General features: G+C 57.9%; 832 protein-coding genes, 27 tRNA genes, 3 rRNA genes, 1 other RNA gene, 14 pseudogenes and 1 riboswitch (2 of these 878 cut by a window edge). Of the genes and pseudogenes, 435 read left to right on the top strand and 442 right to left on the bottom strand.

Annotation, left to right across the window (positions count from 1 at the left end; translation table 11 throughout):
* From DYE40_RS05270 to cytX, 7 genes are all read right to left on the bottom strand, one after another.
* Positions 1-1,937 carry the 5' portion of a heavy metal translocating P-type ATPase gene (locus DYE40_RS05270; RefSeq protein ID WP_115308299.1) on the bottom strand. 517 nt of this gene lie to the left of the window's left edge, so 1,937 of the gene's 2,454 nt are visible here — the first part of the coding sequence; its start codon is at positions 1,935-1,937; the stop codon falls past the left edge of the window.
* Positions 1,938-2,190: 253 nt separating this feature from the next.
* Positions 2,191-2,979: a thiazole synthase gene (locus DYE40_RS05265; RefSeq protein WP_115308045.1), complete on the bottom strand. Its 789-nt coding sequence runs from the start codon at positions 2,977-2,979 to the stop codon at positions 2,191-2,193.
* Between the two features lie 30 nt (positions 2,980-3,009).
* Positions 3,010-3,204 (bottom strand): sulfur carrier protein ThiS, encoded by a 195-nt coding sequence (gene thiS, locus DYE40_RS05260; protein ID WP_115308044.1) that lies wholly within the window; start codon positions 3,202-3,204, stop codon positions 3,010-3,012.
* Between the two features lie 216 nt (positions 3,205-3,420).
* Complete coding sequence (gene thiE / locus DYE40_RS05255; protein ID WP_115308043.1) at positions 3,421-4,035, bottom strand: thiamine phosphate synthase; 615 nt, start codon at positions 4,033-4,035, stop codon at positions 3,421-3,423.
* Between the two features lie 74 nt (positions 4,036-4,109).
* A complete protein-coding gene (locus tag DYE40_RS05250) occupies positions 4,110-4,556 on the bottom strand; it encodes an META domain-containing protein (protein WP_115308042.1) in 447 nt (148 codons plus the stop codon).
* A gap of 74 nt (positions 4,557-4,630) precedes the next feature.
* Complete coding sequence (locus DYE40_RS05245) at positions 4,631-5,734, bottom strand: FAD-dependent oxidoreductase (RefSeq protein WP_115308041.1); 1,104 nt, start codon at positions 5,732-5,734, stop codon at positions 4,631-4,633.
* Positions 5,735-5,849: 115 nt separating this feature from the next.
* Complete coding sequence (gene cytX / locus DYE40_RS05240) at positions 5,850-7,046, bottom strand: putative hydroxymethylpyrimidine transporter CytX (protein WP_115308040.1); 1,197 nt, start codon at positions 7,044-7,046, stop codon at positions 5,850-5,852.
* A gap of 73 nt (positions 7,047-7,119) precedes the next feature.
* A riboswitch (TPP riboswitch) is annotated at positions 7,120-7,222 on the bottom strand.
* Positions 7,223-7,483: 261 nt separating this feature from the next.
* On the opposite strand from cytX, the gene DYE40_RS13355 reads away from it, so the two are divergent.
* The 6 genes from DYE40_RS13355 to argB all read left to right on the top strand — a co-directional run bounded on the left by DYE40_RS13355 (position 7,484) and on the right by argB (position 11,884).
* Positions 7,484-7,894, top strand: coding sequence for a PTS sugar transporter subunit IIA (locus DYE40_RS13355; RefSeq protein ID WP_115308298.1), 411 nt, complete (start codon positions 7,484-7,486; stop codon positions 7,892-7,894).
* A gap of 4 nt (positions 7,895-7,898) precedes the next feature.
* Entirely contained in the window at positions 7,899-8,168 is a 270-nt protein-coding gene (locus DYE40_RS05230; RefSeq protein WP_115308039.1) for an HPr family phosphocarrier protein, read from the top strand.
* Position 8,169: 1 nt separating this feature from the next.
* Entirely contained in the window at positions 8,170-9,921 is a 1,752-nt protein-coding gene (gene ptsP, locus DYE40_RS05225; RefSeq protein ID WP_115308038.1) for a phosphoenolpyruvate--protein phosphotransferase, read from the top strand.
* Positions 9,922-10,145: 224 nt separating this feature from the next.
* Complete coding sequence (locus DYE40_RS05220) at positions 10,146-10,739, top strand: hypothetical protein (protein WP_115308037.1); 594 nt, start codon at positions 10,146-10,148, stop codon at positions 10,737-10,739.
* 12 nt (positions 10,740-10,751) lie between these two features.
* Positions 10,752-11,003 (top strand): hypothetical protein, encoded by a 252-nt coding sequence (locus tag DYE40_RS05215; RefSeq protein WP_115308036.1) that lies wholly within the window; start codon positions 10,752-10,754, stop codon positions 11,001-11,003.
* A complete protein-coding gene (gene argB / locus DYE40_RS05210) occupies positions 11,000-11,884 on the top strand; it encodes an acetylglutamate kinase (protein WP_115308035.1) in 885 nt (294 codons plus the stop codon). Before DYE40_RS05215 ends, argB begins: the two co-directional genes overlap by 4 nt.
* Positions 11,885-12,228: 344 nt before the next feature.
* Here the strand turns inward: argB and rpsI are convergent, their stop codons facing one another.
* The 10 genes from rpsI to DYE40_RS05160 all read right to left on the bottom strand — a co-directional run bounded on the left by rpsI (position 12,229) and on the right by DYE40_RS05160 (position 19,969).
* A complete protein-coding gene (rpsI, locus tag DYE40_RS05205; RefSeq protein WP_115308034.1) occupies positions 12,229-12,621 on the bottom strand; it encodes a 30S ribosomal protein S9 in 393 nt (130 codons plus the stop codon).
* A 9-nt stretch (positions 12,622-12,630) separates the two neighbouring features.
* Entirely contained in the window at positions 12,631-13,062 is a 432-nt protein-coding gene (gene rplM, locus DYE40_RS05200; RefSeq protein WP_049260784.1) for a 50S ribosomal protein L13, read from the bottom strand.
* 121 nt (positions 13,063-13,183) lie between these two features.
* A non-coding RNA gene (ssrS, locus tag DYE40_RS05195) (6S RNA) lies at positions 13,184-13,363 on the bottom strand.
* A gap of 18 nt (positions 13,364-13,381) precedes the next feature.
* Positions 13,382-13,681 carry a cell division protein ZapA gene (locus DYE40_RS05190; RefSeq protein WP_115308033.1) on the bottom strand — a complete coding sequence of 100 codons (300 nt, stop codon included), beginning with the start codon at positions 13,679-13,681 and terminating at the stop codon, positions 13,382-13,384.
* Positions 13,678-14,034 carry a hypothetical protein gene (locus DYE40_RS05185; RefSeq protein WP_115308032.1) on the bottom strand — a complete coding sequence of 119 codons (357 nt, stop codon included), beginning with the start codon at positions 14,032-14,034 and terminating at the stop codon, positions 13,678-13,680. Before DYE40_RS05185 ends, DYE40_RS05190 begins: the two co-directional genes overlap by 4 nt.
* Before the next feature lie 72 nt (positions 14,035-14,106).
* Positions 14,107-15,096, bottom strand: coding sequence for an NAD(P)H-dependent glycerol-3-phosphate dehydrogenase (locus tag DYE40_RS05180; RefSeq protein WP_115308031.1), 990 nt, complete (start codon positions 15,094-15,096; stop codon positions 14,107-14,109).
* 135 nt (positions 15,097-15,231) lie between these two features.
* Complete coding sequence (glmS, locus tag DYE40_RS05175; RefSeq protein WP_115308030.1) at positions 15,232-17,070, bottom strand: glutamine--fructose-6-phosphate transaminase (isomerizing); 1,839 nt, start codon at positions 17,068-17,070, stop codon at positions 15,232-15,234.
* A 172-nt stretch (positions 17,071-17,242) separates the two neighbouring features.
* A complete protein-coding gene (gene glmU / locus DYE40_RS05170) occupies positions 17,243-18,613 on the bottom strand; it encodes a bifunctional UDP-N-acetylglucosamine diphosphorylase/glucosamine-1-phosphate N-acetyltransferase GlmU (RefSeq protein WP_115308029.1) in 1,371 nt (456 codons plus the stop codon).
* 107 nt (positions 18,614-18,720) lie between these two features.
* Entirely contained in the window at positions 18,721-18,984 is a 264-nt protein-coding gene (locus DYE40_RS05165; protein ID WP_115308028.1) for a spore cortex protein, read from the bottom strand.
* A gap of 136 nt (positions 18,985-19,120) precedes the next feature.
* The gene (locus DYE40_RS05160; protein WP_172461218.1) at positions 19,121-19,969 is read right to left on the bottom strand and encodes a murein hydrolase activator EnvC family protein; all 849 of its coding nucleotides are present in this window, start codon (positions 19,967-19,969) and stop codon (positions 19,121-19,123) included.
* On the opposite strand from DYE40_RS05160, the gene DYE40_RS12560 reads away from it, so the two are divergent.
* The 3 genes from DYE40_RS12560 to dnaJ all read left to right on the top strand — a co-directional run bounded on the left by DYE40_RS12560 (position 19,968) and on the right by dnaJ (position 21,929).
* Positions 19,968-20,168, top strand: coding sequence for a hypothetical protein (locus tag DYE40_RS12560; protein WP_172461217.1), 201 nt, complete (start codon positions 19,968-19,970; stop codon positions 20,166-20,168). The two genes, DYE40_RS05160 and DYE40_RS12560, sit on opposite strands and share 2 nt — an antisense overlap.
* Before the next feature lie 25 nt (positions 20,169-20,193).
* On the top strand, positions 20,194-20,679 hold the full coding sequence (locus tag DYE40_RS05155) for an FxsA family protein (RefSeq protein WP_115308026.1): 486 nt from the start codon (positions 20,194-20,196) through the stop codon (positions 20,677-20,679).
* A 107-nt stretch (positions 20,680-20,786) separates the two neighbouring features.
* A complete protein-coding gene (gene dnaJ / locus DYE40_RS05150) occupies positions 20,787-21,929 on the top strand; it encodes a molecular chaperone DnaJ (RefSeq protein WP_115308025.1) in 1,143 nt (380 codons plus the stop codon).
* Positions 21,930-22,125: 196 nt separating this feature from the next.
* Here dnaJ and rpsJ read toward each other — a convergent pair whose 3' ends face one another.
* The 30 genes and pseudogenes from rpsJ to DYE40_RS05015 all read right to left on the bottom strand — a co-directional run bounded on the left by rpsJ (position 22,126) and on the right by DYE40_RS05015 (position 48,929).
* Entirely contained in the window at positions 22,126-22,437 is a 312-nt protein-coding gene (gene rpsJ, locus DYE40_RS05145) for a 30S ribosomal protein S10 (RefSeq protein ID WP_002642322.1), read from the bottom strand.
* 18 nt (positions 22,438-22,455) lie between these two features.
* Positions 22,456-23,646, bottom strand: a complete 1,191-nt coding sequence (gene tuf / locus DYE40_RS05140) for an elongation factor Tu (RefSeq protein ID WP_115308024.1) — start codon at positions 23,644-23,646, stop codon at positions 22,456-22,458.
* A 100-nt stretch (positions 23,647-23,746) separates the two neighbouring features.
* Complete coding sequence (gene fusA / locus DYE40_RS05135; RefSeq protein ID WP_115308023.1) at positions 23,747-25,852, bottom strand: elongation factor G; 2,106 nt, start codon at positions 25,850-25,852, stop codon at positions 23,747-23,749.
* A gap of 18 nt (positions 25,853-25,870) precedes the next feature.
* Positions 25,871-26,344 (bottom strand): 30S ribosomal protein S7, encoded by a 474-nt coding sequence (gene rpsG, locus DYE40_RS05130; protein ID WP_115308022.1) that lies wholly within the window; start codon positions 26,342-26,344, stop codon positions 25,871-25,873.
* Positions 26,345-26,467: 123 nt separating this feature from the next.
* The gene (gene rpsL / locus DYE40_RS05125) at positions 26,468-26,839 is read right to left on the bottom strand and encodes a 30S ribosomal protein S12 (protein WP_002218431.1); all 372 of its coding nucleotides are present in this window, start codon (positions 26,837-26,839) and stop codon (positions 26,468-26,470) included.
* 209 nt (positions 26,840-27,048) lie between these two features.
* The gene (ftsZ, locus tag DYE40_RS05120; RefSeq protein ID WP_115308021.1) at positions 27,049-28,296 is read right to left on the bottom strand and encodes a cell division protein FtsZ; all 1,248 of its coding nucleotides are present in this window, start codon (positions 28,294-28,296) and stop codon (positions 27,049-27,051) included.
* A gap of 117 nt (positions 28,297-28,413) precedes the next feature.
* The gene (ftsA, locus tag DYE40_RS05115) at positions 28,414-29,658 is read right to left on the bottom strand and encodes a cell division protein FtsA (RefSeq protein WP_115308020.1); all 1,245 of its coding nucleotides are present in this window, start codon (positions 29,656-29,658) and stop codon (positions 28,414-28,416) included.
* A gap of 26 nt (positions 29,659-29,684) precedes the next feature.
* Positions 29,685-30,437, bottom strand: a complete 753-nt coding sequence (locus tag DYE40_RS05110) for a cell division protein FtsQ/DivIB (protein ID WP_115308019.1) — start codon at positions 30,435-30,437, stop codon at positions 29,685-29,687.
* Entirely contained in the window at positions 30,427-31,338 is a 912-nt protein-coding gene (locus DYE40_RS05105; RefSeq protein ID WP_115308018.1) for a D-alanine--D-alanine ligase, read from the bottom strand. Before DYE40_RS05105 ends, DYE40_RS05110 begins: the two co-directional genes overlap by 11 nt.
* Before the next feature lie 79 nt (positions 31,339-31,417).
* On the bottom strand, positions 31,418-32,830 hold the full coding sequence (murC, locus tag DYE40_RS05100; protein WP_115308297.1) for a UDP-N-acetylmuramate--L-alanine ligase: 1,413 nt from the start codon (positions 32,828-32,830) through the stop codon (positions 31,418-31,420).
* Positions 32,831-33,128: 298 nt separating this feature from the next.
* A complete protein-coding gene (locus tag DYE40_RS05095) occupies positions 33,129-33,914 on the bottom strand; it encodes a DUF2314 domain-containing protein (protein ID WP_172461216.1) in 786 nt (261 codons plus the stop codon).
* Between the two features lie 38 nt (positions 33,915-33,952).
* A complete protein-coding gene (gene murG / locus DYE40_RS05090) occupies positions 33,953-35,020 on the bottom strand; it encodes an undecaprenyldiphospho-muramoylpentapeptide beta-N-acetylglucosaminyltransferase (protein ID WP_115308017.1) in 1,068 nt (355 codons plus the stop codon).
* A 3-nt stretch (positions 35,021-35,023) separates the two neighbouring features.
* Positions 35,024-36,187, bottom strand: coding sequence for a putative lipid II flippase FtsW (gene ftsW / locus DYE40_RS05085; RefSeq protein ID WP_115308016.1), 1,164 nt, complete (start codon positions 36,185-36,187; stop codon positions 35,024-35,026).
* On the bottom strand, positions 36,180-36,527 hold the full coding sequence (locus DYE40_RS05080) for a hypothetical protein (RefSeq protein ID WP_115308015.1): 348 nt from the start codon (positions 36,525-36,527) through the stop codon (positions 36,180-36,182). The genes ftsW and DYE40_RS05080 overlap by 8 nt, the downstream gene beginning before the upstream one ends.
* A gap of 88 nt (positions 36,528-36,615) precedes the next feature.
* Entirely contained in the window at positions 36,616-37,953 is a 1,338-nt protein-coding gene (murD, locus tag DYE40_RS05075) for a UDP-N-acetylmuramoyl-L-alanine--D-glutamate ligase (protein WP_115308014.1), read from the bottom strand.
* Positions 37,954-38,025: 72 nt separating this feature from the next.
* Positions 38,026-38,616: a DUF4760 domain-containing protein gene (locus tag DYE40_RS05070; RefSeq protein ID WP_115308013.1), complete on the bottom strand. Its 591-nt coding sequence runs from the start codon at positions 38,614-38,616 to the stop codon at positions 38,026-38,028.
* Positions 38,617-38,729: 113 nt separating this feature from the next.
* Entirely contained in the window at positions 38,730-39,812 is a 1,083-nt protein-coding gene (mraY, locus tag DYE40_RS05065) for a phospho-N-acetylmuramoyl-pentapeptide-transferase (protein WP_115308012.1), read from the bottom strand.
* 70 nt (positions 39,813-39,882) lie between these two features.
* Entirely contained in the window at positions 39,883-40,278 is a 396-nt protein-coding gene (locus DYE40_RS05060) for a hypothetical protein (protein WP_115308011.1), read from the bottom strand.
* 13 nt (positions 40,279-40,291) lie between these two features.
* The gene (locus tag DYE40_RS05055; RefSeq protein WP_115308010.1) at positions 40,292-41,656 is read right to left on the bottom strand and encodes a UDP-N-acetylmuramoyl-tripeptide--D-alanyl-D-alanine ligase; all 1,365 of its coding nucleotides are present in this window, start codon (positions 41,654-41,656) and stop codon (positions 40,292-40,294) included.
* A 74-nt stretch (positions 41,657-41,730) separates the two neighbouring features.
* Positions 41,731-42,081, bottom strand: coding sequence for a YiiX/YebB-like N1pC/P60 family cysteine hydrolase (locus tag DYE40_RS05050; protein WP_172461215.1), 351 nt, complete (start codon positions 42,079-42,081; stop codon positions 41,731-41,733).
* Complete coding sequence (locus tag DYE40_RS12245) at positions 42,038-42,274, bottom strand: hypothetical protein (protein WP_147286587.1); 237 nt, start codon at positions 42,272-42,274, stop codon at positions 42,038-42,040. The genes DYE40_RS05050 and DYE40_RS12245 overlap by 44 nt, the downstream gene beginning before the upstream one ends.
* Before the next feature lie 76 nt (positions 42,275-42,350).
* On the bottom strand, positions 42,351-42,479 hold the full coding sequence (locus DYE40_RS13105) for a hypothetical protein (protein WP_280529843.1): 129 nt from the start codon (positions 42,477-42,479) through the stop codon (positions 42,351-42,353).
* A complete protein-coding gene (locus DYE40_RS05045) occupies positions 42,476-42,775 on the bottom strand; it encodes a hypothetical protein (RefSeq protein WP_115308008.1) in 300 nt (99 codons plus the stop codon). Before DYE40_RS05045 ends, DYE40_RS13105 begins: the two co-directional genes overlap by 4 nt.
* 57 nt (positions 42,776-42,832) lie before the next feature.
* Positions 42,833-43,345 (bottom strand): M23 family metallopeptidase, encoded by a 513-nt coding sequence (locus DYE40_RS05040; RefSeq protein WP_115308007.1) that lies wholly within the window; start codon positions 43,343-43,345, stop codon positions 42,833-42,835.
* A 280-nt stretch (positions 43,346-43,625) separates the two neighbouring features.
* Positions 43,626-45,101: a UDP-N-acetylmuramoyl-L-alanyl-D-glutamate--2,6-diaminopimelate ligase gene (locus DYE40_RS05035; protein ID WP_115308006.1), complete on the bottom strand. Its 1,476-nt coding sequence runs from the start codon at positions 45,099-45,101 to the stop codon at positions 43,626-43,628.
* A 10-nt stretch (positions 45,102-45,111) separates the two neighbouring features.
* Positions 45,112-46,605: pseudogene (locus tag DYE40_RS05030) on the bottom strand (peptidoglycan D,D-transpeptidase FtsI family protein); the annotation flags it as partial.
* A gap of 39 nt (positions 46,606-46,644) precedes the next feature.
* Positions 46,645-46,935 (bottom strand): annotated as a pseudogene (locus DYE40_RS13350) (peptidoglycan D,D-transpeptidase FtsI family protein); the annotation flags it as partial.
* Positions 46,936-47,173: 238 nt separating this feature from the next.
* The gene (gene ftsL, locus DYE40_RS05025; RefSeq protein WP_115308004.1) at positions 47,174-47,449 is read right to left on the bottom strand and encodes a cell division protein FtsL; all 276 of its coding nucleotides are present in this window, start codon (positions 47,447-47,449) and stop codon (positions 47,174-47,176) included.
* Between the two features lie 59 nt (positions 47,450-47,508).
* Positions 47,509-48,477, bottom strand: coding sequence for a 16S rRNA (cytosine(1402)-N(4))-methyltransferase RsmH (gene rsmH / locus DYE40_RS05020; RefSeq protein ID WP_115308003.1), 969 nt, complete (start codon positions 48,475-48,477; stop codon positions 47,509-47,511).
* Positions 48,474-48,929 (bottom strand): division/cell wall cluster transcriptional repressor MraZ, encoded by a 456-nt coding sequence (locus tag DYE40_RS05015; protein WP_115308002.1) that lies wholly within the window; start codon positions 48,927-48,929, stop codon positions 48,474-48,476. The genes rsmH and DYE40_RS05015 overlap by 4 nt, the downstream gene beginning before the upstream one ends.
* A gap of 319 nt (positions 48,930-49,248) precedes the next feature.
* Between DYE40_RS05015 and DYE40_RS05010 the strand changes: the two genes are divergently transcribed.
* From DYE40_RS05010 to DYE40_RS04985, 6 genes are all read left to right on the top strand, one after another.
* Positions 49,249-50,403: a class I SAM-dependent methyltransferase gene (locus DYE40_RS05010; protein WP_115308001.1), complete on the top strand. Its 1,155-nt coding sequence runs from the start codon at positions 49,249-49,251 to the stop codon at positions 50,401-50,403.
* A gap of 110 nt (positions 50,404-50,513) precedes the next feature.
* Positions 50,514-50,590: transfer RNA gene (locus tag DYE40_RS05005), tRNA-Met, on the top strand.
* A gap of 7 nt (positions 50,591-50,597) precedes the next feature.
* Positions 50,598-50,673: transfer RNA gene (locus DYE40_RS05000), tRNA-Ala, on the top strand.
* 201 nt (positions 50,674-50,874) lie between these two features.
* Positions 50,875-52,215 carry an argininosuccinate synthase gene (gene argG, locus DYE40_RS04995; RefSeq protein ID WP_115308000.1) on the top strand — a complete coding sequence of 447 codons (1,341 nt, stop codon included), beginning with the start codon at positions 50,875-50,877 and terminating at the stop codon, positions 52,213-52,215.
* 246 nt (positions 52,216-52,461) lie between these two features.
* The gene (locus DYE40_RS04990; RefSeq protein WP_115307999.1) at positions 52,462-53,319 is read left to right on the top strand and encodes an SPFH domain-containing protein; all 858 of its coding nucleotides are present in this window, start codon (positions 52,462-52,464) and stop codon (positions 53,317-53,319) included.
* Positions 53,320-53,661: 342 nt separating this feature from the next.
* Complete coding sequence (locus DYE40_RS04985; RefSeq protein ID WP_147286586.1) at positions 53,662-54,330, top strand: hypothetical protein; 669 nt, start codon at positions 53,662-53,664, stop codon at positions 54,328-54,330.
* A 186-nt stretch (positions 54,331-54,516) separates the two neighbouring features.
* Here DYE40_RS04985 and hpf read toward each other — a convergent pair whose 3' ends face one another.
* From hpf to lptB, 3 genes are read right to left on the bottom strand one after another with little or no spacing between them, the layout of a single operon-like run.
* Positions 54,517-54,873: a ribosome hibernation-promoting factor, HPF/YfiA family gene (hpf, locus tag DYE40_RS04980; protein ID WP_115307997.1), complete on the bottom strand. Its 357-nt coding sequence runs from the start codon at positions 54,871-54,873 to the stop codon at positions 54,517-54,519.
* Between the two features lie 57 nt (positions 54,874-54,930).
* Positions 54,931-56,283, bottom strand: a complete 1,353-nt coding sequence (gene rpoN / locus DYE40_RS04975; protein ID WP_115307996.1) for an RNA polymerase factor sigma-54 — start codon at positions 56,281-56,283, stop codon at positions 54,931-54,933.
* Positions 56,284-56,309: 26 nt separating this feature from the next.
* A complete protein-coding gene (gene lptB / locus DYE40_RS04970; RefSeq protein ID WP_115307995.1) occupies positions 56,310-57,044 on the bottom strand; it encodes an LPS export ABC transporter ATP-binding protein in 735 nt (244 codons plus the stop codon).
* 138 nt (positions 57,045-57,182) lie between these two features.
* Between lptB and purD the strand changes: the two genes are divergently transcribed.
* The 3 genes from purD to cysS all read left to right on the top strand — a co-directional run bounded on the left by purD (position 57,183) and on the right by cysS (position 61,499).
* The gene (gene purD, locus DYE40_RS04965) at positions 57,183-58,451 is read left to right on the top strand and encodes a phosphoribosylamine--glycine ligase (protein WP_115307994.1); all 1,269 of its coding nucleotides are present in this window, start codon (positions 57,183-57,185) and stop codon (positions 58,449-58,451) included.
* Positions 58,452-58,579: 128 nt separating this feature from the next.
* Positions 58,580-59,728, top strand: a complete 1,149-nt coding sequence (gene obgE / locus DYE40_RS04960; protein ID WP_115307993.1) for a GTPase ObgE — start codon at positions 58,580-58,582, stop codon at positions 59,726-59,728.
* A gap of 349 nt (positions 59,729-60,077) precedes the next feature.
* Entirely contained in the window at positions 60,078-61,499 is a 1,422-nt protein-coding gene (gene cysS, locus DYE40_RS04955) for a cysteine--tRNA ligase (protein WP_115307992.1), read from the top strand.
* A 257-nt stretch (positions 61,500-61,756) separates the two neighbouring features.
* On the opposite strand, the gene DYE40_RS04950 is transcribed toward cysS, so the two are convergent.
* Together DYE40_RS04950 and DYE40_RS04945 are read right to left on the bottom strand one after the other, a co-directional pair.
* On the bottom strand, positions 61,757-62,404 hold the full coding sequence (locus DYE40_RS04950; RefSeq protein WP_172461213.1) for an SH3 domain-containing protein: 648 nt from the start codon (positions 62,402-62,404) through the stop codon (positions 61,757-61,759).
* A gap of 85 nt (positions 62,405-62,489) precedes the next feature.
* Positions 62,490-63,119, bottom strand: a complete 630-nt coding sequence (locus DYE40_RS04945) for a hypothetical protein (RefSeq protein ID WP_115307990.1) — start codon at positions 63,117-63,119, stop codon at positions 62,490-62,492.
* A gap of 154 nt (positions 63,120-63,273) precedes the next feature.
* Here DYE40_RS04945 and DYE40_RS04940 point away from each other — a divergent pair, with 154 nt between their 5' ends.
* The 3 genes from DYE40_RS04940 (at position 63,274) to DYE40_RS04935 (ending at position 65,743) form a co-directional block, all read left to right on the top strand.
* On the top strand, positions 63,274-63,543 hold the full coding sequence (locus tag DYE40_RS04940; protein WP_244732140.1) for a helix-turn-helix domain-containing protein: 270 nt from the start codon (positions 63,274-63,276) through the stop codon (positions 63,541-63,543).
* Positions 63,540-63,683, top strand: coding sequence for a hypothetical protein (locus DYE40_RS12910; RefSeq protein ID WP_244732138.1), 144 nt, complete (start codon positions 63,540-63,542; stop codon positions 63,681-63,683). Before DYE40_RS04940 ends, DYE40_RS12910 begins: the two co-directional genes overlap by 4 nt.
* Before the next feature lie 404 nt (positions 63,684-64,087).
* Complete coding sequence (locus DYE40_RS04935; RefSeq protein ID WP_244732136.1) at positions 64,088-65,743, top strand: vWA domain-containing protein; 1,656 nt, start codon at positions 64,088-64,090, stop codon at positions 65,741-65,743.
* A 264-nt stretch (positions 65,744-66,007) separates the two neighbouring features.
* On the opposite strand, the gene DYE40_RS13100 is transcribed toward DYE40_RS04935, so the two are convergent.
* The 7 genes from DYE40_RS13100 to rnr form a co-directional block, all read right to left on the bottom strand.
* Positions 66,008-66,142 carry a hypothetical protein gene (locus DYE40_RS13100; protein WP_281270648.1) on the bottom strand — a complete coding sequence of 45 codons (135 nt, stop codon included), beginning with the start codon at positions 66,140-66,142 and terminating at the stop codon, positions 66,008-66,010.
* A 245-nt stretch (positions 66,143-66,387) separates the two neighbouring features.
* Entirely contained in the window at positions 66,388-67,068 is a 681-nt protein-coding gene (locus DYE40_RS04930) for a YiaD family glycine zipper/OmpA-like lipoprotein (RefSeq protein WP_115307989.1), read from the bottom strand.
* 70 nt (positions 67,069-67,138) lie between these two features.
* The gene (locus DYE40_RS04925) at positions 67,139-68,002 is read right to left on the bottom strand and encodes a YoaK family protein (protein ID WP_115307988.1); all 864 of its coding nucleotides are present in this window, start codon (positions 68,000-68,002) and stop codon (positions 67,139-67,141) included.
* Positions 68,003-68,262: 260 nt separating this feature from the next.
* Entirely contained in the window at positions 68,263-68,586 is a 324-nt protein-coding gene (locus DYE40_RS04920; protein WP_115307987.1) for a rhodanese-like domain-containing protein, read from the bottom strand.
* 184 nt (positions 68,587-68,770) lie between these two features.
* A complete protein-coding gene (locus DYE40_RS04915) occupies positions 68,771-69,427 on the bottom strand; it encodes a protein-L-isoaspartate O-methyltransferase family protein (RefSeq protein ID WP_115307986.1) in 657 nt (218 codons plus the stop codon).
* 147 nt (positions 69,428-69,574) lie between these two features.
* Positions 69,575-70,114 (bottom strand): NUDIX hydrolase, encoded by a 540-nt coding sequence (locus DYE40_RS04910; RefSeq protein WP_115307985.1) that lies wholly within the window; start codon positions 70,112-70,114, stop codon positions 69,575-69,577.
* Between the two features lie 137 nt (positions 70,115-70,251).
* Positions 70,252-73,029: a ribonuclease R gene (rnr, locus tag DYE40_RS04905; RefSeq protein ID WP_115307984.1), complete on the bottom strand. Its 2,778-nt coding sequence runs from the start codon at positions 73,027-73,029 to the stop codon at positions 70,252-70,254.
* 78 nt (positions 73,030-73,107) lie between these two features.
* Between rnr and DYE40_RS04900 the strand changes: the two genes are divergently transcribed.
* Positions 73,108-73,194, top strand: a tRNA-Leu gene (locus tag DYE40_RS04900).
* 30 nt (positions 73,195-73,224) lie between these two features.
* A tRNA-Leu gene (locus DYE40_RS04895) sits at positions 73,225-73,311 on the top strand.
* Positions 73,312-73,508: 197 nt separating this feature from the next.
* On the opposite strand, the gene DYE40_RS04890 is transcribed toward DYE40_RS04895, so the two are convergent.
* The 5 genes from DYE40_RS04890 to DYE40_RS04870 form a co-directional block, all read right to left on the bottom strand.
* Positions 73,509-73,985, bottom strand: coding sequence for a prokaryotic membrane lipolipid attachment site family protein (locus DYE40_RS04890; RefSeq protein ID WP_115307983.1), 477 nt, complete (start codon positions 73,983-73,985; stop codon positions 73,509-73,511).
* 167 nt (positions 73,986-74,152) lie between these two features.
* The gene (gene cysK, locus DYE40_RS04885; protein ID WP_115307982.1) at positions 74,153-75,085 is read right to left on the bottom strand and encodes a cysteine synthase A; all 933 of its coding nucleotides are present in this window, start codon (positions 75,083-75,085) and stop codon (positions 74,153-74,155) included.
* A gap of 106 nt (positions 75,086-75,191) precedes the next feature.
* On the bottom strand, positions 75,192-75,791 hold the full coding sequence (locus DYE40_RS04880; RefSeq protein WP_115307981.1) for a hypothetical protein: 600 nt from the start codon (positions 75,789-75,791) through the stop codon (positions 75,192-75,194).
* Positions 75,788-76,642: a diaminopimelate epimerase gene (dapF, locus tag DYE40_RS04875; RefSeq protein ID WP_115307980.1), complete on the bottom strand. Its 855-nt coding sequence runs from the start codon at positions 76,640-76,642 to the stop codon at positions 75,788-75,790. Before dapF ends, DYE40_RS04880 begins: the two co-directional genes overlap by 4 nt.
* A gap of 138 nt (positions 76,643-76,780) precedes the next feature.
* Positions 76,781-77,011, bottom strand: coding sequence for an HP1242/YdcH family protein (locus tag DYE40_RS04870; protein ID WP_115307979.1), 231 nt, complete (start codon positions 77,009-77,011; stop codon positions 76,781-76,783).
* Positions 77,012-77,252: 241 nt separating this feature from the next.
* Between DYE40_RS04870 and rfbD (DYE40_RS04865) the strand changes: the two genes are divergently transcribed.
* The 7 genes from rfbD (DYE40_RS04865) to DYE40_RS12240 all read left to right on the top strand — a co-directional run bounded on the left by rfbD (DYE40_RS04865) (position 77,253) and on the right by DYE40_RS12240 (position 85,073).
* On the top strand, positions 77,253-78,119 hold the full coding sequence (gene rfbD / locus DYE40_RS04865) for a dTDP-4-dehydrorhamnose reductase (protein WP_172461212.1): 867 nt from the start codon (positions 77,253-77,255) through the stop codon (positions 78,117-78,119).
* A 156-nt stretch (positions 78,120-78,275) separates the two neighbouring features.
* A complete protein-coding gene (locus DYE40_RS04860; protein WP_172461211.1) occupies positions 78,276-79,631 on the top strand; it encodes a deoxyguanosinetriphosphate triphosphohydrolase in 1,356 nt (451 codons plus the stop codon).
* Between the two features lie 164 nt (positions 79,632-79,795).
* Positions 79,796-79,872: transfer RNA gene (locus DYE40_RS04855), tRNA-Arg, on the top strand.
* 16 nt (positions 79,873-79,888) lie between these two features.
* A tRNA-Glu gene (locus tag DYE40_RS04850) sits at positions 79,889-79,963 on the top strand.
* A 707-nt stretch (positions 79,964-80,670) separates the two neighbouring features.
* Positions 80,671-83,229, top strand: coding sequence for a [protein-PII] uridylyltransferase (gene glnD / locus DYE40_RS04845; protein WP_115307978.1), 2,559 nt, complete (start codon positions 80,671-80,673; stop codon positions 83,227-83,229).
* A gap of 392 nt (positions 83,230-83,621) precedes the next feature.
* Positions 83,622-84,725, top strand: a complete 1,104-nt coding sequence (locus tag DYE40_RS04840) for an IS481 family transposase (protein WP_425451185.1) — start codon at positions 83,622-83,624, stop codon at positions 84,723-84,725.
* 120 nt (positions 84,726-84,845) lie between these two features.
* Entirely contained in the window at positions 84,846-85,073 is a 228-nt protein-coding gene (locus DYE40_RS12240) for a hypothetical protein (protein ID WP_147286585.1), read from the top strand.
* Positions 85,074-85,163: 90 nt separating this feature from the next.
* Here DYE40_RS12240 and mtgA read toward each other — a convergent pair whose 3' ends face one another.
* From mtgA to DYE40_RS04825, 3 genes are read right to left on the bottom strand one after another with little or no spacing between them, the layout of a single operon-like run.
* Positions 85,164-85,847: a monofunctional biosynthetic peptidoglycan transglycosylase gene (gene mtgA, locus DYE40_RS04835; RefSeq protein ID WP_115307976.1), complete on the bottom strand. Its 684-nt coding sequence runs from the start codon at positions 85,845-85,847 to the stop codon at positions 85,164-85,166.
* A 1-nt stretch (position 85,848) separates the two neighbouring features.
* Positions 85,849-86,661 carry a shikimate dehydrogenase gene (gene aroE, locus DYE40_RS04830; RefSeq protein WP_115307975.1) on the bottom strand — a complete coding sequence of 271 codons (813 nt, stop codon included), beginning with the start codon at positions 86,659-86,661 and terminating at the stop codon, positions 85,849-85,851.
* Positions 86,658-88,190 carry an AmpG family muropeptide MFS transporter gene (locus DYE40_RS04825; RefSeq protein ID WP_115307974.1) on the bottom strand — a complete coding sequence of 511 codons (1,533 nt, stop codon included), beginning with the start codon at positions 88,188-88,190 and terminating at the stop codon, positions 86,658-86,660. Before DYE40_RS04825 ends, aroE begins: the two co-directional genes overlap by 4 nt.
* Before the next feature lie 61 nt (positions 88,191-88,251).
* Between DYE40_RS04825 and DYE40_RS12235 the strand changes: the two genes are divergently transcribed.
* The 7 genes from DYE40_RS12235 (at position 88,252) to DYE40_RS12230 (ending at position 93,157) form a co-directional block, all read left to right on the top strand.
* Positions 88,252-88,794: a hypothetical protein gene (locus tag DYE40_RS12235; RefSeq protein WP_147286584.1), complete on the top strand. Its 543-nt coding sequence runs from the start codon at positions 88,252-88,254 to the stop codon at positions 88,792-88,794.
* A gap of 72 nt (positions 88,795-88,866) precedes the next feature.
* Complete coding sequence (locus DYE40_RS04820; RefSeq protein WP_115307973.1) at positions 88,867-89,310, top strand: acyl-CoA thioesterase; 444 nt, start codon at positions 88,867-88,869, stop codon at positions 89,308-89,310.
* A 48-nt stretch (positions 89,311-89,358) separates the two neighbouring features.
* Positions 89,359-89,487, top strand: coding sequence for a hypothetical protein (locus DYE40_RS13095; protein ID WP_281270646.1), 129 nt, complete (start codon positions 89,359-89,361; stop codon positions 89,485-89,487).
* Positions 89,488-89,955: 468 nt separating this feature from the next.
* The gene (locus DYE40_RS04815) at positions 89,956-91,323 is read left to right on the top strand and encodes an MATE family efflux transporter (RefSeq protein ID WP_115307972.1); all 1,368 of its coding nucleotides are present in this window, start codon (positions 89,956-89,958) and stop codon (positions 91,321-91,323) included.
* A gap of 12 nt (positions 91,324-91,335) precedes the next feature.
* Positions 91,336-92,355 carry a UDP-N-acetylmuramate dehydrogenase gene (murB, locus tag DYE40_RS04810; RefSeq protein ID WP_115307971.1) on the top strand — a complete coding sequence of 340 codons (1,020 nt, stop codon included), beginning with the start codon at positions 91,336-91,338 and terminating at the stop codon, positions 92,353-92,355.
* Complete coding sequence (locus DYE40_RS12550) at positions 92,352-92,525, top strand: hypothetical protein (RefSeq protein WP_172461210.1); 174 nt, start codon at positions 92,352-92,354, stop codon at positions 92,523-92,525. Before murB ends, DYE40_RS12550 begins: the two co-directional genes overlap by 4 nt.
* Before the next feature lie 335 nt (positions 92,526-92,860).
* The gene (locus DYE40_RS12230) at positions 92,861-93,157 is read left to right on the top strand and encodes a hypothetical protein (RefSeq protein WP_147286583.1); all 297 of its coding nucleotides are present in this window, start codon (positions 92,861-92,863) and stop codon (positions 93,155-93,157) included.
* A 423-nt stretch (positions 93,158-93,580) separates the two neighbouring features.
* Here DYE40_RS12230 and DYE40_RS04805 read toward each other — a convergent pair whose 3' ends face one another.
* Complete coding sequence (locus DYE40_RS04805; RefSeq protein ID WP_115307970.1) at positions 93,581-94,894, bottom strand: replication-associated recombination protein A; 1,314 nt, start codon at positions 94,892-94,894, stop codon at positions 93,581-93,583.
* A gap of 143 nt (positions 94,895-95,037) precedes the next feature.
* On the opposite strand from DYE40_RS04805, the gene DYE40_RS04800 reads away from it, so the two are divergent.
* From DYE40_RS04800 to DYE40_RS04790, 3 genes are all read left to right on the top strand, one after another.
* Entirely contained in the window at positions 95,038-95,460 is a 423-nt protein-coding gene (locus tag DYE40_RS04800) for a hypothetical protein (RefSeq protein ID WP_115307969.1), read from the top strand.
* Positions 95,461-95,551: 91 nt separating this feature from the next.
* Positions 95,552-96,961, top strand: coding sequence for a threonine synthase (gene thrC, locus DYE40_RS04795; protein WP_115307968.1), 1,410 nt, complete (start codon positions 95,552-95,554; stop codon positions 96,959-96,961).
* 110 nt (positions 96,962-97,071) lie between these two features.
* Positions 97,072-97,875: a BUD32 family EKC/KEOPS complex subunit gene (locus DYE40_RS04790; protein ID WP_115307967.1), complete on the top strand. Its 804-nt coding sequence runs from the start codon at positions 97,072-97,074 to the stop codon at positions 97,873-97,875.
* 294 nt (positions 97,876-98,169) lie between these two features.
* Here DYE40_RS04790 and DYE40_RS04785 read toward each other — a convergent pair whose 3' ends face one another.
* Complete coding sequence (locus DYE40_RS04785; protein ID WP_115308293.1) at positions 98,170-99,795, bottom strand: YdgA family protein; 1,626 nt, start codon at positions 99,793-99,795, stop codon at positions 98,170-98,172.
* Positions 99,796-99,924: 129 nt separating this feature from the next.
* On the opposite strand from DYE40_RS04785, the gene DYE40_RS04780 reads away from it, so the two are divergent.
* The 5 genes from DYE40_RS04780 to DYE40_RS04760 all read left to right on the top strand — a co-directional run bounded on the left by DYE40_RS04780 (position 99,925) and on the right by DYE40_RS04760 (position 102,884).
* Positions 99,925-100,113, top strand: coding sequence for a DUF3460 family protein (locus tag DYE40_RS04780; protein WP_115307966.1), 189 nt, complete (start codon positions 99,925-99,927; stop codon positions 100,111-100,113).
* Positions 100,114-100,132: 19 nt separating this feature from the next.
* On the top strand, positions 100,133-100,801 hold the full coding sequence (locus DYE40_RS04775) for a class I SAM-dependent methyltransferase (RefSeq protein WP_115307965.1): 669 nt from the start codon (positions 100,133-100,135) through the stop codon (positions 100,799-100,801).
* Between the two features lie 68 nt (positions 100,802-100,869).
* Positions 100,870-101,523 (top strand): tetratricopeptide repeat protein, encoded by a 654-nt coding sequence (locus DYE40_RS04770; RefSeq protein WP_115307964.1) that lies wholly within the window; start codon positions 100,870-100,872, stop codon positions 101,521-101,523.
* A 128-nt stretch (positions 101,524-101,651) separates the two neighbouring features.
* Positions 101,652-102,272 carry an Imm26 family immunity protein gene (locus tag DYE40_RS04765; RefSeq protein ID WP_115307963.1) on the top strand — a complete coding sequence of 207 codons (621 nt, stop codon included), beginning with the start codon at positions 101,652-101,654 and terminating at the stop codon, positions 102,270-102,272.
* A 48-nt stretch (positions 102,273-102,320) separates the two neighbouring features.
* A complete protein-coding gene (locus DYE40_RS04760) occupies positions 102,321-102,884 on the top strand; it encodes a hypothetical protein (RefSeq protein WP_115307962.1) in 564 nt (187 codons plus the stop codon).
* Between the two features lie 272 nt (positions 102,885-103,156).
* Here the strand turns inward: DYE40_RS04760 and DYE40_RS04755 are convergent.
* Positions 103,157-103,241 (bottom strand) — tRNA-Leu (locus tag DYE40_RS04755).
* A 226-nt stretch (positions 103,242-103,467) separates the two neighbouring features.
* Between DYE40_RS04755 and DYE40_RS04750 the strand changes: the two genes are divergently transcribed.
* The 12 genes from DYE40_RS04750 (at position 103,468) to DYE40_RS04695 (ending at position 115,929) form a co-directional block, all read left to right on the top strand.
* A complete protein-coding gene (locus tag DYE40_RS04750) occupies positions 103,468-104,136 on the top strand; it encodes an SCO family protein (protein ID WP_115307961.1) in 669 nt (222 codons plus the stop codon).
* A gap of 68 nt (positions 104,137-104,204) precedes the next feature.
* On the top strand, positions 104,205-104,852 hold the full coding sequence (hisG, locus tag DYE40_RS04745; protein ID WP_115307960.1) for an ATP phosphoribosyltransferase: 648 nt from the start codon (positions 104,205-104,207) through the stop codon (positions 104,850-104,852).
* 31 nt (positions 104,853-104,883) lie between these two features.
* Positions 104,884-105,714 carry a hypothetical protein gene (locus DYE40_RS04740; protein ID WP_147286582.1) on the top strand — a complete coding sequence of 277 codons (831 nt, stop codon included), beginning with the start codon at positions 104,884-104,886 and terminating at the stop codon, positions 105,712-105,714.
* A gap of 65 nt (positions 105,715-105,779) precedes the next feature.
* Positions 105,780-106,319, top strand: coding sequence for a dTDP-4-dehydrorhamnose 3,5-epimerase (rfbC, locus tag DYE40_RS04735; protein ID WP_115307958.1), 540 nt, complete (start codon positions 105,780-105,782; stop codon positions 106,317-106,319).
* 167 nt (positions 106,320-106,486) lie between these two features.
* A complete protein-coding gene (locus DYE40_RS04730; protein ID WP_172461209.1) occupies positions 106,487-108,541 on the top strand; it encodes a capsular polysaccharide biosynthesis protein in 2,055 nt (684 codons plus the stop codon).
* Between the two features lie 129 nt (positions 108,542-108,670).
* Complete coding sequence (locus DYE40_RS04725) at positions 108,671-109,756, top strand: glycosyltransferase family 4 protein (protein ID WP_115307957.1); 1,086 nt, start codon at positions 108,671-108,673, stop codon at positions 109,754-109,756.
* 24 nt (positions 109,757-109,780) lie between these two features.
* Positions 109,781-111,403 carry a capsular polysaccharide export protein, LipB/KpsS family gene (locus DYE40_RS04720; RefSeq protein WP_115307956.1) on the top strand — a complete coding sequence of 541 codons (1,623 nt, stop codon included), beginning with the start codon at positions 109,781-109,783 and terminating at the stop codon, positions 111,401-111,403.
* A 15-nt stretch (positions 111,404-111,418) separates the two neighbouring features.
* Complete coding sequence (locus tag DYE40_RS13090; protein ID WP_115307955.1) at positions 111,419-112,078, top strand: CatB-related O-acetyltransferase; 660 nt, start codon at positions 111,419-111,421, stop codon at positions 112,076-112,078.
* A 53-nt stretch (positions 112,079-112,131) separates the two neighbouring features.
* Positions 112,132-113,286, top strand: a complete 1,155-nt coding sequence (locus tag DYE40_RS04710; RefSeq protein ID WP_115307954.1) for a polysaccharide biosynthesis/export family protein — start codon at positions 112,132-112,134, stop codon at positions 113,284-113,286.
* Between the two features lie 20 nt (positions 113,287-113,306).
* Positions 113,307-114,485, top strand: a complete 1,179-nt coding sequence (locus DYE40_RS04705; protein ID WP_115307953.1) for a capsule biosynthesis protein — start codon at positions 113,307-113,309, stop codon at positions 114,483-114,485.
* A complete protein-coding gene (locus DYE40_RS04700) occupies positions 114,485-115,282 on the top strand; it encodes an ABC transporter permease (protein ID WP_115307952.1) in 798 nt (265 codons plus the stop codon). Before DYE40_RS04705 ends, DYE40_RS04700 begins: the two co-directional genes overlap by 1 nt.
* Positions 115,279-115,929 carry an ABC transporter ATP-binding protein gene (locus DYE40_RS04695; RefSeq protein ID WP_115307951.1) on the top strand — a complete coding sequence of 217 codons (651 nt, stop codon included), beginning with the start codon at positions 115,279-115,281 and terminating at the stop codon, positions 115,927-115,929. The genes DYE40_RS04700 and DYE40_RS04695 overlap by 4 nt, the downstream gene beginning before the upstream one ends.
* Before the next feature lie 140 nt (positions 115,930-116,069).
* On the opposite strand, the gene DYE40_RS04690 is transcribed toward DYE40_RS04695, so the two are convergent.
* The 3 genes from DYE40_RS04690 to porB all read right to left on the bottom strand — a co-directional run bounded on the left by DYE40_RS04690 (position 116,070) and on the right by porB (position 121,052).
* Positions 116,070-116,654, bottom strand: coding sequence for a DUF924 family protein (locus DYE40_RS04690; RefSeq protein WP_115307950.1), 585 nt, complete (start codon positions 116,652-116,654; stop codon positions 116,070-116,072).
* A 232-nt stretch (positions 116,655-116,886) separates the two neighbouring features.
* On the bottom strand, positions 116,887-119,673 hold the full coding sequence (gene ileS, locus DYE40_RS04685; protein WP_115307949.1) for an isoleucine--tRNA ligase: 2,787 nt from the start codon (positions 119,671-119,673) through the stop codon (positions 116,887-116,889).
* A 266-nt stretch (positions 119,674-119,939) separates the two neighbouring features.
* Positions 119,940-121,052 carry a trimeric porin PorB gene (porB, locus tag DYE40_RS04680; RefSeq protein WP_115307948.1) on the bottom strand — a complete coding sequence of 371 codons (1,113 nt, stop codon included), beginning with the start codon at positions 121,050-121,052 and terminating at the stop codon, positions 119,940-119,942.
* Positions 121,053-121,159: 107 nt separating this feature from the next.
* Between porB and DYE40_RS12225 the strand changes: the two genes are divergently transcribed.
* Positions 121,160-121,615 carry a hypothetical protein gene (locus DYE40_RS12225; RefSeq protein WP_147286581.1) on the top strand — a complete coding sequence of 152 codons (456 nt, stop codon included), beginning with the start codon at positions 121,160-121,162 and terminating at the stop codon, positions 121,613-121,615.
* Positions 121,616-122,023: 408 nt separating this feature from the next.
* Here DYE40_RS12225 and DYE40_RS04675 read toward each other — a convergent pair whose 3' ends face one another.
* The 6 genes from DYE40_RS04675 to DYE40_RS04650 form a co-directional block, all read right to left on the bottom strand.
* On the bottom strand, positions 122,024-122,944 hold the full coding sequence (locus tag DYE40_RS04675) for a hypothetical protein (RefSeq protein ID WP_115307947.1): 921 nt from the start codon (positions 122,942-122,944) through the stop codon (positions 122,024-122,026).
* Positions 122,944-124,665 (bottom strand): bifunctional biotin--[acetyl-CoA-carboxylase] ligase/type III pantothenate kinase, encoded by a 1,722-nt coding sequence (locus DYE40_RS04670; protein ID WP_115307946.1) that lies wholly within the window; start codon positions 124,663-124,665, stop codon positions 122,944-122,946. The genes DYE40_RS04675 and DYE40_RS04670 overlap by 1 nt, the downstream gene beginning before the upstream one ends.
* The gene (gene rfaE2 / locus DYE40_RS04665) at positions 124,665-125,165 is read right to left on the bottom strand and encodes a D-glycero-beta-D-manno-heptose 1-phosphate adenylyltransferase (protein WP_115307945.1); all 501 of its coding nucleotides are present in this window, start codon (positions 125,163-125,165) and stop codon (positions 124,665-124,667) included. The genes DYE40_RS04670 and rfaE2 overlap by 1 nt, the downstream gene beginning before the upstream one ends.
* Before the next feature lie 159 nt (positions 125,166-125,324).
* A tRNA-His gene (locus tag DYE40_RS04660) sits at positions 125,325-125,400 on the bottom strand.
* A 31-nt stretch (positions 125,401-125,431) separates the two neighbouring features.
* Positions 125,432-125,508: transfer RNA gene (locus DYE40_RS04655), tRNA-Arg, on the bottom strand.
* Positions 125,509-125,543: 35 nt separating this feature from the next.
* A tRNA-Pro gene (locus DYE40_RS04650) sits at positions 125,544-125,621 on the bottom strand.
* A gap of 247 nt (positions 125,622-125,868) precedes the next feature.
* On the opposite strand from DYE40_RS04650, the gene folD reads away from it, so the two are divergent.
* Complete coding sequence (folD, locus tag DYE40_RS04645) at positions 125,869-126,735, top strand: bifunctional methylenetetrahydrofolate dehydrogenase/methenyltetrahydrofolate cyclohydrolase FolD (RefSeq protein WP_115307944.1); 867 nt, start codon at positions 125,869-125,871, stop codon at positions 126,733-126,735.
* 70 nt (positions 126,736-126,805) lie between these two features.
* Complete coding sequence (locus DYE40_RS04640) at positions 126,806-127,558, top strand: HesA/MoeB/ThiF family protein (RefSeq protein WP_115307943.1); 753 nt, start codon at positions 126,806-126,808, stop codon at positions 127,556-127,558.
* A 607-nt stretch (positions 127,559-128,165) separates the two neighbouring features.
* On the opposite strand, the gene smc is transcribed toward DYE40_RS04640, so the two are convergent.
* Together smc and DYE40_RS04630 are read right to left on the bottom strand one after the other, a co-directional pair.
* Positions 128,166-131,663 (bottom strand): chromosome segregation protein SMC, encoded by a 3,498-nt coding sequence (smc, locus tag DYE40_RS04635; protein ID WP_115308291.1) that lies wholly within the window; start codon positions 131,661-131,663, stop codon positions 128,166-128,168.
* A gap of 568 nt (positions 131,664-132,231) precedes the next feature.
* The gene (locus DYE40_RS04630; protein WP_115307942.1) at positions 132,232-133,038 is read right to left on the bottom strand and encodes a cytochrome C assembly family protein; all 807 of its coding nucleotides are present in this window, start codon (positions 133,036-133,038) and stop codon (positions 132,232-132,234) included.
* Positions 133,039-133,146: 108 nt separating this feature from the next.
* On the opposite strand from DYE40_RS04630, the gene ffh reads away from it, so the two are divergent.
* A complete protein-coding gene (ffh, locus tag DYE40_RS04625) occupies positions 133,147-134,514 on the top strand; it encodes a signal recognition particle protein (protein WP_115308290.1) in 1,368 nt (455 codons plus the stop codon).
* 280 nt (positions 134,515-134,794) lie between these two features.
* Here the strand turns inward: ffh and DYE40_RS04620 are convergent, their stop codons facing one another.
* Both DYE40_RS04620 and DYE40_RS04615 read right to left on the bottom strand, forming a co-directional pair.
* Positions 134,795-135,481 carry a pseudouridine synthase gene (locus tag DYE40_RS04620; RefSeq protein WP_115307941.1) on the bottom strand — a complete coding sequence of 229 codons (687 nt, stop codon included), beginning with the start codon at positions 135,479-135,481 and terminating at the stop codon, positions 134,795-134,797.
* Positions 135,482-135,644: 163 nt separating this feature from the next.
* Complete coding sequence (locus tag DYE40_RS04615; protein ID WP_115307940.1) at positions 135,645-136,121, bottom strand: NGO0322 family iron-responsive protein; 477 nt, start codon at positions 136,119-136,121, stop codon at positions 135,645-135,647.
* Positions 136,122-136,471: 350 nt separating this feature from the next.
* Between DYE40_RS04615 and dnaQ the strand changes: the two genes are divergently transcribed.
* From dnaQ to DYE40_RS04600, 3 genes are all read left to right on the top strand, one after another.
* Positions 136,472-137,212 (top strand): DNA polymerase III subunit epsilon, encoded by a 741-nt coding sequence (gene dnaQ / locus DYE40_RS04610; RefSeq protein WP_115307939.1) that lies wholly within the window; start codon positions 136,472-136,474, stop codon positions 137,210-137,212.
* Positions 137,209-137,898 (top strand): 2-C-methyl-D-erythritol 4-phosphate cytidylyltransferase, encoded by a 690-nt coding sequence (gene ispD / locus DYE40_RS04605; protein ID WP_115307938.1) that lies wholly within the window; start codon positions 137,209-137,211, stop codon positions 137,896-137,898. The genes dnaQ and ispD overlap by 4 nt, the downstream gene beginning before the upstream one ends.
* Positions 137,899-138,518: 620 nt before the next feature.
* Positions 138,519-139,892, top strand: coding sequence for a sodium-dependent transporter (locus tag DYE40_RS04600; RefSeq protein WP_115307937.1), 1,374 nt, complete (start codon positions 138,519-138,521; stop codon positions 139,890-139,892).
* Positions 139,893-140,137: 245 nt separating this feature from the next.
* On the opposite strand, the gene pgi is transcribed toward DYE40_RS04600, so the two are convergent.
* The 5 genes from pgi to hemN form a co-directional block, all read right to left on the bottom strand.
* Positions 140,138-141,724 (bottom strand): glucose-6-phosphate isomerase, encoded by a 1,587-nt coding sequence (gene pgi, locus DYE40_RS04595; RefSeq protein WP_115307936.1) that lies wholly within the window; start codon positions 141,722-141,724, stop codon positions 140,138-140,140.
* A 93-nt stretch (positions 141,725-141,817) separates the two neighbouring features.
* Positions 141,818-142,132: a nuclear transport factor 2 family protein gene (locus DYE40_RS04590; protein ID WP_245944059.1), complete on the bottom strand. Its 315-nt coding sequence runs from the start codon at positions 142,130-142,132 to the stop codon at positions 141,818-141,820.
* Between the two features lie 326 nt (positions 142,133-142,458).
* Positions 142,459-143,109, bottom strand: a complete 651-nt coding sequence (yczE, locus tag DYE40_RS04585) for a membrane protein YczE (protein ID WP_115307935.1) — start codon at positions 143,107-143,109, stop codon at positions 142,459-142,461.
* A 132-nt stretch (positions 143,110-143,241) separates the two neighbouring features.
* Positions 143,242-144,360, bottom strand: a complete 1,119-nt coding sequence (gene asd, locus DYE40_RS04580; RefSeq protein WP_115307934.1) for an aspartate-semialdehyde dehydrogenase — start codon at positions 144,358-144,360, stop codon at positions 143,242-143,244.
* Between the two features lie 155 nt (positions 144,361-144,515).
* Positions 144,516-145,922: an oxygen-independent coproporphyrinogen III oxidase gene (gene hemN, locus DYE40_RS04575; protein ID WP_115307933.1), complete on the bottom strand. Its 1,407-nt coding sequence runs from the start codon at positions 145,920-145,922 to the stop codon at positions 144,516-144,518.
* A gap of 143 nt (positions 145,923-146,065) precedes the next feature.
* Between hemN and fnr the strand changes: the two genes are divergently transcribed.
* Positions 146,066-146,800 (top strand): fumarate/nitrate reduction transcriptional regulator Fnr, encoded by a 735-nt coding sequence (gene fnr, locus DYE40_RS04570; protein ID WP_115307932.1) that lies wholly within the window; start codon positions 146,066-146,068, stop codon positions 146,798-146,800.
* A gap of 63 nt (positions 146,801-146,863) precedes the next feature.
* On the opposite strand, the gene DYE40_RS04565 is transcribed toward fnr, so the two are convergent.
* Positions 146,864-147,814 (bottom strand): LysR substrate-binding domain-containing protein, encoded by a 951-nt coding sequence (locus DYE40_RS04565; protein WP_115307931.1) that lies wholly within the window; start codon positions 147,812-147,814, stop codon positions 146,864-146,866.
* Between the two features lie 363 nt (positions 147,815-148,177).
* Here DYE40_RS04565 and DYE40_RS04560 point away from each other — a divergent pair, with 363 nt between their 5' ends.
* Positions 148,178-148,924: an OmpA family protein gene (locus DYE40_RS04560; RefSeq protein ID WP_115307930.1), complete on the top strand. Its 747-nt coding sequence runs from the start codon at positions 148,178-148,180 to the stop codon at positions 148,922-148,924.
* A 97-nt stretch (positions 148,925-149,021) separates the two neighbouring features.
* A complete protein-coding gene (gene thiL / locus DYE40_RS04555; protein ID WP_115308289.1) occupies positions 149,022-149,978 on the top strand; it encodes a thiamine-phosphate kinase in 957 nt (318 codons plus the stop codon).
* Positions 149,979-150,052: 74 nt separating this feature from the next.
* Here the strand turns inward: thiL and DYE40_RS04550 are convergent, their stop codons facing one another.
* Genes DYE40_RS04550 through DYE40_RS12545 form a run of 3 tightly spaced genes read right to left on the bottom strand, consistent with a single transcriptional unit; the run spans position 150,053 to position 151,042 of the window.
* Positions 150,053-150,403 (bottom strand): hypothetical protein, encoded by a 351-nt coding sequence (locus DYE40_RS04550; protein WP_147286579.1) that lies wholly within the window; start codon positions 150,401-150,403, stop codon positions 150,053-150,055.
* A gap of 16 nt (positions 150,404-150,419) precedes the next feature.
* Positions 150,420-150,881: a D-aminoacyl-tRNA deacylase gene (gene dtd, locus DYE40_RS04545; protein WP_115307928.1), complete on the bottom strand. Its 462-nt coding sequence runs from the start codon at positions 150,879-150,881 to the stop codon at positions 150,420-150,422.
* Positions 150,869-151,042, bottom strand: a complete 174-nt coding sequence (locus DYE40_RS12545; protein ID WP_172461208.1) for a hypothetical protein — start codon at positions 151,040-151,042, stop codon at positions 150,869-150,871. The genes dtd and DYE40_RS12545 overlap by 13 nt, the downstream gene beginning before the upstream one ends.
* Here DYE40_RS12545 and DYE40_RS04540 point away from each other — a divergent pair.
* Positions 151,041-151,592 carry a hypothetical protein gene (locus DYE40_RS04540; protein ID WP_115307927.1) on the top strand — a complete coding sequence of 184 codons (552 nt, stop codon included), beginning with the start codon at positions 151,041-151,043 and terminating at the stop codon, positions 151,590-151,592. The two genes, DYE40_RS12545 and DYE40_RS04540, sit on opposite strands and share 2 nt — an antisense overlap.
* A gap of 570 nt (positions 151,593-152,162) precedes the next feature.
* Here DYE40_RS04540 and dapD read toward each other — a convergent pair.
* The 10 genes from dapD to DYE40_RS04490 form a co-directional block, all read right to left on the bottom strand.
* A complete protein-coding gene (dapD, locus tag DYE40_RS04535) occupies positions 152,163-152,990 on the bottom strand; it encodes a 2,3,4,5-tetrahydropyridine-2,6-dicarboxylate N-succinyltransferase (protein ID WP_115307926.1) in 828 nt (275 codons plus the stop codon).
* A 94-nt stretch (positions 152,991-153,084) separates the two neighbouring features.
* Positions 153,085-154,281 carry an acetate kinase gene (locus DYE40_RS04530; protein WP_115307925.1) on the bottom strand — a complete coding sequence of 399 codons (1,197 nt, stop codon included), beginning with the start codon at positions 154,279-154,281 and terminating at the stop codon, positions 153,085-153,087.
* Between the two features lie 143 nt (positions 154,282-154,424).
* On the bottom strand, positions 154,425-155,351 hold the full coding sequence (fabD, locus tag DYE40_RS04525) for an ACP S-malonyltransferase (protein ID WP_115307924.1): 927 nt from the start codon (positions 155,349-155,351) through the stop codon (positions 154,425-154,427).
* A gap of 159 nt (positions 155,352-155,510) precedes the next feature.
* Positions 155,511-155,984: a YecR family lipoprotein gene (yecR, locus tag DYE40_RS13265; RefSeq protein ID WP_425451171.1), complete on the bottom strand. Its 474-nt coding sequence runs from the start codon at positions 155,982-155,984 to the stop codon at positions 155,511-155,513.
* A 96-nt stretch (positions 155,985-156,080) separates the two neighbouring features.
* Positions 156,081-156,587, bottom strand: coding sequence for a hypothetical protein (locus DYE40_RS04515; RefSeq protein ID WP_115307922.1), 507 nt, complete (start codon positions 156,585-156,587; stop codon positions 156,081-156,083).
* A gap of 360 nt (positions 156,588-156,947) precedes the next feature.
* A complete protein-coding gene (locus tag DYE40_RS04510; RefSeq protein ID WP_115307921.1) occupies positions 156,948-157,907 on the bottom strand; it encodes a beta-ketoacyl-ACP synthase III in 960 nt (319 codons plus the stop codon).
* Positions 157,908-158,092: 185 nt separating this feature from the next.
* A complete protein-coding gene (gene plsX / locus DYE40_RS04505; RefSeq protein WP_115307920.1) occupies positions 158,093-159,151 on the bottom strand; it encodes a phosphate acyltransferase PlsX in 1,059 nt (352 codons plus the stop codon).
* A gap of 39 nt (positions 159,152-159,190) precedes the next feature.
* A complete protein-coding gene (locus DYE40_RS04500) occupies positions 159,191-159,730 on the bottom strand; it encodes a phosphoribosyltransferase (RefSeq protein ID WP_115307919.1) in 540 nt (179 codons plus the stop codon).
* A 118-nt stretch (positions 159,731-159,848) separates the two neighbouring features.
* On the bottom strand, positions 159,849-160,028 hold the full coding sequence (gene rpmF, locus DYE40_RS04495) for a 50S ribosomal protein L32 (RefSeq protein WP_107918972.1): 180 nt from the start codon (positions 160,026-160,028) through the stop codon (positions 159,849-159,851).
* A 28-nt stretch (positions 160,029-160,056) separates the two neighbouring features.
* A complete protein-coding gene (locus DYE40_RS04490; protein WP_115307918.1) occupies positions 160,057-160,563 on the bottom strand; it encodes a YceD family protein in 507 nt (168 codons plus the stop codon).
* A gap of 51 nt (positions 160,564-160,614) precedes the next feature.
* Here DYE40_RS04490 and DYE40_RS04485 point away from each other — a divergent pair, with 51 nt between their 5' ends.
* The 3 genes from DYE40_RS04485 to DYE40_RS04475 all read left to right on the top strand — a co-directional run bounded on the left by DYE40_RS04485 (position 160,615) and on the right by DYE40_RS04475 (position 162,241).
* Complete coding sequence (locus tag DYE40_RS04485) at positions 160,615-161,199, top strand: Maf family protein (protein ID WP_115307917.1); 585 nt, start codon at positions 160,615-160,617, stop codon at positions 161,197-161,199.
* A 210-nt stretch (positions 161,200-161,409) separates the two neighbouring features.
* Complete coding sequence (locus DYE40_RS04480) at positions 161,410-162,117, top strand: SAM-dependent methyltransferase (RefSeq protein ID WP_115307916.1); 708 nt, start codon at positions 161,410-161,412, stop codon at positions 162,115-162,117.
* Positions 162,118-162,164: 47 nt separating this feature from the next.
* A tRNA-Pro gene (locus DYE40_RS04475) sits at positions 162,165-162,241 on the top strand.
* A 141-nt stretch (positions 162,242-162,382) separates the two neighbouring features.
* Here the strand turns inward: DYE40_RS04475 and carA are convergent.
* The 6 genes from carA to DYE40_RS04445 all read right to left on the bottom strand — a co-directional run bounded on the left by carA (position 162,383) and on the right by DYE40_RS04445 (position 167,939).
* The gene (carA, locus tag DYE40_RS04470; protein WP_115307915.1) at positions 162,383-163,513 is read right to left on the bottom strand and encodes a glutamine-hydrolyzing carbamoyl-phosphate synthase small subunit; all 1,131 of its coding nucleotides are present in this window, start codon (positions 163,511-163,513) and stop codon (positions 162,383-162,385) included.
* Between the two features lie 218 nt (positions 163,514-163,731).
* On the bottom strand, positions 163,732-164,094 hold the full coding sequence (locus tag DYE40_RS04465) for a roadblock/LC7 domain-containing protein (protein WP_115307914.1): 363 nt from the start codon (positions 164,092-164,094) through the stop codon (positions 163,732-163,734).
* Between the two features lie 84 nt (positions 164,095-164,178).
* Positions 164,179-164,814: a peptidase M23 gene (locus tag DYE40_RS04460; protein ID WP_115307913.1), complete on the bottom strand. Its 636-nt coding sequence runs from the start codon at positions 164,812-164,814 to the stop codon at positions 164,179-164,181.
* Position 164,815: 1 nt separating this feature from the next.
* The gene (locus DYE40_RS04455; protein WP_115307912.1) at positions 164,816-165,352 is read right to left on the bottom strand and encodes a GTP-binding protein; all 537 of its coding nucleotides are present in this window, start codon (positions 165,350-165,352) and stop codon (positions 164,816-164,818) included.
* 13 nt (positions 165,353-165,365) lie between these two features.
* The gene (locus DYE40_RS04450) at positions 165,366-166,478 is read right to left on the bottom strand and encodes a response regulator (protein WP_115307911.1); all 1,113 of its coding nucleotides are present in this window, start codon (positions 166,476-166,478) and stop codon (positions 165,366-165,368) included.
* 12 nt (positions 166,479-166,490) lie between these two features.
* Positions 166,491-167,939 carry a tetratricopeptide repeat protein gene (locus tag DYE40_RS04445; protein WP_115308288.1) on the bottom strand — a complete coding sequence of 483 codons (1,449 nt, stop codon included), beginning with the start codon at positions 167,937-167,939 and terminating at the stop codon, positions 166,491-166,493.
* Positions 167,940-168,606: 667 nt separating this feature from the next.
* On the opposite strand from DYE40_RS04445, the gene DYE40_RS04440 reads away from it, so the two are divergent.
* Positions 168,607-169,548 carry a L,D-transpeptidase gene (locus DYE40_RS04440; protein ID WP_115307910.1) on the top strand — a complete coding sequence of 314 codons (942 nt, stop codon included), beginning with the start codon at positions 168,607-168,609 and terminating at the stop codon, positions 169,546-169,548.
* A 211-nt stretch (positions 169,549-169,759) separates the two neighbouring features.
* On the opposite strand, the gene DYE40_RS04435 is transcribed toward DYE40_RS04440, so the two are convergent.
* A complete protein-coding gene (locus DYE40_RS04435; protein ID WP_115307909.1) occupies positions 169,760-170,557 on the bottom strand; it encodes a DsbC family protein in 798 nt (265 codons plus the stop codon).
* Between the two features lie 131 nt (positions 170,558-170,688).
* Between DYE40_RS04435 and DYE40_RS04430 the strand changes: the two genes are divergently transcribed.
* From DYE40_RS04430 to DYE40_RS04420, 3 genes are read left to right on the top strand one after another with little or no spacing between them, the layout of a single operon-like run.
* Complete coding sequence (locus DYE40_RS04430; RefSeq protein ID WP_115307908.1) at positions 170,689-170,877, top strand: hypothetical protein; 189 nt, start codon at positions 170,689-170,691, stop codon at positions 170,875-170,877.
* A gap of 24 nt (positions 170,878-170,901) precedes the next feature.
* Positions 170,902-171,195 carry a hypothetical protein gene (locus DYE40_RS04425; RefSeq protein WP_115307907.1) on the top strand — a complete coding sequence of 98 codons (294 nt, stop codon included), beginning with the start codon at positions 170,902-170,904 and terminating at the stop codon, positions 171,193-171,195.
* Between the two features lie 5 nt (positions 171,196-171,200).
* Positions 171,201-171,992 (top strand): 3'-5' exonuclease, encoded by a 792-nt coding sequence (locus tag DYE40_RS04420; RefSeq protein WP_115307906.1) that lies wholly within the window; start codon positions 171,201-171,203, stop codon positions 171,990-171,992.
* Here DYE40_RS04420 and DYE40_RS13085 read toward each other — a convergent pair.
* From DYE40_RS13085 to DYE40_RS04400, 5 genes are all read right to left on the bottom strand, one after another.
* Positions 171,989-172,111 (bottom strand): hypothetical protein, encoded by a 123-nt coding sequence (locus tag DYE40_RS13085; RefSeq protein ID WP_280529841.1) that lies wholly within the window; start codon positions 172,109-172,111, stop codon positions 171,989-171,991. The two genes, DYE40_RS04420 and DYE40_RS13085, sit on opposite strands and share 4 nt — an antisense overlap.
* Before the next feature lie 413 nt (positions 172,112-172,524).
* The gene (locus tag DYE40_RS04415; RefSeq protein WP_115307905.1) at positions 172,525-173,391 is read right to left on the bottom strand and encodes a cysteine ABC transporter substrate-binding protein; all 867 of its coding nucleotides are present in this window, start codon (positions 173,389-173,391) and stop codon (positions 172,525-172,527) included.
* Between the two features lie 97 nt (positions 173,392-173,488).
* Entirely contained in the window at positions 173,489-174,220 is a 732-nt protein-coding gene (locus tag DYE40_RS04410; RefSeq protein WP_115307904.1) for an amino acid ABC transporter ATP-binding protein, read from the bottom strand.
* A 1-nt stretch (position 174,221) separates the two neighbouring features.
* Positions 174,222-174,890, bottom strand: coding sequence for an amino acid ABC transporter permease (locus tag DYE40_RS04405; RefSeq protein ID WP_115307903.1), 669 nt, complete (start codon positions 174,888-174,890; stop codon positions 174,222-174,224).
* Positions 174,880-175,539, bottom strand: coding sequence for an amino acid ABC transporter permease (locus tag DYE40_RS04400; RefSeq protein ID WP_115308287.1), 660 nt, complete (start codon positions 175,537-175,539; stop codon positions 174,880-174,882). The genes DYE40_RS04405 and DYE40_RS04400 overlap by 11 nt, the downstream gene beginning before the upstream one ends.
* A 448-nt stretch (positions 175,540-175,987) precedes the next feature.
* Between DYE40_RS04400 and DYE40_RS04395 the strand changes: the two genes are divergently transcribed.
* Both DYE40_RS04395 and DYE40_RS12540 read left to right on the top strand, forming a co-directional pair.
* On the top strand, positions 175,988-177,595 hold the full coding sequence (locus tag DYE40_RS04395; protein ID WP_245944058.1) for a sigma 54-interacting transcriptional regulator: 1,608 nt from the start codon (positions 175,988-175,990) through the stop codon (positions 177,593-177,595).
* Positions 177,596-177,919: 324 nt separating this feature from the next.
* Entirely contained in the window at positions 177,920-178,066 is a 147-nt protein-coding gene (locus tag DYE40_RS12540; RefSeq protein WP_172461207.1) for a hypothetical protein, read from the top strand.
* 99 nt (positions 178,067-178,165) lie between these two features.
* Here DYE40_RS12540 and DYE40_RS04390 read toward each other — a convergent pair.
* The 14 genes from DYE40_RS04390 to lgt form a co-directional block, all read right to left on the bottom strand.
* Positions 178,166-178,242, bottom strand: a tRNA-Pro gene (locus tag DYE40_RS04390).
* Positions 178,243-178,279: 37 nt separating this feature from the next.
* Complete coding sequence (locus DYE40_RS04385) at positions 178,280-178,606, bottom strand: hypothetical protein (RefSeq protein WP_115307902.1); 327 nt, start codon at positions 178,604-178,606, stop codon at positions 178,280-178,282.
* Entirely contained in the window at positions 178,584-178,892 is a 309-nt protein-coding gene (locus DYE40_RS04380) for an integration host factor subunit alpha (protein ID WP_040658438.1), read from the bottom strand. The genes DYE40_RS04385 and DYE40_RS04380 overlap by 23 nt, the downstream gene beginning before the upstream one ends.
* A 67-nt stretch (positions 178,893-178,959) precedes the next feature.
* On the bottom strand, positions 178,960-181,323 hold the full coding sequence (gene pheT / locus DYE40_RS04375) for a phenylalanine--tRNA ligase subunit beta (RefSeq protein WP_115307901.1): 2,364 nt from the start codon (positions 181,321-181,323) through the stop codon (positions 178,960-178,962).
* Positions 181,324-181,342: 19 nt separating this feature from the next.
* A complete protein-coding gene (locus DYE40_RS04370; protein WP_115307900.1) occupies positions 181,343-182,437 on the bottom strand; it encodes an HpaII family restriction endonuclease in 1,095 nt (364 codons plus the stop codon).
* Entirely contained in the window at positions 182,434-183,534 is a 1,101-nt protein-coding gene (locus tag DYE40_RS04365; protein ID WP_115307899.1) for a DNA cytosine methyltransferase, read from the bottom strand. Before DYE40_RS04365 ends, DYE40_RS04370 begins: the two co-directional genes overlap by 4 nt.
* Positions 183,506-183,937, bottom strand: a complete 432-nt coding sequence (locus DYE40_RS04360) for a very short patch repair endonuclease (protein WP_115307898.1) — start codon at positions 183,935-183,937, stop codon at positions 183,506-183,508. Before DYE40_RS04360 ends, DYE40_RS04365 begins: the two co-directional genes overlap by 29 nt.
* A gap of 130 nt (positions 183,938-184,067) precedes the next feature.
* Positions 184,068-185,060 (bottom strand): phenylalanine--tRNA ligase subunit alpha, encoded by a 993-nt coding sequence (pheS, locus tag DYE40_RS04355; RefSeq protein ID WP_115308285.1) that lies wholly within the window; start codon positions 185,058-185,060, stop codon positions 184,068-184,070.
* Positions 185,061-185,289: 229 nt separating this feature from the next.
* Positions 185,290-185,649 carry a 50S ribosomal protein L20 gene (rplT, locus tag DYE40_RS04350; protein ID WP_115307897.1) on the bottom strand — a complete coding sequence of 120 codons (360 nt, stop codon included), beginning with the start codon at positions 185,647-185,649 and terminating at the stop codon, positions 185,290-185,292.
* 14 nt (positions 185,650-185,663) lie between these two features.
* Positions 185,664-185,861, bottom strand: coding sequence for a 50S ribosomal protein L35 (rpmI, locus tag DYE40_RS04345; protein ID WP_002232040.1), 198 nt, complete (start codon positions 185,859-185,861; stop codon positions 185,664-185,666).
* 161 nt (positions 185,862-186,022) lie between these two features.
* The gene (infC, locus tag DYE40_RS04340; protein ID WP_115307896.1) at positions 186,023-186,553 is read right to left on the bottom strand and encodes a translation initiation factor IF-3; all 531 of its coding nucleotides are present in this window, start codon (positions 186,551-186,553) and stop codon (positions 186,023-186,025) included.
* Positions 186,554-186,566: 13 nt separating this feature from the next.
* A complete protein-coding gene (thrS, locus tag DYE40_RS04335) occupies positions 186,567-188,480 on the bottom strand; it encodes a threonine--tRNA ligase (protein ID WP_115307895.1) in 1,914 nt (637 codons plus the stop codon).
* Between the two features lie 56 nt (positions 188,481-188,536).
* Positions 188,537-188,613, bottom strand: a tRNA-Val gene (locus tag DYE40_RS04330).
* Positions 188,614-188,764: 151 nt separating this feature from the next.
* The gene (gene lgt / locus DYE40_RS04325) at positions 188,765-189,622 is read right to left on the bottom strand and encodes a prolipoprotein diacylglyceryl transferase (protein WP_115307894.1); all 858 of its coding nucleotides are present in this window, start codon (positions 189,620-189,622) and stop codon (positions 188,765-188,767) included.
* A 114-nt stretch (positions 189,623-189,736) separates the two neighbouring features.
* Here lgt and hemE point away from each other — a divergent pair, with 114 nt between their 5' ends.
* The 5 genes from hemE (at position 189,737) to DYE40_RS04300 (ending at position 194,232) form a co-directional block, all read left to right on the top strand.
* Positions 189,737-190,798: a uroporphyrinogen decarboxylase gene (hemE, locus tag DYE40_RS04320; RefSeq protein WP_115307893.1), complete on the top strand. Its 1,062-nt coding sequence runs from the start codon at positions 189,737-189,739 to the stop codon at positions 190,796-190,798.
* Positions 190,799-191,015: 217 nt separating this feature from the next.
* Entirely contained in the window at positions 191,016-192,026 is a 1,011-nt protein-coding gene (locus DYE40_RS04315) for a Clp protease/crotonase-like domain-containing protein (protein WP_115308284.1), read from the top strand.
* Between the two features lie 60 nt (positions 192,027-192,086).
* A complete protein-coding gene (ung, locus tag DYE40_RS04310) occupies positions 192,087-192,746 on the top strand; it encodes a uracil-DNA glycosylase (RefSeq protein ID WP_115307892.1) in 660 nt (219 codons plus the stop codon).
* A 123-nt stretch (positions 192,747-192,869) separates the two neighbouring features.
* A complete protein-coding gene (ybeY, locus tag DYE40_RS04305) occupies positions 192,870-193,376 on the top strand; it encodes an rRNA maturation RNase YbeY (protein WP_115307891.1) in 507 nt (168 codons plus the stop codon).
* Between the two features lie 10 nt (positions 193,377-193,386).
* Entirely contained in the window at positions 193,387-194,232 is an 846-nt protein-coding gene (locus DYE40_RS04300) for a CorC family transporter (RefSeq protein WP_115307890.1), read from the top strand.
* 145 nt (positions 194,233-194,377) lie between these two features.
* Here the strand turns inward: DYE40_RS04300 and DYE40_RS04295 are convergent, their stop codons facing one another.
* Complete coding sequence (locus tag DYE40_RS04295; RefSeq protein WP_115307889.1) at positions 194,378-194,827, bottom strand: CopD family copper resistance protein; 450 nt, start codon at positions 194,825-194,827, stop codon at positions 194,378-194,380.
* Positions 194,828-194,950: 123 nt separating this feature from the next.
* Between DYE40_RS04295 and DYE40_RS04290 the strand changes: the two genes are divergently transcribed.
* Positions 194,951-195,163: a glycine zipper 2TM domain-containing protein gene (locus DYE40_RS04290; RefSeq protein ID WP_115307888.1), complete on the top strand. Its 213-nt coding sequence runs from the start codon at positions 194,951-194,953 to the stop codon at positions 195,161-195,163.
* A 93-nt stretch (positions 195,164-195,256) separates the two neighbouring features.
* On the opposite strand, the gene DYE40_RS13080 is transcribed toward DYE40_RS04290, so the two are convergent.
* Positions 195,257-195,382: a hypothetical protein gene (locus DYE40_RS13080; RefSeq protein WP_280529882.1), complete on the bottom strand. Its 126-nt coding sequence runs from the start codon at positions 195,380-195,382 to the stop codon at positions 195,257-195,259.
* A 111-nt stretch (positions 195,383-195,493) separates the two neighbouring features.
* Between DYE40_RS13080 and rsmA the strand changes: the two genes are divergently transcribed.
* The 3 genes from rsmA (at position 195,494) to DYE40_RS12535 (ending at position 197,304) form a co-directional block, all read left to right on the top strand.
* On the top strand, positions 195,494-196,315 hold the full coding sequence (gene rsmA / locus DYE40_RS04285) for a 16S rRNA (adenine(1518)-N(6)/adenine(1519)-N(6))-dimethyltransferase RsmA (RefSeq protein WP_115308283.1): 822 nt from the start codon (positions 195,494-195,496) through the stop codon (positions 196,313-196,315).
* A complete protein-coding gene (locus DYE40_RS04280) occupies positions 196,312-197,037 on the top strand; it encodes an amino acid ABC transporter ATP-binding protein (RefSeq protein WP_115307887.1) in 726 nt (241 codons plus the stop codon). Before rsmA ends, DYE40_RS04280 begins: the two co-directional genes overlap by 4 nt.
* A 102-nt stretch (positions 197,038-197,139) precedes the next feature.
* Positions 197,140-197,304 carry a hypothetical protein gene (locus DYE40_RS12535; RefSeq protein WP_172461206.1) on the top strand — a complete coding sequence of 55 codons (165 nt, stop codon included), beginning with the start codon at positions 197,140-197,142 and terminating at the stop codon, positions 197,302-197,304.
* Between the two features lie 262 nt (positions 197,305-197,566).
* Here the strand turns inward: DYE40_RS12535 and DYE40_RS04275 are convergent, their stop codons facing one another.
* The gene (locus DYE40_RS04275) at positions 197,567-198,268 is read right to left on the bottom strand and encodes a M48 family metallopeptidase (protein WP_115307886.1); all 702 of its coding nucleotides are present in this window, start codon (positions 198,266-198,268) and stop codon (positions 197,567-197,569) included.
* A gap of 68 nt (positions 198,269-198,336) precedes the next feature.
* Positions 198,337-200,376, bottom strand: a complete 2,040-nt coding sequence (gene recG / locus DYE40_RS04270; protein ID WP_115307885.1) for an ATP-dependent DNA helicase RecG — start codon at positions 200,374-200,376, stop codon at positions 198,337-198,339.
* Between the two features lie 405 nt (positions 200,377-200,781).
* Here recG and tldD point away from each other — a divergent pair, with 405 nt between their 5' ends.
* Entirely contained in the window at positions 200,782-202,230 is a 1,449-nt protein-coding gene (tldD, locus tag DYE40_RS04265; protein WP_115307884.1) for a metalloprotease TldD, read from the top strand.
* Positions 202,231-202,332: 102 nt separating this feature from the next.
* Here the strand turns inward: tldD and DYE40_RS04260 are convergent, their stop codons facing one another.
* Entirely contained in the window at positions 202,333-202,743 is a 411-nt protein-coding gene (locus DYE40_RS04260; RefSeq protein WP_115307883.1) for a DUF2846 domain-containing protein, read from the bottom strand.
* Positions 202,744-202,880: 137 nt separating this feature from the next.
* On the opposite strand from DYE40_RS04260, the gene DYE40_RS04255 reads away from it, so the two are divergent.
* A complete protein-coding gene (locus DYE40_RS04255; RefSeq protein ID WP_115307882.1) occupies positions 202,881-203,129 on the top strand; it encodes a helix-turn-helix domain-containing protein in 249 nt (82 codons plus the stop codon).
* Between the two features lie 452 nt (positions 203,130-203,581).
* Here DYE40_RS04255 and sstT read toward each other — a convergent pair whose 3' ends face one another.
* Entirely contained in the window at positions 203,582-204,796 is a 1,215-nt protein-coding gene (gene sstT, locus DYE40_RS04250) for a serine/threonine transporter SstT (protein WP_115307881.1), read from the bottom strand.
* An 85-nt stretch (positions 204,797-204,881) separates the two neighbouring features.
* Entirely contained in the window at positions 204,882-205,244 is a 363-nt protein-coding gene (locus DYE40_RS04245; RefSeq protein WP_115308282.1) for a YbaN family protein, read from the bottom strand.
* A gap of 259 nt (positions 205,245-205,503) precedes the next feature.
* On the opposite strand from DYE40_RS04245, the gene DYE40_RS04240 reads away from it, so the two are divergent.
* The 15 genes from DYE40_RS04240 (at position 205,504) to DYE40_RS04175 (ending at position 220,787) form a co-directional block, all read left to right on the top strand.
* Complete coding sequence (locus tag DYE40_RS04240; protein WP_115308281.1) at positions 205,504-206,376, top strand: DMT family transporter; 873 nt, start codon at positions 205,504-205,506, stop codon at positions 206,374-206,376.
* Positions 206,377-206,630: 254 nt separating this feature from the next.
* Complete coding sequence (locus tag DYE40_RS04235; RefSeq protein WP_218564332.1) at positions 206,631-208,220, top strand: inorganic phosphate transporter; 1,590 nt, start codon at positions 206,631-206,633, stop codon at positions 208,218-208,220.
* A 145-nt stretch (positions 208,221-208,365) separates the two neighbouring features.
* A complete protein-coding gene (gene pilB / locus DYE40_RS04230; RefSeq protein WP_115307879.1) occupies positions 208,366-210,039 on the top strand; it encodes a type IV-A pilus assembly ATPase PilB in 1,674 nt (557 codons plus the stop codon).
* Between the two features lie 24 nt (positions 210,040-210,063).
* Positions 210,064-211,287 (top strand): type II secretion system F family protein, encoded by a 1,224-nt coding sequence (locus DYE40_RS04225; RefSeq protein ID WP_115307878.1) that lies wholly within the window; start codon positions 210,064-210,066, stop codon positions 211,285-211,287.
* Between the two features lie 6 nt (positions 211,288-211,293).
* Complete coding sequence (locus DYE40_RS04220) at positions 211,294-212,175, top strand: prepilin peptidase (RefSeq protein WP_115307877.1); 882 nt, start codon at positions 211,294-211,296, stop codon at positions 212,173-212,175.
* A complete protein-coding gene (gene coaE / locus DYE40_RS04215; protein ID WP_115307876.1) occupies positions 212,172-212,783 on the top strand; it encodes a dephospho-CoA kinase in 612 nt (203 codons plus the stop codon). The genes DYE40_RS04220 and coaE overlap by 4 nt, the downstream gene beginning before the upstream one ends.
* Before the next feature lie 4 nt (positions 212,784-212,787).
* Positions 212,788-213,549 carry a cell division protein ZapD gene (gene zapD, locus DYE40_RS04210; RefSeq protein WP_115307875.1) on the top strand — a complete coding sequence of 254 codons (762 nt, stop codon included), beginning with the start codon at positions 212,788-212,790 and terminating at the stop codon, positions 213,547-213,549.
* A 16-nt stretch (positions 213,550-213,565) separates the two neighbouring features.
* Positions 213,566-213,754, top strand: a complete 189-nt coding sequence (locus DYE40_RS04205; protein ID WP_115307874.1) for a DNA gyrase inhibitor YacG — start codon at positions 213,566-213,568, stop codon at positions 213,752-213,754.
* Positions 213,755-213,834: 80 nt separating this feature from the next.
* The gene (locus DYE40_RS04200; RefSeq protein ID WP_115307873.1) at positions 213,835-214,443 is read left to right on the top strand and encodes an HI_0552 family protein; all 609 of its coding nucleotides are present in this window, start codon (positions 213,835-213,837) and stop codon (positions 214,441-214,443) included.
* A 187-nt stretch (positions 214,444-214,630) separates the two neighbouring features.
* Positions 214,631-215,107: a transcription elongation factor GreA gene (gene greA, locus DYE40_RS04195; protein WP_115307872.1), complete on the top strand. Its 477-nt coding sequence runs from the start codon at positions 214,631-214,633 to the stop codon at positions 215,105-215,107.
* A gap of 132 nt (positions 215,108-215,239) precedes the next feature.
* The gene (gene hfq / locus DYE40_RS04190; protein WP_115307871.1) at positions 215,240-215,500 is read left to right on the top strand and encodes an RNA chaperone Hfq; all 261 of its coding nucleotides are present in this window, start codon (positions 215,240-215,242) and stop codon (positions 215,498-215,500) included.
* Between the two features lie 90 nt (positions 215,501-215,590).
* Positions 215,591-217,621 carry an excinuclease ABC subunit UvrB gene (gene uvrB / locus DYE40_RS04185; protein ID WP_115307870.1) on the top strand — a complete coding sequence of 677 codons (2,031 nt, stop codon included), beginning with the start codon at positions 215,591-215,593 and terminating at the stop codon, positions 217,619-217,621.
* Positions 217,622-217,664: 43 nt separating this feature from the next.
* Positions 217,665-218,342, top strand: coding sequence for a hypothetical protein (locus tag DYE40_RS12215; protein WP_147286578.1), 678 nt, complete (start codon positions 217,665-217,667; stop codon positions 218,340-218,342).
* A gap of 864 nt (positions 218,343-219,206) precedes the next feature.
* The gene (locus DYE40_RS04180) at positions 219,207-220,004 is read left to right on the top strand and encodes a hypothetical protein (protein WP_115307869.1); all 798 of its coding nucleotides are present in this window, start codon (positions 219,207-219,209) and stop codon (positions 220,002-220,004) included.
* A gap of 342 nt (positions 220,005-220,346) precedes the next feature.
* On the top strand, positions 220,347-220,787 hold the full coding sequence (locus DYE40_RS04175; RefSeq protein ID WP_147286577.1) for a hypothetical protein: 441 nt from the start codon (positions 220,347-220,349) through the stop codon (positions 220,785-220,787).
* A gap of 338 nt (positions 220,788-221,125) precedes the next feature.
* On the opposite strand, the gene rpiA is transcribed toward DYE40_RS04175, so the two are convergent.
* The 3 genes from rpiA to DYE40_RS04160 form a co-directional block, all read right to left on the bottom strand.
* Positions 221,126-221,794, bottom strand: coding sequence for a ribose-5-phosphate isomerase RpiA (gene rpiA, locus DYE40_RS04170; protein ID WP_115307867.1), 669 nt, complete (start codon positions 221,792-221,794; stop codon positions 221,126-221,128).
* Positions 221,795-221,803: 9 nt separating this feature from the next.
* Entirely contained in the window at positions 221,804-222,118 is a 315-nt protein-coding gene (locus tag DYE40_RS04165) for a hypothetical protein (RefSeq protein ID WP_115307866.1), read from the bottom strand.
* 185 nt (positions 222,119-222,303) lie between these two features.
* Positions 222,304-222,906, bottom strand: a complete 603-nt coding sequence (locus DYE40_RS04160; protein ID WP_115307865.1) for a CNP1-like family protein — start codon at positions 222,904-222,906, stop codon at positions 222,304-222,306.
* A gap of 80 nt (positions 222,907-222,986) precedes the next feature.
* Between DYE40_RS04160 and DYE40_RS04155 the strand changes: the two genes are divergently transcribed.
* Positions 222,987-223,211 (top strand): sulfurtransferase TusA family protein, encoded by a 225-nt coding sequence (locus tag DYE40_RS04155; RefSeq protein ID WP_115307864.1) that lies wholly within the window; start codon positions 222,987-222,989, stop codon positions 223,209-223,211.
* 95 nt (positions 223,212-223,306) lie between these two features.
* Here DYE40_RS04155 and DYE40_RS04150 read toward each other — a convergent pair whose 3' ends face one another.
* Positions 223,307-223,546 carry a Fis family transcriptional regulator gene (locus DYE40_RS04150; protein ID WP_115307863.1) on the bottom strand — a complete coding sequence of 80 codons (240 nt, stop codon included), beginning with the start codon at positions 223,544-223,546 and terminating at the stop codon, positions 223,307-223,309.
* Between the two features lie 98 nt (positions 223,547-223,644).
* Entirely contained in the window at positions 223,645-224,643 is a 999-nt protein-coding gene (gene dusB / locus DYE40_RS04145) for a tRNA dihydrouridine synthase DusB (RefSeq protein ID WP_115307862.1), read from the bottom strand.
* A 209-nt stretch (positions 224,644-224,852) separates the two neighbouring features.
* Between dusB and rnhB the strand changes: the two genes are divergently transcribed.
* On the top strand, positions 224,853-225,443 hold the full coding sequence (gene rnhB / locus DYE40_RS04140; RefSeq protein WP_115307861.1) for a ribonuclease HII: 591 nt from the start codon (positions 224,853-224,855) through the stop codon (positions 225,441-225,443).
* A gap of 113 nt (positions 225,444-225,556) precedes the next feature.
* On the top strand, positions 225,557-226,027 hold the full coding sequence (gene rlmH / locus DYE40_RS04135) for a 23S rRNA (pseudouridine(1915)-N(3))-methyltransferase RlmH (protein WP_115307860.1): 471 nt from the start codon (positions 225,557-225,559) through the stop codon (positions 226,025-226,027).
* A gap of 376 nt (positions 226,028-226,403) precedes the next feature.
* Here rlmH and rsmG read toward each other — a convergent pair whose 3' ends face one another.
* Entirely contained in the window at positions 226,404-227,033 is a 630-nt protein-coding gene (gene rsmG / locus DYE40_RS04130) for a 16S rRNA (guanine(527)-N(7))-methyltransferase RsmG (protein WP_115307859.1), read from the bottom strand.
* Between the two features lie 118 nt (positions 227,034-227,151).
* Here rsmG and DYE40_RS04125 point away from each other — a divergent pair, with 118 nt between their 5' ends.
* Both DYE40_RS04125 and mnmG read left to right on the top strand, forming a co-directional pair.
* Positions 227,152-227,796 (top strand): pyrimidine 5'-nucleotidase, encoded by a 645-nt coding sequence (locus DYE40_RS04125; RefSeq protein WP_115307858.1) that lies wholly within the window; start codon positions 227,152-227,154, stop codon positions 227,794-227,796.
* A gap of 104 nt (positions 227,797-227,900) precedes the next feature.
* Complete coding sequence (gene mnmG, locus DYE40_RS04120) at positions 227,901-229,808, top strand: tRNA uridine-5-carboxymethylaminomethyl(34) synthesis enzyme MnmG (protein WP_425451184.1); 1,908 nt, start codon at positions 227,901-227,903, stop codon at positions 229,806-229,808.
* A gap of 48 nt (positions 229,809-229,856) precedes the next feature.
* Here mnmG and DYE40_RS04115 read toward each other — a convergent pair whose 3' ends face one another.
* Both DYE40_RS04115 and DYE40_RS04110 read right to left on the bottom strand, forming a co-directional pair.
* On the bottom strand, positions 229,857-231,278 hold the full coding sequence (locus DYE40_RS04115; RefSeq protein WP_115307857.1) for a surface lipoprotein assembly modifier: 1,422 nt from the start codon (positions 231,276-231,278) through the stop codon (positions 229,857-229,859).
* An 83-nt stretch (positions 231,279-231,361) separates the two neighbouring features.
* On the bottom strand, positions 231,362-231,955 hold the full coding sequence (locus tag DYE40_RS04110) for a transferrin-binding protein-like solute binding protein (protein ID WP_115307856.1): 594 nt from the start codon (positions 231,953-231,955) through the stop codon (positions 231,362-231,364).
* A gap of 76 nt (positions 231,956-232,031) precedes the next feature.
* On the opposite strand from DYE40_RS04110, the gene DYE40_RS04105 reads away from it, so the two are divergent.
* From DYE40_RS04105 to DYE40_RS04075, 7 genes are all read left to right on the top strand, one after another.
* Positions 232,032-232,451 carry a hypothetical protein gene (locus DYE40_RS04105; RefSeq protein WP_147286576.1) on the top strand — a complete coding sequence of 140 codons (420 nt, stop codon included), beginning with the start codon at positions 232,032-232,034 and terminating at the stop codon, positions 232,449-232,451.
* A gap of 560 nt (positions 232,452-233,011) precedes the next feature.
* Positions 233,012-233,500: an HvfX family Cu-binding RiPP maturation protein gene (locus DYE40_RS04100; RefSeq protein ID WP_115307854.1), complete on the top strand. Its 489-nt coding sequence runs from the start codon at positions 233,012-233,014 to the stop codon at positions 233,498-233,500.
* 79 nt (positions 233,501-233,579) lie between these two features.
* Positions 233,580-233,879 (top strand): HvfA family oxazolone/thioamide-modified RiPP metallophore, encoded by a 300-nt coding sequence (locus tag DYE40_RS04095; protein ID WP_115307853.1) that lies wholly within the window; start codon positions 233,580-233,582, stop codon positions 233,877-233,879.
* 141 nt (positions 233,880-234,020) lie between these two features.
* Positions 234,021-234,875 (top strand): HvfB family MNIO-type RiPP peptide maturase, encoded by an 855-nt coding sequence (locus tag DYE40_RS04090; RefSeq protein WP_115307852.1) that lies wholly within the window; start codon positions 234,021-234,023, stop codon positions 234,873-234,875.
* The gene (locus tag DYE40_RS04085) at positions 234,865-235,602 is read left to right on the top strand and encodes an HvfC family RiPP maturation protein (protein ID WP_115307851.1); all 738 of its coding nucleotides are present in this window, start codon (positions 234,865-234,867) and stop codon (positions 235,600-235,602) included. Before DYE40_RS04090 ends, DYE40_RS04085 begins: the two co-directional genes overlap by 11 nt.
* Positions 235,599-236,180, top strand: coding sequence for a sigma-70 family RNA polymerase sigma factor (locus DYE40_RS04080; RefSeq protein WP_115307850.1), 582 nt, complete (start codon positions 235,599-235,601; stop codon positions 236,178-236,180). Before DYE40_RS04085 ends, DYE40_RS04080 begins: the two co-directional genes overlap by 4 nt.
* A complete protein-coding gene (locus DYE40_RS04075) occupies positions 236,177-236,347 on the top strand; it encodes a zf-HC2 domain-containing protein (protein ID WP_115307849.1) in 171 nt (56 codons plus the stop codon). The genes DYE40_RS04080 and DYE40_RS04075 overlap by 4 nt, the downstream gene beginning before the upstream one ends.
* A gap of 257 nt (positions 236,348-236,604) precedes the next feature.
* Here DYE40_RS04075 and DYE40_RS04070 read toward each other — a convergent pair whose 3' ends face one another.
* The 3 genes from DYE40_RS04070 to DYE40_RS12210 all read right to left on the bottom strand — a co-directional run bounded on the left by DYE40_RS04070 (position 236,605) and on the right by DYE40_RS12210 (position 239,884).
* On the bottom strand, positions 236,605-237,930 hold the full coding sequence (locus tag DYE40_RS04070) for a DUF945 family protein (protein ID WP_115307848.1): 1,326 nt from the start codon (positions 237,928-237,930) through the stop codon (positions 236,605-236,607).
* Positions 237,931-238,110: 180 nt separating this feature from the next.
* Positions 238,111-239,406: a valine--pyruvate transaminase gene (locus DYE40_RS04065; protein ID WP_115307847.1), complete on the bottom strand. Its 1,296-nt coding sequence runs from the start codon at positions 239,404-239,406 to the stop codon at positions 238,111-238,113.
* A 64-nt stretch (positions 239,407-239,470) separates the two neighbouring features.
* On the bottom strand, positions 239,471-239,884 hold the full coding sequence (locus tag DYE40_RS12210; RefSeq protein WP_147286575.1) for a hypothetical protein: 414 nt from the start codon (positions 239,882-239,884) through the stop codon (positions 239,471-239,473).
* Positions 239,885-239,929: 45 nt separating this feature from the next.
* Between DYE40_RS12210 and DYE40_RS04060 the strand changes: the two genes are divergently transcribed.
* The 7 genes from DYE40_RS04060 (at position 239,930) to DYE40_RS04035 (ending at position 245,956) form a co-directional block, all read left to right on the top strand.
* Positions 239,930-240,589, top strand: a complete 660-nt coding sequence (locus DYE40_RS04060) for an NAD(P)H-dependent oxidoreductase (protein ID WP_115307846.1) — start codon at positions 239,930-239,932, stop codon at positions 240,587-240,589.
* Between the two features lie 85 nt (positions 240,590-240,674).
* A complete protein-coding gene (locus DYE40_RS04055; RefSeq protein WP_115307845.1) occupies positions 240,675-241,532 on the top strand; it encodes an EamA family transporter in 858 nt (285 codons plus the stop codon).
* Positions 241,533-241,607: 75 nt separating this feature from the next.
* A complete protein-coding gene (locus DYE40_RS04050) occupies positions 241,608-242,336 on the top strand; it encodes a DUF4241 domain-containing protein (protein ID WP_115307844.1) in 729 nt (242 codons plus the stop codon).
* A gap of 275 nt (positions 242,337-242,611) precedes the next feature.
* Complete coding sequence (locus tag DYE40_RS04045; protein WP_115307843.1) at positions 242,612-243,703, top strand: glycosyltransferase; 1,092 nt, start codon at positions 242,612-242,614, stop codon at positions 243,701-243,703.
* Positions 243,704-244,040: 337 nt separating this feature from the next.
* Entirely contained in the window at positions 244,041-244,256 is a 216-nt protein-coding gene (locus tag DYE40_RS12205) for a hypothetical protein (RefSeq protein ID WP_147286574.1), read from the top strand.
* A 59-nt stretch (positions 244,257-244,315) separates the two neighbouring features.
* Positions 244,316-244,822: a hypothetical protein gene (locus tag DYE40_RS04040; RefSeq protein WP_147286573.1), complete on the top strand. Its 507-nt coding sequence runs from the start codon at positions 244,316-244,318 to the stop codon at positions 244,820-244,822.
* Between the two features lie 180 nt (positions 244,823-245,002).
* Positions 245,003-245,956, top strand: a complete 954-nt coding sequence (locus tag DYE40_RS04035) for a D-2-hydroxyacid dehydrogenase (protein WP_115307841.1) — start codon at positions 245,003-245,005, stop codon at positions 245,954-245,956.
* A 240-nt stretch (positions 245,957-246,196) separates the two neighbouring features.
* Here the strand turns inward: DYE40_RS04035 and ccoP are convergent.
* The 4 genes and pseudogenes from ccoP to ccoN all read right to left on the bottom strand — a co-directional run.
* A pseudogene (gene ccoP / locus DYE40_RS04030) lies at positions 246,197-247,273 on the bottom strand (cytochrome-c oxidase, cbb3-type subunit III); the annotation flags it as partial.
* Positions 247,274-247,297: 24 nt separating this feature from the next.
* Positions 247,298-247,474, bottom strand: coding sequence for a cbb3-type cytochrome oxidase subunit 3 (locus tag DYE40_RS04025; RefSeq protein WP_115307840.1), 177 nt, complete (start codon positions 247,472-247,474; stop codon positions 247,298-247,300).
* Between the two features lie 4 nt (positions 247,475-247,478).
* Positions 247,479-248,090 (bottom strand): cytochrome-c oxidase, cbb3-type subunit II, encoded by a 612-nt coding sequence (gene ccoO / locus DYE40_RS04020; protein ID WP_115307839.1) that lies wholly within the window; start codon positions 248,088-248,090, stop codon positions 247,479-247,481.
* A 22-nt stretch (positions 248,091-248,112) separates the two neighbouring features.
* The gene (gene ccoN, locus DYE40_RS04015) at positions 248,113-249,546 is read right to left on the bottom strand and encodes a cytochrome-c oxidase, cbb3-type subunit I (protein WP_172461205.1); all 1,434 of its coding nucleotides are present in this window, start codon (positions 249,544-249,546) and stop codon (positions 248,113-248,115) included.
* A 326-nt stretch (positions 249,547-249,872) separates the two neighbouring features.
* Here ccoN and DYE40_RS04010 point away from each other — a divergent pair, with 326 nt between their 5' ends.
* From DYE40_RS04010 to DYE40_RS03990, 5 genes are all read left to right on the top strand, one after another.
* Entirely contained in the window at positions 249,873-251,630 is a 1,758-nt protein-coding gene (locus DYE40_RS04010; RefSeq protein ID WP_115307837.1) for a M61 family metallopeptidase, read from the top strand.
* A 99-nt stretch (positions 251,631-251,729) separates the two neighbouring features.
* Entirely contained in the window at positions 251,730-252,017 is a 288-nt protein-coding gene (locus DYE40_RS04005; protein ID WP_115307836.1) for a hypothetical protein, read from the top strand.
* Between the two features lie 199 nt (positions 252,018-252,216).
* A complete protein-coding gene (gene groES, locus DYE40_RS04000; protein WP_115307835.1) occupies positions 252,217-252,504 on the top strand; it encodes a co-chaperone GroES in 288 nt (95 codons plus the stop codon).
* A gap of 88 nt (positions 252,505-252,592) precedes the next feature.
* On the top strand, positions 252,593-254,227 hold the full coding sequence (groL, locus tag DYE40_RS03995; RefSeq protein WP_115307834.1) for a chaperonin GroEL: 1,635 nt from the start codon (positions 252,593-252,595) through the stop codon (positions 254,225-254,227).
* 278 nt (positions 254,228-254,505) lie between these two features.
* On the top strand, positions 254,506-255,114 hold the full coding sequence (locus DYE40_RS03990; protein WP_172461204.1) for a DUF1266 domain-containing protein: 609 nt from the start codon (positions 254,506-254,508) through the stop codon (positions 255,112-255,114).
* 207 nt (positions 255,115-255,321) lie between these two features.
* Here DYE40_RS03990 and DYE40_RS12530 read toward each other — a convergent pair.
* The 3 genes and pseudogenes from DYE40_RS12530 to DYE40_RS03980 all read right to left on the bottom strand — a co-directional run bounded on the left by DYE40_RS12530 (position 255,322) and on the right by DYE40_RS03980 (position 256,313).
* A pseudogene (locus DYE40_RS12530) lies at positions 255,322-255,397 on the bottom strand.
* Positions 255,398-255,403: 6 nt separating this feature from the next.
* Positions 255,404-255,517, bottom strand: a pseudogene (locus DYE40_RS13260) (hotdog domain-containing protein); the annotation flags it as partial.
* Between the two features lie 154 nt (positions 255,518-255,671).
* Positions 255,672-256,313, bottom strand: a complete 642-nt coding sequence (locus DYE40_RS03980; RefSeq protein ID WP_115307831.1) for a glutathione S-transferase family protein — start codon at positions 256,311-256,313, stop codon at positions 255,672-255,674.
* Between the two features lie 250 nt (positions 256,314-256,563).
* On the opposite strand from DYE40_RS03980, the gene dxs reads away from it, so the two are divergent.
* From dxs to DYE40_RS03940, 8 genes are all read left to right on the top strand, one after another.
* Entirely contained in the window at positions 256,564-258,447 is a 1,884-nt protein-coding gene (gene dxs, locus DYE40_RS03975; protein ID WP_115307830.1) for a 1-deoxy-D-xylulose-5-phosphate synthase, read from the top strand.
* 39 nt (positions 258,448-258,486) lie between these two features.
* Positions 258,487-259,302 (top strand): peptide chain release factor N(5)-glutamine methyltransferase, encoded by an 816-nt coding sequence (gene prmC / locus DYE40_RS03970; RefSeq protein WP_115307829.1) that lies wholly within the window; start codon positions 258,487-258,489, stop codon positions 259,300-259,302.
* A gap of 307 nt (positions 259,303-259,609) precedes the next feature.
* The gene (locus tag DYE40_RS03965; RefSeq protein WP_115308279.1) at positions 259,610-261,103 is read left to right on the top strand and encodes an oligopeptide:H+ symporter; all 1,494 of its coding nucleotides are present in this window, start codon (positions 259,610-259,612) and stop codon (positions 261,101-261,103) included.
* A 242-nt stretch (positions 261,104-261,345) separates the two neighbouring features.
* A complete protein-coding gene (locus DYE40_RS03960; protein ID WP_115307828.1) occupies positions 261,346-262,389 on the top strand; it encodes a 3-deoxy-7-phosphoheptulonate synthase in 1,044 nt (347 codons plus the stop codon).
* Positions 262,390-262,683: 294 nt separating this feature from the next.
* The gene (locus DYE40_RS03955) at positions 262,684-264,879 is read left to right on the top strand and encodes a UvrD-helicase domain-containing protein (RefSeq protein ID WP_115308278.1); all 2,196 of its coding nucleotides are present in this window, start codon (positions 262,684-262,686) and stop codon (positions 264,877-264,879) included.
* 207 nt (positions 264,880-265,086) lie between these two features.
* On the top strand, positions 265,087-265,410 hold the full coding sequence (locus tag DYE40_RS03950; RefSeq protein WP_115307827.1) for an FKBP-type peptidyl-prolyl cis-trans isomerase: 324 nt from the start codon (positions 265,087-265,089) through the stop codon (positions 265,408-265,410).
* A gap of 66 nt (positions 265,411-265,476) precedes the next feature.
* Entirely contained in the window at positions 265,477-266,016 is a 540-nt protein-coding gene (locus DYE40_RS03945; RefSeq protein WP_115307826.1) for a DUF924 family protein, read from the top strand.
* 77 nt (positions 266,017-266,093) lie between these two features.
* The gene (locus DYE40_RS03940; RefSeq protein WP_115307825.1) at positions 266,094-267,098 is read left to right on the top strand and encodes a quinone-dependent dihydroorotate dehydrogenase; all 1,005 of its coding nucleotides are present in this window, start codon (positions 266,094-266,096) and stop codon (positions 267,096-267,098) included.
* 83 nt (positions 267,099-267,181) lie between these two features.
* Here the strand turns inward: DYE40_RS03940 and DYE40_RS03935 are convergent, their stop codons facing one another.
* The 10 genes from DYE40_RS03935 to recJ form a co-directional block, all read right to left on the bottom strand.
* Positions 267,182-268,348: a restriction endonuclease subunit S gene (locus DYE40_RS03935; protein ID WP_115307824.1), complete on the bottom strand. Its 1,167-nt coding sequence runs from the start codon at positions 268,346-268,348 to the stop codon at positions 267,182-267,184.
* Positions 268,349-268,365: 17 nt separating this feature from the next.
* The gene (locus tag DYE40_RS03930; RefSeq protein ID WP_115307823.1) at positions 268,366-270,414 is read right to left on the bottom strand and encodes an HsdM family class I SAM-dependent methyltransferase; all 2,049 of its coding nucleotides are present in this window, start codon (positions 270,412-270,414) and stop codon (positions 268,366-268,368) included.
* 90 nt (positions 270,415-270,504) lie between these two features.
* Positions 270,505-272,772 (bottom strand): Tex family protein, encoded by a 2,268-nt coding sequence (locus DYE40_RS03925; protein WP_115307822.1) that lies wholly within the window; start codon positions 272,770-272,772, stop codon positions 270,505-270,507.
* An 85-nt stretch (positions 272,773-272,857) separates the two neighbouring features.
* Positions 272,858-275,248 carry a DNA topoisomerase (ATP-hydrolyzing) subunit B gene (gyrB, locus tag DYE40_RS03920; RefSeq protein WP_115307821.1) on the bottom strand — a complete coding sequence of 797 codons (2,391 nt, stop codon included), beginning with the start codon at positions 275,246-275,248 and terminating at the stop codon, positions 272,858-272,860.
* A 186-nt stretch (positions 275,249-275,434) separates the two neighbouring features.
* Complete coding sequence (locus tag DYE40_RS03915; protein ID WP_115307820.1) at positions 275,435-275,980, bottom strand: hypothetical protein; 546 nt, start codon at positions 275,978-275,980, stop codon at positions 275,435-275,437.
* Positions 275,981-276,151: 171 nt separating this feature from the next.
* The gene (locus tag DYE40_RS03910; RefSeq protein WP_115307819.1) at positions 276,152-276,727 is read right to left on the bottom strand and encodes a TMEM165/GDT1 family protein; all 576 of its coding nucleotides are present in this window, start codon (positions 276,725-276,727) and stop codon (positions 276,152-276,154) included.
* Between the two features lie 517 nt (positions 276,728-277,244).
* Positions 277,245-278,045 carry a dioxygenase family protein gene (locus DYE40_RS03905; protein WP_172461203.1) on the bottom strand — a complete coding sequence of 267 codons (801 nt, stop codon included), beginning with the start codon at positions 278,043-278,045 and terminating at the stop codon, positions 277,245-277,247.
* Between the two features lie 181 nt (positions 278,046-278,226).
* Positions 278,227-278,658, bottom strand: a complete 432-nt coding sequence (locus DYE40_RS03900) for a hypothetical protein (protein ID WP_115307817.1) — start codon at positions 278,656-278,658, stop codon at positions 278,227-278,229.
* A 19-nt stretch (positions 278,659-278,677) separates the two neighbouring features.
* On the bottom strand, positions 278,678-279,061 hold the full coding sequence (locus tag DYE40_RS03895) for a hypothetical protein (RefSeq protein WP_147286571.1): 384 nt from the start codon (positions 279,059-279,061) through the stop codon (positions 278,678-278,680).
* Positions 279,062-279,308: 247 nt separating this feature from the next.
* Positions 279,309-281,012: a single-stranded-DNA-specific exonuclease RecJ gene (gene recJ, locus DYE40_RS03890; protein WP_115308277.1), complete on the bottom strand. Its 1,704-nt coding sequence runs from the start codon at positions 281,010-281,012 to the stop codon at positions 279,309-279,311.
* 188 nt (positions 281,013-281,200) lie between these two features.
* Between recJ and DYE40_RS03885 the strand changes: the two genes are divergently transcribed.
* Positions 281,201-281,536: a hypothetical protein gene (locus tag DYE40_RS03885; protein WP_115307815.1), complete on the top strand. Its 336-nt coding sequence runs from the start codon at positions 281,201-281,203 to the stop codon at positions 281,534-281,536.
* A gap of 830 nt (positions 281,537-282,366) precedes the next feature.
* A complete protein-coding gene (locus DYE40_RS03880) occupies positions 282,367-282,915 on the top strand; it encodes a gamma carbonic anhydrase family protein (RefSeq protein WP_115307814.1) in 549 nt (182 codons plus the stop codon).
* Positions 282,916-283,363: 448 nt separating this feature from the next.
* On the opposite strand, the gene rsfS is transcribed toward DYE40_RS03880, so the two are convergent.
* The 5 genes from rsfS to minC form a co-directional block, all read right to left on the bottom strand.
* Entirely contained in the window at positions 283,364-283,753 is a 390-nt protein-coding gene (gene rsfS / locus DYE40_RS03875; RefSeq protein ID WP_115307813.1) for a ribosome silencing factor, read from the bottom strand.
* Between the two features lie 87 nt (positions 283,754-283,840).
* Positions 283,841-284,761, bottom strand: a complete 921-nt coding sequence (locus DYE40_RS03870) for a hydrogen peroxide-inducible genes activator (RefSeq protein WP_115307812.1) — start codon at positions 284,759-284,761, stop codon at positions 283,841-283,843.
* A gap of 3 nt (positions 284,762-284,764) precedes the next feature.
* Positions 284,765-285,034, bottom strand: coding sequence for a cell division topological specificity factor MinE (gene minE / locus DYE40_RS03865; RefSeq protein WP_115307811.1), 270 nt, complete (start codon positions 285,032-285,034; stop codon positions 284,765-284,767).
* Between the two features lies 1 nt (position 285,035).
* Entirely contained in the window at positions 285,036-285,848 is an 813-nt protein-coding gene (gene minD, locus DYE40_RS03860) for a septum site-determining protein MinD (protein WP_115307810.1), read from the bottom strand.
* A 48-nt stretch (positions 285,849-285,896) separates the two neighbouring features.
* Entirely contained in the window at positions 285,897-286,613 is a 717-nt protein-coding gene (gene minC / locus DYE40_RS03855; protein ID WP_115308276.1) for a septum site-determining protein MinC, read from the bottom strand.
* Positions 286,614-286,797: 184 nt separating this feature from the next.
* On the opposite strand from minC, the gene DYE40_RS03850 reads away from it, so the two are divergent.
* The 8 genes from DYE40_RS03850 to gap all read left to right on the top strand — a co-directional run bounded on the left by DYE40_RS03850 (position 286,798) and on the right by gap (position 292,858).
* Positions 286,798-287,451 carry a cell division ATP-binding protein FtsE gene (locus tag DYE40_RS03850; protein WP_115308275.1) on the top strand — a complete coding sequence of 218 codons (654 nt, stop codon included), beginning with the start codon at positions 286,798-286,800 and terminating at the stop codon, positions 287,449-287,451.
* Complete coding sequence (gene ftsX, locus DYE40_RS03845; protein ID WP_115307809.1) at positions 287,448-288,359, top strand: permease-like cell division protein FtsX; 912 nt, start codon at positions 287,448-287,450, stop codon at positions 288,357-288,359. The genes DYE40_RS03850 and ftsX overlap by 4 nt, the downstream gene beginning before the upstream one ends.
* A gap of 168 nt (positions 288,360-288,527) precedes the next feature.
* Positions 288,528-288,917, top strand: coding sequence for an ElaB/YgaM/YqjD family protein (locus tag DYE40_RS03840; protein ID WP_115307808.1), 390 nt, complete (start codon positions 288,528-288,530; stop codon positions 288,915-288,917).
* Between the two features lie 109 nt (positions 288,918-289,026).
* Positions 289,027-289,428, top strand: a complete 402-nt coding sequence (locus tag DYE40_RS03835) for a phage holin family protein (RefSeq protein ID WP_115307807.1) — start codon at positions 289,027-289,029, stop codon at positions 289,426-289,428.
* On the top strand, positions 289,421-289,702 hold the full coding sequence (locus DYE40_RS03830; protein ID WP_115307806.1) for a hypothetical protein: 282 nt from the start codon (positions 289,421-289,423) through the stop codon (positions 289,700-289,702). Before DYE40_RS03835 ends, DYE40_RS03830 begins: the two co-directional genes overlap by 8 nt.
* A gap of 152 nt (positions 289,703-289,854) precedes the next feature.
* Positions 289,855-291,270: an aspartate ammonia-lyase gene (gene aspA / locus DYE40_RS03825; RefSeq protein ID WP_115307805.1), complete on the top strand. Its 1,416-nt coding sequence runs from the start codon at positions 289,855-289,857 to the stop codon at positions 291,268-291,270.
* Between the two features lie 122 nt (positions 291,271-291,392).
* Positions 291,393-291,632, top strand: a complete 240-nt coding sequence (locus DYE40_RS12200) for a hypothetical protein (RefSeq protein WP_147286570.1) — start codon at positions 291,393-291,395, stop codon at positions 291,630-291,632.
* A gap of 194 nt (positions 291,633-291,826) precedes the next feature.
* The gene (gap, locus tag DYE40_RS03820) at positions 291,827-292,858 is read left to right on the top strand and encodes a type I glyceraldehyde-3-phosphate dehydrogenase (RefSeq protein WP_115307804.1); all 1,032 of its coding nucleotides are present in this window, start codon (positions 291,827-291,829) and stop codon (positions 292,856-292,858) included.
* Between the two features lie 343 nt (positions 292,859-293,201).
* Here the strand turns inward: gap and prmA are convergent, their stop codons facing one another.
* Both prmA and DYE40_RS03810 read right to left on the bottom strand, forming a co-directional pair.
* Positions 293,202-294,089 (bottom strand): 50S ribosomal protein L11 methyltransferase, encoded by an 888-nt coding sequence (prmA, locus tag DYE40_RS03815; protein ID WP_115307803.1) that lies wholly within the window; start codon positions 294,087-294,089, stop codon positions 293,202-293,204.
* A gap of 124 nt (positions 294,090-294,213) precedes the next feature.
* Positions 294,214-294,933, bottom strand: a complete 720-nt coding sequence (locus DYE40_RS03810) for a 16S rRNA (uracil(1498)-N(3))-methyltransferase (RefSeq protein ID WP_115307802.1) — start codon at positions 294,931-294,933, stop codon at positions 294,214-294,216.
* A gap of 97 nt (positions 294,934-295,030) precedes the next feature.
* Here DYE40_RS03810 and DYE40_RS03805 point away from each other — a divergent pair, with 97 nt between their 5' ends.
* Together DYE40_RS03805 and DYE40_RS03800 are read left to right on the top strand one after the other, a co-directional pair.
* Positions 295,031-295,819 carry an inositol monophosphatase family protein gene (locus tag DYE40_RS03805; protein WP_115307801.1) on the top strand — a complete coding sequence of 263 codons (789 nt, stop codon included), beginning with the start codon at positions 295,031-295,033 and terminating at the stop codon, positions 295,817-295,819.
* A 286-nt stretch (positions 295,820-296,105) separates the two neighbouring features.
* Positions 296,106-296,390, top strand: coding sequence for a hypothetical protein (locus DYE40_RS03800; RefSeq protein WP_115307800.1), 285 nt, complete (start codon positions 296,106-296,108; stop codon positions 296,388-296,390).
* Positions 296,391-296,726: 336 nt separating this feature from the next.
* On the opposite strand, the gene ftsY is transcribed toward DYE40_RS03800, so the two are convergent.
* A complete protein-coding gene (gene ftsY, locus DYE40_RS03795) occupies positions 296,727-298,196 on the bottom strand; it encodes a signal recognition particle-docking protein FtsY (RefSeq protein ID WP_172461202.1) in 1,470 nt (489 codons plus the stop codon).
* A 228-nt stretch (positions 298,197-298,424) separates the two neighbouring features.
* On the opposite strand from ftsY, the gene DYE40_RS03790 reads away from it, so the two are divergent.
* From DYE40_RS03790 to apbC, 3 genes are all read left to right on the top strand, one after another.
* Complete coding sequence (locus tag DYE40_RS03790; protein WP_115307799.1) at positions 298,425-299,810, top strand: M16 family metallopeptidase; 1,386 nt, start codon at positions 298,425-298,427, stop codon at positions 299,808-299,810.
* Positions 299,807-301,102: a M16 family metallopeptidase gene (locus tag DYE40_RS03785; protein WP_115307798.1), complete on the top strand. Its 1,296-nt coding sequence runs from the start codon at positions 299,807-299,809 to the stop codon at positions 301,100-301,102. Before DYE40_RS03790 ends, DYE40_RS03785 begins: the two co-directional genes overlap by 4 nt.
* Positions 301,103-301,202: 100 nt before the next feature.
* Positions 301,203-302,282 (top strand): iron-sulfur cluster carrier protein ApbC, encoded by a 1,080-nt coding sequence (apbC, locus tag DYE40_RS03780; protein WP_115307797.1) that lies wholly within the window; start codon positions 301,203-301,205, stop codon positions 302,280-302,282.
* 67 nt (positions 302,283-302,349) lie between these two features.
* Here the strand turns inward: apbC and tfpZ (DYE40_RS03775) are convergent, their stop codons facing one another.
* From tfpZ (DYE40_RS03775) to ubiM, 12 genes are all read right to left on the bottom strand, one after another.
* Complete coding sequence (gene tfpZ / locus DYE40_RS03775) at positions 302,350-303,135, bottom strand: TfpX/TfpZ family type IV pilin accessory protein (protein ID WP_115307796.1); 786 nt, start codon at positions 303,133-303,135, stop codon at positions 302,350-302,352.
* Between the two features lie 51 nt (positions 303,136-303,186).
* Positions 303,187-303,741, bottom strand: a complete 555-nt coding sequence (locus DYE40_RS03770; RefSeq protein WP_280529836.1) for a pilin — start codon at positions 303,739-303,741, stop codon at positions 303,187-303,189.
* An 82-nt stretch (positions 303,742-303,823) separates the two neighbouring features.
* Positions 303,824-304,372, bottom strand: coding sequence for a pilin (locus tag DYE40_RS03765; RefSeq protein WP_172461201.1), 549 nt, complete (start codon positions 304,370-304,372; stop codon positions 303,824-303,826).
* 457 nt (positions 304,373-304,829) lie between these two features.
* Entirely contained in the window at positions 304,830-305,615 is a 786-nt protein-coding gene (gene tfpZ, locus DYE40_RS03760; RefSeq protein WP_115307795.1) for a TfpX/TfpZ family type IV pilin accessory protein, read from the bottom strand.
* A 51-nt stretch (positions 305,616-305,666) separates the two neighbouring features.
* Positions 305,667-306,221, bottom strand: coding sequence for a pilin (locus DYE40_RS03755; RefSeq protein ID WP_280529836.1), 555 nt, complete (start codon positions 306,219-306,221; stop codon positions 305,667-305,669).
* Positions 306,222-306,303: 82 nt separating this feature from the next.
* Positions 306,304-306,852: a pilin gene (locus DYE40_RS03750; RefSeq protein ID WP_172461201.1), complete on the bottom strand. Its 549-nt coding sequence runs from the start codon at positions 306,850-306,852 to the stop codon at positions 306,304-306,306.
* A 457-nt stretch (positions 306,853-307,309) separates the two neighbouring features.
* On the bottom strand, positions 307,310-308,095 hold the full coding sequence (gene tfpZ, locus DYE40_RS03745) for a TfpX/TfpZ family type IV pilin accessory protein (protein WP_115307795.1): 786 nt from the start codon (positions 308,093-308,095) through the stop codon (positions 307,310-307,312).
* Positions 308,096-308,146: 51 nt separating this feature from the next.
* The gene (locus tag DYE40_RS03740; protein WP_280529836.1) at positions 308,147-308,701 is read right to left on the bottom strand and encodes a pilin; all 555 of its coding nucleotides are present in this window, start codon (positions 308,699-308,701) and stop codon (positions 308,147-308,149) included.
* A gap of 82 nt (positions 308,702-308,783) precedes the next feature.
* Positions 308,784-309,332 (bottom strand): pilin, encoded by a 549-nt coding sequence (locus tag DYE40_RS03735; protein ID WP_172461201.1) that lies wholly within the window; start codon positions 309,330-309,332, stop codon positions 308,784-308,786.
* 473 nt (positions 309,333-309,805) lie between these two features.
* Positions 309,806-310,246, bottom strand: a complete 441-nt coding sequence (gene mscL / locus DYE40_RS03730) for a large conductance mechanosensitive channel protein MscL (RefSeq protein WP_115307794.1) — start codon at positions 310,244-310,246, stop codon at positions 309,806-309,808.
* Positions 310,247-310,447: 201 nt separating this feature from the next.
* The gene (locus tag DYE40_RS03725) at positions 310,448-311,371 is read right to left on the bottom strand and encodes an alpha/beta hydrolase (RefSeq protein ID WP_115307793.1); all 924 of its coding nucleotides are present in this window, start codon (positions 311,369-311,371) and stop codon (positions 310,448-310,450) included.
* A 415-nt stretch (positions 311,372-311,786) separates the two neighbouring features.
* Positions 311,787-312,971 (bottom strand): 5-demethoxyubiquinol-8 5-hydroxylase UbiM, encoded by a 1,185-nt coding sequence (gene ubiM / locus DYE40_RS03720; RefSeq protein WP_115307792.1) that lies wholly within the window; start codon positions 312,969-312,971, stop codon positions 311,787-311,789.
* A 220-nt stretch (positions 312,972-313,191) separates the two neighbouring features.
* Between ubiM and asd (DYE40_RS03715) the strand changes: the two genes are divergently transcribed.
* On the top strand, positions 313,192-314,094 hold the full coding sequence (gene asd / locus DYE40_RS03715) for an archaetidylserine decarboxylase (RefSeq protein WP_115307791.1): 903 nt from the start codon (positions 313,192-313,194) through the stop codon (positions 314,092-314,094).
* Positions 314,095-314,587: 493 nt separating this feature from the next.
* Here asd (DYE40_RS03715) and DYE40_RS03710 read toward each other — a convergent pair whose 3' ends face one another.
* The 6 genes from DYE40_RS03710 to arsC all read right to left on the bottom strand — a co-directional run bounded on the left by DYE40_RS03710 (position 314,588) and on the right by arsC (position 321,101).
* Positions 314,588-315,475, bottom strand: a complete 888-nt coding sequence (locus tag DYE40_RS03710) for a tyrosine-type recombinase/integrase (protein WP_115307790.1) — start codon at positions 315,473-315,475, stop codon at positions 314,588-314,590.
* A 356-nt stretch (positions 315,476-315,831) separates the two neighbouring features.
* Entirely contained in the window at positions 315,832-316,548 is a 717-nt protein-coding gene (locus DYE40_RS03705; protein WP_147286569.1) for a hypothetical protein, read from the bottom strand.
* Between the two features lie 159 nt (positions 316,549-316,707).
* Entirely contained in the window at positions 316,708-318,255 is a 1,548-nt protein-coding gene (gene msrAB / locus DYE40_RS03700) for a bifunctional peptide-methionine (S)-S-oxide reductase MsrA/peptide-methionine (R)-S-oxide reductase MsrB (protein ID WP_115307788.1), read from the bottom strand.
* A 323-nt stretch (positions 318,256-318,578) separates the two neighbouring features.
* The gene (gene metK / locus DYE40_RS03695; protein ID WP_115308271.1) at positions 318,579-319,748 is read right to left on the bottom strand and encodes a methionine adenosyltransferase; all 1,170 of its coding nucleotides are present in this window, start codon (positions 319,746-319,748) and stop codon (positions 318,579-318,581) included.
* 284 nt (positions 319,749-320,032) lie between these two features.
* Positions 320,033-320,701, bottom strand: coding sequence for a YdcF family protein (locus DYE40_RS03690; protein WP_115307787.1), 669 nt, complete (start codon positions 320,699-320,701; stop codon positions 320,033-320,035).
* A gap of 37 nt (positions 320,702-320,738) precedes the next feature.
* Positions 320,739-321,101, bottom strand: a complete 363-nt coding sequence (gene arsC, locus DYE40_RS03685) for an arsenate reductase (glutaredoxin) (protein ID WP_115307786.1) — start codon at positions 321,099-321,101, stop codon at positions 320,739-320,741.
* 149 nt (positions 321,102-321,250) lie between these two features.
* Here arsC and DYE40_RS03680 point away from each other — a divergent pair, with 149 nt between their 5' ends.
* On the top strand, positions 321,251-321,724 hold the full coding sequence (locus tag DYE40_RS03680; RefSeq protein ID WP_115307785.1) for a TlpA disulfide reductase family protein: 474 nt from the start codon (positions 321,251-321,253) through the stop codon (positions 321,722-321,724).
* A gap of 586 nt (positions 321,725-322,310) precedes the next feature.
* Here DYE40_RS03680 and DYE40_RS03675 read toward each other — a convergent pair.
* The 4 genes from DYE40_RS03675 to dnaA all read right to left on the bottom strand — a co-directional run bounded on the left by DYE40_RS03675 (position 322,311) and on the right by dnaA (position 326,255).
* On the bottom strand, positions 322,311-323,204 hold the full coding sequence (locus DYE40_RS03675; RefSeq protein WP_115307784.1) for a polyprenyl synthetase family protein: 894 nt from the start codon (positions 323,202-323,204) through the stop codon (positions 322,311-322,313).
* A complete protein-coding gene (gene xseB / locus DYE40_RS03670) occupies positions 323,194-323,418 on the bottom strand; it encodes an exodeoxyribonuclease VII small subunit (protein ID WP_115307783.1) in 225 nt (74 codons plus the stop codon). The genes DYE40_RS03675 and xseB overlap by 11 nt, the downstream gene beginning before the upstream one ends.
* Positions 323,419-323,526: 108 nt before the next feature.
* The gene (gene dnaN / locus DYE40_RS03665) at positions 323,527-324,630 is read right to left on the bottom strand and encodes a DNA polymerase III subunit beta (RefSeq protein WP_115307782.1); all 1,104 of its coding nucleotides are present in this window, start codon (positions 324,628-324,630) and stop codon (positions 323,527-323,529) included.
* Positions 324,631-324,707: 77 nt separating this feature from the next.
* Entirely contained in the window at positions 324,708-326,255 is a 1,548-nt protein-coding gene (gene dnaA, locus DYE40_RS03660; protein ID WP_115307781.1) for a chromosomal replication initiator protein DnaA, read from the bottom strand.
* A 256-nt stretch (positions 326,256-326,511) separates the two neighbouring features.
* Between dnaA and rpmH the strand changes: the two genes are divergently transcribed.
* The 4 genes from rpmH (at position 326,512) to yidC (ending at position 329,076) form a co-directional block, all read left to right on the top strand.
* The gene (rpmH, locus tag DYE40_RS03655) at positions 326,512-326,646 is read left to right on the top strand and encodes a 50S ribosomal protein L34 (protein ID WP_040658472.1); all 135 of its coding nucleotides are present in this window, start codon (positions 326,512-326,514) and stop codon (positions 326,644-326,646) included.
* A 15-nt stretch (positions 326,647-326,661) separates the two neighbouring features.
* Positions 326,662-327,012 (top strand): ribonuclease P protein component, encoded by a 351-nt coding sequence (rnpA, locus tag DYE40_RS03650; RefSeq protein WP_425311271.1) that lies wholly within the window; start codon positions 326,662-326,664, stop codon positions 327,010-327,012.
* Between the two features lie 2 nt (positions 327,013-327,014).
* Positions 327,015-327,227 carry a membrane protein insertion efficiency factor YidD gene (gene yidD / locus DYE40_RS03645; RefSeq protein ID WP_115307779.1) on the top strand — a complete coding sequence of 71 codons (213 nt, stop codon included), beginning with the start codon at positions 327,015-327,017 and terminating at the stop codon, positions 327,225-327,227.
* Positions 327,228-327,435: 208 nt separating this feature from the next.
* On the top strand, positions 327,436-329,076 hold the full coding sequence (gene yidC / locus DYE40_RS03640; RefSeq protein WP_115307778.1) for a membrane protein insertase YidC: 1,641 nt from the start codon (positions 327,436-327,438) through the stop codon (positions 329,074-329,076).
* A 440-nt stretch (positions 329,077-329,516) separates the two neighbouring features.
* On the opposite strand, the gene DYE40_RS03635 is transcribed toward yidC, so the two are convergent.
* Entirely contained in the window at positions 329,517-329,924 is a 408-nt protein-coding gene (locus DYE40_RS03635; RefSeq protein ID WP_115307777.1) for a bacteriohemerythrin, read from the bottom strand.
* A gap of 124 nt (positions 329,925-330,048) precedes the next feature.
* Complete coding sequence (locus DYE40_RS03630) at positions 330,049-330,942, bottom strand: NAD(P)H-hydrate dehydratase (protein WP_115307776.1); 894 nt, start codon at positions 330,940-330,942, stop codon at positions 330,049-330,051.
* A 175-nt stretch (positions 330,943-331,117) separates the two neighbouring features.
* Here DYE40_RS03630 and DYE40_RS03625 point away from each other — a divergent pair, with 175 nt between their 5' ends.
* On the top strand, positions 331,118-332,053 hold the full coding sequence (locus tag DYE40_RS03625) for a LysR family transcriptional regulator (RefSeq protein WP_115307775.1): 936 nt from the start codon (positions 331,118-331,120) through the stop codon (positions 332,051-332,053).
* Positions 332,054-332,251: 198 nt separating this feature from the next.
* Here the strand turns inward: DYE40_RS03625 and DYE40_RS03620 are convergent, their stop codons facing one another.
* The 3 genes from DYE40_RS03620 to DYE40_RS03610 form a co-directional block, all read right to left on the bottom strand.
* A complete protein-coding gene (locus tag DYE40_RS03620; RefSeq protein ID WP_115308270.1) occupies positions 332,252-332,851 on the bottom strand; it encodes a thermonuclease family protein in 600 nt (199 codons plus the stop codon).
* A 242-nt stretch (positions 332,852-333,093) separates the two neighbouring features.
* A tRNA-Arg gene (locus DYE40_RS03615) sits at positions 333,094-333,168 on the bottom strand.
* A 26-nt stretch (positions 333,169-333,194) separates the two neighbouring features.
* A complete protein-coding gene (locus tag DYE40_RS03610) occupies positions 333,195-334,169 on the bottom strand; it encodes a polyprenyl synthetase family protein (protein ID WP_115307774.1) in 975 nt (324 codons plus the stop codon).
* Positions 334,170-334,376: 207 nt separating this feature from the next.
* Between DYE40_RS03610 and rplU the strand changes: the two genes are divergently transcribed.
* Complete coding sequence (gene rplU, locus DYE40_RS03605) at positions 334,377-334,685, top strand: 50S ribosomal protein L21 (protein ID WP_115307773.1); 309 nt, start codon at positions 334,377-334,379, stop codon at positions 334,683-334,685.
* 32 nt (positions 334,686-334,717) lie between these two features.
* Positions 334,718-334,990, top strand: a complete 273-nt coding sequence (rpmA, locus tag DYE40_RS03600) for a 50S ribosomal protein L27 (protein WP_115307772.1) — start codon at positions 334,718-334,720, stop codon at positions 334,988-334,990.
* Positions 334,991-335,380: 390 nt separating this feature from the next.
* Here rpmA and tsf read toward each other — a convergent pair whose 3' ends face one another.
* The 3 genes from tsf to DYE40_RS03585 form a co-directional block, all read right to left on the bottom strand.
* Positions 335,381-336,235, bottom strand: coding sequence for a translation elongation factor Ts (gene tsf / locus DYE40_RS03595; RefSeq protein WP_115307771.1), 855 nt, complete (start codon positions 336,233-336,235; stop codon positions 335,381-335,383).
* Positions 336,236-336,318: 83 nt separating this feature from the next.
* Positions 336,319-337,056 carry a 30S ribosomal protein S2 gene (gene rpsB / locus DYE40_RS03590; protein WP_115307770.1) on the bottom strand — a complete coding sequence of 246 codons (738 nt, stop codon included), beginning with the start codon at positions 337,054-337,056 and terminating at the stop codon, positions 336,319-336,321.
* A gap of 150 nt (positions 337,057-337,206) precedes the next feature.
* Positions 337,207-337,404: a hypothetical protein gene (locus DYE40_RS03585; RefSeq protein WP_115307769.1), complete on the bottom strand. Its 198-nt coding sequence runs from the start codon at positions 337,402-337,404 to the stop codon at positions 337,207-337,209.
* A gap of 106 nt (positions 337,405-337,510) precedes the next feature.
* On the opposite strand from DYE40_RS03585, the gene DYE40_RS03580 reads away from it, so the two are divergent.
* The 14 genes from DYE40_RS03580 (at position 337,511) to DYE40_RS03515 (ending at position 353,933) form a co-directional block, all read left to right on the top strand.
* Complete coding sequence (locus DYE40_RS03580) at positions 337,511-338,041, top strand: inorganic diphosphatase (RefSeq protein WP_115307768.1); 531 nt, start codon at positions 337,511-337,513, stop codon at positions 338,039-338,041.
* Positions 338,042-338,113: 72 nt separating this feature from the next.
* Positions 338,114-338,710: a 5-formyltetrahydrofolate cyclo-ligase gene (locus DYE40_RS03575; RefSeq protein WP_115307767.1), complete on the top strand. Its 597-nt coding sequence runs from the start codon at positions 338,114-338,116 to the stop codon at positions 338,708-338,710.
* A 113-nt stretch (positions 338,711-338,823) separates the two neighbouring features.
* Positions 338,824-340,230, top strand: coding sequence for a D-alanyl-D-alanine carboxypeptidase/D-alanyl-D-alanine endopeptidase (dacB, locus tag DYE40_RS03570; RefSeq protein WP_115307766.1), 1,407 nt, complete (start codon positions 338,824-338,826; stop codon positions 340,228-340,230).
* Between the two features lie 125 nt (positions 340,231-340,355).
* Entirely contained in the window at positions 340,356-342,482 is a 2,127-nt protein-coding gene (gene dinG, locus DYE40_RS03565) for an ATP-dependent DNA helicase DinG (protein WP_115307765.1), read from the top strand.
* 116 nt (positions 342,483-342,598) lie between these two features.
* The gene (gene rsgA, locus DYE40_RS03560) at positions 342,599-343,483 is read left to right on the top strand and encodes a ribosome small subunit-dependent GTPase A (RefSeq protein ID WP_115307764.1); all 885 of its coding nucleotides are present in this window, start codon (positions 342,599-342,601) and stop codon (positions 343,481-343,483) included.
* 78 nt (positions 343,484-343,561) lie between these two features.
* Positions 343,562-345,241 carry a DNA recombination protein RmuC gene (locus tag DYE40_RS03555; protein ID WP_115307763.1) on the top strand — a complete coding sequence of 560 codons (1,680 nt, stop codon included), beginning with the start codon at positions 343,562-343,564 and terminating at the stop codon, positions 345,239-345,241.
* Between the two features lie 380 nt (positions 345,242-345,621).
* Positions 345,622-347,664 carry a M3 family metallopeptidase gene (locus DYE40_RS03550; RefSeq protein ID WP_115307762.1) on the top strand — a complete coding sequence of 681 codons (2,043 nt, stop codon included), beginning with the start codon at positions 345,622-345,624 and terminating at the stop codon, positions 347,662-347,664.
* 174 nt (positions 347,665-347,838) lie between these two features.
* Positions 347,839-348,588 (top strand): Nif3-like dinuclear metal center hexameric protein, encoded by a 750-nt coding sequence (locus DYE40_RS03545; protein WP_115307761.1) that lies wholly within the window; start codon positions 347,839-347,841, stop codon positions 348,586-348,588.
* Positions 348,589-348,711: 123 nt separating this feature from the next.
* Positions 348,712-349,296, top strand: coding sequence for a ubiquinol-cytochrome c reductase iron-sulfur subunit (gene petA, locus DYE40_RS03540; protein ID WP_115307760.1), 585 nt, complete (start codon positions 348,712-348,714; stop codon positions 349,294-349,296).
* A 19-nt stretch (positions 349,297-349,315) separates the two neighbouring features.
* Positions 349,316-350,665, top strand: coding sequence for a cytochrome b (locus tag DYE40_RS03535; protein WP_115307759.1), 1,350 nt, complete (start codon positions 349,316-349,318; stop codon positions 350,663-350,665).
* Positions 350,666-350,678: 13 nt separating this feature from the next.
* Positions 350,679-351,464, top strand: a complete 786-nt coding sequence (locus tag DYE40_RS03530; protein WP_115307758.1) for a cytochrome c1 — start codon at positions 350,679-350,681, stop codon at positions 351,462-351,464.
* Between the two features lie 177 nt (positions 351,465-351,641).
* Positions 351,642-352,247, top strand: a complete 606-nt coding sequence (locus DYE40_RS03525; RefSeq protein WP_115307757.1) for a glutathione S-transferase N-terminal domain-containing protein — start codon at positions 351,642-351,644, stop codon at positions 352,245-352,247.
* 8 nt (positions 352,248-352,255) lie between these two features.
* Positions 352,256-352,690 (top strand): ClpXP protease specificity-enhancing factor, encoded by a 435-nt coding sequence (locus DYE40_RS03520; RefSeq protein ID WP_115307756.1) that lies wholly within the window; start codon positions 352,256-352,258, stop codon positions 352,688-352,690.
* Between the two features lie 265 nt (positions 352,691-352,955).
* The gene (locus DYE40_RS03515) at positions 352,956-353,933 is read left to right on the top strand and encodes a TerC family protein (RefSeq protein ID WP_115307755.1); all 978 of its coding nucleotides are present in this window, start codon (positions 352,956-352,958) and stop codon (positions 353,931-353,933) included.
* A gap of 229 nt (positions 353,934-354,162) precedes the next feature.
* Here the strand turns inward: DYE40_RS03515 and DYE40_RS03510 are convergent, their stop codons facing one another.
* Positions 354,163-354,672: a protein disulfide oxidoreductase gene (locus DYE40_RS03510; protein WP_115307754.1), complete on the bottom strand. Its 510-nt coding sequence runs from the start codon at positions 354,670-354,672 to the stop codon at positions 354,163-354,165.
* A gap of 229 nt (positions 354,673-354,901) precedes the next feature.
* Complete coding sequence (locus DYE40_RS03505) at positions 354,902-355,564, bottom strand: DUF4189 domain-containing protein (protein ID WP_115307753.1); 663 nt, start codon at positions 355,562-355,564, stop codon at positions 354,902-354,904.
* 152 nt (positions 355,565-355,716) lie between these two features.
* On the opposite strand from DYE40_RS03505, the gene DYE40_RS03500 reads away from it, so the two are divergent.
* Complete coding sequence (locus DYE40_RS03500; protein ID WP_115307752.1) at positions 355,717-356,175, top strand: hypothetical protein; 459 nt, start codon at positions 355,717-355,719, stop codon at positions 356,173-356,175.
* A 322-nt stretch (positions 356,176-356,497) separates the two neighbouring features.
* On the opposite strand, the gene DYE40_RS12520 is transcribed toward DYE40_RS03500, so the two are convergent.
* The 15 genes from DYE40_RS12520 to DYE40_RS03425 form a co-directional block, all read right to left on the bottom strand.
* Positions 356,498-357,730 carry a hypothetical protein gene (locus tag DYE40_RS12520; RefSeq protein ID WP_172461200.1) on the bottom strand — a complete coding sequence of 411 codons (1,233 nt, stop codon included), beginning with the start codon at positions 357,728-357,730 and terminating at the stop codon, positions 356,498-356,500.
* A 354-nt stretch (positions 357,731-358,084) separates the two neighbouring features.
* Complete coding sequence (locus DYE40_RS03490; RefSeq protein WP_115307751.1) at positions 358,085-358,486, bottom strand: hypothetical protein; 402 nt, start codon at positions 358,484-358,486, stop codon at positions 358,085-358,087.
* A 65-nt stretch (positions 358,487-358,551) separates the two neighbouring features.
* The gene (locus DYE40_RS03485) at positions 358,552-359,307 is read right to left on the bottom strand and encodes a hypothetical protein (protein WP_245944056.1); all 756 of its coding nucleotides are present in this window, start codon (positions 359,305-359,307) and stop codon (positions 358,552-358,554) included.
* Between the two features lie 127 nt (positions 359,308-359,434).
* The gene (locus DYE40_RS03480) at positions 359,435-360,649 is read right to left on the bottom strand and encodes a PD-(D/E)XK nuclease family protein (RefSeq protein ID WP_172461199.1); all 1,215 of its coding nucleotides are present in this window, start codon (positions 360,647-360,649) and stop codon (positions 359,435-359,437) included.
* Positions 360,650-360,807: 158 nt separating this feature from the next.
* The gene (locus DYE40_RS03475; RefSeq protein ID WP_115307749.1) at positions 360,808-363,636 is read right to left on the bottom strand and encodes a valine--tRNA ligase; all 2,829 of its coding nucleotides are present in this window, start codon (positions 363,634-363,636) and stop codon (positions 360,808-360,810) included.
* Positions 363,637-363,764: 128 nt separating this feature from the next.
* Entirely contained in the window at positions 363,765-364,058 is a 294-nt protein-coding gene (locus DYE40_RS03470) for a helix-turn-helix domain-containing protein (RefSeq protein ID WP_115307748.1), read from the bottom strand.
* A 460-nt stretch (positions 364,059-364,518) separates the two neighbouring features.
* Positions 364,519-365,295, bottom strand: coding sequence for a type I methionyl aminopeptidase (gene map, locus DYE40_RS03465; RefSeq protein WP_115307747.1), 777 nt, complete (start codon positions 365,293-365,295; stop codon positions 364,519-364,521).
* 304 nt (positions 365,296-365,599) lie between these two features.
* On the bottom strand, positions 365,600-366,583 hold the full coding sequence (locus DYE40_RS03460) for a hypothetical protein (protein WP_147286568.1): 984 nt from the start codon (positions 366,581-366,583) through the stop codon (positions 365,600-365,602).
* Between the two features lie 24 nt (positions 366,584-366,607).
* The gene (locus DYE40_RS03455) at positions 366,608-367,408 is read right to left on the bottom strand and encodes a DUF3579 domain-containing protein (protein ID WP_115307745.1); all 801 of its coding nucleotides are present in this window, start codon (positions 367,406-367,408) and stop codon (positions 366,608-366,610) included.
* Positions 367,409-367,910: 502 nt separating this feature from the next.
* Entirely contained in the window at positions 367,911-368,747 is an 837-nt protein-coding gene (locus DYE40_RS03445) for a PHP domain-containing protein (RefSeq protein ID WP_115307743.1), read from the bottom strand.
* Positions 368,744-368,923 carry a hypothetical protein gene (locus tag DYE40_RS12195; RefSeq protein WP_147286567.1) on the bottom strand — a complete coding sequence of 60 codons (180 nt, stop codon included), beginning with the start codon at positions 368,921-368,923 and terminating at the stop codon, positions 368,744-368,746. Before DYE40_RS12195 ends, DYE40_RS03445 begins: the two co-directional genes overlap by 4 nt.
* Positions 368,901-369,140, bottom strand: coding sequence for an RNA-binding S4 domain-containing protein (locus DYE40_RS03440; RefSeq protein ID WP_115307742.1), 240 nt, complete (start codon positions 369,138-369,140; stop codon positions 368,901-368,903). Before DYE40_RS03440 ends, DYE40_RS12195 begins: the two co-directional genes overlap by 23 nt.
* A 124-nt stretch (positions 369,141-369,264) precedes the next feature.
* Complete coding sequence (locus DYE40_RS03435; RefSeq protein WP_115307741.1) at positions 369,265-370,803, bottom strand: class I SAM-dependent methyltransferase; 1,539 nt, start codon at positions 370,801-370,803, stop codon at positions 369,265-369,267.
* 142 nt (positions 370,804-370,945) lie between these two features.
* On the bottom strand, positions 370,946-371,449 hold the full coding sequence (locus DYE40_RS03430; RefSeq protein WP_115307740.1) for a phosphatidylglycerophosphatase A family protein: 504 nt from the start codon (positions 371,447-371,449) through the stop codon (positions 370,946-370,948).
* Positions 371,450-371,559: 110 nt separating this feature from the next.
* On the bottom strand, positions 371,560-372,621 hold the full coding sequence (locus DYE40_RS03425) for a hypothetical protein (protein WP_245944054.1): 1,062 nt from the start codon (positions 372,619-372,621) through the stop codon (positions 371,560-371,562).
* A 41-nt stretch (positions 372,622-372,662) separates the two neighbouring features.
* Here DYE40_RS03425 and DYE40_RS03420 point away from each other — a divergent pair, with 41 nt between their 5' ends.
* Positions 372,663-373,976: a M23 family metallopeptidase gene (locus DYE40_RS03420; RefSeq protein ID WP_115307739.1), complete on the top strand. Its 1,314-nt coding sequence runs from the start codon at positions 372,663-372,665 to the stop codon at positions 373,974-373,976.
* Positions 373,977-374,477: 501 nt separating this feature from the next.
* On the opposite strand, the gene DYE40_RS03415 is transcribed toward DYE40_RS03420, so the two are convergent.
* The 4 genes from DYE40_RS03415 to DYE40_RS03400 all read right to left on the bottom strand — a co-directional run bounded on the left by DYE40_RS03415 (position 374,478) and on the right by DYE40_RS03400 (position 379,316).
* On the bottom strand, positions 374,478-375,437 hold the full coding sequence (locus DYE40_RS03415; RefSeq protein ID WP_115307738.1) for an Acg family FMN-binding oxidoreductase: 960 nt from the start codon (positions 375,435-375,437) through the stop codon (positions 374,478-374,480).
* 218 nt (positions 375,438-375,655) lie between these two features.
* Positions 375,656-376,348: an N-acetylmuramate alpha-1-phosphate uridylyltransferase MurU gene (gene murU / locus DYE40_RS03410; protein WP_115307737.1), complete on the bottom strand. Its 693-nt coding sequence runs from the start codon at positions 376,346-376,348 to the stop codon at positions 375,656-375,658.
* A gap of 118 nt (positions 376,349-376,466) precedes the next feature.
* On the bottom strand, positions 376,467-377,480 hold the full coding sequence (pdxA, locus tag DYE40_RS03405) for a 4-hydroxythreonine-4-phosphate dehydrogenase PdxA (RefSeq protein ID WP_115307736.1): 1,014 nt from the start codon (positions 377,478-377,480) through the stop codon (positions 376,467-376,469).
* Positions 377,481-377,666: 186 nt separating this feature from the next.
* Positions 377,667-379,316 (bottom strand): ArnT family glycosyltransferase, encoded by a 1,650-nt coding sequence (locus DYE40_RS03400; protein ID WP_115307735.1) that lies wholly within the window; start codon positions 379,314-379,316, stop codon positions 377,667-377,669.
* 222 nt (positions 379,317-379,538) lie between these two features.
* Here DYE40_RS03400 and DYE40_RS03395 point away from each other — a divergent pair, with 222 nt between their 5' ends.
* On the top strand, positions 379,539-381,005 hold the full coding sequence (locus DYE40_RS03395; RefSeq protein ID WP_115307734.1) for a DASS family sodium-coupled anion symporter: 1,467 nt from the start codon (positions 379,539-379,541) through the stop codon (positions 381,003-381,005).
* Positions 381,006-381,413: 408 nt separating this feature from the next.
* On the opposite strand, the gene DYE40_RS03390 is transcribed toward DYE40_RS03395, so the two are convergent.
* From DYE40_RS03390 to DYE40_RS03365, 6 genes are all read right to left on the bottom strand, one after another.
* A complete protein-coding gene (locus tag DYE40_RS03390; RefSeq protein ID WP_115307733.1) occupies positions 381,414-382,151 on the bottom strand; it encodes a pseudouridine synthase in 738 nt (245 codons plus the stop codon).
* Between the two features lie 280 nt (positions 382,152-382,431).
* Positions 382,432-383,091, bottom strand: coding sequence for a metallophosphoesterase (locus tag DYE40_RS03385; RefSeq protein ID WP_115307732.1), 660 nt, complete (start codon positions 383,089-383,091; stop codon positions 382,432-382,434).
* Between the two features lie 150 nt (positions 383,092-383,241).
* Complete coding sequence (locus tag DYE40_RS03380) at positions 383,242-384,384, bottom strand: THUMP domain-containing class I SAM-dependent RNA methyltransferase (RefSeq protein WP_115307731.1); 1,143 nt, start codon at positions 384,382-384,384, stop codon at positions 383,242-383,244.
* Between the two features lie 166 nt (positions 384,385-384,550).
* Entirely contained in the window at positions 384,551-385,180 is a 630-nt protein-coding gene (locus DYE40_RS03375) for an SMI1/KNR4 family protein (RefSeq protein ID WP_115307730.1), read from the bottom strand.
* Positions 385,181-385,334: 154 nt separating this feature from the next.
* A complete protein-coding gene (locus DYE40_RS03370; protein WP_115307729.1) occupies positions 385,335-385,928 on the bottom strand; it encodes a phosphoheptose isomerase in 594 nt (197 codons plus the stop codon).
* 4 nt (positions 385,929-385,932) lie between these two features.
* The gene (locus DYE40_RS03365) at positions 385,933-386,280 is read right to left on the bottom strand and encodes a YraN family protein (RefSeq protein ID WP_115308266.1); all 348 of its coding nucleotides are present in this window, start codon (positions 386,278-386,280) and stop codon (positions 385,933-385,935) included.
* Between the two features lie 127 nt (positions 386,281-386,407).
* Between DYE40_RS03365 and rsmI the strand changes: the two genes are divergently transcribed.
* Positions 386,408-387,280 carry a 16S rRNA (cytidine(1402)-2'-O)-methyltransferase gene (gene rsmI / locus DYE40_RS03360; RefSeq protein WP_115307728.1) on the top strand — a complete coding sequence of 291 codons (873 nt, stop codon included), beginning with the start codon at positions 386,408-386,410 and terminating at the stop codon, positions 387,278-387,280.
* A gap of 51 nt (positions 387,281-387,331) precedes the next feature.
* On the opposite strand, the gene DYE40_RS03355 is transcribed toward rsmI, so the two are convergent.
* The gene (locus DYE40_RS03355; protein WP_115307727.1) at positions 387,332-387,631 is read right to left on the bottom strand and encodes a hypothetical protein; all 300 of its coding nucleotides are present in this window, start codon (positions 387,629-387,631) and stop codon (positions 387,332-387,334) included.
* Positions 387,632-388,073: 442 nt separating this feature from the next.
* Here DYE40_RS03355 and lspA point away from each other — a divergent pair, with 442 nt between their 5' ends.
* From lspA to DYE40_RS03340, 3 genes are all read left to right on the top strand, one after another.
* Complete coding sequence (gene lspA, locus DYE40_RS03350) at positions 388,074-388,580, top strand: signal peptidase II (protein ID WP_115307726.1); 507 nt, start codon at positions 388,074-388,076, stop codon at positions 388,578-388,580.
* Positions 388,577-389,527 (top strand): 4-hydroxy-3-methylbut-2-enyl diphosphate reductase, encoded by a 951-nt coding sequence (gene ispH, locus DYE40_RS03345; protein WP_115307725.1) that lies wholly within the window; start codon positions 388,577-388,579, stop codon positions 389,525-389,527. The genes lspA and ispH overlap by 4 nt, the downstream gene beginning before the upstream one ends.
* 210 nt (positions 389,528-389,737) lie before the next feature.
* Positions 389,738-390,778: a zinc-dependent alcohol dehydrogenase family protein gene (locus tag DYE40_RS03340; RefSeq protein WP_115307724.1), complete on the top strand. Its 1,041-nt coding sequence runs from the start codon at positions 389,738-389,740 to the stop codon at positions 390,776-390,778.
* Between the two features lie 611 nt (positions 390,779-391,389).
* Here DYE40_RS03340 and mutY read toward each other — a convergent pair.
* The 3 genes from mutY to yccS all read right to left on the bottom strand — a co-directional run bounded on the left by mutY (position 391,390) and on the right by yccS (position 395,532).
* Complete coding sequence (mutY, locus tag DYE40_RS03335; RefSeq protein ID WP_115307723.1) at positions 391,390-392,529, bottom strand: A/G-specific adenine glycosylase; 1,140 nt, start codon at positions 392,527-392,529, stop codon at positions 391,390-391,392.
* A gap of 66 nt (positions 392,530-392,595) precedes the next feature.
* The gene (nth, locus tag DYE40_RS03330) at positions 392,596-393,252 is read right to left on the bottom strand and encodes an endonuclease III (protein WP_115307722.1); all 657 of its coding nucleotides are present in this window, start codon (positions 393,250-393,252) and stop codon (positions 392,596-392,598) included.
* Positions 393,253-393,363: 111 nt separating this feature from the next.
* Positions 393,364-395,532, bottom strand: coding sequence for a YccS family putative transporter (gene yccS / locus DYE40_RS03325; RefSeq protein WP_115307721.1), 2,169 nt, complete (start codon positions 395,530-395,532; stop codon positions 393,364-393,366).
* A gap of 164 nt (positions 395,533-395,696) precedes the next feature.
* On the opposite strand from yccS, the gene DYE40_RS03320 reads away from it, so the two are divergent.
* Together DYE40_RS03320 and DYE40_RS13075 are read left to right on the top strand one after the other, a co-directional pair.
* Positions 395,697-396,422: a hypothetical protein gene (locus DYE40_RS03320; RefSeq protein ID WP_115307720.1), complete on the top strand. Its 726-nt coding sequence runs from the start codon at positions 395,697-395,699 to the stop codon at positions 396,420-396,422.
* A 112-nt stretch (positions 396,423-396,534) separates the two neighbouring features.
* A complete protein-coding gene (locus DYE40_RS13075) occupies positions 396,535-396,666 on the top strand; it encodes a hypothetical protein (protein ID WP_281270644.1) in 132 nt (43 codons plus the stop codon).
* A 451-nt stretch (positions 396,667-397,117) separates the two neighbouring features.
* On the opposite strand, the gene DYE40_RS13200 is transcribed toward DYE40_RS13075, so the two are convergent.
* The 4 genes from DYE40_RS13200 to DYE40_RS03300 form a co-directional block, all read right to left on the bottom strand.
* On the bottom strand, positions 397,118-398,014 hold the full coding sequence (locus tag DYE40_RS13200; RefSeq protein ID WP_342767797.1) for a uracil-DNA glycosylase family protein: 897 nt from the start codon (positions 398,012-398,014) through the stop codon (positions 397,118-397,120).
* Positions 398,008-398,451, bottom strand: a complete 444-nt coding sequence (gene rimI, locus DYE40_RS03310) for a ribosomal protein S18-alanine N-acetyltransferase (RefSeq protein ID WP_115307719.1) — start codon at positions 398,449-398,451, stop codon at positions 398,008-398,010. The genes DYE40_RS13200 and rimI overlap by 7 nt, the downstream gene beginning before the upstream one ends.
* A complete protein-coding gene (gene tsaB / locus DYE40_RS03305) occupies positions 398,448-399,128 on the bottom strand; it encodes a tRNA (adenosine(37)-N6)-threonylcarbamoyltransferase complex dimerization subunit type 1 TsaB (RefSeq protein ID WP_115307718.1) in 681 nt (226 codons plus the stop codon). Before tsaB ends, rimI begins: the two co-directional genes overlap by 4 nt.
* 747 nt (positions 399,129-399,875) lie before the next feature.
* Entirely contained in the window at positions 399,876-400,520 is a 645-nt protein-coding gene (locus tag DYE40_RS03300) for a fumarylacetoacetate hydrolase family protein (protein WP_115307717.1), read from the bottom strand.
* Positions 400,521-401,069: 549 nt separating this feature from the next.
* Between DYE40_RS03300 and DYE40_RS03295 the strand changes: the two genes are divergently transcribed.
* The 3 genes from DYE40_RS03295 (at position 401,070) to DYE40_RS03290 (ending at position 406,128) form a co-directional block, all read left to right on the top strand.
* Positions 401,070-402,986 (top strand): site-specific DNA-methyltransferase, encoded by a 1,917-nt coding sequence (locus DYE40_RS03295; RefSeq protein ID WP_115307716.1) that lies wholly within the window; start codon positions 401,070-401,072, stop codon positions 402,984-402,986.
* Between the two features lie 261 nt (positions 402,987-403,247).
* The gene (locus DYE40_RS12790) at positions 403,248-403,448 is read left to right on the top strand and encodes a hypothetical protein (protein ID WP_218564331.1); all 201 of its coding nucleotides are present in this window, start codon (positions 403,248-403,250) and stop codon (positions 403,446-403,448) included.
* Between the two features lie 49 nt (positions 403,449-403,497).
* Positions 403,498-406,128, top strand: coding sequence for a restriction endonuclease (locus tag DYE40_RS03290; protein ID WP_115308265.1), 2,631 nt, complete (start codon positions 403,498-403,500; stop codon positions 406,126-406,128).
* Between the two features lie 316 nt (positions 406,129-406,444).
* Here the strand turns inward: DYE40_RS03290 and ppk1 are convergent, their stop codons facing one another.
* The gene (ppk1, locus tag DYE40_RS03285) at positions 406,445-408,502 is read right to left on the bottom strand and encodes a polyphosphate kinase 1 (RefSeq protein WP_115307715.1); all 2,058 of its coding nucleotides are present in this window, start codon (positions 408,500-408,502) and stop codon (positions 406,445-406,447) included.
* Between the two features lie 257 nt (positions 408,503-408,759).
* On the opposite strand from ppk1, the gene DYE40_RS03280 reads away from it, so the two are divergent.
* Positions 408,760-409,140, top strand: coding sequence for an A1S_2505 family phage non-structural protein (locus DYE40_RS03280; protein ID WP_115307714.1), 381 nt, complete (start codon positions 408,760-408,762; stop codon positions 409,138-409,140).
* 737 nt (positions 409,141-409,877) lie between these two features.
* Here DYE40_RS03280 and DYE40_RS03275 read toward each other — a convergent pair.
* From DYE40_RS03275 to cyaY, 3 genes are all read right to left on the bottom strand, one after another.
* Positions 409,878-410,153 (bottom strand): oxidative damage protection protein, encoded by a 276-nt coding sequence (locus DYE40_RS03275; RefSeq protein WP_115307713.1) that lies wholly within the window; start codon positions 410,151-410,153, stop codon positions 409,878-409,880.
* Between the two features lie 115 nt (positions 410,154-410,268).
* On the bottom strand, positions 410,269-410,670 hold the full coding sequence (locus tag DYE40_RS03270; protein WP_115307712.1) for a hypothetical protein: 402 nt from the start codon (positions 410,668-410,670) through the stop codon (positions 410,269-410,271).
* Between the two features lie 92 nt (positions 410,671-410,762).
* A complete protein-coding gene (gene cyaY, locus DYE40_RS03265) occupies positions 410,763-411,092 on the bottom strand; it encodes an iron donor protein CyaY (RefSeq protein ID WP_218564330.1) in 330 nt (109 codons plus the stop codon).
* 59 nt (positions 411,093-411,151) lie between these two features.
* On the opposite strand from cyaY, the gene lptM reads away from it, so the two are divergent.
* The 5 genes from lptM (at position 411,152) to metE (ending at position 417,736) form a co-directional block, all read left to right on the top strand.
* Positions 411,152-411,349: an LPS translocon maturation chaperone LptM gene (gene lptM, locus DYE40_RS03260; protein ID WP_115307711.1), complete on the top strand. Its 198-nt coding sequence runs from the start codon at positions 411,152-411,154 to the stop codon at positions 411,347-411,349.
* Positions 411,346-412,566, top strand: coding sequence for a diaminopimelate decarboxylase (gene lysA / locus DYE40_RS03255; RefSeq protein ID WP_115307710.1), 1,221 nt, complete (start codon positions 411,346-411,348; stop codon positions 412,564-412,566). Before lptM ends, lysA begins: the two co-directional genes overlap by 4 nt.
* A gap of 210 nt (positions 412,567-412,776) precedes the next feature.
* Positions 412,777-413,007 carry a hypothetical protein gene (locus DYE40_RS03250; RefSeq protein ID WP_147286566.1) on the top strand — a complete coding sequence of 77 codons (231 nt, stop codon included), beginning with the start codon at positions 412,777-412,779 and terminating at the stop codon, positions 413,005-413,007.
* A gap of 195 nt (positions 413,008-413,202) precedes the next feature.
* The gene (locus tag DYE40_RS03245; RefSeq protein ID WP_115307708.1) at positions 413,203-414,879 is read left to right on the top strand and encodes a formate--tetrahydrofolate ligase; all 1,677 of its coding nucleotides are present in this window, start codon (positions 413,203-413,205) and stop codon (positions 414,877-414,879) included.
* A 583-nt stretch (positions 414,880-415,462) separates the two neighbouring features.
* Positions 415,463-417,736 (top strand): 5-methyltetrahydropteroyltriglutamate--homocysteine S-methyltransferase, encoded by a 2,274-nt coding sequence (metE, locus tag DYE40_RS03240; protein ID WP_115307707.1) that lies wholly within the window; start codon positions 415,463-415,465, stop codon positions 417,734-417,736.
* A 438-nt stretch (positions 417,737-418,174) separates the two neighbouring features.
* On the opposite strand, the gene DYE40_RS03235 is transcribed toward metE, so the two are convergent.
* Entirely contained in the window at positions 418,175-419,068 is an 894-nt protein-coding gene (locus DYE40_RS03235; RefSeq protein WP_115308263.1) for a LysR family transcriptional regulator, read from the bottom strand.
* A gap of 329 nt (positions 419,069-419,397) precedes the next feature.
* Between DYE40_RS03235 and DYE40_RS03230 the strand changes: the two genes are divergently transcribed.
* The 5 genes from DYE40_RS03230 to DYE40_RS03210 all read left to right on the top strand — a co-directional run bounded on the left by DYE40_RS03230 (position 419,398) and on the right by DYE40_RS03210 (position 424,167).
* The gene (locus tag DYE40_RS03230) at positions 419,398-419,757 is read left to right on the top strand and encodes a DUF485 domain-containing protein (protein ID WP_115307706.1); all 360 of its coding nucleotides are present in this window, start codon (positions 419,398-419,400) and stop codon (positions 419,755-419,757) included.
* Between the two features lies 1 nt (position 419,758).
* Entirely contained in the window at positions 419,759-421,438 is a 1,680-nt protein-coding gene (locus DYE40_RS03225) for a cation acetate symporter (protein ID WP_115307705.1), read from the top strand.
* A 166-nt stretch (positions 421,439-421,604) separates the two neighbouring features.
* Positions 421,605-422,336 carry an LOG family protein gene (locus DYE40_RS03220; RefSeq protein WP_115307704.1) on the top strand — a complete coding sequence of 244 codons (732 nt, stop codon included), beginning with the start codon at positions 421,605-421,607 and terminating at the stop codon, positions 422,334-422,336.
* A 47-nt stretch (positions 422,337-422,383) separates the two neighbouring features.
* Positions 422,384-423,034: an HAD hydrolase-like protein gene (locus DYE40_RS03215; RefSeq protein ID WP_115307703.1), complete on the top strand. Its 651-nt coding sequence runs from the start codon at positions 422,384-422,386 to the stop codon at positions 423,032-423,034.
* An 80-nt stretch (positions 423,035-423,114) separates the two neighbouring features.
* Positions 423,115-424,167 (top strand): S49 family peptidase, encoded by a 1,053-nt coding sequence (locus DYE40_RS03210; RefSeq protein ID WP_115307702.1) that lies wholly within the window; start codon positions 423,115-423,117, stop codon positions 424,165-424,167.
* A 673-nt stretch (positions 424,168-424,840) separates the two neighbouring features.
* Here DYE40_RS03210 and DYE40_RS03205 read toward each other — a convergent pair.
* The 3 genes from DYE40_RS03205 to DYE40_RS03195 form a co-directional block, all read right to left on the bottom strand.
* Positions 424,841-425,404 (bottom strand): L-threonylcarbamoyladenylate synthase, encoded by a 564-nt coding sequence (locus DYE40_RS03205; protein ID WP_115307701.1) that lies wholly within the window; start codon positions 425,402-425,404, stop codon positions 424,841-424,843.
* A gap of 706 nt (positions 425,405-426,110) precedes the next feature.
* The gene (locus DYE40_RS03200; RefSeq protein WP_115307700.1) at positions 426,111-427,949 is read right to left on the bottom strand and encodes an ABC transporter ATP-binding protein/permease; all 1,839 of its coding nucleotides are present in this window, start codon (positions 427,947-427,949) and stop codon (positions 426,111-426,113) included.
* Between the two features lie 178 nt (positions 427,950-428,127).
* Positions 428,128-430,374 (bottom strand): TonB-dependent siderophore receptor, encoded by a 2,247-nt coding sequence (locus DYE40_RS03195; RefSeq protein ID WP_172461197.1) that lies wholly within the window; start codon positions 430,372-430,374, stop codon positions 428,128-428,130.
* A 369-nt stretch (positions 430,375-430,743) separates the two neighbouring features.
* Between DYE40_RS03195 and gluQRS the strand changes: the two genes are divergently transcribed.
* The 5 genes from gluQRS (at position 430,744) to DYE40_RS03170 (ending at position 434,698) form a co-directional block, all read left to right on the top strand.
* Positions 430,744-431,670: a tRNA glutamyl-Q(34) synthetase GluQRS gene (gene gluQRS / locus DYE40_RS03190; protein WP_115307698.1), complete on the top strand. Its 927-nt coding sequence runs from the start codon at positions 430,744-430,746 to the stop codon at positions 431,668-431,670.
* Between the two features lie 254 nt (positions 431,671-431,924).
* Complete coding sequence (gene argJ / locus DYE40_RS03185; protein ID WP_115307697.1) at positions 431,925-433,142, top strand: bifunctional glutamate N-acetyltransferase/amino-acid acetyltransferase ArgJ; 1,218 nt, start codon at positions 431,925-431,927, stop codon at positions 433,140-433,142.
* A 122-nt stretch (positions 433,143-433,264) separates the two neighbouring features.
* Positions 433,265-433,795 (top strand): isochorismatase family protein, encoded by a 531-nt coding sequence (locus DYE40_RS03180; RefSeq protein ID WP_115307696.1) that lies wholly within the window; start codon positions 433,265-433,267, stop codon positions 433,793-433,795.
* A gap of 11 nt (positions 433,796-433,806) precedes the next feature.
* Positions 433,807-434,310 carry a GNAT family N-acetyltransferase gene (locus DYE40_RS03175; RefSeq protein ID WP_115307695.1) on the top strand — a complete coding sequence of 168 codons (504 nt, stop codon included), beginning with the start codon at positions 433,807-433,809 and terminating at the stop codon, positions 434,308-434,310.
* A 19-nt stretch (positions 434,311-434,329) separates the two neighbouring features.
* Positions 434,330-434,698, top strand: coding sequence for a DUF2185 domain-containing protein (locus DYE40_RS03170; RefSeq protein WP_115307694.1), 369 nt, complete (start codon positions 434,330-434,332; stop codon positions 434,696-434,698).
* A 150-nt stretch (positions 434,699-434,848) separates the two neighbouring features.
* Here DYE40_RS03170 and DYE40_RS03165 read toward each other — a convergent pair.
* The 6 genes from DYE40_RS03165 to DYE40_RS12190 all read right to left on the bottom strand — a co-directional run bounded on the left by DYE40_RS03165 (position 434,849) and on the right by DYE40_RS12190 (position 441,294).
* Positions 434,849-434,925 (bottom strand) — tRNA-Met (locus DYE40_RS03165).
* A 165-nt stretch (positions 434,926-435,090) separates the two neighbouring features.
* A complete protein-coding gene (gene dnaK / locus DYE40_RS03160; protein WP_115307693.1) occupies positions 435,091-437,022 on the bottom strand; it encodes a molecular chaperone DnaK in 1,932 nt (643 codons plus the stop codon).
* Positions 437,023-437,275: 253 nt separating this feature from the next.
* Positions 437,276-437,827, bottom strand: coding sequence for a nucleotide exchange factor GrpE (grpE, locus tag DYE40_RS03155; protein ID WP_115308262.1), 552 nt, complete (start codon positions 437,825-437,827; stop codon positions 437,276-437,278).
* Between the two features lie 479 nt (positions 437,828-438,306).
* On the bottom strand, positions 438,307-439,755 hold the full coding sequence (gnd, locus tag DYE40_RS03150; protein ID WP_115307692.1) for a decarboxylating NADP(+)-dependent phosphogluconate dehydrogenase: 1,449 nt from the start codon (positions 439,753-439,755) through the stop codon (positions 438,307-438,309).
* A gap of 356 nt (positions 439,756-440,111) precedes the next feature.
* Entirely contained in the window at positions 440,112-441,032 is a 921-nt protein-coding gene (lpxC, locus tag DYE40_RS03145; protein WP_115307691.1) for a UDP-3-O-acyl-N-acetylglucosamine deacetylase, read from the bottom strand.
* Positions 441,010-441,294 carry a hypothetical protein gene (locus tag DYE40_RS12190; protein ID WP_147286564.1) on the bottom strand — a complete coding sequence of 95 codons (285 nt, stop codon included), beginning with the start codon at positions 441,292-441,294 and terminating at the stop codon, positions 441,010-441,012. Before DYE40_RS12190 ends, lpxC begins: the two co-directional genes overlap by 23 nt.
* Before the next feature lie 147 nt (positions 441,295-441,441).
* On the opposite strand from DYE40_RS12190, the gene ubiG reads away from it, so the two are divergent.
* On the top strand, positions 441,442-442,170 hold the full coding sequence (ubiG, locus tag DYE40_RS03140; protein ID WP_115307690.1) for a bifunctional 2-polyprenyl-6-hydroxyphenol methylase/3-demethylubiquinol 3-O-methyltransferase UbiG: 729 nt from the start codon (positions 441,442-441,444) through the stop codon (positions 442,168-442,170).
* A gap of 153 nt (positions 442,171-442,323) precedes the next feature.
* Here the strand turns inward: ubiG and tsaA are convergent, their stop codons facing one another.
* Complete coding sequence (tsaA, locus tag DYE40_RS03135) at positions 442,324-442,992, bottom strand: tRNA (N6-threonylcarbamoyladenosine(37)-N6)-methyltransferase TrmO (protein ID WP_115307689.1); 669 nt, start codon at positions 442,990-442,992, stop codon at positions 442,324-442,326.
* Positions 442,993-443,091: 99 nt separating this feature from the next.
* Between tsaA and DYE40_RS03130 the strand changes: the two genes are divergently transcribed.
* The 11 genes from DYE40_RS03130 (at position 443,092) to mltA (ending at position 453,497) form a co-directional block, all read left to right on the top strand.
* Positions 443,092-443,730 carry an isochorismatase family protein gene (locus DYE40_RS03130; RefSeq protein ID WP_115307688.1) on the top strand — a complete coding sequence of 213 codons (639 nt, stop codon included), beginning with the start codon at positions 443,092-443,094 and terminating at the stop codon, positions 443,728-443,730.
* Positions 443,731-443,770: 40 nt separating this feature from the next.
* Positions 443,771-444,763, top strand: coding sequence for a lipopolysaccharide heptosyltransferase I (gene waaC / locus DYE40_RS03125; RefSeq protein WP_115307687.1), 993 nt, complete (start codon positions 443,771-443,773; stop codon positions 444,761-444,763).
* A complete protein-coding gene (locus tag DYE40_RS03120) occupies positions 444,760-445,506 on the top strand; it encodes an electron transfer flavoprotein subunit beta/FixA family protein (protein ID WP_115307686.1) in 747 nt (248 codons plus the stop codon). Before waaC ends, DYE40_RS03120 begins: the two co-directional genes overlap by 4 nt.
* A gap of 10 nt (positions 445,507-445,516) precedes the next feature.
* A complete protein-coding gene (locus DYE40_RS03115) occupies positions 445,517-446,449 on the top strand; it encodes an electron transfer flavoprotein subunit alpha/FixB family protein (protein WP_115307685.1) in 933 nt (310 codons plus the stop codon).
* Positions 446,450-446,526: 77 nt separating this feature from the next.
* Positions 446,527-447,156 (top strand): IMPACT family protein, encoded by a 630-nt coding sequence (locus tag DYE40_RS03110; RefSeq protein ID WP_115307684.1) that lies wholly within the window; start codon positions 446,527-446,529, stop codon positions 447,154-447,156.
* Positions 447,156-447,707 (top strand): methylated-DNA--[protein]-cysteine S-methyltransferase, encoded by a 552-nt coding sequence (locus tag DYE40_RS03105; protein WP_244731784.1) that lies wholly within the window; start codon positions 447,156-447,158, stop codon positions 447,705-447,707. The genes DYE40_RS03110 and DYE40_RS03105 overlap by 1 nt, the downstream gene beginning before the upstream one ends.
* Before the next feature lie 76 nt (positions 447,708-447,783).
* The gene (gene gltX / locus DYE40_RS03100) at positions 447,784-449,178 is read left to right on the top strand and encodes a glutamate--tRNA ligase (protein ID WP_115307682.1); all 1,395 of its coding nucleotides are present in this window, start codon (positions 447,784-447,786) and stop codon (positions 449,176-449,178) included.
* 227 nt (positions 449,179-449,405) lie between these two features.
* Positions 449,406-450,284 (top strand): endonuclease/exonuclease/phosphatase family protein, encoded by an 879-nt coding sequence (locus DYE40_RS03095; protein WP_115307681.1) that lies wholly within the window; start codon positions 449,406-449,408, stop codon positions 450,282-450,284.
* 566 nt (positions 450,285-450,850) lie between these two features.
* A complete protein-coding gene (locus tag DYE40_RS03090) occupies positions 450,851-451,117 on the top strand; it encodes a DUF3079 domain-containing protein (protein WP_115307680.1) in 267 nt (88 codons plus the stop codon).
* A gap of 98 nt (positions 451,118-451,215) precedes the next feature.
* Entirely contained in the window at positions 451,216-451,998 is a 783-nt protein-coding gene (gene trpC / locus DYE40_RS03085) for an indole-3-glycerol phosphate synthase TrpC (protein WP_115307679.1), read from the top strand.
* 167 nt (positions 451,999-452,165) lie between these two features.
* Positions 452,166-453,497: a murein transglycosylase A gene (gene mltA, locus DYE40_RS03080; protein ID WP_115307678.1), complete on the top strand. Its 1,332-nt coding sequence runs from the start codon at positions 452,166-452,168 to the stop codon at positions 453,495-453,497.
* A gap of 672 nt (positions 453,498-454,169) precedes the next feature.
* On the opposite strand, the gene mutS is transcribed toward mltA, so the two are convergent.
* Positions 454,170-456,848 (bottom strand): DNA mismatch repair protein MutS, encoded by a 2,679-nt coding sequence (gene mutS / locus DYE40_RS03075; RefSeq protein WP_115307677.1) that lies wholly within the window; start codon positions 456,846-456,848, stop codon positions 454,170-454,172.
* Between the two features lie 388 nt (positions 456,849-457,236).
* Here mutS and DYE40_RS03070 point away from each other — a divergent pair.
* From DYE40_RS03070 to DYE40_RS03045, 6 genes are all read left to right on the top strand, one after another.
* Positions 457,237-458,777: ribosomal RNA gene (locus DYE40_RS03070) — 16S ribosomal RNA — on the top strand.
* Between the two features lie 57 nt (positions 458,778-458,834).
* Positions 458,835-458,911, top strand: a tRNA-Ile gene (locus DYE40_RS03065).
* A gap of 9 nt (positions 458,912-458,920) precedes the next feature.
* Positions 458,921-458,996: transfer RNA gene (locus DYE40_RS03060), tRNA-Ala, on the top strand.
* A gap of 328 nt (positions 458,997-459,324) precedes the next feature.
* Positions 459,325-462,211: ribosomal RNA gene (locus DYE40_RS03055) — 23S ribosomal RNA — on the top strand.
* Positions 462,212-462,345: 134 nt separating this feature from the next.
* Positions 462,346-462,458, top strand: a 5S ribosomal RNA gene (rrf, locus tag DYE40_RS03050).
* The 16S, 23S and 5S rRNA genes sit together here with 2 tRNA genes alongside, the layout of an rRNA operon.
* A gap of 148 nt (positions 462,459-462,606) precedes the next feature.
* Positions 462,607-462,924 (top strand): ComEA family DNA-binding protein, encoded by a 318-nt coding sequence (locus DYE40_RS03045; protein ID WP_115307676.1) that lies wholly within the window; start codon positions 462,607-462,609, stop codon positions 462,922-462,924.
* 301 nt (positions 462,925-463,225) lie between these two features.
* On the opposite strand, the gene clpX is transcribed toward DYE40_RS03045, so the two are convergent.
* Positions 463,226-464,494, bottom strand: a complete 1,269-nt coding sequence (clpX, locus tag DYE40_RS03040; protein ID WP_115307675.1) for an ATP-dependent Clp protease ATP-binding subunit ClpX — start codon at positions 464,492-464,494, stop codon at positions 463,226-463,228.
* A gap of 366 nt (positions 464,495-464,860) precedes the next feature.
* On the opposite strand from clpX, the gene DYE40_RS03030 reads away from it, so the two are divergent.
* Positions 464,861-465,805, top strand: coding sequence for a serine hydrolase (locus tag DYE40_RS03030; protein ID WP_115307673.1), 945 nt, complete (start codon positions 464,861-464,863; stop codon positions 465,803-465,805).
* A gap of 311 nt (positions 465,806-466,116) precedes the next feature.
* Positions 466,117-466,344, top strand: coding sequence for a hypothetical protein (locus DYE40_RS12185; protein ID WP_147286563.1), 228 nt, complete (start codon positions 466,117-466,119; stop codon positions 466,342-466,344).
* 152 nt (positions 466,345-466,496) lie between these two features.
* Here the strand turns inward: DYE40_RS12185 and DYE40_RS03025 are convergent, their stop codons facing one another.
* Positions 466,497-467,756, bottom strand: a complete 1,260-nt coding sequence (locus tag DYE40_RS03025; RefSeq protein WP_115307672.1) for an NRAMP family divalent metal transporter — start codon at positions 467,754-467,756, stop codon at positions 466,497-466,499.
* A gap of 294 nt (positions 467,757-468,050) precedes the next feature.
* Between DYE40_RS03025 and DYE40_RS12180 the strand changes: the two genes are divergently transcribed.
* Complete coding sequence (locus DYE40_RS12180) at positions 468,051-468,554, top strand: hypothetical protein (protein WP_147286562.1); 504 nt, start codon at positions 468,051-468,053, stop codon at positions 468,552-468,554.
* Here the strand turns inward: DYE40_RS12180 and DYE40_RS03020 are convergent.
* Together DYE40_RS03020 and DYE40_RS03015 are read right to left on the bottom strand one after the other, a co-directional pair.
* The gene (locus tag DYE40_RS03020; protein WP_115307671.1) at positions 468,464-472,360 is read right to left on the bottom strand and encodes a translocation/assembly module TamB domain-containing protein; all 3,897 of its coding nucleotides are present in this window, start codon (positions 472,358-472,360) and stop codon (positions 468,464-468,466) included. The genes DYE40_RS12180 and DYE40_RS03020 overlap by 91 nt on opposite strands.
* On the bottom strand, positions 472,361-474,256 hold the full coding sequence (locus DYE40_RS03015; protein ID WP_245944052.1) for an autotransporter assembly complex protein TamA: 1,896 nt from the start codon (positions 474,254-474,256) through the stop codon (positions 472,361-472,363). It lies immediately after the preceding gene.
* 108 nt (positions 474,257-474,364) lie between these two features.
* Here DYE40_RS03015 and DYE40_RS03010 point away from each other — a divergent pair, with 108 nt between their 5' ends.
* A complete protein-coding gene (locus DYE40_RS03010) occupies positions 474,365-475,102 on the top strand; it encodes a Maf family protein (protein ID WP_115307670.1) in 738 nt (245 codons plus the stop codon).
* A gap of 97 nt (positions 475,103-475,199) precedes the next feature.
* On the opposite strand, the gene DYE40_RS03005 is transcribed toward DYE40_RS03010, so the two are convergent.
* Positions 475,200-475,934 carry a LytR/AlgR family response regulator transcription factor gene (locus DYE40_RS03005; protein ID WP_115307669.1) on the bottom strand — a complete coding sequence of 245 codons (735 nt, stop codon included), beginning with the start codon at positions 475,932-475,934 and terminating at the stop codon, positions 475,200-475,202.
* 166 nt (positions 475,935-476,100) lie between these two features.
* Here DYE40_RS03005 and DYE40_RS03000 point away from each other — a divergent pair, with 166 nt between their 5' ends.
* The 12 genes from DYE40_RS03000 to DYE40_RS02950 all read left to right on the top strand — a co-directional run bounded on the left by DYE40_RS03000 (position 476,101) and on the right by DYE40_RS02950 (position 486,593).
* Positions 476,101-477,267: a trans-sulfuration enzyme family protein gene (locus tag DYE40_RS03000; protein WP_115307668.1), complete on the top strand. Its 1,167-nt coding sequence runs from the start codon at positions 476,101-476,103 to the stop codon at positions 477,265-477,267.
* A 140-nt stretch (positions 477,268-477,407) separates the two neighbouring features.
* Positions 477,408-478,901 (top strand): ribonuclease G, encoded by a 1,494-nt coding sequence (rng, locus tag DYE40_RS02995; RefSeq protein ID WP_115307667.1) that lies wholly within the window; start codon positions 477,408-477,410, stop codon positions 478,899-478,901.
* Positions 478,902-479,072: 171 nt separating this feature from the next.
* Positions 479,073-480,068, top strand: coding sequence for an ADP-glyceromanno-heptose 6-epimerase (rfaD, locus tag DYE40_RS02990; RefSeq protein ID WP_115308260.1), 996 nt, complete (start codon positions 479,073-479,075; stop codon positions 480,066-480,068).
* A gap of 165 nt (positions 480,069-480,233) precedes the next feature.
* A complete protein-coding gene (locus DYE40_RS13070; RefSeq protein WP_280529854.1) occupies positions 480,234-480,359 on the top strand; it encodes a hypothetical protein in 126 nt (41 codons plus the stop codon).
* 117 nt (positions 480,360-480,476) lie between these two features.
* The gene (gene ettA, locus DYE40_RS02980) at positions 480,477-482,153 is read left to right on the top strand and encodes an energy-dependent translational throttle protein EttA (RefSeq protein WP_115307666.1); all 1,677 of its coding nucleotides are present in this window, start codon (positions 480,477-480,479) and stop codon (positions 482,151-482,153) included.
* Between the two features lie 77 nt (positions 482,154-482,230).
* Positions 482,231-482,932, top strand: coding sequence for a phospholipase D family protein (locus DYE40_RS02975; protein ID WP_115307665.1), 702 nt, complete (start codon positions 482,231-482,233; stop codon positions 482,930-482,932).
* Positions 482,933-483,090: 158 nt separating this feature from the next.
* A complete protein-coding gene (locus DYE40_RS02970; protein ID WP_115307664.1) occupies positions 483,091-483,627 on the top strand; it encodes an NAD(P)H-dependent oxidoreductase in 537 nt (178 codons plus the stop codon).
* A 12-nt stretch (positions 483,628-483,639) separates the two neighbouring features.
* Positions 483,640-484,071, top strand: a complete 432-nt coding sequence (locus tag DYE40_RS02965) for a nuclear transport factor 2 family protein (protein ID WP_115307663.1) — start codon at positions 483,640-483,642, stop codon at positions 484,069-484,071.
* Positions 484,072-484,268: 197 nt separating this feature from the next.
* Positions 484,269-484,424, top strand: a complete 156-nt coding sequence (locus DYE40_RS12515) for a hypothetical protein (RefSeq protein ID WP_172461194.1) — start codon at positions 484,269-484,271, stop codon at positions 484,422-484,424.
* A 99-nt stretch (positions 484,425-484,523) separates the two neighbouring features.
* Positions 484,524-484,775 (top strand): recombinase RecA, encoded by a 252-nt coding sequence (locus DYE40_RS02960; RefSeq protein ID WP_115307662.1) that lies wholly within the window; start codon positions 484,524-484,526, stop codon positions 484,773-484,775.
* 277 nt (positions 484,776-485,052) lie between these two features.
* Positions 485,053-485,496, top strand: coding sequence for a hypothetical protein (locus DYE40_RS02955; RefSeq protein ID WP_115307661.1), 444 nt, complete (start codon positions 485,053-485,055; stop codon positions 485,494-485,496).
* 281 nt (positions 485,497-485,777) lie between these two features.
* Positions 485,778-486,593: a sulfite exporter TauE/SafE family protein gene (locus DYE40_RS02950; RefSeq protein ID WP_115307660.1), complete on the top strand. Its 816-nt coding sequence runs from the start codon at positions 485,778-485,780 to the stop codon at positions 486,591-486,593.
* 59 nt (positions 486,594-486,652) lie between these two features.
* Here the strand turns inward: DYE40_RS02950 and DYE40_RS02945 are convergent, their stop codons facing one another.
* The gene (locus tag DYE40_RS02945; RefSeq protein ID WP_115307659.1) at positions 486,653-486,976 is read right to left on the bottom strand and encodes a phosphoribosyl-ATP diphosphatase; all 324 of its coding nucleotides are present in this window, start codon (positions 486,974-486,976) and stop codon (positions 486,653-486,655) included.
* 64 nt (positions 486,977-487,040) lie between these two features.
* Positions 487,041-487,442 carry a phosphoribosyl-AMP cyclohydrolase gene (gene hisI, locus DYE40_RS02940; protein ID WP_115308259.1) on the bottom strand — a complete coding sequence of 134 codons (402 nt, stop codon included), beginning with the start codon at positions 487,440-487,442 and terminating at the stop codon, positions 487,041-487,043.
* Between the two features lie 270 nt (positions 487,443-487,712).
* Here hisI and DYE40_RS02935 point away from each other — a divergent pair, with 270 nt between their 5' ends.
* From DYE40_RS02935 to DYE40_RS02915, 5 genes are all read left to right on the top strand, one after another.
* The gene (locus tag DYE40_RS02935; protein ID WP_115307658.1) at positions 487,713-487,922 is read left to right on the top strand and encodes a heavy-metal-associated domain-containing protein; all 210 of its coding nucleotides are present in this window, start codon (positions 487,713-487,715) and stop codon (positions 487,920-487,922) included.
* A gap of 253 nt (positions 487,923-488,175) precedes the next feature.
* Positions 488,176-489,288, top strand: coding sequence for an ABC transporter substrate-binding protein (locus DYE40_RS02930; protein ID WP_115307657.1), 1,113 nt, complete (start codon positions 488,176-488,178; stop codon positions 489,286-489,288).
* A gap of 88 nt (positions 489,289-489,376) precedes the next feature.
* Entirely contained in the window at positions 489,377-490,414 is a 1,038-nt protein-coding gene (locus DYE40_RS02925) for a FecCD family ABC transporter permease (protein WP_115307656.1), read from the top strand.
* Positions 490,415-490,427: 13 nt separating this feature from the next.
* Positions 490,428-491,210 (top strand): ABC transporter ATP-binding protein, encoded by a 783-nt coding sequence (locus DYE40_RS02920; protein WP_115307655.1) that lies wholly within the window; start codon positions 490,428-490,430, stop codon positions 491,208-491,210.
* 44 nt (positions 491,211-491,254) lie between these two features.
* Complete coding sequence (locus DYE40_RS02915; protein ID WP_115307654.1) at positions 491,255-491,686, top strand: plastocyanin/azurin family copper-binding protein; 432 nt, start codon at positions 491,255-491,257, stop codon at positions 491,684-491,686.
* A 114-nt stretch (positions 491,687-491,800) separates the two neighbouring features.
* On the opposite strand, the gene DYE40_RS02910 is transcribed toward DYE40_RS02915, so the two are convergent.
* Positions 491,801-492,865 carry an MBL fold metallo-hydrolase gene (locus DYE40_RS02910; protein WP_115307653.1) on the bottom strand — a complete coding sequence of 355 codons (1,065 nt, stop codon included), beginning with the start codon at positions 492,863-492,865 and terminating at the stop codon, positions 491,801-491,803.
* Positions 492,866-493,020: 155 nt separating this feature from the next.
* On the opposite strand from DYE40_RS02910, the gene waaA reads away from it, so the two are divergent.
* Positions 493,021-494,271 (top strand): lipid IV(A) 3-deoxy-D-manno-octulosonic acid transferase, encoded by a 1,251-nt coding sequence (gene waaA, locus DYE40_RS02905; protein ID WP_115307652.1) that lies wholly within the window; start codon positions 493,021-493,023, stop codon positions 494,269-494,271.
* A 770-nt stretch (positions 494,272-495,041) separates the two neighbouring features.
* On the opposite strand, the gene DYE40_RS02900 is transcribed toward waaA, so the two are convergent.
* The 4 genes from DYE40_RS02900 to DYE40_RS02880 all read right to left on the bottom strand — a co-directional run bounded on the left by DYE40_RS02900 (position 495,042) and on the right by DYE40_RS02880 (position 496,888).
* Positions 495,042-495,410, bottom strand: a complete 369-nt coding sequence (locus DYE40_RS02900; protein WP_115307651.1) for a helix-turn-helix domain-containing protein — start codon at positions 495,408-495,410, stop codon at positions 495,042-495,044.
* 2 nt (positions 495,411-495,412) lie between these two features.
* The gene (locus DYE40_RS02895) at positions 495,413-495,697 is read right to left on the bottom strand and encodes a type II toxin-antitoxin system HigB family toxin (RefSeq protein ID WP_115307650.1); all 285 of its coding nucleotides are present in this window, start codon (positions 495,695-495,697) and stop codon (positions 495,413-495,415) included.
* Between the two features lie 152 nt (positions 495,698-495,849).
* The gene (locus tag DYE40_RS02890) at positions 495,850-496,164 is read right to left on the bottom strand and encodes a TroA family protein (protein ID WP_115307649.1); all 315 of its coding nucleotides are present in this window, start codon (positions 496,162-496,164) and stop codon (positions 495,850-495,852) included.
* Positions 496,165-496,366: 202 nt separating this feature from the next.
* Positions 496,367-496,888 carry a DUF2478 domain-containing protein gene (locus tag DYE40_RS02880; protein ID WP_115307647.1) on the bottom strand — a complete coding sequence of 174 codons (522 nt, stop codon included), beginning with the start codon at positions 496,886-496,888 and terminating at the stop codon, positions 496,367-496,369.
* 184 nt (positions 496,889-497,072) lie between these two features.
* Here DYE40_RS02880 and DYE40_RS02875 point away from each other — a divergent pair, with 184 nt between their 5' ends.
* Positions 497,073-497,741 carry a hypothetical protein gene (locus tag DYE40_RS02875; RefSeq protein WP_115307646.1) on the top strand — a complete coding sequence of 223 codons (669 nt, stop codon included), beginning with the start codon at positions 497,073-497,075 and terminating at the stop codon, positions 497,739-497,741.
* A 181-nt stretch (positions 497,742-497,922) separates the two neighbouring features.
* On the opposite strand, the gene DYE40_RS02870 is transcribed toward DYE40_RS02875, so the two are convergent.
* The 4 genes from DYE40_RS02870 to ubiA form a co-directional block, all read right to left on the bottom strand.
* The gene (locus DYE40_RS02870) at positions 497,923-500,091 is read right to left on the bottom strand and encodes a primosomal protein N' (protein ID WP_115307645.1); all 2,169 of its coding nucleotides are present in this window, start codon (positions 500,089-500,091) and stop codon (positions 497,923-497,925) included.
* A 62-nt stretch (positions 500,092-500,153) separates the two neighbouring features.
* Positions 500,154-500,528, bottom strand: a complete 375-nt coding sequence (locus DYE40_RS02865) for a VanZ family protein (RefSeq protein ID WP_115307644.1) — start codon at positions 500,526-500,528, stop codon at positions 500,154-500,156.
* Complete coding sequence (locus tag DYE40_RS02860; protein ID WP_115307643.1) at positions 500,525-500,731, bottom strand: dioxygenase; 207 nt, start codon at positions 500,729-500,731, stop codon at positions 500,525-500,527. Before DYE40_RS02860 ends, DYE40_RS02865 begins: the two co-directional genes overlap by 4 nt.
* A gap of 19 nt (positions 500,732-500,750) precedes the next feature.
* Positions 500,751-501,656, bottom strand: a complete 906-nt coding sequence (gene ubiA, locus DYE40_RS02855; RefSeq protein WP_115307642.1) for a 4-hydroxybenzoate octaprenyltransferase — start codon at positions 501,654-501,656, stop codon at positions 500,751-500,753.
* Between the two features lie 218 nt (positions 501,657-501,874).
* Between ubiA and DYE40_RS02850 the strand changes: the two genes are divergently transcribed.
* Together DYE40_RS02850 and lolA are read left to right on the top strand one after the other, a co-directional pair.
* A complete protein-coding gene (locus DYE40_RS02850; protein WP_115307641.1) occupies positions 501,875-502,123 on the top strand; it encodes a hypothetical protein in 249 nt (82 codons plus the stop codon).
* Between the two features lie 254 nt (positions 502,124-502,377).
* The gene (gene lolA, locus DYE40_RS02845) at positions 502,378-502,983 is read left to right on the top strand and encodes an outer membrane lipoprotein periplasmic chaperone LolA (protein WP_115307640.1); all 606 of its coding nucleotides are present in this window, start codon (positions 502,378-502,380) and stop codon (positions 502,981-502,983) included.
* A 400-nt stretch (positions 502,984-503,383) separates the two neighbouring features.
* On the opposite strand, the gene folE2 is transcribed toward lolA, so the two are convergent.
* Positions 503,384-504,157, bottom strand: a complete 774-nt coding sequence (gene folE2, locus DYE40_RS02840; RefSeq protein ID WP_115307639.1) for a GTP cyclohydrolase FolE2 — start codon at positions 504,155-504,157, stop codon at positions 503,384-503,386.
* A 237-nt stretch (positions 504,158-504,394) separates the two neighbouring features.
* Between folE2 and DYE40_RS02835 the strand changes: the two genes are divergently transcribed.
* A complete protein-coding gene (locus tag DYE40_RS02835) occupies positions 504,395-504,643 on the top strand; it encodes a BolA family protein (protein ID WP_115307638.1) in 249 nt (82 codons plus the stop codon).
* A 42-nt stretch (positions 504,644-504,685) separates the two neighbouring features.
* A complete protein-coding gene (gene murA, locus DYE40_RS02830) occupies positions 504,686-505,936 on the top strand; it encodes a UDP-N-acetylglucosamine 1-carboxyvinyltransferase (protein ID WP_115307637.1) in 1,251 nt (416 codons plus the stop codon).
* 415 nt (positions 505,937-506,351) lie between these two features.
* Here murA and DYE40_RS02825 read toward each other — a convergent pair whose 3' ends face one another.
* Positions 506,352-508,598, bottom strand: a complete 2,247-nt coding sequence (locus tag DYE40_RS02825) for a nitric-oxide reductase large subunit (RefSeq protein ID WP_115307636.1) — start codon at positions 508,596-508,598, stop codon at positions 506,352-506,354.
* A gap of 356 nt (positions 508,599-508,954) precedes the next feature.
* On the opposite strand from DYE40_RS02825, the gene nirK reads away from it, so the two are divergent.
* The 4 genes from nirK (at position 508,955) to DYE40_RS02805 (ending at position 513,108) form a co-directional block, all read left to right on the top strand.
* Positions 508,955-510,190, top strand: a complete 1,236-nt coding sequence (gene nirK / locus DYE40_RS02820) for a copper-containing nitrite reductase (protein ID WP_115307635.1) — start codon at positions 508,955-508,957, stop codon at positions 510,188-510,190.
* A 264-nt stretch (positions 510,191-510,454) separates the two neighbouring features.
* Complete coding sequence (locus DYE40_RS02815; protein WP_115308258.1) at positions 510,455-510,982, top strand: c-type cytochrome; 528 nt, start codon at positions 510,455-510,457, stop codon at positions 510,980-510,982.
* A 76-nt stretch (positions 510,983-511,058) separates the two neighbouring features.
* Complete coding sequence (locus tag DYE40_RS02810; RefSeq protein WP_115308257.1) at positions 511,059-511,805, top strand: formylglycine-generating enzyme family protein; 747 nt, start codon at positions 511,059-511,061, stop codon at positions 511,803-511,805.
* 784 nt (positions 511,806-512,589) lie between these two features.
* Positions 512,590-513,108: a YfbM family protein gene (locus DYE40_RS02805; protein WP_115307634.1), complete on the top strand. Its 519-nt coding sequence runs from the start codon at positions 512,590-512,592 to the stop codon at positions 513,106-513,108.
* 45 nt (positions 513,109-513,153) lie between these two features.
* Here the strand turns inward: DYE40_RS02805 and DYE40_RS02800 are convergent, their stop codons facing one another.
* The 4 genes from DYE40_RS02800 to DYE40_RS02785 form a co-directional block, all read right to left on the bottom strand.
* Positions 513,154-513,708: a hypothetical protein gene (locus DYE40_RS02800; protein ID WP_115307633.1), complete on the bottom strand. Its 555-nt coding sequence runs from the start codon at positions 513,706-513,708 to the stop codon at positions 513,154-513,156.
* 33 nt (positions 513,709-513,741) lie between these two features.
* Positions 513,742-514,203: a hypothetical protein gene (locus tag DYE40_RS02795; protein ID WP_115307632.1), complete on the bottom strand. Its 462-nt coding sequence runs from the start codon at positions 514,201-514,203 to the stop codon at positions 513,742-513,744.
* 102 nt (positions 514,204-514,305) lie between these two features.
* Entirely contained in the window at positions 514,306-515,184 is an 879-nt protein-coding gene (locus DYE40_RS02790) for an SPFH domain-containing protein (RefSeq protein ID WP_244732396.1), read from the bottom strand.
* Positions 515,185-515,425: 241 nt separating this feature from the next.
* Entirely contained in the window at positions 515,426-517,225 is a 1,800-nt protein-coding gene (locus DYE40_RS02785) for an aminopeptidase P family protein (RefSeq protein WP_115307630.1), read from the bottom strand.
* A 198-nt stretch (positions 517,226-517,423) separates the two neighbouring features.
* Here DYE40_RS02785 and greB point away from each other — a divergent pair, with 198 nt between their 5' ends.
* From greB to rpsO, 6 genes are all read left to right on the top strand, one after another.
* A complete protein-coding gene (gene greB / locus DYE40_RS02780; RefSeq protein ID WP_115307629.1) occupies positions 517,424-517,912 on the top strand; it encodes a transcription elongation factor GreB in 489 nt (162 codons plus the stop codon).
* A gap of 343 nt (positions 517,913-518,255) precedes the next feature.
* A complete protein-coding gene (putP, locus tag DYE40_RS02775; RefSeq protein WP_115307628.1) occupies positions 518,256-519,797 on the top strand; it encodes a sodium/proline symporter PutP in 1,542 nt (513 codons plus the stop codon).
* Between the two features lie 387 nt (positions 519,798-520,184).
* Positions 520,185-523,790, top strand: a complete 3,606-nt coding sequence (gene putA, locus DYE40_RS02770; protein ID WP_115307627.1) for a bifunctional proline dehydrogenase/L-glutamate gamma-semialdehyde dehydrogenase PutA — start codon at positions 520,185-520,187, stop codon at positions 523,788-523,790.
* A gap of 92 nt (positions 523,791-523,882) precedes the next feature.
* Positions 523,883-526,303, top strand: coding sequence for a TonB-dependent siderophore receptor (locus DYE40_RS02765; RefSeq protein ID WP_172461193.1), 2,421 nt, complete (start codon positions 523,883-523,885; stop codon positions 526,301-526,303).
* A gap of 960 nt (positions 526,304-527,263) precedes the next feature.
* The gene (locus DYE40_RS02760; protein WP_115307625.1) at positions 527,264-528,493 is read left to right on the top strand and encodes a multifunctional CCA addition/repair protein; all 1,230 of its coding nucleotides are present in this window, start codon (positions 527,264-527,266) and stop codon (positions 528,491-528,493) included.
* Positions 528,494-528,827: 334 nt separating this feature from the next.
* Positions 528,828-529,094, top strand: a complete 267-nt coding sequence (rpsO, locus tag DYE40_RS02755; RefSeq protein WP_115307624.1) for a 30S ribosomal protein S15 — start codon at positions 528,828-528,830, stop codon at positions 529,092-529,094.
* A 392-nt stretch (positions 529,095-529,486) separates the two neighbouring features.
* Here rpsO and DYE40_RS02750 read toward each other — a convergent pair whose 3' ends face one another.
* Complete coding sequence (locus DYE40_RS02750; RefSeq protein WP_115308256.1) at positions 529,487-530,356, bottom strand: DMT family transporter; 870 nt, start codon at positions 530,354-530,356, stop codon at positions 529,487-529,489.
* Positions 530,357-530,425: 69 nt separating this feature from the next.
* Entirely contained in the window at positions 530,426-531,556 is a 1,131-nt protein-coding gene (locus DYE40_RS02745; RefSeq protein WP_115307623.1) for a M14 family metallopeptidase, read from the bottom strand.
* Positions 531,557-531,759: 203 nt separating this feature from the next.
* Here DYE40_RS02745 and DYE40_RS02740 point away from each other — a divergent pair, with 203 nt between their 5' ends.
* Entirely contained in the window at positions 531,760-532,002 is a 243-nt protein-coding gene (locus tag DYE40_RS02740) for a glutaredoxin family protein (protein WP_115307622.1), read from the top strand.
* Between the two features lie 842 nt (positions 532,003-532,844).
* Here the strand turns inward: DYE40_RS02740 and DYE40_RS02735 are convergent.
* The 6 genes from DYE40_RS02735 to DYE40_RS02710 form a co-directional block, all read right to left on the bottom strand.
* Positions 532,845-533,825, bottom strand: a complete 981-nt coding sequence (locus tag DYE40_RS02735; protein WP_115307621.1) for a malate dehydrogenase — start codon at positions 533,823-533,825, stop codon at positions 532,845-532,847.
* 231 nt (positions 533,826-534,056) lie between these two features.
* Positions 534,057-534,761, bottom strand: coding sequence for a DUF4190 domain-containing protein (locus DYE40_RS02730; protein ID WP_115307620.1), 705 nt, complete (start codon positions 534,759-534,761; stop codon positions 534,057-534,059).
* A 166-nt stretch (positions 534,762-534,927) separates the two neighbouring features.
* Positions 534,928-535,542: a lytic transglycosylase domain-containing protein gene (locus tag DYE40_RS02725; RefSeq protein WP_115307619.1), complete on the bottom strand. Its 615-nt coding sequence runs from the start codon at positions 535,540-535,542 to the stop codon at positions 534,928-534,930.
* 17 nt (positions 535,543-535,559) lie between these two features.
* Positions 535,560-535,916 (bottom strand): SpoIIAA family protein, encoded by a 357-nt coding sequence (locus tag DYE40_RS02720; RefSeq protein ID WP_115307618.1) that lies wholly within the window; start codon positions 535,914-535,916, stop codon positions 535,560-535,562.
* Between the two features lie 43 nt (positions 535,917-535,959).
* The gene (locus DYE40_RS02715; protein ID WP_115307617.1) at positions 535,960-536,850 is read right to left on the bottom strand and encodes a DMT family transporter; all 891 of its coding nucleotides are present in this window, start codon (positions 536,848-536,850) and stop codon (positions 535,960-535,962) included.
* 104 nt (positions 536,851-536,954) lie between these two features.
* Positions 536,955-537,341, bottom strand: coding sequence for an MAPEG family protein (locus DYE40_RS02710; protein ID WP_115307616.1), 387 nt, complete (start codon positions 537,339-537,341; stop codon positions 536,955-536,957).
* Positions 537,342-537,652: 311 nt separating this feature from the next.
* Between DYE40_RS02710 and DYE40_RS02705 the strand changes: the two genes are divergently transcribed.
* A complete protein-coding gene (locus DYE40_RS02705; protein ID WP_115307615.1) occupies positions 537,653-538,618 on the top strand; it encodes a phosphatidate cytidylyltransferase in 966 nt (321 codons plus the stop codon).
* Between the two features lie 121 nt (positions 538,619-538,739).
* On the top strand, positions 538,740-539,030 hold the full coding sequence (locus DYE40_RS02700; protein WP_115307614.1) for a hypothetical protein: 291 nt from the start codon (positions 538,740-538,742) through the stop codon (positions 539,028-539,030).
* Between the two features lie 238 nt (positions 539,031-539,268).
* Here DYE40_RS02700 and DYE40_RS02695 read toward each other — a convergent pair whose 3' ends face one another.
* A complete protein-coding gene (locus DYE40_RS02695) occupies positions 539,269-540,000 on the bottom strand; it encodes a MarC family protein (protein WP_245944050.1) in 732 nt (243 codons plus the stop codon).
* A gap of 140 nt (positions 540,001-540,140) precedes the next feature.
* Between DYE40_RS02695 and DYE40_RS02690 the strand changes: the two genes are divergently transcribed.
* The 6 genes from DYE40_RS02690 to cls all read left to right on the top strand — a co-directional run bounded on the left by DYE40_RS02690 (position 540,141) and on the right by cls (position 546,353).
* Positions 540,141-540,788: an alpha/beta hydrolase gene (locus DYE40_RS02690; RefSeq protein ID WP_174901017.1), complete on the top strand. Its 648-nt coding sequence runs from the start codon at positions 540,141-540,143 to the stop codon at positions 540,786-540,788.
* A gap of 44 nt (positions 540,789-540,832) precedes the next feature.
* Positions 540,833-541,645 (top strand): glutamate racemase, encoded by an 813-nt coding sequence (murI, locus tag DYE40_RS02685; RefSeq protein ID WP_115307612.1) that lies wholly within the window; start codon positions 540,833-540,835, stop codon positions 541,643-541,645.
* 434 nt (positions 541,646-542,079) lie between these two features.
* Positions 542,080-542,715 carry a UPF0149 family protein gene (locus tag DYE40_RS02680; RefSeq protein ID WP_115307611.1) on the top strand — a complete coding sequence of 212 codons (636 nt, stop codon included), beginning with the start codon at positions 542,080-542,082 and terminating at the stop codon, positions 542,713-542,715.
* Between the two features lie 30 nt (positions 542,716-542,745).
* Positions 542,746-543,018 carry a hypothetical protein gene (locus tag DYE40_RS02675; RefSeq protein WP_115307610.1) on the top strand — a complete coding sequence of 91 codons (273 nt, stop codon included), beginning with the start codon at positions 542,746-542,748 and terminating at the stop codon, positions 543,016-543,018.
* A gap of 403 nt (positions 543,019-543,421) precedes the next feature.
* On the top strand, positions 543,422-544,156 hold the full coding sequence (locus DYE40_RS02670) for a sugar ABC transporter permease (protein WP_115307609.1): 735 nt from the start codon (positions 543,422-543,424) through the stop codon (positions 544,154-544,156).
* Positions 544,157-544,859: 703 nt separating this feature from the next.
* The gene (gene cls / locus DYE40_RS02665; protein ID WP_115307608.1) at positions 544,860-546,353 is read left to right on the top strand and encodes a cardiolipin synthase; all 1,494 of its coding nucleotides are present in this window, start codon (positions 544,860-544,862) and stop codon (positions 546,351-546,353) included.
* Positions 546,354-546,705: 352 nt separating this feature from the next.
* Here the strand turns inward: cls and DYE40_RS02660 are convergent, their stop codons facing one another.
* Positions 546,706-547,527: a class I SAM-dependent methyltransferase gene (locus DYE40_RS02660; protein WP_115307607.1), complete on the bottom strand. Its 822-nt coding sequence runs from the start codon at positions 547,525-547,527 to the stop codon at positions 546,706-546,708.
* Positions 547,528-547,721: 194 nt separating this feature from the next.
* On the opposite strand from DYE40_RS02660, the gene DYE40_RS02655 reads away from it, so the two are divergent.
* Both DYE40_RS02655 and DYE40_RS02650 read left to right on the top strand, forming a co-directional pair.
* Positions 547,722-548,321 (top strand): DNA glycosylase, encoded by a 600-nt coding sequence (locus DYE40_RS02655; protein ID WP_115307606.1) that lies wholly within the window; start codon positions 547,722-547,724, stop codon positions 548,319-548,321.
* 164 nt (positions 548,322-548,485) lie between these two features.
* On the top strand, positions 548,486-549,688 hold the full coding sequence (locus DYE40_RS02650; protein WP_281270654.1) for an acetylornithine/succinyldiaminopimelate transaminase: 1,203 nt from the start codon (positions 548,486-548,488) through the stop codon (positions 549,686-549,688).
* A 514-nt stretch (positions 549,689-550,202) separates the two neighbouring features.
* Here DYE40_RS02650 and DYE40_RS02645 read toward each other — a convergent pair.
* The 23 genes from DYE40_RS02645 to glyQ all read right to left on the bottom strand — a co-directional run bounded on the left by DYE40_RS02645 (position 550,203) and on the right by glyQ (position 570,772).
* On the bottom strand, positions 550,203-550,544 hold the full coding sequence (locus tag DYE40_RS02645; protein WP_115307604.1) for a hypothetical protein: 342 nt from the start codon (positions 550,542-550,544) through the stop codon (positions 550,203-550,205).
* A gap of 385 nt (positions 550,545-550,929) precedes the next feature.
* Complete coding sequence (locus DYE40_RS02640) at positions 550,930-551,355, bottom strand: SMI1/KNR4 family protein (RefSeq protein WP_115307603.1); 426 nt, start codon at positions 551,353-551,355, stop codon at positions 550,930-550,932.
* A gap of 275 nt (positions 551,356-551,630) precedes the next feature.
* Positions 551,631-551,810 carry an RHS repeat domain-containing protein gene (locus tag DYE40_RS12880; protein ID WP_244733312.1) on the bottom strand — a complete coding sequence of 60 codons (180 nt, stop codon included), beginning with the start codon at positions 551,808-551,810 and terminating at the stop codon, positions 551,631-551,633.
* Positions 551,811-552,013: 203 nt separating this feature from the next.
* Complete coding sequence (locus tag DYE40_RS12170; RefSeq protein WP_147286560.1) at positions 552,014-552,649, bottom strand: hypothetical protein; 636 nt, start codon at positions 552,647-552,649, stop codon at positions 552,014-552,016.
* Between the two features lie 406 nt (positions 552,650-553,055).
* Positions 553,056-553,952 carry a dTDP-4-dehydrorhamnose reductase gene (gene rfbD, locus DYE40_RS02630; RefSeq protein WP_115307602.1) on the bottom strand — a complete coding sequence of 299 codons (897 nt, stop codon included), beginning with the start codon at positions 553,950-553,952 and terminating at the stop codon, positions 553,056-553,058.
* Between the two features lie 365 nt (positions 553,953-554,317).
* Positions 554,318-554,518, bottom strand: coding sequence for a hypothetical protein (locus DYE40_RS02625; protein WP_115307601.1), 201 nt, complete (start codon positions 554,516-554,518; stop codon positions 554,318-554,320).
* A 437-nt stretch (positions 554,519-554,955) separates the two neighbouring features.
* Complete coding sequence (gene dctP, locus DYE40_RS02620) at positions 554,956-555,996, bottom strand: TRAP transporter substrate-binding protein DctP (protein ID WP_218564329.1); 1,041 nt, start codon at positions 555,994-555,996, stop codon at positions 554,956-554,958.
* A gap of 89 nt (positions 555,997-556,085) precedes the next feature.
* Positions 556,086-556,967, bottom strand: a complete 882-nt coding sequence (gene rfbA / locus DYE40_RS02615; RefSeq protein ID WP_115307600.1) for a glucose-1-phosphate thymidylyltransferase RfbA — start codon at positions 556,965-556,967, stop codon at positions 556,086-556,088.
* Positions 556,968-557,105: 138 nt separating this feature from the next.
* Positions 557,106-558,170 (bottom strand): dTDP-glucose 4,6-dehydratase, encoded by a 1,065-nt coding sequence (rfbB, locus tag DYE40_RS02610; protein WP_115307599.1) that lies wholly within the window; start codon positions 558,168-558,170, stop codon positions 557,106-557,108.
* 53 nt (positions 558,171-558,223) lie between these two features.
* A complete protein-coding gene (locus DYE40_RS02605; protein WP_115307598.1) occupies positions 558,224-559,255 on the bottom strand; it encodes a glycosyltransferase family 2 protein in 1,032 nt (343 codons plus the stop codon).
* Positions 559,256-559,269: 14 nt separating this feature from the next.
* Entirely contained in the window at positions 559,270-560,370 is a 1,101-nt protein-coding gene (locus DYE40_RS02600; RefSeq protein WP_115307597.1) for a DegT/DnrJ/EryC1/StrS family aminotransferase, read from the bottom strand.
* Positions 560,367-560,825 (bottom strand): acyltransferase, encoded by a 459-nt coding sequence (locus tag DYE40_RS02595; RefSeq protein WP_115307596.1) that lies wholly within the window; start codon positions 560,823-560,825, stop codon positions 560,367-560,369. Before DYE40_RS02595 ends, DYE40_RS02600 begins: the two co-directional genes overlap by 4 nt.
* Positions 560,826-560,827: 2 nt before the next feature.
* Positions 560,828-561,232 (bottom strand): sugar 3,4-ketoisomerase, encoded by a 405-nt coding sequence (locus DYE40_RS02590; protein WP_115307595.1) that lies wholly within the window; start codon positions 561,230-561,232, stop codon positions 560,828-560,830.
* Positions 561,229-562,272 carry a WaaS/CpsH family glycosyltransferase gene (locus DYE40_RS02585; RefSeq protein WP_115307594.1) on the bottom strand — a complete coding sequence of 348 codons (1,044 nt, stop codon included), beginning with the start codon at positions 562,270-562,272 and terminating at the stop codon, positions 561,229-561,231. Before DYE40_RS02585 ends, DYE40_RS02590 begins: the two co-directional genes overlap by 4 nt.
* 18 nt (positions 562,273-562,290) lie before the next feature.
* Positions 562,291-562,707 (bottom strand): DUF7832 domain-containing protein, encoded by a 417-nt coding sequence (locus tag DYE40_RS02580; RefSeq protein WP_115307593.1) that lies wholly within the window; start codon positions 562,705-562,707, stop codon positions 562,291-562,293.
* On the bottom strand, positions 562,707-563,762 hold the full coding sequence (locus tag DYE40_RS02575) for a glycosyltransferase family 9 protein (RefSeq protein ID WP_115307592.1): 1,056 nt from the start codon (positions 563,760-563,762) through the stop codon (positions 562,707-562,709). The genes DYE40_RS02580 and DYE40_RS02575 overlap by 1 nt, the downstream gene beginning before the upstream one ends.
* Positions 563,759-563,992 carry a hypothetical protein gene (locus tag DYE40_RS12165; RefSeq protein WP_147286559.1) on the bottom strand — a complete coding sequence of 78 codons (234 nt, stop codon included), beginning with the start codon at positions 563,990-563,992 and terminating at the stop codon, positions 563,759-563,761. The genes DYE40_RS02575 and DYE40_RS12165 overlap by 4 nt, the downstream gene beginning before the upstream one ends.
* Before the next feature lie 28 nt (positions 563,993-564,020).
* Positions 564,021-564,182 (bottom strand): hypothetical protein, encoded by a 162-nt coding sequence (locus DYE40_RS12505; RefSeq protein ID WP_172461191.1) that lies wholly within the window; start codon positions 564,180-564,182, stop codon positions 564,021-564,023.
* A gap of 275 nt (positions 564,183-564,457) precedes the next feature.
* Entirely contained in the window at positions 564,458-566,518 is a 2,061-nt protein-coding gene (glyS, locus tag DYE40_RS02570) for a glycine--tRNA ligase subunit beta (protein ID WP_115307591.1), read from the bottom strand.
* A gap of 172 nt (positions 566,519-566,690) precedes the next feature.
* Positions 566,691-568,544, bottom strand: a complete 1,854-nt coding sequence (msbA, locus tag DYE40_RS02565; protein WP_115307590.1) for a lipid A export permease/ATP-binding protein MsbA — start codon at positions 568,542-568,544, stop codon at positions 566,691-566,693.
* 121 nt (positions 568,545-568,665) lie between these two features.
* Positions 568,666-569,652: a virulence RhuM family protein/type II toxin-antitoxin system death-on-curing family toxin gene (locus DYE40_RS02560; RefSeq protein WP_115307589.1), complete on the bottom strand. Its 987-nt coding sequence runs from the start codon at positions 569,650-569,652 to the stop codon at positions 568,666-568,668.
* A 36-nt stretch (positions 569,653-569,688) separates the two neighbouring features.
* A complete protein-coding gene (locus tag DYE40_RS13065; RefSeq protein ID WP_280529859.1) occupies positions 569,689-569,817 on the bottom strand; it encodes a hypothetical protein in 129 nt (42 codons plus the stop codon).
* A 43-nt stretch (positions 569,818-569,860) separates the two neighbouring features.
* A complete protein-coding gene (glyQ, locus tag DYE40_RS02555; RefSeq protein WP_115307588.1) occupies positions 569,861-570,772 on the bottom strand; it encodes a glycine--tRNA ligase subunit alpha in 912 nt (303 codons plus the stop codon).
* Between the two features lie 125 nt (positions 570,773-570,897).
* Between glyQ and DYE40_RS02550 the strand changes: the two genes are divergently transcribed.
* The 8 genes from DYE40_RS02550 (at position 570,898) to DYE40_RS02515 (ending at position 581,409) form a co-directional block, all read left to right on the top strand.
* Positions 570,898-571,617: an OmpA family protein gene (locus tag DYE40_RS02550; RefSeq protein WP_172461190.1), complete on the top strand. Its 720-nt coding sequence runs from the start codon at positions 570,898-570,900 to the stop codon at positions 571,615-571,617.
* Between the two features lie 151 nt (positions 571,618-571,768).
* The gene (prmB, locus tag DYE40_RS02545) at positions 571,769-572,668 is read left to right on the top strand and encodes a 50S ribosomal protein L3 N(5)-glutamine methyltransferase (protein ID WP_115307587.1); all 900 of its coding nucleotides are present in this window, start codon (positions 571,769-571,771) and stop codon (positions 572,666-572,668) included.
* A gap of 204 nt (positions 572,669-572,872) precedes the next feature.
* On the top strand, positions 572,873-574,684 hold the full coding sequence (locus tag DYE40_RS02540; protein WP_115307586.1) for a SurA N-terminal domain-containing protein: 1,812 nt from the start codon (positions 572,873-572,875) through the stop codon (positions 574,682-574,684).
* 117 nt (positions 574,685-574,801) lie between these two features.
* Positions 574,802-575,374, top strand: a complete 573-nt coding sequence (locus DYE40_RS02535) for a hypothetical protein (protein ID WP_115307585.1) — start codon at positions 574,802-574,804, stop codon at positions 575,372-575,374.
* Between the two features lie 99 nt (positions 575,375-575,473).
* Positions 575,474-575,932: a hypothetical protein gene (locus DYE40_RS02530; protein WP_115307584.1), complete on the top strand. Its 459-nt coding sequence runs from the start codon at positions 575,474-575,476 to the stop codon at positions 575,930-575,932.
* Between the two features lie 213 nt (positions 575,933-576,145).
* Positions 576,146-577,093 (top strand): thioredoxin-disulfide reductase, encoded by a 948-nt coding sequence (gene trxB, locus DYE40_RS02525; RefSeq protein WP_115307583.1) that lies wholly within the window; start codon positions 576,146-576,148, stop codon positions 577,091-577,093.
* A 136-nt stretch (positions 577,094-577,229) separates the two neighbouring features.
* Positions 577,230-577,739: a peptidylprolyl isomerase gene (locus DYE40_RS02520; RefSeq protein WP_115307582.1), complete on the top strand. Its 510-nt coding sequence runs from the start codon at positions 577,230-577,232 to the stop codon at positions 577,737-577,739.
* A 418-nt stretch (positions 577,740-578,157) separates the two neighbouring features.
* Entirely contained in the window at positions 578,158-581,409 is a 3,252-nt protein-coding gene (locus tag DYE40_RS02515; RefSeq protein WP_115307581.1) for a TonB-dependent receptor domain-containing protein, read from the top strand.
* Positions 581,410-581,832: 423 nt separating this feature from the next.
* Here the strand turns inward: DYE40_RS02515 and DYE40_RS02510 are convergent, their stop codons facing one another.
* On the bottom strand, positions 581,833-582,492 hold the full coding sequence (locus DYE40_RS02510; protein WP_115307580.1) for a DedA family protein: 660 nt from the start codon (positions 582,490-582,492) through the stop codon (positions 581,833-581,835).
* A gap of 141 nt (positions 582,493-582,633) precedes the next feature.
* Here DYE40_RS02510 and hda point away from each other — a divergent pair, with 141 nt between their 5' ends.
* The 14 genes from hda (at position 582,634) to hslO (ending at position 591,067) form a co-directional block, all read left to right on the top strand.
* Positions 582,634-583,302, top strand: coding sequence for a DnaA regulatory inactivator Hda (gene hda, locus DYE40_RS02505; protein WP_115307579.1), 669 nt, complete (start codon positions 582,634-582,636; stop codon positions 583,300-583,302).
* Positions 583,299-583,970, top strand: a complete 672-nt coding sequence (locus DYE40_RS02500; protein WP_115307578.1) for a histidinol-phosphatase — start codon at positions 583,299-583,301, stop codon at positions 583,968-583,970. The genes hda and DYE40_RS02500 overlap by 4 nt, the downstream gene beginning before the upstream one ends.
* A 13-nt stretch (positions 583,971-583,983) precedes the next feature.
* Positions 583,984-584,307: a divalent-cation tolerance protein CutA gene (gene cutA, locus DYE40_RS02495; protein ID WP_115307577.1), complete on the top strand. Its 324-nt coding sequence runs from the start codon at positions 583,984-583,986 to the stop codon at positions 584,305-584,307.
* Between the two features lie 84 nt (positions 584,308-584,391).
* On the top strand, positions 584,392-584,775 hold the full coding sequence (gene panD / locus DYE40_RS02490; RefSeq protein ID WP_115307576.1) for an aspartate 1-decarboxylase: 384 nt from the start codon (positions 584,392-584,394) through the stop codon (positions 584,773-584,775).
* Between the two features lie 89 nt (positions 584,776-584,864).
* On the top strand, positions 584,865-585,557 hold the full coding sequence (gene trmB, locus DYE40_RS02485; protein ID WP_115307575.1) for a tRNA (guanosine(46)-N7)-methyltransferase TrmB: 693 nt from the start codon (positions 584,865-584,867) through the stop codon (positions 585,555-585,557).
* A 105-nt stretch (positions 585,558-585,662) separates the two neighbouring features.
* Positions 585,663-586,175 (top strand): hypothetical protein, encoded by a 513-nt coding sequence (locus DYE40_RS02480; RefSeq protein ID WP_115307574.1) that lies wholly within the window; start codon positions 585,663-585,665, stop codon positions 586,173-586,175.
* Between the two features lie 187 nt (positions 586,176-586,362).
* A complete protein-coding gene (locus tag DYE40_RS02475; protein WP_115307573.1) occupies positions 586,363-586,953 on the top strand; it encodes an outer membrane lipoprotein LolB in 591 nt (196 codons plus the stop codon).
* Positions 586,950-587,804, top strand: a complete 855-nt coding sequence (gene ispE / locus DYE40_RS02470) for a 4-(cytidine 5'-diphospho)-2-C-methyl-D-erythritol kinase (RefSeq protein ID WP_115307572.1) — start codon at positions 586,950-586,952, stop codon at positions 587,802-587,804. The genes DYE40_RS02475 and ispE overlap by 4 nt, the downstream gene beginning before the upstream one ends.
* A gap of 8 nt (positions 587,805-587,812) precedes the next feature.
* Positions 587,813-587,889 (top strand) — tRNA-Gln (locus DYE40_RS02465).
* A 23-nt stretch (positions 587,890-587,912) separates the two neighbouring features.
* Positions 587,913-587,989 (top strand) — tRNA-Gln (locus DYE40_RS02460).
* A 20-nt stretch (positions 587,990-588,009) separates the two neighbouring features.
* Positions 588,010-588,086: transfer RNA gene (locus DYE40_RS02455), tRNA-Gln, on the top strand.
* A 192-nt stretch (positions 588,087-588,278) separates the two neighbouring features.
* Positions 588,279-589,259, top strand: a complete 981-nt coding sequence (locus DYE40_RS02450) for a ribose-phosphate pyrophosphokinase (RefSeq protein ID WP_147286558.1) — start codon at positions 588,279-588,281, stop codon at positions 589,257-589,259.
* Between the two features lie 96 nt (positions 589,260-589,355).
* Complete coding sequence (locus tag DYE40_RS02445; RefSeq protein ID WP_115307570.1) at positions 589,356-589,928, top strand: 50S ribosomal protein L25/general stress protein Ctc; 573 nt, start codon at positions 589,356-589,358, stop codon at positions 589,926-589,928.
* A 248-nt stretch (positions 589,929-590,176) separates the two neighbouring features.
* A complete protein-coding gene (gene hslO, locus DYE40_RS02440) occupies positions 590,177-591,067 on the top strand; it encodes an Hsp33 family molecular chaperone HslO (RefSeq protein WP_115308252.1) in 891 nt (296 codons plus the stop codon).
* Between the two features lie 76 nt (positions 591,068-591,143).
* Here hslO and DYE40_RS02435 read toward each other — a convergent pair whose 3' ends face one another.
* Positions 591,144-592,052 (bottom strand): MetQ/NlpA family ABC transporter substrate-binding protein, encoded by a 909-nt coding sequence (locus DYE40_RS02435; protein ID WP_115308251.1) that lies wholly within the window; start codon positions 592,050-592,052, stop codon positions 591,144-591,146.
* Positions 592,053-592,256: 204 nt separating this feature from the next.
* On the opposite strand from DYE40_RS02435, the gene DYE40_RS02430 reads away from it, so the two are divergent.
* The 3 genes from DYE40_RS02430 to DYE40_RS02420 all read left to right on the top strand — a co-directional run bounded on the left by DYE40_RS02430 (position 592,257) and on the right by DYE40_RS02420 (position 595,158).
* The gene (locus DYE40_RS02430) at positions 592,257-593,948 is read left to right on the top strand and encodes a glutamine--tRNA ligase/YqeY domain fusion protein (protein ID WP_115307569.1); all 1,692 of its coding nucleotides are present in this window, start codon (positions 592,257-592,259) and stop codon (positions 593,946-593,948) included.
* Positions 593,949-594,035: 87 nt separating this feature from the next.
* Positions 594,036-594,503, top strand: coding sequence for a hypothetical protein (locus tag DYE40_RS02425; RefSeq protein WP_115307568.1), 468 nt, complete (start codon positions 594,036-594,038; stop codon positions 594,501-594,503).
* Between the two features lie 142 nt (positions 594,504-594,645).
* Positions 594,646-595,158 (top strand): hypothetical protein, encoded by a 513-nt coding sequence (locus DYE40_RS02420; protein ID WP_115307567.1) that lies wholly within the window; start codon positions 594,646-594,648, stop codon positions 595,156-595,158.
* Positions 595,159-595,284: 126 nt separating this feature from the next.
* Here the strand turns inward: DYE40_RS02420 and DYE40_RS02415 are convergent, their stop codons facing one another.
* The 8 genes from DYE40_RS02415 to yajC form a co-directional block, all read right to left on the bottom strand.
* A complete protein-coding gene (locus tag DYE40_RS02415; RefSeq protein WP_115307566.1) occupies positions 595,285-595,722 on the bottom strand; it encodes a hypothetical protein in 438 nt (145 codons plus the stop codon).
* A 71-nt stretch (positions 595,723-595,793) separates the two neighbouring features.
* The gene (ylqF, locus tag DYE40_RS02410; protein WP_115307565.1) at positions 595,794-596,726 is read right to left on the bottom strand and encodes a ribosome biogenesis GTPase YlqF; all 933 of its coding nucleotides are present in this window, start codon (positions 596,724-596,726) and stop codon (positions 595,794-595,796) included.
* Between the two features lie 85 nt (positions 596,727-596,811).
* Positions 596,812-597,657 carry an RNase adapter RapZ gene (gene rapZ, locus DYE40_RS02405; protein ID WP_115307564.1) on the bottom strand — a complete coding sequence of 282 codons (846 nt, stop codon included), beginning with the start codon at positions 597,655-597,657 and terminating at the stop codon, positions 596,812-596,814.
* Positions 597,638-598,600, bottom strand: a complete 963-nt coding sequence (gene hprK, locus DYE40_RS02400; protein ID WP_115307563.1) for an HPr(Ser) kinase/phosphatase — start codon at positions 598,598-598,600, stop codon at positions 597,638-597,640. Before hprK ends, rapZ begins: the two co-directional genes overlap by 20 nt.
* Complete coding sequence (ptsN, locus tag DYE40_RS02395) at positions 598,600-599,049, bottom strand: PTS IIA-like nitrogen regulatory protein PtsN (RefSeq protein WP_115307562.1); 450 nt, start codon at positions 599,047-599,049, stop codon at positions 598,600-598,602. The genes hprK and ptsN overlap by 1 nt, the downstream gene beginning before the upstream one ends.
* 154 nt (positions 599,050-599,203) lie before the next feature.
* Positions 599,204-600,139, bottom strand: coding sequence for a protein translocase subunit SecF (gene secF / locus DYE40_RS02390; RefSeq protein WP_115307561.1), 936 nt, complete (start codon positions 600,137-600,139; stop codon positions 599,204-599,206).
* A 3-nt stretch (positions 600,140-600,142) separates the two neighbouring features.
* Positions 600,143-601,990: a protein translocase subunit SecD gene (gene secD / locus DYE40_RS02385; protein ID WP_115307560.1), complete on the bottom strand. Its 1,848-nt coding sequence runs from the start codon at positions 601,988-601,990 to the stop codon at positions 600,143-600,145.
* 74 nt (positions 601,991-602,064) lie between these two features.
* Positions 602,065-602,361: a preprotein translocase subunit YajC gene (gene yajC, locus DYE40_RS02380; RefSeq protein ID WP_115308250.1), complete on the bottom strand. Its 297-nt coding sequence runs from the start codon at positions 602,359-602,361 to the stop codon at positions 602,065-602,067.
* 293 nt (positions 602,362-602,654) lie between these two features.
* On the opposite strand from yajC, the gene DYE40_RS02375 reads away from it, so the two are divergent.
* The 5 genes from DYE40_RS02375 (at position 602,655) to DYE40_RS02355 (ending at position 609,167) form a co-directional block, all read left to right on the top strand.
* On the top strand, positions 602,655-603,638 hold the full coding sequence (locus tag DYE40_RS02375; protein ID WP_115307559.1) for a class 1 fructose-bisphosphatase: 984 nt from the start codon (positions 602,655-602,657) through the stop codon (positions 603,636-603,638).
* Positions 603,639-603,814: 176 nt separating this feature from the next.
* On the top strand, positions 603,815-604,267 hold the full coding sequence (dut, locus tag DYE40_RS02370; RefSeq protein ID WP_115308249.1) for a dUTP diphosphatase: 453 nt from the start codon (positions 603,815-603,817) through the stop codon (positions 604,265-604,267).
* A gap of 101 nt (positions 604,268-604,368) precedes the next feature.
* On the top strand, positions 604,369-605,439 hold the full coding sequence (locus DYE40_RS02365; RefSeq protein ID WP_218564328.1) for an AI-2E family transporter: 1,071 nt from the start codon (positions 604,369-604,371) through the stop codon (positions 605,437-605,439).
* 140 nt (positions 605,440-605,579) lie between these two features.
* A complete protein-coding gene (locus DYE40_RS02360; protein ID WP_115307558.1) occupies positions 605,580-606,938 on the top strand; it encodes a TolC family protein in 1,359 nt (452 codons plus the stop codon).
* A gap of 105 nt (positions 606,939-607,043) precedes the next feature.
* Entirely contained in the window at positions 607,044-609,167 is a 2,124-nt protein-coding gene (locus tag DYE40_RS02355) for a type I secretion system permease/ATPase (protein WP_115307557.1), read from the top strand.
* A 93-nt stretch (positions 609,168-609,260) separates the two neighbouring features.
* Here DYE40_RS02355 and DYE40_RS12875 read toward each other — a convergent pair.
* A pseudogene (locus DYE40_RS12875) lies at positions 609,261-609,540 on the bottom strand (IS1595 family transposase); the annotation flags it as partial.
* A 172-nt stretch (positions 609,541-609,712) separates the two neighbouring features.
* Between DYE40_RS12875 and DYE40_RS02350 the strand changes: the two are divergent.
* From DYE40_RS02350 to DYE40_RS12150, 7 genes are all read left to right on the top strand, one after another.
* A complete protein-coding gene (locus tag DYE40_RS02350; protein ID WP_115307556.1) occupies positions 609,713-610,234 on the top strand; it encodes a hypothetical protein in 522 nt (173 codons plus the stop codon).
* A gap of 378 nt (positions 610,235-610,612) precedes the next feature.
* Positions 610,613-613,735, top strand: coding sequence for a calcium-binding protein (locus DYE40_RS12765; protein ID WP_174901016.1), 3,123 nt, complete (start codon positions 610,613-610,615; stop codon positions 613,733-613,735).
* 144 nt (positions 613,736-613,879) lie between these two features.
* Positions 613,880-615,307 (top strand): HlyD family type I secretion periplasmic adaptor subunit, encoded by a 1,428-nt coding sequence (locus tag DYE40_RS02320; RefSeq protein WP_172461229.1) that lies wholly within the window; start codon positions 613,880-613,882, stop codon positions 615,305-615,307.
* Between the two features lie 253 nt (positions 615,308-615,560).
* Positions 615,561-616,214, top strand: a complete 654-nt coding sequence (locus DYE40_RS02315) for an IS1595 family transposase (RefSeq protein ID WP_115307381.1) — start codon at positions 615,561-615,563, stop codon at positions 616,212-616,214.
* 336 nt (positions 616,215-616,550) lie between these two features.
* Positions 616,551-616,763: a hypothetical protein gene (locus DYE40_RS12155; protein ID WP_147286557.1), complete on the top strand. Its 213-nt coding sequence runs from the start codon at positions 616,551-616,553 to the stop codon at positions 616,761-616,763.
* 15 nt (positions 616,764-616,778) lie between these two features.
* Positions 616,779-617,342, top strand: coding sequence for a hypothetical protein (locus tag DYE40_RS02305; RefSeq protein ID WP_147286556.1), 564 nt, complete (start codon positions 616,779-616,781; stop codon positions 617,340-617,342).
* Between the two features lie 57 nt (positions 617,343-617,399).
* On the top strand, positions 617,400-617,882 hold the full coding sequence (locus DYE40_RS12150) for a hypothetical protein (protein ID WP_147286555.1): 483 nt from the start codon (positions 617,400-617,402) through the stop codon (positions 617,880-617,882).
* Positions 617,883-617,889: 7 nt separating this feature from the next.
* On the opposite strand, the gene DYE40_RS02300 is transcribed toward DYE40_RS12150, so the two are convergent.
* Entirely contained in the window at positions 617,890-618,543 is a 654-nt protein-coding gene (locus DYE40_RS02300) for an IS1595 family transposase (protein WP_115307381.1), read from the bottom strand.
* A gap of 126 nt (positions 618,544-618,669) precedes the next feature.
* Here DYE40_RS02300 and DYE40_RS13195 point away from each other — a divergent pair.
* The 8 genes and pseudogenes from DYE40_RS13195 to DYE40_RS12145 form a co-directional block, all read left to right on the top strand.
* A pseudogene (locus DYE40_RS13195) lies at positions 618,670-618,969 on the top strand (calcium-binding protein); the annotation flags it as partial.
* A 183-nt stretch (positions 618,970-619,152) separates the two neighbouring features.
* Complete coding sequence (locus tag DYE40_RS02290) at positions 619,153-619,836, top strand: hypothetical protein (protein ID WP_115307552.1); 684 nt, start codon at positions 619,153-619,155, stop codon at positions 619,834-619,836.
* A gap of 547 nt (positions 619,837-620,383) precedes the next feature.
* Positions 620,384-623,614, top strand: a complete 3,231-nt coding sequence (locus DYE40_RS02285) for a calcium-binding protein (RefSeq protein ID WP_147286554.1) — start codon at positions 620,384-620,386, stop codon at positions 623,612-623,614.
* A gap of 144 nt (positions 623,615-623,758) precedes the next feature.
* A complete protein-coding gene (locus DYE40_RS02280; RefSeq protein ID WP_172461229.1) occupies positions 623,759-625,186 on the top strand; it encodes an HlyD family type I secretion periplasmic adaptor subunit in 1,428 nt (475 codons plus the stop codon).
* A 1,010-nt stretch (positions 625,187-626,196) separates the two neighbouring features.
* Positions 626,197-626,346: a hypothetical protein gene (locus DYE40_RS12785; RefSeq protein ID WP_218564327.1), complete on the top strand. Its 150-nt coding sequence runs from the start codon at positions 626,197-626,199 to the stop codon at positions 626,344-626,346.
* A gap of 63 nt (positions 626,347-626,409) precedes the next feature.
* Positions 626,410-627,150, top strand: a complete 741-nt coding sequence (locus tag DYE40_RS02275; RefSeq protein ID WP_147286553.1) for a hypothetical protein — start codon at positions 626,410-626,412, stop codon at positions 627,148-627,150.
* 370 nt (positions 627,151-627,520) lie between these two features.
* Positions 627,521-628,141, top strand: coding sequence for a hypothetical protein (locus DYE40_RS02270; RefSeq protein WP_115307548.1), 621 nt, complete (start codon positions 627,521-627,523; stop codon positions 628,139-628,141).
* 29 nt (positions 628,142-628,170) lie between these two features.
* On the top strand, positions 628,171-628,557 hold the full coding sequence (locus tag DYE40_RS12145; protein WP_147286552.1) for a hypothetical protein: 387 nt from the start codon (positions 628,171-628,173) through the stop codon (positions 628,555-628,557).
* Here DYE40_RS12145 and DYE40_RS02265 read toward each other — a convergent pair.
* Both DYE40_RS02265 and DYE40_RS02260 read right to left on the bottom strand, forming a co-directional pair.
* Positions 628,500-628,715: pseudogene (locus DYE40_RS02265) on the bottom strand (IS1595 family transposase); the annotation flags it as partial. The gene DYE40_RS12145 and the pseudogene DYE40_RS02265 sit on opposite strands and share 58 nt — an antisense overlap.
* A 71-nt stretch (positions 628,716-628,786) precedes the next feature.
* Positions 628,787-629,441, bottom strand: a pseudogene (locus DYE40_RS02260) (IS1595 family transposase).
* Between the two features lie 65 nt (positions 629,442-629,506).
* On the opposite strand from DYE40_RS02260, the gene DYE40_RS12140 reads away from it, so the two are divergent.
* Positions 629,507-630,088 carry a hypothetical protein gene (locus DYE40_RS12140; protein ID WP_147286551.1) on the top strand — a complete coding sequence of 194 codons (582 nt, stop codon included), beginning with the start codon at positions 629,507-629,509 and terminating at the stop codon, positions 630,086-630,088.
* A gap of 209 nt (positions 630,089-630,297) precedes the next feature.
* Complete coding sequence (locus tag DYE40_RS02255) at positions 630,298-630,843, top strand: CreA family protein (RefSeq protein ID WP_115307547.1); 546 nt, start codon at positions 630,298-630,300, stop codon at positions 630,841-630,843.
* Positions 630,844-631,194: 351 nt separating this feature from the next.
* Here DYE40_RS02255 and DYE40_RS02250 read toward each other — a convergent pair whose 3' ends face one another.
* The 6 genes from DYE40_RS02250 to DYE40_RS12135 all read right to left on the bottom strand — a co-directional run bounded on the left by DYE40_RS02250 (position 631,195) and on the right by DYE40_RS12135 (position 634,580).
* Complete coding sequence (locus DYE40_RS02250) at positions 631,195-631,995, bottom strand: SDR family NAD(P)-dependent oxidoreductase (RefSeq protein ID WP_244733321.1); 801 nt, start codon at positions 631,993-631,995, stop codon at positions 631,195-631,197.
* Between the two features lie 189 nt (positions 631,996-632,184).
* Positions 632,185-632,562 carry a hypothetical protein gene (locus DYE40_RS02245; protein ID WP_115307546.1) on the bottom strand — a complete coding sequence of 126 codons (378 nt, stop codon included), beginning with the start codon at positions 632,560-632,562 and terminating at the stop codon, positions 632,185-632,187.
* Between the two features lie 124 nt (positions 632,563-632,686).
* Complete coding sequence (locus DYE40_RS02240) at positions 632,687-632,932, bottom strand: hypothetical protein (protein ID WP_115307545.1); 246 nt, start codon at positions 632,930-632,932, stop codon at positions 632,687-632,689.
* A gap of 144 nt (positions 632,933-633,076) precedes the next feature.
* Entirely contained in the window at positions 633,077-633,667 is a 591-nt protein-coding gene (locus tag DYE40_RS02235) for a hypothetical protein (protein WP_115307544.1), read from the bottom strand.
* A 25-nt stretch (positions 633,668-633,692) separates the two neighbouring features.
* A complete protein-coding gene (locus DYE40_RS02230) occupies positions 633,693-633,902 on the bottom strand; it encodes a hypothetical protein (RefSeq protein ID WP_115307543.1) in 210 nt (69 codons plus the stop codon).
* Between the two features lie 417 nt (positions 633,903-634,319).
* Positions 634,320-634,580, bottom strand: coding sequence for a hypothetical protein (locus DYE40_RS12135; protein WP_147286550.1), 261 nt, complete (start codon positions 634,578-634,580; stop codon positions 634,320-634,322).
* A 387-nt stretch (positions 634,581-634,967) separates the two neighbouring features.
* On the opposite strand from DYE40_RS12135, the gene DYE40_RS02225 reads away from it, so the two are divergent.
* Positions 634,968-636,533, top strand: a complete 1,566-nt coding sequence (locus DYE40_RS02225; RefSeq protein WP_115307542.1) for a TerC family protein — start codon at positions 634,968-634,970, stop codon at positions 636,531-636,533.
* An 848-nt stretch (positions 636,534-637,381) separates the two neighbouring features.
* On the opposite strand, the gene serS is transcribed toward DYE40_RS02225, so the two are convergent.
* Positions 637,382-638,674, bottom strand: a complete 1,293-nt coding sequence (gene serS, locus DYE40_RS02220; RefSeq protein WP_115307541.1) for a serine--tRNA ligase — start codon at positions 638,672-638,674, stop codon at positions 637,382-637,384.
* A gap of 183 nt (positions 638,675-638,857) precedes the next feature.
* On the opposite strand from serS, the gene DYE40_RS02215 reads away from it, so the two are divergent.
* Positions 638,858-639,439 carry a superoxide dismutase gene (locus tag DYE40_RS02215; RefSeq protein WP_115307540.1) on the top strand — a complete coding sequence of 194 codons (582 nt, stop codon included), beginning with the start codon at positions 638,858-638,860 and terminating at the stop codon, positions 639,437-639,439.
* Between the two features lie 536 nt (positions 639,440-639,975).
* Here DYE40_RS02215 and DYE40_RS02210 read toward each other — a convergent pair.
* The 4 genes from DYE40_RS02210 to ubiB all read right to left on the bottom strand — a co-directional run bounded on the left by DYE40_RS02210 (position 639,976) and on the right by ubiB (position 644,694).
* Positions 639,976-640,671 (bottom strand): thiol:disulfide interchange protein DsbA/DsbL, encoded by a 696-nt coding sequence (locus DYE40_RS02210; RefSeq protein WP_115307539.1) that lies wholly within the window; start codon positions 640,669-640,671, stop codon positions 639,976-639,978.
* Between the two features lie 18 nt (positions 640,672-640,689).
* A complete protein-coding gene (locus tag DYE40_RS02205) occupies positions 640,690-641,499 on the bottom strand; it encodes an SPOR domain-containing protein (RefSeq protein ID WP_115307538.1) in 810 nt (269 codons plus the stop codon).
* Positions 641,500-641,622: 123 nt separating this feature from the next.
* Complete coding sequence (locus DYE40_RS02200; RefSeq protein WP_115307537.1) at positions 641,623-643,113, bottom strand: YifB family Mg chelatase-like AAA ATPase; 1,491 nt, start codon at positions 643,111-643,113, stop codon at positions 641,623-641,625.
* Between the two features lie 69 nt (positions 643,114-643,182).
* A complete protein-coding gene (gene ubiB, locus DYE40_RS02195) occupies positions 643,183-644,694 on the bottom strand; it encodes a ubiquinone biosynthesis regulatory protein kinase UbiB (protein WP_115307536.1) in 1,512 nt (503 codons plus the stop codon).
* Positions 644,695-644,956: 262 nt separating this feature from the next.
* On the opposite strand from ubiB, the gene DYE40_RS02185 reads away from it, so the two are divergent.
* Both DYE40_RS02185 and DYE40_RS02180 read left to right on the top strand, forming a co-directional pair.
* Entirely contained in the window at positions 644,957-645,391 is a 435-nt protein-coding gene (locus DYE40_RS02185) for a DUF5339 family protein (RefSeq protein WP_115307534.1), read from the top strand.
* Positions 645,392-645,501: 110 nt separating this feature from the next.
* Positions 645,502-647,763 carry an SEL1-like repeat protein gene (locus tag DYE40_RS02180; protein WP_115307533.1) on the top strand — a complete coding sequence of 754 codons (2,262 nt, stop codon included), beginning with the start codon at positions 645,502-645,504 and terminating at the stop codon, positions 647,761-647,763.
* Positions 647,764-648,472: 709 nt separating this feature from the next.
* Here DYE40_RS02180 and DYE40_RS02175 read toward each other — a convergent pair.
* The 8 genes from DYE40_RS02175 to DYE40_RS02145 all read right to left on the bottom strand — a co-directional run bounded on the left by DYE40_RS02175 (position 648,473) and on the right by DYE40_RS02145 (position 658,711).
* Positions 648,473-649,690 carry a multidrug effflux MFS transporter gene (locus DYE40_RS02175; RefSeq protein ID WP_245944047.1) on the bottom strand — a complete coding sequence of 406 codons (1,218 nt, stop codon included), beginning with the start codon at positions 649,688-649,690 and terminating at the stop codon, positions 648,473-648,475.
* A gap of 112 nt (positions 649,691-649,802) precedes the next feature.
* Positions 649,803-650,804: an ornithine carbamoyltransferase gene (gene argF / locus DYE40_RS02170; protein ID WP_115307532.1), complete on the bottom strand. Its 1,002-nt coding sequence runs from the start codon at positions 650,802-650,804 to the stop codon at positions 649,803-649,805.
* Positions 650,805-651,615: 811 nt separating this feature from the next.
* On the bottom strand, positions 651,616-653,007 hold the full coding sequence (locus DYE40_RS02165; protein WP_115307531.1) for a hypothetical protein: 1,392 nt from the start codon (positions 653,005-653,007) through the stop codon (positions 651,616-651,618).
* Positions 653,008-653,043: 36 nt separating this feature from the next.
* The gene (locus DYE40_RS02160) at positions 653,044-654,156 is read right to left on the bottom strand and encodes an ABC transporter permease (protein WP_115307530.1); all 1,113 of its coding nucleotides are present in this window, start codon (positions 654,154-654,156) and stop codon (positions 653,044-653,046) included.
* A 346-nt stretch (positions 654,157-654,502) separates the two neighbouring features.
* Complete coding sequence (locus DYE40_RS02155; protein WP_115307529.1) at positions 654,503-655,960, bottom strand: TrkH family potassium uptake protein; 1,458 nt, start codon at positions 655,958-655,960, stop codon at positions 654,503-654,505.
* Between the two features lie 79 nt (positions 655,961-656,039).
* Positions 656,040-656,168 (bottom strand): hypothetical protein, encoded by a 129-nt coding sequence (locus DYE40_RS13060; protein ID WP_281270643.1) that lies wholly within the window; start codon positions 656,166-656,168, stop codon positions 656,040-656,042.
* A gap of 188 nt (positions 656,169-656,356) precedes the next feature.
* Entirely contained in the window at positions 656,357-657,751 is a 1,395-nt protein-coding gene (trkA, locus tag DYE40_RS02150; protein WP_115307528.1) for a Trk system potassium transporter TrkA, read from the bottom strand.
* Between the two features lie 87 nt (positions 657,752-657,838).
* Positions 657,839-658,711 (bottom strand): YicC/YloC family endoribonuclease, encoded by an 873-nt coding sequence (locus DYE40_RS02145; protein WP_172461189.1) that lies wholly within the window; start codon positions 658,709-658,711, stop codon positions 657,839-657,841.
* Between the two features lie 100 nt (positions 658,712-658,811).
* Here DYE40_RS02145 and rph point away from each other — a divergent pair, with 100 nt between their 5' ends.
* The gene (gene rph, locus DYE40_RS02140) at positions 658,812-659,540 is read left to right on the top strand and encodes a ribonuclease PH (RefSeq protein ID WP_115307527.1); all 729 of its coding nucleotides are present in this window, start codon (positions 658,812-658,814) and stop codon (positions 659,538-659,540) included.
* Between the two features lie 471 nt (positions 659,541-660,011).
* Here the strand turns inward: rph and DYE40_RS02135 are convergent, their stop codons facing one another.
* The 4 genes from DYE40_RS02135 to recC form a co-directional block, all read right to left on the bottom strand.
* Positions 660,012-662,723 carry an FG-GAP-like repeat-containing protein gene (locus tag DYE40_RS02135; RefSeq protein ID WP_115307526.1) on the bottom strand — a complete coding sequence of 904 codons (2,712 nt, stop codon included), beginning with the start codon at positions 662,721-662,723 and terminating at the stop codon, positions 660,012-660,014.
* 29 nt (positions 662,724-662,752) lie between these two features.
* Positions 662,753-662,938 (bottom strand): hypothetical protein, encoded by a 186-nt coding sequence (locus DYE40_RS02130; protein WP_115307525.1) that lies wholly within the window; start codon positions 662,936-662,938, stop codon positions 662,753-662,755.
* Between the two features lie 3 nt (positions 662,939-662,941).
* The gene (locus DYE40_RS12495; protein ID WP_172461188.1) at positions 662,942-663,088 is read right to left on the bottom strand and encodes a hypothetical protein; all 147 of its coding nucleotides are present in this window, start codon (positions 663,086-663,088) and stop codon (positions 662,942-662,944) included.
* 216 nt (positions 663,089-663,304) lie between these two features.
* Entirely contained in the window at positions 663,305-666,505 is a 3,201-nt protein-coding gene (gene recC, locus DYE40_RS02125) for an exodeoxyribonuclease V subunit gamma (protein ID WP_115307524.1), read from the bottom strand.
* 172 nt (positions 666,506-666,677) lie between these two features.
* Here recC and tsaE point away from each other — a divergent pair, with 172 nt between their 5' ends.
* From tsaE to DYE40_RS02080, 9 genes are all read left to right on the top strand, one after another.
* Positions 666,678-667,163 (top strand): tRNA (adenosine(37)-N6)-threonylcarbamoyltransferase complex ATPase subunit type 1 TsaE, encoded by a 486-nt coding sequence (tsaE, locus tag DYE40_RS02120; protein WP_115307523.1) that lies wholly within the window; start codon positions 666,678-666,680, stop codon positions 667,161-667,163.
* Positions 667,133-668,419 carry an N-acetylmuramoyl-L-alanine amidase gene (locus tag DYE40_RS02115; protein WP_115307522.1) on the top strand — a complete coding sequence of 429 codons (1,287 nt, stop codon included), beginning with the start codon at positions 667,133-667,135 and terminating at the stop codon, positions 668,417-668,419. Before tsaE ends, DYE40_RS02115 begins: the two co-directional genes overlap by 31 nt.
* A gap of 72 nt (positions 668,420-668,491) precedes the next feature.
* On the top strand, positions 668,492-669,070 hold the full coding sequence (locus DYE40_RS02110; protein WP_115307521.1) for a hypothetical protein: 579 nt from the start codon (positions 668,492-668,494) through the stop codon (positions 669,068-669,070).
* An 87-nt stretch (positions 669,071-669,157) separates the two neighbouring features.
* Complete coding sequence (locus DYE40_RS02105; protein ID WP_115307520.1) at positions 669,158-669,607, top strand: YiiD C-terminal domain-containing protein; 450 nt, start codon at positions 669,158-669,160, stop codon at positions 669,605-669,607.
* A 597-nt stretch (positions 669,608-670,204) separates the two neighbouring features.
* Positions 670,205-670,663, top strand: coding sequence for a c-type cytochrome (locus DYE40_RS02100; protein ID WP_115308244.1), 459 nt, complete (start codon positions 670,205-670,207; stop codon positions 670,661-670,663).
* Between the two features lie 142 nt (positions 670,664-670,805).
* Positions 670,806-671,915: a glutamate 5-kinase gene (gene proB, locus DYE40_RS02095; protein ID WP_115307519.1), complete on the top strand. Its 1,110-nt coding sequence runs from the start codon at positions 670,806-670,808 to the stop codon at positions 671,913-671,915.
* A gap of 10 nt (positions 671,916-671,925) precedes the next feature.
* The gene (locus DYE40_RS02090) at positions 671,926-673,194 is read left to right on the top strand and encodes a glutamate-5-semialdehyde dehydrogenase (protein WP_115307518.1); all 1,269 of its coding nucleotides are present in this window, start codon (positions 671,926-671,928) and stop codon (positions 673,192-673,194) included.
* Between the two features lie 147 nt (positions 673,195-673,341).
* Entirely contained in the window at positions 673,342-675,324 is a 1,983-nt protein-coding gene (gene tkt, locus DYE40_RS02085; protein ID WP_115307517.1) for a transketolase, read from the top strand.
* A gap of 146 nt (positions 675,325-675,470) precedes the next feature.
* Positions 675,471-676,367: a Dyp-type peroxidase gene (locus DYE40_RS02080; protein ID WP_115307516.1), complete on the top strand. Its 897-nt coding sequence runs from the start codon at positions 675,471-675,473 to the stop codon at positions 676,365-676,367.
* Positions 676,368-676,523: 156 nt separating this feature from the next.
* On the opposite strand, the gene DYE40_RS02075 is transcribed toward DYE40_RS02080, so the two are convergent.
* The gene (locus DYE40_RS02075) at positions 676,524-677,441 is read right to left on the bottom strand and encodes a bestrophin family protein (RefSeq protein ID WP_115307515.1); all 918 of its coding nucleotides are present in this window, start codon (positions 677,439-677,441) and stop codon (positions 676,524-676,526) included.
* A gap of 71 nt (positions 677,442-677,512) precedes the next feature.
* The gene (gene ilvE / locus DYE40_RS02070; RefSeq protein ID WP_115307514.1) at positions 677,513-678,514 is read right to left on the bottom strand and encodes a branched-chain-amino-acid transaminase; all 1,002 of its coding nucleotides are present in this window, start codon (positions 678,512-678,514) and stop codon (positions 677,513-677,515) included.
* A 179-nt stretch (positions 678,515-678,693) separates the two neighbouring features.
* On the opposite strand from ilvE, the gene DYE40_RS02065 reads away from it, so the two are divergent.
* The 4 genes from DYE40_RS02065 to DYE40_RS02050 all read left to right on the top strand — a co-directional run bounded on the left by DYE40_RS02065 (position 678,694) and on the right by DYE40_RS02050 (position 681,487).
* Positions 678,694-679,026 carry a LapA family protein gene (locus DYE40_RS02065; RefSeq protein WP_115308243.1) on the top strand — a complete coding sequence of 111 codons (333 nt, stop codon included), beginning with the start codon at positions 678,694-678,696 and terminating at the stop codon, positions 679,024-679,026.
* Positions 679,027-679,033: 7 nt separating this feature from the next.
* The gene (lapB, locus tag DYE40_RS02060) at positions 679,034-680,206 is read left to right on the top strand and encodes a lipopolysaccharide assembly protein LapB (protein WP_115307513.1); all 1,173 of its coding nucleotides are present in this window, start codon (positions 679,034-679,036) and stop codon (positions 680,204-680,206) included.
* A 60-nt stretch (positions 680,207-680,266) separates the two neighbouring features.
* Positions 680,267-680,755: a DMP19 family protein gene (locus tag DYE40_RS02055; RefSeq protein WP_115307512.1), complete on the top strand. Its 489-nt coding sequence runs from the start codon at positions 680,267-680,269 to the stop codon at positions 680,753-680,755.
* A 105-nt stretch (positions 680,756-680,860) separates the two neighbouring features.
* A complete protein-coding gene (locus DYE40_RS02050; protein WP_115307511.1) occupies positions 680,861-681,487 on the top strand; it encodes an SgcJ/EcaC family oxidoreductase in 627 nt (208 codons plus the stop codon).
* Positions 681,488-681,531: 44 nt separating this feature from the next.
* Here DYE40_RS02050 and DYE40_RS02045 read toward each other — a convergent pair whose 3' ends face one another.
* On the bottom strand, positions 681,532-681,777 hold the full coding sequence (locus tag DYE40_RS02045; protein WP_115307510.1) for a hypothetical protein: 246 nt from the start codon (positions 681,775-681,777) through the stop codon (positions 681,532-681,534).
* Positions 681,778-681,968: 191 nt separating this feature from the next.
* Between DYE40_RS02045 and pyrF the strand changes: the two genes are divergently transcribed.
* From pyrF to DYE40_RS02030, 3 genes are all read left to right on the top strand, one after another.
* A complete protein-coding gene (gene pyrF / locus DYE40_RS02040) occupies positions 681,969-682,721 on the top strand; it encodes an orotidine-5'-phosphate decarboxylase (RefSeq protein ID WP_115307509.1) in 753 nt (250 codons plus the stop codon).
* Between the two features lie 421 nt (positions 682,722-683,142).
* Positions 683,143-684,090 carry a D-glycero-beta-D-manno-heptose-7-phosphate kinase gene (gene rfaE1 / locus DYE40_RS02035; RefSeq protein ID WP_115307508.1) on the top strand — a complete coding sequence of 316 codons (948 nt, stop codon included), beginning with the start codon at positions 683,143-683,145 and terminating at the stop codon, positions 684,088-684,090.
* 146 nt (positions 684,091-684,236) lie between these two features.
* Positions 684,237-684,641: a hypothetical protein gene (locus tag DYE40_RS02030; protein WP_115307507.1), complete on the top strand. Its 405-nt coding sequence runs from the start codon at positions 684,237-684,239 to the stop codon at positions 684,639-684,641.
* 797 nt (positions 684,642-685,438) lie between these two features.
* Here DYE40_RS02030 and hemC read toward each other — a convergent pair.
* Both hemC and DYE40_RS02020 read right to left on the bottom strand, forming a co-directional pair.
* Positions 685,439-686,395 carry a hydroxymethylbilane synthase gene (hemC, locus tag DYE40_RS02025; protein WP_115307506.1) on the bottom strand — a complete coding sequence of 319 codons (957 nt, stop codon included), beginning with the start codon at positions 686,393-686,395 and terminating at the stop codon, positions 685,439-685,441.
* Positions 686,396-686,501: 106 nt separating this feature from the next.
* The gene (locus tag DYE40_RS02020; RefSeq protein WP_115307505.1) at positions 686,502-686,951 is read right to left on the bottom strand and encodes an RrF2 family transcriptional regulator; all 450 of its coding nucleotides are present in this window, start codon (positions 686,949-686,951) and stop codon (positions 686,502-686,504) included.
* Positions 686,952-687,031: 80 nt separating this feature from the next.
* Between DYE40_RS02020 and DYE40_RS02015 the strand changes: the two genes are divergently transcribed.
* From DYE40_RS02015 to DYE40_RS02005, 3 genes are all read left to right on the top strand, one after another.
* Positions 687,032-687,424: a hemerythrin domain-containing protein gene (locus tag DYE40_RS02015; protein ID WP_115307504.1), complete on the top strand. Its 393-nt coding sequence runs from the start codon at positions 687,032-687,034 to the stop codon at positions 687,422-687,424.
* Between the two features lie 93 nt (positions 687,425-687,517).
* The gene (locus tag DYE40_RS02010; protein WP_115307503.1) at positions 687,518-688,678 is read left to right on the top strand and encodes an NnrS family protein; all 1,161 of its coding nucleotides are present in this window, start codon (positions 687,518-687,520) and stop codon (positions 688,676-688,678) included.
* Positions 688,679-688,923: 245 nt separating this feature from the next.
* Complete coding sequence (locus tag DYE40_RS02005; protein ID WP_115307502.1) at positions 688,924-690,516, top strand: TonB-dependent siderophore receptor; 1,593 nt, start codon at positions 688,924-688,926, stop codon at positions 690,514-690,516.
* A gap of 539 nt (positions 690,517-691,055) precedes the next feature.
* On the opposite strand, the gene DYE40_RS02000 is transcribed toward DYE40_RS02005, so the two are convergent.
* The gene (locus DYE40_RS02000) at positions 691,056-692,096 is read right to left on the bottom strand and encodes an NAD(P)H-dependent flavin oxidoreductase (protein WP_115308242.1); all 1,041 of its coding nucleotides are present in this window, start codon (positions 692,094-692,096) and stop codon (positions 691,056-691,058) included.
* Between the two features lie 176 nt (positions 692,097-692,272).
* Here DYE40_RS02000 and DYE40_RS01995 point away from each other — a divergent pair, with 176 nt between their 5' ends.
* The 6 genes from DYE40_RS01995 to DYE40_RS01970 all read left to right on the top strand — a co-directional run bounded on the left by DYE40_RS01995 (position 692,273) and on the right by DYE40_RS01970 (position 728,579).
* Positions 692,273-694,015 carry a bifunctional alpha/beta hydrolase/class I SAM-dependent methyltransferase gene (locus tag DYE40_RS01995; RefSeq protein ID WP_115307501.1) on the top strand — a complete coding sequence of 581 codons (1,743 nt, stop codon included), beginning with the start codon at positions 692,273-692,275 and terminating at the stop codon, positions 694,013-694,015.
* Between the two features lie 165 nt (positions 694,016-694,180).
* A complete protein-coding gene (gene gshA, locus DYE40_RS01990) occupies positions 694,181-695,524 on the top strand; it encodes a glutamate--cysteine ligase (protein ID WP_115307500.1) in 1,344 nt (447 codons plus the stop codon).
* Positions 695,525-695,739: 215 nt separating this feature from the next.
* Entirely contained in the window at positions 695,740-726,057 is a 30,318-nt protein-coding gene (locus tag DYE40_RS01985) for a CARDB domain-containing protein (RefSeq protein ID WP_115307499.1), read from the top strand.
* Positions 726,058-726,071: 14 nt separating this feature from the next.
* Positions 726,072-727,283 carry a hypothetical protein gene (locus DYE40_RS12760; protein ID WP_174901015.1) on the top strand — a complete coding sequence of 404 codons (1,212 nt, stop codon included), beginning with the start codon at positions 726,072-726,074 and terminating at the stop codon, positions 727,281-727,283.
* Between the two features lie 79 nt (positions 727,284-727,362).
* Positions 727,363-728,238 carry a hypothetical protein gene (locus DYE40_RS12755; RefSeq protein WP_174901014.1) on the top strand — a complete coding sequence of 292 codons (876 nt, stop codon included), beginning with the start codon at positions 727,363-727,365 and terminating at the stop codon, positions 728,236-728,238.
* A gap of 65 nt (positions 728,239-728,303) precedes the next feature.
* Positions 728,304-728,579 (top strand): hypothetical protein, encoded by a 276-nt coding sequence (locus DYE40_RS01970; protein WP_147286549.1) that lies wholly within the window; start codon positions 728,304-728,306, stop codon positions 728,577-728,579.
* A 36-nt stretch (positions 728,580-728,615) separates the two neighbouring features.
* Here the strand turns inward: DYE40_RS01970 and DYE40_RS12490 are convergent, their stop codons facing one another.
* Positions 728,616-728,771, bottom strand: a complete 156-nt coding sequence (locus DYE40_RS12490; RefSeq protein WP_172461187.1) for a hypothetical protein — start codon at positions 728,769-728,771, stop codon at positions 728,616-728,618.
* 3 nt (positions 728,772-728,774) lie between these two features.
* On the opposite strand from DYE40_RS12490, the gene DYE40_RS01965 reads away from it, so the two are divergent.
* The 8 genes from DYE40_RS01965 (at position 728,775) to DYE40_RS01930 (ending at position 736,909) form a co-directional block, all read left to right on the top strand.
* The gene (locus DYE40_RS01965; protein WP_115307497.1) at positions 728,775-731,504 is read left to right on the top strand and encodes a hypothetical protein; all 2,730 of its coding nucleotides are present in this window, start codon (positions 728,775-728,777) and stop codon (positions 731,502-731,504) included.
* Positions 731,505-731,518: 14 nt separating this feature from the next.
* Positions 731,519-732,502, top strand: a complete 984-nt coding sequence (locus DYE40_RS12750; protein WP_174901013.1) for a hypothetical protein — start codon at positions 731,519-731,521, stop codon at positions 732,500-732,502.
* A gap of 305 nt (positions 732,503-732,807) precedes the next feature.
* Positions 732,808-734,025, top strand: a complete 1,218-nt coding sequence (locus tag DYE40_RS12745) for a hypothetical protein (protein ID WP_174901012.1) — start codon at positions 732,808-732,810, stop codon at positions 734,023-734,025.
* Positions 734,026-734,104: 79 nt separating this feature from the next.
* Positions 734,105-734,944 (top strand): hypothetical protein, encoded by an 840-nt coding sequence (locus DYE40_RS12740; protein ID WP_174901011.1) that lies wholly within the window; start codon positions 734,105-734,107, stop codon positions 734,942-734,944.
* Positions 734,945-735,038: 94 nt separating this feature from the next.
* Positions 735,039-735,308 carry a hypothetical protein gene (locus tag DYE40_RS01945; RefSeq protein WP_115307496.1) on the top strand — a complete coding sequence of 90 codons (270 nt, stop codon included), beginning with the start codon at positions 735,039-735,041 and terminating at the stop codon, positions 735,306-735,308.
* A gap of 78 nt (positions 735,309-735,386) precedes the next feature.
* Positions 735,387-736,229 (top strand): hypothetical protein, encoded by an 843-nt coding sequence (locus DYE40_RS12735; RefSeq protein WP_174901010.1) that lies wholly within the window; start codon positions 735,387-735,389, stop codon positions 736,227-736,229.
* Between the two features lie 97 nt (positions 736,230-736,326).
* Complete coding sequence (locus DYE40_RS01935) at positions 736,327-736,611, top strand: hypothetical protein (protein ID WP_115307495.1); 285 nt, start codon at positions 736,327-736,329, stop codon at positions 736,609-736,611.
* Positions 736,612-736,690: 79 nt separating this feature from the next.
* Positions 736,691-736,909: a hypothetical protein gene (locus tag DYE40_RS01930; protein WP_115307494.1), complete on the top strand. Its 219-nt coding sequence runs from the start codon at positions 736,691-736,693 to the stop codon at positions 736,907-736,909.
* 434 nt (positions 736,910-737,343) lie between these two features.
* Here DYE40_RS01930 and DYE40_RS12485 read toward each other — a convergent pair whose 3' ends face one another.
* The 3 genes from DYE40_RS12485 to DYE40_RS01920 form a co-directional block, all read right to left on the bottom strand.
* Positions 737,344-737,484 carry a hypothetical protein gene (locus tag DYE40_RS12485; RefSeq protein WP_172461186.1) on the bottom strand — a complete coding sequence of 47 codons (141 nt, stop codon included), beginning with the start codon at positions 737,482-737,484 and terminating at the stop codon, positions 737,344-737,346.
* 235 nt (positions 737,485-737,719) lie between these two features.
* Positions 737,720-737,956 carry a hypothetical protein gene (locus DYE40_RS01925; protein WP_147286548.1) on the bottom strand — a complete coding sequence of 79 codons (237 nt, stop codon included), beginning with the start codon at positions 737,954-737,956 and terminating at the stop codon, positions 737,720-737,722.
* Between the two features lie 381 nt (positions 737,957-738,337).
* Positions 738,338-739,390: a sulfate ABC transporter substrate-binding protein gene (locus tag DYE40_RS01920; RefSeq protein WP_115307492.1), complete on the bottom strand. Its 1,053-nt coding sequence runs from the start codon at positions 739,388-739,390 to the stop codon at positions 738,338-738,340.
* Positions 739,391-739,623: 233 nt separating this feature from the next.
* Here DYE40_RS01920 and DYE40_RS01915 point away from each other — a divergent pair, with 233 nt between their 5' ends.
* Together DYE40_RS01915 and DYE40_RS12125 are read left to right on the top strand one after the other, a co-directional pair.
* Positions 739,624-741,006 carry an OmpP1/FadL family transporter gene (locus DYE40_RS01915; RefSeq protein WP_115307491.1) on the top strand — a complete coding sequence of 461 codons (1,383 nt, stop codon included), beginning with the start codon at positions 739,624-739,626 and terminating at the stop codon, positions 741,004-741,006.
* Between the two features lie 166 nt (positions 741,007-741,172).
* Positions 741,173-741,472, top strand: coding sequence for a hypothetical protein (locus tag DYE40_RS12125; protein WP_147286547.1), 300 nt, complete (start codon positions 741,173-741,175; stop codon positions 741,470-741,472).
* Positions 741,473-741,938: 466 nt separating this feature from the next.
* Here the strand turns inward: DYE40_RS12125 and DYE40_RS01910 are convergent, their stop codons facing one another.
* The 9 genes from DYE40_RS01910 to DYE40_RS01870 form a co-directional block, all read right to left on the bottom strand.
* Positions 741,939-742,346: a hypothetical protein gene (locus tag DYE40_RS01910; protein ID WP_147286546.1), complete on the bottom strand. Its 408-nt coding sequence runs from the start codon at positions 742,344-742,346 to the stop codon at positions 741,939-741,941.
* 37 nt (positions 742,347-742,383) lie between these two features.
* A complete protein-coding gene (locus DYE40_RS01905; protein ID WP_115307489.1) occupies positions 742,384-744,012 on the bottom strand; it encodes an ABC-F family ATPase in 1,629 nt (542 codons plus the stop codon).
* A 260-nt stretch (positions 744,013-744,272) separates the two neighbouring features.
* Complete coding sequence (locus DYE40_RS01900) at positions 744,273-745,238, bottom strand: lactate/malate family dehydrogenase (RefSeq protein WP_115307488.1); 966 nt, start codon at positions 745,236-745,238, stop codon at positions 744,273-744,275.
* Positions 745,239-745,338: 100 nt separating this feature from the next.
* Positions 745,339-746,421, bottom strand: coding sequence for a PTS sugar transporter subunit IIC (locus DYE40_RS01895; protein ID WP_115307487.1), 1,083 nt, complete (start codon positions 746,419-746,421; stop codon positions 745,339-745,341).
* 202 nt (positions 746,422-746,623) lie between these two features.
* Complete coding sequence (locus tag DYE40_RS01890; protein ID WP_115307486.1) at positions 746,624-747,118, bottom strand: DUF456 domain-containing protein; 495 nt, start codon at positions 747,116-747,118, stop codon at positions 746,624-746,626.
* 380 nt (positions 747,119-747,498) lie between these two features.
* Complete coding sequence (locus DYE40_RS01885; protein ID WP_115307485.1) at positions 747,499-748,548, bottom strand: asparaginase domain-containing protein; 1,050 nt, start codon at positions 748,546-748,548, stop codon at positions 747,499-747,501.
* A 425-nt stretch (positions 748,549-748,973) separates the two neighbouring features.
* Positions 748,974-749,756 carry a glycosyltransferase family 2 protein gene (locus DYE40_RS01880; RefSeq protein ID WP_115307484.1) on the bottom strand — a complete coding sequence of 261 codons (783 nt, stop codon included), beginning with the start codon at positions 749,754-749,756 and terminating at the stop codon, positions 748,974-748,976.
* Between the two features lie 121 nt (positions 749,757-749,877).
* Positions 749,878-750,396 carry a chorismate--pyruvate lyase family protein gene (locus tag DYE40_RS01875; protein WP_115307483.1) on the bottom strand — a complete coding sequence of 173 codons (519 nt, stop codon included), beginning with the start codon at positions 750,394-750,396 and terminating at the stop codon, positions 749,878-749,880.
* Position 750,397: 1 nt separating this feature from the next.
* Complete coding sequence (locus DYE40_RS01870; protein WP_115308241.1) at positions 750,398-751,468, bottom strand: AI-2E family transporter; 1,071 nt, start codon at positions 751,466-751,468, stop codon at positions 750,398-750,400.
* Positions 751,469-751,655: 187 nt separating this feature from the next.
* Between DYE40_RS01870 and purM the strand changes: the two genes are divergently transcribed.
* Positions 751,656-752,690 (top strand): phosphoribosylformylglycinamidine cyclo-ligase, encoded by a 1,035-nt coding sequence (gene purM, locus DYE40_RS01865; protein WP_115307482.1) that lies wholly within the window; start codon positions 751,656-751,658, stop codon positions 752,688-752,690.
* A gap of 233 nt (positions 752,691-752,923) precedes the next feature.
* Complete coding sequence (locus DYE40_RS01855; RefSeq protein WP_115307480.1) at positions 752,924-755,203, top strand: NADP-dependent malic enzyme; 2,280 nt, start codon at positions 752,924-752,926, stop codon at positions 755,201-755,203.
* Between the two features lie 453 nt (positions 755,204-755,656).
* On the opposite strand, the gene DYE40_RS01850 is transcribed toward DYE40_RS01855, so the two are convergent.
* From DYE40_RS01850 to pheA, 4 genes are read right to left on the bottom strand one after another with little or no spacing between them, the layout of a single operon-like run.
* Positions 755,657-756,187 (bottom strand): CCDC90 family protein, encoded by a 531-nt coding sequence (locus DYE40_RS01850; RefSeq protein WP_115307479.1) that lies wholly within the window; start codon positions 756,185-756,187, stop codon positions 755,657-755,659.
* Positions 756,188-756,235: 48 nt separating this feature from the next.
* The gene (locus tag DYE40_RS01845; protein WP_115307478.1) at positions 756,236-757,033 is read right to left on the bottom strand and encodes a Rossmann-fold NAD(P)-binding domain-containing protein; all 798 of its coding nucleotides are present in this window, start codon (positions 757,031-757,033) and stop codon (positions 756,236-756,238) included.
* Positions 757,030-757,683 carry an LOG family protein gene (locus tag DYE40_RS01840; protein ID WP_342345875.1) on the bottom strand — a complete coding sequence of 218 codons (654 nt, stop codon included), beginning with the start codon at positions 757,681-757,683 and terminating at the stop codon, positions 757,030-757,032. The genes DYE40_RS01845 and DYE40_RS01840 overlap by 4 nt, the downstream gene beginning before the upstream one ends.
* A 17-nt stretch (positions 757,684-757,700) precedes the next feature.
* A complete protein-coding gene (gene pheA, locus DYE40_RS01835; RefSeq protein WP_115307477.1) occupies positions 757,701-758,783 on the bottom strand; it encodes a prephenate dehydratase in 1,083 nt (360 codons plus the stop codon).
* A gap of 296 nt (positions 758,784-759,079) precedes the next feature.
* Here pheA and DYE40_RS01830 point away from each other — a divergent pair, with 296 nt between their 5' ends.
* Together DYE40_RS01830 and DYE40_RS01825 are read left to right on the top strand one after the other, a co-directional pair.
* The gene (locus tag DYE40_RS01830; protein WP_115307476.1) at positions 759,080-760,183 is read left to right on the top strand and encodes a conjugal transfer protein; all 1,104 of its coding nucleotides are present in this window, start codon (positions 759,080-759,082) and stop codon (positions 760,181-760,183) included.
* Positions 760,180-760,647 carry a low molecular weight protein-tyrosine-phosphatase gene (locus tag DYE40_RS01825; protein WP_115307475.1) on the top strand — a complete coding sequence of 156 codons (468 nt, stop codon included), beginning with the start codon at positions 760,180-760,182 and terminating at the stop codon, positions 760,645-760,647. Before DYE40_RS01830 ends, DYE40_RS01825 begins: the two co-directional genes overlap by 4 nt.
* Positions 760,648-760,740: 93 nt before the next feature.
* Here DYE40_RS01825 and clpB read toward each other — a convergent pair whose 3' ends face one another.
* Positions 760,741-763,314: an ATP-dependent chaperone ClpB gene (gene clpB, locus DYE40_RS01820; RefSeq protein ID WP_115307474.1), complete on the bottom strand. Its 2,574-nt coding sequence runs from the start codon at positions 763,312-763,314 to the stop codon at positions 760,741-760,743.
* A 180-nt stretch (positions 763,315-763,494) separates the two neighbouring features.
* On the opposite strand from clpB, the gene DYE40_RS01815 reads away from it, so the two are divergent.
* The 3 genes from DYE40_RS01815 (at position 763,495) to DYE40_RS01805 (ending at position 765,467) form a co-directional block, all read left to right on the top strand.
* Positions 763,495-763,929 carry a peroxiredoxin gene (locus DYE40_RS01815; protein WP_115308239.1) on the top strand — a complete coding sequence of 145 codons (435 nt, stop codon included), beginning with the start codon at positions 763,495-763,497 and terminating at the stop codon, positions 763,927-763,929.
* Positions 763,930-763,956: 27 nt separating this feature from the next.
* Positions 763,957-764,835 carry a site-specific tyrosine recombinase XerD gene (xerD, locus tag DYE40_RS01810; RefSeq protein WP_115307473.1) on the top strand — a complete coding sequence of 293 codons (879 nt, stop codon included), beginning with the start codon at positions 763,957-763,959 and terminating at the stop codon, positions 764,833-764,835.
* Positions 764,836-764,996: 161 nt separating this feature from the next.
* Complete coding sequence (locus DYE40_RS01805) at positions 764,997-765,467, top strand: hemerythrin domain-containing protein (protein WP_115307472.1); 471 nt, start codon at positions 764,997-764,999, stop codon at positions 765,465-765,467.
* A gap of 232 nt (positions 765,468-765,699) precedes the next feature.
* Here DYE40_RS01805 and DYE40_RS01800 read toward each other — a convergent pair whose 3' ends face one another.
* The 3 genes from DYE40_RS01800 to nrdA all read right to left on the bottom strand — a co-directional run bounded on the left by DYE40_RS01800 (position 765,700) and on the right by nrdA (position 770,170).
* Positions 765,700-766,236, bottom strand: coding sequence for a hypothetical protein (locus DYE40_RS01800; protein ID WP_115307471.1), 537 nt, complete (start codon positions 766,234-766,236; stop codon positions 765,700-765,702).
* A 125-nt stretch (positions 766,237-766,361) separates the two neighbouring features.
* Positions 766,362-767,495: a class Ia ribonucleoside-diphosphate reductase subunit beta gene (gene nrdB, locus DYE40_RS01795; protein WP_115307470.1), complete on the bottom strand. Its 1,134-nt coding sequence runs from the start codon at positions 767,493-767,495 to the stop codon at positions 766,362-766,364.
* A gap of 395 nt (positions 767,496-767,890) precedes the next feature.
* Positions 767,891-770,170 carry a class 1a ribonucleoside-diphosphate reductase subunit alpha gene (gene nrdA, locus DYE40_RS01790; protein WP_115307469.1) on the bottom strand — a complete coding sequence of 760 codons (2,280 nt, stop codon included), beginning with the start codon at positions 770,168-770,170 and terminating at the stop codon, positions 767,891-767,893.
* 473 nt (positions 770,171-770,643) lie between these two features.
* Here nrdA and DYE40_RS01785 point away from each other — a divergent pair, with 473 nt between their 5' ends.
* The 3 genes from DYE40_RS01785 (at position 770,644) to DYE40_RS01775 (ending at position 772,460) form a co-directional block, all read left to right on the top strand.
* Positions 770,644-770,922 carry a hypothetical protein gene (locus DYE40_RS01785; RefSeq protein ID WP_115307468.1) on the top strand — a complete coding sequence of 93 codons (279 nt, stop codon included), beginning with the start codon at positions 770,644-770,646 and terminating at the stop codon, positions 770,920-770,922.
* A 14-nt stretch (positions 770,923-770,936) separates the two neighbouring features.
* Positions 770,937-772,163, top strand: a complete 1,227-nt coding sequence (locus DYE40_RS12730) for a hypothetical protein (RefSeq protein ID WP_174901009.1) — start codon at positions 770,937-770,939, stop codon at positions 772,161-772,163.
* 78 nt (positions 772,164-772,241) lie between these two features.
* Positions 772,242-772,460 (top strand): hypothetical protein, encoded by a 219-nt coding sequence (locus DYE40_RS01775; protein WP_115307467.1) that lies wholly within the window; start codon positions 772,242-772,244, stop codon positions 772,458-772,460.
* A 100-nt stretch (positions 772,461-772,560) separates the two neighbouring features.
* Here the strand turns inward: DYE40_RS01775 and DYE40_RS01770 are convergent, their stop codons facing one another.
* The 3 genes from DYE40_RS01770 to purL all read right to left on the bottom strand — a co-directional run bounded on the left by DYE40_RS01770 (position 772,561) and on the right by purL (position 777,283).
* Entirely contained in the window at positions 772,561-772,707 is a 147-nt protein-coding gene (locus tag DYE40_RS01770) for a hypothetical protein (RefSeq protein WP_218564326.1), read from the bottom strand.
* 117 nt (positions 772,708-772,824) lie between these two features.
* On the bottom strand, positions 772,825-773,304 hold the full coding sequence (locus tag DYE40_RS01760) for an SEL1-like repeat protein (protein WP_115307466.1): 480 nt from the start codon (positions 773,302-773,304) through the stop codon (positions 772,825-772,827).
* Positions 773,305-773,362: 58 nt separating this feature from the next.
* Positions 773,363-777,283 carry a phosphoribosylformylglycinamidine synthase gene (purL, locus tag DYE40_RS01755; protein WP_425451169.1) on the bottom strand — a complete coding sequence of 1,307 codons (3,921 nt, stop codon included), beginning with the start codon at positions 777,281-777,283 and terminating at the stop codon, positions 773,363-773,365.
* A 178-nt stretch (positions 777,284-777,461) separates the two neighbouring features.
* Here purL and DYE40_RS01750 point away from each other — a divergent pair, with 178 nt between their 5' ends.
* The 3 genes from DYE40_RS01750 (at position 777,462) to DYE40_RS01740 (ending at position 779,518) form a co-directional block, all read left to right on the top strand.
* Positions 777,462-777,800: a P-II family nitrogen regulator gene (locus DYE40_RS01750; protein WP_115307464.1), complete on the top strand. Its 339-nt coding sequence runs from the start codon at positions 777,462-777,464 to the stop codon at positions 777,798-777,800.
* Positions 777,801-777,928: 128 nt separating this feature from the next.
* On the top strand, positions 777,929-778,822 hold the full coding sequence (ygfZ, locus tag DYE40_RS01745) for a CAF17-like 4Fe-4S cluster assembly/insertion protein YgfZ (protein ID WP_115307463.1): 894 nt from the start codon (positions 777,929-777,931) through the stop codon (positions 778,820-778,822).
* A gap of 81 nt (positions 778,823-778,903) precedes the next feature.
* Positions 778,904-779,518 (top strand): riboflavin synthase subunit alpha, encoded by a 615-nt coding sequence (locus DYE40_RS01740; RefSeq protein ID WP_115307462.1) that lies wholly within the window; start codon positions 778,904-778,906, stop codon positions 779,516-779,518.
* A gap of 437 nt (positions 779,519-779,955) precedes the next feature.
* Here the strand turns inward: DYE40_RS01740 and argS are convergent, their stop codons facing one another.
* The 3 genes from argS to DYE40_RS01725 all read right to left on the bottom strand — a co-directional run bounded on the left by argS (position 779,956) and on the right by DYE40_RS01725 (position 782,917).
* Positions 779,956-781,674, bottom strand: a complete 1,719-nt coding sequence (gene argS / locus DYE40_RS01735) for an arginine--tRNA ligase (protein WP_115307461.1) — start codon at positions 781,672-781,674, stop codon at positions 779,956-779,958.
* Between the two features lie 135 nt (positions 781,675-781,809).
* Entirely contained in the window at positions 781,810-782,439 is a 630-nt protein-coding gene (locus DYE40_RS01730; RefSeq protein WP_115307460.1) for a GDSL-type esterase/lipase family protein, read from the bottom strand.
* A 13-nt stretch (positions 782,440-782,452) separates the two neighbouring features.
* On the bottom strand, positions 782,453-782,917 hold the full coding sequence (locus tag DYE40_RS01725; protein ID WP_147286545.1) for a hypothetical protein: 465 nt from the start codon (positions 782,915-782,917) through the stop codon (positions 782,453-782,455).
* Between the two features lie 85 nt (positions 782,918-783,002).
* Between DYE40_RS01725 and hemF the strand changes: the two genes are divergently transcribed.
* The 8 genes from hemF (at position 783,003) to DYE40_RS01685 (ending at position 792,794) form a co-directional block, all read left to right on the top strand.
* Entirely contained in the window at positions 783,003-783,911 is a 909-nt protein-coding gene (gene hemF, locus DYE40_RS01720; RefSeq protein ID WP_115307458.1) for an oxygen-dependent coproporphyrinogen oxidase, read from the top strand.
* A gap of 177 nt (positions 783,912-784,088) precedes the next feature.
* Positions 784,089-784,457 (top strand): DUF2069 domain-containing protein, encoded by a 369-nt coding sequence (locus DYE40_RS01715; protein ID WP_115307457.1) that lies wholly within the window; start codon positions 784,089-784,091, stop codon positions 784,455-784,457.
* Positions 784,447-786,246, top strand: a complete 1,800-nt coding sequence (locus DYE40_RS13055; RefSeq protein ID WP_115307456.1) for a PglL family O-oligosaccharyltransferase — start codon at positions 784,447-784,449, stop codon at positions 786,244-786,246. Before DYE40_RS01715 ends, DYE40_RS13055 begins: the two co-directional genes overlap by 11 nt.
* A 260-nt stretch (positions 786,247-786,506) precedes the next feature.
* Positions 786,507-787,499 (top strand): hypothetical protein, encoded by a 993-nt coding sequence (locus DYE40_RS01705; protein ID WP_115307455.1) that lies wholly within the window; start codon positions 786,507-786,509, stop codon positions 787,497-787,499.
* Positions 787,500-787,675: 176 nt separating this feature from the next.
* The gene (trpE, locus tag DYE40_RS01700; protein WP_115307454.1) at positions 787,676-789,151 is read left to right on the top strand and encodes an anthranilate synthase component I; all 1,476 of its coding nucleotides are present in this window, start codon (positions 787,676-787,678) and stop codon (positions 789,149-789,151) included.
* 343 nt (positions 789,152-789,494) lie between these two features.
* Entirely contained in the window at positions 789,495-790,892 is a 1,398-nt protein-coding gene (locus DYE40_RS01695; protein ID WP_115307453.1) for a hypothetical protein, read from the top strand.
* Between the two features lie 80 nt (positions 790,893-790,972).
* Entirely contained in the window at positions 790,973-792,112 is a 1,140-nt protein-coding gene (locus DYE40_RS01690; RefSeq protein ID WP_115307452.1) for a 5-(carboxyamino)imidazole ribonucleotide synthase, read from the top strand.
* A gap of 199 nt (positions 792,113-792,311) precedes the next feature.
* Positions 792,312-792,794: a GNAT family N-acetyltransferase gene (locus DYE40_RS01685; protein WP_115307451.1), complete on the top strand. Its 483-nt coding sequence runs from the start codon at positions 792,312-792,314 to the stop codon at positions 792,792-792,794.
* Positions 792,795-793,183: 389 nt separating this feature from the next.
* Here the strand turns inward: DYE40_RS01685 and DYE40_RS01680 are convergent, their stop codons facing one another.
* Together DYE40_RS01680 and DYE40_RS01675 are read right to left on the bottom strand one after the other, a co-directional pair.
* Positions 793,184-793,513 (bottom strand): hypothetical protein, encoded by a 330-nt coding sequence (locus DYE40_RS01680; protein ID WP_147286544.1) that lies wholly within the window; start codon positions 793,511-793,513, stop codon positions 793,184-793,186.
* A gap of 38 nt (positions 793,514-793,551) precedes the next feature.
* The gene (locus DYE40_RS01675) at positions 793,552-793,908 is read right to left on the bottom strand and encodes an arsenate reductase (protein WP_115307449.1); all 357 of its coding nucleotides are present in this window, start codon (positions 793,906-793,908) and stop codon (positions 793,552-793,554) included.
* 125 nt (positions 793,909-794,033) lie between these two features.
* Here DYE40_RS01675 and DYE40_RS01670 point away from each other — a divergent pair, with 125 nt between their 5' ends.
* Positions 794,034-794,699 carry a hypothetical protein gene (locus DYE40_RS01670; protein ID WP_115307448.1) on the top strand — a complete coding sequence of 222 codons (666 nt, stop codon included), beginning with the start codon at positions 794,034-794,036 and terminating at the stop codon, positions 794,697-794,699.
* Positions 794,700-794,791: 92 nt separating this feature from the next.
* Here DYE40_RS01670 and scpC read toward each other — a convergent pair whose 3' ends face one another.
* Positions 794,792-796,312, bottom strand: coding sequence for a succinyl-CoA:acetate CoA-transferase ScpC (gene scpC / locus DYE40_RS01665; protein ID WP_115307447.1), 1,521 nt, complete (start codon positions 796,310-796,312; stop codon positions 794,792-794,794).
* A gap of 237 nt (positions 796,313-796,549) precedes the next feature.
* Here scpC and DYE40_RS01660 point away from each other — a divergent pair, with 237 nt between their 5' ends.
* The 4 genes and pseudogenes from DYE40_RS01660 (at position 796,550) to DYE40_RS13255 (ending at position 807,615) form a co-directional block, all read left to right on the top strand.
* Positions 796,550-797,368 carry an FKBP-type peptidyl-prolyl cis-trans isomerase gene (locus tag DYE40_RS01660; RefSeq protein ID WP_115307446.1) on the top strand — a complete coding sequence of 273 codons (819 nt, stop codon included), beginning with the start codon at positions 796,550-796,552 and terminating at the stop codon, positions 797,366-797,368.
* A 118-nt stretch (positions 797,369-797,486) separates the two neighbouring features.
* Entirely contained in the window at positions 797,487-798,500 is a 1,014-nt protein-coding gene (locus tag DYE40_RS01655) for a 2Fe-2S iron-sulfur cluster-binding protein (RefSeq protein WP_115307445.1), read from the top strand.
* 648 nt (positions 798,501-799,148) lie between these two features.
* Complete coding sequence (locus DYE40_RS01650; protein ID WP_115307444.1) at positions 799,149-806,339, top strand: YadA-like family protein; 7,191 nt, start codon at positions 799,149-799,151, stop codon at positions 806,337-806,339.
* Positions 806,340-806,782: 443 nt separating this feature from the next.
* Positions 806,783-807,615: pseudogene (locus tag DYE40_RS13255) on the top strand (integrase core domain-containing protein).
* Positions 807,616-807,679: 64 nt separating this feature from the next.
* Here DYE40_RS13255 and rplI read toward each other — a convergent pair.
* The 8 genes from rplI to argH form a co-directional block, all read right to left on the bottom strand.
* Positions 807,680-808,132: a 50S ribosomal protein L9 gene (gene rplI / locus DYE40_RS01640; RefSeq protein WP_115307443.1), complete on the bottom strand. Its 453-nt coding sequence runs from the start codon at positions 808,130-808,132 to the stop codon at positions 807,680-807,682.
* A gap of 16 nt (positions 808,133-808,148) precedes the next feature.
* Entirely contained in the window at positions 808,149-808,379 is a 231-nt protein-coding gene (gene rpsR, locus DYE40_RS01635; RefSeq protein ID WP_002641495.1) for a 30S ribosomal protein S18, read from the bottom strand.
* A 5-nt stretch (positions 808,380-808,384) separates the two neighbouring features.
* A complete protein-coding gene (priB, locus tag DYE40_RS01630; RefSeq protein ID WP_115307442.1) occupies positions 808,385-808,681 on the bottom strand; it encodes a primosomal replication protein N in 297 nt (98 codons plus the stop codon).
* 1 nt (position 808,682) lies between these two features.
* Positions 808,683-809,051: a 30S ribosomal protein S6 gene (gene rpsF, locus DYE40_RS01625; RefSeq protein ID WP_115307441.1), complete on the bottom strand. Its 369-nt coding sequence runs from the start codon at positions 809,049-809,051 to the stop codon at positions 808,683-808,685.
* Between the two features lie 100 nt (positions 809,052-809,151).
* Positions 809,152-809,457 (bottom strand): class I ribonucleotide reductase maintenance protein YfaE, encoded by a 306-nt coding sequence (yfaE, locus tag DYE40_RS01620; RefSeq protein WP_115307440.1) that lies wholly within the window; start codon positions 809,455-809,457, stop codon positions 809,152-809,154.
* A gap of 63 nt (positions 809,458-809,520) precedes the next feature.
* Positions 809,521-810,780 carry a transcription termination factor Rho gene (rho, locus tag DYE40_RS01615; RefSeq protein WP_115307439.1) on the bottom strand — a complete coding sequence of 420 codons (1,260 nt, stop codon included), beginning with the start codon at positions 810,778-810,780 and terminating at the stop codon, positions 809,521-809,523.
* 197 nt (positions 810,781-810,977) lie between these two features.
* Positions 810,978-811,068, bottom strand: a tRNA-Ser gene (locus DYE40_RS01610).
* Positions 811,069-811,129: 61 nt separating this feature from the next.
* The gene (argH, locus tag DYE40_RS01605) at positions 811,130-812,527 is read right to left on the bottom strand and encodes an argininosuccinate lyase (RefSeq protein WP_115307438.1); all 1,398 of its coding nucleotides are present in this window, start codon (positions 812,525-812,527) and stop codon (positions 811,130-811,132) included.
* 36 nt (positions 812,528-812,563) lie between these two features.
* On the opposite strand from argH, the gene DYE40_RS01600 reads away from it, so the two are divergent.
* On the top strand, positions 812,564-813,577 hold the full coding sequence (locus DYE40_RS01600) for a sensor histidine kinase (protein WP_115307437.1): 1,014 nt from the start codon (positions 812,564-812,566) through the stop codon (positions 813,575-813,577).
* Between the two features lie 302 nt (positions 813,578-813,879).
* Here DYE40_RS01600 and DYE40_RS01595 read toward each other — a convergent pair whose 3' ends face one another.
* From DYE40_RS01595 to DYE40_RS01575, 5 genes are all read right to left on the bottom strand, one after another.
* Entirely contained in the window at positions 813,880-815,412 is a 1,533-nt protein-coding gene (locus DYE40_RS01595; RefSeq protein ID WP_115308238.1) for an L-lactate MFS transporter, read from the bottom strand.
* 207 nt (positions 815,413-815,619) lie between these two features.
* The gene (gene nudB, locus DYE40_RS01590; protein WP_115307436.1) at positions 815,620-816,078 is read right to left on the bottom strand and encodes a dihydroneopterin triphosphate diphosphatase; all 459 of its coding nucleotides are present in this window, start codon (positions 816,076-816,078) and stop codon (positions 815,620-815,622) included.
* 1 nt (position 816,079) lies between these two features.
* Positions 816,080-817,516 (bottom strand): mechanosensitive ion channel family protein, encoded by a 1,437-nt coding sequence (locus tag DYE40_RS01585; RefSeq protein WP_115308237.1) that lies wholly within the window; start codon positions 817,514-817,516, stop codon positions 816,080-816,082.
* Positions 817,517-817,864: 348 nt separating this feature from the next.
* Positions 817,865-818,332 (bottom strand): type IV pilin protein, encoded by a 468-nt coding sequence (locus DYE40_RS01580; RefSeq protein WP_115307435.1) that lies wholly within the window; start codon positions 818,330-818,332, stop codon positions 817,865-817,867.
* Positions 818,333-818,368: 36 nt separating this feature from the next.
* On the bottom strand, positions 818,369-818,863 hold the full coding sequence (locus DYE40_RS01575; protein WP_115307434.1) for a type IV pilin protein: 495 nt from the start codon (positions 818,861-818,863) through the stop codon (positions 818,369-818,371).
* Between the two features lie 340 nt (positions 818,864-819,203).
* On the opposite strand from DYE40_RS01575, the gene DYE40_RS01570 reads away from it, so the two are divergent.
* From DYE40_RS01570 to DYE40_RS01555, 4 genes and pseudogenes are all read left to right on the top strand, one after another.
* On the top strand, positions 819,204-820,370 hold the full coding sequence (locus DYE40_RS01570; RefSeq protein WP_115307433.1) for an efflux RND transporter periplasmic adaptor subunit: 1,167 nt from the start codon (positions 819,204-819,206) through the stop codon (positions 820,368-820,370).
* Positions 820,364-820,636 (top strand): annotated as a pseudogene (locus DYE40_RS01565) (macrolide ABC transporter permease/ATP-binding protein MacB); the annotation flags it as partial. The gene DYE40_RS01570 and the pseudogene DYE40_RS01565, both read left to right, overlap by 7 nt.
* 88 nt (positions 820,637-820,724) lie before the next feature.
* Entirely contained in the window at positions 820,725-822,662 is a 1,938-nt protein-coding gene (locus DYE40_RS01560; protein ID WP_115307432.1) for a MacB family efflux pump subunit, read from the top strand.
* 59 nt (positions 822,663-822,721) lie between these two features.
* On the top strand, positions 822,722-824,104 hold the full coding sequence (locus DYE40_RS01555; RefSeq protein ID WP_115307431.1) for a TolC family protein: 1,383 nt from the start codon (positions 822,722-822,724) through the stop codon (positions 824,102-824,104).
* Between the two features lie 89 nt (positions 824,105-824,193).
* On the opposite strand, the gene DYE40_RS01550 is transcribed toward DYE40_RS01555, so the two are convergent.
* The 11 genes from DYE40_RS01550 to DYE40_RS01500 all read right to left on the bottom strand — a co-directional run bounded on the left by DYE40_RS01550 (position 824,194) and on the right by DYE40_RS01500 (position 833,047).
* The gene (locus DYE40_RS01550) at positions 824,194-824,796 is read right to left on the bottom strand and encodes a hypothetical protein (protein WP_115307430.1); all 603 of its coding nucleotides are present in this window, start codon (positions 824,794-824,796) and stop codon (positions 824,194-824,196) included.
* A 133-nt stretch (positions 824,797-824,929) separates the two neighbouring features.
* Positions 824,930-826,000 (bottom strand): 3-isopropylmalate dehydrogenase, encoded by a 1,071-nt coding sequence (gene leuB / locus DYE40_RS01545; protein WP_115307429.1) that lies wholly within the window; start codon positions 825,998-826,000, stop codon positions 824,930-824,932.
* Positions 826,001-826,161: 161 nt separating this feature from the next.
* Positions 826,162-826,722, bottom strand: coding sequence for a hypothetical protein (locus DYE40_RS12725; protein ID WP_115307428.1), 561 nt, complete (start codon positions 826,720-826,722; stop codon positions 826,162-826,164).
* A gap of 56 nt (positions 826,723-826,778) precedes the next feature.
* The gene (gene pth, locus DYE40_RS01535) at positions 826,779-827,351 is read right to left on the bottom strand and encodes an aminoacyl-tRNA hydrolase (RefSeq protein ID WP_115307427.1); all 573 of its coding nucleotides are present in this window, start codon (positions 827,349-827,351) and stop codon (positions 826,779-826,781) included.
* Positions 827,348-827,641: an RnfH family protein gene (locus DYE40_RS01530; RefSeq protein WP_115307426.1), complete on the bottom strand. Its 294-nt coding sequence runs from the start codon at positions 827,639-827,641 to the stop codon at positions 827,348-827,350. Before DYE40_RS01530 ends, pth begins: the two co-directional genes overlap by 4 nt.
* The gene (locus DYE40_RS01525) at positions 827,634-828,065 is read right to left on the bottom strand and encodes a type II toxin-antitoxin system RatA family toxin (RefSeq protein WP_115307425.1); all 432 of its coding nucleotides are present in this window, start codon (positions 828,063-828,065) and stop codon (positions 827,634-827,636) included. The genes DYE40_RS01530 and DYE40_RS01525 overlap by 8 nt, the downstream gene beginning before the upstream one ends.
* 77 nt (positions 828,066-828,142) lie before the next feature.
* Complete coding sequence (locus DYE40_RS01520; protein ID WP_115308236.1) at positions 828,143-829,189, bottom strand: ABC transporter permease subunit; 1,047 nt, start codon at positions 829,187-829,189, stop codon at positions 828,143-828,145.
* 323 nt (positions 829,190-829,512) lie between these two features.
* A complete protein-coding gene (locus tag DYE40_RS01515; RefSeq protein WP_115307424.1) occupies positions 829,513-829,716 on the bottom strand; it encodes a DUF2788 domain-containing protein in 204 nt (67 codons plus the stop codon).
* 91 nt (positions 829,717-829,807) lie between these two features.
* Entirely contained in the window at positions 829,808-830,977 is a 1,170-nt protein-coding gene (gene metZ, locus DYE40_RS01510; RefSeq protein WP_115307423.1) for an O-succinylhomoserine sulfhydrylase, read from the bottom strand.
* A gap of 131 nt (positions 830,978-831,108) precedes the next feature.
* A complete protein-coding gene (gene lolD, locus DYE40_RS01505) occupies positions 831,109-831,807 on the bottom strand; it encodes a lipoprotein-releasing ABC transporter ATP-binding protein LolD (RefSeq protein WP_115307422.1) in 699 nt (232 codons plus the stop codon).
* A complete protein-coding gene (locus tag DYE40_RS01500; protein ID WP_115307421.1) occupies positions 831,800-833,047 on the bottom strand; it encodes a lipoprotein-releasing ABC transporter permease subunit in 1,248 nt (415 codons plus the stop codon). Before DYE40_RS01500 ends, lolD begins: the two co-directional genes overlap by 8 nt.
* A gap of 129 nt (positions 833,048-833,176) precedes the next feature.
* Here DYE40_RS01500 and ttcA point away from each other — a divergent pair, with 129 nt between their 5' ends.
* A complete protein-coding gene (ttcA, locus tag DYE40_RS01495; RefSeq protein ID WP_115307420.1) occupies positions 833,177-834,112 on the top strand; it encodes a tRNA 2-thiocytidine(32) synthetase TtcA in 936 nt (311 codons plus the stop codon).
* 96 nt (positions 834,113-834,208) lie between these two features.
* Here the strand turns inward: ttcA and DYE40_RS01490 are convergent, their stop codons facing one another.
* The gene (locus DYE40_RS01490) at positions 834,209-835,729 is read right to left on the bottom strand and encodes a polyamine aminopropyltransferase (protein ID WP_115307419.1); all 1,521 of its coding nucleotides are present in this window, start codon (positions 835,727-835,729) and stop codon (positions 834,209-834,211) included.
* 209 nt (positions 835,730-835,938) lie between these two features.
* On the opposite strand from DYE40_RS01490, the gene DYE40_RS01485 reads away from it, so the two are divergent.
* From DYE40_RS01485 to DYE40_RS01460, 6 genes are all read left to right on the top strand, one after another.
* Positions 835,939-837,093 carry an ATP phosphoribosyltransferase regulatory subunit gene (locus DYE40_RS01485; protein WP_115307418.1) on the top strand — a complete coding sequence of 385 codons (1,155 nt, stop codon included), beginning with the start codon at positions 835,939-835,941 and terminating at the stop codon, positions 837,091-837,093.
* A 301-nt stretch (positions 837,094-837,394) separates the two neighbouring features.
* Entirely contained in the window at positions 837,395-838,690 is a 1,296-nt protein-coding gene (locus tag DYE40_RS01480; protein WP_115308235.1) for an adenylosuccinate synthase, read from the top strand.
* A 113-nt stretch (positions 838,691-838,803) separates the two neighbouring features.
* Positions 838,804-839,988 carry a sugar transporter gene (locus DYE40_RS01475; protein WP_115307417.1) on the top strand — a complete coding sequence of 395 codons (1,185 nt, stop codon included), beginning with the start codon at positions 838,804-838,806 and terminating at the stop codon, positions 839,986-839,988.
* Between the two features lie 111 nt (positions 839,989-840,099).
* Positions 840,100-840,726 carry an NAD(P)H-hydrate epimerase gene (locus DYE40_RS01470; protein WP_115307416.1) on the top strand — a complete coding sequence of 209 codons (627 nt, stop codon included), beginning with the start codon at positions 840,100-840,102 and terminating at the stop codon, positions 840,724-840,726.
* Between the two features lie 1,144 nt (positions 840,727-841,870).
* Positions 841,871-843,940 carry a TonB-dependent receptor gene (locus DYE40_RS01465; RefSeq protein WP_245944064.1) on the top strand — a complete coding sequence of 690 codons (2,070 nt, stop codon included), beginning with the start codon at positions 841,871-841,873 and terminating at the stop codon, positions 843,938-843,940.
* 743 nt (positions 843,941-844,683) lie between these two features.
* Entirely contained in the window at positions 844,684-845,331 is a 648-nt protein-coding gene (locus tag DYE40_RS01460; protein ID WP_115307414.1) for an HAD family hydrolase, read from the top strand.
* 181 nt (positions 845,332-845,512) lie between these two features.
* On the opposite strand, the gene DYE40_RS01455 is transcribed toward DYE40_RS01460, so the two are convergent.
* Together DYE40_RS01455 and acnB are read right to left on the bottom strand one after the other, a co-directional pair.
* The gene (locus DYE40_RS01455; protein ID WP_115307413.1) at positions 845,513-846,157 is read right to left on the bottom strand and encodes a histidine phosphatase family protein; all 645 of its coding nucleotides are present in this window, start codon (positions 846,155-846,157) and stop codon (positions 845,513-845,515) included.
* 467 nt (positions 846,158-846,624) lie between these two features.
* A complete protein-coding gene (gene acnB, locus DYE40_RS01450) occupies positions 846,625-849,210 on the bottom strand; it encodes a bifunctional aconitate hydratase 2/2-methylisocitrate dehydratase (RefSeq protein ID WP_115308234.1) in 2,586 nt (861 codons plus the stop codon).
* Between the two features lie 270 nt (positions 849,211-849,480).
* On the opposite strand from acnB, the gene DYE40_RS01445 reads away from it, so the two are divergent.
* Together DYE40_RS01445 and tilS are read left to right on the top strand one after the other, a co-directional pair.
* Entirely contained in the window at positions 849,481-851,679 is a 2,199-nt protein-coding gene (locus DYE40_RS01445; protein WP_115307412.1) for an AsmA family protein, read from the top strand.
* 438 nt (positions 851,680-852,117) lie between these two features.
* Positions 852,118-853,437 (top strand): tRNA lysidine(34) synthetase TilS, encoded by a 1,320-nt coding sequence (gene tilS / locus DYE40_RS01440; RefSeq protein ID WP_115307411.1) that lies wholly within the window; start codon positions 852,118-852,120, stop codon positions 853,435-853,437.
* 306 nt (positions 853,438-853,743) lie between these two features.
* Here tilS and queC read toward each other — a convergent pair whose 3' ends face one another.
* Entirely contained in the window at positions 853,744-854,412 is a 669-nt protein-coding gene (gene queC, locus DYE40_RS01435) for a 7-cyano-7-deazaguanine synthase QueC (RefSeq protein ID WP_115307410.1), read from the bottom strand.
* A 116-nt stretch (positions 854,413-854,528) separates the two neighbouring features.
* Here queC and DYE40_RS12475 point away from each other — a divergent pair, with 116 nt between their 5' ends.
* Positions 854,529-854,705 (top strand): hypothetical protein, encoded by a 177-nt coding sequence (locus DYE40_RS12475; protein WP_172461185.1) that lies wholly within the window; start codon positions 854,529-854,531, stop codon positions 854,703-854,705.
* 105 nt (positions 854,706-854,810) lie between these two features.
* On the opposite strand, the gene DYE40_RS01430 is transcribed toward DYE40_RS12475, so the two are convergent.
* A complete protein-coding gene (locus tag DYE40_RS01430; protein WP_115308233.1) occupies positions 854,811-856,286 on the bottom strand; it encodes an aldehyde dehydrogenase family protein in 1,476 nt (491 codons plus the stop codon).
* Positions 856,287-856,617: 331 nt separating this feature from the next.
* Here DYE40_RS01430 and adhP point away from each other — a divergent pair, with 331 nt between their 5' ends.
* The 5 genes from adhP (at position 856,618) to DYE40_RS01405 (ending at position 860,904) form a co-directional block, all read left to right on the top strand.
* Complete coding sequence (gene adhP, locus DYE40_RS01425; protein ID WP_172461184.1) at positions 856,618-857,661, top strand: alcohol dehydrogenase AdhP; 1,044 nt, start codon at positions 856,618-856,620, stop codon at positions 857,659-857,661.
* Between the two features lie 194 nt (positions 857,662-857,855).
* Entirely contained in the window at positions 857,856-858,830 is a 975-nt protein-coding gene (locus DYE40_RS01420; RefSeq protein ID WP_115307409.1) for an ABC transporter substrate-binding protein, read from the top strand.
* Positions 858,831-858,974: 144 nt separating this feature from the next.
* On the top strand, positions 858,975-859,724 hold the full coding sequence (locus DYE40_RS01415; RefSeq protein ID WP_115307408.1) for a DUF4336 domain-containing protein: 750 nt from the start codon (positions 858,975-858,977) through the stop codon (positions 859,722-859,724).
* Between the two features lie 33 nt (positions 859,725-859,757).
* The gene (queD, locus tag DYE40_RS01410) at positions 859,758-860,186 is read left to right on the top strand and encodes a 6-carboxytetrahydropterin synthase QueD (protein WP_115307407.1); all 429 of its coding nucleotides are present in this window, start codon (positions 859,758-859,760) and stop codon (positions 860,184-860,186) included.
* Between the two features lie 79 nt (positions 860,187-860,265).
* Positions 860,266-860,904 carry a 7-carboxy-7-deazaguanine synthase QueE gene (locus tag DYE40_RS01405; RefSeq protein WP_115307406.1) on the top strand — a complete coding sequence of 213 codons (639 nt, stop codon included), beginning with the start codon at positions 860,266-860,268 and terminating at the stop codon, positions 860,902-860,904.
* A 122-nt stretch (positions 860,905-861,026) separates the two neighbouring features.
* Here the strand turns inward: DYE40_RS01405 and DYE40_RS01400 are convergent, their stop codons facing one another.
* The 3 genes from DYE40_RS01400 to DYE40_RS01395 form a co-directional block, all read right to left on the bottom strand.
* A complete protein-coding gene (locus DYE40_RS01400) occupies positions 861,027-861,581 on the bottom strand; it encodes a hypothetical protein (RefSeq protein ID WP_115307405.1) in 555 nt (184 codons plus the stop codon).
* Positions 861,582-861,706: 125 nt separating this feature from the next.
* Entirely contained in the window at positions 861,707-861,925 is a 219-nt protein-coding gene (locus DYE40_RS12120) for a hypothetical protein (RefSeq protein ID WP_147286543.1), read from the bottom strand.
* A gap of 39 nt (positions 861,926-861,964) precedes the next feature.
* On the bottom strand, positions 861,965-862,750 hold the full coding sequence (locus tag DYE40_RS01395) for a hypothetical protein (RefSeq protein WP_115307404.1): 786 nt from the start codon (positions 862,748-862,750) through the stop codon (positions 861,965-861,967).
* A gap of 212 nt (positions 862,751-862,962) precedes the next feature.
* Here DYE40_RS01395 and hflX (DYE40_RS01390) point away from each other — a divergent pair.
* Positions 862,963-863,736 (top strand): annotated as a pseudogene (gene hflX, locus DYE40_RS01390) (GTPase HflX); the annotation flags it as partial.
* A 67-nt stretch (positions 863,737-863,803) separates the two neighbouring features.
* Here the strand turns inward: hflX (DYE40_RS01390) and DYE40_RS01385 are convergent.
* Together DYE40_RS01385 and DYE40_RS01380 are read right to left on the bottom strand one after the other, a co-directional pair.
* A complete protein-coding gene (locus tag DYE40_RS01385) occupies positions 863,804-864,349 on the bottom strand; it encodes a hypothetical protein (RefSeq protein ID WP_244732842.1) in 546 nt (181 codons plus the stop codon).
* Between the two features lie 9 nt (positions 864,350-864,358).
* The gene (locus DYE40_RS01380; RefSeq protein WP_115307403.1) at positions 864,359-864,709 is read right to left on the bottom strand and encodes a hypothetical protein; all 351 of its coding nucleotides are present in this window, start codon (positions 864,707-864,709) and stop codon (positions 864,359-864,361) included.
* Between the two features lie 210 nt (positions 864,710-864,919).
* Between DYE40_RS01380 and hflX (DYE40_RS01375) the strand changes: the two genes are divergently transcribed.
* Positions 864,920-866,026: a GTPase HflX gene (gene hflX / locus DYE40_RS01375; RefSeq protein ID WP_115308230.1), complete on the top strand. Its 1,107-nt coding sequence runs from the start codon at positions 864,920-864,922 to the stop codon at positions 866,024-866,026.
* A 164-nt stretch (positions 866,027-866,190) separates the two neighbouring features.
* On the opposite strand, the gene DYE40_RS01370 is transcribed toward hflX (DYE40_RS01375), so the two are convergent.
* The 7 genes from DYE40_RS01370 to DYE40_RS01340 all read right to left on the bottom strand — a co-directional run bounded on the left by DYE40_RS01370 (position 866,191) and on the right by DYE40_RS01340 (position 872,717).
* Positions 866,191-866,583, bottom strand: a complete 393-nt coding sequence (locus tag DYE40_RS01370; protein WP_115307402.1) for a nuclear transport factor 2 family protein — start codon at positions 866,581-866,583, stop codon at positions 866,191-866,193.
* 124 nt (positions 866,584-866,707) lie between these two features.
* Complete coding sequence (fabB, locus tag DYE40_RS01365) at positions 866,708-867,922, bottom strand: beta-ketoacyl-ACP synthase I (RefSeq protein ID WP_115307401.1); 1,215 nt, start codon at positions 867,920-867,922, stop codon at positions 866,708-866,710.
* Positions 867,923-867,994: 72 nt separating this feature from the next.
* A complete protein-coding gene (gene fabA / locus DYE40_RS01360; RefSeq protein ID WP_115307400.1) occupies positions 867,995-868,519 on the bottom strand; it encodes a 3-hydroxyacyl-[acyl-carrier-protein] dehydratase FabA in 525 nt (174 codons plus the stop codon).
* A 216-nt stretch (positions 868,520-868,735) separates the two neighbouring features.
* Positions 868,736-869,464: a hypothetical protein gene (locus DYE40_RS01355; RefSeq protein ID WP_115307399.1), complete on the bottom strand. Its 729-nt coding sequence runs from the start codon at positions 869,462-869,464 to the stop codon at positions 868,736-868,738.
* On the bottom strand, positions 869,461-870,039 hold the full coding sequence (locus DYE40_RS01350) for a hypothetical protein (protein ID WP_115307398.1): 579 nt from the start codon (positions 870,037-870,039) through the stop codon (positions 869,461-869,463). Before DYE40_RS01350 ends, DYE40_RS01355 begins: the two co-directional genes overlap by 4 nt.
* Positions 870,036-871,073, bottom strand: coding sequence for a Rieske 2Fe-2S domain-containing protein (locus tag DYE40_RS01345; protein WP_115307397.1), 1,038 nt, complete (start codon positions 871,071-871,073; stop codon positions 870,036-870,038). Before DYE40_RS01345 ends, DYE40_RS01350 begins: the two co-directional genes overlap by 4 nt.
* A 99-nt stretch (positions 871,074-871,172) precedes the next feature.
* The gene (locus tag DYE40_RS01340; RefSeq protein ID WP_245944043.1) at positions 871,173-872,717 is read right to left on the bottom strand and encodes a GH3 family acyl-acid amido synthetase; all 1,545 of its coding nucleotides are present in this window, start codon (positions 872,715-872,717) and stop codon (positions 871,173-871,175) included.
* A 209-nt stretch (positions 872,718-872,926) separates the two neighbouring features.
* Here DYE40_RS01340 and DYE40_RS01335 point away from each other — a divergent pair.
* From DYE40_RS01335 to DYE40_RS01310, 6 genes are all read left to right on the top strand, one after another.
* Positions 872,927-873,002, top strand: a tRNA-Val gene (locus DYE40_RS01335).
* A 39-nt stretch (positions 873,003-873,041) separates the two neighbouring features.
* A tRNA-Asp gene (locus DYE40_RS01330) sits at positions 873,042-873,118 on the top strand.
* A gap of 10 nt (positions 873,119-873,128) precedes the next feature.
* Positions 873,129-873,204 (top strand) — tRNA-Val (locus DYE40_RS01325).
* A gap of 39 nt (positions 873,205-873,243) precedes the next feature.
* A tRNA-Asp gene (locus tag DYE40_RS01320) sits at positions 873,244-873,320 on the top strand.
* A 10-nt stretch (positions 873,321-873,330) separates the two neighbouring features.
* Positions 873,331-873,406, top strand: a tRNA-Val gene (locus DYE40_RS01315).
* A 39-nt stretch (positions 873,407-873,445) separates the two neighbouring features.
* Positions 873,446-873,522 (top strand) — tRNA-Asp (locus DYE40_RS01310).
* A 65-nt stretch (positions 873,523-873,587) separates the two neighbouring features.
* Here the strand turns inward: DYE40_RS01310 and DYE40_RS12470 are convergent.
* From DYE40_RS12470 to pcnB, 3 genes are all read right to left on the bottom strand, one after another.
* Positions 873,588-873,764: a hypothetical protein gene (locus tag DYE40_RS12470; protein WP_172461183.1), complete on the bottom strand. Its 177-nt coding sequence runs from the start codon at positions 873,762-873,764 to the stop codon at positions 873,588-873,590.
* Between the two features lie 91 nt (positions 873,765-873,855).
* Positions 873,856-874,632: a ferredoxin--NADP reductase gene (locus DYE40_RS01305; protein ID WP_115307396.1), complete on the bottom strand. Its 777-nt coding sequence runs from the start codon at positions 874,630-874,632 to the stop codon at positions 873,856-873,858.
* Positions 874,633-874,708: 76 nt separating this feature from the next.
* On the bottom strand, positions 874,709-876,064 hold the full coding sequence (gene pcnB, locus DYE40_RS01300) for a polynucleotide adenylyltransferase PcnB (RefSeq protein WP_115307395.1): 1,356 nt from the start codon (positions 876,062-876,064) through the stop codon (positions 874,709-874,711).
* A 197-nt stretch (positions 876,065-876,261) separates the two neighbouring features.
* On the opposite strand from pcnB, the gene DYE40_RS01295 reads away from it, so the two are divergent.
* Together DYE40_RS01295 and DYE40_RS01290 are read left to right on the top strand one after the other, a co-directional pair.
* Positions 876,262-876,744 (top strand): thioredoxin family protein, encoded by a 483-nt coding sequence (locus DYE40_RS01295; protein WP_425451181.1) that lies wholly within the window; start codon positions 876,262-876,264, stop codon positions 876,742-876,744.
* A 61-nt stretch (positions 876,745-876,805) separates the two neighbouring features.
* Complete coding sequence (locus DYE40_RS01290; protein WP_115307393.1) at positions 876,806-877,234, top strand: EamA family transporter; 429 nt, start codon at positions 876,806-876,808, stop codon at positions 877,232-877,234.
* Positions 877,235-877,308: 74 nt separating this feature from the next.
* On the opposite strand, the gene DYE40_RS01285 is transcribed toward DYE40_RS01290, so the two are convergent.
* On the bottom strand, positions 877,309-877,908 hold the full coding sequence (locus tag DYE40_RS01285; protein WP_115307392.1) for a CDP-alcohol phosphatidyltransferase family protein: 600 nt from the start codon (positions 877,906-877,908) through the stop codon (positions 877,309-877,311).
* A gap of 169 nt (positions 877,909-878,077) precedes the next feature.
* Here DYE40_RS01285 and DYE40_RS01280 point away from each other — a divergent pair, with 169 nt between their 5' ends.
* From DYE40_RS01280 to DYE40_RS01260, 5 genes are all read left to right on the top strand, one after another.
* On the top strand, positions 878,078-878,779 hold the full coding sequence (locus DYE40_RS01280; RefSeq protein ID WP_115307391.1) for a helix-turn-helix transcriptional regulator: 702 nt from the start codon (positions 878,078-878,080) through the stop codon (positions 878,777-878,779).
* A 96-nt stretch (positions 878,780-878,875) separates the two neighbouring features.
* Positions 878,876-879,532 (top strand): glutathione S-transferase family protein, encoded by a 657-nt coding sequence (locus DYE40_RS01275; protein ID WP_115307390.1) that lies wholly within the window; start codon positions 878,876-878,878, stop codon positions 879,530-879,532.
* Positions 879,533-879,989: 457 nt separating this feature from the next.
* Positions 879,990-880,622, top strand: coding sequence for a glutathione S-transferase family protein (locus DYE40_RS01270; RefSeq protein ID WP_115307389.1), 633 nt, complete (start codon positions 879,990-879,992; stop codon positions 880,620-880,622).
* Between the two features lie 159 nt (positions 880,623-880,781).
* On the top strand, positions 880,782-882,380 hold the full coding sequence (locus tag DYE40_RS01265; RefSeq protein ID WP_115308228.1) for a peptide chain release factor 3: 1,599 nt from the start codon (positions 880,782-880,784) through the stop codon (positions 882,378-882,380).
* A gap of 313 nt (positions 882,381-882,693) precedes the next feature.
* Entirely contained in the window at positions 882,694-883,359 is a 666-nt protein-coding gene (locus tag DYE40_RS01260) for a DUF4272 domain-containing protein (protein WP_115307388.1), read from the top strand.
* A gap of 550 nt (positions 883,360-883,909) precedes the next feature.
* Here the strand turns inward: DYE40_RS01260 and DYE40_RS01255 are convergent.
* Positions 883,910-884,575 (bottom strand): RBBP9/YdeN family alpha/beta hydrolase, encoded by a 666-nt coding sequence (locus DYE40_RS01255; RefSeq protein ID WP_115308227.1) that lies wholly within the window; start codon positions 884,573-884,575, stop codon positions 883,910-883,912.
* Positions 884,576-884,648: 73 nt separating this feature from the next.
* On the opposite strand from DYE40_RS01255, the gene DYE40_RS01250 reads away from it, so the two are divergent.
* From DYE40_RS01250 to recD, 11 genes and pseudogenes are all read left to right on the top strand, one after another.
* On the top strand, positions 884,649-884,987 hold the full coding sequence (locus DYE40_RS01250) for a MerR family DNA-binding transcriptional regulator (protein WP_115307387.1): 339 nt from the start codon (positions 884,649-884,651) through the stop codon (positions 884,985-884,987).
* Positions 884,988-885,187: 200 nt separating this feature from the next.
* Positions 885,188-886,045, top strand: coding sequence for a DUF6348 family protein (locus tag DYE40_RS01245; RefSeq protein ID WP_115307386.1), 858 nt, complete (start codon positions 885,188-885,190; stop codon positions 886,043-886,045).
* 139 nt (positions 886,046-886,184) lie between these two features.
* Complete coding sequence (locus DYE40_RS01240; RefSeq protein ID WP_115307385.1) at positions 886,185-886,778, top strand: DJ-1/PfpI family protein; 594 nt, start codon at positions 886,185-886,187, stop codon at positions 886,776-886,778.
* Positions 886,779-886,819: 41 nt separating this feature from the next.
* A complete protein-coding gene (locus DYE40_RS01235; protein WP_115307384.1) occupies positions 886,820-887,491 on the top strand; it encodes a DUF2625 domain-containing protein in 672 nt (223 codons plus the stop codon).
* A gap of 71 nt (positions 887,492-887,562) precedes the next feature.
* Positions 887,563-888,621, top strand: coding sequence for an ankyrin repeat domain-containing protein (locus DYE40_RS01230; protein WP_115307383.1), 1,059 nt, complete (start codon positions 887,563-887,565; stop codon positions 888,619-888,621).
* A gap of 462 nt (positions 888,622-889,083) precedes the next feature.
* A complete protein-coding gene (locus tag DYE40_RS01225) occupies positions 889,084-889,263 on the top strand; it encodes a hypothetical protein (RefSeq protein WP_218564325.1) in 180 nt (59 codons plus the stop codon).
* 409 nt (positions 889,264-889,672) lie between these two features.
* Positions 889,673-889,837 (top strand): annotated as a pseudogene (locus DYE40_RS13250) (glycine--tRNA ligase subunit alpha); the annotation flags it as partial.
* 58 nt (positions 889,838-889,895) lie between these two features.
* Complete coding sequence (locus DYE40_RS01215; protein WP_115307381.1) at positions 889,896-890,549, top strand: IS1595 family transposase; 654 nt, start codon at positions 889,896-889,898, stop codon at positions 890,547-890,549.
* A complete protein-coding gene (locus DYE40_RS01210) occupies positions 890,539-890,991 on the top strand; it encodes an SRA domain-containing endonuclease (RefSeq protein WP_115307380.1) in 453 nt (150 codons plus the stop codon). The genes DYE40_RS01215 and DYE40_RS01210 overlap by 11 nt, the downstream gene beginning before the upstream one ends.
* A gap of 319 nt (positions 890,992-891,310) precedes the next feature.
* Positions 891,311-891,483, top strand: a pseudogene (locus DYE40_RS01205) (IS1595 family transposase); the annotation flags it as partial.
* A gap of 483 nt (positions 891,484-891,966) precedes the next feature.
* On the top strand, positions 891,967-893,748 hold the full coding sequence (gene recD / locus DYE40_RS01200) for an exodeoxyribonuclease V subunit alpha (protein WP_115307379.1): 1,782 nt from the start codon (positions 891,967-891,969) through the stop codon (positions 893,746-893,748).
* A 395-nt stretch (positions 893,749-894,143) separates the two neighbouring features.
* On the opposite strand, the gene DYE40_RS01195 is transcribed toward recD, so the two are convergent.
* The 4 genes from DYE40_RS01195 to DYE40_RS01180 form a co-directional block, all read right to left on the bottom strand.
* A complete protein-coding gene (locus tag DYE40_RS01195) occupies positions 894,144-895,667 on the bottom strand; it encodes a helicase HerA-like domain-containing protein (protein ID WP_115307378.1) in 1,524 nt (507 codons plus the stop codon).
* Between the two features lie 178 nt (positions 895,668-895,845).
* A complete protein-coding gene (locus DYE40_RS01190; protein WP_115307377.1) occupies positions 895,846-896,145 on the bottom strand; it encodes a hypothetical protein in 300 nt (99 codons plus the stop codon).
* 111 nt (positions 896,146-896,256) lie between these two features.
* A complete protein-coding gene (locus DYE40_RS01185; RefSeq protein ID WP_115307376.1) occupies positions 896,257-896,772 on the bottom strand; it encodes a hypothetical protein in 516 nt (171 codons plus the stop codon).
* A gap of 256 nt (positions 896,773-897,028) precedes the next feature.
* A complete protein-coding gene (locus DYE40_RS01180) occupies positions 897,029-897,322 on the bottom strand; it encodes a hypothetical protein (protein ID WP_115308226.1) in 294 nt (97 codons plus the stop codon).
* A 141-nt stretch (positions 897,323-897,463) separates the two neighbouring features.
* Between DYE40_RS01180 and DYE40_RS01175 the strand changes: the two genes are divergently transcribed.
* Both DYE40_RS01175 and gatB read left to right on the top strand, forming a co-directional pair.
* A complete protein-coding gene (locus DYE40_RS01175) occupies positions 897,464-898,081 on the top strand; it encodes a trimeric intracellular cation channel family protein (protein WP_115307375.1) in 618 nt (205 codons plus the stop codon).
* 156 nt (positions 898,082-898,237) lie between these two features.
* Positions 898,238-899,668 (top strand): Asp-tRNA(Asn)/Glu-tRNA(Gln) amidotransferase subunit GatB, encoded by a 1,431-nt coding sequence (gene gatB / locus DYE40_RS01170; RefSeq protein ID WP_115307374.1) that lies wholly within the window; start codon positions 898,238-898,240, stop codon positions 899,666-899,668.
* Between the two features lie 70 nt (positions 899,669-899,738).
* Here gatB and DYE40_RS01165 read toward each other — a convergent pair whose 3' ends face one another.
* The gene (locus DYE40_RS01165) at positions 899,739-900,503 is read right to left on the bottom strand and encodes a sulfite exporter TauE/SafE family protein (protein ID WP_115307373.1); all 765 of its coding nucleotides are present in this window, start codon (positions 900,501-900,503) and stop codon (positions 899,739-899,741) included.
* A 116-nt stretch (positions 900,504-900,619) separates the two neighbouring features.
* Here DYE40_RS01165 and DYE40_RS12115 point away from each other — a divergent pair, with 116 nt between their 5' ends.
* Both DYE40_RS12115 and DYE40_RS01160 read left to right on the top strand, forming a co-directional pair.
* The gene (locus tag DYE40_RS12115) at positions 900,620-900,817 is read left to right on the top strand and encodes a hypothetical protein (protein WP_147286542.1); all 198 of its coding nucleotides are present in this window, start codon (positions 900,620-900,622) and stop codon (positions 900,815-900,817) included.
* A gap of 51 nt (positions 900,818-900,868) precedes the next feature.
* Positions 900,869-901,837 (top strand): glycosyltransferase, encoded by a 969-nt coding sequence (locus tag DYE40_RS01160; RefSeq protein WP_172461181.1) that lies wholly within the window; start codon positions 900,869-900,871, stop codon positions 901,835-901,837.
* Between the two features lie 427 nt (positions 901,838-902,264).
* On the opposite strand, the gene DYE40_RS12110 is transcribed toward DYE40_RS01160, so the two are convergent.
* Both DYE40_RS12110 and ppsR read right to left on the bottom strand, forming a co-directional pair.
* Complete coding sequence (locus tag DYE40_RS12110; RefSeq protein WP_147286541.1) at positions 902,265-902,477, bottom strand: hypothetical protein; 213 nt, start codon at positions 902,475-902,477, stop codon at positions 902,265-902,267.
* Between the two features lie 262 nt (positions 902,478-902,739).
* Positions 902,740-903,558 carry a posphoenolpyruvate synthetase regulatory kinase/phosphorylase PpsR gene (gene ppsR, locus DYE40_RS01155; protein ID WP_115307371.1) on the bottom strand — a complete coding sequence of 273 codons (819 nt, stop codon included), beginning with the start codon at positions 903,556-903,558 and terminating at the stop codon, positions 902,740-902,742.
* A gap of 398 nt (positions 903,559-903,956) precedes the next feature.
* On the opposite strand from ppsR, the gene ppsA reads away from it, so the two are divergent.
* The 3 genes from ppsA (at position 903,957) to DYE40_RS01140 (ending at position 911,015) form a co-directional block, all read left to right on the top strand.
* Positions 903,957-906,353 (top strand): phosphoenolpyruvate synthase, encoded by a 2,397-nt coding sequence (gene ppsA, locus DYE40_RS01150; protein ID WP_115307370.1) that lies wholly within the window; start codon positions 903,957-903,959, stop codon positions 906,351-906,353.
* 113 nt (positions 906,354-906,466) lie between these two features.
* The gene (recB, locus tag DYE40_RS01145; RefSeq protein WP_115307369.1) at positions 906,467-910,036 is read left to right on the top strand and encodes an exodeoxyribonuclease V subunit beta; all 3,570 of its coding nucleotides are present in this window, start codon (positions 906,467-906,469) and stop codon (positions 910,034-910,036) included.
* 49 nt (positions 910,037-910,085) lie between these two features.
* The gene (locus DYE40_RS01140; protein ID WP_115307368.1) at positions 910,086-911,015 is read left to right on the top strand and encodes a pseudouridine synthase; all 930 of its coding nucleotides are present in this window, start codon (positions 910,086-910,088) and stop codon (positions 911,013-911,015) included.
* Positions 911,016-911,147: 132 nt separating this feature from the next.
* Here DYE40_RS01140 and DYE40_RS01135 read toward each other — a convergent pair whose 3' ends face one another.
* The 9 genes from DYE40_RS01135 to DYE40_RS01095 form a co-directional block, all read right to left on the bottom strand.
* Positions 911,148-911,639: a DUF4124 domain-containing protein gene (locus DYE40_RS01135; protein ID WP_115307367.1), complete on the bottom strand. Its 492-nt coding sequence runs from the start codon at positions 911,637-911,639 to the stop codon at positions 911,148-911,150.
* 23 nt (positions 911,640-911,662) lie between these two features.
* Positions 911,663-911,863 carry a hypothetical protein gene (locus DYE40_RS01130; protein ID WP_115307366.1) on the bottom strand — a complete coding sequence of 67 codons (201 nt, stop codon included), beginning with the start codon at positions 911,861-911,863 and terminating at the stop codon, positions 911,663-911,665.
* A 232-nt stretch (positions 911,864-912,095) separates the two neighbouring features.
* Positions 912,096-913,889 carry a dihydrolipoyl dehydrogenase gene (gene lpdA, locus DYE40_RS01125; protein WP_115307365.1) on the bottom strand — a complete coding sequence of 598 codons (1,794 nt, stop codon included), beginning with the start codon at positions 913,887-913,889 and terminating at the stop codon, positions 912,096-912,098.
* 101 nt (positions 913,890-913,990) lie between these two features.
* Positions 913,991-915,607 carry a dihydrolipoyllysine-residue acetyltransferase gene (gene aceF / locus DYE40_RS01120; protein WP_115307364.1) on the bottom strand — a complete coding sequence of 539 codons (1,617 nt, stop codon included), beginning with the start codon at positions 915,605-915,607 and terminating at the stop codon, positions 913,991-913,993.
* 308 nt (positions 915,608-915,915) lie between these two features.
* Complete coding sequence (gene aceE / locus DYE40_RS01115; protein ID WP_115307363.1) at positions 915,916-918,591, bottom strand: pyruvate dehydrogenase (acetyl-transferring), homodimeric type; 2,676 nt, start codon at positions 918,589-918,591, stop codon at positions 915,916-915,918.
* 436 nt (positions 918,592-919,027) lie between these two features.
* The gene (locus DYE40_RS01110; protein WP_115307362.1) at positions 919,028-919,666 is read right to left on the bottom strand and encodes a Smr/MutS family protein; all 639 of its coding nucleotides are present in this window, start codon (positions 919,664-919,666) and stop codon (positions 919,028-919,030) included.
* Between the two features lie 91 nt (positions 919,667-919,757).
* Positions 919,758-920,186 (bottom strand): transcription antitermination factor NusB, encoded by a 429-nt coding sequence (gene nusB / locus DYE40_RS01105; protein WP_115307361.1) that lies wholly within the window; start codon positions 920,184-920,186, stop codon positions 919,758-919,760.
* Positions 920,187-920,277: 91 nt separating this feature from the next.
* On the bottom strand, positions 920,278-920,745 hold the full coding sequence (ribH, locus tag DYE40_RS01100) for a 6,7-dimethyl-8-ribityllumazine synthase (protein ID WP_115307360.1): 468 nt from the start codon (positions 920,743-920,745) through the stop codon (positions 920,278-920,280).
* A 150-nt stretch (positions 920,746-920,895) separates the two neighbouring features.
* Positions 920,896-921,777 carry a DMT family transporter gene (locus DYE40_RS01095; protein ID WP_115307359.1) on the bottom strand — a complete coding sequence of 294 codons (882 nt, stop codon included), beginning with the start codon at positions 921,775-921,777 and terminating at the stop codon, positions 920,896-920,898.
* A 132-nt stretch (positions 921,778-921,909) separates the two neighbouring features.
* Between DYE40_RS01095 and DYE40_RS01090 the strand changes: the two genes are divergently transcribed.
* Entirely contained in the window at positions 921,910-922,623 is a 714-nt protein-coding gene (locus DYE40_RS01090; RefSeq protein WP_115307358.1) for an S-methyl-5'-thioinosine phosphorylase, read from the top strand.
* Positions 922,620-922,746 carry the 5' portion of a segregation and condensation protein A gene (locus DYE40_RS01085; RefSeq protein ID WP_115307357.1) on the top strand. 791 nt of this gene lie beyond the right edge of the window, so the window shows 127 of its 918 coding nt (coding positions 1-127); it begins with the start codon at positions 922,620-922,622; the stop codon falls past the right edge of the window. The genes DYE40_RS01090 and DYE40_RS01085 overlap by 4 nt, the downstream gene beginning before the upstream one ends.

Here is a 922,746-nt window from a genome sequence, read left to right as displayed (position 1 = left end):
GACTTGGTTTCGTCGGACAGGACAAACAGGGCTTGGAAGCCGCTGCCGCTGCCGAGCGCGGCGATGGTGCCGCCGCCATTGTATTGCGCGGCCTGCGGCGGAATCTCTCCGGCGGTTTCGGCCACAAAGGCAGGCTTGCCGAGCCGCCATTCGCCGCTTTGCCCGCCGACGGTAAGGCTTGCGCCCACGCCGCCGCCGGTGCGGTTGCTGCGCGAATGCACCGTAATGCCGGAGCCGTCTGAAAAGCTGCCGGCGGCGGCAAAGGCGCGGGCGGCGGGGTGTTCGGACTGTTCTTCCAGCACTTGGGCGATGCGCAGGGCTTGATCTTCGTTCAGGCTGCCGGTGAGGATGGTTTGTTCGATTTTCAGACGGCCTGCGGTGAGCGTGCCGGTTTTGTCGAACACGGCATCGGTGGCGGCGGCCAGCGTTTCCAGCGCGCTGCCGCCCGCTACGAGTATGCCCCGCGCGGCCAAAGAGCCTGTGGCGGCGGCCAGCGCGGCAGGCGTGGCCAGCGACAGGGCGCAGGGGCAGGTAATCACGAGCAGGGACACGGTTACCCACAAGGCCTGATGGATGCCGGCATACCACCACCAGCCGAAGAATACGGGCAGGGAAAACACAATCATGGAGGACACGAAGCGCGAGGCGTAGCGGTCGGCGGCCAGCGCGGCGCGTGGCTTTTGCGACAGGGTTTTGTCGAGCAGGCGGGCGATGTGCGACAGGCGGGTGTCCGCGCCGGTGCGTTCGGCGCGGACAACCAGCGGGGCGGCGGTGTTGAGCGTGCCGGCCGTTACCGTGTCGCCCGCGCACTTGGGGACGGGCAGGCTCTCGCCCGTGAGCATGGCTTCGTCGCTTTCGCTTTCGCCTTCGAGCACGATGCCGTCGGCGGGGAAGGTTTCGCCCGCTTTCACCAGCAGCGTATCGCCCGCTTTGAGCCGCACCGCCGCCGCTTCTTCGCTCCGCGTGCTTTGCGGATAATCGGGCAGCAGGTGGCAGAAGGCGGGAACGAGTTTGACCAGCCTCTCGGCCGCGTCGCCCGCCTTGCGCCTCGCGCTCTGCTCCATAAACCGCCCCAGCGACAGCAAAAACACCAGCATCGCCAGCCCCTCGAAATACATCCCCTGCCCCGCATTGGAAACCAGCGCGTACACGCCCGTGCCGAAAGCCAGCCAGATGGACAGGGCGATGGGGGTGTCCATGCCCGCGCGGCGGTTTTTCCAGTCGCGCAGGCAGCCTTGGTAAAACGGCAGGGCGGCATAGCAGACCACGGGCAGCACCATCAGGAAGCCGCCCCAATGCAGGATGGTGAGAAACTGCGGCTCGATGTCGCTGTAAAGATAGGTGGGCAGGGCAAACATCATGGTCTGCATCATGCACATACCCGCCACCGCCAGCCGCACGATGGCTTTTTTGCGTGCCTTCTGCGCGGCTTCTTCGGCTTGGTGCGCGTCATACGGCAGGGCGGAATAACCGGTCTGCTTCACCGCCAGCAGGATGTCGGACAGCAGGATGCGGCTCTCGTCCCAGTGCACGCGGGCTTTGAGCGTGCTGTAATTGAGTTCCGCCGACAACACGCCGTTCAGCCGCTGCAGCCGCTGCTCGATCAGCCACACGCAGGCGGCGCAGGTAACGCCGTCGAGCATCAGCACCGCCTCGCGCCCGCCGCCGTCGGCCGCTGCGACAAAATCCTGCTGCACTTCGGGCAGATCGTAAAGTTTCAACTGCGCCAGCAGCTCGGGCGGCGGCAGCGCGGCCTGCTCCGCACGGGCGGTGCGCTGTTTGTAATAGCTGCCCAAACCCGCACCGATAATGCTCTGCGCCACCGCCTGACAGCCGGCGCAGCAGGTCGGATGTTCGCATTCTTCATATACCACGGGCAGATGCGTGCCGGGCGGCACGGCCAGGCCGCAATGGAAACAGGTCTCTTCGTTTTGCATGGCGGCGGATTGTACACGCTTCGGCACAGGCCGTCTGAAAAGGGCAAACGGCCAAAAGGCCGTCTGAAAATCCGTTTTCCGGTTTTTCAGACGGCCTACTGTTTTTATACCGCAGATGCCGCCAGCAGGGTATGCCGCCCTAGCGGCGCACGCGTTTTTTACGCCGTCATGGATTTGCCCCGACGGACTGCCTGAAAGCACAGAGGCCGTCTGAAAACCGGTTTTCAGACGGCCTCTGTGCCTGTGCGGGCGGTCAGTATTGCGCCGAATGCCAAAACGGCAGGCCGACGGTGGGTGTGGAGGCCTGCGCCTGCGCCCGTGCCTCCACGGGGTCGGCTTCGCGGGCGGCACGTCCCGCTTCCACGGCCTGCGCAAACGCGCGCGCCATTTTGACGGGGTCGCCCGCGCGGGACACGGCGGTGTTGAGCAGCACGCCGTCGTAGCCCCATTCCATCACCTGCGCCGCCTGCGAGGGCAGCCCCAAGCCCGCGTCGATAATCAGCGGCGTATCCGGCAGGCGTTCGCGCAGCACGCGCAGCGCGTAGCCGTGCACCACGCCCAAGCCGGTGCCGATGGGGGCGGCCCAGGGCATCAGGGCTTCGCAGCCCGCATCGAGCAGGCGGCGGCAGGCGATGAGGTCTTCGGTGCAGTAGGGCAGCACTTTGAAGCCGTCGGCAATCAGGATTCCGGCGGCTTCGACCAGTTGGAACACATCGGGCTGCAAGGTGTCGTCGTCGCCGATGAGTTCCAGTTTAATCCAATCGGTTTCAAACACTTCGCGCGCCATTTGCGCGGTGGTTACCGCTTCCTGCACGCTCTGGCAGCCTGCGGTGTTGGGCAGCACGGGGATGCCGGTCTGCTGCAAAAGCTCCCAAAAGCCCTGCCCGTGGGTTTCGCCCGCGCTTTGGGCGCGGCGCAGCGCCACGGTAATCATCGCCGGATGCGCCGCCTCCACCGACATTCTGAGGATGTCGGGGCTGGGATAGGCGGCCGTGCCCAAAAGCAGGCGGGAGGGGAAAGTGTGCCGGTACAGGGTGAGCATGGCGGGTTCCTTTTTTGGTGTGCGGACGGCCTAGCCGCCGACGACGGGGCGCACGATGTCGATTTTGTCGTTTTCGTGCAGGCGGGTCTGCGCGTAGGCGGATTTGGCGACAAACTCGGTGTTCACCGCCACGGCAAAGGGCTTTTGCGGCGCGGCTTGGGCGATCAGATCGGCCAGGGTTGCGCCGTGCAGTTCGGCGGGTTCGCCGTTGAGGATGATGTGCATCGGATGTTCTCCTGAAACAGGTGCGGGGCGGGCGGCGGGGCGGACAGAGTATGCGGCTCGGGCGGTATTCCGCAACACGGCTTGCTGTTTTTCAGACGGCCTCTGCGGCTCAAACAAGGCCGCGTGTGCCGCCGCACGACACACCCTGCTCGGATTTCGGTTTTCAGACGGCCTCTACCGCCCGAAAGGCCGTCTGAAAAGACGGGTTGGCGCGGGCTAATCCCATAAGGCCTGAAACGCTTTCACGACGGCTTCGGGGTTTTCGGCTTCGGTTACGGCGCGGACGGCCGCCAGCGACGATACGCCGGTCTGCAACACTTCCTCCGCATTGTCCAAACCGATGCCGCCGATGGCCACGACGGGCGTGTTTCCCGCCTGTTTCACATATTCGCGCAGCTTGTCCAAGCCCTGCGGCGCGGTGGGCATTTGCTTGGTGGTGGTCGGGAAAATCGCGCCGCTGGCAACGTAGCTGGGATGCACCGACAGGGCGCGGGCGAGTTCGTTTACCGAGTGCGTGCTCAAACCGAGGCGCAGCCCTGCGGCGGCGATGGCGGCCAGGTCGGCGGTGTCCATGTCTTCCTGCCCCAAATGTACGCCGTATGCGCCCGCCTCTATGGCTTCGCGCCAGTGGTCGTTGATGAAAAGCTGGGTTTTGCCGCCCGCGCAGGCGGCAACGCATTCGGCGATTTCGCGGCGCAGCGCGTCGCCCGAGAGCGTTTTGCAGCGGAGCTGGACGGTGTCCGCGCCTGCTTCGGCCATGCGTTTCACCCATTCGGCGGTGGGGACGACGGCGTAGAATTTGAGCGGGGCGCGCAGGGGGGGGAAGGTCATGTTGTTCCTTTGGCTTGTGTGGTTTTCAGACGGCCTGCCGCAATCGGAGGCCGTCTGAAAACTTCGGAATAAGGCTATTTCACCGCTTTGAGCAGCGTGTTGCCCTGCTTGTCTTTCAGCAGCAGGCTGCCTTTGTCGAACGCGTAGGCGGCGGTTTGTTCCAGCGCGGCGGCCAAAGCCTGTTCGCGCTTCATCAGGGCGGGTTCGCAGGCCATCAGGGTGGAGGCGGGCGCGGCGAATTTGAGGCCGGACGCGCCTGCTTCGTAGCTGCCGGACAGCTTGTTGCAGCCCGCGCTGCCGCCGAATGCGGAACGCGCCGCATCGAAAGAAAGGCGGGCGTTTGCATCGGCGGGCAGGGCTGCGCCGCCGATTTCGGCAATGCGCCATCCGCCTTCCAGAGACGGGGCGGCGGCATCTTGGGCGCGGCTCTGCCCCGCAGGCGTTTGGCCGGCTTGCGGGTTTTGGCCGGCGGTGCAGGCGGCAAGGGCGAGCAGGGCGGCGGTTTGCCAAACGGTTTTCATGGTGTTTGCTCCTTTATTTGTTTGTCGGACGGTTTTCAGACGGCCTGAAACGGGAAGCAGGCCGTCTGAAAGGTTTATACGCGAATATACGCCAATCCGCTCTCTTCGTCGGCATCGGGTACGCTGCCGCCGCCGGCCAGATGCTCTGCCAGGCGGACGGCGGCGGCGGTTACGGCGGGGGCAATCATGAAGCCGTGGCGGAACAGGCCGTTGATTTCGATCAGCCGCGCGGACGGGTCGTAGCGGATTTCGGGGTTGTGGTGGTTGAGCGCGGGGCGCAGGCCGGTGGCGGTTTCCAATACCTGTGCTTCGCCGAAGGCGGGGTGTACGGCATAGAGTGCCGACAGCAGTTCCAAGCCGCTGCGCACGCTCACGGGGGCTTGGCTTTCGCTTTCGATTTGGGTCGCGCCGATGACAAACAGGTGGTTTTCTTTCGGGGCGATGTAGAGCGGGTAGCGCGGGTGCAGCAGGCGCACGGGGCGGCGCAGCTCCACTTCGGGGGCATACACGCGCACGACTTCGCCGCGCACGCCGCGCAGGCGGCTGCCCTGATTTTCGGAGTTTGCCGACGGCCTTTTGTTCCAAGCGTCTTTTGCGCCGTAGCCCCGGCAGTCGATTACCCAGCCGTATTTCCCCGCGAGGTGTGCGGGATCGGCTTCGGTGTGCCACAGGGTTTGCACGCCGAGGGTGTCGAGCCGGCCGGCAAGGGCGTTCAACATCTGTCGGTTGTCGAGCTGGCCTTCGGCGGGCAGGTAGAGGCCGTCTGAAAAACGCCCCGCAAGCTGCGGTTCGTGTGCGGCGATGTCGGCGGCGTGCCAATGCACGCTTTGCGCGCCCGCGCGTTCGAGCCGCTGCCCGAACTGTACGGCCAGGGGCTTGTCCTGCGTGTGCCACACAATCAGGCTGCCGTTTTCCTGCATCATGACGGGGGTGTCCAGGCGGGACGCGATGCCGCGCCAAAGCGCGATGCTTTTTTCGCCGAGCAACACGGCTTCGGGCGTGGCATCGGCGGCTTCGGCGGCGGGCGCGAGCATGGCGGCGGCGACATAGGCGGCGGAATCCGCGCCGTCGCGCGCGCCTTTTTCAAACAGGGTAACGGCGCAGCCGCGTTCGGCAAGCTGCATGGCGGTGAGGCGGCCGGACAGCCCGCCGCCGACGATGGCGATGTTTTGCGTCATGATTGGCTTTCTTGGGGTGGGTTGGAGGGAATACGGCGGGCGTTGCAGGCGTTTTCAGACGGCCTGCGGCTGCCCGAAGCGCGGATTGCGAACCCGCTCCGCGTGATTGTTCGGCTTACTGCGTTTGGCGGCGGGTCAGCAGGCGTACGGCCACGGTCAGAGCCGCCACCGCCGCCATCACGGGCGCGGTCAGGCCGATGCCGCTTTCCCATTCTGCGGCCAGCAGGTAGCGGTACAGCACGAAGCCGGCCAGCCACACCGCCAGCCCCGCCCAGTCGAAATCGAGGCTGGTGTCGCGGCGTTTCATCACGAAAAAGTCGGTAATCAGCACCGCCGCCATCGGCGCGAACACCGACGCAATCAGCAGCAGAAAGCCTTCGTATTCGCTCATGGTGAGGAACACCGCCAAAGCCGTACCCAGCAGCGTAACGGCCACGGCCACGGGAATTTCGGCAAAGCCGCGCCAGATGTTGTTCGCGCTCACGCCGGCGGAATAGGTGTCGAGAAACGCGGTGGTAACGGTGGACACCACCACCACAAACACGCCCGCCGTTACCAGCCCCGCGCCGAGCAGAATCGCCGCCGCGTCGCTCTGGCCGGTAAACAGCGCGGCCGCCAGACCGAGCGCGTACATCCAGCAGCTTGTCAGCGTGTACGACACCGCCGAAGCGGCCGAAGCGGCCACAGGGCGTTGCGAATTGCGCGTGTAGTCCGCCGCCAGCGGCAGCCACGACAGCGGCATCGCCGCCGACAGTTCCACCGCCGTGCCGAAGCTCATTTCTCCGGCAGGCGCGGCGGCGGCGGCAGGCGTTGCGCCGAACACTTTCCAGCTCAGCCACAGCATCACCAGCAGCATCGCCGACACCACCGCCACTTTCAGACGGCCTGTTTCCCGCGCGCCCGACAGCAGCCACACCACAATCAGCGCACCAATCGCCAAAGCCCAAAGCAGATACGAATCCGCCTGCAACAGCTCCCGGCCCAAAGCCGCGCTGACCGTTGCGCCGTAGTACACCATTACCGCCGTCCAGCCGATAAGCTGCAAGACGTTGGCCGCCGAAAACAAGACCGAGCCGCGCCGCCCGAACGACAGGCGCACGCTCTCCATCGAGCTTTTGCCCGTAACCGCGCCGATATACGCCGCCGCGAAAAACAGCACGCCGCCGATCAGGTGGCCGAGAATCTGCGCCAGCATCCCGCGCTCCCAACCCAAAGGGGCGAACAGGGTGCCGGCGGCGATTTCGGTAACGGATACCGACGCGCCGAACCAGATCAGCGCGGCGGAAGAAGCGGAAAGGGGTTTGCCCGACATGAAAAAATCCTTTGCAGATTGCTTTGGGGAACGGGGCGGGAAAGACGGAAGGAAAACGGAGAAGTGCCGCAGAAGGTGTTTGACACTTGATCCCTACGCAGGCATGACCCCGACAGGTTCAACGGATTCCGCGTTTGCGGTCTCAGCCCTTTTGCAGGACACTCCGACAAGAATGCGGCGCAGTTTACACAAAGTAACGGCTTTTGGCAAAAACCGCCATTGCCGCAGGCTATAAGGCCGCACGCGGGCCGACGGCTTTTCAGACGGCCTGTCTCTTCCGCAGCCCGCCCCCGCACGCGGCACAGCGTTTGCCGGTTTTTTCTGCGGCGGCGGGCATCAAGGCGGGATGTGCCGCCCTGCCGCGTTTCACATATAATGCCGCCTCCCACAACATCAAAAGGCCGTCTGAAAACAAAAAACGGCAGCAGGAACACACTATGATCGGCATCATCATCGTTACCCACGAAACCCTCGGCAAAGCCTATGCGCAGCTGGCAGACCATTTTTTTTCCGAAATTCCCGAATGCGTGCGCATTCTCGGCGTGGAGCGTACGGAAGACCACGAAAGCATCATCCGCCGCACCTGCCAAATGATCGGCAGCCTCGGCGCACCGCACGGCGTGCTGGTGCTGACCGACATTTTCGGAGCAACGCCGTGCAACGCCGCCCGCAAACTCGTCGTGCCGCAGCAAGTGGCCATGCTCACCGGCCTGAACGCGCCGATGCTGATTAAAGCCGTGCAATACTGCGGCTCTGCCGACAATCTGGAGCAATTCACCGAGTCGGTGCGCCTTGCCGCCCTCAACGGCATCATCGCCATCACCCGCCCGCCCGAAGCAGAAAGCTGAAACCATGCAGAAACAAGACATCGAAATCATCAACAAACTCGGCCTGCACGCCCGCGCGTCCAGCAAATTCGTTCAGACGGCCTCCCCCTTCAAAAGCGAAGTATGGGTAACGCGCAACGGCCAGCGCGTCAACGGCAAAAGCATCATGGGGCTGATGATGCTCGCCGCCGCCAAAGGCAGCACCGTTACCCTCGAAACCGAAGGCGAAGACGAAGCCGCAGCCATGCAGGCACTCGCGGCACTCATCGGCAACCGTTTCGGCGAAGGAGAATAAAATGGGTATCGTGCTGCACGGAGTGGCCGCAGGCAAAGGCATCGCCATCGGCCGCGCCCACCTGGTCGTACGCGGACGCGAAGAAGTGCCGCAATACGCCTTATCAGACAACGAAGTGGCCGCCGAAACCGCCCGTTTCGACAGTGCCGTGAAAACCACCCGCCGCCAGCTCGAACAAATCCGCAGCGCGATCCCCGAAAACGCCCCCACCGAACTGGGCGCGTTCATCTCCCTGCACCTGATGCTGCTCTCCGACGTAACCCTGTCGCGCGAACCGGCCGACATCATCGCAGAGCAGCAGATTAACGCCGAATGGGCGTTGAAAATCCAAACCGACCGCCTCGGCGCACAGTTTGACGCAATGGAAGACGAATACCTGCGCCAGCGCAAACAAGACATGCTGCAAGTGGCCGAACGCATCCACAACAACCTCATCGGCACCGGCAACGAGCTCAACCTCGATGCCAACCTCCTGGACGACACCATCCTCATCGCCAACGACCTCTCCCCCGCCGACACCGTCCAATTCAAAGAACAGCGCGTAACCGCCTTCGTAACCGACGCGGGCGGCCCCACCAGCCACACCGCCATCCTCGGCCGCAGCCTCGACATCCCCTCCGTTATCGGCCTCTCCAACGCCCGCCGCCTCATCAGCGAACACGAATGGGTCATCGTCGACGGCATCAACGGCATCCTCATCATCAACCCCGACGATGTCGTAACCGCCGAATACCGCCGCCGCCTGCGCGCCTACAAAAGCAAACAGCGCGAACTGGGCAAACTCAAAAACACCGCCGCCACCACAGCCGACGGCATCCAAATCGAACTCTCCGCCAACATCGAAACAGCCGACGACATCAAAGCCCTGCACGCCCTCGGCGGCGACGGAGTCGGCCTGTTCCGCAGCGAATACCTCTACCTCAACCGCGACACCCTGCCCGACGAAGAAGAACAATACGCCGTCTACTCCGCCCTCGTCCGCAAACTCAAAGGCAAGCCCCTCACCATCCGCACCGTAGACCTCGGCGTAGACAAAAATCCCCGCTGGTTCGGCCAAAACGGCAGCCCCAACGGCAGCCTCAACCCCGCCCTCGGCCTCACCGGCATCCGCCTGTGCCTGGCCGAACCCGTCATGTTCCGCACCCAGATGCGCGCCATCCTCCGCGCCGCCGCCCACGGCCCCGTCAAAATCATGTGGCCGATGATTACCTCCGTAGACGAACTCAAACAATGCCGCGTCCACCTCGACACCGCCCGCCGCCAGCTTGCCGAACGCGACGAAACCGCCGGCACGGTGCAGACCGGCTGCATGATCGAAATCCCCTCCGCCGCCCTGACCGTATCCAGCCTGCTCAAACACACCGACTTCATCTCCATCGGCACCAACGACCTCATCCAATACACCCTCTCCGTCGACCGAGGCGACGATGCCGTCAGCTACCTCTACCAGCCGGCCCATCCCGCCGTCCTGCGCCTGCTCGCCCACATCCTGCGCACCGCCCACCGCATGAACAAACCCGTCTCCCTCTGCGGCGAAATGGCCGGCGACACCCTCTACACCCGCCTGCTGCTCGGCATGGGGCTGCGCAGCTTCTCCATGAACACCAACAACATCCTCGCCGTCAAAGACATCGTCATCCACAGCAGCATCGACCGCCTCGAACAAGACATCCTGCGCATCCTGCGTAACGAAGACCCCGACAAAGCCGACAAACTGCTCAAACAGCTTAACGGACAGGAAGAGGCCGTCTGAAAACACAGCCCGCCACACTTTCAGACGGCCTGCTCCGCAAAACACACCAGCGCGGCAGCAAAAGAGAGCCGCCTTCATGGAAAAAATCAGAGGCAGCCACGGACAAGCGGGGCAAAGCCAGTCTGACTGATTGCGGGCTTATCCGACACAATATTTTAATAAAAAATAATCTGGAAACATAAAAGAAATTCAATAATTTTATTTTTGATTTAGGTTAAAATAAAATGTTCTATAAATCCTACAAAAATCTTATTCATTCTATTAGAAATACCGAGTTTATTCTTTTTGGATTTGTTTTTGTTGTGTTTTTCTTCCATTCTATGGTATTTTATTTTCTTAGTAGGGAAAGAAATTTATTACTTAAAGAATGGGCAGTACCAGATAATATAGAATATGTAGTTGAAGAAGGCGGCCGTTATGTTACTGACAGATTGTCATTTAATTTTAACGGAATAAACTATTCGGCATCATGTGCATCGGAAGAGACGGAAAATGTGAGTATTAATGCCCCGTGTAATAAAAATTTCTATAACAAGACGTTAATTGGAAGAAATGTTAAAATTTTTGAGACTGCCACATATTCCAAACGGGATGTTAGAGGGATACTAATCAGCGGGGACTTTATAGAAAAAGACAAATATGTTATATATCGCTTTATTAAAAATGAAGATTTTTTTATCACCAGGTTAAAAAAAGATAAATTCAATGTTTATTTTGGTAAGGTTATTTTTATTATATTTTTGACTGCTGCTTTTATTTCTTTAATTTGTTTGCTTATTTCTGCCAAATATAATTTATTTCCCCATGATGAAGATTAACAAACCGCAGCCATGCATAACGTGGGCGTATGGCTCCGCACACACCCGCTCAAAAGCAACCCGAGAAACTTTTATCCCCGTTTTCATTTCATGCTATTTTCCCCGCTGCAAAGACACCGCACCGGCAAATTCGGCAGTATCAAAAAAGGCCGTCTGAAAACCCGCACACACGTTTTCAGACGGCCTTTGCCGCACCTGCCCATCATTACCGCCCTGCTGTACAATCCGCCGGCATCCGCAACAAACAAAGGAGAACCCGAATGACTTCCCTCCCCCACTCCGTTCCCGCCGCGCTTAAAGCACAAGTGCTCTCCACAGCCCTGCCCTACATCCGCCGCTTTGCCGGCAGCATCTTCGTCATCAAATACGGCGGCAACGCCATGACCGAGCAAAGCCTCAAAGAAGGCTTCGCCCGAGATGTCGTTCTGTTGAAAATGATCGGCATCCATCCCGTCGTCGTCCACGGAGGCGGGCCGCAGATTAACGAAATGCTGGAGAAAATCGGCAAAAAAGGCGAATTTGTCCAGGGAATGCGCGTAACCGATGCGGAAACCATGAGCATCGTCGAAATGGTACTCGGCGGCTCGGTCAATAAAGAAATCGTCTCCCTGCTGAACCGCTGCGGCGGCAACGCCGTCGGCATTACCGGCCGCGACAACCGCTTCATCCGCGCACGCAAGCTGCTGCTCGACATACCCGGGCAAAAAAGCGCGGACATCGGCCAAGTCGGCACCGTCTCCGCCATCGACACCTCACTCGTCCGCTACATCATCGGCCACGGCGGCATTCCCGTCATCGCCCCCATCGGCGAAGGGGACAACGGCGAAGCCTTCAACATCAATGCCGATCTGGTGGCCGGCAGATTGGCCGAGGAAATCGGTGCGGAAAAACTGCTGATGATGACCAACACCGGCGGAGTCATGGACAAAAACGGCAAGCTGCTGTCCAGTCTCAATACGCAACGCATTGCCGAACTGACTGCCGACGGCACACTCTCCGGCGGAATGCTGCCGAAAATCCAATCCGCGCTGGAAGCCGCAGCCAAAGGCGTGAAAGCCGTCCACATCATCGACGGCCGCACTCCCAACGCCCTGTTGCTGGAAACCCTGACCGACGAAGGCATCGGCACCATGATTTCCGCGTAAAGCCCGGGCAGTAAAACAGGCCGTCTGAAAACGGGAAATCCTATTTTCAGACGGCCTGTCGTATTTGGCTCAAAATATCGGCAACAAAACACAGGTGCTGCAAGCGAATGATTCGGCAGCCAAGCCGTACAAAGCGGCCTTTCATGCCAAGCGGCAAACCGTAAACGAAACTCCGTCTCCCGACGTTGCAATGGAACAAAATAAAAAATCTACGGCCGTGCCGTGTCATACCTCGCCATTCCATACGCCTATACTTTATGCAGCTTACCGCCTTGCATCTCTTCTATTTTGTGCCGATACAAAAAACCCTGCCGTAAACAGCAGGGTTGCAAAAAATATCCGAATCAGCGTTTGGAGAACTGTTTCGCGCGGCGTGCTTTGCGCAGACCGGGCTTTTTACGTTCCACTTCGCGCGCATCGCGGGTAACGAAACCGGCTTGGGACAACGCGGGTTTCAAGGCGGCATCGTAATCGATCAGAGCGCGGGTAATGCCGTGGCGGATAGCACCGGACTGGCCGGTTTCGCCGCCGCCGATAACGTTTACTTTAATGTCGAACGATTCGGCGTTTTCAGTCAGAACCAAAGGCTGGCGCACCACCATGCGGCTGGTTTCGCGGGCGAAAAACTCGTCGACGGGGCGGCCGTTTACGATGATTTGGCCGTTGCCTTTTTGCAGGAATACGCGGGCAACCGAACTTTTGCGGCGGCCTGTGCCGTAGTAATATTTACCGTTCATGTTGCGTCCTTATTTCAATTCCAAAACTTTGGGCTGTTGTGCCGCATGTGCGTGTTCCGCACCTGCATACACTTTGAGTTTTTTAATCATGGCGTAACCCAAAGGGCCTTTGGGCAGCATGCCTTTAACAGCTTTTTCCAATGCGCGGCCGGGGAATTTTTCCTGCATCTGGCGGAAAGTGCGCTCGTAGATGCCGCCGGGGAAACCGGAGTGGCGGTAGTATTTTTTGCCTTCGAATTTGTCGCCGGTTACACGCAGTTTGTCGGCATTGATGACAATGATGTAATCGCCGGTATCGACGTGGGGGGTGTATTCGGGCTTGTGCTTGCCGCGCAGGCGGCTGGCGACTTCGGCTGCTACCCTGCCCAAGACTTTGTCTTGCGCGTCGATAACAAACCATTCGCGCTTCACCTCATGCGGTTTGGCTGAAAAGGTTTTCATAGGGTTAATCCAATAGAGATATAGAAAGCTGCGGATTTTAGTGTGTCGCCGCCCTGCTGTCAATCGGCATAGTGTTCGGTGCGAAAGGAAAAGCACCGCTTTGTCGCGGTGCTTTTTTAAGGGATTCCCCGCAGGCGGCGTTTCGGCTCAATCCGCTTGAACCTTGTCAAACAAGGCGGCCGCCTCGGGCAGCTTCGGGTGCGGTTCCAAAGGAACGCTCGCTCCTGCTGCACTCCCGACGACCTTAAGCGAACTTATTGGTTCAAAGGAATGTATGCCTTGGCGCACGCCGCAGGGAAAAACTGTTCGGTTCCGGCATTTAGGCCACTTTTGCAAGGGCTTTGTCACACGCTTGAACCATGTCGCCTATTCTACGCTCAAAATCTCCGATTGCCAAACCGTCCTGTATGGATATTTTCAGAAGGTCGTGTATGGCATTGAGGGCGGCAACGATGAGGATTTTGTCGGTTTCGACGATGCGTCCGCCGTTTTGGACGGCTTCGGTTTTTTTGTTCAGCAGGGCAACGGCTTGCAGGAGTATTTCTTGCTCGCTTTCAGGGGTGCCGATGCTGAATGTGCGCCCCATGACGGAAACGGGGACTTGCCGGATGTCGTTCATTCGCTTGTTCCTTTTGTGTCGGCGGCGTGTTCGGACGGCTTCTGCTGCGGCAGTCGGGCGAGGACGCGGCGTATTTCTGCGGCAGACTGTTCGAGCAGGGCGCGGTAGGTGCGGTTTTCGGCTTCGAGTTTGTCGATTTTGTTTTGCAGGTTTTGTTTGAGTTTGTCTACTTGGACGAGCAGGGCTTCGCTCAGTTCGTCTACGGCGGCCTGGTGTTGGTCGTCGCGGCGTTTCTGTTCGGCTTTGAGGCGGACGTTTTCAAGCTGTTGTCTGCGGTTTTCGCCCAGCAGCGTGTCGAATTTCTGCGCCAGTTGGTAGACGCGGGCTTCAAGTTGTTCGAGGTTTTCGTTCATGATGGCTCCGTAGGCCGTCTGAAAACGGGTTTCTGCTTTGCAAAAGCGGGGTTTTCAGACGGCCTGTTGGGTTTATTCTGCTTTGGTGGCACGCAGCATCAGGCGTTCGGCAACGTGATGCGCGTCGAGTTCGCCGCGTATGAGTTCGACCAGGGTTTGGGTAATGGGCATTTCGGTGTGCAGCCGTCTGGCGGTGGCAAGGACTTCGCCGGCGGCGGGCACGCCTTCGGCAACATGGCCGAGTTCGCCCAACACTTCGTCCAACGGTTTGCCGGAGGCAAGGCCGAGGCCGACTTGCCGGTTGCGCGAGAGTGCGCCGGTGCAGGTCAGGATGAGGTCGCCCATACCGGCCAGCCCCATCATGGTTTTTTGTTCCGCACCGAGGGCGGCTGCCAGGCGGGTCATTTCGGCAAGGCCGCGTGTGATGAGGGCGGCGCGGGCATTGAGGCCGTAGCCGAGGCCGTCTGAAAGGCCGGTGGCGATGGCCATGACGTTTTTGACCGCGCCGCCGACGGCTACGCCTGTGGTGTCGGTGTTGGCATAAAGGCGCAGAACGGCGGTGTTGAGTTCGCGGGCGAGGCCGGATACCCAGCTTTCGTTTTTTGAGGCGAGCACGACGGCGCAGGGCAGGCCGCGTGCGAGTTCTTGTGCGAAGCTGGGGCCGGAAAGCAGGCCGGTTTGGTTGTTTTCGGGCAGGATTTCGTGCAGTACCTGATGGGGCAGCAGGCCGCCGGGGCGTTCGAAGCCTTTGCAGGCGGCGAGGACGGGCAGGTGTCCGCATCCTGTCTGTTTGATTTGCTCCGCCGCGCCGCGCAGTCCGGCAACGGGGGTGGCAACTATGATGAGGCTGCTGCCGTGCAGGGCTTGGGCGGGATCGGCGCAGACGGTAAGTGCGTCGGGAAACGGAAAACCGGGGAAGTAGTGTTTGTTTTCGCGTTCGGCCTGCATGGCGGCGGCTTGTTTTGGGCTGCGCGCCAACAGGGAAACGCGGTTGCCGTGCAGGGCGAAGTGGATGGCCAGCGCACTGCCCCACGCGCCTGCGCCGATAACGGTGATATTCATGGCTGTTTATCCCTTGCGAAACGGCTGTTGCAAACGGGCGGCATTATGGCATTTCGGGCGGGTTTTCTCAAACGGGGACGCAGAGGCCGTCTGAAAACGGGTTTTCAGACGGCCTCTGCGGCGGTTTCGCCGTGTTTATTCGACCGTTACCGATTTGGCCAGGTTGCGGGGTTTGTCGACATCGGTGCCGCGTGCCAATGCGGCATGGTAGGCCAGAAGCTGCACGGGAATGGTGTGAACCACGGGGGAAAGTACGCCCGCATGGCGCGGGGTGCGGATAACGTGCACGCCTTCGGCTTCGTTGAAACGGCTGTCGAGATCGGTAAACACAAAGAGTTCGCCGCCGCGCGCGCCGACTTCCTGCATGTTGGCTTTGACTTTGTCCAAAAGCACGTCGTTGGGCGCGATGACCACTACGGGCATATTTTCGTCAACCAGCGCCAAGGGGCCGTGTTTGAGTTCGCCCGCCGGATAGGCTTCGGCGTGGATGTAGGTGATTTCTTTGAGCTTGAGTGCGCCTTCGAGGGCAATCGGATAGTGGATGCCGCGCCCTAAGAAGAGTGCGCTGTTTTTCTTGGCGAATTTCTGTGCCCAAGCGGCAATCTGCGGTTCGAGGTTGAGGGCGTGCTGGATGCTGCCGGGCAGTTGGCGCAGTTCTTCGAGATAGGCATGTGCTTTTTCGGTGCTGACCAGATTGCGCATTTTGCCCAGCGTTACCGCCAGTCCGAACAATACGACAAGCTGTGTGGTAAAGGCTTTGGTGGATGCTACGCCGATTTCCGCTCCGGCGCGGGTGTACAGCACCAGCGAGCTTTCGCGCGGCAGGGCGGATTCCATCACGTTGCAGATGGAAAGGCTGTGTTTGTGCCCTTGTGATTGGGCGTATTTCAGGGCTTCCATCGTGTCGAGGGTTTCGCCCGACTGGGAAATGGTGATAATCAGTTGGGCGGGGTCGGCGATTACGTCGCGGTAGCGGTATTCGCTGGCGATTTCGACGTCGGCGGGCATTTTGGCGATGCTCTCGAGCCAGTATTTGGCCGTGAGGGCGGAATAATACGATGTGCCGCAGGCCAGTATTTTGATGCTGCGGATGTTTTCAAACACGCTGCGGGCATTTGTGCCGAAGTTTTCCGGCTCGAAGCCGCCGTCGAGAAAGACTTCGGCGGTGTCGGCGATGGCGCGGGGCTGTTCGTGGATTTCTTTCTGCATAAAGTGGCTGTAGGGGCCGAGTTCCAGCGAAGCCAGCGACAGTTCGGACACTTTCACTTTGCGTTCGGCCGCTTTGCCGGTTTTGTCGATGAGTTTTTCAATGCCGCCGGCACGGAGCAGGGCGATGTCGCCGTCTTCGAGATAGGCGATGTTGCGGGTAAAGGCAATCACGGCCGATACGTCGGATGCGGTAAAGGTTTCGTTGTCGCCGAAAGCCACCAGCAGCGGGCAGCCCATGCGTGCCACGGCCATCTGGCCGGGGTTGTCCTGGGCGATGACGGCAATCGCGTATGCGCCGTGGAAATTGCGCGTGGCGGCGCGGACGGCTTCAAACAGGTCGCCGCCGTTGCGGGTGTATTCGTGTTTGACGCTGTGGGCGATGACTTCGGTGTCGGTTTGCGATTCGAATTCGTAGCCCAAGCCCTGAAGGTGTTCGCGTTCGGCTTCGAAGTTTTCGATGATGCCGTTGTGCACCACGGCAATCAGGCCGCCCGAAATATGGGGGTGGGCGTTGGGTTCGGTTACGCCGCCGTGGGTGGCCCAGCGGGTGTGGCCGATGCCGATGTGGCTGAACAGCCCTTTTTCTTTGGCTGCGTCTTCCATAAGCTGTACGCGGCCGACACGGCGCACGCGCTTGATTTTGCCGTCAACCTGCACGGCGATGCCCGACGAGTCGTAGCCCCTGTATTCCAAACGTTTCAAACCGTCGGTTAAAAAATCGACAACATTGTGTCCGGCGCGGATGGCGCCAACGATACCGCACATATAAGTTCCTTAGTATCAAATGGTTGAAATAATCCGCCCGCCTGACTTTCAGACGCTGCGGGATGAAATGGGTTTTGACGGTGTGCCTGCTTCCGCAAAACTGCGTTTTCAGACGGCCTGCTTACCCGCTGAGGCCGTCTGAAAACGCAGTTTCCGCGCAGCCGCAAGCCCCTTATTTTTTGTTTTCTTTTTCCGGCCTGATCCAGCCTTCGACAACGGTTTGGCGGGCGCGTGCCAAGACGAGTTTGCCTTCGGGGCAGTCTTTGGTGATCGCGCTGCCCGCGCCGGTGGTGGCGCGGCTGCCGATTTTTACGGGGGCGACGAGTACGCTGTTCGAGCCGATGCGCACTTCGTCGCCGATAACGGTGCGGTGTTTGCTGACTCCGTCGTAGTTGGCGACGATGGTGCCCGCGCCGATGTTGGTGCGGCTGCCGACGGCGGCATCGCCGATGTAGGCGAGGTGGTTGGCTTTGCTGCCTTGTCCGACGGAGGAATTTTTGACTTCGACGAAATTGCCGATGTGTACGCCGTCGGCAAGGCAGGTGTCGGGACGCAGGCGGGCGTAGGGGCCGATGCGGGCATCTGCGCCGATTTCGCAGTTTTCGAGGTGGGAGAAGGCGGCAATTTTGCTGCCCGCGCCGATTTTGGCGTTTTTAATGACGCAGTTGGGGCCGATTTCCACGCCGTCGGCCAGTTCGACTTCGCCTTCGAGCAGCACGTTGGCATCAATCACGACATCTTGGCCGTGTTTCAGACGGCCTCTCAAATCAAAACGGGCGGGGTCGCGCAGGGTCAGGCCTGCTTGAAGCAGCTCTTGTGCCTGCCCTGCTTGGAAAATGCGTTCGAGTTCGGCAAGCTGGACTTTGTTGTTCACGCCCGCCGCAAGGTGCGGGGCGCGTACCTGCACGGGGGTAACGGCCACGCCGTCGGCAACGGCCAGCGCGATGAGGTCGGTCAGATAGTATTCGCCCTGCGCGTTGTCGGCGGACAGGCGGCCGAGCCAGTCTGCCAACTTGGCGCAAGGCAGGACGAGGATGCCGGTGTTGGTTTCTTTAACGGCTTTCTGCCTTGCGTCGGCATCTTTTTCTTCGACAATGGCCACGACTTTGCCCGCTTCGTCGCGGATGATGCGGCCGTAGCCTGCGGGCTTGTCCAATACGTCAGTCAGGAGGCCTACGCCGCTGCCGGCGGCATCGAGCAGGGTTTGCAGGGTGGCGGTGTCGGTGAGCGGCACGTCGCCGTAAAGCACCAGGATGCGCCCGTCTTGCGGCAGATGCGGCAGCGCGGTCTTGACGGCGTGGCCGGTGCCGAGCTGTTCGGCCTGCTCCACCCATACGACATCGCGTTTTACCGTGTCCAAAACCTGCTCTTTGCCGTGGCCGACCACGACGCAGATTTGTGCGGGATGGAGCGCGGCGGCGGTGTCGATAACGCGTGCCAGCATGGGCTGGCCGCCGATTTCGTGCAGCACTTTGGGCATTTTGGAATACATGCGCGTGCCTTTGCCGGCAGCGAGGATGACGATGGAAAGATGGGGATTCATGGCGGATGCTTTCGTTCGGAGGATGGGAAATGGGCCAGAGGCCGTCTGAAAACGGTTTCTTCATGCTTGAAACGGTGTTTTCAGACGGCCTCTGCGCCGCTGCGGGCTTATTGCGGCGTGATTTTCTGCCAGTGCGTGCCGCGTACTTCCTCTTCGTTGGATTTTGTGCCGCCTTCGGGCACGACGGCGTGCTGTTCGGGACGGTATTGGTTGTTGCGCATATTGCGGGAATAGGTGCCGTCCTGATAGGAAATGGCGGTGCCGTTGGGGTATTTCTGGCGCAGCGATGTGCGGCCGTCGGCGTTTTTGTAGGTTTCCCACGAGCAGGCGGAAAGGGCGGCAAGAGCGATGAGGGGGAGCAGGTAACGCATGGTTTTTCCTTTTTGAAAAACGGTATTTTAGCCGATTGGCGCGGGGAAAGACAGCGGCGGGCGGCGCAAAAGGAAGAGGCCGTCTGAAAAAGCCGTTTGGCGGTTTTCAGACGGCCTGTATGCCGCCGGCTGCGGACTATTGCGCGGACGGAGGGGCGGCAGAGGCTGCCTCTTCGGTAACCGGCGAGGTTGGCGCGGATACGGCAGAAGGTGCGGATGGCGGTGCGGCCGGCGGCGGGTTTGCCGCAACGGAGCCGGCAGGGGCGGACGATACGGAAGCAGGCGCGGGGGTGGGAAACGGTACGGGCGGCGCGGAAGGCAGCGGCGGCAGATACTGCTCGGGATTGACTGCCTTGCCGCCGATGCGTACTTCAAAATGCAGTTTCACGCGCTCGGCATCGCTGCTGCCCATCACGGCGACGGTTTCGCCCGCGCGGACGGTTTGGCCTTTTTTCACCAAAATGCGTTCGTTGTGGGCATAGGCTGTAATCACACCGTTGCCGTGGGTAATCAGCACCAGATTGCCGTAGCCGCGCACGCCGTTGCCGACATAGGCCACCCACCCCGCCCCGGCTGCGCGGACGGGATCACCCGCCTGTCCGGCAAAATCAATGCCCTTGTTCCCACCGCCGAAACGGGCGATGACGGGGTTGGGCGAAGGCGGCGAAAAATGCAGTTTGTTGGTGGGCGCAACCGTACCGCCTTGTTTGGCGGCGGATTCGGCGGCGGGTTTGCGCGCTTCGACGGCATTTGCGCTCCTGCCCACGCGCAAACGCTGGCCGACGGCGATTTTCGACGGGTCGCTCAAATTGTTCCATTTCGCCAGCGTGGCGGGGCTTTGGCCGAAACGGGCGGCAATGCGGTTGAGCGTATCGCCGCGCTGCACGCGGTAATAGCCGCCGGACGGGGCAGACGAAGCGCACGCAGCCAGCACGAGGGCGGCGGCGCAGGAGGCAAACGGGAAAAAGGGAAAACGTGTATTCATGTTTTTAAGGATAACAGAAGCCGCCGCCGCCGACAAAACGCCGCCCCGCCCCCTGCCGCGCCTTTTTCAGACGGCCTCCAAGCCCTGCGCCGCACGCCGCCGCCGCTTCCTTTTACTTTTTTTTACCGCTCCGCACGACACGTTCCTCGTTGAAATTATCCCGCTCCGTCTGTATCTTGCGCCGTCCGCCCGTTTGTAAACCATCAAGACAAGGATACCCGCGTATGCGTTATTTCGGCATCGGTTTTCTCGTTTTCATCCTGCTGGAAATCTTCTCCCTCATCCAAGCCGCATCGCGCATCGGCGCATTCGGCACACTCGCCCTCATCATCCTCAGCGCAATGGCCGGATTGTTTATGCTGCGCCGCTTCGGCCTCTCCGGCATATTGCTTGCAGGGGCGGCCGTGCGCAGCGGCGGACAGGTTTCCGCCTACCAGCTCCTGTGGCCGGTACGCTACGCCGTGGCCGCCCTGCTCCTCATCAGCCCGGGTTTCTTCTCCACCCTGCTGGCCGTTTTACTGATGCTGCCGCTCAAAGGCGGCCGCGCAAGCCAAACAGTACACGGCGGCGCGGCGCAGTTTGGCGGTTTCGCACAGGCACGTCCAAATGGAGACGACGACATTATTGAGGGCGACTTCCGCACGGTAGACGGCAGCAGACCGTCTGAAAAACCGGCAAACCGTTTTATCGAAGACCGCAGCAAAGATTAGCGGCAAAGGCCGTCTGAAAAACAAATTTCAGACGGCCTGCTTTAATTTTCCAGCCGCCGCCCATATCTGCGGCGGCGTTTTCCACAAAACACACAAAACACCCGATCATGAGCAATCAAGACTACTACCAGACACTCGGCGTATCCCGCAGCGCAAACGACGACGAAATCAAAAAAGCCTACCGCAAACTGGCAATGAAATACCATCCCGACCGCAACCCCGGCAACAAAGAAGCCGAAGAAAAATTCAAAGACGTGCAAAAAGCCTACGACACGCTCTCCGACAAAGAAAAACGCGCCATGTACGACCAATACGGCCATGCCGCCTTCGAACAGGGGGCAGGCGGATTCGGCGGCGGATTCGGCGGAGCGCAAGGTTTCGATTTCAGCGACATATTCAGCCAAATGTTCGGCGGGGGCGGCGGGGCGCGCCAGCAAAGCTATCAGGGCGCGGATTTGCAGTATGCCGTGGAAATCACCCTCGAAGAAGCCGCCAAAGGCACCCGGCAACGCCTCAACATCCCCACTTACGAAGAATGCGGCGTATGCCACGGCAGCGGCGCAAAGCCCGGCACCTCCGCCTCCACCTGCTCCACCTGCCACGGCTCGGGCACCGTCCACATCCGCCAGGCCATCTTCCAAATGCAGCAAACCTGCCCGTCCTGCCACGGCAGCGGCAAAGAAATCCGCGATCCCTGCATCAAATGCCGTGGCGAAGGCCGTGTCAAAACAGCCAAAACCGTGGAAGTGAACATTCCGGCCGGCATCGACGACGGCCAGCGCATCCGCCTCTCAGGCGAAGGCGAGCCCGGCCGCAACGGCGCACCCTCGGGCGATCTGTACGTCGTCGTCCATGTCAAAGCGCACAAAATCTTCGAACGCAACGGCTTGGATCTGCACTGCGAACTTCCCGTCAGCTTTACCACCGCCGCACTCGGCGGTGAAGTGGAAGTCCCTACGCTCGAAGGCAAAGTCAAACTCACCATCCCGAAAGAAACGCAGACCGGCCGCAGAATGCGCGTCAAAGGCAAGGGCATCAAATCCCTGCGTTCCAGCGCGACAGGCGATCTCTACTGCCACGTTCTCGTCGAAACCCCGGTCAATCTTACCGACCGCCAGAAAGAGCTGTTGGAAGAGTTTGAAAAAATCTCCACCGGCCTCGACCGCAGCCAAACTCCGCGCAAAAAATCATTTTGGGACAAAGTTGAAGACAAAGTAAACGACTTGAAAAACGATCTGTTCAATAACTGAACGGAGGCCGTCTGAAAATACGGTTTGACGAACCAATCAAATATAGTGGAACAGAATAAAAATCTACGGCATTGCTGCGCCTTACCGTACCACCCCGCCTAATATCTTTTCTATTTTGTTCCACTATACGTTATGCCCAATAAAAAAATCCGAACGGTAAACCGTTCGGATTTTTTCAAAAGCAGATAATCAGAAATTACTGCACTTTGATTTCCACATCAACGCCTGCCGGCAGATCCAACTTCATCAGCGCGTCAGTAGTTTTGTCCGTCCAATCGACGATGTCCATCAGGCGCAAATGGGTACGGATTTCCAACTGTTCGCGTGAGGTTTTGTTCACGTGCGGAGAACGCAAAATATTGAAACGCTCGATTTTGGTCGGCAGCGGAATCGGGCCTTTGACAACGGCACCGGTACGTTTGGCGGTTTCGACAATTTCCTGCGCCGAACGATCGATCAGGCTGTAATCGTAGGCTTTCAGACGGATACGGATTTTTTGGTTTGCCATTGATTCGGTATCCTTTGGTTAAGCGATTACGGCAGAAACCACGCCGGCACCCACAGTACGGCCGCCTTCGCGAATGGCGAAACGCAGACCATCTTCCATGGCGATCGGAGCAATCAGTTCTACGGTAATGGTTACGTTCTCACCGGGCATCACCATTTCCACTCCGTCTTCCAAAGTTACCGCACCGGTTACGTCAGTCGTACGGAAGTAGAACTGGGGACGGTAGTTGGCGAAGAACGGTGTATGGCGGCCGCCTTCTTCTTTGCTCAGTACGTATACCTCGGCTTTGAATTTGGTGTGCGGGGTAATGGTGCCGGGTTTGGCCAAAACCTGACCGCGTTCCACTTCTTCGCGTTTGGTACCGCGCAGCAGTACGCCGACGTTGTCGCCTGCCTGGCCTTCGTCCAGCAGTTTGCGGAACATTTCGACACCGGTACAGGTAGTTTTTTGGGTTTCTTTCAAACCGACGATTTCAATCTCGTCGCCTACGTGGATGATACCGCGCTCTACGCGTCCGGTTACCACGGTACCGCGGCCGGAAATGGAGAATACGTCTTCAATCGGCAGCAGGAAGGGTTTGTCTACGGCACGCTCGGGCGTGGGGATGTAGCTGTCCAAAGCATCAGCCAAAGCGAAGATGGCGGTTTCGCCGATGTCGGAAGTGTCGCCTTCGAGTGCTTTAAGGGCGGAACCTTTAATAATCGGTACGTCGTCGCCCGGGAATTCGTAGCTGTTCAGCAGGTCGCGGATTTCCATCTCAACCAACTCAAGCAGCTCTTCGTCGTCCACCATGTCGCATTTGTTCATGAATACGATAATGTAGGGTACACCTACCTGACGGGCAAGCAGGATGTGTTCGCGGGTTTGGGGCATGGGGCCGTCGGCTGCGGAACACACCAAAATCGCACCGTCCATCTGGGCGGCACCGGTAATCATGTTTTTAACGTAGTCGGCGTGTCCCGGGCAGTCTACGTGTGCGTAGTGGCGGCCTTCGGTTTCGTATTCGACGTGCGAAGTGTTGATGGTAATGCCGCGCGCTTTTTCTTCGGGGGCATTGTCGATTTGGTCGTAGGCTTTTGCGGCACCGCCGAATTTCTTAGCCAAAATAGTAGTCAGTGCAGCAGTAAGGGTGGTCTTACCATGGTCTACGTGACCGATGGTGCCGACGTTTACGTGCGGTTTGCTGCGTTCGAATTTTTCCTTAGCCATGAGCTAATTCCTTTACAAATTTAAAGATCATTAAAAAGAACAAATAGGCCGTCTGAAAATTATATTCCAGCGTTTTCAGACGGCCTGACGGATACCGAATTTAGCCTTTGCGGGCTTCGGTTACGGCAGCAGCCACATGTGCGGGTGCTTCCGAATACTTTTTAAACTCCATCGAATAGGTGGCGCGGCCTTGTGTGGCAGAACGCAGATCGGTGGAATAACCGAACATTTCCGCCAACGGCACTTCGGCACGAACCTTCTTACCGCCGATACCGTCATCATCCATACCCAAAACGATACCGCGACGACGGTTCAAATCGCCCATTACATCACCCATGTAGTCTTCCGGAGTTTCCACTTCAACCGCCATAATCGGCTCAAGCAATACCGGGGAAGCTTTTTTCATACCTTCCTTAAAGGCCATGGATGCTGCCAATTCAAAGGCAATTTGCGAGGAGTCCACATCATGGTAGGAACCGAAAATCAAACGGATGCGTACATCGACAACAGGATAACCGGCAACAATACCGTTGGGCAGTGTATCGCGGATACCTTTATCGCAGGACGGAATAAATTCGCGGGGAATAACACCGCCCTTGATTTCGTCGATAAACTCGTAGCCTGCGCCACCCGGCTCCATCGGCTCCATTTTGATCACAACATGACCATATTGGCCTTTACCGCCGGATTGTTTGACGTGCTTGGCCTCGGATTCGACTTCCTTGCGGATGGTTTCACGATACGCAACCTGAGGCGCACCAATGTTCGCTTCCACGCCGAATTCGCGCTTCATACGGTCAACAATAATTTCCAAGTGCAGTTCGCCCATACCGGAAATAATGGTCTGCCCCGATTCTTCATCGGTACGCACGCGGAAAGACGGATCTTCCTTAGCCAAGCGGTTCAGGGCAATACCCATTTTCTCTTGGTCGGCTTTGGTTTTCGGCTCGACGGCAATATGGATGACCGGCTCGGGGAACTCCATACGTTCCAAAATAATCGGAGCATCTTCGGCACACAGGGTCTCACCGGTCGTAACGTCTTTCAAGCCGATAGCGGCGGCAATATCACCCGCCCGCACTTCTTCGATTTCGGTACGGTCGGCAGCAGTCATCTGCACCAAACGGCCGATACGCTCGCGCGTGCCTTTAACCGAGTTCAAAACGTTGTCGCCGGATTTGACCACGCCCGAATATACGCGGATAAAAGTCAATTGGCCGACATATTTGTCATTCAGCATTTTAAATGCCAATGCCGAAAATTTCTCTTCGTCAGCTGCCTTGCGGCTGTCAGGCTGATCGGTAGACGGATTCACGCCCTGAACAGGAGGAATATCGGTCGGCGCGGGCAACAATTCGACAACAGCATCCAGCATACGCTGTACACCTTTGTTTTTAAATGCAGAACCACACAGCATCGGTTGGATTTCGCCTGAGAGGGTGCGCTGGCGCAAAGCTCCGACGATCTCTTCCTCGGTCAGCTCTTCGCCGCCCAAATACTTATCCATCAGCTCTTCGTTGGCTTCAGCCGCAGCTTCAATCATATTCTGCCGCCACTCTTCGGCGGTTGCCACCAAGTCGGCAGGAATATCGCCGTATTCGAAAGTAACGCCTTTATCGGCCTCATTCCAAATGATGGCTTTCATTTTCAGCAAATCAACCACACCTTCAAACGCATCTTCCGCACCAACCGGAATAACGATAGGCACAGGATTGGCGCGCAGACGGGTTTTCATCTGCTCTACCACGCGGAAAAAGTTTGCTCCCTGGCGATCCATTTTATTAACAAAGGCAATGCGCGGCACTTTGTATTTGTTGGCCTGTCTCCATACGGTTTCAGACTGGGGCTGGACACCGCCGACCGCGCAGTAAACCATTACCGCGCCGTCCAATACGCGCATGGAACGCTCTACTTCCACGGTAAAGTCAACGTGTCCCGGGGTATCGATGATGTTGAAACGGTGTTCGGGAAACTGCTTGGCCATACCCGACCAATAAGAAGTTACGGCAGCAGAAGTAATGGTAATACCACGCTCCTGCTCCTGCTCCATATAGTCCGTTGTAGCCGCGCCGTCATGTACTTCTCCGAGTTTGTGGGTCAAACCGGTGTAGAACAAAATACGTTCGGTAGTAGTGGTTTTACCTGCATCAATATGCGCGGAAATACCGATATTGCGGTACAGGTTAATAGGTGTTTTACGAGCCATTTGTTCAGCCTTTCAAAATTAGAAACGGAAATGGGAGAAGGCTTTGTTGGCTTCGGCCATACGGTGTACTTCTTCACGTTTTTTCATCGCACCGCCACGGCCTTCGGCCGCATCAATCAATTCGCCGGCCAGACGCAGATCCATGGATTTTTCTCCGCGTTTGCGCGCCGCATCGCGAACCCAGCGCATAGCCAGTGCCAAACGGCGGGAGGGGCGTACTTCAACAGGAACTTGGTAGTTCGCACCACCGACACGACGGCTTTTTACTTCCACAACGGGCTTTGCATTGGAAATGGCTTCATTAAACACTTCGATGGCTTCTTTGCCTTGTACTTTTTTGGCAATCTGCTCTAAAGCACCGTAAACAATACGCTCGGCAACGGATTTTTTACCGTCAACCATTAGCACATTCATAAATTTGGTCAGCTCGACGCTACCGAATTTCGGATCGGGTAATACGTCGCGTTTGGGGACTTCTCTACGTCTTGGCATTTTAATTCCTTCAATATCTATTCAGTTGGGGCAACCCCATGAATGCCTATATCAAGCACTCACTTACTCGGCAGCGTCCGTTTTTCAGACGGCCTACCGACGTGCCAGTTAAATAAAATCAGATTACTTGGGGCGTTTGGCACCGTATTTGGAGCGCGCCTGTTTGCGGTCTTTCACGCCGGCGGTATCCAAAGAGCCGCGCACGGTGTGGTAGCGCACACCCGGCAAGTCTTTTACACGGCCGCCGCGAATCAGCACCACACTGTGCTCTTGCAGGTTGTGGCCTTCGCCGCCGATGTATGAAATCACTTCAAAGCCGTTGGTCAGGCGCACTTTGCACACTTTACGCAAGGCTGAGTTCGGTTTTTTCGGAGTTGTGGTGTACACACGGGTGCATACGCCGCGTTTTTGCGGGCAGGCTTCCAGTGCGGGCACTTTGTTTACGTACACGGGCTTTTGACGGCCTTTGCGTACCAATTGGTTGATAGTTGGCATACTTTATTTGTCCTGTTGAAATAAAAATATTTGCCGGCACTCTGCCGACAAGCAGCGGATTATAGTAAAGATTTAAATATACAGTCAAGAAAAGGCTTTTTAAAGCACACACGACCCCGCCCTGTGCCACATTCTGAAAAGCAAAAAGGAACGAATCAAGGTCCGTCTGAAAACTGTTTTCAGACGGCCTGCCGTATGTAAAACAAGGCTTATGATTTATCAAACACTCCGCCTTGCCGGCGCACCACGGCGGGAATCTCCAAATCTTCAAGCACGCGCTGGTCGGAGAAATCGGGACCGGACAAATTGGCGTTGCGCGCTTCCCTGCCCGACATCAACACACCTGCTATATTGGAAAAACCGCCGTCTTCGTCATGCTGCGACGCAGACTCGACACCGTCCCGCACAGACTGATAGCGTCCGCGAACGGACTGGCGGGAATTACTGCCATACTGCGTATGCTGACGGCCCGGTACAGTATTGTGGTTGTTTTCTTTCAATCCGGTAGCAATGATGGTTACCCGGATAGCGTCTTCCGCCATACTTTCGTCTTCTGCCGTGCCGTATTTGCGCTCGGAATCGGGATGGGCGTAATCATCGATTACCCGCATAATTTCCTTATACTCGGACATTTTCAGGCAGCCCGGTGCGGTCGTAATATTGACCAGCACGCCGCGTGCGCCGTCAAGGCTGACATCGTCGAGCAGGGGGCTGGAAATGGCTTGTTCGGTAGCCAGTTTCGCCCTGTCCACTCCCTGAGCCGCACCCGAACCCATCATTGCCATACCGGTAATGCCCATCACGTTTTTCACATCGGCAAAGTCGAGATTGATGAAACCCGGGCGGGTAACGACTTCGGAAATACCGGCAACAGCCGCATGCAGCACATTGTCAGCCGCCTGAAACGCCTCGCGCACGGTTACATCGTCGCCCAGCGCGGTCATAAGTTTGTCGTTCGGAATGACAATCAGCGAATCAACCTGGCTTTTCAGATACTCGATACCCTGCTGGGCGATATGGATGCGCTTACCTTCGTGCTCAAACGGCCGGGTAACGACCGCCACGGTAAGAATACCCATTTCTTTGGCAATTTCCGCTACAACGGGAGAAGCACCCGTACCCGTTCCGCCTCCCATGCCGGTAGTAATAAACAGCATATTTGCGCCGCGAACGGCTTCCGTGATGGCCTCGCGCTCTTCCAAAGCGGCTTCCCGTCCGATTTCGGGATCGGCACCTGCCCCCAAGCCCTTGGTCAGATTGCTGCCCAACTGGATGCGCTTGGGTGCGTTGCTTTTGCCCAGAGCCTGCGCGTCAGTATTGGCACTAATGAACTCGACACCTTGAATAGTGTTTTTAATCATGTTGTTAATGGCGTTGCAACCGCCGCCGCCGATACCGATGACTTTGATGACCGCAGGGCTCGCGGCGGAATCTACTACATCGTAAACCAAATCCATTAAAACTACTCCTTCGCGCCCTGCACAGGACGATATGACTTTGACAAATATTGCGGATTATATAAGAAGCCGCACAATCTTACAAAAAACGTTCCGATACGGAATTATGACTTCGGATTAGAAATTATTGCGCAGCCACTCTTTGATTTTTCCGAAAATACTTTCCCCATGCTCGTGATGAACTGCGGTTGTACCGCTTTCGCCCCCGTTTTCAACATCTCCGCGTGCGGCGTACAGCAAGCCGATAACGGTGGCATTGCGCGGATTGCGGATGCGCTCGGACACGCCGGGCATTTCCGGCGGCACGCCGACACGGGCAGGCAGGCCGAAAATATCTTCGGCCAAATCGACAATTCCTGCCAGCATGGATGCGCCCCCGGTCAGAACGATGCCTGAGGTAAGCATATCTTCGTAAAAGCCGCTGCGGTGCAGTTCGTGCTGCACCAGCTCGAGGATTTCTTCGACGCGCGGCCCGATCACGGTGGACAGGCTGCGGCGGGCGATTTGCCGCGGCTGGCGGTCGCCGACGCTGGGCACTTCCACCATTTCGTCCATATCCTCGCCCGCCAAATCGGCATGTGCCGCGCCGTGGTGGACTTTGATGTATTCGGCGGCACTGTACGGAGTACGCAATGCCTGCGCCAAATCGCTGGTAATCAGGTCGCCTGCTACCGGAATGACGGCGGTATGGCGGATTGCGCCGTTGGTGTACACGGCAATGTCGGTGGTGCCGCCGCCGATGTCGATAACGCACACGCCGAGTTCTTTTTCGTCTTCCGTCAGCACGGCCTGTCCGCTGGCAAGGGGTTGCAACATGATTTGATCCATGTGCAGATTGCAGCGGGTAATGCATTTTTGGATGTTTTGCAGGGCGGTTACCGCACCGGTAATGATATGGACGCGGGTATCGAGACGCACGCCGCTCATGCCGATGGGTTCGCGCACGCCCGGCTGGTTGTCGATGATGTATTCCTGCACGACGGTGTGCAGGATACTGTGGTCGGGCGGGATGTTTACCGCTTTGGCGGTTTCGATGGCGCGGTCGATGTCGGCCTGGGTAACTTCGCCGTCTTTGATTTTGACCACGCCTTGCGAATTCAGGCTGCGGATATGGTTGCCCGCGATGCCGGTGGTAACGCTGCCGACCTTGCAGTCCGCCATCAGTTCGGCTTCGCCTACGGCCTGTTTGATGGCCTGCGCCGTTGCGTCGATGTTGGTTACCATCCCGGCTTTCAGCCCGCGCGACGCCGCTTGGCCGATGCCGATGATGTGGATGCCGTTGTCTTCCTGTACTTCGCCTATCAGGGCGATGACTTTCGATGTGCCGATATCGAGGGCACTGATATAGTGTTTTCTAACCATGATGTTCCAGTCTTGATTTCCAAATCCTAATCGCTTTCAGACGGCATTTCCATGCCGTTGCCGGCCGGCTGTATTCCGTGTTCTTTCAGTCTGACGGCAAAGCCGTCCCTATACCGCATATCGACGTATTCCAGTCTGTCGGCCTGCGGCCGCAGCAGCTTCGGCCACGCTTCGACAAAACGGGCAAGCCTTTCGGTTTCGTTTTCGCGCCCCAAACGGATGCGTATGCCGTTATCCAAAACGATTTCCCAAGCGGAGCGGGGGGTGCGGGACAGCACGGCAACGGCGAGTTTTTGTTTCGCCAGTTCGCGGCGGAAAATGTCCAAATGTTCGGCCATGATTTTGCCCGAACCTTCCTGCCCTTTGAATTCGGGCAGTTCGCCGTCGCCCTCCCATGTTGCGGCGAACGGATTGCCTTCGCTGTCGAGCAGGCGGCCTTCGTCCCAATGCGCCACGGGGATGCGTTCGGTAAGGCTGATGTCTACCGCATCGGGCAGGCGGCGGCGCACTTCGGCTTTGGCAATCCACGGCAGCCTGGCAAATGCGGCCTGTGCGCCGTTCAAATCGGCTCTGAATATATTGCCGCGTATGTACTGCTGCGCCACCTGCTGCAATTGTCCGCTGTCGGAGTAGCGCAGCCGGCCGTTGATATTGACCTGCTTGACGGGAAAATGGGGCGAACGGTAGAGCCATACCGCTGCCGAACAAAGCAGCAGAACCGCGACTGCGGCATACAGCCAGCCCGAAACGCGGCTCAGGGTTTGGGCATTATTCCACATAGGCCGTCTGTAAAATCCTCAGGCAGAGCTCGGCAAAGCCGATGCCGGCCTCTGCCGCTGCTTTGGGCACAAGGCTGTGCGAGGTCATGCCGGGCAGGGTGTTGGCTTCCAACAGGTGGAGGCGGCCGTTTTCGTCTTTCAGAAAATCGATTCTGCCCCAGCCGCGTCCGCCGATGGCGGCGAAAGCGCGTACGGCCAGCGTGCGCATCAGTTTTTCGTCCGCATCCGCAAGATCGGACGGACAAAGATAAACGGTGTCGTCGCGGCCGTATTTTGCTTCTTGGTCGTAAAACTCGGTGGCGGGGATGATGCGCACGGTGGGCAATGCCTCGCCGCCGAGGACGGCGCAGGTATATTCGCCGCCGCCGATGAATTTTTCGGCGATGATTTCGCCTTTGAAGCGTTTGAGACTGCGGTATACCTCTTTCAGACGGCCTGCCTCTTTCACTTTCACTACGCCGACGCTGCTGCCTTCGTTGGCCGGTTTGACGAACAGCGGCAGGCCGAGTTTGCGCTCCACTTCGTCGAAATCGCTGTCTTCGCCCAGCACTTCGTAATCGGGTACGGGCAGGCCGAGGCCTTTCCATAAGAGTTTGCAGCGGTATTTGTCCATGCCGACGGCTGAGGCCAGCACGCCGCAGCCGGTATAGCGGATGCCGAGTGCCTCCAATGCGCCCTGCACCGTGCCGTCTTCGCCGAATATGCCGTGCAGGATATTAAACGCGCAGTCGAAACCCTGCGCCGCCAATTCGCCCAGCGGCGTTTCTTTCGGGTCGAACGCATGGGCATCCACGCCCTTTTCGCGCAAGGCTGCGAGCACCGCACGTCCGCTGTCGAGCGATACTTCACGCTCGCTGGAAAATCCGCCCATCAATACGGCGACTTTGCCGAAGTTCTGCATACTGTATTTCTTTCTTTATTGCTGCCTGTGTTGCTGTTTGAGGCCGTCTGAAAAAGGTTTTGCGGCCGGATTTGCGTTTTCAGACGGCCTCTTGCGCCCGCCGCACCAGTTCGGCGGGTACTTTGTTGATACTGCCCGCGCCCATGTTGAGCAGGATGTCGCCGTCGCGCAGCACGGTGTCCAGCAGCATGGCGGGCAGCTCGTTTACGTCGGCGCAGTAGAGCGGCTCGACTTTGCCGTAGGCACGGACGTTGCGGGCAAGGGCTCGGCTGTCTTCGGCCAGCGGCTCTTCGCCGGCGGCATATACGTCGGTCAGCACCAGCGTGTCCACGGTGTTGAGCACTTTGGCGAAGTCGTCGAACAGGTCGCGGGTGCGGGTGTAGCGGTGCGGCTGGAAAGCCAGCACCAGGCGGCGGTCGGGATATGCGCCGCGTGCGGCGGCGATGGTGGCGGCCATTTCTGTGGGGTGGTGGCCGTAGTCGTCGACAACCAGTGCGCTGCCGCCGTTTTTCAAGGGGATTTCGCCGTAGCTTTGGAAGCGGCGGCCCACTCCGCCGAAGTTTTCCAGCCCCTGCCGCACGGCTTCTGTGCCTGCGCCGCATTCGAGCGCTACACCTATGGCGGCAAGCGCGTTGAGGACGTTGTGGCGGCCGGGCAGGTTGAGGGTTACGGGAAAATCGAGCGGGTCGTGGCCTTTCATGCGCACGCATACGTCAAACCGCATCCGTGCGCCGTCGCTTTCGATGTTTCCGGCGCGGATGTCGGCATCTTCGCCGAAGCCGTAAGTGGCGTAGGGTTTGCTGACTTTGGGCAGGATGGCGCGGACGTGTTCGCTGTCGGCGCACAGAAAGGCTTTGCCGTAAAACGGCATACGGTGGATAAAGTCGATAAAGGCCTGGTGCAGTTTTTCAACGCTGTGGCCGTAGGTTTCCATATGGTCTTCGTCGATGTTGGTAACAACGGACATGACCGGTGTGAGGTGGAGGAAGGATGCGTCGGATTCGTCGGCTTCGGCGACGATATAGCTGCCTTTGCCCAAACGGGCGTTGGTGCCGACGGCGGTGAGTTTGCCGCCGATGACGAAGGTGGGATCGAGGCCGGCGGCGGCGAGTACGGAGGCGGTGAGGCTGGTGGTGGTGGTTTTGCCGTGTGTGCCGGCAACGGCTATGCCGTCTTTGAAACGCATCAGTTCGGCCAGCATCAGGGCGCGGGGGATAACGGGTATCTGCTGCGCATGGGCGGCCAGCACTTCGGGATTGTCCTTTTTGACGGCGGTGGAAATCACGACCACATCCGCGCCGCTGACGTGTTCGGCGGTGTGGCCGGGATAGACGCGCACGCCCAAGCCGGCCAAATGCCGCGTTACCGCGCTCTGTGCCTGGTCGGAGCCGGAAACGGTGTAGCCTTGGTTGTGCAGCACTTCGGCAATGCCGCACATGCCCGAGCCGCCGATGCCGACGAAATGGATGTGTCTGACTCTGTTTTTCATGATGGTGTCCCTATGCTTTTTCAGACGGCCTCTGCGGCGGCGGGAGGCCGTCTGAAAGTGAAGCCGCAAAAAAGGGGCGGATTGTAAAGCCTATGCCGTGCCTGTGTCATGCCGCACGGGGTAAAAAAGGGTTGGGACGGATTGCGGCTCTGCCGCCTGCGTACCGTTCGGACGGCCTGCCGGTGTATCCGTGTGCTTTGAAGCCGTCTGAAAAGCCGCTCCGTGTTTGTTTTCAGACGGCCTCTGCCGCCCTGCCCGCTCCGTTTTGCCGCAAACGGGAAAGGCCGTCTGGAAAACAGGTTTACAAGAGCAGCGGCAGAAGCTGCGGCCAGCCGATTTCTCGGGCGTAGTCGGCGGCGGTTTTGCCGCGTGCGTCGCGCTGCTGCGGCACCGCGCCCATCGCCAGCAGGACGCGCACGCTCTCGGCATTGCCGGCGATGGCGGCGTGGTGCAGCATGGTTTGGCCGTTTTCGTCGGCAGCGGCGGCATCTTCGGGATGTTTGCGCAGATGATCGCGCAGGCCGGACGACATATTGGTGTCGGCGGGGTGCTGATCGAGGTATTCGGGATGCTCTTCCTGACCGATTGCCAGCAGCACGGTTTGGCCGTCGCCGAAATCCAAGCCCCAAGCCCGGTCGTGGGCGGCACGTTCTTCATCGCCCATTTGCCGGCGCAAAGCCTGCACGGTAAAGCCGCCGCAGACTTTTTTGCCGTCGGCCATCAGCCAGTCGGTAATTTCGCGGCAGGGCAGGCCGTTGATTCTTTCTCCGGCCTGTATGTTGGTGAGGATGTTGGGGCTGTTGATCAGGGTGCCGCTGATGTTTTCGCCGTCGAAGGCGAGGTCTTCCAGCCACATATGTTCGGTTTCCACGCTGCCGTCGATTTCCTGCCAAAACGGGGCTTTTACCGCAGCGTGGCTCAGCCCTTTGACAATACGCCGCTGCTCCCAGTAATACTCGCGCCAGAAGTATTTGAAGGTATCCCGCGCCTGCACGGAGGCGCGGTGCATATCTTCGTCGTCTTCGCGGGCGAAGGAAACGGGTTCGGGTTTGCTTTTTTTGCCAAACAGTTTGTCGAAAAAGCCCATTCTCCTACTCCTGTGCCTGTTTGAAAATTGAAAAGGGTTTACGCACCCGCCGCCGCGATTGCCGCTGCGGCTACTTTTTCCGCGCTGTCGGGATTGGCGAGGCGGCGGGCGTTTTGCGCCTGTTGCAGGCATTGTTCCCGCGTGAGGCCGCCGAGGATTTGCGCAAGGCGGGCAACGGTCAGTTCGGGTTGCGGCAGCAGCACGGCGGCACCGGCCTGCGCCATGAAGCGGGCGTTGGCGGTTTGGTGGTCGTCCACGGCGTAGGGATAGGGAACGAGCAGTGCGCCGAGGCCGGCGGCGGCCAGTTCGGCCACGGTAAGTGCGCCGGCGCGGCACACGGCCAAATCGGCCGCGCGGTAGGCGGACACCATGTCGTCGATAAATTCGCAGCACTCGGCCTCCACGCCCGCATTCCGGTAGGCGGCCTGCAAGGCTTCGAGTTTGCCGCGCCCCGACTGGTGCAACACCTGCGGACGGCTTTCCGGCGGCAGGGCGGCAAGGGCGGCGGGAACGGTTTCGTTCAGTATCTGCGCACCGAGGCTGCCGCCGACCACCAGTATTTTCAGACGGCCTGTCCGTTCTGCAAACCGCGTTTCGGGCGCGGGAAGGGCGGCGATGTCCGCGCGGACGGGGTTGCCGACGAGGCCGTCGGGCGCATCAAACGCATCTGGAAAGGCATACAGCACGCGCTTGGCGGTTTTGGCGAGCAGGCGGTTGGACAGGCCGGCAACGGCGTTTTGTTCGTGGATGACGACGGGCACGCCGCAGAGCTTGGCCGCCACGCCGCCGGGAAAGGTTACGAAGCCGCCGAAGCCGATGACGCAGGAAACCTTGTGCTTTTTGATGACGGCACGGGCGGCGCGTACGGTTTGGAGCAGCGTAAAGGGAAGCAGCAGCTTGCGTTTGAGGCCGCTGCCGCGCACGCCTTTGATGGCGAGGGTTTCCAGCGGGATGCCGTGCTGCGGCACGATGCGCTCTTCCATCGACTGCACGCTGCCCAGCCAGACGACGCTGTGGCCGCGCGCTTGGAGCGACTGCGCCACGGCCAGCGCGGGGAAGATGTGGCCGCCGGTGCCGCCGGCCATCAGCAGGAATGTTTTGCCCATTTTTCAAGCCTCTACTTTGTAGCCGCGCATTTTGCGGCGGTTTTCGTAATCTGCCCGCAGCAGCAGCCCCATGCTCACAATCATCACCACCGCCGCCGAGCCGCCGTAGGACACCAGCGGCAGCGGCAGGCCTTTGGTGGGCAGCAGGCCGATGTTCACGCCGATGTGGAAAAAACTCTGCACGCCCAGCCAGATGGCGATGCCGTAGGCGGTGAAGGAGCTGAAAAAAAGCTCCAAATCACGCGCCTGCTTGCCGATGGAAAAAGCGCGCCATACCAGCCAGCCGTAGCAGAACACCAGCATACACAGGCCGAAAAAGCCCCATTCTTCGCTGATCACGGCAAAGATAAAGTCGGTGTGGGCTTCCGATTCGGTCAGATAAAAACGTTTGTCCAGACTGGCACCCAAGCCCGTGCCGAACCATTGCCCGCGTGCGTTGGCGATCAGTGAGTGGGTGAGCTGGTAGCCCGTGCCCAAGGGGTCGTTGAACGGGTTGAGAAAGGCCGAAACACGTGCCATGCGGTAGGGTGCGGCCAGCACGGCCAACACCAGCCCGCATACGCCGGCTCCCACGGCGAAGGAAAACCATTTTTTCGGCAAGTCGGCGAGAAACAGCATACCCAGCGCAATCAGCGTGGTAACCACCATCGCACCCAAATCGGGCTCGCTGAAAATCAGGCCGAGTCCGGCACCGACCAAAATTCCCGGGAAAATCAGGCTTTTGAGCTGCTTGAGCACTTCGGCGCGTCGGTTGAAAAAGGCCGCGAGATAAAGGATGACCGCCAGTTTGTAGGTTTCGCTGGGCTGGTAGTTGAAAAAGCCCAGCCTGATCCAGCGTTTCGCTCCGTTGATTTCTTCGCCGACGGCCAACACCGCCAGCAGCACCAGCGTGTTGCCGATCAGAAGCCACACGGAAGCCTTGCGCCAAAACGACATTTTCACCCAGAAAAGGGCAAAGGCCAGCACACAGCCGAAAGCGGCAAACTGCGCCTGTTTTTCCACCACTTTCCACGGATTGCCGTCGTAGCCCGCCCACACAATCGAAGCGGAATAAACCATCAGCAGGCCGAAAGAGAGCAGCAGCACCAGCATCCACAGCAGCGACTGGTCGAATTTGTCGCCGTTTTTGAGGATTTGGCGGTCGAGTAATTTGGATTCGCTAATCATGTTTTTCGTGTTTCAAACTTTGTTTGCTTGCGGTTTCCGTACGCCGGGCTTTTTCAGACGACCTGTACGGCCGCGCCAGCCAAGCCATCAGGCGCAGAAACAGGGCGGCGGCAAAACCGCACGCGGCGGCGGGGACAACGGCCAGCGGCAGCCATATAAGGGCTTCGTGCGCGTCGAAGCCGGCGGTTTGCGCGGTGTAGAGCAGCCACGGGAAAAACAGGCTTGCCAATGCCGTCCACAGTAAAAACCAATGCAGCCGCAGCGGCAGGCACAGCCACGCGGCCAGCAGGCCGCAAGCCGCGCCGACAAAGAGGAACAGGGGCAGCGTCATCATCATCATTTCCCCCGTGCTTTCAGACGGCCTCTCGGCAGCTTGGAGGCCGTCTGAAAAATGGGTTTGCGTCTTTTGACTGCGTTTTCAGACGGCCTCACAAGGCTGCAAACGCTTCGGCAAACACCGCCGAACGGTGGGCGTAGCCGTCAAACATATCAAAGCTGGCGCAGGCGGGGCTGAGCAGCACGATGTCGCCGCTTTGCGCCCGCGCATAGGCGGCCCGCACGGCCTCTTGCAGCGTTGCGCAGTCGATCAGCTCCACGCCCGCGCCCGACAAATCGCGGCGGATTTGCGGCGCGTCGCGGCCGATGAGCAGCACGGCTTTGGCCTTGCCGCGCAATACGGCGGCCAGCGGCGTAAAGTCCTGCCCTTTGCCCAGTCCGCCGAGTATCGCAAACAGCGGGCTTTGCAGGCCGCCGATGGCGGCGGCGGTCGCGCCGACATTGGTGCCTTTGGAGTCGTCGATAAAAACCACGCCGTTTTTCTCGCCGATTTTTTCCACGCGGTGCGGCAGGCCTTTGAAGGTGCGGACGTGTTGCAACAGCTCTGTGCGCGGCAGTCCCACGGCTTCGCAGAGTGCCACGGCGGCCAGCACGTTGGCGGCGTTGTGCCGTCCCTGCAAGGGAATATCCGCAGCGGCGGCAAGGTCGTCCGCGCCGGCTTTCAGACGGCCTGCCGCGCTATCCAGCCAATAATCGGCTCCGCTTTCGAGCGAAAACCATTTCACCCCGCGCCCCGCCCTTTTCATGGCGCGGCAGAGCGGGTCGTCGGCATTCAGCACCTGCACGCCGCTGCCGCGGAAGATTTTGTCTTTGGTGTGCGCGTAATCGAGCAGGTCGTCGTAGCGGTCGAGATGGTCTTCGGAAATATTCAATACCGCCGCCGCATCCGGACGCAGGCTTTCGGTGTTTTCAAGCTGGAAGCTGGAAAGCTCCAACACCCACACGTCCGCCCGCCGCCCGCCGCGCTGCATTTCGGCCTCTAAAACGGGGGTGCCGATATTGCCCGCAACCACGGTGTCCAGCCCGCATTGGCGGCAGAGGTGTCCGACCAGGCTGGTTACGGTGGTTTTGCCGTTGCTGCCGGTGATGGCGATGACTTTGTCGCCGCGCTCTTCCACGATGCCGGCCAGAATTTCGATGTCGCCCAATACGCGGCCGCCCCGTTGTTTGAACGCGGCGATGTCGGCGCGGCGTTCGCTGATGCCCGGGCTTAAAGCCAAAATATCGAAGCCTTTGTCCAAAGCGTCTTGCAGGGAGCCTGTGTGGCATTCGGTTCCGGCAAACTGCCGTTGCAGCTCCGCCGTGCGCCCGTCGGGGAATTTTTCGTCATAAGCCGCCACGGCCGCGCCCTGCGCGTGCAGGTAGGAAAGCATGGAAAGCCCGCTGCCGCCCATGCCCGCAACTAGGATTTTCTGGTTTTGCCAATTCATTTTCCGCTTCTTTCGTTCGGGGCTTGCAGACGGCACGGGAGGCCGTCTGAAAACTGTGTTACAGCAACAAATCTATTCTTTTTCCCACCGCTGCGCCAGCCGGACAAACGCTTCCGCGTAGCCTGCGTCGCCGGCCCGCCGGGCAGCGGTGTAGTCTGCCAGCATACGGAAATCGGCGAGGACGGCGCGGCGGCGCACGAGGCGGTAGGCGTTTTCTTCCAGCAGCCCGTTTAACACGGCTTCGGCGGCGGTATTGCGCGATTCGACGACGGCACGGATGTGCTCGCGGCCTTTGAGCCAGCTTTGCAGCGTTTGCTGTGCCGCAGGGTCGTCCGCCACCGTATAGCTTGCGACCAGGCCGTCCGCGCCGCGCGTCAGCGTGATGCCCTCTGCCTGTCCGTGCTGCGCGAAAAAGCGGCCGATGTCGGCATAAAGGGCGAAATCGCGCTGCGGGTCGGCGGAATTTTCAACCAGCCATTGCCGGCCGGCGTAAAGGTGGGGGTCGGCGTTTTCGGTTTCGATAAAGCGCAGGGTGAAGTTGTCGAAGGTCTGCCGCGCGGAATGGCGGGTGTTTTGGTAGCCGGTAACGGCAACGATGGCGGCGATGCCGACGGAAATCACGGCGGTCAGATCGGCAAGGGCAAGGGTTTCGGTAAGCTGCATAGCGGGCTTTCAGACGGCCTTAACGTGCTTTGGCGGGTTGGCGGGGAAGGCGTTGCGCTTTTTCAGACGGCCTTTTTGCATTTTTCCGTATCGGAGGCCGTCTGAAAAACGGTTTAACGGATTTTCAGGCTGCTCAATCCGATCAGTACCAGCACGATGGTAATAATCCAAAAGCGCACGACAACCTGCGTTTCCTTCCAGCCTTTTTGTTCGTAGTGGTGATGGATGGGCGCCATCAGGAAGATGCGTTTTTTGGTGCGTTTGTACCAGCCCACCTGCAACATGACCGACACGGCCTCCACCACAAACAGGCCGCCCATGATGAACAGCACGATTTCCTGCCGCACGATGACGGCGGCCGTGCCGAGTGCCGCGCCGAGCGCGAGTGCGCCCACGTCGCCCATAAAGACCTGCGCCGGATAGGCGTTGAACCACAGGAAGCCGAGGCACGCGCCGCACATCGCCGCACAGAATACGGCCACTTCGCCCGCGCCTTTGACAAAGGGCATATTGAGGTAGCCGGCAAAGCCGTAGTGGCCGGAAATATAGGCGAATACGGCCAGCCCGCCGGCCACGAGGACGACGGGAAAGGCGGCCAGGCCGTCGAGGCCGTCGGTCAGGTTGACGGCGTTGGAAGTGCCGACGATGACCAGGTAGGTCAGGATGACGAAACCGATGCCGCCGATGGGGATGTAGTAGTTTTTGACAAACGGAACCAGCAGGCTGCCGTACAGATGCGTGTCGAGCGACCACAGCAGCAGGCCGCCCGCCGCGAGGGATACGGCACTCTGCCAGACGATTTTGAATTTGGCGGAAACGCCGTTAGGGTCTTTGTAGACGACTTTGCGCCAGTCGTCGTAAAAGCCGAGCGCGCCCGTGGCCAGCAGCACGCCCAGCAGTATCCACACATAGGGGTTTTCCCACCTGCCCCACAGGATGACGGACACGGCGATGGCGGTCAGAATCAGCGAGCCGCCCATGGTGGGCGTGCCGTTTTTAATCAGATGGGTCTGCGGCCCGTCGGTACGCACCGCCTGCCCCACTTTGAGCGCGGCCAGCCTGCGGATGGTCCACGGGCCCAACAGCAGCGAAAACGCCAGCGCGGTAAGCGCGGCCATCACGGCGCGGAAGGTGGTGTATTGGAAAATATTCAGCGCGGAGAGCGAGCCGCTGAAATGGTAGAGCCAGACAAACATGGGGCTTCCTTATATTGCATTGTTCGGGTTCGGACGGCCTGCGCCCTTGTGCTGCCGCTTTTCAGACGGCCTATTTGAAATAATTGTCGGGCATCAGGAAAAACAGGCACACCATCACCGAAGCAAAGGCCGCCAGGTCGAGCCACGACATCCACGGCTGCCACGGGTGCAGCCAGTGGCGCAAAGTGTTTTCGCCGATATAGAGCAGCCCGCCGGCCAGACCCGCCCAACGCGCCCGGTTGCTGCCGCGCCACAAGCCGAAAGCCACCGCGCCCATCATCAGCGAAAACAGCAGCGGCTCGGCCACGGACACGGCAAACCAGCCTGCGCCGATGGTGCCTTCTATCGTTTTGCCGTTCAAATCCGCGCGTTCGTTCCACAGGTAAAGCAGCGTGTTCGCCGGCCACAGCACGGCGGTGGCGGCGATGACCGCAACGATAAATTTCAACAGCAGGGGTTTTCTCATCGCTTTTCCGTTTTCAGACGGCCTCTTTGTCTTCCAGCGCATCGGCCACTTCTTCCATCGCCATAAAGCGCGAGCCTTTGATTAACACGCTCGCGCCTTCGGGCAAATCGTGGGAGAGCACCTGGATTAAAGGGTCTTTGGCGGCAAACCACAAGCCTGCCGCACCGAAGGTTTCGGCCGCTTCCACGCTTTCGTCGCCCACAAAATAAGCCGCTTCGATGCCCTTGTCGCGGGCGTATGCGCCCACTTCGGCATGCATGGCGGAGGCTTCGTCTTCGCCCAACTCGCCCATGTCGCCCATCACAAACACGCGCGGCGCGGGCAGCGCGGCCAATACGTCGATGGCGGCTTTCATGCTGTCGGGGTTGGCGTTGTAAGTGTCGTCGATAAGCGTTGCGCCTTTGATACCGCGTTTGACTTTCAGACGGCCTTTGATGTTGCTGAAATCTTTGAGGCCGTCTGAAACCTCGTTCAGGGTCAAACCGGCGGCCAGCGCCAGCGCGGCGGCGGCGGCGGCGTTGTGGACGTTGTGGCGGCCGGGCACGGGCAGCGACACAGCGGCGGTTTCGTTGCCGCACACCAAATCAAATTCGCAGGAAAGCGGATGCAGCACGATGTTTTGCGCGTGCACATCGCCGCTCTCTACGCCGAACGTCTGATGCTTGTGCGCGGCGGCGGCCGTCTGAAAAACCGCTGCATTGGCATCTTCGCAGGGGATTAGAGCCAAACCGTCTGCGCCCAAACCCTGATAAATCTCGCTTTTGGCACGGGCGATGTCGGCCGTACCGTCGAAGCCGCATCCGACATGGGCGCGCAACGCGTTGTTGGCCAGCGCGGCATCGGGCTGCGCGATTTGCGTCAGCACAGCCAGCTCGCCGAAATGGTTCATGCCCATTTCAATCACGGCGTAACGGTGTTTTTCGTTTAATTTCAACAGCGTGAGCGGCAGGCCGATATGGTTGTTGAAATTGCCCGCCGTCGCCAGCACGGCCTCGTCGCCGAAGCGGCGGCGCAACACGGCGGCCAGCATTTCTTTGACCGTGGTTTTTCCGCCCGAGCCGGTGATGCCGAACACAAACGGATTCACGCTTTTGCGCCATGCGTGCGCCAGCGTCTGCAAGGCTGCCAGCGTGTCATCCACCGCCAACGCACCGCGCAAACCGACGCAGTCTTCACGCGATACCACCGCCGCCGCGCCTTTTGACAATACGTCTTCTACAAAATCATGGCCGTCGAAACGTTCTCCGTCCAGTGCGAAAAACACATCGCCGTCTTGAATGTCGCGGCTGTCGGTAAGCACGCGCGACACGGCTCGGTTTTCAGACGGCACCGGCAGATTGAGGGCTTGGCAGATAAAGTTCAGGTCTAGTGGTTTCATGATCGGTTTGGATTTTGTTTGGATGGTCGGTTTCAGACGGCCTCCGGTTCAAAAGGCCGTCTGAACACTCTGCCCTATCGGGCTTCATATCGGTAAACCTGCTGTGTGTCCGCGCTTAAAAAAACCTGCGGAAACAAATACCCACCGCGAAATACGGCTACATCGAGATACTGCCGTTGCGGCTCGAATGCCGCGCCCTGCTTGTTTAGCGCTTCGGCAATCAGCGTCGTACAGTAAAACGGGGTTGCAGTGCGTGCGGTCAGATTAAATGCACGCCCTAGCTGTTTTTGCGCGTAATCGGCGCTGGAGCGGCGTTGGGCGGCATTTAAAAAACGCGGGTGCGGTATCAAGACATTTTCTGCCTTATCGGACGCGAAAAATTCAGGCAAAGGGGTCAGCAATACCTGATTGGGGGCGCGCGGCATCGTCATCGGTTGTTACATGCGCCACCATAACGTGCGGTACGGTTTGCGCAATCATGCCGATATGCGGATACGCGCTGCGGCCGGGATGGCGGATAAAGCGGCTGTCGGAGCCGGTACCGCCCGCGCAAAATCCAGCCGCCGCGCTGTAATAATGCGCTGTCGGGCAGCGGTATGGGCTGCCGGTATGGCGCAAACGAACTCAGGCATACTCCCAAGCACAGCCAAACCGCCACACAGACAAACAGTTTCAAACGGCTCACGTTTGCGCGTTACAGCCAGATTTTCCAGCCGTCGCCGGCTTCAATTGTTTTCACCGTATCTTGACGGGTTTCGTTGTCGTTAAACTTGACTTCCACTTTAACCATGACGCGTTTGTACCCTTCTGCATCACCGCTCATATCTTCTTTACCCTGAACGGTAACGCTGTCGGGGCCGCCGTGTTTTTCGGCTTTTTCTTTTTGCCTGCCACACCTTCTTTTATCTTGCCGCGCAACATGTCTCCCAAGCCCTCTTGCCTGCGGTCTTTTTCAGGAATGTACGCCACCGCCAACACCGCATCGGCATCACCGGCATAGTTTTTTTCAACAAAAGCCGTTGCCGCTTTTTCAGGCGTGGACGCACTCCCAGAACATGCAGCCGACAACAGAGCGGTGGCGGCAGCGGCCAACAATCCGGCTGATTTTTGGGCAAACATACTCCTTTGAATACCGTTTTGAAGTTAGGATTAAAGCAAAACTGCTTTTCAGACGGCCTATCTGTCTTGGTTTACCAGCGGGTACGGATTCACCGCACCGCTTGGCAGATAGATGCCGTAGTGCAGGTGCGGCGGGGTGTTTTTGGCGTTGCCGGTTTGGCCGACATAACCGATGACCTCGCCCTCGCGTACACGCTGGTACAGACGCAGTCCGGCGTATTTGTTGAGGTGGGCGTAGTAGTGCCACGCGCCCGGCCCTTGTATGCCGACGACCTTGCCGCCGAGGCGGTTTGTGCCGATTTTGGTAACGATGCCTGCGGTGGTGCTGTGCACGGGGGTATTTTTCTTGGCGAAAATGTCCGCGCCTTCGTGTCGGCGCCCGCTGCTGCGCGCCGCACCCCATGTGTCGGCAAACTTCACGCCTTTGACAGGGTTGGGCAGGCTTTGCGCCGCAGGCGGCGGAAAGGCACGCAAGGCGGCAATTTCGGCTGTGGGACGCTGAGGTTTGGCGCAGCCCCACAAAAGTATGGCGGCTGCGGCAGCCAATAGGATTTTTCGGGTGTCAGGCATCGTAGTTTTACCGCTTGGTTTGAGAGGCCTGTTGCAAAGGCCGTCTGAAGGGGGATAAAAACCGACGTGCCGCAATGTGGTGAAAACGTGCGGCGGTGCGGCTGCCGCTTGTGATTGTTGTTTGATACCGCCGCAAAACGCAGCGGCTGCATTGTAACGGCTTTGAGGCCGTCTGAAACGTTTTATGTTTTATATGGAAGCCAAAACTGCCGCCCCGCGTGTTTGCCGTATTGCTTCATCAAACTTTGCCGCAATGCGCTTTCAGACGGCCTTTTGCCGCTCAACGCGCAGCCAGCGCCGCTTGGGCAACCTCAAAATCGGAAAAGCGGTGTTTCACGCCCGCGATGTCCTGATAGGTTTCGTGGCCTTTGCCGGCAATCAGGACAATGTCGTTGGCCGCCGCATTTTCCACGGCAAACTCAATGGCGGCGCGGCGGTCGGCTTCGACGCACTCGGGCGCGGGTACGGCGGGCAGGATGTCGGCGATGATGTCGTCGGGGTTTTCCATGCGCGGGTTGTCGCTGGTTACCACAACTTTGTCCGCGCCTTTGGCCGCCGCCGCGCCCATCAGGGAGCGTTTGCCTTTGTCGCGGTTGCCTCCGCAGCCGAACACGCACCACAAAGATGCGCCCTGCGGTTTGATTTCCTGCAAAGTGGACAGGGCTTTTTCCAGCGCGTCGGGCGTGTGGGCGTAATCGACGACGACCAACGGTTTGCCGCTTGCGATGATACAGTCCATGCGGCCGGTAGCAGGGCGGATTTGCGCGAGCGCGGCCAAGACTTTATCGAGCGGATAACCGCCTGCGCACAATACGCCCACGCAGGCAGCGAGGTTTTGCGCGTTAAACCGTCCCAGCAGGCGCGTTTTCACACTGCCTTTGCCCCACGGCGTATCAAGCGCGACTTCCATGCCGTCTGAAGCGGCGGCAAACTCTGTGATGCGGATGTCGGCCTCATCGCCGAAACCGTATCCGTACATGGCCAAACCGGGCCGGTCGGTTTTCAGACGGCCTATCAGCCGTGCACCGTAGGGGTCGTCTGAATTAATCACGGCGTGTTGCAGGCCGCGCCAGTAAAACAGGCGCGCCTTGATTGCGCCGTAGGCTTCCATTGTGCCGTGGTAATCGAGATGGTCGCGCGTGAGATTAGTGAACACGGCCGTCTGAAAGACCGTGCCGTTGACGCGGGATTGGTCGAGGCCGTGGCTGGACACTTCCATCGCGGCGGCGCTTGCGCCCTGTTTGCGGAAGCGGTGCAGCAAAGTCTGCACTTCCACCGGCGCGGGCGTGGTGTGGGTAGTGTCTTCGAGTGCGCCCCAAAAACCGTTGCCCACCGTACCGATAATTGCGGTTTTTTCGCCGAGCAAATCCGCCGCCTGCGCAAGCCATTGGCTAATCGAGGTTTTACCGTTGGTACCGGTTACGCCCCAGACTTTGAGGCCGTCTGAAAGCTTGCCATACACCTGTGCGGCGAGCATGCCCGCACGGTGTTTCAAATCCTTGATGCCCTGGTTGGGCACGCTCCATGCGGGATTCCATTGAAACGCGCCGTCGTCGTCCCAAAACACAAAGGCCGCACCGGCCTCAATCGCGGCCGGAATGTAGCTGCGGCCGTCCGAATACTCGCCCTGGCAGGCAACAAAAATATCGCCGCGCCGGATTTGGCGGCTGTCCGAATGCAGCAAACGCCCCGCTGCGTTTGCACACAGCAGAGGCGGAAAGCTGTCGGTAAGCGGCGGGGCAAGCAGGCTGTACATATTTCTCCCGTTATTTTTTTACGGCCGCGACTTGGCTGCCGGCAGGGGAGCGGGTCGGGCGGACACCGAGGATGTTGAGGCTGCCCGCCATGATGTTTTTGAACACGGGACCGGCCACCACGCCGCCGTAATAGCCGTTGGCGCGGGGTTCGTCTATGGTTACGGCCACAATCACGCGCGGATTTTCCGCCGGCGCAAAACCGACAAAGGTGCCGATGTGTTTGTCGCGGGCATAGCCGCGTCCGACCACTTTCTGCGCCGTGCCGGTTTTGGCCGCTACGGCAAAGCCTTCCACCGCGCCGCTGCGGCCGGTACCGCCCTGCTCGGTAACGGACACCATGATTTTGCGCATCTCTTTGGCGGTTTCCGGTTTCAAAATGCGCTCGCCCGCAGGAGCCGATTCGAGTTTTTCCAGCGACACGGGAATCAGGCGGCCGTCGGTCGTGAGCACGGTGTAGGCGCGCGCCAGTTGCAGCAGGCTCATCTGCATTCCGTAACCGAACGACATGGTGGCCTGGTCGAATTTGCCCCAATTTTTCCAGTTGCGCAGCGTGCCGCCCGCTTCGCCCGGGAAGCCGACTCCGGCTTTGCTGCCGAAGCCGAGGCTGCGGTAGTAGCCGTACATTTCTTCGGGGCGGTACATCAGGGAAATTTTGCTGGTGCCGACGTTGGACGATTTCTGCACAATGCCGCGCACGTCGAGTGCGGGATAAACGTGGGTGTCGCGCACGGGATGGCCGCCGACGCTGTACGGACGGGTGTCGAACGAAGAGCGGGGGCTGATTTTGCCGTCGTCGAGTGCTTTGGCAATCGGAAACGGTTTCATTACCGAGCCGAATTCGAAAATATCGGTAATGGCGCGGTTGCGGCGTTGGTCTGCATCGACGCTGCCCGGCTCGTTCGGGTCGTAAGACGGGCCGTTTACCAGGGCAAGGATTTCGCCGGTACGCGCGTCAAGCACCACCGCGCTGCCGGATTGGGCGTTGTGGTAGTCCACGGCTTTGGCAAGCTCGTCGGCGGCCAGCGTTTGGATGCGCTGATCCATAGCCAACACGATGTCGCGGCCGTTTTGCGATTCCCTGCCGCCGGAATCCGCACTGTCTACAATCTGGCCTTTGTTGTCGCGCAGCACGGTTTTTTCGCCGTAGCGGCCGTGCAGCTCGGCTTCGCGCGAACGCTCCAAACCTTCCTGCCCCTGTCCGTCAATGTTGGTAAAGCCGATGGTTTGGGCAAACAGGCTGCCCGTCGGGTAGTGCCGCTGCGGCTCTTTCTGGAAGGCGAGGCCGGGGATGTGCATGGCGGCAATCCGCTCTGCCAGCTCGGGCTTCAACTGCCGTTTCAGATAAACGAAGTCGATTTTTTTGCCCATGTCGGATTTGAGCGTTTCCACGCTTTTTTTGTCGAGTTTCGATTGGATGGCGGGATTGAGCACGTCGGCGAGCTGTTGCAGCTTGCCGTCGTCGGGCAGTACCGCCAGCTCGTTCGGTTTGACATACAGAGCCTGTCTGCCGGTGGGCTTGCCGGCTTCGGTTTCGTCGCGGAAATACAGTCCGTCGATATTTATGGCCTGAACGGCAGCCACAGTATCCTCATCAAGCCGGCGGGCAAGGTAGGAAATGCTGCTTTTCCGGTCGAGACGGTCGCGGATGGTGTCGGGGGATATGTCCAAAAGCGCGGCCAGTTCTTCGATTTGGCCGTCTGAAAGATTGGCAGAGGAGGGAACGGCATACAGGGATTCGGCAGGCGCACTCAATGCCAGCGTCGCACCGTTGCGGTCGCTGATAACCCCGCGCGAGGCCGGCAGCTTCACGGTACGTACGAAGCGTTTGTTGCCTTCGTCGGTAAGGAAATCATGATGGGAAGTTTGCAAATATAGGCTGCGGCCGAGCAGCGCGAGAAAACCCGCACCCAATGCGGCCAGCACGAAGATGATGCGTCCGTTGCTGGTAACCGGTTTTTTCGCCTTAGCCTGCCGTGGGAGCATCTTCGGCTTGTATTCGTTTTTAATCAACATGCTGCTACTTCCAAATACATCTTGTCATTTTATGGTGCTTTGTCATTTTATCATTTTATCATTTTATGCCGTTTGGTTCCGCTTCCACCAGCCGTGTATCGGCTGCATCCGGCGGAGCCAGTCTGCCTTTTTCTGCGGCTTTTTTAATCAGTTGGTGGTTGGACAATTCGGCCTGTTTCAGTTGCAGACGCGAATATTCCTGTTCCAGCTCCCTCTGCCGCTTTTCCGCTTCCGTCAGCTCGATGTGCTGCTGCCGCGCCTGATTCTGCTGCGTTACCACGGCAAAACCCGATCCCAGTGCCAGCACCAGCAATACGATATTGATATAGTTCATCTGCTTCTTTAATAAATTTCCGCCCCGCCGATAGGCGGCTGAGGTTTGTTCTGTGGTTTTCAGACGGCCTTTTTATCCGGCACAAACGCTCCGCCCGTCCTCCGCGCCACCCGCAACACCGCCGAACGGGCGCGGGGATTGGCAGCCACTTCCGCTGCCGATGCCTTGACCGCCCGGCCTACAATCTCCAAAGGCGGCTGCGGCCGCTCTGCTTCGCGCACCACCGCCCATCTGGGCAGCGGCTCGGGCGTGGAATGCCGTCTGAAAAACTGTTTGACGATACGGTCTTCCAAAGAATGAAAGGCGATAACCGCCAGCCTGCCGCCGGTTTTCAGACGGCCTGCAACCTGCGGCAGCACGGCTTCTATTTCTTCAAGCTCGCGGTTGATGAAAATCCGAACGGCCTGAAACGTCCGCGTCGCCGGATCTTGGCCGCGCTCGCGAGTACGGACGTTTTTCGCTGCGATTTCCGCCAGCTTGCCGGTTGTATCGATGGAATTCGTGCCGCGCTGCGCGACAATGGCGCGCGCAATCTGGCGGGCAAACCGCTCTTCACCATAATTTCTGATTACCTCGCAAATTTCGTCTTCATCCGCCTGCGCCAACCATTCGGCGGCAGACATGCCGCGCGTCGTATCCATCCGCATGTCCAGCGGCGCATCAAAACGGAAGCTGAATCCGCGTGATCCGTCGTCTATCTGCGGCGAAGAAATACCCAAATCAAACAACGCACCGTCTATTTCGCCGATTTCCAAAGCATCCAAGGCCGTCTGAAAAGACGAAAACCCGTCATGAACCACAGACACCCTGCCGTCCTGCCGCGCCAATTCCCGCGCCGCCGCCACCGCCTGCGGGTCTTTGTCAAACACCACCAAACGGCCTTCCGCACCAAGACGGGACAGAATCAGGCGGGAATGGCCGCCGCGCCCGAACGTTCCGTCTATATAAACACCGTTCGGAACAACATCCAGCGCATCTACGGCTTCATCCAGCAGCACGGTTACATGGGAAAATTCCGCACTACTCATAATTGGAAACCTATCTGGCCGAGTTCGAAATCCAACTCTTCGGGAGCAATATCCAAAGCGGCATCGTCTTTGGCATGGAATTTCTCCCTGTCCCACAATTCGAGGCGGTTTACCCTGCCTGTGAGGGAAACTTCCTTATCCAACATAACCTTGCGCCTGAGTCCGACAGGAAGCAGAATCCTGCCTGCCGCATCCATTTCCATCACTTCGGCATTATTCAGCAGCAAATCGCGCCACGCCGACAATTTGGCATTGCCTGCCACATTCGCCGCCATCAGCCTTTGCGCCTCCTGCTCCCAAACGCTTTCGGGATACAGCAGCAAACGTTCGCGGCTTTCCAGTGTTGCCACCAGCGCAGGCGTGTATTTGCGCAGCAGCAGATCGCGGAATTTGGCAGGAACCGCCAACCGCCCTTTGCTGTCGATATTTAAATCATGAATGCCGCCGAACATAAAAAACACGCCTGAAATTTCATTTTCGGGAGATTTGACACACTTTGCGCCACTTCGCCCCACCAGAGACGAACTATAAAAAAATTTACCGGCAGGGTCAAACGACGGCATAGGCAAAACAAACGGCGTAACAGCCACTTATCCGGGCAAATAACAAACACTTGCATATACGGCCACGCCGCACCCCACCATCTTGCCGCCCGTCTCATATAAAATACACGGACTTAACATTCCGGCATAAACAGGCGTGATACTCACGCGCCGTACTTTCCCTCCCGCAATAGCCCCTATTGGCATTTTATTTTTACAAATATTAACCATGAACAGCAGCCATCTCCCCAAAGCCGATACGCAAGCCCTTTGCGCATCGCAAGAATTAGAGCAAATAATCCAAAAAGAAATCAAAGCCTCACCCGCTCCACTGCCTTTTTCGCGCTTTATGGAACTCGCCCTCTACACGCCGCAATACGGCTACTACACCGGCGGCGCACACAAAATCGGCAAAGCCGGCGACTTCGTTACCGCGCCCGCCCTCACTCCGCTTTTCGGACAAACCGTTGCCCGCCAAATACGCGAACTCCTGCCGCAAACCGCCGGCAACATCTGCGAATTCGGCGCAGGTACGGGCGAACTTGCCGCCGGCCTGCTCGACAGCCTGCGCGATACGGCATTGGACAACTACTTTATTATCGAAGTTTCCCCCGAGCTGGCCGAACGCCAACTCGCCCGCATCGCGGCACTCGTTCCCGATATGGTGCAAAAAGTCCGCCATCTCACCGCCCTGCCCGATTCGTTCGACGGCATCATGATCGGGAACGAAGTACTCGATGCCATGCCTTGCGAACTGATAAGGCGTGAAAACGGACAATTCCTGCGTATCTGCGTCGGCATAGAAAACGGGCAATTCGTCCAAATCGCCGTCCCGCTGGCCGACCCGCACCTGCTGCACCTTGCCTGCGAATATTTCCCCGATGCGCAGCCCTACACCAGCGAGCTGCATCCCGCGCAATATGCTTTCGTCCGCACCCTTGCCGAACGGCTGCAACGCGGCGCAGTCATCCTGATCGATTACGGCTTCGATGCCGCCCAGTACTACCACCCGCAACGGCACATGGGCACGCTCATCGGCCACCACCGCCACCACACCGTCCACGACCCCTTTTTCCGCGTCGGCCTGACCGACCTTACCGCGCACGTCAATTTCACCGACATCGCCCAAGCCGGCACCGACGAAGGATTGGATTTGATCGGCTACGCCACACAAGCCGACTTCCTGCTCAATCTAGGCATTACCGATCTGGCCGACAGCGGCCTGTCCCACGACTCCCCTGCCTATATTCAGACGGCCTCAGCCCTGCACAAGCTATTGATGCCGCACGAAATGGGCGAGTTGTTCAAAGTGATTGCATTCGGCCGCAACATCGGCACCGACTGGCAGGGTTTTGCACACGGCGACATCTGCCACAAACTTTGAACACGTCTTCCCGCAACTTTTTCACGATTAAAATCAAACGGAAAAACAAAACTCCTGAAAAACCGTTTGCCCTGTTTCGCAAAAACCGTATAATTGCGGCTTCACTTCACGGCGAATTAGCTCAGTCGGTTAGAGCAGAGGAATCATAATCCTTGTGTCCGGGGTTCGAGTCCCTGATTCGCCACCAAAAATTCGGGGGTATAGCTCAGTTGGTAGAGCGCTTGCATGGCATGCAAGAGGTCAGCGGTTCGATCCCGCTTACCTCCACCAGATACTGAAAGGCTTGGTTTTTCAAACCAAGCCTTTTTTGCCGCCTGCCGTACGCAGCCCGCCATGCGGCTGTGCGTTTCCCCCCTTGTTCATCCGCATCCGCGATTCCCACAGCAATATCCGAGGCCGTCTGAAAATCCGTTTTCAGACGGCCTCCTGCGGTACAATCCGCCTTTTTCCCAACAACCGTAAGGATTCCCCATGACCACCGCCACCATCCTCCAATCCCTCCCCGCCGGTCAGAAAGTCGGCATCGCCTTTTCGGGCGGCCTCGACACCTCCGCCGCCCTTTTGTGGATGAAACTCAAAGGCGCGCTGCCCTATGCCTACACCGCCAACCTCGGCCAGCCCGACGAAGACGACTACAACGCCATTCCCAAAAAAGCCAAAGAATACGGCGCCATCGAAGCCCGCCTGATCGACTGCCGCGCCCAGCTTGCCCACGAAGGCATCGCCGCCATCCAATGCGGCGCATTCCACGTTGCCACCGGCGGCATGCCCTATTTCAACACCACCCCGCTCGGCCGCGCCGTAACCGGCACCATGCTCGTTTCCGCCATGAAAGAAGACGACGTGAACATCTGGGGCGACGGCAGCACCTACAAAGGCAACGACATCGAACGCTTCTACCGCTACGGCCTCATCACCAACCCCGCCCTCAAAATCTACAAACCCTGGCTCGACCAAACCTTTATCGACGAACTCGGCGGCCGCCAAGAAATGAGCGAATTTCTGATTGCCAACGGCTTCGACTACAAAATGTCGGCAGAAAAAGCCTATTCCACCGATTCCAACATGCTCGGCGCCACCCACGAAGCCAAAGATTTGGAATTTTTAAACAGCAGCGTCAAAATCGTCAAACCCATCATGGGCGCGGCGTTTTGGGACGAAAGCGTTGAAATCAAAGCCGAAACCGTGTCCGTTCGCTTTGAAGAAGGCGTGCCCGTCGCCCTCAACGGCCAAGAATTTGCCGACCCCGTCGCCCTGTTTCTCGAAGCCAACCGCATCGGCGGCCGCCACGGCCTCGGCATGAGCGACCAAATCGAAAACCGCATCATCGAAGCCAAATCGCGCGGCATCTACGAAGCCCCCGGCATGGCACTGCTGCACACCGCCTACGAACGCCTCGTAACCGGCATCCACAACGAAGACACCATCGAACAATACCGCATCAACGGCCTGCGCCTCGGCCGCCTGCTCTACCAAGGCCGCTGGTTCGACAGCCAAGCCCTGATGCTGCGCGAAACCGCCCAACGCTGGGTTGCCCGCGCCATCACCGGCGAAGTAACGCTGGAGTTGCGGCGCGGCAACGACTACTCGATTCTCAACACCGAATCGCCCAACCTCACCTACCGGCCCGAACGCCTGAGCATGGAAAAAGTGGAAGATGCCGCCTTCACCCCGCTCGACCGCATCGGCCAGCTCACCATGCGCAACCTCGACATCACCGACACCCGAGCCAAACTCGGCATCTATGCGCAAAGCGGATTATTGTCGCTGGGCGAAGGCTCGGTATTGCCGCAACTGGGTAAGGGCAAATAAAAAAAAACAGATGCAGGCCGTCTGAAAACAGCAGCGGTTTTGTCGGACTGAAACCAAAGCTGCCGTTTTCAGACGGCCTCTACTGTTGCCGACAACCACACAGCAGCCTGGATGGCAAGTCCGACAGAAGCAGATGGTTTAACGGTTTTGCCGGGTCGGAATCCAAGCTGTGTTTTCTATAAAAACCGATTATTTTCTACGGAATAATCAAGCCTGTTTCCAAGCACTTTGAAGGAGTAAAACACAATGGGGCAATCCAACAGCCACAAATACACAATGCCGCACCTGAACGGCTTTACTGCCGCCGTGATTTTGGTGGTGCTGTTTTTGTTTGCAACAGTACTGGTATTTGGCAGCAACATCGGCAAAGTATTGGGCTTTTTGCTGCTGCCCCTGGTGTTGTATGGCTTTACGCGCTTTCGCGTGGTGCAGCCGAATACGGCTTTGGTGGGCACACGGTTCGGGCAATACGCAGGGATTTTGTCCCAATCGGGCTTTTTTTGGCTGCTTCCGTTTTACAACACGATCAGCGTGTCGCTCAAAACAGGCAACTACGTTACCGCCACGCTGAAAGTAAACGATGCCTCCGGCACGCCCATTGAAATTGCGGCGGCCATTGTGTACCACATCGACAACCCCGCTGCTGCGGTGCTGGATGTGGAAAACGCACACAACTTTTTGCAGGTGCAAAGCGAAGGCGCGCTGCGGGTATTGGCAACCCACCACCCTTATACCAACGATGGCGCGGCAGAGAGCCTGACGGGGCATTCGGATAGAATTTTGGAACAATTCCGCCGCATGGTGCAGGAAAGGGTGGAAATCGCAGGCATCAGCATTGATGAAACACGCTTTACACATTTGGCTTACGCACCCGAAATCGCCCAAGCCATGTTGCGCCGCCAACAGGCCGAAGCGGTTATTTTGGCGCGGCAAACGCTGGTACGCGGCGCGATTGGCATGGCGGCCGGCACGGTAGAAGAGTTGGAACGGCGCGGCATTGTCAATATGACCGAACCCGAAAAAGCCAGGCTCGTTACCAGCATGATGACGGTGCTGCTCTCCGAAGAAAACGCCTCGCCTGTGTTAAACGTGAGCGGAGATTGATGTCCGCACCTTTTCAGACGGACTTAGCCCGCTGCCAAGCCCGTGCGGCGGCTCGGCTTGCAAACCCGACACCAAGCAGATGGTTTAACGGTTTTGTTGGAGCAGGCTCCAAGCTGTGCCTGCTTAAACGCCGCCATTCCCGCGCAGGCGGAAATCTTGGCGGAAACATATCGGATGGCGGGATAAAATACCGCTGCCGAAAACCAAACAAAATTCCCGCCTGCGCGGGAATGACGGAAAACAGCTAGTCAAAAAAGCGGCGGGACGCATACAAACAACGTTTCAGACGGCATCAACGCTTGCCGAAAATTCAGACGGCCTGAACAAAAAACAGCAGGGTGTGTGCCAAACGGCACGCACGCGGCGGTTAAAATTTTCAGTAAAAATGAAAAACGCGTGCGTGGCTGTGCCACACACCCTACACACAGACTGCGCTTGCTGGAGATAGTAATGTTAATTAAGTATGTATATAGAAAGATTGATCAGATATGGGGTGGTCAGGATCTTGAGGATCTGATACTTCTTTTAATTATTTCAATAATTTCAATGTTGTTATCTTTTTATGCAATGAAAACGGAAGAAGTTATTCATCCGGAGGTAATTAAGGTTGTTGGGGTAACGAAACTCGAATCTACATATACGGGATCAAAGAAATCTGGAAGGAATTTATTTATCTACGTTGATAATATAAAATCTCCGCAATTTCAATCTAGTTGTCTGGGGCTTACGCACTTTTGTGAAGCCAACCAAGTTTCTAGATTCTCAAGTAATGTTAATGTTGAGTTTATTGCGTTAATTAAAAAAGATCCGCCTGATCCGCAAAGGGGGATTATTAGTAAAATAGTAATAGGGGATAATGTTATATTTCAAAATTCATATGAAAATATCAAATCTTCTTACCAGGGAAGAAAAAACGTATACTATTTTTGTTTGCTTATTTTTGTTGTTGCTACCTTTTATTTTTTTGTTTTTCTTATTCTTATCATTAAAATTAATAACCAAGCAAGTTGAGTTACCAAACCCACGAAACAGATGATTTATCCGCCGCTATTCCCACCTGCGCGGAAATAACGGATTTCGAGCCAATTCTTCCAAGAGTTGCAAAAGTCCAAACTTGAAAATGCCAACAGGCCGTCTGAAAAACTGTTTTCAGACGGCCTGTTGGCTGTGTTTTAAGACTGCGGAAACGCGGCGGCTTTATGCTCCGGCATCTTCATCTCCGCCTTCCGCTTCCGCTTCCGCAACGGCGGGTTTGCCCGCGCCGCGCACATTGTTGCTTTTCTCTTTGTGTTTGATCAGGGCGCGGTCGAGCTTGTCCATCATCACGTCGATTGCGGCATACATATTTTCGCTTTCAACGGCTTCGACATGCACGTTTTTGCCCGACAGGTGGGCATCGGCTTCGGCCTTGTGCTCGGGTTTGTCCAGCGAAAGGGTAACGGTTACGGAAATCAGGTTGCCCGCGTGGCGGCTGATGCGCTCGAGTTTGAGGGCGACGTGTTCCCTGACGGCTTCGGTTACATCAAAATTCAAACCGGTGATTTTCAGATTCATAGTTTTACTCCTTCGGTGGGTTGGCCGTCTGAAAACCGTTTTCAGACGGCATGAAAACTATATTTTGCGCTGATGGGCCGGCGGCAGGCCGAGGGCTTCGCGGTATTTGGCGACGGTGCGGCGGGCAATGTCTATGCCTTGCAGCTTGAGCAGGGCGGCAAGGGCTTCATCGGAATGCGGGGCGGCTTTGTCTTCGTTTTCGATCAGTTGGGCCAGCACGGCTTTGACGGCGGTTTGGCTGTTGCCTTCCTGCCCTTCGCCGCTGTTGACGGCTTGGGTGAAGAAATAGCGTAGCGGAAACAGGCCGCGCGGGCAAGCGAGGTATTTGTTGCCGGCGGCGCGGGAAACGGTGCTTTCGGCCAGCCCGAGGGCGGCGGCGGCATCTTTCATCAGCATGGGGGTCAGGCCGATTTCGCCGAAATCGAAAAAGTCTTCCTGTTTGGCGACAATGTATTCGGCCAGGCGGGAAACGGTGTTTTTGCGCAGTTCGAGGCTGTCGATTTTCTGGCGGGCTTCCTGGATTTTTTCGCGCCACACCTCGTCGATGCCGTCTTCTTTGAGTGCGTCGGCCAGCTCGGAGTTGAGGACGAGGCTGGGCCAGGCGTGTTCGTTGCCGGACACTTCCCAGCCGTGTTCGCCTTCGCGTACGAATACGTCGGGCTGGACAAAGGATGTGGGTTCGGCAGAGGCGAAGCCGTAGGCGGGATAGGGATTGAGGGTGGTGATGAGGTCGAGGGCGGCTTCGATGGTGTCGGAGGGATAGTCGGGCAGCTCTTTTTTGAATTTGGCGATGTTGCGCCTGCTGCTGCGGTTGAGTTCGTCGAGAAAGCGGTTGACGATTTTGCCGGCGCAGCGGCGTTCGGCGCTTGCCGGCAGGCGTTGGAGCTGGATGAGGAGGGATTCGCGCAGGTCGGCCGCGCCTACACCCGGGGGATCGAAACTTTGCAGCTTTTCCAGCGCGTCGTGCATATCGTCTTCGTCCAGCATCCATTCGAGCGGTGTGTGGTCGATGATTTCCTCCATGCTGTCGGTCAGGTAGCCCTGGTCGTCGAGGAAATCAATCAGGATGTGGATGCGGGCGGCTTCTTCGTCGCTGAGGGGGTGTTCGCAGACTTGGTTGTGCAGATAGCGGTTGAAATCTTCTTCTTCGGCGATGGTGGCCCATACGTCTTCGGCTTCGTCGCCGCCGATTTGGTTACGCGAGGACACGGCGGCGGAAAGACGGGCGGGTTCGAGTACGCCGTCGTCGGCAGGCTCGCGCCGCTCGAGCAGCGGGTTGTCCTGCAACCAGTCGTCCACTTCGCGTTCCAGCTCGATGCCGGACATCTGCAAAACGCGCAGCGACTGCTGCAAGCCCTGGTTTAGCTGCTGCGTTTGTTTGAGTTTGAGATGGAAGGATTGTCCGCTCATAATGTGTTTTTATGTTTTGAGTGTTTTTAATAGTTGAAGTTTTCGCCGAGATAAACGGCGCGTACCTGTTCGTTTCCAACAAGCTCTTCGGGGCGGCCGGTGGCCAGCACCGCTCCGTCGCTGATGATGAATGCCCGGTCGCAGATGCGCAGGGTTTCGCGTACGTTGTGGTCGGTAATCAGCACGCCGATGCCGCGCTCTTTCAGAAAACCGATGATTTTCTGGATGTCGATCACGGCAATCGGATCCACGCCGGCAAAGGGTTCGTCCAAAAGGATGAAGCGCGGCTGCATCGCCAGCACGCGGGCGATTTCGACACGCCGCCGCTCGCCGCCGGATAGCGCGGGAGCGGGACTGCGGCGCAGGTGGCCGATATTGAGGTCGGCAAGCAGGCGTTCGAGTTCCGCGTCGATGCGGCTTTTGTCTTTCATACCGATTTCGAGGATGGCGCGGATGTTCTGTTCCACGGTCATTTTGCGGAAAATCGAGGCTTCCTGCGGCAGGTAGCCCACGCCCAGCCGCGCCCGTTCGTGTATCGGCAGGTGGCGCAGCTCCCGCCCGTCAAGGGTAATGCTGCCCGCGTCGGCGGCAATCAGGCCGACTATCATATAAAAGCTGGTGGTTTTGCCTGCACCGTTCGGGCCGAGCAGGCCGACGACTTCGCCACTTTCGATGTCGAGGGAAAAATCTTTGACGACTTGTCTTTTTTTGAAGGATTTTTGCAGGTTCCGCGCAATCAGGCGGCTGGCGTTTGCTGGCATATTCGGTACGTTTTTTATCGATATGTCTTTATTGTACTGTGTTTTCAGGCCGTCTGAAAACCTGCGGCGGCTTTTCAGACGGCCTCGCCCAAATGGGCTATAATCATCCGCTCCTCCCGTTTTCAAGGATGTTGCAACATGAAACTGCTCGTTATCGGCGGCGGCGGCCGCGAACACGCGCTGGCATGGAAGCTGGCGCAGTCTCCCGAGGTAGAAACCGTTTTCGTCGCGCCCGGCAATGCGGGAACGGCCGTCGAACCCAAGCTGCGCAACCTGCCGCTATCGGCCCACACCGGGCTGATTGCGTTCTGCCGCGCCGAGAAAATCGCCTTCACGCTGGTCGGCCCCGAAGCACCGCTGGCGGCAGGCATTGTGGACGACTTCCGCGCCGCCGGCCTGCCGATATTCGGCCCGACCCGCGCCGCCGCACAGCTCGAAAGCTCGAAAGACTTCGCCAAAGCCTTTATGAAGCGGCACGGCATCCCCACCGCAGAATACCGCACCTTTGAAAACGCAGAAGAAGCCCATGCCTATATCAAAGAAAAAGGCGTACCCATCGTGATTAAGGCCGACGGGCTGGCCGCCGGCAAAGGCGTGATTGTCGCCATGAACGAAGACGAAGCCCACGCCGCAATTGACGATATGCTCGTGGGCAACAAAATGGGCGAAGCAGGCGCACGCGTGGTGGTTGAAGACTTTCTGCAAGGCGAAGAAGCCAGCTTTATCGTGATGTCCGACGGCGAAAACGTGTTGGCAATGGCCACCAGCCAAGACCACAAACGCCTGCTCGACGGCGATGCCGGCCCCAACACCGGCGGCATGGGCGCATACAGCCCCGCACCCGTGGTAACGCCCGCCGTCCATCAGCGCGTGATGGACGAAATCATTCTGCCCACCGTGCGCGGCATGAAGGCCGACGGCATTCCGTTTACCGGCTTTCTCTACGCCGGCCTGATGATAGACGAACACGGCGCACCCTTTACCATCGAGTTCAACTGCCGCTTCGGCGATCCCGAAACCCAGCCCGTGATGAGCCGTCTCGACAGCGACTTTGCCGCACTCGTGCAGGCAGCCATCGAAGGCCGTCTGAACGAAGCCGAAGCACAGTGGAATCCGCAAACCGCTGTCGGAGTCGTTCTCGCCGCTGCGGGCTACCCCGACAGCCCGCGCAAACGCGATATTATCGAAGGCATAGACGAAGCAAACGAAACCGCCAAAGTCTTCCACGCCGGCACCGCCCTCTCCGGCAGCGGCACCGTTACCAACGGCGGGCGCGTCCTCTGCGTCGTCGGCCTCGGCGACAGCGTGGAGCAGGCGCAGCAGAATGCCTACCGCGCCGTAGAAAAAATCCGCTTTGACGGAATGCAATACCGCAAAGACATCGCCGCCAAAGCACTCAACCGCTGAATGCGCCGAGAGGCCGTCTGAAAAGCCGCAACACAGCTTTCAGACGGCCTGCCAAAGCAAAACCACCCTTTTCAGACGGCCTCCGCAACATAAAAGGCCGTCTGAAACACACATAGGCAAACCGAAACATGAAATTCATCGACGAAGCAAAAATCGAAGTGGCCGCAGGGCGCGGCGGCAACGGCGCAACCAGTTTCCGCCGCGAAAAATTCGTACCGCGCGGCGGCCCCGACGGCGGCGACGGCGGACGCGGCGGCAGCGTTTACGCCGAAGCCGACGAAAACACCAACACCCTCGTCGAATACCGCTTCGTCAAACGCTATCAGGCCAAAAACGGCGAAAAAGGCCACGGCTCCGACCGCTACGGCGCAGGTGCAGACGACATCGTGCTCAAAATGCCCGTAGGCACGCTTATCCGCGACCTCGACACCAACGACGTTGTTGCCGACCTCACCCACCACGGCCAGCGCGTCTGTCTCGCCCGAGGCGGCAAAGGCGGCTTGGGCAACATCCACTTCAAATCCTCGGTCAACCGCGCCCCCAAGCAGTCCACACCCGGCGAAGAAGGCGAAGTCCGCTCGCTGATGCTCGAACTCAAAGTCCTGGCCGATGTCGGCCTCTTGGGTATGCCCAACGCCGGCAAATCCACCCTGATTGCCGCCGTATCCGCCGCGCGTCCCAAAATCGCCGACTACCCCTTTACCACGCTGCACCCCAATCTCGGCGTAGTACGCATCGACGAAAACCACAGCTTCGTGATGGCCGACATCCCCGGCCTGATTGAAGGTGCGGCCGAAGGCGCAGGCTTGGGACACCGCTTTCTCAAACATTTGTCGCGCACCGGCCTTTTGCTGCACGTGGTCGATCTCGCCCCCTTTGACGAAGAAACCGACCCCGCCGCCGAAGCCCTCGCCATCATCCACGAATTGCGCAAATACGATGAAGAGCTGTTCGACAAACCGCGCTGGCTGGTACTCAACAAACTCGACATGTTGAGCGAAGAAGAAGCCCAAACCCGCGCCGCCGCGTTTCTCAACGCCATCGGCTGGGACTACCCCGCGCCCGACGACCGTTTCGGTTTCGACATGGCCACCCCGCGCCTCTTCAAAATCAGCGCGTTAACCCACCAGGGCACGCAAAACCTGGTACACCAAATCGGCCAGTACCTCATCGAGAAAAAACGCCTCGCCGCCGAGGCCGAAGCGGCCGAAAAAGCGCAAGCCGCCATCGCCGCCGCGCAGCCGCAAACGGATACTTCGGTGTTGAAGGCTGAGTGAATGGCAAAGGCCGTCTGAAACGGCGGCCGCATTCAGACGGCCTTTGCCGAAACCAAAGAGAAAGCCATGCTTGCACAGATGGAACTCAATCCCGGCCATTTGGCGGCTGTGTTAAGGCCAAATCGCCGAGTTTTCAAGCAGACAGAGTGCCGCAAAATATTTGGGCGGGTTTGACAGGCTGTACGGCATTGCACCGACAATCCGCATATGGGCAAACCCTGCCTGATTCAAAACATCCGCAAGCCGTTTCCGATATGCGGCAAATATCGGATTTTCGACATACAAAACGATACATTATTGGTTTTACCCGTCAAATCAACGCGACAACTACACGATTAATACAAAACCCATGCTAAACCTCTACAACACCCTTACCCGCCAAAAAGAAGCCTTTTCCCCCATCGACCCCGAAAACGTACGCATGTATGTTTGCGGCATGACGGTTTACGACTACTGTCATCTCGGACATGCCCGCGTGATGGTGGTGTTCGACATGATTGCCCGCTGGCTGCGCGAGTGCGGCTATCCGCTCACCTATGTGCGCAACATCACCGACATCGACGACAAAATCATCGCCCGCGCCGCCGAAAACGGCGAAACCATAGGCGAACTCACCACCCGCTTCATTGCCGCCATGCACGAAGATGCCGACGCACTGGGCGTGTTGCGCCCCGATTTCGAACCCAAGGCCACCGAAAACATCGCCGGGATGATTGCGATGATTGAAAGCCTGATTGCACGCGGCAAAGCCTATCCGGCCGCCAACGGCGACGTATATTACGCCGTGCGCGAATTTGCCGCCTACGGCCAGCTTTCGGGCAAATCGCCGGATGATTTGCGCGCGGGCGAGCGCGTGGAAGTGGACGGCTTCAAACGCGATCCGCTCGATTTCGTGCTGTGGAAAGCCGCCAAAGCGGGCGAACCGGCGTGGAGCAGCCCGTGGGGGCAAGGCCGCCCCGGCTGGCATATCGAATGCTCGGCGATGAGCGGAAAACTGTTCGGCGACACCTTCGACATCCACGGCGGCGGCGCGGATTTGCAGTTTCCCCACCACGAAAACGAAATCGCCCAAAGCGTCGGCGCAAGCGGACACACCTGCGGCCACGGCCACGCGGAAACCCACCACGGCAAACCGGTTGCCAGCCATGTGAAATACTGGCTGCACAACGGCTTTATCCGTGTGGACGGCGAAAAAATGTCCAAATCGCTGGGCAACTTTTTCACCATCCGCGACGTGTTGAAACAATACGATCCCGAAGTCGTGCGCTTTTTCATCCTGCGCGCCCACTACCGCAGCCCGCTGAACTATTCCGACGCGCATCTTGACGACGCAAAAGGCGCACTCACCCGCCTTTATACCGCGCTGAAAAACACGCCGCCGGCCGGGTTTACCTTAAACGAAAACGCCAACGGCTACACCCGCCGCTTCTACGCTGCGATGAACGACGACTTCGGCACGGTCGAAGCCGTGGCCGTATTGTTCGAGCTGGCAGGCGAAGTGAACAAAACCCAATCCGCCGAACTGGCCGGCTGCCTCAAAGCCCTCGGCGGCATCATCGGCCTGCTGCAACGCGAACCGACCGGATTTTTGCAGGGCGGCACGGTTTCAGACGGCCTCACCAATGAAGAAGTCGAAGCACTCATCGCCCAACGCAAGCAAGCCCGTGCGGATAAAAACTGGGCGGAGTCCGACCGCATCCGCGACCTGCTCAACGAACACAAAATCATTTTGGAAGACGGCGCAGGCGGCACAAGCTGGCGGCGCGGCTAAGCCCGTACACCGACAGAGGCCGTCTGAAAACACAGGATATGTTTTCAGACGGCCTCTTCCTTGATGTATGGAACGCGTGCGTCGCCTGATGCGACACGCCCTACGCGGGATTGTTAAGCAGGGTATGAGATGCGGCCACGCTTGCGGTTTGGGATGTTGCAGCAACAGTTTGCACAACGGCTGGAAAACGGCAGAGGCCGTCTGAAAGCCGTTTTTTACGCTTTTCAGACGGCCTCTGCCGCATACCGCGCGGGCGGTCAAAACTCGACGGGTTCCTCTTCAGGTGCCGTTTTCTCCGGCCTGCGGCTGAATCCCGCCGCGTTGGTTTTTTGCAGATAGGCGTTCATCAGATAGCCCGTCAGGCCTTCGCGGGTTTTCACTTTTACCCAGCAGCCGTAGTGCGAGCGGATTTTGTGGCAGACATCGGTTTCGGCGATAACCTGCACCTCCGTGCCGTCCTGCAATTCGGTAACCACCACCGACTGCGTCGAAGGCGAGCCGCGCAGGTTTAATGCGCCGTAGCCCGATTCGCTGATCACCACCGCCTGATAGCGCGTCAGCTTCTCGATGCTTTTTTTCTTAGCCGCCTCCTGCTTGGCTTTTTCCGCTTCCCGCTTGGCCTGCTCTTCCTTCGCCAGCTTCTCTTCTTCCTCTTCAAACGCCCGCCGCAGCTCCATATCCTCCTGTGCGCGTCGGTAGATTTCGTCCTCGCGCTGCTGCTGTTTGACGGCCTGCTCTTCCTGCTTGGCCTTTTCGGCGCGTTCGGCCTCCTGCTTCTGCTGCTGCGCCAGCTGCTCTTTCAGCGCGGCCAGCTCCTTTTTCGTTTCGTCTTCGCCTTTCTGCAAAGGGCAGCCCGCCAGCAGCAGCAAGGCGGCGGCAAGGGAAATCAATGTGTTGTTTTTCATGGTTAACTCGCTTTTTAATGTGTTTGGATTGGTAAAGAGGCCGTCTGAAAACGGATACGCAGGCTTTTCAAACGGCCCCAAAGGGCTATCTTTTGCAAACGGTACCTCTGTCGCCGTATTCCAGCTTGCACACCAGCTTCGCATCCAGCACCCTCATATCGGGCACGCTGATTTCATGCTGCCAGCGGCGGGTGGGAAAATTGTTACCCTGAAAATCATTTTCCCGCTCGGGAGCGTGTTTGTCCGCTACCACCCTGATGCGGTTGCCGCCGATAACTTGTATGGATTGGATGAAGCGGTTGTTCAATGCCTTGGGCTGGTCTGCAACAGTTTGGTACGGACTAAATCCGTTCGCCTTGGGCATTTTGTCAAACAGGTCTGTGTCGGTAACGGTAAAGCGGCCGCCCGTCTGCACCACTCTGGCCAGACCGAAATAACTCGATCCCGAACCGCCCGAACATCTGGTTTCTCCGGTATCGGGATCTTTGTCATAACTGGGGGATTCCGTATACCACAGCACCAGATACACCGGCTGCGGCGATTCTGACTGCACCATGATTTTTTCAAATCCGGCATCGCAGGCTTGCCTTTTCGCCGCTTTCACCGCCGCCATTGCCGCCTGTTTTTTCTCCCCCACCGTCGGTGCTGCCTGCGCAGCGTTTGCCGCCATGAGCGCGGCGGCCGCCAGCACGGCGGCGCATTGTTTCAGATTCATTGTCTGCCTCCGTAAATGTAAATAAAAGCAAGGTATTTGCTAAGAAAACGAAAGCGGAATACTATCTGCGGCAAATTCCGTTTTCAATTTCAAAAAACGGTTTTTCCAACCGAATTCCGAACAACAGTCCCGCGCCGTGCAACAAGGAGGAAAAATGGCCGTCAACGACAAAATCCGCGCCCTGCGCGAGCTGAACAACTGGTCGCAGGAAGAGATGGCCGAGCGGATGAACATTTCCAAAAGCAGCTATTCGCGGCTGGAACGGGACGAAAGCAAACTGGATCTGGCCAAGCTGGAAAAGCTGGCGGCCATCTTCAAAATCGACGTGGCGGAACTGGTTACACGGGAAGACCGGGGCATGGTGCTGCTAATCGGGACAAACAGCGGCAACCACACCAACTACTCGCCAATGCGGAAAGCATGACGGCGGAAATCGAGAAGCTGAAGCTCTCCCTGCAACACGCGCAGGAAATGCTGGCCGCCAAAGATCAGCTGCTGGCGCAGAAAGACAGCGAAACCGCCGCCCTCAAAGCCCTGAACGCACTCCTGCAAAAGCAGGGCTGAACAATAAAGAGGCCGTCTGAAAACCTTTTCAGACGGCCTCGGCCCTGATGTATGGAACGCGTGCGCCGCCTGAGGAGACACACCCTGCGCAGGATTTGTGTAGGGTGTGTGGCGTAAGCCACGCACGCGTTCTTTGTTTTACAGGCAACCTTTCCGACCAATCCGTGAAGCCAAAAATCCGCTTGCTTCGCTGCGCGGCACACGCTACGCAGGATTCGGCAAGACAAACGGAAAAGGCCGTCTGAAAACTTTTTCAGACGGCCTTTTCCGTTTTCCACGCCGTTTTATAGCGGAACAAGATCAAAACTGCGGCCTTACCATACTGCCCGAACCCTCTGCGGCCTTGCATCTTTTTTATTTTGTCCTACCATATCCGCTTTTCACAACCAACAAGGAATCCCGCAATGACCGTCCGCACCCTTGCCGCCAACGCCCTGGGCCTCGCCGTCCTCGCCGCCCTTGCCGCCTGCGGCACCCCCGCCCGTCCCGACAGCCGCGCCATGCACAACATCGGCACCAAAGACCTCCTCGACCTGCAATCCTCCGCCAAAATCCGCCCCGCTGCCAACCGGGCCGTTTTGTATGCCGCCGCCCCCTCCATAGCATACGCTGCCGAAGCCCGCCTCCCGAATGCCGACACCGAACGCTACCAGAAACAGCCGGAAAACCCCGTCAAAGCCGTTGCCCAAGACCCCGTCTCCACCTTCTCCATTGACGTGGACACCGGCAGCTATGCCAACGTGCGCCGCTTTTTGAACAACGGCCGCCTGCCGCCCAAAGATGCCGTGCGCATCGAAGAAATCGTCAATTACTTCCCCTATTCCTACCCCCTGCCGCAAGACGGCCGCCCCTTCGCCGTCCACACCCAAGCCGTCGATTCCCCGTGGCAGAACGGAGCCAAACTCATCAAAATCGGCATTCAGGCGCAAGATTTGGCGAAAAAAGACCTGCCCCCCGCCAACCTTGTCTTCCTCGTCGATGTTTCCGGCAGCATGAACGCGCCCGACAAACTCCCCCTCGTCAAAAAAACCCTGCGCATCCTCACCAAGCAGCTCCGAGCGCAGGACAAAGTAAGCCTCATCACCTATGCCGCCGGCGAAAAAACCGTCCTGCCGCCCACCTCCGGCAAAGACAAAGACACCATCCTGCGCGCCGTCAACGCCCTTGAAGCCGGCGGCTCCACCTCGGGCGAACGCGCCATCCGCACAGCCTACGAACAGGCGGAAAAAGCCTATGTCAAAAACGGCATCAACCGCATCCTGCTGGCCACCGACGGCGATTTCAACGTCGGCATCAGCGACACCGAAGCCCTCAAATCCCTCGTGGCCGAAAAACGCAAAAGCGGCATTTCCCTCAGCACCTTCGGCTACGGCACCGGCAACTACAACGAAGCCATGATGGAACAAATCGCCGATGCGGGCGACGGCAACTACAGCTACATCGACACCGAAAAAGAAGCCCAAAAAGTCCTCGACCGCCAGCTCAGCTCCACCCTTGCCACCGTTGCCCAAGATGTCAAAATCCAAGTCGAATTCAACCCCGCCGCCGTCAAAGAATACCGCCTCGTCGGCTATACCAACCGCACCCTGCGCAACGAAGACTTCGCCAACGACAAAGTAGACGCAGGCGACATCGGCTCCGGCCACAGCGTAACCGCCCTTTACGAAATCATCCCGCAAGGCACAAAAGGCTGGCTGGCCGACTCACGCTACAACAAAACCCCCTCCCCCGCAGGCGGCAAAAACGAATACGCCTACGTCAAAATCCGCTACAAACTCCCCGGCCAAAGCCAAAGCAAGCTGATCGAGCAGCCCGTAGCCGCGCACAGCATCCCCCTGGCGCAGGCCGATGCCGACACCCGCCTCGCCCTGGCCGCCGCCTCCTACGCCCAACAGCTTCGCGGCGGCGAATACAACGGCAGCCTGGATTGGAACGCCATCGGCAAAATGGCCGCCGGCACCCGCGCCAAAGACCCCTACGGCCTGCTGGCAGAATTTGCCGAGCTGGTGGAAACCGCCAAAAGCCTCAGCACAAAACAGCCGGAAAAAAGCGGCAGGTAACAAAGAGAGGCCGTCTGAAAACAGATTCCGCTTTTCAGACGGCCTCTGACAACAATAGCGTGTGTCGCCCTGAGGCGACGCACGCGTTTTTTATTTCACAGGCAGCTTTCCGACCAATCCGCGAAACCGTCAATCCGCAAAGACCGCGTGCGTCGCTGATCGACACACCCTACACGGGATTCGGCGTGGAAAACGGAAAGGACGTTTGGAAACCGATAAATCCGCCGCAAACCCGCTCCCTACCCCGCAGGCGGGAGAGGGAGTTCAGGCCGTCTGAAAGCGCAGCTTCAACGAAGTTAAAACACGGATTCGGCTGCTCGCAATCCCGTTTGCCGTTTTCAGACGGCCTCTAAGGTAGGGTGTGTGGCTCTGCCACGCACGCGGTTGCGGAGATTTCACAGCCTTTTACTGCGGCGGGGGAGCGCGTGCGTCGCCTCGGGGCGACACACCCTACGCGGGATTCGGCAGGATAAACAGAAAAAGCCGTCTGAAAATTTGCAATCCGTTTTTTCAGACAACCTTTACCGTTCAGGCAGGGTGCGGCTCGGCCACGCACGCGGTCTTTGCCGCGTAACGGCAAGAGGCCGTCTGAAAACCTTAAAACAGGTTTTCAGACGGCCTCTCTTTTTTATCTTCCGTACGGCTTAACGCAGCTGCTGCTGGGCGGCGCGGACGGCGTTCTGGTCGGGATTGATCAGGATTTCGACGCGGCGGTTTTGCGCGCGGCCTTCGGCGGTGGCATTGCTGGCAACGGGCTGGCGCGAGCCGTGGCCGTAGATGGCCAGGCGGCTGCCGTTTACGCCCCTCGATTGCAGGTAGGAGGCGACGGACTGGGCGCGGCGTTGCGACAGGGGATCGTTAATCGCATCGGAGCCGGTGTTGTCGGTGTGGCCGTTGATGGTGAGGGTGGTGTCGGGGTATTGGGTCAGGGTTTGCGCGGCGGCGGCAAGGGCGTTTTGCGCATTGGTGCTGAGGGTGGCGCTGTTGGTGGGGAAGGTTACGTTTTCGGGCATGACGAGTTTGATTTGGTCGCCGCTGCGCTGTACGTCCACGCCGGTGTTGGCGAGGTTTTCACGCAGTTTTTTCTCTTGGTAGTCCATGTAGCCGCCGATGCCCGCGCCGATTGCGCCGCAGGCGAGGGCGGAGTTGCGCGCGCCTTTGCTGCCGTGGCTCAATGCGCCGATGATGCCGCAGGCTGCCGCGCCGCCGAGTCCGTACATGGCGGTTTTGCTGGCTTTCTGGGTGCCGTCGGCGTAGGTGATGCAGCCGCTGAGGGCAAGGGCGCAGGAGACGGCGGCGGCGGTGAGGGTGTTGGAACGTTTCATGGGTAATCCTTTCGCGGATGTGTTGGGAAAGCCGCAAAATATAGCGGACTCGGCGGCTTTGCGGAATGCCTTAACTTGATATTACGCCGCCTTTGCCGCTTAGCTGTTTTTTGTGCCGCCAGTAGATGCGCCAGCGCAGCCGGACATCGTAGCCGACCGATCCGATGCCGAATAGGAACAGCAGGGCGGAAACCGGCAGGGTGAAGTGGTAGCCGAGGCGGTGGTAGCCCCATGCGCCGACGAGGCCGCCGCAGGAAAAGGAGGCCAGCAGGGTAAGCAGCAGGCGCATTTTGGGCTTGTTGACGCTTACGTCGGGCAGGCGCGGGTTGTCGCTGCGGCGGTAGTAGAGGACTTTGGACAGCTCGATGCCCAGATCGGTTACGGTGCCGGTCATGTGGGTGGAGCGGATGACGCTGCCGGAGAGGACGGTCAGCACGGTGTTGTGCATTCCCATGATGAAACAGAGCAGCAGGACGGTGGGCGGAACGAGGATTTTTCCGTAGTGGGAAAGTGCCACGCCGAGGAGGCCGAACACCAGCAGGTAGAGGCTTTCGAGCCACATGGACAGGCCGTAGCCGCTGCGGAAACGGTGGCGTTTGGCCCACAGTATCGTCCAGTTGGAATGCGCCGCGCCGAGCAGGAAGGCGGTAACGACGGCAACGGGGACGAGTGCGCCTTCCCAGTCGCCGAGAAAGAGTGCGTCGGCCGCGCCCGACATCGCGCCGGTAACGTGCGAGGTGTAGCGTTGTACGGCAAAGAAGCCGCCGGCGTTGATGGCTCCGGCCAGAAAAGACATGATGTAGCCGAGGGCGCGGAAGCGGCCGTCGGTAATCCCGCAGTCGTGCAGATAGGGTTTGTCGGCCTGCCAGAACGGCCGGGCATGGGGCTTGTAGAGGCGGTAGACGTTTTTTTTCGGTTGCAGCGGCGGTTCCATGTCGGCACGGTCGGGGTGGTCGGAGAAAGGGCGATTGTATAGCGGAACAAAACAGAAAAGATACCGGCACGCAGGCTGCGCGGGCAATACGGACGGATTTTTCCGGTATGGGTTTTGATGCCCGGGAAAATCCGCCCCTTCGGGCGAAGGAGCGGCAAAACCGCAGTTTTTTGCCCGCCGTATCAGACAGGCGCGGGCAAAACAGACACAGAGGCCGTCTGAAAAAGTGTTTTCAGACGGCCTCTGCAGTGTTCGCAGCTTCAAGCGCGCGGCACTGTACCCGTGTCCCGCATCCATGCGTCGATGCCGCCCGTGAGGTTATAGAGCGGCGAAAAGCCCGCATCGGCAAGGAAAAGGGCGCAGTATTGGCTGCGGATGCCGTGGGCGCAATACACAACGATGGGGCAGCCGTCGGGCAGCTCGTTGTGCCGCGCCGCCAGTTCGCCCATCGGGATGCTGACGCTTCCCGGCAGGGCGCAGAGGGCGGTTTCTTCGGGTTCGCGCACGTCCAACAGCAGGGTGTCGGGCTGTTGCGCAAGCAGGTTTTCCAGCTCGTGCGCCGTGATGCGGATAATGTCGGTCATGTTTTTTCAGACGGCCTCTCAAAGCGGTATGCCGGGCATACTTGGGTATATTCGGGCGCAAACCCGTCGGTATGGGCGGATTTGCCGTGCTTTGCTCTGCACGGAATTGCACGCCGCCAAGGCCGCGCACCATGCGGGCTGTGTTTTCAGACGGCCTTTGCGGCCGTCTGAAAACGGCTTGGTTTTAAAAATCGAAGCCTTGAAACGGATCGGCGGTTTTGCCGTCGAGATAGGGAATCAGCGTGTCGAACAGGGTTTTTTCCGCAAATTTGCCGTCCCGCAGGGTGAGCAGGAGGGCGCGTTGTACGGGGTGTCCGCCGGCCACGGCAACAAGCCGCCCGCCTTCTTCGAGCTGCTGTTTGAGTATTTCGGGAATTTCTTTTACCGCGCCGCCGACATACACCGCGTCGAAAGGGGCGGCGGCGTTTTTGGTGGCGAGGCCGTCGCCTTGCGCGTAGGCGATGTTGTCGAAGCCCAGCCCGTCCAACACGGCTTTGGCGTGCGCCTGTTGTTCCGGGTCGATGTCTACGGTTACGACTTCGCCCGCGAGTTTGGCGAGAACGGCGGTGGCGTATCCCGATCCCGTGCCGATTTCCAGCACTTTGTCGGTTTTTTTCAGGGCAAGGCCCTGCACGAGGCGGGCGACGGTTTTCGGTTCGAGCATCACGCAGCCGTTGGGCAGCGGCAGGCTGATGTCGGCATAGGCGTAGCTTTTTTGGCTTTCGCCGACAAAGGCTTCGCGCGGGATTTCTTGCAGCGCGTCGAGGAGGTCGAAGTTGAGCACCTCCCACGGGCGGATTTGTTGTTCGACCATATTGAATCGTGCTTTGGCAAAGTCCATGTTTGTACTCCGGTGTGTTTTTTATAAGCGGGAAACGGCGCGGATTATAAAGGCTGTGCGGCGGTTTTTACAGAAAAGGCCGTCTGAAAACGGGGCGGACTGCGCCGCATCTGTTTTCAGACGGCCTTTTGCCGTGCCGCGCCGCGTTCAGACGGCCTGCGACAAAAGCCAGTGTTGCAGGCCGATAAGGGTTTTGCCGTCTTGGATTTCGTTGTTGCGCACGGCGGCGGCGGCTTCTTCGCGGGTGAGCAGCACGGTTTCGACAAATTCGTCCTGATCCGGCTGCAATGTGCTGGTTTTGCTGACATTGACCGCACGGTAGAGATACATTTTTTCATCGCAGAAACCCGGTGCGGTAAAGAAAGTGGCCACCAGCTCCGCGCCTTCGGCGGCATAGGGGGTTTCTTCCGACAGTTCGCGCAGGGCGCAGGCGGCCGGGTCTTCGCCTGCATCGAGTTTGCCTGCGGGCAGTTCGAGCAGGGGCTGCCCGAGGGCGTAACGCCATTGGCGCACGAAAACGATTCTGCCGTCGTCGGTTTCGGCGAGGATGCAGGCCGCACCGGGATGGCGGATGACGACGCGCTGTCCTTCGTTGCCGTTGGGCAGGCGCACTTTGTCGCGGGCGATGGTAACGAATGTGCCGTCGTAAATCGGCTCGCTGCTGATTTGGGTTTCGGTGAGGTTCATATCGCTTGTCCTGGTTTGCGTGGTGGAGGCCGTCTGAAAGTGCAGCTTCAACGAAGTTAAAACACGGCGGCGGCGCGCCTGCTCTGTATTTGCCGCTTCGGAGCGGCACACGCGGCCGCCGGAACGAAGCGGCAAATTCAGCGTTTTTTGCCGCCTGCCGTTTTACCGCCGCTGCGGCTTTTGCCTGCGGCGTTTTTGCGCTTTTCTGCGGCCGGTTTTGCGCCGTCTGCCGGGCTGTCTGCGGCGGGACGGGCCGTCTGCGGCGGGACGGCGGCTTTGCCCGACACCAATGTGATTTTGCCGTTTACCGTAGCCAGTACGCGGCCTGTCTTCGCTGCGGGCGGGACGGCGGCGGCCGTTTGCCCGGCCCGGGCTTTCGCGTCGGACGTTTTTTCAGACGGCCTTTGCGCTTCTGCGGCGGGCGGCGGGGCGGTTTTGGCTTTTTTGGTGCTGCTGCGCGGCGGCTTGGCTGCCGCTGTTTTTTGTTCTCCTAAGCCGCCCTCTGGAACAAGCCTGCTTTCCGGCTGCGGGGTGTCGGCTTTGGCGTTTGCTTTGCCGCGCGGGGAGGCGGTTTGGCTTTTGCCGTTTTTGCCGGCTGCGGCCCGGGCTTTTTCAGACGGCCTGTGCGGTGTGTTTTCCGTGCTGTGCGCGGCAGTTTTGCCTTTGCCTGCTTTTTTGTTGTTTTCAGACGACCTCTGCGGCTCTGCGGCGGCTTTGTTTTTGCCGCGTTTGGCTTCGCCGCCGCCGACCAGGGTCAGGTCGATTTTGCTGGTATCGAGGTCGGCGCGGGCGACGCGGACGGTTACTTGTCCGCCCATTTCAAAGCGGATGCCGCTGCGCTCGCCTTCGATACGCATGACTTCGGGGCGGTAGTGGAAATAGTCTTCGCCCAAATCGCTGATGTGTACCATGCCCTCGGTGTGGATGCCGTCGAGGGTAACGAAGAGGCCGAAGTTTGCCATGCCGGTGATGCGGCCTTCAAACACTTCGCCGACTTTGTCGCGCATATAGTAGGTTTTGAGCCAGCTTTCCACGTCGCGGCTGGCTTCGTCGGCACGGCGTTCGCAGGCGGAGGTGTGTACGCCGGCTTCGTTCCAAGAGGGCGGCGCATATTCGCCGCCTTCGAGTGCCGCACGGATGGCGCGGTGTACCATGAGGTCGGGATAGCGGCGGATGGGGGAAGTGAAGTGGACGTAGTGTTCGTAGGCCAGGCCGAAATGGCCTTCGTTGTGCGCTTCGTAAACGGCCTGCTGCATGGATCGCAACAGCATGGTTTGGATAAGGCTGCGGTCGGAACGGCCTGCAATTTGCTCGGACAGCCCGGCGTAGTCTTTCGGCGTGGGCTTGTCGCCACCGCCGAGCGAGAGGCCGAGCAGGCCGAGCTGTTCGCGCAGGGCGGCAAGTTTTTCGGGGGTGGGGCCGAGATGGTTGCGGAACAGGCCGTGCCGTTTGTGTTTCAGCAGAAAATCGGCGGCACAGACGTTGGCGGCAAGCATACATTCTTCGATGAGTTTGTGCGCGTCGTTGCGCTCCACGGGGATGATGCGCTCGATTTTGCCGTTATCGTCAAACAGCATCTGCGTTTCAATGGTTTCAAATTCCATCGCGCCGCGCTGGCGGCGTTTTTTGTGCAGTAATTGGAAGAGCTTGTATAAAGTTTCGATTTGCTCTTTGTGCGGATAGTCGCCGCCCGCTTCGATGTTTTGCCAGACCTGCTTGTAAGTGAGGCGGGCATGGGAACGCATCACGGCGGGGTAGAAGCGGTAGTCTTTGATGTTGCCGGCGTAGGTTACGGTCATGTCGCATACCATGCACAGGCGTTCGACATCGGGATTGAGCGAGCAGATGCCGTTGGAAAGGTTTTCCGGCAGCATGGGGATGACGCGGCGGGGAAAATAGACGCTGGTGGCGCGTTCGTATGCGTCCCGGTCTATGTCTCCGCCGGGACGGACATAGTGGCTGACATCGGCAATGGCGACAACGAGGCGGTAGTTGCGGCCCTGTTTTTCAGCGTATACCGCATCATCGAAATCGCGGGCGGTTTCGCCGTCTATCGTGATGAGCGGCAAAGTACGCAAATCTTCGCGCCCCTTGCGATCGGACGGGCGCACTTTGTCGGGGATTTTGGCCGCCGCTTTGGCGCAGGCTGCGGAAAATTCGTGCGGCAGGCGGTGCTTGCGTACGGCGATTTCGATTTCCATGCCGCTGTCCGCATAGTCGCCCAACACTTCCAACAGCCTGGCAACGGCGGGCTGGTGGTTGTGCGGGTAGCTTTCGATTTTAGCGGCAACCACCTGCCCGGACTGCGGCTTGAGCGCGGCTACGGAATCGGGTTCCAAGACAACGGACTGGCTCAGACGTTTGTCCTCCGGCTCCATAATCGCCACGCCGCGCTCGATATAGAAACGGCCGACCACTTCGCTTTGCGCCCTCTCGATAATGTCGAGCACCTGCCCTTCGCGGCGGCCGCGCCGGTCGATGCCTGCGGGACGTACGGTAATGATGTCGCCATGCATCAGATCGCGCATTTCGCGTTCGTACAGCACAAAATCGGCCTGCTTGGGCTGCTTGTCCAGCGGCACGGCAAAACCGAAGCCGTCTTTGTGCGCCTCGACGCGGCATTTCACCAGCTCCAGTTTCTGCGCCGCACACACCGCGCCGCGCCGGTTAATCAGAACCTGTCCGTCGCGCGCCATCGCTTTCAGACGGCGTTCGAAAAAAACAAATTCGTCTTCTTTGATGGAAAGCCGTTCCGCCAGTGCCGGCATACCCAGCGGCACGCCCTCCTTCTCGATAATTTCGATAATCCACTCCCTGCTGGGCAGGGGAAATTCGTAACGCTGCCGCTCCCTTGCAAGAAACGGGTCTTTTTCGCGCAGGTTTAAGGCGTTATCTTTTTTCTTGGTTTTTTTCATTGACATTCTTTCGGCGGAATATATAATGCGCTGCTTCGGTCGGGCGTTACTTTAACGCAAGACGGTTCTTAAAGCAAAGCCCGGGTGGCGGAATTGGTAGACGCGCCAGCTTCAGGTGCTGGTATCCTCACGGGTGTGGAAGTTCGAGTCTTCTCCCGGGCACCAACACTTTGCTTTAAGGAAAAATTTCAGATTGCCCAGGTGGCGGAATTGGTAGACGCGCCAGCTTCAGGTGCTGGTATCCTCACGGGTGTGGAAGTTCGAGTCTTCTCCTGGGCACCAAGATACAGAAACAGCCTCATTTTGATGGCTGTTTTTTTGTGTCCGCCGCTATCTGCCGCCTGCCCGCAACCGCCTTTCGGCGGTTGTTTTTTTATTCATATGTTTTTATTGCAACACAAATCAGGCACGCTATAAAGCAAACAGGCCGTCTGAAAACCCGGAAAACGGTTTTCAGACGGCCTGTTTCATACGGACAGTCAGTTCAGCGGCGGCAGCCCCATCAGCTCGTTGAGGAAGTTGGCAAAGGCGGGGTTGGCCGGTTTGTTCTGCATATGCGGCCAGCGGGCCTGCCAGCCTTTGAGGGTGTTGCCGATATACTGTTTGGACTGGCTGCTGGTGATTGCGCCGCGCTGGCTGTCTACAGCGGAGCGCAGGTAAACTTCGTAAACGCTGTCGTCCACGGGATTGCCGCCGACAAGGCGCAGGCGGAAGCGGTTGAGCTGCTGCGCGGCTTGGACTTTGGTAATCTTTCCCTGCCCTACCTGATCGCTGAGGCGGGTGGCTTCGTCGCGTATTCTGGCCACATCCCCCCAGTGGTTTGCAGCAAGACGGTAGGCACCTGTTTGGGGCTGGATGCGGGCGGGCGCGGGCCGTTTGCCCATTCCGGGAATCACGGTGGTTCCGCAACCGGCAAGTGCGGCGCAGGCAAGTAGGATGGGAAGATATTTTTTCATGGCGTTCTCGACTCTCTGTTGCAGAATATTTGCAGCGGGGCGGCGTGGTACCCGATTCCGGCTGCGCAGACCGTGCAAAATACCATATCGCGGCATGAATTTACAAGTTTTATCAAACAGACGCAGGCAGCCGGATGCATCCGGCTGCCTGCGCTTGGACGGGCTGCTTATGCCAGGTCGGCAAAGAGCGGGGTGGACAGATAGCGTTCGCCGTAAGAAGGAATCAACACAACGATGAGTTTGCCCCGGTTTTCTTCTTTGGCGGCAAGGCGCAACGCGCTCCAAATGGCCGCACCCGAGGAGATACCGACGAGGATGCCTTCTTTTTCGGCAGCGGCACGGGCGGTGGCGAATGCGTCTTCGCCGGTTACGCGGATGACTTCGTCGTAGATTTCTGTATTCAGAATGCTGGGAACAAAGCCTGCGCCCAAGCCCTGAATCGGGTGCGGGCCTTTTTCTCCGCCGCTCAACACGGGCGAGGCATCGGGCTCGACGGCAACAATCTTCACGCCGGGTTTGCGCGATTTGAGCACTTCGCCCACGCCGGTAACCGTACCGCCCGTGCCGACACCGGCCACGAAAATATCGATTTGGCCGTCGGTGTCGCGCCAGATTTCTTCGGCGGTGGTTTTGCGGTGTACTTCCACATTGGCAGGATTGTCGAACTGGCGGGGCATAAAGTAGGTGTCGGGGTTTTCTTCCACCAGTGCTTTGGCGCGGCCGATTGCGCCGTTCATGCCTTCGGCGGCGGGCGTAAGGATGAGCTCGGCACCAAAGGCGCGCAGCAGCATTTTGCGTTCTTTACTCATGCTTTCGGGCATAGTGATGACGAGCTTGTAACCGCGTGCGGCGCAAACCATCGCCAAGCCGATACCGGTGTTGCCGCTGGTGGCTTCGACGATGGTAGTGTTTTTGTTGATTTTTCCTTCTTTTTCAGCCGCTTCGATCATGGCTTCGGCAATGCGGTCTTTCACGCTGCTGCCCGGATTGAAAAATTCCAGCTTGGCGGCGACGCGGCCGGGCAGGCCTTCGGACAGGCGGGACAGTTCGACCAGCGGGGTGTTGCCGATGAGGTCGGTAATGCTTTTTGCGATATTCATAATGTTTCCTTGCGTTTGAAAAAGGCGGATGGGTCAATGGCCGCATGGTAAGAGAAGGCCGTCTGAAAACAAAATAATTTCTTGGCCCGGAACGGCAAACTAAAAGTTATAAGGTCAGGCGCGGGAAAATGACGGTGGCGATATAGGCCGCCTGCGCCACCAGAGCCAGCAGCAGGCCGGCCTGTATCCTGTGTATGGAAAACGCACTGCCCGGCTGTCCGTTGAATTTTCCATGCAGGGCGGAAACCGCCATCAGCAGTATCTGCATCGACAGCCAGTAGGCCGGATGCAGCAAAGAAAGTCCGCCCAGTGCCGGCAAAAGGCGCGGCGCAAGGCCGGTCGGCCATGCCTGCCACGCCAGAAACAACACCAAAGCGTGCGACAAGGCCATAGCCACGCACGAGGAAGCGAACAGTACGGGCAGCGGGCGGACAGCGGTTTCGCAATACGCGCCGCCTGCCGTGCTGCGGCCGTAAAGCAACAGAAACAGCAGGCAGGCAGGCGCAATGTAAACCTGCGGCATATAAAGGAAAAAAACGGAAAACGGCGATAAAAACCCCGGCAGCAGCCATGCGCCCGCAGAACCTGCCAGCAGCCAGCAAAACACCGCCGCCAACAGCCACGAATAACGGCGGCTCTGCACGACGGCGGCAAGAAACAAGGCCGTATAGGCGGCGGCACAGAACAGATCGGGACGGATGCTCATCGGCTGCTTTCTTGGTAGGACAGACTGCCTTCAAACACGGTTTGCGCCGGGCCGGTCATCAGCACGTCGCCGCCTTCCTGCCAGCGGATAAAGAGGCTGCCGCCCGGAAGCGACACTTCCACGGCTTCGCCCGCCGCCAAAAGACCGAGACGGATACCGTGTACCGCCGCCGCGCACGCGCCCGTACCGCAGGCCTGAGTTTCGCCCACGCCGCGCTCGAACACGCGCAATCGGATATGGTGCGGATCAATGACCTGCATAAAGCCGATATTGGCTTTTTCGGGAAACAGCGGGTGCGTCTCCAAAACCGCACCCAATTCGGCCACAGGTGCGGTGTCGGCATTTTCCACCGTCAGCACCGCATGGGGGTTGCCCATATTGACCAGCCCGGCGGACACGTTTGCGCCGCCGGCGGTAATTTCGTACTGCAAATCCGCACCGTCTGCATGCAGAAAGGGAATTTCAGACGGCCTGAAACGCGGCCTGCCCATGTTTACCGCAACCAAACCGCCCTCTTCTAGCCTCGGCACAATCATGCCGCGTGCGGTTTCCACCACGATTTCCCGCTTGTCGGTCAATCCCTTGTCGGACACGAAGCGGGCAAAGCAGCGCGCACCGTTGCCGCACTGCTCCACCTCGCCGCCGTCGGCGTTGAAAATACGGTAGCGGAAGTCGGCCTCGGGCGACGAAGGTTTTTCCACCAGCAAAAGCTGGTCAAAACCGATGCCGGTGTGGCGGTCGGCCCATGCCGCGATGGGCGCGGCAGCCGGGTCGAAAGGCTGAGAAATGCCGTCGATCACAACAAAATCGTTGCCCAAACCGTGCATTTTGGTAAATTTCAAAACGGCCATAACGGAATATTCCCGAAACACGCCGCGCAGGCTGCGGGCGGATTGCGATAATGCTTATTAAAGTAAAAACCCGGCGAGTTTAGCACAAAAGGCCGTCTGAAAATATTTTCAGACGGCCTCAAAACCTGGTGCGGCGGCTTATTTTCCTGCGGCTTCCGCTTTTTTCAGCAGATCGAAAAGCTGGTCTTTCAGAGCCAGTTTTTTGATTTTCAACGCATCAATCTCGTCCTGCGCGGAAACGCTGGATACGGGGTCGTTTTCCAGGCCGGAGATTTTGTCGTCCAGCTCGTTGTGCTCGTCAAAAACACGGGCAAAATGGGTGTCTTCCTGTTTCAGTTTGGAAATCAGATCGCGGTATTCGGGAAACATAATTCGTCCTCTTTATCGGTAATTGACGGGAAACAACCCGTTCCATCGGGTTTGCGGCCATTATAACAAACCGCACAGGTGCCGACACACAAATTTTAACCATCTGCGGCACGGCGCATCCGCCGCCGCCCCTTTTTCCCAAACGGCGCTGCGTCTTTCCAAACACACCGCAGGCGGGGTAAACTCACAGCCGTTTTGCTTCATCCCGATACCTGCAATCCATCCCCAAAGGAACACCACCATGCGCATTCTGCTGACCGGGGCGAAAGGCCAGCTCGGCCGTGCCGTCCGCCACCGCCTGCCCGACGACTGGGAACTCATCGCCACCGACTCGAAAACGCTCGATATTACCGACCGCGAAGCCGTCGCCAATATGCTGGAAAACTTCCAGCCCGACGCAGTCGTCAATACCGCCGCCTTTGCCGGCACAGCCGCCGCAGCGGAGCAGGCATCCCGCCTCTTCGCCGTGAATGCCGAAGGCGCGCGCAATCTGGCACAGGCCGCCTTTGCCGTCGGCGCGAAATTCGTCCACCTTTCCACCGACTATGTTTTCGACGGCAAAAGCCGCCTGCCCTACGCCGAAACCGACCCGCCCAATCCGCAATGCGTTTACGGACAGTCCAAACTCGCCGGCGAGCTGCTCGCCCTCGCCTCCGAACCCGACACCGTCGTCGTACGCACTTCGTGGATATACAGCGCACACGACGGCAACTTCGTTACCGCCCTGCTCGAAAAAGCGGCGCAAGGCGGCGCAATCCGTCTCGCCGCCGACAATGCCGGCTGCCCCACCTACGCCCCGGATTTGGCCGGCACCCTCATCGGCCTGCTGGGTCTGCCCCGTTTCCCGCAGGGGCTGCTGCACTACTGCGGCGGACAGGCATTCAGCGAATACGCCTTCGCCCAAGCCGTGCTGCAACTCGAAGCCGAACGCAACCCCGCCTTCAAAATGCCCGAACTCATCCCCGTGTCCTCCGCCGAGCTGCACAAACACCGCAACGCCCCGCTCTATTCCGTGCTCAACTGCACCAAAGCCCGCAGCCTCGGCTTTACCCCAGGCAACTGGCAGAAAAACGTCGCCGAAGCCCTCGCGCAGCGGCAAACGGCATAGGGTTCCGCAGAAACCGGACAGGCCGTCTGAAAACCACACGCTTGCAACGGGACACAACAGAAAAGATACCGGGCCGCAGATTCTTTATTTTGTTCCGCTGTATTACAAGGTTTTCAGACGGCCTCTTTTCCGCAACACCACGCACGAAAGCCCGCCATGAACACCCGCATGAACTGGCCGCAGCTCCTCAGCACGCAACGCTTCCGCCCCAAAGACGGCGACATCGTCCCCACCGTAACCCCATCCACCCAGGAAGGCGCGGACGCGCTGCGCACCGACTTCCATATCGATTACGACCGCGTCGTCTTCTCCGGCGCATTCCGCCGCCTCGGCCGCAAAACCCAAGTCCACCCCTTCGCCGAACACGACCTCACCCACAACCGCCTGACCCACAGCGTCGAAGTCGCCAGCGTCGGCCGCAGCATCGGCAACAGAGTCGGAGTGATGATGCAGGCCGGCGGCTTCCTCCCCGCAGGCAACACCCCGAGCGACATCGGCGCGGTCGTCCAAGTCGCCTGCCTAGCCCACGACCTCGGCAACCCCCCTTTCGGCCACACCGGCGAAGACGCGCTGCGCGACTGGTTCCGCAGCCCCGAAAACGCCCGCTACCTGCAACCGCTCAGCCCCGCCGAGCGCGCCGACGTGCAAACCTACGAAGGCAACGCCCACAGCCTGCGCATCCTCGCCGGCCTCGAAATGTATCCCGGCAAAGGCGGTATGCGCCTTACCGCCGCCACCATAGGCGCGCTGCTCAAATACCCCTGGACCACGCAGCACCCCGACGGCGCAAAAAAATTCAACATCTACCAAACCGAGCTGCCCTACATCCGCCGCGTTGCCGACACCCTCGGCCTCGTCAGCCTCGGACAAGACCACTGGGCGCGGCATCCGCTCTCCTACCTGATGGAAGCCGCCGACGACATCTGCTACGCCCTGCTCGATCTCGAAGACGCAGTCGATTTGGAGCTGCTCACCGACACCGAAGTCGAAACCGTCCTCTCCGGCCTCACCTTTATCGAACCCACCTGGCACGCCCAATCCGGCCGCCAACGCTGCGCCATGCTGCGCGGCATCGCCATCGGCCGCGCCATCGACGACGTGGCGCAAACCTTCATCATGCACCAGTCCGACCTGCTCGACGGCAGCTTCAAAGGCCGCGACCTGCTCGCCCTGTGCAGCCCCGAAGTGCAGAACACCCTCGAAAACGCCAAAGAACTCGCCCGCAACCGCATCTTCCGCCACCAAAGCAAGCTGATGACCGAAATCGCCTCCTTCCCCTGCCTCGGCTCCATCCTCGGCCTGCTCGTTCCCGCCGCCTGCCAATACCTTACCGAAGGCCGCGTCGGAGTGCGCCAGTCCCTCGCCCTCGAACTGCTCAACAACGCCCACCCCGTTACCCGCGACGACAGCCTCTACACCGCCTACATGAAAATCCTCGATTTCGTCGGCGGCATGACCGACAACGCCGCCGCCAAAATGGCGCGCGAACTCTCCGGCATCGGCATGATTTAGCCCCAAGCCGCTTTTCAGACGGCCGCCGCAGCGCACGCCGCAACAGCAAGGCCGTCTGAAAAATAAATTTCCTTGCCCGCCAAACAACTAAACCGGCCGGCCGCCGCAGCGGCAAAAAATACTGGACAGCCCGCCACCCCCTGCCTATAATGCGCGTCTTTCTCGCACCCGTAGCTCAGTTGGATAGAGTATCTGGCTACGAACCAGAGGGTCGGGCGTTCGAATCGCTCCGGGTGCGCCAAACAATTTATATCGCCGCGCCCATCGTCTAGCGGTTAGGACATCGCCCTTTCACGGCGGTAACCGGGGTTCGATTCCCCGTGGGCGTGCCAATATTCCAACACCCTGCAACATTGCAGGGTGTTTTTTTCGCCATCCCTTCCATGCCCAAACCCTCCTTTCAGCCAAACAGGCCGTCTGAAAATCGAAAATACGGATTCCAAACCCGCCGAAACGGTTTTCAGACGGCCTTTATCATCTGAAAAACCTCGGCAAACCCCTACCGTCCTTCCCTCATAGGCGGGAATCTCCGTTGCGGTCAAACGGCAGGCTGCTTTTACAAGGATTTCCGAATGTCAGAAAAGACTCCCGCCTGCGCAGGCATAACAGATTTCCGACAGAAAATCCTTGCCGCATGGTGCGGGGGCACGCATTCCACGGCTTCCGGAAAAATACAAGCTGTGGTTTGCAAACTTTAACCCAACACCAATGAAACTCCCTCCCCCTGCATCCGCGCAGCAGAGGGAACAAAGGCCGTCTGAAAAAACATAAGCCGCGTGCGTGGCTGTGCCACACACCCTACACAAATCCGGCGTAGGGCGTGCCACCCTGAGGCGGCGCACGTCTTTTCTGACTTTTGGAAAAATGCGGGTTGCGGCTGCAAACACTCATCCTGCCCCACCCCGCACCGCAAGCGGGAAAGGAACAAAAGACAAGAGGCCGTCTGAAAACGCCAAATACGGTTTTCAGACGGCCTCCGTCCTTGCCGCCGCCCGTGCCGGGCGGCACAATCGCATTTTCCCTTCCCTGCCGAGCCGCCATGACATCCGACCTTGCCGCCGCCGCCCGAAACCTGAATGCCCGAAAACAACAGGCCGCCGCCGATTACCTGATACACCGCCGCCCCAACCGCTATTTCCGTGCCGTCCGCCGCGCCGCCGACGCAGCCGTCCGCGCCCTGTGGCCGCATTTTTTTCCCGACGCGGGCTTCTGCCTGCTGGCGGCGGGCGGCTACGGGCGCGGCGAAGTATACCCGCATTCCGACACCGATCTCGTGCTGGTCTGCGCCGAACCGCCCTCCCACACCCGACAGGAACAGACCGCCGCGATGGTGCAGGCCATGTGGGATGCCGGCCTTGCCCCCGCGTTGAAAACCGGCACGGCGGACGAGCTGATAGCCGGTGCGGCACAGGATCTGACCGCCGACACCGCCTTTCTCGAAGCCCGCTTCCTTTGCGGCGATGCGGATTTGGCGGCACATTTCATGCAGGCCGCCGATGCGGAACGCGACCCCGCCGCCTTCGCCGCCGGCAAGCTGCTCGAAATGCGCCTGCGCCACGACAAACAGCAGGGCGCGGGTGCGCTGCTCGAACCCAACGTGAAAACCTGTCCCGGCGGCCTGCGCGACATCCACACCATGCTGTGGCTGGCAAAAGCGCAGGGACTGCCCGGCGGCATCCGCGCCCTGATGGCGCAACACATCCTGACCCGCGCCGAAGCCCTCCTGCTCGCACGCAGCCACCGCACGCTGGCCGCCATCCGCATCGGCCTGCATCTGGCGGCGGGGCGCGAAGAAGACCGGCTGGTTTTCGACCTGCAAAGCCGCCTGGCCGCCGACATGGGTTTTGCCGACGAAACAGGCCGTCTGAAAAGCGAGCGGCTGATGGAACTGTTTTACCGCGCCGCCAAAGCGGTAAAGCAACTCGGCGGCATCATCCCGCCCGCGCTGCAAAGCCGCACCGCGCCGCCGCCGCAGGCCGCCCGCAGCCTGGACGGCGACTACTGCCAAAGCGGCACCCTCCTGTGCGCCCGCGACCCGCTGCTGTTTCAAAAACAGCCGCAGCACATCTTCAAAATGGCGGAAATCCTGCAACGCAACAACGGCCTCACCGCCCCCGACCCCGCCACCCTGCGCGCCTGGTGGGCGGCCGCACGCGGCATCGGCAGCCGTTTTTACGCCGACGAAGCCAACCGCCGCCGCTTCATCGGCTTCTTCCGCCACGGCAGCGGCCTTGCCCGCACCATGCGCTTTTTAAACCTCTACGGCGTACTCGGCCGCTACCTGCCCGCATGGGAACGCATTACCGGCCTGCTGCAGCACGACCTGTTCCACATCTACCCCGTAGACGAACACATCCTCACCGTCCTGCGCAATATGCGGCGGCTGGCCATGGAGCAGCACGTCCACGAACTGCCCTTCGCCTCCGCCCTCATGCACGCCTTCCCCCGCCCCTACATCCTCTACCTCGCCGCCTTCTTCCACGACATCGCCAAAGGGCGCGGCGGCGACCACGCCGTACAGGGCATAGCCGACGCACGGAGCTTCGCCGCCGACCACTTCATGCCCGCAGAAGATGCCGAGCTGCTCTGCTGGCTGGTGGAAGACCACCTCCTCATGTCGCTCACCGCGCAAAAAGAAGACATCCAGGATCCCGCCGTCATCGAACGCTTCTGCCGCCGCGTCCGCACTCCCGAACGCCTGTCCGCCCTCTATCTGCTCACCGTGGCCGACATACGCGGCACCAACCCCAAGCTGTGGAACTCCTGGAAAGACAGCCTGCTGCAAACCCTTTTTCAGACGGCCTCCCGCCGTCTTGCCGGCCAAAGCGACAGCCGCGCCGCCGTAACCGGCCGCCGCCAAAGTGCCGCCGAACAAGCCCTGGCCGCCGCCGGCTACAGCGAAAAACAGCGGCGCAGCCTGTGGCAGGCATTGGGGCCGGCCTACTTCGTCCGCCACCGCCAAAGCGAAATCCTCTGGCACACCGCCTTTCTTGCCGGCCAAAGCGACAAAGCGCAGGCGCACATCCGCCCCCACCCCGTCGATCCCAGCGTGCTGCAAATCGCCGCCTACCTGCCCAACGCCTCCGGCATCTTCGTCGGCCTGTGCCGCATCCTCGCCCGCCACAGCCTCGACATCGCCGCCGCCCGCGCCTTCGTTACCGAGCACGACTACGTCCTCGACACCTTCGCCGCCCGCCTGCCCGAAGGCAGCACCGGAGCCGACCGCCGCCGCATCGAAGCAGCCCTGATGCACGATTTGGAACAATTTCTGCACGGCGCGCCGCCGCCGCCGCCCGGCCGCACCCGCATTCCCAGCCGCCGCGCCCGCAGCCTGCCCATCGCCCCCGTCATCGCCGTCCGTGCCGAAGAAGACCGTCCCGGCTGGCACACCCTCACCCTGATTGCCGTCAACCGCACCGGCCTGCTGGCCGACACCGCCGAAGTCCTCAACCGCCACGGAGCCGCCCTGCGCTACGCCAAAATCAACACCTCCGACGAACGCGCCGAAGACAGCTTCCTCCTCTACGCCCCCGCCCTGTCCGACCCCAACCGCCAGCTCGCCCTGCAAAAGGATTTGGAAGCCGTATCGGCGGTGTGAACACAGACAAATTCCGCCAAGGCAGGGTGTAGGCCGGCCACGCACGCGTTCCATGCCGTCCGATGGCATTTTCAGACGGCCTCCTACACGGCAAAAACCGCGTGCGTCGCCTTTGGGCGACACACCCTACACGGTGCGGCGCGGAAAAACAGATAGGCCGTCTGAAAAGCCAGATTTTGTTTTCAGACGGCCTCTGCCGCTAAGGTAGGGTGTGTGGCGCAGCCACGCACGCGTTCCCAATATTTCGGAAAGATGCAGGATGCGGCTGCAAACGCCAATCCAACGCCCGACCAAACTCCCTCCCCTGCGCCCGTGTACAGACCGGAGACATAGGTAACACCTGTGCGGAGACATAGGTAACACTCTTACCCGTCCCACAGACGGAGAAACCTATACCTTGGAGAACCACTACCATGCCCGAACAACGACACGAATTCGTTACCCTCGCCCGCAAAGACGATGCCAACATCAGCGAACTTTGCCGCCGCTTCGCCATCAGTCGCAAAACCGCCTACAAATGGCTGCCCCGCGACGATATGCACGACCTTTCCCGCCGCCCGCACCACAGCCCCAAGCGCACACCGCTGCTCTTGGAAACGCAAGTGTTGGCGCTGCGCGACCGCCATCCCGCCTGGGGCGGGCGCAAAATCGCCCACCTCTTGCAGCGCGAGCAGGGGATTGCTTTGGCACCCAGCACCATCACCGCCATCCTCCACCGCCATCAACGCATTACACCGCAGGCCGGCGCCGCCGCCACCCCTTGGCTGCGCTTCGAACACGCCTATCCCAACGCCCTGTGGCAGATGGATTTCAAAGGCCATTTTGCGCTGATGCAGGGGCGTTGCCATCCCTTGACCGTGTTGGACGACCATTCGCGCTACAACATCGTGCTGCAAGCCTTGGACAACGAGCGGCGCGCCACGGTGCAAAGCGTCTTGCACGCAGCCTTTTGCCGCTACGGCCTGCCGGAGCGCATCAACGTCGATAACGGTGCGCCGTGGGGCGGGCAAGGCGGTTTGACCGCGTTGGCGGTCTGGCTGATACGGCTGGGGATACGTTTGACATACAGCCGCCCGGCACATCCGCAGACCAACGGCAAAGACGAGCACTTTCACCGCACTTTGAAAGCAGAAGTCCTGCAGACGCATACCTTTGCCGATTTGGCGCATGTGCAAAGCCATTTTGAGCACTGGCGGCATATCTACAACCACCAACGGCCGCACGAGGCGCTGAACATGGACAGTCCGGCGCAGCGCTACCGTGTTAGTGCCAGAACCATGCCGTCGGTTCTACCGGAGATTGAATACCTGGAGGGCGACATCGTACTCAAAGTACAGCAAGGCGGCTGGTTAAGCCTGAAAGGCCGCGAGATACGGGTCGGCAAAGCCTTGGTCGGCCAACGGGTGGCTTTGCGTGCCGAAGACGGGGTTGACGGGCGGCTTGTGCTGTATTTTTGTCATCACCGGCTGGGCGAAATTGACTTGGATGACTGTTGAGCCGGGTACCGATTTTGTTATGCTGCAACTGTTACCCATGTCCCCGCACATGTGTTACCTATGTCTCCGGTCTGTACATGCGTTTACGCGGGGGGGGGGGGCTGGGGAGGGGATGGCGGTTTGCAAAACCGCTTTCCCGCCCGCAAACGCAACCGAAGCGGCAAAGCCCCCACCCTAACCCTCCCCCGCAGGCGGAGGAGGGAACAGAGGCCGTCTGAAAATCCGTATTGCGTGGTTTCAGACGGCCTCCTACACGGCAAAAACCGCGTGCGTCGCGGAAAAACAGACAGGCCGTCTGAAAAGCGTATTGTGCTTTTTCAGACGGCCTCTGCGCTTGATATGGCGTAAAACGCGTGCGTCGCTTCGGCGACACACCCTACGGCGGGGAATCGGGCGCGTGCCGCTTGGGGCGGCACGCCCTGCGCGGGTGCGATGCCCCTATTCTTCGGGCAGCTCGGCCGAGCCCATGCGGCGGCGGATGATGTCGGTTTTGGCGCGCAGGCGGCGGCTTTGGGGGTTGTCGGCGTAAAAGAGGGGGGCGGGAACGCGGGCGGCCAGGGCGGCGGCCTGGCGGGCGGTGAGGGCGGCGGCGGGTTTGCCGTAGAAACGCTGCGCGGCGGCTTCCGCGCCGTATACGCCGTAGTCCCATTCGATGACGTTGAGGTAGAGCTCGAAGATGCGGTCTTTGTCGGTGGTGGCTTCGAGCATGGCGGTGATGGCGGCTTCTTCGCCTTTGCGGATGTAGCTCTGCCATTCGCTCAAAAAGAGGTTTTTGGCAAGCTGCTGGCTGATGGTGGAGCCGCCGCCTTTGATTTTGCCGCTTTGGCTGTTGCGTCTGACGGCGTTGCGGATGCCGTTCCAGTCGAAGCCGCTGTGTTCGGCGAAGGATGCGTCTTCGGAGGCGATGAGGGCTTTTTTGAGATGGTCGGAAATGTCGGCATAGCCGCGCCAGCGGTAGTCGAGGCGGATGTCGCGGCCTTCGCTGCGGAATTCGGCCATGCGGGCGGTCATAAACGCGCTGCGGTGGGGGGCGACGGCGCGGTAGGTGATGATGCCGCCGTAAACGTAGGCGTTAAACAGGATGAAAAGGGCAAGGGGCAGGGAAAGTATCCATTTGAGCATTTCAGACGGCCTTTCCCAATGCGGCAACCACGGGGGCGGTGTCGGGGGCGAAGCCGCGCCAGAGGCGGTAGGATGCGGCAGCCTGGCAGACCAGCATTCCGAGTCCGCCGGCGGTGTGCGCCGCGCCCGCCAATGCGGCGGCCGTCTGGAAGGCGGTGGCGGTGTCGCCGTAGGCCATGTCGTAGGCGAGGGCGCAGCCTGCGTAAACGGCGGCGGGGACGGCGGGGACTTGTCCGCCGAGGCTGCCGGAAGTGCCGTTGACGATGAGGTCGAAGCCGTTTTTCAGACGGTCTGTCTGCTCGGCGGCAATGCCGAACTGCCGCGCGAGGGCTTGCGCTTTTTCGTGGGTGCGGTTGGCGATAACGATTTCTGCGGGGTTTTCGTCCAGCAGGGGCTGCAATACGCCGCGCACCGCGCCGCCCGCGCCGAGGATGAGGATGCGTTTGCCGGCAAGGGGAAAGCCGAGGTTTTGCGTGATGTCGGACACCAGCCCGATGCCGTCGGTGTTGTCGGCCAGGATGAGGCCGTCTGAAAGGCGGATCAGGGTGTTGGCCGCCCCTGCCGCGCGGGCGCGGGGGGATGTTTCGTGCGCCAGCTCTGCGGCTTGGATTTTGAAAGGCAGGGTAACGTTCGCACCTGCGCCGCCTCCGGCGAAAAACGCGGCAATGTCCCGCGCAAAGGCATCCGGCTGCGACAGGCGGCGTTCGTAACGCACCGACACGCCCTCCTGTGCGGCAAACATTTGGTGGATCTGCGGCGATTTGCTGTGGGCTATCGGATTGCCGAACACGGCGTAAAGCGGGGTGTCGTTCATGGGTGTTCCTTGTGTTGCGTGTTTTCAGACGGCCTGTAAACGTATTTTGCGGTCAGGTGCAGCAGCAGCAGCACGGGCAGCCCCAGCAGGGCGGTGAAGAGGAAGAAGCCGGGATAGCCGATGTTCTGCACCATCGCGCCGGAGTAGCCGCCCAGCGTTTTCGGCAGCAGGGTCATCAGCGAGCTGAGCACGGCATACTGCACGGCGGTAAAGCGGATGCTGGTGAGCGAGGAAAGAAAAGCCACGAACACCGCACCCGCCAGGCCGGAGGCGAGGTTGTCGCAGCCCACGGCCAGATAGAGGAACAAAACGTCGTGGCCGCGATAGGCCAGCGCGGCAAACAGCAGATTGGTAGCCGAAGCGAGCACCGCGCCCGCCGTCATCATCTTCATCAGCGGCACCCGCTGCGACAGCAGGCCGCCGAGAAAGCCGCCGGCCACAGCCATCACCACGCCGAAAGTCTTTACCGCCGCCGCGATTTCCTCTTTGGCAAAGCCCATGTCCTGATAAAACACATTGGCCACCACGCCGGCCACGATGTCGGAAATGCGGTACATCCCGATCAGCGCGAGCAGCAGCAGCGCGGCGCGGCCGTAGCGGTGGAAGAAATCGGCCACGGGCGACACCCAGGTGTCGCGCACCAGCCGCGCGGGCACGGCTTTGGCCGCCGTCAGCAGCCGCGCTGCCGCAAACGCCGCCAGCGCGGCGGCGGCCAGACGCAGCGTTTCCCAAAACAGCTTCGCCAGCGCGTCGTCCGCCTGCGGCAGCACGCCGCCGCCATAGGAAAACGCCGCCGCAAACGCCGCCGCCGACACGGCAAACAGCAGCAGCAGGCGCAGATTGTCCGCCGCCCGGCCCGAAGCCGCCCGCACACCCGTCTGCGGCTCGCGGACAAACAGCGTTGTCAGCACGCCCGCGCCCATCACCGCCGCCATCGCCAGATAAGTCTGCCGCCAGGCCGCATAGGAATAATGTTCCGCCGAAGAGCCCAGCTTTGCCGCCAGAAACAGCGCACCCGCGCCCGACACAATCATGCCGACGCGGTAGCCCGCGTTATAAGTGGCCGAAGCCGCCGTCAGCAGCCCCGTGTCGCCGCCCGCAATCTCGATGCGGTAGGCATCGATAACAATATCCTGCGTGGCCGAGGAAAAGCCGAGCAGCACCGCCGCCGCCGCCATATACGGCAGCGCGTCCGCAGCGGCGGGGTTGACCGAAGCCATCCACACCGCCGCCGCAATCATGCCCGCCTGCGACAGCAGCAGCCACGAACGGCGTTTGCCCAAACGCCCCAGCAGCGGCAGTCGCAGCGAATCGGCCAGCGGCGACCAGACGAATTTGAACGAATAGGCCAGAGCCGCCCAGCTGAACATCGTAACCGTCTCCCGCGCCACGCCCGCCTCGCGCAGCCACAGCGACAGGCTGGAAAACACCAGCATCAGCGGCAGGCCGGCGGAAAAGCCGAGCAGCAGCAGCGACAGCACGCGCGGATCGAGATAAACGGCGGCGGAACGGGGGCGGGAAGCAGGCATAAGACGGAATACGGTGTGGAAACGGGAAAGGCGGCATTGTAGCAAAAAGGCGGGCGGGCACTTGGGCAAAACCCCGAATCCGCTTACACACACCGGCACAGCGGCCTTTGCCGTTAAGGTAGGGTGTGTGGCGCAGCCACGCACGCGTTTTGTGCCGCCCGATGATATTTTCAGACGGCCTCCTACACGGCAAAAACCGCGTGCGTCGCCTTTGGGCGACACACCCTACGCGGTGCGGCACGGAAAAACGGACAGGCCGTCTGAAAAGCGGATTTTGTTTTCAGACGGCCTCTGCCGCCAAGGTAGGGTGTGTGGCACAGCCACGCACGCGTTCCCAATATTTCGGAAAGATGCAGACTACGGCTGCAAACGCCAATCCAACGCCCGACCAAACTCCCTCCCCTGCGCCCGAGCGGGGGAGGGCTGGGGAGGGGGTGGCGGTTTGCAAAACCGCTTTCCCGCCCGCAAACGCAGCCGAAGCGGCAAAGCCCCCACCCTAACCCTCCCCCGCAGGCGGGAGAGGGAACAGAGGCCGTCTGAAAACACCAGCCGCGTGCGTGGCGGAGCGGCAAAATATGCCGTCTGCTATGATGAGGCCGTCTGAAAACATCCGAATCCCGTTTTGCCGCTTTCAGACGGCCCCAAAGCACGGGATTCCGAACCACAGGATTTTTCCATGTCCAAAACCGAAGTTTCCCCGCCCGCCGCCGTCTGTTTCCAAACCACGCTCGCCGTGCGCGTGGACGATCTCAACTACGGCGGCCACCTCGCCAACGATGCCGTGCTGAAACTCGTCCACGAATCCCGCCTGCGCTGGCTGGCCGCGCTCGGGTTCAGCGAGACGGATATCGGCGGCTGCGGCCTCATCATGACCGCCGCCGCCGTGCAATACCGCGCCCAAGCCTTCCACGGCGACACATTGCGCGCCGACACGGGCATTGCGGAACTCTCCGCCGCCGGCTTCACCGCAGCCACGCTCCTCGTGCGCACCTCCGACAATGTTGCCGTTGCCGCCGTCCGCTGCCGCATGGCGGCCTTCGACTACTCCGCAGGACGCGTCCGCCGCCTGCCGCAGGCTTTCCGCGAACGGCTCGCGGATTTGGCGGAACAGGCCGTCTGAACAGCCTCTTTTTGTTTTCAGACGACCTCTGCCGCTAAGGTAGGGTGTGTGGCGCAGCCACGCACTCGTTCCCTGCCGTCCGATAACTTTCAGACGGCCTTTTACACAACACAAACCGCGTGCGTCGCTTCGGGCGACACACCCTACACGGCGCAGGAAAACGGACAGGCCGTCTGAAAAGCCAGATTTTGTTTTCAGACGGCCTCTGCCGCCAAGATAGGGTGTGTGGCGCAGCCACGCACGCGCTCCCAATATTTCGGAAAGATGCAGACTGCGGCTGAAAACGGTTCGTCCGACACCCACCCAACTCCCTCCCCTGCGCCCGCGCGGGGGAGGGCTGGGGAGGGGGTGGCGGTTTGCAAAACCGCTTTCCCGCCCGCAAACGCAGCCGAAGCGGCAAAGCCCCCACCCTAACCCTCCCCCGCAGGCGGGAGAGGGAATAATAGAGGCCGTCTGAAAATCCGTTTTGCGTGGTTTCAGACGGCCTCTGCGCGGCCAAAAACGCGGGCGGCCGCTTTGTTTGCTAAAATGCGCCCTCTGCCGGATGCCTCCGGCAGCTTGTTTTTCCCCCGCCCGCCGCAGCGTTTTTCAGACGGCCGCAGGCTGCGGGAGGCCGTCTGAAAACGTTTGGAACAGGGAATTTTCATGCTGCTCGACCTCACCCGCTATTCTCCCGCCGTGTTCGCCGGCGAGGCGAAAAAAATCGCCGTGCTGGCCTGGCCGATGATGCTGGCGCAGATTGCGGCGGTGGGGCTGGGCTTTGTCGATACGGTCATGGCCGGCGGGGCGGGCAAAGCGGATTTGGCGGCGGTGGCACTCGGCAGCGCGGCCTTCGCCACGGTGTTCATCACTTGGATCGGCATCATGGCCGCGCTCAATCCGGTGGTGGCGCAGCTTCACGGTGCGGGCAAAACGCGCGAAACGGGCGAAGCGGGGCGGCAGGGCTTGTGGTTCGGCCTGCTGCTGGGCGTGGCGGGAATGCTGCTGCTGTTGGCGGCGGTGCCGCCCTTTTTGTGGTATCTCGATCTGCCGCAGCGGGTGGAAGCCATGCTGGCGCAGTATCTTTGGTTTACCGCGCCCGCCATGCCTGCGCTGATGCTCTACCGCGCCCTGCACGCCTACACCACCAGCCTCGGCCGCACCAAAGCGGTGATGTGGGTAAGCTGGGCGGGGCTGCTGCTGAACGTTCCGCTCAATTATGTGTTTGTCTACGGCAAACTCGGTATGCCCGCGCTGGGCGGGGCGGGCTGCGGGCTGGCCACCCTGCTGGTGTGCTGGTTTGAAGCCGCCGTGCTGTGGCTGTATGTGAAACGCGCGGCGTTTTTCCGCCGCTTCGGCCTGGCGGGCGGCTTTTCCAAACCCGATGCCGCCATGCTCGGCCAGCTCTGGCGGCTCGGCTGGCCGTCGGGTTTCTCGTATTTCCTCGAAGCGAGCCTGTTTACCTCCATCATGTTTCTGATTGCCAAATTCGGCGAAGATTATGTGGCCGCGCAGCAGGTGGTCATCAGCCTGACCGGCATTATCTACATGATTCCGCAGGCTCTGGGCGCGGCCGTTACCGTGCGCGTCGGCTTCGCGCTGGGGCGGCGGCAGAAGCGGCGGGCGCGCTATATTTCCGGCGTGGGCGTGGCTTCCGGGCTGGTTTTGGCCGTCTGCACCATGCTGCTGATACTGCTGCTGCGCCGGCCGCTGGCGGCCATGTACACTTCCGATGCGGCGGTGCTGGCACTGGCGGCGCAGGTGCTGCTGTTTGCCGCGCTGTTCCAGCTTTTCGACTTTACCCAGTGCATCGCCTCCTACGCCCTGCGCGGCTACAAAATCACCAAAGCCCCGATGCTGGTACACGGCGCGGCCTTTTGGGGCCTGGGGCTGCTGCCCGGCTGGCTGCTGGCCAACTTTGCCGCGCTGAACATCTTCGGCTTCTGGACCGCGCTCGTCTTCTCGCTGGCCGCCGCCGCCGTCCTGCTTTTATGGCTGCTGGAACGCCACAGCAAAGCCGCCCTGTCCGACTAAGGATTGCCGCCAATGAACATTACCGAACACGCCGACCTGCGCCCCTTCAATACTTTCGGCCTGCCCGCCCGCGCCCGCCGCCTCGCCGTAGTGGCCGAAGCCGCGCAGCTTCCGCAACTTTGCGCCCTGCCCTTTTTCGACCGTGCCAACGTGCTCTGGCTCGGCGGCGGCAGCAACATCGTCCTGCGCGGCGACCACTCCGGCACCGTCGTGCGCATCGCCAACCGAGGCATACGCGAAGTCCGCCGCTCCGGCAGCCACGTCTGGCTCGAAGCGCAGGCCGGCGAAAACTGGCACGGCTTCGTCCGCCACACCCTCGCGCAGGGCTTGAGCGGCCTCGAAAACCTCAGCCTCATTCCCGGCACCGTCGGCGCGTCGCCCGTGCAAAACATCGGCGCATACGGCGTAGAAGCCAAAGACCTCATCGACACGGTGCGCTGCTACGACCTCGACCACGGCCGCTTCGCCGACCTGCCTGCCGCCGACTGCCGCTTCGCCTACCGCGACAGCCTGTTCAAACGCGAAGGGCGCGGCCGCTACGTCATCACCTCCGTAGTGTTCAAACTCTCCCGACGCTTCGTGCCGCAAACCGGCTACGGCGACCTGGCCGCCGTTCTCGCCGCAAGCTGCTCCGGCCGCCCCGCTACCGCCGCCGACGTATCCGAAGCCGTTTGCCGCATCCGCCAATCCAAGTTGCCCGACCCCGCCCTGCTCGGCAACGCCGGCAGCTTTTTCAAAAACCCCGCCGTATCTGCGGCAGAAGCCGCCGCACTCGCCGCCGCACACCCCGCCCTGCCGCGCTACCCCCAGCCCGACGGCACGGTCAAACTCGCCGCCGGCTGGCTGATCGACCAATGCGGCCTCAAAGGCCGCCGCATCGGCGGCGCGGCGGTACACGACAGACAGGCTCTGGTGCTGGTCAATACCGGCCAGGCCACCGCCGCCGATGTCGCCGAACTCGCCGCGCTGGTGCGGGACACCGTGGCCGCCCGCTTCGGCGTGCGGCTGGAAAGCGAACCCGAGTGGGTGTGAACAAACAAAGCAGAGGCCGTCTGAAAACCATATTTTCAGACGGCCTCTTCACTACAAAAACCGCGTGCGTCGCTTGGGGCGACACACCCTACACGGGGCGGCGCGGAAAAACGGACAGGCCGTCTGAAAAACCAGATTTTGTTTTCAGACGGCCTCTGCCGCTAAGGTAGGATGTGTGGCGCAGCCACGCACGCGTTCCCAATATTTCGGAAAGATGCAGACTGCGGCTGCAAACGGTTCGTCCGACACCCATCCAACTCCCTCCCCCGCAGGCGGAGGAGGAAACAGAGGCCGTCTGAAAATCCGTATTGCGTGGTTTCAGACAGCCTCTTACACACAAAAACCGCGTGCGTCGCTTGGAGCGACACACCCTACGCGGTGCGGCGTGGAAAAACGGACAGGCCGTCTGAAAAGCGGATTGTGCTTTTTCAGACGGCCTTTGCCGCTAAGGTAGGGTGTGTGACGCAGCCACGCACGCGTTCCCAATATTTCGGAAAGATGCAGGATGCGGCTGCAAACACCAATCCAACGCCCGACCAAACTCCCTCCCCTGCGCCCGCGCGGGGGAGGGCTGGGGAGGGGGTGGCGGTTTGCAAAACCGCTTTCCCGCCCGCAAACGCAGCCGGAGCGGCAAAGCCCCCCCACCCTAACCCTCCCCCGCAGGCGGGAGAGGGAACAGAGGCCGTCTGAAAATCCGTTTTATGTGGTTTCAGACGGCCTCCTACACAGCAAAAAACGCGTGCGTCGCTTCGGGCGACACACCCTACACGGTGCGGCGCGGGAAAACGGACAGGCCGTCTGAAAAGCGGATTTTGTTTTCAGACGGCCTTTGCCGCTAAGGTAGGGTGTGTGGCGCAGCCACGCACGCGTTCCCAATATTTCGGAAAGATGCAGGATGCGGCTGCAAACGCCAATCCAACGCCCGACCAAACTCCCTCCCCTGCGCCCGCGCGGGGGAGGGCTGGGGAGGGGGTGGCGGTTTGCAAAACCGTTTTCCCGCCCGCAAACGCAGCCGAAACGGCAAAGCCCCCACCCTAACCCTCCCCCGCAGGCGGGAGAGGGAACAGAGGCCGTCTGAAAATCCGTATTGTGTGGTTTCAGACGGCCTCTTCACTGCAAAAACCGCGTGCGTCGCTTGGGGCGACACACCCTACGCGGGTTTGGCGCGAGGAAAAACGGACAGGCCGTCTGAAAAGCCAGATTTTGTTTTCAGACGGCCTTTGCTTTATTTGTCCTGCTCCGCTGCCGCATCGTCCAGCGATTTAAGCCAGGCGAGTTTTTCGCCGATTTTGATTTCCAGCCCGCGCGGTACGGGGCGGTAGAAATCGGGTTCGGCCAGGCCGTCGGGCATATAGCTTTCGCCGGCGGCGTAGGCGTTTGGCTCGTCGTGGGCGTAACGGTATTCGCGGCCGTAGCCGAGTTCTTTCATCAGCTTGGTGGGCGCGTTGCGCAGGTGTACGGGCACTTCGTCGCTGGCGTTTTCCCTGACGAAACGGCGCATTTGGTTGTAGGCCGAATAGCCCGCGTTGGATTTGGCGGCGGCGGCCAGATACAGCACGGCCTGCGCCAGCGCGAGTTCGCCTTCGGGCGAGCCGAGCCGCTCGTAGGTGGCGGCGGCTTCGTTGGCAATCTGCATGGCGCGCGGGTCGGCCAGGCCGATGTCTTCCCAAGCCATGCGCACGATGCGGCGGGCGAGGTAGCGCGGGTCGGTGCCGCCGTCGAGCATGCGGCAAAACCAATACAGTGCGGCATTCGGATGCGAGCCGCGCACGGATTTGTGCAGGGCGGAGATTTGGTTGTAGAAACTTTCGCCGCCTTTGTCGAAGCGGCGGATTTGCGCACCGAGGCTGTCGGCGAGAAAGGCGGCATCGAGTGTGTCCAGACGGCGTGTGGCGGCGGCGCGTAAGAGTTGTTCCAGTAAATTCAATAATCTGCGTGCGTCGCCGTCGGCGGTGTTGATTAACATCTCCTGCGCGTCGGCTGCGATGGCAAAGCCCCGGTATTCGGGCAGGGCGAGCACTTTGGCGGTGAGTTTGGCCAAATCGTCGGCGGACAAGGGCTGCAACACATACACCTGTGCGCGGCTGAGCAGGGCGGGATTGACTTCGAAAGACGGGTTTTCGGTGGTCGCGCCGATAAAGGTAAGCAGGCCGCTTTCGACGTGCGGCAGAAACGCATCCTGCTGCGCTTTGTTGAAGCGGTGTACCTCATCGACAAACAAAATCGTCGCGCGCCCCTGTTGCAGGGCGATTTCGGCCTTGTCGATGGCTTCGCGGATGTCTTTCACGCCGGAAAACACCGCCGACACGGGCAGAAACTGGGCATTGAAACTCTGCGCCAGAATCCGCGCCAGCGTGGTTTTGCCCACGCCCGGCGGCCCCCAAAGCAGCATGGAGTGCGGCTTGCCGCCCTCCACCGCCACGCGCAGCGGCTTGCCTTCGCCGATTAGGTGCTGCTGGCCGATGACATCGTCGAGCGTGTGCGGGCGCAGCCTTTCGGCCAGGGGTGCGTCGGGTTGGCGGGCAAAGAGATCGGACATGGCGGGGCTTTCTGACGGAAACGGTTTTTTCAGACGGCCTCTGTGCGGATACGGAGGCCGTCTGAAAACGGCGGCTATTATACCGTCGGGCGGTTTGCGGTAGAATGCGCGTTTTTACAACCCTTGACACAAGGAATACAGAGATGAAAAAGATTTTTGCAGCAGCGGCTTTGGCGGCCTTACTGGCCGGATGTGCGGGCTCGGACGGCGGCAGCGGCGGTATGTCGCTGGGCAGCCTGATGGGCGGCGGTTCGCAGCAGCAGTCGTCTGCGGGCGGCCTGATGGGCGGCATGGGCGGCACGCTGGTGAAAAGCGTGATCAACAACCAATGCGTCAGCGAACTGCAAAAACGCAACGAATGGCGCGTTATCGCGCTGGCGATGAGTGCCGACAAGCAGGCCGAATGGGAAAACAAAATCTGCGGCTGCGCCAGCGAGGAAGCCCCCAACCAGCTTTCGGCCAACGATCTGATGAGCCTGGCGGCCAACCGCGATGCCGTTTCGCAAACCGTGGCCAACGTTACCGCGAAAACGGTTACCGCCTGCTTCAAACGCCTCTACCGCTAAACCTTTTTCAGACGGCCTCCATATCCGCACGGGGGCCGTCTGAAAACCTGCAAACCCTTGCACGCTTGTGCAACGGAACAAAGGCCGGAACATGAACTACATCAGCACACGCGGCAACACCGCGCCCAAAACATTCAGCGAAGTCCTGCTCATGGGACTCGCCCCCGACGGCGGGCTGATGCTGCCCGAACGCTATCCGCAGATCGACGCTGCCGCGCTGGAAAAATGGCGCGGCCTTTCCTATCCCGACCTGGCATTTGAAATCATGAGCCTGTTTGCCACCGACATTCCGGCAGACGACCTGCGCCGCATCATTGCCGGCACCTACACCGAAGCGGCGTTCGGCACGAAAGAAATCACGCCCGTACGCACGCTTTCAGACGGCCTCAAAATCCAAGCCCTCTCCAACGGCCCGACGCTGGCTTTTAAAGACATGGCGATGCAGTTTCTCGGCAACGCCTTCGAGTATGTGCTGGCAAAGGCCGGCACCACGCTGAACATCGTCGGCGCCACCAGCGGCGACACCGGATCGGCGGCGGAATACGCCCTGCGCGGCAAACAAGGCGTGCACGTGTTTATGATGTCGCCCGCAGGCAGAATGAGCGCGTTCCAGCGTGCGCAGATGTACAGCCTGCAAGACGAAAACATCCTCAACATCGCCGTGGAAGGCATGTTCGACGACTGCCAGGACATCGTCAAAGCCATCCAAAACGACGCGGCGTTTAAAGAAAAATACCACATCGGCACAGTCAATTCGATCAACTGGGGCCGCGTGATGGCGCAAATCGTCTATTACTTTGCCGGCTATTTCAAAGCCACGCAGAGCAACAGCGAAACCGTCAGCTTCTGCGTGCCCAGCGGCAACTTCGGCAACATCTGCGCCGGACACATCGCCAAACAGATGGGGCTGCCCGTCCGCCGCCTGATCGTTGCCACCAACGAAAACGACGTGTTGGACGAATTTTTCCAAACCGGCCGCTACCTGCCGCGCAGCGCAGCGCAGACACACGTTACTTCCAGCCCCTCGATGGACATTTCCAAAGCCTCCAATTTCGAGCGTTTCGTTTTCGACCTGACCGGCCGCGATCCCGAAAAAGTCCGCGCCCTGTGGGCGAAAGTTGCCGCCGGAGAAGGCTTCGACCTGAGTCCCCTGCTGGCAAAAGCGCGGGAACAATACGGCTTTGCCTCGGGCAAATCCACCCACGCCGACCGCCTCGCCACCATCAGACAAGTGTACGGACAGGAAGGCGAACTCATCGACCCGCACACCGCCGACGGCGTGAAAGTCGCCCGCAGCCTGCGCGAAGACGGCGAAACCGTCGTCTGCCTCGAAACCGCGCTGGCGGCCAAGTTTGCCGACACCATCCGCGAAGCCGCAGGCAGCGTCGCCATCCCCCGTCCCGCCGGACTCGAAGGCTTGGAAGACCTGCCGCAGCGCGTGCAAACCGTGCCGAACGATGCCGAAGCCGTGAAAGAAATCATCCGCAGCACACTCGCTTAAAGCAGCACAGGGAAATCCGATATTGGGTTTCCCTTTTTTACGGCATGACAACAACAAACAGCCCCAGCTTTGCACCCTGCCTTTTTCCCGACAATACGGAACACAAGCCCATGAATGCAGACTCCGAAACACCCAAAGCCGCCCACGACTTTCCCGCCGTCCTCGCCCGCCTGGCCGCACAACAGAAATCCGGCATCGCCCCGCACACCCTTTCAGACGGCCTCACCGTCTGGGTGCGCAAAGCCGGCGCGCGCAATCCCGCATGGCGTTACACCCTGATGGGCATGGTTACCCGCCCGCTGCGTTTGGGCGTGTTGAAACCCGTGCCCAACCTCGGCGGCGAAAAAGCCGTCGCCACCGAAGCAAACCGCCTGCGCCGACTCGCCGCCGCCGGCATCCGCGTACCCGAACTGCTGGCACAGCAGCCCGACGCACTGCTGCTGGGCAGCCTCCCCGGTATCTCGCTGGAAGAACGTATCGGGCAGGAAGCCAAAGACGGCCGCCTCGCCGCATGGGAGGCCGGACTGGACGCAATCGGCGAAGTCCACGCCAAAGGCCAGTTCCTCAGCCAGGCTTTCGCCCGCAACATCATGACCGACCACGGCAGAATCGGTTTTCTCGATTTTGAAGACGACCCGTCCGAAATCCTGACCCTCGAAGAATGCCAAAGCCGCGACTGGCTCTGCTACCTGCACTCCACCGCCCTGCTGCTCAAACGCCACGGCCTGCTCGAACGCGCCGCTGCCCTGTGGCACGACAAACTTTCAACCGAACCCGAAGCCGTCCGCCGCCTCGTCGTCCAAACCGCCCGCCCCGTTGCCTGGATGCACTGCCTGACCAACTCGAAATGGGGGCGCGACGTGCTGCGCATCGCCGCCCTTGCCGCCCTGTTCTCCCTCGCCGCTGCAGACTGAAACCGCATCCGCGCCTGCAAAAACGTAAAGAGGCCGTCTGAAATCACGGTAAAACCCGCCCCCGCCGTCCTGCCCGCGCAGGCGGGAATTTTCGTTGCAGTCAGACTGCGGATTGTTTTGACAAAAAATTTCAAAATATCAAAAAAGATTCCCGCCTGTGCGGGAACGGGGATGGCGGGCATTGGCGGCCTGCCAAAAATTGCCGTCTGAAAATCCTGTTTTCAGACGGCCTCACGATAAAAAAGCAGGCCTTGCGGCCTGCTGCGGGAATACGGCTTCTCGGTACGCGCACGCCTAGCGGCTCTGCGGCGCGGCCTGCTCTGCCTCTGCCGCATCTGCCGTTTCTGCGGGCTGAGCTTCGGCATCTGCTTCCCCTGTTTCTTCGCCATAGGCTTCTTCGTCATAAAAATCCGGTTCGCTTTCAAGGACTTTTCCGTTCATGGTCAGCTTGCCGCCTGCCAACTGTATCCGGGTGGAAATGTCGTCGTCGTCGAGTTTCAGATAGCCGTCGGCCGCCATCGAATTGACGGTGCTGCGCACCATGGCACGCAGGGTTTCGTGGATGTCTTCGATGTCGGCAGTGCCCTCGGCCTCGTCTTCGGGATTGACGGTAAACAGGCTGCGCGCGCGGCTGACGGCAATACTTTCAAGCAGCGGCTCGGGGATGCTGAATTTGAAGTCGGCCTGCGTTTTTTTCAGTATGGAGGCGATGTCGTCCAAATCGCTGCGGGTCAGGCCGTTGAAGACGATTTCGCCGTCGGCATGGATTTTGCCCTGCGGCAGGGTGAAATCGAAAGCACGGAGCTTGATCTGCGGATTGCCCGTAAACAGGCCGGAGGCTTCGTTGCGGGCGGTGTCCAGCAGCGCGGCACGGATTTCCTCCTCGCTCATGTTTTTCGCGGCCAGCTCGGCCAGCTTGTTTTTAAACGCCAGCAGCGATTCGGTGTGGAGGTGTTCGGCGGCCACGCTGATGTCCAGCGGGCCGTAGTTGTCGTCGCCGTAGGCGAGTTTGTCGAAACGGAAGCGGCCTTCGCTGTTGGCCCAGCCGTTTTCTTCGTTCATGCGCGTGTCGAAGCTGAGTTTTTCAACCGTGATTTTGGAAGGAGGGATGGTGCCGGTGGGATTGATGAACGCGCCGATTTGCAAATCGGTTACGAGATTGGCCAGCTCGTTGAGCCTGATGTTGTAGTCGATGCCCTGCTGCCATTGCAGCGAGAGGCGGCCGAGTTTGAAGTTGCTGCTGCCCAGGGCGAGCGCGCCCGCTCCTTCGTGCGTGTCGCTGCCGATTTGCAAATCCTCCAACACGATGTCGCCCTTGTCGGCGAGCTTGACGTGCAGAAACGGCGCGGTGTAGCCGCTTTTGAAACTTTTCCAGCCGGCGGCATAGTCGGTCTGCCCCGACAGGCCTTTCCAGTTGAGCGCGATGCCCGAGAGCTCTTCGTAATCGAAGGCGGGAATGTCCAAATTCAAACGGCCCGCGCCGTCGAAACCGATGGTGTTGGTCAGCGTGATCGGCACGCGGTCGCCGAAAAAGCGTTTGAGCACTTTTTCCGACTCGGGCGCGTAACGGAATTCGCTCTGCACGCGTGCGGCGGCAAAGCCTCCGGCAAACGGGCCGTGCCGGATGCTGTTTACCACGGTAACCGGCTCTGACAGCACGGTTTTCAGATTGTCGGGAAGATAGTTTGCCGCATTGTTCAGCAGCGAAGGCTTGACCCGCACCACCAGCGTTTCGGTCGAAGAAAACCAGCCGCGCTCGTAGCTGCGCGACTCGACATGGACAATGCTGTTTTCCTGTAACAGGCGGTATTGGCCGTCCAGCACTTTTTCCGCCTTGCCGCCGAAATAATAAGGCATGCCGCCGGACAGGGCGGCGGCGAGGGCGGCGGCGGACAATCCCGCAATCGTTTTTTTCTTCATAACGCACACAAAATCGGAACTTGCAAGGGCGGCAAGCATAGCACCATTTGCCCGCTTTGTCTTTTTCAGACGGCCTCACACCCTGCCCGTATCCGCTATAATGCGTGCTTTGCCACAGGAGAAAAAACCATGTACGACTACCAGTCCGAAGCCACCAAATTCCTCAACGACTACATCGAGAAACACCCCGAAGAAGCGGAACGCCGCCTGCAAAACCGCCGCCTGCTGTGGGATGTCGAACTCAAGCCCGAAGAACAGGCAGATTTCGCCGCCGCCGCCGTCGCCAAAAAGCCCTACACCTATTATTCCTACGACTGACGGCCGCCGTCCTTTCCGCATGAGCACCCGCCCCGCCGCCGACATACACGGGCTGTCCGCCTACCTGCGCCAAACGGGCACGGCCGAACACCCCGTGCTTGCCCGCATCCGCGCAAACAACGCCACGCACCGCATGGGAAAAATGGCCGTCGCGCCCGAACAGGCCGCCCTGCTGGCCTGGCTCGTCCGCCTGACGCACGCCGAACGCTGTCTCGAAATCGGCGTATTCACCGGATACAGCAGCACCGCCCTCGCCCTCGCCCTGCCCGAACACGGCCGCATCACCGCCTGCGACCTCAACGCCACCTACACCAGCGCGGCGCAACAGGCCTGGCGTGATGCCGGCGTGGCACACAAAATCACCCTGCACCTGCAACCGGCCCTGATTACCCTCGACAGCCTCATCGCCGAAGGCCGCGCCCAAAGCTACGACCTTGCCTTTATCGACGCAGACAAACCGCCCACCCCGCAATACTACGAACGCTGCCTGCAACTCGTCCGCCCCGGCGGCATCATCGCCATCGACAACGTGCTGCTGCACGGCCGCGTCCTGCGTCCGCCCGAAGCAGCCGATCCGCCCGCCGTGGCCGTGATGCGCACCTTCAACGCCGCACTGGCGCACGACAGCCGCGTCATCCCCCTTACCCTGCCGCTCGGCGACGGCCTGACCCTGCTGATCAGACAATAAAGGCCGTCTGAAACAAACCTTTTCAGACGGCCTCTACCGATACACACCCACCCCGACACCACCACACCATGAAACACACCGCCCGCACCGCCGCCCTGCTCCTCCTCTGCGCCTGCACCGCCGCACCCGCTCCCGCTCCGGTTGCCGACACGCAAAGCACCCGCCCGACGGAATCCGACATCCCCTATCCCGCTCCCGACCTGCAAAGCCAAATCGACGACATGGGCGTGGAAACCGCACGCCTGCACCGGCAGATAGAAGAACTGCAAGAACGTGTCAAACGCCTCGAACAAACCCACCCCGCCCGCACCCCGCAGCGTCCCGCATACACACCCCGCCCCGCAGCAGGCGCATCCGCAGCCGATCCGCTCGAAACCGCCCGCCGCCAATATGCCGAAGGCAGCTACGCCGCCGTCGTCCGCAGCCTGAAATCCGCCGCCGCCGGCGGCAGCGGCAGCGATACCGACCGCCGCGCCATGCTCCTGCTGCTGCAAAGCCACCGCAAACTCGGCAACTGCGAATCCGTCATCCAAATCGGCAGCCGCTACGTCTCCCGCTTCCGTAACAGCCCCGAAGCAGCCGACACCCTGTTCACCGTCGGCCAGTGCCAATGGGATATGCAGCAGCGCGATGTCGCCCGCGACACCTGGCGTAAACTGATACGCCTCTACCCCTCCGCGCCCGCCGCCCGCAAAGCCGCGCAGCACGCCGACAAATACTGAATACCCCCAAACGCGCAAAACCCGTTTTCAGACGGCCTCAAACGTATTTTTATCAGACAAAGCATTGCAAGCGGGGAAACCGTCCGGTTGCGGCAAACATCCCGTCCCTGAACCTGTGGAGGCACAGCATGAAAGCAAAAAACAAAATTTTTAATTGGGACAAACCCAAAGTCCACCAATACAGATACATCAAAGGCGGAGACTTGTTCTGCTACCGGATTGCCGAAAAACTCTTTGGTTACGGCAGAATCATTGCCAAAAACAAATGGGGGGCATATGCCCTTTTCTTTGATAAATTCACTTCTCGCCCGCCTGAAAATTTGCAAACCGAAGACATCGATGCGCTGAAAGCCGGTCCGGTTTTATTCGGCTGTATTTTGGACTGCTACACCCTGTTGGTATCCAAGCTGCACTCGGACTGGCGGATTATCGCGCAAGACCCCGATATTGCTTTTTTTGATTTTAACGAAATCACATCCATCAATCCTTTGATGGAAATCGGACACAACGCCGATTTTTCCATCACCGTGCCGATAAAAAATCAGGAGGCCGTGCAGCGGATTAGGGAAAACCGCTGCTTGGACGAAAAACCAAATTCGCATTACCATATTTTGGGATTTTTGATAGCGAAAAAACCCGAATTGTTTAACAAAGAAAATGCCCCTTATATTGGTTTTGATGAGTTTATAGACAAAAAATTCTATGAAATTCACGGGGAAAAACTTGATTTGTCATCAAGAAATTGTTAGCAAGCTATAATTTATCATAATTTAATTAATTTTTATTTAGGTGATGCTATGATGCTATATAAAGTGGAAAAAAGTAATTACTCTTTCTTTGAAAACAAGACTGGCATATCAGGAGATTTTGCAAGTATATTGTGGAATGGTGAAATGAAACATGCAGCATCAGGAACGGTAAATATTATGAGATTTGGCCCATCAGTGCCATCAATATATCTACACATGAAAAATTTAATAGTAGCACAAGAAATAAAAGATATATTTAGTAAGAAACTAACAGGATTTACAGCAGTTAATGCCAACAAAAAGAAAATCATTAATGCGGATTGGCAAAATCTTAAACAAGATTTCTTCAATAAATATTTTTCACTATCTGACGTAATTTCCAAAGGAAAGCATAGTCCTGAAGCAGCCAATAAAATGCCTGATTTATGGCTGATAAAACCCAATTATCCATTAAATTTCAAAAAAATATCCAATGACTTTTGGGAATTTAACTATCAAGATGAATCTGACTTTTATTATGGCAGCGGAGATAGAAGGGGAATTTTTATTTCTGGAAAAGCTAAGAATTTAATAACCGATCTGGGAGACTGGTTAGTATGCAGCAAAATTTAAATGAAATCTGAATAATATAACACTTAGGAAGATAGTAGGGATAGCAAACATAGCCCGTATAACGTAGGGTGTGTGGTTTGCCACGCACGCGGTTCAAAACAGCCTGAACCCCCATTTCCCTACTTTCCGGCTGCTTTGAAATGCCCATGCTGTCTGAAACCTGTTTTTCAGACGGCATCGCTTACGGCCAGGCAGGGCAATCCAATCCCAAAAGGCCTGCCTAAGGAAGACAAAAACGGCGGGCAAAAAAATAACCGCTTCAAAGCGGCTATTGGTGCCCGGGGTCGGACTCGAACCGACACACCTTTCGGCGGGAGATTTTGAGTCTCCTGTGTCTACCAATTTCACCACCCGGGCGGGTAGGAAAGTGCGCATTATAGCGGCAAAACGCCTTTTGTAAAGCCCTATCGGCAAATTTCCCCCGCCTGCCGCACAATCGGATGAATCATAAAAAAATTTACCCGCCGCCGGAAAACTTTCCCTATATCAATTTTCCCCGCTTTCCCCGCCCGCTTCATCCCACAAAGCGGGCGAAACGCGGTAAGATTGCGCCGATTCCGTCTGTAACCGTGAGGGGTTTACCATGAAATACCGTTACCTTGCCCTGCTTGCCGCCGCCGCACTCTGCGCCTGTTCGCAACAGGAATCCGCGCCCGATGCCGCCACGCCCGCGGCCTCTTCCGCCGCAGCCTCCGCACCCGCCGCAAACGCGCCTGCCGCGCCGCCGAAAAACGGCGGCTTCTTCGGCACGGACGTAAGCAAAGACGACATCGGCGGCGACTTCACGCTTACCGACGGCTCGGGCAAACCCTTTGCCCTCAGCAGCCTCAAAGGCAAAGTCGTGCTGCTGACTTTCGGCTATACCAACTGCCCCGACGTATGCCCCACCAGCCTGCTGACATACAGCGAAGTAACCGGCCTGCTCGGCGACAAGGCCAAAGACGTGGCCGTCGTGTTCGTCAGCGTCGATCCCGAGCGCGACACCCCCGAAGTGGCGGACAAGTTCGCCAAAACATTCAATCCCGACTTCATCGGCCTCACCGCCACCGGCGACCAGAGCATTCCCGTCGTGAAGCAGCAATACCGCGTCGTTTCGGCCAAATCGCAGGAACAGTCTGCCGATGTCTACCTGATCGACCACACCGCCGGCACATACGTTTTGGACAAAAACGGCAACACCGTACTGATGGAAAACTACGGCCGCACTTCAAGCGAAATCGCCGCCGACGTGCAACGCCTGCTTGAATCGTAAGCCCGCCACAGAGGCCGTCTGAAAACCCCGCAAGCTGTTTTTCAGACGGCCTCTTTCAGGAAAACCGTATGTCAGCCAACCATTTGACCATCGCGCTCTCGAAAGGGCGTATTTTTGAAGAAACCCTGCCGCTGCTTGCGGCGGCGGGCATCGTCCCCGCCGAAGATCCCGAGCAGTCGCGCAAGCTGATTATCGGCACCAACCGCGAAGGCATCCGCCTCGTCATCGTCCGTGCGGGCGACGTGCCCACCTATGTCCGCTACGGTGCGGCCGATTTCGGCATCGCCGGACGCGATGTACTGATCGAAGACGGCGGCGAAGGCCTGTACCAGCCGCTGGATTTGCAGATTGCCAAATGCCGCATGATGGTGGCCGTGCCGCAGGGTTTCGACTACGCCGCCGCCTCGCAGCCCGGCTGCCGCCTGCGCATCGCCACCAAATATCCCGACATTGCCGCCGCCCACTTCGCCGCCAAAGGCGTGCATGTGGACATCATCAAACTTTACGGCTCGATGGAGCTCGCTCCGCTTGTCGGGCTGTCCGACGCAATCGTCGATCTCGTTTCCACCGGCAACACGCTGAAAGCCAACGGACTCGAAGCCGTCGAACACATTGCCGACATTTCCAGCCGGCTGGTGGTAAACAAAGCCGCGCTGAAAGTGAAACACACCCTGCTGCAGCCGATTATCGAAGCCTTCGCCGCCGCCTCAAACTGATGTGTTGCTGCCTGCCGACCAAGGAGAAAACATGGCACACCTGCTGATCGATACCGTCAAAACCGACATTGCGGGCAAATTCCTGCCCGCCTCCCGCCACACCGTCTGCCTGTTTGCCGACAAACGCTCGGCCAAACCTTTCCGCCGACTGCTGCCGGCAGATTGGGACAACACGGCATCCGCGCCGCTACGCTTGGCCGTGTTGCGCAAAAAAGCCGTGCGGGCAGCCATACTCGACACCGCACGCGACCTCCTTGCCGCCGACCCGCAGGCGCGTATTGCCGTCGTCAGCCCGCGCGGCAGGCTGCGCCGCAAGCTGGACGCGCTGCAAGCAAAACATCCCGACGCACAGATTTTTTACAGCGGCAGGCTGGGCAAAAAAACCCGTGCCTTTCTCGCGCAGGAGCAGGCTTTTGCCGTTATCCCTCGTGAAAACGGCAGGCCGTCTGAAAACGAAACACCTTTTGAAAACACCAGGCAGCCCGAAAGGCCGTCTGAAAACGGCGGCGGCACGCCTCCCGAAAACGACAATCCGCCCGCCGCCGCACAAACCGGCGGAGCAGACGGAGAAACACAGGCTGCCGATTCGGACGCAGCGGCAGACGACACCGAAACCGCCGCACACAGCAACACCGGCGACACTCTTTCTCCCGCCGGCGCAACACACCAACCGGCAGATTTGCAGCCCGTTTTACGCCTGCTACGGAAAAACCGCCCGAAAAAGAAAGCTGCCCTGCTCGAGCTGCTCGCCCGCCGCCACGGCGGCGCAGAAAATGCGGAAACGCTGTTTGCCGCGCTGGCGGAAAACGGCAGCATTACCGTCGATGCGGCGGAAAACATCCGCTATCCGCACCTGTCCTAACCCTGCCAAAAGGCCGTCTGAAAAAGTTTTCAGACGGCCTCAATCCGCAAACGGAAAACCGCACCATGAAAATCACCGATACCGCCATCCCCGAAGTGAAACTCTTAGAGCCGCAGGTTTTCGGCGACGATCGCGGCTTCTTTATGGAAACCTTCCGCGACGACTGGTTCAAAGCCAATGTATGCAGCCGCACCTTCGTGCAGGAAAACCACTCCAAATCAGGCAGAGGCGTATTACGCGGCCTGCACTACCAAACCGCCAACACGCAAGGCAAACTCGTGCGCGTCGTCTCGGGCGCGGTATTCGATGCCGCCGTCGATATGCGCAAAAGCTCGCCGACTTTCGGCAAATGGGCCGGCGCAATCCTCTCCGCCGAAAACAAACGCCAGCTTTGGGTGCCGGAAGGCTTCGCACACGGCTTTTACGTGCTGGGAGAAGAAGCCGAGCTGGTATACAAATGCACCGACTACTACAACCCGTCGGCCGAACACGCGCTGATTTGGAACGACCCCGCCGTCGGCATCGAATGGCCGCTGCAAGACGGCCCCGTCCTCTCGCCCAAAGACCGGGCGGGCAAGCCGCTGGCACAAGCCGCAACGTTTTAAAACACGTGCCGGCCGTCTGAAAATACGTCTTTGAAAAATACGGCTTTATAGCGCGGCAAAACAACAATCTGCGGCTTTCCTGTGTTGCCCCGCCATATGTTTTCAGACGGCCTCCAAACACCGTAAAGGCCGTCTGAAAAACAAACATCCATCCCGAAACCCGCACCGTGAAAAACGCCTACATCCCTTCCCACGGCATCCGCAAAATCGCCAACCTTGCCGACTTTCTCCCGGAATTCCATATTCTGCCAAAACCGGCCGGCGCAGATCTCGTCATCGGCTGGGGGCTGCGCCCGTCCGCGCAAAAAGCCCGAGCGGCGGCCGCCGCACAGGGGCTGCCGTATGCCGCATTGGAAGACGGCTTCCTGCGATCGCTCGGACTCGGCGTGGCAGGCTGCCAGCCGTTTTCACTGGTTTTCGACGACATCGGCATCTATTACGACACCACCCGCCCCTCGCGCCTCGAACAACTGATTCTGGCCGCCGACACCATGCCGCCCGAAATGCTGGACGAAGCCCGCCGCGCAATCGGCCTGATTCTGGAACACCGCCTGTCCAAATACAACCACGCCCCCGACCTTTCAGACGGCCTGGCGGAAGAAATGCGTCAGCGGGACAGCGTACTGCTGATCGACCAAACGTTCGGCGACATGGCTCTGCAATACGGCGGCGCAGACGCAGCCACATTTCAGCAAATGTTTCAGACGGCCATAGCGGAAAACCCACAGGCGGAAATCTGGATCAAAACCCATCCCGACGTTTTGAGCGGCAAAAAACAAGGCTACCTGACCGGCCTGGCACAGCAAAACCGCGTACGCCTGCTGGCCGAAGACATCAATCCGATTTCCCTGTTGCAGGCTGCAAACAAAGTCTATTGCGTTACCTCGCAAATGGGTTTTGAAGCCATGCTGTGCGGCAAAACGCCGGTAACATTCGGCCTGCCCTGGTATGCCGGCTGGGGCGTGAGCGACGACCGCCATCCCGCTGCCGCCGCACTCGCGCAACAACAGCGGCGCGCACCGCGCACCCTGCCGCAGCTCTTTGCCGCCGCCTACCTGCAATACAGCCGCTACATCAACCCCAACACCGGCAAGGCAGGCACACTCGCCGACGTGATCGCCTATCTGGCCGCAGCGCGGAGGCTCAACGAAAAACTGCGCGGCCATTTATACTGCGTGGGCATGTCGCTGTGGAAACGCTCCGTCGTCAAACCCTTTTTCAACGTACCCTCGTGCCGTCTGAAATTCGTCAAATCAACAGCCAAACTCGCCGGCAAACCCCTGCCGCCCGACGCGCGCCTGCTGGCATGGGGCAGCGGCAAACACGAAATCATCCGCTTTGCCGAGCAACACCGAATCCCGCTGCTGCGCATGGAAGACGGCTTCATCCGCTCGGTCGGACTCGGCTCCAACCTCGTCCCGCCCCTGTCGCTCGTTACCGACGACATGGGCATTTATTTCAACCCCGAAACGCCGTCCCGCCTCGAACACATCCTGCAACACCGCCGCTTCGACAACCACGATTTTCAGACGGCCTCCATGCTGCAACAGACACTCGCCGCCAACCAAATCAGCAAATACAACGTCGGCAGCACACAATTCAACGTACCGCAAACAGACAAAACCGTTATCCTCGTCCCCGGACAAGTCGAAGACGATGCCTCCGTCCGTCACGGATCGCCGCAAATCCGCAGCAACCTCGAACTGCTCAAAACCGTACGCGGACGCAACCCCGATGCCTACATCATCTACAAGCCCCATCCCGATGTCGTCAGCGGCAACCGTATCGGCCGCATTTCCGCAGAAGACACCGCCCGCTACGCCGACCAAACCGCACCCGAAGCCGATATTCTGACCTGCCTGCAACACGCAGACGAAGTACACACCATGACCTCGCTGACCGGCTTTGAAGCCCTGCTGCGCGGCAAAAAAGTCTGCTGCTACGGCCTCCCGTTTTACGCCGGCTGGGGACTGACCCAAGACTTGCTTCCCATCAGCCGCCGCAGCCGCCGGCTGGAACTGTGGCAGCTCGTCGCCGGCACGCTGGTTTACTACCCAAACTACGTCCACCCCGAAACCCGCCGCCTCATCGATGCCGCCACCGCAGTGGAAATTTTAAAAAAACAGAAAGAGTTACAAAAAGAACCCGCACGCCTGCGCAGGAGCTTTTGGAGCAAAAAAATGGAAAAATTCAGACAATTCTGCCGCTCGCTGCATCAGTAAAACCAATCAACTTAACCCATATGGCATTATATTTCTAAAATCAATTCCATAAAAAAAACAGCTATATTATAATCATGCGCTAAAATATTCATATACGGTAAAAGTAACAACCAACTGAAAGGCCGCCTGATGTTTACAAACTCACCGTCTTTGCCAAATAGCACCCAAAGCGAACAACTAGAAACAAATGATGATTTGGGAAACACCCACGAGAACGAAACAAATGAAGAGCTAGAAGAGCAAGACTCCCTCCTCTCTCTTCCCCAGAAGCCCATTGTAAATCATGTAATGACCCGTGATATACCTAGTGGCATATTCACTTCTATTTTAGATTACTTTAAACGCTTCGGCAGTACCGAATTTGAGCATATAGTCAGCATATTACCTCTCCCTGAAGCAGATATTTACCACTACCACCGCCCCCATTTGGAAGAAAAACTGCTGCCTAACTCTGTTTGTACGGTACACCATGATTTGGACGATCCTGATCCATGGCATGCCAAGTTCCGCTTCATCCCCAGATATATGGAAGCCTCGGCTATTGTTTGCCTAAATAATACGCAAAAAGAAATATTGGCAAATCAAGGGATTCCTCATGAAAAACTTTATGTTATCCCTCACGGCTATCATGACGGCTATCTTCATTTGAAGCAGCTCTCCCTTCCCGATACAGACAAAAAAATTACCATAGGCATGGCCTCACGCCGTTATGGTAGGCGGGTTAAAGGGGAGGCATACCTTCTGGAGCTTGCAAAACGTCTTTCTCCTGAACACTTCCGCTTCATCTTTGTCGGACAAAGCAGAACATTAAGTACCATAGCAATGCGAGATCTGGGTTATGAAGCTATCGCATACGAACGCATACCGTATCGGATATTTCAAAGTTTCTATAATGAAATAGATATATTAATGATGTGCAGCAGTCATGAGGGAGGACCGGCAAATACCCCCGAAGCACTGGCGACAGGTACTCCGATGTTTTCCTCTAAAATAGGCATTCCAAAAGATGTTATTTCAGATCGAATTAACGGTTTGTTTCTTAGTTTGGATCCCGATAAAGATGCAGAAAACATACTAGATATTTGTGTCCAAAACAGGCATAAACTACATGAAATGATACGTAATGCACGTAACACTTCAAGATTGGCCATTACTTGGGAAGACAGCATACTGAACAATATCGCAGTATATAAAAAAATTCTTTCCCTATCTTAAAATCAAAATTCCTAGGAAGATAATATGTCTATATCTATATTGGTTGCGGACTCCTTTCATATCAACAAAAGAAACTTTGCATCTTTCTTTAAATTTATTGAAAAAGCAAAACCAAAAACTATTCATTTTGAAGATAGCCACAAAGATTGGCTTTCACTATATGGCGTATATGATAAAAAACTAGATAAATTATATGATAAAATTGATATTCTCTCCAAATTAGGCTATGAAGATTTATTTGATTTTAAAATATATGATATTAAATTGTTTCCTGTTTGTCGCTCGGAAATCATGACACTAACAGGCACGTTACCATTATGGTATGACAACCCATGCCCTGAAAGCCAAATAGAAATTTTTGATAAATTATTTATAAATAATAAGAATATTCTACTTCAAAACATGGCTGCAGCTTGGTATTGGCTGGATTTTTGGAAAAGACGGCTTATGGATCTAGGATCGTTTACGCATTGCTGCATTTTTTCAGGTGGCCTGATATATCAAAAGGCACTAATTGAGCTTTTAAAATACACACCCACCAAAGTCATGGTAATGGAAGGTTTGTTTACAGGTAACGAATATTATTGCGAAGAAAGATATTCTGCTATTGCCAATAATAGCGATATAAAACATTTTGCAGTCTATCAACACTATCTGAATAATTTGGAAACCGGAAATGAATATGACAGAGAAAGAACCAAAGCAATCAATAAGGTAATTGCAACTAAAAATAAAAACGTAGAACAGCCGGAACATTCCCCTGACTTAGACTTTTTGGATAAAGATGCCCCATGTGTCAGTATAATCGGACAAGTAGTTAACGATTTTTCAGTTATCGAATATCACAACACAGGACTATCCACCATACATTTCTATAAGAATGCAATTGTCAAATTAGCAGAGGCTGGTTTTAATGTCGTTATGAAAACACATCCGTGGGAAGAGAAGAAAAATAATATTAAAGACTCTCTAACAAAAAATATATTAGAAGAGTTTATTAATGCCTTGCCGGAAGACTTACAAGGACGTATTCGCTTGGTTGATCATTACTCAATCACAAAACTATTTGATCAAAGCAAATGGATACTGGGACTTAACTCGCAAGGATTAATAGAAGCTGCATTTGCAGGCTTTAAACCGGTTCAATTCGGTAATGCTTTTTATGGTTCGAAAGGATTTACACATGACTACCATATCGGGCAAATAGATAAATTTATTGATGATATTAGAAATATGAGGATAGAAAATACCATGTCTCTGTCCGAATTCGACAACTTTGAAAAATTCCTAACTATCCTACTACAAAAACATGTTGTATCTGTTCATGATTCAGGAGTAACAAATTTGCAGAAAATCTTTGCATTGCCAAATGTAATTAATCTGATGTCTCCGGCTCCCGTAGCGAAGCAGAATACACAGACATCAGTCTCCGCCAATATCGAGGTTAAAGAGAATACCCAACCTGCGGAATCGATAATAGATACCAAAAATGAGAAAAAGGCTTCTCCTCCTGTCATCGTTACTCCAAATAACACACAAAAAAATCGTAAACTATTAAAACTAAAAAATAACCCAAGACAATTTTTTGCGGATTCTAAAAATCCAATTCTAAGAAGTCTGCGTATTTTCTTTAAACACCAAATATAACGAAAGATAAAATCAATGACTTTCATAACTATGCGGAATACGTCTCGGGAAAAAATATTTCAGCAAGGCGGGCGGTTAGCAAGTACAGCCTATGTACATCCTTCTGCCAAATTTGTTTATCCCATCGACATTGCGGACAATGTGGTAATATATGGTAACGTATCTATTGGTCAATTCACTTATATAAATGTTACCAGCGTTATTTATTCCAATGTATCTATTGGTAAATTTTGCTCAATAGGGCGTTCTGCCGAAATTGGTCTTGCACAGCATCCCATCAACTACCTGAGTACCCATCCTTTCGTATGTGCAAATTCTTTGTTTACAAGATTCCCGGGCTATGCAGAAATAAAAAGAAAACCTTGGCAATTCCATCCATCGACAACAATTGGCAATGATGTATGGATAGGAGCGAAAGCAAATGTATTAAGCGGTGTCAGTATTGGTGATGGGGCTATCATTGCAGCAGGAAGCATCGTTACAAAAGACGTTCCTCCGTATGCCATTGTCGGCGGTATGCCGGCAAAAATAATCCGTATGCGTTTTAGTAATGAAATTATTGATAAGCTGCTTCAATTAAAATGGTGGGATCATGATTTGGAAAAATTAAGAAACCTTCCTTTTGACGATATAGAATCCTGTATACAGGAGCTTGCCAAATTAAAAAATCATTGAGTTAATGGTATAAATTTCTTAAATATAGGATATACCTAATTATTAAATTGAATATGAAAAAAATTGTTTATTTAGCTTTTTTGGCTCTCTCCTCCTGCTCTCTCGTCCCTTCCTCCGGCCCACAAACCGGGAAAGTCGTTGCTCTCGGTAAACAAGGTAGTGAAACGCAGATACCCTCTGTCGAACTGATAGATGTAGACAACGCGGTCGCACAATCCCTCTATCATGCCCAAGACAACCAGTCCTTTGCACAATTCGGAGACGGCACGGCTTCCGGCGGCATTATCCACACGGGAGATACGCTGGACATTACCATTTGGGAGGCTCCTCCGGCCGTACTGTTCGGCGGTTCGCTTTCCTCTGTCGGATCCGGAAACGCGCAGCAGACCAAGCTGCCCGACCAGATGGTCGGCAGCAGGGGGACGGTATCCGTTCCGTTTATCGGCAATATTGCCGTAGCAGGGAAAACGCCTGAACAGGTTCAGGATATGATTACCGGTCGTCTGAAAAAAATGGCTAACCAGCCGCAGGCCATTGTTAGAATTGTACAAAACAATGCGGCAACGGTATCCGTTATCCGCGCGGGCAACAGTGTGCGGATGCCGCTGACTACCGCAGGCGAGCGCGTGCTGGACGCGGTGGCGGCGGTGGGCGGGTCGACGGCAAACGTTCAGGATACCAACGTCCAACTGACGCGCGGCAATCAGGTAAAAACCGTTGCGCTGGAAGATTTGGTTGCCAATCCGCGCCAAAACATCATGCTGCGGCGCGGCGATATTGTTACGATGATTACCAATCCGAGCAGCTTTACTTCTATGGGTGCGGTTGGAAGAACACAGCAAATCGGTTTTTCGGTAAAAGGTTTGTCGCTGGCCGAAGCAGTCGGGCGCATGGGCGGTCTGCAAGACCGGCGTGCCGATGCGCGCGGCGTGTTTGTTTTCCGCTATGCTCCTTTGTCAGAGCTGCCATCTGAAAACAGAGGTAAATGGACAGCTCAGGGCTACAGTGAAACTTCCGCTATCCCCGTTGTATACCGTCTGAATCTGACCGATGCCAATTCTATGTTTTGGATGCAGCGTTTTCCGATAAAAGATAAAGATGTGGTCTATGTATCGAACGCGCCCCTGTCTGAAGTTCAGAAATTCTTGTCGTTTGTGTTTTCTCCCGTGGTCAGCGGTGTAAACAGTATCAACAATCTGACCAATTAATTACCCAAAAAGGCTTTACGATGTCCGAACAACCAGCCGTGTCGGCCAATACGGTCGATTCTGTGCCGACCGAACCAAAGGCGGCGGCAAAGAAAAAGAAAAAGAAGTTTTTCCGGAAACTCAAGCCGCTGCTGTGGGTTACCGTCATTATTCCTACCCTCTGTTCGACAATATACTTCGGGCTGATTGCTTCCGATCAGTTTGCTTCACAATCCAGTTTTGTCGTCCGTTCTCCGAAAAGCCAGTCATCTCTCAACAGTTTGGGTGCGATTTTGCAGGGAACGGGGTTTTCGCGCTCGCAAGACGATATTTACACCGTGCAGGAATATATGCGCTCCCGCTCTTCACTCGAAGCATTGACTAAAAAGATGCCTGTGCGCCAATTTTATGAAAGCAAAGGCGATATTTTCAGCCGTTTCAACGGATTCGGCCTGCAAGGGGAGCAGGAAGCCTTTTATCAATACTATCGTGAAAAAATCAGCATCAATTTCGACTCCGTTTCGGGCATTTCCAATTTGTATGTAACCTCATTTGATGCGGCAGAGTCGCAAAAAATCAATGAAGCCCTGTTGCAGCAGGGGGAAGTTCTGATTAACCAACTGAACGAGCGCGCCAGGCAGGATACCATCCGCTATGCGGAAAGCGTGGTTTCTGCGGCGGAAGAAAAAGTAAAAGACGCTTCTGTCCAACTGACCAAATTCCGTGTCAAAAACGGCGTTTTTGACTTGAAAGCACAATCGGAAGTGCAGCTCGGCTTGGTATCCAAACTGCAAGACGAATTAATCGTTATCCAAACGCAATTGGATCAGGTAAAAGCCGTTACCCCCGAAAATCCGCAGATTCCGGGGCTGCTGGCTCGGGAAAAAAGCCTGAGGAAAGAAATTTCCCAGCAGATCCGCGCTATTTCGGGCGGAAACGACCGCTCTCTGTCCAACCAGGCTGCCGAATACCAGCGTGTCTATTTGGAGAACGAGCTGGCCGAGAAACAACTGGCCGCTGCCATTACCTCGCTGGAAGCTGCGAAAGCCGAGGCCGACCGCCAACAGCTTTATTTGGAAATTGTTTCGCAACCGAGCAGGCCGGATTTGGCGCAAAAGCCGACACGGATCTACAACATCGTTGCCACTTTTATTATCGGACTAATCGTTTACGGTATTGCCAGCCTTCTTGTTGCCAGCATCCGCGAGCATAAAAACTGATGAAAGAACTCCACAAAACTTCGTTCCGCGAATCCCTTGCGATTCAAAAACGGGTTATCGGCGCATTGCTGATGCGTGAGATCATCACACGCTACGGCCGGGCCAACATTGGCTTTTTATGGCTGTTTGTCGAGCCGCTGCTGATGACCTTAATCATCGTATTAATGTGGAAATTCGTTAAAGCCCATGAAGTATCGTCCCTAAACATCGTTGCTTTCATCATTACCGGCTACCCGATGATGATGATGTGGCGCAACGCATCCAACCGCGCCATAGGCGCGATTAATGCCAATGCCAGCCTGCTTTATCACCGCAATGTGCGCGTTTTGGATACGATTTTTTCCCGAATGCTGTTGGAGATTTCAGGTGCAACCATCGCCCAAATCGTCATCACGTCCGTTTTTATCGCTATTGGCTGGATCAGTCCGCCTGCCGATATATTCTATATGCTGCTTGCTTGGCTGCTGATGGCAATGTTTGCCGTCGGCTTGGGCTTGGTTATCTGTTCGATTTCATTTCATATCGAACCTTTTGCCAAAATATGGAGCACACTCAGTTTTGTCATGATGCCGATTTCCGGTGTGTTTTTCTTCGTACACAACCTGCCCCAGCAGATACAGCATTATGCTTTGATGATTCCCATGGTTCACGGCACGGAAATGTTCCGTGCGGGTTATTTCGGCAATAGCCAGATAACTTATCAGAATCCGTGGTTTATCCTGATATGTAATTTGGTTTTGCTGCTAATCGGTTTGGCTATGGTAGACCGCTTCAGCAAAGGGGTTGAGCCGCAATGATTTCAGTCGAGCATGTTTACAAACAATACCGGACACGCCAGGGAAAACGCACGGTCCTAAATGACATTAATTTCACATTAAAAAAAGGCGAGAAGGTTGGTATTCTCGGGAGAAACGGCGCAGGAAAATCCACCCTGATCCGCCTGATTAGCGGCGTAGAACCTCCAACAAAAGGAGAAATCAGGCGCACGATGAGTATTTCCTGGCCGCTGGCCTTTTCCGGCGCATTCCAAGGCAGCCTGACCGGCATGGATAATCTGCGTTTTATATGCCGCATTTATAATGTCGATATGGATTACGTCCGTGATTTTACCGAAGAATTTTCCGAACTTGGCCGCTATCTCTACGAGCCGGTCAAACGCTATTCTTCCGGTATGAAAGCGCGCTTGGCCTTTGCCCTTTCTCTTGCAGTGGAATTTGATTGTTATCTGATTGACGAAGTGATTGCCGTAGGCGATTCCCGCTTTACCAACAAATGCAAATACGAGCTTTTTGAAAAACGGAAAGACCGTTCGATTATCTTGGTTTCCCACAGCGACAGTGCGGTAAAGCAATACTGCGATAACGCTCTGGTTTTGGAAAGCGGCCGTATGTATAGTTTTAACAATATGGAAGAAGCATACAAATACTATAATTCGATAAATTGAAATATATAGAGCAGGCCGTCTGAAAATCTGTTTTTGATTTTCAGACGGCCTGCTGATTTGGATACGGCATTACGGTTAGCCAGCCTCTTCAAGTTGGAACGCCATCATAAAAACTGCCGGGAAAACCCGGCAATCATCTGTCAATCATCTTCGTCTTCATCTTCATCAGGCTCGAATCCGCTGGGGAACATTTTCAGAAATGCGGCTTCTTCGGGCGTACTCTGCCGCCGCAATATCGCATTGCGGTGCGGATAGCGTCCGAAACGGTCGATAACCGATTTGTGCTTTGTCTCCAAGCGCACGGACTTGGCCGTACCGAAACGCTGGAACAAACCCATAGCCGTTGTATGGATGTTGCGGTTTTCGCTGTGGAGGAAAGGCATCAGGATAAACTGCCGCTGACGCGCCTCCATAAACGGGAAAGACTGGTGGCGTACTGCTTCCTGCGCAAGCAGCAAAGCCATGCGGTCTTGTGTATAGGCATGTGGTTTGCCCCGAAAAATAGCTCGGGAAAACTGATCCAAAATAATGATTTCCGCCAAACGGCCTTGCACGCTCTCCCGCCAGTCGGAAAGTTCGCAATTGACGGCATTGCGGAAAACACGTTCGTAGGTGGTGCGTATTTTCAAGTCTAAATACTGGCTTTCGGTAAACCAATGCCGCCGGGTGTCTTTATCAAACCAAAAATCCAAAATTTCCTGCGGGGTAACATACAGCAGCTGCATTTGCACTCCTTCAAGGCAAACAGGTCAAGTCGTGTAACAATAACCTGATGATTATATTACAGACAGTTTTTTACTTATACAGGCCGGTTTTATCGGTTATTTTTAAAAACAAGCGGTCGTTTTTTTTGATTAACGCATTTTTACGACTGATTTTCCTGCCTGTCTGTCCGTAAAGGCCGTCTGAAAACATGCGTTTTTCAGACGGCCTTTTCTATCTTCAAATCGGGCGGAATCAAACGTAATTGCGGCTTTCCGCCCTTCCTTCGACATTCTCCGCACAACGGGCGCAGATGGTTTCATGTCCGGCAACCGTGCCTATATCGGCGGTGTAATGCCAGCAGCGTTCGCATTTTTTCCCTCCGCTGACTTTCACTTCCACCGACAGCCCGCTTCCTTCTTTCACTTGCGCTTGGGACACCAACAGGGCAAAGCGCAATTCCCCGCCCAAAGCAGCCAGAGCAGCCGCCAAATCCGCAGGAGCGGTAATCGCCACCTCGGCCTGCAATGAAGAGCCGACGGATTTGTCTGCCCGCAGCGGCTCGATAGCTGCCGTTACCGCATTGCGGACTTCGCGCACGGCCTCCCATTTTTTGAACAGCGCGTCTTCGCTTTCAGACAGCATTTGCGGAAAATCGTGCCATGTGTGGAACAGCACGCTGTCTTCTTCGCCGCCGCCGATAATTTCCCATGCTTCTTCGGCTGTAAAACACAAAATCGGCGAAATCAGCAGCACAAGGCTGCGGGTAATGTGGTAGAGCGCGGTTTGCGCACTGCGGCGGGCATGGCTGCCGGCGGGTGTGGTATAGAGGCGGTCTTTCAGAATATCGAGGTAGAACGCGCCCAAATCTTCGGAACAGAATGCGACAATGTCCTGCACGGCAAGATGGAAAGCATAGCGCGGGTAGTAATCCCCTGCCAGTTTTTCCTGCAACTTCCGCGCCATTACCAATGCGTAGCGGTCTATTTCCACCATATCTGCCTGCGGCACGGCATCTTCTATCGGATGGAAATCGCTCAGATTGGCCAGCAGAAAGCGCAGCGTATTGCGCAGGCGGCGGTAGCTCTCGGTAACGCGTTTGAGGATTTCCTTGGAAATCGCCAGTTCTCCGCTATAATCCGTGGCCGCCGTCCACAGGCGCAGGATGTCTGCGCCAAATTCGTTATACACTTCTTGCGGCGCAACAACATTGCCGAGCGATTTGGACATTTTCCGCCCATCCTGATCGACAACGAAGCCGTGGGTCAGAAGCTGTTTGTAGGGTGCGCGCCCCAAAGTGGCGCAGCCGGTCAGCATGGAAGACTGAAACCAGCCGCGATGCTGGTCGCTGCCTTCGAGATACAGGTCGGCAGGCCATGCCAGCTCTTCACGCTGCTTCAAAACGGAATAATGCGTCGAGCCGGAATCGAACCATACGTCCATAGTGTCCGACAGCTTGTCGTAAGATGCGCAGTCCTCCGCGCCCAGCAACTCGCTTTTATCCAATGCAAACCATGCTTCGATGCCTTTTTCCTCAATACGCTGCGCGATTTTTTCCAGCAGGTCGGCAGAATCGGGATGCAGTTCGCCTGTTTCCTTGTGGACGAAGAAAGTCATCGGCGTTCCCCAAAACCGTTGGCGGGAAACTACCCAGTCGGGGCGGCCTTCAATCATTGCCTGCAAACGCGCCCTGCCCCATGCGGGGAAAAATTCGGTATCGTCCACTGCCTGCAAGGCCTTATTGCGCAGGGTTGCACCGTCCGAGCCGTTTTTGTCCATACCGACAAACCATTGGCCGGTAGCGCGGTAAATCAGGGGGGTTTTGTGCCGCCAGCAGTGCGCGTAGCTGTGTTCGATTTTCCCGTTGGCCAACAGGCGGCCGTTTTCGGCCAGCCAGTCGATAATCAGCGGATTGGCTTCCCAAACCGTCATGCCTTCCACACGGGGCGTGCCTGCAATATAGCGTCCCTGCGCGTTTACGGGATTGACCAGCTCGATGCCGTATTTGATGCAGACGAAATAGTCTTCCAAACCGTGCGCAGGCGCGGTATGCACCAAGCCCGTACCGGCCTCGGTGGTAACATGATCGCCGTTCAGCAGCAGGATGTCGCGCTCCAAAAACGGATGGTTCAGATGCAGGTTTTCCAATCTGCTGCCCGTGGTTTCCGCCAACACTTTGAGGCCGTCTGAAAAGCCATAGCGTTTTAACGCCTCTTCTGCCAAGTCTTTTGCCAGCACCAATTTTCCCTTTGGTGTATCGATTAGCAAATAGACGATTTCCGCACCCGCAGAAACGGCCTGGCTGGCCGGCAGCGTCCACGGCGTGGTAGTCCAAATAACCGCGTATGCTTCGCCGTCGATTTTGTCCACCCCGAAAGCCTCAGCCAAAGCGGCGGTATCTTTAAACGGATAAGCCGCATCAATGGCGGAAGAGACTTTGTCTTTGTATTCCACTTCGGCTTCCGCAAGGGATGAGCCGCAATCGAGACAGAACTGAACCGGCTTCGCCCCGCGATAAAGATAGCCCGCCTTGTAGATTTCGCCCAAAGTACGCACGGTGTCGGCTTCGGTTTTATAGTCCATAGTCAGGTAGGGGCGATCCCAGTCTCCCAACACACCCAAGCGGATAAAGTCTTTTTTCTGGCGTGCAATCTGTTCGGCGGCATAGCTGCGGCAGAGTTCGCGGAATTTGGCTTTCGGCATATCGCGCCCGTGCAGCTTTTCCACCATCACTTCGATGGGCAGGCCGTGGCAGTCCCAGCCGGGAACATAGGGTGCATCGAAGCCTGCCAGCGTTTTGCTGCGGAGAATGATGTCTTTCAGAATTTTATTGACGGCATGACCGATATGGATGTCGCCGTTGGCATACGGAGGGCCGTCGTGCAGGATAAATTTCGGGCGGCCTTTGCTGATTTCTCGCAGCTTCCGGTAGCGTTTCTGCCCATACCAGCTTTTCAGCCATTGCGGCTCGCGCTTTGCCAGGTCGCCACGCATGGGAAACGGGGTATCCAATAGGTTTACGGTGTTGCGGTAGTCAGTCATGTTGTATTCCGGCTTTTGTCTGAAATGGAAAAACAGCCTTAATCGGAAGGCCGTCTGAAAATAAAAATAACGGCCGCATTGTAGCGGAAACAGAGGCCGATTATAAGTGAGAAGGCCGTCTGAAAAACCATATGCGGGACGAGACAGGGAACGCGCACGCTGCTGTGCAACATCTCTTCCCACGCAAACAAAGGTTTTCAGACGGCCTGAATAATAAAAGAGCCTGCTTTCGCAGGCTCTTTTCTAAGCATTATCCAATCCTGAGATTAGAATTTGTGGCGCAGACCAACCAAACCGGCAGTAGTTTCCGCTTTGTCGTCTTTTTTGCCGGCTTTCAGCCAACCGGCTTGGGCAAATGCGGTAGTACGTTTGGAGAAGTCGTAATCAGCACCGACAACTACTTGGTTGTACTCGGTAGCATTTTTCTCGGCATTGGTCAGACCTTTGCCTTTTGCCTTGAAGCCGTGGCCGTAAGAGGCTTTGGGAGTGATGTTGCCCATAGTGTAAGCTGCGCTTACAGCCACCTCATGGGTTTTCACACCAACAGAACGGTCGGCTGTTGCCATTGCTGTAGTGTACTCATCACCTGCCAAGGCACTACGGTAGCTTCTGATACTATCCCAGCCGTTAGTGTACTGGTAAGTACCGCTTACGAACAGATTGTTGGCGTTGTAACCAGCAGCTACACGGTGAACCTGACCTGCCTTGGAAGCATTGTTGCTGGTAACGTAAGCAGCTTTTCTATAACCGAAACCATACTGGGCGAAGAAACCAGAGTTTTCGTAGTTCAAACCAGCATAGTAAGCAGCATTCTCTTTGGCAGCATCTTCACGACCACTTGTCGCACCTACACCGCGAATAGTATTTACAGCGTTATCACGCGGAGTGAACTGGACGTTTGCGCTGAAGCCGGCAAATACAGGGCTGTCGTAACGTACGGACAGAACTTTCTGGCTGGTACGTTTCAGAGTTTCCAGATCAAGGGCGTGGTTGTTGTTTTCCCATTTGCCGGTCGAATCTTCCATATCGTCAAGCTGGGTGGACATTTTACCAGCACGGATGGTACCGGCAGTAGTTTCCAAACCGATATAAGCCTGACGGTTACCCCAACCGGTGCTGTTGCCGGCTACGGAAGTTCTGGATTCCACTTTCCAAATCACGTTCAGGCCGTTACCCAAGTTTTCGTGGCCTTTGAAGCCGATGCGCGAACCGAAGTCGGCAAGCTGGGTAATAGTGTGGTTTTTAGTAGTACGACCGTTTTCGCGTACTTTAGTCTGGCTGACTTCGACACCGGCTTTAACTTGGCCGTACAGAGTTACGTCTGCCATTGCAGCAGAGGACAAACCAAACAGAGACAGAGCAATCAGGGTTTTTTTCATTGCTGTATTCCTTTTAACGTTTAAGAAAATCAGGCGAAACCGGATAACTCCGATTAAGCTGTTGCGTTGTCCGCCCTATGCGGGCGATTGCATGGGTGTAAATATAAATGTTTCACTGCAAAAAAACAAACTTTATCGGCGTTTTTGCGCTTCCGGCGGCGGAAAAAGTGTGGGATTTATCCAACACAATCGGATTTGTTTTTTTATTTTCATGCTGTTATTCAGGTTGCCTTTTTGTGCTGCGGATGAAGGCGGCTGTTGCGGGATTTGTTGCGTTTCCACACTTGCGCGGCCTGTCGGATGCCGAGCGCAAGGTGCAGGGAGGCATTTCGTTTGCAGACAGATGGATCGGTTTTTCAGACGGCTTGTTACGGCACAGAACGCGTGCGTCGCCTTCGGGCGACACACCCTACGCAGGTGGCAGAGGTGGCCTGGAAGGGTGTTTTTCAGACGGCCTGTTTGCTGGCTGCTGCTTTTCCCATCTGTGCATTCTGCCGTCTATCTATAATAGTGTAAGCCATCCAAACTATCGTGTGCTTTCAGTTATCCGTTCGTCAAGATGAAACGTGGAGCGTGTGCGTCGCCTTTGGGCGACACACCCTACGCGGATGGCAGAGGCCGTCTGAAAAAACGGATGCGGTGCGTCCGAAATTCTGTCTGCGCTTTTTCAGAAACGTCATCCCTGCGCAGGCGGGGCGGCCTCTGCGCTGCGGCAGGAACGCGTGCGTCGCCTTTGGGCGACACACCCTACGCGATGCAAGCAACGGGCGGATGCTTTTTACCTGGCTGGCTGTAAATAAAAAATACGGGGAGGCCGTCTGAAAATCAGAAATTTCAGGTTTTCAGACGGCCTCTGCTCTGTTGCGGGGAGCGCGCGCCTCTCTGCTCGACACACCCTGCGCAGATAGTAAAGGCCGTCTGAAAAAAGGATGGGTTGGAGTGGCGCGGCCGGCTCGCGCCGACCATCGGGATTAGCGGCATCTGTTGCGTGTCAGCCTGCCGTATTGTCCGACGATGTTTTGGATGGCTTTGGCATCGCTGTCGCTTACGGTCATAAATGTTACCTGCATTTTGGCGACGCTTTGTCCGCCGCCGCCGCCCGCCGAGTTGATTTCGCGCAGTTGTCCGCTGAAGCCCGCGCCCTGCAAACGGGAGAGGAGTGCCTGTGCCTGTCCTCTGTCGGCGCGGATGCCGACGCTGATGCCGCCTTCCATCAAGACGGTATTGAAGCCTTTTTCCTGCAAGGCCTGCATTTGGCTGCCTGCGTCGATATTGATGGGTGTCCACACGGCATAGGTGGTTTTGCCTTTTTGCGCGTCGCGGCGTTGCTCTACGGTGCGGCTGGCGGCGTGCGGCCATCTGGCCAACAGTCCTTTGATGCGGTGGTAGTCGTCTTCGGGGATGGTTACGCCGGCAGTGGCGGTACACTGTCTGCCGCTGCGGCCGCCTGCCGCTTCTGCGTCCGTACCGTAGCTGTCGTAGCCCGCGCCGCCGCCCGCGCGTCTGCGGCGTTCGGCTTCCTGATGGCGCGCAAGCTGGCGGGATTTTTCGTCCTGCGCCCACTTTTCGCGCTCGGCGATGCGTTTGGCGGCTTCTTCTTCGGTATCGGCCGGCTCGACAAAGACTTCCTGTGCGCCGCCGTTGTCGTTAATCCAGTCTCCCGTCTGCCGCGCGGGAGACGGGGCTGAAGCGGCAGAGGCTTCGACCCTGCCGCCGTTTTTGGGTTTGACCATAGGCTCGGCCAATTCGGAAGAGGTGCGGGCAAGCTGCGCTCCGGCTTCTTTGCGGCGGGCAAGCAAATCGGCTTCCTGCGCGGCGATGATTTTGCTCAGCGTTGTGCCGCCAAATACAATCAGGTTGAGTGCGACGAGTGCGAAAAACAGCCATTTCATTAATTTTGTCCTACCCAGTTTGCAAGGCCGTAAACGACCAGGTTGTCTACGATTTTGATATTGTCGTCCGAAATCAGGCTGCGCGGCAATGCCTGGCCTACTTTGACCGCGCCGCCGCCGGTGATAATGACATCAACGGGCTTTTCCCGCCCCACTCTTTCTTTCAAACGGCCGTGCATCAGCACGACTGCGCCGCAGACGGCATCCATCATGCCGCCTGCCATGGCGTTGGCGGTGGTGGTGGCAAAGGGGTATGCCTTGCCGGCCGGGCGGTTGAGGTTGGCGGTTTTGGCGGCCATCGATTCTTTCATCAGATGAAAGCCGGGCATGATGCTGCCGCCCAGGTATTGGTTGCCGTCGGTGAGCGCGTCAATGGTAACGGCCGTGCCGCAACTGACGATGACGCAGGCGTTATTGCTGAAACTGCGGCTGCCGAGTACGTTGAACCAGCGGTCTGCCCCGTGTTCGGCGGGGTTGCGGTAGTGGTTGCGGATGCCCAGCGCGTGCGGCATGGACGGCAGCCAGTCTATCGGTACGGGGATTTGCGCGGCCACTTGGCGTTTTTTCTCCGCGCCGCACACGGCGCAGCCGGTTACCGCCGTATCCGCGCCGCCATGCCGCCGCCAGTCGTCGGCCAGCGGCTGCAAATTGCGGTAGGGCGTGCCGGATACCGTGCCCGGCCTGCCGTTTTCCAGCCATGCCCATTTTACACGGCTGTTGCCGCAGTCGAGCAGCAGATGTGTACCGCTGCCCGGCTGCGGCTGCGGAGGGGGTGTCTGCCGCAGGCTGATTTCTCCGATGACGATTTGTTTTTCGCCAGCCTGCGTGCGCAGCAGCAACGCGCCTGCCTCGGTAAAACCGGCAACGGTGCCTTCTTCTATAATTTGTCCGTGGTGCAGCAGCCGTACGGCTTGTCCGAGATCGCGGTTGGCCTGTGCGTAAGCGGCGGAAAATGGGGCAAAACCCTGTTCGGCAAATACGGGCAGCGATACGCCGAGTTCGTGCAGCACGGCCTGCAAAAGCTGCGGGGCGGACGGGGGCGGGGTTTTGCAGACGGCCTGAACCGACGCGGCCTGCTCCACTTCCTTGGGCAATACATAATTGATGCCGATGCCGACCACGGCGGCGGTTTTGCCCGCTCCGCGCACGGTTTCAATCAGAATGCCGCCGAGCTTGCCGCTTGCAGATACCAAATCGTTCGGCCATTTGACCTGCACGGGTACATCCAAACCGCTCAGAGCATTGCGGCAGGCCAGTCCGACAACCAGGGGCAGCGCGCCCATTTCGGCCTGCGGTTTGTCGAAAACCCAGCCGAAGCTGAACGTCAGGCATTCGCCGATGCGGCTGTGCCATTTTTTGCCCTGCCTGCCGCGCCCGCCGGTTTGTTCGTGGACGAGGCAGAGGCGGCGGTGGGCGGACAGGATGTGTTCCCTGGCGGCGGCAAGGATGATGTCGTTGCTGGACGGATGGCTGTGGCGCAGCTCCGGCAAAAAGCCCTGCGCGGCAGCGGCCAGCGTTTCGCCGGAAAACACCGCCAGCGGGCGCACCAAACGCCAATAGCCGTCGTGCTGGCGCAGCAGCCCCCTGATGTGGACGGGCATTTTCAGCCACAGGCTGTTGAGCTGCTGCGGCCTGATGCCGGCCGCCCGCGCCAGTACGGCGATATGCTGCGGCAGGCCGTCTGAAAGGGCGGCAAGCAGCCGCCAGTGCGCCTGCTGCATTATCCCCGCTCCGAAGCGCGGATTTTTTCCAGCGTTTTGGTGGTGGAAGTCTGATGCAGAAAAGGTATGGAAAACACTTTGCCGCCGCGTGCCAGCGTTTGCGCCGCACCAACGATTTTTTCCGGCGGCCAGTCGCCGCCTTTGATCAAGATGTCGGGACGGACGGTTTCAATCAGCTCCGCCGGCGTGTCTTCCCCAAACCAGGTAACCAAGTCCACACAGGCCAAAGCCGCCGCCACCGCCGCACGGTCGGCCAGCGGGTTGACGGGGCGGTCGGCTCCTTTGCCCAGCCTGCGCACGGACGCGTCGGTATTCAATGCCAGTACCAAGGCCGCGCCTGCCGAACGTGCCTGCGCCAGATAGGTAACATGGCCTCTGTGCAGGATGTCGAAACAGCCGTTGGTAAACACCAGCGGGCGCGGCAGGGCGGCAACGCGCTGCGCCAGCTCTTCGGGCGGGCAGATTTTCTGCTCGAAATCGGGCAGCGGCCATGTTTGCATAGGTTTTACTCGGTTAAAAAACGAAAAGGCCAAATCATACCGAAAACATAACTTTACGGCAACGCGGGCGGCGGAAACACGGGGCGCAAATGTTTTCAGACGGCCTGAAAACCAATAAAAGAAAACCCGCTTCTTAAAAAGAGAAGCGGGTTTGCATACTGGGGTGGCTGATGGGGCTCGAACCCACGACAACCGGAATCACAATCCGGGGCTCTACCAACTGAGCTACAGCCACCACAAAAAAACTTTAAAATCAAACTGCCTTTTGGCACGCCCGACAGGAATCGAACCTGTAACCGCCCGCTTAGAAGGCGGGTGCTCTATCCGGTTGAGCTACGGGCGCATCAACCTTTTGCGTGCTTTCTGCCGTTGTGAAGTTGGTCGGGGCGGTGGGATTCGAACTCACGACCCTCTGCTCCCAAAGCAGATGCGCTAACCGGGCTGCGCTACGCCCCGACGAGAAGACGCGGACTATACAGGCCGTCTGAAACAGCGTCAAGCATTGCGCCGCGCATTTTTCAGACGGCATCCGTTCGGCTTTATTTTTACAGTATATTTTTCACAAAGCGTGTTTTCAGACGGCCTGCCGTGCGCGGGCGGATGAAAAACGGGATGGGAAATGCCATAATGGCGGCATTTTTCGTTTTGCCGGTTTGCAGGCCGGCTTTCCACTTTTTACAGAATTTTTACAGAAAGGAAGCGTATGTCCGCCCGACTGATCAACGGCAAAGAGGTTTCGCAGCAGATTTTGGCCGAGCTGGCACAGAAGGTTGCCGAACGCAAAAACAAAGGGCTGCGCGCGCCCTGTTTGGCGGTGGTGCTGGTCGGCTCCGATCCTGCCAGCCAGGTTTATGTGCGCAACAAGAAAACCGCCTGCGCCAAAGTGGGCTTCGAGTCGCGCTCGTACGAGCTGCCCGCCGAAACGCCGCAGGAGGAACTTTTGTCGCTGGTGGACAAGCTCAATGCCGATAACGGCGTGGACGGCATTCTCGTCCAGCTTCCGCTGCCGCCGCATATCGACGGCCAGGCGGTGCTGGAACGTATTTTGCCGCACAAAGATGTGGACGGCTTCCATCCCTACAACGTCGGCCGGCTGGTGGTCAAAATGCCGCTGATGCGCCCCTGTACGCCCAAAGGCGTGATGACGCTTTTGGCGCACTGCGGCATCAATCCCGAGGGTAAAAAAGCGGTGGTGGTCGGCGCGTCGAACATTGTCGGCAGGCCGCAGATGCTGGAGCTGCTGCTGGCCCGCGCCACAGTAACCATCTGCCACAGCAAAACGCAAAACCTGGCCGCCGAAGTGGGCGCGGCGGACATTGTCGTGGCCGGGGTGGGCATTCCGAACTTTGTCAAAGGCGCGTGGATCAAGCCCGGTGCGGTCGTAATCGATGTGGGCATCAACCGCTTGGACGACGGCTCGCTGTGCGGCGATGTGGAATTTGCCGCAGCGGCGGAGCGTGCCGCGATGATTACGCCCGTTCCCGGCGGGGTCGGGCCGATGACCATCGCCACCCTGATGGAAAACACCCTGCACGCTGCCGAACTGCACGACGGAAAACCGGCCGCCTGAAACGCCCCGCCCCACGGCAAAGGCCGTCAAAACAAGCATTTTCAGACGGCCTGCACACAGGAACACCATTATGGACGACCGCGATCTGCTGCGTTACAGCCGCCACATCCTGCTGGACGAAATCGGTATCGAAGGACAGGAAAAACTGTTGTCCGCCACCGTTTTCGCCGTCGGCTGCGGCGGCCTCGGCGCAGCCGCCCTGCCCTATCTTGCCGCCGCCGGTATCGGACACATCGTTCTTGCCGACGGCGATGCGGTGGACGATACCAATCTGCAACGCCAAACCGCCTTCGGCGAAGCCGACATCGGCCGCAACAAGGCGCAGACGCTGGCAGGCCGTCTGAAAAGCGGCAACAGCCGCTGCCAAACCACCGCCCTGCCCCGTTTTCTCGATGAAGACGCTCTGGTGGAGCAGGCCGCACAGGCCGACATCGTGCTGGATTGCAGCGACAATTTCGCCACCCGCCAGGCCGTCAACCGCGTCTGCGTGCGCCTGCGCAAGCCGCTGGTTTCAGGAGCGGCGGTGCGTTTCGACGGCCAGCTTGCCGCCTACCGCGCCGACCTGCCCGGTTCGCCCTGCTACGCCTGTCTGTTCGACGGCGAAACGGCCGACGACGGCGCGTGCGCCCTGTTCGGCGTATTCGCCCCGCTGGTCGGCATCATCGGCACCATGCAGGCCGCCGCCGCGCTAAACATCCTGCTGGACACGGGGAAGGCGGCGCACGGGGTTTTGCAAACCTACAACGCGCTCAGCGGGCAATGGCATACGTTTGCCATCCCGAAAGACCCGGGCTGCCGCGTATGCGGCGGCGCGTCTGCGTAAAAAATATTGGCGCAAGATAAAACCCGCTGCCGCAGTCGCCAGCAAAACGGGAGGCCGTCTGAAAAGGATTTTTCAGACGGCCTTTGCGCGGCGGCGGAAACGCGTGCGTCGCCTTGGGGCGACACACCCTACGCGATGCAGGCAGCGGGCGGATGCTTTTTATTTGGTGTGCCGTAAATACAAAACACAGAGGCCGTCTGAAAAAAACGGATTCGGTGCGTCCGAAATTCTGTCTGCGCTTTTCGGAAACATCATCCCCGCCGCGCAGGCGGGACGGCTTTGCGCTGCGGCGGACGCGTGCGTCGCCTTGGGGCGGCACACCCTACGCGATGCAAGCGGCGGGCGGATGCTTTTTATTTGGTGTGCCGTAAATACAAAACACAGATGCCGTCTGAAAAAACGGATTCGGTGCGTCCGAAATTCTGTCTGCGCTTTTCGGAAACATCATCCCCGCCGCGCAGGCGGGACGGCTTTGCGCTGCGGCGGACGCGTGCGTCGCCTTGGGGCGGCACACCCTACGCGATGCAGGCGGCGGGCGGATGCTTTTTATTTGGTTTGCCGTAAATACAAAACGCAGAGGCCGTCTGAAAATCCGTGCGACGGGTTTTCAGACGGCCTCTGCGTTTGCGGCCATTTTCATGGCTTCCTGAATATCCACGGAGACGATGCGCGACACGCCTTTTTCCTGCATGGTAACGCCGACGAGCTGTTCGGCCATTTCCATGGTGAGGCGGTTGTGCGAGATGTAGAGGAACTGGGTTTGCGTGCTCATTTCTTTGACCAGCTTGCAAAAGCGGCTTGTGTTGGCATCGTCCAGCGGTGCGTCCACTTCGTCGAGCAGGCAGAAGGGGGCGGGGTTGAGGCTGAACAGGGCGAATACGAGGCTCATGGCGGTGAGGGCTTTTTCGCCGCCGCTCAATAAGTGGATGGTGGAGTTTTTCTTGCCGGGCGGGCGCGCCATGATGGATACGCCGGCGGTGAGCAGGTCGTCGCCTATCATGTGCAGTGCGGCTTCGCCGCCGCCGAAGAGGGTGGGGAAGAAGGTTTGCACTTTTTCGTTTACTGCGTCGAAGGTGGCTTTGAAGCGTTCTTTGGTTTTGCCGTCGATTTGGGCGATGGCTTCTTCGAGAAGGGCGATGGCGGACTGTACGTCTTCGCTTTGGCTGCGGTAGTAGCCGTCTCGTTCGCGTGCGTCTTCGAGTTCTTGCAGGGCGGCGAGGTTGACTGCGCCCAGGGCTTCGATTTGGCGGGCGGTGTCGGCGATTTGGCTGTTTTGGATGTTCAGACGGCCTGCTTCTCGGGCGGCGGCTTCGAGTGCGTCCAAATCCGCGCCGCGTCCGGTAAGGTTTTGGTGGAAACGTTTGGCGTTGAGCAGGGCTTCCTGCTGTTGCAGAAGGGCGGTTTGGGTGGCGGCTTGCAGCTGCGGCAGTTTGGTTTGCCAATCTTGCAGGCGTGCGTATTGTTCGCGCCCTTGCGCCTGTGTGTCGGACAAGGTGCTTTGCAGTCCGGCGTATTCTTCGTCGAGTGTGTTGACGGCTTCGCCCAGGTGTTCGAGCCGGATGTGCTGCTCGTCGTCCTGCATTTCGGTTTCGCAGGCAAGGGCAAGCTCCTGCTGGCGCTCCTGCCATTCTTCGGCCTGCTCTTGCAGGCGTAGGATTTGGGCTTGGTGGTTTTGCTTTTGCTGCAGGAGTTTGTGGACGGCGACTTCGGCCAGGCCGTAGCGGCGGTTGGCTTCGTAAAGGGCAAGCTGCGCCTGTTTCAGACGGCCTTGCTGCGCCTGCCGTTCGGCGGCGGCGTGTTGCTGACGGGTTTCGAGTTCGGCGGCGGCTTCGGCAAGTGTGGCGATGTCGTCTTCGAGGCCGTCCGAACTGTGTGCCAATATGGTGGCTTCTTCTTCGATTTGGGTGAGTTCGCGTTCGATGTGTTCGCGGCGGAGTTGGCCTTGGTTGGTGCGGGCGAGCAGCTCGGCGGCGTGTTGTTGGGCGCGGCTGTGTTCGCGGCTGTGCTGTTGCTGCTGCTGAATCAGTGTTCTGTGGTGCGATTCGGCTTCTTGGGCTTGGGTTTGGGCTTGGGTTTGCGCGGCGCGGGCGTGTTCCAATTCGGGTGTGAGGGTTTCCAGGGATGCGGCGATTTCGTCCAGGCGGGCTTTTTGTGCTATCAGGTTTTCCTGTGTATTTTGGGCGTAAAGCAATACGCTGACTTTGTCGATTTGGTGGCCTTCGGGGGTGAGCCAGATTTGGCTGCCGCTCAAATCGTGTTGGTGTGCGAGGGCGTAAGCGAGGTCGGGGGCGCACAATACGCCGTCGAGCCAGTGGTGCAGGGCGGTTTGAAACGGCGGTTGCGCTTGGATTTGGTTGAGCAGGGCCTGTGCGGGCAGGGATTTTTTTACGCCGCCGGTAAGGCTGTCTGAAAGCCATGCGGCTTGGGATTTCGGCAGTGGCGACGGGGGGGCGAAGGTATCGGGTACGGCGCGCGCGTGCAGGCGTTCGGCCAACACTGCGCCCAGTGCGTGCTGCCATTCGGTCGGGGCTTGGATGTGCTGCCAAAGCTGCGGTGCGGCGGTGTGTCCGGTATGCGGCCAGAAGTCGGCGGTTTCGTGCTGTGCCAATAGCTGTGCGATGGCCTGCTGCTGCGCTTGCAGTGTGATGGACTGTTGTTGCAGGGTTTGGAAACGGGTTAAGGCCGTCTGAAGATTTTGGCGTGTGTCGGCCAATCGCTGTTCGGCGGCAGTCATCTGTTCTTCGTAATGTTCTTGCTGCTCTTGCAACAGTGCGGCGGCTTCTTGTGCGGCGGCGGTGTCGGCCGCATCGGGCAGGTTGAGGGCTTGGTTTTCGGCGTTCAGACGGCCTTTGCGCTCTTCGTGGCGGCGCAGGGTTTGTTGCGCGTGGGAGAGCTGCTGTTGTTTGAGTGCCAGTTCGCGTTTGAGACGGGCGGCTTCGTCGTGTTGCGACTGGTAGGCGGCGTTGAGCGCGGCTTGGACTTCTTCGTGTCCGGGCAGGCTCTCTTCGTGTTCGGCCACCTGCATTGCCAGTTCGGCCAACTCGGTTTGCCGCTCTTCAAATGCGATGTCGTTTTCTTCCTGCAAGGCGCGGATTTGCTGCTCTTCCTGGCGGATGCGCTGCATTTGTGCCTGTGCCGCCTGTTTGTCGCGTTCGATGCGCTGGTGCAGGTTTTGCCTGTGGCGGATTTGTTCTTCGAGGCGGGCAATCTGTTCGCGCAACACGCCGCGCCGGTTGGCCAGGTCGTGTGCGTTTTGCTGCTGCGCCTGTTCGGTTTGCTGCAAGGTGCGGATGCCGTCTGAAAGCGTTTGGATTTCGGCGGCGGCCTCGTCCTGCTGCGCCTGCAAGGCCTGATGCTGCGCGGTGGCTTTGTCGGCGGCGGCCAGCGACTGGCGCCATTGGCTGTAGTCGAGCAAATCCTGCTGGCGGTTGAGCTGCTCGGTGAGGAAGCGGTAGCGTTCGGCGGTTTCGGCTTGTTTTTCCAGCTTTTCCACCTGCCGCGCCAATTCGTTTTGCAAATCGCCCAGCCGCGCCAAATGCTCGCGTGTGTCTTTCAGACGGCCTTCGGTTTCGCGCCGACGCTCTTTGTATTTGGATACGCCGGCCGCCTCTTCGATATAGGCGCGCAATTCTTCGGGGCGTGCTTCGATAATGCGCGAAATCATGCCTTGTTCGATAACGGCATAACCGCGCGCACCTACGCCCGTACCTAAAAACAGGTCGGTGATGTCGCGGCGGCGCACGACTTGGTTGTTGATGAAGTAAGTCGATTCGCCCTGACGCGTGAGCTGGCGTTTGATGCTTACCTCGGCATACTGCCCCCACGCGCCCTGCAAAGAGTGGTCGGCGTTGTCGAACACCAGCTCCACCGAAGCCCTAGGCGCGGGGCGGCGGGTGGCGGCACCGTTGAAAATCACGTCCTGCATGCTCTCGCCGCGCAGCTGCTTGGCCGATGCTTCGCCCAACACCCAGCGCACTGCGTCAATCACATTGGATTTGCCGCAGCCGTTGGGGCCGATTACGGCCACCAGTTGGCCGGGCACATGGATGGTGGTCGGGTCGGTAAAGGATTTGAAGCCGGAGAGTTTGATATGGGTGAGGCGCATGATGGGCGGGTTATGCAGAAAGAAAAAAGGCGGCATTCTAATGGAAAACTGCCCCAAAGCGTGCCGGCACCCTGCTTTTGCAGCGTATTTTCCGCCGCATGGTGCGGGAGATTGTTCCGCAACCGCTCATTAAATTAGCAACATATTGATATAAAACAGTTTTTTATATAGCCTGCACGGAATTTTTACGACAACATCTGATTTCAGACGGCCTCATTTTCCCGTTTGTCGGAAAATTTTGCCTTTTCTCAACAAATCCGCCGCACACCACGCTTAAAATTCTGCATTTTTTCGGCAAAAAACATCAGAAAAGACATTGTTTGCGCAATTTGCTGCTTTTGTTAAGATAACAACGATTGCGCGCTTGCCAACCGTTATGATTTAAACTATATTGCACTACACGCTGGTACACAGCACAAATCCCAAGCCAAGTTGGCAAAGGAATCAAAATAGAATAGAGAAACCGGGCTCTGCCCACACAGCATAAAGAAACAGGCCGTTTTGCAAAAAACGGCCTGTTTCTTTATGCACATACACACGCCGCCCGCACCACACGGGCGGCTCCTGTTCAGCGGTTCAGCAATACTTCCAAGACAAATTTGCTGCCCGCATAAGCCAGCATCAGGCAGACAAAACCGGCGATGGTCCACAAGGCAGGCCGCTTGCCGCGCCACGACATCATGACGCGTTTGAGCAGCAGCAGCGCGTAAATAAACCACGACAACACGCCGAACAGGTTTTTATGCGTAAAAGTAAAAGGGCGGCCGAACACCGCCTCGGAAAAAAACGTGCCGCTCACCACCGACACCGTCAGCAGCGCGAAACCCGCCCACATCGACTGGAACATCATTTTTTCCAAACTCAGCAGCGGCGGCAGAAAAGAACGCGCCGGCGAAAGGCGGTGGCGGTGGAGATCGCGGCTGAGCCACAGAATCAGCACTGCAATCAGCGTGGTGATGCCGAACAGGCTGTACGCCAGCAGCGACGACACGATATGCAGCATAAAAGGCCAATCGTCCAGCCGGTAGGCCGCCGAATGGCCGGGAAACAGCACGGCGGCCAGCAGAAGCGCGGCCGACAGCGGATAAAGCAGCAGCTGCAAACCGCGCAAACGGTAGAAAAAACTGCCCGCCAGATACAGCATCAGCATCAGCCACACCACCGCCGCCGTGGCATAGCCGAAGCCGAGTATCAACACCCGCCCCGCCAGCACCGGCAGCAGCAGCGAGATGCCGTGCGGCAGCAGCGCGGCGGCCAGCACAGCCAGCTCCCGCCCCAGCGGATAATCCGCCGCCTCCCTTTTCAGCCGCCAAAACCACACAAAAGCGGCCAGCGCGGCATAAACAAACGTCAGACAAATCAGCATAGTCGGCATGGCACTCTTCCGGCGGCGCGACAATCCGTCAAAACGCGCCGCTTGGTGTAAAATGCGCCGATTTTATCAAACAACACCGCCCGCGTGGCAGCGTTCAAAAGGAATCCCATGCTAGACAACCTTACCGGCCGCTTTAATACCGTCTTCAAAAACATACGCGGCACGGCGGCACTGACCGAAGAAAACATCAAACCCGCCCTGCGCGAAGTGCGCCTCGCCCTCTTGGAAGCCGATGTCGCCCTGCCCGTGGTGCGCGATTTCGTCGCCGAAGTGAAAGAAAAGGCACTCGGCAGGGAAATCAGCGAAAACCTCACGGCGGAACAGGCGTTCATTACCGTCGTAAACCAATCCCTCGTCGAACTGATGGGCGGCGCGAACAGCCGTCTCAACCTCGCTGCCGCCGCACCCGCCGTCGTGCTGATGGCCGGTTTGCAGGGCGCGGGCAAAACCACCACCGTCGGCAAACTGGCACGCCTGCTCAAAACGCAGGAAAAAAAGAAAAAAATCCTGCTTGTTTCCGCCGACGTGTACCGTCCTGCCGCCATCGAACAACTCCGCCTGCTGGCGGAACAGGTGCAGGTGGATTTCTTTCCGTCCGACACATCGCAAAAACCGGTAGACATCGCCCTTGCCGCACTAAGCCACGCCAAGCGCGGCTTCTACGACGTGCTGATGGTCGACACCGCCGGACGGCTGGCCGTCGATCAGGAAATGATGGACGAAATCAAAGCCCTGCACGCCGCACTCAACCCGGTGGAAACCCTGTTTGTCGTCGATGCCATGCTCGGCCAAGACGCGGTAAACACCGCGCAGGCGTTTAACGAAGCCCTGCCGCTTACCGGTGTCATCCTCACCAAAATGGACGGCGATTCGCGCGGCGGCGCAGCCTTGTCGGTGCGCAAAATTACCGGCAAACCGATTAAGTTTATCGGTACCGGCGAAAAAACCGACGGTCTCGAAGCCTTCCATCCCGACCGCATCGCCTCGCGCATTCTCGGCATGGGCGACGTGCTGACGCTGGTGGAAGACGTACAGAAAGGCATAGACGAAGCCGCCGCCGCCGAAATGGCTAAAAAACTGCGGCGCGGCAAAAGTTTCGATCTCAACGATTTCAAAATGCAGATCCAGCAGATGCGCAATATGGGCGGCCTGGAAAACCTGATGTCGAAAATGCCCGGCGAAATCGGCCAGCTTTCCAAGCAGATTCCCGAAGGCACGGCGGAAAAAGCCATGGGGCATGTGGAAGCCATCATCAACTCCATGACTCCGAAAGAGCGTGCCAATCCCGCCATCATCAAAGCCGCACGCAAACGCCGTATCGCCGCCGGCGCGGGGACGACGGTGCAGGAGGTGAACAAAATGCTCAAGCAGTTCGAGCAGTCGCAGCAGATGATGAAAATGTTCAGCGGCAACAATATGCGCAAACTGATGGGCTTGGCCAAAAATATGAAAGGCGTGTTTCCCGGCATGAAATAAGGCGGCGCACAAACACGGCAAAAGGCCGTCTGAAAACCTTGGTTAAAGATTTTCAGACGGCCTTTCCTTTATTTTGCTATGGTGCGGGCAAAAAAATACCATCTATACCAAGGGGTAAGTATAGATGGCCAAACACATTACGGGGAAAACGTCTTACTCGCATATTTGCCCGAAGGCAAACGTCTGTCAGACGGGGCGGATATTAAAACGCTGCAACAGAGGCCGTCTGAAAAAAGCACAAGCGGCTGTGAAACAGAACAAACGGTTGGCGCAAACCGCTTTATCCGATTGAGACAAACCGCCACCCGCCGACGGGCAAATCCTCTGCCGACCATGCGCCGAAACGCAGCCGGTGCAGCTTCTCGACACGGTTGCCTGCTGCCGCCACCATGCGTTTGACCTGATGGTATTTTCCCTCGCCTATGGTCAGCAGCAGCGTATGCGGGTCGGACAACTCGGCTGCGTCGGCGGCTACGGTTTCATTGTCGTCGTGCAGCAGCACGCCACTTTCCAGCCGTTCGCAAAACGCAGCATCTGCCGCGTGCTTGAGTGTGGCACGGTAGAGTTTGGCAACATGGTGCTTGGGCGAAGTCATGCGGTGGTTGAACTGCCCGTCGTTGGTAATCAGCAGCACGCCCGTCGTATCCGCGTCCAAACGCCCCACCGCCTGCATATCGGCATTGCGCAGATTTCCGGGAAACAGCGTAAACACACTCGGCCAGTCGCGCGGCTTGTGCGAGGTTTCGTAACCGGCTGGCTTGTTCAGCAGAATATAGAAGCAAGGCAGCGGAATCACACAGACGGGCTTGCCGCCGATGTCCAGCGAACGCACCGTTTCCGGCACGATTTCGGCCTTCGCGTCGGACACGGTTTCCCCGTTGACGACAACGAGGCCGCTATCGGCAAGTATCTGACACTGCCTGCGGCTGCCTATGCCCTGAGCCTGCAAGTATTTGACAAGTTGCATATATTCCTTCCGGATAAGGTTTCAGACGGCCATTGTTGCAGAAAAGGCCGTCTGAAAAAAGCCGCACAAAAAAAACCGCCCCTGAAAACAGGGGCGCAAAAGGAACACAAACCACTACCAAAAAACTTAAACTACAAAAAAACTTAAAACAAAAACTTTCAAACTACTCCGCAGCCGCTTTGCGCCGCACCGCAGGATACAGGGCGCGTTGCAGAAGCTGCGGCGACAATGACGAATCGTATTTTCCACCGATGCTCAAATGTCCCTGCTCCGGGCAAAATTCAACCAAGCGGCAGTTCTCTTCAATATCGGCCGCGCAGCGGCAGCGGCGTTGCAACACGGCGCAGGCATCGCGATAAACGCATTCCTTGCAGGACACTTCCCGCGTCTGCCCGACCCAGCTCAGCCGAATATCGGATTCTTCGTTTTCAATCAGCACAATACCGTTCTGCCTACCGACAGCGGAACATTGCTCGGGTACCGCAAAATAATAATGGCCGTCGATATGGGCGTATACGCTGCTGAATACGGCGGGTTCGCCGTCATCCTCTGCCCGTGGAACAGCCAGCCAAGACGAAAACGTATGTTGATGGAGCTGCAAAATATCTGAGGCAAAGAGTTGGAACATCGTTTCTGACATTTTTTTCTCCCTACCGGAATCTGCCTTGCGGCGGCGTTGGTGCTGTTTCGTGCGTTGCGCCTTACTCAATGGAGCGAATCATACCCAATTGCGATGTCAAAATCAAACGTTAATTGTTATTGTTAATTTAAAATTTTTCAATATGCTGAATACAAAGGTAAAAAAGTTCGCAACAAATGGGCTGTCTGCTGCATTTTGAGCCGTATTTCGGGGTATGAGGCCGTCTGAAAACAGCATTTCGGCGAAGCTGCAAGTCCTTTCCGCCACCCTGTTTGCGCACGGGCGGCCGCATTGCCGCAGGACGGACCGTCCCGTAAAATGCCGCTGCACCTATCCGGAAAGGAATATATATGCCACGCGAACGCCAAATCATCCTCGACACCGAAACCACCGGCCTCTACCCCGACCGTGGCGACAGAATCCTTGAATTTGCCGGCATCGAAATGAACAAACGGCAGCTGACCGACCGCACCCTCCACCTCTATATCCACCCCGACCGCGACATTCCCGAAGAAGCCGCCGCCGTACACGGCCTGACCCTTGACGTGCTGGCCGAAAAAAATGCCCCGAAATTCGCCGCCGTCGGACAGGAAATTGCCGATTTTCTGCGCGGCGCGGAGCTGATCATCCACAACGCCCGTTTCGATGTCGGCTTTCTCGACATGGAATTTGCCCGCATGGGTCTGCCCTCGATTGAAGAACTCGGCTGCGAAGTAACCGACACGCTGGCTATGGCGCGGGAAAAATATCCCGGCCAGAAAGCCAGCCTCGACGCATTGTGCAACCGCCTCGACATCGACCGCAGCAAGCGCGTCTACCACGGCGCACTAATCGACTGCGAACTGCTGGCCGAAGTCTATCTCGCCATGACCCGCGAACAGTTCGACCTTGTCGGCGGCGGTGATACTGACGCAGAAACGCAAACCCAAACCGTGCAGGCTTCCGCCCCGCCCGTGCGTACAGGCCGTCTGAAAGTCATCCAAGCCGATGCCGACGAACTTGCCGCCCACGCCGCCATCCTCGGCGAACTCAACCAAGCCTCCGGCGGCCGCTGCCTCTGGCAGCCCGAAGCGCGGGAAGCAGCCGAATGAGCCGCCGCAACATCGCCCTGATTCCCGCCGCCGGCAGCGGCACGCGTTTCGGTGCGGACAAGCCCAAACAATACCTTGAAATCCACGGCAAAACCGTCCTGCAACACACGCTGGACATCTTTCTTTCCCACCCGCAAATCCACTACACCGCCGTCATCCTCGCAGCGGACGACCGCATTTTTCAGACGGCCGCAAACAGCCGCCTCGGCATCTTCCGCGCCGGCGGCGCAAGCCGTGCCGAAACCGTACGCAACGGCCTGCGGATTCTGGCGGAACAAAACATTGCTGCGCCGTGCGACAACATCCTTGTCCACGATGCCGCCCGCTGCTGCCTGCCGAGGGAAGCCATTGGCCGCCTGATTGCCTGTGCAGGCGAAGCGGAAGCAGGCGGCATCCTCGCCCTGCCCGTGGCCGACACCCTCAAACGCAGCGGCGGCACAAACCGCATCGCCGCCACCGTTTCCCGCAACGGCCTCTGGCAGGCGCAAACCCCGCAGCTTTTCCAGACGGCCTTACTCGAACGCGCCCTGTCCGCCCCCGATTTGGACGGCATAACCGACGAAGCCTCCGCCGTCGAACGCCTCGGCATCCGCCCGCTGCTCGTAGAAGGCGATGCCCGCAATCTCAAACTCACCCTGCCGCAGGACGAACCCCTCGTCCGCCTGCTTTTGCGGCCAACGCCGTAAGCCCGCCGCCACAGAGGCCGTCTGAAAACAGCAAAACAGTATTTTCAGACGGCCTCTGCCGCTTGTCCTGCCAGCCCACGCGTATGGTTTGCTGCTCAACAACGCTCGCGGATTTGCGGATTGTTCGGGAAAGCTGCCTGTAAAACAAAGAACGTGTGCGTCGCTGTGCGACACACTCTACCTTCATGGCAGAAGCTGCGTTTTCAGACGGCCTGCCGTTTTCTGTTTTCCAACGCCGCCGCCCATAAACCGCGTGCGTCGCCTCGGGGCGGCACACCCTACCCGAACGGAAACAGGCCGATGTCGAACCGATGTAGGGTGTGTGGCACAAGCCACGCACGCGGTTTGCGCCGTTCGGAGGCCGTCTGAAAGCACAGCTTCGGCGCAGCCAAAATCTGCCCGCGCCGAAACCGCGCCCTCTTCGGCATAAAATGCCGTTTATCTTATTTAAGCAAAATTATCCGTCTTGTTATTCCAATTTTCAGCTTGATACTGCTGATTTCAAGCCAAAGAACACACGAAAGCTGCATAATCACCGCTACGGGCGGCGGCGCGGGTTTTTCAGACGGCCTTTTTGTTAAAATCGCGCGCTTCTTTTTTACATCAGGTTGGCACGCATTATGAAAACCCCTTCCGGCTGGTCGTCGAAGATCGGCTTTATTTTGTCCGCCGCAGGCTCCGCCATCGGGCTGGGGGCGATTTGGAAATTCCCCTACACCGCCGGCACCAACGGCGGCGCGGTGTTTTTCCTGCTGTTTCTGCTGTTTACCGTGCTGGTGGCTCTGCCGGTGCAGCTTGCCGAGTTTTATATCGGCCGCAAAAGCGGCAAAAACGCGGTGGATTCGTTCAAGGTGCTGTCGCAGGGCAGAGCCTGGCCGTGGGTGGGGCGGCTGGGCGTGTTCGCCTGCTTTGTGCTGTTGTCGTTTTACAGCGTGGTCGGCGGCTGGGTGCTCAATTATGTGGTACACGCTTTCACGGGCGAAATCCACACGGGCGCGGATTTCGCCGCCCTATTCGGCGCAACCATCGCCAACCCCGCAGGATCGGTGGCCTATCAGGGGCTGTTTATGCTGATGACGGTGTGGGTGGTGAAAAGCGGCATTTCGGACGGCATCGAAAAGGCCAACCGCTACATGATGCCTGCGCTGTTTGTCTTGTTTGTGCTTTTGGCGGTGCGCTCGCTGACGCTGCCCGGCGCGATGGAGGGCGTATCCTTCCTGCTCAAACCCGACTGGTCCTATATGCAGCAGGAAACCATGCTCACCGCGCTGGGGCAGGCGTTTTTCGCGTTGAGCATCGGCGTGTCCACCATGATTACCTACGCGGCCTATCTGGATAAAAAACAGGATTTGTTCCGCTCGGGCAACAGCATTATGTGGATGAACCTGTTTGTGTCGCTGCTGGCCGGGCTGGTGATTTTCCCCGCCGTGTTCGCTTTCGGCTTCGAACCCAGCCAGGGGCCGGGGCTGATTTTCGTGGTGCTGCCGGCGGTGTTTATGAAAATCCCTTTCGGCGCGGTGCTGTTTGCGGTGTTTATGCTGCTGGTGGTGTTCGCCACGCTGACTTCGGCGTTTTCGATGCTGGAAACGGTGATTGCGGCGGCCATCCGCGAAGACGAGGGCAAACGCGCGGGATACACTTGGATAATCGGTACGGCGATTTTCCTTGTCGGCATCCCGTCGGCATTGTCGTTCGGCGTGATGAAAGACGTAACGTTTTTCGGCAAGACGCTGTTTGACCTGTGGGATTTCATGATTACCGCGCTGATTATGCCTTTGGGCGCGTTGAGCGTGTCGGTGTTTGTCGGCTGGCTGCAAAACCGCACGGCGGTGCTGGAACATATGCGCGAAGGCAGCACCGTGCCGCAGATTGTCCTCGTCTTGTGGCTCAACACCCTGCGCTTTATCGCTCCGGTGGCCATCGTGCTGGTCTTCCTCAACGCGCTGGGCATAGACCCTGCTTCTTTGAAGGCATGGCTGGGCATTTCGGGCTGAGCGGCCTTTTCCGGCTGTAATCAGGCATTGAGGCCGTCTGAAAACCGCAAACGGGGTTTTCAGACGGCCTCAATGCTTCGGCGCGTCGGCATACGGCGCACGCCGCACCCGCAAATAGGGCGGGACAACATAAAAATCCACGCCCTTACCTTACCGGCCTTACCGCCGGCGGCTGTGTGCCTTGCCGTTTTGCCCCGCCATCGCACCGCACGGCGGCAAGGTTTGGATTGCCGCACACCGTATTTTCAGACGGCCTGTTTGCGGAAACAGGCAATCAGGGCGGCGGTGGAGCTGTCGTGCGCCTGCGGTGTGCCGCCGTCGAGTTCGGCCAAAATGGTTTCGGCCAGCGTTTTGCCGTATTGCACGCCCCATTGGTCGAAAGGATTGATGTCCCAAACGGCGGCCTGGACGAAGGTTCTGTGTTCGTACAGGGCGGTAATCATGCCGAGCGTAAAGGGGTCGAGGCGGTCGATAAGCAGGGTGTTGCTGGGGCGGTTGCCCGAGAATCCGCCGTAGGAAGCCGCACCGGATGCGGGTTTGCCGAGCATCAGGGCTTCGGCTTGGGCAAAGGCGTTGGCGGCGGTGAAGCGGCGGTGCGGCGCGGCTTCCGGCGTGTTGGCGGGAACGATGAAATCCACCGGCACCAGCCGCGTGCCCTGGTGCAGGAGCTGGAAAAAGGCGTGCTGGCTGTTTACGCCCTCGCCGCCCCACACAATGCTGCCGGTGTCGCAGCCGACGGGTTCGCCGCCGAGGGTAACGCTTTTGCCGTTGCTTTCCATATCGAGCTGTTGCAGATGGGCGGGCAGATGGCGCAGCAGGTGGGTGTAGGGAACGACGGCGTGGGTTTGCGCACCGTGGAAGTTGTTGTACCAGATACCGATCAGGCCGAGGATGGCGGGAAGGTTGTGCCGCAGCGGCGCGGAGAAAAAATGTTCGTCCATCGCGTGTGCGCCGGCCAGAAAGGCGCGGAAATGTTCCGATCCGACGGCGGCCATCAGCGGCAGGCCGACGGGCGACCAGACGGAATAACGCCCGCCCACGAAATCAAACACGGCAAAGCGGTTTTCTTCGAGAATGCCAAATTCACGCACCGCGCGGGCATTGGCGGAAACGGCGGCAAAATGGCGCGGCAGCACGCTTTCGGACACGCCGCCCTGCCGCAGCCAGGCGCGGGCGGCGCGGGCGTTGAGCAGGGTTTCGGGCGTGGTGAAACTTTTGCTGGCAATGACAAACAGGGTGCGGCGGGCATCGAGTCCGGCCAGCACGGCGGAGAGTTCCGCCCCGTCGGCATTGGCGGCGAAATGCACGCGCAGCCGGCTGCGGTAGGGAGAAAGTGCTTCGGCGGCCATGCGCGCGCCCAAATCGGAGCCGCCGATGCCGATATTGACCACATCGGTAAACGGCAGGCCGTCTGAATTGGCATATCCGCCGCTGATGAGGCGGTCGGCAAAGGCGAGCGTGCGTTCGAGTTCGCGCTGCAACACAGGCAGGACGTTTTCCCCTGCCACATACAGGGGCGGGGCATCGGGCGGCAGGCGCAGGGCGGTATGCAGGGCGGCGCGCCCTTCGCTGGTATTGACTGCGTCGCCGCGCCGCACGGCCTGCATTTTTTCCGGCAGGCGGGCGGTGTCGGCGAGGCCGCACAGCAGGGCGAGGGTGTCTTCGCCGATGCGGTTTTTGCTGTAATCGGCCAAAAGGCCGTGCAGCCGGACGTGCATACGCTCGAAACGGTCGGGTTCGGCGGCAAAGCGGGCGCGGAGGGTAAGGCCTGCCGTGTCGCGGCGGTGCCGTTCGAGTGCCTGCCAGGCGGCGGTTCGGGTAATGTGCGTCATGTTGTGCCTGTCGTGCCAAAGGGCGGAATTGCAAAAAGGCGGGATTATAGTGAAATAAGTTTTAAAACGGCTACTGCGCCGCTACGGCGGCATTCAGGCTGCCTGAATGTGGGCGTGTTCGCGGAATACGCGCCATCTGCCGCCTTCCTGCCGCAGCATCAGGGTAAACAGGATGTTCTGCTCGCCTGCACCCAAATCCATGCGGCGCATGGCGCTGACGTAGCCCGTGCCGCCCTGCCGTTGCGCGTAGTAAAACTTTACGGCAGTGTTGAGTGCGGCCGCGCCGCTGTCGCGCAGGTTTTGGAAAAAAGCCATGTTTTGCGCGTAGTCAAAGGCGGTAAAGCTGCCGTCGGGCTGGAAAATAACAATCTGCAAATCAGGCGTGTAACACTGCGCCAGTTCGTCCAAGCGGTAGTGGCAGCCTGCATCAATCAGGGTCTCTACGGCCTATATCAGCTCTTGGTCTTGATTCACGGTTTGCTCTCTTTATTTATGTGTGTTTCTGCATTGTCAGGCCGTCTGAAAAACTGCGCTTGCGCCGCTGCAACAGCCTTGCGCCCGCATATTAAAAAACGTCTGCCTCATCCGCCATATTTTATGGCAACTTTGCTACCGTCTTTACCGCAACGCGCCGCACCGTTTTCAGACGGCCTCAACACCCTGTCTATGCCCATTCTGCACGACCTGCCGTTTCATCCTGCTGCCGCATGGACATTGCCTGTTTGCCAAACCGCTCAGCCGGGTGAAAAACACCTCTCCATCAAATTCAAACTCCACTGCACCACCCAGCCCACGCCGAACGCGAACAGAAGCGTGCCGATGCCGACCGTGCCGCCGAGCAGCCAGCCTGCGCCGCACACCGATATTTCCATCAGGCTGCGGACGATGCCGACGCGCCAGCCGGTTTTCATGCACAGGCCGACCATCAGCCCGTCGCGCGGCCCTGCGCCCAAGCGGCACGACAAATACAACGCCGATGCCGCGCCCATCACCGCCACACCGCCCGCACACAGCAAAACACGCGCCCACAAGGCCTGCGGCGGCGGCACAATCTGCACGAACACGCCCAGCGACACCGCCAGCAGCGTCATATTCAGCAGCGTGCCGGCTCCCGGGCGCATACGCAGCGGCAGCCACAGCAGCATGACCAGCACGCTGATGCCGAACGTAACCCAACCCAGATTCCAGCCGCCCTGGCGTGCCACGCCCTGCGCCAGCACCGTCCACGGCGACGACCCCAGCACCGCCTGCACCAGCATTCCTTCGCCGATGCCGCACAGCAGCAAAGCCGCCACCAATACCGCCAAAGGCTTGGGCGCGTGCGACCACAGGCTGCGCGCCGCCCACGGCACATCGGGTAAAACCCGTGCTTTTCCTGCCGCCATGGTCTGTTCCTCCTAAGTTTTTATTCTGATTAAATTATTTATAATGTAACACAAAAAAAGCTGTCCGAAATCCGCCGGATAACGGTTTCGGACAGCTTTGCGCCGCAACGGCGGCCGGTACGGTTCAGGCAATCAGTCCAGATTGCCCAAGATAATCCGCAGCACGCGCCGCAGCGGCTCGGCCGCGCCCCACAGCAGTTGGTCGCCGACGGTAAACGCGCTGATGTAGTCGCCGCCCATTTCGAGCTTGCGGATGCGGCCGACGGGTACGGACAGCGTGCCGGTAACTTTGGCGGGGGTCAGCTCGTTGATGCTGGCTTCTTTTTCGTTGGGAATGACTTTTACCCAATCGTTTGCAGCGGCCAAAATGCTTTCGATTTCGGCAAGGGGCAGGTCTTTTTTCAGCTTCAGCGTGAGTGCCTGGCTGTGGCAGCGCATCGCGCCCACGCGCACGCACAGGCCGTCAACCGCCACAGGGTTGGCACTTCGGCCGAGGATTTTGTTGGTTTCCATGCCGCCTTTCCATTCTTCTTTCGACTGGCCGTTGCCCAAATCGGCATCAATCCACGGAATCAGGCTGCCGGCCAGCGGTACGCCGAAATTGGCTTTGGGGTAGCTGCTGCTGCGCAGGAAGTCGGACACTTTGCGGTCGATGTCGAGAATCGCGCCGGCGGGATCGGCGATTTCGGCGGCTACTTCTTGGTGAATCGCGCCCATGCCTTCAATCAGTTCGCGCATGTTTTTCGCACCCGCGCCCGAGGCGGCCTGATAGGTCATGCTGGTTGCCCATTCGACAAGGTCGTTTTGGAACAGGCCGCCGAGCGCCATCAGCATCAGTGATACGGTGCAGTTGCCGCCGATGTAGTTTTTTACGCCGTTTTGCAGGGCGGCATCGATGACGTTGCGGTTGACGGGATCGAGCACGATAACGGCATCTTCGTTCATGCGCAGCGAGGATGCAGCGTCAATCCAGTAGCCGTTCCAGCCGGAGCCGCGCAGCGGGGCAAAGACGGATTTGGTGTAGTCGCCGCCCTGGCAGGTTACGATGATGTCCATTTTTGCCAGTTCGGCAATATTGCCTGCATCGAGCAGTGTTTTGGCGGTTTGGCCGAAATCGGGTGCTGTGCCGCCGACGTTGGATGTGGTGAAAAAATACGCTTCGGGAATGTGGGCGAAGTCGTTTTCTTCGCGCATGCGCTGCATCAATACCGAACCGACCATGCCGCGCCAGCCGACGAAACCTACTTTCATGGTGTGTCTCCGTTTGTCTGTTAAAAAAGGAAAACGCGCCTTTTAAACCTGCGCGGGGGAAAAGTAAAGTTTTTTATGCGCGGCGGAATTTTCAGACGGCCTGTAAAGATTCGGAGGCCGTCTGAAAGACGGTTTTCAGACGGCCTGTCGTGCGTTTACACGGTTTGCGAGTAGCGGGCGGTGGTTTCGCGGTGGCGCAGGTGGTAGTCGAATACCATGGCGATGTTGCGGATAAGGAAGCGGCCTTTGGCGGTAACGGCCAGACTGCGGCTGCCGAGGCTGACGAGGCCGAGTTGCTCCATTTGCGCCAAATCGGCCAGTTCGGCGGAAAAGTAGCGGGCAAAGGGGATGCCGAAGGTGCTTTCGTAGTCGCGGTAGTCGAGGGCGAAACGGCACATGAGGTCTTGGATGATGTTGCGGCGCAGGAGGTCGTCGGCATTGAGGCGGTAGCCGCGCATGATGGGCAGGCGGCCTGCATCCAAAGCGGCGTAGTAGTCGGCGATGTTGCGTGCGTTTTGGCTGTATGTGCCGCCGATTTTGCCGATGGAGGATACCCCGATGGCAACAAGATCGCAGTCGGCGTAGGTGGAATAGCCTTGGAAATTGCGTTGCAGGAAGCCTTCGCGCAGGGCAACGGTCAGTTCGTCATCCGGCTTGGCAAAGTGATCCATGCCGATGAAAACGTAACCCGCTTCGCCGAGCCGGCGGACGGCATATTGGAGGATGTCGAGCTTTTCTTCGCTGGACGGGACGGCGGCGGTGTCGATACGCCGCTGTGGCTTGAAGATGTGGGGAAGGTGGGCGTAATGGTAGAGGGCGAGTCGGTCGGGATCGAGCGAGAGAACCGTGTCGATGGTGGGCCTGATGCTTTCGAGCGACTGGTGCGGCAGGCCGTAGATTAGATCAACGCTGACGGATTTGAAACCCGATTCGCGGGCCGCTTCGATCACATTGCGGGTTTCTTCCACGCTCTGGATGCGGTTGACGGCCTGCTGCACTTTGGGGTCGAAATCCTGTATGCCGACACTCATGCGGTTGAAACCGAGTCGGCCGAGATGGCGCACCGTGTCGCGGCTGACTTTGCGGGGGTCAATCTCGATGGAGTATTCGCCGTCGGGCAGCAGGGTAAAGTGCCGGCGTATCATGGCAAACACACGGTCGAGTTGGCCGTCTGAAAGAAAGGTGGGGGTGCCGCCGCCGAAATGGAGTTGGGCAAGGGGGCTGCTGCCGTTCAGATGCGGGGCCAGCAATGCCATCTCGCGTTCGAGGTATTCCAAGTATTCGTCGGCGCGGGTTTTGTCTTTGGTAATGATTTTGTTGCAGCCGCAGTAATAACAGATGGTGTCGCAGAAAGGGATATGGATGTAGAGGGAAAGCGGCTTGTTCAAAGCACCCGCACCGCGCAGGGCAAGGGCTTCAAGATATTCGGCTTCGCCGAAATCCTGATGGAAACGGTCGGCCGTGGGATAAGACGTGTAGCGCGGGCCGCTGGACGGAAGGGCTGAAATGAGTTCGCGGTCGAATTCGGGAGCGGAGGCGTTGTTTATGCGTATGGTTTTCATGTGTCGGTATTTGATATTAGTCAAATTTATCTTTGTTTGCTAGAATCGCACAAATTTGCCGCCCGCGCCTTGACATGAGTCAATCCCAAACCGCACACACCCGGCCAAGACTTTAAAAATCAGAGAGATAAAGGACGATACTTATGGCAGCACACACTTTGCACCAACCGATGAAAACACTGTGTTCGTCCTGCTCGCTGCGTGAGCTGTGCTTGCCGGTCGGCCTGCACCCCAAAGAGTTCGAACAGTTGGATACCGTCATCAAGCAAAGCCACCGCCTGAAAAAAGGCGAGTTTCTGTTTCGCGCGGGCGCAACTTTCCATTCGCTGTTTGCCATCCGCACCGGCTTCTTCAAAACCACCGTCGCCACACAGGACGGGCGCGATCAGGTAACCGGCTTTTTTATGTCGGGCGAACTGATCGGGATGGACGGCATCTGCATGCATACGCACAGCTGCGATGCCGTGGCCTTGGAAGACAGCGAAGTGTGCGAACTGCCGTTCGCCCATATTGAAGAATTGGGCAAAACCATCCCCAGTATCCAAAACCATTTTTTCCGCCTGATGAGCCGCGAAATCGTGCGCGATCAGGGCGTGATGCTGCTTTTGGGCAATATGCGTGCAGAGGAACGGATTGCCGCTTTTCTGCTCAACCTGTCGCGGCGGCTGCACTATCGCGGGTTTGCCGCAAACGATTTCATCCTGCGCATGTCGCGCGAAGAAATCGGCAGCTATTTGGGCTTAAAGCTGGAAACGGTCAGCCGCACGCTGTCGCGCTTCCATCAGGAAGAACTGATTTCGGTGGAACACAAACACATCCGGCTGCTGAAACCGGAAATACTCAACCAAATGGTATCCGGCGGCATGCATGCCGTCTGAAAAGCGAAAACACGGCGCAAACGGATTTTCCGTCTGCGCCGTGTTTCTTTTTTCGGATGCGTTTCAGATGGAAAAGTCCTCGACCACCGGCGAATAAAGCAACTGATCCAGCCTCACTTTGGTCAAATCCGGATTGAGCATCTCGACAAACTCATAAATATAGCCGCGCAGATAACTGTCGCCGCGCATAATAATGCCGCTGTCGCACGGTTCGAAAAGCTGTGAAACATCCACCAGCGTCAAACCCCGATCCGCCTGCGCGTCATAAGCCGCCTTGGCCATAATGCCGATACCCAAGCCCAGCCTGACATATGTTTTCAACACATCGCTGTCCGCCACCGACAAAGCAACATCCGGCTTGGCGACACCCGCCTTGGCAAAAGCACGGGCAATCCCCGAATGTCTGTCGAAAGCAAATTCGTAAGTAACCAGCGGATAAGCTGCAATCAACGGAATCGTCAGCGCACCGCGGTGATCGAGCAAAGGATGGTTGTCCGGAACAACCAGCGCGTAATGATGGCGGAAACAGGGAATGCCGCGCAGCTCGGCGGGCATTTCCGACAACTCCGACGTTACCGCAAAATCGGCCAGGCCGTCTGAAACCATCTGCCGCACAGCCTCAGGCGTACCCTGCCTGATATTCAGTCTGACTCTCGGATAAACGGAAGCAAAAGAAGCCACCACGGGCGGCAGTATGTAACGCGCCGCCGTATGCGTGGCGGCAATAGTCAGAATCCCGTCTTCCTGCTTGGCAAACTCGTTGCCGATGTTTTTAATATTCTGAATATCGCGCAAAATCCGCTCCGACATCTGCAAAACCGCCTTACCCGGCTGCGATACCGACACAATCCGCTTGCCGCTGCGGATGAAAATCTGGATACCCAGCTCCTCTTCCAGCAGGCGGATCTGCTTCGATACGCCCGGCTGCGAGGTAAACAAAGATTCGGCGGCCTCGGAAACATTCAGATTGTGGCGGTAAACTTCAAGCGCATAGCGCAATTGCTGTAACTTCATAAACGGTAGGCAGATGGTTTGCGGAACAGCAGCGGAATGTAACATAAAAAAAACGAACACGGTTGGCGGCGGCGGCAGATGCCCACCACCGCCATTCTTGTTGTTTTTGCGCAACTTCAAAAGACCCTGCAAGTTCTTTTTCAGGTAAACAAATGACAGAAAATTGATTTTTCGGCATGATGCGGCACTAGGAAACAGGCTGGTCTCGAGCAAACTACCGCAGGATATTGACAGTTTGCATCCGAATTTTTATAGTGTATCCCTAGATATTCTGGTTGCCGTAACTTTGCGGCCTGTATATTGTGCTTTGTAATGGTCTTCCAAAGGTCATTGCATTAACAATCTTTTGATGAGGGAATAATAATGACCAAACAGCTTAAATTAGGTGCATTAATCGTTGCCGCCCTTGCTTCTGCCAACGCACTGGCAGCCAGCGAGCCGCATACCAAACACGGTTATACCGTCAGCCGCGAATCTCAGGAAATCGTTCGCAACAGCTATGAAGAGTGCTGGAGAAACACATATTTCGACAAAGCCACACAAGGCCGTATCGAATGTGGCGATGCAGTTGCACAAGCTCCTGCCGCTCCGGAATTTACGGATGAAACCGTATCCCTGTCTGCCAACACCCTGTTCGGCTTCGATAAAGACAATCTGCGTCCCAAAGCAATCACCACTCTGAACGATTTGGCAGCCCGCCTGTCCAACGAAAACGTACAAGCCGTCCGTGTCGAAGGCCATACCGACTTCATGGGTTCCGAACAGTACAACCAGGCTCTGTCCGAACGCCGCGCCAACGTAGTGGCAAACTACCTGGTAAACCAAGGCGTACCCGCAGGCAAGATTTCCGCAGCCGGTTTGGGCGAATCCCAAGCTCAGATGACTGCGTCCTGCGAAGACCAACTGAAAGGCAAAAAACTGTCCAAAGCCAAACGCCGCGCACAATTGATTGCATGTATCGAACCCGACCGCCGCGTGGATGTGAAAATCCGCAGCGTTATCCAACGTCAGGTTTCTGCCGGTGCGGAAGGTGTGGGCGAGCGTCCTGCCGAAGACAACCACTGGCGTCCCGGCGAGCGTTCCAGCATCCACGGCTACACTATGTGGTAAGAACGTTTTGGAAAAACCCCGCAAATGCGGGGTTTTTTTATATGCTCTTTCATCCATCATCCCATATGGCGCAATGCCTTCCGCCAAAAGGAACACAATGAACGAATTTGATTTTATCCGGACTTATCTGGCCGTGGCAGAGCAGGATCGCTCCGTTTTACTGGGTATAGGCGACGATGCCGCTATCATCCGCCCTCATGCAGACAGGGATTTGTGCATCAGTAGCGATATGCTGTTGGCAGGAAGGCATTTTTTTGCAAATGACGCGCCACGGGATATGGCGCACAAAATTCTGGCGGTAAACCTGTCCGATATGGCGGCAATGGGTGCTGCGCCCAAATGGGTGCTGCTTAGTGCCGCCCTGCCCGAATTGGACAAAAAGTGGCTGGATGAATTTTGCAGCCGTTTCTTTGCCGTTTGCCGCGAATACGGAGTATCGCTGATCGGAGGCGATACTACCAAAGGCGGCTTGGCATTCAACATTACCATTATCGGCGACGTACCCAAAGGCAAAGGTTTGCGGCGCGGCAATGCCCGCGTGGGAGACGATATTTGGCTGTCGGGACAAGTCGGCGTGGCGGCGGCAGGTTTGCAGCACCAGTTGGGCAAGACGGTTTTGCCACCCGCTCTTGCAGCCGACTGCCGCCAAGCCCTGCTGCGTCCGATACCCCGCGTGGCTCTGGGTCAGGCTCTGCTGGATATTGCCCACGCCGCACAAGACGTTTCAGACGGCCTCGTACAGGATTTGGAACACATTTTGCAGGCTTCGTCTCTCGGCGGCGAGATTTGGCTGGAACGGCTGCCCGTACTGCCCGGCTTGGAGGAACATCTGACACAGGAAATGTGGCGGCAATGCGTTTTGGCGGGCGGAGATGATTACGAACTGCTGTTTACCGCCGCTCCCGAACGGCGCAGCGAAATCGAACGGGCGGCGGAAAAAAGCAATACGCCGGTCAGCCGAATCGGGCGGATTACCGATACTGCTGGGCTGTCCGTATTGGAACACGGGCAAAACGTGCCGCTGGCGGTACGCGGTTTCGACCATTTTTCCTGACCCGAGTATAGGCAAAAGCGGTGCGGCATTCCGCATCGGATACCGCACCGCTTTGCACTCCATACAAACGGATTTCAGGGTTTGAGGCCGTCTGAAAACCGCCCTTCCCCATTCTGCGTAATATTTTCCCCGCTTCCCGCTGCATCCGCCTCGCGCCATATTTGCGCACGGTATGGCGGCAGTCCTCTGCCAAAGCCCTGCCCTTCCCGAACCTCCCTTACACCTGCACGCGTCTGCCCGCCAAGCGGAATCCGTCCCTTTATGCCGACATAAGACCCGAAATCGCGCACGGATGCCGTATTTTCCGAGCCGCCGGAGCGGACGGTGCGTGCCGCCTCGACACCCGAGCGGATATTGCCGTACAGCTCCACATCCGCCGCAGCGGGAAAGGCGGCCAGCAAAAGCGTTAAAAACAGCTTGTTCATATTCATCTCCTTTATATCAAAACGTTTTTTTGGAATCCAGCAGCAGCGTTACCGGCCCGTCGTTGCACAGCGACACCTGCATATGCGTTTGGAAACACCCCGTTTCCACCCTGATGCCGTGTCCGCGCAGCATTTCGGCCACCGCCAGATACAGCCGCTGCGCCTGTTCCGGCCGAGCGGCGGCGGAAAACGAAGGCCGCCTGCCGCTGCGCGCGTCGGCATACAGCGTAAACTGCGACACCAGCAGCACCGATCCGCCGGTATCTTGCAGCGACAGATTCAGCTTGCCAGCCGCATCCTCGAAAATCCGCAATCCGGCGGTTTTGTCGGCGATATAGCGGGCATCGTTTTCGCCATCGTCCAGCCCAACGCCGAGCAGAACCATCAGGCCGTCTGAAATCCGGCCGACGGTTTCCCGCCCTTCTCCTGCCACAACATCGACTTGGGCACAGATAACTTTTTGAATCACAGCCCGCATGGCTTTCCTTTCCCGATAAAAATTTGATGTGAGGCCGTCTGAAACAGCAGCAATCCCGCTTTCAGACGGCCTGCACAAGGCCTGCCATTGTAGCGCAGCACAAAGTCATGTTTGCTATAATCGCCGCCTTTTTTTGTAAAACAAACAAAGGAATCGGACATGAAAAAATTCTCCCTTGCGCTTGGCGCCGCGCTGCTGCTGGCGGCCTGCGGCGGCGGTTACGAGCAATACGAAGGCTATTGGAAACGGCAGCAGGACAACGACAAGGCACGGCCGGATGTCGTACGCATCGTGAAAGAAGACAGCAAAACCTATCTGCTCAAAGAACACGTCCTGCCCAACCGCAAAGGCGAAATCCGTGAAAAAAGCATGGTTCTGTCGCAAAAAGACGACGGCACGCTGGCTGTCGATACCGGCTTCGGCAGCATCCCGCTAATCTTGTCGGAAGACGGCAAAACGCTGCGCGCCGAACGCAGGGCGTTCGACAAAATCAGCGAGGGCGAGTTTGGCGAACTCAAACAGAAAATCGAACAGGATCAGCAGCGTTGCGAGGCATTGAAAAAAGAATACCGCGCCGAAAAAGATGCCAACCCCAGCCCGAGTGCGGGCAGCGCGGATTGGCAGGCATGGCGGCAGAAAAACGAGGAAATGAAGGAGAAATACAAAACACAGCGCGACCAGATTAGCGGCTGCGATTTGTTCATTCTCTGACCCCGTTTTGCAAAACCGCTGCCGCTAAGGACGGCAGTTGTTTATGCGGCAGACGAAGGCATCCGCAATAAAGGCCGTCTGAAAACCCGTTTAGCGGTTTTCAGACGGCCTCTTCGCAGCTTGCCAAATAAAAACATTCGTTCCGCCGTCCGCATAACTGGCGGGATGTATCACGTAGCGGCGCACACGTTCCCCCGACGCAGAGAAGAGGCCGTCTGAAAAACGGAAATTGAATTTCGGACGCACCGAATCCGTGCTTGCGGATCATCCCGTTTGCGGTTTTGCAAACCGCTATGCCGACGGCCGCAAGCGCGTGTGCCGCCTTAGGGCGACACTCTGCCTCGGTTCAAATGTTTTTCAGACGGCCTGTTTTATTTTATCCATGCTGCATCTGCCGCAGGACGTATCCGAAACGCCACGCGCATTCCATCTGCGGCAGACAATCCGTGCATTTCCACATCGGAAAACGCGTGCGTCGCTTTGCAACACACCCTACTTTAACCGTAGAGGCCGTCTGAAAAACCCGTTTTACGGTTTTCAGACGGCCTCTTCTGTATTGCAGGCTGTGGTCTACACGCCGCGCAGCAGTTCGTTCACGCTGGTTTTGGCGCGGGTTTGCGCATCCACTTTTTTCACGATGACGGCGCAATACAGGCTGTGCGAGCCGTCTTTGGCGGGCAGGCTGCCCGAAACCACGACCGAGCCGGCAGGTACGCGGCCGTAGTGGATTTCGCCGGTTTCGCGGTCGTAGATTTTGGTGGACTGGCCGATGTACACGCCCATGGAAATCACGCTGCCTTCTTCCACAATCACGCCTTCGACAATTTCCGAGCGCGCGCCGATGAAGCAGTTGTCTTCGATAATCGTGGGCGATGCCTGCAAGGGTTCGAGTACGCCGCCGATGCCCACGCCGCCGCTCAAATGCACGTTTTTACCGATTTGCGCGCACGAGCCGACGGTTGCCCAAGTATCGACCATCGCGCCTTCGCCCACATACGCGCCGATGTTGACATAAGACGGCATCAGCACCACGTTTTTGGCGACAAAGCTGCCGCGACGCGCCACCGCGCCGGGCACGGCACGGAAACCGGCTGCCTGAAAATCGGCCTGCGTCCAGCCGGCAAACTTGGTCGGCACTTTGTCGAAATATTGGTTTACGCCGTCGTTCAGGATTTCGTTGTCGGCGATGCGGAAGGAGAGCAATACGGCTTTTTTCGCCCATTCGTTTACCACCCAGTCGCCTGTGCCGCGCTGTTCGGCCACGCGCAGGCTGCCGTTGTCCAGACGGTTCAGGGTTTCCAAAACGGCTGCTTTGACTTCGGCGGAAACGGTGGCGGGGGTAATGTCGGCGCGGTTTTCAAACGCGGTTTCGATGGTGTTTTGCAGGGATGCGGACATGGGGATTCCTTTTGTTGGGATTCGGGTATGGAAAAGGCCGTCTGAAAAAGCGGTGTCGGCGGACACGTTCAGACGGCCTCTGACGCATGGCGGCTTACAGGCCGGAGAGGGCGGCGGTGTCGTGGGCAATCATCAGCTCTTCGTTGGTCGGCACGACAACCACGGCGGGCGTTGCGCCTGCGGGGCTGATAATGCCTTCTTTGCCGAAGCGGACGGCAAGGTTGGCCTCGCTGTCGATATTCAGGCCGAGGAAGCCGAGGTGGGCGACGGTTTTGGCGCGGACGGCATCGGAATTTTCGCCGATACCGCCGGTGAACACCAGCGCGTCGATGCCGCCTGCGGCAACGGCCATTGCGGCAACGTATTTGGCCAGGCGGTAGGCCATCACGTCCATTGCCAGCTGTGCGCCTTCATGGCCTTCGGCTGCGGCTTCTTCGACCACGCGGCAGTCGTTGGACAGCTCGGAAATGCCCAAGAGGCCGGATTTTTTGTTCAGAAGATCGTTTACTTCTTCGACGCTCATGCCGGCATTATTGGCCAAAAATGGGTACAAACCCGCATCCACGTCGCCGCTGCGGGTGCCCATCACAAGGCCTTCGAGCGGGGTAAAGCCCATGCTGGTATCTTGCGAGAGGCCGTTTTTCACGGCGGAAATGGACGCGCCGTTGCCCAAGTGGGCGATGACGAGGCGGCAGTTTTTCACGTCTTTGCCGATGATGCGGGCGGCCTCGGGGGCAACGAAGCGGAAGCTGGTGCCGTGGAAACCGTAGCGGCGGAAACCGTAGTTTTTATACAGGGAACGCGGCACGGCATAGGTATAGGCCTGCTCGGGCATGGTTTGGTGGAAGGCCGTATCGAACACGGCGATGTTGGGCAGGCCGGCAAAGATGGCTTGGGCGGCGCGGATGCCGGTGAGGTTGGCGGGATTGTGCAGCGGGGCGAGCGGGATGCAGGCTTCGAGCTGGGCGATAACCGCGTCGTCGATGAGTACGGACGCGCTGTATTTTTCACCGCCGTGGACAACGCGGTGGCCGATGGCTTTCACATCGGCATCAAGACCGTATTTTTTTAGTTCTTCCAAAAGCGCACCCACCGCACCTGTATGGTCGTGGCGGTCGGACAGCTCCACTTTGTGTTTCTGCCCGTCTTTTTTGAAGGTGATGTAGGCATCGGGGGTAGTGAGTTTTTCGCCGAGGCAGCTGAGCAGGACATCGCCGCTCTGGTTGTCGATCACCGCGCCTTTGAGGGAGGACGAGCCGCAGTTCAGGACGAGAATCAGTTGTTTGGACATAAATGTTTTCCTTGTTTTGAAAATGGTTGGAACCGTGGTTTCAGACGGCCTGCATTATACAGGATACCGGCAGTCCGAAAGATGCGGAAAGAAAGCGTGAGGCCGTCTGAAAACACGCTCCGGTTTTCAGACGGCCTCACGCTTTAATGGGCGGCGATAAAGTCTTCTATCTGCCTGCTGCCGGTCAGCGCGGTGCAGACGGCTGCTTTGTCGATGCGTTTGGCCAGTCCGGCGAGCACCTTGCCCGGCCCGCATTCGGCCGATTCGGCAAGGCCGTCTGCCACCAGCAGGCCGACGGTTTCCGTCCAGCGCACAGGGCTGTAAAGCTGGCGTACCAGCGCGTCTTTGATTTTCTCCGGGTCTTGGTGGGATGCTACGTCGGCATTGTGGACGACGCGGATTTGCGGCACGGACACGGCAAGGTTTTGCAGGGCGGCAGCCAGCTTTTCGGCGGCGGGCTTCATCAGGCTGCAATGCGAGGGAACGGACACGGGCAGCGGCAGGGCGCGTTTCGCCCCTGCTTCTTTGGCCGCCGCCATCGCGCGTTCCACCGCTGCGGCGTGTCCGGCAATCACCACCTGGCCGGGCGAATTGAAATTGACGGCTTCGACCACTTCGCCCTGTGCGGCGGCGGCACAGAGATCTTTTATCTGCGCGTCTTCCAACCCGAGGATGGCGGCCATCGCGCCCTCCCCCTGCGGCACGGCGTTCTGCATCAGTTCGGCACGCAGACGCACGAGTTTCACCGCGTCGGCAAAACCGAGTGCGCCGGCGGCAACCAGCGCGCTGTACTCGCCCAGGCTGTGTCCCGCCACGGCCTGCGGCACTTTGCCGCCCGCTTCGAGATAGGCCCGGTAGGTGGCCACGCCTGCGGCCAGCATCAGCGGCTGGGTGTTGACGGTTTGGCCGATGATTGCGGCATCTTCACCGTTCATCATCGCCCACAAATCCTCGCCGAGCGCGGCCGAGGCTTCGTCGAAGGTGCTTCTGACCACGGATACGCCGTCGAAGCCGTCCATCATGTGCAGGCTCTGCGAGCCTTGTCCGGGAAAGAAAAATGCGAAAGACATGTGATTCCTTTGCTTGCAAATCCAAATAACAAAAGCGGCAGGGGCAGGCAGGAAAACGCCGCCTGCGGCCAAGCCGCAAACGGCGCAAAGTGTAGCAGAAAGGGGGTGGGTGTTCTATTTTCGTTAAGGCCGTCTGAAAACGGGTTTCGATGACCTCAATTATTTCAATTGCAACTGAATAGTTGTGTTGTGCTGCACACCATCATTGCCGTTCCTTCTAATGGGACTGATAGTGTGGCTGTCGGTTTGACACTGATATTCTCGGGTAAAACGCCACTTGGCACAGTATATCCTCTTTTTGCCCTGCCTCTGCTGCACACAAGTTTCTGTTATATTATCAAATGGTTCCGCATAGCTATACCCCCATGCCTGACATCGTTTTTTGGCAGCTTCTTGTGCAGCATCATTATCCGGCATCCGAGGGTCATTTATGTATTTTTGAAATGACATTTTTACTGTTGCATCACTACGGCTTCCGCCTATTGTCTCCCATTTTAAAGGAGGCAGAACAGGGTGCGCACAGGATGCAAGAAAGACCGCAGCAAGGCTAGCTAACGGCAGACGGCAGACGGCAGACGGCAGACGGCAGACGGCAGACGGCAGACGGCAGACGGCAAGCGTTTCATATATCAATCCTTAAATCAGTTAATAAACGTAAATGTGCCAATTAGGTGCTAAAAAGAAAACAAAACAGGCAGCATTTGGCACGAATGCTGCCTGCTTGGAATTTTATTCCGCTTCGGCTTCAGCCTCAACTTCGGGATAAACGATGTCGATACCGGTAAGCAGCCATTGGCCGTTGGCATGGCGTTTCAGACGGCCTGTGAGGATGTCGCCCACCTGCGGTACGTTAAACTGGTTCAGATGCTGGCCGAGTGCGAATACGGGAATTTCGGGTTCGCTGGCAAGCATACCGAAGCCGCCGTTTTTCTTAATGTCCCAAGCATCCACTTTGATGCGCACCAAGTCTCCTTCACGCACCACCGCACCCGCTTCGGACACCTGCCGCGCACCGTTGCCGACCAAAGTCGGAGACAAGGCGCAGGGACGGTTTTTGCTGTCAATGCCGGCGATGTAGGTAATTTCGTCGCCGACTTTGGGCTCGCGGTAGCCTGCGGGCAGGTCTGCCGCCAACAGGAGCAGGCGCGAACCTGTGTCGTCTTTATCGCGCACTACGCCGAGCTGTTTGTCTTGAAACCATGAAATGATGATGCCGTAATGTTGCATTGTCTGCATTTTGAATTCCCCGTAATTGAATAATGAATTGTTATGACAAATACCGCTTGTCTTTAAAATTTGCCGTTTGGCTTGAGGCGCATTATACGCTTCGGATGAGCGGTTGCAATAGCGATTAAACGGTATATAAGTTATATTTTGTTAAGAATTACGGGGAAACAGGGTTATCGTGGGGAAAAATAGAAAAGATACAAGGCGGCAAGCCGCAGACAGTATGGGCAATAAGGCGCGGCAAGACCGCAGAGTTTTATTTTGTTTCACTATATAAAACACGGACGCGCCTATATCGGAAAAGCACGTCCGTGTTTTATATGCCGCAAACATCCGACACGAATATCTGCGTATATTGCTGCAAACAAATCAGTATTTCAGCAAAACCGCGCCCCATGCAAAGCCGCCGCCTATGCCTTCGAGCAGCAGTGTCTGCCCGCGCTTGATTTGACCGCGCCGGATGCCTTCGTCGAGCGCAAGCGGGATGGATGCGGCGGAGGTGTTGCCGTGATCCTGAACGGTAAAAATGACTTTTTCGGCGGCGATGCCCAGATGTTTGGCGGTGCTGTCGATAATGCGCTTGTTGGCCTGATGCGGCACAATCCAGTCGATCTGATCCGCTGTGTATCCTGCTTCGGCCAGTACGTCTTCGGCCACTTTCGCCAGCATTTTCACGGCGAATTTGAATACGCCCGGGCCGTCCATTTCGATATAGGGATTGCCGCAGATTTTGCCGCCGGCCATTTGCGCGGGCACTTTCAACAGGTCGAGATAAGCACCGTCGGCTTGCAGCCTGCTGCGGATGATGCCAGGCTCGTCAGACGCACCCAACACGACCGCACCCGCGCCGTCGCCGAACAGCACACAGGTGGTGCGGTCTTTCCAGTCGAGAATGCGGCTGAATGTTTCCGCGCCGATAACCAAGACTTTTTCGGCCATACCGCTTTGGATGTAGGCATTGGCGGTGGCAAGCGCGTACATAAATCCGGCACAAACGGCCTGCACGTCGAAGGCCGGACAGCCGGCCATGCCGAGTTTGTGCTGGACGATGGTGGCGGTGGCGGGAAACTGCATATCCGGCGTGGCTGTTGCCACGACAATCAGGCCGATTTCGTCCGCCGATACGCCGGCATCAGCCAATGCACGGCGGGCGGCGGCGGCGGCAAGGTCGCTGGTTTTTTCGTGTTCTGCGGCGATATGGCGGAATTTGATACCGGTACGGGTGGAAATCCATTCGTCGGAGGTGTCGACAAATTCAGCCAAGTCGTTGTTGCTCAGGCGTTTTTCGGGAAGATAGCTGCCCGTGCCGAGGATTTTCGCATATTTCATGGTGCGTTCCTTTCGGAAGGGATGTGGTTGTCCGTTGGTTTGAATAGAGGCCGTCTGAAAAGCATCTGCGGTTTCAGACGGCCTCTTTGGGTTGTCGGGAATATGGGTTTGCCGGAATTGCGCCGGCTCGAAATATCCGCCGCGCTTATGCCGACGAAGAGCGGAAAGGTTTTCAGACGGCCTGTTCAGTCTATGCTGATGGCTGCCTGTTCGGCCTCGATTTTTTTCTCCGTCAAAAACGCAAGCTGCTCTGCCACACCCTGCTGAATACGGGCAATGCTGTCGGCTTTCGCTTCATGAAAGGCTTCTTCCAGCGCGTAGGCAAAGCCGGCTGCGTCGGTACCGCCGTGGCTTTTGACTACCACACCGCGCAGACCGAGAAAAATCGCACCGTTGAATTTGCGCGGATCGATTTTGTTTTTAAAGCCTTTCAAAGCAGGCATCGCGGCCAGCGCACCCAGCTTGGTCAGCAGGTTGGCCTGAAATTCCTGCCGGATTTCGGTGGTCAGGAAACGCACCGAGCCTTCGATGGTTTTCAGCACGATATTGCCGACAAAGCCGTCTGCTACCACCACGTCGGCTTCCCCGCTGAAAATACTGCCTCCTTCGACATTGCCGACAAAATTCAGACGGCTGCTTTGCAGCAGTTTGAAAGCCTGTTTGACTGTGTCCGTGCCTTTGATGTCTTCCGTGCCGACATTGAGCAGGCCGACGCGCGGCGATCCGGCCCCGGGGTAGAGCGCGTGTACCAGCTCGCTGCCAATCACGGCAAACTGAACCAGTTGCTCGGGCGTGCAGTCGACGTTTGCACCCAAATCCAGCACCAGCGTCATGCGGCCGCCTTTTGACGGAATAAATTTTGCGATGGCGGGACGTTCAATGCCGGGAATGGTCTTCAATACGAAGCGTGCGGTTGCCATCAGCGCACCGGTATTTCCCGCAGATACGGCTGCCTGCGCCAAACCGTCTTTCACTTGGTTTACCGCAACACGCATGGACGAATCTTTTTTATTTTTCAAGGCCGACTGCGGCTGCTCGTCCATTTCCACCACCTGCGCGGCATGGACGACGGCAATCCTGTCCATAGGTGCGCCTGCCGCCGATAAAGCATTGGCGAGCGCGGCCTCATCGCCCACCATCAACAGACGCACTTCCGCCTGCCGCCGCAAAAACGATACTGCGCCGGGTACGGTAACGGACAGACCTGCATCGCCGCCCATCGCATCGACAGCCAAAGTAATCATCAGATTCCCTTCTTCTTTCAAACCTGTTTTCAGACGGCCTTATTCCGCCTGCGCCATACCTTTGCCGTCCGCCAAAAGATTGTGGGCGGCAATGTCCTGCGCGTCCCAAGGATAATTGATCCACCAGTCTTCGACGGTAATACCGCTGAAATAGCGGATTCCTTCCGGCAGCTTGCCCGCTTTGTCTTTGATTTTTTCATGCAGCACGGCTACGCCGATTTCGCCGAAATTCTCTTTTTTCAATTCGTTCAGCACGAATTCTAGTGTTACGCGCGAATCGTCCACTTCGTCCACCACCAGCACATTTTTGCCGCCCAGATTTTCCGGCATCGGGTCAAGCCACTGTATTTTTTTGATTTCGTTATTGGTTTCATAACCGAAATCGTTGGCGTAATAAGCCGTGCTGACCGCATAAATCGGAATGTTCAGAAAACAGCGCAAAATCCGTGCGGGAATGAATCCGCCGCCGCCGATAGCGATCATCGCGTCGTATTCCACACCGCCCGCTTGTATTTTTCCTGCCAGCTCTTTCAAAACACGGTGAATATCATCGTAGGTGTACCAAATTTTTTTAACCATAACCGTTTTGTCCGCCGATTGGCATCTGCCTGAAATCCGTACCGGAAACACAGGTATGTGCCGGTAAAACAAAAACGGAAACCCTGAGACGGATTTCCGTTTGACATCCGCCTCCGGCTTATTCGCCTTTGGCTTTCATAACCTTACGGCCTCGGTACATACCGTTTGGCGATATATGGTGCGGACGATGTACTTCGCCGGTTGCTCCATCTACGGACAGGGCGGGCGCAGTCAGCGCATCATGCGAGCGGTGCATGCCGCGTTTGGAAGGGGATTTTTTGTTTTGTTGAACAGCCATTTCAAGCTCCTAGGAAAATGATAAAAATTTATTTGTTGCTTTTCAGCCCTGATAATACCGCAAACGGATTGGGTTTGCCGCAATCCGCATCTGCAAGCTCAGATGAAATCCCGCAGCTTTCATGACGCGGCGCGTAAGGCAAAGCCATCAAAATTTGGTCTTCGACCAAAGTGCATACCGACAACTCGTCCACACACACCATACCGTCCAAACCGTCGTCTGCAAGCATGGCGGCATCCAATGAAGCCTCGTCGTCAAACAACACAATGCGTGTAGATTCGTCTAGTTGGCACTCCATCGGCTGCATACAGCACTGGCAGACCAGCATCAAACTGCCACGCACGGATAAATCGAGATACGGACGCTGCATCCTGTCCGTCCCTCCGCACAACGAAACAAGTAAAGGTTCCGTTTGGTCAGCCAAATACTCGTGCGATCTTACCCTCCCGTCCATCTCGGCGGGAGACAGGCTACCTGTCAGTACACACCCTTGCGCAGCGAATGCCCGAGGGCTAATTAAATCAGACTCTAACATAAACCGCGCATGATATAATCCAAGCTGCTTAACGTCAATGTTTTTATTATCATGAATCTGCCTATTATCTTGGGTTCGAGTTCCGTTTTCCGCAGGCAGCAGCTTGAACGGTTGGGATTGCCCTTTCAGACGGCCGCTCCTGATTTCGACGAAACGCCCCTTCCCGGAGAGGCCGCAGCCGATACCGCGCTGCGGCTGGCTGTCGGCAAAGCCCGTTCTTTGGCAAAGCGTTTTCCCGAAGCCCTGATTATCGGCGCAGATCAGGTGGCATGGTGCGGCGGCAGGCAACTCGGCAAGCCGGGAAACGTCGCAGATGCACAACATATGCTGGCAGAATTAAGCGGACAATGCATTGGATTTTACAGTGCGGTCTGCCTGTACAACAGTTTTTCAGACGGCCTGCAATGCCACGTCGATACAACTCTGGTAACTATGCGCCAACTTTCTTCCGAACAGATCAGCCGTTATTTGGAACGAGAACCTGATGCGGTTCACTGCGCAGGAGCAGCCAAAAGCGAAGGGCTGGGCGCCGCTTTGTTGGAGAAGGCTAAAAGCAACGATCCGAACGCGCTCATCGGCTTGCCCTTATTCCGATTGGTCGGTTTTTTACAGAATGAAGGCGTTTCTGTTATTTAAATTTCTATCCGGCATAAGCAAGGACCACTAACCCGCTTTTCCCTTTGGCCTTTCCTTTCAGACGGCCTGCCCGGATACAAAGCTGCTTGGACAGCAATTGAGATAAATTCAATTTTCAGACAACAGAAGAACCGCCTTACTTGACGGATAATGCATGTAACAGCCCGGCAGGCCGTCTGAAATTACCCACCATATCCATACAGGAGACTTATGCAGCCCACACTTTATCTGATTCCTACGCCTCTCGGTTCCCCCGATACCCCGTGCCTGCTGCCGCACGAGCAAATCTTAATTACCGGACTGACCGATTTTGTTGTAGAAGCAGAAAAAACCGCCCGCACTCATCTGAAACACTTGGGAATAAGCACCGCAATACGCGAACTGAATCTGCAAACGTTAAACCATCACACCGACCGCAACACCTTGCCTCAACTACTGCAACCGATGCACGAAGGCCGCAGCATGGGACTGCTCAGCGAAGCCGGCTGCCCGGCAGTAGCCGACCCGGGAGCAGACTTAGTTGCCCTTGCACACCAAAACAGCTTCACAGTGCGGCCGTTGGTCGGACCGTCAAGCATTATACTGGCCCTCATGGCATCGGGTGCCAACGGCCAGAATTTCGTTTTCAAAGGCTACCTGCCGTCTGAAAAAAACGAACGGATTGCCGCACTGAAAGCCGTAGAGCAACATTCGCGGCAATCTGGCGAAACCGTGCTGTTTATCGAAACCCCCTACCGCAACGATATTCTCTTGGCAGATGCCATCATCCATCTCCACCCGCAGACACGGCTGTGCATAGCCTGCGATTTAAGCATGCCAAGCCAGTTAATCATCAGCCAGTCTGTTTCCATATGGCGCAATATGGAAGCCCTGCCAAATCTGAAAAAACGTCCGACGATTTTTGTTTTACAGGCTTAAACTGCTTGTCAAACTACAAACACCAACCTATAATCCACGTTTCATTACGGAATGTAGCGCAGCCTGGTAGCGCACTTCGTTCGGGACGAAGGGGTCGGAGGTTCAAATCCTCTCATTCCGACCAATTAAAAAAGCAGCCTTTAACGGCTGCTTTTTTCTTTTCTACCGACCGATATTCGCCATAATCCAAGCCAACAGTTTTCAAACCGCGTAAAAACAATTTAGGCCGTCTGAAAACATTCTATAAATTTAGCAAAAACTGTTTTTATCTGACAGCGGCCACCATATTGGCAATAAATTTGTCAAAAAGGTATGCCACATCATGTGGTCCGGGACTGGCTTCGGGATGCCCTTGAAAACTAAATACTGGGCGGTCTGCCAGCTCAATACCTTGCAAAGAGCCGTCAAACAGCGAACGATGGGTGATTTTTACACCCGCAGGCAAGCTGTCCGCATCCACCTCGAAGCCATGATTCTGACTGGTAATGACTACTCTGCCGTTCTGTAAATCCTGTACCGGATGATTGGCTCCATGATGACCAAACGGCATTTTTTTGGTTTTCCCACCCAAAGCCAAACCTATCAGTTGATGTCCTAAACAAATCCCAAACACAGGCTTTCCGCAGTTAAGTAGTTCTTTAACTGCGGCAACAGCATAATCACATACTTCTGGGTCTCCCGGGCCATTAGATAAAAAGATGCCGTCAGGATTCATACTCAATACATCTTTTGCTGGCATTTGCGCAGGAACAACCGTTACACGGCAACCGCGGGAAGCCAGCATCCGTAATATATTGGTTTTCACACCATAATCATATGCAACTACATGATATTTCTGCACATCGGGTGTAACAAATGCCTTACCTAAATCCCATTCCCCTTCAGTCCACTCATAAGGCTGCTTGCAAGTTACCTCTTTTGCCAGATCCTTTCCTACCATACTGCCGAAAGCATCAATCAATTCTTTGGCCTTCTCTATAGTGGCATCTTCACCTGTCAATATCGCACCTGCTTGAGCACCCTTATCCCGCAAAATCCGTGTAAGACGGCGGGTATCTATATCTGCAATGGCAACAGTTTGCTTGCGTATCAAATATTCCTGCAAATCTTCTTCCGCACGAAAACTGCTGGGCATTACAGGAAGATCCCGGACAATCAAACCTGCTGTATACACAGCCTTTCCTTCGACATCTTCTGAATTAACACCTGTATTACCGATATGCGGATAGGTTAGGACAACAATCTGCTTACAATACGAAGGATCAGTCAGTATTTCTTGGTATCCCGTCATAGAAGTATTAAAAACAACTTCACCAGAGGTAACCCCTTGATAGCCTATAGAACGACCATGGAATACGCTACCATCAGCAAGAACAAGAAGAGCGGGAATTATCATTACAACATCCTAATATAACACCTAAATATTTCGCAAAAAAACACGCATATGCTTGATACTGTCAAGCATAGTGCGTGCTTAGCCAATGTTTGGTAAAACAAACCTTAGCCGGATAAACCTGTTAAATTTTAAACAAATATCCAACTAAATTCAAGTTCTGAACCACATACTGATACAATTATCATACAACAGAGCGACGAACCACTACCCCTTTATATTTAAATAATATCTGCAATATGTTTGGCAGCACGTTTTGCATCCAACAAAATCAAACCCAGTTTGCCGCTTTCATTGGCAATAAGAGCCAAGACCGCATCGGCACCTGCCTGATTTAGCAGAATATAACCGTTTTTCCCCTTAACCATAACCTGATCCAGGTCTCCGCAATGCAATTCAGCAGCCGCATGACTACCCAAAGCCAGCAAAGTAGCCGACATCGCTCCAACACGGTCAGCATCCAAACCCTGAGGAATCAGTGTAGCAATAGGCAATCCGTCGCTCGAAATAACGGCAGAAGCAGTAATATCTGACGATGTTGCATTCAAATCACTCAATACGGAAATCAGAAGTTGTTCGCGCATATTTTATAACCCAGTTTCATTTATATTTATTTAAGATATTTATACCGATACATATATCGGCCGCAGTATTTTGCACAGCACTACTTAGGCATAGCGGTTACACAGCACCTTGATCAAGGAGACAAATGCTTCTTTATTCAAGTCCGGTATCCCCGCAACTACTAATACCAATTTTACTTTTCCCGCATACAAAGGAAAAAAGGTCAACTCGGTCTGCCCTGAAGGGTCACAAATTCCCCATGCATTGTGATGGATGTTTAAGTTATTCTTAACTAAGAGCTGATGTTTTTCACCCAATGCAGACACTTCGCTTGACATTAGGCCAACTTCCTCGGCAGTTTCATGATGAAATCCTGCATTAGCAAAGTAAAGGCCGTTGGCATCAGCCAGCAACGCCTTACCGCTACTAGAAAGTTGAGCCAACAATTCAGGAAGTTGGTCATCCGTCATTGCCGACTCCTGATACACAGGCTGCTCATCTCCATACAGAAATTCAAGCCGTTGCAGTCGGTAGAGCAAATTCAGAGCAGAGTCGGCATCATTCGTCTCCGCCCACAACAGAAGGTTCTCGGCACTAACTGTATCATTAGAGGAGGCTCTCAACAAGCCATGCAAAAGTGTACGGCTGGCACTCGGCACATTACTGGATACTGCATAATAAGCCCCTGCAGGCGTTACACGTGGATATAAATTTGATTGTAAAGAAAGTGTCGAATCCATTTTATACCTCTAATCCAGGATCAATTGAAAATAACATTGCACTTACCAACTGCTTTACATCTTCCTCTTCCCGAGCATCAACCTCAAACACAGGAACATTGAAATTATGCTGTGCTAAATATTTTTGATAGACATCAATGCCCGGTAGGGAGCGGACATCCATTTTGGTAATACCGACTACCAAAGGTGCAGTTTTAAGGAGGTCTTTAAATGCATCCAAAAAGAAAGTCAGATCTTTCAATGGATTGGCTCTTGTGTTATCCAATAAAAGAATCAACCCCATACTGCCTTTGCTAAGAATCTCCCACATAAAATTAAAACGTTCCTGACCCGGTGTACCATAAAGGTGAACTTTGGTATCTTCGTCCAAACGGATAACACCGTAGTCCATCGCTACAGTCGTATGCCCCTTACGCACTAAGGTCATATCAGAAGCTCGGGCATCCGTTTTTACCGGCGGATCATCAGAAAGTGCCGAAATGGCAGTAGTTTTCCCCACTCCAACGGGGCCGGTAAAAATTATTTTATTCTCTTTCATTATATTTAATTCCTTATTTGCCGCCAGATAATTTGCGCATCAAGCGTTGCAGTAAACCTCTAGGTTGGGTTTGCGACGGAGTAACCGCGCTCATAGCATCCTTGGACATTTTATTGTCGGGAACATGTGTGCTGACTTTCATCGTATCTGATGCCAACTCTTTACCCGCATGTCCGCTATGCTCAGAGAACTCACTATCTGTTGCCAAATATCCTGTAACATATGTAGCAGCCAGATAATTTAAAATATCTTTCATATCCAAAGGCATAACCTTATAGAGAATATTCAGATTCACAGAGGTTTTGGTTAAAAATGCCGACAACCTCATTGACTCCGGAACAGAAGCCAACCTAGTCAGATTAGGCCACCTTTTCAGTGTAAAAACCGTTTGAGGAGTCATTGGGAATATCAATCTTCCTTGCGCAGTCCAAATAGCCATTTGCCACAGACACGACATAATGGTTACTTTGGCTTTTTCCTTCCACTGCGGATTGTCAGGCACAGATTTGCACACTACGGACAAATGGTCATCACGACACATTTTTTCCAACTCGTCAGCACTTACAGTCAGCAGTACACGTTGTATACCGGGAAACACAATAAGAACTGGTTTTCCTCTTACCAATACAGCAGTATCCTGCTGTCTTTCACTAGAAGCACGCAGCGCACCCAGCAATCCTCTCTGGGGATTGAAACGGCGAATAGTTGTTTTTCGAGGTTTGGAATCAATATGAGGAGGAGGCAATTCAGACTGTTTTGCGCCGCCGCCTTGCTCAACCTCAAAAATATTCCCGCCTTGCGCAAGGCTTCTTAAGATGGGAAACAAGGTATCAAATTTGACAGGCTTAGGCAGATATGGAGCAGTAACAACAGGCTCATGTGCAGAAAATACCACGACAGGTATATCCTGATAGTTTTTCTTAGCCTCATGCCATGCCAAAATACCTTTTCCACCATCTACGTCAACTAAAACCATATCGGGCTGATGACCGGAATCTGGCTCGATAATCTCATAGTTTGTGGTATTGTGCATCTTAAATGCCATTTTAAACACGGCATTCTGTTGCTCACCCATCTCCTGCAGCATTACCCGTACTGTTTTTACTTTCGGTATCAAATTATCCATTAGCCTGCACTCTTATTTATTAGAATTGCGATGAATTCGCTGCTGTAACTGACTGATTGCCAAGACAACTTCCTCCGGCAGATTAGCCTCTTTCTCCCGTAGAACACGCAAGAACTGCTCTAATCTCACCCAATCTTCCGAACGCTCATACAAATCAAACAACATAATGTAAAGCTGAGACTCTTGGGGATATTTCAAAACAGCCTGTTCCAACGTATTGATAGCCTGATCCAACTGCCCGTACATCAACAAAGACTCAACCTCTTTTAGAGCCAACTCTGCCGGAGAAGTGCTTTCATTCAAAATGGAATCATTGCGGTGAACAAGCTCACGATATTTGACTTTCGACTGACGTGCAGACCCTTGGAGATAACCTTGACGCAAACCGATTTCGCGCACCTGCTGCTCTGTAAGGGATTTTTCCAAATTATCAAACACCTCATGCTGACCAAGACTATATCCCCAACCAAGCATACGTTCTTTAACTTGACGGCCATTGGAACCGAGAGAATAGTAAAGTCTCCACAAGTGTGCAGCAAACTCATTAACGTCAGAGTGCTGATAATCCAGCTTCAGTGCATCAATAATCAAGCCCGCAGGTTTTGCCGATTTTTGGATGGCTTTATTGTACTGACGGCGGGCAGTTTCATAATCAACCTGATTTTTCAGCAGTTTGGCTGATTTTTCCGGCTTAACAAAGCCAATAACCGCACTCATCTCTTCCTCAGTCATCTCTCCGACTTCCGCACGACCGATAATCAGCGGGCTGCGTTTACTGAACCGTTTTACCTCGCGTCCAGCATCATCAACCGTAACCTCCACAACAGAGGAGCCGGAAGAACTGCTGTCGGAATCGGAACCCTCCAAACCGGTCTGCTCGCCAATCTGGCGTGCAACTTCCTGCATATTCCAATTCAATTTTGATTCGGCCAAAACGCGCAAACCCAAATGATTGGGATCGATACCCAAGCCGGCTTTGATGTATTCGGACAATTTGTTCGGTGACAACAAAGCCGCATGGCGGTCAAGCGTTGCAGACAGCAAATCGGCATCGCCTGTATTTAGGCAAAGGCCGACCAGCTCGTTTACCAGTTTTTCCGGCGCATTCGTTTTCAGATTATTCAGATAGGCAGCCAGAGAAGCAGCGGCCTTATCCTCATAGCCAAACTGCTTATAGACCTGATACTCGGTAAGCGGATCGACTTCTTGAGCAGAAACGGAAGCAGTGGACAGATCGACGTTCCCGTCACCCTCCCACTCCCAACTCTGCAAGCCTTCAGACGGAGCTTCTGCCTGAGCTTCCCACTCATCGGCTTCGGGTTCATCCTCCGCTTCAATCTGTTCACGGAGATTTGTATGTTTGTTGGCGGATTTAGCATTGCCGCCCGACCGCCCCCCGCTCTTTTGTTTGAGCAGGACAACGACGAGTACGACAACTGCAACAACCCCGATTATAAGCATGTAATCCAAGAATATCTCCCAATATCCGGCATATTCGAAAACAAACTGGCAGACAGCAGTTGAAACCTGCCTGCGTAAATTTTTGTTTTAGATTTGTTAATCCCTTAGCTCGCTATGATAGCATGACTTACAAAAAACCGAACGTTTATCCCAATGTTTTACCAAATTAAACACACCGCTTATCCCGCAAAGCAACCGACAGACTCGATCAGATCGACTCCAGTAAAAAGAATATTTAAGCATAACAATTTGAATTTATAACGTTTTTGAATAATTAAACCAAATTTCTTGCCAATATCGGCTGATTGCGCAAAACATACAGCTCCTTCAGCCTTTTCAGACGGCCTCGGTAATTTTTCAAGCCGAAATGCGCATACCCATCCGCAGGCGACCGCCGTTCCGTCTGCTCCTTAACAAGCCCAAACCACCCTGCCCTGCCACATTAAACAAATCTGTCTTTGTGAAACGGCATCTTAATGCCGGACAACGTCCGTAATTTCTGTTTCAACCACCGACCCGCCGCCCTGAAACTCCTCTTTTCCTGCGCTGTTAGTGCCATTTCGCCACGCTTGTTCAGTAAAACCATAAAAAATATGACGCTTTCCCACAAAGCGGCTGCGGTTGCGGTATTATACCGCCCCCTTTATCGTCCTTAACATACAACACAATGAAAAAACTAGGATTCGCACTACTCACGCTTTCGGCATCCTCCGCTTTCGCCGCCACCTCCGTTCCCGACGTTTCGCCTATTGCCAGCGGCACCCACGTCGTTATCAACATCCCGCAGCAGCGTCTGTTCCTCTATTCCGACGGCAAACTCAGCAAAATTTACCCGGTCGCCGTCGGCAAAGCCATGACGCAGACCAACATCGGATCGCACAAAATCGGTGCGAAAGCCTACAACCCCACTTGGCACATTCCGAAATCCATCCAGAAAGAGCTGAAAAACGGCGTTACCAGCGTGCCGCCCGGCCCGAAAAACCCGCTCGGTCCCGTATTTGTCCGCCTCGGCCACCCCAAGCTCGGCCTCGGCATCCACGGCACCAACGCACCATCCAGCGTTCCCGGCGTACGCAGCCACGGCTGTGTGCGGATGAAGTCGCCCGACGCGCTGCAATTTGCCAAAGCCGTATCCACAGGCTCGCCTGCCGACGTGATTTACCAAATGGCCGCGCTCAACGAAGACGGCGCAGGCAATCTTTGGCTGGCTGCCTACCGCGATCCCTACAATAAGAAAAACCTCGACACCGCCTCCCTGCGCAAAAGCATTGCCGCATGGTCCAAAGCCAGCGGCAAAGCCGTTGCCGCCAAACGCATCGATGCGGTGCTCAAAAGCCGCACCGGCGCACTCAACTGCATTACCTGCGGCAGCGCGAAAGGCAAAATCAGCGGCGAGCTCAAATCGCTGGCCTGGACTTCGGGATCGGGCGTGCTGAGCAAAGCCCAAGAAGCCGCCAAAACCACCATCCCCGATGAAGACCAGATTCTGCCCGAGGGCAGCGAAATCGAAATCGATGCGGACGCAGACGGCGGCATCCAAACCCTGATGCCGAAAAGCCGCACCGTTTCGCAACCCGATGCCGTACAAGGCGAAGACAATCTGTTTTAAACAGGGGCGGCAAGAGGCCGTCTGAAAGCGGGGTTGCGGAAAACCGTGCTTTCAGACGGCCTCTTTGTCTCCCCGTCTCGGATAGCGTAAAACGGTACGCAGGTATATTTTTCCCATCCTGCGTTTGGAAAACGGCTTCTTTTATATGCCTGCAAAGACATCGGAGGCCGTCTGAAAACGGATTTTCAGACGGCCTCCGATGTATTTCGGACTATTTCTGATTGTCTTTGATGAGTTTTTCCAGATGCGGCAGCGGGCTGAATCCGGCTTGGGTTCTGCCGTTGGGGAAAACAAGGGCGGGCGTGCCGTTGAAGCCGAGCTGTTCGCCAAGCGAAGTGGTTTCGTCAACGGGGTTGTCGCAGTCGGCTGCTTTCGGCGGCATCTTGCCTTTGCGCATCCATGTCGTCCACGCGGCGGTGCGGTCGGGCTGACACCAGATTTGTTCGGCTTTGCGCACCGCATCGGGATGCAGGCTCACGAGCGGCATCATGAAGTTGTAGATCGTGATGTCGGTCATTTTCTCAAACTCGTGTTCCAGCCGTTTGCAGTAGGGGCAGTCGGGATCGGAGAACACGGCGATTTTCAGCTGGCCGTTGCCGCGCACTTCTTTGATGGCTTTGTCGAGCGGCAGGCTGTCGAAATCCACCGCGCTCAATTCGGCATTGCGCTCTTCGGTCAGGCTTTTGCGGTTTTTCACGTCGATGAAGTCGCCCACCAGCATATAGTCGGCCTGCGCGTCGGTGTAAATCACGGTTTTCCCGCTCAACACCACTTCGTAAAGGTGTGCCAGCGGCGTGGCATAAACGGCCTGCACTTTGAGCTGCTGCTCGGCGTAGGCTTTTTCCAGCTTGGTACGGATGGTTTTTTCCACAGACGGATCGAGTTTCGCGGCAGGCGAACCTTTGGCGGCGGGTGGCGCGGGATGTTTGGCGACCTGCGCCTGGTTTTCGCCGCAGGCGGCCAGCATCAGAAAGGCGGCAGAAAGGGCGGACAGGAGTTTTCTGTTCATATCTTCTTGGTTTTCAAGGTTGCAAAAGGCCGACATTATGCCGAAAAACCGCTGCCGCCGCCTGCCATTTTGCATGACAAAAGCCGCAGCCTGCGGCACAATCCGCTCGTTTTGCCGACGGAGAATCCGCTGTGGCTCTGAATCTGCCCGAATGGCACGCGCCCGAAGAATGCCTCGCCATCCTTGCCGCGCTGCCGGAAAAGCGGCGCAACCGCGCCCTGTATCTGCTGCCCGATCTGTATGCCGGCGAAGATTGCCGGGCGGCGCATGAAGCCGTGTTGCGCCTGCTGCTGCACACGCACGAAATGCGCGGTTTGTAAAACGTCAAATGCTGGCTGTACGAAGTGCTTGCCGGCGGGGCGGACTGGACGGCTTGGCAGGCGGAAATCTTCGCCTCGCTCGACGGCCTGCACCTTGAAACCTGCCGCACCTTCGGCGATTGGGCGGGCATGGACGACAATACCCCGCCCGCAGCAGCCGAAGCCCTGATACGCGCCCTGTTCGCGCTGCCGCCAAGCCCGCAGGCGGTCGAAATCCTGTTCGGCTACCTCTATTGGCACGAAACCCTGCGCCGCCTGCACCCCGAATGGGCGCAGTGGCTGGAAAGGCAAATCCGCCCGCAACCCGCAAAGGAGTGAGCAACATGACACCCATCCTCGCCTTCGACATCGAAACCGTGCCCGACGCGCACGGCATCCGCCTGCTGCACAACCTGCCCGCCGCTTTGTCCGACGCGGAAACAGTGGAATGGGCGCAGCAGCAACGCCGCGCCAAAACCGGCGGCGACTTTATGCCCCTCCATCTGCACCGTGTCGTTGCCGTTTCCTGCTGTATGCGCTGGGGGCAGGACAAAATCCACATCGGCACGATAGGCGACATCGGCGACGACGAAGAAACCGTTATCGCCCGTTTTTTCGAGCTGGTGGAAAACCACACGCCGCAGCTGGTGAGCTGGAACGGCGGCGGCTTCGATCTGCCCGTGCTGCACTACCGCGCCCTGATCCACGGCATCGAGGCCGCCCGCTACTGGGACACGGGCGAAGGCGATTTCGGCGACAGCCGCGACTTCAAATGGAACAACTACATCAGCCGCTACCACAGCCGCCACTGCGACCTGATGGACTTATTGTCGCTCTACCAGCCCCGCGCCGCCGTGCCGCTGGACGACATGGCCAAGCTGTGCGGCTTCCCCGGCAAGCTGGGCATGGACGGCGGCAAAGTGTGGGAGGCGTATCAGGCAGGCCGTCTGAAAGACATCCGCGACTACTGCGAAACCGACGCGGCCAACACTTATCTGATGTATCTGCGTTTCCGTCTGATGAGCGGCGCGGCTGATGCCGACGAATACGAGCAGGAAATCCGCCGTTTGAAAAACTATCTGAATACCTTGTCGGGAGAAAAACACTGGCAGGAATTTCTCACAGCGTGGCGTTAAAAGCAAAACGGGAGGCCGTCTGAAAAACGTTTTTCAGACGGCCTCTCTGGTTGGCTGACGGCCCAAACGGCCTGCTTGCGGCTATGTTCGTGCCGCCCTGCGAGATAGCTCGGCAACACGGAAATATCCGTCCTGCTGCTTGCACGGCCGGCAGGGCATATTGCCCCAAGTTGCCGCACACGGTTTCAGAATGCCTGCAAAACCCTGCAAAGCAAAGAACGCGTGCGTCGCTTGGGCGGCACACCCTGCCTCATTCCGTTTTCCGTTGCCGGCGCAATTGCCTGCTGTTTATTTGTTGCACTATAAATCCCGAAATCCCGCCGAGAGGCCGTCTGAAAAGCGTTTTTTGTTTTTTCAGACGGCCTCTGCCGTTGTGCAGAGTGTATGGCGCAACCGCGCAAGCGGTTTGGTTTCGCCGAAAGTGCGGATTGGCGGCAAAGCGGGAATACGCCCCGCAATGGCAAAAGGCCGTCTGAAAAACGCAAAACGCTTTTCAGACGGCCTTTTTGTTTTGCCGGATGCGGCGGACGGCTTATTCGGCGAGGATGTCTTCCGCTTTTACCTTGTCGCCGTACACGGGTTGCAGGGTTTTTTCATAGGCGGCTTTCAGACGGCCGTCTTTTTTCATGGCCGCGATTTCGCCGTTTACCCAGTCGAGCAGGGCTTTGTCGCCTTTTTTCACGGCAGGGGCGATGACTTCGGCCGGGCCGATGTTGCCGATGGCCACTTCGTAGCCGGGGTTTTCTTTCGCCCATGCCCACAGCAGCGCGTTGTCGTGCGCCAGCGCCACGCCGCGTCCGTCTTTGAGCGCGTCGAAGGTTTCGGTGTTTTGGTCGAATTTGAGCAGCTTCACTTCGGGATGGTTTTTGCTGAAAAACGCATCGGCGGTGGTGCCTTTGTTTACCAAAAGGATTTGGTCTTTAAGCTGGGCCACATCGGTAATCGGTTTTTTGTCGGGCGACACGACCCCGAGGGCGACTTTCATATAGGGCGCGGCAAAATCCACGGCTTCGGCACGCTCGGGCGTTTGGGTGAAATTGGCCAGCACGAGATCGACTTTGCCGGAACGCGCGTATTCGACGCGGTTGGCCGCTTCGGTCAGGACAAATTCCACTTTGTCGGGGCTGCCGAACAGGTCTTTGGCCATTTCTTTGGCGATTTCCACATCGAAGCCCTGGTTTTTGCCTTCGCTGTCCACATAGCCGAACGGGGGCTTGTCGCCGAACACGCCGATGCGGATTACGCCTTTTTCTTTGATGGCGGCCACGCTGTCGGCGGCAGGGGCGGCCGGCTGGCTGCCTGCGGATTGGGCGGTATCGCCGCTGCCGCCGCAGGCGGCCAGGCCGAGGGCGAGGGTTGCGCCTGCGAGCAGGGCTTTGAATTTGCTGTTGAGCTGCATGGTGTTTCCTTTCTTCGGATGGTGGTGGGGTAAAGTTCGGAGGCCGTCTGAAAAGTGTTTGGAGGCTGTTCGGACGGCCTCTGCTGTAAAAACGGGTTTAGTAGTCCATGCCGGCGAGAAACTGCTTGGCGCGTTCGGTTTGCGGCGCGGTAAAAAAGTTTTCCGGCGTGTTTTCTTCGATGATTGCGCCCTTGTCCATAAACACAATGCGGTCGGCCACTTTGCGGGCGAAGGCCATTTCGTGGGTAACAATCAGCATACTCATGCCTTCGCGGGCGAGTTCGAGCACCACTTCGAGCACTTCGCGCACCATTTCGGGATCGAGGGCGGCGGTGATTTCGTCGAGCAGGATAACTTCGGGATTGAGGCAGAGGGCGCGGACGATGGCGATGCGCTGCTTTTGCCCGCCGGAGAGTTCGCGCGGGTAGGAATTTTTGCGGTCGGCCAGCCCGACGCGCTCCAAGAGTTTTCCGGCCTGCGCTTCGGCTTCGGCGCGGCTGCGTTTCTGCACTTTGAGCGGGCCGAGCAGGATGTTGTCGATAACGCTCATGTGGGCGAAGAGTTCGTAGCTTTGGAACACCATGCCCACTTTCTGCCGTGCATTCTGCCAGGAAACGTCTTTGCCGAAAGTGCCGACACCTTCCATGACAATATCGCCGCCCTGGTGTTCTTCCAGGCCGTTGATGCAGCGCAAAAGCGTGGATTTGCCGCAGCCGGAGGGGCCGAGCAGGACGATGACTTCGCCTTTGTGCAGCTCGAGATCCAGCGATTCTAGGGCGGTAACGTTGCCGTATTGCTTGTGCAGCTTGCGCACGCTCAATAATGCCATTTCAGTGTTCCCATTGTTTTTCCAGCCGCGCCGCCCACAGCGACAGCGGCCAGCAGCAGAGGAAGTAGAGGATAAAAATCAGGCCGTATACCCAAAGCGAGGCGTTGGGCACGGTAAGCAGCGAGTTTTCGATAATCTGCTGGCCGACCTTCACCACTTCGATTACGCCGATGAGCGAGGCCAGCGAGCTGGTTTTGATCATGCGGGTAAAGAGGTTGATCGCGCCGGGCAGCACGCGGCGCACGCTCTGCGGCAGCTCGATATAAAGAAAAACCTGCCATTTGTCCAAACCGAGGGCAAGCGCGGATTCGGTTTGGTGCTGTTCGATCGATTCCAAGGCTCCGCGCACCAAATCGCCCATTTCGGCCACACCCCACAGCGCAAACACCCACACGCACACCCACAGCCCGTCGATATGCACGCCCGTCCAAGTCGAAATCCCGAAATAGAAGCCGAACAACCACACCAGTATCGGCACGATGCGCACGGTTTCCAGATACAGGCGGCCGCAAAAGCGGACGAGGCGGCTGCGCGAGCGCAGCAGCAGGCCGAACAGCGTGCCGAACACGCAGGAAAAGGCCACCGAAATCAGGGAAATCTGCGCCGTCAGCAGCAGCCCTTTGCCCAAACGGGCGATATTCTGCCCTTCGAAAAGCCAGTCAAGTACCATATTTCGCACTCCGCACGCGGTTTTCCGCCCACCGCGCCAAAAGCGACAGCGGCAGCAGGATAATCAGATAGGCGGCAAACAGCAGCAGCAGGGCTTCGTTGGTTTTGTAGTCCATGCCGATGATGTCTTTGGTAACAAACAGCAGCTCGGCCACGCCCACCGCGCCGATGACGGAGGTTTCCTTAATTAAAAACAGCACATTGGCCGCCACCGCCGGCAGGGCAACCGCCCATGCCTGCGGCAGCTCGACATAGCGGAACACCTGCATCCGGCTCAAGCCGACGGCTTTGCCCGCTTCAACCTGCCCCTGCGGCACGGCGAGTATGCCCGAACGGATGGCCTCGGCCATGTAGCCCGCGCCGAGAAAGGTCAGCGCGATGACGCCGCAGGTGAAGCCGTCCCATTTGATGCCCGCTTTGGGCAGGCCGTAATACAGGAAAAAAAGCTGGATCAGCAGCGGCGTATTGCGCGAAAGCTCGATATAGGCGCGTGCAGGCACATACAAAAACCTGATTTTATAGGCCGTTACCACAGCCACCGCCAGCCCGAACAGCAGCGACAGGACAATGCCGTAAAGCGAAAGCTCCAAAGTAAGCACGGCAGCTTCGGCGAATTTCGGCACGGCGTTGAAAAGATAAGTCCAGTTCATGAAGCGGCGCACAAAGCGTGAAAAGGCGGCATTGTATAGTTTTGTAAGCGCACGGGGCAAATAGCCGCGTGTAATAAGGCCGTCTGAAAAGAATATAAAGAATGCGGTTAGGCCGTCTGAAAAACGGTTTTCAGACGGCCTCCATGCCCGTTTCGGCCGACGGCCGGCCTTTTCCCGCCCATCCGCCACGCAGATAAAACGGCTTTATTGTTTCATTTCGCAGCGCAATCCCCGTCCTGCCCCCGCAGCGGCGGAAGAGCGCATTGCCTTATCATAAAATTTCCCTATTGCCGGCATCTGCCGGCACCGTTCCCATCCGGCAGCTGCAATCCCGCAGGCCGTCTGAAAACGAACACAGTGAGTTTCAGCGGAGCAAAAACCGCCGCAGCCCAACCCGCCTGCTTTCAGACGGCCTGCCTTTTGTTTACAATACTGCGGGAATATTTACATGATTTGGAAACAACGGATGACACCGAAACACCACAGCGAACGCAGCGACTGGCGGGCGCAGGAAATGCTGCTGCTGCAACAGGTCATACAAAACCTCGGCAAAGACGGCGGCGCACACCACACCGCGCTGAAAATCATGCTGCAACTGATGAGCGAATTTTTCGGCCTCAACCAGGGGCGCATCGTCTTGCAGCACACCGACGACGAAAACGCCTCCATCCGTTACGCCTACGGCATGTCGCCCGAACAAATCGCGCGCGGCGTTTACGCCCCCGGCGAAGGCATCACCGGCACGGTATTGCGCCACTCGCACATGATTGCCGCCGACAATGTGCGCACCGATCCGCTGTTTCTCGGCCGCACCGTCCGCCTCGCCGACCTTCCCGCCGAACAAACCATGTTTCTCGCCCTGCCCGTCGCCGCGTACAACCGCACCTTCGGCGTACTCGCCTGCCTGCGCACCCGTTACAGCCCCCGCCCGCTGAACGACGACCTCTCCCTGCTGAAAATCCTGTCCGTCCTAATCGGCCAGCTCCTCTACATTCAGGAAAGCAGCGAGGCATACCGCCGCAAGCTGCAAACGCAAAACCAAAAACTCAGACAAACCCTCCAATCGCACAGCCGCCGCTACGGCATCATCGGCTCGTCCGCCCCCCTGCTCAACGCCGTCAGCGAGCTCGAACGGGTGGCGCACAGCAATGCCAACGTCCTGCTTTTGGGCGAAAACGGCACAGGCAAAGAAATGTTCGCCCGCACCCTGCATACCGCCGGCCGCCGCGTCGGCCAGCCGTTTATCAAAGTACGCTGTACAGACAGACAGGACACAGATCTTGCCCGCGAAATCTTCGGCTGCGGCGACACCCCGGGCCTGCTCGAACAGGCCGACGGCGGTACCATTTTCTTCGACGAAATCGCCGCCCTCCCCCCCGACCAGCAAACCCGCCTGCTGCAGGTATTGCAGGAAAACACCGTCTGCCGCACCGACAGCAGCACCACCCGCAACACCAACGTCCGCATCATCACCGCCACCACCCGCGACCTTGCCGATGAAGTGGAAAACGGATGGTTTGATGCCGACCTCTACTACCGTCTCTACGTCGTCCCCATCCGCCTGCCCGCCCTGCGCGAACGCCGCAGCGACATTCCCGAGCTGGCAGCCTACTTTATGCACCGCATCAACCGCGAAACCGGCAAAAACCTCAACCTCACCGCCGAAGCCGTCGAGCAGCTGCAACATTACTCATGGCCCGGCAACGTATACGAACTCGAACGCTTCCTGACCAAACTGACCGTACAAAGCAAAGGCAATCTGGCCGACGAACACGCCGTCTGGCAGCTCCTGAAACAACAGCCGGCCAATCCCGCGCCCGCACCCGCCCTGCACACGACAGACAAACCGCGCGCCGTCGGCTTCGCCATACAGGGCAACCAGCCCCGCCCCTATTTGCAGGCCGACTCCCACTCCCCCGAAAAAATCGAACAGACCCTGGCCTACTGCCGGGGCAACAAAACCCAAGCCGCGCAAATGCTCGGCCTGTCCACCCGCCAGCTCTACTACCGTTTGGAAAAAATGAAGCAAAATACGGCAAAAAACGGAGCGGAATAAATCTTGCGGCGGCAACTGACGGCAACAGGCCGCATACGGCAACAGGCCGTCTGAAAACCCCGCCAGATTCCGTTACCGTCTGCAAAGCCGCCGTCTGCACTCATGCTCCGCAGGAATTGTCGCAACAATGGATAGGAACTGAAAAAAGATACCCGTCCAAACGCAGGAGCAGCAGCACAGCACGGAATATGCTTGCGCAATCAAACTGGAAATCCCGCCTGTGTCCGTCTAGCGGCTTTGCGGCGTGCCGCTGTTTTTTTTTTTACGTCCGCCGTCTTTGCCGCGCCCCTGCCGGAGCTTCCGTAGCCTGCGTCCGTCTGTTTCATGGCAGAGCCTGCCGCCATCGGCGCGGGTGTGGCGGCGTTTTACCGCCACCGCACCACCGTCAATCCGCATACGCCCGACAAAAGCCGCCCGACTGTTTCAGACGGCATCTGCCGTTTCAGCCGCAATATGAAAAAGGCCGTCTGAAAACCCTGCCCGGCTTTCGCCAAAGCTGCGTTTTCAGACGGCCTCAAAAGAAACACAAACGAAAAAAACAGCCGTCTGAAAACGGCTGTTTTTGTATTTTGGTCGGAGTGAAAGGATTCGAACCTTCGACCCCTTGCACCCCATGCAAGTGCGCTACCAGACTGCGCCACACTCCGACTTGGAAAGGAGCGGATTATATTGGAGCGTTCCCGATTAGGCAAGTGCCTTTTCGATTTTAGCCAACAATCCGCCCAATGCGGCACCGACTTCTTCCGCCGTAGCGGCCGGATGCCCCTCGGCATCCAAACCGTTATGGTTGAATCCGTCGACAAACGGAGCGAAGGTGTCTTTCAGCTTTCTGATTTTCACCACATCCGCCCGCGTATATTTGTCCGCGCCGTAACCGACCACCGTACCGTGTTCGTACTGCCATTGGGCAAACTGCGCGGCACTGATCTGCGCCAGTTCGCACAATTCGGCCAGACTGAAATAGCGTTTGGCCGGAATTTCAGGCAGTTTAACGTTGCCGCTGCTTGTCATAATAATGCTCCACCATGCCTTTGAGTTTTTGGCTGGCATGGAAAGTTACCACGCGGCGGGCGGTAATCGGCACTTCTTCGCCGGTTTTCGGATTGCGTCCCGGCCGCTGTGGCTTGTCGCGCAATTGGAAGTTGCCGAACCCTGAAATTTTGATTTCTTCGCCGCGTGCCAGAGTGGTGCGGATTTCCTCGAAAAAAAGTTCGACGATTTCTTTGGCATCGTTTTTGCTTACTTTGCTGACTTTGTCGACCAATATATCGGCCAATTCGGCTTTAGTGAGAGTCATGTGTTTACCTTTTGTTGTAACAAGTGGGGGAATTTTACCAATTTTAGTTTTAAATTCAAGCGAATATTCATCCGCGCAGTTGCGCACCTGCACTTTCTGCCGCAGCCACCAAACGCCCGACCACCTGCTCCACCTCTTCATCGGTAAGCGTGGCCTCGCTGCTTTGCAGCACGACTTTTACCGCCATGCTTTTCATATTTTCAGGCAGCCCTGTGCCGCGATACACGTCGAACACGCTGATTTCCTGTACCAGCGGGCTGTCGGCGGCGGCGAGGGCGTGCAGCAGGTCGGCGTGGGACACGCTTTCGGGCAGCACAAAGGCCAAGTCGCGGCGCACGGCTTGGAATTTGGACACGGGGCGGTAGGCGGTTTTTTCGCGCGCCAGCACGGCATCTACGTCCAGCTCGAACACCAGCGGCGCTTGCGGCAGGTCGTATTTTTGCAGCCATTGCGGATGCAGTTCGCCGATAAAGCCGACGCTTTGGCCGCCGATGCGGATTTCGGCGGTGCGGCCGGGGTGCAGCGCGGGGTGTTGCGCTTGGACAAATTCGGCGTTTTTGCCCGCCAGCAGGGCTTCGACATCGCCTTTTACGTCGTAGAAATCCACCGCGCGGGCGGCTTCGCCCCATTGTTCGGGTGCGGCCGTGCCGTAGGCCAAACCGCCGATGCGCTCGGTCTGCACGAAGCGGCCGTCTGAATCTTTGCGGAACACGCGGGCGATTTCAAACACGCGCACGCGGTTTTGCTTGCGGTTGAGGTTGTTTTGCAGGATTTCGACCAGCCCGCCGATAAGAGTAGAACGCATCACGCTGTATTGCGCCGCCAGCGGGTTTTGCAGGCGGATGGGATCGGCATTGGCGGCGAAATCCTGCTCCCACGCTTCGTTGACAAAGGCGTAGCTCACCACTTCCTGATAGCCGCGTGCGGCCAGTTGGCTGTAAACGGTAAAACGGCTGCGGCGGGTTTCGGGCAGCGGCATCATGTTCAGACGGCCTGAAGTCTGCTCGCCGGGAATGTTTTCATAGCCGTACACGCGGGCGATTTCTTCGATTAAATCGGCTTCGATTTCAATATCATATCGGAAACTCGGTGCGGTGGCGGCAAGGCCGTCTGAAACTTTTTGCGGCTGCAAACCGAGTGCCGACAAAATGGTTTCGATACGCGCTTCGTCTATGGCCACGCCCAATACTTTGGCCACACGTGCGGTACGCAGCGGCACGGCTTTCCGTTCGGGCAGGCGGCCTTGTGCTTCGGTTATCGTGCCCGCCTGTCCGCCGCAAATCTGCAACACCAGTTCGGTGGCGCGTTCGACGGCATCGCGCTGTAATTCACAGTCCACGCCGCGCTCGAAGCGGAATGACGAGTCCGAGCCGAAGCCGTATTGGCGCGATTTGCCGGCAATGGTTTCGGGGGCGAACCACGCCGCTTCCAGCACGATGTTTTTCGTGCCGTCTGAAACCGCGCTGGCCGCGCCGCCCATCAGCCCCGCCATGCTCAACGCGCCCTGGTCGTCGGCCACCACCAGCGTGTTGTCGGACAGGGTAACGGTTTTTTCGTTCAGGCATTCCAGCGTTTCGCCGTTTTCGGCGCGGCGCACAATCAGGCTGCCTGAAATCTTGTCGGCATCGAAAACGTGCATGGGCTGGCCGATTTCCAACATCACATAGTTGCCGATGTCCACCAGCGCGGAAATGCTGCGGATGCCGCTGCGCGCCAGACGCTGTTTCAGCCAGTCGGGCGAGGCGGCCTGCGCATTGACGTTTTCAATCACGCGGCTGAGGAAACGGCCGCAGTCGTCGGGCGCGTCGATGCGCACGGGCTGGGTTTTCGTGCCGGTAACAGAGGCCGTCTGAATTTCAGGCTGCCTGAAAACGCAGCCGGTCAAGGCCGCCGTTTCGCGTGCCAAACCTTTGATGCTCAGGCAGTCGGCACGGTTGGGCGTGATTTTCAGCGTGAACACGGTGTCGTCCAAATCCAGATATTCGCGCAGGTTCGCGCCCACGGGGGCGTTTTCGGGCAGGATGTGCAGCCCGTCTGCGCCGTCTTCAGGCAGCCCCAACTCTTTGGCGGAACACAGCATTCCGTTGGAAACCTGCCCGCGCATTTTGGTCGGCTTGATTTTGAAATCACCCGGCAGCACCGCGCCCGGCAAGGCACACGGCACTTTGATGCCCGGCCGCACGTTCGGCGCACCGCAGACAATCTGGATGGTCTCGCCCGTGCCCGCATCGACTTGGGTGATGTTCAGGCGGTCGGCATCGGGGTGTTTTTCCACCGTTTTCACTTCGGCCACCACCACACCGGAAAACACCGGCGCAGCCGCCTCGGCCTCTTCGACTTCAAGGCCGGACATGGTGAGCAGATGGGAAAACTGCTCGGGAGTAAGATCGGTATCGGCTTGGGTTTTCAGCCAGGAGTAGGAGAATTGCATGGTTTTTGCTCGTTTAAAATTATAAAAAACGTATTTGTAAATTCAGCTTGAAGAAAAATGTGTTGTCTTTTTCGTATATATCGCCAAAGTGGTGGCGCGAAGAGCTCGGCGTATCGAATTTTGTATTCATAAAAAGATAATCTTCAAACTGGTTGCGGCTGTATAAGTGGTAGCAGACAATTTCGCCATCTTGTTTGACCACCAAATATCCTCCGGTTGCATCATATTGACCATGCCATACTTCGGCAGGACGCATTCCCAAGGCCGCTTCGCATAGCAGACGCTTGATTTTGTATTCGTAAAAATGATGCTTATCAGAATAATCGTATCCGTTGGGATTCAACTCGCACACCTGTTTGGCCAGATCTTCTGTTGTAACAGCCGAACCAGCGTAGTATTGGGATAACATTTCTGCCAAGATTTCAGGCAGCATGCTGTCTATCAGGATTAAATTATTAGAAAATATCCGACTGTCTACACTTCGGAATTTTAAAGTACAGCCTGCATCGGCAATTGCTTGCATTCTTGTACGAATGTCTCTGCGGCCTTTGTTATTCATCAGACTGTTTATCATTGTTGCTAACTGCGTGTTGCAATTCAAAACTTCATATACGAAATTTGTCGCACCACTGGCATTAAGCAAAGTCGGCTTGCTGCCTAATTCAGATTTGATGCTGAATCCTAACGTAGGAGATATTCCCGAGCGTATATCGCGAACAACAATGTGTATGTCGCTTTTAGATGAAGACTTCGTACTCAGCCGTGTGCAGCCAATCTGTCGTAAAAAAGACTCCACATCCAGAATGGTGAAAGTTGCATTGCCTTTTTTCCTGCTTCTGCATTTTATTTCGGCTAATAAAATCTCTGCATTTTTTTTAAAATCTGCAATAGAGACTGTCTGAGATATATTGTCTAAAGCAAATACTATCCTCTGTTTGTCATCACTGTAACCATATCTTTGTTCTTCTCGGATTATATTAATAATTGGCAGAATGAGACTTTCTATTTTATTCATTCTGCCGTCCCCGAGATAAATTTCTCCATCAGCAAGCAGTTTCAACAAAACGTAAGGTTCGCTCCATTCCCCTTTGTTGCCTGAAAGTGTAGCAGTCATAACGTACCTTTAACCGTATTTAAAATTTTTTCTGCCGTAGCCTGAATTGCAGGTACGGCTACCGAATTACCAAACTGTTTGTAAGCCGAAGCATCGGCAACAACAATTTTGAAATGTTCGGGGAATCCTTGAAGTCTTGCCCACTCGCGCGGGGTCATTTTTCGGATACCTTCACGGTTTACTTCGCCTTTAATATTTGTTGTCGGTGTAAAGTCGGTAATCCGATGGTCGATAACCAGATTCCGTTCGCGCCCCATTCCCCCGACTACAATGGCATTGGCAATATCGTTGTCGGCGATAATTTCATAGCCGAATCCGTTACCTTTGTCTTCATGCCGCTGCTTATGCTTGCGCAGGGTATCGATATATTGTGTAGACAGATAATATTTTGTCGGAACAGGAAATTTTTCTTTGATGTCTTTAAAAGCCACCTGAATGCCGTTCGGTTTGGGATATTCAAAATTTTCAATGCCCAAATCTTTTCTGAAACCCACAATAAAAATCCGCTCACGGTTTTGCGGTACACCGAAATTTTTGGCATTGACAATCTCAGGTTCGGGAACGAAATAGCCCAAATCTTCCCGTAACGTATTCAAAATAGTTGCCAATGTACGGCCTTTGTCGTGATTGGTCAGGCCTTTCACATTTTCTAAAAAAAAGGCTTTCGGTTTGTGTCTTTTGATAATTTCTGCCACATCAAAAAACAGTGTTCCTCGGGTATCTTCAAACCCTCCGCGTCTTCCAGCAATCGAGAAAGCCTGACAGGGAAAGCCGGCGCACAAAATATCGAATGTTTGCGGAATAAACTTTTTGGTTTCTTCCTTGGTAATATCACCAAACGGCACTTCGCCGAAATTGGCTTCGTAGGTTTGTTTCGCCTTTTCGTCCCACTCGCTCGAAAACACACATTCACCACCTAAATTCTGCATGGCGATACGGAAGCCGCCGATTCCTGCAAACAAGTCGATAAAAGTAAACGCAGGCTGTTTGGTTTTTTGGAATCCGTCCTCGTGTTCAAACAGTCTGTATTGCGCGGCTTTTTCTTTCAATTTTTGCGGCGAAGCACTTTCAATTTCGGGGTAATGTTCTTTTTTCATGGATTACTCTCTGTATTTGGTCGGCCGCAGCATCAGGATTCTTGACAATATCTCTGCCCCAAAAACGGAACACCGTCCAGCCTTCGGCTTTCAGACGGCCTGTTACTTCGGCATCGCGCCGCATATTGCGTTCGATTTTTTCGAGCCAGAAACCACGGTTGCTTTTGATGTCGTCCTTGCGTTTTTCCCAATCTTTGCCGTGCCAAAATTCGCCGTCCACAAATACGGCGACTTTGTATTTTTTGAAGCTGAAATCCGGCTTGCCGAAAACGGTTTTGCTGTTTTTGCGGTAACGCAGGCCGAGCCTCCACATGGCTTTTGCCAGCAGCAGTTCGGGCTTTGTGCCTTTGCTTTTATTGGCCTGCATACATTTTCGGCGCTGTTCGGGTGTCAGTCTGTCCATTTTAAAGAGGCCGTCTGAAATATTTTCCGAATCATCCGATTGATGCAGGGCAGTTATCGCATCGTTCTTGTTGTTTCAGGCTGCCTGAAAACCGCCTATCTATGCCGTTTTTCAGGCAGCTTGCGGCGGATTATTTGGCAAACTGTTTCAAGAAATTCAAATCGTTGTCAAAGAACAGGCGCAGGTCGTTTACGCCGTAGCGCAGCATGGCGAAGCGGTCGAGGCCGATGCCGAAAGCGAAGCCGGTGTAGCGTTCGGGGTCGATGTTGACGTTTGTCAGGACGTTGGGATGCACCATGCCGCAGCCGCCGACTTCGAGCCATTTGCCGTTGTCGCCCATGATGTCGATTTCGGCGGACGGTTCGGTAAAGGGGAAGAACGAGGGGCGGAAGCGCACCTGCAAATCATCGCGCTCGAAAAAGCGGCGGATAAATTCGGTGAACACGGCTTTGAGGTCGGCAAAGGTTACGCCTTCTTCCACCCACAGGCCTTCGGCTTGGTGGAACATGGGCGAGTGGGTGGCGTCGCTGTCCACTCGGTACACGCGGCCGGGGGCGATGATGCGGATGGGCGGATTTTTTTTGTCGAACATGTAGCGGATTTGGATCGGCGAGGTGTGGGTGCGCAATACGTCGCCGTTTTCGACGTAAAAAGTGTCCTGCATGGCGCGGGCGGGGTGGTTTTGCGGGATGTTGAGGGCTTGGAAGTTGTGGAAGTCGTCTTCGATTTCGGGGCCGTCGGCCACTTCGAAGCCCATGCCGTGAAAGAGTTCGACCACGCGTTGCAGGGTAAGGGTTACGGGGTGGAGGCCGCCGCTGCCGCCGCTGCGTCCGGGCAGGGTAATGTCGAGTGCTTCGGCGGCAAGGCGTTGTTGCAGTTGGGCGGCGGCAAAAGCATCGCGTTTGGCGTTGTAGGCCGTCTGAAAGCGGTTTTTGCATTCGTTGATGTGCGCGCCGGCGGTTTTGCGCTCTTCGGGCGACATTTGCCCGAGCTGTTTGAGCAGTGCGTTGAGTTCGCCGGCTTTGCCCATGTAGCGGGCTTTGACAAGCTCCAGCGCTTGCTGGTCGGCGGCGGCTTCGAGGGCGGCAATGCCCTCTGCGGTGATTTGGTTGGCGTTTTGCATATTTGCATTTTCCATAATAGTCTTATGTCTGTTGACGATTAGGCACAGATTCAAACAAGAAGGCCGTCTGAAAATTCAGACGGCCTTCTGCAATCTATCACGGCCAATCCGTTTGATAATGAATTGGCGGTATTTTATCGCAAAGCTGATTCAAAAAACAGGGGTTTTGTTAAAAAATCAAATATATAGAATATAAAAAAGGAAACCGAAGTTTCCTGTTTAAGGGTCTCTAAACCAACAATGCTGCTTTTGCCTTTTCAACTAACTGGGCGAACACGGCTTTGTCGAACACAGCCAAATCGGCCAATACTTTGCGGTCAATTTCAATCGCAGCACGTTTCAAACCGTTCATAAATTTGCTGTAAGACAAACCGTTTGCGCGTGCACCAGCATTGATACGAGCAATCCAAAGCTGGCGAAACTGACGTTTGCGCTGACGGCGGTCGCGGTAAGCATATTGACCAGCCTTCATTACTGCCTGTTTGGCGATACGGTAAACATTTTTGCGGCGGCCGCGATAGCCTTTGGCCAATGCTAATACTTTTTTATGACGGGCACGTGCGGTTACACCGCGTTTTACGCGTGGCATAGTTCAAACTCCTTTTAAGCGTAGGGTAACATTTTGGCAACAGAAGCCAAATCACGGTCATTTACCATAGAGGTACCACGCAATTGGCGTTTGTTTTTCGTTGTCTTTTTAGTCAAGATATGGCGTTTGAACGCATGGGCGCGCTTAACACCACCGTTACCCAGTACTTTAAAGCGTTTTTTCGCACTGGACTTGGTTTTCATTTTAGGCATAGGAAAACTCCATTTTGTTATCGGATAAGGCATCAGGGGGTTTTGAATTTTTCCTTCAAACACTTACAACCCAAACACCACGGTTTTTGGTTTTTGCAGCTATCTTGCAAGATACTTGCCGAAAGCATAGCAATTCCGTATGGCAAGGCAAGTTTGCTATTTTAACCTTGTTTCTTTTTGGGCGCAATCATCATCACCATCTGACGGCCTTCCATTTTTGGAAACTGCTCGATTTGTGCCAACTCTGCCAAATCTTCTTTGACACGCTCCAAAAGCTGAGCACCTAACTGTTGGTGCGCCATTTCGCGACCTCGAAACCGCAGCGTTACTTTCACTTTATCGCCGTCTGTCAGGAAACGGACGATATTGCGCATCTTAATCTGGTAATCGCCGTCATCCGTACCCGGACGGAACTTGATTTCCTTAATTTGCACCTGCTTTTGGTTTTTCTTGGCTTCGTCGCGTTTTTTGGCCTGCTGGTATTTATATTTGCCAAAATCCATAAGTTTGCAAACAGGCGGTTTGGCGGTTGGGGAAATTTCCACCAAATCGACATCCTGCTCTTCGGCCATAGACAAAGCCTCACGGACAGATACAACACCAAGCTGCTCGCCTGCCTCACTGATCAATCGCACTTCTTTAGCGGTAATTTCACCGTTGATTCGTGCTTCGCGTTCTTGTGCGATAGTAATACTCCTTTTAAAGTTAATGATTTACCAAAGATTCGGCAATTTCCTGCTCTAAGCGTGCAATAAAATCGTCAATCTTTAAAGAACCCAAATCTTCTGCCTTGCGGCGCACGGCAACTTGGCCGCTTTCTTTTTCCTTGTCTCCCACTACAATTTGATAGGGGAACCGGTATTGGCTGTTGTCGCGGATTTTGTAGCCGATTTTTTCGTTGCGCAAATCCAATTCTACCCGGAAACCTTTGGCACGCAGTTTTTCCACGACCCTGCGGCAGTAATCTTCCTGATGCTCGGTAATGTTCATTACAACCATCTGAACCGGAGCCAGCCACAACGGAAAAGAACCGGCGTGGTTTTCAATCAGAATGCCGATAAAGCGCTCCAAAGAACCCAAAATGGCGCGGTGCAGCATCACGGGGCGGGCGCGGTCGTTACTTTCGGTAACATATTCCGCGTCCAGTCGTTCCGGCAAAACGAAATCCAGTTGCAGCGTGCCGCACTGCCACGAACGGCCGATAGCATCTTTGACGTGGTATTCGATTTTCGGCCCGTAAAACGCGCCTTCCCCGGGTAATTCTTCCCATTTGACACCGCAGGCGGTAAGCGCGTCGCGCAGGCCTTGCTCGGCTCTGTCCCAAATTTCGTCGGAGCCCGCCCGTTTTTCCGGACGCAGGGACAGTTTCACGGAAACATCATGGAATCCGAACTGTTTGTAGATGCGCACCAGCAATTCGTTGAACCGGCGTGCTTCTTCGACGATTTGCTCTTCGGTACAGAAAATATGGGCATCGTCCTGCACAAAACCGCGCACACGCATCAGTCCGTGCAACGCCCCGCTCGGCTCGTTGCGGTGGCATGAACCGAATTCTGCCAAACGCATCGGCAAATCGCGGTACGAGCGCAGGCCGTTGTTGAAAATTTGAACATGACCCGGGCAGTTCATCGGTTTGACGGCATATTCACGTTTTTCCGACTGGGTTACAAACATATTGTCTTGGTAATTATCCCAATGGCCGGAACGCTCCCAAAAAGTTTTATCCATGATTTGAGGCGTTTTTACTTCGCGGTAGCCTGCCGCATCCAGTTCTTTGCGCATATGCTGCTCAATAGCCTGCCACAAGGCCCAGCCGCGCGGATGCCAAAACACCATGCCGGGTGCTTCTTCCTGCAAATGGAACAAATCCAACTGCCTGCCCAGCTTGCGGTGGTCGCGCTTTTCCGCTTCTTCGATACGCCGGATATAGTCTTTCAACTCGTCTTTGCTTGCCCATGCCGTGCCGTAAATGCGTTGCAGCATTTCATTGTTGCTGTCGCCGCGCCAATACGCACCGGCCAGCTTGGTCAGTTTGAAGTTTTTCAGAAAACGGGTGTTCGGCACATGTGGGCCGCGGCACATATCCACGTATTCCTGATGATGGTACAGACCCATCGCCTCTACTTCCGGCATATCTTCAATCAGGCGCAGCTTGTATTCCTCGCCGCGCTCTTGGAAAGTTTTGATGGTTTCGGCACGCGGCGTCATCACTTTGACGACATCGTAATCCTGATTAATCAGTTCTTTCATCCGCGCTTCAATAGCGGCAACATCTTCGGGGGTAAATGGTTTTTCGGTGGCTATATCGTAATAGAAGCCGTCTTCGATAACGGGGCCGATGACCATTTTGGCATCGGGATAGAGCTGTTTGACCGCATGGCCGACCAAGTGGGCGCAGGAATGGCGGATAATTTCCACGCCTTCTTTGTCTTTCGGAGTAATGATTTGGACGCTTGCATCTTCGGTAATCGGATCACACGCGTCAACCAGCCTGCCGTTGACCCTGCCCGCCACTGTCGCCTTCGCCAGCCCGGCACCGATAGAGGCGGCAATCTGCGCCACGGTTACGGGGGCTTCATACCGGCGGACGGAACCATCGGGCAAGGTAATGTTCAACATTAAAGACTCCGGAAACATTATAAAAATAACGGCACGAATGCCGTTTTGGAAAATTCTGGTAGGCACGATTGGATTCGAACCAACGACCCCCACCATGTCAAGGTGGTGCTCTAACCAACTGAGCTACGTGCCTGTATGAATTAGGCTGCGGATTGTACCGACCGGCGGCGCGCTTTGCAAGCGGGTTTGCGTTTTCAGCCCCCTGTATGCCTGCTTTCCCGCCACATACTGTTTTCAGACGGCCTCAAAACCCTGCAAAGCAGAAAAAGGCCGTCTGAAAAACACTAATCCGTCTGTTGCTTGCGGCGGCCGAAGCAGATGAAGCCGGCCACACCGGCCGCCAGCATCGGCAGGCTGAGCCACTGCCCCATCGACAAACCCAGCGTCAGCAGGCCGAGATAGTCGTCAGGCTGGCGGGCGTATTCGGCAATGAAGCGGAACAGGCCGTAGCCGGCGAGAAACAGCATGGCGGTCTGCCCCGTAGGACGCGGTTTGCTTGAAAACAGCCACACCAGCACAAACAGCAATACGCCTTCGAGCGCAAACTGGTAAAGCTGCGAGGGATGGCGCGGCAGTGCGCCGTATTGCGCCAGCCACTGCGCCCACTGCGGATTACCCGCCGCCAAATGTGCGTCTGCCTCCGCAGCCTGCGGAAAACCCATTGCCCAAAAGGCATAGGGGTTGGTAATGCGTCCCCACAATTCGCCGTTGATAAAATTGCCGATGCGTCCCGAAGCGAGGCCGAGCGGCACGAGCGGGGCGACAAAGTCGAGTACCTGCATCCATTTTAGGCCATTTTTGCGGGCAAACAGCCAGCTTGCCGCCACTACGCCGAGAAAGCCGCCGTGGAAAGACATACCGCCGTTCCAGACTTTGACGATGTCGGCCGGATGGGAGAGATAGTATTCGGGCTGGTAAAACAAGACGAAACCGAGCCGTCCGCCGAGTATCACGCCGATTACGCCCCAAGTGAGGAAGTCGTCGAGCATTTCCACGGTAAACGGCGTGCCGCCCTGTTTGATGCGGCGGCGGCCGAGCCACATAAACAGCGCGAAGCCGACAATATAGCTGAGGGCATACCAGCGGATGGCGAGCGGCCCCAGATGCAGGGCGGCGGGATCAAACTGCGGATGGATAAGCATAAGGTCTGATACATTCTTGAAAAAGCAAAGGCGGCATTATACGCAAAACCCGCTTTTCAGACGGCCTTCGGCTATAATCTCCCGCTTTTCAACCGTTTCCAAACGATATACGCCATGCAGCCACTCAACAACGATACCTTTCTCCGCGCACTCTTAAAACAGCCTGTCGAATACACGCCGATCTGGATGATGCGGCAGGCCGGCCGCTATCTGCCCGAATACAAGGCCACCCGTGCGCAGGCCGGCAGCTTTTTGGATTTGTGCAAAAACACCGAATTGGCCACCGAAGTAACCATCCAGCCGCTCGAGCGTTTTGCTTTGGATGCGGCGATTTTGTTTTCCGACATTCTCACTGTGCCGGACGCGATGGGCTTGGGGCTGTATTTTGCCGAAGGCGAGGGACCAAAATTCGAGCGGCCGCTGCAAACCGAAGCCGCAATAGCCAAACTGCAAACGCCCGACATGGCGCGTTTGCAGTATGTGTTTGACGCGGTAAGCTCTATCCGCCGCGCCTTAAACGGCCGCGTGCCGCTAATCGGATTTTCCGGCAGCCCGTTTACGCTGGCGTGTTACATGATCGAGGGCGGCGGCAGTAAGGATTTCCGCACCGTCAAAACCATGCTGTATTCGCGCCCCGACCTGCTGCACAAAATCCTGAGCGTCAATGCCGAAGCCGTTACCGCCTATCTTAACGCGCAAATCGACGCAGGGGCGCAGGCAGTGCAGATTTTCGACACTTGGGGCGGCGTGTTGAGCGATGCCGCGTTTGAAGCATTCAGCCTGCGCTACATGAAGCAGATTATCGCCGGCCTCAAGCGCGAAAACGAAGGCCGCCGCGTGCCTGTGGTGCTGTTTGCCAAAGGCGGCGGGCTGTGGCTGGAAAAAATGGCCGAAAGCGGTGCGGACGCATTGGGTTTGGACTGGACGTGCGACATCGGCCAAGCCCGCAGCCGCGTCGGCGGCAAAGTAGCCCTGCAAGGCAATTTCGATCCCTTCGCCCTCTTCGGCACGCCCGAAGCCATCCGCGCCGAAGCCGCCCGCATTCTGGCCGGCTACGGCAGCGGCAGCGGCCATGTATTCAACCTCGGCCACGGCATCAACCAGCACACCAGCCCCGAACACGCCGAAATCCTGGTAAACGCGGTACACGAACTTTCCCGCCCCTACCACCGCTGACCCGTCCTCACAAAGGCCGTCTGAAAACAGGATCCCGCTGTCGGATCCGGATTTCAGACGGCCTTATTGCCGCCTGCCATGCGCACATCCGAACACCGTTACATTACAGCCGCAATTTTCGTTATAATATACATAAACAAACAAAAAAAGGCCGTCTGAAAAGGCTTTGCAAGCACCGGAACGGCCTTATTCCAAAACCGTTAACAAAGGAAATATCGTGGACGAAAACGAAAACACCGCCGTCAAACAGCCGCCGCGCCTGTTTGCCGACACCCAGAAAATCATCGTCGAACTCGAAAGCTGTCTCAACGCCCCGCTGCTGTGCTACTGGAACAGCATGGGCGGCAGCATCTACCGCAACGACGTACTCGCCCTCTACCGCGTTCTCGAACACACCGGCCGCCACGACACCATCTATCTCTTCATCAAAAGCGACGGCGGCTCCGGCAAAGAAGCCCTGCGCATGATCAACCTCATCCGCAGCCGCTGCAACCGCCTCGTCAGCCTCATCCCCCTGCAATGCGCCTCCGCCGCCACCATGATGGCCATCGGCGCGGACGAAATCCACATGGGGCCGATGGCCTACCTCAGCTCCGTGGACACCTCCCTCACCCACGACCTCTCCCCCATCGACCGCGACAACGACCGTGTTTCCGTCAGCCTCGACGAGCTCAACCGCGTCGTCAAACTCTGGCAGAAAAACACCGAAGACACAGGCTCCAACCCCTACAAATCCCTGTTCGACTACGTCCATCCCCTCGTCATCGGCGCGGTGGACAGAGCCGAATCCCTGTCCATCAAGCTGTGCGAAGAGCTGCTTTCCTACCACATCGCCGATCCCGTCCACGTCCGCAACATCGCCGAAACCCTCAACTCCGGCTACCCCTCGCACGGCTATCCCATCCTGACCAAAGAAGCCCGCCGCATCGGCCTCAACGCCTGCGAACTCGACAAAACCGCCAACGACCTGCTGCTCGCCCTCAACGCCCGCTACAGCGAAATGGGACAACGCGCCATCACCGACTTCGACGACACCCATTCCCACTCCAACGAAATCCTCAACATCCTCGAAGCGCGCGACATCCAGGTTTTCTACCAAAACGACAAAGAATGGTTTTACCGCACCGAAGAACGCCGCTGGCTCACCCTCAACGACAACTCCCGCTGGCACGTAACCGAAAGCGACGGCCGCGGCGGCGAAAAACACGCCATACTCCACCTTTCCTAACCCGAAAGGCCGTCTGAAACCGTTTTCAGACGGCCTCCCATCCCTTCGGACGCACCGCCCATGCACACCTGGACCCAAGCCCTCGCCGACGAAAAACAAAAACCCTATTTCCGCCGGATTCTCGACACCGTCCGCACCGAACGCGAAAACGGCCAAACCGTCTACCCGCCCGCCGCCGACGTATTCAACGCTTTCAAAGCCACGGAATTTGCCGCCGTCAAAGCCGTCATCCTCGGCCAAGACCCCTACCACGGCGCAGGCCAGGCGCACGGCCTCGCCTTTTCCGTCCGACCCGGCATCCCCGTCCCCCCTTCGCTGCAAAACATCTACAAAGAACTCGCCGACGACATCCCCGGCTTCCGAATCCCCGCCACCGGCTGCCTGCAACCTTGGGCGGAACAAGGCGTGCTGCTGCTGAACACCGTCCTCACCGTCCGAGCCGGACAGGCACACTCCCACGCCGCACTCGGCTGGGAAACCTTCACCGACACCGTCATCCGCCGTCTCGCCGAAGAACGCACCGGCCTCGTCTTCATCCTATGGGGCGGCCACGCGCAAAAGAAAGGCGCATTTATCGACCGCAGCCGCCACCTCGTCCTCACCGCCCCCCACCCCTCGCCCCTCTCCGCATATAGAGGCTTTTTCGGCAGCCGCCCCTTCTCCCAAACCAACACCTACCTGCACGCGCACGGCCAAACCCCGATCGACTGGCAGCTTTAACAACCGCAAGGCCGTCTGAAAACGCCCAACGGTTTTCAGACGGCCTCAAAGCACAGCGGCACCGATTGCCGACACAAGCCGCAGTTTTCCAGTATCATCACCGCTTTTTCCGCACACCGCCCCATGAAACGCGCCAAACGCCACCCCTTCGCCAAAATCCTGCGCCAACGCCTCGAACTGCATTTGGACAACCGCTCCTCCGACAACACCGTGCCGGCGGAAAACCAATTCCGCCGCTGGATATGGCAGGCCGTCAAACAGCAATACCGCCGCGCCGAAATCTCCGTCGTCCTCCTTGACGAAGACGAAGCCCGCGCCTGCAACCGCGACTACCGAGGCAAAGACTACGCCACCAACGTATTGAGCTTCGCCCTCGACGAAGACCAAACCCTCATCGCCCCCGCCCTTTCAGACGGCCTGCACGGCGATCTCGTCATCTGCCCCCAAGTCGTCCTCCGAGAAGCGGCGACGCAAGGCAAAACCCCCGAACAGCACTACGCCCACCTCACCATCCACGGCGTACTGCACCTCATGGGCTACGACCACGCCGCCGACAGCGAAGCCGAAGAAATGGAAGCCCTTGAAACCGCATTGCTGAATCAGTTAGCATACCCCGACCCGTACAAATAGGAAAAACACAATGGACGGCAGCCCGTCGAAACCCAACCTCCTCGAACGCATCATCCACCGCATCAGCGGCAACGCCCCCGACACCGCCGAAGGCGTACTCGCCCTGCTGCAACAGGCGCACGAACAGCAGGCCTTCGATGCCGACACCATGCAGCGTTTGGAAAAAGTCCTCGACTTTGCCGATCTCGAAGTGCGCGACGTGATGATTACCCGCTCGCAAATGAGCGTCGTCAAAGCCGGCGACAGCCTCGAACGCATCATCCCCTACATCATCGAAACCGCCCATTCCCGCTTCCCCGTTATCGACGGCGACAAAGACACCATCCTCGGCATCCTCCACGCCAAAGACCTGCTCAAATACATCGGCAGCAGCGAACCCTTCGGCCTCGAAAGCCTCCTGCGCCCCGCCTGCTTCGTACCCGAAGGCAAATCCCTCAACGCCCTGCTCAAAACCTTCCGCGAACAACGCCTGCACATGGCCATCGTCGTAGACGAATACGGCGGCACCTCCGGCCTCGTAACCTTTGAAGACATCATCGAAGCCATCATCGGCGACATCGAAGACGAATTTGACGAAGACGACTCCGCCGACAACATCTTCCCCGTATCCGCCGAACGCTGGCGCATCAACGCCGTAACCGAAATCGAAGACATCAACGCCTGTTTCGGCACCAACTATTCCGGCGAAGAAGCCGACACCATCGGCGGCCTCGTCATCCAAGAGTTCGGCCGCCTGCCCGTACGCGGCGACAAAATCGCCCTGCCGCCCCTGCTCTTCACCGTTGCCCGCGCCGACCACCGCCGCCTGCACACCCTGATGGCCGTACGCATGAAAGACAAAGAACACAAAGAATAAACCTTGAAAACCAAAACGAAAGGCCGTCTGAAAAATCTTTTTCAGACGGCCTCTGCCTTTCAAACAGCGCGTGTGGCTCTGCCACGCACGCGGTTGCGGATGCCGGTGTTTTCAGACGGCCTCTTGCCTTGCGGCAGCCCCGCGCCTACCACACCGCATAAAACATCGTTTTCGCCAGCAGCACAATCAGCACCATATGCACCAGCACGGCGGCATGGATATAGCGCGACCAGCCCTTCGTCAGCGTACCGCGCCGCATCTTCGTTACCGCAATCACAAAATGCACCAGAATGCCGCACGCAATCAGGATTTTCAACGCAAGCTGGGTATTGAACGACGAAGCAAAAGGCTGCGCCAGATTGGGCAGATAGCGCAAATACGCCATCCCCGCGCCCGAAAGGAACACCCCCGCCACAATCCACGGCATCACCTTCACCGCACGTTTGGACAAAGCACGCTCCACCTCCTGCCGCGCCCCGCGCGACACGGCTTTGGTGTGCATCACACTCAAAACCAAACCCTCGAAAAACACGCCGCCGACAAAAGCCACGGCGCAAAACAAATGGACAATGTGAAACCACGGATAGGCAGACATAACAAACCTTTTGAAAGTTTAACTCCGGCAAACGCCCGCCAACACGGGGCGTGTGTATTCTTGCCCCGCCATTTTAGCAAACGGAATGGCGTTTTTATCCCACAACAAAACCAAGGAGTACGCATGAAACCGTTATTCGTGAAAACAGCCGCCATCGCCGCCGCCGTCCTGTCCCTGAGCGCCTGCAACGGCCTCAGCCAAACCCAGCGCAACACCGCTGCCGGCGCAGTCATCGGCGGCGTGGCCGGCAACCTCATCGGCGGCGACACCGGCTCGACACTCGGCGGCGCGGCACTCGGCGGCGTTATCGGCAGCCAGGTACACCGCCACCGCTGAATCCTGCCGCCGTTTCATCCGTAAACACAGGCCGTCTGAAAACATTTTCAGACGGCCTTTTTCCACAGCGGCGCGGCAACGGCGCAGGACTCATCAGCGCGTATGCACAGTTTCCACCCCCGTCTTGATTTCGCCGTAGATTTCACTGTCTCCCGCAGAAGGGCGGGAAGCACAGGCGGCGAGCGCGAGGACGAAGCAGAGGGACAGCAGCGTTTTCATAACAGTTCCTTTCGGTTGGCGGGTAAAAAAATCCGTATCGAGCCGCGCGAAACCGTTTTTCAGACGGCCTTTTCGGCTACAATGCGCAACTTTACCCCAAACCGCAACACCATGAAAGAACACAAAGCCCGAAAGCGTTTCGGGCAGAACTTTTTGCAGGACACGCGCATCATCGCCGACATCGTCAACGCCGTGCGCCCACAGCCCGACGACACCGTTATCGAAATCGGCCCCGGCCTCGCCGCCATCACCGCCCCGCTGGCAGCCAAACTCCAACGCCTGCACGTTGTCGAAATCGACCGCGACATCATATCCCGCCTGAAAACCCTGCCCTTTGCCGGCAAACTCGTCATCCACGAAGGCGATGTTTTACAGTTTGATTTCAACAGCATCGCGGGCAAAAAGAAAATCGTCGGCAACCTGCCCTACAATATTTCCACGCCGCTGCTGTTCCGCCTGAGCGAAATTGCCGGCGACGTAACCGATATGCACTTTATGCTGCAAAAAGAAGTGGTCGAGCGCATGACCGCCCTCCCGCAAAGCAACGACTACGGCCGCCTCAGCGTCATGCTGCAATACTTTTTCGAAATGGAGCGGCTGATCGACGTACCGCCCGAAGCCTTCACGCCCGCGCCGAAAGTCGATTCCGCCGTTGTCCGCATGATTCCGCTGCAACACCGCATCGGCAAAGCGGAAAACTTCGCCCATTTTGCCAAACTGGTGAAAGCCGCCTTCCACCAGCGGCGCAAAACCATACGCAACAACCTCAAAGGACTGGCGCACGACAATGCTTTGCAGGCCGCAGGCATAGACCCGCAGGAGCGCCCCGAACACATCGCTCCGGAAAAATACGTCGTCCTGAGCAACCTTTTGATACAAAAGGCCGTCCGAACACCGGTTCCGGCCAAGCCGCAACGATTGGAAACACCATGATCAAACTGAAAAACGTCAACAAATACTTCAAAGACCTCCACGTCATCAACAATGTCAGCCTCGAAGTAAAACAGGGCGAAGTCGTCGTCATCTGCGGCCCCTCCGGCAGCGGCAAATCCACCCTCATCCGCACCATCAACCAACTCGAAAAAATCCAAAGCGGCGAGATTTGGGTGGACGGCATCAACGTTGCCGACCCGAAAACCGATCTCAACAAAATACGCACCGAAGTCGGCTTCGTCTTCCAACACTTCAACCTCTACCCGCACCTTACCGTGCTGGAAAACATCATCCTCTCGCCCGTGCGCGTCAAAAAGCAGAAACGCGAAGATGCCGTGCCCAAAGCCGTCAGCCTGCTCGAACGCGTCGGCCTTGCCCACAAGCAGTCCGCCCTGCCGGGCGAACTTTCCGGCGGCCAGCAGCAGCGCGTGGCCATCGCGCGCGGGCTGGCGATGGAGCCGGCCGTGATGCTGTTTGACGAACCCACCTCCGCCCTCGATCCCGAAATGGTCGGCGAAGTGCTCAAAGTAATGAAAGACCTCGCCCAAAGCGGCATGACCATGATGTGCGTAACCCACGAAATGGGCTTCGCCCGCGAAGTGGCCGACCGCGTGATTTTCGTCGATCACGGCCAAATCGTCGAAGACGCACCGCCCGAAGCGTTTTTCCGCAACCCGCAAAGCGAACGCGCCAAACAATTCCTCGCCCAAGTGATGCACTAAGCGGCACCGCCGTACAAAAAGGCCGTCTGAAAAGCGTTTTACCGTTTTCAGACGGCCTCATATTTTCCTTATCCGCCAAACGCCACCCTGTGCACAAAACGCGTGCGCCGCTTAGGCGGCACACCCTACCCGAACGGCAACATTGCCCGCGCCGGATACAGCATTGCCGAATCCGCCGTAGGGTGTGTGGCGCAGCCACGCACGCGTTCCCGACAATCGGAAAACAGGCCGTCTGAAAAATCTGTTTCAAACAGCCTCTGCCGTTAAAGTAGGGTGTGTCGCCCAGCGACGCACGCGGCTGATGCTTTTCAGACGGTCTCTATTCCCTCTCCCGCCTGCGGGGGAAGAAGTGGATTTGCGGCGGATTCGTCGGTTTCAGACGGCCTCTGCTTTTGTTCCCTCCCCCGCCTGCGGGGGAGGGTTAGGGTGGGGGCTGTCGCCGTTTCGACGGGGCTTGCGGAAGGAAACAAAAGACATAGGCCGTCTGAAAATCCGTATCGGGTGTTTTCAGACGGCCTCTGCGTTCGCCCTAGCCCAGTACAAACAGCTCCCGCCCGTGCGCTTTGAGCCATGCCTTCGCCGCCTGCGTGTGCGGCGTATGGCGGCCGACCAGCTCCCAAAATGCCGCGCTGTGGTTCGGATGCGGCAGGTGGCAGAGTTCGTGTACGCAGACGTAGTCGGCAACAAAATCCGGCGCGAGTACCAGCCGCCAGTTGAGCCGTATCCCCGTGCGGGCGCGGCATACGCCCCAAAAAGTCTTCGCATCGGACAGGGCGGCCGCGGCAGGGTGCAGGTTCAGACGGCCTGCGTGGCCGTGCAGGCGCGGCAGCAGGGTTTGCGCGGCACATTCGCGCAGGGCGGTTTTGAGCAGCCGCCTTTGTTCGGCCGGCGCGGCTTCGGGCAGCAGGATGCACTCCGGTGCCAGCAACACACGGGAGATGCCGCCCTGCGCCGCCACCGCCGCCCTGCATCCGCGAAACCATATCGCCTCGGGCAGGCCGTCCGCTCCGTTTTCAGACGGCCTCTCCGTCCAACGCCCCAGCGTCTGCCGCAGCGTTTCCCCGTTTGCCGCCAGCCACGCCTCCAATCTGCGCCGCCCCAGCCATTTGGGCGCATTGACGCTCAGCGCATCGGCGGCAAGCGGGCGCAGGATGATGTTTTTCTTGGCTGTTTGTTTCAGTACGATGCGCACGGGGCTGCCGTCTGAAAAATAATGGGTAAATTCGTTCATGCTTGGTTTGGCGGGTGTTGAGGCCGTCTGAAAACGTTAAAACACGCTTTTCAGACGGCCTGTTGCGTTTACGCGCCCAAATAGCCTTCGCGGCTGGCGAGCCATCTGTCTAAGTGTGCTTTGACGATTTCGGGGTTTTGTTCGATCAGTTGCGGGGCGATTTCGCGGGCGCGTTCCAAAAGCTGCAAATCTTGTTCGAGATTGGCAAAGCGCAGCATGGGTACGCCGCTTTGGCGTGCGCCGAGAAATTCGCCGGGTCCGCGGATATTGAGGTCTTGGCGGGCGATTTCAAAGCCGTCGGTGTGTTCGTAAATCACTTTGAGCCGCGCTTTGGACAATTCGCTCAGGGGTTCGGCAAACAGTAAGACGCACACGCTTTTGGCCGCACCGCGCCCGACGCGCCCGCGAAGCTGGTGGAGCTGCGCCAGCCCCATGCGTTCGGCGTGTTCGATGACCATCAGGGCGGCGTTGGGCACGTCCACGCCGACTTCGATTACGGTGGTGGCGACAAGTACGTTCAGACGGCCTGCGGAAAAATCAGCCATCACAGCGGCTTTTTCGGCGGCTTTCATGCGGCCGTGTACGAGGCCGATATTGAGTTCGGGCAAGGCCGTCTGAAGCTGTTCGAGGGTTTCGGTGGCGGTTTGTAACTGGAGGGTTTCACTCTCTTCAATCAGGGGGCAGACCCAATATGCCTGCTGGCCTTTGCGGCAGATGCCCAACAGATAGCCTTCGACTTCGGCCCGGCGCAGGCTGTTGACGAGACGGGTTTGGATGGGGGTACGGCCGGGAGGCAGCTCGTCAATGACGGATACGTCCAGGTCGGCAAAAAAGCTCATGGCAAGGGTGCGCGGAATGGGGGTGGCAGACATCATGAGCTGATGTACGTCGCGGCCTTTGTTTTTCAGGGCAAGGCGTTGGGCAACGCCGAAACGGTGTTGTTCGTCAACGATAACGAGGCCGAGGTTTTGAAAGACAACCTCGTCTTGAAACAGGGCGTGCGTGCCGACGGCAATTTTGGCGAGGCCGTCTGAAAGTAGGGCTTTGGCTTGCTCTTTGGCTTTTTTACGCTGGCTGCCGGAAAGCCATACGATGTCGAGACCGAGCGGCGCAAACCATTGTTTGAATTTGATGAAATGTTGTTCGGCCAGGATTTCGGTGGGCGCCATCACAGCCACTTGCGCACCGGCTTCGATAGCGGCAAGCGCGGCAAGCGCGGCGACGATGGTCTTGCCGCTGCCTACGTCGCCCTGCAACAGGCGGTGCATGGGGAAAGTTTGCGCCATATCCCGACGGATTTCGGCTACGGCGCGCTCTTGTGCGCCGGTAAGAACGAAGGGCAAAGCGTTGCACAGGGTTTGGCTGAGCGAGCCGTCGCCGACCAGCGGCATAGCTTGGCCGCTGACACGTTTTTGCCGCGCCAGCCGCATGGAAAGCTGCTGCGCCAACAATTCGTCAAACTTGAGCCGCTGCCAAGCGGGCAAGGTGCCGTCTGAAAGCTGCGCGGCGGTAAATTCGGGCGGCGGAGCATGCAAAAGGCGCAGGCTTTCGGCCAGATGGGGCAGTTTCAAACGGCCTAACAATGCGTCGGGCAGGGTGTCGTGCAGCGGCGTGGTGTCCAAGGCCGTCTGAATGATGCGGCGCAGGGTGGGCTGGTTGAGACCGTTTACGGTGGGGTAAACGGGCGTGAGACTCTCGGCCAGACCGCCGGTTTCGGCATCGCGGATTTTGGGGTGAATCATCTCGTCGCCGTGAAAACCGTGTTTGATTTCGCCTACGGCACGGATGCGCCTGCCCACGGCCATTTGCTTCTGATGACTGGGATAAAAGTGGATAAAACGCAAAAACAACACGCTGCCCGCGCCGTCGCCGATTTGCACGATAAGCTGTTTGCGCGGTTTGAACATCACCTCCTGATGCAGCACCTCCCCTTCTACCTGGCACGGCACGCCTACGGGCGCATCTCGCAGCGGCATGATGTGGGTTTCGTCTTCATAGCGCAGCGGCAGATGCAGCACCAGATCCCAGGCGGTGTGCAGATTGAGTTTTTCCAGCTTCTTGGCGGCGGTGTCGGTGATTTTGAGCTGCTTTTTGGTTTCGGGAGTCATGGCGGATTCGGACGCGGGCGGAGGCGCGGATTATAGCAAGCCTGTCCCGTCCCACACGGCGGCGTGCAGGCAAGGCACAAAAGCACAAGCCCGCAACATACGCTGCGGGCTTGGCCGGTTCGGTTTTGAGTATCGAGGAAAAAGACTGAATCGTATAGGAGGCCTCCGTATCGGATTGGGAAAAATGACTGAAAACTTTGTTTAAGGGCATCGGCGTGCTGCCGATATGCGCATAATATCGCCAACGATAACAATTACCAAGCGTAATTTTTATTTTTTTTGATTATTTGTCGTAACAGTATGTTTTATAAAGAAAGAAATTTCACGCTTTTTATATGCCGCGCCGCCTGCCGCAAAAACGGCGATGACGTATAATCCCATCCGATTTTATCCGATGCACAAGCTATGACACACAACACGCTCTCCCACACCGTCCGCCAAGACCTCCTCGCCGCCAACGGCCTCTCCCCCGAAGACCTTGCCCGCAGCCTCGCCCTCATCGGCGCACACCACGTCGATTACGCCGACATCTACTGCCAGCGCACCGCTTTTGAAAGCTGGCATTTGGAAGAAGGCATGGTCAAATCGGGCAGCTTCCAAATCGGCCAGGGCGCGGGCGTACGCGCCGTGTCGGGCGAAAAAACGGCGTTTGCCTATACCGACAGCCTCGATGAAGCCGGCATCCGCCGCTGCGCCCAAGCCGTACGCGCCATCGGTGCGGCCGGGCAGGAGGCGCATGTCCGCAGGCCGTCTGAAAAAGCCGTCCGCCGCGTACACACAGCGGACAACCCCATCCCCAGCATGGATGCCGCTGCCAAAGTCGCCCTGCTGCACCGCGTCGAAGCCCTCGCCAAAGCCGCCGATCCGCGCATTGTGCAGGTCATGGCGGGGCTGACCTGCGAATACGACCTCATCTACATCACCCGCCTCGACGGCCGCCACGCCGCCGACATCCGCCCGCTGGTGCGCCTGAGCGTGAGCGTGATTGCCAAACAGGGCGAACGGCGCGAAATGGGCAGCGCGGGCGGCGGCGGCCGCTACGGCTTGGACTTTTTTGACGAAGCCCTGGTCGGCCGCTATGTGGACACCGCCGTCAGACAAGCCCTCACCAACCTCGAAGCCCGCCCCGCCCCCGCAGGCGCAATGAGCGTCGTCCTCGGCAGCGGCTGGCCCGGCGTGCTGCTGCACGAAGCCGTCGGCCACGGCCTCGAAGGCGATTTCAACCGCAAACAGACCAGCGCGTTCTCCGGCAAAATCGGCCGGCGCGTCGCCGCACCGGGCGTAACCGTAGTCGACCAGGGCAACATCGACGGCCGGCGCGGCTCGCTCAACATCGACGACGAAGGCAACGAAACCCGCCGCACCGTCCTCATCGAAGACGGCATCCTCACCGGCTATATGCAGGACGAAACCAATGCCCGCCTGATGGGCGTGCCGCCCACCGGCAACGGCCGCCGCGAAAGCTACGCCTCCGCCCCGATGCCGCGCATGACCAACACCTTTATGGAAAACGGCACGCACAGTCCCGAAGAAATCGTCGCCTCGCTCGACAAAGGCATTTACGCCGTCAATTTCGGCGGCGGCCAGGTTGACATCACCAGCGGCAAATTCGTCTTCTCCACTTCCGAAGCCTGGTGGGTGGAAAACGGCAAACTGCAATACCCCGTCAAAGGCGCAACCATCATCGGCAACGGCCCCGAAGTGCTCAAACACGTTTCCATGATCGGCAGCGACACCGACCTCGACAGCGGCGTGGGCGTGTGCGGCAAAGACGGCCAGAGCGTGCCAGTGGGCGTGGGCCAGCCGACGCTGCGCATCGACGCAGGACTGACCGTCGGCGGCAGCGAAACGTAAAGGCCGTCTGAAAAACGATAAAGCATATGGTAGAGGCCGTCTGAACAGTTTTCAGACGGCCTCTTTCACAGATTGGACACCCGTATCCGATCTCCGCTTGATTTAGAAACTCTGTTTCAAATTCCGAATGCCTTTTTCGCATTCGTTCAGCGAAACGGTTTCCAGACGGGGGCGACCAACCCACACGCCCATATCTACCCCCGCTCTGACACAGCGTGTTTCATCCGGTTTCAACTCAACCAATGTGCTGCGTTTTGCTTCCGTTTGCGCCCAAATATCATACTCTCCCGGCGGCAGTTCTTTTTCCAAATAGCCCCCGTTGCGCAAACGGCCGATGACTGTATCGTTCGCCGCAACTTTGAAATGTACACCGCCGCCAACAAACGCTTTCGGCCGATAAACATAGAGCATGGACTGCCCTTCGGAAGGCTGCTTGAAGCTGTCAAATTGCGTACCGGTTGCCGCGCAGGCGGAAAGCATTAAAGCGGCAAAAGCGACAGGTAAAAATTTCATGTTCAATTTCCCTTTTTGTTAAAAACAGTTTTTGATTGAAAAATTTCACATGTTAATTTTTAAAATATCAACTATGGTTTGCTAAATTTAGTCTATCGAAAATTATTTGAGATTCAGTATCTTTCCATACTGAACAAATGGATACAAACAATGAGGTACATCCGTACCGCCTGCTTTTCGCCCAAAATATGCGAAAGATACGCCGCCTGAAAGAAATGTCTCAAGAAGCTCTCGCTTTTGAAGCGCAAGTCAGCCGTGCATACATCTGTGAAGTCGAGCGCGGCAACCGGGCGGTTTCTATTGATGTCATGGGACGGATTGCCGATGCTTTGGAATTGCCCCTAGAGCACCTCTTATCCAAGGATGTGATAAGCCATATTAATTAATATCATTAAAATACAACGTGTTAATAACAACAGGATGGATAACTCGTAGCCCATGCAGTAAAAAAACAGCCGAATGCCGACAGTGGAGGGCTTTTTTCGCAGGATTTCCGCCACATCCGGCAGGGTGTGTCGCACAGCGACGCACGCGTTGCGTGATGTGCAAACCGTTTGGGCGGCTGCCGTTCCGACACCATGCCGCCCACGCCGACGGCAAGCAGCACAAAGGCCGTCTGAAAACCGTAACGCAGGTTTTCAGACGGCCTCTGCCGTTTATAGTGCTTGTCGGGTCAACCCGTGGTGTAGCAGAAAACGCGTGCGCCGCTGTGGGCAGCACACCATACACGACGGCGGGAATCCGTTTGCAAATGGTCTTTCGTTATGTAAAGGCCGTCTGAAAAACGGAAAACGCTTTTCAGACGGCCTGTTATTTATATATTGCAAATATCGCGTGCCTAGCTCTCGCGGCGGCTGCCGAGATCGACGGCAGCGGTAAACAGCACGTCGGTGGAGGAGTTGAGCGCGGTTTCGCAGGAATCCTGTATCACGCCGATAACGAATCCCACGCCGACAACCTGCATAGCGATGCTGTGGTCGATGCCGAACAGGCTGCACGCCAGCGGAATCAGCAGCAGCGAGCCGCCGGCCACACCCGACGCGCCGCACGCGCTGACGGTGGCAACCAGACTCAGCAGCAGGGCGGTGGGGAAATCGACCACAATGCCCCTAGTGTACGCGGCGGCCAGAGCCAGCACGGTAATGGTAATGGCCGCGCCCGCCATATTGATGGTCGCACCCAGCGGGATAGAGATGGAATAGGTGTCTTCATGCAGTCCGAGCTTTTTCGCCAGAGACATATTGACAGGGATATTGGCGGCGGACGAGCGGGTGAAAAAGGCGGGGATGCCGCTTTCGCGCAGGCAGAGCAACACCAGCGGATAGGGGTTTTTACGGATTTTCCACCAGACAATCAGCGGGTTGAACACCAGCGCGACAAACAGCATACAGCCGACCAATACGGTAAGCAGCTTCACATAGCCCAAAAGCGCGTCAAAGCCGGTTTCCGCCAGCGTGGAGGCAACCAGGCCGAAAATGCCCAGCGGGGCAAAACGGATAATCCAGCGGACGATGGCGGAAACCGCGTCGGCCACATCGGCCACCACGGTGCGCGTGGCCTGCGAGGCGTGGCGCAGGGCGAAACCGAGCAGCAGCGACCAGGCAAGAATACCGATGTAGTTGCCGCCTGCCAGCGCGCTGACGGGGTTGTCCACCAGCTTCAGCATCAGGGTTTGCAGCACTTCGAGTATGCCCTGGGGCGGATTGAAGCCTTCCTGCACGCCGCCCAGCGCGATTTTGGTGGGAAACGCCAAGCCCGCCGCCACGGCCACCAAGGCCGCGCCGAGCGTGCCGATGAGATACAGCAGCAGCACCGGCTTGATTTGGGTTTCGTTGCCTTTCTGATGCTTGGTAATGGCCGCCGTTACCAGCACAAATACGAGAAACGGGGCAACGGCCTGCAACGCGCCAACAAACATTTTGCCGAGTATCTGCACCGCCATGGCCGCCTGCGGCGACACCGCATACAGCGCAATGCCCAGCAGCAGGCCGATAACGATTTGTTTGACTACGTTCATGCGCAGCAGGGTATGGAAGACCGTATTGCCGGACATTGTTTACACCTTTACATATCTTTAACAAAGAGCCGCATTCTATAAGAAACGGCGCGGATTGAACAGCAAACCGTGCCGCACGGATTCAGGCATCGGGCAGCCGCCACATCCACGCCGCGCTGGGCAGGCACACCGCCGCCACGCCGCCCGCCACCCACCATTGTTCGGGAAACCGCCACAGCAGCAGGATGCAGGAAAAGGTCATCATGGCAAAGGCGAAATATTTGGCACGGCGGGGGACGGCGCGTTTTTCCTCCCAGTTTTGCACCATCGGGCCGAAATAGCGGTGGTGGTAGAGCCAGGCGTGAAAACGCGGCGAAGCCTTTGCCCAGCACAGCGCGGCCAGCAGCACCAGCGGCGTGGTCGGCAGGCCGGGCAGGACGATGCCGATGATGCCTAAGGCCAGCGACACCGCCCCAGCCAGCCACAACAGCGAGCGTGTAATCATGTTTTGTTTTTTCCTTTTATTGTTTTGCGGCGGGACGGGTTTGCGCCCGGGCGGCTTTGAAACAGCCCGCAATCATACTTTTTTTCACGGCGGCACGAAAGCATGAGGCCGTCTGAAATGCAGGCCGCGCGGTATTTTTCAGACGGCCTGCCTCGGTTACAATCCGCCGCTTTGAGGCCGTCTGAAAAAATGCCGCCGCACACGGAAGGCGTTTTTGATGTTTTCAGACGGCCTTTCCAATGTCCCGCAAGGAAATTTCATGCTGTATCAAATTCTCGCCCTTTTGGTGTGGAGCAGTGCCTTTATCGCTGCCAAATATGCGGAAACAATGGCCGATCCCGCGATGACGGTACAGATGCGGCTGATTGTTGCCGCGCTGATCGTGCTGCCCGCCTGCCGCCGCCATATCGGAAGGATTCCGAAAGACAAATGGAAGCCGCTGCTGTGGCTGTCGTTTCTCAATTATGTCGGCGTGCTGATGTTGCAGTTTATCGGTTTGAAATACACCTCTGCTTCCAGCGCGGTTACGGTTATCGGCCTCGAGCCGCTGCTGATGGTGTTTATCGGCCATTTTTTCTTTCGCGACAAAGCACAGTGGTTTCACTGGCTGTGCGGCGCGGCCGCTTTCGCGGGTGTGGCCCTGCTGATACTGGGCGGCGGCACGGAAGGCCGCATCAGCCTGTTCGGCTGTCTGCTGGTTTTCTGCGGCGGCATCGTGTTTTGCAGCATCACCCGCCCGACACAGCGGCTGATCGCCCAAATCGGCGCACCCGCCTATACCTCGGTGTCGCTGGCGGCCTCCGCCCTGCTCTGTCTGCCGTTCACGCTGCTGCTGGCGGAAAGCTACACGGTGGACTGGAATCTGCGCGGCACGGCGGCGGTGCTGTATCTGGGCGCGGGCTGCAGCTGGCTGGCCTACCTGCTGTGGAACAAAGGAATGCTTTCCATGCCCGCCAATATCACGGGCGTGCTGCTGTCGTTGGAGCCGGTGTTCGGCGTACTGCTGGCGGTGCTGGTGTTGGGCGAACACATCACGCCGCTGTCGTGGCTGGGGATTGCGGTGGTTGTGGCGGCCACGTTCTGCCCGGGCGCACTGCCGCAAATCTCCGCAAAAAAACGGCAGACCGTCTGAAAAGTGTTGTACGCAACACCGAAGACATTACGCAATGCGGCAGGAATATTTCACAAATAGTCTTTTTATTTACATATGCTTGCTTGCCGAAATTTAAAAAAGACAGGCAATGCGGGGCAGGCGGGCGGCGAAAAATCCCACTCCGCCGGCCTCAAAACCTTTCAGGCCAATGCCGTTGAATCTATAATGCGTCCTGTCCGCAGAGCCGAACCCGCCGCCTCTGTTTCATTTTATCTTTCAAGGAATGTGAAATCATGGCTCAAACGAACGCTGCTTCGGGTCCCATGTACAAAACCAATTTTGTATTCGCCGCCATGCTTATCGGTATGGTCGGCTATTTTATTTATTGGGGTGTGGGCTACACCAACCACAACCACACCGCAATGTTCCTGCTCGCCACGCTGTTCGGCGTATTCATGGCCTTCAATATCGGCGGCAACGACGTAGCCAACTCGTTCGGTACTTCGGTGGGAGCCGGCACGCTGACCATTCCGCAGGCTCTGATTGTGGCAGCCGTGTTCGAAGTGAGCGGCGCAGTCATCGCCGGCGGTGAGGTAACCGCCACCATCCGCAACGGCATCGTGCGCATGGAAGCCCTGCCGATGGAACCGATGCAGTTTGTTTATGTGATGATGTCCGCTCTGCTGGCGGCCGCGCTGTGGCTGCTGTTTGCCACCAAAAAAGGCCTGCCGGTCTCCACGACACACGCCATTATCGGCGGCCTGGTCGGCAGCTCGATGATGCTGGGCTATCTGCTGACACGCAATGCGGACGGCACATTCGCACTGGTGCAGTGGGACAAAATCGGCTCCATCGCCATATCGTGGGTTTTGTCGCCAATGTTGGGCGGGCTGGTTTCCTATATTCTGTTTTTCCAGATAAAAAAGCACGTTCTCGACTACAACGACGAAATTGTGAAACGGCTGAAAGAAGTAAAGGCCGAACGCAAAGCCTATAAGGAAGAACACCGCCTGCGCTTTGAAGCCCTGCCCGAACAGGAACGCTTGGAAGCCGCTTCGGCCATGGCGCGCGACGCTCAGATTTACGGTGAATCCGATTTCGACCCGGAAGAATTGGAGTCGGCCTATTACAAAGGGCTGTACGTTATCGAACAGCGTAAAAGCAGCATCGATGCCTACAAAGCACTGCACTCGTGGGTGCCGCTGATTTCGGCGGGCGGCGGCATGATGATTACCTCGATGCTGATTTTCAAAGGCTTGAAAAACCTGAACCTGGGCATGGGCGACTTGGTCAGCTATCTGACCATCCTGATGATAGGTGCGGGTATTTGGCTGGCTACCTTTATTTACGCCAAAACCCTGAAACGCAAGGATTTGGCCAAATCGACCTTTCTGCTGTTTTCATGGATGCAGGTATTTACCGCCGCAGGATTCGCATTCAGCCACGGCGCAAACGACATTGCCAACGCCATCGGCCCGTTCGCCGCAATCATGGATGTGCTGCGCACCGGCCAAATCGGCGTATCCGCACCCGTTCCCTCCATCGTCTTGCTGACTTTCGGTATTGCCCTGATTGTCGGCCTGTGGTTTATCGGCAAAGAAGTCATTACCACCGTCGGCACAAGCCTCGCGGAAATGCACCCTGCTTCGGGTTTTGCTGCCGAACTGTCAGCCGCATCGGTCGTGATGGCCGCTTCTCTGCTCGGCCTGCCTGTATCCAGCACACACATTCTTGTAGGCGCGGTTTTGGGTATCGGATTGGTAAACCGCAATGCCAACTGGAAAGCCATGAAACCGATCGCCCTGGCTTGGGCCATTACCCTGCCGGCCGCATCCCTGCTGTCGGTACTCTGCTTTTTTATACTCCGGACGGCCTTCGGCTGAAACAGCCTGCCGCCGGCCGATATTTAATGAAATTTACAGATAATAGGAAAATTTTGTCATATGCTGTGCAGTTATTTATAATGGACAGAATTTTTAAAGAATCACAACGTGCGGCAGCATCTGCCGCAAACGGGAACAACATTACATGAGCGTAGGATTATTAAGGGTTTTGACGCAAAACCGCATACTGTCTGCCGAACAGGTCGGACGGTATCAGAAAGCATTGGGAGCCGGAAAAGACATTATTCCGATGCTGTTCGGCGACAGCGTTACCGACCCGAAATCTTTGGCCGAACTACTGGCCGGAATCTTCAATTATCCTGTTTTGGATTTGGGCTATTACCCCCGCAGCAGTATCGTTCCCGACATTCTGCCCGAAGAGCAGATGCAGAAAAACGGCTGCGTTCCGATTTTCAAAAGGGGCGGGAAGATTTATCTGGCCGTATCCGATCCGACACGGATTCAGGAATTCCAAAAACTGATAAGCGGATATTCCGTGGATTTGATTGTCGTCCGGCACGACCAATTGACGACGCTGACCGAATGGCTGGGGCAACGTTCCACCACTATTTTGCGCGAGATGTCCCAAGAACAGCTCGACACCTCCGCGCCGCAGGCACTGTTTATCGATGATCAGGAAGCAGAAGACGGGCCGATTGCACGGTTTATCCAAAAAACCCTGTCTGATGCATTAAATGCAGGTGCATCAGATATACATTTTGAGTTTTACGAACATACGGCGCGTGTCCGCTTCCGTGTCGACGGGCAATTGCGCGAAGTCGTCCAGCCGCCTGTCGCAGTACGCAGCCAGTTGGCCTCGCGCATCAAGGTGATGGCCAAACTCGATATCTCCGAAAAACGCATTCCCCAAGACGGACGTATCCAAATCGCTTTCTCCAAACACGGCCGTCCGACAGACTTCCGTGTCAGCACGCTGCCGACTTTGTTTGGCGAGAAAGTGGTAATGCGTATTTTGAATTCGGATGCCGCATCACTGAATATCGACCAACTCGGGTTTGAAGATTTTCAAAAAGATTTGCTGCTTGAAGCCATCCACCGTCCGTACGGCATGGTCTTGGTAACCGGCCCGACCGGTTCGGGTAAAACAGTCTCGCTTTATACCTGTCTGAACATCCTGAATACCGAAGGTGTGAACATCTCCACGGCTGAAGACCCTGCCGAGATCAACCTTCCGGGCATCAATCAGGTCAACGTAAACGACAAACAAGGCCTGACTTTTGCCGCAGCACTAAAATCGTTTCTGCGTCAGGATCCGGACATCATCATGGTAGGTGAGATTCGTGACTTGGAAACAGCGGATATCGCCATTAAAGCCGCACAGACAGGCCATATGGTGTTTTCCACCCTGCATACCAACAACGCGCCTGCCACTTTGTCCCGTATGCTGAATATGGGTGTCGCACCTTTCAATATCGCCAGCTCGGTCAGCCTGATTATGGCGCAAAGGCTGTTGCGCAGGTTGTGTTCCAACTGTAAGGAACCCATGGACAGGCCGCCGGAACACGCCTTGAAAAAAACGGGCTTTACCGACGAAGACCTTGCCAAAGACTGGACAATGTACCGGGCTGTCGGCTGCGATAGCTGTCGTGGAAAAGGATATAAAGGACGTGCGGGTGTTTACGAAGTCATGCCGATTACCGATGAAATGCAGCGGGTCATCATGGAAGGAGGCACCGAAGTGGACATTCAGCAGATGGCTTACAAAGAAGGCATGGTTGATCTGCGCAGAGCGGGTTTACTGAAAGTGATGGACGGAATTACCTCTCTTGAAGAAGTACTGGGCAATACTAACGACTAATCGAAATCGAAACGGACTGGGAAAATGAAAAACAACCGAGTAAATAAAGAAAAAGGCAAACGTTTTACCTTTGAAGGCAAACACACCCAAAGCGAACAGATAGTACGCGGCGAAGTGGTTGCGGCCAATGAGGAAGATGCCCAAAGAAAACTATTGCGCAGAGGCATCAAACCGATGCGCATTACCAAAGTAAAGGCAACACGTAGAAAACGCATTACGCAGGAAGATATTACTGTCTTTACCCGCCAACTTGCTACCATGATGAAAGCAGGTTTGCCGCTGATGCAGGCTTTTGAAATTGTAGCGCGCGGACACGTAAATCCGTCGATGACACAGTTACTGATGTCTGTCAAAAGTGATGTGGAACAAGGACAATCCATGGGTTCCGCTTTCGCCAAACACCCCAAATACTTTGATCGTTTTTACTGTAATTTGGTCGCAGCGGGCGAAGCAGGCGGCGTTTTGGAAAACCTTTTAGACAAACTCGCCGTTTATAAAGAGAAGACACAATCAATCAAGAAAAAAGTCAAATCAGCATTGACTTATCCTATTGCCATTATCGTAGTCGCCATCGTGCTGGTCATTGTAATGATGATGTTTGTACTGCCTGCCTTCGGTAAAGTTTATAAAGACATGGGGGCAGAACTTCCTCCTCTGACCCAGTTTATGATGACTACATCCGAATTTTTCGTCAGCTATGGCTGGCTGATAATTATAGGCTTGATTGGTGGAGTAGTGGCTTTAATCCATATACATAAAACATCACCGAAATTCCAGAAGAAAGTGGATGCTTGGCTTTTGAAGATGCCTATTTTCGGTGCGATTGTCCGCAAAGCCACTATCGCGCGTTGGGCAAGAACTACTGCCAGCCTGTTTGCAGCCGGCGTACCCTTAGTGGAAGCCTTGGACTCCGTAGCGGGCGCATCGGGCAACATCCTTTACGAAGAAGCTACACTCAATATCAAATCACAAGTCAATCAAGGCTTATCTCTGACTTCCGGTATGCAGAGTACCGGCCTGTTCCCCAATATGGTTATCCAAATGGCTGCTATCGGAGAGGAATCCGGTTCTTTGGACGATATGCTGAATAAAGCGGCAGAATTTTATGAAGAAGAAGTAGATACGGCGGTAAACCAACTGTCTGCGCTGATGGAGCCCATCATCATGGTGGTGCTTGGCGGTATCATCGGTACCATATTGGTAGCCATGTACCTGCCGCTGTTCAACCTGGGCAACGTAGTCGGCTAAGCGTTTATGGGCGATTTTTATCTGCGTATGGCTGAGAATTACGGCTCATGGGTTGTCCATTTGTCCGTGATTTTCGGCCTGCTGGTCGGCAGCTTTCTCAATGTTGTGATTTACCGCCTGCCCGTTATGATGGAGCGGGGATGGACTTTGTTCGCCAAAGGCCATCTCGGCATTGAGCCGACAAAAGAAGAGCTGCAGCCGTTCAGCCTGACCAAGCCTGCTTCCCGTTGCCCGAAATGCGGAAATATGGTTAAGCCATGGCAAAACATTCCCGTCATCAGCTATCTGCTGCTCAAAGGGCAATGCGGCCACTGCCACACGCCCATCAGCATACGCTACCCTGCTATCGAAATTCTTACCGCCTGCATGTTCGGAATCGTAGCCGTGCGTTACGGCTGGTCTTGGCTGACCCTTACCGGTTTGGTGTTTACCGCCATCCTGATTGCACTGACCTTTATCGATGCCGACACGCAATACCTTCCCGACGAACTTACCCTGTCGCTGATATGGTTGGGGCTGCTGGCCAACTGTAACGGCAACGGCCTAATCAGCTTGCAGCAGTCCGTAATCGGAGCCGTGTGCGGCTATATGAGCCTGCGGCTGCTGAACGCATTGCACAAAGCGGTACGCGGCATTGACGGCATGGGTGGAGGAGACTGGAAGCTGTTGGCCGCGCTCGGTGCATGGTTGGGGGCTGCCGCATTGCCCGTTGTCGTTCTTGCCGCCGCAATCTTCGGCATTGTTTCCGCACTTATATTGCGTGTCAGACAGAAAGAGCCGATTGCATTCGGCCCGTGTCTGGCTGTTGCCGGATGGCTGATATTTATCGGTTACGACAAAGTTTCCGCCGGTATCCGCTGGTGGCTGCGCATGTCGGGTTTCTCATGACAGTCTGGATTGGTTTGACAGGCGGAATCGGCAGCGGAAAATCACAGGCCGCTGCCGAATTTGCGTCTTTAGGCACACCGGTATTGGATACCGACCAAATCGGACGCGAACTGACTGCGGCACAGGGCAAGGCTCTGCCTCTCCTGCGGCAGGCTTTCGGCGGGGAAATATTTTCAGACGGCCTCCTGAACCGTGCCGCATTGCGGCAAAAGGTTTTAGATAGCGAAAAAGAAAAAAAACGCTTGGAAAACATCCTGCTGCCGCTAATTTTAGACGAAGCCGTACAACGGCGGCAGCAATACTGCGGACACATATACGGTATAATCGAAATCCCGTTATTGGCCGAACAGCCTGATTTCCAACAAATCGTCGGCAGCATCTTACTGATTGAAGCAAACGAGAAAACGCGGATTGCCCGCATCATGGAACGCAGCGGCCTTACCGAAACGCAGGTGCGGCAGTTTGTTGCCGCGCAGGCAGGCGACAGACAACGCCGCCGCTTGGCCGACGAAATCCTGCTCAATAACGGCAGCATACGGGATCTGCGGCAGAAAATAGGCCGTCTGCATCCGTACTATCAGGCACGTTTCCAACACACCACACCATAACGCCATGATTACATTCGAACACCCGCTGTCCGAGCGCGTACGCAATTTCCTGAGGATCGAATACCTCTTCAAACGTTTCCAGGACGAAATATCCTGCCCGCATTCCGTATGGGCGCACCATCTCGCCCTGTCCACCCTGTTTGACATCATGGAATCCGCCGCCCGTGCCGAATTAAAACTCGACATCTTGCAGGAATTGGAACGCCAGAAACAAATGGTAGCGCAGTCGCGTACACAGGAATCCGCGCAAATGTTGCAGGAAGACCTGAAACAAGTGGCGCAGGGTCTGCTCGGCATTCAGCAGAAATTCGGCCAGCACCTGCGCGAAAACGAATGGCTGATGGCACTCAAACAAAGAATGCTCGTTCCCGGCGGCACCAGCCCGTTCGATCTGCCCTCTTATTATTATTGGCAGCAACGTCCATTCGAAGAACGCCTCGCGGATCTGCAAAAATGGATACGCACCCTGAAACCCACCTACGACGCGATTTCCGTCCTGCTGCGCATCCTGCGGCAAAACTCATGGGAAGTATCCTGCGTTGCCAGACACGGAAACTACCAGCACGCCAGCCTCGCACAAAACATCCACCTGCTCAGCATCGAAGTCGGTAAAAACCACCGTGTCATGCCCGAAGTATCCGCCAACAAATACTTTACCCACATCCGCTTTCTCGCCATCTCCGAAGAACGCCCGCGCGGCCCGCAAGTGGACAAAGACATCCCGTTCAAAATGATGATGAGCAGCTTCAACCGCGAAGTCGGGTAGGAAAGCGAGCAAACCGATGGATGCCCCCGCCCCAACCGTCAAATGTCCCCGCTGCGGCCGACCCGCCGAATTTTCGCCGCGCAACCCACACCGCCCCTTTTGCTGCAACCGTTGCAAAACCGCAGACCTAGGCGCGTGGGCCGACGGCAGCTACCGTGTCCCCGCCGAAGAAGAACCCTTTGCCGCGCCGCCGCTACCGCATTAGCCGCATACAGGCCGTCTGAAACATCACAGTATGGTTTTCAGACGGCCTCATCCCTTCCCCAACCACCCGACGACAAGCCCATGCTTACCCCGCAACACAGCCGCCTGTTCGACATTCCCTTTTACCAGTTTGCCCAACTCAAAAAATACCAACCCGAAGCCATCCCGAAAATCAAAGCCGACTACAAAGCCGCCTGGCAAGACTGGCAAACCCTGATCAAACAAGTGGCCGCCGATCTCGGCAGCCCCTTCGCCCCGCCGCACATCGAACGCTGGTGCAACGGCTGGCAGGTACGCGCCCACTTCTTTGCCTACTTCAAATACGCCCAATACAGCGATGCGGCCGCCATCCTTTCCGTCCTCCTCAACCGCCGCCGCCTTACCGTCAGCCTCGACTGGCACTGCTACAAAGCCGCCATCTCCCCCATCGCCCTGCCCCAATACAACCAATGGCTGGACACGCTCGACCGCGAACGCTACGCCGCCTTCGAACTCTGGCACGGCGCACAAAGCGAATACGCAGACTACCCCGCAGTTGCCGACGCTCCCGCCGAATTGGCAGACGACAAAGACTTCTTCTGCATCGGCCGCCACATCGAACGCGACGACCTCGGCAAAACCGACAGCGCGGCATGGATTGCGCAAACCATACGCGAACTGCTGCCGCTCTACGAAGCCTGTTTCCGCTAGCCGCACGCAGCAGAGAGGCCGTCTGAAACGGAGAAACGCATTTTCAGACGGCCTGCGCCGTAGAGATTGCCAAAGCCCGCATTTTTGGTACAATGCCGCACCAACCCGATACCGCAAGCCGCCGTTTACCGCGCGGCTTGCCTTTTTGTATTTTTCAACAACGACAAATATTCAGGAAAACACCGGAATGAAAAAAATCCCCCTCACCCTGCGCGGCGCGGAAAAACTCAAAAGCGAGCTGCAACAACTCAAAAGCGTGGCGCGTCCCGAAGTGATCGCCGCCATCGCCGAAGCCCGCTCGCACGGCGACCTGTCGGAAAACGCCGAATACGAAGCCGCCAAAGAGCGTCAGGGTTTTATCGAAGGCCGCATTGCCGAAATCGAACACAAACTCTCCCATGCCCACGTTATCAACCCCGCCGAAATCCACGCCGAAGGCAAAGTCGTATTCGGCGCAACGCTCGACCTCGAAGACCTCGAAAGCGGCGAACACGTCCGCTACCAAATCGTCGGCGAAGACGAGGCCGACATCAAATCCGGCAAAATCTCCATCGGTTCGCCCATTGCCCGCGCCCTCATCGGCAAAGAAGAAGGCGACGTAGCCGAAGTGCAGGCACCCGGCGGCGTGCGCGAATACGAAATCGTCGCGGTGGAATACATCTGACACCCGCCCGCGCTGCGGCGGATTCCCTGACTAAGGTAGTCAAAAAAGCCGATAACCGTTACAATCCGCCGATTCCCGAAAAATGCGTCTCACAGCGCAATAATCAAAACCATCCGAAACGGAGTATAAATAATGACAACAGCCAAAGGACAACAGTTACAAGATCCTTTTTTGAACGCACTGCGCAAAGAACACGTGCCGGTATCCATCTACCTGGTAAACGGCATCAAACTGCAAGGCCAAGTTGAATCTTTCGACCAATATGTCGTACTGCTGCGCAACACCTCGGTTACGCAGATGGTGTACAAACACGCCATTTCCACCATCGTTCCCGCACGCGCCGTCAGCCTGCAACACGAAAAAGCCGACGAAAGCGAAGCAGCGGCGGAATAAGCCCGCCGCATCATGCAAAGGCCGTCTGAAAAGTTTTCAGACGGCCTTTTGCTATAATCCCGCCCCCGACACACTCCGCGCAGCCCCGCCATGCAAGTCATCCAATACGAAAACTCCCCCTTCAAACTCCACCAGCCCTTTCCCCCCGCAGGCGACCAGCCCGCCGCCATCGCCGGCCTGCTCGAAGGGCTTTCAGACGGCCTCGCCTTCCAAACCCTGCTCGGCGTAACCGGCTCGGGCAAAACCTACACCATGGCCAACGTGATTGCCCAAAGCGGCCGCCCCGCCATCATCATGGCGCACAACAAAACGCTGGCGGCGCAGCTTTATGCCGAAATGCGCGGCTTTTTCCCCGAAAACGCGGTCGAATATTTCGTTTCGTATTACGACTATTACCAGCCCGAAGCCTATGTGCCCAGCCGCGATTTGTTCATCGAAAAAGACAGCGCCATCAACGAACACATCGAGCAGATGCGCCTTTCCGCCACCAAAAACCTGATGACGCGCAACGACGTGGTCATCGTCGCCACCGTGTCCGCCATCTACGGCATCGGCGACCCCACCGAATACCAGCAGATGGTGCTGTCGGTCAAAGAAGGCGACACCATCGAACAGCGCGACATCATCTCCACCCTCGTTTCCATGCAGTACGAACGCGGCGACGTAGACTTCAAACGCGGCAGCTTCCGCGTGCGCGGCGACGTGATTGACGTATATCCCGCCGAAAGCTCCGAAAACGCGCTGCGGATTTCGCTGTTTGACGACGAAATCGACCGCCTCGACCTGTTCGACCCGCTTTCAGGCAGCCTGATACAGCGCGTCGGCCGCTACACCGTATTCCCGTCCAGCCACTACGTTACCCCGCGCGACACCGTCTTGCGCGCCTGCGAATCCATTAAAGAAGAACTGCGCGAACGCATCGGTTTCTTTACCAAAGAAAACCGCCCCGTCGAAACCCAGCGCATCGAACAGCGCACCCGCTTCGACCTGGAAATGCTCTACGAAATGGGCTTCTGCAAAGGCATCGAAAACTACTCCCGCCACTTTTCCGGCAAAAAAGAAGGCGAACCGCCGCCCACCCTGATGGACTACCTGCCCGACAACGCCATCATGTTTATCGACGAAAGCCACGTTACCATCGGTCAAATCGGCGCGATGTACAAAGGCGATGCCAGCCGCAAGCAAAACCTCGTCGACTACGGTTTCAGGCTGCCCTCCGCCCGCGACAACCGCCCGCTCAAATTCCACGAGTTCGAACGCATCGTGCCGCAAACCATATTCGTCTCCGCCACCCCCGCCAAATACGAAGAAGAACACGCCGGCCAAATTGTCGAACAAGTCGTCCGCCCCACAGGCCTCGTCGACCCGCAAATCGAAATCCGCCCCGTTGCCACCCAAGTGGATGATTTGCTAAGCGAAATCAACATCCGCATCCAAAAAGGCGAGCGCGTGCTCGTAACCACCCTCACCAAACGCATGGCCGAACAGCTCACCGACTATTACAGCGAGCTCGGCATCAAAGTCCGCTATCTCCACAGCGACATCGACACCGTAGAACGCGTTGAAATCATTAGAGATTTACGCCTCGGCCTGTTTGACGTGCTCGTCGGCATCAACCTTTTGCGCGAAGGTCTCGACATCCCCGAAGTCTCCCTCGTCGCCATACTCGATGCCGACAAAGAAGGCTTCCTGCGCTCCCACCGCAGCCTGATCCAAACCATAGGCCGCGCCGCCCGCAACGTAAACGGCATCGCCATCCTCTACGCCGACAAAATCACCGACTCCATGAAAGCCGCCATCGGCGAAACCGAACGCCGCCGCGAAAAACAGATTAAATTCAACCAAGAACACGGCATCGTGCCGCAGCAGATTACCAAACAGGTCAAAGACATCATCGACGGCGTGTACCACGAAGATTCAGGCAGCCCCAAAGGCAAAGGCCGTCTGAAAAACAAAGTGAAAGTCGGCGAAATCCACACCGAAGAAGACGCAATCAAAGAAATCGCACGCTTGGAAAAACAAATGCAGCAGGCGGCAAGGGATTTGCAGTTTGAGGAGGCGGCGGTTTTGCGGGATAGGATACGGGGGATTAAAGAGGGGCTGTTGTTTGGGGCGGAGTAGAGAAATTTAAACTTAACTGTTTATTGCTAAATAGGAGTAACTCATGAAAATAAATATTCCAAACGATGGTACGCAACTTATTGCAGAAAAAGGGGAAGAAATTTCTCCAATCTATTTGGAAAACGTAAGTACTGTTATACCAAATATGGAACTATCAAATCTTGGTTTAGAATTAAAACAAGATGGAAAAAATAATTTTTATCTCACAGGTAAATTTAAAGCAAAAGGAAAATATCCTATTGAACTTAATGCTGACGAACATGTATTTAAAATAAATTTCACTGTTCATGATAATGATTTTGCTCAACTCTGGTATCTTTTGATACTTTTCGTCCCTGTTTTTATATACTCTCTTTCTTACCTAGATATATTCTCCTGCTATCTGAATATTATTTATACTAAATATGCCATTGCATCAATTTTAATAAATGCAGTAGTTATAGTTAGTTATTTTGAAATAATTATCCAGGCATGGCACTTAATGTTTTTAGTGATTCCAAAAGAAGGTAAAAAAATAGGATTAACACATTTAACTTTACTATCAGCTGTTACTGTTGTCTTAGCCGTACCGGCAATTATATTAAGTTCATCGAACTATAAAGAGGGGAAGTACCATATAGATGTAAATTCATTCATTCTTGCACTAAGTGTTTTTATATTAAATAGTGCTTTAATTTATTTCAAAAATAAATTTATTCGCAAACAAGCATCGCCAACGTAGCCAGCGTGCGTAGTGTGTGTCGCACAGCGACGCACGCGTTCCCCGCCCTGCAACGAACCACGCGCTTCCCGCAAACCCAAAAACCGCATGCACCGCTTGGGCGACACACCTTACTTTAATATCCAATATCGGAGGCCGTCTGAAATCCACCTTTCAGACGGCCTTATCTTTTCAGGTAGCCTCTCCCTATAAAGGCTGCCTGAAAACCCACACCGCCCAAATAACCCGCCGCTGTCATTCCCGCGCAGCAAGCGTAGCCTGCGTGCGTAGGGTGTGTCGCCTAAGCGACGCACGCGTTCCCCGCCCTGCAACGAACCCCGCGCTTCCCGCAAACCCCAAACCGCGTGCGTCGCTTAGGCGACACACCCTACCTTAATATCCAATATCGGAGGCCGTCTGAAATCCACCTTTCAGACGGCCTGACTGTTTTCAGGTAGCCTTTCCCTATAAAGGCTACCTGAAAACCCGCCCCGCCCAAACAGCCCGCGCCGTCATTCCCGCGCAGGCGGGAATCTTGTCCGGAGTTTGCCGCCGCAGATTTCCCGCTCCGAGTGCGGCGGCGCGGAAAATCTGCGGCATATGGTCGGCAAATACGCTTGACCAATCTTGCCAAGCCGTTCGCCGCATCCCAAAAAAATTCCCGCCTGCGCGGGAACAATAGTAGTATCAGCACAGCCCTTATCCGCAGGGATCGGCTCTGCCGCACACACCGTTTCCCAGCCCCCCAAAAAACCAGCGCGCGCCGGCCTGCGGCCCACACCCCGCCGCCCGCTCCCATCCCATTACCGGCAGCTTGCATTTTTCAGTCCGCACGCCCCAAAAAGGCAGCTTAAAGCCCCCAAACACCACACAGCCAAACCAACCATGTCCGCCACCACTCCGCTCCCCGCCCTCATCGCCGAAGCCTACCGCCTGTTCGCCCCCTGCCGCGCCACCTTCCCGCTCGCCGTCTGCAATTGCGCGTGCTGCTCGCCACAAGACTTCCAGCGCGAACTGCTGCGCTTCCCCTTGCGCCAAATCCCCGCCGATTATCTCTACGCCTACCTGTCCAGCGTCCCCTCGGACGACCAGGCCGCCACCGCCCGCGACATGAAACACTTTCTGCCGCGCATTCTGGAAGCCGTTACACGCGGCGAAGACATCCGCAGCCTGGACGAAATGCGCCTGGACAAACTCTGCTGCGGCCTCCCCGAAGTCTGGGCAAGCGACGAACTGGACTTCCTGCACCGCTTCGCCCGCGCATGGTTTGCCAGCCTGCTCAACGGCCAAAACGCCGCATTGCCAGCCATACAATCCGCCGACCCGCACACAACGCTGCTCACATTCCACTACGCAGGCTTGGACTGCACCGCCGAATTACTTGCCGTTTGGACGCAACACGCCGACCACCCGGCCGCACTTGCCGCCTTTGTAGCACTGTGGACAGCCATGCCCGTCGGCAGCAGCCAATGGCGCGAACGCTTTTACCTGCCCGCCGAACACCACATCCGCCCCGAACGTTTTACCCAACCGCTGCTGCAATGGTTTGACGATCCCGCCACCCGCGCCACATTCCAAGCCGCGCTGGAAACCGCCCTGCTGGAAGACCGCGCCCCGGCCGATGAAATCCCGCTGTGGGAAAATTGCTACGACTGGCTCGGCATGATGCTGAAACCGGCCTAAACCGCGCACAGCAAGCGCAGGCCTGCTCTTGTCCCGACAAACTTTTTCCTGCTGAAACCATCGGGTTGGCAAGCCAGTCCATGCAAAAAGCAAACGCAGCCTGCGTGCGTAGGGTGTGTCGCCGCAGCGGCGCACGCGCTCCCCGCCCTGCAAGGAATTTCTACATCTCCCGAAAACCCCAAACCGCGTGCGTCGCTGCAGCGACACACCCTACCTTAATATCCAATATCAAAGGCCGTCTGAAAACCTATCTTTCAGACGGCCTGATTGTTTCAGGCAGCCCTTCCCCGCCAAGTCTTCCTGAAAACCCAAATTCCGCAAAGCAAAAAGCCGTATCGTATAATGCCGCCAGCCCATACATTCTCCCCCATCATGGCCGACATTCTCCTTATCCCCGCCGTACTCCTTATTTTCGCCGTCATCCTCCGCCAGCTCCTGCCCGCGCCCAAGCTGAGCCATCAAGGCGAGCCGTTGGTGTGCGTCAGCCAGGGCAAGGTGTTGGGCAGCGAGCGGATTTATTTCGGCCAAAGCGGGCTGTTTGTGTACCGCCGCCGCGTTTTGCAGGCGCATTATCCGTTTGACGCGCTGGTTTCGCTGGAAAAAACCATGCTCGGCATCAACAAACAAAAAGTGTGGGAAATCGTGTTTGCAAGCGGCGGCGGCCAAACCCGCTACACTTTTATCCCCCTCCTGCGCGGCTTCACACAGCTCTATCAGCATCTGCTGCAAACCCGCCCGCAGACGGTAAAAAGCCGCTGGCACCGGTATTTTCCCGGGGTTTGACCTGGCAAGGCATGAAATTGGCGAAACCGTCGGGTTCGGCAGACCCATGCAATCAACAGGCCGTCTGAAAACGCAGTTTGCCCCATTTTCAGACGGCCTCTGCCGTTTAAAGCAGGGTGTAAGGTAGGGTGTGCCGCCCAAACGACGCACGCGTTTAGCAAATGTCTGCATGACAGTTGGCAAACGGAAAACGGCAGAGAACGCGTGCGTTGCCTTGGGGCAACACACCCTACGCGGAGTGGAACGGGAAACAACAGGCCGTCTGAAAACCATATAAATAGGTTTTCAGACGGCCTTTGCGTATTGTCCTGCCTACCGGTCTGTCTGCCCGGGCGGCCTTACGCGCCGATGCGGACGATTTCTACGCCGGAAGGGCGGGCGAGGACGAGGATGTCGGCGGTGTGGCGGGCGAAGAGGCCGTTTTCGACTACGCCGGGGATTTTGTTGAGTTCGTCTTCCAGCGTCAGCGGGCGGGAGAGATCCATGTCGGCCACGTCGAGGATTTCGTTGCCGCTGTCGGTGGTGAAGCCGACGCGGAGCTGCGGCTGTCCGCCGAGTTTGAGCAGTTGGCGGGCAACCAGCGAGCGGGCGTGGGGGACGACTTCGACAGGCAGGGGGAATTTGCCGAGGCGGGCGACGTACTTGCTTTCGTCGGCCATGCAGACGAAGAGGTCGGACGCGCTGGCGACGATTTTTTCGCGCAGGAGTGCGCCTCCGCCGCCTTTGACCATTTGCAGGGAGTGGTTCACTTCGTCCGCGCCGTCGAAGTAGGCGGAAAGGCGGACGACATCGGAAAGGGTTACTTCGGGAATGCCGTATTTTTCCAGCATGGCGGAAGTGGCGTTCGAGCTGCTGACCGCGCCTTTGACGGTTTTGCCGGATGCGGCCAGTGCCTGGATGAAATAATTGACGGTGGAGCCGGTGCCGATGCCGATGTATTCGTTTTCGGGAACAAATTCGACGGCTTTCGCGCCGGCCATGCGTTTGAGATCGTCTTGCGCTGTCATGTCTGATCCTTAGTTTGCCTGTTGGTGTTTGTAAAAAGCTGCAAGGCGCATCATAACCGAAACGGGCGTTTGCGGCATCCGTATGCGGCGGGTGTTTGACGGGGCGCAAAAGATGGCAGGCAGGCCGTCTGAAAGCTGATTTTCAGACGGCCTTTGCATTTTCGATTTCCGTATGCCGCATTCCCACATCCAATCTGCAAAACTGCCCGCCGTACCGAGCCTGCCGCAGGATGCCGCCCAAGCGGCGCACGCTTCCCCGCCCTGCTGCGAATTTTTACGCTGCCCGAAAACTTCAAAACCGCGTGCGTCGCCTTTGGGCGGCACACCCTGCCTTAATATCGGAGGCCGTCTGAAAAACGTTCGACCAGCAAGCACAGTTTGGCTTCTGACCCGACAATCCCGCCAATCTGCCGGCCAATTGCCGAAAACCGTCGGGTTTGCAACCCAAGCTGCACAAAAGGCCGTCTGAAAACGGGGTTTTCAGACGGCCTGCCTAATGGGCGTTTGCGTCAGAAGTCGCTTTCGCGGCTGCTTTGCCTGCCGGATGCGTCATGGAGGCCGCCGCGTTCGTTGAGGCGTTTGATCAGGCCGTCGGCGGTGTCGGGCGTGCCGTCGATGCACCAGATGCGGTAGAGCGCTCCGCGCAGTGCCGCGCCGCTGTTGGGGCTGCCGCCGAATTCCTGCCAGCCGGGATTGCGTGCCGTGATCCAGCGGCGGTTGACGGGATCGCCGTAGGCGTAGGTTTTGTAGCCGCTTTTTTTGCTTTGGCCGCCGGCAAACGATCCGGGGGCGCAGTAGAGAGCTTCCGCGCTGATGTTGTCGAAGCCTTGCGGGGAACGGACGTTGGCGATGTAGCGGACGGTGCCGTCGGCGGCGGGGCGGACGGAGGCGGCGGCGATGAGGAGCTTGGTTTTGGCGGTGGGGGAAAGGTATATGTCAAACCATTTGGCGGCGGCTTCGGGATAGGGCGGGAGGGGTTCTTCCGCTTCGGTAAAGGTTTTGCGGGCGCGGTCGGCTTCGGTTTCGGTGTAGTTGTTGAAGGGTTTTTCGTCGTCGAAGGCGCGGGCGGGCAGGGCGGCGAGCAGCAGGGCGGCAAGCAAGAGGCGGTTCACGGGTTTGGCTCCTGTGGGTGGGAAACGCGGCGGATTGTAGCATTGGGGCGTATAATCCGCCGCTTTTTCAGGAGAAGGCGATGGCTGTGCATATGTTGGATGTGCGGGGGCTCAAATGCCCGCTGCCGATTCTGCGGGCGAAAAAGGCTTTGGCGGAGTTGTCGGGCGGGGAGGAGCTGGAAGTGTTGGCGACGGATGCGGGCGCACCCGACGATTTTGCGGCGTTCTGCCGCCAGACGGGTCATGCGCTTTTGCTGTCTGAGGAGGAAGACGGGGTGTTTCGGATGCTGCTGCGGCACAAGTGAGGCCGCCGTATGTCGGAAGGCCGTCTGAAAAAGCGGATTGCGTTTTTTCAGACGGCCTTTTTGCGGCATTTTTTCAGAACGGGCGGGCTTTGCATTTACAGCAGGCCGTGTTCGGTGAGCTTTTTGCGCAGGGTGTTGCGGTTGATGCCGAGCATTTCGGCGGCTTTGGACTGATTGCCGCCGCATTGCGCCATCACGACTTCGAGCATGGGTTTTTCCACCTGGCGCAGCACCATGCCGTACACGTTGGCGGCGGGCTGGCCGTCGAGGGTGCGGAAATAGAGGATGAGGTTTTGTTCGATGCAGTAGGCGATGTCGTGGGTTCGGTTCGGCATGGTGCGGTACTCGGAAAAGGGTCTGGGACGGGCGCGGCCGTTGCAGCCGTCATGCAGGCTGCATTGTAAACAGAAACGGCGCGGTTTGTAAGCGTCGTTTAATTTTCGTTAGGCCAGTGGGGCGTTTCGCGGGCGAGGTTTTCGAGGAAGGCGGCGGTTGCGTCGTATTGCGCCGCCGCGCAATCGAGGGTGTTGGCATATTTGCGGAAGGCTTCGCCGCCTGCGAGCGGGGCGGCATACCAGCCGATATGCTTGCGGGCGATGCGCATACCGGCATGGCTGCCGTAGAAGGCGTAGATGGCTTCGAGGTGGCGCAGCATGACGGCGGCGGCCGTCTGAAAAGGCATGGGTGCGGGCGGCGTGCCGTGGCGCAGGAAGTGGCGGATTTCGGCAAACAGCCACGGCCTGCCCTGCGCGGCGCGGCCTATCATCACGCCGTCCGCGCCGGTTTGGCGCAATACGTCGGCGGCTTTCTGCGGGCTTGTGATGTCGCCGTTGGCCCATACGGGGATGGAGATTTCCTGTTTGACCCGGGCGATGAGGCCGTAGGACGCGTCGCCTTTGTACATTTGCTCGCGGGTGCGGCCGTGGACGGCGATGGCGGCAATGCCGGCCTGTTCGGCCGTTTTGGCGATGGCAAGAATGTTTTTATTGCTTTCGCAAAAGCCGAGGCGGGTTTTCAGGGTAACGGGCACACCGGCCGCCGCCACCACGGCGCGCAGGATTTCGCCCACCAGTTTTTCGTTTTGCAGCAATGCGCTGCCCGCCAAAACATTGCACACTTTTTTCACGGGGCAGCCCATGTTGATGTCGATGATTTGCGCGCTCTGCTCCGCGTTGTAACGTGCCGCTTCGGCCATTTTCTGCGGGTCGCTGCCCGCAATCTGTACCGCGCGTATGCCCTCTTCGCCGGAAAAATCGCTGCGGTGCAGGCTTTTTTTCGTCTGCCGCAGCGCGGGGTCGCTGTTGAGCATTTCGCTGACGGCATAGCCCGCGCCGAATTGCCGCGCCAGTTGGCGGAAGGGCTTGTCGGTAATGCCCGCCATCGGCGCGAGGGCGGTCGGGGGATCGACGGTGTAGGAGGCGATGGCAAACATGGCGGGCGGGCGGGAGAAAAAGGGCGCGATTATAGCGCAGAGGCCGTCTGAAAGGCTTTTCAGACGGCCTCTGCAACAGCAGTATGCGCTTGGGCGTTGCGGCGCGGGGGAAATATCCGCACGCGGGAAACGGGCGGCGCGGGCGGCACGTCCTATTGACAGCACCGCAGCGCGCGTTATCCTTGCACGTTTTCAGCAAGGGGCAAAACATGGAAATGATATTGTATGCGGGCGTGGACGAAGCGGGACGCGGCGCGCTGGTCGGCAGCGTGTTTGCCGCCGCCGTCATCCTGCCGGAGCGTTACCGTTTGATCGGCCTGACCGACTCGAAAAGAATCCAAGAGCCGAAACGCAATGAGCTGGCGGCGCAAATCAAGGAGCAGGCGGTGGCGTGGAGCGTGGCATCGGCGAGCGTGGAAGAAATCGCCCGCCTCAACATCCTGCACGCCACCATGCTGGCGATGCGCCGCGCGGTCGAAGGGCTGGCCGTGCCGCCGCAGAAAATCCTGATCGACGGCAGGCACATACCCGAAGGCCTGAACGCGCCGGCCGAAGCCATCGTCGGCGGCGATTTGAAAATTGCCGCCATTTCCGCCGCCTCGATACTGGCCAAAACCGCCCGCGACGCGGAAATGTACGCACTGGCGGCGCGTTACCCGCAATACGGCTTCGACCGCCACAAGGGTTACAGCAGGACGAAACACCTTGCCGCGCTGCAACAGTACGGCGCACTGCCCGAACACCGCGCCGATTTCAAGCCCGTACGCGCCGTGCTGGAACAAAAGCAGCAGTCCGAATAAAGGCCGCACCGCAGGCAGCATCCGTTTTCAGACGGCCTCCCGCGCAGGCCGTCTGAAAACACGTCTGCCGCAACTGCCGCCCTCCCTGTCCCGCAGTCCCGAAAGGAAACCCCGTGAACATCACCGTCCTCGCCGTCGGCACCAAAATGCCGCGCTGGGTGGACGAAGCGGTAAACGAATACGCCAAACGCTTCGGCCGCGACATCCGCTACGTTTTGAAAGAAATCAAGCCCGAAAAACGCGGCGCGGGCACAGGCGCGGTACAAGGCATGGCGGCGGAGGAGAAACGCATACTCGAAGCCCTGCCGCAGGGCGCGTTTCTCGTTGCGCTGGACGAGCGCGGCACCTCCCCCACCTCGGCCGCCCTCGCGCAACATCTGCACGCATGGCGGCAGGACGGGCGGCACGTCTGCTTTGTCATCGGCGGCGCGGACGGCATGACCGACGCGCTGAAACAACGCGCCGGCCTGCTGATGCGCCTGTCCGACCTGACCCTGCCGCACGGCATGGTACGCGTGCTGCTCACCGAGCAGCTCTACCGCGCATTGTCGATTCTGAACAACCATCCCTACCACCGCGAATAAGTAGGGTGTGCCGCACAGCGGCGCACACGGTTTGCAGATGCCGGCGGCAGTTTGCAAAACGGGAAACGGCAGGAGCGCGTGCCTTGCCTTTGGGCAATACACCCTACGCGGGACGGAACGGGAAACAACAGGCCGTCTGAAAACACGGATTTCGGGTTTTCAGACGGCCTCTGCCGTTTCAAGCAGGATGTAAGATAGGGTGTGCCGCGCAGCGGCGCACGCGGTTTGCAGATGTCGGCGGCAGCTTGCAAAACGGGAAACGGCAGGAGCGCGTGCCTTGCCTTTGGGCAACGCACCCTACGCGGGACGGAACGGGAAACAACAGGCCGTCTGAAAACACATTTTCTGCATTTTCAGACGGCCTCTGCGCAGCGGCTCATGCCGTTTTTTCTTCCAGCAGCACCATATGCCGCTCCGCATCCAGCCCCGGCACTTCCAAACTATCCGCCGCCGCCACCCGCACCCACGGCGGCAGGCGGGCGATTTCTTCCTGCGGATACACCCCTTTCATCGCCGCCCAGCGTCCGCCCGCCGCAGGCAGGCTGCGGGTGAGGGAAACAAAGTCGGCCAGCTCGGCGAAAGCGCGGCTGCTGACGATGTCGGCCTTTTTGCCGGCCAGTTTCTCCACCCGCACGGCGGCCACTTCCACATTGTCCAAACCCAGCTCGATGGCCGCCTGGCGCAGAAAGGCGGTTTTCTTCGTGTTCGCATCGCACAGGATGATGCCCAAATCGGGGCGGCAGACGGCGGCCGGAATGCCGGGCATCCCGCCGCCCGACCCCACGTCGATCAGCGTGGCCGCGCCATCGAGATAAGGCAGCAGCGTCAGGCTGTCGAGCAGGTGGTGGCTGACCATCCGCGCTTTATCGCGCAGGGCGGTGAGGTTGTAGGCGGCATTCCATTTTTCCAAAAGATCGAGGTAGCCGAGCAGCATGGCCTGCCGCTGCGGCGCAATGTCCAGACCCATGGCGGCGATGCCCGATTGCAGTTGCTGTTGTGCGTCCATTCCTTATTCCGTGCAGTATTTCGGCAAACGCGCGATATTAAAGCAAACCGCCGGCCGCCGTCAGCCGTTTTCAGACGGCCTGACGCTATAATCGCGCTTTTTCCGCCGCCTGCCCGCCATGTCCGACACCGTCTGGCTCTTCGACCTCGACAACACCCTGCACCACGCCGACGCAGGCATCTTCTGCCTCATCAACCGCCGCATGACCGAATGGCTCGCCGCCAATCTGCACCTGCACGCAGACGAAGCCGACCGCCTGCGCCGCCGCTGGTGGCACGAATACGGTGCCACCCTCACCGGCCTGCGCCTGCACCATCCCGCAGCCGATGCCGCAGACTTCCTGCGTTTCGCGCACCCGATGGCGGCCGTCCTGCCCCTGCTGCGCGGCGAAGCCGGCGCGGCGGACACGATAGGCCGTCTGAAAGGCCGCAAAGCCGTGCTGTCCAACGCGCCCTCGTTTTACGTGCGCGCACTCATCCCCGCGCTCGGCCTGGACGGCTGTTTCGACGCGCTGCTGGGCACCGACGACTGCGCCTTCGCCTGCAAGCCCGACCCCGCCGCCTACCTTGCCGCCTGTGCCGCCCTCGATGTACCGCCGGAATGCTGCATCATGGCCGACGACTCCGCCGCCAACCTCGCCGCCGCGAAAACACTCGGTATGCGCACCGTATGGTACGGCGCACACGCCCACCCCCTGCCCTTTGCCGACTGCGCCGCGCGGAATATGGCCGAACTGGCGGCATGGGCGGAACAGGCCGTCTGAAACCGCCGACAGCGGGCGGCGGCGAAAGCGCGTACAATCCGCGCTTTTCTTTTTTTACAGACCGTTTTCAGACGGCCGCAAACACCCGCAGGCCGTCTGAAAACATGAAACACACAGACAACACCATGATTTACCCCAAAACCTACGACGTCATCGTGGTCGGCGGCGGCCATGCCGGCACGGAGGCCGCGCTCGCCGCCGCGCGTATGGGCGCGGCCACGCTGCTCATCACCCACAATATCGAAACGCTCGGGCAAATGTCGTGCAACCCCTCCATCGGCGGCATCGGCAAAGGCCATCTCGTGCGCGAAGTCGATGCGCTGGGCGGCGCGATGGCGCTGGCAACCGATATGTCGGGCATCCAGTTCCGCCGCCTCAACGCCAGCAAAGGCGCGGCGGTTCGTGCCACCCGCGCGCAGGCTGACCGCATTCTTTATAAGGCCGCCATCCGCGAAATGCTGGAAAACCAGCCCAATCTGGAGATTTTCCAGCAGGCGGTGGAAGACATCACGCTTGAGGGCGAACGCGTATCGGGCGTGAAAACCCAGATGGGCGTTGAGTTTAAAGCCCGTGCCGTGGTGCTGACGGCGGGCACGTTTCTGGCGGGCAAAATCCACATCGGTTTGGAAAACTATGCCGGCGGCCGCGCGGGCGATCCTGCCGCCCAGTCGCTTTCAGGCTGCCTGAAAGCGCTGAACCTGCCGCAAGGCCGTCTGAAAACCGGCACGCCGCCGCGCATCGACGGGCGCACGATTGATTTTTCGCAGCTTGCCGAACAGCCCGGCGACACGCCCGTGCCCGTGATGTCGGTGCGCGGCGGCGCGGCGATGCACCCGCGCCAAGTGTCGTGCTGGATTACCCACACCAATCCGCACACCCACGACATCATCCGCAGCGGCTTCGACCGCAGCCCGATGTTCACCGGCAAAATCGAAGGCGCGGGGCCGCGCTACTGCCCGTCGGTGGAAGACAAAATCAACCGCTTCGCCGACAAAGACAGCCATCAGATTTTTCTCGAACCCGAAGGCCTGACCACGCACGAATACTACCCCAACGGCATCTCCACCAGCCTGCCGTTCGACATCCAGCTTGCCCTCGTGCGCTCGATGAAAGGCTTGGAACGCGCCCACATCCTGCGCCCCGGCTACGCGATTGAGTACGACTATTTCGACCCGCGCAACCTCAAAGCCAGCCTCGAAACCAAAACCATAGCCGGACTGTTTTTCGCCGGACAAATCAACGGCACGACCGGCTACGAAGAAGCCGCCGCGCAAGGGCTGCTGGCAGGCGCGAACGCCGTGCAGCATGTGCGCAATCAAGAGCCGCTGCTGCTGCGCCGCGAACAAGCCTATCTCGGCGTATTGGTCGATGATTTGATTACCAAAGGCGTGAACGAGCCCTACCGCATGTTTACCAGCCGCGCCGAATACCGCCTGCAACTGCGCGAAGACAACGCCGACATGCGCCTCACCGAAGATGGCCGCAAAATCGGCCTGGTCGGCGAAGCACAATGGCGCGCGTTCAACGAAAAACGCGAAGCCGTCGAGCGCGAAATCCAACGCCTCAAAACCACTTGGTACACGCCCGCCAAGCTGCCCGAAAGCGAACAGATGCGCGTGTTCGGGCAAAAGTTGAGCCGCGAAGCCAGCCTGCACGACCTGCTGCGCCGCCCCAATCTGGATTACGCCAATCTGATGACGCTGCCCGATGCCATGCCGTCTGAAAAGCTGCCTGAAAACGTGGTGGAGCAGGTGGAAATCCAAGTGAAGTATCAGGGCTATATCGACCGCCAGCAGGAAGAAATCGACAACCGCCGCGATATTGAAACGCTCAGGCTGCCTGAAAACATCGATTACGCCAAAGTTAAGGGACTCTCCGCCGAAGTGCAGCAGAAACTCAACCAGCACCGCCCCGAAACGCTCGGGCAGGCCAGCCGCATTTCCGGCGTAACGCCCGCCGCCGTCGCGCTGTTGATGGTGCATTTGAAGCGCGGGTTTAAAGAGGCGAAGTAGTGAAAAGGCCGTCTGAAACTTTCAGACGGCCTTTTTCATATTGCACATTCAAAACTGTTTGGAAACATCCAAAAACACCCTGTTTTCATGACGGCGGTAGTAAAAATGGTTGCTGCCGGTATAGCCCCAAGTCCAGTTCAGGCGCGGAGCGAAACCTTTCCACGAGAGTTTTTTATGCCCTACCGAGGTTCGCAGGAAGTATTCCGTGTCGTGGCGGCGGATGTTGAACAAATCGGATTCCCGGTAAAACCGCCGCTGTACACTGCCGTTAATCGCTGTAACCAATCCTTCCCCGCCCTGCCAGCGCCGCGTCCAGCCGGCGCGGATGCTGCCGTGGCGGTAGGCTTCCGACCGGTCGCGGGCATTTTCGCGGCCGCCGCCTGCGCCGAACACGAAATACTGCTGCGGCGAAGTTTGGTACATCAATGAAAACGCGCCGCCGTGCGTTGCGCCGTCGAGATGATCGCGTTCTTTGTGTGTTTTGTAACCCGACTGCCACGCGCCGAAAAGCACGGTTTTGGGGCTGACCATATACGAGCCGCGCAGGCTGCCGCCTGCGGTGTGAGAATAGGGTTCGGCGGCATACCATCTTTTTTCGGCAAACGGCATCAGCGAAATTTCGGTTTTCGCGCCGTGCCGCACCGGGCCGGTCTCAAAGCGCAGATTCAGGTCGTTATAATCGTGTGCGTCCCAATAGTATTTGCCGTACAGCGAAGCCTGCACTCTGGCCGACCAGTGTTTTTTCAGCGGCAGGGTTTTCTGCGCGGAAGCCTCATAGCCTACACCGTGGGCTGATTTGGGTTCAGGGAAACGCCAGTTGCCGTATTCGCGCTCTTTCGGCGTGCGTCCCACGTTTTTGTCGGCAATGTAATACGCGCTGCCGTCAAGCTGCCATTTGCGGCTGTTTTCGAGATATTGCGCGAAACTGCCGATATAGGCCGCCGTATCTGCGGGCAGGTCGGGTGTTTGGCGCAGCCGGTCAAGCTCTTCTTGCGCCTCGCGGTTCTGCCCGCTTTGCGAGAGCACCAGCGCAAGCTGCAAACGCACGGGCGAATATTCGGGATTTCGCGCCAGTATGCCGTGCAGAAGCCGTTCCGATTCGGCATAGCGTCCGTCGGCAGCCGACAAAACGGCCTGCGCGTAATCGGCCAACACGGCATCTTGGCTGCTTTCCGGCAGCCTGCGGTAGAGCGCGAGCAGAAAGCGGATATTGTCGGTATCTTGTCGGGAAACTGCAATATCGAGCGCGTTTTGCAGCAGTTCCGGCTGCGCCAAGAGTTCGTCTTCCGTCATGGAAACGGGTGCATTGCCGGTGTCGTGCGGCGGCACAGGCTGCGCGGGTTCGCGCACAGCCTGCTGCCTTTGTATCCGGGTAAGGTCGGTGTCGGTGCCGCTTTCGCCGGCGGTGTCGGGAGAGGCGGCAGCCAAAGCGGCACAGGCCGACAGGCAGTAAAGAAAATAACGTTGCATGGTGTGATTTGGCCTGAAAAGGTCGTTTGAAACGGGGACAAAAAGCCCGTCCGGCAAAAGTCGGACGGGCAGATACGCGCGGCTTACTGTTTTTTCGCGCCAAACGAACCCATAACGGGAGTTAAAGGATTATTAAGGGTCGCTTCGCCTTTATACACGCCGGCCAATTCGGCAGCTTTGGGGCCGTAGAAATTGCCTTTCATGCTTACGTTGTTTTTCACACCGCTGAACGAATTGCCACTAATTGTGCCGGACAGGGGAACAGTAAATGTTCCCCCACCGGAGCTGACAGAGCCGTTAATGGTTTTTTTGCCGAAATCGACAGTAAACTCCGAAGCACCTGTACCAAAGGTCAGATTATCGTATCCGAAAGCAGCCAAGCCGCTGTAAGTAGCCTTGCCTGAAGCCGGTACGGCATTGCTTCCGCTGGTCGGTGTCAGACTGCCCAATGCAAACACATAGTGATCGCTTACCGTATTAAAATCGGTTTGTGAACCAAACCGTACATAACTCAGATTGCTGCCGTCGCCGTTGGCGATGGTATACATGCCGTCTTTATTGGTCGATAAAAACGAACCTGTGGTAACACCGGGGCGTGCAACAGTAATCTTATGGCCGTTCACGGTAATCACAGAGTTTCTATCGCCGCCAATCTTGGCATTCTGTGCGGCAGCCATATCGTCTTGGGTAGCGTGATAAGCCGTACCTCCGACAGACGCAGACGGCGTAGCGGGTTTAGAGGGCGTGACCGGTTTGCTCGGCGTCGTCGGTTTGGACGGAGTAGAAGGCGTAGCGGGTTTGCTCGGCGTACTCGGTTTGGACGGAGTAGAAGGCGTAGCGGGTTTGCTCGGCGTGCTCGGTTTGGACGGAGTAGAAGGCGTAGCGGGTTTGCTCGGCGTGCTCGGTTTGGACGGAGTAGAGGGCGTAGCCGGTTTGCTCGGCGTTGTCGGTTTGGACGGAGTAGAAGGCGTGGCCGGTTTGCTCGGCGTTGTCGGTTTGGACGGAGTAGAAGGCGTGGCCGGTTTGCTCGGCGTGCTCGGTTTGGACGGAGTAGAAGGCGTAGCCGGTTTGCTCGGCGTGCTCGGTGTAGGGCTTACAGAGGGCGTAGCGCTGTCGTCGCTACCCCCCCCCCCCCCCGCAAGCGGCGAGAGCGAGCATTGTGGCGGAAGCTAGGGCTGTCAGAATCGGTTTTTTCATATTGTCTATCTTTCTATAAAACGTTTAGGCCAAATTCGGGCAATCCAAAATACCCGATAAGGTTAATTCTAGACAAAATGTTTTGCCTTGTACATGAATTCGGACTTAAAAATGTGAAATTGTTACAGATTTTCGATAAGTATGTTCACACAACTCCGCCCGTCGAATTTTCATACCGCCTATCTGGAAAAATATAAAAATATGTAGTTGCCATGCAAAAACAAGTACAGCCCGCATGGGGTGGTGCGCACTTTCAGACGGCCTCTGCGATAGGAAAACCCGAATACCCTCCGCCAAACCCGTCCCGCTCCGCAATAAATTCGACCTAGCCGCAGCAGTCTGCCGAAAAATCCGCTTTGCCAGTTGAATTAAACGGCAGCCGCCCCGCAAGGCTGAAAACCGTAAAACAAAAAAATTAAAAGAAAATTTCTAGTTAAAACAACAGATAACAAAATTTTTTGCCATCGGGCGTAAGAAAATGCGGCGGCATCCGTCTACTGGGGCATGAAGAAAATCATTACACAAGAAAGACAGTTATGAACCCTACTTCTATTCTAAAAAACGCTGATACAAAAAATGCAGACCAATACACCGTTATCGGACAAGCCGTCGGGCTGCTCGGTCTCCGCCTGCTGCTTGCTTACGAGTTTTTTGAAGCAGGCTGGGAAAAATTCAACGGCAGCAACTGGTTTGCCGACATCCAGTCCGAATTTCCTTTTCCTTTCTCGCAACTGCCGCCCGAATTGAACTGGAATATGGCGATGTGTTCCGAGCTGGTGTTTCCCGTGTTGCTGGTGCTGGGGCTGTTTACCCGCTTTTCCGCCCTTGCGCTGACCGCGCTGACCGCCGTGGCGTGGTATGCCGTCCACGCGGGCAACGGCTACAACGTGGGGCAGGGCGGCTACAAGCTGGCACTCATCTATATCGTGATGCTGCTGCCGCTGATTGGACAAGGCGCAGGTGCGCTGTCGCTGGACAACCTGTGGCAACGCCACCGCAGCCAATGCCGCCATCGCAACAAATAAAAGTTTTACGCCCTAACGGAGCCGGGCGTTTTTCAGGCTCCGTATTCTTTTTAATCAACTACTACATGGAGTAAAAACTATGAAAAAATCTTCTGCAATCGCATTGGCCGGCGCACTGTTGGCATTGGGTACACAAGCTGCCTGCGCAGCACCTGCACAAAAAGACATGGCTGCCGGTAAAACCGTGAAAACCCAAACCCACACCAAATCTGCCGAAGGCAAATGCGGTGAAGGCAAATGCGGCGCCACCGGCAAAGCAGCCAAAACCAAAGCCGGCGAAGGCAAATGCGGCGAAGGCAAATGCGGTGCCACCGGCAAAGCGGCCAAAACCAAAGCTGCCGAAGGCAAATGTGGCGAAGGCAAATGCGGTTCCCACTAAACGCATCCTGCTGAACCCGTTTTCAGGCTGCCTCTGCCGTTTGGGGCAGTTAGGGCAGCCTGAAACCCCCCAAGCCCCCGTATAACAAAAAGGCCGTCTGAAAACGCCGACCATACCAATACAAATACAAAGGAATCCGATATGAACGCACTACACGGCGCAGGGCTCGGCTACCGCCGCGATTTGGCCGACCACTTCACCAACCTTTCCCCCGAAAGCCCCATCGATTTCATCGAAGCCGCGCCCGAAAACTGGATAAAAATGGGCGGAGCCGCCCGCCGCCGCTTTGACGAAGCCGTGGAACGCCTGCCGCTCGCGCTGCACGGGCTGTCCCTTTCCCTAGGCGGGCTTGCACCGCTGGATATGGAACTGCTCGCCGGTATCAAAAGCATGATGCGCCAATACGGCTGCACCTTCTTTTCCGACCACCTCAGCTACTGCCAAGACCTCGGCGGCCACCTTTACGACCTGCTGCCGCTGCCCTTCACCGCCGACAGCATCCGCCACACCGCCGAACGCATCCGCCAAGTGCAGGACTTTCTCGGCTGCCGCATCTCCATAGAAAACACCTCCTATTACCTCCATCCGCCCTTGGCAGAAATGAACGAAGCCCAGTTTCTCAACGCCGTTGCCCGCGAAGCAGACTGCGGCATCCATCTGGACATCAACAACATCTATGTGAACAGCGTCAACCACGGGCTGCTGCCGCCGATGGAATTTCTGGACACCGTGGACATGGCGCGCGTGGACTACATCCACATCGCCGGCCACGACGACGAAAACCCGCAAATCCTGATTGACACCCACGGCGCGCCCGTCAAAGACAACGTATGGGACCTGCTTGCCGCCGCATACAGCCGCATGGCACACATTCCGCCCACCCTGCTGGAACGCGATTTCAACTTCCCCGCCTTTGCCGAGCTGGAAGCTGAAGTACAAACCATCGCCGACATCCAAGCCGCCGCCATCGAGGAGCAACAAGTCTATGCAGCCTGAAACCCCCACCGCCGAATTTCAAGAAATACTGGCCCGCGCCGTGCGGCAGGGACACGCAGACGGACTGCCCCCCGAACGCCTTGCCGTGTACACCCGCCTCGTGCGCAACAACATCAACAGCTTCATCGAACGCTGCTACCCCCAAGCCGCCGCCCACACGGCAGCAGAACAATGGGCGGCCGCCAAAGAAGCCTTCCTGCGCCACGGCCGCGCCCATTCCCCCTATTTCCAAGACATCCCCGGCGAATTTTTAGACTTCTGCCAAAGCGGCGCAAACCAGCCCGATACAGGTTTCAGGCTGCCTGAAAGCACCTTGCAGCTCATGCGCTTCGAGCACAGCCAGCTCCTAGCCGAAACCGCCCCCGCCCCGCTGGCATTCAGCTTCGAATGGGACGAAGACACCCCCTTTGCCCTGTCCCACACCGCCCAGCTCGGCGACTACCCCTTTGACGTATGCGCCGATGAGCCAGACCCGCAAAGCGAAGCCGTTTCCGTGCTCGTATGGCAGGACAGCAGCGGCAGCGTGTACAGCCGCCCCATTGATGCCGTGGACAAAATCCTGCTGCAAGCCGCCGCCGAAAGCCCCCTTTCGCAAGCGCAAATCTGCCGCACCCTTGCCGAAGTTACCCAAACGCCGGCAGAGCAATGGCAGCACCAAATCACCGACCGCTGGCAGCAATGGATAGACGAAGACATCCTCCTGCCCCAAAACGGTAGCCAGCCATGACCGCCGCATGGGACGATGCCGCCCTAGCCGAACTGCACCCCCACCTGCTGCGCTTCGCCCGTATCCAGACCGGCGACGACACCATCGCCGAAGACCTGACACAGGAAACCCTGCTCGCCGCCGTCCGCCACCGCGACCAATACGCGGGCGAAGCCAGCCTGAAAACATGGCTCTTTGCCATCTTAAAAAACAAAATCACCGACCACCTGCGCCGCAAACAACGCCACAACACACTTTTCGCCGAAACCCCCGCCGAGCTGACGCTGGACGAACTCTACGAAAGCCAGTTCCAAGCCGACGGCCACTGGCTGCCCGACGCCATCCCCGCCACCCCCGAGCAAGACCTTGAAAACCGCCAATTCCAAGCCGTGTTCCAAGCCTGCCTGTACAACCTGCCCGAAAACACCGCCCGCGTCTTCATGCTGCGCGAAGTCATGGACTGGGAAGCCGCCGAAATCCAAGCCTGCTGCGGCATCACCGCCGCCAACTACTACACCATCATGCACCGCGCCCGCGAAGCCCTGCGCCAATGTCTGCAAACCAAATGGTTCAACCACCAAGAACAGGAACAGCCGTGAAAAAATGCCGCAAAGCCACCGCCCTGATTTCACGACAGGCCGACCGCCCCCTCACCCTCCCCGAACAGCTCACCCTGCGCCTGCATCTGGCACTCTGCCCACAATGCCGCGAATACGCCCGCCAAATCGCCCGCGTGCAGCAGATGGTGAAGAAATTCGAGCCGTGAGGCCGTCTGAAAACCAGTTTCAACGAAGTTAAAACCCGTTTTCAGACGGCCTGTCGCGCTGCGGCGGGGAACGCGTGCGTCGCTACGCGGCACACCCTACCTTAGGCCAAGAAGGTGTACGCCGCTTGGCGGTACATTCTGCTTATGTAACGGGACGGATGCTACTGATTGGTTCACTATAAACAAAGAGGCCGTCTGAAAATACGGTTTTCAGACGGCCTTGCTATGCCGTGCATAACTACGGCGCAACCGCTCCGCTACGGCGCGGCTTTGTCCAAAGCGGCGGGCAGTTTGCCTGCTTCTTTGTTCAGGGTCAGTACCCACTGGCCGCCGTCTATCTTGGCCTGCACCGTGTCTTTCCATTCGCTCTCGTTGATTTTCAAAATGCTTGTTTCAAACTCCTGCACGCCTTGCTCGATTTTGCCTGCGTCTGCGGGCGTACCCGTTACACCGGCCAGGGCTTTGTAGCTTTCGCGGACAAACTGCTTGTCTATGCGGACTTCGCCTTGGCTTTTGGCTTGTTTGACCAGCTCTTGGATTTGTTCGCCGGTCATGTTTCCTTGCAGCACATTGGGCGGGATGACGGCTTCCCATTGCGCACTTGCCTTGCTGCCGTTGAACAGGATTTGGTTGTCTTTGGATTCGATCGTGCCGCCTGTTTGCATCAGGGCTTTGGCAAATTCTTCCATGGCGTTGGCGTTTTCACTGTACGGCACGCAGCGTTGGCCGGCTTCTTTCAATACGCTTGACAGCTTTTCAAAGGGTTGGGCATCCACGTCTTTAACGCTCAGGTTGTAGCGGATTTGTTCCAGCTTATTACCTTGAAAGCTCACGTTGTCCAATTTGCTGCTGGTGGTGTAAAGCAGCTTGCCGCCTTTCACTGCGACTTCGGCCTCGCTTTCCAGATTGTTCAGGCTGATCTCGAAAGGCTTGCTTTTTGTTTCGGCAAAGGTAAGGGATTCCACTTTGCCGCCGGTTTTGCCTGCGGCTATGCCGGAAAACGAAATCGTATCGGCGTGGTAGCTGATGTTTTTTAACGCAAGGTTAAATTTCGGGTCTTTGAGTGTGATGGCGGGGATTCGGACTTTGATGTCGCTGATGTGCATACCGTCTTGCTCTTTTTTGAGCGTGAATGCGGCGGTGGCCTGCTCCCATGCAAAGGTGCTTTGTTTTTCGCTGATGCTGTTGGCGGGAACAACGATTTCGCTGTTGATGCTGCCGCCCCATGTGGTGCGGCTGTTGATGTCGAAAAGATAGGTTTCCTGCCCGCTGTCGGGGTTTTTGACGTAGATTTTGGAAACGACGTTGTAGCCGCCCAAGCCGCGTTTGATGGTGTCTTCGCTGCGGAAGCTGTATTTGGTTTCGGGACTGCACAAATCGGCGGTCAGTTCGCCCGTCCATTTCGCGCTGCCCGACATCGCGCCCATATTGAATGCGGATACGTTGGCTTTGAAGCGTTTGTCTTGCACGTTGAAGCTGTTTTGATACGCGCTTTCCAGCTTTTTGTCTGCGGCGATATTGCCGCCGACCATGCCGGCGAGTGCGATGCCGGCTGCGCCGGCGATGAGGGTTTTCTTGTTCATAACGGTTTCCTTGTGTTTCGGAGTTAAGGTAAAGGGACGGCTGCCGGCTCAGTATGAAAAGGCAGGGAGCGCGTGCTGTGCGGGATTTGTGCAGGGTGTGTCGCACAGCGGCGCACGCGGGTTTGTGCCGGATAACGGTAAAGGCCGTCTGAAAATCCGTTTTCAGACGGCCTGCCGCTGTCAGCCCGCTTCGGCAAAGGCTTTGCGCACTTCTTCGGCGATGGCGGCGATGCCTTTGTCCAATGTTTCTCCGTCCTGCGCGATGCTGATGCGGATACATTCGCGGGCGTGGGGGTAGTTTGCCGTGTCGAAGCCGATGAAGAAGGGTTCGCCGGGGATGACGAGGGTGCCGCGTGCTTTGAGGCGTTCGTACAGGGTTTGCGCGGAAACGGGCAGGCCGGGAAACCACAGCCAGAGGAAAATCGCGCCTTCGGGGCGGTGGATGTTCAGGCGGCCTTCGAGGCCGTCTGAAAAGTGTTTTTCGAGCAGGGAAACGGCAAGATCGGCCTGCTTTTGGTAGAAGGGGCGGATGGTTTCGGCGGAGAGCCGTTGCAGGGTGCCGCTTTCGATCAGCGGGGCGGCAACGGCCGCGCCGAAGCGGGTGGGGGCGAGGTTGGTAACGGCGTTGAGGCTGCCGATGGCGGCAACGACTTCGGGGGCAGCAACGACGATGCCGGTGCGCACGCCGGGCAGGCCGGTTTTGGACAGGCTGAAACAGAGGATGATGTTGCCGTGCCAGTCGAGACGGGCGGGCACGTGGATGATGTCGGGGAAGGGCATGCCGTAGGCGTTGTCGATAATCAGCGGGATGCCGTGGGTGCGGGCGAGTGCGTCCAAACGCGCCATTTCCCCGTCGGTCAGCACGTTGCCGCTGGGGTTGGTGGGGCGGGAGCAGCAGATTGCGCCGATTTTTCCTTCGTGCAGCGCGGGCAGGCTTTCCAGCGCGGCGAAGTCGATGCGGTATTTGAAAAAACCGCTGCGGCCGTTGTATTCGGCGGCTTCGATGCGGGGCGGGACGGACAGGAAGTGCGGCGCGTCCACATGGGTGTCGGCATAGCCGATGTATTCGGGCGAGAGGGGCAGGAGGATGGATTTGTCGCTGCCGTCGTCGAATCTGCCGCCGAACAGGTTGAAAAGATAGAAAAATGCGTTTTGCGAGCCGTTGGTCAGGGCGATGTTTTGTCCGCCGATGTCCCAGCCGTATTCGCTGCGGAAGTAGGCGGCAAGGGCGGCAATCAGGCGCGCGTCGCCCTGCGGGGTGGAGTAGTTGGACAGGCTTTCGAGTGCCGCTCCGCTGTCGGCGGCTTGGCGCAGGGTGTCGGCAAAAACCTGTTCGACGGCGGGGATGTGTGCGGGGTTGCCGCCGCCGAGCATATTGACCGGCCGGCCTTCGGACAGGGCACGGCCGAGGTCGTCCATCAGTTGCAGGATGCCGCTGCGGCGGGTAAAGCGGGTACCGAAGGTGGAAAATCGCATAGTGGCTTTCGTGTGGTTTGCTGTGCGCCGATTATAGCGCGGGCGGCGGCACAGCCGGACAAAATCAATAAGCCGCCGACGGCCTGTAACAGGCCGTCTGAAAACGCAGTTTCCGTTTTTTCAGACGGCCTCTGCGCGGCGGCTGAAAACGCGTGCGCCGCCTTTGGGGCAACACACCCTGCCTTAGGGCGGAGAGCGCGTGAACCGCTTTGGCAACAAAACCTGCGCGGAACGGTGCGGGAAAACAGCAGGCCGTCTGAAAAACATTGGCACTTTTCAGACGGCCTCTGCCATGAAAGCAGTTGTGCCGCACAGCGGCGCACGCGCTTGCGGCGGTTTGGGCGGCGGTTTGGAAGAAAGTAAAGAGGCCGTCTGAAAGCGCGGTTTGGGCGCGGCCGAAATTCCGTTCGGGCATTTTCAGACGGCCTCTGCCGCCCGCCGTGCGTGCCGTTTGCTTTGACGGCGAGGCGGCCGGCAATTATGCTTTGCCTTTCTTAACACCGCTTTTACAGGAGCTGCCAAAATGTCTGCCGCCAAACAAACCGTTCTCGATGCTTTCCGTTTCCGCCACGCCTGCAAAAAATACGACCCGGCCAAGAAAATCAGCCGCGAGGATTTTGATTTTATTTTGGAGGCCGCACGCCTGTCACCCAGCTCGTTCGGGCTGGAGCCGTGGAGCTTCCTGGTCGTCCAGAATCCCGGTCTGCGCGAAGCCTTGAGCGGCGCGGCGTGGGGCGCGGCGGAAAAAATGGATTGCAGCCATTTTGTCGTGCTGCTCTCGCGCAGGCAGGCAGCTTTGCAGGAAGACTACCGCCGCAGAATGTGGGCGGACATCCACGGCTTCGGGCCGGAAGCCGTCCAAATACGCGAGGGCGTGTTTGCAGACTTCGCCCGCAACGATTTCGCGCTCGGCGAAAGCCCGCGCGCCTTTGACGACTGGGCGGCCAAACAGGCCTACATCGCGCTGGCCAATATGATGACCGCCGCCGCGCTGATCGGTATCGATTCCACGCCGGTGGAAGGGTTTAACGCGGCAGAGGCCAACCGCCTGCTGGCGGAAAAAGGGCTGATCGATCCGGAATTGTGCCAAGTTGCCGTGATGGCCGCCTTCGGCTACCGCGCCGCCGAGCCGCGTCCCAAAACCCGTCTGCCGGCGGAAGAAGTCATCCGCTGGATTGAATAAGCCGTTTTCAGACGGCCTCTGCCGTTCCGGGAGGCCGTCTGAAAACGGGAACGCACGCCGCAACACACCTCAGGGGATCCCGAATATGTCCGAAATCCGTACCCGCGATCTTTTGATTACCGCTGTCGCCCCGCTGATTTGGGGCAGCACCTATTTGGTAACGACCGAATTTCTGCCGCCCGACAGGCCGCTCACCACCGCGATGATACGCGCCGTACCCGCCGGCCTGCTGCTGCTGGCCTGTTCCCGCCGCCTGCCCGCACGCGGCGAGTGGGGCAGGATATTTCTGCTCGGCGTGCTCAATATCGGGCTGTTTCAGGCGATGCTGTTTGTATCGGCCTACCGTCTGCCGGGCGGCCTGGCGGGGGTGCTGAACTACACGCAGACGCTGATGATTCTGGTGCTGACGGCGGTAATCGGCAAAACCATGCCGCCCAAAGCGGCGTGGTTTTGGGCGGCGGCGGGCGTGGCGGGCATCGCGCTGCTGGCCCTGTCGCCGCAGGCGGGTACGGACGGCTGGGGCATTGCCGCCGCGCTGACCGGTGCGGCTTCGATGTCTTTGGGCGTGTACCTGTCGAAACACTGGCATTTCAAGCTGCCGCCTGCGGCTTTTGCCGGCTGGCAGATGCTGTTTGGCGGGCTGCTGCTGATACCCTTCGCACTCACGCTGGAAACCCTGCCCGACACGTTCACGGCAGCCAATATCGGCGGCTATCTGTATCTCTGCCTCTTCGGCGCGGTGTTCGGCTACGCGCTGTTTTTCCGGGGCGTTACCCGTCTGCCCGCCGCCGTGGTTTCCTCGCTCGGCCTGCTCAGCCCCGTGTGCGCGTTTGTGCTGGGCCTGCTGTTTCTCGGTCAGGGCGTGGACGCAAAATCGCTGGCGGGATTCGTCTTGGCCATCGCATCGATTGCGGGCGTGCAGAAAGCCGTGCGGACGGGTTGAGGCCGTCTGAAAACCGCTTTGCGCTCCGCCGCCCCGCAAACAGTCCTTTTCCATCTTCCCAACGGAGGCAACACCATGGGCAAACCGCCCCCCACGCCGCAATGGCTGGCGCAATACGAAAACGTCAAACATCTGCTGACCCCCGCCGTGCCTTACGGCGAAGTGTTCGGACAGAGCGAAGCCTGCGGGCGCAGGCTGCACTACATCGATATGGGCGAAGTGTGTTTCCCCACAGGCAAAATCGCGGCATTCGACCCGGCGGCCTTCCCCGATCGTCTGCAACCCTATTGCCAAACCGTGCCCACCGGTACATTCGGCATAACGGCGATGGTGGCGGATTTTGGTGGAGACGATTACGCCATTGCCGCCGTGCGCGTGCAATTCGACGACAGCCGCCCCGTTGTCCACTACGCCGCACTGACGGGGCAGGAAGATTTGGACGGGATACAGGCAGACGGATATTTCGGCTTCGCCACAGACACAGGCCTGGCCACGATTATGGATATGCAGACTTTCCAAGCCTACGCCGCCTTCGAGCAAGCTGCTCTGGCGCAGGACGAATATTTCAACCTCTACGATAATTTGCTGGAAGAAGAGCTGGAAAAAAGCCATGCGGCACAGCCTGCCCTCCAAAGCGATGACGGCGATTGGGCGAATTTCACCCTGCCCGGCAGCGGATTGTCCGTGCCGGTATTCCGTTCCGGCCGGGGCGACGGAGTTTACCCCGTGTATTTCGGCTATGGTGCGGACGGCAGGATTTGCGATGTCGTGATCGAATTTATCCCGCCTGACGGGGCGGACTGAAACGGATAAGGCCGTCCGAACGCGGCCTTATCCGTTTCAGACGGCCTCACATCCCCGCCCGAAAGAGGTTTTCCGCACGGCGCAACCGCTGCCAAAACCAAATATTTCAAATAGGCGGCTTATGGAGAAATCACCATACCCGCCATTTTTCCCGGTCAGGAACGCGCACACTCCTCCGGCTTTATCAAAACCGACAGAAGGCTCGAATATCAAATGAACAAATCCCTGCCGCCCCTAATCCATGCCGGTTGCGGCACACAATTGGCGGATGCGCCGTGAAAATCGTCCTCGCCACATCTATGAGCGGGCTGGGCGGCACGGAAACGGCCAGTCTGCGTCTCGGCCGGCTTTTGTCCGCACGCGGCCACGACGTGCTGCTGGCTTCCTCCGACGGCCCGCTGGTAGCGCAGGCGCGGGCGGCGGGTATGCGCTGGCTGCCGCTCGATTTCTACGGCGGCGCGGCGGGCTACGCCAAAGCCGCCTTATCTTTCGCCCGCCTGCTGCGGCGCGAACGCCCCGCACTCGTCCACTGCCAGATGGCGCGCATCGTCCCCGCCTGCGCCCTTGCCGCCAAAGCCGCCTCCCCCCGCACCGCCGTTTTCTACCACGCACGCGGCTTGCAGGCCGCCACCTATCCGAAAATCGCCCGCCTGTTCAAACACCTGGGCGTATACATCATCGCCAACTGCCGCCACGAGCAGCAAAAACTCATCCGCCACGGCTTCCCCGCCGCACGCACCGCCTACACCTACAACGCCCTGCCCGCCGTCCCCGCCGCACCGCAGAAAACCCCGCGCAGCCACATCGCGCTGGGCACGCTGTCGCGGCTGGACAAAACCCGCGCCGTACACCTGACGCTCGACGCGTTCTCCCTCCTCTGCCGGCGCGGCCTAGACGTGCGCCTGCACATCGCCGGCAGCGGCGAAGAACGCAACGCCCTCGAAGCGCAGGCCGCAGCCTTAGGCCTGTCCGAACGCGTCCGCTTCCTCGGCGCGGTGCGCGACCTCGATGCCTATTTCGCCGCCACCGACATCCTGCTCAACACCCCCGACTTGCAGGGCGACCACGGCGCGGGCGTGGGCAACAACATCCTCGAAGCCGGCCTCTACGCCACCGCCGTCGCCAGCTACGACGCAGCGGGCATCTGCGAAATGGTGGAAAACGGCACCACCGGCTTCTGCACCCCCGTGCGCGACCAGACAGCCTTTGCCGCCGCCGTGGAACAACTCTGCGCCGATCCCGCCCTGCGCCGCCGCTGCAGCCTCGCCCTGCGCGAACGCGTGCTGCAGCTCTGCGGCGACGACGAAATCTACCGCGCCACCATGGCCGCCTACGCGCTGGCGGGCAAAACGGATGAGGCCGTCTGAAAACACCGTCAGCACCGCCGACAACCGTTTTATAGTGAAACCAGATACAAAGTAAGCACCTGAGCCGGCAACGGAAAAGCAGATGATAAGGTAGGGTGATCCTCCCAAGCGACGCACACATTTTTTGTTTTACAGCTATTCCGAAACCGTGCACCACTTCGGGGCGGCATCCTGCCTGCCGTGCAAACAGCATGGCGGATATTTTCCATATTGTCCCACCATAACGAAAACCGCTTTACCCGCGCCGAGACCCGACGCAGCCGTTTTCAGACGGCCTCCCAGCGAAAAAACACTAAGGCGCGGCAGCGCGTCGGGGAAACGGACAGGCAGGGAGATATTGGAATTGCCCGTATGGCAGATGCAAAAACTTATGCTTGATATGGGGTTAGCAATGGATCGTAGGAAAATGTACACAGCACAATATTGTGAGAGAGGATATGAGGTTTGCAAGCCTAAACCAGGAAAAACAGAATTGGCAGGCCTTGTTCCGCCACAAGAACGTTGGGAAAAAGGAGAAAAATCCGTCGGGAATGATGCACCCCATATTAAATAGCAAACAAATTCAGGGAATAATCAAGGCCATATTCTTTAATAAATAACAAGAGGATAATTATGAAAGAATTTTCTTACCAAAATATTATTGGCAAAAACGCTTCTGAAAAAATAGTACGGCGATTAATATATCATTTTTTCAGAGGAAATATTTATAGTAAAAAAATAATGGCTGATGGAACACTAAAAGAAAAAACTTATTTTTCCTTTAAAAGGCCGTTCCACGGCTCTGATGGAGTGGCATGCTCTCCTGACATTTTGACAGAAGTCTTCCCATTGCAGGAATTGTATGTTTTAAGGCACTATAATTACCAAAATAATTTACTGCCGCTATTTTTGGCAAAGTCGGAAGAAATAGCAGAGGACTTAAAGGATTTAGATGCGATATGCGGATATGAATATTCATATATTTTTGATAAAAATTTTTCATTCTGCTTTTATATCAGTGATTCATATTTAGAAAATAACAGCAATTTTAATGGTGATTTAAATAACGGAAATCAGAAATATACTGCCGTGTTAATAAAATATTCCAAAAAGCAAGCAATCTGTAAAATTAGCGGATAAAGGCATCCGGTGTCCGATGCAGGCATCCGCCGCAAGCGGAAGTTTTGCAAAACTCCCCTCCGCAGAAACCGATGCGGAAGATGCCCCCTTGCACATTCCTGCCGCAAAATCCGTCCCCGACATTTTTCAGACGGCCTCGCACACCCTTTCTTTGCCAACCCGCCGTTACAAGGAGCAAACATGAACCGCCGCATCGTTTTCCTCGACCGCGCCACCCTGCCCGCAGACCGCATATTCGACTTTTCCTTCCCCCACGTCCTGACCGAACACGCGCAAACCTCCCCTACCGACACAGCCGCCCGCATGGCCGGCGCACACATCGCCGCCACCAACAAAGTCCGCATCACCGCCGAACACATTGCCGCCAACCCGCAGCTCGAAATGATCGCCGTCTGCGCCACCGGCTGCGACCACATCGACACCGCCGCCGCCCGCGCAGCAGGCATTGCCGTATGCAATATCCCCGCCTACGGCAGCGAAGCCGTGGCCGAACATGCCTTCATGCTGATGATGGCCCTCATGCGCAACCTGCCTGCCTACCAACGCGACCTGCGCGCCGGCCTGTGGCAAAACTCGCCCTTCTTCTGCCATTTCGGCGCACCGATACGCGACCTGAACGGCAAAACCCTCGCCATATTCGGACGCGGCAACATCGGCGACACCCTCGCCCGCTACGCCCGCGCCTTCGGTATGAACGTCGTCTTTGCCGAGCGCAAAAACGCCGCCGCCACCCGCGCGGGCTATGTTTCCTTCGACCACGCGCTGCGGCAGGCCGATGTGCTTTCCCTGCACTGCCCGCTCACGGAAGCCACCCGCCACCTCATCGGCGAAGACGAGCTTCGCGCCATGAAACCCGGCGCAGTGCTTATCAACTGCGGGCGCGGCGGCCTCATCGACGAAACCGCCCTCCTTGCCGCCCTCAAATACGGCACACTCGGCGGCGCGGGCTTGGACGTACTGGCCGAAGAGCCGCCGCAACACGGCAACCCCCTGCTCAAAGCCAACCTGCCCCACCTCATCCTTACCCCCCACATCGCCTGGGCCAGCGACACCGCACGGCACAAAATGTGCGAAATCCTCTGCGCCAATATCGAAGCCTTCGCCGCAGGCCGCCCGCAAAACCGCGTGGCGTAACCGCGGCCGATGCCCGCAAAAGGCCGTCTGAAAAATCGCCATTCCGCTTTTTCAGACGGCCTCTGCCGCTAAGCTAGGTAGCGCACGCAGCAACGCACGCGGTTTTGGGAGTTTGCATCGCAGTTTGTAAGACGAAAAAGAGGCCGTCTGAAACAATTTGGAAAAGAAAAAAGGTATGCGGCAGGCGCATACCTTTTCTGTTTGCTGCGGTGTTGGCTATTTGCTGCCGGATGCTGGGGTTTCGGCCGGAGCAGAGGACGGTGCGGATGCGGCCGCAGAAACGGGCGCAGGCTCGGCTTTTTTCGCAGCGGCGGCTTCGGCCGCTGCCGCCGCAGCGGCTTTGGCGGCTTTTTCGCCCAATACGTTTTCGGTGTCGGTTTTGGCGGCTTTGCCGTCGGGATGCGACAGTCCCCAAACGTAGGCGGTCAGCAGGTGGATTTTGTCTTTGTCGAGGAAGCCTTCCCATGCGGGCATTTGGTTGTGCCGGCCGTTGGTAATGGTTTCGATGATGGCTTTTTGCGTGCCGCCCCACAGCCATACGTTGTCGGTCAGATTGGGACCGAGTCCGCGCACGCCCTGGCCTTTATCGCCGTGGCAGGTAAAGCAGTTGGCGGGCGGGCCGTTGAACAGGACTTTGCCGCGCTCGGCGCGCAGGGGGTCGTACTGTTCTTCCGGCTTGGAAAGGGAAAGAACGTAGTTGGCCACGTCTTTCACGCCTTCTTCGCCAAGCTCGGGTCCCCACGATTTCATGATGCCGGTGCGGCCTTTGGTGATCGTTTCGTGGATTTTGTCGGGTGTGCCGCCGTAGAGCCAGTCGGTGTCGGTAAGATTGGGGAAGCCGCGCGATCCTTTGGCATCGGAGCCGTGGCACTGGATGCAGTAGGTGTCGAACAGGTTTTTGCCGATGGTGCGGGCTTCGGCCTGTTTGGCGGTGTCTTCTACGGACATTTTGGCGTATTTCGCGTAAATCGCCCCGTATTCTTTTTGCGCGGCTTCTACTTCGGCCTGGTATTCGCCGACGCTGGTCCAGTTGCGCAGGCCTTTGAAATCGCCCAAGCCGGGATAGAGGGCGAGATAGCCGATGCCGAACAGCCAGGTAAGGATGTAGAGGTAGAACCACCAGCGCGGCATGGGGTTGTTGTACTCTTCGATGCCGTCCCAGTCGTGGCCGGTGGTTTTCACGTCTTCGCCTTTTGGCGGTGCTTTGACTTTGTTCTGTGAGAGCAGAAGCCAAATCAGGGCGATAAAGCTGATGACGATGATGCCGATGATGTAGTAGTTCCAGAAATTACTGGTGAAATGTGAAGTTGTGTTCATTGTTTTTAGCTCCGTGCCCACGGGTCATCGGGCGGGTCTGTTATTGTCGTTGTCGTGCGGGGTGTCGTCGTCGTCGATGATGCTGCGCGAGGCTTCGTCGTAGTTGGCTTTGTTGCGTCTGTTTGAAACGATGTAAAGCACCAGGATGAAGCTGACGAGTACCAGTACGGTAAACAGTTGGCGCGCCCAATTGACATCCATGGCGTTACCTTACGTTTTTCAAGGCCAAACCCAAACCCTGCAAATAAGCGACTACCGCGTCCAGCTCGGATTTGTCTTTCAGCTCCTCAGGGGCTTTGGCGATTTCTTCGTCGGTGTAGGGAGTGCCCAAAGTTTGCAGGCCTTTCATGTGGGTAACCACTTCGGCCGGATCGACTTTATTGCGCGCCAGCCACGGGAAGGCGGGCATATTGGACTCGGGAACGACATCGCGCGGGTTGAGCAGGTGGATGCGGTGCCATTCGTCGGAATAGCGTCCGCCCACACGTGCCAAGTCGGGGCCGGTCCGCTTGGAACCCCATTGGAACGGACGGTCGTATACCGATTCTCCGGCCACAGAGTAGTGGCCGTAACGTTCGGTTTCGGCACGGAAGGGACGGATCATCTGCGAATGGCAGTTGTAGCAGCCTTCGCGTATATAGATGTCACGTCCGGCCACCTGCAAGGCGGTGTAGGGTTTGACACCTTCAATCGGCTTGGTTACGGCCGGAGAGAAGAACAGGGGGACGATTTCGATAAGCAGGCCGACACTGACCACCAGTAAGGTAAACACGATCAGTACGCCGACTTTTTCTTCGACTAGTTGTTGCAGTTTCATTTTTGGTAGCCCGTCTTTCTTATTAGTGGTGTTGCGCTTCGGAGAGGGCGGGGATTTCCGCTTCGACCGGTTTGCCGTTCATGATGGTGCGGTAAACGTTGTAGGCCATAATGAACATACCGGAGAGGTACAGCACGCCGCCGAAGAAGCGGATAACGTAAAAGCGCATACTTTCTTTCACGCCTTCGACAAATGCGAAGGTAAGCGTACCGTCGGCATTCATCGCGCCCCACATCAGGCCCTGCATTACGCCGGCAATCCACATCGAAGCAATGTAGAGCACCACGCCGATGGTGGCGATCCAGAAGTGCGCGTCGATCAGCTTGGTGCTGTACATTTCTTTCTGGCCGAACAGACGGGGAATCATGTAGTAAACCGAACCGATGGTTACAAAACCCACCCAGCCGAGCGCACCCGCGTGAACGTGGCCGACCGTCCAGTCGGTATAGTGGCTCAGGGCATTGACGGTTTTGATCGACATCATCGGGCCTTCAAAGGTGGACATACCGTAGAAGGACAGGGAAACAATGAGGAATTTCAGAATGGGGTCGGTGCGCAGCTTGTGCCATGCACCGGAGAGGGTCATGATGCCGTTGATCATGCCGCCCCAGGAAGGTGCGAAAAGAATCAGGGAAAGCACCATGCCGACAGACTGCGTCCAGTCGGGCAGCGCGGTGTAGTGCAGATGGTGCGGTCCGGCCCACATATAGGTAAAGATCAGCGCCCAAAAGTGGACAACCGACAAACGGTAGGAATAAACGGGGCGGCCTGCCTGCTTGGGTACGAAATAGTACATCATGCCCAAAAAGCCGGCGGTCAGGAAAAAGCCCACGGCATTGTGGCCGTACCACCACTGCACCATCGCATCAATCGCGCCGGAGTAAACGGAATACGACTTCATGATGCCGACCGGCAGGCTGAGGTTGTTGACGATGTGCAGCAGGGCGACGGCAAGGATGAAGCTGCCATAGAACCAGTTGGCCACATAAATGTGTTTGATTTTGCGCTTGGCGATTGTACCGAAGAATACGATGGCGTAGGCCACCCACACCAGCGTGATCAAAATGTCGATCGGCCATTCCAGTTCGGCGTATTCCTTGCCTTGCGTATAGCCGAGGGGAAAGCTGATTGCCGCAGCCAAAATCACGGCCTGCCAGCCCCAAAAGGTAAATCCGGCCAGCCAGCCGCCGAACAGCCGCGTATTACAGGTGCGCTGCACGACATAATAGGAAGTACCGATCAGACCGCAGCCGCCGAAAGCGAAAATAACCGCATTGGTATGCAGCGGGCGGATACGGCCGAAGTGGAACCACGGGCCGATTTCAGACAAATTGAGTGCGGGCCAAAACAGCTGGGCGGCGGCAATCACCCCCACCAGCATACCCACAATCCCCCAAACTACAGTCATGACGGCGAACTGCCGCACCACTTTGTAGTTATAAGTTTGCGCTTCCATGAAAGTCTCCATTAAACACGGAAAATAAATCCGATGTCCCGCAGGCGGCAGAGCCGCAATGCAGGTCTTTTTCCATCAGGCCGCCGCAGCGGGCGGCCGTTTTACCGAACACAGCACGGGACATATCTGCTTGGCAAAGCCTCGGCATACCGCCATAATGGCCTGCACAAGCACTGAAAAGAAACCGCCTTGTCAAGAAAAACCGATTTCTTTACATTAAATTCCCATATGCTTTACAAGGTTATAGATTTTATCTAATTTATGGTTTGACACCAATCAATTAATTTTTAACATTGCCTGACGCTATTGCCTTAATTAATTACATCATGATACTCCACACCCTGCGCCCCGAACCCAATGCCCACTACTGGCACATTACCCTTTCTTTCGCACAGCAGGAGGACGTTCCCGCCGTCCTCAAACTTGCCAACTGGGTACCCGGCAGCTACACCATCCGCGACTTTGCCCGCCACATCGTCGAAATCCACGCCGAATGCGACGGACGGCCCGCCGCCCTCATCCAAACCGCCAAAAACACCTGGCATACCGCCGCACAGGCGGGCGAATGGCGCATACGCTACACCGTATATGCCTACGATCTTTCCGTCCGCGCCGCCTATCTGACCGCCGAACGCGGTTTTTTCGACGGCGCGTGCCTCTTTTTCGCCATCGAAGGCCGTCTGAACGAAGCGCAAACCCTCGTTCTCGAACACCTGCCCGCCGGCTGGCTCACCGCCACCACCCTGCCCCGCGCCGCCGAAAACACGTTTCAGACGGCCTCATACGGCGAACTCCTCGACCACCCCGTCGAACTCGGCCGCCTCGAAACCATTACATTCGAAGCAAACGGCATCCCCCACCGCATCGTCCTCAGCGGCAGCTATCCCGACTTCGACCGAGACCGCCTGTGCCGCGACGTACAACGCATTTGCGCCACCCAGCTTGCCATGTTCCCCGCGCCTGCCCCGTTTGCCGAATATCTCTTCCTGCTCCACCTCGGCGACAAAATCTACGGCGGCCTCGAACACCGCAGCAGCACCGCCCTGCACGCCGGCCGCCACACCCTGCCCCCGCACGGCCTTGCCGGAGCAAACGCAGCCTACACCGAGCTGCTCGGCCTTTTCTCCCACGAATACTTCCATGCCTGGAACGTCAAATCCGTCAAACCCGCCGCCTTCGCCCCCTACGACCTCGACCGCGAAAACCACACCGAGCAGCTTTGGGCGTTTGAAGGCATCACCGCCTACTACGACGACCTCCTCCTTGCCCGCAGCCGCACCATCACCCCCGAAAACTACCTCGGCCTGCTGGCGCAAAACATTACCCGCGTGCGGCGCGGCAAAGGCCGTCTGAAACAAACCCTCGCCCAATCGTCCTACACCGCCTGGCACAAATACTACAAAGCCGACGAAAACGCCCCCAACGCCATCGTCAGCTATTACCAGCAAGGTTCGCTCGCCGCCCTCTGCCTCGACCTCCTCATCCGCGAAAAAAGTGCGGGCGCACATTCCCTCGACACCGTCATGCGCCGGCTCTACCTCGACTGGCTGCAAACACACAAAGGCATAGAAGAAGGACAATGGCAGACCCGCTGCCGCGAAATCACCGGCCTCGACCTGGCAGACTTTTTTCAGACGGCCTTATACACAACCGACAGCCTGCCGCTGGAAGAATGCCTGCACACCGCCGGCATACGCCTGCAATATGCCGCCCTGCCCCGCAGCCACAGCGGCGGCCTCGCCCTTGCGGACGGCATCCCGCCCGCGCCCGCACCCGACTTCGGCGCACGTTTCACGCAACATTCCGGCCACGCCCTCCTGACCCACATTGCCAACGGCGGCAGCGCGGAAGCCGCCGCCCTCTGCCCGAACGACCAAATCATCGCCGTAAACGGCTACGCCTGCACCGACCTTGCCGCCGTACTTGCCGTCGCCCGCCCCGGCGACACCCTCGGCCTGCACTATTTCCGCCACGGTCTGCTGCACCACACCACCCTCATCCTGCAAGCCGCCGAAGCCGACACCGCACTACTCCATATAGAAGATGCGGACAAGCTGCGCCGCTGGCTCGACGGCACGCCGTAAACCGACAGGCCGTCTGAAAACACCGTTTCAACAAAATACCAATCCGTTTTACCGTTTTCAGACGGCCTCCCGCCCCCGAAAACCGACAAAGGAAGCCTCATGATTGCCGCCCTGTTCAGCGTCAACTTCATCCTCCAACGCCTCCACAACTACACCGGCGACTACTTCACCCGCATCACCATGGGCTACTGCCTGTACAGCCTCATCTGCATCTGGCTGGTGTTCCTCGGCGGCGCACAGATGCTCGAAGGCCGCCGCATCCTCTGGTTTACCCAGCTCGATACCGACATGAGTGCCGAAGAAATCCGCTCCTACACCGTTTTCTGCTGGATAGGAATCAGCCTGCTCTACGCCCTTGCCGCCACCGCCCAAATTCTGTACGGATAAATACAGGCCGTCTGAAAACCGTTTTCAGACGGCCTGTTTCCGATACGCCGCGCCGGCGTAAAATTTTCCGTATGCGGGGGCTTGAATTCGTCTGCCGCAGCCCTATTTTTCCCGCCATCGGGCCGGACGGCTTGCCGTCCGGTCGCCGTTTTGACCGCAAAGGTCAGTTTTTTATGACTGTTATTTCAATGGAGCATTTATGACCATCCGTCCCTTACACGACCGCGTTGTCGTCAAACGCTTGGAAGCCGAAGAAAAAACCGCATCCGGCATCGTGCTGCCCGGCACAGCCGCCGAAAAACCCGACATGGGCGAAGTGATTGCCGTAGGCGCGGGCAAAATCGGCAAAGACGGCCAACGCCGCCCGCTGGATGTAAAAGTCGGCGACAAAATCATTTTCGGCAAATACAGCGGCCAAACCGTCAAAGCCGACGGCGAAGAGCTGTTGGTAATGCGCGAAGAAGACATCTTCGGCATCGTGGAATAAACACACCGGCCCGGCCGTCCGCAAACGCGTTTTCAGACGGCCTGAACAAGCCCCGCATCATTCGTTTAATTAAATTGGAGAAAAAAATATGGCAGCAAAAGACGTACAGTTCGGTAACGAAGTCCGCCAGAAAATGGTAAACGGCGTAAACATCCTCGCCAACGCCGTGCGCGTAACCCTCGGCCCCAAAGGCCGCAACGTGGTGCTCGACCGCTCCTTCGGCGGCCCGCACATCACCAAAGACGGCGTTACCGTCGCCAAAGAAATCGAGCTGAAAGACAAATTTGAAAACATGGGCGCGCAGATGGTGAAAGAAGTCGCGTCCAAAACCAACGACGTGGCCGGCGACGGCACCACCACCGCCACCGTACTGGCACAAGCCATCGTGGCCGAAGGCATGAAATACGTTACCGCCGGCATGAACCCCACCGATCTGAAACGCGGCATCGACAAAGCCGTAGCCGCGCTGGTGGAAGAGCTGAAAAACATCGCCAAACCCTGCGACACTTCCAAAGAAATCGCCCAAGTCGGCTCGATTTCGGCCAACTCCGACGAACAGGTCGGCGCGATTATTGCCGAAGCGATGGAAAAAGTCGGCAAAGAAGGCGTGATTACCGTAGAAGACGGCAAATCGCTGGAAAACGAGCTGGACGTTGTCGAAGGTATGCAGTTTGACCGCGGCTACCTGTCGCCCTATTTCATCAGCGACCCCGAAAAACAAATCGCCGCGCTGGACAACCCGTTTGTATTGCTGTTTGACAAAAAAATCAGCAACATCCGCGATCTGCTGCCCGTGTTGGAGCAAGTGGCCAAATCCAGCCGCCCGCTGCTGATCGTGGCCGAAGACGTGGAAGGCGAAGCCCTGGCTACTTTGGTGGTGAACAACATTCGCGGCATTTTGAAAACCGTGGCCGTGAAAGCCCCGGGCTTCGGCGACCGCCGCAAAGCCATGCTGCAAGACATCGCCATCCTCACCGGCGGTACTGTGATTGCCGAAGAAGTCGGCCTGTCGTTGGAAAAAGCCACGCTGGAAGACTTGGGTCAGGCCAAACGCATCGAAATCGGCAAAGAAAACACCACCATCATCGACGGCTTCGGCGATGCCGGCCAAATCGAAGCGCGTGTAGCCGAAATCCGCCAGCAGATCGAAACCGCCACCAGCGATTACGATAAAGAAAAACTGCAAGAGCGCGTGGCCAAACTGGCCGGCGGCGTGGCCGTCATCAAAGTCGGCGCAGCCACCGAAGTGGAAATGAAAGAGAAAAAAGACCGCGTGGACGACGCGCTGCACGCCACCCGTGCCGCCGTTGAAGAAGGCGTGGTTGCCGGCGGCGGCGTCGCCCTGTTGCGTGCCCGTGCCGCTCTGGAAAACCTGCACACCGGCAATGCCGACCAAGACGCAGGCGTGCAAATCGTATTGCGTGCGGTCGAGTCCCCGCTGCGCCAAATCGTGGCCAACGCAGGCGGCGAGCCGAGCGTGGTGGTGAACAAAGTGCTGGAAGGCAAAGGCAACTACGGCTACAACGCCGGCAGCGGCGAGTATGGCGACATGATTGAAATGGGCGTACTCGACCCCGCCAAAGTAACCCGCTCCGCGCTGCAACACGCCGCATCCGTTGCCGGCCTGATGCTGACCACCGACTGCATGATTGCCGAAATCCCCGAAGAAAAACCGGCCATGCCCGATATGGGCGGAATGGGCGGCATGGGCGGCATGATGTAAGAGGCCGTCCGAACAGACCGCAGCAGACGCGCAAACGTTTTGCAATCCAAACCGCACGGTTCGCGCCGTGCGGTTTTTTACGCCCGTTTGTTTCGCGCCGCTCGAACGGCATGGCGCGGCAGCCGTTATGCAGCGGCCCGCATCCGCAAGCGGAGGCCGTCTGAAAATCAGGGCGCGTTTTCAGAAACGTCATCCCCGCGCAGGCGGGGGACGGCCTCATGCGCCGCGCGGTTTGTTATACTGTAAACCCTCCCCACCCTCCGCAAGGATATTTCGTCATGAATACGCTCATCACCGTTGCCGTCGGCCTGCTGATCGTCGCCGCCATCATGTATTTCACAGTCGGCCATCTGTTCAGAAAACCCGACAACGACATCATCCGCTGGTTCAACGCCACCCACGGCGTTTTACTGTGCATCAACAACAAAAACATCCAAATCTACGGCGGTGCGCCGCCCAAAGGCAGTTGGCGCAAAAAAGAGCGTGCCAGCCTCAAACAATGGTGGGGCATTACCGACACCGCCTCGCTGCTGGACATGGTGCGGTGGCTGATGGACGAAGGCCACCGCGCCGAATACCGCCAACGCGGCGAAACGGGCGGCATCGCCGGCTGGGATTACAGCCGCGCCCTGTCGCTGCTCTCCTCCGGCTACCTCTGCGGCTACCTCGGCAAAAAAGAAGCCCTCGACCGCTCGCTGGACATCGCCCGCCGCGTGCAGAAAGAATTCGACTCGTGGGACAACTTCATGGCCTCGTATTTCGCCGGCTACGAATACTGGTCGGAAGATACCTGCGGACAGCGGCAGCGCGTCTATATGGCACTCAAAGGCAAACCAAACAGCCTGTACAAACTGCCGTGGAATCTGGAACTGAAACAGGCATGGTAAAGCGGCAGGCCGTCTGAAAAAATATAAAACCGCCGCCAGGCCGGAAGAAAGGGCAGAGGCCGTCTGAAAACCCGTTTTGCAGGTTTTCAGACGGCCTCTTTACCATGCGGCACAAGGTTTATCCGCGCACGGGGCGCGGGCGGCCCTGTCCGTCGATGGCCACATAGGTAAACAGGGCTTCGGTTACCAGACGTTGTTCCTCAAAGCTGGCGAAGGAAGCGGAGTGCACCCACACTTCGATGCGGATTTGCAGCGAGGTGTTGCCTATTTTCACCACTTCGCCGTAGCAGCCGACCACGTCGCCGACGGCAACGGGGCGGTGGAAAACGATTTTGTCGGCGGCCACGGTAACGATGCGCCCTTTGGCGGTTTCGCAGGCCAGAATGCCGCCGGCAATATCCATCTGCGACATCAGCCAGCCGCCGAAAATATCGCCGTTGGGATTGGTGTCGGCGGGGCGGGTCATGGTGCGCAGCAGCAGGCTGCCCTGCGGCTCGGTGCGCTGCTGCGCATTTTTTTGTTCGTCGGTCATATTGCTTCCTTTGTTTTTAAACAGATTAGTCGGATTTTCCGCTTTGGGTTTCTTCCAGGCCGTCTGAAATCCATTGTTGCAGCTCGGGCAGGGCGGAAATGCGTTCGGCGTATTGCGCGGCCGCGCCGTTCAGACGGCCTGCAAGACCGTAGCAGCGCAGGCGCAGGACGACGGGGGCGTAAAACGCATCCGCCGCACAAAAGCCCCCGCCCGCGAGAAAGCCGCCGCCGAAGCGTTCGAGGCCTTCGTTCCACAATGCGTCCAGCCTGGCAAGCTCGCGCTGCAAACCCGGGGTGTCGCAGGGCGGCTCGGCGGCTTGGAGGGTGAAATTGCAGACGGTGCGCAGCACGGGAAAGCCGCTGTGCATTTCGGCAGCGGCGCAGCGCGCCCAAGCGCGGGCGGCGGCATCCTGCGGCCACACCTGCGGATGACGCTCGGCCAGATATTCGGCAATGGCGAGGCTGTCCCACACCGTTTCGCCACCGTTTGCCAGCGCAGGCACCTGCGCGGAGGGCGAAAACGCACGCCACTGCCTGCGCTGCTCCGTTTTGTCGCCGATAAAGTGGTGGAGGGCTTCGGCAAAGGGAATCCGCAGCACCTTCATCAGAAGCCACGGCCGCAGCGACCACGAAGAAATGTGTTTGCTGCCGATGTGCAGGGTGTACATATCATTGCTCCTTCTCTGGGGAACGGGGCGCGTATTCTAGCCCGCACGGCGCGGCACGTCCAAGCCGCAGGGCTGCGGCGGCGTTTTCAGACGGCCTTTGCGTATCTGCCGCCGCGCCACTTGCTATATAATCCGCCCGCCGCCGGACAGGCAGTCTGAAAACATATGGCGGAACAATATAGAAAGCTGCGTTTGTTCCGCCATACGTTTTCAGACGGCCTCATTACACCATACCAAGAAAAGAACCGCCATGAACCAAACGCCCCTGCTGGACACCGTCAACCTGCCGCAAGACCTGCGCCTGCTCGACAAATCCCAACTGCCGCAGCTCTGCGCCGAGCTGCGCGCCTTTCTGCTCGAATCGGTCGGCCGGACGGGCGGCCATTTCGCCAGCAATCTCGGCGCGGTGGAGCTGGCGGTGGCCCTGCACTATGTTTACGACACCCCGCGCGACCATCTGGTGTGGGATGTCGGCCACCAGAGCTACCCGCACAAAATCCTGACCGGACGGCGCGGCAGAATGCACACCATGCGCCAGTTCGGCGGGCTGGCCGGCTTCCCCAAGCGCAGCGAAAGCGAGTACGACGATTTCGGCGTAGGCCACTCCTCCACCTCCATCGGTGCGGCTCTGGGCATGGCGGCGGCCGACCGGCTGGCCGGACGCGACACCCGCAGCGTTGCCGTCATCGGCGACGGCGCAATGACCGCCGGCCAAGCCTTTGAAGCCCTCAACTGCGCCGGCGACATGGCCGACACCGACCTGCTCGTCATCCTCAACGACAACGAAATGTCCATCTCGCCCAACGTCGGCGCGCTGCCCAAATACCTTGCCCGCAACGTCATGCGCGATATGCGCGGCGTGCTGCACAACATCAAACACCAGTCCGCCTTCGTCCTCGACAAGCTCCCCGCCGTCCGGGAAATCGCCCAAAAAGCCGAAGAAACCATCAAAGCCTACGCCAGCGAAAGCGAGCAGGTGCGCCAGTCGCTCTCGCTGTTTGAAAACTTCGGCTTTGCCTACACCGGCCCGGCCGACGGCCACAACGTCATCCAGCTTGCCGACACCCTGGCCGAACTGCGGCACAAAAAAGGCCCCAAGCTCCTGCACGTCATCACCAAAAAAGGCCAGGGCTACAAGCTCGCCGAAAACGACCCCGTCAAATACCACGCCATCGGCAAAACCCCCGCCCCCTCCGCGCCGCCGCCCGCCGCCCGCCCCACCTACACCGAAATCTTCGGCCGCTGGCTGTGCGACACCGCCGCCGCCGACCCCCGCCTCGCCGCCATCACCCCCGCCATGCGCGAAGGCAGCGGCCTCGTCGAATTTGCGCAACGCTTTCCCGAACGCTATTTCGATGTCGGCATTGCCGAGCAGCACGCCGTAACCTTTGCCGCCGGCCTCGCCTGCGCAGGCATCAAACCCGTCGTCGCCATCTACTCCACCTTCCTGCAACGCGGCTACGACCAGCTCGTACACGATGTCGCCCTGCAAAACCTGCCCGTGCTCTTTGCCATAGACCGTGCCGGCATCGTCGGCGCGGACGGCCCCACCCACGCGGGAGCATATGATTTGAGCTTTCTGCGCTGCATACCCAATATGGTTATCGCCGCCCCCTCCGACGAAAACGAATGCCGCCTGCTGCTTTCCACCTGCTACGCGCTCGACTGCCCGTCCGCCGTGCGCTACCCGCGCGGCAGCGGCAGCGGCGCGGCGGTGTCCGACAGCCTCGACACCGTTCCCGTCGGCAAAGGCATCATCCGCAGGCAGGGCAGGCGCACCGCCGTCCTCGCCTTCGGCAGCATGGTGCAGCCCGCCCTCGAAGCCGCCGAAACGCTCGATGCCACCGTGGCCGATATGCGCTTCGTCAAGCCGCTCGACGAAGAACTCGTCTTACAGCTCGCCGACAGCCACGATTACCTCGTCTGCGCCGAAGAAAACGCCGCCGCAGGCGGAGCCGGCAGCGCGGTACTCGAGCTGCTCGCCGCCGCAGGCCGTCTGAAACCCACCCTCCTCATCGGCATCCCCGACACCGTAACCGACCACGGCGACCCCAAGCTCCTGCTCGAACGCCTCGGCCTGAGCGCGGACGAAATCCGCCGCCGCATCGCCGCCTTTGCCGCACAGGCCGTCTGAACGGCGGCTTTTCAGACGGCCTCCCGCCACCCGCACGCCATGACCATCGAAAACTACCTGCGCCGCAGCCCCCTGCCCAAAAACGAAGCCCGCCTGCTCGCCCAAGCCGCCACCGGCCTGACACACGCCGAGCTTATCACCCGCAGCCGCGACCCCCTCCAGCCCGACACCGCCGCCGCCCTGGCCGCCCTCGAAGCGCGGCGGCTGGCAGGCGAACCCGTCGCCTATATTTTGGGCAGCCGCGAATTTTACGGCCGCCGTTTCGCCGTATCCCCCGCCGTCCTCATCCCCCGCCCCGAAACCGAACACCTCGTCGAAGCCGCCCTCGCACACCTGCCCGCGCACGGCAGCGTCTGGGACATCGGCACCGGCAGCGGCGCCATCGCTGTAACCCTCGCCTGCGAACGGCCAAGCGCACAGGTTTACGCCTCCGACACCAGCCCCGCCGCGCTCGACACCGCCCGCGAAAACGCCGCCGCCTGCCGCGCCCGCGTGCGCTTTGCCTGCGGCTCGTGGTTTGACGCATTCCCCCCGTCCGAGTGCGCCGCTTTCGACCTGATCGTTTCCAACCCGCCCTACATCGAAGCGGGCGACCCCCACCTGCAACAGGGCGACCTACGCTTCGAGCCGCCCGCCGCCCTCACCGACTTTTCAGACGGCCTCTCCTGCATCCGCATTCTGGCGCAAGGCGCGGCACGGCGGCTGGCCGGCGGCGGACACCTGATTGTCGAACACGGCTGCGGGCAGGGAGAAGCCGCCCGCGCCATCTTCGCCGCCGCAGGCTGGCGCAACATCCGCACCCTGCCCGATCTGGCGGGACTGGACAGGATTACCCTCGGACAAAAGGCCGTCTGAACACCGTTTTGCAGGTTTTCAGACGGCCTTCCGTTTTTTATACCGTTCCTGCCGCTGCCCGTCGGGCAGGGTGTGCCGCCAAGCGGCGCACACGTTTTTTGTTTTGCCGCAGATTTGCCTTTCCGAAAGGATTCTCCGTGCAAGAGGCCGTCTGAAAAACCCTATCCGTTTTCAGACGGCCTCTTCGCATATTTTGACAAAATCCCCGCAAACGTTTAAAAATGACAAACGGCCGCCGGAAAGCTGCACACAAATTAAGCAGATTTCCGACGGCCGCCAACAGAAAAACAGACCGACAGGAGATTTTATGTCCACCACAGACACGACGAAGAAAAAGTTCTTCGGCCATCCCTTCCAGCTTTCCACCCTCTTCCACATCGAATTGTGGGAACGCTTTTCCTTCTACGGCCTGCAAGGCATCCTGCTGCTTTACCTCTACTACGAAACCGCCAAAGGCGGGCTGGGCATCGACAAGCCGCTGGCCGGCGGCATCGTCGGCGCATACAGCGGCAGCATCTATCTGGCCACCGTATTCGGCGGCTGGATTGCCGACCGCATTGCCGGTGCGGAAAAAACCCTGTTTGTGTCCGGCATCATCGTGATGTCCGGCCACATCGCCCTCGCCCTCATCCCCGGCATTCCCGGCCTGCTGTGCGGCCTGCTGCTCATCGCCCTGGGCAGCGGCGGCGTGAAAACGTCGGCCAGCTCGATGGTCGGCTCGCTCTACGAAGACGACCACCTGCGCCCGCTGCGCGACGCAGGCTTCTCCATCTTCTACATTTCCATCAATATCGGCGGCTTCTTCGGCCCGCTGATTACCGGCCTGCTGCAAGACAAAATCGGCTTCCACTACGGCTTCGGCGCAGCCGCCGCCGGTATGGCGTTCGGCCTGTGGCTCTACTCCTTCGGCCGCAAAACCCTGCCGCACACCCCGCCGCCGCATCCGCTTCCCGCCTCGCAGTACAAATACCTGTTTGGCGCGATCGCCCTCATCGTCGGCGCAGTCGTAGCCGCCGTGGCGACAGACTATCTGAACGTCCGCAACTTCCCGCAGGTGCTCTTGGTCTGCATCCTCATCGTCGCCACGGGCTACTTCTCCCGCCTGCTCGGCAGCACCCGCATCGATAAGGAAAACAAACGCCACATCGCCGCCTACATCCCGCTGTTTCTCGCCATATGCATATTCTGGTCGATATGGTTCCAGATCTACACCTCGGCCACCGTGTATTTCGCCGAAACGGTGGACCGCAACATCTTGGGCTTTACCGTACCCGTGTCGTGGAAAGACTCCGTACAGAGTATGTGGGTGGTGCTGTTTTCCGGCCTGATGGCCGCCATGTGGACGAAAATGGGCACGCGCCAGCCGAAAACGCCGCTGAAATTCGCCCTTGCCCTCATCGTTACCGGCTCGTCCTACCTCCTCTTCCTCCCCTTCATCAACAACGGCACGCCCATGCCGATGATCGTCTTCGCACTCGTCCTGCTCGCCATTACCTTGGGCGAACTGCTGCTGTCGCCCATCGCCATGTCGTTCTCCACCAAGATCGCCCCGAGCGCGTTCAAAACGCAGATGGTCGCCCTCAACTTCCTCGCCTTCTCGCTGGGCTTTACCCTCGGAGGCCTGCTGTTTGACAAATTCCACAATCCCGAATCCGCCCTGATACAGATGGTTTCACACATCGGACTGGGCTCGGGCGGAGCCGATTTCTACCTCATGCTGTTCTACATCGGCGCAGCCGGCGGCCTGCTGCTGCTGCTGCTTACCCCGCTGCTCAACCGCCTGCTGAAAGGCGTGGACTAAGCCGCGCCCGCCGTACAGGCCGTCTGAAAACCTCCGCATAGGTTTTCAGACGGCCTTTTGCTATATTTGAAGAAGCATAAAATGCCGCAAAACAGCCATAAACGGCCAAAAAAATAACAATAAAAGCCAAAACGGCAAAATTAAGCAATTTTATAGCGGAAACAGCGCATCCAGCCCTTGCCAAGCGCACCGGCCGCCGCTATCCTTGCCGCCCTGACAAACACAACAACAGAGCCACCACCATGATCCGCCTCGGCAAAACCGACGACACCCGCATCAGCGGCATCGACGAACTCCTCCCCCCCCTCGCCCACCTTTACGAACTGCCCGTCAGCGACGGCGCGGCCGAACTCGTGGAAAGCACCCGCCGCGAAATCGGCGACATCATCCACGGCCGCAGCAACCGCCTGCTGGCCGTCATCGGCCCCTGCTCCATCCACGACCCCCAAGCCGCCTGCGAATACGCGCAAAAGCTGCTGCCCCTGAAAAAGCACTACGAAAAAGAGCTACTTATCGTCATGCGCGTTTATTTTGAAAAACCGCGCACCACCGTCGGCTGGAAAGGCCTCATCAACGACCCCTTCCTCAACGGCACTTTCGACATCAACTACGGCCTGCGTCAGGCACGCCGCCTGCTTCTTGATTTGAACGAAATGGGTATGCCCGCCTCCACCGAATTTCTCGACATGATTACCCCGCAGTATTACGCCGACCTCATTTCCTGGGGCGCAATCGGGGCGCGCACCACCGAAAGCCAGGTACACCGCGAGCTGGCCAGCGGCCTTTCCTGCCCCGTCGGCTTCAAAAACGGCACCGACGGCAACCTCAAAATCGCCATCGACGCCATCGGCGCGGCCGGCCACCCCCACCACTTTTTATCCGTTACCAAAGCCGGCCATTCCGCCATCGTCCACACCGCCGGCAATCCCGACTGCCACGCCATCCTGCGCGGCGGCAAAGAGCCAAACTACGAAAGCCGCTTCGTCAAAGAAGCCGCCGCCGATCTGGCCAAAGCCGGCGTATCCCCCCGCCTGATGGTCGATTGCAGCCACGCCAACAGCCGCAAAGACCACAACCGCCAAATCGAAGTGGCCGCCGACGTAGCCGCGCAAATCCGCAGCGGCGAAGACAACATCCTCGGCGTGATGGTGGAAAGCCACCTTGTCGCCGGCCGCCAGGACAAACCCGACACCTACGGCCAAAGCATCACCGATGCCTGCATAGGCTGGGACACCACCGAAGAACTGCTCGCCCTGCTCGCCGCCGCCAACCGCCACCGCGTGTAGCCGTGCAAACCGGAGAGGCCGTCTGAAAACACAAAATCCGCCTTTTCAGAAACCTCATCCCGCACAGGCGGGGCGGCCTCCGGTATTTCCGATAGGCAGGGTGTGCCGCCCCAAGGCGACGCACGCGCTCCCTGCCACCCGCCAATCCGACCGGACGCAAAACAAAAAACGCGTGCATGGCTGCACCACACACCCTACACACACAGCAGAGGCCGTCTGAAAACCTGCAAAACGGTTTTTCAGACGGCCTAATCCGTTAAAATGCCGCCTTTGCGATTTTCAGACGGCCTTATCATGTTTCCCAACGAATCCCCATCCGCCCTGCTGCATGGCTTGAACCCCGAACAGCTCGCCGCCGTAACCTGGCCGCCGCAGTCCGCCCTCGTGCTGGCCGGCGCGGGCAGCGGCAAAACCCGGGTGCTCACCACCCGCATCGCGTGGCTGCTGCAAAGCGGCCAGGCCAGTGTGCACAGCATCATGGCCGTTACCTTCACCAACAAAGCCGCCAAAGAAATGCAGACCCGCCTGGGCGCGATGATTCCCGTCAACGTGCGCGCCATGTGGCTGGGCACGTTTCACGGCCTGTGCCACCGCTTTTTGCGCCTGCACCACAAAGATGCCGGCCTGCCCTCCACTTTTCAGATTCTCGACAGCGCCGACCAGCTCGCCTTAATCAAACGCCTGCTCAAAAGCCTCAACATCGCCGAAGAAACCATCGCCCCGCGCACCTTGCAAGGCTTTATCAACGCCCAAAAAGAAAACGGCCTGCGCGCCTCGGCTCTGGAAGCCCCCGACCCGCATACCCGCCGCATGATCGAGTGTTACGCCGAATACGACAAAGTGTGCAGCCGCGAAGGCGTGGCCGATTTTGCCGAGCTGATGCTGCGCAGCTACGAAATCCTGCAAAGCAACGAAATCCTGCGCCGCCACTACCAAAACCGTTTCAACCACATTCTCGTCGACGAATTTCAAGACACCAACAAGCTGCAATACAAATGGCTCAAGCTGATGGCAGGCGGGAGCGCCGCCGTGTTTGCCGTGGGCGACGACGACCAAAGCATCTACCGCTTTCGCGGTGCGCACGTCGGCAACATGGCCGCGCTGATGCAGGAATTTCACATCGGCGCACCGGTAAAACTCGAACAAAACTACCGCTCGGACGGCAACATTCTCACCGCCGCCAACGCCGTGATTGAAAACAATGCCGAACGCCTCGGCAAAAACCTGCACACCGACGCGCCTGCCGGCGACAAAATCCGCTTTTACAGCGCCCCAACCGATTTTGAAGAAGCACAGTTTGTTGTCGACGAAGCCAAATCGCTGCAACGCGAAGGCCGCCGCCTCGACGACATGGCCGTACTCTACCGCAGCAACGCCCAATCACGCGTTATCGAACAAGCCCTGTTCCGCAGCGGCCTGTCCTACAAAATCTACGGCGGCCTGCGCTTTTACGAGCGGCAGGAAATCAAACACGCCCTCGCCTACCTGCGTCTGGCCGCCAACCCCGACGACGACAACGCCCTGTTGCGCGTGATTAACGTGCCGCCGCGCGGCATCGGCGCACGCACGATAGAAAACATTCAGACGGCCTCGTCCGAACAGGGCGTATCGCTGTGGCAGGCCGCCTGCACCGCCGCCGCCAAAGCCGCCAAAGTCGCCGCCTTCGTGCGCCTGATTGAAAACCTGCGCACCCAAGTCGGCCAAATGCCGCTGGCCGAAATCGTATCGGGCATCGTGCGCGACAGCGGCCTTGCCGAGTATTACCAAACGCAAAAAGGCGACCACCAAGACCGTTTGGACAACCTCGACGAGCTGGTCAGTGCTGCCGCCGCGTTCAAACCCGAAGAAAGCAATTTTGAAATCCTGCCCGACAACGCCGCCGCCGACCCTGCCTTTCCCGTGCTCGCCTTTTTGAGCAATGCCGCGCTCGAATCGGGCGAAAACCAGGCGGGAGAAGGCGAAGAGGCGGTGCAGCTGATGACCGTGCACGCCGCCAAAGGCTTGGAATTTGACACCGTATTCCTCACCGGCATGGAAGAAGGCCGCTTCCCCAGCGAGCTTTCGCTGGCCGAACGCGGCGGCCTCGAAGAAGAACGCCGCCTGATGTATGTGGCCATCACCCGCGCGCGCAAACGGCTGTATATCAGCATGGCGCAACAGCGCATGCTGCACGGCCAAACCCAATTCGGCGTGGTGTCGCGCTTTGCCGAAGAAATCCCGCCCGAAGTGCTGCACTTTCTCTCGCCGCACAAAACCGCCGCACAGGCAGGGTCTGCCCGCCGCACCGACATCCCCGCCGCCGAAAGCCACCGCCCCGCGCCAAGCTACGGCGGCTTCCGCGTCGGCCAAAACGTGCGCCATCCCAAATTCGGCACCGGCGTGGTTATCGATGCCGCCGACAAAGGCGGCTCGGCGCGGCTGACCATCAATTTCGGCAAACAGGGCATAAAAGAGCTGGACACCAAATTTGCCAAACTCGAGGCCGTCTGAAACACCGCCCCCCGCCGCATCCGCTAACCCTCTGCCGCCCGCATACCGAAACAGCCGCCTTACAGGCCGTCCGATTGCCGCGCCGCTTTGACAAAACGCCAAAGCCTGTACAATATGCCCGCACATACGGAGGCCGTCTGAAAACACGGTTTGCACTTTTTCAGACGGCCTCCCGCTTTTTCCCACACCTCAAACAAGGAGCAAATCATGGGTCTGATTATTGAAGACATCGAAACCGGCAGCGGCCAAACCGCCGAAAAAGGCCGCCGCATCGCCGTCCACTACACCGGCCGCCTCGCCGACGGCGGCAAATTCGATTCCAGCCTCGACCGCGGCCAGCCCTTCGAGTTCAAACTCGGCGCGGGGCAGGTCATCCAAGGCTGGGACGAAGGCTTCGCCGGCATGAAGGAAGGCGGCAGACGCAAACTCACCATCCCGCCCGAAATGGGCTACGGCGCACGCGGCGCGGGCGGCGTTATCCCCCCCAACGCCACGCTGGTATTCGAAGTCGAGCTTTTGAAAGTATTTTGAAAGCATATTGAGACACCCCGCAAGGCCGTCTGAAAACAACAACCGCCGACAAAAAAGGAGACAAACATGGAAACGCAAGACGTATTGGAATTCTGGTTTGCCGAAGAAAACCGCCCCTACTGGTTTGCCGAAAACACCGCTTTCGACGAAAAAATCCACATGCTGTTCTACCCCCTGTGGCAGCGCGCCGCCGCCGGCACCCTGCACGGCTGGCGCAAAACCATGCAGGGGCGGCTGGCCGAAATCATCATCCTCGACCAGTTTTCCCGCAACCTCTTCCGCAACAGCCCCCAAGCCTACGCCCAAGACCTCGCCGCCCTGTGCCTGGCGCAGGAAGCCATCACCCGACCCGGCTTCGCCGCCATGACCATCGAAGAACGCCACTTCATGCTGATGCCCTTCATGCACAGCGAAAGCGCCGAGCTGCACGCCCACGCCGTCGGCGTATTCAAACAATACGTCCCCGGTGCGCCGCTCGATTTCGAGCTCAAACACCAGGCCGTCATCGACCGCTTCGGCCGCTACCCCCACCGCAACGCCGTACTCGGCCGCGAAAGCACCCCCGCCGAGCTGGAATTTCTGGCTGCCGAAGGCAAAGGCTTCTAAACACCGCGCACACCGCGCAGCGGGCGGATTTCAGGTAGAATCCGCCCGTTTTTTCCCTTTTCAGACGGCCTCAAACCATGTACTCCCTGCTCCGCCCCATCGTCTTCCACCTCGACCCCGAAAAAGCCCACCATCTCGCCCTCTCCGCCCTCAAAACCGCCGCCTGCTGCGGCATCCTGCCCGCCGTAGAGAGCCACACCCGCCCCACGCAGCTCATGGGACTGACCCTGCCCAACCCCATAGGCCTCGCCGCCGGCCTCGACAAAAACGGCGAATACATCGACGCGCTCGCCGCACTCGGCTTCGGCTTCATCGAAGTCGGCACCGTAACCCCCCTGCCCCAAAGCGGCAACCCGCAGCCCCGCCTCTTCCGCATCCCCGAACACCGCGCCATCATCAACCGCATGGGCTTCAACAACCACGGCATCGACGCACTGATCCAAAACATCCGCAACAGCCGCTTCCAAGGCATCTTGGGCATCAACATCGGCAAAAACGCCGTTACCCCCATCGAAAACGCCGCCGCCGATTATCTGACCTGCCTGGAAAAAGCCTATCCCCACGCAGGCTACATCACCGTCAACATCTCCTCGCCCAACACCAAAAACCTGCGCGCCCTGCAAGAAGGCGGCGAACTCACCGCCCTGCTGGCCGCCCTAAAAGACAAACAGGCGCACCTGGCCGCCGCCTGCGGCAAATACGTCCCCCTCGCCGTCAAAATCGCCCCCGACCTGGACGAAGCCCAAATCGAAAGCATCACCCGCACCGTCTGCCAAACGGAAATGGACGGCATCATCGCCACCAACACCACCACCGACAAAACCGCCCTCGGCAGCCACCCCCTGGCCGACGAAGCCGGCGGCCTCTCGGGCGAACCCGTACGCGAAAAAAGCAACCGCGTCCTGCACCTGCTGACGCAGCACCTCGACGGCAAAATCCCCGTCATCGGCGCAGGCGGCATCATGGGCGGCGCAGACGCGGCGGAAAAACTGCGCCTGGGCGCAACCGCCGTCCAGCTTTACAGCGGCATGGTTTACAGCGGCCCCGAACTCGTGCGCGAATGCATCGAAGCCTGCCGCTGACTTTCCCGCGTCCGAAAACAATAAAGGCCGTCTGAAAACGCACCATGCGCTTTCAGACGGCCTGATTTCCTTTTCAGACGGCCTTAACAGGCAGGGCTGTCTGAATTGTTTTTACCGATGACCGATTGGGTAGCGGCGATTTTGCGGTCGGCGTATTGCACCACGTCTTTGATGACCGTTTTTTGTATGGCGGAAAGCAGGGTTTGCATATAAGAGTAGTCTGGGTTTGTTGTATTCTCACCAGTAACAGGTAGAAAAACAACATCACTTTGAATTTTTGTTTTGCTAATACTGTCGCCCCACGAATATTTATTTTCCAAACTTTTTTCTAAACAAGAAATCAGGCAGAAATATTGAAGCCTGTTTAGTTGGCTTTCTCCTTTGAAATACAAACATAAATTATGACTATCATTGGAAAAGAAATCTTTTGGCTGATAAGTTACAACAAATGTTTTCCCACCGATAAAAATACAATTTCCTTTCTCCAGCAGGCTGTCATCATAAGAAATATAAGCACTAACAGCATTATTTTCACGACCTGCCGAAAGATACGGCACACTACCACTGCCATCTGTAATATCTCTTGCTAAGATATTAGCGGTATTTTTTACATGAAATAACTCAACAACTTTAAACGGTGCAAACGCTACTTCCCCGCGTTCCAATTTTGCCAATGCCTGCGCTTCGGCTTCGCTCAGCGTATAGTCTTTCAGCCCTGCGGCTGAAAGATAGGCTTCCAGCTCGGCGGAACGCCGGGCTTCCAGCTCGGCTACGAATTTTTCCATAAAGTCAAGGTTTAAATGGCCATTTTTTACTGGTACGGGGATAACAGTATTTTTTAGGGCAATTTTGGTTGCCTTACATTGATAATTGAATTTTTGGCAGATACTCTTTTCTATCGTGGCCGCAAGATAAAGCGCATTTCTTTTATTCAGCCAATCGGCTTGAAGCACACTAGTTGCACCATGTCCATCTTTCAAATAAAACGGGGTTTCAACATAAACAATATTCTGATTGTTTGAGTGAATCAAAAGCGTGGGTCTAGCTGATGAATTATTCAATACTTCTGCACTCAAACGGTTAAAACTTATAATTCCATTATCTTTAACTGCTTGACCATAAAACGGGTAAAGCTCTGAGTTTTCATCATGTAATATATCAAGATGTAAAGGATTAATTTCAGCAATTCCGTTTTGCCATTCCAAAATATCTTCAATTCTAAACTCTCCCCACTCGACCGAGTCCAACATTTCGGTCAAGCGGGCATCTACTTTTTTAGTTTGTCGTCCGTATTTTCAGACTGCCTTAATAATTGCGCTACTTCCCAAGCCAGATAATCGCTGACAGTTTTCTGAAAATCAGCAAGGGTGGGTTTGGTGTCAATCGGTGCGCTTTGATTCCAGTCTGCACCGCTGTCGGGGTTAATCGTGCCTTCGTAATATTCTTTTTCACTAAAAATGCTGAGTTTTCTTTTGCCAAACCGCACTAAATTAACCAACTCTTCATAGCGTCCGCGTGCGTTATCCGTATCTTTTAAATTGCTGCTGGCTTTTTTGCGGTTGGTACGGGTATAGCCGTCGTTGGAGAAATCAATAAATTTGACGGTTTCGTCTTTTTCGTGTTTTTCGCCGACTTTAAACACATAAATATTGGTTTGTACGCTGGATTTGCCTATAAACAAATCTATCGGCATTTTGATGCTGGCAATCAGCGTATTCCTTTTTAAAATTTCGCGGTTAATCTCTTTTGCCCTGCCTGTGCCTGCGGAGTTTTGGATAATTACGGCGGCGTAGCCTTTGTTCATCATATTCAAGGCTTTTTCTACAAATACCATTCCGTTGCCTGCCTGCGAATACGGCGGATTGAGAATAAAGGCATCGGCGGGAAACAGTTCGTGGGTTTTGCCGAAACCGTATTTGCCGTCGAAATCGGCGAGCGAGTCTTTGTTTAAGATATTGGCGCTGCCATCGCCCATTAGAATCATGTTGAGAATGGCGAGCATATATACGCTGGAAAGCAGCTCCAAGCCCAATAGTTGCTCGGCTTTGATTTTCGCTTCTTTTATCAGCAGTTCTTCGGGTGAGGTAATGCTGTTTTTGGCATCAATCAGCATTTCGTTCATGGCGGCAACGAGCAAGCCCGCCGAGCCGGTGGCAAAATCCCATACATAGCTGTCTTTGTTTACCCGCGCCAGTTTGGCAAGCAAGGTGGCGACATAGGCGGGGGTTAAAACCACATCGTTTAATTTGTCTTGGGTAAAGCCCAGCCATGAATACATTTCGTTAAAGAGCTTGCCGGTAAAATCGGTAGTTAGCCCGATTTTGTAATAAATGCCCAAATCGTCCACGATTTTACCGAATACGCGTTTGAGCTGGCTTTCGCCGTTTTGCACTTTGTTGATATTGTCGGTTAACAGGGTGTTGGACAATGTGCGGACGATAAGGTCTTTTTTCTGCGGCGGCAGGTTTTTTTCCTGTAAAAAGGCTTCGATGTGGCGGATTAAAATATCGCCGTCGCGGTTGCCCTGCATGGTGCTTGATTTCAAATCGGCTTTTTCCAGCGGCGGCACTTTTCCCGCTATGCCGATGGTGGCAATAATCGAGGCGGCAACGAGATAGACGCGGTCGTTTTCGCCAAGGCCTTTTTCGTTTTGGTAAATATCGTTATTGAGCTGCTTCAGGCTGACATCGATTTCCTGCTCACGTTTTGCCTTGATTTTATCCAGCTCTTCGGGGCTGAGCGCAAGCGCTTTCACCTGCTCGACAAATGCTTCAAAATGCTCGGCCGCCAAAAAGGACAAATCACTGAATTCGCCGATTTTCTGCCCCGCACCCAGATTGCTTTTGGCAACATGGTACACGCCGATTTGCGGGATAATTTCTCCTGTGTTTTCGTCTTTATGGCCTGTTACTCCGATGGCGATAATGTCGGTATAGGCGGTGTGGTGCAAAAGTGCGTTGGCATAATGCACTGCGCCGTTCACTGCATAACCGTTGATGTTTTTAAAAATCGGCTCGTTTTTGTTGTTGCGGTTTTCGACTGTGCCGTCTTTATCCAGCTTGACCAGCTTGTCTTTATGGCCTTTGTATTCAATCAGCACAGGATAATCCTGTCCGCTCTTGCTGCTGCGCAATAACAATTTAGCATCGGGGCGGTTTGCGCCTGTACCGCCGTTTTTGGAAAAATATTCTTGCAGCGCCTTGTCTATTTCTTCGTTTAAATGTTCTTGTTCCAGTTTGTAAGCCAATTTGTGGGATTTCAGCCAGCCGTTGGCAAGGTCGGCAATATTGGGTTCGATAGATTGGGGTTTTGCCATGATTATTCTCTTCCACTGAATAAGATTACTTGGATAAGCAGCCTGAAAAATAGGATTTGGTTTTTCAGGCTGGCTTTTGCCGCTACCCGTTTACCGCTTCAGCTTGGCAAACGCATCCGCCATGGCGCTGTTGGCGGGTTTGTCGTTTGCTTTGCCGTTTTTCAGGCTGCTTGGACGTTTGTTTTCAGACGGCCTGCCGCTGCGGTTGGACTGTGTGCCCGCTTCGTCGTCAAGGCGCATGGTTAAGGCAATGCGTTTGCGGGCGGCATCGATTTCCAGCACTTTGACTTTCACCACGTCGCCTGCTTTGACGATTTCACGCGGGTCTTGTACGTATTTGTTGGCGAGTGCCGAGATGTGTACCAGCCCGTCTTGGTGTACGCCGATATCCACGAATGCGCCGAAGTTGGCGACGTTGGAGACCACGCCTTCCAGTATCATGCCGACCTGCAAGTCGCTGATTTCGTTGATTCCTTCGGCAAAGGTAGCGGTTTGGAATTCGCCACGCGGGTCGCGGCCGGGTTTTTCCAGTTCGCTTAAGATGTCCATGATGGTGGGCAGGCCGAATTGGGCGGTGGTATAGGCGGCGGGTTTGATGGCGCGGATTTTGTCGCGGTTGCCGATGAGTTCGGCGGCTTGGATGCCGAGATCGGCGAGCATTTTGCCGACCACGGGGTAGGCTTCGGGATGCACGGCGCTGGCATCAAGCGGTTCTTTGCCGCCGTTGATGCGCAGGAATCCTGCCGCTTGTTCGTAGGTTTTTTCGCCGAGGCGCGGCACTTTCAGCAGTTTTTTGCGGTTATCAAACGCGCCGTTTTCGTCGCGGTAGGCGACGATGTTTTGTGCCAAGGTGTTGTTGAGGCCGGAGATGCGGGCGAGTAGCGGCGCGGAGGCGGTGTTTACGTCCACGCCGACGGCGTTTACGCAGTCTTCAACGACGGCATCGAGTGTTTTGGCGAGTTGCGACTGGTTTACGTCGTGTTGGTATTGGCCGACGCCGATGGATTTGGGGTCGATTTTTACCAGTTCGGCCAGCGGGTCTTGCAGGCGGCGGGCGATGGAGACGGCGCCGCGCAGCGATACGTCGAGTTCGGGGAATTCTTTGGCGGCGAGTTCGGAGGCGGAGTAAACGGATGCGCCCGCCTCGGAGACGACGATTTTGTGCAGCCCCGCTTCGGGCAGCGCTTTGATGAGTTCGCCCGCCAGTTTGTCGGTTTCGCGGCTGGCGGTGCCGTTGCCGATGGCGATCAGTTTGATGCGGTGTTTTTTGACCAACGCCGCCAGCGCGGCTAGGGCGTTGTTTTCTTGGTGGAGGTAGACGACGGCGGTGTCTATCAGTTTGCCGGTGTCGTCCACCACGGCGGTTTTGATGCCGGTGCGGTAGCCGGGGTCGAGGCCGAGGGTGGTCAGCCGTCCGGCGGGGGCGGCGAGCAGCAGGTCTTTGAGGTTGCGGGCAAAGACGGTTATCGCGTCGTTGTCGGCGTTTTCTTTCAGACGGCCTAATGCTTCGAGTTCGAGCGAGAGGAAGATTTTTGCCCGCCACGCAAGGCGCACGGTGTCGCGCAGCCAGCGCTGCTCGCCGATGTGGAAATGGGCGGCGATGGTTTTTTCGTAGGCACTTTGTTCGGTGAGCGGGGTTTCGTCGGGCTGGTATTTGAGGGCGACGGTGAGTACGCCTTCGTTGCGGCCGCGCAGCACCGCCAAGGCGCGGTGGCTGGGCATGCTGCGGACGGGTTCGCGGTGGTCGAAGTAGTCTTTGTATTTTTCGCCGTCGTTTTCTTTGCCTTCGATAAGTTGGGCGTGGATTTCCGCTTCTGCCCACAGTTTTTCGCGCAAGCGGCCGATGAGTTCGGCGGCTTCGGCGAATTGTTCCATCAGGATGGCGCGTGCGCCGTCAAGTGCGGCTTTGGCATCTGGGATGTTTTCGTTGAGGTAGGCGGCGGCTGCGCTTTCGGGGTCGGCGGGTTGTTCTTGTAATAAGGTGTCGGCGAGCGGCTGTAATCCGTGTTCGCGGGCGATTTGTGCTTTGGTGCGGCGCTTGGGTTTGTAGGGGAGATAGAGGTCTTCGAGCGCGGTTTTGTTGTCGGCGGCTTCGATGGCGGCGGCGAGGTCGGGGGTGAGTTTGTCTTGTTCTTCGATGCTTTTCAGCACGGTGGCTTTGCGCTCTTGCAGTTCGCGCAGGTATTGCAGGCGTTCGGCCAGGGTGCGCAGTTGGCCGTCGTCCAGCCCGCCGGTGGCTTCTTTGCGGTAGCGGGCGATGAAGGGGACGGTGGCGCCGTCGTCCAAGAGGTCAACGGCGGCTTGGATTTGTGCGGGGGCGGCGGCGAGTTCGGCGGCGATTTTGTCGGTGATGTTCATATTGGGACGGGTGTTTGAAAAAGGCGGGATGATAACAGAGGCCGTCTGAAAACGGTTTTCAGACGGCCTCTTGGGGCTTGCTGCCTTATGCGTCGATATTCTGGGCGATTAGGGCATTGTTTTCGATGAAGGCGCGGCGCGGTTCGACTTCGTCGCCCATGAGGGTTACGAATACTTCGTCGGCGGCGATGGCGTCTTCGATGCGCACTTTGAGCAGGCGGCGCACGGCGGGATCCATGGTGGTTTCCCAAAGCTGCTCGGGGTTCATCTCGCCCAGGCCTTTGTAGCGTTGGATGGAAAGGCCTTTTTGTGCGGTTTGCAGCAGGATTTCGAGTGCGTCTTCAAAGCTGTCGATGTCGTACTCGTTGTCGCCTTTGTAGAGTTTGGCATCTGCACCGATGAGGCCGTCGAGCGCGGCGGCGGTTTGGGTGATGGTTTGGTAGGCTTTGCTGTTGAGAAACTTGGGCTCGATGTAGCTGACCATCACGTTGCCGTGCAGCCGGCGGGTGATTTTGATGTAGCGTCCGCCTTCGCTGCCTTCGACGCGCTCGAGGGCGACTTCTTTTTCGTTAAGCAGGGCGGAGAGTCCGGCTACGGCTTTGTCGGTGCTTTCGGCTGTGCCCAAATCGACGGGCGCGGCGTGCAGCATGGCTTTTAACACCAATTCGTCAATCACGCGGCTTTCTTGTTCGATGACGCTTTTGGCAAGCAAAAATTGTTTGGCGGCGGCGGCGAGTGCTTCGCCTTCGAGGGTGCGGCCGTCTGAAACGATTTTGGCTTTGTCGAGTGCCAGGCCGAGCAGCCATTGGTCTTTTTCAAATTCGTCTTTGAGATAACGCTCCTGTTTGCCGTATTTGGCTTTGTACAGGGGCGGCTGGGCGATGTAGATGTAGCCGCGTTCGACCAGTTCGGGCATTTGGCGGTAGAAGAAGGTGAGCAGCAGGGTGCGGATGTGTGCGCCGTCTACGTCGGCATCGGTCATGATGATGATGCGGTGGTAGCGCAGTTTTTCGGGATTGAATTCTTCTTTGCCGATGCCTGCGCCCAGCGCGGTAATCAGGGTGGCGACTTCCTGGCTGGCGAGCATTTTTTCAAAACGGGCTTTTTCTACGTTGAGAATCTTGCCTTTCAGGGGCAGGATGGCTTGGAATTTTCGGTCGCGCCCTTGTTTGGCCGAACCGCCGGCGGAGTCGCCCTCGACGAGGTAAAGTTCGGATAAGGCGGGATCTTTTTCCTGACAGTCGGCCAGTTTGCCGGGCAGGCCGAGGCCGTCCATCACGCCTTTGCGGCGGGTGATTTCGCGCGCTTTGCGGGCGGCTTCGCGCGCGCGGGCGGCATCGACGATTTTGCCGGTGATGATTTTGGCTTCATTCGGATTTTCTTCGAGAAAATCGGTGAGTGCGCTGCTGATGACTTCGTTGACGATGGGGCCGATTTCGCCGGATACCAGCTTGTCTTTGGTTTGCGAGGAGAATTTTGGGTCGGGCAGTTTGACGGACAGTACGCAGGTGAGGCCTTCGCGCATGTCGTCGCCGGCGGTTTCGACTTTGGCTTTTTTGGCCACTTCGTTGGCTTCGATGTAGCTGTTGAGCGTGCGTGTCATCACTTGGCGCAGGGCGGTGAGGTGGGTGCCGCCGTCGCGCTGGGGGATGTTGTTGGTAAAGCATTGCACGCTTTCCTGATAGCTGTCGTTCCACTGCATGGCGCATTCGACGCTCATGCCGTCTTTTTCGCCGAAGGTGTAGAAGATTTTTTCGTGCAGCGGTGTTTTTTTGCGGTTCATGTATTGCACGAAACCGGCCACGCCGCCGGAGAGGGCGAAACTTTCGTGCTTGCCGTCGCGCTCGTCGGTTAATTCGATGTCTACGCCGTTGTTGAGGAAGGAGAGTTCGCGGATGCGTTTGGCGAGGATGTCGAAACTGTATTCGATGTTGCCGAAGGTTTCTTCGCTGGCGAGAAAGCGTACGGTGGTGCCTTTGCCGTCTGAATCGCCGACGACTTTGAGCGGCTCGGCTGCGTCGCCGCGTATGAATTTGACGAAATGCTCTTTGCCGTCGCGGCAAATCGTGAGCGTAACCCAGTCGGACAGTGCGTTGACTACGGATACGCCCACGCCGTGCAGGCCGCCGGAGATTTTGTAGCTGTTGTTGTCGAATTTGCCGCCCGCGTGCAATACGGTCATGATGACTTCGGCGGCGGAGCGGCCTTCTTTGGGGTGGATGCCGGTGGGCATGCCGCGCCCGTTGTCGGCCACGCTTACCGAGTTGTCGGCGTGGATGGTTACGTTGATTTTGTCGCAGTGTCCGGCCAGTGCTTCATCGATGGCGTTGTCGAGTACTTCGAACACCATGTGGTGCAGGCCGCTGCCGTCTTGTGTGTCGCCGATATACATACCGGGGCGTTTGCGTACCGCTTCCAAGCCTTCGAGCACCTGGATGCTGTCGGCGCCGTATTCTTCGTGTTTTTGCTCTGCCATAGTCTTTCTTACTGTTGTGTTGCCGCGGCCGTCTGAAACCGTGTGGGAAACGGCTCCGCAGGCGGCGCAAAGGTGCGGATTATACCTGATTTTGCTGGATTATTCAGCGTTTGCGGATAGGAAAGAGGCCGTCTGAAAACCGCTTTCCCGGCTTTCGGACGGCCTCGCCGCGTCCGCGCGGCGGCATCAGAATTTTTTCAGCTCGCGCTCGATGGCGCGGATATTGGCCTCGCGGTCGGCCACGGCGCGTTGCAGCGGCGCGGCGTTGCCGCCCTGTTTCAAAGCCTGTTCGAGCCGGTCTCTGGTGCGCACCAGCGCGGCGCGTTCGCTGCTGATTTCCTTTTGCAGGATTTGGTCGCGCGTGAGCTTGGGCTTCACGGCGGCATAGATGGGGGCGGCGGCGCGGACGGGGGCTTTGGCGGGCGCGGAAGTTTTCGCTGCGGCGGGCGGCGGGCTGTTGCGCAGTTTGACCGTCATTTTCGGCGCGGCTTCGGCGGTAGTTTGCGCGGCGGGGCGCAGGACGGAGAGGTCGTCGAAAAACGCATCCTCCCAGATGTCGGCCTTATCGGCCTTGCCGGCGGATTCGGTGCGTTTTTGCGACTCGCGGCAGGAGGGATCGGTTTTTTCGCTGGAATAGACGGTGTCCTCGCCGCTGCCGCAAACGTAGGCGGCCTGCACGGGTGCGGAAAGAAAAACGAGGGCGGTAAAAACAGGGAGGTAAAACAGTTTCATAGCTGCGTTGCGTGATGGTGTTGCCGTAAAAGCCGCCGATTATAGCGGCACAAGCGTTAGGGGGTGTTTGCGGAATGTTGGCGAAACGGATTTTTGCGTAAAAGCGGCCCGGCGGCCGTCTGAAAATCCGTTTCCCGTTGGCAGGCGGGCGGTTTTCAGACGGCCTGTACGCTATCCGAACGCTATTCCGCCGCCCGCCAGCGTCAGCACGCCCAGCAGGCAAAACAGCAGGCAGGCGGCGAGGCGCACGGCGCGGGCGGGGATTTTCGTCAGGATTTTGCCGCCCCAGTAGGCGGCGGGCAGGTTGGCCGCCATCATGCCGAAGGTGCTGCCTGCCGTTACCCACAGCCAATCGTGATAGCGTGCCGCCAGCAGCACTGTGGCAATCTGCGTTTTGTCGCCGATTTCGGCCAGAAAAAACAGCACTGCGGTGGCGGCAAACGCGCCGTAGCGCAGATAGCGTGCGTTGCCGCCGCCGCCGTCTTTGTCGGGCAGCAGCAGCCACAGGCCGACGGCGACGAAGCTGAGGCCGACCGCCCATTTTACCGCTGCGGGCGGAACGTGGGCGGCGAGCCATACGCCGAAAAAGGCGGAAAAGAGATGGTTGAGCAGGGTGGCGGCGAGAATGCCGGCGGCAACGGCGTTGCGGTTGGCAAAGCGTGCGGCGAGAAACAGGGTGAGAAGCTGGGTTTTGTCGCCGATTTCGGCCACAAATACGCCCAGCAGCGAGGCGGAGAAAGCATCCATAAAACCAATCCGAACCGTGCGGCAAACAAAAAAGACACACCGCCCGCCTCGCACGGAACGACCGGTATGCCTTTAAGTCTTGCCTGTCTCCCCGTTTGGCAAACGGTTGCGGAGCTGTCTGAACCACGCGCGCAACGGCGGCGATTGTGTTGGCACAGACTCCGGCGGCTGCTGAAAGCCGCGCGGACGGCTACTCCCCCAAGGGCGGGCGCGATTATAGCGGCAAAGGCCGCGCGGGGCAAAAGGCCGTCTGAAAACCCCGTTTTCAGACGGCCTTTTGCTTGTGCCGCTGTGTGTGGTGTGCCGTTTGCGGCGCACGCGGATTTTTTCTTGCGGAAACACGCAGTTTCGTTGCAGGCTCGGGACGCGTGCGCCGCTTGGGCGGCACACCCTACGGAAGATTCGGCGGCGGACAGCTTCGCAGGTTTGATGTAGGAATGCGGTCTGTGGAAACTGCAAATGCCGAGGCCGTCTGAAAACGGGTTTCAGACGGCCTTTCCCGCGTTTGCGGGCGGCATTACAGAAAGCCGATAACGAAGGAGGTCATGGATACGGATTTGCCGACGGTTTCGTCGTTGAAAAACTCCACCGGCTCTTTTTCGCCGACGGTGGCGAGCGGGTAGAGCATGGGGTAGAAATTCTGGCGCAGATGCAGTGCCTGGCGCACGGCGACGGGATAATGGGCTTCGTCGAGCAGGCGGTCGAGGCGGCGGGCGGCAACCCATTTGTTGATCAGTTCGCGGGCAAGATCGGCCCAGGCGTAGGCGTTGCCGGTGCTGTCGGGATTCTGCCAGTCGTGCAGCGGGAGGTTGGAAACGGTGTTGCCGGTGGCGGCGATGAGGATGCCTTCTTTGCGCAGCGGGGCGAGGCGGGCGGCGAGGTCGTAGTGCCCCTGCGCGTCGAGGCGGCGGTCGAGGCTGAGTTGGACGACGGGGACGGATGCGTCGGGAATGAGGTGTTTGAACACCGCCCACACGCCGTGGTCGAGGCCGCGCTCCGGGTCGGGCGTAACGGTGTCCGCGCCGAGCAGGGCGCAAACGCGCGCTGCGGTGTCGGGGCTGCCGGCGGCGGGGTATGCCACTTGGGAAAGTTCGGGCGGAAAGCCGGAAAACCCGTGCAGGGTGGGCGGGTTGGGGGAGGCGGTTATGCGGGTGCCTTCGGTCGTCCAGTTGGGGGAAACGCACAGCACGGCTTCGATTTCGCCGTCGTATTCGTCGAGAATCTCGCTGCCGATATTGCGCCATTCTTCGGTATGCGCGGTGCTGCGTACGGCGTTGAGCGGGCTGCCGTTGCCGACAAACAGTACGGGCAGTTTCATGGGCGTTCTCCAGGCGGGATTCAGGGCGGCATGATAGGGGCTGCGGACGGGCGGCGCAATATCGCGGCGCAACTATCTTGGAACAAAATAAAAAATCTGCGTCCCTGCCGTGCTTTGCCGTATCGGCACTGCCTGCCGGCCTGTATCTTTCGTTCCACTTTCGGGCTGGCGCGGCTTTGTGTCAGTCTTTGGCGAGCAGCCAGATTCCTGCCAGCGTGAGGGCGATGCCTGCCAGCTTCTGCCAGGAAAAGGCTTCTTTAAACAGCAGCAGGCCGGCGGGTGTCAGCAGCAGCGCGGCGGCGCCGTTCACGGCCACGCCCGACCATTGCGCCGATCCGCCGCTGCGGTAGGCCATTAAAAAACCGAGTTCGATCATAACGGTGCCCAGCGACACCAGCCACACGCGCGGATCGGACAGGGCGGGAACGAGGCCGTCTGAAAACCTTACCGTGCCGAAAAAGGGGGCGGCGGCAAGGGAAAGGGTCAGGGCGAAGGCGTAGCAGGCGGCAAGCAGCAGCATGGGGTTGCCGCCGGCGTGCAGGGATTTCTGGCCGATGTGGTAGCAGCAGTTGCCCAGCGCGGCGAGGAGCAGGAAGAGGAGTGTCGGTTTCACGGTTGGTTTTTCAGACGGCCTAAATACACAGGAATTTGCCGTTGGCGGCGGCATCGGTGTCGTTGAAATGCGCCCGCCAGACGATGCGGCCGTTTTCGCGCTGCGGAACGAGCAAAACGCTTTGGCCGTAGCGCGGGGTATGCAGGAGCAGCCAGCCGTCGCGGCTGACGGCGGCAACGGCGGGATAGCTGCGGCGGATGCCGTCCGCAGCGGCGGATGTTTGGCCGCGCGCTTCGAGTTCGGCGGCTATGCGTTCCTGCAAGGGGCGCAGGCGGGCGGTTTCGATGGAAATTTCGGCGCGGCGGCGGTAGTCGGAATAGTTGGCGGACAGCACGGCGAGGGCGGCGGCGGTGCTGAGGCTGCCGAGCAGGAAAAACAGCAGGTATTTGGCTTTGGCAGGCATGTTTGCTCCTTTGGGCCGGATGAGGCCGTCTGAAAAGCGTTTTTTGTTTCCGGCTGCGGCCAAACCGCTTTTCAGACGGCCTCTGCCGCCATGCCGGTATGCGGTATGCCGTCTTCAAAAAGTCGGCGGATACGGCGCGGAAACCGCAGGATTCGTAGGATTTCCGCAGACGGCTTTGGCCTGCGCGGGCAGGGCCGGGCCGGAAAAGCGGCGGGCGACGCATTCGGGGGCAAAAGACGCCAGGCCGTTATGCCGCTTCCCAATAGTCGATATAAAGCTGCAATTCCAGATTGTTGCGCCATTCGTTGGCGACGGGGCGGTACACGGTGCGCACGTATTCGGGGATGTCTTCGCTGCAACGCCAGAACATGGCTTCAAATTCTTGGCCGTCTTTTTGCAGCCAGGCTTTTTTGTGTTTGCCCTCTGCGCCTAAGTTTTGCTGGCGCACGACGCGGAAGCAGTCGGTGAAGCTGGGCGGGGCGAAGCCCTGTCCCCACACGCTGCGGGCGAGGTTTTGCGCCTGCTCGAGCGTGATGTCGCGGGCGGGCAGGCTGCCGTCGGTGATAAAGGTTTGCGACAAATCTTCTTCGCGCACCATTTCGCGCACGGCTGCTTCAAAGGCCGTCTGAAAAACGGGGATGTTGCTCTCGTGTATGCTCAAACCGGCCGCCATGGCGTGTCCGCCGAATTTCAAAATCAAATCGGGGTGGCGTTTGGATACCAAATCGAGTGCGTCGCGCAGGTGCAGGTTGGGAATGGAGCGGCCGGAGCCGCGCACTTCGCCGTTGTCGGCCGGGGCGAACACGATGGCCGGGCGGTAAAAACGGTCTTTCAGCCGGCTGGCAACGATGCCGACTACGCCTTGATGGAAGTCGTCGCGGTAGGCGACAAGGGTGGTTTGGCCGGCGGGCAGGCTGTCGGGAAAGGCGTTGAGCGCGTCTTGCAGCATGGATTGCTCGATTTCGCGCCGCTCGATGTTCAAGTCGTTGAGCTGGGCGGCGAGGGTTTGCGCTTCGCCGTCGCTTTGTGCGAGCAGGCAGGCGATGCCCACCGACATGTCGTCGAGCCGTCCGGCGGCGTTGATGCGCGGCCCGAGCGCAAAGCCCATGTCGAAGGGCTGGGCTTTTTTCCAGTCGCGCCGTGCGATGTCAAACAGGGCGCGGATGCCGGGACGCATTTTGCCCGAACGCATGCGTTTCAAACCTTGCGAAACCAAAATGCGGTTGTTGTGATCGAGCGGGACGACGTCGGCCACTGTACCGAGTGCCACCAAATCCAAAAGTTCGGCCAGATTCGGCTCTTTGAGGCCGTCTGAAAAATATCCGCGCCGCCGCAATTCGGCGCGCAAGGCCGTCAGTACGTAAAAAATCACGCCCACGCCGGCCAGGCTTTTGCTGGCAAAGCCGCAGCCGCGCTGGTTGGGATTCACAATAATGCAGTCGGGCACTTCGTCGGCGGGCAGGTGGTGGTCGGTAACAATCACGTCCAGCCCCAAGGCCTGCGCCCGCGCTACGCCTGCGATGCTGGCGATGCCGTTGTCCACCGTTACCAAAAGGTTTACGCCCTGTGCGGCGGCGATGCCGGCCAATTCGGGCGTGAGGCCGTAGCCGTGTTCGAAGCGGTTGGGCACGAGAAAATCCACCGCTGCGCCCATCGCGCCCAAACCGGCCATGCCTACGGAACAGGCGGTTGCGCCGTCGGCATCGTAGTCGGCGACAATCAGGATTTTTTCTTTTTTCTGAACCGCGTCGGCCAGGCGGGCGGCGGCGGCTTCGCAGTTGGTGAGTGTTTGGTATGGCAACAGCGCGGCGAGTTTGTCGTCCAACTCTGCGGGCGAAACCACGCCGCGCGAGGCGCACAGGCGGGCGGTAAGCGGGTCGGCACCGGATTGGATGAGGGTTTGGCAGACGGTGTGGTCAACAGGGCGGGTTTGGATTTTGATTCGGGGCATGGAAAACGAAAACGGCGCAAAAAACGCGCAATTATAGGCTTTCAGACGGCCCCGTGCCATGCCGGCACCGATATACTGTAACTGTTACACTATAATAATACATTTAAAAACATAAACTTATGCTTGCATTCGCCGCAAATGCGCCTATAATGGCCGCCATCGCAACCCCGTTTTGAAAGGACAGAAAAATGAGCAACTGCAAAGCCCACGAAAACCACACCCACGTTCACGGCGCAGGCTGCGGCCACACCGCAGTCAACCACAACGGCCACACCGACTATCTGCACGACGGCCATCTGCACCACGAACACAACGGCCACTACGACGAACACGTCATCGAAGTGAGCGAAACCAACGCCGACGGCTGCAACCCCGTAGACACCTGCGGCAGCCACGTCCACGGCGCAGGCTGCGGCCACGAAGCCGTGCCGCACGGCGACCACATCGACTACCTCGTAAACGGCCGCCTGCACCACGTCCACAACGGCCACTGCGACGACCACGGCCCTCTGGAAACCCTGTAAAGCGTCTGCGCATAGCAAAAGAGGCCGTCTGAAAACCTGCAACTGGTTTTCAGACGGCCTCTTTTTTGAGAACGAACCAAATAAGAAACATCCGTCCCGCTGCATAACTGGCAGGGCGTGCAGCAGCCACGCACACGGATTCCGTCTGCCGCAAAGTCCGCAGATTCCTTGCGGCGTTTCCTGACAACGCAAAGAACGCGTGCGCCGCTTCGGCGGCACACCCTACGGCAGATTCGATACAAACATAATGAAAACTGGTGTTGTTTTTTCAGACGGCCTCTGCGCTTAAGGTAGGGTGTGCCGCCGAAGCGGCGCACGCGTTCCGTCCCACAAACGGCAGGCCGTCTGAAAACGGATTTTCAGACGGCCTCTGTTCCTACACCTGAGGGATTGGATTTCGGTTATTCCGATTTGTACAGCGGCCTCTATTCCCTCTCCCGCGCGGGCGCAGGGGAAGGAGCGTGTTTGCGGCGGACTCTTCGGTTTTCAGACGGCCTTTTCCGTTTGCCCTGCCGCATCCCGCGTAGGGTGTGTCGCCAAGGCGACGCACGCGTTCCCTACTGCAACGAAAAGCCGTGTAATCTCCGCAACCGCGTGCGTGGCAGAGCCACACACCCTACCAAACGGCAGAGGCCGTCTGAAAACTGTAAACGCCATTTCGGACTAGCCGAATCCGTGTTTTTAACTTCGTTGGAGCTGCGCTTTCAGACGGCCTTTGTTCCCTCTTCCGTTTGCAGGGGAGGGAGCGGGTTTACGGCGGATTTTTCGAGTTTCAGACGGCCTATTGCTACAATGCCCGCCCTGCCTCCCGTTTTTACAAGGAAACCGATATGGACAACATCCGCCCCTTCCGCCACCATCTGCCGCAGCTTGGCGCAAACGTCTACACCGATCCCGCCGCCGTGCTTATCGGGCGGGTGGAATTGGGCGACGGCGTGTCGGTGTGGCCGTTTGCCGTGCTGCGCGGCGATGTGAACTTTATCCGCGTGGGCGCGCGCAGCAATATTCAGGACGGCTGCGTGCTGCACGTGTCGGGCGCGTCCGCCGCCAAGCCTGAGGGATCGCCGCTGGTGCTGGGCGAAGACGTTACCGTCGGCCACCGCGCGGTGCTGCACGGCTGCACCATCGGCAGCCGCGTGCTGGTCGGCATGGGCGCGACGGTGCTGGATGATGCGGTGGTCGAAGACGATGTGATTATCGGCGCGGGCAGCTTGGTGCCGCCGCGCAAGCGTCTGCCAAGCGGCTTCCTGTACACGGGTTCGCCCGCCAAAGCGGCGCGGGAACTGACGGCGGCGGAAAAGGCGTTTCTGCGGCAGTCGGCGGCGAATTATCTGGCAACGGCGCAGGCGTATTTGGCGGCGGGGAGTGAGGCCGTCTGAAAAACTGGTTTCAGACGGCCTGCTGCCTGTACCGTTGTAGCAGGTGTGCCGTTTGCGACGCACGCGGATTTTGTTTTTTGGCAACACGCGGTTTCCTTGCGGCATTTCGCTATGCACAAAGAACGCGTGCGCCGCTTGGGCGGCATACCCTGCTTTGGGTTTGCCATAAAGAGGCCGTCTGAAAACTGTTTTACGGTTTTCAGACGGCCTCTTTTGTTGATAACGAAGCAAATAAGAAACATCTGTCCCGCTGCATAACAGGTAGGGTGTGTCGCTTGCCACGCACGCGGTTTCTGTTTTTGGCAACACACGGTTTCCTTGCGGCATTATGCACAAAGGGCGCGTGCGCCGCTTGGGCGGCATACCCTGCTTTGGGTTTGCCATAAGCAGGAGAAACAACAGGCCGTCTGAAAACGGCTTTTCAGACGGCCTGTTGTTTGCGGCGGGGTCAGTTGTCGGCGGCGTGCCAGGGCTTGGCCGCACCCTGATGGAATTCGGGTTTTTCGCCGCCCCAGAGGGTGTCGATGTCGTAGAAGTCGCGCACGGCCGGCTGCATGACGTGGACGACGAGGTCGCCCGCATCCACCAGCGTCCATTCGCCGCTGTCGCCTTCGGTGCTGAGGATTTCAAAGCCGGCTTCTTTGAGGCTGACGGCCACGTTGTTGGCCAGGGCTTTTACCTGGCGGGTGCTGTCGCCGCTGGCAATAATCATGCGGGCGAACAGGGAAGTTTTGTCCTGGGTGGAGAGGACGGATATGTCTTTGCCTTTGATGTCTTCGAGGGCTTCGACGGCCACGTCGGTCATGCGGGCGAGGTCTTGCTGTTCTTGTTCGGTCATGTGTTTTTCCTGTGTATGGAGGCCGCCCGCCCGTGCGGAAACGGCGTTTGTGGAAACGGAAACGGCCGTTCGGACGGCCTTTCCGGTTTACTGTTCGGCAAAGGTTACGCCGGCAAGCTGCGAGCCGATGATGGCGCGGCGGATGGCGGACAGGGCTTTGGGACGGACGAAGTTGCGCCGGCAGGCCAGGACGACGCGGCGCACGGGGGCTTCGCCGGCAAAGGGGATGATGCTGAACAGCAGGTGGTCGTTTTCGGTGAGGGCGGTGGCGGGCATGACGCTGATGCCCAGGCCGCTGGCAACCATGTGGCGGATGGTGTTGATGGAGCTGCCCTGCAAGGTGCTGGCCAGGCCGTTGATTTTCTGTCTGGCGGCCAGTTCGCTGCAATTGTCGAGAACGTTGTCGCGCATACAGTTGCCTTCGGTCAGCAGGAGGACGTTTTCCTGCGTCAGCTCGCTTTGGGTAACGGCATCGAGTTCCTCGAATTTGTGGCCTTTGGGAACAATCACGAAGAAGGGTTCGCTGTACAGCGGGCTGCTGACTATGCCCGCTTCGCGGTAGGGCTCGGCCACCACGATGGCATCCAAATCGCCGCGTTTGAGGGCTTCGGTCAGGGCGTGGGTGTAGTTTTCTTCAAGCATGAGCGGCATACCGGGAGCGATGTCGCGCAGCGAGAGGATGAGCTTGGGCAGCAGATAGGGGGCGACGGTAAAGATGAGGCCGAGCCTGAATGTGCCGGAAAGTTCGTTCTTGCCTTCGTCGGCCAGGCGGAAAATCATGTCGGCTTCGTTCAGTACGCGGCGCGCCTGGGTAATGATGCGCTCGCCCGTGTCGGTAACGATGACTTCGCTGCTGCTGCGGTCAAACAGGGGGACAGCCAGTTCTTCTTCCAGCTTTTTGATGGCGATGGAGAGGGTGGGCTGGCTGACGCTGCACCGCTGGGCTGCGCGGCCGAAGTGCTTTTCTTGAGCCACGGCCACGATGTAGCGCAGTTCGGTAAGGGTCATGGCTTATGCCTTTTTCGGTTGGTCGGGCAGGACGATGTTGAGTTCCAACACGTCCAGCCCGTCTTGTTTTTCCTGCGAGATGCGGATGTCGTCAAGCGAAACGTTTACGTATTTGGACAGCACTTCCAACAGCTCTTTGCGCAGGGTGGGCAGATAGTCCGGGGCGTTGCTCGCACCCTGCGCCCGCTCTTGGGCAATAATAATCTGCAAACGGTCGCGGGCCACTTCGGCGGATTTGGGCTTTTTGCCGAACAGTAAATCAATCAGCGACATGTCAACCTCCGAACAGCTTTTGGAAGAAGCCTTTTTTCTCGGCATTGAGAAAACGCATTTCGCGGTTTTCGCCCAACAGGCGGGCAACTACGTCCTGATAGGCGGCGGCGGCCACCGCGTCTTCCTGATGGATGACGGGTTCGCCCGCATTGGAGGCCTGCAAGACGTTTTGCGATTCGGGAATCACGCCGATAAGCGGGATGCGCAGAATGTCTTTGATGTCGTCCACCGAGAGCATTTCGCCTTTTTCGACACGCTCGGGCGAATAGCGGGTGATGAGCAGGTGTTCTTTCACTTTGCCGCCCTGTTCGGCCTGGCGCGATTTGCTCTGCAAAATGCCCAAAATGCGGTCGGAGTCGCGCACGCTGGATACTTCGGGATTGGTGGTAACGATGGCTTCGTCGGCAAAGTAAAGTGCCATCAGCGCACCAGTTTCGATGCCGGCGGGAGAATCGCAGATGACAAATTCGAAGCCCATTTCGCCTGTGAGGGTGTTGAGGACTTTTTCCACGCCCTCGCGGGTAAGCGCGTCTTTGTCGCGGGTTTGCGAGGCAGGCAGGATGTAGAGCTTGTCGCAGTGTTTGTCTTTGATCAGTGCCTGGTTGAGCGTGGCTTCGCCCTGGATGACATTGATGAGGTCGTACACGACGCGGCGTTCGCAGCCCATGATGAGGTCGAGGTTGCGCAGGCCGACATCAAAATCGATAACGGCGGTTTTGCGGCCGCGCAGGGCGAGGCCGGTTGCGATGCTGGCGGAGGTGGTGGTTTTGCCCACGCCGCCTTTGCCGGAAGTTACTACGATGATTTTTGCCACAGTTTTTCCTTCTTGTGTCGGAGGGTTTGAAAATAGGGAAACGGGCGGTCAGGACGCAATCGCGGCGATGACCAGCCTGTCGTCTTGCAGGGAGATTTGCACAGGTTTGCGGTGCAGGTGTTCGGGCAGACGCTGCTCGAAGTTGCGGTAGATGCCCGCCACAGACACCAGCTCGGCCTGCATCGACTGGATGAAAATCCGCGCGTCGCGCCGCCCCGCCGCCCCCGCCAGCGCACGGCCGCGCATAGGGGCGTAAACATGGATGTTGCCGTCGGCAATCAGCTCCGCACCCTCGCTCACCATGCCGGTAACGATCAGGTCGGCGTTTTCGGCATACACCTGCTGGCCGGTGCGCACCGGTTCGGATACGAGTACTGTAGGATGCCCGCCGCTGCTTTTCGCCGTTCCCGCCACTTCGCGGGCAATTTCGGCCACCGTGCCCGCATCGGCGGTTTCGACGGCGGCAGGCGCGCTTCTGGCGGCAGGGCTGTAGGCCAGCCCGACGGCGGCGGCGGCCTGCTCCCATGCCTGCCCGCGCAGGGCGGCAACGGGCAGGCGGTGTTTGCGGAACACGGCCAAAAGTGCCGACAGCACGGCAGGATCGGGCGGCAGCATCTGCAAATCGAGAATCAGCGGCAGGTTCAGCTCGCGGTATTGCGCCGCGCATTTGGAGAGTGCCGCATCGGCCGCCGCCGCATCCGCGCCGTTTATGCGCACGGCAAGCGCGTCGGTGCGGGCGGACTTGATTTCAAAAGCGGCTTTCATTTCTGCGTTTACCATAAATTTTTTAAATGGGCGGCAAGTTTACTGTATTTGCCTGCCCGCTTCAAATCAGCCTCCGGCACAGGCCGTCTGAAAACCGTGCGCGGGCGTTTCAGACGGCCTCAAACCGCCGCCGGTGCCTTTGGGCTATAATGCCGCCTTTGTTTTTACCGGCGGCACAGCGCAAATGATACGTTTCGAGCAAGTTTCCAAAACCTACCGCGGCGGCTTTCAGGCTCTGAAAAACGTCAGCTTCGAGATTGACAAAGGCGAGATGATTTTCGTGGCAGGACACTCGGGCGCGGGCAAATCCACCGTACTCAAACTCATCGCCGCCATCACCCGCCCCACTTCGGGCAAGGTGTGGATGAACGGCCAGGATACGGGCCGGCTGGACGACAACAAGGCCGGTTTTCTGCGCCAGCACATCGGCATCGTTTTCCAAGACCACAAAATCCTGTTCGACCGCAATGTGCTGCACAACGTGCTGCTGCCGCTGCAAATCGCCGGCTACGGCCGCGCCGAAGCGGAAAAACGCGCCCGCACCGCCATTGCCAAAGTCGGCCTCGGCGGCCGCGAAGCAGCCGATCCGGTAACCCTCTCCGGCGGCGAGCAGCAAAGGCTGTGCATCGCCCGCGCCGTCGTCTGCCAGCCCGGCATCCTGATTGCCGACGAACCCTCCGCCAACCTCGACCGCGCCTACGCGCTGGACATCATGGAGCTCTTCAAAACCTTCCACGAAGCGGGTACCACCGTCATCGTTGCCGCCCACGACGAAACCCTGATGGCCGACTACGGCCACCGCATCCTGCGTTTGCAGGAAGGCAGGTTTGCCGCATGAACTACCTCTCCCTCCATCTCGATGCGGCCAGACAGGCCGCCCGCAGCCTGCTGCGCCAGCCCGTCGCCACCCTCCTCGTCCTGCTCATGCTCGCCGTAGCCATGACCCTGCCGCTCGCCCTCTATTTGGGCATAGAAAGCAGCCGCGCCGTGCTGGGCAAGCTCAGCGAAACCCCGCAAATCACGCTCTATATGGAGCAAACCGCCACCGAAGCCGACAACCGCGCCGTGCAGGAACTCGCCGCCGCCGACGACCGCGTCGGCAAAAGCGAATTTATCGGCAAAACACAAGGCCTGGGCGAGCTGCAAAACAATATGGGCGCACAGGATCTCGTCTCCATGCTCGACGGCAACCCCCTGCCCGACGTATTCGTCATCACCCCCAAAGCCGGCCTCGCCCCCGAACAGACCCAAGCCCTGCGCCAAGATCTCGCCGCCCTGCCGATGGTGGAAACCGCCGAACTCGACACCGAATGGATGCAGACGCTCTACCAAATCGACAAACTCGTCCGCCAAATCCTCGCCTTTCTTTCGATCACCCTGAGCGTCGCCTTCATCCTCGTCGCCCACAACACCATCCGCCTGCAAATCCTCGCCCGCAAAGAAGAAATCGAAATTACCAAGCTCCTGGGCGCACCCGCCTCCTTCATCCGCCGCCCCTTCCTGTACCAGGCCGCCTGGCAGAGCCTGCTCGCCGCCGCCCTCAGTCTCGCCCTGTGCGCATGGCTCACCTCCGCCACCCGTCCCCTGGTTGCCCAAATCTTCCGCCCCTACGGCATCGGCATCGGCTGGCGTTACTTTTACACATGGGAAGCCCTCGCCGTCTGCGCCATCGTTACCGCACTCGGCATCGCCGGCGCGTGGCTGGCCACCCGGCAGCACCTGCTGCGCTTCAAAGCCGACCGTTGAAAACCACGGCAAAGGCCGTCTGAAAACAGCAAAACACCGTTTTCAGACGGCCTCTCCAAGACACCCGTCTTTACCGTCGAACACCGAAAATTGATTGCGTTTAACATCAGCCCCGCGCCGCTTTGTTTATACTCCCCGCTTTCCCAACCGCCAATTCAGGAGCAGCACATGAGCAAATACGACCGTGAAGACTTTGAAGCCCGCAAAGCCGCCATGCTGGAAGAAATCCGCGCCGTCATGGACGACGTGGAAGAGCTGTACAACCAGGGCAGCGAACGCGCCGGAGAAGAAATCGAAGAACTGAAAGCCAGCCTCGGCGGCAAACTCGATGCCGCCAAACGCAAACTGCGCCGCTTTGAAGAAGAAACCGCCGACAGCCTGAAACGCAACTCGGCCTACGCCAAAGAAAAATTCCGCCGCTTTGAAGAAGAAGCCGGCAAACAGATCAAACACCGCGCCAGACAGGCCGACGAAGCGGTACACGAAAAACCCTACTACGCCATGGGTTTCGCCGCACTGGCGGGCCTGGTTGTCGGCGTACTGCTCAACCGCCGCTAAACCGGCCGCCGGTCTCCGGACAAGTTTAGAGGCCGTCTGAAAACCCTTTTCAGACGGCCTCTCCTATCATCCCGATTCCGGCAAACCATCCAGACACACGGAATACGCCATGGGCATCAAAGACGAAATCGGCCACACCAAAACCCTGTTCGACAAAGGCACCGACCTGCTGCTGCTGCGCCTGCGCCTGCTGAGCCTCGACATGGCCGAGCAGGCCGAAAGCACCTTCAAAATCGCATTGTCGCTGCTCTTGGCGGCGGTGTGCCTGTTTGCCGCCGTCCTCGCCCTCATGTTCGGCCTCAACCGCCTGCTAGACGGCACCGCCGCGCTGGCCGTCTTCTTCTCCACCGCCTTCCTCTGCCTGTTGGCCGCCTTCCTCTCCTTCCGCCGCATCGCCTCCGTCTGGCGCGTGCAAAACGAAAACATGGCCGCCGCCATACAGGGCATCCGCGACGACATCGCCTGCCTGCGCGGCGAAACAGCCAAAAAAAAGGAGCGCGGCGATGAATGAGCAGCGGCGGCAGACACGCGAAATCCTGCAACTGGAAATCGAACTGGCGCGGCTGAAAGTACGCGCCGAGCACATCAGGCTGCGGCAGATAAAACAACGGCGGCGGACGCGCACGGCCAACCTTGTCCGCACGGCCGAACTTCTCGCCGCCGCCTTTGCCGACAGCCGCAGCAGCCGTGCCGCCCGCGGCCTCGCCCCGCGCCCCCTGCGCCGCCTGTGGCCGCTCGCCTGGCTGGCATGGCATTTCCTGCTCCGCAAAAACAACGGCAGATAAGCGGGAAAAGACATACTTTGTTTTCAGACGGCCTCCCGCATCCGGGCCGCACCCCGATGGCAAAACCGGTTGGAAAGCCCTGCCGAATCGGGCAAAATAACCGCCGTACCGCACGGCGGTTATTTTCATTCGCAACCCATTGGAGAAAAAACATGACCACCCGTACCGAACACGATCTGTTGGGCGAACGCCAAATCCCCGCCGAAGCCTATTGGGGCATCCACACCCTGCGCGCCGTGGAAAACTTCAATATTTCCAGCCAAACCATCTCCGACACCCCCGAATTCGTACGCGGCATGGTGATGGTGAAAAAAGCCGCCGCCCGCGCCAACCGCGAGCTGGGCGTACTTTCTGCCGAAGTAGCCGAAGCCATCGACCGCGCCTGCGACGAAGTTCTGCTCAAAGGCCGCTGCCTCGACCAGTTTCCCTCCGACGTATACCAGGGCGGCGCGGGCACCTCCGTCAATATGAACACCAACGAAGTCATCGCCAACCTCGCCCTCGAAATCCTCGGCCAACCCAAAGGCAGCTACAACATCATCGACCCGATGGATCATGTAAACGCCAGCCAGTCCACCAACGATGCCTACCCCACCGGCTTCCGTCTCGCCGTACACAACAGCATCACCGCCCTGCTGGAAAAAACAGGCCGTCTGAAACAGGCTTTCGAGCGTAAAGCCGAAGAATTTGCCGACATCCTGAAAATGGGGCGCACCCAATTGCAGGATGCCGTACCCATGTCGCTCGGTCAGGAATTTGCCGCCTTCGCCGTACTGTTGGAAGAAGAAAACGCCAACCTGCAACGCAACGCCGAGCTGCTCTTGGAAATCAACCTCGGCGCCACCGCCATCGGCACCGGCGTAAACACCCCCGCAGGCTATGCCCCGCTGGCCGTGCAAAAGCTCGCCGAAATCAGCGGCCTGCCCTGCAAAGCCTCTGCCAACCTGATAGAAGCCACTTCCGACTGCGGCGCATACATCAGTATGCACGCCGCCCTCAAACGCCTCGCCGTCAAACTCTCCAAAATCTGCAACGACCTGCGCCTGCTCTCCTCCGGCCCCCGCGCCGGACTGAACGAAATCAACCTGCCCGAAATGCAGGCCGGTTCCTCCATCATGCCCGCCAAAGTCAATCCCGTGATTCCCGAAGTGGTCAACCAAGTCTGTTTCAAAGTTATCGGCAACGACACCGCCGTTACCTTTGCCGCCGAAGCCGGACAATTGCAGCTCAACGTGATGGAACCCGTCATCGGCCAGGCCCTGTTCGAGAGCATCGCCATCCTCGGCAACGCCTGCGTCAATCTGGCCGGCAAATGTATCGACGGCATCACCGCCAACCGCGAAACCTGCGCCCGCTACGTATTCGACTCCATCGGCATCGTAACCTACCTCAACCCCTTTATCGGCCACCACAACGGCGACAAAGTAGGCAGAATCTGCGCCCAAACCGGCAAAAGCGTACGCGAAGCCGTATTGGAGCTCGGCCTGCTCGACGCGGAACAACTCGACGACATCCTGTCGCCCGAAAACCTAATCCACCCGCAATACAAAGCGGCAAAAGCCGGCTGATTCCGGCAGATACCGCCGCAAGGCAAAAGGCCGTCTGAAAAGCCCGTTTCAGACGGCCTGCCGTTTGTGAGATGGAATGCCGTAACGAATCTGCGTACTTGCCAAGAACAGAAACCGCGTGCGTGGCTTACGCCACACACCCTACGCAGCAGCATGAAAGGCCGTCTGAAAAGCCGCAAAACCCGTTTTGCGGCTTTTCAGACGGCCTTTCCCGTTTCCGGCGGCGGCAACAGCATTTCTTTCCGCACAAACATACCGATAATCGTAAAAAAGTGCCGAATATCGTCATCTCGTCAATAACCGCCCACAGCCGTTTATTATCCGCCCCGTCTGATAGATACTTTGCTTTTCCTAGCAAGTAAGTGAGTAAGACGTTTTCCCCGTAATGTGTTTGGCCGCCTGTTTTCAGGCGGCATTTTTTTGTCTCCGCGTCCGCCGTATTCCCACTCCCCAAGCCGTATTTTCAGACGGCCTTTTTTGACTACACCAGATTACACTTTGCTATAATCCGCCCCGCCAAAATTCCCGCAAACCACAAAGACACAAGGATTCCGACATGGGCATCAAAGTTGCCATCAACGGCTACGGCCGCATCGGCCGCCAAGCATTGCGCGCCATCTACGACTACAATCTCCGCGACCAACTGGAAATCGTCGCCGTCAACGCCAGCGGCGGCATCGAAACCAACGCCCACCTTACCAAATTCGACACCGTACACGGCCGCTTCGCCACCGAAGTTTCCCACGACGAAAACCACCTGATTATCGACGGACGCAAAATCCCCTTCTTCTCCACCCGCAACCCGGCCGAACTGCCCTGGCGCGAACTGGGCGTGGATTTGGTGCTCGAATGCACCGGCGCATTTACCAGCAAAGCCAAAGCACAAGTCCATCTTGATAGCGGCGCGAAAAAAGTGCTGATTTCCGCCCCGGGCGGCGACGATGTCGATGCCACCGTCGTATACGGCGTGAACGACGAAGTCATCACTCCTGCGATGACCGTCGTCTCCAACGCTTCCTGCACCACCAACTGCCTCGCCCCCGTTGCCAAAGTATTGAGCGCGGACATCGGCATCGTCAAAGGCGCGATGACCACCATCCACGCGCTGACCAACGACCAAACCGTTACCGACGTGCGCCACAAAGACCTGCGCCGCGCCCGCAGCGGCGTGGAAAACATGATTCCCACCAAAACCGGCGCGGCCAAAGCCGTGGGACTGGTGCTGCCCGAACTCAAAGGAAAACTCGACGGCCTCTCCATCCGCGTTCCCACCGTCAACGTTTCCCTCGTCGATCTGACTTTCGAAGCCGCCCGCGCCACCTCCGCCGACGAAATCAACGCCCTGATGCAGGCGGCCGCCGCAGAAGGCCGTCTGAAAGGCGTGCTGGGCTACAACACCCTGCCGCTGGTTTCGAGCGACTTCAACCACACCACCGTCGCCGGCACATTTGACGGCACGATTACCAAAGTCGTAGACGGCAATATGGTCAAAGTATTCGCCTGGTACGACAACGAATGGGGCTTTACCTGCCAAATGCTGCGCACCGCCCTGCGCCTGTTCGATTTGCCGGTACGCACTTTCGCGTAAACCTGCCGCACAACATTAAAAAGGCCGTCTGAAAACCTTGCAACGGGTTTTCAGACGGCCTCTGCCGTTTAAAGTAGGGTGTGTCGCCTAAGCGACGCACGCGATTGCGGATTCCCGCACGATGGGAATGTAAAAATCCCCGAATCGTCTCTGTGTTTATGCCTGCAAAAAAGCAACAGCGGTTTGGCAAAGATTTCAGCAAACAAATCCGTAGCGCAGCAAAAGACGCGTGCGCCGCTTAGGCGGCACACCCTACACGACGGTAGCAAGGCGGCAAAAAGCGAAAGGCCGTCTGAAAACTGTTTTATGGTTTTCAGACGGCCTTTTCCTGCGTTGGCCGAACTCAGCGTTTCACTCCGCTCAAACAAGCCCAGCCTTCGTCGCTGACGGCGGGATCAAGGTCGAACCATTGGCTGTAAACGGCGGACAGCTCGCCCGCCTGTTCGGCCAACAGGCCGGAGAGGACAATGCGGCCGCCTTGCTGCGTGCGCTCGGCCAACAGGGCGGCGAGCAGGCGCAGGGGGTTGGCAAGAATATTGGCAAGAACGATGCCGTACTGCCCTGCCGGCAGCGCGTCGGGCAGAAAGAAACGGGCGGGAACAGCGTTGGTGGCGGCATTGCTTTGCGCGGCGGACACGGCCTGCGGGTCGATGTCGGTGCCGTCGGCGGCAGCGGCACCGAGTTTGAGGGCGGCAATGGCGAGAATGCCCGAGCCGCAGCCGTAGTCGAGTACGGTTTCGCCGCCTTTGAGATGCCGGTCCAGCCATTGCAGGCACAAACGGGTGGTGGGGTGGCTGCCGGTGCCGAAGGCCAGCCCGGGGTCTAGTTGCAGGCTGACGGCGGCGGGGTCGGGGGCGGTGTGCCACGAAGGGGTAATCCACAGGCGGTCGGAAATGCGGATGGGTTCGAACTGGGACTGGGTCAGGCGCACCCAGTCTTGTTCGGGCAGCTCTTCGCTGCGGTAGGGCGGCACGGCAATGCCCAAAGATGCGGCGGCGGCGGCAATGGCGGCGGCTACGTCGGCATCTCCGGCAAACAGGGCCAGCACTTTGCTGTTTTGCCAAACCTGTTCGGCGGGCATACCCGGCTCGCCGAAGATGGCTTGTTCTTCCTCCGTGCCGGCGTAGGCATCTTCGATGGCGGCGGAGAGCGCGCCGTATGCCATCAATGCGTCGGAAAATTCTTCGGCGGTGCGTTCGTTAACGATGAAAGTGGTTTGCCGGTAGGTCATGTCGGGCTTTCTGAAAAATATCGGGTTTGCGGGATTGCAGGCCGTCTGAAAACACGGAAACCGCGCTTTGGGCTGCGCAATCCGCATTTTCAGACGGCCTCAAACGGGCTGGTCGGAACAGATGTTAAAAATCGCCCCACAGGGTCTGCATGGCGGCGAGGGCGGCGAGGGCGGCGGTTTCGGTGCGCAGAACGCGGCGGCCGAGGGCGAAGCCGGCAAAACCGGCGGCAAAGGCCGCGGCTTCTTCCTGCGCCGTCCAGCCGCCTTCGGGGCCGGCCATCAAAACAACACTTTGCGGCGGCGGAATGTCGCGCAGGCTTTGGCGGCCGTTGAGGCTCATCAGGAGCTTCGCGCCCGCATCGGGCAGGTGCGCCAGAGCCTCTTGGTAGGACAGCAGCGGCCGCACTTTCGGAATCATGCAGCGGCCGCTCTGCTCGCAGGCGGACACAACGATGTCCTGCCAGCGGGCAACGCGCCTGTGCGCCCGCTCGCCCTCAAGCCGCACTACCGATCGGGTGCTGACCACGGGGATGATTTCGCACACGCCCAATTCGACGCTTTTTTGCAGGGTAAAATCCATCCGCTCCCCCGCAGACACAGCCTGCACCAGCGTAACCGCCAGCGGGGACTCGTTTTCAGACGGCCTCTGCGCCAGAATTTCCGCCGCCGCCGCGCGCTTGTCCAACCGCGCGAGTACGGCGGAATATTCGCAGCCGTCTCCGTTAAACAGCACGATTTCCCCGCCCGCCCGACAGCGCAAAACGTGCAGATGGCGCACCACATTGTCGGGCAGGGAAACGGTTGCGCCGCAGCAAAGCGCGGTGTCGGCGAAGAAGCGGGGCATAATCGGTAAAAATCGGTTAATATAGTTTGCGATTATACAAGAAAGGCCGTCTGAAAATGCTTTTCAGACGGCCGCAACGGAATAAAAGGACCATACCGTGCTGCAAGCGTTACAAACACTGGTCAAACACATCGCCCGCACCGAAGTGATGCCGTACTTTCTCAACGCAGGCGCAAACGAAAAGCCCGACGGCAGCATCCTTACCGAAGCCGATCTCGCCGCGCAGGCCGCTTTCGCCGCCGCCCTGCCGCAAATCGCCGACTGCCCGATGCTCGGCGAAGAAATGGACGACGAAACGCAGCGCGACCTCTGGCTGCACAACCACGACGGCCTATGGGTGGTCGATCCCATCGACGGCACCACCAACTTCGCCAACGGCTTTCCCCACTTCGCCCTCTCCGCCGCCCTCATGCGCCGTGGCAAATCCGTACTCGGCGTGGTGTACGACCCCGTGGCCGACGAATGCTTCGCCGCCGAAGCGGGCAAAGGCGCGTTTCTCAACGGCCGCCGCCTGCCGCTGGCCGTGCGCGGCAAAAAACTGCACCGCGCCATCGCCGGCGTGGAAATCAAATACCTGCGCTCGGGCACGCTGGCCGGCCGCATGAACACCCTGTCCCCCGTCGGCAGCATCCGCAGCATGGGCAGCAGCACCCTCGACTGGTGCTACCTTGCCGCCGGACGCATGGACGTATACGTCCACGGCGGTCAGAAGCTGTGGGACTACGCCGCCGGCGCACTCATCCTGGCCGAAGCCGGCGGCTGCATCGCCACCCTCGAAGGCGACGACTTTTGGAGCGGCGGACACGTCTTCCAACGCTCCGCCATCGCCGCCCTCAATCCCGAACTCTTCGCCCCCTGGCTCGCATGGATACGCGCCAACCAGTAAATCCGCCACCCGCGCCCGTCCAAACCGAAAGAAAAAAATTGCACAGCAAGCCGTCCGCCCGTATAATCCGCCGTGCCGCTCGGGTCTAATCCCTTGCCCGTGCGGTTTTTTCTATGACGTTTTCCCATAATGTGTTTGGCCGTCCGCTTGTCGGACGGCATTTTTTTTGCCTGTAAAATCCACATTTACACAAATTCATACACCGTACGTCAAAAAAATATACCATTTATCCGGAGTTGTACTATAATGCGGCCATACAACAAAACAACACCTAACGGGGCCAAATATGAAAAAACTGTTGAACATGCTGCGCAACGAATGGCATGCCGCCTTCGATCCCAAAACCATCGTCATCGACGATTACGAAGACATCAAAATCCACGCGGGCGCATTGCGCTGCCTGAACGAAGAAGAGCGCGAAACCCTGCTCGAATACGTTACCCGCGCCGAAATCTCCAAGCAGACCGGCCGTGATACCGGTGCCCGTTACGGCATTACCGTCGGCGAAGCACTCGAAGACCAGCACACCATGCAGGACATCGAATCGTCCATCGCCTCGTTCGGCATCTGACCGCTTCACAACAAACAGGCCGTCTGAAAACGTTTTCAGACGGCCTTCGTTTTAATAATCGGACAAAAAGCCGCAGACAGTATGGAGAGTACGGCAAGGACGCATTTTTTATTGTATGTTCCGATACTTTGAAAACCGCGTGGATTTGTTACCAAACAGAAAACGCGTGCGTCGCCGAGGCGGCACACCCCACAGCAGCGGCATATGTGGGAATGGGCGAAGACACCTCCGCTGTTTGTTGCCGTGCAATACAGCAGCGGTGTTGTTAAAAAACACGGAAAGGCCGTCTGAAAACATTTTCAGACGGCCTTTCTTTACTTCGCCGGCGAATCGGAATCAGCCGTCGATTAACGCGTCCACAAAGGCGCGGGCATCGAAGGGGCGCAAATCGTCTATGCCTTCGCCCACGCCGATGTAGCGCACGGGAATCGGGCGGGCGGCGGCGAGGGCGGCGAGTACGCCGCCTTTGGCGGTGCCGTCGAGTTTGGTAACGATGAGGCCGGTTACGCCCAGCGCGTCATCGAAGGCAATGACCTGGTTCACGGCGTTTTGGCCGATGTTTGCGTCCAAAACGACGATGATTTCGTGCGGTGCGTCGGGCATGGCTTTTTGCAGGACGCGCTTCACTTTTTTGATTTCTTCCATCAGATGAAGCTGGGTGGGCAGGCGGCCGGCGGTATCGGCGAGGACGATGCCGGTATGGCGGGCTTTGGCAGACTCGACGGCATCGTAGCAGACGGCGGCGGCATCCCCTTTTTCTTGGGAAACCACAGTTACGCCGTTGCGCGCGCCCCATTCTTGGAGCTGTTCGCGGGCGGCGGCGCGGAAGGTGTCGCCGGCGGCCAGGATGACGGATTGGCCCTGCTGTTGGAAATATTTGGCCAGTTTGCCGATGGAGGTGGTTTTGCCCGCGCCGTTGATGCCGGCCATCATGATGACGAAGGGTTGGCCGTTGTCGGGGATTTCGAGGGGTTTTTCCAGCGGGGCGAGCATCTCGTACAGGGATTCTTTGAGGGCGCGGCGCAGTTCGGTGCCGTCGGACAGGCCTTTCAGGGAAACGCGGCGGCGCACGTCTTCCATGATTTGATCTGTGGCTTCGATGCCCATGTCGCTGGTGAGCAGAACGGTTTCGAGTTCTTCGTAGAGGTCTTCGTCGATTTTGCCGCCGCCGAACACGCCGGCGAGGGATTTGGCCATTTTGTCGCGCGATTTGCCGAGGCCTTGTTTGAGCCGCGCCGCCCAGCCGCTGCGGCTTTCGGCTGCGGGCGGCTCTTCTGCGCGGACGGCGGGCGGGTTTGCGCCTGTTGCCGTTTCTGCCGTTGCCGCGTCGGCTGCGGGGCGGTTTTCAGACGGCCTGTGTACCGTTGCGCAGGTATCCGTATGCGCGGCGGTCGGCTCGTCAGCCGTTGCGTCTGCCGCTGTTTCTTGCGCCGACCGGGCGGACGGGTTTGGGTTTTCAGACGGCCTGTTTGTTGCTTCGAGGCCATCTGAAACGGGGTCGGATGCTGTGTTTTCCTGTGTTGCGTTTTCGTGTTCCGCTGCGTCTTGCGTACTGTTTCCCGCATCGGAACGCAGCAGGCTGCTGCGCTGGCTGCTGTTGCTGCTGCTGCGGATGTCGCGCAGGAATTGCTCGCGTTCGTCGGCGGCTTCTGCAGCTTCTACGGCTTCTACGGCTTCTGCGGCTTCGGCTGCGGGCGGTGCGGGGATGTCGTTTTCAGACGGCCTCTGCGTTGGCGGGCTGTCTTCTGAAACGGGAGGGGCGGGAGTGTCGGTTTTGCGTTTGAAGAGGAAGTCGAATAGTGCCATTGCTGTATGTTCCTTCGGGGGCGGTTTGTACCGGTTTGCCCGGATACCGCTTTGATTGGTGCGGCGGCGTTTGAGCAGGCGCAACAAGGATGTGTTCCTTTTGCCGCGCGGCTTGTCAGGCGGCGGATTGTAACGCAAGCGGGATGCGTCGGGCGGCCTTTTTTGCTTTTCAGACGGCATTTGTGCCGCTAAGATGGCGGCTTTTCGCATTTTTGGAAAGGATGCTGCGTGGTAAAGCGTTATTTGTGGATTTTCCTGCTGTCCGCCGCACCCGCGCTCGAAGCGCAGACGCTGCACTTGAAGCTGGACAACGGGATGAAGGTGCTGGTGTCGGAAGACAAGCGTGCGCCGGTGGCGGCGGTGCGGCTGTGGTACAAGGTGGGCAGCGTGGACGAACACACGGGCAAAACAGGGCTGAGCCACGCGCTCGAACATATGATGTTCAAAGGCACGAAAGCCGTGCCTGCGGGGGCGTTCAGCCGCCGCATTGCCGCGCTGGGCGGCAGCGACAATGCCTACACCAACCGCACGGAAACGGTGTACACCACCGATATTGCGGCAAAAAATCTGGAAGAAGTGCTGAAAATGGAGGCCGACCGCATGACCGGCCTCAATTTCAGCGACCGTGATTTCGCCAACGAAATGGATGTGATCCGCGAAGAGCGGCGTTTGCGCACCGAAGACAGCCCCGCCGGCAAAATGTGGGAAACGCTCAATATCAATATGTGGCACAAGCCTTTCAACCGCGCTCCGGTTATCGGCTATATGGACGACCTGCACACGCTCAAAGCCGACGATCTGCGCGCGTGGTACCGCCAATGGTATGCACCGAACAACGCCACGCTGGTCATCGTCGGCGGCGTAAACGCGCAAGACACGGTTAAAACGGTGGAAAAACTTTTCGGCGGCATTCCCGCCCGCGAGCTGCCGCCGCGCAACGATGAAGCCGAAAACCCCGCCTTCGCCGAACCTCTGTTTACCGCCGAAATCCGCGCCGCCACCGCCCAACCCATTGTCGGCATCGGCTGGCGCATGCCGCGTGCGCAAAAAATTACCGACGAAATGCCCTACGCGCTGGAAATGCTCTCGCTGGTGCTGGCCGGCACCGATTCGGCACGCTACGACAAAAAACTGCAACGCGGCGACGCAGTGGCACTGGCCGTGTCCGCAGGCTACAACAACTACGGCCGTAAAAATGCCCTCTTCGCCGTTACCGCCATGCCCAACGGCGGCGTAACGCCCGCCGCGCTCAAAGCCCGCCTCACCGGCGAAATCCGCGACATCGCCGAACACGGCGTAACGCCGCAGGAACTCGAACTCATCCGCCATCCCCTTGAAGCCGAAAAAATCTTCGCCAAAGACTCCGTACGCAGCCGCGCCGACATGCTGGGCACACTCGAACACAACGGCTTCGGCTGGCAGACCGAAGACGAAGTGCTGCGCCGCCTGCTCGCGGTAACGCCTGCGCAGGTGCAGGCCGCCGCCCGTCTCCTGCTCCAAAGCCCCGCCGCCGAAATCACAGTGCTGCCGCAGCAGCAGAACGCGGCGCGGCAGCGTACAGGCCGTCTGAAAACCCCCTCCGCCCGCATCATCCGCAACAAGGCAGAAAAATGAACAAAATCCTCCTTATCCTCCCCGTTTTCCTCGCCGCCGCCCCCATCCATGCCGCCCCCGAATTCCAACGCTGGCAGACCAAAGACGGTGCAACCGTCGTCCTCGTCGAACGCCACGGGCTGCCCATCGTCAATATCGGCATCACCTTCAAAGGCGCGGGGCAGGCCGGCGAAAGCGAAAAAGGCGCGGCCTCCTTCACCGCCGCCATGCTCGATTCCGGCAGCAGCAAATACAGCGAAGAGCAGCTCCGCGATGAAGCCAACCGCCTCGGCGTAAGCATAGGATCAAGCGCGGGTGTCGAAAACGCCGCCGTTTCCTTCGCCTCTCTCAGCAGGCCGCAAACCCTTTCAGACGGCCTCAAACTCGCCAACCAAATCATCGCCCATCCCGTCTTCGATTCCGCCGTTCTCGAACGAGAGAAAAAACAAGCCGCCACCGCCCTGCGGCAAAACCTCAGCAACCCCGCCTTCGCCGCCGCCCGCGAACTGGCAAAACTCAACTACGGCAGCCACCCCTATGCCAACAACGCGCGCCTTGAAGAAACCGACATCCTTGCCGTTTCCGCCGACACCCTCAAACGCCACCACCGCAGCCTGTACGCCAAAAACAACGCCTACATCGCCATCGTCGGCGACCTTACCCGCAAACAGGCCGACACCGCCGCCGCCGCCCTACTCGACGGCCTGCCCGACACCGCCGCCGTGCGGGACATCCCGCCTGCGCCCGCCGCCGCAGGCCGCAGCGCAAACCTGCCCTTTTCCGGCAAAGAACAGGCCGCCGTCGCCATCGGCCTGCCTTTCGCCGAACGCCAAAGCCCCGACCGCCACGCCCTTGCCGTGGGCAACTACATCCTCGGCGGCGGCGGTTTCGACAGCCGCCTGATGAAAACCCTGCGCGACGAAAAAGGCCTGGTTTACGGCGTATCCTCCGGCTACACCCCGCTTGCCCGCAAAGGCCCGTTTGCCGTGTCTTTCACCACCAAAAAAAGCAGCGCGGCAGAAGCCCTCGCCGCCGCACGCCAAGTCATCGCCGACTTCGTCGCAACCGGCCCCACCGAAGCCGAACTGCGCCAAGCCAAAGACAACATCACCGGCAGCTTCCCCATGAGCCACGACACCAACGCCAAAACCGTCGCCCTCGCCGCCAACATCGGCGTGAACAACCTGCCGCTCAACTACTACGACCGCTACACACAGCAAATCGAAGCCGTAACCGCCGCGCAAGTCAGGGCAGCCTGGCAGCGCAGGCTGGATCCCGCAAAAGCCAACGCCGTAACCGTCGGCGCACAATAAAAACAAGCTCCGACATACAAAAGGCCGTCTGAAAACCGTTTTACAGTTTTCAGACGGCCTGAATACCGAAATCCCCGCACACCAAAAGAAAGGACAAAAAATGGACACCGAAACATACGCCCGCGCCCTTGCCGCCGTTGCCATACCCGGCACGGAACGCACCCTCGGCGGCGAAAAAGCCGTGAAGCGAGTTTGGCAGGAAAAAGACGGCCTGCACATCGATCTCACCTTCGGCTTCCCCTACGGCCACATCAAAGAAGCCCTTGCCGCCGCCGTACAAACGGCCTTGTCCGCCGCAGGCTGCGCCGAAACCCTGCACCTGCACCTGTCCGCCGACATCCTTACCCACAAAGTCCGCCCCGGCGTTGCCACCATCAAAGGCGTAAAAAACATCATCGCCGTTGCCTCGGGCAAAGGCGGCGTGGGCAAATCCACCACTACCGCCAACCTCGCCACCGCAATGGCGATGATGGGCGCGCGCGTCGGCGTACTCGATGCCGACCTCTACGGCCCCAGCCAGCCCACCATGCTCGGCGTGCAAGACCGCAAGCCCGACCAAAAAAACAAAAAACTCATCCCCGTCGAATCCGACAGCGGCATCCAAGTCATGTCCATCGGTTTTCTCGTCGATGCCGACCAAGCCGTCGTATGGCGCGGCCCCATGGCCAGTCAGGCCTTGCAGCAGCTCATGTTCCAAAGCGAATGGGACAACGTGGACTATCTCTTCATCGACCTGCCGCCCGGCACCGGCGACATCCAGCTTACCCTGTCGCAGAAAATCCCCGTAACTGGCGCGGTAGTCGTTACCACCCCGCAAGACATCGCCCTGATCGACGCACGCAAAGCGGTGGATATGTTCGACAAAGTCAATATTCCGATACTCGGCGTATTGGAAAATATGTCGGTACACGTCTGCACCAACTGCGGACACGCCGAAGCCGTGTTCGGCACCGAAGGCGGCAAAAATCTGGCAGCCCGCCTGAACGTCCCCCTGCTCGGGCAGCTTCCCCTTTCCCTACCCGTGCGCGCAGCCATGGACAGTGGCGCGGCCGGACAGCTTTTGCAAAACCACCCCGCCATCGCCGCCGTCTACACCGAAGCCGCCTTCCAAATCGCACTAGCCATCGCCGACAAAGGCCGCGATTACAGCAGAGCATTTCCGAAAATTGTTATCGAATAAAGGCAAAAGGCTGTATGAACTCCCGTTTCACAGGAGTTCATACAGCCTTTCTTTTATATGACTTGTCTTATTTTGTTCCAAAAGCATCCAAATGCACAAATGCTTTGAAACCGGTGTTTTTATCCATCAGAACCGTCCAAGATTTGTTTTTTTGCGAGGTAAACGGCAGATAGTACAAATCCTGCGGCGGCAAACCGCTTTTTTCCACAGCAGCAGACAAATCCGCATTATCGGGATACATTTTTTCCAAGTTCGAGAGCGGCTTCATTTTGCTACGGATGCGCTCACGGTAGGCATCGGTTTCTTCCGTCCACCAATCCGGACGCGCACTGGGTTCCACTCCTTGCAGCGACATTTGCAGGCTGGACAGTTTTTCGTTGCCGTCCTTAGCATCGCGCAATCCGATGCGTTTCACTCCCCACCACGGCAGGGAACGGAATTCGGGCAAGGCTTCGCCTAGTTTGTCCTGATCGATTTCCGCCGCACTCACCACGGTAAACCGGTCGGCCTCGAAAGCCAAAAACACGGGGCGCGCCTGCGCAACAGCGTGCAGGCCGTATATCAGGGCAGCAAGCTGGATAACGGCCACCAGCGACAAATCGGTTGCCATTTCGCGTTTCGGCTTCGCGGGATTGGCCAAAACAGAAGTAAGCACCGGGCCGCACACCATATCCACCGCCACAATCAGCCCGAGCAGCTTCAATCCCCCCATCAGTTCGGGATACGGCTGCGGATACCATACGCCGAATATCAAAACGGCAACTACCAATGCCACAGCAACATTGATGGACAAATGGATTAAAGCCAGCTTGGCGGCGTAACGCCAACGGGATTGTTTGACGGAATCAGACATACTGTTGTCCGGTTAATCGGCTTGGGGGAAAGAACGGGACATCTGCCCGAATCAGCGGCAGGAAGCGGGAGCATAGCGTGAGGGCAGTGTTCCGTTTTGGACATTGGTAAATCCCTGCGCGGTCGCCGTCATGCGCGTATCGGAAGCGCACGCCCAATCAATGGCATTGGTATTGCCAGAGGCAAAAGCGGCAACCATGGTTTGATAGCCGCCCGCATCATTCCTTACCAGCGGGGTCAGAACCAAAGTATTCGCACCCGCTGCCACGCCTACTTCCTGGGTATTGTAGCTGATCGTGATGACACCGGTTTGCGGATGCGCCAACACAGAGGAAACGTATTTGCTGGACGCTCCCGTATTGTTCGACCGACTGTTCCAGCTTCGGATGATACTGTCCAACTCCGTCGGATTGGTGCGTCCGTAGGCCGCAATATCGACTTTCAGATCCGATGCCAGCAGCAGACCTTCGGCTACTTTCGTCCGAACAATAAAATCCTGATACAGCGGCAGCGAAATGGCGGCAAGAATGCCGATGACGGCCACCACAATCATGAGTTCGATCAGCGTAAAACCGGCCTGCTTTAAAAAAACAAGATTGTTTTTCAATTTTATATTCCCTTCCTAAATCTTAGAAATGCCCAACACCCGCTTGGGCGGGTGTTGGGCATTTTATACTGCTAAACAGCGGTTAGCGGCATTGCGAAGGAGCGTATTTTTCCAGCACGGTGCCAACAGTACCAGCAGTACCGATTTGTTTCACAGCGGTAGCAGTAGTAGCGGATTGGCAGGACCAGTCGAGGTTACCGGCAACGCCGTCAACCAACGCCTTAGCCAAACGGATTTTGTTAGTACCGTCATTGATCCAAGGAGTCAAAACCAAAGTATTTTGATCCGATTTCACACCAACGGCAGCACCGTCGAATGTAACAGTCAGCTCGCCGCGTTTTTCGTCGCCGGAAGCAGCTTCCATCAAAACGCTGGTTACATATTTGGAAGTAGCACCTTTGTTGTTAACCTGACGATTCCAAGCGGCTATAGCGATGTCCAAGTCATTGCTGGAAGTAGCATCGGTAGCGAGCATGGTTTTAGCAGACTCAGCCAAGTTCAAACCCTCGGTAATGCGGCTGCGTACTGTGTAGTCTTGGTAGGCCGGCAGGGCGATAGCGGCCAAGATGCCGATAATGGCGACAACGATCATCAACTCGATCAGGGTGAAACCTTTTTGCATTGCTTTCATGTTTTAACTCCAAGTTAGTATTCGGCGAAATTGCCGTTTTTTTAAAATCAGACCTTACCGCCCCATGCGGCACAGCCTTGAATCAATCAGCCATAATGTGTTTGGCACATCTTTTAAAACTTTGTTTCCTGCGGGCTTTGCTTTTTACGCTGCCCGTTGCGGATGAAATGTTTCAAGCAATGCCCGTGCCAGCGGACAATTTTGACTGCTTTCCTTATTTATCTTTATGTTTTATATGATTTTTTAATTTTAACGCACTAAGCATACCTTCCGCTGGCAGTATAGGTATAAACTGCATTTTCGCGTCAGTTCTGACTTTTTAGCGCAACGGCATAAGGCCGCATTGCGTCAGCATGACGGCTTTTGTCAGCCGTAAAGATTCCAAGTGCCCCAATCATTAAGAGGCCGTCTGAACACCCGCAAAGCAGGTTTTCAGACGGCCTCTTGTACTATGATTTTATTCTGTTCCAAAAGCATCCAAATGCACAAATGCTTTGAAACCGGTGTTTTTATCCATCAGAACCGTCCAAGATTTGTTTTTTTGCGAGGTAAACGGCAGATAGTACAAATCCTGCGGCGGCAAACCGCTTTTTTCCACAGCAGCAGACAAATCCGCATTATCGGGATACATTTTTTCCAAGTTCGAGAGCGGCTTCATTTTGCTACGGATGCGCTCACGGTAGGCATCGGTTTCTTCCGTCCACCAATCCGGACGCGCACTGGGTTCCACTCCTTGCAGCGACATTTGCAGGCTGGACAGTTTTTCGTTGCCGTCCTTAGCATCGCGCAATCCGATGCGTTTCACTCCCCACCACGGCAGGGAACGGAATTCGGGCAAGGCTTCGCCTAGTTTGTCCTGATCGATTTCCGCCGCACTCACCACGGTAAACCGGTCGGCCTCGAAAGCCAAAAACACGGGGCGCGCCTGCGCAACAGCGTGCAGGCCGTATATCAGGGCAGCAAGCTGGATAACGGCCACCAGCGACAAATCGGTTGCCATTTCGCGTTTCGGCTTCGCGGGATTGGCCAAAACAGAAGTAAGCACCGGGCCGCACACCATATCCACCGCCACAATCAGCCCGAGCAGCTTCAATCCCCCCATCAGTTCGGGATACGGCTGCGGATACCATACGCCGAATATCAAAACGGCAACTACCAATGCCACAGCAACATTGATGGACAAATGGATTAAAGCCAGCTTGGCGGCGTAACGCCAACGGGATTGTTTGACGGAATCAGACATACTGTTGTCCGGTTAATCGGCTTGGGGGAAAGAACGGGACATCTGCCCGAATCAGCGGCAGGAAGCGGGAGCATAGCGTGAGGGCAGTGTTCCGTTTTGGACATTGGTAAATCCCTGCGCGGTCGCCGTCATGCGCGTATCGGAAGCGCACGCCCAATCAATGGCATTGGTATTGCCAGAGGCAAAAGCGGCAACCATGGTTTGATAGCCGCCCGCATCATTCCTTACCAGCGGGGTCAGAACCAAAGTATTCGCACCCGCTGCCACGCCTACTTCCTGGGTATTGTAGCTGATCGTGATGACACCGGTTTGCGGATGCGCCAACACAGAGGAAACGTATTTGCTGGACGCTCCCGTATTGTTCGACCGACTGTTCCAGCTTCGGATGATACTGTCCAACTCCGTCGGATTGGTGCGTCCGTAGGCCGCAATATCGACTTTCAGATCCGATGCCAGCAGCAGACCTTCGGCTACTTTCGTCCGAACAATAAAATCCTGATACAGCGGCAGCGAAATGGCGGCAAGAATGCCGATGACGGCCACCACAATCATGAGTTCGATCAGCGTAAAACCGGCCTGCTTTAAAAAAACAAGATTGTTTTTCAATTTTATATTCCCTTCCTAAATCTTAGAAATGCCCAACACCCGCTTGGGCGGGTGTTGGGCATTTTATACTGCTAAACAGCGGTTAGCGGCATTGCGAAGGAGCGTATTTTTCCAGCACGGTGCCAACAGTACCAGCAGTACCGATTTGTTTCACAGCGGTAGCAGTAGTAGCGGATTGGCAGGACCAGTCGAGGTTACCGGCAACGCCGTCAACCAACGCCTTAGCCAAACGGATTTTGTTAGTACCGTCATTGATCCAAGGAGTCAAAACCAAAGTATTTTGATCCGATTTCACACCAACGGCAGCACCGTCGAATGTAACAGTCAGCTCGCCGCGTTTTTCGTCGCCGGAAGCAGCTTCCATCAAAACGCTGGTTACATATTTGGAAGTAGCACCTTTGTTGTTAACCTGACGATTCCAAGCGGCTATAGCGATGTCCAAGTCATTGCTGGAAGTAGCATCGGTAGCGAGCATGGTTTTAGCAGACTCAGCCAAGTTCAAACCCTCGGTAATGCGGCTGCGTACTGTGTAGTCTTGGTAGGCCGGCAGGGCGATAGCGGCCAAGATGCCGATAATGGCGACAACGATCATCAACTCGATCAGGGTGAAACCTTTTTGCATTGCTTTCATGTTTTAACTCCAAGTTAGTATTCGGCGAAATTGCCGTTTTTTTAAAATCAGACCTTACCGCCCCATGCGGCACAGCCTTGAATCAATCAGCCATAATGTGTTTGGCACATCTTTTAAAACTTTGTTTCCTGCGGGCTTTGCTTTTTACGCTGCCCGTTGCGGATGAAATGTTTCAAGCAATGCCCGTGCCAGCGGACAATTTTGACTGCTTTCCTTATTTATCTTTATGTTTTATATGATTTTTTAATTTTAACGCACTAAGCATACCTTCCGCTGGCAGTATAGGTATAAACTGCATTTTCGCGTCAGTTCTGACTTTTTAGCGCAACGGCATAAGGCCGCATTGCGTCAGCATGACGGCTTTTGTCAGCCGTAAAGATTCCAAGTGCCCCAATCATTAAGAGGCCGTCTGAACACCCGCAAAGCAGGTTTTCAGACGGCCTCTTGTACTATGATTTTATTCTGTTCCAAAAGCATCCAAATGCACAAATGCTTTGAAACCGGTGTTTTTATCCATCAGAACCGTCCAAGATTTGTTTTTTTGCGAGGTAAACGGCAGATAGTACAAATCCTGCGGCGGCAAACCGCTTTTTTCCACAGCAGCAGACAAATCCGCATTATCGGGATACATTTTTTCCAAGTTCGAGAGCGGCTTCATTTTGCTACGGATGCGCTCACGGTAGGCATCGGTTTCTTCCGTCCACCAATCCGGACGCGCACTGGGTTCCACTCCTTGCAGCGACATTTGCAGGCTGGACAGTTTTTCGTTGCCGTCCTTAGCATCGCGCAATCCGATGCGTTTCACTCCCCACCACGGCAGGGAACGGAATTCGGGCAAGGCTTCGCCTAGTTTGTCCTGATCGATTTCCGCCGCACTCACCACGGTAAACCGGTCGGCCTCGAAAGCCAAAAACACGGGGCGCGCCTGCGCAACAGCGTGCAGGCCGTATATCAGGGCAGCAAGCTGGATAACGGCCACCAGCGACAAATCGGTTGCCATTTCGCGTTTCGGCTTCGCGGGATTGGCCAAAACAGAAGTAAGCACCGGGCCGCACACCATATCCACCGCCACAATCAGCCCGAGCAGCTTCAATCCCCCCATCAGTTCGGGATACGGCTGCGGATACCATACGCCGAATATCAAAACGGCAACTACCAATGCCACAGCAACATTGATGGACAAATGGATTAAAGCCAGCTTGGCGGCGTAACGCCAACGGGATTGTTTGACGGAATCAGACATACTGTTGTCCGGTTAATCGGCTTGGGGGAAAGAACGGGACATCTGCCCGAATCAGCGGCAGGAAGCGGGAGCATAGCGTGAGGGCAGTGTTCCGTTTTGGACATTGGTAAATCCCTGCGCGGTCGCCGTCATGCGCGTATCGGAAGCGCACGCCCAATCAATGGCATTGGTATTGCCAGAGGCAAAAGCGGCAACCATGGTTTGATAGCCGCCCGCATCATTCCTTACCAGCGGGGTCAGAACCAAAGTATTCGCACCCGCTGCCACGCCTACTTCCTGGGTATTGTAGCTGATCGTGATGACACCGGTTTGCGGATGCGCCAACACAGAGGAAACGTATTTGCTGGACGCTCCCGTATTGTTCGACCGACTGTTCCAGCTTCGGATGATACTGTCCAACTCCGTCGGATTGGTGCGTCCGTAGGCCGCAATATCGACTTTCAGATCCGATGCCAGCAGCAGACCTTCGGCTACTTTCGTCCGAACAATAAAATCCTGATACAGCGGCAGCGAAATGGCGGCAAGAATGCCGATGACGGCCACCACAATCATGAGTTCGATCAGCGTAAAACCGGCCTGCTTTAAAAAAACAAGATTGTTTTTCAATTTTATATTCCCTTCCTAAATCTTAGAAATGCCCAACACCCGCTTGGGCGGGTGTTGGGCATTTTATACTGCTAAACAGCGGTTAGCGGCATTGCGAAGGAGCGTATTTTTCCAGCACGGTGCCAACAGTACCAGCAGTACCGATTTGTTTCACAGCGGTAGCAGTAGTAGCGGATTGGCAGGACCAGTCGAGGTTACCGGCAACGCCGTCAACCAACGCCTTAGCCAAACGGATTTTGTTAGTACCGTCATTGATCCAAGGAGTCAAAACCAAAGTATTTTGATCCGATTTCACACCAACGGCAGCACCGTCGAATGTAACAGTCAGCTCGCCGCGTTTTTCGTCGCCGGAAGCAGCTTCCATCAAAACGCTGGTTACATATTTGGAAGTAGCACCTTTGTTGTTAACCTGACGATTCCAAGCGGCTATAGCGATGTCCAAGTCATTGCTGGAAGTAGCATCGGTAGCGAGCATGGTTTTAGCAGACTCAGCCAAGTTCAAACCCTCGGTAATGCGGCTGCGTACTGTGTAGTCTTGGTAGGCCGGCAGGGCGATAGCGGCCAAGATGCCGATAATGGCGACAACGATCATCAACTCGATCAGGGTGAAACCTTTTTGCATTGCTTTCATGTTTTAACTCCAAGTTAGTATTCGGCGAAATTGCCGTTTTTTTAAAATCAGACCTTACCGCCCCATGCGGCACAGCCTTGAATCAATCAGCCATAATGTGTTTGGCACATCTTTTAAAACTTTGTTTCCTGCGGGCTTTGCTTTTTACGCTGCCCGTTGCGGATGAAATGTTTCAAGCAATGCCCGTGCCAGCGGACAATTTTGACTGCTTTCCTTATTTATCTTTATGTTTTATATGATTTTTTAATTTTAACGCACTAAGCATACCTTCCGCTGGCAGTATAGGTATAAACTGCATTTTCGCGTCAGTTCTGACTTTTTAGCGCAACGGCATAAGGCCGCATTGCGTCAGCATGACGGCTTTTGTCAGCCGTAAAGATTCCAAGTGCCCCAATCCGGATGCCGCTTTAAAACAAAGACCGTCTGAATATGCGCTTTCAGACGGCCTGCAGGAAGATTTAGTAGGACAGCGTTTATTTTTTCAGCGCGTCGCGGATGTCGCGCAGCAGCAGCACTTCTTCGGAAGGCTCGGCGAGTGCGTCGTCGGCATGGCTTTCGACTTTGCTTTTCAGGGTGTTGAGGGCTTTGACCACGGCGAAAATGGCCGAGGCGATGATGAGGAAGCTGATGATGCTGTTGATGAACAGGCCGATATTGAGGGTAACCGCACCGGCAGCTTTGGCGGCGGCCAGGGAGGCATAGCCGCCGTCGGGAACGGAGGCTCCGTCTTTCAGGGTGATGAATAGGTTGGAGAAGTCCACGCCGCCGATCAGCAGGCCGATGGGGGGCATGATGACATCGTCCACCAGCGATTTGACGATGCCGGAGAAGGCCGTGCCCACTACCATACCCACCGCCAGATCGACGACGTTGCCGCGCATGATGAAGTCTCTAAATTCTTGTTTGATTGACATTTTGTCTTTCCTTTTCGGTTTGTTGCGGAATAAAGGCGCGGCAGTTTAGCGAAAGTGTGCGGCCGCAGGATGACGGCAGGATTTGCGGTTGTTTTTCGTGTCATGCGGCGGCTGGGTGCGGTGTATGGCAATCGAAGAGGCCGTCTGAAAACCTTTTTTGGCTTTCAGACGGCCTCTTTATTCATTTGGCCGTGCGGCATTTCAACGCGCCGTGTCGGCCAAAGTTTGTTTGAAGGACAGGCCGAACAGGCGGCCGTGGGTGGCTTCGGGATAGGCATGGTAGGCGGTGTCGCGCGTATGCGGACGCAGCTTTGCGGCGAGTTGTGCGGCGGCATCGGGCGGTACGGCGCGCAGGGCGGCGGCACGGCGGGCGAGCATGGCGGCCTGCTGCGCATCGGCCGGCTGTTTTTGTTCCTGTGCGCCGCTCTTGTCGATGCGCACGCTGCGATCGGTTAAGACTCCGTCCTGCCGCAGGGCGCGTTCGGCGCGGTGCAGCATTTGGCCGCTGTGCCACCAGAGGGCGGGGTCGGCGGCGGCGTAATGTGTGAAGGTGTGCGGTTTTTCAAACAGGGTGTAGAAGACGAACAGGCCGCCGTAGGAGTGTCCCCACAGGGTTTGCCGCTGCGGGTCGGTTTTGGCGATGGCGGCGATTTGCGGGCGCAGGCTGTGTTCGATGAAGTCGAGCAGCGCGGGTGCGCCGCCGTTGCGGCGGCCTTCTGAGAGCGGGTCGGCCATGCTTTGTCCGTTTTCGTCGGGCGGGGTGTAGTCGTAGGCGCGGCGGGCGGTGTCGAAACGCAGCGCGGTGGGATAGCCCGCCAACACCAGCAGCGGCGGGTTTGGCAAACTGCGCAATGTGTCTGCGTCCAGGTATTCGAGTACGGCATTGCCGTCGAGGGCGTAGAGGGCGGGATAGCCTGCGGCGGGCGGCGGGGCGGATGGGATGCCGACGAAGATGCGGTAGGGCTGCCCGGCCGCGTCGGCCATGTCGAGGGTGCGGAAGGTGTAGCCGGTGTGGGCGGCTGTGAGTACGGAGGTGTCGGCGCGGCGGTAGACTTCGGGATTGACGGGCGTTGCGGCGGCGGCCAGCGCGGGCAGCAGGGCGAGTGCGGGGAGCAGGCGTTTCATGGGCGGACGGGCTTGGGTTGCGGAAACGGCGGACTGTAACGGAAAACGGCGGCGGCGGGAAGCTGCTGCCGTCCGTCTCTTTGGCTGCGCAGAGGCGTTGCGGGGAAGGCGGCGGCCGTATTGCAGGAGGCCGTCTGAAAATCTGTTATGCCGTTTTGTTTCGCCGACACTGTGTTTTCAGACGGCCTTATATATTGCGCTGTCTGTCCCTTCGGAAAGGCAAATCCGCTACGAAGCAAAAAACGCGTGCGTCGCTGTGCGGCACACCCTACTTTGGTAGAGGAGATTGCATACGCCGCTTGGGCGGCACACCCTGCCCGACGGGCAGCGGCGGGAACGGTATAAAAACGGAAGGCCGTCTGAAAACCTGCAAAACGGTTTTCAGACGGCCTCTGCCGTGCCGTGGCGGCGGTGTTCAGCCTGTGAGCTGGCGGGTAATCAGTTTTTTCACCGGCGGCAGGTTGTTGCTGACGCGCAGGACGAGGCTGCGCAGGAGCTTGGCGGGGGCGGCTTCGTTGGTAAAGAGCTTCACCATGGCGTTGGTGCCGTGGTAAAGCGGGCGGGTATTGATCTGGTGTTTGGCATTGTAGCGTTCGAGCAGGGAGGACGCGCCGATGTCGCGGCCGTTTTGCGCGGCCTGCACGACGAGTTTGCCGAGAATGTCCGCGCTTTCGAGGCCGAGGTTGAAGCCGTGGGCGGTTACGGGGTGCATACCGACGGCGGCATCGCCGATCAGGGCGGCGCGTGGGGCGTAGAAGCGGCCGGCGTGTACGCCCACCAGCGGGTAGGTGTGCAGGGTGCCGGCCTGTTCCATTTTGCCCAGCCTGAAGCCGAGCTGTTTTTCAAGGTCGGCGGCAAATTCTTCGGGGCTGAGTGCGAGCAGGCTGCCGGCTTTGTCGCTGTCGATGGTGATGACGCAGTTGGTCAGGTGCTCTTCCAACGGCAGCAGGGCGAGGGTGCGGCCGTATTGGAAAAATTCGACGGCGGTGTGTTGGTTGGAGATTTCGTGTTTGAAACGGCAGACGATGACGGTGCGCCCGAAGTCGTGCATATCGGCGGAAATGCCAATCTGGCGGCGGGTTTGCGAAAAGCGGCTGTCGGCGGCAACCAGGAGGCGGGCGGTCAGCTCTTCGCCGTTGTCCAAAGTGAGGTAGGCCTGGGTGTCGGTGGTGCGGGCTTCTTTCACGCCCACGCCGGAAAGGATGTTTACGTTTTCCTGACCTTTCACCGCTTCATAGGCGGCACGGCGGATGTTGTGGTTGGAAATCAGGTTGCCCAGCCGGTCGGTTTCGCCGCCGCGCGCCTTGGTCGGCTGCGGGAAATAGAGCTGGTAGGACGAAGAGCCGTTCCACACTTTCGCATCTTTGAGACGGTAGATTTCGTCTTCCGGCACGCGCTGCCAAATGCCCAGCCGCTCCATGATTTCCTTCGACAAATGCGTCAGCGCGATTTCGCGCCCGTCGTAGGCGGGGTTTGCGATGCTTTCCAAAGGGGCTTTTTCCACGATGGTAACGGAAAGGCCGCTGCCGTCCAGCGTGCGGGCGAAGCTCAGTCCGGCCGGGCCTGCGCCGACGACGACGATGTCCGAGTGCTTGCTCATTTCGGTTCTCCTTTTTCATAAGGGCTGGGCAAAACGTGAAAGGCGCAAATGCCGCTGTGCCTGACACAAAACGCGGCAAGGATAGCAAAAAAACGCCGCCGTGTGGCGCGGTATGGCACAGATTTAATGCAAATCAAACCGCGCCGCGCCCGTGCGTGCGGACGGCTTTTTCCGCGATTTGCTATACTCGCCGCTTTCACACACACCATCAGGAAAACCGATGTCCGAACTGCGCCCCTATCCCAAGCCGAGCTACCCGCAACGCGCCAAAACCGCCCTCCACTACCTCCTGCCCCAGCTTGCCGTTACCCGCGCCGCCGGCTGGCTGGCCGAACGCCGCTGGGGCGTGCTGACCACCCTTGCCGTCAAAGCCTTCGCCGCCCGCTACAAAGTCGATATGTCCGAAGCCGAAAAAAGCCGCGCCGGCGACTATGCCAGCTTCAACGAATTTTTCATCCGCCCGCTCAAAGCGGATGCCCGCCCGATTGATGCAAACCCCGCCGCCCTCTGCCTGCCCGCCGACGGCTGCGTCAGCGAAGCCGGAGCGATAGAGGCCGGCCGCCTCATCCAGGCCAAAGGACACAGCTTCTCCGCCCTCGAGCTCCTCGCCGGCGATGCCGCCCTCGCCGCCGAATTTTCAGACGGCCTCTTCCTCACGACTTACCTTTCCCCGCGCGACTACCACCGCGTCCATATGCCCTGCGCCGCCACCCTGCGCCGCATGATCTACGTTCCGGGCGAGCTTTATTCCGTCAATCCCTTTCTCGCGCAGCACATCCCCAACCTCTTCGCCCGCAACGAACGCCTCATCTGCGTGTTCGACACCGGCTTCGGCAGCATGGTGCAGATACTCGTCGGCGCCACCGTAACCGCCAGCATCAGCACCGTATGGGCGGGGGTTGTCAATCCCCCGCGTCCGCAAACCGTCCTGCAATGGCTCTATCCGGCCGACGGCGCGGATGCGGTCAAACTCGAAAAAGGACAGGAAATGGGCGCGTTCCGCCTCGGCTCCACCGTGATCAACCTTTTCCCGCAAGGCAGCGTCCGTCTCAACGACACCCTGCGCCCCGGCGCACCCGTCCGCATGGGTGCGCTGCTCGGCGAAAGGGCAGAGGCCGTCTGAAAACCTGTTGCACGGTTTCAGACGGCCTTTTCGCTATATTTGGAAACGCGTGCGTCGCCGTGCGACACACCCTACACGGGATTCTGACAAGTGGAAAGTAAGGCCGTCTGAAAATGCGGCTTCCATTTTTTCAGACGGCCTCTGCCGTTTATGTAGGGTGTGTGGCTCTGCCACGCACGCGGTTACGGAGATTGCACGGCTTTTCGTTTCGGCATGAGGGGAACGCGTGCGTCGCTTTGGCGACACACCCTACGCGGGATACGGCAGGACAAAAGACAGAGGCCGTCTGAAAACCGATGAATCCGCCGCGAACCTACTCCCTCCCCTGCGCCCGCGCGGGGGAGGGAATCAAGTTTCCGCAACAAGCCTGCATTCTTTCTACATCTAATCTTCCCTCCGCAGGCGTAAGGGAACAAAGGCCGTCTGAAAATCCGCAAACGGGTTTTCAGACGGCCTTTTGATGGCCTATCGCCCTGCACCAACGCGCCCTGTCCTATTTTTTCCGTTTCGCACGCGGATGGGCGCGGTCGTAGGCTTCGGCCATGCGGGCGAAATCGAGTTTGGTGTAAATCTGCGTGGCGGAAAGGTCGGCATGGCCGAGCAGCTCCTGCACGGCGCGGATGTTGCCGCACGACTGCAAAAGATGGCTGGCATAGCTGTGGCGCAGCATATGCGGGCTCAAATGCTGCGGGCTGCCGTTTTCCACCGCCCAGTCGCGCAGGCGGTTTTGGATTTGGCGGATGCCGAGACGGCGGCCGCTGCGGTTGGTAAACAGGGCGGTTTCGCCGGCGGCGGCGGTGCGCTGCGGCAGATAGGCGCGGAGGGCGGCGGCACTTTTGCCGGTGAGCGGCACTTGGCGGTGTCTGCCGCCTTTGCCGCGCACCGCCGCCCAGCCTTCGTCGATCAGCACGTCGTCCACATCCAGCCCCTGCGCTTCGGCCACGCGCAGGCCGCTGCCGTAGAGCAGCTCGAACAGGGCAAGGTCGCGCAGGGCGAGCGCGTCATCGGCCGGAGCGCGGTCAAACAGCGTGTTGAGCGGCTCGGCATCGACGGCTTTGGGCAGAAGCTGCGGGGCTTTGGGGGCTTTCAGAGAAGCTGCGGGATTGGCTTCGAGCAGGCCGGTGTGCACGAGATAGCCGGCATACTGCCGCCAGACGGAGAGTTTGCGCGCCATGCTGCGTTCGCCCGTGCCGCGCTGCGACAGCTTTTTCAGCGCGGCGGCAAAGTCTTGTCGGCTGACGGGACGGGCGTGGTCGGGCATCAGTTCGGCAAGCTGGGCGAGGTCGCGGCGGCTGGCGGCGAGGGTGTGCGGCGAGCGGTTCCGCTGCCGCAGGGTTTCGAGATAGGCTTCGCGGCGGGAGAGAAATTCGGCGGGGGTCATGGCGGCGGGCGGTTGGGGAAACGGGCGGCAGGGTAGCAAAGCGGGCGGGTGCGGCGCAAGCGGCAGAGGCCGTCTGAAAGACAAGGACACGCCGCAAAACACAGATTCCCGCAGCCGCCTGCGGCCTTGGCAAATCTTCTGAATGCGGCGTGCTTCGGGGCGCGGCGGGCGGAAGCCATCAGGCAGGAGGAAGGGGCGTGCAAGGGGCAAATGCGCCGCAGGCAGTGTTTGCCAAGTCCGCAGCCTTGTTTTCAGACGGCCTCACCGGTATGGCCGGCGGGTAAGGATTAAATGCCCGTTTTTTATTTTGTTTCACCGTCAAATAGAAGGAGACAAAGCGGCTGCTGGTTTGCCCTTCAACTTCCGGCTTCGTCTTCCCTTGATTTCAGCAAGGTCAGCACGTGCCATTTGCCGTCGTGTATGGCTCCGCACAGCTCGAAGTCAATCGAGCCGTCAGGCATGTCTTCGGCCTGCTGGATTCTTTTCGCCTTATACCGTTTATGGCGACGCTCGAAAGCCTCTTCGATTTTGAACTTCTGCCTGTAATCCAAGGCTTCGCCCGACAGTCCGCAGATTGACTTGGGGTCAAACAAGTGGTGCAACGGATAGACGAAACCCAAGCCCAGCAGTTCGTGCAGATAGGGTGTAATCGGAGCAAAGGTGCAGGTTCTTGACAACTCCCACTCGTGCTTGAACGGCGGCTTGGAACCCAAGACATAGACGCAGCGGTCTGAGTCTTTGGCCTTGATTTTCAGGCCCGCCAGCAGGGCTTTTCCGGCCAATTCCCGCAGGCCTTCTTCCTGCGTTTCGCTGTCGAACAGCTTGGCCTTGATTTCGGGGTAACGTTCGGCAGCCTTTTCAAAATCATCACGGGCTTTGGCAGCCAGCTTGCGTTCGTAGTCCAGATTCACTTCGGTAACGAACACGATTGGGACAGGGGTCGGCCAATCGCAGACTATGTGTGCCGGAAACTTCTCCGACCTTTCGGTAGAGGTAAGTCCCGCCACAAACTCGGGGGTCATCACTTTGTTCCACAGGACTAGGGCTTGCTTCAATTTACTTTCCAGACTCATTCTGTCTCCTTACAGACTGTATTGACGGCTTCGCAGGCAAAATCATAGAGAAAAACCGGTATGCCGGCTGTATTGTCTGCCGCTAACCGTTTGCCCTCCGTGCATTCAGAGGCCGTCTGAAAAGCGTTTTCAGACGGCCTCTGCTTGATCCGCAGGGCTTTATTTCACCGTGTTTTTCAATGCGCCGTAGCCTGCCGCGTCCATCTCGGCAAGCGGGACGAATTTCAGGCTTGCGCCGTTGATGCAGTAGCGCAGGCCGCCTTTGTCTTTGGGGCCGTCGGGAAACACATGGCCGAGGTGGGAATCGGCGGCGCGGCTGCGTACTTCGGTGCGCACCATGTTGTAGCTCGTGTCGCTGTGTTCGGTAACGGCGGCGGCTTCGATGGGTTTGGTGAAGCTCGGCCAGCCGCAACCGGAGTCGTACTTGTCGGCAGAGCTGAACAGGGGTTCGCCACTGACGATGTCCACATAAATGCCGGGTTTGAACAGGTGGTCGTATTCGTGGCTGAACGCGTATTCGGTGGCCGCGTGCTGGGTTACTTCGTATTGCTCGCGGGTGAGGCGGCGGCGCAGTTCTTCGTCGGATGGTTTGTGGTAGCTTGCGGCGTTGAAGCCTTTGCCTTGCGGTGCGGCTTTGCCCGGCAGCGGTTCGTCGGCTTTGCGGATGTCGATGTGGCAGTAGCCGTTGGGGTTTTTAATCAGGTAGTCCTGATGGTATTCCTCGGCTTCGTAGAAATTTTGCAGCGGCTGGTTTTCTACAACGACGGGCTGGCTGTATTTTTTCTGCTCGCGTGCGAAGGCTTTTTCAATCACGGCTTTTTCGGCAGGGTCGGTGTAGTACACGCCGGTACGGTATTGGATGCCCCGGTCGTTGCCCTGTTTGTTGAGGCTGGTGGGGTCGATGACGCGGAAGTAGTATTGCAGTATGTCGTCGAGGCTTAATTTGTCCGCATCGTAGGTAACTTTTACCGTTTCGGCGTGGCCGCTGTTGTTGATTACATCCTGATAGCTTGGGTTTTTCGTGCCGCCGTTGGCGTAGCCCGACACCGCGTCGGCCACGCCGTCGATGCGTTGGAAATAGGCTTCCAAGCCCCAAAAGCAGCCGCCGGCCAGATAGATGGTTTTGGTATTCATGGGTTTCACTTTCGCTTTGTCTTGGGTGTTGAACTGTGTTTTCAGACGGCCTATGTCGGCTTCGGGATTGTCGATTAAGGCCAGTGCCTGCGCTTCGTTGATGCTGCCTTTGACAATGCGGGCGACATTGCCGTTTTTGTCGAGCACCGCCCACGAGGGGTACACGCGGACATTGAGGCTTTGGGCAATCGTGCCGCCGTTGTCGGCGACCACGGGCAGCTTGGGATAATTGAGGCCGGCATACCATTTTTGGAAGTCGCCGTCTTTTTTCTCGCCGAGAAAGCCGGGCGAGGCCACGGTAATCAGGTTGGCCGCTTGGAAACGCTTGTCCTGCGTCCATTTTTCGGTGTGGCCGAGTTCGGACAGGCACAGCGGACACCAGCTTGCCCAAAATTTCACCAGCGTCGGTTTGTTTTTGTCCAAACGGGGGGCGGGACGGCCCTGCGGATCTTGAAGCTGCGCGAGCATCTGCGGCACGGGCGCGGCCTGCGCCGCCCCGCTGTGCGGGATGAAAAACGCCACACCGGCAGCGGCCGCAGCGGCAATGAAAACGGGTTTCCAAAATTTGTCCATGATTTCTCCTTTGATACGGGTCGGATGGTCGGGCAGCCTGCCAAAGCTGCATCCTCTGCCGCATTAGACGTACAGGACGGAAAAACCTTACAGACGGTTTGCCGTTTTTTCCGCTGCGGCCGCACCTTGTCCGCAAAACGGCGGTTTAATCCGCATAAGGTATGGCCGTCTGAAACGCGCAAACCGCGTGCGTGGCTGCGCCACACACCCTGCACACGGGACTCAGGCAGGGTGTGCCGCCAAAGCGGCGCACGCGTTCCCTGCCGCCACCAAGCAAAGAGGCCGTCTGAAAACTGCTTTCAGACGGCCTCTGTTTCGCTGTTTTACAGCCCCGCAGCGGCTTTGAGGGCGGCGGCTTTGTCGGTGCGCTCCCAGGTAAATTCCGGCTCTTCGCGGCCGAAGTGGCCGTAGGCGGCGGTTTTGCTGTAAATCGGGCGCAAAAGGTCGAGCATTTTGACGATGCCTTTGGGGCGCAGGTCGAAATGTTCGCGCACCAGGGCAATCAGTTTTTCTTCGCTGATTTTGCCTGTGCCGAAAGTGTCGATGGCAATCGAGGTCGGCTCGGCGATGCCGATGGCGTAGGAAATCTGGATTTGGCACTGGGTGGCCAGGCCGGCGGCAACGATGTTTTTGGCGACATAGCGGCAGGCGTAGGCGGCGGAGCGGTCGACTTTGCTCGGGTCTTTGCCGGAGAATGCGCCGCCGCCGTGCGGGGCTGCGCCGCCGTAGGTATCGACGATGATTTTGCGGCCGGTTAAGCCGCAGTCGCCGTGCGGGCCGCCGATGACGAATTTGCCTGTCGGGTTAATCAGGTATTTGGTTTGTCCGGTGAGCATTTCGGGCGGCAGTACGGGCTTGATAATCTGCTCGATAACCTGTTTTTCCAGCTCTTCATGGCCGATTTCGGGGTCGTGCTGGGTGGAAAGGACAACGGTGTCGATGCGTTTGACTTTGCCGGTTTCGCTGTCGTACACGGCGGTAATCTGCGCTTTGGCATCGGGGCGCAGCCACGGCAGGCTGCCGTCGCGGCGCAGTTCGCTCTGCCGCTGCATCAGGCGGTGGCTGTAATAGATGGCAAAGGGCATCAGCGTGGGGGTTTCGTCGCAGGCGTAGCCGAACATCAGACCCTGGTCGCCCGCGCCTTGTTCCAAATCCAGCCCCTCGCCTTCGTTCACGCCTTGGGCGATGTCGGGCGATTGTTGGTCGTAGTACACGCCGACGGCGCAGCCTTTGGCATCAAAACACAGCGCGGGGTCGTTGTAGCCGATGCGGGCGATGGTGTCGCGGGCGACTTTGATGTAGTCGACGTGGGCATGTGTGGTAATTTCGCCGGCCAGCACGCACAGGCCGGTGTTGACCAGCGTTTCGGCGGCCACGCGGGCGGCGGGGTCTTGCGCCAATACGGCATCAAGAATGGCATCGGAGATTTGGTCGGCCACTTTGTCGGGATGGCCTTCGGAAACGGATTCGGAGGTAAACAGGTATTCGCTCATGGTTTGCTCTTTCTCGGAAAGGATAGGGGTGGAGGCCGTCTGAAAAGTTTGGGCGGCTGCCTGACGGCCTGTTTGCGGCGGGCAGAAAAATACCCGCATTCAAGCGGGATTTCGATTGCCTGCCGCGTTGCCGCGCAGACCACATCGGTTTTACGAAAACCGTCCACCTTACTCGGTTATCGGGCGGAAACCCGAAAAGCAGGTTGGCATGGAAGTCCCAACTCTTAATGCGGGGCGCATGATAGCAAAACCGGCGGGCAGGGGCAACAAGATGCGAATGTTTTTTATCTGCCGAAGCCGAAAAACACCATCACCGCGCGGCCGCCGCGCCAGAAATAGTAGCCTGCCAGCAGCATGGTTTCGCGCAGTTGGAATTTGAAGCGGCTGCCGCCTTCGGCGTAGCGTGTGGTGGGCGTGGGCGATACTTCCGCGTCCAGCCCGAGATCGCGCGCCACGGCGGCGGCGCGGGCCAGATGGGGCGGGTCGCTGACGATAACGATTTTGCGCAAACCCGCTTCGCGCAGCGGCGCACGCAGATAGGCCAGGTTTTCATAGGTGGTGCGCGACTTGTTTTCCGACAGGATGTCTTCGGCGGGCACGCCCTGTTTGAGTGCGTAACGCCGCCCCACTTCGCCCTCGCTCATAAAGCCTTTTTTCACCGCGCCGCCGGTAAACACCAGCTTGCGCACGCGCCCGCCGCGATAGAGGCCGACGGCGTGGTTGATGCGTTCGCGGAACACGGGCGAAGGGCGGGAATCCCACGCCGCCGCACCCAGCACCACCGCCGCATCGCCCGCATAATCCGCAGGCAGCACCGCCTGTCCCGTGCGGTAGACGCTCCATCCGCACCAGGCGAAAAACAGCAGCACCAGCAGCACGCTGCAAACAAAGCCGCGCCACAGGCTGCCCCACAAGATGCGCGGCCGTCTGAAAAAACGTTGTGCGCCGTTCATTGCCGTTTCCGTTTGCAGGCCGTCTGAAAAGGCGTTTTCAGACGGCCTGCTCCTGCCGTAAAAGCGCGGCGATGTTTTCCAAAGGGCGGCCGATGGCGGCTTTTGCGCCGATCACGGCAATCGGCCGTTCCAGCAGCGCGGGATGGGCGGCAAGGGCGGCGATCAGGGCTTCGTTGTCCGCGCCGTCCAAATCCAGGCTGCGGTAGAGATCGTCTTTCGTACGCATCATGCCGCGCACGTCGGACAGGCCGAGCCTGCCTGCCAAATCGCGCAGGGCGGCGGCATCCAGAGGCCGGTCGAGATAACGCACGATGTGGGTTGCCACGCCCTGCTCCGCCAGCCATTCGGCGGCGGCGCGGGATTTGGAACAGCGGGGGTTGTGGTAGAGGGTTACGTTCATTTCAGACGGCCTTTGCTGTTGGCGGGGCGGGCATTGTAAGCCCGCCCCGCCCCGTGCGCAAAGATTTGCCGCCGCGCAAATTCCGTATGCGGGGAAAGGGTTATAATCCGCTCCGTCTGCAAACCGTTTCCGACAAGGAGTGTCTTATGATGAAATCCGCCGCCTTCGCCGCCGCGCTGCTGCTTGCCTGCACCGCGCTTTCCGCCGCCGATCTGGCCGCCTTCCCCGACGGCAAAGCCCGTGATTTTCCCGAGCTGAAAGCCCCCGTGCGCGTGGTCAATTTCTGGGGCTCGTACTGCAAACCCTGCGTAAAGGAAATGCCGGAAATGTCGGCATGGTTTAAAAAACAGAAAAAAGGCAGCGTCGATTTGGTGGGCATCGCCGTGGACAGGAAGGAAAACATCGCCGCCTTTCTGCAAAAAACGCCCGTGTCCTACCCCGTGTGGCTCTACACCGGCAGCGACAGCCGCAGCTTTATGAAGGCACACGGCAACACCGTGGGCGCATTGCCCTTTACCACCGTCGAGGCGGTGAAATGCGGCAAACGCGAGGCCATCCTCGGCGGCGTGGACGCGAAAAAGCTGGACGAGGCGGTGAAAAAAGTGTCCGCCGCGTGCAAATAAGGAAAAGCCGTGGCAGCACGGCTTTTCCATTGTCCGATAGCCGGGGTGCGTCTGAAAAACGCGTGCGCCGCTGCGCGACACCCTGCCAAACGGCACAGGCCGTCTGAAAACCCCGTTTCGGATTTTCAGACGGCCTGTATGTCCGTAACAAAACCAAAAAAGCGTCCGCCCTGCTGCCCGACCAGATAAGGTGCGTCGTCCAAAGACAACGCTCGCGTTCTCTATTGCCGCAAAGAGGCCGTCTGAAAACGCAAAAACGGCATTTCGGACATGCCGAATCCGTGTGTTCGGAAGGCTTTTTTCCATTGCTCAAACCATTGGCGCAAACAAGCCGTTCCGACATCCGCAGCCGCGTGCGCCGCTGCGCGACACACCCTGCCGAACGGCACAGGCCGTCTGAAAATCCGAAAACGGTTTAAAGCGGTTTTCAGACGGCCTGTATGTCCGTAACAAAACCAAAAAAGCGTCCGCCCTGCTGTCAGATAGGGAGTCGTCCCAAAACGACGCGCACGTTCTCCGCCGCAGCAAAGAGGCCGTCTGAAAATCCGAAACGGGGTTTTCAGACGGCCTCTTTAATGCCTGCCGTTCAGTTTTTCCGCGCGGTAACGAATTGCGCGAGGCTGCGCAGCTTGTCGGCACGGCTGCCGAAGGGGGCGAGGGCGGACACGGCGGCGGATACCAGCGTTTCGGCGTATTGCTCGGCGGCTGCCGCTCCCATCAGGGAAACGTAGGTGGGCTTGCCGTGCTGCGCGTCTTTGCCGGCGGTTTTGCCGAGGGTGGCGGTGTCGGCGGAACAGTCCAGCACGTCGTCGATCACTTGGAAGGCGAGGCCGAGGTGCGCGGCATAGCTGTCGAGGCTGTGCAGGGCGGTGTCGTCCAAGTCGGCACAGGCAAGGCCGCCGAGGCGGACGGCGGCGCGGATGAGTGCGCCGGTTTTGAGGCGGTGCATTTGTTCGAGACCCTCCTGCGTCAGCGTTTTGCCGACGCTGGACAGGTCTACCGCCTGCCCGCCCGCCATGCCGAGGCTGCCGGTGGCGCGGGCGAGGGTGGCCAGCATTTCAAGCTGCCGTGCCGCAGGCAGGGCGGCGGGACGGGCGAGGATGTCGAAGGCCAGGGTTTGCAGCGCGTCGCCGGCCAACAGGGCGGCGGCTTCGCCGTAGGCGATATGGCAGGTGGGTTTGCCGCGCCGCAGGCTGTCGTTGTCCATGGCGGGCATATCGTCGTGGACGAGGGAGTAGGCGTGGACGAGTTCGACGGCGGCCATGGCCTGCCCGACGGCGGCAGGATCGGCCTGTCCGATTTCGGAGGCGGCCAGCACCAGCAGGGGGCGCAGGCGTTTGCCGCCGCCGAGTACGGCGTAACGCATGGCGCGGTGGAGGTCTTGCGGCGTGTCGTTTTCGGAGGGCATCAGGCGTTCGAGTAGCAGCTCGGTCTGCGCCTGCGCCCGTATCTGCCAGTGTTCGGTTTGCTTATTGTTCATCGGGGGCAAATTCCTTGATGAGGCCGTCTGAATCGAGGATGTGCAGTTTCTGCTCGGCTTCGGCCAGTTTGTCGCGGCAGTATTTGAGCAGGGTGCTGCCTTCCTGATAGGCGGCCAGCGCGTCTTCGAGGGGCAGGTCGGCGTTTTGCATGGACTCGGTCAGGGCTTCGAGGCGTTTGAGGGCTTCTTCAAAGGTTTTGGGGGCTTTTTTCATGGCGGTTTGCTGTCGGACGGGGGGTTTGAAAGGGTAAAGGCCGTCTGAAAACCTGTCCGGCGGTTTCAGACGGCCTGTTATGCGGCAGCGTGCCGTAGCGGCGGGCGGCTAGATGCGCATGGGCATAACGATGTATTTGAAGTCGGGGTTGTCGGGAATGGTAAACAGGGTGGAACGGTTGGCATCGCCGAAAGCGATTTGGATGTCGTCGGAGTGGACGTTGCGCAGCACGTCCATCAGGTAGTTGATGTTGAATGCGGCTTCGAGTTCGCCGCCCTGGTAGGCGATTTCGAGTTCTTCGCGGGCTTCTTCCTGTTCGTTGTTGCTGCACACGACACTCAGCAGTCCGGCTTGCAAATGCAGGCGCGCGCCCCTGAATTTTTCGTTGGCCAAAATGGCGGCGCGTTCGAGCGAACCGAGGAAGGCGGCGCGGTTGAGGAGGAAGATTTTGTCGTTGTCGAGCGGGATGACGCGGTTGTAGTCGGGAAATTTGCCGTCGACGACTTTGCTGACGATGACCGAGCCGTTGCAGCGGAAGCGCACTTGGTTTTCCAGCAGCTCGACGCTGACCTGCTCTTCGGGGCGGTTGAGCAGCTTGAAGAGTTCGAGCACGGTTTTGCGCGGCAGGATGACTTCGGCCTTGGGCAGGTCGGCCTCGATGGCGGCGGCGGAGTAGGCGAGGCGGTGGCCGTCGGTGGCAACCAGGCGGAGCTGGTTTCCTTCGGTCTGCATCAAAAGGCCGTTGAGGTAGTAGCGGATGTCCTGCACGGCCATGCTGTACTGCACTTGGGAGAGCATGGTTTTGAGGGTGTCCTGCGGCAGGGAAAAGGCGGAGCCGATTTCTTCGCCGACGCTCATCAGAGGGAAGTCTTCGGCAGGCAGGGTTTGCAGGGCGAAACGGGATTTGCCGGCTTTGAGGGTAAGGCGGCTCTGCGCCCAGTCGAGGGCAACCTGCGCACCTTCGGGCAGGGCGCGCAGGATGTCTTGCAGCTTTTTGGCGTTGGTGGTGATGCGGAAAGCACCGGCCTCGCTGTCGGGGCCGGCGGTGTTGATTTGGATTTCGAGGTCGGTGGCGAGGATGTTGGTCTGCCCGTTTGCATTTTCGATCAGGACGTTGGAAAGAATGGGCAGCGTGTGGCGGCGTTCGACGATGCCGGTTACGGCTTGCAGCGGTTTGAGCAGGCTGTCGCGGTCGGCTTGCAGTATCAGCATGGGTTTTCCTTAAAATGTATCGGTTTCGGTGTTTTGTTTTCAGACGGCCTGCCTTGTCTTCGCGGCATTCCGGGTTATCAGTTTTGTATCAGCAGCAGCAGTTTTTCGTAATCCTGCGCCAGTTCGGGATCTTCCTGCCGCAGCTTGGCCACGGCTTTGATGCCGTGCATGACGGTGGTGTGGTCGCGGCCGCCGAACGCATCGCCGATGGCGGGCAGGCTCATGCTGGTCAGGTCTTTGGTCAGACTCATGGCCACCTGGCGCGGACGGGCGATGTTGCGGGTGCGCTTTTTACCCAAAAGCTCACTGATTTTGACGCGGTAGTGTTTGGCGACGGTGTCGAGTATCAGCTCGGCGGTGATGACTTTATAAGTGCTGGCAACGATGTCCTGCAAGGCTTCGGCGGCCAAATCGATGTCGATGGGCTTTTTCTGGAAGCGGCTGCTGGCTTCGACGCGCTTGAACGCGCCTTCGAGTTCGCGCACGTTGGAGCGTATGTATTTGGCGATAAAGAAAGCCGCGTCTTCGCTGATGGTTACGCCCGATGCCTCGGCTTTTTTCTGCAAAATGGCAACGCGCATTTCCAATTCGGGCGGCTCGAGTTCCAGCGTCAGACCCCACGAAAACCGCGATTTGAGGCGGTCGTCCATGCCTTCGATTTGGGCGGGCAGCACGTCGCAGGTCAGGATGAGCTGTTTTTTTTCGTTGTGGAAGTGGTTGTACAGATAGAAAAATTCTTCCATCGTACGGTCTTTTCCCTTGATAAACTGGATGTCGTCGATAATGAGCAGATCATACTGCTTGTACTGCTGCTTGAACACGTCGTAGCTGTTGTGGCGCACCGCTTTCATAAAGCTGCGGATATAGTCGTCGGCGTGCATATAGCGCACTTTGGCATCGGGACGGTTTTTCAGCAACTCGTTGCCGACGGCCTGCACCAAGTGGGTCTTGCCCAAACCTGTGCTGCCGTAGAGGAAAAAGGGATTGTAGCTGCGGCCGGGATTTTCGGCGATGGATCTGGCGGCGGCGGCGGCCATGCGGTTGCCCTTGCCCTCCACCAGCGTTTCAAACGTATAGTCGGGCGACAGATTGCTGTGGCTGTAATGGACATCGCGGGCATCGGCGGCAGCGGGTTTGCGCGGCGGCGCGGCGGCGGGTTCCGCCCGTGCTTTGGTTTCGTCCTCCGCCTGCGCCTTCGGCGGCAGGTTTTTCAGACGCTCGGCCAAAATATCCTGCGCACTCTGTTTGGCGGCAGGCCTGCGCTTTTCCGCCAATCCGGAATCAGGTGCCGGCGCATCCGCTGCGGCAGCGTTTTCAGACGGCCTCCGCACCTGCGGCTTCCCGTCCTCCGCCTGCGCCATCGGATAAGACACGCCCCGCCCCGCCTTAAACACCAGCGGGCTTTGGCCGGGCGCGAGCTCGGCGCGTACAGATTCGAACAAATCGGCAAACTGATTGCGCAACATATTGGCTGCAAACTGGTTTTTCGCATACACCGCCCACACGCCGTCCTCTTCGCCCACAGTCAGGGGCGCGATCCAAGTGTCAAACTGCCGCACGTCCAGCGTATCGTGCAGGCGGCGCAGGCAGAGCGGCCAAAATTCGGCGAGAGTCGAAGCGTGCATAAGAAAAACCGTTTGAAAATCATGCAGTAATCATGCATTACAGAAACGCGCACAGGCAGACGCGTGCGGTATGGGACGGCGGATTATAGCCGAAAAGCCCGCCTGCCGCCACGCAGCCGCCGACCGCAAACGGCGCAAATGCCGCCTGTTGCGCCGCAGCGGCTGCCCGGCGGCGGCGGGCATTCATTTGATTGACAAAAACAAGAATTTAGGTTGTAATCGCGCGTTTTTCAGACAAACCGATTTAGGAAACATCATGAAACGCACCTACCAGCCCTCCGTTACCAAACGCAAACGCACCCACGGCTTCCTTGTCCGCTCCCGCACACGCGGCGGCCGCGCCGTTTTGGCCGCACGCCGCGCCAAAGGCCGCAAGCGTCTCGCCGTATAAGCGCGGAGCCGTTTGTTGGAACGCTTCGGCAGGCAGTACCGCCTCTTGAAAACGGAAGAATTTTCTTCCGTTTTTGCTTTCAGGAAACAGCGGCGCGGCGAGCTGCTGCAAATTTTGTATTCCGCCGCCAACCCGTACGGCCACGCCCGTCTCGGGCTGGTAGTGGCGAAAAAAACCGCCCGCCGCGCCCACGAGCGCAACTACATGAAGCGCGTTATCCGCGACTGGTTCCGGCGGCACAAGAACACCCTGCCGCCCTGCGATTTCATCGTCCGCGTCCGCCGCGCTTTCGATTGTGCCGAAGCCCCCGCCGCCCGTGCCGAGCTGGCGCGACTGATGGCCGCAGCGAAAAAAAAGCGTGTGTAAACATGGGCGCGAAGCTGCTGCTGGCATTAATCCGTTTCTACCAATACTGCATCAGTCCGCTTGTTCCGCCGCGCTGCCGCTACACGCCCACCTGTTCGCAATATGCCATCGAAGCCGTGCGCCGCTACGGCGCATTAAAAGGCGGCCTGCTGGCTTTGAAACGCATCGCCCGCTGCCATCCGTGGGGCGGCCACGGCCACGATCCCGTGCCGTGATACCGTCCGCCGGCGGATGTTTCCGATACGGAGGATGCCGCCTGCGGCAGGCAGGCTGTAAAATTGGCTGTTTTCAGACGGCCCCATCCCCGACAGGCCGTCTGAAAACACAATCCGGCAAACCGTGGCGCGAAGTTCCTGCCGCCGACGTTTTCAGACGGCCTTTACCGCCGTTCCGCCACATCCCACATACATTTTAGGAAATCCGATGGATGCCAAAAGAATGACCCTGTTTTTCGCCGTTTCCGCGCTGATACTGTTCGGCTGGGAATGGTTTTTCCCCGCGCCGAGGCCCGTGCAAAATCCGGCGGCGCAGTCCGCACAACAGGCTGCGGCACCGGCCGCCGCACAGGCGGTGCTGAATCCCACCGTGCCGCTGACCGTTTCCACCGACACCGTTGCCGCCGTTATCGACGAAACCAGCGGCGACCTGCGCGGCCTCACCCTGCTCAAATACAACTCCGCCGACGACGAAAGCAAACCCTTCTCCCTGTTTGAAAACGGCAAAGACGGCATATACATCGCCCAATCCGACCTGATAGACGAAACCGGACGCAGCCTGACGCAGGGTTTGAGCTTCAAAAGCGCGAAAAAACAATACGGCCTTGAAAACGGCAAAGCCGAAGTCCGCCTCACCGCCACCACCGCTTACGGTTTGGAAATTGCCAAAACCTACACCTTCACCCAGGGCAGCTATCTGATCAACGTGCGCTTCGATGTGGCCAACCGCAGCGGCAAGCCGCTCAAAGCCGCCGCCGCCTACCGCGTCGTCCGCGACAGCAAAACGCCTGCCGGACAGGGCTACTTTATGTCCAGCTACACCGGCCCCGTCCTCTACACCCCCGAAGGCAATTTCCAAAAAGTTTCCTTCTCCGATTTGGACGACGACTTCCAAAAAGGCCGCGACCAGGCCGAATACGAACGGCAGACCCAATCCGGCTGGATCGGCATGAGCCAGCACTACTTCTTCTCCGCATGGATACTGCAGCCCAAAGAAGGCCAAAGCATCTGCGCGGCCTCAGGCTGCCGCATCGACATCAAGCGGCGCGAAGGCGGCCTCTATACCGCAGGCGTGTCCGCAGCCGAACCCGATCTGCCCGCCGGCGCGACGCGCAGCTATGCCGCCAACCTCTACGCCGGCCCGCAAACCACCGCCGCACTGGGCAAAATCGCCGACCACCTCGAACTGGTCAAAGACTACGGCCGCGTCCACTGGCCGGCCACCGCCCTCTTCTGGCTGATGGACAAACTGCACGGCATCACCGGCAACTGGGGCTGGGCGATTGTCCTGCTTACCGTCATCGTCAAAATCATCCTCTACCCGCTCAACAACGCCGCCTACAAATCCATGGCGAAAATGCGTGCCGTCGCCCCCAAACTCGAAGCGCTGAAAAAACAATACGGCGACGACCGCATGGCAATGCAGCAGGCCATGATGCAGATGTATAAAAGCGAGAAAATCAACCCGCTGGGCGGCTGTCTGCCCATGCTGCTGCAAATTCCGATTTTCATCGGCCTCTACTGGGCGATATTCAGCTCGGTCGAGCTGCGCCAGGCTCCCTGGCTGGGCTGGATTACCGATCTTTCCCGCCACGATCCCTGGTTCATCCTGCCCGTGCTGATGACCGCCACCATGATGTTCCAAACCACCCTCAATCCGCCGCCTTCCGACCCGATGCAGGCAAAAATGATGAAGATCATGCCTTTGGTGTTCTCCGTCATGTTCTTCCTCTTCCCCGCCGGACTGGTGCTTTACTATGTGGTGAACAACATTCTGACCATCGCCCAGCAGATGCACGTCAACCGCGCCACCGAACGGGCGCGCCAAAACGGCGAAGTGGTTTCCTAAACCCTACGCCCGAAAACCGAAAGGCCGTCTGAAAACACAGCTTCGGCAAAGCTGTTTTCAGACGGCCTTTTTCGCCATATAAGGCGCGTGGCGGCTCTGCCATGATCGCATTTTTGCGTTTGGGAAAAGCCTGATTGGCTGCGTTGCGCCGCCCGGACGATACGCCCTATATGCGTCCGATGGGATGACGCAGCAGCGGCGCACACGGTTGCGGCTGTTGGCACGGTGTTTTGCAAAACAGTTAAAAGGCCGTCTGAATACGCAAAACCGCGTGCGTGGTTTGTGCCACACACCCGACACACGGCAAACAGGCATCACATTTGCGGCACACCGGCACAAACGGCATTCATGCGCCGGACGGCAAGCATACAAGAGAGGCCGTCTGAAAACGCCAAATACGGTTTTCAGACGGCCTCTTGTGTTCTTGTCTGCCTGGCGGCTTACAGTCCCAGCTTTTCTTTCACATGGCGCACATAGCCGTGGTCGTTGCGGCGGATATGCATAAACAGCCAGGTTTCGAGAATGTCCAGCAGCTCCTGGCTGACATCGTCGCCGTTGTCAAAGCGGCCTTTGTAGGTCTGCACTTTGTTGACGAAATTTTCATGTACGCGGTGGTGCGCGTCAACCAGCGGATATTCCGCCATTTTCAGCAGGTCTTCTTCGTCGGAAAAGTGCTGTACGGTGTATTCGATCAGATGATCCAAAGCCTGGCCCACCGCTTCGCGGTTGCCGGCAACGTGTGCGTCGTGCATTTCGTTGATGTACTGCACAAGGATTTTATGCTGTTCGTCCACCTGCTCGATGCCGGTGTCCAAATCGGAAGTCCAATGCAAAAACGGTTCTGACATTTTTTATTTCCCCGGTTAGTGTTGTTGATGAAGCGGAGGATTATAGGACGTTCAATGTAAAGAAAAGATAACATTGCCGTCTTCCTCCTCCTTATTTTTACGGAATTTGATTTTTATCAAATAGTTATTTTAATTCGTTATCAATCAGCATATTGCGCAGCCAGCGGGCGGCGGGGGCGATTTCTCCGGCCAGCAGGCCGGCCGGCCCCATGCCTGATGCGGCGAGTATGTCGGCCGCCGCACCGTGCAGCCACACGCCGGCACAGGCCGCTTCAAACGGTTCGCAGCCTTGTGCCAGCAGGCTGCCGATGATGCCCGAGAGCACGTCGCCGCTGCCTGCGGTGGCCAGCCCTGCGTTGCCGCTGCGGTTTTCGTAGGTTTCCCCGCCTGGGCGGCACACCAGCGTACGGTGTCCTTTCAGCACCGCCACCGCGCCGAAGCGTTCCGCCAGCCGCCGCACCGCATCCGCACGGCGGCTCTGAATCTGCGCGGTTGCGGTGCCCAACAGCCGCGCGGCTTCGGCCGGATGGGGGGTAATGACCAGCGTCGGATAACGCGCCGCAGCATCCGCCAGGCCGGCATCTCCTGCCAGCAGGTTGAGCGCGTCGGCATCCAAGAGCAGCGGCGTATCGGAGGCCGTCTGAAAAAGCGTACCGAGCAGGCGGGACGCGCCCTCTGCCGTACCCAGGCCGCAGCCTGCCGCACGGGCGGACACATCGCCGCGCCGCGCCAGCGTGTCCGCCGTTGCCTGCATGATTTCGGGAAAACCGGCAACAAACGGCATCGGCAGAGCCTCGCGGTGAAACCCCGCCCACACTTTGCCGCAGCCGGCCAGCAATGCGGCCGAAGCAGCCAGCACCACCGCGCCGGCCATGCCCTGTGCGCCGCCGAATACCGCCAGCGTGCCGAAAGTGCCTTTGTGGCTGTTTTCGGCACGGGGTGCGGCGAGAAAGGGAAAACGGCGTGCGGCTTCGCCGGGGGAAAGGTTTTCAGGCAGACGGTAAAGACTGTATTGCATATGAGGATTCCTGATACAGGTTTGGGTGTTCGGACGAGCCCGATTGTACGCAAAATACCGCCAGAAAGCCCGCCGCACCTTGTTTTCAGACGGCCTCTGTCCTGCATATTTGCGCCGTCTGTATGAATTATTTTAATATTGCCGTCTTTTTCCCCCGCCGCCGAAAGCCGAAATTATGGAATCCGTTATCGAACTGCGCCATCTGAAAACCCTGCTCGCGCTGGAAGAAACCGGCAGCGTGTCGCTGGCGGCACAACGCATCTTCCTGACCCAGTCTGCCCTGTCCCATCAAATCCGCACGCTGGAAAGCTATTACGACACGCCGCTGTTTGAGCGCAAGTCCAATCCGCTGCGCTTTACGCCCGCAGGGGCAAGGCTGGTGGAGCTGGCCCGCGATCTGGTGCCCAAAGTGGCCGCCGCCGAACGCGATATGGCGCAGATTATCGAAGGCGAGGCGGGCGAACTGCGGCTGGCGGTGGAATGCCACACCTGTTTCGACTGGCTGATGCCCGCGATGGGCGAATTCCGCCCGCTGTGGCCGAAGGTGGAATTGGATATTGTGTCCGGCTTCCAGGCCGATCCCGTCGGCCTGCTGCTCTCCTACCGCGCCGATCTGGCCATTGTGTCCGAAGCCGTGCCGCAGGCGGGCATTGCCTACCATCCCCTGTTTTCCTACGGCATGGTCGGCATCTGCGCCCCGGATCATCCGCTGGCCGCCAAAGAAATCTGGCAGGCGGAAGACTTCGCAGACGACACGCTGATTACCTATCCCGTACCCGACGATATGCTGGATTTGCTGCGCAAGGTGCTGCTGCCCGCCGGCATCAACCCCGCCCGCCGCCACAGCGAGCTGACCGTCGCCATCATCCAGCTCGTCGCCAGCCGCCGGGGCATTGCCGCCCTGCCCCATTGGACGGTGATGCCGTATTTGGAAAAAGGCTATATTGCCGCCCGACAAATCACGAACGAAGGCCTGCAAAGCGAACTTTTCGCCGCCGTGCGCAAAGAGGACGAATACAACAGCTATCTGACCGAATTCTGCCAAATCGTGCGCGACCAGGGCTTCGCCACCCTGCCCATCCTGAGCGTGCCGGGAGAACAGGCCGTCTGAAAGCGCAGCTTCAACGAAGTTAAAACACGGATAAGAATATGCGGCAGGCCGTCTGAAAAACATTCAGACGGCCTGTTTCCTTACCTGTCGGAAAAACACAAAACCACACTGCGGCAAGACTTGTCCGCATATCCGATTGTGCCGCCCATGCGGCCGCATCGCCGCATCATCCGGCAAACGCGCGGATTTCAGACGGCCTTACTGCCTGCGCTGCTGCCAACGGAATTTCCACGGGGCGACGGCATCGCGTTTCTGCCACAGCCCCGCACGGCTGCGGCGCGCTTCGGCTTCGGCCTGCGCATAAGCGGCATAATCCGTTTTGTCCTGCTGTTTTTTGGCAATGGAAACGTAGTGCCACGCCGCCCCCGCCTCGATTTGGCCCAGATTGACATCTGCTCCGTCGGCACGCAGGTAGGCGACTTCGCGGCCGTACTGGTCGGTGTCTGTTACCCGCACCTGCACCGTTTTGCCGAGTATCAGGCCGCTCAGACGGTTGCGGCTGGCGAGCCCGTAGGCTTGGTCGGTTTCGGGTGCGTCGATGTAGGCGAGGCGGATTTTGTGCTTTGCGCCGTGGGTGTCGGTGATGCGGACGGTGTCGCCGTCGTGTACGTCGGTTACACGGCCTTCGTAGCTTGAAGCGTTCCGCGCAGTGGCGGCGGTGCGCCCGTGCCGTGCCGCCCCGCTTTCGGCGGCGGTGTGCACGCTGCGCGGCAGAAATTGCGCGTCGGCAGAACGGGGCAGGCCGAATACGCCGGACGCGGCGGCGAGCCACAGCAGCAGTATTTTCGGTTGGAACATGGCGGTTTCTCCGATAGAAAAAGGCGGGATTTTACCGTATTTGCGGCCGAGGCCGTCTGAACGCCGCGCAACCGTGCCGGAAAAACGGATCAAGGCCGTCTGAAAAACGGCTTTTCAGACGGCCTGATGGGAGCAGGTATAACGGGACAAAATAGGCAAGATACGGAGCGGCAAGGCCGCAGATTTTTTATTTTGCCCCACCATAGAAAAACGGACGCACCCGCAAGTGCGTCCGTTTGTTGTGGCCCCGCCGACAGGAATCGAACCTGTATTTTACGCTTAGGAGGCATACGTTCTATCCGTTGAACTACGGCGAGAAAGGGAAACGGTTTTTCAAAGCGGCTTACGACACACGCGCCAGCGATTCTTCCGCCAGGCTGCGCATGGCGCGGGTAATTTCGTTGTCGGGCAGCCTGTCCAGACAGGCAACGGCATTGTCCACCGCAATCTGCGCCTGCCGCTTGCAATAGGCCAGCGCGTCGGAGGCAAGCACATGGGCGAGAATCTGCCCGAAACGGCTGCGGTCGGCGTTTTCCAGCGCATCGCGCACGTCCCGCGCCGCTTCGGGCCTACCCTGATTCATCAAATAGATGAGCGGCAGCGTGGGCTTGCCTTCGGCAAGATCGTCGCCGACGTTTTTGCCGATTTCGGCAGGATCGCCGCAATAATCCAAAATGTCGTCGACAATCTGGAAGGCCGTGCCGACGTGCATACCATAGTCTTTCAGCGCGGCTTCCTGCTGCTCCGCCGCACCCGCCAGTATCGCGCCCACCTGGGCGGCAGCTTCAAAGAGTTTGGCGGTTTTGTACTGGATAACGCGCAGATACTCGCCTTCGCTGATGGCGGTGTTGCCGATATTCATCAGCTGCATCACTTCGCCTTCGGCGATGATATTGGTGGCATCGGCCATCACTTCGAGAATTTTCATGCTGCCAGAGCCGACCATCAGTTGGAATGCGCGGGTGTACAAAAAGTCGCCCACCAAAACGGCAGCGGCATTGCCGAACAGATTATTGGCGGTTTCGCGCCCGCGCCGCATATCGCTCTCGTCTACCACATCGTCGTGCAGCAGCGTGGAAGTATGGATAAATTCCACCATCGCGGCAAGGGAATAGAGTTTGTCGCCGTCGTATCCCAGCGATTTGCCCGCAAGAATGGTAATGATCGGGCGCAGCCGCTTGCCGCCCGCGCCGATAATATAGCTGCCGATTTGCGAAATCAGGGCGACTTCCGACCGAACCGCCCGCTCGACCACCTGATTGACGCGGCCGAGATCGGTTGCAAGGTTTTGTTGGAAATAGGGCAGGTTTTCAAGCATAAGACACTCAAAACGGCAGAAGCGGGCAGGCTTTGCGGGACGGGTTTGGAAAAGGGCGGGATTATAGCAACAAAGGCCGTCTGAAAAAAGGCGCACGAAAGACGGAGCACAACAGAGTTTGACAAAACAGGCACTTGGCCATAGAATGCGCAGTTTCGCGCATGGTGCGCGGAATTTTTTAATCCAAAATATCTCATGGAGTTGAGTATGTACGCGGTCGTAAAAACCGGCGGCAAACAGTATAAAGTTTCCGTCGGCGAAAAATTGAAAGTAGAACAGATACCTGCCGAACTCGACAGCCAAATCGAACTGAACGAAGTTCTGATGATTGCTGACGGCGAATCTGTAAAAGTAGGCGCACCCTTTATCGCAGGCGCGAAAGTAACCGCCAAAGTCGTGGCACACGGACGCGGCGAGAAAATCCGCATTTTCAAAATGCGCCGCCGCAAACACTATCAGAAACGCCAGGGCCACCGCCAGAATTTCACCGAAATCGAAATCGTGGCCATCGCCTGATTAAGCAACCGAACATTTAAGGAGTTTGAACCATGGCAAGTAAAAAAGCAGGCGGCAGCACCCGCAACGGCCGCGATTCCGAAGCCAAACGTCTGGGCGTAAAAGCCTTCGGCAGCGAGCTGATTCCCGCCGGTTCCATCATCGTGCGCCAGCGCGGCACCAAATTCCATGCAGGCGACAACGTCGGCATGGGTAAAGACCACACCCTGTTCGCCAAAGTGGACGGCTATGTGGAATTTGCCGTCAAAGGCCGTCTGAACCGCAAAACCGTCAGCGTCCGCCCCTACACCGGCGAAGAAGCGTAAAACGGCAGCAGCTTGGAACGAAACCCGCCCTTCTGTATGGGCGGGTTTCTTATTGTCCGTATTTTCCGACGGCAATCCTTGCCCCCTAATGCGGCCGTGCAAACCTGTTTGGCATATCAGGCAGCAAACCGCAGGCGGCACTTAAAGATGCGAAACAGGCATACCTGCATTTGAAACCTCTTGGAAAACCATTCCTTTCGGAATAAGGCGCGGCAAACCAAAGCAGCACCGGCATCCCGATTATGCGGCAACGGAAACGCCGCCCGCCTGCAAACGGCGTTCCTCCGCATCCCATGCAGGCCATGCCGCCTTTTCAGACGGCCTCTCCGGCAGAAAAGGCAAAACAAAGCCCGCCTTTGCGGGCGGGCTGCTTGAAAAGCGCAAACCGTATCAGACTTTGGCGGCGGCGGCCACTTCTGCGGCGTAATCGACTACGGCTTTTTCAATGCCGTCGCCGACTTTGTAACGTACAAAGCTGACAACTTCCGTATTGTTTTCTTTCAAAAACTGGGCAACCGTCTGGTCGGGATTCATCACAAATGCCTGTCCGTTCAGCGTGATTTCGGCCAGGAATTTTTTGATGCGGCCTTCTACCATTTTGGCGGCGATGTCGGCGGGTTTGCCCGATTCGGCGGCCTGCTGGGTGTAGATGCGGCGTTCTTTTTCAACGGTTTCGGCATCCACTTCGTCTTCGGATACGCATTGGGGCTTGGCGGCTACGATGTGCATACCGACTTTGCGGGCGGCATCTTCGTCGCCTTTGTATTCGACCAGTACGCCTTCGGTAGCCAGCGCGCCGTGGATGTAGGCGGCCAGTTTGTTCGGTGTTTCGATAACCTGGAAACGGCGCACGGACATATTTTCGCCGAGTTTGGCGATAATGGCTTTGCGCTCTTCTTCCGCCAGCGTGCTGAGTTCTTCGACGGTGGCGGGTTTTTTCTCAGCGGCGGTTTTGGCTACGGAGTTGGCAAAGGCGATAAAGCCTGCGTCTTTGGCAACGAAGTCGGTTTCGCAGTTCACTTCCACCAATGCGCCGGTGTTGCCTTCGACAGCGTAGGCCAATACGCCTTCGGCGGCGGTGCGACCTGCCAGTTTGCCGGCTTTGGCACCGGATTTGATGCGCAGGATTTCTTCGGCTTTTTCGATGTCGCCTTCGGCTTCGACGAGGGCTTTTTTGCATTCCATCATGCCCAGACCGGTGGCGGCGCGCAGGTCGGCAACCATTTTTGCAGTAATTTCTGCCATGTTGTATCTCCAAATGATTTTAAGGTTACAGGCCGTCTGAAAAGGATTTTTCAGACGGCCTTTTGCAGTTTCGGTTGGAAACCTTATTCCGCAGCGGCGGCTTCGGCAGCCTGTACGGCGGCCAGGGTTTCGGCTACGGCCTGGTTTTTACCCTCCAAGACGGCATCGGCGATGCCGCGGCAGTAGAGGCGGATGGCTTTGGCGGAGTCGTCGTTGCCGGGAATGACGTGTTTCACGCCGTCGGGGCTGTTGTTGGTATCCACCACGGCAATCACGGGGATGCCGAGTTTCTCGGCTTCGATCAGCGTGCCTTTCTGGTAGCCGGTGTCAATGACGAAAATCGCATCGGGCAGGCCTTTCATGTTTTTGATGCCGCCGAGCGAACGTTCCAGTTTTTCCACTTCGCGCGTCAGATCGAGCAGCTCTTTTTTGCTGTAGCCGCTGGTTTCGGCATTGGCCAAAACCGCGCTTTTCTCTTCGAGGCGTTTGATGGACTGTTTGACGGTTTTGTAGTTGGTCAGCATACCGCCGAGCCAGCGGTGGTCGACAAACGGCATACCGGCGCGGACGGCTTCCTCGCGGATGATTTCACGCGCCTGGCGTTTGGTGCCGACAAACAGCACGGTGCCTTTGGCGGCGATGAGGCGGCGTACGGCTTCCTGTGCCTCTTGGAACAGCGGCAGGGTTTTTTCCAGATTGACGATGTGGATTTTGTTGCGCGCACCGAAAATGTAGGGAGCCATTTTCGGGTTCCAGAAACGGGTTTGGTGGCCGAAATGTACGCCTGCTTCGAGCATCTGGCGCATGGTAACTTGAGACATAAATATCCTTGAAAGGGTTAGTGCATACACCCTGCGCACAGAATTTCCGCTGCGGGAAACACCCTTCGGGCGCGGGATGCGGGCTTTGGTTGGAAAATAAAAAACGCTTTTTGAGACAAAAAGCGGCGGAATTATACGGGCGGGAGCGCGTCAGGGCAAGTGCCTGCCGTTTTCCTCTTCGCGCTTCATCCGCCGGTTGCGCAGGCGGATATAGGCCGACCACAGCATGAAGGCGGTGGGCAGCACGGTAAAAAACACAAAATAGACCAGCTTGCGCGCCAAGCCGGGCTGGGCAAGGGAAAACATCAGCGTAACGAATACGTAACCGATTAAAACAATGTGCCACATAGCGCGTGCTTCCCGCAGAAGGTTTTCAGACGGCCTCCATTATATAGACATATAGACGCTGCTATAATCGCGCCTTTTCCCGTTTTGCAAACCGAGAGGAACCACTATGGCAGACTTCAACCAAATCCTTGACGCGGGCGACGTGGACGGCGGCATCATCAACGTCGTTGTCGAAATTCCCGCCGGCTCGAACCACAAAATCGAGTGGAACCGCCGCCTTGCCGTCATGCAGCTTGACCGTGTCGAGCCGCAGGCTTTCGCCAAACCCACCAACTACGGCTTCATCCCGCAAACCCTGGACGAAGACGGCGACGAACTCGACGCGCTCATCATCACCGACACCCCGCTGCCCACCGGCATTTTCCTCGAAGCCAGAGTCATCGGCGTGATGAAATTCGTGGACGACGGCGAAGTGGACGACAAAATCGTCTGCGTCCCCGCCGACGACCGCCACACCGGCAACGCCTACAATGCGCTCTCCGACCTGCCCGCGCAGCTTGTCCGACAAATCGAATTCCACTTCAACCACTACAAAGACCTGAAAAAACCCGGCAGCACCAAAGTGGAACACTGGGGCGGCATTGACGAAGCCAAAGCCGTCATCCGCGAATCGCAGCAACGCTGGCACAAACGCTAAACCGTATCGGAGGCCGTCTGAAACCATATTTTCAGACGGCCTTTGCACAACCTTTGTAAGGCAGAAACCGCCATGACCGACACCGCCAAGCAGCAAAAGCAGGCTCTGCGCCGCCGGTTCCGCGCACTGCGCAACGCCCTCTCCCGCAGCGAGCGGCAGCGTGCCGGACGCGAAATCGTCCGCCGCCTCAAACCCCTCATCCGGCGCGGCAAAACCACCGCCATCTACTGGCCTTCGGGCAGCGAAGCCGACCTGCGCCCGCTGCTGCGCACCGCCGCCGCACGCCGTGCCGAAATCCGCCTGCCCTACATTGTGGCAGGCAGCCGACGGATGTGGTTTACCCCCTACACCGAAGGCGCGAAACCGGAGCGTGCGCGCGGCCGCGGCACACTGTGCATCCCCCAGTTTGCCGGCGGCAAAGTCCGCGCCGACCGCCTCGATGTCATCATCCTGCCCGTTGTCGCCGCCGACCGCAACGGCTGCCGCCTCGGACAGGCGGGCGGCTACTACGACGCAAGCCTCGCGGCCTGCCGTTTCAGACGGCCTCTTGCCCTTGCCGCCGGTTTCGCCTGCCAGCTTGCCGACGAGCTGCCGCGCGAAGCGCACGACATCCTGCTCGACGGCTTTGTGTCCGAACGGCACAACCTGCGCTTTACCCGCCGCCGGTAAAACGTCCGCACGCCCGCTGCTTGTACAGGCCGTCTGAAAACGAATGCAGTAAGTTTCAGCGAAGCCAAAACCCCGCCTCCGCATCCTCCAAACCCGCCACGCCCCGAACAGCCATGCCGCAACGCCTCTGCCTCCTTTTCTGCCTCGCCGCCCTGCCCGCCGCCGCCGTCGATTTCGGACGGATACGGCCGGACGAAGTATCGTTTTTCGTCCAAGACCTGCAAAGCGGCAAAGTGCTGGCCGAACACCGCGCCGACGTACCGCTCAATCCCGCCTCCACCATGAAACTCGTAACCGCCTATGCCGCCCTGCGCGCCCTCGGCGGCGGCTTCCGCTGGCAGACCGAATTCAAATCCGCCGCCCCGCTGCGCGGCAATCTGCTCGACGGCGATTTGTACTGGACGGGCAGCGGCGATCCCATGTTCGACATACCCGACCTCTTGGAAATGCAGGCGCAGCTCGGCGACAACGGCGTACGCCACATCGGCGGCAGGCTGGTGTTCGACCGCAGCCTCTGGCCGCACACCGGCTCGTCCTACGGTTTTGCCAACGATGCGGAACACGCCTTTACCACCGCCCCCGATCCGCAGATGCTTGCCTACAAAGTCGTCCGCCTCACCCTCCGGCGCGGCGCGGACGGCTCGCTGACGGCGCAAACCACGCCGCCGTTGCCCGAAGTGCCGCTGTACAACCGCGCCGTTTTCACCGCCTCGCCCGCACCCTGCCCCAAACCCCGCCGTTTTCTGCGGGGGAAGTACGAAAACGGCATACTCTCCGTACAAGGCAGCGCGCCGCCCTCCTGCGCGGGAAAAGACATCTACGTCAATATGTTCGGCACACAGGAATTTGCCCGCCGCAGCTTCGCAACCTACTGGCGGCAGGGCGGCGGCATCCTGGCCGACGGCGCGGCGGCCGGCAAAACACCCGCCGCCGCCCGCACCCTCGCCCGCGTGCAGTCGCGCCCCCTGCGCGAAGTGCTGGCCGAAATGAACAAACACTCCAACAACATCATCGCCCGCACCGTCTTCCTCACCATCGGCCGCGAAGCCGCCGCCGACAAAAGCCGGCAAAACCCCGCCGCCGCCGTCCGCGCCCAGCTTCTGCTCTCGGGCATCCCCACCGCACCGCTGGTGCTGGAAAACGGCTCCGGCCTGTCGCGGCGCGAACGCATTTCCGCCCGCATGATGGGCGAAATCCTCGCCGCCGCCTACCACAGCCCGCTGCGCCAAGAATTTGCCGACAGCCTGCCGGCAGCGGGCTACGACGGCACGCTCAAATCCCGTTTCCGCCACATCGGCAGGCCGCTGCGCCTGAAAACCGGCACGCTGGCCAACGTACGCGCCCTTGCGGGCTATTATCTCGGCCACAAGCCCGTATCCGTCGTCGTCATCATCAACAGCCCGCGGGCCGGCCGGCTTTTGGGCGAACTCGACCGCCTTACCGAACGCCTGATTTTCCCGCCGCCCGAGCCGCACCCCGACGGCGGCGCAGCTCCCGCGTCCGCACCGCAACAGCCGTAAACGCCGCCACAGAAAAGGCCGTCTGAAACCTGCCTTTTCAGACGGCCTTGCCGCGTTTTCCGAACGCATCCGCCCGCCATCGGCTACAATCGCGCCGAACACGAAAGGCCGTCTGAAAACAAAATATGCTCACCGATTTGGAAAAAACCGCCATCCGCGACCACTACCGCGCCATCTCCGAAAACCTGCCGCAGTTCCGCCCGCGTGCGGCACAGCGGCAGATGATTGCGGCCGTGGCCAACGCCTTTGCGCGCAGCAAAACCCGCGCCGAAGGAGAGGACCCGCCCGAACGCAAAGGCGAGAGCATTGCCGTGATCGAAGGCCCCACCGGCGTAGGCAAATCGCTGTCTTACCTGCTGGCCGGCGGCATCATGGCGCAGACGCGGGAAAAACGCCTCATCGTATCCAGCGCGACCATCGCCCTGCAAGAACAGCTCGTCCACCGCGACCTGCCGTTCCTCATCGAAAAAAGCGGCCTGCAACTCAGCTTCGCGCTGGCCAAAGGGCGCGGCCGCTACCTCTGCCCCTACAAGCTCTACCAGCTCACGCAAAACAACGCCCAGGCCTCGCTGGCCGGGTTTGAGCGGCCAGTATTGTGGGACAGCAAGCCCTCGCCGTCGGATCTGGACACCCTGCACCATATCGCCGGCGAATTTGCCGCCCGCCGCTTCAACGGCGACCGCGACACCTGGCCGGAAAAAATCCCCGACCCGCTCTGGCAGCAGCTGACCAACGACCGCCACGGCTGCCTCAAAGCCGCCTGCCCAAACAGAGCCGAATGCCCCTTCTACCTCGCCCGCGAAACCCTCGACACCGTAGACGTCATCGTGGCCAACCACGACCTGCTCCTGTCCGACATCGCCATGGGCGGCGGAGTCATCCTGCCGCCGCCCGAACACAGCTTCTACTGCATCGACGAAGCACACCATCTGGCGAAAAAGGCCGTCAGCCGCTTCGCCGCCGAACACTCGCTCAACCAAACCCTGTGGATGCTCGACAAGCTCCCGCCCCTTATCGACAAAATCATCGGCCTGACCGGCAAAGACGAAGCAGGCAGCCTCGCCGACGAAGCCGCCGCCTCGCTGCTCGAAAGCCTCAACGAATGGCAGTTCCACCTCAACAGCGAACCCGCCCTCGACCTGCCCGAAGACGGCAGCGACCCCGTCTGGCTGTGGGAAGACGGCAAAACCCCCGAAGATCTCGCCCTGCTGGCCGCCAACACCGCCGCCGCCGCCCGCGCCCTGCTGCAAAACACCAACCGCCTCAGCGACGCGCTTTCCGCCGCCCGCCGCGAAAAAGACCAGGACGGCCCGCTCCTCGACCGCACCGCCGCCGACTTCGGCTACTTCGTATCCCGTGCCGAACAGATTGCCGACGTATGGGAACTCATGGCCGCCGACACCCCCGAAGGCAGCGAACCGCTGGCCAAATGGATAGAACGCCGCCCCAACGACAAAAACGACTACCTCTTCCACGCCAGCCCCATCTCCGGCGCGGCCACCCTCGCCAACGGCCTGTGGCGGCGCGCCGCCGGCGCAGTCCTCACCTCCGCCACCCTGCGCTCGCTCGGCAGCTTCAGCCTGCTGCTGCGCCAGACCGGCCTCACCCGCCTGCCCGACACCGAAACCCTCGCCCTCGAAAGCCCCTTCGATTTTGCCGCACAAGGCGAACTCTACATCCCCCCGCTTTCCGCCAGCCCCAAGCAGCCCGCCGAACACACCGATGCCGTCGTCGAATGGCTGCCCAAACTCATCTCCCCCGCCGAACCCGTCGGCACGCTGGTACTCTTCACCTCGCGCAAGCAGATGAACGAAACCGCCATGCGCCTGCCCGCCGCCTACCTGCCCCTCATACTCGTACAGGGCGAAATCCCCAAAGCCGCACTGCTCGAACGCCACCGCGACGCAATCGCCGCCGGCAAAGCCAGCATCATCTTCGGGCTGGACAGCTTCGCCGAAGGGCTCGACCTGCCCGGCGAAGCCTGCGTCCACGTCATCATCGTCAAACTCCCCTTCTCCATGCCCGACAACCCCATCGAAAAAACACAAAACCGCTGGATAGAGCAACGCGGCGGCAACCCCTTCATCGAAGTAACCGTGCCCGAAGCCGGCATCAAACTCATCCAGGCCGCCGGCCGCCTCATCCGCACCGAAAGCGACTACGGCCGCGTAACCATCCTCGACAACCGCATCCTCACCCAACGCTACGGCCGCCAACTCCTCGCCTGCCTGCCGCCGTTCAAAAGAATCTGACAGGCCGTCTGAAAACCGTTGCGGCCAATGCAGACAAAGGCTTTCGCGCCCGCACCCGTTTTTCAGACGACCTCTGCTACAATCCGCCCTTTATCCGCCCGCCGAAACCGCACACCATGACCGACACCGCCCGCATCACCGCCAGCTACGGCCGCCGCTACACCGTCCGCACCGCCGACGGCCGCAGCTACGATGCCACCACCCGCAAAAAGCGCGTCGACTACGCCTGCGGCGACTTCGTACACATCCAAATACAAAACGCCGAACAGGCCGTCATCACCGGCTACCTCCCCCGCACAAGCCTGCTTTACCGCCAAGACGCATGGCGCACCAAACTCATCGCCGCCAACACCGGCCAAATGTTCGTCGTAACCGCCGCCGTCCCCAGCCCGAACGAAATCCTGCTGCAACGCGCCCTCTTGGCCGCCGAAGCCGCCGGCATCGCCGCCTTTGTCGTCCTCAACAAAACCGACCTGCCCGAAAGCGCGTCCCTGCGCGGAAAACTCGCCTTCTATGCCGCGCTCGGCTACCCCGTCATCGAAACCTGCGCCGCCGAAAACGCCGCCGCCCTGCTGCCCGCCATGCGCGGACACACCAACATCTTCCTCGGCCAGTCCGGCATGGGCAAATCCACCCTCACCAACGCCCTGCTCGGCCGCGATGCCGCCCGCACCGGCGGCATCTCCGCCGCCCTCGACTCCGGCCGCCACACCACCACCCACGCCCAACTCTACGACCTCGGCAGCGACACCTTCCTCATCGACTCCCCCGGCTTGCAGGAATTCGGCCTCCACCACCTCGACCCCGCCGCCCTCCTGCACCACTTCCCCGACCTGCGCCACCTCGCCGGACAATGCCGCTTCCACAACTGCACCCACCGCCGCGAACCCGGCTGCGCCGTCAAACAGGCCGCCGAAAGCGGCACCGTCTCCCCGCAGCGCACCGCCTTCCTGCAACGCATCACCGACGAACTGGCCGCCGCCCGCAGACAGGCCGTCTGAAACCGCATACCCCGCCCCGCAGCCTGCCGGAAATTTTCCCGTTTTTTTACCCAAGCCGCCGAAAGCGGCCGCGACACCATGATTCCCGAACTCCTCCCCACCGCCGCCGCCCTCGCCGCCGTCCTCATTGCCGCCGCCCTCGCCGCCCTCATCACCCGCCTCGTCTGCCAAAACAGCCACCAGACCCGCGCGGCCGAACGCGAACGGCTCCACCAAAGCGAACTGGCCGAAGCCGCATACCGCCTCACCGCCCTCGAAGAACGGCACGCACGCCTGATGGCCGACCACCGCCGCGCCGAAGAAAACCTCGCCGCGCAAACCGCCCGTTCAGACGGCCTCGGAGGCCGTCTGAACGCCGCCGAAACCGAACTGGCCGCCGCCAAAGTCCACGTCCGCCGCCTGCCCTCCCTGCAAGCCGAACTCGACCAGGCCCGCGCCGAAGCCGCCCGCCTGCACGACCGCATCGGCGAGCTCGGCAACCAGGCCGCCGCCGCCGAAAGCCAAATCCGCCACCTCGCCGCGCAAACGGAAGAAACAGGCCGTCTGAAAACCGCCTTTTCCGATCTGCAACAGCAGCTTGCCGACAGCCGCGTGCAAAACGAACGCCTCGCCACCCAAATCGCAACAGAGCGGCAGGCGCACGAAGAAAAACTCGCCCTGCTCGACGAAGCCCGCGACGCGCTCGGCAGCCGCTTCCAACACCTCGCCAACCAAATCCTCGAAGAAAAAAGCCGCCGTTTCAGCGAACAAAACCGCGAACAGCTCGGCCTGCTGCTCAACCCCCTCAACGAAAAACTCGGCGGCTTCTCCCAACTGGTGCAGGCCACCTACGAAAAAGAAGCCAAAGAACGCCTCACCCTCGAAAACGAACTCAAACGCCTGCAACAGCTCAACAGCCGCCTGCACGACGATGCCGCCGCCCTCACCCGCGCCCTCACCGGCAGCCGCAGCAAAAGCCAGGGCGACTGGGGCGAGATGATTCTGGAAAGCGTGCTCGAACACTCCGGCCTGCAAAAAGGGCGCGAATACACCGTCCAGGCCGCCTCCGTGCAAACGCAGGACGACGGCAGCACCCGCCGCCTGCGCCCCGACGTACTCGTCAACCTGCCCGACGGCAAGCAAATCGTCATCGACAGCAAAGTCTCGCTCACCGGCTACGTGCGCCACACCCAGGCGCAAAGCGAAGAAGAAGCCCGCGCCGCCCTTGCCGACCACATCCAGTCCGTGCGCCGCCACGTTGCCGAACTGGCTGCCAAAAAATACAGCGAGATAGACGGCCTCGACACCCTCGATTTCGTCTTCATGTTCATCCCCGTCGAGCCGGCCTACCTGCTCGCCCTGCAACACGACGGCAGCCTGTTTCAGGAATGCTTCGACAAACGCATCATGCTCGCCGGCCCCTCCACCCTCCTGGCCACCCTGCGCACCGTTGCCAACATCTGGCGCAACGAACAGCAAAACCGCAACGCGCTGGCCATCGCCGAAGAAGGCGGCCGCCTCTACGACAAATTCGCCGGCTTCGTCGAAAGCCTGCAAAGCGTCGGCAAAAACCTCGAACAGGCGCAAACCGCCTACCAAAAAGCCTTCGGCCAGCTCAAAGACGGACGCGGCAACCTCATCGGCCGCGCCCAAAAGCTGCACCGGCTCGGCGTGAAAGCCGGCAAACAAATCGACCGCAAACTCGCGGAAGAAGCCGCAGAAAACGAAGAAACCGCCGCCCTGATTGCCGCCGGCAAAACGGAAGAGGCGGAAGAATAAACAGCCGCCAAAGCAGGAGGTATCGGTGAAATCCGTACACGCGGCGAATCCGCACAGCCTGCGCGGACATAAGGTAGGGTGTGTCGCCCCAAAGGCGACGCACGCGTTCTCTGTATTGCAGCGAATCGGGATGTTTCCCAAGCAGCAAAAACCGCGTGCGCGGCTGCGCCACACACCCTACCCGGCGGCAAGAGGCCGTCTGAAAACCACAAAACGCCGTTTTCAGACGGCCTGCCGCCGTGCAGGGGCTGTAATTCCGCCAAACAGCCCCATTTGGCCGGCTGCACGGTTTGACCAAACCCGTTTTCAGACGGCATCAGAGGCCGTCTGAAAAACGCACAGCCTTTCCCCAACCCATTTTCAAGCAAACGAGTATTTATATGACCGACAACCCCCTGCTCCATCTGGGCGACGAGCCCCGTTTCCCCGACATCCGCCCCGAACACATCCGCCCTGCGATGGAAACCGCCATGGCCGAAGCCCGCGCCGAACTGGCGCAAATCAAGTCCGAAGCCGCACCGTCATGGGCAAACACCGTCGAACCGCTCACCGGCCTGACCGAGCGCGTCGGCCGCATCTGGGGCGTAACCGCCCACCTCAATTCCGTCGCCGACACGCCCGATCTGCGCGCCCAATACAACGCCCTGATGCCCGAAGCCACCGCCTTCTTCACCGAAATCGGCCAAGACATCGAACTCTACAACCGCTTCAAAACCATCAAAGCCTCGCCCGAATACGCCGGCCTGTCCGACGCGCAGAAAACCAAGCTGGAACACGACCTGCGCGATTTCGCACTCGCCGGCGCGGAGCTTCCGCCCGAGCAGCAGGAACGCCTGGCCGCGCTGCAAACCGAAGCGGCGCAGCTTGGCGCGAAGTTTTCGCAAAACGTGCTCGATGCCACCGACGCGTTCGCCCTGTATTTCGATGACGAAGGCCGTCTGAACGGCCTCGATGCCGACGAAAAAGCCATGTTTGCCGCCGCCGCAGAGGCCGAAGGCAAAAGCGGCTGGAAAATCGGCCTGCAAATCCCGCACTATCTGGCCGTCATGAAACACGCCGACAGCCGCGAACTGCGCCGGCAGATGCACTACGCCTACCTAACCCGCGCCAGCGAACTGGACAACGGCGGCAAATTCGACAACACCGCCCTCATCACCCGCAGCCTCGAAATCGCGCTGGAACAAGCCCGCCTGCTCGGTTTCCAAAACTACGCCGAACTGTCGCTGGCCACCAAAATGGCCGACTCGCCGCAACAGGTGCTGGATTTCGTCCGCGACCTCGCCCGCCGCGCCAAGCCCGCAGGCAGAAAAGATCTGTCCGAGCTGCAAGACTTCGCCCGCGCCGAACTGGGCTTGGAGCAGCTCGAAGCCTGGGACATCGCCTACGCCTCGGAAAAACTGCGCGAAGCCAAATACGCCTTCTCCGAAAGCGAAGTCAAACGCTACTTCCCCGCCGGAAAAGTGCTCGACGGCCTGTTCGGCCAAATCGGCCGCCTCTACGGCATCCGCCTCAAAGAACGCAAAGTCCCCGTATGGCACGAAGACGTGCGCTACTACGAACTGGAAAAAGACGGCGCATTCGTCGGCGGCGTGTACATGGATCTGTACGCCCGCGAAGGCAAACGCGGCGGCGCGTGGATGAACGACTACAAAGGCCGCCGCCGCTTCGCCGACGGCCGCCTGCAAACCCCCGCCGCCTACCTCGTCTGCAACTTCACCCCGCCCGTAGGCGGCAGGGAAGCCCGCCTGAGCCACGACGAAATCATCACCCTCTTCCACGAAACCGGCCACTGCCTGCACCACCTGCTGACCGAAGTGGACGAACTGGGCGTGTCCGGCATCAATGGCGTGGAATGGGACGCAGTGGAGCTACCCAGCCAGTTTATGGAAAACTTCGCCTGGGAATACGAAACCCTGCGCGGAATGTCCGCCCACGAAGAAAGCAGCGAAGCCCTGCCCGAAGCGTTGTACCGCAAAATGCTCGCAGCCAAAAACTTCCAAGTCGGCCTCTTCCTCGCCCGCCAAACCGAATTCGCCCTGTTCGATATGCTGATATACAGCGAAACCGATACAGGCCGTCTGAAAGACTGGCCGCAGGTGCTGGAAAACGTACGCGCCGAAGTCGCCGTCATCCCGCAGCCCGCCTACAACCGCTTTGCCAACAGCTTCGGCCACATCTTCGCCGGCGGCTACTCCGCAGGCTATTACAGCTACGCCTGGGCCGAAGTATTGAGCGCGGATGCCTACGCCGCCTTTGAAGAAAGCGGCAACCACGCCGCCACCGGAGCGCGTTTCCTCGCCGAAATCCTCTCGCGCGGCGGCTCGCGCGGCGCGGCAGAATCCTTCCGCGCCTTCCGCGGCCGCGAACCCAATGCCGACGCGCTGCTGCGCCACCTGGAGCTGACAGACGGCGAAGCCGCATAAGGCAGCGCGTCTGCCGAAAGAAAAGGCCGTCTGAAAACCGCAAAACGGTTTTCAGACGGCCTTTTGCCGCCGCAGCCAAAACCTTGCCCGACTTCGCCGGCCTCCCGCACATCCGGCAAAAGCCGTATTCCGCTACAATGCCGCGCCTTGGAAACCACAACACAAGGACACCCCATGGCCTCATGCCGCGACATCCTCGCCTGGTGCGACGACACCCTGCAAACCCGCCTCTTTAAAGACTACGCCCCCAACGGCCTGCAAGTAGAAGGCGTGGCAAACGTTACCAAAATCGCCGCCGCCGTTACCGCCAGCCGCGCCGCCGCCGAATTTGCCGCAGAACAGGGCGCGGAGCTGCTGCTCGTCCACCACGGCCTCTTCTGGAAAAGCGAGCCGCCCACCATCACCGGCTGGAAAAAAGCCCGCATCGAAACCCTGCTGCGCCACGGCACCAACATGGCCGGCTACCACCTGCCCCTGGACGCACACCCCGAGCTGGGCAACAACGCACAACTTGCCAAGCTGATGGGCTGGCAGAGCGAATACACCTGCGGCGAGCAAAACCTGCTGCACATAGGCCGTCCGCACAGCCCGCAGACCGCCGCAGGAATTGCAGCGGATTTGGCGCAAAAACTCGGACGCGAACCGACGCTGGCCGGACTGTCCGACCGCCCCGCCGCACGCATCGCCTGGTGTACCGGCGGAGCGCAGGGCTTTTTTCAGACGGCCATAGACGAAGGCGCGCAAATCTACATTACCGGCGAAATCTCCGAAGCCCAATACCACCTCGCCCGCGAAACCGGCACCACCTTCATCTCCGCCGGCCACCACGCCACCGAACGCTACGGCATCCGCGCGCTGGCCGAAGCCGCCGGCCGCGCGTTCGGTGTGGAGGTCTGCTTTCTCGACGAACAAAACCCTGCTTAAAGTCAAAAAACACTTCAAAAATTTACCTTATTTTAAATAATGCTTTAAGTAAACTCCGCAATTCGGGTAGAATTGCGGAGTTTAATGGCTCGGTATTTTAGAAATCTCAGGATGACTGAAACAATGGATAATCAAGAAATCAATCAAGGCCGCCGCCGCTTTCTCGTGCTGGCGACGGCAGGAGCGGGCGGCGCAGCCGCACTCGGCGTGGCAACGCCGTTCGCCGCCAGCTGGTTTCCCTCGGAAAAAGCCAAGGCTGCCGGTGCGCCCGTGGAAATCGACATCAGCAAAATCGAAGCGGGACAAATGCTTACCGCCGAATGGCGCGGCAAACCCATCTGGGTGGTCAACCGCACCGACCAGCAGGTCAAAGACCTGAAAAGTCTGGACGGCATGATGGCCGATCCCAATTCCGAAGTGGATCACCAGCCCGAAAACTGCAAAAACGGCACCCGCTCGATCAAACCCAACGTTCTGGTGGCCATCGGCATCTGCACCCATTTGGGCTGCTCGCCGACCTACCGCCCCGACATCGCCCCCGCCGATTTGGGCGCGGACTGGAAAGGCGGCTTCTTCTGCCCCTGCCACGGTTCCAAATTCGACATCGCCGGCCGTGTCTATTCCGGCGTTCCCGCACCGACCAATCTGGTTGTCCCCCCCCATAAATATCTGAACGACACCACCATCCTGGTCGGCGAAGAATCATAAAAAAACAAGGGACTTCAACATGGCAAACCAAACCAATAGCAAAGCAAAGGCATTGTTGGACTGGGTGGACGAACGCTTCCCCCTGACCAAAATGTGGCGCGAACACCTCTCCGAATACTACGCGCCGAAAAACTTCAACTTCTGGTACTATTTCGGCTCGCTGGCACTTTTGGTGCTGGTGATTCAGATTGTCAGCGGCATCTTCCTCGTGATGAACTTCAAGCCCGACGGCAATCTGAACCAATACAACCTGCCGGCCGCTTTCACGGCGGTGGAGTACATCATGCGCGACGTATCGGGCGGCTGGATCATCCGCTATATGCACTCTACCGGCGCATCCTTCTTCTTCATCGTCGTCTATCTGCATATGTTCCGCGGGCTGATTTACGGCTCGTTTAAGAAACCGCGCGAACTGGTGTGGGTGTTCGGCTCGCTGATCTTCCTCGCCCTGATGGCCGAAGCCTTTATGGGCTACCTGCTGCCGTGGGGACAGATGTCGTTTTGGGGTGCGCAGGTCATCATCAACCTGTTCTCCGCCATCCCCGTCATCGGCCCCGATTTGTCCACCTGGATACGCGGCGACTTTACCATCTCCGATGCCACGCTCAACCGCTTCTTCGCCCTGCACGTCATCGCCGTGCCTTTGGTGCTCTTGGGTTTGGTGGTGGCGCATATCGTTGCCCTGCACGAAGTCGGCTCAAACAACCCCGACGGCGTGGAAATCAAAAAACTCAAAGACGAAAACGGCGTTCCGCTCGACGGCATTCCTTTCCACCCCTACTACACCGTGAAAGACATTCTCGGCGTGGTGGTGTTCCTGATTGTCTTCTGCGCGGTAATGTTCTTCGCCCCCGAAGGCGGCGGCTACTTCCTCGAAAGCCCCAACTTCGATCCCGCCGACCCGCTGAAAACCCCCGCGCATATCGCGCCGGTATGGTATTTCACACCGTTCTACGCCATCTTGCGCGCCATTCCTTCGTTTGCCGGCACGCAGGTGTGGGGCGTAATCGGCATGGGCGCGGCCGTGGTGCTGATCGGCCTGCTGCCGTGGCTCGACCGCTCGCCCGTCAAATCCGTCCGCTACCGCGGCCCGGTTTTCAAAACCGCTTTGGTGCTGTTCATCATCTCCTTCATCGGACTGGGTATTCTCGGTGCGATGGTGGCCACCGACACCCGCACCATTGTTGCCCGCATCCTGTCCTTCATCTATTTCGCATTCTTCCTGGGTATGCCGTTTTACAGCAAGCTGGACAAAACCAAACCCGTACCCGAACGCGTAACCATGAGTACGGGCAGACAGAAAGTCATGTTCTTCGTTTACGCCGCCATTACCCTGATCGGCGCGTATCTGTTTGCAACCAATATCTGACGAGGGCGGCAAAATGAAAAATACATTGAAAAAATGGATTGTTGCCTTCGCTTTGGCAACCTCCGCCGGCATGGCCGGAGCTGGCAGCCATGCTGCTTACGAAAAAGTGGACATCGACTTGGGCGACCAGGTCAGCCTGCAACGCGGCGCACAGATTTTTACCAACTACTGTCTGTCGTGCCACTCCGCAAGCAATATGCGTTTCAACCGCCTGCGCGACATCGGCCTGTCGGAAGAGGAAATCAAAAACAACCTGATGTTTACCACCGACAAAGTGGGCGATGTCATGCAGTCGGCCATGAGTCCCGCAGATGCGAAAAAATGGTTCGGCGCGGCACCGCCCGACCTGTCGCTGATTGCCCGTTCGCGCGGTGCGGATTATCTCTATGCCTATATGCGCGGCTTCTACAAAGACCCGACCCGACCGACCGGATGGAACAACACCGTATTCGACAAAGTCGGTATGCCGCATCCTTTGTGGCAGCAGCAGGGCGTACAGGCCATGGAGCTTGATGCCAAAGGCTCCCCCGTCATGATAATAGACGAACATGGCAATTCGGTACCCAAAATGTATTTGGAATCTACCGGCACCATGACCCGTAAAACGCCCGAAGGCAAGGCCATTACCAAAGAGTATGACGAATACGTCAAAGACCTTGTTACCTTTATGGTGTATATGGGCGAACCGGCGCAGATTGAGCGCAAGCAGATCGGTTATGCCGTTATGATCTTCCTCTTGGCCGTGATGCTGCCGCTGGCCTATTTCCTGAAAAAAGAATATTGGAAAGACGTACACTGATGCAGCAGGAAGCGGAATCTTCGGATTCCGCTTTTTTTGTTTTGATAAACAGCACATTATGGCATTTTAATAGATTTTTCAGACGGAATTCTGTATCATTTCCTTATTTTTCAAGTACATTGCATCCGCCCACCCTCGGGCGGACAGTTTTTTAGCGTTATTTAGGAGCAACCCGATATGATGATTCTCTACTCCGGCATTACCTGCCCGTTCAGCCACCGCTGCCGTTTCGTCCTCTACGAAAAAGGCATGGATTTTGAAATCAAAGACGTAGACATCTTCAACAAGCCCGAAGATCTCGCCGTCATGAATCCCTACAACCAAGTACCCGTCCTCGTCGAGCGCGATCTGATTCTGCACGAATCCAATATCATCAACGAATATATCGACGAACGCTTCCCCCATCCCCAGCTCATGCCCGGCGACCCCGTCCAGCGCGGGCGCGGCCGTTTGGTGCTGTACCGGCTCGAACGCGAGCTGTTCAGCCACGTCCAAACCCTCGAAGCTCCCGAGTCCACCAACAAAGAACAAGCCAAAGCCCGCGAGGCCATCTCGCAGGGTCTTACCGTATTTGCGCCAATGTTTTCGCGCACCAAATACATCATGGGCGACGACTTCTCCATGATAGACGTAGCCCTCGCCCCCGTCCTGTGGCGGCTGGACCACTACGGCATCAAACTCGGCCGCAACGCCGCCCCCCTGCTGAAATACGCCGAGCGCATTTTCCAGCGCGAAGCCTTTATCGAAGCACTCACCCCTGCCGAAAAAGCCATGCGCCGCTGAGGAAACCCATGAACAGCAGCACCAAACCCTATCTGCTCCGCGCCCTTTACGAATGGTGCAACGACAACGGCCACACCGCCCACATCTCCGCATGGGTAAACGGCCACACCCGCGTTCCCATGCAGTATGTGCGCGACAGCGAAATCATCCTCAACATCGGCCCCAACGCCGCCCGCAACCTCACCATCGACAACGAATGGGTCAACTTTTCCGCCCGCTTCTCCGGCGTGGCGCACGACATTTGGATACCCGTCGGCCACATCTCCGGCATCTTCGCCCGCGAAACCGGCGAAGGCATGGGTTTTGAAGTCGAACCCTACGAGCCGGACGAAAACAGCAAATCCGACAGCAAAACAGCCGGACACAAGCCGTCTGAAAACACCGCAGATACAGCCCCGCCCGCAGGCGGCACACGGAAAAAAGTGCTCAAATTCGTCAAATAAACCCGTGCGGCACAGGTGGCAAAAGGCCGTCTGAAAACCTTTCCCCGCCGGAAAAGCGTTTTCAGACGGCCTCTGCCCGTAACACACACCAAACACAACAGGGAAAACGCAAACAATCCCGCCCTCCCGCCCTCCCGCGCCCCGATACCGGAATGTGCAGGCGAACAAAGCAGGTTCCGGCGCAACAGCGGCACAGCCTGCCTGCCGGACAAGCAACGGACGGATGTTTGCCGCTTTTCCCAACCATACACAGAAAGGAAGCCCCATGACCACCGAACCCAATATCGGCTCGCCCCTCTTCTACGGCGTATTCCTCGCCGCCGTCCTCCTGATGATCGGCATCGACATGCTGACTCTGAAAAAAAGCGGCACCCAAAAAGTCAGCACCAAAAAAGCCCTTGCCTGGACCGTCGTCTGGATAGCCGTTTCCTGCGTCTTTGCCGGCTGGCTCTACTGGGAAATCGCCACCAATCCCGCCTACGGCCACGAGCTTGCCAAAACCAAAGTCATGGAATATTTCACCGGCTACGTTTTGGAAAAATCACTGGCGGTGGACAACCTCTTCGTCTTCCTGCTCATCTTCGGCTATTTCAAAGTACCCCCGCAATACCAGCACCGCGTCCTGCTTTACGGCGTACTCGGCGCAATCGTCCTGCGCGCCGTCATGATTTTTGTCGGCGCGGTACTCGTTGCCCGCTTTGAATGGATACTCTATCTCTTCGGCGCATTCCTGCTCTACACCGGCATCAAAATGATCCGTCAGGGAGACGATGAAAGCGAAGACCTGTCGCAAAACCCCATCCTGCAATGGCTGCAAAAACGCATCCCGGTCAGCCAAAACCTCGACGGCGAAAAATTCTTCACCCGCGAAAACGGCAAACGCCTCGCCACCCCCCTGCTGCTGGTTTTGGTTATGGTTGAATTGAGCGACGTGGTTTTCGCCGTAGACAGCATTCCCGCCGTTTTCTCCGTTACCACCGATCCCTTCATCGTCCTCACCTCCAACATCTTCGCCATCCTCGGCCTGCGCGCCATGTACTTCCTGCTGGCCGACATGGCCGACCGCTTCGTCTTTCTCAACTACGGCCTCGCCTTCGTATTGAGCTTTATCGGCATCAAAATGCTGATACTGCACTGGGTACACATCCCCGTCGCCATCTCCCTGGCCGTCGTCTTCGGTGCGCTGGGCGCATCCGTCCTGACCTCGCTGGCATACAGCCGCAAGATGGGAAAAACAAAATAAAAAGGTGCTATGCACAATATAAGGCCGTCTGAAAATCCGTTTTACCGGTTTTCAGACGGCCTTTTCTGTCGGATTCGGCTGCCAAACCAAGCATTCTGCAAAAATCCGCTTTTAAAGCAGAACGGGCTCCTTACCGGCTTGTTTCTGCCAAACATAACCCGACAAATTTTGAAATTTAAGAAAATGTCGGGTTTAACAGCCTAAGCCGTATTTGCCCGCCGGCCGTACATCAGCCCAGCCGGTCCGCCAGCCGGATGCGTGCCGCCAAGCCCAAATAACCGGCAATGCCTGTGGTGCTGTGGACGATTCTGCCGTTTTTCACCAGCACAATCGTGGGGGTAACTTTTATGCCCCACTGCTGCGCGGTGTCGCCTTGCGGATCGTTGGCCAGAGCAAAATCCAGCCCCTGCCGCCGCATATAGGCGCGTACTTCTGCTTCGCTGCCGGATTTCAAGGCCACGCCCACCACGGGTGTGCCTTCGGCATGCAGCCGCTGCACGGCGGGAGAGGTGTATTTACAGATGCCGCACCAGCTCCCCCAAAAATACAGTACGGCGGTTTGCTTGCTGCTGATTTGCGCCAGCGTGGCCGTTTGTCCGCCACTTGTCGGAACGGCCATCGCCGCCGCATCGGCCGGCACGGTGGGGCGGCGCAGCCAGTCTGTGGCGATACTGATCACGGCAACCAGCAGCAGGATTTGTGCGGATTGTTTGAACAGCTTGAAAAGTTTGGATTTCATTTATTCTGTTTCCAATCACAAAAAACCGAAACTTTTGCAGAAACCGTTGCAAAAGTTTCAGGCAGCCTGAAAACCAAGAGGCCGTCTGAAAAGCAGGTTTCAGACGGCCTGTTTGGCAGCAGGGCAGCTTGGCTTGCCAAGCCGGATATTTCTTGGAAAGCACAAGGTTGGAAAGGGTTATCCAAATCCTGCCTGTGCCTGTCGGGTTTCTAAAAAACGCAGATAGTCTTCAGCCGCCCATTTTGCCGGAAAATGAAGGCATTTCTTTCATTCTGTTGCCGTTTTTACCGGGGAAAATATAGGCGGGTTTTTCATAGCGGCAGGAGCTGTCGGCTATGAGGTTGCAGGGCGTGGCGCATAACGGGGTGGCAGCGGAAACAACCTGGCAGTTTTTGCCGCCGCTGTGTTGGCAATTCGCCAACGCCACAGTTGTGGCAAACTGGTGTGTAGGGCCGTAACCCAGTGCGTTAAAAGGTTTGCTTTTATCTCCTTTTGCCACGGCCAGGCACAGGTTGCTGTAAATAACGACAGTCTGGCAGGTTTTCCCGCCTTTTTCCCCGCCTTCCAGGCGGCATTGTTTGAGCGCATCGGCTGCGGCTTCCTCGGGGGTGTTAAAGGGACGGTCCGTTACCCACATCATGGGGCTGTTGGGGAAGCTGCCGGCGTATGAACCCCATTTGCGCGGCTGCATCTTGCGCGTAGCCAGCTCCGCATCAGACGGCAGTTGCTGCATGGCTTGTACGACCGGCTTCATGCTTTGTATCTGCTCCGCAGAGGGCGTGGTGTCCGGTTTGGCGGCTTGGAGCAGTTCGTAAGCGAGAGAACCCTGGCAGCCGGCCAGCAGCATACTCAGTGCGGCGGCGGCCAGCAGGTGTTTTTTGGGAAACAGCATAATTTTTCCTTGTTTACGGTGGGTGGAACGGATACTGCAATGCAGCGGGCATTATACTGCCTCTCTATGCCGCCCGCATTACTGTCCGTGCCTGCCGAAGCGGTCTATAATGCACGGCTTGCCGATTTGCCTTTTTTCGTTTGGGAGTCCCTATGTTTTTACCGAAAATCCGCCTGAAGCCCGTTTTGCTGCTGTCTGCCGCCGTGTTGGCACTGTCCGGCTGCGAAACGGTCGATAAAGTCCTACACACCGATATTTCGCCCAGTGCCATGATTGATGCCGCCCGCAAAGGCGTGGCCGGCTCGCGTTTCAAAGGCAAACACATTGTTGCCGCTTATAAGGAATACGGCAAAGCCGACAACATCGAACACGGCATTATTCAGGAAGGGCCGTTAAAAGGACAAGAAGGCTATATTTATACCTGGCTGGTGTACAGCAAAGACCAGGCCTCCTCCCATTATGTCGGCAGCGGGTATAACACTTACGGCGGCCGCACCGATTATTACGAACAGGGCGTTACCAACTCAACCCGCTACCGCTATTTCATCACCGACAGCAACCACGTCATCCGCGATTACAAAGAAAGCAACCACGCCGCTCGGGTGCAATAAAACCATTCGTTAAGCTGGCATTTAAAGCTGTCTGAAAGCGCGCAAACCTGCTTTCAGGCAGCTTTTTGCCTGTTTGGCCGGGCAGTTTCTTTCCGAACGGGAGCTTGGCCGAACTGCCGACTCCGTTATCCCCGCGCAGACGGAAACAACGGCACGCGGACAGATTCGGGCTTGGACCAGGTTTCAGGCAACCTGAAAACCAAGAGGCCGTCTGAAAAGCAGGTTTCAGACGGCCTGTGTGGCAGCAGGGCAGCTTGGCTTGCCAAACCCAAGCAGTCTTGACGTTCAAAAACCGTTTGGTTCGGCAACGATCTTGCGCCTGCTAAGTGCATTGCAGAACATAAGCACTCACACGGGTTTTGTCGCACCAAAAAGCATACAGCACACCGCCGCTGCCAAAGAGCAGTTCGCCGCCTTCGGTATCGGGAAGATTGCTGTCCATCTGAAAAAGAAACCGCATTTTCTCCCCCGAAACAGGGCAAACAGGCACCTCTGCCGACTGCACCCAAGTCGGTTCGCCGCCCAATCTAAACAGATTTTCGCGGCTGTTGGCACTGCCCCAGCTTTGGTATTGCCAACGCTCGGGAGTGGGTGCAAGCGCAATTCCGCAAGGCAAAACAGGAAAGTCGATTTGCATCTCCGGAACATTCTTATCGCCTATGCGTGAAGGGTTTCCGTCCTCATCGTGCCGGTAAAAAAGTACCCCGCAACCTTCGTTTGCCTCACGGATATGCAGCCCGAAAACAACCTTTTCCAAAGAGATTTCCACGCCCTCAGGGATTGGATCAAGCGTGAGCAAATGTATCAGCGGATTGGCTTCGTCTGCTTGCAAAACGCCGCCCATTTGGTAGTGATGCGCTGCTGCGGGCAGATGCCACGAAGGATGTTTTCTCGCACTGAGGTGGATAGCATTTTGCGGCAGAAAATATTGCTGCGAAAAGGAAAAATGATAGCATTTACTCGGGCAATAGCTGGCAATTTCGCCATTTTCGAGCGTAAAACCCACATCTTCCAAATAAGATACAAAATGTTCTTCAGAAATTGAGAGCTGCCGACAGAAATCTTTTAGAAAGTTTAAAGTGGGCAAATTCCGGGTTTCCAAAAGGCAGATAAAAAGTGCTTCCCGCTCTTCCTTATTGCCGGATTGCAGAAGCTTGCCCTTAAAATAGGCAATATCCTTTTCGGGCAACTTTCTCCACGGATAGCCCGAGTAGTAAGCGCTTCGGTTTATTCCCCGCTCGAAGATAACAGGCAGGTAAGCGTGCAGATATTCGGGATATTGCAAAGCCGTATGCGATACCACTGCCTCGATAATATCTTTGGAAACGGTTTGGATATTTTCAAAGGCAAGCCTGACGAGTTCTTGCAAATCCTCAGATGTTAAAAAACTCAGTGCATCCTGAAAAAAGACGGTGCTTTCTTTCATTTCAAAGAGGCAGCATTTGCAAAAAGCAAAAACCTCCTCAGGCTGGCCGATAAACTCATAAAGCCGCTCATAAACCGGCATTTTCCAGCCTTGTTCTTTAAATTCATTGATAAAGCGTTGTGCATTCATAATTTCCTCTTTTAAAATTGAAAACAGAGAAAGAGGCAGATTGGCTTGCCCATTATCAGATTTGGCATTTTGCCAAGTTTCAGGCAGCCTGAAACCGGACAGGCCGTCTGAAAAACAGGCTGTTGGTTTTGCTCGGCTAGGGGGTGGGGCATTCGGGGTGGGAACTCATGGCTTGCGGCTGCGCGTGGCAGCGTTGTTGGTTGGCGTATGAGGGCTAATGGGCTTGCCATCGTTGCCCTGTTTCTCTCGCAAACGGGCGGGAATATTGGGTGGTTTTGTGTTTTCAGGCTGCCTTTTGGGGGCGTGGGTTGGCATTCGCCTTGATTTGCTTTTCAGGCTGCCGAAACAATGTGATTACACATTAAAAGGCTGTTCGCTATCCATTGTGCCGGGCTTGGGTAAAAAACAACTGGCTACCAGTGTCATGGCGGCATAAGCAAGGGCAAGCCATAGCGTGAGTCCCCATTCGACAAAGCCATCGCCGCTTATCATTTCGCCGATGACAACAGATGCAATAGCGAGCAAAGCGGCAGTGGCGACTGTTTTACCGATGCCGCGCCAGTTGCGCTGCCATTTGAATTTGATGGCTATGATAAGCAACAGTACAACAGCGGGGATACTGTACAGCCACAGCAGAATAAATATGCCTGCGATGAATGTGCTACCGCTGCTGCGGTCAAAAAGGAACAACAAGGCGGGTGCCAATAAGGGCAATACAAATGTGTACATTATTATGAATTTGAAATAAGGCTTCATCAGCTTTCCTTGTGCCAAATCGAACAGAACGGATGACCCGCAAAAGGCGGGTGTAACGTAGCTTGTTATGTCCAATCAAAGGTAAAAAGCACGATTTGGCTCACGGGTTCGTACATCAGGATGATGGCATCGGCACCGCTTCCGCAGTAATTGTAGCCCGCCACATCGGCGATAAAGTAAAACGGATTGCCTTGATAACTGATTTCGATGCCGTCATTAGGCAGTTCGTCCAATTTATCCCAAGTGGTACCAACAGGCGGCAGGGACATTTTAAAAGCCGATGGCATTTCAGCACTTTCCGTCCAGTTGCCGTACCAAAGTCCGCCGCCCATATTGTCTAGAAAATTGCAGATATTGTGCTTTCCATTGTATTCGGGGTAATTAACGCTCACCAAATAGCCAAACTTAGCTACATTTTCTTGGCTCTTGTAAACATTTTCCTGCATTTTTTGGAAATATTTTTCTGCTTCGCTGTCAAAATCCCAATGGTTGACGGCGGTTCGCAAAAAATAGCCCTCGTTGCCCAAAAACTCGTATTGGTTGTCCTCGTTCAGTCGGAAGGCAAACCAATTGGGGGCGGTAAATTCGTTGTGATGCGCTGCGGTTTCTTCGCCGATATAGCACTCGAACGGCTCAAAAGGACAAAGCATATGCACCACGCGTCCTTGCCACTCGGGGTTGAGCGCGGCCAAATCAATGGAAATGAGCGGCATAAAATGTTCTTTCAGCCACGGCTGTTTTTCGCTGAACACGCGCTCTGCCGAAGGGAAAGCCTGTAAGTTTCCGTCTAATTCTTGAATGTTCTCTCTTTGATTCATCATATTCTCCATATCGAATGTAGCAGGCTATGCTTGCCGGTATTCTAGATGCAAATCAGGCTGCCTGAAAACGGAGAGGCCGTCTGAAAAATAATAAAATGCTTTTCAGACGGCTTTAGGTTGCGTTAATTTAATCTTCAATTGTTCGGGCAATTTCCATCAGCGGTTTCAACTTATCAAAAATCTGGTCAGCCAATTGCCCCGTTGGGACTTGCAGCCATGCATCGGTTTGCCAAGTACACAGTTCGCCTTCCAGCCATGTCCAGCCTAACCACCATTTAGTTTGTTTGCTATGGCTTATAAAATCCGCAAATTTTTCTTGTAATGCTTGGTACTTATCTATATCAATATTTTCTTTATGAGCCCATACACCATAGTAGGCATCTTGAAACCAGTTGTGGTTAAATTCAATGCCAATACCAAAATGTTCTGATTCAGGAGCATTAAATCCAATATACAGATAGCGGTTGGAAAAATTGCCCTCCCTGTCATATTTCCAGCCTTTTGCAATCAAGTCAGCACATTCTTTTTCCCATTTATCCTGCAACTGCTTATCTAAAATCTGCAGCAACTGTTCATACAGTTCCTCAGTATTGCCTGATATTGTAGTGGCAGCCAATAACATATCTGGGTCGCTAATAATCTTTGTAATTAGTTCGTTGGAATTGCTTGATAAACCCATAATTTCCTCGCTTAAAAACTGTTTAAATTGATTAATAAAATTCTGTATTGACGGGGCAACGATAGGCGTTTGTTCCAGCCAGCGAAGCATATCCCGTACCGAGAAAATTTTTGCCTGTTGATTGATTTGCAGCTCAAGCCAATCTGCTTTTTTCATCGATTCCTCAGTTGGATGCGACTCTTGCGCCGGCAAATACAGGATATAACAGTAAATATCAGGATTCTCTGCCTTATAACTCTGCAAATCTGCCCAATAATCTTTCATTTGATGAAGTTGGTCACTTGCACCGCGTAATTTGTTCTCAATCGACATTACCCAAACCGGCCTGCCGCCTATAAATGCTTCAAGAAAAATATCATGCCGCCGTGCGCTGTTTTTCAGCGGCTTTTCGGTAGTTACCGAAATTTTTTCATACGCAAGAAATTCGGGCAGTTGCAGATATTGCAAAAATGAGCGGACAAATAAATCACGCTGTCCGTGTGCTTCATTACTGTCCAGCAGAAAAGCCAAAATGCGGGATAAACCGGTTTCATCCGTTTCCATAAACCGAAACGGATTAAAGCGATTGGCATCATAAAGTTCGGTTTTGGCCTTTTCCAAGCGCATGGCTTCTATCTGCCGCTTAAGTTTTCTTAAGCCTTCATATATTTTTATATTTTCCATAACAGTATTTTTGTTTAAATTACAGGGCATTAAATAGTATGTAAGAGATTTTGTAACTGGCAGGGCAGTTTGAATGATGACCCTGTAAACTATATTTGCTTGTGTCTCGATTCAAATTAGGCTACCTGAAAACTTTCAGGCAGCCTTTCGTGATACGGCTATTCTTTCAGTTTGGCCAACTGTGCTGCTACTTTCGCCATCTTGTCCTGCAACTCGGCCAAATCGGCTTTGTCTTTCTCCACCAGATGGGCGGGGGCTTTGTCGGTGTAGCCGGGTTTGGCGAGCTTGGCGTTGAGTTTGTCGAGGGCTTTTTGCAGCTTCTCGGCTTCTTTGCCCAAGCGTGCGGTTTCGGCGGCTTTGTCGATTTCCACTTTGAGCATCAGGCGGGCGTTTTGGCAGACGGCTACGGGCGCGTCTCCGTCTTCGGGCAGTTTGTCCGTCAGTTTGGCTTCGCTGAGCCGCGCGAGGGCGGGCAGGTATTTGAGGCAGTCGGCCAGGCCGCTGCCGCCTTCGACAAGCAGCGGGGCTTTTATGCCGGGGGCTAATCCCATTTCGCCGCGCAGTTTGCGTACTTCTTCGGTCAGGTCTTTGAGGGCGGCCATTTTTTCAAAGGCGGCAGGGACGATTTTTTCTTGGTCGGCGGCCGGCCATTCCGCCTGCATGATGCTGCCGGTGTGTTTGGCGTTGGCCAGCGGGGCGACGGTCTGCCACAGCTCTTCGGTGATGAAGGGCATAATCGGGTGCAGCAGGCGCAGCATCACTTCGAGCACGCGCACGAGGGTGCGGCGGGTGGTGCGCTGTGTGGTGGGGCAGCCGGTTTGAAGCTGGACTTTGGCCAGTTCGATATACCAGTCGCAGAAGTCGTTCCACACAAATTCATACAGGGCTTGCGCGGCGAGGTCGAAGCGGTAGGTGTCAAAAGCTTCGGTTACGGCGGCCTCGGTTTGTTGGAGGCGGCCGATAATCCATTGGTCGGCAAAGGTGTAGGCCAGCGGCTGGGTTTCGTCTTGGCCGCAGTCGTGGGTTTCGGTGTTCATCAGCACGAAGTTGGTGGCGTTCCACAATTTGTTGCAGAAATTGCGGTAGCCTTCGGCGCGTTTGAAGTCGAAGTTGATGCTGCGGCCGAGGCTGGCGTAGCTGGCCATGGTGAAGCGCAGTGCGTCGGTGCCGAATACGGGAATGCCTTCGGGAAACAGCTTTTCGGTGGCTTTTTTCACTTGCGGCGCTTTTTCGGGGCGGCGCAGGCCGGTGGTGCGTTTGACCAGCAGCTCGGGCAGGCCGATGCCGTCGATCAAGTCCACGGGGTCGATGACGTTGCCCTCTGATTTGGACATTTTTCTGCCTTCGTGGTCGCGCACCATGCCGTGGATGTATACGTCGTGAAACGGCACTTTGCCGGTGAAGTGGGTGGTCATCATGATCATGCGCGCCACCCAGAAGAAGATGATTTCGTAGCCGGTAACGAGTACGGAAGAGGGCAGGAAGGCTTCGAGTTCGGGCGTTTCAGACGGCCAGCCGAGTGTGGAAAACGGCACGAGGGCTGATGAAAACCAGGTGTCGAGTACGTCTTCGTCGCGGGTGAGGCCGCTTTTGCCGGCCAGTTTTTCGGCTTCGGCCCGGCTGCGGGCAACGTAAACGCGGCCGTCTGAATCGTACCATGCGGGAATCCGGTGTCCCCACCAGAGCTGGCGCGAGATGCACCAGTCTTGGATGTTGTTCATCCATTGGTTGTAGGTGTTGACCCAGTTTTCGGGTACGAATTTCACTTGGCCGCTGTCCACGGCGTATTTGGCTTTTTCGGCCAGGCTCATGCCTTGGAACGCGCTTTGCGGCTCGCCGCCGGCGGGCTTGGCGTTCATGGCCACAAACCATTGGCTGGTGAGCATGGGTTCGATAACGCTGCCGGTGCGGTCGCCTTTGGGGGTCATCAGCGTGTGCGGTTTGGTCTCCGCCAGCAGGCCTTGTGCTTCAAGGTCGGCAACGATTTGTTTGCGTGCGGCGAAGCGGTCGAGGCCGGCATAGCTTTCAGGCAGCCTGAAGCCGCTTTGCGCACGGCCTTTGAAGTCGAACACTTCGGCTTCGGCCAATACTTTGGCAGTGAGGTCGAACACGTTGATAAGCGCGGTATCGTGGCGTTTGCCGACTTCGTAGTCGTTGAAGTCGTGGGCGGGCGTGATTTTGACGCAGCCCGTGCCGAAGTCTTTTTCGACGTATTCGTCGGCAATCACCGGAATGCGGCGGCCGGTGAGCGGCAGCAGCAGCTCTTTGCCGATGAGGGCGGCATAGCGTTCGTCTTCGGGGTGGACGGCAACCGCCACGTCGCCGAGCAGGGTTTCGGGGCGGGTAGTGGCGACAATGAGGCCGTCTGAAGGATTGTCGGCCAGCGGATAACGGATGTGCCACATAGAGCCTTGTTCTTCAACGCTTTCCACTTCAAGGTCGGATACTGCCGTGCCCAGCACGGGATCCCAGTTGACCAGCCGTTTGCCGCGATAAATCAAACCCTGCTCAAACAGACGCACGAACACTTCGGTAACGGTTTGGGCGCGGGTGTCGTCCATGGTGAAATATTCGCGCTCCCAATCGGCCGAGCAGCCCATGCGGCGCATCTGCTCGGTAATCGTGCCGCCGGATAGGTTTTTCCAGTCCCACACTTTCTGCAAAAATCCGTCGCGCCCCAAATCACGGCGCGATACGCCCTGTTCGGCCAACTGGCGTTCCACCACAATCTGCGTGGCGATGCCGGCGTGGTCGGTGCCGGGAATCCAGCAGGTGTTGCGGCCTTTCATGCGGTAATAGCGCGCCAAACCGTCCATAATGGTTTGGTTGAAAGCGTGCCCCATGTGCAGCGTGCCGGTTACGTTGGGCGGCGGCAGTTGGATGGAAAATGCGCCGCTGCGGGAAAAATCGGGGCGGAAACGGCCTTGTTCCTCCCAGTTGCGGTAGTGTTTGGATTCGATTTCGGCAGGATTATATTTGTCGAGCATGGCGGATACTTTATATAAAGGAATAAAAGCAGCCGATTATAGCGCAAAGGCCGTCTGAAAAAAGCCGCTCCCGAACGGGCATTCGGGAGCGGCTTAACCGGCGGAAAACGGGAACGGGCTGTACCGTATCAGGGATTGTCGCTGTTTTCGATCTGTTTGAGCAGACGGTGGTAGGTATCGGCCTCCTGCTCTTTCAACAGCTTGAGCAGGCGGTAATCCCTGCCGTTGATTTTTTCCAAATCCATCTGCTCGATATGCACCAAGCGCAGCAGCTCGCGCACAGGCTTGGGCATATTGCGGCCGGATTCGTAACGCGAGCCTCCGGATTGGGTTACCCCGATTTTGCTCCAAAACTCGCTTTGGTTCAGCCCCAGTTTCTTACGTATTTCTCGTATATTGGATAATTGTGGAAATGTAGACATTCTTAACTTCCTTAACAAATCAAATGAATTTTTCTAGTTCGGATGTTCCGAGCCACCTGAAAAGCCGCAGAAAGAAGCGGCGCACCTATTGCACATGTGGGAATTATAGGGACGGGATATTCAGATTTAAATACCTGTTTTCAGCAACTTACTTAAAATTGAAAACTTTGGGAAAGCGGCAACCAAAACCGTGCTTTCAGCTTTCCCCAAGCACAAAAATTAAATTGGGAAAACATATTTTTTCTCAAACAAACCAAACTTGCCATGTAGTATAAAGTAACTTTCATAAAAACAAAAGGTTTTTTTTTAAAACAAATGGTACAAGATGCGATTGCATAAACTAATAACGCCGAGTAATTACCCAGCGTTATTAAGATGGAACGAGCAAGCAGGTTAACGCAATTTAACAGCAGATGCTTTCTTTTCGGATCTTTTGCACGGAGTTGCTTTCCATACCTTGCTAAGGTCTGCCTGTAGCCGGGCTGACGGTAAGGATCTCATATCCTGTTTCCGTAACCAGCACTTCATGCTCCCACTGGGCGGAAAGGCTGCGGTCTTTGGTAACCACCGTCCAGCCGTCATTCAGAACGCGCAAATGGCGTTTGCCCTGGTTAATCATCGGCTCGATGGTAAAAATCATGCCGGGTTCGAGCCGCAGCCCCTGCCCTCTTTGTCCGTAATGCAGCACCTGCGGCTCGCAATGGAAGGCGCGGCCGATGCCGTGGCCGCAAAATTCCTGCACCACCGAATAGCCGGCATTTTCGGCCACCTGCTGGCAGGCATGGCCGACATCGCCGAGTGTGGCACCGGGTCTGACTTCGCCGATGCCTGCCATCATCGCTTCGTGGGTTACGTCGATCAGGCGTTGGGCAACCGGCGAGATGCTGCCCACGGCATACATACGGCTGGAATCGCCGTGGAAACCGTCTTTTTTGATGGTTACGTCAATATTGACGATGTCGCCGTTTTTCAGGGGTTTTTCGTTGGGAATACCGTGGCAGATGACGTGATTGACCGAGGTGCAGCACGATTTGGGATATGGCGGGTCGCCGTAGTTGAGCGGTGCGGGATAGCCGCCCTGTACATTGACGTGGTAGTCGTAGATTTTGCGGTCGATTTCGTTGGTGGTAACGCCGGGTTTGACGAATTGTCCGATATAGTCGAGGGCTTCGGCGGCCAGGCGGCCCAGTTCGCGCATTTTTTCGATTTCTTCGGGGGTGTGGATGATGACTGCCATAGCGTTTTGCCGATGAGTAATAAAAACGGCTGCGATTATAGCGCGAACGGCAGAGGGCTGCTTTGAGGCCGTCTGAAAAGGGAAGATTTGCAGCTGCGGAAAACACAGGCCGTATGCGCCGCAAACGGCACGTTTTCATGGGTGTTTCACAACACAAGGCGGACTGAAATCTTGCAGGCCGCCCTTTGTTGTATAGGACAGGTGCGCAGACAGGCAGCAAAAAAGCCCCATTTGCAGCGGGGCTGTTTTGCCGTCTTGACTGTCCTGAACAGAAGAGTTGCGGCTATGGGCAAACCGCCCTGTTTCAATAATAAATATACTCGTTTTGAATGCTTGCAACAACTTTATTCGCGCATTTGAAGTTTTTATCAAAGCCCGCCCGGCCTGTGGTGCGTTCGTGTCCGTCATCTTCACGGATGCTTTTCGCGCTTTGCAGATTGCCCTGCGTGTCAAATTGGTTATAAGTGCGGATCTGATAATCCAGCATCGGCTTGGCGCGGCTTTTATCGCCATCCCACCATCTTTGTAAAAACGTTTCAAAGCCGCGTTGGTCGTATTCGCGGTAAAAAGTCAGAAAATACGAGCGCATGGTTTTCTTACGCATTACGCCGTTTTTGTCGTATTCGTATTGCACGATTAAAGGGTAATTGCCCCTGTCATGATCATATATCGACAGCAAATTGCCGTGTCCGTCATATTCGTATTCTTTATTGCCGATTTTCACGCTGCCGCTGGTTGCACGCGAGCCGATTACGCGCCCGCTTTCGTCATAGGTAGTCGAACGGGTCAGCGGAAATTCGCTTCTTGCAAACATTTTTTCCACTATCGTTACGTTTGCGGCGTTTTTGTCGGTCAGGACACCGTTTGCATCGTAGACGATTTTGGTCTTTTTGCCCAAAAACTTATCTGATTTTTTGGTTACAACCGTGTTGCCGTCCTTATCTTTTGCATAAGTGTAGCTGTATGCGCCCGTTTTGTCCGTGCTGTGTACCATTCTGTTTTGTTTGTCAAATTCATAAGCGGCAAAATCGGTCAGTTGCGCGTCGTATTCGTGGCGTTGGTACCATGCAAGCCTGCCGAGCGGCGTGAATTTGTAAATCTGCGTATCGGTTTGCGTGATTTTATCGTTGCACTCTTCAAAATGACGCTTGACCGATTTGAATGTTTTAACCTTGCCTTTCAAATTCAATTTTTCCCAATCGCTCGTCGGCTCGGGCATGATGCCCGGAAGCGGCACGGCATAGGCGTTTACGGCCGCCAAAACTGAAAGCGCCAATAAAATTCTCATGTTTTTCCTTAAACTTCATTATGTTCAAGACTCGGCCGGGCGGGAAAAATGCAGGGCGGTAACGGCAAAACCGTGGCGGGAAAACAGCCTTTGCACTTCGGCGGGGGCGGCGGCGGGCAGATCGGCGCAAACGGCGGCGTTTTCGGCGGCGGCAAGTTGCGCCACGGTTTGCAGCAGCAGGGCGGCGCAGCCTTTGCGGCGCATCTTCGGCACGGTGGCTAGGTCTTCGATCACGATGCGCCTGCCTCTGCCCAGAGCGGCAACGGTGCGCAGGCCGCAGACGGCGGCGGCATTGCTTTTTCCTTCTTCAAACACGCCAAACAGGCGGTAGCCGCAGGGACGCAGCGCGGTATCGACCTGTTCGGCAAAGCCCCGTGCGTCGCCCAGCTCGGGATGCAGGGAGGAAAGGGCGGCAAAGGCGGCGGCGGTATCGGCGGCGGCGATTTCGCGCACGGCAAACTGCGGCTCTGCGGCGGGTGCGGCCTGCGGTTCGGCAGGCGGGGTTGCCGGCTGTGGCGGCGCAGGCGGCTGATCGAGCGCGGCCAGAGCGTCGGCATCGAGGACGCGCAAATCGTTGTCGGCGGCAAAGTCCATCAGGAAGCGGAACATGGGCGGATTGATGGTTTCGAGCTGTCTGCCGACGGCAACGCTGCGGATTTTTCCGACCAAAAGCGGGCGGACCCATTGGTGGTAGGAAAGCCGGTGGTCTTTGTCGAAGGAGGAGAGGATGCCGCACAGCCGCTCCGCCCAGTCGCTCGGACGGAAGGTTTTGCCGTTGCCCGTGGTGCCGTAAATGACGATTTCGTCTGGATTGATGGAGTTCATTTCTGCCTCTTTCCTTATGATTTGAAGCGGGAATTATAGCGCAGGCGGATGCGGGCTGCATTGGAGGCCGTCTGAAAAAGCCTGCCGTGTTTCGCGAGGCGGCAAACCTTGTCCGCAGACGAATCCGCGGGCAGAAGCCGGCACAAAAGGCAAAGGTGTTCCGCTTGGGCGCGGCAAGTGCCGTTACGGCCAAAGTCCGGTTTGTTCATGGCTGATGCCGGCCTATCGAAACGGGCGGGAAAGGCGGAAAGAAAACGGTAAGGGAAGAAAAATCGGGATGCGGAAAAAACATTGGCCGTGCTAAAAAACTGGCCGGACAAACGGGAGAGGACGGCGGGAAACCGGTCTTTTCCTCCCAAACGCGCCCTGCGCTCCGTTTGATTCGGCTCTTGGGGCGGCATTTTGGCTGCCCTGCCTTTGCACCGGTTTATCGCCAAAAACGCAAACAGGCCGGGCTGCATATACGGCCTTAGGCAGATACGCGGTTTTCAGACGGCCTGTTTCAGACGGCCTTGAAATATTCCCAAACGGGACGGCAGTTTTCCGGCAGTTCGGGACACGCGCCCAAGATGCCGCCGGAAAAATCGTTCGGGCGGTGGAAATCGCTGCCCGCGCTCGCAAGCAGGCCGTAGCGTTCGGCAAGCTGCGCATAGTTGCGGCGGTCGTTGGGTTGGCAGCTTCCGCTGTGTACTTCGATGCCCGCGCCGCCCAGCGATTTGAATTCTTCAAACAGATTGCGTTTGGCGGTGGCGGAAAAACCGTAGCGCATCGGGTGGGCGATAACGGCCAGGCCGCCTGCGCCATTGACTGCGTTTACACAGTCGGCAAGCGTCGTCCAGCGGTGCGGCACGGCACAGGATTTGCCGTCGCCCAAATATTTGGTAAAGGCCTGCTGCTTGTTGCGGACATGGCCGCCGCCGATGAGAAATTCGGCCAGATGGGTGCGGGAGGCCATTTCTTTGTTTGCCGCCAGCGCAAGCGCGCCTTCGTACGCGCCCGCAATGCCTTTGCTTTCCAGCTTGGCGGCGATGGCTTCCAGCCTTTTCAGACGGCCTTTCCTCACTTCGGCCAGCAGGTTTTGCAGCGGTTCGTTGTGTTCATCGAAATCCAGTCCGACAACGTGTATCGTGCGGCCGCGCCACGTTACCGAAATTTCCACGCCGCTGATAAAGCGCAGGCCGAGTTTTGCCGCTTCGGCGCGGGCTTGGGCAAGGCCGCCGGTGTGGTCGTGGTCGGTAAGCGCGAGCATGGTGCAGCCGTTTTGGTGTGCCAGCCGCACTACTTCGTCGGGATTCAGACGGCCGTCGGACACGGTGGAATGGCAGTGCAGATCTATCATTTCTGTTCTTCCTGCCGCTTGAGCTGCGCTTCATAGGCGGCTTTTTCGCGGCGGTAGATGGCAAACGTGCAGGCATCGCCGCATTCGCTGCCGCAGCATTCCCAGTCTTCGGGCGGTACGGGCTCGGACAGCGGTTTTTCAGACGGCCTGTCGTCATGCGGCGGCATCGGGGTCATATCCATCCGCTATTTCCAATCTTGCGCCGTCCAGTTCGATGATGTCGCCGCCGCGTATTTTCGCTGTTTTGCGGGTTTCCGCCCCGCCGTTACGGCGCACCGCGCCTGCAGCAATCAGGGCTTTGGCCTGCCCGCCGCTCTCGGCAAGGCCGGCGAGCTTCAAAAGGTCGCACAGGGCGATGTATTCCTGATCTTCGAGATAAACTGTTGCCTGCATATGAAATTTCCTCGTTTCGGCTGACGGGTGGAACAGGCCGTCTGAAAAAAATGCGGCGCAGCGGCACCACCGGGTGCTGCAACGCCGCAGATACTTTCCAATCCGTTTCAGACGGCCTGCCGCATCATGCGTCCAGACATTGCAGCTGCTGGAACATGGGCAGGCGGCGTGCTTTAAACTCCTCCGCCTGGCGTTCGATTTCCGCCAGATTGTCGGCATCGCTTTCCAGCGTAACGCCGTCTTTCAGCACTTTCAGGCCGGCTTTTTGCAGGTTTTCCCAAGCAAACTGCGCCCATTTGCCGGAATCGGTTTTTTGGTGGTGCGCCAGCATAAACAGCTTTTCGATATTGTTCGTGCCGAAGCCGCCGCCGCTGACCGGGCTGGCCAGATAGTTTACCCTGCCCTGCGCCCCCTGGTTCAAAACATCCAAGTTGAACCGCCGGCAGCAGGCACGCCGCCGCTTGATTTCCTCTTCGCTCTGGCACAGCACGATGTCGCCTTTGGCCGCCATCAGTGCCAACACGGCAAACAGCGGCGAGGTATCCATTTTGCCTGCCAAACCACGTTCGATGTCGGCCACGCTGTGGATTTTACGGTCTTTCAGATAGTCCAACACCGGACGGTAGAGGTCTTCGCGCAGGTCGGTGCTGTGTATGTAGGTAAGGGTGGGGCTGAAATGTTCGGGATCCGTCAGCAGCATCACGCGCAGCTTGTCCCGGGATTCTTTCAGCCGCACGGCATTCAAAGGCAGCGGGCCTTTCACCCAGTAATCGCGGCGGAACTGGCGGTTGAGCATATAGTCTTTGACGGTTTGGGCGAAATCCGGCCGGCTGATGCCGTTGAAAAACGCCTGCTGTTCGCTGTCGAACAGGCAGTCGGCAAAGTCTTCCAAATAGTGCGTCGAGCAGGCGTAGCTGAGTTTGGCATCGGAGAGCCATTGCGCGATTTGCGAAAAATACATCGGATGCCAGTCTTGGTTGAGATATTCGTGGGCGATGTAATTGGAGTCGTAGTCTTTCAAACTCTGGAAACGCTGCTGGATAAACGGCGCGGTTTCGGTCAGCTTGGGGCTGTATTTGAAAACATTTTCGCCAAACTCCAAAGACTGGGCGATATTCTGATGGCGGCTCTGTCCGCCCGATGCCAGATTTTTTTCGTGTTCCAGCAGCAGGTGGCGTATGGGCGCGTGCGCCGACCAGCCGGGCAGCGTGTTGTAGCTGATATACAGCACGCCGCCGACTTTCAGCTTGCGGCGCAGAAAATCGGTAATGATGCGGCGGTTGTCGTCGGAAATCCACGACCAGATGCCGTGCAGGCCGATATAGTCGAACTGGGGCAGATCGTCGCGGGCGCAAAACTCGCTGAAGCCTTGTTCGGAAAGATTGATTTTGCCGTCGTCGGTGCCGGCGGTACGCGACAGGCTTTCGGCAAACGCCGCCTGCGCGGGATTGAAATCGGTGGCAAACCAGCGGGCCGGCCCGGCGGCGGCATGGATGTTGACCGACACGCCCTGGCCGAAGCCCAATTCGCAGGCATTGGCCACTTGCGGCGGCTCCAGCCCCGCCATTAAAAACGGCATAACCAGATTATTGGGATTGAGCTCGCTGTAATAACCGTAAGTGTAGTTGATGTCGTTTACATAACCTTCCGACCAGTTGGACATTTTTTATTCCTTTGATTTTAAGAGTAACAATTTAAGCGTAACAGGCAGCAGACGCAGGACAAAGTTTTGCTGCGGGCTTGTGCCGCAGCAAAACCGCAGAGGCCGTCTGAAAAACGGTTTTCAGACGGCCTCCGAAGCCGAATCAGCCGACAATCCAGTACAGAAGCTGGACAACGACCACGGTGCAGGCGGCGGCAACGGCATCGTCGAGCATCACACCCAAGCCGCCCTTCACTTTGGCATCCGCCCATTTCACAGGCTGGGGTTTGGCGATGTCGAAGAAACGGAACACCAAAAATCCGATTATCCACCAGCCGAAGCCCTGCGGAATGCAGGCAAACACCATCAGCATGGCGGTAAACTCGTCCCACACAATCCCCTTGTAGTCTTCCCTGCCCAGCTCCTCGCTGACAACGCTGCAAATGACAATGCCGGCGGCAAACAGAACAAACGAAAGTATCAGCAGGCCGATATGGCTGATGCCCATACCGTACAGCAGGCCGGCAACGAACACGGCAGGCAGCGAACCGATGGTGCCGGGCGCGCTTTTTGCCAGGCCCGCGCCGAAGCCCAAGCCGAGCAGCCGCACGGGGCGGCGGGTCATCCATTCCCATGTGGGCGTGATGGGGTTTTGTGTTTGCGACATACGATGTTCCTTCCGTAACAGTGGTTTGAAATCCCCGCCTGCGGGCGGCGGCGGGATGCAGGCCGCATTATAGCGTTTCCCGCCATGCGCTTAAACCGATTCGGCGCATTTCACGCAGGCCGGGCCCTGCGCCGCCGCCAAAAGGCGAAACGGCTGTACGGCGTGAGGACGAAGCTGCCGCCGTCTGCACCGCCCGCTGCCAACACCAGCTTTTTCAGACGGCCTCCGTGCAGCGCGTCCAGAGCGGGGGCAAAGAAACGCCTGTCCCAATCTTCCGGCAGGCTGCGGCCGGATTCGGCTGCGGCAGAGCCTTCGAGAAAAACCAGGCCGTCGGAAACAGGCTGCGGCTGTGCGGCAAACAGGCTTTGCAGCGCATCCCAGTCGGGCGGCACGGCGAAAGCGGCGCGGCCGTCGGGCAGAAAGGCGCAGGAGCGATCGGCGGCAGTAAAATCAAACGGCGACGTGCCCACAGAGTCCTGCCACAGCCACACGCCGTTTACCGGCACGGCGCGGGCGGCATTGAGCGGATGGGTGTGCAGCCACATTTGGATTTCGGTCTGCGCGGCCAGCCAGTCCGGCGGCGCAAGACCTTCGGCGCGTTCCATGCCGTCGGCCTGCCCGTCGGCCGCCCACACCGATGGAACGTCCTGCCAGCCGGGCTGCTGCGGCAGGGAGAGCAGCCACAAATCCGGGCGGCAGGGATGGAAACGCCAGCCCGCATCGGCAAAAAATTCCGTCAGCCCCGCGCACCAGGCGGCAGCCTCGTCCGGCGTGATACCGAGCGTACGCCCGCAAGCCTGATGCGCCTGGTTCATACCCATCTGCTGGCTGACGGGCGCGGCAAGCACGCAGGGTGTCCCGTCCGGCAAACCGGCTTCGGCGGCAAGCAGGCGGCACAGGCTGCCGCGCCACAAAGTGCGGGCGTAAAACGCGGCGGAAGAGGCAGGCGCGGCGGCAAAACGTCCGAAACGCAGCATGGCGGCAAGGGCAGGTGCGGCAGACAGATGTTCGGACGGCCACTCGGGCAGGGAAACGGCGAAAGTCAGATTCATGGCGCAGGCAGTCGGCAAAAAGCGGCATTTTACGCGCTTTTGCCCGCCGCATCGGACGGAGGAAAACGGCCTGTGGTATACTTTGCCGCTGATTTTCAAATAAAAAATATTAAATTTCAAATAGTTGATAAATCCGTTTGCCCATACGGCACAGGAAAGAGATGGACAAAGATTTACCCCGCCGCCTTTGGCGGCATAAAAACGCCCGCCGCATATCGGCAGGTCTTGCGGCTCTGCTCCTCGGCACGGCCGCCTGGTACGCCCTTACCGCGCCGCAGGAAGTCGTGCCGCAAAGCCGCACCGTCGTGCAGGAAATGCCGCCTTTTCAGACGGCCTCTGCGGCGGAAAGCAAAAGCAGCTACTGGCTGGAAGAAGCCGTACACGAAGGCGACACCCTCGAATCGATGCTCAAACGCTACGGCCTCTCCGACACCGACATCGCCAACGCCCTGGGCAAAGACGGCGCAGACAAAAAACTGCTGCGCCTGCACCCGGGTCAGACCGTCAGCGTGCTGATGGACGGCAGCGGCGGCCCCGCCGCCATCCAGTTTTTCAACGACGACGACAACGGCGAAAAAAACCTCATCGCCCTGGGCAGGGTCAAAGGGAAATGGCAGGCATCCGCCTCCGAAATCGAAATGAAGACCCTGCCGACACTGGTGTCCGTCGTCGTGCGCACCTCCGCCAAAGGCTCGCTGGCACAGGCCGGCGTGGGCGTGGAGCTGCGCGAACTGCTGCGCGACATCTTCCGCGAACAGTTTGACGTGGACAGCCTGAAAGAAGGCGACCAAATCCGCCTGTTTTACGACACCATGTATTTCCGAGGCCAGGAAATGGGCAGCGGCGACATCCTCGGCGCGGAAATCGTCAGAAGCGGCAAAACCTGGCGCGCCTACTATTACGACAAAGGCGACGGCACGGGCGGCTACTACAACTACGAAGGCGAGCCGCTCAAATCCGAAAACGCCAACGGCAGCTTCGTCTATATGCCGCTGCAAAACTACACCCGCGTCTCCTCGCCCTACGGCATCCGCGTCCACCCCATCCTGCACACCGTCAAAATGCACACCGGCATCGACTACGCCGCCCCGACCGGCACACCCGTTTACGCCCCTGCCGACGGCACCATCTCCTTCAAAGGCTGGAAAGGCGGCTACGGCCACACCGTCGTCATGGAGCACGGCGGCGGCGTGGAAACCATCTACGGCCACCTCAGCGCGTTTTCCCCCGCCGCAGGCCGCGTGCGCGCGGGCGAAGTCATCGGTTTTGTCGGCACCTCCGGCCGCTCCACCGGCCCGCACCTGCACTACGAAGCCCGTATCAACGGCCAGCACGTCAATCCCGCCACCGTCGCCCTGCCCACGCCGAAAATGGAAAAAATCAGCATGGGCCGCTTCCTGCGCCAGCGGCAGCACACCGAAGACATCATGGAAGCCGTGGCCGGCCTGCCCGTTACGGCAGCACAGATTTTCTAAATTTTCTAAACGGCAGATACGGTTTGAGGCCGTCTGAAAACCTTGCAAAACAGGTTTTCAGACGGCCTCTGTTCCTTCTCCCGCCTGCGGTGGAGGGTTGGGGCGGCGGGCGGCTGGGAAAACGGGCGGCAGCTTGATTCCCTCCCCGTTTACGGGGGAGGGTCAGGCCGCATCATTGCCGTGTTTCTGCCCAAACACTTGATTCCCTCCCACGCGCAGACGCAGGGAGGGAGCAGATTCGCAGCGGTTTCAGCGGTTTCAGACGGCCTTTTAGTTTGTCCTGCCAACCCCCGCGTAGGGTGTGTCGCCCAAAGGCGACGTACGCGGATTTGCGGTTTGGTCGGAAAGGCTGCTTGTAAAATAAAGAACGCGTGCGTCGCTACGCGACACACCCTACCGGCAGCGCAGATTTTTTTAAACGACGGAGGCCGTCTGAAAAACAAGGTTTGGATTTTCAGACGGCCTATTGGTCGTGCGGGATTTTCATGGTGTCAGCGTGGCTTATGCGCAAATCTCTTCCACCGTTTTGCGCGGCGCGTAGGGCATGGGCTTGCCGTAGCCGATACGCAGCAGGATTTGCGGGTAGCCGCCCGCCAGATAGGGTTCGGTTTGCAGGCGTTGGCGCAGTGCCGCTATTTCGCAGGGCTGGTTGAGGAAGGCATGGGCGATGCCCGCTTCGGTGAGTTGCAACAGCAGCCGTTGCAGCAGGCGGCCGCAACGCAGCCAAGTGGCGCGGTCATCGGCGCGGCTGTCGAGCAGAACAAGATGCGAGGAGGAGGCAATATTGGCGCTATCGAGGCGGTTTTGCCGTTTGTCGTTGAGCATGCTACGCACGATGGGGCGCGACAACCACGCGGGCAGCGCCGGTGCGCCGATAACCGCGTAGCTGATGCCGCTGCGCGTCGCCTGCACTTGCTTGGCGTTGAAGCGCAGCCAGGAAAGCAGTTCGGCTTTGAAAGCGGGGTCGGCCATTTGCACACGGTTGCCCGCCATAATCTGTTCGCAGAGTTGCGCGCTTTCCGCGCTGCCGACGGGGAAGGCTTGCAGGCGCAGCCCGTCTTCTTGTTTGCAGGCGGTGAGGATGGCTTGCAGGGTGTCGGCGGGGATGGCGCGGCCGTCGTAGGCGCTGCGGTTGGTCTGGCTACACTCGATATAGGCGGCCAGCGGTGCAGGCGCGATGTCGGCACTTTTTTCCAAGGCGATGGCGATACCGCCGTCTGCCGCTTCATGAATATCCGTACGATAACCACGCGCGGCGGCGGCAAGGCAGAGGTTTTCCAGCGCGCAGCCAAGGCTGATAAAAAGTTCGCGCTTGTCGGGGTCAACGATGGGCAGCGCTTGGCGCAAGTCGGGATAGAGGACGATTTCCTCCGCACGCACGGCAAAGCGCCACGGTTGGCTGTTATGACCGGACGGCGCTTTGCCTGCCTGTTCAATGATGTAGTGGTAATCGGCGTTCATCGGTGCTCCTCTATTAACGAAAAGCCAAATAAAAAATCCGCCCGCTATCCGCATGACGCGTAGGGTGTGTCGCCCCAAAGCGACGCACGCGTTTCCGGACATAACGCAAAGGCCGTCTGAATATGCTGTGGCGCAAAACACGTGCATGGCAGAGCCGCACATCTTGCTGAACGGCAAAGGCCATATTGGTGCAAAGGCCGCCTTGATGTATGCGCCGCCTACCAGTCCGCCGCGATCCGCCGCGCTTCTTCCAGCCGCTGCGGTGTGCCGACATCGAGCCACAGTCCCCGGTGGCGGGTGCCGCGCACTTGGTTTTTTGCCATAGCCTGCCGCAGCAGGGGGGCGAGTTTGGCGGCTTGGTGGGGCGGGGTGGCGGAAAACAACTCGGGGCGGTAGAGGCCGCAGCCGGCAAATGTGAGCCGCATGCTGCCTTGCCCTTCGGGACGGACGAGGCCGTCTGAAAAAAGGGAAAAATCGCCTTCGGGGTGGTGCGGCGGGTTGGCGGCCAGCCACAGGTGCGCCAGTCCGTCCGCCAGCATGGCTTCGCTGCCGCGCACGGCGGCGGAGAAATCGATGTCGGCGAGAATGTCGCCGTTGACGACGAGGAAGGGCTCTCCGCCCAGCAGCGGCAGGGCGGTGGCGATGCCGCCTGCGGTTTCGAGACCCTGCCCGCCTTCGGGCGAGTAGGCGATGCTTACGCCGTAGGCCGCTCCGTTGCCGAGCCGCTCTTCAATCAGGCTGCCGAGCCAGGCGTGGTTGATGACGATTTCTTCGATGCCGGCCGCTTTGAGGCGGCGCAAATGCCAGCCGATCAGCGGTTCGCGCCCCGCCTGCAACAGGGGTTTGGGCGTGGTGTCGGTGAGCGGGCGCATTCTTTCGCCGCGTCCTGCGGCAAGTATCATGGCTTTCACGGTTTGTCCTTTCGGTGGTTGGAGGCCGTCTGAAACGGCTCTGTCCGCAGGGCTGGTTTTGCTGCGCTGAAACTCGCTGTGTCCGTTTTTGCTTCGCTAAAACTCGCTGCACTCGTTTTCAGACGGCCTTTTGTGTGTTTCCGCCTGCGGCGCACGCCATCTGCACGGCGGTTTTGACGGCTTCGATCAGGCTGCCGCCGTCGGCTCTGCCGCTGCCCGCAAGGTCGAGGGCGGTGCCGTGGTCGACGGAGGTGCGCACGAAGGGAAGGCCGAGGGTGATGTTCACGCCTTGTCCGAAGGAGGCGTATTTGAGGACGGGCAGCCCCTGGTCGTGGTACATGGCGAGAACGGCATCGGCACCGCGCAGCAAAAAGGGCTGGAACAGGGTGTCGGCAGGATAGGGGCCGCGCACGTCTATGCCTTCGGCGCGCAGGGCTTCGAGGGCGGGGATGATGGTGTCGTTTTCTTCGCTGCCGAGATGGCCGCCTTCGCCGGCGTGCGGATTGAGGCCGGCGGCAAGGATGCGCGGGGCGGCGATGCCGAATTTGCGTTGCAGGTCGCCATGCAGGATGCGGACGGTGGCGCACAGGGATTCGCGGGTGAGGGCGGCGGGCACGTCTTTGAGCGGCAGGTGGGTGGTGGCTAGGGCGACGCGCAGGCCGCCGCCGGCCAGCATCATGACGACGTGTTCCGTGCCGCTTTTTTGTGCGAGGTATTCGGTGTGGCCGCTGAAAAAGGCGGCGGGGCGGCCGCTTTGCGCATCGTTGATCACGCCTTTGTGCAGCGGGGCGGTAACCATGGCGGCGAATGTGCCCCGCGTGATGCCCGCATAGGCGGTGTCGAGCAGGTTTAGGACGTAGGAGGCGTTGGCGGGATTCAGACGGCCTGCTTCGCAGGGGGCGGCAAGGGGTAGGTGCAGCACTTCGAGTGCGCCGGCTTCGGGCGGGCGGGCGGGGTCGAAGTCGCGGACGGCCGCCTGCCTGCCGAGCATGGCGGCACGGCGGGCAAGCAAATGCCGGTCGCCGAGGACGACGGAGCGGCAGGGCAGCGGGCTGCCGGCAAGGCCTAGGCAGATGTCGGGGCCGATGCCGGCAGGTTCGCCGGAAGTAACGGCGATAACGGGTAGTGTCATGGTTTGTCCGTGTGGTGGTGGCGGCGGAATCGGGAAAGGCCGTCTGAAAACAGGAAAAGCCGTTTTCAGACGGCCTCTTGCTTTGCCTGTGCGGTATATTCGTGCGCAAAAGGCGTTGGCAGCAGCACGGCAGCGATGCAGAAGCCCGCTTTGCCGCCGCCGTATTTTCAGACGGCCTTTATGCGCTTAGGGCTGTATGCTTTCCAATAAAACGAAATGCTCGGTTTTGCTGCGCGGACGACCGCCCTGCCAGACGGTGCGGTAGCCTGCGGGCGGCGGCGTGTCCGCGCTGCCGGTTTGGATCAGGCGGTAGCGGCAGGCCGGATTGGCGGCGGAAAAAGGCAGGCGGCCGTATTCGCCCCAGGCAGCGCGTGCCGACGGCGTGTCCGCGCCGATGAATAGGCATTCCGCGCCCGTATGCAGCGCGGCGGGCGCGGCAGCCTCCATGCGTTCCACCACGGGGCGGTAGCTTTTCACCGCATCGAGCCAGGGCAGAAACAGCGTCATCAGCAAAGCCCACACCAGCGTCATCCCCGCCGCCCAGTTGGTTACCGCCTGCCGTCCGCGCACGTTTTTGCGCGTTACCGCCCGCAGCCACAGCGGCGTGAACAACACGGCCACGATAATCGGCACAATGTCGAAATCGGGCGTGTAATACGGGCTGAAATAAGCCGAACGCTCCGCCAGTTTCGCCGGCCAGCCGAAATTCATCGCCAGCCAGCCCGTCCACAAAAACACCGCGAGTGCGCCGAAAATCATGATGCCGAACCAGTTGGCAAACGCCGCCGCGCCGCGCCGCAGGCCGTCGAGCCGTGCCGCACCGAGCAGGGCGAGCGGCGGCAGCAGCCAGATCAGGCTGTCCGTGCCCGCCTTAGGCGCAAACGCCAGCAGCAGCCCGGCCGCCGCCAGCCACGACAGGGCGGGCGCGGCCCAGTCCTGCCGCAGAAAACCCCGTCGGGCACACGTCCACAAAGCCAGCGGCCAGGCGGGAAAGGCAAACCACAACAGGTTTTTCACATAATAAACAGGCTGGAACGACAGCCGCCAGGCATCCGTGCCGCCGAAAATGCCGAACACCGCATTCCCGCGCCACCACTCGAAAGCGGCCGGCGAGGAAAAATAAAGCGCGGTCGGATAAAGCAGCACCAGCGGCACGCCCAGCGCGAAAGCCGCCGAAAGCGCGGCGTAAAACCGCCTCTCGCGCCACGCCGGCGAAAAAAACGGCGACAGGCAGGCGGCAAACATCAGCACCGCCGTTACCGCCCAGCCGCCCGACACCGACAGCAAAGCCCAGCCGCCACCCGTCAGCAGCGCGGCAAAAATCACCCGCCGCCGCGCTTCGGCCAGCCCGTACAGGCACATGCCCGTCGCGGCAAACTGCACCGGCACGCCGCCGAGCAGGTGGGAGTTGGCAATCAGCCCCGCGCAGCCAATCAGAATCAGCACCACGCTGCGCCCCTGATGCCGCCCCGCCAGCCGGAAGCCCGCCATGCCGCAGCAGAAAAGCCCGACGGCGGTAAAAAACACGCCCGCAAAACGCATGGCCGAATACGCGTCTGCCAGCCACGGCGAAAACAACACGCGGCACTGCGCCGCAAGCCAGACATACAGAAAAGAAATGCCGCCCTCATAGTGCCCCTGCACCTGCGGCAGCAGCGCATTGCCGCCCGCCAGCACGTCTTTCACCGCCTCGTTTGCCCAAATTTCGTGCGGCTTCCACAAATCGTGCGAAAACACACCCGGCCACAGCCAGGCAAAAACCAGGAGCAGCAGAATCCAGGATTTTTCATGCGTAGGCGGCGCGGCGCGGCTTTCGGGCGGAGTGTAGGTCAGCATAGGCGGCTTCGTATCGGGAAATCAGGCGGTAGTGTAACAAAAAAACATACCCGCACGGCACGCCGGGCCGTCTGAAACCGCACAAGGTTTTCAGACGGCCTTTTAATTCTTATTTCCACTTACCAAACCGCCTTATCCGGCGTATAGTCTGTCCGTATTCCATGCCCGATTTCCCCAACAGGCATCCGCCTGCCGGATGCCGCGAACAAAAGGAGTGTTTTTATGGACAAGCTCGGTTTCAAACCCGTTCCCGCTGCGGTTGCCGTGGGTTTGGCTCTGCTTATTTGGTTTGTTATCCCCGTTCCCTCGGGAGTAACCCCGCAGGCGTGGCATCTTCTGGCGATGTTTGTCGGCGTGATTGCCGCGATTATCGGCAAGGCAATGCCCATCGGTGCCTTGTCTATGGTGGCCGTGATGCTGGTGGCGGTAACGGGCGTAACCAGCGGCAAGCCCTCCGATGCGATCAAAGACGCGCTATCGAGTTTCGCCAGCCCGCTTATCTGGCTGATCGGCGTGTCCATCATGATTTCGCGCGGCATTCTGAAAACCGGCTTGGGCGCACGCATCGGCTATTACTTTATTTCCCTGTTCGGCAAGAAAACCTTGGGCATCGGCTACAGCCTCGCCCTTTCCGAGCTGATACTCGCACCGGTAACACCGAGCAACACCGCACGCGGCGGCGGCATTATCCATCCGGTGATGAAAGCCATCGCATCAAGCTATGATTCCGACCCGGAAAAAGGCACACAAGGACGCATCGGCCGCTATCTCGCCCTAGTAAACTACCACAGCAACCCGATCACTTCGGCCATGTTCATTACCGCCACAGCACCCAACCCGCTGGTAGTGGACATCATCGCCAAAGCCACCAATTCGGACATCCATTTGAGCTGGGGTACTTGGGCTTTGGCCATGCTGCTGCCGGGACTGGCGGCCATGCTGCTGATGCCGCTGGTACTGTATTTCGTCAGCCCGCCCGAAATCAAAGCCACACCCAATGCGGCGCAGTTTGCCAAAGACCGTCTGGCCGAGCTGGGAAAAATGAACCGTGGCGAGAAAATCATGCTGGCGATTTTCGCCCTGCTGCTGATTCTGTGGGCGGGCATTCCCGCTTGGATATTCGGCAAAGCGTTTGCCGTCGATGCCACCACCACCGCCTTTATCGGCCTTTCACTACTGCTGCTTTCAGGCGTGCTCACTTGGGACGATGTGCTGAAAGAGAAAAGCGCGTGGGACACGATTACCTGGTTTGCCGCCCTCGTGATGATGGCCACCTTCCTGAACAAACTCGGCCTGATTTCCTGGTTTTCCGATGCGCTGAAAACCGGCATCGAACACACAGGCATGGGCTGGGCGGGTGCGTCCGTGCTGCTGCTTTTGGTGTATATGTACGCCCACTATATGTTTGCCAGCACCACCGCCCACATCACCGCCATGCTGGCCGCATTCTATGCGGCGGGTCTCGCCCTCGGTGCGCCGCCGATGGCATTCGGCCTGATTATGGCCGCCGCTTCCAGCCTGATGATGACCCTCACCCACTACGCCACCGGCACCGCGCCCGTGATTTTCGGCTCGGGCTACACTACATTGGGAGAATGGTGGAAGGCCGGCTTTGTGATGAGCGTGGTAAACCTGCTGGTATTTACCGTGATCGGCGGCATCTGGTGGAAAATTTTGGGCTTCTGGTAAACCATATGAGCCATCAGACCGTATAAAACGCTAACGGAACAGGCCGTACAGGCCACGTGCGTGGCTGTGCCACACACCCTACGCAGAGGCAACAAACGGCAAGTTTGCCATATAGTGTGTCAGCCAAAGGCAATGCACAACGGGTTGTACCGCATAAAGGCCGTCTGAAACTTTCAGACGGCCTCTTTAATAGAAAGTTGGTTTTCTCTGCTGTAAGTATTAACTGTGTTTCACCGCTGGGCATTTCTCTCAGTGCGGTAAAAGGTTGCCCAAATATTGACGCATTCGCCGCAGCTATAAAAATCTTCTGTTTCGGTAAAAATTCGATGAAATGCCGCCACTGCATACTTCGGTTTTGACGATGGTGTTTTGGCAACAGTCGGGCTTGTGCTGGCGTCGGGCGCGGGTTCAGAAGCGTTCGCCGGGAGCGAGGTAACGCCATTTTCCCGGCGGCAGTGCGCCGAGTTTGACGCGGCCGATGCGGATGCGTTTGAGGCCGGTAACGCTGAGGCCGACGAGTTCGCACATCCGGCGGATTTGGCGTTTTTTGCCCTGGCGCAGCACGAAGCGGAGCTGGTCTGTGTTCTGCCATTCCACTTTGGCCGGACGCAGCGGTTCGCCGTCGAGGATCAGGCCGTGGTTGAGCAGGGCGAGGCCGTTTTCTTTCAGACGGCCTTTGACGCGCACGAGGTATTCTTTTTCGCTGCCGCTGTTTTCGCCGACGAGCTGTTTGGCCGTACGCCCGTCTTGGGTGAGGACGAGCAGGCCGACGGAGTCGATGTCGAGGCGGCCTGCGGGTGCGAGTCCGCGCAGGTGGCTTTTGTCGAACGGAATGCGGCTGCCGTCGTTTTCCCAGCGGTTTTCGGGCGTGATGAGTTCTGCTGCGGCGCGGTAGCCTTTTTCGGGCTGGCCGCTGACATAGCCTACGGGTTTGTTGAGGATGACGGTAACGCGCCGCGCCTGCGTTTCGTGCGCTTCGCGGGCAAGGTCGATGCGGTCGGCGGCGGTAACTTTCTGGCCGAGGACGGCGGCCGTGCCGTTTACTTTTACCCAGCCGCGTTCGATATAGACATCGGCTTCGCGCCGCGAGCAGAGGCCGAGTTCGGCCATGCGTTTGGAAAGGCGGACGGGTTCTTGTCCGTTCATGTGGGATTCCTTTTTTTGTTTGCGGAAATGTCATCCCCGCGCCGATGCGCCGGAGGCACACGGCAGGGACGGTCTGTTTTGTCCGCACGGCGTACGTGCGTCCCGTTTCGTTCGGAAAATGTTGTGGTCTGAAACGGCATCTGTCAGGCATCTGTTTTACGGATGAACATAAGCGGCAGGGAACGCGTGCGCCGCTTCGGCGGCATATGCTGCGCGCTCGGCAGTCGGGTGTATCGGTTTGCCGCAGAGTGTGCCGTCATACCGTAATAACGGAGCTGCCTTATGGGTTGAACCGGGCGAGTATGGCGCGAATTTGGGCAGCGGCATCGTGGGTGTTGCTACCTTTGATGATGTTGGCTGAGTCGTTAAATCCTTGAATAATTGGAAGTTCGCGCAAATAATCGTCTAAGTCTTGGGGGGTGAGCAAGCGTCCGTGCAAATCCCAGCCAACGTTTAGGGCGCGCCCTTGCAGTTGGGCAACACGGTCGTGCAGATGCCCGTATAAATGATACCAACCTTTGTGGCATCCGTCCCATTCGTTGATGGGGTAGTGAAATAAAATCAATGTGTTGTTGATTTCGGGGAGTTTGATTTTTTGATAGCTGCGGATGGACGACAGCAAGGGGTTGCCATCGGCTTTGGGCGTATCCAGAAAGCGTTTTGGGTTGCGGCTGATAAGGTCATCGTGGTTGCCGAGTATCAGGTGGTGCCGCCCGTTTAAGCGGTGCAACACGGCTTCTATTTTTTTGAGGTCGTGGGCAAAGGAAACATCGCCGAGATTGTAAACGGTGTCTTGCGGCTGCACGGTTTCGTTCCAGCGGGCAATCATGTATTCGTCCAATTCGTCCGGCGATGGGGCGGACGGGCGAAATTGGGGGCAGAATCTGGCGATGTTTTTGTGGGAAAAATGGAGGTCGGATGTGAAATAAGTTTGTGGCATGGCGGGCTTTCGGGGATAAGCTGGGATACTAGGCCGCCTGAAAACGGGGTTTGCACAGGCCGTCTGAAAAAGCAAAGCGGCGTGCGTGGCTGCGCCGCACAGCCTGCATAACATAAGGCAATCCGTTTTCAGACGGCCTCTTCCGCCGTGTCAGCGGTTGCTGCCGGCCACCATGTCGAGCAGGAAGAGGCGGCAGTCGAGCTTGCCGTTGTAGAGGGGGATTTTGCGGTGCGGGGACAGGCGCATGAGTTTGGGCATGTCGCGGTCGCCCGTAAACATGCCGATGCGCCAGCCCGCGTAGTGCTGTTTGAGGCGGCTGCCGAGCTGCGGGTAGAGGGCGTGCAGCTCCTGCACTTCCGACAGGCGCACGCCGTATGGCGGGTTGGACACCATGATGCCGTTTGCGCCGTTGGGCAGCGCGTCCAATACGTCGCAGACGGCGGTGTCGATAAAGTTGTCGGCCTGGGCGGCGGCGATGTTGGCTTGGGCGGTGCGTATCATGATGCGGCTGCTGTCGCTGGCGGCAATGTTTTCAGACGGCCTGTCTTTGCTTTGGGCGCGGGCTTGGGCTTTGAGGCGCGCCCACAGGGCGGAATCGTAGTTTGCCAGCTTCTCGAAGCCGAAGCGGCGCATCAGGCCGGGCGCACGGGCGGCGGCAATCCAGGCGGCTTCGATGGCGAGGGTGCCGCTGCCGCAGAAGGGGTCTTGGAAGGGCTGTGTGCCGTCGTAGCCCGCCAGCAGCAGCAGGCCGGCGGCAAGGTTTTCGCGCAGGGGGGCTTCGCCGGCATCTTGGCGGTAGCCGCGTTTGAACAGGGCTTCGCCGCTGGTGTCGAGGAAGATTTGCGCGGTTTTGTCGTCGAGGAAGACGCGGATGCGGACATCGGGACGCTGTTTGTCCACAGAGGGGCGGCGGCCGCTGCGCTCGCGGAAGGCGTCGCAGAGCGCGTCTTTGGTTTTCAGGCTGACGAAGTCGAGGCTTTTGACGGCGGCGCGGCGGCCTTCGGTCTGCACTTTGACGGTGTGGCCGTCTGAAAACCATTCGTGCCAGCGGATGCTGCGGGCGAGGCGGTAGATGTCGTTGTCGCTGCGGTATGCGCCCTGCGCCAAGCGCAGGAGGACGCGGGAGGCGGTGCGGGAATGGAGGTTGGCGCGGTAGATTTGTTCGAGGCCGCCGGTGCAGGACACGCCGCCGTCGGCGGTGTGCAGATTGGTGCAGCCTTGGGCGGCAAGTTCGGTGTGCAGGACGGCTTCGAGGCCGCGCGGGCAGGTAATGAAAAGGGAATGTTCGGTCATGGGGTTTCCGCTGCGGGGCGGCCTGTTCGTGGGTGGTTCGGTAAAGGCAAAACGCGCGGCGGCGCGGCTTTCTGCCTTCGGAGATGGTTTTGCGGCGCGGGTGTTGGCGGCGTGTACGCGGTTTTAGAGCCGTATGAGGCCGTCTGAAAAGCGGGGAAACTGTTTTTCAGACGGCCTTATGCGGCGTGATATTGGGTAATGTCGAAGTAATCCACTCCGTAGTAGCGTCGGAAGAAAGGGACGGGGCTTGGGTGATTTGCTGCATCAGGGCGGTAAAACTTGAGGCAATACGGGAAATATCGTCGCCGCCGTCGTGTTCGTAGATAAAGATTTGTCCGCGATATTTGCCTGTGGCGGGCATGATGAGACTTTCGGGGGTGTAGCCGAAATAGGCGAATACGATGGCATCTGCCCACCAATCGGGCGTGCCGATGACAGCAGGCTGTCCTTCGCAGGTTTGGTATTCGCCGCGCCCGTCTTCGTCCAGTTCGTCGGCGGAGGCAAACCATTGTTCCAGGTCGCTTTTCAGCTCTGCCATTTCGGCAATGGGAACGAATACCAGCCCTGTGAGCGGGTCGCTGCGGCGGGCGTAGAGCCGTGCGCCGTTGTGGGCGCGGTAGAAAGCAAGCAGCTCGGGGCTTGCGCCGCCAAGTTGCTGTTCCAGTCGGGCGAGTTGTTCGGCGGATGCAGGCTCGGCGGCGCGGTGGGCAAGGAGGATTTCGCCGCCGCCTGCTTCGGATGATTCGGTAAAGCGGGGATTGGCGGCGGCAAGGAGCGGATGGAGCAGACCGGACATGGGCTATCCTTTTTTGGAGGAACGGGCGGGCAAACCGATTCGGGTTGTAGAAATGCACCGCCTTGTTTGCACGACAGCTTGGGAAAAGCAAGCCCGCAATATCCCAAACGTATCCCCTTTCGGGCTGCCATGCGGTTTGGCAGCCCGAACCAATTTACATGCCTTCCATCAGCATGGTGTCGATGCAGTCGCACAAGGCGTGGATAAGGACGATGTGGTTTTCCTGGATGCGGGCGGTGCGCGGGTGGGGGACGTTGAGCAGGATGTCGCTGTCTTTGAGCATGGCGGCGATTTTGCCGCCGTCGCGGCCGGTAAAGGCGAGGATGCGCATATCGCGCTCGTGGGCGGCTTTGACGGCTTCGATGATGTTGCCGGAATTGCCCGAGGTGGAAATGCCCAGCAGCACGTCGCCGGGACGGCCGAGGGCGCGCACCTGTTTGCTGAATATATGCTCGAAGCCGTAGTCGTTGCCGATGGCGGTGAGGGCGGAAGTGTCGGTGGTGAGGGCGAGGGCGGCCAGCTCCATGCGCTCTTTTTCAAAACGGCCGGTCAGTTCGGCGGCGAAATGCTGCGCGTCGGCCGCCGAGCCGCCGTTGCCGCAGACAAGGATTTTGCCGTCGTTCATCAGGCATTCGATCAGCATCATCGCGGCTTCGGCAGTAGGCTCCGCCAGCACTTCGGCGGCCTGCCGTTTGGCGGCGATGCTTTCTTCAAAATGGGCGCGGACGCGCTCTTCAAGGGTGGGCATAAGGTTATCCTGTGATATTTTGCAGCCAGACGGGGCGGGCATTTCCTTCGATCAGCACCGCATCGAGACGGCAGCCGCTGCGGCGGCCGGGATGTTGTTGCAGATAGCATTCCGCGCTTTTTTGCAGCTTGGCGAGCTTGGCGGGCGTGATGCTGTATGCCGCGCCGCCGAATGCGGCGGATTTGCGGTATTTTACTTCAACAAACAACAGCAGTGCGCCCGATTCGACAACCAGATCGATTTCGCCGTGGGGGCAGTGCCAGTTGCGCGCCACCAGACGGCAGCCGTTTTCCTGCAAAAACCGCAGGGCGGCATCTTCGGCCGCCTGCCCGCTCGGATGGTTCAGGCGCATGGTTTTCCTTTTGCAAACACGGTGTTCGGACGGCCTCATGTTACGGGACAACGCGCCCTGCTGCAAACAGGCCGTCTGAAAAAGCAATCCGCGCTAAAATGCCGCCGTTTCCACACGGACGAAAACCATGCCGCAAACCCATCTGCAAAAAGCCGCCGCCAGCCTCGAATCCGCGCTCTATACCGTCGCCACCCCCATCGGCAATCTGGCCGACATCACCCTGCGCGCACTGGCCGTGCTGCAACGCGCCGATTTGGTCTGCGCCGAAGACACCCGCGTAACCGCCCGCCTGCTCGCCGCCTACGGCATACAGGCCAAACTCGTCAGCGTACGCGAACACAACGAGCGGCAGATGGCGGACAAAATCGCCGCCGCCCTTTCAGACGGCCTCATCGTCGCCCAAGTGTCCGATGCGGGCACGCCGGCCGTGTGCGATCCCGGCGCGCGGCTGGCGGAACACGTCCGCGCGGCCGGCTTTAAAGTCATCCCTGTGCCCGGCGCAAGCGCGGTAATGGCCGCCCTCAGCGCGGCAGGCGTGGCCGAATCCGGTTTTTATTTCAACGGCTTTCTGCCGCCGAAAACCGCAGCCCGCCAAAAGCTGTTTGACACATGGCTTGCGGCGGAATATCCGGTGGTGATGTTTGAAACCCCGCACCGCATCGAAGCCGCCCTCTCCGACATGGCCGCCGTTTTCCCCGCCCGCCGCCTGACGCTGGCACGCGAGCTGACCAAAACCTTTGAAACCTTTTTAAGCGGCACGGTGGCCGAAATTCAGACGGCCTTGCGCGAAGACGCAAACCAAACGCGCGGCGAAATGGTCTTAATCCTCCACCCCGCCGCGCCGGAAAAAAACGCAACGCTGCCTGCCGAAGCCCTGCGCGTGCTGCACCTGCTCGCGGCGGAGCTGCCCACCAAACAGGCGGCGCATCTGGCGGCGCAGATTACGGGCGAAAGCAAAAAAGCCCTGTACGACGCGGCTCTGGCGCAAAAACAGGGCTGACGGGGCAGGCAGGAAAAGGCCGTCTGAAAAAGTTTTCAGACGGCCTCGAATTTAATCGCAACCGATAACATCCCCTTTGCTGTCATGCGTGCAATTTTTTCCGTATGCCCCGTTCCAGTAGTAACCCGAATATTTTTCTTCCGCCGGCCGAATAACCACCGTCGGCGCGGCGTGCGGCGGGCGGCCGTAGATTCTGTCCAACTGTTCGCAGGCAGGCGTGCCGTTGCGCTCGCGCAGCAGCGATTCGCGTTCCAGCGCACATTTGCGCTCCAAGCGTTCGATTTCGTAATTGTCGGCGGCGGCAGCAAGGGCGGGCAGGGCGGCAAACAGCAGCCAAATAAAACGGGACATGGTTCGTTCTCCTTATACACTTGGGAAAACCACGCCGCCGATGCCGCAAGCGGCGCGGTTTTCCGTTTTGAAGTTACCTGAATTTACGCAATAACGGTGTCGCCACACCATTCGTCAAGACTACTACCGTTTTGCTAACCGTGCCAGCCGCCTCACACATTATTTCGTGCGGCAGCCGTACTGAAAAACCCCAAGCCGCCAAATTAAGCGCAGGCGGCTTTCTTAGGCTTAATAAACGGATTTTAAACGGAAATGAATTTGTCCGTTACCGGCATACCCGCAGCGGGAAACTTTCCCGCCGCCAAACGGAGCAAAGCGGGCAGGCAACACGGCAAACAGCCGCCGCCAAACAGCCGCCGATTTGGCGATTGCGCCATATCGGTTAAAATGCCGCCCTTTTCCATCACAGGCCGTCTGAAAAACGGCATCCGTATAAAAAACCATGCGAAACACACCGTCCACCCTGCGCTACTGGCTGCTTTCCGCCGCCGCCATCGTGCTCGACCAAATCACGAAATACGCCGTGCTGGCGCGTTTTGAAGATTTCGAACGCCTAAACCTCATCCCCGGCTTTTTCGACCTCACGCTGGTGTACAACACCGGCGCGGCATTCAGCTTCCTCGCCTCCGCCGGCGGCTGGCAGAAATATTTTTTCGTTGCGCTGGCGGCGGTAATCTGCACATGGCTGGTACGCGCGGTGAAAAAAGGCGAGTTTGGCGCGTGGGGTTCGTGGGGCGCGGCCATGGTGGTGGGCGGTGCGCTGGGCAACGTCATCGACCGCTTTATCCACGGCAAAGTGGTGGATTTCCTGCTGTTTTACGGCGAAAGCTGGTCTTATCCCGCGTTTAACGCCGCCGACAGCTTTATCTGCGTCGGCGCGGCACTCATCGTTATCGACAGCTTCAAACACAAAAAAACACACGGGCCGTCTGAAAAGGAAGCCTCATGAGCGGCAAAACCATCATGCTCGCCAACCCGCGCGGCTTCTGCGCCGGCGTGGATCGGGCCATCAGCATCGTCGAACGTGCGCTGGAAGAATTCGGCGCACCCATTTATGTGCGCCACGAAGTCGTCCACAACAAATTCGTGGTGGACAACCTGCGCGAAAAAGGCGCGGTATTCATCGAAGATCTGGCCGACGTGCCGCCGGGCGCGACGCTGGTTTACTCGGCACACGGCGTGTCCAAAGTGGTGCAGGACGAAGCGGCGGCGCGGGGCTTCCGCGTGTTTGACGCAACCTGCCCGCTGGTTACCAAAGTACACAAGGAAGTGGCGCGGCTGGACACGCAGGGCTACCAAATCATCATGATCGGCCACGCCGGACACCCCGAAGTGGAAGGCACGATGGGGCAGCTTCCCGAGGGCGCGATGCTGCTGGTGCAGACGGTGGAAGACGTGGCCAAACTCAAAGTGGCCGATCCCGCCCGCCTCTCGCACGTGAGCCAGACCACGCTGTCGGTGGACGAAACCCGCGATATTATCGCCGCCCTCAAAGCGCGCTTCCCCAACATCAAAAGCCCGCCGAAAGACGACATCTGCTACGCCACCACCAACCGTCAGGAAGCGGTGAAACAGCTTGCCGCCGAATGCGACATTGTGATTGTCGTCGGCTCGCCCAATTCGTCCAACAGCAACCGCCTGCGCGAAGTGGCCGCCCAGCGCGGCGTGGATGCCTATATGGTGGACAACGCCTCGCAACTGCACCGCGAATGGTTTGCCGGCAAACGGCGGACGGGCGTAACCGCCGGCGCGTCCGCCCCGGAAGTGCTGGTGCGCGAAGTGGTAGATACCCTCAAAGCATGGGGACACGATGCCCTGCGCGAAGGCGAAGGCGCGGAAGAAAGCATAGTATTCGTGCTGCCCAAAGAGCTGCGCGGCGAAAAAAAGGCCGTCTGAAAACACAATCCGCGAGTGCCGCTGCGGCAGCATTGCCCGAATAAAGGCCGTCTGAAACCCGACAAAAGGTTTCAGACGGCCTTATTTATAATCTGTTATACCGTAACAAATTGAAAAATTTAAATAAATTTGACAAGCACTATCAACAAGCCTATAACCGCACCCATCGGCACTTCCGTTTTTCCAACCCTTCCAAAGAAAGGAAGCATCATGAAAGCAATGGTTTACCACGGCGCGGGCGACATCCGTTTTGAAGAAAAACCCAAACCGCAGATTATCGACCCGACCGACGCAGTCGTAAAAATCGTCAAAACCACGATTTGCGGCACCGACTTGGGGATTTGGAAAGGCAAAAACCCCGAAGTGGCCGACGGCCGCATCCTCGGCCACGAAGGCATCGGCATTGTCGAAGAAGTCGGCTCCGCCGTGAAAAACATCAAGCCCGGCGACAAAGTCATCATTTCCTGCGTGAGCAAATGCTGCACCTGCGACAACTGCAAAATCCGGCTCTACTCCCACTGCCGCAACGGCGGCTGGATTTTGGGCTATATGATCGACGGCACCCAGGCCGAATACGTACGCACACCGTTTGCCGACAACAGCCTCGTGCCGCTGCCGGACAACGTCAATGAAGAAGTTGCCCTGCTGCTTTCCGACGCGCTGCCCACCGCCCACGAAATCGGCGTGCAATACGGCGATGTCAAACCCGGCGACACCGTATTCATCGCCGGCGCAGGCCCCGTGGGCATGTCCGCCCTGCTGACCGCCCAGCTTTACAGCCCCTCGACGATTATCGTCTGCGATATGGACGAAAACCGCCTCAAACTCGCCAAAGAACTCGGCGCGGGCCACACCGTCAACCCCGCATCGGGCGACGTGGCCAAACAGGTACTCGATATTGTCGGCGCAGACGGCGTAGACTGCGCCATCGAAGCCGTCGGCATTCCCGCCACTTGGGATATGTGTCAGGAAATCGTCAAGCCCGGCGGCCACATCGCCGTGGTCGGCGTGCACGGCCAGTCCGTCGATTTCAAACTGGAAAAGCTGTGGATCAAAAACCTCGCCATCACCACCGGCCTGGTCAATGCCGACACCACCGAAATGCTGATGAAGGCCATTGCCTCCAGCCCCGTGGACTACACCAAAATGCTTACCCACCATTTCAAATTCGACGAACTGGAAAAAGCCTACGACGTGTTCAAACACGCGGCGGAAAACCAAGCAATGAAAGTGGTGCTGGTCAACGGATAAACCTGCCCCTCCGTTAAGGCATAAAGAGGCCGTCTGAAAACCGATTTTCAGACGGCCTTTGTTCCCTCTCCCGCAGAAAACGCGTGCGCCGCTTGGGCGGCACACCCTACCCGAACAGCAACACCGCCCGCCGCGCCGGAGCAATGTAGGGTGTGTGGCAGCCACGCACGCGGCCTCAAACTTCGGCAAAAGGCCGTCTGAAAACGAACAAAGTCAGTTTCAACAGAGCAAAAACCAATATCCGCCGTTTGTGTAGGGTGTCGCCAAAGCGGCGCACGCGTTTGACACCATGCGGACACAGAGGCCGTCTGAATCCGCAAACTGCGTGCGTGGCTGCGCCATACACCCTACACAGACTGTCAGCGCGAAACCATGCAAAAGGCCGTCTGAAACCTGTTTTGCAGATTTTCAGACGGCCTCTTTACGTTCTGTTATCGGCCAAACAGGCAGTTCCACCAACTGCATACTTGGTAAAGGCACACACCCTACCTGAACGGCAAAGGCCGCCTGAAAAACATTTGCGGTTTGCAGACGGCCGGCAGGAACGCGTGCGCCGCCGTGGCGGTACACCCTAGGGGCAGAGAATAGGTACGCCGCTCGGGCGGCACTGTCTATACGGCGGAAGCTGCGGCCAGATAGGCCGCCAGCGGTTTGGGCAGGCCGTAGCCGGCCAGTTCTTGCGGCGGCACCCACAGGCCGTCTGAAAAGTGTCCGCAACCATCCTCCGCACAGGCCTGCGGCGGGTGCGGCCTGCGGCATTGTGCGGCGAAGGGGGTAACCAGCAGCAGGCGGTGGGTGAGGCGGTGGGTGATGGCGGCCTGCTCTTCAAGGCTGTCTGCCGACAGGCCGTAGCGTGCTGCGGCTTGGTACAAATCTTCGAGGGCGGTGAAACAGGGCACGCAGTAGAGGCCGCCCCAGATGCCTTGGGCGGGACGTTTTTCCAGCAGCAGTGCGCCGTCGGGGCGGCGCAAAACCAGCCAGTAGAGCGGCAGGGTCTGCACGGCTTGGGCGGCTTTGCGGCGGGGCAGTTCCGCCGTGCGGCCTTGGGCGCGGGCTTGGCAGATACCTGCCATCGGGCAGGCGGCGCACAGGGGTTTGCTCCGTTTGCAGACGGTCGCGCCCAAGTCCATCAGGCCCTGGGTGTAGGCGGGCATATCGGCGGGCGCGGGCGGCAGCAGGCTTTCGGCCAGCGTCCACAGGCTTTGGCCGAATTTTTTGTCGGACGGATCGCCGTCGCGGGCGAAAACGCGGCAGAGGACGCGTTTGACGTTGCCGTCGAGGATGGCTTCGCGGCGGTGGAAGGCGAAGGCGGCAACGGCGGCGGCGGTGCTGCGGCCGATGCCGCTCAGGGCTTCGAGTCCGGCGCGGGTGTCGGGAAAGATTCCGCCGTGTTGCGCCATGATTTGTTTGGCGGCTTTGTGCAGGTTGCGGGCGCGGCTGTAATAGCCCAGCCCCTGCCAGAGGGCGAGCACTTGGTCTTCGGGGGCGGCGGCGAGGGCGGAAACGGTGGGAAAGGCGGCAAGAAAGCGCGGGTAGTATCCGGCAACGGCGGCCACTTGGGTTTGCTGCAACATGATTTCGGAGAGCCAGACGCGGTAGGGGTCGCGGCTGTGCCAGGGCAGGTTGTGGCGGCCGTGTTTTTGCTGCCAGCGGATCAGGCGGGCGGCGAAGGTGTCGGAGAGGCCGTCTGAAAACTCATTGTGTCCGTTTTCAGACGGCCTGCGGGTTTTTGCGGCGGCGGCGGTGTGCATGGTTGTTCTTTTTTATAGTGAAACAAGGCGCGGGGCCGTCTGAAACGGACACGGCGGCAAGGGTTTTCAGACGGCCTGAGGCGGCGGCAGTTCGACGGTTTTGCCTTTGTATCCGCACAAATCATTGACAATACATTGGCCGCACAGCGGTTTTTGCGCTTTGCAGACGTAGCGGCCGTGCAGGATGAGCCAGTGGTGCGCGTCCAAAACAAATTCGTCGGGGATGACGCGCATCAGCTTGTCTTCGACTTCGCGCACGTTTTTGCCGGGCGCGAGGTTCATGCGGTTGCTGACGCGGAAGATGTGGGTGTCCACCGCCATGGCTTTTTGGCCGAAGGCGGTGTTGAGGACGACGTTGGCGGTTTTGCGGCCGACTCCGGGCAGGGCTTCGAGTTCTTCGCGCGTTTGCGGCACCTGTCCGCCGTGTTTTTCGATGAGGAGGCGGCAGGTTTCGACGATGTGTTTGGATTTGGTTTTGTAGAGGCCGATGGTTTTGGTGTATTCCATGATGCCCTCCAGCCCCAATGCGAGCATGGCTTCGGCGGTGGGGGCGGCGGGAAACAGGCGGGCGGTGGCTTTGTTTACGCCTTTGTCGGTGGCCTGGGCGGAGAGGAGGACGGCGATTAGGAGCTGGAAGGGGCTGTCGTAATGCAGCTCGGTTTGCGGATGGGGATTGGCTTCGCGCCAGCGGGCGAAGATTTCGCGGCGGGTTTGTCGGTTCATGTTTTGCTGTTTGGTATTTTTGTATTTTTCAGACGGCCTGTGCGGGCGGGATTGTAACCGAACGTGGCGGCGGCCGCCCGTATGTGCGTTCCGGCCGCACCGCCGCCGTTTTCAGACGGCCTCTGCCATAGCGCGGGGCGGAGGCAGGGCGGATTCCGGGCGGCCGTGCAGGGCTTGGAAGGCGGGTTCGAGCAGGTCGGCGGCGGCGGTAATCTGCTGGGTGAGGATGTGTGCCTGTTCGCTGTCGGGCGCGAGGGCGGCAAGGGCGGCGCGGCTGTCGGCAAGGCGGGCGGCAAAGGCGGCATCGGACAAATCCGGCAGCTCGCGGGCAAGGGCGCAGACGGCGGCGGCGGCGGGAAACCATTGGTGCAGGAAGGCCTGGTGTTCCGCATCGCGGCTGAGGGTGTCGCGGTATGCGCCGAGGGCGGAGATGTAGCCGATAAGGGAATAGTTGATTTTGAGCAGGCGGAAGCCGTCGTGCAGGCGGCTGCCGTATTTTGCCGGTTCGCCGGACATATCGGACAGGGTGCTGGACAGGGCGGCGGCGCGTTCGTGGGCAAGGCGGCGGGCGGCGCGGTAGGCCACGTCGTCGCCGCCGCCGCGCTCCAGCCCGCCGATCACGGCATTCAGATAACCCGCGTCGGCGGCAATGGCGGCGGCTCCGGTTTTGTCCAGCCGCAGATAGTGCCAGTCGGGCCAGATGTAGGACACGGCGGCCCAGGCCAGCAGGCAGCCGATTACGGTGTCGGCCATGCGCATGGGCAGGGCCTGGGTAATGTCGTAGCCGGCGATGGAGAAGCTGATGAGTGCCTGAATGGTGATGAAAAAGGTGGAGTAGCTGTATTTGTTGGCGCGGAACAGGAAAAAGAGTGCCACGCCGGCCGCCATCACCATCAGCTTGGCTTCGAGCGACTGGGTGAAATAGGGCAGCAGCGAGCCGACGATTACGCCGCCGAGTGTGCCGGTAATCCTTTGTTTCAGACGGCTTTGGGTGGCGGAGTGGTTGGGCTGGCAGACGAAAACGGCGGTGAGCAGTATCCAGTAGCCGAAATTGAGATGGAGGGTTTCGACGATAAGGCCGCAGACGATAACCAGCAGCGACATGCGCACGGCATGGCGGAAGGTGGCCGAACGGGGGGTGAGCTGGGAAAAAATGTTTTTGGCCGCATCGCGCAGCTTGGCGGAATCGTGGTGGGCGATGCGCTGGTCGGCTGCGGGGTTTTCGTCCAGGCCGCTGTCGAGGGTGGAAAGGCGGTGGTTGATGTTTTGCAGGTTGCCGGAGAGGCGTTGCAGCAGCGGCGTTTCGGGCGAATCCGCATGGGCGGCGGCATAGTGGGCGGCAGACTGTTTCAAACCCTGGCGGGCGCGCGTGAGGCGGGCATCGGGTTCGTAAACGCGGTTTTCGCGCAGGCCGGCGGCAATGTCGCGGCAGGCCTGCGCCTGCAATTCCATCAGGCGCAGAAAACGGAAAATCAGGTCGGTGTTTTTCAGCTTTTCCGCCGTGTCGCGGTAGCTGATGTGGCTGGAGCTGGCGCGTTCGTGGATGTCCTGCGCGGCAAAATAATAGCGCAGCATACGGGTGGTGCGCGGGTGGCGGTGCTGGCCGCGCATCCGGTAAAACAATGCGCTGCGGCAGAGGTTGAAGGCCTGAATTACCCGGCTGTTGGCCATTGCCAGCGCAATCTGCCGCTCTTCGAGGCCGCCGGTTTCGTCGGGATCGAAAAAGCCCGCTTTGGCATCGAGGTATGCGCCCAGCGCGTCGTATGCGTCGGCGGTGTTTTCCTGCACGGTGCGGTGCGGCAGCAGGATGTGCAGGAACAGGGCACAGAGGCTGTACAGCCCCGCGCCGCAGAGAATCATCAGCGGATTGAGATACCATACCGCCGCGCTTGCGGGATCATAGGTGAGCGTGGTGTACACGGCCACCGCCAGCGTGCCGAAGGCGATGGTGCGGTAGCGCAGGCCGACCGCCCCGGCCATAGTGAACACAAAGGCCAGAGCCGCCATCACCGGCAGGAAAAAAGCCCGGTGTCCCAGCGCGGCCTGCGCCGAAAGCGAAGACACGGCAAAGGCCGCCAGCGACACCGCGCTGTTTTTCAGACGGCCTGCAAGTGCGTTGTCCAAATCCACCAGCCCGCCGGCAATCACGCCCAACACCAGCGGAATGGCAACGCTTTGCAGGCTGAAGCGGTAAACAAGCAGGGCAACGGCGGAAACGGCAATCAGGGGCGGCAGCACGGCCACGACTTTGCCGCTGACGGGCGGGGTTTTGAATTTCATGATACGGACGGAAAACAGACGGACGGATGGCGTTTTGGCGCGATTGTACACGCTGCCGCGCCATCTGAAACGGCGGATGGCGTGGAAACACCGCCGATGCCCGCCACCGCCGCGCCCCTGCGTGCCATAATCCCGTTTCCGCCCGCCCGCCAGGAATCTGCACCATGCACACCGCCCAATACGCCGCCGCGCTTTTTGCCGCGTTTTCTGCCTGCCTGCCTGCCGCCGCAACCGCCGCAGAATCCCTGCGCTGGGAACAGGAAGCCTCGGCATACCACCGCACGCCCGACCCGCAGCTCAAACGCGGCCTCGCGCTGACCGAACAAGGCCTGTCCGATCCGGCCATCAGCGGCAAGCCGTCAGCCCGCCGCAACTTCACCGTATGGGCGGCACAGGTTTTGGCAACGCAGCCGCAGCAGACCGCACACTGGTGCGCCGCCCTGAAAAAACACGGCGCAGACAGCCGCACCGCCCCGATCTTCAAACTCGCCGCCACGCCCGAGGGCAAACGCTGCACCGACACCCTCAAACTCACCGCCGCCGAACGCGAATCCCTGGACAAACTGCCCTCCGCCGCCGAACTGGCCGCCGCCCCGCCCTCCCCCGCCTCGCTCGACGACCGCTGGATTGCCTTCTACGTTACCGGCCAAAGCCGCTATGTCGAAGAAATCGCCGCCTACGTTGCCGATAACGCCCTGACGGACGGGCAAAACGGCAGACCGCAACACCCGCACGCGGCCTACGAACGCATCACCTTCGCCGCCGCCCGCTGGTCGCTGGCCTCCAATATGCGGCAATATCCCGAAGTGCGCCGCGCCGTCGAACGCTATGCCGCCACCCTGCCCGCAGACAAACGGCAGGCCCTGCAAAAGGCATTAGACGGAAAATAAGGCGCGGCCAAACCCTCTGCCCGCCTGCCAAACCGTTTTTCAGACGGCCTCCCCTGCGCCGCCGGTACGAAACAAGCCCCGCCGCAGCGGGGCTTGCCTGTTAAGGAATATAGTGAAACAAATAAATGAAAAAACAGATGCTGGTGTAGGGTGTGCGGCGCAAGCCACGCACGCGGTTGCAGAATGCCTGCAAAACAAAGAACGCGTGCCCCGCTTGGGCGGCAAAGCCACACAGGCCGTCTGAAAACGGACAAAGTGGGTTTCTGCGGATGCTGGTGTAGGGTGTGCGGCGCAAGCCACGCACGCGGCTTCAGAATGCCTGCAAAACAAAGAACACGTACCCCGCTTGGGCGGCACACCCTACCCGCCTGCCGACAGCAGATGGATATTATCGTGTTGTTTCACTATACCGCTGCCGGCGGCTGCACGGACACCGTGCTTTCCATTGCCCGCAGACAAAAAATTCCCGCCGCAGCCCGTTGCGGGCATACGCGGGAATGGCGGCAAAGCCACACAGGCCGTCTGAAAACGGACAAAGTGGGTTTCTGCGGATGCTGGTGTAGGGTGTGCGGCGCAAGCCACGCACGCGGTTGCAGATGGACAAAATGGATTTCAGCGGGACAAAAGCGCAACGGACACGGCGGATTGCAAAGCCGGACAGCCGCAGCAGGCCGGTCGCGGGTACGCCCCGCTTTTCAGACGGCCTGCAAAAAGTCCCGCAGCCTTTTGAGTTCCTCCCACGCTTCCGCCCTAAGCTGCGGCCGCCGCAGAATGCTGGCGGGATGGGGTATTTTAAACACGGGCAGCCCCGCAAACGCGCGGCCGATGGCGGCGGCAAACTGCGGCTCTTGGGCGAAACGGCCGAGCAGCACCACCGCCTGTGCGCCGCAAAGCCCGCACTCCGCCTGCATCCGCGCCGCGTCGGCCTCCACCTGCGCGGCCGAAGGTTTGAACTCCACCGTTTGCAGCCAGCTTGTGCGGCGCACCTCGTCTTCGGCCAGGCCGATGGCGGCAAACATTTTGCCCAGCAGCACGCCGTCTTCGCCGCCGAACACCCGTCCCGCCGCCAAATCTTCCGGCGCGGGGCAGACGCTCACCGCCATCACGCGGGCGCGGGCCACGCTGCCGGCAAGGGCGGCCTTGTGTTCCTCCGCCGACAACGGCGCGGGCGCAGACGCGGCGGGCTCCGCACGTGGCTGCGGGCTGTAGCGCAGCGCGGCGCGTTCCTGCGTTTTGTAATAACCGCCTATGCTGCTGCCGACGGCGGCCATTGTGGCGGCGCGGGCATTGGCTGCGGCGGCGGATGCGCGGCGCGGCGCGGCAGGAGGCAGAGCGTCCGCCACACCGCCGGCAGCGGCAGACTCCGGCGGCGGCACGGCAGAGGCCGTCTGAAAAACGTGGGCGGCAGCGGGCGGCACGGCGGACGCTTGGGCAGACAGTCTGGCGGAAGGCGCGGCGGCACGGCGGTTTTCCCCCTGTGCCGCCGCCTTTGCCTCCTCCTGTGCGGCGGGCAGGACGTGTGCGCCGCGTTTGAGCCACATCGGGCCGAGTTCCAAGGCTTCGTGCAGGTGCAGATAGCGGCTGCTCAACATATTTTCTCCATAATCAGCGCGTCTTCGCGCCCGCCCTCCGGCAGGGAATAATAGGCAGGCCGCCGCGCCGTCTCCGTAAAGCCGTATTTGCGGTAGAGCGACTGCGCGGCTCCGTTGCCCGCACGCACTTCCAAAAACAGGCGTTCGGCGTTTTGCGCGGCGCAATCGTCCAGCCAGCGGCGCAGCAGCGCGGCGGCAAAGCCCTTCCGGCGGGCGGCGGGGGCGGTGGCAATCAGGTGCAGCTCCGATTCGCCCGCCACGCTCTGCCACACGGCAAAGGCGGCGGCGGCATGGTTTTCCTCCGCCAGCAGCACGGTGCAGCAGCGGTTGTCCAAAGCCGCGCGAAACTGCCCTTCCGACCACGGCGAGGGATTGCACGCGGCATCGATGGCGGCCATGCGGGCGCAGTCGGCGGCGGATGCGGCGCGGATGTTCATGCCGCCCCCGACGCTTTGCGTGCCGCCTGCTCGGCGGCGGTGAGGGCGATTTTGTCGCGCACATACAGCAGCGACGCTTCGGCGGCATCGCAGGCGGGATAATCCCCCGTCTGCGCCAGACGCAGGTAGTCTGCCGCCGCAGGCATCGCGGGCGAACCGGCAAAGGGCGGCGGATCGGGCAGGGCGAAGGCATTGCCTATGCCGTCTGAAAACGCCACACCCGCCGGCGCGGCAATCTCCGCCGCCCGTCCGACGCAATAAGGCGAAAGGCGGCGGCGGTGTTCCGTGTCAAACCAGGCGTAAAACACTTCGCCCATCCGCGCGTCTGCCGCCGCCAGCACCCCGCGCCCGCGCACCAGATACGCCGCCGCGTCAAGGCAGGGCACGCCCACCAGCGGCACGCCGAACGGCGCGGCCAGCCCCTGCGCCACGCCCAGCCCGATACGCAGCCCCGTAAACGCGCCCGGCCCCTGCGCGTACACCACCGCCGCCAAATCCGCCGCACCCGCACCTGCCTCGGCAAACAATCCGGCAATCTGCGGCAGCACCAGCTCCGACTGGCGGCTGCCCGCTTCCGTGTGGCGCACAAACAGCCCGTCTGCGGTTTGCAGCGCGAGCGAGAGAAAGGACGTGGAGGTATCGACGGCGAGGACGGGGCGGGAGAAATCGGGCTGCATAGCGGGTTGCGCCAAAAGGAATAAAGGCGCGGATTATAACATTTGAGGCCGTCTGAAAATCGTTCAGACGGCCTCAAACCCAGTCGGAAACGGCGGCCAAACCCCCGCCTGCGGCGCATTTTGGCGTTGCGCGCCGCCGCGCATCAAGCCGCATCCGCGTTCGGAAGCGTGCAGGGCATCGGCTGACCTGCGGAGGCCGGCGCGGCCACGCACGCGTTTTCTGTTTCAGCCGGCCGTGTTCGCGTACTGGCAACAGCCGCGTGCGTGGCTGTGCCACACCCTGCATGACGTTGGTAAACCGTTTTCAGACGGCCTTTCGGTTTGCACGCAGCCCTTTGCCCCCTGCGCCCGTGTACAGCCCGTGCGGGGGAGGGAATACGGGGTTGGTCAAACCTGTTTGGCCTTATGCCCCAAGATGTCCCAAGACGGAAGGCGGATTGCCGATTCAAATATTTTCAAACTGTCGGACAGCCGCTGCAACCCGGCCAAGATTCCCGCCTGCGCGGGAATGACGGCAGGTGTGGCGGTTTTTCAGACGGCCTTTCTGTTTGCAAGGCTTTAAGCAACCCGCTGCCTTTTACTCCCTCCCCCGCGCCCGCGCGGGGGAGGGTCGGGGAGGGGGTGGCGTTGCGCGGCAACGCTGGCACGGCGGAACCGTTTTCAGACGGCCTCAAGCACCATCCCCGCGTCTTTCATCTGCAATACGGTATTGCTTTCGGACGGCAGGCGGCGTGCAGCGTCCGCCGTTCAGGCCGCAATCTCAAACCGCGCCGATACCAGCCCGGCCAAGTCCAGCTCCAGCACATCGCCCGCCGCCAGCGCGCCCACCCCTTCGGGCGTGCCGGTAAACACCAAATCGCCCTCGTGCAGGCCGTAATCCGCCGCCAGCGTGCGCAGCAGCGTTTCCAAGGGGAAAATCATATTTTCCAAACGCCCGTGCTGCCGCTCCCGCCCGTTCAGCCGCATGGAAAAACCGCGTTCGCGGACGGCGGCCAGAGCCTGTGCGCCAACGAAATCCGACACGCAGGCCGCCTGCGGAAAGCCTTTGGCACGCGTCCACGGCAAACCCTTTTCCTGCGCCTGCCGCTGCCAGCCCCGCTCGGTCAGATCCAGCCCCACCGCGCAGCCGGCCACCGCGTCCGCAATATTTTCCGGCGCGGCCGCAGCTTTGCCGATCAGCAGCACCAGCTCCGTTTCGTAATGCACATTGCCCGCCCCCGCAGGCAGGCGCACCTGCGGCGCGGTATTCAGCGCGCTGTTCGGTTTTAAAAACACCACCGGCGCGGCAGGCTTCTCATTGCCCAGCTCGGCGGCATGGGCGGCATAATTGCGGCCGATGCAGAAAATATTGTTTACCCGCACCTCGCGGCCTTCGAGAGAGATATAAGCCATCCCTTTTCCTTTCAAATCATACGGAAAGCGCAAACTATAAGCCCATAGCCGCACGTCGGCAACAGCAGAGGCCGTCTGAAAAAACGGAATCGGCGTTTTCAGACGGCCTGCCCCGTTTTCCCATGCTGAATCCCGCGCGGGCGTATCGCAGAGAGACATACCCGTTTTTTTGCCCGAAGGCAGGGCGTGTCGCAAAGCGGCGCACGCGTTCCCAAAACCTGCGGCACGCGTAAGATCTTCGGCAGGGGACTGCCTCACGGCGCACGCATTTTCCGGTTTCAGACGGCCTCATCATGCCGTTGCACGGCACAAACCGCGTGCGTGGCTGTGCCGCATATCCTGCGGAACAGCAGCGTTGCCGCCCGCGTTTGCTCCGTCCCCATTCCCTCCCCCGCGCGGGCGCAGGGGAGGGAGTGAAAGTGCGGCGGGTTTGCAAGCAAAGAGGCCGTCTGAAAACAGCTTTACGCTTTTTCAGACGGCCTTTCGGCTTCCGCTCTGTCCCGTCCGTCGGTAGAATCTGCCACCCGTCTTGACGAAAGGAGCGCAATTATGGCAACCGAACCGAACCGAACCGAAATTATACCCGAACTAGAAAATAATTTCAACGAAAACAAATTATTACAGCTCAAAAATATTTTCCCCGAAGCCTTTTGCGAAAACCAAATCGACTGGGAAAAACTCAAGCTCATTCTCGGCGCAGACAACCTCGCCCATCAAAACGAACGCTACCAGCTCAACTGGGCGGGCAAAAGCGAAGCCTACCGCACGCTGCAAACGCCCACATCCAACACTCTGTCCCCATGCCCTGACGAATCCGTGGATTTCGACGGCACCAAAAACCTCTTTATCGAAGCCGAAAACCTCGAAGCGCTGAAAATCCTGCAAAAAGCCTATGCCGGCAGCGTGAAAATGATCTACATCGACCCGCCCTACAACACCGGCAACGACAGCTTTGTCTATCCCGACAAATTTTCCGAAACGCGCGAAGAATACGCCCGCCGCGTCGGCGACAAAGACGACGCAGGCTACCTGAAACGCGACGGCGTGTTCCAAGGCGCGTGGCGCAAAAACAGCAAAGACAGCGGCCATTACCACAGCAACTGGCTTTCCATGATACTGCCGCGCCTGCATCTGGCGCGGACTTTGTTGCGCGACGACGGCGTGATTTTTATCTCGATAGATGATAACGAACAAGCGCAGTTGAAACTGCTGTGCGATGAAGTGTTTGGGGCGGAGAATTTTGTTTCGCAAATCTGCTGGCAAAAAAAATATGCGGTTTCAAATGACGACCCGGGAATTGCTGCCATGCATGATTTCATTTTGGTTTATCAAAAAAGCAGTTCTTTTCAGCGTAATCTTCTTCCCCGAACCGAAAAACAATTATCAAGGTATAAAAATCTAGATAATGACCCGCGTGGAGTATGGAGTTCTGATAACTACGTCAGCAATAAATCCAAAAGTGAACGCCCAACTTTGTGGTATCCAATTATTCACCCTAAAACAGGAGAAGAGGTTTGGCCGTCTGAAGATGCCGTTTGGCGATATTCTTACGACAAACATTTGCAGATAGAAAAAGAAAACCGTCTGTACTGGGGAGAAAATTTTAGTTACAACAAACCTAGATTAAAGAGATTTTTATCAGAAATTCAAGATGGTATCGTTCCCTCAACTTGGTGGTCGTTTGAAGAAACAGGCCATAATGACGAAGCCCAAAAAGAAACAGGCAGATTAATTGGCAAAAAGATATTCAGCACGCCTAAACCAATCCGATTGTTAAGCAAACTATTCAGCATCGGTGGCAATTCAGACGATTTAATCCTCGACTTCTTCTCCGGATCCGGCACAACCGCCCACGCCGTGATGCAGCTCAATGCCGAAGACGGCGGCAACCGCCGCTATATCTGCATCCAGCTTCCCGAAGAAACCGACGAAAAATCCGAAGCGCGCAAGGCAGGTTTCGACACCATCGCCGAAATCGCCAAAGAGCGCATCCGCCGCGCGGGCGGGCAGATTTCAGGTAGCCTCAAAAGCGGGCAGAGCGTGGACACGGGCTTTAAAGTGTTCAAGCTGGCGCAAAGCAGTTTCAAGCCGTGGCGGCAGCCTGCCGGCGGTGCGGACGGCCTGATGGAACAGCTGGAAATGTATATCGACCCCGTGCAGCCCGACGCGCGGCCGGAGGATATGGCTTATGAGCTGATGCTGCGGCTGGGCTTGAAGCTGTCCTGCCCCGTGCGTCGGGAAAACGGCGTATTTTGGGTGCAAGACGAAGACACAGGCCGCGCAACCGCGCTGCTGACGGGCTTGGCCGACGGTACGCGGCTGGACGAAGCCCTAATCGACCAAGTCATCGGGCGCAACCCCGCCAAAGTGGCGGTACTCGACCGCCTGTTTGACGGCAACGATGCGCTGAAAACCAACACCGTGCTGCAAATGCGCGACGCGGGCATTACCTTTTTGTGCGTGTGAGGCCGTCTGAAAAACCGCCACATCCGCCGTCATTCCCGCGCAGGCGGGAATCTTGGCCGGGTTGCAGCGGCTGTCCGACAGTCTGAAAATATTTGAACCGGCGACCCGCTTTCCGTCTTGGGACATAAGGCCAAACAGGTTTGACCAACCCCGTATCCTCTCCCCCGCTAGCGGAGGAGAGCTAGGAGAATTCCGGCAGGGCGGCTTTTTCTTGCGCCGTATCCCCTCCCCCGCTTGCGGGGGAGGGCTAGGGTGGGGGCAGTGGCCGCCGTGCAAGCGTTGCCGCGCAACGCCACCCCCTCCCCAACCCTCCCCCGCGCGGACGCAGGGGAGGGAGTAAATGGCAGCGGGTTGCTTAAAGCCTTGCAAACAGAAAGGCCGTCTGAAAACCGCCACACCTGCCGTCATTCCCGCCTGCGCGGGAATGACGGGAAGCAGCCGAAAGGCCGTCTGAAAATCTGAAAAACTGTCCCCGCCTTTGCGGGATAACATTTCCGAAAAAGGAAAAGCCATGCAACTGAAATTCGAACAACTGGATTACCAAACCGATGCGGTCAATGCCGTGCTGCGCCTGTTTGAAGGGCAAGCCGACCGCCGCGAGCCGTTCGGCCTGGAAAGTGCGGGGGCGGAGCGTTTTGTCGGCAACACGCTGGATTTGTCTGATGAGCAAATCGGCGAAAATCTGAACAATGTGCAAAAAACTTTCGGGCAGCCTGAAACCGACATCGGCACGCACGGCCTGAATTTTTCGGTGGAAATGGAAACGGGCACGGGCAAAACCTATGTCTATCTGCGTACGGTTTTTGAATTGAACAGGCAATACGGCTGGAAGAAGTTTGTGATTGTCGTGCCGGGCGTGGCAATCCGCGAGGGCGTGATGCAAACCATCCGCGCCACAAAAACGCATTTTGCCGAAATGTTCGGCAAGCCCGTGATGCATTTCAGCGAATACGACAGCAAACGCTTGGGCGGGCTGCGTAATTTTGCGGCGAATGACGGGATTGAGATTATGGTGATCAATATCCAGTCGTTTGAAAAAGACGGCAATGTCATCAACCAAACCAACGAAAGCGGCGACGCGCCGATTGAGTTCATCCGCCAAACCCGCCCGATTGTGATTGCGGACGAGCCGCAGAATATGGAAACCGAAGGCCGCCTTGCCGCGCTGGACTCCCTTAATCCTTTGTTTGTATTGCGCTATTCGGCAACCCATAAAAACAGCCGCCACAAGGTTTACAGCCTCAATCCCGTTGAAGCCTACAATCAAAGGCTGGTAAAACAGATTGTGGTGCAATCGGTATTGGCGGAAAAAGACGGCAACGGCGCGTTTGTGGAGCTGGTTCAAATGCAGGCGGGCAAAGGCAGCCTGAAAGCCAGGTTAAACATTCATTTCCGCACTCAAAAGGAAACCGGGAAAAAAACGGTTACGGTGCAATCGGGCGATGATTTGTTTGACAAATCGGGCGGCGTTGAGGCCTACCGCCACGGCTATATCGTGAACGGCTTGGACGCGGAAGACGGGCTTGTAGAATTTTCCAACGGCCTGCAAATCAGCCGCGCCGACAATCGGGACGCGCTGCAAGACGAGGTGATGAAAGCGCAAATCCGCTGCACGATTGAAGAGCATTTGAAGCGCGAGAAAAAGCTCAAACCGCAGGGCATTAAAGTGCTTTCGCTGTTTTTTATCGACAAGGTGGAACACTACCGTACGGCAATACGCGGCGCGGGCAAGTTTGCGCTGTGGTTTGACGAGATTTACCGCGAGCTGGCGAAGGAAAATCCAGACGGCGTACACAACGGCTATTTTTCGCAAGACGGCAAAGGCCGTCTGAAAGACACCAAGGGCGATACCCAAGCCGACAACGACACCTATCATTTGATTATGCGCGATAAGGAAACGCTGCTTTCCTTTGACAGCCCATTGCGCTTTATCTTTTCCCATTCCGCGCTGAAAGAGGGCTGGGACAATCCCAATGTGTTCCAAATCTGCACGCTCAACGAAACCCGCTCGCCGCTGAAAAAACGGCAGGAAATCGGGCGCGGGCTGCGTTTGGCGGTGAACCAACACGGCGAACGCGTGCGCGATGAGGGTGTGAACGTGCTGACCGTGGTTCCCAACGAAAGCTACGAGAGCTTCGCCGCCAATCTGCAACAGGAATACGAAGACGAATGCGGCATCAGATTTGCCGCGTCGAATATCAAAAACGGCGCAGACCGTAAAACGCAGACTTTCCGCAAAAACTTCCCGCTCGACCCCGAATTTCAGGCGATTTGGCAGAAACTGGATCGCAAACCGCGCTACCGCGTGCAATACGGCACGGCGGAATTAGTCCGGCAGGCCGCCGAGGCGGTTTCCGGCCTGCCTGAAATCCACGCGCCGAAAATCCAAACGCGCAAGGCGAAAATCGAGCAAACGCTGACTTACGGAATTGAAGCTGTAGAAACCGCCAGCGGCAGCCTGAAAACCGCCATGGCGTTTGCCATTCCCGATATTTTGGGCGAAATCCAAAAGAAAACGGGGCTGACACGCCGCACGGTGTTTGACATTCTCAAGGCTTCCAAACGGTTAGACGATGCGGCGGCCAATCCGCAACGCTTTATCGATTTGGCGGCGGAAAAAATCAACCGCTGCCTGCACGCGCTGATGAGCGGGGGCATTGCTTACGAGTTGGCTGACAACGAACAATACCGCCAAGAGCTGATGCGCAATCTGCAAAAACTGGAGGCCGAAGGCGAAGAGTTTTATTTCGACGAGAAAACCACCTTCCGCGTGCAGAATGCGCAAAAAACCATCGCGGAAAACTACATTCCGCTGGATTCGGAAACCGAAAAAACCTTTGCGCAAAATTGCGAAAACTACGAAAACGTATTGCTCTATTTCAAGCTGCCGCGCTGGTTCAAAATCCCTACGCCGCTGGGCAGTTACAACCCCGACTGGGCGGTGGTGAAACAAAACGGCGAAAAAGCGTATTTCGTTGCCGAAACGAAAAACACGCGCGGCAAAAGCCTGCAATGCGGCGTGGACAGAAGCCTGCTGCGCGAAAGCGAACGCCTGAAAATCGAATGCGCCGAACGCTTTTTCGAGCAGATTCCCGAAGTGCGCTATCAGGATGTAACGGCTCTGGCGGAATTGGAAGAATAAGCCGGACAAAGCGAAAGGCCGTCTGAAAAACAGAATCTGCGTTTTCAGACGGCCGGCTGTTTTTTCCATACAGAATCTTACGTAGGGTGTACCACCCAAGCGGCGCACGCGTTCCGCCGCAATGCAAAGGCCGTCTGAAAAGCGTAAACGGGATTTCGGACGCTCCGAACCCGTATTTTCAGACGGCCTCATTTTCCATTGTTCAAACCGCCATATAAACCGCCGCGCAAACCCGCAGCCGCGTGCGTGGCTGCGCCACATCCTACCTGACGGCAGAGGCCGTCTGAAAAAGTGAAACCTGCATTTTCAGACGGCCTTACGCGCCGTATTCCTGCCACAGGGTTTCTTGCAGGCTGCTGCCGCTTTTGCCGCCGTGTGCTTCGGCACGGACGTAGCTGCCGTCGGGCTGCATCAGCCATGCCTGGCGGTTGTCTTCGAGGGCGAGGGTGAGGCCTTCGCGGATAACGCGGGCTTTGAGGACGGGATCTTCCACCGGAGTGCAGGTTTCGATGCGGCGGAAGAAGTTGCGCCCCATCCAGTCGGCACTGGATATGTAGGTGTCTTCCGCGCCGCCGTTGTAGAAATAATAAACGCGGGCGTGTTCGAGCTGGCGGCCGATAATGGAGCGCACGCGGATGTTTTCCGACAGGCCTTTCACCTGCGGGCGCAGGGCGCACATGCCGCGCACAATCAGATCAATCTGTACGCCCGCCCCGCTTGCGGCATACAGGGCTTCGATAATGTGCGGTTCGATAAGGGAATTGAGCTTGGCGGCGATTCTGGCGGGCTTGCCGGCCTTGGCCTGCTCGGTTTCGCGGCGGATGCCTTCGAGCAGCATTTTGTGCAGGGTAAACGGGCTTTGGTAGAGCTTGTTCAGACGGCCGGGTTTGCCCAAGCCGGTGATTTCCATGAAGATGGTGTTTACGTCGGCGGTGATTTGCTCGTCGGCGGTGATGAGGCCGAAGTCGGTGTAGATGCGCGATGTGCCCTGGTGGTAGTTGCCGGTGCCCAAGTGGGCGTAGCGTTTCAGACGGCCTTCTTCGCGGCGGATGACGAGTGCCATTTTGGCGTGGACTTTGTAGCCGAACACGCCGTAAACGACGTGTGCGCCCGCGTCTTCGAGCCGCTGCGCCCAATTGACGTTGTTGGCTTCGTCAAAACGCGCCATCAGTTCCACCACCACCGTTACCTGTTTGCCGGCAAGGGCGGCGTTCATCAGGGCGTTGGCCAGCTCGGAGGCGGTGCCGGTGCGGTAGATGGTCATTTTCACGGCCACCACGTCGGGATCGGCGGCGGCTTCGCGGATCAGGCGGACAACGGGTTCGAAAGACTGGTAGGGATGGTGCAGCAGGATGTCTTGGCGCGCCGCCGCATCCAGCACCGATTCGTCTTTTTTCAAAAACGGCGGCAGGCTGCCGCTGCGCGGGGCGTATTTGAGGTCGGGGCGGTCGAGCATATCGGGTACGGCCATCAGGCGCACCAGATTGACGGGGCCTTTTACCTGGTAAAGGTCGGAGGGACGCAGCTTGAAATGGCCGAGCAGGAAGCCGTAGATGTGCGGCGGGCAGGTGTCGGCCACTTCGAGACGCACGCCGTCGCCGTATTCGCGGTCGTGCAGCTCGTTTTGGATGGCGGCGCGCAGATTGGTCAGGTCTTCTTCGCCCACCGTGAGGTCGCTGTCGCGGGTGAGGCGGAACTGGTGGCAGCCTTTCACATCCATGCCGGGGAAAAGCAGGTGGACGTATTCGTGCAGGATGGACGACAGGAATACGAAGCCGTCTTCGCCGCCGCAAAGCTCCGGCGGCAGCTTGACCACGCGCGGCAGGATGCGCGGGGCTTGGACGATGGCCATGCCCGAAGAGCGGCCGAATGCGTCTTTGCCGTCGAGCTCCACGGCGAAGTTGAGCGATTTGTTCAAAGGGCGCGGGAAAGGATGGGCGGGATCGAGGCCGACGGGTGTGAGGATGGGCCACAGTTCGCGGTCGAAATAGCCCTTGATCCACTCGCGCTGCGCGTCGCTCCAAGTGTGGCGGCGGTAGAAACGGATGCCCGCCTGACCCAGCGCGGGCAACAGCTCGTTGTTAAACAGCGCGTATTGGTCGTGTATCAGCCTGTGTGCTTCGGCCGAGGCGGCGGCGAAGGTTTCGGCGGGGGTCATGCCGCTGTCGAGCGCGCGGGCGGGATTGCGCTTGTGTTCGCGCCGCAGCCAGGCCATGCGCACTTCGAAAAATTCGTCGATATTCGACGAAACAATGCACAAAAAACGCAGCCGCTCCAACAGCGGCACGCGCACATCCTGCGCCTGTGCCAAAACGCGGCGGTTAAACGCCAAAAGGCTCAGTTCGCGGCACAGCAGGCGGTTGGATTGGGGCATACGGTTCTCCTTGTTTTATTTGCGGGCATCGCGATTGCGAAGGTTTTGAATTGTGAAGATTTGAAAGCGAGTATAAGTCTGCCCGCGCCTTTTTGCCAACCGCCGGGCAGGCGCGGCCGCCGCAGCGTAAAACCGCAAATCCTGATGCAGGTCAAACATTCCTTTTAAGCGCACCATTTAAAATATAATGAAAGCAGCCGCAGCAAAAGCGGCGGAAAATCCGGCAACACCCACCAAACAATACTGCGAGGAAGGCCATGAGCGTCAAACACGAAATACGGGATAACGAAATTTTTGTCTTCGGCTCGAACCGGGCGGGCAAACACGGGCTGGGTACCGCGCTGATGGCAAGGATGAAATACGGCGCGGAAATGGGGCAGGGCTTCGGCTTTGCCGGCAATTCGTTTGCCGTTCCCGTAAAAGACGAGGCACTCAAGCTGCTGCCGATCGAAGACATCGCCGGCTATGTGCAGATGTTTCTCGATTTCGCCAAAGCCAATTTCGACAAACGTTTTTTTGTTACCCCGCTCGGCACCGCGCTGGGCGAATACCACGCGCCGGACATTGCCCCGCTCTTTAAAGACGCGCCCGACAACTGCCGCCTGCCGCCCGAATGGGAAGAAGTGATCGGCAGATAAGCCCGCCACGGCAGACAGGCCGTCTGAAAACCCTGCAAACGGTTTTCAGACGGCCTCTGTTTTTGTTCCCCTCCGCCTGCGGGGGGAGGGTTAGGGTGGAGGCTTCTGCCGCTTGGCCTATATTTTCGACGCGGCAGAAAAGCGGTTCTGCGTACCGCTACCCCCTACCCTGCCCTGCCCCGCGCGGGCGCAGGGGTGGGAGCGGGTTTGCGGCGGGAGGTAAGGTAGGGTGTGCCGCCCGAGCGGCGCACGCGTTTGCTGCGGCCTGAAGTTTAGCCCGATAGGCAACATGAGGCCGTCTGAAAAGCATATTGCCGTTTTCAGACGGCCTGTTCCGTTTTTCCATGCAGAATCCCGCCGTAGGCGTATCGCAGAAAGACACGCCCGTTTTTTTTCCCGAAGGCAGGGCGTGTCGCAAAGCGGCGCACGCGTTCCCAAAACCTGCGGCACGCGTAAGGTCTTCGGTAGGGGGCTGCCCCACGGCGCACGCATTTTCCGGTTTCAGACGGCCTCATCATGCCGTTGCACGGCGAAAACCGCGTGCGTGGCTGTACCACACACCCTACGGAGGGGCGGCATGACGGGCGGAATTAGGACAGAGGGCCGCGTACGCCGCCTGATTGGCACACCCTGCCAGTTGCGGAGCGGACGTTTTTTATTTATCCGCCACAATCGCAGAGGCCGTCTGAAAACCTGCAAAACAAGTTTTCAGACGGCCTCTTTGTTTTTCAGACGGCTTATGCCGGCTCTTGCGGCACATAGCCCTGCACGGCATCCGCGCCGTCGCCGAAGAAGTAGTTTTCCATCTGCTGGGCGAGGTATTCGCGGGCGCGGGGGTCGGCGAGGCTGAGGCGGTTTTCGTTGATCAGCATGGTTTGGTGGCGCGTCCAAGCGTTCCATGCCTCCTGCGATACGTTTTCAAAAATGCGTTTGCCCAGCGCGTTGGGCAGCGGCGGGAATTTCATGCCTTCGGCTTCTTTGCCGAGTTTGACGCAGTGGACCATGCGGGTCATGGCGTTTCCTTTTTTGCGGGTTCAGACGCGCGGATTCTAGCCGACGGGGCCGGCTTTGTACAGAAAGAAGCCGCCCCGCCGGCACCGCGCAGGACGGTCGGAGTTCGGCGGCTTTTCAGCCGAAGGAAACCGGCTCTATCTGCCATTGCGCCAGCAGGCCGTTGAGGGCTTTGAGCTTGGCGGCGCGTACGGGGCGACCCATCCACGAAGGGGCGTTGAGGGCGAAGCGGTTGGTGCCGAAAAGGTAATTGACGCATTCGCACACCTGCATTTCTTTGCCTTCAAAGCGGATTTCGGTGGCACTGGTCAGCATGCCGGTACCCTTTTTCCACAGGCCGCCGCCCTGGGATTTGTAGCCGTTTTCCTGCGCCCAACGCTGCCATTCGGAGCTGCTTTCGGCATTGTCGGGCACGGCGATACGCAAGACGGGGGATTTGTCGGCGGCGGTTTTCGAGCCGTACCACAGCGCGAAAAGGGCGAAACAGATGCCGACGACAATGGAAAAAACGGAAATCATAGGGAAGTCCTTTCGTAAAAAAAACGGGTTGCTTGGAAAACTTGGAAAACGATACCGGCAGCGGAACGCTCCTGCCATATCCGAAGCCGCCCTTATCCGGCAAACGGCGCGATGCGTACGCTTTCGCCGCAGGCGGCGGACAATACCTGCGAGAGCACGGCGAAAAACTCCTGCCCGTCGCGCGTGGCCAGCCATTGGCCGCCGCGCTCGGCAAAGTGGTAGCCGCCGCTTTTGGCGGCAATCCACAGCTCGCGGTTGGGCGTATGGCGGTTGACGATAATCTGCGTGCCGTCCGCCGCTTCGATGGTGAGCACATTGCCCTCGCGCAGGCAGTCGAAGTCCGCGTCCAGGCTGTCCAACGCTTCGTCTATATAGGCAAAGAGGCCGTCTGAATGCTGTAAAAATCCGCTTTCGGTCATCATGGTTTTGTCAGATTGCGTTAAAATGCCGCGCATCTTGCCACAACCCACGGCGAAAAACCATGAAAACACCCGTTTGCTTCCTTGCCGCCGCCCTGCTCTTGTCGGCCTGCGGCTTCAAAGGCGGCCTCTATCTGCCCAAAGAACAAGACAAAGCCGGCTTCGGCGCGGTGCAGACCGGCCTGAAAAAGTCTGCCCGCAAGCCCGAAAAAACCGCCGACGCGCCTGAGGAAGCACAGCCTGCGGAAGCGCGCCCATGAGCCTCTGCTGCGAAAACATCCGCTACACCGAGCTTGCCGAACGCTACGGTACTCCTCTATACATATACAGCCGCGCCGCCCTCGATGAAGCGTTTGCCGCCTACACTTGCGCCTTCGCCGCGCTCGACCCCCTTATCTGCTACGCCGTCAAAGCCAACGGCAATCTTGCCGTCATCCGCCGCTTCGCCGAATTGGGCAGCGGCTTCGACATCGTTTCCGGCGGCGAACTCGCCCGCGTGCTGGCCGCAGGCGGCAGCGCGGCCAAAACCATCTTCTCCGGCGTGGGCAAAAGCGAAGCGGAAATCGAATTTGCCCTGCGCGCAGGCATCAAATGCTTCAATGCGGAGAGCCTGCCCGAACTCGAACGCATCAACGCCGTTGCCGGCCGTCTGAACCTCAAAGCCCCCGTTTCCCTGCGCATCAATCCCGACGTGGACGCGCAAACCCATCCCTATATCTCCACCGGCCTGAAAGACAACAAATTCGGCATTGCCATGCGCGATGCCGAAGCCGCCTACCGCCGCGCCGCCGCCCTGCCCCACCTGCACATTGTCGGCATCGACTGCCACATCGGTTCGCAGCTCATCCGGCTCGATCCCCTTATCGAAGCCTGCGAACGCATCCTCGCCCTTGCCCGCCGCCTTGCCGCGCAGGGCATAGGGTTGCAGCACATCGACCTCGGCGGCGGCGTGGGCATTGTCTACGACCAAGAAGACACGCCCGACCTTGCCGCCTACGCCTCTGCCGTGGCAAAACTCATCGGCGGCAGCAAGCTCGGCCTGATTCTCGAACCGGGCCGCAGCCTTGTCGGCAACGCGGGCAGCCTGCTTACCCGCGTCGAATACGTCAAACGCAACGAAAACAAAAACTTCCTTATCGTAGACGCGGCGATGAACGACCTGATGCGCCCCGCCCTCTATCAGGCCTACCACCGCATCGAGCCGGCCGAAACCCCGTCTGCCGCCCCCTTTGCCGCCGACATCGTCGGCCCTATATGCGAAACCGGCGACTTTCTCGCCAAAGACCGCACCATCGCCGCGCAGGCGGGCGATTTGCTGGTGGTGCGCGGCGCGGGCGCATACGCGGCCAGCATGGCAAGCAACTACAACACCCGCCCCCGTGCCGCCGAAGTGATGGTAAACGGCGGCGAAGCCCGCATCGTCCGCCGCCGCGAAACCATCGAAGAAATGCTGGCAAACGAAAAAGCCTGTTTGTAAACAGCGAAGAGGCCGTCTGAAAACGGTTTCCCGCAAACCGGCCGCGAACAGGAGACAGATCCCGCCGTTGCCCAACAGGCCGCAGGCACCAACAATCTGCCGCAGGAATTTCCGCCGCGCGAGCGTTGCGAAAAGCACACCCAAACCGACGGCAGATATGAAACCGTCTGCCGCAATGTGCCGTTTGCCGCAGAGCAGGAAGCGTATTTCGTGATACCGCAAAACCTGGCTGCGGACAAAACGCAGTTTGCCGACATTGTACAAATTGTCCGGAATCCGCCCTCCTATCCCGACCTGTCATTGGAAAACGCAGAAGAAGGCACAGCCATCGTATGCATTGCCGTCGGCAGTATGGACAACGCCCGCTTCAAACCCGCCCGCTACCGGAACAAACCCGTTTGGCGGGCGGTTTCGCCACAAACCGTGTTTGAACTGAACTAATGCGGCGCGGTTTCCACCCGCAACGGCAGAGGCCGTCTGAAAAACCAAAAAACAGTTTTCAGACGGCCTCATCATGAATCATTCTCTTCCGACGCAGCAATATTTTTCAAGCACATCCCGCCCCGCTTTCAGACGGCCTCCCTTATAATCCGCCCCGAATCCAACCCTTTGTACCAACTGAAAAAAGGAAATGCCATGACCCACAAAACCGATGCCCAAATCGCCCGCGAGGCCGACATCCGCCCCATAGCCGAAATCGCCGCCAAACTCGGCATTGCCGCCGACAGACTCGAACCCTACGGCCGCTACAAAGCCAAAATCAACCCCGCCGACGCATTCGGCCTGCCCGACAAAAAAGGCCGCCTGATTCTGGTTACCGCCATCAACCCCACGCCCGCCGGCGAAGGCAAAACCACCATCACCATCGGCCTGGCCGACGCACTCAACCGCATCGGCAAAACCGCCGCCGTCGCCATGCGCGAGCCATCTCTCGGCCCCGTATTCGGCATCAAAGGCGGCGCGGCCGGCGGCGGCTATTCCCAAGTGCTGCCGATGGAAGACATCAACCTCCACTTCACCGGCGACTTCCACGCCATCGGCGCGGCCAACAACCTCCTGGCCGCCATGCTCGACAACCACATCTACCAGGGCAACGCGCTCAACATCGACCCCAAACGCATCCTGTGGCGGCGCGCGGTGGACATGAACGACCGCCAGTTGCGCAACATCATCAGCGGCAACGGCAAGCCCACCGACGGCGTGCTGCGTCCCGACGGCTTCGACATCACCGTTGCCAGCGAAGTCATGGCCGTCTTCTGCCTTGCCCGCGACCTGGCCGATTTGAAAGAACGCCTCGGCAACATGCTGGTTGCCTACGCCAAAGACGGCAGCCCCGTTTTCGCCCGCGACCTCAACGCCCACGGCGCAATGGCCGCCCTCCTCAAAGACGCGCTCAAACCCAACCTCGTGCAAACCATAGGCGGCACCCCCGCCTTCGTCCACGGCGGCCCCTTCGCCAACATCGCCCACGGCTGCAACTCCGTAACCGCCACCCGCCTCGCCCTGCATCTGGCCGACTATGCCGTAACCGAAGCCGGCTTCGGCGCGGATTTGGGCGCGGAAAAATTCTGCGACATCAAATGCCGCCTCTCCGGCCTCAAACCCGATGCCGCCGTCGTCGTCGCCACCGTCCGCGCCCTCAAATACAACGGCGGCGTACCCAAAGACCAGCTCGGCGCGGAAAACCTCGAAGCCCTCGAACGCGGCCTGGCCAACCTGCTGCGCCACATCCGCAACCTCAAAACCGTATTCGGCCTGCCCGTCGTCGTGGCACTCAACCGCTTCGTTTCCGACACCGATGCCGAACTCGCCCTCATTCAGACGGCCTGCCGGCAACACGGCGCAGAAGCCGCCCTTGCCGAAGTGTGGGCGCACGGCGGCGCAGGCGGCGAAGACCTCGCCCGCAAAGTTGTGGCCGCCGTCGAAGCCCAAAACGGCAATTTCTCCTACGCCTACGACACCGCCGACAGCATCCCCGACAAAATCCGCGCCATCGCCACCAAAATCTACGGCGCAGCCGATGTCGCATTCAGCGCGGAAGCCCGTGCCGAAATCGCATCGCTGGAAAAACTGGGGCTGGACAAACTGCCCGTGTGCGTCGCCAAAACCCAATACTCGTTCAGCGACGACCCCAAACTCCTCGGCTGCCCCGAAGGCTTCACCATCACCGTGCGCAGCCTCACCCTCTCCGCCGGCGCAGGCTTCATCGTTGCCGTCTGCGGCAGCATCATGAAAATGCCCGGCCTGCCCAAAGTCCCCTCGGCCGAAAAAATCGATGTGGACGCGGAAGGAAACATTACCGGCCTGTTCTAAACCCCCGCCGGCAAAGAGGCCGTCTGAAAAACGCAATCCGTGTTTTAACTTCGTTGAAGCCGCGTTCAGACGGCCTTTTCCGTTTGTCCCGCCAAATCCCGCGTAGGGTGTGTCGCACAGCGACGCACGCGTTCCCCACCGCAGCACAACAGGCCGTCTGAAAACCGCAAACAGCATTTCGGATACTCGGAATCCGTGTTTCAGACGGCCTTTTCACATCTTTCGAATACCGCTTATCGCACAAATCCAACGCCCGATAAAAAAATTTGACAAATAAAATTTGCAAAATTCCGTTTTCCAGTGCATAATCCGCGCCCATACCGACAGCAAAACCCGCAGTTCTTAATCCCTGCGGCGCAAGCCGCCCTCCCTGCTGCGGGAAGCCTTTTGTTTTTGTGTATTCTCTCTGTTTTGCGCCCTCTTTCCCGAGGGCGTTTTTTTATCTGCAGGCCAAACGGCGGGCGGCCTATTAAATCCGTTCATACGCAAAGCCAAAATAACTCGTTTGCCTATTACCGCCGGACAAGGCAAGATGGCATCATGACGTTTTTTTCCACATTCCCCGAAAAATCAGGAGACAACCATGACCACATTCCACCTATCCGGCTACCCGCGCATCGGCGCGAAACGCGAGCTGAAATTTGCCGTCGAAGGCTTTTGGAAAGGCGCAAAAAGCGAAGCCGAGCTGCGTGAAACCGCTGCCGGAATCCGCCGTCTGAACTGGGCGGCGCAAAAAGCTGCCGGTGCGGATCTGCTGCCGGTGGGCGATTTTTCGTTTTACGACCATGTTTTGGACCTGCTGTGCACTTTGGGCGCGATTCCGAAACGCTTCGGTTTCGACGCGGCCAACCTGAGCCTGCAAGAATATTTCCAACTGGCACGCGGCAACGCCACCCAGTTTGCCATGGAAATGACCAAGTGGTTCGATACCAACTACCACTACATCGTACCCGAATGGCACGCCGACACCGAGTTTTCGGTTAACGCCCAAAACCTGATTGCCCAAATCAAAGAAGCCAAAGCGCAAGGCTACGACATCAAGCCCACGCTGATCGGCCCCGTTACCCTGTTGTGGTTGGGCAAAGCCAAAGACGAAAACTTCAAACGCATCAGCCTGCTGCCCAAGCTGGTGGCCGCCTATGCCCAACTGCTGCGCGAACTGGCTGCCGAAGGCGTGGACTGGATTCAGATCGACGAGCCGATTTTGGCCGCCGATGCCGACGAAAACTGGATCAAAGCCGTTGAAACCGCTTATAAAGAGCTGGGCAACACCGGCGTGCGCATCATTATCGGCACTTATTTCGCTTCGGTTGCCGAGCATCTGAACCTGCTCAAATCCCTGCCCGTACACGGCGTGCACATCGACTGCGTGCGTGCGCCCGAGCAGTTGGCCGTGTTTGCCGATGCCTGGCCGGAAAACAAAGTTTTGTCGGTCGGCCTGATCGACGGCCGCAACGTATGGCGCGCCAACCTGAGCAAAGTCATCGACACGCTCAAACCCGTTCAGGAAAAACTGGGCAACAATCTGTGGATCGCGCCGAGCTGCTCGCTGCTGCACAGCCCGCAGGATTTGGCCGTCGAAGAAAAACTCGACAGCGAAATCAAATCATGGATGGCGTTTGCCGCGCAAAAACTGGTTGAGCTGGGTGTGGTGAAACAAGCACTGGCACACGGCAAAGACAGCGTGAAAGAGGCTGTTGCCGCTTCCGATGCCGCCGCCGCCGACCGCGCCACCAACAAAAAAATCCACAATGAAGCCGTACAAAAACGCGTGGCCGACCTGCCCAAAGGTGCGGATCAGCGCAAATCGCCGTTTGCCGAGCGCATCAAAGCCCAACAGGCTTGGATGAAACTGCCCGTGCTGCCCACCACCACCATCGGTTCGTTCCCGCAAACCGCCGAAATCCGCCAAGCCCGCGCCGCCTTCAAAAAAGGCGAGTTGAGTGCTGCCGATTACGATGCGGCGATGAAAAAAGAAATCGCCTACTGTGTTGAAGTGCAGGAAAAACTGGAACTCGACGTGCCGGTACACGGCGAAGCCGAGCGCAACGATATGGTCGAATACTTCGGCGAACAGCTTGCCGGCTACTGCTTCACCCAGTTCGGCTGGGTGCAGAGCTACGGCAGCCGCTGCGTGAAGCCGCCTGTGATTTTCGGCGACGTTTCCCGCCCCGAGCCGATGACCGTTTATTGGTCTGCCTACGCGCAAAGCCTGACCAAACGCCCGATGAAAGGCATGCTCACCGGCCCCGTTACCATGTACAAATGGTCGTTTGTACGCGACGACGTGCCTTTGAGCCTCGTGGCCAAGCAAATCGCACTGGCCTTGAACGACGAAGTGTTGGATTTGGAAAAAGCCGGCATCAAGGTCATCCAAATCGACGAACCGGCCATCCGCGAAGCCATGCCGCTGAAAAAAGCGCAATGGGACGGATTCTTGGCTTGGGCGTGCGAAGCCTTCCGCCTGTCCAGCACCGGCGCAGAAGACAGCACCCAAATCCACACCCATATGTGCTACTCGGAGTTTAACGACATCCTTCCCGCCATCGCCAGCATGGATGCCGACGTAATCACCATCGAAACCTCGCGCTCCGATATGGAACTGCTGACCGCGTTCGGCGACTTCAAATACCCCAACGACATCGGCCCGGGCGTATACGACATCCACAGCCCGCGCGTACCGACTGCCGCAGAAGTGGAAAAACTGCTGCGCAAAGCCATGGAAGTCGTGCCGGTAGAGCGTTTGTGGGTCAACCCCGACTGCGGCCTGAAAACACGCGGTTGGAAAGAAACCATCGAGCAGCTTGAAGTGATGATGGAAGTTACCAAAAAACTGCGTGCCGAATTGGCGAAATAAGTTTCTGCCGCACGGCAAAGGCCGTCTGAAAACCTGTTTTAGGGTTTTCAGACGGCCTCTGTCTTTTGTCCCGCCGAATCCTGCGCAGGGCGTGCCGCCCGGGCGAAGCATGCGGATTTGCGGATTTGCCGGATAGGCTTCCTGTCAAACCAAAGAATGCGTGCGTGGCGGAGCCACACACCCTACTTGGCGGCAGAGGCCGTCTGAAAACCTCAAGCGGCATTTCGGATGAGCCGAATCCGTGTTTTCACTTCGTTGAAGCTGCGCTTTCAGACGGCCTCTGTTCCCTCTCCCGCCTGCGGGGGCGGGTTAGGGTGGGGGCTGTTGCCGTTTCGGCTGCGCTTGCGGGCGGGAAAGCAGTTTTGCAAACCGCCCCCTCCCCGACCCGACCCCGAGCGGGCGCAGGGGGAGAGCGGGTTTGCGGCGGATTCTTCGGTTTCAGACGGCCTCTGCGCCGTCCCACACTTCCAGCACCGCATCGCGCATCAGCTGCAGGGCGGGATCCTGCCCGTATTCGTCGAGATAGACGAAGTGCAGGGGAAGCTGCTGCTCAAATTCGTCGATTAGGGCAATGGGGCTGCCCTGCCGCTGCGCAGCCTGCGCGCTGTGCTTGGGTACCATCGCCAGGCCGATGCCGTCGGCGGCCAGGCCGATAATGGCTTGGGGATAGTCGCAGATAATCTGCTTTTTCGGGGTGAGCTTGTGGCGGTGCCAAAACTGTTGCAGGTTTTTGTGGCTGCCGGACACGCCGGACATTTCAATCCAAGTGTAGCCGTTGAGGCTGCGCGGCAGGCCGCTGCGCAGGCTTTTTTCGTCGTCGGTGTGGCAGATGAGGGAGTAGGCGATGTGTTCCAGCGGGATGCTTTGCAGAGTACGCTGGTCGAGGCTGCCGAGGAAGAAGCCGCCGTGCAGGCGTTTGGCAAGGATGCGGCTGAGAATTTCGCCGCTCATGCCGTATTGGATATGGAGCTGGATATTGGGTTCGCGGCGGGTGAGGCTGCGGGTAAGGCGGCTGACTTTGGCGGGAAAGATGGGGTGGATGAGGCCGAGTCGGGCGTGGCAGACATAGTTTTCGGACAGGGTTTGCGCGAAGGTTTCGAGGCGGTGTTTGTGCTGCAATAACTCTTCGGCTTCGGGCAGCAGCACTTCGCCGGCGCGGGTCAGCGTCATGCCGCTGTTGGTACGGGTAAAAAGGGTAGTGCCGACATCGGCTTCGAGGGCTTTGATTTGGGCGGACACGGCGGGCTGGGAGAGAAAGAGTTTCTCGGCGGCCTGAGTCAGGTTTTTGGTGTGGGCGACGGTGATGAAAGCGCGCAGTTGGTTGATGTCCATGCGGGTATTCCTTTTTCCTTTGCAGTCTGCTTTTGGTTGGGGCGGTTCGAAAGCGGAAATCCTGTTTTCAGACGGCCTTTCTGTAAATTTTGCTTTTCGTTTTTTAACACAAACAAGGGCGGCAGGTAAAGCCGATTTTATAAAAAACATTTTGTAATTCAAGATGAAAACTCTGTGTTATTTGCGGCGCGGATGCGGGTTATCAAAAAATAATATTAGCCCGCCTGCTCCGCGCTTGTTTATAAATCGGGGCAGGGCGGGGCTTTGCCGTTTGCAGGCCGTCCCGCCCGCAACCATCCGAACAATCAATATCGAAGAGGAGCAAAACTATGAATACGAAAAATACGGATCAAAAAGCCCGCCAGGAGCAGGAAAAGGCGCGGGCGGCGCGGGTGCTGGCGCATCCGGCCTTCCGCGCGATGGCGCGGCAGAAAGCATGGCTGGGCTGGGGCTTTTCGATCTCGGTGTTTGCCGTGTACACCGCCTATATTTGGATTATCGGCACTTCGCCCCAAACGCTGGCAGCCAAAGTGTCGCCCGGCGGGGTAACGACTTGGGGCATCTGGGTCGGGATGTTTGTGATTGTGTTTTCCTTCCTGATTACGCTGGTGTATGTGTGGCTGGCCAACGGCAAGTTTGAAGAAATGACACAGGAAGCGGTACGCGAAACTTTGTCGGGAGAAAAATAAAATGAGAAACCAAAAATTCATCTTTCCCGCCTTGGCGGCACTCTGCTCCGGCTCTCTGTGGGCGGACGCGTTTACCGGCGAAGTGGAAAAACAGGCGACCAACTGGACGGCCGTGATTATGTTCTTCATCTTCGTGGGCGCAACGCTGTGGATTACCAAGTGGGCGGCGAAGAAAAACCGTTCCTCCAAAGACTTCTACACCGCCGGCGGCGGCATCACCGGCTTTCAAAACGGGCTGGCGATTGCGGGGGACTTTATGTCGGCCGCATCGTTTTTGGGCATTTCGGCCATGGTGTTCACCTCCGGCTACGACGGCCTGATTTATTCCACCGGCTTTCTGGTGGGCTGGCCGCTGGTACTGTTTCTGGTGGCCGAACGGCTGCGCAACCTCGGCCAGTTTACCTTTGCCGACGTGGCGGCCTACCGCCTGAAACAAACGCCGGTGCGCCTGTTTGCCGCTTCGGGCTCGCTTTTGGTGGTGATGCTCTACCTCATTGCGCAGGTAGTGGGCGCGGGCAAACTGATCCAGCTTTTGTTCGGCATGGACTATCTTTGGGCAGTGCTGATTGTCGGCGCGCTGATGGTGGCCTACGTGCTGTTCGGCGGTATGCTGGCGACAACCTGGGTGCAGATGATCAAGGCCGTGCTGCTGTTGGGCGGCGCAACCTTCATGGCCTTTATGGTGCTGTACGCCAGCGGCTTCAGCATGGAAGCCATGTTCCAAAAAGCGGCCGACACCCACACCAAGGGCGAAGCCATCCTCGCGCCCGGCGGCCTGGTGAAAAACCCGATCGACGCGCTCTCGCTCGGCTTCGCGCTGATGTTCGGCACCGCCGGCCTGCCGCACATCCTGATGCGTTTCTTTACCGTGCCCGATGCCCGCGAAGCCCGCAAATCGGTGGTGGTTGCCACCGGCTTCATCGGCTACTTCTACCTGCTGACCTTCATCATCGGCTTTGGCGCGATTATCTTCCTGACCAATAATCCGTCGTTTTTCAAAGCAGTAGTCAAAGACGGGCACACCGTATACGAAATGATCGGTGGCACCAATATGGCGGCGGTACACCTTTCCGCAGCCGTCGGCGGCAACCTGCTGCTGGGCTTTATTTCCGCCGTGGCCTTCGCCACCATTTTGGCGGTGGTGGCCGGACTGACCCTCTCGGGCGCGTCCGCCGTCAGCCACGACATCTACTCTTCGGTTATCCGCAAAGGCCGCGCCCTGCCCAAAGAGGAAATGCGCGTTTCCCGTGCCGCCACCTTGGGCTTGGGCGTGCTGGCCATCATCTTCGGCGTGGCCTTTGAAAACCAAAACGTCGCCTTTATGGTCGGCCTTGCCTTCGCCGTAGCCGCTTCGGCCAACTTCCCCGTGCTGATGCTCAGCATGTTCTGGCGCGGCCTGACCACGCGCGGCGCAGTGGCCGGCGGCTTTGCCGGACTCATCGGAGCACTGGTGCTGATCGTCCTCGGCCCCACCGTATGGGTGAGCGTGCTGCACCACGAAAGCGCGATTTTCCCCTACGGCAACCCCGCCCTGTTTACCATCCCGCTGGCGTTTGTGGTTGCATGGCTGGTGTCCGTATTCGACAAATCCGAACGCGCCGCCGAAGACAAAGAAGGCTTCGACGCACAATACGTCCGCTCGATGACCGGCATCGGCGCGGCCGGAGCATCGGACCACTAAACCGCACCCCCGCACCACAGAGGCCGTCTGAAAAACGCTTTTCAGACGGCCTCCGTGTTTGCCACCGCCGCCAAAACTGTTTATGTTTACATAGTGGAATAAAATAGAAAAAACAAAACCACAGATTTTTTATCTTGCACCGCCGCCCGCCACAAGGAAAAACGCCATGTCCCTGCACGACAAACTGCCCGATCCCGCCCTGCCCGAAGCCGCCCGCCGCGACATATACGCCCGCGAAAGCTACCACCTGCTGAAAATCATGTCCGAATTTCTCGAAGCAGGCGAAGAGCTGCGCGCCATCCGTCCCGCCGTCAGCATCTACGGCAGCGCGCGCACCCCGCCAAGCCACCCCGACTACCTCTTGGCCGAAACCATCGCCCGCAAGCTCTCCGACGCGGGCTTCGCCGTCATCTCCGGCGGCGGCCCCGGCATTATGGAAGCCGCCAACAAAGGCGCGTTTGCCGGACACAGCCCCGCCGTCGGCCTCAACATCGTCCTGCCCCACGAACAGCACGCCAACCCCTATCAGGATCTGTCGGTCAAATTCCAACACTTCTTCCCGCGCAAAGTCATGTTCGTCAAACACGCCGTTGCCTACATCGTGATGCCCGGCGGCTTCGGCACCCTCGACGAACTCTTCGAAAGCCTCACCCTCGTGCAAACCGGCAAAACCCCCCACCGCCCCGTCATCCTCGTCGGCCGCAGCTTCTGGCAGGGGCTTTGCGACTGGATACACAGCCGGCTGCTCGAACGCGGCTTCATCGCCCCGTCCGACGCAGAACTGTTTGAAATCATCGACGATGCCGACGAAATCGTCGAACGCATCTTCCGCCACTACGCCAACTGCACCGACGGCTTCTGCGTCAATCCCAAAGCCAACTGGGAACTCGGCCTCTAAACCCCCCGCAGGCCGTCTGAAACCGCCTGCGGCACGAAAGGAAAACCATGCAGCCCAAACTCATCATCTTCGACTGGGACGGCACCCTCGCCGACACCGCCGCCCCCCTTATCGACACCCTGCGCGAAACCTTCTACGAATGCGGCCTGCCCAAGCCCGAGCCCGAACGCATCCGCAACCTCGCCGGCTACTCCCTCGTCCGCATCGTCCGCACCCTCGCCCCCCATGCGGGCGAACACAAACAGGAAGAAATCATAGAAGTCTACGCCGCCGCCAGCCTCCACCCCCGCCACTGCGGCACACAACTCTTCCCCGACGCGCTTCCCGTCCTCGACACCCTCCAAGCGCAAGGCTTCGAGCTTGCCGTCGCCACCGGCAAAAGCCGCAGCGGCCTCGAACGCGCCATCGGCGAAAGCGGCACCGCCGCCTACTGGGCGGCCACCGCCACCGCCACCGAATGCCACGCCAAACCCGCCCCCGACATGGTGTACAAAATCTGCGGCGAACTCTGCCTTGCGCCGTCTGAAAGCCTGATTGCCGGCGACACCGTCCACGACCTCGAAATGGCCGCCCACGCCGGCGCGCGCGGCATCGGCATCGCCACCGGCGCACACAGCCCCGACACCTTGCGCAAAGCCCCCAACATCGGTATCTTGCCCGCACTCTCCGCACTGCCCGCCTTCCTGCACACCCTGTAAGGCCGTCTGAAAACAAAACCGCGCGGAAAACCACGGCGCAGTACACATTACCCGCAACCCCCCAACCCACCGGAAACACCATGAGCTTCAAAATCCAACGCGAAGAAGAACAGCGCGACAACACCCAGCAGCAGCACACCCCATCCGCCCCCCGCCAGGAAAGCTGGGAGCGCGACACCCTCTACAAACTCCTCCTCAGCGTCCACAAAGAACAGCGCAGCAGCCGCTTCTGGCGCAACGTCTGGCGCGGCGTAGGCGCAATGCTCTTTGCCGGCACCCTCTTCACCTTCCACAGCTGCACCACCGGCCGCCTTGAAGCCGAAAGCGGCGGCGGCTTCAACAAAATACTCGGCGCGAAACACAAAGAACACACCGCCGTCATCAAACTCAACGGCGTGATCGGCAGCGGCTACCAAGACCAGGTTGCCATGCTGCGCAACGGCCTCGAAGCCGCCTACGCCGACAAAAACGTCAAAGGCATCATCATCCGCGCCAACTCCCCCGGCGGCTCCCCCGTCATCTCCAACACCGCCTTCAACGAAATCCGCCGCCTCAAAGAACAGCACAAAAACATCCCCCTCTACCTCGTTGCCGAAGACATGTGCGCCTCCGGCTGCTACTACATCGCCGCCGCCGCCGACAAAATCTACGCCGACCCGTCCAGCCTCGTCGGCAGCATCGGCGTGATCGGCGGCAGCTTCGACTTTACCGAGCTGATGGACAAACTCGGCATCAAACGCCGCCTGCGCACCGCCGGCAGCAACAAAGGCATGGGCGACCCCTTCTCGCCCGAAACCCCCGAGCAAACCGCCATCTGGCAGAAAATGCTCGACGACATCCACGGCGAATTTATCAACGCCGTCAAAACCGGACGCGGCAGCCGCCTCAAAACCGGCGACCCCGAAATCTTCAGCGGCCGCATCTACACCGGCCTCGAAGCACAGAAAAACGGCCTCATCGACGGCTTCGGCAACATATACAGCGTTGCCCGCGACCAAATCAAAGCCCCCGAACTCGTCGACTACACCCCCGACGAAGACGACCTCGCCCGCGCCATCAGCCGCCGCCTCAACAGCGAAGTGCAAAACCAAGTCCGCCAAAGCCTGCAAAACCTGGACAATAAAGGCTGGTAAACCTGGACAATAAAGGCTGGTAAACCACAAGCAGCAAAAAAGGCCGTCTGAAAATCCGTTTTCAGACGGCCTTTTCCGTTTGCCCCACCGCATCCCGCGTAATCCCACGTAGGGTGTGTCGCCCCAAAGGCGACGCACGCGCTCCCCGCCGCCGCACAAAGGCCGTAGAATCTCCGCAACCGCGTGCGCGGCAGAGCCGCACACCCTACCTTGGAGGCCGTCTGAAAACCGTAAAACGGTATTTCGGACGAGCCGAATCCGTGTTTTCACTTCGTTGAAGCTGCGCTTTCAGACGGCCTCTGTTCCCTCCCGCCTGCGGGGGAGGGTCAGAGTGGGGGCTGTTGCCGCTTCGGCTGCGCTGGCGGGCGGGAAAGCGGTTTGGCAAACCGCCACCCCCTCCCCAGCCCTCCCCCGCGCGGGCGCAGGAGAGGGAGCGGGTTTGCGGCGGATTCTTCGGTTTCAGACGGCCTTTTCCGTTTGCCCCACCGCATCCCGCGTAATCCCGCGTAGGGTGTGTCGCCCCAAAGGCGACGCACGCGTTCCCCGCCGCCGCGCAAAGGCCGTGCAATCTCTGCAACCGCGTGCACGGCAGAGCCGCACACCCTACACAGACTGTCAGCGCGAAACCATGCAAAAGGCCGTCTGAACACCCTGTTTCAGACGGCCTTCCCATTCAGCGCAGCCGCCTGCCCGTTGCCCAATCGGTCATCGTGCTGGGTGTTTTACTGCCGCCGCAGCGTCCCGCCGCCACATACACGCTGCGGCCGAACTGCCGCCGCACCTCCCGCGTGCTGCGGCAGGGGCGTTTGCCCGCACGGTTGCAGGAAGTGGACACCAGCGGCGTGCCCAGCAGGCGGCACAAATCCCGCGCGGCCTCATGAGCCGGCACACGCACCGCCAGAGCGGCCCGCCCCCTGCCGCGCAGCAGCGGCGGCACATTGCGTGCGGCGGGCAGCAGAAAAGTCTGCCGCGCCGGCCAGATGCTTTCCAGCGCGGCGGCATCATCCTCTGCCAAAGGGCGCAACAGCGGCCGCAGACGCGCAAGCGTGTCGCCGACAACAATCATCCCCTTGTGCTGCGGGCGGCGTTTGAGCCGAACCAGGGCTTTGAGTGCTTTGGCATGGTGCGGCAGACAGCCTATGCCAAAGCACGACTCGGTAGGATAGGCCACCAGCCCGCCCCGCCGCAAACGGCTTTTCAGACGGCCTGCTTCTGCGGCGCAAAGAATACGTTTCATGACCCTGCTTTATCGGAAGGAAAACAGCGATTGTACGCTTCGCCGCAGGCTTGCGCAGAACAAGGCCGGGCGGCGGCGGAAAACCCGTTTTCACTTTGTTGGAGCCGCGCCGGTTGGGCGTTGGGTCGGGTTCAGGCTGCGTTTGCCGTTTAGGTAGGGTGTGTGGCTCTGCCACGCACGCGGCTTGTGCCGTATAGCGGCAAGAAGCCGTCTGAAAACCCTGAAAACGCGTGCGTCGCCGGAGCGACACACCCTACGCTCTGTCCGCACGGAGCGTGGTGTTCTGTCATTCGAAACATGAGGCCGTCTGAAAACTGCAAACGGCATTTCGAATAGGCCGAATCCGTGTTTCAGACGGCCTTTATCCCCTCTCCCGCCTGCGGGGGAGGGTTAGGGTGGGGGCTGCTGCCGCTTCGGCTGCGTTTGCGGGCGGAAAAGCGGTTTTGCAAACCGCCACCCCCTCCCCGACCCTCCTCCGCGCGGGCGCAGGGGAGGGAGTGGGTTTGCGGCGGATTCTTCGGGTTTCAGACGGCCTTTTCTGTTTGTCCTGCCGCATCCCGCGTAATCCCGCGTAGGGTGTGTCGCCCCGAGGCGACGCACGCGGATTTGCGGTTTGGTCGGAAAGGCTTCCTGTAAAACAAAGAACGCGTGCGTGGCTGCGCCACACACCCTACCTTGGAGGCCGTCTGAAAAGTGCAGATGCTTTTCAGACGGCCTCTGCTTTGTCTGATGCCGCTTCCTGCGGCTGTTGCTCCGCTGCAAACGCGCCCAAGTCGGCGCGGCGGTCAAACAAGTCTTTCACGGGCATTTGGTGGCTGATGCCGACCACCAGCGTGTCGGGCAGGCTGCGTTTGAGCAGCGAAAGAAGCTGCACGGCGGAAGCGTCGTCGAGCTGGTTGGTGGCTTCGTCGAGAAACAGGATGTCGGGGCGGGCAAGCAGGGCGCGGGCGAGGCTGATGCGCTGCTGTTCGCCGCCGGAAAGGATTTTGTGCCATGCGTCTTCGCTGTGAAGCTGTGTGTCCAGACGGCCCAGGCCGACTTGTTCCAATGCGGCTTGGACTTCGTTTGCGCCGCGCGGCGCGGTGTCGGGGTAGCAGACGAGGTTGTGCAGGCTGTCCTGCGGCAGGTAGGGGCGTTGCGGCAGAAACAGGACGCGGGGGCTGCCCAGCCGGAAGCTGCCGCGATAGTAGGGCCACAGGCCGGCAAGGGTGCGCATCAGGGTGGTTTTGCCGATGCCGCTTCTGCCGTCGAGCAGCAGCCATTGGGCGGACGGGGCGGCGAGCGTGAGGTTTTGCAGCAGGGGGCTGCCGGCGGCGGTGTGGATGCAGAGGTTTGCGGTATCGAGCAGCGGAGGCTGCCGGCTGCCCGCAAGGCCGTCTGAAAGATTGTTTTCAGACGGCCTTAGGCTTTCGTCTTTGTGCAAACCCGCGCCGTCCGTTTTCAGACGGCCTGCGGCGGAATCCGAAAGCCGTTCCCCCGCCTGTGCGGCCTCGGGCTGCCTTTGCGCTTTATCGGCTTCGTCCAAGGCCGTCTGAAAACCGGCCAGACGCTCGACCACGGCGGCCCATTCGATGATGCGTTTGTAGTAGTCCATAAACCAGCCGAAGCCGTCCTGTACGTTGGAAAACGCGCTGCGGGCCTTCATCATGTCGCCGAAGCTCATGGTTTGGGCGAGATACATCGGCAGGGTGGCGATGATGGGGATGAACATGGACAGGCGCAGGTAGGCGGCGGAGAAGCTTTCCAGATAAAACTCGCGCCGTATCAGGCCGCGCCAGTTGTTTGCGATGGCGGCAAAACGGGCGTTCAGGCGGCCTTGTTCGGCCGCTTCGCCGCGATAGAGGGCGATTTGTTCGGCGTGGTCGCGCACGCGCAGGAGTGTGGCGCGGTAGTCGGCTTCGCGGTGCTGGCGTTCGACGTTCAAGGGCTGCAGCTTGCGGCCGATAAGGTGGGTGAGCAGGGTGCAGGCGGCGGAATAGGCCAGCGCGATCCAGACGAGATAGCCTTTGACGGTGAGGCTGTAGCCGGCCAGCGTGAAGCTCTGCACGCCGGAGAGCTGCCACAAAATGGCGACAAACGCGCCGAGTTTGGCGGCGTTCATGATGAAGTATTTGAAAAGGTCGATGCTTTTTTCCGACAGCATGGCGATGTCTTCGGCGATGCGCTGGTCGGGGTTGTCCGGCTCGCCGGACAGTTGCAGGCGGTAGTGTTTTCGGCTGCCGAGCCAGTTTTGCTCGAATTGGCGCGTGAGGTGCGTGCGCCAGCGGAACAGCAGCACTTTGCGCAGCCAGTTGCCGCAGGCGACAAAGGCGGTTACGAGGGCGATATAGACGAGAAATTCCAACACCAGCGCGGGCATGGCCCTGCTGTCGAATGCGGCCAGCGCGTCGTAAAAGGTTTTGTTCCATTCGGTAATCAGCACGCCTACGCGCACGATGGCCAGCGAAAAGCCGACTACGGCGGCAAGCAGCAGCCAGTTGGCCCAGGGATTGCCGCGCCACCAGAACGGGGCGGCGAGGGAGAGGAAGCGGCGGATGGTTTTCATGTTGGGGCTTGGGAAATGGGGATTGCGGCCGTCCGGACGGACATACGGCTCGGCGCGGCGCGGAGGGGCGGGACAAAACAAACAATCTGCGGCTTGGCCGCTTTGCTGTTTTGTTCGGCGGTACAAAGGGGAAAAGGCCGTCTGAAAATCGGTTTTCAGACGGCCTGTTTGCTGCGGTTTAGAACTTGTAGTCCACTTTGAACATCAGGTTGCGCGGTTCGCCGTAGAAGTTGTTGCCGCCGTTGACGCGGGTGCGTTGGTTTTCATAATAGCGGCGGTTGGTCAGGTTGCTGCCGATGAGGGCGAGAGACAGGTTTTCAGACGGCCTGTACTGCACGTTGGCATTCATCAGCATATAGCCGCCCTGCTTCACGTCGGCCAGGCTGCTGGTTTTGCTCTGGATGCTCGCGCCGCCGCCGACCGTCCATTTGCCGTTGCCCACGGGCAGTTTGTAGCTGGTGTAGAGGCGCAGCATGTGGCGCGGGGTGTGTTTGCTGAAATTCAAACCCCTGGTGCGGCTACTGTTTTCGGTTTCCTGATACTTGCTGTTGTTTAGGGTATAACCTGCAAAAAGCTGCCAGTTGTCGTTCAATTTGCCGGAAATTTCGGCATCGATACCTCTGCTGACGACTTTGCCTGAAGGCTCGAAATAAACCCGGTTGGTTGAAAGCTCGGTAAATGCCACGGCACGGTTTTTCTGTTCTACTTGGAACAGGGCGACGGATGTGTTCAGTTTGCGGTTCATCCATTCGCCTTTCCAGCCGATTTCGTAGTTGTTGCCCAGCATCGGCGGCAGGATTTTATAGTTGTAGTCGGTGGAAGACTGCGGCTTGAAGATGCTGGTGTAGCTGGCATACACGCTTTGCTGTTTGGTGATGTCGAAAGTTATGCCGAGATAGGGCACGAAGCGGCTGCGTTTGGCTTCGTCTTTTTTGTCGGTATCGGTATCGGGGCGGTTGTTCCAAATGTCGTAATACGTACCGGAGGAAGATTTCCAGTGCGTCCAGCGCGTGCCGGCGATAATGTGCAGGCGGTCGGTGGGATTGAAGCGCGTACCGAACATCAGGCCGTGCGAGACGATTTTGGAATCGTAGCTCAGGCGGTCGTTGAAATCGGTGTCCCAGTTGGGCGAGGGTACTTCGTTGCCCTGGAAGGTAAACGGATCGTAGCGGGTGCTGTTGCGGATGCGCCGCCACAGGGTGTCGGTGTTTTCATTGGAATAGGTGTAGCCCGCAAACAGGTCGTGGCTTTGGCCGAACAGTTGGTATTTGCCGTTCAGGTTCAGGCCGCCTGAAAACTGGTAGCCTTTGTTTTTGTAGTTTTGCAGGTTGTTTACGGCCAGCGTGCCGCCCGGAGACAGACCCTGATAGGAAGTGGACAAGTTGGTAATCGCGCCGAAACGGCTGTCGGATTTGTTTTTGATGTAGTTCAGACGGCCTGTCAGTTTCCAGTCGTCGTTAAAATGGTGTTCGACTTCGGCAAAGGCGTTGAATTTCTTAAAACGCGCCTCGTTCCAGTTAAAGCCCAGATAAGTATCGCGCGGCAGGCCGGCTTCGGCTCCGTTCAAACCCATCGGAATACCGAAATAGTCGGGCATTTCGGTTTTGTCCTGATACATACCGCCGAAGGTAATTTTGGTGTTTTCGCCGGCATCGGCGTCCATCACGCCGTAAATCAGGCCGCCGTGGCCGTGTACGTCGTCTTTGAAGCTGCGGTTGCGTTCCAATACGGCAACGGCGCGGCCGCGCAGTGTTTTGTTTTCGTTCAGGCTGCCGGAAACGTCGGCTTCGGTACGCAGTCTGCCGAAACGGTCAACCAAAGCCGAGCCTTGGATTTGTCTTTGCGCTGTGGGCTTTTTGCGCACCGCGTTGATCGTGCCGCCCGGCTCGCCGTTGCCCTGTGTCAGGCCGGTTGCGCCGCGCACCACTTCGATATGGTCGTAAATCGCCAAATCGGTCATGCTTTGCGCGTCGCGGTAGGGATTGCCGCTGGCACCTGCGGTAACGGTGGTGGCTACGCCGTCTTCTTCGATACGGTCGATCGGAAAGCCGCGCGAATAGTAGCGGTAGCGGCCGGAATCTTTGACAACGTTCACGCCGGTGGTGGTTTTCAGCGCGTCTTCCATATTGCTGATGCCGCGGTCGTTCAGTTGGGATTTGGTAATCACGCTGACCGACTGCGGGGTTTCCCTCGGACTTAACGCCAAACCGGTGGTGGTGCGCATGGCGGAGGTAGTGTAGCTGTTTTTGTTTTCCGTACGCGTCGAACGGCTCGTGCCGGAAACGGTAACGGTTGCGATGGCGGAGGAAGTGCCGGCATTATCTGCTTCGGATTGGGGGGGGACGGCATTTTCTTGCGCGTAAGCGGCATTTGCCGCGATAAGCAGCGCGGCAAGGGTGCTGAGCTTGAAAGTTTTGCGGTACATTGCTTTCATCCTGAAATGTGTACGGTTGGAAAAAAGGGCGGGGTGGGAAATAAGAAAATTACAAGGCGGCAGACGGCGGGCGGCGGATTCTTGCAGAGGCCGCAGCGGCATTTTGCCGCGCGGGACAAGGGCTCCGCTCCGGCTAAGGTGCCGCAATTGCGTAGATTTCTTATTTTTACCGGCTATAAAATAGCGGGAGCGGATTATACGTTGCGTGAGCCGTTCTCATTTCAAATTTGCATGGAATGAACCGATTATGCGCTTTCGGCGTTGCGCGGATGTAACATTCTTTCTTTTGTTTTCTTGTGAACGAATGCGGATTCCGCCGCGTTTTTTTGGTGTTTTGTTTATTTGTTTCGGATGGCTGTTATGACCTATATCGGGCGTTTTGCCCCCAGCCCGACGGGGCTGCTCCATATCGGCTCGCTGCTGGCCGCGCTGGCTTCCTATGCCGACGCGCGGGCGGCGGGCGGGGCCTGGCTGCTGCGGATGGAGAATTTGGACCCGCCGCGCGAGATGGCGGGGGCGGCGGACGGGATTTTGCGCACGCTCGAGGCGTTCGGTTTCGAGTGGGACGGGGCGGTGGCCTACCAGAGCCGCCGTTATGATATTTATGAAGCGGCTTTGGCGCGTCTGCGGGCGGCGGGTTTGGCCTATCCGTGTTTTTGCAGCCGCAGGGAGTGGCAGGAGGGGGCGCGGACGGGGGCGGACGGCTTGGTTTACGGCGGCCGCTGCCGCGATGCGGCAAAAAGGCCGTCTGAAAACGGAGCGGGCGGGCCGACGGGCGGCAAAAACGGCAAAACGCCGGCTTGGCGGCTGCGCGTGCCGGACGGGGAAATTGCTTTTACCGACCGTGTCGTCGGGCCTTATGCGCAGAATCTGGCGCGGGACATCGGCGATTTTGTGCTGCGCCGTTCGGACGGTTTGTGGGCCTACCAGCTCGCGGTGGTGGCCGACGATGCGGCACAGGGGGTAACGCATGTGGTGCGCGGGCGGGATCTGCTGGTTTCCACGCCGCGCCAGATTTGGCTGCAACGCTGTTTGGGCGTGCCTGTGCCGCAGTATGCGCACCTGCCGCTTTTGGTGAATGCGCAGGGGCAGAAGTGGTCGAAGCAGACGCTGGCTCCCGCGCTGGATCTGACGCGGCGGGAGGCACTGCTGCGGCAGGTGTCGGCTTATCTGAACCTGCCGGCCGCGCCGCAGGTGGACAGGCCGCGCGATTTGCTGGACTGGGCGGCGGCGCATTGGGATATGGCTAAAGTGCCTTGCGCGGAGGTGTGTACGGAGGCCGTCTGAAAACCATGTTTTTTCAGACGGCCTCTGCCGCCAAGGTAGGGTGGCTCGCCACGCACGCGGTTGCGGCTGTTTGCACGGGTTGGAAAAACGGGAAACAATGCCTTTTGCTGCGCTTGGGGAACACGGGAGTCGGTACAGAAAAAAGCAGGCCGTCTGAAAACGGCTTTTCAGACGGCCTTTTGTGTTTCATCGGGCCGTAAAAGCGTTCATAATCGCTTTAATCATTTCTCCAACCGATACCAAAGGAAAACAGCATGGCCGTGAATTATCAGGAAACGGATGCGGGGCAGCTTCTGCCCATAGGCGGCATTGGGATTTTTGTCGGACAGGCGGGCGTGAAAAAGCCGCAACACGACGATCTGACGCTGATTACGCTGGACAAGGGCTGCACCGTCGGCGCGGTGTTCACGCAAAACCGCTTCTGCGCCGCGCCGGTGCGTGTCTGCAAGGCGCATCTGGCGCAGGCGGAACACATCCGCGCGCTGGTGGTCAACACGGGCAACGCCAATGCGGGCACGGGCGAAGAGGGCTACGCGCGGGCGGTGGAAGTGTGCGGAGCAGCGGCGAAGCGGGCGGGCTGCCAAACAAACGAAGTGCTGCCGTTTTCCACCGGCGTAATCCTCGAGCCGCTGCCGGCCGGCAAAATCGCCGCCGCGCTGCCGAAAGCGAAAGAGGCCGACTGGACGGCTGCCGCCCGCGCCATCATGACCACCGACACCATACCCAAAGCCGCCTCGCGTGCCGGACAGGTCGGCGGCAGCCACACCGTCCGCGCCACAGGCATCGCCAAAGGCTCGGGCATGATTCATCCGAACATGGCCACCATGCTCGGCTTTATCGCCACCGACGCGAAAATCTCCCAGCCCGTTTTGCAGCTTCTGACGCAGGAAACTGCCGATATGTCGTTCAACTGCATCTCCGTGGACGGCGACACCAGCACCAACGACAGCTTCGTCATCATCGCCACCGGCAAATGCGGCCAGCAGGAAATCGACAACATCGCCGACCCGCGCTACGGCCAGCTCAAAGAGCTGCTCGGCGGCCTTGCGCTGGAACTGGCGCAGGCCATCGTGCGCGACGGCGAAGGCGCGGGCAAATTCGTTACCATAGAAGTGGCCAACGCCCAAAGCCGCGACGAAGCCAAGCAGATTGCCTACGCCCTTGCCCGCTCGCCGCTGGTCAAAACCGCCTTTTCCGCCTCCGACCCCAATCTCGGCCGGCTGCTCGCCGCCGCAGGCTATGCGGGCGTGCCTTTCGACGAAAACAAGCTGAAAATGTGGCTCGGAGACGTACTCGTTGCCGAAAACGGCGGACGCGCCGCAGGCTACACCGAAGAAGCCGGCCAGCGGATTATGGACGAAGCGGAAATCACCGTGCGCATCGATTTGCAGCGCGGCCGCGAATCGGCCACGGTCTACACCTGCGACCTGACGCACGAATATGTGCGCATCAATGCGGAATACCGCTCTTGAAACATTAAAGAGGCCGTCTGAAAAACCTTTTCAGACGGCCTTTGCTTCCCACTCTGCCAAACCGCCTTTTCAGACGGCCTTTTTTATCGCGAGGCCGTCTGAAAACAAACAAGGAAACCATCATGAAACCCGAAAACACCGTCTGCCTCATCATCGACATCCAAGAACGCCTCACGCCCTCGCTGCACGAAGCCGAACAATTCACCGCCGCCTGCCGCCTGCTGATACAGGGTGTGCAGGCCTTGGACATTCCCGCCATGTTCACCGAGCAATACCCCAAAGGCCTGGGCGCAACCCTGCCCGCCGTGCGCCTGCTGCTGCCCGATGCCCCGCTTGCCGAAAAAACCCGCTTCTCCGCCGCGCCCGCCGCCGAAAGTTTCATCCGCGAAAAACAGGCGCAAAACATCATCCTGATCGGCGCGGAAACCCACATCTGCGTCTTGCAGACCGCGCTCGATCTGAGGTTGCAAGGCATGGGCGTTTACCTGCCCTTCGAGTGCGCCGCCTCGCGCAATCCAGCCAACAAAGCCAACGGCTTGGAACAGATGCGCACCGCCGGTGTTACCGTATGCAGCATAGAAAGCCTGCTGTTTTCGCTAATGGGCGACGCGCAGCACCCCGCCTTCAAAACCATATCCAAACTCATCCGATAGGCCGTCTGAAAATGCACGCATACCGGATCCGCGAAGCGCGGCAGGAAGACCTCGCCGCCATCGTCGACATCTACAACAGCACGATAGACGACCGCCGCTCCACCGCCGACCTCGCACACGTTACCGCCCAAAGCAGGCAGGGATGGCTGGACGCGCACGGCGGCAACCGCCCGCTGTACGTCCTCCAAGACGAAGCGGGCAGTCTGCTGGCCTGGGGTGCGTTTTCCGACTACTACCCGCGCGAGGCTTACCGCATCACCGCCGAAGCCAGCATCTACGTACGCCACGATATGCGCGGAGTCGGCGTGGGCAAAATCCTGCTGCGCTATATGCTGGAAAAAGCCCCGTCGCTCGGCATCCGCAACATCATCGCCCTTATCTTCGGCCACAACCACGCCAGTATCCGCCTGTTCCACACTTTCGGTTTCCAAGAATGGGGAAGACTGCCGCAGGTATGCGATTTGGACGGAATGACGGCGGATATTGTGCTGCTGGGAAAAAAGGTAACAGACTGAACAATAGGGACTCTGCGTTATGAAAGAAAAAGATTTCTACCTGAAAGGAAAATTAAAAAACCTGTTAACAGATTGGCAGGAAGCGGAAGGCTGTATTGCCACCGATGAAATTATGGTGAAAGGACGGAAGGTAGGCTATTGCTACCGCGAGCTTCCCGATGACGACAGCAAGTTTGGCGGGTTTGACAGCGGTTGGCGTTTCACGGCGGGAGACGAAAGCGATGACTATATGGATAACCCTGAAAATTCGGGAATTTACGAGCTAAACTCAATTTGCAACTACGACCCCGACATCATTCCGCTGCTCAACGCTCCTTACGGAACGGCGTTTTTCAGAAATAAAAACGGTATTTTCGAGCAGGAAGATTTCCAGCCACCAACAGAATGAAAATTAAAAAAACCTTGCAGCCGGCCAAAAATACAACCCGAAGTTTTCTGTAAAACCAGCGGCAGGCCTTATCGGATGCGGATTCGGTTGATGGTGCTGAACGGTATCAGACGGAAAAAGGCCGCTGTGCCCAGCGGCCTTTTTAGTATGTGGTTGCGGGGGCAGGATTCGAACCTACGACCTTCGGGTTATGAGCCCGACGAGCTACCATGCTGCTCCACCCCGCGTCAGAAGCTGCGGACTATACCCGCCCGGCAGATATATGTCAAGTTTTTCCGAAGCCGATGGTACAGCCTGCCTTGTATCTTTTCTATTTTGTTACGCTATGGTTACGGATAAGAAAAACGGGAGCGGCATCTGCTGCTCCCGTTTTTCCCTCCAACGATTCAAGATTATTTCTTGTCGTCTTTCACTTCTTCAAAGTCGGCATCGACTATGTCGTCGTCTTTCTTGGCGGAAGATTCGGGCTGCGCCGCACCTGCACCTGCCTGCGCGTCGGCCTGCGCTTGGGCGTAAACCATTTCGCCGAGTTTCTGGCTGGCCGCGCCGAGGGCTTCGGCTTTTGCGTCGATGGCGGCTTTGTCGTCGCCTTTGGCGGCTTCTTCGGCTTCTTTCAACGCAGCTTCGATTTTTTCTTTCTCGGCAGCGTCAAGTTTGTCGCCATAGTCGGCCAGCGATTTTTTCACCGAATGAATCAGTGCTTCGGCCTGGTTGCGGCTTTGTACCAGCTCATGCAGTTTTTTATCCTCTTCGGCGTTGGCTTCGGCATCTTTCACCATGCGTTCGATTTCTTCCTCAGAAAGGCCGGAAGAGCCTTGGATGGTGATGTTGGCGGCTTTGCCTGTGCCTTTGTCTTTGGCGGACACGTGCAGGATGCCGTTGGCGTCGATGTCGAAGGTTACTTCGATTTGCGGCATGCCGCGCGGTGCGGGTGCGATGTCGCCGAGGTTAAACTGGCCGAGCGATTTGTTGGCAGAGGCGCGTTCGCGTTCGCCCTGCAACACATGGATGGTTACGGCGCTTTGGTTGTCTTCGGCTGTCGAGAACACCTGCGACGCTTTGGTCGGGATGGTGGTGTTTTTCTGAATCAGCTTGGTCATTACGCCGCCCATGGTTTCGATACCGAGCGAAAGCGGGGTAACGTCGAGCAGCAGTACGTCGCTGCGGCCGCCGCCCAATACTTCGCCCTGAATCGCTGCGCCTACGGCCACGGCTTCGTCGGGGTTGACGTCTTTGCGCGGCTCTTTGCCGAAGAAGTCTTTAACCGCTTCCTGTACTTTGGGCATACGGCTTTGGCCGCCTACCAAAATTACGTCGTCGATGTCGGAAGTGCTCAAACCTGCGTCTTTGAGCGCGATGCGGCAAGGCTCGATGGAGCGTTGGATCAGGTCTTCCACCAGGCTCTCGAATTTGGCGCGGGTAACTTTCATCGCCAAGTGTTTGGGGCCGCTTGCATCCATGGTGATGTAGGGCAGGTTGATTTCGGTTTGCTGGCCGCTGGAAAGCTCGATTTTGGCTTTTTCGGCTGCTTCTTTCAGGCGTTGCAGCGCCATCACGTCGTTTTTCAGGTCGATGCCCTGTTCTTTTTTGAACTCGGCGATGATGTAGTCGATCAGGCGTTGGTCGAAATCTTCGCCGCCCAAGAAGGTGTCGCCGTTGGTAGCCAATACTTCAAACTGTTTTTCGCCGTCCATATCGGCAATTTCGATAATGGAAATGTCGAAAGTGCCGCCGCCCAAGTCGTACACCGCGATTTTGCGGTCGCCTTTGGCGTTTTTGTCCATGCCGAATGCCAGTGCGGCTGCAGTCGGTTCGTTGATGATGCGTTTTACGTCCAAACCGGCGATGCGTCCCGCATCTTTGGTGGCCTGACGCTGGCTGTCGTTGAAGTAGGCCGGCACGGTAATCACCGCTTCGGTTACTTTTTCACCCAAATAGGCTTCGGCCGCTTCTTTCATTTTGCGCAAAACTTCGGCGGAAATCTGCGGCGGAGACAGCTCTTTGCCCTGCGCTTTGACCCATGCGTCGCCGTTGTTGGCTTTGATGATTTCAAAGGGCATGGATTCGATGTCGCGCTGTACTTCTTTGTCTTCGAATTTGTGGCCGATCAGGCGTTTAGCCGCGTAGATGGTGTTTTTCGCGTTGGTTACAGCCTGGCGTTTGGCAGGCGCGCCGACAAGGATTTCGCCGCCGTCGAGATAGGCGATAACGGAAGGTGTGGTGCGTGCGCCTTCTGCGTTTTCAATGACTTTGGTTTGGCCGTTTTCAGAGATGGCCAGACAGGAGTTGGTTGTACCCAGGTCGATACCGATTACTTTTGCCATATTGCGTATGCTCCTAATAATAAATGATAAATAAATGACTGATACGGTTTTCAGACGGCCTCTGACTGCTGCCGGCCGTCTTGTTCATGCGCTGCAAAATAGGGAGGAAGGGAAAGTTTTCAAGTTTTGTGTTGTAAAAAAATCACAACTTTTTGAATTTTAAAATCAAACCGTTAAACGGTTTCTGCGGTTTGCGGGCTTTTCATGCGGCTGTGAAAGGCTGTCTGAAAACACATCCGGTGCGGCGTTTGTTTTATTCCGCCGCATTCTCTCCGGCGGCTGTGGCAACGCTTACCATCGCCGGACGCAGAACGCGGTCGGAGAGGGCATAGCCTTTTTTCATCACGCCGACCACGGTGTTCGGCTCCTGCGTGCTTTCCACGGCCTGAATGGCCTGGTGGCGGTGCGGGTCGAGCTTTTCGCCCGGCTGCGGATTGATTTCGCTGATGTTTGTGTTTTCAAACGCTTTGTTCAATTCGTTTAAGGTCATCTGCACGCCGGTTTTCAGCGCATCGAAATTGCCGCTTTGATCGAGCAGGGCCATTTCCAAATAGTCTTTTACCGGCAGCATTTCGGCAGCGAATTTCTGGCCGGCGAATTTATGCGTATCGGCGATTTCCTGCCGGTGGCGGCGGCGCAGGTTTTGCTCGTTGGCCAAACCGAGCAGCTCTTCTTCTTTCAGACGGCCTTCAAGCTCTTCCACTTTGGCCTGCAATTCTTCGTAAGTGGGCGGAACGGCTTCGGCGACGGGCTGCTCTGCGGACGGGGTTTGCTCTTCTTCGGGTGTAGTGTTTTGTTCGTTCATGCTTTTGCCTTTTTTGAAATGTCGGAAGGGATTTTTCATGCGCGGCTATATGAGGCCGTCTGAAAAGGTTTCAAGCACGGGCAAACGGCAGAGGCCGTCTGAAAATACGGATTCGGCTCGTCTGGCATTCCATTTGCGTTTTTCAGACGATTTTTTTTCTGCGGCTGGGAACGCGTGCGTGGCTGTGCCACACACCCTACCTGTACAGACAGCGGGGTATGTTTTTTTATTGCCATTAATACAAAAGGCCGTCTGAAAACGGTATTTTCAGACGGCCTTTTCCGTTAAGGTAGGGTGTGTGGCACAGCCACGCACGCGGTTTGGAGTGAGATATTTATTTGGTCGGCAAAAAAACATGATGAGGCCGTCTGAAAATCCGTTTTAGACTTTCAGACGGCCTTTTTTGCCGAAAATCGGAAAGCATGTGCATACCATACGGCACATCCGCACAAACAGCGGATATTGGTTTTCAGACGGCCTCAAACGCCGTAGGCGGTGGATGCCGTGCCGCCGCCCGTACCTGTCCAGTCGGTGTGGAAAAATTCGCCGCGCGCTTTGTCGGTACGCTCGTAAGTGTGCGCGCCGAAATAGTCGCGCTGCGCCTGCAAAAGGTTGGCGGGCAGGCGTTCGGTGGCGTACGCGTCCAAAAAGGTAATCGCGGAGGCCATGCAGGGCATGGCGATACCCGATTCGACGGCTTTGGCCACCACTCTGCGCCACGCCGGCAGACAGTCTGCCAACAGGCCTTTGAAATACGGATCCGCGCCCAAAAACACCAAATCGGGATCGGCTTGGTAGGCATCGCGGATGTTGCCCAAAAACGCGCTGCGGATGATGCAGCCTTCGCGCCATAAAAGTGCGGTGTTGCCGTAGTCCAATGCCCAATTATTGTTTTCGCCGGCCTGGCGGATAAGCATGAAACCCTGTGCGTAGGAGATGATTTTCGAGGCCAGCAGAGCCTGGCGCAAATCATCTACCCAACGGGCTTTGTCGCCTCCGACCGGTACGATGGTGCTGCCGAACAGTTTGGCGTTTGCCGTGCGCTGTTCTTTCAATGCGGAAACGCAGCGGGCGAATACGGCTTCGGAAATCAGCGTCAGCGGAACACCCAAATCAAGCGCGCTGATGCCGGTCCATTTGCCCGTGCCTTTCTGGCCGGCGGTATCGAGGATTTTTTCCACCAACGGTGCGCCGTCTTCGTCTTTGTAGGCCAAAATGGCCGCTGTGATTTCAATCAGGTAGGAATCCAGCTCGGTTTTGTTCCACTCGCTGAAAATCCGGTGCATTTCTTCATAGGAGAGGCCGAGGCCGTCTTTCATAAAATGATAGGCTTCGCAGATAAGCTGCATATCGCCGTATTCGATGCCGTTGTGCACCATTTTGACGAAATGTCCCGCGCCGTCGCGGCCGACCCAGTCGCAGCAGGGTTCGCCGCTTTTGGTTTTGGCGGCAATGGCTTGGAATATGGGTTTGACTTCCGGCCACGCGCTTTCGTTGCCGCCGGGCATGATGGAGGGGCCGAAGCGTGCGCCTTCTTCGCCGCCGGATACGCCCGCACCGATAAAGCGGATGCCTTTGGCTGCCAGATAATGTGTGCGGCGGGTGGTGTCCGCATAGTTGGCGTTGCCGCCGTCGATGATGATGTCCTCCTGATCCAAAAACGGGAGGAGTTGTTCGATAAAATCGTCCACTACCGAACCGGCACGTACCATCATCATAATTTTGCGGGGTTTTTTCAGTTTTCCGATCAAGTCCTGTATCGAATATGCACCGATGATTCCGCTGCCTCTGGCCGCACCGTTGAGAAAATCATCCACTTTGCCGACCGTGCGGTTGAAGGCCACGACTTTGAAACCGTGATCGTTCATATTCAGTATCAGGTTCTGGCCCATTACGGCCAAACCGATCACGCCAATATCGCCTTTCATTGCCTGCCTTTCCGAGTCGGATGTAAACCGTGCCACTTTACAGGATGGGGAGGGCATATGCCAATGTTTGATGATGCAGATGATGTTTTTATTAAACTTTTTATGAAATTTTATAACGGAGACGCTTGCCGCAGGAAAAACGGCGGGGGTTTTCCTTTTATTTGGAAATATAAAATATAAAAAGATGATTTTGATGAAGGCTGCCCGTATCTGTGGATAACCGGTTTTATCTTATTTTTTCCATATGCTTGGATGCTGGCAAACTCTGTGGGCGCGGGATGTGCGTGTGGCGGGACGGCTGTTGGCGGTTTTCAGACGGCCTGCCGCTTTTGTGGATTACGGCGCGTTTTCCCCGCTTAGGGAAGCTGCCCGTCCACAGTGAAAAACGACGGCGGCAGGCTTTCGTTGTCGGGAAATTCCGTCCATTCGTAGGCGGTGTCGTCGGAAAGTATTTTGCGCAGCAGGGCATTATTGACGGCATGGCCGGATTTGTAGCCTTCAAACGCTCCGATAATGGGATGGCCGGCGATGTAGAGGTCGCCGACGGCATCAAGGATTTTGTGGCGGACAAATTCGTCGGGATAGCGCAGCCCCTCGGGATTGAGTACGTCGGTTTCGTCGATAACGACAGCGTTGGACAGATTGCCGCCCAAGCCGAGATTATGCGAGCGCATCAGTTCCACTTCCTGCATGAAGCCGAACGTGCGGGCGCGGGCGATTTCTTCGATATAGGAGCTGCCGGCAAAATCAATGGAGAAGGTGGGTGCACTACGGTTGAACACGGGATGGTCGAATTCGATGGTGAGGGTAACTTTGAAGCCGGCATAAGGGTCGAAACGCACCCATTTGTCCTGCTCGCGCACTTCCACCGTTTTCAAAAGGCGCAAAAAGCGTTTTTCCGCCTTTTGGTCGGCAACGCCGGCATCCTGCAAAAGATAGATAAACGGCAGGGCGGAGCCGTCCATAATCGGGATTTCCGGCGCGTTCAGCTCGATCAGTACGTTGTCTATTCCGTAGGCCGCCAGCGCGGACATGATGTGTTCGATGGTGCCGACGCGCACGCCGTTTTCCGTAACCACGGTGGAAGAAAGGCGGGTGTCGTTAATCAGGTAGGGTGTGAGCCGGAACGCTTCGCCCTGTGCGCCTGCCAGATCGGTGCGGCGGAACATAATGCCGCTGTTTTCCGCCGCCGGATGCAGCGTCAGCGCGACACGTTCGCCCGAATGCAGCCCCACGCCGGTGGCCGATACCGGTTTAGCCAGAGTTCTCTGCAGCATGATTGATCCTTGTCGTTTGTCTGAAACAGCGGCGCATGATACGGGAAAAAGGCAGGCCTGCGGGGGAAACGGTGGCGGACAAATTTTCAGACGGCCTGTGGAAAAGCACAAATTGTCCGCAGAAAAATCCGGCCGTCTGAAAAACATCCAGAATATATGCAAGGTAAAAACCGCTGCCGCCAACAGGCTTATAAGGTATGCAATTATATGAAACAAAAAAATTAAAACAAATTATCCACAGATAATGGCCGCCTTCATCCATATCATCTTTTTATATTTTTAATTTAATCTGTATTCTGTTTTCAGACGACCGGATTTTCTGCGGCACAATAAAGGGAAAAGGTCGTCTGAAAACGTTTCGGGTACAATGTGCCGCATTTGACGGATGTTAGGATTAAGGAGAAAGGATATGGACGGCATCACACGGCAACAGAATGTGGATCACGGTGAAATCGACAAATTCAGCCGCTTGGCGGAAAGATGGTGGGATACCGAAGGCGAATTCAAACCGCTGCACGACATCAACCCCTTCCGCCTCGACTATATCGACAGCAAAGCCGGTTTGACAGGTAAAACCGTGCTTGATGTGGGCTGCGGCGGCGGCATTCTTTCCGAGAGCATGGCGCGGCGCGGCGCGGCGGCGGTAACAGGCATTGATCTGGCAGAAAAATCGCTGCAAACGGCACAGGCGCACGCGCGTGCGGCAGGCGTGGAAAACGTGGCCTACCGCTGCATCAGCGTTGAAGATTTGGCGGCGGAAAACCCGTACGGTTACGACGTGGTAACCTGTATGGAAATGATGGAACACGTTCCCGATCCCGCTTCAATCATCCGTGCCTGCGCCAAGCTGGCCAAACCGGACGGCATGGTGTTTTTTTCCACCATCAACCGCAATGCAAAATCCTATCTGCACGCAATACTCGGTGCGGAATACATTTTGGGTCTGGTACCCAAAGGCACGCACGACTGGCAGAAATTCATCACGCCCGCCGAGCTGGCGCGGATGTGCCGCCAAAGCGCACTGGATATTGCGGATATAAAAGGCCTGGGTTACAACCCGCTGCTGAAACGCTATTTTTTGAGCGGCAATACCGGTGTGAACTATATGATTGCCTGCCGCCCCGCAGAGGCCGTCTGAAAAAGATCGGTTTTCCAACCGGAAAAACAAAACAGGCCGTCTGAAAACTTTTCAGACGGCCTTCTTCCTTTGTGTTATGGAACAAAACATTAAAAATACAAGGCGTTGCGGAAAGCGGAACGGAGAGTGTTTGCCGTCATGCAAACGGCGTTTTCAGACGGCCTCTGCCGATAAAATCACCGCCGTGCGCCCCTCGATACGGAACTTTACCGCCAGTCCGGCAATTTCCATCACATAAATCCGTTCGGGAATGTCCTGATAGGCGGGACGCGGGTCTTGGGCGACGGATTGGCTGATGAGCCGTTTGAGGCCGTCTGAAAGCCATGTTCCGTCGTATTGCCAGACGACATCGAGCAGCGGCGGGGCTTCGCCGGCAAAGCCTGCCGCCGCATCCGGCTTGGCTTCGACAAAGGGAATATAGGGCTTGATGTCCACCACCGGTGTGCCGTCGAGCAAATCCGCGCCGCTGCAACGGATTTTCACGCCGTCGGCGCAATCGATTCCTTCCAGTTTCAGAAGCGACAGGCCGAGATGGTTCGGGCGGTGGGGGCTGCGGGTGGCAAACACGCCCATTTTCCGTTTGCCGCCCAAACGAGGCGGCCGCACCAGCGGCGACCAGCCTTCGTCCAGTACGCCGTGAAAAATAAAATGCAGCCAAATATAGCCGAAATTTTCCAGCCCGCGCACCGCGTCTTCGTTGAAACACGGGTCGAGAATAATGGAAACTTCGGCAGCGGATACCAGCCCGGGCTGGCGGGCGATGCCGAATTTCTGCGTGTAGGGAGAAACGACCCGGCCTATGGTTTCGATGGTGTGGCGCATTGTGGATAACTTTGTCTGAAAGGTGTACGGATTGTAGCACGGTGCAGTAAGGGGTTTGTTATAATGCCTCCCTGTTTCAAACCGCGAAAGGCTGCGGCCGTGATTGTTTCGATTGATGTAGATGCGCAGAAAACCTTTACCCCGCTTTGTCCGCAAGAGCTTCCGGTTGCCGGCGGCGACACCATTGCGGCGGAATTGAACGCGCAGGCGGCATTGGCTGATCTGCGGGTTATGACCAAAGACGCACACAGTTTGAACGCGGCATGGCTTGTGGATAATTCTGTGGATATGTTGAAGCCGACTGGTTTGAAAAACGCCGATCTGACATGGGTTGCCCATGCGGTAATCGGCAGCGAAGGTTACAGCCTGCTTGACGGTTTGCCGGGTTTGGACGGCTACGACTATTGCGTATGGAAGGGGGTCGATCCCGAGCTGCATCCCTACGGCGCGTGCTACCACGATATTGAAGAACGTCTCAGTACCGGCCTGATTGAATGGCTGTCGGCAAAACAGGTGCGTTATGTTCTGGTGGGCGGATTGGCTACCGATTACTGCGTCAAACACACCGTATTGCAGCTTTGCCGCGGCGGAAGCTGGCAGGTAATTGCCAACCGCGCCGCCTGCCGGGGCATTGCGCTGGAAACCGTCGCGCAGGCGTGGACGGAAATGGCAGCGGCGGGCGCGTTGGTTTTTTCCGATGCGGCTGAAATCGAAAAATATTTGAAATCGGAAAATTGATTTTGTTTCACGTGAAACACGGTTATCGGATGGATGCAAAATGAAAGTGTTGCTGGTACGTTTGTCGAGCATGGGCGATCTGATACACACCCTGCCTGCCGTCAGCGACTTGTCCCGTATGCGTCCCGATGTGGAACTCCACTGGCTGTGCGAGGAAGGTTTTTCCGATATTGCCCGCCTGCATCCTTTTGTGAAAAAAATCCATACCCTGCGCTGGCGGCAATGGCGTAAGAAACTGTTTGAAAAGGAAACTTGGGAAGAAATAGGCCGTCTGAAAACCGTGTTGGCGCAGGAGGGGTTTGATTTTGTTTTAGACAGCCAGGGGCTGTTGAAAAGTGCGTTGCCTGCGCGGATGGCAGATGCGCCGGTAACGGGATTGGACAGAAAAAGCGTACGGGAAAGTTTGGCCGCGTTTTTTTACAGCCGGGTTTTTCCTGTGGAAAAAGGCTTGGATGCCGTATTGCGCAACCGTTTGCTGTTTGCCCAAGCCTTTGATTATGAGAGGCCGTCTGAAATATCGTTTGGTGCGCTTGTTCCGCAAAATACCGGTTTGGAATTGCCGCAAAAACCTTATTATGCCGCCCTTCATGCAAGCAGCCGCGACAGCAAATTGTGGCGGCGCGAAAACTGGTTGCAACTGGCGCAAATGCTGCATCGCCATGATGGCGGTACTGTTTGGTTGCCGTGGGGCAGTGAGGCGGAAAAAATGCGGGCGGAGGAGATGGCTGAGGCCGCGCCCTATATAAAAGTGTGCGGCAAGATGAATTTGTTGCAGGCTGCGGCTTTGTTGGACGGTGCTGCTGCTGTGGCCGGTGTGGATACCGGACTTTTGCATCTGGCCAATGCCTTGGGCAAGCCGCTGGTGGGGATTTATACGGATACCGATCCGCAAAAAACCGGCGTGCAGCAGTCGCCAAAGGCAAAAAACTGCGGCGGCGTGGGACAAATGCCTGGGGCGGAAGAAGTTTACCGTTTATTGTTGGAATGTATAGCGGCAGGGAAGCCGGCCGAACAAGGAGACGAACAAAGATGAAAGCATTGGTTGCCGTAAAACGTGTGGTGGATTACAACGTAAAAGTAAGGGTAAAGGCCGACGGTTCGGATGTGGATATAGGCAATGTCAAAATGGCGGTGAATCCGTTTGACGAAATTGCCGTTGAAGAAGCCGTACGCTTGAAAGAGGCGGGGAAAGTCAGCGAAATCGTTGCCGTATCCCTTGGAGGCAAAAAATGTGAAGACACTTTGCGTACGGCATTGGCTATGGGTGCCGACCGTGCCGTCCATGTCGAAACCGAAGCGGTTTTGGAGCCTTTGGTCATAGCCAAACTGCTTAAAGCCGTGGCAGACAAAGAACAGCCGCAAATTCTCCTGCTGGGCAAACAGGCAATCGACGATGATGCCTGCCAAACAGCGCAAATGCTGGCCGCACTGATGAACGTTCCGCAGGGAACTTTTGCGGGAAAACTCGAATTGTCCGCAAACGAAGCGATCGTTACCCGGGAAATTGACGGAGGTTTGGAAACCTTGGCTTTGAAACTGCCTGCCGTTATCAGCGCGGATTTGCGTTTGAACGAGCCGCGCTATGTCAAGCTGCCGCAAATTATGCAGGCAAAAAAGAAACCTTTGGAAAAACTCACGCCGGAAGCGTTGGGTGTCGGCGTTGCGCCCCGATTGCAGGCCGTGCGTTATACCGAACCGCAAACGAAACGGGCGGGCGAAAAAGCCGCCGATACCGCCGAACTGGTGGCCAAACTGAAAACAGCAAAAGTGATTTAAGGAGGATATGATGACCGTTTTAGTAATTGCCGAGCACAATAACCAAGCCTTAAATCCCGCCACGCTTCATGCCGTTTCTGCCGCCGCGCAGCTTGGTGCGGTACATATCCTGGTGGCCGGAAGCGGTGCACAATCTGTTGCGGCACAGGCCGCCGGCCTTTGCGGGGTAGAAAAAGTTTTGTTTGCCGATGCGCCGCATTTTGGTGCAGGCTTGGCGGAAGAACTTGCGCCGCTGGCCGTATCGCTGGCGGAAGACTACCGTTATTTCACCGCTGCCGCCGATGTTTTCGGCAAAAACCTGATGCCGCGCATCGCCGCGCTTTTGGATTGCCCGCAGATTTCCGATTTGGTGGAAATTGTTGATGCCGATACTTTTGTCCGTCCGATTTATGCAGGTAATGCGCTGCTTACGTTGCAATGCGGCGAACCGAAACTGGTGCTGACATTCCGTACCACCGCTTTTGCGGCGGCTGAAGAAGGAGGAAGCGCGGAAATTGTCGAAATATCAGCCACGCCCGCACAAAACCTCAGCCGGCTTGTCGGACGCGAACTGCCGCAATTGGAACGCCCCGAGCTGACGCAGGCCAAAGTGGTTGTTTCCGGCGGCAGGGGTTTGGGAAGCAAGGAAAATTTCGATAAGCTGATTTTTCCTTTGGCAGACGCGCTTGGTGCGGCGGTGGGCGCGTCGCGGGCTGCGGTAGACGCGGAATATGCGCCGAACGATTACCAGGTCGGGCAGACCGGCAAAGTGGTTGCGCCCGAGCTGTATATTGCCGTCGGTATTTCCGGTGCAATCCAGCATATTGCCGGTATGCAAGACAGCAAAACCATTGTTGCCATTAATAAAGATCCGGATGCGCCGATTTTCAATGTTGCCGATTACGGCATTGTCGGCGATCTGTTTGAAATTGTGCCGCAGCTTACCGCTGCATTAAAGAATTGAGTTTCACGTGAAACAGGCCGTCTGAAAATGCAACTCCCGCTTTTCAGACGGCTTTCCGCAACCCGATGTCGAAACGAATGTATCCCACAGCTTACCAAACCATTGCCGCATTTGCCGAAGCCGAGTTTAAAGACAAAGGCAGCCGGTTTATTGCCTATGCCTATCCGGTGCGTACTGCCGGCGAAGTAAAAACGCTGGTGGATGAGCAGCGGCAGGCGCACCATAAGGCGCGGCATTGGTGTTATGCCTACCGGCTGGGTACGGACGGCCTGCAATTCCGTGCCAATGACGACGGGGAACCTTCCGGCAGCGCAGGAAGGCCGATACTCGGACAAATCGATTCTTTCGGCCTGACCGATGTGCTGATTATTGTCGTACGTTATTTCGGCGGTACGCTGCTCGGCGTACCCGGACTGATACATGCCTATAAAACCGCTGCTTCCGATGCGTTGAAAGCAGCGGAAATTATTGAGAAAAATATTGGGAAAACCGTTTTTTTGAATTGTGCCTACCCGCATTTGAACGATGCCGTAAGAATTGCCAAACAGCATCATGCCGAAATCGTGGAGCAGGATTTGCAGCTTGACTGCCGTTTGACCGTTTGTGTGCCGTTGGCAGCTTATGAAAACTGTATCGCAGCATGGCGGCAGACACGTGTAATAGAAATAAAGGAAAATTTTCCGGCAGAAGCAGAAAAGGAGGCTTAGTGGACAGAAATATTGCGAGGCCGTCTGAAACAAACCTTTTGAACCGCATCCGCATCGAAACCCCGCTGGGTTGGATGAGTGCTGTTTTTTCGCCAAAAGGCTTATGCCTGCTGGAATTTGAGGGGCAGAAACATTTGGATAGCGAACTGAAAGCGGTAGCCTTTTATTATCATGCCGACGGTTTTACGGCAAAAGAAACCGGAGAAACCCAAAATTTACGCCGCCAGCTTGACGGATATTTTTCGGGGAAACGGCAGAATTTCGATTTGCCTTTGGATTTGGTCGGCACGCCGTTTCAAAAAAAGGTGTGGCACATTCTGCAAACCATTCCTTACGGAGAAACCCGCAGCTACAAGCAGCAGTCGGAAATGTCCGGCAATCCGAAAGCGGTGCGTGCCGTTGCCGCCGCCAACGGTGCAAACAAAATCTCCATTATCGTTCCCTGCCACCGTGTCATCGGCAGCGACGGCAGTCTGACCGGCTATGCCGGCGGCCTGCCGCGCAAACAGGCATTGCTGGCATTGGAAAGCGGCAACGCATCTTTATTTTGAACAACAGGCCGTCTGAAAACCCAAATATGCTTTCAGACGGCCTCAAACCGTTTTAAAACCGATTGAAAGACAAAAAATGACCGTCAAAACCCGTTTTGCCCCCAGCCCCACCGGCTACCTGCACATCGGCGGTGTCCGTACCGCCCTGTTTTCATGGGCGTTTGCCCGCCACCATAAAGGTGAGTTTCTCTTGCGCATCGAAGACACCGATCTCGCCCGCTCCACCGCCGAATCCGTCAACATCATTCTCGACGGCATGAATTGGGTAGGCCTCAACTACGACAACGCCGACAATGTCGTTTACCAAACCCGCCGTTTCGGGCGCTACAAAGAAGTGATTGCCGAGCTTTTGAAAACAGGCCATGCCTATTACTGCTATTGCAGCAAAGAAGAGCTGGAAGCCATGCGCGAAAAAGCCGAAAAAGAAGGCACGGCCACCTACGACCGCCGCTGGCGGCCGGAAGAAGGCAAAGTATTGCCGCCGGTTCCCGAAGGCCGCGAGCCTGTCGTACGTTTCAAAATGCCGCTCGAAGGCACAACCCGTTGGCACGACCTGGTCAAAGGCGGCATCACCATTCCCAACGAAGCCCTCGACGACCTCATCATCGCCCGCGCCGACGGCACGCCCACCTACAATTTCTGCGTCGTGGTAGACGATTTCGACATGGGCATCACCCACGTGATACGCGGCGACGACCATGTAAACAACACACCCAAACAAATCAACATCTTAAAAGCCGTCGGCGCAACCCTGCCCGAATACGGCCACCTGCCGATGATACTCAACGAGCAAGGCCGCAAAATCTCCAAACGCAGCGGCGACACCGTAGCCATTACCGAGTTTGACGCAATGGGCATCCTGCCCGAAGCCATGCTCAACTATCTGGCTCGGCTAGGCTGGGCACACGGCGACGACGAATTTTTCACCATGCAGCAGTTTGTCGAATGGTTCGACCTGAAAGACGTATCCGCCTCGCCCAGCCGCATGGATTTGAAAAAACTCTACTGGATCAACGGCGAACACATCAAAATCACACCCAACGGCAAACTGGCCGCGCTGCTCAAAGAACGTTTGGCCATACGCGGTATCACCGACACCGCCACGCCCAATCTGGAAGACGTACTCGATCTCGTCAAAGACCGCGCCCAAGACTTGAACACGCTCGCCGACGAATGCCTGTATTTCTACCAAAAACAAACACCGGCCGAAGCCGACGTACAAAAACACTGGGACGGAGAAGCCCCCGCCCGCATGCTGCGCTTTGCCGAACGCCTTGAAGCACTGGACGACTGGACGGCCGAATCCATCCACGAACTGTTCAAACCCTTCTGCGACGAAGAAAGCATCAAAATGGGCAAACTCGGCATGCCGCTGCGCCTGGCCGTATGCGGCACGGCCAAAACCCCGAGTGTAGATGCCGTTTTGGCCCTAATCGGCAAAGAAGAAGTATTGCGCCGCATCCGTTCGTAATACGAATCCGGATAGGAAAGGCCGTCTGAAAAACAGAATCTGTGTTTTCAGACGGCCTCTGTATTAAGTCGGGGTATGCGGAGCAAGCCGCACACGGTTACGGATATGACGGATATAGCGGGACAAAAAAATAGAAACGGACAAGACGCGGTAAGGACGCAGATTGTTTGTTTTGTTCCGCCATACAAAGCGGCGGCAGGTTTTTCAGACAGAAGGAACAAATCAAGATGAAGAAAAATTTTTCATGGCGGGATTTCTTGGACAGAAGGCTGAATACGCTGGCTGTTTTGTCGCTGGCGGCGGCTGTTGTCGGACAGCTTGGCGCATGGAATTGGTTTGCCGAACTGTTTTCCCATTTTATGCCGCATTACGCTGCGGTTTTTTTACTTGCGGCTTTGCTCTGTAAAGGGCGGCAGCGTTGGCTGTGGGCAATCTGTACAGCCGTTACCGTGTGCTGGCTGGCACAGCCTTTCGATATAGAGAGGCCGTCTGAAACGCGGCAGCGGCTGGTTTGGTACAACGTCAATCTCGACAACCCGCAGCCGCAGGCCGAAACGGCCGCTTTGCTTGCGGAGGATGCCGACATACTGGCTTTGGCGGAAATCGATTTGGCCGATGAGGGCTGGGCACAGCTGCGCCGCCGCTATCCTTACGGCTGCGGACACCGCTCCGACAGCCCTTTTGCAATGGCTTTATGGAGCAGGCAGCCTCTATCGGCCTGCGAAGTACGTTTTTCAAACGCTTATCCCTATATCCGCGCCGAGGCCGGCAATACCGCCCTATACGCCCTGCACCCGCCGCCGCCCGTCAGCAGCGAATTTGCGCGACACCGTGCCGCTTATCTGCACGATACCGCCCTTGCCGTGGCGGCGGAAAACAAAGCCCTTGTGGTGGGCGATCTGAACAGCAGCCCGTTTTCACCGCTGTTCCGCCGTTTTGCAAACGAGGCAGGAGCCGCTGCGCAAACCCGTTTCCATATGCCGACGTGGAAACCGTTTTTTCTCAATATCGACCATGTCTTTGCCAAAAACCTCAGCGTGCGTACCCAAGCTCTGCCGTGGATGTATTCCGACCACCGCGCGTTGTCAGTGCAATGGCGGGAATAAGGGACGGTTTGTATTGTTTTGATTTTGTTGGACCGGCTGCTTTAAATATGCCGACGGTCTGCCGCAAATCGGCATAAATCCGCCTATTTTGCCGGAAGCGGAGCGGTCGGAATACGGCGCAAACCGCTGGCGTACTGCCGCCTGTGGCCGGGAAGTCAAAAAACAGATTAAATTATTCCCTGTTATATCAGTAATCTGTAATCATATTTGAAATAAAGTTAAATTTGGCATATCGGTTGCTAAAAATATTTTACCGGCGCACAGCGTGCCGGTCGTTCTTAACGGATGCGAAAGCATCATAAAACAAATACATTACGGAAAACGAGAACCCCGACGACGCTCTGCCGTCCGACGGATGGCAGACGGCTCTGTATGGGAAGACAGAGCTGGGGATTTGCCGCTGCATATTGTGGGAATATGCGGCGGCAGTTTTTTGTCTGCATTTCGCGAAAGCTCTTGTTTTCAGACGGCCGCTAAAGCATCCGCATCAGGCAAGTCCGCCCCGCCCTGCTGTAAAGCATTTATAAAAGGTGTATCATTTTTCGGGTTTTGCGGAAGGAAGCGCAATGGCAAAAAAATTTCCCATTTTTCCCAAACATCCCGAACGCATTTGTTGGGGCTGCGAAAAATACTGTCCGGCGGAGGATTTGCAGTGCGGCAACGGCTGCGAACGCATCCAGCATCCGTGCGAGCTTGACGGACGGCAATGGTATGAAAAAGGCGATTGGAGCAACCTGCTGAGCGAAAGCCAGCAGCGCGAACTCGGGCTGCTGCCCGCCGAAAGTCCTGCCAAGAAAGCGAAGCCGCATATCAGGCTGCCGCCCAAATGTTGAACAACAGGCCGTCTGAAAGATTTTCAGACGGCCTGTACCGTTTGCCAAACCCACACCCGCCGATATAATCCGCCGTTTTCCGTTTTCTGCGACAAACCATGACCGACATCCTCGAAAAAATCCTTGCCACCAAAGCAGAAGAAACCGCAGCTGCCGAAGCCGCCGTGCCGTTTGACGAAATCCGCCGCCGCGCCGCCGCCGCGCCGCCGCCGCGCGGATTTGTCCGCGCCATCCGCGCCAAACACGCCGCCGGTTTGCCCGCCCTGATTGCCGAAATCAAAAAAGCCAGCCCCTCCAAAGGCCTGATCCGCGCCGATTTCCGCCCCGCCGGACACGCCGCCGATTACGAACGTGCAGGCGCGGCCTGCCTGTCGGTGCTGACCGACGAAAACTATTTCCAAGGCTCGCCCGAATACCTGCGTGCCGCCCGCGCCGCCGTGTCGCTGCCGGTGTTGCGCAAAGACTTCATCATCGGCGAATACCAGGTGTATCAGGCACGCGCATGGGGCGCGGATGCGGTTTTGCTGATTGCCGCCGCCCTCGATGCGGACACACTGGAACGCTGCGAACAGGCGGCACACGCTTTGGGCATGGACGTGCTGCTCGAGCTGCACGACGAATCCGAAGTGGAAAAATGCACCCGCCTGACCACGCCGCTGGTAGGCGTGAACAACCGCAACCTGCGCACTTTCGAAGTCAGCCTCGACCAAACCCTGCGCCTGCTGCCGCATCTGGCGGGCAAAACAGTGGTAACCGAAAGCGGCATCCGCAGCCGCGAAGACATCGTATTGATGCGCGCACACGGCGTACACACCTTCCTGATCGGCGAAACCTTTATGCGGGCGGACGACATTGCCGCCGAAGTGGCCAAACTGTTTTAAAACCTTGTCCGCACCCTGCCGGCAGATTGCCTGCCGCACCGCTGCGCTCCCGCAGGGCGGCGCGGTAGGCGGCCTGTGATATAGTGCCGCCGTTTTCCATTCCCGTGTTTTTCAGGCCGTCTGAAAAATATATTTCAGACAGCCTTTTCCCTTTGCACCCAAAACGTATGAACAAAACCCTCCTGCGAAGCGGCGCGTTGCTGCTTGCCTGCCTGCTTGCCGCCTGCACATCGAAAAAATCCCCCAAACCCGCCCCCCCATCAGGCCAAACCCTGCTTCCCTCCGGCACCTCTCTGCCGCCGCAGCCTGCCGGAGCGCGCTCGCCCGCCGGCACGAGCGTTTCCGGCGGCGGCGCGGTTTATACCGCCGTCGATTATTCCGCCCTGCCGCACTGGACGCACCAGCATTTTGCCGCCTCGCTCGAATCTTTCCTCAAAGGCTGCGCCCGTTTGCAAAACCAGCCCGCCTGGCAGAGCGTCTGCACCCAGGCCGCGCAAACCCCGCGCCACAACCACGCCGCCCGCCGCTTTTTCGAGCAGTATTTCACACCCTGGCAGGTCTCCGGCAACGGCAGCCCCGCCGGCACGGTAACCGGCTATTACGAACCCGTCCTCCACGGCGGTACAAGCCCGTCCGCCCAAGCCCGCTTCCCCATTTACGGCATTCCCTACGACTTCGTTTCCGTCGAGCTGCCCGCAAATCTGCGCAATAAAAAAACCGCCGTACGCATCCGCCAAACCGGCCAAAACAGCGGCATCATCGACCCTGCCGGGACGTACACCGCCGATTTGGCCGCCTTTCCCGTCAGCGAACGCAGCAAAGCCCTGAAAGGCCGTTTTTCCGGCAACCGCTTCCTCCCCTACCACACCCGCCGCGAAATCAACGCCGGCGCACTCAACGGCAAGGCCCCCGTACTCGGCTATGCCGACGATCCTGTCGAACTCTTCTTCCTGCAAATCCAAGGCTCGGGCCGTCTGAAAACCCCGCAGGGAAATTACATCCGGCTCGGTTATGCCGACAAAAACGAATACCCCTATGTTTCCGTTGCCCGCTACATGGCCGACAAAGGCTACCTGCCGCTGGCGCAGACCGATATGCAGGGCATCAAAAACTATATCCGGCAAAACCCGCAGCGGCTGGCCGAAATCCTCGGGCAAAACCCCAGCTTCGTCTTTTTCCGCGTTCTCGAAGACAACGGCGACGGCCCCGTCGGCGCACTCGGCACCCCGCTCACCGGCGGCTACTCCGGCGCGGTGGACAAACACTACATCACCCTCGGCGCACCGCTTTTCCTCGCCACCACCCATCCCGACACCCGCCACGGCCTCAACCGCCTCATCATGGCGCAGGACACCGGCAGCGCGATCAAAGGCGCGGTGCGCGTCGATTTCTTTTGGGGCTACGGCGATGAAGCGGGACGCACCGCAGGCAAAATGAAACATCCCGGCTACGTCTGGCAGCTCCTGCCCAACGGTACAAACCCGCGCTACAACCCCTGAACCGTCGGCGGAAAGGCCGTCTGAAAGTCTCAAACAGATTTTCAGACGGCCTTTGTATTGATGGCAAAGCAAATAAAAACATATCCCGCTGTCTGCACAAGTAGGGTGTGTCGCCAAAGAGGCGCACGCGTTTTTAACAATATCCGATACCGCAAAGGCCGTCTGAAAACACGGATTCGGTGCGTCCGATATTCCGTTTGCGTTTTTCAGACGGCCTGTCGCATTGCAGAGGGAGCCGCGTGCGCCGCTTTGGCGGCACACCCTACCTAAACGGCAGAGGCCGTCTGAAAACGGACATGGCGGGTTGCGGTTTGGCTGAAACGTTTGGGAAGTTTCGTCAGGGTGGAAATGTGGGTTTGAAAAACCAAAAGGCCGTCTGAAAATATTGTTTTCAGACGGCCTCAGTATTGACAGCGGATTAGATAAAACATCCGTCTGCCGTTTGTATGACAGGCAGGGTGTGCCGTGCAGCGATGCACGCGTACGCAGCCGCAGTAAAAAACCGTCTGAAAAGTGCAAACGGAATATCGGACGCACCGAATCCGTATTTTCAGACGGCATTTTTTCCGCATTCCCAGCCGTCGGGCAAACCGCAGTAACCGCGTGCGCCGCTTTGGCGGCACACCCTACCTTAAACGGCAGAGGCCGTCTGAAAAACGGGATTTTGATTTTTCAGACGGCCTCTTTGCCTGCATCGGCCAGCTCTTTGAGCCGGTACAGTGCGTCGAGGGCCTGGCGCGGGCTGAGGGTGTCGGGGTTGAGGCTGTCGAGGGTTTGCAGCAGGGCGGATGCTGTGTTGTGTCCGGTGTGTTTGCTGTTTGGCATCCCGTTTTCAGATGATTCTGCGTCTTCGAGGCCGTCTGAAAACGGGGTTTCACCGTTTTCTCCGCCGCAATAAGCCCCATCCGTATTTTCAGACGGCCTCTCTTCGGGCAGAAGGGCGAAGATGTCGAGTTGCGGTCGGTGGGCGGCGGCTTGGGCTTCCAGTTGTTCCAGATATTTTTGCGCGGATTTGAGGGCGCGGGCAGGCAGGCCGGCGAGTTTGGCAACGGCAATGCCGTAGCTTTTGCCGGTGGGGCCCGGTTCGACGCGGTGGAGGAAGACGATGTCGTGTCCTTCTTCCAGCGCAGACAGGTGCATATTGAAGGCGGCGGGCAGGGTTTCGGGCAGGGCGGTGAGTTCGAAATAGTGGGTGGCAAAGAGGGAGAAGGAGCGGTTTTTCTGTGCAAGATGGGCGGCAACGGCTTGGGCAAGGGCGAGGCCGTCGAAGGTGGAGGTGCCGCGTCCTACTTCGTCCATCAATACAAGGGACTGGGGCGTAGCGTGGCGGAGGATGTATGCGGTTTCGCTCATTTCCACCATAAAGGTGGAGCGGTTGGCGGCCAGGTCGTCGGATGCGCCGATGCGGGTGAAAATGCGGTCGGTGGGGCCGATGAGGGCGGATGCGGCGGGAACGAAGCTGCCGGTATGCGCCATCAGGACGATGAGGGCGGTTTGCCGCATATAGGTGGATTTTCCGCCCATGTTGGGGCCGGTAAGGAGCATGAGGCGGTGTTTGTCGTCGAGACGGGTGTGGTTGGCGGCGAAGTGGCGCACCTGTTGTTCGATAACGGGGTGGCGGCCGTCTGAAATGTCGATGCAGGGATAATCGGCAAACTGCGGGCGGCAGTAGCTGCGTTCGGCAGCCAGCGCGGCAAAGGCAGTCAGTACGTCGAGTGCGGCGGCGGCTTTGGCGGTTTGCTGCAGCAGGGGCAGGTCGTTTTGCAGATCTTCGATCAGCCGGTCGTAGAGCTTTTTTTCAAGGGCGAGTGCGGCTTCCTGCGCCCCCAGCACCTTGTCTTCGAAGGTTTTGAGTTCGGGCGTGATAAAGCGTTCGGCGTTTTTGAGGGTTTGGCGGCGTTGGTAGTCGGCCGGAGCCTGGACGGCCTGTATTTTCGACAACTCTATATAGAAGCCGTGGACGCGGTTGTATTCGACTTTGAGGGTGGACAGGCCGGTGCGTTCGCGCTCGCGCGCTTCGAGGGCGAGGAGGAATTCGCCGCCGTGGTTTTGAATGGCGCGCAATTCGTCGAGTTCGGCACAATAGCCGTGGTTGATCACGCCGCCGTCGCGCAGCCACACGGCAGGTTCGGGCAGAATGGCGGCACGGATTTTGCCGGCAATCCGCAAGCCTTCGGGAAAGATGTTTTTCAACGTGTCCAGAAGCGGCGATTCGGGCAGCAGAATCTGCGGCAGAATGTCGAGGCTGTCGCGCAGGCCGGACAAATCGCGCGGACGCGCCGAACCGACGGCGATACGGGCGGCAATGCGTTCGATGTCGGACAGGTTTTTCAGACGGCCTGCAATCTCCGCCGTGCCCTCCGCCGCCAGCGCGGCCACGGCCTCCTGGCGGGCAAGGATGTGGGCGCGGTTGCGCAGCGGATTGTGCAGCCACAAAGCCAAAAGGCGGCTGCCCATATGCGTTTCGCAGCAGTCGAGGATGGAAAACAATGTCGGCGACTGTTTGCCGCCGATGGTTTGCGTAATCTCGAGATTGCGCCGCGTTGCCGCGTCCATACCGATATATTCGCTTTCAGATTCGAGCGACAGCCCGTCAAGATGGCGCGGCAGTTCGGACTGGGTGAGTTTGATATAGTTCAGCAATGCGCCGGCGGCACCGATTGCAGGCGCGTGTTCCTCCGCATCCAGCCCGAACCCGCGCAAATCCTGCGAACCGAAATAGCGCGTCAGCAGCTCGAAACCGCTGTCGGCGGCAAACTGCCAGTTGTTCAGGCGTGTGATATTGGCTTCCCGGGGAAGGTTTGCCGGCGCGGATTTCCCGTCCGGCAGCAGGATTTCGGCCGCCTGCAAACGCGCCAGCTCGTCGGCAAGGCTTTCGGCCGCAGTCATTTTCACTTTGAATTCGCCGCTTTGCAGCGATGCCCAAGCGATACCCAGCCGCCTTTTGCCGGCGCATACCGCCGCAATACGGTTTGTTTCCTTGTCTTCGAGCAAAGCCGAATCCGTCAGCGTACCGGGCGTAACAATCCGCACAACCTTACGCTCCACCGGCCCTTTCGCCGCCCCGACTTCCCCAATCTGTTCGCAAACCGCTACGCTTTTGCCCATTTTTACCAACCGCGCCAAATACTGCTCCGCAGAATGGTAGGGAACGCCCGCCATCTTTATCGGTTTGCCGTCCATCTGCCCGCGCGCCGTCAGCGTGATGTCCAAAAGTTTCGCCGCCTCCACCGCATCGTCGAAAAACATTTCGTAGAAATCGCCCATGCGGTAAAAAACCAGCTTGTCGGGATGATCGGCTTTGATACCCAAATATTGCTGCATCATCGGGGAAACGGCGGATTTGCTCATTTTCAGACGGCCTTTGTACTGTATGGTTGTAAAACGGCTATTGTAGCAGCCCCGCCGCAATGCGTTTTACTGCCTTAGGCAGACGGTTTTTCAGACGGCCTGTTAATAGTATTTCGGAAAGGTTTGCAAAAATCCGAAAAATAAAAATCTTGTTAAACATTGATATGACGAATTACGTCAGATTTTTCCCTACAACGCGCTTGACTGAAATTTTCTGTCTGGGTATAGTGTGCGTCTTTGCTGCTTCGGCGGCGCAGTTCTTTAACAAGATGATTACCGATAAGTGTGGGTGCGTTTGGCCCCATACTGCGACGAAAAACAGACAAGGAATTTTATATTTCCTGTCGGTTTCTTTGAAGCGGACCAGAAGTTAAGTAAGTTAGAGATTGAACATAAGAGTTTGATCCTGGCTCAGATTGAACGCTGGCGGCATGCTTTACACATGCAAGTCGGACGGCAGCGGGGTAGTGCTTGCACTACTGCCGGCGAGTGGCGAACGGGTGAGTAATGCATCGGAACGTACCGGATAATGGGGGATAACTTTCCGAAAGGAAGGCTAATACCGCATATTCCCTGAGGGGGAAAGCGGGGGACCTTTGGGCCTCGCGTTATCCGAGCGGCCGATGTCTGATTAGCTAGTTGGTGGGGTAAAGGCCTACCAAGGCGACGATCAGTAGCGGGTCTGAGAGGACGATCCGCCACACTGGGACTGAGACACGGCCCAGACTCCTACGGGAGGCAGCAGTGGGGAATTTTGGACAATGGGCGCAAGCCTGATCCAGCCATGCCGCGTGTCTGAAGAAGGCCTTCGGGTTGTAAAGGACTTTTGTTAGGGAAGAAAGGGTTTGTGCTAATACCATGAACTTATGACGGTACCTGAAGAATAAGCACCGGCTAACTACGTGCCAGCAGCCGCGGTAATACGTAGGGTGCGAGCGTTAATCGGAATTACTGGGCGTAAAGCGGGCGCAGACGGTTTGTTAAGCAGGATGTGAAATCCCCGGGCTCAACCTGGGAACTGCGTTCTGAACTGGCAGGCTAGAGTGTGTCAGAGGGGGGTAGAATTCCACGTGTAGCAGTGAAATGCGTAGAGATGTGGAGGAATACCGATGGCGAAGGCAGCCCCCTGGGATAACACTGACGTTCATGCCCGAAAGCGTGGGTAGCAAACAGGATTAGATACCCTGGTAGTCCACGCCCTAAACGATGTCGATTAGCTGTTGGGCAACTTGATTGCTTAGTAGCGTAGCTAACGCGTGAAATCGACCGCCTGGGGAGTACGGTCGCAAGATTAAAACTCAAAGGAATTGACGGGGACCCGCACAAGCGGTGGATGATGTGGATTAATTCGATGCAACGCGAAGAACCTTACCTGGTCTTGACATGTACGGAACCTTCCAGAGACGGAAGGGTGCCTTCGGGAGCCGTAACACAGGTGCTGCATGGCTGTCGTCAGCTCGTGTCGTGAGATGTTGGGTTAAGTCCCGCAACGAGCGCAACCCTTGTCATTAGTTGCCATCATTAAGTTGGGCACTCTAATGAGACTGCCGGTGACAAACCGGAGGAAGGTGGGGATGACGTCAAGTCCTCATGGCCCTTATGACCAGGGCTTCACACGTCATACAATGGTCGGTACAGAGGGTAGCCAAGCCGCGAGGCGGAGCCAATCCCACAAAACCGATCGTAGTCCGGATTGCACTCTGCAACTCGAGTGCATGAAGTCGGAATCGCTAGTAATCGCAGGTCAGCATACTGCGGTGAATACGTTCCCGGGTCTTGTACACACCGCCCGTCACACCATGGGAGTGGGGGATACCAGAAGCAGGTAGGCTAACCGCAAGGAGGCCGCTTGCCACGGTATGCTTCATGACTGGGGTGAAGTCGTAACAAGGTAGCCGTAGGGGAACCTGCGGCTGGATCACCTCCTTTCTAGAGAAAGGGGCGGGTGCATCCACACTTATCGGTAATCGTAGAGAGCGTTACAAAGGGTTTGTAGCTCAGGTGGTTAGAGCACACGCTTGATAAGCGTGGGGTCGTAGGTTCAAGTCCTACCAGACCCACCAAGCTAGACTGGGGGCATAGCTCAGTTGGTAGAGCACCTGCTTTGCAAGCAGGGGGTCATCGGTTCGATCCCGTTTGCCTCCACCAGGATTTCCCAAATCAAAGCAGTCTGAAAGAAAGACAGACTGTTTTAATTTGCGAAAACAACGCATTGATCTTTAACAAATTGGAAAGCCGAAATCAACAAACAAAGACAAAGTCGTTTGATTTGGTTTAAATCATTGTTGCAATCATGGTTTAAGCATCAAAGAATCAGACGGTAAAATTTGGGTGGTGATTGTATCGACCCGATTCTGAAGCACAAAAGGCAGGATCGGGACACAACAAGCAGTAGGCTGTATCAAAGTAGAGGCCTGAAGGTGCCGAGTTAGTCAACGGCAAAGCACCGAAGTCAGAAAGGTACTTCAAATGATAGAGTCAAGTGAATAAGTGCATCAGGTGGATGCCTTGGCGATGATAGGCGACGAAGGACGTGTAAGCCTGCGAAAAGCATCGGGGAGCTGGCAATAAAGCTATGATCCGGTGATGTCCGAATGGGGAAACCCACCGTATTCTGTACGGTATCCTTGTTTGAATACATAGGACAAGAGAAGCGAACCCGGAGAACTGAACCATCTAAGTACCCGGAGGAAAAGAAATCAACCGAGATTCCGCAAGTAGTGGCGAGCGAACGCGGAGGAGCCTGTATACGATAGCCGATGAGATAGAAGAACAAGCTGGGAAGCTTGACCATAGTGGGTGATAGTCCCGTATTCGAAATTTCGTTGGTGGTACTAGGTATACGACAAGTAGGGCGGGACACGAGAAATCCTGTCTGAAGATGGGGGGACCATCCTCCAAGGCTAAATACTCATCATCGACCGATAGTGAACCAGTACCGTGAGGGAAAGGCGAAAAGAACCCCGGGAGGGGAGTGAAATAGAACCTGAAACCTGATGCATACAAACAGTGGGAGCCCTGTAAGGGGTGACTGCGTACCTTTTGTATAATGGGTCAACGACTTACATTCAGTAGCGAGCTTAACCGGATAGGGGAGGCGTAGGGAAACCGAGTCTTAATAGGGCGACTAGTTGCTGGGTGTAGACCCGAAACCGAGTGATCTATCCATGGCCAGGATGAAGGTGCCGTAACAGGTACTGGAGGTCCGAACCCACGCATGTTGCAAAATGCGGGGATGAGCTGTGGATAGGGGTGAAAGGCTAAACAAACTCGGAGATAGCTGGTTCTCCCCGAAAACTATTTAGGTAGTGCCTCGAGCTAGACACTGATGGGGGTAAAGCACTGTTATGGCTAGGGGGTCATTGCGACTTACCAACCCATGGCAAACTAAGAATACCATCAAGTGGTTCCTCGGGAGACAGACAGCGGGTGCTAACGTCCGTTGTCAAGAGGGAAACAACCCAGACCGCCGGCTAAGGTCCCAAATGACAGATTAAGTGGTAAACGAAGTGGGAAGGCCCAGACAGCCAGGATGTTGGCTTAGAAGCAGCCATCATTTAAAGAAAGCGTAATAGCTCACTGGTCGAGTCGTCCTGCGCGGAAGATGTAACGGGGCTCAAATCTGTAACCGAAGCCGCGGATGCCGCAAGGCATGGTAGGGGAGCGTTCTGTAGGCCGAAGAAGGTGTATCGTAAGGTATGCTGGAGGTATCAGAAGTGCGAATGTTGACATGAGTAGCGATAAAGCGGGTGAAAAGCCCGCTCGCCGAAAGCCCAAGGTTTCCTACGCAACGTTCATCGGCGTAGGGTGAGTCGGCCCCTAAGGCGAGGCAGAAATGCGTAGTCGATGGGAAACGGGTTAATATTCCCGTACTTTGATTCAATGCGATGTGGGGACGGAGAAGGTTAGGTTAGCAAACTGTTGGAATAGTTTGTTCAAGCCGGTAGGTGTAAGACTTAGGCAAATCCGGGTCTTTTTAACACCGAGAAGTGATAACGAGTGTCTACGGACACGAAGTAACCGATACCACGCTTCCAGGAAAAGCCACTAAGCTTCAGTTGAATCAGAACCGTACCGCAAACCGACACAGGTGGGCAGGATGAGAATTCTAAGGCGCTTGAGAGAACTCGGGAGAAGGAACTCGGCAAATTGATACCGTAACTTCGGGAGAAGGTATACCCTCTAATGTTAAGGACTTGCTCCGTAAGCATAGGAGGGTCGCAGAGAATCGGTGGCTGCGACTGTTTATTAAAAACACAGCACTCTGCTAACACGAAAGTGGACGTATAGGGTGTGACGCCTGCCCGGTGCTGGAAGGTTAATTGAAGATGTTAGCGCATCGGATCGAAGCCCCAGTAAACGGCGGCCGTAACTATAACGGTCCTAAGGTAGCGAAATTCCTTGTCGGGTAAGTTCCGACCCGCACGAATGGCGTAACGATGGCCACACTGTCTCCTCCCGAGACTCAGCGAAGTTGAAGTGGTTGTGAAGATGCAATCTACCCGCTGCTAGACGGAAAGACCCCGTGAACCTTTACTGTAGCTTTGCATTGGACTTTGAAGTCACTTGTGTAGGATAGGTGGGAGGCTTAGAAGCAGGAACGCCAGTTCTTGTGGAGCCGTCCTTGAAATACCACCCTGGTGACTTTGAGGTTCTAACCCAGACCCGTAATCCGGGTCGGGGACCGTGCATGGTAGGCAGTTTGACTGGGGCGGTCTCCTCCCAAAGAGTAACGGAGGAGTTCGAAGGTTACCTAGGTCCGGTCGGAAATCGGACTGATAGTGCAATGGCAAAAGGTAGCTTAACTGCGAGACCGACAAGTCGAGCAGGTGCGAAAGCAGGACATAGTGATCCGGTGGTTCTGAATGGAAGGGCCATCGCTCAACGGATAAAAGGTACTCCGGGGATAACAGGCTGATTCCGCCCAAGAGTCCATATCGACGGCGGAGTTTGGCACCTCGATGTCGGCTCATCACATCCTGGGGCTGTAGTCGGTCCCAAGGGTATGGCTGTTCGCCATTTAAAGTGGTACGTGAGCTGGGTTTAAAACGTCGTGAGACAGTTTGGTCCCTATCTGCAGTGGGCGTTGGAAGTTTGACGGGGGCTGCTCCTAGTACGAGAGGACCGGAGTGGACGAACCTCTGGTGTACCGGTTGTGACGCCAGTCGCATCGCCGGGTAGCTAAGTTCGGAAGAGATAAGCGCTGAAAGCATCTAAGCGCGAAACTCGCCTGAAGATGAGACTTCCCTGAGGATTTAATCCTCCTAAAGAGCCGTTCGAGACCAGGACGTTGATAGGTCGGGTGTGGAAGCGCGGTAACGCGTGAAGCTGACCGATACTAATTGCTCGTGAGGCTTGACTCTATCATTTGAAGGACTTTGTATCCTTTGATGACAAAGCCTACATAGGACTTGTTCCGATATATTTCATCACAGTTGATTGCGGTTGGACAGGCAGATGCCTTCCGACCCCGGCTTTACCGATTTGACAGTTTTAGTCTGGCGGCCATAGCGGTTTGGTCCCACTCCTTCCCATCCCGAACAGGACAGTGAAACGAACCAGCGCCGATGATAGTGTGGATTCCCATGTGAAAGTAGGTCACTGCCAGGCACTTATTGCAAACCCCGCCCTTTAACGGCGGGGTTTTTGTTTGCGTGCAGGGACGGAAGCAAACCGGGGTCGGTGAGACAGGCTTGCCTGATACGGGTTTCTTGATTATGATGGCTCTCGTTTTTTTATTTTGATTGAAAGGTGAGTGATGAATCTGAAAAAATCTTTGTTCGGTCTTTTGGCGTATGCCGCAGCGGCTTTGGTTTCGGCTGCAGTCAACATCAATACGGCCACAGCGGAGGAGTTGAAGGCCCTGCCGGGTATCGGTCAGGCGAAGGCGCAGGCGATTGTGGATTACCGTAAGGAAAACGGTGCGTTCAAATCGGTGGACGATTTGAAAAAGGTCAAAGGAATAGGCGACGGTATTTTGGGCAAATTGAAGGATCAGGCAACGGTTGGTGCGGCTCCCGCCGCCAAACCGGCAAAACCGGCACAGGCCGCCGTCCCGGCCGCCAAAAAACCGTAAAAGCGCATAACACCATACCGTAAAGACAAAACCGGCCGGCAGACCAAATACTGCCGGCCGGTTTTACTGCGCCTCCAACCTGCCCCGTAATCCGGCACAACGGCCTGCCGGCACCCCGTCAAAGAAGTTGCTCTATCGGAAGTAAGGAAAGTATGTTGCCGTTAAGTTGGTTTCAAAAAACCAAAGTTGCCACGTTTTTTGCAGCTAAAACGGTTAAATTTCGGTTGGAAGTATGTCAGTTTCTCAAACTGTAGAATGATTGAGTTTGTACTAAATCTAAGTTGGTTTAGGCAAGAAATTGCTAACAGGTCGAATCGGCGGCAATAGCATATTCTTTGCCGTCTTCGGTAAGCAGTAGAGGTGATCGTTTTCCTTCGATTACTTCTGCTGTAACAACCACTTTTTTTATTTGGGGCAGTTCCGGCAGGCGGTACATTGTTTCGAGCAGGGCGCGTTCGACTATTGAGCGCAGGCCGCGCGCACCTGTTTTTCGGGTCATCGCCAGTTTGGCGATACTGCGCAGGGCTGCTTCTTCAAATTCGAGTTCTGCGCCTTCCATGCGGATTAGAGCCTGATACTGTTTTACCAAAGCGTTTTTGGGTTCGGTCAGAATATTGACTAGGGCATCTTCATCCAATTCGGACAATGTGGCAATAACGGGAAGGCGGCCGATCAGTTCCGGAATAAGGCCGAATTTGATTAAATCTTCGGGTTCGATGATTGCAAATAATTCGCTGATGTCGGCATTTTCGTCTTTGCTGTGAACCGATGCGCCAAAGCCGATACCGCCTTTTTCAGTACGTTGGCGGATCACTTTTTCCAAACCGGCAAATGCGCCGCCGCAGACAAACAGGATATTGGTAGTATCGACTTGGATAAAATCCTGGTTTGGGTGTTTGCGTCCGCCTTGCGGGGGAACGCTGGCTACAGTTCCTTCGATTAGTTTCAGCAATGCCTGCTGCACGCCTTCGCCGGATACGTCACGGGTAATGGAAGGGTTGTCGCTTTTGCGTGAGATCTTGTCTATTTCATCAATGTAAACAATGCCGCGCTGTGCTTTTTCTACGTCGAAATCGCATTTTCCCAAGAGCTTGGTAATAATCTGCTCCACATCTTCGCCGACATAGCCCGCTTCGGTAAGCGTGGTGGCATCGGCCATGACAAACGGTACATCCAACTTGCGTGCCAAAGATTGTGCCAGCAGGGTTTTTCCCGATCCGGTCGGGCCGACAAGCAGAATATTGGATTTCGACAGCTCGACATTGTCCGAGGCTTTCGGGTGGCGCAGGCGTTTGTAATGGTTGTACACGGCCACAGCGAGAGCCTTTTTCGCCTGTTCCTGGCCGATAACATGATCGTTGAGGTTGGCTACGATTTCTGCGGGGGAGGGGAGTTTGTTGTCGGACGTGCTGTCCGGGCTTGAAGGCGGCGGCTCGTCCGTATTCAGCATTACGCCGCAGGTTTCCACGCATTCGTTGCAGATGCACGCATCGGATTCTCCTTCAATCAGGTGTTTTACTTCCTGTTCGGACTTGCCGCAAAAGGAGCAGTGGCGGTTTTCTGTAGTCATGGATTCTACCCTATGATGGCAACGGACAGGCCGTCTGAAAAAAGCGGCGATTATATAGTGAAACAGACAAATGAAGCTACGGCCTGCGGTATTCCCGCGTTTTTCAGACGGCCTTTCAGCGGGCTTGTCCCGAAACCTACCGGAAACACGGCGCGGGAAAATGAAAACTCATGCAAAAATTTGCCCTCAGGCTTTACAGAAAACCTTACTTTAACCGACAATATGCAAAATTTCTGCTGCTAACACAATGAAGCGGAATAAAAAATTTTTACTGCCGTGCGGAATGCGCTTTGCGCGTCGCATGGTTTATTCAGACGGCCTTTCGCCAAAAAACACCCTGCCAACCGACGTTTTACGGATTTTCCCATGTTTCAAATTTCATATTACAAGAAAGCCGCCGCTGTTTTTTGCGGCCTGTTTTTATTCTCCCAGCCTGTTTGTGCCGACGACATAGACGTACTCGGCCAATTTCTGCAACAAAACCTTCCTACCGAGCAAGACCCTTTGGGGACATTCATTGCCAACAATCCGATCGATATGCTCGAAGCGCAGGCCGCAATTGCCGGGCCGCTGCTTTCCTCCCAATCTGCCCTGATTATGAACAACCGTACAGGTGAAGTGCTGTATCAGAAAAACATGAATAGAGTTATGCCGATAGCTTCGATTTCCAAGCTGATGTCGGCCATGGTTGTGCTGGATGCGCGGCTGAACATGAACGAAGTCATCACGATTACCGCAGATGAAATCGACCGCATCAAAGGCACCGGCAGCCGTCTTTCCATCGGCACGCAACTGACACGCGCCGAGCTCCTGCACCTGAGCCTGATGTCGAGTGAAAACCGCGCCACACACGCGCTCGGGCGCACCTATCCGGGCGGTATGGACGCATTTGTTGCCGCGATGAATGCCAAAGCCCAGAGTTTGGGCATGGCGGACAGCCGCTTTTACGAACCGACCGGCCTCGATTACCGCAATGTTTCCACAGCCGGCGATTTGAGCAAAATGGTTGCCGCTGCCGCCAAATATCCGCAAATCCGCAGCAACAGCACGTCTACTTACGGCTCGGTGTACACCAGTGCGGGCAGGCAGCAGAACTTTAAAAACTCCAACACCCTGGTGCGCGAAGGCACTTGGGACATCGAATTGCAGAAAACGGGCTATATCCGCGAATCCGGCCGCTCGATGGTAGTCAAAGCCAGAATCGGCAGCGAACCCGTTACCATCGTCCTGCTCAACTCGCCCACCACCACCACGCGCGTAAACGACGCGCGTACCATCCAAAGCTGGGTGCTGACGCAGCGTCCGTCGTAAACGGCGTATATCACGCATGACATACATACGGGAGGCCGTCTGAAAAATCTTTTTTCAGACGGCCTCTGCCGTTTAGGCAGGGTGCGGCGCGTCGGCACGTGCGGTCGTGGCTGTTTGTGCGTCAATTGGAAGACGGGATATAAGGCCGTCTGAAAGCTGTGTTTGCGCTTTCAGACGGCCTCCTGTTTTTTATACCGTCCCAATGCCGCAAGTGGGGTGTGTAGCGCAGCGACGCACGCGTTTCTTGTTTGCTATGGATTGGCTCCTGCTAAATGGATTGAAAGAGCAACAGGCCGTCTGAAAACAGGATATTGGCTAAGCAAAACGGCATGGCAGATTTCAGACGGCCTGCAAACGATGGGGAGCGCGTGCGTCGCCTTTGGGCGACACACCCTACTTTTGATTCATGGGAGTCGGAATATAAAACAGGCCGTCTGAAAATAGGATATTGGCTAAGCAAAACGGCATGGCAGATTTCAGACGGCCTGCAAACGATGGGGGTGCGTGCGTCGCCTTTGGGCGACACACCCTACTTTTGATTCATGGGAGTCGGAGTACAAAACAGGCCGTCTGAAAATCGGTTTCAGACGGCCTTTGGCGCAGGCTGCCGTACAGCGGCGCAGGCGGTTTGCGTTTGCCGGCCGGCTGTCCGGACTTTCGGCCAATGTGTGCGCGGCGGAAAGCTGTTTTTTCAGGCCAGTATGCCGGCGTAGTTTAAGACGAACAGTACGGCGAAGCCGATGAGGTAGGCGAGGCCTGCCAGCGAGAGGGCGTTCATGGCGGGCGTGATTTTGTGTTTGTCGTCATGGCGCACCAGCCGGTAGTTGAGCCAGGCGAATACGGGGGCGGCGAGGAAGGCGGAGATCATGGCGAATTTCAGGAGTTCGGCCAGTGCGCTGTCAAACCATAAAATCAGGGCGAGGCCGGTGCAGGAAATCCAGGCGATCCAGCCGAAAAGTTCGAGTGTGCGGAAGCGGTCGCGCCCGCGTACGAGGCGGACGGATTCGGCAACGGCGCGGGCGTAGCCGTCGATGACGGTGATGGTGGTGCCGAACATACAGGCAAAGGCGATGAAGCCGACCAGGGGGCGCGACCAGCCGCCGATGGTGGAGGTGTACATGCTGATGAGCTGGCCGACGTATTGGCCGCCTTTCATTTGTACGGCTTCGCCGTTGCCGTATTGGACGTATGCGCCCAATGCGAGGAAGACGACGGCGAGTACCGCGCTGGTGATGAAGCCGACGTTGAAATCGAACATGCCGTCGCGGTAGCTGGCGGGATCGGTTTTCTGTTTGGCGGTTACCCAGAGCGAGTTGATGGCGGAGATTTCGATGGGGGCGGGCATCCAGCCCATGAGGGCGATGATGAAGCCCAGCGCGGCGAGGTTCCACGGGGAAGGCTCGACAAAATCCGGCTTCATCTGCATGCCTTTGGAAGCGGCGATGGCGGCAGCGGCCACGGTGGTGATGCTGAGGCTGACGACGATGATTTTCGACAGGTTGTCCAATGCCTTGTACTGCCCCATCAGCAGTATCAGTACGCAGGAGCCGACCACCAGCACCGAAAGCGTGCCGACGGACAGGGAGAGGCCGGGTATGGCCATTTTGACTATGGCGGCGGTCAGCAGGGCGACCGCGCCGGTGCTGATGGTGGAGGAGAGAAAGCACATGACGAGGAATACCCACAGGTAGGCGCGGCTTTTTTCGGCGTAGCCTTCAATCAGGCTTTTGCCGCTGTCGAGGGTGTAGTGTGCGCTGAAACGGAAGAAGGGGTATTTGAACAGATTGGTCAGGACGATAATCAGGGCGAGCTGCCAGCCGTAGAGTGCGCCGGCCTGGGTGGAGGCGATGAGGTGGGAACCGCCGATGGCGGCGGATGCCATAAGGATGCCGGGGCCCAGGGCGTGCAGGCGGCTTTTCCAAGTGGACGGGGTTTCGGTGGTGGGGTTCATGCGCTATCCGCCTTTTCAGACGGCCTCTTGGTTGAAAGCGCGCGAGTGTAGCGGAAAACGGATGGGATTTGAATTTTTGTAAAGGGCGTTTTATGCTGATTTTTCTTCTTTAAAATGAATTTAAAGATATGTTGTGTAAAATAATGGCGGATTATTGCTTTTGTTTGCGTAAAACAGGAAAGAATGGTGTTTTATGCCATGATTGCCGCCGCGCCTGTACCGCCGGCTGCCGAGGGCGTAAGCCGGCAGGAATCTGCGCTGCAAAACGTTTAGCAGGCCGTCTGAAAACCGCATATGCGGTTTTCAGACGGCCTTTTTCAGACGGCCTTTTTCAGACGGCCTTTTTCAGACGGCCTTTTTCAGACGGCCTTTTTCAGACGGCCTTTTTCAGACGGCCTTTTTCAGACGGCCTTTTTCAGACGGCCTTTTTCAGACGGCCTTTTTCAGACGGCCTTTTTCAGACGGCCTTTTTCAGACGGCCTTTTTCAGACGGCCTTTTTCAGACGGCCTTTTTCAGACGGCCTTTTTCAGACGGCCTTTTTCAGACGGCCTTTTTCAGACGGCCTTTTTCAGACGGCCTTTTTCAGACGGCCTTTTTCAGACGGCCTTTTTCAGACGGCCTTTTTCAGACGGCCTTTTTCAGACGGCCTTTTTCAGACGGCCTTTTTCAGAAGGCCTTTTCAGACGGCCTTTTCAGACGGCCTTTTTCAGTCGAAGCGGATGACGTATTTGATTTCGCCGCCGGAGGACTGGGAGCCGACGCGGGCAACCGCTTGGATGGTGCGGGTGAGCTGGTAAACGAGTTTGACGGTTTGGCTTGCGCTGTTGAGGCCGAATTCGTAACCGAAATAGAGTTCGTTGGTAAGCTGCCTGCCTACGGTTAGGACTTGTTCGGCGGGGTTGAGTTCTCCGGTTTGGGCGTTGCGGCTGGTGCGGCTGGTGAGGCCGAAGTCGTCGACGAGGCCGATTTTGTCGTTGAGTTTGCCGGCAAGGAATGCGCTGGCGGCGGTGGACAGGGCGGCGTTGTCGCCGTCGCTGCCGCTGCTGGCGCGGTTTAACACCAGCCAGGAGAGCTTGTCTTTTTCGCTCATGGGCTCGTTGGCGACAAGGGTTACGCGCGGGCTGCTGAGGCTGCCGACGACTTCCACGCCGGCATCGACGGGGGAGAGGTTGCGCACGGCGCGGATGTTGAGGTTGGGGTCGGACAGGGGGCCGACGAAGGACACCGTGCCTTTGGTGATGTTGAGGTCTTGTCCGTAGGCTTTGTATTTGCCTTTGACGACTTTGATGGTGCCCACGCCCTGTATGTCTTGTTTGGGTTGGGCGGTGAGGGTGAGCTGGCCGCCCAGGGTTACGTCCACGCCTTCGCCTTTGAAATGGACGTTGTCGTTCAGATCGAGCAGCAGATTCATGCTGATGGGAACGGCGGTGCCGGTTTCTTTCGGCGGCTCGCCCAGGACGACTACGTCGTCGTCCGGCACGGGCATACCGGATTTCTGCATACCGAAACGGCTTTCGTCCACTTTCAGACGGCCTTCGAGGCCGATGCCGCTTTTTTCGTTGTAAACGAGACGGCTGTTGCCGCTGACGGTGAGGTGGCGGCGGGGCTTGTCGAGGATTTCGTATTTGTCGAAGAGGGCGTTGATGTCGACAACGGGGATGCCGCCGCCCCAGCCCGCGCTGCCGGAGAGGGTAACGCTGCCGCCGCCGCGCCGGAAGGCAAGGGTTTGGATTTGCCATTGCTGCCCGACGAAGCGGGAGCGCAGGCTGCCGTTGTCGAGGATGACTCCGTATTCGCGGTTGACATAATAGAGCTTGTCGCCGTTGAGGCTGCCGCCGAGCTGGGGTTCGCCGACGCGGCCGCCGATGACGGCTTCGGCGGCAAGGCTGCCGGTGGCGGTTTGGCCGACGGGCATCAGGTTTTTGAGGGCGGCAAGGTCGGGGATGTCGAGTTTCAGACGGCCTGATACGGGTGCGGCGGTAATGGCGTTGCCGAACTGCTGGCTGATGCCGACTTCGCCCGTGAGTTCGCCGTAGCGGGTTTTGCCGGAGAGGCGGTTGTCGATGCGGCCGTTTTGGAAACGGGTTTGCAGAATCAGGCCGCTGAGGCCGATGGGCTGCTTGCGGTAGGGGAGGACGATGTCGCCGGACTGCTGGCGGATGTTGAGGTAGCCGTGCGCGTCGCGGCTGTATGACAAATCCCAGTCGGCGGCGAGGACGAGGTTGTGTTCGACGGGTGGCTTGAAGAAGCTGTGCAATTCGGCCACGTTGAGACCGGACGCGCTGCCTTTGCCGGTGATGCCGCTGCGTTTGTCCCAGACAAAGCCGTTCATGTTCAGACGGCCGCCCATCGCCGCCCATTGCGCCGGGCCGAGGGCGACGCGCTCCGCGCCCGCTTCGAGGGTGAGGCGGTTTTGCAGCTTGAGGTTGAAGCCGCCGGAGAGGTCGAGTTTGCCGACCGTGCCTTTCCAGCGGTTGGTTTTGTCGAGGCCGCCGTCGGCTTGCAGATCGAGGGTGTAGCTTTTGCCGGCGGCGGCCATGCTGCCGTCGGCGCGGATGCTGTGGCGCAGGCCGCTGCCGATGACGGCGGCGTTGACGCTGTCGATGCGGGTGCCGTCTTTGCCGCCTGCGGTGAGGCCGCGTCCGCGGATTTGCAGGTTGAGCGGGAGGCTGTAATCGGGGGAGGCGGCGGCCTTGAAGTCGAGCTCGTTGAGGGCGAAAGCGTCTTTCATGCGCAGGCCGCGCGCGCTGCCGGTAAGGTCGGCGGACGGTTTGTCCGCGCTGCCTTCGATGTAGCCTTTGGCGTTTAACGCGCCGGCGAGTCCGAAGCCGAATTTGTCGAGTTCGGGGGCGGCGAGGTCGAGGTTGAGGCGGTCGCCGGCTTTGCCGAAGCTGCCGGAGGCTTTGAGGCGGTTGCGTCCGAGCAGGATGTCGGCGGCGGCGCGTTCGAGGTGGCGGTTTTTGTATTGCGCATCGGCACTGCCGCTGAGGGTAACGCCGGAGAGGGTGCTGTCGGTGAAGCGCATGCTGCCGCCGTATGTTTCTTCGGCAAGGATGCCGTCGAGAACGATGTTGCCGTTGATGCTGCCGGCGGGCAGGTCGGGGTGCAGGGCGGCGGGGTTGAAGCGTTTGCTGCCGATTTCGGCTTTGAGCAGGCGGCGGCCGAACAGTTCGAGCGAGCCGCTCAGGCCGAGGCTGCCTTCGCCGTCGGTGGTGATGTCGGCACGTGGTATGAGCAGGGTGCGCTGGCCGTTTTTGGTGTCGGTGGCGGTTTTCAGACGGCCTGTGCTTTTGGCGCGGCGGTCGGCGATGTCCCATGCGGCTTCGGGGTCGAGGTAGCTGCCGCCGAGCGTGAGGGTGCCGTTAAATTCGTCGTCGTAGGCGGCGGCGAGGAGGTCGGCGGGGGTGATGTTTTTCAGCTCGGCGGTCAGGCCGAGGGTGTTGCGGTCGGTGTCCATGCTGCCGCCGATCAGGATGCGGCCTTTTTCCAGCAGGGCGGCTTCGATGTTTTGCACGGAAAGTACGCCGCTGCTGTTTACGGTAAATTCGCCGAGGATGCCGCGCACGGGGATGCCGTTGCGGTCGGCGGCGCGGGCGGCGGTGTTGGTGAGGTCTATCGATCCTTCGAGGGCGAGTCCCTGCTGCGGCGAGGGAACGATGGTGGCGTCGAAGTCAAACAGCGCGTCGGGCGCGGAGGGGGCGAAGGCGGCGGGGTTGATGCCGCTGCCTTTGATGAGGATTTCGCCGATTTGTTTGTCGAGGCGGTTTTCAAACGGGCCGATGTGTGCGTCGGCATTGAGTTTGACGGTGCCGCTTGCGAGCGCGGCCTGCACGATGGTGCGGTCGAGGCTGCCCGAGAGGGCGATTTTTACGTTTGCGGCAATGTCGTTGAGCACGGCGGTGCCGCCTATGCGGCCTTCAAGGGCGAAGGGGGAGGCGGTTTGGATGCGCAGGATGCCGCTGTTTGCACTCCACGGGGTGCCGAGATTGCGGACGATCAGGGTGTGGGCGGCATGGTCGTAGAAGTAGGCGGCTTCGGCGCGGTTGAGGATGACGCTGCGGTTTTTGCCGCTGGTGATTTTGCCGACGGCGAGTTTGTCGAAGCGTACGGGCAGGGGCAGGCGGATTGAGTCGGGCAGTTTGGCGGGCGGGCTGTCTTTGGGCGGGGTGGGCTTGGATTGGATGTGGATGTCGCCGGCTTCGAGGCTGCGGATGTGCAGGAGGCCGTCTGAAAAGACGCGCTGCGGCTGCCATTGCAGGGCGGGGCGGTCGATTTCGATGTCGGCACCCGGGGTCTGCACGCTGATTTTGCTGCCGGAAAAGCCGTGCCAGAGCGTGCCTTTGAGGTTTTCCGCGCGGACGGAAACGCCGCCGAGCTGCGGCAGGCGGGCAAGGGCGAAGCGCAGGCCGGATTCGGTGGCGGCAAGCCAGCAGAGTGCGCCGGCCAGAATCAGGATGAGGATGAGGATGAGGATGAGCAGATATTTGGCGAGGCGGCGGAGGAGGGGCTTGGCCGGTTTTTCAGACGGCCTCTGCGGACGGTTTGCTTCGCCGGCGGTGTGGTTTTCAGACGGCCTCTGCGTGTCGTTTGCGGTGTGTGTCATTTAGAAACGGGTTCCCAAGCTGATGTGCCAGCGGATTTTTTTGTCCTGATGGCCGTAGGCGATGTCGAAGGAGAAGGGGGCGACGGGGCTGAACCAGCGTACGCCGACGCCGGTGCCGTGTTTGAGGTGCATATCGCGGAAGCTGTGCGCCGCGCCGCCTATGTCGTGGAAGAGGGCGGCGGAGAAACTTTTGTTGATGGGGTATTGGTATTCCGCGCTGGCGACGGCGAGGGCGCGTTCGGGCAGTACGGAGCCGGAGGGGCCGGCGCGGCCGATGCTGTCGAGTTCGTAGCCGCGTACGGAGGTGGCTCCGCCGGTGCGGAAACGCAGGATGGCGGGGGTGTCGCTGTCGCTTTTGGCATTGACGAAGCCGATTTGGCCGCGTGTAACGAAGGTGCCGATTTTTTTGTTTTCAGGGGTGAAGTAGTAGCCCGCGCTGCCGGCGATGCGCTGCATGGAGGAGGAGGAGAGCAGGCTGCCGAGGGTGGTGCCGCCTTTGATGTCGAGGTAGTAGCCGTTTTCGGGACGAAGCTGGGTGGTGATGTTCTGTTTTTTCCACGAGGCGGTAATCATGGTGGCGAAGGAGCGTCCCAGATTGACGTTTGCGTCGGGGATTTTGGATTTGTCTTCGACGTATTCGATGCCGATGCGCGATTCGATGCCGTTGCGGTCGCGCACGCGCCAGATGCCGGACGACCAGGTTTCGGTTTCGAGCTTTTGGGTGGTTTTGCGGTTGTAGGAGAGGGAGCCGGTAAAGTAGTGGCCGCGGTTGTTGCGCGGCTGGCTGATGCCGGCGGCAATGGTTTGTTCGTATTTGTCGGCATTGGTAACAATCGATCCGGTGTAGCCTTTGCCGAAGAGGTTGTAGTAGTCGTAGCCGAATTTGCCGCCCGGGCCGTATTCCGAGTCGTAGCTCAAACCGAGTTCGAGCTTGTGTTTTTTGGTTTCCGATACGGACACTTTCACCGGCACGCGGTCGCCCTGTATGCGGTCGAAATCGGCCTGCACCGACGCGCCGGAATAGTGGCTGTTTTGTTCCAGAGCCTGCTGGTAGTCCAGAAGTTTGTCGAGATCGTAGGGCGAGCCGCTGTCAAACTGCGCCAGGCCGCGTACCACGCTTTCGGGATAGCGTTGGGTGCCGCTGATTTCGAAATCGCCGAAATACACGGGCTTGCCGCTGTCCACCGTTACCGACAGATCCGCGCTGCGGTTTGCGGGATCGACCTGCGCCCGGGTGGAGGAAAATTCGGCCAGCGGGTATTTTTTGCGCCGCACGGCCGCCAGCACCGAGGTTTTGCTGCTGCTCCAATCGTCCTGGTTGAACACGCTGCCCACGGGCAGGGCCCAGTCGGCGGAGGCGTTGCGGTAGTATTCGCCGAGGTTGCCGTCTTGCAGCACATCGCCGAGTATGGCGATGCCGACATTGGCGATTTTCGTCTGCGGCCCGCTGTCCACTTTGACCAGATAGCCGCCGCCGCTGCGCGAAACTGTTGCCCGGCCGTTGAAATAGCCTTTGGTTTTCAACATGGTGAGTATCTGCTCCGGTGCCTCCTCGGCAAGAAACTCCATTTGTTCCGCGTCCAGCTCTTCTTCCTGCTGCTGCGTAATCAGCGGCAGGTGTTCTTCCAGCATTTCTTTTACGTCGGCGGGCGCGGCTTCGACGGTAACGGGAAATTTCGGCTGCAACGCGCCTTTTTTCTGCACCGTCTGTTTCGGCAGCAGGCGGTTTTTTATCCGTGCGAACAATGAGGGTTTGGGCTGTGCGTCTTTGTCTGCCGCTTCTGTGTTTTCAGACGGCCTCTGCGCTTCCTGTCCGGCGGAGAGGCCGTCTGAAAGTGCGGGCGCGGCGGGCAGGGTAAGCGACATCAGCAGGACAAGGGCGGCGGGTTTGTTCATGGCGGGGAAACGGTGGAGGGCGGTGGCTCAAAAGGCGCGGATTGTAACACCGTTTGATTTTCACACGCACGGGCGCGGACAGGCGGCAGAAGGAGGCCGTTTGAAAGCATGGGTGCGTTTGCCGCTGCGTTTTCAGACGGCCTGCGCTGTGCCGTCCGGCAGTGTTTCCGCCTGCCGAGGGCTATAATCGCCGCTTTGCATACCGTAACGGGAGAAAGTATTGTGGATGCCCCGCTGATCTGCCTTGCCTCCGGCAGCCCGCGCCGCCGCGAAATCCTTGAAAACCTCGGCTACCGCACCGAACGGCTGGATGCCGCCATAGACGAAACGCCGCGCCCGGGCGAGCCGCCCGCCGCTTATGTTTTGCGTATGGCGCGGGAAAAAAACGCCGCCGCCCTGCGCCTGCTGCGGGAAGCGGGTGCGCCGCCGCCCGCCACGCCCGTTTTGTCTGCCGATACCGTGGTGGTGCTGGCAAACGAAATCCTCGGCAAACCGGAATCTGCCGAACACGCCCGCGCCATGCTGCGCCGCCTTGCGGGCAGGGAACACGAAGTGCTGACCGCCGTATGCCTGTTTTCAGACGGCCTCGAATATACGGCGGTGCAGGCCAGCCGTGTATCTTTCGCCGATTTGTCCGACGCGCAGATTGCGGCCTATGTGCAGAGCGGCGAGCCGCTCGACAAGGCGGGCGCATACGGCATACAGGGTGCGGGCGGGGTGTTTGTGCGGGAGCTGTGCGGCAGTTTCAGCGGTGTGATGGGCTTGCCGGTGTACGAAACCTGCGGCCTGCTGCGGCAGGCGGGATATGCCGCGCCGCCGTTTGCGCGCAAGGATGAGGCCGTCTGAAAACGGTTTCAGACGGCCTCATCCTTGCGGAAATACGGCAGAAAGCCCGCAGCGGATGCGGGCTTTTTCTGTTTGTGCCGGAGTGCGGGCGGGAGGCTTATACGCCGCCGTCGCGCAGCAGGCGGCGGATGGCGGAGAGCTGGCGGCGGCTGACGGGCAGGATTTCCTCTATGTCCAGCACTTTCGCGCCCCAGCTTGCGCTGCCTTCGTCTTCGTCGTCGTCAAGGCGGATGAGGCTGTCGAGGGTGTGGCGCATCACCAGGGCATTGCGGTGGACGCGGATGACTTTGTCGCCCAGGAGTTCTTCCCAGTACACCAGCGTTTTGGGCAGCTCGTAGCGCGAGCCGTCGCCGGTGATGAGGAAGACGGTTTTCTGGTCGGCCTGCAAATAGCGCGCCTGCTGCCAGGGGATTTCGACCATACGTTCGCGGTTGAACACTTGGAAACTTTTGAATTCGTCTTCGGATTCTTCAATATTGTTCTGCACGCGGGCGAGTGCGGCTTGCAGGCGGGCGATTTTGATCGGTTTGAGCAGGTAGTCTTCCGCCGCCAGCTCGAAAGCGCGCAGGGCGTGTTCTTCGTAGGCGGTGGTGAAGATGACGTGCGGCTGCTTTTTGGCGATGCGTTTGATGCGTTCGACGAAATCAAGGCCGTTGATTTCCGGCATATTGATGTCGGTGAATACGATGTCGGTTTCGTGGACGCTGAGCCATTCGAGCGCGGGCTGGGCGTGCGCGAAGGTTTTGAGCAGGACGACTCCGCATTCGTCCAGAAGGACGCGCAGGCGTTCGGCGGCAAGGATTTCGTCTTCTACAATGATGGCACTGGGCATGGCTGGGCTACCGTTGGTTTACAGAATCATACAGAGGCCGCAATCGTAACGGGTTCGCCCGCCGCTGGCAACCGCAAATCGCGTTTGCCGCCCGTCCGGCCGCCTTGCTGGCCTTTTTCAGACGGCCTACAATCGCCGCTTTCCCATTTTTGCAGAGGAGCTGCCGATGAAATACCGTTTCGCCACCGAGGCCATACACGCGGCCTACAATCCCGACGAACACAACCGCGCCATTATGCCGCCGGTGTACCAAAATTCGATGTTCGCCATGAAATGTATCGGCGAGCAGATTCCTTTCCGCTACGCCCGCCTGTCCAATCCGACGCGCAAGGTGCTGGAAGACACGGTGGCGGCTTTGGAACACGGCGCGGCGGGCTTTGCCTTCGGCAGCGGCATGGCGGGCATCGACTGCGTGTTCCGCGCCTTTCTGCGTCCGGGCGATACGGTGGTGGCCGTGAGCGACATCTACGGCGGCAGCTACGATCTGCTGACCGAAGTGTATGCGGCTTGGGGCGTGAACGTGGTGTTTGCCGATCTCACCGATCCGGCCAATCTCGACAAGGCTTTGGCGGAAAACGGCAATGTGCAGCTGGTGTGGCTGGAAACGCCGTCCAACCCGCTCCTGCGCCTGGTGGACATTGCCGCGCTGGCGGCCAAAGCAAAGGCTGCGGGTGCGCTGGCCGGCATCGACAATACTTTTGCCACGCCGTATCTGCAGCAGCCGCTGGATATGGGCTGCGACATTGTGTTCCACTCGGCCACCAAATACCTCTGCGGCCATTCGGATGTGCTGATGGGCGTGGTGGTGGTGAGAGACGAAGCCTTGGCCAAACCCATGCGCTCCATGGCGGTAAACACCGGCGGCGTGGCCGGGCCGATGGACTGCGCGCTGGTGCTGCGCGGCATCAAAACCCTCGCCCTGCGGATGCAGCGGCATTGCGAAAACGCGCTGGCAATCGCGCAACGCCTCGAAGCGCACCCCGCCGTCGAAAAAGTGTTCTACCCCGGCCTGCCGTCCCACGAACATTATGATTTGGCGCGGCGGCAGATGGCAGCAGGATGCGGCGGCGTGGTAACGGTTTACCTGAAAAACGACAGCCGCGAAGCCGCCGACAGCGTTATCCGCCATATGAAGCTGGTAACGATGGCATCCAGCCTCGGCGGCGTGGAAAGCCTGGTCAACCACTGCTACACCCAGTCGCACAGCGGCGTGCCGCACGACGTGAAAATGCAGCTCGGCATCCGCACCGGCCTTTTGCGTTTTTCCATAGGCATAGAAGACGTAGAAGACATTTGGGCGGACATTTCGGCGGCACTCGATACCACGCTGTAAACCCAGCCTGCCAAAGCGGCGAAAGGCCGTCTGAAAATGCACTCCGGCAAAGGGCGGAGCCGTTTTCAGACGGCCTTTCGCTTTCGGGCGGCCTGCCGTTTCGGTATCATGTCGCCCTGAAAAATAAGAAAGCCCCGCCAATGTTGCCCAGCATCCCCCTACCCAAAGACCTCTCACGCCCGCCCGAAACCATCCTCGTCAATATCACGCCGCAGGAAACCCGCGTCGCCATCCTCGAAGAAAACAACATCTGCGAGCTGCACATCGAGCGCAATTCCGGCCACGGCCTGGTCGGCAACATCTATCTGGGCGTGGTGCGCCGCGTCCTGCCGGGAATGCAGAGCGCGTTTGTCGACATCGGCCTCGAACGCGCGGCCTTTCTTCATATTGTGGACATTCTCGAACAGCGCAAAAAGCCGGAAGAAACCCAGCGCATCGAACACGTCCTTTTTGAAGGGCAGACGCTGCTCGTGCAAGTCATCAAAGACCCCATCAACAGCAAGGGCGCGCGCCTCTCCACCCAGATTTCCCTGGCCGGACGCTTTCTCGTCCACCTGCCGCAGGAAGAACACATCGGCGTGTCCCAGCGCATCGAAGACCACGAAGAACGCCACAACCTGCGCGACCGCCTCAACAATCTGCTGCCGCCCGACTACGCCCACGGCTACATCATCCGCACCAGCGCGGAAACCGCCACCGATGCCGAATTGCAGGCCGACATCGGCTACCTCACCAAAGTGTGGCAGGACATCCGCACCCGCGCCAAAACCCGCCCCGCCGGCTCGCTGCTGTATCAGGATTTGCCGCTGAGCCTGCGCGTCCTGCGCGATATGTACAACGGCAACACCCGCGAAATCCTTGTCGATTCCAAAGGCAATTTCGCCAAAATGCAGGACTTCGCCGCCCAATACGTACAAGACGCGGCTTCGCGCATCAAACTCTTCGCCGGCGAACGCCCCCTGTTTGAAACCCACAACGTCGAAGCCGAAATCAACCGCGCCTTACAGCCGCGCGTCAGCCTCAACTTCGGCAGCTACCTCATCATCGAAGCCACCGAAGCGATGACCACGATAGACGTGAACACCGGCGGCTTCGTCGGTGCGCGCAATTTCGACGAAACCATCTTCAAAACCAACCTCGAAGCCTGCCACGCCATCGCCCGCGAGCTGCGCCTGCGCAACCTGGGCGGCATCATCATCATCGATTTCATCGACATGGCCTCCGACGCACACCGCGAAGCCGTCTTGCAGGAGCTGGCCAAAGCCCTCGGCTTCGACCGCACCCGCGTAACGCTCAACGGCTTCACCAGCCTCGGCCTGGTGGAGCTTACCCGCAAGCGCACCCGCGAAAACCTCAGCCACGTTTTGTGCGAACCCTGCCCCGCCTGCCAGGGCAGGGGCCGTCTGAAAACCGCGCAAACCGTCTGCTACGAAATCCAGCGCGAAATCGTCCGCGAAAGCCGCCGCTTCGATGTCGGCCAGTTCCGCATCCTCGCCTCGCCCGAAGTCATCGACCTGTTTTTGGACGAAGAATCCCAATCGCTGGCCATGCTCATCGACTTCATCGGCAAACCCATCTCGCTGGCGGTGGAAAACAGCTACACACAGGAGCAGTTTGACGTGGTCATCATATAGGCAGGTAGGCAGGCCGTCTGAAAAGTGCGTTTCAGACGGCCTTTTCCTTTGCATCCGCCGCTTGCGTCCGGCCGCCCGAAAAATTTGTGGCGGCCGTGCTTTGGTTTACAATCGCTGCTTTTCGCAAAGACCGCGCCCGCAAGGCAGGCGCGGCCCGACAAAGGATACCCCATGACCATCATCGTAACCGGCGCGGCCGGCTTTATCGGCAGCAACATCGTCAAAGCACTCAACCGGCGCGGCATCACCGACATTGTTGCCGTGGACAATCTTGCCGACGGGCAGAAATTCAAAAACCTCGCCGACTGCGACATCGCCCATTATCTCGACAAACACGAATTTATCCGCCAAGTGCGCGATCACATTTTCCCGTTTGACACCGAAGCGGTATTCCACGAAGGAGCGTGTTCCGACACCATGAACCACGACGGCCGCTACATGATGGACAACAACTACCAGTACACGCTGGATCTGTTCGACTGGTGTCAGGACGAGCGCATTCCGTTTCTCTACGCATCCAGCGCGGCGGTGTACGGCAAAGGCAAAGTATTCCGCGAAGAACGCGTCCTTGAAGAGCCGCTGAACGTATACGGCTATTCCAAATTCCTTTTCGACCAGGTGCTGCGCCGCCGTATGGAGGAAGGCCTGAGTGCGCAGGCGGCGGGCTTCCGCTATTTCAACGTATACGGCCCGCGCGAGCAGCACAAAGGCCGCATGGCCTCCGTGGCCTTCCACCATTTCCAGCAATACCGCGGACAGGGTTTCGTCAATCTGTTCGGCGGCTACGACGGCTATCCCGACGGGGCGCAGAGCCGCGATTTCGTCAGCGTGGAAGACGTGGTCAAAGTAAACCTCTACTTTCTCGACCATCCCGAAAAATCCGGCATTTTCAACCTCGGCACCGGCCGCAGCCAGAGTTTCAACGAGCTGGCCGCCGCCACGGTAAACGCCTGCCGCGCCCTGGATGGCAAAGAAAAACTCGGTTTGGAAAGCTTGGTGGTGCATGGTCTGATCCGCTACACCGAATTTCCCGACGCACTCAAAGGCCGCTACCAGAGCTTTACCCAAGCCGACATTTCCCGCCTGCGCGAAGCGGGCTATCAGGACGGCTTCCTCACCGTCGAAGAGGGCGTGTCGCGCTATGTCGGATGGCTCGCGGCACGTTGAGGCCGTCTGAAAACCGTTTTTCCCGTGCAAAAGGCCGTCTGAAAACCGACAAACGCTTTTTCAGACGGCCTCAAGCAACAGACTTCAAACAATAGCAAGGATTGCCATGTCCCGGATTCCCGATTCCCGCACGCCCGAGCAGACCGCCGCCGAAACACCCGTTTGGTGCAGGCGCAAACCGAGCTGGAAAAAGCCCGCGCAGGCAGCCGTGCCATGATTGCCGCTGCCGTGGGCGTGCTGCTGGCAATCCTGTTCGGGCTGGCTTTTGTATGGCTCATGGCACGCGGCTGATAACGCATTTGCCCCAGCGTTTTCCTGTTTTGGCTTTGCTGAAACTCGTTACGCTCGTTTTCAGACGGCCTTTTCCCCTTTTTCCCTTTCCCCATCCCATTTATTTAAGGAGCATCTATGGCCCAACAATACGTTTATTCCATGCTGCGCGTGAGCAAAGTCGTGCCGCCGCAGAAAACCATCATCAAAGACATTTCCCTGTCGTTTTTCCCCGGCGCGAAAATCGGCCTGCTCGGCTTGAACGGCGCGGGCAAATCCACCGTGCTGCGGATTATGGCGGGCGTGGACACCGAATTTGAAGGCGAAGCCGTGCCGATGGGCGGCATCAAAATCGGCTATCTGCCGCAAGAACCCGAGCTCGACCCCGAAAAAACCGTGCGCGAAGAGGTGGAAAGCGGTTTGGGCGAAGTGGCCGCCGCGCAAAAGCGGCTGGAAGAAGTCTATGCCGCCTATGCCGACCCCGATGCCGATTTTGACGCGCTGGCGGAAGAACAAGGCCGCTTGGAAGCCATTATCGCAGCGGGTTCGTCCACGGGCGGCGGCGCGGAACACGAATTGGAAATCGCCGCCGACGCGCTGCGCCTGCCCGATTGGGACACCAAAATCGGCGTGCTCTCGGGCGGTGAAAAACGCCGCGTCGCCTTGTGCAAATTATTATTGAGCAAGCCCGATATGCTGCTGTTGGACGAGCCGACCAACCACTTGGACGCGGAATCGGTCGAATGGCTGGAACAATTCCTCGTGCGCTTCCCCGGCACGGTGGTGGCGGTAACGCACGACCGCTATTTCTTGGACAACGCCGCCGAATGGATTTTGGAACTCGACCGCGGCCACGGCATTCCGTGGAAAGGCAATTACTCTTCGTGGCTGGAACAAAAAGAGCAACGCCTTGAAAACGAAGCAAAATCCGAAGCCGCCCGCATCAAGGCAATGAAACAGGAGCTGGAATGGGTGCGCCAAAACGCCAAAGGCCGCCAAGCCAAATCCAAAGCCCGCTTGGCGCGTTTTGAAGAAATGTCCAACTACGAATACCAAAAACGCAACGAAACACAGGAAATCTTTATTCCCGTAGCCGAGCGTTTGGGTAATGAAGTGGTTGAATTTGTGAACGTTTCCAAATCGTTCGGCGACAAAGTGCTGATTGACGATTTGAGCTTCAAAGTGCCGGCCGGCGCGATTGTCGGCATCATCGGCCCCAACGGCGCAGGCAAATCCACGCTGTTCAAGCTGATTTCCGGCAAAGAAACCCCCGATTCGGGCGAAGTGAAAATCGGCCAGACCGTCAAAATGTCGCTTATCGACCAAAGCCGCGACGGCCTGCAAAACGACAAAACCGTGTTCGACAACATCGCCGAAGGCCGCGACATCCTGCAAGTGGGGCAGTTTGAAATCCCCGCCCGCGCCTATTTGGGACGCTTCAACTTCAAAGGCAGCGACCAGAGCAAAACCGCAGGCAATCTTTCCGGCGGCGAACGCGGCCGCCTGCACTTGGCAAAAACCCTGCTCTCCGGCGGCAACGTGCTGCTTTTGGACGAACCGTCCAACGATTTGGACGTAGAAACCCTGCGCGCGCTGGAAGACGCATTGCTGGAATTTGCCGGCAGCGTGATGGTGATTTCGCACGACCGCTGGTTTTTGGACCGCATCGCCACGCACATTCTGGCGGCGGAAGGCGATTCCAAATGGGTGTTCTTCGACGGCAACTATCAGGAATACGAAGCCGACAAAAAACGCCGCTTGGGCGAAGAGGGCGCGAAACCGAAACGGATTCGGTATAAGCCTGTAACGCGCTGATAAAAAACCAAAGGCCGTCTGAAAAATTTTCAGACGGCCTATGTTGCATGTTTAACGAGTAAACAAGGGAAAATCTTATGGCAAAATTTCTAACCACTACCGCCGCCAGTTTTTATTTGGAAGAACTGATTAAAAACGCCCGCGAGCGTTTGTTTCTCATCAGCCCGTATTGGAAGCTCAACGACCGATTGAAAGAGCTTCTGGAAGACAAAAACCGGATGAAAATCGACATCCGCATTATCTACGGCAAAAACGATTTGAACCCTTCCGAAATGAAATGGTTCAAATCACTGGATTATGTACGCATCAGCTACTGCCCGAATCTTCATGCCAAATGCTACATCAGCGAGCAGGCCTGCATCATTACCAGCCTGAATCTGTATGAATTCAGCCAAGTGAACAATCACGAAATGGGCATTTTCCTATCCAAAGATGAAGACGGGAAAATTTATCAGGATGCTTATGAAGAGGCCCAAAGGATTATCCGAATCAGCGAAGAAGTAAAAGTATCACTGGATGCGGTTAACAGCGGAACAGACGGAAATACCGCCGAAAACGGCAGTGAAAACAAAAACCACGACAAACTGACCACTGCCAAACTTGCCGAAAAATTAGGCATAAGCACACAGGAATGCAACCAAAAACTGTGCGATGCGGGCTTGCAGCAGTCGGAAGGAAAATATTATTCGCTAACCGATGCAGGCAAGCAGGCAGGAGGCGAAATCAAAAAAGGAAGATTCGGCTACTTTATTGTGTGGGACAGCGGATTGGCTTTGTAGTTGCGTTTTCAGACGGCCTGAACTGTTTTCAGGTAGCCCGCAGGGTGGGTCTTGCCCCACCGGCACGGCAATTGTTTATCAGACCAGCGGGCAATAAAATACACAAAAAACTGTTTCTATGGCTCAACTGCTTATCTTAACGAAACAAGGAAAACCCCATGACCCTACTTATCCTCGCCCACCCCGACTACGACAAATCCGTTGCCAACAAAACCATCGCCGAACGCCTGCAACAGATTGATCCGCACATGGAAATCCGCAACCTGTCCGCACTCTACCCCGATTTCCGCATAGACCGCGCAGCCGAACAGCAGTCGCTGCTACGCCACCGCAAAATCGTCTTCCAATACCCGTTTTACTGGTACAACATGCCCGCCATCCTGAAACAATGGTTTGACCATGTCCTTACCCACAACTTCGCCTACGGCAGCCAAGGCGACAAACTCAAAGACAAATACCTCATCGCCAGCATCAGCGTCGGCTCGCCCGAAGACCAATACCAGCCCTTGGGCAAGCACCATTTCCCGATGGGCGAACTGTGCAAAAACCTCGCGCAAACCGCCTATCTGGCACAAATGCAGTTCGTGCCGCCGCAATGCCTGTATGGTGTCGCCAAAATGGAGACCGCCGAACTGCAAAGCCAAGCCGCCGCCCACGCCGACCGCCTGCACACCTTGCTGAATGAATTGCCGTAGAAGGAAAACCCCATGCCCAACAACACCTTCAAACAACACGCCCGCCGTTATTACGAAAAAATCAATCTCGGCGAATTTGACAACGAATACTTCGCCCTGTTTGCCGACGACGTAGAAATCTTCTATCCCAAATTCGGTTTTGCCTACGGACATGCCGCCGTTAAAACCTTGGGCGAACGCGTGCAAAGTGCCGTCAGCCGCTTTGGCTTTGATTTGGACAAATTCATCTACACCGCAGAAAACAACCGTGTCGCCGTAGAAATCTCCGAATACGGCACGACCACAGGCGGCAAGGACTTTCCCGATAATAAAGTGAGCTTTGGCAAATTCTGCAACGTCTTTGAATTCAATACCCAAGGCAAAATCAGCCGCTACCACTGCTACGGCGACCCCGATTACGCAGGCGACGATAAAGAGCGCGTCGCCATCTTTGCCCAAAAGTAGCGGTATTCGTGTACAAATACAGCTATTTCATTTACCAAGCAACAACCACAGGAGAACACCATGTTTACATCAGGCTACTACATCACCGCCGAACTGCGGCTCAAAGACCCGAGCACAGTTGGCTGTAGGTCGGATTCTTGAATCCGACAAAACGCATGGACTTAGATACAGGTTGGCTTTTTTAGAAATACATACAGATGTCGGATACCAGTATCCGACCTACGCATCCGTGGGAGCGGTTTGATGACGAAGCCGCCTTCAAGCAGCATTTTGACGAAACCCACACCAAAGACTATGTGGCACTTGATTTAACCGAAGTGGTGCAATACTTCGTCAGCGATGTGTTGGGCTAAAACGAAGCAGGACGGTTCATTTAATCCATTCATTCAGGCAGCCTGAAAGCCTGTTTTAGACGTTTCAGACGGCCTTACCGTTATCAGAAAGGAAACATTATGGCGTTCACCGAAACCCAAACCGCCGGCCTGCTTGCCGTAAAAGGCGTGGGCAAAACCGTGTTGCAGCGTTTGCAGCAGATGGGCTTGGACGACGTGTCCAAACTCGCCGCCGCAGACCCGGCCGATATTTTGCAGCAGGGTGCGGCATTAACGGGTTCAAGCTGCTGGAAAAACAGCCCGCAAGCCCGCGCGGCGGTTACCGCTGCCGTAGCTTGGGCGCAGGCGCAGCAAAACGAACAGGCCGTCTGAAAGCTCGTTAAACCCACTTTCCGTCTGCCTGCGGGTTACGGCGTGCCGGAAAAACGCGTCTCCGTTGCCCCGAGCCTGGCAAGGTTGATGCAAACGCTGGCGGCGTTGCGCGAATGACAAACCGTCTACGAGAGCAGCGGACGGACAATCCAAGATGACGAAAGCTACGCATTTTCCGCAGCATGGTCGCAAGATGCGCTGGCGGTAGTGCAAAAACACCTGCCCGGGCATATAGCAGGGTTTTGCGAAGCCTTGGGCGTATGCAGAGGAATACAAAATGAATAACCTCCCCCAAATCTATTGCGGCTACCCTGTGCCCGCCGATTACCGCGCATTCGCCCAAAGCCTTGCGGCAGAACGCCGCTACGATTATCCCTTGCACGGCACAACGTTTGATTTGAGCTTATTGCCCGCTGCGGAACTCGTGCAAATTTATCTGGGCAAACTGCCGCGTTATGCCTTTTTGCAGACGGTAGATTTTTTCAAACCGTTGGAATTTGACTGCGATTCGCCCAAGTTGGGCGAGGAAGAAGTGCGGCACGGCTTGGTCATCGGCAGCGGGAACGAGGGGGATTTGTTTATCAATGTACACGACGGCAGCGTATGGATCATGTATAGCGACTTGTTTTTTGAGCGTATTGCAAACAGTTTTGCCGCACTGTCGGCGAAAATGGTGTTGTCGTTTGACTTTGCCGATTGGCGCGATGATGCGCCGCAGTAGGGCAGTAGTGTATCAAGCGCGTAAACGCAGTTTCAGACGGCCTGTTATAGAATAGGCAGCCTGAAACAGGGTTTGAAGAATTATGATGAACAGGCCGTCTGAAAATAAACGAAGTGGATTTCAGCGAAGCTGAAACACGGAAACGGGGGTTTGTCATGGCGGCGGAACGCCGTCGCGCCCGAAAAATCTGTTTCTGCCGAAACAGCACCCCCCACCCCAACCCTCCCCCGCGCAAGCGCAGGAGAGGGTGTAGGCAGTAGGAAGAAGAAAGGAGAAAAACAATGTTGGCTTTGGAAACCGTGCCGGTGATGCTGGCAGTAGGCCTGCTCGCGGGCGTGATTGCGGGAATATTCGGCGTGGGCGGCGGTACGATTCTGGTGCCGCTGGTGTTGTGGGTGTTGCAGATGCAGGGCGTGGAGCAGTTTGCCTACGCGCAGCATACGGCGGTGGGGACTTCGTTTGCCGTGATGGTGTTTACCTCTTTTTCCAGCGCGTATGCGCAGCACAACAAAGACGCGGTGGACTGGCAGGTGCTCAAAAGCATGATTCCGGGCGTGCTGCTCGGCGTGGCGGCGGGTGCGCTGGTGTCGCGCTATCTGCCGAACAAGGGCTTGCAGGTGTTTTTCGTGCTGTTTGTTACCGTGATCGCGGTGCGCTCGCTGGCGGGTGTGAAGTCTGTGCCGACGCGGCAGCTTCCCAAAAGCGGCCCTCTGTTTGGCGCGGGTTCGCTGATCGGCATTCTGTCGAGCTGGATCGGGATAGGCGGCGGCTCGCTGACCGTGCCGTTCCTGACCTTTTGCAATGTGCCGGTACACCGCGCCATCGGTACTTCGTCGGCTTTGGGCTGGCCGATCGCCTTGGCGGGCGCGGCGGGCTATTGGTATGCGGGCAGCGGCATGGCGGGGCTGCCCGCAGGATCGGCGGGTTTTATCTATCTGCCTGCCGTGGCGGTGCTGGCGGCGGCAACGCTGGCGGGTGCGCCGCTCGGCGTGCGGATTTCCCACCGTCTGCCCGCCGCCCGTTTGAAGCAGGGCTTCGGTATTCTGCTGCTGCTGATTGCCTTGCGGATGACATGGAAGATTGTGCAGGCAGGGTAGGGGGCAAAAGGAAAGGCCGTCTGAAAAGCTGTTTTCAGACGGCCTTTCTGCCATCCGGCCTAATCCGCCGCCCGCGCCGCTTTTTCCGCCAGCCCCGACAGGCCCTGCCGCCGTGCCAGCTCTTCTGCCACGTTTTCCGCCCGCAGGCCGTGCTCGGAAAGCAGCACCATGCAGTGAAACCACAAATCGGCCATTTCGTACACCAAATGCGCCTTGTCGCCGTCTTTCGCCGCCATCAGCACTTCGCCCGCCTCTTCGATGACCTTTTTCAGGATTTTGTCGCCGCCTTGGGCAAAGAGCCGCGCCACATATGAGGTGTCGGGATCCGCGCCTTTGCGCGAGTCGATAATGTCTTGTACGGATTTGAAAATATCTGTGTTCATTTTGTTTGTTCCTTAATTGGAATGGTGTTTGCGGCCGTCTGAAAAACGGATTTGCGGCCGGCCGCTATTTTCCGCCGCTATGGCCGTAGATTTCCGCTTCGTCTTTCAACACAGGGTCGGCGGTGTGCCAGCCGCCGTCGCGCCACACTTGGTAAAAGCAGCTTTCCCGTCCGGTGTGGCAGGCGATGCCGCCGTTTTGTTCCACCAGCATGACCACCGCGTCGCCGTCGCAGTCGAGCCGCAGCTCGCGCACCCGCTGCGTGTGGCCGGACGCTTCGCCCTTCATCCACTGCCTGCGCCGCGAGCGGCTGTAATAGTGCGCGTAGCCCGTGGCGGCGGTTTGCGCCAGAGCCTCGGCGTTCATCCACGCCACCATCAGCACCCGTTTGCTGCGCCAGTCCTGCGCCACCGCGCATACCAGCCCGTTTCCGTCAAACTTCACGCCCTGCAATACCGCTTCGTCCATTTGTCCTCCCATGCGTTTTCAGACGGCCTCTGCGCCGAAAAGCGCGATTTTCGCATTCTTCGCGGCGGAACAACAACGGCGGCAGGCAAAAACACGGCCGGGCGGCGCAAGCATCGTGGGCCAAAACGGCAAAAATGCCGGGCCGCAGATGGTGCGGGCGGCACGGCAAGGATGCAGGATTTTATTTTGTTCCGCTATTATCGGTTGCGTCCGCCCCCGTATTCGGGCGTATAGTTGCGTCCCCGAACAACAGCAACGAAAGGCAGAAAAATGGAAACCGTAACCCTCAATATCGGCGGCATGACCTGCGGCGGCTGCGTCAAGAGCGTCAGCCGCATACTCGAAGGAGTGGCAGGCGTGGAGTCGGTGCGCGTCAGTCTGGAAGAGAACAAAGCCGTCGTTTCCTACGACCCCGCCGCCACCGACCCTGCCGCGCTGGCCGAGGCGGTGGAAGACGGCGGCTATGATGTGTCGCTCTGATATTCCGCCTCCTGCCGCAGGCCGTCTGAAAGGCAGCTTTCAGACGGCCTGGCAACAATCCGCCATATCGGCAATCTCTCGCCGATATGACGGATTGTTGTAGGAAAATTCCTTTTTACGACGGGGGGATATGGATTCTGTAAGGAGAAGTTGTAGAATTTTGTTTTATTTTTCTTGAAGTATCGCTGATTTTAAGATAGATTAAAAAAACGATAATTTTTTCACACAACCGAAAAAAAAGGAAAATAAGTTAATGAAATTACATTTCTCCTCCCTCGCACTGGCCGCTGCCCTGTCTTTGGGCGCGGCTTCCGTTTATGCCAAGCCGGTGCAGATTACCGACGTGGCCGGCCGCAAAGTTACCGCCGACCTGCCTGCCAAACGCGTGGTGCTGGGCTTTTATTATCAGGACTACATGGCCGTAGGCGGCAAAAACGCGCTGGACAATGTCGTTGGCTTCTCCAAAGCGGTGTGGTCGGACTGGGCGCCGACAAGCTGGACGGCATTCAGCAAAGCCGTGCCGAAGCTGAACCAGCTCGCCGACGTGGGCGAAGTGGAAGTCGGTACGTTCTCGGTGGAAAAAGTGCTGTCGCTGAAACCGGATTTGCTGGTGCTGGCCGACTGGCAGTATCAGGCTCTGGGCTCCGACCTCGACCGCATCACCAAAGCGGGCATTCCGATTATCGTGTTGGACTACAATGCGCAAACGGTTGCCAAACACGTCCAGTCCACCAAGCTCATCGGCGCGATTACCGGCCAGCAGCAGAAAGCCGACAAACTCGCCGCCGACTACAAACGCATTGTGGACACCATTCAGGCGCGTGTGAAAAAAGCCAATCCGGCCAAGCCCAAAGTGTATATCGAGTTTGGCAACAAAGGCCCGGCCGAACACAGCGTAACCTTCGGCAAGAGCATGTGGGGCGCGATGATCGCGCAGGTGGGCGGCAACAATATTTCCGCGCCTTTCGTTGAGTTTTACAGCCCGGTAAATCCGGAAAAAGTGCTGGCTGCCAAACCTGATGTCATCATCATCACCGGCCGCGAAACCGAATTGAAGAAAAACCCGAGCGCGATGGTGTTGGGCTGGGATATTGCCAAAACCGAAGCCGAACAGCGTCTGGCGGGCTTTGCCAAACGTCCGGGCTGGAACAACCTGCCCGCAATCAAAAACAACCGCCTCTACGGCGCATACCACGCCAATTCGCGCACCTTGTCCGACGGCGCGTCGGTGCAGTTTGTCGCCAAAGCGGTTTACCCCGAACTCTTCAAAGACCTGAATCCGGAAAAAACCTATACGGATTTCTACCGCCAGAACCTGCCGGTCGTACCCAACGGCACCTTCTATCTGTATCCGAAAGCCAAATAAGGCTTGAAGCAGGATTTCAGACGGCCTTTTGCCAAAAAAGGCCGTCTGAAAACTTATCCGTCCATCCGTTCTATGAAAGTTGCGCAGTATGAATGATTCGGTTGTTGCCGAGATAGTGAAAAACCAGCGTGCGCTCGAGCGCAAACGCTGGTTCGTTGTTTTGTCGTTTCTGATTGTCGGCGTATTGAGCTTCGTGCTCGACATCGCCACCGGCCCCTCGATGCTGCCCGTGTCCGAAGTGGTCAAATCGCTTTTGGACATGGAGGGCGCGGACAAAATGAGCAGCGTGATCGTTTACGACCTGCGCCTGCCGATGGCCGTGATGGCTCTGGTAACGGGTGCGGCTTTGGGCGTGGGCGGGGCGGAAATCCAAACCCTGCTCAACAATCCGATGGCCAGCCCCTACACGCTCGGCCTGGCGGCGGCGGCGGGCTTGGGCGCGTCGGTGGTGATTGCCTTCGGCGGCTTCGGTATGCCCGAAGCGTTTGCCGTGCCCGTCGGCGCGTTTGTGATGACCATGATTGCTTCGGGCATTTTGTTTCTGTTTGCCTCGGCGCGGCGGTTTAATTCGGCGATGCTGGTGCTGGTGGGGATTGCGCTGCTGTTTCTGTTCCAATCGATTTTGTCGCTGATCCAGTTTATTGCCGCGCCCGAAATTTCGCAGCAGATTCTGTTCTGGCTTTTCGGCAGCCTGACCAAGGCCACTTGGCAGAGCGTGAGCATTACCGCCGCCGTTACCGCCGTATGCGTTGTGCTGCTCTCGCGGGACGTGTGGAAGCTCACCGCGCTGCGGCTGGGCGAGGAACGCGCCAACGGCTTGGGCATCAATTTGCAGATGCTGCGCCTGAAAACGCTGGTTCTGGTGGCCGTGATGACCGCCACCGCCATCAGCTTTGTCGGCGTGATCGGCTTTATCGGCCTGGTTGCGCCGCACGTCGCCCGCATTCTGTTGGGCGAAGACCAACGCTTCTTCCTGCCCGGCGCGATGCTGGCGGGCGCGGCGTTTTTGTCGGTGTCCAGCGTGTTGTCGAAAGTGATTATTCCCGGCGCGCTGTTTCCCGTGGGCATCGTTACGTCTTTCGTCGGCGTACCGTTTTTCTTTTGGATTGTGCTAACCAAGCGATGAGGCCGTCTGAACCATGCTGAAACTTGAAAATATCCGCGTCAGACGCGGCGATTACACCGTGGCCGACGACATCAGCCTCATGCTGGAAAACGGCAAAGTCTATTCGATACTCGGGCCCAACGGCACAGGCAAATCCTCGCTGATGAAAACCATCTTCGGAGAAGTGGCGCACAAAGGCCGCATCAGCTACGGCGGTGAAGTATTGAGCAAAATCCATTTGCAGCACTGGCGCAAACGCATCGGCTATATGCCGCAGGACACTGCTGCCGAAGCCTCGCTCACCGCGCTGGAAGTCGTGCTGCTCGGCCGCATGGACGCGCTGCATATGCACGTCGGCGACGAGCTGCTGCACGAAGCCGCCGGCATTATGGCCGAGCTGGGCATCGGCCATCTGGCGCACCGCGACGTAATGCGTCTGAGCGGCGGCCAGCGGCAGCTTGTCATGTTTGCCCAAGTCATGCTGCGCCGCCCCGAAATCCTGATGCTCGACGAGCCGGTAAGCGCGTTGGATATGCACCACCAGCTCAATCTTTTGGAGCGCGTGGTTTCCTACACCCACGAACACAACCTCGTTACCCTGATGGTGCTGCACGATTTGAGCCTCGCCGCCCAATTCTGCGACAGCGTGATTCTGCTGGGCGGCGGCAAAGTCAGAGCCGAAGGGAAGCCGCAGGAAGTGCTGGATGCCGGCGTTATCGCCGATTTGTACAAAGTCAGCATCGAATTGCTGTACGACAGCAGCGGTATGCCCGTTATCCGCCCTATGCGGCGCAAACGGGATACAGAGGCCGTCTGAAAAATATTTTTTAATTGTTTTTATCTGACACGAAAGGAAAATCCGTGAAAAAAACCCTCCTCGCATTCATGCTTGCCGCATCCGCAGGCGCATTCGCAGCCAACCACGAAGTCAAAATGCTCGACACGGGCAAAGAAGGCGGCATGGTATTCGAACCGGGCTACCTCAAAGCCCAGCCCGGCGACACCGTAACCTTCAAAGCCACCCACGGCGGCCACTGGGTGCAGAGCAAAGCCCTGCCCGAAGGCGCGGCCGACTTCCTGTCCGAAGACGGCAAAGACTTCACCGTCAAGCTCGACAAAGAAGGCGTATATGTCTATGTCTGCCCGCCGCACCGCATGATGAATATGAGCGGCGTGATCCAAGTGGGCAAACCCGTCAACAAAACCCAGGCGCAGGCCGTGGCGGACGAGCTGGAAAAACGCGCCATGCAGAACAAAGGCCGTCTGAAAAAATACATGGAGCAGGTCAAGTAAGGCCGTACAGGCAAAGCCGCAAAAAGGCCGTCTGAAAACAATCTTTCAGACGGCCTTTTTGCCGCCTGCGCCGTATGCGGGACGGCGCGGCCGCATGGGTATTTTCAGACGGCCTTACAGCGGCTTGGCAAACCAGTCTTCCGTGGCCGTATCGCGGTCGAACACCTGCCCCATCAGCGGCGTGAGCGGGCGGACACCGAGCCTGCGTGCCGCCGGAATGCTTTGCAGCACGGGTTCGTTCCATGTGTGCAGCGCCATCGGATACGCGCCCCAATGTATCGGCATAAAGCGTTTGGGCGCGAGCTTGGCGGCGAGGGCGGCGGTTTGTGCGGGGAAGAGGTGGTTGTCCGGCCAGCGTTCGTTGTATTGGCCGTTTTCGATAAAGGCGATGTCGAAGCCCCGAAAGCGGCGGGCGATTTCGTCGAAATGTTTTCCCTCTGCCGAATCGCCGTGGAAATAGAATTTTTCCCCGCCGTGTTCGATGGCGAAGCCCGCCCACAGGCTTTTGTTGTGGTCGGTCAGGCTGCGGCCGGAATCGTGGCGGGCGGGCAGCGCGGTGTAGCGGATGCCGCCGGTTTCGGTGCTCTGCCACCAGTCGAGTTCGGTAATGTTTTGCGGCGGCACGCCCCATTTGCGCAGCAGCACGCCCAAACCGAGCGGTACGACGAAGCGGCTGCCGCGTGCGGCCAAAGCCTTGATACTGGCTTTTTCGAGATGGTCGTAATGGCTGTGCGAAACCAGCACCACATCGGGTGTCGGCACTTCGGCCAAGGCGGCGGGCGGCGGGCTGAAGCGGCGCATCATCACCGGCACGGGCGACACGCTGCCGCCGAACACGGGGTCGGTCATCACCGTTTGGCCGCCGATGCGCATCATCAGCGTGGAATGGCCGAACCAGACAAAGCGGCTTTTGCCTTCGGGCGCGGCGAGAAAGGCCGCCCAGTCGGGGCGGACGGCGGGCAGCGGCTTGGGCGGACGGCGGGATTCCTCCCCGACCAGCATCTGCCACATGGCGGAAACCAGATCGGTCGGCGCGGCTTGCGGCTCGGCGTTGGAAAAAGTTCCGCTGTCGGGATTGTAATGTCCGCTGGCCGGATAGGCGGGATAACGGTCCGGCCACTGCCACCAAACGGCGGCCAGAGCCAAAGCGGCGAAGGCGGTTTTCTTTTTGTGTTTCATACGGTCTCACAGATTCCGCGCCCGCCCGCCTGATGCGGGGCGGGGCGATGCCGGGCCGTTTTCAGACGGCCTGACGGCAAAGGGGCGCATTATAGCAACGGACGGCAGGCCGTCTGAAAAGCTACAATACGCTTTTTTTTCAGACGGCCTTTTTTATGCTTGCTTGGATCTACCGCCAACTCTGGCGCGCCGCCCCGCCGCTTATCCGCCGCTACCTGCGCCGCCGCGCACGCGGCAATCCCGCCTATCTCGAACATTGGGACGAACGTTTCGGCCGGCCGCATCCCGCGCCGGTACGGCATCCGATTTGGATACACGCCGTATCCGTCGGCGAAACCCGCGCCGCCGCCCCGCTGGCCGCCGCGCTGCGCCGCCGTTTTCCCGACGCGCCGCTGCTGTTTACCCAAATGACCCCCACCGGCCGCGCCGCCGCCGAAAGCCTGTATCCCGACGCGCAATGCCGCTACCTGCCCTACGACAAGCCCGAATACGCCGCCCGATTTCTCGCCGAACACCGCCCGCGCTTTGGCGTGCTGATGGAAACCGAAATCTGGCCGCATCTGGCCGCCGCCTGCGCCCGCGAAAACGTCCCCCTGTTTCTCGCCAACGCGCGGCTGTCGGAAAAATCCCTGCGCGGCTACCGCAGAGCCGCCGCCCTCGTTCGCCCCGCGCTGCAATCGCTGCGCGGCTGCTACGCACAGAGCGAAGCCGATGCAGGCCGTCTGAAAAGCCTCGGTGCAGCCTGCCCCGTAGTTTGCGGCAACACCAAATACGATCTTGCCCCGCCGCCGGCGCAGCTCGCACTCGGCGCACAGTTCCGCGCACAGGCGGGCGGACGCAAAATCATCGTGTGCGGCAGCACCCGTTTTTACCATGGGGAAGACGAAGCCGCCCTGCTGCTGCACGCATGGCGCAGATACGGCGGCAACGCCCTGCTGGTCATCGTTCCCCGCCATCCCGAACGCTTCGATGCCGTGTTTCAGACGGCCTTGTCGCTCGGTTTGCGCATACGGCGGCGCAGCGGCGGCGGCGGAATCGGCGACGCGCAGGTATGGCTGGGCGACAGCATGGGCGAGCTTTACGCCTATTACGCCATGGCCGATGCCGCCTTTGTCGGCGGAAGCCTGGTGGACGCTGGCTGCCAAAACATCATCGAGCCGCTCGCCTGCGGCAAGCCCGTCCTGTTCGGCTTTTCCACCTACAATTTTTCCGCAGCCTGCACCGAAGCACAGGCGGCCGGCGCGGCGCGGCAGGTGGCCGATGCGGACGAATGGCTGCGGACGGTGCAGGAATGGCTGGACGACGACGCACTGCGCACATCGTTTGCCGCCAACGCCGCCGCCTTCGTCGCCCGCCATCGCGGCGCAAGCGAAAAAACGGCGGATTTGATTGCAGAGGCCGTCTGAACGCCCAACACGGTTTCAGACGGCCTTAATTTCCCGAAAGTCGGGAGCGCGTGCGTGGCAGAGCCACACACCCTACGATGTCGAGCAGGCTGTGGCTTACCGCGTAGGGTGTGTCGCCGCAGCGACGCACGCGGTTTGAGGCCTGGCTGTTACCGTTGTCCGAATTTTTGCCAAATGGTACATGGCGGTGCCGCACTCCCTGTGCGGACACAAAGGCCGTCTGAAAAATCCGTTTTGTGTTTTCAGACGGCCTTAATTTCCCGAAAGTCGGGAGCGCGTGCGTGGCAGAGCTACACACCTACCGATGTCGAGCAGGCTGTGGCTTACCGCGTAGGGTGTGCCGCCGCAGCGACGCACGCGGTTTGCAGTTTGGCCGTTACCGTTGTCCGAACTTTGCCAAATGGTACATGGCGGTGCCGCACTCCCTGTGCGGACACAAAGGCCGTCTGAAAAATCCGTTTTGTGTTTTCAGACGGCCTTAATTTCCCGAAAGTCGGGAGCGTGTGCGTGGCAGAGCCACACACCCTACGATGTCGTGCAGGCTGTGGCTTACCGCGTAGGGTGTGTCGCCGCAGCGACGCACGCGGTTTGCGGGGTCTACGGTACTTTTTTGTAATTTATTGTTTTATATTTTATTTTTCCATACCAAATTTCAAAATTACCCCAAAAGTTACCTTATAAATGCTTAGTAAGGGGGTGTCTTTCGGTTTTGGCCGTCTGAAAATGGGAAAACCGCCCTTCGGGGGCGGTTTGGGGTTTGGGTTTGGGGCTTATAGCCGTATCAGCAAATCAGCGGGGATTTTCAGACCGTGATGCAGCTTTTTTATCATGGTAAGGCTTAACGGACGCTTTCCGCTCAATACCTCGCTTACTTTGCTCGGACTGCCTAGATACGCGGCCATGTCTTTGGCGGTTAGGCCGTTTTGCTCCATGCGAAAACAAATAATGTCCAGCGGGGTAACGCTGCTTGTGTCGATTTTGTAATGCTTGTCTTCATAGGCGGCGATTAGGACGGCCAATGCCTGCATTTCCATGTCATCGTCTGAGTTTGGCGCGGGGTCTGTGTCCATTAGCTCGTCAAGGCGGGCAAGGGCGGCTTCATGGTCGGCGGGGGTTTTGATGATTTTTACGGTGTCCATGCTCAAAAGTCCTTTTTGCTGTATTGGGCGTGCGTGCCTATCCAGTCGATTTTTACTATTCCATTGCTGTACCGCACTTTGACAACCAGGCGGTAATGATTGCCGCGTATGTTGAAGATAACGCGGTTGCCGGCCAAAAAATCCGCGCTTTGGTAAACGGCTTTGATGTCATGCGGGGTTTGCCAGTTTTCCCGCTCTACGTCTGCAATCCATGTTGCCAGAGATTGGCGGCTGTCGGCGTGTTTTGCCATGAATGCGCTTATTTTCTGTTTGCCTAATATCTGCATTTTCTCTTTCCCTTTTAGGGAATTATAGCGGCGGGTTCCCTTTTTGGGAAATAAAACCGCCCCGCGTTTTTGCCGCTTCCTGATAGTTGTTGAGTTTGTATTAAAGGCCGTCTGAAAATCCGTTTTGTGTTTTCAGACGGCCTTCTTTCTGCCTATGCCAAACCCAGCAGACGGATTTGTGCGGGAGCCTGGGCGAGGCGGCCGTCAAGCAGCAGATAGGGTACGCCGAGCCGTGCGGAGGTGGTTTCGGCGGTGGAGAGCAGCTTGCCGCCGACCCGTCCCGCATCAACGATCAAATCGGTTTGGGCGGACAGCAGCTGTTCTGCGGACACGGGGCGGCCGCGTCCGTTGATGCCGCCGACTACGGGCAGGCTGCGCGATGCCGCGCCGAGCAGGGCGAGTGCCTGCGGGCTTTTCTGCGTTGTCCAACTGATCATCCGTTCGGGGGCGAGGGCGTGCAGCAGCACTTCGGCCGGCGGGCCGGCGGCATAGATGCGGCGGAAAGGCGGCGGGTTTTCAGGCAGGCCGAAGCTGTATAAAAGCTGCGGTTCGGACGCTGCGGCTTCGGATGCGGCACCGGAGGCGGGTTTTTCGCTTTCGGCCTGACGGCCGCAGCCCGCGAGCAGCAGGCCGCAAGACCGCGCAGCAGCCCGCGGCGGCTCAGCGGCTTCATGGCCGTGCTTTCCGAACGGCCGCCCGCGCCCATGCGGCGGCGGCTTGGGAATCAGGCGGCAGCTCTGTCCCTTCGCCGCCGCAAAACTGCCGCCAGCCGTCCAGATATTTGCGGCACACGGCGGTAATGACCGGGATGCCGGCAGAAACGGCGGCGAGGTATTCGCCGTTCAGTCCGCGGTTTTCGATTTCCGCCTGGCCGAATTTGTTGAAAAACAGGATGTCCGCGCCTTCGTCTGCGGCGCGGCGCAGCACGGCGGCGGCTTCGGCGAGCAGGCCGCCGTCGAGTTTGCAGCCCTGCGAACCGCTGCCGAGGTTTTGGAAGATTTCAAAACTTTGCCCGCCTGCGGCCGACACCAGCCGCGATTTGATATGGCGGCCTTGCGCGTCAAGCGGGTTGAGCAGTCCGGCGGCGCGGATGCCGTCGGCCTGCACGGCGCGGAAAGCCTGCCACAGGGCGGTGGCGGCATCGTCGCCTGCGCCGTCGTAAACCACGGCGGCGGTGGAAAATTCGGTCATGGTCGTCTCCTTTCGGGTGTTTGACGAAGGGGGATGGTACGCGCCCTCGGTGCGGCAGCGGCAGCCTGCAAACGGATAACGGGTTTGCAGGCCGCCTTTTTGGTTTTCAGACGGCCTCTGTTACTGTAAAATCAACTCCTTATTTTACAGCATATTTTTTCACTTGATTTCTCGGGAGTAAACAATGAATCGGAAAACAGTTGTGGCGGCGGTTGCCGCGTTGGCAGTGGTGATGGGCGGTGCGGTGGTATATTTCCAGCATCAGAAAAACGTGCAGATGGCAACGGCGCAGGCAGACGGTACGCCCGCATTGGAAGAAACACCGTTGGATTTTCTAATTGCCAGAGCGCAGGCAGAAGCCTTGCCGCGAAATCGCGGTGCAGTGGATTTCAGCGGCGCATTGCGCTGCTTTACCGAACTGAACGGCCCATGTGATGCAAATACGCTGAACACCGCGCCATATAAAGCCGCCGTGCTGAGAACCAACAAAACAACCAACGGCACTCCGGCGGATGGGGAAAGCTATTCCATCCAAACGGCCTATATACTGCGAAATGCCAAGTTTCTCGGTTATCCGCTGACAAGGGTTTCTTTCGTCAGAGGATACGAAGGCGGCGCAGTTGTTCTGACTTTCGCCGACAACAGGTTTCTCCAGCTCAGCCGCCGCCTGCCCGTGCCGTCCAGAGGTATGCCCGGCGGTCTGCTTGTGAGCGACAACACCAGAACCGTGCTGTATGACAAAAACGGCAAACGTCTGCCCAAAGCCTCACAGGCCAATTATGACGGCTGCGGCGGCGGCATCATCGAATTTGACGAAACCAAACATACGCTGACCGCATCCGGCGGCTGCTGATACCCGTTCCGCACAAAAGGCTACCTGAAAACCGGTTTTCAGGTAGCCTTTGTCTTTCGTCTCTGCTGCTGCCGTCTTATCCGTAGCGCTTTTGGCATTCGCGCATAAACTCAATCAGCGCTTTTGCCTTTCCCGCGCGGCCGCATTCCTGCACGGGCAAGCCGCTCCGGCACAATCCGTCCTACATTTCCTGCGGATCAATATCCGCCGACCATCTGATTCTGCCGTTTCTGTTTTCTTTGAGCGCGTCCGTCCACAGCGATACGGCGCGGTGCAGGGCTTTGCGCGAGGGCGATTCGAGGAAAACCTGCGCCCTTTCGCGTTCGGCGAGGCGCACCATCAGCATGGGTACTGCGCCGAACTGGTTTACGCCTTCGGGCAGTTGCGGGGCGAGGGTGTCGCGGATTTTGTCGAGAAATTCCACGGCTTCGGCCAAGGTGGGCGCGTCGGCGCGGAGGGCGGCCTGAAAACCGAAAGGCGGCATGGCGAGCAGCTTGCGTTCCGCCGTTTCCGCGTCGGCAAACAGGCGGTAGTCTTGCGCTTGGACGGCGCGGAAAACGGCGTGTTCGGGCAGGCGGGTCTGGATTAATACGCGGCCGGGCGTTTCGGCCCTGCCGGCCCTGCCGGACACCTGCATCAGTTCGGCAAACAGCCGTTCGGGGGCGCGGAAATCCGCGCTGTACAGGCTGCCGTCGGCGTTTAACACGACGACCAGGTTGAGCCGTGCGAAGTCGTGGCCCTTGGCCAGCATCTGCGTGCCGGTGAGGATGTCGATGCCGCCTTCGCCGATGCGGCGGTAGAGTGTTTCCCAGTCGCTTTTGTGCGAAGTGCTGTCTCTGTCCACGCGCACCACTTCGGCCTGCGGCAGCAGGGCGCGCAGGGTTTCTTCCACGCGCTGCGTGCCGTGTCCGACGGCACTCAGATCCTGATTGCCGCAGCCGGGGCATTGGATGGGGACGGGGGTGCGCAGGCCGCAGTGGTGGCAGCGGAGCTGGCGGGCGCGCTGGTGCAGCACCATTTTTGCCGAGCAATGGGGGCAGCCGAAGGTGTGGCCGCAGTCGCCGCAAAACAGCGCGGGGGCGAAGCCGCGACGGTTGAGGTATACCAGCGACATGCCGCCTGCGGCAAAATTCTGCTGTAAAAGCTGCAAGGCCTGCGGCGAGAAGCCGTTGTCGAGTTTCAGACGGCCTACATTCAAAATCTCTACCTGCGGCGGCCGCGCGGCGGGATTGGCGCGTTCGGCCAGCTCCAACAGGCGGTAGGCACCGCTTTGCGCTTTGTGCCAGCTTTCCAAACTGGGTGTAGCGCTGCCGAGCACGGCCGGACAGCGGCTCTGCTGCGCCCGCCACACCGCCAGATCGCGGGCGTGGTAGCGCAGGTCGTTGTCTTGTTTGAACGAAGCGTCGTGTTCTTCGTCTGCCACCACCAGCCCCAAATCGGGCAGCGGCGCGAACACCGCCAGCCGTGTGCCGATGATGAGTTTCGCCTGCCCGGTCATTGCCCGCAGATAATCCTGCGTGCGCCGCCCGGCCGTGGCGCGGCTGTGCAGCACGGCGGCCGGCACGTCGCCGAAACGCGCTGCCACCCGCGCCAGAAGCTGCGGTGTGAGGTTGATTTCGGGCAGCAGAAACAATACCTGCCGCCCCGAGGCCAATACCTGCGCCGCCGCATCGAAATACACTTCGGTTTTGCCGCTGCCGGTGATGCCGTAAAGCAGAAAGGTTTGGAAACGCCCGAAGGCCGTCTGAATGGCCTGTGATGCGGCCTGCTGCGCGGGGTTTAAAGGGTGTCCGCAGGGCTTGGGGAGGTATGCTCCCGCTGTGCTGCCGGCTATCCAGCCTTTTTCCGTCCATTCGCCGATGAATTTCGCTGCCTGCGCGTTGATCCGTTTCAAGCCCGCCATCGGCAGATTGTCCGCAAGCAAGGCCTGCCACAAGGCCGCTTTTTTGCGGGCGTGTGCCGGCGGCGGCATTTGCGCCCTGCCTGCTTCGTTCAAACGGTAAAACAGCGTCGGTTGCGGCATCCGCACCGCTTCCGGCTCTTTCAGCCCGGGCGGCAGTGCCAGCGCGGCGGTTTGACCGAGCGGGTAGTGGTAGTAACGTGCGGCGAAGGAAACCAGCGCGCGCCAGTCTGCCGGCAGCGGCGGCTCGCCGGCAAAGGCCGTTTGCACGGGCAGTATTTTCGCGGGATCGATGTCGGGGGCGATGTCTGTTTCCCACACAATGCCGGACAGGACGCGCCGGTTGAAAGATACGGCGACGCGCGTGCCCAAAGGCAGGGCGGCGGGGTGGGAGTAAGTGAGCAGGCCGTCTGAAAGCGGCGTGTTGAGGGCGATGCGGTGGTAGATCATACGGGTGGCGGCGGGATGGTGTCGGGGTCGTCTGAAAAGGCTCCGGCTTCTTTTGCGTGTTTTCAGACGGCCTGTTTGCGGCTGCGGAAAACCTTGTCCGCCAAAAACAGGGCGGCGGCCGTACCGGCGAGGTCGGCGAGTGCGTCGGCGGGGTCGCCGCTGCGGGTGCGGGTAAAGGCTGCCTGTGCGGCTTCGCTGGCGGCGGCCAAAAGAAATGCGGCGGCAAAAAGCAGCAGCAGCGGCGGACGGCGGCGTGCCTCTATCCATGCGCGGGCGGCCAGCCAGAATTGGGCGAAAAAGGCGGCAAAGTGGGCGGCTTTGTCGAAATGGGGGAAAGGCGGCGGGGCATGGCCGCTGCTTTCGCGCAGCAGGAAATACCATAAAGCGGCAAACCAGAGGGCGGCAAGAAGGGTGTATTTGTTGCGCGGCAGGCTCATGGCTGCTCCGTATCCGGCCAGTTGCGGCACATATCGGCCAGCGCGGCGAATTTTCCGCCGCGCTCTTGCAGGACGCTCTGCCAGAGGGCGACGGTGTCGGGATCGGGTGCTTCGTCGAGGCTGCATTCGTACAGCATGAATTCGAGGGTTTCGCGGGCTTCGGCGGGGGCGGCGGTGCGCAGGAATTGTGTGATTTCGTTCATGGCGGTAAAGGGGGGGAAGTCAGCCTGTGTAGTTTGCGAGGATTTCGTTCAGGTGGAGGCAAAAGAAGTGGGCGGCGATGGCGGCAAACCAAAAGCCGCCGAGGCGGTTGTTGGCGAGAAATTCGCGAAAGCAGGTGTCCCGGTCGCGGGTGCGCACGGCAAGGTATTGTTTGTATTGAAAATGCAGTACGAAAGGGAAAGCCAGCCAAAAAGGCCAGCCCGCCCGCATTTCCCAGCCCGCCCAAGCCATCAGGGCGGTGGAGGCCAGATGGCAGGCGAAAACGGCTTGGGCATCGTAGCGGCCGAAGGTGATGGCGGAGGTTTTGATGCCGATTTTGAGATCGTCGGCTTTGTCGGCCATGGCGTAGGCGGTGTCGTAGGCAAGTGTCCAAAATATGTTGGCGGCGAAGAGTATCCAGGCGAGCGGCGGGATGCGGCCGCCTACGGCGGTAAAGGCCATGGGGATGCCGAAGGAAAAGGCCAGCCCGAGATAAAGCTGCGGGATGGGAAAGAAGCGTTTGGTAAACGGATAGGTGAGGGCGAGAAAAAGGGCGGGCAGGGCGGCCAGCCATGTGGCGCGGTTGAGCGGCAGTAGGCAGAGGGCGGCGGCCAGACAGAGGACAAGGGTCAGCAGCAGGGCTTCTTTGGCGGAAACTTCGCCGCGTGCGAACGGGCGGTTTTTGGTGCGCGCGACTTTACCGTCGAAATTCCGGTCGGCAAAGTCGTTGGCGACGCAGCCCGCGCTGCGCATCAGGAAAGTACCCAGCACGAAGCAGAGCAGGATGACGGGCGGGGGCAGGCCGCCCGCCGCCGCCCATAAGCCCCACAGCGTCGGCCACAGGAGCAGCATGGTGCCTATGGGTTTGTCGGTGCGCATCAGGCGGGCGTAAATACCTAGTTTCTTTTTGATTTTTTCTTTGTCCATCGGGGTGTGTACGGCAGAGGCCGTCTGAAAACGGGTTGGGCGGCGGGCGGGATGCGGGATTATAGCGGAATTGATCGTGCCGCCGCTTGCGGATGGGAAAGACTGCCGTTTGTCCGCCCGCCGTGCCGTTGGGATTTACCGGATTTAATCCGCCGTTTGCGTTTTCCGTATGCGTCGCGCGGTTATAATCGCGCCTCCCACATATTCGGTTTTGGTTTATGAAACGCTCGGTCTTATGCCCGCTCCTGCTGTGTGCCGTCGGGCTTTGCTATGTCTTCCTGTTTACCTGCGCCGTGAATTTTGTGATGGCGCATCTTTTCCATTTCAAAATACTCTCCAAGCCGCTGGCCGTGCTGCTGACCGTCGCGCTGGCCACTTCTTTTCTGTTTGCCTCTCCGCTGCTGCCCGTCTGCCGCCGCCTGATTACCCGCTGCGGGCAGAAATACGGCGGCTGCTCCGGCCGTTGAGCGTCTTGCGCACCGTGGCTTGCGAGGCCGTCTGAAAACGGCAGCAAGCCGTTTTCAGACGGCCTCCTGCCGTTTTCCGTGTCGCACAAATGTCAAAATAAATGTCAAAAAACCAGCCGTCCGAATACAAAACCCGCAGCGGTACAAGGCATTATCCGCTTTACACAACTTAAATCCCCGCCGCGCCCCTTGCCGGACACCTCCGCGCCGCTATACTGCCGCCTTTGTTACACCATAAGCCCAAGGACACCGCTATGAAACGCACCGCACTCATCCTGACCCTTGCCGCCGCTTTTTCCGCCGCACACGCGGGCGGTGTCGACGCGCTGAAAAAATTCAATGCCGATGCCGACGGCATTGCCGGCACGTTCAGCCAAACCGTCAAAAGCAAAAAGAAAACGCAGACTTCCGGCGGCACTTTCCAAATCCTCCGCCCCGGCCTTTTCCGTTGGGAATACGGCAAACCCTATAAACAAACCATTGTCGGCGACGGCAAAACCATCTGGCTTTACGATGCCGATTTGAAGCAGGTAACCAAGTCCGACCAGTCCCAAGCCATCGGCGACAGCCCGGCCGCCATCCTTTCCGACAAAAACGCGCTCGACACCAGCTATACGCTCAAAGAAGACGGCACGGCCGGCGGCATCGACTACGTACTCGCCAGCCCGAAGAAAAACAACGGCGGCTACCAGTACATCCGCATCGGTTTCAAAGGCGGCACGCTCGCTGCCATGGAGCTGAAAGACGGCTTCGGCAACCAAACCGTCATCCGCTTCGACAACATCGACACACACCCGAACATCCCCCGCAGCGCGTTTGTCTTTACACCGCCCAAAGATGCGGACGTATTGAGCCAGTAGGGCGATACCGTTTCCGTGCGTCTGCAATAATAAAGAGGCCGTCTGAAAAACTGTTTTCAGACGGCCTTATATATCCTTCCGGCAGAAACGCGTGCGACTTGTGGCGATACACCCCGCGCGGAATAGTTGCAGGGTGTGCGGCACAGCCACGCATACGGTCTTTTCGTGCAGAAATATGATGCCGTCTGAAAAGCATCATCCGCGTGCGTCGCCTTGATGCGACACACCCTACGCGGATGTTTGCAGGGTGTGTGGCGCAGCCGTGCACACGTTCCCCGCCGCCGCACAAAGGACATTTGAAAAGTACGAATCGCGTGTGCGGCAGCACAGAGGCCGTCTGAAAACCGTGCGACAGGTTTTTCAGACGGCCTCTTTTTTGTGCGGCTGCTGCGGCGAAGGCTTAGGGATAGGCAATGCAGGCGTAGGCGGAGTGGTTGTGGATGCTTTCGAAGTTTTCGCTTTCGACGGTAAACGATTCGATACGGGGATCGCCGCGCAGGGCAACGGCGACATCGCGCACCATGTCTTCGACGAATTTCGGGTTTTCGTAGGCGCGTTCGGTAACGTATTTCTCATCGGGGCGTTTGAGCAGGCCGTAGAGCTGGCAGGAGGCCTGTTCTTCGACAATATCGATGATGTCTTCCGGCGGCACGTCTTGGCGGCAGATTAGGGAAACGGTTACGTGCGAGCGTTGGTTGTGTGCACCGTATTGCGAGATTTCTTTCGAGCAGGGGCAGAGGCTGGTAACGGGAACCAGCACTTTGAGGCCGTAGGAATACGCGCCGCCGGCAACCCTGCCGCTGAGGCCGACATCGTAGTCGAGCAGGGAACGGATGCCGGAAACGGGGGCGGATTTGCTGCGGAAGAAGGGGAAGGAAATGCTGATTTCCCCTGCGTCCGCGTCGAGCAGCTCGAGCATCTGCTGGGTAAGGTTCTGCAATTCGCCGTAGTCCAGCGGGCGTTGGCGGCTTTCCATCAGGGCGACGAAGCGCGACATATGCGTGCCTTTCTGATCGGCAGGCAGGCGCACGGTCATGGTGAGGCGGGCGATGGTGGATTGGATGCCGGAGGCGGTAAGGATTTGGACGGGGAAACGGAGGTCTTTGATGCCGACTTGGTTGATCGGCAGATTGCGCAGGTCTTTGCTGCTTTGCACGTCGGCGATGGCGCTCATGCGTGTGTGTTCCTTGATTGTGCGGTGTGCGGAAAAGGCGGCAGTATATAGCTGCGGCGGTTTGGCGGCAATGTATATTGCGAACGGCTATTGTTTGATAGCGGCCGTCTGAAAAGCGGGTGCCGTTTTCAGACGGCCTCCTCCGTTTCACGCCGCAGGATACATTGCGGCAGACCCGCCTTGCCGATACGGTATAATCGCGCCTTTTTCAAAACCAACGATTTAAAGGACACACCCATGCTGCACCCCGAACAGGTCAAAGAACTGATTGCCGCCGTCGTTCCCTGCGAACACCTCGAAGTGGAGGGCGACGGCCACCACTTTTTCGCGGTGATCGTTTCCTCCGCCTTTGAAGGCAAAGCCCGCCTCGCCCGCCACCGCCTAATTAAGGACGGCCTGGCCGACAAGCTGGCTTCCAACGAATTGCACGCGCTTTCCGTTTCCGTGGCCGCCACACCCGCCGAATGGGCGGCGAAAAACGCATAACGCGCCGGTTTTCTTTCCCGTTCTTCCCACGAAAGCCCTGTTATGGACAAACTCAAAATTTCCGCCAACGGCCCGCTGCACGGCGAAATCACCGTATCCGGCGCGAAAAACGCCGCCCTGCCGCTGATGTGTGCCGGCCTGCTCACCGGCGGCACGCTGCGCCTGAAAAACGTACCCATGCTGCGCGATGTGAAAACCACGCAGAAACTGCTGCAAGGCATGGGCGCGCGCGTGCTGACCGACAATATCTCCGAATTTGAAATCAACGGCGGCACCGTCAACAACACCTGCGCCCCCTACGAGCTGGTGAAAACCATGCGTGCCTCCATCCTCGTCCTCGGCCCGACGCTCGCCCGTTTCGGCGAAGCCCAAGTCAGCCTGCCGGGCGGCTGCGCCATCGGCTCGCGCCCCGTAGACCAGCATTTGAAAGGCCTGGAAGCCATGGGGGCGCAGATCGTTATCGAACACGGCTATGTCAAAGCCCGAGGCCGTCTGAAAGGCACACGGGTGGTGATGGACGTGGTAACGGTGGGCGGCACGGAAAACCTCCTCATGGCGGCCACGCTGGCAGAGGGTACGACCGTGCTGGAAAACTGCGCCGTCGAACCCGAAGTGGTGGATTTGGCCGAGTGCTTAGTCAAAATGGGCGCGAAAATCAGCGGTATCGGCACGGCCACAATGACGGTGGAGGGCGTGAAAGAGCTGCACGGCTGCGAACACAGCGTCGTGCCCGACCGCATTGAAGCGGGTACTTTCCTCTGCGCCGTAGCCATGACCGGCGGCAAGGTCGTACTGCGCAACGCCGCCCCGAAAACCATGGAGGCGGTGCTCGACAAACTCGCCGAAGCCGGCGCAAGCATCGAAACCGGCAGCGACTGGATTGCCATCGAAATGAACCGCCGCCCCAAAGCCGTCAGCATCCGCACCAGCGAACATCCGGGTTTCCCCACCGATATGCAGGCGCAGTTTATGGCAATGAACGCCGTGGCCGAAGGCTCGGCAAAAGTGATAGAAACCATCTTTGAAAACCGCTTTATGCACGTTCCCGAACTCAACCGCATGGGCGCGGACATTTCCACCGAAGGCAACACGGCCTTTGTCAGCGGCGTGGCCAAGCTCTCCGGTGCCACCGTGATGGCCACCGACCTGCGCGCCTCCGCCAGCCTGGTGATTGCCGGCCTCGTTGCAGAGGGCGAAACCGTGGTCGAACGCATCTACCATCTGGATCGGGGCTACGAACACATTGAAAGCAAACTCGGCCGCGTCGGCGCGAAAATCGACCGCATCTCCTAACCGCTGCCGACGGTTGCGGTGTACTTGTTTTGCTGGAAACCGTCTGTGTGATATGAGGAAGAAGGAAAGAGGCCGTCTGAAAAGCGCGAACGGCATTTCGGATGTGCCGATTCTGTGTTTTAACTTCGTTGGAGCTGCGCTTTCAGACGGCCTCTGTTTCCGTTTTCCCAACCGCCATGCAAACAGCCGCAACCGCGTGCGTCGCCGGGGCGATACACACTACATAACAGTAGAGGCCGTCTGAAACTCTTTTGTGTTTGCTTTTGTGTTTATAGCGCAATAAAAACCTCCATCCCGCTGTCTGCATCGAAGGTAGGGTGTGTCGCCAAAGCGACGCACGCGTTTCTACCGCAGCAAAAAGGCCGTCTGAAAACCAGAATATGGTTTTCAGACGGCCTTTTGCGTTCAAGCCGGACTAGGCGGTTTTTTTACCCAAACCGAACACGGTTTTGGTGGCCTGCCATGCGAAGCAGCAGCCGCCGGCGATGAAGATGAGGTCGGACAGGGTTCGAATCCAGCGCAGCATTTCCAGCAGCTCTTGTTGCAGGAAGCCTTCGCTGCGGGCATACCACAGGCCGTGGGTAATGCTGGCCGCCGCCTGGATAACGCCTACGGGCAGCAGGCTGGTGGCGATCATGCCGACCAGGCCGCCGTTGAGCATCCAGAAGCCCCAAGTCATCAGGCTGTCGTTGAAGTGGTCGTTCGGTTTCAGATACAGGGCAACCAGCAATACGAAGCCCAGTGCCAGGAAGCCGTATACGCCGAACAGTGCCGAGTGCGCGTGTACCGCAGTGGTGTTCAAGCCCTGGATGTAGAACAGGGAGATCGGCGGGTTGATCAGGAAGCCGAATACGCCCGCGCCAATCATGTTCCAAAAGGCTACGGCAACGAAACACATCAGCGGCCAGCGCAGACGTTTGGCCCACGGTGCGGCGTTTTGGTAAGACCAGTGTTCGTATGCCTCACGGCCCAGCAGGATCAGGGGTACGACTTCCAGCGCGGAGAAACATGCGCCGATGGCCATGGAGGCGGAGGTGGAACCCGAGAAATACAGGTGGTGCAGGGTGCCGGGCACGCCGCCGAGCATGAAGATGGCGGCTGCGGCCAGAGTGGCTGCGGTGGCGGTGTTGCGGCGGATGAAGCCCATGTTGAAGAAAATGAAGGCAAACGATGCGGTGGCGAATACTTCGAAGAAGCCTTCCACCCACAGGTGAACCACCCACCAACGCCAGTATTCCATCACGGCAATCGGGGTATGTTCGCCGTAGAACAGGCCGGGTGCGTAGAACACGCCCACACCGACCATGGAGGCAACGAAGATGGCCAGCAGGTTTTTATCGGTGTTTTTCTCTTTAAAGGCGTTGAATGTGCAGCGCACCATCAGGAAGAGCCACAGCAGCAGGCCGACCATCAGCAGGAGCTGCCAGAAGCGTCCCAAATCCAGGTATTCGTAGCCCTGGTGGCCGAACCAGAAGTTCAGTTGGGCGGGCATATTGTCGCTCAGGGCAAGGAAGTTGCCGCCGTAAGAACCCAATACCACGATAAAGAGGGCGATGTAGAGGAAGTTTACGCCCGCACGTTGGAATTTGGGGTCTTTGCCGCCGTTGATGATGGGGGCGAGGAAAAGGCCGGCGGTCAGAAAGCCCGTTGCAATCCAGAAAATGGCGGATTGGATGTGCCATGTACGCGCCAGGGAGTAGGGCAGCCACGCGGAGAAGTCGATGCCGTAGAAGTGCTGGCCTTCGATGGTGTAGTGCGCGGTCAGGCCGCCGAGCAGAATCTGCGCGATAAACAGGGCAACGGTCAGGAAAACGTATTTGCCCAATGCTTTTTGCGAGGGAGTCAGCTCGATTTTCGCCAGCGGATCTTCGGCGGGCGGCTGCACTTCTTCGTGCTTGGTCAGGAAGGAGTAACCCCACAGCAACAGGCCGATACCGCTCAGCAGCAGAACGATGCTGGTAAACGACCACATATAGTTTTCAGTAGTCGGCACATTATTGATCAGCGGCTCGTGCGGCCAGTTGTTGGTGTAGGTAAATTCTTTGTCCGGACGGTTTGCCGAAGCAGACCACGCGGTCCAGAAGAAGAAGTTGGTCAGCTTTTTACGCGCTTCTTCGCTCGGCAGGGTGTTGTCTTTCATGGCGAAGTTGTCGCGCGTCTGCTTCATCGAAGCGTCGTTGCCGTACAGGGTGATGTAATACGGTGCGACGGATTCGACGGCTTTTTTGCGGGTTTCGCTGATAACGACGTTGCCTTCCGCATTCACACGGCCTTTGTTGCGGTATTCGTCGGCCAGCTCGGTACGCAGAACGGCTTGTTGCGAAGCGTCCAGCTCTTCGTATTTTTTGGCAAAACGCTCTTGCGCGGTAATGTCGAGCCAGGCAATCAGCTCGCGGTGCAGCCAGTCGGCCGTCCAGTCGGGTGCCTGATACGCGCCGTGGCCGAGAACCGAGCCGATTTCCATGCCGCCGGTAGACTGCCATGCGGACTGGCCGGCCAGAATGTCGTCTTTGGTCATGATGACCTGGCCGGAGGCGGTAACGACTTTTTCAGGGTAGGGAGGTGCTTTCTTATAGACCTCCGCGCCCATATAGCCGAGGATGGTAAAACAGACAGCCAGTACTGCGAAAAGCAGGAACCATAGCTTTTTATACTGTCCCATGATTATGCTCCTAGGGTGGTTGTGTTGAAATTGAAATTCAATTAAAATTCATAAAATATGAATGTTAAGAATTGTAGCACGGGCGGATGGGAAAATAAAGCGTCCGAACAATGAAATTGCTTTTTTGCATCATGCGGAAATTTTTGCCGCCATCGGTCCGTTTTCAAAACGAATTTGAATAGTTTTTTATTTTTCCGTAGCTTAAACCATACTGCTTCTATATTGGAATAGGCGCGGCGGGCTGAACGGAGTGTTAATAGCCCATATTTGATTTATATCAAATAAATGTTAAGATGAGTAATCCATAATACTCCCCACGTAAATTGTGAACGTAACCCAGTAAAAGGAAAGTAACTATGAAACGCCAAACCTTAGCTGCACTGATTGCCGCCGCATTCGCCCTTACGGCGTGTAACGACGATAACAAGCAGGCTGCGGTTCAGCCTGCGGGCGGAAGTGCGCCTGCCGCGCAAACCGCTTCTGCCGCACCTGAAGCGCCCCAATCCGCCGAAGCCGATGTGCCTGTGGATCAGCTTCCCGTTATCGATGCGGTAACCACACACGCTCCGCAGGTTCCGCCTCCGGTGGATCGCGACCATGCTGCTTTGGTCAAAGTGAAAATGGAAACCGTTGAAAAAACCATGAAAATGGCCGACGGTGTCGATTACACCTACTGGACATTCAACGGCGACGTTCCGGGTCAGATGATCCGTGTGCGCGAAGGCGATACCGTGGAAGTGGAATTCTCCAACCACCCCTCTTCCACCGTTCCCCATAACGTCGACTTCCACGCTTCTACCGGACAGGGCGGCGGCGCGGCTGCCACGTTTACCGCTCCCGGCCGTACTTCTACTTTCCGCTGGAAAGCCCTGCAATCCGGCCTGTACATCTACCACTGCGCCGTAGCTCCTGTGGGTATGCACATCGGCAACGGTATGTACGGCTTGGTACTGGTCGAACCCAAAGAAGGCCTGCCAAAAGTGGACAAAGAGTTCTACATCGTACAGGGCGACTTCTACACCAAAGGCAAATACGGCGAACCCGGACACCAGCCTTTCGATATGGATAAAGCCATCCGCGAAGATGCCGACTATGTGGTATTCAACGGCCACGTAGGCGCGATTGCGGGCGACAACGCGCTCAAAGCCAAAGTCGGCGAGACCGTGCGCATGTATGTCGGCAACGGCGGCCCGAACCTCGTGTCTTCCTTCCACGTTATCGGCGAAATCTTCGACAAAGTTTATGTTGAAGGCGGCAAGCTGGTTAACGAAAACGTACAAAGCACGCTGATTCCCGCAGGCGGCGCGGCCATCATCGAATTCAAAGTCGATATTCCGGGCAGCTTCACCATTGTCGACCACTCCATCTTCCGTGCGTTCAACAAAGGTGCTTTGGGTCAGTTGGTTGTAGAGGGTGAAGACCATCCCGAAATCATGACCAAAAAACTGAGCGATACTGCCTACCAGCCTGCCGGCGGTGCGGCAGCGGGTGCGGCTTCTGCAGCTTCCGCTCCTGCGGCTTCTGCCTCCGCAGCATCTGCTCCCGCAGCAGCAGCTTCCGGAGCGTCCGCTCCCGAATCCAAAGGCTACTAATCCCGTTTGGGCCGGCATCCTGCCGGCTTGCGGGGAAAGCCGGAAAACCGGGCATCCGTATTCTTGAATCAGGCCGTCTGAAAACTATCCGAGAGGGTATCAGCAACGGAAATTCAGGCGTTACGGATGCCTTTTTTCACACCTGACGCACGCGGCCTCTGCAAATGCGGACGGATGTCCCGGTTTGCCGCAAACAAATCCCGCCGACGGACAAAACACAACAAACAACAACAGCCCGCCGGATTTCAAACAAAGGAACGCGCCATGAAATACACATTGCCCGCCGCAGTACTGCTCGGCCTGCTGCTTGCCGCCTGCAACGGACAGGAACAGGGGCAGACAGAACAAAGCGGAAATTCGTCTGCTGCGTCTGCACCATTGCAGGCATCGGCCGAAAGGCCGTCTGAAAACCATGCAAACGTGCCGGCCTCGGACACGAAAGCTGCCGCGCCGGAAGTGCCCGAACACCTCAAAGCAGGCAAAGCCATATACGACAAACGCTGCAAAGCCTGCCACGGCGAAGACGGCAACGGCTCGAATGCGGCTCTGCCGCCCTTGGGCAAATCCGATTATTTTGCCCAAGACAAAATGCAGCTGGTCGCCTCCATAGCCAAAGGCATACGCGGCAAAATCACCGTAAACGGCAAAGAATACGACGGCATCATGCCCTCCTTCCCGCTGAAAGACGAAGAAATAGCCGCCGTGTCCACTTATGTTTTAAACTCATTCGGCAATGCGGGCGGCGAAGTTACCGCACAGGAAGTGGCGGACTACCGCGCCGGAAAGCAATAAGCAGCCGTATTTGCAGCCTGCGCCGGTTGCGGATACGTTTTCCAAGTACCGTTCCAACCATATGAAAGAGCGTTCCATGAAAAAAAACCTCCTATACGGCCTGTTGGCAATCGTATCCGCTTCATCTTTCGCCGCCGGCATGTCCGAGCTGCCCGGCGGCACCTACCGCCCCCTTTACCTTGCCGCCGATGCCCCGCTGACCAAAGTCGGCCCGTTCAAACTCGACAAAACGCCTGTTACCAACGGCGAGTTTTACGAATTCGTCAAGAAAAACCCGCAATGGCAGCGCGGCAAACCCAGCAGCAAACAGAGCGACCAACACTACCTGTCGCATTGGGAAAAAAGCGCAGCGGGCTTTGCACCGAAAAAAGCCGATCTGAACAAACCCGTCGTGTTCGTTTCATGGTTTGCCGCCAACGCCTACTGCACCGCGCAGGGCAAACGCCTGCCCACCATCAACCAATGGGAATTTGCCGGGCAGGCTTCCGAACTCAAACCCAATGGCGCGAACGAAAAGGCCTACCGCGACACCATCCTCAACTGGTACGCACAAGGCAGCCGCACCGGACTGCGCGACGTAGGCCGCATGAAGCCCAACTATTGGGGCATTTACGATATGCACGGCCTGATTTGGGAGTGGACGGAAGACTTCAACAGCAGCCTGCTCAATTCCGGCGGCGTGGACAGCTCCATGTTTTGCAGCGGCGCGGCTGCGGGCTCGACCGACCCCAGCAACTACGCCGCCTTTCTGCGCTACGGCTTCCGCACCAGCCTGCAATCCAAATTTTCCGTCCACAACCTGGGCTTCCGCTGCGCACAATAAGCAGCGGCAAAGCACGTTTGAAGGCCGTCTGAAAACCCGTTTTAGGGTTTTCAGACGGCCTTTTTGCTGAAATTTGTGGAACGCGTGCGTCGCCTTGGGGCGGCACACCCTACGCAGGATTATCGTAGGGTGTGTAGTGCAGCCACGCACGTGGTTTGTGATTTTCAGACGGCCTCTATTTCCTTTTCAACGGGGGAGGGACGTTTGTTCGGCATTGGATTAGCTTTGCAAGCTGCGGTTTGCATCTTTCCGAAATTAGGGAGCGCGAGCGTCGCCTTGGCGACACACCCTACGCAGGATTATCGTAGGGTGTATGGCGTAAGCCACGCACGCGGTTTGTGATTTTCAGACGGCCTCTATTTCCTTTTCAACGGGGAGGGACGTTTGTTCGGCATTGGATTAGCTTTGCAAGCTGCGGTTTGCATCTTTCCGAAAGTAGGGAGCGCGTGCGTCGCTTTGGCGACACACCCTACGCAGGATTATCGTAGGGTGTGTGGCGTAAGCCACGCACGCGGTTTGAAGATTGACGGCAATTGCCGGCTGTTTCGGCAAATAGATGTGCGGCAGAACCATATTTGTGCAGGTGGAGGAGGCAGGATTTTCAGACGGCCTTTCGCAGGAGCGTGCGTACGTCGTTATGCGGCACATCCTATGCAAACGACGGAAATGAGTGCGCTGCGCGGATGGTTTGTACAGCAGGAAAACGGCGGGATGGCGGTTTGAAAACCGTTTACAATACGTGCTTTTTCAGGCTGTCTGAAATCATGCAGACAAGGAGGGTATCATGGGATTATGCGTTGTATTACAAGCCTATACAGAAGACGATTTAAACCAAATCCTGACAGGCGGATCCGGTTTTGACGCATTGCAGGAGGAGGAAAACCGTGCCGTTGCCGAATGCGATTTGGACAAACTGTGGGACTGCCTGCGCTACGCGCTGACCCGTTCGCCCGAATTTGAAGACACGCCGCTCAACAATGCTGTCTGCGGCACGCACAGCGTACTCGAGTACGTTGATCTCAGCCCCGAAGAGTGCGCCGAATTGGATCCGTCCGAAGTGCCGTCATACAGCACCGTCGGCGATGTTGCCGAAATTTCCGCCGCCCTCAATGCGCTGGATTTTGCCAAACAGCTTGGCGAAATCAGCGCGGCAGAATGGGAAAAAAGCGATGTGTACAGGAGCGATTTGTTCGGAGACGATCCCGAAATCGTTGATTTTCTGATTGAATTGTTTGACGAATTGCGCGCCTTTTATCAAACCGCCGCAGAACAGAAATGCGGCGTGTTGTCTACGCTTTGTTAAACCGGTTTTCAGACGGCCTTTGGGGGCGGATAGGCCGTCTGAATCTTATTTCTGCACAAACGTTTGTCCGACAAGGTGTTCCAACATTCCGTCCTGCTGCCCCGCCGTATGGCCGGCAAACACCAAGTGTCTGTCTTGCTGCTCGGCGGTAATTTGGTGGTACAGGCTGCCGATACGCCATTGCGTGTCCGTCCGTTCCCAATGCCATGTGCGGCTGCGGTTTTCGCGGGCTTGCCGGTAGGAGAGCACCGCGTCGCCGTTGCGGTAAAAAGACAGGCGGTAATATCCGCCGCCGTCATTGCGCTCAAACTGCGCCACGCGGCGGAAAGCCGAGTGCTGCCATGCGTGGTTCAGATGTACCCAAATCATGAGCGGCAGCAGCCATACGCCGATGTCCAGCAATGCTGCGGCATACCAATAGTTTGAAATGTCGTGTTGCCGCTGAATATCGCGTATGCCCGCACACCATAAAAGTGCGCCGAAAAAAGGGGCGAACGAACGGTTCTTGCCGCGCCACACCGCCGGCAGGATAGAAAAATTGGCGAGCATAAACAGCACGCCTGTCAGGCACATGAGGGCAGGGATAAGGTGGGACGGCATGGGGATTTCCTTGTCGGGCGGTTTTCAGACGGCCTATTCCGCATCCATATAAGGATACAGCCCTTCGCGCGCATCTTGATGCACCATAATCTCTTTTTCGTATTGTTTGATGCCTGTGCCGTGATACAGGCATTTTTGCTGTTTGTCGGGAAACAGGCCGCTGCCCAAGTAGCCAAAGTGCAGCGTGCGTTTTTGTGCGGCGGCGTTTTTCAGGGCTTGGGCGGCGGCTTCGGTTTCGCGGAGTGTGGGGTGGCTGCTTGCGGCGGGAAACGGCAGGATGGTGTCGCGCAGGGTGTGTTTGCGCGGCGTGATGACAACGCGGTAGCTGCGGCAGTGGTCGTTGTAGAGCAGGCGTTCGCCTTGTTGGGTTACGGTGAATTGGTAATGCCCGTTGCTGCCTGAAAAGCGGCTGATTTGCGCGGGTGTGTGGTCGCCGCCTGCGTGGGCGGCTAGGGAGCAGGTGAGCAAAAACAGCAATGCGGATTGGCGGCGCATGGTTTTCTCCGTTTTCAGGCTGCCTTTGGGCTTGCCAAGATTTAGGCAGGTTTCAGGCTGCCTCGGATGCCGTCTGAAAAGGCAGCCTGAAAGTGGGTTTGCCTATTGCGGACGGGCGGGGGCGGTTTGCGGACGGCTGCTGCCTGTGCCTGTCATGATTGTGCCTTTGAAGTCCAGCGGCACGACGACTACGTTGCCTTTTTCGCCCATTTTAATCAGGGCTTCCAGCGTTTTTTCCGCCAGAATTTTGTCGTCCAGCGATTGCGAGCGCACGCGGTTTTCTTCGGCTTCGGTTTTGGCGATTTCCAGCTTGTTGATGGCGACTTGTTTGCGGTTTTCCGAATCGGCAATCATGCGGATGGATTCTTGGATTTTTTCGTCCGGCAGCAGGTTGGAGATGGTTACGCGGCTGACGGTGAAGGTGTCGGGGTCGTTGGCATCCAAATCTTTTTGCAGGTTGGTGCGGATGATGTTTTCCAGTTCGTTGCGCTTGGCGTTGATGGCGAGGGCTTCAAAACGGGAAACGGCATCGGCGGATACGGATTTTGCCTGTTTTTCCACTAGCATATAGGCGGGGATGTAGATGCCGCTGCTTTGCTCGTAGCCGTTCATGTTGGAATATTTGGCGGCAATCATCGGGGTTTTCATGGGGTTCACGGAGTATTGGATTTCAAAATCCAAGTCGCGCAGGGAGATGTTTTCTTTGGTGGTGGGGCGCAGGTCTTGGAGCTGCACGGGGATTTCTTTGACGGTGTATTTGTCGATGCGGCTGGTGAAGGTGGTGTGCCAGCCGACGGCGGCAGGCTCGTCAGCGATTTTGCCGTTGAAGGTGCGGACTACGCCGATTTGCCCTGTGTCGATGCGGGTAAAGGGGCGGAACAATGCCAACAGTATCAGGGCTGCCAGCACGATGCTGCCGAACCAGAGGGCTTTGCGCGGTTTGATGGTGGGGGTGGGGGTTTTCGGGGCGGGGGTTTTCATGGAAACGCTTTCGGAATGGTTGGCGGACGGTGGGATTGTAAACGAAGCGGCAGCCCGAATGCCGTTTTCAGCCCGCCTTAATGGCATCAGGCCGTCTGAAAAGCGCAAACCCGCCCAAACGGCGGGTTTGCCAATGCGGCTGTCCGGCTGTGTTGCGATGAGGTTCGGACAAGGCGGAAAGAGGCCGTCTGAAAACGGTGCAAACGGTTTTCAGACGGCTTCTGCCGGCATTACGGGCTGCTTATCGGCGTGCCAAAGGGGCGGTACGTTCCAAAAGCCATGCTTTTGCATCTCCTTCTACCCACGGTTCGAGGCGGCGGCGCACTTCGGCGTGGTAGTCGTTGAGCCAGCGGATTTCGTTGTCGTCCATCATCTCGGGCAGTATCAGGCGTGTGTCTATCGGGCAGAGTGTCAGCGTTTCAAAATACAGAAATTCGCCGAATTCGCTTTCTTCGGGCTGCGCCACAGGCATATTCACGGCAAGGTTTTCAATGCGGATGCCCCATCTGCCCGGACGGTAGAGGCCGGGTTCGATGGAGGTAATCATGCCTTTTTTCATGGCGTGGTTTTTGTTGGGTACGGCGGCGCAGGCGATAACCTGCGGGCCTTCGTGCACATTGAGGAAATAGCCCACGCCGTGTCCCGTGCCGTGGCCGTAGTTGCGTTGCGCCTGCCACAGGGGTTTGCGGCAGATTGCGTCAATCAGCGGCGAGGCGATATTTTCGGGGAAGACGGTTTCGTCAAGCGCGATGTGTGCTTTCAGCACCAGCGTGTAGTCGCGTTTCTGCATTTCAGACGGCCTGCCGACAGGCACCACGCGGGTAATGTCGGTGGTGCCGCCCCAGTATTGGCCGCCCGAGTCGATGAGCAGCATGCCGTCGCCTTCGATGACGCTGCAATTTTCTTCTGCCGCGCTGTAATGCGCCATGGCCGCATTGGCGTTAAAGCCCGCAATCGTGGCGAAACTCGACGACACAAAGCCCTCGTAGCGGCTGCGGTATTTGAGCAGCATGGCATCGATGTCAAACTCGGTTACGCGCACGCCTTGCGCCAGTTTTTGTTCAAACTCGGCGAAAAAGCCGCACAAAGCCGCGCCGTCCTGCTCCATTACTTTGCGGATACGGGCGATGTCTTCGTCGGATTTGACAGATTTGAACAAAGTGCTCGGATTGGTGTCTTCAATTACGCGGACGGATGCGGGCAGGCGGCGCAGGGTGCTGACGGCGGTTTTGTTCGGATCGGCCAGCAGGCTGCCTTCCACTCCGGCCAAAGCGGCTCCGGCTTCGGCATAGGCTTTTGCCGCGATACCGGCCGCTGCCAAAGCGGCTTCGGCTTCGGCGTTGAAACGGCTGCGGTCGGCAAACAAAACGGCCTCGTTCGCGCCAATCAGCAGAAACGACAAAAATACGGGGTTAAACGGCACATCGCTGCCGCGCAGATTGGTAATCCACGCGATGTCGTCGAGCGAGGAAACCAAATGGTATTGCGCACCGTGCGCCTTCATCGCCGCGCGTACCCGTTTGAGCTTTTCGGACGCGGTTTCCGAAACAAAATCGGGATGGTGGGCATAAATCGTTTCGGAGGGCAGGGCGGGGCGGTCTGCCCACACTTCGTCCAGCAGCGTTTCAGGGTGTTCGACGCGGATGTTTTTCGCTGCCAGCGTCTGCTGCAAATCGCGTTTGCCGGCCAGCGACAGCATATCGGCAGGTACGCCCACGGCCGCACCTTCTTTCAGGTTTTCCGCCAGCCATTCGGTGTAAGGCGCGACCTCGCCGGTTTTCTGTAAAACGATGCCGCTGCCCGCAAGCTGCTGTCCGGCCTGCTCCCAATAGCGGCTGTCCACCCACAGGCCGGCTTTTTCCGGCGTAACCACCAGCGTGCCTACCGAGCCGGTAAAGCCCGAAAAGCGGCTGCGCGCCTGCCAGTGTCCGGGCAGGTATTCGGAAAGGTGCGGATCGGCAGACGGAATCACGAAAGCATCCAAGCCGTGCTGCTGCATGGCCTGGCGTAATGCGCCGAGATATTGGCGGGCTGTAGTCATATGTTTTGCTCCTATTTGGTAATTGCAAACCGGGTTTTCGTCAGGATTTTGCAGTTTAAGGGTTTACAGGCCGTCTGAAAACCGCTTTGTTCGTTTTGCCCGCCGGCTCCTGCGGCGGCAAAACAGGGCAGACGGCATTTTGTGGCGGCGGTATTTTGCTAAAATCCGCCTTTTTTCAGACGGCCCGATTCTCAGTTTATGAACAATACACCCAACTACATTACGCCCGCAGGCTGGAAAAGCCTGAAAGACGAGCTGTTCCGCCTGGTCAATAAGGAACGCCCCGACATCGTGCAGGTGGTGAACTGGGCGGCATCCAACGGCGACCGCAGCGAAAACGGCGATTATCTCTACGGCAAACGGCGTATGCGGGAGATAGACCGCCGCATCCGTTTTCTGACCAAACGCCTCGAAGCCGCGCAAGTCATCGACCCGGAAACGCGCGAAGCCACCGACCAGGTGTTTTTCGGCGCGACGGTAACGCTGTTGCGCGGCAGCGGCAGCGAACAGGTGGTAAAAATCGTCGGCACCGACGAGTCGGATGCGGCGCAAAACAAAATTTCGTGGGTTTCGCCGCTGGCGCGCTGCCTGATTAAAGCGCGGGAGGGAGATGCGGTGGTGCTGCACACGCCGGAAGGACGCGAACACATCGAAATACTCGAAGTGGCCTATGTCCGCATCGGATAGGCCCTGATTCTTGCCTGGTTCTGCCTGCGCATCGGAGGCCGTCTGAAAATACCGTTTTGCCCGTCGGGGCGGGGAATTTTCAGACGGCCTTTCCTTTTATTTCCGGCAGCGGCTTTTTTGCAGCGTGTAGCGGCATATTCGGTATCAAATATTTTCAGACGGCCGGATTTAGCGCAAATCAGGGCGTACTTTGCAAATATTGACAGAAAATAGCGTAATCAAGTATAAAGCCGCCGCAACAGGTGCTACAAGGAATTACAGTTTTCATCTTCCCGTGAAAGCGTTTCCCGCAAGCGCAGGCCTGTCATTTTCAAAAAAGAACATCCGAAAGAGCAGAAATCCCATGAATCCCATGTACGTTACCTTCGCTATCTATCTGATAGCGGTTCTCCTCATCGGCCTCGCGGCCTATTTTTCCACCCGGAATTTCGACGACTACATTCTCGGCGGCCGCAGCCTGGGGCCGTTTGTTACCGCCATGTCGGCGGGCGCGTCCGATATGTCCGGCTGGCTGCTGATGGGTCTGCCCGGAGCCATTTACCTGAGCGGCCTGAGCGAGGCGTGGATTGCCATCGGCCTGACCGTGGGCGCGTATTTCAACTGGCTGCTGGTGGCCGGCCGCCTGCGCGTGCATACCGAATACGCCAACAATGCGCTGACGCTGCCGGATTACTTTTTCCACCGCTTCGGTGCGGGTGGACATCTGATGAAGGTGGTGTCTGCCGTCATCATTTTGTTTTTCTTCACGATTTACTGCGCTTCCGGCATCGTGGCCGGTGCCACCCTGTTCCAAAGCCTGTTTGAGGGCATGAGCTATACCCAGGCCATGTGGCTGGGTGCGGGCGCAACCATCATCTATACCTTCCTCGGCGGCTTTCTGGCCGTGAGCTGGACGGACACCCTGCAAGCCTCGCTGATGATTTTCGCGCTGATCCTGACTCCGATAATGGTGTATCTGGGCTTGGGCGGGGCGGATCAGATGTCCGCCGCCATGCAGAGCATGGCCGCAGAAACCGGCAAGGAATACGGCAGCCTGCTGGCCGGTACGACTTTTGTCGGCATTGTTTCCACCGCTGCATGGGGCTTGGGCTATTTCGGCCAGCCGCACATTCTGGCACGCTTTATGGCGGCCGAAAGCGCGAAATCGCTGGTGTCCGCCCGCCGCATCGGTATGACTTGGATGATTCTGTGCTTGGGCGGCGCGGTGGCCGTGGGCTACTTCGGCATTCCCTATTTCGGTGCGCATCCCGAACAGGTGGCGGCAATGAAAGGCAACCACGAGCGCGTGTTCATCGCCCTTGCCACGCTGTTGTTCAACCCGTGGATTGCCGGCGTGATTCTGAGCGCGATTCTGGCGGCGGTGATGTCTACCCTGTCCTGCCAGCTTCTGGTGTGTTCCAGCGCGATTACCGAAGACTTCTACAAAGGCTTTCTGCGTAAAAACGCCCCGCAGCAGGAATTGGTGTGGATCGGGCGCATTATGGTGTTGGCGATTGCCGTGGTGTCGATTCTGATTGCTTCCGACCCGAACAGCAAAGTGCTGGGTCTGGTGGCCTATGCCTGGGCGGGCTTCGGCGCGGCGTTCGGCCCGGTTGTGATTCTGTCGGTGCTGTGGAACCGCATTACTGCCTCCGGCGCACTCGCCGGCATGGCGGCCGGCGCACTGACCGTGGTGCTGTGGGCGGAATTTGTGAAAAAGCCCGCATTGGAAGCGGCCAAACTCGCCAATGAGGCGGGCGGCTGGGCAACCGTCTATGAAATCGTTCCCGGCTTTATCGTCTGCGCCCTGGTGGCAGTGGCTGTGTCGCTGCTGGGCAAAGAGCCGTCGCAGGAAGTGCGGGAACGCTTTGCCAAAGCGGATGCCGACTACCGCACGGCGAAATAAAACAGGTTTCAGGCTGTCTTGCCGTTCGGGCGGGGCAGCCTGAAAATCCGTTTTGAGGCCGTCTGAAAACAAATGTCCGGCAGGATGGAAAGTAATCTTCCGGCCATGCCTGCGCGGGGAATCTGTTTTTCAGACGGCCTCAATATTCCGCACCGTGCCGTACGGCCGGTTTTCCGTTTGGCAGCCGCCGGAAAAAAAATGATTTGACCTTGTGCAAACCTGCTTTGCAATCCGCTTGTTTGCACAGGCCGGATTGTTTACGATAAACCGTATCCGTGTGCGGGACGTAATTTTGTCCGCATACCCGAAAAGAAGCATTCCAAACCGTTCGGGCGGCCTGAGGAGGCCGTCTGAAAACACTATCGAAACCCCTGGAGAACCCGAAAAATGTTCGATTTTGCCTTTCCGACACAAACCTCCCTGCGGCAAGCAGTTACCGATGCCTACCGCCGCGACGAAATCGAAGCGGTAAACGATATGCTGCAACGTGCGCAGATGAGCGGCGAAGAACGCAGAGATGCCGACGAACTCGCCCGCCGCCTTGTTGCCCAGGTGCGCGCCAACCGCACCAAGGCCAGCGGCGTGGACGCGCTGATGCACGAATTTTCCCTGTCCAGCGAAGAGGGCGTTGCCCTGATGTGCCTGGCAGAAGCCCTGCTGCGCATCCCCGACAAAGAAACCCGCAACAAACTCATTCGGGACAAACTCTCCGAAGGCGACTGGAAAAGCCATTTGGGCAACAGCCCGTCCATGTTCGTCAATGCCGCCGCGTGGGGGCTGCTGGTTACCGGCAAACTGACCACGCCGGGCAGCGACGACAGCCTGGGTTCGGCACTCACCCGCCTTTTGGGCAAAGGCGGCGAACCGGTGATCCGCAAAGCCATGGATTACGCCATGCGGATGCTGGGCAAACAGTTCGTAACCGGACAAACCATCGAAGAAGCCCTGCAAAACGGCAAAGAGCGCGAAAAAATGGGCTACCGCTATTCTTTCGATATGCTCGGCGAAGCCGCAATGACCGAAGCCGACGCACAGCGTTACTTCAAAGATTATAAAGATGCCATCCACGCCATCGGCAAAGACGCGGCAGGGCAGGGCGTGTACGAGGGCAACGGCATTTCCGTCAAACTCTCCGCCATCCATCCGCGCTATTCCCGCGCCCAGCACGACCGCGTGATGAAAGAGCTGCTGCCGCGCCTGAAAGAGCTGTATCTCTTGGGCAAACAGTACGACATCGGCATCAACATCGACGCGGAAGAAGCCAACCGCCTCGAACTTTCCTTGGATCTGATGGAGGGTTTGGTGTCCGATCCCGATCTGGCCGGCTACAACGGCATCGGTTTCGTGGTGCAGGCCTATCAGAAACGCTGCCCCTTCGTTATCGACTATCTGATCGACCTTGCCCGCCGCCACAATCAGAAGCTGATGATCCGTCTGGTAAAAGGCGCGTATTGGGACAGCGAAATCAAATGGGCGCAGGTAGACGGCCTCGACGGCTATCCCGTGTACACCCGCAAAGTCCACACCGACATCTCCTATCTGGCCTGCGCCCGCAAACTGCTGGACGCGCAGGATGCCGTGTTCCCCCAGTTTGCCACCCACAACGCCTACACGCTGGCCGCCATCTACCAGATGGGCAAAGGCAAAGATTTCGAACACCAGTGTCTGCACGGTATGGGCGAAACCCTGTACGACCAAGTGGTCGGCCCGCAGAACCTCGGCCGCCGCGTGCGCGTATACGCCCCCGTCGGTACGCACGAAACCCTGTTGGCCTATCTGGTGCGCCGCCTGCTGGAAAACGGCGCGAACACCTCGTTCGTCAATCAGATCGTCGATGAAAACATCAGCATAGACCAACTCATCCGCAGCCCGTTCGAGACTGTCGAACAGGAAGGCATCCACCTGCACCCCGCGCTGCCGCTGCCGCGCAAACTCTACGGAGAAGGCCGTCTGAATTCGCACGGCGTGGATTTGAGCAACGAAAACGTCCTGCAAAAGCTGCAAGCCGACATGAACGCCGCCGCCGCAGAAAAGTTTCAGGCTGCCTCCGTCATCAACGGCAAAGCCCGTGCCGCACAAAGCGCAGGCGAAGTGAAAAACCCGGCCGACCACAGCGACATTGTCGGCACGGTCAGCTTCGCCGATGCCGACACCGCCAAAGAAGCCGTGGCCGCCGCCGTGGCCGCGCAGAAATCCTGGGGCGGCACCCCCGCCGCCGAACGCGCCGCCGTCCTGCGCCGCTTTGCCGACCTGCTCGAGCAGCACACCCCCGCACTGATGATGCTGGCCGTGCGCGAGGCGGGCAAAACGCTGAACAACGCCATTGCCGAAGTGCGCGAAGCCGTCGATTTCTGCCGCTACTATGCCGACCAGGCCGAACAGCTTCTAAAAGATGCCCATGCCGTCGGCACCATCGTCGCCATCAGCCCGTGGAACTTCCCGCTGGCCATCTTCACCGGCGAAGTTGCCGCCGCGCTTGCCGCAGGCAACACCGTTGTCGCCAAACCTGCCGAGCAGACCAACCTCATCGCCTTCTATGCCGTCAAACTGATGCACGAGGCCGGCATCCCCGCACAAGCCCTGCAACTCGTACTCGGCGCAGGCGACGTCGGCGCGGCACTCACGCAGGACGAACGCATCGGCGGCGTGATTTTCACCGGCTCCACCGAAGTCGCCCGCCTCATCAACCAAACCCTGGCCAAACGCAGCGACAACACTGTCCTCATCGCCGAAACCGGCGGCCAGAACGCCATGATTGTGGATTCCACCGCCCTGCCCGAGCAGGTTTGCGCCGATGTGATCAACTCCGCCTTCGACAGCGCCGGACAACGCTGTTCCGCCCTGCGCATCCTCTGCGTGCAGGAAGACGTGGCCGACCACATGATTGCCATGATCAAAGGCGCGATGGACGAACTGGTCGTCGGCAACCCCGAACACCTCGACACCGATGTCGGCCCCGTGATCGATGCCGAAGCACAGCAGAACCTGCTTGCCCACATCAACAAAATGAAAGGCGCGGCCAAGTCCTACCACGAAGTCAAAACCGCACTCGGCACCGATCCCGAAAACGCCACCTTTGTCTGCCCGATCCTGTTTGAACTGAACGACTTGGGCGAGCTGCAACGCGAAGTGTTCGGCCCCGTGCTGCACGTCGTCCGCTACCGTGCAGAAGAGCTGGACAGCCTGCTCGACCAAATCAACAGCAAAGGCTACGCGCTGACCCACGGCATCCACAGCCGCATCGACAGCACGGTGGAATACATCCGCAGCCGCATCGAAGCGGGCAACGTCTATGTCAACCGCAACATCGTCGGCGCAGTAGTCGGCGTGCAGCCTTTCGGCGGCCACGGCCTTTCCGGCACCGGCCCCAAAGCAGGCGGCCCCTTCTATCTGCAACGCCTCAGCCGCCTGAACTACTGGATGCCGCCCGAACTGACCCGGCCCGGACAGGCAGATGAAGCCGCGCTGAAAAAACTGGAAGCCCTGCTGCACAGCCTGCCGCTGGCCCAGGAGCAGAAGCTCGCCGCCGCCGCCGCCCTCGGCCAGGCGCGCTTCCGCACCCTGCGCGGTGCAGAAGCCCTGCTTACCGGCCCCACCGGCGAAAGCAACGCCGCCGCATGGCGTGCGCCCAAGCGCGTCTGGATACACGGCGGCGACCTCGACCGCAGCTTCGCCGCGCTTGCCCAGCTTGCCGCTTCCGGCATACAGGCCGTTGTCGGTACCGGCCATCCGCTTGCCGCCCATGCCGACGCATTCGGCGAACTGCTCTTGGTCAGCAGCCAGCCGGAAACCAGCGGTGCCGTCCACATTGCCGCCCTCGATCCGCTGGATACCGAACTCAGGCAGAAACTGGCCGCAGGCGGCGGTGCACTCGTCCGCATCCTGCCTTCCGCCGGCGGCCTCGACATCCTGCAAGTGTTTGAAGAAGTCTCGTGCAGCATCAACACCACCACCGCAGGCGGCAACGCCAGCCTGATGGCGATGGGGGATTAGCAGGACTCAATCTCATCCTTGACATAAATTTTCCATTATTTAATAATTAACGACAATTATTTTTTGAGGAAAATTTTTGTAAGGATGAGATGATGGCTATTCCAGCATGTCCGCGTTACAAAATCCCCGCCCTGCTGCTGGCCGCCGCTGTTCAGACGGCCTATGCGCAAAACGGCGGGGATGCCGTTCAAGCCGTTCTTGAAGAAGTGAAAGTAAGCGGCAGGCGCACCGGCAACACCACCGAAAAGCAGCAGTCCTACACCATCAACAATATGAACACCGCCACCGGCATGGCTTTGTCGGTAAAAGACACGCCGCAGTCGGTGGGCGTGCTGACCCGCAGCCAGCTTGACGACCGCGCCCTCAACAGCTTGGACGACGCGCTCAACACAGCCACCGGTGTGAATGTCGTACGCGAAGCCTCACGTCTGCGTTTTCAGACGCGGGGCTTTTTTGTCGATCAAATCGGCGAAGACGGCCTTACCCACAATGTTGCCGGGCGGCAGGGTTTGAGCGACAACGTCGAAGTATCGCCCAACACCGATTTGGCGGTTTACGACCACGTTGAAATCCTGCGCGGCGCGGCCGGGCTGACAGTGGCGCAGAGCGAGCCGGGCGGCACGGTAAACCTCATCCGCAAACGGCCGACGGCCAAGTTCCAGCATATCGGCGAAGCCAGCTTCGACAAATGGGGTACGCGGCGCGGTATGCTCGACGTTTCGGGCAGCCTGCTCTCTGCGGCGGGTTTGCGCGGGCGCGTTGTCGGCGTACACGAACACAGCGAATCGTTTAAAGACCGTGTAAACGGCCGTAAAAACGTGCTGTACGGCACACTCGAAGCCGACGTGGGCGCAAACGGACTGTTCAGCCTGGGCGGCCTGTATCAGAAATCGCACGACAAGCCCGATTTCACGGGCATATTGCTGCCCTGCGTCGATCCTGAAAACAGCTTTGGCGAAAGATGCGGCAACACCCCCGAAATCATGCCGCGCAACACCTATCTTGCCCAAAACTGGACGCGCGGCGAATCGGCACGCAAAAACCTGTTTGCCAAATTCAAATGGGGTTTTGACAACGGCTGGAAGGCCGGCGCGGATGCCAATTACACCCGTACGAAATCCGACAGCCGCATCGGCACATTCGTAACCGAAGCCGTTACCTGGCCGGGCGCGGCCTCGACAGGCGGGCGCAGCACCCACTCCATACACCCGTTCCGCTATCAGAAAACCGACAAACAATACGGCCTCAAATTCGATCTTTCCGGCCAATACGGCCTGTGGGGCGGCACACATGACTTTTACGCCGCCTACACATTCAACAAAGAAAACACCCGCTCGCGCTTCACCCGCTATTGGAACAAAACGGCAAGATACTATCCCGACTACGGCGGCTACTGGCGTTTGGAAAACAACAGCTACCCGATTTACGGCATACGCGGCGACGAAGTTCCCGAACCCGACTGGAACGAGCTGGACGGCACGGAAAAAACCGTATACGACAGCCGTTTCGGCGGCAACCAAGTGCTGTATTACGACTTAAACAGCTATTACAACAAAGCAAGCAACCACGGATTTGCCCTCAGCAACCGGTTCAACTGGGGCAGATGGCACCTGCTGGCAGGCGCACGCTACACCCGCTACCGCAACCACTCGGCCAAAATCCTCGACATTTGGGACGGCGAACGCAAACTGCCGCGTGCCGATTACGAGCATTTTTCCGACCTCAAAGGCAGCAAATGGATTCCCTATGCCGGCATCACCTACGACATCACGCCGCAGCACAGCCTGTATGCCAGCTACACCGGCGTGTTCAAACCGCAGGAAAACACCGACACCACCCACCGCAACCTGCTGCCGCCCGTATTGGGCAACAATCTGGAAGTCGGCTGGAAAGCGGCCTTGTTCGACAACAAACTCAACGCCTCGGTCAGCCTGTTCCGCATCGTCCAGAAAAACCGTGGTATCGCCGTCGTCGACAACAACTTCATGACCGCCATGAACCCCGTCGGCCGCGTCATCAGCCAGGGCATCGATGCGGAACTGGCCGGCAGCCTCACGCCGGACTGGCAGATTTTCGCCGGCTACACCTATAACAAAAGCCGCTATTCGCGTGCCGAAAAGCCGAAAAGAAGATGCTTCGACTGGAACACCTTCACCGAAGTCGAATGCCTGGGCAGAGCCTGGGACGAAGACCTCAACTTCAGCCGCCACACCCCGCAGCATATGTTCCGCCTGTATACCAGCTACACCCTGCCCGGCGGCAAATGGCAAATCGGTGCAGGCGTAAACGCCCAAAGCAAAACCTCCAGCCTCTACAACATCAGCCAGGGCGGCTACGCCGTTTGGAGCGGACACGTGCAGTACCGCATAAACAAAAACGCCTACGTCAGCCTGATCGGCAAAAACCTGGGCGACAAAATCTATTTTGAAAACAATGCCTACCGCACCCGTTCGCGCAACAATTTCTACGGCACGCCGCGCAGCTACACGCTTAAAGCAGGCTGGCGTTTCTAATGCGGAATAAATAAAAGAGAGGCCGTCTGAAAACCTGTTTTAAGGTTTTCAGACGGCCTCTTTTGCCGTTTTCCGCACCGAACCCACGTAGGGTGTGTCGCGCAGCGACGCACGCGTTTTCAGGTTTCAGACTGTCTCTTGCCGTTATGTGGCAAAGACCGCGTGCGCCGCCTCAGGGCGGCATACCCTAGCTTCGCGACAGAGGCCGTCTGAAAAAGACGAAATGACGGTTTTCAGACGGCCTCTTTTGCCGTTTTCCGTACCGAACCCGCGTAGGGTGTCGCGCAGCGACGCACGCGTTTTCAGGTTTCAGACTGTCTCTTGCCGTTATGTGGCAAAGACCGCGTGCGTCGCCTCAGGGCGACACACCCTACTTTCGCGGCAGAGGCCGTCTGAAAAAACGAAATGACGGTTTTCAGACGGCCTATTTTGCTTTTTTCCCGCACCGAACCCGCGTAGGGTGTGTCGCACAGCGACGCACGCGGCTTTGCGGTTTGTTTGGAGTGTTGTATGCACACCAAGAGCGCGTGCGCCGCTTCGGGGCGACACACCCTACTTTCGCGGCAGAGGCCGTCTGAAAAAACAAAATAACGGTTTTCAGACGGCCTCTTTTGCCGTTTTCCGTACCGAACCTGCGTAGGGTGTGTCGCGCAGCGACGCACGCGTTTTCAGGTTTCAGACTGTCTCTTGCCGTTATGTGGCAAAGACCGCGTGCGTCGCCTCAGGGCGACACACCCTACTTTCGCGGCAGAGGCCGTCTGAAAAAACGAAATGACGGTTTTCAGACGGCCTATTTTGCTTTTTTCCCGCACCGAACCCGTGTAGGGTGTGTCGCGCAGCGACGCACGCATTCCCTGCTGCAAACAAGCCGGAGCGCAACCTGCAAACAGAAAGTATCCCCACTTTCAGACGGCCTTTTGCGTATAATCGACAGCATTCTTATCTGAAAAAAGGCAGATTATGAAAACCTATCTCGTCGGCGGCGCGGTGCGCGACGCATTGCTCGGCCTTGAAGTACAGGATCGGGACTGGGTGGTGGTCGGCGGTCATCCGGATACGCTGGTCAGGCGGGGCTACAAACCCGTCGGCCGCGATTTTCCCGTTTTCCTTCATCCGATTACCCATGAAGAATACGCTCTGGCACGCACCGAGCGCAAAACCGGCAAAGGCTACAGCGGCTTTTCCTGCTACGCCGAACCCGACGTTACCCTCGAACAGGATCTGATGCGCCGCGATCTGACCATCAACGCCATGGCGCAGGATGCGGACGGCACCGTCATCGACCCCTTCGGCGGACAGGCCGATCTGCGCAACAAAATCCTGCGCCACGTATCCCCCGCTTTTGCCGAAGATCCCGTCCGCATCCTGCGTACCGCCCGTTTCGCCGCCCGCTACGGCTTTGCCGTTGCCCCCGAAACCGCAGCCCTGATGCGCGGCATGGTGGAAAACGGCGAAGCACGCGCGCTTGTGCCCGAGCGCGTTTGGAAAGAGCTGGCCAAAGGCCTGATGGAGAAACATCCCGAACGCATGATAGAAGTACTGCGCGAATGCGGCGCACTCAAAACCGTGCTGCCCGAAGTGGACGCGCTCTTCGGCGTGCCGCAACGCGCCGACTACCATCCCGAAATCGACAGCGGCATCCACACCCTGCTCACGCTGCGCCGCGCCGCCGCCCTCGATCTGTCCCTGCCCGAACGCTATGCCGCCCTGCTGCACGATTTGGGCAAAGCCCGCACGCCCGCCGAAATCCTGCCGCGCCACCACGGCCACGATGTGGCCGGAGTAGAGCCGGTTCAAGCCGTCAGTGCCCGCCTGCGCGTTCCCAAAGCCTGTGCCGAACTGGCGGAACTCGTCTGCCGCTGGCACATCATACTGCACAGCGTCCAAACCCTCCGCGCCAAAACCGTCCTCAATGTTTTGCAGCGCACCGACGCTTTCCGCCGCCCGGAACGCTTCCGCCTGATGCTCAACGTCTGCACCGCCGACATACAAGGCAGGCTGGGCAAAGAAAGCGAAGCCTACCCGCAGGCCGAACACTGGCTTTCCCTGATTGAAGCGGCCGCAAAGGTGGACACCGCCGCCATAGTCGCCACCTGCCGCAAAACCCTGAAAATCCCGGAAGCCATCCGTCTGGCGCGTTTGGAAGAAATCGACCGCATACACGAGCCGTACCGCAAACAGGCCGTCTGAAAACGGCAAAGCATATGTTCGGGCGGCTCCGACAAATTCCGCGTACACCCGCATCATTTGTGCACGGTGTTCCGCCCGCCGCCTTTCCCCGTTCAAACCGCAATACGCCGAAACCGTTTTCAGACGGCCCCTCCCGTGCAGGCCGTCTGAAAAAAGTGGCGGCAAGCCGTATCCGCCAAAGCCGGCTAATCCTGCCGGACAACAGATAAAATGCTGCGTGCGGCAGCCGCTTGCAGTATAATCCGCCGCGCCGCCGCAAGGCGGTTTCGGAGTCCGTCCGGTTACGGCTGCTCGGACTTGTCTGCCGCAAGGCTTTATTTTTTGGAGTTTCCATATGTTATCTGTAGAACAAAAAGCGCAAATCGTTAAAGATTTCCAACGCAAAGAAGGCGATACCGGTTCGTCCGAAGTACAGGTTGCCCTGCTGACCTTCCGCATCAACGACCTTACCCCGCACTTCAAAACCAACCCGAAAGACCACCACAGCCGCCGCGGCCTGTTGAAAATGGTCAGCGCACGCCGCCGCCTGCTGGCCTACCTGCGCCGCACCAAGCCCGAAACCTACCGCGAGCTGATTACCCGTCTGGGTTTGCGCAAATAATCTGCGTCCTGCTGCAAAAAGGCCGTCTGAAAACGTTTTCAGACGGCCTTTCCTATGATGCGCTGCGGTTTGTCCGCCGATTTCCGCACGGCCTGCACGCGCAACCTTGACCTGCATCAAAGCCGGATATGTGAAACTGGATATAATTACGTTCATCCGATGGCCTTTCCGGCAAGGTATCAGCCGATACCGCCGTATTTCAGTTGGGTATTCAGCTGTCGGATATTCTTTCCTTTCCTCTTGATGTGTGTGTGTTTGGGTGTGGCTTCGCGGCCACACCGTTTTTTTTGTGCGTTCATAGCGGCACAAAATAAAAAGCGGATGCGGGCGTTTGCCGCAAACAGGCCGTCTGAAAACTGCTTTTCAGACGGCCTGTTTGTTTGCCGTCCGCCTTACAGGCGCAGCAGCGCGGCAAGCTGCGGCCAGTAGAACAGGCAGGCAACGGCACAGACGGCCAGCGCGATGCCGGCGGCGTTGACGGTGGAGATTTTCTCTTTAAACAGCAGCGCGCCGGTAAGCGTGCCGCAGACAATCACGCCGATGTTCATGCCGGCAAACACCAGCGTCGGGCTGTCGGCCAGAGCCTGATGGGCGCGGATATACGAGAGGATGTTGCCGAAATTCAGTACGCCCAAAAGCAGGCCGCCGATGATGCTGCGTGCCGACCATTTGGTGCTGCGGGAAAACAGCATACCGAACATCAGCATGGCGGCCAGGGCGAAAGCCACCAGCAGGTTGCCGGAAAATGCGGTGCCGCTTTTGGCGAGCTGTTTGAAGAGGATGTCGATGGTGCCGTAGCCCGCCCACACGGCCAGGAGCAGCCACACGCTGTGCAGGCCGCTTTTTTTGCCGCCTTCGTGCTTCCACAGCAGGCAGGCGAGGGCGGTGAAGGCGAGGACGAGCCCGATCAGCCGCCCCTGTGTCAGCGTTTCGCCGAACAGGGTAAACGAGGCGAGTACGGGCAGAAACAGCGACAGACGCTGCGCCGCGTCGGATTTGACGATGCCGGCCGCGTCCACCGCCCGTCCCATCACGACAAACACCGAGGGCAGCAGCACGCCGAGCGCGGCAAACAGCCACCAGGTCGGCAGATACTGCCGCCATGCGGAAAGGTCGGGTTGCAGCACGGCCACGGTCAGTCCCACGGCGGCGATGTAGTTGGCGGCAACAGCCTGGCCGAGGTCGATTTTCTGTCTGCGTGCGGTTTTCAGCAGCACCGATACGGCAACGCTGCAACAGATGCTGATGATGAGATAGTGCATATTTCTGCCTTTTTTGTATCCGGGCGGGCGGCCTGTGTGATGAGGCCGTCCGAACATCCCGTTTTTCCGTCAGCGCAGATGCGGCAGCACGTTCAACACCGCCGACAACACGGCTTCGCCCAGCCGCAGCGAACGCTGGCCGTTCCAGCCGAAATCGTCGTCGGGCAGGTTGTCGTTGTCCTTAAACGGCATTTCCAGCGTGTACGCCAGGCAGCCGAAACGGTGGCCGACCCAGTTGGTGGCCATGCTCAGATCCGCCCGGCCGGGCGCGTCTTTCGGATAGCCGTATTCGTCTTGGAAATCGGGGCTGGCGGCGGCGAAGGCGGCTTTGAAGCGGTTTTCCAAAGCGGCAATGCGCCCGCCGTATTCCGGCACGCCTTCCGTGCCGGCCAGAAAAATGTAGGGCAGGCCTTCGTCGCCGTGGATGTCGAGAAACAGGTCTACGCCGGTTTCCTCCATTTTATTGCGTACATAAAACACTTCCGGGCTGAGTGCTTCGCTCGGTTCGAGCCATTCGCGGTTGAGGTTGGCACCGGCGGCATTGGTGCGCAGATTGCCCAGTGCCGAGCCGTCGGGATTCATGTTCGGCACAATGTAAAACGTGGCGCTGTCGAGCAGGGCGCGGGCGGTGGGATCCTGCGGGTCGAGCAGGCGGGAAAGCAGGCCTTCGGCAAACCATTCGGCCATGGTTTCGCCCGGGTGCTGGCGGGCGGTGATCCAGATTTTCAGGTCGCTTTGCACTTGGTTGCCGATGGTGAGCAGATTGATGTCGCGCCCCTGCACGGTGCTGCCCAAATCTTCGATCTGGCACAGGCCGCTGCCTTGTGCTTCGCCCAGCAGGTTCAGATGCTGTTCGCTCGAATAGGGCTCGAAATAGGCGTAGTACACGCTGTTGGCCAGCGGCGTGTGTTCGACGGACAGTACGCCGTTTTCATAGCGCGTGGGCACGCAGAACCAGTTTTGCCGGTCGTAGGACGCGCGCGCCTGGTAGTTTTCCCAGCCTGCGGGATAGGCGGCCGAGGCGGCGTTTTCAAAGTGCATGACGCAGTTTTGGTAGGCCGCGCCTTGCAGGCGGAAGTAAAACCATTGGGCGAAATCGGAGGCGTTGTCGGGGCGCAGGGCGAGGCGGATGTTTTGCGGGTCGGAAAGGTCGTGCACGACGACGGAGCCGGCATCGAATTGGGCGGAGATTTTCAGCATGGGATTGCAAAGCGGACGGTTGGAGGAAGGCGGCATTATAGTTTTTCCCGCGCCGTGCCGCCATATCGGGCTGCGGCGGCAGTACAGGCCGTCTGAAAACGCGTCCGGACGGCTTGTGTGTAATTTGTCTGCCGTCTGCCGCCGCGCTTTGGTTTTTCAGACGGCCTGTATAATCGCGGCCTGTCTGAAAACGGGAAACCGCTATGAAACTGACTCTGATGTTCCGCGAATACTGCAGCCTGTGCCACGCGATGCGCGACGCGCTCCGGCCTTTTCAGGACGAATTCGGCTTTGAATTGGAAATTTTCGATGTGGACGACGATCCGCTTCTGGAAACGCGTTACAACGAACTTGTCCCCGTGCTGCTCGACGGGGAAACGGAAATCTGCCATTGGCATTTGGACGCGCAAAAGCTGCGGGCGTATCTGATGCGGAAGGCCGTCTGACAAGCCGGTTTCCGCCGCATCCGTCTGCCGAAAGTTTGGGCATCGGCAAGTGGCAGACCGCAAACCGCGTGCGTCGCTTGGGCGACACACCCTACCTGATGCCGCACAGGCTGCTGCTTGTTGCAAAGCCATTTCTGCCCTCTGCGTAGGGTGTGTCGCCCAAGCGACGCACGCGTTCTTTAAAATCCGGCTAAACCCAAAAATCCGGCAAAAGGCCGTCTGAAAACCGCAAATGCGGTTTTCAGACGGCCTTTGTGTTTTACAAAGCAAATACAAACATCGTTGTTTGTATAACGGGCAGGGCGTTGCGCTTCCATCCGCAGGGAAAAAGGCCGTCTGAAAAGTGCAAGAGGGACTTCGGATGTGCCGCATCCGTATTTTCAGACAGCTTCTTTTACGTGTTGAAAACGGCCGTGCCGACATCCGCAAGCGCGTGCGTCGCTGCGCGACACACCCTGCTTTAAAGGGCAGAGGCCGTCTGAAAATCAATATCCGTCGTTTGTTCGGGATATAGCGGTTCTGCACCGCGCCCGTTTGTCGAAAGTCCGGGTAACGGCAAGCGGCAGATAGCAGACCGCAAACCGCGTGCGTCGCTTGGGCGACACACCCTACCTGATGCCGCACAGGCTGCTGCTTGTTGCAAAGCCATTTCTGCCCTCTGCGTAGGGTGTGTCGCACAGCGACGCACGCGTTCTTTAAAATCCGGCTAAATCCAAAAATCCGGCAAAAGGCCGTCTGAAAACCGCATATGCGGTTTTCAGACGGCCTCGGCTGCGGGCGACCCGCCCGATGCGTCAAAAAAGCTGCCGGAGGACGAATCCGGCAGCTTTTTGCGGGAAGCCTTATTTCAGCAGGTCGGCCACGCCTGCTTTTTCGTCTTCCAGTTCCTGCAAAGTGGCGTTGATGCGTTCGCGGCTGAATTCGTCGATTTCCAAGCCGCGCACCAGTTGGTATTCGCCGTTTTCGCAGGTAACGGGGAAGCCGAATACGGTACCTTCGGGGATGCCGTAGGAGCCGTCGGAGGGGATGCCCATGGTTACCCATTTGCCGTTGGTGCCCAGCCACCAGTCGCGGATGTGGTCGATGGCGGCGTTGGCGGCGGAGGCGGCGGAGGAGAGGCCGCGCGCTTCAATGATGGCTGCGCCGCGTTTGCCGACGGTGGGCAGGAAGACTTCGGCGTTCCATTGCTGGTCGTTAATCATGTCTTTCACGCTCTGGCCGTTGATGGTGGCGAAGCGGTAGTCGGCATACATGGTGGGCGAGTGGTTGCCCCAGACGCAGAGTTTTTCGATGTCGGCAACGGCTTTGCCGGTTTTCTCGGCAATCTGGCTGGCGGCACGGTTGTGGTCGAGGCGCAGCATGGCGGTGAAGTTTTTCGCGGGCAGGTCGGGGGCGGACTTCATGGCAATGTAGGCGTTGGTGTTGGCGGGGTTGCCGACAACCAATACTTTGACGTTGCGGTCGGCCACTTTGTTCAAGGCCGCGCCCTGTACGGTGAAAATCTGGGCGTTGGCCTGCAAGAGGTCGGCGCGTTCCATGCCTTTGCTGCGCGGGCGTGCGCCGACGAGGATGGCAACCTGTGCGTCTTTAAAGGCCACTTCGGGGTCGTCGGAGGCAGTCATGCCGGCCAGGAGCGGGAAAGCGCAGTCCTGCAATTCCATCATCACGCCTTTGACGGCGTTTTGTGCCTGCGGCAGATCCAGAAGCTGCAAAATCACGGGCTGGTCTTTGCCGAGCATTTCGCCGCTGGCGATACGGAAGAGCAGGGCATAGCCGATTTGGCCGGCAGCGCCGGTTACGGCAACACGGACGGGGTTTTTCATATTGGATACTCCTTTGTTGATTGTAGGGTTGGAACGGCTCGGCCTGCCGGTGGCGGAATGCGCCGTGTGCTGTTTTCAGGCAGGCGGCAGCGAGTTTACTTGAACGGGCAAGATTTAATCAAGTTGTGTAAAGAAAACGGGATGCCGTTTTTCAGACGGCCTGAAAAGGCGTGCAGGCCGTCTGAAAACCTTTCGGCCGCTGCGTCCCGCGCCGTTTGCGTGGCGGCGGGTTTATTCTGTTTTTACGCCGGCGCACTTGCGTGGCAGGTAGCTGCGCTGGATGTCGCCGGCAAAGTCGCAACGCCAGGAGACGGTGCCGTTATGGATGCGCGGGGTATAGACGATGGTGTTGCCGCTCACGGAGGAGGGGAGGGAGGAGTCGGTTTTGAGGCGGGCGTAAACGGTGCCGTCCCGGGTGTAGGCTTCCTGCCAGTAGCGGCTTGACGGGGGCAGGGTAAAGCCGGCGTTTTTTTTGCCGGCGGCGATTTCGTCGCCCAGTTTGGCAAGGGGGATGCCGAGTTCGCCGTAGGCTTCGGTCAGTTGGTTGCGGGTGTCGTATTCCAAGAAGGCGGGCAGACAGCCCAGGAAAACGAATTGGAGGTAGCCCATGAGCAAACCGGCGATGGCAAGGCCGTTGCCGTCTTGGCCTTCCCGGCGGATTTGGCCTCTGGCGATGTGGCCGAAGAGGACGGCCAGCGGGCCGAGGATGAGGGGGGCGTACCAGCCGATGCCGATGATGGCGCAGACAAGGCTGGCGATGGCGAAGCCGTTGGTGCTTTTGGCGCGGCGCAGCTGCTGTTGCGTGGCTTGGTAGTAGCGGCCGTCGTCTTCGGGCCGGGGGTTGGGGCGGACGCTGCCGGTGATGATGATGTCGTCTTGGTCGCGGATGCCGTCGTCTTCGGGCTGTCGGTTGTGCGGTTTGTTGTGGTCGTGCATGGTTTTTTCTCGTAAGTGGGGGAATCGGGTGCTTGCTGTATTTCGGAGGCCGTACCCGCCTGTGCGGGGATGATGTTTCTGAAAAACGGGTCTGCATAGTGAAACAACTGTTTGCACGGCAGGCAGGGGGTGTGGCGCAAGCCGCGCACGCGGTTTCAGACGGCCTCTATGCCCACTGCCAGCGGTTGCGCCATGCGCCGATGACGGCGTTGGGGTATTTGCTGCTGCCGAGGCTGCCGTTGAAACGGGCGAGGGCGCGGGTGAGGTTGCCGTTTTCGACGTTGCTGTAATGGCGCAGGATGGTGCAGCCGTAGCGCAGGTTGGTGCGGATGTCGAAGAGGTTGTGGTCGGGCCTGCCGATGTAGCGCTGCCAGAAGGGCATGACCTGCATCAGGCCTTTCGCGCCGACGCTGCTGATGGCGTATTGGCGGAACGCGCTTTCCACTTCGATGAGGCCGAGGACGAGCTGGGTGTCGAGGCCGGCGCGGGTGGTTTCGTATTGGATGTTGACGAGCAGGCGGCGGCGGGCGGCTTCGTCGGGAACGAAGTGTGCGAGGCGGGCGGACATATCGGCAAGCCAGCGTTCGCCGTCGCGCGGGTTGGCAAACACGAGGCGGGCGGGGTTGATGTTGCTGACGGAGGTGCGCATCACGGAGGCAACGTCGTCGGAGAGGGTTTCTTCGCGTTGCGCGCCGGCCAGCAGGGTGCGGGGGAGAAAGAGGAATGCGCCGCCGGCGAGCAGGAGGCGGCGGCGCGGGGGGAGGGGTAATCGGTTTTCCATGTTTTGCGGCAAACGGTTTATTCGGCGGCTTCTTCCAACAGCCATGCCTGTGCCTGTGCGGCATCGGTGAAGTATTTGGGGTGGGTTTGGGTAATCAGTTCGGAGAGGACGGCGGCGGATTTGATCCAGATGTCGTCAACGATGATGGCGATGCGGCCGAAGTCGCGGTCGTGTTCGCGGACGAATTTGATCTGCTCCCAGGCCATGTCGATGGTGAAGTCTTTGAGCAGGCTCAGATCGAGCAGCAGGTCGGGACGGTGGACGCGGGCGGCGGCGGCGATGACGGCCTGTTCGAGCTGGCGGAAGTCGTCGAGTGTGAATTCGTTGTAGAGGGCAACGTTCAAGCCGTAGTTTTGTTCGCGGATGGAGATCATGGTTCAGCCTTTCTGTCGGGTGCCGACGGTATGGTTGCGGTGTTTACTTTTTCAAGCCGCTCAAAATGCCGCTTGCAATAATGATACCGATGCCCAGCCATTCCTGCCAGCCGATTTGCTCGCCGAAAAAGAAAATGCCGGCCAGGGTGGAAAATACGACGGTGAGGTAGGCGAGGGCGGCAACGGTGAATTTGCGCCCGACGGCGTAGGCGTGCGTCATGGCAAGCTGCGCCAGCATGGCGGTGGCACCCACGGCCAGCAGGTAGGGCAGCGATTGCAGGGAAACGCTGTGCCAGCCGGTGAGGGTGGCCAGTGCCGCGCCCATCGCCATGCCCACCAGCGAGAGGTAGAACACCACGCGCCATGCGGGTTCGCCCAAGAGCGAGAGTTCGCGCACCTGCATATACGCCCAGCCTGCGGCGAGGCCGCCGAAGAGGCCGACCGCCGCCGCCCATTCCTGCCCGGCGGAAAACGAGGGTTTGAGCAGCAGCACCACGCCGGCAAAGCCGACCAGCAGCACGGCTTGGGTGTAGCGGGAGATTTTTTCGCGCAGCACCAGCGCGGAGAGTACGGCAAGGAAAATGGACGAGGTGTAGGCGAGGGTAACGCCGGTGGCCAGCGGCAGGTGCATGACGGCGTAAAAGCCGCAGGTCATGCCTATCGTGCCGCTGATGCTGCGGTTGAGATGGCTTTTCAGATGCGGTGTGGCGAAGGTTTTGCCCTGTGCTTTGGCCAGTGCGCCGAGTACGGCGGCGGCAAAAACCATGCGCCAGAAGACGAGTTCGCCGCTGCCCATGCCGAATTTCTGGTGGGCGGCTTTGATGGCGAGGTTCATCAGGGTGAAAAACAGCGCGGCGGCAATCATCCAGGCCGAGCCGATGAGTTCGCGGGCTTCCTGGCTGCGGGCGGGTTTTTTTGTTGTATTTGGTTTCATGATTTTATGGAAGGGCGGCAGGCGGGCGGTATGCCGCGCGGCAAGGCATGAGGCCGTCTGAAAACCCGTTTGCGGCGTTCAGACGGCCTTTTTGCGGCCGGGGATCAGGCTGCGGCGATGAACAGCGCGATGATGCAGACGAAACCCGCGCCCCACACCATCGAGCGCAGCCGCGCTTCGCCCGCGATGTAGCACAGGCAGAACAGAATGCGCGAGAGGACGAACAACACCGCCCAGAAATTGATCGCGGCCTGCGATGCGCCGCCTGTGGCGTGGGCGATAACCACGGCGGCGGCGAAAGGGGCGAAGGTTTCATAGCCGTTTTGCTGGGCGGCGTTGGCGCGGGCGGCCGCGCCTTCGGTTTGCGCCAGAAATACGCGCGGGTTGCCGTTGTCGCGTTTGAAGTCGAAGCCGCCGCGTTTTTTTGCGTACATCGCGCAAAAGAGGGGCAGCAGGGCGGCGAGCAGCACGCACCAGTAGGCGAGGGTCATGATGTTTCCTTTGTTCGGGCGTTGGAAAGGGCGGCATTATACAGCGGCGGCGCGGAGGGCTGTCTGCACAAAAAGCCGTGCCGCAGCCTGTGCGTGTGCGGCTTATCCCGCAGCGCACGGCAAAATGCGGTGGATACCTTGTGGAAAAACCGCTTTGTCCTTTGGCGGATATGGATATTTTGATGCTGCCTGTTTTTTGTGCAGGCAGGCGTATCGTTGGCTTTCCCGTTTGCGCAAACCCGTTTTCAGACGGCCTCTGCGGCTGTGCGTCTGGGCTATAATGCCGTTTTTTCGCAGATGCAGGAGCCGCTATGCCGGAGAACACCGTTTTTGCCGCCGCCGGACTTGTGCCGCAGGCAGGGCGGATTTTTGCCGCCGTATTTGCCGTACTTGCCGCCGCCTCGTTTGTCGGCCGCTGGCTGAAACGGAAAAAAGGTGCGGACAACGCCGTAATCGCCAACCTCAACGCCCGCATCTACGCCTGGTGGCTGATGACGCTGGTGCTGCTGGCGGCGTTTTGGTTCGGCAAAACGGGGGCGGTGCTGCTGTTTTTCCTGATTTCCTTTGCCGCGCTGCGCGAGTTTATGACCCTTATCTACCGCCGCCGCTGCGATTATTACAGCATGGCGGCCTGTTTTTACGTGCTGCTGCCGGTGCAGTATTGGCTGGTGTGGAGCGAGTGGTACGGCCTGTTTGCCATCTTCATCCCGATGTACGGCTTTCTGCTGCTGCCGATTATTGCCGGCCTGAGCGGGCAGACGGAAGACTTTCTCGCCCGTGCGGCGAAAACGCAGTGGATGGCGATGATCTGCATTTTCTGCCTGTCGCACGTGCCCGCGCTGATGTTTCTGCGGCTGGACGGCTTCGACAGCGGCAACAATGTCCTGCTGCCGGTATTCCTGATTGCCGTGGTGCAGGCTTCCGACGTGCTGCAATATGTTTGGGGCAAGCTGGTGGGCGGCAGGAAAATCATGCCCGCGCTCTCGCCCTCGAAAACCGTGTCCGGCACGGTGGGCGGCATTGCCTCGGCCACGGTGCTGGCGGCCCTGCTTGCGCCGATTACGCCGTTTGCCTACTGGCAGGCCGCCCTTTTCGGCCTGCTGATCTGCCTGATGGGCTTTGCCGGCGGGCTGGTGATGTCGGCCATCAAGCGCGACTACGGCGTGAAGGACTGGGGCAGCATGATCAGCGGCCACGGCGGAATGCTCGACCGCGTGGACTCGGTGTGCTTTGCCGCACCCGTGTTTTTCCATTTTTTAAGGTATTTTTGGAGCTGAGGCCGTCTGAAAACGGCAAACGCGGTTTTCAGACGGCCTCTTCCTGCATTGCCTGCGCGATATAATCGCGTTTTTCAGCAAGGCCGCGCCCGCTGGGCGGGGCGGCTGCGGACGATTTGAGATGAACAAAGAACTGCTCGGACTTTTTTTCCTGCCTGCGGGCGTGTTTGCCATGTGTGCCGCCGGCTTGTGGCAGATGTATGTGGTGATGAACGAGAGCTACACGCTCAACCGCTTCAAAGACCGGCAGCTGCTGTGGGCGGTGGCGGCGATGTTTTTCAGCTTCAGCCTCGCTGTTTACTGGCTGTGTCCGAACGCGCGCAAAAAAGGCATGGTCTTTTTCCTGACCGGCGGCGCGGGGCTGCTGATGTATGTGCTGGCGCGGCTGTGGCTGCCGTGGAAACAGGGCTGAATATCGAATATACAGAGAGGCCCGCCCGAGCGGCGTACGCGCCGGATTCCCCGCCGTAGGGTGTGTCGCCCCGGCGACGCACGCGTTTTACGTTATGCAGATACTGAGGCCGTCTGAATCCCCAAGCCGCGTGCGCGGCTGCGCCACCCCCACACAGGCCGTCGGCGCGAAAGCAAGTTAAGAGGCCGTCTGAAAACCCGAAAATACGGTTTTCAGACGGCCTTTCGTCCGCAGGATTTCAGTTCAGCAGCGGAAACGCGCCTTTCAGTCCCGCCACCAGCATCTGCGTACCGATCACGGCCAGTATCAGTCCCATCATCCGCGTTACCACGTTCATCACGTTTTTGCCCATCAGCCGCGTAATTTTCGGGCCGAAAATAAAGAGCGTGTAAGTGATGGCGCACAACAGCAGAAAAGCCGCCACCACCACGGCCGTACCCGCCAGCGTATCGCCCGCCGCCAGGTTCATCGCCGTGGCGATGGTGCCCGGCCCCGCCAAGAGCGGCGTGCCCAGCGGTGAAATCGCCACATTCATTTTTTCTTCGTAACGCATCGCGTGGGCCGCAGGATCTTCCACAGCCGCCGCCGAAGGCTGGCGGTGCATCGGCGAGCGGTTGCCCTGCACCATATGGAAGCCGATTAAAAACACCAAAATCCCGCCCGCTATCCGCAGCGCGGGCAGGGTAATGCCGAACAGCTCGAAAATGTAGCGGCCGGCAAAGGCAAACACCACCACAATCGCAAAAGCGATCATCAGCCCCTTGCGCGCCACCGCCCGCGCCGTGCGCCGGTCGTCGCCGTCGGTGAGGCTCAGATACACCGGCAGGCTGGAAACCGGATTCATAATGGCGAAAAAAGCCATAAAGGCCAGGCCGAACTGGTGCAGATAGCTTTCAATCATCGTCGGATACCTGAAACGGATAAAGGGGCGGATTATATAGTGGAACAAAATAGAAAAGATATAAGCCATCAGGCCGCGGATTTTTTATTTGTTCCGCCATACGGGCGAGGCCGCTTGGAAACCATATGCCGCCCGCAATGGACAAAGCCGCACCCGCCCCCGTAAAATCCCGCGCCTTGCCGTGCGCACAACACACAAAAGGAAAAACCGTGAAGCAGCCCGAAATCCTCACCGTCGCCGGCCCCGCCGGCGGCCTCGAAACCATCTTCCTGCCCGCGCAGGGCGCGGAACGCGGCGTGGCCGTCATCAACCACCCCAATCCCACGCAGGGCGGCACCAACACCAACAAAGTCATCCAAACCGCCGCCAAAGCCCTGTGCGGCCTCGGTTTCCACTGCTACCTGCCCAATCTGCGCGGCGTAGGGCGCAGCGCGGGCGAACACGACTACGGACGCGGCGAAACCGACGACTGCACCGCCGTGATCGATTTTGCCCGCAGCCGCCACCCGCAGGCGGAACAACTCGCCATCGCCGGCTTCTCCTTCGGCGGCTATGTTGCCCTGTTTGCCGCACAATGCCGCCGCCCCGACCTGCTGCTGCTGCTTGCGCCCGCCGTGCGCCACTACACGGGCGAACGCGAACCCGACGCGCCCGATCCCGCCCGCACCCTGCTCATCCACGGCCAAAGCGACGACGTAGTTGCTTTGGCACAGTCGCTCGACTGGGCCGCGCCGCAGGAAATCCCCGTCGTCGTCCTCCCGCAGGCAGGACACTTCTTCCACGGCAAACTCATCGGCCTGCGCGACACAATTGCCCGTTTCGTTCCCGCCGTGCTTGCGGGCGGACAGGCCGTCTGAACGCCGCTCCCCGCCATTTGCCAACCCCGAACCGGCCATTACTTATGGATACAGTCGCACAACGCCCCATCGGCGTATTCGATTCCGGCGTGGGCGGACTGACCAACGTCCGCGCCCTGATGGAACGCCTGCCGATGGAAAACATCGTCTATTTCGGCGACACCGCCCGCGTCCCCTACGGCGTGAAATCCCGCGCCACCATCGAAGCCTTCACCGCCCAAATCGTCGGCTTCATGCTCCAGCACGACGTAAAAGCCCTCGTCATCGCCTGCAACACCATTGCCGCCGTGGCCGGACACAAAGTGCGCCAGACGGCGGGCAATATGCCCGTACTGGATGTCATCAGCGCAGGCGCACAGGCCGCGCTCGAAGCCACCCGCAACAACCACATCGGCGTGATTGCCACCAACACCACCGTAAACAGCAACGCCTACGCCCGCGAAATCCACCGCCACAACCCCGCCGCCCGCGTCCGTTCGGTTGCCTGCCCCCTGTTCGTCCCCCTCGTCGAAGAAGGCTGGCTCGACCACGAAGTAACCCGCCTCACCGCGCGCGAATACCTCAAACCCCTCTTGGCCGAAGATGCCGACACCCTCGTCCTCGGCTGCACCCACTACCCCCTGCTCAAACCCCTGCTGCGGCGCGAAGCCCCCGGCCTGACCCTGGTCGATTCCGCCGATACCACCGCCGAAGCCGCCGCCCGCGCCCTGCAAAAACACGGCCTGCTCAACGACGGCACAGGCGGCCCGCCCGACTACCGCTTCTACGTCAGCGACATCCCCCTGCGTTTCCAAACCATAGGCGAACGCTTTTTGGGGCGCAGCCTGCAACAAGTGGAAATGGTTACGCTGGGATAAACCCGCCCGTTCCGCCTTTTGCGCAGGGTGCGCCGCTTTGAGGCGGCACACCCTGCATAATGCAAACCGCGTAGGGTGTGCCGCACAGCGGTGCACGCGTTTCCCGCCGCAGCGCACAGGCCGTCTGAAAAGCACCAATGAAATTGCAGATATGCCGCAAACGTGTTTGAACTTTGTTGAAGCCGCGTTTTCAGACGGCCGCGTTTTCTGTTTTCCCAACCGCCGCGCAAGCCGCCGCAACCGCGTGCGTGGCAGAGCCGCACACCCTACTTGGCGGAATGTTGTTTTTTGTGCCGAATCCCACGTAGGGTGTGCCGCACAGCGGCGCACGCGCTCCCTGCCGCAGCACAGAGGCCGTCTGAAAGCGCGGCTTCAACAAAGTTAAAACCCGGCCGCTCCGGCCCAATCCCATATACACCATCAGGAATGACGCAATGAACCCGCAACACATCCTCACCGAACTGCTCCACCCCCATGCCGGCGAAGGCCGCGCCATGCGTGCCGACGAAATCCAGGCCTACCTTGCAGCATGGGTTTCCGGCCCCGACAACTGGCAGGACAGCCTCGACACCATACTGGAAGACATCATCGGCGAAGCACAGCCCGACGAAGACGGACGCGCGCGCATCGCCCAAGCCGTGGCGCAATGGGCGCACGAATTGGCACAGAGCCTTGCCGCGCCCGAGCCGCCCGGGCTGCTTTTTTACCCGGACGACAACGGAGAAGCCGACTGCGGCACATGGTGCAACGCCTACCTCTACGCCCTCGAACGCACCCCCACCGACTGGTTTGCCGCCGCCGCTGACGAAGACTTCGAAGACCTCTTCTATCCCCTGATGCTGCTGGGCGGAGCCTACGACGAAGACGGCCTTATGCCCGATTTGGACGATACCGAATACGCAGAACTGGCAGACAGCCTGCCGGACACCGTATCCGCCGCCGCCGCCTACTGGCGCGCCGTGAAAAACAAACCGCAAACCGTACGGCGGCAGGGCGCGAAAACCGGCCGCAACGATCCCTGCCCCTGCGGCAGCGGCAAAAAATACAAAGCCTGCTGCGGCAGAAGCTGACCCCGCCGCATACAGGCAGGCCGTCTGAAAATGCAGCCGTTGCGCTGTCTGTATGACAGCCAGGGTGTGCCGCGCAGCGACGCACGCGTTTCCCCGTTACAGCACAGGCCGTCTGAAAAGCACACCGACGCAATAGCGGCCGCGCCGCAAGCGTGTTTTAACTTTGTTGAAGCCGTGCTTTCAGACGGCCGCATTTTCCGTATTTCCAATTACCGTGCCGACAGCCGCAAAACCGCGTGCAAGGCAGAGCCACACACCCTGCCGGAAGGTCTGCTGTTTTTTCGTGGCAAAAATCCCGCGTAGGGTGTGTCGCGCAGCGACGCACGCGGATTTACGGGTTTGCAGATTGCCCGGAAAGTCTGCCTGTAAAACAAAGAACGCGTGCGCCGCCTTAGTGCGGCACACCCTACATAATGCAAACCGCTTAGTGTGTGCCGCGCAGCGGCGTGCGCGTTTTCCGCCCGCAGCAAAAGGCCGTCTGAAAGCGCAGCTTCAACGAAGTTAAAACAGCATTCCTGCCAGAGCGGCAAAGCGTGGCGGCTGCTGCGGGCAGAAATCCGCACAGGCAGACGCACAAACCGGCCTTGCCAACCCGTTTTGCATTTTTGCCGCGCAAACCGCCGCTTCCGGCGGCCTGCGATTGCCTGATTTAACACAAATTGATAAAATCGCACTAATTTTTCAATCACATTAAGAAAACCACATTATGGCGAAACTCTCCGGCTCCCTATTCAAAAAAAATACCCCGTTTGACCAGACATCAGCCGCCAAAAAAGCGGCCCGTCCCGGCTCCGCCGCCGCATCGGCCGCTCTGCTGTGCGGTATTTTGGCCTTTGCGGTGCTGCCCGTCCTCAATATTGCCGGCCTCTCCGGCCTGCTGCCCGGCTTGGGCGTGCCCGCCTATGTCCTGCCTGCCGTGTTTGCCGTACTTGCCGTGGTACTCGGCTTCAAAGGGCAGGGCGGCGCGGCTCTGGCGGGTCTGATTCTCGGCTTTGCCTGCCTGCTGCTGGCCGGAGTCTGCGCGGCGGTTACGCAGTATGCCCCGCAGTTCAACCACATCGTCCAGCCCGTTTACAAACTGGCCGGCTTGGAAGAGCCCGTGGCCGTTTCGCCCGTAACCGGCAACCCCGCCCCGCAGATTGAGCAGAAACCCGCCCCCGCTGCCGATTCCCCCGCCGACGCGCTGGTGGCCGCGCAGAATTTCGTTGCCGGCCAGGTATCGGAAGGTGTGGAGCTGAACCGCATCACCGAAGCCCTGATACTCAATGAAAACCAGCGCAAACACTGGGAAAACGTCAGCATCCTCCAAGGCACCATCACTGCCGTTCCCGTCGAAGGCGAACAGACTATGGTGCTGCTGCCCTTGCAGGAAGAAAAAACCATTACCTGGGTGTGCAGCGGCACCGTTCCCCCCGCCGTGCAGTCGCTCTGCGGACAATAAACCGCTCCGTCGCAGGACAACGGGCCGCGCGAACGCCTTTACAATGCGTCCGCGCGGCTTTCTTAACTTTCCCCCGCCGTGCAGGCCGACACACAATATTCCAAACCGCGTGCGTGGCAGAGCCACACACCCTGCGCAGATGCAGAGGCCGTCTGAAAATCACGCAAAGCAGATTTTCAGACGGCCTTATTTTTAACAAGCCGGAAAATGCATGCGCCGCTTAGAGCGGCACACCCTACGCGGGATTTGTGCAGGGTATATGGCGAAGCGACGCACGCGGTTTGAGGCCGTTATCCGAATCTTGGCAAACGGATGCGCGGTAGAGCCGTATCCCCGCGCAAACGGCAGGTATCGTTTTTCAGACGGCCTTTGCGCACGGACGGGGCTGATTTCCCTCTCCCGCCTGCGGGGTAGGGTTAGGGTGGGGATTTTGCCTTTCGGCTGCGTTTGCAAGTGGGGAAAGCGGTTTTGCAAACTGCAACCATCTGTCTTCCCGAAAATCAGGAAACGCGTGCGCCGCCGCGCGATACACGCTACACAGGATACGGCAGGACAAAATGAAAACAGGCCGTCTGAAAACGCAGATTCCGTTTTCAGACGGCCTGATGCCGTATCCCGCCATAGCGCGCCTTCCGTCCCGCCTGTTTCTGTCTGCCCCGTCCGCCGCCTATAATCCGCCGTTTTCCCCACGGAGCGACGACATATGGCCGTTTCCCCTCCCGTTACCTTCGGCGAAATCGTCCTGGCCGCCCACACCTGCGCCGCGCTGGCCTGCGTGGTGCGCGTGCTGTACAAGCAGCGCAATGTCGGTACGGCGTTTGCCTGGCTCATCCTCCTGTTTCTCTTCCCGCTTTTCGGCGTGGCTGCCTATCTTTTGGTGGGCGAACCGCGTCTCGGCACGGCACGCGCCAAGCGCAGCGAAGAGATGAACCGTTTCTATCAGGGCTTTGTCGGGACATACCTGTCCGAACACTACCGTTCCACCGCAGGGGAGGTTTTGCCGCACTACCACGGCATCAGCCGCATTGCCGAGCGTGTCATGGGGCTGGGTGCGACCAAGGGCAACGCCATGACCCTGCTTGCCGACACCGACACCATTATCGACTCCATGCTCGCCGACATCGAATCGGCGCAGCATTCCTGCCTGTTGGCGTTTTACATTATCGAGCCGCAGGGGCGGATTGAAGAATTGCTGGATGCGGTGGTGCGTGCGGCGCAGCGCGGTGCCGACTGCGCGGTGCTGGCCGATGCGGTGGGCAGCAGCAGCTTTTTCGACAGCCGTTGGGTGCAGACCCTGTGCGATGCCGGCGTGGAAGTACACGCCTCGCTGCCCGTCGGCATCCTGCGCACCTTCTTTACCCGCAGCGATTTGCGCAACCACCGCAAAATCCTTGTTATCGACGGGAAAACCGGCTACACCGGCAGCTACAACCTGGTCGATCCCCGCTTTTTCAAACAGGATTCCGGCGTGGGGCAATGGGTGGATGTCATGATGCGCTGCACCGGCCCCGTCGTTTTGGAAATGTCCGCCGTATTTTTTGCCGATCTCGCCGTGGAGGCCGACGAAAACCTGCACGACATCCAACGCTACCTTACCGAGCATAAAGACCGCATCCCCGTGCTGCTGTCCGAAAACATCGGGCGCGGCAGCGTTGTTGCCCAAGTCATCCCCTCCGCTCCCGACCAAAGCGACCGCGTCATCTACGAAACCATCGTCAGCGCGGTACACTCCGCCACCCGCAGCATCATCATCACCACTCCGTATTTCGTTCCCGACGAGCCGCTGCTTACCGCCCTCACCACCGCCGCCAAACGCGGCGTGGAAGTCGTCCTCATCCTGCCGGCCAAAGTCGATTCCCTGCCGGTGCGCTACGCCTCCCGCGCCTACTACCCGCTGCTTTTGTCCGCCGGCGTGAAAATCGCCCTGTTTGATGGCGGCCTGCTGCACGCCAAAACCATGACCGTAGACGAAGACTACGCCCTCTTCGGCACGGTAAACATGGATATGCGCAGCTTCTTCCTCAATCTCGAAATCAGCCTCGCCATCTACGACAGCGACACCACGGCGCGCATCCGCAGCTTGCAGCAGGGCTATCTGGCCGAATGCCGCTACGTCTGCGTCGACGAATGGCAGCGGCGGCCGAAATGGTGGCTGCTGGCGGAAAACACCGTCCGCCTGATGAGCCCGCTGCTGTAAATCCTGCCCCCCTGTTTTATATAAACGGCACAGAGCGAAGAGGCCGTCTGAAAACAGGTTTTCAGACGGCCTCTTGTCCGTTTTGCCCGCCGCAGGGCGTGCCGTCCGAGCGGCGTACGGGCCGGATTCTCCGCCGTAGGGTGTGTCGCCCCGGCGGCGCACGCGTTTTAAGCGATTCGTGTATAGCACGCGTTTTACGTTATGCGGATACAGAGGCCGTCTGAATATTCAAGCCGTGTGTGCGGCTGTGCTACACACCTCACACAGGCCGTCAGCGCGAAAGCAAGTTAAGAGGCCGTCTGAAAACCCGAAATACTGTTTTCAGACGGCCTGAACATGTGTGGGGCTTGGATTAAAGCTGTATCCGCAGTATCCGCATATCCATGTTTTCCCTGCCCCATTTTGTTTTGTAAATCATGCGCAGGATAAAGGGGTAGCGCGGGGCGCACACGCTGCTGAGGTAGATTTCTTCAATCAGGCTGCTGCCGGGGGCGAGTTTGAGTACGTCGTTTGCGTTGCCGATGCCCCAGAGAAATTCGGGCGGTTTTTCGCCCATTTGGCTGAGCGCGTCGTGTTGCTGGGCTTTGCCGACCATTCTTTTGAACAGCGTGTCCATCACGATCTGTGTGCCGGGGAGCTTGCGCTGCACCGTTTGCAAAAACGCCTGCACCCGTTCTTCTTCAAAATACATCAGCACGCCTTCGATAATCAGCAGCACCGGTTTGCCGTGTGCGGCGGCGGTGTCGATCCAGCTTTCGTCAAACAGAGATGCGCCGAGATAGGTGTTGCCCGATTCGGGCAGCAGCCTGCGCCGCACCTCGATGACTTCGGGCAGATCCAAGTCGTACCAGGCCGTTACCTGCGGCCTGCCCATGCGTTCGTAGCGTGCGTCCAAACCGGCACCGAGCTGGACGACGACGGCATCGGGGTGTTCGCCGATAAACCGCTGCGCCATGTCGTCGAGCAGTCTGGCGCGTCCGCAGCAGCCCGGCTGCGAGGCTTTGGCTTTGGCAAACGGGGCGAAGTCGTAGTCGATCATGCCGAGCATACGCGCGGCTTCGGCATCGCGCAGCAGCGGGTCGGGGCGGCTGTATTCCACGGCTTTGGCCCACAGGGGAATCAGCATGGTGGCGGACAGTACGGTTACATCTTTCGGGGAAATTTTCTCACTCATCAGGGTTCTCCAAATCAGACAAACAGTAACGGTTTGCATTTTTCTACTATACGCCGCGCGGCTGCGCCTGCCAAGCGGCAGGCCGTCTGAAAAGGGGCGGCGGTTGCCAAGCGGAGGAGGTGCGTGGTTCAATCGCCGCGTTCGGTCGGCGCGCAGCCAGCCGGATGCCGCCAATGCGCAACAGGAGAAAAACCATGTCCGCAACCGAAACGCCCCTTGTCGAAGTCCGCCCGTTCCCGCCCTTCCTGCCGCCGCAGGCCACCGTTATGCTGATGGGCACTTTCCCGCCCGCGCAGGAGAAGCGGACGATGGAATTTCATTATCCCAATTTCCAAAACGATATGTGGCGTGTGTACGGGCTGGTGTTTTTCAACGATCCGGCCCATTTCCAAAGGCCGTCTGAAAAAGCGTTTGACGCGGAAAAAATCAAAGCCTTTCTGGCGCAGCGCGGCATTGCTTCCTGCCCCACGGTGTATAAAGCCATACGCGGGCGCGGCAATGCTTCGGATGCGTTTTTGCAGGTGGTGGAACCCGTTGATCTGCATGAGGTGTTGCGGCAGATACCTGCCTGCCGCTTTATCGGCACCACGGGCGGCAAGGCCACGGAAATCCTGCTTGATGTGCAGGGCGGCGGTATCAAAATGCCGAAAACGGGCGAAAGCGTGTCCTTTCCCTATGCCGGCCGCGAACTCACGCTCACGCGTCTGCCGTCCACTTCCCGCGCCTATCCTTTGAGCCTGGCGAAAAAGGCCGAAGCCTACCGCGCGTTTTTTCAGACGGCCGGGCTGGTTTGAGAAACAGGGCAGGGCGGCGCATAATGCCGTTTCCCGTGCAAAAGGCCGTCTGAAAACCTTGTTGCGCACCCGTAGAAAAATATGTTCCTGTACCAAGCCGCGCCGGCCGTTTTTTCAGACGGCCTGAAACAAGGCCGTGCTGTCCGAACATTCCCGATATTCCGATAAAGGAACACACTATGCAAAACTACCTCACCCCCAATTTTTCCTTCGCCCCCGTCATCCCCGACCGCGCACTCGGCAGCCGGGTGTGGGACACAGACGGGCGCGAATACATCGATCTTGCCGGCGGCATCGCCGTCAATGCACTCGGCCACTGCCATCCCGCCCTTATCGCCGCCCTCGCGGAGCAGGCGCACAAACTCTGGCACATCTCCAACATCTACACCACCGTTCCCGCGCAAGAGCTTGCCCGCCGCCTGGTGGAAAACACCTTTGCCGACAAAGTGTTTTTCTGCAATTCCGGCGCGGAGGCCAACGAAGCCGCCCTCAAACTCGCCCGCAAATACGCCCGCGACACTTTCGGCGGGAGCAAACACCAAATCGTTGCCTGCACCAACGCCTTCCACGGCCGCACCCTGTTTACCGTGTCCGTCGGCGGCCAGCCCAAATACAGCCGCGACTTCGCCCCCCTGCCCGAAGGCATCGTCCACGTTCCTTTCAACGATCCCGCCGCCCTGGCCGCAGCCGTGTCGGAACAAACCTGCGCCGTCATCATCGAACCCGTACAGGGCGAAAGCGGCGTACTGCCCGCCACGCCCGAATTTTTACGCACCGCCCGCGAGCTGTGCGACCGTTTCCAAGCCGCCCTGATTTTCGACGAAGTGCAAACCGGCATGGGGCGCACCGGCAGGCTGTTTGCCTACCAGCACACCGGCATCGCCCCCGACATCCTCACCAGCGCGAAAGCCCTCGGCAGCGGCATCCCCCTCGCCGCCATGCTCACCACCGACCGCCTTGCGCCCGCTTTCGCACCCGGCACGCACGGCACCACATTCGGCGGCAACCCCCTGTCCTGCGCCGTCGGTTGTGCCGCCTTTGATCTCATCTGCCGCGAAGACACCCTTGCCAACGCCGTCAGGCAAGGCGCGGCCTTGACCGCCGCCCTCGAAAAACTCGGCCGCGACACCGGCATTTTCCAAAGTGTGCGCGGTCAGGGTCTGCTGATCGGCTGCGTCCTCGCCGAAGCCTACGCGGGCAAAGCCGCCTCCTTTACCGCTGCCGCCCTGCAACACGGCGTGATGCTGCTCACCGCCGGCACAAACGTCATCCGCCTCGCCCCGAGCCTGCTGCTTAGCGACGAAGACCTCGCCCAAGCCCTGCCGCGCCTCACAGCGGCGGCGGAACAATGGCTGCAAACGCAGTAAACCGTTTTCAGACGGCCTCTGCATTCGCGCAGGCCGTCTGAAAAGCCCGCCGCAGACAAAAGTCCGGCCAATCGGCGTTTCCCGCCCGATGTCCGGCTTTTTATTTGCCCGAGATCCATTGCCGCAAACCGGAATCCGGCATTCGGCTGCGGCTGTGGAAAAACGGAGTCTTTTGCCTGTTGGCGCAAGACTCCGTTTTTTTATCTTCATTTTCCGTTTCTGCTGCAACCACACCGACTGTCTGCCTGTATTTGCCGCTGCCGCCATACGGACAGCGGAATATTGCAGCGGTGCAGGTTGCCGGAGGCGTATTTCGGCAGACAAGTCCTGCTTATCGGGCGCACCGCCGCATTCGCGGGCGGGCAGCTATTGTTTGCGCTGCAAGCCGCCGTCTGAATGGAGAACGCGGTGGCAGGAAATGATACGGAAACGCGGTTTGCGCCGTCGGCATTAGCAGGCGTGCGGACTGCAGCAGGTTGGCCGGTATGTCCGGTTTGTTCCTGGTGGCTTTGGATTATATTTTGGAAATTTTATCAATCGAATGATTAATTATTTTTGCTAAATATTTTATATATTCTTCATGAATGTTGATAGTTGTCTCTTTCAGGTAATAGTTTCCTTTGGAATCTGTTATGTCGATAGTGCCATTCAAAGTTTCCCGTTCTATCGATAACTCCAAAACAATTTCATCATTATCATCAGATAACAGGAAATTTTCTTTTAAAAGCAAGCTAAGTATAATTTTTAACTTAGTCTGTTTTAAAAAAATATCTAAATCTGATTTGATTATTTTTTTGTTTAAAGCATTGGTTTCTCTTAATTCTATAAAATATAATATTATTTTGTATATTTCCATTTCTATTCCTTATCCGATTTATGATTGCGTGCCCAACAACTTGGGTAAGTAAATGCGTGGTATCACTACCTCTCGGTAGGTGTTGCAGGTCTTGCTGTTCGCGCTCTATGCGTTTGCTGCCGATAACCCGACAGGTACAAGCATTACTCGATGGCGCAGGATTGGGCAGTGCTCTGAGTTTGGTATTTTTATTAGCAAGTGCCGTCTGAAAAACAGGTTTCAGCGGCATTGGCATTTAACAGCGGCCGGAAAGCGGGGAATGGGGGTTTCCGGCTGCCTTGTGAACCACATGCATGGTGGAGCTATACACCTATCTTATGCAGGCTATGCTTTGCTACCTGGATAGGTGGCAGCACTACAATACTATATTTATATTTGCTAAATACTATATTTCTTTATCCAGACACTTTTGTATATATTCTGAGAAATTTTCTGCCAATACTGATTCTTCAATATTGTCATGATCAAATATGATAATCTGCCCATCTTTATTAATAAAGATGGGATTTCCCCAATCATCAACACCAAGAATCATTGCATTATAATAGTTGACTAGGAAGTCTTTAAAATGATTATTTATATCTATAATTGTATCGCATCCCAAAAATTCACAGTTATGAAAGCCATAAATTTTATGATTGTTGATAAGACAGCCTCCAAAAATTCTAGTAAATTCTTCAAATTCTTTGTTTATTGATATATTCAATTTATCTTTAATTCCCTGTATTTCCTGATTTGAAGAAGGCTTACCAACCAAAATCGGATTATCCTTAAAAAAGATATTTAAATTTTCCAATAGTACCTTGTCCATTTTTATTCCTTGATTTTCAAAAATTAACTGCTGTAACAAATTTTTCCTAGTTTCTGTTCTTGTTTTTCAATTCTTCTGTCGCTCCCAATTTTCAATACACCTTACTCCATTGATTAAATGCTGAGCTGGCTTTATCAGCACCTATATCCTTTCCTTTTTGACATACTGCTTTTTATTATTTAACAAATATTTACTAATGGGTGGTTCAATAATGGGAGCATTAAATCTCGATAATCTGTAAAAATTATCCTTTTTTACGGGATAAACCTAATGGCTCAATCCGAATGGCGATATTTGGAACAAAAAAAGTATAGATTATTATCCCCAGGCAGCCTAATCGGATTATGATTAACAAACCGCCCACATTTCGGATCATAATACCTGAACAGATTGTAATGCAGCCCCGTTTCTTCATCACAATACTGGTTTTGCGGTTTTAACGGTTGGATGGGCATTCGGATAGACTTTGCTTTCGCTTTTCGGCCCGCTTCAAGTAGTGTACTCGCCATATCTCGTTGGGTAGGGGTGTTGGAGACATAAAATTTCAGACGGTATTTGCAATAAAAGACAGCCTGAAAACAACAAAGGAGGAGTTTCGGGCTGCCTTGAACCGCGTGCGTGGCAAAGTACACACCCTGCCTTATACAGGCTATGCTTGCTATACTAATAATTTTAAAACTTTTGGAAATAGTTTGAAATCTTTCAATCTTTGGTAAAGTGGATTATTAAGAAAATCATCAAGAGGCAAGCCATTTAAATGCTTGACAATGGCTATTGTTAAAAACGGATATTTATATAAATTGGGATATTTTAGAACATCGCTAATTGTATCTGGTGTGCAGAAATAATAATTCCTCATAGTAAATACATATAAAAATAAAATTTCATTTAATATTTTGTGGATTTCATTTTTTGATGTATGTTTATAAATTGATATTATTCCATAATTTCTAAATATATGGCTAACATTCTTAAATTCCGAACCGTATATTTTAAAATTACTCGGGGTATCATTTTTATCTGTAAAATCATTTACGGTTGGATATAGCTGTGGTATATGTTTACCTAACTCAATAAATTTTTTATCAATAATATTTTCATTTATGTGTTCGGTAAGAGAAAATGAGCATAAAGCACCTGATGCCATATGTTTTCCTGATTTAAATTGAAAAACCAATTTTCCAATTAATTCATCATTATTATGATAGAGTTCAAAAATCCCTCCGATGTTTTTAAATAAAATATCACTTTCTTTTAATATGTTACAAAATTCTGAGATAATTTCTTTCTTCATATTATCCATGCCTTAATAAAATAAATACTATATTTTGCCGTTTGCTTGGCTTGTTTTTCCTTTTGAAGCTAGGATTGTGCTTCCGCCTCTTCTAGAATTATTTGTATGAGAGCAACGACCATTAGCAAACGTAGGGTATGCCGTCCCAAGACAATGTACGCGGTTTTTGCTGCCCAGAAGTATCCGCAACCGTTCTGCATCTTGCCGTTTGGCAAACGGAAAACTGACAGAATTCGGCAATCCGGTAGCAGAACAAGTCTCCGCCTTTGATATACCGGTATTGGGTTTTGGCTTTGTCCCAATTGAAAATTTTGTTTTTTGCTTTCATGCTGTGCCTCCACAGGTTAAGGGACGGGATGTTGGTTGCAACTGTGCCGGCAATATGCCGAATAAGGTAAGGGATGTTTTATTGCGGCGCGTTATGTGGCGCGGCAGGCAGATAGGGATGCAGATTGGCAAGGGCGGCCTGCCAGTTTGCGGGGGGGATGCCGAAGACTTCATGGATCTTGGCGCAGTCCAGTCGCGAATCGGCAGGGCGGCGGGCGGGGGTGGGGTAGTCGGCGGTGGCGATGGCGTTTAATTGCGGCGCGTGCGGCAGGATATTTTGTTTGACCGCTTGGGCGAAGATTTCGGCGGCGAAGCCGTGCCAGGTGGTGTAGGGGCTGCCTGAAAAATGGTAGATGCCCCAGTCGGCGAAGTCCGGATCACGGCTGCGTCCGGCAATCGTAACGATGGCGGCGGCAATGGCGGCGGCGGGAGTGGGTGCGCCGTGCTGGTCGGCAACGATGCCGAGACTGTCGCGTTCGCGGCCGAGGCGGAGCATGGTTTTGACGAAGTTGCCGCCGTGTGCGCCGAACACCCAGGCGGTGCGCAGGATGATGTGGCGGGCACAGGCGGCGGCGGCCTGTTCACCTGCGAGTTTGCTTTGGCCGTAGATGCTTTGCGGGTGGACGGGGTCGGTTTCGCGGTAGGGGCGGTTTGCCGTGCCGTCGAAAACGTAGTCGGTGGAGAGATGGATGAAGGCGGCGTTGTGCGCGGCGGCGGCTTCGGCCAGATGGCGCACGGCATCGCGGTTTACGGCGTAGGCGGCAGCGGCATCGTTTTCGGCTTTGTCTACGGCGGTGTAGGCGGCGGCGTTGATGATGATGTCGGGACGGAGGGATGAGGCCGTCTGAAAAACGGCATTGCGGTCGGTGATGTCGAGGGTGTCGCGGCCTGCGGCCAGTAGATTGGCGCGGTTTTCGAGACGGGAAACGAGTTCGCGGCCGACTTGGCCTGCGGCTCCGGCGAGGAGGATGTTCATGTGTTTGTCCTTATGATGGGTTGGGACGGAGGTAGGCCGTCTGAAAAGGCGGCTTGGAAAACGGAGCGTGCGTTTGGGCAAAAGCGGAAAGGCCGTCTGAAAGACAGATTTCAGACGGCCTTTCGCTGCGGTTTGTAGCGGAACAATATAAAAAACCTGCGGCCTTTCCGCGCCTTGGTCTGATAGGGAAGGATTTTCTTATGTCTTAAAAACAATGCAGGGAAAATATGCTTCGCTCTGCCTGCGGTGCGGTATCTTGGCTGTTTTGTTCCGCTAAATAAATACGGCACGACACGGTGCGTATGGTTCGCTAACAGATACAGGCCGATATGCCCAGCTTTCGCTAGGGCGGCTGCGGAGGTTGTTCAGCGAGCGAGCGCAATCCGGAGTGCCACCAGCACCAGAAGGGTGATGCCGAAGCCTTGGTGCAGCCGCCGCAGTACATTCAGCGTGGGGTAGATACTGGAAGCGATGGCGGAGGCTGACATCAGCAGCATCGTCGCCACCATCAGCCAATGCAGCAGGCGGCTGACGCGTCCGGATGTTTGAGGATTGTCGTTTCTCATGGTGCGTGCCTTATTGATCGATGAAGCGGAACAGGCAGGGCTGTATCTGCGTGTTTTCCGGCAGCGGGTTTTTCAGCGTTTGCTGCATGTTGGCGGTGGCGTTTTCCAACTTTTGCGGTAATGCCCATCCGGCGACGTTGATAAAGTGGTATTTGCCGCCCGGTTCGATGTGCCGATGCAGACGGGGCGGGTTTTCAGGAAATCGCGCGATTTTTTCCGGCTTTCAAGCTCAGCCGCTTCTTGGCTTTCGGGCAGCAGGGCACGGCGGTGGCGGGGAGGATTTTTTTATACTTTAGTTCCCTATTTCGCAAATACGTGTAATTTTTTCATTCACTCTATCTCCATATTTTTTTCTATCCGCATTGTTTCTTGATTTCTTGGAATGCAGAATTTTCGTTTGCGTTGCATAAATTCTTGGCAAGACGGAAAACCGGATTTCATTGCGGCAGCAGATGTTTTTTCAGTTTCTGCAATACGGCCGTTGTCCCCGCTGTGCCTGCGCGTTCCTGCTCTGCCGCCCAGCTGTCGAGTACGGCGCGGTAGTTGCTGGTTTTTGCCCATTCCCGCACTTCTTCGGGGCTGAGTTCGCGTAAGTTCACGCCTTTGTCGCGGGCGGTTTGCAGGATTTGCGCGTAGCTTTCGTCCATGATTCTGCCCAGCTCGCCGTAGGATTTTTCGGCGGCGCGGCGGAAGGCGGCGCGGTCTGCTTCGCTAAGCTGTGCCCATTTTTGGCTGCTGATGACTACGGGGTAGATGTGTCCCAGCCAGAAGTCTCGCGAAACAAGGGCGTAGGGGGCGTGTTCGTAGGCTTTGATGTCGATGGCACTGTCGATGTTGACCATCAGGCCGTGCATTTCGCCGCTGGCCAGTTTGGCGTAGGTTTCTTCGCCCCAGCGGCTGGTGGTGGGCATTGCGCCGGCGTTTTTCAGAAAATCACGATGCCAGAAGCTGGCGCTGCGCCAGGTTTGTCCTTTGATGTCGTTCAGGTTTTTCAGCGGCTTGGTGCTGAAGAAGGCGACGGGGTAGCCGGTGGCGATGATGAGCGGGGTTACGCCGTTTTTTTGGTATTCGGCGGTGAGTTCGGGGATGTCGGCGTAGATGCGGCGCAGGGTTTGTACTTGTTGTCCGCCGACGGGGCCGATCATGAAGCCTTTGAAGAGTTGGTGCAGCGGCAGTTGTTGCAGGCTGTATTCGGGGACGGCGGTGATGAGGTCGGTTTTACCGTCGGCTACGGCTTGCAGTTCGTTGTGCGCTTTGGCGATGCTGCCGCCCCAGTGCGCTTCGATTTTCAGACGGCCTTGGCTTTCGGCTTCGACGTTTTTGAAGAATACGTCGTTGATGAAGCGGGTGCGCATATTGCCGTAGGGTTCGTGGTCGCTGTAGCGCAGTATGGTGCCTGCGGCTGCGGCCGTACCCGACAGTAAAAGCGCGGCTGCGGCAGCCGCCAGCATAAGCAGGGTAGGTTTGCGGATGTTCATTTTATCCTCATGTTTTTGCAGGGATGGCGGGTCGTGACGGTGCATGATGCGGAATATTCCGCAATGTACAGACTGCTTTTCAGACGGCCTCAAAGCGGCCGGCCGCTGTGTTTCAGCAGGCGCAGCAGGTATCGGCCGTATTCGTTTTTGGCCATGGGGCGGGCGAGGGCTTCGAGTTGTTCGGCCGGCAGCCAGCCGTTGCGCCAGGCGATTTCTTCGAGGCAGGCTACCTGAAGGTTTTGGATGTTTTGCACGGCCTGTACGAAGGAGGCGGCTTCGTGCAGGCTTTCGTGGGTGCCGGTGTCGAGCCAGGCGAAGCCGCGTCCGAGAAGCTGGACGTTGAGGCTGCCGTCTTCGAGGTACATTTCGTTGAGGGTGGTGATTTCGAGCTCGCCGCGGGCGGAGGGTTTGACTTGTTTGGCCATGCCGACGACGCGGTTGTCGTAGAAATAGAGGCCGGTTACCGCCCAGTCGGATTTGGGCTGCTGCGGTTTTTCTTCGATGGATATGGCTTTGAATTGTTTGTCGAACTCTACTACGCCGAAGCGTTCGGGGTCTTTGACTTGGTAGGCGAAGACGGTGGCTCCGTGTGCGCGGGCGGCGGCTTGTTGCAGCATTTGGGTGAAGGATTGGCCGTAGAAGATGTTGTCGCCTAAGACGAGGCAGACGTTGTCGCTGCCGATGAAGTCTTCGCCGATGAGGAAGGCTTGGGCGAGGCCGTCGGGGCTGGGCTGGACGGCGTAGCTGATGCGGATGCCGAAGTCTTGGCCGCTGCCGAGCAGGCGGCGGAAGGCGGCGTTGTCTTCGGGGGTGGTGATGACGAGGATGTCGCGGATGCCGGCGAGCATCAGTACGGACAGGGGGTAGTAAATCATGGGTTTGTCGTACACGGGTAGGAGCTGCTTGGATACGCCGCGTGTGATGGGGTAGAGGCGGGTGCCGGAGCCGCCGGCGAGGATGATGCCTTTCATGGGGTGTCCTTTGGGCTTTTTGGGTTTTGGTCTGTCGGTGTTTGGAGGCCGTCTGAAAACGGGGTTTGCATTATGTGGCGGGGTTTTCAGACGGCCTGTTTGGGCTTCAGGTAGCCTGTGGCCGTCTGAAAAGGGGTTTTACCGTCCGCCGAGGCGTTGCAGGCGGTAGCTGCCGTTGAGGACGTTTTGCCACCAGTCGCGGTTGTCGAGATACCATTGCACGGTTTTGCGGATGCCGCTGTCGAAGGTTTCCTGCGGCTGCCAGCCGAGTTCGCGGGCGATTTTGGCGGCGTCGATGGCGTAGCGGGCATCGTGGCCGGGGCGGTCGGGGACGAAGGTGATGAGGTCGGCATAGCGGTGTACGCCGGCGGGCTTTTCGGGGGCGAGTTCTTCGAGCAGGGCGCAGACGGTGCGGACGACTTCGAGGTTGGTTTTTTCGTTGTGTCCGCCGATGTTGTAGGTTTCGCCGGTGTGGCCTTGCGTTACGACGGTGTGGAGGGCGCGGGCGTGGTCTTCTACATACAGCCAGTCGCGGATTTGGCTGCCGTCGCCGTATATGGGCAGGGGTTTGCCGGAAAGGGCGTTGAGGATGATGTGGGGGATGAGTTTTTCGGGGAAGTGGCAGGGGCCGTAATTATTTGAGCAGTTGGTGATGAGGGTGGGCAGGCGGTAGGTGCGCTGCCAGGCGCGGACGAGGTGGTCGCTGCCGGCTTTGCTGGCGGAGTAGGGGCTGGACGGGGCGTAGGGGGTGGTTTCGGTGAACAGGTCGTCGCTGCCGTGCAGGTCGCCGTACACTTCGTCGGTGGAGATGTGGTGGAAGCGGAAGGCGGTTTTTTGGTTTTCAGGTAGTCTTTCGTAGTGGGCGCGGGCGGCTTCGAGCAGGGTGTAGGTGCCGACGATGTTGGTGTGGATGAAGTCGGCGGGGCTGTCGATGCTGCGGTCGACGTGGCTTTCGGCGGCCAGGTGCATGACGGCGCGGGGCTGGTGCTGCTCGAAGATGCGGTCTAGTGCGGCGCGGTCGCAGATGTCGGCGTGCTCGAAGGTGTAGCGGGGGTGGCCGGACACGGCGGCGAGGGATTGGAGGTTGCCGGCGTAGGTGAGTTTGTCGAGGTTGACGACGTGTTCGTCTGTGTGGGCGATGAGGTGGCGGATGAGGGCGGAGCCGATAAAGCCCGCGCCGCCGGTGATGAGGATGGGGTGCATAGTTCAGGTTCGTTGGGCTGTAAGTTGGGGGAAATCTGTGCAAACGGGCGGTGTCAGGAGTGTGCCGGATTGCGTTGTTTCAGTTTCTTTTTGTAGGAAAAGACGATGTTGCCGAATAATGTGATGATTCTTATGTCTTTGATTCTTTCTTTGCTGATGGGTTTTTTATGGTCTGCTTTGTATGAGGCATAGGCGGATGCCTGCAATATTTTCTGTACTTCTTTGTTGTGCAGGAGTGAGGCGGCCACTTTGTTCATGGAGAAGATGCGTATGGATTCGTCGAAAGTGGAATTTCTAATGGCATAAACCGCCCATGAAACCAATGCGTCGGGCACTTCTCTGTCCGGCCAGTATCTTTCCAGATATTCGCTGACATTTCTAATCTGGCGTATGCTGTTTTTATGTATATTGTTGTCGTGCAGGCGGTAGAAAACATTGTTGCCCGGCAGAAATGCGTGTTTCCATTCGGGATGATCGAGCAGATAGCGGAACAGCTTGGTTCGGAGAACAATGTCGTCGCCGATGATGTCTTCGTCAAACCCGCCGACGGCATCGATTAGCGATTTTCTGAATATGCATCCTTGTATAAAGAATGCGCCGAAGTGCGAGTATTCAAATTCCAGCAGCTCTGATACGGTGGGGTGTTCTATATTTTCAATGGGCGATTCGGGCAGGTATCCGGTGATGACTTTGCCTTTGTTGTTGATGGATGCCGCTTTTTTGGTGGCCACAAAAGCCAAGTCTTCTTGGCTGTTCATCAGCTCGATTTCTTGGCGGACAACTTCCGGATTAAACACATCGTCCAAAGAAATAAAGGCCACTAATCCGCCCTTGCATTTTTCTAGGGCGGTGTTGAAGTTTTTACCGATATTGCCCGTATTCTCTTGGGCAATGACGGTAACGGGAAACGGATATTTGTCGGCCAAGCCGTTTAAAACCTCCACGCTGTTGTCTTTCGAGCCGTCATCCACTACGACGACTTCTATATTCGGATAAGCAATGCGTTCGATAGAATCAAGGTTTTCTTTTAAAAAATCGGCATGGTTGTAACCGAGGCAGCAGATGGAAAGCAGATGGTTGCTCATATTGTATCCTTGTATTATTTGAAGCTGTTGCAGGCATCAATTACCCTGCCTGCTTCTTCATCCGTCATAACGGGGCTGATGGGCAGCGACAACACGCTGCGGTGCAGCTCTTCGGTCAGCGGCAGGGAAAGGTGGTTCAGATGGCGGTAGGCCTGCTGCTTGTGCGGCGGAATCGGATAGTGCACCAGCGTTTGGATGCCGTTTTGCCGCAGGTGTTCCTGCAACTCATCGCGCTTGGCGCAGCGGACGACAAACAAATGCCAGACGTGTGCTTCGGATACGGGGGCTTGGGGCAGCGTAATCAGGGGATTGCGGATTTCGGACAGATAGCGTTGCGCGATGCGGCGGCGGCGGGCGTTTTCCCGATCCAGATGGTTGAGTTTGACCGCCAGCATGGCGGCCTGAATCTCGTCCAGGCGGCTGTTGGTGCCGCTGTACAGGTTTTCGTATTTGCGGTGCGAGCCGTAATTGCGCAATGCCCGGATGATTTCGGCCAATCCGTCGTCGTTGGTGGTAACCGCGCCGCCGTCGCCGAGTGCGCCGAGGTTTTTGCCGGGATAAAAACTGAATCCCGCCGCATGTCCCCAATTGCCTGCTTTTTTATCGTTTAGCCGTGCGCCGTGGGCTTGGGCGGCATCTTCCAATACCAGCAGGCCGTGTTTCTCCGCCAGCGGCATGATGCCCGCCATATCGGCCAACTGACCGTAGAGGTGGACAGGCAAAACGGCGCGGGTTTTGTCCGTTACCGCTGCCGCAACGGCAGCCGCGCTCAGATTGAAGGTTGCGGCATCGGGCTCGACCAGCACCGGCACGAGCCGGTTGGCGGTAACGGCCAGTACGGAGGCGATATAGGTGTTGGCGGGCACAATGACTTCGTCGCCCTCTTTCAGACGGCCTGCTTCCTGCCAAGCGCGCAATACCAAAACCAGCGCGTCCAAGCCGTTGGCCACGCCGATGGCGTGCTTTGCGCCGCAATATCGGGCAAACTGCTGCTCGAAATTTTCCAGTTCGCTGCCCGAAATATACCAGCCGCTGTCGATAACGCGGTTGCAGGCGGCTTTCAATTCTTCGGCATATTGCCGGTTGATCTGTTGCAAATCCAAAAACGGAATCACGGTATTTCTCCTACGATACGGGCGGGGTTGCCGGCCACAATACTTCTGGGCGGGACATTTTTGGTAACGACGGCACCTGCGCCGACCATGCAGTATTCGCCCAGCTCGATGCCGGGCAGGATGGTGGCGTTGGCACCGATGCTTGCGCCTTTGCGGACGACGGTTTTTAAAAATTCGGGCGGATACTGTTTGGAGCGGGGCATTTTGTCGTTGGTGAACGTGGCATTCGGGCCGACGAAGACATCGTCTTCCAACACAATGCCGTCCCACAGGTAAACGCCTGATTTGACTGTAACGTTGTTGCCGATTACCACGTCGTTTTCAATCAGGGTATGGGCGCAGATATTGCAGTTTTTGCCGATGGCGGCATCTGCCAGCACCACGGCAAACTGCCAGATGCGCGTGCCTTCGCCGATATTTTTGGCGGCAACATCGCTGAGCGGATGGATAAACACGGCTAACCTTCTTTCCCCGAGATGCGGACAAATTCGTCGTAGTCGCGGATATAGTCCGACTCGTCGTACAGGCTGTCGGCCAGCACCATCAACACGCAGTCTTCCGAAAAATCATACATTTCCCGCCACATAAACGATTCGATTAACAAGCCCTGCGCCGGATTGTCCAGCAACACGCTGACTTTTTCTGTGCCGTCGTCCAGCAGGAAACGGCACGAACCGCGCACGGCCACCACAATCTGTTTGAGCTGCTTGTGGGCGTGAAAACCGCGCCGCACGCCTTCTTTGGTGTCGAACAGATAATAAACGCGCTTGATTTTAAAAGGGATGTTTTTGCCTTCTTCAAGAGCAATCAGCGAGCCGCGTTCGTCGCCGTGGGTTTGGAGCTGTATCAGGTTGATTTTCATGTTGGTGGAGTCTGCACGGGTAAATGGATGGGTTGGTGGGGCTCTATCTGCAATACATAACGGAGCCAGTTGCCGAAGCTGTATTTCTCGCGGATAGCGGGGTCGATTTCATGATAAGGGCGTTGGAGGAAGTCATCCATGCCGTCGAAATGTTCGCCGTCCCAGATAAAGATGTTGTCGGGATGGTAGAAATCGTAGTTTTTGATGTCGGCATTGGTGGTAATCAGTTTTTTGCGGTGTCCCAATGCTTCAAAAACGCGCAGCGACAGGCCGCTGTGCGTGCTGATGACGAAATCGACCAGCACCGAAGCGCGGCGGGCGTTTTCCAGATTTTCCCGATAGCTTGTCCGCTGGCGGAAAGTGATGTTGCCGCAGTCGTAGAGCGGGCTGATTTGTTGCGGATTGCCGTAATAGACGATTTGGAAATCCAGCGGCCAGCCGGCCTGTTCGGCATAACGGCAGAAGCGGCGGACGGTGGGGATGCGGTCTTCGCGGTGTGCGCCGATAAAATAGAGTACGGGTGCTTCGGTCTGTACGGCATCGGCTGGCGGCAGATGGTCGAAATAGAAATTGGTGGTCGGCAGCAGGCGGGGATCGTTCTGTGCCGCATCATTCGGGTCGAAAATATAGAAGCGGTCAAACAGGCCGATTTGGCTTTTTATAGAAGGGAAACGATCCAAGCCGTCCCATTGGTAATTGACCGTAAGGCGGGATTTGCTTTTGATTTCACGGATAAAGCTGTTGGGATAAATATCCGAGCGGATGAATAAGGCGTAATCGAAGGCGGGAAAGTCTGCCAGTTTGGCGGCCAACTGCCTGCGCTTTACTTCAACCATCAGTTCTTTTTTGGCATCTTTGTTGCCCAAAACGGTTTGCTTGAACTTGGTTTGGATGCGCGCCCAGAGGTTCGGGTAGCGGAAGGTTTGCGTGTCCAGCGTGAAATCAAGCACATCGAAGCCGTGATGCGCCAGACATTCGCCCAGCAGGACGTGTATGTCGGCATCGTTGACCATGCCTAGGAAAATACGGGGTTTTGTCATGATTGCTTCCGTGCCGTGTTATTGCAGACTGCTTTTCCAGCGTTCAAAGGCTACCTGAAAAACCTTGTCCAGCTTTGCCTGGTGTTCCGCCGTGTCGGGTACTTGGTAGAACGCGTCTTCGTTTTCCAGGCCGAGGGCGAGGAAGTAGTCGGCGAGGAAGTGGCCGTAGCCTTCGTCTTCGTCGGCGTAATAATATCGGGTGAAGCGGTTGCCCAAGTCATTGAAACAGTTGCTGTCTATGCCGCCGCTGAGCTGCTGCCGCACAAACAGGCCGCCTGAAATCCGCCGCTGCTGCAAATCGTCAAACTGCGGCAAGGCGGCCGCCGCTTCGCTGTGCAGGCCTTGCGACACCGCCCATGCGTAATAATACCCGATATGACGGGCGGCTTGGGCGGGGGATACGGCGGTGTGCAGCGTAATGTGGTCGTAGAGCATTATTCAAACCAGTCCGAGGGCAGGTTGTCGGGGGTGATTTCGTTGATGTTGTCGCGGTAGTAGAGGATGGCGGCGGGGCTTCGGGTGTAGGGCAGCCAGTAGTTCAGCCCTTCGTCGCGGTAGAGGCCGATTAGGGGTTTGCCGAGGCCGGCGGCGATGTGGACGGTGGCGGTGTCGGGGGAGATGACGCGATCGGCGCGGCGGATGAGTTCGATATTATCTTGTATGGTTTGTGTTTTTTCGTAAACGTGGCAGTTGGGCGCGGCTTGGGCGAGCTGTTGCAGCAGGGGGGTTGCGGCAGGATAGCCGAGCAGGACGAATTGCTGCTGCGGCAGTTTTTCGGCGAAATGGGCGAGCCAGCGGGCGATGTTTTCGGGAGTGAAGCGGCGGGCGTTGGCCGCGCCGAAGAAGTTGACGGCGGTGTAGCTGCCGATTTGCCGCTGTTGCAGAAAGGCGGCAACGGCGTCTGCGGCGGCGGGGTCGGCGGGAATGTCGTAGGCGGTGTCGATGGCGGTAAAGCCGCAGATTTCTAAGGCTTGGCGGTAGATTTCGCTGAAATGCTGGTTTTGGTCGGGGATGTTGCGGTTGAAGATGCGGTAGTGTTCTTTGGCGAAACCGATGTTGTAGGGGGCGGCGATGCTGCGGATAAGGCGCAGGTCGCGGGTGCGCAGGAAGGCGGTGGGGTCGATGAGGACGTCGTATTGTCCGGCAATGCTGCGGCCGACGGCGCAATAGGAGCGGCTGCTTTTGGCGCGGACGGTGTGGACGGTGTCGATATGCGGGTTGCGGTCGAACAGGCTGCGGTTGGCTTCGGTGCAGACCACGCCGATTTTGATGTGCGGCGCGGCTTTTTTGATTTCGCGGAACACGAAGGAGCTGACGATGTAGTCGCCGATTTTGCCGTCTTGGCGCAGAAAGAGGACGGCGCGGATGTGTTCGGGCGACAGCGGGGCGGCAGACGGGCGCGGGGCGCGGTCGTACAGGGCTTTGCCCGCGCGGATGCGCAGGGTTTGCAGGCGTTTTTTGAGGGCTTTGAACAGGGTTTTGGCGGTCATGGGCGGCTTGTTTGGATTGCGGGCGGTGTGTTTTGCTTTTCAGGTAGCCTTTGGCGGTTTTCAGACGGCCTGTTGCCGTCGGGTGGATGGATGCTGTTTATTAAAGGGGCGGCACAGGGCGCGGGCTTGGGTTTGGCATCGGCCGCGTGCGTCGCCTTGGGGCGGCACACCCTACTTTGGCAGCGGGGAGCGCGGCTTTTCAGACGGCCTTTCCTTGATATGTTCGGCATGGTTTGTGATTTGTATAGATAGTTTGTTTTATCGGGTAATCACACATTTGCCGATTTTGGTTTTTCCGTCGAAAAAATCAAATTCAAAACCGTCGGCCAGTAATCCGTGCGGTGCGCCGTCGATTGGGAAATAAACTTTATCCGCCATGCTTTCATAACCTTGTTCGCTTGGCGGGATACTAAATTCCAAGGCAATAGTCCAGATGCCGCTTGGTAAATACAGTTGGGTATAAAGCAGATGCCCGCTATGCAGCTTACGTTTGGTTTGGTTGAATACAGCCTTGTTCCAAAACACAAAACACAAAACACATCATTTTTTGTATTCCTGGCGTGCGGGTCGGATAGGCGTATCCGGCTTGCGGCGCAAACTGCAAAGGCTACCTGAAAAACGTTTTGCTGCTTATCAGGCAGCTTGGAAGCAGGCCGTCTGAAAAACGTTTTTTATTTTTTTCAGACGGCCTGTGTTTACTCGCCCAACAGCGCGATGTCGGCCACGGCGTTCATCTGCTGTGCCAGTTGGTTGAGCAGGTTGAGGCGGTTTTGCTTCACGGCGGCATCGTCGGCCATCACCATCACTTTGTCGAAGAAGGCATCGACTTGCGGTTTGACGGCGGCCAGCTCGGTTAAGGCCGTCTGAAAATCCTGCTGCGCCAGCGCGGCGGCGATTTTGGGCTGCAAGGCTTGGGCGGCGGCGTAGAGGGCGCGTTCTTCGTCTTGCTGCAACAGGTTTTCGTTTACCGCGCCCAGTTCGGCATCGGCTTTTTTGAGCAGGTTTTGCACGCGCTTGTTGGCGGCGGCGAGGGCGGCGGCTTCGGGAAGCTGCTTAAACGCGGCCACGGCTTGCAGTTTGGCGGCCAAGTCGTCGAGGCGGGCGGGCTTTTTCGCCAATACGGCGGCCACGGTGTCTTGCGGGTAGTCGTTTTGCAGCAATACGGCCAGCCGCGCCTGCATAAAGTCGGCCACTTCGGCGGCGGTGTTGGCGGCGAGTTTGCCTTGCGGGAAGCTGTTGCAGGCGGTTTGCAGCAGGTCGTTGAGGTCGAGGCCGTGTTCCATCAGCATCCGCAATACGCCGAGGGCGGCGCGGCGCAGGGCGTAGGGGTCTTTGTCGCCGGTGGGAATCAGGCCGATGCCCCAAATGCCGGCGAGGGTTTCGAGTTTGTCGGCCAGGGCGACGGCGGTGGCGACGGGGTTTTCAGGCAGCTTGTCGCCGGCAAAGCGCGGGCGGTAGTGTTGGGCGATTGCGTCGGCAATGGTCTCTTTTTCGCCGTCGCCCAGCGCGTAATAACGCCCCATCGTGCCTTGCAGCTCGGGAAATTCGCCCACCATTTCGGTGAGCAGGTCGGCTTTGGCGAGGCGGGCGGCGCGTTCGGCTTCGGCGCGGTCTGCGCCCAAGGCGGCGGCGATGTGGGCGGCAATGCTTTGCAGGCGTTCGACGCGCTCGGCCTGCGAGCCGATTTTGTTGTGGTACACCACGTCGGCCAGTTTGGGCAGACGGCTTTCCAGCGGGGCTTTTTTGTCTTGCGTGTAGAAAAATCCGGCATCGCTCAAACGCGCGCGCAATACGCGTTCGTTGCCTTCGATGATGTGGTGCGGGTCGTCGGTTTGCAGGTTGGAAACCAGCAGGAAGCGGTTCATCAGTTTGCCGTTGCTATCCAGCAGCGGGAAGTATTTTTGGTTTTGCTGCATGGTGAGAATCAGGCACTCCTGCGGCACGGCGAGGAAATGTTCTTCAAAACCCGCTTCCAGAACCGCCGGCCATTCCACCAGCGCGGCCACTTCGTCGAGCAGGGCTTCGTCGGCGGCAACGGTGGCGTTCAGACGGCCTGCCTGTTCGTTTAAAGCTGCCTGAATTGCGGCTTTGCGTTCGGCAAACGAGGCGATGACTCTGCCTTGATCGCGCATTTGGGCGGCGTAGGAATCGGCGTTTCCAATCGTGATGAGGCCGTCTGAAAGAAAGCGGTGGCCGCGCGTCTGGCGGCCGCTGTCCAAGCCCAACACAGAGGCGGGCACGACATCTGCGCCGTGCAGCACCACGAGGCCGTGGACGGGGCGCACGAAGGTGTGCGTGCTGCTGCCCCAGCGCATCACTTTGGGAATCGGCAGTTTTTTCACCGCCTGATTGATGATGTCTTCAAGCAATTCGGACAAAGGCTTGCCCGCTTGGGTGAACTCGTGCGCGTACACATCCTGCTTGCCGTCGTGGATGATTTTCAGGCTGCCGATGTCGGCACCGCAGGAGCGGGCAAAGCCTTCGAGCGCCTTGGTGGGTGCGCCGTCTTTCATCGCGTTGGCCACGGCCGGGCCTTTTTTGACAACGTGTTGGTCGTCCTGCACGGCTTTGACATTTTGCACCTGCACGGCCAGACGGCGCGGCGAGGCATAGGCGGTGTATTGCACTTGGCCTTGAACCAGTTGCGCTTTTTCCAAGCCTTCGGCCACGGCGGCGGCAAAGGCGTTGCCCAGATGGTTGAGGGCTTTGGGCGGGAGTTCTTCGGTGAGGAGTTCGATTAACAGGGTTTGGGTCATTTGGGTCGGGCTTTCTTTGTTGCTGTCCGCACGCGGCGGGTATTTGGTTTCGGATTTGGTTTTTCAGACGGCCTTTTGATGTTGGGGCCGTCTGAAAACGGGGTTTCAGGCTTTGCTTTTTTTGCTTTTTTGCTTTTCAGACGGCCTTTGGAGTGTCAGGCCGTCTGAAAACTCAGTTTCCGACGGGCATCTTGCGGCTCAACGCGGCGTAGTAGCCTTGTTTCGCCAAGAGTTCGTTATGGCTGCCCTGTTCGATGATGCGGCCGGCATCCATCACGATGATGCGGTCGGCCTGTTCGACGGTGGTCAGGCGGTGGGCGACGATGATGCTGGTGCGTCCGTGCATCAGGCGTTCCAGAGCCTGCTGGACGAGGCGTTCGGATTCGTTGTCGAGTGCGCTGGTGGCTTCGTCGAGCAGCAGCACGGGCGCATCTTTCAGGATGGCGCGGGCGATGGAGACGCGCTGGCGTTGGCCGCCGGAGAGCTGGTTGCCGTTTGCGCCGACCGCCATATGCGCCCCCTGCGGCTGCTGCTGCACGAATTCCCACAGGTTGGCGGCTTTGAGGGCGGCTTCCACATCGGCTTCAGATGCGTCGGGGCGGCCGTAGAGCACATTATTATACAAGGTGTCGTCAAACAGAAAAACGTCTTGCGAAACAAGGGAAAACTGGCGGCGCAGGCTTTCGAGTGTCAGGTCTTCGATATTGATGCCGTCGAGCGAGACGGTGCCGGATTCGGCTTCGACGAAGCGCGGGAGCAGGTTGACGGCGGTGGTTTTGCCGCTGCCGGAGCTGCCGACGAGGGCGGTTTTTTCGCCGGGGGCGATGTCGAGGCAGAAATCGTCCAGGGCTTTGCGCTCCTGTCCTGCGTAGCGCACATTGATATGGGAAAATTTCAGACGGCCTTCGGCGCGGCCGATGGTCTGTGTGCCGTTGTCGGTTTCGTCGGGTGTGTCGAGGAAGGCGCAGACGTTGTCGGCGGCGATAAACATGGCCTGCATGGGAATGCCGACGTTGGCCAGGTTTTTGATGGGGGCAACCATCTGCAGCATGGCGATGATGAAGGCCATAAATTCGCCGATGGTGGTGGTGCCGCTGCGGCTCTGCCACAGGGCGATGAAAATGACGATGGCCAGGGCGATGGAGGCGATCAGCTCGCTTATGGGCGAACGCGCCGAGGCGGCTTGGGCGATTTTTTTGTTGATGCGGGCGATTTTGTCGTTGACGGCGGCGAAGCGGCCGACGGCACTTTGGCTGCCGCCAAACATTTTGACGATGCGGTGTCCCTGATGCAGCTCGTTGATGACGGTGGTCAGCTCGGAAAGCGTGGTTTGCGCACCGATCTGCGGCTCTTTCAGGCGTTTGCGGTAGTAGGAGGAGAGCCACAGCAGCGGCGGAAACATCATGACCACCACCAGGCTGAGCTGCCAGTTGAGATACAGCAAAACGGCCACCAGCCCGGCCACAATCATGCTGTCGCGGCAGACGGTGATAAACACGCTCGATGCGTTGGAAATGGCGATGCCCGCCTGTACGAGAAAACGGCCGGAGAAGTTGCCAGAAGACTCGTCCTGCTGCACCTTCGACGAGAGCCGCAGCATTTTGGCGAACATATCGCGGCGCAGACCGCGCATGGCTTCCACGCCTACCCAGGAAATCAGGTAGTCGCTGACAAAGCGTCCCAGCCCGCGCAGGGTCATCAGGAAAACGAGAAATAGCGGCACCGCCCACAGCTTGTGCTCCGTGCCCCAAATCAGATGGTTCATCTTCTCTTTCAGGCCGGACAGAGCCGCATACCAGTTTCCGGCTTCGCCCAATTGCGGCGCGGCCTGCGGTGCGGCAAAGCCCTGGTTGACCAGCGGCGCGATAAAGGCGGCCAGATAGCTTTCCGTCGCGGCCACGGTGGCAATGGCGAGAAACGCCCAGAAAATGCGGATTTTGTAGGGCAGGATGTAGCCCAGCAGCCGCCTGAAATTCTGTGTGTCCTGTTTGTTGAAAATGCTGAAAGATTTTTCTTTTTCGCTCATTTGGGTTCGGTAGTCCGGCGGGTTTGGTTGGCGGGAAGCGGGGTTGGGGTTTTGTCGGAGCCGCTTTTTCAGACGGCCTGATGCGGCTTGGAGGCCGTCTGAAAATGTGCGGGAAAGGCGTTCAGACGGCCTGCAACATATGCATGATCAGGCGGATTAATGTGTCTTTCTGCTTGGGGTCGGACTCGGCCACCAGCAGCGTGAGTGCGGCGAGGCCGGTGTCGTTGATGACGGCTTCGCCGCGTGCATTAAGCAGACGGCGGTTGCGGTGCAGGAAATCGGCAAACAGAAATGCGCCGCTGCGTTTGTTGCCGTCGGCAAACGGATGGTTTTTCACGATAAAGTACAACAGGTGCGCGGCTTTGCTTTCTATGCTGGGATAGGCGGGTTCGCCGAATACGGTCTGCTCCAAATTGCCGAGCAGGGCTTCGAGGCCGTTGTCGCGTTCGCGGGCGAACAGTTCGCCGGCTTCGCCGCGTGCGGCAAGCTGATGTTTGAACTCGGCGAGTGCGGCACGGGCTTGGGCGACGGTGGGCAGTTCGCCGCCGGCTTGGGTTTTGGGTTCGCCCAACAGGCCTTCGTCATATTGCTGCAACCAGAGAAAGGTTTGCGTGTAGCGGCCGATAATGTCGACCAGGCCGCGCCCGCTTGCGACGGTCAGCTCGGGCGAGGCGGCGGTTTTGCGGATGAGGGCGACGGCCTGTTCCAACTCGGCGGCGTTGTGCTGCAAACGTTTTTGGTTGAGGGCATAGCCTTTGAGCAGGTAGTCTTTCAGGCGGGCGGTGGCCCAAATGCGAAACTGCGTGGCATGGCGGGATTTAACCCGGTAACCTGCTGAAATCACGGCATCTAAATTGTAATGCCTGATTTGGCGCGTTACCCTGCGGCTGCCTTCGGTGCGAACTACCGAGAAATCCTCGGTAGTTGCCTGTTCGTCCAATTCGCCTTCGGCATAGATGTTTTTCAGGTGCAGGCCGATGTTGTCTGGACTGGTGTCAAAAAGCTGCGCCATCTGCGCCTGCGACAGCCACACGGTTTCTTGGTCGAAACGCACTTCTACCTGCGTTTGGCCGTCTGAAGTCTGGTAGATTTCGATGGGGCTGTTCATGTTTTGCGGTTCTTTTTTCAGGTAGCCTGAAAGCGTTCAGGAAAACCCGCCGTTCAGGTGCATCAGCAGCCAAAACAGCAGCAGCGGCAGCAGGACAAATACGGCCAATACAATCAGCAGTGCGCCCAAGGGCGATTTCAGTTTCCGATACCGGCCGTTTTTCATCTGCGCCTCTGTTTTCCGGCTTCAGGCTACCTGAAAAGGGTTTTCAGGCTGCTTCTGCCTGCTTTTTCAGCAGTGGAAAGCCCAGTTTTTCGCGGCTTTCGACAAATTTGTGCGCGGCGGCACGGCTGAGGGTGCGGATGCGGCCGATGTAGGCGGCGCGTTCGGTTACGGAAATCGCGCCGCGCGCGTCGAGCAGGTTGAAGGTGTGGCCGGCTTTGAGCACCAGCTCGTAGGCGGGCAGTGCCAGCGACACGTCTTCCATGTCGAGCAGGCGTTTGGCCTGTGCTTCGTAGTCGTCAAACTGGCGCAGCAGCCATTGCGCGTCGCTGTGTTCGAAGTTGTAGGCGGACTGCTCGACTTCGTTTTGGTGGTACACGTCGCCGTAGGTAACGGTTTGGCCGTCGGGGTTTTTCGACCAGACCAAATCGTAAACGTTTTCCACGCCTTGCAGATACATGGCCAGCCGTTCGATGCCGTAGGTGATTTCGCCGAGCACGGGGGAGCAGTCGATGCCGCCGACCTGCTGGAAGTAGGTAAACTGGGTTACTTCCATGCCGTTGAGCCACACTTCCCAGCCCAAGCCCCATGCGCCCAGCGTGGGGTTTTCCCAGTCGTCTTCGACAAAGCGGATGTCGTGGACTTTGGGATCGATGCCCAACTCGCGCAGGCTGTCGAGATAGAGCTCCTGAATGTCGGCGGGCGCGGGCTTGAGGGCTACCTGAAACTGGTAATAGTGTTGCAGGCGGTTGGGGTTGTTGCCGTAGCGGCCGTCTTTGGGGCGGCGGCTGGGCTGCACATAGGCGGCAAACCACGGCTCGGGGCCGAGTGCGCGCAGGCAGGTGGCGGGGTGGGACGTGCCCGCGCCGACTTCCATATCGAAGGGTTGGAGTATGGTGCAGCCTTTGTCGGCCCAGTAGGTTTGCAGTTTGAAAATGATTTGTTGGAATGTGAGCATGGTAAATTGGTGTCGGTCGCGAAAAAACGGGCATTTTACTGTTTTGGCGGGGGGTTGGATAGCTTCGCGCCCGCAATACATTTATAATGCCGAAAATTTTTGTCCGTCTTTGTTAAAGGAATGTTATGAGCAGCAATCAGAAAGAGAAAGAGCAGAAAATCGGCCTGTGGGTGGCCGGAAGTGCGGCCGGTTTGGCTGTGCTGGTTATCCTGTTTTTATCGGTTTGGGGCTGGGAAACCGGCCGCATCGAAGGCTCGCCCGACTACGGCCGCGCCGCTTCGCAAGAGGCCGCCGCTTCGCAAGCAGAAGCTGCCGCTCCGCATGAGGAAGAAAACCAAAACGGTGCAGGGTTTGCCGAATCCGGTGTGAATGAAACTTTGGCGCAGGATCAAGCCGTTCCGCCGCAAAACCCTGTTGCGCCGGAGGCCGCACCCGAAGCCGTACCCGAAGCCGCACCTTTGCCCGAAGCCGCGCCGGAAACCGCAGCCGATCCCGTACCTGCTGCCGAAGCCGCACAAGACGAAGCGAAAATCGTGGCGCAGGGCGGCGTGGTGAAATTCTATTTCGCCACCGGCAAATCCGATGTGCCAGCAGGTGCGCAGGAAGCCTTGAAAGACGTGCTGGTGGCCGTGTTGGGCGGCAAAAAAGTCGTCGTTTCCGGCTATCACGACAGCACCGGCAATGCCGCATTCAACGAAGAGCTCTCCAAACAGCGCGCCCTCGCCGTGCGTGCCGTGTTGCAGGGCTTCGGCGTACCCGAGAAACAAATCGAGCTGCGCAAGCCCGAACACGCCGATGCGGGCAGCGGCGAAGAAGCCCGCCGCGTGGAAGTGTTTGCCGAGTAATCAGGATGGCGGACGGATGCCGGAAGTGTGCGGCATCCGTCTGTTTTATCTGTCGAGGCCGTCTGAAAAGCCCGCAAATGCGGTTTTCAGACGGCCTCTTCCACATCAAGTCCTGCGGTATAATCCGCGCATTTTGTTCAGGAATCCCATTATGTTTAAAGAAGCCCTTGCCCGTCTCGATACCGTGCGCGACTTTTTGCGCTTTGCCGTGAGCCGCTTTAACGAGGCCGGGCTGTTTTTCGGCCACGGCAGCGACAATGCCCACGACGAAGCGGCCTATCTGTTGCTGCACACGCTCAATCTGCCGCTGGATCTACTCGAACCCTATCTTGATGCGCGGCTGCTGCCGTCTGAAAAACAGCGTCTGATCGAATTGATAGAGCGGCGCGTCAAAGAGCGTGTGCCCGTGTCCTACCTTACCCGCCATGCGCGGCAGGGCGGCTTTGATTTTTATGTGGACGAACGTGTAATCGTACCGCGCTCTTTTATTGCCGAACTCTTGGGAGAGCCGCTGCGCCCGTGGATCGAATACGACGAACTCGTCCACAACATACTCGATTTGTGCACCGGCAGCGGCTGCCTCGCCATCCAGGCCGCATACCACTACCCCGATGCCGTGGTCGATGCGGCCGACATCAGCCTCGACGCGCTGGAAGTGGCCGCCGTAAATATCGAAGACTACGGCTTGCAGGAACGGATCACACTCATCCATACCGATCTTTTTGAGGGTTTGGAAGATACTTACGACCTTATCATCACCAATCCGCCCTATGTCGATGCCCAATCCGTTGCCGAACTGCCGCCGGAATACCTGCACGAACCCGAACCCGCGCTGGGCAGCGGCGAAGACGGCTTGGACGCAATCCGCAGCATCCTGATGCAGGCGGCGAAATTCCTCAATCCGCACGGCGTGCTGCTGGCCGAAATCGGCCACAACCGCGACGCGCTTGAAGCCGCCTTCCCCGAACTCCCCTTTGTTTGGATGGACACCTCCGGCGGCGACGGCTTTGTCTTCCTGCTGACGCGGGAACAGCTTGTGGGCGGAATATAACCGTTGCAGGCAGTATTTGTGCAGAATGCCGCAGAGGCCGTCTGAAAAAAACCTTGTGGGTTTCAGACGGCCTCATCATGCAATCAGGATGCAATCGGGCCGTCTGAAAACCATGCCGTCCTGCTTTCGGGCTTTCAGACGGCCTCTGCGGGCAAAATCGGTTACAATGGCGGCCTTTTGTTTACCCGTTTCCACCCGTACACCATGTTTGCAACCGTAGAAAAATACAGCGGCCCGGCGAAAATCATGCTCGGCCTGATCGCACTCACTTTCGTAGGCTTCGGCGCGGGCGGCCTGATTGCCGCCGGCTCCGACTACATCGTCAAAGTGGGCGGCGAAAAAATCAGCACCCAAAAAGTGCAGGAAGCCCAGCGCGAGCAGAATCTGGGCAGCAGCCAAAACGCCCTTTCGGTACTCATCGAGCGCGCCTACCTGACCGAAGGCGCGCAAATGATGGGCATAGGCGTGTCCGAAGCGCAGTTGAAACAAGTAATTGTGGACGATCCGGGCTTCCACGACGAAAACGGCCGTTTCAGCGAAGCCAAATTCCGCCAATTCCTGCAACAGGGCGGCCTCAGCGAAGAACACTTCCTGGAAAACCTGCGCAACAGCTTCGCCCTGCAAAACCTCGTCAATCTGGCCGGCAGCGGCAATATTGTCAGCAGCAGCCAGGCCGGGCAATACGCGCAGCTGATGCTGGCCGACCGCCAAATCCGCAGCGTCGTTTTCGATCCGAAAACCTTTGCCGCACAGATTCAGGCCGACGATGCCGCGCTCAAAGCCTATTACGACAAAGACAAAAGCAAATACCGCCTGCCGCAGGCGGTAAAATACCAATACATCGAACTCTCGCCGCGCACGCTGGCCGAAAGCCAAAGCATCAGCGAAGAGGAGCTGGCAAAAGCCTTTGCCGAACAGCAGAAAAACGCCTCGCCCACGCGCGAAGTGGCGCACATCATGCTGAAAACCGGCAGCGACGCGGCCAAAACCAAAGCCGAGGCCGAAAAAATCCTGGCCGAAGCCAAGGCCGCGCCCGACAGCTTTGCCGCGCTGGCGGAAAAATATTCGCAGGACGAAGGCACGGCACATTCCGGCGGCAGCCTCGGCGCGGTGGGCAAAAACAGCCCGCTGCCCGAAGCCTTCAAAACCGCCGTGTCCGCACTGGGGCAGGGCGAAACCGCACTCGTAGAAAGCGAAGGCGCGTTCCATATCGTACGCATCGGCAACGTGCGCAACGGCCTGAGTTTCGACGAAGCCAAGCCCGCGCTCGAAGCCGCCCTGAAAGAGAAGAAAGCCCGCGAAGCGGCGGCAAAAGTCCGCGACATCCTGCGGCGCACCGCCTTTGAAAAGCCCGATAGCCTGCAACCCTCTGCCGAAGCCGCCGGCCTGGCCGTGCGCGACGGCGCGGACTGGCTCAGCCGCGAAAACGCGCAGCAGGCAGGGCTTCCCGCCGAAGCGGTGGAAGCCCTGTTCGGCGACGACGTATTCAAAAAGAAACACAATTCCGACCTGATTACCGTGGGCGACACCTCTTGGGTGCTCCGCGCCACCGAGACACGCGCCGAAAGCGTGCCGCCGTTTGAACAGGCCAAAGAGCAGGTGCGATCCGCCTTCCTCAACAGCGAATCGGCCAAAGCCGCCGAGGCGCAGGGCAAAAAACTGCTGGCCGAGCTGCAAAAAGGCGGCACGCCGCAGCTTGACTGGTCGCCCGTGGAAACCCTCACCGCCGCCGACGCGCGCCTGCGCCTGCCGCCGCAGGCATTGTCCGCGCTGGCAAAAGCCCGTCCAGCAGAGGGCAAGCCCGCCTATCTCCTGCTCGAAGGCCTGCCTACCCCCTTGCTGATGGAAGTGCAGTCGGTCAAAGTGCCGCAAACTTCCGCCGAAGACGGCAAACTCATCCGCACCCGTCTGGCCGAGCACACGGCCATCGGCATGTACAACGGCCTGCTCGACTATCTCAAAGGCAAAATCCCCATCGAACAGGGCAAACAAAAAACCGACGGCGAGGGACACTGATTTCCCGCAGGCCGTCTGAAAGCACGGCTTGGCCGGCTCCGCTTTCAGACGGCCTTGATTTTCCGCCGCCGCGCCCGATATGGCGCACATTCCCGCAACACTGCCATAAGGAAACCCATGAAAAAACACACCCCCGCCGCCCTCATCCTCTGCACCCTCGCGCTGGCCGCCTGCGACAACGGCAAGCAGGCCGAACTCGAAAAACAGATTCAGCAGCAACAGCAGCAAATCAGCCAATTGCAGGCGCAGGCATCGGCCGCCGCCGACCAAACCGTCTACCAGCTCAACCCCGAAGCCGTCAATGAAACCCTGTCGCCCGAAGCGCAGGAAAAAGGCAAAAACGGCGAAACCGTAACCGGCAGCGACGGCCAGCAATACGTTTACGACAATTCCACAGGAAGCTGGCTGCTGCAAAGCCTGATTGGTGCGGCGGCGGGTGCGTTTATCGGCAACGCCCTTGCCAACCGTTTCAGCCGCGCCCCCGTTTCTCCCGCCACCCAGCAGGTGCGCAGCCGCTACGAGCAGGAATACAAAGGCAAACGCGCCGCCGCCCCCAACACCCTGCGCCCGCGCAGCCCCGCAGCGGCAGGGCAGCAGGCCAACACCTACCGTCCCACCGACCGCGCCCAGCCCAACCACCGCAAGCCCCGCAGCGGCGGCTTCGGCGGCTTCGGCCGCCGCCGCAGGTAGGTTTTCAGACGGCCTCAGAGCATTTCCGCACCTTTGAGGCCGTCTGAAAACATCCGTTTCCGTCTTTTCACGACACATGGATACATTAAGCAATCCCGTATGAACCTGCGTTATCCCGCCGCCGTCCTCGCCGCCGCCGTTTCCCTGTCTGCCGCCGCAGCCGAAACCTCCGACACCTGCGCCTTCGTCAAAAACGAAGGTATTGAAACCACCTACCGCTGCGAATTTTCCGGATCGCCCGCCCAAGCCTACGCCCGCTTCCAAAGCGGCCGCTACCGCTACACTCCCGTCGAAACCGAAACCTTTTCCTCCCGCGAAATCCCGCGCGATACAGGCCTGCCGCGCAGCCTGCCGAAAAACAACCGCCAAGTTTCCGACAGCAGCCCGGGCGGCTGCGGCGACTACCGCCGCGAATACCGCTTCGCATACAGCGGCCGCAATGCCGTCAGCGTCAAAAGCGGCGGCGCGGACGACTGCGCCGCCGGCAACGGTTTCCACACCCGCTATGAAAAACACGGCGGCAAAGTCGTGGTTACCCACACCGTCTACGCTTCATGATTATGATTAGGGGCTGTGTGCAATTGGTTTGCGAAGCGGTTTTTTGCTAAAAATCACGGCTGCTGCGCCAAAAACGCCTGCAAAGTGCCTGAGTTTGCCGTGCTTTTTTCCTTGTATCCGCTATATTCCCCATTTAAAGAGCACTTCTCAACATTATGAACAGCCCCTATGAGGCCGTCTGAAAAAGCCCCCGCAACCCCGAAAGGAATCCCAGTGAGCAAACACCACAAACTCATCATCCTCGGCTCCGGCCCGGCAGGCTACACCGCCGCCGTTTATGCCGCCCGCGCCAACCTCAATCCCGTCATCATCACCGGCATGGAGCAGGGCGGCCAGCTTATGACCACCACCGAAGTGGACAACTGGCCGGCCGATGCCGCAGGCGTGCAGGGGCCGGAGCTGATGGCGCGTTTCCTTGCCCATGCCGAACGCTTCGGCACCGAAATCGTCTTCGACCACATCCACACCGCCGACCTGCAACACCGCCCCTTTACCCTCAAAGGCGATTCGGGCGAATACACCTGCGACGCGCTCATCGTCGCCACCGGCGCGTCCGCCAAATACCTCGGCCTGCCGAGCGAAGAGGCTTTTGCCGGCAAGGGCGTGTCCGCCTGCGCCACCTGCGACGGTTTTTTCTATAAAAAACAGAATGTCGCCGTTGTCGGCGGCGGCAACACCGCCGTAGAGGAAGCCCTGTATCTGGCCAACATTGCCGCCACCGTTACCCTCGTCCACCGCCGCGACAGCTTCCGTGCCGAAAAAATCATGGTCGACAAACTCATGCGCCGCGTGGAAGAGGGCAAAATCATCCTGAAAACCAATGCCGTACTCGAAGAAATCCTCGGCGACGACAAAGGCGTAAACGGAGCGCGCCTCAAATTCCGCGACGGCAGCAGCGAAGACATTGCCGTCAGCGGCGTATTCATCGCCATCGGCCACAAGCCCAACACCGATATTTTCAAAGGCCAGCTTGATATGGACGAAGCCGGCTATCTCAAAACCCACGGCGGCAGCGGCGGCAACGTCGGGGCTACCAATATCGAAGGCGTATGGGCGGCAGGCGACGTGAAAGACCACACCTACCGCCAGGCCATCACCAGCGCGGCTTCCGGCTGCCAGGCCGCATTGGACGCGGAACGCTGGCTCGACAGCCAAAATTAAATGCCGAAGCCCTCGGCAGAGGCCGTCTGAAAACGCGGCTGCGGCCAAGCCGGAAAGCTGCCGCAGCGGGCAGACGGCTTTTCAGACGGCCTCAATCTTTCCCCACCCCGAAACCATGTAACGAAAAGGAAATCCCATGATCAAACTCACCACAAACAAAGGTGTCATCACCATCGAGCTCGACCACCAAAACGCCCCCGCCACCGCGGCAAACTTCGAGCAGTATGTCAAAGACGGCTTCTACGACGGAGTCATCTTCCACCGCGTCATCCCGGGTTTCATGATACAGGGCGGCGGCATGACTCCCGATATGGGCGAAAAAGCCACCCGCGCCCCCATCGAAAACGAAGCCCACAACGGCCTGTCCAACGACAAATACACCATCGCCATGGCGCGCACCTCCGACCCGCACTCCGCTTCCGCCCAGTTTTTCATCAACACCGCCGACAACACCTTCCTCAACCGCCGCGCCAAAGAAATGCACGGCCGCACAGTCGTGCAGGACTGGGGCTATGCCGTGTTCGGCAAAGTGATTGAAGGCAAAGAAGTAGTGGATGCCATCGAGCGCGTCGCCACCAAAACCCACGGCTACCACGACGACGTACCCGTAGAACCCGTCATTATCGAAAAAGCCGAAATCGTCTGATTGCGCGGCAAAGCCAAGAGGCCGTCTGAAAACTGTTTTTCAGACGGCCTCTTTGTCTGTGCAGCCCCTCCATACCCGCACCGCTTGCCGCCTTATTGCATCCGCTTTTTCGGCCGCGCCGGATTCTGCGGCATACGGAATGTAAACGGCAATACAGCAATGCAAGCAAAAACCAAGCGGACAGGCCGTCTGAAAAAACGAAATCCCCATTTTTCAGACGGCCTGTTTTACATAAAAATAATTGCATAACAATGAAAATATCCGATTGTTTGAAAAACAAGCCGAATATCTGCAAACATTGATTTGTTAATTTATAATAAGATAGATTAATTTCCTAAAAAAATTTTAAAACCATTATTATCCATAAAGCAAACACACCGGCACGCCGCCCCGGCGGCAGATCAAACAGGAGTCTCCCATGAACAAGCATCCTTTAAAAACCATAGCCGCCTGCCTGAGCCTGATTTGGTTCGCTCCCCACGTTTGGGCGGCAGGTGAAAATGCAGATTCGGCCTTATCCGCCACACTCGGCACAGTCGAAGTAAAAGGCTCGCAAACCCACAAAGACGAAAGAGGCCGCAACCGTGTTTACACCCGCGAAATCGTCAACCTCTACAAAGGCAGACAAGAAGTCGAAACCTTCAAAGGCAACACCGTTTCTGATCTTTTCAGCGGTTTGGCAGGCGTTTACAGCGGCGACTCGCGCAACAGCGGCGCACTCGACCCCAACATACGCGGCGTACAGGGCCAAGGGCGGGTGCCCGTAACCATAGACGGAACCGAGCAGGCCATTACCGTATGGCGCGGTTATGCCGGTGCCAACAACCGCAACTATGTCGATCCCAACATCATCAGCAGCGTTTACATTGAAAAAGGCCCATCGTTCAGCCCTGATGCCAAAAGCGGCATCGGCGGGTCGGTTGCGCTCAAAACCATAGATGCCGACGATATTGTGCCCGAAGGCCGGAAATACGGCGTGGAAATCAAGGCCGAAACTTCCAACAACTCCATCAAGCCGCGTCCGAATGCTTATCAGCACTCGGTCGATTACCGCACCCTGCCCTATCCCGAAGTAGCCACAGGCGGCATCTGGCGCGCCTTCTTCGACAACAGCGACCGCCTCGACCAACGCTTCGGCGGCCGCAACAAATTCTTTGAAGACAAAGCCTACCGTATCGCCGCCGCCACCAAACAAGAGCATTTCGACGCCATGATTGCCTATGCCTACCGCAACAAAGGCAATTATTTTTCCGGCAAAAAAGGTGCAGAGCGTTACGGCTACATCGGGCCGTGGACGCAGGAAACGCTGGACGAACTGAAACGGCGGCAGGAAGAAGCGGCCGAGCGCGGCGAACACTTTTTCGGCAGCGAAAACATGCTGGGCGCACCCGACATCGCCAAAGTCGGCCTTTTCTACCACCCCGGCGGCGAAGTGAGCAATACCTCGCTCGAAACCAAATCATGGGTAGGCAAAACCACTTTTCGCCTGCCTGCCCGCCAAACGCTCAAATTCGGCCTGCGCCATACCGACACCGTATTCGGCGAAGTGATGCCCTCGCGCATCATCGGCCCGATCTCGTGGGACGCTTCCGTGCTCAACAAAATTGCCGAGTGGCCCGAAGCGAATGTCCGCCAGAAATCCTATAACATCGATTATGCGTGGAAGCCCGAAGGCAGCCGCTGGATTGATTTCAACGCCTCGCTGTGGACCACCCGCACCAAATCAAAAACCAACACCGCAGGCGGTTCGCCGGGCGACACCCTTTATGAAGACCGGGTTTTCCACCGCGCCCGCGACGAATATCTGCTTTGGCAAGAATACACTCCCGAACAAAAACAACTGTTGACAGATGCAGGCATAGAAGCTCCGAAACCGCCGGAAATCACCACCCCAAACACCAACGGCCGCTTCAACACGGTAGAAGGCCAGGCCTATTACGCAAACAACAAGCGCACAGGGTTTCACTTTTCCAACCGCATGAGGTTCAACAACAAGCTCTCGCTCACCCTGCTTGGCGACTTTCAAAATGAAAAACTCAATTCTAGAGACAATTTTTCAGAAGAGCTGGCAGATGCAGGCCGGAAATACCAAGAAGAAATGGATGCCAACGACGCATTGCGCCCCAACTACCAACTTAATAATTTCGGAGCACCGAGAAACGGCAAGCGCCGCGAATACAACCTCGGCTTCAATTTCAAATACGACCCGTTCCACTGGCTGAGCCTAACCGCCGGCGCACGCTACACCAGTTTTTCGATACAGGACACCGGCAAACGTTTGGAAACGGGTGTAGACAAATACGGCTATCCTCTAATTATTGATAGAGGAATCAAATACACCCTAAACCGTGTCGCAACCGAAAAAGAATATGCCGACTATTTGAAATATGGGGAACTGATCCAAGATCCAAACTACGATCCCAGCCAAGACAACTATTACTATTTCAACGCATACGGCAAATTACGTATAGAGGACGGCGTTCCCGTATTAGATCCAAACGATGAAAATGCACAAAAAGAACTGCCGACGGCTTATTGGCTGAAAGACCAGTCCGGCCGTCTGAATATAGCCGGCAACCCGATCACCAACGGCAGCATCCCCGATCTGCATGAAAAAATAGCAAACCCCGCCTACGATGCTGCCGATCCAGAGAGTCCTTATCTTGTTCAAAAATACCGGCCGCATAATTCAGAACGCTATATAACCGCAATGACAGAAGCCGAACGCAGACGCGCCCAAAAACAGGGCGGCAGCGGTTGGGTTCCTGCTTTTTCGGCCACCGTCAGCTTCACCGACAAAGCCCGCGCCTATCTGCGCTACACCGAGAGCCTGCGCTTTCCCAGCCTGTTTGAAGGCACCTACGGCTTCTCAAATGCAGCAGGCACATTTGCCCGCGCGGGCTACGGCTGGAAACCCGAACACGCCAAAAACTGGGAGTTGGGCTATATCCATGATTTGACCGGGCTGTTCCCCAAAATGCGCGCCGCCGACTTCCGCCTGAACTATTTCCACAACACCACCAAAAACATCATCGACCGCGACGAAAACTTCGAATTCGAACAATTCGACAAACAAATCCGCAGCGGCCTCGAACTTCAGGCACGCTTCGACACCGGCCGGTTTTTCGGCGGCATCGGGATATTGCGCAACCTGAAAAACAAAATGTGCGACGAATCTTTCTCGTTATCAAGCACGGCAGAATCTTGGGTCGTCGACCACTATATCCAGAGTAAAGAACTGGTTAAAGCGCCTGCCTGCAATCACGGCGGGGTAAGCGATTCGGGCTATCTGGCTTCCGCCATCCAACCGCGCTGGTCGGTTGATGCCGATTTGGGCGGCCGCTTTTTGAAAAACAAGCTTGAAACAGGCTTGCGACTGCATTACCACAGCCGCGTTTATCAAAACCGCAATGATGCGTGGTGGCCTTACTATAATAAATATAATCAGATTGTCAGACGGGAAAAAGACCAAGCGCCTCAAGCCGGAGGCATGCGCTGGCAGCCTGTAACCGTTGTAGATGCCTACCTGCGCTATAAAATCAGCAAAAACCTTTCCGCCGAGCTGGTCGGCACCAATCTGACCGACCGTTATTACCTCGACCCTCTGAGCCGCTCCTATATGCCGGCTCCCGGCAGAGGCATCAGGCTGGGCATCAGCGGCAGGTTTTAAGCACCCGTTCCGAAAATTTTGCAAACACAACTGCCTGCGCACGCCGCCGCTGCGCGTCGGGCTGTGCAGACAGACCGTGATTGGATGGAAATGCACAGGCCGTCTGAAAACTGTTTTTCAGACGGCCTCTTTTTTGTTTGTCGCAAAGCACATGGCAAACCGCCCACCGCTGCGGCATCGCGGGCAGGATGAGCCGCCCAAGCGGCACACGCGTTTCCGCCACAGCAAACAGGCCGTCTGAAAAGCATCGGACTGTTTTCAGACGGCCTCTTTTTTTGTTTGTCGCAAAGCATATGGCAAACTTCCCACCGCTGCGGCATCGCGGGCAGGATGTGCCGCCCAAGCGGCACACGCGTTTCCCGCCAAAGCAAACAGGCCGTCTGAAAAGCGCAAACGGCATGGCGGACGGGCAAAACGGTGTTTTCAGACGGCCTGACTGTCTTTGCTGCGTTTGCCGGCACGTTTCGCACGCACAATCTCCACCACCGCCGGCAGCAGCGACAACACGATAATCGCCGCCAGCACCAGACTCAGGTTTTCCTTCACGATTCGGATGTTGGCGAAAAAATAGCCGGCATAGGAAAACAGCACCACCCACAAGGCCGCGCCGATGATGTTGTAGCGGATGAAGCGGCCGTAGTCCATATGCGCCATGCCCGCAACAAAGGGGGCGAAGGTGCGCACAATGGGGACGAAGCGGGCGATGATGATGGTTTTGCCGCCGTATTTCTCATAAAAGGCATGGGTTTTTTCCAAATGGCTGCGGCGGAAGATTTTGGAATCGGGATTGGCAAACAGCCTTGCGCCGAAATATTTGCCAATGGCGAAATTCACCGCGTCTCCCAATACGGCGGCGACAAACAGCAGCAGCACCATCAAATGGATGTTCATATGCCCCACCGCCGCAATCCCGCCGGCGGCAAACAGCAGCGAATCGCCCGGCAGGAAAGGTGTTACCACCAGCCCCGTTTCGCAAAACACAATCAAAAAAAGCAGGGCGTAAATCCAAATGCCGTATTGCGCGGCCAGTCCGGCCAAATGCACGTCGATGTGCAGGACGAAATCAATCAGGGTCTGAACCATATCGTTTTCCGTAGGCAGAAAAAGCGCGGATTGTAACCGAGCGGGAGGCCGTCTGAAAAAAAGGTTTTCAGACGGCCTGATTTTGAAACAGAGCCGAAAAAGGCTAAAATCGCGCGGTTTTTCCATTCGGGCAGGCTGTCTGTGAAGCAACTGATTTTTGATTTTGCCCGCCGCGATTACCCGGGCTTCGACAAATTCCTCGGCGCGGCCAACCGCGAGCTGGTGTTTGTGCTGCAACAGGCGCAGGAGCGGTTTGTCTATGTGTGGGGCGCACCCGGCACGGGCAAAAGCCATCTGCTGCGCGCCTGGGCGGCGCAGGCGGCAGGGCAGGGCGCGGATGCGCGCTATATCGATGCCGATGCCGAGCCGCTGGAAGAGTCCGCGCTCGAAGCCGCCTATCTTGCCGTGGATCAGGCCGACAGACTGGATGCGGACGGACAGGCCCTGCTGTTTGAAGTGTTCAACCGCTTCCGCAACGCAGGCAGCGGCCGCCTGCTGCTTTCGGCCGATCTGCCGCCCGCCATGCTGGCCGTGCGCGAAGATTTGCGCACCCGCATGGGCTATTGCCTGGTGTACGACATCAAACCCTTGTCGGACGAAGAAAAAATCGCCGCCCTTGCGGAAATGGCGCGGGCGCGGCAGCTTGATTTGGACGACGGCATCTTCCGCTATCTGCTCGACTACCGGCAGCGCGATATGGACAGCCTGGTCAGAATGCTCGACACGCTCTGCCTCTACGCCGCCACCACCCGCCGCCGCCTGACCCTGCCGCTTTTGCGCCGCCTTCTGAAACAACAGGAAACATTATGAAAAACCTGGCTATTTTTGATTTGGACAACACCCTGATCAACACCGATTCCGACCACGCCTGGCCGCAGTATCTGATGAAAAAAGGGCTGGTGGATGTTGCCGAAACCGAAGCGCAAAACGAAAAATTCTACCGCGACTACCAAAACGGCTGCCTCGACATCGATGCCTTCCTCGCCTTCCACCTCGCGCCGCTCAAAGCGTTTTCCCGCGAGCAGCTCGATGAAATGCACCGTGAATTTACGGCGGAATTTATCGAGCCGCACATTTCGCCGATGGCGCGGATGCTGGTGCAGAGCCACCGCAGCGCGGGCGACGAGCTTTTGGTGATTTCCTCCACCAACGAGTTTGTCATCACCCCGATCTGCCATCTGTTCGGCATAGAAAACATCATCGGCACGCAGCTCGAGGCCGACGCGTCAGGCCGCTACACCGGCCGCTACGTCGGCGTGCCCAGCCTGAAAGAAGGCAAAATCACCCGCCTGCACCAATGGCTGGCCGCACGCGGCGAAAGCCTGTCCGACTACGGTAAAACCTATTTTTACAGCGATTCGAAAAACGACCTGCCGCTGCTGCGTCTGGTGAGCGAACCCGTTGCCGTCAATCCCGATGCCGACCTTCTGCGCGAGGCGCGGGAAAAAGGCTGGCCGGTACTGAATTTCAAAGAATAGAGGCCGTCTGAAAATGCCGCGTTTCCAACCCGCCGTTATCCTGATTACCGCGCCGAGCCGCGCCGAAGCCGAAACCATCGGCCTCGCCCTGCTGCAAAAACGCCTCGCCGCCTGCGTGCAGTACGAAAACACCGACAGCAGCTATATCTGGAACGGCACCGTCTGCCGCGATGCGGAAATCCGCATCACGGCCAAAAGCGAGAAGAGCCTGTTCAAAAAAACGGTCAAAACCGTCCGCGCCCTCAGCAGCTACGACTGCCCGCAAATCCTGATGCTGCCCGTGTCCGGCGGCAGCAAAACCTATCTGCGCTGGTTAAAGGAACAGTTGGCGTTATAATGCCGCCCTTTTTGTTTTCAGACGGCCTGAAACGCCAATGAGGCCGTCTGAAAACGCGCCGCAACACAACACAAAAGGAAACCTATGTTCCGAACCATGCTCGGCGGCAAAATCCACCGCGCCGCCGTTACCGAAGCCGATTTGAACTACGTCGGCAGCATCACAATCGACCAAGACCTGCTCGACGCGGCAGGGATGCTCGCCAACGAAAAAGTGCAAATCGTCAACAACAACAACGGCGCACGCCTCGAAACCTACACCATTGCCGGCGAACGCGGCAGCGGCGTGATCTGCCTCAACGGCGCGGCGGCACGGCTGGTGCAGAAAGGCGACATCGTCATCATCATGTCCTACGTCATGCTCTCCGAACCGGAAATCGCCGGCCACCGCCCGAAAGTCGTCCTGGTTGACGAAGCCAACAAAATCCGCGACATCATCGACTACGAGCCGCCGCACACCGTTTTATAAGCATTTGCCGCGCACCGCACGAAGCCGGTTTTCCCGTTTCGCCGCCGCAACGGCGTTTTCAGACGGCCTTTCCCACATTCCTCACCATCATGACCGAACCGCAAAATCCGACCGAACACCCCCGCGCCATCCGCAGCTTCGTCCTGCGCCAAGGCCACATGACTCCCGCCCAGCAGCGCGCCATCGACACCCTGTGGCCGCAATACGGCCTCGACTTTCAGAACGAACCCATTGATTTGGCGCAAACCTTCGCCCGCCCCAACCCGAAAGTCCTCGAAATCGGTTTCGGCATGGGTACGGCCACCGCCGAAATCGCCCGCCGCCTGCCCGATACCGACTTTCTTGCCGCCGACGTACACGGCCCCGGTGTCGGCAACCTGCTGAAACTCGTTGCCGAACAAAATCTCGAAAATATCCGCGTCATGCGTCATGACGCGGTGGAAATCGTCGAAAACATGCTTGCCGACGGCAGCCTCGACGGCATCCACATCTTCTTTCCCGACCCGTGGCACAAAAAACGCCACCACAAACGCCGCCTCATCCAAGCCCCCTTTGTCGCCAAGCTGCTGCCCAAACTCAAAAGCGGCGGCTACATCCACCTGGCCACCGACTGGGAGGAGTACGCCGTGCAGATGCTCGAAGTCCTGCGCGGCTTTGCCGGACTCGAAAACACGGCGGCAGATTATGCCCCCACCCCGGCCTACCGCCCCGAAACCAAATTCGAAGCACGCGGCAAAAGGCTGGGACACGGCGTGTGGGACATCGTTTTTAGAAAACGCTGACCCGTCCGTACCCGCCGCCGTTTCATCTTTACACAAAGCGGTATTTTACTGACGCAATATTCTCTACAATACGCGCTTCGTTTTTCCACCGACAGGAGACAAAATATGCAAACCAAAAAACTGATTGCCGCCGCCATCATGATTGCCGCCGCAGCCGCCTCACAGGCCGCAGGCAAAAACGCCGGTAAAAAACCGCTGGCCGACCTTCCCGACAACACTCCCGTACTGATGCTGGCCGAAGTCGAGACTCTCGACAAAAAAGTAGAAGTCGCCTACACCTGCGACAGCCAGCAGGGCAAACAGCCCCTCAATGCCATGTACGGCATCAGAAACGGCGAAACCGCCGTCGTCCAGCTCAAAGCCGCCAACGGCCAGCTCACGCCCAACCTCAAGCGCGTGATGAACGACACCAACGGTAAAAAACACAACAGCTACTACGGCGACGGCCTGACCTGGATTACCGACAAAGCCGATCCCTCCACCCTTACTTCCGCCAACGGAAAAATCCTGATGCAGGCCGATGCGGTTGACGGCGGCCTGCCCAAAGGCGACCAGACCATCTTGTTCCAAAACTGTAAAGTAGACAAATCCGCCACCAAAAAACTCAACGGCAAATAAAGCACAAAGGCTGTCCGAACACCCCGATTCGTCAGGAAAACGGGTTTCAGACGGCCTTTTTTGACTCCGGCATACCAACGGAAGCCGATTTCCCATCCGTGTTTCCCGTTTCCTGCCGCCAAAGTAAAAAGCCGTCTGAAAACGTTTCCGCTGCCGTGCGGACGGCCGCAGCCATACAGGAAGCCTTATGAATTTACCCGTTCTGCCCCTTGTTTTCTCTCTCCTGCTGCTGGCAGGCTGCGCCGGAGTAGGCAGCGTGCCGACCCAATGGCAGCCGCCGCGCGACAACGCGGATTTCACGGCCGACGGCCGCCTTGCCGTGCAGACCGAAGGCAGAGGCTCCTACGCCAATTTCGACTGGGCACGCCAAAACGGCGTGCAAACCATAGACATCAACACGCCGCTGGGCAATACCATCGGCCGGCTCTGCCGCGATCCGCAGGGCGTGCTGGCGGTAAACAGCAAAGGCGAACGCTTCGAGGCCGCCAACGTGCGCGAATTGAGCGAACGCCTGCTCGGTTTTGTCCTGCCGCTGCAATACCTCGACCTGTGGGCCCACGGCCAATGGTCTGCCGACGAGCCGCACCAAACCGCCGCAGACGGCAGCCTGCGACAGGCCGGTTGGGATATTTCCCGCAGCACGCGCGCCGACGGCAGCGTGCGCACCCTGTCCATGACCGACGGCAAACTGTCGCTGCGGCTGGTGTTCGACAGCATGAGGCCGTCTGAAAACAGTACGGATGCGCCAAATCGTTGCGCCGCAAGGAATAATTCGTGAATACCGCCGCAGCGGAACAAGCGTTTCCCGCACCCGCCAAACTCAATCTCGACCTGCGCATTACCGGCCGCCGCGCCGACGGTTATCACGAACTGGAAAGCATCTTCTGCCTGATAGGCTGGCAGGACACCGTTTGGCTTGCACTGCGGACAGACGGCATGATCACGCTGTCCAATCCCACCGGCGGCCTGCATCCCGAACAAGACCTCGCCTACCGTGCCGCCGCCGCCATGCGGCCGTACGGCCGGACAGGGCAGGGCGTAAGCATCCGTCTCGACAAACAAATCCCCACCGGCGGCGGACTCGGCGGCGGCAGCTCCGATGCCGCCAGCGTCATGCTCGCGCTCAACCGCCTTTGGCAATGCGGTCTGAAACGGGAGGAGCTTGTCCCCATTGGTGCAAAACTCGGTGCGGACGTGCCGTTTTTCCTGTTCGGCCGCAATGCCTTTGCACGCGGAATCGGCGAAAAACTGTCTGTTATCGACGTGCCGCAGCAATGGTATGTCATCGTCAAACCGCCCGTACACATAGCTACCGCCGCAATTTTTTCACACCCGAACTTGACAAGAAACTCCGCCCCCGCGATAATGCCGACTTTCCGAAATTTGCAGCCGTTCAGAAACGATATGCAGGCTGTGGTTTTGGCAGAATATGAAGCGGTTGCCGAAGTGTATGAAACCTTAAATGCTTTCGGCGCGGCAAGAATGACAGGATCTGGTTCCTGTATATTTTTGTCCTTTGAAAACGAAGATGCGGCGCAAGCTGCCTACCGCGAAATTTCCGTTTTGTATCCGTCGGCAAAGATAACGCCGGGATTGGAACGCCATCCGCTATACGGTTATGCGGATTAGACAGTATTTGGGGATTCGCCAAGTTGGTTAAGGCACCGGATTTTGATTCCGGCATGCGTAGGTTCGAATCCTACATCCCCAGCCAGATTTGAAATATGGAAGCATCCTTGGGGATTCGCCAAGTTGGTTAAGGCACCGGATTTTGATTCCGGCATGCGTAGGTTCGAATCCTACATCCCCAGCCAAAGCGGATTCCTTAAGTTTTTGGGGATTGGCCAAGTTGGTTAAGGCACCGGATTCTGAATCCGGCATGCGTAGGTTCGAGTCCTACATCCCCAGCCAATACAAAAGCGTGTGATTATATCGCACGCTTTTGTCTTTATTGGGGCCGTCTGAAAAGCATATTTTGCGTTATTTTTTGTTTGGCTGCCCGGTTGTTGGTGCGTATAATGCCGCCCGCGCCCGCAACCAACGACAAGGAAGCCCGAGATGTTTCCTGAGCAGTACGCAAACCCTATTCCAAGCGAGAAAGATATGGCAGACAGTTTGATGGTCTTTACCGGCAACGCCAATCCGAAATTGGCTGCCGATGTAGTAAAACACCTTGATATTTCGATAGGCAATGCTACTGTCGGCAAATTTTCCGACGGCGAAGTGGCCGTCGAGCTTTTGGAAAACGTGCGCGGGCGCGATGTATTCGTTTTGCAGCCCACCTGTGCGCCGACCAACGACAATCTGATGGAAGTGCTGACTATGGCGGACGCATTGAAACGCGCCTCAGCCGCCCGCATTACCGCCGCCATCCCGTATTTCGGCTATGCCCGCCAAGACCGCCGCCCGCGTTCCGCCCGTGTGCCGATTTCCGCCAAGCTGGTTGCCAATATGCTGCATACGGCCGGAATCGACCGTATCCTGACCGTCGATCTCCATGCCGACCAGATTCAGGGCTTTTTCGATATTCCCGTGGACAATATCTACGCCACTCCGATTTTGTTAAACGACGTGCAACGCCAGCGCATAGAAAATCTGACCGTGGTCAGCCCCGACATCGGCGGTGTCGTCCGTGCCCGCGCGATGGCCAAAGCATTGGATGCCGATTTGGCGATTATCGACAAACGCCGTCCCAAAGCCAATGTTGCCGAAGTGATGAATGTTATCGGTGAAATCCAAGACCGTACCTGTCTGATAGTCGACGATATGATTGATACGGCCAATACCTTGTGCAAAGCTGCCTCTGCGCTGAAAGAGCGTGGAGCCACACGTGTTTTGGCCTATGCCACCCATCCCGTATTTTCCGGCGAGGCCGTTTCCCGCATTGCTTCGTCCGACATCGACCAGGTTGTTGTTACCGACAGCATTCCTTTGTCTGAAGCGGCGCAGGCGTGCGGCCGTATCCGCCAGGTTTCCATTGCCGGGCTGCTGGCCGAAACCGTACGCCGCATCAGCAACGAAGAATCCGTCTCATATCTTTTCAATGAAGATGTGCTGACCAACGGCGGTATGCTGCTGCCGTAAGCGGATTTGCGCTGCGGCGCGGATCCGACCCTATGCCGTCTGAAACTGGTCGCGGTGGAAGACGGTTTTATCTGTTTTTAACAAAGGACTTTTATTATGTCATACGAATTACAAGCCACCCTCCGCGAAGCACAGGGCACAGGTGCGAGCCGCCGCCTGCGTCGCGCAGGCCAAGTACCCGCCGTGTTGTACGGCGACAATCAGGAGGCAGCCTCCATCGCCGTAGACCACAAAACCGTGTTTTACGCACTGGAAAAAAGCTCGTTCCATACCAGCCTGATCAAACTGACTGTGGACGGCAAAACCCACGATGTTATCGTGCGCGATTTCCAAATCCATCCGTTCCGCCAACAGGTTGTCCATATCGACTTTCAAACCGTTGATCTGAACAAGCCGCTGCGCATCCGTCTGCCGGTGGCCGTGATCAATGCCGAGAAATCCAAAGCGGTCAAGCTGCAAAGCGGCCGTGTTTCCCTGCTGGACGCTTCGGTCGAAGTGCTGGTTGATCCGAAAAACATTCCTTCCGCACTCGAATTGGATTGCGGCGATGTGGTTGCCGGCGATATTCTGCACCTTTCCGACATCAAATATCCCGAAGGCGTAAGCAGCGTTGCCCTGAAACGTAACTCCAATCTGGCCGTTGCCACCGTTACCGGCAAAAAAGGCTGATGCCTGCGTTTTAATTTAAAAAGATTAAAAGAGCAGAAATCCCGCTTGGTGCAAGCGGGATTTTTCCGTTTCGGCCGTTTTAAACCGCCGTCGGACAAGGTACGGTGCGGATACGGCTCTTGATTTTTGGCTGGCGCACTGCCATATGGCGCGAATCCGCGCGGCAGAGCGCATCCGGAGACAGGCCGTTCTGTTTTCAGACGGCCTGTATAAAGTTCTGCCGCCGCAATTTGAAAGGTAACAATGAAATGCAAAACCAAGATTTGAGAACCCGCTTTATTTTTGACGGCATGGCCGTGCGCGGCCTGCATGTGCGCTTGGACGAAGTATGGCGGCATATAGTCGGCCGCAAACACTATCCTGCCGCCATCCGGCGCGCACTCGGGGAGTTGCTGGCTGCCGGCGCATTATTGTCGGGCAATCTGAAGATCGACGGCACGCTTACCGTACAAGTACAGGGGCAAGGCCGTCTGAAAATGCTGGTGGTGGAAACCACATCCGAAAACACCTGCCGTGCCACCGCGCGTTGGGACGAAAGCGCACATATCGGCGATGACGAAAACCTGCGCGATTTGTTGGGCGAAAACGGCATTTTCGCCATTACCCTCCAGCCGAAAGACGGCGAAGCATGGCAGGGTATCGTACCGCTCGAAGGCGGCAGCATCGCCCAAATGCTGACCCACTATATGCGCAACTCCGAACAGATTGAAACCCGTATCACACTGGCCGCCGAAGACCATACCGTGGCAGGGCTGCTGTTGCAGCGTCTGCCGGAAGAGCGGCCGGACGAAGATGGGTGGACGCACATCGGTATGCTGGCAGATACGGTTACGGATAAGGAACTGATCGGTTTGGATGCTCCGCATCTGCTCTACCGTTTGTTCCACGAAACGCCGCCGCGCGTCTTTGATCCCGAAGCACTCGAATTTGCCTGTACCTGCTCGCGGGGAAAAGTCAGCGATATGCTGCTGATGCTCGGCGGCGGGGAAGTCGGATCGGTGGTGGCGGAGCAGGGGAGTATCGAAATCGACTGCGATTTCTGCAATGAAAAATACGTTTTCGACGAAACCGACGTAAACGCCCTGTTTGGGGCGGACATTGTCCGTGCCGTACGGGAAGAGCCGCAGATTCTGCAATAACCGGCGGAACGGAAGAGGCCGTCTGAAAAACCGGTTGCGGGTTTTCAGACGGCCTCTATGTATTTCCGGCTGCCGTTTATTTGGCTGCGGATGCGGCAGATGCGGCTTCGGCTTTTGCGCCTTCTGCTGCGTTTTCACCCCATGCTGCGGGGTATTTGTAGCCGGCAAAACGTTGGTGCGCATAGGCTTTGAAGCTGTCGGTGTTGTATGCGTCGCTAACGTCTTTGACCCATTTCGCGTCTTTGTCGGCGGTGCGTACGGCAGACCAGTTTACATAGGCAAAGCTCGGTTCCTGAAACAGGGATTCGGTGAGCTTCATGCCGCTGCTCATGGCGTAGTTGCCGTTTACTACGGCGAAATCCACGTCTTGCCGGCTGCGCGGCAGGTTGGCGGCTTCCATTTCGACAAATTCGATGTTTTTGGTGTTTTCGGCGATGTCGGCGCGCGAGGCTTTCAGCGGGTCGATGCCGTCTTTCAGCTTGATCCAATCCAGTTCGTCGAGCATAACCAGGGCGCGTGCCAGGTTGGACGGGTCGTTGGGAATAGCGACGGTGCTGCCGTTTTTGACTTCTTCTAGCTTGGACAGCTTGCCCGGGTAGATGCCCAAGGGGGCGGTGGGCACTTGGAAGATTTCCGTCAGATCGAGATTGTGTTCGGCTTTGAATGCGTCGAGATAGGGTTTGTGCTGGAAAATGTTGATGTCGATAGCGTTTTCGGCCAGGGCTTTGTTGGGGGTAACGTAATCGGGATATTCGGTAAGGGTAACGGTGTAGCCCTGTTTTTCCAGCGCGGGCTGGATTTGGTCTTTGATCATGTCGGCAAAATCGCCGGGTGTGGTGCCGAAACGGATTTCGGTTTTGTCTGCGCCGGCGGCGGGTGCGCTGCCGTTTGCGCCGGAAGCGGCGGTGTTGCCGGACTCTCCGCCGCAGGCGGCAAGGCCGAAGCCGAGGGCGGCGGCCAGAGTGAGTTTCATGAGTGCGTTCATGGATGGTCTCCTGATGATGGGTTTATTTCTGCCGGTTGGCGGGTGTTGGCGGGCCGGCGGTTTGCCGACGGCTCCGAGGGGCGGCATTATACCGTTTCAGGCCGTCTGAAAAACAGCCCCGCCGCCTTTTTTCAGACGGCCTCTCCATGCAGGGCGCAGGCAAAATCAGGTACAATCGCCGCTTTTCCCAAACCTGCTTCCGTCATGCTCAACAAAGACCAATTCGCCGACAACCACTTCATCCGCACCATTATCGAAGACGACCTCAAAAGCGGCAAACACACCGCCGTCCAAACCCGTTTCCCGCCCGAACCCAACGGCTATCTGCACATCGGCCACGCCAAATCCATCTGCCTGAATTTCGGTTTGGCCTATGTTTACGACGGCCTGTGCAACCTGCGTTTTGACGACACCAATCCCGAGAAAGAAAACCAAGAATACGTCAACTCCATTAAAGAAGACGTGGAATGGCTGGGCTTTCATTGGGCAGGCGAGCCGCGCTTCGCCTCCAATTATTTTGACCAATTATTCGACTACGCCGTCGGCCTCATCAAAGACGGCAAAGCCTATGTCGACGACTTAACCGCCGAACAAATGCGCGAATATCGCGGCACGCTCACCGAAGCAGGCAAAAACAGCCCTTATCGCGAGCGCAGCATCGAAGAAAATCTGGATTTGTTTTACAAAATGCGCGACGGTGAGTTCCCTGACGGCAGCAAAACCCTGCGCCTGAAAATCGACATGGCTTCGGGCAACGTGAATCTGCGCGACCCCGTGATTTACCGCATCCGCCGCGCCCACCACCACAACACCGGCGACAAATGGTGCATCTACCCGATGTACGACTACACCCACGCCATTTCCGATGCCATCGAAGGCATCACGCATTCGCTGTGTACGCTGGAATTTGAAGCGCACCGTCCGCTGTATGACTGGGTGCTCGACAACATCCCCGCCCCGCACGCCACCCGTCCGCGCCAATACGAATTTTCGCGTTTGGAACTGCTCTACTCCATCACCTCCAAACGCAAACTCAACCAACTGGTTTCAGACGGCCGCGTCTCCGGCTGGGACGACCCGCGTATGCCCACGATTTCCGGTATGCGCCGCCGTGGTTATACGCCCGAAGGCCTGCGCCTGTTTGCCAAACGCGCGGGTATTTCCAAGTCTGAAAACACCGTTGATATGAGCGTACTCGAAGGCGCCATCCGCGAAGAGCTGGAAAACTCCGCCCCGCGCATGATTGCCGTACTCAACCCGCTCAAAGTAACACTCACCAACTTCGACCCCGCCCAAGCGCAAAGCCGCTACGCCCCCTACCATCCCAACCACGAAGAAATGGGCGGGCGCGATCTGCCGATTTCGTCCACACTCTACATCGAAGCCGACGACTTCGCCGAAAACCCGCCCAAAGGCTTCAAACGCCTGATTCCCGGCGGCGAAGTGCGCCTGCGCCACAGCTATGTGATGCGTTGCGACGAAGTAGTCAAAGATTCAGACGGCCACGTCGTCGAACTCAAATGCAGCCTCGATTACGACACACTCGGCAAAAACCCCGAAGGCCGCAAAGTCAAAGGCGTGATCCACTGGCTTTCCGCCGAACACGCCGTCCCCGCCACCGTGCGCCTCTATGAGCGTCTGTTTACCGAACCGCGTCCCGACGCCGTGCGCGGTGCCGACGGAGAATACCTGCCCTTCACCGATTTCCTCAACCCCGAATCCGCCCGCGAAATCCAAGCATGGGTAGAGGCTTCGGCCAGCGGCCTGCCACCCGAGAGCCGCCGGCAGTTCGAGCGTTTGGGCTATTTCGTTACCGACCGCCGCGACCACAGTGAAGGCAAGCCTGTGTTCAACCGCACGGTTACGTTGAAAGACACTTGGCAGGCCAAAGCATAACGGCGTTTGATGCCCCAAAAGGCCGTCTGAAACCCGAAACCCGTTTTCAGACGGCCTAAACAATATTCCCAACCCAAGGAAACCAGCATGAAAACCAAATTCCCCGTCCGCACTGCTCTCATCGCCAGCCTGTCTCTACTCTTGGTCGCCTGTGCCACCACACCTGAAATCAGTATGCAGACCATACGCAATGCCGACTACGGCCCCTATCCCAAAGACTACAAGCAGCTTATCCACAACCGTCTGGATCAAAGCCTGCTGGATGCCGGCAGCGCACAAATCCGCTTCACCACCCCGCCTCGCAAAGTATTCCAACTGTCGCGCGCACCGTCCAGGCTGAACGGCCGGGCATACTATGCGGTATGCGTCAACATTAACGCCAAAAACGCTTATGGCGGCTACACAGGTTGGCAACAGCGTATCTACAGCCTTTACTACGGTGGTTTGGAAGAGCTTAGCTTGAGCTCGGTCGATGTCGATGTGTGTACCAGCACGGATGAGATTTACATTACCAAAGGCCAGTACAGCCGCTTTAAGGTAAACATCGTGCCGTAACGCCGCCGTCTTACGGCTGCGCCCGACCAAAGCGGCAAGGGCTCAAAAGTGAAGAGGCCGTCTGAAACCCGAAACCTGGTTTCAGACGGCCTCAAAGGTAGCCTGAAAACCAGTTTGTCTAATTTAAAAAGGAAAATCCGTTGTGAAAACCAAACTTCCTGCCCGTGCCGCCCTTGTCGGCAGCCTCTCCTTGCTCTTGGCCGCCTGCGCCGTTACCCCGCCGTCCGCGCAAGTCAGCATGAAAACCGTCCGCAGTGAAAACTACGGCAGCTATCCCAAAAACTACGAACGGCAAGTCCGCCAATACCTCAATAACACCCTGCTCGACCCCGACAGCGCAAAAATCCGTATCTCCCCGCCGCGCAAAGTGCTCAGGTTATACAATCCCGAAGCAAAAACCTTCCCCCCGAAAACGCCCAAGCAGCTGGAACCCGAAGGATATTATCTGGTGTGCGCAGAAGTGAACGCCAAAAACACCTTCGGCGGCTACACCGGTTGGCAAACCCACCGCTACCGGTTCCACAAAAGCGGCATTATGGAAAACGAGCAAAACTTGGGGATTTACGGCACCGACTTTGCGGCGTGCTCAAGCCGGGACGAAATCTTTATCGATACCAATAATGTGGGCAATGTAAAAGTAAACATCGTCCCGTAAATCCGCTTTCAGGCTGCCGTAAAGGCAGTCTGAAAGCCGTGTAGGGTGGGTCTTGACTCACCTTACGCGTTAAAACAAAAGGCCGTCTGAAAAATAATTTTCAGACGGCCTTCAAACCATTCGCGCCTACTCGTCAAACAGCCCGCGTTCGGCGGCGAGGCGGTAGGCGGCGTCCAGTGCGGCGCGGCAGCTTGGCGGCAGTTGGGCGCGGTCGGATTGGTATTGTTGTCGGCCGTATTCGGTCAGTTCGCCGTATGTGCCTGCGATTGCGCTTTGGATCAGTATCAGGCGGCACAGGGTGTAGGCGGCGGCATCGGCGGGGTTGCAGGCGGCGAGTTCCACCGCTTCGGCGGGATGCCATACCCCGTTGCATTGGACGGACAGGTAGCCGTTTTGTCCGCGCAACACGGTTTGCAGTGCGACGTAATGTTGCCCCGCCTCCATGCCGTAATCGGCCGAGCTGATGCGGCGCAGGGTGTCGTCTGCGGCGTAGGCGTGCAGGGCGAACAGCGGCGGCGGGAAGGCGGGCGCGGCGGCCTGCCGTTTCTTTTTGGTTTGGGACACGGCAATTTCGGTAAGCTGGGGTGTGGCGGGTTGCAGGCTGCCCGAATTCTACCGCTGCGCAGCAGCAGTTTTCAGACGGCCTTGCCTTTGCGTTCGGCTTTGCGGGCTTCGCGGGCGGCTTTGAGTTCGGCTTCTTTCTTTTTGGCCTGTTTCAGCCAGCTTTCCCATTGGTGGGGCGTTTCCAATGTGATGCGGCCGATTTTGCCTTCGCGGAAGTCGGTAAGGGTGTTTTCGGCGGCTTTTTGGTAGTTGGTGCGGCCGCCGCTCAAAACTGCGCCGCGTTTTTTGGCGATCCATTCGAGCCAGGCGGTGTCGTCCCAATGGCTGCTCGGGTCTTTATCGGCCTGATAACGCTCTTGCAACAGGGCGAGGTAGTGGCGGCGCAGGTAGTCGAGCAGTTCGAGGGCCACGGTTTCTTCGTCCAGCGCGTTGCGCCCGACCGCGCCGGAGGCGGCAAGGTTGTAGCCGCTTTCTTCGACGATGATTTTCGGCCACAGCATGCCGGGGGTGTCGTAGAGCCAGAAGTCGTCGGCGAGAAAGAGGCGCTGCTCGGCTTTGGTGATGCCCGGTTCGTTGCCGGTTTTGGCGGATTTTTTGCCGATCATGCCGTTGATCAGGGTGGATTTGCCGACGTTGGGGATGCCGCAGATGAGTACGCGCAGGGGTTTGTCGATGCCGCCTCTGTTGGGCATCATGTCGCGGCAGGCGCGGGTGATTTTGGCGGTGGCGGCGGTTTCGGACGAATCAAGGGCGATGGCGCGGGTGTCGGGGCGGCCGTTGAAGTGTTCCAGCCATGCGGTGGTGCGTTCGGGGTCGGCCAGGTCTTGTTTGTTGAGGATTTTGAGCTTGGGTTTGCCTTTGGCAAGCTGTGCGAGCAGGGGGTTTTCGCTGGATGCGGGCAGACGCGCGTCCAGCATTTCGATGACCATATCGACGCTTTTGATGCGTTCGGCGATGGCTTTTTTCGCCTTGTTCATGTGGCCGGGAAACCATTGGATTGCCATAGTGTTTCTGCTTTGTGTCGGGTTGCGGGGAGGATGTCTGAAAGGGTTTCAGACGGCCTGTGTGTGTTTGGAGGCCGTCTGAAAATTATTCCGCGTTCAGGCGCAGGTGGCGGACGAGGACGCGGCAGTGGGGGCGGAAGCGTTCGGCGAGGCGTTCGCTGATGTAGACGGAGCGGTGGCGGCCGCCGGTGCAGCCGACGGCAATGGTAAGGTAGCTGCGGCTTTCGGCCTGTATTTCGGGCAGGCGGCGGGAGAGGAAGCCGCCGATGTCCTGCACCATGGCGGCGGCTTGGGGCTGTGCGTCGAGGTAGCTGCGGATTTCGTTTTGGGTGCCGTTGAAGGGACGCAGGTCGGGGAGGTAATAGGGGTTGGGCAGGCTGCGTACGTCGAACATGAAGTCGGCATCGGCGGGAGTACCGTATTTGAAGCCGAAGGATTCGAATACCATGGTCAGGCCGCCGTTGCCGGCATCAAACCATTGGCGCACGGTGCTGCGCAGTTGCTGGGCATTCATTTGCGAGGTGTCGATACGGTAGGCCAAATCGCGCAGGGGAAAGAGTATCTGCCGCTCGCGGCGCAGGTTTTCGGGCAGCGGGCTGCCGGAGGAGGAAAGTGGGTGGCTGCGGCGGGTTTCGGAAAAACGGCGCAGCAGGACGGATTCGGCGGCTTCGAGAAAGAGGATGTCTGCGCTGTGGCCTTGCTGTTTCAGGCGGGCAAGCTGCTTTTCGACTTCGCCGGTTTTGAGATGGGAGCGGATGTCGACGCTGACGGCGAGGTTGGCCACTTCGCCGCGTTTGATGTGGTATGCGACGAGTGCGGGCAGCATTTCTATCGGCAGGTTGTCGACACAGTAGCAGCCGGCATCTTCCAGAAGTTTGAGGGCGACGGATTTTCCGGAGCCGGATAGGCCGCTAATCAGGGTGATCTTCATGGGAAAGCGCCTGCTCTTTCATGATGGTTTGATGGCGTTCGAGAAATTCTTTGGTGCTGTCTTTGCCGCGCAGTTGCAGAATATAGTTGCGCACGGCTGCTTCCACCAGTACGGCGAGGTTGCGTCCGGCGGCTACGGGCAGGGTTACGGAGCGGACGGTTACGTTGAGGATGGATTCGGTTTCGCTGCGGATGCTGAGGCGGTCGAGCTGCTTCATGTAGTCGTCGTCGGCGGGGACGAGGTTGATGATGAGGTTGAGCGATTTTTTCGGACGGATGGAGGTTTCGCCGAAAATGTGGCGGATGTTGAGTATGCCCAGCCCGCGCACTTCCAGGAAGTCGCGCAGTATGGCGGGACAGCGTCCTTCGAGCTGCTCCGGTGCGGTGCGGTGCAGTTCGACGGCATCGTCGGCCACGAGGCTGTGTCCGCGCGAAATCAGTTCGAGTGCCAGCTCGCTTTTGCCCAGGCCGGACTGTCCGGTCAGCAGCACGCCTACTTCGAATACGTCGAGAAACACGCCGTGTTTGACGGTGGAGACGGCCAGCGTGCGTTGCAGGTAGATGCGCAGCACGTCCATCAGATAGGGGCTTTCCAGCTTGGAGGTGAGCAGGGGGACGTTGTTTGCGTGGCAGTAGTCGCGCAGGATTTTCGGCACGGCCAAGTCGTTGGCCACAATCACCAAAGACATCGGAAGCTCGAAAAACTGCTCGAAGCTGTAAGCCAGATCGCCTGTTTCCATGCGTGCGAGGTAGTCGGTTTCGGCAATGCCGAGTACCTGTACCTGGTTGGGGTGGATGAAATTCAAATGGCCGACCAGTGCCAGAACGGGCTTGTCGGCATCCACGCCGATGCGGTTGTCCGAGCCTGCGGCTCCGGCGGCCCAAGCCAGCTGCAGCTTGTCGCGGTTGTCCTGATACAGTCTGCGCACGGAGATGCTGGGCATTATTCCTCCGTGAGTATGCGCAGCACTTCGGCGGCATCCTGCGCCTGCATCAGGCTTTCGCGTACGCTTTTGTCGGAAAAGCGCGCGGCCAGTTTCGCCAGCACTTCCAGATGCGCGCCTGCCGCGTCTTCGGGTACGAGCAGGACGGCGGCAAGGGAAACGGGTTTGCCGTCGGGTGCGTCGAAGGCGACGGGTTCTTTGGTGCGGATGAATACGCCCGCAGCCTGTTTCAGCGAGGGCAGCCGCCCGTGCGGGACGGCTACGCCCTGACCGAGTCCTGTGGAGCCGAGTTTCTCGCGGGCAAACAGGCACTCGAACACTTCCGAGCGCGGTACGCCGGTTTCTTGTTCCAGCAGCAGTCCTGCCTGTTCGAACAGGCGTTTTTTGCTGGCGGCATCGGAGTCCAGCAGAATGTGCGACAGGGGAAGAATCTCAGCAATCGGGTTCATAATATTTCTTTACAAAATCAAACGGCGCGGATTGTACCGTTTGCGGGCGGCAATCTCAATCCGCGCGGGGGGTTTTACATTGCGGCGGGTCGGCAAAGCGGTAAAAGGCCGTCTGAAAAGCGGTTTTCAGACGGCCTCTGCGGCAGGTTGCGCATCACACGACGGCTTCTTCTTTTTTCTCTTTGGTGCGGGAGATGTTTTCGCGGTTGAGGTTGAAAAGAAGCAGCAGCGGGCTGGCAACGAGGACGGAGGAGTAAATGCCGAAGACGATGCCGATGGTCAGCGCCATGGAGAAACCGTGCAGTGCCGCGCCGCCGAAGAGGAGCATGGAGACGACCATGGCTTCGGTGGAGCCGTGGGTGATGATGGTGCGGCTCATGGTGGCGGTGATGGCGTTGTCGATGACTTCGGGCACGGTATGGTTGCGCATGGCGGGCTTGCGGAAGTTTTCGCGGATACGGTCGAACACGACCACCGATTCGTTTACCGAGTAGCCGAGTACGGCGAGTACGCCGGCGAGGACGGTAAGGGAAAACTCCCATTGGAAGAGGGCGAAGCAGCCGAGAATAATCACCACGTCGTGCATATTGGCGATGATGGCGGACACGGCAAACCGCCATTCGAAGCGCATGGAAAGGTAGATGATGATGCCGACTACGACCATGCCTAAGGCAATGAGGCCGTTGTGGACGAGTTCGTCGCCTACCTGCGGGCCGATAAATTCAACCTGCCGCAGCTTGGCGGAGGCATCGTGCTTTTGCAGGATTTCCATGGTGCGGTTGGAAAGCTGGGCGGTGGTGGTGCCGGGTTTGTTGGGCAGGCGGACCATCAGGTGGCGGTTGCTGTTGACGGTTTGCACCTGTACTTCGCCCAGTTGCAGCTCTTCAAGGCTGTCGCGCACTTTGTCGACATCGGCAGCTTGGGCGTATTCGACTTCCATGACGGTGCCGCCGGTAAATTCTACGGAGAAGTTCAGTCCTTTGGCGAAGAGGAAAAAGACGGCGAGGATGAAGGTGGCAAGCGAGATAAAAGTGGTGAGCTTGCCGTATTTCATAAACGGAATGTCGCGTTTGAAGCGGAAAAGTTCCATGGTTTACTCCTTGTCTGCGGCGGCTGCGGGGCGGATGTCGCCGCCGATGGAGATGCTTTGCAGCTTGCGTCTGCGGCCGTACCAGAGATTGACGAACATACGGGAAACGACGACTGACGAGAACATCGATGTCAGGATGCCGAGACAGTGGACGACGGCAAAGCCGCGCACGGGGCCGGAGCCGAACAGCAGCAGGGCGATACCGGCAATCAGCGAGGTGATGTTGGAATCGACGATGGTGTCCCATGCGTGTTTGTAGCCTTCGGCGATGGCCGCCTGCGGCTTCATGCCGTCGCGCAGCTCTTCGCGGATGCGTTCGTTGATCAGTACGTTGGAATCGATGGCCATGCCCAGGGTCAGAGCCATTGCGGCGATGCCGGGCAGGGTAAGGGTGGCGTGGAGGAAGGAGAGTGCGGCTACCAGCAGCAGAATGTTTGCCACCAGGGCGATGACGGAGAAAAAGCCCATCATGCGGTAGTACAGAACCATAAACACGGCCACAGCGACAAAACCCCACAAGGTGGAATGCACGCCTTTTTGGATATTTTCCGCACCGAGCGACGCGCCGATGGTGCGCTCTTCGACGATTTCCATCGGGGCGGCCAGCGAGCCGGCACGCAGCAGCAGGGAGATGTCGCGGGCTTCGGCCTGGCTCATGCTGCCGGAAATGATGGTTTTGCCGCCGGGGATGGGTTCGTTGATGGAGGGGGCGGTAACGACTTCGGCCTTGCCCTGTTCCACCAGCACCATCGCCATGCGTTTGCCGACATTGTTGCGGGTGAGGTCGGCAAAGATTTCCGCGCCGATGTTGTCGAAGCTGACGTTTACGCCGGGCAGGCCGCGGTCGTTGCTGCCGGGCTGCGCGTCGTCGATGTTGTCGCCGGTAAGTTCGACTTGTTTGTTGATGAGGATGGGCTGCGGGTGGTCGCCGGCGGTTTTGAGCAGCTCGTAGCCTTCGGGTACGCTGCCGTCAAGGGCGGCTTGCAGGGCGGCCTGGTCTTCGTTGACCATATGCACTTCCAGCGTGGCGGTGCGGCCGATGATGTCTTTGGCTTTGGCGGTGTCCTGCACGCCGGGAAGCTGCACGGCGATGCGGTCGGATCCGGCCTGCTGGATAACGGGTTCGGCCACGCCCAGTTCGTTGACGCGGTTGTGCAGGGTGGTGATGTTCTGTTCGACGGCCTGTTTGCGGATGTTGGCCAGAGTCTGTTCGGACAGGGTAAGGATGAGGCGGCTGCCGTCGGTGGTAAGCGTGGCTTCGGGCAGCAGGCGTTGCAGCTGCGGCAGTACGCTTTCCAGTTCGGCCTGGTCTTGGAAGGGAACGGCGAGGCTGTTGTCGCTGATGGCGGTTTGGCCGCTGCGGATTTTCTGTTTGGCCAGTTCGCGGCGGATGTCGCCGGCGTAGCGTTCCAGGGTTTTCTGCATTGCGGCTTTCATGTCCACCTGCATGGTGAAATGTACGCCGCCGCGCAGGTCGAGGCCGAGGAACATCGGGTTGGCGCGGATTTTCGCCATCCAGTCGGGTGTGTTGGCGATTTGGTTGAGCGCGGTGATGTAGCCTTCGCCCAATGCGCCTTCGATGACGGAGCGTGCCTTCATCTGCGTTTGCGAATCTTTGAAGCGTATTTTGAGCGAGCCGTCGGCGATAAACATGCCGTCATCGGCAATACCGGCCGCTTTGAGGGCTTGGGCGACGCGGGTTTCGGTGCGGCTGTCGATGGCGAGCGAATGGCGGTTGGTCGAAACCTGCACCGCCAGCGTGTCGCCGAAGAAGTTGGGCAGGGTGTAGAGCAGGCCGAGCGCAAGCACGGCGGTAACCATCAGGTATTTCCACAAGGGGTATCGGTTCATAATCAAACCTTTAAAGAAGAGGCCGTCCGTATTGCCCGGCAGGGGGTGTTTTCAGACGGCCTGTGGGGGAGGGGCTATTCGGCGGTTCGGGCGGCAACGGCGTTGCGTTCCACTTGGATTTCCACGTTGCGGGCGATTTCCACGGTAAAGAATTTTTCGCCGGTTTTGGTAATTTTGCCGACGATGCCCGAGGAGAGCATCACTTTGTCGCCGGCTTTCAGCTCGGAGAGAAGCTGTTGGTGCTGTTTGAGCCGTTTTTGCTGCGGACGCATGATCAGTATGTAGAAAAACACCAGGATCAGGACGAGGGGCGCGTACTGCATCAGCGCGGAGGGCTGCTGGGCGGCATCGGCGGCGAGGGCTAAAATCATGTTCGGAATCCTTTTCTCTTTTTGAATGTGGAAAAACGGCGGTGCGGCGTTCGGTCCGAACCGCGAAAAAACGGCGCATTTTAAAGGCCGCAGGCTTTTTTTCCAAGAAATTTCGCCGATTGCGGCGGCGGGGCGGCTTTTGTTTCCGCACACCTGTGTTTTCAGACGGCCCGGCAGGAAAAAGGGCGGGGGATTGTTGAGGCCGTCTGAAAAGGGTATAAACCGCAGCTTCCGTTTTCCCCAACCGTTTTCAGACGGCCTTTCCCGAGGCCGCAACAGCAAAGGACGCAGCCATGAACACTACTACATTTACGGACTTTCTCTCCCGCCATCTCGCGCAGCACGGCCTGCCGGAGGGGCTCGGCAGCGTAGCCGCAACCCTTGCCGCAGCCTGTATCGGTATCGGCGCACAAGTGCGGCTGGGGGCGTTGGCCGGCGTGCTCGGCGAAGCGGGCAGCGGCAATATTCAGGGCGAGGAGCAGAAAAAGCTGGATGTGATCGCCAACAATATTCTGGTTGAAGCGTTGCGTGCCGACGGGCAGGTGGCGGGACTGGCCAGCGAGGAGGAGGACAGCTTTGTCGCCTGCAATGAAAGCGGCGGGTATCTCGTGCTGTTCGACCCGCTCGACGGTTCGTCCAATATCGATGTAAACATTTCCGTCGGCACGATTTTTTCCGTGCTGGCCAAGCCGGAGGGAGCGTTGGACACGGACGCTTTCCTGCAAAGCGGCGACAAGCAGCTTGCCGCAGGCTATGTGATTTACGGCCCGCAAACCCAGCTTGTCATCACTTTCGGCCACGGCGTGTCCGTATTCACGTTGAATGCGGACAATGTGTTTGTCCTGACCCAAAGCGATCCTAAGGTGCCGCCGCATACCAAAGAGTTTGCCATCAATGCGTCCAACCGCCGCCATTGGCAGCCTGCGGTGCGCAAATACATTGACGAGCTGCTCGAAGGCGAAGAGGGCGTGCGCGGCAAAAATTTCAATATGCGCTGGGTGGCCAGCATGGTGGCCGAAGTACACCGCATCCTGATGCGCGGCGGCGTGTTTATGTATCCGAAAGACAGCCGCGATCCCTCCAAGCCGGGCAAGCTGCGCCTGATGTACGAAGCCAATCCGATGAGCCTGATTATGCGCGAAGCGGGCGGCACCGCCTCCGACACCGAACGCGCCATTCTGAGCATCCGACCGCAGAGCCTGCACCAGCGTGTTTCCGTGGTACTCGGCAGCAGCGAGGAAGTGGCTTATGTGGACACGCTGCATCTGGCGGACTGACGGGGCTGCCGTATTCCGCTGCCAAGCCGAAGAGGCCGTCTGAAATCTGCTGCAAGGTTTTGGCTGTGCCGAAACCGTGTTTTCAGACGGCCTATGCGGTTTGGCAGGGCGGTTTGTACAAAAAAACAAGCCTCCGTATAATCCGCCGCCTTTTGTGCACCGTGAAAGAACAAACCATGCAAGCCGAAGTCGAACTGAAAATCCTCCGTCCCGAAATGGCCGACAAGCTGCCCGCCTATGCCACAAGCGGCTCGGCCGGCCTTGATTTGCGCGCCTGTATCGATGGGCCGCTTACCGTGCAGCCGGGCGAGACCGTGCTGATACCCGCCGGCATCGCCGTCCATCTGGCAAACCCCGCTTACGCCGCCATGATCCTGCCGCGATCCGGTTTGGGACACAGGCACGGCATTGTGCTGGGCAATCTGGTCGGCCTGATTGATTCGGACTACCAGGGCGAATTGAAAGTGTCGCTGTGGAACAGAAGCGGCGAAGCCTTTACCGTCGAGCCTTTCGAGCGCGTGGCGCAGATGGTGGTGGTGCCTGTCGTGCAGGCCGCGTTTAAAGTGGTGGACGAATTTGCCGCCAGCGTGCGCGGCGAAGGCGGCTTCGGCAGCACGGGCAAAGGCTGATTTGCCGCTCCCCGTATCCCCCGAACCAGAGGCCGCGCCGGTGGCGGACACGGTTTTTCAGACGGCCTGACGCTTTTGTTTACACACCGCAGGAAGCAGCCATGCAGACACATCCCGACATTCCCGCAGCAAAGTTCCGCGCCGCCTCCTACATTCTGATGGGGCTTTCCCTTGCGGCCGTGCTGTACTTCCATTTCCTGCCGCTTTTGCTGGCGGTGGTGCTGACCTACATTTTCATCGCCAAAACCAACGGCCTGATACTGTGGACGCGCCGCCGCCTGCTGCCGCGCAACCGCGTTTTGCAGAAAATCCTCACCGCGCACAACATCAATCTGGTGTCCGCCACGCTTGCCATCGGCATGGTGTGCCTGGCCATCTTCCTGCTGTCGCTGGGTGCGTACCACATGGTGCAGGGCGGGCATATCGGCGTGATGCTGGGCAAACTGGCGGCTATTTTGGCAGACACGAAAAACAGCAAAGAGCTGCCCGCCGCCATCCTCAACCTGCTGCCGAACAACACCGCCGAAATCCAAGCCCGCGCCGTGGCTCTGATTAACGAATACGGTGCCGCCCTCACGCGCATCAGTAAAAACAGTATCACATCGTTTGTCTACATCCTCATCGGCATCATCATCGGCGCGATGCTCAGCTTCCACCGCCTCAACGTGCGCCGCAGCCGCCGCAAAATGCCGCCGTTTAAAGCCGAGCTGGTACGGCGGATACAAAACTTCGAAACCAGCTTCGAGCGCGTGTTTATCGCGCAGGTAAAAATCTCGCTGGTGGACACGCTGCTCACAGGCCTGTATCTCTATCTCGTGCTGCCGCTCTTCGGCGTGGAGCTGCCTTTCCGCATGACCGTGCTGGCAATCGCCTTCGTTGTCGGCCTGATTCCCGTAGTGGGCAACCTGATTTCCAACACCGTTATCATCATATTGGGGCTGGGCAGCTCGCTGTATGTCGCCGTGGCTTCGCTGGTGTTTCTTGTAGTTATCCACAAGCTCGAATACTTCCTCAATGCCAAAATCATCGGCTCGGAAATCGAATCCTCCGCTTGGGAGCTGCTGGTAGCCATGGTGGTGTGCGAACGCATCTTCGGCATCGGCGGCATCATCGTCGCTCCGGTCTATTACGCCTATCTCAAAAGCGAGTTGAAACAGCGCGGACTGATTTAGCCGCGCCAATCCAAGTATAGAGGCCGTCTGAAAAACGGTTTGGCGGCAAAAAAAACAGATAAACCGCTATAATCACATGCCATACCGATTCCACATCCTGTTTTCTTCCGATTAAACCGTCTTCTCAAACCGTCTTCGTTATGCCAGTCAAATTTTTCCTACCCGCTGCGGCTGCTTTGTTTCTTTCCCTTCCCGCCTCTGCCTTTAATCTTGCCGAAGCCCTTGCCGCTGCCGAAAGCCATTCGCCCGAACTGGCGGCTGCCCGCTATGAGCGCGAGGCGGAGCAGGAAAGGCCTAATCAGGCGCGTTCCGCGCTGCTGCCGCAAATCAATGCCAATGTCCTCCACCAGCGGCAGCCCGAATCCGTTTCCGCGAATACCCGCAGCAGCGGCTGGAATGTCCAAGCCGAGCAGACGCTGTTTGACAAAGGCAAATGGCTGCAATACCGGCAGGGCAAACTCGCTGCCGAAAGCGCGGATCTGAAACTCCGGCACACCGCTTCCGAAATCCGGCTGAAAACCGCACAAGCCTACTTTGATGTGTTGTCTGCGCGTGAACAGCTTGCCGCGGTTCGTGCCGAACGCCGGGCATTCGCGCAGCAGGTCAGGCAGTCCCAAGCCATGTTCCATACCGGCACAGCCACCAAAATTGATATGCAGGAAGCCTTGTCAGGCTATGATGGCGCAGCTGCCAAAGAAATAGCCGTACTCAACCGTTTGCAACTGGCGCAAAGCGCGCTTGAAAATCTAACCGGTCTTGACGGCAGCCGGGCCGCAAATCTCACACTTCCCATGCCGCTGCCCAATCCGACAGACGGTAAAACGCAGGAGCATTGGCAGCAGACTGCATTCGAGCATAATCCGGAGCTTGCACGTCAGAAACTCTCTGCCGAAAACGCCCGTCTCGCCTTTTCCGAAACCCGCGCCCGCCACTTGCCGCGCATTACCGCCGCCGCAGGTTATCAGGACTATCACAACCGTCAGGAATACGGAGGGCGAAGCCAAAGCTACCGCAGCAAAGGCGCAACTCTTTCCGTACAGCTTGCCGTTCCCCTTTTCGGCGGCGGGCTGACTGCCAGCCAAAGCCGCGAAGCTGCCGCCCGCCTCAGTCAGAGCGAAGCCTTGCTGGCGGCCGCCGAACGCAGTATCAGTCAGGAAGTCAGCCGGTCGTATCTTGATACCGTCGGTCAGTGGTACCAAGCCAAAGCACAAGAGCGTCTGCTGGAAACCAACCGCGTCAAATTTCAGGCTGCCATCAAGGGGCGCGAACTCGGTTTGAGTACTACTTTGCAGGTAGTACAGGCGTTGCAGGCCGAATCGGAGGCGCAGCAGAAATTTACCGAAGCGCGTTTTGCCTGTTTGTCGGCCTATGCCGGACTGTTGCACCACAGCGGCCTGCTGGATCGCAAACTGCCCGAATATTTTTTCCAACTTCAAAATACACCCGAAACGCCGGGCAGTCTGAAAAAACCTTTGACCTCACGCAGGGGCAAACAATAGCAAAATGGTTTTCAGACGGCCTGTAAGAAGGCAGCCTGAAAACCCCGTTTCCGTTTTCAGGCTGTTTTTGTGTTTTTTATACCGCCTTAATCTTTCGAATTTCTTATGCAAAACCAAAATACGAATGCCCATCCTCCTGCTCTGGCCGCACTAATCCTACTTGCCCATTTCCACGGTATTGCCGCCAATCCGGCCGACATCGTCCACCGTTTCGGCAGCGGCAGTGCCGATTTGTCGTTGGAGGAATGGCTGCTGGCTGCCAAGAGCCTTGGCCTGAAAGCCAAGCCGGTAAAGCACAAAACAGAGCGGCTGCACCTGTTGGCTCTGCCTGTGCCGGTATGGTGTGAAGACGGGCGGCATTTCGTGCTGGCGAAAATCGACGGCGGCCGCTATCTGATTCAGGATTTGGCCGAGCAAAAAACCGTTGTGCTGGATGAAGCACAGTTTGCCGAACGCTATTCGGGTACGGTAATTGCAGTTGCCTCCCGTGCTTCGGTGCTGGGGCAGTTGGCCAAGTTTGATTTCACCTGGTTTGTCCCTGCCGTGGTCAAATACCGGCGCATTTTGCTGGAAGTGCTGCTGGTGTCCGTTGTTATCCAACTGTTTGCCCTGATTACCCCGCTGTTTTTCCAAGTGGTCATGGACAAGGTGTTGGTACATCGTGGCTTTTCCACGTTGGACGTGATTGCCGTCGGCCTGCTGGTGGTGAGCCTGTTTGATGTGGTACTGGGCGGATTGCGCACATATATTTTTGCCCACACCACTTCGCGCATTGATGTGGAACTGGGCGCACGGCTGTTCCGCCATCTGCTGTCGCTGCCGCTGGCTTATTTTGAACGCCGTCGGGTGGGCGATACCGTTGCCCGTGTGCGCGAGCTGGAGCAAATCCGCAGCTTCCTTACAGGACAAGCCCTGACATCGGTACTGGATTTGTGCTTTTCATTTATCTTTTTGCTGGTGATGTGGTATTACAGCGGCAAGCTGACGCTGATTGTGCTGGTTTCCCTGCCGCTGTATGCGTTTTGGTCAGCCACTATCAGCCCGATACTCAGAAACCGTCTGAACGATAAATTCGCCCGCAATGCCGACAACCAGTCCTTTCTTGTCGAATCCGTTACCGCCGTCGGCACCATCAAAGCAATGGCGGTCGAGCCGCAGATGACCCGCCGTTGGGATCAGCAGCTTGCCGCCTATGTTGCCTCCGGCTTCCGCGTTACCCGCCTTGCCACCATCGGCCAACAGGGCGTGCAGCTTATTCAAAAACTCGTTACCGTCGCCACCATGTGGCTGGGTGCACGGCTGGTCATCGACGGACAGCTTACCGTCGGCCAGCTTATCGCCTTCAATATGCTGGCAGGGCAGGTAGCCGCCCCAGTTATCCGCTTGGCACAGCTTTGGCAGGACTTCCAACAGGTCGGCATTTCTGTTTCCCGTCTGGGCGACATTCTCAACAGTCCCACAGAAAATCCCTCTTCCCGCCTAGCCTTGCCCGACATCCAAGGCCGCATCACTTTCGAGCGCGTTTCCTTCCGCTACCGTCCCGACGGTGCCGAAATCCTGCGCGACCTCAATCTCGACATCCAAGCAGGCGAAGTACTCGGCATCGTCGGCCGCAGCGGTTCAGGCAAATCCACCCTGACCAAACTCGTCCAGCGGCTCTACGTTCCCGAGCGCGGCCGTGTTTTGGTTGATGGCAACGACCTTGCTCTGGCCGATCCTGCCTGGCTCAGACGGCAGGTAGGCGTGGTCTTGCAGGAAAACGTGCTGCTCAACCGCAGCGTGCGTGACAACATCGCCCTAGCCGATCCCGGTATGCCGCTTGAGCACATTATTCAGGCGGCCAAACTTGCCGGTGCCCACGACTTTATTATGGAACTGCCCGAAGGCTACGACACCGAAGTCGGCGAACAGGGTGCCGGCCTCTCCGGTGGCCAGCGGCAGCGTATCGCCATCGCCCGCGCCCTGATCAGCAATCCGCGTATTCTGATTTTTGACGAAGCCACCAGCGCACTGGACTATGAATCCGAACGAGCCATTATGCAGAATATGCAAGCCATCTGCCGCAGCCGCACCGTCCTGATTATCGCCCACCGCCTGTCTACCGTACGCATGGCGCACCGCATTATCGCCATGGACAAAGGACAGATAGTGGAATCGGGGAAGCATGAGGAATTGTTGGCGAAAGAGGACGGGTATTACCGGTATTTGTACCGGTTGCAGAACGGGTAGAAAATATAATATAAGCAAATCGAAAAATCGTGAGGATTTTAAAAATTAGTTTCAGAAACTTTTGCTGATGGTAACTTGCCTTTTACATTAAGCGAAATAGGCGGCTGTTTCTGCTGATCTGCGACCAAGTTTGCCTTTGTAATATCCGCCGAAACAGCTTTCATCCAGTTCGATAGCGCTATCAAAAATAGCATAGGCTTCCAGTGAAAGATGGCAGCTGATAATTTCGCGGATTTTACTGTAAAATATCGCTGCTGAATTGATATAAATTCCCAATAAATCAGCGGCGGAATGGGTAGAAACTTCGAGTACAAAAAAATTGAAGGAGATTTCTTTGTATACTCTTTTTTAGTTTGTAACGGGTTATCTTTATTTTTGCGGCCTGATATAACTATCTATCTAGTGCTGCATCTTATATATTTAATATCTTTACTATACTGCTTTAAAGCTTTTATTTAATTTTTTAGTGCTCAATGGCATTAAGATATAATTAAAAATTAGTAATTTAACTAATTGATTATATTAGTTTTATTTTAGGATAAGTGATGTTTACGAGGAAGGTTACGTATGATCAACTTAAGTCTTGGCAATTGTTATCTTTTAGCTTGAGTGCTATTTTGTTTATTATTTTTATTATTTTTTTTATATTCCAATTAAATCTTATTTATACTTACTTGAAAAAATCTAATGATGAAATAGTGGTTTCAAATGTGCAGGTTTTGGCTGTTAAATCTGTAAATTATCCAGCAATTCAATTGGCTATATATAAGAATAATAAAAAAATATTTTATTCAGATTGCTTGTGGGAGTTTAATTTATGTGATTTTGAAAATTTTTATAAAAAAACAAATATAAAAAAAATAGTAGCTGTAAGGCAAACTAATTCAAATATCATAATAAAGGAAATTTATTTTTGGGATGGGAGGGATGGATATAACTTAAATTCTCAGGATGTTAGTAATAAACTTTATAATGATTTTCGACAGGCTTTAAAATCTATTTTAATTTTTTTATTGTCATCGATTTTCTTTTTTATGTTGGGGATATTCTTCAAACCTAGAAGCTAGGAGTAAATTATGTCAAGTTCTAAAGGTGTAACTTATTTGCTATCAAATATTGGAGGAAAGGTAGGAGTTATTGATGGAACAATTGGAGCAAGTACAAGCACTAATGCCACAGGAGCAATTTCGGGGACTATTACGGCGGTAGGAAGCGGTGCTTCAATTTTCCCTGGTCCTATTGGACAATTAGGTACAGCCGTAACTGTGGGGATTACTTTAGGTAAAAATGGTGGAGATCCGCGTGATCTTACAATGGGTGATATTTTGACTGTTGGTGCCGGAGTGGCAGCATTGGCTGGTGCACCTGTGATTGCTTTTGGGCTAACAGTAGCAGGACTTGGATATACTATTTTTAAATTAAATAATCCTAGTTTTGATCCTACTATGGAGGATATTTGGGATTCATGGAAAGATAAAATCAACCGTACCGACAAATACCACATTGTTGATCCTCTGGTTCTCGATCTTGACGGCGACGGCATCGAAACAGTCGCCGCCAACGGTTTTGCAGGCAGCCTGTTCGACCACGACAACGACGGTATCCGCACCGCAGGCGGCTGGTTGGCATCCGACGACGGCTTTTTGGTTTGGGACAAAAACGGCAACGGCCGTATCGATAACGGCACGGAACTGTTTGGCGACAACACCGCCCTCTCCGGCGGCAAAAAAGCCGCACACGGCTTTGCCGCACTCGCCCAGCACGACGGCAACAAAGACGGCGTGATTGATGCAAAAGACAAAATCTTCTCCCAACTGCGCGTTTGGCGCGACCTCAACCAGGACGGCATCAGCCAATCCGGCGAACTGTTCACAGCCGCCTCCCTCAAAATCAAATCCTTCAATCTGGCCTACCAGAATACCCGTACCGTACTCGGCAACGGCAATACACTTGCCCAAAACGGCAGCTATACCAAAACCGACGGCAAAACCGCACAGATGGGCGACATCCTATTGCAGGCCGATACCTTGCACAGCCGTTATGCCAACCCTGTAAAACTGACGGACAAACAGGCACAGGCTGCCAATCTGCACGGCATCGGCCGCCTGCGCGATCTGCGCGAGGCCGCCGCCCTTTCGGGAGCTTTGGGCAAAGTGCTGTCCGCCTATTCCGCCGCCCAAACCAAACAGGAGCAGATGAAACAACTGGACGGCCTGATTCGGGAGTGGGCGAAAACCGATCCCCAATACAACCGCAGCAGCCCGCGTTTCGGTTTTGTCCTCGAAGAATCGAAAACAGGCGAGGGCATCGGCCTTACTCCTTCGCAGGTGGCACAACTGAAAAACAGGGTAACCGTTTTAAGCAAAGAACAAGAAGCCAAATGGCAGGCTTTGCGGGAAAAAGTCAAAATACTCGATGCCTTTTCCGGCACCGACTCATCCACACTCGGCTTTGCCACCGGCCAACAGGCTGACGGAATATTGGCAACCATAGACGAAACCTACGGCAGGCTGGCCGAAAACATCTATAAAGGTCTGCTGTTCCAAACACGTTTGCAGCCTTATTTGGAAAAACTGACATTCAAGTTGTCCGGCGGAGAGCTGAATCTTGATTTCACCGCCGTTCAGACGGCCTTCAAACAAACCTTTGCCAAAAACCCCGAAAAAGCTTTTGTCGACTTGGCCGAATTTGCCGCATACGGCAAAGGCTATTCGGAGCAATGGATCGGTAGCGCATTGCTGATGGATTTCGTCCAATCTGGTACCGCTTCGGGCAGGATCTCCGGCTGGATGAAGACACTGGGTAAAGATGCCGACAGTTTGCTGGACATACAGAACGGCACGGCGGGCAATGATTCCTTATACGGATCAAACGCAATCAGCATCCTTAATGGTGGATCAGGCTTCGACAAACTGTTCGGAGGAGAGGGTAACGATGCGCTTAACGGCGGGGCAGGAGACGACCATCTCGACGGAGGTGCAGGAAATGACACCTACGTCTTTGGTAAAGGGTTTGGTCAGGATCGCATCAACAACTACGATACTTCCGTAGGCCGCAAAGACATCGTCCGCTTTGCTGACGGTCAAAAGCAGAGCGACTTCCACTTTACCCGCAGCAGCAACGACTTGGTTATTTACGCCAAAAACGGCAGCGATCGGCTGACGGTTCTCAATTATTTCGAAGAAGACGGCAACAGTGCCTACCGTATCGATTCCATCGAATTTGCCGACGGAGGCCGTCTGAATGTCGAAGCCGTCAAAGCACTGGTGCAGAAAGGCACCGCAGGCAACGACAGACTGTATGCCTATGCCAAAGGCAGTACGCTGAACGGCGGAGCGGGTGACGACTATCTTACCGGCGCACAAGGCAATGACGTACTGAACGGCGGCGACGGCAACGACAGCCTCAGTGGACATGAAGGCAACGACCGTTTGGACGGAGGAGCGGGTAACGACACCCTTTCGGGAGACATGGGCAACGACATCCTTAATGGTGGATCAGGCTTCGACAAACTGTTCGGAGGAGAGGGTAACGATGCGCTTAACGGCGGAGCAGGAGACGACCATCTCGACGGAGGTGCAGGAAACGACACCTACGTCTTCGGCAAAGGCTTCGGACAGGACATCGTCAGCAACTACGATGCCGCTGCCGGCCGCAAAGACACCATCCGCTTTACCGACGGGCAGAAACAGAGCGACTTCCACTTTACCCGCAGCAACAGCGACTTGGTTATTGCTGCCAAAAACGGCAGCGACAAACTGACCGTCCGTTACTTCTTTGAAAACGATGCTGCCGGCAGCTACCGCATAGATGCTGTCGAATTTGCCGACGGAGGCCGTCTGAATGTCGAAGCCGTCAAAGCACTGGTGCAGAAAGGCACCGCAGGCAACGACAGACTGTATGCCTATGCCAAAGGCAGTACGCTGAACGGCGGAGCGGGTGACGACTATCTTACCGGCGCACAAGGCAATGACGTACTGAACGGCGGCGACGGCAACGACAGCCTCAGTGGACATGAAGGCAACGACCGTTTGGACGGAGGAGCGGGTAACGACACCCTTTCGGGAGACATGGGCAACGACATCCTTAATGGTGGATCAGGCTTCGACAAACTGTTCGGAGGAGAGGGTAACGATGCGCTTAACGGCGGAGCAGGAGACGACCATCTCGACGGAGGTGCAGGAAACGACACCTACGTCTTCGGCAAAGGCTTCGGACAGGACAGAATTACCGATTACGGCAATAAAACCGACACCGATACCCTGTTACTGAATAATCTGAAACTGGCAGAGACGGACTTTTTCAAAAGCGGATCAAGTTTGGTTCTGCAAACCAAAAACAAAGCGGATTCGGTACAGATAGACGGTTTCTTCAACGGCAACGGTATCGAACGCTTCCGGTTTGCCGACAAGACCGTCCAATCGGCGGATTTTGCCAAATATGCCCAAATGGCGGACAGCCTGGTGCAGTCGATGGCAGTATTCGGTGCGCAGTCGGGTGCGGCATCGTCCCCTGCTTCCGTTTCCGGGCAACCGCAACCGCCTTTATTGGCCGCAACATCGTTCTAAACCGTTTCAGGCCGTCTGAAAAACACGAAGCGGTCTGAAAATGCACACCCGCCTTAAACCGGCGGGTGTGTTTTATTGAGGGGCGCAGCCTGCTGTGCTATCGTTCAAACCCTACCGAATCCTTACAAAGCCATAGCAATGGGTATCCGTTTCCAAGCCTATAAAGAATTCTTCTCCCGCTACCTTGCCGTATGGCGTAACGCCTGGTCGGTGCGCGACCGGCTCGATCCGCCGAAGCGCAGCGGAGACGAACGCGCTTTTTTACCCGCCCATTTGGAGCTGGTCGAAACCCCTGTTTCCGCCGCGCCGAAATGGACGGCGCGGCTGATTATCTTGTTTGCCCTTTTGGCTTTGCTGTGGGCCATGGTTGGAAAAATCGACATCGTTGCCGTTGCAGAAGGCAAAACTGCGCCAAACAGCCGCAGTAAAACCATCCAGCCGCTGGAAACTGCCGTCGTCAAAAAAATCGCCGTAGAAAACGGCGAACACGTCAAAACAGGGCAGACACTGGTCGAACTCGAAGGCATCGGCTCGGATTCCGACTACGTCCAGTCTGCCGAAGCGTTACGGGCGGCGCGGGTAAACAAACTGCGCTACGAAGCCGTATTGGCGGCTGTGGAAAGCAGGCAGTTGCCGCAGTTGGACAAACAACAGGCGCAGCAATGGCAGATTCCCGAAAACGAACTGGCCGCCGCGCAGGTCTTGGCGCAAAACCAATATCAAACCTGGTCGGCGCAGGATATACAGCTTCAAGCCGCCCTGCGCGGACACCAAGCCGAAAAGCAGGTAACTGCCGCCCAAGTGCGCAAACTTGAACAAATCAGCGGTATCGAAGCCAAACGCACCGCCGACTACAAAAAACTGCTGGCCGAAAACTTCGTTTCCCAACACGCCTATTACGAACAGGAAAGCAAACTCATCCAAAACCGCAACGACCTTGCCGGCCAAAAAAGCCAAATGCACCAAATCGACGAAAGCATCCGCCAGGCGCAGCAAAACCTTATCCTCAACACCCAAACCCTCAAACGCGACACCCTCGATGCCCTGCGCCAGGCCGACGAACAAATCGCCCAACTTGAAAGCCAAACCGAAAAAGCACGGCAGCGCAAAGAACTGATGATTCTTGATTCCCCTGTGGACGGCACCGTGCAGCAGCTTGCCACCCACACCATAGGCGGCGTGGTAACCGCCGCCCAGCCGATTATGGTGGTCGTACCCGACGAAGAACAAATGGAAATCGAAGCCCTGCTTCCGAATAAAGACATCGGTTTCGTCAAAGCAGGGCAGGATGTCGTTATAAAAATCGAATCCTTCCCCTATACCCGCTACGGCTATCTTACCGGTAAAGTGAAAAACGTCAGTTTTGACGCGGTGGAACACGAAAAGCTTGGTTTGGTGTTTGCCGTTACCGTTGCTTTGGACAAAAACTACCTGACGATAGAAGGTCAAAAAGTTAATCTTACCGGCGGCATGAACATTACCGCCGAAATCAAAACCGGCAAACGGAGGGTAATTGATTACCTGCTCAGCCCGCTGCAAACCAAAGTGGACGAGAGTTTGCGCGAGCGGTAACAGACTTGTTACCTAAGTAAAGGGGGAAGGGTCGTTTGAAAAACAAAATTTACAATATACTTACAAAGTATGAATAATAAATTCTTGACATACTTCTAAAGTATAACAAACAATAATAATTGTTGCGGTGTGGCAAAACGGTTAATTGCAATGTTCTTTGGTTCTTCGTGATAATTATCACAGTAATGTCCCAATTTATTCTTCGTTAAAAGATGGGGCTGTACTAGATAAGCAGTCATGATAGACTGCAAAAATGAAGATAACCCATTGTAAACTAAAAAAGAGTATCCAAAAAAAACTCCTTCAATTTTTTGTACTCGAAGTTACCGCCCGTTCTGCTGCCGATTTATTGGGCATCCACCCCAATTCAGCAGCACTGTTTTACCGCAAAATTCGTGAAGTCATCAGCTACTATCTTTCATTGGAAGCTGACGCTGTTTTTGATGGCGCTGTCGAATTAGATGAAAGCTATTTCGGTGGGCATCGTAAAGGCAAACGGGGGCGCGGAGCAGCGGGAAAAGTGGCGGTATTTGGTATTCTTAAACGGGGTGGGAAGGTTTATACCGTGGTTGTTAAGAATGCCAAAATAGAAACCTTACTTCCTGTTATCACAAGAAAAATCATGCCTGACAGCATTGTTTATACCGATTGTTTAAGCAGCTATGACGTGTTGGATGTAAGTGGTTTTACCCACCACCGCATCAACCACAGCAAGCTGTTTGCCGACAGACAAAACCATATCAACGGCATTGAGAATTTTTGGAATCAGGCAAAACGGGTTCTGCGAAAATATAACGGAATTGACCGTAAATCTTTCCCTCTTTTCTTGAAAGAATGTGAGTTTCGTTTTAACTTTGGTACACCGTCCGAGCAGCTTAAAGTGCTGCGTCGGTGGTGTGAAATTTAGGGCTTATCTAGTACAGCCCCTAAAAGATTGATTAAAAAAATATTGGAAACGGAAATTAAATGAAAAATTTTGGTTTTTTTATGATTATTTTAGGTGTTTGTATATTGTTTTTAAGTGGAGCTTTTGTAACTCCTAGTTATTAAAAAAAGAATATTGGAAATTTGGGGTTGATTTTAAAAATAAAAAAATAAAAAAAGACGATAAATATTACATAGAGGCAAATTTTGCATATTTAGATTCTTTAACTATAAAGGGAGCAATTTTAATACTATTTATTGGTATTGTTTTTTTTATTTTTTCTTTTTTTTTTTTGATTTATAAACTGGGGGTATTGAAATGTCTTATTGTGATAAAAGCGCAGTAAATAGTTACGAAAAATGGTCAAGTTTAGCTCAATTTGCAGCAGGGCAAATTGGAAAAAGAATAGCAGGTCCTGGCGGTGCTGCATTTGGTACTTTTCTTACGGGGAAAAATACATGGGTTGCAAGAACAGCAGATGCGTTAATTTGTTGGTTTATTGAAAATAGAATTCTTACTACTAAAATATAAACGGGAGATTGTTAATTGAAAATTGTAACTGTTAAAAAAATAGCGATATGGACATTTTCTATTTTTTTAATTTTAACAGCCCTTGTCGCTTACGGCCTACATTCCCTAGGATTGCTTTCGCCGAGTATTAATTTGGTTGTGAATACATTTACTAAAAATGAAAAATTTCCGTTTGGAGAATACAAAAGAGTAGAAATTCCTAAGAGGATTTTTATAAAAAGGCAAGTGGCACTCCAATTTATTATTGAATTTATTAATGAACCTAGCTTTTTTAACGCGGTATCACGGGTTAAAGAAGTTCCCTGCAATATGAAAATTACCGGATATAAAATTCATAACAACCAAAGGATACTTTTTTACTCTCGACAGGTATCTTGCCTAGATATTGCTGAGTTAGACATGACAAGATATGCCAGTGAATTTGAATTGGATAATACTAAAAATACTGCCGTTGCTATTAAATTGGAATATTTAGACCTAGATAGTGGGGATTATATTTTCGAATTTTCAGATGAAGGTTCGGAAAAAAATAAAGGTTTTAAAACATTTGTTGAGGTTATTTTTCATGTTTCGAAATGAAATAGAAATTTCAGTTTTACTATTTTAATTTTTTAATATAAATCAGCGGAGCGAATAATGAATTCTGGATATAGTGTTACTGTAAGATTTGCAGATAAAGGTACACCTAAAAAATCAGGTAAACCTTCTAAATATGGGCATGTGTGGTTGGAGGTAAATTTCCCAGATGGTACAGTAAAGAGTGTTGGCTTTGAGCCAGGAGAGAAATTGGGTAGTAGTGATAATTTCTCCTCAACGGATCATAAAGAATACCTAAATACTAAAGAACATCCAATTAAATCAATTACCGCACAGATTTCAAAAGAACAGGCTGAAAAAATACTTGATTTCGAAAGACAGGTGCGTGCTGGCAAGATACAAGGCGTTGATTCAAATCCTTGGTATTGGCCAGAGCATAATAGTTGTATTGATATGGCAGGCTTAAATCTTGCTAATGCAGGTTTAGCATCTCCTGATTTTCAAGGAGTTTGGCGAGCAGGCAAGTGGTGGAGACCAATAGAACAGTACGATTCATTTTTAAAAGAAATGGGGCTGTACTAGATAAGCCCTAAATTTCACACCACCGACGCAGCACTTTAAGCTGCTCGGACGGTGTACCAAAGTTAAAACGAAACTCACATTCTTTCAAGAAAAGAGGGAAAGATTTACGGTCAATTCCGTTATATTTTCGCAGAACCCGTTTTGCCTGATTCCAAAAATTCTCAATGCCGTTGATATGGTTTTGTCTGTCGGCAAACAGCTTGCTGTGGTTGATGCGGTGGTGGGTAAAACCACTTACATCCAACACGTCATAGCTGCTTAAACAATCGGTATAAACAATGCTGTCAGGCATGATTTTTCTTGTGATAACAGGAAGTAAGGTTTCTATTTTGGCATTCTTAACAACCACGGTATAAACCTTCCCACCCCGTTTAAGAATACCAAATACCGCCACTTTTCCCGCTGCTCCGCGCCCCCGTTTGCCTTTACGATGCCCACCGAAATAGCTTTCATCTAATTCGACAGCGCCATCAAAAACAGCGTCAGCTTCCAATGAAAGATAGTAGCTGATGACTTCACGAATTTTGCGGTAAAACAGTGCTGCTGAATTGGGGTGGATGCCCAATAAATCGGCAGCAGAACGGGCGGTAACTTCGAGTACAAAAAATTGAAGGAGTTTTTTTTGGATACTCTTTTTTAGTTTACAATGGGTTATCTTCATTTTTGCAGTCTATCATGACTGCTTATCTAGTACAGCCCCAAAGAAATTTTAGCCCATCGAGATGGATGGGTTATCGCTAACGATGGAAAACAATATTTTAATTATCCGATTTTTGATTCGGAAAAAGGGTGGTACGATAATGGATACCAATGCGTTCGACCATGGTGGAAACTCCCCTTTCGCACTAACAAATACCACATTGTTGATCCTTTGGTTCTCGACCTTGATGGCGACGGCATCGAAACAGTCGCCGCCAACGGTTTTGCAGGCAGCCTGTTCGACCACGACAACGACGGCATCCGCACCGCAGGCGGCTGGTTGGCATCCGACGACGGCTTTTTGGTTTGGGACAAAAACGGCAACGGCCGCATCGACAACGGCACGGAACTCTTTGGCAACAACACAGCCCTTGCCGGCGGAAAATATGAGCAGCTTAAAGTGCTGTATCGGTAATGTGCTGTTATGGTTTATCTAGTATAAATCATTTATTTAGGTTATATGGCTGGTATGTTTAAAAAGGCTGTTTACATGGAAAAACAGATAATAATTTTGTTGTGTGCTTTGACATTTTCGGGTTGCGGTAAAGAATCTTCAAATAAGGAAGACATTATGAGCAAAGAAATTAAAACGGTTTATTTAAAGTCGAAGGTTTCCAATCAGGTCATTCCAGTTTTCCTGCCGGATTGTGTGATTGGTAGTATATCGGAACACAAAGAAGAAAGCGGAAAAATATTTGGCAGCGGCATTATTCTGAGGATTAACAGACTAGCATTTTCACAGCCTGAATTTGACAGAAATCTGAAGTGCGCAACGGAACAAGACAGCAGATATGCTGATATTTATGCAGTTTTTCCCTTAGATGAAAAAGAAAAACGTATTCTCCAATCTGATCCATTTGAATATTTACGGTATGAGGCAATAACATTAGGCGCAAGTTATTTAGACAGTAAAAATGGTATGGACTTATATAAGGTAAGTCCTATCAGTGATAGTGTTTTTATTCAGAAAAATTTTATTAACGAGAATAGGCCATTGTCTATTAACTTTATTAGGTTTAATATTGAAACTCCTAATAGTTCTTTTCGCTATTATTTTGATGTTGAAACAATTTTAAAAGGAGAGTATAGGATGAAATATACAGTAGTGGCAATTGAAGAGACTCCCTTTCAATTTGCAGAGAGATTTAGAAAGATTATTGAACAAAATAAAAATATTTTAGATTATCCTGAAATTATTTCTGGATTTGTTGAAAATAATGAAAGAATTGCTAATTTTATCGAATCAAAAGATTAATTAAGATGGTTTGTTTGGGTAAATTAATTTTTTAGTAATTTTTAGTAAAAGGTATTCAAAAATGAGTAGTAAAAATTTTCACGTAAATTACAGGTTGAATGAAACACAGCGTAGAGAGCTTAGGGTGGAAATCAACAAGTTTCAGTATGATGGTCATTATGGGGCGGCTTACCGTTATTTATATAACAGTGTTCCGCGTGATGATTATCGAGGTAATGTGCCTAGCTACTCTTCCGAAAATTCGGGTATCAAGGCATGGTTTGGTGTGGCGATAAGTACTAATAGTCGTAGCAGTGATGCTGTCGATTCAGCATTGAGAAGTATGACCAAAGAAGTAATGAGGCAACGGGGTGTCGGCAATAAGTATTCTGATAAAATATACAATGAATTTTCAAATCAAATGGGAAAACAGTTGTTAAATGATATTGCTCAAACAGGAGAAGTTTCCCGAGAAAAAATACTTGATATAGATAGCAATAACTTTACTAAATTTGGATCCAATGGGGAAATTAAAAAAGGAGACTGGCCCGGTGCAGCTATAGACGGATTGATACTGGGCGGTGAAGTTGTAGATGCCAGTAATGATATTAACTGGAGGAGAGTAATTGGCAGTGCGGTTAGAGATAAGGTTTCAGATATTGGGGATTGGTTTAATCAGCTTCAAAAAGAGTTTGGCAGCTGGTTTGGTCTCAACCGCACCGACAAATACCACATTGTTGATCCTCTGGTTCTCGATCTTGACGGCGACGGCATCGAAACAGTCGCCGCCAACGGTTTTGCAGGCAGCCTGTTCGACCACGACAACGACGGTATCCGCACCGCAGGCGGCTGGTTGGCATCCGACGACGGCTTTTTGGTTTGGGACAAAAACGGCAACGGCCGTATCGATAACGGCACGGAACTGTTTGGCGACAACACCGCCCTCTCCGGCGGCAAAAAAGCCGCACACGGCTTTGCCGCACTCGCCCAGCACGACGGCAACAAAGACGGCGTGATTGATGCAAAAGACAAAATCTTCTCCCAACTGCGCGTTTGGCGCGACCTCAACCAGGACGGCATCAGCCAATCCGGCGAACTGTTCACAGCCGCCTCCCTCAAAATCAAATCCTTCAATCTGGCCTACCAGAATACCCGTACCGTACTCGGCAACGGCAATACACTTGCCCAAAACGGCAGCTATACCAAAACCGACGGCAAAACCGCACAGATGGGCGACATCCTATTGCAGGCCGATACCTTGCACAGCCGTTATGCCAACCCTGTAAAACTGACGGACAAACAGGCACAGGCTGCCAATCTGCACGGCATCGGCCGCCTGCGCGATCTGCGCGAGGCCGCCGCCCTTTCGGGAGCTTTGGGCAAAGTGCTGTCCGCCTATTCCGCCGCCCAAACCAAACAGGAGCAGATGAAACAACTGGACGGCCTGATTCGGGAGTGGGCGAAAACCGATCCCCAATACAACCGCAGCAGCCCGCGTTTCGGTTTTGTCCTCGAAGAATCGAAAACAGGCGAGGGCATCGGCCTTACTCCTTCGCAGGTGGCACAACTGAAAAACAGGGTAACCGTTTTAAGCAAAGAACAAGAAGCCAAATGGCAGGCTTTGCGGGAAAAAGTCAAAATACTCGATGCCTTTTCCGGCACCGACTCATCCACACTCGGCTTTGCCACCGGCCAACAGGCTGACGGAATATTGGCAACCATAGACGAAACCTACGGCAGGCTGGCCGAAAACATCTATAAAGGTCTGCTGTTCCAAACACGTTTGCAGCCTTATTTGGAAAAACTGACATTCAAGTTGTCCGGCGGAGAGCTGAATCTTGATTTCACCGCCGTTCAGACGGCCTTCAAACAAACCTTTGCCAAAAACCCCGAAAAAGCTTTTGTCGACTTGGCCGAATTTGCCGCATACGGCAAAGGCTATTCGGAGCAATGGATCGGTAGCGCATTGCTGATGGATTTCGTCCAATCTGGTACCGCTTCGGGCAGGATCTCCGGCTGGATGAAGACACTGGGTAAAGATGCCGACAGTTTGCTGGACATACAGAACGGCACGGCGGGCAATGATTCCTTATACGGATCAAACGCAATCAGCATCCTTAATGGTGGATCAGGCTTCGACAAACTGTTCGGAGGAGAGGGTAACGATGCGCTTAACGGCGGGGCAGGAGACGACCATCTCGACGGAGGTGCAGGAAATGACACCTACGTCTTTGGTAAAGGGTTTGGTCAGGATCGCATCAACAACTACGATACTTCCGTAGGCCGCAAAGACATCGTCCGCTTTGCTGACGGTCAAAAGCAGAGCGACTTCCACTTTACCCGCAGCAGCAACGACTTGGTTATTTACGCCAAAAACGGCAGCGATCGGCTGACGGTTCTCAATTATTTCGAAGAAGACGGCAACAGTGCCTACCGTATCGATTCCATCGAATTTGCCGACGGAGGCCGTCTGAATGTCGAAGCCGTCAAAGCACTGGTGCAGAAAGGCACCGCAGGCAACGACAGACTGTATGCCTATGCCAAAGGCAGTACGCTGAACGGCGGAGCGGGTGACGACTATCTTACCGGCGCACAAGGCAATGACGTACTGAACGGCGGCGACGGCAACGACAGCCTCAGTGGACATGAAGGCAACGACCGTTTGGACGGAGGAGCGGGTAACGACACCCTTTCGGGAGACATGGGCAACGACATCCTTAATGGTGGATCAGGCTTCGACAAACTGTTCGGAGGAGAGGGTAACGATGCGCTTAACGGCGGAGCAGGAGACGACCATCTCGACGGAGGTGCAGGAAACGACACCTACGTCTTCGGCAAAGGCTTCGGACAGGACATCGTCAGCAACTACGATGCCGCTGCCGGCCGCAAAGACACCATCCGCTTTACCGACGGGCAGAAACAGAGCGACTTCCACTTTACCCGCAGCAACAGCGACTTGGTTATTGCTGCCAAAAACGGCAGCGACAAACTGACCGTCCGTTACTTCTTTGAAAACGATGCTGCCGGCAGCTACCGCATAGATGCTGTCGAATTTGCCGACGGAGGCCGTCTGAATGTCGAAGCCGTCAAAGCACTGGTGCAGAAAGGCACCGCAGGCAACGACAGACTGTATGCCTATGCCAAAGGCAGTACGCTGAACGGCGGAGCGGGTGACGACTATCTTACCGGCGCACAAGGCAATGACGTACTGAACGGCGGCGACGGCAACGACAGCCTCAGTGGACATGAAGGCAACGACCGTTTGGACGGAGGAGCGGGTAACGACACCCTTTCGGGAGACATGGGCAACGACATCCTTAATGGTGGATCAGGCTTCGACAAACTGTTCGGAGGAGAGGGTAACGATGCGCTTAACGGCGGAGCAGGAGACGACCATCTCGACGGAGGTGCAGGAAACGACACCTACGTCTTCGGCAAAGGCTTCGGACAGGACAGAATTACCGATTACGGCAATAAAACCGACACCGATACCCTGTTACTGAATAATCTGAAACTGGCAGAGACGGACTTTTTCAAAAGCGGATCAAGTTTGGTTCTGCAAACCAAAAACAAAGCGGATTCGGTACAGATAGACGGTTTCTTCAACGGCAACGGTATCGAACGCTTCCGGTTTGCCGACAAGACCGTCCAATCGGCGGATTTTGCCAAATATGCCCAAATGGCGGACAGCCTGGTGCAGTCGATGGCAGTATTCGGTGCGCAGTCGGGTGCGGCATCGTCCCCTGCTTCCGTTTCCGGGCAACCGCAACCGCCTTTATTGGCCGCAACATCGTTCTAAACCGTTTCAGGCCGTCTGAAAAACACGAAGCGGTCTGAAAATGCACACCCGCCTTAAACCGGCGGGTGTGTTTTATTGAGGGGCGCAGCCTGCTGTGCTATCGTTCAAACCCTACCGAATCCTTACAAAGCCATAGCAATGGGTATCCGTTTCCAAGCCTATAAAGAATTCTTCTCCCGCTACCTTGCCGTATGGCGTAACGCCTGGTCGGTGCGCGACCGGCTCGATCCGCCGAAGCGCAGCGGAGACGAACGCGCTTTTTTACCCGCCCATTTGGAGCTGGTCGAAACCCCTGTTTCCGCCGCGCCGAAATGGACGGCGCGGCTGATTATCTTGTTTGCCCTTTTGGCTTTGCTGTGGGCCATGGTTGGAAAAATCGACATCGTTGCCGTTGCAGAAGGCAAAACTGCGCCAAACAGCCGCAGTAAAACCATCCAGCCGCTGGAAACTGCCGTCGTCAAAAAAATCGCCGTAGAAAACGGCGAACACGTCAAAACAGGGCAGACACTGGTCGAACTCGAAGGCATCGGCTCGGATTCCGACTACGTCCAGTCTGCCGAAGCGTTACGGGCGGCGCGGGTAAACAAACTGCGCTACGAAGCCGTATTGGCGGCTGTGGAAAGCAGGCAGTTGCCGCAGTTGGACAAACAACAGGCGCAGCAATGGCAGATTCCCGAAAACGAACTGGCCGCCGCGCAGGTCTTGGCGCAAAACCAATATCAAACCTGGTCGGCGCAGGATATACAGCTTCAAGCCGCCCTGCGCGGACACCAAGCCGAAAAGCAGGTAACTGCCGCCCAAGTGCGCAAACTTGAACAAATCAGCGGTATCGAAGCCAAACGCACCGCCGACTACAAAAAACTGCTGGCCGAAAACTTCGTTTCCCAACACGCCTATTACGAACAGGAAAGCAAACTCATCCAAAACCGCAACGACCTTGCCGGCCAAAAAAGCCAAATGCACCAAATCGACGAAAGCATCCGCCAGGCGCAGCAAAACCTTATCCTCAACACCCAAACCCTCAAACGCGACACCCTCGATGCCCTGCGCCAGGCCGACGAACAAATCGCCCAACTTGAAAGCCAAACCGAAAAAGCACGGCAGCGCAAAGAACTGATGATTCTTGATTCCCCTGTGGACGGCACCGTGCAGCAGCTTGCCACCCACACCATAGGCGGCGTGGTAACCGCCGCCCAGCCGATTATGGTGGTCGTACCCGACGAAGAACAAATGGAAATCGAAGCCCTGCTTCCGAATAAAGACATCGGTTTCGTCAAAGCAGGGCAGGATGTCGTTATAAAAATCGAATCCTTCCCCTATACCCGCTACGGCTATCTTACCGGTAAAGTGAAAAACGTCAGTTTTGACGCGGTGGAACACGAAAAGCTTGGTTTGGTGTTTGCCGTTACCGTTGCTTTGGACAAAAACTACCTGACGATAGAAGGTCAAAAAGTTAATCTTACCGGCGGCATGAACATTACCGCCGAAATCAAAACCGGCAAACGGAGGGTAATTGATTACCTGCTCAGCCCGCTGCAAACCAAAGTGGACGAGAGTTTGCGCGAGCGGTAACAGACTTGTTACCTAAGTAAAGGGGGAAGGGTCGTTTGAAAAACAAAATTTACAATATACTTACAAAGTATGAATAATAAATTCTTGACATACTTCTAAAGTATAACAAACAATAATAATTGTTGCGGTGTGGCAAAACGGTTAATTGCAATGTTCTTTGGTTCTTCGTGATAATTATCACAGTAATGTCCCAATTTATTCTTCGTTAAAAGATTGATTAAAAAAATATTGGAAACGGAAATTAAATGAAAAATTTTGGTTTTTTTATGATTATTTTAGGTGTTTGTATATTGTTTTTAAGTTGAGCTTTTGTAACTCCTAGTTATTAAAAAAAGAATATTGGAAATTTGGGGTTGATTTTAAAAATAAAAAAATAAAAAAAGACGATAAATATTACATAGAGGCAAATTTTGCATATTTAGATTCTTTAACTATAAAGGGAGCAATTTTAATACTATTTATTGGTATTGTTTTTTTTTATTTTTTCTTTTTTTTTTTGATTTATAAACTGGGGGTATTGAAATGTCTTATTGTGATAAAAGCGCAGTAAATAGTATTGCACTTATATTGGTTATTATAATTATTTAATTTTACTAAGTATTAATTTAAAATATAAAAATATGGATTAATGGAAATATGTTAATTGTTTTAGGTATGATGATATACATAATATGTATGTGTATTGCAGTATCTCTTAATTTTAGAGATTTTTCAGTAATGCATAGTCTAATGATTGTAAATAGAAATTTTATGATACTATTTGTTATAGTGACTTCCATGTCTCAATTAATTACAAAATTATATTGTAGATTTTTTCTAAAAAAGCCATTTATAGATGATTATTCTGAAGTAAATGGTTGGATTTTAAAATTATTTAAAATTGAGTCGTTCTTTTTTGGAGTTGCAGTAGGTGCTGTTTTTTGGTTGTTCCCCTTTATGGGATTAATAAAAAAATAGATCCTATTTATTTGTTCTAAAATATTTAGTATTTTATAAAGGTTATTATTAAAATGGAAAATTTATATATAAATGGTTTTGCTGTAATTGATATTTTAAATAATATCAAAACTATCTCTAACGATGCTGAGAATGGTACGGTAACAGAACATATGATTGATGTGGAGGATAATGTATTATTAAGAAGTTCGCTCATGCATTAATCTAACATTTATTATATTATGTAGATGATATAGTTTGCTAAATATATAAAGGGGAGTTATATTTTGATAAATACAGGATTTAGAGGTTTTTTTTCAGCATTCGGTAAAATATATTTTTTATATTTTATAATACTTTTTAATTTTAGTATGACTGCATTTGCAAAAAGTAATAATCCTGATTTGAATAATGTTTCCTTACAAACTTTGGTTGAGTATATGGTGCAGAGTAATGATAAGCAGACATTTTTAAAAAAATCAGGGTTAGTTTGGGAGAGAAAAACCGATTATCACGGTTATTATTCACTAACTAAAGAAATTGATCCTGTTGGTTATCGGGAAGCAGTTATTAGGTTAAAAGGTTGGCCGTATAGTAAAGACAGTAAAATGGTTGACTATCCCTATCAACATTACGATAAACGAAAAATGTTGAAGAATTATTTAGCTAATGTTTATTTTTCTGTTACATTTCATTTAGATAGAATTAAAAGTATCCAAGTTATGGGTCTTTCTCATTGTGTGAATAAGATATTATGTAGACAAAAAGTCCAGGAGCAGTTTAGTGGGGAAGTTAAGCTAACTAGAATTACAAAATTTTGTAACTTTTGGGCAGATAGTAACTTTTTATATGGGTGGACAGATTTTTATAAAATAAAAATTCGTAATAAAACTGTTTATTTAATGAACGATAATAGTTTTGAGGCTAAGTTTGGTTCAAAAGGTCCTTTTGCTGGGAGCTTTGAGTTGATCTTCACTTATCAATATCCTAAGGATGAGATGAAAAAATTTCAATGCGTTTTAGTTTAGTGAATATTTATCCTGATTTGAGTAATAATATGAAAGGAATATTGTGGAAAATAACAAATTAATTAATGAATCGGTTAAGACAGCTATAGGCTATCAAGGTAAAAGTGTATTATTTCTGACAGATTAACAGCTTAGAAGATCAGCTTCTATTATTTGGAATTAGGAAAAATGTAGACTTTAACAAATACAATAGAATCGACCGTAAATATTTCCAAAAATGCGAGTTTCGTTTTAACTTTGGTATATCGTCGATCAGCTTAAAGTGCTGCGTCGGTAGTATGATTTAGGGTTTGTCTAGTACACTACCTAATTTTATAAAAATAATCTTTCTCAGAGATAGGAAATTTTTCTATTAATAAGGGCTTATGTAATGATAAAATACAACATAAAACTGTGTTTATTATTTGTAGTTTTGTTATTTCCTGTGCTAGCAGTTGATGCGAAAGAAAAATCTTCCGCCGCTGTTTCCCATGCCTGTAAAAATCTGGCCTTGGTAACCAGTACGGAACATTTGTTGTATCAGCTATACAGCAATTTGGATAGCGCGTGCCTGTTTGAAACCCCACCGGATGATTTGGAAAACGTTTGGGGGATCTATGTAACCGATCTTAGAGATGAAAAACGCAGTTCGTTTAGGGACAGGGTGCAGTCTTACAAGCTACCCAGATACTCGAAATTAAGCAAAAACATTGGTGTGCTTATTCAGAAGTTTGAAGATGGCAAGTTGCAGCTGGCTGTTGATACAATAGGGGAAGGAGCGGCACTGGACAGTTCTATTTTGTCAACGCAGGATAAGTTCCCAGACCTGCTCCCTCCGCCTGAACAGGAATATAGCCCCGTCATGATTGCCGGGAAGCCGTGGGGGAAACCCAGAACTGTTGGCGTATATAGGGGAGACTATGCTTATTACTGGAAAGGGAAAAAACTTACTTTATTAATGAAATCCGCTTTTTTCGGATATGTACATCGTTTTGAAGTTTTTTTTAATTAATCATGTAATTTTTATTTAAGGATTGAATTATGGCTGTATTTTCTAAAGAATCAGTAAGTGGGTTGCGTAGTCTTGAAGTGCCAGATCAGACGATACGAGAGCTTGCTAAAAGTAAAACGCTGGTAAGGCAATTAAATCAGCACTATGCCAAAAATGGCATTATAAAATTAAATAATGTGAATGGATTTGCATATGAGACAAAAAGGGATTATGGAGATATTTCAATAGCGGGTAATCAAAATTTAAATGATAGGTTGGAGACGCTGTTTCATGAGCTCGGCCATGCCGATAATCTTGGGTATATGAGAAAAGTAGATTGGCCGCGTGCTGGTTCATTAAGCATGAAAGAGTATTATGAGGCATCATCATTTTCGACAGCACCATCAAAAACAGCGTCAGCTTCCAATGAAAGATAGTAGCTGATGACTTCACGAATTTTGCGGTAAAACAGTGCTGCTGAATTGGGGTGTATGCTCAATAAATCGGCAGCAGAACGGGCGGTAACTTCGAGTATAAAAAATTGAAGGAGTTTCCTTTGGGTACTCTTTTTTAGTTTACAATGGGTTATCTTCATTTTTGCAGTCCAATATGACTGCTTATCTAGTACGATCTCTTATTAAATTAAGGGGCTGTACTAGATAAGCCCTAAATTTCACACCACCGACGCAGCACTTTAAGCTGCTCGGACGGTGTGCCAAAGTTAAAACGAAACTCACATTCTTTCAAGAAAAGTTGGAAAGATTTACGGTCAATTCCATTGTATTTTCGCAGAACCCGTTTTGCCTGATTCCAAAAATTCCCAATGCCGTTGATGTGGTTTTGTCTGTCGGCAAACAGCTTGCTGTGATTGATGCGGTGGTGGGTAAAACCACTTACATCCAACACGTCATAGCTGCTTAAACAATCGGTATAAACCATGCTGTCAGGCATGATTTTTCTTGTAATAACAGGAAGTAAGGTTTCTCTTTTGGCATTCTCAACAACCACGGTATAAACTTTGCTGCCCCGTTATAAGAATACCAAATACCGCCACTTTTCCAGCTGCTCCGCCCCCCCCGTTTGCCTTTGCGATGCCCACCGAAATAGCTTTCATCTAATTCGACAGTGCCATCAAAAACAGCGTCAGCTTCCAATGAAAGATAGTAGTTGATGACTTCACGAATCTTGCGGTAAAACAGTGCTGCTGAATTGGGGTGGATGCCCAATAAATCGGCAGTAGAACGGGCGGTAACTTCGAGTATAAAAAATTGAAGGAGTTTCCTTTGGGTACTCTTTTTATTTTACAATGGGTTATCTTCATTTTTACAGTCTAACATGACTGCTTATCTAGTACAGCCCCCTTTATTTTAATTGAGGTAAAATATAGTGTTCTTTAATTTCTATAAAAATCTTATTTATTCTATCAGGAATACTGAATTTATTTTTTTTGCTTTTCTTTTCGTTTTACTTTTTTTCTCTTCTGTCGCATTTTATTTTCTAAGTAGAGAAAGTTTATTGCTTAATGAGGTAGTAGTTCCGGATGGTATTGAATATGTAGTTGAAGAAGGAGGGATTCGTGTTTCTAATAGATTGACATTTTATTTTAGGGGAGTGAGTTATTCTGCATCGTGTGGAATAGAGGGTGTGGATAATATTAATCCTTGTAATAAAAATTTTTATAATAAAAAATTAATTGGATATAATGTTAAAATTATTGAAATATTTGAAGATTCTAGGCGTAATATTGTAGGATTGCTAGTAAATGGAGACTTTAAAGAAAAAGATAAATCTAGTATGTATCATTTTATTCGAGATGAGGATTTTTTTAATAACGAGTTAAGGCAGGAGAAATTTAAAGTTTATGTACATAAAATTACTTTTATTATTTTTTTAATTGGTGCCTTTATTTCTTTAGTTTGTTTATTTATTTCCGCTAAATATAATTTATTTTTTCGTAATGGAGATTAATTTATGTCTAATGCAAAACCAACGATGGGTGGAACTGCAACAGCAGTTGCAGGCTTGGGAAGCCAATTTGGTAGTAACACTATTGATTCGGTATTAATTTGAAGTTCGGTTTTGCCGAAAGTGTTTTTTGCGGGCGTTGGCTCTGCGTTTGGAAACCCGCGCAGGCTGTGGCAGAATCCCGTTTCTTCACACCATGCTACGGAATCTCTATGAATCTGAAACTAATCTCCGCCTGTCTGTTGGCCGCTGTCGCGCTGGCCGCCTGCGATTCTCAGGCTGACAAAATCGGCAATGCCAGCACGGTGTTTCATCTGCTCGGCAAAAACGACCGCATCGAAATCGAAGGTTTCGACGACGAAGACGTGCAGGGGCTGACCTGCTATCTGTCCTACGCCAAAAAAGGCGGCCTCAAAGAAACTGTAAACCTCGAAGAAGATGCCAGCGACGCATCCGTCGCCTGTGTGCAGACCGCGCCGGCCGTACGTTTTTCCGAACGTGCCGTGGCCAAGCCCAAGCAGGTGTTCAAACGCAGCTCCAGCCTGGTTTTCAAAAGTATGCAGGTCATGCGCTACTATGATGCCAAGCGCAAATCTTTTGCCTATATGGTGTACAGCGACAAGGTCATTCAAGGCTCGCCGAAAAATTCGCTCAGCGCATGGTCTTGTTACAGCGGTGCGGCAGCTTCGGCGGAGGGCGTGTCATCGGGCGGACAGGTTTACGGCTCCTGCATTATCGGAACCGCGCCGCAGAAATAAACGGTAAAAGAGGCCGTCTGAAAACAGTATTTTCAGACGGCCTCTTTGTTTGTAGAGAACCAAATAAAAAGCCGCCGCCCTGCCGTTTGCATGATGGGCAGGGTGTGTCGTTTTGGAGCGCAGGCGTTCTGCGCTGCGGAGGACAGGCCGTCTGAAAAACAAAACGCAAACGGTATTTCAGATGCGCCGAATCCGTGTTTTCAGACGGCCTCGTTTTCTTACGCGGAAACTTTCGTGCAAACCGCAAAAAACGCGTGCGTTGCTGTGCGATACCCCCTGCTTTAACGGCAGAGGCCGTCTGAAAAATTATTTTCAGACGGCCTTTTGATGTCAGTGCGGGGCTTGCGCAGTTTATTTAAACCACGATTTGATTTGTTGGAACAGCGATACGCTCTGTTTCTCAAAGCCGTTTTCGGTCTTGGCCAAACCGTCTTCGGGGGCGGGCGGCGGGGCTTCGCGGTAAACGGGCAGTGCGCCGAAACTTTGCGCCACAGGCATGATTTCGATGGTGTTGACATTCATGTGCGCGGGACGCTGATAGAGCCACAAGGCGGTGTCGGCAATATCTTGGGGGCGGATAAATTCTACGTTTTCATAGAGTTTTGCCGCGCGCTCGTTATCGCCTTTGAAACGCACGTTGGAAAACTCGGTGTTGCCGCACAAACCGGGTTCGATGTTGCTCACACGGATGCCGCTTTCGGCGAGGTCGGCACGCAGGTTGAGGCTGAACTGGCGTACATAGGCTTTGGTTGCGCCGTAAACATTGCCGCCGGGATAGGGGTAGTTGCCGGCAATCGAGCCGATATTGATGATGTAGCCGCTTTTGCGTCCAACCATTTGCGGCACGACTTGGCGGGTAAGGTAGGTGAGGCCGGTGATGTTGGTTTGGATCATGGTCTGCCAGTCGGCAAAATCGGCTTCGTCGGCACGCGCCAAGCCCAAAGCCAAGCCCGCATTGTTGATCAGGCAGTCGATTTGTGCGAAGCCTTCGGGCAGGTTTTGCAGGGCGTGGTCGATGGATTCGGCGCGGGTCATGTCCATTTCGAGCGGGAGGAAACGTTCGCCCAGCTCGGCCTGCAAGGTTTCGAGTTTGTGTATGCGGCGTGCCGCGCCGATGACTTTGAATCCGGCGGCGGCAAAGGTGCGGCACATGGCCTCGCCGAATCCGGCTGATGCGCCGGTGATGAATATTGTCCTATTTGTTTCTTGCCCTGCATTGACTTCTTGCGCCGTATCTGTTTCTTGCGCCGTATCTGTTTCTTGCGCCGTATCTGCTGCTTGTACCATGTCTTTTTCCTGTGTCATGTTTTTCTCCTGTATGAAATAAAAGTTGCAGAAATTTTATTGCAGCAATTTGCCGCCTATGCGTCCGAAAAATTCACTAATCTCAAAATACACGTCGCGTGTGCTGCCGTCGGCAGATTGCACCGTGATTTTGTCGTAAATTCCGGTCTGATCCTGCATCAGAGCCTGTCCTACTTTGCGGTATTGCGGCAGGTTTTCCGCAATCCATTTGTTTTCCGCCGCAATGCCGCGCACCGTATCGTTTTCATGGATTTTTACCGCCCGTGCCATGCTGCTGCCGTCGGCTTTTCCGGCGGCGGAGCGGGTACTGGCGGGCGGGCTTTCGGTATTGCCGGAACGGCCTTTTGCCTGTGCCGCAGGGCTGAGTATGATTGCTGCCAATACGGCGGCTGAAAAAAGGGTGCGTATTTTCATAATGTTGCCTTTTGTCAAAATGAAGTTTGAAGTTTAACCGTTTTCAGACGGCCTTGCCGCACACAATATTCTGTATCGCAATGCAGGCATATCGCTTATATGGCAAAGGCCGTCTGAAAACGGCTTATTTCGCTTTGGGCAGGACAATTGCCGACAAAATAGCGGCGGACAGTCCGCCCGCTGCGGCAAAAACCGGCAGCGTGATAAGGCTCATAACCATCAAACCGACCAGCGTGCCGGCTGCAATACCGATTACCGAGCCGTAAGCCGCTGCCATCAGGCTGCTTTTCCATGAGCGGGTAAGCCGCTCTCGCGCGATCAGCACGCCGCACACGGCGGCAGGAATGCAGCCTGCGCAGCTGCCGATCAAACCGCCTGCATATAAAAAAACAGTATGGAATCAATAAAACTATCTGCCAGACCTTGGTAAGTCGGCCACAATGCGGAAAAAACCGACAGCCCGCCCACGCCGCCGCCCAATAGCGTAAATGCGGCAATCCGATGATGCCGAAAATCATGAAAACATAAATCGGGCTAACCCTGCTTGGGCATCGGGCGAAAAATGTTGAAAACGGGCGCGAACGCTGTTCGCAAACTCTGGATTCAAATTAAATTGGGCATCGGCAAAAATCGCGCCGTTAAATTCTATCGCTTGCAGGCGGGTTAATTCGGCATAAAAAGCCAGAAAATCAAACAGCGAATCGCTTAATAGCAACAGCCTATCATTGCCCGAAATCAGCCCGTAAACGGGGCAACGTGCTTCGCGTATATCGCAAAAAATCAAATCTTCGCCCAGCGTTTGCGCGAAAATTTGGTAACTTTCGCGCCATGCGGGCAGGCAATCCAAGCCTAAATAATCGGGGTTGCGGCTGTCTTCGCCCAGCGCAATCCATTCAATATTGAAAAATCGGTTGCCGAACAAGCAGGAATGCGGCAGAACGATGTGTTGGTAATAAGTCAGCAATTCGCCAGATAGGCTGGCTTGGCAGATGGCTTGGGGCGATGCGGTGTAGGCAAGCAGGGCTGGCTGCGCGTTTGGGTTGGATTTGCTGATGCTTAAATGAAAGCTCGCTACCCAGTTGGTTAAGATGGTTTTGGCGTTCATTTTTGTTCACAAGGCAGCCTGAAAATCAGTCGTCATAATATCCTGCCAGCAGGTGTATCCAAATTTCGCAGCACGCGCAGATGACAAGCATAATCGGTGTGAGCCAGTTGTAGTCATCAGGCGTAAACAAGAGACGGCTGCTTATGTTGTGCAGGGCAAACGTTATCATGATGCCCCACAAGGGTAGGGTGTATTTTGCGTAGATGTTGGATAAATATTGCCAAATTGTGTGCATGATAGGCAGTTTGACTATTTTTTAAAAACGACCAATAACAAAAACAAAATAAAACAAGAAAAAAGAGCGGTTCTGTTATACAAATTTTCCTTTTTCTTAAAATCAAGGCTATTATTTTTCATATTCTGATAGCGAAACCAGCAGGACATTATTCCAAAATACCATGTTCCAATCCAATAATAATCCAATAATAAAAAGCGATGCGTTTGGTGGCAGTCAGATACCCGTGCGTTGGGATATTCGGGCTGCTTGGCGGCAAGATAGCGGCAGCCAAAAAAGGCAATAACGCTTGCAATTATCAAAATAATAATAAGAAAAATCATACTGTTATTAACACTTTACATTGTATCGGCTTTTCTGCACCTATAAAGCGGCGGGAAGTTTTAAGCAGCCCAGAATGCCTGTTTTCAGACGGCCTTACATATTCTGCGCCGATGCAGGGATTGATGATCCCTTAACCGCTATAAAACGGCATGGCAAAACCAATTGCCGGCAAAACACCATACTCCTTGCCCCTGATATTGCCATTGCGCCGCTATTCGAGGCTGCTGCCCACGGCAGCAAATTCCGGCCAAAATAAAAGGGTTCGGACAACGCAAGACAGGCAAAGCGGAACAATATTACCGACAGCGTATTCGGCACGGCTATTTTGCTTACCGTCGAAATCAGCGTTTTCATATTTTCTTTCCCCGTTTGCGACATCGCCCAAACAGCGGGCGTGGTGGCAAGGGTGCGTGTATCGGCGGTGTGCGGGTATGATAACGGAACAATTCCCATCATAACAACACAAGGGCGCAAACCGCGAACCGGCATAAGGGCGGCAGTTTTCTTCCTCCGCGCCGTTTTATTTTGCAATTGAGGCAGTGGGACAGGCGGCGGTGCGGCCGCAGATTTTCCGTTTTGTCCCGATGAGCTGGCCTGCCGCCGGAGCAGGCCTGTCAGGCAGATTCCGTCTTTACGCACAAATACGATATAATCGCACGTTTTTACACAACCCGTTTTCAGACGGCCTGCCGCCCTGCAAAAGGCCGTCTGAAAACCGCCCCGCCAAGGATACGCACACTCATGGATTTAAGCTGGCTGGCCGAGCCGCAGACATGGATAGGTTTCGCCACCCTCCTGCTGCTCGAAGTCGTTCTCGGCATCGACAACCTTGTTTTCGTTGCCATTCTCGCCAACAAAGTCAAACCCCAAGCACGCGACAGAGCCCGCCTCACCGGCCTTTCGCTCGCCATCCTCCTGCGCATCGTCATGCTCGCCTTTATGGCGCACATCATGACCCTCACCGACCCCTTCATGCATTGGGGCGGATATGCCGTGTCCGGCAAAGACCTCATCATGTTTGCCGGCGGCCTGTTCCTGCTCTACAAAGCCACCACCGAGCTGCACGAACGCCTCGAAGGGGCAAACCACTTCGCCGTGGCCGACAACCGCAAAAAACACTCCCCCTTTTGGGGCGTTGTCGCCCAAATCCTGATTCTCGATGCCGTATTCTCCATCGATTCGGTCATTACCGCCGTGGCCATGGTCGAACACATTGTCGTGGCCATGGCCGCCGTTGCAGTGGCCATGAGCGTGATGATGTGGGCCAGCAAAGCCCTGACCGAATTTGTCGACAACCATCCCACCGTCGTCATGCTCTGCCTCGGCTTTCTGCTGATGATCGGTTTCAGCCTGATTGCCGAAGCCTTCCACTTCCATATCCCCAAAGGCTACCTCTACGCCGCCATCGGTTTTTCCGTCCTGATCGAAATTTTCAACCAGATTTCCCAACGCAACACCAAACGCAACGCCTACAGCGGCAGCTCCTGGCGGCAGCGCACCGCCGAAAACGTGCTGGGCATGATGGGCATCCGCGAAAGCGTCCTGGCCGAAGCAGACGGCGGCGGCGAAAGCAGCGAACACTTTGAAGAAAACGAAAAATCCATGATACGCAGCGTACTCACCCTGGCCGAACGCCCCATTCCCGGCGTGATGGTGCCGCGCCGCGACATCGAAAAACTCGACATCTCGCAAAGCAGGGAAGAGCAACGCCGCCAGCTCCAAACCACCCCGTATTCCCGCCTGCTGGTTGTCGGCAAGGCAGGCGTGGACGAACCTTTGGGCTACGTCAGCAAAAAAGACCTGCTCAACCAACTGCTCGATAACGGCGAAATCAACATTCTCGCCGCCCTGCGCCAGCCCCTCGTACTGCCCGACAGCACCACCGCCCTCAACGCCATCGAACTCTTCCGCCAAAGCAGCGCGGACTATGCCCTGGTTGTGGACGAATTCGGTGCGGTACTCGGCATGGTTACCATGAAAGACCTGCTCGAAACCATCGCCGGCGAATTTCCCGAAGAATTCGAGCGCGAAGAAGAAAGCGGACAGAGCGGCGGCGGGCAGGCCGACAGCCTGATTGTCGACGGCAGCCTGGAATACGTCGAGCTTGCCCCCCAGCTCAACCTGCCGCCGCAGGAAGAAGACGCACCCTTCCACACCGTTGCCGGCCTCATCATGGAAGAGCTGGAAAACCTGCCCGAAGTCGGCGAAAGCGCGGACTACTGCGGCTGGCGGTTTGAAGTGTTGGAAAAAGAAGGACAGCGCATCGAAAAGGTCAGAATCAGCAGACTGCCCGAAAGCGGACAATAGCGGATACGCGGCAAAAGGCCGTCTGAAAACCGTATTTATGGTTTCAGACGGCCTTTTTGCATTTTCAATCCATCCGCAGGATAAATCCACGACGGAGCAAAGACGCATGAACCTCTGTATAGGCACATCCTATTAACGGCATCGGGGTGGTATAACAAACGGGAGTCCGTCTGAAATTCTGTAACGCAGATTTTCAGACGGCCTTATTTTCCGAAATCGTGGACTGCGCGTGTCGCCGGGGCGAAACACCCTAATTGGGATTGTTGTGTAGGGTGTGTGGTGCAGCTACGCACGCGGCTTATGCTTTTCAGACGGCCTTTGCCCTGCAGCAGGAGCGCGTGTACCGCTGCGGGGATACACCATACGCAAAGCACCCGCCACCCGAAATCCGTTATTTCCGCGCAGGCGTGAATCTTTTTTGATGCCTAGAACATTGTAAAAACAATCTGCTGCCGGATTAGGGTGAAGACTTCTACCTGCGCGGGAATGATGGTGGGGAGGGTTTTTCAAGGTTGCAATCCGCATCTTGTTTCCAAAGCGGCAGAGGTGCACCGTTTGGAGGCATTTGCCAACCATACCTGTCTGCCTTTCTTGCAGGCCCGACGCTTTGCCTGTCAATGTACAAAGGCCGTCTGAAAACTATAAATACCGTTTGCAGACGGCCTTTGTGCCGACTTTTGGAACAGTGGGAATGCGTGTGTGTCTGTACCACACAAGCTATGGTGGCGGGGTTGGCACGGTGGTGCGCGTTTTCTGCGGGTGGCGTGTTTGGTGGGGCAAGAATATATGAGGCCGTCTGAAAACCCGAAAACGGATTTTCAGACGGCCTGGACTGTTGTTTGCCGGCCTTACGCCGCCAGCACTTCCGCGCCGCCGAGATAGGGGCGCAGGGCGGCGGGGATGTTGATGCTGCCGTCGGCGTTTTGATGGTTTTCCAATACGGCGACGAGGGCGCGGCCGACGGCCAAACCCGAGCCGTTGAGCGTGTGTACCAGACGGTTTTTGCCGTTTTCGTCTTTGAAACGCGCTTTCATGCGGCGGGCCTGGAAGTCTTCGCAGTTGGAGCAGCTCGAGATTTCGCGGTAGGTGTTTTGCGCGGGCACCCACACTTCCAAATCGTAGGTTTTCGCCGCACCGAAGCCCATGTCGCCGGTGCAGAGTGTGATGACGCGGTAGGGCAGTTCCAGCAGTTGCAGGATTTTTTCGGCGTGGCCGACCATTTCTTCCAGCGCGGCGTAGGAGGTTTCGGGGCGGACGATCTGCACCATTTCCACTTTGTCGAACTGGTGCTGGCGGATCAGACCGCGCGTGTCTTTGCCGTGCGAACCGGCCTCGCTGCGGAAGCAGGGGGAGTGGGCGGTGAGCTTCAGCGGCAGGGCGGATGCGGGCAGGATGCTGTCGCGCACGGTGTTGGTGAGCGTTACTTCGGCGGTGGGAATCAGATACTGCGTGGTTTTGCCTTCGTCGCCGCCACGGGTAACGTGGAAGAGGTCTTCGCCGAACTTGGGGAGCTGGCCGGTGCCGAACAGGGTGGAATCGCTGACGATATAGGGCGTGTAGCACTCGGTGTAGCCGTGCTGCTCCGTGTGGGTGTCGAGCATGAATTGGGCAAGGGCGCGGTGCAGGCGTGCGGCTTGACCCTTCATCAGGCTGAAGCGTGCGCCGGAGAGGGCGGCGGCGGTTTCGAAATCCAGGCCGAGGGGTGCGCCCAAATCCACATGGTCTTTCACGGGAAAAGCAAACACGCGCGGCTCGCCGACGCGGCGCACTTCCACGTTATCCGTTTCGTCTCGCCCGTCGGGCACGCTTTCGTGCGGAAGGTTGGGCACGGCGGCCAGCCACGCATCCAATTCGGCCTGCACGGCTTCCAAGGCGGAGGCGGCCTCTTCCAATTCGTTTTTGATGCGGGCAACGGCGGCCATCGTCGCTTCGGCCTCTTCGTGTTTGCCCTGTCCTTTGAGCATCCCGATTTTTTTCGATTCGCCGTTGCGTTCCGCCTGCAATTCTTCGGTTTTCACCTGCAACTGCTTGCGTTTGTGTTCCAGCGCGTCGAAACGCGCGGTGTCGAAATCGAAGCCGCGTGCGGCCAGTCGTGCGGCGGCGGCGGCGGTGTCGTTGCGGAGGAGTTGGATGTCGAGCATTTCGCGCCCCTTTGTTCGGTAAATAAAACGGCGTGCATTGTAAACGATTTTTAAAGCATGGGAAAAACCGCCTCTATGGCAGGGGCAGAAAAGTTCAATCGGTTTTCCGGCGCGGTGCGGGTACAATCGGCTGCGCCGTTTTCAGACGGCCTCTATTTGAAAACACATAACAGGAGTATAAAAATGGAACACAAATTGCCCGAACTGCCCTACGCTTTGGACGCGCTCGAACCGCACCTGTCCAAAGAAACGCTGGAATACCACTACGGCAAACACCACCAAACCTACATCACCAACCTCAACAACCAAATCAAAGGCACCGAATTTGAAAACGCGCCTTTGGAAGAGATTGTGAAAAAAGCCGAAGGCGGCGTGTTCAACAATGCCGCGCAAACCTGGAACCACACCTTCTACTGGCTGGGTTTCACACCCAAAGGCCAGGGCAAGCCCTCGGGCGATCTGGCGGCGGCCATCGATGCCAAGTGGGGCAGCTTTGAGGCTTTCCAAAAAGCCTTCGACACCTGCGCCGCCGGCACCTTCGGTTCGGGCTGGGCATGGCTGGTGAAAACCCCGTCGGGCGAATTGGATTTGGTGTCCACTTCCAATGCGGCCACCCCGCTCAAAAGCGGCAACACCCCGCTCCTGACCTGCGACGTGTGGGAACACGCTTACTATATCGACTACCGCAACAGCCGCCCGAACTATCTGAACGGCTTCTGGGAAATCGTCAATTGGGACGAAGTAGCCCGCCGCTTCGCCGCCTGATGCGGGGCTGAGCGTTTAAAGTTTGTATCAAACAAAAAGGCCGTCTGAAAACCATGTTTTCAGACGGCCTTCTGCTTGGTTTCACGCTAACGGCCTATGTAGGGTGTGTGGCGCAGCCACGCACGCGGTTTTTCGAGGTAGGGCGGGCGGGTTCTATACACGAATCGCATCAAACGCGTGCGTCGCTCGGACTACGCCCTGTGGGGCAGAAACGGACAAACAGGCCGTCTGAAAACGGATTTTCAGACGGCCTCTTGCTTAATCTCATGCTAACGGTCTGTGTAGGGTGTGGCACAGCTACGCACGCGGCTTGGGGTTCCGGCGGCCTCCGTGTCCGCATAATGTAAAACGCGTGCGTCGCTAGGGCGACATACCCTATGGTTATCAATCGCGCGTGCACGCCGCTCGGACGGTACGCCCTGTGGCAGGGGAATCGGGTGCGTGTGCCGTTTGTGCGGCCGCCCGTGCGCTTGGCAAAAACGGATAAACAGGCCGTCTGAAAATCCATTTTCAGACGGCCTGTTTGCAGCCTGCGCTTATTTGTTGGCGGCGCGGGCGGCGGCCACGCCTTTGCTGCGGACGGCGGCACGGGGAGCCGGCTCTTTCATGCCGCGTTCCTGACGGACTTTGGCGATCATTTCGTCCACTTTGTTCATGGAAACGTTCCAGTCGCGGCTGGTAAATTTCATTCTGTATTTGCCGCCGACAATGACGGTGGGCGTGTTTTCGATCTTCATTTGTTCGGTCAGGTCGGCCATTTGTTTGGCCTGTGCCTCGTTGCCGAAGGATTCGTAGGCGGCGAGCAGTTTTTTGCCGTCAAATCCGCTTTGGCTCCCTGCCCACTGCTTGAAGGCGGCAGGGTCGGCAAGGTTGATGTTTTGTTCGAAGATGGCGCGGAAGACGGGCATATTGGCCTGGTGGCGCATATTGCTGCTGCCGACGGCGGCGGCGATGCGCGCGAGCTGCATGTGCTCGGGCTGCCAGACGACGTGGATGGGGCGCAGATAGGTGTCGGATGCCCATTTTTTGCTGTGTTTTTCCATCTCGGGTTCGAGATGGAAGCAGTGGATGCAGAAATAGCCGAAAAATTCGGCAACTTCGATTTTGTCGTTTTGCAGCGGGGCGAGGGGTTTGTCCAATACGGTGTAGTCTTCGCCTTCGACAAGGGCGGCTTGGGCGGAGGCGAAGCCGAAGGTCAGGGCTGCGGCGAGGAGGGTGTGTTTCAGTTTCATGATGTTTCCTGTGGTTGGTTATTGTGCGGGACGTGCGAAGCTGTCTATGCCTTTGCTTTGCAGTTCGCGGCGGGTTTGTGCTGCATCGGCGGCGGAGACGGGGGCGGTTTGGACGCGGTACATGGTTTTGCCCTGTACCTGCGCCTCGACGACACGGGTGTCTACGCCGGCGGCGGCGAGTTTGGCGCGTTGGGATTCGGCTTTGTCGCGGCTGCCGTAGGAGCCGGCCTGGACGACGACGCTGCCGCCGTTTCCGCTGCTGCGGCGGGAAGGGTTTGCGGTGGCCTGGCCGCTGAGGGCGGCTTCGGCTTTGCGGCGTTCGGCTTCGCGGTCGGCGCGTTTTTGGTCGCGGCCGATTTTGCCGTTGAGAATCTGCTCGGGGGTGGGCTTGGCTTTGTCGCGGCGTTTTTGGTCGCGGCGGGTCTGGTCTTTTTTGCCGTTTTTGCCTTCTTCAGTCAGCGGGGAGGGTACGCCGGGGATGATGTCGCTGTCGTCGGCGGCATCCGGCTCTTTGCCGTTGTCGGGCGCGGAATCGGGTTCGGGTTGCTCCGGTGTTTCCCTGTCGGTAGTGCGGCCGCTGTCGGGCGGGAGCGGCTCGGGTTCGGGCTTGGCTTCGGACGCGGGCTGCTGCGGCTCGGGCTTGGGTTCGGGTTTTTTCGGGGAGAGGATTTCGGGCGGGGTCAGTTCTTTTTCCTCGATGGGGGCTTTGAAATCGCGTTTGCGGCTGCTTTCGAGGGTGTAAACGAGGCCGCCGATGATGACGGTGGCCAGGAGGAGGCCGACGATAAAGCCGGTAAGTCCTTTTCCGTGGGGTTTTGCTGTTTTCATAAACTACCTTTTGCAATGTGTTTCAGCCGTCTGAAAAAGTGTGGGAACAGACGGGCGGCGTATTCTAGCAAATATTCAGACGGCCTGTTGCGCTTGTTTGGGTGCGGCGGAACGGGTGGGTTTTCACAGGGCGCGGCGCATGGCTGCGGCGCGCAGGATGTGGCTGCGGCTGACTTCGCTATCGCCGGCAAGGTCGGCGATGGTGCGGGCGGTGCGCATGATGCGGTGGAAGCTGCGGGCGGAGAGGGAGAGTTTTTCGAGGATGCTGCGCAGGGTTTCTTTGGCTTGTTCGGATACGGCGGCGGCGCTGTCGAGTTCGGTGGGGGTGAGTGCGCGGTTGAGCTTGCCCTGCCGCGCGATTTGGCGTTCGCGGGCGGCGAGGACGCGCTGTAAAACCGCCGCGCTGGATTCGCCTGCCGCGCTTTGTATGAGTTCGTCGGCATTCGGGGCGGGGACTTCGATGACGAGGTCGATGCGGTCGATGAGGGGGCCAGAGATCCGGCTGCGGTAGCGTTGGACGGCATCGGGTGTGCAGCGGCAGGGCTTGGACGGGTGGCCGTGGTAGCCGCAGGGGCAGGGGTTCATGGCGGCGACGAGTTGGAAGTCGGCGGGGAATACGGCCTGCCTTGCGGCGCGGGAGATGTGGATTTCGCCGCTTTCGATGGGTTCGCGCAGGGCTTCGAGCACTTTGCGGTCGAACTCGGGCAGTTCGTCGAGAAAGAGTACGCCTTTGTGTGCCAGCGAGATTTCTCCGGGACGGGGGTCGGAGCCGCCGCCGACGAGGGCAACCGCGCTGGCGGAGTGGTGGGGGCTTTTGCAGGGGCGGCTGCGGCTGAAGTTTTGCGTGTGGTGCGGCAGGAGGGACTGCACCGTCCACACTTCGACCAGTTCTTCGTCGGTAAGTGGCGGCAGGATGGAGGGCAGGCGTTGGGCAAGCATGGATTTTCCGGTGCCGGGCGGGCCCATCATCAGCAGGCTGTGTCCGCCTGCGGCGGCGGTTTCCAGAGCGAAACGTGCGCTGTGCTGGCCTTTTACGTCTCGGAGGTCGGGCAGGTTTTGCTTTTCAGACGGCCTCTCGGACGCTTCGGCACGGGGCAGGGGGGCGATGCCGTTGAGGTGGGCGGCGACGGCGGCGAGGCTGTCCGCGCCGTAGGCTTCCACGCCCTGCATCAGGGCGGCCTGTGCGGCGTTTTCGGAAGGCATGACGAAGGCGCGGCCGGACTGTTTGGCCTGCCAGGCCATAGCGAGGCCGCCGCGTATCGGCCGCAGCAGGCCGGAGAGGGCAAGTTCGCCGGCAAATTCGTATGCGGGCAGCTTTTCGGGGCTGATTTGGCCGGAGGCGGCGAGGATGCCGAGGGCAACGGGCAGGTCGAAACGGCCGGATTCTTTGGGCAGGTCGGCAGGGGCGAGGTTGACGGTGATTTTTTTGGCGGGAAACTCAAAGCCGCTTTGGATGAGGGCGGCGCGGACGCGGTCGCGGCTTTCTTTTACTTCGGTGTCGGGCAGGCCGACGATGTTGAACTGCGGCAGGCCGTTGGCCAGGTGGGTTTCCACTTCTACGGGCGGTGCGTCCGCACCGGCAAGGGCGCGGCTGTGTACGACGGCGAAGGTCATGCGGTTTCCTAATATCCTAATATATTGTTTGGTGTGCGCCGGCGGGTGGGAGCCGCGCTTTCAGACGGCCTATTTGAACAGCAGTATCAGCACCAGCGCGATGGCGATGACGGCCAGCCACAGGCTCTGCCGCTGCTGGATTTTAACCAGATGCACATATGCGTCGCGCATTTCCTGCTGGCGGTTTTCATCGACCAGCGCGCTGATTTTGCGCGGCAGGGCGGGCAGGATTTCCGCCCAGTCGGGGGCTTCGTTTTTCAGATTGCGCCACAGGGCTTTGGGGCCGACCTGTTCGTGCATCCATTTGGTGAGAAAGGGTTTGGCGGTTTTCCACAAATCCAAGTCGGGATCGAGCTGCCGCCCCAGTCCTTCGATGTTGAGCAGGGTTTTCTGCAATAAAACAAGCTGCGGCTGGATTTCGACATGGAAGCGGCGGCTCACCTCAAACAGGCGCATGAGGACGAGGCCGAAGGAAATCTGCGAAATCGGTTTGTTGAACACCGGTTCGCACACCGAACGCACGGCCGCTTCGAGTTCTTCCGCACGGGTGTCGGGCGGCACCCAGCCCGATTCGATGTGGGCGGTGGCGACGCGGTGGTAGTCGCGGTTGAAAAAGGCGAGGAAATTGATGGCCAGATAGCGTTTGTCGTAGTCCGTCAGGCTGCCGACAATGCCGAAATCGAGGGCGATGTAGCGGTTGCCTGGGGCGACGAGGATGTTGCCCGGGTGCATATCGGCGTGGAAAAAGCCGTCGCGGAACACTTGGGTAAAGAAAATTTCCACGCCGTATTCGGCCAGCTTGGGCAAATCGGTGCCCTGCGCCCGAAGGGCGGGAAGGTCGGATACGGGCGTGCCGTCCATCCATTCGATGGTCAGCACGTCGCGGGCGCAGTAGTCGTAGAACACTTTGGGCACGGCGAGCATCGGGCTGTCTTTGAAATTGCGTCCGAGCTGGCTGCAATTGGCCGCTTCGCGCAGCAAATCCAGTTCGTCGTGGAGATATTTGTCAAACTCGTCCACCACTTCGCGCGGGCGCAGGCGTTTGCCGTCGGTGAAAAGCCTTTCCGCCCAGCCTGCGCAAAAGCGCAACAAAGCCAAATCCTGTTCGATCACGGGCAGGATGTCCGGCCGCAGCACCTTTACCGCCACTTCCTCGCCGCTGTGCAGCCGCGCCCTGTGTACCTGCGCCACCGATGCGGCTGCCACCGGCACGGTTGCAAATTCCGCATAAAGCTGCTCCGGCGGCCTGCCCAGAGCCGCTTCGATCTGGCGGCGTGCCAAATCCGCATCGAAGGGCGGCACTTTGTCCTGTAATTTCGCCAGCTCTTCGGCATAGGCATACGGAATCAGGTCGGGACGGGTGGACAAAACCTGGCCGAATTTCACAAACACCGGCCCCAGCTCCTCCAAAGCCAGCCTCAGCCTTACCGGCAGGGGCTGCGCCGCCGCTTCGGGCGCGGAGGGCAGCAGCCGCAGCAGCCTGCGCTGCCAGCCGTTGCGCACCAGCGGCAGGGCCAGCTCGGTAAGGCCGTAACGGCGCACGGTTTTCCAAAGGGTTCTGCTGCGTTTGAGCCATTTCATAGCGGGATTCCGTCGGATTCAGAAACGGCGGGATTATAAGGCATGGCACAAAACGGCCGGCAGGAAATTGCGGCGCGGCGGCCGGCGCAGGCCAAAGGCCGTCTGAAAAAGCGTTCCGGCAGCGGCGGATTGGCCGTGCCGCCCGTCCGAAGCGGCGCAAAAGGGAAAATTATGACGAAACTTGACAGGATGTCCGAAAGGTCGAACAATTTGGCTTCCTTTTAACAGGAAAATACATTTTTATTTTTAAAAGAGAGAAAACATGAAAAAAGCAGCATCCCTGTCCGTCATCCTGTCCGCCGCCTTCGCCTTGTCCGCCTGCGGCGGCAACTCCGCCGACAATGCGGCTCCCGCTGCGGCATCGGCCGCTCCCGCTGCCGGCTCTGCCTGCGAGCAGTATGAAAAAGCCTTCGGCGAAATGCTGAACGGCCTGAGCGGCGATGTGAAGGAAGCCCAGCAGAAAGCCTTTGATATGAGCAAAGAAGCGATGAAGAGCCTGCCCGAAGACCAGCGCGAAGCCGCGTGCGGCGAATCGCTCAAAGCTTTGCAGGGCACGCCCGATTCCGCTGACGGGGAAGCCGCTTCCGAAGCTGCACAAGAGGCCAAAGAAGCTGCTTCCGAGGCAGCCGAGGATGCGAAAGAAGCCGCTTCCGATGCGCAAGAGGCTGCCGGAGCAAGCAAAGAGCAAGCCCACTAATCCGGAATTGGCCGCGGCAAAAGGCCGTCTGAAAAGTTTTCAGACGGCCTTTTGCTAAGTCCGCAGCCGGAAATCCGTTTTTATCCGAATACCGAACAGGGAGTAATACCATGATGGCGAAAAAATACCTTGCCGCCCTTACCGCAGCCGCCTTTTTGTCCGCCGCACCCGTGTGGGCGGCCGATAAGGCTGCACAGACGCAGCTTGCCGGGGCGGCAACCGCATTCGACGCGGGGCGGGAAACCGAAGCCCTGGCCGTGTGGCAGCCGCTGGCCGAAGCGGGCAATGCCGAAGCGCAGGCGCGGCTGGGCAGAGCCTATTATCTCGGACGCGGCGTGAAGAAAGATTACGCGCGGGCATTGGAATTGTCTGAAAAATCCGCAAAGCAGGGCAATGCTTTGGGGCAGAACAACCTCGGCGTGATGTATTACTACGGACACGGCGTGTCCAAAAACGTGCGCATCTCCAACGAGTGGGTACGCAAAGCCGCCGATCAGGGTTTTCCGCGGGCGTTGTTGAATCTGGGCAATGCTTATGCGGAAGGCAGCGGCGTGGAAAAGGATCGGAAACAGGCTGACGAATGGTACCGCAAAGCCTTTGCCGCTTATGCAAAAGATGCCGAACGCGGCAATGCGCAAGCGCAGTACGAACTTGCGATGATGTACGGCATCGGGCAGGGTGTGGATAAAAATCCCGAAAAATCATTCGAATGGATGAAAAAATCTGCCGAACAGGGCTATACCGATGCCGAATACGCCCTCGGCCTGCGCTACGGTGTCGGTCATGGAGTGGCGCGGGACGACACACAAGCGGCCTTCTGGTTCCGCAAGGCTGCCGAAAAAGGCCATGCCAAGGCGCAACAGCAGCTTGGTTTGCGGTACGGCACCGGACGCGGTGTGGAAAAAGATTCCGTGCAGGCGGAAAAATGGTATCGCAAGGCCTTTGCCGCTTATGAAAAGGATGCGGTTTCGGGCGATGCGCAGGCGCAATACAATCTTGCGATGATGTACGGCATCGGGCAGGGTGTGGATAAAAATCCCGAAAAATCATTCGAATGGATGAAAAAATCCGCCGAACAGGGCTATACCGATGCCGAATACGCCCTCGGCCTGCGCTACGGTATCGGCCGGGGCGTGGTGCAGGACGACACACAAGCGGCCTTCTGGTTCCGCAAGGCTGCCGAAAAAGGCCATGCCAAGGCGCAACAGCTGCTTGGTTTGCGGTACGGTGCCGGACTCGGTGTGGAAAAAGATTCCGTGCAGGCGGAAAAATGGTACCGCAAGGCCTTTGCCGCTTATGAAAAGGATGCGGTTTCGGGCGATGCGCAGGCGCAATATGATCTTGCGATGATGTACGGCAGCGGGCATAGTGTGGATAAAAATCCTGAAAAAGCATTCGAATGGATGAAAAAATCCGCCGGGCAGGGCCATACCGAGGCCGAATACCAACTCGGCCTGCGCTACGGATTCGGCCTAGGTGTGGCGCAGGATGCCGCACAATCGGCCTTCTGGCACCGCAAGGCCGCCGAAAAAGGCCATGCCAAGGCGCAGGGGCTGCTGGCGGCAAGTTATGCTGAAGGCAGGGGCGTAAAGAAAGATATGGCGGAGGCAGCGAAATGGTATGCCGAATCTGCCGCGCAGGGAGAAGGGTTTTCACAATATAATCTTGCTCTTATGTATTTCAACGGCCTCGGCGTGCGGCAGGACAGGGATCATGCAGTCCACCTGCTGACCCGTGCCGCCTACGGGGGCAGGGCGAATGCGCAATACCTGCTTTCCGTCCTTTACGCACAAGGTGCGGGCGGCGTACAGCAGGACGACAAACTGGCCGTTTACTGGCTGGCCAAAGCGGCCGAACAGGGCGATCCCCGCGCCGAGTACGGTATGGCCGTGCGGTACAGCACCGGACAGGGCGTGGAAAAAAACAGTGCCGAATCATTGAAATGGCTGAAAAAAGCGGCCGCGCAGGAAAGCTCCGTATCCGTTATCGCCCAATATGAGCTGGGCAAGCTCTATCTCACAGGCGAATCAGTTCCCAAAGACGACGGGCAGGCCGCCCTGTGGCTGGGCAAAGCCGCCGGCCACGGCTATACCCATGCGCAGAGTAGATTGGGCAGAATGGCCATTCTCGGAAAAGGTATGCCCCAAGACGAAGCCAAAGGCATAGAGCTGCTGCGTGCGGCGGCGGAAAAAGGCGATGTTTTAAGCCAAACCCTTCTTGGTGCCGCCTATGTCTGCGGCTGTTACGGGGTGGGGCAAAATGCCGCCGAAGGCCGCGCATGGCTGGAAAAAGCCGCCGCGCAGGGCGGGAAAGAGGCCCGCGCCTATCTCGACAAATACGCGGAGCGGAAAAAAGAGGATTCCGCCGAATAAAGGCCGGGCCGGCTCCGGCCGCTGCGGCGGATGCCGCCTGCCGGAGCACATCAGGCCCATATCCACGGCAAAGGCCGTCTGAAAACCGCATCGGCGGTTTCAGACGGCCTTTTTGTGCGGATATTCCGCCAAACGCAGGCAGAGCGCGAAACAGCGCGCGCCGCTGCGGCGGGATACCTTGTGCGGATGGTCTTTTCCAAAAACTTTGGGAGCGCGTGCGTCGCTGGGGCGACACACCCTACGCGTGTGGCGGGTATTGGTTTTCAGACGGCCTTTTTGTGCGGATATTTCGCCAAACGCAGGCAGAGCGCGAAACAGCGCGCGCCGCTGCGGCGGGATACCTTGTGCGGATGGTCTTTGCCAAAAACTTTGGGAACGCGTGCGTCGCTGGGGCGACACACCCTACGCGTGTGCGGGCATTGGTTTTCAGACGGCCTTTTTGTGTTGTGTCCGGCAAACCGCAGTTTGTACGGTGTAGGGTGTGTCGCTCCAGCGACGCACGCGGTTTGCGGTTTGGCAGTTGTCGTTATCCGAACTTGCGGCAAGCGGTGCATGGCAGAGCCGCATATTCTGCGCGTGCGGAAATTCTGTAAGTTGTTTTTTCAGACGGCCTTATTTTCTGAAAGACGGGAAACGCGTGCGTTGCTGCGCGACATACCCTGCGCGGGCGGCGGATATTGGTTTTCAAACGGCCTGCTGCTGTGTCGTGTCAGCGTTTGCCTGTCCACGCGCTGCGGGAGAAGGCGAAGAGCAGGAGGGTGCCGGCGGTGGTGGCGCAGAGCATGAGGGCGGCCATGACGTAGGGGGTGCCGTTGTGCAGGAGGGTGGCGAGCCAGCCGGTGCCCGCGCCGATCAGGGAGGTGGAGGCCATCAGTAGGGCGTTGGCGCTGCCGCCGATTTCGCGGAAGTGCGACATGAAGCAGGCTTGGGTGTTGGCGGTAACCAGGCCTTGCGTGCCGACCGAAAACATGGCGCAGGCGGCGAGCAGGGCGAAGGGCGGGCTGCCGCCGTACAGGATGACGGCGAGCAGCATGGCGGCGTTGGCGGCAAGCTGGATGCCTATGCCCCACAGCAGGATGTCTTCGGCGTTGCTGCCGTTTTTCAGCCGCCAGGCGGTGATGCGGTTGAAGATGCCCATGGTGATGATGTTGCAGCCGAAGATCCAGGCGTAGGCGTGCGGGGAGAGTGAGTAGAGGTGCATGTAGACGAAGGGCGATTCGGTGAGGAAGACAAACATGGAGCCGAAGCTGAATGCTTGGAAAAAGAGGAAGCCTAAGGCGGCTTTGGTTTGCAGCACGCGCAGGTAGCGGCGCAGCATTCCGCCGAAAAAGGCGCGGTCGATGCGGCCTTTGGCGGACGATGGGGGCAGGAAGCGGAAAACCAGCAGGAAGACGGTGGCGGAATAGGCGGTGAGGAAGGCGAAAATCAGACGCCAGCCGCCTATGCTCTGCAAGGCGGAACCGATCATGGGGGCGAGCAGGGGGGCTCCCATCATCACGATGCCGATGAGGGCGAACATCTGCGCGGCTTCGCGGCCTTCGTAGTGGTCGCGCACCACCGCGCCGGCCATGACGGCGGCCATGCCGGCACCGAAGGCCTGCACCAGCCGCAGGGCGATGAGCTGGTCGATGGTGTGCAGCAGGGTGAGGGCGACGGAGGCGGCGGCATACAGGGCGAGGCCGGAGAGTGCCACGGTTTTGCGGCCTTTCACGTCGGAAACCGAGCCGCCTGAGAGCTGGCCGAGTGCCACGCCGAGCATAAAGCTGCTCATGCTTTTTTCGATCAGGCGGACATCGGTGTCCAGATCGGCGGCCAGCGACAACACCGCAGGCAGGTAGGCATCTACGGAAAAGGGCATGATGGCGGTCATCGCCGCGAGCAGGAAGGCCATGCAGCGGCCGTTCGGATAAGTGTGTTTTGCGGTCATTGTGTCTGCTTTGTCGGACGGAAAGGGGAGGCCGTCTGAAAACGCGGGCAAGGCTTTTTCAGACGGCCTTCTGCATTGCGGCGGGGGGGTGTGCGTCGCTGAGCGACATATGCTACGCGGACTGCGCGAGCAGGGAGACGAGTACGGCTTTGATGGTGTGCATACGGTTTTCGGCCTGGTCGAAGACGATGCTGGCGGGGCTTTCGAATACGTCTTCGGTTACTTCCACGCCGTCGAGGCCGAAGGTGTCGTAGATCCATTGGCCGACTTTGGTTTCGCGGTTGTGGAAGGCGGGCAGGCAGTGCATGAATTTGGCCTGCGGATTGCCGGTGGCGGCCATCATGTCGGCGGTTACGCGGTAGCCTCGGAGCAGGTCGATGCGCTCCTGCCACGCTTCTTTGGGTTCGCCCATGCTGACCCATACGTCGGTGTGGACGAAGTCTGCGCCGCGCACGGCTTCGTGCGGGTCGGCGGTGATGAGGATGCGCGCGCCGCTTTCTTCTGCCAGTTCGTGCGCTTTGGCAATGAGGCTTTCAGACGGCCATAGAGCCTGCGGCGCACCGATGCGCACGTCCATGCCCATCAGCGCGCCGGTCAGCAGCAGGGAGTTGCCCATATTGCAGCGTGCGTCGCCGAGATAGGCGTAGGCGGTGTCGGACAGGGGTTTGGGGCTGTGCTCGCGCATGGTCAGCAGGTCGGCGAGCATTTGCGTGGGGTGGAATTCGTCGGTGAGGCCGTTGAACACGGGCACGCCGGCGTAACGCGCCAGCTCTTCGGCCACTTCCTGCCCGTAGCCACGGTATTCGATGCCGTCGAACATCCGGCCGAGGACGCGGGCGGTGTCGCGGATGCTTTCTTTGTGGCCGATCTGGCTGTTGCCCGGCTCGAGATAGGTCAGACCCGCGCCCTGGTCGCGTGCGGCCACTTCAAAGGCGCAGCGGGTGCGGGTGGAGGTTTTCTCGAAAATCAGGGCGATGTTTTTGCCCTCGAGCCGGCGCACTTCGCGTCCGGCTTTTTTTGCGGCTTTGAGTTCGGCGGCCAAATCGAGCAGGGCGGTGATTTCTTCGCGGCTGCGGTCGGTCAGGGTGAGAAGGTGCTGTTTGCGCCAGGTCATGTTTTCTCCTTAACGGGCGGTGTTGTGGTGGTCGGCTTTTTCCGTGCCGCCGGTGCGGACGGCTTGCGTCGCCGCGCAATCCGGCTTTCCACAGGCTGATGGCAAACCCGTTTGCGCGGATACCATCTTAAACGGATTTAATCTTTTTTAACAGGGCGGGCGGTGCTGGCAAAACGGCGCAAGGGCTAAAACCGCACGCGCCAACGGGGCGGCACGCCCTGTGTTGGGGAGAAGGCGGTTTCAGACGGCCTGATGTTTTGTTGGGACGCGTGCGTCGCTTTGGGCGACACCCCCTACCTTGTTTGCCGCTGTTCGTTTTTTCAGACGGCCTCTGCCGTTGTGTAGGGTGTGTTGCTCTGCAACGCACGCGTTTTATGCATAACGGGGCGTTTTACGGCAAATCTTTGTTTTCAGACGTCCTGATGTTTTGCTTGGGACGCGTGCGTCGCTTTGGGCGACACACCCTACCTGTTTGCCGCTGTCCGTTTTTCAGACGGCCTCTGTCGTTGTGTAGGGTGTGTTGCTCTGCAACGCACGCGTTTTATGCATAACGGGGCGTTTTACGGCAAATCTTTGTTTTCAGACGTCCTGATGTTTTGCTTGGGACGCGTGCGTCGCCTTTGGGCGACACACCCTAGCTGTTTTGCCGCTGTTTGTTTTTTCAGACGGCCTCTGCCGTTGTGTAGGGTGTGTTGCTCTGCAACGCACGCGGTTTTTGGTTTGGCAGGGTTTGCGGGCGGCGGCGGTTTGCAGAGGCTCAAGACGCGTGCGTCGCTTTTGGCGACACACCCTACCTGTTTGCCGCTGTCCGTTATCGGGCGGCATCCTGCATTTGGGGTGAGACGGGCAGGTCGGCGGCGGTTTGTTTGTTGTCCGGCGGTGTATAGCGGGGGAAGCCGATGGTGTGCGCGGTTTCGTTCCATTGCAGCCGGCGCGAGGGTGTGCCGTGTTTGGCGAGGGTGGTTTCAAGCGCGGCGCGGCGTTGGGCGGCGGGCAGGCGGTAGAGTTCGAGGGCGGCTTGGAAGGCGCGCTGCTGCATGGCGGTGTCTTGCAGGCGCAGGATGTAGCCGCTGTAGTCGGGCATGGGGAGGCCGGTAAGGATGCAGCCTTGTGCATTGGCGAAGCACGCCCATTTTTGTGTGAAGCCGTCGGGCGTGGGGTCGGGCAGGGAAACGGGGCTGTCGGCGGCAATCTGCGCGGCGGCTTCGGGGCGGCAGGCGGGTGCGTAGGCCGCAGCGGCGCGGGCGACGGTGTGTTCGGCGTTCATGAGGGGCAAGGGGAAGATGGAGAACCATGCGGTGGCGGGCATGTTGTCTTCGGCTGCGGGGTCGGAGGCAGGGTTTTGCGGGGTTTGGAGTGGGGATTGGGCCAATGTGCGGTAGAAGTTGGCGGCGGAGCGGAATTCGTCGCGCATGGCGGGGCAGATGCTTTGTTCGGCGGCGGTAAGCGGCTCGAACATGCCGGCGCATTCCTGCGGCAGGCGGGCGGCCTGTTCGGGCTGTTCGGCCAGCATGGCGGCGGCCAGCTCGGTGTTTTTGCGGATGAGGGCGTTGCCTACCATCGGGTAAACCATGCCGGGCCGGCCTTTGAGCAGGGCGCGGCCGGTGCGGATGCTGCGGCAGAGGCGGGCGAAGGCGGCGGTGTGCCGGCCGTCTGTCCATTCGAGTGCGGCGGCGGCGGCGTTGGCGTGCAGCAGGTGTTGGAATTGGGGCAGGTTGAGTTGTCCCAGGTCGTCTTTGTCGTTCGGCCAGCCGCGCAGGACGAAGGTGTCGTAGGCGGAGAGCTGCAGCACGTTGGCAATCAGGCCGGCGTATTTTTCCGTATCGGCGCGGTAGGCGGCGGGGTCGGAGCGGACGGCGGCCAGGCATTCGATGCCGCTGATGCCGCATTTGAGTGCGCCGGCCTGCGGCAGCGGCAGGAGGCGGCCGGCAAGCCCGTTCGGGGTCTCGCCTTTCATGACGGCCGTGCCGTGTTCGCGCATGATGCGGCTGCGTTCGGCATCGTCCTGTGTGCGGTAGGCAAGCAGCCAGAGTGCGTCGATGCCGTTTTTGACGGGCGGCTGCGGCTCGGGATCGGCGGCGAGCAGGGCGAGGTCGGGCGCGGCGGCGGCGGTTTCGCGCTGCATGAGGTATTGCGGCACGGCGTAGAGCAGCAGGTAGGCGGTGATGATGAGGACGACAAAGGTAAAGAGGATTTTTTTCATGATTGGGGCCGTTTGAAAAGAAGAAAAAACCGGGGGCTATCCCTGCTGTTCGAGCATTTTGCGGAAGCGCAACAGGGCAAGTCCCAAAAACGCCGCGCCGATTAAGGCCATGATGAGCATCTGCACCCATACGGTTTCCAAGCCCGCGCCGCGAAAGAGGATGTTTTGCGAGAATTTCATAAACTGGGTCAGCGGCCAGTATTCGCTGATGATTTGGGCGGCGCGGGGCATATTGTCGCGCGGGGAGGAGCCGCCGGCAAAGAGGTTCATCACGATGTAAACGGGCAGCATCAGCATACCGAACTGCCCCATGGTGGGGGCGAAGGTGGCGATCATGATGCCCAGGGAGGCCACGGAAAACAGGAAAACGGCCAGCCCTGCGGCATAAAGGCCGACGGAGCCGGCCAGCGGCACGCCGATGCCGAGGTGGACGACAAACCACAGCGAGCAGACGGCCGCCACCAGGATAACCGCGCCGTTGGCCAGGATTTTGCCCATCATCAGCTCGAAGGCGTTGACGGGCATGACCAAGAGGTGCTCGATGGTGCCGCGTTCGCGTTCGCGGATGACGGCCGCTCCGGCCAGCAGCATCAGCAGCATGAAGGCCATGGTGCCGATTTGCGAGGTGGGCATAAACCACGAGCTTTCGCCGTTGGGATTGAATTTGGTGTTGATGACGGGGACGACGATGTCGGGTTGCACGCGTCCGGCAAAGGCATTGGTTTCGCGGTTGGCGATTTGCGTGAGGTAGGACGAGCCGACTCCGGATTGGGTCATGGAGGTGGCATCAATCAGAAGCTGCATTTTCGGGCTGCGGCCGGCTTCCGTGTCGCGCTGGAAGCCGGGCGGGATTTCGAGGACGAAGAGGATTTCGCCTTTGTCCATCATTTCGTCGGCATCTTCGCGCCGGATGTCCTGTGGCGGCTTGAAGTAGGGCGGCTGGATTGCGTCGCGGATGCGCATGGAGAGTACCGAACGGTCGAGGTCGATGATGCCGACGGTGGCGTTTTTTACGTCTGAACTGACCTGCGCCATCTGGGTGATGGTGGCGGTGAAGATGTATGCGATCAGTACCATCAGCACGGGGTCGGTCAGGACGCTGCGGAATTCTTTGAGCATGAGGGTGAGGATGTTTTTCAGAGTGCGCACGGTATTTCCTTTTTCAGACGGCCTCTGCGTTGCGTAGGGTGTGTCGCTCTGCGACGCACGCGGTTTGCGGATTGGCAGGGCTTGGCGGCGGCAGTTTGCGACGGTTTGGAACGCGTGCGTCGCCTTTGGGCGACACACCCTACCTTGTTTGCCGCTGTTTGTTTTTCAGACGGTCTCTGCCGTTGTGTAGGGTGTGTTGCCCTGCAACGCACGCGTTTGCCGCATTAACGGGGTGTTTTGCGGCAAATCCTTGTTTTCAGACGGCCTGATGTTTTGTTGGAACGCGTGCGTCGCCTTGGGGCGGCACACCCTACCTTGTTTGCCGCTGTTTGTTTTTTCAGACGGCCTATTTTTTCCAGTAGTCGGGCGTGAAGAGGATGAATACGGTAAAAATTTCCAAACGTCCCAGCAGCATTACGGCGCAGCACATCCATTTTTGCAGGTCGGTCAGCCCGGCGTAGCTGCCGGCCGGGCCGACGCTGCCGAGGCCGGGGCCGGCGTTGGTGATGCAGGCGACGGTGGCGGAAAGGGCGGTAACGAAGTCCATGCCGCCGGCCATCAGGCCGAGGGTAAAGATGACGACGGTCATGAAGTATACAAAGATAAACGCCATCACCGCCATCGCCGTGCGTTCGGATACCGAGCGTTTGTTGAGCTTGACCGTGCGCACGGCGTTCGGGTGCAGCAGCAGCGACACTTCGCGCAGGCTGAATTTGGCCAGCACGAGGGCGCGCGCCATTTTGATGCCGCCGCCCATCGAGCCGGTGTTGGCCAGCACGTTGGAAAGGAAAAACATCCACAGGGTAACCAGCAGCGGCCAGCGGGCGAAATCGGCGTTGGCAAAGCCGTTGGCCAGGCCGATGGAGATGAAGTTGAAACCGGCGTAGCGCAGCGCGTCGCCCAAAGGATAATAGCCCTGCCGCCACAGATAAAGCGCGGCGGCGGCGATGCTGGCAAACAGTACGATGAGCATCAGGCGGGCTTCTTCGTCGCGCCAGTAGGGGCGCAGCGATTTTTCCCGCGCCATGGCGAAGTGGTTGGCGAAATTGAACGCGCCGAACAGGGTGGCGGCGGCAATCACGGCCTCTATGGCGGGCGATTTGTAAAAGGCGATGCTTGCGTCGTGGGTGGAGAAGCCGCCCAGCGAAAAGGCCGACATGGCATGGCATACCGCGTCAAACCAGCCCATGCCAGCCCATTTGAGCGCGGCGCAGGTCAGGAGGGTGAAGCCCAGATACACCAGCCACAGGCGTTTGGCGGTTTGCGAAATGCGCGGTGCCATTTTGCTGTCTTTGTCGATGCCGGGAATCTCGGCTTTGAACAATTGGGTGCCGCCCACGCCGAGCATGGGCAGTACGGCCACGGCCAGTACGATGATGCCCATGCCGCCGAACCAGTTCATCATGTGCCGCCAGAAGTTGAGCGAGGGTGCGAGGGTGTCGAGGCTGGAAACGACGGTCGCGCCGGTGGTGGTGAGGCCGCTCATGGCTTCGAAGAATGCGTCGGTGTAGCCGGCATTGGGGAAGTAAAAGTAGAAGGGCAGGGCGGATACGGCGGCAAAACCGAGCCAGAGGAGGAAGACCAGGGTGAAGCCGTCGCGCGGGCGCAGTTCGCGGTGGTGGCGGCGGGTGGCCGCCCAGGCGGCCAGCGATCCGCACAGGGTAACCAGCGAGGTGCCGGCGAAAGCGTGGAAGGTCGAGTCGTGGAAAAGGTAGGACACCGCCGTCGGCACGAGCATCAGCACGGCGTACAGTGCGGCGAGTTTGGAAAGGGCGTGGATGATGGGGGCGATTTTGTAATACATGGCGGGACGTTGCCGTTCGGTTTTGCTTGGCCGGAGCCGTGCGTGCAGGCGGCTTCGGTCATGATGCGGTTTGGGGTTTTCAGACGGCCTCTGCCGCTGTACAGGGTGTGTCGCTCTGCAACGCACGCGGTTTGCGCTTGGCAAAGGTTTGCGGACGGCTGCTGTTTGCTGGGCGGTTTGGAACGCGTGCGTCGCCTTTGGGCGACACACCCTACCTCGTTTGCGTTGTCTGTTTTTCAGACGGCCTCTACCGCTGCGCAGGGTGTGTTGCCCTGCAACGCACGCGGTTTGCGGGTTGGCAGGGCTTGGCGGCGGCAGTTTGCGGCGGTTTGGGAACGCGTGCGTCGCCTTGGGCGGCACACCCTACCTGTTTTGCCGTGTGTTTTTTCAGACGGCCTATCCGAAGAAGCCCACTTTTACCTGTATCAGTTTTTCCAGTTCGCGCACGACGCGGCGGCGGGAAACGAAGAAGATGAGGTGGTCGCCGTCCTGCATTTTCACGTTGTCGTTGTGTCCCATGATGACTTCGTCGCCGCGCACGAGGCCGGCGATGTGGCAGCCGGAGGGCCATTTGATGTCGGATACGCGGCGGCCGACGAGGGCGGAGGTGTCTTTGCTGCCGTGGACGACCACTTCCACCGCTTCGGCGTGGCCGCGCCGCAGCGGGTGCACCGCCGCCACGTCGCCCTGGCGGATGTGGGTGAGGATGTTGCCGATGGTCATCATGTGCGGCGATACGACGATGTCGATCTGGTTGCCTTCGAGCAGATCGACGTAGCGCGTGCGGTTGATGATGGTGATGACGCGCTTCGCGCCGAGGTCTTTGGCCAGCAGGCTGGCCATGATGTTGTTTTCGTCGTCGTTGGTCAGGGCGAGGAATACGTCGATTTCGTCGATGTATTCGTGGGCGAGCAGGTTTTCGTCGGTGGCCGATCCCTGCAAAACGAGGCTGGTGTCGAGGTGTTCGGCCAGCCATTCGGCGCGGTGGGGGTTGTGTTCGATGATTTTGATGTCGTAGAGCTGCTCCACCTGTTTGGCCAGGCGGTAGCCGACGTTGCCGCCGCCGGCAATCATCACGCGGCGGGTGCGGTTTTCCAGCGGACGCAGTTCGCGCATCACGGTTTTGACGTGGCGGCTGTCGGCCAGGAAAAACACTTCGTCGCCTTCGATGACGACGGTGTCGGCGGTGGGGACGATGAGGCGGCTGTTGCGGTAGATGGCGCAGATTTGGCAGTCCACGCCTTCGGGCAGGTGGCCGTTTACCGAGGCAATCGGGCGGTTGACCAGAAGGCCGCCGCTGTGCGCCTGCACCACGGCCATGCGGGCTTTGTCGTCGGCAAAACGCAGCACCTGCAAGGCGCAGGAGTAGCTCAGCAGGGCGGTGAGGCGTTCGGTTACAAGCTGTTCGGGATGGATGGAGTCGGTTACGGCGAAGGCTTCGAGTACGCGGTTGTCGCTTTCGCCGCCGGATTCGAGATAGTCGGACTGGCGCACGCGGGCGATGCGGCCGGGGATGTTGAACAGGTCGGCTGCGATGCGGCAGGCGGCGAGATTGGTGTCGTCGTGGCGCGTCAGAGCCAGCAGCAGGTCGCAGTCGCCCGCGCCGGCGGCTTCGAGTACGGCGGGCGACGCGCCGTTGCCGGTGATGGTCTGCACGTCGAGCTGCGTGCCGGTGCGGCGCAGGGCGTTTTCGTCGGTGTCGATGACGGTTACGTCGTTGTTGGGCATGGCGGCCAGGTTTTGCGCGACGGTGGAGCCGACCTGGCCGCTGCCGAGAATGATGATTTTCACGTTGCCTTCAAATGGGAAAAAACGGTTTCAGACGGCCTCCGGGCTGTGGAGGCCGTCTGAACAACCTGGTTTGAAACCTTATTCGATTTATTCGATGTTTTGCACCTGTTCGCGCATCTGCTCGATCAGCACTTTCAGTTCTACAGAAGCCTGCGTGCATTCGGCGGCCACGGCTTTGCTGCCGAGCGTGTTGGCTTCGCGGTTGAGCTCCTGCATCAGAAAGTCCAGCTGCTTGCCGACGCTGCCCTGCGCCTCGGACACGACGCGGCGCACTTCGGCGATGTGGGTTTTCAGACGGCTGAATTCTTCGTCTACGTCGGCTTTCTGCATGAAGAGGGCAAATTCCTGTTTCAGGCGGTCGTCGTCGATATTGGCCACCGCCTCGGCCAGCCGTGCGCGGGCTTTGTCCAAATGCGCCTGCAAAATCTGCGGGAAACGCGCTTCCAAAGCGCAGACTATCCCTTCGGCCGCTTCCAGCCTGTGCAGGATGTGTTCCTGCAATTTTGCGCCTTCGCGCCCGCGGGCGGCGGAAAATTCTTCCAGCGCGTCGTTCAGCAGCGACTGCACCGCCAGAGCCAGCACCTCGCCGTCTTCGGCCTGCGCCGAAATCACGCCGGGGAAATTCAGAATGTCGGCCACCGTCAGCTTGCCCAGCCCGCCCCATTCGCCGCGCCATTTGTCGTTTAAAGCCGCCAGCTCGGCCGCCAGGCTGTGGCTTACCGACAAGGACGGCATGCCCGTGTCCGTCTGGCGGATTTGGATGCGGCACTCGATTTTGCCGCGCTGCGCCCCGGCGGCAATGCGCTCGCGCAGGCTGCCTTCCAAATGGCGCAGCTCGTCGGGCATTTTGAACTGCACGTCCAAATAACGGTGGTTTACCGAGCGGATGTCGAGACTGATGCGTTTGCTGCCGCATTCTCCTGCGGCGCCGGCGAAGCCGGTCATGCTGCGGATGGCCATATTTTTTTCCTCCGTTGCGAAAATCGGTGTGTGAAAGCAGGCGGCAATATAGCACATTTGCCCGTGCTATAATTTGCATTTTTTAACAGAAAGCACCGCCATGACCGCCTACATCCGCACCGGCCGCGCCGCCGACGCGCTGCGTCCCGTCCGCATCACTCCGGATTTCCTGCCGCACGCCGCCGGCTCCGCACTCATCGAATGCGGCGCCACCCGCATTATCTGCACCGCCTCGGTCGAAGAAAGCGTGCCGCCCTTTCTGCGCGGGCAGGGACGGGGCTGGCTCACCGCCGAATACGGTATGCTCCCCGCCGCCACCGCCTCCCGCACGCGCCGCGAAGCCGCCGCCGGCAAACAGAGCGGCCGCACCCAGGAAATCCAACGCCTGATCGGCCGCTCGCTGCGTGCCGCCGTCGATATGGAAAAACTTGGCGAGCGGCAGATTCTGATCGACTGCGACGTCATCTCTGCCGACGGCGGCACGCGCACCGCCTCCATCAGCGGCGGATACGTCGCCCTCGCCCTGGCTGTGCGGCGGCTGCTTTCAGACGGCCTCATCCGCGAAAACCCGCTGGTGTCGCACATTGCCGCCGTGTCCGCCGGCATCGTCGGCGGCGTGCCGCTGCTGGATTTGGACTATCCGGAAGATTCCGGCTGCGACAGCGATGTGAATATGGTGATGGACGACAAAGGCGGCATCATCGAAATCCAGGGCACGGCCGAAGGCGCGGCCTTCTCCCCCGAAGAGCTGGCCGCGCTGCTGGGTTTGGGACAAAAGGGCGTTGCCGCGCTGGTGGCGGAGCAGAAACGGGCGTTGGCGGCTGTCTGACACCGCCGTGCGCAGTAGGACGAAAGGCCGTCTGAAAACCGGTATTGCGGGTTTTCAGACGGCCTTTGCCGTTTTGGCGGGGGACGCGTGCGTGGCTGTGCGACACACCCTGTTTGTTTGCCGCAGTCTGCTTTTTCAGACGGCCTCTGCCGCTGCACAGGGTGTTGCCCTGCAATGCACACGGTTTTTGTTTGGCAGGGTGTGCGTGGCGGTTTGCGGAGTGCTTGGGACGCGTGCGTCGCCTTAGGGCGACACACCCTACCTGGTTTGCGCTGTGCGTTTTTTCAGACGGCCTTAGCCGTTGCGTAGGGTGTGTTGCTCCGCAACGCACGCGGTTTTTGTTTGGCAGGGCTTGCGTGGCGGTTTGCGGAGTGCTTGGGACGCGTGCGTCGCCTTGGGGCGACACACCCTACTTGTTTGCGCCGTCCGCTGTCGGGCGGTGTTTTGTTTGCGGCCGTCTGAAAACGGGGCTTACTGTTGGGTGATGCGGTGGTAGCGTCCTGTTTGCAGGGTGTAGCTTTGCACCGGCCCGCGTCCGCACCATTGGATGCCGATGCGGACGCTGCCGGCTCTGCGGCTGCCGAGGCCGAAGAGGATGCGGGGGTCGTTTTGGGCGGCGAGGCCGTTGTTGGCGTATACCTCGCGGTGCTGTGCGGAGGCGGTGGGGCTGTCTTCGGCGGATAGGACGGCGCGGGTGCCCTGCGCGTCGCGGTTGCAGCTTGTGCCGTTGCCGGCCAGTTGGAGGCCGATCCAGCCGGCGGGGGCGGAGTCGTTGCGGTAGAGGCTGGGGGCGGCGGTCATGTGGGTTACGAGGCTGTCGAGGTCGCCGTCGTTGTCGAAGTCGGCCAGTATCATGCCGCGCGAGGTGCCTTTTTCCGTCCAGCCGGCCTGTTCGGCGGCATCGGTGAAATAGCCGCCTTTATTCATGTAGATGCGGTTGGCTTCGCTGCCGAAGACGCAGCGGCCGCGTACGTCGGCCCAGCGGTCGGCGTAGCCGTGCACGTCGGGGTTGGTGAGGGCGATTTGGGCGTTCCAGTACCAGTAGTCGGGGCAGACGGCTTCTTTTTTGTCGTAGGCATCGTCGGCCATGCCGTTGGCCTGGACAAAATCAAGACGGCCGTCGCGGTCGAGGTCGCCGAAGGCCGCACCCCAGCCGAAGCGGCGTTCGTTCAGGGCGTTGCGGCGGGCGGCTTCGTCGCGGAAGGCGGCTGCGTCGGTTTGGCCGGGCTGGCTGTAATTCATCCACAGCAGGCTGCCTTCGGCTTGGAGCTTTTCGTGGACGTTGGAAACGTGGATGTCGGGGCGGCCGTTGTCGTCCAAATCGCCGAAGGTGGCGTTCATGCCTTTGTAGGTGTCGCGGCCGACGGAGCCGGAGAAGCTGCCTTTGACGGCGAGGAAGCCTTTGCCCTGACGGTTGAGGTAGAGCTCGTCGGGGCCGAAGTCGTTTGCGATGTAGAGGTCGGCGTAGCCGTCGCCGTTGAGGTCGCCCGTGGCGGCGGCCATGGTCCAGCGTTTGCCGGAAAATCCGGTCTGCTCTTGCGGGATGCGGGCGAAACGGCCGCCGCCGAGGTTGCGGAACAGGAGGTTTTCGTCGGCGTTGTCGGCGTTGTGCCAGCTTTGGTGCATGACGTTGAACATGCGGCGGTCGCCTTCGTATTCGGGCGCGGGCAGCTTGAAGATGTTGTAGGGTACGGGGCGGTTGTAGCCGCCGAGGGTGGTTTGCATGACGTTGCCGACGAAGATGTCGAGTTTGCCGTCGTTGTCGAGGTCGAGAACGTTGGTGGCCACGCTGATTTGGTAGTTGTCGAGGCCGCTTTGGCGGCCGATTTCGGTGAAGTTCAGACGGCCTGTTTCTTTGAGCTCGTTGCGCAGCAGGCGGCCTTTGCCGAAGCCTGTGCCCAGGAGCAGGTCGCGGTCGCCGTCGTTGTCCATGTCAAACCAGGTGGCGGCGGCGATGAGGCCGTGTTGCTCGGGGTGGGTGCGGTGGGGTGCGAGCTGGGGGATGTCGAAACGCTCGAAGCGGAAATTGCCTTTGTTTAAAAACAGTTGGGCGCGGTCTTGTTCGGATTTGAGCGGCTGGGTGAGGAAGATGTCGGGCAGGCCGTCGTTGTCGGCATCGGCCACGGCGGCGGCATCGCCGACGGAGAGCAGCCATTTGGCGATGTGGTGCATACGCGGGTCGGTGCGCTCCCAAATGTCGCCCTGCGTGCCGCCGATGCCGCTTTGCGCGGCGGGGATTCGGACAAAACGGAAATGGGTTTCGCCGCCGGCAAAGGCATGGGTGGCGCGGTATGCGCCCCAGCCGCCCAGGCCGATCAGGCCGGTGAGCAGCAGGGCTTTGGCTTCTTGCCGCAGGATGGCGGCGGGGCGGGCGTAACGGGCGCGGTTTTGCCACAGCAGCCACAGGCCGCGTAGGGTCATGTAGGCGAAGGCGGCGTAAAACAGGGTGGAGAAACTTTGGAATTTGTGCAGCAGCAAATCGACAAAAACAATGAAAAAGGCCATGAATACCTGCCCTTTCGGCGTTTGGGCGGAGGTGGGCGGGTCGGTAATCATGAAGAAGGTGAAGAGGTAGAAGGCGGGCGAGGAAAACGCGCCCATAAACAGGGTTTGCGGCGGGATGTGGTGGCGCAGCAGCCAGGCGCGCAGGCCGAGCTGCATGGCGTAGAACACGAGAAACGATGCAATCAGCACGCTGCGGCGGATGTTGAGGGCAAACAGCATCAGCGCGGCGGTGGCGATGAAAAAGGCGGTGATGCCCGCGCCGCCCCACTGGTAGGCGGGGGAGGGGGTGATCATGCCGTCGCTCAATACCAGCGCGGCAATCACGCCGAACAGGCCGGGGTTGTAAATATGCCGCCCGTTCACGGTAAACACGTATTTCGAGGCGGTGGCGAAAAAGGGCGGCACCAGCGCGAGCCACAGGCCGTGGGAGAAATTGGTCAGCACCGACAGGCCGAGGCCGGTAATCAGGCCGCTGATGGGGACGAGCAGCGTTTTTTTACGCAGCAGGTAGTGCAGCGTGCAGTCGAGGACGACGCACACGGCGAGTATCAGGCCGACCTGCGCCGGGCTGCGGTTGAAGCCCCAAAAAGTGATGCCGCAGAACACGAAGGTGCATTGCAGCAGCAAAACGGGCAGGCGGGGATCGTTTTTGGCGGGAAGGCGGTCGAGTGCGATCATGGGAGCAGGCCGTCTGAAAAAGGCGCGGATTATAGAACAAACGGGGTGGGCGGAAACGGAAAGGCCGTCTGAAAAACGCGGTTGCGGGTTTCAGACGGCCTCTGCCGCTGTGTGGGGTGTATTGCACTGCAACGCACGCGGTTTTCGGTTTGGCAGGGTATGCGGGCGGGGGTTAGCGGAACATTCGGGACGCGTGCGTCGCCTTGGGGCGACACACCCTACTGTTTGCGGCGGGTGTTTTTCAGACGGCCTCTGCCGCTGTGTGGGGTGTATTGCCCTGCAACGCGCGCGGTTTTCGGTTTGGTGGGGTGTGCGGGCGGGGTTGGCGGAACATTCGGGACGCGTGCGTTGCCTTGGGGCGACACACCCTACCTTGTTTGCGGCGGGTATTTTTCAGACGGCCTGACAGGCGCATTGGCGGGGGACGCGTGCGTCGCCTTGGGGCGACACACCCTACCTGTTTGCGGCGGGTGTTTTTCAGACGGCCTGACAGGCGCATTGGCGGGGGACGCGTGCGCCGCATTGGGGCGACACACCCTACCTTGTTTGCGCCGTCTGCTGTTGCGGCGTGGTTTCCGGCTTTAATCGGATTGGCCGTCTGTTTCCCGTACGGCGGACAAAAGGGGGAGGACGAGGTTTTCGGCCAGCAGCCAGAAGTCGTCTTCTTCGACGGGCGGGGTGTCGTTGCGGCCGAAAACCTGGGCGACTTCGGCGTAGTCTGCCTGGCCGGTGCTGTTTTTGCTGCCGAAGTAGGCGGCGCGGGCTGCGGTGCGGGCGGCTTTGCGGCGTTCCGCTTCGTTTTTTTGGCTGCCCGCAAGCAGGGCTTCGGCGGCGGCGAGGGTGGTTTTGGCGAAGAAGGGCAGGGGGCGGTTTTGGCCGCTGCGCCACCAGGCGAGCCAGCCGTCGAGGATTTCCTGTGCACGGCTTCGGCCGATGGGCGGCAGGGTGAGGATGCGGTCGGGCTGTATCCAGTGGCTGCGCAGGTCGGCTGCCGCAGCGGGACGGACGGCGTTGCAGATGAGGTGTTGCAGCAGGAGGACGGTTTGCTCGGGGGCGTTGGGGCGGTGGTCGAGGATGTGGATTTGCCCGTGCGCGTGCAGGCTGCCGAGGCTGCCGCGGAGTGTGAGGCCGTCTGAAAAGTATTCGTAGGGGGCATCGGGCAGGGCGGGGCTGTCGAGCAGGGTTTGGTCGAGGGATTTGGCGGCGGCTTCGTATTGCCCGCGCCAGAGTGTGCCGAGTTCGCCGGCGGGCAGCATGGAGCGGGCTTCGAGGGCGGCGGCGGTGTCGGCGAAGTCTTGGTGCAGGCGGCGGGCTTCGGTGTAGGCGGCGGCGGTGTCGCGTCCGCGCGGGGGGTCGAAGGGTTCGGCAGACTGCCAGGCTTCGTCGCGGTAGGGGGCGCGCCAGTCGAGCTTGCGGCGCAGCCAGTGGCGGACGGGGTTTTTCCAGAAGTCGAGGAAGTCGGCTTGGGAGACGTGTTCCGGCGGGGTGTCGTCGGACAGGGGGGCGGTGTAGAAGGGGGCGGCCTGCTCGGACGGGCGGTTGAGGGCTTCGGCGTAGTCGCTGCGGCTGCCGGCCAGGCCGCTGCCGTCGAAGTAGCGGGTGGAGAAGGCTTGCAGGGGGTGTTGCTCTATCTTGGTGCTGCGGAGGGTGTCGAGGGTGGTGCCGGTCATGTCGGCGAGGCAGTCGGCCAGTTCGTTGAGCAGGGCGGAGGGGGCGAGTTCTTCGTTGCTGCGGATGCTGCGGCCGACATAGGAGAGATAGAGGTGGCGGCGCGCGCTGACGAGGGCTTCGAGGAAGAGGTAGCGGTCGTCGTCGCGGCGGGCGCGGTCGCCCCTGCGGGGGTGGCGGGCGATGAGGTCGAAGGCGGCGGCGCGGGTGTCGCGGGGGAATTGTCCGTCGTTCAGGCCGAGCAGGCAGAGGGTTTTGAAGGGCAGGGAACGCATGGGCACCATGCTGCAAAAGGTGATGCCGCCGTGCAGGAAGCCGGCTTCGCTGCGGCTGTCGAGAAAGCGGGCGAGGTGGCGGTTGGCGGTGGCGGAATCGAGTGCGCCGTCGAAGCCGGCAAGGTCGGTTTCCTGCTGCCAGCGGGCGAGTGCTGCGGCAAGCTGCTGGATGTCTTGGCGGCCCTGGTCGTCTTGGGCGAACAGGTCTTCGGCCATTGCGCCGATGCGCTGTGTCCAAACGGCGGCGGACGCGCTCTGCTGCCAGGTCTGCCGCCAGTGGGCGAGGCGGCGGAGGAAGGCGGCAAAACGGGCGAGGACGGGGATGTGGCCGGGGTCGGTGTGCCAGGGGGCGTGTCCCTGCCAGAGTGCGCCGTTGTCGGGCAGCATCCAGCCGAGGATGATGCGGTCCAGCCCCTGCCGCCAGGTGAAGAGGGGGTCTGTGCCGTCGCGCATGGTTTCGTCCCAGCCCCAGCGGATGTTGAGGCGGGCGGCGGTGTCGTGCAGCAGGGGGAGGTCTTCGCGGGTGAGGCCGAAGCGTTGCAGGACGGTGTCGCTGTCGAGCAGGGCGAGGATTTTGTCGGCTTCGAAGCGGCTGTCGAAGATGTCGATCACTTGTCCGACGGCGTGGAGCAGGGGGCGGCGGCGGCTGAGTTTCACGTCGGCCAGGGAGTAGGGCAGGGGGCGGCCGCTTTCGCGTCCGAAAACGGCTTCGATGTAGGGGGCGTAGGGTTCGATGTCGGGGGTGAGGACGACGGTGTCGTGTGCCTGCAGATCGGGATCGCGGGCGAACAGGGCTAGCAGGTGGTCTTTGAGGATTTCCAGTTCGCGCAGGGGGCTGTGGGCGGAAACGATGCGGATGCTGTCGTCCAATGCGGCGGTTTTGTCCGGCGGGGCGAGGGTTTGCAGGCCGTATTGCAGGCGGTGCAGCAGGCTGTCGGAAAGCGGGTGGTCGTGATAGACGGAGAGGTCGGTGTGCGCTTCGCTTTCGGCAAGGGCGTTGAAGAAGTCGCGCCCCTGCTTGCCCAGCGAGGCCAGAAGCGGGTGGCCGGCGGCAGACAGGCCGGTGCCGCCGCCTTCGGCGAGGATTTGCGCGGGATCGATGATGTTGCCCCAGTATTCGGAGGAGGGGTTCAGGGCGAAGATGTGCACTTCGCTGTGCCGAGCGACGGCCTGTAAGAGTTGCAGATACATCGGGGCGAGCGCGGCGATGCCGAAAACGCAGATGCGTTCCGGCAGGGCGTTTGCGGGCGGCGATTCGAGGGCTTTTTCCAGCCTGTGCCACATTTCCACGCGGTGGGGCGCGGTTTGGCCGTCGTTCAGGAAACGCCACAGTTCGGCCTGCCATGCTTCGTCGCCGCCCAAATCCAGCAGCCTGCCGCGCTGCCATGCGTCGGTCCAGTCGGGGCGGTAGACGAGGTACTGGTCGAAAATGTCGGCAAGCTGCCCTGCGAGCTGGTAGGCCGCCGCGCCGCCGCCGGAGAGGTAGCCCGACAGCGCGGCTTTTGCCGCTGCCAGTCCGGCAGACGAGAGGCCGTCTGAAACAAACAGCCCCAAAAGCCTCCAGCGCATGACTTCGGTGTCGAACGGGCTCAGCTCGGGAATGTCCGGCAGCAGGCTGCGCACCAGCCGCCAGTTGAAGCCGGCGGGCAGGGAGAAGCGGATGTTGGCCGCGATGCCGCTATGTTCGGCCAGATAGTTGCCGATAAAACGCCGCATCCCCTGGCTCTGCACGATGATTTCTTCCGGCAGCAGCGGCTCGGACAAGGGGCTGCTTTCCTGTACTTTTTGCAGCAGCGCGGCCAAATCTTCGAGGCGGTTGGACTGGTAGAGACGGAGCATGGCACTCTTTCGCGGCGGGTCGGGGGAAAAAGGCGGGCATTATAGCGGAAAGGCAGGGGCCGTCTGAAAACGCGCAAACGTTTTTTCAGACGGCCTCTGCCGCCGTCCGGTTTGCAAACGCCGCCTTTTGCCGCATAATCCGGCCTTTTCCCGCCAGCAGAACGCACCACCGATGACCGCATCCGCCGCCGTTTTCCCCCTTCCCGACGAAGCCGCCGCCGCCGCTTTCGCCGCCGCCTTTTCAGACGGCCTCGATGCGCCGCTGGTGCTGTGGCTGCAAGGGGATTTGGGCGCGGGGAAAACCACTTTCGCCCGCAACCTCCTGCGCGCGCTCGGTTTTTCCGGCACGGTGAAAAGCCCCACCTACACCATCGCCGAATCCTACCCGCTGCCCCGTTTTACGCTGCACCATTTCGACCTCTACCGCTTTTCCTCACCCGAAGAGTGGGAGGACGCGGGGCTGGACGATTTGGCCGGCGGCGGAGCCGTCTGCCTGATCGAATGGCCGGACAAAGGGGGGGCATACACCCCCGCACCGGACATCACCCTCACCCTTTCCCACGAAGGCGCGGGCAGGCGTGCCGTTTTGCAGCACCACACAAACCACGGCCGAAAAAGTTTAGAAGCATGGATAAAAAATATACCCGCCGCCAAATAGTCCGCAGCGCCACCGCCGGCCTGCTTTTCACCGTTACCCCTGCCGCCCTCGCCAAAGCGCCGCCCCAGTTTGTCGCCGTGCGCATCTGGCCGGCCAGCGCGTACAGCCGCATCACCATCGAAACCAGCGACAAGCTGCAATACAACTACTTCACGCTCGATCACCCCCGCCGCCTCGTGATCGACATCAAAGGCGTGCAGCTCAACTCCGTCTTGCAGGAAATCAACAGCAAAGTCCAACGCTCCGACCCCTACATCGGCATCATCCGCGTCGGCCAGAACACCGCCGACACCGTGCGCATCGTCATCGACCTCAAAGCCGAAGTAAACCCCCAGCTTTTCACCCTTGCCCCCGTTGCCGGCTTCAAACACCGCCTCGTGGCCGACCTCTACCCCATGCACGCCGACGATGCCAACGATCCCCTGATGGCACTCTTGGAAGACTATTCGCGGGGCAAAATCAGCAGCAGGGGCACCGGCGCGGACACCCCGCCGGTACGCCGCCCGCCCGAGCCGCCGCGTGCCGGCAGCAACCCGCCCCCCGCCGCGCCCGACCGCCGCCACAGCCGCCAGCCTATCATCGTCCTCGACCCCGGCCACGGCGGCGAAGACCCCGGCGCAATCGGCAAAAGCGGCCTGCGCGAAAAAGACGTGGTGCTCTCCATCGCCCGCGAAACCAAAAAACGCATGGAAGGCCTGGGTTACAAAGTATTCATGACCCGCAACGAAGACGTATTCATCCCGCTGGGCGTGCGCGTGGCCAAAGCCCGCAGGCTGCGTGCCGACCTCTTCATCTCCATCCACGCCGACGCATTCACCAGCCCCAGCGCGCGCGGCACCGGCGTATATACCCTGAGCACGCGCGGCGCGAGCAGCGCGGCGGCCAAATTCCTCGCCCAAACGCAAAACAACGCCGATGCCGTCGGCGGCGTGAAAACGGGCGGCAACAAAGACGTGGACAGCACCATCCTCGACATGACCCAAACCGTTACCGGCAAAGACAGCGCGATGCTGGGCAAAAAAGTGCTGGCTGAATTGGGACGCTACAACAAACTGCACAAAGGCGATCTCGACCAGGCCAACTTCGCCGTATTGCGCGCCCCCGACATTCCCTCCATTTTGGTGGAAACCGCTTTCCTCTCCAATCCCGAAGAAGAACGCAAACTCAGCGGCATGACCTTCCGCCGCCAGTGTGCCGACGCGATTACCGCCGGCGTGAAATCCTATCTTTCCACCGCCATCCTCGCACGGCGTTAACCCCCGCAGGCCGTCTGAAAACATTGAAAAGTTTCAGATGGCCTGTTCCGCATTTCAAACAGGAGACAGAAAATGTTCCACAGCAAAAACACCACCGTCCGCCGGCCAGACACCACGGCCGCCGGCCTGCCCGGGCGGCTGCTCCGCCGCCTCTGCCTCGCCTTCGCGCTGCTGGCGGCCACGCTGTCCCTTGCCGCCTGCGGCAGCCCGCAACGCTCCGACCTGGTAACCATCGGCGGCGCGCTGCTGGCGGCGGGTGTGAACGAAGGGCTGGAAAACGAATACATGCAGCGTTTGCAGCAGGCGCAAAACGAAACCGAAGTCCGCGCCGTGCTGCAAGACCAGCTTGATCTGCTGCAAAAAGCCGTGCCGGCCTTGCAAAACCTGAATCTGAAAAGTGAAGAGGGCAAATCCATCCGCGCCAAATTGGTCGGCGGCATGGAGAAAATGAGCGGCAGCCTGCAAAAAATACAGGCGGCAGATTTTGACAACGCGGCCGTCATGCAGACGGCAGAGGCGGAAATGAATGCCGGCGTACGCGAAGTGATGGCGGGTATGCAGGAATTTGCCGTCGTAGCCAAAGCCCACGGCATACCGTTTGACGAAGTCCTGCTGCAACAGAAAATAAAAGAAGCCGGAGCGGCGGAATAAGCGGGAGACAGGCCGTCTGAAAACAGCTTTGGCGCAGGCCGAAGCCTTATTCAGACGGCCTTTGCCGTACAAGAAAGCAGGCACACCATGACCGAACAGCAACTGCAAGACTTCCTCCGCAGCCACATTCCCGCCACCGCCGCGCTCGGCATCCGCGTCCTCGCCTGCGGCACGGACGAAGTGCGGATACTGATGCCGCACGCGCCCAACCGCAACCACAAAAACACCGTCTTCGGCGGCAGCACCGTACTGGGCGCAACCGTCTGCGGCTGGGCGCTCGTCCACCTCAACTGCCCGCAGGCGGCGGGCAACATCGTCATCCAAAGCAGCCAAATCCGCTACACCGCCCCCGCGCACGGCGATCTGACCGTCAGCGCACAAAGCCCCGGAAGCGGAGACTGGGCGCGGTTTCACAAAATGTACGCCGCACACGGCAAAGGCAAAATCGACCTCGCCGCCACAGCCTTTTCAGACGGCCTCCCCGTAGCGGAATTTACCGCCCGCTACGCCGCGCTGGCGGGAGCACAGACAAAGTAGGTGCCGTCAAAGCGACGGCCGTCTGAAAAACAGACAGCGCAAACAGGTAGGGTGTGTCGCCCCAAGGCGACGCACGCGTTTTCTGCCACCCCAAACCGCGTGCGTTGCAGAGCAACACACCCTACGCAGCGGCAGAGGCCGTCTGAAAACAGACAGCGGCAAACAGGTAGGGTGTGTCGCCAGAGCGACGCACGCGTTCACAGATACCGCAAACTCCCGCCGCCGCAAACCGCCACCGTTGCAAGCTGCCGCCAAACCCCAAACCGCATGCGTTGCAGAGCAACACACCCTACACAGCGGCAGAGGCCGTCTGAAAAACGGACAGCGCAAACAAAGTAGGGTGTGTCGCCAGAGCGACGCACGCGTTCACAGGCACCGCAAACTCCCGCTGCCGCAAACCGCCACCGTTGCAAGCTGCCGCCAAACCCCAAACCGCGTGCGTTGCAGAGCAACACACCCTACACAGCGGCAGAGGCCGTCTGAAAACAGACATGGCAAACAGGTAGGGTGTGCCGCCCCAAGCGACGCACGCGTTTTCTGCCGTTTGCACAAAGGCCGTCTGAAAAAATACATAAAACAAAAAAGGAAACCCACGCCATGAACACACGCATCCCCGCCCTTTTGTCTGCCGCCGCGCTTGCCCTAGCCCTTGCCGCCTGCGGCGGAGAGCCGGCAGAGCCGAAAGGCGGAATCTCGGCCAGGCGCACGGCGGCATTCAAGGAAATGATGCCCGAGTTTGCCGAAATGGGGAAAACGGCCAAGGGCGACCAGGCCTACGACCCCGACGCATTCCGCGCCGCCGCCGCCGTGTTTGCCGCCAAAGCGCAAGAGCCCTTTCTCCATTTTCAAAACGACCCCGAGGGCAACGGCCGCGCCCTGCCGCAAATCTGGCAGCAGGAGGAAGCATTCGGGCGCGAGCGCGACGGCTTCCTGGCCGCCGTGGCCGAACTCAACGCCAAAGCGCAAAAGGGAAACTTGCAGGAAATCAAAGCCGCCTACGATGCCGCCGACGCATCCTGCCAATCCTGCCACCGGGCCTACCGCCGTCCGCGCTAGAGGCCGCCTTGCGGGCAGGTTTGCAAGAGGCCGTCTGAAAACCAGCCTGTTTTCAGACGGCCTGCGTGCGTCTGCGGCCTGTGGTATAACGCAACCGGCGGCAAGAGGCCGTCTGAAAAGAAAAACATTCCGGAGAATCGAAATGCAGTCCAAAAAACGCATTGTTTACAAAGTCGGCACCAGCTCGCTCACCGAGGCCGACGGCAGCCTCTCGCACGCGAAGCTGCGCAACCTGACCCGCCAGCTTGCCGCGCTGCACGCGGCGGGACACGAGCTGGTGCTGGTGTCCTCCGGCGCGGTAACGGCGGGCTTTGCCTCGCTCGGCTTCAAAAAGCGGCCGTCGCGCATTGCCGACCGGCAGGCTGCCGCCGCCGTCGGCCAAAGCCTGCTGATGGAGGAGTACACCGCCGCCTTCCTGCTCAAAGGCATCGTGGCGGGGCAGATTCTGCTCACGCGCGACGATTTCGCCGACCCGCGCCGCTACCGCAACGCCTTTCAGACTTTGGGCGTACTGCTGGCCCGCCGCGCGGTGCCGGTGATTAATGAAAACGATGTTGTGGCGGTGGCGGAGCTGAAAGTGGGCGACAACGACACGCTGGCGGCGCAGGTGGCTTCGATGCTGCGGGCGGATCTGCTGGTGCTGCTCACCGACGTGGACGGCCTCTACACCGGCAATCCGCGTACCGACCCGCAGGCCAGGCGGCTGGACAGGGTGGGGCAGATTGGTGCGGAACTGATTGCCATGGCGGGCGGCGCGGGCAGCGCGAACGGCACCGGCGGCATGGCCACCAAAATCAAAGCCGCCGCGCTGGCCACCCATGCGGGCGTGCCGGTGTACATCTGCTCGTCGCTGCAAACAGACGCGCTTTTCCGCGCCGCTTTTTCGCAAGACGACGGCACGCTGTTTGCCGCGCAGAAAACCATGAAAACGCAGAAGCAGTGGCTGGCGTTTTACGCCCCTTCGCGCGGCAGCCTGAAAATCGACGCGGGGGCGGAACACGCGATCGTGCACGAAGGCCGCAGCCTGCTGGCTTCCGGCATTACCGAAGTGCGCGGGCAGTTTGCCGCAGGCGACGTGCTGACGGTGTTCAATGCCGACGGCTCGCACATTCTCGGCAAAGGGCGGGCAAAAACCGATTCCGGCCGTCTGAAAACCCCGGCCGCCCCGTCCCGCCCCAAAGGCATAGCCGTCCACCGCGACGACTGGATCGGCATCACGCCCGAATTGGAACTGTTTTTAAAAGATATTTGAGGAGCAGCTTATGAACACCGGCAACAGCACGCTCGCCCTGCTCGAACAGGCAAACCGTGCGAAAAAAACCATCAACACCGCCGATACCGCCGCCAAAAACCGCGCCCTGGCCGCGATGGCGGACGCACTCGAAGCGGCGCAGGAAGACATACTCGCCGCCAACCGCGCCGATATGGCGGATGCCGCAGGCATTTTGTCCGAAGCGATGCTCGACCGCCTGCTGCTTGACGGCGCACGCATCAAGGCGATGGCCGACGGCATCCGCGCCCTGATTCCGCTGCCCGACCCCGTCGGCACCGTTCTCGAAACCCGCACCCTGCCCAACGGCCTGGTAATCCGCAAAATACGCGTCGCCCTCGGCGTGATCGGCATCATTTACGAGAGCCGCCCGAATGTAACTTCCGATGCCGCCGCGCTCGCGCTCAAAAGCGGCAGCGCGGTGGTGCTGCGCAGCGGCCGCGAAGCCTGGCGCACCGCCGCCGCCGTGGTGGCCGCCCTGAAAAGCGCGCTGGACGGCAGCGGCATTTCGCCCGACTGCATCGGCCTGGTGTCCGACACCGGCCGCGACAGCGCGCACACCATGATGAAAGCCGCCGGCCTGCTCGATCTGCTGATTCCGCGCGGCGGCGCGGGGCTGATCCGCGCCGTGGTCGAAAACGCCTGCGTGCCGGTTATCGAAACCGGCACCGGCATCTGCCATATCTATGTGGACAAAGACGCGGATTTGGCGATGGCGCTGGATATTGCCGACAATGCCAAAACCAGCCGCCCTTCCGTGTGCAACGCGGCCGAAGTCTGCCTTGTCCACCGCGACATCGCCGCCGCCTTCCTGCCGATGCTGCGCCGCAGGCTGGTGGAGGAGCGGCAGGCGCGGGGCTTGGTGCCTGTCGAGCTGCGCCTCGATACCGGAGCTGCCGCACTTATCGGCGGCACGCCCGCGCAGCCCGAAGATTTCGACACCGAGTTTGCCGACTACATCCTCGCCGTGAAAACCGTCGGCTCGGCGGACGAAGCCATCGCCCACATCGACACGCACGGCACCCGCCATTCCGATGCCATCGTTACCGCCAATCCCGACACCGCCCGCCGTTTTGCCGAGCAGACCGACAGCGCGGCGGTGTACATCAACGCCTCCACCCGCTTTACCGACGGCGGGCAGTTCGGCCTCGGCTGCGAAATGGGCATCGCCACGCAAAAGCTCCACGCCCGCGGGCCGATGGGCTTGGCGGAAATGACCACCTACAAATATGTGGTCGAAGGGGAAGGGCAGGTGCGCTGAACCCCGCAGCGCAACAGGCCGTCTGAAAACACGTTTTGCCGTTTTCAGACGGCCTTTCTGCCGCCTGTTCAGACGGCCTCTTTCCTTGAAAGGCCGTCTGAAAACACGGATAATCCGGGCTTTTCCCGATACGGAAAGGTATCCGAAATGTCTTCCCAACTGGCAAACGCTATCCGTTTTCTCTCCGCCGATGCAGTCCAAAAAGCCAATTCCGGCCACCCCGGCGCACCGATGGGCATGGCCGAAATGGCCGAAGTGTTGTGGACGCAGTTTCTCAACCACAACCCCGCTAACCCAAAATTCTACAACCGCGACCGCTTCGTTTTGTCGAACGGCCACGCCTCGATGCTGCTGTACAGCCTGCTGCACCTCACCGGCTACAACGTTTCGGTTGACGATTTGAAAAACTTCCGCCAACTGCACAGCAAAACCCCCGGCCACCCCGAATACGGCTACACCGACGGCGTGGAAACCACCACCGGCCCGCTCGGGCAGGGCATTGCCAACGCCGTGGGCATGGCGCTGGCCGAGAAAATCCTGGCCGCCGAATTCAATAAAGACGGGCTGGATATTGTGAACCACCACACTTATGTGTTTTTGGGCGACGGCTGCCTGATGGAAGGCATCTCGCACGAAGCCGCCTCGCTGGCCGGTACGCTGGGCTTGGGCAAGCTGGTGGTGCTCTACGACGACAACAACATCTCCATCGACGGCAAAGTGGACGGCTGGTTTACCGAAAATATCCCCGCGCGGTTCGAAAGCTACGGCTGGCACGTTATCCCCAACGTCAACGGCCACGACACCGCCGCCATTCAGACGGCCATAGCGGCGGCCAAAGCCGAAACCGCCAAGCCCTCCATCATCTGCTGCAAAACCTTAATCGGCAAAGGCAGCGCGGGCAAAGAAGGCAGCCACAAAACCCACGGCGCGCCTTTGGGTGCGGACGAAATCGAAGCCACGCGCAAACATTTGGGCTGGCCTTATGCCGCCTTTGAAATTCCGCAGGAAATCTACGCCGCATGGAGCGCGAAAGAAAAAGGCGCGAAACTCGAAGCCGAATGGAACGCGCTGTTTGCGCAATACCAGGCCAAGTTTCCCGCCGAAGCCGCCGAATTTGTGCGCCGCATGGAACACAGGCTGCCTGAAAACTTCGATGCCCGCATTCAGACGGCCTTGGAGGACGTGTGCGCCAAAGCCGAAAAAATCGCCACCCGCAAAGCCAGCCAAAACAGCATCGCCGTGCTGGCCGGCGTGCTGCCCGAACTGGTGGGCGGCTCGGCCGACCTCACGCCTTCCAACCTGACCGACTGGCCGGGCAGCGTTTCCGTAACCCGCGGCCACGGCGGCAACTACATCCACTACGGCGTGCGCGAATTCGGCATGGCCGCGATTGTGAACGGCATGGCGCTGCACGGCGGCGTGAAACCGTTTGGCGCAACGTTTCTGATGTTCAGCGAATACGCCCGCAACGCCCTGCGTATGGCCGCGCTGATGAAAACCAACCCCGTGTTTGTGTTTACCCACGATTCCATCGGCCTGGGCGAAGACGGCCCGACGCACCAGCCGGTCGAGCAGACGGCCACACTGCGCCTGATTCCGAATATGGCCGTCTGGCGGCCGTGCGACACCGCCGAATCGCTGGTGGCCTGGTCTGAAGCCGCCAAAGCCGCCGACCATCCGAGCTGCCTGATTTTCAGCCGCCAAAACCTGCCCTTCGTGCCGCGCAGCGCGGCGCAGCTTGAAAACATCAAACGCGGCGGCTATGTGGTTTCAGAAGCCGAAGGCGAGGCCAAAGCCGTGATTATCGCTACCGGTTCGGAAGTGGAGCTGGCTTTGAACGCGCAAAAAGCCCTGCTGGAGCAAGGCGTTGCCGTCGGCGTGGTGTCTATGCCCTGCACCAATGTGTTCGACAAACAAGACGCGGCCTACCGCGAAAGCGTGCTGCCCGCCCTCCTGCCCAAAGTGGCGGTGGAAGCAGGCGTTTCAGACGGCTGGTACAAATATGTCGGCACAAACGGCAAAGTGGTCGGCCTCGACCGCTTCGGCGAGTCCGCTCCCGCCGAGCTGCTGTTTAAAGAATTCGGCTTTACCGTAGAAAACGTGGTTGCGGCGGTGAAGTCGGTGCTGTAAGGCCGTCTGCAAACCGACAGGCCGTCTGAAAACCCGTTTTCAGACGGCCTCTGCACTTTAAAAGCACTGATTTCGGGAAAACCGCTTATTCAAGCCGCACGGCAAAACACAAAAACCAAACCGCCAACCAAACAAGGAACGCAAACATGACCCCGCAAACCGCCATCATCCCCGACACCATCACCGCCGCCGTGTACATCGAAGCAAACGTACGCGGGCAAGAAGCCGTCAAAGCCGCCTGCCGCGCCGCGCTGGCCGCACTCGACGGCTGCCGCCGCCGTTTCCCCGGACACGAGCTGGGCATGACCATCGCCTTCGGCGCAGATTTCTGGCACAGCCTCGGCCATAAAAACGAAGGCCGCGAAATCCGCCCCTTCGTGCCGCTGGGCAACGGCCTGTGTCCCGCCACCCAATGCGACCTGATGATCCACATCCAGTCGAAACACGGCGGCCTGAACTACCTGCTCGCCGAACAGGTGCTGGCCGCATTCGGCAGCGCAATCGACGTGCAAAACGAAACCCACGGCTTCCGTATGCCCGAAGAGCGCGGCCTCGACGGCTTTGTCGACGGCACGGAAAACCCGCACGGCGCGGAAGCCGTCGCCGCCGTGGCTGCGATTGCCGCAGGCGCGGATGCGGGCGGCAGCTATGTCGTGTTGCAGCAGTATCTGCACGACTTGGCCAAATGGAGCCGCCTGAGCCTGGCCGAGCAGGAACAGTCGGTCGGCCGCAGCAAGGAAGAAAACATCGAATTTCCCCGCGCCGAACGCCTGCCCGATTCCCACCTCGGCCGCACCAACATCAAAGAAAACGGCGCGGGTCTGAAAATCGTCCGCCGCAGCCTGCCCTTCGGCAAAGTTTCCGGAGAACACGGTTTGCAGTTCATCGCCTACTGCGCCACCCTGCACAATATCGACGAGCAGCTCAAATTCATGTTCGGCGACAAAGACGGCAAAACCGACCTGCTGCTGCAACATATGTCCCGCGCGGTACGCAGCGCGTACTACTACGCCCCGGGCGTGGAACGGCTGGCGGATTTGTAAACCCAAGCCGCCGCAGGGGCGCAGAGGCCGCCTGAAAACCCAAGCCGCGTGCGCGTGCGTGGCTGTGCCACACACCCTGCACAGGCCGTTAGCGTCAAACCAAGCAAGAGGCCGTCTGAAAACCCGTTTTCAGACGGCCTGCCTTTATTGGTGCGGCTATTGGACGATGTATTTGGACGGGCTGGGATTCTCGCCGTCGGGCGGCAGGGTGAAGCCGCCGGAGTCGCAGAGTTGGTCTTCGATCAGGCGGCACATGGCGGTCAGGGAAAGGTCGTTTTCGTTTTTGCCGAAGGGATCGCTGATTTCGTTGATGATTTCGTTCAGACAGATGAAGGTGTAGCCGACAAAGGTGGTCATAAACGGTGTTACCCAGCCGATGGTGTTGACCAGGCCGAAGGGCAGCATGAAGCAGTAGCCGTAGATGGTGCGGTGCATGAGGACGAAGTAGGCAAAGGGGATGGGGGTGTTGTTGAGGCGTTCGCAGGCGGTGTGGACTTCGGTCAGCTCTTGCAGGCCGTCTTCGATGGTCTGCCATTGGATGGTGTCGGTGTGGCCGTCGTGCAGCAGGCGGGCGTTGTATGCGCCGAGGATGCGGCAGGTGGTGAGGACGGGATAACGGGCATCGAGCAGGGCGGCCTGCCATTGTTCGGGCACGGTGCGCAGGATGTCGGCTTCGTAGGGTTCGTGCCGGAGCCGGCGGCGCAGCAGGTGGGCAAAGGCGATTTGCAGCTGCAGCATTTCGCGGCGGGTGTGTTCGGGGATATGCGGCAGGGTGCAGATGATGCGGGCGAAGCTGCGGCTTTGCTGCAAAAGCCGCCCCCATTGTTTGCGGCCTTCCCAGAAGCGGTCGTAGGCGGCGGTGTTGCAGAAGCCGTGGAAGATGGCCAGGGCGATACCCAGCAGGGTGAATACGGAGGCGTTGAGGGGGATTTGGTATTTGAGCAGGTGGCTCTGGTAGTAGGAAACGACGATGGAAAAGAGAAACAGCAGCAGCAGGGGTTTCCACAGGCGTGAGAAAAACGAGCCTTGCAGGATGTAGAGGATGCTGATGCGGTGGATGGGGCGGATAATCATGGCGGCTCGGGATGGCGGGCTTTGCGGCCGTCTGAAAACGGGTTTTCAGACGGCCGCAAAGCCCGGTTGCGTTACCGGGGGATTTCGACCAGCCAGCCGTGTCTGTCTTCGGCCAAACCGTATTGGATGTCGGTAAGGGATTTGCGCAGGGCGTAGCCGTGTTCGGTGCTGCGCACGGGGATTTCGCGGCCGCCGATGACGAAGGAGGTTACGGGCGAGATGACGGCGGCGGTGCCGGTGAGGATGGCTTCGGCTCCGTTTTCCACCGCTTCCTGCAATTCGTCTACCGTGAAATTGCGTTCGCTGACGGTGTAGCCCGCGTCGCGGGCGACGGTCAGCACCGAGTCGCGGGTGATGCCGTGGAGGAATTCGTCGGTAAGCGGCTTGGTAACCAGCTCCTTGCCTTTAATCAGGATGAAGTTGGACGCGCCGGTTTCCTGTACGTCGCCGTTCGGGCAGAACAGCACTTGGTTTGCACCGTGTTCGGCTTTGGCTTTCAATACCCAGGGCATGGCCGAGGCATAGTTGCCGCCGCATTTGACGCGGCCCATGTGCGGGGCGCAGCGGATGTGTTCGCTTTCGACCAGGATTTTTACCGGCGAGCCGGCTTTGAAATAGTCGCCGACGGGCGAGGCGAGGATGTAGAGCAGGGCGGTGTCGGAGGGTGCGCCGGCTTTGCCGATGACGGGGTCGGTGCCGATGAGGGTGGGGCGCAGGTAGAGTGCGTCGGGCGCATCCGGGATTTCGTCTGCCGAGCGGCGGACCAGTTCCAGCAGCATATCGAGAAAGAGGGCGGCATCAGGCTGCGGCAGGCGCAGGATTTCCGCACTTTGGCGCATACGGGCGATATTGGCTTCGGGGCGGAAAAGGACGGTTTTGCCGGATGCCTGGCGGAAGGCTTTGAGTCCTTCGAAACATTCGCTGCCGTAGTGCAGCGCGTGTGCGCCCGGCGGCAGGGACAATGCTTGCGAAGGCTGCCATTCTACTGGCTGCCAGGCTTGGTTTCTATATGCGCTGACAGGCATTTGCGCGTGGAAAACGCTGCCGAATACGGCGGGGACGGGTCTGCTCATGGCGGATACTCTCAAACCGGATGTGAAAAAACGCAAAGATACGCCTTTCCTGCGCTGTTTGGCAAGGCGCGCGGATGCGCCAAAACCATGCACAAGCCAGGCAAATCGTTTACACTGGCAGCCTTTTTCCCGCCGCGCCGGTATGGCCGCTTTCTTTTCAAACCTTTACGGAGCTGTGTATGAAATCCGTTTCGCTGATTTTCAAAGTTTTGATTCTTTTGATTTTCCTTATCCTTGCGGTAATCAATACCCAAACCGTCGCTTTCAACTACCTGCCCGGACAGGGTGTGGAATGGCCGCTGATTGTGGTGTTGTTCGGCGCGTTTTTTACCGGCTCGCTGTTCGGCGTTTTCGCCCTGTTCGGCCGCCTGCTGCGCCTGCGTTCGGAAAACAGCCGCCTGCGTGCCGAAGTGAAAAAGGCCGCCCGCCTCAGCAACACCGACATCGCCGCCCCTGCCGCCGCCCCCGTTCCCCCGCCTGCCGCCCCCGTTCCCGCCGCCAAACAGGAATAATCTGCCGATGGAAAACGAAATCCCCGTCTGGTGGCCGCTGCTGGCACTGATTCCCTTCGTCTGCTTCGCGCTGGGCTGGTTTGCCGCCCGCATCGACATGAAAACCGTGCTCAAGCAGGCCAAAACCCTGCCGGCCGCTTTCTATTCCGCCCTCGAAGCGTTGGTGGACAGAAACAGCGGCAAAGCGGCACGGGAGCTGGCCGAAGCGGCCGAAGCACAGCCGCAGGCCTACGGGCTGAACCTCACGCTGGCCAAACTCTACCGATCGCGCGGGGAAAACGACAAGGCCGCACACTTGTTGCAGAAACTGGCCGAATCGCCCGACACCGTCGGCGGCAAAAAAGAAGCCGTGCAGTTCGAGCTGGGGCTGACCTACCAAAGCGCGGGGCTGGTGGACAGGGCGGAACAGATTTTCCTCTCGCTCGAAAACGGCAATATGGCCAAAGGCGCGCGCGAGCGGCTGCTCAACATCTACCAGCAGGACAGGGATTGGGAAAAAGCCGTGGCGGCCGCGCAGGTACTCAGCCATGACGAACAGACCTACCGTTTTGAAACCGCACAGTTTTATTGCGAAATGGCGCAGGCCGCCCTGTTCAAATCCGACTTTGCCGCCGCCCGCGCCCACGTCCGCGCCGCCCTCGATGCCAACCGCAAATGCAGCCGTGCCAACATCATCCTCGGCGACATCGAACAAAAAGAAGGCAGGCCGCAAGCCGCCGTCGAAGCCTACACCGCCGTCGAAAAGCAAAACCACGCCTATCTGGGCATGGCCGGCGAGCGGCTCTACGATGCCTACGACGCGCAAAACCGCGCGGCAGAAGGCCTGGACATACTCATAGGCTACATGAAAACCTTTCCCCAGCTCGATCTGCTGGATGTCGTTTACGAAAAATCGCTGCTGCTTTACGGCGAACAGAAAGCCAACGAAACCATCGCCGAACTCGTCCGCACCAAGCCCGACCTCAACGGCGTATACCGCCTGCTCGGCGTGCAGATTGCCGGCCTCAGCCCCGTACTCAAAGCCGATGCCGACATGATGCGCGCCGTGGTGGGGCAGCATCTGCAAAAAAGCCGCGTCTACCGCTGCCGCAACTGCCATTTCAAATCGCAGGCTTTTTTCTGGCACTGCCCCGCCTGCAACAAATGGGAAACCTTCACGCCCAACCGCATCGAAGTGTAAGCCCCGTTTCAGACGGCCTCACCGTGTTGCAGGCCGTCTGAAAAAACACTCCGGAACCTTATGGACACCATCCCCGAATACAAGGATTGCGGCAACGCCGCCGAATTTCTCTATACCCTGGCCGACCATTGTTTCGCCTGGCTCGAGCGGCACGGGCAAGACGCAATGGCGCGGCTCACCGACGAGCAAAACACCCTCATGGCCTATGTTTATCTCGACAGCCGCATACAGGAAGGCGGCTTTGTCCAGCTCATCGCCGAAGGTTACGGCGGCTATATTTTCGACAACCCCCTTGCCGACAGCCTGCGCCGCTGGAAAATCAAAACCACCCCGCGCATCCTCGACCAAGCCGCGCCGCTCTACGCGCAATACGGCGCAGCCATAGAAACCATGGCGGAAAACGGCGCGGACACCGCCAAAATCCGCCGCCGTTATCCCATGTTTGAAGAACTCGACGGCGCGTATTACGACACCGCCGAAGACGATATGGCCGCCGCAGCCGCCTATATCGAAACCTGCCGCGACAAATTCTTCGTCCTGCCCGACTGATATGGTTTTCAGACGGCCTCAAAATCCGCAGAGGCCGTCTGAAAAGAAAGCAAAGCGCGGGCGTAAGGCAACAGCTATCCCGCAGCCGACACCAAAGGAAAACCCATGACCCGCACCACCGCCGTCCTTGCCCTGATGCTCGCCGCCGCATCCGCCTCCGCCGCACCCGTGCCCGAAAACCCGCCCGCCGCACAGGCTGCCGCCCCCGCCGATGCGGAAACCCTGCACAAAGAGCTGCGCACCCTGCGCGACACCATGCAGAACGCACTCAACAAACGCGACCTTGCCGCCCTGCTCGACAACGTAACCGACGACGTGGTTTTCACCACCATGAACGGCGACCGCGTTATCGGCAAAGAGGGCGTACGCGCCTATTACGAAAAAATGCTCGGCGGCAGCGGCGCGGTGGTGAAAAACATCGAAACGCATTTCGAGGCCGACGCGCTGTCCCACCTTTACGCCGATACCGCCGTCGCCTTCGGGCACAGCAGCGACCGTTACGAACTGGCCGGCGGCGAAGTGTGGGAAGTGTCGCCGCAATGGAGCGCGGCAATCGTGCGCCGGGACGGCCGCTGGCTGGTGGCCGGTTTCCATTATTCCGTCAATATGCTCGACAACCCCGTGCTTTCGGCACAGCGCAAGCTGCTTCTCGGCGGCGGTGCGGCAGCCGTGTTGGCTGCGGGCGGCCTCGGTTTTCTGTTCGGCCGGCGCGGACGCAGAAAGGCCGTCTGAAAACGGCTTTTCAGACGGCCTCTGCCATGGGCTGTGCCAACAGGCTACTGCTGCTTCCAATCCGACGGCGTGTATTCGATCACGTTTTCAAATTTTTCCAAATTCTCCGCCTCGAACACCGCCGCTTTTTTAAAGGCTTCTTCCAGCGTCTGGCAGATATGCACCTCCACTTTGCCGGGCTTGCCGTTATCGATAATCAGCAGATCCAGCTTGTAGGTTTGGTTGTGCGGCAGCCTTTTGATCATCACCGACAAATCGGATGCGGTAGGATTGTTGGTCTGATTCGACATAATGCGTTTCCTTAAAATAACTCAAACAAATGTTACAAACAGCGTCGCCAAACGCCTATCTGCTTTACAATCTAGCCGATTATTTAAAAAATAGCAACGCCGGAAAGGCATTGAACCCGCCTGCCGCCCCGCGCAGCGGACAGGCCGTCTGAAAAAATCCCACAACCGCCCGACCCGAATAAGGAAAGCCCGTGAACCCCCTGATTACCGACCCTGCAGCAGGCGCAGACCGCGCCCCCGTCATCGTTGCCCTCGATTTTGCCGGCGAAGCCGCCGCCCTTGCCTTTGTCCGCCGTCTCGATCCCTCCCTCTGCCGCCTCAAAATCGGCAAAGAGCTGTTTACCGCCACAGGCCGCAAACTCGCCGACAATCTGATTAATCAGGGCTTCAAGCTGTTTCTCGATTTGAAATACCACGACATCCCGCACACCGTTGCCCAAGCCTGCAAGGCTGCCGCCGAAATGGGCGTGTGGATGGTGGATATGCACGCATCGGGCGGCCGCCGCATGATGGAGGCCGCCGCCGAAGCCGTGGCGCAGTATCAAAACAAGCCGCTGCTCATCGGCGTAACCGTGCTCACCAGCATGACGCAGCAGGAACTGGCCGAAACCGGCGTGTCCGCGCCGATTGAAGAACAGGTGCTGCACCTGGCGGATTTGGCGCAAAGCTCGGGCTTGGACGGCGTGGTCTGTTCCGCGCTCGAAGCCGCGCCGCTGCGCCGCAGGCTGGGACGGGATTTTGTGCTGGTAACGCCCGGCATCCGTCCCGATCCCGCCGCCAACAGCGACGACCAACGCCGCATCATGACCCCCGCCCAAGCCCTCGCCGCAGGTTCGACCTATCTGGTAATGGGAAGGCCGGTAACGCAGGCCGCCGACCCCGTAGCCATATTGCGCGAAATCAACGAAACCGCACGGCGGCAGGCGGACGCAGAGGCCGTCTGAAAAACGGCTTTGCTTGCCGCAGACGCATATGCCCGAAGGAAACAGGCAAACGGAACACCTGCTGATGCACATGGGCTTTTCCGTTTTTCTGTTGCTGCGCCGTACGGCAGCGCGGTATGCGGCACATTCCCCGCTGCCGCCAGCCCGCTTTTTCCCGCTTTACTCGGAAACCCTTCCGCGCAACAATACGCCCCTTTTATAGGGCGGGCGGTGCAAGCCGTTCCGGCTTGTGCGCCGGAGACGCAAACCCCGTTTTCAGACGGCCTTTAAAAGACAGCCGTACAGGCCGTCTGAAAACATCGCCCGCAAAGCAGACAACTTCCGCAGCATACCTTTCGTGCGACGGCGTTTTTACTTTTTCAGACGGCCTCAAAGCGAAAAGGCCGTCTGAAAACACATCCTGTCAGGGAGCAGCAACGACATGACCTTTTACAGCGAAACCCTCAAACCCCGCCTGCAACAGGCGCGCGTGCTTGTGGCGGGCGACGTGATGCTCGACCGCTACTGGTTCGGCGACGTATCGCGCATTTCGCCCGAAGCACCCGTGCCCGTGGCCAAAATCGACCGCACCGAACACCGTGCCGGCGGCGCGGCCAACGTTGCCCGCAACATTACCGCCCTGGGCGGCCGTGCCGCGCTTGTTTCCGTTACCGGCGACGACGAAGCGGGCGATGTCCTGCAAAACCTGATGGCGGAATACGGCGTACAAGCCCTGTTTTCCCGCGACAGAACCATCGCCACCACCGTCAAAACCCGCGTCGTCGCCCGCAACCAGCAGCTTATCCGCCTCGATTTCGAAGACGCGCCCACCCACGAAATACTCGACAGCGTCAGGCAGCAGTTCCGCAACAAACTGGCCGACTGCGACGTAGTCATCCTGTCCGACTACGGCAAAGGCGGCCTGACCCACGTTTCCTCGTTTATCGAATGGGCGCGGCAGGCCGGCAAACCCGTACTCATCGACCCCAAAGGCGGCGACTACGCCAAATACGCCGGAGCCACGCTGATCACCCCGAACCGCGCCGAGCTGCGCGAAGTCAGCGGAAGCTGGAAAAGCGAAGCCGACCTGTGCGGAAAAGCCCAAGCCCTGCGCCGCAGCCTCGGCTTGCAGGCACTGCTGCTGACCCGCAGCGAAGAAGGCATGACGCTTTTCCGCGACGGCGAACCGCACCACCAACCCACGCAGGCGCGGGAAGTGTTTGACGTGTCCGGCGCGGGCGACACCGTGATTGCCGCCCTCGGACTGGCCATGGCCGCAGGCCTCGATCTGCCCGAAGCCATGCGCCTTGCCAATGCCGCCGCAGGCGTGGTGGTGGGCAAACTCGGCACCGCCGTCTGCACGTTTGACGAACTGGCGCAATCATTGTAAAGTAGCGTAATAATCAGCCGTTTTATGTTGTAGAATATGCTGTTTTGTTTGATTTTTTTAAATAATCGGCAGCGTGGCCGCCACGGTGCGGCAAACGGTGCCAAACCACACTACCGAAACGATCATTTTTTTAAGGGGAACGTCATATGCCCGTGAGCATGACCCGTCTGGAAATCAACTGGGACGACAGCCGCAGCCGCAGCAAACTCGACATCAATGCCGTGCAGGCCGTCGCCGCCGTGTGGCTGGCCGACAAAAACGCCAGCCGCCATGCGGTAATGGACATCGAAACCGTTGTGGACGAACCCTTCTCTTTTGCCTTCAACGGCTTGGATACGCTTACCGTTATCGGACTTTTCGACGAAATCGCCCGCCAGTTTCCCGCCGTGCGTTTTTATGTGCGCGGCATCGGCGAGGAGTTCAGCAATATGTGGCTGCGCGAGTATTTCAACGGCGAAGCCGTTTTCTCCGCCGGCCCGTTCGAGCGTCAGGTGTCGGAACATTTGAGCAACAAAGGCAAAAGCTGGTTCAGCCGCTGGCTGGGCAGATAGGCGGGCAGACCGGCCCGGATGTGTACGGAATGCAAATAGGGAAACGGTGTTTCCGCAAATTCCGGAAACGGCGTGGCAGATAAGACGGGATGGGAAAACGGGACGGAAACCGTTTTCCCATCCCGTTTTTTGTTTTTCAGACGGCCTGTCGCCGCTTTGTCTGTGCTGCCGCGCGGCTGTGCCGTTGCCGCCGTATGTGCGTCTGTTTCCGCCAAAAGGAGGCCGTCTGAAATGCCATAAACGGAATTTCAGACGGCCTCTAACGTTGTGTAGGGTGTGTTGCTCCGCAACGCACGCGCTTTGCGGGTCGGCATGGGTTTGCGGAGGTGGCGGGAGGGCAGGGCGGAACAAAACGCGTGCGTCGCTTTTGGGCGACACACCCTACTGTTTGCCGCATCTGTTTTCAGACGGCCTCTGCCGCTGTGTAGCGTGTGTTGCTCTGCAACGCACGCGTTTTGCGGGTTGGAGGGGGTTTTTGGAGGTGACGGGAGGGAATGGCGGAACAAAACGCGTGCGTCGCCTTTGGGCGGCACACCCTACTGTTTGCCGCATCTGTTTTCAGACGGCCTCTAACGTTGTGTAGGGTGTGTTGCTCCGCAACGCACGCGTTTTGCGGGTCGGCGGGGGTTTTTGGAGGTGGCGGGGGGGGCAGGGCGGAACAAAACGCGTGCGTCGCCTTTGGGCGGCACCCCTACTTGTTTGCCGCATCTGTTTTCAGGCGGCCTGATGTTTTGGCGGGAACGTGTGCGTGGCTTTGCCACATACCCCCCACTGTTTGCCGCATCTGTTTAGATGTGTTAGTGGGGCGGGTGCGTGGCATCTTGTTCGGTGAGTACGGCATCAATCAGGGCTTCGGCATCCTGATCGGCCAGGCGTTTGGCAACGGCGCGGCCGAGGGTGCGGGCGTAGGCGGCGGGGGCTTGTGCGCCGGCTTCGATGATGACGGAGCCGTCGGGATGGCCGACGAGGCCGCGCAGGGTCAGCAGGCCTTCGTCGCTGGTGCAATAGGCGGCAAGGGGGATTTGGCAGCTTCCGCCCAGGGCTTGGGCAAGAGTGCGTTCGGCGGTAACGCAGGCGGCGGTTTCGGGGTGGTTGAGCGGGGTGAGCAGGGGCAGGAGGTCGGTGCGTTCGGCGGAAATTTCGATGCCCAGCGCGCCTTGTCCGGCAGCGGGCAGACATTCGTTCGGGGAGAGGATTTCGCGGATGCGGCTGTGCAGGCCGAGGCGTTGCAGGCCGGCGGCGGCGAGGATGACCGCATCGTATTCGCCGTTGTCGAGTTTGGCGAGGCGGGTTTGGACGTTGCCGCGCAGGGGCTTGATGGCGAGGTGGGGGTGTCTGGCGCGGATTTGGGCTTCGCGGCGCAGGCTGGATGTGCCGACCACCGCGCCTTCGGGCAGGGCGGCAAGGGTGTTGTGGCGGTTGGAGACGAAAGCGTCGAAAGGGCTGGCGCGTTCGCCGATGGCGGCAAGGGCAAAGCCGTCGGGCAGCGCCATGGGTACGTCTTTTATCGAGTGGACGGCAAGGTCGGCGCGGCCGTCGTGCAGGGCTTGTTCGAGTTCTTTGATGAAGAGGCCTTTGCCGCCGATTTTGGAGAGGGTGCGGTCGAGGATTTGGTCGCCGCGCGTGGTCAGGCCGAGGATTTGGATGTCGCAGGCGGGATAGAGGGCTTTCAGACGGCCTCTGATGTGTTCGGCCTGCCACATGGCGAGCGCGCTTTCGCGGCTGGCGATAACGAGTTTTGCGGGTGCGTTCACGGGGGTGTTCCTTGATTGGGCGGAAGCGGCGCAGTTTAACAGAATCAAACGGAATCAGGCCGTCTGAAAAGCCGTTTTCCGCTTTCGGACGGCCCGGCTGCCGTGTTTATACGCGCTGTGCGAGAATGCAGATTCTCGGCGAATAGAGTATGTCGAAGGTGGGCTTGTTGATGAGGTCGGCAAGGGTGAATTTGTCGAGGTGGGCGAGGAAGGCGTTGCCCGCGTCGTTGAGGACGACGGAGAGCAGGCAGCAGGAGGTCAGCAGGCATTGGTTGCCCGCGCCCATGCACTCCACCAGCTTCATCGGCTCCATGTGGCGCACCACGTCGCCCAGCCGGATGAGTTCCGCCTTCCGCCGCAGGCGCAGGCCGCCGCCTTTGCCGCGCGTGCTGTCGAGGAAACCGCCTTTTACCAGTGCGGTTACCACTTTCATCAGGTGGCTTTTGGAGATGCCGTACACTTCGGCAATGGTGGCGATATTGACGAGTTCTTCGGTATTTACGGCGGCGTAGGCCAGGACGCGCAGGGCGTAGTCGGTTTGTTGGGTAAGGTACATATTGCCAGAGGAATGTTAAAGTTTCATAATATATGCAACAAATTATACACGAACTGCGCCCCGCGCCGTAGGAAAAAGCCATGAAACGCCATCCCCTGCTTGTGCCGCTCTCGCACGAACACCACCACACGCTCGCGCTGTGTACGCGCATTCTGCGCAAGCCTTATGCCGACCATTCCGCCGAAATTGCCGAACACTATATCGATTTGGAAAAGCACTTTGTGCATGAGGAAACGATGTTTGCCCCGCTGTGGGCGGATTTGCGGCGCGACGATTTGCGCGCGCGTTTTGAGGCCGAACACGCCCAATTGCGCGCAATGCACGCCAGCCCCGACTACGCCAACCCCGTGTGGGGTGTCAAACTCGCCACCCTGCTGCGCGACCACGCCCGCTTTGAAGAGCGCGAACTCTTTCCCGCTGTGGAAGCCCTGCTACCGCCGCCGGAAGAATCAGGACAGGGACAGGCCGTCTGAAAATAAGAAAGATGCCGGATTGGCCGCAAACCTTTTTTCAGACGGCCTCCAAGCCGTTTTTCCAACCACCGCCAAAAAAGAAAACACAACATCATGAAATTTTTCCAACATCCCGTTTGGGCGATGGCTTTCCGCCCGCTCTATCCGCTCTGCGCCTTTTACGGCGCGGTTTCCGTTCTGCTTTGGGGCTTCGGCTATCAGGGCACGGCAGAGCTTCCCGGCTTTCTCTGGCACGCACACGAAATGATTTGGGGCTATGCCGGCGGCGTGGTCGTGGCCTTCCTGCTCACGGCGGTTGCCACTTGGACCAAGCAGCCGCCTGTCGGCGGCCTGCGCCTCGGCCTGCTCGTCGGCTGCTGGCTTGCCGCCCGCCTGTCGGCATTCGTTCCCCATGCCGCACTGTTTTGCGGCCTGGCGGGCGTGGCTTTCTACTGGCTGGCCGCGTATTACATGGGGCAGGCGGTTTTCGCCGCCAAAAGCACGCGCAACTACATCGCCGTGGCCGCCCTTGTGCTGATGGGCATCACCCTCGGCGCATTCCATTCCGCCCTGTCGCTGGGCAGGCTTGGCGGCGTGCAGGAAAACCTCTTTGCCGGGCTGGTGATGGTGGCCGGCTTCATCGGCCTGATCGGTTCGCGCATCATCGCTTTCTTTACTTCGCGCCGCCTCAATACGCAGCAGCCCGCTTCGCCGCAATGGGCTTTGCTCGCGCCGCTGGTGCTGCCGATGGCGATGGCCGCCCTCATGACCCTGCACCTTGCCCTGCCGCTCGCCGCCCTGTGCGGCATCGCCTGCGGCGTACTCGGCCTGGTGCAAACCGTGCGCTGGTGGGCCAAAGGCACGGCCGCAGAGCCGCTGCTGTGGACGCTGCACGCGGGCTACGCCGCCACCGCCCTCGGCCTGATTGTGATGGGTGTCGGCCAATGGCGGCCGGAGCTGATGAGCGCGGGCGTGCACTGTATCGCCGTCGGCGGCATCGGCCTGCTTACCGTCAGCATGATGACCCGCACCGCCCTCGGCCACACCGGCCGCCCGCTGTATCCCGCGCCCAAGCCGATGCCGGCGGCCTTTGTCCTGATGCTGGCCGCCCTTGCCGTACGCCTGCTGGCCGCCGCCATGCTCTACGTCCACCCCACTGCCTACCAGCACAGCCTGCGCAGTTCCGCCGTTTTGTTCGCCGTTTCGCTGCTGATGTATGCCTGGCGTTACACCCCCTGGCTAATCCGTCCGCGTCTTGACGGCAAGCCCGGCTGACGGGTGTGCCGTATCGGAAAAAAGCCGCCCCGCCCGGGCGGCTTTTCTTGCTTGCGAATCGGGGAAAACGGCAGGCCGTCTGAAAACACCGTATCCCGTGTTTTCAGACGGCCTTTAAGCGGCGGGAAAGTGTGCATCTTCGTGGGAAACGCGTCCTCATCCTTTGTGCTTATGCCGTTATACCGATAAAGACGGCTTTACCTTGCACCTATAATTCTTCACTTGAATTTACGCAAGGAAGATTTATGAAAACCGGCATTTTGATCAGTCCCGCCGCCGTGCTGCTGGCGGCTTTTTCCGCAGCGGCTGCCGATACGGGGGATAAGGAAGCGCAGTCTGCGCAGCTTGAAGAAGTGCGGGTGCAGGGCGAGAGCCGCAGCACCCGCACCGAACACCGCGATTCGTTCACCACATCGGCCATGCGCACCACCACCGGTTTGGCACTCTCGCCCCAAGAAACGCCGCAGTCGGTCAGCGTGGTTACCCAAACCCTGCTCGACGGGCGCGGCATTACCAATCTTGAAGACGCGCTGCGCACCACCACGGGCGTTACCGTATTGCGCGATTCCGACCGCGCCCGTTTTCAGTCGCGCGGTTTCTACATCGACCAAATCGAAGAAGACGGCATCGCCTCCGCCATTTCCGGCCATGCCGGAGAAACCATCCACAACGCCGAAAGCCTTACCGATCTTGCTCTTTACGACCATATTGAAGTCGTGCGCGGTGCCACCGGCCTGACGCAGGCCGACGGCGAGCCGGGCGGCACCGTCAATGCCGTGCGCAAACGCCCCACCGCCGAACGCAGCTTCGGCGGCGGCCTCAGCTTCGGCCGTTTCGACACCTACCGTGCCGACATCGACGCATCAGGCCGTCTGAACGCCGCCGGCAGCATTCGGGGACGCTTTGTCGCCGCCGCCGAAAAAGCCGGCTCGTTTGTCAGCCGGGTAAACAGCCGCCAGCATCTTTTATACGGCGTGGCCGATTTCGACCTGGGCGACAACACGGTGCTGACCGCAGGCGCGGTGCAGCAAAAACGCCGCGCCGTTCCCGATATATACGGCCTGCCGCGCGGCAGCGTCGAAAACCCGCTGGATCTGCCGCGCGGCAGCTACTCCGGCGCGTATTGGAACAACAGCCGTTTCAGCAAAACAAACGTTTTTGCCGAGCTGCGCCACAGATTCGGCGGCAACTGGCGGCTCTCTTCGCAGGCCGACTACCGCCGCGACCGCGCCGTGCGCGAATATTCGGCCCTCAGCAGCACCCGCTCATGGCAAAACAGCAACGGCAGCATCTGGGGCAGCGGCAGCCGCCGCAGCGACAACACCGCCCGCCAGGCCACCTTCCACAACATCCTCACCGGCAGCTTTCAAGCCCTCGGCCGCAGCCACGACGTGTTCGCCACCTACACCTACACCCGCCGCCGCAGCCGTTCCGACACCATGCAGCATTGGGATTTGTGGATCGATCCGAACGATCCGAACAACCAATTCTGTGCCGGACAAGGCTGGCCTGTCTGGTGTACGCCCGAATTGAGCCGCGATTTCCCGCTCCATCCTTTCAACGGCGCACTGATACCGCGCCCGCAATGGGACAAACTCGCCGAACTCGACTACCGCTACAACCCCATCCGCAACCAAGCCCACCTGCGGCAGGGCGGCTACACCCTGTGGAACGCCGACGTACAATACGTCCCCGGCCGCAATTTGCGCCTCAGCCTGATTGCCGACAATCTGTTTGACAAACGTTATTTTGAAAACAATGCCAACAGGGGCAACGGCTCCGACAACTTCTACGGCACCCCGCGCACGCTGGCCTTCAAACTCGGCTGGCAGTTTTAGCGTATGCCGCCGCGCTGCCGCCGTGCATCAGGGCAAATCAAAAACAGGCCGTCTGAAAACAGTTTTTCAGACGGCCTCTGCCTTTTCCGGCAGGTTTATAGCGAAACAAAATAAAAGCGGGCACTTGTGCCGGAGAGGGAAAAGCGGATGATTGGGCAGGGTGTGCCGCCCAAGCTGCGCACGTGTTTTTTGCAGGCTGCGGTGTTTGGCGGGGTGGGAAAACATCAGGCCGTCTGAAAAACGTATTGCGGTTTTCAGACGGCCTCTGCATCGGCAAGAGCGCGTACGCGGCTGCGCCACACATCCTGTGTCGGATGCGGCAACGCTGTGTTTGGAGCAGGCAAGGTTGCCGTTCGGGCAGGGTGTGCCGCCCAAGCTGCACACGTGTCTTTTGCAGGCTGCGGTGTTTGGCGGGGTAGGAAAACATCAGGCCGTCTGAAAAACGTATTGCGGTTTTCAGACGGCCTTTAAGCGGGTGGGCGTGCCTGTCAGGGCAAAAACGCGCGGATTACGTCGCGGGCAAAGCGGTTTTCGCCCTGTCAGTCCCAGCCCGCAGCCAGACGCGACACGATTTGCGCCGCGCTGCCCGGCGTGCAGCGCGAGGCGTTCTGTCCCGCCCAGAAAGGCGTGAAACCGTAAGAGCCGCGCGCTTCGGCGGCGGCGCGCAGCGCGGAGGCGGCCGCACCGGCCAGCGGAAAGGGCAGGGCGGCGGGGTTGGACGGGCCTGCTTCGCGCATAAAGCGGTTGGTGATGCCGCGTGCCGCGCCGCCGCTGAACAGATTGGTAACGGCGGTGTCTTCCGGCTGCGCCGCTTGCAGCGCGGCGCGGTGTTCGGGCTTGGCGAGGGCTTCGTCGGCAAGGAGAAACGCCGTTCCTGCCTGCACCGCCGCCGCGCCCAGACAGCGGGCGGCGCGTACCGTTTGCGCGTCGGCAATGCCGCCGGCGGCGATAACGGGCAGCTTCACCGCGCGGACAAGGGCGGGCAGCAGCGCAAACAGGCCGCTTTGGCCGCCTGCGTCATGGTTGAGAAACCAGCCCCGGTGGCCGCCCGCTTCCCAGCCCTGCGCGATAACCGCGTCCGCGCCTGCCGCTTCCAAAAAACGGGCTTCGGCCACGGTGGTTGCGCTTGCCCAGATTTCCGCGCCCGTCTGTTTTACCCGTGCCAGCATACCGGCAGGCGGCAGGCCGAAATGGAAGCTGACGACGGGCGGGCGGTATTGTTCCACCAGCCGCAGCGCGGTTTCGTCAAAAGGCCGGCGGCCGCCGCCTGCGGGGATGTCTTGGGCGGTGAGGCCGAATTCGGCGAAAAACGGTTGCAGCGCGTCCAGCCATGCCTGCTGCTGCGCCGCACTTGCCTGCGGCGTGCGGTGGGCGAAAAAGTTGGCGTTGTAAGGCCGCCCTTGCGCCTGCGTGTTCATGGTGTGCAGCGCGGCTTCAAGCGTGTCGGGCGCGTAGGCGGCGCAGGCCAGCGAACCCAGGCCGCCGGCGCGGCACACGGCCAGCGGCAGGGCGGTGTCGTGGGCAAAGGCCATCGGTGCCTGGATAACGGGGTAGGGCAGCGAAGACAAAATGCGGGACATGGTTTTCTCCTTATCTGTATCTGTATCTGTATCTGTTTTTGCTTTTCCGGCAACTGCGGCATACGGCAATCCGTATAACATATATATAATATAATATAATCGAGGCCGTCTGAAAACGGCTTTTGCTGTTTTCAGACGGCCTGTTTCCCTATTCACCCAACCTGACAGGAGTTGCCATGCAGGAGCAGCACAAAACCTTCCGCACCGCCGACGGCACCGAACTTTTCTACCGCTACCGCCCCGCAGCCGACGGCAGCAGCGGCAAAGCCGTTGTTTTGTTCCACCGCGGACACGAGCATTCCGGCCGCATGATGTTTGTTGCCGACGAACTCGGTTTCGACGATTTCGCTTATTTCGCATGGGATGCGCGCGGCCACGGCCAAAGCCCCGGCGAACGCGGCGACAGCCCCGGCATCGGCACTTCCGTGGCCGATGTGGATGATTTCATCCGCCACATCACCGCCGAATACGGCATCCGCCCCGAAAACATCTGCATCATCGCGCAAAGCGTCGGCGCGGTGCTGGTGTCGGCCTGGCTGCACGACTACGCGCCGGACATCCGCTGCGCCGTGCTCGCTTCGCCCGCGTTCAAAGTCAAACTTTATGTTCCCTTCGCCCGCGCCGGCCTGAAAATCATGCAGAAATGGCGCGGCAATTTCTTTGTCAACAGCTATGTCAAATCCCACTACCTCACCCACGACAAAGCACGGCAGCAGAGCTTCGACAGCGACCCGCTGATTACCCGCGCCATCTCCGTGCGCATCCTGCTCGGGCTGTACGAAGCCGCAGAACGTGTTGTGGCCGATGCCCAAGCCGTTACCACGCCGGTACAGCTCCTGATTTCCGGCAGCGACTGGGTGGTGCACCACAAGCCGCAGCACGATTTTTACAACCGCCTCGGCAGCCGCATCAAAGAGCGGCACATCCTGGCAGGTTTCTACCACGACACTTTGGGCGAGCAAAACCGCGAAGCCGCGTTTGCCCAAATGCGCCGCTTTATACGGGAGCGTTTCGACGCGCCGCCCGACATTCCCGACCTCACCCAAGCCCATCTCCACAGCGAAAGCCGCCGCGAAGCCGACGAACTGGCCACGCCGCTGCCCGCACTCTCGCCGCGCGGACTGTTTTGGAAAACCTACCGCGCCGCCCTCGATTTGGGCGCGCGTTGGAGCGAAGGGCTGAAAACCGGCAAAGAAACCGGCTACGATTCGGGCAGCACGCTGGATTACGTCTACCGCAACGAGCCGCAGGGCAGCAACGCCCTCGGCCGCATGATGGACAAACACTATCTCAACGCCGTCGGCTGGCGCGGCATCCGCCAGCGCAAAGCCAATATCGGCCTGGCCGTTCAGACGGCCTCGCACCTGCTGCGCGAAGCCGGCAAACCCGTAAACGTACTCGACATCGCCTCCGGCCACGGCCGCTATGTCTTAGACGCTTTTGCCGGCGGCACGCCGCCCGATTCGGTGCGCCTGCGCGATTACAGCGGGCTCAACGTCGAAGCGGGCCGCCGCCTGATTGCCGAACGCGGCCTGCAAGACACCGTAACTTTCACGCAAACCGACGCATTCGAGCGGGCAAACTACCAAAACCTCGAGCCGCGCCCCACGCTGGGCATCGTTTCCGGCCTGCACGAGCTGTTTGCCGACAATGATTTGGTGATGCAGTCGCTCTACGGCTTCGGCGATGCGATAGAACGCGGCGGCTACCTGATTTACACCGGACAGCCCTGGCATCCCCAGCTCGAAATGATCGCCCGCGCCTTAACCAGCCACAAAGCAGGCAGCCCGAACTGGGTCATGCGCCGCCGCAGCCAGCGGGAAACAGACCAGCTCGTTGCAAAAGCGGGTTTTGAAAAAATCCGCCAATGGACGGACGCAGACGGCATTTTCACCGTCAGCCTCGCCGTGAAGAAATAAGAAGCCGTTTAAATAGGAGAGAGGCCGTCTGAAAAAAAGCGTTTTCAGACGGCCTTTATATGTCCGGCACACCCTGCGTCCGAAGCGTTTCCCATCCTTACTTGAACCGTCGGTGCGAACGCCCTATCATGCGCGTTTTCCAATTATTCCCCACAGGTGAATCAAATGCCGCTAGCCCTTATGTCCGAAGCACGCCTTGCCGACCTGCAAGCCTTCGAGCGCACCATCCTGTCCAACCAAACCAAAATCGAAGCCTGGTTCCGCAGTAAATGGAAAGAACACGCCCCGCCGTTTTACGGCTCGGTAGACATCCGCAACGCCGGCTACAAAATGGCCTCCATCGACATGAACCTTTTCCCCGGCGGCTTCAACAACCTCAATCCCCAGTTTGTCCAACTCGCCGCCCACGCCGCCCAAGACGCGGTGGAACGCGCCTGCCCGCAGGCCAAATCCGTACTGATCGTGCCGGAAAACCACACCCGCAACACCTTCTACCTGCAAAACGTCCACGCCCTGCAAAGCATCCTGCGCACCGCAGGCTTTGAAGTGCGGCTGGGCAGCATCAACCCCGAAATTACCGCCCCCGCCGAATTTGAAACCGCGCTGGGCGACAAAATCATCCTCGAACCCCTGCAACGCACACGCGGCCGCGTCCACCTTGCCGACGGCTTTTCCCCCTGCCTCATCCTGCTGAACAACGACCTCTCCGCAGGCGTGCCCGACATCCTCAAAGACCTTTCCCAAACCGTCCTCCCGCCGCTGCACGGCGGCTGGACCACGCGCCGCAAGACCGCCCACTTCGCCGCCTACGACACCGTAGCCGCCGAGTTTGCCGCGCTGACAGGCATCGACCCGTGGCAGATTAACCCCTACTTCGAGAAAATCTCCGGCCTCAATTTCCAAGAACGCGAAGGCGAAGACGCGCTGGCCGGAGCGGTGGACAGAATGCTGGAGAAAATACAGGCCAAATACGACGAAAAAGGCATTACCGACCGCCCCTTCGTTATCGTCAAAGCCGACGCGGGCACCTACGGCATGGGCGTGATGAGCGTCAAATCCGCCGACGAAGTGCGCAGCCTGAACCGCAAAAACCGCAATAAAATGGCCAAAATCAAAGAAGGCCTCGAAGTGAGCGAAGTGATCGTCCAAGAAGGCATCTACACCTACGAAACCCTGCACGGATCGGTGTCGGAGCCGGTTGTGTACATGATCGACCGCTTTGTCGTCGGCGGCTTCTTCCGCGTTCACGAAGGGCGCGCCGCCGACGAAAACCTCAACGCCACCGGAATGTCCTTCGTCCAGCTCAACCACATCATCCCCGTGGCCGAAGCAGAAGCCTACAACGACGACTGCGGCCGCCGCGTTTTCGAGCAATGGCAGGAGCTGGGCGTGCCGCAAACCAACGCCGCCAATCCCGACTGCGGCTGCAACCGCCTCTACGTCTACGGCGTGATGGCCCGCCTGTCCCTCCTCGCCGCCGCGCTGGAAATGGAACAAACCGCCCCCTGAACCCGTAACACGGAAAATGCCCGCCCCGTACCGCCGCCCGCTCAAAAGCGGCGTTACGGGCGGAAATGTGTTTACGTAGTATGGACACGGTATTTGGCAGGGAATTTATTTCATTCCTGTTTGTTCTGACGTTCGATATTGTTTGATGCTTGATATTCTGTTGCCCAAATTATTTTTAGAGTGGCGGCAGCTCGTTATCCCAAGGATTCTTAACCATGAAAAAACACAGCAGCCGGAAAGATGCACAGCTTGCAGGACAAATCCGCCAAGAACACGAATCGGCTTGGCAGTTGGAAGTATTGGAGCCGCGTCTGCTGCTTTCTGCCGATATGGTGCCCGGCGTGCATGAGCTGGAAGGAACGATCGAACAACCCGGCGAGCAGGATGTGTATGAGTTTGTTTTGGACAAGCAAAGCCGTTTGCTATTTGACGGGATACAGGGAGAACGGATTAGTTGGCGGCTGGATGGCCCGGCCGGCGGCTTTGATTCGCGAGCTTTGACATCCGACGGAGACAGGCTGTTGCATTTGGATGCAGGCAAATACAGATTGACGGTGGATGGAGAGAACAATGCTACCGGAGCTTACCGTTTTCGCTTGTTTGGCGAAGAGGCAGCCAAGCCGTTAGTGCCGAACATACAGACCGAAGGTTCTTTGCCGCCGTCTGCCCAAACCATGTTGTACCGTTTCAATTTGGTTCAGGGGGATCGTGTTTATTTTCAGGCGGACAATCTGCAGAACGACGGAGTGTGGACGCTGTTTGACAGCAAGGGCAGAGTGCTGGCGGAGCGCAACAGGCTAAACAGCGATTATGCGGTGGGAAGTATCACGGCAACCGGGGAATACTGGCTGTCGGTGGAAGGTGGCGGAGTAAAAGACAAATCAGATTATGTCTTTACACTGTTCAGGCAGCCTGAGCAGAAGGCCGATTTGCCATTGGGGGAAAACCTTGCCATGCAGATGATGCCGGGCGCGTTGGCAACATATTCGTTTGTATTGGAGCGGGCATCGCATATTGGGATAGACTGGCTGAAAACTGCCGACAGTACAGTGCGTTGGCGGATATTGAATCAGGATAATACCGCCATATTGCAGGGCTATTTAGGCAGGGAAGAGTTGTCTGCCGCTTATCTGCCGCGCGGGCATTACCGCTTGGAAGTGGAAAGTACGCAGCGTTATACGGGCGAGGTAAGGTTCCGTGTGCTGGATGCGCAAACGGCAGCAACGCCGCTGTGGCAGGATAACCGTCTTGAATTGCGTTTGGCCGGAGGGCAGGCACGGGTGTACCGCTTGGATACTGCTAGTGTGGATCGGCTGGCTGTTTTCGCAGCGGAGGGAGAAAACGAAGGTTCGCTGCAATGGATGCTGACCAACGCTTATGGACAGCAAATCGGCGGAGGTGTGGTGCGGGATGGAGCCGACACGGTTATTTTGAATCGGGATGGCACATATTATCTGTGGCTCAATCCGCAGGATTTGGAGCAGATGGAAACCACAGTCAGGCTTGCTATGTGGCAGGAAAAACAGCCTACTTCCGCCGTATGGGCGGGCGACCGTGTCCTGACTTTGAGCGGGCGTGTGGATTATGCGGGGGAAACGCTTGCATTCGATTTGGATGTTGCGCAGTCGGGAATGGCGTACCTGGTGCCGGAGAACTTGGCCGAACACGCCGAGTGGACGCTGAAAGACGAAGACGGCCGTGCATTGTTCGCGGAAACCGCTGCTGCCAAGCTGCTTTATCTGCAACAGGGACGTTACCGTCTCGACATACGTTATGCCGCAGGGAAGATTGGCGAAGCGACGGCTATCCTATACCCGGCACAACAACTGCCTTTGTTGTTGGAAAATACCGATACCGTACTGCCTTCGGCTGCGGCCGGTGAAACGGTGTTCTATCGTTTGCCTACCGGAAAAAATAAAGAAATCCGTTTGCGGATCAGTAGCGGATGGAGGGCGGAGGTAAGGGGTGCGTTTGGACAGAATGTGTTTTACCGCGCACAGCAGGAAGCAAACGGATCCGTCTTGCTGATTTGGGATCAAACGGTGCAAGGCGATGTGTATATACGGCTGGCTGCGGAGCAAGATCAAGCGGCCGGCATGCTGCGCTGGAACGGCACAGCCGACGACAGCGTTTCTCCAGTAGCGGAAGAAATTGTTGCCAATAGTTTCATCTACCGCGATTTCGGTGAGTCAGCGGGCGATCAACGTTTCCGTTTTACCTTGAAGGAAGAAGGCTTGGCCTTCATCCGTTTTTACGAAGGTAATCTCGGCCATTGGACGCTGGACGGCCCGCGCGGCCGGGAATACTCTGGTTATGGCAGGCAGACGTTGATCCCTGCTTTGACGCAGGGTAGCTATACGCTCACATTGCATCAGGTACAGGGCGTGCAGGCATTTGCGGTCGGTATTTCAGACGGCCTCGCGAGCGTTGCAGCAGGTGGTACGGAAAACGGGGAGTTGGCAGCCGGAGAATTCGTGCGCTTTTACCGTCTGGAAACTGCACAAGGGCAGGATATGTGGTTTCGCGCCACAAACAGCGTACCGGAAGGGCTGCGTTACACTGTATACGACCGGACGGGCAATGTGCTTGCTGATGGCGGCGGTACGGACAATCCGGATCTGCAACGTGTTCCGCATAAAGCCGGGAGCTATACCGTGGTGGTGTGGCGGCAGAATGCGCAAACGCGGGATGAGGCCGCTCCTGTGCGTTTCGAATGGCTGGCTACGCCGAAATCAGACAGTATGAGCCTTATTGCCGGCATCCGACAAAGCGGCAGATTGGCAGGATACGGCCATTATTATGATTATGCCTTTACCTTGGACGAGGCTGCCGTTTTGCAGGTAGAACCTGAGGACGTGGGAGATTTGTCGTTCGCGCTCTACGATGGAAGAGGAAATGCCTACGACAGCCGTGCAGAACAAGCCGGACGCTACCATTATGTATTGGGCAGGGGCGAATACCGTTTGCGCGTACAAAACACGCGTTGGCCAAACACTGGTGCCGTAAGGCATTTTGCATTTTCGACGAAGCTGGTAACAAGCGGCAGTGCGGATGTTTTGCCTACGGACACTGTGGACGAAGCGGATTTATCAGACAGCGGGGGTAGCCGCATCCTAAATGTGGATTTAAACGCCGGAACGAACTATTGGATAGGATCGGACAGAGGTTTGGCGGATTATCAGCGCATCCTCGCCCATATTTTCGATGCCGACGGCAATTTGGTAAGCGAACGATTTTTCTACGGAGAATACTGGTACGGCGAGGGCAAAAAACGCCACGGCTTTGTATTTTCGCCTGTGCAGACCGGACGCTACACTGTGGTGTTTACCTCTGTGCAAAGCGGGAAAGACGGCGGTAGCCGCTTGGATGCGGTATTTAAAACCGGAGAGCAGCGCAAAACCGAATACAGTATGGGAGCACGTGTTGAAGGCCGTCTGAACCGTTTGCAAGACAGCGCAGCATATGACTTTACCCTGTCTGAACGCCAAAAATTGTGGATCGACATCACAGGCAGGGATTATGCCGCGAAGATTGTGCGGCAGGCGGACGGGCAGACAGTATACGAACAGGCATCTGCCGGCAGCGGCGAATCCGGTGCCGGTTTTGCGGCGATGTTGGAGGCAGGTGCTTACACATTGATCCTGATTCCCGACACTTTCTCACCCCAAACATACAGTTTCCGCCTGTCTGATGCGGCCGCATTACCACTGTTGCTTGAAGGGGAAAAAAATACGCAAACCGCCGCGCAAAGCGAGCATCCTCTTGTCTGGCGTTTCGATGGAAAAGCAGGTGAAACCGTGTTGGCTGAGGTTAGAGGTGGAACAGTCAGCCGGTATTGGTCGGTGCAGGATGCCAACGGTAAAGAGATTGTTTCCGGCTATGCTTACCGTAACCGCACCGATGTGAAAAAAATAACGCTTCCGCTCGATGGCGGATACATTTTGCAAAATTACGGCGGCACGCCCGGACGCGGAGAAGATACGGTTGCCGCACTAATCCGCCGTACCCGCAATACTGAAACGACGATTCGGCCGAATGACCGTATCAGCGGCCAAATTGCGGCCGGCGGAGACACCCACAGCTACCGTTTCGTATTGGATAAGTCGCAAACCGTGGTCTTTACCGGACACGGGGGGCAGGCAGAGGCCAAGTTGTATAACCCTTATGGAGAGTTGTTGCAAACCATAGGCTTTGATACCGGCCGTTATACTGTCCGTCGTCTGCCGGCAGGCGAGTACCGGATTGAAATCGGTGCTTCTTATTCAAATACGCCTGCCTATGATTTTTCGTTTAAGTTACTGGCGGCGGATGAGCAGGTATCCGGTGGGCAGGCCGAGTTTGAAGGTATTATCCCCGCAGGCCGCAATTATTATGTTTACAGCTTCGATGTGCAGGCGGGGGAGCGTTATGTAGCGGATGTCGTACAAAAGGAACATACCCTCCTTTACTCTCTTGTGGATGAGTCCGGCCGGCTGCTGGCGGATCAGATGGATTCCCATAGTCTGTCCGTTGCCTTTACCGCGGAGCGCACGGGCAAGGTTTATCTGCTTGCCCACCGCTATGCTACTGCGGCGGAACAGCCGGTCGGATTTTCCGCCACCCTGCGCCGCGCTGTTACAGGCGGCATTCTGCCCCTGGTGTTCGGAGAGACGGTATCAGGCCGTCTGAATACCCGTGAGGACACGGTAAGCTATGCGTTGCGTATCCGGCGGGATGACAGGCTGGTTTTGAGCGGCCTCGAAGCATCCGACGACAATGTTGAACTGGAACTGCTCCGACCCGACGGCACGGTAATCGGCAGCAAAAAATACTGGCAGCAAAACGATATTGCCCGTCCATTACTGCCGGCAGGCGACTATCTGCTCAGGATCAGCCATAAGGCAGACAGCAGCGCTGATTACCGTTTTACTGCCGATTTGCAGAGCAGGACGGCACAGGCATTGCCGTTTGCCGAACTCTGGCCGGCTTACGGGCAAACTGTTACTTTGAGGCCGTCTGAAAACCATTTTCCCCAAACCTACCGGCTGATGCTGGCACGCGGCGACAGCTTGTCTGTCGAATCCGCGCAAACCGGTTTTGTACTGCTCGACCATGGGAAAACGCAGGTGGCCGCTTCGCAGCAAGGCCGTCTGAATTACCGTGCGCAGGCGGACGGGGTGTTTTATTTGCGGCAGGAATCCCAAGGGAACAGCATATCGGCCAAGCTGACACGGCATGCAGCTGCAGCAGGCCACGACGGGGGCGATGTCGGTGCCACTTTTACAGATGCTGTGGAGCTGCCAGTTTTATCCGGCATTCCGTTCGTTACGGATGTCCGCATCGGCGACGGAGCCGATGGGAAAAAAGATGTTGATATGTACCGGCTGATGCTGGCTCAGGATGAAACGCTGACGGTAAAAGCACCAAACGGGAAGGGAATGGACGGTTATGCCCGCTTGTTTGATGCAGAGGGTAGGGAGCTGGCTCATGCCGACGATTCGGATATGGTTTACCGTGTTGCCGCAGACGGTGTTTATTATCTCGGCATCAGTGGCTATCCCAACCGCAATTACAATGCATTAAGCGGAGGCGGAGAAGAAGAGGGACGCGGCACGGGGAGCATCGTCCTGACGGTGGGCAGAGACATTGACGGCTTTATTTCCGATCAGCTTGTCCGCCGTTCCGATACCTCCATTCCTGACGATGCCGTTTCTTCCCCATCATGGAGCGGTACGCTCAAAGAGGGCGAACCTAAGGACTTGTATTTCGTAACCGAAACCGATGGTTTGTGGTATCCCGAGCGCACCAGTTACGACTACGCTTTCCAAAACTATCAAACCCTCCGCCTGACAGACGAAAGTGGCTATGAACGGTTGGCTGCTTTCAACACGCCTGTTTATTTGCCCAAAGGCAGATATATGCTGCGTTTGGCACAAAGTAGCGGAGAAGGCAGCATCGGGCTGGTGTGGCGCAATCTTTCGGCTGCGCCGGAAATCTTGGCGGGTCAGGCCGTGGTCGAAAAAGAAACGTCTCCGACCCTGGTGCGTGCCTATAGTTTTGCGGTACAGGGCGGCGAAGAAATCCGTTTTAACGATTTGGGGGGATCCGACAATCTTTCCTGGCATATCTTCAACGCAGCGGGGCAGAAAATCAGCAGTGGCAGCAGCAGGGATTCAGGCCGTCTGAAAGTCTTGTCCGACGACGTATATACCATAGTATTCGACACAAAAGCCGGTGGCTACGCTCGCTTCCAAATCGACAGGCTGAGGCCGTCTGAAACCCAGATCCTGCGCTTGGGTGCTAGCGCTGCGGGAACGCTTACACCCGCAGCCCAAAAAGTCGAATACCGTTTGGACATAGAAAAGGATACGCCCGTTCTGGCAGACATCCTGACGCATACTAGCGACAGAGTGTACTGGCGTTTGCAGGATTGGCACAGCGGCAGGGAAATCCAACACCTGCAATCCGCCGGCACAGTATTGGCGGCGGGTTCATATCGTTTGATTGTGGAGACTCATGAAAAAACCGTACAAGATTACGGCCTGCGCCTGATTGATCTTTCTACTGTTGCGCTGCTGGATCATGGCCGGATTGTAGAAGGCCGTCTGAAAAATACCGGTCATATGCAGGCTTATCAGATAGATGTGCGGGCAGGCGAACGGATTTTCGTTGATTTTCAAAACCTGCTTCAACGCCAATGGCTGGGTTATCCTCAATACCACTACAATTACAGTGCCAATGTCCGCATCATCGACCCTTACGGACGAGAGTTGTCGGCACAAGCGATTCAAAGCACAGGAGTGGAAGCGGCGGCAGCGGTAACGGGCAGGTACACGGTATTGCTGGATATTACCGATGCTCGCAGCACCGAATTGCCTTACCGTATGGCGGTATTCGTACACAAACCTGATGAGCCGCGCCCGATCGATTTGGCATCGGTGCCGCGCAGTATGGATTTGCAGGTACAGGATGTGCGTGTTGCCGCTGCCGGAGTGGACAACATCCGTTCGGGAGGACTACTCAACATTACCTGGCGCACCACCAATCGCGGTGTCAAAGCCACAGCGGGCGATTTTACCGAACGCGTGCTGGTCAAAAACAGTCAGACGGGGGCAGTAGTGGCACAGGCCGTACTGACATATCGAGAATCTGAATCCGGAGTTTTGCTGCCGCAGCAGTCGGTTGAACGCAGTCTGATGCTGCGTCTGCCCGACGGGGCTGTGGGTGCCGGTACGTTCATTTTGGCGGTGGAAACCGATGCCGCCAACAATCAGAAAGAAACAGGAACAGACGAGCAGAACAACCTGGCGGCCGTGCCGTTTGCCTCCGAATTGGCTGCTTATGCCGATTTGCAGGTGAAGAATCTGAGTATTTCTCCCGATACTGCTTGGAAGGCTGGCGATAAAGTGCGCGTGTCGTGGCAGACGGCAAATGCGGGTACGGCTGCCGCACGCGGCCGTTGGCTGGAGCGTGTGGAAGTGGTCAATCTCAGTACGGGGCAAACCGTTGCCTCAATCGACCACCAAGTGGCAGAAGTATTGTTTTCAGACGGCCTCAGTGCGGTGCGCGAAGCCGAATTTTCCTGGCCTGCCGGTATACAGGGCACGGGGCGTTTCGAAATCAAGGTCGGTCTGGATGTACGGGCGCAAATCAGCGAATACGGTGCGGGCGGGGAGGGCGACAATACGGCTTTCGTATTGCTGGAAAACGGCTCCGATTTGGCCGTGCGCAATCTGACAGTGGATACTGCTTCTGCTCGTGCTGGCGGAAAGGTTTTGCTGCGTTGGCACGATGTAAATCAGGGCAAAACGGCCGCTCCGTCAGGCTTTGGGGATCGCGTGCAGGTGTATGCCGCCAATGCCGACGGCAGCATGGGGAAGCAGATCATCAATACTTCCGTCGTTTTTACAGGCGAGGATGCTCGCCCTCTGGCGGCAGGGGAGAGCCGGGCGCGTTCGTTTGTCTTTACGCTGCCGGATGGTGCGGCTGGTACGGGCGATTTTATCGTGGTGGTATCGGCAGACCAAAATGCGGCGGGACAAAGCCTGATATTCGAAGTCAACGATGCGGGCGATGCCGAACGGAACAACAGTATGCAGACCGGCTTTCATGCAGCAGCAGTCGAATACGCCGATTTGCAGGCTGATTCACTGACCGTTCCTGAAAATATGGCTTCCGGACAGCGTGTGCGTGTGGCATGGACGGTACACAACCGCGGCAAGGTTGCCGCCGTCGGAGATTGGTCGGATATGCTGGTGCTGACGCAGGATGCCGTAACGGGCAACAGCGACGACATCATCCTGGCGCGTGTGCCGCACAAAGGCGGTTTGGCGGCAGGTGTTACCTATTCCGCCGAAGCCATGATAGACATTCCTGCCGGTTTGCATGGCCGCTATCGTGTGGCGGTGATTACCGATGCAGACGGCCGTGTGCTGGAACCCGACAGTCGGAACGACAATATCCGTCTTTCTGAACCTGCGGTCATCACCGCTGCTCATGCCAATTTGGCGGTGCGGGATATTGCTCTACCCGAAAGCATTTATGCCGGTGATACCGTTTCCGTTTCCTGGCGTGTGGAAAATATCGGGCAGGCTGATGCAGGCACACGCGGATGGATCGACCGCGTTTATTTGTCGCATACGTCCGATCCGGATGGAAATGCCGTTTTGCTTGGTTCGTACTCCCATACCGGTGGTTTGCGTGCAGGCGGTGCCTATCAGGCGCAAATGGATGTCCATATCCCTCCGGAAACGGTGGTGGGCGGCTATTTTCTGGTTGTGCGGACGGATGCTCTTGATGCCGTCAAGGAAACAGGACGGCGGGAAAACAATACTCAGGCCGCCGCTGTCAGGATAGCTGCCGAAAAAAGACCGGATTTGGTGCTTGAAGGCATTCGTGCGCCTGCAATTTGGGTGTCAGGACAAACTGTTACTTTGTCGTATACCGTGCGCAATCTAGGCAATAAGGATGTAGACGGTGTTGTATATGACAGTTTGCGCCTAGTGCACAAACAAGATGGGCAGCGCGTTATCCTACTTCCTGTGCAACAGCGCTTGCTCCGGGTGGCGACAGGAGGCAGCTATACGCACAGCCTGGACTTTATGGTACCCAATGATGCGGAACCGGGAGACTGGCGTTTGGAAGTTACGACCGATGAGCGCGGCCTTATCGCGGAATCGGAAGAGCGAAACAATACCGGCCATTCCGACATCCGGATTGCAGCACCTGATTTACAGATTGCCCGCATTGCCACATCGGGCAGTCTGCAAGGTGGCGAAACCGTCGTCATCGAATGGGAGACCCGCAACGGCGGCAAAGCGGACGCAGGCGGATTTACCGACAGTGTGTATCTGTCGCGCGACGGCAGTGCCGATAAAACCGATCTCCTGATCGGACAAATGCGGCATAAAGGATTGGCAGCGGGAAAATCCACTGTTTCCCGACTCGTTTATACCCTGCCTGCCGATCTCTATGGGAAATGGCATCTGCTGGTGCTTAGCGATAGTACACAGACCGTAAACGAAAGCGGAGGCGAACAAAACAATACGGGTGTGTCCGAAATCGCAGTGGTTATGGACAGACATGCCGATTTGTCCGTAACCGCCGTGCGTGTGCCGGAGCGAGTAATCGGCGATCCGGCTTCTGTTACTGTGGAATGGACGGTGCAGAATATCGGTTTGGGCGCGGGACGAACCGCCGCATGGACGGACAGCGTGGTTTATTCGGCAAACGATATGCTTGGAGACGGCGACGATATTGTTTTGGGCAGCAGGACGCATTCGGGCGCATTGGCTGCGGGTGCAAGCTATACCGACCGCATTACTTACCGTTTTACCCCAGAATTTTCCCGCAGTGGCCGCCTATTCGTCCAAATAGATAACAGCAGCCGGGTATGGGAAAACGGCAGCGAAAGCAACAATGTACACAGCAGTACTTTGGAAGTAATGCCCAAGCCTTATGCCGATTTGGTGGTGGAAGGCTTGTCGGCAGAGGGCAACGCAGTCAGTGGCGGGGTGTTAAATGTGTCATGGTCGGTGTCCAATCAGGGTATCGGCATTACCGATAAGGATACATTTTCCGAAAACATCTGGCTGAGCGAAAAAGCCGATGGCGGAGGCAGAGTCTGGAATTTGAGCCAATCCGTCCACATCGGACGCTTGGAAGCGGGCAGCAGATACAATGCGGGCTTGAACGTGCTGCTGCCCGAAGGTTTGTCGGGACAGTATTACTTGAACCTTTCCCTCGGCGGCAGCGTGTTTGAGTTCGGCCATACCGGCAACAATCAGCGCAGCATCAGTTTGCCGGTTATGCTTGCACCGTCGCCCGATTTGGTAGTCGAAAAGATTGACTTGCCTGCCGAAGCTGGAGAAGGTGGTTTGATTGACATATCGTGGACGGTATTGAACCGGGGCGAAGCAGCCGCTGTCGGCGGCTGGCAGGACGAAGTGCGCTTGGTATCTGCCGACGGCAGCGGTGAACCCGTTGTATTGGGTCGTTACGGCTACACCCAAAGTTTGGGAACGGGTAAACGTTATACCCGCAGCGAAACCATTCGCCTGCCCAAACATTTGTCGGGTCAATGGCGTGCAGAAGTAGTGTCCAACTGGGAAAACACGCTATACGAACACGGCGGTTTGAAAAACAATAACGTTGCGGTTTCGGACAGCCTGATGCTGGTACGGCTCAATCCGCGTCCCGATTTGCGTGTTTCTGATGTGCAGATACCGGCAAGCGTTACGGCCGGTGGACGTGTGGCTGTGAAATATACGGTATCCAATATGGGTAGCGAGGCTGCTAACCGGACATGGCAGGATGGTGTTTATCTGTCGTTGGACGGCAAACTGAGTGCCGACGACCGCCTGCTTAAACGCATTGCCAATCCTTCTTCTCTGCCTGTCGGCGGGCAATATACCGCCGTTCTCGACGACATCGAAATTCCTATCCGCTACCGTGGCAATGTGTATTTGATTGTCGCCGCCGATGATACGCAAGCAGTCGGCGAGCATCCGAATGAAAACAATAATATCGTTGCTGCCAAGCTGTATGTGGAGGCAGTGCCGTTTGCCGATTTAGTAACCGGAGACATCAGTGCACCCGGACAGGCGGTACATGGCGGCGTGGTGGAAGTTGGATATAAGGTAAGTAATCAAGGTGCTGCGCAAACTTTTGCCGAAGACAGCAGCGTCGATTCGTGGATAGACACTTTGTGGTTGGCGCGGGATGCACGCCGCCCGTCTGCCGCGAAGGGCGACATCCTGCTGGGCAGTATTATTCATAAAGGCCGTCTGAAAGCAGGTGAGGATTATTTGGGCAGCATCCGTGCCCGTCTTCCCGAAGGACTGCTTTCAGGCGAATATTTTTTGACGGTGTGGAGCGACAGTTATGATGTGATATTGGAAGACACATTGGCTTCCAATATCAATTCTGATGATCCGTCTGACACCGATGGCAACAACTACAAAGCCAGTTTGGTACGCATTTTGGGTATTACACCGCCCGATTTGGAGGTCAGCTCTGTCCGCGCTCCTAAAACTGCGGAAGCGGGTGGGGAATATACGTTCGCCTACACGGTTAAAAACCGTGGAGATGCCTTTGAAAATGGTGTATGGCGGGACAAAGTATGGTTGGCCGATCACCCAGATGCGGATAAGGCAAAACACAAATGGTTACTGGGAGAATTCGAACAACGGCGTGGCTTGGGTAATCGGGAAAGTTATACGGCAGAACATAAAGTCTTGCTGGCACCGTCGGTATCCGGCAGCTATTTGATTGTTGAAACCAATGCGGTGCCGGGAACATTGCAGGAAGTTTCCCTCCGCAACAACCGTACGGCTGCCGCCAGTGCAGTTACCAACCGGCCGTCCGACCTGAGGGTCATCGCGGTCAGTGCCGAACCCGCCGATTCGGGCGAGTTTACGCAGGTTTCGTGGACGGTAAAAAACTTCGGTAGCGATGTCTGGCAAGGCACTAAATCGTGGCAGGATACGGTTTATATTAGTAAGGATCCCGAGTTTATCCCCGAACGTGCGGTACGGCTGGGTACTCTGGAACACATCAACAGCAGCGGACTGCTTTCAGACGGCCTCTATACCGCTACATCACGGATGCGCGTGCCTGCGGGCTATGACGGCACATATTATCTGTATGTGATTGCCGATCATCTGCGCGGAGGCAGCACCGACAGCGGACATCCCGAGGCCGAGCTGTCCGACTATCCGCTTACACCCCAACATATGGGGGCAGTAGAACACTACACACAATCGGTATTCGAGCGGGAAAACAACCGCAACAACATTGGCCGCGGCACAGTAGACATCAGCTATAAAGAACCCGATTTGCAGGTGGAAGAAATTACCCTGTCCAATCCCAATCCCGAATCGGGTGAAACCATTACGGTAACGTGGACGGTAGCCAACCGTGGTACGCGCGAAACGCGTACCGGATTTTGGCTGGACGGCCTGTATCTGTCTCATGACGATGCGCTTGACGCGTCGGATTACCCTTTGGTGGATCGGGGCAAACGGTTTGAAATTGAGTTCAAAGTAGCTATGTCGGGCTACAGCCGGGAAAATGACGACGGTAGTATCCGTTATCTGCGTCCGGGCGAGCGCTACACGCGGTCGGCAAGTTTCACTCTGCCGGAAAACATCGGGGGCAACTATCGTCTGATCGTCAAAGCGGATACCGAAACCCCGATTGATTTCAACAGGATGTCCAATATAAAAAGCTCTATCCGCGACGGTCTGCCGACTATTTGGCCGCAGCACTATCTAAACCATATTCCCGAATTTAAAGACGAAGGCAACAATATCCGCAGCATTGACCTGCCGGTGGTGCGTGTCGCTCCGCCCGATTTGCAGGTAACGCAGCTTGTTGCGCCGACACGTGCTATCGCCGGTCAGCAGTTTGAAATTGCCTACCGGGTAAGCAATTTTGGCGGAAAAACGCCTGCCGGACAAAGCGGTTGGACGGACAAAATTTATCTTTCCAAAGACCGTTTTCTAGATTTGGAAAAAGACCGCTACCTTGGTTACACGCACCATACCGGTGGGTTGCCCGAGGGTGGTTCTTATGAAAGCAGTCTGACGGTTCAGGCACCGATGGATTTGGAGGGTATGTTTTATGTATTTGTCGTTACCGACCCTGCTGACACGGCGGATGGTTTCGGTGCGGTACGGGAATTCGACCGCGATCGCAACAACCATGCGGCTGCCGTACAGCCTTTGCTGATTGAGCTACCCGAACCGGCCGATTTGAAAGTGAGCCATGTGGCTGCGCCGCCTGCGGCTGCCGTAGGAGAAGAAATCCGCATCAGCTATACCGTGCACAACGATTCAAAACACCAGGCTTACGGTAATTGGCGCGATGCAGTCTATTTGTCATCTGATAACGCCTGGGACAAAGATGACATCTTCTTGGGACATGTTGCGCATATGGGTGGATTGGCGGCCGGCGGCAGCTACACTGCCACATTGCAAAGCGGCATAGACCGCAAAATCGTGATGCCACCGCTCAAAGAAGGCAACTGGCGCATCATTATCCGACCCGATGCCCACAACGAAGTATACGAAGGCAAAATTCGATATACGGAAAACGGATTATTGATGGAGGAAGGCGAGAAAAACAATTTCGCCGCATCTTCGGCCTCCGTGCGCGTTACCGTTCCGGAACTTGCTTTGGGCGTGAAACACGAAACCGCGCTCCATAGTGGTGATATGCGTCTCTACCGCGTCCGCACCAGTGCGGGAGAAACGCTGCGGGTTGTGTTGGATTCGGCGGGCGCGCAAGGTGAAAACGAGCTTTACATCCGTTATGGCGACGTGCCGACTGGACAAGCCTATGATGCGGCATACAGCAAGGCAACGTCGGCAGACCAAGAAGCCCTGATTCCGACCACACAGGAGGGCGATTATTATATCTTGGTGAAATCACGCCGTGCGGGTGGCGAAACTGTTGCCCTGCGTGCCGAAACCCTACCCTTGTCCATCCGCTCCGTTACACCAGATCAGGGAGGGCGCGGCAGCGATACGCACCGCTGGGTAACGGTGGATATTGCGGGTGCCCGCTTTGATGCGGGCGCAACGGTCAGGCTGTCGCGTCCCGGCGTTTATGAAACGGAGCCGGAACGCTGGCAAGTGCTGGATGCCACCCGCATTCGTGCCGTATTCGACCTGCGTGCTGCGCCTTACGGCCTGTACGACGTAATCGTAAGCAATGCCGACGGACAAACCGTTACCGAACCTTACCTTTTCCTAGTGGAGCGTGCTGTTGAGCCGGACGTTACCATCGGCATCGGAGGTGAGCGCAACATTGAGCCGGGCAGCTCTGCCGATTACAGCGTATCGCTTAAAAGCCTGACCAATGTCGACACACCTTATGTCCGTTTCGATGTGGGGGCGTCGGAAATGGGGCACAGCCGCTATCTGATCGGCGGCATGAGTCTGCCTTATGTGGTGTTTGGCAGCAATATCGGCGGCCGTCCCGAAGGGAAAGGTACGGCCATTGCCAATACACAAAGCTACGGCGAAACACCGTTGGAAGACATACGCAGTGATGTTCCGTGGGCGGTATTGGACGGCACACTCAATACCGACGGACTGAATCTCGCACCCGGCTACGCTTTCGATGTACATGCGGGTGGTTTTGTCGGTACAACCTTCAACGTGCAGACCTATCCCGGCCTGCAAGAATGGATGGCGCGGGATTTCGCGGGTCTGCGTAGCAAGCTGTACGCAGTACGCCCCGATTGGAAAGAGCAGGGGCTGCTGGACAACGGGGTGGAGGATTTGGCGAAAATCAGCCCTGATTTGCCGGGTCGCTTCTTTAATCCTGAAGAGCGTCTGACTAAAACGGAAAGTCTGTCGCTGCCTTTCCAATTCCATATTTCGGGTAGTGCCACGCCGCTGACCCGTGCCGAGTTTGTAGCCGATCAGAGTGCACACGCCAAAAAACTGCGTGCCGCCATTTTGGCGGACAAATCCGCCGGTGCGGCTTTGCAATTGCTGGCAGCAGATGAAGGCCAGTGGATAGAAGGCTGGCTAGCTGCTTTGGAACTTGCCGGGCTGTTGCGCGCCGAAAATGAGGCCGCGCCCGTTCGTGCCACGCCTCAGGTTGTCAGCCTGAATGCGACTTTGGCCACAGGTATTTTGTTATCCAAAGCGGGAGAAGAATATCGGACGCAGCCGGATATGCTTTCCTTTTTCGCAAAAATACAGGCGTGGTACGGCGACACGGCGCGTCATGCGGGGGATAAAGAAGCGAAAGTCCGAGAAATACATCATCTGGAAGTTCGTAAGGACGAACAAGGCAATTATGCGGAATCGCCCGTTCCCAAAGACCCTGAGGCGGCCGAATTCGATATGGGAGCGGAACGGGAAACCCATTTCCTGAGTTTTAATGTATTTGCCGGCGGTAAGGCCGAAATGGAATATCTGCGCCACATTGGTATGCTGGATGAAGAATTCAGGCCTTTAAGCCCGCAGGCACTCAACCTTACCCAATATCTGACACAGGTTGCCGCGCAAAACGGCAGCGGCGCGGTCAGCGTACAGGGGCCTGCAGCAGCAACGGGCAGTAACGGGCAGGCCTATCTTCCCTCCGGTACCGATTTGCCGTTTGCACTCAAATTCCGCAACACCACGGCACAGCCTGCCGGAGAAATCCGTCTCCTTACCCGTATCGACCCGAATCTGGATGCATACAGCGTACGGCTGAAAGACCTGAAAATCGGCGACATTAACATTCATCTGCCCGGAGACAAGGCTTCATTCCAAGGTGATTTCGACTTTACCGGCAGCAAAGGCTTCATTTTGCGCGTGAGTGCGGGCGTTGATGCGCAGCAGGGCATCGTTACCTGGCTGTTGCAGGCTGTGGATGCCGATACCGGCTTGGTGGTTTCAGACGGCCTGCGTGGCCTGCTACCCGGAGCAAATGACGGATCGTCTGTTGCGAATACCGGTTATGCGGCCTACACCGCTGCCGCCCGTGATTCTGTGGTGGGAGATGTCGAAATCTCCGCGCAGGCAAGGATATTTATCGGGAATACACCACCTCAGGACAGCGGCATCCAAACCTACCGCTTGGACAGCACTCCCCCGCAGACGGTGCTTACAGCCGTCGCGCAAACCGTTTCAGACGGCCTGCCCGTTTACCGCGTGCAATGGCAGGCTCAGGACAAGGAAAGCGGTGTGAGGCATGTAACCGTTTATGTGGCAAAAGACGGCGGCGATTTCCGTATCTGGAAAAAGCAGGCAGCGGGTGCGGCGGGCGAAGCATTGTTTACTGGTGAAGCGGGCAGCAGTTATGAATTTCTGGCAGCAGCAACCGATATGGCTGGCAACCGCGAAACGGCCGACATCCGCTATGCCGTGCTGCCGGACGACGGTACGGCGGCGCAGGTTGCGGAGCGTTTGGGAATACGGGAAAGCCTGCAAACCACGCACAGCACGCCTTTGGCGAAACGCGGCCGCAGCTATGCGGACAACGCTTTGTTTACCGAAGCGAAAAAGCAGCTTCCCGGCCTGATGGCCGGAAATTCAGACGGCCGCAGCAGCGACATACGGACCGTACTGGCACCGTTTGCGGCCAGAGGCCTGGCTTCGGGTTATGCGCAAAGCCGGGGAGGGGTAGGAGCGTCCGCCATGGTTTTACTGCCCGACGGTACGCTTTTAGTCAGCGGAGGTACACAGCGCAGGCAGATTTTTGCCTACGATGCTGAAAAAGGAGGCAACAGCAACGTTGCTCTGTTTGAAACCGACGAACCCGTATTGGATATGGCGGCAGACGGCAAAGGACGGCTCTGGCTGATGACCGGCCACCAGCTGTGGCTGGCTGATGCACAAAGCGGACGTATTGTGGAACGTTACGCGCTACCTAACGGTGAGCCGCTAACCCACGCACTGGCGATCGACCCCGATACAGGAAAAATCTATGTTACCAGCGGTAGCGGCATTGAAATATTTGACCCATCAGCCCCAGAAGGCCGCGCATGGCAGCATTTTTCCAACCATCACGCCGCCGATTTGGCTTTCGGTACGGATGGCCGCCTTTGGGCAGTATCGCGGCAGCCGGGTGGGTTAGGGCAGACGCATACCGATATTGTCAGCTTTCCGATGTCTGGCAAGTTTAAAGGCCGTGCCGAGCTGGAATACCGTTTGGCCGGACAGATAGGCGGTATTGCTTTCGGCCAGGCCGGCAGTGTATTGGACGGATTGCTGGTTGCCGCCGCCCGCAACGGACAATCCGTAACAGAAGGCGATACGACTTCCGTATGGCTTATTGCCCTGTCAACACGCGAGGCCTTGCAGTTGGCAACGGGTGGAACCCGTGCTGAGGCAGTATTGGCCTCTTCAGACGGACGTATTTTGGTCGCACAGACGAATTTTGTGGACGAAGTTGCGCCCGCCAAAGCACCGAAAGTGCTGGCCGGTTCGGTGAGGGACGGCTCGCTGCTGCCCCTGCCTTTGGGACAGATTACTCTGCGTTTCGACCAAGCCATGTGGACGGGCAGCAGCGGACGGGACAGCCGCGATGCTGCCAGCGTACTCAATCCCGAAAACTACCGCCTTGTCAGCACCACTCCGGGGAGTAATCAGCTTGTACGGCCCGAATCGGTGCGTTACGACGAAGCTGGTCAATCGGTTGTCCTTACCTTGCCTGATCTTGCGCCCGAGCAATGGCGTTTAGAAGTTTCCACCAATATTCAGGGGCGCAACCGGCTGCGCTTAGACGGTGTTTATACGGCAGTCTTTACCACGGTAAGCGATTTCAGCGAGCAGGTCCGTATCCGCTACAGGCAAACCCGTGCCGACCGCCTTTCCGGCAGTGTCAGCTACGATGTGGACCTTACCAATATCGGTAGTGGCGACATACGCGGCCCTCTGCTGCTTCTGCTCGATCCCGGCCGTTACTTCGGTGCGGGTATAGGCGGTGCGCAGGCATTGTCGGGCAGTCAGGAGGGTTTGTGGCTGATTGATGCAACCGAAATGCTGGAAAAACAGGGTGGCAGGCTGGCAGCAGGACAGACTTTGCGCGGCATTACTGTCAGCCTGGTGTCTGCGAATACCGCCAATGCCCGCCTGGTTAAAGCGGAGCCGGCACACCGAGTGTATGCTCTTCCCCATGCCAACACCCCACCCCTGCTCGGCAGGCCGTCTGAAAACGGTTTGGACACGGTTTCAGACGGCATCAAGCCCGCCGTAGCCGGCCAAGCGTGGAGCGATGTGCTGGCGGCGGAAGACAAAGAAAGCCGCCGCTTTACCTGGACTCTGTTGCAGGCACCGCAAGGCATGAGGCTGGATGCAGGAAAAGCAGCTGTGCCGACAGCGGACGGCAGCTACCGCCAAACCGTCGCTCTGCATTGGACACCTGCGGCGGACGATTTGGCCGACAATGAAATTCTGGTGCGCGTTACCGACGACAGGGGCGGCAGTGCCCTCAAACGCTACACCTTGCACGCAGCAGGAGCAAACCGTCCGCCGCAGCTTGCCGTGCCGCAAAACATCACGCTGGCCGAAGGTGAGGCATTGGCATTGCCGCTGGTCGCATCGGATGCAGATGGTGACACCGTTACCGTATTGTTGAAAAACCTGCCTGCCGGTGCGCAATATGATGCGGGCAGCGGCATACTGCGTTGGCAGCCCGGCTACGATCAGGCGGAAGTTTATTCCGACATAGAAGCCGTTGCCCACGACGGCAAACACAGCGTGCGCGAACGCTTTGCTATCACCGTTACACAGGGCTATGCCAAACCCGAGCTGGCTCCCGTTGCCGTGCAGCAGTTACGCGAAGGCGAGCGTTTTGCCTTACAGCTTGCAGGCGGCATTGCAGGCGGGCTGCAGCAGGCTGGCGGAGAACGTATCGAATTGTCGTACCACAGCAGCGTATTGCCTGCAGGCGCGGTACTGGACAGCGAAACCGGCTGGCTGACGTGGACACCTTCTTTCAATCAGGCTGGCCGTACCGTCATTCCCATCCGGCTGACGGCCACCCACCGACCCGCTGCCGGCGGCAGCGAAGTGGCCGTATCTGTTTCGCAGGATATTGTGTTGGACGTAGCCAATGCCAACGGCGCACCCGAATTCGGGGATGCGCAGGCTTGGCAGCTTGTGGAAGGCCAGCCGCTGCGTATCAGCGTTTTTGCTTTTGATCCCGACAATCCGCATTTCACGCCAAAAATCCGCTTGGGTGCGGGCAGGGAAGCCGTTTCTCAAAACGGCGGAGATGTCGCTGCCAGTGTCCGCTACCGGGTAGAAGGTTTGCCCGAAGGTGCGGTGTTTGATCCCGAAACGCTGGAAATTGTCTGGCAGCCGGGCTACACACAGGCAGGTACTTACCGCATAAACGTTACTGCAACCGACGACGGCAACGGCACAGGCGTGCCTTTGAGCAGCAGTCTGACCTTCCCGATTATTGTGGAAAACGCCAACCGCGCCCCGCAGATCGGGCAGTTGGACAATGTTGCTGTTGCCCGCGGACAGATATTGGAAATACCCGTTGCCGTACAGGATGCCGACGGCAACGGAGTCGAACTGGTGTTTGCCGGCCTGCCGCCGTTTGCCGTTTTCACCCAAACCCGTACCGAACAAAGCGCACAGGGCAGGATGGTGCATGGCATCATCCGCCTTGCGCCGCAGCAGGGCGACAAAGGCAGCCACACCGTTGTCCTTACCGCCACCGACAACGGCGACGGCGACAGCAGTGCGCGTTTGAGCCGCAGCAGCAGTTTTACCGTAACCGTGAAAAACGCAACCGAAGCCCCGGTCATCAGCCTGCCGTCCCGTATCAGCGCGGTTATCGGGCAGAAGCTTTCCATTCCCATCCTTGTCAGTGATGCCGATCAGGATGAGCTGCATTACACCGTGCAGGGTCTACCTTCCGGGGCCGAATTGGTGCGCGAAGCGCAATATGGTCGGGCGCGTATCGAATGGACACCGACTGCCGCGCAGGCGGGCAGCCACGATCTGACCGTAGTGGTGCGCGACAGCGGCCTTCCATCCGAAAGTGCCGGCCATATACCGGATCCCAGCCGCCTGCCCGCCGTCAATACCGACAGCCGCAGCGTGCGCATTACCGTACGCGAACGCAATCTCGCACCCGAAATCGTTGCCGTCGAAGCTTTCCATCCCACAGGCCGTCTGAAAACTGCAAACCGGGAAGGTGCCTTGCTGATACATACTGCCGAAGGCATACCCCTACGGATAGAAGCCGTCGTACGCGATGCCGACTTGGATGCGGCACATTGGACAGGACAGGATCTGCCGCCGGGCATGACTGCCGTCGCACAGCCTTCCGGCAACGGGCAGACGCTGCTGGTTTTAAACTGGCTGCCCGACCATGCTGCCGCGCAGCGCAACAACGGGACATACCGCTTCAAGCTGGGTGCATCCGACGGCAGCGCACAAACGGAGCGCACCGTAGAAATCCGTGTAGCCGAAAGCAATCTGTCTCCCGAGCTGGCACCGCTGCCTTTGCAGTTGGTGCGCGAAGGCGAAACCCTGAGCTTTAATCTGACCGGCTCCGATGCCGACGGCGATGCCCTGCGCTACGCCTTGGTTTATGACGAAAACACACCGGAAGGCATTTCCTTTAACGGTGCGGACGGTACGTTTGAATGGACACCGCCGCCGGATACCGTCGACAACGCCGCTGCCGACAGCCGTACCTATACCTTCAACTTCACGGCCACCGACGGCAAAGACACCGTGCGGCGTTCGGTACGGGTTCGTGTGCTGGATGTGAACCGCTCTCCAGAAATCCGTGTCGGCCGCCATGCGGCGGTAGTGGGGGAGACTTTGCGCATACCCGTTGTCAAAAGTAGTGAAAGTGGCGCGGGCATACGCATCAGCGATGCCGACGGAGCAGCGCAAACCCGTGCGTTAAGCCTGGCGTTTCACAACCTGCCGGAAGGCGCGGTGTACGATGCTGCAGAAGGAGAGTTGCGCTGGACACCGGGCCCTGCACAGACGGGCGATTATCTGATCCGCGTACAGGCAGACGACGGACGCAACAGCAGCAGCCGGATACTGGCGCTGCGCGTCGTAGCCGACAAGTCGGCCATCAGGCCGCAGATTGCGCTGACGCTCACTCCGTCGGATGCCGTTCTTCCCGGCCAAACCGTTTCCGCCACCGTGCGCGCCAAGAGTTATGCCGACATCGCCGACGTATCGGTGCAGGTGCGCGGCACGGGATGGAATCCCGAGCAGCCAGAAAGCTGGCAGCATATTGCTTTGGATAATGCAGGCCGTCTGAAACTGAACGCACGCACGGCAGGCATCATCGAACTGCTTGTCAGGGCTACCGATGCCGACGGATTCGTCCACAGCGAAACCGGCCATATCAAAGTGCGCGACAGCCTGGATGCCGAAGCACCTGAAATCCGATGGCGCGGCGCACTCTCGGCCGCCAACTTCAACGATGCACCTGTCCGCATTTCTACGGCGGCCGGCCTGAGTGCCGTCATCCGCGAACGGCAGTTGGCGCACTACCGTCTGGAAATTGCGTCTGCCGAGGGCATGAATTGGCAGACCCTGGCGCAACGCGACTTTGCGGCCGATGCCGCCAACGACGAATACGAATTGGCCGAATTTGATCCACGGTTATTTGCCAACGGAATCTACCGCCTGCGCCTGCGTGCAACCGATTTGGCCGGACGCAGCAGCGAAATTTACGCGCGGATTATGGCCGATAGCGCGGACAAGGCTGCCGTACAAAGCGCAAGTGATGCCGTTTTCCGGCTGGGCAGCCGCACATTCGCACTCGACCGTATCCTGCAAACCGGAGGAGGGTACGATTTCGGCAACTGGTCGCTTGCCGGTTTGGACACACGGCTGAGCCACGACCAAGACCGCACCGACAGCCAGGGTCTGCCTGCCGCCTGGCATGACGGTGCCGTCGTCTGGTTGGCCATGCCGTCCGTATCCGGGCAGGCTGCCCCGGAACAAGGGCAGCTCCGTTTCACGCTTAACGCCCAAGCCGACGACACAGGCCGTCTGAAAGCCGTATTCGGCAGCGATAATGGCTGGACGCTGGCTGCGGGAGATACAGCCTTGCAACGTCAAGGCAAACGTCTGCATCATGCCGACAACGGCCTGCCGTGGCTGCCCGAACGCTACACCCTGACCGATCCGCACGGCACGCAATACAGCTTGGATGGTCATGGCAGAGTGGAAGCCGTCCGCTTTGCCGACGGCGGACAATGGCTGGTCAGCGATGCGGGCATTGCCCTTGTGGGAGACAGCCTGCACCGGCGCATCGGATTTGTGCGCGACAGCCGGGGGCGCATAGAGCGCGTCAGCGGCATCTCCGCCGACAGCGGACGCAGCGAAACCTATGTCTATCGCTACGATATGCAAGGCCGTCTGAAACTTGTCCGCAGCATGGATGCCGATAACTTAGGCACGCACTATGGCTATACCGACGGCGGGGAGCTGTTCGGCCACGGCAGCCGTTATCTCGGTGCGGCTGCCCAATGGATAAGCGGCGGCGGACAATGGTCAGGCCGTCTGAACGGAGAACAGCGTTTTACCTTTGCCGTACGCGAAAGCGAACTGGCCTCCACCGTGCAAACACCTGGTGCATCCGGCAGCATCATCATCGCCGTACGCCACAGCCCAGACAGCCGTATCCGATCTGAACACGCGATAGGCAGCCACACCGACGGCACTATCCGCACCACCCTGCTCAAAATCAGCCGTTCTGGTCTGCAACAGTTTTCCCTGCTTGGCGAAGGCAGGGCGGAAATCAGTCTTGCCGTTGCAGCCGACCTCAACCGCGACGGCAAAGCCGATGCGCAAGACAGTGCGGCTTGGGAAGAAGCATTTGCCAAGCATACCCGCGCAGGCGACTTGGACGGCAACGGCCAAACCGACAATGCCGACCGCCAAATTCTCTATACCGGATACGGCTACCGGGCCAATCTCGCTCCCGCAGTACAGAGCGGCGACACCTTTGTACGGACCCATACCGATTTGGCCGTAAGCGGCAGCTTGGACGATAACGCCCGCGATTGGGAAGGCGACAGCGTCTTTTGGCGCATCCTCGGCAGCCGCCACGGAGAAGCGCAACTGCTTTCAGACGGCCGCACCCTGGTATTCAAGCCCGAAAAAGGCTATTCGGGCCAGGCCGCCGTTACCGTACAGGCCGACGACGGCTACAGCCGCAGCGCGCCGGTAGAGCTGGCTGTTGCCGTCAGCGATGCCAAACTCGTACTCATCCACATCGACCGCATCAGCAGCCTTGCTGCAGGACAAAACACACAGCTTCGCATTACCGGCGACTTCGCAGACCAAGCCGGAGTCGTCCTGCCCGCCGACTATGTACGCTTTGAATCCGGAGACGAAAGCATACTCGCCATTGACAGCCACGGCAGCATCCAAGCCAAAGCAAACGGCACCACCGTCGTCAAAGTAAAGGCACGCGGCATAGAAGGCATCAATGCCATCACTGTCGGTACGGAAGGCACAGCGGCGGACGGCGGAGGAATCGAACTCGATGTCTACCCGCTGACAATAGCCCTGCCCGTAACGGGGCAAAGGCAGTTGAAAGTGAGCGAGGCTGACGGCAGCCGCATTGATGCCGCAGCCAAAGGCACAACCTATCACATCAGCGACAGCAGCTTGGCAAACATCAGTGCCGACGGCCTGATTACCGCCAAGCGTGTCGGCAAAGCCAAAGTATCGGTTATCAACCAAGGCCGCCAATACGATTTGATACTGGATATCCAAGAACCCGTAACGGGCAAAGCCGTTATCCAAGAAGGGCAGGGTACGGTTGTGCAGGACGGACACGGCAACCGGATGATGGTGGCCGCAGGCAGCCTGAAAGCAGGGACGGAAGTCAGCATCAGGCAGATTGGTTTGGACGAAACGGGTATGCCGCCGCCGGGCAAGGGATTGCTTACCGGCCTGAGAGCCTTCCGCATCGAAACCGAAGGCAAAGCCGAGATTCCGCTGCAGCTCGCTCTAAACATCAAAGACATGATGGGAGGGAAGGTACAGGCGGGCAAAGAAGTCCATTTCTGGAAGAAAGGCCGGATTATGGACGGACAAGGCAGGCTGCACGATACATGGTGGCTGGTGGACAACGGCTATATCGGCGAAGACGGCATTGCCCGCACTGCCAGCCCGCCGTATTCCGGCATCAACGGCGGCAGCTCGACTTATTATGTAACCCTGTCCGAATACGACGACAAAACGGGTAGTGCCACAGTCAAAGTAAGCGATACCAACTGGTCGGCTATGTGGGTGCGGAGTGCGTCCATGGCTATGGCTGTTTCTCCCCATATGGCATTGGCCGGTGTGGCCATGTTTGCCTTAATGCCGGATCCCGTCAGTGTGCTTGCTTATTCCGTGGCCGGAACTTATCAGAAAGTCCTACCCAAAACTGCCGACGTTTTTAACGGTTTCGAGCTGAATCTGCCGGAAGCGGAGACGGCCGGAGTCCGTGATTCCGGCATCAGTATCAGCCGGATTCATTACGATACAAACACCCGGAAGCTGACTTTGAAAGTCAATAACCATTTCCGTTCGGGTGCGGATTACCGGCAGTTTGACTACAAAGTGCGGCTGGAATCCAAAACCATAAAAAACGGCTGGGAAGATATTGAAAAGCCGCTGGAAAAAGGTTTGCTGACCGCCTCGTTCGCACCGGAGGTTTTGAGTGATGACGAGATAGGGATTACCTTGGATTCCGGTATTGCCCTGTCGCAGCACTTTATCCATGTGGAACGCCGGGCCAAAGTATTTACCAACGGCGACGACGGCAGCACGGATGATTACGTATACAGCGATCTGGCCGATCCCGCATACGCTTACCGTTTTACCGACTCGATCATTGTTACGCCTTACGGGCTGGAAATCGTGCGCACCGGCGCGAACACCGATCAAACCGTAGGCACTCTGGAATCCGTCCGCACCGTCAAAACAGATGAAAAAGGCAAGGCATTACGCTTTTACGGCAGCTATACCAACCCGATAGTCTTCAGCCACGACGGCACTCTGGCATTTATTGCCGGCCCGCGCGGCTCCGGCAAAATCTATGTATTGGATACCCAATCCTTATCTATTGTCCACACGGTCGAATTGCGCAGCCGTCCGGACAACATCTCGGCCATGATGATGCACGGCAGTTGGATTTATATTGCGGAAACCGGCAAAAACGGCAGATTGATCCGTCTGATGGCTAATTCCATGGAAGAAGGCTATTTGGAAACGGAGCAAGTCATCCGTTCGCGGCACATTGCCGATTTGCCCCACGGTATCGGCGATTTGGCACTGAGCGGCGACCGTTATCTCGGCTTGGTAGCTTCACAGGAGAGGGAGCGGCTGGTCAACCAATTCGGTTACAACAACGCGGCCAAAGGCGATGTTTATGTGCTGGATCTGATGCAGATTAATGCCGCAGGTGAGATGGAGTCCGGCGTATTGCGTCTGGATGCAGATTTTTTTGAAGCACACGACCGGGGCCGCATCCCCGATCAAATCATTGCCGGCCTGCTGCCCGGGGAGTTTTTGGTATCCCATGCTTCCGACCGCAATAAAGGCGTGTCCGCCATCCGTGCCGCCCTTGACGAACGCACCGGAGAGCTGGCAGGCAGTGCCGATTTAATCAGCACCAGCCTGAATCCCGACAACGACAAAGACCTTTCCACCCGCCTGATGCGTCAGAATGTGCAGCGGGCATCCGATATGGTGCTGGCCGTATTGGACAATGTGCTTTATGCCTTTGTGTCGGATTATGCCTTTAAATTCAACGATCCATCCTGGACTTCGGAAGGGCGTTACGGTGTGGGTCGGCAGATTGGCGGCAAGATTGCCGTGATTCGCGATCCGTTCGGCTACCTCGGGCAGCCGCAATATATCGGCGCCACTTCCGCCATCAACGGCGGAGCGATCCGCCATCTTTCCATGACGGCCGACGGCAAACTGCTGGCCAACGTCTGGTTTAACGACGAATACCTGCCGGAGAAACAAATATGGCGCTCATCCCAAAGCCTGCTGGTGTGGGATGCGGCGGCATTGCTGACGCAGGCGGAGCAGGATTTTGCCGGTGCAACGCAGAAATGGAACCAGTCCAAGCCCATAGACCGCGTGGCGATACCCAAGCTGCTCACGGCAAACGGCAGCCCGGCTGCGCCGCAAAAGCAGATTCCGCTGCTTACGCCGGGCCGGTATGCCACCGCCAACGGCAGCAACGAATTTTTTTGGATTTACGGCATTGAAAACCACGATGCCCAAATCAACGACATCCGTGTTCTGCGCCGCACAGACAACATCGTATTGCCCGAAGAGCAAACTCCGGAAAGCATGATTAATGTCTATGAAGAATACGGGCTGGATAAAAACGATTCGTTTGCCATCCTCAGCAAACGCTTGGAGCTGCAAGGCAGGATTTCAACGCGCACCATGCTGGCTGCGGAAAAGAGAAAGCTCGGCCTCGATATTTCCGAGGATATCCGGCAGATCAGGCTGATGCACCTCAAATTTAACCAGCTCACCTACGACGGCGACGGCAACCACAGCAGCAGCTTCTCGCGCAACCTTGCAGGCCTGGCGAGCTATATCGATGATAACGCACTGGGTTTGTACGATGTCGGCATGACCTTCCTCGACATAGAATCGCGTCTGAAGCAAACCATTCCCATAGTGTTTAAAGACCTGTGGGAAGACGGCGAGTTGGACAAAGACCCGATAGCCGAAGCAGTGCGCAACGACCCGCTGTATTTCTCCAATGCCGGCCGCGACTATATGTTCCATCAGGATCCGCAGCGGCTGCTTGAAGACACGGGCAACCTGCTCAAATCGCTCAATCCGGTTGAGGCTACATGGGGAACCGGGCAGGAATTTGCTTCTGCCTTTATGGACGGGGCTTTCCTTCACGATCCCCAAAGAGCCACCAAAGCCAGCCTCAATATGCTGACGCTGGCCATAGGCTTCAAAGCAGGCAGAAGCAAAATACACACCGACCGCGCCGCGCTCATGCGCTTGGGAAGCGAAGGAAAATTGGAGCAGGCGGCCGGATTGCGCCAGCGGATGAGCGACACGCAGCGCAAGCTGGCCGAGGGCATAATGCAGTCGGCTATGGCCGCCCGCGAAGCCGCCAATGCCCTGCGGCACGCCATACTGCGCACCGGCGAAAGCCTTGCCCACAAAATACGCTACGCCTACCGCTACCTCGGCGACCGCATGGGGCCGGTGGTAGACGGCCTGCACATCCGTGGCACAGCGTTCAGCACCCGCTTCAAAACCCTGTTTAATCGGGAGCTGCATCCGGCCAAAGACCTTGCCGAAGCCATCAACAATGCCCGTGAAGACGGCGTATTCTCCGCATTCGAGCAAAACGGCAGATTGGAATCCGGCTGGAAATTTGAAGATCACGGCCCGCTGCCGGAGCAGGCGCGCAAATACATGTCCGAAGAATTGGCCGCCGACGTGGATCAAAACGCCATGGCCGTACGCTTCACCGATGCCGACGGCACAAGCAAGCTGCTGCTCATCCGCGTAACGGACGAAATGCCCGGCCCCCATCCCCAAATGGCGCAAACGCCCGCCAGCTACATCCTAAACCACAACAGCCGCGACGGCCTGATCACCTACGACAGCCTGTGGCGCGGCAACGGCACCCTGCAAATCCACATCCACAAAGATGCCCTGAAAAACCGCTATGCCTTTGCCAACTACCTTGCCCAGGAGCTGAACGAAATCCGCCTGATTAGCGAAGTCCTGAAAGAAAAAGGCGGCATCAGCCTGGCCAAATTTCAAAAAACCACGGAAAAGCTGGACAAAGATGCCCGCCACATCGCCGATGCGCACACCCTGGATCTGCTGAAAACCCACGGCCTGCTCGACGAAAACGCCACCCTGAAAAACGGCCGCGTACGTCTGAACGACGGCAGCGAAATCGAGTTGGACAAGCAGTGGTACGATACCCTGCACAACATGTCCAAAGACCACGAAGCCGCCGTAACCGCCGCGCTGAAACAAGAATTTGGCGCAGATAATGTATACAGCCAAGTGCCCTACCGCTTGGTCGACAGCGAAACAGGCAGGCTGCTGGATCTCGGCGGCATCATGGACAACATCGTCATCATCGAGCAAAACGGCCGCATCAGCCTGCAACTGGTGGAAGCCAAATCCACCTGGGCGCACCAGGATGCCTTAAACAGCAGCTTCCGCCACCGCAACCTGCTCAACCAAAACCAAAAAGACCTGTACGCCAAAATCGCCAGCGGCAAATACAAGATTCTGATTAGTGAGAACAGCAGGGTAGGGGGAGATTTAATGAAAGAACTGAACAAGCGGAATGCGGCTGTTAAAAGTAAAAGCCAACCCGGTGCGGGTGCATTCGATGCCAACAAACTGCCCAATCTCGAAACCGACATCCGTCTCGAAATGCGCGTTTATCTCAGCAAAGAAGATGCCCTGAAAGGCAGCGGCGGCCAAAAGGCCGACGGCCGCATCATGCTCGACCACGACCGGCTGAAACGCCCGATCCTCGCCCTGATCGGATCCGGCGGCGGCCTGATCTGGCTCGACGGCGAAAGCAGCTTCCCCGCCCTGCTCGAAGCCGCCAAAGCCTACTGGCGGCAATGGGGTGTCGCAGAAAGCCGCCTGAGCGGCATCAGGCTGCTCTTCCAAGAGCTGCCCGCCGGCCGCGCCGCGCACACCGACGGCGAAGGCACCATCTGGCTCTCGCCCGATGCCGCCGGAGCAGGCTGGTTTGTCGACCCCACCCCCGAGGCACACGAAGAATACGCCATGCGCGGACACCACGGCCGCGCCGCCGCCGGCAGCCCCGCCGCCCGCGGCCTCGACGCGCTCACCGTCCTCATCCACGAAACCGGCCACATCCTCGGCCTGAACGACAACCGCATGGAAAACAGCATCATGAACGAAAGGCTGGCGCAAGGCATCCGCCGCCTGCCCGCCGCCCCCGATGCCCTCGCCCTCGGCCTGCGCCTGAGCGATTCGGCCTTCCACGGCGGCACACAACGCATCACCGCCCCCCTGACACAGCCCGGAGCAGCCCGCCCCCATTGGCGCGCCGCAGCGGCGCACACCTCCTTCGTCCCGCTGGCGGGCAAGACAGCCCGAAACGCATGGCAGCGCAGCGGCCGCATTGTTTACGAACAAAGCAGCGCATGGCTGCACGAAGATTCAGACGGCCACAGCCGCCTGTCGCAGGCATTCAGGCTGGATCCGCAGCACAAAGTCCTGCACTTCACCCTCGAAGGCGGCAGCCTGTCCGCCAACGGCGGCCACACCGCCCCCGATGCCTTCGAAGCCGCCCTGCTCGATGCCGCCACCGGCCGCCCCCTGTTTGCCAACGGACTCGGCCGCAGCGACAGCCTGCTCAACATCCAGGCCGACGGCAGCGAAAGCCTCGCCCCCAACATCCGCCGCATCTACCACCCCGACGGCAGCCGCAGCTACCATCTCGACCTCTCGTCCTACCTGGCCGCGCAAACCGCCGCCCAAGCCCCGGCCGGAGTCTGGCTGTCCTTCGACCTGCTCGGCTTCGGCGCGGCAGACAGCCGCATCCGCATCGGCAACATCGGCCTGTCCGCCAGCCTGCCCGAACAGCCGATACACACCGACAGCGGCAGCACCCCGCCGCAGAGGCCGTCTGAAAACAGCCCCGCCCCTGCCGACAACAAGCCCGCCGTTCCGCAGAGGCCGTCTGAAAACAGCCCGACCCCTGCCGACAACAAGCCCGCCGTTCCGCAGAGGCCGTCTGAAAACAACCCCGCCCCCGCCGACGGCAGCCCCGCCATCCCCATCCCCGTACTGGGCGACATCCTCACCCTGCTGACCCAAAGCGGCCAAACCGCAGGCGGCCAATGGCTGTGGGAACAAACCCTGTACACCGAAGCAGGAGGGCAAGCCCACTACCATTTCGACTACGACACCGCCACCCCCCTCCTGCTCAAAATCTATCAGGGCGGCACACGCCTGCACCAAATCGAAGCCCGGCAGGGGCAGGGCAGCGTCCGCATCCCCCTCATCGGCAGCGGCCGCCCCGAACTGATCGCCATCCATGCCGCCGGCCTCCCCGCAGACAGCGGCGCGGCATCCGTCCCGCCCGCTGCGGAGCAGGCCGCAGATGCAGGCCGCCTGACGCTCAGGCAGCAGCTCGGCTGGCTCGTCCTGGCCGCCGCCGCCCTGATCGCCCTCATCGCCCGCCATCAGGCCGTTCCGCTTCTGCCGCGCAAACGCCGGCGGCAAATCCTGCTCTCCGGCCTGCCCGCCGGCTCCGTGCTCAGCGACGGCCGCCGCAGCCACACCGTCGCCGACACCGGCCAAGCCGACCTCGCCGGCTGGCAGACCGGCCGCCTGCACCTGCACCTGCCCGCCGCCGCCCCGCAGCACATCCGCCTGCAACTGACCCTTATCGGCGGCAGCCGCACCCGCTGCTACGAATGGCTTCTAAACGCACACGGCGGCTGGGAAACCCTGCCGCGCCGCCCGCTGTCCGCCAGCGGCAAACAACTGATCGCAGGCACAGGCAGCAGCATCCGCCTGCACCTCGCAGACCTCATCCAATCCAACCACCCCTAAGAAAGGAACCCCCCATGTCCATGAACCCCGTCTACCTCTGGTATCCCGCCCACTTCCCCGATCCCGCCGCCATGCTGCCCGAGAGCCTGTCTGCCGCGCAGCGGATTGCCGACGAATGGGCGGAAAAGCCCCTGCCCGCCGGTGCGGATCCCAGCCCCTTTGCCGAACTGGCCGCCATCATCGCAAAGGCCGCCCGTTCCAAAGAAGCAAGCGCAGGCTTCCGCCAAAGCTATGCCGGCATCGAAACCGATCTGCCCGCCTACCTGCGCGGCCACGCCCTGGCCGAACTGTCCGAGCATTACGATGAAATCATGCCGCTGCTGGATGACTACGCCCCCAATCTCGGCTTGGTGCTGTACGACAGCAACGGCCGCCTGCTCCTGCCCGACGGCCGCAGCTTTCCCGAGGAAGACTTTTTTGCCGCCATCCAGCGCGAGCTGGAAGAAAAAGCGGCAGCCGAAAGAAAATGGCGTGCCGCCAACCGGGGCCTGCCGGAAAACATCAAAGATTTCTACAAATACTTCCGCCCGAAGACCGACGAATTGATGGGGCGTTACGGCTTTGAATATGCCCCGCAGTTCTACCGTCCCGAAGGCCATGATAAGAGAAGCCGCAAGCCCGAGCCGGATGTGATGGTTTATGCCAAGCCGACCGAACATGGTTGGCAGATTGTTTATGTTTCCATCTGGGATACCTACAATGACGGTGTTTACAATATATCGGTGTATTGGGATCTGTCGGACGAAACGGCAGAACAGATATACTGGTATGAGCTGGACAATATCCATCCTTACGATAAAAAAAACAATATAAAACAATTAGCTGCTGGGGGGGGGGTAAACCTCGGCTATTATTTATCCGACTCATGGAGATCCTGCTATGCTGGCATAAGCCAATTCAAAATCGAAAGCGATGTCGAAACATTTTTGGCTTATTTGGACAAGAAGCTGGCGGAAGTGGCACCGATCTATACTTATGCGGACGTAGACCGCTTTTTTGAAAACAACACGGTTACAGATCTTGAACATGAGGCTGGCAATGGGCTGTTTACATACAATTTTTTTCTCGAACGTCTGGTTATTCTGTATTTAGACGGCAAGCCTAATTTGCGGGAAATAGTTGAATCATGGCTTGCCGTTGACGATGCCTATATTGTGAATCGGGAGTTTGTCCGCGAGCGGTATATGAAGGCATTAAACTACTTGGAAAACAGGCCGAGAACCTGATTCGGCAGTTGAAGCACGGCCGCCGGCTGCACCGCACCGGCGGCAAACCTTATCCCGCCCCCTAAGAAAGGAACCCCCCATGTCCATGAACCCCGTCTACCTCTGGTATCCCGCCCACTTCCCCGATCCCGCCGCCATGCTGCCCGAGAGCCTGTCCGCCGCGCAGCGGATTGCCGACGAATGGGCGGAAAAGCCCCTGCCCGCCGGTGCGGATCCCAGCCCCTTTGCCGAACTGGCCGCCATCATCGCAAAGGCCGCCCGTTCCAAAGAAGCAAGCGCAGGCTTCCGCCAAAGCTATGCCGGCATCGAAACCGATCTGCCCGCCTACCTGCGCGGCCACGCCCTGGCCGAGCTGTCCGAGCATTACGATGAAATCATGCCGCTGCTGGATGACTACGCCCCCGATCTCGGCTTGGTGCTGTACGACAGCAACGGCCGACTGCTCCTGCCCGACGGCCGCAGCTTTCCCGAAGAAGACTTTTTTGCCGGTATTCTGCGCGAGCTGGAAGAAAAAGCGGCAGCCGAAAGAAAATGGCGCGCCGCCAACCGAGGCCTGCCGGAAAACATCAAAGATTTCTACAAATACTTCCGCCCGAAGACCGACGAATTGATGGGGCGTTACGGCTTTGAATATGCCCCGCATCTTTACCTGCCGAAAGGATTTGGCAAGAAAAAAAGAAAGCCCGAGCCGGACATCCTTATCTACGTCAAGCCGACCGAGCACGGCTGGCAGATTGTGTATATTTCCATCTGGGATACCTACAATGACGGCGTTTACAATATATCAGTAGGCTGGAGTCTGTCGGATGAAACAGTGGAGCAGATATACTGGTACGAACTGGATAATATCCATCCTTACGATAAAAAAAACAATATAAAACAATTGGCTGAGGGAGGGGGGTCAATCTCGGCTATTATTTTGAGGAGTCATGGAGATCCAGCGATGCGGGCATAAGCCAATTCAAAATCGAAAGCGATGTCGAGGTATTTTTGGCCTATATAGAGGTTAGGCTGGCGGAAGTGGCACCGATTCAGACTTATGATGATGTAGAAGCGTATTTCAATGCCCATATGATTTATGAGGATGGTGCAGACAATAATCCTTTTGCCGAAATTACTGCGGGAAGATTAAATCTTCGTTTGGTTATTGCCTATCTTCGCGGACAAAAAGATTTGGCCGGATTGAAAGAGAAGTGGCTGCATCAGAGCCATATCCGTTTTGTCAATAAGGAAAAAGTGGAGGTGCTGCTGGCAAAAGCACTGGTTTATCTGGAAAACAGGCCGTTAGATCGTTAAATAGCAGTAGATTCTGGGAAAACCGCAGGAGGACGGTCAGGCAGGCTCGAAAACATCGCCGATGCGCACACCCTGGATCTGCTGAAAACCCACGGCCTGCTCGATGAAAACGCCACCCTGAAAAACGGCCGCGTACGTCTGAACGACGGCAGCGAAATCGAGCTGGACAAGCAGTGGTACGATGCCCTGCACAACATGTCCAAAGACCACGAAGCCGCCGTAACCGCCGCACTGAAACAAGAATTTGGCGAAAAAAACGTATACAGCCAGGTACCCTACCGCTTGGTTGATAGCGAAACGGGCAGGCTGCTGGATCTCGGCGGCATCATGGACAACATCGTCATCATCGAGCAAAACGGCCGCATCAGCCTGCAACTGGTGGAAGCCAAATCCACCTGGGCGCACCAGGATGCCTTAAACAGCAGCTTCCGCCACCGCAACCTGCTCAACCAAAACCAAAAAGACCTGTACGCCAAAATCGCCAGCGGCAAATACAAGATTCAGATCAACGAAAACAGCAAGGTAGGACAAGATTTAGTTAACGAATTAAAAAGATTGAATACCCTTGCTAAAAGAGGTGGTAAACCCGGAGTAGGTGCATTTGATGCCAACGGACTGCCCAATCTCGAAGCCGACATCCGTCTCGAAATGCGCGTTTATCTCAGCAAAGAAGATGCCCTGAAAGGCAGCGGCGGCCAAAAGGCCGACGGCCGCATCATGCTCGACCACGACCGGCTGAAACGCCCGATCCTCGCCCTGATCGGATCCGGCGGCGGCCTGATCTGGCTCGACGGCGAAAGCAGCTTCCCCGCCCTGCTCGAAGCCGCCAAAGCCTACTGGCGGCAATGGGGTGTCGCAGAAAGCCGCCTGAGCGGCATCAGGCTGCTCTTCCAAGAGCTGCCTGCCGGCCGCGCCGCGCACACCGACGGCGAAGGCACCATCTGGCTCTCGCCCGATGCCGCCGGAGCAGGCTGGTTTGTCGACCCCACCCCCGAGGCACACGAAGAATACGCCATGCGCGGACACCACGGCCGCGCCGCCGCCGGCAGCCCCGCCGCCCGCGGCCTCGACGCGCTCACCGTCCTCATCCACGAAACCGGCCACATCCTCGGCCTGAACGACAACCGCATGGAAAACAGCATCATGAACGAAAGGCTGGCGCAAGGCATCCGCCGCCTGCCCGCCGCCCCCGATGCCCTCGCCCTCGGCCTGCGCCTGAGCGATTCGGCCTTCCACGGCGGCACACAACGCATCACCGCCCCCCTGACACAGCCCGGAGCAGCCCGCCCCCATTGGCGCGCCGCAGCGGCACCAAGCCCCTTCGTCCCGCTGGCGGGCAAGACAGCCCGAAACGCATGGCAGCGCAGCGGCCGCATTGTTTACGAACAAAGCAGCGCATGGCTGCACGAAGATTCAGACGGCCACAGCCGCCTGTCGCAGGCATTCAGGCTGGATCCGCAGCACAAAGTCCTGCACTTCACCCTCGAAGGCGGCAGCCTGTCCGCCAACGGCGGCCACACCGCCCCCGATGCCTTCGAAGCCGCCCTGCTCGATGCCGCCACCGGCCGCCCCCTGTTTGCCAACGGACTCGGCCGCAGCGACAGCCTGCTCAACATCCAGGCCGACGGCAGCGAAAGCCTCGCCCCCAACATCCGCCGCATCTACCACCCCGACGGCAGCCGCAGCTACCATCTCGACCTCTCGTCCTACCTGGCCGCGCAAACCGCCGCCCAAGCCCCGGCCGGAGTCTGGCTGTCCTTCGACCTGCTCGGCTTCGGCGCGGCAGACAGCCGCATCCGCATCGGCAACATCGGCCTGTCCGCCAGCCTGCCCGAACAGCCGATACACACCGACAGCGGCACCACCCCGCCGCAGAGGCCGTCTGAAAACGACCCAGCCCCTGCCGACGGCAGTCCCGCCGTTCCGCAGAGGCCGTCTGAAAACAGCCCAGCCCCTGCCGACGGCAGCCCCACCGTTGCACCGCAGAGGCCGTCTGAAAACAGCCCGACCCCTGCCGACAACAGCCCCGCCGTTCCGCAGAGGCCGTCTGAAAACAGCCCGACCCCTGCCGACAACAAGCCCGCCGTTCCGCAGAGGCCGTCTGAAAACAACCCCGCCCCCGCCGACGGCAGCCCCGCCATCCCCATCCCCGTACTGGGCGACATCCTCACCCTGCTGACCCAAAGCGGCCAAACCGCAGGCGGCCAATGGCTGTGGGAACAAACCCTGTACACCGAAGCAGGAGGGCAAGCCCACTACCATTTCGACTACGACACCGCCACCCCCCTCCTGCTCAAAATCTATCAGGGCGGCACACGCCTGCACCAAATCGAAGCCCGGCAGGGGCAGGGCAGCGTCCGCATCCCCCTCATCGGCAGCGGCCGCCCCGAACTGATCGCCATCCATGCCGCCGGCCTCCCCGCAGACAGCGGCGCGGCATCCGTCCCGCCCGCTGCGGAGCAGGCCGCAGATGCAGGCCGCCTGACGCTCAGGCAGCAGCTCGGCTGGCTCGTCCTGGCCGCCGCCGCCCTGATCGCCCTCATCGCCCGCCATCAGGCCGTTCCGCTTCTGCCGCGCAAACGCCGGCGGCAAATCCTGCTCTCCGGCCTGCCCGCCGGCTCCGTGCTCAGCGACGGCCGCCGCAGCCACACCGTCGCCGACACCGGCCAAGCCGACCTCGCCGGCTGGCAGACCGGCCGCCTGCACCTGCACCTGCCCGCCGCCGCCCCGCAGCACATCCGCCTGCAACTGACCCTTATCGGCGGCAGCCGCACCCGCTGCTACGAATGGCTTCTAAACGCACACGGCGGCTGGGAAACCCTGCCGCGCCGCCCGCTGTCCGCCAGCGGCAAACAACTGATCGCAGGCACAGGCAGCAGCATCCGCCTGCACCTCGCAGACCTCATCCAATCCAACCACCCCTAAGAAAGGAACCCCCCATGTCCATGAACCCCGTCTACCTCTGGTATCCCGCCCACTTCCCCGATCCCGCCGCCATGCTGCCCGAGAGCCTGTCTGCCGCGCAGCGGATTGCCGACGAATGGGCGGAAAAGCCCCTGCCCGCCGGTGCGGATCCCAGCCCCTTTGCCGAACTGGCCGCCATCATCGCAAAGGCCGCCCGTTCCAAAGAAGCAAGCGCAGGCTTCCGCCAAAGCTATGCCGGCATCGAAACCGATCTGCCCGCCTACCTGCGCGGCCACGCCCTGGCCGAACTGTCCGAGCATTACGATGAAATCATGCCGCTGCTGGATGACTACGCCCCCAATCTCGGCTTGGTGCTGTACGACAGCAACGGCCGCCTGCTCCTGCCCGACGGCCGCAGCTTTCCCGAGGAAGACTTTTTTGCCGCCATCCAGCGCGAGCTGGAAGAAAAAGCGGCAGCCGAAAGAAAATGGCGTGCCGCCAACCGGGGCCTGCCGGAAAACATCAAAGATTTCTACAAATACTTCCGCCCGAAGACCGACGAATTGATGGGGCGTTACGGCTTTGAATATGCCCCGCAGTTCTACCGTCCCGAAGGCCATGATAAGAGAAGCCGCAAGCCCGAGCCGGATGTGATGGTTTATGCCAAGCCGACCGAACATGGTTGGCAGATTGTTTATGTTTCCATCTGGGATACCTACAATGACGGTGTTTACAATATATCGGTGTATTGGGATCTGTCGGACGAAACGGCAGAACAGATATACTGGTATGAGCTGGACAATATCCATCCTTACGATAAAAAAAACAATATAAAACAATTAGCTGCTGGGGGGGGTAAACCTCGGCTATTATTTATCCGACTCATGGAGATCCTGCTATGCTGGCATAAGCCAATTCAAAATCGAAAGCGATGTCGAAACATTTTTGGCTTATTTGGACAAGAAGCTGGCGGAAGTGGCACCGATCTATACTTATGCGGACGTAGACCGCTTTTTTGAAAACAACACGGTTACAGATCTTGAACATGAGGCTGGCAATGGGCTGTTTACATACAATTTTTTTCTCGAACGTCTGGTTATTCTGTATTTAGACGGCAAGCCTAATTTGCGGGAAATAGTTGAATCATGGCTTGCCGTTGACGATGCCTATATTGTGAATCGGGAGTTTGTCCGCGAGCGGTATATGAAAGCATTAAACTACTTGGAAAACAGGCCGAGAACCTGATTCGGCAGTTGAAGCACGGCCGCCGGCTGCCCCGCACCGGCGGCAAACCTTATCCCGCAACCTAAGAAAGGAACCCCCCATGTCCATGAACTCCGTCTACCTCTGGTATCCCGCCCACTTCCCCGATCCCGCCGCCATGCTGCCCGAGAGCCTGTCTGCCGCGCAGCAGATTGCCGACGAATGGGCGGAAAAGCCCCTGCCCGCCGGTGCGGATCCCAGCCCCTTTGCCGAACTGGCCGCCATCATCGCAAAGGCCGCCCGTTCCAAAGAAGCAAGCGCAGGCTTCCGCCAAAGCTATGCCGGCATCGAAACCGATCTGCCCGCCTACCTGCGCGGCCACGCCCTGGCCGAACTGTCCGAACACTACGATGAAATCATGCCGCTGCTGGATGACTACGCCCCCGATCTCGGCTTGGTGCTGTACGACAGCAACGGCCGCCTGCTCCTGCCCGACGGCCGCAGCTTTCCCGAGGAAGACTTTTTTGCCGCCATCCAGCGCGAGCTGGAAGAAAAAGCGGCAGCCGAAAGAAAATGGCGTGCCGCCAACCGGGGCCTGCCGGAAAACATCAAAGATTTCTACAAATACTTCCGCCCGAAGACCGACGAATTGATGGGGCGTTACGGCTTTGAATATGCCCCGCAGTTTTTTAATGTCGAATCGCATAAACGTAAAAAATTGGAACCCGATGTCATCATTTACGCCAAGCCGACCGAACACGGCTGGCAGCTCATTTATATTTCCATCCACGATATTTACAAAGACGGTGTTTACGACATACGGGTAAGCTGGAATCTTTCCGACGAAACGGTAGAGCAGATATACTGGTACGAATTGGAAAATATCTCCCCGTATGCTAAAAAAAACAATAAAAAACAATTGGCTGAGGGGGGGGTCAATATTGGCTATTATCTTTCTTCCTCATGGGATGGTGGTTACATAGGTTCAAGCAAATTCAAAACAGAAAGTCAAATCGAGGCATTTTTGGCCTATATAGAGACTAGGCTGGCGGAAGTGGCATCGATTTCGGCCTATGGCGATTTGGAGGCCTATTTCAACAGCAGGCTGGGTAAGGCCAGCGAATATAAAGATATTTCTGAGAAACTAAATAAAAACATCAAGACCTATAATGATTTTCCTATCGTACTGGTCGATCTTTATCTGGAAGGCAGGCGAAACCTCAGAGAAGTCGTAGAGTCGTGGCTGGCGGCGGACGATGCTTATTTTGGCAACAAGGAGTTTGCACGGGAACGGCTGATGAAAACTCTGACCTACTTGGAAAACAGGCCGAGAACCTGATTCGGCAGTTGAAGCACGGCCGCCGGCTGCCCCGCACCGGCGGCAAACCTTATCCCGCAACCTAAGAAAGGAACCCCCCATGTCCATGAACTCCGTCTACCTCTGGTATCCCGCCCACTTCCCCGATCCCGCCGCCATGCTGCCCGAGAGCCTGTCTGCCGCGCAGCAGATTGCCGACGAATGGGCGGAAAAGCCCCTGCCCGCCGGTGCGGATCCCAGCCCCTTTGCCGAACTGGCCGCCATCATCGCAAAGGCCGCCCGTTCCAAAGAAGCAAGCGCAGGCTTCCGCCAAAGCTATGCCGGCATCGAAACCGATCTGCCCGCCTACCTGCGCAGCCACGCCCTGGCCGAGCTGTCCGAGCATTATGATGAAATCATGCCGCTGCTGGATGACTACGCCCCCAATCTCGGCTTGGTGCTGTACGACAGCAACGGCCGCCTGCTCCTGCCCGACGGCCGCAGCTTTCCCGAGGAAGACTTTTTTGCCGCCATCCAGCGCGAGCTGGAAGAAAAAGCGGCAGCCGAAAGAAAATGGCGTGCCGCCAACCGGGGCCTGCCGGAAAACATCAAAGATTTCTACAAATACTTCCGCCCGAAGACCGACGAATTGATGGGGCGTTACGGCTTTGAATATGCCCCGCAGTTTTTTAATGTCGAATCGCATAAACGTAAAAAATTGGAACCCGATGTCATCATTTACGCCAAGCCGACCGAACACGGCTGGCAGCTCATTTATATTTCCATCCACGATATTTACAAAGACGGTGTTTACGACATACGGGTAAGCTGGAATCTTTCCGACGAAACGGCAGAGCAGATATACTGGTACGAATTGGACAATATCCATCCTTACGATAAAAAAAACAATATAAAACAATTGGCTGAGGGGGGGGGTCAACATTGGTTATTATTTACATGACTTTTGGCGTCCCAAGGGTATAGATATAAGCCAATTCAAAATCGAAAGTCAGATTGAGGCACTTCTGACCTATATAGAGGTCAGGCTGGCGGAAGTGGCACCGATCTATACTTATGCGGACGTAGACCGCTTTTTTGAAAACAACACGGTTACAGATCTTGAACATGAGGCTGGCAATGGGCTGTTTACATACAATTTTTTTCTCGAACGTCTGGTTATTCTGTATTTAGACGGCAAGCCTAATTTGCGGGAAATAGTTGAATCATGGCTTGCCGTTGACGATGCCTATATTGTGAATCGGGAGTTTGTCCGCGAGCGGTATATGAAGGCATTAAACTACTTGGAAAACAGGCCGAGAACCTGATTCGGCAGTTGAAGCACGGCCGCCGGCTGCTCCGCACCGGCGGCAAACCTTATCCCGCCCCCTAAGAAAGGAACCCCCATGTCCATGAATCCCGTCTACCTCTGGTATCCCGCCCACTTCCCCGATCCCGCCGCCATGCTGCCCGAGAGCCTGTCCGCCGCGCAGCAGATTGCCGACGAATGGGCGGAAAAGCCCCTGCCCGCCGGTGCGGATCCCAGCCCCTTTGCCGAACTGGCCGCCATCATCGCAAAGGCCGCCCGTTCCAAAGAAGCAAGCCCAGGCTTCCGTCAAAGCTATGCCGGCATCGAAACCGATCTGCCCGCCTACCTGCGCGGCCACGCCCTGGCCGAACTGTCCGAGCATTATGATGAAATCATGCCGCTGCTGGATGACTACGCCCCCAATCTCGGCTTGGTGCTGTACGACAGCAACGGCCGCCTGCTCCTGCCCGACGGCCGCAGCTTTCCCGAGGAAGACTTTTTTGCCGGTATTCTGCGCGAGCTGGAAGAAAAAGCGGCAGCCGAAAGAAAATGGCGTGCCGCCAACCGGGGCCTGCCGGAAAACATCAAAGATTTCTACAAATACTTCCGCCCGAAGACCGACGAATTGATGGGGCGTTACGGCTTTGAATATGCCCCGCATCTTTACCTGCCGAAAGGATTCGGCAAGAAAAAAAGAAAGCCCGAGCCGGACACCCTTATCTACGTCAAGCCGACCGAGCACGGCTGGCAGATTGTGTATATTTCCATCTGGGATACCTACAATGACGGCGTTTACAATATATCAGTAGGCTGGAGTCTGTCGGATGAAACAGTGGAGCAGATATACTGGTACGAACTGGATAATATCCATCCTTACGATAAAAAAAACAATATAAAACAATTGGCTGAGTGGGGGGGTCAATCTCGGCTATTATTTTGAGGAGTTATGGAGATCCAGCAGTGCGGGCATAAGCCAATTCAAAATCGAAAGCGATGTCGAGGCATTTTTGGCCTATATAGAGACTAGGCTGGCGGAAGTGGCACCGATTTCGGCCTATGGCGATTTGGAAGCCTATTTCAATAGAAACCTAGTCAAAACCAATGAATATAAAGATTCTCTCGATAAAATACATAGAGGCTTAAAAACCTACGATGATTTTGCCGTTTTGCTGGTGGATTTATACTTGGCAGGAGAAAAGAATCTCAGGGAAGTCGTAGCATCGTGGCTGGCGGCAGATGATGCCTACTTTGAAGACAGGGAATGGACGCGGGAAAAACTGATGAACACTCTGACCTATCTGGAAAACAGGCCGAGAACCTGATTCGGCAGTTGAAGCACGGCCGCCGGCTGCCCCGCACCGGCGGCAAACCTTATCCCGCCCCCTAAGAAAGGAACCCCCCATGTCCATGAACCCCGTCTACCTCTGGTATCCCGCCCACTTCCCCGATCCCGCCGCCATGCTGCCCGAGAGCCTGTCCGCCGCGCAGCGGATTGCCGACGAATGGGCGGAAAAGCCCCTGCCCGCCGGTGCGGATCCCAGCCCCTTTGCCGAACTGGCCGCCATCATCGCAAAGGCCGCCCGCGCCCCCGATTTCCCCGCCGTAGGGTGTGTCGCCTAAGCGACGCACGCGTTTTTTGCGGGCTGCGCCATTTGGCAGATTAGGAAAACATCAGGCCGTCTGAAAAAGCGTATTGCACCTTTCAGACGGCCTCTGCTTGGCGGGAACGCGTGCGTGGCTGTGCCACACACCCTACATTGCTTCGGCGCGGCCGGTGGCAATTCTGCTGTTCGGGTAGGGTGTGCCGCCTGAGCGGCGCACGCGTTTTTTGCGGGCTGCGCCATTTGGCAGATTAGGAAAACATCAGGCCGTCTGAAAAGCGTATTGCACCTTTCAGACGGCCTCTGCTTGGCGGGAACGCGTGCGTGGCTGTGCCACACACCCTACATTGCTTCGGCGCGGCCGGTGGCAATTCTGCTGTTCGGGTAGGGTGTGCCGCCTGAGCGGCGCACGCGTTTTTTGCGGGCTGCGCCATTTGGCAGATTAGGAAAACATCAGGCCGTCTGAAAAAGCGTATTGCGGTTTTCAGACGGCCTCTGCTTTTCTTCCTTCTCCCGCTTGCGGGGGAGGCATAGGGTGGGGGCTTTTGCCGCTTGGCCGATATTTGCAGGGCGGCGGACAAAGCGGTTTTGCAAACCGCCACCCCCTCCCCAACCCTCCCCCGCGCGGGCGCAGGGGAGGGAGCGGGTCTGCTGCGGGGCAGATGTTTTCCGACGGCCTCTGCTTGGCGGGAACGCGTGCGTGGCTGCGCCACACACCCTACATTGCTTCGGCGCGGCTGGTGGCAATTCTGCTGTTCGGGTAGGGTGTGTCGCCTAAGCGACGCACGCGTTTTCTGCGGGCTGCGCCATTTGGCAGATTAGGAAAACATCAGGCCGTCTGAAAAAGCGTATTGCACCTTTCAGACGGCCTCTGCTTTTCTTCCTTCTCCCGCTTGCGGGGGAGGGTTAGGGTGGGGGCTTTTGCCGCTTGGCCGATATTTGCAGGGCGGCGGGCAAAGCGGTTTTGCAAACCGCCACCCCCTCCCCAACCCTCCCCCGCGCGGGCGCAGGGGAGGGAGCGGGTCTGCTGCGCTGCAAACGTTTTCAGACGGCCTCTGCTTGGCAAAAACGCGTGCGTGGCTGTGCCACACACCCTACATTGCTTCGGGGCGGCCGGTGGCAATTCTGCTGTTCGGGTAGGGTGTGCCGCCTGAGCGGCGCACGCGTTTTTTGCGGGCTGCGCCATTTGGCAGATTAGGAAAACATCAGGCCGTCTGAAAAAGCGTATTGCGGTTTTCAGACGGCCTCTGGATCGGCAAGAACGCGTGCGTGGCTGCGCCACACACCCTACATTGCTTCGGTGCGGCCGGTGGCAATTCTGCTGTTCGGGTAGGGTGTGTCGCCTAAGCGACGCACGCGTTTTTTGCGGGTTGCGCCATTTGGCAGATTAGGAAAACATCAGGCCGTCTGAAAACAGATTTTCAGACGGCCTTTTATGATGCGGCGTTTATTTGTCGCGGGAGGCGAGCTGGTCAAACAGGCCGCCGTCGGCGAAGTGTTCGGCCATGATTTTGTCCCATGCGCCGAAGACGGTGTTGGGGTCGAAGGTGTCGAGCGGGGGCAGATTGGCGGCGTGGGCGGCGAGGACTTGGGGATCGGCGGGGCGCAGGTAGAGTTTCGCGCCCAGCTCCTGCGCGGGTTTGCTCCACAGATGGCCGAGGTAGGCGGCGGCGGCTTCGCGCGTGCCGCGTTTGTCCGCCACGCTGTCTACTACGGCTACGGGGCTGTCCATGCGGATGGTGTATTTGGGATAGACGATTTCGTATTCGCCGCTGCCGAATTGTTTGGCGGAAAGGTTGGCTTCGTTTTCAAAGGTTACGAGTACGTCGCCGATTTTGCGCTGCATGAAGGTGGTGGTGGCGGAGCGGCCGCCGCTTTCAAACACTTCTACGTTGGCCAGCAGTTTTTTGACATAGGCGCGGGCTTGGGCATCGTTGCCGTTGCCGGCTTTGAGGGCGTAGCCGTATGCGCCGAGGTAGGTGTAGCGGCCGTTGCCGGAGGTTTTGGGGTTGGCGACGACGAGTTTCACGCCGTCTTTGGACAGGTCGTCCCAGTCTTTGATCTGCTTGGGATTGCCTTTGCGCACAAGGAAGACGCTCGCGCTGGTGAAGGGGGATGCGTCGTTGGGGAAGGCTTTGCGCCAGCCGGCTTTGACCAGGCCTTTTTTAACCAGCAGGTCGATGTCGGAACCCTGGTTCATGGTTACCACGTCGGCCTGCAAGCCGTTGGCAACGGCCAGCGCCTGTTTGCTCGAGCCGCCGTGCGATTGCTGGACGGTGATGTCCCTGCCGGGGTGTTTTTTCCGATATTCTTTGATAAACAGCGGGTTGTAATCTTTATACAAATCGCGGGCCACGTCGTAGGAAACATTGAGCAGCTTCACGCTGTCGGAGGCGGGCGCGCTGCCGCCGGAGGCGGAATGCTGCGCGGCGTTGTCGGGGGCGCAGGCGGAGAGTGCGGCGGCAAAGGCGAGTGCGGCGGCGAGGGTTTTGGCGGTCATGTCGTGTCCTTGTGAACGGATTTTTGAAAGCGGCCACTTTATGTCAGGCCGTCTGAAAAGGGAAAGAACCGTTTGCGGGCGGGTTATGGCCTTTGGTTATAAACGGGTTTGCGCGGCTTGCGGGCGGGCAGGGCGGAGAGGCCGTCTGAAAAGGCGGTTTGGCAATAAAATGTTTGCCTTTTGCAGAGTTTTGTTAAAATTCGAGCTTTTGCTTTAATACGGAAATCCGCCCCATGAAACGTATCCGCATAGCCGTTTTCCTTGTATCCGCCGCTTTCGCCTCCCAAGCCCGCGCCTCGGGCTACCACTTCGGTACCCAGTCGGTAACCGCGCAGGGCACGGCCAACGCCGCCGCCGCCGAAGCCGCCGATTCGGCCACTATTTTCTACAATCCCGCCGGCCTCGCCAAACTCGACAGCAGCGAAATCACCGCCGCCGCCAATATTGTCGCCCCGCACATTGCCTACGGCGATGCGGAAGCACAATATATGCGCGGCGGCAGCGTGCAGGGCGAAACCTCGGGCAAAATCACCAAAGACATCGTGCCCGCCCCGCATCTGTACGGCGCGTATAAAGTAAACGATGATTGGACGCTGGGCTTGGGCGTATACGTTCCTTTTGCCTCGTCCACCGAATACGGCAAAAACTCCGTGCTGCGCCACCACCTCAACAAACTCGGCCTGACCACCATAGCCGTCGAACCTGTTGCCGCCTACAAAATCAGCCCGCGCCACGCCGCCGCCGCCGGCATCATCGCCCAATATTCCACCGCCGAGCTGCGCAAATATGCCGACTGGAACGCCTCCGGCCGGCTCGGCGCGCACAGCGGCCTTTCAGACGGCCATGCCGAAGTAAAAGGCAAAGACTGGGGCTTCGGCTACCAGCTCGGCTGGCTGTGGGACGTAAACGACCGTGTACGCATCGGCGCGAACTACCGTTCCAAAATCCGCCACGACATCAAAGGCACAGCCGACTGGCAGCCCGACGGCGCAGCCGTTTCCACCCCTCTGCCGCATCTTGGCGGCCAATCCGCCTACCAAGCCCTTATCGGCAGCGCGTTCGGCTACAAAGCGCACGAAAAAGCCCACGTCCGCATTGTTACCCCCGAATCCTTTTCCGTACACGGCATGTATCAGGCCGGCGCGAAAACCCGGCTGTTTGCCGACCTTACCTGGACGCGCCACAGCCGCTTCAACCGCGCCGAGCTGGTTTTTGAAAACAGCAAAGCCGCCGTTGCCACCCGCTCCGACCGCACCGTGATCACGCCCAACTGGCGCAATACCTACAAAATCGCCGTCGGCGGCTCCTACCAATACAGCGGCCCGCTGCAGCTGCGCGCCGGCATCGCCTTCGACCAAAGCCCCGTGCGCGGCGCGCAAAGCCGCCTCAACACCCTGCCCGACGGCAACCGCATCTGGTATTCCGCCGGCGTGAAATACACACGCGGCAAACACCATATTTTTGATTTGGCATACAGCCACATCCACATCAACGACACCCGCTTCGAAGGCGCGGCCGCCACCGGCTACGACGTGGACAGCAAAGGCCGCGCCTCGGCCTCGTTTAAAAACCACGCCGACATCCTGGGCATACAGTACACCTACAAATTCCGCTGACGCACAGGCGGCAGACGGCCCAACCGCCGCGCCGAAGCAATGTAGGGTGTGGCACAGCCAAGCCGCGTTCCTGCCGATACAGAGGCCGTCTGAAAACCGCAATACGCTTTTTCAGACGGCCTGATGTTTTCCTAATCTGCCAAATGGCGCAGCCCGCAGAAAACGCGTGCGTCGCTTAGGCGACACACCCTACCTGAATCCCGTGCGTAGGGTGTGTGGCGCAGCCACGCACGCGTTTTTGCCAAGCAGAGGCCGTCTGAAAATATTCGCCCCGCAGCAGACCTGCTCCCTCTCCTGCGCCCGCGCGGGGGAGGGTTGGGGAGGGGGTGGCGGTTTGCAAAACCGCTTTGTCCGCCGCCCTGCAAATATCGGCCAAGCGGCAAAAGCCCCCACCCTAACCCTCCCCCGCAAGCGGAGGAGGGAAGAAAAGCAGAGGCCGTCTGAAAGGCCGCGTGCGTCGCCTTAGGGCCACACACCCTACCTGAATCCCGTGCGTAGGGTGTGTGGCACAGCCACGCACGCGTTTTTGCCAAGCAGAGGCCGTCTGAAAACATCTGCCCCGCAGCAGACCCGCTCCCTCTCCTGCGCCTGCGCGGGGGAGGGTTGGGGAGGGGGACGGTTTGCAAAACCGCTTTGTCCGCCGCCCTGCAAATATTACCCAAGCGGCAAAAGCCCCCACCCCAACCCTCCCCCGCAAGTGGAGGAGGGAAGAAAAGCAGAGGCCGTCTGAAAGGCCGCGTGCGTCGCCTTAGGGCGACACACCCTACCTGAATCCCGTGCGTAGGGTGTGTGGCGCAGCCACGCACGCGTTCTTGCCAAGCAGAGGCCGTCTGAAAACATCTTCCCCCGCAGGGGATTAAAGCGAAAAGCAGCCTGAAAACGTGGAAAACGGTTTTCAGGCTGCTTTTCTGTGCTGCCGCAGGGTATCGGCTTCAAGTATCCGACTTGTGCTTGTTGTCGTTGAGGCCGTCTGAAAGGGCGGCGGTCTTTTTGATGTAGTAATAGGAAACCGCGACGGTAAGCGCGTAATTGCCCACGAGTACGGCAAGAAACAAGGCAAAAAGCAAGATGCCGGAAACATGAGCAAAGGCGGCATAGGAAAACACCGCCACGGATGCGGCAAAAGCCAATATGAGCAGCAGGGCGGTTTTTCTGCTGCCGGTAGTCCATTCGCTGGCGGTGTTTTCCATCATGGCGAGTGTGAACACCATGAAAACCAGCGCTATTGGCGCAGCAAACCAGTCGGTAACTGCCCCCGCTCGCGGTGCGCTGTATGCGCAGGCAACTATCCACAAACCGCTGATTGCGATATTGGCGAGGTATATCAGTATCTTGCCCATTTCAGGCTGCCTTTGTTGTTCAGACGGCCTTAAAGCCTTACGCCACGCCTTTTTTCTCCAAATAACTTTCGTAGTCGCCCAGATAATGTTCGTAGCCGCCTTTGCCGTCCAGCTCGATAATCTGGGTGGCGAGCGAGGAGACGAACTGGCGGTCGTGCGAGACGAAAATCAGCGTGCCTTTGTATTTTTCCAGCGCCATGTTGAGCGATTCGATGCTTTCCATGTCCATGTGGTTGGTGGGCTCGTCCATAATCAGCACGTTGGGTTTTAAGAGCAGCAGTTTGCCGTAGAGCATGCGCCCTTTTTCGCCGCCGGAGAGCACTTTCACCTGTTTCACCACGTCGTTGCTGCCGAACAGCAAACGCCCGAGCGTGCCGCGTATCACTTGTTCGTCGTCGCCTTCCTGCCCCCATTGGCGCATCCATTCGCTCAAATCCATGTCGCAGTCGAAGTCGTTTTCGTGGTCTTGCGGGTAGTAGCCGACGGTGGCTTTTTCCGCCCATTTGATGCTGCCGGCATCGGGTTTCAGGCTGCCTGAATACTGTTCGTCAAACGCGCCTGCCAAGAGTTTGAGCAGGGTGGATTTGCCCGCGCCGTTGGGGCCGATAATCGCCAGCCGCTGCCCGGCTTCCAAGATGTACGACAGTTTTTCAAACAGGGTTTTGTCAAACGATTTGGCGAGGTTTTCCACTTCCACGGCCTGGCGGTGCAGCTTGTTTTTTTCGTCGGTTTCAAAACGGATATAGGGGTTTTGGCGGGTGGAGGGCTTCACTTCCACCATTTCGGCTTTGATTTTGTCGGCCTGTTTCAGGCGGCTGGTGGCTTGGCGGGCTTTGGACTTGTTGGCGGAGAAGCGTGCCACAAACTCTTGCAATTCTTGCAGTTTTTCTTTGGCTTTGGCGTTGTCTTTGAGGGCGCGTTCGCGCGACTGTGCGCTGGCGAGCATGTAGTCGTCGTAGTTGCCGGGGTAGATGGTGATGGTGTTGTAGTCCAAATCCGCCATGTGGGTGCAGACTTCGTTTAAGAAGTGGCGGTCGTGGCTGATGATAATCATGGTGCTGTCGTATTGGTTCAGCACGCCTTCGAGCCAGCGGATGGTGTTGATGTCCAAGTTGTTGGTCGGCTCGTCCAAAAGCAGCACGTCGGGCTTGGAAAACAATGCCTGCGCCAGTAATACGCGCAGTTTGAAGCCAGGTGCGACTTCGCTCATCTGCGCGTTGTGCAGGCTCTCTTCGATGCCTACGCCTGCCAGCAGCTCTGCCGCGCGCGCTTCGGCGGTGTAGCCGTCGTATTCGGCAAATTTGGCTTCCAATTCCGCCGCGTGCATATAGTCGTCTTCGCTGGCTTCTGGGTTGGCGTAGATGGCATCGCGCTCGGTCATCGCCGCCCACATTTCGGTGTGCCCCATCATCACCACGTCCAGTACGCGCATGTCTTCGTAGGCAAATTGGTCCTGCTTCAATTTGCCCAGCCGCACGCCGTTTTCAATCGCCACTTCGCCGCTGGTCTGCTCCAAATCGCCGCCCAAAATCTTCATAAAGGTGGACTTGCCCGAGCCGTTTGCGCCGATGAGGCCGTAGCGGTTGCCTTCGCCGAATTTGACGGATACGTTTTCAAACAGCGGCTTGGCGCCGAACTGCATGGTGATGCCGTTGGTGGAAATCATGTTATTGAAACCTTTGTTTTGTTAAATTGCGTAATCAAAAATGGGCGGATTGTAGCATAAGCGGCAAAAGGCCGTCTGAAAGCGGGTTTGGCCTTTGCCTGCACCGTTTTCAGACGGCCTTGAAACGACGGGGGCAATCCGGCTTTTTGCCAGCCGATTTTTTGTTTTTCCGTATACGCAAAAGCGGAGGCCGTCTGAAAGCCGCTCCGGCACAGCCGGAACGGGTTTTCAGACGGCCTGTTGCAAGCCGCTCAGCCGGCTCAGCCCTGTTTCAGTTTTTTCGCCAAATCGATGTTGGCGCGGATGGCGGCGGCGGATTCGGCGAGTTTGGCCTGTTCCCATGCGTTGAGTTTGGGCGGCAGCTTTTTCTCGACACCGTTGGCACCGACTACCACAGGGATGCTGAACACGGTGTCGTGCTGGCCGAGTTCGCCGTCGATATAGGTGGCGGCGGAGAAAACGGCTTTTTCGTCGAGTACGATGCTGCGCAGGATTTCGGTGGCGGCCTGGGCAACGGCGGCATCGGTTACGCCGTCTTTGGGGTGGAACACTTCATAGGCGGCCTGTACGACTTTTTCCCGTACTTCGTCGGCCGTCCAGTTGTCCTGGCCGAAATATTCGGGCAACTCCGCGTAGGGGACGGTGGCGATTTGCGCGCTGCCCAGCAGGGGGAAGGCGGTGTAGCCGTGTTCGCCCATCATGAAGGCGTTTACGGCTTTGGGGTCGAGGCCGTAGCGGCGGCCGAGCAGGAAGCGCAGGCGGGAGGAATCGAGTACGCAGCCGGTGCCGATGATTTTTTCTTTCGGGTAGCCGAACTCGGTGGCGGCAATATAAACGACGGTATCGAGCGGGTTGGTAATGAAGACGAGGACGGCATCGCGGGTTACGCGGCTGATGTCGCCCATAATCTGGCGGATGATGGCGGCGTTGTTGCCCAAAAGTGCCTGGCGGTCGGCGGGAACTTCGCCGTGCGGCCAGATGTGGGTGGCGGCGATGACGATTACGTCGGCATCGGCAATATCGTCGTAGCCGCCGCCGTAGATTCTGACGTTGGCGCGGCCGAGCATCCCGGAAGCGTGCATTTGGTCGAGGGCTTCGGCAGCGGCGCGTTCGCTGCGGGTGTCGATGGCGACGATTTCGCCGAACAGGCCGGAGAGGGCGGCGTTTTCAAGCACTTCCGATCCGACGTGGCCGACACCGATAATGGCGAGTTTGCTGGTTTTCATATACTGCTCCTTTGGGTTGCGGTTGGGGGGGGGAGTCCGGCGGCAGACCGTCTGAAAGGCTGCCTGCGGCTGCTGCCGGAAAGTAATAAAGGGGGGGAGGCTATTCTTTAAAGGCGAAGGCTTCGTCGGTGTAGAGTTTGAATACGTCGCGGCAGAGTTTGTAGGCAATAAAGCCCACGGCAAAGGGCAGCACCAGCCAGGCCAGCAGCATGACGACAATGCCGCAGCCGCCCGCCAGAGAGGCGATGGGGCCGACCAGGCCGACCAGGCCGAAACCGGAAGAAGCCGGTGTGCCGACAAGGTTGAAAAACGGCACGGCAAGGGCGCAGACGGCGGCGGTGGCCACCATAGGCACGGCAATCAGCGGGCGTTTGAGGAAATTGGGCATCATCATTTTCATCGCACCCAGCGCAATGGCGACGGGGATGCCCGATTCGTTGCTGCGGCCGGTACCCCACACCAGCACGGCGGTGGTGGCGGCAATGCCCATCGAGGCCGCACCCGCCGCCAGCCCGTCCAGGCCGATGGCCAAGCCGATGGCGACGGTGGAAATCGGGCTGACGATGATGACGGCAAACGAAGCGGCGATCAGCACGCTCATCAGATAGGGCTGCAATTCGGTGAAGGTGTTGATGCCGTGGCCGATAACGGTGGTGATATGGGCGGTGAAAGGCAGGATTTTCCAGCCGAGAAAGCCCACGCCGACACCGATGACGATCGGCAGGCAGATGATATTGAGTGCGCCGAAGCGTTTGCCGACCAGCCGCACGGCGGCTACGGCCAGCGCGGCGGTCAGCATGGTGTTAATCAGATCGCCGATGCCTGCGAGCTGGAAAATGCTCTGTTCCACATTGTCTTTCACCACTTCCACATATTTCCATGCGCCCGAGCCGATATAGGCGGCACCGCCGACGGCAAGCTGCTGCATCGGCGCGAGTTGGAATTTCTGGCCGATAAGGATGCCGGCCATAATCGGCGTGAAGAATTGGAATACTTGCAGAACGTGCAGAAATTCGTTGGCAAAACCGCCGAAAACGGGATGTCCGAGCAGGGGTTTGAGCAGGGTGGCGAGGATGGCGTTGGGAATCAGGGCGACGACGATGGCGATGGCCGTACCGTTGAGGATGTTGTTGATGAAATCGGCGGCGGATTCTTTTTTGGTGTTTTGTATGGCCTCACTCATAGCGTTTTCCTGATTTGTTTGGGAAAGGAAAACGGATAATAGCATATTGTTTTTTACAATCGACCAAATAGCCTTAATTTAATAACAAATTTAATAATTAAAGTATATATAATTATTTTTCAGGTAATTTTGAAACAATATGCTTGAAATTTATACAAACCGCAATTTTATGCTTAAATATTTCCGGAGAGGTTTCCGGTTTTCAAAACAGGCTGTACAGCCACACGCCTAAAAGCGTGAGTGTGATGGCGACGGCGCAGCCGATTTTGGCGGCTGTGCCGACAATGAAGCCGGCAAATGCGCCCAAACCGACTTTCCCCGCGCGCAGAGCATCGCGCAGGGCAAGAAATTCGCCTGCCGCCGCACCGATCAGCGGGCCGAGCAGCAGGCCGGGAATGCCGAAAAACGCTCCGGCGATGCCGCCGAAAAACGAGCCCCACAGAGCCTGCCTGCTTGCGCCGGTAAATTTTGCGCCGAGCATTCCGGCTACATAATCCATTGCCGTGCCGACGGCGGCGAGAATGCCGACGGCGGCAATCGTGCCGCCGCCTATGGTTTGGTAGCCGTCGGCATAACCCAAAAGCCAGGTGCCGGCAAACATTAAAATCAGGCCGGGCAGAGCGGGGTAAACCGTGCCGAACAGGCCGATGACGATGGCGGCAAGGCCGAGAATAACGGGGAGAATGGCAGCAGTCATGGAGTTTCCTTGTTTAGTGCTGTGTTTTACGGGCGGGACGGTAACGGCGGGAAGAGGCCGTCTGAAAAGTGCGTTTCAGACGGCCTGAAACCTTAGCAAAGATACTTTTCAATCCGGCGCAACCGGCCTTTGACGATTATAGCGGCACAAAATCAAAAAGCTGCGGCATTGCAGTATTTGCTTGATTGCCTTGTGTCTTTTCTATTGTTCCTCTGACATATGCGGCTGTTTGAACCGGCCCGGACGAATTTCACTTTGAAAAAGCTGCCGGCAGTCGGGTTTGGCCGGCCGGCCCGTGATTGCCGCCCGTTCCGCCGTATCGGATAAAACGCACGGACAGATTGTCTTATCGGCAGTTTCGTTAGGATAGCTTTAAGGGTTTATAGCCTGCTTTCTGCCAGATGCGCGGCGGCCAGTTCTTCTTCCACACGTTTCTGATTCCAGCCGCCTGATGCGGCCAGCGTCATCAGTGCGGTGGCGGCTTCGAGATTGCAGCGGCCGCCGCAGATTGCGCCTGCCTGACGCAGCGCACCGCCCTGGGCGTATACGGCGGCGGCATGGCCGTGCGGCACTTGGCTGATATTGAGCAGCAGGCCGCCGCGTGCGGTATAGCTGCGGACGGCTTCGATAAATCCGGCATCGTCTGGAGTGTTGCCGTGGCCGTAGCTTTGCATAATGACGGCGGGTGCGCGGGTGCGGCGGAGGGTGTCGGCGGCTTCGCGTACCGCATATCCGGGAATCAGCGTCAGGCAGAGCACTTCGGCGCGGGGATTGACGTTCAGTATCCGCAGGCCGTCTGAAAGGCCGTCTGAAACGGTTCCGTCCGTGTATTCAGACGGCTTTTTGACATTCTGCCAGCCCTGTTGCGGCCGCCATTCGCCGAGTGTGCCGAAATGCGGGTTGGCGAAACCGTCGTCGCTTTCGGTGCTGCATTTGCTGCTGCCGATTGCGGGGAAAAGTTTGCCGTTGAAAGCGATTGCGGCCTGCGGCAGGCCGAGGACGAGGGCGGCGGCGGAGGTAGCGAGATTGCGCGGTGCGTCGCTGTTTTTTGCCGCAAACGGGCGTTGCGAGCCGGTAAGGACGAGGGGTTTGTCCAAACCGCGCAGGGCGAGGGCAAGCAGGGCTGCGGTGTAGGCCAGCGTGTCTGTGCCGTGCAGCAGCAGCACGCCGTCGTAGCGCGGAATTTTTTCCGCCAGCAGCTCGAGCCATTCGTGCCAGTTTTGCAGGGAAAGGGCTGATGAGTCGATTAGCGGCGTGCAGGTGTGCATATCGAAAGAAAGGCCGCTTATGTCGGATCCGTGCGGGGACGGTATTTGTGAAAACGGCGCAAGTGCGGTATCGAGCAGGGCGGCATCGGGGCGAAGGCCGTCCGGGCTTTGCACCATGCCGATGGTGCCGCCGGTGTATAGGACGAAAATGCGTTTTTTCATAATAAGGGGGGGGCTTATCCGTTTGTTTTCAGACGGTTGGGACGGTATGCGAAAGCGGCAGGTTCATATTTTCCAAAGAGATTTATGAATTTGCCTGAATCAAAAAAACAAAAACAAGAAAAACAAAACAATAGAGGCCGCAATATGGCGGCAATATCGGTATGAGATGATGCAGAAACAGTTTCTTGTCTTTTTTCAAATCATTCATAAGCCGATAAGCCCTTCTGAAAAAATCATGATGCAATGCAAATAAAGTATACGGATAAAAAGCCTCACCGGATACTGCGGGCAAATCAAAGGGCTGTCAGGAAGCTGTCGGCCGCCGCTGCGGGAATATTTTGTTAAGAGGCCGTCTGAAAACGCTGTTTTTGCCGAAAACCCGTTTTCAGACGGCCTCTCGGCAACAGGCGCGTTTGGTGTTTTGCTTATCCGTTTTGGCGGGGAGGGGTTTTGCCTGCGAGCCACAGGGCGGCGTATTTGTTGAAGGCCGATTGGGCGGAGAGGGCGGCGAGCAGCAGGCCGTGGCGGCCGTCGAGAAAGCCGGCTTTGAGGAAATACATTCTGACAAAGGCGGAGGCACCGTGCAGGAAGGCGGCGGCAAGGCCGGCGCGTTTGCCTTGGCGCAGACGCTGCTCCGCCCAGATGGTGCTGTAATGGTTTTGCTTGTTCAGGAATTGGCCGAGGGTGGCATAGGTGTAGTGCAGGCAGTCGCCTTGCAGCTTTCCGGTGCGGCAGCCTGCCGGCAGCAGCACTTTTTCGTGGATGAGGTCGTCGCTGTATTTTGCATGAGCGGGGGGGTAGAGGCGGACTACCCAGTCGGGATACCAGCCGCCGTGGCGGATGAATGCGCCGAAGGTGTTGCTCAGACGGTTGAAGGCGAAGGCGGTTTGGCCGTCGGCGGGGGTGGCGGATACGGCTTCGGCAATGCTGCGGCACAGTTCGGGGGTAAGGCGTTCGTCGGCATCGAGCCACAGCACCCAGCCGGTACGGATATAGGTATGGGCGCGGTTGCGCTGTGCGCCGAAGCCGGGCCAGTCGGGAAAGGTGTGAAACTGTGCGCCGTAGCGGGCGGCAACGGCGGCGGTGTCGTCGCTGCTGCCGGAGTCGATGATGACGACGGGGCAGGCTAGGGGCTTCGCGCTGTCGAGGCAGGCGGCGAGGTTGGCGGCTTCGTTTTTGGTAATCAGGGCGAGGGTGAGCTTGTCCATGGTGTTGTTTCCGTTGTGGTTTGAGGCCGTCTGAAAACGGAGCTTGCGGCCGGCCTGTCTTTATTTGCTTTTCCGAACGGCAATTGCGTTATGCCCGCATTTTCAGACGGCCTGTTGCCCGCTATCGGAGGAAGCCGGCAAGTGCGGGCAGGAAGCATTCGGCCAGGCCGAGGCTTTCGCCTTGGTGTGTGAAAAAGGAGCGGCGCACCAGCAGGGCTTGGGATGCCTGCGGCAGGAGGCCGGGGCGGGGCAGGGCGTATTGCAGGGGGCTGCGGCTGAGGCCGGCTATGCCGCCGAAGAGGATTTCGCCGAGTGGGCGGGTGCCGCAGTCGAGGGTGTTGCGCCAGAAGGCGGATTCGGGGCGGCATTGGCTGCGCGCCCAAACGACGGGTGTGCCGTCGAGGCAGAGGTATACGTCGCGGCAGAAGGGCTTTTGCGGCATTTGGGGGAAACCGTCGGCAAGCAGCGGCCCTGCTTCGCCTGTTCCCGAATGCAGCAGGTTTACGCTAAAACGGTGGGGCAGGGCGCGCAGGGCGGCGGTGAGCGATTCGGCGGCGGCGATGCGGGCGAGGGCGGGGTGTTCGGACGGCCCGAACGGCTGCGGCAGGGTGTTTTGCCAGATAAGGGGCGGGGTGTTCATGCTATCTGTGGCGGTAGAAACGGCTGGCGAAGTAGGCCTGCGAGCCTTCGCGCAGGAGGACGAGGCAGACGGCGGCCAGCGGCAGGCCGACCAGCATGCCGACAAAGCCCATGAGCTGGCCGAAAGCCATCAGCGAGAAAATGACCCAAAAGGGCGAAAGGCCGATGCGGTCGCCGACGATTTTGGGTGTGATGAAGAAACTTTCGAGAAACTGTCCCACGGCAAACACCGCCCATACGGCAGCCAGCCCGTGCCATGTGTCAAATTGCAGCAGGGCGGCGATTGTGGCCAGCAGCAGGCCGGTAAACGCGCCCAGATAGGGGACGAATACGAGAATGCCGGCAATCATGCCGATGGCAAAACCGGAATCGAGGCCGGTGAGCATCAGGCCGGTGCCGTACACCAGCCCCATAATCAGCATCACCATAAGCTGCCCGCGCAAAAATTCGCCCAATACATCGTCCATTTCGCGGCTGATGCGGGTGTAGGTATCGATAAAGCGGCGCGGAATCAGGGCGCGGATGCCGTGCGCCCAGTGCTGCCAGTCGAAAAGGAAGTAATAGAGCAAAAGCGGCAGCATGATGAAATTGCCCACGCCCGCCGCCAGCGCGCCGCCTTGTTCCACAACGGCGGGGGCGATTCGCGAGGCGGCCTGCTGCAATGCGCCGCTGTGGTTTTGCAGCCAGTGGGCGGCGGCTTCTTTGTTCAGCGGCAGGCTGCCGCCGAAATGGGCGTGCAGCCAGGGAAGGGCTTTGTTTTGTGCGAAATTGATAAGCTGCGGCAGGCGGTTGGTCAGGTTGCCGAACTGGGTCAGCAGCATCGGCACGAGAATCAGCAGCAGGGCGAGCAGCACCAGCAGCGCAAACATCATCACCATCATCGAAGCCGCGCCGCGCGGCACGCCTTTGTCGCGCAGCTTTTCCACCAGCGGATTGAGGATATAGGCCAGCACGGCGGCCACGATAAACGGCATCAGAATGTCGCGCAGGGCGAGGACAAGTGCGCCCAAGGCAAGGAAAAACGCCGTGCAGCTAATCCACGGCGAGAGGCCGCGTTTTTTCTTGGTATACATAAAAAATGTGTATTGGAGCGGGTCGGTAAAGGCGCGAAGCATAACACGGCGGGGCTTGCGCCGCACAGCCGGAAGGCCGTCTGAAAACGTTTCAGACGGCCTCAAAGCCACGGCGGGCGCAAGTTCGGGTAAAATGCGCCCCGTTTTTGCAAGCATTGCCAACCCTTCCATTTGAAAGCACGAAAATATGAGCGAATCCCTCAGCTACCGCGACGCAGGCGTGGACATCGACGCGGGCGACCGCCTGGTCGAAAACATCAAACCCTTTGCCAAACGCACCATGCGTCCCGAAGTGCTGGGAGATTTGGGCGGCTTCGGCGCACTGGTCGAAATCGGCAAAAAATACCAAAACCCCGTACTCGTGAGCGGCACCGACGGCGTAGGCACCAAACTCAAACTCGCCTTCGATTGGGACAAACACGACACCGTCGGCATCGACCTTGTCGCCATGAGCGTGAACGATATTTTGGTTCAAGGTGCAGAGCCTTTGTTTTTCCTAGATTATTTCGCCTGCGGCAAACTCGATGTGGCACGCGCCACCGACGTGATTAAAGGCATCGCGCAAGGCTGCGAAGAATCCGGCTGCGCCCTCATCGGCGGCGAAACCGCCGAAATGCCCGGCATGTATCCCGAAGGCGAATACGATTTGGCCGGCTTTGCCGTGGGCGTGGTTGAAAAAGACCGCGTGATTAACGGCCGCAGCATCAAAGCAGGCGACGCGGTACTCGGCTTGGCCTCCAACGGCGCGCACTCCAACGGCTACTCGCTCATCCGCAAAATCATCGAGCGCGACGCACCCGATTTGGACGCGGAATTTGACAATGGCAAAACCCTGCGCGAAGCCGTAATCGCTCCCACGCGCCTGTATGTCAAACCGGTTCTGGCCGCGCTCAAACAATTCACCGTCAAAGGCATGGCGCACATCACCGGCGGCGGCATCACCGAAAACGTACCGCGCATCCTGCCGGACAACACCGTCGCCCAAATTAACGCATCGGCGTGGGAAATTCCCAAGCTGTTCCGCTGGCTGCAAAAAGCGGGCAATGTCCAAGAGCAGGAAATGTACCGCACGTTTAACTGCGGCATCGGCATGGTGCTGGTAGCGGCCGCCGAAGATGCCGACGCGCTGGCCGCGTTTTTAACCGAACAAGGCGAAACGGTTTACCGCCTGGGCGTTATCCGCGAACGCCAAGGCGGCGAGCATCAAACGCAAGTGGGCTGAACCTTCGAGGCCGTCTGAAAACCGTTTTCAGACGGCCTCTGCGAATGCCGCGCGGCAGGCCGCAATACGGGGCAATTTCCCAAACCCGCCCCTGCTGCCGCGTGTTAGAATCCGCCTTTGCAAATCTTCACAGGCCGTCTGAAAACGCAGCTCCGGTATCCGAAAGCCCGCTGCGGCTTTCCGCAGCATGATTCCCGGGCGGCCCATCCCCCTACCTTTCAGGAGAAAACAGTATGGACGAAATGATCAAAGAAGCCGCGTTGCGCTTTCACGAATACCCCAATCCGGGCAAAATCCAAGTGGCTCCCACCAAGCCTCTGGGCACGCAGTACGACCTGTCGCTGGCCTACTCGCCCGGCGTGGCCGCGCCCTGCATGGAAATCCATGCCGATCCGCTCAACGCCTACAAATACACCGCCAAAGGCAACCTCGTTGCCGTCATCTCCAACGGCACCGCCGTACTCGGCCTGGGCAATATCGGCGCACTGGCCGGCAAGCCGGTAATGGAAGGCAAAGGCGTGCTGTTTAAAAAATTCGCCAACATCGACGTGTTCGACATCGAAGTCAACGAAACCGACCCCGACAAACTCGTCGACATCATCGCCTCGCTCGAGCCTACCTTCGGCGGCATCAACCTCGAAGACATCAAAGCCCCCGAGTGTTTCCACATCGAGAAAAAACTGCGCGAACGCTGCAACATCCCCGTATTCCACGACGACCAGCACGGCACCGCCATCATCACCGCCGCCGCCGTCCTCAACGCTCTGCGTGTTGTGAACAAAGACATCGCCCAAGTATCGCTGGTCTGCTCCGGCGCGGGCGCGGCGGCCATTGCCTGCCTCGACCTGCTCGTGGCACTCGGCATGAAACGCGAAAACATCACCGTCTGCGACTCCAAAGGCGTGATCTACCAAACCCGCGAAGACCGCGAACGCATGGACGAAAGCAAAGTACGCTACGCCGTGGCCGACAACGGCCAGCGCGTACTCGGCGACGCGGTGTCCGGCAAAGACATCTTCCTCGGCCTCTCCGGTGCCAACGTACTCAGCACCGATATGCTGAAAACCATGAATGCAAGTCCCATTGTCCTGGCATTGGCCAACCCCCAGCCCGAAATCTGGCCGCCCGAAGCCAAAGCCGCCCGCCCCGATGTCATCATCGGCACCGGACGCTCCGATTTCCCCAACCAGGTCAATAACGTATTGTGCTTCCCCTTCATCTTCCGAGGTGCGCTGGATGTGGGCGCAACCACCATCAACGAAGAAATGAAGCTCGCCTGCGTACGTGCTATCGCCGATTTGGCCATGGCCGAGTCCAGCGCGGAAGTGGCCGGCGCATACGGCGATGCCGAACTGACCTTCGGTCCGGAATACCTGATTCCCAAACCCTTCGACCCGCGCCTCATCGCCCGCATCGCCCCCGCCGTCGCCAAAGCCGCGATGGATTCCGGCGTGGCTTCCCGCCCGATTGCCGACCTTGAAGCCTATGCCGAAAAACTGACCGAATTTGTTTACAAAACCAGCCTCTTCATGCGCCCCGTCTTCAATCAGGCGCGCAAGGAGACCAAACGTATCGTTCTTACCGAAGGCGAAGACGAGCGCGTACTGCACGCCGCCCAGCACGTTGCCTCGCACAAACTGGCCTTCCCGATACTCATCGGCGACGGCAGGCTGATTGAAGAACGCATTGCCTCACAGGGTCTGACCATCCAGGCGGGCAAAGACTACGAACTCATCGACATCAAAAACAACCCCCACTACGAAGAAAGCTGGAAAGAGTATTACGAGCTGCGCAAACGTTTGGGCGTAACCGAAGAAATGGCCCGCCGCCGCCTCAAAGCCAACAGCACGCTGGTGGGTGCGCTGATGGTCAAACTCGGCCATGCCGACGGCCTGGTATGCGGCACTATGGGGCGTTTCCACGACCATTTCGCCGTGATGGAGGAAGTGATCGGCTACAACAATCCCGAAAAAGAAGCCTTTGCCATGAACGCCCTCATTTCCAACAAGGGCAACTTCTTCATCGCCGACACCTACATCAACGAAAACCCCACCGCCGAGCAGATTGCCAAAGGCACGCTGATGTGCGCCGCCGAAATGAAACGCTTCGGCATCAAGCCCAAAGCCGCGCTGGTGTCCAACTCCAACTACGGCTCGCACCGCAACGACGACGCGGCAAAAATGCAGCAGGCCCTGCAAATCATCCGCGAAGCCGATCCCGAGCTGGAAATCGACGGCGAAATGCAGGCCGATGTGGCTTTGGACGAAGAAATGCGCCGCAGCATCTTCCCCGAAACCACCCTCACAGGCGCGGCCAACCTCTTGGTGATGCCCAATGTGGAAGCGGCCAACATCAGCTACAACCTGCTGCGCGTGAACGCCACCAACGGCGTTACCGTCGGCCCCATCCTGATGGGCTTGAACAAACCCGTGCAGATTGTTACGCCGATTTCCACCGTGCGCCGCATTGTCAATATGATTGCTCTGGCCGCCGTGGACGCGCAACGCCAGTAAACGCGCCAAACGGCTTTCCGTCGTAAACAAAGGCCGTCTGAAAACCGCAATACGGTTTTCAGACGGCCTTTTTATTGCCACAGGCAGGATGTGCTGTTTTGGGCAGCACGCGTTTCCCTTATTGCGGCGGGCGTGTGCTGAACAAGAAACGAAAGGCCGTCTGAAAACCCGCAATACGGTTTTCAGACGGCCTTTGTATTCAGGGTGTTTTGACCATTTGATAGTGAAGCAGCACGAAAATATCCATCCCCTTGTTTGCACGGCAGGAAGGATGTACCGCCCCAAGCGGGGCACGTGGTTTTGTTGTGCGGGAAAACCCTGAGCCGCGTGTGTCGATTTGGGGCGATACACCCTGACTTACCAAGCACCAGGCCGTTTTTCCGTTTGCCGTTTCCGCTTCGCCGCTCTGCCGCTCTGCCGCAAAAGCCGGATGCCGACAGCCTTCGGTGCGGATTACCAGTCGCGGTCGAATTTGTCCAAACGGGCGTGGAGGTGTTCGAGATCGCGGCGTAGGGCGGCGTTTTCGCTGCGCAGCCTGGCGAGGTCGGCGTGCAGACGGGCGGCTTGTGCGGACAGTTCGTCAAAGTCCGCGCGGGAGACGGGGGCTTGGGACGGGGGGCGGAGGGCTAAGGTTTGCAGGCAGGAAGCGGCTTTGGCGGCGGCTTCGCGCAGGGCGGGTGCGGCGGAGAGTCCGGATAGGGCGGCAAGCAGGTACAGGCCGATGGCGGTGTCGCCGTTTATGGCGATGTCGCCGGCGGCGGGCGGATGTCCGGCGAGGATTTTCTGCCACGCGCTCCCGTGCAGGGTAATGGCGGTGTCGGCAGGGCGGTTGGTGGCGCGGAGCAGGCCGGCGGCGGTGCAGCGGCCTTTGAGTGTGAAACCGGCGGCGGAAACGGCGAGGGTGATGCCGTTGTAGCCTGCGAGTGTATGCCGGATGTCGGGGCTGAGGCGGATGAGGCTGTTGAGTAGGGCAAGTGCGGGCATGGCGGCTTTCAAAGGCCGTCTGAAAACCTGTTCAGACGGCCTGTATTGTTATTGGTATACGGTCAATATATCAGAAAATTCCGGATACAGGGTTTTGACGGTGCGGCGGTTTCCGCCTGCTGCAAACGCGGGAACGGAGAGGCCGAGCAGGGCGGCTTGGGCGGTGTAAAACTGCTGCTTGGAGGGGTGCGGGGTTTCGACGAGGTGGCGCAGGCGGTGTCCGTCGGGGGTGCAGGCCGTCTGAAAAAGGGCGGACACGGCGCGGCTGCGGTGGAGCATATTGGCCGGTTCGGCGGCATACGGGCGGCTTTTTTTGGCGAGGATGGAAAACAGGGGATGGCGTTCGGCGCAGTAGAGGCCGCCGAGGCGGAGGATGTCGGTGTGGGGAACGGCTGCGGCGGAGACGGCGGCTTCGGCAGTCAGGAGAAGGCGGGCGTTCGGGCTGCGTGGATCGGGGGAGGTGTGTTCGTCGCATACGCCCGTGCTTTGGCCGAAAACGCTGATGCTCGAAGCGAAGATGAGGTGGTTTGCGCCGTATGCGGCGGCGGCATCCGCCCAGGCGGATACGGCTGCAAGGTAGGTGTCGGGCGCGTGCTTGAAGGCGGACGGAGGAAGCAGGCAGATCCAAGTGCGGATGTCCTGCCAATGGGCAAAGGCCGCTTGCAAACCGTTGTGCAGGGCATCGGCCAAATCGCCGCAGGTCAGGGCGAGCGGCAGGGCGGTGTCGTCGGATGTCAGGTGTTTTTTCCATGCCGCCACGCGGCTGCCGTGCTGCCAGAGGGTTTCGGCCAGGGGGCGGCCGAGGTAGCCGAGGCCGAGGATGGCGCAGGATGCGGGCGCGTTCACGGCTGCGGCACTCCGGCTGCGGCGTTTTCAGACGGCCTCTGCATTTCTGCCGCCAGCCATGCGGGCTGTGTCCATTTTTGTACGTTTTGCGCCTGCTGCGGCTGCCATGCGGCCATTTTTTCGAGGAGGTCGGCGGGGGTGTCGGCAACACACAGCAGGCCGAGATTGGCCTGCGGCATGTAGCCTTCGGCGGCGGTACGTTCCAACAGGGCGAGCAGGGGATCGTAGAAGCCGCCGGTATTGACGATGCCGACGGGTTTGCGGTGCAGCCGCAGCTGGGAGAGGGAGAGGACTTCAAACAGTTCTTCAAAAGTGCCGATGCCGCCGGAGAGGGCGACAAATGCGTCGGAGAGGGCGATCATTTTGCTTTTGCGCGCGGCCATGTCGGCTGTTTGGATGAGTTCGGTCAGGCCGGGATGCGCCATTTCTTTTTCGACGAGAAAGGTGGGTATCACGCCTGTTACGCTGCCGCCGTGTTGCAGCACGGCATCGGCGGTGGCGCCCATCAGGCCGATGCGGCCGCCGCCGTAAATCAGGCGCGAGCCGCGTTGGGCAATCAGTGCGCCCAGCTCGCGGGCGGCGTGGAAGCAGGCGGGGTTTTGTCCGTAGTTCGAGCCGCAGTAGACGGCGATGTTGTTCATTTCGTTCATGGCTTTGCAGGGGGTGCTTACAGGACGGCGGCGGGATACGAGCCTATGGTTTTGACAAAAACATTGTCGGCGGCAAATTTGTCCAGCAGGGCACGGACGGGGGCATCGCTGCGGTGGCCTTCGATGTCGATGAAGAAAACGTATTCCCACAGGCCGGTTTTGCTGGGACGGCTTTCGAATTTGGTCATCGAAATACCCGCTGCGCCGAAGGGGGAGAGCAGGGCGGCGGCGGCTCCGGCGCGGTTGGGGATGGAAAACAGCAGCGAGGTTTTGTCGCGGCCGCTGGGGGCGGTGTCCTGTTTGCCCAATACGAGGAAACGGGTGGTGTTGTCGGGTTCGTCTTCGATATTGCGGGCGAGGACGGTGAGGGCGTAGCGTTCGGCGGCGGCCGTGCCGGCAACGGCCAGCGCGGTATCGTCTCCGGCAGCGAGGCGGGCGGCTTCGGCGTTGCTGGACACGGGGATGCGGGCGATGCCGGCGGGCAGGTTTTTGTTCAGCCAGTCGTGGCACTGTGCCAGAGCCTGTGCGTGGGCATACACTTTTTCCGCGCCTTCGAGGCCTTCGCAGCGGCGCAGGAGCTGGTGGTGGATGCGCAGCACGACTTCGCCGCAGGCTTTGAGCGGCGAGGAAACCAGCAGGTCGAGCGTACGCCCGACCGATCCTTCGGTGGAGTTTTCCACGGGGACGACGGCGTAGTCGGCCTGATCGGCTTCGACGCGGCGCATACATTCGTCTACGGTGGCGCAGGCGGCGGTGTCGGCGGCGTGGCCGAAGTGTTTGACTGCGGCCTGCTGGGTAAAAGTGCCTTCGGGGCCGAGGTAGGCGATGGTGAGCGGGCGTTCCACCGCGAGGCATTCGCTCATCACTTCGCGGAAAAGCCGCGCCACGCCTTCGTCGGACAGCGGGCCGGCGTTCATTTCCTTAATCCGGCGCAGTACCTGCGCTTCGCGTTCGGGGCGGTAGACCACGCCGGTGCCTTTGAGCTGGCCGATGGCGCGGGCGTGGACGGCGCGTTCGTTTAACAGTTTCAATACGGCGGCATCGATTTCGTCGATGGCGTTGCGGTGCGGCAGAAGCCGGCGTTCTTGTTCGGCGTTCATAAACCCTCGCGGTGGTGGTTGTATCAAGCCGCGCATTTTACCGCAGAATGTTTCGGCTTCGTGGAAGCCGTGTTTTCAGACGGCCTCAAAGGCGGAGGCTTCCGTCTGCGAAACGCGCGTAACGCTTGGCCGGGCAGGGAGAGGCCGTCTGAAAACGGCGTTCGGACGGCCTCAAAGGCAAAATTTGCTATAATCCGCCGCATTTTTCCCGCACATCCGAACCCAAGCTGTTCCAATGCCTGACGCGGCATTTGCCGCCGCCTGCAAGCAGCTTCCCAGCAAAAGAAAGCCCGGCCATGTCCCGATACCGCTACCTCCCCGACACCCGTCCCTATCCCGCCGAACCGGTCAGACGCGATCTGCTGATGCACGCCGTACAGGCCGCAGGCGGCGGCGCACAGGCGAAAATCGCCGCCGAAGCCCTGCGCGCGCAAATTTACGGAATGTTGTCGCAAGATTTCTATCTCAATCTCTCCGTCGCTTTGAGCATGGCTCCGAACGAAGATGCCTGCCGGCAGATTATGGCGGCGGTAAACGATGTGTTGCATGCGAAAACCGACGACGAAGTGCAGTGGTTTGCCCTGCCTGTGGTGATGGTGGCCGGCTGCAAAAAAGCCGCCGCCCTGCCTGCCGCCGCGCCCGCGCCCGAACTCTGCGCCTGTCTGGCCAACTATCCGCACACCCGTCCCTTTTCGCGCGCCGTCTGGCTGCCGCGCCTCATTACCGCCGGGCAGATGTCGGAAATCAATGCCGGACAATGGTTTAAAGCCAAGCAAAACACCGAAGCCGCTGCCGGTTTCGCCGCCTCTCTGCCGCAGACGGAGCAGCTTCCGCTGGTCGAAGGGCAATCGGTAAGCGTTGCCTATGCGCTGGGCTACGGCGGCTTGGAACTGGTGCCCGCACTCGGCAAAAACCTGCAAGATGCCGCCCTGCCGCTGATGCAGGTGTGGCTCGAAGCCCTGAAAACGCCGGGAGTAACCCTGTTTGCCAATCCGCTGCCGCCCGACAATCCAGCCGCCGCCCTCATCGAAGCCGGCCATATGCGCCTGCGCATGGCCTTGGATGTGTTTGCCGGCAACGCCATCCGCGCCATCAGAATGCAGAGTCCGCGCGTCGGCGTGGTGATGGCCGCGCAGGAAGGCGGCAGGCTCATGTTCGGCTTCAACGCCACAGAAAGCCAGTTTGATGTGCAGCCGCAAGTCTTTTCCTGGCCGCTCTCGCCGACGGACAAAATCGAAACCGTCCAGCAAAACTTCATCGATCTGCTGGTGGAATGTCAGGTGGAAAACATCCGCCTGCTGCACGATCCTGTGGGCGAAAACGAGGAGCTGCCGTCTTATCCGCAGGCCCTGCGCCTGCCCGGACACAATCCGCTCTACGGCGACGGCGGCGAATCATGACCGTGCGCGTCCTTTTCGTCTGCCTCGGCAACATCTGCCGCTCGCCGATGGCCGAATACGTTTTGCGCCGCACCGCCGCCGAACGCGGCCTGTCCGATACCGTCCGATGCGCCAGCGCGGGTACTTCCGGCTGGCACGACGGCGAAGATATGCACCGTGGCACGAAAACCGTGCTGCGCCGCCACGGCATCGACAGCGGCGGCTTCGCCAGCCGGCGGGTAACGGCAGACGATTGGCAGCGTTTCGATTACCTGCTGGCCATGGACGACGACAATCTCGCCGAGCTGGAAAAACGCTTCGGCCGCCATCCGCAAAAGCTGTTCAAACTCACGGATCTGATTCCTGAATCCGGTTATGCCGCCGTTCCCGACCCGTGGTACACCGGCGATTTCGACGAAACCTACCGGCTGGTTTCGGCGGGCTGCGCGGCATTGGCGGACAAAATTGCGGCGGAACGGGAGTAGGCCGCAGGATTGGGAATACGCTGCGGTATGCAAGACAACAGGCCGTCTGAAAAATGTTTTTCAGACGGCCTGTGTTTACTTTAAAACACGCGGTCAGGCAAATGCCGGTCTGCCGTTTTCCACGCCGACGCGAATCGTGCTTTCGGGCGGGTAGCGGCCTTCGAGCAGGGCGCGGGCGAGCGGGTTTTCGATTTCGGCCTGAATCGCGCGTTTGAGCGGGCGCGCGCCGTACACGGGGTCGAAACCGGCTTGGGCGATGAAATCGAGCGCGGCATCGTCCACGGCGAGGCGCAGGTTTTGCGCGGCCAGGCGTTTTTCCAAACCTTTGAGCTGGATTTTGGCGATGCTGCGGATATTGGCCTGATCAAGTCCGTGGAACACCACCACTTCGTCGATGCGGTTAATCATTTCGGGGCGGAAATGCGCTTTCACGTCTTCCATCACCACTTCTTTTACTGCTTCATAGTCCTGCGTACCCATCTGCTGGATGTGCTGGCTGCCGATATTGGAAGTCATCACAATCACGGTGTTTTTGAAATCCACCGTGCGGCCTTGACCGTCGGTGAGGCGGCCGTCGTCCAAGACTTGCAGCAGGATGTTGAACACGTCGGGGTGTGCTTTTTCCACTTCGTCGAGCAGAATCACGCTGTAGGGCTTGCGGCGCACCTGTTCGGTGAGGTAGCCGCCTTCTTCGTAGCCGACATAGCCCGGGGGCGCACCGATTAAGCGGGCAACGGCGTGTTTTTCCATATATTCCGACATATCGATGCGGATAAGGTGGTCTTCGCTGTCGAACAAAAAGCCTGCCAGTGCTTTGCACAGCTCGGTTTTGCCCACACCGGTGGGGCCTAAAAACAGGAAGCTGCCGTAGGGTTTGTTCGGGTCGGCAAGGCCGCTTCGGCTGCGGCGGATGGCATCGGACACGGCGCGTACGGCTTCGTCTTGTCCCACCACGCGCTGATGCAGCACTTCTTCCATTTTCAACAGCTTGTCGCGCTCGCCTTCCATCATTTTGGCTACGGGAATGCCGGTGATGCGGGAAACGATTTCGGCCACTTCGTCCGCGCCTACTTCGGTGCGGAACAGTTTGTTGGCCTTTTTGCCGTCCGGGTTGCTTTCGGCAGCCTGAAGCTGCTGGCCGAGCTTGGGCAGCTCGCCGTATTCGAGTTCGGACGCGCGGGCGAAGTCGCCTTGGCGTTTGGCCTGTTCGATTTTGAACTTGATTTCGTCGATTTGTTTTTTGATGTCGGCGCTGCTGCTGGAAGCGGCTTTTTCCGCTTTCCAGATTTCGTCCAAATCGGCGTATTCTTTTTGCAGGCCGTCGATTTCTTCGTCGATTAATTCCAAACGTTTTTTGCTTGCTTCGTCGCTTTCTTTTTCCACGTGCATCTTTTCCATTTTGAGCTGGATGATGCGGCGGTCGAGCTTGTCCATCTGTTCGGGCTTGGAATCGAGCTCCATTTTGATGCGGCTGGCAGCTTCGTCAATCAAATCAATGGCTTTGTCGGGCAGGAAACGGTCGGTGATGTAGCGGTCGCTCAACTCGGCGGCGGCGACAATCGCCGGGTCGGTGATGTCGATGCCGTGGTGGATTTCGTAACGCTCCTGCAGGCCGCGCAAAATCGCAATCGTGTCTTCCACGCTCGGCTCGCCCACCAAAACTTTTTGGAAACGGCGTTCCAGCGCGGCATCTTTTTCGATGTATTGGCGGTATTCGTCGAGCGTGGTCGCGCCGATGCAGTGCAATTCGCTGCGTGCCAGAGCCGGTTTGAGCATATTGCCCGCGTCCATCGCGCCGTCGGTTTTGCCCGCGCCCACCAGCGTGTGGATTTCATCAATGAAAATCAGCGTGTTGCCGTCGTCTTTGGCCAAGTCGTTCAACACGGCTTTGAGGCGCTCTTCAAATTCGCCACGGTATTTCGCGCCGGCAATCAGCGCGGCCAAATCCAGCACCAGCAGGCGTTTGTTGCGCAGGCTCTCCGGCACTTCGCCGTTGACGATGCGTTGTGCCAAGCCTTCCACAATCGCGGTTTTGCCCACGCCCGGCTCGCCGATGAGTACGGGGTTGTTTTTGGTGCGGCGCTGCAATACCTGAATCGCGCGGCGGATTTCGTCGTCGCGGCCGATTACCGGGTCGAGCTTGCCGTCGCGGGCGCGTTGGGTTAAATCAAGGGTGTATTTTTTCAACGCATCGCGTTGGTCTTCGGCATTGGCATCGTTCACGTTTTGTCCTCCGCGTACCGCGTCAATCGCGGCATTGATGTTTTGTTCGGTGGCACCGGCTTCTTTCAGGATTTTTCCTGCGGCATCGTTTTGCTGTACCAGCGCGAGCAGGAATAATTCGCTGGCAATGTAGGCATCGCCGCGTTTGGCGGCGGCTTTGTCCGTTAAATTCAATACCGCCTGCAATTCGCGGCTGGGCATAATGTCGCCGCCCTGTCCCGATACTTTGGGCAGGCCGCTTAAATATGCGTTCAGTTTCTGCTTGGCCTGCGACACGTTCACGCCTGCATGTGCCAAAAGCGCGGCCGCGCCGCTGTTTGCATCGTCGAGCAGGGCTTTCAATACAAAGCCCGCTTCCAGATAGCTGCTGTCGGCTGCCAGCGCGAGACTCTGGCCTTCCTGCAGAGCCTGTTGGAATTTGGCGGTCAATTTGTCGAATCTCATAGTGTCTCCTTAGGTGAAGAGTGTTTTGACATGACACGCTATATAGGGCAAGCTGTGGATAAGTCAAGCGTTAAGATAGGTAAACTGTGGATAACTGCGCCGCGCGGAGCTTGCCCGCTGTTTTCAGACGGCCTACCATCCGCCTTTTTCTAAGGACATCCTGCTGTGAAATATGATTTTATGCTGCCCTCTTCATCGGGCGACACCTTCCGATCCGCCGACCGCCTCCCCCTTGTCCTCTACTTCTATCCCAAAGACAACACGCCCGGCTGCACCACCGAAGGTCTTGAATTTAACGTGCTGCTGCCCGAGTTTGCCGCATTGGGCTATACCGTTGCCGGCATTTCGCGCGACGGCGTGAAATCGCACCAGAATTTTTGCGCCAAACAGGGCTTCGGCTTCGAGCTTTTGAGCGATGTCGACGAAACCGTATGCCGCCTGTTTGACGTAATCAAACTGAAAAAGCTCTACGGCAGGGAATCCTACGGCATCGAGCGCAGCACCTTCGTATTAAACGAAAAGGGAGAAATCGCATACGAATGGCGCAAAGTCAAAGTGGCAGGACACGCCCGCGAAGTGCTGGATACGCTCAAAAAAGGCAGAGAGGCCGTCTGAAAACGCGGTTTCGACAAAGTGCAAACCATGACCGACGATCCCATCGAACGCCTGCTCGAGCATCTTTGGCTGCAAGAACGCCTCAGTGCGAACACCCTGGCCGCCTACCGCAGCGACCTGAATAAAATCGCCGTTCGGCTGGCGGGGCAGGGTTGCGGCTGGTTGGACGCAAAAGATACCGATCTGGCCCGGGCCGTGTACCGCGACGAAGAAAGCCCCCGCTCGCGCTCTCGCGCCCTTTCCGCCTGCAAACGCCTTTACGGCTGGCTGTTGGAAACAGGGCAAACCGACACCGATCCCACCGAACACCTGCGCAGCCCCAAGCAGGAAAAAACCCTGCCCGCAGCCATAAGCGAAGGCCAAATCGAAGCCCTGCTCGCCGCTCCGGACAGCGGTACGCCCCACGGCCTGCGCGACAAAGCCCTGCTCGAACTAATCTACGCCACTGGATTGCGTGTGAGCGAGGCCGTGGGCTTGCGGCTGGCCGATACCGATCTGCCGCGCGGTCTTGTTTCCACCATCGGCAAAGGCGGAAAACAGCGCATTGTTCCTATGGGCGAAGAAGCCGTGTACTGGCTGGAACGCTATCTTGCCGAATCCCGCCCGCTGCTGCTGAAAAATGCCCGTTGCGACGAAATCTTCGTCAGCCAGAAAAGGATAGGCATCAGCCGCCAGCTTGCCTGGATGGTTGTCGAAAAATATGCCGCCGCTGCCGGCATCCGCCATCTTTCCCCCCACAGCCTGCGCCACGCCTTTGCCACCCACCTTGTCAACCACGGCGCAGACCTGCGCATCGTGCAGGAGCTGCTCGGCCACGCCAGCATCAGCACCACCGAAATCTACACCCGTGTTGCCGCCGAACGCCTGAAAAATATTGTGGCCGAACACCATCCGCGATCCCTTTAAACCTGCCGCGCGGCTGCGGCCTGCATGAAACAGGCCGTCTGAAAACCCGCATCCCCTTTTCAGACGGCCTCCGTTGCTCCGTTTGACCAAGATTCCTATAATCCGCAGCTCTCCAAGAGCAAGCCGCAGCACAGGCGGCATCATTAAAAAGGAATCACAAAATGACCGATCTCACACCCTGGCAAACCGCTCCGCTTCACGACATTACCGCCCATATCGTCCCCCGCTACCACAACACCCACCGCAGCCAGCTTGCCGAGATGATCGGGCGCGGTACTGTGCTTGCCGAAACCGAATCCGGTTTTCCCGAAGACTTCGTCCCCACCGTCCAAGCCATCCAAAACGAGCTGCTCAGCCACATGATGAAAGAAGAGCGCATCCTCTTTCCCATGATTGAAAACGGGGCGGGCAGCGGCGCGGCCATGCCGATCCGCATGATGATGCACGAACACGGCGACCATAGAGGCGCAATCGGCCTGCTTGCCGCCGTAACCAATCAGTTTACGCCGCCCGAACACGCAGGCGGAGAGTGGCGGCAGCTTTACACAATCGCCCGACAGTTTGCCGACGATCTCGCCGAGCATATCGAGCTGGAAGACAACATCCTCTTCGCCCGCACGCTGTCCGTATAGGAAGGAAAGGCAGGCAGGATCTGCCGGAGTATTTGCAGATGCTTGTTGCGCAATCTGCTTTTTCCATCACAAACGGAAAAAGACGGCTGCTTTTGCCGTTTCCGACCGAGCAAGAGGCCGTCTGAAAACAGATTTTTCAGACGGCCTTTTTTAATTCAAAATAATCTTTTCTCTCTAATCCCCTACCGTTTCGGCCTGCCTTATGAAGATGAACCAGACAGCCTGAAAAGCGTTATGTGCCGTTTAAGCGGCGGACAATGATTTGGCTGAGGCGGCGGACATCCTCTTCGCCGGCACGGGGCAGCACGGCCTGCCAATCGCGCAGGGTAAATTCAGCGTAATTCAGATTCGAACCCACACTGCGGGCGACGGATAATCCTTTTTTGTCTTTGCCTCTGTTTTTGAAACGCACCGAGTAAGTGGCGGCTTGCGGCTCGTGTGCGGGCAAATCCAACACGCGGTTGTAGCGTTTTATCAGCCACAGCGTGAAAAGCGGAGCAATAACGTCGTACGCGACAAGAGGAAGCACGGCAGGCAAAAGCAGTTCGCCGTTATGCAGGAAGATATTGGGCAGGGCAAAGTAAACGATAACCGTGAGCACCAGCGGCACGGGCTGCGTATAAACCAGCATCTTTTTGATGCGGCGCGCGTTATCGCGCTCGGCTTGGGTAACGGGGGTATTTTTCTGCCATGAAATTTCGTTTTCACCCGACTGCGCGGCATGCAGCACTTCGGCAAACGGCGTTTCGGGGACGGGGATATTTTGCATAACGCATCCTTCGGATAGGGGAAAACAGCCTCTGTTCATTTTCAGACGGCCTTTATGCTTTATTGCCTGATAGGAAATGAACATATCGAATGAAACAAGACAGAATGTCGGATGGCGGACACAGCTTACAGCTCGAAGCCGTCCAAATCGTCGGCACCGATTTCGGCATCGATTTGGCCGATGAGGTAGGAGGAAATTTCCACTTCCTGCGGGGCTACCTGAACGTTGTCCGACGAGAGCCAGGCATTAATCCACGGAATCGGGTTTTGGTTGGCGGCGGGGAAGGCGGGTTCCAGGCCGACGGCGATCATGCGGTGGTTGGTGATGTATTCGACGTATTGGCACAGAATGTCTTTGTTCAGGCCGATCATCGAGCCGTCTTTAAACAGGTATTCCGCCCACTCTTTTTCCTGCAAGGCCGCTTTTTTAAACAGATCGAAGCAGTCGTTTTGCAATTCGGCAGCGATTTCGGCCATTTCCGGGTCGTCCACGCCGCTGCGCATCAGGTTCAGCATGTGCTGGGTGGAAGTCAGGTGCAGTGCTTCGTCGCGGGCGATGAGTTTGATGATTTTGGCGTTGCCTTCCATCAGCTCGCGTTCGGCGAAGGCAAACGAGCAGGCGAAGGAAACATAAAAACGGATGGCTTCGAGCACGTTGACGCACATCAGGCACAGATACAGTTTTTTCTTCAGTTCGCGCTTGTCCACCACAACGGTTTTGCCGTTGACGCGGTGTTCGCCCTCGCCCAACAGGTTGTAATATTGGGTATATTCGATTAAATCGTCGTAATAGCAGGCGATGTCTTCGGCGCGGGCGATGATGTATTCGTTCTGTACGATGTCGTCAAACACGACAGACGGGTCGTTCACGATGTTGCGGATGATGTGGGTGTAGCTGCGCGAGTGGATGGTTTCTGAGAATGACCAGGTTTCAATCCACGTTTCCAGCTCGGGAATGGAAACCAGCGGCAGCAGCGCCACGTTGGGGCTGCGTCCCTGAATCGAATCGAGCAGGGTTTGGTATTTCAAATTGCTGATGAAAATATGCTTTTCGTGATCGGGCAGGTTTTGGTAGTCGATGCGGTCGCGTGACACGTCGATTTCTTCCGGCCGCCAGAAAAACGACAGTTGTTTTTCAATCAGTTTTTCAAAAACTTCGTATTTTTGCTGGTCATAACGCGCCACATTCACCGGCTGGCCGAAAAACATCGGTTCGAGCAAAGCATCGTTTTTCTCTTTGCTGAAGGTGCTGTATGACATGACTAGGTGTTCGCAAGGCATGGAGGGGTCTCTCTGTATGGGTGGGTATGGGTAAGTTGGGGCTACCTGAAAACGGATTTTGGGATTTCAGACGGCCTGTTGTTTGTCTGTTGTATCAGACGGAGGCCGCTCTGCTCAAACGCGTGCGCCGCTTAGGCGGCACACCCTACCTTGGGTTGTGCAGGCTGTGCTTGCTTCTTCCGATGCCGTTGTTCCCGCGCTGGCGGGAATTTTGTTTTTTGCTTATCGTCTGTGGCACGCGGAGCAGATTCCCGCCTGCGCGGGAATGACGGTGTTTTTTCAGACGGCCTTTTCAGGCTGTTTTTTGATTCAGGCCGTCTGAAAGGCTACCTGAAAATTCCAAGCTGTCGGATACAGCTATCCGGCCTGCACAATCAAATCTTACACGCCCCTCCTGCGCAGCCGTCGTCCTGCAAATCGGTTTGGGTGTCGTCCGCGCCGTCGCGGGTGTTGTGGTAATACAGGGTTTTGAGGCCGAATTTGTAGGCGGTGAGCAGGTCTTTGAGCATCTGCTTCATGGGCACGCGGCCGCCTTCGAAACGCTGTGGGTCGTAGCTGGTGTTGGCGGAGATGGCCTGGTCGACAAATTTCTGCATCACGCCGACGAGTTTCAGGTAGCCGTCATTGCCGGGCATCTGCCATAACAGTTCGTATTGGTTTTTGAGGCGGCCGAATTCGGGGACAACCTGCTTCAAAATGCCGTCTTTCGAGGCTTTGACCGAAACGAGGCCGCGCGGCGGCTCGATGCCGTTGGTGGCGTTGGCAATCTGCGAGCTGGTTTCAGACGGCATCAGGGCGGTCAGGGTGGAGTTGCGCAGGCCGTGTTTGAGGATGTCGGCGCGCAAGGCTTCCCAATCGAGATGCAGCGGTTCGGTGCAGACGGTGTCCAAATCTTTTTTGTAGGTGTCGGTGGGCAGCTTGCCTTGGGCGTAGGTGGTTTCGTGGAACAGCGGGCAGGCGCCGAATTCTTTGGCCAAAGCCACCGAGGCTTTGAGCAGATGGTATTGGATGGCTTCAAAGGTGCGGTGGGTTAAGGCGATGGCGGAATCGTCGCTGTATTTGACTCCGTTTTTGGCCAGATAATAGGCGTAGTTGATGACGCCTATGCCGAGGGTGCGGCGGTTCATGGTGGCGGTTTTGGCGGCTTTGACGGGATAGTCCTGATAGTCGAGCAGTGCGTCTAGGGCGCGTACGGCCAAATCGGCCAAGCCTTCCAATTCGTCCAGACTTTCCAATGCGCCCAAGTTGAATGCCGACAGGGTGCACAGGGCGATTTCGCCGGTTTCGTCGTTGATGTCGTTCAGGGGCTTGGTGGGCAGGGCGATTTCAAGACACAGGTTGGACTGGCGCACGGGTGCGACGCGCGGATCGAACGGGCTGTGGGTGTTGCAGTGGTCGACGTTTTGGATATAGATGCGGCCGGTGCCGGCACGCTCCTGCATCATCAGCGAAAACAGTTCGGTGGCCGGCAGGCTGCGTTTGCGGATATCGGGGTTTTGTTCGTATTGGGTATAGAGCCGCTCGAATTCGTCTTGGTCGGCAAAAAAGGCTTCATACAGACCGGGCACTTCGTTGGGCGAAAACAGGGTGATGTTGCCGCCCTTAATCAGGCGGGTGTAGAGCAGGCGGTTGATCTGCACGCCGTAATCGAGGTGGCGCACGCGGTTGTCTTCCACGCCCCTGTTGTTTTTCAGCACCAAAAGGCTTTCGACTTCGATGTGCCAGAGCGGGTAAAACAACGTGGCCGCGCCGCCGCGCACGCCGCCCTGGGAGCATGATTTGACGGCTGCCTGAAACATTTTGAAAAACGGAATACAGCCGGTGTGCTGCGCTTCGCCGCCGCGTATTTCGCTGCCCAAGCCCCTGATGCGGCCGGCGTTGATGCCGATGCCCGCGCGTTGGGATACGTATTTGACAATCGCGCTGGTGGTGGCGTTGATGGAATCTAGGCTGTCGTCGCACTCAATCAGCACGCAGCTTGAAAACTGGCGCGTGGGGGTACGCACGCCGCTCATAATCGGCGTGGGCAGGGAAATTTTGAACGTGGAAACCGCATCGTAAAACCGTTTCACATAATTCAGACGGCTCTCGCGCGGGTATTTGGCAAACAGGCACATCGCCACCAGCATATACAGAAACTGCGGGGTTTCGTAGATTTGGCGGCTGACGCGGTTTTGCACCAGATATTTGCCTTCGAGCTGCTTGACCGCGCCGTAAGAGAAAGTCATGTCGCGTTCGTGATCGATGTAGGCGTTCAGCTCGTCAAATTCTTCGCGGCTGTAATCGGCCAGAATGTGGCGGTCGTATTTGCCCGCTTCGGTCAGCTTGGAAACGTGGTCGAAAAGGTGCGGCGGCTCGAATTGGCCGTAGGCGATTTTGCGCAGGTGGAAAATGGCCAGACGCGCGGCCAGATATTGGTAGTCGGGGGTTTCCTGAGAAATCAGGTCGGCAGCGGCTTTGATGATGGTTTCGTGAATGTCGTCGGTGCGGATGCCGTTGTAAAACTGGATGTGCGATTTGAGCTCGACCTGCGATACGGAAACGTTGTCCAAACCCTCCGCCGCCCAGGCAACAACACGGTGGATTTTGTCTAAATTGATGGGTTCCAAACGGCCGTCGCGTTTGGTTACTTGCATATTTTCAGCGGCACTCATCTGCTGTCCTTCAAACGGTAAAAATACTAGATATGGTATAAACCAGGCTGTCTGAATACAATATATCGTGTTTTTCCCGTTTGAAACAGGTCTTGACAAAGCCATCGGAAAACCCTTTTCTCCAGCCGGAAAATAATGCTTTTGCCCAAGGTTTGATGCTGCGGGAATTTGTGGCGGCAGGCTGCCGAAAAAACCGGCAAGTTAAAAAACGTTAAGCTAAAATCGGCTGGCTGCAAGGCAAAGAGGCCGTATCTGAGTGCACAGACGGGTGGTGATGGGCAAGTGGAAGCGAATGCGGCCTTTTTCGGTATGTTCGTACACGCAGACGCATTCGGGAAAACGGCGTTTGAGGAAGCTGGTGTATAGGCCGTAAAAACGGTTTTGGTGCATTGGCTTTTGATATTGCCACCAGGGGATGAAAAATTTTTTGAGAATGCCGCCGCTTGCAGGCAGGCCATAGGTTCTGCTCGTTTATGGACAACAAAACGGTTAATATCCGAGGCTTGAGCGGCATTGTAACCGGCCGCCTGCACCTGCACCTGCCCCCCGCCGCCCCGCAGCACATCCGCCTGCAACTGACCCTTATCAGCGGCAGCCGCACCCGCTGCTACGAATGGCTCCTAAACGCACACGGCGGCTGGGAAACCCTGCCGCGCCGCCCGCTGTCCGCAAGCGGCAAACAACTGATCGAAGGTGCAGGCAGCAGCATCCGCCTGCACCTCGCAGACCTCATCCAATCCAACCACCCCTAAGAAAGGAACCCCCCATGTCCATGAACCCCGTCTACCTCTGGTATCCCGCCCACTTCCCCGATCCCGCCGCCATGCTGCCCGAGAGCCTGTCAGCCGCGCAGCAGATTGCCGACGAATGGGCGGAAAAGCCCCTGCCCGCCGGTGCGGATCCCGGCCCCTTTGCCGAACTGGCCGCCATCATCGCAAAGGCCGCCCACGCCCCCGAAGCAAGCGCAGGCTTCCGCCAAAGCTATGCCGGCATCGAAACCGATCTGCCCGCCTACCTGCGCGGCCACGCCCTGGCCGAGCTGTCCGAGCATTATGATGAAATCATGCCGCTGCTGGATGACTACGCCCCCGATCTCGGCTTGGTGCTATACGACAGCAACGGCCGCCTGCTCCTGCCCGACGGCCGCAGCTTTCCCGAAGAAGACTTCTTTGCCGCCATCCAGCGCGAGCTGGAAGAAAAAGCGGCAGCCGAAAGAAAATGGCGTGCCGCCAACCGGGGCCTGCCGGAAAACATCAAAGATTTCTACAAATACTTCCGCCCGAAGACCGACGAATTGATGGGGCGTTACGGCTTTGAATATGCCCCGCAGTTCTACCGTCCCGAAGGCCATGACAAGAGAAGCCGCAAGCCCGAGCCGGATGTGATGGTTTATGCCAAAGCGACCGAACATGGTTGGCAGATTATTTATATTTCCATCGGTGATCTCTATAACGACGGCGTTTACGACATATGGGTAAGCTGGAATCTTTCCGACGAAACGGTAGAGCAGATTCACTGGTACGAGCTGGACAATATCCACCCTTATGATAGAAAAAACAATAAAAAACAATTAGCTGCTGGGGGGGGGGTCAATATTGGCTATTATCTTTCTTCCTCATGGGATGGTGGTTACATAGGTTCAAGCCAATTCAAAACAGAAAGTCAGATCGAGGCATTTCTGGCCTATATAGAGACTAGGCTGGCGGAAGTGGCACCGATTTCGGCCTATGGCGATTTGGAGGCCTATTTCAACAGCAGGCTGGGTAAAGCCAGCGAATATAAAGATTATTCTGAGAAACTAAATAAAAACATCAAGACCTATAACGATTTTCCTATCGTACTGGTCGATCTTTATCTGGAAGGCAGGCGCAACCTCAGAGAGGTCGTAGAGTCGTGGCTGGCGGCGGACGATGCTTATTTTGGCAACAAGGAGTTTGCACGGGAACGGCTGATGAACACCCTAACCTACTTGGAAAACAGGCCGAGAACCTGATTCGGCAGTTGAAGCACGGCCGCCGGCTGCACCGCACCGGCGGCAAACCTTATCCCGCCCCCTAAGAAAGGAACCCCCATGTCCATGAACCCCGTCTACCTCTGGTATCCCGCCCACTTCCCCGATCCCGCCGCCATGCTGCCCGAGAGCCTGTCAGCCGCGCAGCAGATTGCCGACGAATGGGCGGAAAAGCCCCTGCCCGCCGGTGCGGATCCCAGCCCCTTTGCCGAACTGGCCGCCATCATCGCAAAGGCCGCCCGCGCCCCCGATTTCCCCGCCGTAGGGTGTGTCGCTTAAGCGACGCACGCGTTTTCTGCGGGTTGCGCCATTTGGCAGATTAGGAAAACATCAGGCCGTCTGAAAACAGATTTTCAGACGGCCTTTTATGATGCGGCGTTTATTTGTCGCGGGAGGCGAGCTGGTCAAACAGGCCGCCGTCGGCGAAGTGTTCGGCCATGATTTTGTCCCATGCGCCGAAGACGGTGTTGGGGTCGAAGGTGTCGAGCGGGGGCAGATTGGCAGCGGCGGACGGTTTCGGGATCAACGGGCGTATCGGCATAATGGCGCACGGAGCGGCGGTGTTCGAGCAGGGATTGCAGGGACATGGGATTCGGATTCCTTTTTTAGGGCGGTGCCGCACAGGCTGCCTGAATGCGGGGGCTTACCGCAACGGTTCCGCCTGCAAGGCACGGCAGGCCGATTCGTTTTCAAGCACGCAGGCGTTTCGGAGCTTTTGCAGACGTTCTTCCCGCGATAAGGCGTGCTTTGTTTGTGCGCCTTTGCTGTCCATGCTCTGCAAATTGGTGCAGGCATTGGCATAGCCGCCTTTGCAGGCTTTGCGGTAGAGTGCGCGGGCTTTGTCCGCATCTTCGCCCAAGCCTCCGTAAGGGTTCAGATAAAGGTTGCCCAAAACATTGCAGCCTTTCATATTGCCGCCGTTGCAGGCCTTTTCCAGCGGTGCGCGGGCGGCATCGGAGGCTTCCATATAGTCGCGTGTCCAGATGGCGAAGGTTACGCAACTGTCGAGTTTGTTTTTATCGCATTCGGCCGCCAGCCGCATATAGGCTTTTCTGCTGAACGGCTCTTGTGCATGAACCGAAAACGGCAGCAGGAATGCGGCTGCCAGAAAGATTTTTTTCATTTTCTGTTTCCAACCAAAAAAGGCCGTCTGAAACTTTTTCAGACGGCCTTGTTTGTATTTAACCCAAAGCCTTGCGTGCGCCGGCGAAGAGGCGGTACCAGCCTGAAAGTTCGCTGCCGTGCCACGCTTCGGGCAGCCAGCTCATTTGGGCGGTGCGGTACACGCGCTCGGGGTGCGGCATCATGATGGTTACGCGGCCGTCGGCGTTGCTTACGCCCGCGATGCCCTGCGGAGAGCCGTTGGGGTTGAGCGGATAGGTTTCGGTAACTGCGCCGGTGCCGTCGGTGTATTGCAGGGCGGTGAGGCCGTCTGAAATCTTGCCGCCGGTGCGGCTGAAATCGGCGCGGCCTTCGCCGTGGCTGATGACGACGGGCAGGCTGCTGCCCTGCATTTCGGCCAGAATCAGCGAGGGCGACTTGGGTACGCGCACCATGCTCAAACGCGCTTCAAACTGCTCGCTGCGGTTGCGGCGGAATTTCGGCCAGCCCGCCGTGCCGGGAATGATTTCGGCCAGATTGCTCATCATCTGGCAGCCGTTGCACACGCCCAGCGCGAGGGTGTCTTGGCGCGCAAAGAAAGCGGCAAACTGTTCGCGCAAGGCGGGGTGGAACAGGATGGATTTCGCCCAGCCTTCGCCCGCGCCGAGCACGTCGCCGTAGCTGAAGCCGCCGCAGGCGGCCAGCATTTGGAAGCCGGCCAGATTGGCGCGGCCGGCCATCAGGTCGCTCATGTGCACGTCGTAAGCGTCGAAACCGGCGCGGGTAAAGGCGGCGGCCATTTCCACTTGGCCGTTTACGCCCTGCTCGCGCAACACGGCGATTTTGGGTTTTGCGCCGCTGTTGATGTAGGGCGCGGCGATGTCTTCGCGCACGTCGAATGCCAAATCGGCAAACAGGGCGGAACGCGCGTTGTCGGCCAATAATTCAAACTCGCTGTCGGCACATTCGGGGTTGTCGCGCAGGCGTTGGATTTGGTGGCTGGTTTGCTGCCATGCCTGTTGCAGGTTCAGACGGCCTTCGTCAAATATCGTTTCGCCGTTGCTGCTGATGCGGATGCGGTCGTTTTCGGCGATGGCGGCGATGCGGTACGCGTCCAACCCTGCCTGTTTGAAAGCAGCCTGAATGCCGTCTGAATCGGCTTGGCGGATTTGAACGGCCGCGCCGAGTTCTTCGTTAAACAGTGCGGTCAGCGCATCGGCGTTTTCAGGCAGCCCGATATCCAAGCCGACTCGCGCGGCAAACGCCATTTCCGCCAGCGTGGCAAACAGGCCGCCGTCGCTGCGGTCGTGGTAGGCCAGGAGCTTGTCTTCGGCCACCAGTTTCTGCACCACATCGTAAAAGGCTTTCAGACGGCCTGCGTCGATGTCGGGCGCTTCGCCGCCGGTTTCGTTATACACCTGCGCCAGCGCCGAGCCGCCCATGCGGGCTTTTCCGAAGCCCAAATCGACAAACAGCAGCACGCTGCCGGCCACGTTTTTCAGCTCGGGGGTAACGGTTTTGCGCACGTCCTGCACGGGGGCGAAGCCGGTGATGATCAGGCTCAGCGGCGACACCACCGATTTTTGCACGCCCTCTTCCTGCCACACGGTTTTCATGGAAAGCGAGTCTTTGCCCACGGGAATGCTGATGCCCAAATCCTGACAGGTTTCGGACACCGCCTGCACCGTGCGGTAGAGTTTTTCGTCTTCGCCCGCATTGCCGCAGGCGGCCATCCAGTTGGCGGACAGTTTGATGTTGCCGATGTTGCCGATGTTCACGCCCGCAAGGTTGGTCAGCGCTTCGCCTATGGCCATGCGGCCGGACGCGGGCGCGTCAAACAGGGCGACGGCGGGTTTTTCGCCCATCGCCATCGCCTCGCCTTTGCAGGTGTCAAAGCCCATGATGGTTACGGCGGCATCGGCCACGGGGGTTTGGTAGCGGCCGACCATCTGGTCGCGGTGGGTCAGGCCGCCGACGCTGCGGTCGCCGATGGTAATCAGAAAGTTTTTGGCGGCCACGGCGGGCAGGCGCAAAACGCGGTAGGCGGCTTCTTTCAAATCGATACGGCTACCTGAAAACGCTTTTTCAGACGGCCTGACGGTTTCGTCGCGGCGCGTGGTTTTGGGCGGTTTGCCCAGCAACACGTTCAGCGGCAGATCGACGGGGTTGTTGCTGTACAAATCGTCGCGCACCTGCAAATGGCCGTCGTCGGTGGCCGTGCCGACCACGGCAAACGGGCAGCGCTCGCGTTCGCAAATGGCTTCAAACGCCGCCAAATCGGCGGGCAACACCGACAACACATAACGCTCCTGCGCTTCGTTGCACCAAATCTGCATCGGGTTCAGGCCGTGTTCTTCCAGCGGCACGTCGCGCAGCTTGAACACCGCGCCGCGCCCCGCGTCGTTGACCAGCTCGGGAAAGGCGTTGGACAAGCCGCCCGCGCCGACATCGTGGATGGCGATAATCGGGTTGGCCGCGCCGAGCTGCCAGCAGCGGTCGATGACTTCCTGTGCGCGGCGTTCGATTTCGGGATTGCCGCGCTGCACCGAGTTGAAATCCAGGCTGGAATCGTTGCTGCCGGTGTCCATAGACGAAGCCGCGCCGCCGCCCAAGCCGATCAGCATGCCCGGCCCGCCGAGCTGGATTAACAATGCGCCTTCGGGAATTTCGTTTTTATGCGTTTGCTGCGCTTGGATATTGCCCAGGCCGCCGGCAATCATAATCGGCTTGTGGTAGCCGCGCATTTGGCCGTCGAAACGCTCTTCAAAGGTGCGGAAATAGCCGGTGAGGTTCGGGCGGCCGAATTCGTTGTTGAACGCCGCGCCGCCGACGGGGCCGTCGATCATGATGTCCAACGCGCTGCTGATGTGGGCGGGCTTGCCGTATGGCTGCTCCCACGGCTGCGCGAAACCGGGAATATTGAGGTTGGATACGGTAAAGCCGGTCAGGCCCGCTTTGGGGCGCGCGCCGCGTCCGGTTGCGCCCTCGTCGCGGATTTCGCCGCCCGCGCCCGTGGCCGCACCCGCAAACGGCGCGATGGCGGTGGGGTGGTTGTGGGTTTCCACCTTCATCAGGATGTGCGTGTCTTCTTCGGCGAAACGGTAGCCCTGGTTTTCCGCTGCGTGCGGATAAAAACGCTTGATTTTCGCCCCCTCGATAATCGACGCGTTGTCTTTATAGGCCACCACCGTGCCATCGGGGTGGGCGTTGTGGGTGTCGCGTATCATGCCGAACAGGGTTTTGGGCTGCGCCTCGCCGTTGAGGATAAAGTCGGCATTGAAGATTTTGTGGCGGCAGTGTTCGCTGTTGGCCTGGGCGAACATCATCAGCTCCACGTCGGAAGGATTGCGCTGCAAGGCCTGATAGTTTTCCAGCAGATAGTCGATTTCGTCGGGCGACAACGCCAGCCCCATTTCCGTATTGGCGCGTACCAGCGCGTCTTTGCCGCCGCCCAAAACGTCCACCGTGGCAAAGGTTTGCGCTTCGGGGTGGGCAAACAGCCGCGAGGCCGTCTGAAAACCGGGCAGCACGCTTTCGGTCATGCGGTCGTGCAGCAAAGCCGCCCACTGCTGCTTCTGCGCTTCGTTCAGACGGCCTGAAACCCACACCGCCATGCCGCGCTCGATGCGTTCGATCTGCGTCAGGCCGCAGTTGTGCGCGATGTCCGTCGCCTTCGATGCCCACGGCGAAACCGTGCCGATGCGCGGTGTAACCAAAAACAGATTCAGGCCGTCTGAAAGCGCCGGCGCGGGGGTGTTTTGCGCATCAAGCAGGGCTTCCAGCTTCGCCACCCCGTCCGCCGCCAAAGGCGCGGCAGAAGCGGCGAAATACCAAAATTCGCTCGACAATTCTGCGGCAGGCAAACCGAGAGAAGCGGCTTTTTGCAGGAGTTTTTCAATACGGAAATCAGACAGCGCGCGCGCGCCGCGCAGGGGGAGGACGACAGACATGGCAGGGCTTTCAAATAGCGTTGTGTTGCAAAGCCGCGCATTATACGCCAAGCGGCGCGGGGCAAGGCGGGGAAAAAGCCGCCGCCGCGCGTGCGGCGGGCGGGCGGGTGCGCGGCAGATTGAAGCGTGTCTGCCTTTGTGTTAATTTCCGCGCCTTTCCAACCCGCTTTCAGACGGCCTCCGAGGGTGCGGCAGGCCGTCTGAAAAGCCCCGACACGACAGGTATCCCATGAAAAAAATCGAAGCCGTTATCAAACCGTTCAAACTCGACGACGTGCGCGAGGCACTTACCGACATCGGCATCACCGGCATGACCGTAACCGAAGTCAAGGGTTTCGGCCGCCAGAAAGGCCACACCGAAGTATATCGGGGCGCGGAATACGCCGTTGATTTTCTGCCGAAAGTCAAAATCGAACTCGTCCTGCGCGACGAGCAAGTGGCGCAGGCGGTGGAGGTGATAGTCGAAACCGCCCGCTCCGGCAAAATCGGCGACGGCAAAATCTTCATCCTGCCGGTGGAGGAGGCCGTCCGCATCCGCACCGGCGAGCGCGACGATGCCGCCGTGTAAGGCGTTTGCGCCGCTTGTGCAGAGCCGTTTGGAAAACCGCCGCCCGCTTTTTCAGACGGCCTGCCGTTTGTCCGCGCCGCCCGAGGCCTGACAATATCTGCCGTTTTGTCCAACCGAAAGGAAACGCCATGCACACATCGCTTTTACCCTTTTTCGCCGTTATCCGTGCCACAGGCAGCGACCGCGCCTCCTTCCTCCACGGCCAGCTTTCCAACCACATCGAGGCACTCGCCCCCAATCAGGCCTGCTACGCCACCTACAACACCCCCAAAGGCCGGGTTATCGCCAACATGATAGTCGCCAATACCGGCGGCAACCTGCTGCTGGTGCTGGCGGCCGATTTGGCCGAAGCCGTGGTCAAACGGCTGCGGATGTTTGTGCTGCGTGCCGATGTCGGTTTTGAAATTTTGGAAAACTACGGCGCGGCAGGCCGTTTGGACGACGCGCTGCCGCCGCATCCGGCCGACGCGCCCAGCCTGGCCTTCCCGTTTGCCGTGGTGCAAACTTCTTCCCCGCAGGGCGCGGACGGGGAAGGGCTGATCGAAATCCCGCTGCCGCACGGCGGCGTGTTCCTTGTCGGCGCAAGCGCAGACCTGCCCGCATACGGTGCCGCCGCCGAAAACGCATGGAATCTGCACGAAATCCGCAGCGGCTACCCATGGATCTGCGCCGCCACCAAAGAAAGCTGCGTTGCGCAAATGCTCAACCAGCACACCATAGGCGGCGTGCATTTCAAAAAAGGCTGCTATCCCGGGCAGGAAATCATTGCCCGCGCCCAATACCGCGGGCAGGTCAAACGCGGCCCGGCCGTGCTGGCCGGCGGCAGCGTTGCGGCGGGTGCGGCGGTATTGCAGGATTTGGCCGAAGCGGGCATCGTCCTCAACAGCGCGGACAGCCCCGAAGGCCGCATCAGCCTGGCCGTGATCAAACACGGCGCGGCGCAGGGCGCGCTGACCGACGCTGCGGGCAACACGCTGTTGCAGCAGCAGATTTTTTTCCACACCGAAGCCGCAGAAGAATAGCGGGACTTGGAGGCCGTCTGAAAGCCGCTCCGCCGGAGCGGGAAGGTTTCAGACGGCCTCTCGGCCAATAAAGGAGCAATCATGTTTACAGGAATCGTACAGGGCATGGGGCGCGTGCTGGCCGTAGAGCAGCCCGCCGCCGACTTCCGCCGCCACACCGTCGAGCTGCCGGAACACATGGCGCAGGGTTTGCAAACCGGCGCGTCGGTGGCCAACAACGGCTGCTGCCTCACCATCGCCGAAGCCGACGGACGGCGCGTGAAATTCGATCTGATGGGCGAAACCCTCGCCAAAACCAATTTAGGCCGTCTGAAAGCGGGCGACGCGGTCAATCTCGAACGCGCCGCCCGCATCGGCGACGAAATCGGCGGCCACCTGATGAGCGGCCACATTACCTGCACCACGCCGCTTGTCCGCATTGTCCGCAGCGGGCGCAACATCAGTATGCGGTTTGCCCTGCCGGCCGCCGCCGCGCCCTACATTTTGCCCAAAGGCTTTGTCGGACTGGACGGATGCAGCCTGACCGTCGGCGAAGTGTCGGCAGACTGGTTTTCCGTCCACCTCATCCCCGAAACCATGCAGCGCACCCTGTTCGGCACACGGCAGGAGGGCGACGAAATCAACCTCGAAGCCGACCCGCAGACGCAGGCGGTGGTCGATACCGTAGAGCGGGTGCTGGCGCAGCGGGCAGGGTAGGGCGGGGGAACAAAGAGGCCGTCTGAAAATCCGAAATTTCGGATTTTCAGACGGCCTCTGCCGTTAGGCTGGGGTGTGCGGCTCGCCGCGCACGCGGTTTTTGGTTTGTACGGCTGTTTGCTGCGGCGGGAAACGCGTGCGTCGCTTTGGCGACACACCCTACGCGGATTCGGCAGGGCAAACGGAACAGGCCGTCTGAAAAGCGGGTTTGGTGTGTTTGAAATGCCGTTTGCGTTTTCAGACGGCCTCTGCCGTTAGGCTGGGGTGTGCGGCTCGCCGCGCACGCGGTTTTGGTTTGCACGGCGGTTTGCTGCGGCAAAGGTCGCGTGCGTCGCTGTGCGACACACCCTGCGCGGATTCGGCGGGTAAACGGAACAGGCCGTCTGAAAAGCGGGTTTGCGTTTTCAGACGGCCTGTTTTATTGCGGCGGACGGGGTTTACATCACTTCCGACACTTCGATTCCCAGCAGCTCCAAGCCCTGTTGCAGGATATTGCCGGTGAGCCGCGCCAGTTGCAGGCGGCTGTTGCGGGTTTGTCCTTCGGCTTTGAGTATCGGACAGGCTTCGTAGAAGCGTGAAAACAGGGTGGCGAGCTGGTAGAGGTAGGCGGCGAGGTAGTGCGGATGGGAGGTGTCGGCCACACTCTGCAATACGTCTTCAAATTTCAAAAGTTCGACGGCAAGCTGTTTTTCCGCCGCTTCGGACAAAACCAAATCCGCCGCCGCGTCCCATTCTCCCGCTTTGCGGAATACGCTCTGCACGCGGGTGTAGGCGTATTGCAGGTAGGGGGCGGTGTTGCCTTCGAACGAGAGCATGGCTTCCCAGTCGAATATGTAGTCGCCGGTGCGGTTTTTGCTCAAATCGGCGTATTTCACTGCGCCGATACCGACGTTGCGGGCGGTTTTTGCCGCTTCGTCCGCGCTTAGGGACGGGTTTTTTTCCCGCACGAGCAGGGCGGCGCGTTCGACGGCTTCATTAAGCAAATCAACGAGTTTGACGGTGTCGCCGGAGCGGGTTTTGAACGGGCGGCCGTCTTTGCCCATCATGGTGCCGAAGCCGACAAATTCGGCTTTGACATTTTCGGGCAGGTAGCCGGCTTTGCGCGAGGTGGCGAAAAGCTGCTCGAAGTGCAGAGCCTGGCGGTGATCGACTACATAAATCAGGCGGTCGGCTTTGAGGCTGCCGACGCGGTAGCGCAGGCAGGCCAGATCGGTGGAGGCGTAAAGAAAGCCGCCGCCCTGTTTCTGCACGATAAACGCGGCAGGCTCGCCTTCTTTGTTTTTAAACTCGTCGAGAAACACGACTTTCGCGCCGCTGTCTTCCACCGCCAGGCCTTTTTGTACCAAGTCGTCCACGGTGTTTTGCAGCTCGGGATTGTATTTCGATTCGCCCGCGACATCGGCGGGCGTGAGTTTCAGACCGAGCGTGTCGTACACCGCCTGTGCGTGGCCGAGCGAGATTTCGACAAACTGCCGCCACAGGTTTAAAACGTGTTCATCGCCGCCCTGCAGCTTCACCACATAGCCGCGTGCGGTGTCGGCAAAGGCGGGGTCTTCGTCGAAACGCACTTTGGCGGCACGGTAAAACTGTTCCAAATCAGAGAGTTCAAATGCGGCGTTGTCTTTCTGCTGCTCCACCATATAGGCAACGAGCATGCCAAACTGCGTGCCCCAGTCGCCGACGTGGTTTTGGCGGATAACGGTGTGGCCGGCAAATTCGAGTACGCGCGAAATGCTGTCGCCGATGATGCTGGAACGCAGATGGCCGACGTGCATTTCTTTGGCGAGATTGGGCGAGGAGTAATCAATGACCACGGTTTGCGGCGCGGCTTTTTTCGCTGCGCCGCTGCGCGGGTCGTTTAAGGCCGTCTGAACGTGTTGTGCGAGAAATGCGGGCGCAAGGCGCAGGTTGATAAAGCCCGGGCCGGCCACTTGTGCGCTTTCAATCACGGCGTTGCCCGCCAGCGCGGCGGCCACTTTCTGCGCCAGCTCGCGCGGGTTTTGACCGGCTTTTTTGGCCGCGCCCATCACGCCGTTGATTTGGTAGTCGCCGAAGTCGGCGTTTTTGGCAGGCTGCAGCACAACGGGCGCACCGGCGATGCCTGCGGCGGCAAAGGCGGCTTCGGCTTCGGTTTGGATGGTTTTTTGCAGATTCATGAATGCCCTTTCGATATGAATATGAGGCCGTCTGAAAGCCTTTTTCAGACGGCCGTATTATGTGGAAACGCGGTATTTTACCCGAAAGGCCGTCTGAAAGCGTCGGCAAAAGCGTTTCAGACGGCCTCAAAGCTGTCAGGCGCGGCTGAATCCCTGCTCCTGCAAAAACGCGGCCAGCCGTTCGGCAAACAGGGCGTAGCCGCGTGCGTTGGCGTGGACGGCATCGGATTTGAGCGCGTCGTCGCTGAGGATGCGCGACCAGCCGTTGGCAAACAGGGGGACGCGGTATTGTCCGGCCAAGTCTTCGTAAAGCGGATGGTCGGACAGGCTGCCGACCAGTGCGCCGAGGCTGAATCCGGGTTCGGCAATCAGCACCAGCGGCACGCCCGCAGCCTGCACGGCGGCGATGGTGTCGCCGATGTTGCGGCGGGTGGCGGCTTCGGGCAGGCGGCGCAGGAAGTCGTTGCCGCCTATGCCCAGCAGCACCAGCGCGGGCTGCCGCCGCATCAGCGCGGGCAGGCGTTCGAGAGCCTGTTCGGAAGTGTCGCCCGACACGCCGCCGTTGACGACTTTCCAGCCGGTGATTTCGGCGAGGCGGGCGGGGTAGGCGGCTTCGGGCGGTGCGCCGTAGCCGTAGGTCAGCGAGTCGCCCAAAGCCAGCACCGTGCCGCCGCGCGGGATGGCGGCTTGGCGGGCGGTTTTGGTGCAGGCGGCAAAGAGGGCGGCGGAGCTTAGGGCGAGGAAGCGGCGGCGGGTGAGGCTCATGGGATGTTCCGTTTCAGGCTTGTTCGGGCAGCAGATCGAAAGCCATGTTTTGGGCGACAATCTGATAGGTGTAGTCGTAAGACGACAGGATATAGTGGGTAAAGCCGTCCAGCCGGTGGGCACGGACAAAGGCGGAATTTTCGATGATGTTGAAATTGGCCGACATTTTCGCGTCCAGCGGGCATAAATCCAATTCGGTGCAGATATAGGACGCGATGCCGGAAAACGACAGTTTGAACTGGCGGTATGTTCTTTCCTGCGCGGCGGAGACGGCTTTGAACTCGCCGGTGAAAACGAGGCGGGCGTTGCCGTCGTGGCAGGCGGAGCGGATGAGGATGCCGTCGCGGGTGTTGCTTGTGCTTAACGGGGTGTCGGTATTGGCGAAGGTTTCTTCAAGCATATTGCGGATGCCGTTGGGACAAAGAGGGCGGATGATACAGGCAAACCGCCCGCCTGTTTCGCTTATGGCGGGATGCAACAGGAAATCTGCGGCCTGCCGCTTTGTATCTTTCTTGTTTTGACTCGCTATATAATCCGCCGCCCGGATCAAAAAAGGAAAAACCATGGACATTCAGGCTGTTTTAAACGTGCTGCACCATCTGCAAAACCACATCTGCGCCCAGTTGCAGGCCGAAGAGGAAAACGGCGCGGCCTTTGCCGCCGAGCTTTGGCAGAGCAAACTCGGCACGGGCGAGAGCCGTGTATTGAAGCAGGGCGCGGTGTTCGAGCAGGCGGGGGTGAATTTTTCCCATGTGCAGGGCGCGTCGCTGCCCGCTTCGGCCACCGCTTCCCGCCCCGAACTGGCGGGCGCGGCCTTCGAGGCGGCGGGGGTGTCGCTGGTGATCCATCCGCGCAATCCCTATGTGCCGACCAGCCATGCCAATGTGCGCTTTTTCTGCGCCCGCCCGCAAGGGGGCGAAGCGGTGTGGTGGTTTGGCGGCGGCTTCGACCTCACGCCGTTTTATCCGTTTGACGAAGACATCCTGCATTGGCACCAAACGGCGAAAAACCTGTGCGATCCGTTTTCAGACGGCCTCTACGCCGAATACAAAAAATGGTGCGACGAATATTTCTACCTGCCGCACCGGAGCGAAACGCGCGGCGTGGGCGGGCTGTTTTTCGACGATTTGAACCGCTTTGGTTTCGACACCTGCCTGCGCTTCATCCGCGAAACCGGCGAGGCCTATACCGAAGCCTACCGCCCCATCGTTGCCCGCCGCAAACACACGCCCTACGGCGAGCGCGAGCGGCAGTTCCAGCTCTACCGGCGCGGCCGCTATGTGGAATTCAATCTGGTATTCGACCGGGGAACACACTTCGGCCTGCAAAGCGGCGGGCGCACCGAAAGCATTTTGATGTCGATGCCGCCGCTGGTGCGTTTCGAATACGGCTACGCGCCCGAAGCGGGCAGCGCGGAGGCGCGTTTGCAGGATTACCTGCGGCCGCGCGGCTGGCTGGCGGAATTGGGCTGAAGCGTTGTGCGGCAGGCGCGGGAGGCCGTCTGAAACAGCCGTCCGCACGGCCTTTCGGTTATAATCCGCGCCGTTTGCGGCCGCTTGTTGCGGCCTGTTTTTTGTTTGTACGAGGCCGTCTGAAAACAGGAAGCGGATTCCCGTTTTCAGACGGCCTCTGTTGGAACGGTTTGACTTATGGATGTTCGCAAAAACACGCTGCTGCCGCAGCGTCTGGCAGCCTGCTGCCTGATTGCGCTGATCGCGCTGTGTGCGGCCTGGGAATTGTGGCTCGCACCGCTGCGCCCGGGCGGCTCGTGGCTGGCTTTGAAAGCCCTGCCGCTGTGCCTGCCGCTGGCGGGGGTGCTGAAAGGGCGGGTTTATACCTTCCAATGGTCGTGTATGCTGGTGCTGCTGTATCTGGCCGAGGCGGTGATGCGGCTGGCGGACGTGTCGGCGGCATCGCGCCTGTGTGCGGCGGCGGCGGCGGTGTTGGGCGCGGGCTATTTCGCCTGCTGCCTGTGGTTTGTGGCCGCAATACGCAAAGGAGGCGGGGATGCGGACTGAATTTCCGCGTGCAAGCCGTTGGGGCTTCGCGCTGCTGCTTGCCGCCTTCGGCCTGATCTGCACCGTGCCTTTCCTGTCCATCCTGCGCGTGGGGCCGCTGTCGAGCTTCTATCTCGAAAGCGGCTCGCTGCTGCTGGCCCTGCTGCTGGTGCTGCTGACTTTTGCCGCAGGCCGTCTGAACGTGCTGCCGCCGCGCGGCACGGCCTATTTTCTCGTGCTGGCACTGTTTTGGCACATACAGGCGCGGGTGATGGGGCTGGATTATTACGGTATGTCGGACATGGCGGCGTGGGCTTTTGTTGTGATCGCGCTGATGCTGTGGGCGTGTCGGGGCTGGGTGCTGTCGCTGGGGCAGGAAAAGGTGGTCGACGCGCTGGCCTGGGCCCTGCTTGCCGGCGGATGTTTGCAGGCGGCGGTGGCTCTGATGCAGTATCTGGGCTGGGCATCGCATTTCGCCGGCTATCTGGCGGCCGGGGCGAAAAACAACATCACCGGCCAGCTCGGCCAGCGCAACCATCTGGGACATTATCTGATGTGGGCTTTGGTGTCGGCCTCCTATCTGTGGGGCGCGAAAAAGCTGCACACCGCCCTTGCGCTGCCGGCGGTGCTGTATCTGGCGGGCGTACTGGGGCTGGTCAATTCGCGCACCATCCTGCTTTATGTGGCGGCTGTGGCGGCTCTGGCGGCGGTGTGGCGGCTGCGGCAGGGCAGGGCGGGCAACCGCCTGTTTGCCGTATCCCTGTTTGCGCTGGCGGCGGTGGTGGCGGTGCAGCTTGCGCTCAACACCCTGCTCGGCTGGCTGGGCGGCACGCCGGTGGAAACGGCTTTGCAGCGCGTCGGCGGCAGCTCGTTTGCCATGTCGGCACGGGATTTGGAATGGCGCAACGCATGGCGCGTGTTCCGCTCCGCCCCGCTGTTCGGCCACGGCTGGGACAGTTTTTCTTTGCAGGGCTTTCTCGCCGCCGAGTTCCCGCAGGGCTACAGCCCCAACGGCATCAGCGTCCTCTTTACCCATTCGCACAACATCGTCTTGCAGCTTTTGGCCGAAATGGGGCTGGTCGGCACGCTGCTGGTGTTTGGCGGCGCGGTTTGGGTGGTCAAACCCTTTTTCAGACGGCCTGCCACCGCCGCCTGCCTGTTCCCGCTCATGCTGATGGCGGTGAGCCTGTGCCACAGTATGCTCGAATATCCGCTGTGGTATATCTATTTCCTCGTTCCCTTCGCGCTGATGGCGGGAGCCGCCCCGTCCGAACGCCGCCCCTTTCAGACGGCCTGGGGCATACCCGCCCTGCTGCCTGCCGCGGCCGCCCTTGTGATTGCCGCAGGCACGGTCAAACTGGGCTTTGTCTATTACGACCTCACCGCCTTTGCCAAAACCGACAAAAACGACGACTACGCGGCAGTCGGCCGCAAAATCGACGGCCTGCGCGCCATTGCCGCCAAAGAGCCGCTGTTGGCCTATTACGCCGAACTCGCCCTTACCCGCCGCGCCTCGCCCTCCGACAACGTTATCAAACCCTGGGCGGAAAAAGCCGCCCGCCGCGCCCTGCGCCACCGACCCTACGCCACCGCCTCGCAATACGGCCTCTACCAATACCGCACCGGCGATCCCGCGCAGGCCGAAGCATGGATGCGGCAGCTCTACCGCTACTACCCGAGTTCGATGAAATACTATGTGCCGCAAATCCGCCGCTCGCCCCATTTCTCCCCGCTCTATCCCGACCTCTACCGCGCCTGCAACGAATACCAGAAACTCAAGCCGCGCACCGAAAGCTGCCCGCCGCCTTAGGCCGTCCCTCCCGCTGCCCGAACAGCGTTTTCAGACGGCCTCCCGCGCAGCGGGGAAGGGCTGCGGATGCCGTGCGGCGGCGGGGCTTGGCGCAAACAGGCCGTCTGAAAAGCCGGATTGGCATTTTCAGACGGCCTGTTTTCCCGCAGCGCGTTAAGCTGCTATACTTTTCACGATTTTTAACATTGCCGTACAGACCGTCTGAAAACGCACAGCGGGCGGAGCAGTAAGCCGCCGCCTCGGGTTACGAAAGAAAAACCATGCAACGCCTCCTGCTCCTCCTGCTTGCCGCCGCCGTGTCCGCACACGCCGGAGAAACCCGCGTCCGCTCGCTCGACAAAGCGGGCGGAGCCATCCGCAGCCCGGAAGGCCGCGCCATCTACGAAAGCCAAATGTCCGGCAAAGCCATACCCGCCTTCAGGCCGCTCGATTTGGACACCCCCGCCGCACAGGAAATCCTCAAAGCCGCCGTTCCCGCCAAGCTGCACGGCCTGAGCTGGAACTTCCTCGAACTGCGCGCCTGGCCCGACAGCCCCGGCCGCTACATCGCCGTTGCCTGCACCGTTCCCGTCAGCCCCGATGCCGCAGCAGGCCGCACCGATAACAAGCAGGCCTGCGCCGGCCTCTATGACCACCGCAGCACCTACACCGCCGTCGTGGCCGTGCTCAAACAGGAAAACGGCCGCTACGTCCCGGCCGCCGCGCCCTACACCGAAAACACCGCCGATGCCTACGAAGATGTTGATAAAAAAGAAGATGCCTGCGGCAAGGGCAAAAAAGCGTGCGGCAAAACCGCCGCCCCCGATACGGCGGGCTTCTCCCTGCGCAGCCGCAACGGCAGCAACGTATCCGGTCTGCTGATGCGTTTCGACTTCGCCCCCTACCGCCTCAACGGCGACACCGCCGCTTTCGGCCTGCGCATCGGCGCACACGAAGGATACAGCGGCGGCAGCGCGCTCAATCAGGCCGTCAGCCTGTTTGCCGTGGTCGGCGGCAGGCTCAAACCCGTGTTTTCCGCCCCCGTGTACGAATTTGCCGACATCGCCGGCGACTGGAATCCCGACGGCACGCGCCAACACCATATTTCCGAAAGCGAAAGCGTGCTGTTTTTCGGACAGCCGCACGCGGGCTACAACGACATCGTCCTGCAACGGCGCGGCAGCAAAGGCAAGCGCGGCCGCACAATCTACCGCTGGGACGCAAAAGCGCAACATTACCGGCCGGCCGCAGCCACAAACAGCGGGGCAAAATAGCAAACGGCACAGGCCGTCTGAAAGCATCGGGCAGCCCGAAAAAACAGGCAGCGGCAGAAAACCGTTTCAGGCCGTCTGAAAATGCTTGTGTCCCCCAAGAAGCGGCAGAAGCCTGAAAACCCGAAAGCAGTCCGAAACCCGAATCCCGTCCGTCCACACCGTCCGAAAGATTTTCCATGATAAGCAAAGACCAATTCCTCGCCCACGCCGCCGCCGGCTGCAACCGCATCCCGCTGGTGCAAGAGCTGCTGGCCGACCTCGACACGCCGCTCTCGCTGTATCTCAAACTCGCCAACCGGCCCTACACCTACCTGCTCGAATCCGTTGTCGGCGGCGAACGCTTCGGCCGCTATTCCTTTGTCGGCCTGCCCTGCCGCACCTACATCAAAGTTTCAGACGGCCTCACCACCCTCTACCGCGATCACCTGCCCGTCGAAACCCACAGCGGCAACCCCCTGCAATACATCCAAGCCTTCCACGACAGCTTCCGCACCCCCGAAATCCCCGGCCTTCCCCGCTTCACCGGCGGGCTGGCCGGCTACTTCGGCCACGAAACCGTATACAGCTTCGAGCACCTCGCCCGCTGTCTCAAACACCCCCAAAAAGCCGACCCCCTCGGCACGCCCGACATCTTCCTCATGCTTTCGCAGGAGCTGGCCGTTATCGACAACCTCTCCGGCAAAATCTATCTCATCGTCTATACCGATCCCGCCGAAGCCGAAGCCTACGAACAAGCCCGCGCCCGCCTCGAAGAGCTGCGCGAACAGCTCCGCCAAAACGTCGCCATCCCCCTCTCGCTGGGCAGCACCCAAACCGAACCCCGCCACCACACCGGCGAAGCACGCTATAAAGAATACGTCCGCCGCATCCGCCGCTACATCCTCGACGGCGACTGTATGCAGGTCGTCCCCAGCCAGCGCATGAGCCTGCCCTTTGCCGACAAACCCGTCAGCCTCTACCGCGCCCTGCGCACCCTCAACCCCTCGCCCTATCTGTTTTACTACGATTTCGGCGATTTCCACATCGTCGGCTCCTCGCCAGAAATCCTCGTGCGCCGCGAGCGCGATACCGTCGTCGTCCGCCCCATCGCCGGCACCCGCGTGCGCGGCGCAACGCCCGAAGAAGACGCGGCCAACGCCGCCGCCCTGCTGGCCGACGAAAAAGAAACCGCCGAACACGTGATGCTGATTGATTTGGGCAGAAACGATGTCGGCAGCATCAGCCAAACCGGCAGCGTGCGCCTAACCGACAAAATGGCCATCGAAAAATACTCCCATGTGATGCACATCGTTTCCAACGTGGAAGGCCGTCTGAAAGAAGGCGTAAGCAATATGGACATTCTTGCCGCCACCTTTCCCGCCGGCACGCTCTCGGGCGCACCCAAAGTCCGCGCCCTCGAAATCATCGAAGAACTCGAACCCGAAAAGCGCAACATCTACGGCGGCGCGGTCGGCGTATGGGGCTTCAACAACGACATGGACCTGGCCATCGCCATCCGCACCGCCGTGATCAAAGACGGCACGCTCTATGTGCAAAGCGGCGGCGGCATCGTGGCCGATTCCGACGAAGAAGCCGAATGGCAGGAAACCCAAAACAAAGCCCGCGCCGTATTGCGCGCGGCGCAGATGGTGCAGGAAGGGCTGGACAACTAGCCCGCTGCTGCCCAAACGTATTTTCAGACGGCCTCAAAGCATTTGAGGCCGTCTGAAAATACAATTCCCCACCCGACAAGGAAACACATGAAATACCGACTGATCCTCACCGCAATCGCGGCAGCCCTGCCGCTTGCCTGTTCCGCTCCCCCGAAGCAGCGAAGCAGGGTGTGCCGCCTGAGCGGCGCACGCGTTCTTTAATTGCGCAGGCCGTCTGAAACCGTGTGCGCGGCTTACACCGCACCTCCTAGCTGCCGTGCAAACAGCATGATGGATATTTTCGTGTTGTTTCACTATAAAACAAACACCCCACCAACGCGTTTCCCCAGCCCACAGGAAAACCATGAGCAAAAAAATCCACGCCGTGCAATGCCCCCAATGCAGCAGCACCGAGCAGAGCGAAATCAAAGAAAACCACTACCGCTGCGGCAACTGCGGCACCGAATATTTCGTTGAAAACGGCAGCACGCAGATCAAACACTACCACTACTACGAGCCCGCACCGCCGGAGCGCGTCAGCCCCGTCGGCGCGAAACAATGGGCGTACGCAATCTTCGGCTGTATCGCCGTTACCGCCGGCCTGATTGCCCTGCCGATCATAGGAAAAAGCCGCAGCCCCAGCCCGCAATCACGCACCGCGTCCGACATCACCGTCGACAGCGAAGGCCGCCTGCGCCGCATCAGCCACAAACAATCCTTCTACTTCGGCAACGCCGAACACCCGAACATCCTCGCCGTGCTGTCGGAATTTCACTATCAGCCCAATCCCTTCCGCCTCACCTTTTACGACCCCGACAGCGGCAAAATCATCGGGCAGGCCGCCTTCGGCGGCAAATACGAAAAAGACAACGTCAGCACCAGCATCCGCGTCAAACAGTTTGCCACCGGCGAAATCTACCTGCTGGCAGGCAAAGAATCCATCCCGTTCACCGACATCTACCGCCTCGACACCAATACCCTGGGTTTGCAGGAAATGAACGAAGCCTTCCGCAAAGCCAATCCCGAACTCTCACAAGGCATCGCCACCGTAGAACCCTACAACGACGACGACTCGTTCCGTATCATGACCAACAGCGGCAAAAAGCTGCACTACTACCCGCACAGCAACCGCGCCTTTACCGAAGACGGGCAGCGCGACTACCTCTACCGCAAGCCCCCGCCCGTGCCCGCCGACGCGCCCGAGCGCACCGTCCTCACCTTCGCCTCGCGCAACGGCAGCAGCATCGCCATGGAAGAAGGAGATCAAGACTACCTGTTTGAATACATACAGAAAACGCCCGACGGCTTCCCCTTTGCTCCCGCCGATTTCTACTGGAATCAAGACGCAAACGGCAAACGCATCGTTTGGAACGACGAAACCCGCCGCGATTCGCGCATCATCAAATGGCGCGACGTAACCCCCGGCCGCGACTACTACCGCCCGAGGCTGGAATGCCGCAGCGGCAGATACGCCCTGATTACCTTCCACGAAACCGTCGCCAAAAGTTCGCCCGTTTTCCTGCAAATGCTCGACACCTCCTCCGGCCAACCCGTGTGGACGCAGAAACTGGGCGCGAAAGAAGAAATCAAAAGCTGCCGCGTCGGCGCGAAAGGCGAAGCCTATGTTTTTGAAAGCACCGACGGCCACAGAGTCAGCTTCAAGATTGCCTCCGACGGCAAAATCCTCAATGGCACACACTGGATCGAGCGTCTGGACGAAGCCACACCCGAAGGCGTGGAAACCCTTTCCCTGTTTGAATAAACCGTTTTTCAGACGGCCGCAAACGTTTTGGAGGCCGTCTGAAAACTTGAAAACACACTTTTTGCAATAAAGACCAAACCATGAAACCAAACACCCCCATCCTCCCGCCCGCCATGCTGGGCATACTCGGCGGCGGCCAGCTCGGCCGTATGTTCGCCGCCGCCGCCAAAACCATGGGCTACCGCGTTACCGTGCTCGACCCCGACCCGGCCGCGCCCGCCGCCGAATTTGCCGACCGCCATCTGTGCGCCCCTTTCGATGATGCCGCCGCTTTGGACGAGCTGGCGCGGTGTGCCGCCGTAACCACCGAATTTGAAAACGTCAGCGCCGATGCCATGCGCTTTCTGGCGCGGCACACACGGGTTTCGCCAAGCGCAGACTGCGTGGCCGTGGCGCAAAACCGCATTTTGGAAAAAGCGCGCATCCGCGAAGCCGGTTTGCAGACCGCGCCGTATCAGGCCGTCTGCACGCCCGAAGACATCACGGCAGCAAGCGCGGCTTTTCTGCCCGGCATTCTCAAAACCGCCACGCTGGGCTACGACGGCAAAGGCCAAATCCGCGTGCAGACTCCGGACGAACTCAAAACCGCATTCGCCGGACTGGGCGGCGTGGAATGCGTATTGGAAAAAACAGTTGATTTGCGCGGCGAAATTTCCGTTGTCGTATGCCGCTTGGACAGCGCAAACGTGCAAACCTTCGACCCTGCCGAAAACATTCACGAAAACGGCATTTTGGCCTATTCCGTCGTCCCCGCCCGCCTGAATGCCGAAATCCAGCAGAAAGCGCGGCAGATGGCGGTACGGCTGGCGGATGCTTTGGACTACAGCGGCGTATTGGCCGTAGAAATTTTCGTCGTCGGCGACACGCACGAACTGCTGGTCAACGAAATCGCGCCGCGCCCGCACAACAGCGGCCACCACACCATCGATGCCTGCGCGGCCGACCAGTTCCAGCAGCAGGTACGCATCATGTGCGGCCTGCCGCCCGCCGACACCCGCCTGCTCTCGCCCTGCTGCATGGCCAATATTTTGGGAGACGTGTGGAAAGATGACGGCCGCGGACCCGACTGGCTGCCGCTGCAAAGCGATGCCCGCGCCCACCTGCACCTTTACGGCAAAAAAGCCGCACGCAAAGGCCGCAAAATGGGGCATTTCGTTGTTTTCGCCGACGATGCCCAAACCGCGCTGGACAAGGCGCAAAAGCTGCACGGCCTGCTTTGAATAAAGTTTTGTCAGCATGAGGCCGTCTGAAAATCCGTTTTCAGACGGCCTCATGCCGCTTCGCGCCGCAGGCCTGCGGATTCCGGCGCGGCGCAAACGGATACAACCCTGTCCGCTGCTTCTCTGCCGAAACGCTTGGTTTTATCCGCTATAATCGCCGCCTTACCGCCGCCCTTTTGTTGCATCCACAGGAAACACTATGGCCATCCTTACCGTCTTGCGCCCTGCCGTGCCCGCCGACTGTGCCGACATCCACCACGTCCACGAATACGCCGTGCAGTACACCTGCCGCAAAAGCTACGACCAAACCGTACTCGAAGCATGGAGTGCGCTGCTCGCTCCGGAGAGCTATCTCGAAACCTTGGCCGATCCCAAGCGCGAGCTTTGGGTGGCCGAGTTTAAAGGCCATATACAGGGCTTCGTACAAATTGATTTGAAAGAAGCGCAGCTCGACGCGCTCTACGTCCATCCGTTCGTGCACAATCAGGGATTGGGCACCGCCCTGCTGCACAAGGCCGAAGAACGTGCGGCTTCGGCCGGCTTCGCCTTTCTCAAACTCTATGCGTCCACCAATTCCGTCAGCTTCTACCTGCTCAACGGCTACGATTCGCTGGGCAAGGCTGTGCTGCCGCTCAACCGCACGGTAAAAGTGGAATGCGAGCTGATGCGCAAAAGGCTGTGAATGCGCTGCCACACAAGCAAACAGGCCGTCTGAAAAGCGTTTTCAGACGGCCTGTTTGCTTGTGTGGCGGGGAAAGCGGAAATCTTTGCAAAACTCCGAATCTGCCGGAATCCGTATTCCCGTGCGGGCGGGAATCTTTGCCGCCATTTGGAAGGCATTGTAAAAACAGGCTGTTGATTCAACACAAATAAGATTCCAAGCTGCGCGGGAATGGCGGCAGGGGAGCTTGTGCAAAGGTTGCGGGCAGATTGGCCGTCTATCCGCGCGGGGTAATCGCCTCTTACGTGGCTGCCGTTCCGGATAGCTTGCTTTCCAAAACCACGCCGAAACACAAAACCGATTATTGGTTTTTAAGCAGGAAACCGTAGCCTATTCGTCGGGCGGCAGGGTCAGATACGGAAAGAGTTCGTGGTTTTTGTATTCGTATTCGATGCAGATGCGGGTTTGTTGCAATAGGTCAGAAAACCTTCCGTGCCGTTTTTGCAGGAAACACGGTAGCCGCCATAGGCGGCCTTACCCTCCGTCGGACGGCTGCTTTGCCGGCACAGCGTCCCCTTGGGGACAACCATGTCGGAAAAGGGCAGTTCCTCTATCTCCGAAGCCATCGGGATGTCGCGCGGCATCTGCACATATCCGCCCCAGCGTTCGCGTTTGAGGTCGTAGAGATAGAGGCCGAAGCCGAGAGCCAACAGCAAAAAAACGGGCAAAACTTTTTTCATCACGAAGTCCGAATGCGTTTTGAACACTTCGGAACGTTTTATTCTGCCGCCGCAAACAGGTTTGCGTATAAGGCCGTCTGAAAGCCGCAGTAGAAGCGTCCGCCGTGTTCCAACACGGGGCGTTTGATAAGGCTGGGTTGCGCGGCCATCAGGGCGACCGCCGCCGTGCGCTCCCCTGCCGCCGCCTGCTGCTGCGCCGTCAGTTTGCGCCAAGTGGTGCCGCGCCGGTTCAGCAGCGTTTCGAGGGGGATGTCGGCGAGCCAGGCTTCAATCTGCCGCGCCTCGGGCGGCTCTTTTTTGAAATCGGAAAAAGTGTAGTCCGCGCCGTGTTCCGCAAGCCATGCGCGTGCCTTTTTTACGGTGTCGCAATTGGGTATGCCGTATAAAACCGTCATTGGTTGATGCTCCTGTCTGTTGGTAAAACACAATTGTAGCAAAGCCGCCCGCCGCCTGTTGCCCCGCTTCCGGTTTGCCGATATGCTTGCCGCGCTTTTACTTTTTTCAGTTTAGGAGAACCAATATGAAAAAAAACGTACCGATTCTTGCCGCCGCGCTGGTGCTGGCTGCCTGCGGCGGCAGCCAAGAAGCCAACGAGGCCAACTTTAAAAAAGCTCTGGCACAGTCGGAAGAAGGCCGCTACGTCTGCCTGCTGCTGACGCTTGATGTGGTTATGCCCGACGGGCAGCACGCCACGCGCCACACCGTTATCGGCGAACCCGTGCTGCAATATGCCGGACGCGATGCACAAGGCAAAGAAATCAACAAAGCGGCGGCCAAACAGGTGGAAATCCTGGTGAAAGAGGGTTTCTACGCCAAGGAACAGCCGGAACAAAAACAGGCGGATCAGAACGAAAGCGGCGGCGGTAAACAGCCTGCCGGCATATTGTCTTTCCACCTTACCGAAAAAGGCATGGAACAGGCACGCGCTACGCCGAGCAGCCCCTGGTTTTGCCTGGGCGGACAGAAAATCAGAAAAATCAATTGGTTTACCACGCCCACGCCCGATAACGGCGTTACCGTGTCGGAAGTGTCCTATCAGGCCGAAATCGCTCCGGAAAAATGGGCGGACAAGCTGATTCAGGCCGGCGGCAAAGAGTGGGAATATCTGCGCGAGCCGTACGACCGAACCGCCACGCTGGTGCAGACCAATCTGGGCTGGAAGGATATGCGCGATTTGGGCCGCTAAATATCCCGCCGCTTGCAGCCAGATCCGCTGCGAAGGCAAGAGAGGCCGTCTGAAAACAGTTTTCAGACGGCCTCTTTATATCCGGCAAAGCGTTATTTCACGCGCATATCGCCGGTTTCAACGAAACGCTGGTGCCAAGACAGGGCTTCGTTCAGCAGGTGCGGCGTGTGCAGGCCGCCGGCTTTTTCGGCGCGGTCGAAGTAGTCGCGCAGCGCGTCGCGGTAGTCGGGGTGGGCGCAGTTGTCGATGATGAGGCGGGCGCGTTCGCGCGGGGATTTGCCGCGCAGATCGGCCAGACCCTGCTCGGTTACCAGCACCATGACATCGTGTTCGGTGTGGTCGTGGTGCGAAACCATGGGCACGATGCAGGAAATCGCGCCGCCTTTGGCCACAGACGGTGAAACAAAGAACGACAGGTAGGCATTGCGGGCGAAGTCGCCGCTGCCGCCGATGCCGTTCATCATTCTGGTGCCCATGATGTGGGTGGAATTGACGTTGCCGTAGATGTCGGCTTCGATCATCGCGTTCATGCCGATGATGCCGAGGCGGCGGATCAGCTCGGGATTATTGGTGATTTCCTGCGGGCGCAGGATGATTTTGCTGCGCAATTCGTCGATGTGCTTGTTGAAGCGTTCCAGAGCTTCGGGGCTGAACGAGAGGGCGGTGGCGGAGGCGGAAACCATTTTGCCGCTGAGAATCAGATCGAGCATGCCGTCCTGCAACACTTCGGTGTAGCCGGTGAGATTGTCGAAGGGGCCGTCCTGCAAACCGGCCAGTACGGCGTTGGCAACGTTGCCCACGCCCGATTGCAGCGGCAGCAGGTTGGCGGGCAGGCGGCCCATTTTCACTTCGTGCGAGAAGAAATCGATGATTTGCGCGGCGATGCTCTTGGACATTTCGTCGGGATCGGCGAATTTGCTGTTGCGGTCGGAAGCGTCGGTCAGGACGATGCCGGCGATTTTGTCCAAGTCGCAATGCAGATAGGGCGTGGCGATGCGTTCGCCGGCTTCGGTAAGCGGAATCGGTTTGCGGTGCGGTGCGAGGCCGATGCTGTCGTAGATGTCGGCCATGCCTTCGAGTTTGGCGTTTTGCTGGGCATTGACTTCGAGGATGACTTTTTTGGCTTTTTGCAGCCAGGTTACGTTGGTGCCGACCGCCAGCGAGGGAATCAGCTTGCCGTCGGCGGTGATGCCGGCCACTTCGACCAGGGCCACGTCCATGTCGCCGAAGAAGCCGGCGCGTACCTGCTGCTCGATGTGCGAGAGGTGTACGTCCATATAGGCGGCGTCGCCCGCGTTGATCTGGTTGCGCAGGGTGGGATCGGACTGGAAGGGGCTGCGGAAAGAGATGGCGTTGGCGCGGGCGAGTACGCCGTCGCATTCGTCGGCGGTGGATGCGCCGGTAATCATGCGGATTTTGAAGGGTTTGCCTGCGGCGTGGGCGGCCTGTGCCTTTTCGGCGATGGCGGCGGGTACCGCTTTCGGGTAGCCCGCGCCGGTGAAGCCGCTGATGCCGACGGTCATGCCGTTTTCGATGAGTGCGGCCGCCTGCTCGGCGGAGATGATTTTCTGGCGCAAGCCTGCGTGCTGAATGCGTTCTGCTGCGTTAGTCATATGGATTTCTCCTTCACAAATAAAGAAACCGCCCTGTATGAAACAAGGCGCAAAGTGAGGCCGCGCGTTGCCGGACGCGGTTGTGCGGGAATATATAGTAAAGGGTTGGCGGTGTAAAGTTTTGTTCCGGCGGCGGGGAAGGGCGGTTTTGCCCGTGCCGCAGCTTCCCGTTTTGCCCCGCAGGCGGCAAAACTTGTATAATCCGCGCTTTGCTTTTCCGACAGAGAGGATATTCCAATGAAACACCATACAAAACTGGCTCTGGGCACGCTGGCCGCCGCCCTTGCGCTGGCCGCCTGCAAACAGGAAGCCGCCGCGCCCGCCGCTTCGGCTGCGCAGCCCGCGTCCGCTGCTTCGGCTGCGGCGCAGGATCCGTCCGCGCTGGGCACGCCCGAGCAGCAGGTCAGCTACGCCATCGGCATGGACATCGGCCGCAATATCAAAAATATGAAAGAGCAGGGCGTACACATCGATCTGGACAAATTCAATGAAGCCGTACGCGCCGTGGCCGAAGGCAAAACCCCGCGCCTGAGCGATCAGCAGGCGCAGGAAGTGTTGGCCTCCTTCGTGCAGAAAGAACAGGAAAAAGCCATGGCCGCCGCCGAAAAAGAAGCGAAGCCCGCGCTGGATGCGGCCAAAGCCTGGCTGGCGGAAAACGCCAAGAAGGAAGGCGTGAAAACCACGGCTTCGGGTTTGCAGTATAAAGTGGTCAAAGAAGGCACCGGCAAACAGCCCAAGCCCGATTCGATGGTGAGCGTTACCTATACCGGCAAACTGACCGACGGCAAGGTGTTCGACAGCAATGCCGAAGCGAAAGAGCCGATGGCTTTTCCGCTGCCGGTGATGATTAAAGGCTGGCAGGAAGCCCTGCCGATGATGAAAGAGGGCGCGGAATACACGCTCTACATTCCGCCCGAGCTGGGCTACGGCGATGCGCCTCCGCCCAATTCCTCCATTCCGAAAAACGCCGTGCTGATATTTGACGTGAAGCTGGCGGCAACGGGCGAAATGCCCAAAGACGCGATGGTCGGCCTGCCGCAGGGCGAAGGCAAATAAAGGCCGTCTGAAAAAGTAGCGGAATCTGCTTTGCCGTCTGCCGGCGGCAAGTGCCGGTTCTGACAAACGAGGCCGTCTGAAAACCCGTTTTCAGACGGCCCGAACATATAAAAACACTATGAACCACACCATAACCCTCTCTCCCGACAACGAAACCTTTGAAGCGGACGAAGGCGAAAGCATTCTTGCCGCCGCCCGCCGCCAGGGTTTCAACCTGCCGCACTCCTGCCAAGCCGGCATCTGCGGCCAGTGCAAGGCCGAAGTCCTCTCCGGCCGCTACGAGCAGGGCGAACACGCCGAACAGGCTCTGCCTGCGGAAGAAGCCGCGCAGAACAAAATCCTTATGTGCTGCTGTTACGCGCAAAGCGGCCTCGAGCTGAAAGTGCCCGGCTACAACAGCAGCAGAATGCCGCCCGTCAAAAGCCTGCCCGCCCGCGTCGCCGCCGTGGACTACATCGGCGACACAGCCGTCGTCCGCCTCGATATGCCGAAAAAACCGGCATTTGTTTTTCTGGCCGGACAATATATCGACATCCTGCTCAAAGACGGCCACACCCGCAGCTATTCGCTGGCCGGCAGCAGCGCGCACACCGAACAGCTCGAACTGCACATCCGCAAACGCGACGGCGGCCTGTTCAGCAGCCTGCTGTTCGGCAGCGACCCCGCCATCAAAGAAAAAACCGTTATGCGCGTGCGCGGCCCGATGGGCACGTTTGTCTTGCAGGAAGACAGCACGGCTCCGCTCATCCTGCTGGCCACCGGCACCGGTTTCGCCCCCGTGCAAAGCATCCTCCACCGCCTTGCCGAACAGGACAGCAGCCGCACCGTCCGCCTCTATTGGGGCGGGCGCACCCTTGAAGAACTTTATTACCACAAGCAGGCCGCCGAGCTGGCAGGCCGTCTGAAAAACGCCTGCTTTATCCCCGTCCTCTCCCGTGCGGACGATAGCTGGCAGGGCGCGCGCGGCTACGTTTGGCAGCAGGTGCTGCGCGACTGCCCCGACCTTTCTGCCAGCGAGGTGTACGCCTGCGGCTCCCCCGCCATGATCCGCGATGCGCAGCAGGCATTGGTTGCGGAAGGCCGTCTGAAAGCCGATGCGTTTTTCGCCGACGCATTTTTGCCCGCACAATAATCCAAACGCGGCGGCAAACGGCAAAAAGGCCGTCTGAAAAACCGTTTGCCGTTTTTCAGACGGCCTCCTGTCTTTTTACTCCGCCAAATACCGCTGCCCGCAGGGAACACGTGGGCCGCTTATGCGGCACACTCCGGTCAGACGGTAATATTGCCGCCTGCCGTGCCGGACAGAATGGAGGGAGGCACAGCCGCGCACGCAGCATAAAAGGCCGTCTGAAAGCCGCAATACGGTTTTTCAGACGGCCTGCCGTTTTGCCCATACAGGATCCTGCGTAGGGTGTGCCGCCTCAAAGCACCGCCCGCGCTTTCCGATTTTCAGACGGCCTTTTATGCGGAAGAAAACAAAAAAGACACAAGGCTGCGGATTTTCTGTTTTGTCCCGCTACAAGGCCTTCGGGCGGCGCAGAGGCCGTCTGAAACCGTTTTGCCGTGCCAATCCCGCCGGTTGTCAAAGCCAATCGCCCGCCGCAGGGCGGCAACAATCCGTGCAGATATGCGTATAATTCCGGCAAACCAATGATTCGGCGGGGAAACGTCGCAAACCGTTTCTGCGCCGTTTCCCTTATTTTGAGGCCGTCTGAACATACCGTACGGCCGCGCCGCACAGCCCGATTTTTTATTTTTTATTATCGACAGGAAATCCGCCATGAACCGTATCTACAAAGTTATCTGGAACAACGACACCGCCGAATGGGTGGCCGCCTCCGAGCTGGCGCACGCCAAAGGCAAAAGCAAATCGGCCAGCCGCACGCGCCTTGCCGCCCTCGGCCTTTCTGCCCTGCTGGCCGGTACCGCTTCCGCCGCCATCCCCGAAGGCACGACGGCCGGCCCGACAGATGTGGCCGCCGGTACGGGCTCCGAAGCAAAAGGCAGCAATTCCGCCGCCTACGGAGCAAACGCCGCAGCCAACCAAGTGTCCGCCACCGCTTTGGGTGCCGCTGCCGCTGCCGGCGAATCCGCCACCGCCGTTGGCGCGTCATCCAAAGCGGCCGGAACAAGATCCGTGGCCGTCGGAAGCGGTGCCGATGCCCAGGCGGGCGATACTGTGGCTGTGGGCGGAAAAGCCCAAGCCTCGGCACAAAATGCAATCGCCATCGGCAAAGAAGCATCCGTCCGCGCCGCCACCGCCGCCGACCTGCCCTCGGGCATTACCGCCGCGCAAACAGGCCAGACAACGGGCATGGGCTCGGTTGCCGTCGGCGCGAATGCCAAAGCCTACGGCACAAATTCCACCGCCTTCGGCCAGGCCTCGAACGCTTTGGGTCAAAACTCGTTTGCAGGAGGACAGGCGGCGAAAGCCTACGGCAAATCCAGCGTCGCGCTCGGCGACGGCGCACGGGCAGACAACGATGCGGCTGCCGCAGTCGGCACCAGCTCGCGTGCAGCCAACGGCGGCGCGTCGGCCTTCGGCTACGCAGCCCATGCGGCCGGCTTCGGCGCGTCGGCATTCGGCCGTCAGGCGCAGGCTTTGGGCAATGCCGACATTTCCATCGGCGACAATGCGGGTAAAAACCGCAAAGATTTCGGCACCAATAACGGTGGCGCGGGCGTGTATTTTTCAGACGGCAAGCTGTCTTCCCCCGCTGCCGCCATTGCCACCCACACCAATATCGCCATCGGCAAAGAAGCCGCAGCCAACAGCGGCGGCATCCGCAACATCGCCGTCGGCAGCGGTGCGGGCATTTCGCATTTCGGCGAAGACAGTGTCGACATCGGCACCAATGCCAACAATTTCAAAGCCAACGGCGCGGCAGACGGTACGAAAACCGACACCCCGACACGCGCACGCTATACCGTTGCCGTCGGCTCGAACGCTATGACCTACGGCGACAATGCCGTTGCCCTCGGCAGCGGTGCCAAAGCCAAGCATTCCGATGCGCTCGCCCTGGGCAGCGCATCGGAAACCGAAGATGCGGTGGCCACCACCTCCGCTACCGTCGGCGGCATCAGCTACGGCGGCTTTGCCGGCAGCAGCCCCGCAGCCAACGCCAGCATCGGCAGCAACACCGTCAAACGCACCTTAACCAACGTGGCCGCAGGCCGCATTTCCGCCACCAGCACCGACGCGGTGAACGGCAGCCAGCTTTATGCCGTTGCCGACACCCTGTCGGGCAGGCTGACCCGTTATTACAGCGTCAAATCAAGCGCGACGGGCGCAGGCAGCAACTACGACAACGATGGTGCGACGGGCAACAATGCCCTGGCCGCAGGGGTCAAAGCCTCCGCCTCCGCCCTGAATACCGTGGCCGTCGGTTATAACGCGCAGGCCGGACGGGACGGCGCGGTGTCCGTAGGTGCGGACACCAAGGCCACCAGTGCTTCCACCGCATTGGGCAACGGAGCCAACGCGGCAGGCGAAAACTCCACCGCATTGGGCTGGGGTGCGTATGCCGCCGGCCGTGCCGACGTGTTTGTCGGCAAAAAGGCGGGCGAGGGTACGGAAGACAGCAATAATTTCAGCAATATCGGTATCGGCGAAGGAGCGGTAAAAGACGCAGGAAAAACAACGGCGGTAACCAATATTATCGGCATCGGCACCGGTGCGGCGGTGGGCTTGGAGAGCAGCCACAATATCGCGCTGGGCGCGTATTCCAACAACAAATTGGTAACCGGCACCGCCGTTACCGGCAGCGACAATATCGCCGTCGGCCAGAGAACCATTGCCACAGGCGGCGGATCGATTGCCGTCGGCACGAAAGCGCAGGCATCGGACCTTTCCGCCGTTGCCGTGGGACTCAATGCCGTGGCGCAAGGTCAGCAGGCGGTTGCCCTCGGCCGCAACACCAAAGCCGCAGGTGCCGGATCGGTAGCCGTCGGCGGCTCGGCCAATGACGGCAAAGGCGCAGCCGCCAACGGCTCGCAGTCGGTAGCGATCGGCCAGTTGAGCAATGCGGCGACAACAGGCGCGTCGGCCTTGGGTGTGAACGCGCAGGCCGCCCATCAGAAAGGCGTTGCCCTAGGCTACGAATCCGCCACCGAAGCCAACGTTACCACCACCGCCGCCACCATCAACGGCATCTCCTATTCTGGCTTTGCCGGAGCGGCCAATGCCAATGTCAGCATCGGCAAAAGCGGCTTTACCCGCACCCTGACCAATGTGGCCGCAGGCCGCATTTCCGCCACCAGCACCGATGCGGTGAACGGCAGTCAGCTTTATGCCGTTGCCGGCACCCTGTCGGACAGGCTGACCCGTTATTACAGCGTCAAATCAAGCGCGACGGGCGCAGGCAGCAACTACAACAACGACGGCGCAACGGGTGCGGACGCTCTGGCGGCGGGCGTGGGCGCGTCGGCTCAGCAGACAAGCTCGGTCGCCATCGGTAAAAACGCGGTTGCCGAAGGCAACGCCGCCGTGTCGGATTCCATCGCGGTCGGCACGGGCGCGAAAGCCTCCGGCAACGCATCGCTGGCCATCGGCCCGGGTGCGTCCACTTCCGGCAGCGACAGTCTCGGCGGCATTGCCATCGGTGCGGCCGCCACTTCCAAAAACGGCGGCCTGTCGCTGGGCAGCGGCGCGGATTCGGGCAACGGCACCGCGCTGATTCCCGGTATGCCCGTGCGCCTGAACAACAACGTGGCCTTGGGCGACAGCGCCACCGTAAAAGACAACACCAACTTCCGTGTTGCCCTGGGTTCGATGTCGATTGCCGGCGTGTCTGATTTGGACGCGGCTCCGTACAAACCCTCTGCCAATGCGCAAGTGAAAGGCATAGCCGCCTCCGGCGTAACCCTGGGCGAAGTATCCGTCGGCGGCGACAACCGCGCAGGACTCGGCCAAATACTCTACCGCCGCATCACCAACCTCGCCGCAGGTTCGGAAGACACCGATGCCGTCAACGTCAGCCAGCTCAAAGCCCTGGCCGCCGCAGGCACCAAAGTGGTCGGAGCGGGATTGGCCGGTGTCAGCTCCGACACCGACAAAGCCGGTGCCACCACCTACACCGTCAATGTCGCCCAAGCCGCCACACCTAATGTAACGCGCGGCAACGTTACCGTTGCCGCAGGCGATGCAGGCAAAGTTATGACCGCCGGCGACGTAGCTGCCGCCATCAACAAATCCGAAAAGACCTCTTCGGTTACAGCGGGGTCGGCAGCCGTTTCCGTCAAAGCGGGCAAAGAAGATGCGGCCGGCAACACACAGTACACCGTTGATTTGGGCACTGCCGCCAAAGCCAGCCTGGCCAAAGCCGACAGCGCGGTACAGAACATTGTCAGCAGCAGCCCCAACCTGAGCGCAAACAAAAGCGGCGACACCGTTACCATCGGCATGAGTGAAAACCCAGTGTTTACCAGCGTCCGCACCGGAGACACCTTACTGAACGGCAGCGGGCTGACCATCGCACCCGCAGGCAAAAACCCCGTTGTTTTAAATTCAGACGGCCTCAACAACGGCGGCAACAGAATCACCAATGTCGGCAAAGGCACCGTTTCCGACACCAGCACCGAGGCGGTAAACGGCAGCCAGCTTTACGCATTGGCCGAAAAACCGCTTACCTTTACCGGCGACAGCGGCAGCGTAAACCGCAAACTGGGCGAAACGCTGGGCATAAAAGGCGACGGCACATACGTATCGACCAAAGCGCAAAACGGCAGCGTCAACATCACCGTATCGGAAAACGCCGTCAGAGATGCTGCCCGCAAAGCGGTGGAAGTAAAAGGCGAGGGAGTCATCACCGTTACTCCCGCGCAGGACAACGCCGCCCACAAAACCACCTACACCGTCCGCTACGACGGCGGCAAAGCGGCGGCGGCCACCGACATTTCCTACACCGCCAACGGCGGCGCAGTCCGCAAGACCAGCTTGGCCAAAGGCTTCAATTTCAGCGACGGCGCGAACACCACCGCCGCAGTAGACGCAAACGGCGTGGTGAAATTCAACGCCGTAACCGGCGGCATAGCGGTAACGAACGGCAAAGCAGCGGTTGCCGCCGGCGATGCGGGCAAACTCGCCACCGCCGGCGACGTAGCCGATGCCATCAACAAATCCGAAAAGACCTCTTCGGTTACAGCGGGGTCTGCAGCCGTTTCCGTCAAAGCGGGTAAAGAAGATGCGGCCGGCAACACACAGTACACCGTTGATTTGGGCAATGCCGCCAAAGCCAGCCTGGCCAAAGCCGACAGCGCGGTACAGAACATTGTCAGCAGCAGCCCCAACCTGAGCGCAAACAAAAGCGGCGACACCGTTACCATCGGCATGAGTGAAAACCCAGTGTTTACCAGCGTCCGCACCGGAGACACCTTACTGAACGGCAGCGGGCTGACCATCGCACCCGCAGGCAAAAACCCCGTTGTTTTAAATTCAGACGGCCTCAACAACGGCGGCAACAAAATCACCAATGTCGGCAAAGGCACCGTTTCCGATACCAGCACCGAGGCGGTAAACGGCAGCCAGCTTTACGCATTGGCCGAAAAACCGCTTACCTTTACCGGCGACAGCGGCAGCGTAAACCGCAAACTGGGCGAAACGCTGGGCATAAAAGGCGACGGCACATACGTATCGACCAAAGCGCAAAACGGCAGCGTCAACATCACCGTATCGGAAAACGCCGTCAGAGATGCTGCCCGCAAAGCGGTGGAAGTAAAAGGCGAGGGAGTCATCACCGTTACCCCCGCGCAGGACAACGTCGCCCACAAAACCACCTACACCGTCCGCTACGACGGCGGCAAAGCGGCGGCGGCCACCGACATTTCCTACACCGCCAACGGCGGCGTAGTCCGCAAGACCAGCTTGGCCAAAGGCTTCAATTTCAGCGACGGCGCGAACACCACCGCCGCAGTAGACGCAAACGGCGTGGTGAAATTCAACGCCGTAACCGGCGGCATAGCGGTAACGAACGGCAAAGCAACGGTTGCCGCCGGCGATGCGGGCAAACTCGCCACCGCCGGCGACGTAGCCGCCGCTGTCAACAACGCCGCGTGGAAAGTAACCGCCAAAGCCGACGGCGGCATATTGGAAAATACCGCAGCCGTCTCAGCCGTCAAAGCCGACGACCAAGTCGGCCTGCAAGTCGGCAAAAACCTGAAACTGAAACAAAACGGCAGAAACTTTACCTATTCGCTCAACGACACGCTAACCGGTTTGAACAGTGCCTCCTTCGGCGGCGGTACGGGCAGCCCCGCAACGGTTATTAACGGAACGGGCGTAAGCATTACGCCGGCCGGCGGCGGACGGGCTGTCTCACTTACCGGAAACGGCCTGGACAACGGCGGCAACAAAATCACCAACGTAGCCAGCGGAGGCAATACCGACAGCAATGCCGCCAATATCGGCGATGTGAAAAAAGCGGCGGCGGCAGCGAGAAACACCGTCTCCGCAGGCGATGCCAATGTTACCGTCAGCCCGAATGTTTTGCCCGACGGCCATACCGACTACGCGGTGAAGCTCGCCGACAATGTGTCGCTGGGCGCAGGAAAGGTATCCCTCGACGGCACAAGCGGCAACATCTCCGCCGCCGACAGCGTCAAAGCGGGCAATACGGTCGTTGCGGGACAGGGCGTGAACGCCGTTACCCTCGACGGCACCAAAGCCCAAGTGAAAGCAGGCAGCGTGCTTGTTGACGGCAAGGCGGGCAACATTACCGGTTTGAGCAATACGGCCTGGGTCAGCGGGCAAACCGCTCCCGTCAGCGGACGGGCAGCCACCGAAGACCAGCTTAAAGCCGTGGACAACCAAGTGGCACAGAACAAAACCGATATTGCCAATCTCAACGGCAGCATCGGGCGCGGCCTGAATTTTGCCGGCAACACGGGTTCTGCCAACAAGCAACTCGGCCAAACCATGAATATTGTCGGCGAAGGTACGAAAGCCGACAGCCGCTATTCTGGCGAAAACGTCAAAACCGCAGTAGATGCCAACGGCAATTTGGTGGTGAAAACCGACAAAGACCTCAAAGCCGAAAGCCTCACGCTGGCCAAAGACGGGAATACCGGCCTGGTATTGGGTACGGAAAACGGCGCGGGCAAAATTGCCTTGAACGGCACAAACGGAGCGAAAGCCGATATCGGCGCAGCCAAAGGCGCGGCCGTTCTCGGCGGCACGGCGCAGACAGACCGCATCCGCTACAACGGCTCGGACGGCACACCGCGCGAAGCCGCCACTATGGATGACGGCATGAGTTACGGCGGCGACAATCTGGCCGCAGACGGCACGATTGCCAAAAAACTCAACCAGCGTCTCGACATCATCGGCGGTGCGGACAAGTCCAAACTGAGCGACAACAACATCGGTGTCAATAAAGACAGCCAAGGCCGTCTGAAAGTACAGTTGTCCAAAGAGCTCAACGGTATGGGCAGCGCATCGTTTGCCGACGGCAGCGGCAGCACCACCGTTGTCAATGCTGAGGGTAGCACAGTCAGAGACAGTGCGGGCAACCAAACTGCCGTCCAGGCGGGAGGAGTCAGTATCACTGCTTCAGGCAAAAATCCCGTCGTCCTCAATTCAGACGGCCTCAACAACGGCGGCAACAAAATTACCAATGTAGCCGCAGGCGAGCGGCCTACCGATGCCGTCAATCTCGGCCAGCTCAACGCCAGACTCGGTGCGCTTACCGATGCCGCCAATCTGAACTTCAACGCTTTGGAACACAAAATCGACAACATCGGCGAAACGGCCAATGCCGGCGTGGCCGGAGCGATTGCACAAGGCACGATTCCGCAGGTAACCCGCCCGGGCGCATCCGGCCTCGGTGTGGGCAGCGGCTACTACGGCGGCCAGTCCGCCCTTGCAGTCGGTATGTCTTCTATGAGCGACGGCGGCAACTGGATTGTCAAAGGCAATGTTTCCGTGAACACCAAAGGCCGGGTCGGCGCGGGTGCGGGTGCGCTTTACCAATGGTAAACGGCTAGCCCGCCGCCGACGGTTTCATACTTGTTGAGGCCGTCTGAAAAAAGGAAAGGCCGTCTGAAAATCTGTTTTCAGACGGCCTTTCCTTTTTGTCTTCGCTTCTTGCGCCGTGCAGGCCGGATTAGCGGAAAATATTTCGGCAGCCCACGGCAACGGCTTTAACGGGGCTGCCGCCCTTGCTGTGTTTTCCGGCAGGATGAAGGGAGCAGCCGGTTTTTTGCCGCCTGTTAAGTGAAAGGGAGGGTAGGGAAAGGAGGCGGAGGTATCGGCGGTTGGCTGGAAAACTCAGGGAAAGGCCGTCTGAAAAATGTTTTAAACGGCTGCGCTTGGCATTTAGGCAGAGGCCGTCTGAAAACAACCGAAAGTAAATACGGCAGGACGCATAATGTGTAGAAATCCCTAGCGTTGTTTACAGTATTTCAAGGAAAATACCGTAAATGAACATCCACAAAAACACCCGCCTCGTCCCGCACGACCGCCAAGCCATCTGGCTCGCCTACACACAGAACAAAGAAAGCGTTACTTCCCTTGCCCGCCGCTTTATGGTCAGCCGTACCACCATCTATCGTGTGCTCAAAGCCGCACGAGTCCAATTACTTGTGCCGCAGAACAGCACCAACAACCGCTTCAAGCAGGCCTATTACGGAATGCGCCGTTTGGCCAAAGCAGAACGCGCCATCTAAGAGAAGCTTAAAAAGCAAGCCAAACGCTACAACAAGTCCTACCCGGGCGAAATGGTTCATGTGGACACCAAACGGCTGCCGTTGCTCAAAGGGCAGAGAGTTAGCGACAAACGCGATTACCTGTTTGTTGCCATTGATGACTTCTCACGAGAGCTATACGCGGCTGTCTTGCCCGACAAAACGGCAAACAGTGCCGCCATGTTTCTTAACGACCACGTTATCAAACCCTGCCCGTATCTGATTGAATGCATCTATTCGGACAACGGCAGCGAGTACAAAGGCGCGGCTAATCATGCGTTTGGCGTTGCCTGTTTTGAGAACGGCATCAATCAGAAGTTTACCCGTCCTGCGCGTCCGCAAACCAACGGCAAAGCCGAAAGGGTGATACGGACGATTATGGAGATGTGGCACGACAAACAGCAGTTTGACAGCCCCAGTCATCGGCAGAAAGAGCTGTGCCGCTTTGTGAATTTCTACAATACCGTGAAGCCGCACAGCAGCCTGAAAGGGGATACGCCTTTTGAGGTGTTGCAGGCTTATTTTTCCCAACCTGTTGTGTAAACAACGCTGTTGATTTCTACACATAATGGAAAATCGGAATATAAAAAAGCCGCCTGTTAAAAGGCGGCTTTTTGTGCGGACAGCCGGAAATCAGTCAACCGCCGCTACAACGGCAACGGTAATTTTGGCTACTGCATCGGTATGCAGGGCAACTTCCACTTCGTATTCGCCGATGGCTTTAAACGGGCCTTCGGGCAGGCGGACATTGGCTTTAACGGCTTCGATGCCGGCGGCAACAATGGCGGCGGCGATGTCGGCGTTGGTTACCGAGCCGAACAGACGGCCGTCAACGCCGGCTTTCTGGGCGACGGTAACGGTTTGTCCGTCGAGTTTCTCTTTGCGTGCCAAGGCATCGGCAAGGATCTCGGCCTGACGGGCTTCCAGTTCGGCACGGCGTGCTTCAAATTCGGCCTTGTTGGCTTCGGTTGCGCGTTTTGCTTTGCCTTGCGGGATCAGGTAGTTGCGGGCATATCCGTTTTTCACGGTTACGATGTCGCCCAAGCTGCCCAAACCGCCGATTTTTTCTAACAGAATAATTTGCATGATTTACGCTCCAAAATTATTTGTGTTGGTCGGTGTAGGGCAGCAGTGCCAGGAAACGGGCGCGTTTGACTGCAACGGCAAGCTGACGCTGGTAGTGTGCTTTGGTGCCGGTAATGCGGGCAGGGATGATTTTGCCGTTTTCTGTAATGAAATCTTTCAGCAAATCAACTTGTTTGTAATCCACTTCCTGGATTTTCTCAGCCGTAAAACGGCAGAATTTTCTACGTTTGAATGTTTGACGAGCCATGTCGTTTAACCTTTATATTCTTGAATGTTCTGTATCCTGAGTATCGGGAAAGGACTGCGGCTGCTCCGGGCGGAAAGGAATCCGCCTGCCTGCACGACTGTGTTTTCCCGATGTTGCCATATCAATGCGTCCGTTCCGACGATTTTTGCCGTTATTTCCAGCTTGGCCGTACAGTTTCTGCCGTTTTCATGCTGTTGCGATTCGTGCTGCAAAAGCAGATCCAAGACAGGGATGCCGGCGGGGGTATAGCGGAGGGGGCTGCATTTGGCGATACGGGCGGTAAGGACGAAGAGGTTTTCCAAATTACGCTTCGGCGGCTTCCTGCTGCTGGGGATTCAGCAGGTTTTTCGATTTTTCTTCCTTCATCATGGGAGAAGCCTCGGTTACCGGGTGCTTGGTTTGGATGGTCAGATGGCGCAGCACGGCATCGTTGAAGCGGAAGCCGGTTTCCAGCTCCTCGATAACGGCCGGTGTGGTTTCGATATTCATCAAAACGTAGTGCGCTTTATGGATTTTGTTGATGGGGTAGGCCAGTTGGCGGCGGCCCCAGTCTTCGAGACGGTGGATGACACCGTTGTTCTCGCTTACCAGTGCTTTGTAACGTTCAACCATGGCGGGCACCTGCTCGCTTTGATCGGGATGAACGATAAACACGATCTCGTAATGACGCATGTTATCTCCTTACGGTTTAAAGACAGTCTGCCGCCATGCGGTGCGGCAGACAAGGTTGCAAAACGCGGCATTATAACGGGCGGCGGCGGTGGTGGCAAGTTTAACTGCCGTTGCCGTCGAACAGGTCGCCGCTGAACAGGTCGGGTTCTTCTATCCGTTTCCGGCAGTCGATTGTGATGTTTTCGGTAACACGGCAGCAGCAGGTCAGGATTTCCCCGGGTGCGATAAAGGCGAGCGGCAAGTCTGCGTATGACACGCGGCCGGAGAGGATTCTGACGCGGCAGAAACCGCAGTAGCCGCTGCGGCATTGGTATTCGATTTCGTGGCCGGTGCGTTCCAGTCCTTCGAGCAGGGTTTCTCCCTCTTGCAGCGGGAAAGTGGTGTCGTGTGTGCTGATTAACGGCATGGATGGGTGTCCGCAAGAAGACGGAGGCCGTCTGAAAACCGGTTTTCAGACGGCCTCACAAGGCTATTTTCCGCGCATCAGTTCAAAGAAATCGTCGTTGTTTTTGGAGGCTTTGAGCTTGCCGACCAAAAACTCTGTGGCTTCGATTTCGTCCATAGGATGCAGGAATTTGCGCAGCAGCCACATGCGTTGGAGCTGGTCGTTCGGCACAAGCAGTTCTTCGCGGCGGGTGCCGGATTTGTTGATGCTGATGGCGGGGAACAGGCGTTTTTCGGCCATGCGGCGGTCGAGGTGCAATTCCATATTGCCCGTGCCCTTAAATTCTTCGTAAATCACGTCGTCCATTCGGCTGCCGGTTTCCACCAGCGCGGTGGCAATGATGGTGAGCGAGCCGCCCTCTTCAATATTGCGCGCCGCACCGAAAAAGCGTTTGGGACGGTGCAGCGCGTGGGCATCTACGCCGCCGGTGAGGATTTTGCCCGAAGTGGGCACCACGGTGTTGTAGGCGCGGGCAAGGCGGGTGATGGAATCGAGCAGGATAATCACGTCTTTTTTGTGTTCGACCATGCGCTTGGCTTTTTCAATCACCATTTCGGCCACCTGCACATGGCGCGTAGCCGGTTCGTCAAAAGTAGAGGCCACCACTTCACCGCGCACGGAACGGCTCATTTCGGTAACTTCTTCGGGACGCTCGTCAATCAGCAATACAATCAGCTCGGCTTCGGGGTAATTGGTGGTAATCGCGTGGGCGATGTTTTGCAGCATCACGGTTTTGCCCGATTTGGGCGGGGCAACCAAAAGTGCTCGTTGGCCGCGTCCGATGGGGGAAACGAGGTCGATGGCGCGGCTGGTGATGTTTTCTTCCGACTTGATGTCGCGCTCGAGCTTGAGCTGCTTGTTGGGAAACAGTGGCGTGAGGTTTTCAAACAGGATTTTGTGGCGGCAGACTTCGGGGTCGTCGCCGTTGATGCTGTTCAGATAAACCAGTGCGAAATAGCGTTCGTCGTTTTTCGGTACGCGTACGGTACCTTCGATGGTGTCGCCGGTATGGAGGTTGAAGCGGCGGATTTGGTTGGGGGAAACGTAAATGTCGTCGGGGCCGGCCAGATAAGATGTGTCGGCGCTGCGCAAAAAGCCGAAGCCGTCGGGCAGGATTTCCAGCGTGCCGGAGCAGTTGAAGTTTTGGCCCTGCAACATAAGCTGGCGGACGATGGCGAAGACAAGGTCTTGTTTGCGCAGGCGGTTGGCGTTTTCGATGCCGAGTTCTTCGGCTTGGGCGAGCAGCTTGGAGATGTGCTGGGTTTGTAGTTCGGAGACGTGCATAGGGATTGTGTTGATTGGGTTTTGATTTGAAGGGAGTGGCGGCTTTGGAGGCCGTCTGAAAAAGCGTATCGGGTAGTTGCCGTTCGTTTGGAAAATATAAGCGGGAAGAAAGGAAAACTGCCGGAACGGCAAGTTGTTATGAGCAAATCTTTATGAAGAAAAGACAAGCCGCTGCGGCTTGTCTTTGCCAAAAATTCTGGCGGAAAGGAAGGGATTCGAACCCTCGATACGCTATTCACGTATACACGCTTTCCAGGCGTGCGACTTCAACCACTCATCCACCTTTCCGTGAAGCTGCGCATTATACGGATAACGGCTGCGGCCGGCAACCGCTATTTTCACAATGTTTTCAGACGGCCTTTTGCGTTCCGTCGAGCAGCTTGCGCCAGCGTGCGGTTTGGAAACGTACTTGCTCTGGGGCGGTGCCGCCCAAGTGGTTGCGTGCGCGCAGGCTGCCTTCCGGCGTAAGCACTTCGTAAACATCGTCTGCAATCAGGCTGCTGAACTCCTGCAATACCTGCAAAGGCAGCGCACTCAAATCCACACCCGCTTCGTCGGCACGGCGTACGGCACGGGCGACAACTTCGTGGCTGTCGCGGAAGGGCATGCCTTTTTTTACCAGATAGTCGGCCAGGTCGGTGGCGGTGGCGAAGCCCTGCATGACGGCGTTGCGCATATTTTCGGGTTTGACCGTTACGCCGCGCATCATATCGGCGTAAATCCGCAGTGTGTCGATTAGTGTGTCGGCTGTGTCGAAGAGCGGTTCTTTGTCTTCCTGATTGTCTTTGTTGTAGGCCAGAGGCTGGGATTTCATTAGTGTAATCAGTCCGATAAGATGGCCGATGACGCGGCCGGATTTGCCGCGTACCAGCTCGGGTACGTCGGGATTTTTCTTTTGCGGCATGATGGACGAGCCGGTGCAGAAGCGGTCGGCAATGTCGATAAAGCCGAAACGCGGACTCATCCACAAAATCAGTTCTTCGGAAAGACGGCTCAGATGAATCATGACCAGCGATGCGGCGGCGGTGAACTCGACGGCGAAATCGCGGTCGGATACGGCATCGAGCGAGTTTTGGCAGATTTCCTCGAAGCCCAAAAGTTCGGCCGTGGTTTCTCGCCGGATCGGGTAGGTCGTACCCGCCAACGCGGCCGCGCCCAAGGGCATACGGTTGACGCGCTTCCGGCAGTCGGCCATGCGCTCGTAATCGCGGCCGAGCATTTCGACGTAGGCAAGCATGTGGTGGCCGAAGCTGACGGGCTGGGCGACTTGCAGATGGGTAAAGCCGGGCATCACGGTTTCGGCGTGCTGCTCCGCCAGATCCAGCAAGGCTGTTTGAAGGTTTTGAATCAGGCTTTGGATGACGCTGATTTGGTCGCGCAGCCACAAGCGGATGTCGGTGGCAACTTGGTCGTTGCGGCTGCGGCCGGTGTGCAGCCGTTTGCCCGCGTCGCCGATTTTGCCGGTGAGGCGGTGTTCGATGTTCATGTGTACGTCTTCCAGATCGAGCGACCATTGCAGACGGCCTGCTTCTATCTCCTCGGAAATTTCCGCCATGCCCCGGCGTATCGCGGCCAGATCTTCTTCGGACAACACGCCCGCCTGTTGCAGCATCTGCGCATGTGCCAGCGAGCCTTGGATGTCCCATTGCGCCAGACGTTTGTCGAATTCAATCGAGCCGGTGTATTTTTTAACCAGTTCGGATACGGGTTCGTTGAATCTTCCCGACCATGTTTTCGTGCTATTCATATATAATCCGCAGGTTTTGTTAAGCTGTCATAAAAAATGGGCATTATACGTCAAATAAACGCATGGTTTGCAGTTCCCGATATGCGCAACCTCGGTACTGCGGTGCGCATCTTATTGTTTGCGGCGGCGGCCGTCTGCCTGCTGCCGCTGGTTTCGGAGAGGGATGCGCCTTATTGGAGCCGCTTGCTTGCGGAGGCGAAATGGATTGTGCCGGTCGTGGTGCTCAACGGTGTGAGCGGATATTTTACCGATCGTTTTCTCGTGCGCCATCCGCAGGGTGTGGCCATCAATACCGTCTCGTGCCTGGTGCAGCTTTTCATTACCGATTTTGTCGTAATTGGAGCCAGGGAGGAGTTTCCCCGCCATCTGCTGCTTTATACTTTGGGGCTGCTGTTTCTGATGTATGTCGAAGCCAACCGCCTGCGCGCGCTGTCGCCGGCGGTGTCCGAAGCAAGGCTGACCGCGCTGACTGCCCGTATCCGCCCGCATTTTCTGTTCAACAGCCTCAACGCGGCCATCAGCCTTATCCGCCTACGTCCGTATGATGCGGAAACACTGCTGGAAAACCTTGCCAACCTGTTCCGCGCCCAATTGCGCGAGGGCACGCAGTACAGCACGCTGGGGCAGGAAATCGAGTGGGCGCAGGAATATATTGCCATCGAACAAATCCGCATGGGACACAACCGCGTACAAGTGGACTGGCTGCACGAAGCACCCGACGATGCGGAAACGCCGCAGCTGATGTTGCAGCCGCTGTTGGAAAACGCCGTTTTCCACGGTGTGGAAACCACCCACCGCCCCGGCAATATCGTGGTCAAAACCGCTTTGCAGGGACACTGGCTCTACATCCGCATTGAAAATCCGTTTACGCCGCACGAGAATATGGAAAACACCCAAAAAGTACACCGCAGCAATTCTATGGCTTTGAAAAACTTGAAAGAACGCTTGGAAATCATGTACGACAAAGATGCAACGCTCGATCTTTCCGCCCTGGACGACATCGGCATCTACCGCGTCGACATCCGTATGCCGTACCGCAGCAAGGAGTAGGGGATTTTCCTGTACAACAGGCCGTCTGAAAATTGTTTTCAGACGGCCTGTCGCTTGGTTACATGCTAACGGCCTGTGTGTAGGGTGTGTGGCGCAGCCACGCACGCGGTTTGAATGTTTCAGACAGCTCCTTGCCCGAATAGTGTCAGACGCGTGCGTCGCCGGAGCGACCACACCCTACTGCGAAGCATCATGCTCGTATGCCGCTCAGACGGTACACCCTGCGGCGGGTAAAAACGGACAACAGGCCGTCTGAAAACAGTTTTCCGGTTTTCAGACGGCCTGTTGTCGTCTGCCGGCCTTTAACCGAACAGTCCGGCCACTTTCGCTGCGGTCATAACGATGCCGTAGGCCAGCGGGATGCAGACAATCAGCCAGCGCAGTTTCACGCCTATGCCGCTGTGGACGATTTCCTCTGCGGCCTGCGCGGCTTCTTCAAACGCGCTTTCTGCGGGAATTTGGTGCGGGATATGGCGGCTTTCTCCGGCATGGTGTTTTTCGCTGACGGGGCGCATCAAAAGATTGCAGACGAGGCCGATGACGAGCAGTCCGGCCATGATGTACATGGTAATGCCGTATGCCTGCGCGGGGGGGACGCCGCTGTCGATCTGGCCTTGGCGGATGTAGTTTACCAGCACGGGGCCGAGTACGGCGGCGGTGGACCAGGCCAGCAGGATGCGGCCGTGGATCGCACCGACTTCCAGCGTGCCGAACAGGTCTTTGATGTAGACGGGTATGGCGGCAAAACCGCCGCCGTACATGGAAATAATGGCGCAGAAGCCGATGATGAACAGGATTTTGCTGCCGCTTTCGCCCAAAGAGGGGACGGCAAAATAAAGCAGTGCGCCGAGGATGAAGAAGAGATTGTAGGTGGTTTTGCGCCCCAGCCGGTCGGAAACGCTGGACCAGACAAAGCGTCCGCCCATATTGAAGAGGCTGAGCAGGCCGACAAAGCCGGCCGCCGCCGCCGCGCCTACCGCCGCGTTTTCGCCGACGGATTGGGCGGAAAACAGCTCCTGTATCATAACCGAGGCCTGTCCCAGCACGCCGATGCCGGCGGTTACGTTGAGGCAGAGTATCCAAAACAGCAGGTAAAACTGCGGCGTTTTCACGGCTTGGGCGGCGGTAACGTGGTTTGCGCTGACCAGTTTGCCGGCGGGTTTCGGCACAAAACCGGCCGGTTTCCAGTCGGGAGCGGGTATGCGGATGGTAAACACGCCGAACATCATAAACAGAAAATAAAACACGCCGAGCACGAGAAAGGTTTCCGCCACGCCGACGGATACGGGGCTTTTGAAGAAGTCCATCAGGGCGACGGAAAGCGGGGAGGCAAGCATCGCGCCGCCGCCGAAGCCCATAATCGCCAGCCCGGTAGCCATGCCCGGTTTGTCGGGAAACCATTTCATCAGCGTGGAAACGGGGCCGATATAGCCCAAGCCCAAGCCGATGCCGCCGAGTACGCCGTTGCCCAGATAGAGCAGCCACAGATTGTGCTGCCACACGCCGATGGCGGCGATAATAAAGCCCAAGCCGAAGCAGATGGCGGCGGCGAACATGGCTTTGCGCGGCCCTTCGCGCTCCATCCAGGTGCCGAAGAGGGCGGCCGATGCGCCCAGTACGGCCAATGCGATGCTGAACACCCAGCCGACGGTGGCCAGCGACCAGTCGCCGGAGGCGGGTTCGGTGATGCCGAGGATGCGGGTAAGCGGGGCGTTGAAGACGGAATAGGCGTAAATCTGGCCGATGGAGAGGTGGACGGCCAGCGCGGCCGGCGGCACCAGCCAGCGGTTGAAACCGGCGGGGGCGATTGTGCGTGATTTGTCGAGGAAGGCAATCATGGTTGTTTCGTGTGTGTTGGTGGGAAGAGGCCGTCTGAAAGCAGTCTGTTCAGACGGCCTTTATTCTAATCAGTTCGGGCGCGGGACTGGATGAAATATCTTGCACTTCAAAATGATTGGATTTTGTCCGCAGGAAATTTGAGGCCGTCTGAAAATGCTTTCCGGCTTTGCCGAAGTTGCGTTTTCAGACGGCCTCAAACAGTTTCAAGCGGTTTCGGCAGCCAGCTTCAGCAGCGCGTCGCGGTTGGAGGGGGAAAAGACTTTTTCCGCCGCCTCCGCCAGAGGCAGCCAGAGATAGGCGGTGTGTTCGCTCAGGCGGACGGGGGTGTCGCGGGGGATGACGGCGGAAAACAGGTGTTCGGTGTTTTCGGTAACGCCTGCGGCATAGCGGTGCCGCCAGTGCGGGTAGATTTCGTAAACGGTGCTGAAACGGCGGTCGTGCAGGTTTTCGGGGGCGAGGACGATGCCGGTTTCTTCGGCCACTTCGCGCAGGGCGGCCTGCATTGGTGTTTCGCCCGCTTCAAGACTGCCGGTAACCGACTGCCAGTAGCCCGCTTTGTCGGCGCGCTCGAGCAAAAGCGCACAGCCTTTGCCGTCGTGCAGTACGACCAGCGCGGATATGGGGCGTTTGGGCGGCTTGGACTGCGGGTTTTCAGACGGCATTTCAGCTTTCCTCTGCGGGTTCGCCGGAACGGGTGTCGGCACGTGCTTTGCGTACGGCTTCCGAAAGGGCGGCGGTGTCGGGCGGCGGGGCGGCTTCGTTCAGAATGCGGACTTCCCGCTGCGGGTAGGGAAAAGAAATGTTTTCTTCGTTAAACCGCTGCCAGATTTCGAGACGGAGGGCGGAAAAGAGGCCGAGAAAGCCGTTTTCCGGGTCTTTCAGCCAAAAGCCCAGCCGCAGGTTGATGCCGTCGGCGGCAAAGTCGAGCAGATAGGCTTTGGGGCGGTTGGCCTCGGAGCTGTCGATGCGGCTCTGCCTGCCTGCGGCTTCGGTCATGATGGCCATTGCCCGCAGAATGTCGGAATCGTAGGATACTTGGATGTCGATGGTTTGGTGCAGGGCTTTGGCGGTGTAGGATTCGTTGACCACCATATTGGTGATGAAGGTTTCGTTCGGTATCAGGGCTTCCGTGCCCGCGCTGCTGCGCAACACGACGAAGCGGGAGGTGATTTTGGTTACATAGCCGGTAAAGCCGTTTACCGTCAGACGGTCGCCCGGACGGATGGAGCGGTCGCCCAGAATCAGGAAGCCGGAAATATAGTTGCTGGCGATTTTCTGCAAACCGAAACCGATGCCGACACCGATCGCGCCGCCGAACACCGACAATACCGTCAGATCGATGCCCACCAGCGGCAGGGCGATGAGGATGGAAAGGATAATGAGGGCAATGCGGACAATGTTGGAGAGCATAATGCGCAGGCTCAAATCCAAACGGTTGCCGGCCATGATGCGTTTTTGCGCAAACTGTGCCAGCCACATGGCAAACACCATGATGACACCGATCCATATGATGCCGGTACTCACCGTCCACAGGCTGAGTTTGGCCGAACCGACGGAAAACACCAGCGATTTCATCCATCTGATGATGATGTCGTCAATGCCCGACACCCACAGCACGAAAGCCGCCCAAAGCACGGCCGACAGGCTGCGTTCCAAGCGGTCGCTCCATGGCTTGTCGGGCAGGGCGGCGTGTACCACCGCCATCACAATCCGGATGGCCACCATCCAGTTTGCCGCCAAAAGAAGCAGCCGCAGCCAAACCGAGCGGTAGCCCGCAAAATTCCACAAGGCCAGCACCACGGCGGCGGCAAGCCACACCAGCGCGGGCCACAAAATCCGTCTGCCGATGTGCGGGAGCAGCTTGTTTTTATCGAAGTCTTTGTCGGTGCAGCGGCCGAGCAGCCATTCGGAAAACCACCATGCCGCCGCAGCCAAAGCCAGGGCAAGGCCAAGCTCCACCCAGCCGACAGGCTGACGGATGCTGCTTTCGAGCAGGTGCGAGGTAAATTCAGACGGGGCGAACAGCCCGGTCAGAAAATCGGTAACGCTGTCGGGAAAAACGGAAGAAGTTTGCAGGAGGGGCAGGGAAAATGAGGACATAAACTGCGTCGGGGCAAAGGAAAAGCGCGGATTATAGCGGAATCCGCCTGCGGCTGCGGGCGGCGTGTTTTCAGACGGCCTGATACCTGCATCCGGCATTGCCAGGCCGTCTGAAAAGACGGAATGCCCGCTTTTTATTTTCTGCCCGACAGGCAAGACGGGCAGACGGAAAGTGCCGTATGCCGGTTATGCCGTATTACGCGGTTTTGCGGAAAACAGGGATGATGAATTTTCCGGTAAAAGCGGCAGGCAAGTTAAAAGGCCGTCTGAAACGATATTGTCGTTTCAGACGGCCTTGTTTTTCAAATCAGGCCGCTGCCGGCTATGGGGCGGGACGGAATGTCCGGTTTATTCGTACACCGTACAGTTTTTATCCGTACCGTTGGCATTGGAAAAATACGGATTGGTTTCGCTGCATGACGAAGCGGTACTCTCGCAGACAGTCAGAATCATGTCTTGGTTGATGCGCAGCACGCGCGGCTCGTTTTTTTGGTCAAAAGCCACGGCTTTAATGGTAAAGCTGTCGTTTAACGCACCTTGCGCATTCCCCTGCATTTTCATGCAGAAATAGTCATTTTTCGGTATGGCCAAAGATGCCCACGTTGTCGAATTTGTTTTAAAACTGCGGTGCTGCGAATAGAACTGTTCGAGGCCGTGGGCATTGTCGAGCAGGGCGGCGGAAGCCTGTTTCAAACGGGTGTCTTTAATATACCGCTGATAGGAGGGGAGGGCGATAACGGCCAATATGGTCAGGGCAGCCAGCGCGATCATCAATTCAATCAGCGTAAAGCCTTTGCAAAAGAAATGCCGCTTCATGCCTGCCCCCTTTATCATTCTTCCGGAAATCCGGGTTTAGTATATCTCGCACTCTTTGGGCGGATTGCCGGTATCCGGAATCAGAACGGCCTTCTGTGTCGTTGCGGTTCCTGTGCAGATTGTCGTAACGCCGTCGTCGTTAAGCTGCATAAAACGGGTTTCTTTGCCGTTGGTGGAGGGTTTGGCTCTGGCAGTCAGCAAGTAATGTCCGATCTCCGGATCGGCAAGCGCACTTGTGGTGCTGGCGACATGGTTGCCCGACGAGCTGTCTGTCGGATTGTAAACGAAGAAAATATCAAAATATTCGTTATCGTTTTTCAAGTCGCGAAATCCGTCGAATGTACGGTTTATCGAATAAAAATTTTCCAAACGGCGGGCGTTCTCCAACAAATCGCCGCGTGCGTTTTCCAAGCGGGATTTGCGGATAAAAGTGTCGTAGGACGGATAGGCGATGATGGCCAAAATGGCGGTAACGGTTACGACCATCATCAATTCGATTAGTGTAAAACCTTGTTGTTTAACTGCTTTCATGATATTCCCTGTTGTAATGTACACCGTATTGCCCTATTCGGAGACAAAGACGGCAGTAGGTTATTGTGAAAAAACGGTTGCGATTATAGCGGATTTTCCGGCCTATGCGGTTGTCAATGCGGCCGATTTGGCCGTCGGAGGCGGACGGATGTTGCCGTGTTGTGTAAAAACGCCTGTTTTCGTGTAAATCAATAAATGTAAAAAACTTTTTTAATCATTTTGTTATGTTGTTTTATTTGTTGCTGTCGAACTTGGCGGCAGCACTGTCTTTACAGTAAACTCGCCGCCGTTTTGCGCATCGGGCGCGTGTTTGACGACCTTCAAAAGAAAGAACCGTAAGATGAAAAAAGCCTTCAAATGGATAATTTTGCCGCTTGTATTGGTTGCCGCCGCTTGGGCGGCTTGGTCTTTTTTACAACCCAAAAACGATGTGAGCTACCTTACCGAACCGGTAACGCGCGGCAATATCAGCCAAACCGTTTCGGCTACGGGCGAGATTTCGCCGTCGAATTTGGTGTCCGTGGGCGCACAGGCTTCGGGGCAGATTAAGAAGCTGTATGTAACGCTCGGCCAGCAGATTAAAAAAGGCGATTTGGTGGCGGAGATCAATTCCACCACGCAGGTAAACGCGCTGAACACGGAAAAATCCAAGCTGGAAACCTATCAGGCCAAGCTGGTTTCGGCGCAGATTGCTTTGGGTACCGCCGAGAAGAAATACCGGCGCGAAGCGGCTTTGTGGAAGGAGGAAGCCACTTCCAAAGAAAATCTGGAAAGCGCGCAGGATACGCTGGCCGCCGCCAAAGCCGCTGTTGCCGAGCTGAAAGCCTCGATCAGGCAAACCAAAATTTCCATCAACACAGCCGAATCGGATTTGGGCTACACGCGCATTACCGCGCCGACGGACGGTACGGTTGTATCCGTGCCGGTGGAGGAAGGCCAAACGGTCAATGCGGTGCAGTCCACGCCCACCATCATCCAGCTTGCCAATCTGCAAACCATGCTCAACAAGATGCAGATTGCCGAGGGCGACATTACCAAAGTCAAAGCGGGGCAGGATATTTCGTTTACCATTTTGTCAGAGCCGGACAACCCGATTAAGGCCAAGCTCGAAAGCGTCGATCCCGGCCTGACCACCATGTCGCTGGGCAGCTACACCAGCAGCACGGACACCACTTCCAACGCGATTTACTACTACGCCCGCGCATTTGTCCCCAACGCGGACGGCAGGCTTTCTATCGGTATGACCACGCAGAACACCATCGAAATCAGCGGCGTGAAAAATGTTTTGACCGTGCCGACGATGGCGGTGAAAAAGCAGGACGGCAAATCCTATGTCCGCGTGTTGGGCAAAGACGGCAACGTGATGCAGAAAGAAGTGAGCGTCGGCCTGAAAGACGGCACACGCACGGAAATCAAAAGCGGCGTAAACGAAGGCGAGCAGGTCATTCTTTCCGAAATGAGCGCGGCGGAGCAGGAAAGCAAAAACGAACGCGCCATGATATGGTAACGCACGATCCGGGCATCGCCGCCAACGCCAACCGCGTCATCGAAATCCGCGACGGCGAAATCATTGCCGACACGGTGAAAAACCCCGACATCCCGCCGAGCAAGGTCGAGCGCGTGAAAGAAAACGCTTCGTGGTCGTTTTATTACGACCAGTTTACGGAAGCGTTCAAAATGTCGGTGCAGGCGATTACCGCGCACAAAATGCGCTCGCTGCTCACCATGCTAGGCATCATTATCGGCATCGCCTCGGTGGTGTCGGTATGGGCGGGCCGCGCAGATAAGGCGCGGAAAGGCCGTCTGAAAACCTTTTCAGACGGCCGCGGCCTTGTATTGCGGCTTTATTTTGGAAACCGTTATGAGCTTAATCGAATGTAAAAACATCAACCGCTTCTTCGGCAGCGGCGAAAACCGCGTCCATGTTTTGAAAGACGTGAGCCTTTCCATCGAAAAAGGCGATTTTGTCGCCATCATCGGCCAGTCCGGTTCGGGCAAATCCACCCTGATGAACATCTTGGGCTGTCTCGACACCGCCACATCGGGTTCGTACCGTATCGACGGCATCGAAACCGCGAAAATGAATCCCGACGAGCTGGCCGGGCTGCGGCGCGAACGTTTCGGCTTTATTTTCCAGCGTTACAACCTATTAAGTTCGCTGACCGCCCGCGACAACGTCGCCCTGCCGGCGGTATATATGGGTGCGGCGCACAAAGAGCGTTCCGAGCGCGCCGAAAAGCTGCTACACGATCTGGGTTTGGAAAGCAAAGAAGGCAACAAGCCCAACGAGCTTTCGGGCGGACAGCAGCAGCGCGTGTCCATCGCCCGCGCCCTGATGAACGGCGGCGAAATCATCTTTGCCGACGAGCCCACCGGCGCACTCGACACCGCCAGCGGCCAAAATGTGATGGAAATCATCCACAAGCTGCACGAAGCGGGGCATACCGTGATTATGGTAACGCACGATCCGGGCATCGCCGCCAACGCCAACCGCGTCATCGAAATCCGCGACGGCGAAATCATTGCCGATACGGTGAAAAACCCCGACATCCCGCCGAGCAAGGTCGAGCGCGTGAAAGAAAACGCTTCGTGGTCGTTTTATTACGACCAGTTTACGGAAGCGTTCAAAATGTCGGTGCAGGCGATTACCGCGCACAAAATGCGCTCGCTGCTCACCATGCTGGGCATCATTATCGGCATCGCCTCGGTGGTGTCGGTAGTCGCGCTGGGCAACGGCTCGAGCCAGAAAATCCTCGAAGACATCAATTCGATGGGCACCAACACCGTCAGCATTTTTCCCGGGCGCGGTTTCGGCGACCGGCGCAGCGGGCGCATCAAAACACTCACCATTGCCGATGCGCAGGCGATTGCCAAGCAGGGCTACGTTGCCTCCGTTACCCCGCAAACCTCGTCAAACGGCACGCTCACCTACCGCAATACCGACCTCAGCTCCATGCTCTACGGCGTGGGCGACCAGTATTTCGACGTGCGCGGGCTGAAACTGGCTTCGGGCAGGCTGTTTGACGAGGACGACATCAAAGCCGACGCGCAAGTGGCGGTGGTGGACGACAATGTGCGCAGCAAACTCTTCGGCGAAGGCGTGGATCCCTTGGGCAAAACCGTCTTGTTCAACAAACGCCCGCTGACCGTAATCGGCGTGTTGAAGAAAGAAGAAAACAACTTCGGCAACTCCGACGTGCTGATGGCTTGGTCGCCCTACACCACCGTGATGCACCAGATTACCGGCGAGAGCCACGCCAGCTCGATTACCGTCAAAATCAAAGACGAAGTCAGCAGCCAGGTAGCCGAAAAAAGCCTTACCGAGCTGTTGAAAGCGCGGCACGGTACGGAAGACTTTTTCATGAACAACAGCGACAGCATCAAGCAGATGGTGGAAAAAACCACAGGCACGATGACGCTTTTGATTTCCAGCATCGCCGTAATTTCTCTGATAGTCGGCGGCATCGGCGTGATGAACATCATGCTGGTGTCGGTAACCGAACGCACCAAAGAAATCGGCGTACGCATGGCCATCGGCGCACGGCGCAGCAATATTTTGCAGCAGTTTCTCATCGAGGCCGTCTTAATCTGCCTGATCGGCGGCCTGATCGGTGTGGGCTTGTCGCTGGCTATCGGATTGCTGTTCAACCAATTTGTCAGCGATTTCCCGATGACTTTCTCCACCATGTCGATTATCGGTGCAGTGGCCTGTTCCACCATCATCGGCGTGGCCTTCGGCTTCATGCCCGCCAACCGCGCCTCGAAACTCAATCCGATAGACGCGCTGGCGCAGGATTAAATGTTTCAGACGGCCTGTTGCCGAACAGGCCGTCTGAAAAACGCAAACGGAACGATATTATGAAAAGCAAAGCTATTTTTCAGACGGCCTCTTCCCTTATTCTTGCCGCCGCATTAAGCGGCTGCGCCGTGCACAGCACCAATCAAAGCCTCACGCTCGAGTCCGGCGGACAAGTGATGTCCGCAGCCGAGGCCGCGCAGCGGTATGACGTAAACGGCAACTGGTGGGAAATCTACCAAAGCCCCGCGCTCGACGCGCTCGTCGGGCAGGCATTGGCGAACAATACCGACCTGAAACAGGCCGCAATCAGCGTCAATAAAGCCCTGTATCAGGCCAATATCCTCGGCGCGGATTTGGTGCCTTCGTTTAACGGTTCGCTCAATGCCGCCACCTCGAAAAACCTGAAAACCGGCGATCGCGGCAACACATTCGGCAGCCAGCTCGGTTTGAGCTACGAATTGGATTTGTGGCGCAAGCTCAGAGCAACCGCCGACGCGCAGGTATGGGAATACCGGGCCACGCAGCAGGATATGGCCAATACGCGGCTTACGCTGGCAAACAATGTGGCCGATGCCTATTTCAATATCGCCTACCTCAACGAAGCGTTGGAGCTGGCGGAAAAATCCGTGGAGCAGTATCGGGACACCGCCCGCATCGCCGAGGCCAAATTCCGCCACGGCCGCGCCGATTCCAGCCAGCCGACGCAGGCGCGGCAGTCGCTGCTTTCCGCGCAAAACAGCCTGATTTCGCTGCGCAACAGCCGCAATACGCAAATCCAAACCCTGCGCAACCTGCTCAATCTGAAGCCCGGGGAGGCGGTAGCCGCCGATCCCGACGGCTACCGCCTGCCGCCGGTAAAAGGCGTGAATCTGGACGTGCCGGTTACCGTGCTGGCCAACCGTCCCGATTTGCGCGCTGCCGAATACCGCGTCCAATCGGCATTGCAGTCGGCCAATGCGCAAAAACGGAGCTGGTATCCGAGCATTACGCTGGGGGCGACTTTGAGCACTTCGTCGGACAAGGCCGACAGCATGTTCAAAATCCCCGTGCTGGGCGGCACCGTGGCGGTCAATCTGCCGTTTCTCAACTGGAATACGCTGAAATGGAAGGATAAAACCGCGCAGGCGGATTTCGACAACGCCCGCCTTTCGTTTGAAAAAGCCCTGACCGCCGCCCTTAACGAAGTCCATACCAACTATCTGGCCTATCAAAACGCCGCAGAGCAGCTCGACAAGCAGGAGCAGCGTTACGCGCTCGATCGCAAAAACAGCCGCTACTACCAAGTGCGCTACCGGCAAGGCAAAAACGAACTGAAAGACTGGCTCGAAGCCCTAAACAGCGAATACGCTTCGGCACAGGAAGTATCAAACCGGAAATACGAAGCCTTGAAATACGAAAACATGGTTTACAAAGCGATGGCGGGGCGTTACACGCCGAAATAGGCCGTCTGAAACTTTTTGCCCCGAATCCGCATAAAACAGGCCGTCTGAATGTTTTTCAGACGGCCTGTTTGCTTGCAGACGCTGTGCGCTTATTGCGCCGTGTTTGCCTGCGGAATGTAGCTGCACTCCGGAGAGGCTTCGGCGATGAAGGCGAAGTCGGACGTGGTGCAGATCCATTCGCGTATCATCATATGCTTGGTGTCCACGTCGGGTGTCAGGATCACGGTGCCATTGAGTTTGGTTTTCGGGGCGTAGTGGAGGATGACGCGTCCTTGTGCGCCAATATCGACTTTTTCCAGCACGGCGGGCAGGCCGATGCCGTCGGGGTAGAGTTCGTCCATACTGGCAGGCAGGCGGCCCCGGTCGGCCAGGTATATGGCAACCTCGGTGCGGACGGCCGAGCCGTAGCGGACACCGTCGGACAAGTCGCGCAGCAGCAGGGTTTTTTCGCCGATTTCCCGCTTGGCCTGCGCTTCCATTTCGCGGATGGTCTGCTGCGTGGTTTGGCGTGTGGTTTCCTGTATTTTGCCGACGGCTTGATCTACTTCCGCTTTGATTTGCTGCCGGGTCTGTTCCTGTTTTCCGGGCAGGATGACGAATTGGAAGACCGCGCTTACCAGCAGCGCGGCGGCGATGGCGGCAAGGATGGCGGAGCGGACGGCGGCGTTTGGCGGATTTTTTTTCACTTGCATATTTTTTCCCTTATCTTGATTTTGCGTCCGGTGCGGGCAACAGGCCGTCTGAAAACTTTTCAGACGGCCTGACTGCTGCTTTCCGGCAGAAGATGTGTGTTCCTTGTCTTGCTGCCGTGTTTTTCAGACGGCCTTACAGCGCGGCCAAAACGGCTTCGCCCATTTGCGAGCAGGAAACCAAAGTCGTGCCTTCTTCAAAAATATCGGCGGTACGCAGGCCTTGTTCCAACACGCTTTGCACGGCGTTTTCCACTTGGCGGGCGCGGTTTTCGTCATTCAGGCTGTAGCGCAGCAGCATGGCCAGCGACAAAATGGTGGCCAGCGGGTTGGCTTTGTCTTGGCCGGCGATGTCGGGCGCGGAACCGTGCGAGGGTTCGTACAGGCCTTTGCCGCTTTCGTTGAGCGAGGCCGAGGGCAGCATGCCGATGGAGCCGGTGAGCATCGAGGCCTGGTCAGACAAAATGTCGCCGAAAATATTGCCGGTGGCGATCACGTCAAACTGCTTGGGCGCGCGCACGAGCTGCATGGCGGCGTTGTCCACATACATATGGGAGAGCTGCACGTCGGGATAGTCTTTGCCGACTTCGTTGAAGATTTCTTTCCACAGTTCCGTGGTTTCCAGTACGTTGGCTTTGTCGACCGAGCAGAGTTTCTTGCCGCGCTTTTGTGCGGCTTCAAAGGCGGTTTTGGCGATGCGGCGGATTTCGCTTTCGCTGTATTTCATGGTGTTGTAGCCTTCGCGTTCGCCGTTTTCCAGCGTGCGGATGCCGCGCGGTTCGCCGAAATAGATGTCGCCGGTGAGTTCGCGCACAATCAGAATGTCCAAGCCGGCCACGACTTCGGGCTTGAGCGTGGAGGCGTTGGCCAGCTCTTTATACAGCACGGCGGGACGCAGGTTGGCAAACAGGTTCAAATCTTTGCGGATGGCCAGCAGGCCGCGTTCGGGACGCAGGGCGCGTTCCAGATTGTCGTATTGCGGCGAGCCGACCGCACCAAGCAGCACCGCATCGGCGGCGCGGCAGAGGTTTTGCGTGAACTCGGGATAGGGGTGGCCGTATTCGTCGTAGCCTGCGCCGCCGATGGGGGCGTAGCGGTATTCGGCATCGAGGCCGTCTGAAATCAGTTTGTCGAGGATGCGTACGGCTTGGGCGGTGATTTCGGGGCCGATGCCGTCGCCGGGCAGAATGGCGATTTGCTTGGTCATTTCGGGTTTCCTTTCGGGTGGGTGAAACGGTTTTTCAGACGGCCTTAACGGGTCGGACAGGCCGTCTGAAACGGGTTGGCGCACTTGCCGCCTGTGCGGCGGGAGGGGCGTTGCGGAATGTGGCGCGTGCGGCAAGGCGGCGTGGCGCAGGTTGCGGGCTGCTATTTCGCGCTGCTGTATTTGCCGGCAATGCCGCTAATCATCAGGATTTCCGTCTGCCATTTTTCGGGGTCGATGGGGCGTTCGGGCGGCGGGTTGCCGGTGTCGTTGACGGCGATTGCGCCGTCGTCGTCAAAAAGGATGTGCTGGCTGCGGGTTTTGGCGGTGTCGGGGCTGCCGTTGGGACGGTAGTAGAGGGTATCGGCTTGCGCGGAGGAGGGCTTGCCGTCGCGGTAGAGGAAACGGTAGTGGTGGACGCGGTAGTTGCTGCCGAAGCCGTATTCGATTTTTTCGGGACGGCCCTGCGGGTCGTAAACGACGGAGAGGCTGTTGCGTGCCGCGCCTTCTATCATCAGCTCTGGGAGGTTTTGTTTTTCAATGCTGCCGCTGCCGCGTATCGCGGGGGCAGATGCGGCAGGGGTGGGAGGCGCGGCAGGTGCGGGCGCAGATGCCGTCGGGACGGGTGTGGCGGCGGGCTCGGCGGGCGGCGGGCTGTCGGCTTCCTGTGCGGAGCAGGCGGCCAGCAGCAGGAGGGCGGGCAGGAGGCGTAACGTGGTTTTCATGGTTTTCCTTGTTTGTCGGTTTGATGAGGCCGTCTGAAAAGCGGGCGGTTCGTTGCTTATTTGCTGTGGAGGAGGCGTGGGACGGCTTCGCTGTCGCCCGCCATCACAAGGGGCATGGCTTGGAGGGATTTCTCTATGCTGCGGTCTATCAGCCCGCGCTCGGCGGCGGAGGGTTTGTTGAGGACGTAGCCGACGACGAGGTTGCGGTCGCCGGGGTGGCCGATGCCCAGCCGCAGGCGGTAGAAGCCGGGGGTGCCGAGTTTGGCCTGAATGTCTTTGAGGCCGTTGTGGCCGCCGTTGCCGCCGCCGAGTTTGAAACGGACGCTGCCGCAGGGAAGGTCGAGTTCGTCGTGGACGGCGAGGATTTCTTCTGCCTTGATTTTGTAAAACTGTGCCAGCGCGGCCACGGCTTTGCCGGAGAGGTTCATATAGGTGTCGGGCTTGAGCAGCCACACTTCGCCTTCGGGGCGGGTGGCGCGGGCGATGTGGCCGGCGTATTTTTTTTCGTGTTTCCACACGGCTTTCCATTGGCGGGCAAGCTCGTCGAGAAACCAGAATCCGGCGTTGTGGCGGGTGTGTTCGTATTCGGCTCCGGGGTTGCCGAGTCCGGCGATGAGTCTGATGTTCATGCTGTCGTGTCTTGTTGGCTTGGTTTGCGGGCGGCGCGGCGGCGGCGGGCTTCTTTGGGATCGGCCGCCAGCGGGCGGTAGAGTTCGACGCGGTCGCCCCCGCGCAGGGGGGTGTCGTCTTTTACCTGTCTGCCGAAGATGCCCAACGGGGCGGAGAGGTCGGCTTGGGGAAAGGCGGCGGCAAGGCCGCTTTGCAGCAGGGCTTGGCGGGCGGTGGTGCCTGCGGGTACGGTAAGGCATTGCAGGAACTGCGTTTCTGCCGTGCCGTAGGCGATTTCGATTTCAATCATAGCGTTTTCCGGCTTCGGCCACGAAGGCTTCGACAAGTTTGCCGGCCAGGTGGCCGAATACGGGGCTGATGAGGGCGGCAAGCACGGGGTTGGCGAAGCCGTATTCGAGTTTGAAGGCGATTTTGCAGCAGTCGCCGCCGAGATCTTCAAAGTGCCACGAGCCGCGCAGGGTTTTGAACGGGCCGTCGATGAGATCCATGCGGATTTCGCGGCCGGGGATGTTGCGGTTGCGCGTGGCGAAAGACTGCCTCACGCCTTTGTAATCCATGTGGAGGCGCGCCTGCAATTCGTTTTCCGTGCGGGAGAGGACTTCGGTTTTGCCGTACCAGGGCAGGAAATTCGGATAGTCTTCGACTTTGTCCACCAAATCGAACATCTGCGCTGCGCTGTGGGGGACGAGGACGTTTTTTTCTACGGTTTTCATGGTGTTCGCTAAGGGCGTGTGCGGCGGGAAGAAAGGGCGCGATTATAGCATTCGGAGCGGTTCGGACGTGCGGCGGCTCAGGTGTTTTTGCCGAAACGGATGCGCGGGTCGGCAGCGGCGTAGGCCAGGTCGGTCAGCAGGCGGGCCAGCAGGCCGGCGAGGGTAAAGACGTAGAGGGTGCCCATGACTACGGGATAGTCGCGCTTGATGACGGCTTCGTAGGAAAGCAGGCCGAGGCCGTCGAGGGAGAACAGGGTTTCGATAAGGAGGCTGCCGGTAAAGAACGCGCCGATGAAGGCGGCGGGGAAGCCGGTGATGAGGGGGATGGCGGCGTTGCGGAAAACGTGTCCGAACAGGATGCGTTTTTCGTCCAGGCCTTTGGCGCGGGCGGTGTAGACGTATTGGCGGCGGATTTCTTCGAGAAAGATGTTTTTGGTGAGGACGGTGGTTACGGCCAGGCTGCCGGCGGTGGAGGCGGCAACGGGCAGGGCGATGTGCCAGAGGTAGTCGGCGGTTTTACCCCAGAAGGAGAGCTGGTCCCAGTTGTCGCCGGTGAAGCCGCCTTGGGGAAACCAGGCGAAGAAGCTGCCGCCGCCGAAGAAGACAAGCAGCAGCAGGCCGAGAACGAAAGGGGGGATGGTGTAGCCGATGAGGATGGCGAGACCGGTGATGAGGTCGAAGTGGCTGCCGTCGCGCACGGCTTTGGCGATGCCCAGCGGGATGCAGATGAGGTAGGTAAGGAAGAAGTTCCACAGGCCGAGGCTCATGGAAACGGGCAGTTTCTGCGCGATGAGGGTAGCAACGCTTTCCTGGTGGAAAAAGCTCTGGCCGAGATCGAAGCGGGCAAAGCGCAGGGACATTTCCCAAAAGCGTTGCAGGGGCGGCTTGTCGAAGCCGTAGAGGGTGTTGAGGGCGGCGAGGTCTTCGGCGGTGAGACGGTTTTGCCCGAACATTCTGCCGCCGCCGCTTGCGGCTTCGCCCGCCGCCCCGCTGCCCGAAAGCTGGGCGGCGAGCTGTTCGACGGGGCCGCCGGGGACGAATTGGATGACGGCGAAGGTCAGGGCGAGGATGCCGAAGAGGGTGGGGATGATCAGCAGCAGGCGTTTGAGGATGTATCGGGTCATGGCGGTTTGGCGGCGGCAGAGGCCGTCTGAAAGGTTGAATTTTGACTTGCTGTGTGTTTGCAGGCCGGACCCAGGTATTTTTGTTGCGTGCTTCAAGCAGCCGGCACGGTGGGAAAGCGGCTTTTGAGCCGCTCCGCGTTTGCGCATTTGCACAAGATGCCGATAGGCAGCTTGGAACTGCCCTGCTTGGGAAAGGCGGGACGCTGCATCGTCCGTATCTGCTGTTTGCCGGTATTGGTGCCGACGGTTTAATCCGTTCCGTGCCGCTGCGCTTTATGCGTTCCGGCAGGGCGTGTATTTGGCGGCAGCGGTTTTCAGACGGCCTATTTTTTCATCAGGAAACCGATTAACAGCTCTTTGAACAGGAAGCCGAATACGCCGAGTCCGAGCACGAAGAAGAGGATGAACATGCCGAACTTGCCGGCATTGGATTTTTTGCCGAGGTCGTAAACGATAAATCCGAGGAAGATGACGAGGACGGTCAGGCAGATGCGCATGGTCCAAGCTGTAAATTCCGCTTCGCTCATGTTCGGGTTTCCTTTTTGTGTTGTGTGTGGGCGGGTTGGTTTTTCAGACGGCCTCTTCGGGCTGGAGGCCGTCTGAAAAATGGGCGGCGGGTTATTTCATGGCTTGTTCCAAGTCTGCAATCAGGTCGCCGGGGTGTTCGAGGCCGACGGAGATGCGCAGCAGGCCTTCGCTGATGCCGGCTTCGTGTTTGGCTTCGGGGGTCATGCGGCCGTGGGTGGTGGTCCAGGGGTGGGTGATGGTGGAACGCACGTCGCCGAGGTTGGCGGTTTTGGAAAAGATTTTGACGGAGTCAAGCAGTTTCCAAGCCGCTTGCTGTCCGCCTTCCACTTCAAAGGCGATGACGATGCCGCCGCCTTCCTGCTGTTTTTTGACCAAATCTGCCTGCGGGTGGTCGGCGAAGCCGGAGTGGTATACGCGTTTGATTTGCGGCTGCTGCCGCAGCCAGGCGGCGATTTGGTCGGCGTTGGCACATTGTCCGGCGATACGCAGGGGCAGGGTTTCCACGCCGCTGAGCAGCACCCAGGCATGGAAGGGCGACATGGAAAGGCCGCAGGCGTTCATATACATCTGCACCTGCTGCATCAGCTCTTTGCGGCCGACAACGACTCCGCCCTGTACGCGGCCGTGGCCGTCGATGGCTTTGGTGGCGGAGTGGACGGACAGGTCCGCGCCGAATTTCAGGGGCTGCTGCAATACGGGGGTGAGGAAGCTGTTGTCCACAACCAAAAGCGCGCCTGCGTTATGGGCGATGGCGGCGAGTTTTTCCAAGTCGGCCACTTCGTTGAGGGGGTTGGACGGGGTTTCCAAAAAGAACATTTTGGTATTGGGACGCACGGCCTCGCGCCATTGTTCGGGATCGGTTTGGGAGACGAAGCTGATTTCGATGCCGAAGCGGGCGATGTGGTTGTTCAGCAGGCCGACGGTGGTGCCGAAGAGGCTGCGGCTGCAAACGAGGTGGTCACCCGCACCGAGGAAGGTGAGGATGGCGGCGTTGATGGCGGCCATGCCGGTGGCGGTGGCGACGGCGGCTTCGCCGTTTTCGAGCAGGGCGATGCGGCGGGCGAAGGCGGCGGTGGTGGGATTGGCGGTGCGGCTGTATGTGTAGCCTTGTTTTTCGCCTTTGAAGAGTGCCGCGCCTTCGGCGGCGTCGTCGAACATGAAGCTGCTGGTGAGAAAGAGTGCCTGGTTGTGTTCGTTGAACGGGGTTTGCTCTTTCGCGCCGCGTATGGCGAGGGTTTGCGGGTGGAGTGTGTCGTTCATGCAATACGTCCGTTTGTGAAATCGGGTAAAGGCGGCATTCTGCGCCTGTTTGCGGGCGGTTTCAAGGTGTCAGGCGGTCTGAAAAGGGGCTTGCTCCCGCCGCAGCCGTCTGCATCCGTTTTCAGACGGCCTTATCCTTCGAGCCGTCCGTCGGTCATGGTGAGCACGCGGCCGAAGCGTTCGGCAAGGCCCTCGTCGTGGGTTACCACGACGAGGGCGGTACCCAGCTCGGCTTGCAAATCGAGCATCATGTCGAACACTTTTTGTGCGTTTTGGCGGTCGAGGTTGCCGGTGGGTTCGTCGGCCAGGAGGCAGGCGGGTTCGGTTACGAGGGCGCGGGCGATGGCGGCGCGCTGGCGTTCGCCGCCGGAAAGTTCGCCGGGACGGTGGCGCACGCGTTCTTTGAGGCCGGCTTTTTCCAGCATCGCCATTGCTTTGTCTCTGGCTTGGGCTGTGGGCGTTTTGCCGATTAACAGGGGCATCATGACGTTTTCCAATGCGGAAAATTCGGGCAGCAGGTGGTGGAACTGGTAGACGAAGCCGAGATGGCGGTTGCGCAGCGCGCCGATGGCTTTCTGGTTCATCTGCGCCAAGTCCTGCCCCATCAGGACGACACGGCCGGAGGTGGGTTTGTCGAGGCCGCCGAGGATGTGCAGCAGGGTGGATTTGCCGCTGCCTGACGCGCCGACAATGGCGATGCCTTCGCCGGTATTGACGCGCAGGTCGAGACGGTCGAGTACGCGCACGTCGAGTACGCCGTCGTTGTAGCTTTTGCAGACGGCTTCGCAGTGCAGTACGGCCTGTGCGGGATTGTTTGCGGGATTATTCATAACGCAGCGCCTCCGCAGGTTCGGTTTTGGCCGCCCGCCAGCTCGGGTAGAGCGTTACCAAGAGGGAAAGGCCGATGGAGATGGCGGCGATGGCGGCCACGTCGCTCCATACGACGTGCGAGGGCAGGTAGTCGAGAAAGTACACTTTCGATTCGATGAGTTTGCGCCCCATCAGGCCTTCGGCCCATTTGAGTATCGCGCCGATGTTGTAGGCCAAAAGGAGGCCGAGCAGGGTGCCGAAGAAGGTGCCGGTGAGGCCGAGCAGGGTGCCTTGTACGAAAAAGATTTTCATGATGCCGGAGGGCGGCAGGCCCTGGGTGCGCAGGATGGCGATGGCGGACTGCTTTTCGGTTACGGTCATGATGAGGGTGGAGATGAGGTTGATGGAGGCCACGAGGCTGATGAAAAACATGATGACGAACAGCATTTTTTTCTCCAATTCCACGGCGTTGAAGTAGGACTGGTTGTTGAACGTCCAGTCGCGCACCCACACTTTTTCGGCGGCGGAGGCGGGCAGCAGCTTGGATATGATTGCGGGGGCGTTTTGCGGGTCGGCCAGTTTCAGGCGCAGGCCGCCGAAGCCGGAATCGGTGCGGTAGAGGGTTTGCGCGTCTTTGATGTGGGTCATCGCCAGCGAGTTGTCGAGTTCGTAGATGCCGGTTTTCACCGTGCCGACGAGGTTGAACTGTTTGAGGCGCGGCACCATGCCTGCGGGCGTTACGTTGCCTTCGGGGGTGATGACGGTTACTTTGCCGCCCGCTTCCACTCCCAGCGCGTCTGCAAGGTCTTGACCGAGGATGATGTCGAACTCGCCCGCTTTGAGGTCTTCAAAACGGCCGTAGGTCATTTTCTGCCAGTAGTCGGCCACCTGTTTTTCTTCGGCGGGTTCGATGCCGCGAAGCTGTACGCCGCGCACTTCGCCGTTGTTGGCCAGAAGTGCCTGGTCGGCGATATAGGGGGCGGAGCCGGTTACGCTTTTATTGCCGGCCACCAGTTTGCGCAGCTCCTGCCAGCTTCCGCCGTCGGGTTCGTAAAAGCCGATTTCGGCATGGGGCGCGACGCTGAAAAGTTGGCTGCGCACGTCTTTCTGGAAGCCGTTTACCACCGACAGCACCACAATCAGGGCGGTTACGCCGATGGCGATGCCGACTATCGAAATGACGCCGATAAACGACATAAAGCCGCTGCGTTTTTTTGCCCGCAGATAACGCAGGCCTATCCATGTTTCCAATGAAAGCATTGTTGGTTTACCGCTGTGTTGCCAATCAAAGGGCGGCATTGTACCGCAAAGGCCGTCTGAAAACCGCGAAACAGGGCTTTCAGACGGCCTTTGGGCTATAATCGCGCCTTTTTGCGCGGAACAGACGCTATGTCCCACAAACCGAAAACCGAACACGAAAACAACAAGCTGCACAAGCGCCTGCGCCATGCCGCAGGCAGCGCGATTAACGATTTCAATATGATCGATCCGGGCGACAAAATCATGGTCTGCCTCTCCGGCGGCAAAGACAGCTACGCCCTGCTCGACATTCTGCGCCAGCTCCAATCGAGTGCTCCGGTGGATTTCGAGCTGGTGGCGGTCAATCTCGACCAGAAGCAGCCGGGCTTTCCGGAACACGTTTTGCCCGAATATCTCGAAAGCATCGGCGTTCCGTACAAAATTGTCGAAGAAGACACTTATTCCACCGTAAAGCGCGTGCTGGAAGAGGGTAAAACCACCTGTTCGCTGTGCAGCCGCCTGCGGCGCGGCATCCTGTACCGCACCGCCAAAGAACTCGGATGCAGCAAAATCGCGCTCGGCCACCACCGCGACGACATTCTCGCCACGCTGTTTTTGAATATGTTTTACGGCGGCAAGCTCAAGGCCATGCCGCCGAAACTGGTTTCCGACAACGGCGAACACATCGTTATCCGCCCGCTGGCCTATGTGCGGGAAAAAGACCTGGTCCGCTATGCCGAAATCAAGCGGTTTCCGATTATTCCGTGCAACCTTTGCGGCTCGCAGCCCAATTTGCAGCGGCAGGTAATCGGCGAGATGCTCAAAGACTGGGACAAACGCTTTCCCGGCCGCATCGAATCGATGTTTTCCGCCCTGCGCAATGTGGTGCCTTCGCATCTGGCCGATACGGATTTGTTTGACTTTGCCGGGCTGGAACGCGGGCAGGTGCTGAAACACGGCGGCGATTTGGCGTTTGACGGCGAAAGCGTGCCGGAACGTTTTTCAGACGGCCTCGGCGGGGAGGAAATCCATATTGCCAAGCCGCGCAAGGTGTTCAATATTCTCGACAACCGGCCGAAAGGATAGGCCGCGCGGCGGTGTGCCGTTTGTTTCCGTTTATATACGGCAGAGGCCGTCTGAAAACAGGAATGCGTTTTCAGACGGCCTCTTCGCAGCCTGCGGCTAGCGGATGACGTTGCGCCAGTCCTGCTCGAAATAGTTCACCAGAATCTGCGTGTTCAAATGGTTCGGTTCGACTTTGCGCCGCGCCATATCGGGCGGGAAACGGAACATTTCGGCGGCTGTTTGGGCGTTGAGGTAGCGGGTGGGTACGTCGAATTTCTGCGGCACGGAAAAATCCGTGCCGAAGCCTGCCAAAACAAAGCCCCATTCGCCGAAAGAGGGGACATAAACGTGATACGGCGCGGTGTGCAGTCCGGCCGCTTCGAGCGTGGCCACCACCGACCAGTAGGCATTGGGCGCGAAATAGGGCGAAGTGGACTGGACGGCGATTTTTCCCTGCGGCGCGAGATGGCGCGATACGAGTCGGTACATCGGCACGGAATAAAGTTTGCCCAATGAGAAATTGGAAGGGTCGGGCAGGTCGATGATGATGACATCGAATTTTTCCCGCACGGTTTCCAGCCATTTGGCCGCGTCGTCGTTGATTATGCGCATTTTCGGGTGCGACAGCGAGCCCCGGTTCAACGCACTTAAAACGGCGGAATTTTTGAAAACCTCGGTCATGGCGGGATCCAAATCCACCAGCGTGATTTTTTCCACCTGCGGATATTTCAACACTTCCCGCGCCGCCAGCCCGTCGCCGCCGCCGAGAATCAGAATGTTGCCGGCACGGGCGGCGGTCTGCATTGCGGGCAGCACGAGGGCTTCGTGGTAACGCGCTTCGTCGCGCGAGGAAAACTGCAGGTTGCCGTTGATGTACAGCCGCGTGTCGTCTTTCCAGCGGGTAACGACCAGCCGCTGGTAGGGCGAGTGGCGTTCGTAAACAATCGGATCGCCGAAGTAGCTCTGCTCGGCTTTGAGCGTGATGCTGTCGGCGTAAAAGAAGGCGGCGGCGAGTACGGACAAGACAAAAAAGGCACGCAGGCGGATGGCGCGGTAGCCGGCAAGCTGCTCCTTGAAAGCGCGTGCGGTCAGGCAGGCGACGACGGCGTTGGCAATGCCGAACAGCAGGGCCGAACGCGCCATGCCCAGCCTGGGTGCAAGCACCAGCGGAAACAGCAGCGACACGGCCAGCGCGCCGAGATAGTCAAACGTCAGCACCCGCGCCACCAGCTCTTTGAAATCGGCCTGCTGCCGGTTCAGCACCCGCATGACCAGCGGGATTTCCATGCCGACCACCGTGCCGACAATCAGCACAAAAGCGTAAAGCAGGGTGCGGAAAGGCGCGGCGGAAAGCCCGAAGGCGACAAACAGAGCCAACGCGCACAGCCCGCCCACTATGCCTGCCAGCAGCTCAATTTCGACAAAACGCGCCAGCGCGTCCCGGTCGGCAATGTATTTGGTCAGGTGTGCGCCGATGCCCATCGAAAAGAGATACAGGCCGATAACGGAGGAAAACTGGAAAATGCTGTCGCCCAAAAGATAGCTGGCCAGCGCGGCGATGATGAGCTCGTAGGCAAGGCCGCAGCTGGCAACAACAAATACGGAGACAATAAGGGTACGGTGGGAGGCGTGATTCATATTTCGGACGGCCTGTGGAGGAGCGGAGGATTATAGCAGCGCAGGCCGTCTGAAAAACCGTTTTCCCGTTTTCAGACGGCCTTTTCCGCCCGGCCTGACATGGGAAAAGCAAACTGCACAAACTGTTTTTTTATGTTAAAGTGCCACTTTAAAAACAACGCAGACGCAGCGCGCCCAGCCGCTTTTCCCATGCGTCGGATCCAACCATCATGCAGCCTTGGCAACTTCCCGAATACGTCGCCGACATTCTGCCCAGCGGGGCGCGGCAGCTCGAAAGCGCGAAAGAAAAAATCCTCGCCCTGTTCCGCTCGCACGGCTACGAGCTTGTCCATCCGCCGCTGCTCGAATACAGCGACTCCCTGCTTACCCATATCGATTCCGGCCTTTCCCTCAAAACCATCCGCATCGCCGACCAGCTCAGCGGCCGCCAGCTCGGCATCCGCGCCGACATCACGCCGCAGGCCGCCCGCATCGACGCGCATCTGCTGTCGGCCAACGACGGCATCAACCGGCTGTGCTATGCCGGCCCGGTGCTGCACGCCCGCCCGGAAGGCTTTTTGAACACCCGCGAGCCTTTGCAGGTGGGGGCGGAATTTTACGGCTACGCGGGTGTGGAAGCCGACATCGAAACCGTCGGCCTGATGCTCGACAGCCTGGCCGTAGCCGATTTCGGCCGCATCCTGCTTTCGCTCGGCCACATCGGCGTGTTCCGTGCGCTGTCTGCCGCCGCCGGGCTGGACGGCGGACAGTCAGCCTCCCTGCTCGCGCTGATGCAGGACAAAGATGCCGCCGCCGTACGCGGACAGGTGGCCGCATGGGGGCTGGACGGCATGTGGCGCAGAGCCTTTGCCGTTTTGCCCGCGCTTTACGGCGGACGCGAAGTACTTGCCTATGCGAGGGAAAAACTGCCCGATTTGTCCGCCGTGGGCTGCGCTTTGGACGAAATTGCCGCCGTTTGCGCCGCATTCCCGCAGCAGGACGTACACATCGACCTGTCCGAATTGCGCGTGGACAACTACCACACCGGCCTGCTCTATGCCGCCTATGCCGAAAACGGCCACGACGCGCTGGCCAGGGGCGGACGGTATGACGGCTTGGGCGGCTGTTTCGGCCGTGCCCGTCCCGCCACAGGATTCAGCTTTGATTTGCGCAAATTCCTCGGCAGGCTGCCGCAGCACGAACGCCGCCCGGCCATCGCCGTGGACGCGGCGGATTTGGCCGAAGCGGCAGCAGCCGTAGCCGCCCTGCGTGCGGCGGGCGAGGCCGTGGCCGTGGATTACGGCATCCCGTCCAACAGCACAGCCGGCAGCACGCGCCGCCTGCGCCGGCAGGACGGCGCATGGGTGGTCTGCGAAACGTCCTGACGGCTTTGGGCTTTTTCAGACGGCCTCTCTTCTTTTGCAGGCCTGCGTTCGTCCGCAAAGGAAAGCACAGGCCAAAACAGGGCAGGGCGGCTGCCCTGCGGCCTTTTTCCGCGCCAGCCGCGAAAATTTTTATTCAGACGGCCTCTGCCGCCGCCGCGCTTCCTGCCGGCAAAGCAAAGGCCGTCTGAAAACAGCCGGAACGCCTGCCCGCAGCGGCATCCGGCAATCCGTTTCCGAACCGCCCGCCCGGATTGCACGGGCGGCCGCCGTTTTTTCCATTCAGCAAACAGGTAGACACAATATGGCACAAAACGTAGTAGTCATCGGCTCCCAGTGGGGCGACGAAGGCAAAGGCAAAATCGTAGACTGGCTGGCCGAGCAGTGCGGCGGCGTGGTGCGCTTCCAGGGCGGGCACAATGCCGGACACACGCTGGTGGTGGGCGGCAAAAAAACCGTCCTCCGCCTGATTCCCAGCGGCATCCTGCATGAAGGCCTGACTTGCTTCATCGGATCGGGCGTGGTTGTTTCGCCCGAAGCCCTGCTGGGCGAAATCGACGAACTGACCGCCGCCGGTGTGAAAAACGTCGAAGGCCGTCTGAAAATCGCCCCCACCGCCACCCTGATCCTGCCCTACCATATCGCGCTCGACCAGGCGCGCGAAGCCAGCAGGGGCGAGCAGAAAATCGGTACCACCGGACGCGGCATCGGCCCGGCCTACGAAGACAAAGCCGCCCGCCGCGCCGTGCGCGTGGTGGACTTGTTCGATACGGGCAAGCTGGCGGAAAAAGTACGCGCCAATATCGATCTTTACAATGTCCAACTGCAACACCTGCACAACGCGCCGCCCGTTTCTTTCGACGAAGTCATGGGCAAAATCGAAGGCTTCAAAGCCCGCGTGCTGCCGATGGTGCACGATGTTGCCCGCACGCTTTACGAGAAAAACGCACGCGGCGAACGCCTGCTGTTTGAAGGGGCGCAGGGTACGCTGCTGGACATCGACTACGGCACTTATCCCTTTGTTACCTCGTCCAATTGTCTGGCGGGTGCCGCCTCCGCCGGAGCGGGCGTGCCGCCGCAGATGCTCGATTATGTTTTGGGCATCGTCAAAGCCTACACCACCCGTGTCGGCTCCGGGCCTTTCCCCACCGAGCTTTTCGACGAGACCGGAACAGGGCTGGCCGAGCGCGGCAACGAATTCGGTTCGGTAACGGGCCGTCCGCGCCGCTGCGGCTGGTTTGATGCCGCCGCGCTGAAACGCTCCATCCAAATCAACGGCATCACCGGCATGTGCATTACCAAACTCGACGTGATGGACGGCATGAAGGAAATCAAAATCTGCACCGGCTACGAGTTTGAAGGCAAACGCACCGACATCCTGCCCTTCGGCGCGGATGCGGTGGCCAAATGCGTGCCTGTGTACGAAACCCTGCCCGGATGGAGCGAATCCACTTTCGGCGTGCAGGATTACGATGCGCTGCCCGAAAACGCCCGCCGCTATCTCAAACGCATCGAAGAAGTGTGCGGCGCACCTGTGGCCATCATCTCCACCGGCCCCGACCGCGACCAGACCATCCTGCTGCAACATCCCTTCGCCTGATTGCGCAACAGCTCTGCGCAGGCCGTCTGAAAAGCCGTTTTCCGCTTTTCAGACGGCCTCTTCAATCCCAAAAGGCCGTCTGAAAACACATACCGGCACACCACGGACACACCATGCCGAATCAAGAAAACACCCGCTGGCTCAGCGTCTTCGCCCTGGCCTGCGCCGCCTTTATCTTCAACACCACCGAATTTATCCCCATCGCCCTGCTGAGCGGCATAGGCGAAGGTTTTGCCATGAGTCCGGCCGACACCGGCATCATGATTACCGTCTATGCCTGGGTGGTCGCCCTGATGTCGCTGCCGCTGATGCTCGCCACCCGCAACACCGAGCGGCGCAGGCTGCTGCTGATCCTGTTTGCCGTTTTTGTCGGCGGGCATATCGTTTCCTACTTTGCCCGAAGTTTCGCCATGCTGCTGGCCGGACGTGTCGCCATCGCCCTGACCCACGCCCTTTTCTGGTCGGTTACCGCCGCGCTGGCCGTGCGCGTCGCCCCCAAAGGCAAGGGCAACCAGGCACTCGGCCTGCTCAGCACCGGAACGGTATTGGCCATGGTGCTCGGTATTCCGCTCGGGCGGCTGGCGGGCAATGCCTACGGCTGGCGGCTCAGCTTCCTGCTGATCGGCATAGCCGCCGCCATCGTGGCCGCCGTGCTGGCCAAAACCCTGCCCAAGCTGCCCAGCGTCAATACCGGATCGCTTTCCAGCCTGCCCGTTTTGGCCAAACGCAAAAGCCTGATGCTGCTCTACGCCTTCACCATCCTCATCATCACCGCCCACTTCGCCGCATACAGCTACATCGAACCGTTCGCCCTGCAAACCGCACACCTGCCGCCGCAGCAGGCCACCCTCCTGCTGCTTGTTTACGGCGCGGCCGGATTTGCCGGATCGTATCTTTTCGGCCGCCGCTTCGCCCGCAGCCCGCGCCCGTTTTTCGCCGCCTGCACCGCCGCCGTGGCCGCCGCCATGCTCCTGCTGCTGCCCCTGTCCGGCTCGGTGTGGCCGTTTGCCGCCCTCTGTTTTGTGTGGGGCGCGGCCATCAGCGCACTCAGCCTTGCCATGCTTGCGCGGGTTTTGCATTTTGCCGATGATGCCACCGATGTCGCCACATCCATCTACTCCTCGCTGTACAACGTGGGCATCGGCGGCGGCGCACTGCTCGGCAGCCTTGCCGCGCAGCATATCGGTTTGCAGAACATCGGCTACACAGGCGGCCTCCTTGCCGCCGCCGCCCTGATTCCCGCCCGGCTGCTCATCGCCCGCCCCGATTTTGCCGACAAAACCGGCGGAGCAAAGTAAAAAATCTGCGGCCTGTTTTGTCCCACGCCAAAAGGCCGCATTCATAAGCCGCCCGATTCGTTTGACCATAATTTTCAGACGGCCGCCGCCAATTTCCCGAAAGGACGACAGATGAAAACCTACACCGCCGCGCAAATGCGCCAACACGAACAGGAAGCCGCCGCACGCGGCACCGGTTTCGCACAACTCATGGAAAACGCAGGCCGCGCCGCCGCCGCCGACCTCATGCGCCGGCTGCCCGCACCCGGCCGCGCCCTTTTCGTCTGCGGCAAAGGCAACAACGGCGGCGACGCGCTGGTGATGGCACGCCTGATGCAGGCGCAGGGCTGGCGCGCCGACATTTTCTTTGCCGCCGGCGAAAAGCTGTCCGAACTGGCCGAGGCCAACCGCCAACGCCTGTCCGGCCTCTCCGGCGTGGAATTTGTCGGCGCAGGCGAACTCGAAGGCCGTCTGAAAAACGGCTACACCGTCATTACCGACGGCATTTTCGGCACCGGCTTTGCCGGCACGCTTCCCGCAGACATAGCCTCACTCTGCCGCCGCCTCAACCGCGCAGAGGGTTTCAAAACCGCCCTCGACCTGCCCACCGGCCTCGACTGCGACAGCGGCACAGCCGATCCCGACACCTTCCGCGCCGACCTCACCTACACCTTCGCCGCCTACAAACCCGCCCACCACAGCGCGGAAGGCGGAAAACTCTGCGGCGAAACCGTCTGCCTCGACATCGGCATAGACTGAATGTGCAGAAATGGAGGCCGTCTGAAAAGTGCTTTTTAAAGAGTTTTTTCAGGCGGCCTCTGCTTTTGTTCCATCCTCCGCTTGCGGGGAGGGCGAGGGGGGATTTTGCCGTTCGGCAGGAGCGAAGGAACGCGTGCGCCGCTTCGGCGGCACACCCTACTCAAACGGCCAAATTGCCGCCTGCCGTACCGAAGCAAGGTAAGGTGTGTGGCACAGCCGCGCACCCGTTCCCGCCAAGCAGAAGCAAGGCCGTCTGAAAACCGCAATACGTTCTCAGACGGCCTGATGTTTTCCTAATCCGCCAAACGCTTCCGCCCGCAGAAAACGTATCTGCCGCTTGGGCGGCATCCACCCGAACGGCCAAATTGCCGCCCGCCATGCCGAAGCAAGGTAGGGTGTGGCACAGCCGCGCACGCGGTTTGGAGGTTTCAGACGGCCTTTGTATTCGAATGACACGGAACGCGTGCGTCGCTTAGGCGACACACCCTACGTGGGGAGTTGAGTCGCGTATACCGCTTGGACGGTACGCCCTTTGTCGGGTGGAAACGGATAAACAGGCCGTCTGAAAACGCTTGTCCTGCGGCAAACCCGCTCCCTCTCCTGTACCCGCACGGGGGAGGGTTGGGGAGGGGGTGCGGTTTGCAAAACCGCTTTGCCCGCCGCTCTGCAAATGTCTGCCAAGCGGAAAATGCCTCGTCCCGGCCGTTCGCCGCAAACGGGAGAGGGGAAAAGACAAAGGCCGTCTGAAAATCAGAAACAGCGGCCTTTCAGACGGCCTGCGTCCCTTCTTCTGCCGCAGACCAAAATTGCAACAAATCAGGTTAATTATTGTAAATAATTCATTGCTTTGTTTTAATTTTTATGCCGTTTGAAAGATAATGCGCGTCGCTATTATTTTGCAACCCCCAAGCCTCGACCGCTTGACTCAATTCAGAGAAAGAAACCAATGAAAAACACACAGAAACTTGCCCTGCTGCCGCTGATGGTGGCCGCCGCTTTTGCCTGCGCCGACGAGCAGACCACGCATGAAGAGGGCGGCTTGGAGCAGGTAACCGTCCGCGCCGACGCGAAAAAAGTCCGCGCCGCCCGCTCCTATTCCATCGCCAGCGACGGCGATATGCGCGACCGCGTCAATCTGAGCCTGCTGGGTAAAGCCAACGCCTTTACCGCGCCGATTACCGTAGTGAACTACGACGAAAAAGTCATCAACGACACCGAAGCGCGTTCGCTGGTGGATGCAGTGGCGAAAAAAGACGCGTCCACATGGCAGTTTGGCGGCGAAAGCAACACGCTTACCGGCCTGTATTTCCGCGGCTACCAGCTCGATGCCCGCCAGTTCAGCGTCAACGGTTTGGCAGGCATGTACGGCACGCAGGGCACGGCCAGCGTGCAGGTCGGCTCGGCGCAGCTGATTAAAGGCGCGAGTACCGCCGTAAACGGCATGGACCCCGAAGGCGCGGTATCGGGCGCACTCAATATCGAAACCAAAAAAGCCGCCGACGAGGGTAACCGCAAAATCGGTTTGGCCTGGTTCAGCGACAGCCGCGCCCAAGGCACTTTTGATTTGGGACAGCGTTTCGGCGCAGACAAACAATTCGGCGTACGCGCCAACGGCAGGCTGCGCCACGGCGACACCCCGCGCGAGGGCTACGACGAAGACAATAAGGAATTTGCCCTGAATGCCGACTATCGCGGTGAAAAGCTGCGCATCGCTGCCGACTCCGTGTACGCCAAGCGTAAAACCCACGGCGGCCGCGCCCGTATGCAGGACATCCAAAACGCTTCCGCCCGCCTGTTTGACGCACCGAGCGGCAAAACCAACCTGCTGCCCGCATGGAACTGGCAGAACACCGTCGGCCAGACCAATATGCTGACCTTCGAGTACGACACCGACTACAACTTCCAAGTTACAGGCGGCATCGGCTACAACAAAGCCCGCTACTACGGCACACTCATCTCCCCGACCATCTGCCGCAACGCCAGCACCGCCTGCGCCACCGCCGACCAGTATTACACCGGCACCGCCCGCCTGACCAACCAGTATTTCCGCACCCTCAGCATGAACCTGTCGGCACGCGGCGAATTTGAAACCGGCCCGGTAACGCACAATTGGAGCACCGCGTTCGACCGCATCAACCGCAAACGCGAAACCTATCGCGGCACGGCAGCCGGCAGCAGCAGTGCGCTTATCGACACCAACGGCAACATCGCCGACCAACTGGCCGCCTTCCGCCCCGATTATCCGACAACGTATGAAAGCAGCCCGAATCTGGATGCAGTCATCAAAGTCAACAGCCTCGCGCTTTCCGACACGCTCGGTTTTGCCGACAACAAATACCGCCTCACGCTCGGCGGCCGTTTCCAAGCCGTCGAATACACCGACCGCAAAACAGCACAAAAAGGCGACTCCAAACGCTTCAGCCCGATGCTGATGGCCGCGTGGGTACCCACGCCCGATTTGGTCGTATACGGCAACTACATGGAAGACCTCGAGCCTGCCGACATCAAAACCGACGACGACGGCAACACCACCATGGCCAAACCGCGCGTCAGCCGCCAGTTTGAAATCGGCGTGCGCAAAAACTGGGGCGATTTCGTTACCACGCTCAACGCATTTCAAATCAAACGCCCCGGCTACTGGCGCGGTCAAACCAACGCCGCCGGCCGCCTGACCTACGGCAACAATTCCGCCTTTGCCCGACACAGAGCGGCCGGCGGCGCGGCGGGCGACGAGCAGGGCATCGAACGCAACCGAGGCATCGAGTTCAATATTTATGCCAACCTGCTGAACAAAACCCTGCGCCCCAACCTCGGCATTACCTATTTGCAGTCGGTTGTGAAAGACTACCCCAGCTCCCGCGACGAAATCGTCAACGGCGTGCAGGTAGCCAATCCGCGCGTCATCGCCAAAGCAGGCGTGGAATGGGACACCCCCTTCGCCAAAGGCCTGACCCTGCACACCAATGTCCAGCACTTCGGCAAATCCTATCAGGACGTGTGGAAAAACAATGCCTTCCCGTCTTACACGCTGGTGGACGCAGGCGCACGCTATAAAGCCAAACTCGGCAGCCGCAACGCCCTTACCGTCAGCGGCACGGTGGAAAACCTGTTCAACAAAAAATACTGGCAGGTACAGCGCGGCCAATACGACCGCAGCTTCGCCGTGGTCGGCATGCCGCGCACCTACTGGCTGAAAGCGGAATTGGAGTTTTAATCCGCCACCCGAACGGCCAAACCGCCGTGCCGGACACAGCGTTGCCGAATCTGTCGTAGGGTGTGTGGCAAAGCCACGTACGTGTTTCTGCCGATCAGTTATCTGCGCAGGCATGCCCTGCGGATAAAAAAAGGCCGTCTGAAAACCATTAATATGTTTTCAGACGGCCTCATTTTTTCCTATGTCGCAAAATGCCGAACCCGCAGAAAACGCGTGCGCTGCTTGGGCGGCATACCCTACCCGAACGGTAACATTACTGTCGCATCGGGCCAACGCAGGATGTTTAGCGCAGCCACGCACGCAATCCCGCCGATGCAGAGGCCGTCTGAAAGCACAGCTCCTTAGCAAACCAACTTTCTTCCCTGTGCCGGCGCGGGGTAGGGGCGGTGCAGAACTGCTTTGTTTGCCGTGCTGCAAATTTCGGCTAAACGGCAAAAGCCACCGGAAGCGGGGGAGGGAGCAAAAGACAGAGGCCGTCTGAAAACCGCAATACGCTTTTCAGACGGCCTTATGTTTCCCATCAGCAAAACATGCAGCCTGCAAGAAAAGCGTGCGCTGCTTGTATGACACACTGCCCGAACGGCCAATTCTGGCTGCTGCAAACGGGAAAAATTAGGATGGCGGTATCCGAGCGGCAGAATGTGCCGGGACGTACTGCACGTACCGCCTGCGGCTTGCCGCTTTATATCTTTTCCATTTTGTTTCACTATACAATGCCGCCTTTTCTACGAAGGAAACACGCAATGATTAAAGCGGTTTTATTCGACCTGGACGGCACGCTGGCCGACACCGCCCGCGATTTGGGCGGCGCACTCAACACGCTTTTACGGCGGCGTGCGCTGCCCGAAAAAAGCCTGTGCGAAATCCGTCCCATTGCCGGACTCGGTGCGGGTGCGCTGGTGTCGTTCGGTATGGGTATCGGTGCAGATCATCCTCAGTACGAAACGCTGCGGCAGGAATATTTGGACGAATACGGACGCTGCTCGGGAAAGGATACGGTATTGTTTCCCCAAATTGCCATGCTGATTGCCGGGCTGCACGAACGCGGCATTCTTTGGGGCATTGTTACCAACAAACACGCCCGTTTTACCGATGCGCTCGTGCCGAAACTCGGCTTTCCCGTTCCGCCCGCCGTTACTGTCAGCGGCGACACCTGCGCCGAAGCCAAACCCAGCCCGCAGCCGCTGCTTTACGCCTGCGCACAGCTTAGCCTTGCGCCGCAGCAATGTCTGTATGTCGGCGATGCTTTGCGCGATATTCTGGCCGGACGCAATGCGGGCATGAAAACGGTGGCGGCTCTGTGGGGCTATATCGCACCGGACGACAAGCCCGAGCATTGGGGCGCGGATTTTACAGCGCACCGGCCCGCAGAAATTGCCGGCCTGCTGTAAGGCGTATCGGTGTTGCGGCTGTGTTTGAGGCCGTCTGAAAAATGTTTTTCAGACGGCCTCTTTACTAAGTGCGGATATGCCGCTTTGTATGCAGTTTTGTGCGGCAGTTTGTTCGGACAATGGCAGCAAGACAGGCCGTCTGAAAACGGATATGTGGTTTTCAGACGGCCTCTGTATGGGTCTAATCGTTAAGACGGCGGACTTTGGTAATGGTTTCGCCGTCTTTGTCTGACCGCAGCAGAAACACTTCGGTATTGCGCGGGCGCACCTGCAATTCAAAGGTGCGGAAGCGGCGCATATCGATGCCGTTGTCGCGGCGGATAAGCTGCCACAGGAGCAGGCCGATCCAGAAGCCGTGTCCGAAAACGGTGTAGCTTCCTTCGGGCAGGCGGCGGAAATATTCGCGGGTATCGCTAATGCGGCGGTAGAAAGAAGCGAAGCTGTCGCAGTCTCCGCCGTCGCGGTAGTCGGGATCGTTGCGCTGCCAATAATCTTCGGAAAGCCCGCGCAATTGGGCGAAGGTTTTGCCCTCGATGTTGGCGTATGAGAGGTAGTTGAATTCGTGCAGGTCGTGCAGCACTTCGGCTTTCAGACGGCCTTGTTCGAGAAAGGGGGCGGCAGTCTGGTGTGTACGCAGATAGGGGGAAACGAAAACGGCATCGGGCGCGGGGGTATGTTCGGCAAGCCAGCGGGCTAGGTTTCCGGCCTGTGTTTGTCCGAGCGCGGTAATGGGGATGTCGGCATTGCGGCGGTTTACAGTGCCGCCGTGCGCGGGCATGGCGTTGGCCTCGCTTTGGGCGTGGCGGATGAGGTAAATGTTTTTCATATGCTGTTGCGGCGTAAGGATTTCAGATGTTGGAAAAGGTTGGGTCGTCTGCACGTTTTATGCCAAATTATGTTTGTTTTTGCCGGAATGGTTGATTGGTGGTTTTGGGTGTTTTCAAAAGCTGCGCGGTTTTTCCGTGCCTTTCGGCATTTTGGCAACCCTCAAAAATTCCAAAACAGGTCTTTATGCAAAAAAACAAAAAGTGCAAACAATGCTGGAATTTTCTATATATATATTTCAGACGGCCTGAAGCAGATATGGCAGATAAGATAAGTAAAACAAGATAAAAAAATCTGCGGTGTTGCTGCTTGGCATGAAGAGGCTTTTTAAAGACATTAAAAAAACAATGCCGAGAAAATCCGCCCCATGTTGCCTGCGGCTTGCTGCCTTGCTTTATCCCAGTAAAAAAGCCTGAAAACCAAAAAAACAGCCTGAAAACCGGATTTCGGCTTTCAGGCTGTTGGCACTCACACGTTTACTTTTTCGGCCACTTCGTTGTAGCTGTCGATTTCGTTGAAGTTCATATAGCGGTAAATCTGGTCGCCCTGTTCGTTGATGATGCCGATATTGGCCTGATACTCTTCAACGGTGGGGATTTTGCCCAATTTCGAGCAGATGGCCGCCAACTCCGCCGAGCCGAGATAGACAAAAGTGTTTTTGCCCAAACGGTTGGGGAAGTTGCGGGTGGAGGTGGACATCACGGTCGCGCCCTCGCGGACTTGCGCCTGGTTGCCCATGCACAGCGAGCAGCCGGGCATTTCCATGCGCGCGCCGGCGCGGCCGAGTACGCCGTAGTGTCCTTCGTTGGACAGCTCCTGCGCGTCCATTTTGGTCGGCGGAGCCACCCACAGGCGCACGGGAATGTCGCTTTTGCCTTCAAGCAGCTTGGAAGCGGCGCGGAAGTGGCCGATATTGGTCATGCACGAACCGATAAATACTTCGTCAATCACCGTTCCCGAGCGTTCCGACATAAAGCATACGTCGTCGGGGTCGTTGGGGCAGGCGATAATCGGCTCTTTGATGTCGTCCATATTGATTTCGATGACTGCCGCGTATTCGGCATTGTCGTCGGCTTCGAGCAGCTTCGGATCGGCCAGCCACGCTTCCATGGCTTTGATGCGGCGTTCGAGCGTGCGTGGGTCTTTGTAGCCGTCGGCAATCATGTTTTTCATCAGCACGATGTTGGACTTCATATACTCGATAATCGGTGCTTCGTTCAGCTTGACGGTACAGCCGGCGGCGGAGCGTTCGGCCGAAGCATCGGAAAGCTCGAATGCCTGTTCCACTTTCAAATCGGGCAGGCCTTCGATTTCGAGAATACGGCCGGAGAAAATGTTTTTCTTGCCGGCTTTGGCAACGGTAAGCAAGCCTTGTTTGATGGCGTAAAGCGGAATGGCGTTGACCAAATCGCGCAGGGTAACGCCCGGTTGCAGGCTGCCTGAAAAGCGCACCAACACCGATTCGGGCATATCCAGCGGCATCACGCCGGTGGCGGCGGCAAAGGCGACCAGCCCCGAACCGGCGGGGAAGGAAATGCCCAAGGGGAAGCGGGTGTGCGAGTCGCCCCCCGTGCCGACGGTGTCGGGCAGCAGCAGGCGGTTGAGCCAGGAGTGGATTACGCCGTCGCCGGGGCGCAGGGCAACGCCGCCGCGTGTCGAGATAAATTCGGGCAGCTCTTTGTGGGTTTTTACGTCAACGGGTTTGGGATAGGCCGCCGTGTGGCAGAACGACTGCATCACCAAATCGGCAGAGAAGCCCAAACATGCCAAATCTTTCAATTCGTCGCGGGTCATCGGGCCGGTGGTGTCTTGGGAGCCGACGGTGGTCATGCGCGGTTCGCAGTAAGTGCCGGGACGCACGCCCTGTCCTTCGGGCAGGCCGCAGGCGCGGCCGACCATTTTCTGCGCCAGCGAGAAGCCGGCATTGCTTTGTGCGGGCGACTGGGGCAGGCGGAATTCGGTGGAGGCGGGCAGTTTCAAAGCTTCGCGGGCTTTGGCGGTCAGCCCGCGCCCGATAATCAGGTTGATGCGGCCGCCGGCCTGTACTTCGTCGAGCAAAACTTGCGATTTCAGCTCGAATTCGGCAACGGTTTCGCCGTTTTTCACGATTTTGCCTTCATAGGGCAGAATATCGACCACGTCGCCCATTTTCAGTGCGGAAACATCGACTTCAATCGGCAGCGCGCCCGAGTCTTCTTGCGTATTGAAGAAAATCGGGGCGATTTTGCCGCCGAGGCACACGCCGCCGTAGCGTTTGTTGGGTACGAACGGAATGTCCAATCCGGTATGCCAGATTACAGAGTTGGTGGCGGATTTGCGCGAAGAGCCGGTGCCGACCACGTCGCCCACATAAGCAACGGGGTGGCCTTTGGTTTTGAGTTCTTCCAAGAGCTTAATCGGGCCGATTTCGCCCGGTTTGTCGGTGCTGATGCCGTCGCGCGGGTTTTTCAGCATGGCCAGCGCGTGCAGCGGAATGTCGGGGCGCGACCATGCGTCGGGCGCGGGCGAGAGATCGTCGGTATTGGTTTCGCCGTCGACTTTGAATACGGTAACGGTGATTTTTTCGGGCACTTTTTCGCGCGAGGTAAACCATTCGGCATCGGCCCATGATTTCAGCACGGCTTGGGCGTGCGGGTTGCCTTGTTCGGCTTTTTCCTGAACGTCGTGAAACGAATCGAACATCAGCAGCGTGTGTTTCAGGCCTTCGGCGGCAATCGGGGCGAGTTTTTCGTTGTCGAGCAGCTCGATAAGCGGGTGGATGTTGTAACCGCCGAGCATAGTGCCCAAAAGTTCGGTGGCGTATTCGGGCGAAACCAGCGGGCTTTGGGCGCTGCCCTCGGCAACGGCGGCGAGAAACGAGGCTTTGACTTTGGCCGCGTCGTCCACGCCGGCGGGAATGCGGTTGGCAAGCAGGTCGAGCAGAAATTCACTTTCGCCTGCGGGCGGGTTTTTCAGCAGTTCGGCCAAATCGGCGGTTTGCTGTGCGGTGAGGGGAAGGGCGGGAATGCCCAGAGCTTCGCGCTCTGCGGCGGCTTTGCGATAGGCTTCTAACATTGTTCGTTCCTTTATCTGTTTTTCTTTTGGCACTTGCGGATGTAGTCCGAAGTAGTCGGCGAACTATAAACCAAATCCCGACAAATAGGAATACGGGCAGCACGGGTTTACAGTATGAAAAGAATGTTGATAAACAAATACAATGAGGCCGTCTGAAAACCGGTCTGCAAACGCAGCGTTCCCCCGTGTTTCCATACTGCCGGCACGGCCTTGCCGTCTGCCGCAATCTGCTATACTGCGCGGCTGTTTTCCGCATCGGTTTTTTGAAACATGAAACGTCTGCAATCGGGTAAATTCTGGTTCAAGTCCTTTACTGCCATCGTGCTGTTTTCCGCAGCGGCCTTTACCGCGCAGTACATCCTGCTGGCATGGCTGTTTGCGCCGGAAAAGCTGCGGCAGGCGGCGGATGCGGCGGTGGCGGGTACGGGACGCAAAGTGCGTTTCCTCGACGAAGGGCGCACCACTGTTTTCCCGCGTCCGACGGTAACGCTCAAACAGGTGGAAATTACCCGTCCGCACGGGGAGGCGGCGGAAATCCGTGTGGAAGAAATGCGGTTGGGTATCGGCTGGGGCAGCCTTTGGGGAACGCCGAGAATCGAAAAATGGGTGCTGCTGCGCCCCGAGTTTTCCCTCTCGCGCGACAGTGGGGGAAAATGGAATGTGGCCGACCTGTTGGCGAAAGAAAGCCGTTTCGACGTGGACAGAATCATCGTCGAAGACGGCCGCCTGCTGTTGGACACCCCCGAACGGCGGCACACTTTGGAAAGCGTCAGTCTGAACGTGAATAATGCCGACGACGCACAGACGCAGATTAAAGCATCAGGCCGTCTGAAAACCCCGTTGTGGGAAGAAGATGCGCTGTGGCGGTTGCAAGGCACGCTGCACCGCAACGCACAAGGCTGGCGGATACCCGAGCTGGCGGCAGAAGGCGGCAGCAGCCGCAGCGGCACGGCTTTTTCCTTCCGTTTTGCCGCCGACGCATCCTGGCAGCGCGACACCGGCCGGACCCGTTTTGCCAAAGCCGCCTTCAAACTGGATATTCCCGATTACGATCTGCACCTCAATGCCGAATCGCCAGCTATCGAAGCAAACGGCGAAAGCATGACCGCCGCCAATGCCAACGCCGTGCTCACAGCGAACCGCGACGGCGTATCGTGGGACGGCACATTGTCGGCAAAAAACATCGCAGTATGGTCGGACAGGGCCTCGGCCGAACAAATCGGAGCCAATGCCGGCCGCAAAACCGCCGCCACCCACACCGCTTTCACGCTCGACACCCCGCTGGCATGGCGCAAAGGCGGCTGGGAAATGCCCGCTGCCAAACTGACCACCCGTATGGAAAACGCCGCCGGCAACCCCCGCCCGCGCCTTGTTTCCGAACTGGAAGGCGTGTGGGCATACGACAAAGGCCGCTGGCAGGGCAGTATGAAAGGGCAGCTCGACCGCGAAGCCGTTTCCCTGTCGGCCGACTACACACCCGCAGAACGCGGAAGCGGCCGCCCCGCCAAACTGACCGCAGCCCTCAGCCTCGACAAACTCGCCCTTTCGCCCTATCTCGACAACCTGCCCGAAGGAGCCGCCGCCTATCCCGTTTGGCTGCAAAAGAGCGGCACACCCGAAATCGAAGCCGACATCAGCATCGGCACCCTGCAAACCGCCCAGCTCGAAATCAACAAACTCTCCACCCGCCTTTTGGCCGACAAACACCGCATCGTCCTGCCCGATTTCCGCGCCGAACTTTACAACGGCAGCACCGAAGGCGGCATCAGCATGGCCAATACCAGCCCTCCCACCTACCATTTGCAGCAATACGCCCGCAACATCAACATCCGCCCCCTCATGCAGGATCTGTTCCGCTACGGCAGCCTCAGCGGCAGCGGCGATGCCGAAATCGACATCACCGCCCAGGGCGGCGACCGCGCAAGCCTTACCCGCACCCTGGCCGGTACGCTCGAACTCAACCTCAGCAAAGGCACATGGCAGGGCATCAACCTCAACCAGGCTCTGCAAAACCTCCTCGGCAACCGCCCCGTCCAAGCCGAAGCCCAATCCGTTACCCCGTTTGAACGTTTTGCCGTCAGCAGCGTCATCCGCAAAGGCATCAGCCGCCACGAAAAAGCCGAGCTCCATTCCGACCGCCTGCGCATCGAGCTGACCGGCGACACCGACTTCAACACCATGACCCTCAACGAACATCTCAAACTCTACCCCGCAGGCAGCGACGGCAGCCCTGTTCCCATCAACATACGCGGCAAGCCCGACAACCTCTCCGTTACCATCGATTACAAAAGCCTCACCGAAGGCCTGGACACCGCCGAAGAAAAGCAGCAGGCACTGACCCGCGCCATACGCGAACAATGGCAGTGGCTCAGCAATCAGAACAGCGGAAAAACACCGCAGAGGCCGTCTGAAAACGGACGCGGCAGCTTGCGGCAAAGGCAGAATCCTGCCCCGTCTGCCACACCGTAACAGTGCAAAACAAAGGCCGTCTGAAAACCGCCCCGCCAATGCCGCATCCGGTACGCCTGCCGAAACAGGCGGCGGACAGACCGTTGCCTGCTTGGGCAACCGCTGCTGCTTCCGAATGCAGGCACGCGGAACAGATACACAGCCTGCCGTGCCGAAAGCTGCATAGGCCGTCTGAAAATGCCGTTTCGGCAAAATCCGAAACCGTTTACCCGTTTGGAAAACCATCCCGTGCGGATACCGCGTACGGAAAACAGGCGCAGCCGCCGGCCGCTGTTTATAGGGCTGCAGCATAGAAAAAACACGGCGGCCGGCAACACAGGCAGTACGGGGCAGATTTTTCCGGCATTGTTTTTAATGCCTTAGAAAATCCGCTTCCGGCTAAGGCGCAGCACCACCGCAGATTTTTTATTTTGTTCCGCCATACCCGAAACCGAAACCATGCACCCCGTTCCCGCCGCCGTCCTGCGCAGCCTGCCCGAAGCCGTCCGCCGCGCCCGCCGTATCGAAGCCGCACTCAGCGGCGGCCTCGATTCCGTCGTTTTGCTGCACATCCTTGCGCAGCTTAAAGACAGGCTGAACGCCGAAATCTCCGCTGTCCACGTCCACCACGGCCTGCACCCCGAGGCCGACGGCTGGCTCGGATTCTGCCGCAGCTACTGCGCGGCACTCGGCGTGCCGCTGCGCTGGCAGAAAGTCATAGTCGAACCCGCAGGCAAAGGCATTGAAGCTGCCGCCCGCCAGGCACGCTACCGCGTGTTCGCACAAAGCCCCGCCGACATCATCGCCGCCGCCCACCATGCCGACGACCAAACCGAAACTTTTTTCTTAGCCGCCCTGCGCGGCGGCGGCTTGCGCGCCCTGGCCGCTATGCCCGAACTGCGCCCGCTTGCCGAAAATCCCGCCCTGCAACTGTGGCGGCCGCTCCTGCCCTACACCCGCGCCGAGCTGGCCGCCTATGCCGCCGAACACCGTCTCGAATACGTTACCGATCCGGCCAACAGCGACCCCAGCTACCTGCGCAACTGGCTGCGCCATGACGGCCTGCCGCATTGGCGGCGGCACAGCCCGCAAATCGACCGCCACATCCGCACCGCCGTCGCCTTGTTGCAGGACGAACTGGCCGTATTGCAGGAAGCCGTTGAAGTCGACCGGCAGGCTGTGTGCGACGCGCACGGTTTCCATACGGAACGCTGGCGGCAGCTTACCCCCGCGCGCCGCCGTCAAAGCATCCGCCTCCTGCTGCTCGAACACGGAGGCGGCTTAAAAAACAAAGCCTTTCTCGCCGACTTCTGCCGCGTGTTGTACGAAATCGGCGCAGGCGAAGCGCAGTGGCGGCTGAACGGGCAAATTCTGATTGCCAGCCGCAACCGCCTGTATTTTCTGCCCGAAGGCTGGCAGCGGCAGTACACACCCGCCGCAGGGCAGGGCGGCTTGCAGGAATGGCAGGCGCGTGGCTGGCAGTTCCGCAGTTTCCGGCGCGGCCTGCCGCCCGAAATGCTTGGCCAAACCCTGCGCATACGCCCGATAGAATCACGCGATCTGATAGCCACGCCCGCCGGCCGCAAACCGCCCAAACAAATTCTGCACGAACACGGCATCCCCCCTTTTATCCGCTCCTGCTGGCCGCTGCTCACAGATGCGGAAAACCGCCCCCTCGCCCTGGCCAACCTATGCGCCGACAGCCGCTTTGCCGTTTCAGACGGCCGCATTCCCTGCGATCCCGCGTTTGACCGTTTTGTACCGCCGAATCCTGCGTAGGGCGCAGCCACTAGGCGGCACACGGTTCCCAACCGCAGAGAGGCCGTCTGAAAAAGCACAGACGGCAGTTCCGATACGCCGAATCCGTGCTTTCAGACGGCCTTGTTGTTCTGTTTTGCAAGCCGCTGTATACATTTCCGAAACCGCGTGCGTGGCTGCGCCACACACCCTACCTAGAAACAGAGGCCGTCTGAAAAACGGAATGTCGTATTTTCAGACGGCCTTTCTTTTAGCGTGCAGCGTGTTGCTTATGCTGTCCGGCATAGGCGGGGTACGCTTGTTCCGTCAGACAAACGGGCGGTCTTATCAGGCGGATGCGGCGGCGGTTTTGCCCGCCAGATATTCCGCCAGCCCGCGCTCGCGCAGGATGCAGCTCGGGCATTCGTGGCAGCCGCCGGTGATGCCGTTGTAGCAGGTGTGGGTATGCTCGCGGATATAGTCGAGGTATCCCAATTTGTCGGCCAACGCCCATGTTTGGGCTTTGGTAAGGTACATCAGCGGGGTGTGGATTTGAAAGGCGTAGTCCATGGCGAGATTGAGGCTGACGTTCATGGATTTGACGAATACGTCGCGGCAGTCGGGATAGCCGGAAAAATCGGTTTCGCATACGCCGGCAATAATGTGGCGGATACCTTGTCCTTTGGCATAGATGGCGGCGTAGAGCAGAAACAGGGCGTTGCGTCCGTCGACGAAGGTGTTGGGCAGGCCGCCGGGGCCGGTTTGAATCGCAGCGGTGCCGTCCATCAGCGCGTTGCTGGTAATCTGCCGTATCAGGCTCAAATCGAGCAGGGTCTGTTTCACGCCCAAATCCTGTGCGATGGCGGCGGCGCGTTCGAGTTCGACGGCGTGCCGCTGGCCGTAGCGGAAGCTGAGGGCTTCGACGTTTTCGCGGCCGTAGGTGTGTAATGCCTGAATCAGGCAGGTGGTGGAGTCTTGGCCGCCGGAGAAGATGACCAGTGCTTTTTCGCTGTTCATGTGATGTGTTGGCAATTGTTTGAAAAACAGGCCGATTATAGCGGATTTGGCGGCGGGGGCTTGCGGGCGTAGAATGCGCGGCGGTTTTAGAAAAATGCAGACAGGAGGAAAAGGATATGTTTTGGGCAATTATTTCGGCCTGCTCGATTGTGGTGGCGGTGTTGGTGGTTTGGGTAAACGCCGGTGCGCTGGGTATGGAGGAGCAGGATCACAAGGAGTTGTCGGAATATGAAAAACGCTTCGGGCTGGGGCCGCAGCCTGCGGTAAAAAAGGATGAAAAATCCGAAAGCTGACGGGTGGCCGCGCAAGCCGTATTACTTGTTCGGATTGTATGGAAAGAGGCCGTCTGAAAATTGTTTTTCAGACGGCCTTTTGCTTCAATTGCCCATCACATCATATCAATAGAAGCCTTCGCGTTCTTCGCGGGTGCTGATGTAGATGTTTTTCACCTGGGTGTAGGCGGCGAGCATCATTTTGTGGGTTTCGCGGCCGATACCGGAAGTTTTGTAGCCGCCGAACGGTGCGCCTGCGGGCAGACGGTTGTAGCAGTTTACCCAAACGCGGCCGGTCTCGATGGCGTTGGCCACGCGCAGGCAGCGGTTGATGTCGCGGCTCCATACCGCGCCGCCGAGGCCGTATTCGCTGTCGTTGGCCATGGCAATGACTTCTTCTTCGGTTTTGAATTTGATGACGGTAGCCACAGGGCCGAAGATTTCTTCTTGGGCGATGCGGTCGCGGTTGCTGTTGGCAGCAATCAGGGTCGGCTCGACAAATTCGCCTTTGGCCAAATCGCCTTCGATTTTCTTGCCGCCGGTAATGATGCGGCAGCCTTCCTGCTCGCCGATTTTCACATATTTCATGATGGTTTCGAGCTGGTTTGCGCTAACCTGCGAACCCATCATGGTATCGTCTTCCCACGGCAGGCCGACTTTGACTTTTTTAAACTCTTCGGCCAAGGCGGCAACGAATTTGTCATAAATGCCTTCCTGCACGAAGATACGCGAACCGGCACAGCAGACCTGACCCTGGTTGAACAGAATGCCTTTTTGCGCGCCCTCGAGTGCTTTGTCGAAAGGCATATCGTCAAAGAAGATGTTGGCGGATTTGCCGCCGAGTTCGAGTGTGGCGGGAATCAGCATTTCCGCAGCGGCAATGCCGATGTGGCGGCCGATTTCGGTGGAACCGGTAAAGGCCAGTTTGTTGAAGCCTTTGTGGTGCAGCATACATTCGCCGGATTTGCTGCCGCGTCCGGTGATGATGTTCAACACGCCTTTGGGCAGCAGATGGTTGATTTTTTGGGCAAACGACAACAGGCTCAACGATGTGCTGGAAGAGGGGTGGATGACGATGGTGCAGCCTGCGGCCAGCGCGGGGGCGATTTTCCATGCGGCCATCAGGAAGGGGAAGTTCCACGGGATAATCTGGCCGACCACGCCGATGGGTTCGCGCAATACGATGGACAGGTCTTCCTGGTCGATTTGGTTGCAGGTACCTTCTTCGCCGCGGATTACGCCGGCAAAATAGCGGAAATGGTCGGCAGCCAGCGGGATGTCGGCAGCGCGGGTTTCGCGGATGGGTTTGCCGTTGTCCAGAGTTTCCTGCAAGGCAAAAAGTTCGGTGTTTTCGTCGATTACGTCGGCGATTTTGTTCAGGATGACGGCGCGTTCGGCAGCGGTGGTTTTACGCCAGGTTTTGAACGCCTGCTGCGCGGCGGCTACGGCCGCATCGACATCCGCGTCGGAGGCATCGGTAAATTTCGCCAGAATTTCGCCGTTGGCGGGATTGTAGGAATCGAGCAGCGCACCGGGTTTGGTCCACTCGCCGTTGATCAGCAAGCCGTATTCTTTGTCAAACACATTCAAATCTTTTGCCATTTTTTGTCTCCAAAAGTTGTTCATTAACGTTTTACTGCCTGGTGCAGAATAGGGCTTTTTGCCTTACAAAATCAAGGCCTGCCCGGTAATATATTATGTAAAACATTTTTACATATGATAATTGTTCATCTTGAAAACGAAATTACGTTAAATTTTTCATAAAGTGATTTTTTTATACCCTGAAAATAGAGTATTCGTTATTTCTCAGTTTGATATAATATAACAAATTTAATTATTTCAAATATTTACCGCTTTTCCATAGCTTGACGCTTGCCGGCATCGCCAACATACTGCCGTATATCCGCAACCAACCGACAACAGGAGCATCATCATGAAAATGAAAGCAGCAGTGGTTACCCCCGAAAGCAACGGCAATGTCGAAATCATCGAGCGCGAAATCCGCCCAATCGAAAGCGGCGAGGCATTGGTCGAAGTGGAGTACTGCGGCGTGTGCCATACCGATTTGCACGTTGCCGCCGGCGATTACGGCAAAAAGCCCGGCCGCGTGCTCGGCCACGAAGGCATCGGTATTGTCAAAGAAGTGGCGCCCGACGTGAAAAGCCTCAAAGTCGGCGACCGTGTCAGCATCGCCTGGCTGTTTGCGAGCTGTGGTTCGTGCGAATACTGCAACAGCGGCCGCGAAACTTTCTGCCGCAGCGTGCTCAATTCGGGCTACACCGCCGACGGCGGTATGGCTACCCACTGTATCGTGGATGCGGACTACGCGGTAAAAGTGCCGGAAGGCCTCGACCCCGCCCAGGCCAGCAGCATTACCTGCGCCGGCGTTACCACCTACAAAGCGATTAAGGTGTCCGGCGTGCGTCCGGGTCAGTGGATTGCGATTTACGGCGTGGGTGGCTTGGGTAATTTGGCCGTGCAGTATGCGAAAAAAGTGTTCGGACATCATGTGATCGCCATCGACACCAACGACGACAAACTCGCGTTGGCGCAAAAAGTGGGTGCCGATTTGATTGTGAACCCTCTCAAAGAAGACGCGGCCAAATTCATTCAGGAAAAAACCGGCGGCGCACACGGCGCGGTAGTTACCGCCGTATCCCGTGCCGCGTTCAATTCCGCCGTGGACTGCCTGCGTGCCTGCGGCCGCCTGGTGGCTGTCGGCCTGCCGCCGGAAATGATGGATTTGTCCATCCCACGCCTGGTGTTGGACGGTATCGAAGTGGTCGGCTCTTTGGTGGGTACGCGCGAAGATTTGGCAGAAGCGTTCCAATTCGGCGCGGAAGGCTTGGTGGTACCGGTGGTGCAGCTTCGTCCGCTGGAAGATGCCAACGCTATTTTCCAAGAAATGCGCGACGGCAAAATTCAAGGTCGCATGGTTATTGATATGAAAAACTGCGGCTGCGGCCACGCGCACTAGCCTAAACGGCAAAGCAAACGCAGAGGCCGTCTGAAAAACGGGGCAGGCTGTCCTGCCTTGTTTTCAGACGGCCTTTTTGCCTTTACACAGACAGGGTTCGGGCGCAGAATGAAATAGGAAACCTTATCTTTACAGGCCGTCTGAAAACGGGTTTCCGCTTTTCAGACGGCCTCTCATTTATTCGGGAGCTTGATATGGAATTGAAACGACGTGAATTTTTGCAACTGGCTGCCGCGTTGGCCGCAGCAGGCGCATCGCCTGCGCTGTGGGCGGCGGGCAGGGAGCCGTTTACCGTGTACGGTGCGCCCGCGCTGCCGAGCATGATGATTGCCGTGGCAGCCTTGCAGGGGAAGCTGGCCAAGCAGGCGGACGTATCGCTGAAAATCTGGCGTTCGCCCGACCAGCTCCGCGCGGGTGTGGCAAGCGGCCAGTTTAAAATCATGATGAGTCCGAGCAATGTCGGTGCAAACCTGCGCAACCAGGGGCGCAAAGTCGGCATGGTAAACATCCTCACCAACGGCATTACCCAGATCGTATGCAAACAAAATATCGCCGCGCCGCAGGATTTGGCGGGTAAAAAAATCATCGTGCCGTTTAAAAACGATATGCCCGACATTGTGTTGCAGGCACTTTTGAAAAAACTGAAAATCGATGCGGGCAAAGTGGCCGTTACCTATGCTGCCACGCCCGTCGAAGCGGTGGGGCTGTTTTTGGGCAAAGACTTCCATGCCGCCGTATTGCCCGAACCGATGGCCAGCGCGTGCATCCTGCGCGGCAAAGCCATGGGCGCAAACATTATGCGCGGCTTCGATCTGGTAAAAGCATGGGGGCAGGCGTTTGATACCAAGCCGCTGATTCCGATGGCGGGCATCATTGCCGACACGGATTATTTCCGCGCACACAAAGCACAGTTTGACACCTTCCACCAAGATCTGAAAAACGCACTCGTGTGGATCAACGCCAACCGCCAAAGTGCCGCCCAAATCGGCAAAAACTACCTGCCCGCGCCCGAGCCGGCACTGGCGGCCGGTTTGGATGGCGCAAGGCTCACCGTTACCAAAGCCTCGGAAATCAAAAACGAAATCCTGCATTTCTACGAGATTCTGATGCAGTTCAATCCCAAGCTGCTGGGCGGCAAAATGCCCGACAGCGGATTCTTCCTATCCTAAATATCGCCCCGAAGGCGGCAAAGAGGCCGTCTGAAAACCGGCAAATCCGTTTTCAGACGGCCTTGCGTCTGCCATTCTGCCCGCCGCCGTGCGCGGCCTTCCTGTATCATTGCGCCTTTTGTCTGATTCCAACCGGAGCAAAGCATGAGTGCCGTCTGCCTTTACCATCCGCTCAATACGCTCAAACCTTTCGGCGACAGCATCCGGATTGCCGACGGCGGCGAAATCCGCATGAGCTTTCCGCTCGGTATCAAAATTCCGTTCAGCACCCGCATGACGGTGGTGCGGCTTTCAGACGGCGGCTTGTGGTGCCATTCCCCCATTGCCCCCGCGCCCGAACTGCTGGCACAAATCGACGCGCTGGGCGAAGTGCGCCACCTGGTTTCGCCGAACAAAATCCACTACGCCCACATCGCCGCATGGAAAGCGCGTTATCCGCAGGCCAAGGCGTGGGCAAGCGCGGGCGTGCGCGAACGGGCGGCGGCGCAGGGTATGGCCGTGTCGTTTGATGCCGATTTGGGTGGAGACGCGCCGGAAGAATGGGCGGACGATTTGGCGCAGATGCCGTTTGCAGGCAGCCGGGTCATGACCGAAACGGTGTTTTTCCACCGCGCCAGCCGCACGCTGATACTGGCCGATCTGATTGAAAATTTTGAAACGGCGAAATTTCCCGGCCGCTTTTGGGCAGGCGTGGTAAAGCTCGCAGGCATTGCCGACCCCGACGGCAAAGCCCCCGCCGACTGGCGCGCCACATTCAAAGACAAAGCCGCCGCCCGCGCCTGCCTCGAACGCATTTTGGCGTGGCGGCCTGAAAAAATTATTCTGGCGCACGGGCGTTGCTACGAAGCAAACGCCGTGGCGGAATTGGAACGCGCCTTCCGCTGGCTGGATTAGGCCGTCTGAAAACCGTTTTACAGAAACCAAACCATGAAAATCACCAAAATCTTCAGCTTCGATTCGTCGCATCTGCTCGACGGGCACGACGGCAAATGCAAAAACCTGCACGGCCACACCTACCGCCTCGAAATCACCGTTTCAGACGGCCTGATCAAAGGCGGCGCAAAAGACGGCATGGTCATGGATTTTGCCGACCTCAAAGCCATTGCCGAACGCGAAATCATCGATCCTTTCGACCACGCCTTTCTCTATCACGCGGGCAACGCGCGCGAAAGCCAAATCGCCGCGCTCTTGGAAGGCTGGCAGATGAAAACGCTGCGCCTGGGCTGCCGCACCACCGCCGAAAACATGGCGGCGGAAATCTACGGCCGTCTGAAAAAAGCAGGGCTGAACGTGTGCAGCGTCAAATTGTGGGAAACGCCGACATCGTGCGCCGAATTTGAAGGAGCAGGGCAATGAAGCAGCGCGTCATGATTCCGGCGCGGCAGGCTGCGGCGGGACGCAGTTGCCGCAGGGCGGGAAAGCGGGCGTTTTTACCATGACGGAGATCAAGTTCGCCCCCGCCGACCCGCAATACCGCATTGTTGAAATTTTCGAGAGCTTGCAGGGCGAGGGCTGGAACACGGGCATGCCCGCCATATTCGTGCGGCTGGGTAAATGCAATCTGGCCTGCTCGTGGTGCGACACCGACTATCTGAAATTCGGCATGATGAGCCTGTCCGACATCTTAGGCCGTCTGAAAACCTACACCGCCCGCAATGTCATCATCACCGGCGGCGAGCCGACCATACAGCCGCATCTCGATACGCTGCTGGACGCGCTCAAAGCCGAAGGCTATTTCCTCTGTATCGAAACCAACGGCCTCAAGCCCGCACCGCCGCAAATCGACTATGTTGCCGCCAGCCCCAAAGCCTGCTACGCCGCCAAATATGAAAAAAGCTGCATCGAAACGGCAGACGAAGTACGCATCGTGGCCGACGGCGACGTAACCGCGTTTTGCGAAACGATGGAGCAGAAAATCCGCGCTCGCCGCTACTATCTCTCGCCCTGCGAACAAAACGGCGTGATGAATATCTACGACACCATCCGCCAAATCGGTATCTTAAACAGCCGCCCCGACGCGCCCGTGCATTGGCAGTTGAGCGTGCAGACGCACAAATGGGCGGGGATAGAGTAAGACAGGAAGTAGAGGCTTAAAAAGTAAGCCGCTGTTCCTTGTCAGCAGCGCACTTTCTGAACTACTATAAATATGAACTTAGGAATAAGCATAATACTGAAAAAGACATAATACAACCTTAATTATGATTTCGGATATAATCTGTTTTCTATCTCATTTTTGATGTCAGGCCGGTCTTTTAAAACATCATCTACTATATCATCTTGTATGCGTCTCCATTCAAATGAGTTATTGTATAATTGTTTTTCCAAATCTATAAAGTAGGATAGTACATCTATAGGCGGCTGCTCAGGATGGGAAAGATTATGTTTTATCGCCTTACGAATCAATTTTTGGTTTGCAGCCAAAAAATTGGCACAATTTTGACGGGATAAACGAACCTCTGCATCTTCTTCAAGTAAGATAACGACTTTAAAAGGATCATTTTTCACTGTTTCTAAATAATCAAAACCGTGATTATCATGCATAAATACTAATACATCACGGAGAAATTTATCATTATCTTTTTGAATGGTTTCCCATGTCTCCTTATCTTGGACATGTACCATTCTTTCTTCATCACCGCATTTGCTTAAATTATAAACTATAGGTATAAACCCATGAATTAAAGTAACTTCTGCATATGATTTTATTTGTATGGTTAATAATATTGTTCCAATTATGAAATATTTACCCATTAGAATTTCCCTTCTTAGCAAAATTTAGTATCCATTCTATGCAATTACGTTAGACGCAATTTACTAAAATTTCTCCATAATTTAAATACACTCCTTTCCTCATTTTTAGCCTTATGAGTTTATTGTTATTTCCTCACTTTTCGTTTTGGTATGGGCAAATTTCTACTTGTAAATTCATTTTCATTTTCTGTTCTATCGTTAAGTTTTTTCCTTACAGATACTTCTCCCTTGCTGGTTATACTACTACTGTTTTTATAAATAATGGTTTGCTGTTGTATTTTTTGTGGGATTTTATAGTTTTGTGTGGACAGTCTCCATTCAAATTCAATTATGAAAGTGGCCACTCCCCCTTCCTTTAATAGTAAAATATAATCATTTTGATCTCAGGATGCAAAATCAGGATTATTTGATAAAGTTCCTTTTCCTTCTATATATCCTTTCATTCCTGTCCAATCGCTTCCTCCGTTTTCGTATTTTCCATGTGGCTGTCCATTACCTTCTGCCAATATACCGCTGGCAGTGGCATAACTTTCCAGTTCTCTTATTTTCAATGCGTAGAAGTTTACACTTGAAGGCAGTAAATAAATATCTGCAATAAAACCACATCCCAAAATATCTTTCACATGAATATCCTTCACTTTTTCAAATCTAAGCGATTTAGGTGTAATGATATTAAAAGTAATACTCCCTTGATCATGCTTAGTTTTGGCCTTAACTGTTACCGAACCCGCTTTGTCCAAGGCTGAAAATACGATTTCGTTTGAAGGTGTTTTTGATTTGACGGATGATGGTTTGACCAGGTTCGATTGGATTTCCCACAACACGGGAATATTGGAGCGGACGGTTACGGCTTCGCCGACACCTATGGTGGTTCTGTTGCGGTTTTTCGGCAGTTTGGCGGCGGTTTCCGATGTGAGCTCGATTTTGCAATAGGCTTCATACTCTATGGTAATGTGTTGGAAAGCCGGATCGCCCCACCAGCACGAATATTTGGCGGGCAGTTCGGATTCGCCGAATTGGTAGCCCTTTTTACGCATTTCCGCCGCTTTGGCGCGGGCTGCCGCTTCGGTCAGGCTTTCCTTGTGCAGGCCGCCGCCGGCTGAATTGGAATAGTAGGCGCGGATAAATTTGCCACGGATTTTATCTTGTTCTTTGCAGGGTTGGGACATAACATACTTCTTTGGTTTGAAAGGATAAATATCGAATTCATATTACTCCTTTTTATTTAATATCGAAATATCAATCAAATATCATTTGCTAAAATTTACACGAAATCTGCCGTTCAGACGGCCTTTGCCGTATCATCGCGGGCAAACCCGAAATCCGAGGAAAGCCAGTGTCCAAACAGCCCGATAAATCCTTAAGCAAACCCGAACGCATCATGCTGGTCGGCGTGATGCTCGAAGCCGGCTACACCGGCGCAAACGAAAGCCGCGAACGTGCCTTTCAAGCCGCAGTGGAAGAAGCGGCCGAACTCGTCCGCGCCACCGGCGGCGAACTCGTCCGCTGCGAAACCGCCAAACGCGCCCGCGCCCACACCGCCCTGTTTGTCGGCACAGGCAAGGCCGAAGAACTCGCCGCCGCCGTGCAGGCCGAGAAAATCGACCTGGCCGTGTTCAACCACGAACTCACGCCCACGCAGGAGCGCAATCTCGAAAAAATCCTGCAATGCCGCGTACTCGACCGCGTCGGCCTTATTCTCGCCATCTTCGCGCAGCGTGCGCAAAGCCAGGAGGGCCGTTTGCAGGTGGAACTCGCCCAGCTTACCCACCTCTCCGGCCGCCTCGTGCGCGGCTACGGCCATCTGCAAAGCCAGAAAGGCGGCATCGGCCTCAAAGGCCCGGGCGAAACCAAGCTGGAAACCGACCGCCGCCTTATCGGCCAAAAAATCGCTGCGCTGAAAAAACGGCTCGAAGCCGTCAAACGCCAGCGCGCCACCCGCCGCAAAGCCCGCCAAAGCGGCAGCCTGCCCACTTTTGCCATTGCCGGCTACACCAACACCGGCAAATCCAGCCTGTTCAACCGCCTCACCAAAGCCGACGTGCTGGCCAAAGACCAGCTTTTCGCCACGCTGGACACCACCGCCCGCCGCCTCTACCTCACGCCCGAAGCAAGCGTCATCCTCACCGACAATGGTGATTTTCTTTTTGATGTAACGAATTATGTGAAGGCATAAAGTCTTTATCTGAAATATTATACAATTTTTTTACTATAATTGATTTTTAGAATTCATCATGTAGTTTTTCCTTTATTTTTGGCTGGTTGGAAAATATCTCTGAAATAATGTCAACTACCCGATTTCTTTCACCGTAACCATAAAGTTGCACTAGTAAGTTTATCAGATAATCTGTAACATCTATTGATTCTCTAGCATTCTTCACTGAATTGTTTTTTGCAACAGCACTATAAATTAAGATCTTATTGGACTCTAAAAATGTTTTACAGTTTTTTGAGGAGAATTCTACCATCCGGTATGCAGGTAAAGCTGTTATTTTTCCTTTAGGGTTATTGGTTTTATCCAAGTAGGCAAAACCGTTATTGTCCCTCATAAATACCAACACTTCTTTAGTGAACTCATCATACATATTATGATAATCTTCCCATTTTTTTCTATGTTCTTCGGAATTGTCAGTCATTCGAGGACTGCGGATGCGGGTTTCCCCACAGATACTGTTAGGTGTCTCTCTGCTAAATAATACAACTTTTGCCAATGCAGTATCTGTCATGAAAAATAACATTATGGTGATGACGGGATAAAGTTTATTCATTTTCAACCCTTATTTGTAGAAATTATTGTTTTTTGTATAGTTGTCCCCTTTTTTTATTTCTATTTTGTAGTTTCCCTTTTTAATAAGAAAATTTCCGTTTGAGTATAAGGTAACTGTTTGATTGACTTTTTTTGCCAGTTTCTTGGTAAGAGGTTCTTCCAGTCCCCAGAAAATATCTATATCGGTTTTCATAGAACTTTCAGAGGGTAGGCGGGTAATTTTTTGGGGATCATTCGCTTTGGCGCGGGCTGCCGCTTCGGTCAGGCTTTCCTTGTGCAGGCCGCCGCCGGCTGAATTGGAATAGTAGGCGCGGATAAATTTGCCACGGATTTTATCTTGTTCTTTGCAGGGTTGGGACATAACATACTCCTTTGTTTGGAAGGATAAATATCGAATTCATATTACTCCTTTTATTTAATATCGAAATATCAATCAAATATCATTTGCTAAAATTTACACGAAATCTGCCGTTCAGACGGCCTTTGCCGTATCATCGCGGGCAAACCCGAAATCCGAGGAAAGCCAGTGTCCAAACAGCCCGATAAATCCTTAAGCAAACCCGAGCGCATCATGCTGGTCGGCGTGATGCTCGAAGCCGACTACACCGGCGCAAACGAAAGCCGCGAACGTGCTTTCCAAGCCGCCGTGGAAGAAGCGGCCGAACTCGTCCGCGCCACCGGCGGCGAACTCGTCCGCTGCGAAACCGCCAAACGCGCCCGCGCCCACACCGCCCTGTTTGTCGGCACAGGCAAGGCCGAAGAACTCGCCGCCGCCGTGCAGGCCGAGAAAATCGACCTGGCCGTGTTCAACCACGAACTCACGCCCACGCAGGAGCGCAATCTCGAAAAAATCCTGCAATGCCGCGTACTCGACCGCGTCGGCCTCATCCTCGCCATCTTCGCGCAGCGTGCGCAAAGCCAGGAGGGTCGTTTGCAAGTGGAACTCGCCCAGCTTACCCACCTCTCCGGCCGCCTCGTGCGCGGCTACGGCCATCTGCAAAGCCAGAAAGGCGGCATCGGCCTCAAAGGCCCGGGCGAAACCAAGCTGGAAACCGACCGCCGCCTTATCGGCCAAAAAATCGCCGCTCTGAAAAAACGGCTCGAAGCCGTCAAACGCCAGCGCACCACCCGCCGCAAAGCCCGCCAAAGCGGCAGCCTGCCCACTTTTGCCATTGCCGGCTACACCAATACCGGCAAATCCAGCCTGTTCAACCGCCTCACCAAAGCCGACGTGCTGGCCAAAGACCAGCTTTTCGCCACGCTGGACACCACCGCCCGCCGCCTCTACCTCACGCCCGAAGCAAGCGTCATCCTCACCGACACCGTCGGCTTCGTGCGCGATTTGCCGCACAGCCTGGTCGCCGCTTTCTCCGCCACCCTCGAAGAAACCGCGCTGGCCGACGTGATTCTGCACGTTGCCGACGTGTCCCGTCCCGACTGGGAACGCCAAACGGAGGATGTAAACCGCGTACTCGAAGAAATCGGCGCGGGCGGTATTCCGCAGCTTTTGGTATACAACAAAACCGATCTTCTGCCCGACGACGGCAGCCGTCCCGCCGGCATGATGCGCCACCCCGACGGCCGCCCCGCCGCTGTCGCCATTTCCGTCAAAACCGGTGCGGGCTTGGACGATCTGCGCACCGCCCTCGTCGAACTCGCCCTTTCAGACGGCCTCTGAAACGTTGAAACGCCGCAAAAAGCAAAAAGGCCGTCTGAAACTGTTTTCAGACGGCCTTTTCCTTATGCCTCCGGTATTGCATGGTTTTTGTCCGGCCTGTATTTCCTTAATCTTTCTAATCTGTCTGTGTTCCGCTCCGCAATACGGGAATCTTTTCAGACGGCCTATTGCCGCGAGCCGATGTCGGCATCTGCGCTGCTGCCTTCGATGAGGCGGGTAAGTTCGTCGCACAGGGCGATTTTTCCTTCTCTGTCGAACCCGAACTGTGCCAGCACCTGCACGCAGATGCGGCTGCCGTCGGACTTTTTGGCGCGGACGATATGGTTGCTGAACACGGTATCGCCCTCTTCGGCCAAAGCGAGAAACTCGGTTTCGGCTTCGGCGATGTGCCGCTTCTGGGCGCGCATATGGGCGATAAAGCCGTCCAAATCCAAAGTTTTACCGTCCACTTTCTGCACATAGCCTGCGGCAAACAGGCGGCGGATTTCAGCTTCGTCGGTTTCGCCGCTGCCGACAATGTCGCGGAACACGCGGCGGATAATGTCTTTTTTGTCCATTTGTCTGCACCCTCCTGTGCGGCGGTTTCAGACGGCCTTTAATGCTGGCTTTGAGGCCGTCTGAAAACGGTGTTTCCTTACCCTCTGTACGTGCAGGCAACTGCAATGCGGCGGCGGGGCGGGCTTATCCGATCCGGCTGAAAATCAACGTGGCATTGGTGCCGCCGAAGCCGAAGCTGTTGGACATCACCGCGTTCAATTTCACATTGCGGTTTTCGCGCACAATCGGCAAGCCTTCCGCCAGCTCGTCCAGCGTTTCAATATGCGCGCTGGCGCAGACAAAATCGTTTTGCATCATCAAGATGGAATAAATCGCTTCGTTGGAGCCTGCCGCGCCCAGCGCGTGCCCCGACAGCGATTTGGTGGAGCTAATCATCGGCACCGCCTGCCCTGCAAAGGTTTCGCGGATGGCGCCCAATTCGCGCGTATCGCCCACAGGCGTGGATGTGCCGTGCGCGTTGATGTAGTCCACGCTGCCGCCGTGCTGCGCCAACGCCATCTGCATACAGCGCACCGCGCCTTCGCCTGATGGCTGCACCATGTCGTAGCCGTCCGATGTTGCGCCGTAGCCCGTTAATTCGCAAAGGATGTTTGCGCCGCGTGCTTTGGCGTGTTCGTATTCTTCCAGCACCAAAATGCTGCCGCCGCCCGAAATCACAAAGCCGTCGCGGTTGGCATCATAGGCGCGGCTGGCGACTTGCGGCGTGTCGTTGTATTTGCTGGACAGTGCGCCCATCGCGTCAAACAGGCTGCTCATTTGCCACGACACTTCTTCGCCGCCGCCTGCAAACACGATGTCTTGTTTGCCCAGTTGGATAAGCTCGGCGGCGTTGCCGATGCAGTGCGCCGAAGTGGAACAGGCGGAGCTGATGGAGTAGTTTACGCCTTTGATTTTAAACGGCGTGGCAAGGCAGGCGGATACGGTTGAACCCATGGTTTTGGTTACCGCATAAGGTCCCACGCGCTTGATGCCGCTGGCGCGCAACACGTCTGCCGCTTCCACTTGCGATGCCGATGATGCGCCGCCGCTGCCTGCCACAATGCCTGTGCGGATGTTGGACACCTGCTCTTCAGTCAGCCCTGCGTTGGCAATCGCTTCCTGCATGGCGATGTAGGCATAGGCAGGTGCGCTGCCCATAAAGCGCAGGATTTTGCGGTCGATGTGTTCTTTCAAATCGATGTTGATGTTGCCGGCAACGTGCGAGCGCATACCCATTTCGCGGTAGCTTTCGTCAAATGAAATGCCTGATGTTAGATTTTGCAGCGATGCCAGCACTTCGCGGCAGTTGTTGCCCAAGCTGGATACGATGCCGATGCCCGTTACGACCACTCGTTTCATGTATTAGTCTCCTGTTGAAATAAAAAGGCAGCCTGAAAGAGATTATTGGCTTTTCAGGCTGCCCTAGTGTGATTAGAAATCTGCTGTGCTGGTAAACAAACCTACGCGCAAGCCGTTGCCTTCGTAGATTTTCTTGCCGTCCACGCTCATTTCCGCATCGGCAATGCCCAACACCAGCTTGCTGTTCATCACGCGCTTGATGTGGATGTGGTAGGTGATTTTTTTGTGTTTGGGCAATACCTGGCCGCTGAATTTCACTTCCGCGCAGCCGAGTGCGCGGCCGCGCCCCGGCGCACCCGTCCAGCCGAGGAAGAAGCCGACAAGCTGCCACATGGCATCGAGGCCGAGGCAGCCGGGCATCACGGGATCGCCGACGAAATGGCAGCCGAAAAACCAAAGGTCGGGGTTGATGTCCAATTCGGCGACGATTTCGCCTTTGCCGTATTTTCCGCCCGTGGTGTTGATTTCGACGATGCGGTCAATCATCAGCATATCGGGCAGCGGAAGCTGGGCATTGCCCGCGCCGAACAGTTCGCCGCGTCCGCAGGCGAGGAGTTCTTCTTTGGTGTAGCTCGATTGGGGGGTGAAGGTGGTCATGGTTTTCCTTTTCGGGGCTTGTTTTGATTTTTAGAGACTAAGCTCTAAAAAGGTGGGCATTCTATATGCACGCGGGGCTTGGCCGCAACATTGTCTGCGCGTGTTTCTCCGAATCCGGCTTTTATTATAGTGGAATAAAACAGAAAAGGTATCCGGCCGCAGCCGGTACGGGCGGTGCGGCAGGGTGCGGCTCTGGCGCAGATTTTCTATTTTGTTTCACGCTAACGGGCCCTGTTCCAGTCCGGCGAGAAAACCGTGCAGGGCGAAGGAGCGGAGGTTTTCGGGGGCGAGGAGGGTGAGGCAGACCAGTTCGTCGCCTTGCGCGTGGCCGGGATTGCGGCTGCGGAAGTAGGCGGCTTCGGGATTGGCGGCGGTTTTGCCGTTCAGCCACTCGCTTTTGAGGTGGCCTTGCGATTGGGGGTAGCGTACGAGGCCGGTATCGGGATGGTAATGCGTGCCGAAGCGTGCGGCGGCAAGATGGTCGATAAGCCGCTGTATGTCGGGCGGGGTGGGAGTGCGGCGGTTGGGGTAGTAGGCTTTGCTGAATACGTTGAGATAGCGGTAGGTGCGGTCGCCTTTGACGATGAGCAGCCAGTGGAGCGGGGTGTCGGGCTGCTGCGCTTTCAGACGGCCTGCAAGGGCGCACCAGGCCAGGGGCAGGGTTTGCTCGCCCCAGTAGCGGTGGTCGATGATGGTGTCGCCGGAGAACAGGGCGCGGCCGCTTTGTCCCTGATGGGAAAACGGGATGGTTTTGAGGGTGGTGAAGCCGCGCGTCTGTCCGCTTTCGTCTTCGAGCAGGAGGATGTGGTCTTTTTCGGCAAGGTCGCGGCGGAACAGTTCGGGCGAAGTGCCGCCGTAGTAGCGGGCATAGAGGGCGTAGAGAGCGGCGGTTTGCGCGGCGGAAAGATTCTGCGGGGCTTCGGTGCGGGTGGTGAGTTTGTTCATGGCAGTTTGCGGACGAGATAAACCAGCCAGCCGGCAAGGGCGGCAACGAGGAAGGCAGTAGCGGCCTGATTGGCCAGATGCGGGGCTTCCCAGCCGACAAACCAGATTTCCGCATGGGGGTGGTGGCGGTGGAAGGCTGCGATATAGGAGGCGAAATACACTTCGGCGGCAAACATGGCGGCGGTAACGGCCAGATTGGCGGCCAGCGGGCGCGGGGTTGCGCGGCGGCAGAGCAGGGCGGCAGGCAGCAGGATGGCGATGCTGAACAGGTCGTGGGCGATGCCGTAGGCGTACTGCCAGCGGTTGGTGCCGTACATCAGCACGATCTCGCCGGCGGCGCGGGCAGCCATGGGCAGCCAAAAAACAAAATAGGCGGCTTTCAGACGGCCTGATACGTGTTTGGAACAAAAAAACAGCGGCGGCAGCACCAGCCAGAACAATACGGCCGCGCCCAGCCACAAGGCTTTGGGCAGCGAGATTTGCCCGCCTGCTGCGGCAAAACCGTTTTGCCAAACGTAAAACAGCAGCGCGGCGGCGAGCATGGCGCAAGAGGCCGTCTGAAAGGCGCGTTTCACAGATGCAGCTCCTGTTCGCGGACAATGCCTGCGGCTGCGGGCGTGCCGCCTTCGGCCAGGGTTTTGCGCCATGCGGCAATTTCGGGCATCAGCAGGTCGGCGGGGCTGTTGCAGAAGCGCGCGCGGCCGCCGAAGCGGGCGATGTTGTCGCGCTGCTGTTTCATGATGGCCACGTCCTGACTGATGATGAAGCGGGAAAGCGGCTCGAATACAAGGCGGATGAGCGGGTTCAGACGGCCGAATCTGTAGCTGACGACGGTGTACACTTCGGTGGTTTCTCCGTCCAGCGGCGTGCAGGAAGAAGTAACGATGTAGTGCTTTCCGTCGGAAAAACGGTAGTCCACGCGCGAGGTGGCGGGGGCGATGAAGCGGTCGGTATGGCTCATTTCGGTTTGGCTGTTTTGCAGCAGCTTCCATACCAGGCTTTTTTCGCGCGGCTCGTCGGCGTATTCGATTTGCGCACCGTCGGCATTGCGGCGCAGCAGGGCGCGGACGGGCTTGCCGGTGGGGGCGCGGAACCAGGAATGGTGCACATACACCGCGTGCGGGCAGTCGAGAAAGTTTTCCAGACACCAATCGACGGGCGCGGCAAAACGGGTTTTCATCCGGAAAGTGGTGTAACCCGCCTCATTCAGGCAGGCAAAGGGCAGCGGGGCGGCGGAGGCGGGCGTGCCGGCGCATATCCAGACATAGCCGTCCTGCGCCGTGCAATGCACAGCGGGCACACGCACATCGGGCGTATCGCAGCCGCACAGGGCGGGGATGGCGGCAAGCCTGCCCGTGCCGTCGAACGACCAGCCGTGATAGGCACATTGCAGGCAGCCGTTTTCCACTTTGCCGATGGAAAGCGGCACATTGCGGTGCGGGCAGCAGTCGAGCAGCGCGGCGTAGCGGCCGCCGCCCTGATGGAAAACGGCGTAGTGCCGCCCGAACAGCCGCACCGCCTGCGGCTTTTTGCGCACGTCGCGCTCGCGGGCGGCGATATACCAGTAATTGTGCAGGCCGTTGGCGGCGGAAAGGTCGGATGTGGTCATTTTTGGTGTTCTTTTCGCATTTTGTCGTCATGGCGGACGGCGGCGCGGACAGGCCGTCTGAAAACGCCCAACAGGCTCTGAAACCGGTGCGCACGGTTTTCAGACGGCCTCTGCATCCGCTGCGGCGGGCGGCAGCAGCAGCGGGATTTTGCGTACGGCAAACCGCTGGCCGGCGCGGAAAAAGCCTGCCGCATAAGCCTGCGGGTCGGCGCAGCGGCACACGCGCAGGGCGGCGAGCTGTCCGGTGCGGCGGGCGTAGGCGTATTGCGGATTGCCGCCGAGCGCGTCGTCCAGCCGAGCAGCGAGTTCGGGATTCTGCCATACGGCGGGCAGGGCGGACAGCAGCCGGTAGTGCGGCGGATCGGCCTGCACGCCCTGCAAAAATGCCTGTTCCGGCAAACCGGCCGATACCGTTTCCATCGCGCTGCGCACGAAGGCCTCGCTCAGCTTTTCGCCGCACAAATCGCTCGTTAAAGTGCCGCGCCCGATAAAGCCGATTTCCGGCACACCGCCGTGCAGCGCGTGTACGCGGACATCATCTCCCGTGTCGTAGCGGTACAGCCCGCCCTGGGTGGTAACAAGCAGCCGGTAGTCCGCGCCCGCCCGCGTCTGCCATGAGGGAACAATGCCTTCTTCGCCTTGAAACTCATAAAAATGGCTGTCCACGGCCAACAGGGGGCGGAGGCCGTCTGAAAAGCTGCGGGCACGGTTTTCAGACGGCCAAAACGGAATGCTGCCGACAAATTCCGTTGCCAGCAGCCCTTTGCCTTCGATAAAAACATGGGGAAACCAAGTTTGCAGCGCGGCGGCAGGCGCGGCGGCGGTGTGGCTCTTCCAGCAGCTGATGGTGTCGAGCTGCGGCCAAATGGCGCGGGTATCGGGTATTTCCCGCGACAGGGCGCGGGCGAGAACGGCACGGCGGCGCGGATCGGCCACCTGCGGCAAAAGCGCGTCCTGGCGCGTCTGCATCGTGTGCAGAAACAGCAGCAGCATAGTCGGGCTCCACACCGAGACAAAAGCCAGATCCGCCGCGCCAAGCAGCAGCCGCGCACTGTGAAACTGCCACTCCTCTGCGGTTTGCGCCGACAAAAGTTCGGGCAGAAACAGCGTGTGCGGCAGCAGCACGGCGGCTGCTCCGCTGCCGAAATAGTCCAAATCGCTGCCGCTGCCGAAAGGAATCCCGCCTGCGGTATGCGTACGCCCGCGTGCGGCGGGGCTGACGATAAAAAACAGCTTTCCCGCAAACGCCTGCGGCCGCCGCCGCCGCAAATCCGCCAGCCACGGCAAAACGGCGCGGCGGAAAGCGGCATAGAGGCCGGCGGTGTAGGGAACGGCTTTCGCGCCGCCCGTGCTGCCGCCCGTTTCTTCAAAGCAGACCACTTCTTCTGCGGCAAGCAGGCCGCTTTCGCCTGCCGCCGTGCGTCCGATCAGCGTGCGCAGCGCATCATAGTCCGATACCGGCAGGGCGCGGGCGAAGTCCTCATAACTGCGGATGCGCGCAAACCCGTGTCTGCGGCCGTACAGCGTGCCGCAGTTGGCACGGAGAATGCCGTCGAGAATACGCCGCTGCGTACGCTGCGGGTCGGATAAGGCCGTCTGAAAACGGGCGAGGGCGGCATCCAGGCCGGGAATGGGCGGCATCATGGCGGCGGGCTGGCAAAAAGCGGCAAGATTACCCGCATACGCGCAGCATGGAAAGACGGCGCGGCGTTTTCAGACGGCCTCTGACACGGCAAAAAAGGCCGTCTGAAAATAAAAAGCGCGGCTATTCAACATATTGCGCCTTTGTGTAAAGAGACTGCTTGCACGGAGGGGGATAATTTGGTTTAATCCGCGCTTCGCTGAAAAGCAGCGGGTGATTAGCTCAGTTGGTAGAGCGTCTGCCTTACAAGCAGAATGTCGGCGGTTCGACTCCGTCATCACCCACCAGTTTTCTCCGTTTCCGTCTGCCTGTTTGCAGCGGGATGCGCGGTGGTAGCTCAGTTGGTTAGAGTACCGGCCTGTCACGCCGGGGGTCGCGGGTTCGAGCCCCGTCCGCCGCGCCACAATTCAAACGGGTGATTAGCTCAGTTGGTAGAGCGTCTGCCTTACAAGCAGAATGTCGGCGGTTCGACTCCGTCATCACCCACCAGTTTTCTCCGTTTCCGTCTGCCTGTTTGCAGCGGGATGCGCGGTGGTAGCTCAGTTGGTTAGAGTACCGGCCTGTCACGCCGGGGGTCGCGGGTTCGAGCCCCGTCCGCCGCGCCACAATTCAAACGGGTGATTAGCTCAGTTGGTAGAGCGTCTGCCTTACAAGCAGAATGTCGGCGGTTCGACTCCGTCATCACCCACCAGTTTTCTCCGTTTCCGTCTGCCTGTTTGCAGCGGGATGCGCGGTGGTAGCTCAGTTGGTTAGAGTACCGGCCTGTCACGCCGGGGGTCGCGGGTTCGAGCCCCGTCCGCCGCGCCACAATTACCGTATAAAACAAAAAATATCATCCGGCTTGCAGATTGCAGCCGGATTTTTCGTTTTCTTTAAAACCGGAAAACCGGCGGCAGGCCGTAGCGTCCATTGTCTTTAAAATCGGGCAGTAAGCCGGCGGTAAGATGATGCATATCGGCATCCGAATCGGCGGATGCCGCTTCAATCTGCCGTTTTCCTGTGCAGCGGATGCGGGCGGCAAGGCGGGAGATTGCGGCTTTGCCGGCCATTCCAAACTGGAAGAGGCCGTCTGAAAACCGGAAAATCGGTTTTCAGACGGCCTTTTGGCATTGCGGCAACCCGTAATGCGGCAAACTGTGTTTACTGGTCGACAAACGCGCGTTCGATCAGGAAATCGCCGCGTACGCCGACTTTCGGGGATTCGACCAGGCCGAATCCGTTGAGGACTTGACGGGTGTCTTTGAGCATGGCGGGGCTGCCGCAGAGCATGGCGCGGTCGTCTTGGGGGTTGATTGGCGGCAGGCCGATGTCGGCAAAGAGTTTGCCCGAACTCATGAGGTCGGTAAGGCGGCCGTGGTGGATATAGTCTTCGCGGGAAACGATGGGATAGTAGATGAGTTTGTCGCGGACGAGTTCGCCGAGGTATTCGTCGTTGGGCAGATCGCGGGTGAAGCGGTCGTAGTAGGCGAGATCTTTTTGGTATCGCACGCCGTGGACGAGGATGACTTTTTCAAACATTTCGTAGATGTCCGGGTCTTTGGTTACCGCGAGGAAGGGGGCGATGCCGGTGCCGGTGGACAGCAGGTAGAGGTGCTTGCCGGGGTTGAGGTCGCCGGCAACGAGGGTGCCGGTGGGTTTTTTGCTGATGAGTACGTCGTCGCCGACTTTGAGGTGTTGCAGGCGGCTGGTAAGGGGGCCGTCCTGTACTTTGATGCTGAAAAATTCAAGGTGTTCTTCGTAATTTGCGCTGGCAACGCTGTATGCGCGCATAAGGGGTTTGCCGTCCACCATCAGGCCGACCATGACAAACTGGCCGTTTTCAAAGCGCAGGGATTCGTCGCGGGTGCAGGTGAAGGTGAAGTAGGCATCGGTCCAGTGGTGTACGGAAAGGACTTTTTCGGTGTTGAATGCTGCCATTTGGGTTTCCTGTGTAGAAATTGACGGAGGCCGTCCGAGAGGTACGGCGTGTGTTTTGAAGGAGTTTCAGACGGCCTTATCCGACGGCATCTGCGTCTGCGGATTTGCGTTTGCGCGGCTTGCGGCGGCGTTTTCGGCGGCTGTCTGCGGGCGCGTCGGCGGCGGCAGGCACGGAGGCGGTCATTTTTTCGCGCTCTTCGGGGGGGGCGTGCTGGAATGTTGTCCACCAGTCGGCGAGTTCTTGTTCCGCGCTGCCGGTTTGGGCACGCAGGACGAGGAAGTCGTAGGCGGCGCGGAAGCGCGGCTGGGCGAGGAGGCGGTGGGGGCGCATCCCGCGCCGGTTGTCGAACTGGGGCTGGAGTATCCAGATTTCGCGCATGGTGGCGGTGAATTTTTGCGGCACGCCCCAGCCTTTTTCCATCGTGCCGTCCAGTTCGGACATGGCTTGGATGAGGGCGTGGGCGGGTTTGAGGCCGTGCTGCCGGTGTTTCTGCCAGAGTGTGTCCAGCTTGTCCCACATGAGGGCGGCAAGGACGAAGCCGGCGGAGACGGATTTGCCGGCGCGGACGCGTTCGTCGGTGTTTTTCAGGGATTCGGCGACGATGCCGCTGCGGCCGCCTGCTGCGGCCTGTTGCAGGGAGTCGAGCAGGGGGTGGATGCGGGTGTCGATGCCGAGGGCGCGGAACTGGTCGAGACAGCGGCGGGCGTGGCCGGAGAAGAGGAGTTTGGTAATTTCGTCAAACAGGCGGGCGGGGGGTTCTTCTTTCAGACGGCCTGCGTATTGTGCGGCGGGGGCGGCGGTGTGTTCTTCGACGGTGAAGCCGAGTTTGCCCGCCAGACGCACGGCGCGCAGTATGCGGACGGGGTCTTCCCGATAGCGTTCGGCGGGGTTGCCGATCATGACGATGCGGCGCTGCCTTACGTCTTCCACGCCGTTGTGGAAGTCGTGGATTTCGCGTTTGACGGGGTCGAAGTAGAGGGCGTTGCAGGTGAAGTCGCGGCGGCCTGCGTCTTCGGCGAGCGTGCCGTAGCTGTTGTCTTTCATGATGCGGCCCTGCTCGTTCTGTACCGTGCCGCCGCTGCCGCTGCCGCGGAAGGTGGTTACTTCGATGGTTTCGGGGCCGATTTGTACGTGGACGATACGGAAGCGGCGGCCGATGATGCGGCTGCGGCGGAAGAGGGCGCGGATTTCTTCGGGGGTGGCGTTGGTGGCTACGTCGAAGTCTTTGGGATCCGCGCCGATCAGGAGGTCGCGCACCGCGCCGCCGACGATGTAGGCTTCGTAGCCCGCCTGTTGCAGGCGGGAAACGGTTTTCTCGGCGGCAAAGCTGATGTCGTCCGCGCTGAGGCCGTGTCCGGTGTAGGGGGTGGTGTGTTTGACGCTGCCGGCGGCGGGTTTGCCCGCCATTTTGCGCCAGAGTTTTTTCAGCATGTGCTTCCCGAAAAACGGAGCTTTACGCTCCGCCGATATAAAAACGGGGCGGATTATACCTGTCGGGCGCGGGAAATAAAACAAACCGCCCTGACTCGGGCGCGGATTTGGTTTGAGGCCGTCTGAAAGCGTAAAATGGGCGTTTTCAAACCGATAAGGAGGACGCTGTGAAAAGAAATTACTTTGCCGCCGCCGTTTTGGCCGCCGCGCTGGCGGGTTTGGCGCATGGTGCGGATTTGCGGGCCGAGCTGGCCGAGGCGCGTACCGCCGCCAAGCTGGCTGCGGAAAATACCAAAAGGTATCAGGATACGTACAGCGACATTTATTTCGACTTGGGCAGCCTCACCGTGGCGGAATTCGAGCGGCGGGTGGCGGCGGGCGAAACGGTGTATGCCTATATCGGCCGCCCGAGCTGCGGCGACTGCAATGCTTTCGAGCCGCTGTTCAAACGCTATATCGCCAAACACGCGCTGGACGGCAAAATCTGGTTTGTCAATGTCCACCGCCTGCACCAGGATGCGGAAAAATGGGCGGCGTTCAAGCAGCGTTACGGCCTTTCCGGCACGCCCGTGCTGGCGAAATACGCGGGCGGGCGGCAGCGGAACAAGCTCGATTTCGAGGCCGACGGCGGCATCGGCGGGCAGGATTTGGAACGCTGGCTGCGGCTGAACGGTTTGTAAACATATTTTTCAGACGGCCTTTGCGGATTTGGGGAGGCCGTCTGAAAACAGAAAGAACGCTATGGGACACACTTGGTTTTACTGGGCATCGGCTTCCGCTTTTTTCGCCGCGCTGACCGCCATTTTCGCCAAAGCCGGTTTGCAGGGCATCGATTCGGATTTCGCCACTTTCATCCGCACGCTGGTCATTATTGCCGCGCTGGCGGCCTTTCTCAGCTATACGGGCAAATGGCAGGGCGTATCTTCGTTTACGGCAAAAAACTGGACCTTTCTTATTCTTTCCGGCCTCGCTACGGGCGCGTCGTGGCTGGCCTATTTCAAAGCCCTGCAAATGGGCGAAGCGTCGAAAGTCGCGCCGGTGGACAAATTCAGCATTGTGCTGGTTGCGCTGTTTGCCGTGGTTTTTCTGAAAGAGCGGCCTTCGTCGCAGGAATGGCTGGGCATCGCGCTGATTACCGGCGGCGTGCTGACGCTGGCTTTGAAAAGATAGGGAGGCGGTGTGCAAAGGCCGTCTGAAAACCGGAAAACGGGTTTTCAGACGGCCTCAATCTTTTTGCCGCCGGCCTAAGCTGCCGCCAGGCTGTTTTTTATCCGCCGGCAGCAAGTGAACAGCAGCGCGGCGCAGGCGGCCCACAGCAGCCAGGAAAACGCGGGATGGAAACGGCCGGCGGCGGCATACCACACCGCCAGCGCACCGATGAAAAAGGCACGGTCGCTTTTGCCGAAGGGGCCGTCGTAACGCCTGCCGTTGCCGTGTACCTGGCCGAGCACGCCGCAAAATTCCGTCATGGCCGCGAGCCAGACGAAAAGCGCGGTTTGCAGGCCGTCGAAAGGCTGGATAAAGGCGAAGGGCAGATAGAGCGCGGCATCGGCGATGATGTCGGTGGTTTCGTTCAGATAGCCGCCGAGCGCGGATTGCTGGCCGAACTCCCGTGCCAGCATTCCGTCGGCGGCGTTTAAGGCCATGCGCACAAACAGCCATACGGGCAGCAGCCAGAACAGCGGCGCAATCCGGGCAAAAACGGTAAGAAACAGCCCCAGCAGCACCGATATGGCGCAGGCGGCCAGCGTTACCTGGTTGGCGGTGATGCCTTTTTCGTAAAGGCGGCGCACCAGCGGGCGCAGCAGGTTTTGAAATTTGGGTTTGAGGGCGTAAATGCTCATACAGGCCGTCTGAAAACAGGGTTGGAAAACGGCGGGATTATAACCGCGTGCGGGCGCGTGGTGCAGGGGCGGTTGCGGCTGCCTGCCTGTTTTCAGACGGCCTGTTTGCCACCACGCCCCGCCGCCTTTTGCCATACAATCCGCCGTTTTCCCCTGTTTTCTTCCCGTCATGCACAAAGCCCAACGCCTCCTTGCCCTGATGGATCTGCTCCGCCGCCAACGCCGGCCTGCCAGCGCGGAAACGCTGGCCGGCTGCCTGAATGTCAGCCCGCGCACGGTGTACCGCGACATCGCCGATTTGTGCGCCCAGGGTGCGGACATACGCGGCGAAGCGGGATTGGGATTTGTGTTGAAACAAGATTTCGGCCTGCCGCCTTTGATGTTTGACGAAGCGGAAATCGAAGCGCTGGTATTCGGCATGCGCTGGGCGGTGGCGCACACCGACGGCGAAACCGCGCAAAACGCCCGTTCCGTGCTGGCGAAAATCCGGGCGGTGCTGCCTGAAAAACTGCGCGAAAGCGTCGATACCCAATCGTTCTACCCGCTCCCGTCGTGCGCCTGCCCCGCCGCCGAACACGACGCGCTCGGCCTGATCCGCACCGCCATGCGCGGCAGCCGCATGCTCTCCTTCGACTACACCGACCTGCAAAACCGCCGCAGCCGCCGCACGGTCGTTCCGCTGGCGGTGGGCTGGTTTGACGATTCCCGCGTGCTGGCCGCATGGTGCCTGCTGCGCGGGGACTTCCGCCATTTCCGTGCCGACCGTATGGAAAACGCCGCGCTGGACGCGCCTTCCGCCATGCCGCGCACGCTGCTGCTGCGCCAATGGCAGCAGCGGGAAAAAATCGACCTGTCGGCGTTTGAAATCTGATTCAGGCAGCCTGCGCGGCGGCCGAACGCTGCTGACAAAATCTGACAAACCATGCGCGTATAATCAGGCTTTTCCAACCGCACAAAGGATTCAGCCATGACCCAGCTCACTTTCTACACCTACCCCAAATCACGCGGCATCAGCGTTTTGTGGATGCTCAAAGAATGCGGCGCAAAATTTGACACCGTGCTGCTTTCCTACGGCGACGCGGCGACCCCGGCCGACTACCTCACCCTGCAATCCGCCGACTACCTCGCCGTGAACCCGATGGGCAAAGTGCCCGCGCTCAAAGCGGACAATACCGTCATCACCGAAACCGCCGCCATCGTTACCTTTCTGGCCGAACAGTTTCCCGATAAAAACCTGATTCCCGCCGCCGACAGCTTGGCACGCGGCGAATACTACCGCTGGCTCTGTTTTGCGATTCACTTGGAATACGCAGCATTTGACCGTCTCCACCAAGTCCCCACCGATGGCGACCGCCGCAAAGGCATAGGCTACGGCGACTTCGACACCGCTTTCGGCGTGTTGCGCGACCATCTGGCGCGGCACGATTTTATAGTAGGCAACCAATTCTCCGCGCTGGACATCTACTACACCATGCTGCTCACGCAGTTTATGCGCGTGATGCCCGTGGAAGGCATCGCCTGCGACGTGCTGGATGCCTACATCAACCGCCACACCGCCCGCCCCGCATTCGGCGAAACCATGGCTTGGGTGGGCGCGGAAATGGCGAAAATGACAGGCAAGTAATCATTTGCCGACAAGAGAGGCCGTCTGAAAACCACGTTCAGACGGCCTCTTGCTTAGTTTCACGCTGACGGCCTGTGTAGGGTGTGTGGCACAGCCACGCACGCGGCTTTGGGGTTTCAGACGGCCTCTCTTGCTATTGAATCATCCGCACCGCCTAAGCGGCGCACGCGTTCCCTGCCTGCAACGGATTTCCGCGCCACCCGAAAACTTCAAAACCGCGTGCGTCGCCTTTGGGCGACACACCCTGCCTTACCCTGCAAAACCGCCGCCGCACGCTCGTTCCGCTGTTACGCCAATGACGGCAGCGGGAAAAACCAATCTGTCGGCGTTTGCAACCCGATTCAGGCAGCCTGCGTTTTCAGGTAGCCTGTGCGGCGGTAAAACACTGCTGACAAAACCTGACACACATTGCGCGTATAATCATGCTTTTCCAACCGCACACACAAAGGATACAGCCATGACACAGTTCACTTTCTACACCAGCCCCAGATCACGCGGCCTCTGCGTGGCGTGGATGCTCAGGGAATGCGGCGCGGCGTTTGACACCGTCGTCGTGCCGTTTGGCGAAGCGATGAAATCCGCCGACTACCTCGCCGTAAACCCGATGGGCAAAGTGCCCGCGCTCAAAGCAGGCAACACGGTGATTACCGAAGCCGCCGCCATCATCACTTTTCTGGCCGAGCAGTTTCCCGAACGCGGCCTGATTCCGCCCGCCGGTTCTTTGGCGCGGGGCGAATACTACCGCTGGCTCTGTTTTGCCATTCACTTGGAATACGCCGCTTCCGACCGCCGCAGGCACACGCCAAGCGATGCCGAACGGCGCAAAGCGATAGGCTACGGCGACCTTGACACCGCTTTCGGCGTGTTGCGCGACCATCTGGCGCGGCACGAATTTATCGTCGGCGGCCGATTCTCCGCGCTGGACACCTACTACACCATGCTGCTGGCGCAGTTCACGCGCTTTTTGCCGGTGGAAGGCTTGGCGTGCGACGTATTTGATGCCTACATCGATCGGCACTTTGTCCGCCCTGCATTCGGCGAAACCATGGTCTGGGAGGAAGCAGAGCTGGCGAAAATGGAAGGGAAATAACCGTTTGCCGGCAAGAGGCCGTCTGAAAACCCGTTTTAGGGATTCAGACGGCCTCTTGCCATTGAATAAACAGCCGTTTTTTTGTACAATCCCGCCATCTCAAACACCCCCGTCAGGCCGTCTGAAAGCGGCCTGATATTTTTGATTTTAAAGAACGCCATGTCCGAAATCCTCGACCAAGTGCGCCGCCGCCGCACCTTTGCCATCATCTCCCACCCCGACGCGGGCAAAACCACGCTCACCGAAAAGCTGCTGCTGTTTTCGGGCGCAATCCAAAGCGCGGGCACGGTCAAAGGCAAGAAAACCGGCAAATTCGCCACTTCGGACTGGATGGAAATCGAAAAGCAGCGCGGCATTTCGGTGGCCTCGTCCGTGATGCAGTTTGACTACAAAGACCACACCGTCAACCTGCTCGACACCCCCGGCCACCAAGACTTTTCCGAAGACACCTACCGCGTGCTCACCGCCGTGGACAGCGCACTGATGGTCATCGACGCCGCCAAAGGCGTGGAAGCGCAAACCATCAAGCTGTTGAACGTCTGCCGCCTGCGCGACACGCCCATCGTAACCTTTATGAACAAATACGACCGCGAAGTGCGCGATTCGCTCGAATTGCTGGACGAAGTGGAAAATATTTTGAAAATCCGCTGCGCGCCCGTAACCTGGCCGATCGGCATGGGCAAAAACTTCAAAGGCGTGTACCACATTCTCAACGACGAAGTGTATCTGTTTGAAGCGGGCGGCGAAAAACTGCCGCACGAGTTCGACATCATCAAAGGCATAGACAATCCCGAATTAAACCAACGCTTTCCGCTGGAAATCCAGCAGCTTCGCGACGAAATCGAACTGGTGCAGGCCGCGTCCAACGAATTTGATTTAGGCGAATTTCTGGCGGGCGAACTCACGCCCGTGTTCTTCGGCTCGGCGATTAACAATTTCGGCATTCAGGAAATCTTAAACTCGCTGATCGACTGGGCACCCGCGCCGCAATCCCGCGATGCCACCGTGCGGCAGGTTGCGCCCGACGAAGAAAAATTTTCCGGTTTCGTGTTTAAAATCCAAGCCAATATGGACCCGAAACACCGCGACCGCATCGCCTTTTTGCGCGTCTGCTCGGGCAAATTCGAGCGCGGCATGAAAATCAAACACCTGCGCATCAACCGCGACATCGCCGCATCCAGCGTGGTAACGTTTATGTCGCACGACCGCGAGCTGGTGGAAGAAGCCTTTGCCGGAGACATCATCGGCATCCCCAACCACGGCAACATCCAAATCGGCGACAGCTTTTCCGAAGGCGAAGCGCTGGCCTTTACCGGCATTCCGTTTTTCGCGCCCGAGCTGTTCCGCAGCGTGCGCATCAAAAACCCGCTGAAAATCAAACAACTGCAAAAAGGCTTGCAGCAGCTTGGCGAAGAAGGCGCGGTGCAGGTGTTCAAGCCGCATTCGGGCGCAGATTTGATTTTGGGCGCGGTGGGCGTGTTGCAGTTTGAAGTGGTAACCGCGCGGCTGGCGGCGGAATACGGCGTGGAAGCCGTGTTTGACAACGCCTCGATTTGGTCGGCACGCTGGGTGTCGTGCGCCGACAGGAAAAAGCTCGCCGAATTTGAAAAAGCCAATGCCGCCAACCTCGCCACCGACGCAGGCGGCAACCTCGCCTACCTCGCCCCCAACCGCGTGAACCTGAACCTCACGCAGGAACGCTGGCCGGACATCGTGTTCCACGAAACGCGCGAACACGCGGTGAAGCTGAACGATTGAAGCGGGTTTTGCCGTTTGATGTAAAAGGCCGTCTGAAAACGAGCGAAACAGTTTTCAGACGGCCTCTTTAAGCATTTTCAACAAGAAGCCATGTTGCAAAAAGTGCTGAAAATCCGTCTACCAACAACCATAACCATTCATAAAAAGCAGCCTGAAAACGAGCGAAGTGAGTTTGCGCGAAGCGAAAACCGCCCAAAAAGCGAGTTTCTGCGGAGCTAAAACGAGCGAAGCGAAAACCGCATCCAACCCGTTTTCAGGCTGCTTTTTTCATTCTAAACTGCCGCATTCCGAACCCCATCACAAGGAGCCAGCCATGAAATCCGCTATCCAACGCCGCGCCGAGAACAACGCCAAGCTGCAAGCACGCGGCATCCATTGTTTCCCCGAGCTGCCTTATCTCAACGAACAAAACGAAGTCAAAATCCGCAGCGCGCGGGAAATCGCCACGCGGGCGGTGGCTTCGCTACTGACCACGGTGGCGGCCTTGGAGCAGGAACACGGCAATTACGCCAAGGAGCGAGAATTTATCCAAAACAAAATCAACGATTTCGGCGTTCAGGCTGCCTTAACGCCCGCCGAGCGCACGGTTATCGCAGGCGAAGCCGACGCGCAAGAGCGCATTAACGCGGTGTGGAAATACGAAGCCTATTGGACGCTGGTGTGGGCATTGGGCTTTGTGGATGAGTTGGATTTCCCCGACCATATTGTCGATGGGCCTACGGCAATCGGCATCATGGCGCAATTTGCCGATTTGGATGAAATGGTGGCGGCGGCAAAATTGCGTGATGTGGGCGAGATTTTGGACGAGGCGGATTTGATTTACCGCTATCACTGGGCGTGCGTGGATGCGCGGGTAAACGGCAGCGGGCCGTTGCAGGGGCTGGAAAGCAGCGTGGTGGTGGAACGGCGCGTGGGACTGTGGTGGATGCTGGACATAGACGGGCAGGACGATTGGGACGATGTGGCGATGGATACCTGAATCACGCAAAAAGCAGCCTGAAAACGAGCGAAGCGAGTTTGCGCGAGCGAAAACTGCCAAAAAAGCGAGTTTGCGCGAAGCGAAAACCGCCCCAAAAGCGAGTTTCTGCGGAGCGAAAACCGCCCCAAAAGCGAGTTTGCGCGAAGCGAAAACCGCCCCAAAAGCGAGTTTGCGCGAAGCGAAACCACCCCAAAAGCGAGTTTCTGCGGAGCGAAAACGAGCGAAGCGAAAACCGTATCTAGCCAACTTTCAGGCTGCTTTTGCTATGCTTACAGCAGCGGCGCAGCTTGGGTTGTCAGCTCCGATAAATCGAGTTATTTAACAATCTATTAAGTTTGACAATTCAAGCTACGCTTGCTGTCTGCACGAAAACAGGCTACCTGAAAGCGCGTCATCCTGTTTTCAGACGGCCTTTTCAGCATTTTCAACAAGAAGCAGTCATGTTGCAAAAAACGCCGAAAATCCGTCTACCAACAACCATAACCATCCATAAAAAAGCAGCCTGAAACCCATGCCAACGGTTTTCAGGCTGCTTTTCCAATAATACACATTACGCCGGCAAACGCCCCACCATCTGCGCCACCGCCGCCAATACGGGTGGAAACTCGGTAAAACCGTCCCTGTCCAGAAAATGCCCGCCTTTGGCGAGAATATGCAGATGTCCGTGCAGTTGGTCTGCCACGTAGCGCGTATTGTCGGCAGGCACGATGCTGTCGTTATCGGCGGCAAACAGCTCAATCTGCCGCGTCATACGGGCAACGGCGGCAAAATCAATGCGGCAGCGGTCAATATAGGCATCAACATTAAAGCCGCCGATGGCAGGCAGCGCGGGAATACGTTTGCCGAAAGCGGACACCAGCACCAGCCCGCCGATGTGTCGGGGCTGGGTTGCGGTTAAATAATGCAGCAGCGAAACCGTGCCCAAGCTGTGCGCCACAAACACATCGTTGGCAGACGGCTTGCCGATATACTGCGCCAGCGTTTGCTGCCAGCGGTCAAAATCAGGCTGTCCGCTATCGGGCAGCGGCACGCGCACCGTGCGAATGCCCTGCTGCGCCAACTGCGTGTGCAGCCACGGAAACCAATGGTCGTCCGCCGTTGCGCCGTAGCCGTGGATAATGAACACGGTGGCGCGGTTTTTCTGCGTGCGGGGCGGTTTGGCGCAAGCGGCAAGCGCGGCGGCGGCTGCGGCGGTGCAAAATTGTCTGCGGTTCACGGGGTATCCTTTCAGAATGAAAAACAGTAGCATACACCCTGACACGATGTGAGAAACAAGAAGGAATACTCAGATGAAAATCGGCGAATTTTCGCGGCAAAGCGGCATCAGCGTGCGGATGCTGCGTTTTTACGAAACGGCAGGTTTGCTCACGCCACGGCGCACCGCGCAAGGCTGGCGCGAATACGATGCGGCAGACGTGGCTTTTGTCCGCAAAGCCGCTTTGCTGAACCGCGCAGGCGTGCCGTTGAAAGATTTGGCGTTGATGCGCGATTGTTTGCGTGATGAACCGCAGGATTTCTGCACCGATTTGCGTGCGCGTCTTGCTGCCACGCGCGAGCAGTTGGCAGAGGACATTGCGCGCTTGCAGCAATCGGAACGGCTGTTGGCGGATTTGTTGGTGGCGGGCTAGCTGGCTGTCCGTAACAAAAAAGGCTGCCTGAAAGCGTGTCATCCCGTTTTTCAGGTAGCCTTTTTATTTATGTGTCGGCTGATTAAAATCACAGCAATAGGGCGCATGCCAATCTATGCTGTCTCGGTAACGCAAAAAGCAGCCTGAAAACGGGCAAAGCAAGTTTCAGACGGCCTCAACACTAGAAATAGGAGCGAACCATGTTCAAAAAATTTCTGGGCAAACTGGGCTTAAGCAAGCCGCCCGTTTTCCCGATAAACCACCCCGCTCTGCCCGACAACCCTGCCGACCCATACAGCGCAGAAGGCTACACGCTGATGACGCGCAAACCAGACGGCACGCGCGAAGAAGAACAGCTCAATTTCGCCGCCCTGCTCGGCGATGCACTCTCCGCACAAGGTGTGGCAACGCAAACAGACGGCAACGGCTGGCTATACCAGCCCGACACGGGCTACCGCCTGCTGCCCTTGTTTATTGAGCCGTGGCTGGACGATGACGGCAAGCTGCACAGCGCCACCACCATTCAAATCCACCACCCCGATTTATTCCCGCAAGGCGTATTTGAATTTCAATACAGCTTCGGCGGTTTTGACACGCTGACCGCAGCGGTGGCCAGCGGTTTTGAACAATGGGTGATGCAGGATTGGCGTGCGCTGGCCGAAGCCTTGCAGCCCGAAGCAGGCGAGTTGTCTCGCCTGACGCTGGAATCGGACGAATTTGCCGTGCCGCGCGTGGCGATATTCGGCAATCTGACGGGCATGGGTGAAATCACCGAAGCAGGCGGCGAACACGGCGGCTGTTGTCCTTGCTGCCTGCTGACACAGAGTTTGGCAGGCTTGATACCGCTGCTGGAAACCTCGCACGAAAACCTTGCCATTCGGCTGTTTGCCTCGCGCGATACGGCAACGGGCGAATGCACGGCAGACTGCCGCATAAACGGTGTCCGTTTTGAAGCCGCCGAGCCGCTGCTGAAAGCATTTGCGGCAACATGGCGCAGCGATGAATTTGTGTTCCGCAAGCAGTATGTAATTGTGCGGCGTAGTTTTCAGGTAGCCTGAAATGAAAAAGCAGCCTGAAAACCGCTGGCTGCAATGGGATGGATGCACAAAGCGTCCGATCACAACACTATCTGTCTTCTTATCCTTTCAGCTATAACCGGTTTCCCCAAAACCAACCAAACCAAAACAGGAGAACAAAATGCCAAAACACATCTACTTCCTCTTCTTCCCCGGTTACCAGACGCTAGACATCATGGGGCCGATAGAAATCATGTCCCACCTGCCGCAGACCAGCCTGCACTACGTCTCGCGAGAAGGCGGACCCATCACCAGCGCCCAAGGCTTCAGCATCAACACCGAAGTACTCGACGCACTGCCGCCGCAAAGCGTACTGCTCGTACCGGGCGGCATGGCCACCCGCCAACTGGTACACGACCAAGCCTACCTGCAAGACCTCGCCATTTGGGCAGAACAAAGCAGCTACTGCCTCACAGTCTGCACCGGCGCGGCACTTATCGCCGCGACAGGCGCGCTCGACGGCAAAGCCGCCACCGGCAACAAAAACGCCTTTGCCTGGCACAAAAGCGTACGCCCGCAAGTCGAATGGCAAAGCCGCGCCCGCTGGGTAAAAAGCGGCAAATACTACACCGCCTCCGGCGTCTCGGCGGGGATGGACATGGCGCTCGGCTTCATCGCAGAGCACTACGGCCAAACCACCGCAGAAGACATCGCCAACAAATGCGAATACTGCTGGCAAACAGACCCCACAGACGACCCTTTCGCCGTATCCTAAACCCATGACAGCAGTCCAACGACACGCTACCAGGAGTACGCATGAAATCGCTAAACGAACTCATCAATCTGCAAGAACCGGCTTGGGAGATGATTCAGACATGGCTGGCGGAAGCCAAAAACGCCGTGGAAATCTTGCCGCGCCGTCTGCCCGATGCCGAAAGCGAGCTGGTCAAAACCCAAGTGTCCACACGCTCGCCGATGGGCGCGGTGGTGTATGAAAGCGGCGGCATTCTGATAGACGGCGGCTGGCTGCGTATTCTCGGCAGCGGCAGCGACAAACTGCCGCGCGGCTTGGGCTCGTGGAATTTGGGACGCACCCAGCCCGAACCCGCCGCGCCTGCGCCCTATTATTTAATCGCCGATGATGCCGCAGGCGGCTATTTCGCGCTCAACGGCGGCGGTTTGACAGGCGGCATGGGCAAAGTGTGCTATCTGCCGCCCGATACCCTGCGTTGGGAAAACTGTGATTTGGGCTACACCGATTTTCTCAACTGGACGTTCAACGGCGATTTACAACTGTTTTACCAAAACCTGCGCTGGCAGGGCTGGCAAGACGAAGTGGCCATGCTCAACGGCGACAGCGTGTACAGCTTTATGCCTTTTTTGTGGAGCAAAGAAGGCAGCGACATCAACCAAACCAGCCGCCGCGCAATACCGATTACCGAACATTATGCGGCAACGCTGGGCTGGCAGCGGCAGTTGGCGGAATAAAATAAGACAACCTGAAAACCGCGCCATCATTGGCGTTTTTGTTGGAATCTTGATCTTTGGAGAGAAAAAACATGGCAGGTAAAAGAAAAACCCTTCCGGAAAATATTTATGAAATCATTGAAAATAAAGATTTTGATATATTCAAAAAGACATTTGAAAAATGCGACATCAACGCTTATGAGCGAGATTTTATTAAAAAACCCGTGATTTGTTTTTATAGCATTCCCGCAGAGTGGATACGCTGGCTGATAGAAAATGGTGCAAATATTGAAGCCCAAGATTATTACGGCAGAACGGCTTTGTGGTATCACGCTTCTGTCAATAATGTGGAGAAGGTGCGTGTTTTGTTGGAGTTGGGCGCTGATATTCACGCGGCCGACCAATATCAAGACACAGCTTTGCACGCTGCCAATGGCAAATATGAAGTTACGGCATTCTTGATAGAAAAGGGTGCGGATATTTTTGCCAAAAACGGCAGAAATCAAACGCCATTACTGTATATGCTTGAACGCTGTCAAAGTATTGATATTGCCAATGTGGCAAAAAGTGCGGAATTATTGCTGAAATCAGGGGCAAAAATCAGCAAATCCGCCAAAGAACAAGTTGTCCGCATCGGTGAAAATTTTGAATTTCACCGCCAGAACTTCAACCCTGAGTTTTTCCCTGAAACCGAAAGCGGACTGCAGCAGCTTTATAGTTTGTTTAAAGTTGAACCTGTGGCAAAACGCAATATGCACGATGGCATTTCACCGATTACAGTTCCTGATGGAGACTTTGACCAGCAATTTGCTTATCTTTGGGATTTTTTAGTGCCAAGTGTAGGACACGCCAAAAGCATTCAAGGCGAAGTTATCCGCATTACTGGCAAAATTCGTGATGAGATACTGAGAAATGGCGGCGGCAATTGGGATAAAGATTTCAAAAAAATGCTGTCAGCAATACTGGATTATTTCACGCAAGGAAATTCTTTATCCAATACCGAAATCAACAAAGCTCAAGAACTAAAAACACTACTTTATGAAGGCGATGATGACGGACAAGATTCATTGGAATTGGCAAAATTAGCCATTCTTTGGGTAACACAAAATCCCGATGTTATCCCTTTGGAAAAAGTGAATTATAAAAGATAAAAATTTTACAGAAGAATTTCTAATTCGTAAGCGGCACACGGCAGACAGGACTGAAACCCCATAACACGATAAAACCTGCTATCTTCGTGCCAACCATAGCGATTTTTTCTCATAGGTTTGCACTTAATATAGTGATTTTTTACCATCGATCTTTTGCCGTTAAACAAGGAAAACCACCACACCGACCAATGGGGGCGGCAGCCGAGAAGATCGCATGAAATTCCCGTGCCGTCCGTGGCATACAGCATGTTACATGAAGAATGGGTGCGGTCAGCATTGGCGGGGAATTGGGGATTGCGGCTGTCTGAAAACCTAAGCCTACGCCAAGCGATTGCACGCCTTGCTTAATGAATTGATCCAAACTACTATGCTCAAAAGTCATTATAAATCAATATGATATATTTTACCCTTATGATTTCATCGCAAGGCAGCTTCATCAAACATACTAAATAGGAGAATACCATGTTCACATCAGGTTACTACATTACCGCCGAACTGTGGATCAAAGACCCGATCAGACTGGCAGAAGCCGAGCAGGCATTGGCACAGCTTGCCGAAAAAACGCTCACCGAAACAGTCTGTTCCATCTTTACCGTCCATCACGACACCATCGAATCCAGCCGCTTTTTGCTGTGGGAGTGATTTGATGACGAAGTCGCCTTTAAGCAGCATTTTGACGAAATTCACACCAAAGACTATATGGCGTTGAATTTGACCTAAATGATGCAATATTTCGTCAACGATGTTTTTCCTCTATCAAAGAGAGGTAAAAGGACAACAAAATAATAGTATGTGTGTGCAAATACCGCTCTTTCATTTATCAAACAATAGGAAATTCTATATTCAAAATAATTATGCTGGTAAAAAAGAAAGCCAACTATCCGATGAAGCATTCGTTGCCCGCTGGTAACAACATTCAGAAAAAGTGCTGGGCTTATTAAAGATTCACTGCATATTCGCCATTACGCGAAAACTTTGCCTGCTTGATACAAATTCAATTTCTATGTTAAATTTGTGGTGTATATATGACAAGCACACAAATCCCGCCCACGCCGACCGTACCTTCGACCTACTCGGTGCACACGGTGTGATTTCCGTCACCGAATGCACCACTCACACCTATTGTATCCGAGTCCTTAGTCGTGCCGCCGCCTACAAATTTGTCGAAAGCTGCAAAAAACTGGGTTTTCCTCTGCTGAAAGAAAAAGCTGCCTGAAATGATGATATTTGATTTAGGGGCTGTACTAGATAAGCAGTCATGATAGACTGCAAAAATGAAGATAACCCATTGTAAACTAAAAAAGAGTATCCAAAAAAAACTCCTTCAATTTTTTGTACTCGAAGTTACCGCCCGTTCTGCTGCCGATTTATTGGGCATCCACCCCAATTCAGCAGCACTGTTTTACCGCAAAATTCGTGAAGTCATCAGCTACTATCTTTCATTGGAAGCTGACGCTGTTTTTGATGGCGCTGTCGAATTAGATGAAAGCTATTTCGGTGGGCATCGTAAAGGCAAACGGGGGCGCGGAGCAGCGGGAAAAGTGGCGGTATTTGGTATTCTTAAACGGGGTGGGAAGGTTTATACCGTGGTTGTTAAGAATGCCAAAATAGAAACCTTACTTCCTGTTATCACAAGAAAAATCATGCCTGACAGCATTGTTTATACCGATTGTTTAAGCAGCTATGACGTGTTGGATGTAAGTGGTTTTACCCACCACCGCATCAACCACAGCAAGCTGTTTGCCGACAGACAAAACCATATCAACGGCATTGAGAATTTTTGGAATCAGGCAAAACGGGTTCTGCGAAAATATAACGGAATTGACCGTAAATCTTTCCCTCTTTTCTTGAAAGAATGTGAGTTTCGTTTTAACTTTGGTACACCGTCCGAGCAGCTTAAAGTGCTGCGTCGGTGGTGTGAAATTTAGGGCTTATCTAGTACAGCCCCTTGATTTATCGCCAGGAGCCGTAATTAAACGCTCTGAATTACACGAACGTTTTGGAGGTAGCCGCCAAAACGGCATTTCGCCTTCTTTAAAATCGAGTAATGTTTTTATTTTCACTCATCCTGAACAAGGCGAAATACATGGCTATTACGATAAATGGGCTGATGATAGGCAAACATTATTTTATTCCGGCGAGGGCCAAAGCGGTGATCAGACTATGACACGTGGTAACAAAGCCATTTTGAATCACAAAAATGACGGTCGTGCATTACGGGTGTTTGAACAGACAGATCGCCCAGGCTATGTTCGTTATAAAGGTGAATTTCAAATTAATGAAAACCAACCTTTTGAAACCACAACAGAACACTCAACCAACCATGGCATACAGAGACAAGTTTTTATTTTTCAATTAAATAAAATCTAATTTTCAGGCAGTTTCACCTAATAACACTGCTCCTGCTCAACACTTTTTCTTAACTGCGAAAGCTGGACTACCAACTTGAAATCATCGAACGCGATATTGCCACCATGCTTGTGCCAATCGTTTTTAATCCACAATTGAAATCACACCTGCGCCACATCGAATAGGCTTTAGACGGCAAAATTTGGCGGGTGGATACCGTCAGCGGCTCAGACGCGATGATATGCTTGCAATTATCAGATCGTCTGAAAAAACAAGGTATTAAAAAATCAGTGACTGTCCTAGATAACTCAGGAAATTCCGCTTAGGTTAGAATTTCCCCATGAGAAAAAGTCGCCTAAGCCAGTACAAGCAAAACAAACTGATCGAACTTTTCGTTATAGGCGTAATCGCCCTCACCGCTGCCCAATTAGCGAACGCAACAAAAGCACAGCAGACTATTACTTCTACCGTCTACGTCTGCTTAATTTACCAAAACAGCCGCCACTGAAAGTTGGATTTCGGGCGGTTTTTTGTTTGGATGGACGATGGTTTCGGCTGATTTTTTTGTAAAAAAACCGACCACCATGATATTTGTACCGCTGCTTGCCGTTTTGTCTGCCTCCTTTTTTCTATATGATATGCTAAAAATTCCTATAAATTTAACCTATTTTTTCCTAAAACTGGCTGAAATATACAACATATCAAATAGATAAGGCATGAGCGACTGGTAAATTTTAGAGCAAACCATATCGCTGACGATCGACATTTTTTATAATGGGACAAAACAAAAAAGCACAAGGCCGCAAGCTGCAGGTAATACGGCAAGACACAGTAATACCGTAGATTTTTTATTTTGTTTCACTAAATCAGCAATCCATAAATAAAATAATCCGGTAGCAGGCTATCTATAAAACTGCCAATTTTTTCAGACGGCCTCAACCCGCCGCTTGCTATAATTCTCCCGTTTCCCCCGCATATCTTTCAGCCGAACGCACTATGTCCGACGAATTTGCTAATGCCGCTGCCGAAGCCGCGCTCGAACTCTGCCAACGCCTCCATCTCCAAGCCGCAGAAATCTGCGCCCCGTTCCTGCCGCGCCTTTTTGCCGCGCTTGCCGACGGCCACAGCTTTATCTGGCTTTCCCGCGACGAGGCTGCTGCTTTGTCTCAAGCCGCTCCGCTGGTCGAAAGCAGCGGCCATGCGCCGCTGATGCTTGCCGGACGGCGGCTTTTTCTCGGCAGGATGTGGCAGCTCGAACGCGATTTGGCGCACGAGATCCGCCGCCTCGCCGCCGTACCCGCCCTTATCGCCGATCCCGCCGCAGCGGCGCAAAACCTGCAAAACTGGTTTGCCGAACCCGGCAGCGAAGGCCAGCAGGCCGCCACCGCCTTAGCCCTGCTGCAAAACTTCATCCTGATTTCCGGCGGGCCGGGTACCGGCAAAACCACTACCGTGGCCAAACTCCTTGCCTTGCTGTGTACCGGCGCAGATCCCGTGCCGCGCACCGCGCTGGCCGCGCCCACGGGTAAAGCCGCCGCCCATATGGGACGCGCCCTTATCGCTGCTTTGCAGCGTTTCCCGCTTTCAGACGGCCTCAAAGCCAGTCTGTCCGCCCTTGAAGGCCAAACCGTGCACCGTCTGCTCAAGCTGCGTCCGCCGCAGATGCGCCCTCAGTTTGACGCACGCCATCCGCTGCCGCTGGACATCCTTGTCATCGACGAAGCCTCCATGATCGACCTGTCCCTGATGCTCGACCTGATGCACGCCGTACCCGACGGCTGCCGCGTGATTCTTTTGGGCGACGAAAACCAGCTTCCCTCCGTTGGCGCGGGTGCGGTACTCTCAGCCCTCGCGCAGCCTGCCGTGCTTGCGCCCGAACTTGCAGGCCGTCTGAACAGCCTGTTGCCCGGTGCGGAGCAGCGTTTTCAGACGGCCGAAAATGCGCCGCCGCTGGCTGCCAATACCGCCCGCCTCACCGTCAGCCACCGTTTCGGCGAACATAGCGGCTTGGGCTGCCTTGCACGCGCCGTCTGTGCAGGCGATGCGGAAAACGCGGTGGCGCAGTTTGCCCGTTTTCCCGACGAACTTTCCTTTATTCCCGACGGCACCGCGCGGCTTGCAGAACGTTTCTGCCGTATGCAGGCCGCCTACTGGCAGGCGGCCGATGCGGGTGATGCCGCCGCCGCTTTTGCCGCACAAAGCCGGCTTGCCGTGCTGGCAGCCCGCCGCGAAGATGCCGAAAGTTTCAACGAAGCCTGCCGCCGCCTGCTCGCCGCACAGGGGCGCGTGCGCACGGACAGCCCCTGGTTCGCGGGGCAGAGCATCATGATTGAGCGCAACGATCACGCCCTCGGTCTCTACAACGGCGACATCGGCATCGTATTGCCCGACCCGCAGGGCGAAGCCGGTGCGCTTGCCGCCTGTTTCCCCGCTGCCGCAGGCTACCGCACCGTCCCGCTCAGCCGCCTGCCCGCCCATGTTTCCGCTTTCGCCATCACCGTCCACAAAAGCCAGGGTTCGGAATACGCCGAAGTCTGGCTGCTGCCCGGCACGGAAAGCGCAGATACGGAAAACACCGGCACGGAAACAGCGGAATCCGTTGGCGCGGCGGAACAAAGCGGCGGGCTGAACCGCGCCCTGCTGTATACCGCCGTTACCCGCGCCCGCCAGGGCTTCGCGTTTGCCGGGTCGGCCGAAACCCTCGCCGCCGCCTGCTGCCGCAACGAACCGCGCCGCAGCGCGTTGCGTGAAATGCTGGTGCAGGATGAGGCCGTCTGAAAACGGCAGGCTGCTTTTTTTGACTTTTTCAAACAGAATATGTCGCTGCAACTATTCGCAAGCGCGTGTACCGCTTAGGCGGCACACCCTGCCTTAGCAATAGAGGCCGTCTGAAAAATCGAAGTGTCGAATTTTCAGACGGCCTTTGTGTTTGGAGACAAATAAAAACATCCGCGCTGCTTCTGCATAATGTGTAGAAATTAATAACGTTGTTTACACTTTTTGAATTTTGGCTGCAGTCAAAAAACGACAGCGGGGCAGCCTGAAAAAGTATAAACAACGCGACGATTTCCTACACTAATCCGCCTCGTCTCGCAGCCTCCTGCCGGAAACATTTGCCTGATAAGCTGTATCGCATTCGGTTTGAACGTGCTGCAAGCCTGTTTTCAGACGGCCTATTTCATCATATTTTTGATGACTCCCATCACGCTGCGGGAAATGGCGTTGGTTACCTGTTTGTTGATTTTGTTGCCGATGCTGTCGGCCAGATCGTAGCCCAGTCCCTGATTGGCTTTTTTGCGGCTGCCGAACAGGCCGCCCAGAAAACCTTCAATCAGGCCGGGCTGTTTTTTTTCGGCGGCGGCAGGTGTGTCGGCCTGTGCTGTCGGATTGGCGGGCTGCGGGGCGGCAGCTTGTTCGGCGGCAAGCTGTTGCAGGGCTTCGTAGGCGGAGAAGTTGTCTACCGCGTCTTTATAGTGGCGGTAGAGGATGTCGTTTTGGAAACGGGCTGCACGTTCTTCGGCGGAAAGCGGGGCAAGCTGCGACTGCGGCGGCAGGACGAAGGCGCGTTCCACCGGTACGGGCATGCCTTTTTCGTCGAGGAAGGAAACGAGGGCTTCGCCTACGCCCAGCCCGGTAATGACTTCGGCAACTTTTACGCCGGGATTGCTGCGGAAGGTGTCGGCGGCGGCTTTCACGGCTTTCTGGTCGCGCGGGGTGAAGGCGCGCAGGGCGTGCTGGACGCGGTTGCCGAGCTGGCCGAGGATGGTGTCGGGCAGGTCAAGCGGATTTTGTGTAACGAAATACACGCCTACGCCTTTGGAACGGATCAGGCGGACGACCTGCTCCACTTGTTCCAGCAGCGCGGGGGCGGCGTTGTCGAACATCAGGTGGGCTTCGTCGAAAAACATGACGAATTTGGGCTGGGCGAGGTCGCCGACTTCGGGCAGGGTTTCAAACAGTTCGGCGAGAAACCACAGCAGGAACGCGCTGTACAGGCGGGGCGAGCGCATCAGTTTTTCGGCATTGAGGATGTTGATGACTCCGCGCGAGCCTTCGGTTTGCAGCCAGTCGTGCAGATTGAGGGCGGGTTCGCCGAAAAACGATTGTGCGCCTTCGTTTTCGAGGGTGAGAAGCTGCCGCTGGATTGCGCCGACGCTGGCGGCGGACACGTTGCCGTATTGCGTGCGGTATTCTTTGGCGTGCTCGGCAACGTATTGCAGCATTCCGCGCAGGTCTTTCAAGTCGATAAGATGCCAGCCCTGGTCGTCGGCGGCTTTGAATACGAGGTTGAGCAGGCCTTCCTGTGTGTCGTTGAGGTTCATCAGGCGGGAGAGCAGCATCGGCCCCATTTCGGACACGGTTACGCGCACGGGTATGCCGGTTTCGCCGTATACGTCCCAAAAGCGGGTGGGGAAGCCTTGCAGGTAGGAGGTTTTGTCCAAGCCGAATTCGGCCATGCGCTCGCCCACTTTGCCTGTGTCGCTGCCGGCGTTGCACAGGCCGGACAAATCGCCTTTCACGTCGGCCAGGAAAACGGGGATGCCGAGGCTGCTGAAACTTTCCGCCATTTTGCGCAGGGTAACGGTTTTGCCTGTGCCGGTTGCGCCGGCGATGAGGCCGTGGCGGTTGGCCATTTTTCCGATGATTTCGAGGGGGGTATGTTCCTGGCCGTGTACGGCGATGGTGAGCGGGTTCATATTTGCGGTCCTGTGTGTATATAGATGGCAACGGGCGCGATTGTATAGCGGAATAAATTAAAAAATCTACGGCTTTGCCGCGCTCTGCCGTATGCCCGTACTGTTTGCGGCCGGTATGGCATTTTGTACAAAGAGGCCGTCTGAAAGGTTTTCAGACGGCCTCTTACATACCGGAGGCTTATTTTTCGCGCCACATCAGATAGTCGCGCAAGGGCGGCACGGGCGGGTTGAGGCAGTGGGGACAGATGCCTGTTACATCTTCGTCGTCGTATTCTTCGATGTGCAGCGCATTGGGATCGAAACGCGCCTGCTGCATCACAGCTTGTGCCAAAGCCTGTGCCTGCACCACGTCGAAATCGAAGCGGACGAGGATTTCTTCGAGCAGGGCGGTTTCGGCCGCGCTAAACGACCGGCGGCTGCTGTTTATCATGCGGACGTAGTCGGGATTGCGGATTTTGCTTTGCAGCAGAGGCAGCATGGCGTGGGTTTCCTTTTCGGGCGGAGCGGTGTGTTCAGACGGCCTGTGGTGTCGGACGGGATGGTTCGGGTGGCGTGCTACGGCTTGGCGGCACACTTCTTATTTTATTTTTTACCGCCTGTAAAAATGCGGAAACTGGGCGGCGAGGCGGCGGCTGTTTTCTACCAAACCCCGGTCGATACCGTCGGAGGCGAGGGCGCAGTCGAGTACCAGCAGGCTGTCGCGGCGGGTTTTCGGCTCGGGGACGAATTTTGCGGGAACGAAGGGCAGGCGGTGTTCGGCGGCAAAGGCGGCGGCGCGGCGGTTGGCGGTTTCCAAGACGAAACGCAGGCCGATGCCGGCACGGACGGTGCGCACGCGCAGCAGCAGGATGCGGGCGGCGAGCCAGTCGGCCTCTTCGGCAAATACGGCAGGGCTGGCGGCGGTAAAGTCGTGGCGGGCGGCGGCAATCATCATGGCGGCGGTGCGGATTTGCGGCAGCATGGCTTCGGCGGCGGGCAGGCCGCATTCTTGCGGCAGGGTGTCGGGCAGCGGGGCGGGGCGGCAGCCGTTGCCGTCGGCGATCAGGCAGCAGCGGTGGAGGGTTTCCTGTGCGGCGGCGGGGCGGGTTTGGGCGGCGGTGGACATATTTCAGGCTCCTGAATAATGTTTTTGCTTTTCAGACGGCCTGTACGGATGGAAAACAAGAAAGCCGCCTGTTGGCTGTAAGGCGGCTTTTTTGCTGTTGTGTAAGGTTTACGCAGACGCAAAAAGATACCGCACGTTGGTGCGATACCAATAAAAGTAAGCGGCGGCGCGAATCTGCATGGCGTTTTCCGTAAGCGGAGGTAAATGAATGGGGCGGACTTTAAACCCGCCGTTATGCTTTGTCAAGCCGCAGGCTTCAAAACGCGCCGAAATAGCGGCAGATGTACGCGGCAAACAGCGCAAGCGGCAGAAAGAGCAGGGCGGTTTGGCGTTTCAGCCGCATCTCTCCACGCAGGTGGTGGCCGATGCAGGCAAACAGGATGTATTTGAATAAAAAAGTGCACAGGCAGGCCATGATGATGCCGTCGATAAGGAAGCCGGTGCGGTTGGCGGCGGGTCGGAAGTAAAACCACAACGCGCACAGCAGCGGCAGCAGGGTAACGGCGGCCAGCCGCAGCGGGATGGGGGAGGGGCGGGATGGGTTCGTCATTATTAAGACAGTTGCGGGTGCAAAACGGCGGATGTTAGCAGAAGGGCGGCCTGTTTTGCCATTTGCCGCAATACGGGCGGGCAACATTGGATATAATCCGCCGCACCGCACGCAATACGGAAAAACACACAAACCATGACCATGACTCCCACCGATCTCATCAACTATACCGGCACGGCCGCTTTTGCCTTTTCCGGCTATCTGGTCGGCTATGAAAAACGGCTCGACATGATGGGCGTGGCCATTGCCGCGCTGCTTACCGCCGTGGGTGGCGGCATGATGCGCGACGCGCTGGTCAGCCGCATCCCGCAGGTGTTCCAGCATACCGACGCGCTGGTGGTGGTGTTTGCCACGCTGGCCGTATCCTGGCTGCTGCATTTGGAAAGATACCGCAAAGCCGCGCTCACAACCGCTTTTATTACTGCCGATGCCGTCGGTTTGGCCGCGTTCAGCATCACGGGGGCGCAGGTCGGCCTGGCGATGGGGCTTAACCTGTTCGGCGTGGTGCTGCTGGCGTTTGTAACCGCCGTCGGCGGCGGCATGGCGCGGGACATACTCGTCAACAGGATGCCGATGATTTTGAAAACCGACCTTTACGGCACCGTCGCCATCGCCATTGCCGCGCTGCTTTATCTGTTTGACAGGCTGGGCTGGAACAACGCTTTCACCCTCAACCTGCTCTTTGCCGGCGGCTGCCTGCTGCGGCTGGCCGCCTACCATCTGCATTGGCAGCTTCCGGGTTTCCAAAAGAAATACTGATGCGGGCGCAATGCTTTCAGACGGCCTGCCTGATATGAAAAGGCCGTCTGAAAAGCGGAAAACAGTTAAAATGCGCCGCTTTGCCTCAGCCTGTTTTCAGACGGCCTGAACCAACCTGAACCGTATCCCCATTATCTCCATTCAGAAAGACCATCTATGACCTGGGAAACCGTAATCGGACTGGAAATCCACGTCCAGCTCAACACCAAATCCAAAATTTTCAGCGGCGCATCCACGGCGTTTGGCGCGGAGCCGAACGCCCACGCCAGCGTGGTGGAATGCGCGCTGCCCGGCGTGCTGCCGGTGATGAACCGCGAAGTGGTGGCCAAAGCCATTAAATTAGGCTTGGCATTGAACGCCAAAATCAACCGGAAAAACGTGTTCGACCGCAAAAACTATTTCTACCCCGACCTGCCGAAAGGCTATCAGATCAGCCAGTTGGAATTGCCGATTGTGGAACACGGCAAGCTGGAAATCGTGGTGGGCGATGAAGTGAAAACCATCAACGTAACCCGCGCCCACATGGAAGAAGACGCGGGCAAATCGGTGCACGAAGGCTTGAACGGCGCAACGGGCATCGATTTGAACCGTGCCGGCACACCGCTGCTGGAAGTGGTGTCCGAACCGGAATTGCGTTCCGCCGCCGAAGCGGTGGCCTATGCCAAAGCCCTGCACGGCTTGGTAACGTGGCTGGATATTTGCGACGGCAATATGGCCGAGGGTTCGTTCCGCATCGATGCCAACGTATCGGTGCGCCCCAAAGGCCAGGCCGAGTTCGGCACGCGCCGCGAAATCAAAAACCTAAATTCGTTCCGCTTTTTGGAGCAGGCGGTCAACTACGAAGTGGAAGCGCAAATCGAGATTTTGGAAGACGGCGGCCAAGTGCAGCAGGCCACCATGCTGTTCGACCCCGACAAAGGCGAAACCCGCGTGATGCGCCTGAAAGAAGACGCGCACGACTACCGCTATTTCCCCGACCCCGATTTGCTGCCCGTCATCATTTCAGACGGCCAGTTGCAGCAGGCACGCGACGAAATGCCCGAGCTGCCGTCTGAAATGGCGCAGCGTTTTGTGGCCGATTACGGTGTGAGCGAATACGATGCGCGGCTGCTGACCGCCGGCCGTTTTCAGGCAGCCTTCTTTGAAACCGCCGCCAAAACGAGCGGACAGGGCAAGCTTGCGGCCAACTGGGTGAACGGCGAATTGGCTGCCGCGCTCAACAAAGAAGGTTTGGAGCTGGCGCAAAGCCCGATAGACGCGGCACGTCTGGCCGCCCTGATCGGCAAAATCGCCGACGGCACGCTGAGCAGCAAACTGGCGAAAAAAGCCTTTGAAGCCATGTGGGCCGAACCCGAAGCCACGGTGGAGCAGATCATCGAAAAACACGGTTTGGTGCAGATTACCGACACGGGCGCGATTGAAGCGATGGTGGACGAAGTGCTGGCGGCCAACGCCAAAGCGGTGGAGCAGTTCAAAGCGGGCAACGAAAAAGCCCTCAATGCCATAGTCGGCCAGGTGATGAAAGCCAGCAAAGGCAAAGCCAACCCCGCTCAGGTGCAGGAGCTGGTGAAAGCCAAACTGGGCTGATGGTTTGGAGTCGGAAAGGCCGTCTGAAAACCTGTTTGTCTTTCAGACGGCCTTTCCCTTCGCCGGTGCGCTATGCGGCCATGCCCTGATAGCCCTGATAGCCGGCATACAGACCGAGTGCGAGCAGCATGGCGGCGACGGCGTGGTTGAAAATGCGCTGCGGCAGGCGGTGGCGGATGTGGTTGCCCACATACATAAAGCCCAGAGAAATCACAATCACCGCCGAAAGCAGCAGCCAGTCTTTCTGCCCGAAAGCGGCAATCACGGGAAACAGCATCACGATTTGGATGAGCTTGGTAATCAGGATGCTGATGTTGTTGGCCATCACCATTTCGGTTTTGTTGCGGTCGGTGCCCAAGAGGTAAATCATCAGAAAGGCAACGATGGCGTTGGTGGCACCGCCGACGATGCCGGCAAAAAAGCCGAAAACGGCCATGGTGATGTTGTCTTTTTTAAAGCGGATGCGGAAGCGGCTGTATTGGGTGAAAACGTAAAACAGCAGGGTAAGGCAGAGAAAGATTTTCAGGCCGGACTCGGGCAGGAACAGCAAAAGGCCGATACCGATCAGCCCGCCGACAAAGCTGCTGGCAAACAAGGGAAAAAAGGAACGGCCATACGTCAGAATATTGTGTTTGAACCCTTCGCCGGTGCGCAGCATCATAATATTGATGACCAGGCAGGGCAGCACCACCATCGCCACGGCGGTTTTGAGCGGATAAAAGCCGGCAATCACGGCGGTGCCGACGATGGGGTAGCCGAAGCCGGTGATGCCGTGCAAAAGTGCGCCGATGACAAAAAAGCAGACGATAATCCAGTCGTTCGCAGTCCAATCCATATTTTTTCCTTATGTGTATGCGGTGTGTCGGGGCGCGGCAGTATAGGGGCAAACGGCCGGCCGGCTTAGATTGTTTGCTTATATGTATAGCTTGGAAAACCGTATGACAAAAAACCTTGCATCCGCATTGCGGCCGCGCCCGCGTTTGGGAACGGTTTGCCGCCAGACCGCGCAAAGGCCGTCTGAAAACGGCTTGGGATTTTTCAGACGGCCTCTCTTGCTTTGCCGCTGCCTGCCCCGCGCCAATACGCAGAGGCCGTCTGAAAATACGGCCGTACAGAGGCCAATGTTCAGACGGCCCGCACGCCGTGTAACGCGCCGTTATGGCAACACAACGGCCTTGCGGCGGCAGGGCTGCGTTTTTTATGAAAGGTTTATCCGAAATGACGGAAATCTCGCTGGTGTTTATCAACTGGAATTCGGCGGACCTGCTGCTCCGTGCGGCGGCAACGCTGGACAAGCTGCATATGCCCTACCGCATTATCGTGGCCGACAACGGCTCCACCGACGACTCATGCGCACAAATACGGGCGCGGCTGCCCGAAGCCGAACTGGTGGAAATCGGCTACAACTCCGGCTTTGCCGCCGCCGCCAATGCCGGCTTGGCACGGGCAAAAACCCGCTACGCGCTGGTGCTGAACACCGACATCGAGTTCCAAAACGACGTAGCGGCCTTGCTGGCCGATGCGCTGCGGCAGTTTGATGCCGCGCTCGCCTGCCCCGAGCTGCGCCGCGAAGACGGCAGCCTGCAAGCCGCCGTCGTGCCCGAGCCGACGCTGCTTACCGAGCTGACCAACCGCAGCGTGGCACGGCGGCTCTTAGACTACAAAAAAGACGCGCCCTGTCTGGTAAACAGCATAGTCGGCCCCTGCATGGCCCTGGATTTGGACAAGCTGCGCGCATTGGGCTTGGGCGGAGACGGCAGCTTTTTCGACGAACGCTTTTTCTTCTTTTTTGAAGAAACCGATTTCTGCCGCCGCATCATCCGCGCAGGCGGACGCATTGCCTACCAGCCGCAGGCGCACCTTCTGCACCTGCAAGGCGAGAGCGCGAACAAACGGCCGGTGGCGGCACGGGTGCAGTTTCAGGATTCGCGCTACAAATATTTCGCCAAACACTACGGCGCGGCGGCGGTGGCCGTGCTGTATGCGGGCACGCTGCTGCGCACCACGGTAAACGCGCTCGCGCAAAGCCTGCTGTCGCTGCTGCCGCTGAAAAAACGGCGCAAATATGCCGACAAGGCTTATGTTTATCGGGCTTTGGTGCTGTGGCACCTGCTGCTGTGCCGCCCGAAATGGGGCTTCGACCACAGGGAGCGGGAAAACACGCTCTGACACGAACAGGCCGTCTGAAAACGCATCCGTTCCGCAGGGGCGCAGTTTGGACACCCAATCAAAAGCCCGACTGCTTTTGCCCCGACAGGCCGTCTGAAAAACAAAATCTGCTTTTCAGACGGCCTCTGTGTTTTGTAACGAAGCAAATAAAAACATCGTCGTTTGCATGATGGGCAGAATGTGCCGACTAAGCGACGCACACGCGTCCGATTTGCGCCGTAGGGTGTCTCGCCATAGCGACGCACGCGTTTGACTATTCGGGTACAGAGGCCGCCTGAAACCCCCAAAGCCGCGTGCGTGGCTGTGCCACACACCCTACACAGGCTGTTAGCAAACGCAGTTTTCGCCAAAATCCCGTTTTCAGACGGCCTGTTTGTCTGTTTTCATTTACGAAGGGGGAGACCGTCGGAACGGCGTACACCCGCGATTATCCGCCGTAGGGTGTGTCGCCATAGCGACGCACGCGTCTGACTATTCGTCTAGCACTTCGGGTATAGAGGCCGTCTGAAACCCCCAAAGCCGCGTGCGTGGCTGTGCCACAAGCCCTACACAGGCCGTCTGAAAACTCGGTTTTGCCGAAACCCGTTTTCAGACGGCCTGTTTGTTTCTGCCCGCCGCAGGGGAGGGGACGGCCGTCCAAGCGGCGTGCACACGCGATCTACAACCGTAGGGTGTGTCGCCTCGGCGACGCACGCGTTTGTCGTCCGCAATTGCCTGTTTGCCGATAAGGATGAGAAAGGCCGTCTGAAATCCGTAGTTTGCATTTTCAGACGGCCTGTTTGTATTTTGCAGAACGCGTGCGTGGCTGTGCCACACACCCTACACAGAACGTTAGCGCGAAACCAAGCAAGAGGCCGTCTGAAAATCCGTTTTCAGACGGCCTCTCTTTATCGGGCAGCTGGTCAAAACCGCCGTTTCAGCCCGCAGGCCTGGATGATGCTGGCGGCGAGTTCTTCGACGGATTTGTGGGTGGTGTTGGTGTGGGGAATGTCGAAGCGGCGGAACATGGCCTGCGCGTCGGCCACTTCCTGCTTGCAGGTGGCGAGGCTGGCATAGTTGGAATTGGGGCGGCGTTCTTCGCGGATGTCGGCCAGCCGCTCGGGCTGGATGGTGAGGCCGTAGATTTTGCTGCGGTAGGGCTTGACCATCGGCGGCAGGTCGGGCTTGTCCAAATCGTCGGGCGTGAGCGGGTAGTTGGCGGCGCGTATGCCGTATTGCAGGGCGAGATACAGGCAGGTGGGGGTTTTACCGCTGCGCGACACGCCCATCAGAATCACATCGGCATCGTTCAGGTTTTTGTCGCTTACGCCGTCGTCGTGGTTGAGGGTAAAGTTTACCGCGTCCATACGGGCTTCGTAGCGCGCGCTGTCGGCAATGCCGTGGGTGCGTCCGGCCTCATGGCGGGCTTTGGTGCCCAATTCGTTTTCGAGCACGCCGAGAAAGGCATCGAAAAAGCTCAGGTGCAGGCCGGGGCTGCTGCGGATGATGGCGCGGATTTCTTCGTTGATAATGCTGGAAAACACCAGCGGGCGCAGCTCGGTCTGCCGGGCGGAGGTTTCGATAATCTGCACCATTGCCCGGGCTTTTTCCGGCGTGTCCACAAAGGGATAGGTGGAACGCTTGAATTTGATGTCCTGAAACTGGTCGAGCAGGGCTTCGCCCATGCTTTCGGAGGTAATGCCGGTGCGGTCGGAAATGAAAAATGCGGCTCGGCGCGACATGATGCGGCTCGCTTTGCAAAGGGTTGTAAAAGGGTGGGGATGATAGCAAGAGGCCGTCTGAAATTGAAGTGCGCCGCAAAAACTACATTCGGCTACACGGCGGCGGGAAACGGCAGCAATACGGTTTGCACACCGTTATTTCGCGGAAAGAAGCGTGCTTGGTACGTATATAAAAGTTGCGGAATGTATTTAAATGTAAGATACGGTTGTGTTTTGCTGTTTTTAAAACATAGCCCGCATATATACTTACAGCAGGTTACACCGCGCGGAGGCACGGTTTTTCAGACGGCCTGTATGCGTTTGCTGCGGGAAAAACACATGACAGGGCGGCGCGGGCTGGTTAAAATGCCGCACCGTATCCCCTTACTTTTTACAACCTTTGATTTGGACGACACAAAATGGCTGCAAATTACGTTATCTGGTTTGAAAATCTGCGTATGACCGACGTGGACAGCGTGGGCGGCAAGAATGCTTCGCTCGGTGAGATGATCAGTCAGCTCACAGAAAAAGGCGTGCGTGTGCCGGGCGGTTTCGCCACTACCGCCGAAGCCTACCGCGCCTTTCTCGCGCACAACGGTCTGAACGAGCGCATCGCGCAGGCTCTTGCCGGTTTGGACGTATCCGATGTGAACGAACTGGCGCGGGTGGGCAAGGAAATCCGCCAATGGATTTTGGAAACGCCGTTTCCCGAAGAATTGGATCAGGCCGTCGGCGAAGCATGGGAGAAGCTGGTGGCCGATGCGGGTACGGATGCCGTTTCCGTTGCCGTCCGCTCCTCCGCCACTGCCGAAGACCTGCCCGATGCCTCGTTTGCCGGACAGCAGGAAACTTTCCTGAATATCAACGGATTGGATAATGTCAAAGAGGCAATGAAACACGTATTCGCCTCCCTCTACAACGACCGCGCCATCTCCTACCGCGTCCACAAAGGTTTCGCCCACGACATCGTCGCCCTGTCGGCAGGCGTGCAGCGTATGGTGCGTTCCGACCACGGCGCATCGGGCGTGATGTTTACCCTCGACACCGAAAGCGGCTTCGACCAGGTTGTATTCCTCACATCGTCCTACGGCCTCGGCGAAATGGTGGTGCAGGGCGCGGTCAATCCCGACGAATTTTATATCCACAAGCCCACCCTGCGTGCCGGAAAACCCGCCATCCTGCGTAAAACCATGGGTTCGAAGCTCATCAAAATGGTCTTCACCGAAAACGCGCAGGCCGGAAAATCCGTGCAGGTAATGGACGTGCCTGCCGAACAGCGCAAGCAGTTTTCCGTCAGCAACGAAGAAATTGCCGAGCTGGCCAAATACGCCCTTATCATCGAAGAACACTACGGCCGCCCGATGGACATCGAGTGGGGGCGCGACGGCATCGACGGCAAAATCTACATTTTGCAGGCACGCCCCGAAACCGTGAAATCCCAGGAAAAAGGCGGCCGCAGCCTGCGCCGCTATGCCATCGAAGGCGAGAAAAAAGTCCTGTGCGAAGGACGCGCCATCGGCCAGAAAGTAGGCCAGGGCAAAGTGCGTCTGGTCAAAGACGCATCGGAAATGGACAGCGTGCAAGAGGGCGACGTGCTCGTTACCGACATGACCGATCCCGATTGGGAGCCGGTAATGAAACGCGCCGCCGCCATCGTAACCAACCGTGGCGGACGCACCTGCCATGCCGCCATTATCGCACGCGAGCTGGGCATCCCTGCCGTTGTCGGCTGCGGCAACGCCTCTGCGGTTTTGCAGGAAGGACAGGAAGTAACCGTGTCCTGTGCGGAAGGCGATACCGGCCTGATTTACGCAGGCATACTCAATGTCGAAGTAAACGATGTGGCTTTGGACAATATGCCCGAGCCGCCCGTCAAAATCATGATGAACGTCGGCAACCCCGAGCTGGCTTTCTCGTTCTCCGGCCTGCCCAGCGAAGGCATCGGCCTTGCCCGCATGGAATTTATCATCAACCGCCAAATCGGCATCCATCCCAAAGCCTTAATCGAATTTGACAAACAGGATGAGGACATCCGCGAGGAAATAGAAAGCCGCATTGCAGGCTATGCCTCGCCGGTCGGTTTTTATGTCGATAAAATCGCCGAGGGCGTGTCCACGCTGGCCGCATCCGTTTTCCCGCGCAAAGTCATCGTCCGTATGTCCGATTTCAAATCCAACGAATATATGGGTCTGATCGGCGGCAGCCGCTATGAGCCGCACGAAGAAAACCCCATGCTCGGTTTCCGTGGCGCGGCGCGTTATGTCTCCGAAGATTTTGCCGAATGTTTCGCACTCGAATGCCAAGCCCTCAAATACGTGCGCGACGATATGGGGCTGACCAATGTCGAAATCATGATTCCTTTCGTGCGCACGCTCGCAGAAGCCGAAGCCGTCGTTAAAGCCCTCAAAGCCAACGGTTTGGAGCGCGGCAAAAACGGCCTGCGCCTTATTATGATGTGCGAAGTGCCGAGCAATGCGCTTTTGGCCGAACAGTTTCTGCAATACTTCGACGGCTTCTCCATCGGCTCGAACGACATGACCCAGCTTACTTTGGGTGTCGACCGTGACAGCGGCGGCTCGATTGCCTCCACTTTCGACGAGCGCAATCCGGCGGTCAAAGTCATGCTGCATCTGGCCATCTCCGCCTGCCGCAAGCTCAACAAATACGTCGGCATCTGCGGGCAGGGTCCCTCGGATCATCCCGATTTTGCCAAATGGCTGGTGGACGAAGGCATCGACACCGTCTCTCTAAATCCGGACACAGTCATTGAAACCTGGCTGTATCTGGCCAAAGAAGCCCGAAGCCGCAAAGCGTAGTCCATACAAGCCATACCCGCTTCCGCCGAAGCGGGTATGGCTTTTCAGACGGCCTCAAACCGTTTCCCCGCCTTGCTATAATCCCGCCTCCCTGCCAATTCCGTTTTCCCGCCATGTCTGATACCGCCCAACCGTTTGATCCGCTGGCCATTCCCGTCGGCGGCACCGCGCTGATCGAAGCCTCTGCCGGCACCGGCAAGACCTACGGCATTGCCGCCCTGTTTGCCCGCCTGATTCTGCTGGAAAAACTGCCGGTGGACAAAGTGCTGGTGGTAACGTTTACCAAAGCCGCCACCGCCGAGTTGAAAACCCGCCTGCGTTCGCGGCTGGACGAGGCATTGCGCCGCATCCGTGGCGACGAAACGGAAGGCGAAGCCGACCCGTTTATGCGGGAGCTGTTGGAACGGGCACGGCAGCAGGAGCCGTGCGAACGTTTGGAACTGCGTTTGAAAGCCGCGCTGTCGCAGTTTGACAATGCGGCGATTTACACGATACACGGCTTCTGCCAACGGATTTTGGGCGATTACGCCTTCCTCTGCCAAGTGCCCTTCGATACCGAGTTTGACGAAAACGGCCGCCGCAGGCTGGAAACCTACGCACAGGACTTTTGGCGGCTGCACGTTGCGCACGATGCGCAAAACGCGCGGCTGGCGTTTGACGCGGGGCTGCTGCCGGAAAACCTGTTGCAGGAATTTTCCTGCAGCCTCGCCCGCCCTGATCTGTCTTTCAGACGGCCGCAAACCGATTTGGCGCAGGCCGTAGGAACGGCGGCGGCGCAATGGCAGGCATTCCGGCAGCGGTTTGCGGATTCGTGCGCGGCATTCTGGCGCGTGCATCCCGATTTGAACGGCAGCAAATTCCGTAAAAGCACTTACGAAAACAAATTCTCCGAGCTGGCCGTATTGCTGGAAACGCAGGAGAGGCCGTCTGAAAAAGTCATCGCGCTTTTGCAAAACAGCAACGGCGAAGACATATTCTCGCCCGAATACCTCGCCCTCGACACTTCCGTCAAAAAAGGCCGGACGCTTTCCGTGCAAGACATTGACGCACTGTCTTCCTTCCACAAAATCCGCCGGGCCGCCATCGACCTTGCCGCCGCCAAACAAGAAGCCCTGATCGCCCTGCAACTCGACTTCCTGCAATACGTCCGCCAAACCGCCGACGCGCAGCGGCAGACCAGGCAGACGCGCACCCCCGACGACCTGCTGCTCGACGTGTACCACGCACTGACAGAAGGCGCACACCGCGAACGGCTTGCCCAAACCATCGCGCAAAACTGGCCGGTTGCCCTGATTGACGAATTTCAGGACACCGACCCGCTGCAATACGAAATTTTCCGCCGCATCTTCGTGCAGCACGACTGCCCGCTGTTTCTCGTCGGCGATCCCAAGCAGGCCATCTACGGCTTTCGCGGCGCAGACATCCACGCCTACCTGCAAGCCGCCGCCGACACGCCCGACTGCTACACCCTCGCGCACAACTACCGCAGCCACCGCAGCCTGACCGATACCGTCGGCAGCCTTTTTATGCGCAAACAACGCCCCTTCGTACTCGAAGGCATAGCCTATCCCGCCGTATCCGCCCCGCGTGCCGAAAGCCGCGTCAGTCCGCCGCAGCCGCCCGTGCGCGTACGCTGGCTGAACGAAGCCGGCGAAGCCGCCGCCAATAAAGACATCTTGCGCCAACGGGCCGCCGACTATTGCGCCGACGAAATTGCCGGCCTGCTCAACCTGGCAGGCGGAGGCCGTCTGAATTGCAACGGCCGCCCGGTAGAGAGCGGGCAGATTGCCGTCCTCGTCCACACCCACAACCAGGGCAGCATGATCAAACGCGCCCTGGCCGCACGCAACATCCGCAGCGTTTCCGTCCAGCGCGAATCCGTGTTCCAAAGCCCCGAAGCCGAAGCCCTGGCCGCCCTCTTGGGCTTCTGGCTCGAACCGCAGCGCACCGAGCCCCTGCGCTTCGTCCTTGCCGGCATACTCTTCTGCCACACCGCAGAAGAACTCTACGCGCTCAACCGCGACGAAAAAAAACTCTCCGAACACATCGCCGCCGCCGAATACTGCCGCGAAATCTGGCAGCAGCAGGGTATTTATGCCGCCCTTGCCGCCTTCTCCCGCCGCTACGGCCTCGAAACCCGCCTGCTTGTGCAGCGCAACGAACGCAGCCTGACCAACTTCCGCCAGCTTGCCGAACTCCTCGCCGCCGAAGACGAAGCCGCCCACACACCCTCTTCGCTGCACAACTGGCTGCTTGTGCAAATGCAGCAGCCGCAGCCGGCCGAAAACACCGTCCTGCGTCTGGAAAGCGACGAAGCCCTCGTCAAAATCGTAACCGTCCACGCTGCCAAAGGCCTGCAATATTCCTTCGTTTTCTGCCCGTTTCTATGGGACACGCCCAAAGCAGGCAGCAATAACTGGAACATCCTGCGCCGAGAACACGGCAGCGAACTGCTCGAAAAAAGCCAGCTTGACGAAGCGGACAGGCAGCAGCTTGAGGACGAAGACCTCGGCGAACGCCTGCGCCTGCTCTACGTCGCCCTGACCCGCGCCGAAGAACAGCTTGTCATCTACGCCGCCTGTTGCGGCAACACCCCGCGCAGCACCTTCGCCTATCTGCTCGAAGGTGCGCCCGATGCCGCACGCGCCGATATTCAGACGGCCTGTAAAAATGCGGAAAACCCGGCCGAAATGCTGCGCCGCAACTGGCTCGACTGGGTGGAAAACTTGCCTCCCGATGCCGTCTGCTGGCAGGAAGGCGCACCGCCTCCCGCCTCTTTCCAAATGCCGCCGCGCAGCGCAGGCGGATACCGCGCGGCCGAATATCCCCCGCGCCGCTTTGAATTTGTCCGCCACACCAGCTTCACAGGCCTTACCCGCAGCCTTACCCGCAGCGGCGGCACGGACGACGGGGGCGACACCATGCAGCCCGCCCTCGACTCCGCCGAACGCAGCCCGTCTGCCGATACCGCAGGCGGCGCAGACAATGCCTGTTTCGACATCTTCCGTTTTCCACAAGGCGCACAGGCCGGAGTCTGCCTGCACGAGATTCTCGAAAAATACCAATTCAGACGGCCTGCCGCCGAACAGCAGCCCCTCATCGCCGACACGCTGTCCCGCTACGGCTACGGCAGCGAATGGTTGGGCGCGGTTGCCCAAACCATGGAGCAGACCGCCGCCGCCGACCTTTGGCAGGGCGAAAGTCTGGCCGCCGTCCCACCGGTGCGCCAGGCCGGCGAAACCGGCTTCGTCATGCATTTCGACCGCCTCGATACAGGCCGTCTGAAAAACAGCCTTGCCGCCGCCGGACTCTCCCCGCTCTGTCTCGCCGCCGCCGAAAAGCTGGACTTCGGCACCCTCAAAGGCTTTCTAAACGGCTATATCGACATGCTCTGCCTGCTTTCAGACGGCCAACCCTGCGTCATCGACTACAAATCCAACCACCTCGGCAACAGCCACGGCAGCTACACCGCGTCCGCCCTCGACGGGGCAATCGCCGAACACCACTACTACCTCCAAGCCTGGATTTACGCCCTTGCCGCCGCCCGCCTGTTCAAACAACGCCGCCGCCCCGTGTCATCCGTCCGCATACGCTATCTCTTCCTGCGCGGCCTTAACAGTCAAAACCGCAACGGCATCTGGGAATGGGACATCGATGCCCGCCATTTGGCTGAATGGCTGTGAACCTTGCCGGAAAACAAAACAGGCCGTCTGAAAACACGGATACCGCGTTATGAAGTTTACGAATAAGCATCCCCGTCCGGGTTCGGACGGCATCCGCCCCAGTTATCTGAACCTGCCCTGCGATTCGGCTTTGGCGGGCACGCTTTTGGCCGACTATCTCTGCCGCCGTTTCCCCTATGTGCCTCGGGAAACGTGGCTGGCGCGGCTGGCGGCCGGCGGGATTTTCGACAGCCAATGGCGGCCGCTTGCCCCCGACGCGCCGTTTGTCCCGGGCGGCAGGCTGTTTTACTACCGCGAGGCCGTGGCGGCCGACGAGCCGGAAATTCCGTTTCAAGAGGAAATCCTGTATACGGACGGGCATTTGCTTGCCGTGGACAAACCGCATTTTCTGCCGGTGGTGCCCAGCGGACGCTTTCTGCGCGAAACGCTGCTGACCCGCCTGCGTCTGCGTCCGGAATTGCAGGACACCGACCCTGACGAAATCGCGCCGCTGCACCGCATCGACAAGGATACGGCGGGCGTGGTGTTGTTCTGCCGCCGCCGCGAAAGCCGCAGCGCCTACCAGATGCTGTTTCAGGAACGGCGGGTGGAAAAAAGCTATGAAGCACTTGCCGCCGCCCGCACCGGAATGGCACTTCCGCTGCACATCCGATCGCGCATTGAGCGCGGCCATCCGTTTTTTCTGATGTGTGAAACCGCAGGTGCCGCCAATGCGCATACTGTGGTGGAAGACGTGCAAGACTTGGGCGGCGGCCTTGCCCTCTACCGTCTGCGTCCGATCAGCGGCAAGAAACACCAGTTGCGCGTCCATATGGCCTCGCTCGGGCTGCCGATTCTGAACGATCCGCTCTATCCCGTGCCGCTGCCCGACGGTTTGCCCGATTACGCCAAACCGTTGAAACTGCTTGCGCGTTCGATTGCCTTTACCGACCCGTTTACCGGAGAAAAGCGGCACTTTGAAAGCAGGCGGATGTTGTAAAAAAACCTGCGGCTCTGCCGCGTCTTGCTGCCTTGTATCCCGGCTGCTTCATTCCGCTATAAAAGAAAAGGCCGTCTGAAAAAAGCATATCGCTTTTTTCAGACGGCCTTTTCTTTGCGGAACGGTCCGGTATCAATACGAAGATATACCGCTGCCGCTGCCGGTGCCCAACAGCTTGGCCAGATTTTCTTCCGCCAGTTTGACTTCTTTTTCCAAGCCTGCAATCCGCTCCAAGTATTTCGCATAATTGCGCTCGTTGCCGTAGCGTATTTTTTTGCCTTCTTCCAAGGCTTTTTTGGCATCGCTGAGGCGTTTGCGGGCGGCGGCAATCTGATCACGACTGGCCGGTTTCTGTTCGTCCGCACCCAAGGTGGCAACGGAAGGCTGTTGCTTGGCCGACGATGGTTGTTGTCCGTATGTCTGCGCCGGCTGGTAGCTGCTCTTCGGTGCGGGCAGGGTGGAATAAGTGGAGGCGCGGTCTAAATCGTCTTTTTTGCAGCTGCTGCCTTGCACGGGAGCAGAAGTATAGGTGGTGCGGCCTTTGCTGTCGGTGCAGGTGTAAACGGCGGCGGAGGCGGGCAGTGCGGAGGCCAGTAACAGGGCGGCGGCGTATTTTGTTTTCACGGATATTCCTTTCTTGTTTAAGGTTAAAACCAAAGATACCAGGCCAGCAGTAGGATGGCTGCGGCGGTAAAATTGGCGGCAAAGGCAATCCGCCACTGCCGTTTGGAGGGCGGGACGGCTTTCCGACCGCTGCGGCTGCGGCGGACAAGGAAAAAAGGAGAAAGCAGCACGGAAACGGCAGCGGTGAGAATAACTGCCGCGTAGTAGATTTTTTCCGTTGCCATACCTTTTCCTTTCCGGAGGATTTTGTCTGCCCGAAGTACGATTATATAGCGAAATGGTACAAACACATATCATACGGCCGGCCGCAGACGGTGCGCAGGGCGGCCATGATGCGGATTGAATGTGCTTGGGCGGCGTTTTTTGTGTTTAAGCAAACAATCACATTAGAAAAGGCCGTCTGAAAACACATTTTCAGACGGCCTCTGTGCGGCTCTTTACATGCCGGCGGAATGCTTATTTCTTTTTCTGCGGCGGCAGGTCGGTACACGTTCCCATTGCCACTTCGGCAGCCATACCGATGCTCTCGCCCAAAGTCGGGTGCGGATGGATGGTTTTGCCGATGTCTTCCGCATCGCAGCCCATTTCGACGGCCAGACAGATTTCGCCGATCATATCGCCGGCGTGCGTGCCGACAATGCCGCCGCCGATAATCAGGCCGGTTTCGGCATCGAAAATCAGCTTGGTGAAGCCCTCGTCGCGACCGTTGGCAATCGCACGGCCGGAAGCAGCCCACGGGAACACGGATTTGGTGATTTTGATGCCGTCGCGCTTGGCAATCTCCTCGGTTACACCCACCCAAGCCACTTCGGGATCGGTGTAGGCCACACCGGGAATCACGCGTGCATCGAAATAGGCTTTGTGGCCGGCGCAGTTTTCAGCGGCAACGTGGCCTTCATGTACGGCTTTGTGCGCCAGCATGGGCTGGCCGACCACGTCGCCGATGGCGTAGATGTGCGGCACGTTGGTACGCATTTGCTTATCGACTTCGATAAAACCGCGATCGGTAACGGCCACGCCGGCTTTTTCCGCGCCGCACAGTTTGCCGTTGGGCGCACGGCCTGCGGCCACCAGTACCAAATCGTAACGCTGCGGCTCTTTGGGGGCTTTTTCGCCTTCAAAGCTCACATAGATGCCGTCTGCTTTGGCTTCTACAGCCACGGTTTTGGTGTTGGTCATGATGTTGTCGAAACGGTGGGCATTCATTTTTTCCCACACTTTGACCAAATCGCGGTCTGCGCCCTGCATCAGGCCGTCCATCATTTCGACTACGTCGAGGCGCGCGCCCAGCGTGCTGTACACCGTACCCATTTCCAAGCCGATGATGCCGCCGCCGATAACCAGCATTTTTTGCGGCACTTGGCGCAATTCGAGTGCGCCCGTGCTGTCCACGATGCGCGGGTCTTGCGGGATAAACGGCAGATTTACCACGCGGCTGCCCACGGCAATGATGGCGTTTTTGAAGGCGATGGTTTTCTTCTCGCCGGTTTCGGTAATTTCACCGTCGTATTGCGCCGCTTCGGTCAGGCTGATTTCGATATGGTTCGAGCCGACAAATTCGCCTTTGCCTTGAATCAAATCGACTTTGCGGGCTTTGGCCATGCCGGCCAGGCCGCCTGTGAGTTTGCCGATGACTTTTTCTTTGTAACCGCGCAGCATGTCGATGTCGATTTCCGGCGCGGGATATTTGATGCCGTTGGCGGCCAAGTGTTTGACTTCGTCGATGACTGCCGCATTGTGCAGCAGGGCTTTGGACGGGATACAGCCCACATTCAGGCATACGCCGCCGAGGGTTTTGTACTGCTCGACGATGGCGACTTTCAGACCTTCGTCGGCGGCGGCAAAGGCGGCAGAGTATCCGCCCGGCCCGCCGCCCAATACCACTACGTCGTATTCGGCATCGGCGGTGCCGCCGAAGGAGGCCGCCTGCGGTGCGGGTGCGGGGGCTTTCGGTGCTTCGGGCTGCGCAGCGGGCGCAGGTGCTGCTTCGGATTTGGCGGTTTCTGCCGCTGCGGCTGTTTCAATTACGGCAATCAGGCCGCCTTCGGAGATTTTGCCGCCGACTGCAACTTTTACTTCTTTTACCACACCGGCCGCTTCGGAAGGCACGTCCATGGTGGCTTTGTCGGTTTCCAAAGTAATCAGGGTGTCATCGATGGCAACTGTGTCGCCGGCTTTGATTTCTACGGCGATGATGTCCACGTTTTCATGTCCGCCGATGTCGGGGACTTTTAATTCGATCAAGCTCATTTTTTACCTTTATGCTTGTGCGGGAGCAAATGTCTTTCTGCCGCAAACGGCAGCCTTATTTTTTTCAGACGGCCTTTGGAGAGGCCGTCTGAAAAGGTTTGTTACAGCGTAATGCGGCGGAAGTCTTTCAACAGGTTGGCCAGGAATACGGTAAAGCGCATACCTGCCGCACCGTCGATCACGCGGTGGTCGAACGACAGCGACAGCGGACACATCAGGCGCGGCTCGAACGATGCGCCGTTCCATACCGGTTTCATCTGCGATTTGCACACGCCCAAAATGGCTACTTCGGGTGCGTTCACAATCGGCGTGAAGCCGGTGCCGCCGATGCCGCCGAGGCTGGAAATGGTAAAGCACGCGCCCTGCATTTCCTGCGGTTTGAGCTTGCCTTCGCGGGCTTTTTTGCTCAACTCGGTCAGCTCTTGGCTGATTTCTTTCAGGCCTTTTTTATCCACGTCTTTAATTACCGGCACAACCAAGCCGTTGGGCGTGTCGGCGGCAAAGCCGATGTGGAAGTATTTTTTCAGAATCAGATTATCGCCGTCTAAGGACGAGTTGAACTCGGGGAAGGCTTTAAGGGCGGCAACGCTGGCTTTGATGATGAAGGCCAGCGGCGAGAGTTTCACGCCTTCGCGCTCCCATTCTTTGTTGAGCTGTTTGCGGAATTCTTCCAGCTCGGTCATGTCCGCATCTTCATTGACGGTAACGTGCGGGATGACCACCCAATTGCGCGACAGGTTTTGGCCGGAGATTTTTTTGATGCGGGAGAGTTCTTTGACTTCGATTTCGCCGAATTTGGCGAAATCGACTTTCGGCCACGGCAGGAGATCCAGTCCGCCGCCCAAAGATGCGCCAGCGGCGGCGGGTTTGCCCGCTCCGCCCTGCATGGCGGCTTTGACGTAGGATTTGATGTCGTCTTTGGTGATGCGGCCTTTCGCGCCGCTGCCTTTGACAAGGCTAAGGTCTACGCCTAATTCGCGGGCAAGTTTGCGGGCGGAGGGGCCGGCGTGGGCTTTGGCAAAACCGGTTTCGTTGACGGGCGTGCTGCCGAATGCGGCAACGGGTGCGGCAGACGGAGCGGGTGCGGAAGCCGGCTGGACAGGGGCGGCAGGTGTGGGAGCAGGAGCGGGCGCAGAAGCGGCAGGTGCGGGGGCTGCGCCTGCGGTTTCCACTTCAATGATGACGCTGCCTTCGGAAACTTTGTCGCCCACTTTCAGGCAGACCGCTTTAACCACGCCTGCGGCGGTGCAGGGTACGTCCATCGTGGCTTTGTCGGTTTCGAGGGTAATCAGGGTATCGTCCACGGCGACGGTGTCGCCGGCCTTGACTTCGACGGCAATCACGTCCACGCCGGTGTGGCCGCCGATGTCGGGTACGAGGACTTGGACGGTTGCGCCGCCGGCGGCAGCGGGCGCACTCTGAACGGGTGCCGCTGCGGCGGCAGGCTGTGCGGCCGCAGCAGGAGCTGCGGAGGCTGCCGCGTCGGTTTCGACGGTAAGGATCACGCCGCCTTCGGAGATTTTGTCGCCTACTTTGACGCGTACTTCTTTAACCAAGCCGGCATCGCTGGCAGGTACGTCCATAGTGGCTTTGTCGGTTTCGAGGGTAATCAGGGTATCGTCCACGGCGATGGTGTCGCCTGCTTTGACTTCCACGGCGATGATGTCCACGTTTTCGTGGCCGCCGATGTCGGGGACTTTGATTTCTACGATGCTCATGTTTTTCCTTAGGTTATTTGTTTGGGGGAAGGACGGGCTGCCTGCGGAGGCCGTCTGAAAACGTTTTTTCTTTTCGGACGGACTTTTTCCGGGCTGTTCCCGTCTTCCAAAACATTTGCGGCTTGTCTGCCGTTATGTTTTCTGCCGGATTACGGTAATGCTTTTTCAGACGGCCTTTCGGCAGCTTGGTATGTCCGGGCGCGTGCAGGACGCATTGCCGGCTGCTGTGAGGCCGTCTGAAAGGCCTTACGTCTGTGCGGGGAGGCCTGAAAATCGCGAAAACGGTGTTCACAGGCCGCCTTGCGCACTTAACGTTTCCAGCTTGGCGCAACGTCGGCTTGGATGCCGTATTTTTCGATGGCCTGCTGCACGGTTTGTTTGTCGACTTTTCCTTGGTCGGCCAGTGCGCTCAGGGCGGTTACCGCAACGTGGTAGCGGTCTACTTCAAAGAAGGAGCGCAGGTTGGCGCGGCTGTCGGAGCGGCCGAATCCGTCGGTGCCGAGGACATGGTAGTCGTTCGGAATATAGGCGCGGATGCGGTCGGCGAAGCTGCGGATGTAGTCGGTGGCGGCAACCACGGGGCCTTCGTGTCCTTCGAGCTGGGCGGTTACATAGGGGACTTTCCGTTCGCCCAAAGGGTGCAGGCGGTTGTAGCGTTCGGCTTCGATGGCATCGCGGTGCAGCAGGTTGAAAGAGGGGCAGGACCAAATATCGGCTTCGATGCCGAAGTCGTTTTTCAGCAGGTCGGCGGCGTGGATGACTTCCTGCAAAATGGTACCCGAACCCATAAGCTGTACGCGTTTGCCGCCTTCGCCGCCTTCGCGCAGCAGATACATACCTTTGAGTATCTGCTCTTCGATACCTTCGCGCTGCGGCAGGGCGGGGTGGGTGTAGTTTTCGTTCATCAGGGTAATGTAGAAGAATACGTCTTCGTTATCGACGTACATTCTCTGCAAACCGTTGTGGACGATGACGGCCACTTCGTAGGAGAAGGTGGGGTCGTAGGATATGCAGTTGGGGATGAGGTCGGCCTGTACCTGGCTGTGGCCGTCTTCGTGTTGCAGGCCTTCGCCGTTGAGTGTGGTGCGTCCGGCGGTGCCGCCCAAGAGGAAGCCGCGCGCGTGCAGGTCGCCTGCTGCCCATGCGAGGTCGCCGACACGCTGGAATCCGAACATGGAGTAGTAAATATAGAACGGAATCATGGCGAAGCGGTTGTTGGCGTAGCTGCTGGCAGCGGCAATCCAGTCGGCCATCGCGCCGGGTTCGTTGATGCCTTCCTGCAAAATTTGGCCGTCCACGCTCTCTTTATAGAACATGAGCTGGTCTTTGTCCTGCGGGGTGTACTGCTGGCCTTTGGGATTCCAGATGCCGTATTGGCGGAACATACCTTCCATGCCGAAGGTACGGCTCTCATCGGGAACGATGGGAACGATGCGGCGGCCGATCTGCTTGTCTTTCAACAGGGTGGCGAGGATGCGCACGAAAGCCATGGTGGTGGAAAATTCGCGGTCGCCGCTGGATTGGAGCTGCGCGTCGAAGTCGCTCAGGGCGGGAATCGGCAGGGCCTCGGTGTTGGGGTTGCGCTGGGGCAGGTAGCCGCCGAGGCTGTTGCGGCGTTCGCGCATATACTGCATTTCGGGGCTGTCTTCGGGGAAGCGGAAGTAGGGCAGGTTGCCGCTTTCGATCTGCTCGTCGCTCACATTGATGCCGAAGCGGTCGCGGAACTGTTTGAGCGATTTCACGTCCATTTTTTTCGCCTGGTGGGCGATGTTCTGGCCTTCGCCGGATGCGCCCATGCCGTAGCCTTTGATGGTTTTGGCAAGAATCACGGTGGGGCGGCCGTCCGGGTTGTTTACGGCTTCGTGATAGGCGGCATAGACTTTGTGCGGGTCGTGGCCGCCACGGTTTAATGCCCAGATTTCGTCGTCGGACATATCGGCCACGAGGGCTTTGAGCTCGGGGGTGTTGAAGAAGTGTTCGCGCACATACGCTCCGTCTTTGGATTTAAACGTTTGGTAGTCGCCGTCGAGGCATTCTTCCATACGTTGTTTGAGGGCGTTGTTGGTGTCGCGGGCGAGCAGGCCGTCCCAGCGGCTGCCCCAGATGACTTTCAGCACGTTCCAGCCCGCACCGCGGAAGTTGCCTTCCAGCTCTTGGATGATTTTGCCGTTGCCGCGTACCGGGCCGTCGAGACGTTGCAGGTTGCAGTTGATGACGAAAATCAGGTTGTCCAAACCTTCGCGTGCGGCCAGTGCGATCGCGCCCTGGCTTTCGGGCTCGTCCATTTCGCCGTCGCCGCAGAAACACCATACTTTGCGGCCTTTGGTTTTGGCCAGGCCGCGCGATTCCAGATATTTCAGAAAACGCGCCTGATAAATCGCCATCAGCGGCCCCAAACCCATGGATACGGTGGGGAACTGCCAGAAATCGGGCAAGAGGTGGGGATGCGGGTAGGAGGGCAGGCCTTTGCCGCCGACTTCCTGACGGAAGTTGTCGAGCTGTTCGTCGGTAAGGCGGCCTTCGATATAGGCGCGGGCGTAGAAGCCGGGTGCGGAGTGGCCTTGGATATAGACCAAATCGCCTTCTTCGCCGGCCGCTTCGTTTTTGGCGCGCCAAAAGTGGTTGAAGCCTACGTCGTACAGGGTGGCGGAAGACTGGAAGGAGGCGATGTGGCCGCCCAGTTCCAGATTTTTCTTGCTGGCGCGCAGCACCATTGCCGCCGCATTCCAGCGGATGACGGAGCGGATGCGGTGTTCGAGTTCGTGGTTGCCCGGGGATTTTTGTTCTTTGCCTGTGGGGATGGTGTTCAGATAGGCGGTTGTCGCATCAAACGGCAGGTGCACGCCGCGCCGGCGGGTGTATTTCACCAGGTTTTCCAATAGAAAATGCGCTCTTTCCGAGCCTTCGTTTTCCAGCACGGAACTGAGCGCATCCAGCCATTCTTGGGTTTCGATTGGATCGATGTCGTTGGGTTTGTTGGACATGGGATTATCCCTTCATGATTTGAGAGTTACGGAACACGGCAAAGCCGCCTTTTTTGATGCAGCGGGGCAGGCCGTCTGAAAAACGTCCTGTACCCGTGTGGGTCTTGCCGCCCGGTTCTGCGTATGCCGCGCCGGTGGCGCGGGTGTCGTATTTCTTGTAGCGGACGGCTATTGGTGCAAAATGCTATCAGTTATCGGGCGGGCTTGCAAACGGGGTGGCGGCTTTCTTTGTGCGGAATCAAAAAAACACCGGCCGGCTGTGCGGCTTGTTTTTCGTTTGCGAACGGATTGGGAAGGGGTTTTGCGCGAAGCCGGTTCGGAATGGAGCAAAAACGCTGAAAAACGAAAACGGGCTTTGCCGGACGGGAGTGGTTTTCAGACGGCCTGAAACGGGTTAAAAACAGTAAAGGCAGGCCGCATTTGTATGTTTGGGCGGTCAGGGTGTTTGGCCGTTTTCTTCTTCCGGGCCGCGCCGCCGTTTCAGCAGGATTCTCACTGCGCCGTCGTTGCCTTTATGCGGCTCGGCGTAGGCCAGCACTTCGGGGTGCAGCATCAGCCAGCGGCGGACGAGGTGTTTCAGTTTCGGGCGGTAGCCTGCCGAGCCGAGGCCGCTGCCGTGGATGATTTCGCCGCATACGCCGCGTTTTTGCACGAAAACGATAAATTCGTTGAGTACCTGCTGGGCTTCTTCCTGCGTGTAGCCGTGGAGGTCGACATCGGCGCAGACGGCGTAGTAGCCGCTTTGCAGGCGTTTGATGTCGGCTTGGCCGCGTCCGTTTTTGCTGAATTCGGCGGGGATGTCCGTCCATTGTCCGTCGCCGATGTAGAAGTTGCCGTCGTCGTCGTCGCGGGCATTGTCTTTCGGGCGGGGTTTGATGGGGGTGGTGTCGCGTTCGGGTGGGCGGCGGTTGGTGTTTTTTAGTGGTGTTACGTCGGCCATCAGGGCGGCGAAATCGGGTTCCTCTGCCTGCTGTTTCGCGTTTGCGCGCTGTTTGGCTTTTTCGGCTTCGCTTTGCCGTTTTGCCTGCCTGCCCAGGGCCTCGAGTGTGTCGCGGAAGCTGTTTTCGGTGTTCATGCTGTGTTTTGTCGCTGTCGGGGTTGTGCCGCTGCGGTTGAGGCCGTCTGAAAACCTGTTTGTGTTTTCAGACGGCCTTTTTCAGACGGCCTCAATGCCGTTTCGGGTCGTTGGGGCGCAGCTCGGCGGCGAGTTTGTCGAGGATGCCGTTGATGAATTTGTGGCTGTCGGTGCCGCCGTAGGTTTTGGTCACTTCGATGGCTTCGTTGATGATGACGGGGTAGGGGGTTTCGGGCATGGCGGCCAGTTCGTGGCAGGCCATGAGGAGGATGGCGCGTTCGACGGGGTTGATGTCTTTTTCGTCGCGGTCGAGCAGGGGGCGGATGCGGCGCATGTATTCGCTGCTGTTGCTGTGTGCGCCGAAGAAGAGGGCGGTGAAGAGTTCGCCGTCGGCGCGGGGGTAGTCGGAGGCTTCGCGGATGTTTTGCGCCACTTGGGGGGCGGACGCGCCGTTGAGGGCGCATTGGTAGAGTGCCTGTACGGTAAATTCGCGGGCGCGGCGGCGGGGGCTGGCTTTCATGGTATTCCTTTATTGTGCCGGAAACGGGTTCGGGCGGTGCAGGGCGGTTTTCAGACGGCCTGCGGCTTGCTGCGGGCCGTCGGCGGGAGGTTTAGTCTTCCTGTTCGCCGAGTAGGGTATTGACGAGGTTGCCGCATTCGACGGCGGCTATGGCGGCTTCTTGTGCTTTTTCGACGATGCGTGCGTGTGCCTGTTCGTCGTTTTCGGTGGTGAGGACGGCGTTGGCGATGGGGATGCTGTAATCGAGGGTGGTGCGGGTGATGCCGGCGGCGGATTCGTTGGAGACCAGCTCGAAGTGGTAGGTTTCGCCTCGGATGACGCAGCCGACGGCGATGAGTGCGTCGAATTGCTGGGTGCCGGCCATGGATTGCAGCACAAGGGGGATTTCGAGTGCGCCGGGTACGGTGGCGGCGGTGATGTTCTCGTCTTTTACGCCGAGTTCGCGCAGTTTGGCGGCGGCGGCTTCGAGCATGGCGGAGCCGACTTCGTTGGTGAAACGGGCTTGGACGATGCCGATGCGCAGGTGGGTGCCGTCGAGGTTGGGCGTGATGATGTTCATGGGGTTCCTTGTTTCGATTCGGGTTGGTCGGGAATGCGGTGCGGGAGGCCGTCTGAAAGGATGCTTTGCGTGTTTGCTACGGGCAGGTTTGCCGGCCGGATGTGTTTTCAGACGGCCTTGGCGGGCAGGGGCGCGATTTTACACGAAAAGTCAGTGCGCCTTGCTTTTGAGTGAGCCGAGGTAGATGGAAAACAGGGTGAGCGCGGCACCGCACCACTGCACGGCGGTAATCGGTTTGCCCAGCAGGAGGAAGTCGATGGCCAGCGCGGCCACGGGTTCGCTCAGCAGCAAAAGGCCGGTCAGCGACAGGGAGAGCAGGGGGATGGCGTAGGCAATCAGCCCCCAGGCAAAGCACTGCATCACGATGCCGTAAACCAGTATCAGGAAGATGTCGCGCAGGGTGGCGGGGTAGAAGCGGTGTGCGTCGAATACCAATGCGGGCAGGGTCAGGGCCAGTATGCCGCCCGCGCTCACCAGCAGCATCAGGGGAAACAGGGCGACGGGTTCGGCCTGATGGGTTTTGCGTACGGCCGCCATCGACAGGGCAAGCATCGCACCGGAAACAATGCCGGCGGCAAAGCCCCAGGCCGCGCCGCTGTTGCGGCCGAATTCGGGAGCGGCAATCATCGCCACGCCGGCGGCGGCGAGAAAGAGGTTGGCTGTTTGCAGGCGGGAAAGTTTTTCGCCGAAAAAGAGAAAACCGATGGCGGAAAGAAAAAAGATTTGCAGGCTGTTGAGCAGGGTGGAAATACCGGGGCCGACGGCGTGTATGCTTTCGTGCCACAGCGCGAGATCGAAGCCGAGTGCCGCACCCGAGAGCAGGGCGTAGCAGACGGCGGCGCGGCTTTGCGGCAGGCGTTGGCCGAAGCGGCGCATCAGCAGCCAGAAAACCATGCCCGCCACCAAAAGCCGCCACCATGCGGCGGCAAAGCTGCCGATGGGCACGAATTTGACAATCAGGCTTCCCAGCCCGAACACCACGCAGCCGATTATCAGCAGCGGCGCGGCGTATTTTTCGGGGTTTGCGGACATATTGTGCTTTTCTTATTTTAAAGATTGAGGCGGCGCATTATAGACCAAAGCGTTTTTTCAGACGGCCTCCGCGTTTCCCGCCCTTGCGCACATCGTTTACAATGCCGCCTTTTTTCCAACGGACCACCCGCCATGCTGGCAGTTATCGGAGGCAGCGGCCTTACCCACATTCCCGAACTCGAAATTACCGGCCGGCGCATCGTGCGCACGCCCTACGGCCTGCCTTCCGCCCCGCTGCTGAGCGGGCGCGTCGTCGGACGCGAAATCCTTTTCCTCGCCCGCCACGGCCTCAACCACAGCCTTGCCCCACACGAAATCAACTACCGCGCCAATATCCGCGCCTTGCGCGAAGCCGGTGCGGAAGAAATCATCGCCGTATCTGCCGCCGTATCGCTGAATCCCGCGCTGCCCGCAGGATCGCTGGTGCTGCCCCACGACCTTATCGACTACACCTGCGGCCGTGCCGCCACCTTCTTTGAAAACGACGGCCGCCAAGTCGTGCGTACCGACTTTACCGAGCCTTACGACCCCGTCCTGCGCCAAGCCCTGGCCGGCCATGCAGCTGCCTGCGGCACACCCGTTCTGACGCAGGCCGTGTATGCCTGCATCCAGGGGCCGCGCAGCCCCACCCGTGCGGAAACCATCCGCCTGAGCCGCGACGGTGCAGACATTTACGGCATGACCGGAATGCCCGAAGCCATCCTCGCCCGCGAAGATGGCCTGCCCTACGCCTGCCTGTGCGGCATTGTTGCCGCCTGCGACACCGCGCCGCAAGAGCGCGACCGCCATTCGCGCCACACCATCGCCCAAATCCGCCGCCTGCTGGCAGACTGGCGCACGCCATGAACCCGTCCGCCGCCGGAAACCCGTCCGCACACGCCCCGCAGGCCGCATTGACCGCCGGCGGAGCGGCGGCGGAGCAGCCTGCAAATGCCGTTGCCCATATCTTCGGCCAAGCCGTAACCGACC

Source organism: Kingella potus, from assembly GCF_900451175.1.
Lineage (GTDB): Bacteria > Pseudomonadota > Gammaproteobacteria > Burkholderiales > Neisseriaceae > Neisseria > Neisseria potus.
This window is presented reverse-complemented; position numbering and strand designations above follow the sequence as displayed.

Coding starts and splice junctions, on each gene's coding strand:
- DYE40_RS04110 (WP_115307856.1), bottom strand. CDS start 231,955: ATGGCTGCCGCACAGAATGCCAAGATTGGCGGCGATAGAAACTCTGTG.
- greA (WP_115307872.1), top strand. CDS start 214,631: ATGAAAAAAATCCCCCTCACCCTGCGCGGCGCGGAAAAACTCAAAAGC.
- DYE40_RS01575 (WP_115307434.1), bottom strand. CDS start 818,863: ATGAAAGCAGTTAAACAACAAGGTTTTACACTAATCGAATTGATGATG.
- DYE40_RS02640 (WP_115307603.1), bottom strand. CDS start 551,355: ATGGACAAGGTACTATTGGAAAATTTAAATATCTTTTTTAAGGATAAT.
- DYE40_RS05015 (WP_115308002.1), bottom strand. CDS start 48,929: ATGTTCGGCGGCATTCATGATTTAAATATCGACAGCAAAGGGCGGTTG.
- DYE40_RS02705 (WP_115307615.1), top strand. CDS start 537,653: ATGCCGGAGAACACCGTTTTTGCCGCCGCCGGACTTGTGCCGCAGGCA.
- DYE40_RS05010 (WP_115308001.1), top strand. CDS start 49,249: ATGAACAGCAGCCATCTCCCCAAAGCCGATACGCAAGCCCTTTGCGCA.
- DYE40_RS12910 (WP_244732138.1), top strand. CDS start 63,540: ATGACGGCGGAAATCGAGAAGCTGAAGCTCTCCCTGCAACACGCGCAG.
- ylqF (WP_115307565.1), bottom strand. CDS start 596,726: ATGGCAATCCAATGGTTTCCCGGCCACATGAACAAGGCGAAAAAAGCC.
- DYE40_RS04025 (WP_115307840.1), bottom strand. CDS start 247,474: ATGGATGTCAATTGGGCGCGCCAACTGTTTACCGTACTGGTACTCGTC.
- smc (WP_115308291.1), bottom strand. CDS start 131,663: ATGCGCCTCACCCATATCAAACTCTCCGGCTTCAAATCCTTTACCGAC.
- DYE40_RS04180 (WP_115307869.1), top strand. CDS start 219,207: ATGTCCGCCACCACTCCGCTCCCCGCCCTCATCGCCGAAGCCTACCGC.
- hprK (WP_115307563.1), bottom strand. CDS start 598,600: ATGCCCAGCATCTCCGTGCGCAGACTGTATCAGGACAACCGCGACAAG.
- asd (WP_115307934.1), bottom strand. CDS start 144,360: ATGAAAGTAGGTTTCGTCGGCTGGCGCGGCATGGTCGGTTCGGTATTG.
- DYE40_RS05245 (WP_115308041.1), bottom strand. CDS start 5,734: ATGACGCAAAACATCGCCATCGTCGGCGGCGGGCTGTCCGGCCGCCTC.
- DYE40_RS02810 (WP_115308257.1), top strand. CDS start 511,059: ATGAAAAAAAACCTCCTATACGGCCTGTTGGCAATCGTATCCGCTTCA.
- DYE40_RS01340 (WP_245944043.1), bottom strand. CDS start 872,717: ATGATGCCGCCCATTCCCGGCCTGGATGCCGCCCTCGCCCGTTTTCAG.
- tsf (WP_115307771.1), bottom strand. CDS start 336,235: ATGGCAGAAATTACTGCAAAAATGGTTGCCGACCTGCGCGCCGCCACC.
- tfpZ (WP_115307796.1), bottom strand. CDS start 303,135: ATGTCTGATTCCGTCAAACAATCCCGTTGGCGTTACGCCGCCAAGCTG.
- gnd (WP_115307692.1), bottom strand. CDS start 439,755: ATGAAAGGCGATATTGGCGTGATCGGTTTGGCCGTAATGGGCCAGAAC.
- thiS (WP_115308044.1), bottom strand. CDS start 3,204: ATGCACATCATCCTCAACGGCGAACCCGCCGAACTGCACGGCGCAACC.
- DYE40_RS03005 (WP_115307669.1), bottom strand. CDS start 475,934: ATGCCCAGTGCCATCATTGTAGAAGACGAAATCCTTGCCGCCGAACGC.
- DYE40_RS02805 (WP_115307634.1), top strand. CDS start 512,590: ATGGGATTATGCGTTGTATTACAAGCCTATACAGAAGACGATTTAAAC.
- DYE40_RS01815 (WP_115308239.1), top strand. CDS start 763,495: ATGCTGCCCTCTTCATCGGGCGACACCTTCCGATCCGCCGACCGCCTC.
- tkt (WP_115307517.1), top strand. CDS start 673,342: ATGTCTTCCCAACTGGCAAACGCTATCCGTTTTCTCTCCGCCGATGCA.
- secF (WP_115307561.1), bottom strand. CDS start 600,139: ATGGAACTTTTCCGCTTCAAACGCGACATTCCGTTTATGAAATACGGC.
- DYE40_RS03230 (WP_115307706.1), top strand. CDS start 419,398: ATGAATACGAAAAATACGGATCAAAAAGCCCGCCAGGAGCAGGAAAAG.
- DYE40_RS01905 (WP_115307489.1), bottom strand. CDS start 744,012: ATGATTTCCACCAACGGCATCACCATGCAGTTCGGCGCCAAGCCGCTG.
- DYE40_RS04445 (WP_115308288.1), bottom strand. CDS start 167,939: ATGCTTATAATCGGGGTTGTTGCAGTTGTCGTACTCGTCGTTGTCCTG.
- aceF (WP_115307364.1), bottom strand. CDS start 915,607: ATGAGCATCGTAGAAATCAAAGTCCCCGACATCGGCGGCCACGAAAAC.
- DYE40_RS02925 (WP_115307656.1), top strand. CDS start 489,377: ATGAATGATTCGGTTGTTGCCGAGATAGTGAAAAACCAGCGTGCGCTC.
- pheT (WP_115307901.1), bottom strand. CDS start 181,323: ATGCAATTCTCCTACTCCTGGCTGAAAACCCAAGCCGATACCGATCTT.
- DYE40_RS03415 (WP_115307738.1), bottom strand. CDS start 375,437: ATGAACGCCGATTACCACTACATCATTGAACAGGCAGGCAAAGCGCCG.
- DYE40_RS02200 (WP_115307537.1), bottom strand. CDS start 643,113: ATGACCTTCGCCGTCGTACACAGCCGCGCCCTTGCCGGTGCGGACGCA.
- DYE40_RS03550 (WP_115307762.1), top strand. CDS start 345,622: ATGACCGACAACCCCCTGCTCCATCTGGGCGACGAGCCCCGTTTCCCC.
- DYE40_RS02520 (WP_115307582.1), top strand. CDS start 577,230: ATGATCAAACTCACCACAAACAAAGGTGTCATCACCATCGAGCTCGAC.
- DYE40_RS01245 (WP_115307386.1), top strand. CDS start 885,188: ATGTTCAAAAAATTTCTGGGCAAACTGGGCTTAAGCAAGCCGCCCGTT.
- ccoO (WP_115307839.1), bottom strand. CDS start 248,090: ATGAAACTGCAACAACTAGTCGAAGAAAAAGTCGGCGTACTGATCGTG.
- ispD (WP_115307938.1), top strand. CDS start 137,209: ATGAGCCGCCGCAACATCGCCCTGATTCCCGCCGCCGGCAGCGGCACG.
- DYE40_RS03905 (WP_172461203.1), bottom strand. CDS start 278,045: ATGAAACTGCCCGTACTGTTTGTCGGCAACGGCAGCCCGCTCAACGCC.
- rfbB (WP_115307599.1), bottom strand. CDS start 558,170: ATGCACCCCATCCTCATCACCGGCGGCGCGGGCTTTATCGGCTCCGCC.
- DYE40_RS02955 (WP_115307661.1), top strand. CDS start 485,053: ATGAATAACCTCCCCCAAATCTATTGCGGCTACCCTGTGCCCGCCGAT.
- DYE40_RS03945 (WP_115307826.1), top strand. CDS start 265,477: ATGGAAACGCAAGACGTATTGGAATTCTGGTTTGCCGAAGAAAACCGC.
- DYE40_RS03850 (WP_115308275.1), top strand. CDS start 286,798: ATGATACGTTTCGAGCAAGTTTCCAAAACCTACCGCGGCGGCTTTCAG.
- DYE40_RS04005 (WP_115307836.1), top strand. CDS start 251,730: ATGATTGCCGCCCTGTTCAGCGTCAACTTCATCCTCCAACGCCTCCAC.
- DYE40_RS03210 (WP_115307702.1), top strand. CDS start 423,115: ATGAGCTTCAAAATCCAACGCGAAGAAGAACAGCGCGACAACACCCAG.
- DYE40_RS03200 (WP_115307700.1), bottom strand. CDS start 427,949: ATGAAAACCATCCGCCGCTTCCTCTCCCTCGCCGCCCCGTTCTGGTGG.
- rsfS (WP_115307813.1), bottom strand. CDS start 283,753: ATGACCGAACAAGAACAGCAAGACCTCGCCCGCATGACCGACGTGGCC.
- rho (WP_115307439.1), bottom strand. CDS start 810,780: ATGCACGTCTCCGAACTACAAACCCAGCACATCTCCAAGCTGCTCGCC.
- DYE40_RS01900 (WP_115307488.1), bottom strand. CDS start 745,238: ATGAAAACCAGCAAACTCGCCATTATCGGTGTCGGCCACGTCGGATCG.
- xerD (WP_115307473.1), top strand. CDS start 763,957: ATGACCGACGATCCCATCGAACGCCTGCTCGAGCATCTTTGGCTGCAA.
- DYE40_RS03950 (WP_115307827.1), top strand. CDS start 265,087: ATGGGTCTGATTATTGAAGACATCGAAACCGGCAGCGGCCAAACCGCC.
- DYE40_RS03800 (WP_115307800.1), top strand. CDS start 296,106: ATGAAAAAACTGTTGAACATGCTGCGCAACGAATGGCATGCCGCCTTC.
- DYE40_RS01385 (WP_244732842.1), bottom strand. CDS start 864,349: ATGAATAAACTTTATCCCGTCATCACCATAATGTTATTTTTCATGACA.
- DYE40_RS13200 (WP_342767797.1), bottom strand. CDS start 398,014: ATGTTGAGCAGCCGCTATCTGCACCTGCACGAAGCCTTGGAACTCGGC.
- thrS (WP_115307895.1), bottom strand. CDS start 188,480: ATGTTGAACATTACCTTGCCCGATGGTTCCGTCCGCCGGTATGAAGCC.
- murD (WP_115308014.1), bottom strand. CDS start 37,953: ATGAATTGGCAAAACCAGAAAATCCTAGTTGCGGGCATGGGCGGCAGC.
- serS (WP_115307541.1), bottom strand. CDS start 638,674: ATGCTCGACATCCAACTCCTCCGCAACGACACCGCCGCCGCCGCCGCA.
- DYE40_RS03115 (WP_115307685.1), top strand. CDS start 445,517: ATGACCGTTTTAGTAATTGCCGAGCACAATAACCAAGCCTTAAATCCC.
- DYE40_RS02970 (WP_115307664.1), top strand. CDS start 483,091: ATGACCCTACTTATCCTCGCCCACCCCGACTACGACAAATCCGTTGCC.
- DYE40_RS02530 (WP_115307584.1), top strand. CDS start 575,474: ATGAACCTGCGTTATCCCGCCGCCGTCCTCGCCGCCGCCGTTTCCCTG.
- DYE40_RS01705 (WP_115307455.1), top strand. CDS start 786,507: ATGCAACGCCTCCTGCTCCTCCTGCTTGCCGCCGCCGTGTCCGCACAC.
- DYE40_RS03375 (WP_115307730.1), bottom strand. CDS start 385,180: ATGTCCGGTCTGCTCCATCCGCTCCTTGCCGCCGCCAATCCCCGCTTT.
- DYE40_RS01995 (WP_115307501.1), top strand. CDS start 692,273: ATGCAGGAGCAGCACAAAACCTTCCGCACCGCCGACGGCACCGAACTT.
- DYE40_RS03000 (WP_115307668.1), top strand. CDS start 476,101: ATGAAATACCGTTTCGCCACCGAGGCCATACACGCGGCCTACAATCCC.
- DYE40_RS04925 (WP_115307988.1), bottom strand. CDS start 68,002: ATGGAACCGCCGCTGCAACCGAAAAAAAACGTCTACCGCCTCTACAAG.
- trmB (WP_115307575.1), top strand. CDS start 584,865: ATGACCGAACCGCAAAATCCGACCGAACACCCCCGCGCCATCCGCAGC.
- DYE40_RS04825 (WP_115307974.1), bottom strand. CDS start 88,190: ATGCCTGCTTCCCGCCCCCGTTCCGCCGCCGTTTATCTCGATCCGCGC.
- DYE40_RS03015 (WP_245944052.1), bottom strand. CDS start 474,256: ATGAACAAACCCGCCGCCCTTGTCCTGCTGATGTCGCTTACCCTGCCC.
- ppsR (WP_115307371.1), bottom strand. CDS start 903,558: ATGTCGCGCCGAGCCGCATTTTTCATTTCCGACCGCACCGGCATTACC.
- ppsA (WP_115307370.1), top strand. CDS start 903,957: ATGGCTGCAAATTACGTTATCTGGTTTGAAAATCTGCGTATGACCGAC.
- DYE40_RS13080 (WP_280529882.1), bottom strand. CDS start 195,382: ATGAAAACGCTGCTGTCCCTCTGCTTCGTCCTCGCGCTCGCCGCCTGT.
- DYE40_RS01930 (WP_115307494.1), top strand. CDS start 736,691: ATGTCCATGAACCCCGTCTACCTCTGGTATCCCGCCCACTTCCCCGAT.
- ilvE (WP_115307514.1), bottom strand. CDS start 678,514: ATGAGCAGACCCGTCCCCGCCGTATTCGGCAGCGTTTTCCACGCGCAA.
- DYE40_RS01910 (WP_147286546.1), bottom strand. CDS start 742,346: ATGGGCAAGATACTGATATACCTCGCCAATATCGCAATCAGCGGTTTG.
- DYE40_RS01485 (WP_115307418.1), top strand. CDS start 835,939: ATGCAGCCTTGGCAACTTCCCGAATACGTCGCCGACATTCTGCCCAGC.
- DYE40_RS02100 (WP_115308244.1), top strand. CDS start 670,205: ATGAACACACGCATCCCCGCCCTTTTGTCTGCCGCCGCGCTTGCCCTA.
- DYE40_RS03610 (WP_115307774.1), bottom strand. CDS start 334,169: ATGCTTGAAAACCTGCCCTATTTCCAACAAAACCTTGCAACCGATCTC.
- DYE40_RS02155 (WP_115307529.1), bottom strand. CDS start 655,960: ATGTATTACAAAATCGCCCCCATCATCCACGCCCTTTCCAAACTCGCC.
- DYE40_RS03585 (WP_115307769.1), bottom strand. CDS start 337,404: ATGTGGCACATTGTTTTAATCGGTTACGTATTCGTTACGCTGATGTTT.
- ubiA (WP_115307642.1), bottom strand. CDS start 501,656: ATGGACAAAGAAAAAATCAAAAAGAAACTAGGTATTTACGCCCGCCTG.
- DYE40_RS02740 (WP_115307622.1), top strand. CDS start 531,760: ATGAAACTGACTCTGATGTTCCGCGAATACTGCAGCCTGTGCCACGCG.
- lptB (WP_115307995.1), bottom strand. CDS start 57,044: ATGCCAGCAAACGCCAGCCGCCTGATTGCGCGGAACCTGCAAAAATCC.
- DYE40_RS01480 (WP_115308235.1), top strand. CDS start 837,395: ATGGCACAAAACGTAGTAGTCATCGGCTCCCAGTGGGGCGACGAAGGC.
- hfq (WP_115307871.1), top strand. CDS start 215,240: ATGACAACAGCCAAAGGACAACAGTTACAAGATCCTTTTTTGAACGCA.
- DYE40_RS02655 (WP_115307606.1), top strand. CDS start 547,722: ATGTCCGCAACCGAAACGCCCCTTGTCGAAGTCCGCCCGTTCCCGCCC.
- DYE40_RS02245 (WP_115307546.1), bottom strand. CDS start 632,562: ATGAAAATACGCACCCTTTTTTCAGCCGCCGTATTGGCAGCAATCATA.
- DYE40_RS12880 (WP_244733312.1), bottom strand. CDS start 551,810: ATGCCCATCCAACCGTTAAAACCGCAAAACCAGTATTGTGATGAAGAA.
- DYE40_RS04300 (WP_115307890.1), top strand. CDS start 193,387: ATGGACGGCAGCCCGTCGAAACCCAACCTCCTCGAACGCATCATCCAC.
- murI (WP_115307612.1), top strand. CDS start 540,833: ATGGATACAGTCGCACAACGCCCCATCGGCGTATTCGATTCCGGCGTG.
- DYE40_RS02575 (WP_115307592.1), bottom strand. CDS start 563,762: ATGACCGCCAAAACCCTGTTCAAAGCCCTCAAAAAACGCCTGCAAACC.
- panD (WP_115307576.1), top strand. CDS start 584,392: ATGTTCCGAACCATGCTCGGCGGCAAAATCCACCGCGCCGCCGTTACC.
- DYE40_RS02045 (WP_115307510.1), bottom strand. CDS start 681,777: ATGTCGAATCAGACCAACAATCCTACCGCATCCGATTTGTCGGTGATG.
- DYE40_RS02760 (WP_115307625.1), top strand. CDS start 527,264: ATGAAAACCTATCTCGTCGGCGGCGCGGTGCGCGACGCATTGCTCGGC.
- DYE40_RS05230 (WP_115308039.1), top strand. CDS start 7,899: ATGCAGAAACAAGACATCGAAATCATCAACAAACTCGGCCTGCACGCC.
- DYE40_RS02425 (WP_115307568.1), top strand. CDS start 594,036: ATGAAAACCAAATTCCCCGTCCGCACTGCTCTCATCGCCAGCCTGTCT.
- gyrB (WP_115307821.1), bottom strand. CDS start 275,248: ATGGCAGAGCAAAAACACGAAGAATACGGCGCCGACAGCATCCAGGTG.
- DYE40_RS02670 (WP_115307609.1), top strand. CDS start 543,422: ATGGCGAAACTCTCCGGCTCCCTATTCAAAAAAAATACCCCGTTTGAC.
- rfbD (WP_115307602.1), bottom strand. CDS start 553,952: ATGAACATCCTCCTCGCCGGAGCCGCAGGCCAAGTCGGCCGCGAACTC.
- thrC (WP_115307968.1), top strand. CDS start 95,552: ATGAACTACATCAGCACACGCGGCAACACCGCGCCCAAAACATTCAGC.
- DYE40_RS02605 (WP_115307598.1), bottom strand. CDS start 559,255: ATGAGCAACCATCTGCTTTCCATCTGCTGCCTCGGTTACAACCATGCC.
- DYE40_RS01470 (WP_115307416.1), top strand. CDS start 840,100: ATGAAAACCTACACCGCCGCGCAAATGCGCCAACACGAACAGGAAGCC.
- DYE40_RS02430 (WP_115307569.1), top strand. CDS start 592,257: ATGCTCAACAAAGACCAATTCGCCGACAACCACTTCATCCGCACCATT.
- yidD (WP_115307779.1), top strand. CDS start 327,015: ATGGGCGCGAAGCTGCTGCTGGCATTAATCCGTTTCTACCAATACTGC.
- DYE40_RS04820 (WP_115307973.1), top strand. CDS start 88,867: ATGTCCAAAACCGAAGTTTCCCCGCCCGCCGCCGTCTGTTTCCAAACC.
- DYE40_RS04515 (WP_115307922.1), bottom strand. CDS start 156,587: ATGCAGACAATGCAACATTACGGCATCATCATTTCATGGTTTCAAGAC.
- rnhB (WP_115307861.1), top strand. CDS start 224,853: ATGGAAATGATATTGTATGCGGGCGTGGACGAAGCGGGACGCGGCGCG.
- DYE40_RS03385 (WP_115307732.1), bottom strand. CDS start 383,091: ATGCCACAAACTTATTTCACATCCGACCTCCATTTTTCCCACAAAAAC.
- DYE40_RS03935 (WP_115307824.1), bottom strand. CDS start 268,348: ATGTTGGACTCGGTCGAGTGGGGAGAGTTTAGAATTGAAGATATTTTG.
- DYE40_RS04090 (WP_115307852.1), top strand. CDS start 234,021: ATGAACGCACTACACGGCGCAGGGCTCGGCTACCGCCGCGATTTGGCC.
- DYE40_RS01675 (WP_115307449.1), bottom strand. CDS start 793,908: ATGACGGTTTTATACGGCATACCCAATTGCGACACCGTAAAAAAGGCA.
- ftsW (WP_115308016.1), bottom strand. CDS start 36,187: ATGATTAGCGAATCCAAATTACTCGACCGCCAAATCCTCAAAAACGGC.
- hflX (WP_115308230.1), top strand. CDS start 864,920: ATGCTGGTCGGCGTGATGCTCGAAGCCGACTACACCGGCGCAAACGAA.
- DYE40_RS04415 (WP_115307905.1), bottom strand. CDS start 173,391: ATGCAGCTCAACAGCAAATTCAAAGCCCTGCTCGCAGGCGCAACCCTC.
- DYE40_RS04050 (WP_115307844.1), top strand. CDS start 241,608: ATGGGCAAACCGCCCCCCACGCCGCAATGGCTGGCGCAATACGAAAAC.
- DYE40_RS03525 (WP_115307757.1), top strand. CDS start 351,642: ATGATGATTCTCTACTCCGGCATTACCTGCCCGTTCAGCCACCGCTGC.
- lpxC (WP_115307691.1), bottom strand. CDS start 441,032: ATGCTGCAGAGAACTCTGGCTAAACCGGTATCGGCCACCGGCGTGGGG.
- DYE40_RS01855 (WP_115307480.1), top strand. CDS start 752,924: ATGGACGAAATGATCAAAGAAGCCGCGTTGCGCTTTCACGAATACCCC.
- DYE40_RS03555 (WP_115307763.1), top strand. CDS start 343,562: ATGATTCCCGAACTCCTCCCCACCGCCGCCGCCCTCGCCGCCGTCCTC.
- DYE40_RS03545 (WP_115307761.1), top strand. CDS start 347,839: ATGGCCTCATGCCGCGACATCCTCGCCTGGTGCGACGACACCCTGCAA.
- rfaE2 (WP_115307945.1), bottom strand. CDS start 125,165: ATGCAAACATGGCCGCTGCCCGATTTCGAGCAGAAAATCTGCCCGCCC.
- rfaE1 (WP_115307508.1), top strand. CDS start 683,143: ATGACCTTTTACAGCGAAACCCTCAAACCCCGCCTGCAACAGGCGCGC.
- dapD (WP_115307926.1), bottom strand. CDS start 152,990: ATGTCCGCATCCCTGCAAAACACCATCGAAACCGCGTTTGAAAACCGC.
- DYE40_RS04260 (WP_115307883.1), bottom strand. CDS start 202,743: ATGAAATTTTTACCTGTCGCTTTTGCCGCTTTAATGCTTTCCGCCTGC.
- DYE40_RS12735 (WP_174901010.1), top strand. CDS start 735,387: ATGTCCATGAATCCCGTCTACCTCTGGTATCCCGCCCACTTCCCCGAT.
- DYE40_RS01185 (WP_115307376.1), bottom strand. CDS start 896,772: ATGTCCACCGCCGCCCAAACCCGCCCCGCCGCCGCACAGGAAACCCTC.
- DYE40_RS01850 (WP_115307479.1), bottom strand. CDS start 756,187: ATGCCCGCACTTGCCCTACTCAACAGCCTCATCCGCCTCAGCCCCGAC.
- prmC (WP_115307829.1), top strand. CDS start 258,487: ATGACCATCGAAAACTACCTGCGCCGCAGCCCCCTGCCCAAAAACGAA.
- dusB (WP_115307862.1), bottom strand. CDS start 224,643: ATGTTTGCCATCGCCTCCTACACCGTCGATCCCCCGACCGCCCTCGCG.
- rplM (WP_049260784.1), bottom strand. CDS start 13,062: ATGAAAACCTTTTCAGCCAAACCGCATGAGGTGAAGCGCGAATGGTTT.
- DYE40_RS04435 (WP_115307909.1), bottom strand. CDS start 170,557: ATGAACAGAAAACTCCTGTCCGCCCTTTCTGCCGCCTTTCTGATGCTG.
- DYE40_RS04550 (WP_147286579.1), bottom strand. CDS start 150,403: ATGAACAAGCTGTTTTTAACGCTTTTGCTGGCCGCCTTTCCCGCTGCG.
- DYE40_RS01345 (WP_115307397.1), bottom strand. CDS start 871,073: ATGACCACATCCGACCTTTCCGCCGCCAACGGCCTGCACAATTACTGG.
- DYE40_RS03470 (WP_115307748.1), bottom strand. CDS start 364,058: ATGTCTACATTTCCACAATTATCCAATATACGAGAAATACGTAAGAAA.
- DYE40_RS01895 (WP_115307487.1), bottom strand. CDS start 746,421: ATGAGTGAGGCCATACAAAACACCAAAAAAGAATCCGCCGCCGATTTC.
- queD (WP_115307407.1), top strand. CDS start 859,758: ATGAAAATCACCAAAATCTTCAGCTTCGATTCGTCGCATCTGCTCGAC.
- gltX (WP_115307682.1), top strand. CDS start 447,784: ATGACCGTCAAAACCCGTTTTGCCCCCAGCCCCACCGGCTACCTGCAC.
- greB (WP_115307629.1), top strand. CDS start 517,424: ATGAACAATACACCCAACTACATTACGCCCGCAGGCTGGAAAAGCCTG.
- rimI (WP_115307719.1), bottom strand. CDS start 398,451: ATGAACATCCGCGCCGCATCCGCCGCCGACTGCGCCCGCATGGCCGCC.
- DYE40_RS03960 (WP_115307828.1), top strand. CDS start 261,346: ATGATCCGCCTCGGCAAAACCGACGACACCCGCATCAGCGGCATCGAC.
- ettA (WP_115307666.1), top strand. CDS start 480,477: ATGGCCCAACAATACGTTTATTCCATGCTGCGCGTGAGCAAAGTCGTG.
- xseB (WP_115307783.1), bottom strand. CDS start 323,418: ATGAAAAAAGCCCCCAAAACCTTTGAAGAAGCCCTCAAACGCCTCGAA.
- DYE40_RS12750 (WP_174901013.1), top strand. CDS start 731,519: ATGTCCATGAACCCCGTCTACCTCTGGTATCCCGCCCACTTCCCCGAT.
- mnmG (WP_425451184.1), top strand. CDS start 227,901: ATGAAACACACAGACAACACCATGATTTACCCCAAAACCTACGACGTC.
- DYE40_RS04455 (WP_115307912.1), bottom strand. CDS start 165,352: ATGAAAGAGAATAAAATAATTTTTACCGGCCCCGTTGGAGTGGGGAAA.
- DYE40_RS03705 (WP_147286569.1), bottom strand. CDS start 316,548: ATGAGTCTGGAAAGTAAATTGAAGCAAGCCCTAGTCCTGTGGAACAAA.
- rsmI (WP_115307728.1), top strand. CDS start 386,408: ATGCCGCAAACCCATCTGCAAAAAGCCGCCGCCAGCCTCGAATCCGCG.
- ubiB (WP_115307536.1), bottom strand. CDS start 644,694: ATGAAATGGCTCAAACGCAGCAGAACCCTTTGGAAAACCGTGCGCCGT.
- mraY (WP_115308012.1), bottom strand. CDS start 39,812: ATGTTTGTCTGGCTCTACCATTTCAGCGGCTCGCTCTCCGCGCTGAAT.
- DYE40_RS13065 (WP_280529859.1), bottom strand. CDS start 569,817: ATGAAAAACGGCCGGTATCGGAAACTGAAATCGCCCTTGGGCGCACTG.
- rplU (WP_115307773.1), top strand. CDS start 334,377: ATGTACGCGGTCGTAAAAACCGGCGGCAAACAGTATAAAGTTTCCGTC.
- tfpZ (WP_115307795.1), bottom strand. CDS start 308,095: ATGTCTGATTCCGTCAAACAATCCCGTTGGCGTTACGCCGCCAAGCTG.
- DYE40_RS04540 (WP_115307927.1), top strand. CDS start 151,041: ATGAAAAAATTCTCCCTTGCGCTTGGCGCCGCGCTGCTGCTGGCGGCC.
- DYE40_RS02000 (WP_115308242.1), bottom strand. CDS start 692,096: ATGTCCCGCATTTTGTCTTCGCTGCCCTACCCCGTTATCCAGGCACCG.
- DYE40_RS01400 (WP_115307405.1), bottom strand. CDS start 861,581: ATGGGTAAATATTTCATAATTGGAACAATATTATTAACCATACAAATA.
- DYE40_RS01660 (WP_115307446.1), top strand. CDS start 796,550: ATGAAACACCATACAAAACTGGCTCTGGGCACGCTGGCCGCCGCCCTT.
- folD (WP_115307944.1), top strand. CDS start 125,869: ATGTCCGCCCGACTGATCAACGGCAAAGAGGTTTCGCAGCAGATTTTG.
- arsC (WP_115307786.1), bottom strand. CDS start 321,101: ATGAACGTAACCCTCTACCACAACCCCCGCTGTTCCAAATCCCGCGCC.
- DYE40_RS03090 (WP_115307680.1), top strand. CDS start 450,851: ATGGCAAAAAAATTTCCCATTTTTCCCAAACATCCCGAACGCATTTGT.
- DYE40_RS12215 (WP_147286578.1), top strand. CDS start 217,665: ATGAAAATAAATATTCCAAACGATGGTACGCAACTTATTGCAGAAAAA.
- DYE40_RS02050 (WP_115307511.1), top strand. CDS start 680,861: ATGACCCGCACCACCGCCGTCCTTGCCCTGATGCTCGCCGCCGCATCC.
- DYE40_RS02065 (WP_115308243.1), top strand. CDS start 678,694: ATGAAATCCGTTTCGCTGATTTTCAAAGTTTTGATTCTTTTGATTTTC.
- DYE40_RS04040 (WP_147286573.1), top strand. CDS start 244,316: ATGAAAGAATTTTCTTACCAAAATATTATTGGCAAAAACGCTTCTGAA.
- DYE40_RS04125 (WP_115307858.1), top strand. CDS start 227,152: ATGTCCGACACCGTCTGGCTCTTCGACCTCGACAACACCCTGCACCAC.
- groES (WP_115307835.1), top strand. CDS start 252,217: ATGACCATCCGTCCCTTACACGACCGCGTTGTCGTCAAACGCTTGGAA.
- DYE40_RS03710 (WP_115307790.1), bottom strand. CDS start 315,475: ATGACCCCCGCCGAATTTCTCTCCCGCCGCGAAGCCTATCTCGAAACC.
- gluQRS (WP_115307698.1), top strand. CDS start 430,744: ATGACCTATATCGGGCGTTTTGCCCCCAGCCCGACGGGGCTGCTCCAT.
- petA (WP_115307760.1), top strand. CDS start 348,712: ATGGATAATCAAGAAATCAATCAAGGCCGCCGCCGCTTTCTCGTGCTG.
- DYE40_RS01490 (WP_115307419.1), bottom strand. CDS start 835,729: ATGAATCACGCCTCCCACCGTACCCTTATTGTCTCCGTATTTGTTGTT.
- DYE40_RS02790 (WP_244732396.1), bottom strand. CDS start 515,184: ATGAAAACCCCCGCCCCGAAAACCCCCACCCCCACCATCAAACCGCGC.
- DYE40_RS02205 (WP_115307538.1), bottom strand. CDS start 641,499: ATGAAAACAGCAAAACCCCACGGAAAAGGACTTACCGGCTTTATCGTC.
- DYE40_RS12150 (WP_147286555.1), top strand. CDS start 617,400: ATGAATTCTGGATATAGTGTTACTGTAAGATTTGCAGATAAAGGTACA.
- DYE40_RS04710 (WP_115307954.1), top strand. CDS start 112,132: ATGAAAAAAATTGTTTATTTAGCTTTTTTGGCTCTCTCCTCCTGCTCT.
- dut (WP_115308249.1), top strand. CDS start 603,815: ATGCAAGCCGAAGTCGAACTGAAAATCCTCCGTCCCGAAATGGCCGAC.
- DYE40_RS03940 (WP_115307825.1), top strand. CDS start 266,094: ATGTACTCCCTGCTCCGCCCCATCGTCTTCCACCTCGACCCCGAAAAA.
- DYE40_RS03515 (WP_115307755.1), top strand. CDS start 352,956: ATGACCACCGAACCCAATATCGGCTCGCCCCTCTTCTACGGCGTATTC.
- DYE40_RS02960 (WP_115307662.1), top strand. CDS start 484,524: ATGGCGTTCACCGAAACCCAAACCGCCGGCCTGCTTGCCGTAAAAGGC.
- mscL (WP_115307794.1), bottom strand. CDS start 310,246: ATGTCAATCAAACAAGAATTTAGAGACTTCATCATGCGCGGCAACGTC.
- DYE40_RS02185 (WP_115307534.1), top strand. CDS start 644,957: ATGAAAAAAGCAGCATCCCTGTCCGTCATCCTGTCCGCCGCCTTCGCC.
- metZ (WP_115307423.1), bottom strand. CDS start 830,977: ATGAACGACACACTCCACCCGCAAACCCTCGCCATACGCGGCGCGAAA.
- DYE40_RS04560 (WP_115307930.1), top strand. CDS start 148,178: ATGACCAAACAGCTTAAATTAGGTGCATTAATCGTTGCCGCCCTTGCT.
- DYE40_RS01095 (WP_115307359.1), bottom strand. CDS start 921,777: ATGTCCGCAAACCCCGAAAAATACGCCGCGCCGCTGCTGATAATCGGC.
- DYE40_RS04225 (WP_115307878.1), top strand. CDS start 210,064: ATGAAAAACAACCGAGTAAATAAAGAAAAAGGCAAACGTTTTACCTTT.
- DYE40_RS04990 (WP_115307999.1), top strand. CDS start 52,462: ATGGGGCAATCCAACAGCCACAAATACACAATGCCGCACCTGAACGGC.
- DYE40_RS02215 (WP_115307540.1), top strand. CDS start 638,858: ATGGAACACAAATTGCCCGAACTGCCCTACGCTTTGGACGCGCTCGAA.
- DYE40_RS04010 (WP_115307837.1), top strand. CDS start 249,873: ATGATACTCCACACCCTGCGCCCCGAACCCAATGCCCACTACTGGCAC.
- DYE40_RS02355 (WP_115307557.1), top strand. CDS start 607,044: ATGCAAAACCAAAATACGAATGCCCATCCTCCTGCTCTGGCCGCACTA.
- ftsA (WP_115308020.1), bottom strand. CDS start 29,658: ATGGTTAGAAAACACTATATCAGTGCCCTCGATATCGGCACATCGAAA.
- rsmA (WP_115308283.1), top strand. CDS start 195,494: ATGAAAGAACACAAAGCCCGAAAGCGTTTCGGGCAGAACTTTTTGCAG.
- DYE40_RS12195 (WP_147286567.1), bottom strand. CDS start 368,923: ATGACCCCGATGCCGCCGCATGACGACAGGCCGTCTGAAAAACCGCTG.
- nusB (WP_115307361.1), bottom strand. CDS start 920,186: ATGAAAGCCAGCCCCCGCCGCCGCGCCCGCGAATTTACCGTACAGGCA.
- DYE40_RS01530 (WP_115307426.1), bottom strand. CDS start 827,641: ATGATTGAAATCGAAATCGCCTACGGCACGGCAGAAACGCAGTTCCTG.
- DYE40_RS05220 (WP_115308037.1), top strand. CDS start 10,146: ATGTTCTATAAATCCTACAAAAATCTTATTCATTCTATTAGAAATACC.
- mltA (WP_115307678.1), top strand. CDS start 452,166: ATGAACAAAACCCTCCTGCGAAGCGGCGCGTTGCTGCTTGCCTGCCTG.
- waaA (WP_115307652.1), top strand. CDS start 493,021: ATGCTTGCTTGGATCTACCGCCAACTCTGGCGCGCCGCCCCGCCGCTT.
- DYE40_RS02675 (WP_115307610.1), top strand. CDS start 542,746: ATGCAGCCGTTGCGCTGTCTGTATGACAGCCAGGGTGTGCCGCGCAGC.
- DYE40_RS04510 (WP_115307921.1), bottom strand. CDS start 157,907: ATGAAATATGCGAAAATCCTCGGCACGGGCAGCTATCTTCCCGAAAAA.
- rfbC (WP_115307958.1), top strand. CDS start 105,780: ATGAAAATCACCGATACCGCCATCCCCGAAGTGAAACTCTTAGAGCCG.
- DYE40_RS03510 (WP_115307754.1), bottom strand. CDS start 354,672: ATGAAATCCAAACTTTTCAAGCTGTTCAAACAATCCGCACAAATCCTG.
- argG (WP_115308000.1), top strand. CDS start 50,875: ATGACCACCGCCACCATCCTCCAATCCCTCCCCGCCGGTCAGAAAGTC.
- DYE40_RS03480 (WP_172461199.1), bottom strand. CDS start 360,649: ATGGAAAATATAAAAATATATGAAGGCTTAAGAAAACTTAAGCGGCAG.
- DYE40_RS04785 (WP_115308293.1), bottom strand. CDS start 99,795: ATGAAGAAAAAAACGATTGCGGGATTGTCCGCCGCCGCCCTCGCCGCC.
- DYE40_RS05045 (WP_115308008.1), bottom strand. CDS start 42,775: ATGTTTGCCCAAAAATCAGCCGGATTGTTGGCCGCTGCCGCCACCGCT.
- DYE40_RS02800 (WP_115307633.1), bottom strand. CDS start 513,708: ATGCCGTCCCACCTTATCCCTGCCCTCATGTGCCTGACAGGCGTGCTG.
- cls (WP_115307608.1), top strand. CDS start 544,860: ATGGCCGTTTCCCCTCCCGTTACCTTCGGCGAAATCGTCCTGGCCGCC.
- DYE40_RS02795 (WP_115307632.1), bottom strand. CDS start 514,203: ATGCGCCGCCAATCCGCATTGCTGTTTTTGCTCACCTGCTCCCTAGCC.
- grpE (WP_115308262.1), bottom strand. CDS start 437,827: ATGAACGAACAAAACACTACACCCGAAGAAGAGCAAACCCCGTCCGCA.
- DYE40_RS04360 (WP_115307898.1), bottom strand. CDS start 183,937: ATGGACAGACTGACACCCGAACAGCGCCGAAAATGTATGCAGGCCAAT.
- DYE40_RS01090 (WP_115307358.1), top strand. CDS start 921,910: ATGCTGGCAGTTATCGGAGGCAGCGGCCTTACCCACATTCCCGAACTC.
- DYE40_RS04065 (WP_115307847.1), bottom strand. CDS start 239,406: ATGCGATTTTCCACCTTCGGTACCCGCTTTACCCGCCGCAGCGGCATC.
- ubiM (WP_115307792.1), bottom strand. CDS start 312,971: ATGAGCAAGCACTCGGACATCGTCGTCGTCGGCGCAGGCCCGGCCGGA.
- rpsF (WP_115307441.1), bottom strand. CDS start 809,051: ATGCGTCATTACGAGATCGTGTTTATCGTTCATCCCGATCAAAGCGAG.
- DYE40_RS02825 (WP_115307636.1), bottom strand. CDS start 508,598: ATGGGACAGTATAAAAAGCTATGGTTCCTGCTTTTCGCAGTACTGGCT.
- DYE40_RS03175 (WP_115307695.1), top strand. CDS start 433,807: ATGCACGCATACCGGATCCGCGAAGCGCGGCAGGAAGACCTCGCCGCC.
- DYE40_RS04615 (WP_115307940.1), bottom strand. CDS start 136,121: ATGTCAGAAACGATGTTCCAACTCTTTGCCTCAGATATTTTGCAGCTC.
- DYE40_RS02480 (WP_115307574.1), top strand. CDS start 585,663: ATGCAAACCAAAAAACTGATTGCCGCCGCCATCATGATTGCCGCCGCA.
- DYE40_RS01140 (WP_115307368.1), top strand. CDS start 910,086: ATGAAGTTTACGAATAAGCATCCCCGTCCGGGTTCGGACGGCATCCGC.
- DYE40_RS01305 (WP_115307396.1), bottom strand. CDS start 874,632: ATGGCAGCATTCAACACCGAAAAAGTCCTTTCCGTACACCACTGGACC.
- DYE40_RS02695 (WP_245944050.1), bottom strand. CDS start 540,000: ATGGCTTATATCTTTTCTATTTTGTTCCACTATATAATCCGCCCCTTT.
- DYE40_RS03300 (WP_115307717.1), bottom strand. CDS start 400,520: ATGGCTTATATCTCTCTCGAAGGCCGCGAGGTGCGGGTAAACAATATT.
- rfbD (WP_172461212.1), top strand. CDS start 77,253: ATGCGCATTCTGCTGACCGGGGCGAAAGGCCAGCTCGGCCGTGCCGTC.
- argS (WP_115307461.1), bottom strand. CDS start 781,674: ATGAATCTGCAAAAAACCATCCAAACCGAAGCCGAAGCCGCCTTTGCC.
- DYE40_RS01420 (WP_115307409.1), top strand. CDS start 857,856: ATGGAATTGAAACGACGTGAATTTTTGCAACTGGCTGCCGCGTTGGCC.
- plsX (WP_115307920.1), bottom strand. CDS start 159,151: ATGATTACTTTGGCTGTCGATGCGATGGGCGGCGATGCAGGTCTGTCC.
- rpoN (WP_115307996.1), bottom strand. CDS start 56,283: ATGAGCGGACAATCCTTCCATCTCAAACTCAAACAAACGCAGCAGCTA.
- DYE40_RS02765 (WP_172461193.1), top strand. CDS start 523,883: ATGGCTATTCCAGCATGTCCGCGTTACAAAATCCCCGCCCTGCTGCTG.
- DYE40_RS03395 (WP_115307734.1), top strand. CDS start 379,539: ATGGACAAGCTCGGTTTCAAACCCGTTCCCGCTGCGGTTGCCGTGGGT.
- DYE40_RS03095 (WP_115307681.1), top strand. CDS start 449,406: ATGAAGAAAAATTTTTCATGGCGGGATTTCTTGGACAGAAGGCTGAAT.
- DYE40_RS02015 (WP_115307504.1), top strand. CDS start 687,032: ATGAAACGCCATCCCCTGCTTGTGCCGCTCTCGCACGAACACCACCAC.
- DYE40_RS01805 (WP_115307472.1), top strand. CDS start 764,997: ATGACCGATCTCACACCCTGGCAAACCGCTCCGCTTCACGACATTACC.
- DYE40_RS12765 (WP_174901016.1), top strand. CDS start 610,613: ATGGAGGATATTTGGGATTCATGGAAAGATAAAATCAACCGTACCGAC.
- mtgA (WP_115307976.1), bottom strand. CDS start 85,847: ATGCTCAAATGGATACTTTCCCTGCCCCTTGCCCTTTTCATCCTGTTT.
- argB (WP_115308035.1), top strand. CDS start 11,000: ATGACTTCCCTCCCCCACTCCGTTCCCGCCGCGCTTAAAGCACAAGTG.
- DYE40_RS04935 (WP_244732136.1), top strand. CDS start 64,088: ATGACCGTCCGCACCCTTGCCGCCAACGCCCTGGGCCTCGCCGTCCTC.
- DYE40_RS03725 (WP_115307793.1), bottom strand. CDS start 311,371: ATGAAACGCCTGCTCCCCGCACTCGCCCTGCTGCCCGCGCTGGCCGCC.
- DYE40_RS01825 (WP_115307475.1), top strand. CDS start 760,180: ATGACCGTGCGCGTCCTTTTCGTCTGCCTCGGCAACATCTGCCGCTCG.
- DYE40_RS05180 (WP_115308031.1), bottom strand. CDS start 15,096: ATGAATATCACCGTTATCGGCGCAGGCGCGTGGGGCAGTGCGCTGGCC.
- DYE40_RS01715 (WP_115307457.1), top strand. CDS start 784,089: ATGGATGTTCGCAAAAACACGCTGCTGCCGCAGCGTCTGGCAGCCTGC.
- DYE40_RS02230 (WP_115307543.1), bottom strand. CDS start 633,902: ATGCACACAATTTGGCAATATTTATCCAACATCTACGCAAAATACACC.
- waaC (WP_115307687.1), top strand. CDS start 443,771: ATGAAAGTGTTGCTGGTACGTTTGTCGAGCATGGGCGATCTGATACAC.
- DYE40_RS05110 (WP_115308019.1), bottom strand. CDS start 30,437: ATGTGGAATAATGCCCAAACCCTGAGCCGCGTTTCGGGCTGGCTGTAT.
- DYE40_RS02075 (WP_115307515.1), bottom strand. CDS start 677,441: ATGATTATCCGCCCCATCCACCGCATCAGCATCCTCTACATCCTGCAA.
- dinG (WP_115307765.1), top strand. CDS start 340,356: ATGCTCACCGATTTGGAAAAAACCGCCATCCGCGACCACTACCGCGCC.
- DYE40_RS02735 (WP_115307621.1), bottom strand. CDS start 533,825: ATGAAAAACCCCGTCCGTGTTGCCGTAACCGGCGCTGCCGGCCAAATC.
- ftsX (WP_115307809.1), top strand. CDS start 287,448: ATGAACTACCTCTCCCTCCATCTCGATGCGGCCAGACAGGCCGCCCGC.
- recG (WP_115307885.1), bottom strand. CDS start 200,376: ATGACTCCCGAAACCAAAAAGCAGCTCAAAATCACCGACACCGCCGCC.
- DYE40_RS04700 (WP_115307952.1), top strand. CDS start 114,485: ATGAAAGAACTCCACAAAACTTCGTTCCGCGAATCCCTTGCGATTCAA.
- DYE40_RS03430 (WP_115307740.1), bottom strand. CDS start 371,449: ATGTCGCAAACACAAAACCCCATCACGCCCACATGGGAATGGATGACC.
- DYE40_RS01250 (WP_115307387.1), top strand. CDS start 884,649: ATGAAAATCGGCGAATTTTCGCGGCAAAGCGGCATCAGCGTGCGGATG.
- DYE40_RS04370 (WP_115307900.1), bottom strand. CDS start 182,437: ATGACTGCTACACTTTCAGGCAACAAAGGGGAATGGAGCGAACCTTAC.
- DYE40_RS01840 (WP_342345875.1), bottom strand. CDS start 757,683: ATGAACGAAATGAACAACATCGCCGTCTACTGCGGCTCGAACTACGGA.
- DYE40_RS01230 (WP_115307383.1), top strand. CDS start 887,563: ATGGCAGGTAAAAGAAAAACCCTTCCGGAAAATATTTATGAAATCATT.
- proB (WP_115307519.1), top strand. CDS start 670,806: ATGCAGTCCAAAAAACGCATTGTTTACAAAGTCGGCACCAGCTCGCTC.
- lysA (WP_115307710.1), top strand. CDS start 411,346: ATGAGCCTCTGCTGCGAAAACATCCGCTACACCGAGCTTGCCGAACGC.
- DYE40_RS04400 (WP_115308287.1), bottom strand. CDS start 175,539: ATGAACTGGACTTATCTTTTCAACGCCGTGCCGAAATTCGCCGAAGCT.
- DYE40_RS01965 (WP_115307497.1), top strand. CDS start 728,775: ATGTCCAAAGACCACGAAGCCGCCGTAACCGCCGCACTGAAACAAGAA.
- DYE40_RS04675 (WP_115307947.1), bottom strand. CDS start 122,944: ATGAAATGGCTGTTTTTCGCACTCGTCGCACTCAACCTGATTGTATTT.
- DYE40_RS04775 (WP_115307965.1), top strand. CDS start 100,133: ATGAGCACCCGCCCCGCCGCCGACATACACGGGCTGTCCGCCTACCTG.
- DYE40_RS03625 (WP_115307775.1), top strand. CDS start 331,118: ATGGAATCCGTTATCGAACTGCGCCATCTGAAAACCCTGCTCGCGCTG.
- DYE40_RS01880 (WP_115307484.1), bottom strand. CDS start 749,756: ATGGACAAGCTCACCCTCGCCCTGATTACCAAAAACGAAGCCGCCAAC.
- DYE40_RS01500 (WP_115307421.1), bottom strand. CDS start 833,047: ATGCTTTCATTGGAAACATGGATAGGCCTGCGTTATCTGCGGGCAAAA.
- DYE40_RS13105 (WP_280529843.1), bottom strand. CDS start 42,479: ATGAGCGGTGATGCAGAAGGGTACAAACGCGTCATGGTTAAAGTGGAA.
- DYE40_RS03765 (WP_172461201.1), bottom strand. CDS start 304,372: ATGAAAGCAATGCAAAAAGGTTTCACCCTGATCGAGTTGATGATCGTT.
- dnaQ (WP_115307939.1), top strand. CDS start 136,472: ATGCCACGCGAACGCCAAATCATCCTCGACACCGAAACCACCGGCCTC.
- acnB (WP_115308234.1), bottom strand. CDS start 849,210: ATGTTAGAAGCCTATCGCAAAGCCGCCGCAGAGCGCGAAGCTCTGGGC.
- DYE40_RS02750 (WP_115308256.1), bottom strand. CDS start 530,356: ATGCACTATCTCATCATCAGCATCTGTTGCAGCGTTGCCGTATCGGTG.
- DYE40_RS02725 (WP_115307619.1), bottom strand. CDS start 535,542: ATGGAAAACCGATTACCCCTCCCCCCGCGCCGCCGCCTCCTGCTCGCC.
- DYE40_RS01915 (WP_115307491.1), top strand. CDS start 739,624: ATGAAACGTATCCGCATAGCCGTTTTCCTTGTATCCGCCGCTTTCGCC.
- DYE40_RS04950 (WP_172461213.1), bottom strand. CDS start 62,404: ATGAAAAACAACACATTGATTTCCCTTGCCGCCGCCTTGCTGCTGCTG.
- DYE40_RS12740 (WP_174901011.1), top strand. CDS start 734,105: ATGTCCATGAACTCCGTCTACCTCTGGTATCCCGCCCACTTCCCCGAT.
- DYE40_RS03235 (WP_115308263.1), bottom strand. CDS start 419,068: ATGGACATCAACCAACTGCGCGCTTTCATCACCGTCGCCCACACCAAA.
- DYE40_RS03500 (WP_115307752.1), top strand. CDS start 355,717: ATGTTTTTACCGAAAATCCGCCTGAAGCCCGTTTTGCTGCTGTCTGCC.
- murA (WP_115307637.1), top strand. CDS start 504,686: ATGGACAAACTCAAAATTTCCGCCAACGGCCCGCTGCACGGCGAAATC.
- DYE40_RS04175 (WP_147286577.1), top strand. CDS start 220,347: ATGCCGCCAGCCCATACATTCTCCCCCATCATGGCCGACATTCTCCTT.
- DYE40_RS02590 (WP_115307595.1), bottom strand. CDS start 561,232: ATGAAAATCAACCTGATACAGCTCCAAACCCACGGCGACGAACGCGGC.
- DYE40_RS03120 (WP_115307686.1), top strand. CDS start 444,760: ATGAAAGCATTGGTTGCCGTAAAACGTGTGGTGGATTACAACGTAAAA.
- hemF (WP_115307458.1), top strand. CDS start 783,003: ATGGACATTCAGGCTGTTTTAAACGTGCTGCACCATCTGCAAAACCAC.
- dxs (WP_115307830.1), top strand. CDS start 256,564: ATGAACCAAACGCCCCTGCTGGACACCGTCAACCTGCCGCAAGACCTG.
- DYE40_RS02475 (WP_115307573.1), top strand. CDS start 586,363: ATGAATTTACCCGTTCTGCCCCTTGTTTTCTCTCTCCTGCTGCTGGCA.
- DYE40_RS01260 (WP_115307388.1), top strand. CDS start 882,694: ATGAAATCCGCTATCCAACGCCGCGCCGAGAACAACGCCAAGCTGCAA.
- DYE40_RS12785 (WP_218564327.1), top strand. CDS start 626,197: ATGGAAAATTTATATATAAATGGTTTTGCTGTAATTGATATTTTAAAT.
- apbC (WP_115307797.1), top strand. CDS start 301,203: ATGGACACCGAAACATACGCCCGCGCCCTTGCCGCCGTTGCCATACCC.
- DYE40_RS01215 (WP_115307381.1), top strand. CDS start 889,896: ATGAAGATAACCCATTGTAAACTAAAAAAGAGTATCCAAAAAAAACTC.
- DYE40_RS03010 (WP_115307670.1), top strand. CDS start 474,365: ATGGGTGCGTTTGCCGCTGCGTTTTCAGACGGCCTGCGCTGTGCCGTC.
- DYE40_RS01475 (WP_115307417.1), top strand. CDS start 838,804: ATGCCGAATCAAGAAAACACCCGCTGGCTCAGCGTCTTCGCCCTGGCC.
- scpC (WP_115307447.1), bottom strand. CDS start 796,312: ATGACTAACGCAGCAGAACGCATTCAGCACGCAGGCTTGCGCCAGAAA.
- DYE40_RS03170 (WP_115307694.1), top strand. CDS start 434,330: ATGAAAGAAAAAGATTTCTACCTGAAAGGAAAATTAAAAAACCTGTTA.
- DYE40_RS04620 (WP_115307941.1), bottom strand. CDS start 135,481: ATGCAACTTGTCAAATACTTGCAGGCTCAGGGCATAGGCAGCCGCAGG.
- DYE40_RS03750 (WP_172461201.1), bottom strand. CDS start 306,852: ATGAAAGCAATGCAAAAAGGTTTCACCCTGATCGAGTTGATGATCGTT.
- DYE40_RS04450 (WP_115307911.1), bottom strand. CDS start 166,478: ATGGATAATTTGATACCGAAAGTAAAAACAGTACGGGTAATGCTGCAG.
- DYE40_RS12230 (WP_147286583.1), top strand. CDS start 92,861: ATGCGGCTGCAAACACCAATCCAACGCCCGACCAAACTCCCTCCCCTG.
- DYE40_RS03575 (WP_115307767.1), top strand. CDS start 338,114: ATGACCGACACCGCCAAGCAGCAAAAGCAGGCTCTGCGCCGCCGGTTC.
- DYE40_RS04750 (WP_115307961.1), top strand. CDS start 103,468: ATGAAATACCGTTACCTTGCCCTGCTTGCCGCCGCCGCACTCTGCGCC.
- DYE40_RS04695 (WP_115307951.1), top strand. CDS start 115,279: ATGATTTCAGTCGAGCATGTTTACAAACAATACCGGACACGCCAGGGA.
- rpsJ (WP_002642322.1), bottom strand. CDS start 22,437: ATGGCAAACCAAAAAATCCGTATCCGTCTGAAAGCCTACGATTACAGC.
- prmB (WP_115307587.1), top strand. CDS start 571,769: ATGTTTAAAGAAGCCCTTGCCCGTCTCGATACCGTGCGCGACTTTTTG.
- DYE40_RS03835 (WP_115307807.1), top strand. CDS start 289,027: ATGGGCATCAAAGACGAAATCGGCCACACCAAAACCCTGTTCGACAAA.
- DYE40_RS04410 (WP_115307904.1), bottom strand. CDS start 174,220: ATGGCATTATTGAGCGTGCGCAAGCTGCACAAGCAATACGGCAACGTT.
- dtd (WP_115307928.1), bottom strand. CDS start 150,881: ATGCGGGCTGTGATTCAAAAAGTTATCTGTGCCCAAGTCGATGTTGTG.
- DYE40_RS02315 (WP_115307381.1), top strand. CDS start 615,561: ATGAAGATAACCCATTGTAAACTAAAAAAGAGTATCCAAAAAAAACTC.
- fabD (WP_115307924.1), bottom strand. CDS start 155,351: ATGTCTTTCGCATTTTTCTTTCCCGGACAAGGCTCGCAGAGCCTGCAC.
- cyaY (WP_218564330.1), bottom strand. CDS start 411,092: ATGATGACCGAAAGCGGATTTTTACAGCATTCAGACGGCCTCTTTGCC.
- argJ (WP_115307697.1), top strand. CDS start 431,925: ATGGCCGTGAATTATCAGGAAACGGATGCGGGGCAGCTTCTGCCCATA.
- DYE40_RS05165 (WP_115308028.1), bottom strand. CDS start 18,984: ATGCGTTACCTGCTCCCCCTCATCGCTCTTGCCGCCCTTTCCGCCTGC.
- rpsI (WP_115308034.1), bottom strand. CDS start 12,621: ATGAACGGTAAATATTACTACGGCACAGGCCGCCGCAAAAGTTCGGTT.
- DYE40_RS12135 (WP_147286550.1), bottom strand. CDS start 634,580: ATGAAAACGCTGATTTCGACGGTAAGCAAAATAGCCGTGCCGAATACG.
- DYE40_RS04640 (WP_115307943.1), top strand. CDS start 126,806: ATGGACGACCGCGATCTGCTGCGTTACAGCCGCCACATCCTGCTGGAC.
- ybeY (WP_115307891.1), top strand. CDS start 192,870: ATGAAACGCGCCAAACGCCACCCCTTCGCCAAAATCCTGCGCCAACGC.
- DYE40_RS04395 (WP_245944058.1), top strand. CDS start 175,988: ATGATTTGGAAACAACGGATGACACCGAAACACCACAGCGAACGCAGC.
- dctP (WP_218564329.1), bottom strand. CDS start 555,996: ATGAACATCCGCAAACCTACCCTGCTTATGCTGGCGGCTGCCGCAGCC.
- recD (WP_115307379.1), top strand. CDS start 891,967: ATGTCCGACGAATTTGCTAATGCCGCTGCCGAAGCCGCGCTCGAACTC.
- DYE40_RS02580 (WP_115307593.1), bottom strand. CDS start 562,707: ATGCTCTACGACCACATTACGCTGCACACCGCCGTATCCCCCGCCCAA.
- DYE40_RS01920 (WP_115307492.1), bottom strand. CDS start 739,390: ATGACCGCCAAAACCCTCGCCGCCGCACTCGCCTTTGCCGCCGCACTC.
- purM (WP_115307482.1), top strand. CDS start 751,656: ATGAGCGAATCCCTCAGCTACCGCGACGCAGGCGTGGACATCGACGCG.
- DYE40_RS03295 (WP_115307716.1), top strand. CDS start 401,070: ATGGCAACCGAACCGAACCGAACCGAAATTATACCCGAACTAGAAAAT.
- DYE40_RS02180 (WP_115307533.1), top strand. CDS start 645,502: ATGATGGCGAAAAAATACCTTGCCGCCCTTACCGCAGCCGCCTTTTTG.
- DYE40_RS04485 (WP_115307917.1), top strand. CDS start 160,615: ATGAATCTGCCTATTATCTTGGGTTCGAGTTCCGTTTTCCGCAGGCAG.
- DYE40_RS02815 (WP_115308258.1), top strand. CDS start 510,455: ATGAAATACACATTGCCCGCCGCAGTACTGCTCGGCCTGCTGCTTGCC.
- DYE40_RS12540 (WP_172461207.1), top strand. CDS start 177,920: ATGGCAGAGCCTGCCGCCATCGGCGCGGGTGTGGCGGCGTTTTACCGC.
- gshA (WP_115307500.1), top strand. CDS start 694,181: ATGCCGCTAGCCCTTATGTCCGAAGCACGCCTTGCCGACCTGCAAGCC.
- rpsR (WP_002641495.1), bottom strand. CDS start 808,379: ATGGCTCGTCAAACATTCAAACGTAGAAAATTCTGCCGTTTTACGGCT.
- DYE40_RS04085 (WP_115307851.1), top strand. CDS start 234,865: ATGCAGCCTGAAACCCCCACCGCCGAATTTCAAGAAATACTGGCCCGC.
- DYE40_RS02080 (WP_115307516.1), top strand. CDS start 675,471: ATGACCCCGCAAACCGCCATCATCCCCGACACCATCACCGCCGCCGTG.
- DYE40_RS01985 (WP_115307499.1), top strand. CDS start 695,740: ATGAAAAAACACAGCAGCCGGAAAGATGCACAGCTTGCAGGACAAATC.
- rpmF (WP_107918972.1), bottom strand. CDS start 160,028: ATGGCTGTTCAACAAAACAAAAAATCCCCTTCCAAACGCGGCATGCAC.
- DYE40_RS04275 (WP_115307886.1), bottom strand. CDS start 198,268: ATGAACGAATTTACCCATTATTTTTCAGACGGCAGCCCCGTGCGCATC.
- DYE40_RS03885 (WP_115307815.1), top strand. CDS start 281,201: ATGAGCAACTGCAAAGCCCACGAAAACCACACCCACGTTCACGGCGCA.
- DYE40_RS05250 (WP_115308042.1), bottom strand. CDS start 4,556: ATGAAAACCGTTTGGCAAACCGCCGCCCTGCTCGCCCTTGCCGCCTGC.
- pgi (WP_115307936.1), bottom strand. CDS start 141,724: ATGACGCACATTACCCGAACCGCCGCCTGGCAGGCACTCGAACGGCAC.
- DYE40_RS01580 (WP_115307435.1), bottom strand. CDS start 818,332: ATGAAGCGGCATTTCTTTTGCAAAGGCTTTACGCTGATTGAATTGATG.
- DYE40_RS03830 (WP_115307806.1), top strand. CDS start 289,421: ATGAATGAGCAGCGGCGGCAGACACGCGAAATCCTGCAACTGGAAATC.
- putA (WP_115307627.1), top strand. CDS start 520,185: ATGTTCGATTTTGCCTTTCCGACACAAACCTCCCTGCGGCAAGCAGTT.
- DYE40_RS03205 (WP_115307701.1), bottom strand. CDS start 425,404: ATGAAACGTATTCTTTGCGCCGCAGAAGCAGGCCGTCTGAAAAGCCGT.
- DYE40_RS01270 (WP_115307389.1), top strand. CDS start 879,990: ATGACACAGTTCACTTTCTACACCAGCCCCAGATCACGCGGCCTCTGC.
- DYE40_RS05155 (WP_115308026.1), top strand. CDS start 20,194: ATGCGTTATTTCGGCATCGGTTTTCTCGTTTTCATCCTGCTGGAAATC.
- DYE40_RS02860 (WP_115307643.1), bottom strand. CDS start 500,731: ATGAACGAAATCACACAATTCCTGCGCACCGCCGCCCCCGCCGAAGCC.
- cysS (WP_115307992.1), top strand. CDS start 60,078: ATGCTAAACCTCTACAACACCCTTACCCGCCAAAAAGAAGCCTTTTCC.
- ppk1 (WP_115307715.1), bottom strand. CDS start 408,502: ATGCCCCAATCCAACCGCCTGCTGTGCCGCGAACTGAGCCTTTTGGCG.
- DYE40_RS01800 (WP_115307471.1), bottom strand. CDS start 766,236: ATGCAAAATATCCCCGTCCCCGAAACGCCGTTTGCCGAAGTGCTGCAT.
- DYE40_RS01600 (WP_115307437.1), top strand. CDS start 812,564: ATGGGCATTATACGTCAAATAAACGCATGGTTTGCAGTTCCCGATATG.
- DYE40_RS01870 (WP_115308241.1), bottom strand. CDS start 751,468: ATGTATACCAAGAAAAAACGCGGCCTCTCGCCGTGGATTAGCTGCACG.
- leuB (WP_115307429.1), bottom strand. CDS start 826,000: ATGACCAAGCAAATCGCCATTCTGCCCGGCGACGGCATCGGCCCCGAA.
- DYE40_RS02745 (WP_115307623.1), bottom strand. CDS start 531,556: ATGCTGAAAATCTCCGCCCAATTCGATGCCGGCTCCGTCGTCGTGCAC.
- ileS (WP_115307949.1), bottom strand. CDS start 119,673: ATGACTGACTACCGCAACACCGTAAACCTATTGGATACCCCGTTTCCC.
- ribH (WP_115307360.1), bottom strand. CDS start 920,745: ATGAACATCATCACGCCCAACCTCGACGGCACCCACCTGCGCATCGGC.
- DYE40_RS04720 (WP_115307956.1), top strand. CDS start 109,781: ATGTCTATATCTATATTGGTTGCGGACTCCTTTCATATCAACAAAAGA.
- DYE40_RS03020 (WP_115307671.1), bottom strand. CDS start 472,360: ATGACACACACCGCAAACGACACGCAGAGGCCGTCTGAAAACCACACC.
- DYE40_RS01290 (WP_115307393.1), top strand. CDS start 876,806: ATGGGACACACTTGGTTTTACTGGGCATCGGCTTCCGCTTTTTTCGCC.
- DYE40_RS04740 (WP_147286582.1), top strand. CDS start 104,884: ATGGCACACCTGCTGATCGATACCGTCAAAACCGACATTGCGGGCAAA.
- minE (WP_115307811.1), bottom strand. CDS start 285,034: ATGTCGCTGATTGATTTACTGTTCGGCAAAAAGCCCAAATCCGCCGAA.
- DYE40_RS04565 (WP_115307931.1), bottom strand. CDS start 147,814: ATGAAGTTACAGCAATTGCGCTATGCGCTTGAAGTTTACCGCCACAAT.
- ptsP (WP_115308038.1), top strand. CDS start 8,170: ATGGGTATCGTGCTGCACGGAGTGGCCGCAGGCAAAGGCATCGCCATC.
- DYE40_RS01370 (WP_115307402.1), bottom strand. CDS start 866,583: ATGGACAAAAAAGACATTATCCGCCGCGTGTTCCGCGACATTGTCGGC.
- map (WP_115307747.1), bottom strand. CDS start 365,295: ATGGCAGTCATCATCCACACCCCCGAAGAAATCGAAAAAATGCGCGAA.
- DYE40_RS03475 (WP_115307749.1), bottom strand. CDS start 363,636: ATGCTCGACAAATATAATCCTGCCGAAATCGAATCCAAACACTACCGC.
- DYE40_RS01730 (WP_115307460.1), bottom strand. CDS start 782,439: ATGAGCCTCACCCGCCGCCGCTTCCTCGCCCTAAGCTCCGCCGCCCTC.
- DYE40_RS03180 (WP_115307696.1), top strand. CDS start 433,265: ATGAAACCCGAAAACACCGTCTGCCTCATCATCGACATCCAAGAACGC.
- DYE40_RS03245 (WP_115307708.1), top strand. CDS start 413,203: ATGACCCACAAAACCGATGCCCAAATCGCCCGCGAGGCCGACATCCGC.
- DYE40_RS02900 (WP_115307651.1), bottom strand. CDS start 495,410: ATGGACACCGTAAAAATCATCAAAACCCCCGCCGACCATGAAGCCGCC.
- yczE (WP_115307935.1), bottom strand. CDS start 143,109: ATGGCGGCAGGAAAAGCACGGGTTTTACCCGATGTGCCGTGGGCGGCG.
- DYE40_RS03965 (WP_115308279.1), top strand. CDS start 259,610: ATGTCCACCACAGACACGACGAAGAAAAAGTTCTTCGGCCATCCCTTC.
- ffh (WP_115308290.1), top strand. CDS start 133,147: ATGCTAGACAACCTTACCGGCCGCTTTAATACCGTCTTCAAAAACATA.
- purD (WP_115307994.1), top strand. CDS start 57,183: ATGAAACTGCTCGTTATCGGCGGCGGCGGCCGCGAACACGCGCTGGCA.
- lolA (WP_115307640.1), top strand. CDS start 502,378: ATGAAACGCACCGCACTCATCCTGACCCTTGCCGCCGCTTTTTCCGCC.
- DYE40_RS02895 (WP_115307650.1), bottom strand. CDS start 495,697: ATGCAGATATTAGGCAAACAGAAAATAAGCGCATTCATGGCAAAACAC.
- cutA (WP_115307577.1), top strand. CDS start 583,984: ATGCCGCGTTTCCAACCCGCCGTTATCCTGATTACCGCGCCGAGCCGC.
- DYE40_RS02975 (WP_115307665.1), top strand. CDS start 482,231: ATGGCAAAATTTCTAACCACTACCGCCGCCAGTTTTTATTTGGAAGAA.
- DYE40_RS12755 (WP_174901014.1), top strand. CDS start 727,363: ATGTCCATGAACCCCGTCTACCTCTGGTATCCCGCCCACTTCCCCGAT.
- DYE40_RS03630 (WP_115307776.1), bottom strand. CDS start 330,942: ATGCAATACAGTCTTTACCGTCTGCCTGAAAACCTTTCCCCCGGCGAA.
- DYE40_RS02300 (WP_115307381.1), bottom strand. CDS start 618,543: ATGAAGATAACCCATTGTAAACTAAAAAAGAGTATCCAAAAAAAACTC.
- DYE40_RS02930 (WP_115307657.1), top strand. CDS start 488,176: ATGAAATTACATTTCTCCTCCCTCGCACTGGCCGCTGCCCTGTCTTTG.
- fabA (WP_115307400.1), bottom strand. CDS start 868,519: ATGACCACCTTCACCCCCCAATCGAGCTACACCAAAGAAGAACTCCTC.
- DYE40_RS04940 (WP_244732140.1), top strand. CDS start 63,274: ATGGCCGTCAACGACAAAATCCGCGCCCTGCGCGAGCTGAACAACTGG.
- DYE40_RS12745 (WP_174901012.1), top strand. CDS start 732,808: ATGTCCATGAACTCCGTCTACCTCTGGTATCCCGCCCACTTCCCCGAT.
- DYE40_RS03955 (WP_115308278.1), top strand. CDS start 262,684: ATGTTTCCCAACGAATCCCCATCCGCCCTGCTGCATGGCTTGAACCCC.
- DYE40_RS03420 (WP_115307739.1), top strand. CDS start 372,663: ATGGACAAAGATTTACCCCGCCGCCTTTGGCGGCATAAAAACGCCCGC.
- putP (WP_115307628.1), top strand. CDS start 518,256: ATGAATCCCATGTACGTTACCTTCGCTATCTATCTGATAGCGGTTCTC.
- DYE40_RS02850 (WP_115307641.1), top strand. CDS start 501,875: ATGAAACGCTCGGTCTTATGCCCGCTCCTGCTGTGTGCCGTCGGGCTT.
- pilB (WP_115307879.1), top strand. CDS start 208,366: ATGAGCGTAGGATTATTAAGGGTTTTGACGCAAAACCGCATACTGTCT.
- DYE40_RS02585 (WP_115307594.1), bottom strand. CDS start 562,272: ATGACAAAACCCCGTATTTTCCTAGGCATGGTCAACGATGCCGACATA.
- argF (WP_115307532.1), bottom strand. CDS start 650,804: ATGACCTGGCGCAAACAGCACCTTCTCACCCTGACCGACCGCAGCCGC.
- DYE40_RS02785 (WP_115307630.1), bottom strand. CDS start 517,225: ATGACTACAGCCCGCCAATATCTCGGCGCATTACGCCAGGCCATGCAG.
- DYE40_RS01380 (WP_115307403.1), bottom strand. CDS start 864,709: ATGTCCCAACCCTGCAAAGAACAAGATAAAATCCGTGGCAAATTTATC.
- DYE40_RS04245 (WP_115308282.1), bottom strand. CDS start 205,244: ATGATTACACGCTCGCTGTTGTGGCTGGCTGGGGCGGTGTCGCTGGCC.
- DYE40_RS01760 (WP_115307466.1), bottom strand. CDS start 773,304: ATGAAAAAAATCTTTCTGGCAGCCGCATTCCTGCTGCCGTTTTCGGTT.
- DYE40_RS04380 (WP_040658438.1), bottom strand. CDS start 178,892: ATGACTCTCACTAAAGCCGAATTGGCCGATATATTGGTCGACAAAGTC.
- DYE40_RS12515 (WP_172461194.1), top strand. CDS start 484,269: ATGTCGGATACCAGTATCCGACCTACGCATCCGTGGGAGCGGTTTGAT.
- DYE40_RS03580 (WP_115307768.1), top strand. CDS start 337,511: ATGGCAGACTTCAACCAAATCCTTGACGCGGGCGACGTGGACGGCGGC.
- DYE40_RS01455 (WP_115307413.1), bottom strand. CDS start 846,157: ATGAAAAACATTTACCTCATCCGCCACGCCCAAAGCGAGGCCAACGCC.
- DYE40_RS01655 (WP_115307445.1), top strand. CDS start 797,487: ATGAACCACACCATAACCCTCTCTCCCGACAACGAAACCTTTGAAGCG.
- DYE40_RS01885 (WP_115307485.1), bottom strand. CDS start 748,548: ATGAAAAAACGCATTTTCGTCCTATACACCGGCGGCACCATCGGCATG.
- DYE40_RS04095 (WP_115307853.1), top strand. CDS start 233,580: ATGAAAAAATCTTCTGCAATCGCATTGGCCGGCGCACTGTTGGCATTG.
- rfbA (WP_115307600.1), bottom strand. CDS start 556,967: ATGAAAGGCATCATCCTCGCCGGCGGCTCCGGCACCCGCCTCTACCCC.
- fnr (WP_115307932.1), top strand. CDS start 146,066: ATGGCAGCACACACTTTGCACCAACCGATGAAAACACTGTGTTCGTCC.
- DYE40_RS12520 (WP_172461200.1), bottom strand. CDS start 357,730: ATGAATGCACAACGCTTTATCAATGAATTTAAAGAACAAGGCTGGAAA.
- DYE40_RS01750 (WP_115307464.1), top strand. CDS start 777,462: ATGAAAAAAATCGAAGCCGTTATCAAACCGTTCAAACTCGACGACGTG.
- DYE40_RS04780 (WP_115307966.1), top strand. CDS start 99,925: ATGTACGACTACCAGTCCGAAGCCACCAAATTCCTCAACGACTACATC.
- DYE40_RS04155 (WP_115307864.1), top strand. CDS start 222,987: ATGGCTGTGCATATGTTGGATGTGCGGGGGCTCAAATGCCCGCTGCCG.
- DYE40_RS01520 (WP_115308236.1), bottom strand. CDS start 829,189: ATGACCCGATACATCCTCAAACGCCTGCTGCTGATCATCCCCACCCTC.
- DYE40_RS01585 (WP_115308237.1), bottom strand. CDS start 817,516: ATGTCCTCATTTTCCCTGCCCCTCCTGCAAACTTCTTCCGTTTTTCCC.
- DYE40_RS01180 (WP_115308226.1), bottom strand. CDS start 897,322: ATGACGAACCCATCCCGCCCCTCCCCCATCCCGCTGCGGCTGGCCGCC.
- DYE40_RS05095 (WP_172461216.1), bottom strand. CDS start 33,914: ATGGGCTTTTTCGACAAACTGTTTGGCAAAAAAAGCAAACCCGAACCC.
- DYE40_RS04920 (WP_115307987.1), bottom strand. CDS start 68,586: ATGACCGACATTATCCGCATCACGGCGCACGAGCTGGAAAACCTGCTT.
- DYE40_RS04200 (WP_115307873.1), top strand. CDS start 213,835: ATGCTTACCCCGCAACACAGCCGCCTGTTCGACATTCCCTTTTACCAG.
- DYE40_RS03280 (WP_115307714.1), top strand. CDS start 408,760: ATGAGCGTCAAACACGAAATACGGGATAACGAAATTTTTGTCTTCGGC.
- zapD (WP_115307875.1), top strand. CDS start 212,788: ATGATTACATTCGAACACCCGCTGTCCGAGCGCGTACGCAATTTCCTG.
- DYE40_RS04910 (WP_115307985.1), bottom strand. CDS start 70,114: ATGAACCTCACCGAAACCCAAATCAGCAGCGAGCCGATTTACGACGGC.
- DYE40_RS01555 (WP_115307431.1), top strand. CDS start 822,722: ATGAAAAGCAAAGCTATTTTTCAGACGGCCTCTTCCCTTATTCTTGCC.
- glyS (WP_115307591.1), bottom strand. CDS start 566,518: ATGACCCAAACCCTGTTAATCGAACTCCTCACCGAAGAACTCCCGCCC.
- DYE40_RS04600 (WP_115307937.1), top strand. CDS start 138,519: ATGAAAACCCCTTCCGGCTGGTCGTCGAAGATCGGCTTTATTTTGTCC.
- DYE40_RS04235 (WP_218564332.1), top strand. CDS start 206,631: ATGGCTCAAACGAACGCTGCTTCGGGTCCCATGTACAAAACCAATTTT.
- DYE40_RS04500 (WP_115307919.1), bottom strand. CDS start 159,730: ATGGTTAAAAAAATTTGGTACACCTACGATGATATTCACCGTGTTTTG.
- dnaK (WP_115307693.1), bottom strand. CDS start 437,022: ATGGCAAAAGTAATCGGTATCGACCTGGGTACAACCAACTCCTGTCTG.
- rfaD (WP_115308260.1), top strand. CDS start 479,073: ATGACCATCATCGTAACCGGCGCGGCCGGCTTTATCGGCAGCAACATC.
- DYE40_RS02005 (WP_115307502.1), top strand. CDS start 688,924: ATGAAAACCGGCATTTTGATCAGTCCCGCCGCCGTGCTGCTGGCGGCT.
- DYE40_RS01785 (WP_115307468.1), top strand. CDS start 770,644: ATGGACAACAAAACGGTTAATATCCGAGGCTTGAGCGGCATTGTAACC.
- DYE40_RS03505 (WP_115307753.1), bottom strand. CDS start 355,564: ATGCTGTTTCCCAAAAAACACCTGCTGGCCGCCGCCGCACTGAGTATG.
- DYE40_RS01110 (WP_115307362.1), bottom strand. CDS start 919,666: ATGAACACCGAAAACAGCTTCCGCGACACACTCGAGGCCCTGGGCAGG.
- hslO (WP_115308252.1), top strand. CDS start 590,177: ATGCAAAACCAAGATTTGAGAACCCGCTTTATTTTTGACGGCATGGCC.
- DYE40_RS05080 (WP_115308015.1), bottom strand. CDS start 36,527: ATGATGATGATGACGCTGCCCCTGTTCCTCTTTGTCGGCGCGGCTTGC.
- aroE (WP_115307975.1), bottom strand. CDS start 86,661: ATGAACGACACCCCGCTTTACGCCGTGTTCGGCAATCCGATAGCCCAC.
- nrdB (WP_115307470.1), bottom strand. CDS start 767,495: ATGTCATACAGCACCTTCAGCAAAGAGAAAAACGATGCTTTGCTCGAA.
- rnr (WP_115307984.1), bottom strand. CDS start 73,029: ATGAAAAAAACCAAGAAAAAAGATAACGCCTTAAACCTGCGCGAAAAA.
- DYE40_RS04690 (WP_115307950.1), bottom strand. CDS start 116,654: ATGCAGCTGCTGTATGTTACCCCGCAGGAAATTTTGGATTTTTGGTTT.
- DYE40_RS02175 (WP_245944047.1), bottom strand. CDS start 649,690: ATGACCGCAAAACACACTTATCCGAACGGCCGCTGCATGGCCTTCCTG.
- tldD (WP_115307884.1), top strand. CDS start 200,782: ATGACACACAACACGCTCTCCCACACCGTCCGCCAAGACCTCCTCGCC.
- recJ (WP_115308277.1), bottom strand. CDS start 281,012: ATGCCCCGAATCAAAATCCAAACCCGCCCTGTTGACCACACCGTCTGC.
- DYE40_RS04150 (WP_115307863.1), bottom strand. CDS start 223,546: ATGCCGAACCGAACCCACGACATCGCCTACTGCATCGAACAAAACCTC.
- cytX (WP_115308040.1), bottom strand. CDS start 7,046: ATGTCGGGCAAACCCCTTTCCGCTTCTTCCGCCGCGCTGATCTGGTTC.
- DYE40_RS01235 (WP_115307384.1), top strand. CDS start 886,820: ATGAAATCGCTAAACGAACTCATCAATCTGCAAGAACCGGCTTGGGAG.
- tfpZ (WP_115307795.1), bottom strand. CDS start 305,615: ATGTCTGATTCCGTCAAACAATCCCGTTGGCGTTACGCCGCCAAGCTG.
- DYE40_RS04220 (WP_115307877.1), top strand. CDS start 211,294: ATGGGCGATTTTTATCTGCGTATGGCTGAGAATTACGGCTCATGGGTT.
- DYE40_RS01190 (WP_115307377.1), bottom strand. CDS start 896,145: ATGCTGCCTCTGCTGCAAAGCAAAATCCGCAATCCCGACTACGTCCGC.
- ftsL (WP_115308004.1), bottom strand. CDS start 47,449: ATGAACTATATCAATATCGTATTGCTGGTGCTGGCACTGGGATCGGGT.
- coaE (WP_115307876.1), top strand. CDS start 212,172: ATGACAGTCTGGATTGGTTTGACAGGCGGAATCGGCAGCGGAAAATCA.
- DYE40_RS04240 (WP_115308281.1), top strand. CDS start 205,504: ATGCTGTATCAAATTCTCGCCCTTTTGGTGTGGAGCAGTGCCTTTATC.
- DYE40_RS04055 (WP_115307845.1), top strand. CDS start 240,675: ATGTCCGAAATCCGTACCCGCGATCTTTTGATTACCGCTGTCGCCCCG.
- DYE40_RS01775 (WP_115307467.1), top strand. CDS start 772,242: ATGTCCATGAACCCCGTCTACCTCTGGTATCCCGCCCACTTCCCCGAT.
- DYE40_RS02500 (WP_115307578.1), top strand. CDS start 583,299: ATGAAAAACCTGGCTATTTTTGATTTGGACAACACCCTGATCAACACC.
- rph (WP_115307527.1), top strand. CDS start 658,812: ATGACCGCCTACATCCGCACCGGCCGCGCCGCCGACGCGCTGCGTCCC.
- dnaN (WP_115307782.1), bottom strand. CDS start 324,630: ATGCTGATACTGCAAGCCGACCGCGACAGCCTGCTCAAACCGCTGCAA.
- DYE40_RS04880 (WP_115307981.1), bottom strand. CDS start 75,791: ATGAGCATCCGTCCCGATCTGTTCTGTGCCGCCGCCTATACGGCCTTG.
- DYE40_RS04035 (WP_115307841.1), top strand. CDS start 245,003: ATGAACCGCCGCATCGTTTTCCTCGACCGCGCCACCCTGCCCGCAGAC.
- DYE40_RS01670 (WP_115307448.1), top strand. CDS start 794,034: ATGAAAAAAAACGTACCGATTCTTGCCGCCGCGCTGGTGCTGGCTGCC.
- lgt (WP_115307894.1), bottom strand. CDS start 189,622: ATGCTTATCCATCCGCAGTTTGATCCCGCCGCCCTGCATCTGGGGCCG.
- DYE40_RS03990 (WP_172461204.1), top strand. CDS start 254,506: ATGAATACGCTCATCACCGTTGCCGTCGGCCTGCTGATCGTCGCCGCC.
- DYE40_RS02270 (WP_115307548.1), top strand. CDS start 627,521: ATGATAAAATACAACATAAAACTGTGTTTATTATTTGTAGTTTTGTTA.
- murB (WP_115307971.1), top strand. CDS start 91,336: ATGAACATTACCGAACACGCCGACCTGCGCCCCTTCAATACTTTCGGC.
- DYE40_RS04280 (WP_115307887.1), top strand. CDS start 196,312: ATGATCAAACTGAAAAACGTCAACAAATACTTCAAAGACCTCCACGTC.
- DYE40_RS01515 (WP_115307424.1), bottom strand. CDS start 829,716: ATGAGCGAAGCGGAATTTACAGCTTGGACCATGCGCATCTGCCTGACC.
- DYE40_RS04765 (WP_115307963.1), top strand. CDS start 101,652: ATGAAAGCAAAAAACAAAATTTTTAATTGGGACAAACCCAAAGTCCAC.
- DYE40_RS03840 (WP_115307808.1), top strand. CDS start 288,528: ATGAGCAAATACGACCGTGAAGACTTTGAAGCCCGCAAAGCCGCCATG.
- ptsN (WP_115307562.1), bottom strand. CDS start 599,049: ATGAACCCGATTGCTGAGATTCTTCCCCTGTCGCACATTCTGCTGGAC.
- DYE40_RS05050 (WP_172461215.1), bottom strand. CDS start 42,081: ATGCCGCGCGCCCCCAATCAGGTATTGCTGACCCCTTTGCCTGAATTT.
- DYE40_RS13355 (WP_115308298.1), top strand. CDS start 7,484: ATGATCGGCATCATCATCGTTACCCACGAAACCCTCGGCAAAGCCTAT.
- DYE40_RS03675 (WP_115307784.1), bottom strand. CDS start 323,204: ATGAACAATAAGCAAACCGAACACTGGCAGATACGGGCGCAGGCGCAG.
- dacB (WP_115307766.1), top strand. CDS start 338,824: ATGCCGCAACGCCTCTGCCTCCTTTTCTGCCTCGCCGCCCTGCCCGCC.
- DYE40_RS04705 (WP_115307953.1), top strand. CDS start 113,307: ATGTCCGAACAACCAGCCGTGTCGGCCAATACGGTCGATTCTGTGCCG.
- DYE40_RS02435 (WP_115308251.1), bottom strand. CDS start 592,052: ATGAACGCACTCATGAAACTCACTCTGGCCGCCGCCCTCGGCTTCGGC.
- DYE40_RS04465 (WP_115307914.1), bottom strand. CDS start 164,094: ATGCGCGAACAACTTCTGATTTCCGTATTGAGTGATTTGAATGCAACA.
- hemN (WP_115307933.1), bottom strand. CDS start 145,922: ATGAAAACCATACGCATAAACAACGCCTCCGCTCCCGAATTCGACCGC.
- DYE40_RS02115 (WP_115307522.1), top strand. CDS start 667,133: ATGGATAAAAAATATACCCGCCGCCAAATAGTCCGCAGCGCCACCGCC.
- rplT (WP_115307897.1), bottom strand. CDS start 185,649: ATGCCACGCGTAAAACGCGGTGTAACCGCACGTGCCCGTCATAAAAAA.
- lapB (WP_115307513.1), top strand. CDS start 679,034: ATGGAAAACGAAATCCCCGTCTGGTGGCCGCTGCTGGCACTGATTCCC.
- DYE40_RS12760 (WP_174901015.1), top strand. CDS start 726,072: ATGTCCATGAACCCCGTCTACCTCTGGTATCCCGCCCACTTCCCCGAT.
- DYE40_RS04290 (WP_115307888.1), top strand. CDS start 194,951: ATGAAACCGTTATTCGTGAAAACAGCCGCCATCGCCGCCGCCGTCCTG.
- DYE40_RS02135 (WP_115307526.1), bottom strand. CDS start 662,723: ATGATCGCACTCGACCGCCTTCCCGCCAAAAACGATCCCCGCCTGCCC.
- yidC (WP_115307778.1), top strand. CDS start 327,436: ATGGATGCCAAAAGAATGACCCTGTTTTTCGCCGTTTCCGCGCTGATA.
- DYE40_RS02720 (WP_115307618.1), bottom strand. CDS start 535,916: ATGATCTCCATCCGCGAACAAAACTACGGCTTGAACGTTGCCCTCTAC.
- murG (WP_115308017.1), bottom strand. CDS start 35,020: ATGGGCAAAACATTCCTGCTGATGGCCGGCGGCACCGGCGGCCACATC.
- DYE40_RS04930 (WP_115307989.1), bottom strand. CDS start 67,068: ATGAAACGTTCCAACACCCTCACCGCCGCCGCCGTCTCCTGCGCCCTT.
- rpmA (WP_115307772.1), top strand. CDS start 334,718: ATGGCAAGTAAAAAAGCAGGCGGCAGCACCCGCAACGGCCGCGATTCC.
- DYE40_RS02680 (WP_115307611.1), top strand. CDS start 542,080: ATGAACCCGCAACACATCCTCACCGAACTGCTCCACCCCCATGCCGGC.
- DYE40_RS04365 (WP_115307899.1), bottom strand. CDS start 183,534: ATGAAAAAAGAACATTACCCCGAAATTGAAAGTGCTTCGCCGCAAAAA.
- DYE40_RS02945 (WP_115307659.1), bottom strand. CDS start 486,976: ATGAACACAGATATTTTCAAATCCGTACAAGACATTATCGACTCGCGC.
- DYE40_RS04805 (WP_115307970.1), bottom strand. CDS start 94,894: ATGTCCGATCTCTTTGCCCGCCAACCCGACGCACCCCTGGCCGAAAGG.
- DYE40_RS02020 (WP_115307505.1), bottom strand. CDS start 686,951: ATGTACCTTACCCAACAAACCGACTACGCCCTGCGCGTCCTGGCCTAC.
- DYE40_RS02250 (WP_244733321.1), bottom strand. CDS start 631,995: ATGTGCCGCACCTTTGCCGCCGCCGGATTCAAAGTCATCGGCGCGGCA.
- DYE40_RS01525 (WP_115307425.1), bottom strand. CDS start 828,065: ATGAAAACCGTAGAAAAAAACGTCCTCGTCCCCCACAGCGCAGCGCAG.
- carA (WP_115307915.1), bottom strand. CDS start 163,513: ATGATAATTCCCGCTCTTCTTGTTCTTGCTGATGGTAGCGTATTCCAT.
- DYE40_RS03025 (WP_115307672.1), bottom strand. CDS start 467,756: ATGAACCCCACCACCGAAACCCCGTCCACTTGGAAAAGCCGCCTGCAC.
- rpiA (WP_115307867.1), bottom strand. CDS start 221,794: ATGACAGCGCAAGACGATCTCAAACGCATGGCCGGCGCGAAAGCCGTC.
- gap (WP_115307804.1), top strand. CDS start 291,827: ATGGGCATCAAAGTTGCCATCAACGGCTACGGCCGCATCGGCCGCCAA.
- DYE40_RS04630 (WP_115307942.1), bottom strand. CDS start 133,038: ATGCCGACTATGCTGATTTGTCTGACGTTTGTTTATGCCGCGCTGGCC.
- DYE40_RS04490 (WP_115307918.1), bottom strand. CDS start 160,563: ATGTTAGAGTCTGATTTAATTAGCCCTCGGGCATTCGCTGCGCAAGGG.
- DYE40_RS02535 (WP_115307585.1), top strand. CDS start 574,802: ATGAAAAAACACACCCCCGCCGCCCTCATCCTCTGCACCCTCGCGCTG.
- DYE40_RS02865 (WP_115307644.1), bottom strand. CDS start 500,528: ATGAGCCTGCCGCGCAACAAATACACCCTTCTTGCCGCCCTCTGGTTT.
- DYE40_RS05185 (WP_115308032.1), bottom strand. CDS start 14,034: ATGAACGAAAACCTCGAACAACTTGAAGCCCGCGTCTACCAACTGGCG.
- DYE40_RS03690 (WP_115307787.1), bottom strand. CDS start 320,701: ATGAACGGCGCACAACGTTTTTTCAGACGGCCGCGCATCTTGTGGGGC.
- DYE40_RS02235 (WP_115307544.1), bottom strand. CDS start 633,667: ATGAACGCCAAAACCATCTTAACCAACTGGGTAGCGAGCTTTCATTTA.
- DYE40_RS05190 (WP_115308033.1), bottom strand. CDS start 13,681: ATGAACGACATCCGGCAAGTCCCCGTTTCCGTCATGGGGCGCACATTC.
- DYE40_RS01355 (WP_115307399.1), bottom strand. CDS start 869,464: ATGAACAAACTCACCACCCGCACCGAAGCCCCGCAGAATCTTTCCGCC.
- thiE (WP_115308043.1), bottom strand. CDS start 4,035: ATGACCTTCCCCCCCCTGCGCGCCCCGCTCAAATTCTACGCCGTCGTC.
- DYE40_RS03535 (WP_115307759.1), top strand. CDS start 349,316: ATGGCAAACCAAACCAATAGCAAAGCAAAGGCATTGTTGGACTGGGTG.
- tilS (WP_115307411.1), top strand. CDS start 852,118: ATGCACCCCGTTCCCGCCGCCGTCCTGCGCAGCCTGCCCGAAGCCGTC.
- tsaE (WP_115307523.1), top strand. CDS start 666,678: ATGACCGCATCCGCCGCCGTTTTCCCCCTTCCCGACGAAGCCGCCGCC.
- DYE40_RS12180 (WP_147286562.1), top strand. CDS start 468,051: ATGCGGTTTTCAGACGGCCTTTTTCAGACGGCCTTTTTCAGACGGCCT.
- DYE40_RS12560 (WP_172461217.1), top strand. CDS start 19,968: ATGTTTTTAAGGATAACAGAAGCCGCCGCCGCCGACAAAACGCCGCCC.
- yfaE (WP_115307440.1), bottom strand. CDS start 809,457: ATGCCGTTAATCAGCACACACGACACCACTTTCCCGCTGCAAGAGGGA.
- ispH (WP_115307725.1), top strand. CDS start 388,577: ATGAGCGGCAAAACCATCATGCTCGCCAACCCGCGCGGCTTCTGCGCC.
- DYE40_RS02360 (WP_115307558.1), top strand. CDS start 605,580: ATGCCAGTCAAATTTTTCCTACCCGCTGCGGCTGCTTTGTTTCTTTCC.
- ftsZ (WP_115308021.1), bottom strand. CDS start 28,296: ATGGATTTGGTTTACGATGTAGTAGATTCCGCCGCGAGCCCTGCGGTC.
- DYE40_RS03365 (WP_115308266.1), bottom strand. CDS start 386,280: ATGCGCCTGAACCATCCGAGCGGGCAGGCGGCCGAAGATGCCGCCCTG.
- DYE40_RS02165 (WP_115307531.1), bottom strand. CDS start 653,007: ATGAAAAAAATCCTCTTTACCTTTGTCGTCCTCATCATCACCGCCTAC.
- DYE40_RS03870 (WP_115307812.1), bottom strand. CDS start 284,761: ATGACCCTTACCGAACTGCGCTACATCGTGGCCGTGGCTCAAGAAAAG.
- DYE40_RS03735 (WP_172461201.1), bottom strand. CDS start 309,332: ATGAAAGCAATGCAAAAAGGTTTCACCCTGATCGAGTTGATGATCGTT.
- mutS (WP_115307677.1), bottom strand. CDS start 456,848: ATGAGCAAATCCGCCGTTTCCCCGATGATGCAGCAATATTTGGGTATC.
- ung (WP_115307892.1), top strand. CDS start 192,087: ATGCACACCTGGACCCAAGCCCTCGCCGACGAAAAACAAAAACCCTAT.
- DYE40_RS04790 (WP_115307967.1), top strand. CDS start 97,072: ATGAATGCAGACTCCGAAACACCCAAAGCCGCCCACGACTTTCCCGCC.
- DYE40_RS01740 (WP_115307462.1), top strand. CDS start 778,904: ATGTTTACAGGAATCGTACAGGGCATGGGGCGCGTGCTGGCCGTAGAG.
- dnaA (WP_115307781.1), bottom strand. CDS start 326,255: ATGCACGCTTCGACTCTCGCCGAATTTTGGCCGCTCTGCCTGCGCCGC.
- DYE40_RS03490 (WP_115307751.1), bottom strand. CDS start 358,486: ATGAAGCCTTATTTCAAATTCATAATAATGTACACATTTGTATTGCCC.
- DYE40_RS02965 (WP_115307663.1), top strand. CDS start 483,640: ATGCCCAACAACACCTTCAAACAACACGCCCGCCGTTATTACGAAAAA.
- metK (WP_115308271.1), bottom strand. CDS start 319,748: ATGAGCGAATACCTGTTTACCTCCGAATCCGTTTCCGAAGGCCATCCC.
- DYE40_RS01685 (WP_115307451.1), top strand. CDS start 792,312: ATGGCCATCCTTACCGTCTTGCGCCCTGCCGTGCCCGCCGACTGTGCC.
- DYE40_RS04800 (WP_115307969.1), top strand. CDS start 95,038: ATGAAAAAGATTTTTGCAGCAGCGGCTTTGGCGGCCTTACTGGCCGGA.
- rpsG (WP_115308022.1), bottom strand. CDS start 26,344: ATGCCAAGACGTAGAGAAGTCCCCAAACGCGACGTATTACCCGATCCG.
- DYE40_RS01240 (WP_115307385.1), top strand. CDS start 886,185: ATGCCAAAACACATCTACTTCCTCTTCTTCCCCGGTTACCAGACGCTA.
- yccS (WP_115307721.1), bottom strand. CDS start 395,532: ATGAAATTCAAAACCCCGCCCGTCAGCGGCAAAGTCGTGGCCGTGCTG.
- DYE40_RS05055 (WP_115308010.1), bottom strand. CDS start 41,656: ATGAAACCACTAGACCTGAACTTTATCTGCCAAGCCCTCAATCTGCCG.
- DYE40_RS01395 (WP_115307404.1), bottom strand. CDS start 862,750: ATGTCCCAACCCTGCAAAGAACAAGATAAAATCCGTGGCAAATTTATC.
- DYE40_RS12165 (WP_147286559.1), bottom strand. CDS start 563,992: ATGCCGAACATATCAAGGAAAGGCCGTCTGAAAAGCCGCGCTCCCCGC.
- recC (WP_115307524.1), bottom strand. CDS start 666,505: ATGCTCCGTCTCTACCAGTCCAACCGCCTCGAAGATTTGGCCGCGCTG.
- asd (WP_115307791.1), top strand. CDS start 313,192: ATGTCCGAACTGCGCCCCTATCCCAAGCCGAGCTACCCGCAACGCGCC.
- DYE40_RS03275 (WP_115307713.1), bottom strand. CDS start 410,153: ATGACCCGCATGGTCCACTGCGTCAAACTCGGCAAAGAAGCCGAAGGC.
- DYE40_RS02550 (WP_172461190.1), top strand. CDS start 570,898: ATGAGCAGCAATCAGAAAGAGAAAGAGCAGAAAATCGGCCTGTGGGTG.
- obgE (WP_115307993.1), top strand. CDS start 58,580: ATGAAATTCATCGACGAAGCAAAAATCGAAGTGGCCGCAGGGCGCGGC.
- DYE40_RS03620 (WP_115308270.1), bottom strand. CDS start 332,851: ATGTTCCAACCGAAAATACTGCTGCTGTGGCTCGCCGCCGCGTCCGGC.
- msrAB (WP_115307788.1), bottom strand. CDS start 318,255: ATGGACAAATTTTGGAAACCCGTTTTCATTGCCGCTGCGGCCGCTGCC.
- DYE40_RS01445 (WP_115307412.1), top strand. CDS start 849,481: ATGAAACGTCTGCAATCGGGTAAATTCTGGTTCAAGTCCTTTACTGCC.
- DYE40_RS03485 (WP_245944056.1), bottom strand. CDS start 359,307: ATGATGAATCAAAGAGAGAACATTCAAGAATTAGACGGAAACTTACAG.
- DYE40_RS02365 (WP_218564328.1), top strand. CDS start 604,369: ATGCAGACACATCCCGACATTCCCGCAGCAAAGTTCCGCGCCGCCTCC.
- rpsO (WP_115307624.1), top strand. CDS start 528,828: ATGTTATCTGTAGAACAAAAAGCGCAAATCGTTAAAGATTTCCAACGC.
- hisG (WP_115307960.1), top strand. CDS start 104,205: ATGTCAGCCAACCATTTGACCATCGCGCTCTCGAAAGGGCGTATTTTT.
- DYE40_RS04670 (WP_115307946.1), bottom strand. CDS start 124,665: ATGCAGCAGGCGCACTGGCGGCTGCTTGCCGCCCTTTCAGACGGCCTG.
- mutY (WP_115307723.1), bottom strand. CDS start 392,529: ATGCACACCGCCGCCGCCGCAAAAACCCGCAGGCCGTCTGAAAACGGA.
- DYE40_RS12475 (WP_172461185.1), top strand. CDS start 854,529: ATGTTTTGGGCAATTATTTCGGCCTGCTCGATTGTGGTGGCGGTGTTG.
- DYE40_RS03340 (WP_115307724.1), top strand. CDS start 389,738: ATGAAAGCAATGGTTTACCACGGCGCGGGCGACATCCGTTTTGAAGAA.
- fusA (WP_115308023.1), bottom strand. CDS start 25,852: ATGGCTCGTAAAACACCTATTAACCTGTACCGCAATATCGGTATTTCC.
- DYE40_RS05215 (WP_115308036.1), top strand. CDS start 10,752: ATGCATAACGTGGGCGTATGGCTCCGCACACACCCGCTCAAAAGCAAC.
- sstT (WP_115307881.1), bottom strand. CDS start 204,796: ATGTCCGGCAATACGGTCTTCCATACCCTGCTGCGCATGAACGTAGTC.
- DYE40_RS04460 (WP_115307913.1), bottom strand. CDS start 164,814: ATGGATTCGACACTTTCTTTACAATCAAATTTATATCCACGTGTAACG.
- DYE40_RS03030 (WP_115307673.1), top strand. CDS start 464,861: ATGTTTCAAATTTCATATTACAAGAAAGCCGCCGCTGTTTTTTGCGGC.
- DYE40_RS04860 (WP_172461211.1), top strand. CDS start 78,276: ATGAACACCCGCATGAACTGGCCGCAGCTCCTCAGCACGCAACGCTTC.
- DYE40_RS13055 (WP_115307456.1), top strand. CDS start 784,447: ATGCGGACTGAATTTCCGCGTGCAAGCCGTTGGGGCTTCGCGCTGCTG.
- rsgA (WP_115307764.1), top strand. CDS start 342,599: ATGACCGACACCGCCCGCATCACCGCCAGCTACGGCCGCCGCTACACC.
- pcnB (WP_115307395.1), bottom strand. CDS start 876,064: ATGCTGAAAAAACTCTGGCGCAAAATGGCGGGCAAACCCGCCGCCGGC.
- DYE40_RS03045 (WP_115307676.1), top strand. CDS start 462,607: ATGAATCTGAAAAAATCTTTGTTCGGTCTTTTGGCGTATGCCGCAGCG.
- ttcA (WP_115307420.1), top strand. CDS start 833,177: ATGTCCCACAAACCGAAAACCGAACACGAAAACAACAAGCTGCACAAG.
- groL (WP_115307834.1), top strand. CDS start 252,593: ATGGCAGCAAAAGACGTACAGTTCGGTAACGAAGTCCGCCAGAAAATG.
- DYE40_RS02445 (WP_115307570.1), top strand. CDS start 589,356: ATGTCATACGAATTACAAGCCACCCTCCGCGAAGCACAGGGCACAGGT.
- DYE40_RS03520 (WP_115307756.1), top strand. CDS start 352,256: ATGAACAGCAGCACCAAACCCTATCTGCTCCGCGCCCTTTACGAATGG.
- DYE40_RS03810 (WP_115307802.1), bottom strand. CDS start 294,933: ATGCCCCGCTTCTTCGCCGACACCGCGCTTTGCTGCGGCGCAACCGTT.
- ygfZ (WP_115307463.1), top strand. CDS start 777,929: ATGCACACATCGCTTTTACCCTTTTTCGCCGTTATCCGTGCCACAGGC.
- DYE40_RS02880 (WP_115307647.1), bottom strand. CDS start 496,888: ATGACCGAATTTTCCACCGCCGCCGTGGTTTACGACGGCGCAGGCGAC.
- DYE40_RS04770 (WP_115307964.1), top strand. CDS start 100,870: ATGAAACACACCGCCCGCACCGCCGCCCTGCTCCTCCTCTGCGCCTGC.
- glmU (WP_115308029.1), bottom strand. CDS start 18,613: ATGAATCCCCATCTTTCCATCGTCATCCTCGCTGCCGGCAAAGGCACG.
- rpsL (WP_002218431.1), bottom strand. CDS start 26,839: ATGCCAACTATCAACCAATTGGTACGCAAAGGCCGTCAAAAGCCCGTG.
- trpC (WP_115307679.1), top strand. CDS start 451,216: ATGACCGACATCCTCGAAAAAATCCTTGCCACCAAAGCAGAAGAAACC.
- DYE40_RS02710 (WP_115307616.1), bottom strand. CDS start 537,341: ATGACCCTCGCCTACTGGTGCGTGCTGCTCGCCGCCCTGCTGCCCCTC.
- DYE40_RS01280 (WP_115307391.1), top strand. CDS start 878,078: ATGCACAAAGCCCAACGCCTCCTTGCCCTGATGGATCTGCTCCGCCGC.
- thiL (WP_115308289.1), top strand. CDS start 149,022: ATGAACGAATTTGATTTTATCCGGACTTATCTGGCCGTGGCAGAGCAG.
- lpdA (WP_115307365.1), bottom strand. CDS start 913,889: ATGAGCTTGATCGAATTAAAAGTCCCCGACATCGGCGGACATGAAAAC.
- tsaA (WP_115307689.1), bottom strand. CDS start 442,992: ATGCGCCACACCATCGAAACCATAGGCCGGGTCGTTTCTCCCTACACG.
- DYE40_RS03910 (WP_115307819.1), bottom strand. CDS start 276,727: ATGGATGCTTTCTCCGCCTCGCTGCTGGGCGTATTTGTGGCCGAAATC.
- DYE40_RS01265 (WP_115308228.1), top strand. CDS start 880,782: ATGTCCGAAATCCTCGACCAAGTGCGCCGCCGCCGCACCTTTGCCATC.
- DYE40_RS02875 (WP_115307646.1), top strand. CDS start 497,073: ATGAATCGGAAAACAGTTGTGGCGGCGGTTGCCGCGTTGGCAGTGGTG.
- DYE40_RS04915 (WP_115307986.1), bottom strand. CDS start 69,427: ATGGACTTTGCCAAAGCACGATTCAATATGGTCGAACAACAAATCCGC.
- ftsY (WP_172461202.1), bottom strand. CDS start 298,196: ATGGCACTATTCGACTTCCTCTTCAAACGCAAAACCGACACTCCCGCC.
- DYE40_RS04385 (WP_115307902.1), bottom strand. CDS start 178,606: ATGACAAGCAGCGGCAACGTTAAACTGCCTGAAATTCCGGCCAAACGC.
- cysK (WP_115307982.1), bottom strand. CDS start 75,085: ATGAATATCGCAAAAAGCATTACCGACCTCATCGGCAACACCCCGCTG.
- DYE40_RS01830 (WP_115307476.1), top strand. CDS start 759,080: ATGTCCCGATACCGCTACCTCCCCGACACCCGTCCCTATCCCGCCGAA.
- DYE40_RS02055 (WP_115307512.1), top strand. CDS start 680,267: ATGGACACCATCCCCGAATACAAGGATTGCGGCAACGCCGCCGAATTT.
- DYE40_RS01430 (WP_115308233.1), bottom strand. CDS start 856,286: ATGGCAAAAGATTTGAATGTGTTTGACAAAGAATACGGCTTGCTGATC.
- DYE40_RS04440 (WP_115307910.1), top strand. CDS start 168,607: ATGAAAAAACTAGGATTCGCACTACTCACGCTTTCGGCATCCTCCGCT.
- secD (WP_115307560.1), bottom strand. CDS start 601,990: ATGAACCGATACCCCTTGTGGAAATACCTGATGGTTACCGCCGTGCTT.
- DYE40_RS03215 (WP_115307703.1), top strand. CDS start 422,384: ATGCAGCCCAAACTCATCATCTTCGACTGGGACGGCACCCTCGCCGAC.
- DYE40_RS03195 (WP_172461197.1), bottom strand. CDS start 430,374: ATGTACCGCAAAACTTTCAAGCTCAGCACCCTTGCCGCGCTGCTTATC.
- DYE40_RS04945 (WP_115307990.1), bottom strand. CDS start 63,119: ATGAATCTGAAACAATGCGCCGCCGTGCTGGCGGCCGCCGCGCTCATG.
- DYE40_RS05070 (WP_115308013.1), bottom strand. CDS start 38,616: ATGCAGCTTACCGAAACCCTTGCCCTTGCCGATCTGACCGCCGTGATT.
- DYE40_RS01550 (WP_115307430.1), bottom strand. CDS start 824,796: ATGCAAGTGAAAAAAAATCCGCCAAACGCCGCCGTCCGCTCCGCCATC.
- DYE40_RS04890 (WP_115307983.1), bottom strand. CDS start 73,985: ATGAAAAAATATCTTCCCATCCTACTTGCCTGCGCCGCACTTGCCGGT.
- DYE40_RS02950 (WP_115307660.1), top strand. CDS start 485,778: ATGTTGGCTTTGGAAACCGTGCCGGTGATGCTGGCAGTAGGCCTGCTC.
- DYE40_RS02660 (WP_115307607.1), bottom strand. CDS start 547,527: ATGAGTGAGAAAATTTCCCCGAAAGATGTAACCGTACTGTCCGCCACC.
- trpE (WP_115307454.1), top strand. CDS start 787,676: ATGATAAGCAAAGACCAATTCCTCGCCCACGCCGCCGCCGGCTGCAAC.
- lolD (WP_115307422.1), bottom strand. CDS start 831,807: ATGAATAATCCCGCAAACAATCCCGCACAGGCCGTACTGCACTGCGAA.
- DYE40_RS02515 (WP_115307581.1), top strand. CDS start 578,158: ATGAACAAGCATCCTTTAAAAACCATAGCCGCCTGCCTGAGCCTGATT.
- DYE40_RS02870 (WP_115307645.1), bottom strand. CDS start 500,091: ATGATCTACCACCGCATCGCCCTCAACACGCCGCTTTCAGACGGCCTG.
- DYE40_RS02375 (WP_115307559.1), top strand. CDS start 602,655: ATGAACACTACTACATTTACGGACTTTCTCTCCCGCCATCTCGCGCAG.
- DYE40_RS05060 (WP_115308011.1), bottom strand. CDS start 40,278: ATGAGAAAACCCCTGCTGTTGAAATTTATCGTTGCGGTCATCGCCGCC.
- DYE40_RS01165 (WP_115307373.1), bottom strand. CDS start 900,503: ATGGATTGGACTGCGAACGACTGGATTATCGTCTGCTTTTTTGTCATC.
- porB (WP_115307948.1), bottom strand. CDS start 121,052: ATGAAAAAAACCCTGATTGCTCTGTCTCTGTTTGGTTTGTCCTCTGCT.
- rng (WP_115307667.1), top strand. CDS start 477,408: ATGTTGCCCAGCATCCCCCTACCCAAAGACCTCTCACGCCCGCCCGAA.
- DYE40_RS02350 (WP_115307556.1), top strand. CDS start 609,713: ATGTTTACGAGGAAGGTTACGTATGATCAACTTAAGTCTTGGCAATTG.
- DYE40_RS02225 (WP_115307542.1), top strand. CDS start 634,968: ATGGATTTAAGCTGGCTGGCCGAGCCGCAGACATGGATAGGTTTCGCC.
- DYE40_RS04295 (WP_115307889.1), bottom strand. CDS start 194,827: ATGTCTGCCTATCCGTGGTTTCACATTGTCCATTTGTTTTGCGCCGTG.
- DYE40_RS02715 (WP_115307617.1), bottom strand. CDS start 536,850: ATGAAACCAAATACAACAAAAAAACCCGCCCGCAGCCAGGAAGCCCGC.
- DYE40_RS02920 (WP_115307655.1), top strand. CDS start 490,428: ATGCTGAAACTTGAAAATATCCGCGTCAGACGCGGCGATTACACCGTG.
- DYE40_RS03110 (WP_115307684.1), top strand. CDS start 446,527: ATGTATCCCACAGCTTACCAAACCATTGCCGCATTTGCCGAAGCCGAG.
- DYE40_RS02935 (WP_115307658.1), top strand. CDS start 487,713: ATGGAAACCGTAACCCTCAATATCGGCGGCATGACCTGCGGCGGCTGC.
- DYE40_RS03440 (WP_115307742.1), bottom strand. CDS start 369,140: ATGCAGGCAACAGTTTATCTCGAAGATCAGGAATACATCGCCCTGTGC.
- DYE40_RS01225 (WP_218564325.1), top strand. CDS start 889,084: ATGTTCACATCAGGTTACTACATTACCGCCGAACTGTGGATCAAAGAC.
- DYE40_RS01695 (WP_115307453.1), top strand. CDS start 789,495: ATGAGCAAAAAAATCCACGCCGTGCAATGCCCCCAATGCAGCAGCACC.
- DYE40_RS03220 (WP_115307704.1), top strand. CDS start 421,605: ATGTCCCTGCACGACAAACTGCCCGATCCCGCCCTGCCCGAAGCCGCC.
- DYE40_RS03270 (WP_115307712.1), bottom strand. CDS start 410,670: ATGATTTCCGTTTTTTCCATTGTCGTCGGCATCTGTTTCGCCCTTTTC.
- DYE40_RS01160 (WP_172461181.1), top strand. CDS start 900,869: ATGAAAGGTTTATCCGAAATGACGGAAATCTCGCTGGTGTTTATCAAC.
- DYE40_RS12225 (WP_147286581.1), top strand. CDS start 121,160: ATGTTTCACTGCAAAAAAACAAACTTTATCGGCGTTTTTGCGCTTCCG.
- clpX (WP_115307675.1), bottom strand. CDS start 464,494: ATGACTACAGAAAACCGCCACTGCTCCTTTTGCGGCAAGTCCGAACAG.
- DYE40_RS02090 (WP_115307518.1), top strand. CDS start 671,926: ATGAACACCGGCAACAGCACGCTCGCCCTGCTCGAACAGGCAAACCGT.
- prmA (WP_115307803.1), bottom strand. CDS start 294,089: ATGACCTACCGGCAAACCACTTTCATCGTTAACGAACGCACCGCCGAA.
- DYE40_RS02030 (WP_115307507.1), top strand. CDS start 684,237: ATGCCCGTGAGCATGACCCGTCTGGAAATCAACTGGGACGACAGCCGC.
- DYE40_RS03895 (WP_147286571.1), bottom strand. CDS start 279,061: ATGCCTGCCAAAGCCAAATACCTGCTGTTTTTCCTGCTCGGCAGCCTC.
- dapF (WP_115307980.1), bottom strand. CDS start 76,642: ATGGCCGTTTTGAAATTTACCAAAATGCACGGTTTGGGCAACGATTTT.
- DYE40_RS02255 (WP_115307547.1), top strand. CDS start 630,298: ATGAATCTGAAACTAATCTCCGCCTGTCTGTTGGCCGCTGTCGCGCTG.
- DYE40_RS01875 (WP_115307483.1), bottom strand. CDS start 750,396: ATGAACACCCCGCCCCTTATCTGGCAAAACACCCTGCCGCAGCCGTTC.
- DYE40_RS02835 (WP_115307638.1), top strand. CDS start 504,395: ATGCTGCACCCCGAACAGGTCAAAGAACTGATTGCCGCCGTCGTTCCC.
- DYE40_RS01560 (WP_115307432.1), top strand. CDS start 820,725: ATGAGCTTAATCGAATGTAAAAACATCAACCGCTTCTTCGGCAGCGGC.
- glnD (WP_115307978.1), top strand. CDS start 80,671: ATGACATCCGACCTTGCCGCCGCCGCCCGAAACCTGAATGCCCGAAAA.
- pheS (WP_115308285.1), bottom strand. CDS start 185,060: ATGCAAAACGCCAACCAAATCACCGCAGAGGGCATTGCCGCCCTCGAA.
- DYE40_RS03530 (WP_115307758.1), top strand. CDS start 350,679: ATGAAAAATACATTGAAAAAATGGATTGTTGCCTTCGCTTTGGCAACC.
- DYE40_RS04760 (WP_115307962.1), top strand. CDS start 102,321: ATGATGCTATATAAAGTGGAAAAAAGTAATTACTCTTTCTTTGAAAAC.
- DYE40_RS03435 (WP_115307741.1), bottom strand. CDS start 370,803: ATGTCCAACTGGTCGGAAGGTTATGTAAACGACATCAACTACACTTAC.
- argH (WP_115307438.1), bottom strand. CDS start 812,527: ATGAATAGCACGAAAACATGGTCGGGAAGATTCAACGAACCCGTATCC.
- DYE40_RS03390 (WP_115307733.1), bottom strand. CDS start 382,151: ATGAACGGACAAGAACCCGTCCGCCTTTCCAAACGCATGGCCGAACTC.
- rpmH (WP_040658472.1), top strand. CDS start 326,512: ATGAAACGCACCTACCAGCCCTCCGTTACCAAACGCAAACGCACCCAC.
- DYE40_RS03680 (WP_115307785.1), top strand. CDS start 321,251: ATGAAATCCGCCGCCTTCGCCGCCGCGCTGCTGCTTGCCTGCACCGCG.
- DYE40_RS03455 (WP_115307745.1), bottom strand. CDS start 367,408: ATGAACTCCATCAATCCAGACGAAATCGTCATTTACGGCACCACGGGC.
- DYE40_RS02560 (WP_115307589.1), bottom strand. CDS start 569,652: ATGAACAGCCCCATCGAAATCTACCAGACTTCAGACGGCCAAACGCAG.
- DYE40_RS02700 (WP_115307614.1), top strand. CDS start 538,740: ATGAACAAAGAACTGCTCGGACTTTTTTTCCTGCCTGCGGGCGTGTTT.
- DYE40_RS03785 (WP_115307798.1), top strand. CDS start 299,807: ATGAACAAAATCCTCCTTATCCTCCCCGTTTTCCTCGCCGCCGCCCCC.
- tuf (WP_115308024.1), bottom strand. CDS start 23,646: ATGGCTAAGGAAAAATTCGAACGCAGCAAACCGCACGTAAACGTCGGC.
- metE (WP_115307707.1), top strand. CDS start 415,463: ATGACCACATTCCACCTATCCGGCTACCCGCGCATCGGCGCGAAACGC.
- DYE40_RS02010 (WP_115307503.1), top strand. CDS start 687,518: ATGAAATTTTTCCAACATCCCGTTTGGGCGATGGCTTTCCGCCCGCTC.
- queC (WP_115307410.1), bottom strand. CDS start 854,412: ATGAACAGCGAAAAAGCACTGGTCATCTTCTCCGGCGGCCAAGACTCC.
- DYE40_RS03225 (WP_115307705.1), top strand. CDS start 419,759: ATGAGAAACCAAAAATTCATCTTTCCCGCCTTGGCGGCACTCTGCTCC.
- DYE40_RS03930 (WP_115307823.1), bottom strand. CDS start 270,414: ATGGCAAAACCCCAATCTATCGAACCCAATATTGCCGACCTTGCCAAC.
- DYE40_RS12545 (WP_172461208.1), bottom strand. CDS start 151,042: ATGTCCGATTCCTTTGTTTGTTTTACAAAAAAAGGCGGCGATTATAGC.
- nirK (WP_115307635.1), top strand. CDS start 508,955: ATGAAACGCCAAACCTTAGCTGCACTGATTGCCGCCGCATTCGCCCTT.
- rapZ (WP_115307564.1), bottom strand. CDS start 597,657: ATGAAGATCACCCTGATTAGCGGCCTATCCGGCTCCGGAAAATCCGTC.
- DYE40_RS03355 (WP_115307727.1), bottom strand. CDS start 387,631: ATGTCCCGTTTTATTTGGCTGCTGTTTGCCGCCCTGCCCGCCCTTGCT.
- adhP (WP_172461184.1), top strand. CDS start 856,618: ATGAAAATGAAAGCAGCAGTGGTTACCCCCGAAAGCAACGGCAATGTC.
- DYE40_RS12470 (WP_172461183.1), bottom strand. CDS start 873,764: ATGGCCGGCAAAGCCGCAATCTCCCGCCTTGCCGCCCGCATCCGCTGC.
- glmS (WP_115308030.1), bottom strand. CDS start 17,070: ATGTGCGGTATCGTTGGCGCCATCCGCGCCGGACACAATGTTGTCGAT.
- DYE40_RS05265 (WP_115308045.1), bottom strand. CDS start 2,979: ATGCTCACCCTGTACCGGCACACTTTCCCCTCCCGCCTGCTTTTGGGC.
- clpB (WP_115307474.1), bottom strand. CDS start 763,314: ATGAGATTCGACAAATTGACCGCCAAATTCCAACAGGCTCTGCAGGAA.
- DYE40_RS12725 (WP_115307428.1), bottom strand. CDS start 826,722: ATGAAAACCACGTTACGCCTCCTGCCCGCCCTCCTGCTGCTGGCCGCC.
- DYE40_RS02510 (WP_115307580.1), bottom strand. CDS start 582,492: ATGGTTCAGACCCTGATTGATTTCGTCCTGCACATCGACGTGCATTTG.
- pheA (WP_115307477.1), bottom strand. CDS start 758,783: ATGAACGCCGAACAAGAACGCCGGCTTCTGCCGCACCGCAACGCCATC.
- DYE40_RS03445 (WP_115307743.1), bottom strand. CDS start 368,747: ATGATAGATCTGCACTGCCATTCCACCGTGTCCGACGGCCGTCTGAAT.
- DYE40_RS02110 (WP_115307521.1), top strand. CDS start 668,492: ATGTTCCACAGCAAAAACACCACCGTCCGCCGGCCAGACACCACGGCC.
- DYE40_RS03380 (WP_115307731.1), bottom strand. CDS start 384,384: ATGACCGAACATTCCCTTTTCATTACCTGCCCGCGCGGCCTCGAAGCC.
- DYE40_RS03915 (WP_115307820.1), bottom strand. CDS start 275,980: ATGAAACTGTTTTACCTCCCTGTTTTTACCGCCCTCGTTTTTCTTTCC.
- fabB (WP_115307401.1), bottom strand. CDS start 867,922: ATGAAACGAGTGGTCGTAACGGGCATCGGCATCGTATCCAGCTTGGGC.
- hemE (WP_115307893.1), top strand. CDS start 189,737: ATGCAGCCACTCAACAACGATACCTTTCTCCGCGCACTCTTAAAACAG.
- DYE40_RS05105 (WP_115308018.1), bottom strand. CDS start 31,338: ATGCAGAACTTCGGCAAAGTCGCCGTATTGATGGGCGGATTTTCCAGC.
- DYE40_RS05040 (WP_115308007.1), bottom strand. CDS start 43,345: ATGCCTGACACCCGAAAAATCCTATTGGCTGCCGCAGCCGCCATACTT.
- DYE40_RS01460 (WP_115307414.1), top strand. CDS start 844,684: ATGATTAAAGCGGTTTTATTCGACCTGGACGGCACGCTGGCCGACACC.
- pdxA (WP_115307736.1), bottom strand. CDS start 377,480: ATGACACTACCCGTTATCGCCGTTACTTCCGGCGAACCTGCCGGCATC.
- nth (WP_115307722.1), bottom strand. CDS start 393,252: ATGAACCGACAAACCCGCCGCGAAATCTTCGCCCGCTGGCGCGAAGCC.
- DYE40_RS03635 (WP_115307777.1), bottom strand. CDS start 329,924: ATGTCAGAACCGTTTTTGCATTGGACTTCCGATTTGGACACCGGCATC.
- nudB (WP_115307436.1), bottom strand. CDS start 816,078: ATGCCGTCTGAAAACCCGCAGTCCAAGCCGCCCAAACGCCCCATATCC.
- DYE40_RS03925 (WP_115307822.1), bottom strand. CDS start 272,772: ATGAACATCACCGACAAAATCGCCGCCGAACTCGCCGCCGCCCCCGCA.
- folE2 (WP_115307639.1), bottom strand. CDS start 504,157: ATGAGCGCCATCGCCGACGTGCAAAGCAGCAAAGACCTGCGCAATCTG.
- DYE40_RS05160 (WP_172461218.1), bottom strand. CDS start 19,969: ATGAATACACGTTTTCCCTTTTTCCCGTTTGCCTCCTGCGCCGCCGCC.
- nrdA (WP_115307469.1), bottom strand. CDS start 770,170: ATGAGTGCCGCTGAAAATATGCAAGTAACCAAACGCGACGGCCGTTTG.
- DYE40_RS04255 (WP_115307882.1), top strand. CDS start 202,881: ATGGATACAAACAATGAGGTACATCCGTACCGCCTGCTTTTCGCCCAA.
- rplI (WP_115307443.1), bottom strand. CDS start 808,132: ATGCAAATTATTCTGTTAGAAAAAATCGGCGGTTTGGGCAGCTTGGGC.
- DYE40_RS01415 (WP_115307408.1), top strand. CDS start 858,975: ATGAGTGCCGTCTGCCTTTACCATCCGCTCAATACGCTCAAACCTTTC.
- DYE40_RS04070 (WP_115307848.1), bottom strand. CDS start 237,930: ATGAACAAGAAAACCCTCATCGCCGGCGCAGCCGGCATCGCACTCGCC.
- ccoN (WP_172461205.1), bottom strand. CDS start 249,546: ATGGAAGCGCAAACTTATAACTACAAAGTGGTGCGGCAGTTCGCCGTC.
- DYE40_RS01405 (WP_115307406.1), top strand. CDS start 860,266: ATGACGGAGATCAAGTTCGCCCCCGCCGACCCGCAATACCGCATTGTT.
- pth (WP_115307427.1), bottom strand. CDS start 827,351: ATGAACATCAGACTCATCGCCGGACTCGGCAACCCCGGAGCCGAATAC.
- glyQ (WP_115307588.1), bottom strand. CDS start 570,772: ATGCTCACATTCCAACAAATCATTTTCAAACTGCAAACCTACTGGGCC.
- DYE40_RS02540 (WP_115307586.1), top strand. CDS start 572,873: ATGTTTGCAACCGTAGAAAAATACAGCGGCCCGGCGAAAATCATGCTC.
- DYE40_RS04420 (WP_115307906.1), top strand. CDS start 171,201: ATGACACCCATCCTCGCCTTCGACATCGAAACCGTGCCCGACGCGCAC.
- DYE40_RS01285 (WP_115307392.1), bottom strand. CDS start 877,908: ATGAGCATTTACGCCCTCAAACCCAAATTTCAAAACCTGCTGCGCCCG.
- DYE40_RS02105 (WP_115307520.1), top strand. CDS start 669,158: ATGACCGAACAGCAACTGCAAGACTTCCTCCGCAGCCACATTCCCGCC.
- DYE40_RS02145 (WP_172461189.1), bottom strand. CDS start 658,711: ATGGCCATCCGCAGCATGACCGGCTTCGCCGGCGCCGCAGGAGAATGC.
- DYE40_RS04815 (WP_115307972.1), top strand. CDS start 89,956: ATGCTGCTCGACCTCACCCGCTATTCTCCCGCCGTGTTCGCCGGCGAG.
- DYE40_RS04405 (WP_115307903.1), bottom strand. CDS start 174,890: ATGGTACTTGACTGGCTTTTCGAAGGGCAGAATATCGCCCGTTTGGGC.
- msbA (WP_115307590.1), bottom strand. CDS start 568,544: ATGAGCGAAAAAGAAAAATCTTTCAGCATTTTCAACAAACAGGACACA.
- DYE40_RS12190 (WP_147286564.1), bottom strand. CDS start 441,294: ATGGATGAAGGCGGCCATTATCTGTGGATAATTTGTTTTAATTTTTTT.
- DYE40_RS12145 (WP_147286552.1), top strand. CDS start 628,171: ATGGCTGTATTTTCTAAAGAATCAGTAAGTGGGTTGCGTAGTCTTGAA.
- DYE40_RS03400 (WP_115307735.1), bottom strand. CDS start 379,316: ATGCTGACCTACACTCCGCCCGAAAGCCGCGCCGCGCCGCCTACGCAT.
- yajC (WP_115308250.1), bottom strand. CDS start 602,361: ATGATTTTAGCCCTCGCCGCCGATGCCGCCCAGCAGCCCTCCGCGCTG.
- DYE40_RS02645 (WP_115307604.1), bottom strand. CDS start 550,544: ATGGAAATATACAAAATAATATTATATTTTATAGAATTAAGAGAAACC.
- DYE40_RS03980 (WP_115307831.1), bottom strand. CDS start 256,313: ATGTACACCCTGCACATCGGCAGCAAACACATTTCTTCGTGGTCGCTG.
- lspA (WP_115307726.1), top strand. CDS start 388,074: ATGCGAAACACACCGTCCACCCTGCGCTACTGGCTGCTTTCCGCCGCC.
- rsmH (WP_115308003.1), bottom strand. CDS start 48,477: ATGAGTAGTGCGGAATTTTCCCATGTAACCGTGCTGCTGGATGAAGCC.
- lptM (WP_115307711.1), top strand. CDS start 411,152: ATGAAAACACCCGTTTGCTTCCTTGCCGCCGCCCTGCTCTTGTCGGCC.
- recB (WP_115307369.1), top strand. CDS start 906,467: ATGTCTGATACCGCCCAACCGTTTGATCCGCTGGCCATTCCCGTCGGC.
- DYE40_RS05035 (WP_115308006.1), bottom strand. CDS start 45,101: ATGTACAGCCTGCTTGCCCCGCCGCTTACCGACAGCTTTCCGCCTCTG.
- DYE40_RS12170 (WP_147286560.1), bottom strand. CDS start 552,649: ATGAAGAAAGAAATTATCTCAGAATTTTGTAACATATTAAAAGAAAGT.
- DYE40_RS01690 (WP_115307452.1), top strand. CDS start 790,973: ATGAAACCAAACACCCCCATCCTCCCGCCCGCCATGCTGGGCATACTC.
- gatB (WP_115307374.1), top strand. CDS start 898,238: ATGACCTGGGAAACCGTAATCGGACTGGAAATCCACGTCCAGCTCAAC.
- DYE40_RS03320 (WP_115307720.1), top strand. CDS start 395,697: ATGCACACCGCCCAATACGCCGCCGCGCTTTTTGCCGCGTTTTCTGCC.
- DYE40_RS01275 (WP_115307390.1), top strand. CDS start 878,876: ATGACCCAGCTCACTTTCTACACCTACCCCAAATCACGCGGCATCAGC.
- DYE40_RS01195 (WP_115307378.1), bottom strand. CDS start 895,667: ATGAACCCGCTCACCATCGCCGTACACGGCCAGGAACATACCCCCCTC.
- rpsB (WP_115307770.1), bottom strand. CDS start 337,056: ATGTCTCAAGTTACCATGCGCCAGATGCTCGAAGCAGGCGTACATTTC.
- DYE40_RS02210 (WP_115307539.1), bottom strand. CDS start 640,671: ATGAAACTGAAACACACCCTCCTCGCCGCAGCCCTGACCTTCGGCTTC.
- DYE40_RS04205 (WP_115307874.1), top strand. CDS start 213,566: ATGGATGCCCCCGCCCCAACCGTCAAATGTCCCCGCTGCGGCCGACCC.
- DYE40_RS02290 (WP_115307552.1), top strand. CDS start 619,153: ATGAGCAAAGAAATTAAAACGGTTTATTTAAAGTCGAAGGTTTCCAAT.
- DYE40_RS13090 (WP_115307955.1), top strand. CDS start 111,419: ATGACTTTCATAACTATGCGGAATACGTCTCGGGAAAAAATATTTCAG.
- DYE40_RS03290 (WP_115308265.1), top strand. CDS start 403,498: ATGCAACTGAAATTCGAACAACTGGATTACCAAACCGATGCGGTCAAT.
- DYE40_RS02625 (WP_115307601.1), bottom strand. CDS start 554,518: ATGAGAAACGACAATCCTCAAACATCCGGACGCGTCAGCCGCCTGCTG.
- DYE40_RS12155 (WP_147286557.1), top strand. CDS start 616,551: ATGTCTTATTGTGATAAAAGCGCAGTAAATAGTTACGAAAAATGGTCA.
- DYE40_RS04100 (WP_115307854.1), top strand. CDS start 233,012: ATGAACCCTACTTCTATTCTAAAAAACGCTGATACAAAAAATGCAGAC.
- DYE40_RS04480 (WP_115307916.1), top strand. CDS start 161,410: ATGCAGCCCACACTTTATCTGATTCCTACGCCTCTCGGTTCCCCCGAT.
- hpf (WP_115307997.1), bottom strand. CDS start 54,873: ATGAATCTGAAAATCACCGGTTTGAATTTTGATGTAACCGAAGCCGTC.
- rsmG (WP_115307859.1), bottom strand. CDS start 227,033: ATGGACGCACAACAGCAACTGCAATCGGGCATCGCCGCCATGGGTCTG.
- dnaJ (WP_115308025.1), top strand. CDS start 20,787: ATGAGCAATCAAGACTACTACCAGACACTCGGCGTATCCCGCAGCGCA.
- DYE40_RS04060 (WP_115307846.1), top strand. CDS start 239,930: ATGTCTGCCGCCAAACAAACCGTTCTCGATGCTTTCCGTTTCCGCCAC.
- DYE40_RS04870 (WP_115307979.1), bottom strand. CDS start 77,011: ATGTTTCCCGAATACCGCGATCTGATTTCCAAACTGAAACAGGAAGAC.
- DYE40_RS03460 (WP_147286568.1), bottom strand. CDS start 366,583: ATGAGAATTTTATTGGCGCTTTCAGTTTTGGCGGCCGTAAACGCCTAT.
- ubiG (WP_115307690.1), top strand. CDS start 441,442: ATGGACGGCATCACACGGCAACAGAATGTGGATCACGGTGAAATCGAC.
- DYE40_RS01650 (WP_115307444.1), top strand. CDS start 799,149: ATGAACCGTATCTACAAAGTTATCTGGAACAACGACACCGCCGAATGG.
- tsaB (WP_115307718.1), bottom strand. CDS start 399,128: ATGCAGCCCGATTTCTCCCGCCCCGTCCTCGCCGTCGATACCTCCACG.
- DYE40_RS01175 (WP_115307375.1), top strand. CDS start 897,464: ATGACTCCCACCGATCTCATCAACTATACCGGCACGGCCGCTTTTGCC.
- DYE40_RS12730 (WP_174901009.1), top strand. CDS start 770,937: ATGTCCATGAACCCCGTCTACCTCTGGTATCCCGCCCACTTCCCCGAT.
- DYE40_RS01570 (WP_115307433.1), top strand. CDS start 819,204: ATGAAAAAAGCCTTCAAATGGATAATTTTGCCGCTTGTATTGGTTGCC.
- DYE40_RS02910 (WP_115307653.1), bottom strand. CDS start 492,865: ATGAAACACAAAAAGAAAACCGCCTTCGCCGCTTTGGCTCTGGCCGCC.
- DYE40_RS04115 (WP_115307857.1), bottom strand. CDS start 231,278: ATGCAACGTTATTTTCTTTACTGCCTGTCGGCCTGTGCCGCTTTGGCT.
- hisI (WP_115308259.1), bottom strand. CDS start 487,442: ATGGACGAAGCGGTATTGCAGGGCGTGAAGTTTGACGGAAACGGGCTG.
- DYE40_RS01890 (WP_115307486.1), bottom strand. CDS start 747,118: ATGACTGCTGCCATTCTCCCCGTTATTCTCGGCCTTGCCGCCATCGTC.
- DYE40_RS04080 (WP_115307850.1), top strand. CDS start 235,599: ATGACCGCCGCATGGGACGATGCCGCCCTAGCCGAACTGCACCCCCAC.
- aspA (WP_115307805.1), top strand. CDS start 289,855: ATGACCACCCGTACCGAACACGATCTGTTGGGCGAACGCCAAATCCCC.
- DYE40_RS01680 (WP_147286544.1), bottom strand. CDS start 793,513: ATGAAAAAAGTTTTGCCCGTTTTTTTGCTGTTGGCTCTCGGCTTCGGC.
- DYE40_RS04530 (WP_115307925.1), bottom strand. CDS start 154,281: ATGTCCAAACAACTGATTCTCGTCCTGAACTGCGGCTCGTCCTCCCTC.
- DYE40_RS01130 (WP_115307366.1), bottom strand. CDS start 911,863: ATGGCAACGGAAAAAATCTACTACGCGGCAGTTATTCTCACCGCTGCC.
- DYE40_RS02730 (WP_115307620.1), bottom strand. CDS start 534,761: ATGCACGACCACAACAAACCGCACAACCGACAGCCCGAAGACGACGGC.
- DYE40_RS03880 (WP_115307814.1), top strand. CDS start 282,367: ATGGACAACATCCGCCCCTTCCGCCACCATCTGCCGCAGCTTGGCGCA.
- DYE40_RS04725 (WP_115307957.1), top strand. CDS start 108,671: ATGTTTACAAACTCACCGTCTTTGCCAAATAGCACCCAAAGCGAACAA.
- uvrB (WP_115307870.1), top strand. CDS start 215,591: ATGCAAGTCATCCAATACGAAAACTCCCCCTTCAAACTCCACCAGCCC.
- rpmI (WP_002232040.1), bottom strand. CDS start 185,861: ATGCCTAAAATGAAAACCAAGTCCAGTGCGAAAAAACGCTTTAAAGTA.
- minC (WP_115308276.1), bottom strand. CDS start 286,613: ATGAAAGCCGCTTTTGAAATCAAGTCCGCCCGCACCGACGCGCTTGCC.
- DYE40_RS02450 (WP_147286558.1), top strand. CDS start 588,279: ATGGCAGACAGTTTGATGGTCTTTACCGGCAACGCCAATCCGAAATTG.
- DYE40_RS03370 (WP_115307729.1), bottom strand. CDS start 385,928: ATGCCCACCCTTGAAGAGCGCGTCCGCGCCCATTTTGAAGAAAGCATC.
- aceE (WP_115307363.1), bottom strand. CDS start 918,591: ATGTCCAACAAACCCAACGACATCGATCCAATCGAAACCCAAGAATGG.